This window comes from Microbacterium sp. XT11 (genome assembly GCF_001513675.1).
GTDB lineage: Bacteria > Actinomycetota > Actinomycetes > Actinomycetales > Microbacteriaceae > Microbacterium.
The window spans coordinates 1,194,275-2,110,947 of the sequence record NZ_CP013859.1 but is presented as its reverse complement, the minus strand read 5'-3'; the positions used below and the strand labels follow the sequence as shown (position 1 = coordinate 2,110,947).

The following is a 916,673-nucleotide window of genomic DNA, read 5'->3' as shown; positions in this document are numbered from 1 at the left end:
ACGACCTCTGGATCGTCACCGCCGCGAACACGGCGGGATCCCTGCGGCACATCGACCGCGCGACGGTTCTCCGCCGGATCCACGAGGACAACGCCTCCGCCGAGCGACCGCGCAGCATCCTCGCCGCACTGACATCGCGGGTGCTGCTCATCCGCCTCTGGTGTGAGGCCACACGACGGGTCATGCTCCGACGCCGCAGTTGACGCAGGTCGCTGCCTCAGCGCGTCACGGAGGGGGCGTTCTCCGAGCCCGTCGGTCCGGGCAGGTCTGGCAACGATGAACGTGGGCCGCTGTCCGGGGACGAGTCGCGCGAGGCACCGCGGGCGATTCTCATGAATCGACGCTCGACGAGGGTCCAGCTGAGCCACGCGAGCACGAACGTGACGACGACCGTGATCAGAACGTAGACCGCTATACCGAGCGCCGCCCCGCCCGCCAGAACGACGAGCTGCTGTACCGGCCACGCATAGATGTAGAAGCCGTAGGAGACGTCGTTCCTGGCGACCCATCGTGGTTGCGGAACGACCGTGGCGAGGTACAGCAGCGCATATCCGATGAGTGGCGCGGCGACGGGACCGCCCGCCACCGGGACGAACACCATCAGCACAGCGGCGAGCGGGATGGCGAGAAGGCCGATGAGCGGCACCAGTCCCCATCTCTGGATCACGAGATAGATGAGGGAGCCGCCGAGGAAATACGGCAACAGCCGTGCGAACAGAGCGAAGTCGCCGTCCAGGCCACCATCGATTCCTGCCGCAGACAGAATCCGGACGACGACGGACACGACCCACAGGAAAGCGACGAACACGATCGACCGGCGATAGATCGCCAAGCCGCCGAGGAGCCACACGGTCAGATAACACAGGAACTCGAAGTAGAGCGTCCAGAGGGAGCCGTTCCACGCGTCCGGATACGGCACCGTCGACAATGACGAGCCGATCTGATACTGGTCGACGTGCAGGAAGAGGTTGCCCCAGATGTACTCGAGCGGGGTGGGCGCGTTCGTGAGGTAGCCGGCAAGAGACCCGTGAGCCATCATCTGCGCTGCGGGTCCGAACACGAATGCCGTCACGATGAGACAGACGATGAACGCGGGCACGATGCGCGCGATGCGATGGACGAGGAACGTCCCCGGGTCTGTTCGAAAACGTGAGCGGGTGATCAAGAACCCGCTGATCACGAAGAAGCCGATCACCGCCCATCCGCCGAGGTTCTCACCGTTGAACCCGGGGCTGTCATCGCGACCGACGATGTAGAACGCGTGTGCCAACAGCACAAGGAAGGCGAGGACGAGCCGGAAGAGGTTCAGGCTGTTCTCCCGATAAGGGAACTCCGAAGCTCGGAGCAGGCGTCGGCTCACTTGAGCAGTTTCCGCTTGCTCATCTCGTCGAGCGATCGCTGGTACCCGCCCTCTTCGACCGGCTCCGACAGCACCCACTCGACGAATGCACGCACGCCTTCACGGAACGGAACGCGCGGCGTGAAGCCCAAGGTCTCCGTGAGGAGTCGCGTGTCCGCGACGTTGTGACGAATGTCGCCCAGTCGGTAGTTACCGGAGATCCTGGTCGGGACCTCGCGCCCGAACGCGTCGAAGAGGGCTGCCACGACTTCGTTGACGGATGTCGCGACTCCCGAACCGACGTTGAAGGTGTGCCCTGCCGCGCGCGAATCGATCGCCGCCAGGTACGTCGCCTCGACCACGTCATCGATATAGACGAAGTCGCGGCTCTCCTCTCCGTCCTCGAAGATGTTGATCTCCTTCCCCTGGCGGATGAGGGTGGAGAAGATCGACAGGATTCCCGTATACGGGTTCTTGAGGGATTGCCCAGGCCCGTAGACGTTCTGATATCGGACCGCTACACCCTCGATCCCGATGGCCGGTGCCACCGTCATGACGAGCGACTCCTGCATCTGCTTGGTGATGCCGTACACCGATGAAGGATGGATGAGCGCGTCCTCCGGAGTCGGCACCAAGCGGAGCGCCCCCTCGCCCGCGATGTGAACATCGAAGTCGCCTGCAGCCATGTCGGCGTCACGCCGGTGGCCCGGGTAGACACGGCGGCCGTCTTCCGTCTCGTAGGCACCCTCACCGTAGATCGACCGAGACGACGCGATCACGATGCGTCGGACGCTCGTCTCCTGATTGGCGAGGATGTCGAGCAGCTTGGCGGTGCCGCCTGCATTGGTCTCGACGTAGCGGTCGATCTCGTACATCGACTGTCCGGTCCCGGTCTCGGCCGCCAGGTGCACGACGACGGTGACTCCGTCAAGGGCGGCTCGCAGGTCATCAGTCGACGTCACGCTGCCGACCCTCACCTCGGCTACTCCGTCGAGCGAGCGGAGGAGCGGCGACGTGCTCGCCGGGTCATCACCGTGAACCTGAGGAATCAACGCGTCCAAGACGGTGACGCGATGCCCGTCTTGCGTGAACCTCGCGGCAAGCCGAGTGCCGATGAATCCCGCGCCGCCGGTGATGAGCACGTGTTCGGACAAGCGGAATCCTCCTGCGTGTAGAACGGCACGTCCGTGCCGCGCGCCAAATGTGGTTTCAGACGGCGAAGATGTGCGCCAGGGTCGATTGTATCCCAGCGCCGTTTCCGTGCCTGAGGACTCCGGGAAGCTCCGTGATGGCGTGCAGACGCGACATCGTCCGCCACCGAGCTGCGCGCCGGGTGGTCCGCCACCCCTTCGCGTCCGCGAGCGCGGCGGCCATCGCGTAGTAGCTGCGCTCGTCTCGGAACCGTCTCCCGTCGAGCAGCGTCTTCTGGGAGGCGCTCGCTCCGTGCCGACGATACGAGAAGGCGACCTCCGGCGTGTAGGCGAGAGCGCCGCCATCGAAGGCCACATCCATGAGCAATGCAAGGTCCTGGATGATCGGGAGGCCATCCCGGAAATCGATCCGCTTGAGCGTCTCCGTTCGGAAGGTGAGCGACGGCCAGTACAGCCAATCGCCGCGGATCAGGCTCGTCGCCATGCGCTCGGCTCGGAGCACCGCGATCCCCTTCCCTCCCCGAGGAGCCAGGAGCCCCTGCTTCACGCGATCGACCAAAGGCCTCACGACGGCGCCGGACTCATCGATGACGTCGACTCCCGGCTGGATGACGTCGGCGTCAGGTACGCGCTCTGCCACGTTCGACACCACATCCACGTAGTTGGGGTGAAGCAGGTCATCACATCCGAGGATGGTGATGTACGGCGTCGTCGCCCGCCGGATCGCTTCCCGATAGTTCTCCGTGATCCCCAGGTTCCGCGGGTTCCGAACGTAGGTCACGCGCTCGTCCGCCAGCGTGCGGAAGAACTCGGGGACCGACTCGTCCGGATAGCAGTCATCGATCACGATGAGACGCCAGTCCGGATTGCGCTGTGTCTGCACGGAGGCTACGGTCTCGCGCAGCAGTCCCGGGTCTCCCCAAAACGGCACGAAGATCTCCAGAGTCATGGCATTCCTTCCTTCAGCACGCGACGTGCGCCCGTCCCGGACAGGGATCCGGCCTCATCCGCACAGCACGATCTGATAGAGCACCGCATCGCCGACCGCGTCGATCTCTTCCACGGCGGACGAGCTGCTCAGATGGTCGAGTCCCTTGTACTCGTGCTCGCCGCCGTTGACCTCTTGCTCCCCGAAATCGAGGACGTAGTCCACTCCGAGCCGGTCGACGGCATCACAGACCTTGCCGCCTGGCTCCGCGCTGTCGAGACCGTCGAGCAACACCGACATATCCTCGGTGATGTCCATGAGCGTGTGCGGCATCACGACGCGTCGATCGGCGAGAGCGTACGCCAACGCCGTACCGGTCCAGGGACTGCCAAGGATCACGGCGTCCTCAGGGACCACGCGGTCGAGCCGATGGATGAGCGCCAGTTCATCAGTCGTCAACAGAGGCGATTCGTCGGTCACAGCGAACGCGCCGTGTGCGCTGGCCACCGCCTGACGCATGCTTCCGGTTTGCGGAAGCACCAGCAGAACCACGATCGCGACGACGGCGACGACGCCGCGGCGAAGTCCAGAGCCGGTGATCCGGGCCAGCCATGGCGAGATCATCGTCCAGAGTCTCTGGCCGCCCGTGGCCGCGAGAGGGACCCACGCGAACGCGAGGAGTGCTGCGAGCCTCGGAGCGTTGTTGTACCACGCCCCGGTGAGGATGTCGCGAAGGGTCAGATACGGCACCCCCGAGACGACGATGTACAGTCCGCCGGCTGCGGCCAGGAAACCGAGGGCGATCCAGTCTTCGCGCGCGCGTCTGCGCGCAGCCACCACGGCCCCCGTCGCCGCCAGAACAGCCACCACGACGTTGATGGGCGCGAACCACACCGAGGCGGTGAGCACCTCCCCGACCGCTTGGCCGACCGTCTCGGTCGGCAGCCACGAACGTGCGTCGGCGACGGGTCGGAGGACGTACCATGCGGCGACCGCGATCGCGATGAAGACGGCAGCCGACACAGACGCCAGAACTTTGCGCCGTCGACCTGCGGCGGAGAACATCAGACCGAGCCACGCCACCGCGAGCACCACGCTGACGAACACGAGAAGGGCGACGAAGCCGCCGGGGTGGGCCACGGCGATCCCCGGCAGGCAGCCGATCGCCGCCACGACCAAAGGCCAGCGGTCCGCCCATGACGCACGTCGGCACGCCTCGATGACGCAGGCCAGGGGAACGGCGATCAGGCTCAGCGACATCATGTACGGGAAGAGAACCCCGTACTCGACCAGGAGCAGAGGGAACGCGGGGATGGCGACTGCGATGGCGGCTGCCACGACCAGAACCACTCGATCCGACCCGAACAGCACGAACGTCAGCAGCAGCACGGAGACGGGCCACGCAAGCGCGCCGAAGAAGATCATCACCGCGTTGGAGACGACCGGGATCCCTGCACCGGTCAGTTGCACGACCAGCGAAGCGACCGCGTGCCACCCGGACGGATAGAAGGGCAGGCCCCCGCTGGCCGCGCTGGTCATCGAGCCGATCGTCAGGGGCGAGGCCGAGCCGGTGTCGAGGGCATAGCGGATCGCGTTGAGATGGAAGATGTTGTCGAAGGTCTGAGAGATGTTCTCCGGCGAACCGATCACGAACAGCAACTGTGCAGCGCCCACGACACAGCTGCCGATGAGGGCGAACACGCCGACGCGGGAGAGCCCGGGCACGGTGAAGCGAAGCGCCCGTGCGCGCCAGAGCGCGAATCGCAGTCCCGCCGCGACCAGGACGACGGCCGCCGCGACGAGCAGCACGGGGAGGATCCCCCATCTCAGTCCCGCAATGGGAGCGATGAGCGCGGCGGACACGATGACGGTCGTACCGGCAGGTACGGCGAGAGCAAAGGCCGCGAAGCCCCTGAATCCGAGCACGAGACCGACGACGAGCCCGGGGATGAGAATGATCGCGGCGGTCGCCAGAACACCCAGACCCAGTTCCACCCACTCCATGCGTGCGCCTTTCTCCGTGGCGCCCGGATGCCGTTCGCCGGCGTCGATCCTATCGATCTTCGGCTGGACGACCGCCGACACACGGATGTCCTGTTGCTGAGCGATCGCAGCACAGCAACGCCCTAGGATGGATGCGGCTCTCGCCCGAGAGACCCGGGATGGAAGTGAGAACGTTGGTGCCACAACCAGCTGCGCCGTCCGAGTTGCGACTGGTCGCACCCGGCGCGAACAAGGGGCTGCTCGACGTCTTCCGGCGCCGCTACCTGCTCAGCCTGATCGTTCGCAAAGAGGTCGGCATCCGCTATCGGGGTTCGGTCCTCGGGTGGCTGTGGTCGTACGTCAAGCCGCTCATCCAGTTCCTCGTCTTCTATTTCGCGCTGGGCGTGTTCCTCCGGCTCAACGACAGCATCCAGTTCTATCCGATCTACCTGCTGTCGGGCATCACCGCGGTGACGTTCTTCAACGAGTCCTTCGCGAACGCCACCAAGTCGCTCGTCGAGAACGCAGCCCTCATCAAGAAGATCTACTTCCCGCGGCAGATGTTCCCCGTGGCGAGCACGCTCGTCGCCGCCATCAACACGGTGCCGCAGATCATCGTCGTGCTCGTGATCGCGGTGTTCTTCGGTTGGCGACCCTCGTTGCTCGGCGTCGCGGCGCTGCTGGTCGGGCTCGTGATCATCTCGGTGCTGGCGACCGGACTCGGACTCCTCTTCGGCGCCATCAACGTGACGTTCCGCGACGCGCAGAGCTTCGTCGAGATCATCGTGATGATCTCCGTGTGGGCCTCGCCGGTGATGTACCAGTGGCAGATGGTGGCGTCGAAGGTCCCGGAATGGCTGTTCCAGCTGTATGCCCTGAACCCGATCACAGCAGCCGTCGAACTCTTCCACTTCGGCATCTGGCACATGCTCCGCCCCGCCGACGCTCAGACGCTCCCCTCTCTGTGGCTCCACGCAGCCATCGCGATGCTCGTCTCCGTCGTCGTCCTGATCATCGGCGAGACGGTGTTCCGCCGCCTGGAGGGTCGTTTTGCCCAGGATCTCTGACGCGCCGCTTCCGCGCATCCTCGTCGAGGACGTCCACAAGCACTTCAAGCTCCGTCACACGCACTCCATCAAGGAGACGTTCGTCGCCGCGATGCGACGAAAGCCGCTCAGCTCCGAGTTCCAGGCCCTGGACGGCGTGTCCTTCGAGATCGGCGAGGGCGAGGCTGTCGCACTCATGGGGTTCAACGGCTCGGGCAAGTCGACCATGCTGAAGCTGATCTCCGGGGTGCTCCGCCCCGACGAGGGCCGCGTCTCGACCCGGGGACGTGTCGCGGGCCTGATCGAGGTCGGCGCCGGTTTCCATCCCGACCTGTCAGGTCGGGAGAACGTCTACCTCAACGCCGCCATCCTCGGCATGAGCAAGCAGGAGACGGAAGAACAGTTCGACTCGATCGTGGAGTTCAGCGAGATCGAGCAGTTCATCGACACGGAGGTCAAGCACTACTCCTCCGGCATGTTCCTGCGGCTGGCGTTCTCGGTCGCGATCCACACGCACCTCGACGTCCTCCTCATCGACGAGATCCTGTCGGTGGGCGACGAGCCGTTCCAGCAGAAGTGCCTCGCACGGGTTCGCGAACTGCACAGCCAGGGCAAGACGCTCGTGGTGGTCAGCCATGACCTGAACATGGTCTCGAACCTCTGCGAGCGCGGGATCCTCCTGCAGAACGGCAAAGTGCGCTTCGACGGCCCGAGCACGAAGGCCGTCGACCTCATGCGGTCCTGAGGACCCGTCGCACCTGCACGCCGCAGGGCCGATCGCTCACAGATCGGCGTGCAGCGCCCACACTCGTTCCGCAGAGCTCAACCACGAGAACGCGCGCGACCGGTCGTGCGCGAGCACGCTGAGGCGACGCGCCTCGGCGCCGACCGCCTCCACCACAACATCCGGGATCTCCTCCGCACGCACGAGCGCTCCGCCGTCGGCGATGATGTCGCTGTGCGTTCCGCTCGCGACCGCGACAACGGGAACTCCCAGCGACATGGCTTCGACGGCGCGCCATGGCCAGGACGTCGCGTGCTCGGTGGCGACCAGGGCGGATGCCGCGGCCATGAGAGCCGCTCGATCGTCCGTGCCCAAGCTGCCGCGGATATGCGCACGAGACTCCGGCAGTCCGCATGCCGAGGCGAGTTCGGCGAGCCGGGGCTCCGCCCCTTCGGGCGCGTCCACCACGACGGCGTCGGCATCCGCCGCGACGGCGGCGCGGAACCCGTGCGCCAGAGTCGCGGCAGTCCCGGTGAGCACGACGTAGCGCGGAGGCAGCGACAGAGCGTCCCGTCGCTCCTGCGCGTCCAGCGGCACGACGAACCCCTGCGGCGCCGCCCCCGGGATCACGCGGATGCGTTCACCGAGCTTGGCGAGCTCCCCCAGTCGGGCGGCGAAGGAGTGCGAAGGCACCACCACCGCGTCGGCGTGCTTGGCGGCTCGCCGAAGCATGCCGCGCTGCCAAGCGACAGCGGTCTTCGGCAGCGCGTCCGGGGCCTCCCAGGCGCGCAGATCCCAGAGCGTGACCGTCGTCTGATCGTTGTCGTGGATGCGATCGTGGCGCACGAGCGGGGCCATGAGCGTCGCGGAGTGGATGAGCCCGCCGCCGACACCCGGCGCCATGCCGAGCTGCCAGGACGCAGCCAGCTCCCGCCGCGCCAGCGGCAGCGTGCGCACGTCGGCGAGGCCCGCGATGTCGACGGTGCTCCCCGCGGGGACGATCGCCTCGACGTCGCATCCATCGGGCGCCGTGGCGATGAGTCCGGCGGTGAGATCACGCGCGGCCCACGCCTGATCGGCGTCGACGATCTGCGCCATCTGATCCAGCACCACACGCAGCCGAGCACCCATGCGTCCAGGGTAACCGCGCGGTCGCGGCGAAGCTGGGAAGACGACCCGTCAGCACACCGACGATCCTGGACGCGGCCTTTGATCAGCCCATCCCGGCATTTCATGCTTGAATGCAGGGATGAGCGACGGACGACTTCCGGTGCGCCGCCGGTGGCTGCGCTGGGTGATCGCACTCGTCGTCACGGTCGTGGTCCTCGCCGTCGGCTGGGTCGTCATCCGCGGCATCGGCGCCGTCACCGACCTGCAACGCGTAGCCGACTCCTCTTCCGAGCTGAAGTCCGCGGTCTCGTCCGGCGACCTCGAGCGGGCGGAGCAGCTCGCTCAGCGCATCGCACACCACGCAAGGTCGGCGCACGACCTGACCTCCGATCCCGTATGGGGCGCGTTCACCGTCGTTCCCTGGCTCGGCCCGAACTTCTCCGCCGTGAGCGAGGTGGCCGCGATCGCCGACGACGTGGCTGCAGGTGCGCTGGATCCCGTGCTCGCGGCCGCGGCGGACCTCGACTTCGCGAGCCTCGGTCTCTCGGGCGGTGCGGTCGATCTCACGCCGTTCGAGGCGATCGAGCGGCCGCTCGCCGCAGCCGACGAGACACTGGCCGGCGCCGACGCCAGGGCGCGCAGCATCGACGCCGACGCCGCTCTGCCCCCGCTCACCGACGCGGTGCGCAAGATGCGCGGCGCCGTCTCCGAAGCTGCGACGGTCGTCGGCACTCTGCACGGGGCGGCACAGCTCCTCCCCGGCATGCTCGGTGGCGGCGGGCCCCGGTCGTACGTGGTGGCGATGCAGAACAACGCGGAACTGCGCTCGTCCGGCGGCATCGTCGGCGCCATCGCGCTGCTCCAGGCCGACGGCGGCCGCATCACCCTCACCCGGCAGGCATCGACGCGCGACTTCCCACCGCTCGACGTCCCACTGCCGACGAGCGATTCCGCCACCGCTCTCTTCGAGGACCGCCCCGGGCGGTTCATCCAGAACACCACGAGCATCCCGGACTTCCCCGAGGCGGCTGCGCTGATCGCGAGCCGCTGGCAGGATCGTTTCGGCACCCCTGTGGACGGCGTGATCGCGGTCGACGCCGTTATGACCCGCCACCTGCTCGCCGCCACCGGCCCCCTGACGTTCGGCCCCTTCACGGTCGACGAGCACACCGTTGTCGACTTCCTCCTCTCGGGCATCTACGCCGCCGTCCCCGATCCCGCGCAGCAGGACGAGGTCTTCGCGCAGGCCGCGACCGCCCTCTTCGGAGCAGCTCTCAGCAACGCGCAGCCGCGGCAGCTCCTCGACGCGCTCGTGACGTCGGCGCAGGAGAATCGCATCCGCATCTGGAGCGCGCACGCCGAGGAGGAGGACGTGCTCGGCGCGTCGACGCTGGGCGGAGGCCTGCCCGTCGACGGTGAGGGGCAGGAGACCGTCGGCGTGCTCCTGAACGACACCACCGGCGGGAAGATGGACTTCTACACCGACGCCGCCATCACCACGGCGGTCGGCGTCTGCGACGGTGAGACCACGACGCAGGTGCGCGTGACGTGGACGAACAACGCTCCAGCGGATGCCGCAACGGCACTGCCGCCGTATGTCACGGCGTCGGGGTGGTACGGAGTGCCCCCTGGGTCGGTCCGCACGCTCATCGCGATCTACGGGCCGGAGGGTGCGACGCCGTCGCACATCGATCGGGACGGGGCGGATCAACCGGTCCAGACCGCCCTTCTCGGCGACCGTTCCGCCGTTCAGCATGAGGTCCTGCTCGCACCGGGCGAATCGACGACCATCACGATCGCGTTCACAGGGGCGACCGCCGGCTCCTCGCCCACGATGGTCGCGCACACGCCCATGGTGCGGACACCCGATATTCAGCATGAGCAACTGCGCTGTGTGTCGTGACTTTCGCCTCCCCATGATGTAGTGTCATCAGCACTGGGGAATAACTGGGTTCTACCATCCTGTCGTGGGGACAGGAAGAGCCCACGCAGTCGGATGCAGGGGTGTGTCCGGGTGCGATTCCGCGTGAATTTCTGGGGAGAATCATGCTGAAGAAACTGGCTGCCATCAGCCTGACCGTTGGTGCACTGGTGCTCATCGCACCGGCGGCGGCCAACGCCGCAACGGCCGTACCGGCCGCGTCCGACTCGTACGCAGATACGCCCGGCGTCACGGTCGATGACCCGATCATCGACATCTGCGAGGCATCGACCATCGTCTTCGGCGCCGGCTGGTTCCAGCCGTCGGAGAACGTCGGCGTGTCCGTGTCCGGACTCAACGCCGCCGAATCGGCGGTATCGGGGAACACTGCGGCGGCCGACGGCAGCCTCGTGCTCACCTTCCGCCCGCCGTCCAACGGTGAGGGCTCCTATGCGATCGCCTTCTCCGGCTCGCGTTCGTACACCGCGACCGTAACGGTCTCGCACGGACACGACGCCGTCTCGACGTGCGATCACGACCCGGCGGTCGCCTCCGCCGGCACGGAGCTGCCGCTGACGGGCAGCGGAATGGAGCTGGCACTCACGGGCGGAGACGTGTCGCCGTGGATCCTCGGCGGCGGAGCAGCTGCTCTCGTCGCAGGCGGCGCCCTCGTCGCGGTCGGGCCCGCCCGCCGCAAGAGCGCCTAGGTCAGATCGTCGCTGGTGCGGCGATCGACTGGACGACGGTGATCCCTCCCCCTCCGATCACCGTCGTCTGGTTATCCGGTGAAATCCGGGGAGCCCACGGCCACCACCTTTGCTTTCAGGTGGCGGCCGTGGGCTTTACTCGTTCGGAGTGCAACAGGCTCCCCCGCCGAGCTCGCGCCCCCGCCGAACTCAGTGACAGATCTCCGGCACTGTTGCTCGGCACAGCACCGCTCACCAAGCCGGGCCACTTCCATCGGCGGTGACCTCTTGCGTCGGCCGCGCGGTCAGGGCGTCGGGGTCGGAGTCGCCGTCGGTGGGTGCAGCGTGTTCTGAACCAGCTCGTGCACGGCGGCGAAGTCGATGTCCTTCTCCGGTACGCCGTTGTCCGGCGTCAGCTCGATCGTCGTCACAGGCTGCTCTTTCGCCTTCGTCATCAGATCGAAGAACTCCGGCAGCTTGTCCTGCGGGAGATCGGTGTGCACGATCGCCGTCCCCGCGGCCGCGACCTCGTTGAAGCGCGTGAGCACGGTCTGCGGGGTGAATTGCGCGAGGATCGCCTCCTGGAGCTGCCTCTGGCGAAGCATGCGGTCCCAGTCGCTCGTCGTGTACCGTGAGCGCGCATACCACTGTGCGGTATCGCCATCCATGATCTGCTCGCCCGGTTCGATCCACCCGATCGCCCAGGAGTCGACGTCGTGGGCGCCGGAACCGGGAGGCGGGCCGCCCTTCGGCAACCGCTCGGCGACGGTGATCTTCACGCCGCCGAGCGCATCGACGAGGTTCGCGAAGCCCTTCATGTCGAGGAAGACGTAGTACGGGATCTCGATGCCGAGAATGCCCTCGGCCGCGTCCTTGGTCGCCTCGATCTCGGGATTGGACCCGTGCGCGGCGGCATCCGGGTAGAGGCCCTTGCCCTCGTCGGCGCGACACACCTGCACGGCGTTGGTGAGCTGGTTGATGCCCGATCCCCACCCGCAGGTCGGGTCGCTGTGGCCCTCGAAGTAGTTGCGGTAGTCGAATCCGACGCGCTCGGGGTCCCGCATGGGGCTGTCTTCGGCGAACGGGAAGTTGGGCATGTCGCGTGGGATGCCGGTGATGGTCACAGCACCGGTCGAGGCGTTCACGGAGACGACGGAGATGCTGTCGAAGCGCATGGAATCGCGCCCCTCACCGCTGTCGGCGCCGAGCAGGAGGATGTTGTAGTACCCATCGCTCGCCGGGAGGCTCGGACCGCTGCTGCCGAAGATCGCGCCGATCGTGTCGCGCGCGGTGCCCACGATCGATGCCGCATACGCCGCGCTTCCGCCGACGAGTCCCAGCAGCACGAGTGCGACCACGGGTACGGCGAACCGCGAGACGGGCGGCACCTTCACCAACCGGGTGAGGCGGAGCGTATCGAAGGTCAGCACCACCCACAGCACGACATAGGCGGCGAGCAGGATCTGCACGATCGTCAGGACGACCGCCGAGAACCACCCGGCACCTACGGTCAGCCAGAGAAGAAACGGCCGGGCGAACAGGCCGAGACCGATGGTCGCGAGCACGAGGAACCAGGCGAACAGCGTCGCACCGAGCCCGAATCGACCCAGCCTGCGGCTTCCGGCGAGCACCTGCGCGGATCCGGGGAGCAGCACGTTGAGCACGACGAGCCACCACGCCCGCTTGCTCATGACCCCGCCGTCCGACGCGTCCGGATGCCGCAGGGGACGAGTCTCGATCAGGGGCCGTGCGCGCGGCCGCGGCGGCGCAAGAGTCACAGGGAGTCCTTCAGCCGATCGTTCTTCTCTGCGACCTGCGCCTCTAGCTCTCGCGCATACGCCTCCATGCGATCGGCGAGCGCGTCGTCGGACGTTCCGAGGATGCGCGCAGCGAGAAGGCCGGCGTTGCGAGCACCGCCGATGGACACCGTCGCGACAGGAATGCCCGCGGGCATCTGCACGATCGACAGGAGCGAATCCATGCCGTCGAGATACGCCAGCGGCACCGGCACTCCGATGACCGGGAGCGGTGTCATCGACGCGAGCATGCCCGGAAGATGCGCTGCGCCGCCCGCGCCGGCGATGATGACCCTGATGCCGCGCGCCCGCGCGTCACGCGCGTAGGACATGAGCTTGTCGGGTGTGCGGTGCGCCGAGACGACCTCCACCTCGTGCGCGATCCCGAAGTCCGTGAGCGCCTCCGAGGCGTCGCGCATCACGCGCCAGTCGGAGTCGGATCCCATGACGACGCCGACCAGCGGGGCGGCGGAAGAGTGCAGTGGCTCAGTCACCAGAACAGGCTACGGTCTCGCACTGGGAGATTCCCCCAACGGCACGCAACGGGAAGCGAGCCGTCGCACTCGCGCGCACCCTGGTCCGCTCAGGCGAAGTGAGCTGCGGCAGCTCTGGCCACGTACACGGCGTCATCGAGATCGTCGCCGGAGACGTTCACGTGTCCGACCTTCCGCCCGGGACGAGGATCCTTTCCGTAGGTGTGGATCTTGGCTGACGGATGCTCCGCCATCGCCGCTGCGAATCGGTCGACGAGGCCGCCCTCGGCCGGGCCGCCGAGGATGTTCACCATGACCGACCAGGGCGCGCGCGGAGAGGCGTCTCCCAGCGGAAGGTCGGCGACGGCACGCAGATGCTGTTCGAACTGCCCGGTCACGGCCCCGTCCTGGCTCCAGTGTCCGCTGTTGTGCGGGCGCATGGCCAGTTCGTTCACGAGGATCCGCTCGTCGTCGGTCTCGAAGAGTTCGACCGCGAGCATGCCGGTGACGCCGAGCCCCTCGGCGATCGCACGGCCGATGCCTTCGGCCACCTGGGCGAGCCGCTCGGGCGCGTCGGGCGCGGGCGCGATGACCTCCGCGCACACCCCGTCGCGCTGCACCGTCTCGACGACAGGGTAGGCGACCATCTGCCCTCCCGGCCGTCGCGCGATCTGCTGAGCCAGCTCACGCACGAAGCCCACCAGCTCCTCGACCAGGAGGGCTTCACCGTCGCCGAGCGCGTCGAACCAGTCCTGCGCGTCGGAGGCTGCACGCACCACGCGCACGCCCTTGCCGTCGTACCCGCCGCGGGGCGTCTTCACGACCCCGGTGCCGTCGTGGCTCTCGAGGAACGCTTCCAGCTCGGCCGCATCGCGCACCGCCGCCCAATCCGGCTGCGGAACACCGAGCTCGGCCAGCCGCGCGCGCATCGCCAGCTTGTCCTGGGCGAACTGCAGCGCATCGGGTCCGGGATGCACCGAGACACCGTCGTCGACGAGGGCGCGCAGCACGTGCTGCGGCACGTGCTCGTGATCGAAGGTGACGACGTCGACGCCCGTGGCGAACGCCCGCACGACCTCGAGATCGCGATAGTCGCCGACCTCGGTCGCCGCGAGCTGCGCCGACATCCCTTCGCCCTCGGCCAGGACGCGGAGATCGATCCCCAGTTCGACCGCCGGAGCGATCATCATCCTGGCCAGCTGGCCTCCACCGATCACGCCAACGCGCAGCGCCATGTGCCGCCTCCATTCCGTCTCCCCCATTCTCGCGCATACGCGAGCCGCACACTCACGCGGCGGGTGGAGGTCAGTCGGGGAAGCCGAGCTCCGTGCCGGACTGCGCGTCGCGGTGCGCGAGGATCTGACTGACCTCGATCTGATCGGCCAGCGTCTCGTGCACGAGGGTGACGTTGGGGATGTTCACGAGGCGCAGCGGCGCATCGACTCCGTTCGAGAGAGTGATCGTGCCCACACCCCACAGCCGCTGCAGCACGCCGCGACGCACGCCGATCGTGTATCCGCGCGCGTGCGACATCTCCCGACGGCTGCGGGCGCCGACGCCCTGATGCACGATCACACGCCGGGTCGTGATGGTCACGGTGCGCGAGTACCAGACGACGAACGGGATGACGACCAGAAGCAGGACGACGAGTGCCGCCGCGGACAGCAGCATCCAGTTCTCGAAGGGCGCCGGCAGGTTGTCGTAGAGATAGGCCGTCGCGCCGAAGACCGCGATGAGCACGAGCGCCGACCAGAAGAGCCGGCGCGCATGTCCGCGGAACCGGGCGATCAGCAGCTCTTCCGCGGGCACGCCCGGCGGCGGCATGGTCGGCCGCCCTCCGAGCGTCACAGGATGCGTCACACCTCCATTGTGCCTGCGGTCACCGACAGAACCCCGTGCAGACCGGGTGTGTCACGCGCCGGCCGGGCGCACGTGCACCACGTCTCCGGCCGCAACGACGATGTTCACTCCCTCGGACTCCACCACGAGGCGACCGCCGTCGTCGATCCCGGTCGCCGTGCCGGCGAGCGTCCGGCCGTCCGGTAGAGAGACGTTCACCTCGCTGCCGATCGTGACGCAACGCGCCGACACCTCGGCGTGCAGGCCGGAAGACACAGCGTCGCCCGAGGCACGGAGCAGCTGCAAAGACAGTTCGAGCCGACGGAGATACTCGGCAAGCAGCACATCGACGTCGGCGGTCTCGCCCAGCACGGCGAAGGAGGTCGCCGACGGCACAGGCAGCTGCTCCCCGGTCATGGCCGTGTTCACGCCCGCCCCCACGATCACGGCGTCCGGTGCTGCTTCGGCAAGCACCCCGCAGATCTTCCTGCCCTCGACGAGCACATCGTTGGGCCACTTGACGCCGACGTCACGCCCTGGGAGCTGCGCCGACACCGCCTCCGCCATGGCCAGACCCGCCGCCAGCGGGACCCACCCCAGCCCTTCGCCCGCCGGAAGCCGGCGCAGGAGCACAGAGATCGCGACCGACGCGCCCGCAGGCGCCACCCAGGTGCGGTCGAGCCTCCCGCGGCCCGCCGTCTGCGTGTCCGTGAGCAGCACCGACAGATGCGGCCAGCCTGTCGGGTCGCCGGCGAGCCGACGGAGGTCGGCGTTGGTCGACCCGGTCTCGGCGAGCACCGAGATCCGCGAGGCGATCCCCCGCGCTCGAGGCAGGTCCACGATCATTCGTCCTCGTCGGCCTCTTCGTCATCGTCGTCCTCATCCGGGCGGACGGTGCCCATCTCGTGCGCCTGCCAGGACTCCCACTTGCGCATGAGCTCCTCGATCGCGGCATGGAACTTGGCGGTCGCCGCGCCGGGGGTCGTGTCTCCGAAGTAGTGCTGCACCCACATCCGCAACCGGGCGGTGGCCGCCTCATCCGCACGCACGCGCTCCACCTCGTCGACGATGTCGGCGGCGGCGTCGGCGGTGAGCCATTCGCAGTCCGAGAGGTACCCGTTCGTGTCGACGCTCGCACGCTCGTCGACGGGTCGCGTGATCATGAGCGGCTTGCCGACGGCGAGCCGGTCGTACACCATCGCGGAGATGTCGACGATGGCGACGTCGGCCGCGGCGAGCTGCCATCCCAGCTCCGGCCCGTCGTCGTAGACGTGCCGGGCCGACGGATCAGCGGCGTTCGCCGCCTGTATCGCGGCGAGGATCCTGCGGTGCGCGGCGCCGTACTCGTCGTCGAGCACACCGCTGCGCGGATGCGGACGGTAGATGACACGGTGACGGCCCGTCGCCAGCAGCGCGTCGACGAGCTTCTCTCCGTGCGTGGCGATCGATCCGTAGTGCGCGCTGGGACGGTCGCCCTCCCACGTCGGGGCGTACAGCACGACGGTGCGCTCATCGGGCTCGTACGGGAGAGCCCCGGAGTAGTGGTCCGCCTGCGGTCGACCGATCTCGATCGTCCTGGTATCGACGTCGTAGTCCCACAGCGTGCGCGTGAGGCGGTCTCGAGCGGCCTGGCCGGCGATGAGCGCGTAATCGTAGGCCTTGTACTGGTTCGTGGTCATGTACATCTTGTCGGACTCGCCGTGGTTGATGAAGACATGCCAGCGGCGTCCGTAGCGGAACATCTGGAAGTTGCGCGTGTTCTGGTTGACATAGAGCACGATGCGGATGTCCTGCGTGGCGATGAACCGCTCGAGGTCGCGGACGGTGGGGACGAAGGCGACCGGCGGCGCGTCCTCATCGAGCAGCTTGTCCGCGCCGGTCGCGGAGCGCGACAGCACCACGACGGGCCAGATACGGGAAAGCTCGGCGAGCGGCTTGTACCACTGCCGCATCTGGTACATGTTCACCGCGCCGTCGGCGAAGTAGACGGCGATCTTGTAGTGCCCCGCCGGATGCGGCTCTCGCTCGGCCAGCCTGCGCCGCACCCTCTGAACCGCGGTTCGAGATGAGAGCGCTCGCCTCAGGAGACGGTAGGCCTTCTTCGCATCCGAGACAGCACCCATCCCTCCAGGATAGTGACCGGGCCGGCTGTCCCACGGGCCTTCGCAGCCTCCGCCGACGGATAGAAACGGTACCGTTACGCGCGCTGCTGCGGCGATCAGTGAACCTGTGCGGAGCCCGTGACATGATCGTGGGATGAGCGCCGACAGTCCGCATGCACCCCGTGCCGGTGTGTCGTTCATCATGCCGGTGCTGAACGAGCGCGCCTATCTCGAGCACGCCGTGGCCTCGGTTCTCGAGCAGCAGCTCGACATGCCCTCCGAGCTCGTGCTCGCCCTCGGCCCGTCCTCCGACGGGACGACCGAGCTCGCGCACAGACTGGCCGCCGACGACGACCGCATCCGCCTCGTCGACAATCCGGCCGCGCACATCCCGGTCGGTCTCAACGCCGCCATCCGTGCCAGCCGCTACGCGACGATCGTGCGCGTCGACGCGCACTCCGAGCTCTCCCCGGGCTACGCGGCCCGCGCCATCGCCACACTCGAGCGCACGGGTTCGGCGAACGTGGGCGGCGTCATGCACGCAGAGGGCCGCACCCCGTTCCAGCGCGCCGTGGCGCGGCTCTACAACTCCCCCGTCGGCCTCGGCGGCGGCGCGTACCACGGCGGCTCGGTCGAGGGAGAGGCGGAGTCCGCCTACCTGGGCGTCATGCGCCGAGACGTGCTCGACGAAGTGGGCCTGTTCGATGAGACGATCCGACGAGGCGAGGACTGGGAGCTCAACCTCCGCATCCGCCAGGCCGGTCATCGGGTGTGGTTCGACCCCGCGCTCTCGGTCACCTACTGGCCGCGCGAGAGCTGGGTGCGACTTGCACGCCAGTTCCGTGCGACCGGGGCATGGCGCGGTGAGCTCGTGCGCCGGTTCGGGCGCCGCAACGGCATCCGCTTCTTCGCCCCGCCCGCACTCCTCGTGCTGATCGCCGTCGCGATCGTCGTGGCGGCGATGCAGCTCACAGGCGTCGTGCGCGGGCCGGCGTCGATCGTCGCGTCAGCGGTCTACGTCCCGCTCGGGCTGTACGTGCTCCTCGTCGTCGCGGTCGCGCTGGCGCCCGGGGGCGGCGGCATCCGGCAACGGCTGTGGACGCTCGCGGTGATGCCCACCATGCACCTTTCCTGGGGACTCGGCTTCCTCGCCGGCGTGTTCCGGGGCGCGAGGGACACGGTCGACGCCTCGCGCCTCGGCACCCGCAACACCCCGCTCCCCTAGACGCCCCACGGTCCGCCGACGTGCGTGTCCGGTCCGCCGAGTGCGCGACCGCCCGGTGAGTGGGCGTCCGCGTGCACGCGATGGATCGCGCGTTCCCCTCCGTCATGGCCGGAGCTCCGGTCGCGGCCGTGAGCAGCACGCGCACCCCCGGCGACCGCTTCCCGCTCAGGCCGTGACGTATCCCTGGTCCAGGATGCGCTCGACCACGCGCTGCGCGGCCTCGCCGTCGTCACGACCGTTGAACTGCGCACGCCAGGCGGCGTACCGCGTGGCATAGGCGGCTTCGTGATGCGGATCGGCGAGCGCCGCGACCAGCTCCTCCTGCGTCCGGACGAGCGGCCCCGGTGCGCGCGCGGCGAGGTCGAAGTAGAAGCCGCGCAGAGTCCCGCGATAGTGATCGAGGTCGGGCACGAGGAAGTACATGGGCTTGCCCGTCACGCTGAAGTCGAACATCACGGAAGAGTAGTCCGTGATGAGGGCATCGGCCGCGAGCAGCAGCTGAGCGGTCTCCGGGAACCCGGTGACGTCGATGACGCGGGCTCCTGATCGGTCGCGGTCGGTGCCGATCGTCCGCGAGTGCCCCCTCACGAGCACCACGGCGTCGGCCGCCTGCGCGAGGTCCTCGGCATCGACGAAATCCACCATCTCCGCGCGGTCGTCGCGCCAGGTCGGAGCGTACAGGAGCACGCGTTCGTGGTCGCGGATGCCGAGAGCGGAGCGGATCGCGCGGGCGTCACCCGCGATCAGCGCGTCGTTCCGCGGGTATCCCTCGACCCAGATCGGCCGGCCGAAGAAGGCGTACGCCTTGCGCAGGATGCGCTCGGAGTACGTGTTCTGCGCGAGGAGCACATCCCATCGCCGGGATTCCTTGATCACCGCCGCCATCCGGCGCGGGTCGAACCCGGGCCGGTGCAGCGCCAGGCGCTTCAAGGGCGTGCCATGCCAGGTCTGCAGCACCTTCTGACCGGGCTTGCGCGCGAAGCGCCGGCGCAGCCAGTCGTTCACAACGAGCAGGCGGGCCGCACCTCGCGCATGCCACCACTCCGGGCTGCCCTCGACCACGGCCACAGCACCCTCCGGCACCGCGATCGACAGATCGACCACGCTCCAATACCGCGTGACCCCCGGCGCGCGCTCGGCGAGGGCTCGGTCGATGGCTCGCGGGTTGCACCCCACGCTCCGGCCGTAGAAGCTCTCGAAGAACACCGCGTTCTCGGTTCCGCCTGCCTGCGCGACGTAGCGCTCCTCGAGGGTCGACTGCCCCTCGGGCGTCTCGTACACGGGATCGACCGGGGCTGCGATCGTCACGGCGGAACCCTCGACCGCGACACGGAGCCCGGGGAGCATCGTCGTCGCGACATGCACACCGTCCAGAGCGATGCCGTCGACCGAGAGGGCGTACTCCCCCGACGGCAACGGCAGCGAGGCGCCGCCCCACCGCGAGGCCTGCAAGGGGAAGGTCGCGGTCCACGTCGCCCCTCTGCCCGTGACCCGCGCCGACACACGCGCTCTGGGTCCGATGAGCTCGGCGGATGCCGGCTTCGCGCCGGTCCCCGCGACGATCAGCGTCTGCGCCGACTCGTCGATCCGGGCCGTTGTCATGCTGCTCCCTTCGGCGCGGGCACACCCCGCGCACGGATGGCCTGGTACACCCGCTGTGTGTTGCCCCCGTCGCGGAAGGCGTGCATGCGAGCGCTGAGCGCGGCGGACCGCTCGGACCGCGCCGAGAACTCGCGATCGTCGCCGAGGAGCCGCGAGAGCTGATCCAGCAGTTCGCGCCAGCTCCGCGCCGGGTCTGGACCGGACACCTCGTCATAGCGGCCGTAGAAGCCGCGCGTGCGCGCGTAGTCCTCGGCATCCGGAGCGAGGTACAGCACCGGCATGGCGAGGAGACCGACGTCGTATGCGAGCGACGAGTAGTCGGTGACGAGCACGTCCACGGCAGGCAGCGCGGGGGTCACATCCGGGAGCACATCGGCACCGAGCATGCGCACGCGACCGCTGGGCAGCGGCGGAGCGTACGCACCCTGACCGAGAGGATGCGAACGCACCAGCAGCACGGCATCGCCGTCGTCGAGGACGCGGATGATGCGCACCCATTCCTCCGCTGTCGGCACGGCCGGGTCGGCGGCCCCGTCACGCCAGGTCGGTGCGTAGAGGATGGTCCGCGCACCGTCGGGCAGCGCGCCCACAGCGCCGGAAAGGAGGGCGGATGCCATCCTGCGACGCTCTTCGGGATCGCCTGCGGACAGCACGTCGACGCGGGGCTCACCGGTGACCAGCACGCGGTCGCTCCCGAGACCGAAGGCGGATTCGAGCCGTCCGCGTGAGCGGTGTGACGCCGCAGGCATCACGCGGATGCGCTGCGCCGCTGCGCGGTAGAGCACGGCGACGAGCGTGCGCAGCAGGCGCGCGCCGGGAACCCGCGGCACCTGGGTGGTCGCGGGAGAGTCGAGTCCGATGCGCTTCAACGGGATGCCGTGCCACAGCTGCACGACGAAGCCGCCGGAGCTGCCGTACCGGTTCACGTCGCCCAGGCCGTGGGTCACGACGAGCACCCCGGCGCGGGCCGTTGCCCACCAACCGCGGAGCCCGCGCTTCGGGATCGCACGGATGCCGAGGGCCTCGGCGTCCGCGCGCTCCCGGTCGGACGAGGTCAGCCACACCGTGTCGTGCCCGGCGTGCGCGGCCAGCCGCTGCAGCGCCAGCGCGCCGTCGCCCACACCCGCGCCGCATCCGAAGACCCAGCGGCGCCCGCGCGGGACCACCACGGTCCCGATCCGGCCCGCCGCGTACAGCGGGATCCGCAGCAGCTTCGCCGCGTTGCCGGTGCCGAAAGAGAAGGACGCCACCCCGCGAGCCTATCGCGAGGGTGACGTCCTTCTCTGAACGGCCGGAGGGCCGGATCGCTCTACTGGGAGAGCGTGCCGAGGGTGACCTCGATCTCGTACTCCTTGCCTCCGCGGACGTACGTGACCTTGGCGTCGCTTCCCGCGGCGGCGGCGCGCACCTGAGCTGTGAGGTCGCTCGCGCTCGTGATCGAGACACCGTTGAACGCCGTGACGATGTCATCGGCCTTGAGGCCGGCCGCAGCCGCCGCACCGCCGTCTGTCACCTCGGCGATGTAGGCGCCGGCCTGATCGGAGCCCTCCACCGAGGCCGCGTCACGCACCGACGCGCCGAGCAGCCCGTGCGTCGCACTGCCGTTGTCGATGATCTCCTGCGAGACCCGCTTGGCGATGTTCGACGGGATGGCGAACCCGATGCCGATCGAGCCCGAGTCCTCCGAGTTCCCGGAGCTCGCGATCGCGACGTTGATGCCGATCAGCTCGCCCTTGCTGTTCACGAGCGCACCGCCCGAGTTGCCGTGGTTGATGGCGGCATCCGTCTGGATCACGGCGATGGAGATGGTCTCCGAGCTCTGCTGGTTCGTGTTCCCCGGCAGGTCGAACTGGAAGGGCCCCTGTCCCTGGCCGTCCTCCGGCGACTGCGGGTCCTGCGGCGCGTCCTGCGTGGAGGAGTCCGGCAGCGCCGACGACGCGATCTGGATGCTGCGGTTCAGGGCGCTCACGATGCCCGTCGTCACCGAGTTCGACAGCCCGAGCGGTGCGCCGAGAGCGACGGTGGTGTCACCGACGTTGAGCTTCGACGAGTCCGCGAACGTGATGGGCGTGAGGTCTTCGGCGTCCTTGAGCTTGACGACCGCGAGGTCGTAGATCGGGTCGGTGCCGACGACGGTCGCGTCGTAGATCCGGCCGTCGGACGTCGTCACCTTGATCGTCGGGTCGGCCACCGCGCCTCCGAGGGTGACCACGTGCGTGTTGGTCAGAACGTACCCGTCGTCACTGATGATCACGCCGGAGCCGCTGCCGGCCTCCTTCGAGCCGGCGACCTCGATGGTCACGACCGAGGGCAGCGCGGTGGTCGCCACCGCGGTCGTCTCGTTGACAGAGCCTGGGTTGTTCACGGTGACCGTCTGCGGTCCCTCCGCGACGCCCGTGGAGGGAGGGTTGCCCAGCTCGTTCACGATCGCGCCGCCGCCGAAGCCGGCGACGCCGCCGACCAGCGCGGCCGCGACGATGAGCGCAGCGAGCTTGACGCCCCCGCGGGGCTGCTTGGGATCCTTGACCGCCGGCGCACCGGGCGCACCAGGGGCCACAGGGGCACCGTCGAGCGGGCGGGTGTTCGCCGCGCTGGGGATGCCGAACGCGGCGCCCTGAGCGGTCGCGTGCGGCTGCCCCTGACTGCCCGCGTGCGCCTGATGGTGACCGCCCGCGTATGCCTGGCCCGGGGCGCCGTACGCCTGGGGCGTCTGCTGCGCGTACGCCCCGTATGGCGCGGACCCGGCGGGCGCCTGTGCGCCCGGCCCGGAGTGCGTGGCAGCCGGCGCGGTCTGCGACGAGGCGAACGTCGGCGGCACCTCGTGCCCCGCAGAGCTCGCAGCCGGGCGCAGCGGCTCGGCGGAGGGTGCGGCATGCGACGTCGACGCGTCGACGGCGTGAGATGCGGCGGTGGCGTCGGAAACGGCGTCGTTCGACGCGGGTACCGGCTGGTCCTGGGTGCTGTCTTCGTTCATGGTGTGCTCCTTCAACAACGCCCTTTCAGAGTGCCGCCCGTGTCTGTGCGTTTCTTATGCCGAGGATGAGTTTCGCCTATGGCCTTAGCCTGTTCTTCATGAGTGTCATTCCCGGCGCATGGTGGCGCACGGCCGAGGGCGCCGGGCTGCTCTCGGCGGACGGTACTGTCGCGCCCACCATCTTCGCAGAGATGTCAGCGGCCGCGGCCCGGACCGGAGCGATCAACCTCGGCCAGGGTTTCCCCGACGAGGACGGCCCGCAGGAGGTGCTCGACGCGGCTCGCCAGGCGATCGCCGCGGGGGTCAACCAGTATCCACCAGGCCGCGGTGTTCCCGACCTCCTCTCCGCCATCGCCGAGCACCAGCAGCGCTTCTACGGACTCGAGGTCGACCCGGCGCGCGAGGTCATCGTCACCGCCGGGGCCACCGAGGCGCTCACCGCCTCGCTGCTCGCGCTCATCGACGGACCCGACGACGAGGTCGTGGTGTTCGAGCCGTACTACGACTCCTATGCCGCCGCCGTCGCCCTCGCCGGAGCGACACTCGTGACCGTGCCTCTGCGGCGGCCGGAGTTCCAGCCCGATCTGGACCGCCTCGCGGATGCCGTCACCGACCGCACCCGCATCATCATCGTGAACGACCCTCACAACCCGACCGGCGCCGTGTTCGCCCGCGAGGCGCTGACGGAGATCGTGCGTCTCGCCGAACGCCACGACGCCGTCATCGTGACCGACGAGGTGTATGAGCACCTCGCCTTCCACGCGACGCACATCCCGATCGCGACCCTCCCCGGCGCGGCCGGACGCACTCTGACCATCTCGTCGGCGGGCAAGACGTTCTCGACGACAGGGTGGAAGATCGGGTGGGTCCACGGGCCTGCCGACCTCATCACCGCCGTGCTCACGGTCAAGCAGTACCTCACCTACGTCAACGGGTCGCCCTTCCAGCCCGCGATCGCGGTTGGTCTCCGCCTTCCGGACTCGTACTTCGCCGGCTCTGCTGCGGTGCTCGCGCACAAGCACGAGATCCTCGGTGCGGGATTGCGCAGCGCGGGGTTCGAGGTCGTGCCTCCCCAGGGTGGGTACTTCACGGTGGCCGACGCCACGGAGCTCGGAGGAGCGGATGTCGCCGCATTCTGCCGCGCCCTTCCCGAGCGCGCGGGCGTGGTCGCCATCCCACTCACCGCCTTCGTCTCGCCGGAGCATCGCGCAGAATACGCCGGGCTCGTGCGCTTCGCCGCCTGCAAACGCGTGGAGGTGCTCGAGGAGGCCGCGGCGCGTCTGTCAGCCGGCTTCTGACCGCAGCGGTTCGACCCGGTATCGACGCGCGCGCAGCGAGGGATTGGCCGCGCGCACGCGCTCGATCGCCGCACGCTCGATGACCCCCGTGGCTATCCCCTCGACGATGCCGGCTCCCGCGAGCACGACGCCCTGCGGATCGACGATCTGCGAGTGACCGACGCCGACGGGCGCGGGGTGGTCCGCCGCGACGACGTACGCCGTGTTCTCGATGGCGCGCGCCGCCAGCAGGGTCGTCCAGTGGTGCTCCTTGAGCGGTCCCCGCACCCACTCGGCCGGCACGACCAGGACGTCGGCGCCGGCATCCGCGAGCACGCGCGACACCTCCGGGAACCGCAGGTCGTAGCAGGTCATCAGCCCGAATCGGATGCCGGCGACGTCGAACACCGCCGCCTCGCCGAGGTCGGCGCCGGGTTCGACCCAGTCGGACTCTGTCTGCCCGAAGGCGTCGTACAGGTGCTGCTTGCGATAGACGGCGAGGATGCCGTCTCCCCGCACGGCGACGACGGTGTTCCGCACCCGCCGCCCGTCGGAGGCCTTCTCGGCGAGCCCCGCGACGATGACGACGGCGTGTTCGGCGGCGAGCGCGATGAGAGCGGAGACGAACGGACCGTCGAGGTCCTCTGCGTTCTCCGCGAGAGTCTCGTCCAACGGGTCGACGAAGTAGCTGGCGTACTCCGGGAAGACGATCACCCTGGCACCCCGGGCGGCCGCCTCCGCGGTGAGCACGCCCAGACGCTCGCGGTTGGACTCCCGTGCGACCGTCGGAGCGAACTGGCACACGGCGACGGGCACAGCGGCGGTGTCGGACATGGCACCATCCTCGCCGTCTCCGGCGGGGCGGCGCAATCCGCCGGCTGTCACGAGCTCAGCCTCCGGTCAGCGCTGCCACCGGCTTGCGACGCGCGAGGAAGCGACGTTCCAGGACCTCATGGCTGCTGGTCGGGGCCAGGACCGTCCGCATGGCCGATACCAGGCCGGCGAGATCGTCGGGATCGAGCATGTCGATCGCGCCGCAGTTGATCGTCGATCGCATCCATCTGTGGAACCCGGCGCTCGGCGAGGCGGCGAACGCGGATCGCTCCGCCGTGGTGGGAGGGACGTACCGCACACGCATCCGGGGCGTCGTGCCCGCGGAGCTCGTGTACGAGCAGATCGACGCCACGACGGTCCGCTACGTGCTGCGGTCCTGCGGCATGAGCGAGAGCGGGATCTGGCGCGCGGTGGACGTCGACGGCGGCCGCACTGAAGTGACGCACAGCTTCACCCATCACGGGGCGCTCCTGCGCGCGATGCGCCGCTCGTTCGAACCCGTCGCGCTGTGGCGCGTGACCCGTCTCCGCGCCCTCGTCTCGTGACGCGGGCCGGCGCTCCGCGGAGACCTCGCGGGCGCTGCGACGCTTGATCGAGGCGGGAGAGGCGAAGGCCCCCTGATCGGATTTCTCCTGATCAGGGGGCCTTCTCTTGTTGCGGGGACAGGATTTGAACCTGCGACCTCCGGGTTATGAGCCCGGCGAGCTACCGAACTGCTCCACCCCGCGGCACAAGGAATAACCTATCACGGATTCGGGAGGTGCGCGAATCGAGCGGAACGACGAAGGGCGCCCCGCGGGACGCCCTCCGTGCTCGCACGCTGCCGTGTCACTCCGCGGACGTGCCCTCGAGTTCGAGCAGCCGGTTGACGGCATCCGTCAGCCGCTTGTCGGCCTCGGCGAACTTCGTCAGATCGCCGTCCTTGAGCGCCGCCTCCCGATCTGCCATGGCCTGCGCTGCCGCGGACAGCGCCTCGGCCTCGGCATCCGTCGGAGTCGACGACTCATCGGGCTGTTCCGGCGTCCCGCCTTCATCCGGCGCAGTGGGCTCGACCTGGTCGTCGCCGCCGGCCGCGCCGGCGGAGCCGCCGAACAGCGCGTCCAAAGCCGCGGTCAGAGTGTCCTCGAAGGCCACGTTCCCGCCGAACGCCACCAGCACCTTGCGGAGCTTGGGGAGCTGCGTACCGTCGGACGACTGCACGTACACGGGCTGCACGTACAGCAGGCCGCCGCCGACCGGAACGGTGAGGAGGTTGCCGTAGCGGACCTCCGATTTGCCGATCGTGAGCACGTTGAGCTTGTCGGCGATCGTGGTGTCCGAGTCGAAGGTGTTCTGCACCTGCCCGGGACCGGGGACCGTCGTGTCGTCGTTGATCTCCAGAAGGCGGAGCTGGCCGTATCCCTCGGCCTTGACGCCGTCCTTCGTCCCTGCATCGGAGTCGACGGCCAGGTACCCCATGAGCACGTCGCGGCTGCTGTCCGAGCCGACCGAGTACGGGATGAACGTCGAGAACATGGAGAACCGCGGGGTGTCCTGCCCCGGCATCTTCATGCTCAGGTAGTACGGCGGCTGCAGCAGCTCCTTGCTGCGCGGGTCGTCGGGCGTGCGCCAGCGGTTGTCGAGACGCGCGAACGATGCCGCATCGTCGATGTGGTAGACCCCGAGGATGTCGCGCTGCACCTTGAACAGATCGGTCGGGTACCTGACGTGGCTCATCAGGTCGCCCGACATCTCGCTCACGGGCTTGAGCGTCGAGGGGTACACCTTCTGCCACGTCTGCAGCACCGGGTCGGTCTCGTCCCAGGCGTACAGGGTCACCGAGCCGTCGTAGGCGTCGACCGTGGCCTTGACGGAGTTGCGGATGTAGTTGATCTCGTCGATCGCCAGCGAAGGCGACGGCGTGTTGGAGTCGGTGATCGCCTTCGACAGGCTCACGCTCGTCGAGTACGGGTACGACGAGCTGGTCGTGTAGCCGTCGACGATCCACACGATCCGGCCGTCCACCACGCTCGGGTACGGATCGCTGTCGAGCTCGAGATACGGCGCGACCTTCTGCACGCGCGTGATCGGGTCGCGGTCGTAGAGGATCTGCGACTCGGAGTTGACGAGGTTCGAGAACAGGATCTGCTCGGACTGGAACTTCAGCGCGTAGAGCAGCTTGGTGAAGGTGTCGCCGATCCGTGGGCCGCCGTCGCCGTCGAAGGTCGTCTTCGTCTCGCTCGCGCCCTTCTCGCCGCTCGGGTAGTCGATCTCCACGGGGTCGGAGCCCTTCGGCGCCCCCACGATCGAGTACTCCGGCGAGTGCTCGCCGAAATAGATGCGCGGCTCGTAGTCCTCCGCCGCGGTCAGCTCGCCCGAGGTGGGCATGCCGCGCTCGAGGAAGACCGGCTCGCCGGAGGCCGTACGCTGGTTGCCCGCCATCGCCAGCAGTCCGTAACCGTGGGTGTACACGGCGACGCGGTTGTTCCACGTGTTGCTGTCGCCGAGCTTCGACATGTCGAGATCGCGCACGGCGACCACGGTGTCCTGGCTCGCGCCGTCGATCTGGTACCTGTCGACATCGAGGGTGTCGGGGAACTGGTAGTAGTCGCGGGCCTGATCCTGCTGACGGATCACGCTGTCGACGATCTTCGGGTCGATGATGCGCAGCGACGCGGTCGTGTCGGCGTCTTCGCGCAGCTGACCGGCCTCGGCGTCGGTCTCCGCCGTGAAGGGGGTGACCTCCATGTCGGCGACGCCGTACGCCTCCTTGGTGCCGTCGATGTTCCGCTGATAGAACTCGGCCTGATAGGCGTTCTCGTTGGGCTTGACCTGGAACGTCGTGACGATCCACGGGTAGCCGACGCCCACCACGAGCGACGCCACGATGAACAGGGCGGTGGCTGCCAGCGGGAAGCGCCAGCGTCCGATCACCGCCGTCACGAAGAAGAGCACGGCCACGAGGGCTGCGACGATCGCGAGGATGGCCAGGCCGGGGATCGTGGCGTTCACTCCCGTGTACGCGGCCCCTGTGATGCGGCCGTCGGGCGCCACGAGCGTCTTGTAGCGGTCGAGCCACAGGCTCGCGGCCTGCACGAGCAGGTAGAGGCCGGCGGTCACGGCGAGCTGGATGCGGGCGGGCTTCGAGATGCGGAGCTCGCCCTGACCGATGCGCACGGAGCCGTACAGGTAGGAGACCATCGCCGTGATGAGCAGCGCGAGCAGGAGCACGGCGGAGACGAACGCGAGCAGGCTCGAGTAGAACGGCATCGCGAACATGTAGAAGCCCGTGTCGAGGCCGAACTGCGGGTCGACCGTGTCGGTGGCGACCCCGTTCGCCCACATCCACGCCGTCTTCCACTGGCTCGCCGCCGAGAAGCCGGCGAAGAGACCGAAGAACACCGGCATGCCCCACATTCCCAGGCGTCGCAGCGGCTCGATGACCTCCTGGTAGCGGTCGAGCTGCGAGCTCAGGCGCACGTACACCGGACGCAGACGGTAAGCCAGCTGGATCGCGACGAACAGGGGCACCGCCATGCCGAGGAAGCCGACGACGAACATCACCGCGGTGGCGATCCACTGCGTGGTCAGCACGGAGGCGTAGTCCACCTGGTCGAACCAGAGGTACTCGGTGTAGAGCGACGCGAAGACGAAGAACGCCGCGATGAGCGCAGCGATGATCACCAGCGAGATGCCGAAGATCCGTCGCGAGGTGCGAGGCGTGGCCGGGTTCGGGGAAGAGTTCGAGGTCACGATCCCATCCTAGGCACGCCTTACTATGCGCAGGCTCCCGGTCGTGTCACGGGCGGGTCACGGGGTCGCGGCCGCCTCGCACGTCGGAAGGGCGGCGACGTCTCCCCCGTCGGCGATCACCTTGAGCGCATCCAGCGAATCCTCGAGGGTCTCCGTGCTGATCACCGTCAGCCCGTCGGGGACATGGCCGACCACCTCGTCGCAGTTGGACTGCGGGGCGAGGAAGTAGTCGGCGCCGGCGTCGCGTGCGCCGTAGAGCTTCTGACGGATGCCGCCGATCGGGCCGACCGTGCCGTCCGCCTCGATCGTCCCCGTGCCCGCGACCTCCTCGCCTCCGTTGAGCTCCCCTGGTGTCAACGTGTCGATGATGCCGAGTGCGAACATCATGCCCGCACTGGGGCCGCCGACGTTGTCGAGCTGGATCGTGACGTCGATCGGGAAGTCGTAGTCCGTTCGGAGCGTCACGCCGATCAGCCACGTGGTGGTGCCGTCTTCGGTGTGCTCCTGCGGCGTGAGCTCGACGGTCTGCTCCGCTCCGGCACGTCGCACCGTCAGCCGCACGGTCGCGCCCTCGGCCTCCTGGATCGCGGACTTCAGCTGCTTCGCCGACGTCACCGGGCTCCCGTCGATCGCCGTGATGACGTCATCCGCCTCCAGCACGCCGTCCGCCGGCAGATCGTCCACGGTGTCCTGCACCACGACCTGCGCACCGGTGTCGTATCCGAGCTCGTTGAGCGCGGCCGCCGTCGCCTCGTGCTGCGAGTCGACCATGAGCGTCGCGTTGCGCTCATCGCGCTGTTCGGTGGTCACTCCCTCCGGGAAGACGGATTCGAGCGGGACGACCGCTCGAGAGCGGTCCATCCACGCCAGCGCGAGCTCGAACCAGCTCGGCGTGCGCTCGCGGTTGCCCACGACCTGGACCGTCGTGAGGTCGAGCGCTCCGTCGGTCGGGTAGGTCTCGGCTCCGTCGACCTTGATGAGCGGCACCTGCGTCCCGTCCTCATCCGCCGCTGTTCCGAGGGTGTTGTATACGGGGCCCGGCCGCTGGATCACATAGGGCGTCGGCAGGAAGGTCAGCACCACGAGGGCGACCAGCGCGACGATCAGGGCCCACACGCCCAGTCCGACCTTCACAGACCGGGTCCGATCCACAGCATTCCTCCGTCGTTCGCGAGCGGCGTACAGCGATGTCCCCGCTCCGGGGTCACGCACCGGTCTCGATGACTAGCGTAGATGGCACGGGCTTTAGGCGTGCTGAGAGGCGATCGACATGGCAGACAACGACCCCACCCCCGAGGACTTCCAGGAGTTCCTGCGCCGGATGATGTCCGGCCAGGGCGGAGGGAACATCGATCCCGAGGCGCTCCAGAACGCCTTCCAGGGCATGGACGGGTTCCAGCTCGATCCCGCGATGATGCAGACGATCATGGCGCAGCTGCAGAGCGCGTTCGGCGGAGACCCGTGGGACAACGCCCTGCGTCAGGCCCTCCACATCGCCAACCGCGACGGCCTCGGCATCGCCGACGGCGCCCGCACGTCGCTCGCGGATTCGTTCGCCCTCGCCGACCTGTGGCTGGGCGAGGCGACCACCATCTCCGAACTCGCGGAGGCGCCCCGAGCCATGACCAGGGGCGAGTGGGTCGAAGCGACCCTGCCGGTGTGGAAGGAGATCGCCGATCCCGTGTCGACGAGCATCGCCGACGCGCTCACCGACGCCCTCGACACCCAGGTCCCCGAAGAGATGCGCGGCATCGTGCAAGGCGCGGGCAAGCTCATGCGCGGGCTGGGCGGATCGGTGTTCGCTGCCCAGTTCGGGCAGGTGCTCGGCAACCTCTCGCTCGAGGTCGTCTCCGGCGGCGACGTCGGCATACCCGTGCTCCCGGCGGGCACCGCAGCGGTGATCCCGCAGAACCTCGCCGCGTTCGGCGAAGGCCTGGAGATCCCGGAGGATCAGATCGCCCTCTACCTCGCGACCCGCGAGCTCGCCTACGCCCGCCTCTACCGTCACGCCAAGTGGCTGCACCTGCACGTCATGGCGCAGATCACCGATTTCGCACGCGGCGTGACGGTCGACGTCGACGCGCTCGAAGACGTCGCGAGCCGACTCGACCCATCCGATCCCGAAGAGCTGCGCGCCGCGATCGAGGGCGGCGCTCTGCTCCCTGCGCAGAGCGAGACCCAGCGAGAGGCTCTGGCGAGGCTCGAGAACCTCGTCGCGACGATCGACGGCTGGGTCGATGTGGTCACGGCGCAGGCGACGTCCCGCCTCCCCGACGGTCCCCGCATCGCCGAGGCCCCCCGCCGGCGCCGCGCCGTCGGCGGGCCGGCCGAAGACGCACTGGGAGCCCTCGTCGGTCTGAAGCTGCGTCCGCGGCGGCTGCGCGAGGCGTCTGCCATGTGGCAGGCCATCACGGATGCGGTGGGCATCGACGGTCGCGACTCCCTGTGGGACTACCCCGACCTCATGCCGCAGGCATCCGACATCGACGACCCGTCGGCACTGATCGAACGTCTGCAGGCCCAGGCGCGCGGAGAGCAGCCCGCGGCGGACGAGTTCGACGAGGCGTTGGCGCGCCTGCTCGAGGGAGACGACTTCGCGGCGGGATCGGAGGCCGCGGAAGGCTCTGGCGGAGCGGACGGGACACCCGCCGACGCCGCGGATCGGCGGACCGATGACGACGAGGGACGCGACGACGAGGAGCGTGACGACGACGAGGGACGAGGCGGCGAGCGGCCCGTCTGACCTCTCCCCAGGAATCGAGCGTCCGGCTCCCCGGGAATCAAGCGTCGCAACCGCCCTGCACAGGACGGCGTCCGTGACGAGTTGTCCACGGATGCGCGGAACCGCGCCCATCGCGGTCGGCGATTCCCGAGAATCGGGGCATGCCACCGCTCAGCCCGACGACCGTGACCCGACTGGACCCAGCCGTGCCGCCCCTGTGGCGCGATGGGGACACCCTGCAGTTCGGTCTCACGGGCAGCATCAGGCTCACGGTCGACGCACCGTGGATCGAGCCGCTGCTCTCGCGCATGGCCGCCGGCTTCCGGTTGCACGCGTTCGACGTGATCGCACACGGCGTCGGCGCGCCGCGTCGTGAAGCGCGGCAGCTGCTCGATCGGCTGCGTCCCCTTCTCATCGACGACGTCGAGCGGGCGACACCCGCGTGGGTCGAGGGCCTGAACCTCGTCGACGGGCGCAGCGAGTACCGCATGCGCGAGGCCCTCGGCGACGAGGGCGTGCCGGCAGCGCAGCGCGACGACCCCGATGCCTGCGGGGTCGTGCTCGTCGAAGGCGCGGCCGCGGCGCTGCAGTTCGCCGCGGATCTTCGCGACGACCGCCCTCACCTCCCCGTGGCGATCGAAAGCGGGCGCATCACCGTCGGTCCTCTGGTCGTTCCGGGCGCCACACCGTGTCTGTCGTGCCGTGACGCGCATGAACGCGACCGCGACCCCGCCTGGCCGCGAATGCACGCGCAGCTCATCGGGCGCCATCCCGGGCCGGTGAGCGCCGCTCGCATCGCCGGCGCGGCGACCGTCGTCGCCGCACTCCTGCGCGCGGACCCGCCCGGTGGGTCGTACGCCGAGCTCAGCGGGAGCGGGAGGCACGCATGGGGCTCGGTGAGCTTTCACGAAGAATGCCGGTGCCGCGACCACTCGTTCCGATCTCTGCGAGGAAGCGCGACGGCGCCCGTTCCCCTCGTCCAGCGGAGCGCGACCACGACACGGCGAGGGTACGCGCGGCCCGCGTGAGACCGACGTACGCGAGCCGGCGTTCTTCGTCGATCGCTTCGAACCCCGAGGCGTACGAGATGGGCAGGGAGCCCTCCGCCCATCCCGCCAGGTACACGTGAGGCCACTCCAGCCCCTTCGCGGCGTGCAGGGTCGACAGCGTCACCGTGCGCATCTCCGGCTCGTGCTGGTCCTTGGCGCGGGCCATGAGCGTGTCGCTGAACGATCGCAGCGTCTCCCCCGGTCCTGCGTCCTCGGCGAGCCGCAGGCCCCCCCGCCGAGCCTCCCATCCGTCGCGCTGCGCTCCCCCTGCCGCCGGGGGCTCTTCAGTCAGCCCGAGCTCGCGAAGGACGCGTTCGACCGCGGGGAGGAAGCCGTGCTCGGTGGGCGCGACAGCTGCGGCACGCAGCGCGAGGATCGCCTGCCGCACCTCCGGCATGCTGAAGAACCGCGTCCCTCCGAGAACGGTGGTCGCGATGCCCTCCGCGGCGAGCGCCTGCTGCAGCACCGCCGATTGCGCGTGGGCGCGATACAGCACGGCGATGTCGGACGGCGAGGTGCCCGCTTCGATGCGCGCGGAGACGGCCGCGGCGATCCCCGCCGCCTCGTCGCTCTCGGTGTCGTAGGCGGTGAGCGTGGGCGGATCCGCCGAGAAGGTGTCGCGCGCCGGCACCAGCTCGAGGGCACCTGGGCGCCCCCGCATCAGGGCGTTCGCGGCCGCGAGGATCGGCGCCTGGGAGCGGTAGTTCGTCTCCAGGCGCACGACGGTCGCATCGGGGTATCGTCGTTCGAACTCGAGCAGGAAGCGCTGGTCGGCTCCGGCGAACGAGTAGATCGTCTGGCTGGCGTCGCCGACGACGCAGATGTCCCGACGATCGCCGAGCCACAGCTCCAGCAATCGGTTCTGCAGCGGCGACACGTCCTGGAACTCGTCGACCGTGAAGTGCCGGTACTGCTCGTGGACGGCTGCGGCGACGCGGGGCTCGGTCTCGAGCATTCCCGCGCACGCGAGCAGGACGTCCTCGAAGTCGAGCTGGTGGCGCTCGTCCTTGAGCGCTTCATAGCCGCGCTGCAGGTCTGCCAGCTGTTGCGCGTCGATGCCGGTGACCGTGCGGCCGGTCGCCGCGTGCTGGTCGATCGACAGCATCGACACCTTGCGCCACTCGATCTCCGACGCGATGTCGCGCAGCGTCGCAGTGCTCGGGCGCAGGCGCAGAGCATCCGCCGCCTGTCCGAGCAGCTTGACCTTGTTGTCGACGATCGACGGAGCCGGCGCGCCGGCCAGCGTCGGCCAGAAGAAGTTGAGCTGCGCGAGCGCCGCGGCGTGGAAGGTCCGGGCGGCCACTCCCTCGACACCGAGGGCGCGGAGGCGTCCGCGCAGTTCGCCTGCGGCCTTCGCGGTGAAGGTCACGGCCATGACGCGGGAGGGAGAGTAAGCGCCCGTGTCGACCCCGTGCGCGATGCGGTGCGTGATGACACGCGTCTTTCCCGTTCCGGCTCCGGCGAGCACGGCCACGGGTCCGCGCAGCACGGATGCCGCCTCCCGCTGTCGTTCGTCGAGAGCGTCCAGCGCGCTCACTCCGACGCGCTCCGTTCGCCCGAGCCCTGTGCGGTCGACGCGCGGCGCGAGTCGCTTTCGTACCAGTCCACGATCAGCGCGCGGGCGATCGAGGCCGGACCGGGGAGCCCGACCGGCCCCTCCCCGGCGAGGGCGCTCGCGATCTCAGCCCGGGTGAACCATCGCACGTCGATGATCTCCTCGCCGTCAGGGCGGGCCGCACCCTCGTCGACGGCGACCGCACGGAATCCGATCATCAGCGACCGCGGGAAGGGCCACGGCTGCGACGACACGTAGCGCAGGTCGGCGAGGGCCACACCCGCTTCCTCGGCGAGCTCCCGGTGCACCGTCGACTCGAGCGACTCACCGGCCTCGACGAACCCGGCGAAGCACGAGTACATCCGCCCTCCCCAGTTCGCGTTCGCGCCGAGGAGGATGCGCTCTCCGTCCGCGCTCTCCACGGCGACGATCACCGCAGGATCGGTGCGCGGGAAGAGGTCGCGACCGCACGTGCCGCACCGGCGTGACCACCCGGCCTGCTGCAGTTCGGTGTCGCTTCCGCACATCGGGCAGAACGAGGCGTCGCGCAGCCACCCGCCGAGCGCGAGCGCCGAGACGAGCACGTCGCTCTCCTGGGCGGGCAGACGCCCGCCCAGGTCGCGCAATCCGAGCCACGTCTCGTCGGGTGCGCTGTCCACGGGTCCCGTCTCGGGGGCGAGCGAGGCCACGAGAAGGGCGGTGCCGTCGTCAGCCCGGCCGAGCAGACCCCAGGCCGCGTCGTCGGCGATGTCGGCAGCGGGAACCCGGAGCAGCGTGTCTCCATCGGCTGCGGGCACGATGCGCACGCGTCCTTCGCGCACCGCGACGACCGAGGTCGCATGGTCCGCCCTCAGCCTGGCCAGGATGCCGGGGACATCGCGCAGGTCGGCGGCGCGGTCGAGAGACGTGCGTGGAATGGTCATCGACTCCCTCTCTCACGGGCGTGGCGGAGGCGGGACCGCCCCCGAGCCCACCTACCCTGGGGGTATGGGACGCTCTCCTTTCACTCTAGCCGCGGCAGTGACCGCCGCACTGCCCGGAGCGGAGGTGACGGGAGCCCGGGCGCTGACGGCGGGAGGCGACGGTCGCTTCGATTCCGCCGTGGCGACGCTGGCGGACGGCAGGGAGGTGGCCATCCGTGTCGCCGATGATGACGAGGCCGCCACGGAGCTCGCGGCGGAGGCCCTTTCCCTGCGCGCCTTGACCGCCGGGACACGGGCGATGCTGCCGTTCCGCGCCCCCGAGTACATCGGCGAGACGCGTCTGGGCGAGTCCAGGGCCCTGGTGACCGAGTTGCTCCCGGGGTTCCAGATCGAGGCCGCTCATGTCCCGGCGGGGCGCGGTGCGGCGGAATCGATGGGGGCCGCCATCGCGGCCGTCCACATGCTCCCGCCGTCGGTGGTCCGCGGAGCCGGCCTCGCGACGCGCACCGCAGAGGAGAGCCGGCACGAGGTTTCGCGGCTCGTCGACGCGGCGGCCGCGACCGGACACGTCCCCGCCCGCCTCACGGTGCGATGGCGCGGAGCCGTGGCCGATGACGAGCTGTGGCGGTTCGAGTCCTGCGTCGTGCTGGGCGGCGTGCAGGCCACCTCGTTCGTCTTCGACGACGACCCCGAGCACGGCCCGCGGGTGACGGGGCTGCTGGGCTGGCACGGCCTGTCGGTCGGCGATCCCGCCGTGGATCTCGCCTGGCTCTCAGCGGCGCCTGACGCGGCCGACGACGTCCACAGCGCTTATGCGCGGACGATCGACCGCACGCCGGATGCCGCGCTCGAGGTGCGTGCGCGGCTGCGGGCTGAGCTGGAGTTCGCGCAGTGGCTCGTGCACGGCGACTCGCTGCGCCGCCACGACATCGTGGAGGACGCCGCCGCGCTCCTGCAGGCCCTCGCAGACGGCCTGCAATCGGATGAGCTGACGGTCGCAGGCTCCCCTCGGCCCGGAGTCGACTCGGCGCTGGACGCCCTGGACCGCGTCCCTGCCGGCCCCGTGTCCGGCATCGACACGTCGATGCAGACGGACGCGTACAACCCGGACGACCTCTGGCGCGAGGAGAGCGCCGAACCGGACCGGCGCGACGACGCAGGGCCGTGGCGGGACGGCACGGGCACTCCCGCAACTGACGCGAGGGGCCGCGCCGACGACGACGGTTCCGCCGGCGACGCCGCACGCAGGATCGAGATCGGGAGCCGGGAGACCGAGGACCTCTCCGACCTCAGGACTGCGTCATCGGCCACGCACGATCGCGCCGACGCCGCGCTCGCCGGCCCGATCGGCGACGCGCTCGCCGGTACGACCGGGGACGACGCCGCGCCGGAGGACGAGGCTCAGCGGGCCGCGCGCGCGGCGCTCCAGCGCTGGAAGAGCTCGGCCTCGGAGTAGACCCGGTCGCCGCGGATCACGAGATCGTCGGCCACGTAGTACAGCGCGACGTCGATCTCCTCGAGCGGCACCCCGAACCGACGGTGGTAGGCGAGGCGATACAGCGCGAGCTGGAGCATCCGCTCCTCGCGCTCTTGTGGCGTGCGCGGGGCCTTCCCCGTCTTCCAGTCGACGATCTCGATGCGTCCGCCGCGATCTTCTCGCCGGTACACGGCGTCGAGCTTGCAGATGACGATGTGGCCGTCGGCCTCACGTCCGCCAGCGCCCGCGGCAGCATCACCAGCCTCGCCCGTGCCGAGCGCGAAGTCGATCTCGATCTCGACCGCGATCGGTTTCAAGCCTCCCCACTCGCTGCGCTCGAAGATCTCCTGCAACCGGCCGAGGTCGTCGGCGTCCGCCTCGGAGACGTCTCCCCCGGCCGACGGGTCGTCTTCGTCCAGCTCCCACAGCGCCTCGTCGACGCGCGCGCCCACACCGACGAGCTCGCTGCGACGCTCGACCCAGGCATGGAACAGCGTGCCGAGACGCGTCTGCCGGTAGGGACGCTCAGGCATGGGCCGGACGATGGACGACAGGGTGCCCTCGAAGTCCGTCACGTAGTCCTTGAACCGCGATGCCGGCACGCGCGTGGGCGGTCCGGCGTCCGTGCCGCGGAGACGCATCGCCCGTTCCTCGAGCAGCCGCGCGAGCTCCGGAGTGGCCTGAGGGTGATGACGCGATGCCTCCCGCACCGCAGAGGCGGCCTCTTCGACCGCACGGCGGCGCGCACCGAGCGGGTCGAGCGGCCACGTCAACGTCGCCCCGGGGGCGTCGTACGGGTTGTCGTCGGGATCGACAGGGGCGACCGCGTCGATCCCGAGGACCTCCATCGCCTCCACGAGATAGGGACTGGGAACCCTCGGTGACTTCTGGCCTGCCCAATGCGACCCCGTGAGCAGCAGGTCGGTGCGCGCGCGGGTGACGGCGACATAGGCCAGACGACGCTCCTCCTGCTGCTGGTAGTCGCGGTACGCGTCTTTGAAGCGTCTGAGGGCTCCGCCTCGCGGTTGAGCCTTCGAGATGCCGCCGGACAGCGAGGCCTGCGCGAGCGCCTGGCGCTTCTTCGGGTCGGTCTCGTCGCCCATCGCCTCGTCGGGATCCCACTCGAATCGAGGCAGGGCGTCGCGGTCGCCGCGCAGCTCGAAGGGGACGACGCCGAAGCCGAACCACCCGGAGGTGTCCGTCACGCGGCTGGGCAGTTCATCGGCGACGAGCCGAACGACGGCGACGGCGTCCCACTCGAGTCCCTTGGATCCGTGGATGGTCAGCAGCTGCACCACCCCCGGCTCCGGAGGCTCGGGACGCGGCATCAGCTCGTCGGTGCTCTCCGCCTTGTCGAGCCAGGCGAGGAGGCTGCCGATGGTCCCCCGCTCGTCAGCGCTGAGGAACGCGCGCACCTCGTCGGAGAACGCCCGCAGCTGGGTCGCGGCGACGCGCGCGGGGCCCCTCGTCTCGTTCGCCGCCAATTCGATGTCGAGACGCAGTTCGAGTTCGATGAGCCGCAGGAGCTCGGGAATCGGCTGGGACGAGGCTCGCCGCAGCCGCTCGAGCATCTCTCCCGCAGCCCTGATGCGCGCGCGACCCTCGGCGCTGATGCCCTCGAGCAGGCGGTAGTCGTCGCGCACCGCACGGACCACATCGACGGCATCGACGATAGACACCGCCTCGTCCGCGCCGCGTGACGAGCGCAGACGCGCACGCAGCTCGTCGGGCAGGGGAACCAGCGACGTGTCGCGCTCGGCGAGTGTGCGGCCCAGATCGTAGAGGGCGGCCATGTCGGCGACGCCCACGCGGAAACGCGGTCCGGTGAGCAGCCGGATGAGCGCCGATCCGGCGGTCGGGTCGTGCACCACCCGAAGCGTCGAGACCACGTCCACCACCTCCGGCGTGGCGAGCAGGCCGCCGAGACCGAGGATGCGGTGCGGGATGCCGCGCGCCGCGAGCGCCGCAGCGAAGGTCTGCATGTGCTTCTTCGACCGGAAGAGGATCGCACCGGTGTGCGGACGACCGCTCGCCCCGGCATCGTGGGCGGCCCTGCGACGCGCGAACCACTCCGCGACCGCGTCGGCTTCATCGTCGACGGTGAACGGGAAGCGCACATCGACCGATCCGCTTCCGGCCCCCGGTCTGGGCTCGAGCGGCGGCACGTCGAGCCCAGGCCGCTGCAGCGGCTGCAGCACGCGGTTGGCGACGTCGAGGATGGTGCGGTCGTTGCGCCAGCTCGTCATGAGGCTGTAGGTGCGAGCCGTAGCCGTGGTGGCGAAGGAGCTCGAGAACGCGTAGAGGTTGTCGGCGCTGGCGCCGCGCCATCCGTAGATCGACTGGTGGGGATCGCCCACGGCCATGACGGCACTATCGCGGAAGAGCGCGGCGAGGAAGCGCGTCTGGATGACCGAGGTGTCCTGGTACTCGTCGAGCAGCACCACGCGATGCTGCTCCCGCAGCTCATCACGCACGTCGGGAGCGGACTCCACGATGTCGAACGCCCCCGCGACCTGATCGGCGAAGTCGAGCACGCCCCGACGGTTCTTCTCGTCGATGTAGTCCTCGACGAGCCGCACCAGGGTGGGCAGGCTCATCAGGTTCGTCACGGCCTTGTCCACGTCGGCGTTGCCGCGGTACGGCTCGAACGCCCGCGCATGATCCCGGGCGATGCGGATCGCCCTGTCGAGGTCGACGCGATGATCGAGGGCCTCCCCCGCCAGACGCTGCACCGCGTCGATGACGGTGCCCAGCGCGTAGTCGATGTCCTCGAGCGCGGGAAGGTCGCTGCGCAGGACCACCTCGCGCGCGAGCATCCACGACGCGGCCTGGCTCAGCATCGCGACATCGGAATCGCGGCCGATCCTCGCCGCATGCTCCCGCACGATGCCGTCGGCGAACGCGTTGTAGGTCGACACCCGCGGACGGATCATGAGGTCCTCGGCCGCGCGCGGCGTCGCCGGATCCCAGCCGGTTCCCCATCGATGCGCGAGTTCGTCGAGCACATGCGCCCGCACGAGCTCGCGCTGTCGTCCGGGCGCCGCCTCGTCGATGCGCCGCAGCGCCCCGTCGGCGATGATCTGCGGCAGATGCGGGAGGAGACCCCGTCTGCCGAACTCGTCGATCACCGCCAGCCGCGCGCCGATCCGCTCGGCGAGCTCTCCTGCCGCCTTGCGCGTGAAGGTCAGTCCGAGGATCTCGTCGCGCCGCACGTGTCCGTTGGCCACGAGCCAGACCACGCGCCCCGACATCGTCTCGGTCTTCCCGCTTCCGGCGCCGGCGACGACGAGGGCGGGTTCCGGCGGCGCTTCGATCACGCGCTGCTGCGCCGGGGTGGGAGCGGGCTGCCCGAGGGCCGCGGCCACGTCGAGGGCGGTCAGCTCGAGCGGCCCCTGCCGTTCTCCGTGCCGCTCTCGCCGAGGGGCGCTCGACTCGATCGACGAACCCACGGCGTCGAGTCCTGCCGATGCCGGTCGGCTCATGCGCTCACCGCCGGCACGGTGTGGATGCGGCACGGATGAACCCTCCGCTGGGTATCGGAGCAGTGTGATTCGACCTGTGCGGTGAAGCTCGCGGCGGACATGCCGCGAGCCGCCTCCGCCACTCTGCGCAAGAACGCCTGGCGTGCCTCGTCGCCGAGCGTGTGCTGATGCGCGATGCGGTAATCGCTCTTCGCGAGCGTCTTCGAGACGATCACGAGCCTGGCTCCGGCGAGCGCATCGGGGGCGGCGCCCTCGATCAGACCCTGCTGCACGGCGATCTGGTACGCCGCGAGCTGCGCGTGATCGAGCACGCCGGGGTCGGACTCCGGATCGGTCTTGCCGGTCTTCAGGTCGATCACCACGACCCGCTCCCCTCCTGCAGCACAGCGGATGCCCTCCCAGCCTCTTCCCCGCGCATGGCCGTGGTCGCCCGCCCCGTCGGGGTAGGCCTCGACCCTGTCGATGAATCCGTGGATGACCGCCTGATGCGCGGAGTCGTCTCCCCCAGGCACCACCGCGGGCTCGTGCCCGTCGCGGATGTCGACGGCGAAGCGGAACTCCACCTCGCTCGCCAGGACACGACCCCCGTCGCGCCGCACGTCCCCCAGGTACGAGTGCAGGCGGTCCACGAACTGCTCGGCCCTGCGCCTCTCTTTGCGAGCGATCCATTCGGTCTCGAAGTCCAGCTCAGGCCAGTGCTCGGCGACGACCGCGCGCATCGTCTCGAGATCGCCGTCGGGCGAACGCTCCATCGCCTCGTGGATGATCGTGCCGATGCCCGCCGTGGGAGGCATCACCGTGTCGCCGCCGAGAGCCGCGACGACCCAGTTCACCCCGCACTCCTCGTACGACTCGAGCTTCGAGGGCGAGACCCGCGCGCCGACCGCGGCGAGGTCGCGCAGCGGAGCATCCGTCGACGGCGCGGCCACGCCGTACCAGTCGGCCGGATCGGCGCCGGGCACGCCCTCGCGGGCGAGGACGGCGAGCTGCGCCGCGGCTTCGGAACGCGCGGGCGGCGGAGCGTTCGTCGTGAGCGCGCGGCGATGGCGCGCCACCAGGCCGCGGAGGGTCAGCGGATGCTCCGCCGACGCATGCCGGTCCACCGGATCGGGCGGCGGGAGGAAGGAGAAGAAGGGGCTCGGCGACAGGTCGTCGTCATCGACCGCGGTGATGAGGAGCCGCCTGCGCGCGCGGGAGACAGCACGCACGAAGAGTCGCAGTTCGTCATGCAGAACAGCGCGGCGTCGGTCGAGGACCCCCGGCGACTCGAGCGGCATGCCGGTTCGCGCGGCGAGCAGGGCGTCGGCCAGCCGCCACGTCTGCAGGAGCCCCCCACGCAAGCGCACGTTCGGCCACACTCCGTCTTGCACGCCGGCGACGACGACGGCATCGAACTCCGTGCCGAGCGCGGTCGCAGGCGTGAGGAGCGTCACCCGGCCTGGGCGTTCCGGGCTGGACAGCGTATCTTCCGGCACCTCGCTGTCGAGGATGTCCCGCACGAAGATCTCGGCCCTCTCGTCGGGAGCGCGCTCGACGAAACGCTTGGCTGCGTCGAAGAGGGCGACCAGCGCATCGAGCGCCCGCGCTGTCTCCGACCCGGCGGCCTGCATCGCCATATCGCGCCACGCGACCTGCAACGAGCGCCCGTCGACCGCCCTCGCCTGTTCCCAGACGCGCCAGAGGAGGTCGTGGATCGTCTCTCCCCGCTCGGCGGCGGCCGACATCTCGGCGATCGTCTCGGCGAGCCGCGCTGCGGTCCGCGACTCCGGCGAATCGATCAGGTCGAAGTGGGCCGGTGCGGCGAAGGCCTGTCGCAGCAGCTCACGCGCCGGCGTGGAACCGCCGTGCTGCAACTCGATATGGCGCAGACGCGCGCGCAATCGTCGCAGCCCGATGGCGTCCATGCCACCGAACGGCGTACGCAGCGCTTCTTCGATCTGCACGGCCTCTCGCTCCTCGACAGGCGTCAGCGCGAGCCGGACGATCCCGACGATGTCGCGGACGACGCCCTCGCTGCCCAGAGGACGCTGCACACCTGCGGCTCGAGTGGGGACCTCCCTCGCTGCGAGTTCCGCCTCGAGCTGCGTGACCTGACGCGTGTCGTGCGCGATCACGGCCATGCGGTCCCAGGGCACTCCGTGGCTCAGATGCCACTCGCGCATCACCCCGGCGATGCGGTCGAGCTCTTCATACGGCGACGCGGCGAGGAAGGTCGACACCACGGCGGCGCCCCTGCCGTCGGCCGCCTGCTCGGGTGCTCGCCGATGCTCGACACGTCCCGAGACGCCGATCGCCTGGATCACCGTGCGCGTCAGCGCGGTGAGCCCCGGCTCCTGCCGATGCGGAGTGTCGAGCACGTGCACGTCGCCGAGCACGCCTGCCAGGCGCGCGAACAGCTCTGGGCTGGCGCCGCGGAAGGCGCCCGAGGAGATGTCGGGATCGCCGAACGCGAGCACCGCGACGCCGCGCTGCTGCAGCGCCTCGACGACGGCGATGCCTCCCCGCGTCAGCTCCTGCGCGTCGTCGATCATCACGACGCGCAGCCGGGCGAGCGGGCCGAGGACGGCTGCGTCGGCCGTGAGAAGGATCTCGCGCGCTTCCGCCAGCAGGTCGGCGGTGTCACGGTGCGCTGCGCGGGCGGCGTCGAGCACCGAGCGGTACTCGACGATGAAGTCGGCAGCGGCGCTCCAGGCGGGATCTCCTGCAGCGCGGAGTTCTTCGATGCCGGCACCCAGCTCCGTGCATTCGGCGATGAATGCCCGCAACTCCGACCGGAACCCCCTGGACGCGCGAACGGAAGGGCTGAGCGCGGCGGGCCACGCGATCGCGCCGTCTTCGGCGTCTCCCTCGATGAGGTCGGCGATGATCCTGTCCTGGTCTGCACCTGTGAGAAGCGCCGGAGGCTCCTGTCCGGCCCGCACCATCGCACCGCGCACGAGCTGGAAGGCGAAGGAGCCCAGAGACCGCGCCAACGGGCCCGGCGTGGCCTGCGCGATGCGCACGCCGATGCGGTCGCGCAGCGCGGTCGCCGCCTGCCTGCTCGGTGTGAGGACGAGGATCTCCTCGGGCGCGACGTCGCCCGATCCGAGGAGTTTCACCACGCGTTCCGTCAAGGCATGGGTCTTGCCTGTGCCCGGCCCTCCGATGATGACGCCGGACGACGTCGGCGGCAGGCCGACGACGTGCTGCTGAGCGGCATCCGGTGTCATGCAGACCACGCTACTGCGGGCCGCGGACATCGTCGCGGGCCCGGCGCCGTCGTCCCGCCGCCCGCTGTGCGCTCACGGCGAAACCGCGCCCGGGCGCCGATCCCGCCTCCGACGCGGGAGGTAGAGTTGGGCGCAGTCCCCTCGAGTCAATCGCAAGTCGAGTCAATCGCAAGGAGCACGCGTGGAAATCCGCATCGGCATCGTCAACACCGGCCGCGAGCTGAGCTTCGAGACCGCCGCGACCGCGGACGAGATCCGCGGCAAGATCGCAGCAGCGCTCGAGCAGAGCAGCACGCACCTCGACCTCGCCGATGTGAAGGGCAACTCCTACATCGTGCCGACCGCCCATCTCGCGTACGTCGAGCTCGGCACCGAGGAGTCCCGCCGCGTCGGATTCGTGGCCTGACCCGATGTACATCCTGCTCGCCCTCATCGGCGCGTGCGTGCTCGGCATCGCGGCGCACTACCTCATCCCTGAGCGTCCGCTGCGGGGCGTCGCCATGACGCCCGGCATCGCGACGGCGCTCGCGGCCGCCGCGTACACCACCATGCAGTGGGCCGGCGTCGGCCAGGACAGCATCTGGCTGTGGCTGGCGAGCGTGCTGGGCTCCGTCGTCGTCGCCTCGCTCATCACGCTCGCGGTCGTCGCTCTGCGACGGCGCTCGGATGCCGAGGCCAGGGCTGCTCTCGGCATCTGACCGCGGCACCATCGCGCGAGCGTCTGAGACCGCGGCACCTTCGCGTGAGCGTCGGAGGCTGAACCCTACGAGGCGAGGCCCATCGCGTCCATGCGGCGTGCGTGCGCGCCCATGAGCTCGGTGTAGACGGGCTCGATGCGCTCGTCGTCTGCAGCCGCGAGCCGTTCGGGGCGCAGCGCGGAGCGGCACACGAGGATCGTGTCGCCCACCAGCCGCCGCGCCCACATCGACAGCAGCGATCGCCACTCCTCGTCGCTCTCGATCGTCTCCTGGATGATCGCGACGATCTCGTGTCGCGCGTCATCCTCGCTGAGGATCTCGCGCACGCGCTCACCCGTGTCTCCGTAGCTCGACGCCAGCGCGAGGTAGAAGTCGTCGAGCATGCCGGCCGTGATGTAGACCGCGAGGAGGGTCTCACGGGGCCGTGCGCCGATGGTCTTCCGCCGGAACGCGTCGAGGTTCTCGCGGAACGGCAGCATGAGCTGCGTCGGGTCTTCGCCTCGGTCAACGATGAGGTCGACGATCGCACGGTGCTTCGTCAGCGTCGCACCCGCGGCGCGCGACAGCGCCTCCTTCTCCGAGAGGTCTGGCGTCGCCCTGATGAGACGGGTGAGCGTCTCGAAGTACCCCAGCTGCAGGTACGCCGCCTGACCGAGGAAGCGGTTGAGCTCGGGGGCGAGCTCGGCGAAGTCCACGCGCGTCGCGCCGCCCTGGTCGCCCCTGCTGCGGAGCATGAGCGTGCGCCTCGGAGCCTTGCTCCGGTTCCAGAACCACTTAGCCATGACGGCACTCCACCCAGTTCACCACGGCTTCACACTACCGTCGCCCGGCACCGCCGATGGGGTGCGTCGGGCCGCTCCGGTAGGCTTGTCGCGTCCCCGCCGTCGGAGCGGGGCCCGCGCCTGTGGCACATGAGACGGCGTGGATCCGTGAACGTGGCGATCTCGCAGGTCGCCGGACAGGCAGTCACCAGTGACAACTTTCGCTGATCTCGGAATCGATCAGGACATCGTCGACGCGCTCGCGTCGAAGGGCATCGTCGATGCCTTCCCCATCCAGGAGCAGACCATCCCGCTCGGGCTCCCCGGTCAGGACATCATCGGCCAGGCCAAGACCGGCACGGGCAAGACGTTCGGCTTCGGCATCCCCGTCGTCCAGCGGCTCGGCGCCGACCCCGAGCCCGGGGTCAAGGCGCTCATCGTCGTGCCGACCCGCGAGCTCGCGGTGCAGGTGTACGAAGACATCGACCTGCTCACCTCGAACCGCTCGACCACGGTGGTCGCGATCTACGGCGGCAAGGCCTACGAGGGTCAGATCGACCAGCTGAAGGCCGGAGCGCAGATCGTGGTCGGCACGCCCGGCCGCCTCATCGACCTCGCGGGCCAGCGTCTGCTCGACCTCTCCCAGGCGACCGAGGTCGTGCTCGACGAGGCCGACAAGATGCTCGACCTCGGCTTCCTCGCCGACATCGAGAAGATCTTCCAGAAGGTCCCGGAGAAGCGGCACACCCAGCTCTTCTCCGCCACCATGCCCGGCCCGATCGTCGCGCTCGCGCGCCGGTTCATGAGCAACCCGATCCACATCAGGGCCAACGACCCCGACGAGGGGCTCACCCAGGCGAACATCAAGCACCTCGTGTACCGCGCGCACTCTCTCGACAAGGACGAGATCATCGCGCGCATCCTGCAGGCCGAGGGCCGCGGCAAGACCGTGATCTTCACCCGCACCAAGCGCGCGGCGCAGCGCCTCGTCGACGAGCTGAACGACCGCGGCTTCAACGTCGGCGGCGTGCACGGCGACATGGGCCAGGACCAGCGCGAGCGCTCGATGGCGGCGTTCAAGGCCGGCAAGAAGGACGTGCTGGTCGCCACCGACGTCGCAGCGCGCGGCATCGACGTCGACGACGTCACGCACGTCATCAACCACACGATCCCCGACGAGGAGAAGACCTACCTGCACCGTGCCGGGCGAACCGGCCGTGCGGGCAAGACGGGCATCGCGGTGACCTTCGTCGACTGGGAGGACCTGCACAAGTGGGCCCTCATCAACCGCGCGCTGGAGTTCGGCCAGCCCGAGCCCGTCGAGACATACTCGTCGAGCCCCCACCTGTACACCGACCTGGACATCCCTGAGGGCACCAAGGGCCGGCTGGTCACGGCGCCGAAGGCCGAGAAGCCCGCACGCGCTCCCCGCGCCGAGCGTGCGGCGGATGCTGCCGCGGCGGGGACCTCGGGGGGCGGCCCCCGCCGTCGCCGCCGCCGTCGCCGCAGCGCCGAGCCGGTCGGCTCGACGTTCGCCGAGGGCAAGGGTCCGCAGTCCGCGGCCTCCGATGCCCCGGCAGGCACCGGTTCCGCCGCTCCGGCGGGCGACCGGGATGCCGAAGGCGCGGGCACGCACGACGGCGCCGGCAAGGAGCATCACGACGGCAAGCCGGCCCCGGCCCGTCGCCGCCGCCGACGTCGCGGGGGTTCCGGCGGGGCGGGAGCCGCTCCGGCCGCCGGCGCCTGAGGGCTCTCTGAAAGGGCGGACGCCGAGGCATCCGCCCTTCGTGCGTCCGCGGGCGACGGCCGCCGCGGCGGGAACACCCATGTCACCATCACGACCGAGATGATCATGAGCAGGAACCACGAGCTCAGCTTGCTCGGCGACACCGGCTGCCATGCCGCCACCTGGTCGGGATAGACCCAGGCGCCCGCCCACGTGCCGATGTTCTCGGCCAGGTAGATGAACACCGCCACGCCCGCGAACACGGCGAGCAGGGGCAGGCGGATCGTCCGACGCCACACCCTCGCATTCATGACCGTGGGGAGCCAGAGCGCCACGATGCCCGCCAGCAGCACCCAGCGGAGATCCCACCACCAGTGGTGCGTGAAGAAGTTCACGTAGATCGCGACGGCGAGCACCGTCGTGAGCCAGCGTCGCGGATACCTGGTGAAGCCGAGGTCGAACAACCGGTGCACGCGCACCATGTACGAGCCCACCGCTGCATACATGAATCCGCTGAACAGCGGTACGCCGCCGATCCGGAGCACGCCGTCGGCCGCGTACGCCCATGAGCCGACATCGGTCTTGAAGACCTCCATCCCCGTGCCCGCGAGGTGGAACAGCACGATCACCCAGAGCTCACGGCCGCTCTCGAGCCGGAAGACGAGCATGGCCGCCTGGATGAGCACGGCCGTGATCGTGAGGAGGTCGTTGCGCGCGAGCGGTGCGTCGTCGGGGTACCAGAGCCGCGCTGCCACGATCGCGACGAGGAGCGCTGCGCCGAAGACGCAGGCCCAGGCCTGCTTGAGCACGAACACCGCGGCCTCGGTGAGCCACGCGCGCACGCCGCCCGTGGGGGCATCGGTCAGAAGGCGGTGCGCGGCGCCGTCGATGCGCTGCTCGAGTCTGGTCCCCCATCGCATTCCTCGAACGGTAGGGCCCGTGCTCGACAGTGAGCAGGGAGAACGCCGACAGTCCGCCGAGCGTCAGGGGTAGCGGGGTGTGGTACCGGTGGCTCGGGCGATGAGTCGGGCCACCATCTCGTCCGACGTGGTGTTCTCGCCCGGCACGTTGGGCTTGCCTGCGCCGTGGTAGTCGCTGGACCCGGTGACGATCAGGTCGTTCGCCGCCGCGATCTCGCGCAGCAGCCGCTTGCCGGACGCGGTGTTCTCCCTGTGATCGATCTCGAAGCCGCCGAGGCCCGCGGCGATCAGCCGTTCGAGGAACGGCACGGGCATCATGCGATCGCGTCCAGACGTCGCGGGATGCGCGATCACGGCCACTCCTCCCGCATCGGTGATGAGCCGCACAGCCGTGAGCGGATCGGGGGCGTAATGCGGTTCGTAGTACCCCTCACGCGGATGCAGGATGCCGTCGAAGGCCTCGGTGCGGTCTCGCACGATGCCACGGGCGACCAACGCGTCGGCGATGTGGGGACGCCCGACCGTCGCGTCCTCGAGGGTCTGCGCCACCACGTCCTCCCAGCGCAGGTCGTAGTCACGCGCGATGTTGCGGACGATGCGCTCCGCCCTGCCGATCCTGTCGTCGCGGATGCGGTCGGTCTCGGCGCGCAGCGCCGCGTTCTCCGGGTCGAAGAGGTAACCGAGCACGTGCACGCTGCGCCACTCGTGCTTGGCCGACAGCTCCATGCCCGGGATGAAGGTCATGCCCAGCCGACTCGCCTCGGCCCCCGCCTCGTCCCAGCCGGTCGTGCGGTCGTGATCCGTCAGCGCGAGCGTGCGGACGCCGTGCGCGTGCGCCTGCCGTACGACTTCGGCGGGAGACTGCGTCCCGTCGGAGTGGTTCGAATGCAGATGCAGGTCGGCGGGGCCGGCGAAGAGTGGGGCCATCCTTCGAGCGTAGCGAGCGCCGGCGATGCCGGTTCCACCGTCTCGCGCGGCAGGCACTTCACAGGCTGCGCTCCTAGGCTGGAAGGGATGCTTCGACTTCTGGGGATCCTCGTCACGGTGCTGTTCGCGATCGGCGCCGCCGTCGTGGTGTGGCCGCAGTTCTTCCACCTCGAGCACACCTTCCCCTTCGCGCAGGTCGTCGCCGCGCGGGGTGTCGTGCTCTGCGCGTTCCTCGCTCTCGCGGTGCTCGCGCTCGTGCTGCTCCTCATCCGGCCGCTTCGCGGCTTCGCCGCATCCGTCCTGATCGTCGCGCTGCTCGGGGCCGGGGCCACCGGCGTCATCGGCGCGGTACGCGGATTCGGAGGCGACACGCTCCCCGCGCCCACAGACGCGAGCGTGCGGGTGCTCAGCTGGAACACCGCAGGTGAGGCGGTTCCCGCCGACGTGATCGCACGCCAGATCCTCGATCAGGGTGCCGATATCGTCGCCCTGCCCGAGACCACCGAGGCGGTGGGCGAGCAGATCGCGATCATGCTGCGCGAGCAGGGTCACCCGATGTGGGTCCACAACGTGCAGTACAAGCCCGATGTGGTCGACGGACCGAAATCCTGGCAGACCACCGTCCTGGTCTCCCCGGACCTCGGCGAGTACTCCGTCATCGAGTCGTCGGAGGACGGGTCGAGCAACACCGGGTCCGTGCCGAGCGTGGTGCTCATGCCCATCGACGGCTCCGGTCCGACGATCGTCGCGGTGCACGCCGTCGCGCCGCGCGTGGAGGAGATGGGACAGTGGCGCAGCGACCTCGCTTGGATCGCCGACCAGTGCCCCCAGGGCGACGTCATCCTCGCCGGAGATTTCAACGCCACCATCGACCACATGGCGCCGTACGGCGTCGACGGCGGCGACATGGGTTACTGCCGCGACGCCGCCTCTCGCACCGGCAACGGCTACAGCGGCACCTGGCCGAGCTCGCTCCCCGCGCTCCTCAGCGCTCCCATCGACCACGTCATGGCCTCATCGAACTGGGTGGCGACGGGGTCGCTCGTCCTCGACGACGCCGCCGGCAGCGACCACCGCGGAGTCGTGGTGCAGCTGGAGCCGGCGACCGCTGCCGGGTGAGCGCGCAGACGAATCGTCTGGCGCGAACCCGTGCGGCGGTGCCGCGCGAGACGAATCGCCGCCGGGAACGCCCGCGCGGGCTCGGGGTCGCGAACGGCGAGGCGGATCAGCCCGGGCAGTGACAGACTTGAAGCATGAACACCGGAGAACGCGACACGATCGCCGAGACCGCCGCTGAGCCCGCCGTCGAGAACAGCAGCACCAACCGCAAGCAGCCCTTCCCCCGCGGATTCCTCGAGACCATCTCGACGGGCTGGGCCGAGCGCCCCGAATCCCTCCCCGCCCCGCGCGCGCAGGCGCCCTATGCCGCAGCACGCCGCGCCGCGGTCTCCGCCGCGTTCCCCGGGAAGCGGCTGGTGTTCCCCGCGGGTTCGCTGAAGCAGCGCAGCAACGACACCGACTACGTGTTCCGCGCGCACTCGGCGTTCGCGCACCTGACCGGTTGGGCGTCCGACTCCGAGCCGGACTCCGTGCTCGTGTTCGACCCCACCGACGACGGTCACGACGTGACGCTGTACTTCCGCGAGCGCGCCGACCGCACCACGACCGAGTTCTACGCCGACGCGACGATCGGCGAGTTCTGGATCGGCCCCCGGCCCGCCCTCGCCGGCGTCGCAGCCGACCTCGGCATCCGCACCGATCACCTGGCAGCGTTCGAGGCCGGCTCCGACGACCTGACCCTCGGCGAGTCCGCCGAGCTCGACCGCTTCGTGTCGGAGCTGCGACTCGTCAAGGACGAGTACGAGATCGCCGAGCTGCGCCGAGCCGTCGAGATCACGGCACGCGGCTTCGACGACATCATCCGCGCACTCCCCGAAGCCATCGAGCACTCCCGGGGCGAGCGCGTCGTGGAGGGCGTGTTCCACCGGCGCGCGCGTGAGGACGGCAACGGTGAAGGGTACGACACGATCGCGGCGTCCGGACCGCACGCGTGCTACCTGCACTGGACCCGCAACGACGGGACCGTCGTGCCCGGCGACCTCATCCTCGTCGACGCAGGCGTGGAGGCCGACAGCCTGTACACCGCCGACATCACGCGCACCCTGCCGGTATCAGGCACCTTCACCGAGGTGCAGCGGCGCGTGTACGAGACGGTGCGCGAGGCGGCGGACGCCGCGTTCGCCGCGGCGCAGGTCGGCGTCCCGTTCCGTGACGTGCACGGCGCCGCCATGGAGGTCATCGCCCGCCGCGTCGCCGAGTGGGGCCTGCTGCCGGTGAGCGCCGAAGAGGCTCTCGATGCGGATGCCGGCGGCCAGCACCGCCGCTACATGGTCCACGGCACCTCGCACCACCTGGGCATCGACGTGCACGACTGCGCCCAGGCGCGTCGCGAGATGTACTACGACGGCATCCTGCAGCCGGGCATGGTCTTCACCATCGAGCCGGGGCTGTACTTCCAGATCGACGACCTCACCGTGCCGGCCGAGCTGCGCGGCATCGGCGTGCGCATCGAGGACGACATCCTCATGACCGAGGACGGTCCGGTCAACCTCTCGGCGGGCATCCCCCGAACCGCCGACGAGGTCGAGGCCTGGATCGCACGGGTGCAGCGGGGCTGAGACCACAGGGCTGCTCCGGCGAGCGCACGGTCCCTCCGCGCGGCCGTGCGCTCGCGGAGGTCAGGCCGCCCGGCCCCGCTCGTCGAGCCGTGCCAGCGCCTCCGCCATCTGCCGCACCGCCTGCTCGATCACAGGACGGGGCGTCGCGAGGATGAACCGGAGGAACCCCTCGCCCGCTTCGCCGCACGCCGCGCCGTCGGTGAGCGCGACGTCGGCGTGCTCGCGGAAGAAGTCCGCAGGTGACCCCTCGATGCCCAGCTCCCGAGCATCGAGCCAGGCGATGTACGTCCCCTCGGGCGGTGTGTACCGCATCGCGGGGATGTGCTCGCGCAGCAGGTCGGCGAGAAGCCGCCGGTTGCCGTCGAGGTAGCCGAGCGTGTCGTCGAGCCACGCGCCGCCCCGCTCGTACGCTGCGGTGTTGGCGATGACCCCGAGCGTGCTCGCACTCTGCTCGGCGCGCGTCACGGCGGGCGTCGCCCAGGTCTCGACGTCGGCGTCGTTGCTGAGGATCACCTGGGCCGTCTTGAGGCCCGGAAGGTTCCAGGACTTCGACGCGCTGGTCGCCGTGATCGTGTGACCGGCCGCCACCTCGCCGATGCTGGCATACGGCACGTGACGATGCGGCGCGTACACGAGCGGAGCGTGGATCTCGTCGGAGAAGACCCGTCCGCCGTGGCGGGCGACCACCGCGGCGACCGCCTCGAGCTCGTCGCGTTCGAACACCCGCCCCACAGGGTTGAACGGGTTGCAGAGGATCAGCAGCCCTCCCCCCGCGGCGAAGGCCCGGTCGATCCCGTCGAGGTCGAGCGTGTAGCGCCCGTCGTCGAGCAGCATGGGGACCTCGATGATCTCGCGCCCGTGAAGCGGCGGGATCTTCAGGAACGGCATGTACGACGGGGTCGGCAGCACGATCGCCGACCCCGGAGCCGTGTAGTGATCGATCGTCACCCGCAGACCGGTGAGCACATCGCCGACGTGCTTGATGCGCTCGGGCGCCACATCCCAGCCGTAGCGTTCGCGGTGCCAGTGCGCGCAGGCCTCCGCCATCCGCTGCGCGATGTGCGGGGGCAGATACCCGGTCAGCCCGTCGTGCACGGCGGAGACCAGGGCCTCGCCGATCACCGGTGCGACGCCGAAGTCCATCTCCGCGACGAACGCGCCGATCGCCTCTGGCACGGTGGACCACTTGTAGCTGCCGATCTCGCGCAGCCGGTCGATCGTGATGCCGTCGAAGTCGTGTGGGGTGCTCATACACCCCCATGGTCTCAGCGCTCGACGAATGACGACACGAATGTGACCAAGGATGACCCGATCTCGGATGCCGGACGCTTGTGCCCCTTCACCTCGAAGCTGTGCCCGCCGCCGTCGATCCATACCACCGTGGCGTCGCGACAGGTCTCCACCACCGCCTCGAACTGCGCGAGCGGTTGGATGAACGGGTCATTCGTCCCCTCGATGAACAGCTGCGGAACGGCGATGGCGGGCAGATGGTCGGCACGAGGCTTCTCCGGCGCACCCGGGGCGTGCAGCGGGTAGCCCAGGTAGACGAGGCCGTCGACGTCGAGACCGTCGGCGACCGCCATCGACGCCATCCTGCCGCCGTACGATTTGCCCGCTGCCCACACCGTGGCCCCGGGGTCACGCTCGCGCGCCGTGTCGACCGCGGAACGCCACGTCGCGATCGCGTGCGCGGCAGGGCCGGGCATGCGGCGCCCCTGCTCGACGTAGGGGAAGTTGAAGCGCAACGTGGAGAAGCCGTCGGCGGCGAGGGCTTCTGCGAAGCCGGTGAGGAACGGATGGTCCTTGCCCGCCCCCGCTCCGTGGGCGATCAGCACCGTCGCCCCGCGTTCGCCCTGATGCCAGTCGGCCGACACCTCGACGATCCCGGCGGGCAGGGAGACCGGGATCGTCATGCTCACCGAAGCCGTCTCGTCATGCACCCGTCGTCCCGCGGCCGGCGCCGGGCGCCTGACCGTCGTCCGTGCGGCCTGAGCCGTCGGCACCGGGACCGGCCGGCGGCTCAGGGTCGGACGGGCGCTCCGGAACGGGAGACTGCTCGGGACCGGCCGGCGGCTCTGGCGCTGCGGGCCGGGGTGGAACGCCGGGTGGCGTCTGCTCGACCGGAGGGGCGGGCTCGACGGGCGGCGTCGGCTCGGCCGGGGGCGTCGGCGCCGCAGCGGGCGGCGGGGGCGTCGCGGGGGCGGGAGGTGCGATCCGCTCCCCGTAGCGCGGCGGCTCATCGAGGTCGACGGGCGGGCGCACGACGGTGGTGGGCCGTACCGTCCCGAGCACCTGGCGGGCCTTCGCGAGGGAGGCCGGCTGCACCGTCACCTCGTAGTGGTCGGCGGCGAACTGCGTGACGCTCGCGAAGTCGCGTCGGCGCCGCACGATCGCGTAGGTGACGAGGCTGAGCAGCATGCCGAGCGCGACACCGATGAGCACGAAGCCGACGAAGAGCTGCATCGGCACGTCGGGGTTGCCGAGCACGAGGATCGCCGAGAGGAACAGGCCGATCAGCACGCCGTTGATCGCTCCTGAGCGCGCGGCCGCGGCGTAGCCAAGCCGTCCGGTGATGCGCTCGACGGTGCGCACGCTCTGCCCGATGATGGCGATGTCGCGCGCGGGCACCTCTGCCGCGATGAGTTTCGACACCGTCTTCTGCGCGCTCTCGTAGTCGCGCATCGACGCGACGATCTCGCCGGTGCCGTCGGACCCGGTCGGACGATTCAGCATGCTCATGCGGCCCATTGTTTCATGCCCGCGTCGGCACGGGCCCAGGGCTGCGGTGCAAGGGCGCAGACTACGCTGGAAGGGTGAGCACACAACGGGTATTCGCCGCGCGCCTCGCAGGGTGCGCCGTCTTCGACCCCGTAGGCGACCGGCTCGGCAAAGTCCGCGACGTCGTCATCGTGTACCGAAGTACCGCAGCCCCGCGCGTGATCGGCCTGGTGGTCGAGATTCCGGGGCGCCGCCAGGTGTTCCTCTCGATCGGGCGCGTCACGTCGATCCGCGCCGGCCAGGTCATCAGCACCGGACTCATCAACGTGCGCCGCTTCTCACCCCGCGCCGGCGAGGTCAGGATCCTCGCCGAGCTGCTCGGCCGCCGTGTGAGCCTCGTCGACGGCAGCGGCACCGCCGTCATCGAGGATGTCGCCATCGAGCCGAACCGCCTGGGTGAATGGGCGATCAGCCAACTCTTCCTGCGCCGTCCCAAGACGAGCGCTTCGCCGTTCGCGAAGGGGCCCACCACCTTCGCCGCGTGGAACGAGGTCACCGAGCAGCGGTCGCCCGGGGAGTCGCAGTCGGCCGAGCAGCTCGTGGCCTCGTACTCCGAGCTGCACGCGGCGGACCTCGCCAACACGCTGCTCGACCTGCCGCAGCAGCGACTCCTCGAGGTCGCGGAAGAGCTCCCCGACGACCGCCTCGCCGATGCTCTCGAGGAGATGCCCGAAGACGAGCAGGTGCACATCCTCGACAGGCTCGGCGATGAGCGGGCCGCCGACGTGCTCGACCAGATGGAGCCGGACGACGCGGCCGACCTCCTCGCCCAGCTGCCGCCGAAGCGGCTCGAGCATCTTCTGGAGCTCATGGAGCCGGAGGAGGCCGAAGACGTCAGGATGCTCCTCCGCTACGGTCCCGACACCGCCGGCGGCCTCATGACCCCGGAGCCGATCATCCTCTCCGCGGATGCCACGGTGGCGGAAGCCCTCGCCCTGATCCGTCGGCACGAGCTCCATCCCGCCCTGGCGGCCGCCGTGTTCGTCACCCTTCCCCCGTTCGAGACGCCCACCGGCCGGCTCCTGGGCGTCGTGCACTTCCAGCGGATGCTGCGCTACCCGCCGCACGAGCGGCTGGGAGCCATCGTCGACGACAGCCTCGAGCCCGTTCCGGTGACCGCATCCGCCGCCGAGGTGGCGCGCATGCTGGCCAGTTACGACCTCGTGTCCTTGCCCGTCGTCGACGCGGCGCACCGCCTCGTCGGCGCGATCAGCGTCGACGACGTCCTCGACTACCTGCTCCCCGACGACTGGCGTTCGCATGACGTCGACGAGTCCTCCGCGAAGGAGGTGCGCTGATGCCCCGCTCCTCGCGCGCCGCCCGGCTCGACGCCCCGCTCGGCCGTGGCACCACGCGGCAGAAGTCCACGTCGCGCGACCGGTTCGGGCGCTTCACCGAGTGGGTCGCCCGTGCCATGGGGACTCCGGCGTTCCTCGTCATCCTCAGCCTCTTCTGCATCCTCTGGATCGGGTGGAACACGCTGATGCCGCGACACCTGCGCTTCGACGACGCGGCGCTCGGGTTCACGGCGCTCACTCTCATGCTGTCGCTCCAAGCCTCGTACGCCGCTCCGCTGATCCTCCTCGCGCAGAACCGCCAGGACGACCGCGACCGCGTGCAGATCGAGCAGGACAGGCAGCGCGCCGAACGAAACCTGGCAGACACCGAGTACCTCGCCCGCGAGATCGTCGCCCTGCGGATGTCGCTCGAGGAGCGCAACGCCCAGGTCGTCACGCGGGACGTGCTCCGCCAGGAGCTCAAGGCCCTGCTGGCCGAGCTCGACGGGCACGAGGACAAGCCGACGGCGGGAACGTCGTGAACGCCGACGCCGCGGCGGTGCGGGCTGCGGTCTCCGCCGTCGCCGACCCCGAGCTGCGGCGCCCGATCGGCGAGCTCGACATGGTGCGCGACATCTCCGTCGACGGCGGGCGCGCGCAGGTCTCGATCGTCCTGACCATCGTCGGGTGCCCGGCCGCCGACCGCATCGAGAACGATATCCGCCGGGCCGCGGCATCCGTGCCAGGCGTCACCGAGGTGGATCTCTCCATCGGGGTCATGACGCCTGCCGAGCGCAAGGCCCTCACCGAGAAGCTCCGCGACGGCAGGCCGGCACGGCAGATGCCCTTCGGGCCCGAGTCGCTCACCAGGGTGATCCTGGTGTCGAGCGGCAAGGGCGGTGTCGGCAAATCGACCGTGACGGCGAATCTCGCCGTGGCACTCGCGCAGCAGGGCCTGGCGGTGGGGCTGGTCGATGCGGATGTGCACGGCTTCTCGATCCCCGGACTGCTCGGCATCCCCGCCGGTACGCAGCCGACGCGCATCGACGACCTCATGCTCCCGCCCGTCGCCTACGGAGTGAAGACCATCTCGATCGGGATGTTCCTCCGCGAGGGCGAAGCCGTCGTGGCGTGGCGAGGGCCCATGCTGCACAGGACCGTGCAGCAGTTCCTCACCGACGTCTTCTTCGGCGACCTCGACGTCCTGCTCATCGACATGCCCCCGGGAACCGGGGACATCGCCATCTCGATCGGCCAGCTCCTCCCTCACGCGGAGGTCCTCGTGGTGACCACACCGCAGGCCGCCGCGTCGGACGTCGCGATCCGCAGCGGTCTCGTGGCGCGGCAGACCGGTCAGAAGGTGATCGGAGTCGTCGAGAACATGGCTCCCTTCACGCTCCCCGACGGCACGGTCGTCGACCTCTTCGGCACGGGCGGGGGTGCGGCGGTCGCCGAGGCCCTCTCGGCGGACTCCACCTCCCCCGTCCCGCTGCTCGCCTCCATCCCGCTCAGCCCGGCGCTGCGCAGCGGCGGAGACGCCGGACGACCCGTCGTCGTCGAGGCGGAGACGGATGCCGCCGCGCTGGTGATCCGCGATCTCGCACGAACGCTCGCCGGTCAAGGCCGCGGGCTCGCGGGGCGTGCTCTTCCGGTACGGGTGGGCTGAGCCGTGGCCGGATCTCCGCGATCTCTCGTCGTCGACGAGTCCCTGCTCCGCCGCATCGCCGCGAGCGCCTCCTGGTACACCCTCACACGCCCGTGGGCGATCGTGATGTGGGCGGTGCTCGTCGCAGCGCTCGTCGTGAGCATACGCAACACGGTGGTGGCGGGCGCGGACGCCGACGTCCTCACCGCCTGGCTGCCGGTGGCCGTGGCGGCGCTCGGAGCGTACGCGGTGTGGCTGACCACGGCGAGCGCGCGACGCGCCGTGCGGGCGGCGATGCCGGCCGAGTCGACCGTCTGGGGCGAGCTGCTCGACGACCGGCTGCGCGTCGGCGTCGGGCGTCGCACCTCGGAGATCCCGTTCTCGACGTTCCGGAGCGTCCACGCCCGGCGGGATGCCGTGCTGCTCCGGCTGCACGGCGCCTCCGCCGTGACCGCCCTGCCGCGAGAACTGTTCAGCGACGAGGACATCGCGCTGCTGCGCTCCCGCATCGGCTGAGCCGGGAGCAGTCCTCGGCGACCGCCAGGCCTGCGGGCGACCTCGGCCGTCTTCACGTGCGCCGGTCAGGGCACGAGCACGATCAGCAGATCAGGTCGCTTCGTCGTCGAAGGGCGGGGGCGTCTCGCGCGTGAACTCGTGCCGCGTCATGGACGTGCGCACCGGCACCACCGCGGGCTCGGCGAGAGCCGTGGACTGCGCGGGCTGTGCGGGCGCGGGATCGTCTTCGAACAACGCATCGCGGATGATCCGGCGCGGGTCGTACTGCCGCGGATCGAGCTTGCGCCAGTCGACCTCGTCGATCTCGGGTCCCATCTCCTCGCGGACCCGCGACTTCGTGTCGCGCATGAACTCTCCCGCACGCCGGACGAGCTTGGCGAACGTCTCGGCATATCGGGGCAGCCGCTCGGGGCCGACGAGCAGAACCGCGACCAGACCGATCAGCAGAATCTTCTCGAACGAGATCCCGAGTTCCATCTCTCCAGGCTACCGCCGCGCCTGCCCTCTCTCCGCACGCCGAGCGCCTACCCTGGAAACATGAGCGAACACGACGCGAACGCGCGCTTCATCCGCGAGGCCATCGTGGAGCCGGCACCGATCGCCCGTGCCCGCGCCCACGCGATCGAGCTCGGCGCCGCGCCCCTCAGCGCCGCCGTGGGCTCTCAGATCGCGGTGCTCGCGGCCGCGACCGGCGCACGCTCCCTCGTCGAGATCGGCACGGGCGCTGGTGTGTCCGGACTCTGGCTGCTGCGCGGGGCGCCCCAGGCCGTGCTCACCACGATCGACAACGAGCCCGAGCATCTGGCCGCCGCCCGCCAAGCGTTCGCCGACGCCCGCATCCCCGCCACGCGGGCCCGTTTCATCACGGGTCGCGCCGCGGATGTCCTCCCCCGCATGAACGAGGCCTCCTACGACATCGTCCTCGTCGACGCCGATCCGGAGAACGTCATCGAGTATGTCGAACACGGACTGCGGCTCGTCCGCACGGGCGGCATGGTGCTGGTGCCCCGCGTGCTCGCCGGTGGCCGCGTCGCCGACCCCGTGCAGCGCGACGCCGTCACGTCGGCGTACCGGTCCCTCATCCAGGAGACGCAGGAGTCCTCCGCCGTCCTCGCCACCGTGTCGCCCGCGGGCGAGGGGCTGCTGCAGCTCATCAGCGTCGGCGCCGACTGACCCCCCTCCGGGACGCGAAGCCGGCGTACCCCGAGACGCGAGAAGGGCGGCGGATCGAGATCCGTCGCCCTTCTCGGTGAGTACGAGGGGTCAGGCCGGTGCCACGACGGCGCCCAGCACGTCGTGAAGCTCCTTCGCCTCGGCGTCGTTCACGGAGACGACCAGACGGCCGCCACCCTCGAGCGGCACGCGAACGATGATGAGTCGCCCCTCCTTCACGGCCTCCATGGGCCCGTCGCCGGTCCTCGGCTTCATCGCTGCCATCGTGGCTCCCTTTCCTCGGTGGTATCCACCCAGTTTATCGGTAGTCACTGAGACCTTGACGTCTGCTGTGAAGAAATGCATCGATCATTCACATTCACGGCACCTGCCAGAACGTGTTGCCCAGCCCGTACATCTCGTGGATCCAGAACCACTGGCCGAGAAGACAGGCCGCGAGCACCCCGAGCCGCCACCACCGCAAGCGCGGCACGGCGACGGCGCCCCACAGCGGGCTCAGCGGCAGCAGCAGCCGGAAGGTGCTCGATTGCGGGAAGAACACGGCGAGGAGGTACACGAGGTAGCTCGCGCTCCACAGCCGGAGATCCGCCCCCAGGGCGCGCACCGCCGGCACCAGGAGGAGCGTGACGCCGACGACGGCGACGAGCAGCACGAGCGCGACGGGCCCCCAGTCCGGCGGCATCCCCCACACCCCGAACCAGAACTGGGACGCCTGCAGCCACCCTTCGAACGGCACGAACCCGTCGACGCCCCCGATGATCCACAGCCTCCTCCAGGCGAGCTCCGTGGAGAGGTAGGCGTCGGGCACGCCGGTCGCGATCGCCGCGATCACCTGCCATGCGAAGCCGCACGCCGCGGAGAGGAGGCCGGCGACGACGATGTGCACGACCTGGACGGTCCGCAACGGCTCTGAGCGCCGGCCGACCCAGCGCACGATCCCGTGCAGCGCGAGGTAGAGCGCGAAGGCGAGAGCCCCGGGGCGGGTGAAGGCCATCACCGGGACGAGCAGGTACAGCCACGCGTAACGTCGACGTGCCACGGCGTCGAGTGCGAGGAACAGGAGCAGGAGGAACAGGCTCTCCGCATAGCCGACCTGGAACATCGCGGCGAGCGGCCCCGTGGCGAAGAACGTCACGGCCCACATCGCCGCGGAACGACCGACGCGCGGCCGGAGCAGGCGGTGCAGCACGAGGCAGGCCGCGTACCCCGAGGCGAACGAGACGACCAGGGCGCCTGCCCCCCAGGAGCCCACGAGCAGGCCGACGGCCTTCGCGAGGTAGGCGAACACGGGCATGAAGGCCCACGCGTTCTCGGCGACGGTTCCCGCATCGGTCGACGGCAGCGTCGAGGGATATCCGTAGTCGGCGACGATCCAGTACCACTGCGCATCCCAGCCGACCACGAAGGATCCGAGACCCGGGTCGGCCCCGAACCGGGACAGCGAGGTCGAGACGGATGCCGCGTCGAGGAAGAACACCGTCGTGACCGCGCGTGCGGCGAGGTAGACGACGGCGATGCGGAGGGGCAGCGGGACGCGCGCCCACCGACGCGCCGCGGTCAGCGCGAGCTGAGCCATGCGCGCAGGCCGCGCTCGACCGTCTCGATCTGTGCGACGGGCACCCGCTCCTCGTCGTGGTGCGCGAGGTGCGGGTCGCCAGGGCCGTAGTTCACGGCCGGGATGCCCATCGCCGAGAAGCGCGCGACATCCGTCCAGCCGTACTTCGGGCGGGGCTCTGCATCCACGGCCTCGACGAACTGCCGGGCCACCGGCGCGTCGAGCCCGGGGCGCGCCCCCTCGGCCACGTCGGTGATCTCCACGTCGAACCCTGCCAGCACCGAACGGATGTGCGCCTCTGCGTCGGCTGCCGACTTGCTCGGCGCGAACCGGTAATTGACCTCGACCTCGCACGCGTCGGGTATCACGTTGCCCGCCACGCCACCGGCGATCCGCACGGCGCTGAGGCTCTCGCGGTACAGCAGTCCGTCGACAGCCACCTCGCGTGCGCGGTACTCCGCGAGCCTGGTCAGGATGGGAGCCGCGCGATGGATCGCGTTCTCGCCCACCCACGCCCTGGCTGCATGCGCGCGCACGCCGGTCGTTCGCACGATCGCCCGCAGCGTGCCGTTGCAGCCGCCCTCCACCTCGCCGTTCGACGGCTCTCCGAGGATCGCGAAGTCGGCCTCGAACAGGTCGGGGCGCACGGCGGCGAGCAGCCCGAGGCCGTTCTTCGACGCCTCGACCTCTTCGTTGTCGTACCACATCCACGTCACGTCGACGGCCGGATCGGAGAGTTCGGCGGCGAGCTTGAGCTGCACGGCCACGCCGGCCTTCATGTCGACCGTGCCGCGGCCCCACAGGTACGGGACGCCGTCGATCTCGACGTCGCGCGTGGGGACGTTGCCGTTGATCGGGACCGTGTCGATGTGGCCCGCGATCGCGACACGCTGCGCTCGACCGAGGTTCGTCCGCGCGACCACGGTGTTGCCGTGCCGCACGAGCTCGAGGTGGGCGGCGAGTCGAAGGGCCTCCTCGATCGCGTCGGCGAGCGCGCGCTCGTCACCCGACGCGCTGGGGATGTCGCAGAGGGCACGGGTGAGGTCGACGGAGGACGCGGTCAGATCGAGCACCATGCCCCCCAGCCTACTTTCACGACATGTGGCCCATGACGGGATCCCGGTCGCGATAGCGTGGAGACATGACGGACGCGCGCACGGTGTGGGGTACGGGACTGACGACGATCGCGGGAGACGGCACCGTGCTGGATGCCTGGTTCCCCGAGGTCGCGACCGCGCGCCCGAACTCCGGCGACGCGGCGGCGGCAGTCATGGCCCTCGATGCGCTGGCCGGTCCGGACGAGCGCCGCAACGTCACGGTGGAGACCGTCGAGCTGGCGATCGACCTCGACGCCGCCCCCACCTCCACCGCCGACGCGTACCTCCGTCTGCACGCGCTGTCACACCTGATCGTGCGGCCGAACGAGGTCAACCTCGACGGCATCTTCGCGCACCTCCCGACGGTTGCGTGGACCAATGCCGGGCCCATGCACCCCGACGATGCACAGCGCCTTCGTCCGCTGCTGCAGCGCGCCGGCATCCAGGTGCAGGGTCTGGACAAGTTCCCGCGCCTGACCGACTATGTGCAGCCGCGCGGCGTGCGCATCGCCGACGCGTCGCGCGTGCGACTCGGCGCGCACCTCTCGCCGGGCACCACGGTGATGCACGAGGGTTTCGTGAACTTCAACGCCGGCACCCTCGGCGCCTCCATGGTCGAGGGTCGCATCTCCCAGGGCGTGGTCGTCGGCGACGGCAGCGACATCGGCGGCGGCGCGTCGATCATGGGCACGCTGTCGGGCGGCGGCACGCACCGCGTCTCGATCGGGGCGCGCACCCTGCTGGGGGCCAACGCCGGGATCGGCATCTCCCTCGGCGACGACTGCGTCGTGGAGGCCGGACTGTACGTGACGGCCGGCACCAAGATCGTGCTCGTCGACGGCCCGACCACAGCGGACGGCGGCAAGAAGACCGTCAAGGGCGCCGAGCTCTCCGGCCAGGACGGCCTCCTGTTCCGCCGCAACTCGCTGACCGGAGCCGTCGAAGCCGTTCGTCGCGCCGGTGTGGGCGTCACGCTCAACGAAGCGCTGCACGCCTGAACCGCGGGCCCGGAGGAAGCGTCGCACGCATCGGCGCGGTCTTGAGCGGGCCACCCCCAGCACACTGATACACTGGAGGTGCTGTTCGCGCCTGCGGCCGAACGGCATCGTCGTCGACACGGGGTCTCTGAGGACCGAACGCGAGCACGAATGCTCCCACCACCAGCATCCGACTGGCCTTTCGCACGGCGAACCGATGCGCTCTCTGCGCCGTCGCCCACCTCATCCCCACGATCGCGCGCCCCGCTGCGCGCAGACGGAGTCTCTCCATGCCTTCTTTCCTCGACCTCGGCGTGCCCGCCGAGCTCGCCGCCGTCCTCGCCGCCTCGGGCAAGACCGAGGCCTTCGCCATCCAACGCGACACGCTCCCCGACTCACTCGCCGGACGCGACCTCCTCGGCCGCGGACGCACCGGCAGCGGCAAGACCATCGCATTCGCGCTGCCGCTCGTGGCACGCCTCGCCGCGTCGGGCAGGAAGCGCCGCGCCGGCCTTCCGCGTGGGCTCGTGCTCGCACCGACCCGCGAACTCGCCACGCAGATCGCTGCCACCGTCGCCCCGCTCGCCGAGGCCGTCGGTCTCTCCGTGACCACCGTGTTCGGCGGCGTCAGCCAGCGACCGCAGGAGCGCGCGCTGCAGGGCGGCGTCGACATCGTCGTCGCGTGTCCTGGCCGCCTCGAAGACCTCATGAAGCAGCAGGTCGTGCGTCTCAGCGCGATCGAGGTCACCGTGCTCGACGAGGCCGATCACATGGCTGATCTCGGCTTCCTCCCCGGGGTCACGCGCATCCTGCAGGCCACGCCGGCCGGGGGCCAGCGCCTGCTCTTCAGCGCGACGCTCGACCGCGGCATCGACACGCTGGCACGCCGCTTCCTGGTGAACCCGGTGAGCCACGAGGTCGATGAGGCCAGCGTGCCCGTCGGGGAGATGACCCACCGCGTGCTCGTCGTCGACTCCCCCGAGGACAAGACGGCGCTGGTGCGCGACCTCGCTTCCGGCACCGGCCGCCGCATCCTCTTCACGCGCACGAAGCACCAGGCGAAGAAGCTCGCCAAGCAGCTCACGGCCGCCGGCATCCCCGCGGTCGACCTGCACGGGAACCTCTCGCAGAACGCGCGTGAGCGCAACCTCGGCGCGTTCTCGGCCGATCCCGCGGCCGGCGGCGTGCGCGTGCTCGTGGCGACCGACGTGGCGGCGCGCGGCGTGCACGTCGACAACGTCGACCTCGTGGTGCACGTCGATCCGCCCGTCGAGCACAAGGCTTACCTGCACCGCTCCGGGCGCACGGCGCGCGCCGGCGCCGCCGGTACCGTCGTCACGGTCGTGCTGCCCGATCAGCGTCGCGACGTGAAGGACCTGCTCCGCAAGGCTGCCATCTCGGCGCCCCTCGAAGACCTCACGGCGGATGCCGTCACCGAGCTCGTCCCCGAGCGCGCGCCGCACGTGCGCCCCGCGCCGGCGCAGACTCAGCCTCAGCGCCAGGCAGCGCAGCGCCCCGCCGGAGGCGAGAGGTCGTCGGCTGCCACTCCGCCGTCACGTCGCCGGCGCCGCCGGTCCAGGGGCCAGGGCGCAGCGCCGCAGGGCGGCTCTCGCCAGGGCGGTCAGGGGCAGGCGAAGGGCGGCGGACGACCGACCCGCGGAAACGGGAGCACGCGTTCGCAGGGCGGACGAGGCGGACAGGCGCGCTGACCCGCGCCGCGACGTCTGAAAGGGCCTACCCGCGCCGCGACGTCTGAAAGGGCCTACCCGCGCCGCGACGTCTGAAAGGGCCTACCCGCGCCGCGACGTCTGAAAGGTCGGAATCCTCGCGCGACACGCCGGTGACGGCATCCGCCGCCCGGCGAGTCGCACCGAGGCTCCGACCTTTCGCGCGCCTCGACGCGACCGCCTCAGCGCGACCACCTCGGTGCAACCGCACCTCAACGGAACCGTACCTCAACGGAACCGCGCCTGAGCGCGACCGGCAGAGGATCCTCTCTCCGGTACGCAGAAGAGCGGATGCCGCCCGGCATCCGCTCTTCTCGGCGTTCGCGGTCAGCGCGCGGAGTAGCTGCGCTCCGGGGAGCCGACGTAGAGCTGCTGCGGACGGCCGATCTTCGTCTGCGGGTCGAGCTGCAGCTCGCGCCACTGCGCGAGCCAGCCGGGAAGCCGTCCGATCGCGAACAGCACCGTGAACATACGCGTGGGGAAGCCCATGGCCTTGTAGATGACGCCGGTGTAGAAGTCGACGTTCGGGTAGAGGCGGCGCTCACGGAAGTAGTCGTCGGCGAGGGCGATCTCCTCGAGCTCCTTCGCGAGGTCGAGGAGCGGGTCGGAGACTCCGAGAGACGCCAGCACCTCGTCTGCCGCAGCCTTGACGAGCTTGGCACGCGGGTCGTAGTTCTTGTAGACCCGGTGCCCGAAGCCCATGAGCTTCACGCCCTCTTCCTTGTTCTTCACGCGCTCGACGAAGCGGGACACGCTCTGGCCCGACTCGCGGATCTGACCGAGCATCGTCAGCACGGCCTCGTTGGCTCCGCCGTGCAGCGGGCCGGACAGCGCCTGGATGCCGGCGGAGATCGAGGCGAACTGGTTCGCGCCGGTCGATCCGACGAGGCGGACGGTCGAGGTCGACGCGTTCTGCTCGTGATCCTCGTGCAGGATCAGGAGGAGCTCGAGGGCCTTCGCCATGACGGGGTTGACCTCGTACTCCTCGGAGTGCACGCCGAAGTTGAGCTTGAGGAAGTTCTCGACGAAGCCGAGGGAGTTGTCGGGGTAGAGGAACGCCTGGCCGATGCTCTTCTTGTGGGCGTAGGCGGCGATGACCGGGAGCTTGGCCAGCATGCGCACCATGTTGAGCTCGACGTGCTCGGGGTTGTGCGGGTCGGTCTGCCCCTCGTAGTAGGTCGAGAGCGCGGCCACGGCCGACGACAGCACCGACATCGGGTGCGCGGTGTGCGGCAGAGCGGAGAAGAAGCGCTTGAGGTCTTCGTGCAGGAGCGTGTGGCGGCGGATCTTCTCATCGAACTCGGCGAGCTCGGACGCCGAGGGGAGCTCGCCGTAGATCAGCAGCCACGCCACTTCGAGATAGCTCGTCGATCCGGCCAGCTGCTCGATGGGGTATCCCCGGTAGCGCAGGATCCCCTTGTCACCGTCGATGAACGTGATCGCCGACTTCGTCGACGCCGTGTTCACGAACCCGTAATCGAGCGCGGTGTAGCCGGTCTGGCGGGTCAGCGTGGAGAAGTCGATGCTGTCGTGCCCCGCCGTGCCCCGCACGACCGGGAACTCAGACGTTCTGTCGCCGATCGTCAGCTTCGCCGTCGCCTGCTGGTCTGCCGCTGCGCTCACGCGGGCCTCCTCAAGAGTTGTCATCAAGCCGGATGTGGCGATGTCGCCGGCGCAGTCAGCGCCCTGTCGTTCGAGACGTCGGTTCTCGACGGAATCGCCTCTACAGCCTAGTCGTCATGCAGGCCTACTGTGGCAACCGCCAAAAGGAACGCCGTTCCGATGAGGAAATCTACAGGGTTCCCCCAGAGAGCCGCCGAGCGGCCTCGGCGACGCGTTCGCTGGGCGCCGTCAGGGCGAGGCGCACGTGCTCGTGCGAGTGCGTCCCGTAGAACGGCCCTGGCCCCGCGAGGATGCCGAGCTCGGCGAGCCGCGCCATGCTCTCCCAGGCATCCCTCCCCTCCGTCGCCCAGAGGTACAGGCCGGCCTCTGAACCGTCGATGCGGAAGCCTGCCGCCTCGAGCGCGGGACGCAGCACGTCACGACGAGAGCGGTAGAGCTCCTTCTGCGCGCGCACGTGTTCGTCGTCCCCCAGCGCGACCGCCATGGCGTGCTGGACCGGTGCCGGCGGCATGAGACCGAGGTGCTTCCGCGCGGCGAGCAGGTCGCCGACGATGCGAGAGCAGCCGGCGATGAACGCGGCGCGATAGCCCGCGAGATTGGACTGCTTGCTCAGCGAGTACACGCTGAGCAGGTTCGCCCGGCTGCCGCCGGTCACGCGCGGGTCGAGGACCGACGGTACCGGCTGATGCGTCCAGGGTCCGTCCCAGCCGAGCTCGGCATAGCATTCGTCGCTCGCCAGCACGGCGCCGAGCTCCCGGGCACGGGCGACCGCCCGCGCGAGCTCGTCGATCGACCAGGTACGGCCGTCCGGGTTGCCCGGCGTGTTGATCCAGACGAGCTTCGTGCCGTCCGGCCACTCGTCCGGCTCGTCGATCGCGAGAGGCGTGGATCCCGCGACGCGGGCGCCCACCTCGTAGGTCGGGTAGGCGACACGCGGGTGCACCACGATGTCGCCCTCACCGAGCCCCAGCAGCGTGGGCAAGAGCGCCACGAGCTCCTTGGACCCGATGGTGGGCAGCACGTTGTCGACGGTCAGGTTGGGCACGCCCCTGCGCCGTGCATACCAGGCGACGATGGCCTCGCGAAGCGCCGGTGTCCCAACCGTCTGCGGATAGGCGTGCGCATCCGTCGCCTCGGCGAGCGCACGTCGGATGAGTTCGGGGGTCGGATCGACCGGAGAGCCGATCGAGAGGTCGACGAGTCCGCCCGGATGCCGGGAGGCTCGCTCGCGGTACGGGACCACGGCGTCCCACGGGTAGTCGGCGAGGTCGCGGACGCTCACCGGGTCACTCGCCCTGCGGCGGGAGGGCGGCGATGATCGGGTGATCGAACGGATACACGCCGACCTTCGCGGCGCCTCCGGGCGAGCCGATCTCGTCGAAGAACTCGACGTTGGCCTTGTAGTAGTCCTGCCACTCCTCGGGCAGATCGTCTTCGTAGTAGATCGCCTCGACCGGGCACACCGGCTCGCACGCGCCGCAGTCCACGCACTCGTCGGGGTGGATGTACAGCGAGCGCTCCCCCTCGTAGATGCAGTCGACGGGGCACTCGTCGATGCAGGCACGGTCCTTCACATCGACACAGGGAAGGGCGATCACATACGTCACGGTCCCAGTCTACGACTCGCGCGCCGTGGACTCGGCCGCGGGCGCGTCAGGCCGCACCGCCGCGCGGTTCAGCGAGGGCCACGCCACCGCGAGCAACACCAGGCCCGACACGAGGTAGATCCAGATGTGCCCGGCGACCGTGTCCTGCACCACGACGGAGCCGCCGGGGCCGACGCCCGAGATCAGCATCAGCATCCCCACCATCCCGATGCCGGCCGCGAGCGTGGCGCCGCGGTCATGGGTGAGCGCTCTGATCGCCACGAGGATCGCTCCGCACGCGATCGCTCCGACGACCAGGCCGACCGGGATCACTCCCCAGGTGAGGCTGTGCGCGATGGTCCCCGCGACGCCGAACACTCCCCCGACGACGAAGGCCGCGAGCCAGGACAGCACTTTGGTAAGCCAGGTCATCCGCACTCCATCGATCCTACGCTCGAGCGTCGACGCCGATTGCCGACCGGCGACGCGGGCCGGCCCACGGAGGCCGGCGACGCGGGCCGGCCCACGGAGGCCGTCGACCCGGCCCGGCTCACGCGGCCCGGCTCACACGGCCCAGCCGACCAGCCGAAGGAGGGCAGCCACCGCCGCGGCCGCGACGACCACCACGAGGAACGACTGCCGCATCCACAGCAGGCCCGCCGCGACCATGAGTGCCGGCACGCGCGCATCCACCGTGATCGCCTGCCCGCTGCCGAGCGTCTGCACCGCGACGAGCGCCGAGAGCAGGGCGACGGTCAGCAGGTCGGAGATCCGTGCGGGCCGCGGCGCCTCGAGGACCCGGGACGGGACGAGGTAGCCCGCGGCCTTGAGCGAGAGGCAGATGATCGCCGCGAGAAGGATCGCGGACCACAGCGTCACGCGACACCACCTGCTCTGCGCGGCGCGCCTGACCGGCCGAGCCAGTCGGTCCATCCCACGACGATCGCGACGACCGCGGCGACGAGCACCGGGAGCCCGGGCATGAGGAAGGGCGTGAGGACAGCCGCCACGACGGCGGCCGCCGCACCGACGGCGCCCGCCTGCCTGCGTCGCAGCCGGGGCCACAGCAGCGCGAGGAAGGCTGCGGCAGCCGCCGCGTCGAGACCCCACGTCCTGGGATCGCCGAGCACGTCGCCCACGAGAGCACCCACGAGCGTCGTGAGGTTCCACCCCACGAAGATGCCGACGCCGGTGACCCAGAAGCCGACGCGGCGCAGTCGGGGATCGTCTTGAGAGATGGCGACGGCGGTCGACTCGTCGATCGTGAAGTGTGCCGCGGCCGCTCTGTCGCGCGCACGCGTGCCGATGATCTGCGACATCCTCATGCCGTAGGCGACATTGCGCACGCCGAGCAATCCGGCCGAGGCGATCGCCGAGGGCAGAGCGGCGAGGCCTCCCGCGCTGAAGACGCCGACGAATGCGAACTGCGATCCTCCCGTGAACATGAGCAGGCTGAGGACGCAGGTCTGCCAGACGTCCAGACCAGCGGCCACGGCGAGCGCCCCGAACGAGACTCCGTACGCGCTGGTGGCGATCACGACGCCGAGGGCTTCGCGCCACACCTCCCGGTCGCCGCTCACGATTCGACTGTTCGGTTCATTGAACACATGGACATCATTCTGAACGCTGCCCTGCATGTCGTCAAGCGAACGATCGTTTGACATGATGAACGCATGGATGACCTGCGCACTCGCATCGCCCGCACGCTGCGCCGGGAGCGGGAGACCTCGGGCCTGTCGGTGTCGGAGCTCGCGCGTCGCGCCGGCGTCTCGAAGGCGACGGTGTCGCAGCTCGAGAACGGGTCCGGCAACCCCAGCGTCGAGACCCTGTGGGCGCTCGGCGTCGCCCTCGGCGTGCCGTTCGCGGTGCTCGTCGACCAGCAGGCCAACGCGCCGACGCTGATCAGGGCCGACGATCACGCCGGCGTGCCGTCATCGGCCGCGGCCTACAGCGCGACGCTCCTCTCGGCGAGCCCGCCCGCCCCCCGCCGCGACATCTACCTCATCCGCGCCGACCCCGGCGATGCGCGCCGCTCCGACCCGCACCACCCCGGCACGATCGAGCATGTCGTGCTCATGACCGGACGGGCCGAGGTCGGTCCCGCCGACGCGCCGATCGTCCTGGGTCCCGGCGACTACCTCACCTACCCCGGAGATGCGCCGCACGTCTTCCGCGCCACCGAAGCGTCGACCTCCGCGGTTCTGATCTCCGAGCTGCGCTGAGGAGGTCTGACGCGCCGACGCGCCCGCCCGCCGTCCGTCTGTGGGCGCGCCCTGCACGGGTCTGTGAACCGGCGGGGTCAGTACCAGTTCGTGGCCTGCGAGTGCGACCAGGCGCTGCACGGCGTTCCGTACACCGAGGAGATGTAGCCCAGACCCCAGGCGATCTGCGTCGCGGCGTTCGTCTGCCAGTCTGCGCCCGCCGAAGCCATCTTGCTCCCCGGCAGAGCCTGCGGGATGCCGGTGGCACCGGAGGGGTTGTACGCCTGGTAGTTCCAGCTCGATTCCTTGGTCCACAACGAGTTCAGGCAGGAGAACTGGTCGTCTCCCCAGCCGTATCGGCTCGCCGCGAGCTGCCGCGCCGTGGCCTTCGCTCCATCGACGGTGTTCGCCGCGGCGAGCGCTGCCGCCGCCTCGGCGGCCTGCGCTGCGGCCGCAGCCGCCGCGTCGTCCGCGGCCTTCTTCTCCTGCGCGGCCGTGAGAGCGGCACGGAGCGTCGCCGTCTCCTGCTGCACGGCCTCGGTCTCGCGCTCCGCCCTGGCCGAAAGCGCCGTCAAGAGCATGGTCGGCATGAGCGCGCGGTCCTCGAGCTCGCTCACGTCGCGTGCCAGATCGTCGGTGTCGACGGACGTACGCTCCGCCACCACGGGCAGACCGGAGGCGAGCACCTCTTCGTTCATCGCTTCGGCCGCGCCCAGAGCATCCTGCGCCTGGGCGAGGGTCAGGGCCGCGCCATCGGCCAGCCGTGCGATCGGCTCCGCACCGGTGAACAAGCGAGCGACGGATGCCGCGGCATCCGGCTTCTCGGCCCCCACGGCGGGCGCAGAGACGATGCCGGTGGTGAGGGCGATGCCCAGGACTGCGGCGGCAGCGGTGCCGAAGATGAGCTTCGGCCGGCGGGCGGTCACGGCGGCGCGAGCGGATGCCGCCGCGGAGGCGCGCTGAAGCGCACGGGTCTTCTGAATCATGAGGGTTCGACTTTCGGGTCGTCGGACGCGCCCGCACAGGGGGCTCATCGGGAGTCGACCCCGGGCGCAAGTCATCCACCCTGACGGACGTTCCTGAGCGAAAAATCCACCTCACCTGGGTGTTCCATGAGAAGAGGGCCCCACACGCGCCCTGTGGCGGTGTGAGGCCCTCTTCTTCGGAACGGATTCTCAGGCGTTCGCGTCCTGTCGCTTGAGGCGGGAGGCCTCACGCCCGCGGATCGTCTGGTCGAGGATCACCTTGCGGATGCGCACGGCCTCGGGCGTGACCTCGACGCATTCGTCCTCACGTGCGAACTCCAGGGACTCCTCCAGCGACAGCAGCCGGGGAGGCGTCATCGACTCGAACGTGTCGGCCGTCGACGACCGCATGTTCGTGAGCTTCTTCTCCTTGGTGATGTTCACGTCCATGTCGTCGCTGCGGGAGTTCTCCCCCACGACCATGCCCTCGTAGACCTCGTCGCCCGGCTTGACGAAGAACGACATGCGCTCCTGCAGGGCGATCATCGCGAACGGGGTGGCGACACCGGCGCGGTCGGCGACGATCGACCCGTTCTGACGCGCGACGATCGAGCCGGCCCACACGTCGTAGCCGTGCGAGATGGCGTTGGCGATGCCGGTGCCGCGGGTGATCGACAGGAACTCGGTGCGGAAGCCGATGAGACCGCGCGACGGCACGATGAACTCCATGCGGATCCACCCGGTGCCGTGGTTGATCATGTTGTCCATGCGACCCCGGCGGTTCGCCATGAGCTGCGTCACGGCGCCGAGGTGCTCTTCGGGCACGTCGATCGTGAGGTGCTCGTACGGCTCGTGGACCTTGCCGTCAGGACCCTTGCGGGTGACGACCTGCGGCTTGCCGACGGTGAGCTCGAAACCCTCGCGGCGCATGTTCTCGACGAGGATGGCGAGCTGCAGCTCGCCGCGGCCCTGCACCTCCCACGCATCCGGGCGTCCGATGTCGTTCACGCGGATCGAGACGTTGCCGATGAGCTCGCGGTCGAGGCGGTCCTTCACCATACGTGCCGTGAGCTTGTGCCCCTTGACCTTGCCGACGAGCGGAGAGGTGTTGGTGCCGATGGTCATCGAGATCGACGGCTCGTCGACAGTGATCTGCGGCAGCGGACGCACGTCGTCCGGGTCGGCGATCGTCTCGCCGATCATGATGTCCGGGAAGCCTGCGATCACCGCGATGTCGCCGGGGCCGGCGGACTCGGCCGGGTACCGATCGAGGGCCTTGGTCATCAGCAGCTCGGTGATCCGGGCGTTCTGGGTGGTGCCGTCCTGGCGCACCCATGCCACGGTCTGACCCTTCTTCAGCGTGCCGTTGAACACGCGAAGCAGGGCGAGCCGGCCGAGGAAGGAGGACGAGTCGAGGTTCGTGACCCAGGCCTGAAGCGGCGCCTCATCATCGTACGAGGGAGCGGGCACGTGCTCCAGGATCGCCTCGAACAGCGGCTCGAGGTCGTCGTTGTCGGGCAGGGAGCCGTTCTCGGGACGGTTGCGTGATGCGGCTCCTGCGCGGCCGGAGGCGTACACGACCGGCACGTCGAGCAGGGCATCGACATCGAGGTCGGGCACGTCATCCTGCAGGTCTCCGGCAAGACCGAGCAGCAGGTCGTGCGCCTCATCCTCGACCTCCGCGATACGAGCGTCGGGGCGATCGGTCTTGTTCACGAGGAGGATGACCGGGAGCTTCGCCTCGAGCGCCTTGCGGAGCACGAAACGGGTCTGCGGCAGCGGTCCCTCGGACGCGTCGACGAGCAGCACGACGCCGTCGACCATCGACAGGCCGCGCTCGACCTCGCCGCCGAAGTCGGCGTGGCCGGGGGTGTCGATCACGTTGATGGTGATCGGGGTGTCGGTGTGGATGCCGTTATAGGTGATCGCCGTGTTCTTGGCGAGGATCGTGATGCCCTTCTCACGCTCCAGGTCGTTCGAGTCCATGGCGCGCTCTTCGACGTGGGCGTGCTCGCCGAACGAGCCGGTCTGGCGGAGCATCGCGTCGACGAGCGTGGTCTTGCCGTGGTCGACGTGGGCGACGATTGCGACGTTTCGGAGGTCTGAACGGAGGGCGTGCGCCATGCAGGAGTCCTAAGAAGAGGAATGGGATGCGCCGGGAACCCGACGTTCCAGGATAACGTACTGTCCGATCCGCTGGCTGAGCGGACCGTCGAGCCGCCGCGAGGAATCGCGGTCACGACGTACGATCGGGTCTGTGACCGCTGCCGATGCCCTCCCCTCCCCCTCGCGCACCCGGCTCTGGTGGGAGATCGCGATCGTCCTGGCACTCGGGCTGGGGCAGTCGGCGGTGTACGCGATCGTGCAGCTCGCATACCGGCTCACCGACAGCACGCCGCTCGCCGAGCAGACCACGACCCTCAACCCTTCCCGCAGCGATCGCGAGGTCTTCGACCTGATCTACCAGCTGCTCTCGATCGGCTTCTCCCTCGTGCCGGTGCTGCTGGTCTGCTTCCTCCTGTGGCAGTCGGGCCGCCCCCACCTCGGTCGGCTGGGTCTCGACGGTCGACGGATCGGAGCGGATGCGGTCCGCGGGCTCCTCCTCGTCCTCGCCATCGGCATCCCCGGCCTGGGGCTGTACCTCGCCGGCCGTGCCATGGGCCTGTTCGTCGCTGTGAACCCGGCGGGTCTGGACGCGCACTGGTGGACCGTGCCGGTGCTGCTGCTCGCGGCCGCCCGCGCATCGCTGCAGGAGGAGTTCGTGGTGCTCGGGTATCTGTTCGCCCGGCTGCGGGAGCTCGGCTGGAGGCCGTGGGCGATCATCGCGGCGACCTCGGTGCTGCGCGCGAGCTATCACCTGTACCAGGGGCCGGGCGCCTTCGTCGGCAACCTCGCCATGGGCCTGCTGTTCGGGTGGCTCTTCCACCGCACCGGGCGGCTGGTGCCGTTCCTCGTCGCGCACTTCGCCATCGACGCCACGGCCTTCGTCGGGTACCCGTGGGCCGCGGCGATGTGGCCGGATCTCTTCGGTCTCCCGTCCTGAGAGCGGCCGCTGGTCAGGCGTAGGCGATGACGACGGCCGCCACGGCCCACACCACGATCACGCCGAGAGCGACCAGCGCAGGGACATCCCAGGTACGCCGGATGGGGTCGCCGGAGGCACTCCCGCGATCGGCCTGCCAGAGATCGCGGACCTCCGTCAGCGCCCGGACGGATGCCGGCACGCGCACGCTCTCGCCGTCGGCCGTGGCGCGCGGCGGCCGCGCCGTGGCCGGACCGCCCCAGCACGACAGATCCCGCCCGTCGTCGAGCGAGAAGACGAGCTGCCAGCGGAGGTCGATGTCGCGCACGCGGTCCCAGGGGAACGTCGTGCGGCGCAGCATGTTCCGCACGACGGCGCCGTCGGCATCCACGCGCACCGAGGAGACGTAGGCGATCTCGTAGACGATCCACACGCCGAGCAGGACCCACGGCGCGAGCAGCACGGTGCGTGACCACCCCGCCTTGAGGAATGCGTCGCCCAGCAGGAAGACGGCTAGGAGGACGCTCAGCCAGAAGGAGACGCCGCCCGAGCCCGCGCGGTACGTCCGCGCGGGCTCGGGCCCGGATGCAGCGCTCACGCGCCGCGGCCGCCCAGGGCGATCGATGCGCCGGGGATGGCCTGGAGCAGCCGTTCCGTGTAGGCCTGCTGCGGATTGGCGAAGATCTCGTCCACGGTGCCCTGCTCGACCACTCGCCCCTTCTCCATCACGCAGACCAGGTCGCTGGAGACCCGGACGACCGCCAGGTCGTGCGTGATGAAAAGGTACGTGAGTCCGAGCTCCGACTGCAGGTCGGCGAGGAGCTTGAGGATCTGGTCCTGCACGAGGACGTCGAGGGCGGACACGGCCTCGTCGAGCACCACGATGTCCGGCTTGAGCGCCAGGGCGCGGGCGATGGCCACGCGCTGGCGCTGTCCGCCCGACAGCTCGTTCGGGTACCGCGTCGCGAGCGCCTGCGGCAGGGCGACCTGATCGAGCAGCTCCTGCACGCGCTGACGCTGCGATGCGCGATCGCCCACCCCGTGGATCTGCAGCGGCTCGGCGATCGTGTTGCCGATGTTGCGCAGCGGGTCCAGCGACCCGTACGGGTCCTGGAAGACCGGCTGCATCCGGCGACGGAGGCCGAACGCCTGGGCAGCGGACAGACGCGAGACGTCTTGGCCGTCGATCTCGATGGTTCCGCTGGTGGGTTCCTCGAGCTTGAGCACCATCTTCGCCACGGTCGACTTGCCGGATCCGGACTCGCCGACCAGCGCCAGCGTCTTGCCGCGCGGGATCTCGAACGACACGTCGTCCACCGCACGGAACGCCTCGCTCCGGAAGTTGCCCTGCCGGATCTTGTAGTCCTTCGTGAGCCCGGCGACGCGAACGGTGGGCGGGATGTCGGCCAGGTCGTCGAGGGTCTCGATGCCCCGGTCTTCCACGACCGCCTGGATCCGCTGGGACGCGATGCTCGGCGCGGCGCCGACCAGTCGCTTCGTGTATGGGTGCTGCGGGTCCTCGAGGATCTGCCTGCTCGGGCCGGCCTCGACGATGTTCCCGTTGTTCATCACGATGATCTTCTCGGCGCGCTCGGCGGCCAGGCCGAGATCGTGGGTGATGAGCAGCACCGACGTTCCCTTGTCCCGCGTCAGCGAAGCCATGTGATCGAGGATCACGCGCTGCACCGTCACGTCGAGCGCGGACGTCGGCTCGTCGGCGATCAGCAGCTTCGGATCCGCCGCGAGACCGATGCCGATGAGCGCGCGCTGCCGCATGCCGCCGGAGAACTGGTGCGGGAACTGGTGCAGGCGCTTGGCCGCGTCGGCGAGTCCGGCCTGCTGCAGCACCTCGACGGCACGTGCCTTGACGGCTTCGCGACTGTGCGCGATGCCGTTGGCGCGGATCGCCTCCTTCACCTGGAATCCGATGCTCCACACGGGGTTCAGATTCGACATGGGGTCCTGCGGCACGAAGCCGATGTCCTTGCCGCGGACGTCCTCCATCGCACTCCGGCCGAGCGTGGTGAGCTCGCGGCCGTCGAGGGTGATGGAGCCGCCCGTGATCGTGCCTGTACCGGGCAGGAGGTTGACGATGGCCGTGGCCGACGTCGACTTCCCCGAACCCGACTCGCCGACGATGGCGACGGTCTCGCCCGGCATGACGTCGAAGCTGACGCCGTGCAGGACCTCGCGCAAGCCCTCCTGCGTGCGGAACGCGACGCGCAGGTCGCGGACGCTGAGCAGGGGGATCTGTGGGGTGAGGTCGTTCATCGACGCGCCCTCGCCTTCGGGTCGAGGGCGTCTCGGATGAGCTCGCCCAGGGTCACGAACGCGAGCACGGCGAGCGTGAGCGCGATCGACGGGTAGATGAGGGCCATCGGGGCGACTCGCAGCGCGGCCTGGGCCTGGCTGATGTCGTTGCCCCAGGACATCACGTTGCTGCCGAGGCCGACGCCGAGGAACGACAGCGTCGCCTCGGCGACGATCGCCGCGGCGAGGCCGAGGGTCGACACGACGAGCAGCGGGGCGATCGCGTTGGGGACGACGTGCTTCACCAAGGTGGCGAACCGCGACTGACCGAGCGAACGCGACGCCATGACGAAGTCCGCCTGCCGCACGCGCAGGATCTCCGCACGCACCACACGAGCCGTGGACGCCCGGGCGACCCCGCCGATGGCGAGAGCGAGCGTCCACACCGAGCGCGAGTCCGAGAACACCGTCATGACGACGACGGCCGCGAGGATGTACGGGATGGCGAAGAAGATGTCACCGACGCGCGACAGCAGTGCGTCGAGCCATCCGCCGTAGAAGCCGGCGAGCGCCCCCATGATGAGCCCGAGGACCGCGGAGATCGCGGTCGCGATGAGGCCGACGGCGAGCGAGGTCTGGGCGCCCCAGATCAGACGCGCGTAGATATCGCAGCCCTGGAAGGTGAATCCCAGCGGATGGCCTTCGGCCGGCCCCTCGTTGCTGAACATGAGGTCGCACTTGCGCGGGTCGACGTTCGTGAAGAGCGACGGCCACACCGCGATGACGATGAACAGCGCCGCCAGGACGACGGAGAACCAGAAGAGCGGACGACGACGGAGGTCGCGCCACGCATCCCGCCACAGGTTGCTGGGCTTCTCGGAGATGCGCACGGCATCGACCGAGATGGACTCCGTCTCGACGGGGGCGACGTAGTGTTTCTGCGTCGTGGGATCAGACATAGCGAATCCTCGGGTCGAGCAGACCGTAGAGAAGGTCGATGACAAGGTTGACGAGCACGTACAGGATCACGAACACGGTCACGAAGGACACGACCGTGGGTCCTTCACCGCGGATCGCGGCCTGATAGAGCGTGTTGCCGACTCCCGGCACGTTGAAGATCCCCTCGGTGACGGTCGCGCCGACGAGGAGGACACCGAAGTTGGTGGCGGAGTTCGTGATCACCGGGATCAGCGAGTTGCGCAGCACGTGCACCGGGATGACGCGGCTGCGCGAGAGGCCCTTGCTGTAGGCCGTGCGCACCCAGTCCTGGTTGAGCGTGTCGATGACGGAGCTGCGCATGAGCCGCATGCTCACCGCGAAGAGGCTGAAGCCCAGCACGAGTGCCGGGAGCCAGAGACCGCCCCAGTCGTTGTCCGCGCCGACGGTCGGGTTGAACCAGCCCCACTGGATCGCGAGGAAGTACTGCGCGAGGAAGCAGAGCACGAAGATCGGGATCGCGATCGCGACGAGGGCGACCGTGAGCGCGACGTTGTCGAAGGCCTTGCCCTTGCGCAGGGCCGAGACGGTGCCGATGATGATCGCGAGTGTGAACTCGATGCCGATGGCCATGACCGCGAGCCGGCCGGTGACCGGAAGCGTCTCGGCGAGCACCGCCGAAACGGGGCGGCCCGAGAAGGTGTCACCGAGGTCGCCCTGGAACACGCCGCTGATGTAGTACCAGTACTGGACGATGAACGGATCGTTCAGGTGGTACTGCTCGCGAAGCGCCTCCACGAGCGCGGGGTTCGGTGTCCGGTCGCCGAAGAGGGCCAGGATCGGGTCTCCCGGCATGGCGAACACGAGGAAGTAGATGAGCAGCGTGGCCCCGAAGAAGACCGGGATCACCTGCAACAGACGTCTGAGGATGTAGCTGAGCATCCGCTGTCCTTTCCGCAGGAAAGCGAGCAGGGTAGACGAGAACAGCCCGCGAGGCGGTGACGTGGTTCGTCACCGCCCCGCAGGTTCTGTGTTCCGTCTGACTTACTCGGCAGCCTTCGTGATCTGGTAGTACAGCGGCACGGAGTTCCAGCCGAACGTGACGTTGTCGACGTTCTCGCTGTACCCACCGGTCACGTTGGAGTACCACAGCGGGATGGCCGGGAGATCGTTGAAGAGGATCTCCTGCGCCTTCGTGAAGTCCTCGATCTGCGCGTCGGCGTCAGGGTTGCTGATGCCGGCCGCGAGCAGCTCGTCGAACTTCGGGTTGGAGTAGTCGCCGTCGTTGGAGCCGGCGTTGGTGGCGTAGAGCGGCCCGAGGAAGTTGTACAGACCCGGGTAGTCCGCCTGCCAGCCGGAGCGCGCAGCGGTCTTGATCGTGCGGTTGTTGACCTGCTCGCGGATCACGGCGAACGTCGGGTACGGGGCGCCGGACGCCTCGATGCCGAGCGTGTTCTTGATCTGGTTCGTGACGGCGTCGACCCACTCCTGGTGTCCGCCATCCGAGTTGTACGCGATCTGGAACTCGCCGTCCCACGGCGAGATCTTGTCGGCCTCGGCCCACAGCTCCTTCGCCTTCTCCGGGTTGTACTCGAGGACCTCGTTGCCGGGGACCGAGTCGGACCATCCGGCGATGACCGGTGACGTGAAGTCCTTGGCCGGGGTGCGGGTGCCCGAGAAGATCTTCTCGGTGATCTGGTCACGGTCGATGGACATCGAGATGGCCTGGCGGCGCAGGATGCCCTCCTCGCCCGAGAAGTGCGGCAGGAACTGGCCGATGGTGAACGACTGGAACACCGCAGACGGCTGGTTCACGGCACGGTCGCCCAGGTCGTCCTGGAACGTCGGCAGCGAGATCGCCGGGATGGCGTCGATGACGTCGACCTTGTTGCTCTGCAAGTCGGCGTAGGCGGCCTCCTGCGTCGCGTAGAAGTTGATCGTCAGACCGCCGTTGGCGGCCTTGCGGCCACCCTGGTAGTCGTCGTTGCGCACGAGGTCGATCTTGACGTCGTGCTGCCACGCGCCGTCGCCGTCGAGCTTGTAGGGGCCGTTGCCGATCGGGTTCTCACCGAATGCCGCCATGTCCTCGAACGCGACGTCGGGGAGCGGGTAGAACGCCGAGTAGCCGAGGCGCAGCGCGAAGTCCGACGCGGGCTTGTTGAGGGCGATCGTGAAGGTGTAGTCGTCGACCTGCTGCAGACCGGTCAGCTCGCTGTCCTCGTCCCAGCTGAAGCCCTCGATGTCCTCGAAGAAGTAGCTCGAGAGGTGCTTGTTCGAGGCCTTGGCTCCCTCGTTCCACGCCTTGATGAAGTTGTCGGCGGTGACCTCTTCACCGTTGGTGAACTTCTGGCCCTCCTTGAGCTCCACCGTGAGGTGCTGCGGGTCTTCCGTGGTGATCTTCTCGGCCATGTCGTTGACCGGCTTGCCATCGGCGTCGTAGTAGATGAGACCGGCGAAGATCTCGTCCAGGATCTTGCCGCCGCCGACCTCGTTGGTGTTGGTCGGGATCAGCGGGTTCTCCGGCTCGGAGCCGTTGGTCGTGATGATGGCATCCGGGTCGGTCTTGCCGCCCTCGCCTGCGCCGCCGGAGTTGTTGCCGCCGCCACCGCCGGCGCAGCCCGCGAGGGCCAGCGCACCGACAGCCAGCAGCGCCGCGCCCGCCAGGGCGATCTTGTTGCGCTTCACTGTTGTCCTCCTGTGGACGATTCATCGGACTGCGCGCGCGTCGTCGGGCGCGCAGGGATAGTTGAGCGTAACCCGCCGCCGGCGGATAAGCCGCACTCCGTGAATGAACCGTTACTGAGTTGCGACCATCTGGACACATGCGCGACACATGACGACTCGGGGCGACAGAAAGACGTCGGCGCCGCGCCCTCGAGGGGCACGGCGCCGACGATTCGTCGCGAAGCCGCTCAGGCGAACGCCTCGACCGGCGGGCACGCGCACACGAGGTTTCGATCGCCGTACGCCTGGTCGATGCGACGCACCGGCGGCCAGTACTTGCCGGCCACGAGAGAGTGCACGGGGTACGCGGCCTCCTCGCGCGTGTACGGGTGCGACCACTCCCCCGCGATGAGCGAGACCGCGGTGTGCGGCGCGTTCACGAGGGGGTTGTCGTCGGCGCTCCAGCGGCCTGCTGCGACGGCATCCGCTTCGGCCTTGATCATGATCATCGCCTCGATGAACCGCTCGATCTCGCCGATGTCCTCCGATTCCGTCGGCTCGACCATCAGCGTGCCCGCGACCGGGAACGACATGGTCGGCGCGTGGAAGCCGTAGTCGATGAGTCGCTTGGCGACGTCGTCGACCGTGACGCCGGTGGCCTCCTTGAGCGGACGCAGGTCGAGGATGCACTCATGCGCGACACGGCCGTTCTCACCGGTGTAGAGCACCGGGTAGTGCTCGCCCAGGCGGGCGGCGATGTAGTTCGCCGACAGGACGGCGGATGCCGTCGCCCGACGCAGCCCATCGGCCCCCATCATCCGCACGTACGCCCACGAGATCGGCAGCACGCCGGCGGAGCCGTACGGTGCACCCGAGATCGGGCCGCCGTCGAACACGTACCCGCCGGCGTGCTCGGCACGCTGGGCGAGGGGGTGCGAAGGGAGGAACGGCGCGAGGTGCGCCTTGGCCGCGACCGGTCCGACACCGGGGCCGCCGCCGCCGTGCGGGATCGCGAACGTCTTGTGCAGGTTGAGGTGCGAGACGTCGCCGCCGAGGTCTCCGAAGCGTGCGTAGCCGAGCAGCGCGTTGAGGTTGGCGCCGTCGACGTACACCTGCCCCCCGGCCTCGTGCACGGCGGCGGTGATCTCCACGACGTCGTGCTCGTACACGCCGTGCGTGGAGGGGTACGTGATCATGAGCGCGGCGAGCTCGTCCGCGTGCTGCGCGATCTTGGCGCGCAGGTCGGCGAGGTCGACGTTGCCCAGCTCGTCGGTCGCGACCACGACGACCTTCATGCCCGCCAGCGCGGCCGAGGCCGCGTTCGTGCCGTGCGCCGACGACGGGATGAGGCACACCGTGCGGTTCGTGTCGCCGTTGGCGTGGTGGTAGCCGCGGATGGCGAGGAGGCCTGCCAGCTCGCCCTGCGAACCGGCGTTGGGCTGCAGCGACACCGCGTCGTAGCCGGTCACCTCGGCCAGCCAGCCCTCGAGCTGCGTGATGAGCTCGAGATAGCCCTGCACGTCGGAGGCGGGCGCGAAGGGGTGGATGCCGGCGAACTCCGGCCACGTGATCGCCGCCATCTCGGTCGCGGCGTTCAGCTTCATGGTGCACGAGCCGAGCGGGATCATGCCGCGGTCGAGCGCGTAGTCACGGTCGGCAAGCGTCTTCAGATACCGCATCATGGCGGTCTCGCTGCGGTGTGCATGGAAGACCGGGTGCGTGAGGTAGTCCTGCGCGCGGAGCAGGCCGTCGGGCAGCGCGCCCTGCGACCCGCTGCCGAAGAAGCCGAACACGCGCTCCTGCTTGCCGCCGAAGACCATCGCGACCTGATGCAGTTCGCTCACAGTGGTGGTCTCGTCGACCGAGATGCCGATGGTGTCGGCATCCGCCACGTGCAGCAGGATGCCGTATCCGTCATGCGCCTGCGCGGCGAACTCGGCCGCACGACCCGGCACCCGCACGCGCAGCGTGTCGAAGAAGGAGTCGTGGACGACCTCGACACCGGCGTCGACGAGCCAGTCGCGGAGCATCGCGGCCTTGGCCGCGGTCTCGGCGGCGATGGCGCGCAGTCCGTCTGGGCCGTGGTACACCGCGTACATCGAGGCCATCACTGCCAGCAGCACCTGAGCGGTGCAGATGTTCGAGGTCGCCTTCTCGCGGCGGATGTGCTGCTCACGGGTCTGCAGCGACAGGCGGTAGGCGGGCTTGCCGTCGGCATCCACCGACACGCCGACGAGGCGACCGGGAAGCTGACGCTCGAGCCCAGAGCGCACGGCCATGTACCCGGCGTGCGGACCGCCGAAGCCCATCGGCACGCCGAAGCGCTGCGTCGTGCCCACGGCGACGTCGGCGCCGAGCGCGCCCGGCGAGGAGATGAGCGTGAGCGCGAGGAGGTCGGCCGCGACCACAGCGAGGCCTCCCGCGGCGTGCGCGGCGTCGATGACGGCCGTCGGATCCCAGACACGCCCCGAGGCGCCCGGATACTGCACGAACACGCCGAAGAGCTCGGCAGGGAGCTCCTCTCCGCCGGCGAGGTCGACCTCGACGAGCCGGATGCCGACGGCTGCTGCGCGGTGCTCCAGCAGCGCCTTCGTCTGCGGGAGCGTGTCCGCGTCGACCGCGAAGACCGGAGAGGTCGACTTCGACGCGCGCCGTGCGAGCAGCATCCCCTCGACGACCGCGGTGGACTCGTCGAGCATCGACGCGTTCGCGGTGCTGAGCCCGGTGAGGTCGGCGACCATGGTCTGGAAGTTGATGAGGGCCTCGAGGCGTCCCTGCGAGATCTCCGGCTGGTACGGCGTGTATGCGGTGTACCACGACGGGTTCTCCAGCACGTTGCGCTGGATCACCTGCGGAGTGATCGTGCCGTAGTAGCCGAGGCCGATCATCGGCCGGTTCACCGTGTTGCGGGAGGCCAGGGCGCGCAGCTCCGCCAGCGCCTCGGTCTCGGTCGCGGCGCGCGGGATCACCGAGTCCTCGGATGCCGCGGTGTAGATGGAGGCCGGAACGGCCTGGCGCATCAGCGCTTCGGCAGGCTCCCAGTCCTCGAGCCCGGACGACACGCCCAGCGCATCGAGCATGATGCGCTGCGCCTCGGCCGTGGTTCCGATATGGCGATCGGCGAAAGAGGCCACGAGTCGATCAGCCCTCCGTCAGAGCGACGTAGGCGTCGCGGTCGAGCAGTCCGTCGAGCGCGCCGGCGGCGACGGAGACCTTGATGAGCCAGCCGCCGTCGAACGGCTCGGCGTTCACGAGCGAGGGGTCGTCGACGACCGCGTCGTTGATCTCGACGACCGTGCCGGAGACGGGTGCGTAGAGCTCGCCGACCGACTTCGTCGACTCGATCTCGCCGACGACGGTGCCCGCCGAGATCTCGGTGCCGACGGCCGGCAGCTCGACGAACACGACATCGCCGAGCTTCTCGGCGGCGTAGTCGGTGATGCCGACCGTCACGGTGTCGCCGTCGCCGGCGATCCACTCGTGCTCGTCGGTGTACTTGAGGGCGTTGAGGTCGGTCATCTGGTCCTCCGGTAGAAAGGCAGGGCGGTCACGGTCGCGGGGATCCTCGTCCCCCGCACATCAAGGAATACTGCGGTTCCCTCGTCCGCGGAAGACGGGGTCACGTAGGCCATCGCGATCGGGTGGCCGAGGGTCGGGCTGAGGGCGCCGCTGGTGATCTCGCCGAGCGGCGTCCCGTCTTCGGCGACGACGGCGTAGCCCGCTCGACCCGCGCGCCGCCCTCCGGCGACGAGGCCGACGAGCACCGGGGCGTCGGATGCCGGCTCCACGGCGTCCTTGCCGACGAATCGCTCCTTGGCGGTCACGACCACGCGCCCGAGACCGGCCTGCGCCGGCTTCGTGTCGAGGGTGAGCTCGTGGCCGTACAGCGGCATCCCCGCCTCCAGACGGAGCGTGTCGCGGGCCGCGAGTCCCGCAGGCACCAGACCGTGCGGCTCACCGGCGGCGAGGAGGGCGTCCCACAGGGCGGCGGCGTCGGCCGCTGAGACCAGGAGCTCGAACCCGTCTTCGCCCGTGTAGCCGGTGCGGGCGAGCAGGAGCGGCTTCCCTGCGAACGACGCGGACGCCCACGCGTAGTACTTCTGCTCGGCCCACGGGATGCTGACCTCGTCGATGCCCGGGGTCGTCGAGACGACGCTCTCGGCCTTCGGGCCCTGCACGGCGATCAGCGCGTAGTCGTCGGAGACGTCGGCGACGTCGACCTCGAACCCGTCCGCCCTCTGCACGAGGGCCGCGCGCACGGCACCCCGGTTGCCCGCGTTGGAGATGATGAGGAAGTCGTCGTCCTGCAACCGGTAGACGATGACGTCATCCACGATCCCGCCGGACTCGGCGAGCAGCAGCGAGTACTTCGCCTTGCCCACCGCGAGCGCCGAGAGCCGCCCGGCGAGTGCGTAGTCGAGGTAGTCGGCCGCTCCCGCGCCGCGGACGGTGAACTCGGCCATGTGCGAGATGTCGAAGATGCCGGCCGCCTGGCGCACGGCGTGGTGCTCGGCGAGGTCGGACGTGTAGCGCACCGGCATCTGCCAGCCGCCGAAGTCGGTGAACGAGGCGCCGAGCGCTTCATGGCGCTCACGCAGCGGGGTATGGCGGGGGTCGGACATGGAGTTCTCCCGGGCTGGAACGGGTGGAACAGCGGCGTCGCCGTTCCTCGGAACTCCCCCTCTGTCATGGGCCTGAGAGCTTCGCCCCTCGCGGGGCTTTCACCGTCGGCGGATGCTGATGCATCTCTTTCCAGAGCGGCCGGACGCGAGCGGTGGGGGTACCTGAGAGATTGGCGGGGAGGCTTGCTCCTTCGGTGCCCGGCTACGTGCACCGGGCTCTCCCGCACGCGTCGTGCGGCCTGTCTTCTGTTGTGGCTTCAGTCTAGCCCCCGCTCCCCTCCGGTATCAGTTGTGGTCGGTTTCAGGCCCGATTTCCGACCACAACTGATACCGGAGCGAGGTGAGTCGGGGGGGGTGAGTGGGTCAGCGGGCGAGCTCGGCGCGGACCTCGTCGCGGAGGCGGCCGTGCTCGTCGGGGTCGGGGGCCGCGGCGAGGAGCGTCTTCGTGTAGTCGTGCCGTGGGTGGAGGATGACCTGGTCGGCGGGGCCTCGCTCCACGACGTCGCCCTTGTACAGCACCATGATCTCGTCGGAGAAGTGCCGGGCGGTGGCGAGGTCGTGCGTGATGTAGAGCACGCCGAGGTTCTCCTCCCGCTGCAGGTCGGCGAGCAGGTTCAGCACCCCGAGCCGGATCGACACGTCGAGCATCGAGACCGGTTCGTCGGCGACGATGAACCGCGCGCCAGGAGCCAGCGCCCGCGCGATCGCGACGCGCTGCCGCTGCCCGCCCGAAAGCTCATGCGGACGCCGCTCCGCGAACGACGCGGCCGGCGACAGCCGCACCCGCTCGAGGAGCTCGAGCGCCCGTGACCGGACCTGGTCGCGCGACAGCTCAGGATGGTGGATCCGGATCGGGCGCTCCAGATGATGCGCGATGGTGTGGAACGGGTTCAATGACGCGAAGGGATCCTGGAACACCATCTGCACGTCCCGCCGGTAGCGTGCCAGCGGCCGCCCCCTCGTCCCGGCGGGTTCCCCGTCGAGCAGGATCTGCCCCGAGGTCGGGGTCTCCAGCTTCATGAGCATCCGCGCGATCGTCGACTTGCCCGACCCCGATTCTCCGACGAGGGCGACGGTCTTCCCCGCCTCCACGGTGAACGACACGTCCTTCACGGCATGCAGGACGCTCGTGCGGAGTCCCGAGCGGAGCGGGAAGTCCTTCACCAGGTTGCGCGCCTCGAGCGATTCGCGTCTCGATGCGACGACATCCGTGCTCATCGCGCTCCCTCCTGGATCCCGGTGCGGACGAAGTCGCCGCGTTCGCCCTTCAGCGACGGGAAGCTCGACAGCAACCGCTTCGTGTACTCGTGCCGAGGAGCCCGGTAGATCTGCTCCGCCGTGCCTTCCTCGACGATCTGCCCCTGCAGCATCACCGCGATCCGATCGCTGATCTCGATCAGCATCGGCAGGTCGTGGGTGATGAAGATCACCGCGAACCCCAGCCGCTCCCGCAGCCGCATGATCTCCCGGATGATCCCCCGCTGCACCACCACATCCAATGCCGTCGTCGGCTCATCCATGATCATCACCTGCGGGTCCAGCGCCAGAGCCATCGCGATCATCATCCGCTGCCGCATGCCGCCGGACAGCTCGTGCGGGAACGACGTCAGCCGTGCCGGGTCGACGCCCACCAGCGTCAGCAGCTCCTCGGCTCGCGCCTGCTTCTCGCGCCTCGACATGCCCGGGCGATGCGTGTCGAAGATGTCGAAGATCTGCGCCCGCACCGAGATCACCGGGTTCAGCGAGTTCATGGCGCCTTGGAACACCATCGAGATCTTGTCCCAGCGGAACGCGCGGAGCCCCTCCCCGTCGAGGCCGACCACGTCGATATCCGTGCCGGACCGGTCGTGGAACGTGATGTGTCCCGACGTCATCAACGCGGGCGCCTTCAGCAGCCGGTTCAGCCCGTACGCGAGAGTGGTCTTGCCGCATCCCGACTCCCCCGCGAGCCCGAGGATCTCACCGCGGTGGAGCGCGAGCGAGACGTCACGCACGGCTTTGACGGGTGGATCCACCTCGTACTCGATCGACACGTCCCGTGCCGTCAGAACCGCCTCGGTCATGCCGCGACCCCCTTGATCTTGGCTGCCTTCCGCACCCGCCGGGCCGCGGCCGGCGCAGTGCGCAGCTTCGGGTTGATGATCTCGTCGATGGCGAAGTTGATCAGCGCAAGACCTGCGCCGAGCAGGGCGATCATGAGCCCCGGCGGCACGAACCACCACCACGCGCCACGCCCGAGCGCCTGCCCCGACTGCGCGTCGTTGAGGATGGAGCCCCAGGTGATCGACGAGTTCGGTCCGAGCCCGAGATAGGACAGGCCCGCTTCGCCGAGGATCGCGAAGATGATCGCGAAGAGGAACTGGGCGGTCAACAGCGGCAGGAGATTGGGCATGATCTCCACGAGGATCACCCGGAGCGACCGCTCCCCGGCGACCTTCGACGCCGACACGTAGTCCCGCGTCCGCAACGAGCGGGTCTGGAGCCGGAGGACGTACGCGGCACCCGCCCAGGACGTGATGCCGAGCACGAACGCCACGAGCTGCCAGCTGCGGTCGGGGACGAACGACGCGATCACCATGACCAGCGGGAGACCGGGGATGACGATCATCACGTTGGTCAGCAGGGCGAGGCCGTCCTCCCGCCAGCCGCCGAGGTACCCCGCCAGCACTCCGAACACGAGCGACAGCACGATGGCGATGCCGCCGGCCGTGACACCGACGAGGAGCGAACCCTGCGCCCCGATCGCGAGCTGCGCGAACATGTCGTTGCCCAGCTTGGTGGTGCCGAGCCAGTGCTCGGCGGACGGCGGCTGCAGGGCCGCGTTGTCGGTGCTGCGCGGGTTCTGCGAGAAGAGCGGTGCGATGATCGCAAAGAGCACGATCGCCAGCACGATGACCGCGCCGACGATGAACTTCGGCGAGGTGCTCGGGAGGATCCGGCGACGCGTCGACCGCGGCGCCGTGGCCAATGCGATCGTGGTCGCGCGCGAGGTGGTCGGCCGTTCGTCGGCGACCAGCGTGGTGTTGTCGAAGTCAGACATTCTGGCGAGCCCTCGGGTCGATGAGGCCGTAGACGAGGTCCATGAAGAAGTTGGCGGCGAGCACCGTGATGGTGATCACGAGGAACAGCCCCTGCATCAGCGCGTAATCGTTGTTCGTGACGGCCTGGAACATGAGCTTCCCGATCCCCGGGTAGGTGAAGACCTGCTCCATCACGATCGAGCCGGCGACGACGAATCCGAGCGTGATCGAGAACCCGGCGATCGACGGGATCGCGGCGTTGCGCGCGGCATAGGTGGTGAGGATGCGCCGCGGGCGGAGCCCCTTCGCCTCCGCCGTGAGGACGTAGTCCTCCGCGAGCGTCGACACCATCATGTTGCGCATGCCGAACATCCAGCCGCCCACCGAGGAGATCACGATGGTCGACGCCGGCAGGATCGCGTGCGAGAGCGCATTCGAGAAGAAGGCCCACGTCGGCTCGGGGCCGTCGGGGAAGTCGAAGACGTCGTACCCGCCGAAGATGGGGAACCAGCCGAGCCCGACCGCGAACACCGCGACGAGGAGCAGCGCCATCCAGAAGTACGGGATGGACTGCAGCACCGTCGTCGCCGGGATCAGGTGGTCGACCCACGTCCCCCGCTTCCAGCCGGCCCACGCCCCGAGCACGACGCCGAGAAGGAAGGAGATGACGGTGGCGGTGCCGACGAGGATCAGCGTCCATGGCAGCGCCTGCCCGATGAGTTCGGATACGGGGGTCGGGAACTTCGTGACCGAGACGCCGAGGTCGCCCTGGAACATGCGCCCCCAGTAGGCGAGGTACTGCTCCCACAGCGAGGAATCGTCGCCGCCGAGGAGCAGCTTGATGTTGCGGATGGTGGTCTCGGAGACCTCGCCGCCCGCCCGCTGCATCTTGGCGATCATGATGTCCGCCGGGTTCCCCGGCATCAGCCGGGGAAGCAGGAAGTTGAGGGAGATCGCGGCCCACAGCGTGAACGCGTAGAACCCGATCCGTCGTGCATAGAACTTCATGTCACCGGTCCTTGGCTCTCCTGCTTCCCCTTTCCGATGCGGCCTACTTCGCCGGCTCCAGCTGCGTGAGGATGTACCCCGCGGCGATCGCGCCCCACGACGGCGGGAAGGCGTAGAGGTCGTCCTCGGTCGGCCACCCCGTGTAGTCCTTCGCGTTGTAGAAGGTCTGGGTCGCGTTGATCACGATCGGGATGTAGGGCAGATCGCGGACGATCTCCGTCTGGATCGTGCTGTACAGCTCCTTCTTGGTCGCCTCGTCGTTCGTCGCGGATGCCGCGAGCACGGCCTGGTCGACGACGGGGTTGTCGTAGCGGCTGAAGTTCCACCGGCCCGCGGGGATCTCGGTGCCGACCGGGCTGGTCGACTGCACCTGGGTGCCGCCGAACCAGTCCTTGTAGATCTGGAACGGATCGGCGACCGAGGTGCCGACGACGCCCCCGACGATGAGCTGGAACTGCCCGCCCTGCCGGGCGTCGGAGAACTCCTGCCACTGCACCGTGGTCGGAGTGACCTTGATGCCTGCGGCCGCCGCCTCCTCGGCGATGAGCTTGGCTGCGTCGTTGTAGTCGGTCCAGCCGTCCACCGAGATGAGGCTCAGCTCGATCGGGGTTCCGCCCTTGCCGTAGAAGCCGTCGCTGCCCTTCGTGTACCCGGCGGCCTCGAGGATCGCGCCGGCCTCGGCGGCATCCGCCGTCTGCGGGCTCACCTCGTTGGCGGGGTCGGCGACCCACTTCTCGTCGCGCGGCAGCAGGGCGAACGTCGGAGAGATGTCTCCCGTGAGGCCGACGAACGCCTTCTCCTTGATGGTCGAGCGGTCGATCGCGGCGTTCAGCGCCTGACGGACCGCGACGTCGGTCTGCGGACCCGTGCAGCCCAGCGCGGCGTTCGAGCACGTGTAGAGGACCGTCGGGTCCTGCGGCGTGTTGATCCAGTCGATCTTGCCGTTCGAGGTCACGTCATCGGGGTTGGGGATGAACATGCCCGCCCAGTCGAGCTCACCCGCCGCCAGCAGATCCTGCGCGGTCTGGTTGTTGTCCACCGCGATGTACTGGACCTTCTTGACCCCGAGGTCGTCGGCGTCGCGGTAGTTCTCGTTCGCGACGAGGGTGTACGACTCGCTGGTGGTCTTCGACACGACGTACGGGCCCGATCCGACGGGCTCCTCGTTGGCGAAGTTCGCGTAGTCGGTGATCTCTGCCCAGATGTGCTCCGGCAGGATGTAGGTCGACCCGAGGCGCTGGAACTCCGTCGTGTACTGCGGCGTCGAGTAGGTGAGCACGACGGTCGTGTCGTCGGTGGCCTCGGCGGAGACGAGCCCCTGCCCCTCGGGGTTGTTCGCCTCGTAGGAGAAGGTGAAGGCCACGTCGTCGGCGGTCAGCGGTTCGCCGTCGCTCCACTTCAGGTCGGGCTTGAGCGTCACGGTGATGACCGTGCCGTCGTCGTTGTACTCGTACGAGTCGCCGAGGAGGCCGACGGGCTCGGAGTCCGACGTCTTGTTGAAGAAGAACAGCGGCTCGTAGATGGGTCCGAGCGCGCCATGCAGGACGGTGGGCGCGAACGGGTTGTAGTTGGGCGTGATGGGCGTCTGGCTTCCCGCCCAGACGCGGAGCGCGCGGTCGCCGTCGCCGTCTGCGTCTCCGGCTCCGCCGCCCGCACAGGCGGTGAGGCCCAGGGCGAGGACGGATGCCCCCGCCGCGGCGGTGAGCGCGATCTTGCGCCTTCCATTGCGGATCATTGGTCGTTCCTCTCGGTGCTGCACTGCAGGAGGGATCTCCGGATGGAGCCGGGTCTCTGCGAGACCCGGGCAAACCCCACATCGGGTTTGTTAGGACACCAACCTAACAAACCCGATATGCCAGGACAACCCCCCGGGCGCCGCGGAGATAACGTTTCGGACTCGGCGCTGTATGACGTCATGGACTCGCCTAAGAGTCCCGATGACATTAAGATCGACCTCGGAGGTTAAGGTACAGATGACTCAAAGCATCCGCGTGGCGGTGTCGACCGTGATCCTCACGCTGCGACGCACCGAGAGCGGCAGTGCCGTGCTCACCCTCCCCCTCGTCCTGCGCACGAGGGAGCCCTTCGCCGGGCAGTGGGCGCTCCCCGGTGGATGGCTCACCGACACCGAGTCGCCTGTCGACGCGGCAGCGCGCACACTCGCCGAAACCACCGGCCTCGCCCCCAGCTACCTCGAGCAGCTCTACGCCTTCGGTGCGGTCGACCGCTCCCCCACCCGCGTCGTGTCGATCGTGTACTGGGCACTGCTGCGGCAGGACGACGTCGACGCGCAGAGCGCCGCACACCGCGCATCCGGGCGCGCGCCCGAGAACGTGCGCTGGTTCGACGTCGGCGAGCTGCCGCAGCTCGCCTTCGACCACTCCCACATCATCGACTACGCCCTGTGGAGACTGCGCAACAAGGTCGGGTACAGCCGCGTCGCCCACGGCTTCCTGCCTGCGGAGTTCACCCTTGCGGACCTGCGGGAGGCGTACGAGGCCATCCTCGGCAGAAGCCTGGACCCCGCCAACTTCCGCCGTCAGGTCGACGCCTCCGGAAGCCTCATCCCCACCGACCGATTCCGCACGGGGAACCCCCGCCCCGCCCGCCTCTACCGCTACAACACCGACGTGGCGCTGGCCGACACCGGCCCGCTCCGACCCGAAGAAACGAGCATCCGATGAGCACCGCCTCCCTCCCCCTCGGCCGCCTCGACCCCTCGGTCGATCACCACCTCCAGGCCATCGTGCGCGGAGCCTCCGCCGACGCGACCTGCAGCACCGACCTCGCCGTCGGGCCGTGGGACTTCGACTCGCGCCCCGGCTACGGCCCCGGCTCGTCGATGGGGGATGTGATCCCGGTGGGAGCGCCGCGCCAGGGCGAGCTCCCCGCGGAGTACCGCGAGGCGGGCGAGCAGGAGCTCGACGAGCGCATCCGCGCCGCGAAGGCGACGCTGGGCGATCGGGTCGTCGTGCTCGGACACTTCTACCAGCGCGAAGAGGTCGTGCGGCACGCAGACTACGTCGGCGATTCCTTCCAGCTCGCCACGGCCGCTACGACGCGAACGGATGCCGAGGCCATCGTGTTCTGCGGAGTGCACTTCATGGCCGAGACGGCCGACCTGCTCTCCACGTCCGAACAGGCCGTGATCCTGCCGAACCTCGCGGCCGGATGCTCCATGGCCGACATGGCCGACATCGACCAGGTCGAGGAGTGCTGGGAGCAGCTCACCGACGTGCTCGGCGACCTCGACGAGGAGGACGCCGACGGGCGGGTCCCCGTGATCCCGGTCACCTACATGAACTCCTCGGCGGCGATCAAGGGCTTCGTGGGCCGCCACGGCGGCATCGTCTGCACCTCGTCCAACGCGCGGACCGTGCTGGAGTGGGCGTTCGAACGCGGTCGCCGCGTGCTGTTCTTCCCCGACCAGCACCTCGGCCGCAACACCGCCAAAGCCATGGGAGTGCCCCTCGACCGGATGCCGATGTGGAACCCGCGCCGTCCGCTCGGCGGGTCCACGGCCGACGAGCTCACGGCCGCGCAGGTCATCCTGTGGCACGGCTTCTGCTCGGTCCACCGCCGGTTCACGGTCGCGCAGATCGAGCAGGCCCGTGCGCAGCACCCGGGGGTACGGGTCATCGTGCACCCGGAATGCCCGATGGACGTGGTCGACGCGGCCGACGAGGCGGGATCGACGGACTACATCCGCAAGGCCATCGAGGCCGCCACCGAGCCGACGACGTTCGCGGTCGGCACCGAGATCAATCTCGTCCGCCGCCTCGCCGCCCAGTATCCGCAGCACGAGATCTTCTGCCTCGACCCTGTGGTCTGTCCGTGCTCGACGATGTACCGCATCCATCCCGGCTACCTCGCCTGGGTGCTCGAGGAGCTCGTGGCCGGCCGAACGCCGAACCGCATCACCGTGCCCGCCGACGTCGCGGAACCGGCACGCGTCGCGTTGCAGCGGATGCTCGCCGCGAAGCCGCCGGCCCAGGCCGCCGCGCGATGAACGTCGTCGTCGTCGGCTCGGGGATCGCGGGCCTGACCGCGGCGCTGCACGCCCACGAGGCCGGCCACCGCGTGACCGTCGTCACGAAGGGCGAGCTCGGCGACGGCAGCACCGCGCTTGCGCAGGGCGGCGTGGCCGGCGAGTACGGACCGGGTGATTCCGCGGCACGGCACGCCGCCGATACCCTGAGCGCGGGCGCCGGGCTCTGCGATCCGGCCGCCGTAGAGATGCTGGTGCGCGAGGCTCCCGCACGGATCGCGGAACTCGCCGCTCGCGGCGTCGGCTTCGACCGCGATCCGCACGGCCGTCTGCTGCGCGGTCGCGAGGCCGCTCACAGCCACGCCCGGATCGTGCACGCGGGCGGAGACGCCACGGGCGCGGCGATCCGTCACGCCCTCGTCGCAGGCGTGCGCCGCGCCGGCATCGACGTCGTCGAACACGCCTTCCTTCTCGACATCGTCGCCGATCACGCAGTGAGGGGCATCCGATCGCTCGAGGCGGGCGTGACGAGAGATCGCGACGCCGATGCCGTGATCCTGGCGACGGGTGGCGCCGGTCATCTGTACGCGCACACCACCGATCCCGCCGGCATCACCGGCGACGGCATCGCCGCGGCGCTGCGTGCCGGCGCAGCCGCGGCGGACCTGGAGTTCATGCAGTTCCACCCGACGGTGCTGGCGACGGGGGCGCCGTTCCTCATCTCCGAAGCCGTTCGCGGCGAAGGCGCGACGCTCATCGACGACACCGGACGCCGGTTCGCGTTCGACTTCCACCCCGACGGCGAACTCGCACCCCGTGACGTGGTGTCGCGCGCCATCGCCCGCACCGCCGGTGCACAGGGCGCCCCCGTACGTCTGGACGCCACGATGCTCGGGGCCGAGCGCCTCGCCCGGAGGTTCCCGACCATCGACCGCGTGACGCGCGAACGCGGCCACGACTGGGCCGAGGAGGCCCTGCCGATCACGCCAGCCGCTCACTACCTCATGGGAGGGGTCTGTACCGACCTCGACGGGAGGACCACGATCCCCTGGCTCTTCGCCGTCGGCGAGACCGCGCGCACCGGAGTGCATGGCGCGAACCGCCTGGCATCGAACTCGCTGCTCGAGGGAGCGGTCTTCGGAGCACGAGCAGCCGCGGCCCTTCGCGCACCGTGGACGGCCCTGGACGCGGCATCCGTCCACGGCGGACCTGGGCCGATCATGCACGACGACGGCGACTCCGACGCCGCCGCGACGGCGCCGCCGTTCTCACGTTCAGCCCTGCAGCGCCTGATGTGGGAGGAGGTCGGGCTGCTGCGCACGCGACACGGACTGCGCAGGGCTCTGGCCGTGTTCCGTGCCTGGCGTTCCGTGTCGCCGCCGGCCGGCGCGTCCGCAGCCGACCACGAAGACGCCAACTTGCTGCTGCTCGCCGAGGCGACGGCATCCGCCGCCCTCGCACGTCCGGCATCGGTCGGCGCGCACTTCCTCGAGATCCCCCACCTGGAGACCGTCTGATGCTCACTCCTCGCCTCATCACCCGCACCGTCGCCGCCGCGCTCGATGAGGACGCCCCGTGGGGCGACCTCACGAGCACCGCTCTGCTGCCGGAGGACGCCACGGCGACCGCCGACCTCGTCGCCCGGGAGGACGGGGTCTTCAGCGGCGGTGAGGTGTTCGCCGCCGCCTTCACGCTCACGGATGCCGCCGTGCAGGTCGACGTGCACGTCGGCGACGGCGACCGCTTCAGCGAGGGAGACGTGCTCGCCACCGTCACGGGTCCGGCGCGCGGCGTCCTCACGGCCGAACGGGTCGGGCTGAACTTCACCCAGCGCATGAGCGGGATCGCCACCCTCACGGCGCAGTACGTGCAGGCGGTCGACGGCACCGGCGCTCGCATCGCCGACACGCGCAAGACCACCCCCGGGCTTCGCGCGTTCGAACGCCACGCCGTGGCATGCGGCGGCGGGCGCAACCATCGCCAGTCGCTGTCGGACGCCGTCATGGCGAAGGACAACCACCTCGCGGTGCTGCAGCGCGACGGCCGAGATCTCGCGCGCGCTCTCCGCGAGGCGCTCTCCCACCTGCCCCACACCACACACGTGGTCGTCGAAGTGGACCGGCTCGATCAGATCCCGGCGGTGCTCGACGGCGGAGCGCACACGGTGCTCCTCGACAACTTCTCGATCGATGACCTGCGCGCGGGAGTGGCGCTCATCGACGGGAGAGCGCAGACCGAGGCATCGGGCGGCGTCGACCTCACCACCGTGCGCGCGATCGCATCCACGGGAGTCGACGTCATCTCCGTGGGCGCTCTCACGCACTCGGCGCGGGCGCTCGACCTCGGTCTCGACGTGCGGATCGACTGAGCGGTCATGCTCTACCTCGACCACGCCGCCACGTCTCCCGTGCGCCCCGAGGTGCTCGACGCCATGGCGCCGTTCCTCACCGGGGTCTTCGGAAACCCGTCGAGCCACCACACGGTCGGCGAGGCGGCCGCGAGGGCACTGGACGACGCGAGGGCGAGGGTCGCGCGCGCGCTCGGCATGCGCACGGGAGACGTGATCTTCACCGGTGGCGGCACCGAGGCCAACAACCTCGCCGTCAAGGGCATCCTCCTCGCGGCGCACAGCAGGCGCCTGGCGGTCTCGCCCATCGAGCACGAATCGATCATCGAGTCCGCCGCGTACCTGCGACGTCTTCACGGTGTCGACGTCTCGGTCATCGGCGTGGACGGGCGCGGGCGCATCACCCCCGAGGCACTCGACGAGTCGCTGCGCGAGCCGACGGCCCTGGTGTCGGTCGGCCACGCCAACAATGAGATCGGCACGGTGCAGAACGCCGCTGCGCTGTCCGAAACGGCCCACCGGCACGGTGCTCTCCTGCATCTCGATGCCGTGCAATCCGCGGCCTGGCTGCCGCTCGACGCCACGGGTGCCGACGCGATCGCGATCGCGGGGCACAAACTCGGCGCTCCCAAGGGCATCGGCGCTCTCGCGGTGCGTGGACGCATCCCCCTCGAGCCGTTGCTCCACGGCGGAGGCCAGGAGCGCGGACGGCGCTCGGGGACCGAGAACGTCGCCGGGGCGGTGGGCCTCGCCACCGCGCTCGACCTCGCCGCACGGGAACGCGAGCAGGTGGCCGCGCGGGTCGCCGCCGCCACCGGCAGGTTCATCCACGGCGTTCTCGCCGCTCTGCCGCAGGCGGCGCTCACGGGAGATCCGGTCGATCGCCTTCCCGGCACGGCGAGCTTCACCTTCGAGGGCACGAGCGGAGAAGCGGTCCTCCTGGAGCTCGAGCGTCGCGGCGTGATCTCCTCCAGCGGTTCGGCGTGCGCGGCGGGCAGCGACGAACCCTCGCATGTGCTGCTGGCGTGCGGCATCGAGCCCGCGGTGGCGCAGACGTCGGTGCGGTTCACGTTCGGGCGGGAGCATCTGCCCGATGACGCCCCCGCGCAGCTGGCCATGCTCGTCGCCGCCGCCGTCCGTGCCGTGTCGCGCTGACCCCGCGCACGTCTGCGGTGTCACGGAACGCCGGCCGCATCTCGCCCCGCACTAGACTCTGCGGGTGACACCCGCCCCGCTCGTGACGATGATCGTGCCCGGCCGCGACATCGCCGCTTTCGTCCCCGCCGCGCTGGACTCGCTCGTGGCGCAGACCGCGAGGCGCTGGCGGGCGCTCCTCATCGACGACGGCTCCACCGACCGCACCGGCGACATCTTCGCGTCGGCAGCCGCCGACGATGCCCGGTTCCACGTCGTGCGGCTGCCCGACTCTTGCGGCCTCGGCGCCGCACGCAACGCCGGACTCGCTCTCGTGGACACGCCGTACCTCGGCTTCCTCGATGGGGACGACGAGCTCTCGCCGCACGCGCTCGAGCGGATGATGGGCACGCTCGACGCCACGGGCAGCGATTTCGTCGCTGCGGCCTACGTGCGCTCGCGCTTCGATGGATCGGGATACGCGTCCGGCCGGATCCAGCCCTGGGTGGCGGCGGCGACCTCCCCGGAGCGGCACGCCACCACGATCTTCGAGCATCCGCGCGCCTCGGCGAACATCGTGGCATGGTCGAAGCTCAGCCGCACGGCGTTCTGGGACGCGCACGGGCTGACGTTCCCCGAGGGCGTGGCCTACGAGGACCAGATCGTGGCGCAGCAGATGTACACGAGGGCCACGGCGTTCGACGTCATCCCCGACGCTGTGGTGCGCTGGCGTGTGCGCGCCGACGGCAGTTCCATCACTCAGGGCAAGGCGCATCTGCCCGTGCTGCGCGACTACCTCGCCGCGCTGCGCGGCGGCATCCGGGTTCTCGACGACGCGGGCGCGCGCAGTGCTGTCACAGCGCGCATCGAGCTCATCCTCGCCATGGACGTCCCTCCTCTCCTCGCGATCGCCGAGGAGCATCCCGACCCGGCATACGCCCGCGAAGTCGAGGTGTTCCTCGACGAGCTGCGCGCCCTGCCCGCCTTCGCCGACGCCCGCCCCGACCCCGACTTCGCCGCCGCGCTCAGCTGGTGAGTCAGCGCCCTCAACCGGTGCGCCACCCGAGACGGTGAGCCCGCCGCCCGATCCGGAGCCTCATGAACGCCTACCTCGACAGCCTCTTCTCCCTCACCGGACGCACCGCCGTGGTCACCGGGGGCAGCTCCGGGATCGGCCGGGGCATCGCGACAGCTCTGGCGCGCGCAGGCGCTGCCGTCGTCATCGTCGCGCGCGGCGCCGAGCGCATCGAACGCACGGTTGCCGAGCTCACGGACGCCGGATGCCGCGCGGCGGGCGTCGTGGGTGATCTGAGCACGCGCGCTGGTATCCTCGCTGCCGCGGAAGCCGCCGTCGTGCCCTACGGCGAGCCCGACGTCCTCGTGAACTCGGCCGGCATCAACATGCGCCCGCCGATCACCGAGATCACCGCGGAGGACTGGGACGCGACGATGACGGTGAACGCGCTCGCTCCGTTCCTGCTCGGGCAGCGGTTCGCGCCCGGCATGGCTGCACGCGGTTACGGACGACTGATCCATATCAGCTCGCAGCAGGCGCACCGTGCATTCGTCTCCAGCGGGATCTACGGCGTATCGAAGGGCGCCGTCGAGTCGCTCATGCGCTCGGAGGCTGAGGCGTGGGGCGGAACCGGCGTCACCAGCAACACCCTCGTTCCCGGCTTCGTGCTCACCCCGCTGAATGCTCGTCTTCAGGATGACCCAGCGCAGATCTCCGCGCTCGCGGCACGCACCATGATCGGACGGAACGGACTCCCCGAGGACTTCGCCGGGGCCGCCGTGTTCCTCGCCGGCCCCGGCTCCTCGTACGTGACGGGCCACTCCCTGTTCGTCGACGGGGGCCTCTCCGTGCACTGACGCCGGAACGCCGTCACTCCGGTGCGCGGTCCGCCCGCCGTTCCGGGTGCGCGGGGACGCCGGGCGTGACCGCGTCGACGACGGTCTCCGTGCGCAGCACGCGCGATGCCGCGACCTGCTGGGCTGCCAGCTCGGCGTACAGCCCGCCTCTCTCGAGCAGCTGCTCGTGCGTGCCGGACTCGATGATGCGCCCCGCGTCGATCACGTGGATCATGTCGGCGCTCATCACCGTCGAGAGGCGATGCGCGATGGTCAGCGTGGTGCGACCCCGAGACGCCTCGTCAAGCGCGTCCTGCACGACCCGCTCCGACACCGTGTCGAGCGCGGACGTCGCTTCGTCGAGCAGCAGCACCGGCGGATCCTTGAGCAGAACCCTGGCGATCGCGATGCGCTGCTTCTCCCCGCCGGAGAGCCGATAGCCGCGCTCGCCGACGATCGTGTCGTAGCCCTTCTCGAAGCCGGCGATGATGTGGTGGATGTTGGCAGCGGTGCATGCGGCCACGAGCTCGTCGTCGGTCGCTCCCGGCTTGGCGTAGAGCAGGTTCTCTCGGATGGATGCGTGGAACAGGTACGTCTCCTGCGACACGATCCCCACCTGGTCGATGATCGACTCCTGCGTCAGGGTGCGCACGTCGGCTCCCGCGAAAAGCACCGTGCCGCCGTGCGCCTCGTAGAGCCGCGGCGCGAGGTACAGCACCGTCGTCTTCCCCGCGCCGGACGGACCGACGAACGCGACGTTCTGGCCCGGCTCGGCGACGAACGACACGCCCTGCAGCGTCGCGCGTGCGTCGGGAGCGGCATCCGGATACCGGAACACGACGTCGCGGAACTCGATGCGTCCTCGTGGACCCGGCGCCTCGTCGACGGTGATCGCATCGGGCGCGTCGGTGATCTCCGGGACCAGGTCGAGGTACTCGAAGATGCGCGCGAACAGCGCGGACGACGTCTGCAGATCGAGCGACACCCGCATGAGCCCCATGAGCGGCATGAGCAGACGGGCCTGCACGGTGGTGAAGGCGACGATCGTCCCCGCGGTGATGGCCCCGGTGCCGCCGACGATGAGGTAGCCCGAGACGAGGTAGATCACGGCCGGCACGCTCGACATGATGACCTGCACCACGGCGAAGAAGCCCTGACCGCTCATGGCGCGACGCACCTGGAGCTTCACCTGGTTGCGGTTCTCCGCCTGGTACCGCGCCGACTCCGTCCGCTGCCTGTTGAACGACTTCGACAGCAGCATGCCGGACACGCTCAGCGTCTCCTGCGTGATCGAGGTGAGTTCGGAGAGCGACTCCTGGGTCTCTCCCGCGATGCGCGCCCGCACCTGACCGACCCGACGCTGCACGAGCACGAGGAACGGCATGAGCACGACCGCGATCAGCGTGAGCCGCACATCGATGAGGATCATGGCCACGAGCGAGGCCACGACCGTGACCGCGTTGCCGAGGATGCTCGTGACGGTGTTCGTGAGCACGCCCGAGACGCCGCCGACGTCGTTCTGCAGCCGCGACTGGATCACGCCCGTCTTGGTGCGGGTGAAGAAGCCCAGCTCCATCGCCTGCAGGTGCTCGAACAGCCGCACCCGCAGATCTCCCGTGACGCTGTTGCCGACGGTCGAGGTGAGCCAGGTCTGCGCCACGCCGAGCACGGCGGACAGAAGGAACAGCCCCACCATCGCGAGCACGAGCGTCACGAGGAGGTCGAGGTGCGGACCGCCGCCCGAAAGCGGGAACAGCGCGTGGTCGAAGATGCGCTGCACGATCAGCGGAGGGACCACCGCGATGCCGGCGCCGGCGACCACGAGCACGGCGGTGAGGAGGATGCGGCCTCGATAGGGGCGGAACAGCTCGACCACCCGTGCCCCGAGACCGACGATGCGCGGGGCCGCGGCGTTCAGACGGCGCTGCGCCGCTTCGTCCACTCCCCGGAATCCGCCGCCGGGTCGACCGCCCATGCTCATCAGGCCAGCGTACCCAGAGGCTCAGACACGGGGGCACGAGCGGGTGTGGAAATCGATCCTGAGAATTCGGAATGAAATGTCTGTGCGTGCGGTTACGCTGTAACGCTCTCGTGCACTCGCACACTTCTCTCTCGCACCGACGCCTCAGGAGGCCGCATGTCTGCCGTCGATACCGGCTCGATCACGACGACCCCCGCCACAGGTCTCATCCCCCGCAAGGACATGCGGGTGATCTGGGTTCTGCTCACCGCGGCGTTCGTCGCGATCCTCAACGAGACGACGATGGGGATGGCGATCCCGCACCTCATCGACGACCTCGGAATCACGCCCGTCGCCGCACAGTGGGTGACGAGCGCGTTCATGCTCACGATGGCCGTCGTCATCCCCACGACGGGCTTCCTGCTGCGACGCTTCACGACCAGGCAGGTCTTCCTCGCCGCGCTCACGCTCTTCTCCGTCGGAACGCTGCTCGCTGCGTTCGCCCCGGGATTCGAGGTCCTCCTCGTCGCGCGCGTCGTGCAGGCCGGCGGCACCGCCATGATGATGCCGCTGCTCATGACCACCATGATGAGCCTCGTGCCGAACGAGTCGCGCGGTCGCATGATGGGCCGTGTGAGCATCGTCATGTCGCTCGCGCCCTCGATCGGCCCGACGATGTCGGGCTTCCTTCTCGACCACTTCGGCTGGCGTTCGATCTTCGTGGTCGTGCTGCCGATCGCGCTCGCGGCGATGTTCGTCGGATGGCGCTGGCTCACGAACGTCGGCGAGACCACGGAGGCTCCGCTCGACGTGCTGTCGATCGTGCTGTCCGCGCTCGGCTTCGGCGGCATCGTCTACGGCCTCAGCCAGATCGGCTCCCTGGCCGAGGGCGGTGCGAACCCAGGACCGCTCGTGATCGCCCTGGTCGTCGGAGTGATCGGCCTCGCCGTGTTCCTGTGGCGCCAGGTCGTGCTCCAGCGCAAGGACGACGCACTGCTCGACCTGCGGGTGTTCACGTCGCTCGGCTTCTCGCTCTCGATGGCGCAGATGTTCCTGCTCTCCCTCGCCTTCTTCGGCAGCATCACGATCGTCCCTCTGTATCTGCAGAAGGCGCTGATGCTGCCGACGGACAGGGCGGGACTCGTCGTCCTGCCCGGTGCGCTCGCCATGGGTCTGCTCGGTCCGGTGATCGGGCGCATCTACGACAAGCACGGCACGCGCGTACTCCTCATCCCCGGCGCGATCCTCGCGGCCGGCACCCTGTGGTTCTACACGACCCTCGACGTGAACACGCCGTTCTGGGTGGTCTTGGTCGCGCAGGTCCTGCTGTCCGTGGGGCTCGCCCTGTCGTTCACCCCGCTCTTCACCGCCTCGCTGGCCTCGCTCACCCCGAAGTTCTACTCGTACGGCAGCGCGGTCATCGGCACCGTGCAGCAGGTCGCGGGCGCAGCCGGCATCGCCGTCATGGTCGCGGTGTTCACGGTGATCGTCAACGCGCACGGCGGAGCGGAGGTGCCCGCAGCCGTGGCCGCTGGGTCGCAGGTCGCGTTCCTCATCGGCGCGGTCATCGCGACCGTCACGGTGGCCGGCGCGTTCTTCATCCGCAAGCCGACCGACGACCCAACAGCGGCTCCGCATAGCGGCGCGCACTGACCGCCGGCGGAGGCGTCCGCCCTACTCGGCCTTCTTCTCGGAGGACGCCGGGAACTGGCAGACGCCTCCGCTGCAGAGACCCCCGGCGTCCGCACCCAGCACGGTGAGGAGACCCGGAACCGGCTGCAGCGGCTCCACGCCCTCGGCGGCGCTGGTCTTCGACTCGGTTTCAGTCATCCTTCGATGGTACGCCTGCGCCAGGCCGGTGGCGCCGTGCGGGCGCCGAGTGCGGAATCCGCACGGACGAGCATCGGAGAGGCGCCGAGGGCAAGCCCCTGGACGCGGCGGTTCCGCCCCGTGACACTGGGAGACATGATGGCCGACGACATCGCTGACGACCGGGACGACGGGCGTGACGAGACCCCGAACGAGCGCGCCGATCGGAACTGGGACGAACTCATGCAGGAACTGCGCGTGATGCAGACGGGCACTCAGATCCTCACCGGTTTTCTGCTCGCGCTCGCCTTCCAACCCCGTTTCACCGACCTCGACGATCTGCAGCGCACCCTGTACATCGTGCTCGTCGGTCTCGCCGCGGTCGCGACCGTGCTGTCGCTCACGCCTGTTGGGATGCACCGCGCGCTCTTCGGTCGACGACGCAAGCCCGAACTCGTGCGCATCGCCGGGCGCATCGTCAAGGCCGACCTGTTCGTGATCGGGGCCCTGACGATCGGAGTCACCGCGCTGATCGTGGACTTCACCGTCGACCGTGTCGCCGGCGTGATCGCCCTCGTCGCGGCGCTGCTCGCCGTGGTCGCCTTCTGGATGCTCCTCCCCCGGCGGCTGCGTTCGACGACCGCAGCGGATGACGTGCGCCACGATCCGCGCGGACTCCGCTCCGGCTCGCACCCCGGCCAGACGTGACGAGGCCGACGGAGCGTCAGGGAGCCTGACGGCCCGACGGCCTCGCGGAAGCGCTCGGGGTCAGCGCCCCGCAGGCGAGCGGTTCTCGGCGCTCACCATCCAGGCGAACTGCTCGAGGCGCTCGATGATGGCGTGCAGGACGTCCGCCGATGTCGGGTCCTCCTCGTCGACGCCGTCGTGCACGTCTCGCATGGTCTTGACTGCTGCCTCGAGGCGCTCGGTGATGAGATCGATGGTCTCATCGGTCGACACCTCACCGGTCGGGAACTGCGGCAGCGAGGTCGTCGAGGAGACGGTGCTGCTGCGTCCATCGGGCACGACGTGCAGCGCGCGCATGCGCTCGGCGACCGTGTCGCTGAACGCCCTGGCGTCTTCGATGATCTCGTCGAGCTGCCGGTGCGTGTCGCGGAAGTTGCGCCCGACGACGTTCCAGTGCGCCTGCTTGCCCTGGATGGCCAGCTCGAGCAGATCGACGAGCACTGCCTGCAGCGCCTCGCCCAGCTTCGCCGAGGCCGTGAATCCGGACTCGGAGTTCTGCTGACGGGTGGTCTTCGCCGCGCGGGTGCTCGTGCTCTTCCTGGTGGACTTCGTGTTCTCAGCCATGGAAACCTCCTGCCTGCACGCTAGAGCGCGTGCGCCACGGCGCGCAGGGGCTTGACAGGCTCCGCTCGGGTGCGGACCGGCGCTCCGCTCGGGTGACGCATCCGGCAGCCCGGGCGCGAACCGTGACACGCTCGGCCCCGCGGGCGCAAGGGGGTTGAGGACATCTCCTCGTGTGGAATCGTGGCCCGACGTGCCGCAACCGCGACATGACCCCACCCGGAAGGAGAGACTCTCGTGCTCACCCTCACCGACAACGCCACCGCCATCGTGACGACCCTCGTGAGCCGCCAGAGCGACACGGCGGACGCCGGGCTGCGCATCCACTCTGCGGAGACCGACCCCGCACGGGGCGAACAGCGCCTCGCCGTGCTGGTCGCGGAGCATCCCGAACCGCTCGATCAGGTGGTCGAAGTGTCGGGGACACGCCTCTTCATGGACGAGGCCGCGTCGGCCGTCCTCGACGACAAGATCCTCGACGCGGGAGTGGACGAGGCGGGCGCCGTCTCGTTCTCCGTCCTGCCGCAGCCGGTCTGAGCCGGGTCGCCGGCCCGACGGCTGTGAGCCGGATCACCGGATGCCGTGGCCTGCGGGCCGCGGCATCCGCGCGTTGCGGCGTCGTTCGACCGATCAGTCGGCGTGTCGTTCACCGGCGGGCGTGAGCACCCACCACACGCCGTTGACGCCCTGCCCCTTCACGTCGCCGGCCTTCTCGTCACCCGCGAAGTAGTACAGGGGCCATCCGTTGAGGGTGATCTGCTTGTCGCCGTCGGAATCGGCGACGCCGAGGCTGGCGGAGCCGTCCATCGATCCGCCGTCGGGCGATGGCGAGCCTGACGCGGGGGCAGGGGACTGCCCGTACGCACCATCCCCTCCTCGGCCGCCCGCGTCGCCTGTCGACGAGCACCCCGAGAGGGCGAGCAGGGCGAGCAGCACTGCCACCGGTGCGGTCTTGCTCACATCTCCGAACATCATGTGACCTCCTCTGTCGCCCGCGCGGTGCGGACGTGGGGAACACGACACGGGGGCGCTGAGAGTTCAACCACCGGTGACGCGCGGGGCGCTCCGCATGAGCACCTGTCCCGACCCGACCGCGCGGATCTCGACGGCCGTGATGTCGGATCGGTCGACGCGGGTCCCCCACGCGACGTCCGCCAGCTCGACCTCCGCCGTGAGCGGCAGATCGGCGAGCGGCTCGAGCGCGACGACGGAACGACGGCCGTCATCCACCCTGTCGATCACCGCCGGCACGATGAACACGGCGACCGCGATGGCCGCCGCGGCCGCCACTGCAGCCACGACACGACGACGACGCCGCCTCCCTCTCGCCCGCGCCATGGAGACGACCCGATTCCGGTGGCCGGGCTCCGGGCCGTCGTCGCCAGGGCCCTCCGCAGACGGCGCGATGAGCCGGCGCGCCCGTTCCGGCTCCACGCGCGACATCAGCCCGAGCAGGGGCGCGATCTCGGCGATCGCCGAGCGGCACCGCTCGCAGTCCGCGAGATGCGCCTCGAACCGTGCACGATCGCCCGCGCCGAGCGAATCCAGCACGTAGGCCCCATTCCGCGACCCGTTCGTGCTCGTTCATCGCGTCATGCCCCTTTCCTGCAATCCCAATCGGAGCGCCCTGAGTCCGTAGTGCAGCCTCGATTTCACCGTTCCCTCCGGCACTCCGAGCTCATGCGCGATCTCCGACACCGTGCCCCCTTGGTAGTACGCCCGGACGACCACCTCCCTGTGCGCGTCGGACAGCGCCGCCAGCGCATCCTCGATGAGCAGGGCGTCGAGGATGGCGTCCGTCGCATCCCGCACAGCCGACTCCGGCGGCTCGCCGACCGGGATCTCCCCTCGTCGCCGCGCGCTGCGGGCCTCATCGACCACGAGGTGCCGCGCGACCGTGTACATCCACGCCCTGGTCTTCTCCGGGTCCTCTGCGAGGATCCGCGGCGTCCGCCATGCGCGCAGCAGCGTCTCCTGCACGACGTCGTCGGCACCCGCGCGATCCCGGTCAAGTGCACGACGTAGCGCCACACCGGACCGGCATGCGCGTCGTACAGCGCCCCGAGGCGCGCGGCATCATCGCGTGGCATCCGACACCTCCCTCGATGACACGAGACAGGACAGTGGCGGGTTCAGCTGAACCCTGGGCGCTCCGCATCCGTGTCTCGAGTATGGACCTCTTCGAGATCGCGGGTCTCCCGCTGCATCCGCTGCTCGTGCACGCCGTGGTCGTGCTCATCCCGCTGACGGCCCTCGCGCTCGTGCTCGGCGCGCTCGTTCCTGCCGCCCGACGCCGGCTGGGGCTGGTGACGCCCCTCGCCGCGCTGATCGTGCTCGCCCTCCTTCCCGTGACGATGCTCGCGGGAGATGCGCTCGCGAGCGGACTCGGGCCGATCCCCGCCGTCGAGCGCCATGCCGCGCTCGGGCGTCTGCTGTGGCCCTGGGTCCTCGGGATGTTCGTCGTCGCCGCAGTGCAGTGGGTGACGCACCGCTCCGATCGGACGCCGAGTCGCGCCGCCCGTGCGGTCATCGCCGTCGCCGCCGTCATCACCGCCGCGGGAAGCACCGTCATGGTGGTGCTCGTCGGCGAGGCGGGCGCGAGGGCGGTCTGGGGCGCGTGAACGGTTCAGCCGAGGCCGACGACGAGGTTGATGATCGACGCCAGGATGACCGTGCCGAACAGGTAGCCCAGCACCGTCTGGGCGATCACGACGCGGCGGAACTCGTTGCGGGTGACGGCGGTGTCGGACACCTGATATGTCATGCCGAGGCCCACGGAGAAGTACACGAAGTCGGTGTACTCCGGGTCCTCCCGCTGGTTGAAGTCGATGCCCCCGATGGGTTCCGTGTAGTACATGCGGGCGTAGCGCAGCACGTACTCCGTGTGGATGAGCGCCCACGACGACGCCACGCTCAGCACAGCCACCCCTGCCAGCAGATACTCCTCGACGCCGGGCGCCTGCTGAGCCTGGATGATGACGACGAGCACCGCGCCGAGGCTGACGATGCTGCCGATGATGGAGATCAGGCGCGCGACCTGGCGGGCTGGCGCCTCGAGGGTGGCGTGAGCGCGCGTGGACGCGGCGTCCATGCGCCAGATGAGCGGGAGCACCCACACCACGTTCACGAGCGCGAACACGCCCCACCCAGACAGGATGGCCGCGGTGATGCCGAGATACGGAGCGACGAGAACGCCCGCCACCGCGCCCGCGACGATCGAGAGCGCGGCACGAAGCCGCACGAACAGCCGTGCCGACGGTGAGGTCATGAAGGGGATGCTACTGGTCGCCCGACGGCGCGATGCGGCGCCTCAGTCCCAGTCGAGGTACTCCTCGATGACGACGGCCGTCTCGATGGGGTGGGTCATCGGGAACAGATGGTCGCCCGCGATCGTCTTGATGCTCGCCCGGTCGGGCACGCTCGCGCGCAGACGCTCAGCGTTCTCCGCCGGGGTGACCGTGTCGTCGGTGCCCTGGATGATCAGCACCGGAATCGCCGGAGCGACGGGGACGTCGACGTCTTCGACGCCGAGGGTCAGCAGCCCGTCGGCACGATCCGGGTGCGCCGCGGCGAAAGCCCGTGCGACGGTGCCGCCGAAACCGTGGCCGCCGATCCACGTGTCGCCGATGCCGACCTGGTCGATCACGGCCAGCACGTCCTCCACGGCCTCGTCGACGGTGGCTTCGCCGTCGGCGCGGTGGCCGATGCGGAGTACGTGGAAGCCCGCTTCCTCCGCGAGGTAGTGAGCGACGACACCGAGCACGTCGGCCGCAAGACCCCTCTCTTGCACGAGGACCAGCTTGACGGGGCCGTCGCCCTCATCGACGAAGGGGATGGCACGGCCCTCGGGCTCGAAGATCTGAGTGTCGGTCATGGCTGGGCGCGGCTCCTCACGAGTGTTCAGGGGTCCCCTCCAGCGTAACGCGACGCATCGTGCGGCTCTGCGCGGCCGACGCGGCAACGGCACCGCTCGTCGCAACCCGTAGCCGGCCCCGGCGTCGGACCGGCTGGGTAGAATCCGGACGTGGCCGCTGCACCCGGTTCGAAGAAGCTGACGATCGAACTCGATGCCGCCAGGGCGCGGCAGCTCGACGCCCTGGCGGAGCTCTACCACGCCACCCCGGAGCGAATGGTGGCGACCTGGGCCGCGTCTCACATCGACCGCCTCGCCTCGACTCCGGCACCGCGCAGCGAGTCCTCGGATGCGACACCCGACGAGGAGGCGACGTGATGAGGAAGCGCTCTGGCGGCGAATCGGTCGCGCGAGCCCGCCGGATCCGCGCCGCCAAGCGGTGGATGGGGATCGACATCACCTTCGACGACGAGGGCCGCACTCTCATCGCGGACACGGATGCCGAACGGCTCGGCGCTTTCGCGGACTACGACGCCACCATCGCCATGGAAGCGCGCGGCCACGTGCTCTCCGACGGCTGGACGTGGGATCGACGCTGGGCGAACACCTTCCGCAACATCCGATCCAGTACGGAGAATCCCGGGCCCCTCATCGATTACATCGTGGCGCGGCGCCGGGCCGCCGGCCTGCCCGAGCTGGCCGACGGCGACACGCAGGATGGGACGTCCGATCAGCGATCGTGATCGCGGTCGCCCCTATCATGTGAGCGTGTTCGGCTGGTTTGACTACGCATGGCCGTGGATCGGAGCGGGCTTCGCTGCCATCCTGCTCCTGCTGCTCTTCGGCACCGATCTGCTGCGCGCCGAGACCGGGCACTCGCGGTGGCGAGACACCCGGTGGCTCTCGTTCCTCGCGGTGGCGACCTACATGGTGCACAACGTCGAGGAATACGGGATCTCCGCCACCGGAGCCCTGCACGCCTTCCCGGATTCTCTGTGCACGACCCTCGGGCAGCCGCCGTATCCGAGCTGCACCTTGCCCACCGCCTTCTACCTGCTCGTGAACCTCCCGCTCGTGTGGATCGCGGCGCCGCTCGCGGCGCTCTTCGCCGGTCGGCGGCTCGTCGGGTTCACCCTGTGGGGCGTGATCGCGATCAATGCGATCGTGCACATCGTCCCGGCGATCGTCACGCGCGAGTACGACCCAGGTCTCCTCACCGCGACGGTGCTCTTCGTTCCGCTGAGCGTCTGGGTGCTCTGGACGATGACCGGTCATACCGGCCCGTTCCGTCGAATCGCGATCCTCCCGCTGCTGCTCTCCGGCGCACTCATGCATGGCGTCCTCGCCGGGAGCGCCCTGCTCTTTCTGAACGGCGCGATCTCGGCGCCGCTTCTGCTCGCGCTGCAGCCGATCGGCATCGCCCTCGGGTACCTGCTGGTGTTCCTCTGGCAAGGTCGCGCAGCCGCTCCCGCACGCCCCCGCCCGCCCCTCGGCTCATGAGACGCCGGGGGCCCCGCCGCCGGGGGCGCCGCCGCCCGCGGCACGCAGCATCCTCTCCGCCGCCGCTCTCACGCGGTCGCGGAGTTCGAGCGGAGCGTCGACCCTCACCTCGCACTCGAGCGCAGCGATCACCGACGGCAGCCAGTCCAGGCTCTCGGCACGGATCTCGGCCCGATACCAGGACGCCCCGTCTTCACCGGCACCGCTCTCGCCCTCACCCTCGCCATCGACCAGCCGGTCGAGCCTGGCCACCGTCCGCGGCAGGTGGGCTCGGATGCGATCCTCGGTCGATCGGATGCGCAGCACCACGTGCCATCGGTAGTGCGCTTCGGCGAACCGGTCGAGCAGGCGCCCTTCAGCATCCGGCCGCCGCGGCGCCGTGAAGGTGTCGCGCAGGAGGCGAGCCGATCGGATCCTGTCGACCCTGAAGGTGCGCTCCTCCCTCTGGGCTGTGTCGAGGGCCACGACGTACCACCGCTCCGAGTGCGTCACGAGGTCATACGCGTGCACGGTGCGCCGAGACGAGGCACCCCGGCGGTCGACGTAACGCAGATCGAGCACGCGCCGGCGCGTGACGGCCTCCGCCAGCGTCAGCAACACGGCGGGGTCGGGATCGGCATCGCCACGAGCGGATCCGCCGCTCGTCACCCGGAGGAGGTCATCGACCCGCCCCGCATCCACCGTCGGCAGAGCCCGCCTGATCTTGGACAGAGCCGTCTGCGCGGCGATCTCGCGCTGCTGCGCAGTCGCCTGCGCCCGCACGAGCCCGAGATAGACGGCAACGGCCTCCTCGGCCGTGAACATGAGCGGGAGGACCCGATGCCCCGGCGCGAGCCGGTAGCCGCCATGGCGCCCGCGAACCGACTCGACGGGCAGACCCAGATCGACCAGGCGGGCCGCGTCCCTGCGGATGGTCCGCTCATCCACCCCGAGCCGTTCCGATAACTCCGCGACCGTGCGCTGCTGCGCGGACTGCAGCAGCTCGAGCACACGAAGCGCCCGAGCGGTGGTATCAGCCATGACACCCATCTTCGTCCATATACCGGACAGTTCACGCCCGGTATCCGACGTACGGTGATGTCGTGGTCACGCTGATGGCCACCTCGACGACACGAAGGAGGAGCCATGCAGCTCGCAGCCACCCGGATCATCACCGACGACGTCGACGCGCTCGTCGCGTTCTACGAATCGGCCACCGGAATCGCCGTTCAGCGGCTTCATCCGATGTTCGCCGAGCTCCGCACGACGACGGGCACGCTCGCGATCGCCAGTTCGTCGACCGTGCCGCTCCTGGGAGACGGCGTCGCCGAGGCTCGAGCGAATCGCAGCGTCATGCTCGACTTCCTCGTCACCGATGTCGATGCGACCTACGCCGCCCTGCAGGAGGTCACGGAGGAATTCGTCAACGAGCCGACCGACATGCCGTGGGGGAACCGCTCACTGCTCGTGAGAGACCCGGACGGCAACCTCGTCAACTTCTTCACGCCGGTGGGCGACAGCGCGCGGCGCCGGTTCACGGACGGGTCGTGATTCCGCCCGATGGACGTCGCCTGACCGTTCGCGGTGCGGGTCGACCTTCAGGAGAACATCTGGCTCAAGACCCCCAGGTCACCCGAGTCGAGAGCCTTCTGGATGCGATCGATCACTGCCGGGTCGGTGAACATCGCCTTCAGCGTGTCGGTCCAGATGGCGCGCATGGTCTCCACCTTGCCTGCGTCGGCGGCACGGCCCATCGCCTCGATGGCCTCCTGATAGGGGATCTGCTGGAAGCCCTCCCCCGCGTCGTCCGGGTTGTAGTACGGGACCCACGCGACCGCAGGGTCGGGATCGAGACGCAGCACCTGATCGGGATGGACGTCCCGCGTGTGGTTGAGCAGCGCCAGCGAGATCCCGTTGTAGATGCAGAGCCGCTCTCCGATCACGGTCGCGACGTCACCGGGCGCGACGGTGTACGAGACGATGTTGCCCGCGTCGTCGAAGCCCACGGTGCCGGCCGCGAAGTCGCGCGCGCCCAGATCCACGATCTTCCCGGTCACCTCTGCGCTCATGCTGCCGATATGGATGTACGCGGGCGTCTCGCATCCGGGGCCGCCCGCAGGAACGTAGGTCCCGTGGCCGACGTCCACGTAGCCCTCGGGGATCCCCGTCTCGTCGTCAAGTTCGGACGCACGAGGACTCTGCCCCTGGTTCGCAGAGGGCCTCGGAGACGGGTCCGCCGTCGGCGGGGTCGTCGTCGCCGCGCATCCGGCGAGCGCGGCTGATGCCAGAGACAGAGCGACCAACGTCGGTGCGAGCGTGGCTGTGCGGACCATGATGCCGATCATACGGGTGGCGCTGGACCGAACCGATCCCGTTCAACAGGATTCACGCCTCGGAGGTTCCCGATGCTCCCCAGAATGTGAGGCGGCGCCGCCCCGCGCCGACACGTCGAAGGAGACGACATGACCTCCAGCATCCGCACCCGCGTCGCGATCGTGGGGGCCGGCCCTGCCGGCCTGATCCTCTCGCATCTCCTCGCCGAGGCCGGCATCGAGTCCATCGTGATCGACCGACGCAGCCGCGCGGAGATCGAGACCACCATCCGCGCCGGCATCCTCGAGCACGGGACCGCGGACCTGCTCACGCGGATCGACCCGGGGTCGCGCGTGCGCTCCGTCGGCCAACGCCACGACGGCATCGAGCTGCGATTCCAGGGTGAAGGCCACCGCATCGACTTCCAGGGACTCGTCGGCCGCAGCGTATGGCTGTACCCCCAGCACGAGGTGCTGAAGGACCTCCTCACGCTCCGCGTGTCACAGGGACAGGACCTGCGGTTCGAGACGACGGCCGAGCGCGTCGACGATGCGGCCACGGCCACGCCGACGGTGGTCGCGACCGACGCCGACGGTGCCACTGTGCGGATCACCGCCGACTTCGTGGTCGGCGCTGACGGCTCGCGCTCGGCCGTGCGCCCAGCGGTCACCGGCTCCTCGACGGGCGGCTACTTCCGGGAGTACCCCTTCGCATGGTTCGGCATCCTCTGCGAGGCGCCGCCGAGCTCCCACGAGCTGATCTACAGCAACTCCGACGACGGCTTCGCGCTGATCAGCCAACGATCGCCCAGCGTGCAGCGCATGTACTTCCAGTGCGACCCGGACGCCGATCCCCAGGCGCCCAGCGAGGCCGAGATCTGGAGCACACTGCAGCGCCGCGTGCACGGAACGACGCTGGTCGAGGGCACGGTGTTCCAGCGTGACGTGCTGCGCTTCCGCAGCTTCGTCGCCCACGAGCTGCGCCGAGGTCGCACCGCCCTGGTCGGGGACGCCGCCCACACCGTGCCGCCGACCGGCGCGAAGGGCATGAACCTCGCCGTCGCCGACGTGGTGCTCCTCGCCGAAGCGCTGTCGGCCCTGCTCGGCGAAGAAGACGAGCGTCTCATCGACGCCTACGCCGAGACGGCGCTGCGACGGATCTGGAAGGCCCAGCACTTCTCGTGGTGGATGACGAGCATGCTGCACGTCGCGCCCGGAGCCGGCGACTTCGATCGTCGGCGTCAGCTCGGCGAACTGCGCTCCGTCGTCGAGTCCGAGGCCGGGCGCACCTTCCTCGCCGAGGCGTACACGGGATGGGCGCTCGACGGCTGAGGCCGGCCGGACCGAGTCCCGCTATCGACGCACGTCGCCCAGCCGTCGCGCGAGTCCGCGTGCGCCGCGCACCGCGATGGCGACGCTCGTCAGCGTCGGGTTCATCGTGTTGGCGGTGGGGATCAGCGCGTTCCCTCCCACGACGAGGTTCTCGAAGCCCCACACGCGCGAGAACGGGTCGGCCACCGAGGTCGACGGATCCGTGCCAGCGCGCATGGTGCCCATGTAGTGCAGGCTCGAGCCGTTGGGAAGCAGCCGCGGTTCCGCGACGAAGGTGCCCAGGGCCCGTCCCGCGCGACGCAGCCGCTCCGTTGCCTCGGCGATCTCCTTCTCCTCGCGTTCGGTGAGGTCGTACTCGATGGTGAAGTTCGGCATCCCGCGGTAGTCGACCTCGACGTCGGAGAAGGTGACGCCGTCCTCGATCCGCGGGAACTTGCGCACACCGTAGCCCATGTTGACGAAGCCCCACCGGCTCGAGGCGGCCGGGTGGTCGGCAGGCAGCGGGAAGGGCGGGCTCTCGGCGTACATCACCTGCGCCGAGTAGGGGTGTTCCGGCTCCGAGAAGGGGATGCGGTTGACCGCAGCCACGGGGTCCGCGGGATTCTTGGCCCGGCGCGCGAGTTCGGCCTCGAGCTCCTCGTCGGAGACGAGCTCGCTCATGCGATCGGCATCGAGGGCGACGGTGCTGATCACGACGTGGTGCTCGGTCAGGTAACGCCCGAGCGGCGCTGGGCGGATGCCGGACGCCCACAGCAGCTGCGGAGACCGGAACGCGTCAGCGGCGACGACGACGGCATCCGCCTCGACGAAGGACTCCTCGTGCGTGCGCAGGTCCTCGACCACCACGCCTCGCGCCCTCGCGCCGTCGTGCTCGATGCGGCGGACCAGCGTGAGCTCCCGCAGCTCGAATCGGCCGGCCGCGTCGGTTCCCGGTTCGATGAGCGGCCCGAGCACGGTGTCGGTACCGGCCCAGCGCATGGACCCGTCGTTCTGCGGATCTCCGGCGACGGGCAGCGTGCTCACGCCGTAGCCTTCGGGAAGCTCGGCCCCGAACTCTCGGTCCAGGAGCGTACGGATCGCCGCGCCCACCGGCGAGTCCGAGAACGCGGCGCTCTGCTTGTGCAACAGTGCTTCCGCGGTCGAGATCAGGTCTTCCCATTCGTCGTCGGCGATGAAGTCGAGCTTCTCGCTGAACGCGGGGCGAGGGATCGCACACGTCCAGTGGGATCCCTGCCCGCCGACGTTGCTCGCGGCAGCGGCGGCGGGGAAGTTCCCCGCATGGGCCGAGCCTTCGCCGCCGAAGTCGAGAAGGTGGGTCCCCTGCCGCGCCGTGAACATGCCCTCGACCACCGCGCCGGCGGGGATGCCGAGCGAGGCGCGGAACTCGCCGGCCTGCGGCCCCTGGGAGCGCTCGCGGGCACGGGCCTTCTCGACGGGATCGGCGATGTTGCGCACGCTCTCGCCGGGGCGGTCGGTCACCTGCGGGCCGGCCTCGAGCATGATGACGCGGGCCGCGGGCAGCGCCTCGAGCAGCAGCCGTGCGTAGGTGGCTCCGATGGGTCCGCTGCCGACGACGGCGATCGTGGGGGTCTCTGACATGTTCTCTCCTTCACGGTTCACAGGTCGGATTCACGGCTCACAGGTGGGACGGCGTCCGGTCGCTCGGTCCGTCGCGACGGTCGCGGGTCGCTCATCAGGCTCGGCTCTCCGCGGTCTCCAGCTCTGAGCCCACCGTCGGCACCTCGTCCGTCAGCCGCCCCGCCGGAAGGAGCACCGCGATCACCACGCCGCACACGTACACGCACGCGAGGCCGAGGAACACGGGCGCGAACACGTCGTGGTACACCAGCCCGATCCGATCCTGCACCGCCTCCGGTGTCGAACGCGCCATCGCGGGCGTGAGCGTGGCGGCGTCCAGGCCGTCCGGAAGGCCGGCCGCCACCGCGAACCCGACCACGCCGCCGACGACGGCGGTGCCGACGGCCGCGCCCACCTGCCGAACGAGGTTGGTGGTCGCCGTGACCACCCCGAGATCGTCGCGGGAGGCCGCGCTCTGCACGATCGCGAAGATCAAATTGGTGAACGCTCCCGTGCCGATCCCGACCGCGGCCATGACCACCATCGGCACCCACAGCGGCATCCCTGGAGGGAGGAGCGCCATCGTCGCGAGCCCCGACGCCGCGAGCGCGGTGCCCGCCACCGGGTAGAGACGGTAGCGCCCAGAGCGGCTCACCAGCCATCCGGTCAGCAGACTGCTCACGAGCATGCCGAGCACCGTCGCGATGGGCACGAGACCAGAGAGCGTCGCACTCGTGCGGTACGCCATCTGCACGTAGGTCGGCACGTACGCCACCACCGAGAAGAGCCCTGCGCCGACGACGAGCGAGAGTCCGAGACAGGCGAGGATCGTGCGGCTGCGTACGATCCTCGACGGGAGGATCGGCGCGACGGCCCGCCGCTCGATCGCCACGAGGAGGATGAGGCCGATCGCCGCCGCGGCGGCGCACGCGATCGCCGCGGGTCGGAGCGCCTCGTCACCGATCCAGGTCACCGCGAGGACGAGCGCCGCGAGCGACACGGTGAACACAAGGGAACCCGGCACGTCGAAGCGGGGATGCGCACCGCCGGGGAGTCGCGGAACAGCCGCCAGGGCGAGCGCCAGCGCGACCAGACCGACCGGGATGTTGAGCCAGAACACCCAGGGCCAGCTCCAGTAGTCGGTGATGAGACCGCCGACGACCGGACCGACGACGATCGCGATCGGGAAGGCAGCGCCGATGACGGCCATGTACCGCGGGCGCTGTCGGGGACTGGTGACCCGCGCGACGATCGTCTGCGACATCAGCTGCAATCCCGCCGAGCCCAGCCCCTGGAACACGCGCGCGACGATGAGCCAGCCGAGGTCAGGGGCGAACCCGCACGCGAGCGAGGCGGCGAGGAACAGGACGAGCGAGAGGACGAAGATCAGGCGCGGCCCCACGGCGTCGCCGAGCTTGCCCACGACCGGGAGCATGGCGGTCGCGGCCAGCGTGTACCCGACCATGATCCAGCTCATGTGCTCGAGTGCGCCGAGTCGACCGGCGATCGTCGCGAGGGATGTGCTGACGACCGTGTGATCGAGGGCACCGAGGAACGATACGGACAGGAGGGCGGCGACGAGGACCCGCAGCCGCGCGGGAGAAAGACTCATGCGTGGGGCGCCCATGAGACAGGGCGGTCGACGCGACCGGGTGTGCCGCTCCGGCGTCCTCACCGGGCGAACGGGCTGTGCGAGCCCCGACGTCACCTCCATCATAGCCCACTTATGTCGGTTTTCAACATTACGAGGATGAAGTCGCGCGCTCCCGCGCCCGGGGCCGTTGCCGCGCGCGGGGCACGGCGGGCGCGGCGACGCGCTCGCCGACGATGTTGACGACCTCGCCGACGCCCTCGATCACGAGGCGCACCTCGTCGCCGGGTTCGAGAGGACGCGGGTCGACGACGCCGCCGCGCCCCCACAGCTCGGCGAGACAGCCGCCGTTGCCTACCGTGCCCGACCCGAGCACATCGCCCGGGACCACGACGGAATTGCGCGAGGCGTAGGCGACGAGCTCGGGGAACGGCCAGCCCATGTTCGACACGAGGTCGTGTCCGATGAGCTCGCCGTTCACGAACAGATCGGCACCGACCGCGAGGAACCCCTCGTCGTCGAGGTACGGCTCGAGCTCGTCGGCCGTGACGATCCAGGGTCCGAGGGTCGTCGCGAAGTCCTTGCCCTTCGCCGGCCCGAGCCGCACCTTCATCTCGCGCGACTGCAGGTCCCGGGCCGACCAGTCGTTCATCACCGTGTAGCCGAAGACATGGGCGGCGGCGGCCGCGGCATCCAGGTTCTGCCCATCGGATCCGGGCGCCGCGCCGATCACCGCGGCGAGTTCGAGTTCGACGTCGAGGCGGTGGGTCACCGGAATCGCGATGACCTCGCCGGTCCCGCGCACCGTGTGAGGGTTGGTGAAGTAGAACGTCGGCGCGTCATACCACTCGGGCACGACCTCGCTCTTGCCGTCAACGGAGGCGCTGACACCCTCGACGTGCTCCTCGAAGGCCACGAAGTCACGGATCGACGCGGGCACGAGCGGGACGAGCAGCCGCACCTCGCTCAGCGGACGGGCGAGCGCCGTGTCACGGCGAGCCCACAGTTGGCCCGCCGCCGGCAGTCCCTGCGCGAGCACATCGGCCACCTGCAGGCCGTCGGGGAAGGGCACCACGGCATCGCCGTCGACGAACCCCTCCCCCACGTCGGCGCCATAGGCCCACCGTGCGATCCTCATGCCTGCACCCGCGTTCGCAGCAGCTCGTCGGCGTTGCGCCCCAGGATGCCGGCGACCTCGGCCTCGGAGAGCCCCGCATCGCGGACGAACCCGACAGGGTCGTCCAGCCCCATGTCGAACGGGAAGTCGCTGCCCAGCAGCACCCGGTCGGCGCCGGCGACCTCGACGAGCCAGCGCAGGGCCCGTCGGTCGTGCACGACCGTGTCGAACCAGATCGCCGACAGGTACGTCGACGGGACGTGCTCACAACCGTGCGCCTCAGGGCGTACGCGCCATGCGCGGTCGGATCGGCCGATCGCTGTGGGCAGATAGCCGCCCCCGTGGGCGGCGACGAGGCGCAGCCCGGGGTGCCGGTCGAGCACGCCCGCGAAGATGAGGTGCGACAGCGCGACGGCGTTCTCCGTCGGCTGGCCCACCGTGTTCGACAGATAGAAGCGGTCGAGCCGCTCGTCGAGCGAGCAGCCGAAGGGATGCAGGAACACGACGGCACGCAGCTCGGCGGCACGCGCCCAGAAGGGTTCGAGCCGAGGGTCGCTCAGCTCGACGTCTCCTGCGAACGACGAGATCTCGACGCCGGCGAGCCCGCGGCCGAGCACGGCATCATCAAGCGCGTCCACGGCCAGGTGGGGGTGCTGCAGGGGGACGACGCCCAGGCCCACGAGACGGTCGGGAGCCTCGGCGACGTGGTCCGCGATGAGACGATTGGCCTCTCCGGTGATCCACGTGGCCAGTTCTTCGTTCGCCCACGGGTAGAAGTGGTTGGGCGACGGGCTCACCCACTGCCGGTCCACACCCTGGGCGTCCATCGCCTCCAGACGCACGCGCACGTCGGTCAGGCGCGGGAAGCGCTCACCGATCATCCGACCCGATGCCTGAAGGCTCGCCAGGCCGTTGCGCGTGAGCTCGAGGTCGGCGGCGGCCTGCACCTCGTCGGGGACGCGCCGCTCGACCTCGGCATGAAGCCCCGGCATGAGCAGGTGGGCGTGGACGTCGGTGACGTGGTCGCGCCCGCCGCTCATGCGCGCACCGCCGTCAACCGCGCGATGCCGGACAGCAATCCGCCCATGTCCGCGTCGCGGACGCCGTCGATCTGCCACTGGCCCAGCTGCACCGAGGCGTCGACGACGGCTGTCGCCCGCTCCACCCGACGCGCGTGGAACGCATCCCAGAGCGCCTGATCGAGCGCATCCCCTTCGACGAGGAGCTCGCTCAGCACCGCCGCGTCCTCGAGACCCTGGGCCGCGCCCTGGGCGATCGTGGGCGGGCAGCTGTGCGCGGCGTCGCCGATGAGGACGACGCGTCCGCGGTTCCATGGCGCGTCGACGATGTGACGTGTGAACCACGTGTAGTTCGCGTCCGCGCCGCCCTCGATGTCGGCGCGGATGTGGTTCCACGGGCCGTCGTACCCGCGCGACTGCTCGATCATGATGCGACGCGCCTCCTCCGGGGTGACGCCCGAGCGGTCCTGCGCTGGTTCGACGAGGAAGGCGTACATCGTGTCGTCGCCGGTCGGTGTGTAGCCGGCGATGTACACCGGTCCGCCGTAGTACAGCTCGCTCCGGTCGACACCGGGCGGCAGCGAGACGAACGTGCGCCAGATGCCCATGCCGGTCTGCTGGGGGACCACCCGGATGCCGATGAGCTCGCGCACCGAGGAGTGCAGTCCGTCGGCGCCGACGAGCAGATCGAATGCCCCCACCGCCTCGCCGTCGACCTCGACCGTGACGCTGTCGTCGCTCTGCGAGAGGCCCGTCACGGTGCGCCCGAAGTGCACGCGGGCCCCGTGGCGCTCCGCGGCCTCGAGGAGGATGCGGGCCAGGTCGGGGCGCGACATCCCCATCGTGGACGGGTAGTCGGGACCGCCCGTCTTCATGTCGGGAAGCGCCGCGACGACGGGCGCCCCCGGTCCGGGTGCGCGCAGGTTCAATCCCTCGAAGGCTCTGCCCGACGCGGCGACCTCGTCCCACACGCCGAGCTCGTCGAAGACCCGCAGGGCGTTGCCCTGCAGCGTGATGCCTGACCCGCGAGTGGGCAACGAGGGCTGCGCGTCGTAGAGATCGACCTCGACTCCCGCCTTCGCGAGGAAGATCGCGGTGGCCAGGCCCGCGACCCCGGCACCGGCGATCGCGACTTTCTGCACGGCTGTCATGTCAGAACCTCTCTGTTCTGGGGACTGTGTTCTGGGTGTGTGAGGAGTGTGTTCTGGGGACGAGCGGTCACAGGAGGGCGACCGGGTTGACGGGGGAACCGACCGCGCCGGTGATCGGCAACGGCGGCGCCGAGAGCAGGAACTCCCAGCGTCTCGCATCGGCGCACGCGATGGCGAGTTCGTCGAGGTTCCACATCTCGCCGATCGTCAGGCCCATGTTGGGGATGACGACCTGGTGCAGCGGTTGGAACGCCGGCACGTCGAACTCGTTCGGGCGCACCTCGAAGCCCCACGTGTCGGTCGCGATCGCTGCGATCTCGCTGCGGTGCAGCCACCCGGCGGTCGTCAACGACAGCCCAGGCGCCGGACCGCCGGCGTAGTCTCCCCAGCCCTCTCGGCGCGTGCGGGTGTAGTGGCCGGTGCGCACGAGCACGATGTCGCCTCGGCGGACCGCGACCCCCTGGGCTGCCGCGCACGCGTCGAGCTCGGCGGCCGTGATGGCGTACCCGTCGGGGAGCTCGCCCTCGTCAGGGGCGAGGTGGCGCCCGAGGTCGAGCAGGACCCCGCGTGAGACGATCACGTCTGCCGCATGCTCGATCCCGGTGATCAGGTCGCCGTCGCTGGTGACCACGTCGCCTGCGCGCCGACCGTTCCACGCGTATCCGTGGTCGAAGATGTGCCCCAGACCGTCCCATTGCGTCGAGCACTGCAGCGGCATGGCGATGACGTCGTCGGCGCCGCCGATGCCGTGCGGGAAGCCCTGGCTGCCGCGCTCGGCGTCTGTGCCGGTGTCTGTCATCGTGTGCACGGGGTTGGTGCGTCGTCGCCAGCCCTTCTGCGGGCCGTCGGTGTCGAAGCGCTGCGCCAGCGAGATCGAGACGCCGTCGCGCACGAGCGCCGCAGCGACCCGGCGCACCTCGGCGTCGATGAAGTTCAACGTGCCGAGCACGTCGTCTGCTCCCCACCGTCCCCAGTTGCGATAGGCCTCCGCGCGCGCGGCGATCTCCGCTTCGGGGTTCCCGCGGTCGAGGTCGGCCGGATCCTCCGACGGTGTCACGGACGCGGACGTCTCCTCAGCCGGTCGCCCCGGCTCCGCACTCCGGCGAGCAGTCACTTCATCTCCTCCGCGACGCAGCGCACGACCTGGGTGCCGAGCGCGCCGATGGTCCCCGTCATGACATCGCCGTCGCGCAGGAACCTCTTCCAGTGCTGGCCGTTGCCCGCGGGGCTGCCGGTGAGCAGCAGATCGCCTGGCAGCAGCGGGTGGGTCTGCGACGCCGCTGAGACGAGCGCCGGCACGTCGAACAGCAGGTCCGACGTGTTCGCGTCCTGCATCACCTGGCCGTTCAGCTCGAGCCGGACAGGCGTGTCTGCGGGGTCGACGAAGCGCGCAGGCACGAGCAGCGGCCCCGTCGGCAGGAATCCCGGTGCGTTCTTCGCGCGATACCAGTCGGTGCCGATCTCCTTCATGTCCTTGCGGAACACGAGATCTCGGGTGGTGATGTCGTTGACCATCGTGTAGCCGGCGACGTGGTCGAGGGCATCCTCACGTGACACCCGGAACGCCTGACGACCGATGACGACGGCGAGTTCGAGCTCCCAGTCGTGCACCTGGCTGTAGCCGGGGAGCACGAGGGGTTCGTCATCGCCGACGACACACGCGGCGAGCCCGATGAAGAAGTACGGCGACCCGCTGCGGGCGCGCTCGTCCATCATGTCGGCGGCGAACGCCCGGGCCTCCTCGGGTGATCGGTCGGTGTTCTGCGTCAGACCGGCTGCCACCAGCTCGATGACGTGCTGGCGGTAGTTGGCGCCGGTCTGCAGCACCTGCCGCGGCTCGACGGGCGCCGTGAGCGTGACCTCCGAGAGCGGACGCCACGCCCCCGGCGCCTCGACGAGTGCGGCGATGCGATCCCAGTCGGGGTCGGCCAGGAAGGCGTTCAGACCGCCGCCGAGCTCATCGGGCGACAGCGGGCGGATGCGGTCGCCTGCGACGAGGCCGACACGCACGTCTCCGCCGTCGCGGTAACGGGCCAAAGCATACGGTGCGGTGCTCATGATCTTCCTCGCCTCCCCGCCGGGATCGGCCTCAGCCCCGCCCCTGAGCGGCGTACGGGTTCAGCAGGGCGTCCTTGATCTCCTCCGGTACGCCTTCTTCTGTGGCGCTGGGACCGTCGGCGGGCGGGAAGGACTCGGTCATCGACATCGGCATGGTGCCGTTGCGGTACATGTTGTTCGAGCCGAGCGAGGGCTTCCAGGTGTTGGCCTCCCAATCCGGTACATAGTTGCGGTAGCCGCCCGTGTTGAGCTCGATGCGCAACGACGAGGGCTCGCGGTAGTAGAGGAAGGTCTGCTCGCCGATGCCGTGGATGTTGGGGCCGTACTCGATCGGGACGCCGTTCTCCATGAGGGTGTCGGCCGCGATGAGCAGCTCCTCGCGGGTGTCGACCCAGAAGGCATAGTGGTTGATGCGGCCTGCACGGCTGGAGCCGTCGAGCACGACCCCGAGGTCGTGCGACTTCTCGTTGGTGGTGAGCACCGAGAACACCGAGATGGGCGCCTCGTCGAGCACGGTGCGCGCCATGAACCGGAAGCCGAGCACATCGACGTACCACTTCACGAACGCGTCGACGTCGCTCGCGGCGATCGTGACGTGATCGAGCTGACGCGGTGCGCCGGCCACGCTGCTGCGCTTCTCGGGACGATCGGGGAAGATCGATGCGGTGCGCGGCTCGGGACGGTGCCGCTCCACATCCCAGTGCAGGGTCATGTTGTGCCCCTGCGGTCCCGTGAAGCGGAACGCGCGGCCGATGCCTCGGCCCTCGAACCACTCGCCCTCGATGCCTGCAGCCTGCACGCGCTTGGCGGCCTCCTCGAGCGCCTCGGCCGACGAGGTCCGCCACGCCATGGTCTCCAACGCCGGTTCATCGCCCCGGGCGACCACGACGGAGTACGCGTAGTAGTCGCCCCAGCAGCGGAGATACACGCGGTCGTCCTCACGGGCCACCTCGGTCAGCCCCACCTGGTTGACATAGAAGTCCACCGAGGCGTCCACATCGGGAGTCGTGATCGTCACGAACGACAGATGAGAGAGAAGCTTGATCATCTTCGATCCTTTCGGTGAATCGGGTCGTTCCGACTCTTTTTCCACTATCCGACCGAAGTTGATATCAGGGAAGCCGATTATGTGGATGCCGCGCATCGGCGCGGTTTATTCCCCGGGCACCGCGATCGCGTCATCGGCGGCGAGCTCCACGCGATCCCCCGGGTCGGTGCCGGCGTCGATGGCGGCCAGAATCCGGCGCAGCGCCAGGCGCTCGGCCGACTCGCGGCGCGGGGCGCGGATGACGCGGCCGTCGACGTCATCGAAGGCGACCTCGACGATGCGCCTCGCGGAGTCGACGCGCACCTCGGTCCGGCGCGCGTCCAGCGCAGTCGCGACGAGCATTCCGCCCACACCGCCGCCGACCGCACGCAGGACGCTCGCGCCGACGCCCGCCGGCCCGGCGAGTGCCAGGGTCGTCGCGGCCGGAGCCTCGGCGCGAGCGACGAGCCGGAGCCGACCGCCGGCGAGCACACGCGCCCACCCGACGGCATCGCGGAGCAGGGCTGCGGCGCCGCTCCGTCCGCCCCATGCGTCGACCGTGACGTGTCGCGGAGCGTCGAGCTCGGCATCGGCCACGACGTCGGGCCGCAGCCGCCGCCGCAGCACCACGACCGGGAACGGGAGGGATGCCACGTCCGCATGCGCCGCCGCCGGTGCTGGATCCGGCTCGTCGATGACGATCCCTGCCGCGCGATCGATCTTGGCCGCCCGCTCCCACCACGCGCCGCGCCCGTCCACGACCTCGACGGCCCCTGGCTCGTCGAGGAGGCGGACCGACGGCGCGAGCTCGGCCACTGCGGCCCGGAACGCCGGCGACGTGGTGCGGATCGCGCGGGGCCCGGTCATGATGCGCCCCCGCGAACGGCCGCGGCGGCGTCGTCGGCCACCGTCGCGACGAAGACCGCATCGGCTCGCACCTCGTCGTACTCCATCGCCGCCTCCCCTCTCAACAGCGCGGCGAGCGCCTTCCACTCCGCTTCGTAGCCGTCCAGACGGTCGCACGGGTAGACCGTCTGCACGCCCTGCGCATCCCGAACGGTGGTGCGGGCGCCGCCGACATGGACGAACGGCGGCGGGAAGTCGACCTCGATGCGCGCGGCAGCCGTCGTCGCGCTGACACGCCACAGCGAATCCGCACCCTCGGGCAGCATTGCCGTGGTGAAGCGCACGAGCCCGTCTCCGGCGCGCAGCCCCAGGTCGAAGCCGACGGGCGCGACCGTGCGTGCCCAGACGACCTCGGGCGCCCCGGGCACGAGGTCGCGCACGAGCGCCAGATCGTGCACGGCGAGACCCGTGACGAGCTGGTGCACGAGGTGCGCGCGCTGCGCCGGATCTTCGAGATCGAGCGGCGGGCGGCCCGACCCGCTCGGCACCGGCATCGGCTCTCCGGTGACCAGCCGCTGGTAACGATCGTTCGGCGAGAGACACAGGGTTACCGAGACCGACGAGACGGGTCCGTCGACATCGAGGTGACGCACCGCCCGCCGCCACGCGGGATCGAAGAGGTGGTTGGTTCCCACCACCAGCAGCGCCCCTGCCGCGGCGCATTCGGCCACGAGCCGCGCGGCCTCGTCCGCCGAGCCCGCGAGCGGCTTCTCGCAGAAGATGGCCCGGTGCCCGGCCGCGAGGCCGGCGCGCACGTGGGCGGCGTGGAGCTCCGGAGGGCTGCAGACGGCGACGACGTCGACCTCGGGATCGGCGAGCAGGTCGTCGACGCCCGAGGACCACCGAGCCTGGAAGCGCTCCGCGATCATCGCCGCGCGGCCGCTGCCACCGTCGCTGACGTGCACGAGACGGAAATCGCCGTCGGTCCGCGCCAGGATCGGCGCGTGCAGCGCGGACACTCCCGGCCCTGAGCCGATGATCCCCACACCCCACGTCATGTTCGCCCCTTCGCCGACTTCAGTACGAATTATGCTGAAGTACGAGAGTACTGAACAATAGGTGGCTCCAGATCACGCGTATCGGACCCGCTCTATGTGAAGATCGACGTATGGCGAACGAGTCCACCCTCCGCTTCGGCGCTCAGACCGACGAGGTCACAAGCCTCCTCCGCATCGTCAACATGGTGCGCCTCGGCGAAGCCGTGACACGTCCTGAGATCGGCAGGGTCACGGGCCTCGGCCGCGGCGTCGTGGCGCAGCGAGTCGATCGAGCGGTCGAGATGGGGTTTCTCGAGGACGCGGAGTACGCCCCGTCGTCCGGTGGACGCGCACCGCGCACGCTGCGATTCCGTGCCGAGCGAGGCCGTCTGGTCGTCTGCGCTCTCGGCGGACTCCACGTGCACGCCGGCGTGACCGACCTCGACGGCAGGATCCTCAACGACGCCCATCACGAATGGGACATCAGCCGAGGTCCGCACGAGACGCTCGCGACGGTGACAGCACTGGTCGACGACCTGCTCGCCGGAGACGAAGGCATCCCCGTATGGGGAATGGTCGTCGGGCTGCCGGGCCCGGTCGACTTCGAGAGCGGCCGCCCCGTCGCACCCCCCATCATGCCCGGGTGGAACGGCTTCGACGTCCGCACGTACTTCGAGCAGCGCTACGACGCACCCGTCTGGGTCGACAACGACGCCAACCTGCTCGCCGCTGGCGAGCGCGCACGGCGCCGCGCGCAGAACGTCGACCTCATCTACTGCAAGGTGGGCACGGGCATCGGCGCCGGGCTGATCTCGCATGGCCGCCTGCACCGGGGAGCCAACGGCGCGGCCGGCGACATGGGCCACGTGCCGGTGCCCGGCGTCAACCTGGTCTGCCGCTGCGGGAAGACGGGGTGTCTCGAGACCGTGGCCAGCGGTTGGGCGCTCGTGCGCGATGCGCGCGCCGCGATCGCCGACGGTGCCGACGGCGCCCTCGCCGAGGCCGTGGCCACGGGCGACGACCTCACTCCCGAGGTCGTCGCACGTGCGGCCGAACACGGCGATGCCCTCGCCATCTCGCTCGTGCAGGCGGCGGCCCGGCAGATCGGAGAGGCGATCGCCGCCTTGGTGAACATGTTCAACCCGCGCGTCATCGTCATCGGCGGCGCGGTCGCCTCCGCGGGCGAGCTGCTGCTGGCAGAGGTGCGCCAACGCGTCTACGACGTCTCGCTGCCGCTGGCCACCCGCGATCTCGTGATCAAGACGAGCGAGAACGACACGCGCGAGCCGTTGCGAGGCGGCGTGGATCTCGCCCAGGAACAGCTCTTCGAGGCCTCGTTCCCCCGGTGGTTCGCCGAAGGCCGCCCCACGATCACCGCCGTTCACGGCCTGACCGCCTAGCTTCTTCCATTTTTCGACATTAGTAGGTAGCTTGTTGTCGTAAGCGTGCAGACGCACGCCTGATGACACGAGGACGTGCCTACGATGACCCTTTCCGCGCTCCGCGACGACGCCCTGCGCACCGCCGACGGCCGCACCCAGGTGCGGTTGTCGCTGCCCTGGATCCGTTCCCTCCCCGTCTCGTGCCTGGTCGATCCGGTGGTCGAGATCGACGGCATCCGCCACGATCCCGTCGTCGCCCTCGGCGAGCGCCGTGTCCCCGCCCGCGCGCTCGCCGAGCAAGACGGCTGGTGGTACATCCAGGATCGTGTCGTCCTGGAGATCCCGGATGCCGCTGCGCCGGGCAGCCATGACGTGTCGGTGTCTTTCCACCTCGAGATCCCGTACCTTCCCGGCGGACCCGACTCTCCCCTGCGTCTGCCGTTCGCCTTCAGCCGTCCGCTGGAGACCGGCGCGTCGGTGGCGAGCGTCTCGCGCGACGTGGGGGCGGACGCATGAGCCTTCCCGACGGCTGGGAGCTCTCGGCGAGCGCCTTCAATCTCACGCCCGAGATCGTGCGCGCGGAGCGCACCGCATCCGATCTCACCGCATCCCTCGTCGAGCGGGGCATCGCGTCCGCCATCGAGCTCGAACTCGGCCAGATGTCTCGCGACTACCCGGAGCCGTCGCTCGCCGGGCTCTCGGCGTTCCGCGAGCGGCTCGCGCAGCACGGCGGCCGGGTGAGCATCGTCGGCGTCAGCCTCGACGAGTTCGTGGGCGGACGACGACGGTCGGATGCCGAGCGCAGGGCGTTCCTCGAACCGCAGCTTCGGGCTGCCGCCGCCGCCGGAGCCACGGGCGTACGTTTGCCGATCGGCCAGGCGGGTGCGCTCCTCGACGGGCTCATCCCGCTGCTGGAGGATCTCGATCTGGTGCTCTACGAGGAGATCCAGGGCCATCAGACACCGACCGACCCGGTGGCGGCCCCCGCGTACGCACGCGTCGCCGAGCTGGACACGCCTCACGTGCGTCTGCTGCTGGACATCAGCCTGCTCATGCCGGCACTGCCGGTGACCTACCTCGATCACGTCGAACGGGCCGGCCTCTCGCCGGTCCTCGTGCGGCGCCTGCGCGACGACTGGCGCGATCCCGGAACCCATGCGGCGGTGGTCGACGAGCTTCGCGCGGGGAGGGTCCCCGGCACGATGCACGCGCTCTTCATGGACCTGCTCGTGCGATTCGGACGCTCACACGTGGACGACCTGCGCGAGGTGCTGCCGCTGATCGGCGGGATCCATCTGAAGTTCTGGGACCTCGACGATGCCGACGCACGCATCTCCCAGCCGATCCGAGACGTCGGCCGGGCTCTGCGCGACGTCGGGTATCGCGGCACGCTCTGCAGCGAATGGGGTGGCCAGGAGTGGCTCGACGACGACCCCTGGGACATGACCGTGCGTCATCTCTCCCTCGCCGCCGGCATCCTGTCGGACCCCGTGACCGACGCCGCCTCTCCCCTCGAGAAAGCGAGAACCCGATGACCACCGACGTCCGAGAACGCCCCTCCATCAAATGGAGCTACATGGATCATTGGCGGGCCCAGGGTCCCGCCGGTCCGTACGACCAGTGGCAGTCGAAACGGGCGATGAAGCGCTTCCTGCAGCAGGTCGCCGCCGTCGGGTTCGACGCGATCGACACGTTCGACTTCCGCATCTGGCAGATCCTCGAGCAGTACGGCTCGGTCGCGAACTACCAGGAGTTCGTCCAGGAGCAGGGGCTCGAGCGCATCGTCAACACCTTCCACGGCGTGTACTACTCGCCGGACCGCTACGCACCAGAGGTCCCCGCGACGCACAGGGCGATCCTCGACGACTTCGCGGTGACGATGGACCGCTGGTCCGACATCCGGCTCGACAACATCATCGTCATGCCCGGGTCGCGGTTCTTCGACGAGGCGGGCATCTCCGACGACGGGCTCAAGCACGCCGCCGACGTGTGGGGCAGGGTGGGAGAGCTGACGCAGCAGTACGGCGTCAACCTCACGTGCCACCACGAGTTCTACGCCGGCATCCGCACGCGCGACCAGATCGACCGCTTCTACTCCTACGCCGACCCGCGATACGTGAAGTTCTTCGTCGACACCGCGCAGCACTGCATCGCCGACGTGGATCCCGTGGACGTGTACGAGAAGCACCACGAGCGCGTCACCGGCTTTCACTTCAAGGACACGCGCCACAAGGACACCAACGACGACTACCGGCTCTTCCCGGACGCCGAGGTGTCGGCGAAGACGACCGAGAAGTGGTTCTACGAGATGGGCACCGACGAGGGGCTCGTCGACTTCGAGTCGATGATGCGCTCCGTGCGCGATCACGGCTACAGCGGGTGGATCAGCGTCGAACACGACAAGGCGGACAAGCTCGGCGGCGACTACGCCGAGAGCACCGCGATCGCCCGGTGGTATGCGAAGAACGTGCTGGACGGCATCTACGAGGAGGGGACCCGATGAGCGACGTGCGCTGGGCCTACGCCATCAATCAGTGGGACACCAACATCGACTCCTTCGTGCGCAGGCGCGAGCACGAGCGGGCGTTCAAGACCGTGTCCATCAGCGGCTTCTCGGGCGTCGAGCTGACCGCGGAGAGCTTCGGCGCGTGGGAGCCGCTGGGGACGCCGCAGCAGCTCGCGGATCTGTACGGCTCGGTCGAGGGGTTCAAGGAGACGCTCACGGCGTGTGCCATCGACGCGGTCAGCAGCTACGTGTACGACCCCGCCGTCGGATTCGAGATCGAGATGGGGCGAGGCCCCGACCCGCTCGACCCCGCCTCGGTCGAGCAGATCACGCGGACGGCACGCTGGTTCTCCGACGCCGTCCGCCGTCTCGGGGGCAGTGTTCTCGTCGTGCGCGCCGCCCCGTCGGCCTGGCAGACGGGCGCGCTCTCGGCCGCGCAGATCGAGGTTCTCGCGAACCTGTGGAACACCGTCGGCGGAGCCATCGCCGACGACGGGATCGCACTCGGCCTGCACGTCGACTTCCTCTCGGCGCTGCGTCTGGACGACGGCATCTCGCGCCTGCTGGCGGCGACCGACCCTGGCCGCGTCGGCCTCGCGATCGACACCGCCGAGTACGCCATCGCGGGGATCGATCCGGCGGCGTTCTATCGACGGCACGCCGATCGCGTCGTGCACGTGCAGCTGAAGGACGCCCGCGAGACGGTGGACGACGCCGAGGCGTGCACACCCCACGCCGAGCAGTTCATCCGCACCGAGGGCGGCTCTCGCGGCATCCTCCGCTGGTTCTACGAGCCGAGCGACGAGCGCGCGCTGGTCGACTTCGAGGACTTCGTGGGAGCGCTGGCCGAGCACGGCTACGCCGGCTGGATCGTGGTCGAGTCCGATCAGAGCCCGCACCCGGCCGAGAGCACGATGGTCGCCGGCTGGTACGTCCAGAAGGTCCTGCGACCGATCCTGGAGGGCACCCGAGCCCCGGCCTGACGCTCGGCCCTTCGCCGGGGGCGCATCACCCTTCGCCGTTGTAGTACGGCCACGGGTTGATGCGCCGGTCACCGCGGCGGTCGGGTCCGGTGAGGGTGACCTCGCCGGTCGCGGCCCACTCGACGCCGCGCGGGAACATCCTGATGAACTCGATGCGACGGAACGTGTCGATGTCGTGCCCGATGGTGATGGTGAACGACCGGCCCGCGCCGTACTCGTTGATCCAGGCGAGCGGCTGGTCGGTGTTGATGCCGGGCAGGTCCGCGATCCCGCCCTCGGGGATGTCGACCGGGTAATGCGGCATGGGCCACGCCGGGGCCTTCTCGTACGCCTCGAGATCGTCGAAGGTCGTCAGCAGCACCCGCGCACCGTCGTACATCTGCACGCCCACGAGGATGTCGTCACCGGTGACGGTCCATGTCTCGCTGATCCCCTCGGTGATGGGGTGCCGCGGCTCGGTCGTGCGCAGCAGCGCCTCACCCCACGGGCGGGGGCGCAGGCCGGTCTCCCACGCGCTGAGCTTGGCCCCGCGCATCACGTTGTACTCCTCGGGATAGCCCCAGCGGTCCTCCTGGGCCGCCGAACCGTGGAACCAGACGATCCCCTTGCCCTCGTCGTGCACGAAGCGCAGGATCGCGGCGTCCGTCTCGGGCCCGAAGCCGGTGGCCATGTCGTGGTAGCCGTCGCGACCCTCGAAGACGACGATGAGCACGTCGTACCTGTCGATGACCGCCGCCGACAGGCCTCGCGGATCCTCGACGACCCGCACGCGGAAGCGGCCGGTGTCCTCCAGCAGGGTCGTGATCCACTGGTTGTGCTGCCGGAAGCTGCGGTGGGCGTTGTCGTGCTCTGTGGTCATGTGCCCCGAGAGGATGAGCACTGTGAGGCGGTCGGTCATGAGCTGGGTCCCATCTCGTCGTCGAGCAGGTGCAGGCGCTCACATGCGCCTGCACGGATTCATGATCTGGTCGAGAATGCCGCGTCGAACAGCTGGTGCGGCGGGGTGATCTCGCCGAGCTTGCGAACGAACGCGAGCGCCTCGGGGCCGCCCACGAGGCGGTCCATGCCTGCGTCCTCCCACTCCACGCTCGTCGGGCCGTCGTATCCGATCGCGTTCAAGGCGCGGAACAGCGGTTCCCACGGCACGTCGCCGTGGCCGGTCGAGACGAACGTCCAGCCGCGTCGCGGGTTGTCCCACGACAGGTGCGAGCCGAGCACGCCGTTGCGTCCGTCGAGATTGGTCGTGGACTCCTTGCAGTGCACGTGGAAGATGTGGTCGGCGAAGTCGAGCACGAACGCCACCGAGTCCAGCTGCTGCCACACGAAGTGCGAGGGGTCGAAGTTGAAGCCGAAGCTCTTGCGATGTCCGATCGCCTCGAGCGTCTTCGCGGCGGTCCAGTAGTCGTAGGCGATCTCGGAGGGGTGCACCTCGAGCGCGAAGCGCACGCCGACCTGCTCGAACACGTCGAGGATCGGGTTCCAGCGCTCGGCGAAGTCGCGATAGCCGGCCTCGATCATCGCGTCGGATGCCGGCGGGAACATCGCGACGTACTTCCAGATGCTCGACCCGGTGAAGCCGGTCACGGTCCGCACGCCGAGCTTCGCCGCGAAGCGAGCCGTGTTCTTCAGCTCTTCTGCGGCGCGTTGCCGCACGCCCTCGGCATCCCCGTCGCCCCATACCCGCGCGGGGACGATGTCGTGATGCCGCTCGTCGATGGGGTCGTCGCAGACCGCCTGGCCGACGAGGTGGTTCGAGATCGTCCACACCTTCAGTCCGTTGCGCTCGAGGATGTCGCGGCGGGACTGCACGTAGGCGTCGTCATCCCAGCGGGAGACGTCGATGTGGTCGCCCCAGCAGGCGATCTCGAGCCCGTCGTAGCCCCACTCCCCCGCGAGGCGTGCGACTTCTTCGAAGGGCAGATCGGCCCACTGGCCGGTGAACAGGGTGATGGGGCGTGCCATGAGAGATCCTTCGGAACGGGTATGACTGCGGTTTTCTGATCAGTGGGCGGCGACGGGGAGCGCCACGGACGTCCACGCCGCGTCGGCGGCGCTGCTTCGCTCGACGGCGTCGAGCACACGCTGCACCGCGAGTCCCTCCTCGAAGGAGGGGGGCGAATCGGTGCCGGCGTCGATCGCGCGGACGAGGTCGACGACCTGATGGCTGAACCCGTGCTCGTAGCCGAGCATGTGGCCCGCAGGCCACCACGCCGACACGTAGGGGTGCTGCGGTTCGGTCACGAGGATCCGCGTGAAGCCTTGACGGCCCTCAGGCGCCGTGCGGTCGTAGAACCGCAGGCTGTTGAGGTCTTCGAGATCGAACGCGAGCGCGCCCCGATCGCCCGACACCTCGATGGTGAGGGCGTTTTTGCGCCCCGTGGCGAAGCGCGTGGCCTCGAACGACGCCAGCGCTCCGCCCGCGAGACGACCGGTGAAGATCGCGACGTCGTCGACGGTGACCGCGCCCTTCTCGGCGGTGCCGGTCCCCCTCGACAGCCCCAGGGAGCCGTCGCCGGGCAGCGGGCGCTCCTTCACGATCGTGTCGATCACACCCGACACCCTCTCGACGCCGAGGCCCGTCACGAACTGCGTCATGTCGATGATGTGCGCGCCGATGTCGCCGAGGGCCCCGGAGCCGGCGTGCTCCTTCTGCAAGCGCCAGGCCAACGGCATCTCCGGGTCGAGGAGCCAGTCCTGCCGGTACGCCGCGCGCACCTGGCGGATGGCGCCGACGGCGCCTTCGGCGATCATGTCGCGAAGGAGCGTGACCGCCGGCACCCGGCGGTAGGTGAATCCCACCATCGCCCGCAGTCCCGCGGCTCTGGCACGCTCGGCCGCCTGGACCATGGCCTCCGCCTCGGCGACGGTGTTGGCCAGGGGCTTCTCGCACAGCACGTGCTTGCCCGCCTCGAGAGCAGCGATGGCGATCTCGGCGTGCGAGTCCCCCGGGGTGACGATGTCGACGATGTCGATGTCGTCACGGGCGATCACCTCACGCCAGTCGGTGGCGGATTCCGCCCACCCCCACTTCGCCGCCGCGGAGGCCACGGCGTCGGCGTTCCGGCCGACGACCACGGTCATCTCCACGCCGCGAGGCAGGTCGAACATGCGCGGCGCCTGCCGCCAGCCCACAGAGTGCGCCGCGCCCATGAAGCCGTAGCCGATCATGGCCACGCGCAGCGGCGTCGTCACGCCAGCACCAGCTCTCTGCGAACCGGCACGCGGTTGGTGACGTAACGGCCGGGACCGCCGTCGACGCCTGGCATGATCTGCATGTACAGCAGCCGCATCGTCAGCACGACCTCGACGGTCACCTTCTCGCCCGCGGCAGGCGGAGCGTCGAGGTGGATGAGGATGTCGGGGCGGTCGGCGACGAACCACAGGGTCTCGGACTGCTCGGGCAGCTCCTCGACGCGATACTCGCGCCCCTCGAGGACGAACCTCAGATCGTCCTTCGCCACGGGCGTGCCGTTCACCGTCGCCGACACATCGTCGACGGCGGAGAGCCAGAGGCTGCGGTACCACGGCAGCTGGACGGACACGGCGAGGCCGTCGTCCGTCCGCCTGACGTCCTCATCCCGGAACAGTGAATCGTGGGTGGCCATGGTCTTCTCTCAGGCGAAGGTGTCGGTGAAGCGGTCGTGCGGGACCGGCGGAACGGGCTCGAGCTTCTGAACGGTCTCGGGGCTGTAGGGGTGGTTCTCCGAGGGCACCGGCTCGTCGGCCGGAGGCATGAAGACGGGCTTGCCGTCGTCGCCGAAGTACATGAGGTCGAGGTCGAACGCGCCCTGGTTCTTCAGACCGAAGCTGACCCAGTTCTCCTCGAACGGCGCGCGCGCGAGCTCGTAGCAGCGGAACTTCCAGAACTTCCACTCGCCGTCCTGCTTGAGGAAGTCGACGGCGTACTTGCACCACACCCAGTGCGCCCAGACCTTCTTGCCGAGCACCTCGTCGGGCGAGTACATGTCAGGGAACTCCTCGGCGACCTTCGGGTCGGTCAGACCCGACTCCGTTCCCGCCATCATCCAGACGCCCTTCGCGGTCTTGCCGTCTCCGGCGACCTCGATGACGGGTGTGTTGGTGGAGTGCAGGATGAGCTTCCCCACCGGGTGCGGGCGACCGCGGTGGTAGTCGGTGACGCTCTGCCAGGTCGTGTACTGACCGGCGTTGGTGTAGCGGGCCCTGATGCCTTCCGTGCCCTCCTTGACCCACAGCGGGATGATCTGCTCGTCCTCGAAGGCGTTGTGCAGGTACATGTAGCGGTTGAAGAGGTTCTCGATCTGTCCGCGGTCCTCCGCCCGCTGGGCGAGGGCCTGCGCGGCCTCGACCTGCTCGCGCAGACGGCCGATCTCGGCGATGAGGTCGGTGACGGATGCCTCGGTGGCTGTGTTCGACATGGCTTCTCCTTGTGTCTTGCTGTCTCGGTATGTCGTGCGGTCTCAGGCCGGCCGGCGCGCGGCGACGGCGTCTTCGATGGCGTTGCGCATGAGCACGTGCTGCTTCTTCACGAGCTCGATGGGGTCGTCCTCGCCCAGGTCCGCGAACGCGTGACCCTCCCATTCGCTGGAGAGGTAGCCGGTGTAGCCGCCGTCCACGAACTGGCGGACGATGCGCGGGATGTCCATCGCCGGCTCGTCGCCGGCGTCATCGATGGCATAGAACTTCGCGTGCACGTGGATGATCTGCGGCATGATGTCGAGCCACTCCTCGGGCGCGACGAGACCGTGCATGTTGAAGGCCAACCGCGTGAACGGGCCGAAGCGCAGGAAGTCGACGCCGTCGGCGCTGAGGATGTCTTCGAACTCCTGGTTGCGCACGTGCATCGGCAGCGGCTTGTGCCAGATCTCGTCCATGATCGGGAAGTACTTCTCGTCCATCCCCATCTTCCGCAGCGTCCGCAGCAGAGTGGGCGACAGGCTGTGCATCGTCGACGAGAAGTCCGCGGTGAAGCCGAGGCGATCGCTGTCCAGCTCCGCGTACAGTTCGCGGATCTGCTGAACCTTCGGGCTGTTCGGCCCCTCCGGCGCGTGGATCTCGTATCCGAGCTTCTGGTCGTACTTCTCGGCGAGCGGCAGCAGGCTGCGCAGCAGCTCCTTGCCCGCCGAACGGATGACGACGCGCCGGAATCCGAGCTTGTGGGCCGAGGTGAGCTGCCTCGCGAGGAACTCGTGCTCTTCGTCGGGGGTCATGTCGCGGTCCTTGCGACGCCCCATGTCGAGGTTCGTGCCAACCGCGCTCGCCTCGAGGCCGTACTTCTCGAGGGTCGAGAACCACAGCTTCACGAAGTCGTCGTCCACGTCAGGGTACGAGCGCAGCAGCTGTGCGAAGTTGAACTCCACACCCGGGCCGATGCCGTGCTCGTGCACCGCGCGGATGAGACTCTCGGGGGTGTACTGCCCGGCAGCGAACTCGCTCGTCATGGAGTAGAGCGTCGTGCCAAGCTTGATGCCGGTGCCGGCGATGCCGTTGTCGTTGGTCATTTCGCTCCCTGAGCGTGTCGATGGTCAGATGCGCACGGCGTGCGCGAGATGGGTGTCGAGGGTGCGGCGAGCCTCAGCGGCGTCGGTGATCATGCGCGACCCGGCGGCTTCCGCCGCAGCGCGCTGGATGGCCTGTTCGCCGCGGACGATCTCGAACGGGCCCTGCCAGTGGTTCCAGTGCCACCCCTCGTATTCGCTCGAGACCGCGCCGCTGTAACCGTTGTCGACCAGCAGCGTGATGAGGTCGGCGACCGGAACCGACGGCTCGTCCCCGTTCTCGTCGATGCCGAAGAACTTGCCGTGCACGTGACGGATCCAGGGCATGATCTCGAGCCAGTCGTCCACGCGGGCCGGCCCGAACAGACCGGTGCCGTTGATGCCGAAGTCGATCCCGAGGTCGGGACGGCCGTGCTCGTGCGCGAGACCGATGAATCGTCCGAAACGCTGACCGTGCTCGGCCTGATCCGCCGGCGGCCCCTGCTCGTAGTACTCGTCCCACAGCCGCACCACGGCCGACAGCAGCTCCTCCGAGGCGCCGCGGCGGCGGTAGGCCTCGATGAGCGACGGGGCGAAGCCCGTCACCGTCGCGCCCCAGTCCATCGTGAAGCCGAGGAACGGCGAACCGACCTTCTCGTACCGGTCGCGCAGGGCGAGGATGCGCGGGTGCGAGGCGTACTGGTCTGCGTGGACCTCGAGGGCGAGGGTGACGCCGTACTCCTCGGCGATGGGCGCGAGCGCCTCCATCGAATCCGGGGTGAGCGAGATCTGCACGCGGGCGATCGGGAAGCCGAGCTTCGCAGCGGCCGCGATCTGCCTGCGCATGTAGGCGATGAGCTCTTCCTGATCCATGAGCCTGTCGGGGCGTAGACCGACGTCGGCGTTGATCGCGAGCGACGTGCGGACCAGCCCCACCTCGTCCACCAGATCCGAGAAGCGACCGGCGAAGTGATCGTCGATCTCGGGGAACCCGCGGAAGCTGGAGAAGCCGATGACCTCCAGCCCCGGGCCGAAGCCCTCGTCCGCGGTCTTGCGGATGAGCTGGTCGAGGTCGTACTCACGAGCGTGGAAGGCGCGGGTGAAGCTGTAGAGCGTCACGCCCTGGATGGGTGTGCCCTTGCCGTCCGCCTCGGGCGCCTGAGCCTGTCGAAGGGTCACGCCGCGACCTCCATCTCTTTCTCGTCGTGCTCTTCGATGTGGAGCACCTGGTCGTCGTCGATGATGATGTACGGGATGTAGAGCGTGAGGTCGACGCGCACGCGGTGGACACCGGCGCCGACCGCCACATCGCCCGAGAGCACGACCGAGTCGGTGGGGAACCACCACTCATCGGTGTTCTCCCTCATCTCGTCGAAGGTGAACTCGCGATCGTTCATGCGCCACCGCAGCGATTCGGATGGCGCCTCCGCACCGTCGACGGTGAGCTTCGCAGCGGAGATGCACGATGCCGGAAGGGCGCGGTACCAGGGCAGACGCACCTCCACCGCCGCGCGCCCGTCGCGGACACTGAGCGTGCCCTGCTCGATGATGCGATCCGGGATCACCAGAACCTCCTCGTCGGTGCGACCGGGGCCGCAGACTCCTTTGTCATGATTTCTACATTCTAATGTCGCTTTAGAACATAAGCAAGCGGATCACCGCTCCGAGAGCGCCGCATCCGCATGCTCCCGGGCGAAGACCGCGGCGATGGATCGCGCCCCGCGCACCGCGAGCGCCACGGACGTCAGCGTCGGGTTGCAGGCCGTCGCCGTCGGGATCACGCCGTTCCCTGCGACGTAGAGCCCCGCGACGCCCCAGACCTGACTGTCGGTGTCGCACACGCTCGTGCCGTCGTCGGCGACACCCATGCGCGTGGTGCCCTGGTAGTGCAGCGAGGATCCGAGCGGAAGGGTGAAGGGCTGATCCCCCACCGGATCCCCGATCGCCTCCGCGAGGCGCCTGATCTCGCGACGCGCCCGCTCCACCATCTCGCGATCATGCGCGGTGAGGGTGTAGTGGATGCGCGGGGCCGGCATCCCGTAGGCGTCACGATGCGCGTCGTCGAACTCGACCCGATCATCCGCGCGCAGGTCCTTGGCGCAGAACAGACCGAGCCCCACGATGGAGCCGGGTACGACCGGGTCATCCTCGGCGAGCGGGACGGGCGAGGCATCCAGCTGCATGATCTGGCCGTGGAAGGGCATGCTGTCGGTGAACGGCACCCAGCTCACGCCGCTCTGCTCGGCCAAGCCCGTCACCGGGGCGTCGGATGCGGCGGGCTCGACGCCGCGCAGCCGCGCAGCGAAGACCACTTGCGCCTGGTCGTTGAGGTAGCGCCCGAGAGCCTCGGGCCGGATCCCCGACGCCCAGAGCAGCTGCGGCGTGCGCAGCGCATCGGCCGCGACGACCACGAACCGCGCGCGCACCTCGTGCTCCGCGCCGGAGCGCAGGTCGCGGACGACGACGCCTGTCGCGCGGCCGTCCGTGGAGATGACGGAGGTCACGAGCGACTCATCGATGAGCGTGAAACGCGGGTTCTCCCGGGTGACGTCGCCCAGCACCACGTCCGACCCCGACCATACGAGGCGGCCGTCGTCGCGGCGGTGCACGGCCAACGGCATCCGCTGCACCCTCGTCGCCGCCGTCCGGCCCTCGTCGACGGCGGCCGACAGCCGGTCGCGCACGAGGTCACCGAAGGGCGCGGCGTCGAAGGCGTCTGTGGTGACCCCCAGCAGACGCTCCCCCTCGGCGAGCAGCTCGTCGAGGTCGGGGAGGAAGCCGATGCGCTCACTGTCGTTCGGGCGCGGGCAGGCGCCGGTCCAGTGCGCGGCCATGCCGCCGACGTTGCTCGACATCGCCGCGACCGGAAGACCGTCCTCGCCCTCGAACGCGAAGCCCTCCTCGAGCAGGAACGTGCCGGGCCTGGCGCCGCGCACTCCCGCCTTGGCCGCGCCGGGGCTCGCGACCTTCTCGCCGCGCGCCCCCGGGCCCTCCGATGCGGCCTGAGCCCGGGAGCGCTCAGCCGGATCCGCGATGTTCTTCACGTGTGCGCCGGGCGGCTGCGAGACGGTCGGCCCCACCTCGAACATCGCGATGCTCGCGTCCGGCGCCCGCTCCGACAGGATGCGCGCGTATGCCGCGCCGGTCGGGCCGCTGCCGACGATGACGACGTCGACCGCCGTGGGGTACTGTCGGCCGCTCATGCCGCGCGCGCGATCTCGACGATGTGGGAGACCGAGGCCTCCGACGCGACGGTCGGGTAGTACTCCAGGCCCACGGGGCCGTCGTATCCGCTGTCCCGCAGCAGGCGGAAGCGCTCTGACCAGTCGAGGTCTCCCGTGCCGGGCTCGCCGCGCCCTGGGGCGTCTGCCAGCTGGACGTAGTGGATCAGGCCGCCGGCGTTCGCCAGCTCGGCCTCCATGTCCTCGCCCTCGACCGCCGAGTGGTAGATGTCGTACAGCACGCCGAAGTGGGGCGAATCGACGCCACGCGCCACATACACGGCCTCGGCCGTGCGGTCCAGGAGCGATCCGGGGTGGTCGACGCGCACGTTGACCGGCTCGAGCACCAGCCCGACACCCGATCCGTCGATCTGCGCCACGGCCTTGCGGTAGATCTCGATGAGCTTGTCGAGCTGCACCTGGCGCTTCCACCCCCCGAAGCCCGTACCGCTGCCGACGACGATGCGCGGGCAGCCGAGCTCGCGGGCGATCTCGGTACCCTCGTCGAGCTTGCGGAAGAACTCGGAGTGGTCCCACGGCGGGATCATGAACTGCGTGCGGGGCTCGGCGAGCTGGGCGGTGAGCTGCACTCCGGTCTCCTGCAATGCGGCCTTGAGCGCGGGCAGGTCCTTCGGTGCCGCGGGTGCGTCGGTCCCCGTCGGTCCCCACATCTCCACGGCGTCGAATCCCGCGGCCGCCGCCGCGCGCACCCGGTCGTGATAGTCGCCGGCCTCGGTGAAGAGCAGTTCGATGTTCGGAGCGAGTTGGTACACGGGAGGTGTCCTTTCGAGGTGTGCGAGCAGGGCCGACGGGGTGCCGGCCGCTCCGGCATCCCCGGCCAGGGGTCTCAGCCCTTGAGGCCGCCGGCGAAGCCCTGGATGAAGCGCTTCTGCGCGAAGAGGTAGAAGGCGAGGATCGGGATCATCGACACGATGACGATCGCGAAGATCTGGTTCCACGCCGAGACGAGGGAGCCGATGTAGTAGTACATGGCGACCGGCAGCGTCTGCTGGGCGGATCCCCCGAGGAAGATCAGAGAGGTGAAGAAGTCGTTCCAGACGATGAGCCCCGCCAGGATGGCGACGGTGCCCGTCGCCGGAGACATCAGGGGGAGCACGACGCGGAAGAAGATCTGCGTGCGCGAGGCCCCGTCGATCGTGGCGGCTTCTTCGTACTCGGTGCCGAGACCGCGGAAGAACCCGGCGTACAGGAAGATCGCGAGCGGCAGGAGCATCCCCGTGTAGAGGATGATCATGCCCCAGACCGACCCGGTCAGGCCGAGCGAGCGAGCGCCGACGTAGAGCGGAACCGTACCCAGCTGCGTGGGCAGGACGATGGCGATCAGGAAGAGGTAGTACACGACGCGGCTCCAGCGGCGGGTGCTGCGAGCGATCACGTAGCCGGTGAGCGAGCCCAGCAGCACCATCAGCGCGATGCTCCCTGCCGTGATGATCACGCTGTTGAGCAGCCCCATCACCACGTTGGAGTTGCCTGTCGCGGTGAGCACCTTGACGAAATTGCTGAAGTCGGGGGCGGCGGGCGGTGCCAGCGTCGATGACGTGATCACCTCCCGGTCGCTCTTCAGGGCCGTGGTGATGAGGAAGTAGAACGGCAGCAGGAAGACGAGCCCGATGAGCCAGAATCCGAACTCTCGCAGAGCCGTGAGCTTCGTGTAGCGGAACATGTCAGTTCTCCTCGGATCGGCCGTTCGTCACGCGCTGCTGCACGATGGCGAAGACCAGGATGATGAGGGTCAGCAGAAGCGCGAGCGCGGCGCCGTAGCCGAAGTTGCCCAGGGCGAAGGACTGCTTGTAGACCTGCGTCGCGAGGGTCTCGGTCGCGGCGGCCGGGCCGCCGCCGGTGAGGGCCATGATCTGGTCGAACACGCGCAGCCCGTTGACGAGTCCGAGAGTCGTCGCGATCGCGACGGCGGGACGGATGGACGGGAGGATCACGTGCCGGAAGCGCTGCCAGAGGTTGGCTCCGTCGAGCGCGGCGGCCTCCTCGATCTCCACCGGCACGGCCGCGAGTCCCGCCATGTAGATGACCATCGCGAAGCCGATGTTCTGCCAGACCAGGACGACGAGGATCGTCCAGATCGCCCACGTCGGATCGGCGATCCACGCTCGGGCGACGGAGTCGAGGCCGACAGACCGCAGGAAGAGGTTGAGCGGACCGCCGTAGTCGAAGATGAACTTCCAGATGTACGACGTGGCCAGAGGGCTCAGCACCACAGGCATGAAGAAGAGCGTGCGCAGCACGTAGCGCGTCTTCAGACCCCGGTTGAGCCCGAGCGCGAACGCCAACCCGAGGACGTTGCTGAAGAGGACGGAGCCGAATGCGAGGAAGAGGGTGTTCCAGAGCGCTCCCAGCTTCGTGGGGTCCTGGAAGATGCGCACGAAGTTGTCGAGCCCCACGAGCTCGAACGCCCCGATGCCGGTCCAGTTGGTGAAGGCGAAGAATCCGCCGACGCTGGTGGCGACGTAGTGGATGCCGATGACGAAGAGGATCCCGGGCAGCGCCCACCACCAGTAGCCGAACTTCAGCAGTCCGCTGCGGCGCGGGCGGGGTGCCGCGCGCAGACGTCCTCCACGCCGAGGCAGGACCACGCGCTCGGTCTCGGTGGCGGCGGCTTCGCCGGCTCGGAAGATGGTGCTCATCAGATCCTCGTCATCCTCGAAAGGCTCCGTCGCCCGAGCCGAGGCCCGGGCGACGGAGACACTCACTTGTCCCAGGCTGCGTCCATGCTCTGCAGCACCTGATCGATGCTGGTCTGGCCGGTCAGCAGCCCCTGGCCTCCGACCTGCAGCGCCTCGTAGACCGAGGGGTTGGGCCAGATGTTGTTCGGGAGTGGCGTGTACTTCTTCTCCTTGAGCAGGTCGGCGATCGGCTCGTAGATGGTGCCCGACAGGTCGAGCGAATCGAACTCGGAGACCGGCAGCTCGCCGGAGAGCTCGTAGTAGCGCTGCTGCTGCTCGGGCTCCGCCATCCACTCGAGGAAGTCCTGCGCGCCCTCCTTGTTCTTCGCCTTCGCGTTGATCGACAGGGTGTAGTTGGACGATCCCAGGATCATCTCTTCGCCACCCTCGGCCGCCGGGAACGGCTCGACGGCGAAGTTCGCCTCGGCCGGGGCGGCGTGGGCGATCTCGACGGCGGCGCCCGACGGGATGAAGCTGCCGACCGAGGTGCCCTGCGCCAGACCGTTGGTGATCGCGTCGAAGCCGCCACCTTCGGCACCGGGCTGGAAGCATCCGGCGTCCTTCAGCTCGACGAAGGTCTGCATGGTGTCCTTCCAGCCCTGGCTGTCGGCGAAGGTCACCTTGCCCTCGGCGCGCTGCTCGTTCCAGTCGGGCGTCTCCGCGTACACCCGGGTGGCGGAGATGGCCTGCAGGGTCATGCCGATGTTCGGGCCGGCGGCGCCGGCGAGCGCGAACAGCGAAGCGCCCTGATCCTGCAGGGCGGTGCACGCGCTGTCGAGCTCGCTCATGCTGCGGGGGAACTCATCGAGCCCCTTGGACGTGAGCGTGCCGAGGCTGGCCACCACGGCGCCGATGGTGAAGTCGAGCGGCTGGCCGTACACCTTGCCGTCGACCGTGTAGATGCTCTCGCTGCCCGGGATGATGAGCTTCGAGGCGGTGTCGCCGAGGGGCTCGAGGAAGCCCGCCTCGGCCAGCGGGATGAGGCTGCGGGCATCGCCGGAGCCGGGGGTCGTCTGGATGACGTCGGATGCGTTGCCCGCCTGCAGCTGCGTGCGGATCGTCTCACCGTACTTGTCGTTGGGGGTCGGGTTCGTCGTGATGGTGACGCCCTCGTGCTGCTCCATGTACTCCTTCGCGAGCGTCTCGTAGGGGCTCTCGAGATTGTTCGACGTGGCGTACGTGAAGGTGAAGGTGTCGGTGTCACCGTCAGCACCGCCGGAACCGGAGGCCGAGCAGCCGGCGAGGACGAGTACGGCGGTGGTGGGAAGAGCGAGAAGACCTGCGATCCGCGGGATGCGGCGGTGCTGAGTCATGGCAGCCTTTCTGACGACGTTGTCGGCGACCCGTCGGCGGGTGCGCCTGTGCTGTGTGTCTCAGTATCCGGGGGATGCGCCGAAAAAGCACATAAGTCTTTGCGATGATGCACATAAGACCCGCGACATCGCTCTCAGAGATGCGCTCTAGGCACGGCATAGACAGCGTTGATACACTCTCACCACAGCTTTCCCGAGCGGAGGATCACGAAGTGGTGACCGATCATGCGGCACTGTCGCGCCTCGATCTCAATCTCCTCGTCGCGCTCGACGCCCTCCTGACCGAGCGGAGCGTCACCCGCGCTGCCGAGCGTCTGCACCTGAGCCAGCCCGCACTCAGCGCATCGCTCGCGCGCCTGCGGACGCACTTCGACGACCAGATCCTGGCGCGCCGCGGGAACACCTATGAGCTCACGCCGTTCGCCGTGCGCCTGATCGAGCACACCAGCACGGCGCTCGAGGGCGCCCGGCGAGTCTTCGAGAGCCAGGCATCATGGTCACCCGCCGAATCGACCCGGGAGTTCTCGATCTACGGGTCCGACTACGGGTTCGTCACCGTCGGCACGCTGGTCTCGCAGCTCGCGGCCGAACGCGCCCCCGGCGTGCGATTCCGCTTCATGTTCCACAATCCGGTGATCGTGGAGGACGCGGCCACTCGCCTGCGCTCCTCCGACGGCATGGTCATCCCGCACGGCCCCGTGTCCGAACTGCCCCACATCGATCTCTGGCAGGACGACTGGCTCGCCGTGGTCGCGGACGACAACGACGAGGTCGGCGAGAGCCTCTCGATGCAGAACCTCGCGGATCTGCCCTGGGTGCTCACCTTCCAGTCACGCTCCGCCTTCACCTCGGCCGCTCGGCAGATCCAGCAACTCGGCGTGGAGCCCCATATCGAGGTGGTGCTCGAGAGCTTCCTCTCCGTCGGTCACTTCGTCAGCGGCACGCGCAGGGTCGGACTCGTCCAGTCCGCGCTCGCACCCCACATGCTGCGCATCGGGGGGCTGCGGGTCGTGCCCCTCCCCTTCGCCGCGTCGCCGCTGGTCAGCGCGCTGTGGTGGCATCCGTCGCACACCCGCGACCCGGAGCACGAGTGGATGCGCGGGCTCTTCGCCGAGGCCGGCCGGCGGATCGCGACCGGCCAGACCTCGGCGTAGGTCAGATCCGGTCCGCGATCTGGCGGATCAGCGAGTGCTGCCGTCGCACCTGCTCGATCGAGCGCCAGGGCACCCGCTCGCCCTCATACTCGCTCGAGAGGTATCCGGTGTACCCGGCCTCCTTCAGCGCCCTCAGCACGGGCTCCCAGGGGATCTGCTTGTCCTCGAGATCCTCGTCGATGTCATGGAACTTCGCCTGGATGAAGACCACGTGCTCGATCACGTCGAACACGTCGGCGGGGTCGACGTGGATGCCGTCGAGGAACGCCGGACGCTGACCGGGCAGTTCGCCGGGCTTGAGCGGGATCGGACGATCCTGGAATATGCCCGTGTCGAGCAGCAGGCCGAAGTGCTTCGTGCCCGTGCGACGGATGAGGGCGATGTAGTCGTCGACGACCTCGTGCTTGATGGGGGTCGGCGAGTGGATCTCGGGACAGATGACGACGTCGAGCTCCTCGGCGAGCGGGAGCGAGGCCTCGACGACCTCGGTCCAGATCGGGTGCGGGATGAGGTCGCTGGAGACGACGCCGATCTTCGGACGGACGAAGCGGAAGCCGAGACGCTTGGCCAGCCGCAGATCACGCTGCAGCGCTGCGACGCCTTCCTCGACCGTCATGTCACGCCCGGCCGGCCCGCTGGAGTGCAGGCGCGTGTCGATCCACGACCCGTAGTTCGTCGGCTCGAGCCCGTACTTCTCCAGCAACGCGAACCACTGCCTCACCCACTCCTCGGGCGGGTCGGGATAGTTCGGCACGTGACCCTCGCCGAGGATCTCGACACCGGTCGCCCCGAGGTCGGCGATCGAGGCGAGCGCGGTCTCGAGGTCCATGACGGTTCCGTAGTCGCCCATGTAGCTGTAGAGCGAGACACCGTAGCGGAAGGGAGCGCCGGATGCCTCGGGCGCGAGCGTCACGTGCTTCGTGGCGCGGTAGGTGCTGGGCTGGTGCTCCTGGGGGATGTACGACATGCGCAGGCGCAGTTCGATCGACAGCTCGTGCACCCCGTCGGGGAGGCCGCCGGGCAGCGGCACGGTGATGACCGCGGCATCCTCGAGCGGCCAGCGCACCCCGTCGCTCTCCCAGAGCTGTGCGAGGGTGTACTGCTTGCCCTGCAGCGTCCACAGCGGGACATCGGGTGCGACGTCGACCACTCCGGGGATGCTCACTCCGATCCCGTCGATCAGCGATGCGGCCATGCCGCGGTACGAGGGCATTCGCACGCGGAACTGGAAGCCGGTGATCTCTCCCCCTTCACGGACGTTGCGGAATCCGACGGACTGGATGAGGTCTCTCTCGAGGAACATCGTCGCTCACTCTCTGCTCGTTGCCCCGACCCTACCCGACTTCTGCCTTATTCAGACATATGTGTTGGTGATGCAGCGCATAACCGGACCGAAGGCCGGCACGGGCCCTCCCAGGCGCGCTCGGGAGCTCGCGGCGGTGGAGCCGAATGAGGCTCTTGCATGCGAGCGCGCTGATGAGTAGTGTGCAAATCCGAATCAAAGTTCTGATTCCTAACCTCAGACATCTCCGGTGCCCATCCGGATGTCCGTCTCAGAGAAGAGGCCACCATGACGCAGCCGTCACGCATCCTGATCGTCGGCGCCGGGATCGGAGGCTTGAGCACCGCCACGGCGCTCGCCCGGATCGGCGCCCACGTCGACGTCATCGACATCAAGCCCGACAACAGCGTCGCTGGTGTCGGCTTCGGCCTGCGCATCAACGGCCTGCGCGCGCTGCGCGACATCGGCATGCTCGACGACGCTCTGGCGATGGGGCATCCGGCGCCGGGGATCGACAACTACGACGCCAACGGCGACTTCCTCAGCAACATGAGTTACGGCTCGCAGGACGAGGGCCTTCCCGGCTGCGTGACGATGGCGCGGGTGGCCTTCCTCGAACTGGCCGCGAAGCACGCCCGCGACCGTGGGTGCACCATTCGCATGGGCACGACCGTCACCCGGATGACGCAGGACGACGACACCGTGTCGGTGACGTTCAGCAGCGGCGAGAGCGCGGAGTACGACCTGGTCATCGGTTTCGACGGCATCAACTCGCAGATCCGCCACGAGTTCTTCGGCGAGAAGTACGCTCCGCGGCCGGTCGGCGGCGTGGCGTGGCGCGCAGCGCTGCCGAACCGGCGCAAGATCATGCAGCCGATCATCTGCCAGGGCTATGGCGGCAAGATCATGCTCACGCCGCTGTCGGAGGACACGATGTACATGGTGCTCACCGTGGCCGAGGAGGATCGCCCGCGATACGACCCGACCAAGATGGCTGAGATCATGCACGATCGAGCGGTCGCGCTCACTCGCGGATCCGAGTTCCTGGCCGACGCGCTGGAAGACGTCCGCTCGTCCGAGAACGTCGCGTACACGCCGTACTCCACCGTGTGGGTGCCGTACCCCTGGTTCCGCGGGCGCGTGATGATCATGGGCGACGCCGCGCACGCCATGACGCCGTACCTCGGATCGGGCGCGGCGATGAGCATCGAGGACGGTGTCGTGTTCGCCCAGGAGCTGGCCGAGGATCAGCCGCTCATCGACGCGCAGCTGAACTTCATGAAGCGCCGCCTGCCACGCGTGCGCGCGGTCCACGACCGCTCGATCGAGTCGATGCTCGAGGAGTTCGACTCCGTGACGGAGGAGACCTACCGCGCGCGCATCGAATACCTCCGCCGCGACGAGCCGATCGCGAACGAGTACGCCAACCGCCTCCTGCGGATGCCGTACTGAGCCGCCGGAACCACCCTTCATCACCGAGGAGATGCTCGTGCCGAACACGGATGACTCGCCCCGCACCGTCGCTCCCCCGAGCGACTCCCCCACCCGGACGCTCATCATCGACGCCGGCGATCAGGCCGCGTTCCGGCCCTTGAACGGTGTGGGCGGCGTACCGGGCCCCGTGGACGCCTACCCGGAGTTCCCGGACATGACCCCGCTGTGGCGCGAAGCCGGGGTGACGATCGTGCGGTCGTTCGACTGGGTCTCGCGCCTGGACACGCGCGACAACCCGACGAGCTTGTTCCCCGACTGGGGCGCCGACGTCGACGATCCCGCGAGCTACAACTTCGCGGCGACCGATCAATGGGTGGAGGCGGTGCACTCCATCGGTGCCGAGGTCATGTTCACCGTCGCCAGCTCCATTCCCCGGAACAAGCTCCCCGCGGAGGATGTCGAGCTCTACGGCCGGGTCGTCGAGCGCATCGTGCGCCACTACTCGCAGGGGTGGGCGGGTGGGCCCGCGAAGCCCATCCGCGTCTACGAGTTCGGCGACCAGCCGGATCTCGGGCCGCTGCACTTCGCGGGGCGGCCCGAGGAGTTCTATGCCATGTACCAGGCGTTCTGCGAGGCGGTTCACCGCGTCGACCCCTCGCTGACCGTCGGCGGGCCGGCCACCGCCTTCCCCCTCGAGACCGGCGCACCGTACCGGGAGGGCTTCCTCGAGTTCGTGCGCGAGCGAGGCCTGCCGCTCGACTTCTTCTCGTTCCTCTGGTTCACCGACGGCAGCCGCGATCCTCTCGACTACCGGTACGTGTCGGAGCAGCTTCGCGAGCTGCTCGACCGCCACGGGTTCACCGACACGGAGCTCACACTCTGCTACTGGAACTACCTCGCAGTGCCCAGCGCGTCGGCGCCGGCCGAGGAGAAGGCCGCGTTCCAGGCCGCCACCGCGATCTACCTGCAGGACACCGTCATCGATCATGCGTTCTTCTTCCGTGCCGATTCCGGTCGCGACCCTCATTACGGGTTCGTCGACCCCGGAGGTGTCGGTGATGTGAACGGGGTGCCCGATGAGCGCTCGCGAGCGCTCGCGCTGGCCGGACGCGCGCTCCGCGGTCGGCGTCTCGGCGTCACCGGCGGCGACCTGTCGGGACTCGCCTGCGCGGCGAGCAGCGACGAGGGTCACGTGCGCGTGCTGATCGCCAACTACGTCGCCCCCGACAGCGCGCTCGCGACACGCGAGGACGACCGTTTCACATTCCGCATCCCGATCGGCGACGAGCAGATCGAGCTGGGGCTCACCCTGCCGCCTCAGCGCAGCGAACTGGCGTCGGCGGGTGTGGAGTCGGTCCACGTGGAGGTGCGAAATCTGCCGTGGACCGACCGCGCTGTGCAGGTCACCGTCGCCTCTGCGGCGGGGCTCGCCGAGGGGCCCCGCGACGCGCGGACATCCGATGCCGGCGGCCTTGAACTCGACCTCGCGCTGCCGCCGCAGTCCGTTCTGCTCGTCGACGTCGCGGCGGCACCCCAGGCGGGCTCGACCGCCGCGGGGTGATCGCAGGAGGCCGAGCACTGTCGTCCTGACGGGATATCTTTCACTGGTAAGCGACATTCAGGAGTCCTGGCCTGCTTCGTCCGTCGAGGCGCTCGCCGGATCGAACCGCCGGACTCGGAACGGGAGAGGCGATGGCCGCAGCACCCTCCGTCCGCGGCTTCTCGGAGCCCAAACAGCAGCGCAGCCGGGACTCTTTCGCGAAGGTTTGCGCGGCCGTGCTTCAGCTCCTCCACGAGCGCGGGAGCGGCCAGTTCTCCCTGGCCGAAGTGAGCGCGAGGGCGGAGGTCTCCATCGGCTCGATCTACGGCAGGGTCGCCGGCAAGGCGGAACTGCTGAGGGCGGTCCAGAGCGAGGAGTTCGATCGTCTCGACCGTCTGACAGAAGACCGCGTCAGCGGCGCCGCGGCGGGAGCCGGGAGCTTCGCGGAGGCGACGACGCGGATCGTCGTCGCCTACGCCGAGATCCTGCGGGAGAACCGCGACCTGTTGTCGCCGTTCTTTCTCCTGGGCGTCGACGACGACACGATCCTCGAGCGCGGGCGACGATCCGGTGATGCGGGGCAGGCCGTGTTCATCCGCGCTCTGCTCGAGGCCGCGGCCGTCCACCACATCGAACTGCCGAGAGAGAACGCACGGTGGGCGTTCGAGATCTTCTACAGCCTGAGCGTCCGATATCTCGGCCTCGGCGTGACCTCGACGGCGAGCCCCGACGACGACTACGACTGGCGTGAACTCCTCGATCGCCTCGCCGACACGGTGTCTCTGGTGCTCGCGGCGGAGGGTCGTCAGCAGACGGTGCACGACGCGGGCCGCGCATCGTCCTGAGCGTTCATGATGCACCGGCGGTCCGACCGTTCACGACGGCGCAGGCGTCGCCTCACGGCACGAGCACCGCTCAGCGTTCGAGCACCACGGCCAGACCCTGGCCCACCCCGATGCAGATCGCGGCGAGCGCGACCCCGTGACCGCGGCGCTTCAGCTCGTGCGCAGCGCGCGCGATGATACGGCCGCCCGAGGCGCCGAGGGGGTGCCCGATCGCGATCGCTCCACCGTGCTGATTGAGGAGAGCGGGGTCGAGCTCGGTCCACAGCTTGGCGCACGCCAGGGTCTGCGAGGCGAACGCCTCGTTCAGCTCGACGAAGGAGACGTCATCCCAGGTCCGGCCGGCCCGCGCAAGGGCGCGGTTCGCCGCCTCCACTGGCGCGATGCCGAACACGTCGGGCGGATTGCCGAACACTGCGCGACCCGCGACCCTCGCCAGCGGCTCGCTCTCGAGGGCGCCTTCCGCCCCCAAAAGCACCGCTGAGGCACCGTCGCTGATCGGCGACGAGTTGCCCGCGGTGACCACGCCGTCTGCTCGAAACGCGGGGCGCAAGCCCGACAGCACCTCGACTGTCGACTCGTCGCGGATCCCCTCATCCCGCGCGAGAGGGTGGTCGTCGACCTGCACGATCTCGTCGTCGAAGCGTCCCTCGGCCCAGGCCGCCGCGGCGAGGCGGTGACTGCGGGCGGCGAAGGCGTCCTGCTGCTCCCGCGAGATGCCGAAGAGCTCGGCGAGCTTCTCGGCGCTCTCCCCGTTCGAGATCGTCCAGTCCTTCCGCAGCCGCGGGTTCGTCATGCGCCACCCGATCGCGGTGTTCCACATCGTCTGGTTCGCGGCGGGAAAGGGACGCGGGCTCTTCTCCACCACGAACGGCGCTCGTGTCATCGATTCCACGCCGCCAGCCAGGATCACATCGGCGTCGCCCGCCTCGATCGCCCGCGACCCCTGTATGACCGCATCCATCGACGATCCGCACAGGCGGTTGATGGTCGTCCCGGGCACCGACGCCGGAAAGCCCGCGAGGAGTGCGCCGAATCGTGCGACGTTGCGGTTGTCCTCCCCCGCCTGGTTCGCGTCGCCGAACATCACGTCGTCGATGCGAGCGGGGTCGATGCCGACGCGCCCGACGATGGATGCCATCACCGTGGCCGCGAGGTCGTCCGGCCGCACGTCGGCGAAGGCTTTGCCGTGCCGCGCGAAGGGCGTTCGGACGGCGTCGTACACGAACGAAGCGGGCATCGCTCAGGCCTCCTGTTCACGCAGGGCGAGACCGAGCAGCGCCTCGATCTCGCCGTGGGTGTTGTCCCCGAAAAGCTCCCGCACGCGGAAGCCGTCGGGCGTGACGTCGAAGACCCCATGGTCGGTGTAGACGCGCGAGACGCAGCCGACACCGGTGAGCGGATAGCTGCAGGCCTCCACGAGCTTGGGCTCGCCGTCCTTCGTCAGCAGGTCGGTCATGACGTAGACCTGTTTCGCGCCGATGGCGAGGTCCATCGCACCGCCGACCGCGGGGATCGCGGAGGACGCACCGGTCGACCAGTTCGCGAGGTCCCCCCTCGCCGACACCTGGAACGCACCCAGCACGCACACGTCGAGGTGCCCGCCGCGCATCATCCCGAACGAGTCCGCGTGGTGGAAGTACGCGGCACCGGCGAGCGCGGTGACCGGCTGCTTCCCCGCATTGATGAGGTCGGGATCCACCATGCCGCGCTCGGGCGCCGGTCCCATGCCGAGCATCCCGTTCTCGGTGTGCAGCACGATCTCGCGACCCTCCGGCAGGAAGTCGGCGATCAACGTCGGCGCTCCGATTCCGAGGTTCACCACAGCGCCGTCGGGGATGTCGGATGCGACACGCGCGGCGAGTGCCGCCCGTGTGATGCGAGTGGTCATCTCGAACCTCCTTCCGGTGCGTGCGCGGCGAGCGGCCGGCCTTCGATGTCCACGCCGCCGACGAACGCGCCGTCTCGCAGCCATGGTCGTTCACCGACCGCGACGACGCGATCGACGTAGATGCCCGGGGTGACGATGCTCTCGGGATCGAGCGACCCGAGCGGCACCACCTCGTCGACCTGCACGACGGTCGTGGCGGCAGCCGCAGCCATGATGGGGCCGAGGTTGCGCGCCGTCTCGCGATACACCAGATTGCCCCAGCGGTCGGCGGCGCGCGCGCTCACCAGCGCGACGTCGGCATGGATGGGGTGTTCGAGCACGTAGTCCCGGCCGCCGATGCGCCGCGTCTCCTTGCCTTCGGCGAGGCGCGTGCCGAAGCCGGTAGGGGTGAAGAAGGCCCCGATGCCGGCCCCTGCCGCTCGAATGCGCTCGGCGAGGTTGCCCTGGGGCACGAGCTCGAGTTCGATCCTTCCCTCACGGTAGAGCCGGTCGAACACCCATGAGTCGCTCTGCCGGGGGAACGAGCAGATGATCTTGCGCACCCGCCCCGTGGCCAGGAGCGCGGCGAGCCCGGTGTCGCCGTTGCCGGCGTTGTTGTTGACGACCGTGAGGTCGCGCGCGCCCTGCGCGATGAGGGCGTCGATGAGCTCGACGGGTTGCCCTGCGCGACCGAAGCCGCCGATCATGACGGTTGAGCCGTCACCGATCCCGGCGACGGCGGCCTCGACGTCGGGCACGGTCTTGTCGATCACGACGCGCCCTCCTCGGGGAGGTCGGCCGCCGCGAACACCTCGGAGGCGATGCGGAAGGCGGAGTTGGCCGCAGGGACGCCGGAGTAGATCGCCGCCTGCATGATGACCTCTCGGATCTCCTCCGTGCTCAAGCCGTTGCGAAGCGCCGCGCGCAGGTGCATCGCCAGCTCCTCGTGGTGACCGTGCGCGATGAGCGAGCTCAACACCGCCACCGAGCGCGAACGCCGGTCGAGACCCGGCCGCGACCAGATGTCACCCCAGGCCACTCGGGTGATGAAGTCCTGCCAGTCGGCGGTGAAGCCGGTCGTCGCCGCGAGCGACGCGTCGACGTGAGCATCCGACAACACGGCACGGCGCACCGCCATGCCCTGTTCGTGGCGTTCCTGGTCGGTGGCCATCAGGCGTCTCCTCGGGTGATCGATGCGAAGAACCCGCGCAACAGCGCCGCGACGACCTCGGGCTGCTCGGCGGGCGGCAGATGCCCGGCGTCGTCGATGTGCGCGACGCGCCCGTTCGCGACGCCCTGCGCGATCTCCAGGGCGTGGCCCTCGGGGGCGACGGCGTCGAAGGCGCCCCACGCGGCGAGCACCGGCACGGTGATGTCCGCCAGGGAGGCGCGCACGTCGTACCCGGCGAGGGCCTCGCAGCAGAGGGCGTAACCCTCGTCGTCCGCCTCCTGCAGCGCATGCAGCAGTCGTCCGCTCACGTCAGCACGACGGGCGATCGACTCGGGCGCGAACCAGCGCTGGGCCGAAGCGGTGATGAGGCTCGACGTGCTCTGCTTGCGCGCCTGCGCAGCGCGGTCGGACCAGGAGTCGGGGTCGCCGAGGTGCGCTCCGGACGCGAGGACGGCGAGGCCGCGCAGTCGCTCGCGGTGTCGCAGCGCGAGTTCCAGACCCGTCGCCCCGCCGAGCGACACCCCGGCGTACAGGAACTCGCCATCGGGAACCGCCGCCGCCACCGCATCCGCCAGATCCGCGACCGTGAATGCGTCACGGACGATCGGGCCCGTGCCATGACCGGGCAGGTCCCACGCGGCCACGCGGTAGTCGTCGGCGAGCAGCGGCACGACGTCCTCCCACAGGATCGTCGAGGTTCCCAATGACGGGCCGAGCACCACGAGCGGCGCGTCAGCCGGGCCGACCGGAGCGGTCAGGGAGATCAGAGGCGCCCGTGTCATCGGCCGTCCTCCACTCCCGGCCCGGCGGTTCCGCGACGGTCCGCGGCCGCTTCGGCATCCCGATCGGCGGCGGTTCGGGCTCCGGTCGCCCCCGCGCCTCGCGCGAAGCGCGGCGCCAGTCCGAGGTACCCGCGCGGGTCTACGAGCGCGTCGACGTCGAGTCCGGCCGTCTCGGGCATCGCCCGGAGGCGTTCGGCCACGTCGGCGTCGCTCGCGATCAGCTCGGCGAAGCGGTCGGTCCCGATCAGCGGCACGAGCACGTCGCGCAGGCGCTCGCTCACGATCCGGCCTCCTGTCGCCTGGGCATGACGAGAAGCGGCGTCGACGTCGACCCGAAGGTGCGAGAGGACGGACGCGCTGTGCTGTGCCGCCCCCAACGCGATCCGCAGCAGGTCGCGCAGCGTGGGCCACTCCGCGTGCCACGCGCCGTCGGGGCGCTCGTCCACGGCGAGGGCCGACGCCAGGTGCAGCGTGGCCGCCAGCTGCGGCGCGCGCAGGGCGGCCGAGCGGATGAGCACCGCCTCCGTCGGATTCTGCTTCTGCGGCATGGCCGATGACCCTCCGCCCGCGCCTTCCGACAGCTCACCGATCTCGGTGCGGCTGAGCACAGCCACATCGGCAGCCACCTTGCCGACCGCGTCGACAGCCTGTGCCAGGGAGTCGCCGAGCTCGGTGATCGGCCAACGCGTCACGTGCCAGGGGGCCTCGGGCACGTCGAGACCGACCGCTCGCGCGAAGGCCGCCGGCAGAGCCGTCGCCGCTTCCAGTGATCCGGTGACCTCGACGAACGAGGCGAGGGTGCCACCGGCGCCGCCGAGCTGCGCCGGGTACACGAGGGCATCGATGCGTCCCACCGCCCGCTCGATGCCCCGTGCCCAGGTTGCCGCTCGGGCGCCGATCGTCGTCGGCACAGCGTGCTGGGTGAGAGTGCGGGCTGCGGCGACGTCATCGGCGTAGGTGACGGCGAGGTGACGGGCCCTCCTCGCGGCGAGCGTCAGCGAGGACCGGATCCGTTCCATGGCCTGGCGCGCGAGCATCATGAGAGCGGTGTCGAGGATGTCCTGGCTCGTCGCACCGCGATGGATCCACACCCGGTGCTCGGCCGGCACTCGCTCCTTGAGAACTCCGACGAGCGGGATCACGGGGTTGCCGCCGTGTGCGGCATCCACGCTCAGGCGCTCGATGTCGATTCCGAGTGCGGGGTTCGGGCTCTCCTCCCCCGTCCCGAACGCCTGGTGGATCGCTCGGCGCGCGTGCGGCGTAGCGACGCCGACCTGCTCGTACGCGGTGACGAGAGCACACTCCGCGCGCACGAGAGCGCTCAGCACAGCGGCGTCCGAGACGATGTGGTCGTGCCCGGCGCTCACCGGCGTGAGCAGGCCGAGGTCGCCGAAGGGAAGGGCGTCAGAAGACAAGGAACACCGTCTCCTTCTCGCCTTGCAGCCGGATGTCGTGCGACAGGTTTCCGTCGGACGTGCGCGTCGCGATGAGCGTCGACCGATCCGCGTCGGGGAGTGAGGAGAGCAGCGGGTCGGCGGCGAGCGCCTGCTCGTCGGACGGCGAATAGATCCGGGTGTGCAGCTTGTCGGGGAGCCCGCGCGCGAACACGATCGCGGCGAAGAACCCCGCGCGACCCTCGACCGCACCGGGCTCCCTCGTCCAGAACATGTAGCGACCCTCGTCGTCGGTGAAGGCGCGCCCGAACCCCGTGAACGCGTGGCGGTCGCGGCGCAGCGCCCCCCGCGCGTGCGGGACGGAGCCGTCGGCATCCGCGCCGAAGATCTCCACGAGCGCATCGGGGATCGGCGCCCCGGCTCCGTCGTACACCGTGCCCGAGAGCATGATCGCGCCGGGCGAGTACGGAAAGGCGACCTCGTGCTGCTTCGGGTACTCCAAGCCGTAGGCGAAGAACGGTCCGACCGTCTGCCCTGGAGTCGCACGGTGCGTCTTGGCGGGAATCATGCGTCTCCCTCGCGTTCGAAGTAGGTGGCGTCGGGGCCATCGACCACGATGTCGAAGCGGTATCCCGTCGACCACTCCGGCGATGTGAGGTCATGGTCGTAGACGGCGATCAGCGCGTCACGGTCCTTCTGCCGGGGGATGGTGTTGTAGATCGGATCGAGCGCGAACAGCGGGTCGCCGGGAAAGTACATCTGCGTCACGAGACGCTGCGTGAACGACGAACCGAAGACCGAGAAGTGGATGTGGGCTGGACGCCAGGCGTTGCGGTGGTTCTTCCACGGGTAGGGGCCTGGCTTGATCGTGGTGAAGCGGTACTCGCCCTTGTCGTTCGTGATGGCGCGCCCCGCACCCGTGAAGTTCGGGTCCAGCGGTGCGGGATGCTGATCGCGCTGGTGGATGTACCGCCCGGCGGAGTTCGCCTGCCAGATCTCGATGAGCTGGTTCGGCACCGGTCGCCCCCACGAGTCCAGCAGCCGCCCCTGCACCGTCATGCGCTCGCCGAGGGGAGCACCGGCGTGCTGGAGGGTGAGGTCGGACTCGATGAGGGCGACGTCACGCTGTCCGAACGCGGGCGAGAACAGCTCTATCGTCTCCGGGTCGACAAGCTTGGGGTTCTTGGTCGGATGCCGCAGCAGGCTCGACCGATACGCGGGAAAGTCATGTGCGGTGGCCGGCACGCGCTCCCCCGCCCGTTCAGCTCTTTCGAGCTCATCGTGGCGGGCGCGGATCTCCTGGACGATCTCGTCCTGCGTGGACTGGTCGGGAGCGGCCAGCATCGACTCCGGCGCTGCCGCGGTGGCGTCTGTCATGAGGTCTCCTTCGACCAGACCATGCTCCGACAACGATCCGCGACCCAAGCCGACATTCCCACTGAATGGGACTCCTGTATGGTGAAGCCGTGGCGAACTCCCCCTCCGGCGATTCGGTGACCGACCGTCTCGTGCGCATCCTCGAGACCTTCACTCCGACGCGCACCGTCCAGACGGCGGCCGATATCGGCCGCCGCGCGAGACTGCCGCGATCGTCTGTCCATCGCATCGTCAATGAGCTGGTGGAGGTCGGCCTGCTCGAACGCGACGAGGAACGCCGCGTCCGGGTGGGCATGCGGCTGTGGGAGCTGGCGACGCGCTCATCCCAGGCGCTGCGGCTGCGCCAGGCGGCCCTCCCCTACATGGAGCGTGTGCAGCAGCGCGTGCGCGAGCACACGCAGCTGGCGATCCTCGAACAGGGCGAGGCATTGTTCCTCGAGCGGCTGAGCGCCCCCGACTCCGGCCCGAACGTGACCCGTGTCGCCGGACGCCTCCCCCTGCACGCATCATCGTCTGGACTCGTGCTGCTCGCCTTCGCCCCGCGCGATCTGCAGGAGCGGGTCCTCGCCGGGCCCTTGTCGCGGATCACTCCGGAGACGATCGTCGACCCGTCGGCTCTGCGCCGCACGCTCGCGGAGATCCGCGCGCGAGGCCGGGTCGTGGCCCCCGGGTATGTCGACGCGGTCTCCACGGGCGTGGCGGTGCCGGTACGCGACGAGACCGGCACGGTCATCGCGGCACTCTCCGTCGTGCTTCCCCGCGATGCCGAGACGCACTTCGCCCTCGTCGAAGTGCACCGCGCAGCCAGGGACATCGAGCGCGCCTTGGGCTACCGCCCGTGAGCTTTCCGCTCCGCGCGCCGCGTCGCACGACTCCTGTTCAATGGGAGTCCACGCCGATCTCGCCGAGACGCGCCCCGAACCCCGCACACAGCGAGTCGGTGTTCAGTCCCGCTCACGCGACCTTCAGTGGCGTGATCTCGGCCACGGTGTCGCGCAGAGCCCGCCGCGCAAGACGCAGCTCGTAGTCGGACTGCAGGTCCATCCAGAACTCCGCGGACGTGCCGAAGGCGTCAACAACGCTAGACGTTGAACCGGAACTCCACCGGGTTACGTCACCGAACAACCTCTGCCTGGAGGTTCAGTGCGCCCTGATGGAACACCATCAACGGCTCCCCTGCCCACGCATTCCCTCACCCTGCCGCTCGATCGTTCGGGAATCCTCGAACCATCGGGCGCGTATCGTCGATTTCCATGAACGGTGCCAGCAGCCCACGCCTCGCCGAGATCGCGTCGGTTCTCGCGAACGAGGCGCGCGCCACGATGATGCTGGAACTGCTGGACGGGCGGGCGTGGACCGCGACCGAGCTCGCGAAGGCGGCTGGCGTCTCCCGCCCGTCGACGACGGAGCACCTGCACCGCCTCGTGCAGATGGGCCTGCTCGGCGAAACGCATCAGGGCAGACACCGCTACGTTCGCATCGAGGATCCCGCCATCGCAGAAGCGATCGAATCCCTCGCCGCACTGTCCGGGCGCGTCCGCCCCGCCAAGCCGTCACTCCGCGCGCAGAACGTGGACCGCGCGCTTCGAGAGGCCCGCACCTGCTACCGCCATCTCGCCGGCCGTCTGGGCGTCGCCCTGAGCGGCGGCATGCGACGGCTCAGGTACGTGGATGCACAGTGGAACCTGACCGGAAGCGGCCGCGAGTGGCTGACTTCGCTCGGCATAGAACTGCCGTCATCCACGCGACGGCCTTTGCTGCGCCCCTGCCTCGACTGGACCGAGCGACGCGACCATCTCGCCGGCGTGGCGGCCGAACAGATGCTGGTCGCCTTCCAGGACAGACACTGGATCGACCGGTCCACGACATCGCGCGCCGTGCATCTCACGGCGGCCGGTCATGACGCGCTCTCCGCAGTTCTCGCCGACGCCGACGCGGCGTGAGGCTCGCTCAGAGACGTGAGCGACCAGTCAGTCATTCACGCGTCGGAGCGGTGCTCGCCCCAAGCATCCGCCAACTCGGCGTTCACCGCGGACCCATCGTGCCTGCGGAACACCCACCCATGACGAGCACTTTCCGGTTCCGATGGTCGGAGTACTGCGCGACAAGTGCGTCACCGCGCCCTGCGAACTCGGCCATCAGGTGCCCCAATGCCCCGGGCACATCCGCGTCCAGCTCCGCGACCACGACCGGGCGCACCTCCACGTTCACGTATCCAGCGTCGGCCAGCACCGCCTGTGCTCGATCCCCGTCCTCGACGAGGTAGCGCGCGACGCCTTCCCACATTCCCCCACCCTCGAGACCGATCCCCGCCTGCCCCAGCACCCGAGCCACCTCGGCCAGCTCCCCGGCAGTCGTCACGCCGCGAACGGCAACGTCGTTCACGGGATCACCTCGATCGTCGGATCCACGCGGACCTCGCTTCGGAGAGAGTTCGCGATGTAGCAATGCTCGTGCGCCTGATGGACGAGAGGGACGACGTCCTCAACGCGCGCTCCGCGAACGCGGATCACCGGACGAAGCTCGATCTCCGTGATCGCAACCGGATCCGGCCCCAGCGGCATCGCCCCACGCGCCGCGTCCACGTACGACACCACGTCGACACTCGCGCGGGCTGCCGCACCGAGGAACGAGAGCATCTGGCAGGAGCTCGCGGCCAGGACGAGCAACTGCTCGGGGTTCGTGAGCTCGGCATCGCCCCGGAACGCGGCGTCCGCGCTCACAGCCAAGTCCTGGGTCGCGGTGAGCGTGGCGGCGTGCTCGCGAGAGAAGGATCGGTAGCCGCCAGCGGTGGTGCCCGTCCATTCGATGGTCGTCATGTACTCGTGTTCGGTCATGGAACCACGCTAGAAGCGGGACGCTTCGGCCCGAACCGAACCATCGCACAGGGGAGAAGCACAGGGCCCCGCCGATCATGAAGATCGACGGGGCCCAGCGGGGTCAGCGCAACTCACACGTTGAAGCGGAACTCCACCGAGTTCCGGTACGGAACAACCTCTGGGTTCTACAGGTCTTCCAGTCTCGGTGGGCGGTCATGCGGTATGTGGGGGCCGTCAAGTACGCCATCACCCCTTCCGGAACCCAGACCCGAGATGGCGTCAACGATGCCGGACCGAATCCGTTGTCCCCGGCAACGAATTACCGGTCAGTCCACTGCCCCCCCCGACGCCGTCTCTTCGACGACGAGGACAACCTTGCCGTGCACCCCGCCGGCCTCAAGCCTGGCGTGAGCGTCACCTATGCGGTCGAGAGGATAGACCTCATCGACGATCGGCTGCAGGTGCCCGTCTTCCGCCAACCGAGCCACCTCACCGATGAGTGCAGCGGTCGGGTGCCCGAGGAAGAAGCGTATGCGGCGGCCACCGAAGATGCTCGACGCGGCGATACCGGCCAGGCTCCGCGCCTTGCGATCGACGTCGAATGACACTGCGACCATCCGTCCGCGGGGCGCGAGGTGTTTCCGCAGTTCCCACAGATCAGTTCCACGCGTATCGAACACCACGTCGAAGGTCCCGATGGCGTCGAGGGAGGTGCGATAGTCGATCACCTCATCTGCGCCGAGTCCTCGGACGAACTGTTCACTCGACTGGCTGGACAGCGCGGTGACGTGTGCACCGTACATACGGCCAAGCTGCACGGCGACACTGCCCACACCGCCGGAGGCGCCGCGCACCAGCAGTCGTTCCCCGGCCCGCAGCCGGGCCTTGTCCCGGAGCCCGACGACTGCGGTCGCAGCCCCGGCCAGCACGCTGACCGCGTCCGCTGCGCTCCACCCCTCGGGCATCCGGGAAACCCGGCCCGTATCGATCGCCACCGCCTCTGCGGCCGCGCCCACCGAGCCGCGCTCGTCGACGGTTCCCCACACCCGGTCCCCGATCGAGAACTCGGTGACGCCGGGCCCCAGCGCGAGGATCTCACCTGCAAAGTCGATGCCAACGTACCTCGGCAGGCTTACCCGGGCGAGTGCACGCAATTTGCCCCGCCGCTGGGCAATCTCGCCGCCGTTGACGGAACTGGCTTCAACCTTGACGAGAACCTGCCCTGCGCCCGCCGCCGGCATCGCGACCCGCATGACCTCCAGGACCTCGGGTCCGCCGTAGCGGCGGAAGCCCGCTGCTGCCATCGTCATCGTGATCTCACACTCCCTGAGTCGTTCGTACCTTCCGGAGCAAAGGTACTGCGGAAGTGGGCAGGCCTATCCGTTTTCCGGTAAAGTGGGAGTGTACTCCTGTTCGGTCTCTCGCATCGGAGGTGAGGTCGTGGCCGAGTCGATGAATCGAGCGGATGCGCGTCGAAACCGCGTTCGCATCGTCGACGCAGCTCGCGCGGCGTTCTCCGACCATGGGCTGGAGGTGTCGGCCGCCGCGGTCGCACGCCACGCCGGTGTGGGCACGGCCACGTTGTACCGGCATTTTCCCACCCGCTCCGACCTGATCGACGCCGTGTTCGGCCACGAGATCGAGCACTGCCTGGCCATCCTCGCGGACGCCGCCAGAACCTCGGACCCGTGGCGAGGGCTCGGTAAGGCGCTCGATGCAGTCGTCGAACTTGAGTTGGCTGCGCCAGGCCTTGCGAGCCTCATCACGACGAGCAACCGGTCCGCGCCGCTCCTCGAGGGATTCGACCGTCACGTGCGGCAGGATCTCGAGCGCCTTGCCGCCCGGGTGCGCGACACCCGCGAGCCCCGCCCCGATCTGACCAGCGGGGACATCGGCTTGCTTCTCACCGGTGTTCGCGCCATCGCGGTTGGCGGTGGTCCTCACATCCGGGCCCGCTGCCGCAGGTACATCACGCTCATCACCGAAGGCCTGCGCCGTCACCCATAGCCCATGCGCGAAGGCGCGACAGCCCGCTGTCGGCCGCTCCCGGATCACCTGGGTGGCTGACCGGAGACAGATCTGGTGATTCTCCCTGATCGTCTAGAGCACACCATGAAGGCGGTCGTTCGAAAGCCCTCGTCAGCGGGATCACGCCCAGAGGTTCAGTTCGAGAAACGAAATTCAACGACGTCACCGTCCTGCATGACGTAGTCCTTGCCCTCGAGACGCGCCTTGCCCTTCGCCCGTGCCTCGACCACGGAGCCGGCTTCCACCAGGTCGTCGAAGGAGATGATCTCGGCCTTGATGAATCCCTTCTCGAAGTCGGTGTGGATCACGCCGGCGGCCTGCGGAGCCTTCCATCCCTTGCCGATCGTCCAGGCGCGAGCCTCCTTGGGACCGGCGGTGAGGTAGGTCTGCAGCCCCAGAGTGTCGAAGCCGATGCGGGCGAGCTGGTCGAGGCCGGACTCCTCCTGGCCCGTCGACGCCAGCAGCTCGGCGGCATCCTCCGGGTCGAGGTCCTTGAGCTCCGACTCGATCTTCGCGTCGAGGAAGATGGCCTGCGCCGGCGCGACGAGTGCGGCGAGCTCGGCCTTGCGCGCGGCATCCGTGAGCACACCCTCGTCGACGTTGAACACATAGATGACCGGCTTCGCCGTGAGCAGCCCCAGCTCGCGGATCGGTGCGAGGTCGATGCCCGACACCGAGAGCAGCACGCCCCTCTCCAGCGCATCCTTGGCTGCGAGGGCAGTCTCGAGGACGACGGGGTCCGTCTTCTTGCCGCGCACCTCCTTCTCGTAGCGCGTGATCGCCTTCTCGACGGTCTGGAGGTCGGCCAGCATGAGCTCGGCGTTGATCGTCTCCATGTCGGATGCCGGGTTCACGGCTCCGTCGACGTGCACGACGTCGTCGTCGGCGAAGCCGCGCACGACCTGAGCGATCGCGTCGGCCTCGCGGATATTCGCCAGGAACTGGTTGCCGAGCCCCTCTCCCTCACTCGCACCGCGCACGATGCCGGCGATGTCGACGAACGAGACCGCGGCAGGCAGGATCCGCTCGCTGCCGAAGATCTCCGCGAGCTTGTCCAGACGCGGGTCGGGCAGGTTCACCACTCCGACGTTCGGCTCGATCGTCGCGAAGGGGTAGTTCGCCGCGAGCACGTCGTTCTTGGTGAGTGCGTTGAAGAGGGTGGACTTGCCGACGTTGGGCAGGCCGACGATGCCGATAGTGAGAGCCACGGGGTACGAGTCTACCGGGCGAGTCCGACAGCGCCGCGCGTCCGCCGGCCCTGCTGCGCACCCGCCAGCCGCATCAGCGACGGATGGCGCGGAACGCCTTCGTCACATAGGGCAGGTCGACGGTGTTGTCGCCGCGCACGCCGATCTCGTCGAAAAGCTCGTCCATCTCGCGGCGGATGCGGGCCTTCTCGTCCTCGGATGCCGTGATGACGTAGCTGCGCGACGACGCCATGCTGTGCAGCTGCTCGCGGGTGATCCTCCGCGACCACTCCCAGGACTCCTCTTCCAGAGCCCCGAAGGGCTCGGCGACCGTCGGACCGCCCTCGGCGAGCATCACCTCGGCGTTGCTGCCGTGCATGATCCCGGTGAGGCGGCGCACCCAGTCGGTGCGGTCATCGCGGATGTTCCAGATCAGCCCGAGGACGCCGTCCGACCGCAGTGCTCGCCCGACCTCGACGGATGCCGCCACAGGGTCCACCCAGTGCCAGGCCTGGCCGAGCACGACCGCGTCGACGCTCGCGTCGGGCAGCGGCAGCGCCTCGGCGGTGCCGACGAAGGTCGGTACTCCCGGCACGGCGCCGCGAAGGGCCGAGAGCATGTCGGGGTCGGGATCGATCGCGACGACCTCGGCATCGGGAGCCTTCACGAGCACGCGGGTGAGCTTGCCCGTGCCCGCGCCGACGTCGGCGATCCGGCGGGAACCCGCTGGCATGGATTCCAGCATCCAGGCCACCGCCTCGAAGGGATAGTCCGGCCGTCCGGCCTCGTACGCGCCGGCCTGCGCGCCGAACGACGTCGCCATCTCGTCAGTCATATCGCCAGCCTACGGCGAGCCTCGGCGGCGCGCGGCGTCGGTCGGGAGAGGGTGGACACGTGGCACTGGACTTCACCGCAATCGACTTCGAGACGGCGAACTCCAGCCCGGCATCGGCGTGCGCTGTCGGCCTCGTCCGCGTCCGTGACGGAAAGGTCGTCGCGACCGCAGGCTGGCTGATCCAGCCCCCGCCAGGCCACGACGAGTTCCAGGAGTGGAACATCCGCATCCACGGCATCCGCCCCGCCGACGTGCGCACGGCAATGACGTGGGCCGAGCAGTTCCCGCGGCTGTGCGCCTTCGCCGGAGCCGACGTGCTCGTCGCACACAACGCCGGATTCGATCTCAACGTGCTGCGCCGCGCCGCGGAGGCGACCGGAGTCGTGTGCCCGCCTTACCGCTCGCTGTGCAGCCTCCAGGTGGCGCGCAAGACCTACGAGCTCGAGTCGTACAAGCTGCCGAGGGCCGCCGCTGCCGCCGGTTTCGCCGAGTTCCCCCACCATGACGCTCTCGCCGACGCGCGTGCCTGTGCGCACATCGTGGTCGACGCCGCACGGCGGGCCGGCGCGGCGGACGTGCACGCGCTGGCCGCTGCGCTCGGCCTGAGGATCACCGACCCGGTGCCCGCCGCCACCCCCGCACCGGAGCGCGCGGTCGCCTGACCACACGAGGCGGAGCGCCCTGCAAGGCGGAGCGCTCTGCGAGGCGGAGCGCCCTGCGCAGTGGAACGCCGTGCGCCGCGCCGCTCTTCGTCCCGCCGCTCTTCGCCTCGCCGCTCACCCGCGCTGCGACGCCGATGTCGGTGGCCCCAGGCACGATGGCACCATGGAAGCTCTGACGATCATCCTCGTTCTCCTCGCCCTCGGCGCGGGAGCCGCCGCAGGCTGGTTCTTCCACGCGATGCGCAGCGCCGCCGCGCTCGCGCGCGCCCAGGCCGAGCTCGCAGCCGCACGCGAAGACAGAGATCGTCAGTACGACCTCTACCGCGACGCCGTCGAACATGCTCGCGAAGAGCAACGAGCCGAGGCGCAGCGCGTGCAGCAGCAGAACGCCGTGCTGCAGGCGCTCGCCCCCGTGCGCGAGAGCCTGCAGCGCATGCAGAACACCGTGTCGGCGCTGGAGCAGGAACGCCAGGTGCAGTTCGGGACGCTGGCCGAGCAGCTGCGCCGCGCCCAGGAGTCCGACGAGGCTCTGCGGGCGACGACGGAGTCACTCGCCGGCGCCCTCCGCTCGACCGCGACCAGAGGCGTGTGGGGCGAGACTCAGCTGCGGCGGGTCGTCGAGGCTGCCGGGCTCACCCGGCACGTCGACTTCGACCTGCAGTCGAGCATCACGTCCGATCGCGGCCAGGGACGGCCCGACATGGTGATCCGCCTGGCCGGCGGGACCTCGATCGCCGTCGACGCCAAGGTGCCCCTCGACGCCTACCTCGAGGCGTCGGCGCTCCCGCTCGGAGACGCGCATGAGGCGCAACGCCGAGCGTATATGCAGCGGCACGTCAAGGCCGTGCGGGCCCATGTCGACGCACTCGCGAAGAAGGCGTACTGGTCAGGGCTCGATGCCAGCCCCGAGTTCGTGATCTGCTTCCTCCCCAGCGAGTCGCTCCTCGCGGCGGCGATCGACGAGGATCCCACCCTGCTCGACTATGCGTTCGGCCGGCGGGTCGCGCTCGCGTCGCCTGTGAATCTCTGGGCCGTGCTCAAGACGGTCGCCTACACCTGGACGCAGCACGAGGTCTCCGCCGAGGCACGAACGCTTCTCGCGCTGGGCACGCAGCTGCACGACCGCCTCGGCGTGCTCGCCGGCCATGCCGACGATCTGCGCCGGGCACTCGAGCGCACCGTGGACAGTTACAACCGCTTCGCCGGTTCGCTCGAGAGCAGGGTCCTGGTCACTGCGCGGCAGTTCCCCGGCATCGATTCCTCTGGGCTCGACACTCCCCCGGCCGTCATCACGCGCGCCACCCGCCGCTTCACCGCACCTGAGCTGATCGACGATGCGCCACTCGACGCCGCTGTGCGCGCAGAAGTCGGCGAGGTGCGCGACAGAATCAGTGACGGCTGAATCCCGCCGTGCTCCGGCGTCGGCGTCTTCCCGCGTCAGGCGATGCCGGGCACGCCGCTGAGCAGCAGGATCACCAGACCGCTCGTGACGACGAACGCACCGATCATCCACCAGGCACTGAGTTCATGCCCCTCGTCGCGACGCACCCGGAAGAGCACGTCGGCGCGCCGAGCCGGGTCGATGACCGGCTGAGGCGCAGCGGTCGCGGTCTTCGCAGCGATCGACGAGGTGACCTCGTCGGCACTGACGCGGAGGATCCGTCCCGTGTTGGTCGTGACGATCTTCGTGGCGGCGGCCTTCGAGCCGCCCCTCTGCTGCGTTGTCATCTGTTCGCCCTCCTGCGCCTGCGGTGCCTGCGGCTCCGTCGACGGCGACAAACCCAGTGACAATTGTGACACGCTCACGCGCGGATCCCCGGCACAGCCGGCGCCCATCGATACCGGGTCGATAACGATGACGGACGTGGCCTGCGCCGTCGAGCGGCCGGGATCAGCGGCGCAGGAGCCCGCTCAGAGCCACTTCGAGACGAGGTGCTCCGAGGCGATGCGCCGAAGGGTCCCCGATGCGCCGCGCAGCACGACGCTCTCCGTGTAGATGTATCCGGCCTCGCGTCGCACACCGGCGACGAGCTGGCCGTCGGTCACGCCGGTCGCGACGAAGATCGTGTTGTCGCCCTTCACGAGGTCGTCGGCCTCGTACACCTTGTCCATGTCGAGACCTGCGTCGATGCCACGCTGACGCTCCTCGTCGTCACGCGGCCACAGCCGCCCCTGGATGTGGCCGCCGAGCGCCTTGATGGCGCAGGCCGTGACGATGCCCTCCGGGCTGCCGCCGATGCCGACGCACATGTCCGTACGGGCGCCGTGCCGAGCCGCGTTGATGCCGCCCGCGACATCGCCGTCGCTCATGAGGCGGGTACCGGCGCCGGCATCCCGGATCTCCTGGATCAGCTTCTCGTGGCGTGGCCGGTTGAGCACCGACACCACGATCTCGTCGACGGGCTTGCCGAGCGCACCCGCGAGCCTCCGGATGTTCTCGCCGATCGGCAGGCGGATGTCGACGACGCCGACGCCTGCGGGTCCCGTGACGAGCTTGTCCATGTAGAAGACGCTCGAGGCGTCGAGCATCGTGCCGCGGTCCGACACGGCGATGACCGACAGCGCGTTCTGACGCCCCGCCGCGGTGAGCGAGGTGCCGTCGATGGGGTCGACGGCGATGTCGCACAGGGGCCCCGTCCCGGTTCCGACGACCTCTCCGTTGAACAGCATGGGCGCGTTGTCCTTCTCGCCCTCGCCGATCACGACGCGGCCCTGGAAAGCCACGGTGCCGAGGAAGGCGCGCATGGCGTCGACCGCCGCGCCGTCCGCGGCCTCCTTGGCGCCTCGGCCGATGAACGGAACCGCGCGGATCGCCGCAGCCTCGGTCGCGCGCACCAGCTCCATAGCGAGGTTGCGGTCGGGACGGAGGGGGCTCAGATCGGCTGTCAGACTCACCATGCCGTCAGAGTATCCAGAATGCGCCCCTTCGACGCGGGCTTTCGACCAGAATTCGATGAAGGATTCGCGATTCTTAACACCACGGTACAGACCGTCCGTCCGGATCGTCACGCCGACGGCATCCGGAGGTCAGCCCCGATAGAGTGACTGCTGTCCCGGCTTCACCTATCGCAGGAGTTCTCATGCCCGTCGCAACCCCGGACCAGTACGCCGACATGCTCGACCGCGCGAAGGCCGGCGGCTTCGCGTATCCCGCATTCAACGTCTCGAGCTCGCAGACGATCAACGCCGTGCTGCAGGGCCTCACCGAGGCAGGCTCCGACGGCATCATCCAGGTCACCACCGGCGGTGCCGACTACTTCGCAGGCCACACGGTCAAGGCCCGCGCCACCGGAGCGCTCGCCTTCGCCCGGTACGCCACCGAGGTCGCCAAGAGCTACCCGGTCACCGTTGCGCTCCACACCGACCACTGCCCCAAGGATGCCCTCGCCGGTTTCGTCGAGCCGCTCATCGCCGCTTCCGAAGAAGAGGTCAAGGCCGGCCGCAACCCGATCTTCCAGTCGCACATGTGGGACGGCTCTGCGGTGCCGCTCGCGGAGAACATCGAGATCGCCAAGGATCTCCTCCCGCGCATGAAGAACATCAACGCCATCCTCGAGGTCGAGATCGGTGTCGTCGGCGGCGAGGAGGACGGCGTGCGCCACGAAGGATCCAACGAGGCGCTCTACACGACCTTCGCCGACGTCGACCAGGCCGTCCAGGCGCTGGGACTCGGCGAGCAGGGCCGCTACATCGCCGCCCTCACCTTCGGCAACGTGCACGGCGTGTACAAGCCGGGTGGCGTCAAGCTGCGTCCTGAGCTGCTCGGCGAGATCCAGGCCGAGGTCGCGGCCAAGTACGGCACCGGCCCGAAGCCGCTCGACCTCGTCTTCCACGGCGGCTCCGGCTCGACCGACGAGGAGATCGCCCTCGCCGTGGCCAACGGCGTGGTGAAGATGAACATCGACACCGACACGCAGTACGCCTACACGCGCGCGATCGCCGACTACATGTTCAAGAACTACGACGGTGTGCTGAAGGTCGACGGCGAGGTGGGCAACAAGAAGCAGTACGACCCGCGCGCCTGGGGCAAGATCGCCGAGTCGGCGATGGCCGCTCGCGTGGTCGAGTCCACCCGCCAGCTGGGCTCGTACGGCCAGTCGAAGAGCTGAGCCCGGTATCGGCTCGCTGAGCCCGGTACTGGCTGAGCCCCACTACTGGCTCGCTGAGCCCGTCGAAGCGATGCCCCGGTCGGATCTCCTGACCGGGGCATCGTCGCGTCTCAGCCCGTCGCCATCCGGTCGACGAAGGCCACGAACGCGGGGTCGCCCATCATCGGCACCGCGACGCAGAACGAGACCAGGAGCATCGTGACCGCGGCGCCGACCAGCGGCACCCACCAGGCGATCCTGCGCCGCCGCAGACGCCGGACCGACACCGCCGCGGTGACGCACCAGCCGAGCGCGAGCACGATCGCCGCCACGGTCCCCCAGATGCGTCCCTGCGTGTAGTTCGTGAACTCCCCCTCGATTCCGAGCAGCTTCATGTTCTGGTCCATCACGGACGGAAGGTCGAGGTACGCGATCCCCGTGAGGACGACGCTCACGAGTCCGTAGGCGAGCAGGCCGATCGTCACGAGGCGGTCAGCACGATTCGGCCCCGCCTTCCCTCCCGGTGCGTGCGGCACCCCAGCAGCAGCAGCGGGTGCGGGCGGCGCGGCAGCAGCCGCCGGATCGGGCAGCGGCGGCAGGCCGGCCGCCAGACGCTGCTCCTCGGGTGTCGCGAGTTCGCCGTACTGCGGTCGTTGATCGGTCACCCGGTCATGCTAACGCGGGCACCTTCGCGCGGGCTTCGCGGGGCGCTTCCGCCGGAGCACCCCGAACATGATGGCGGCCCCGGAGAATTGGGGACTCCTCGGGGCCGCGGACGCCGCGTGCTGGGGACACTCGTCGTCCAGAAGGCTTGCAGAGCGCTGGGGACGCTCTGCGAACCGGCAGCGCCGCTTGCACTGACGCTGTAGTCCTGAGCATACGGAAAGCGCATGCCGTTCGCCAGGGTCCGAAGACGAATCGTGAGGCAGCGCCCGGCCGTTCGGCTGCCGGGCGCTGCCTGAGCGGACGGCATCCGCTCATTCGATCCGGGCGATCACACTCCCCTGCGCGACCTCCGTCTCCTCGGGGACCAGGATCGTGAGCGTGCCCGCGTGCTCCGCATGCAACTCCATGTCGACCTTGTCCATCGCGACCTCGGCGATGAGGTCGTCCGCTTCGACCGACTCCCCCGACGACGCGAACCACGTCACGATGACGCCTTTCGCATCGGCATCCGACGACATCTCCGGGAACAGCACGTCGCTCATCGGGCCATCGCCTCCCGCACGGCCGCCTCGATCCGGGCCGGAGTGGGCAGCACGGCATACTCGAGCTCGCGCGCGTACGGGATGGGGACGTCCGGCACGGCGACACGCGAGACATGGGTGAGGGATGCCGGGTCGCGCTCCACGACAGAGGCGATGACCTCACCGCTCACACCGAACGACTGATAGTCCTCATCGACGACGATGAGCCGCCCGGTCTTCTGCACGGACGCCGCAACGGTCTCGCGGTCCAGCGGGACGACCGAGCGCAGGTCGACGACCTCCACGTCGATCCCCTCGCCCGCGAGCCTCTCGGCGACGTCGAGGCTGTGATGCACAGAGAGCGACAGGGTCACGATCGTGACATCGCTGCCCTCCCGGACCACCTTCGCCTTGCCGATCGGCACCTCGTACGGCTCGGCGGGCACCGCCCCGATCGACCGCGGATTCTTCTTCATCCAGCCGAGCCCCATCACGCCCTTGTGGAAGAGGTAGACGACGGGGTCGTCCGACCGGATCGCGGCGGTCATGAGTCCCTTCGCATCGTAGGGGTTCGAGGGCACCACGACCTTCATGCCCGGCAGATGGGCGAACGTCCCCCACAGGCTCTGCGAGTGCTGAGCGCCGTCGGAGTAGCCGCCGCCGGTCGCACTCATGAGCACCATCGGGACGCGCACGTTCCCGCCGGACTCATAGTGGATCTTGGCCATGTGGTTGTAGATCTGGTCCATGCAGACGCCGAAGAAGTCGACGAACATGAGCTCGACGACCGGGCGCATGCCCTCGACCGCGGCGCCGATGCCGAGCCCGATGAAGGCGGTCTCGGAGATCGGCGTGTCCAGCACGCGCTGCGGACCGAACTCGTCGAGCAGTCCCGTGGTGGCGGAGAAGATGCCTCCGTACGCGCCCACGTCCTCCCCCATCACGAACACGCTCTCGTCCGCCTGCATCTGCTGTGCGATGGCCTCGGAGATCGCCTTCGCGGTGGACAGCTTGCGGCGGCCCGGCTCGGGCTCGACCGGGAGGGCCGCGGTGGATTCCAGGATGGTGGTCATGCGAGTGCTCCTTCGGTGAAGACGTAGGCGAGCGCGTCTGCGGGGTCGGGGGTAGGCGAGGCCTTGGCGTACGCGATGGCCTCCTCCACGCGGCGCGAGGCCTCGGTCTCGATCGCCACGATGTCGAAGTCGGTGAGCACACCGTCGGCGAACAGCGTCTGCTTGTAGGTCGGGAGCGGGTCGCGACCGGGGACGCCCTCGAGGTCCGCGCGGTAGCCCTGCGCGTCCCCTTCGAAGTGCCCCCACAGCCGCAGCGTGTGCACCTCGATCAGGCTCGGTCCCTCGCCGGCACGCGCACGGGCGACGGCGTCCCGCGCCGCCTCCCACACTCCCTCCACCGAGTTGTCCTCGACGCGGACGCCGGGCATGCCGTAGGCGCCCGCCCGATCCGCGTTCGAGGCGATCGCGGTGGAGGCGGAGCGGGGAACCGAGATCCCCCAGTCGTTGTCCTCCACGACGAAGACGACCGGCAGCTTCCAGAGCGCGGCGAGGTTCAGGGACTCGTGGAACGCGCCCTGGTTCGCGGCGCCCTCGCCGGTCACCGCGACCGCGACGCGCCCGTCGCCCCGGCGCAGGAATGCGAACGCCTGACCGAGCGCCGGCGGAAGCCCCTCCGCGATGATCCCCGAGCACGAGAAGTGCGTCACCGGGTCGAACAGGTGCATGTGACCGCCGCGGCCTCGTCCGAGGCCGGTCTCGCGTCCGAAGATCTCCGCGGTCATCGCCTTCAGGTCGATGCCGTGCGCGATCGCGATGTGGTGCGGCCGGTGCGTCGCGGTCACCGCGTCGTCGCTCGTGAGGTGTGCCGCGCCCCCGGCCGCGACGGGTTCCTGCCCCGCGGACAAGTGCATCTCGCCGGGCACGAGCCCTGCGCCGATGTCGAATCCTGGTGACTTGTCCGCATGGTACTCGCGGAGGATCGCCTCCTCGTACGTGCGGATCAGGGTCATCGTCGCGAACAGGTCGCTGCGTTCCCGATCAGTGAGCGTGGGTCGATCGACCATGATCTCCTCCTCGTGGCAGGCCTCGCCGCTGAGGCCATCTGCTCACCACGGTAGGCACCGGCGAGGTGCCGCGCAGGCGCAGGATTTCACATGGTGGAGGGAGTTCAGATGGTGAACTCGCGGTCGCCGGACAGAGCGGATGCCGCGGGCCTCAGATCGGGAACTGGCCGAACCTCTCGGCCCCCAGCTGCAGGGAGAGCCGCCCTGCGACGTCGCGCAGCTGCCGCACGACGCCGGGCACGTCGACGTCGCCGCGCTCGGTCGGCACCGACACCGCGAGCGAGGCGGTGACGCCGGGGGCGCTCACCGGGACCGCGATGCACGTGTGCCCGATCGCGTACTCCTCGCGGTCCAGCATCCAGTCGCCGCCACGTTCCAGCTGGGTCAGCAGCGCGCGGCGGTCGCTGATCGTGTGCGGGGTCAGCTCGCCGAGCGGATGCCGGGACAGGTAGTCGAGCCGGTCCTCGAGCGGCAGCTCGGCGAGGATCTGCTTGCCGAGCGCGGTCGCGTGCGCGCTGTCGTGCACGCCCACCCACAGCTCGACCCGCGGACTGCGCCGCGCGTCGACGATGTCGACGAGGTGGACCTCGCCGTCGGAGTAGCGGGACAGGTACGCGGTGACGCCCGTGCGATCGGATGCCGTGTTGAGCGCCTCCCGCACGCGGGCGAGGAACACGCCCCTGCTGTCGCTCCCTGCCGCGAACCCGGGAAAGCGGGAGCCCAGCACGACACCGTCGGGTTCGTTCTGCAGATATCCCTCGTGAACGAGCGTGCGGACCAGGTTGTACGTGGTCCCCGGCGTCAGGCCGGCGGCGGTCGCAAGCGCCTTCACGGGCACGGGTCGGGCCGAGTTCGCGACGATGTCGACGAGCGAAAGCGCGCGCTGAACGGACCCGATCAGGGTCTGTTCCCGCTTCGGAGCCGTCATCGCCACCTCTTGGCTCAGGATCATAGTCGAGAGCGGTCGCCGAGGGCCCGGATCGTCCGCGGCGAGCGCCTCAGCGGGAGGTGCGACCGCCGAGCGCTCTCCCGTCGCGCTGCCCAGACGCGTCCTGGCGGAGCTCCTTCGGCAGCGAGAACATGAGGTCCTCCTCCGCCGTGCGGACCTCCTCGACGTCGTGGTATCCGGCGCCGTCGAGCGCCTCGAGCACCTCGCGCACGAGCACCTCGGGCACTGACGCGCCGCTCGTCACGCCGACCGTCGCCACGCCGTCGAGCCACTCCTGCTTGAGCTCTTCGGCGTAGTCCACGCGATAGGCGGCCTTCGCTCCGTGCTCGAGCGCGACCTCGACCAGGCGCACGCTGTTGGAGGAGTTCGCGGAGCCCACCACGATCACGAGGTCTGCCTCCGCGGCGACCTTCTTGATCGCGACCTGACGGTTCTGCGTCGCGTAGCAGATGTCGTCCGACGGCGGGTTGTGCAGCTCGGGGAACCGGGCGCGCAGCCGGTTCACGGTCTCCATGGTCTCGTCGACCGAGAGCGTGGTCTGCGAGAGCCACACGACCTTCGACGGGTCCTTGACCTGCACGGTGTCGGCCTCGTCGGGCGAGTTCACGATCGTGACGTGCGCGGGCGCCTCGCCGGCAGTCCCCTCGACCTCTTCGTGCCCGTCGTGGCCGATGAGGAGGATCTCGTAGTCGTCACGCGCGAATCGAACGGCCTCACGGTGCACCTTCGTCACGAGCGGGCAGGTCGCGTCGATCGCGTGCAGACCCCGATCGGATGCCGCGTTCACCACAGCAGGCGAGACGCCGTGCGCGCTGAACACGACGTGCGCGCCCTCGGGGACCTCGTCGACCTCGTCGACGAAGATCGCTCCCTTCGCCTCGAGCTCGGTGACCACGTGGATGTTGTGCACGATCTGCTTGCGCACGTACACGGGCGCGCCGTAGCGCTCCAGCGCCTTCTCCACGGCGACCACGGCGCGGTCGACGCCGGCGCAGTACCCGCGCGGAGCCGCGAGCAGCACGCGCTTGTGTCCCTCGACGGGGTTATCCTGAAGCCGCCCGGCCGCCGCACGCTGACGTGGGAGGCGCGGAGTCGGCAGATGAACAGAAGTCGAAGTCACCCTGGAATTCTACCGCCGCGAACCTGGGCAGGACCGGGAAGGGTGCAGCGAGAGATGACAGTGTTCGAGGCAGTGACGGAACCGGGCGAGACGCCGCCCGCCGACTCGGTCGCCCCCCGTGATTCCACGGCGAACGCGCCGACCTCGGTCGCCCGACTCAACGCGACGATCCGCGACTTCGTGGCACGCTGGAACACCGTGTGGGTCGAGGGCGAGATCACCTCGTGGAACGTCCGCGCCGGCAACGTCTTCGCACGCCTCAAGGACACGCGCTCCGACGCGCACATCTCGATCCGCATCTGGTCGAGCGTCCGCGCGCGCATCCCCGCCGACCTCGGCGTCGGGGATCACGTCGTGGCCGCCGTCAAGGCCGACTACTTCGTCAAGAGCGGCGACTTCAGCTTCGCAGTGTCGGCGATGAAGCACGTCGGTCTGGGCGACCAGCTGGAGCGCCTCGAGCGGCTGCGCGTGCAGCTGCGTCAAGAGGGCCTGTTCGACCCCGCGCGCAAGAAGCGCCTGCCGTTCCTGCCGCACCTGATCGGGCTGATCACGGGTGAGAGGTCGGATGCCGAGAAAGACGTGCACCGCAACGCCGAGCTGCGCTGGCCGCACGTGCGTTTCCGCACCGAGTATGCGGCGGTGCAGGGCGACCGGTGCGTACCGGACACTCTTGCGGCTCTCGCGCGGCTCGACGCCGACCCCGAGGTCGACGTCATCATCATCGCGCGCGGCGGCGGCGACCCGCAGGCGCTTCTCGGCTTCAGCGACGAGCGCCTCGTTCGTGCGGTCGCGGCGGCGAGGACGCCGATCGTGAGCGCGATCGGTCACGAGAACGACCACCCCCTGCTCGACGACGTGGCGGACCTGCGCGCCTCCACGCCGACGGATGCCGCCAAGCGCGTGGTGCCCGACGTGAGCGAGCAGCGCGCCGTCATCGCGCAGCTGCGCTCACGCTCCACGATGCGCCTCACCCAGCGCATCACCCACGACATCGCCCAGCTGGAGCAGCTGCGGTCGCGTCCCGCCCTGCGCTCCCCCGACCCGATCATCGACTCGCGCGCTCAGGAGCTGTGGCTGCTCCAGTCCCGGGGGCGCGACACGATCACCAGGCGCCTCGACGCGGCGGGCCGGGAGACGGGCGAACTGCGGGCCTCCCTGCGCGCCCTGTCGCCCGCTGCAACGCTCGCGCGCGGTTACGCCATCGCCCATCTGCAGGGCGGCGTCATCCTCCGCGACGCGGCGGACGCCCCGGCGGGCACCGCTCTGACCATCACGGTCGACCGCGGGTCGGTCGCCGCACGCTCCGACGGCGAGATCGCCGAGGGCCGCTGAGCACGCGAGCCACGGGTCTGCCCCGTCCCCGGTCGTGGGGTGGGCGTCGGCGGCACGCCGTAGGATGGAGGGGTGAGCGCGCAGAACGACATCCCCGTTGAGACGCTGTCGTTCGAGGCCGCCCGCGACGAGCTCGTGCGGGTCGTGGCTGAACTCGAACAGGGCGCTCCGACCCTCGAGCAGTCTCTGGCCCTCTGGGAGCGCGGCGAAGCCCTGGCCGCACGCTGCGAGGAGTGGCTTCTCGGCGCGAAGCGCCGGCTCGACGCCGCCAGGGCCGCGGCATCCGACCCTTCCGACGGAGGAGCCGAGTGAGCAAGCCCGCCCCGATCGTCGCCGAGCTGGGCAGACCGGAGACTCCCGAGGAGACCGCAGCCCGCAAGGCCGAGGCCAGCCGCATCTACCGGTCGAGCCAGACCGTGCGCAGCCTCATCGCCGCGCTGATCGCGACGCTCGCCGTGGTGGCGGTGATCGTCTTCGCCGTGCCGCGCGGCGAACCGGCGTCGAACCGTGACATCGACGTCGCGCGCATCGCGGCCGATGTCGAGACCACCATGGGCAGCCCGGCGCTGGTGCCGGAGCTCGGCGACTTCTGGCGGGTGAACGCGGCGGGGCTCACCGACGGCTCCCCGGTCGTGTGGGACGTGACCATCGCCCCCGCCGCCGAGAAGGAGCGCGGCTTCGTCAAGCTCGCGCAGGCGTTCGGAGCCGACGCGAGCTGGGCTCCGCAGCGGCTGAACGGCGTCGCCGCCACCGACACCGTCACCATCGGCGGCCGCTCGTGGGACGTCTACGATCTCGGCGAGCGGGGCGCCGAGCAGAACCTCACCTATGCGATCGGCACGCAGGCCGGAGACGACTACGTGCTGCTCTACGGCTCGCGCTCGGCGGCGTCAACCGCTGAGCTGGCCGAATCCCTGATCCCACAGATCGACGCACTCTCGGAGGCTTCATGAGCCAGGTCCTCACCCCCGCCGCAGCCTGGAAGCAGATGCAGGAGGGCAACAGGCGCTTCGTCGCCGACGAGCCCTTGCACCCGAACCAGGACGTCGCGCGACGCAAGGGCCTGGCCGCAGCACAGAACCCGGTGGCGACGCTGTTCGGATGCTCCGACTCGCGTCTGGCCGCCGAGATCATCTTCGACCTCGGCCTCGGCGACCTGTTCGTCGTGCGCAACGCAGGTCAGGTGATCGGCGAGTCGATCGTCGCGAGCCTCGAGTACGCGGTCGCCGTGCTGAACGTGCCGCTCATCGTGGTGCTCGCCCACGACTCGTGCGGTGCCGTGCGGGCGGCCATCGACGGCACCGCCATCGACGCCGCTCCCCTGCCGCCGCACATCTGGAAGCTCGTCGCCCCCATCGTCCCCGCCGCGCGCAAGGTGCTGGCCGAGAGCGGAGGCACGACCGTCGACGACATCGACGCCGAGCTCGTCGGTCGCGAGCATCTCCGCAACACGGTCAACGACCTGCTGCAGTCGTCGGAGCTGATCGCCAACGCCGTCGCCGAGGGCCGGCTGGGCATCGTCGGCGCCAACTACCGCCTCGCCGAGGGGACCGCCGTGCCGGTGATCACGGTCGGCCTCGACGAGACGCACTGACCCCCGATAGCACCACACGTCACAGAATCACGGGGAGCGACCCCGGAACCGAGGAGGGTTCGGAATGACCGACAACGACTACCGCATCGAGCACGACACCATGGGTGAGGTGCGGGTGCCCGTGAACGCGCTCTACGGTGCGCAGACGCAGCGCGCCGTCGAGAACTTCCCGATCTCGGGCAAGGGGCTGGAGTCCGCGCAGATCGCCGCGCTCGCCCGCATCAAGAAGGCCGCCGCGCTCGCGAACAAGGAGCTCGGCACGCTCGACGGCGCGATCGCCGACGCCATCGCCCAGGCAGCGGATGCCGTGGCATCGGGCGCGCACGACGGCGAGTTCCCCGTCGACACGTATCAGACCGGCTCCGGCACCTCGTCGAACATGAACATGAACGAGGTGCTCGCCACTCTCGCCAGCCGCATCCTCGGCTCGGCCGTGCACCCCAACGACCACGTCAACGCCTCGCAGTCGTCGAACGACGTGTTCCCGACGTCCGTGCACATCGCCGTGACCCAGGCTCTCATCGACACGCTCATCCCGGCGCTCGACCACCTCGCAGTGGCGCTCGAGGCCAAGGCCGAGCTGTGGAAGGACGCCGTGAAGTCGGGCCGCACGCACCTCATGGACGCGACTCCGGTCACGCTCGGCCAGGAGTTCGGCGGATACGCCCGCCAGATCCGCCTCGGCATCGAGCGCATCCAGGCCGCGCTCCCCCGCGTCGCCGAGGTCCCGCTGGGCGGCACGGCGGTCGGCACCGGCATCAACACGCCGCTCGGGTTCCCGCAGAAGGTGATCGAGCTGCTCGCGGCCGAGACCGAGCTGCCCATCACCGAGGCCAAGGACCACTTCGAGGCGCAGGCCAACCGTGACGGCCTGGTCGAGGCATCCGGTGCGCTGCGCACCATCGCGGTCTCGCTGACGAAGATCAACAACGACCTGCGCTGGATGGGCTCCGGCCCCAACACGGGTCTCGGTGAGCTGCACATCCCCGACCTGCAGCCGGGTTCGTCGATCATGCCGGGCAAGGTCAACCCGGTCGTGCCGGAGGCCGTGCTCATGGTCTGCGCGCGCGTGATCGGCAACGACGCGACGGTCGCGTGGGCGGGAGCATCCGGCTCGTTCGAGCTCAACGTCGCCATCCCGGTCATGGGCACCGCGCTGCTCGAGTCGATCCGCCTGCTCGCCAACGCCGTGCGGGTGCTCGCCGACAAGACCATCGATGGGCTCGAGGCGAACCTCGAGCGTGCGGCCGCGTTCGCCGGCATGAGCCCCTCGATCGTCACGCCTCTGAACAAGCTCATCGGCTACGAGGCAGCGGCGAAGATCGCCAAGCACTCCGTGGCCAAGGGCATCACGGTCCGTGACGCGGTGATCGACCTCGGCTACGTCGAGCGCGGCGAGCTCACGCTGGAGCAGCTCGACGAGAAGCTCGATCTGCTGTCGATGACGCACGCCGGCTGAGCACGCCCGCCGACACGACGGATGCCGCGGAGACCTGGTCTCCGCGGCATCCGTCGTCTTGCCGCCCGTCAGCAGCAGCGCGCGCCGGGGTCGGCGTCCTGCCGGGCGTAGTGCCGCCTCCAGAACTCGCGTTCGCTCATCGGTTCCCGATCGGGATGGCTCGCGCGCTCGTGCGCCACGTAGGCGGCGTACCGCGACTGACCGGTGAGGCCGTTGACGTACCACGCGAGCGCACGCCACGCGCGCCGAAGCGGCGTCGTGACGGCGTGGGCCGACATCAGTGCCCCCTCGTGGGCTGCATCGATCCGGGGAGCGACGCCCAGCGCTTCTCCACCCTGCGCTCCTCGGCCGACGCGAAGAGGCCGGCGGGGGCGAAGCGACGCGAGGGCGTCTCCGGATCCTCGAGGTCCCGCACCGGGCCAGGGCGGAACGCGCGGATCACGACCGCGACCGAGACTGCGATGACGATGAGCGAGAGCACGAGGAAGATCACCGAGAGCACGCCCTGGATCATGGTGTTGCGTGCAACAGCCTGCATGGCCTCGACGGTCTTCGCCGTGCCGAACGACGTCTCCCCCGCGGCCAGGGCGTCGCGGAAGGCCACATGGTTGGCGAAGTAGCCGACCTGCGGCACGGGCGAGAAGATCTTCTGCAGCGACGCGGTGACCGTGACGACCGTGACGAAGGCCAGGGGAAGCGCGACCACCCAGAGCGCGCGGAACGTGCGCCTGCGGGCGACGATCGTCAGCACCACGGCGAGCGCGATCGCCGCCAGCAGCTGATTCGCGATGCCGAACAACGGGAAGAGGGTGTTGATGCCGCCGAGCGGATCGGTCACGCCCATGATCAGCACGGCACCCCATCCGGCGACCATGACGGCCGTGCACAGCCAGGCGCCCATGCGCCACGAGGTGTCCTTGAACCGCGGGATCACGTTGCCCAGCGAGTCCTGGAGCATGAAGCGCGCCACCCGGGTGCCGGCGTCTACGGCGGTGAGGATGAAGAGCGCCTCGAACATGATGGCGAAGTGGTACCAGAACGCCATCATGCCGCCGCCGCCGATCCACTGCTGCATGATGTGGGGGGGGCGGGGGGGGAGCGTCGGTGCGCCACCGGTGCGGGAGACGATCGTCTCCTCTCCGACGGATGCCGCCGTGCCGGTGAGCATGTCGGGCGTGAGGTTCACGCCGGTGAGGCCGAGGCTGTTCACGAACTGGACGGCGCCCTCCACCGTGCCGAGAGTGGCCGCGGGCGACGAGTTCATCGCGAAGTAGAGCCCTCGGTCGATGGAGATGGCCGCGACGAGAGCCATGATCGCCACGAACGACTCCATGAGCATGCCGCCGTACCCGATGAAGCGGGTCTGCTTCTCCTTCTCGATCATCTTGGGAGTGGTGCCCGACGAGATGAGCGCGTGGAAGCCGCTGAGCGCCCCGCAGGCGATCGTCACGAACAGGAAGGGGAACAGAGCGCCCGACCACACAGGTCCCGTCTCCCCGCCCGCGAACTCGCTGAAGGCGGGAACGGAGATCTCCGGTCGTACGAACACGATCGCGACGGCGAGCGCGACGATGACCCCGATCTTCATGAAGGTCGAGAGGTAGTCACGCGGAGCCAGCAGGATCCATACGGGGAGGACGGCGGCGATGAAGCCGTAGATGATGATGCCCCAGGCGATGGTCGTCCGGTCGAGCGTGAAGATGGCCTGACCCCAGTCGGTCTCTGCGACCATGCCGCCGCCGATGATGGCGAGCATGAGCAGCACGAAGCCGATGATCGAGACCTCGGTGATGCGGCCGGGGCGGATCCATCGGAGGTACGCGCCCATGAAGAGCGCGATCGGGATCGTCATCGCGACCGAGAACACGCCCCATGGGCTCTCACCCAGTGCGTTGACCACCACGAGGGCGAGGATCGCCGTGATGATGACCATGATCAGCAGCGTGGCGAGGATCGCGGCGGCGCCGCCGAAGCGACCGAGCTCGTCGCGAGCCATCTGTCCGAGGGAGCGCCCGCCGCGGCGCATCGAGAAGAACATCACCAGGTAGTCCTGCACGGCACCGGCCAGCACCACGCCGACGATGATCCACAGCGTGCCGGGCAGATAGCCCATCTGTGCCGCGAGCACCGGGCCGACGAGCGGGCCCGCGCCGGCGATCGCCGCGAAATGGTGCCCGAACAGCACGCGCCGGTCGGTCGCCACGTAGTCTTTGCCGTCTGCCTTGTACTCGGCGGGCGTCGCTCGTCGATCGTCGGGCTTGACCAGGGCCCGCTCGATGTACGTCGAGTAGAACCGATAGAAGATCAGGTACGTGCACACCGCGGCGAACACGAACCAGATCGCGTTCACCGTCTCGCCCCGCACGATCGCCAGCATCGTCCACGCCACGCCACCCAGCAGCGCGATCGCGGCCCAGACCACCACTTTCAGCGGCGTCCAGCGTGGCTTCTCATCCACTGCCACGGGTGGCAGATCGCGGTCGTCGAGGGTCTTCGTCGCATCGCTCATCGCGCATCACTCCATCGTCTGCGTTTGATGCCACCGAGCCTAGCCGCGAGGCGGCGCGGTGCCGTGCGGCGACGTGCCGGGGCGGCGCAGACGATGCGGCGGCAGCGGATGCCTTCGCGATAGCATCCGCTGCGGCCTCTCGATCAGCTCAGCTCGCCGCCTTCGAGCAGTTCGGTCACGAGTGCTGCGATGGCCGAGCGCTCCGACCGCGTGAGGGTCACGTGCGCGAAGAGGTCGTGCCCCTTGAGCGTCTCGATCACGCTCGCAATGCCGTCGTGGCGGCCGACGCGGAGGTTGTCGCGCTGCCCGACGTCGTGCGTGAGGATCACTCGGGAGTTCTGCCCCATGCGGCTGAGCACCGTCAGCAGCACGTTGCGCTCGAGGGACTGCGCCTCGTCGACGATCACGAAGGCGTCGTGCAGCGACCTGCCTCGGATGTGCGTGAGCGGCAGGACCTCGAGCATGCCCCGCTCGATCACCTCGTCCATGACGTTCCCCGAGACGACGGAGCCGAGCGTGTCGAACACGGCCTGGCCCCAGGGGTTCATCTTCTCGCCCTGGTCTCCGGGGAGGTACCCGAGCTCTTGCCCGCCGACGGCGAAGAGCGGGCGGAAGACGATGATCTTCTTCTGCTGCTGCCTCTCCAGCACCGCCTCGAGGCCCGCGCACAACGCGAGGGCCGACTTGCCCGTGCCTGCGCGTCCGCCGAGCGACACGATGCCGACCTCGGGGTCGAGCAGCAGGTCGATCGCGATGCGCTGCTCGGCCGAGCGCCCGTGCAGGCCGAAGATGTCGCGGTCGCCGCGCACGAGCCGGAACTCGCCGTCGCCCGTCACGCGCCCGAGCGCCGAGCCACGTTCGGAGTGGATGATGAGCCCCGTGTTGACCGGGAGGCCACGCACCTGGTCGCTCAGCCCGACCTCGCTCTCGTACAGGTCGCTCATCTCGTCGCCGGACAGATCCAGCGGTGAGATCCCAGTCCATCCGGAATCCACCGCCTGCTCGGCGAGGTACTCCTCGGCGCGCAGGCCGAGCGACGCCGCCTTCACGCGCATGGGGAGGTCCTTCGAGACGATGGTGACGTCCTGTCCGTCCTGAGCGAGATGCATCGCGACCGACAGGATGCGGCTGTCGTTGTCGCTGAGGCGGATGCCGGCGGGGAGCACCGAGGTGTCGGCATTGGCGAGCTCGACGCGCAGGGTGCCGCCCTCCCCCACTTCCACGGGGAAGTCGAGCCGCCCGTGCTCGACGCGCAGATCGTCGAGGTGCCGGAGCGCCTGGCGCGCGAAGTAGCCGATCTCGGGGTCGTGGCGCTTGGCCTCCAGTTCGGTGATGACGACGACAGGGAGCACGACGGAGTGCTCCGCGAAGCGGAAGAGTGCCTGCGGATCGCTCAGCAGCACCGAGGTGTCGAGCACATAGGTTCGGAGGTCCTGTTCGGGGCCTCCGGCGGATGCTCGTCTCGTCGTCTTGCGGGTGGACTGCTGCGCTGTGCTGGTCGACTGCTGCGCGGTGCTCGACTGCTGCGCTGTGCTGCTCGGCTGCTGCGCTGTACGTGAGGTCACGACCACTCCCGACCCGGGGAATCCCGGCTATGCGAACGAGTCGACCAGGGGGTCACGAGTCGTCATCCTGAGGCCGACCCGACCGGGCGCCTTGCCCGATGCCTTGAAGGTACGACCACGCGCCGACATTCGCGGGACTCGACACGCCAGCGGATTGTTACGCCACGGTGAACTTCTCGGATCCGAACGCTCCGATCGCGTCGTCCAGGAGGCGCAGGGTCTCGGCGTCGGTACCCGCATGCGGCGCGACGCGCACGGACGAACCGCGCGCCGTGACGACGACCCCGGCATTCGCGAGAGCCGCGGCCAGCCGTGCCGGTTCTTCCGGCGCGAGGGTGACGATACCGGCCCTGCGGTCGCGCTCTCGGGGCGAGGTCACGGCGATTCCGTGCCGGTCGGCGATGGCGATGACCTCGTCGACGCGGTCGGCGAGCCGGTGTTCGATGGCCGCCACTCCGACGTCCCGCACGTCTCTTGCGCCGATCGCCAGACGCCCTGCCGCCAGCGTGTCAGGTCCGCTCACCGTGAAGGCCCTCGCCGAGGCGGCAGGCTCCGGCAGCTCATCGACGGCTAGGCCCTCCGCCGTCGTGCCGGTGATGCCGCTGAGCAGCGGGGCGATACGCTCGCGCGCCCTCGCCGAGAACCAGGCGAACCCGGTTCCCCTTCCCGCGCGCAGCCACTTGTAGCCGTGGCCCGCCACGACGTCGGCTGCCGCGAAGTCCGCCTCCACGAGCCCGAAGGACTGCACGGCGTCGACGATCAGGAGCCGGTCCGGGCCGAGGACCTCACGCAGGGCGGCGATGTCCACGCGATACCCGGTGCGGAAGTCGACGTGACTCACCGCGAGCGCCGTCACCTCGTCGTCGAGCGCTTCGGCGACGGCATCCGCGGTCACCCGACCATCGGGCGGAGTGATCCATCGCGCCGTGAGCGCACCGTGGGAGGCCTGGCGAGCACGCTCGAGCGTCAGGCTGATGCTCGGGAACTCCCCGGTCGCCGCGATCGCCGTTCCGCTGAGCCCGTACAGGGCATGCGCAAGCCCGTGCGTGGATGAGGGCTGCAGCGTGACCTCGTCGGGTTCGCCGCCCACCAGCTCGGCGATGAGCTCTTTCGCCTGGGGGATGCGCTCCCCGACGAGCGCGAGCGATGACGGGCGACCGCTGCCGAGGAGATCGGCGTCGGCGAAGACCTCCTCGCGCACCGAGGGCGACAGCGGTCCGAACGCGGCCCAGTTCAGATATCCGGGCTCGACGTCGAACGTGGCGAGGTAGTCGTCGAAAGTGCTCACCGCGTCATTCTGGCACGCGCGGGGCACACGGACCGCGGATGCTCAGCGGCCGAAGCGGCGGTCTCGCCCCGCGTAGTCGCGGATAGCGCGGAGGAAGTCGACCTGCCTCAGGTCGGGGCCGAGGGCCTCGACGAAGTAGAACTCGCTGTGCGCGCTCTGCCAGAGCAGGAAGTCGCTGAGGCGCTGCTCGCCGCTCGTGCGGATGACCAGGTCGGGGTCGGGCTGCCCGCCGGTGTAGAGGTGCTCGCCGATCATCTCGGGCGTGAGCTGCGCGGCGAGGTCCTCCATGGTGCCGCCGGACGCCTCGTGCGCGATGATGATGCTTCGCACGGCGTCGACGATCTCGTTGCGCCCTCCGTAACCGACGGCGAGATTCACGTGCAAGCCGGTGTGATCCCGCGTGCGCTCCTCTGCGTCGGCGAGCACCCGCGCGAGCTCGGCAGGGAGGATGTCGCTTCGGCCCACGTGCTTGACGCGCCAGTTCCCCTCCCGCGACAGGGCCTCTGCCAGTTCCGCGATGATCTCGATCAGGTCAGCGAGCTCGGCCGAATCACGCTTGCGCAGATTGTCGCTCGAGAGCAGATAGAGCGACACCACACGGATGCCGAGCTCGTCGCACCAGCCGAGGAACTCACGCATCTTCGCCGCGCCGGCACGGTGACCGTCGGCCGGGGTGGCATAACCCAGCTGGCGCGCCCAGCGCCTGTTGCCGTCGATCATCATGGCGACGTGGTGCGGCACGGACGCCGGATCCAGATGACGGCGCAGCCTGCTGCTGTAGAGCCGATACAGCGGCCCGCGCCCCTGGCCGTCGCGTGACATCACCTCCCTACGCTACCGCGTCGGATGCGGTTCGCCCCTCGCCGGAGGCACGGGACTCCACCGGATGCACAGGATATGTACGACTGCGGGAATGCGGCCGCGCCTAGAGTGAGCACTGTGAGCACCCCCGACCCCTCGGTACCCGATCTCCCCCAGCTCCCGCTCCTCGACGCGGCGGCCAAGGACGCCGCGGTCGAGATCAGGCCGACCTGGCGGGGATGGATCCATGCGGCCACGTTCCCCGTGGCGGTCGCCGCGGGCGTGCTGCTCATCGTGTTCGCGCAGAGCGGCGCGGCCAAAGCAGCCGCCGCCGTGTTCATGGCGACGTCCCTGCTCCTGTTCGGCAACTCGGCCGTCTACCACCGGTTCAACTGGGGGCCGACGGTCAAGGTGATCCTCAAGCGCATCGACCATGCGAACATCCTGCTCCTCATCGCGGGGACCTACACGCCGATCGCCACGCTCGCCCTCCCGCCGGAGAAGGGCACGCTGCTCCTGGTCCTGGTGTGGAGCGGCGCCCTGCTGGGCATCCTGTTCCGCGTCTTCTGGATCCACGCGCCGCGATGGCTGTATGTCGCGCTCTACCTGCTCCTGGGCTGGGCCGCCGTGATGTACATCGCCGACCTGCTGCACGCGAACCTCGCCATGATGATCCTCGTGATCGTGGGCGGCCTGCTCTACACGGCAGGGGCGATCATCTACGCGCTCAAGAAGCCGAATCCGTGGCCGGGGCACTTCGGATTCCACGAGATCTTCCATGTCTGCACAGTGCTGGCCTTCCTCTGCCACTGGACCGCGTGCCTGCTCATCGCCCTCTCCCCGCTGAGCCCGTCGCTGGGCGCCTGAACCGCGCCGGGTCGCGTGGAGGCCGCGGATCCCGAAACGATTCGTAACAGGATGTGAGCGCAGCCGGAACCGGCCACTAGGTTCGAGGCACCCGCCCGTTCACGCTCTCCGGAGGCCTCCCGCCATGCGCCGCTCCACCCGCCTCGCCGCTCTCACCGCATCCGTCGCCCTGACGGCCCTCGTCGCGTCGGGCTGCGCATCCACGGCGGAGAGCCCGAAAGGCGACGCCGCCTCGGACAAGACGACCATCACGATCGGTTTCAACCCCGGGCCGTACCTGGAGATGTTCACGGAGGGCATCGAGCCGATCCTCGAGAAGGACGGCTACACGGTCGAGACCAAGGACTTCACCGACGGCGTGATCGTCAACGTCGCGCTCAGCCAGGGCGAGATCGACGCGAACATCATGCAGCACCCCGTCTACCTCGAGGCGATCAACGCCCAGGAAGGGCTCTCGAACGCGGCGCTCGTGCAGGTGCCGGGTCCGCCGATGGCCTTGTTCGGGGGCAAGAAGTCCGCCCTCGACGATGTCGCGAACGGCTCCACCGTCGCTGTGCCCAATCAGCCGTCCAACCAGTACCGCGCGCTCAAGGTGGTCGAGGCCGTCGGCTGGATCACCCTCTCCGACGACATCGACCCTGCCACGGCGTCGCTGGCCGACGTCGTCGACAACCCTCATGACCTGCAGTTCGTCGAGATGGAGAACGCGCAGCAGGTCGCCGCGCTCTCGGACGTCGACTACAGCGTCATCCAGGGGAACTTCGTCGTCTCTGGCGGACTGAAGCTCACCGATGCCCTCGAACTGGAAGACCTCACCGACGACTTCTCCGTCGTGGTGGCCGTCGACGAGAAGAACCTCGACGCCGACTGGGCCAAGGCCCTCAAGGCGGCGTACGAGTCCGACGAGTTCGCGGAGTACATCAGCTCGAACTCCCAGTACGACGGCTATAACCTCCCGGCCGCTCTGGAGCGGTGATGGCCTCGGGGCGCGCTGAGGCCGAGACCGGCGCCGCCGATCCGGCCTCGACGGTCGCCGTCCGGCTGGGGGGCGCCCCCCGCCGGTACGGCCGGGGCGACAGCGCCCTCATCGCGCTCGACGACGTCTCGCTCACGGTACGTCGCGGAGACATCTTCGGCGTCATCGGGCACAGCGGCGCCGGCAAGAGCACGCTGATCAGGATGGTCAACGCGCTGGAGACCCCCACCACAGGCTCGGTGCACGTCGACGGCGTCGATCTCGCCTCACTGTCGACCGCCGAGCTGCGCGCGGCCCGCAAGCACACGGCGATGGTCTTCCAGCAGTTCCAGCTGCTGGAGACCGTGACGGTGCTCGACAACGTCGCCATGCCTCTGCGCCTCGACGGCATCGGCACGCGCGAAGCCAGGGCTCGGGCCACCGAAGCGCTGGAGTTCGTCGGCCTCGGATCGCGGCTCGGCGCCTACCCCGGGCAGCTCTCGGGCGGACAGAAGCAGCGCGTCGGCATCGCCCGCGCCATCGTGCGCAACCCCGCCGTACTGCTCTGCGACGAGGCGACGAGCGCCCTCGACCCGTCGACGACGCTTCAGATCATCGACCTGCTCAAGCGGGTCAATCGGGAGTACGGCACGACGATCCTCGTGGTCACGCACGAGATGGACGTGATCAAGGACCTCTGCCATTCCGTCGCCGTGATGGAGGCCGGACGCATCGTCGAGCAGGGAGCCGTGATGGACGTCTTCGTGCATCCGCAGACATCGGTCGCGCAGGCCTTCGTCGGCACCGTCATCCCCCACGAGCTCCCGGCGAGGGTGCGCGCAGCGGTCGACGGTCATCCGCTCTGGCGGCTGCGCTTCCTCGACGAGGAGGTCACGACCCCGATCGTGGGTGCGCTGATCTCCGACTTCCGGCTGGGAGTGAACATCCTGCACGCGGACATGACAGACATCCAGGACCGCACGGTCGGCCACATGATCGTGCAGGTCGACGGCGACGACGCTCAGCGCGCCGCGGCGTTCGCGTACCTCGCCGAGAGGATCGTCAGCGTAGAGGAGGTCGCGCTGTGATCGACACGCTGCTGACCGCCGACCTGTTCCTCGAGGCCCTGGGCGAGACCCTGTACATGCTGGGCATCGCGCTCTTCTTCGGCTCGATCCTCGGTGTGCTCCTCGGCATCGCCGTGGTCGTCACCCGCCCCGGCGGAGTGATGCCGAACGCCGTCGTGTCGTTCGTGCTCAACGGGTTCATCAACATCGTCCGTTCGCTGCCGTTCATCATCCTACTCGTGGCGATCCTGCCCTTCACTCGGCTGGTCGTCGGCACGTCGATCGGTGTCAACGGCGCCCTCGTGCCGCTGACGCTCATGGTGGCGCCCTACATCGGGCGCCTCGTGGAGAACTCCCTCCTGGAGGTGCCGGAGGGCATCGTGGAGGCGGCGAAGTCGATGGGCGCCACCCCTGTGCAGATCTTCACCCGGTTCCTGCTCCCGGAGGCCAGGGGCTCGCTCGTGCTGGCCCTGACCACCGCGACCATCGGACTGCTCGACGCCACTGCCATGGCCGGAACCGTGGGCGCCGGCGGCATCGGCGATCTGGCGATCTCGTACGGATACCAGCGGTTCGACGGCATCACCATGCTCGTCACCGTGGTGACCCTCGTCGTGATCGTGCAGCTGATCCAGCTGTTCGGCACCCGCCTCGCGCGGAAGCTGCGCCGCCGGTGACGGCGCTGCGCGCGGCCGCACGAGTGCAGGCGCTGCCGACGAACTTCTTCGCCGCGCTCGATCGCGCGGTGGCCGAGGCACGCGTGCGGGGCATCGACGTGATCGACGTCTCCAAGGGGAACCCCGATCTGCCCACTCCCCCGCACATCGTCGAGGCGATGCAGAAGGCGGTGGCCGATCCGCGCAACCACGGCTACCCCTCATCGCTGGTGCGCCCGGCTCTGGGGCGGGCGATCGCCACCCGGTACCGCGAGGACCACGGGATCGACCTCGACCCCGACACCCAGGTCGCCGCCTTCCACGGCTCGCACGAAGCGCTCATGGCCGCGATCCTCGGACTCGTCGACCCCGGCGCGGCTCTCGTCGTGCCGGATCCGGGCTACCCCGCCTACGAGACCGCAGCGCGACTCGCCGGCGCGGAGGTGCGCACGCTGCCGCTCGTCCGGGCGGACGGCTACCGCCCGGACTTCACCGCGCTCGCGGATCTCGACGCGGCCGCGGCCGTTCTGCTGAACTTCCCCCACAACCCCACGGGCGCGGTGGCCGCTCCCGCCACATTCGAGGCGGCTGTGGCCGAGAGCGAGCGGCTCGGCGGCGTCTTCGTGAACGACTTCGCGTACTCGTCGCTGGGCTATGAGGGCCGTCCGCTCTCCGCGCTGACGGTCGACGACACCCGAACGGTCGAGGTCTCGACGCTCTCGAAGACGTACAGCATGGCGGGCTGGAGGATCGGGTACGCTGCGGGAGCCCCCGACCTCATCGCCGCGATGCGCAGGTACCAGGCGCATGCGTTCAGCACGATCTTCGGCGCCACTCAGGATGCCGCGGCGGCCGCTCTCGCCGGCGACCAGAGCGCCGCTCACGAGCTCGTCGAGACGTACCGCGCACGACGCGATCTCGTGGTCGCCACGCTGCGCACGCAGGGGTGGGACGTCGTGGATCCGGCGGGCACCTTCTTCGTCTGGGTCGGCATCGACGACGCGGACGACGTCGCCTTCGCCGATCGGCTGCTCTCCAGCCACGGCGTCGCGGTCGCCCCGGGAAGCGGCTTCGGCGCCGGTGGTGCAGGCTTCATCCGGATCAGCCTCGTGCATCCGCTGGACAGGCTCCGCGAGATGACCGAGCGCCTCGCGGCCGCGAAGCGAGCGACCGGCTGAGGCCCCATCGCATCCCGTCCCATCGCATCCAGTCCCATCCCATCCCGACCCATCCGACCCCCATCGAAGGAGACACCATGGCCGACGTGGAGAGCTTCACTCTCGACCACACCGCCGTCATCGCCCCCTACATCCGCCTCATCGCGACCGAGCACGGTCCGCGCGGCGACGCGATCTCGAACTTCGACGTGCGGTTCGTGCAGCCGAACGAGGGCGAGATCCCGACAGGCGGTCTGCACACCATCGAGCACCTGCTCGCCAGCCTGCTGCGCGACCGGCTCGACGGCGTGATCGACATCTCGCCCTTCGGGTGCCGCACCGGGTTCCACCTCATCACCTGGGGAGAGCCGGCCGTCGCCGACGTCGTGACGGCGGTGCGTGAGAGCCTCGCGGTCATCGCCGAGGAGACCACGTGGGAGCAGGTTCCAGGGGTCGACGCGTTCAGCTGCGGCAACTACCGCGACCACAGCCTGCACAGCGCACGCGAATGGTCGAAGAGGATCCTCGAGCAGGGCATCAGCCACGACGCGTTCCGCCGCGTGGGCGTCTGAGATGTTCGAAGAGCTGCGCGAACGCGTCGTCCTGGTGACCGGCGGGGCCAGCGGCATCGGCGCGGGCATCGTCGAGGCATTCCTGTCCGAGGGATCGACCGTGATCGGCGCCGACCTCTCCGTCGCCGGCGGCGGATTGCACGCGGGTCGCGACCGCGAGTGGTCGCTTCGCCTCGACGTGACCGATGAACGGGCCGTCGAGGCTGCTCTGGACCGCATCGAGCAGAAGATCGGCCGCGTGGACGTGCTGGTGACCGCTGCGGGGACGTCGACCCTCGCCTTCGCCGTCGACACCTCGGAGGAGGAGTGGGATCTGAACCTCCGCGTCAACGCCAAGGGCTCGTTCCTCGTCGCCAAGCACGTCGCCAAGCGCCTCGTCGCAGCGGGGCGCACGGGCAGGATCGTGTTCATCTCCTCGCAGGCCGGGAAGAACGGCTATCGCGGGATGACCGCCTACGTGGCCTCGAAGCATGCCGTCCTGGGCGTGACCAAGACCATGGCCGTCGAGCTCGCGCCGCACGGCATCCTGGTGAACGCGATCTGTCCGGGGATCATCGAGACGCCCATGAAGCACCGTGAGCGCATCGAAGGGGGCGCGATCCGCGGCATGACCGCTGAGGAGGTGGCCGCGGAGGACCGCTCGCAGGTGCCGCTCGGACGCACGGGCACTCCGGGCGACGTCGCGGGTGTCGCCCTGTTCCTCGCGAGCGACCTGTCCGCCTACATGACGGGACAGGGCATCAACGTCACCGGCGGGATGACGATGCACTGACGTCGCCGCGCCGACGTCTCGACCGGTCGGTCAGGGTGCGCGCGGGTCGTCGCGGCCGTCTTCCGCGGTCGGCGCGCCGCCGTCGCCCCTGGCCGCACGCTCGGCGTCGATGGCGGCCTGCTCGGCGTCGAGCTCCTCGCGCACCTCTTCGCGGTAGCGCACGCGACGGATGCGCCGGTTCATGTCGAGGATGAGCAGGATCACGACCACCAGCAGCACGACGACGGCAGCGAAGCCGACGAAGCCGGGAGTGACGCTCTCCGGAGGAACGGTCATCGACGGCGTCGGCATCGGGGTGTCGGCGAGAACGAGCATGTGTGCGCCTTTCGTCCACAGGTCGCATAACCTGGGAATACTAGCCTAACGACCGGAAGACCCCGCCTGTGACGACCGCCCAAGAGCTCGACGATCGGTACGGCCGCACCCGACGGCGGCGCGCGCCGTGGATCGCGGCCGCGGTCGTCGCGGTGCTGGCCGTGGGGGCGTTCGGCTGGATGACCGTGACGACGCAGATGAACGCCGTGGATGCCGACGACCTCGGGTTCGACCTCGTCGACGAGCACACTGTCGACGTGCGATTCCAGGTCACCGGCGTGCAGGGCAAGGACGTCGTGTGCATCGTGGAGGCGCTCGACGAGGAGTTCGGTGTGGTCGGCTGGAAGGTGGTCGAGGTGCCCGCCGGGGATCGGCACTCGCAGGCCGTCTCGGCGACGATACCGACGGTGTCGGCCGCGACGACAGGTTTGGTGAACACCTGCTGGGTCGCGTAGACTCGACCCAGACAGACGACGCCCTGGCACCGTGCCGGGGCGTCTTGGCATATCCCCCGCAGCACATCGGCGGATACCGAACGAAGGAGCTTCGTCATGTCTACTGATGCTCAGGTTCCCTTCCTCACGCAGGAAGCGTATGACCGGCTCGTCGCCGAGCTGGAGCACCTCTCCACGACCGGGCGGGAGGAGATCGCCAAGCGCATCGAGGCCGCCCGCGAGGAGGGCGATCTCAAGGAGAACGGCGGATATCACGCCGCCAAGGACGAGCAGGGCAAGCAGGAGGCCCGCATCCGCACGCTCGAGGAGCTCCTGAAGACCGCGAAGGTCGGCGAGGCCCCGCCCAGCCGCGGCATCGTCGAGCCCGGCACGGTCGTGACGGCCGTCGTCGCGGGCGGCGAGGAGGTGTTCCTGCTGGGCAGCCGCGAGATCGCGGTCGGCAGCGACCTCGACGTCTACAGCGAGGCGAGTCCGCTCGGGCAGGCCATCCTTGGCCTGAAGGTCGGTGACAAGGCCTCGTACGAGGCACCCAACGGCCGTCAGATCTCCGTCGAGATCGTGAAGGTCGAGACCTTCACGGGTTGACCGCAGCACCTCGCCGGGCGCGACACCCCGGCTGACGCACGAGACCCCCTCCTGTCCACGTGGACCGGAGGGGGTCTCGGCGATAAGAGGGCCTCGGCGACGGGGCGCTGCCGCCGAGAGCGCGGGGATCAGTCCGGGACGACGACCGGCTGGAACCCGGCACGGCGAAGCGTGTCGAGCGTGAGCTCGGAGTGCTCGGCGCCCCGGGTCTCGACGCTCAGCTCCAGGATCACGTCGCTGATCTGGAGCCCGTGTCCGTGCCGCGTGTGCATGGCCTCGATGACGTTCGCACCGGCCTCGGCGATGAGCTCCGACACCCGCGCGAGCTGGCCGGGGCGGTCGGGCAGAGGGATGCGGATGGTGAGGTACCGCCCGGATGCCGCGAGGCCGTGCGAGACGACGCGCTGCAGCAGCAGCGGATCGATGTTCCCTCCCGAGATCACCGCCATCGTCGTCCCGGTGGGGGCGACCTTGCCGGCGAGGATCGCGGCGACTCCGGCGGCGCCCGCGGGCTCCGCCACGACCTTGGCCTGCTCCAGGAGGATGAGGATGGCCCTCGCGAGGTCGTCGTCGGTGACCGTCACCACGTCGTCGACCAGATCCTTGATGATCTCGAAGGGGACCGCGCCCGGGCGCGCGACGAGGATGCCGTCGGCGATCGTCGGCTTGGTCTCGATGTCGACCGGATGGCCCGCGGCGAGCGACGGCGGCACGGCCGCGGCGTTCTCCGCCTGCACGCCGATGACGCGCACGGTGCGTCCCTGCTCGGCGGCACGCGCCTTGACGGCTGCCGCGACGCCGGCGATGAGCCCTCCACCGCCGATGCCCAGGAGCACGGTGTCGACCTCGGGAGCGTCGTCGAGCAGCTCGAGACCGAGGGTCCCCTGCCCGATCACGACGTCGCGGTGATCGAAGGGGTGGATCATCACCGCACCGGTGCGCTCGGCGAACTCCTCGGCGAGCCGGAGGGAGGTCGCCACCGTCTCGCCCTCGAGCACCACCTCGGCGCCGTAGCCGCGCGTGGCCAGCAGCTTCGGCACGGGAACGCCCAGCGGCATGAAGATCGTCGCGGGGATGCCGAGGGCCTGAGCCGCCAGTGCCACGCCTTGCGCGTGGTTGCCGGCGGATGCCGCGACCACTCCCCTGGCGCGCTCCTCGGCGCTCAACCGGGACAGGCGGTACGCCGCACCGCGGATCTTGAACGATCCGGTGCGCTGCAGGTTCTCCATCTTCAGCAGGACAGGAACGCCGAGGATGTCGGAGAGCGCACGGGACGGCAGCGTCGGCGTGTGCGAAATCACCTCAGTCAGACTCTGAGCGGCGTGCTCGAACTCGGTCAGGCTGGGGACTGCGCTCATCGAATGCTCCTTCTCCGCTGTCGCGGGACTGTACTCCAGATCAGGTCTGCGTCGGGCTGGACCCCGGTGCGCCACGAGCCGGTGCTCACGGTGACCGCCGCGACATTCACGAAGGCGGCCAGCGGAACCGCGAAGAGGGCTCCGGGGATCCCGCCGACCATCGAGCCGCCCGCCACCACCAGCACGACGGCGAGGGGGTGCACCTTCACGGCCGACCCCATGAGGATCGGCTGCAGGATGTGGCCCTCGACCTGCTGCACCGCGAGCACGACGGCCAGCATCGCCAGCGCGATCCAGGGACCGTTGTAGACGAGTGCGAGCAGCACCGCGATGGCACCGGTGACGACGGCGCCGACGATGGGCACGAACGAACCGAGGAAGACGAGGACGGCCACCGGGATCGCCAGGGGCACGCCGAGCAGAAGGGCGCCGAGGCCGATGCCGACGGCGTCGATGGCTGCGACGAAGAGCTGCGTGCGGGCGTAGTTCACGATCGTGGTCCAGCCGTTGCGCGCCGCGGCGTCCGCTGCGGGTCGCGCCGCGCGCGGGAACAGGCGCACGGTCCAACGCCAGATGCCCCTGCCGTCTGCGAGCAGGCAGATGAGGATGAACAGCGAGAGGACGGCTCCGGTGGCCACGTGCGCGGCCGTTGTGCCGACGGACAGCGCGCCGTTCCACAGCAGCTGGGCCTGCTCGTCGATGATCGACATGCCCTGGTCGATGTACCCCTGGATCTGCTTGTCGGTCAGGTGCAGGGGCCCTTCGATGAGGAACTGCCGGAACTCCTCCACGGCCTGCGTGCTGCGGTCGCGCACGTCGTCGAGCTGCGAGCGCACCTGCCAGATCACCAGCCAGAGGAGCACGGCGACGATCGCGATCGTGCCGATGATCGCGATCGCGACGGCGGCCCAGCGCGGGAACCGGTGCCGCAGCATCCATTCGAAGGCCGGCCAGAGCAGGGCTGTGATGAGGATACCGACGAGCAGGGGGATCACCAGCAGCTTCAGCTGGATGACGATCCAGATGATCCCGGCGACGGCAGCCGCGATGAGGAGGAGGCGCCACGCGTAGGCGGCGGTCACCCGAAGCCCGAAGGGCACGGCCTCGTCTGCTTCTGTCGTGATGGTGCGGTCGGTGGAGATGGGCCGCGGGCGGAAGAGATCCCTCAGCCGCGGACGCTGCTCTTCGCTCATCGCCCAAGTCTACGGCGACCGGACGGGCTCCTCCGACGCCGCACGACGCCGGTGTCGGCGCTCGGAGATACGCTGACGGCGTGACAGACTCGCTCAGCGCCGCGCAGGCCCGTCGCGTCGCTCTCGCGGCACAGGGCTTCACCCGCGCACGCCCGGCCTCCGTCGGCGCGCGCCATGTCCACCGCGCCATGGAGCGGCTGGGTGTCCTGCAGATCGACTCCGTGAACGTGTTCGCGCGCTCGCACTACATGCCGCTGTTCTCTCGTCTCGGGTCCTACCAGCCCGCCCTCCTGGACCGCCTCTTCCTCTCCCGCACCACGCACTACGTCGAGTACCTCGCGCACGAGGCGACGTTCGTGCCGGTCGGCGACTGGCCGCTGTGGAGGTTCCGCATGGAACACTTCCGTGCACGCTGGGCCGACCCCGACTCGTGGGCGAGCCGCAACAGCCGCACGATGGCCTGGGTGCGCGATGAACTGCGCGATCGAGGACCGCTGCGCCCGGCCGACATCAGAGCGGATGCCCCACGCGAACGCGGAACCTGGTGGGACTGGGACGACGTGAAGCTCGCCCTCGAGCACCTGTGGCGCACCGGCGACGTCGCCATCAGCGGACGGAAGGGCTTCGAGCGCACCTATGCCCTCGCCGAGCACGTCATCCCGCCGCACGTGCTCTCGCGCGTCGTCCCTCGCGAAGAGGCGATCCGCGAACTCGTGCGTCGCGCAGCCCGCTCGTCCGGCGTCGCCACGCAGGCCGACCTCGCCGACTACTACCGCATCCGCGATCGCTCCGCCGTGTCGCGCTCGATCGCGGACCTGGTCGACGCGGGTGAGCTCGTGCCCGTCGAGGTGGCCGGGTGGACTCGTCAGGGCCGCCCCCTCCCCGCGTGGCGTCACAGCGACGCTGTGCTGCCGCGACGGGTCGATGCGGCCGCGCTCCTGACGCCGTTCGACCCGGTGGTGTGGTTCCGCAACCGGGCGCTGCGCGCCTTCGACCTCGACTACCGCATCGAGATCTACGTGCCTGCCGAGAAGCGCCGCTACGGCTACTACTCCCTCCCCGTGCTCGTCGGAGACCGCATCGTCGCACGCGTCGACCTCAAAGCCGATCGCGGCGCATCAACGCTGCAGGTGCAGTCGGCGTGGTGGGAACCGCAGGCCCGACCGGCCGACGACGCCGACCGGATCGCCGCCGAACTGGCGCTCGCAGCACGGTGGCAGGGTCTCGACGCCGTCTCGGTCTCAGGGTGGGGAACGGCCGCTCAACCGCTCCATGCCGCGCTGTCGGCTCGTGACGACGTGACGGTGCGGCGACACGTGCATGCGAGGGAACAGGCAGCGTGAGACGGGCGCGACCGTGGCTGATCGCGGCGGGCGTCGCTCTCGCCGCGATCGCCGTCGCGGTGCTCCTCGCCCCGCGGCCATGGGCGGGGCACGACCGTGCGGGCACGCCGGCGCCCTCCGCCACGATGTCGCCCCGTCCGACGCCGCAGACCGAGGCGCAGGTCGCTGAGCACGCGCAGGCGGCGCTCGACGAGGACCTCGCCGAGTGCGCGAGGAGCACGGCCGCGACGCCGCCCGAAAGATGCGGCATCCGCATTCCGTGGGGCACCGAGTTCTCTGCGGTCGACAGCATCCGGTTCCGCATCGAGAAGCTCCCTGTGCTCAGCCTCGAGGCGGAGGGATCGCGGTTCATCGCCTCGGGAGGCATCCTCGTCGCCACCGTGACCGGAACGGGTCTCGACGGGTCACCGCGCACCGAGAACTACCGCACCGACGACTGGACGGTACGCGGCGATGTCCGCCGTGTCGACTCCGGCTCCGCAGTGGACGTGGCGATCTGGTGAGTCGCGTCAGCGCGACATCAGGTCAGCGCAACATCAGGTCAGCGCGACATCAGGTCAGCGCGACATCAGGTCAGCGCGACGTCAGCTGGGACGCGAGGCCGCGCCGCTCCGACGCGGTGATGCGCCGTCGAGGCATGTTCAGAACTGCACGCGCGGCGGCTCGGAGATGGCCCCGCTGTCGGCGACCTCGAAGAACTCCCTCTCGGTGAACCCGAGCCCCTTGGCGAACATGTTGTTCGGGAACACCTTGATCTTGGTGTTCATCTCGCGCACGCCGCCGTTGTAGAACCGACGCGCGGCCTGGATCTTGTCTTCCGTGTCGACCAGCGAGTGCTGCACCTGCAGGAAGTTCTGGCTCGCCTGGAGCTGGGGGTACGCCTCGGCGACCGCGAACAGGCTCCGCAGCGCCTGCTGCAGGTGCCCCTCGGCGATCCCGGCCGCTCCGGGCGTCGTGGCCGTGAGCGTCTCGGCCCTGGCGCGCGTCACGTTCTCGAACACGGCCTTTTCGTGCGACGCATAGCCCTTGACGGTCTCGATGAGGTTCGGGATGAGATCGGCTCGCCGCTTGAGCTGCACTGTGATGCCGCTCCAGGCCTCGTCGACCCGTACGTTCAGCTGCACCAGCGAGTTGTACGTCGCCCAGAGATAGATCCCGATGAGCAGAACCAGGCCGACGATGATCAGCACCGGTACGAGCCATTCCATCAGAGGCCCACCCTTCCTCGTGTTTCTCCCATCCTATCGACGCACCCTGCGCGTGAACTGGGTGCAGCGCCCCGTCGGATCACGCTCCGAGCACGCGTTCGAGGTAGCGGTTGCCGAACCGTCGCTGAGGGTCGAGACGGTCCCGAACCGCCAGGAAATCGTCGAAACGCGGGTAGCGCTCGCGCAGGTCTTCCGCCGTCAGCGTGTGCAGCTTGCCCCAGTGCGGACGACCGCCGTGCTCGAGCATGATCTGCTCGACCGCCTCGAAGTACGCGGTCGGGTCGGCACGCCAGTACCGGTGCACGGCGATGTAGCCGGTAGCTCGGCCGAACGCCGTCGAGAGCCAGCGGTCGTCCTCACGAGCGAAGCGCACCTCGATGGGGAACTCGATGCGCCAGCCCCGCCGCGCGATGAGCGCCTGCACGGCGCGGAAGGCGGGCACCACGTTCTCCGCCGGCACCGCGTACTCCATCTCGCGGAAGCGCACGGTGCGGCTCTGGGTCAACACACGATGCGACAGGTCGGTGTACTCCCGGTCGCCGGTGAGCTTCACCGCGAGCCTGCTGAACGGCGGCGTGATCGCCGGCACCGCACGGCCCGCCGCGCAGACGACTCGGTAGACCCCGTTGGAGAGGAACGTCTCGTCGATCCACTTGCCCACGACCGGCAGCGGTTCGCGCCGCGTGGACTCCGGGAGGCGGGTCTGGCGCTTCGTCAGCGCGACATCGGTATGGGGGAACCAGTAGAACTCGAAGTGATCAGATGCCGCGACCCGCTCGGCGAGCGTCGCGAGCACGTCTTCCAGCGGAGCGGGCTCGTCGATGGCGTGCATGACGAAGGCGGGCACGCACTGCAGCGTCACCTCGACGATGATCCCGAGCGCGCCGAGGCCCACGACGACCGCGGGCAGGAGCTCGGGTTCGTGCTCCTCGTCGATCCGGAGGAACTCGCCCTCCGCCGTGATCAGCGTGACGCCGACGACCTGGGTCGCGAGCCCTCCGAAGCCCGCACCGGTGCCGTGCGTCCCCGTGGAGATCGCTCCCGAGATGGATTGCCGATCGATGTCGCCGAGGTTCTGCATCGCCAGGCCGTACGGCGCCAGAAGCGCGGGGATGCGGTGCAGGCGCGTGCCCGCGAGGAGCGTCACGCGGCCGCTCGACTCGTCCGCCGAGACGAGTCCCTGCAGATCGTCCAGTTCGAGAAGCACACCCGGCGCGACGGCGATGCCTGTGAAGCTGTGCCCTGCACCCACGGCCTTCACGGTCAGCCCCTGCGCCACCGCGGCCCGCACCGCGCGCTGCACACCCTCGGGCGAGCGCGGCCGCTCGACGCGCATCGGGGTGACTGATGCCGAACGACCCCAGTTCTGCCAGCTGCCGCCGATTCTCGTCACAGGAACGCCTTCCCCTCGCCGCGATACGTCGGCAGCTCGTCGATCACCTCGTCGCCGGAGACCAGGTGGTAGGCGTCGATGCGCTCCGCAGGCTCACCGCTCTTGGCGTGTCTGAACCAGACGCGATCGCCCACGCCGAGCCGGGCCGCCGCCGGGCCCTGAAGCGGCGTCTGCACCTCTCCTGCTGCTTCGCGCGGAAGGGTTCGCAGGCCCTCCGGCCACACCGGGCGCGGCTGTCTCGATGCCACGGCTGGGCCCGAGGCGATCCATCCGCCGCCGAGCACCGTGGCGATGTCGACCGCTGGGCGCCGCACGACGTCGAAGGCGAAGGCCGCCGCCGGCGCGGGCCGGAACGAGCGGTAGCCGTCGAAGAGGTGACCGCCGAGGAGCCCGCTCCCGGCGCTGGCCTCGGTGAGCGATTCGTCACTGGCCGTGAACTCGAGCGAGCCGGTTCCTCCGCCGTTGAGGAACTCGAGCGGTGCGACCTCGCGCACCGCCGCGACGATGGCTGCGCGCCGCTCGCGCAGTTCCGCCCTGGAGCGGGACTGCACCATGCGGATGAGCGGAGCGTCGGGACCTGCGTCGTCTCCCTGGCCTGCGATCTGCGCGTCGTACATCTGCAGACCGACGAGCCGGAAACCGGGCCGAGCTGCGACGCGGCGCGCGAAGGCGGCCACCTCGTCCGGAGTGAACAGCGAAGACCGGCGCACGCCGATGTGACCGAGCAGCGCGGAGCGCCAGGAGGCGTCGACGTCGATCGCGACGCGGATCTCGGGCCGCGACCCCGGCGCCGCGACGCTGTCGATGAGGTCGAGGTGCACGGGGTCGTCGACCATGAGCGTGATGCGCCTGGTCGCGCGCTCGTCGGCGAAGAGGCGCTCGAGCGCCTCGCGGTCGACCGTCGGATATCCGAGCACGATGTCGTCGTGCGTGTCTGCGAGCCAGAGCGCCTCTGCCAGCGTGAAGGCGAGGATGCCGCGGAAACCGGGAAGGCGCAGCACCGCGTCGAGCACCGAGCGCACACGGACCGACTTCGAAGCGACGCGGATGGGCAGGCCGCCCGCGCGCACGATCAGGTCGAGCGCGTTGTACCGAAGCGCCTCGCGGTCGATGACCGCGACGGGCGCGGGGAGGTGGCCGGTGGCCGCCGACAGCCTCGACCAGTAGCGCGCGGGGTCATGCCACTCGGGGGTGACCGCGGCGGGGCTCAGTTCGTCGGTGAGGTCGAGCACTCCCCCACCCTACGGCCTCCCGCACCGGGATTCACGGATCTCGGAACCCGGTCGCATTCAGGCCTGGCCGCTAGGCTGGCCACGACGCCCCCGTAGCCCAATGGCAGAGGCAGGCGACTTAAAATCGCCTCAGTGTCGGTTCGAGTCCGACCGGGGGTACATTCGCTTCGCCCCGCGGCACCCTCCCCGGAGACGAGGAACGCTCCGATCCCCGCGGGGGGACCGGAGCGTTCGCGGAGAAGCCAGAGCTATCGGGAAGAGACCGTCTCGTTCTCCGCCGACTTCTTCTCGTCCTTCGCCGACTTCTTCTCGTCCTTCGCTGCGGCGCCCTTCGCGGCAGGAGCCGGCGCGGCATCCGCCGCCGGACGCGGACGCGCGGCGAACTCCTCGAAGACGTAGCGCGGGTTCTGCACGGTCTGCAGGTTCACGAGGTCGCGACCCAGCCAGAGGTTGTTCCACCAGCCCCACAGCACGCGCCACTTGCGCTCCCACGTCGGCATCGCGAGGCCGTGGTAGCCACGGTGCGCCACCCACGCGAAGAAGCCCTTGATGGCGATCTTGCCCGACTGGAACACACCGTCGTAGAGGCCGAGACCCGCGACAGCGCCGAGGTTCTTGTGGAAGTAGTCCTTGGGCTCCTCACCGCGCAGGACCGCGACCAGGTTCTTGGCGAGCAGCTTCGCCTGGCGAACAGCGTGCTGGGCGTTCGGGACGCAGACCCCGCCGACGCCGCCGCCGGACAGGTCGGGCACGGCCGACACGTCGCCGGCGGCCCATGCGCCCTCGACGATGTCGTCTGAGGTGCCGACGCGCAGGTCGGCTCGCGTCTGGATGCGGCCGCGCTCCTCGACGGGCAGGTCGCCGCCGCGCACCACGGTCGGGTTGGCCATGACGCCCGCCGTCCACACGATGAGGTCGGTCGGGATGACCTCACCCGTGGAGAGCTCGACGTTGCCGTCGACGGCTCCGGTGACCTGCGTGTCGAGGTGGACGTTCGCACCGCGCTTGGCGAGGTCCTTCAGCACCCACTCGCTGGTCTTCAGCGAGACCTCAGGCATGATGCGGCCCATGGCCTCGACGAGGTGGAAGTGCGTGTCCTCGAAGCTGATCTGGGGGTACTTGCCGACGAGGGCCGACGCGAGCGAGCGCAGCTCGGCGAAGACCTCGATGCCGGCGAAGCCGCCGCCCACGACGACGACGGTGAGCAGACGGTCGCGCTCCGGCCCTGCGGGGACCGACGCGGCCTTGTCGAAGTTCGACATCAGGCGGTCACGGATCGCGACGGCCTCTTCGATCGTCTTGAGGCCGATCGCGTTGTCCGCGATGCCGGGGATCGGGAACGTGCGCGACACGGCGCCCGCCGTCACGACGATCTGGTCGTACGCGAACTCGTACGGCTCGCCGATCGGGGGCGTGATCGTCGCGACCTTCTCGGCGTGGTTGATGTTGGTGACCTTCGCCGTGATCACGTTCGTGCGCTTCAGGTGGCGACGGTGCGCGACCACCGAGTGACGTGCCTCGATCGAGCCGGCGGCGACCTCCGGGAGGAACGGCTGGTACGTCATGTACGGCAGCGGGTCCACCATGGTCACGTCGGCTTCGCCCTTGCGAAGGTGCTTCTCGAGCTTCCACGCCGTGTAGAAGCCTGCGTAACCTCCGCCGACGATCAGGATCTTGGGCACAGTGCTGTTCTGAGGCACAGGGGGACAACTCCTCGGAGTCAGGAATGTGGCGTGCGTGAGCCCGCCGAACGGATGCGCCGGGCAGCTGCGGTGACGCCAAGCCCTATAAGGATAACAGGGACCGTGAGCGCGATGAGCGGCAGGGTACCGTACCGCAGTGATTCGGCGCTGGGAAGGAGCGGTGAACCGGGCTCGGTCGGCGCATCGGCCGCAGGCAGCGGCGGGACCGTCACCGGTTCCACGGTGGGTTCGGGGAGCGGCTCGGTCTCGGCCCTGCGGTACACGCGAACCCACTCGGCGAGGTCGCCCATCGGGTTCTTGTCGACGAGCGGCACGTCGGCTGTGACCGCCGCGGCCGCATCCACGAGCCCGTAGCCGTACAGTGGGTCCGGCGCCTTCCCCATGCTGTCGACCCGCACTGCGGTGCGGATGATGCGGTTGATGACGTTGGCGGCGTTCAGGTCGGGATGCGCCGACCGCACCAGCGCCGCGATCCCCGCGACGATGGGAGCCGCGCCGCTCGTGCCGCTCCACGACGCCAGAGTTCCGTCGGCCGACACGCCGATGAGTCCCTCGCTGGGCGCGGCGATGCCGATCGTGATGCCCTGCGTCGACGCCTCGAGGCTCGCCTGACCGGACTGATCGACGCCGCCGACGGTCAGGACCCCGGGGATGGTGGCGGGCGCGCCGATGATGTTCGTGCCGCTCCCCCGGTTGCCCGCGGCGACCACGACGACGACATCGTGGTCGAAGGCGTAGAGGAAGGCGTCGTCCCAGCTGCGATCCCAGTCGAGGGTGTTCGTCGTGAACGAGAGGTTGATGATGTCGGCACCGTTGTCGACGGCCCAGCGCATCGCCTTGGCGACCTGCTCGGTGAACGGCACGGCCGCTGCGGCGCCGAACCCGACCGAGATCGAGAGCAGGTTCGCTTCGGGGGCGACGCCGATCATCCCCGTGCCGTCCGGGGCGCCTCGTGCGGCCGCGAGCGACGCGACCCAGGAGCCGTGGTTGCCGTCGATCGCGCCGAGCGGGGTCCTCCCGTCGGAGGTTCCGGTCCCCGACACGTCCGTGCCTCCGACGACCGCCCCGTCGAACGAACCGGGCACCTTGCCGATGCCGGTGTCGATCACCGCGATCGTGACGCCCTCACCGCGCGTCGTCTGCCACGCCTCTCGGATGCGCGCACCGTCAAGCCAGTACTCCGAGGCCCTGACCGGATCGGCCGGGTCGTCGGGAACCGGAGCGGGGGTCGCCGCCGCGCCGGCGAGCAGCACGGATGCCGCGACCACCGTCGCGGCGACCGCGGTCCGCAGCAGCCGCCGGACGATCATGCCGTCGACGCCTCCCCGTCGCGCAGAGCTGCGCCCGGATCGTCGCATCGGCACGTCGCCGGAGACCACGTCGAACGTGCGAGCGCCTCGTCGCCGATCGGGTTGACACCGGGGCCGGCGGCGAGCGCGTGCCCCGCAAGGGCGTGGAGGCACTTGACCCGCGTGGGCATGCCGCCCGCCGAGATGCCGTCGATCTCGGGCACCTCCCCGAACCGCGCCCTGTCGGCGAGATACGCCTCATGGGCGGCGCGGTACGCCGCGGCGACCTCGTCATCATCGAGGAGCTGCGCGAGTTCGGGCATCACCTGCGTCGCTTCGAGCGTCGACATCGCCGCCGTCGCAGCAGGATGCGTGAGGTAGTAGAACGTCGGGAACGGCGTGCCGTCGGGCAGGCGCGGTGTCGTGGCGACCACCGTGGGGTTTCCGCAGACGCATCTCGCCGCGATGCCGACGACTCCGCGTGCCGGGCGTCCGAGCTGTGCGCTCACCACGGCGAGTTCAGCGGTCGTCGGGGCGGGGAAGGGCGGCGTGGTCACCCCTCCAGCGTAGGCGAGCCCGCCGGGAGGATGCTCGGAGCCGCGGCCGCGCGGCGCGTCACTGCGCGGGGACGGCGTTCTGGCTGAGGCCGGCCGAGGTGAGGGTGCGCAGGAGCTGCGGCATCCAATCGGACGGAGTCTCCTCGAGAGTGTCGCTGACCGGTTCCTGCTCACGGGGCAGAGCCGCGGGATCGAGGTCGTTGTCGATGAGGTACACCACCTCACCGGGCTTCACGTAGTACAGCCGCTCCCGCGCCTGGGTCGTGATATAGGCCGGGTCCTGCCAGCGCTCGCGCTGCCTCTCGAGAGCGGCGATCTCGTCGTGCGACACCTGGATCGACGCCTCGAGGGCGGCGATCTTCTGCCGCTGGTCGATGTACGTGCCGAGCGTCGGCACGAGCACCCACGCGCCGAGCACGACGAGCGAGAGCATGATCACCGAGAAGGCCGAGAGACGGATGCCGGACGCCCACTCGCGCACGTCGACGCCTCCCGCGCCGCCGACGCGTCGACCCTGGCGTTCCGCTCGGCTCTGGCGCTCCGCTCGCCCGGGGCGCTGCGCGTCCCGACGCGCCGCACCTCCGCGCGGCTCCGCAGCGGCCTTGCGCCCGCTGCCGGTCTGCGAGCGGGCGCCCACAGACGAGGAGGGGGGAGCCGGACGTCTCGCCATGGCTCCCCCTCTCGTTCTCGGTCTGTTTCTGCGCGCGTCAGCCGATCAGGCGGTGTACCGCGGGAAGGCCGAGCGACCGGCGAAGACAGCGGCATCGCCGAGCTCCTCCTCGATGCGCAGAAGCTGATTGTACTTCGCGACGCGCTCGCTGCGAGCAGGCGCACCCGCCTTGATCTGGCCGGCGTTCGTGGCGACGACCAGGTCGGCGATCGTGGTGTCCTCGGTCTCGCCCGAGCGGTGCGAGAGCATGGCCGTGTAGCCGGAGCGCTGCGCGAGGCTGACGGCGTCGAACGTCTCGGTGAGCGTGCCGATCTGGTTCACCTTGACCAGGAGCGAGTTCGCGACCCCTCGCTTGATGCCGTCCGCGAGGCGCTGCGGGTTGGTGACGAAGAGGTCGTCGCCGACGAGCTGCACCTTCGAGCCGAGCGCGTCGGTCAGCGTCTTCCAGTTGTCCCAGTCGTCCTCGGCGAGCGCGTCCTCGATCGTGACGATCGGAAAGTCCTTCACCAGGCCCTCGTAGTAGCCGATGAGCTCGTCCGCCGACCAGTCCTTGTTGTCGAGGCGGTACACGCCGTCGGAGAAGAACTCGGTCGCAGCGACGTCGAGTCCGAGGGCGATCTGAGTGCCGGGCGTGAAGCCCGCCTTCTCGATCGCCTTGACGAGGAAGTCGAGACCCTCGCGGTTGCTGGGCAGATCGGGGGCGAAGCCGCCCTCGTCGCCGAGGCCGGTGGCGTAGCCGGCGGCCTTCAGCTCGCTGCGGAGCACGTGGTAGGTCTCGACGCCCCAGCGCAGGGCCTCGGAGTAGGTGTCGGCGCCGATGGGCGCGAGGAAGAACTCCTGCATGTCGATGCCGTTGTCGGCGTGCTCGCCGCCGTTGATGACGTTGAACAGCGGCACGGGGAGCACGTGCGCGTTGGGGCCGCCCAGGTAGCGGAACAGCGGAAGGTCGGCCGAGTCCGCCGCAGCCTTCGCCACGGCGAGGCTGACGCCGAGGATGGCGTTGGCGCCCGTGCGCTGCTTGTTGTCGGTGCCGTCGGTGGAGATGAGGATCTCGTCGACGATGCGCTGCTCGCTCGCCTCGACGCCCTCGATCGCCGGGCCGAGCTCGTCGATCACGGCCTCGACGGCCTTGAGCACGCCCTTGCCGCCGTAGCGGCCCTTGTCGCCGTCGCGGAGCTCGTACGCCTCGAACGCACCGGTGGATGCACCGGAGGGGACGGCCGCCCGCTGGACGACACCGTCATCGAGCAGCACCTCCACCTCGACGGTCGGGTTCCCGCGCGAGTCGAGAATCTCGCGTGCGCCTACAGCCTCGATCAGTGCCACTGATGTGCTCCTTGCTCAGAAAAGGGTTGTGGTGGAGCGACGTCGATCCGCGCCCAGTCTAGCCCGCCGCCGCGTCGGCTCCGAGGTCACACCACGAGCGCCAGCGCCACGCCGTCCCACCCCTTCGCGCCGACGGTCTGCAGCGCCGTGGCGTCGAAGCGGGGGTCGTCCGCCAGCATCCGGAGCCCCGCCCTGGTGCCGATCACCTTCGGGTCGTCGGAGTCCTCCCGGACGATCTCGCCCTCGCGGCCGACGTTGTCGAGCACGACGACCGTCCCGGGGTGCCCGAGCCGGGCCGCCCAGTCGAGGTAGACGGTGTTGGACTCCTTGTCGGCGTCGATGAACACGAGGTCGAACCCGCCGACGAGAGTCGGGAGCACGTCGGCCCCTCGCCCCACGCGGATCTCCACCCGGGCCCCCACCCCCGCGGCATCGATGCTCGCGCGGGCGATGGCGGCGTTGGCAGGCTCCGCCTCGATGGTCACGACGCGCCCCTGGTCGCCCACCGCTCGCGCGAGCCAGATCGTCGAGTAGCCGCCGAGCGTGCCGATCTCGAGCACACGCCGCGCACCACTCATCCGCACGAGCAGGTTCAGCAGCTTCCCGGCGACGGGCGCCACCTCGATCTCGGGGAGCCCCGCGGCCCGCTGCGCTGCGAGTGCGCTGTCGAGAGCGGGGTCATCCCCGACGAAGAGGTCGGCGAGGTGGGCGTCGGCAGCGGCCCATGCCGCAGGTGTCGGTTCCATGTGCTCAGCCAACCCCGGCCCCGCACAGCAGGTCAAGCGTGCTCGGGGCCGTCGACCGTCGCCGCGGGTGTGCGGGGCGCCGCGAGCTCGGGTTGCGGGCGGAACTGCCCTGTCACGGCCAGCATCGCGATCACCACGGCGAGGACGATCCACGCCGCGACGCCGAGGGGTCCGGCCAGCGCGAGATCGGGCGCGGAGGCGGCGGCGAGCAGCACGAGGCCGCCCGACGCGTTCAGTGCGCCGTGGGCGATCACCGCCGGCCACACTGATGCCGATCGCAGGCGCAGCCACCCGAGGAGGACGCCCCAGGCGACACAGCCGCCCACCATGAACAGGACACCGGTGATGTCGGTGCGCCCGAAGTTGTAGCCGAGAAGGATCACCGGGCTGTGCCAGACGCCCCAGATGACGCCGCTGGCGATGAGGGCCAGCCACGTGCCCAGCGGACGCAGAGCGGGTACGAGCCATCCACGCCAGCCGAGCTCCTCGCCGAAGGCGAAGAGGCTGTTGACGAGAGCGGCGATCGGGAGCGCCGCGAGCTGCGCCGCCACCACGACCCCCACGGGAGGCAGCGGCGTGCCTTCCGGAACAGCCCGGGCGAGCTGGTCGGCGAGTGCGGAGAAGGTGAGGTCGAGCCGCACGAATCCCAGGGCGGCGGCGACGAGCACGCCGGCCGCAACGAGGACCGGAGGGGCGAGCCAGCCGAGCACGATCGAGCCGACGACGCGCTTCGCCGGCCGCAACGGCCACAGCCCGAGGCCGCGCGCGCGTGCTCCGCGCGGCGGCACGCGGAACGCGACGGTGACGACGAGTGCCGCGAGGGCGGGCGTGAACATCATGAGCGGCAGCAGGATGGCTGCGATCGGCTCGCGGAGGCCCGACCCCAGCCACAGAGGGAGGCACACGAGCCACGCGAGGCCGCACGCGATGATCGTGAACGCGGCCACGGCGGTCCATGGCACCCGGGCGGCGGGGAGGTGATCGGCTGCGGTCATGAGGCGGTCCCTTCCTGTCGGGGATCGCGCGGACGATCCGCGCGGTAGTCGATGTACGTCTGCAGCAGCGCGGCCGCATCCTCGGCGCCGTCGATCGTGACGACGAACGGGCGACGCGAACGGCGCGTGATCTCGATCGCGGCGCCTCGGCGCAGGACGATGCCGCTGCGCCCGTCGACCGCGACGCGCCAGCCCCATCCGCCGAACTCGCCGAACGGCGACACCTCCACCGCGCGCACCGCGGTGATGTCCGCCAGCGGGATCGTGATGCGGGGCCAGCCGATCGACGAACGTGCCGCGAATCCCTCCGGCGTGACGCGCACGCGGAAGACGGTCATCGTGGCTGCCGCGACTCCGACGAAGGCAGCGCACAGGGCTGCGTACCAGCCGGTACGGGCACCCATGACGAGCAAAGACACCGCCAGAGCCGAGACGCCCGTGAACGCGGTGAGCACGACGACGAGCGCGGCGGCCGGCATCGCCGTCGTCGCGATCCAGACCGTCCGCTCCCCCGGCGAGACCGGGACGGCGCGACGCGGCGGCAGCGTGCGCCCCGGCTCGGCATCGACGCGCGGCTGCACAACCCACGACAGGATGCCGACGGCAAGCGACGCGATGACCGCGGCGGCGAGCACCCCTCCGGCACCCGGAGCCTCGGCGGGATCACGGATGCCGCGCTGCACGAGGAGCGACCCGATGCCGATGGCGGCGGCGAAGGCCGACAGGCCCGAGGCGAAGGCCCCCAGGACCCGCGCGGCGCCGCCCCACTGCGTCCCCACCGCCGCGAGCGTCGTCAGGGCCAGGAACAGGGGCAGGGCGAGCCCGATGACGAGGGTCACCCAGAGGTAGGTCGACGCGGGGCCGAACCCATCCGGCCCCTCGAGACCCCAGTGGACGGCCACGGGTGACGGGAAGGCGGGGAGCATCGCGAGGATCGCGCCGACGGCGACCGCGGTGAGGGCCAGCGGGACACCGATCGCGACGACGAGGAACGCGCGGCGCGCGCGGCGCACGTCGACCGGCGGGCGTGCGGAGTCGTGACGGGTCATGGCGATCCCTCCTCATGCCTGCGATGTGCGCGCACGATGCCCGCGAGGGTCTCGGCCGAGACCCCCAGTGCGGCCGCCCTGCGCACGAGCTCGTCGATGTCCTTCGCCAGTTCGGCGAGGGGCGCAGCGGATGCCGAGACCACCGCTCCCCGCCCGCGGCGGAGATCGAGCAGCCCCTCATCGCGCAGCTGCTGATAGGCGTGCAGCACCGTGTGCTGGTTGATGCGGAGCGCAGCCGCCACGTCGCGCGCCGGGGGGAGGCGGTCGCCGGGCGCGAGCGCACCGGTGAGCACGTCGGACCGCACGGATGCGGCGACCTGGTCGTAGAGCGGCCGCGGACTGTCGGCGTCGATCCGGATGAGCATGCCCACCTCCTCGCTACTTATTCTAAGCCAAGTAGAACAATTGTCGAAGGCATCCAGCAGATCGCATCACTCACTGGAGCGCGCGGCAGACTGTCGCCATGCGCATCACTCCCCGCCGTCTCGCGATCGGCATGAGCCTGTGGATTCCGAACCTCTTCAGCGGCATCCGCGTCCGCCGCTTCAGCGACGACTGGACGCACGCCACCGTCGAACTGCACGTCAACCTCTTCACGCGGAACTACGTCAAGACGGCGTTCGGCGGCTCCATGTCGGCGATGACCGATCCGTACTTCTTCATGCTCGTGATGCACCAGCTGGGGAGGGACTACGTGGTGTGGGACACGCGCGGGGAGATCGAGTTCGTCAAGCCGGGTCGGGGCGTGCTCACGGCGGAGTTCGAGGTGACGCGCGAGCGCGCAGAGCAGATCCGCGCCAGGGCGGAGGGCGGAGCCAAGGTGCTCGAGTGGTTCGAGACCGTCATCACCGACCGCGAGGGCGACGTCGTCGCCAGGGTGCGCCGCGAGGTCTACGTCCGAGAGAAGCGCCGCGTCACCGCGGCCCGCGCCTGAGGCCCGCCGCAGCGCCGGCGGTGCACGTCATCCCACGTTCACCGGCACGTGGCACGATGGCGGCATGCCCCTCGTCCGCCGCCTCGGTCTGCGCGACGCCGTGGCCATCGGGCTCGGCTCGATGATCGGCGCCGGCGTCTTCTCCGTCTGGGGCCCCGCGCTCGGGGCGGCCGGCAGCGGTCTGCTCGCAGCCCTCGCCATCGCCGCTGCCGTGGCGTACTGCAACGCGACGGCGTCGGCTCAGCTGGCCGCCGTGCACCCGGTCGCCGGCGGCACCTACGCCTACGCGCGGGCCGAGATCGGTCCGTGGTGGGGATTCGTGGCGGGCTGGTGCTTCGTCGTCGGCAAGATCGCCAGCTGCGCCGCGATGGCGATGACGTTCGCCGCCTACGCCGCCCCGCCCGGCTGGGAGAGGCCGGTGGCCGTCCTGGCCGTCGCCGCCCTCGGCGCCGTGAACTGCATCGGCATCACGCGCACCGCCGGCCTCACGCGCCTCCTCGTCGCGGTGTCGCTGACCGGTCTTGCCGTGGTCGTCGCGGTGGGATTCTCGTCGGCGCCGTCGGCGGCGCCCTCGGCCCTCCCCGACTCCACGGCGTACGGGGTGCTGCAGGCGGCAGGGCTGCTGTTCTTCGCGTTCGCAGGCTACGCGCGCATCGCCACCATGGGCGAGGAGGTGTCCGACCCCGCCCGCACCATCCCGCGAGCGATCGTCCTGGCCCTCGCTGTGGTCGTCGCGGTCTACGCCCTCGTCGCGGTCGTCGTGCTGCTCACGCTGGGCATCGACGCAGCAGCGACCCGTGCCCCGCTGGCAGAGGTGCTGACGCGCGCCGGATGGCCTGCGCTCGCACCGGTCGTCAGGGTCGCAGCCGCAGCGGCCTCGCTGGGCGCCCTGCTGGCGCTCCTCACCGGTATCGGCCGCACGACCCTCGCGATGGCGCGTGAGGCCGACCTTCCGACCTTCTTCGCGAGGATCGACGACCGCTTCCATGTGCCGCGGCGAGCGGAGATCGCGATCACCCTCGTCGTTATCGGCATCGTGGCGGCCGCCGACCTGCGCGGTGCCATCGGATTCTCCTCGTTCGGCGTGCTGCTGTACTACCTCATCGCCAACGCGGCGGCGTTCCGGCAGAGCGGCCCCGCACGCCGCTACCCTCGCGCCCTGCAGGTGGTCGGGGCGCTGGGGTGCCTGCTGCTGGTCACCACGCTGCCCGTCGTCGCTTCCGCGGTGGGCCTCGGCGTCGTGCTCCTCGGCGTCGGCTATCGGATGCTGCGTCTTCGCGTGCGTCGCGGGCGGGCCTGATCAGCCCGACGCGCGCGCACGGTACGCGCGCGGCGTGATGCCGAGAACCGCACGGAAGTCGCGGGTGAGGTGGGCGTGATCCGCGTAGCCGGACTCGGCGGCGAGCGCGGCGAGGTCGACGGCCGGATCTCCGCGCAGGCGCTCCGCGGCGTCGTGCAGGCGCCTGCGCCGGATCATGGCCCCGGGCGACATGCCGACGTGCCGATGGGCGAGGCGCTGCAGCGTGCGCACCGAGACCGCGAGGCGCGTCGCCGCCTCCTCGGGCGAGCCGGCCGCCCCGGGGCCGAGCAGCACGTCGGTCATCGCGTTGGCCTGCCTGCCGTGCGCGTCGAGCGGTCCGACGCGTGCCACCAGCCATTCGGCCAGAGCGAGCGCGGCGCGTCGCCTGTAGCCTTCGCCGCCCGATTCCATCGCGTCGGCGACCGCGCGCCGCAGCACCGGTTCGTGCAGGCGCACCTCCTCGTCGATGATTGCCGCCGGAGCGGGCGTCAGCGCGGGCACGGCGGCCGGCCGCAGGAGGGCGCCCACCGCCCAGCCGCGGCCGCGCAAGTCGCGGTGTGAGACGCGCGTCGTCGCTCCGGCGAGCGTGACGGCATCCCGTTCGACGACGAGGTTGAGCGCGGGGTAGCCGACGATGTCCTGTCGCGAGGTCTCTCCCGGCGCGAGATCCCACTCCGGGATCCAGACCCAGGCGACGAGGTCGGCGGCCTCGCCCTCCGCGGGGAGGCGGTGGAACTGCGGCAGCCGCCCGGGATAGAGCACGCCGCGCGTCGGATCGACCATCACCCCAGCGTAGGCACGGCAGGCTGTCGCGGATGTTCAAGCGCCGCGCCTCCGCGCGTTCCTAGCGTGGAGGCATGACGAACCACACTTCGGCCGGGGCGTCCGGCCAGCACACCACCGACGGGCGTCCGCACAACGCCACGTCGCTCACGCCCTTCCTCGCCATCCCGCGCGCGAAGGAGGCCATCGAGTTCTACCGCGACGTCTTCGATGCACGGGTCGTCGACGTCACGGAGTTCGGCGGCGTCGTGGCGCACGCCGACCTGGACTTCGGCCTCGGTCTGCTGCAGCGGGGCGAGCCGCACCCCGACTACCACCTCGTCGCGCCGCCGGACGGCGACGACGACTGCTACTCGATGGGCCTCTACGTCCCCGATGTCGACGCCGTGGTCGAGCGCGCCGTCGACGCGGGCGCCACGGTGCGCGAAGCGCCGAGCGACTTCGTGTCGGGTGACCGCTTCGCCAGCATCCGCGACCCGTTCGGCGTGCGCTGGTCGATCATGACCCGCATCGAGGACATCTCCGAGGAGGAGAGTGCTCGGCGGGTGTCGGAGTGGGCCGCGTCGTTCAGCGCGCCGGCGGAGTGACGGGGTCGCCTGAGCGCACACCACGCTCCACCGCGCGGTGCACGGCCGGCAGCAGCGCCTCGGCCGTGCGCCGGTACCCCAGCGCGCTGGGGTGGAAGCGGTCGAGGCTGAACATCTGATCCGGGTCGTCGGAGAACATGGCCCCCACGGCCCTGCGGAGGTCGACGGCATCCGCTCCGGCGCCGGCTGCGGTCTCGGCCTGCACGGCGGCGAGGCGGCGTGAGATGCTCGCAGCCAGCCGCCGCAGCGGCTGCGGGACGGCGCGCAGGGCGCCCAGGTCGGGGCACGTCCCGACGACCACCTGCGTTCCCTTCACCCGAAGCCGCGTGATCGCGTCGCCCAGATGGGCGGCAGACACGGAGGCCGGGATGCGGTGCGTCACGTCGTTGCCACCCACGACGATCACGGCCACATCGGGACGGTAATCGTCCGGGAGGCTGTCGAGCTGGCCGCCGAGATCGGGCGACTCGGCGCCGACGACGGCCGCCGTGCGCAGGCGCACCGGCCTCCGCACGCGTGCCGCGAGGTCCTTCGCGAGCCGCGCCCCGAGCGTCTGCTTGCGCCGTTCGGCGCCAAGGCCGGCCGCCAGTGAGTCGCCGAGCAGGAGCAGCTCGACGGGTTCGCCGCCGAGCGACCGGCGCCACACGCGGTCGGCGTCGATCGACTCCTCCCCCAGCGGCTTGCCGATGCGGCGGCGAGCGATCGCGGCCTGGCGCGCGAGCAGTACGCGTACGCCCACGGCGCACGCGGCGAGGCCGAGGCCCGCGACGGCGATGACACGAGAGCGGCTCACGCGAGGATCTCACCGCACGAGCGTGAACGCCGCGTGAACGCGGCGGCGAATCAGGACAGGGGCTTGAGCTCCAGCTCCTGCGCGCCCGACGGCACGGTCGCGAACGCCGTGTAGCCGCCGGCCGCCGATCGCTCGAGCAGCGCCTTGAGGTTCTTGGTGCGCTTCTCGAGACGCACGCGCGCGCCGCCGGCGATGAGACGCGACTTGTGCGCGACGAGTTCGGCGACCGGCACGTCGGCGTCGTGGATGAGCACGACGGCCCGCGCGACGGCATCCGTCTCCGTGCGGACGAGGTCGACGAGCCGCTCGAAGCCGAGAGAGAAGCCGACGGCCGGCACCTGCTGGCCGAGGAATCGGCCGATCATGCCGTCGTAGCGGCCGCCGCCGCCGAGCGAATAGTCCACCGAGGGATGCGCGAGCTCGAAGATCGTCCCTGTGTAGTACCCCATGCCGCGAACGAGGAAGGGGTCGAACACCAGCGGGACGTCGCTGCGCCCCGTGCCTGCGGCCACCGCGTCGCCGATGCCGACGAGGTGCGCCACGATCTCGTCCGGTGCGCCGTCGGGGAGCGCCTTGCGGATCTGCCGCTCGCCGAAGGGGTTGTACTCCATGGTCTGCGGCCGCCGCAGGAACGCCTCGAACGCGCCGACGGCTCCGGAATCCGCACCGCGCTCGCGCAGCTCTGCGGCGACCCCGTCCGGGCCGATCTTGTCGAGCTTGTCGATCGTGATGAGCACGCCGGGGCGCTCGTCGAGCGCGAAGCCGAACGACTCGAGCATCCAGTCGAGCACGCGGCGATCGTTCACCCGCACGGTCGCGCCCTCCAGACCCAGCGCGTCCAGCGCGTCCAGCGACGCGACCATGAGCTCGGCCTCGGCCCGAGCGGAGTCGTCGCCCATGATGTCGATGTCGCACTGCACGAACTGGCGGTAGCGGCCCTTCTGCGGACGCTCGGCGCGCCACACCGGGCCGATCTGGATGGAGCGGAACACTCCGGGAAGCTGCCCGCGGTTGCTCGCGTAGAAACGCGCGAGCGGCACGGTGAGGTCGTATCGGAGGCCCAGGTCGGCCAGCGCGGCGGGGTCGTCTGCGGCCTCGCGGATCGCCTCGGCGTCGAGGCCGCGGCGCAGCACGTTGTACGCGAGCTTCTCGTTGTCGCCGCCGATTCCGGCATGCAGGCGCGAGTACTCCTCGAGGGCCGGCGTCTCGATCTCGTCGAAACCGTGCGACCGGTAGCGGTCGCGGATGATCGAGAGGACGTGCTCTCGGCGTGCCTTGTCGGCGGGGAGGATGTCGCGCATGCCACGGGGCGGGTTCACAGTAGCCACGCCCTCTATCTTCCCAGGTCGGCGCTCAGCCCTCGCCCGCGCGCTCCTCGGCGCTCCGCCTTCCGCCGCGCCCCTCGGCGCTCAGCCCTTCGCCCGCGCGCTCCTCGGCGGCGCGCACCTCGGCCTCGAGCGCCCGCAGCCGCTCCCGCAAGGCCCGCTCGGCATCCCATCCGTTCTCGCGCGCCGCCCTGACGAGCGAGAGGAGCGCCTCGCCGAGCTCCGCCTCGGAGGAGGGGCGCCCGCCGTCCGTGCCGGTCGTCGCCGCGTCGGTCGTCGCCGCGTCCGCCGTCGCGGGGAGCGGGGCCGGTGGCACGCGGCCGAGCATCTTCTGCGCGAGCGCGAGCGCCGGCATCCCCCGCGGGATCCCGTCGAGCGCGCTGCGCCGTGTGCGCTTCTCGGCCGCCTTCGCGGCGTTCCAGTGCACGAGCACCTCTTCGGGCGTTCGCGCGACGGCGCCGCCGAAGACATGCGGGTGCCTCCGCACCATCTTCTCGTTCAGACCCCGCGCCACGTCGTCGATGTCGAACGGGTCGTCCTCGTCCTGCGCGGCGATCGCGGAATGGAACAGCACCTGCCACAGCAGATCGCCCAGTTCCTCGCGCAGATCGTCGCGCGAACCGGCCTCGACGGCGTCGATGACCTCGTGCGCCTCCTCGATGAGGTACGGCACGAGGTCGCGGTGCGTGATGCGCTGCGACCAGACGCAGCGCTCGCGCACGGCGCGCATGGTCTCGGCGACCGCCCGCAGCGGGTCGTCCTCCGGAGTGTCGGTCATGCAGTCCTCCCCGTCATTCGGCCGCCGCGGCGACCCGTCGGTACCAGCCGGCGCGCAGCGACACGATCACGCCGGAGAGCACGAGGGCCACCAGCGACCCCAGCAGCACGCCGAGGATCGCCTGGTCTCGGATGCCCGCGTCGCCCGCGAAGGCGAGGTTCGCCAGCAGCAGGGAGACGGTGAACCCGATGCCGCCGAGCGCACCCGCGGCCACGAGGTCGGCGAACGGGAGCGCGGGCGGTGCGCCCTTCGGCCTGATGCGCATGGCCACCCAGCCGAACAGCGAGATGCCGATGATCTTCCCCACCGGCAGCGCGACGAGGATGCCCCAGAACGCCGGGGAGAGCTCCGTCGGCGACACCGCGGGGATGACGACGAACGCCGCGACGAAGGCGAACAGCGGCAGGATCACGCCGTTCACCGCGGGCTCGAGCGCATGACGGACGCGTCCGGCCGGCACCGGGGCCATGACGAGCCCCAACAGCACGCCGGCGATCGTGGCGTGGATGCCCGAGGCGGCGACGAGACCCCACGTGACCACGCCCACCACGGCCATGGCGACGGCGACGAGCGTGTGACCCGTCGCGTGCAGCAGCCGGCTCAACGCCCAGAACGCGATGACGCACACGACGGCGAGCGCGAGCAGCAGCCACTGCACGTCGTGGGCGAACAGCACGGCGATGAAGACGATGCCGATGATGTCGTCGAGGATCGCCAGCGCCAGGAGGAACACCCGCACGGTCGGCGGCAGGCCCCGCCCGAACATCGCCAGCACCCCGAGCGCGAACGCGATGTCGGTCGCCGTGGGCACCGGCCAGCCGGCGACCGTCGTGAAGTCGCCTGCGAGCAGCAGGTACACCGCGATCGGCACGAGCACGCCGCCCGCGGCGGCGATCGCGGGCTGCACAGCCTTGCGCGGGGAATCCAGTTCGCCGTGGGTGAGCTCATGACGCAGCTCGATCGCGACGACGAGGAAGAAGACCGCGAGGAGACCGTCGGAGATCCAGTGACCGACGGAGAGGTCGAGGGCCGTGCCGGGAACGGCGAGATGCAGCTCGAGGACCCCCTCGATCGCGTCGTGCGTCATCAGGTTGGCGAGCAGAAGACCGAGTCCAGCCGCCAGGAGCAGGAGGACCGCCGGGAACTGCTGGCCGCGGAGGGGGTTCGCCGAGATTCGCATCCCCTCCATGCTAGGCGGGGCCGTTCCGGCCGGCCGCACGACGTCCGTCGTCATGAGTGCGGGAGCGGTGTTCCGCTCGCGTTACCCTCGGAGGGTGACCCCCGCACATTCCTTTCCCGAGCCCACGAACACCGAGGCGATCCGCGTCATCGGACGCTTCGAAGCAGGTCGCGGCATCCCGGAGGCGATGCGGTCCGACGTCAGGATGCTCGGCGCCCTGCTGGGCCAGGTGCTCCGCGAAGCCGGAAGCGATGGCCTCTTCGACGACGTCGAACGTCTGCGACTCGCGACCATTCAGGCCTACGACGAGGAGACGCCGGACGCCTTCGAGCGCGCGGCGGCGATCGCCGAGTCGTTCAGCGTGTCGCGCGCCGACGAGGTCGCCCGTGCCTTCACGTGCTACTTCCACCTCGTCAACCTCGCCGAAGAGCACCAGCGCGTCCGGGTGCTGCGCGAACGCGCGGGGCAGCCAGGGCGCGAGGACGCCGCCGACACCGTCGCCTCTGCCTACGCGAAGCTGAAGAGCGAGGTCGGCGACGACGAGGCCCGCCGCCGTCTGGAGGCGCTCCGGTTCCACCCCGTGTTCACGGCGCACCCCACCGAGGCGCGCCGGCGCGCGGTGTCGAGCAGCATCCGACGCCTGTCCGAGCTCCTCACCCAGCACGACGCGGCCAGCGAAGGCGGCGCAGAGCAACGAAGGGCTCGGCGGCGGATGCTGGAGGAGATCGACACGCTGTGGCGCACGGCGCCGCTGCGGGCGCAGAAGCCCACACCCACCGACGAGGTGCGCACGGTGATGGGCGTGTTCGACGAGACGCTCTTCACGACGGTCCCCCACGTGTACCGCCGCATCGACGACGCGCTGCGCGGCGAGGAGTCCGGGTCGAGCGCTCCGGTCGTCCCCGCATTCGTGCGCATCGGGTCGTGGGTCGGCGGCGACCGCGACGGCAACCCGTTCGTCACCGCGGCCGTGACCCGCGAGGCGTCGCAGATCGCCTCCGACCACGTGCTGCGAGGGCTGGAGCGCGCGATCGAGCGCATCGGCCGCACCCTCACGCTCGACGCCGAGGGGACTCCGCCGAGCGAAGCGGTTTCCGCGCTGTGGGAGGCGTTCGTCGCCGCCGAGCCCGACACCGCCGCCGAGCTCGCCACGCGCTCCCCCGACGAGCCGCACCGCCGCGTCATGCTCGCGCTCTCGCGTCGCGTCGCCGCCACCCGGCGCGGCGGCGACCTCGCGTACGCCTCTCCGGAAGAACTCCTCGCCGACCTCAGGGCCGTGCAGTCCTCGCTGCTGGCGGCCGGCGCCAGGCGCCACGCCTTCGGCGGCGTGCAGCACCTCATCTGGCAGGTCGAGACCTACGGTTTCCACCTCACGGAGCTGGAGGTGCGTCAGCACTCGCAGGTGCATGCGAAGGCCCTCGCCGAGCTGGACGCCGGCGGACCCGTCAGCGCCCAGACCGAGGAGGTGCTGGAGGTCTTCCGCGTCATCGCCGAGATCCAGCGCGATCGCGGGCTCAGGGCAGCCGGGCGGTACGTCGTGTCCTTCACGCAATCGGCGCAAGACCTCGCCGCCGTGCACCGGCTCGCCCGCCACGCCATGGGCGACGACGCACCCGTGCTCGACGTGGTGCCGCTGTTCGAGACGTTCGCCGACCTGCAGGCGGCGCCCGGCATCCTCGCCGAGGCCGTGACGTTCCCGGAGTTCCAGGAGCGGCTCGCCGCCACCGGCAACCGCCTCGAAGTCATGCTCGGCTATTCGGACTCGTCGAAGGATGTGGGGCCGGTCGCCGCGAACCTCGCGCTCTACGAGGCGCAGGAGAAGATCGCGCAGTGGGCGAAGGACTCCGGCATCGAGCTGACGCTGTTCCACGGCCGCGGCGGCGCGCTCGGCCGCGGGGGCGGTCCGGCGAACTCGGCGATCCTGGCGCAGCCGCCGCATTCCGTCGACGGACGCTTCAAGCTCACCGAACAGGGCGAGGTCATCTTCGCGCGCTACGGCGAGCCTGCCATCGCGATGCGGCACATCGACCAGGTGGCCGCGGCGACCCTTCTCGCCTCGTCGCCGTCGGTCGAAGAGCGCACGAGCAGCGCCGCGACGCGGTATGCGGAGGTCGCGCGGACCATGGACGTCGCCTCGCGCGAGCGGTTCTTCTCGCTCGTCAAGGCGGAGGGGTTCGCGCCGTGGTTCGCCACCGTGACCCCGATGGAGGAGATCGGACTGCTGGCGCTCGGCTCTCGGCCCGCGCGACGCGGCCTCTCCGTCGAGTCGCTCGAGGACCTCAGGGCGATCCCGTGGGTGTTCGCGTGGACGCAGGCACGCATCAACCTCGCCGGCTGGTTCGGGCTCGGGACGGCTCTCGAGGCCGTCGGCGACGAGGATCTCCTCGTCGAGGCGTATCGCGAGTGGCCGCTGCTGCACACCATGATCGACAACGTGGCGATGAGCCTCGCGAAGACCGACGAGCGCATCGCTCGGCAGTACCTCGCGCTCGGCGACCGTGACGACCTGGCCGCGCTGGTGCTCGACGAGCTCGCGCTCACCCGGCGCTGGGTCATCCGGCTCACCGGCGGCGACCGTCTGCTCGAGAACAAGCCCGTGCTGCAGCGCGCCGTGCAGCTGCGCAGCCCCTATGTCGACGCGCTGTCGCTGCTGCAGCTTCGCGCGCTGCGAGCCCTGCGGGCGTCGGCCGGACAGGCCGAGGGGTCGGGTGCGGATGCCGAGCAGCAGCGCCTCCTGCTGCTGTCGGTGAGCGGGGTCGCCGCAGGCCTGCAGAACACCGGATGACCGGCATCCGACCGTCGCGTGAAAGTCCTCACAATCGCGAGGACGATAAAGTGAGAACTCTGCCTGATCCGGCGCCCCCTCACGCGACACGATCGCCCGCGCACGACATCCCCCATTGAGAAAGCACACGCGTGACCGAACCCACCGCCGACTTCCATCCGCTCAGCACCATCGCACAGCCCATCTTCGAGTCCGTGCGGGCGCTCAACCCGAACGAGCCCGAGTTCCACCAGGCCGTGCACGAGGTGCTGCACTCGATCGGACCGGTGCTCGACCGCCGTCCCGACTACGTGGACAACGGGATCCTCGAGCGCCTCGTGGAGCCCGAGCGCCAGGTGATCTTCCGCGTGCCGTGGATCGACGACGCAGGCCGGCTGCAGGTGAACCGCGGCTACCGCGTGCAGTACAACTCCGCTCTCGGCCCGTACAAGGGCGGGCTGCGCTTCCACCCCTCGGTGAACATCTCGATCATCAAGTTCCTCGGCTTCGAGCAGATCTTCAAGAACGCCCTCACCGGCCAGGGCATCGGCGGCGGAAAGGGCGGGTCGAACTTCGATCCGCACGGCAAGAGCGACGCCGAGATCATGCGGTTCTGCCAGTCGTTCATGAGCGAGCTGTACCGGCACATCGGCGAGCACACCGATGTCCCGGCGGGTGACATCGGCGTCGGGGGCCGCGAGATCGGCTACATGTTCGGCATGTACCGCAAGATCACGAACCGGCATGAATCGGGCATCCTCACCGGCAAGGGCATCGGCTGGGGCGGCGCCCAGGTGCGCACCGAGGCCACCGGCTACGGAGCCGTGTTCTTCGTGCAGGAGATGCTCGCCGTGCACGGAGAGAGCCTCGAGGGCAAGCGCGTGGCGGTCTCCGGCTCCGGCAACGTCGCGCTCTATGCGATCGAGAAGGCGCAGCAGCTCGGCGCCAAGGCCGTGACGGCATCCGACTCCTCGGGCTACGTCGTCGACGACGCGGGGATCGACCTCGCCCTTCTGCGCCAGATCAAGGAGGTCGAGCGCGGCCGCATCGTCGAGTACGCGAACCGCCGCCCCGGCGCGCGCTTCGTCGAGGGCGGGAACGTCTGGGAGACGCCGGTCGACATCGCGGTCCCCTCCGCCACGCAGAACGAGCTGAACGAGGATTCTGCCCTCGCCCTCATCGCGAACGGCGTGCGCGCGGTCGCCGAGGGCGCGAACATGCCGAGCACCCCCGAGGCCGTCGAGGCCTTCCAGCGGGCCGGCGTGCTCTTCGCTCCAGGCAAGGCCGCGAACGCCGGCGGCGTCGCGACGTCGGCGCTGGAGATGAGCCAGAACGCCGCGCGCCAGCGCTGGGACTTCGCGAACAGCGAGCAGAAGCTGCGCGACATCATGGCCGACATCCACAGCGCGGCGTTCGAGGCAGCCGAGCGCTATGGCACTCCGGGCGACTACGTGGCCGGCGCCAACATCGTCGGTTTCGAGCGCGTCGCCGACGCCATGCTCGCCCAGGGCGTCATCTGACGGCTTCCACGACAGCACGAGCGCGCTCGGATCGCAGGAGTCCTCGGACTCTCCCGTCGGTCCGGGCGCGCTTCGGCGTTCCGCCGCGTGCGCTCTCCGGCGCGGACGGGCCCGACGGCATGGAGGCGCTTCGGCATTCCGCCGCGGGCGCTCTCCGGCGCCGACGGGCGCGGCGTCATGGGGAGCTTCGGCGTTCCGCCGCGGGAGCGCTTCGGCGTTCCGCCGCGGGGTTTCAGAGCAGCCGGTCCGCCGCATGGCGGGCGAGGGAGCTGCCGTAGCGCTCGGTGAGCTGCACCATGAGGTCGGGAGTGTCGCGGTCGACGCCGAACACGTGACCCGGGAAGTCGAGCTCCGGCTGCGCCGCCGCGATCTCCGCCTCGCGGTCGGGTGAGAGCAGTTGCACGGGGTCGCCGACCGCCACCCACCCGATCGGCACGACCGTGCCCTCCGGCAGCACGGCGCGTCGGTGCACGATGGCGTTGACTCGCACCTCGCACCGGTCGCCGACGAGCGCGCCGTTGAAGATGCGCGCTCCCGACGCGAAGAACACCTCTTCACCGACGGTCGCTCCCGCGATGCTGGCGAGCGTGCCGACGAGCGTGTGGGCGCCGATGTGCACGGCGTTGGCCGCAGTCGCGCGGATGAGGGCGTTCTCCATCACGATCACGTGCTCGCCCAGCGTGATCGGACCGCCCTCCGCGGTGATCACCGCACCGTGCAGCACCTGGCAGTGGGGCCCGATCTCGACGTCGCCCGAGACGACGGCGGTGGGAGCGACGACGGCGGTGTCATGGATCCGGGGCCGAGCCCCGAGGTGCTCGTACAACATGCGGCCAGACTAGTCCCGGCCGCGGCATCCGTGTACGGCTCGTGCGGTGTCCGCGCGCGCGGAGGGGCGGCATCCGCGCGCGAAGCCCGGCGTCCGCGCGCGCGAACTCCCCGCGTCCGTGCGCGAAACGTCGGAACCGCGACGCGACACGCCGCCCGAGACCACCCGCACCCCGGCGTGTCGCCCGGAGACTCCGACTTTTCGCGCACGGGCACGGCAACCCGCACGCGAAAGGCGCAGCATCCGTGGGCACGATGGCCCGGCGTCCGCGCGCGCGAACTCCCCGCGTCCGTGCGCGAAACGTCGGAACCGCGACGCGACACGCCGCCCGAGACCACCCGCACCCCGGCGTGTCGCCCGGAGACTCCGACTTTTCGCGCACGGGCACGGCGACACACGGGCACGACGCGCACGGGCTCGGCGACACACGGGCGCGCACACGCACCTCACGCACCGCGCCGCGCGACGGGCCGTGCCGGGTCACTCCCTCGTGGAGGTCCCGCGGCGGAGCATCCCGAACACGAGCGTCCCGATGAACAAGACGATCCCGACGATCGCGAGCCAGAACAGGCCCTTCACCACGAAGCCCAGCACGGACACGCCGGCCCACAGCACGAGGAGGATGATCAATAGCGTCCACATGCCGCCAGCATCCCGCCCATGACGTGCGCGTCACAGGGCGTTGACGGCGGCGCTGTCGGTGATCTAGTCGGTCTTCACCGGCTCGGGGAACAAGGCTGTGAAGAGCTGCCCCACCCATTCCAGCAGCTGTGCGCCCGGAAGAGGCTCGAGCCCCACGCCCACCGCCGACGGCACGGTCGGCAGCGGCACGACGAGGGCTTCTCCCCCTGCGACGAGCTTCGCCTTGGGGTACAGCCGCTGCATCCGCACCTTGATCGAGTCCTCGAGGCGCGCCGGCGAGATCCGCAGGTTCGACCCCATGGCGACGACATCCGTCAGCCCGGCGCGCGCTGCACGACGGCGGAGCCGAGCGATCGCCACGAGCCCGACGACCTCCTCCGGCGGCGTGCCGTACCGGTCGGTGAGCTCCTCGACGACCAGGTCGATCGCATCGTCCTTCGCGGTGGCGGCCGACGCAGCCGACAGCTTCTGGTACGCCTCGAGCCGCAGCCGCTCGCTGTCGATGTAGTCCTCGGGGATGCGGGCCTCGAGGGGCAGCTCGAGGCGGAGCTCCTGCCCGGTCTCGACCTCTTCGCCGCGGAAGGTCGCGACGGCCTCGCCGATCATGCGCAGGTACAGATCGAAGCCGACGCCGGCGATGTGGCCGGCCTGCTCGGCTCCGAGCAGGTTTCCCGCGCCGCGCAGCTCGAGGTCTTTCAAGGCGACCTGCATGCCCGAGCCGAGGTCGTTGTTCACGGCGATCGTCTGCAGTCGGTCGGCCGCGGTCTCGCTGAGCGGCTTGGAGTCGTCGTAGAGGAAGTACGCGTAGGCGCGTTCACGTCCTCGACCGACGCGTCCGCGCAGCTGGTGCAGCTGGCTGAGGCCGTACTTGTCGGCCCTGTCGATGATGATCGTGTTGGCATTGGAGATGTCGAGACCTGTCTCGATGATGGTCGTCGAGACGAGCACGTCGTACTTGCGCTCCCAGAAGTCGTCGACGACCTGCTCGAGCTGGTGCTCGCCCATCTTGCCGTGCGCCACCGCGATCCGCGCCTCCGGCACGAGCTCGGCCAGCTCCGCGGCGACCCGCTGGATCGACTGCACGCGGTTGTGCACGAAGAACACCTGCCCCTCGCGCAGGATCTCGCGCCGGATGGCCGCTGCGATCTGCTTGTCGCTGCGCGGACCGACGAAAGAGAGGATCGGATGCCGGTCTTCCGGGGGCGTCTGCAGCGTGGACATCTCGCGGATGCCGGTGACGGCCATCTCGAGCGTGCGCGGGATGGGGGTGGCGCTCATGGCGAGGATGTCGACGTTCGTCTTGAGCTTCTTCAGCGCGTCTTTGTGCTCGACGCCGAAGCGCTGCTCCTCGTCGATGATGAGCAGTCCCAGGTCTTTGAAGATGACCTGGTCGGTGAGGATGCGGTGCGTGCCGATGACCATGTCGACCGATCCGTCGAGCAGCCCCTGCAGGGTGAGCCGCGCCTCCTTGTCGGTCTGGAACCGCGACAGCGGCCGCACCTTCACGGGGAAGCCCGCGAATCGCTCGGTGAAGGTCTCGAGGTGCTGCTTGACGAGCAGCGTCGTCGGCACGAGCATCGCGACCTGCTTGCCGTCTTGGATCGCCTTGAACGCGGCACGCACGGCGACCTCGGTCTTGCCGAAGCCGACGTCTCCCGACAGCAGCCGGTCCATCGGGATCGGCCGCTCCATGTCGGCCTTGATCTCCTCGATCGTCTGCAGCTGGTCGTGCGTCTCCGCGAACGGGAACGCCTCCTCGAGCTCGCGCTGCCACGGCGTGTCGGGGCCGAACGCGTGGCCCTTGGCGCTCATGCGCGCGGAGTAGAGCTTGACGAGCTCGACGGCGATGTCACGCACGGCCTTGCGGGCCCTGCCCTTCGCCTGTGCCCAGTCGCTGCCGCCCATCTTCGACAGGGTGGGAGCCTCGCCGCCGACGTACTTCGACAGCAGGTCGAGCTGGTCGGTCGGCACGAAGAGCTTGTCGCCGGGGTAGCCCCGCTTGGACGGCGCGTACTCGAGCACCAGGTAGTCACGGGTCGACTTCGCGGCGTTGCGGCCGCCGGTCGACACCTCGCGCTGGGTCATCTCCACGAAGCGGCCGATGCCGTGCGTCGCGTGCACGACGTAATCGCCCTGCTTCAGCTGCAACGGGTCGACGACGTTCTTGCGGCGCGATGCGAGCTTCTTGACCACGCGCTGGTCGCCGCCGATGGTGCGGCCGTAGAACTCGTTGTCCGTGAGGACGGCGAGCTTGGCCTCCGGCACCTGGACCCCCGCCTCGACGGAGCCGGTCACGAGCGTGGCGACGCCCGCCTCCGGCGCCTCGGTGAGGCGATCGACCACCCGTGCCGCGACGCCGCGGTCGGACAGCACGTCGCGCGCGCGGTCGACCAGACCGGGACCAGCGGCGATCACGACCACCCGCCACCCCTCGGACACGCAGCCGTCGACGAACGAGATCGCGCCGTCGACGTTGCCGTGGAACGACGGGATGACGGCGGCGTCGATCGTCTCAGCATCCGCGCCGCCGATCGCGAACGGGCTGAGCCGCCACCAGACGCCGCCCCGCGCGTGCACGATCTCACGCAGGCGCGCGATCGTGAGGAAGTCGCCGGCCCCGAGGTCGATGGGTGCGGATGCTCCCGATGTCGCAGCGCTCCACGCCGCGTCCAGGAACTCCCGGTTGGTCTCCCCGAGCGTGATCGCGCGGGCCGACGACCGCTCCGGGTCGACGACCGCCGTGGCCGCGCCGTCCGGCAGGTACTCGACGAGCGACTTCAGCGGCCCCGCGACGGCGGGCAGGAGCGACTCCATGCCCTCGACGGGGATGCCCTCGGCCATCCTCTCGAGCATCGCCGAGATCGCGGGGAACCCGCCGACGAGGGCACGCGCGTTGTCTCGTACCTCCTGCGTGAGCAGCAGTTCGCGGCTCGGCGGCAGGTCGACCGTCGACACGTCGCCGGGGAGGGAGCGCTGATCCGCCACCGAGAACGCGCGGATCTGGTCGATCTCGTCACCGAAGAACTCCACGCGGAACGGGTGCTCGGAGGTCGGCGGGAAGACGTCGAGGATGCCTCCGCGCACCGCGAACTCCCCGCGCCGCGACACCATGTCGACTCGCGAGTAGGCCCGTTCGACGAGGCGCTCCGCCACGTCGTCGAGCTCGTGTCCTCGGCTGCCGATGGCGAGCTCGAGCGGCTCGATGTCGGCGAGGTTGCCCGCGATGGGCTGCAGCGCGGCGCGCACGGACGCGACCACGACGAGCGGGTGGTCGCCGGTCCATCCGGTGATGCGGCGCAGCGTCTGAAGTCGTCGTCCGACCGTGTCGGGGCTGGGGCTGAGCCGCTCGTGCGGCAGCGTCTCCCAGGCAGGAAAGGTGAGCACCTCAGCGTCGGGGAGGTACGACGCGAGAGCCTGTGCGATGCTCTCGGCTCGGCGGCCCGTCGGGGCCACGGCCAGCAGCGCGGCCGGATGGCCGTTCTCGGCCCTCTTGCGCAGCAGTCCCGCGAGCGCGGGGGCGTCGAGCCCGTCGACGAGGCCGAGATCGGCGTCGGTGTGCGCCCAGGTCAGGGCATCACGGTAGAGAGACGCCTCTTCCAAGGCGCGCAGAATCCCTGGAACAGTCACCGGACAAGTGTAGTCGGGGGCGTCGGACATCCGGGCCGGAGGCGTCGAGCCCGGTATGCGGCGCATAGGATTCCGGGATGGAACCCGTCACCCTGATCACCGAGAGACTGACCCTGCGCGCCCCCACGCCATCGGATGCCGAGGCGATCGAGCGCGCGTGCCAGGATCCGGAGATCCCTCGCTGGACGACCGTCCCCAGCCCGTACTCCCGCGCGGATGCCGAGGACTTCATCCGCCTGATCGCGGAGTGGTGGGCCGACGGCAGCGAGACCGTGTGGAGCATCTTCCACGAGGGCGTGCTCGTGGGGTCGATCGGCCTCCACCGCATCGTCGACCACCACACCGGGGGCCACGCGGAGCTCGGGTACTGGGTCGCCGCCGAGGCGCGGGGGCACGGCTTTCTCGCTGAGGCAGGGAAGGCGGTGATCGACTGGGGCTTCGCCGAGCTCGGGCTCGTCCGCATCCGCTGGCAAGCCGTCGTCGGGAACATCCCGTCGGCGCGTGCCGCCCGAGCCCTGGGGTTCCGGTACGAGGGCCTTCAGCGCCAGGCGCTCACCGGCCCCCGAGGGCGCGACGACGGCTGGCTCGGCGGCCTGCTCGTCACCGACGACCGCTCCCCCGTCGAGTGGCCGATCCTCTGAGCGCGCGACCGCTGGATGGTGAGATCGCGCTGTGTCGCATGCCGATGATCTAGCCCCATGTCGGATGCCGGTGACAGGATGAACCCATGCCGGAGATGCCCGAGGTGCAAGGCCTGACCGCGTTCCTGGACGATCGCGCCGTCGGACGCACGATCACCCGTGCCGCCGTGTCCGCCATCTCGGCGCTGAAGACCTATGATCCGCCGATCCATGCCCTTCAGGCCGCCGAGGTCACCGGCGCCTCTCGGCACGGCAAGTTCATCGTGCTCTCGTGCGGCGACGACCTGCATCTCGTGTTCCATCTCGCGAAGGCGGGCTGGCTGCGCTGGTACGACGAGCTGCCGACCACGCTCATCAAGCCAGGCAAGTCGCCGATCGCCCTGCGGGTCGCGCTCGACGACGGCGCCGGCTTCGACCTCACCGAGGCGGGCACGAAGAGGTCGCTCGCGGTGTACGTCGTGCGCGACCCGCATGACGTCCCTGGCATCGCCCGGCTCGGCCCCGATCCGCTCGACCCGTCGTTCACCCGCGATGTGTTCGCCGGGCTGCTCGAGGGCAAGCGGATGCAGATCAAGGGGCTGCTGCGCGACCAGGGCGTGATCGCCGGGATCGGCAACGCGTACTCCGACGAGATCCTGCATGCCGCGCGCATGTCGCCGTACGCCAACGCGGGCAAGCTCGATGATGCCGAGATCGACCGCCTGTACGCGGCCATGCAGACGACTCTGGCGGAGGCCGTCGCCGAGGCATCAGGCAAGCCGCCCGCCGATCTGAAAGACGCGAAGCGGCGCGGCATGCAGGTGCACGCCCGGCGCGGCGAGGCCTGCCCGGTGTGCGGGGACACCGTGCGGAGCGTGTTCTTCGCCGACCGATCGATGGAGTACTGCCCGACCTGCCAGACCGGAGGAAAGCCGCTCGCCGATCGCCGCCTGTCGCGACTGCTCAAATGACTCGCGCACGCGGCGGCCACGATCCATGCCACGGAATGAAATGCGCTCAGCCGTGTTGAGTACACTCAGAGCATCAACGTGCTCCGGGGTCGGTGAGAATCCGAACCGGCGGTGACAGTCCGCGAGCGTCCTGGTTTCGACCGCGATGCCGATCCGGTGGAATTCCGGGACCGACGGTGATGCGAGAGCGATCTCGCTAGTCCGGAAGGGAGGCAGCACGAGGCGCACGCGTGCGCGCGTCCTGCATCCCCCGGAGCCTCGAAGGAGGACGACGGATGGCAGTGACCGAGGCCGAGCGCCGCGCGATGACCCGCGCTCTCGAACTCGCGGCGAACGGGCCAAGGGGCGTGAACCCGCAGGTCGGCGCCGTCATCCTGTCGTCCGACGGCGAGACCATGGCCGAGGGCTGGCATCGCGGCGCGGGCACGCCGCACGCCGAGGTCGACGCGCTGTCGAAGCTCGCCCCCGGCGCGGCGAGGGGCGCGACCGCCGTCGTCACCCTGGAGCCCTGCAACCACACCGGCCGCACCGGACCGTGCGCGCTCGCGCTGATCGACGCCGGCATCACCCGCGTCGTGTATGCGCTCGACGACCCCGGCGCGGTCTCCGGCGGCGGCGCCGACCGCCTTCGCGCGGCCGGCGTCGACGTGGAGAGCGGCGAGCAGGCGGATGCCGCGCACACGCTCATCGACGGCTGGCTCACCGCCCAGCGCCTCGGCCGTCCGCACGTGACGGTCAAGTGGGCCCAGAGCCTCGACGGCCGCGCCGCGGCATCCGACGGGTCCAGCCAATGGATCACGGGACCTGCCGCACGCGCCGACGTGCATCGCCGCCGGGCCGAGTCCGACGCCATCGTCGTCGGCACGGGCACCGTGCTCGCCGACGACCCCGCGCTCACCGCCCGCGACGGAGATGCGCTTCTCCCCCACCAGCCCACCCCCGTCGTCATCGGTTCGCGCGTCACACCCGCGGATGCGGCGCTGCGGCGGCATCCGAACTCCCCCCTCTTCTACGACACCCGCGATCTGCACGCGGTGCTCGCAGATCTGCACTCCCGCGGCGTGCAGCGCGTGTTCGTCGAGGGCGGCCCCACCCTGGCGAGCGCATTCGTCGCCTCCGGGCTCGTCGACCGTGTGCTCGCCTACGTCGCGCCTGTGCTGCTGGGCGGCGACCGTCTCGCTCTCACCGACCTCGGCATCCCCTCGATCGACCGCGCCCTTCGGCTCGAGATCGACGAATGGGTGCCGCTCGGACCAGACCTCCTCGCGATCGCCCACCCCGCGACCGCGACCGACTCTCCCACCGAAGGAGCTGACTGATGTTCACCGGGATCATCGAGGAGATCGGCGAGATCACCGCCATCGTCCCCTCAGGAGACGGGTGGCGCCTGACCGTGCGCGCCCCGAAGGCGGCAGCGGATGCCGTGCACGGCGAGTCGATCGCGGTGTCCGGGGTGTGTCTCACGGTCGTCGGCTCGACCGCCGACACGTTCGACACCGACGTCATGAAGCAGACGCTCGACGTCGCAGCGATCGGCTCCGCGACCGTCGGCACCCGCGTCAACATCGAGAAGGCCATGCCGGTGGGCGCACGCCTCGGAGGCCACATCGTGCAGGGCCACGTCGACGGCGCCGGCACCGTGCTGGAGGTGCGCCCAGGAGACCAGTGGAGCGTGCTGCGCATCTCGCTGCCGGCCGACCTCGCCCCGCTCGTCGTCGACAAGGGCTCGATCGCGGTCGACGGCACGTCGCTCACCGTGAGCGCCGTGAGTCCCGCCGACGCGGCCGACGCCTGGTTCGAGGTCTCGCTCATCCCCGAGACCCTGGCGGCGACGATCCTCGGCTCGCGCGCCGTGGGCGACCGCGTCAACCTCGAGACCGACATCCTGGCCCGGCACGTCGAGCGCCTGCTCGCGTTCCGTTCCGCACCGGAAGGAGGCTCGCGATGAGCCTGTCCACCATCCCCGCAGCGCTCGAGTCGCTGCGCGCCGGCCGCCCCGTGATCGTCGCCGACGACGAGAACCGCGAGAACGAGGGCGACGTCATCCTGTCCGCCGAACTCGCCACGCCCGAGTGGGTCGCCTGGACGGTGCGCTGGTCGTCCGGTTTCCTCTGCGCGCCGATGCCCGCCGACCTCGCGGATGCGCTGAACCTGCAGCCCATGGTCGCCGCCAACGAGGACGCGCGCTCGACGGCGTACACCGTGAGCGTAGACGCGGCCGTGGGCGTGACCACCGGCATCAGCGCGCACGACCGCGCGCGCACCCTCAACGTGCTGGCGGACCCGTCGTCCACCGCGCACGATCTCATCCGCCCCGGTCACGTGCTGCCGCTGCGAGCCGTCGACGGCGGTGTGCGGGAGCGCAGCGGGCACACCGAGGCGGCTGTCGAACTCATGAAGCTCGCCGGCCTGCGTCCGGTCGGCGCGATCGCCGAGGTGGTCGCCGAGGACGGAAGCATGATGCGGATGCCGGGACTCCTCGAGCTGGGCGAGAGCGCGGGCGTGCCCGTCATCACGATCGAGCAGCTGATCGCGCACCTCAACGAGATCGACCCGCAGGGCGCCGTGACCACCCCGGGGCGCCGCGTGAGCCTGCGTGCTGACGCGACGGTGCCGACCTCACACGGCACCTTCCGCTTCCTCGCCTACAAGGACCGTGTGAGCGGCACCGACCACATCGCCGTCGTGTCAGGCGAACCCGGTGACACCGCGCTCGTACGCGTGCACTCGGAGTGCCTCACCGGCGAGGCCTTCGGCTCGCTGAAGTGCGAATGCGGCCCGCAGCTCGACGCGGCCCTCGACGCGATCGAGAAGGAGGGCGGCGTCGTGATCTACATGCGCGGGCACGAGGGGCGCGGCATCGGCCTCATCAACAAGCTGCGGGCCTACAGCCTTCAGGAGGAGGGGCTCGACACGGTCGACGCCAACCTCGCGCTCGGGCTCCCCGCCGACGCCCGCGAGTATGCCGCCGCGGCCGGCATCCTCACCGACCTCGGCATCTCGAAGGTGCGCCTGCTCACGAACAACACCGACAAGGTCGCGCAGCTGCGTGAGCTCGGCCTCGACGTGATCGAGCAGGTGCCGCTGATCGTCGGCGTGGGACCGAACAACCACCAGTACCTCGAGACCAAGCGTGACCGCATGGGTCACATCATCGGAGCGGAGGAGCTCGCAGAGGCCCTCGCCGACGGAAAGGAACACGAATGAGCGGCGCAGGAGCACCGAAGACCGGGAACATCGACGCACGCGGGCTGAACGTCGTGATCGTCGCCGGCACCTGGCACGAGACGATCACCGACGGCCTCATCGCCGGAGCGCAGCGCGTGCTCGACGAGGCCTCGGCGAGCCACCGTCTCGTGCGCGTGCCCGGCTCCTTCGAGCTCGCCGTCGCCGCGCAGGCGGCGTTCGCCGGCGGGGCTGACGCCGTCGTCGCGCTGGGCGTGATCATCCGCGGCGGCACCCCGCACTTCGACTACGTCGCGGCGGCGACCACCGACGGGCTCACCCGCGTCTCGCTGGACGCGGGCAAGCCGGTGGGCTTCGGGGTGCTCACCCTCGACGACGAGCAGCAGGGCCTCGATCGCGCCGGCCTCCCCGGTTCGACGGAGGACAAGGGCGCCGAGGCCGCGGACGCCGCGTTGCGCACCGCCCTGGTGACCAGGGAGCTGCGCGGCTGAGACCCACCGGCGGGCCGCTCATCCACGGACGATGCTGAGGCTCGCCTTGCTGGCGGTGGAATATCGGCGGCGCTACGGTGAGGGCATGGAGACTCTGCGTCTGGTCGTCGTGTTCGTGCACCTCATCGGCTTCGCCGTGCTGTTCGGCGCCTGGGCGGCCCAGGCGTTCGGCGGCACGCGGAAGTTCACACGCGTGATGGACTACGGGTTGGCCATCGCCGGACTCGCCGGCCTCGCCCTCGCCGCCCCGTGGGGCATCTCGTACGACCTGAACTACGTGAAGATCGGCGTGAAGCTCGTCGTGCTCCTCGTCATCGGCGCGATGCTCGGCATCGGGTCGGCCCGCCAGAAGCGCGGCGAGGCGGTGCCCGCCGGCGTGTTCTGGCTCGTGGGCGTGCTGACGCTCGCCAACGCGGGCATGGGGCTGCTCTGGCGCTGAGTGGTCAGTCCGCGAAGAGCAGACGTATGCGGGGGATCACCCGCGCATACGTCTGCCGCACCTCGGCGTAGGCGCTGACGAGGTGCGGTTCCGGCGCGACCTCCGTGCCCACCGCCACCATCGCGTCGACCGCCGCATCCCACGTCGGGTGCAGCCCCGTGCCGACGGCCGCGCAGATCGCCGCTCCCATACCCGCCGCGTCGTGCACCCGCGGCGTGCGCACCGGCACGCCGTACACGGCGGCGAGGATCTGCCGCATGAGCGCGGACCCGCTTCCGCCGCCCGTGACGACGAGGCGCCGACGCGCGCGACCCAGGGCGCGCCGCGCCCGCTCGTCGCCCGCTTCGGACTCGATCGCGAGCGCCTCGAGGATCGCGCGGTAGACGTGGAAGCGCCCCTGCGTGCCGTCGAATCCGACCAGGGCGCCGCGACGCCAGGGCTCGTCGGCGGGAGCGAGCCAGTCGAGCGCGGCCACGAGTCCGCCCGCACCGGCCGGCACGGACTCGGCACCGCGGTTGAGCCCCTCCTCGCTGACGCCCTCCGCCCCGCCCGAGACGAGGTCACGGAACCAGCTGACCGTCCACATGCCCCGCCTCACCCCGGCGCTCTCGTAGAGGTAGCCTCCGGGCCGCGACGAGAAGTTCGTCCAGACGTCGGGATGCGGCGGCACCGGGCGATCGCCCGGCGTCATCGTCGCGACGTAGGTGCCGAGCGACAGCAGCGCGTCCTCCGGGTCGCGGAGTCCCGCGCCGAGCGCTTCGACGGCCTTGTCGTTCGACGTCGCGATGACGGGGATGCCCGCGGGGAGCCCCAGCACCGCCGCGGCCTCGGCGGTCAGCATCCCCAGCGCCTCGCCCGGCGCGACGAGGTCGAACAGCATCGACGGGTCCATGCCCGTACGGGCATAGTCCTCGGCATCCCGGCTCCACGCCCACCGCTCCGTGTCGATCGGCCACGTGCCCTGCACGTTGCCCGCGGCATCCGTGCGCTGCCCCGTCAGGCGATGGCCGATGTAGCCCGACGACGTCGTCACGTACACGGCGTCGTCGCTCTCGCGTTCGTATGCGCGAGGCAGGCGCTCGTCCATCCAGCTCATCACGGGCTGGGCGAGCGTCCCGTCGGCCCGCAACACCGCCCGGCAGAACCGGATCGTGCAGAGACCGATCCCCCGGATCTCGCGCGGATCGCCGCCGAAGCCCGCCACGGCGGCGCGGGTGGCGGCGACGATCGAGTCCCAGAGGTCGTCGCCGGGATGCTCCCAGCGCCCCGGTGCCGGCGACGAGTACGGGCGCAGCGCGACCCTCGCGCTCGCATGCACGGTGCCCGCAGCGTCGACGATGAGCACCTTGGTGCTCTGCGAGCCGTTGTCGATCGCGACGACGAAGCCCGCCGCCGGCGCGCTCACCGCGCCGTCGCCGTCTCGGACTCGTCGAGCGGGTAGATCGTTCCGCGGTTCATGATGCCGCGCGGGTCGAGCCCGTCCTTGAGCACGCGCAGCAACCGGTACGCGCTGCCGTGCTCCTCGTGGGTCCAGGGGGTGCGGTACTTGCCGATGCCGTGGTGATGGACCATCGACCCGCCGAGCCTGAGCGCCTCCTCGACGATGATCGCGTTGAGCGGCACGTGGTACTCGGTGATCTCCTCGCGCGGCTCGCAGGAGATGTCGTAGTCGTAGACGAAGTACAGGTTCGTGCCGGTCTGATAGCTGTGCGACGAGTGCGCGCCCAGCATCGTCAGGTCGGCGGCGCGCGGGAACTCCGTCCGCGCCCGGCGCATGACCGATGCGAAGAGCTCCTCGACCCCCGACCAGTCGATGGAGACCTCGGTGGTGTAGCCGAGGTGCGCCTTCTCGAGCATCTCGCGCTTCTCGGCGTCGATCTTGTCCTGCCCCCAGTTAAGGTTGTCGAACCACTGCGCGATGAGGGCGGGATCGACCTTCTCATGCGGGATCCGGGCGAAGATCTCCTCGACGCCGGCGGCGGTGGCATCCGCGACACCCTTCGGTCCCTCGGCCACGACGACGACCACGGCCTTGCCCTCGGCGAAGTGCGAGAAGTGCTGCGCGGCATCCTCCTCGGAGTACGCGCGCGCGACCGACGGACGGTAGCCGGCCACGACGATCTCGCGGAGACCCGCGACGCCGGCCGGCAGCGAGTCGACGAGGTACCCGAGGAAGCGGTTGTTCTCGGGCTGGTAGGTGAACACCTTCACAGTGACCTCGGTGATGACGGCCAGCGCGCCTTCGTTGCCGATCACCATGTGGCGGATGTCGGGACCGGCCGCACGGCGGGGCACGCTCTTGATGCGCACGACCTCGCCGTCGGGCAGGACCGCCTCCAGCCCCACGACCATGTCTTCGATGCCGCCGTACAGCGTGGAGAACTGCCCGATCGAGCGCGTGGCGACGAGGCCGCCCATCTGAGCGAGCGGCTTCGACTGCGGCGAGTGCCCCGTGGTAAGGCCCTGAGCCCGCAGCGTGTCCTCGAGCACCTGCAGGGGCACTCCGCACTGCGCGGTGACCATCATGTCGACGGGGTCGATCTCGATGATCGCGTCCATCCTCGAGGCGTCGAGCACGATGGAGTCTTCGACGACCGTCTCGAGCCCGCCCTCCGTCGCGGTGCGGCCCGTGCGGGGGACGACGTTCACGAGGTTCTCGTCGGCGAAGGCGAGGATCGCCGAGACGTCGGCCGTCGAGTGCGCGTAGACGATCGCCGCCGGGATCGGTCCGTCGAAGATGCCGTGCACGGCGGTGTACTTCTTGAAGCGGTCGACGCTCGCCTCTCGGAGCGCCTGCGCCTCGGTCTCGACCCGGTCGGCGCCGAGGAGCTGCTGAAGCCGGGCGACGATCTGCTCGCGCGAAAGGGAGGATCGTGAAGCAACCATGGGAATGTCCTGTTCGTTCGTTCGTCGGGCGCCGCGGTCAGCGCACCAGGTAGCCGCCGTCGACGGACAGCACGTGCCCGTTGACGAAGTCGGAGGCGGGGCTGGCGAGGAAGACGGTCGCCCCCATGAGGTCCGCGACATCCCCCCACCTCCCCGCCGGGGTGTGGTCGACGATGCGCCGGTTGGCGTCGGCATCGGCGCGCGTCTCCGCCGTGATCGGCGTGGCGAAGTAGCCGGGGGCGATGGCGTTCACCTGGATGCCGTGCCCGCCGAGCTCGTCGGCGTACGCCCTGGTCAGCCCGACGATCCCGTGCTTGGTCGCGGCGTACGCGGGCGAGCCGATGCCGCCGAGGAAGGAGAACAGCGAGGCGATGTTGATGATCTTTCCCGACCCCTGCGGGATCATGCGCTTCGCCGCCTCGTGCGACATCTCGAACGCCGCGGTGAGGTTGACGGCGATCATCGGGTCCCACCGCTCGCGGCCGAACTCGGTGACGTCGGCGATGCGGCTGATCCCGGCGGAGTTGACGAGCACGTCCACTCCCCCGAAGGCCTCGGCGCACCCCTCGATGACGCGAGCGGGCGCTCCCTCTTCGGTGATGTCGATGCGCAGCTCGCGATAGCCCGCACCCTCCTCGGCCAGCAGAGCGGCCGTCTCGCCGCCGTCGTCGAACAGCGTCGGGACGAACACGTCGGCGCCCGCCTTGGCGAGGGCCAGGGTGAACGCCTGGCCGAGGCCGGTGTTCCCCCCTGTGACGATCGCTCTCCTGCCGCGCAGGGAGAAGTGATCGAGGGAGAAGTCGGTGATGTGCACGAAGGCTCCTTCAGAGTGCGGGGCGGGCGAAGGGATCGGAGATGCCGATGTACGTGGTCTCGAGGTACTCGTCGATCCCCTCGAGTCCGCCCTCGCGGCCGATGCCCGACTGCTTGACGCCGCCGAAGGGCGCCGCGGGGTTGGAGACGAGGCCGGTGTTGAGCCCGAACATCCCCGTCTCGAGGCGTTCGGCGAGACGGAGGGCACGATCGAGGTCGCGCGTGTACGCGAAGCACACGAGCCCGTACTCGCTGGCGTTGGCGAGGCGCACGGCCTCGTCCTCGTCGCGGAACACGGTGATCGGGGCCACGGGTCCGAAGATCTCCTCCTGCAGGATGCGGGCGTCATGGGGCACGTCCGCGAGAACCGTGGCGGGATAGAAGTACCCCGGACCCTCGGGGACGCGCCCGCCGAGCGCGAGGCGAGCGCCGTCTTCGAGCGCGCCGGACACGAGGTCGGACACCTTCTGCCTCGTCGCGTCGTCGACGAGCGGCCCGAGCGTCGAGTCGGGCTCCGTGCCGCGGGCGCTGACGTACGCGCCCATGCGCGCGACCAGGCGCGCGGTGAACTCCTCCGCGATGCTCTCGTGCACGAGGAAGCGGTTCGCGGCGACGCAGGCCTCACCGCCGTTGCGCAGCTTGGCGAGCAGCGCGCCCTCGACGGCGGCATCGAGGTCGGCGTCGTCGAACACGAGGAACGGTGCGTTGCCGCCGAGCTCCATCGACACGCGCAGCACCTGGTGGGCGGCGTCGGCGATGAGGCGGCGGCCGACCTCGGTCGATCCCGTGAAAGACAGCTTGCGCAGTCGAGGATCGGTGAGGAGCGGCCCGGTGACCGCTCCGGCCCGGCTGGTGGGGATGACGTTCACGACGCCGTCCGGCACGCCGGCCTCGCGGAGAACCTCGGCGAACAGCAGCGCGGTCAGCGGAGTGAGAGCGGCGGGCTTGAGCACGGAGGTGCATCCGGCCGCGAGGGCGGGGGCGACCTTGCGCGTCGCCATCGCGAGCGGGAAGTTCCACGGCGTGATGAGCAGGCTCGGGCCGACGGGCCGCTTCGCCACGAGCAGGCGGTTGCGTCCGTCGGGCGCGGTGGCATAGCGACCGGAGATGCGCGGAGCCTCCTCGGAGAACCACCGGAGGAACTCCGCCCCGTAGGCGACCTCGGCACGCGACTCGGCGAGCGGCTTGCCCATCTCGAGCGTCATGACGAGGGCGAAGTCCTCTGCCCGCTCCGTCACGAGCTCGAAGGCCCGGCGCAGGATCTCTCCCCGCGTGCGCGGCGCGGTCGCCGCCCACGCCGCCTGGGCGTCGGCGGCAGCGGCCAGCGCGGCCATGCCGTCGTCGGGCGTCGCGTCGGCGACCTCGGCGAGCACCTCTCCGGTGGCGGGGTCGTGCACGGGGAACGTCGCCCCGGATGCCGCGGCGCGCCACTCACCGCCGATCAGCAGTCCGGTGGGAACGGAGGCGATGACCTCGGCCTCGCGCGCGGCGGTCATGCCGACACCTCCCGGCGCAGGTCGCGGCCGAGCAGCTCCTCGTACAGGCGCACCGGCGTCATCTCCCCCGCGCTGTCGCCGTAGCGGGCGCGTGCGCGGCGGAAGATCTGCTCGACGAGCGAGGACAGCTCCACCGGCATTCCGACGGAGCGGGCGAGGTCGACCGACAGGCCGAGGTCCTTGCAGGCGAGCGCGATGGCGAAGCCCTCGTCGTAGTCGCCGTGGTCGAGGATCGACAGCACGTCGCGCGAGACGAAGGTGCTGTTCGCGGGGCTCGCGATGAGCGCGTCGCGCAGCACGTCGAGGTCGACGCCGGCCGCCACGCCGACCGACAGCACTTCGGCCGTCGCGACGAGGTGCGAGAACCACAGCTGGTTGATCATGAGCTTCACGGCGTATCCGGCGCCGGGCCCGCCGACGTGGAGGATCCGCTCGGGGTCGCCCATGGCCTCGAACACCGGACGCAGACGCTCCACGTCGTCGGCCTCTCCGCCGACGAAGATCTGCAGCGTGCCCGTGGCCGCACCCACCGACATCCCGCTCACGGGCGCGTCGAGCAGATGCAGATCCCGCCCCGCCGTCGCGGCGCGCACCGCGGCCTGCACCTCGGGCACCGAGGTGGACATGTCGATCCAGGTGCCGCCGTCGGCGAGGCCGGCGACGAGCCCGTCCGGGCCCGATGCCACGGCCTCGACGTGCTTCGGCGTCGGCAGCATCGTGATGACGAGGTCGCTGGCTGCGGCGACCTCGCGCGGGGTCTCGGCCCACTGCGCGCCGCCGTCGATGAGGCCAGACGCCGACTCGCGGCGGAGGTCGGTGACGACGAGCGGGAATCCGGCCGCCTGCAGGTTGCGGGTCATGCCGGAGCCCATGTTGCCGAGGCCGATGAACCCGACGGTGGGTCTGGTCCCGGTGCGCGCGGGATCGGGGGCGAGGGTGGGAGAGCTCATCTGTCGTGCGTGTCCTTCGAAGCGGGGTCGGTGTCGGGGGCGGTGTAGAAGGGGTTGCGGGGCGCGTGCCGCGCGTCGAGAACATCGTCGAGGCGCGGCAGGGAGGCGGCGCCGTTCGCGAGCGCAGTGCGAGTGGCCTCGCGGTTGTTGCGGTAGACGGCATCGGCGTCGTCGGCCGAGGGATTGACCCAGACGGCGGCGATGAGGGCGTGCGTGTCGGCGGCCTCGCGCGGGATCACTCCGTCGGCGACGGCATCCGCGACGCCCGCGGCGACGCCCGCCTGCGCGGGTCCCCAGATGAGGAGTCCGTGCTCGTCACTCGCCGGTGCGGCCTTCGTGACGAACAGCGTCAGGGGCTTCACCGGGAGCGACGGCCGCAGGACGGCGACGAACGGCACGTGTCCCTGGCTGGGTCCGGCGAGGGCCGTCGCCCACGCCGTTCCCGCCGGGCCGTCCCTGTGACCGAGCACCGTGTTGATGTGCGCCGCGTTCACGCCGTCGCCGACGAAGCTCTCGCCCAGCTGAAGAGTCGCGGTCATCAGATGAGCCCCTGCTCTTCGAGCCAGTCGATCGCGACGTCCTCGGGGTCTTCACCGTCGACATCGACCTTGGCGTTGAGCTCCTGCATGACCTCGGTGGTCAGCAGCGGGCTCAGCTCGGCCAGCACGTCGGCGATGGCGGGGTAGTCGTCCAGCGTGCTCTGCTTGAGGGTGAAGCCGCCCTGGTAGCTGGGGAAGAACTCCTTGTCGTCCTCCATCACGACGAGGTCCAGGGCCGGGATGCGCCCGTCGGTCTGGAAGACCTCGCCGAAGTTGCAGTCGTCGCCCTTCTGCGCCGCGGTGTAGATGACGCCGGTGTCGAGCATCGTCACGTTCGCGTCGGGGGCGTCGAATCCGTATGCGGCCTTGAGTCCGGGCCAGCCGTCGTCACGTGTGGAGAACTCGCTCTCGATGCAGAACGTCTGATCGGCGCTGGGCAGGCCCGCCACGTCGCTCAGGGTCTTCACACCCAGCTCGTCGGCCTCGCTCTGACGGATGGCGAAGGCGTAGGTGTTGTTGAACGGCGCCGGGTCGAGCCACGCGATGCCCTTCTCGGCATCCGCCTCCTTGACCGCGTCGAACTGCGCCTCGGCGCCCTGCACCGGCGTCGTGTTGCCGTTGTAGGTGATCCACGACGTGCCCGTGTACTCCCAGTAGCCGAGGAACTGGTCGTTCTCCAGGGCCTGGCGCACGTTCGCCGAACCGACGAGCTTGGTGTTGGCCTCGACGTCGGCACCGTGGGCGTTGAGGAGCTCGGTGGTCATGTGCGCGAGGATGTACTGCTCCGAGAAGTCCTTCGAGCCGATCTCACCGGTGAGACCGTCGAGCTCGTCGCCTTTCGCGCCGGAGCCGCCGCCGGCGCCGGGGGTGCAGCCGGTGAGCAGGAGCGCGCCGGCGGCGAGGAGAGCCACCGAGGCGGATGCGAGGGTGCGTGTGTTCATTGCGGGTTTCCTTTCGGGAAGGGTGCGGTGTGTCAGAGGCCCTTGGGGCGGACGATGTCTTCCACGACGCCCGCGGCCCAATCGATGAGCACGGCGATCGCGGCGACGAGGACGGCTCCGACGACGAGCACGGGATATCGCTGGAGCTTGAGACCGTTGATGATCATGTCGCCGAGGCCGCCGGCGTTGATGAACGTCGCGACGGTGGCCACGCCGACCGCGAAGACGAGAGCGGTGCGCAGACCCGCGAGGATCACCGGCGAGGCGAGCGGGAGCTCGACCCGGCGCAGCACCTGCCCCGGCGTCATCCCCATGCCCCTCGCGGATTCGCGGATGCTCGGATCGACCTGGGTGAGGCCGGCGATCGTGTTCTGCAGCACCGGGAGGAACGAGTAGATCACGAGCGCGAGGAGCGCGGTGGTGAACCCGGTCTGCCAGACGATCGCTAGGAGGATCACGACGCCGATCGCGGGGGTCGCCTGTCCGATGTTGGCGATGCCGATCACGATGCCGCGGAAGGCCTTCGACCGCGAACGGCTCACGGCGATGCCCGCCGGGATGGCGAGCACGGCGACGAGCACCGACGCGATGATCGACAGCACGAGGTGCTCGCCGATGCGCGCGACGATGTAGTCGGCGTTGAGCGTGCGCTTCTCGATCGAGTCGAGGTCGAGGCTCGACACCCAGAGCCAGGTCACCAGCAGCACCGCCGCGACGACGATGAGCGGCAGCGTGCGCCGCAGCAGCACGGGCATGCCGCGCCGGGAAGCGCTCTGCGTCTGCATCGCCGTCGTCGCTGACGGCACCACCTGCGGGCCGGTCACCTCAGGCCTCCTCGACGGGGCGGGCGGCGCGCTCGGCGCCCAGCGCCGCGGAGATCGAGGCCTGGTCGATCGACCCGACGACAGCGCCGCCACGCGTGACGTTCACGCGTGCCGCTCCCGTCACGACGAGGGTGTCGAGAGCCTCGCGCAGCGAGGCCTGCTCGTCGACGGTCGCGGCGGGCGCCCCGGCATCCGCCGCGCCGATCCGGGCGTCGGTCACGGGGATCAGCGCGAGGCGCTTGAGCGCAGCGCCCTCCCCGATGAAGGAGCGCACGTAGTCGTTCGCCGGCTCGGCGAGGATGCGCGCCGGGGTGTCGAACTGCTCGATGCGGCTGCGGTCGCTGAGCACCGCGATGCGGTCGCCCAGGCGGATGGCCTCTTCGAAGTCGTGTGTGACGAAGATGATGGTCTTGCCGATGTCGGCCTGGAGTCGCAGGAACTCGGCCTGCAGCTTCTCGCGCGTGATCGGGTCGGTCGCGCCGAACGGCTCGTCCATGAGCATGACCGGCGGATCGGCGGCGAGCGCGCGGGCGACGCCGACGCGCTGCTGCTGGCCGCCCGAGAGCTGTCGCGGGTAGCGCTGGGCGAACGTGCCGGGGTCGAGCTGCACGGTGCGGAGCAGCTCGTCGACGCGCTCGGCGATGCGTGCCTTCGACCAGCCGAGCAGCTTGGGCACGATCGCGATGTTCTCGGCGATGGTGAAGTGCGGGAACAGTCCGATCTGCTGGATCACGTAGCCGATGTGCCGGCGCAGCTCGTTGCCGTCGAGTGAGAGCACGTCGTCGCCGTTGATGCGGATCGACCCGGAGGTCGGCTCGATGATGCGGTTGATCATCTTCATGGTCGTCGTCTTGCCGCAGCCGCTGGGTCCGACGAACATGACGAGTTCGCCAGGTTCGACCCGCAGGGAGAAGTTCTCGACGGCGGGGGCCGGCTGACCCGGGTACTGCTTGGTGATGCTGTCGAGGACGATGTCGACCCCGCCCTGCTGCGCCGCGAGGGAGGTGAGAACGCCGGTGTTCGTGGTGGTGTCAGGCACGGAGACCCCTTGAGGTGGTGAGACGGGAGACGAGCACGAGGATGCCGTCGAGGACGAGCGCGAGAATGATCACGGCGACGGTGCCGGTGAGGGCGTAGTTGAGCGCGTTCTTCGAGCCGAGCGAGCTCAGCCCCTTGAAGATGTACTCGCCGAGGCCGGGGCCGGCGACGTAGGCGGCGATCGCCGCGATGCCGACCGTGAGCTGGGCCGCGACGCGGATGCCGGTCATGATCACCGGCCAGGCGATCGGGAGCTGCACCGTGAAGAGGATGCGCGCGGGACCCAGGCCCATTCCCCGTGCCGCCTCGAGCACCGACACCGGCACCTCGCGGAGCCCGACGACGGTGTTGCGCACGACAGGGAGCAGCGAGTAGAAGACGAGGGCGACGACGGTGGGGAGCCACCCGAGACCCAGCACGGGACTGAGCAGGGCCAGAAGCGCGAGGGACGGGATCGTGATCGCGACGGCCGCTGCCGTAAGCACGGTCGTCCGGGCGAGGCGGCGGTTTCGGACCAGGATGCCGAGGCCGATGCCGATGACCGCGGCGAGGACCACCGAGATGACGACGACCACGAGGTGATCGCGGGTGAGCTCGACGATGTCGTCGGCACGGCGCGCGAGGAAGGCGATGAGGTCTTCCCAGGTGAATCCGGTCAAGAGGGCTCCTGTCTCGTCGTTGAGGCCTGTACCGGGGACGTGAGATTCACGGTAGCCGCTGTCACCATTTCGGCAAAGCGCGTTGTGTATATGGCAACTCGTGCTACGATCGCCCCGTGCCATCCACCGCAGCCCCTGCCCCGCGCCGCAATTCGTCAGGACTCGGACGAGACATCGAGATCCTCGAGCTCCTCGGCAGCGACGAGGCGCTGCGCGCCGGAGGCCTCGGCGTCTCGCAGGTCGCCCAGCTCACCGGCCGCGACAAGGCCGTGGTCTCGCGCACCCTCGCCACGCTCGCCGAGTCCGGCCTCGTCGAGCGCGACGCCGAGTCGCTGCGCTACCTGCTCGGCCCGCGCCTCTACGCCCTGGCCGCGCACACGGCCACCTCCACGCTCGTGCACGCGTCGCGGAGCATCCTGCGCCGGCTGGTGCAGTCCACGCGCGAGACCAGCCACCTGTGCGTGCTGCGCGGCGGCAACGTACTGACGCTCCTCAGCGAACTGAGCCCGCACGACGTGCGCACCACGGGGTGGGCTGGCACGACCACCGCGGCCTGGCGCACCCCGTCCGGCCGCGCCTTGCTCAGCGACTGGGACGACGAGTCCCTCGCGCGGTGGTACGACGACCACGGGCAGGATCAGCCGCTCGTCGGACGCTTCGACCAGGCCGACCCCTCCGGCTTCCCCGTGCTCGACTCTCCCCCGCCGGGCAACTCTCCGGTGACCGACCTCGCCAGCCTGCACGCCGAGCTCGCCCGCATCAGGGAGCAGGGTTATGCGCTGTCGGACGAGGAGCTCGAGTTCGGAGTCGTGGCGGCATCCGCGCCCATCGTCGACTTCACCGGCCGCATCGTCGCCGCCGTCAACGTCAGCGCACCCAAGGCACGCATCGGACCGCGTCTCGACGCGCTGGGCGCCCTCGTCTCGCGCGCGGCTAGGGAGCTGTCGCTCCGGCTCGGGGCGAGCTGAGCACCATCAGCCCCGCCGCGGAGGAGCGGTGCTGGAACGGATGACGAGCTCCGTGCCGACGAGCGGCGTCTCGAGACGTTCGCCTCCGTCCAGTTCGGCGAGGAGGGCGTCGACCGCGAGCGCTCCGACGCGCTCCGGATGCTGCTGCACCGTCGTCAGCGGAGGCCACAGCTGGGCGGCATCCGGCAGGCCGTCGAAGCCGACGAGACTGACGTCGCGCGGGACTTCGCGCCCGGCCTCGCGGAACGCCCGGAGGACGCCGATGGCCATCTGGTCGTTCGCCGCGAACACGGCCGTGACGTCGTCGCGATCACGCAGGCGCACGCCGGCGCGGTAGCCGGACTCCGCGCTCCAGTCGCCCTGCAGGGGATCGGGAACGACGCGGCCGTGCGCCTCGAGCGTCTCACGCCACGCGTCGCGCCGGCGCTCAGCGGAGTAGGACTTCGCGGGGCCGGCGACGTGCCACACCGTGTCGTGCCCGAGGTCGAGCAGGTGCTCCGTGGCGAGCCGCGCGCCCTGCGCCTGGTCGGTGTCGACGAAGGGATGCTCGGCCGCCCTGTTGGAGTCGACGAAGACCACGGGGAGCCCGTCGGGGATCTCGACGTCGGCCTCGTCGAGCTGGTGGGCCTCGATGACGATGATGATGCCGTCGACGGCGTGCTCCTCGAGTCGCCGGAACGCCCCGACGACCGTCTCCCTCGCGCTGGACTCGACGGGGATGAGGGTGAGCGCGTAGCCGAGCTGCGCCGCTCGCACGGCGATCGCGTCGAGCGTGCGCTGGTTGCCGTATGAGCTGAACGAGAACATCACGACGCCCAGCGTGCGGAAGCGACCGGAACGCAGCGCTCGGGCCGCGCTGTTGGGCCGGTAGCCGAGGCGCTGCATGGCCGCCTCGACGCGCTCCCGCGTGGCCGCACCGACGTATCCGCGGGCATTGACGACACGCGAGACGGTCTGTCCCGACACACCGGCCTCGCGGGCGACGTCCTCCATCGAGGGCTCACGTCGTCGAGGCGGATGCTCTCCGGGATCTGCTGCGGACACGCTCATCATCCCTTCGTATGTTGACGTTGACACATTACCAGTCGATCGCATATGTTGACGTTGACACATGGCGCACCCGCCACCCGGACCTGGAGAACCCGTCGATGACGACCGAAACCACAGCGACCGCCCTGCCGCTCCTCCGCGGCCGCCGTCGCGAGAAGCTCGACTGGAAGGGCTGGGCGTTCGTCGGCCCCTTCATGGTCGTGTTCGCCCTGGTGTTCCTCACACCGCTCGCCTATGCCCTGTACCTGAGCTTCTTCCAGGAGAAGCTCATCGGAGGAACGGCGTTCGTCGGCCTCGACAACTACGTCAGGGCGCTCACCGACCCGCAGTTCTGGGAGGCGTTCGGCCGGGTGCTCCTCTTCCTGGTCGTACAGGTGCCGATCATGCTCGCCCTCGCCCTCGCCGCAGCGCTCGCGCTCGACAGCGCGCGGCTGCGCGGAGCATCCTTCTTCCGCATCCTGATCTTCCTCCCCTACGCCGTGCCCGCGGTCGTCGCCGTGCTCATGTGGGGGTACATCTACGGCGACCAGTTCGGCCTCACGAGCAACATCAACGACCTCATCGGCGTCGACGCGATCACGCCGTTCGCGAAGGAGTGGATGCTCGTCTCGATCGGCAACATCGTGACGTGGGAGTTCGTCGGCTACAACATGCTGATCTTCTACTCCTCGCTCAAGACGATCCCCTCGGAGATGTACGAGGCGGCCGCACTCGACGGGGCCGGCGCCTGGCGCACGATCTTCTCCATCAAGATCCCCTCGGTTCGCGGCGCCCTGGTGATCGCCACGATCTTCTCGATCATCGGCAGCTTCCAGCTCTTCAACGAGCCCAACATCCTCCGCCCGCTGGCCCCGAACGTGCTCACGACGTACTACACGCCGAACATGTACGCGTACAACCTCTCGTTCGCCGGACAGCAGTTCAACTACGCGGCGACCATCGCCATCATCATGGGCGTCATCACCGCCGTCATCGCCTACGTCGTGCAGCTGCGCGGCTCGAAGTCGGAGGTGCGCTGACATGGCACTCCCCCTCGCCCGTTCCGGTCGGCGCGACCCGCTCAACCCGCGGAAGTCGACGACCCTCCTCGTCGTCATGATCGCGTACGCGCTGTATACCCTGGTGCCTCTCGTGTGGCTGCTGTTCAGCGCGACCAAGACGCAAGCAGGCCTGTTCAGCTCGTTCGGCCTGTGGTTCGCCGACGACTTCGCCTTCTTCGACAACCTCGTCGCCACGTTCTCGTACCGCGACGGCATCTTCGTGCGCTGGCTCGGCAACACCCTGCTCTACGTCGTGGTCGGCGCCGGCGGTGCGACGCTGCTGGCGACCATGGCCGGATACGGACTGGCGAAGTTCCGGTTCCCCGGCCGCCGAGCGGTGTTCGCGATCGTGCTCGGCGCCGTCGCGGTGCCAGGCACCGCCCTCGCCGTGCCGACCTTCCTGCTGTTCAGCGAGCTCGGACTGACGAACACCCCGTGGGCGGTCATCATCCCCTCGCTCATCAGCCCGTTCGGCCTCTACCTCATCTGGGTCTTCGCCTCCGAGTCGGTGCCGACCGAGCTGCTCGAAGCCGCGCGCATCGACGGAGCGGGCGAGTTCCGCACGTTCTTCACGATCTCGCTGCGGCTGCTCGCGCCCGGCATCGTCACGGTGGCGCTGTTCACGGTCGTCGCGACGTGGAACAACTACTTCCTGCCGCTCATCATGCTGTCCGATCCCGCGTGGTATCCGCTCACGGTGGGCCTCAACCAGTGGAGCGCGCAGGCCATCGGCGCCGGATCGCAGCCCATCTACAACCTCGTGATCATGGGCTCGCTCCTCACCATCATCCCCATCGTCATCGCCTTCCTGCTGCTGCAGCGGTTCTGGCAGTCAGGTCTCACCGCGGGGAGCGTCAAGCAGTGACGCCGCCTCCCGCACCCTCGCATCACCCGGTCCACCGTCGGACCATACCCGAAAGGACACAGCAATGAAGCACCTTCCCTCCCCCGCCGCACGACGTGCGCTGGCAGCGCTCGCGGCCGGCACCGTCGCGGCTCTCGCCCTGGCCGGCTGCAGCGCCGGCGGTTCGGAAGACGGCGCCGCCGCAGGCGACGGCACGTTCGACTCCGTCAAGGCCGCGCTCGAGAAGGGCGGCGAGATCACCTACTGGTCGTGGACGCCCTCGGCGGAGGCCCAGGTGAAGGCGTTCGAGAAGGAGTACCCGAACGTCAAGGTCAACCTCGTCAACGCGGGGACCAACAACGAGGAGTACACCAAGCTGCAGAACGCCATCAAGGCGGGCTCAGGAGCGCCGGACGTCGTGCAGATCGAGTACTACGCCTTCCCCCAGTTCGCGCTCACCGACGCCTTCGTCGACCTCTCGCAGTACGGTTTCGCCGACTTCGAGGACGACTACACCGCGTCGACCTGGAACTCCGTGACCGACGGCGACGCCATCTACGGACTCCCCCAGGACTCCGGCCCCATGGCCCTCTTCTACAACAAGGCGGTCTTCGACGCGGCGGGCGTCGCCGTGCCCACGACGTGGGACGAGTACTACGAGGCCGCCAAGGCGATCCACGCGGCGAACCCGAACGCGTACATCACCAACGACACCGGTGACGCGGGCTTCGCGACCTCGATGATCTGGCAGGCCGGCGGCCGGCCGTTCCAGACCGACGGCACCGACGTGACCATCGACCTGCAGGACGCAGGCACGAAGAAGTGGACCGAGAACTGGAACCGCCTGGTCTCCGAGGGACTCGTGTCGCCGACGTCCAGCTGGAGCGACGAGTGGTTCCGCGGTCTGGGCGACGGCAGCATCGCCACGCTCGTGATCGGCGCGTGGATGCCCGGCAACCTCATGTCCGGCGCTCCCGACGGGGCGGGCGACTGGCGCGTGGCACCCATGCCGACCTACGACGGCACGGCGGCGAGCGCGGAGAACGGCGGAGGCGGCCAGGCGGTCACGAAGCAGAGCAAGAACCCGGCCCTCGCCGCGGGCTTCCTGTGGTGGCTGAACAACTCCGAGGAGAGCATCTCGATCTTCCTCGAGTCCGGCGGCTTCCCGTCGACCACCGCCGAGCTCTCCAGTGACGAGTTCCTCAGCGAGGCACCCGAGTACTTCGGCGGCCAGAAGATCAACGAGGTCCTCGCGGATGCCGCGAAGAACGTCGTCACCGGCTGGAGCTACCTGCCTTACCAGGTGTACGCGAACAGCATCTTCGGCGACACCGTCGGCCAGGCCTACCAGAACCGCACCGACCTGAACGCCGGGCTCACCGACTGGCAGGACGCGCTCGTCGAGTACGGCAACTCTCAGGGCTTCACCGTCAACAAGTAACACCCGCGGGGTGGGCGACGCCGAGCTGCGCCGCCCACCCCGTCTCAACGAAAGCAGCATCGTGACGAGCTTCTCCATCGGCGACGCCGACTTCCTCCGCGACGGACGCCCTCATCGCGTGCTCTCCGGCGCGATCCACTACTTCCGGGTGCACCCCGACCTGTGGCAGGACCGCATCCGCAAGGCGCGTCTGATGGGGCTCAACACGATCGAGACCTACGTCGCCTGGAACGCGCACGAACCACGGCGCGGCGAGTGGGACGCCACCGGGTGGAACGACCTCGGCCGGTTCCTCGACCTCATCGCGGCCGAGGGCATGGACGCGATCGTCCGCCCCGGGCCCTACATCTGCGCCGAGTGGCACAACGGCGGCCTGCCGGTGTGGCTCACCGGCGGCGGACGTGCGCTCCGCTCGTCCGACCCCGGCTACCTCGCCGACGTGAGCGCGTACCTCCAGCGCGTCTACGAGATCGTCGCCCCCCGGCAGATCGACCGCGGCGGACCGGTCGTGCTCGTGCAGATCGAGAACGAGTACGGCGCCTACGGCGATGACAAGGACTATCTGCGCGCCCTCGTTCGCGTGACCAGGGACGCAGGCATCACCGTGCCCCTGACGACCGTCGACCAGCCGACGGACCGGATGCTCGCCGACGGCAGTCTCCCCGAGCTGCACAAGACGGGATCGTTCGGCTCACGCAGCGCCGAGCGGCTCGCGACCCTGCGACGGCACCAGCCCACAGGGCCACTCATGTGCTCGGAGTTCTGGGACGGCTGGTTCGACTGGTGGGGCGGCGTGCACCACACCACCGACGTCCACGCCGCAGCGGCGGATCTCGACGAGCTGCTGGCCGCCGGAGCATCCGTGAACGTCTACATGTTCCACGGCGGCACGAACTTCGGGCTCACCAACGGCGCGAACGACAAGGGTCGCTACCTGCCCCTCGTCACCTCGTACGACTACGACGCCCCCCTCGACGAGGCGGGGAACCCCACCGCGAAGTTCTACGCCTTCCGTGACGTCATCGCCAAGCACGCCCCGGTGCCGGAGGAGCTTCCCGCTCCGCCCTCACCCTCGGCGGCGTTCACCGCGCCTCTGGAGCGGACCGGGACCTGGACGGATGCCGCACCGGCGGCGGACGCGTCGTGGGAGCATCCGCCCTCGTTCGATGCGCTCGGGCACCTGAGCGCTCTCGTGCGCTACGAGACCGAGCTGCCCGGCTCGCGCGGAGGTCTGCTGCTCGTCGAGGACGTGCGCGACCTGGCGTGGGTGAGCGTCGACGGCTCGCCCGTCGGCACGCTGTCGCGCACGCGCCACGACCGGGCGCTCGCGATCCCCGCGGGGAGCACGCTCAGCATTCTCGTGGAGGATCAGGGTCGCGTGAACTACGACCATCGCCTGGGCGAGGAGAAAGGGCTGATCGGCGCGGTGTCGCTCGACGGCGTCCGGCTCACCGGATGGCGTGCGACGCCGCTCGACGTGGCGGAGCTGGCCGCGGCGACGCTGCCCGACACCGGCAGCGGGCCGGCGGCGTGGCGGGCGGAGTTCGCGCTCGACGAGCCGGGCGACCTCTTCCTCGACACGGACGCGTGGAGCAAGGGGTACGCGTTCGTCAACGGCTTCTTCCTCGGACGGTACTGGCGCAACGGCCCGACGCGCACCCTGTACGTGCCGGCGCCGGTCACCCGAGCCGGCGCGAACGAGCTGGTCGTGCTGGAGCTGGAGCACCTGGTCTCGCCCGTCGCCGCGTTCGTCGCCACACCGTCGCTCGGCGCAACCGAGGAGTAGCAGTCCATCCCGTTCGAGTCGCATGATTTGCCCGCTCCCGCCGCGAAACGGGGCAAATCATGCGACTCGAAAGCCCGGGGAGGGCGTAAACTCCCCCTGCTCCGCCCGGAGCGATGATCAGAGGAGCACCGTGAGCACCACACCGCCCCCCGCCAATCCGCGGTCGCGCGTCATCACCGCGAGCCTCGTCGGAACGACCATCGAGTTCTACGACTTCTACGCGTATGCGACCGCGGCCGTTCTGGTGTTCCCGGTGCTGTTCTTCCCCACGGGGAACGACACGACCTCGCTCCTCGCGTCGTTCGGCGTGTTCGGCGCCGCGATGGTGGCCCGCCCGATCGGCGCCGTCGTCTTCGGCCATTTCGGCGACCGCTACGGACGCAAGGCCACGCTGGTCGCATCGCTGCTCACGATGGGCATCGCCACGTTCGCGATCGGTCTGCTGCCGACGTTCCAGCAGATCAACTGGTGGGCCGCGCTGCTGCTGCTGATCCTGCGGCTGGCGCAGGGCTTCGCGCTCGGCGGCGAGTGGTCGGGCGCCGCACTCGTCGCGACCGAGAACGCCCCGAGCGGCAAGCGCGCGTGGTACGGCACCTTCCCTCAGCTGGGCGCGCCGCTCGGCTTCATCATCGCGAACTTCCTGTTCCTCGGCATCAACTGGGCCCTGCCGCACGCCGAGGACCCGGCGCTGAAGTCGGAGGCCTTCCTCTCCTGGGGCTGGCGGGTGCCCTTCCTCTTCTCGGCCGTCATGGTGATCATCGGTCTGTGGGTGCGACTCAGGCTTGTCGAGTCCGACACCTTCACGAAGGCCGCGCAGAAGGGCGCGATCCGCAAGCTCCCGCTCGCGACGGTGTTCCGTCACCACTGGAAGCAGCTGATCCTCGGCACCTTCATCATGCTGGCGACGTATGTGCTGTTCTACCTCATGACGAACTTCACGCTCGCCTACGGCACCAAGCCGGCATCGCTCGAGACGGCATCCGCCGCCGCACAGGCCGCCGCAGAGGCCGCGGGCAAGGACTTCGACGCCGCCGCCTTCGCGGCCCAGTTCTATCCTGGGCTCGGTTTCGGCTACACCGACTTCGTGCTCATGCAGATCATCGGCGTGGTGTTCTTCGGCATCTTCACGCTGCTCTCCGGCCCCATCGCCGACCAGGTCGGGCGCCGCAAGCTCCTCCTCTGGGTGACGGGCCTCATCATCGTCTTCGGCTTCACCTTCAACCTGTTCCTGCTGCCTGCCGTCGACCCGAAGTTCACCGGCGCGCTCGTGCAGGCGTTCCTCGTGTTCGGCTTCCTGCTCATGGGCGCGACGTTCGGGCCGATGGGCGCTCTGCTGCCCGAGCTGTTCCCGACCAACGTGCGCTACTCCGGCTCGGCGATCTCGTACAACGTGTCGTCGATCCTCGGCGCGGCGGTCGCACCGATCATCGCCGTGCAGCTGTGGGAGTGGGGCGACGGGTCGCCGTGGCTCGTCGGCGTGTACCTCTCGGTCATGGGCGTGCTGACGTTCATCGCGCTGCTGCTCTCGCCGGAGACGAAGGACCATGCCTACGAGGACGACCTCGGGCTCGCCGCCGCCGTGGAGCTGTAGCGCGCGGGGTCAGTAATCGGCGGTGACGGTGCGCGCGGCGCCGTCGAGCGTCATGGTGCCGCCGTACGGCAGGATCCACTGCGGACGGGTGTGCCCGAACGGCACGCCGATGCAGACGACCGCGTCGGGGTTGTAGCGGCCGACCACGTCGAGCACGGCGTCGCGCTGGGCCGCTCGCAGCATCGCGGCCTGCTCGGGTGAGGGATGGAACTCGAAATCGCTCACCGGCGGCCGCGCCACGAGCACACCGGCCGCGGCGGAGAGGATGCCCCGCTCCCCGAGGTACCGCAGCCAACGGGCCACCCAGCCCGCCGGCGGCCGCTCCTCACTCGTCTCCAGCAGCAGGATCGCGCCGTCGAGCTCTTCGGCGTCGGGAAGCCTGCCGAGGAAGGCGAGGCCGTCGATGGACTCCAGGCATCCGCCCCACGTGCGTCCCCGCACGCGGGTGGCCGGCCCCGCCCAGGTCCACGGCTCGGTCGGGGTCCGGTCACCGTACTCGGTGAGGGCGCGCGGGTCGGCCCAGCGCCGCCCGACGTCTTCAGACTCCCCCGGCTCGGTGATCTCGAGCGCACCCCCGTCGATCAGTGCGGCGCGCAGGGAGCGCAGGTGGACGTCGTCGACGGCGGGCCCCGGGCCGAGGTGCACAGCGGTCGAGCCGCCGTAGTAGCCGCGGATGCCGTGCCCCCACAGCCAGTTGAGGATGTTGGTGTTGTCGCTGTAGCCGAGGAAGGGCTTGGGGTCGGCCGTCGCGAGCGCCGCGTCGAGGTGCGGCACGACCGTCAGCTGGTCGTCGCCTCCGATCGTGGCGACGATGGCGCGGATGCTCGGATCGGCGAAGGCCGCGTTGACGTCGGCCGCCCGGGCCTGCGGGCTCGCACCGAGCTGCCTAGTGGTGGGGTACTCGACCGGCTCGAGGCCGGTGAGGTCGCGGATCCTGCGGAGGGCCTGCTCATGCAGCGCCGGTGCGACAGCGGGCGCGGCGAACGCCGGCGATAGTACGGCGACGCGGTCGCCGGGAACGAGCTTGGGTGCCGACAGCATCCGCTCAGTCTTCCACGCCGGCGTGTGCCGGAAGTGTCACACCCGCGGCGCACACAGCCCACCCACAGACTCCCCGACGACACGAAGTACGGTCGAAGTACCCCTTTCCAGAACGAGGTCCCGCATGTCCAGCACGGCGAACGCACGCCGGCGTGGTCGTGGCGCGCACCAGGAAGGCCCGCGCGCCACCTTCCGCCAGCTCCTCCCTTTCCTGTTCGAACACAAGCGCACGCTCATCGTCGTCGCGGTGCTCAGCGTGTTCGGAGCTGCCACCTCGCTCGTGCAGCCGCTGCTCGTCGGGCAGGTGATCGACGCCGTGCAGTCCGACCGCGGACTCGGCATCCTCGTGTGGCTGCTCGTGGGATTCGTGATCGTTTCGTCGATCATCTCCGGCTATCAGCACTACCTGCTGCAGCGCACGGGCACCGCGGTGGTGTACTCCAGTCGCCGCCAGCTGATCGCCCGCATCCTGCACCTGCCCATCAGCGAGTTCGACGCACGCCGCACGGGCGACCTCGTGTCGAGGGTCGGCACCGACACCACGCTCCTCTACGCCGTGCTCACCCAGGGCCTCGCCGACGCCGTCGGCAACGCCATCCTCTTCGTCGGCGCCCTCGTCGCGATGCTGCTGATCGACCCGGTGCTGCTCCTGCTGATCGTCGTCGTCATCGGCGCGTCCGTCGTCCTCGTGGTCGCACTCAGCGGACGCATCCGCAGCGCCTCGACGGCTCAGCAGGAGAAGGTGGGCGAGCTCGCCTCGGGGGTCGAGCGGGCGGTCGGCTCCATCCGCACGGTGCGGGCGTCCGGCGCGACAGAGCGCGAGACGGCCGCCGTCACGGAACTCGCGTCGGACGCCTACAGCATCGGGGTCCGCATCGCCAAGATCTCGTCGCTCGTCGTGCCCGTCGCCGGCGTCGCCCTGCAGCTCTCCCTGCTCGTCGTGCTCGGCGTCGGAGGCTTCCGCGTCGCCGCCGGAGCCATCACCATCGCCTCGCTGGTGACGTTCATCATGTTCCTCTTCATGATGGTCATGCCGCTCGCCTCCACCTTCGGCGCCATCACATCGGTGAACCAGGCGCTCGGCGCACTCGGACGCATCCAGGAGCTGCTGGACCTCCCCACCGAGGCCGAGGGCGACGCCGCGGTCGTCGCCGAGCTCCCCCGCGACGGCGGCGATCCGGACGCGCCGGCCATCGAGTTCCGCGACGTGCGCTTCCGTTACCCGGAGAACGTGGTGGCTGCCAGGGAGAAGGCGGCGCGGGAAGCACGCACCCTGCTGGCCGACGCCCACCTCGACGCCGCCGATCGCGAGTCCGAGCATCCCATGACCGAGGTCCTGCGCGGCGTCTCCTTCGCCGTGCCGCGTGGAGCCAGAGTGGCGCTCGTCGGACCGAGCGGCGCGGGCAAGAGCACCATCCTGTCGCTCATCGAGCGCTTCTACGATCCGACCGGCGGCTCGATCCGGCTCCACGGACACGACGTCCGCACGTACCCGCGCGACGAGCTGCGCGCGCAGTTCGGCTACGTCGAGCAGGACGCGCCGACGCTGGCCGGCACGCTCGCGGACAACCTGCGTCTCGCCGCCCCGGCGGCCTCCGACGCCGAATGCGAGCGGGTGCTGCGCGCCGTCAATCTCGGCGACGTGCTGGAGCGCAATCCTCTCGGCCTCGCGGCCCCCGTGGGCGAGGACGGCGTGATGCTGTCCGGCGGCGAGCGCCAGCGCCTCGCCATCGCGCGCGCCCTGCTCACCGAGGCGCCGATCCTCCTGCTCGACGAATCGACGTCATCGCTCGACGGCGTCAACGAGCAGCGGATGCGGGAGGCCATCGACGCGGTCTCCGCCGACAGGACGCTCGTCGTGATCGCCCACCGCCTCTCGACCGTCGTCGACAGCGACCTCATCGTGGTGCTGCAGGACGGCGTCGTGGTCGGCCAGGGCACGCACGCCGAGCTCGTGGAGCAGGTGCCGCTCTACCGCGATCTCGCGCGACACCAGCTGCTCGCCTGAAGATCCGGCGGAGGTTCAGCCCGCCGGAGACGGCGCGAGGTGCCAGGCCGTCACGTGCACGGTCGCGCCGGGCACGATGTCGAGAGACACCTCCCAGCTGAGCCGCTGCTCACCTGGACGGACGGCGAGCCACAGACTGCGCGCGGCGAGCTGCCCGTGCACGGAGTTCGCATCCCAGCCGATCGCGGCGGTCGCCGAGTCACCGGGCTGCAGCGTGAACGCCGCGGCGCCCGGGTCCTCGGCCATGAACGAGCGGCCGTGCTCCACGGTCACGTCGAGCAGATGGCCGTTCTGGTCGCCGTACGCCACGTCGGGGTAGCCGTCGAACGTGCACGGCTCCTCCGACACGTTCACGACCTGCAGGTACTGCCCGCGGTGCCCCGTCGCAGCGTCGGGCGCCGGAGCCATGATCGTCGTGTCCTCCGCGGTGCAGAAGCCGTCCGGCGAGGGTGTACCGTCTGGCGCGGCCGTCGGCACCGGTTCCCCCGGAGCGTCAGGATCCGGCGCCGCCGCGCCGTCGGGATCGGCCTGCGCCTCGGACACGGCCTGGTCTTCGCGGAGTTGCTGCTGCGTCGCGGCGTCCCCGGCTGCGGTCGCCACCGGGACGAGGATCAGCGCCATGGCGGCGATCGCCGAGGTCACGGCCCACCGCACACCGGAAGCGTGAGAAGCGAGAGGCTTCGACACGGATGCGCGCCCTGGGCCGGGTGCGGACACCGAGTCGGGGACGGATGCCGCGGCCGGTGCCGGAGCCACGGCGGCCGGCACGGCGACGCGACGGCGTGAGCGCGCCCAGACGAGGGCGGGGATCCATCCCACGAGCACGGCCCACCAGGCCGTCATGGAAGCCGCTCCCATCGTGCGGAGGGCGCCGTGCACGCCGAACGGTCCGAGCCAGACGAGGAAGCTGCCGACGTCCTGCGCGGCACCGATGGCGAAGGCGACGAGGATCGCTGCGAGCCAGCCTCCCGCGAAGGCTGCACCCGCGGTCGGTGCCATCGCGGGGGTCGGAGGAACCGTTCCACGGGCGGGAGCCCCGGGCGGCACGTCCGATGGGTCCCCCGGTGAGAGCCGCGGTGCCAGCACGGTGAAGCCGACGATCAGCACGACGACCATGAGCGCCTGCACGAGGAGGGCCCAGGCGAGCGGACTGCCGAAGACACCGCGTGCGCCGGGAGACGGGACGAGCAGCGCGAGGGTGCTGAGGCTTCCGCCTGCGCCGGCGAGCAGGTACGACAGCCACGAGCCGCCGACCCAGAGGATCGCGAGCACCACCCCGCCGAGCACACCGCGCACCATCGCATCCCCCCGTTCGTCCGCACGCCGCGGCGGACACCCCGACCCTACCCCGTCCCGGCCGTCGACACCCCCACCTACACCGTCGCCGCCGCGTCTACACCGTCGCCGCCGCGTCCACACCGCCGCCGCCGCGTCTACACCGCCGCCGCCGCGTCCACACCGCCGCCGCGTCCACACCGCCGCCGCCCAGGGCCGCAGCCGACGCCACGGGGCCACGAGGAGGCGGAAGCGCCACGAGGAGGGGACAGCACGAAGGCGGGATGCCGGAGACCACTCAGCCATGGGTTCGTCTCCGACATCCCGCCATCGCGGGTCGGTGGCCCGAAGGACCGAGGGGCGCCGGATCCCCCGATACCGGCGCCCGGTCGTTCAGGCGTTCTGCAGTCGGTACCGCAGCGACGCCAGCTCGGTTCGCAGAGCTGCGGGCAGCCTGTCTCCGAAGGTGTCGTAGAACTTCTCGGTGAGGTCGGCCTCGGTCTTCCACGCCTCGGGGTCGACCGAGAACAGCTCCTCCAGATCGGCCTCGGCGATGTCGAGCCCCTCGAGGTTCAGGTCTTCGATGCGCGGCAGGCGTCCGATCGGGCTGTCGACCGCCGGGACGTCGCCGGAGATCCGGCGGATGATCCAGTCGATCACGCGCGAGTTGTCGCCGAAGCCGGGCCACAGGAACCGACCGTCCGCGCCGCGGCGGAACCAGTTGACCTGGAAGATGCGCGGCGCGCGGTCGAAGCGGAGGCCGCGGCCGACCTTCAGCCAGTGCCCGAAGTAGTCGGCCATGTTGTATCCGCAGAACGGCAGCATCGCGAACGGGTCGCGCCGCAGCTCGCCGACCGTGCCCTCGGCCGCAGCCGTGCGCTCGGACGAGATGTTGGAGCCGAGGAAGACGCCGTGCGTCCAGTCGGTCGCTTCCACCACGAGGGGCACGTTGGTGGCGCGGCGTCCGCCGAAGAGGATCACGTCGAGCGGCACGGCAGACTCCCAGTCCTCGGAGATCTGCGGGCACTGCGCCGCCGACACCGTGAACCGCGAGTTGGGGTGCGCGGCAGGACGACCGGAGTCGGGCGTCCACGGGTTGCCCTCCCAGTCGATGAGGTTCGCGGGCGCCTCGTCGGTCAGCCCCTCCCACCACACGTCGCCGTCGGGGCGCAGCGCCACGTTCGTGAAGATCGTGTTGCCCCACAGCGTCTCCACCGCGGTGACGTTCGTCGACTCGCCGGTGCCCGGCGCGACGCCGAAGAAGCCGGCCTCGGGGTTGATGGCCCACAGGCGGCCGTCCTCGCCTGGACGGATCCAGGCGATGTCGTCGCCGAGCGTCTCGACCTTCCAGCCGGGGATCGTCGGGCGCAGCATGGCGAGGTTGGTCTTGCCGCACGCTGACGGGAAGGCTGCGGCCACATGGTAGGCGTTGCCCTCGGGGTCGATCACGCGGATGAGCAGCATGTGCTCGGCGAGCCACCCCTCGTCGCGGGCGATGACCGAGGCGATGCGCAGCGCGAAGCACTTCTTCGCGAGGATGGCGTTGCCGCCGTAGCCGGAGCCGAACGAGTACACCTCGAGCGTGTCGGGGAAGTGCACGATGTACTTCTCGTCGTTGCAGGGCCACTCGACGTCGGGCTGCCCCGGTTCGAGCGGCGCGCCGACGGAGTGGACGGTCTTGACCCACGGCGCCCCGTCGGCGATCTGGCGCGTCACGGCGTCGCCGACGCGGGTCATGATGCCGATCGACGCGACCGCGTAGGCGCTGTCGGTGACCTGGACTCCGATGTGCGACAGCGGACCCCCGACGGGTCCCATGGAGAACGGGACGACGTACATCGTCCGGCCGCGCATCGAGCCGTCGAAGATCTCGGTCATCGTGCGGCGCATCTCGGACGGGTCGGCCCAGTTGTTCGTGGGGCCGGCGTCGTCTTCGCGCTCCGACGCGATGAAGGTGCGCGCCTCGGTGCGTGCGACGTCGCTCGGGTGGGACCGCGCGAGGTACGAGCCGGGGCGCCATTCCGGGTTGAGCTTGATGAGCTTGCCCTCGGCGACGAGCCCGCGCAGGAGCCAGTCGTTCTCCGCACGCGAGCCGTCGACCCAGTGGACGGAGTCGGGCTTGGTGAGAGCGGCGATCTCGTCGACCCACGCCGTGAGCTCCGCCATGGCGGGCGTGTCGTAGGTCGGCGCCGCACCGAACGAGCGCGCGGGTGTGACGGATGCGGCACGAGGGGTGAAGGCTTCGGCGATGGCCATGACTGCTGCTCCTTTGAAGTGTGGGGCGTTGATTCCATCTTGATCGGGGTTCATCGCGTCTTTCCGAGATTTCGGGTAGTAAGAATTCGAGTTCTTTCGCTATGCTCAAGGAATGGCGACCTCCGGCATCCACCTGACGACCCTCGGCCACCGCATCCGTCATCGCCGGCTCGAGAACGGCTTCACGCTCGACGAGCTGGGTGCTCTCGTCGGCGTCGCCGGATCGCAGCTGAGCCTCATCGAGAACGGCAAGCGCGAGCCCAAGCTCTCCTTGCTCCAGGCCATCGCGCAGGCGACCGGCACCGAGGTCGCCGACCTGATCTCCGACGAGCCGCCCAACCGGCGCGCTGCGCTGGAGATCGAGCTGGAGCGCGCGCAGGCGAGCCCGGTGTTCCGGCAGCTCGGCATCGCGCCAGTGCGGGTCACGAAGGGCATGAGCGACGAGACCATCGAGTCGATCCTCGGCCTGCACCGCGAGCTGCAGCGACGCGAGCGCGAGGCCATCGCGACGCCGGAGGAGGCCAGGCGCGCGAACACCGAGCTCCGGCTCCGGATGCGCGCGCAGAACAACTACCTCCCCGACATCGAGAAGCTGGCCGAGAAGCAGCTCAGGGCTGCCGGGCACGTGCAGGGGGCGCTCACGCACCGCACGGTGAGCATCATGGCGGAGAAGCTCGGCTTCGAGCTCATCTACGTCAACGACCTTCCGCACTCCACGCGCTCAGTGACCGACCTCGAGAACGGCCGAATCTACCTTCCCCCCGCCTCCATCCCGGGCGGCCACGGCCTGCGTTCGATGGCGCTGCAGGCGATGGCGCATCGCCTGCTCGGCCACAAGCCGCCGACCGATTACGCCGACTTCCTCCAGCAGCGACTGGAGATCAACTACTTCGCGGCGTGCGCGCTCATGCCGGAGACAGCGGCCGTCGCATTCCTGCAGCAGGCGAAGAAGGACCGCAACCTCGCCGTGGAGGACTTCCGCGACGCTTTCGGGGTAACGCACGAGGCGGCGGGCATGCGCATGACGAACCTCCTCACGCAGCACCTGGGGATGCCGTTGCACTTCCTCCGCGTCGACGAGACGGGCGCGATCACGCGGGTGTACGAGAACGACGACCTACCGCTGCCGATGGACGTCACCGGGGCCGTGGAGGGCCAGCGCGTGTGCCGCAAGTTCCAGGCGCGCAGCGCTTTCACGCAGCAGAACCGCACGACGGAGCATCATCAGTACACGGACACGCCGTCCGGCACGTTCTGGTGCTCTACGCAGACCGGATCGTCGACCGAGGGCGAGTTCTCGGTCACCGTCGGCGTGCCCTTCGACGACGCGCGCTGGTGGCGTGGACGCGAGACCGCGGACCGGGCCGTGTCGACCTGTCCCGACGAGGCGTGCTGCCGTCGCCCACCCGCGGACCTCACCGAGCGCTGGCACGGAAAGGCATGGCCGAGCGCGCGCGTGCACACGCACATGTTTTCCCCGCTCCCCCGCGGCGCGTTCCCCGGCGTCGACGACAACGAGGTGTACAACTTCCTGGGACGGCACGCCGACGAGTGAGTATGTGCCGAGAGACGGGTGCCGACCTTCAGCCGCTCACGAACGCGCTGTAGCGCCCGAGCGCGTGCGAGACGGCACGGGCATCGGCGTCGTCGAACAGCTCCGCCACGGGAGCCTCGCGGTGGCGCCCCACGGCGGCCGAGTGTGTCCAGGCTCCGGCTATGCGCCCCTCTACGAGGAGGCTGGCGCGCACCATGCCGTTCTTGCCCGGGCCGATGCGCGTCATCGCCTCGGCATCGGCCACGGGAGAGCGGTCGGCGTAGGAGATGTAATACTCGTCGAACATGGGCAGGGCGAACACGGCGTCGTCGTTCGAGCCCCTCGCGGGCCGCGGACGAACCGACGACACGTACACACCCTCACAGACCTCGGTGACACGGTGCCTTCCCCGCTCGACGGCCTCTCGGGCGCTCCCCAGCGTGAGGCCCGACCACCAGGCGAAGTCCTCGACGCGCGCCGGTCCGTGCCCCTCGATATACCGCACGAACAGCTCGGCGAGTGGATCGTCGGGCATCGGCGTCACCGGGAGGTACTCGTCGCAAAGCACGAACAACTGCTCGCGCCCGACCGCCCCATCACGAGCGACGACAGGGCCCTGCACGAGCACGCCGCTGATGCACAGCGCGCCGATGATGTGCACCCCCCGCTGTGCCGCGGGATCGATGCCGAGCTCAGCCAGGTCGTCGAACAACTGCGCCCTCGTGCGCCCGCCGCCGGCGAGCTTCACCCGCAGCGCGCGTTCGACTGCGGCCAGCAGCTCAGCGTCGATGCCGAGCTCGCGTTGGCGACCGGCCTCCCGCTGAAGCTGCCGCTGGGCGGTGACCGAGAGCACCCAACGCACATCGGCCGCACGGACGATGTGCAGCGTGCCGCGCATGCTCCAGGTGCGCACGAGATCGCCGCGTGCGAACGCACGGTCGACCGTCGCGAGCGTCGGCGAGCCAGCAGTGCGGATACCAAGGGCCCATCGCCCGGCGAGGAAGTCCTGGCTCTGCACCGCGAGCATGTGGGCGGCGGCATCGGTCACGGTCTTGGACGGGGCCGTGAGGCGATGCGATCTCAGCCTCTCGGAGAGCAGTGCGCGTGGTGTCATCCCCCTATCCTGCCGGGGGCCGCCGACATCCGCGTCATGCCTCCAGGGTCACCTCTCGGCGCGTGGGCAGCACGATCGGATGCGATCCGGCCATGGTCTCCAGAACGCGGATCACCTGGCACGAATAGCCGAACTCGTTGTCGTACCAGACGTACAGGATCACGGTGTCGTCGTCGGCGATGGTCGCAAGGCCGTCGACGATGCCCGCGCGGTGAGAGCCGACGAAGTCCGTCGACACGACCTCGGGCGACTCCACGTAGTCGATCTGCTGACGCAGCCGCGAGTGCAGCGAGACGCGCCGCAGGTAGTCGTTCAGCTGGTCCTTCGTCGCCGGGCGTTCGATCGTGAGGTGCAACACCGCCAGCGACACATCGGGCGTCGGCACGCGGATCGCGCTGCCGGTGAGCCTGCCCTCCAGCTGCGGCAGGGCCTTCGCGACGGCCTTGGCGGCCCCGGTCTCGGTGATCACCATGTTGAGCACGGCCGAACGCCCCCGACGGTCGCCCCTGTGGAAGTTGTCGATGAGGTTCTGATCGTTCGTGAACGAGTGCACCGTCTCGACATGGCCCTTGACGACGCCGTATGCCTCGTCGATCGCGGCCAGCACCGGGGTGATCGCGTTGGTCGTGCACGACGCGGCCGAGAGGATGCGATCGCCGAGCTCGATCGTGTCGTGGTTGATGCCGTGCACGATGTTCTTCAGCGCGCCCTTGCCGGGGGCCGTGAGCAGCACGCGGGCGACGCCGGTCGACGCGAGGTGCTGCGAGAGACCCGCCTCGTCGCGCCAGCGGCCGGTGTTGTCGACGACGATCGCGTCGCGGATGCCGTAGGCGGTGTAGTCGATCGACGCGGGGTCGTCGGAGTAGATCACCTGGATGCGCGTGCCGTTGGCGACGATCTGCTCTGCGTCCTCATCGACCGTGACCGATCCGGCGAACCGGCCGTGCACCGAGTCGTGCAGCAGCAGCGAAGCCCTCTTGACGAGGTCGTTCTCGGAGCCGCGGCGCACGACGATCGCCCGCAGCCGCAGTCCGCTGCCGCCGCCCGTGTGCGCGATCAGGATGCGCGCGAGCAGGCGGCCGATGCGGCCGAATCCGTACAGCACGACGTCGGTCGGCTCGGCGGCGACCGCACCCATGGCCGGGGCGATGGCCTCGCGCAGGTACTCGGCGATCGGCCGTCCGTCCGAGGCGGCCTCCTCGGCGAGCCGGGCGACGTCGAGCGACGAGGAGCCCGGCGCCAGGGCGTGCAGCGCCTCGAGCACGGCCAGGGTGTCGTCGAGGGGCAGCGCGGCGTGCCCGAGCTGTGCGACGCGATCGTGGACCTCGACGATGCCGGTCGCCGAGAGCCCGAGCAGGCGATGTCCGTGCAGCGACGTCACGACGTCCCTCTCGCGCTTGAGCGATCCGATGAGCGGGATCATCCGCTCGGCCAGTTCCTCTCGCGCCGTCCAGTCGTCACGGTGTGCGTGTGCGTCAGTCATCTGCGTCCTTGCATGTGTGAGCGCGCGCCGAAGGATCGCCGGCGCACGAGTCTGCCGGGTGAAGCATCGGGGGATGCTCCCAGGGTACGGGTACCGCGTCGCCGTCGACGAATCCGATCCGGCGCCCTGCCCGTCCTCCGTGCCGATCCGCGCTTGTGACCGGTCCGCATGCCAGGCTTCTATGGGGAGCGCACGAGCCCGCCGCGAGCCGCGGACTCGCCGCGTCTGCACGCGCGTTCCCTCCCGCTGCCCCACTTCCCCACTTCCCCGCTTCCCCCCTTCCCTGCGGCCCCCGCCGCCCGACCAGCCCTCGCCCCCTGGCCCTCCCAGACACGAAAGGCGCATGGATGACATCACCCAGACGGCCCTCCGCGTGGCCGCCGCTGCTCGCCGCGATCGCCCTCGAGGTGAGCGCGACACTCTCTCTCCGAGCGGCAGAGGGATTCACGCATCCGCTGTGGCTCATCATCGTGGTGCTGGGTTACACCGGATCACTGTGGCTGCTGTCGATCGTTCTCGACCGCGGCATGCCCGTCGGCGTCGCCTACGGAATCTGGTCGGCGATCGGTGTCGTGCTCACCGCCGTTCTCGGCACCGTGCTGTTCGGCGAGGTGCTGGGTCCGGTGCAGCTCATCGGCATCGGTGTGATCGTGCTCGGCGTGCTGCTCGTCGAGCTCGGATCGCACAGGGTCGAGCTGGCATCGCACACGAAGGCGCACGCATCATGACGTGGATGCTGCTGGCCCTCGCGATCGCGAGCGAAGTCACTGCGACGCTGAGCCTGCGCGCGTCGGAGGGACTGAGGCGGCGGCGCTGGATCCCGGTCATCGCCGTCGGCTACGTCGCGGCCTTCAGCCTGCTCGGAGCGATTCTCGCGATGGGCATGCCGGTGGGCGTCGCCTACGGAGTCTGGGCGGCCGCCGGGGTGGCGATCACCGCGGTCCTCGGCCGCGTGCTCTTCAAGGATCACTTCTCACTGAAGATGGCCGTCGGAGTCGCCCTGATCGCTCTGGGCGTCGGCCTCATGGAGTTCGGCGGCTGACGGTCCGACGGCCCGACAGCCCGCATCTCGCCACCTCCCCTCCTCGCTCGGGTATGAGTTGTGGTCGGTATTCGGGCGATTTTCCGACCACAACTCATACCTGAGCGCGGGGGGTGAGGGCAGGGAGGCGGGCGGGGTCAGGAGAGGGCGGAGATGGCGTCGCGCAGGATGCCGCCGGCACGCTCCAGAGCCGCAGACGCCTCATCCGCCGAAGCCCCGGTCGCCAGCAGGAGCAGGGCGAGCTTGACCGAGCCGGATGCCGCGGCGAGCGCCCGTGCGGCCTCGTCCACGCCGACGCCGGCGAGCTGCGACACCGTGCGCAGGGAGCGCGCGTGCAGCTTCTCGTTCGTCGCGAGCAGGTCGACCATGACGCCGCGATAGGTCTTGCCGAGCTTGATCATCGACAACGTCGTGAGCATGTTGACCACGAGCTTCTGCGCCGTGCCGGACTTCAGCCGCGTGGATCCCGAGATGAACTCGGGTCCCGTGACGACCTCGATGGCGATGTCGGCGGCGGCGCCGATCGCCGAGCGGGCGTTCGATGCGATCGCCACCGTGAGCGCGCCGACGTCTCCGGCGTACCGGAGTCCGCCGACCACATAGGGCGTGCGCCCGGATGCCGAGATCCCGACGACCGTGTCGTCCGCGGTGAGGCGCAGCTCCCGCAGCTCCGCGGCGGCCGCGGTGTCGTCGTCCTCGGCGTTCTCCACAGCCGAGCGGATCGCCGTCTCACCTCCGGCGATCAGTCCCACGACCATCGACGGGTCGGTACCGAACGTCGGAGGGCATTCGCTCGCGTCGAGCACGCCGATGCGACCCGCGGTGCCTGCCCCGATGTAGATCAGCCGCCCGCCCCGCCGGAACCTCTCGACGATGCCGTCGACCGCGCGTGCGATCTCGGCCGACCGCTCGGCGACGGCGACGGGGACGCGGCGGTCCTCCTCGTTCATGAGCCGCACGAGCTCGATCGTGGCGTACTCATCCAGGTCGCCCCGCTCGGTCGTCGAAGCCTCGGTGCCCAGCCGCGAGAGCTCGTCGAGAAGGGCGGTGAGGCGGATGTCGTCATTCGGCACGGTGCACGAACCTTTCATGGGGCAGATCAGCATGGGCGGCGAGGAGCGCCGCGCCGTCGAGAGCGTCGCCCTGTGCGGCGACCACGCTGCGTCCGGCTTCGGCGAGAGAGGCGACGAGCTGGGAGCGGAACCAGTCGTGGCCGGTGAGGCCTCCGTGCACGACGACCTCCGCCGTGTGCGAGGACGCTGCGACGGCGGATGCCGTCAACAGGCGAACAGCCTCCTGCGCGATCTCGCGGGCGACGTAATCGCCCGTGAGGGCGGCGTCGAGCACCAGCGGCGCGAGCGTGCCCAGCCGGCGGGCGACCGGTCCGTCCTGCGACACCCAGGCGACGGGGTCCGCAGCGGGTGCGATGGCGTCGCGCACGGCATCCGTCAGCTCCGTCGCCGGCCCGAGGCCGACCTGTGCGCGCTGCACCGCCCGCACGGCTTCGCGTCCCAGCCAGGAACCGCTGCCGAAGTCACCGATGTCCGGCCCCCAGCCGTCGACGAGGCGGATGCCGTCGACGTCGACACCCATCGCGGCAGCACCGGTGCCGGAGATGAGGATCACGCCGTCTCCCCCACGCAGCGCACCGGCATGTGCGGTGACGACGTCGGAGGCGACGGCGACCGCGGCACCGGTCGCCCGCGCGAGCCTGACCGCGAGGTCGGCCGCGGCATCCGGTGCCGCCCAGGCGCCCGCCGCGCCGACCCCGAGTGCGCGGAGGGTCGTTGCCGGCACGCGGTCGAGGAGCGCGAGGATGGCGTCGGTGGCGCGGTCGACGCCGCCCGGCGCGGCGAGCCCCGGGGCTCCGGGTCCGTCGATGATCCGGCGCCCGCCGTCGTCCAGGGCGAGGCGGCAGCTGGTCTTGCCGAGGTCGACCGCGGCGGTCGTGCGCACGCTGGTCATACCGCTCCCCTTGTCCGATTCACCGACGCTCTGGCGTAAAGCCGCTACACATCCTATACATGTTCTGGAAAGAATTTTCACGACGTGACGCCTGATGGCCTCCCGCCCGTGGCGACGTGCCGCGACATCCATGGCGACGCGCCGCGACATACTGAGAGTCCCACATATCGGAGGAGCGGATGAGCATCCAGTCGACGATCGAGGCCTCGGCCTCGACCCTTCCGCCGTCTCTCGCCCGGATCGCCGCCGCCATCCGCGAGAACCCGTCCGTCGTCATCGACAAGACCATCAACGAGCTCGCCGCCGACTGTCACACGTCGGTGGCCTCGGTGGTGCGCTTCTGCCGTGCCATCGGGTTCAGCGGGTACGCGCCGCTGCGCATGGCCCTCGCGACCGAGCTGGGCAAGGAGGCCGCGCAGTTCTCGGCGCGGGGTGCCTACGGTTCCGAGATCTCCCAGGACGACTCCCTCCGCGAGGCCGTATCGAAGCTCGCGGCGCTCGAGATCCTCGCGGTCGAGGAGACCGTCGCGCAGCTGGACTTCGACACGCTCGACGCCGCCGTCGACGTCATCGACAGGGCAGAGCGAATCCTGCTCTACGGCATCGGGGCCAGCCAGTTCGTCGCCGTCGATCTCGCGCACAAGCTGCTGCGGGTCGGCCGCAACGCGCATGCCCTGGCCGACCCGCACGAGGCGATCGCAGCTGCAGTGCTGCAGACCGCGCCGACCGTCGCGATCGGCTTCTCGCACACAGGCTCCACGCCCGAGACAGTGCGCTTCCTCGAAGCTGCCCGCGACAACAGCGCGGCCACGATCGCCGTGACGTCGGCGAAGGAGTCGCCGCTGACGCGCGCAGCCGACCACACCCTCTACACCGAGGTGCGCGAGTCGACGTTCCGGGCGGGCGCGATGGTGAGCCGCATCGCTCAGCTGACCCTGGTCGACTGCCTCTTCATCGGGGTCGCGAAAAAGCGCTTCGCGGAGACAGCGGATGCGCTGCAGCGCACCAGAGAGGCGACCCGCACGCTGCACGGATGAGGTGCGCCGACGCGGCATGGACCGCGTGACGCTGCATCACGACACGGGCCCGCGTCAGGAGACGGCCGCCGCATCACGACACGGGCCGGTGTCAGGTGACGGCCTTCGCATCAGAAGACAGCGCCGGCGTCACGAGACAGCGCTTCCTTCACTGCCTTTACCGCCTTCGCGTGCTTCTTCGCCTTCAGGTCCTTCTCGTCTGTCTCGTCGGTCGCGTCCGCCGCGTCCGCCGCGTCCGTCTCACCCGTCGCGTCCGCCACGGCCGTCGCGTCGTCGTGGACCACGACCGAACCTGCCGTGCGGAGGAACACGATGATCCAGCTGAAGATGAGCACCGCCGCGATCAGCTCCACGGCCGTGAGGTTGTAATAGCCGACGGCGAAGAACGCGCCGAGCAACGCGATCACGGTGACGTAAACCCAGCCGAACACGACGAACACGCGGGGCATGGAGGGCAGGAACCACGGCAGGCCGACGACGACGACGGCGAACACGACGGCCATGCCGGTCGCGACCGTGTTGTGCAGCAGGAAGAACTCGTCCACGGGGAACAGTCCGACGCATGCCAGCAGGACTCCCATGAGGATCAGTCCGCCACGCACCGCGAACCGCCCCCGGCGGGAGCGATCGTCAGCCACGGGTAGCCCTGCCGTCGCGTACCGAGAGATCGTGGTGATCATGATGCCTGCGATGACGAGCGTGAGGTTGAACGCGAGAGACGCGTGATTGGTGCTCATGCCCAGCGCCGAGAGGTTCAGCTTCCACCAGTCCGGATCGCTGGAGGCGAGCATGGCGGCGAAGGCCCCCACGACGAGGAACACTGCGAGCACGAGTGACAGCACCATCGGGGTGAGGGCGGCGGCGCTGAGGAACGCGACGTACGCCGTGAGGGCGAACGCCACGCTCACGAGCACGGCGCCAGGGAAGGCGAACACCGGGGCGCCGATGAAGCTGCGTTCCAGGAGCTCGGCGATGCCGAGCCACCCCAGGTAGGCGATCGCCGCGTGGGCGAAGCCGATCGCGATCAGGTCGTACCAGCGCAGCCGGTCACCCGGGACGCTGAAGCCGTCGCGTGCCATCTCGGGCGTGATCCGCCGCGGTCTCACCGCGAGCCGCCCGATGAGGAACGCGAGTGCCGCGGTCAGCGCCCCGCCGTACGCCGCGAACGTGCCGATCGATCCGTCCCCGCTGATCGCCAGCCGGTGCCCGAAGAACACCGGGAACGCGACGACGAAGCCCACCGCGAGGAAGGCGGCGCCGACGATGAGCGCCGTCGCCTCCAGCACGGCATCCGGCGTCTCCGGACCCCTGAGCTGGCGCAACACACCCACCACCTTGGCGCCGAACGCTCTCATGGCTTTCCCTCCGCACACATCCTAGAAGCCGTGACGCACCGAAGCCGTGACGAGCAGAAGCCGTGACGCGCAGAAGGCGTGACGCGCAAGGGCGTCGGTGACCGCGGCTTCACCGGGTCGTGGGTGACGACCTCGTTCCCACCAGTCCCCCGGTCTCCCGGGAGCCCGCGCCGGCCGGCGTTCCTGCGCGGGAGCGCGACTACCCTGGGACCATGACCGAGATCGTCCCCGCCCGCGCCGTCCTCCTCGACATGGACGGGACGCTCGTCGACTCGACGGCCGTCGTGGAGAGACTGTGGCTCGAGTGGGCGAAGCCGCACGGTCTCGACCGCGACTACGTGCTCAGCGTGATCCACGGCAGGCAGGGGCATCAGAGCATGGCCATCATGCTCCCCGAGCGCGACCACGCGATCAACATCGCCGAGAACCAGGTCATGCTCGCCACGGAGGCCGAGGACGTCGACGGAGTCGTCGCGATCCTCGGCGCCGAGCGGCTGCTCGCCGACCTCCGCCCCTACCCGCATGCGATCGTGACCTCAGCGGACGTGCGACTCATGAACGCGCGCATGGGCGAGGCCGGCCTGACTGTTCCGGACCTCGCCGTGACGGCCGAGCGGGTGAGCCGCTCCAAGCCCGACCCCGAGGGGTTCCTGCTCGGAGCCGAGCTGCTGGGCGTCGCCCCCGCCGACTGCGTGGTCTTCGAGGACTCCGGTGCCGGCATCCAGGCCGCGCACGCGGCCGGCATGCGCGTGGTCGGCGTCGGGAAGCACGCGACGGCGCACTCCCCCGAATTCCATGTGTCCGACTTGACGCAGGTGTCGGTGGTGCCCATCGAGAGCGGCTTCGAACTGCACGTCGCCTGATTCAAGCCACACAGCCTGAGCCACCGGCGCAACGCCTGAGGCACCGGCCCGCCGCCTGAGTCACCGGCCCACCGCCTGAGCCACCGGCGCAACGCCCGGTTCACTGCCACACCGCCCGAGTCACCGGCGATCAAGCGACGACTGGCTCCCGCGCTCCCCGCATCCGCGATCTCCGCGGCACCCTCCACACCTGATCCGGGTCCCACCAGGCGGGCCCGCGGATCTGCGGAACCCCCTCAATCATGCGGATCTCCCACCCGGAGCGATCCAGAGTGCGATGGTGATGCCAGCACAACGGCACCCCGTTGTCGGTGTGTGTGGGACCGCCCTGCGAGTGTTCCACCACGTGATGGATCTCGCACCACGATGCGGGCACGTGACACCCGGGGATCAGGCACTCCGCATCACGCAGCACGATCGCCCTGCGCTGGGGCGCGGTGAACACGCGATCGATCGTGTTGATCCCCACGATGCGCCCTTCGTCGAACAGCACGCGTTGCACGGCCCCGACGCACGCGGTGTGCACGGCCACGGAAGCAGCCACCGGCATCTCGATCCCGGGGAGCGAAGCCCAGCCCGGCATGCTCGGCTGAGAGGACGCCCCCTGCGCCCCGCGCAGCGACGACAGCTCGGCGGCATCGACGTGCACGACGAGGGTGGGGGCCGCACCGCCCAGGGATGGCATCTCCTCGTGTCGAGCGGCGATGCCGAGAGCCGCGGCGAATGCATCGTGCTGCTTCTGGGCGCGAGTGCGCGTGTCGAGCAGGTTCAGCGGGTCGTCGTCGAACACGTCGTCCGAGCCCTCGTTCGGCAGCTGCTCAGAGGGGACGAAACGCACCCCGAGATCCGCGGGCCCTTCCGTCTTCGGGTTCAACTGCGCGTCGAAGATCGCCTGCAGCTGCGCCGTGACCTCGGGGAGCAGACTTCCCCGGATCGGATACGTGCCGTCATCTTGCAGGCGTCCCAGGGTGAGGCCCCGCCGCCGTGACGCCCGGATCTCGGTCGGCTCGGATCCGTCGGGGTCGAGGTACATCGCGATGAGCTGCGCGCAGTGACGCAGGTCATCCGGTGTCGCCGGCGGAGCCGGCTCAGCAGCGCCGTCTTCTCGGCGCAGGATGCCGCGCGCATGATCGGCGAGCTCGGCGTCGGCCCGCAGCCGGTCGTCGATGCCGATCCTGTCGCCTGCCCGATCGAGGGATGCCGTGGCCGCGAGCAGGCCCGACAGGCCGACCTCGCCGTCGAGCATCGCCTCGCGCAGGCTCGGCCAGCGTGCGGGCAGGCGCTCGCCCGAGAGAAGATTCATCTCTCGCCGCGCGCCCGCGGACGCCTTGACGAACCGCCCGGCCGTCGCACCGTCGACGCGAAGGGCCCGCTGCAGGAGCTCGTTCATCGAACGGCATCCGAGCGCCTCGGGCAGCTCCACCGCCTCTAGGTCGGCGATCGTCTCGACGACCACGGCCTCGACCCGCCGCAGAGCGTCACCGGCCCGACGAAGCACCCTCGAGCGTTCGCTCGGCGACAGCCCCGCCAAGGCCTCGGCACCCAGCACGAGATCGAGGTCGGAGATGACCCGATCGAGGATGCTCGTGGCGCTGTTCATGCTCCGATTCAACGCGTGGCCACCGACATTGGGAGGGTGTTTTTGCCAGATCAGCGCGGTATTCCAGAGTGAAGAGCGACCACTCCGGCGAGACACCGACCACTCAGGCGAGACACCAACCACTCCGGCGAGACACCAACCGCTCAGGCGAGACACCGACCGCTCAGGCGAGACACCGACCGCTCAGGCGAGACACCGACCACTCCGGCGAGACCGACCAGACCGGGCGCGTCGATGCGATGAACACCACCGGCACCTCGACCGGCGCCTGACGTTCAGCTCAGCGTGAAGTCCTCGAAGATGAGCGTCGTGCGCGTCGAACGGATCGAGGGGATGGCCTGGATGTCCTCCAGCACGATGCGGCGCAGGTCGCGGGCGTCGGTTGCGCGCACGAGGAGGATGACGTCGAAGTCTCCGCCGACGAGTGCCATGTGCTCGATCTCGGGGATGGCCCGGAGCCGTGCGCTGACCTCCTGCCACGTCGCCTGCTCGATAGCGAGCATGACGTACGCGCTCGCGTGGTGGCCGAGCAGCACCGGATCCGTGCGCACGGTGTAGCCCGTGACGACGCCGGCGTCGGTGAGCCTCTTGATGCGTGCGTGCGCGCCGGCGCGTGAGATGTGCACGGCATCCGCGATCGCCGTCATCGACGCGCGCGCATCCCGCCGGAGTTCGGCGAGGATCGCCTGATCAGTGTCATCGAGCGTGATCATGGCACCCCTTCATCCTGTCATCGAATTCTGACACTTCGGCATACAGGGAAGCAATTTCCGATCATTCGTTCAGTATTCGGCGCGAGTCCTTGGACAACTGCCGCGGAGCTCGGATGCTGGTGACACCGGATTCGGCGAGGAGGGCGGACGGATGCAGCACACGGACATGCTGCCGCGCGATGTCGCGGTGCAGCTCATCGATCACGAGGGCGCTCGTCACGAGGACGAGGTGTACGCGCTGCCCGATGCCGAGACCCTCCTCCGGGCATACCGGGCCCTCGTCGAAGGCCGTCGGATCAACGACCAGGCGAGCGCGCTGGTGCGGCAGGGCCGCCTCGCCGTGTACCCGTCGTCGCACGGGCAGGAGGCCTGCCAGGTGGGCGCCGCTCTCGTGCTCGGCGAGACCGACTGGCTCTTCCCCACCTACCGCGATTCGGTCGCGGTGATCGGCCGCGGAGTCTCGCCCGCCGACGCGCTCGTGCTGCTGAAGGGCGACTGGCACTCGGGATATGACGTCAAGGCGCACCGCGTCGCTCCGCAGGCCACCCCGCTGGCGACCCAGCTGCTGCACGCGGTGGGCTTCGCCTACGCCGCCAAGACGCGCGGCGAGGACACGGTCGTGCTGGCACTGTGCGGTGACGGCGCGACGAGCGAAGGCGACTTCCACGAGGCCATGAACTTCGCGGCCGTGTTCCACGTGCCCGTCGTGTTCTTCGTGCAGAACAACGAGTTCGCCATCTCGGTGCCGCTCGCGCGGCAGACCGCGGCGCCTTCTCTCGCCCACAAGGCGATCGGCTACGGCATGCCAGGGCAGCGCGTGGACGGGAACGACGCCGCCGCCGTGCTCGCCGTGATCGGCGAGGCCGTCGCCCGTGCACGCAGCGGCGGCGGCCCCTCTCTCGTCGAGGCGCACACGTACCGGATGCAGGCGCACACCAACGCCGATGACGACACGCGCTACCGCGAACGCGAGGAGGTGCAGGCCTGGGCGGCACGTGACCCCCTCACGCGCCTGCGCTCGTACCTCCGCGAGACCGGCGCGCTCGACGACGACCTCGAGGCCGCATACGCGGCCGGCGCCGAACGGATCGCGGAGGAGATGCGCTCGGCCCTCAATGCCGACGCCGCCCTCGACCCCGAGGACCTGTTCCGCTTCGTCACCGCACGCCGCACGCCGCAGCTCGACGAGCAGTGGCGACTGCTGCGCGACGAGATCGACCGCACCCCGGCCGACAGCATGGGAGGACCGAGATGACCATCGCCCACGACGACGTGCGCGTCGACACCCCCGCCGAGGCTCCGGCGACCATGACCATGGCGGCCGCTCTCAATCGGGCCCTCGCCGACGCGATCGCCGAGAACCCGGAGGTCGTCGTCTTCGGCGAGGACGTGGGTGCGCTCGGCGGGGTGTTCCGCGTCACCGACGGGCTCACCGCGCGCTTCGGTGAGGACCGCTGCTTCGACACGCCGCTCGCCGAGTCCGGCATCGTGGGCACGGCCGTCGGCATGGCCATGAACGGCCTGCGCCCCGTCGTGGAGATGCAGTTCGACGCGTTCGCCCTTCCCGCGTTCGAGCAGATCGTCAGTCATGTCGCGAAGCTGGGCAACCGCACGCGTGGCGGCATCCGGATGCCGATCGTCATCCGCATTCCGTTCGGGGGCGGCATCGGTGGCGTCGAGCACCACTGCGACTCGTCGGAGGCCTACTACGCCCACACTCCCGGATTGACGGTCGTGAGTCCGTCGACGCCGCAGGATGCGTACTCGCTGCTGCGGGCCGCGATCGAGTGCCCCGACCCGGTGATCTTCCTGGAGCCGAAGAAGCTGTACTGGTCGAAGGGAGAGGTCGACACCTCGCACACGGCGGAGCTGGGGACCGCGCGAATCGCCCGCGAAGGAACCGACGTCACGCTCCTCGCCTACGGCGCGTCGGTCGGCATCGCGCTCGAGGCCGCCGAGGTCGCGGCGTCCGAGGGGCGCAGCGTGCAGGTCGTCGACGTGCGCTCCCTCTCGCCGTTCGACGATGAGACCGTCACCGCGGCGGTGCGCGCGACGGGCCGCGCGGTCGTCGTGGCCGAGGCGCCGGGGTATGTCAGCGTTGCCTCGGAGATCCAGGCACGGGTGTTCGAGCGGTGCTTCGAGTTCCTCGAGGCGCCCGTGCGCAAGGTCACCGGCTTCGACACCCCGTACGCTCCGCCGAAGTTCGAGCACTGGTATCTGCCAGACGTCGACCGAGTGCTGGACGCGATCGACTCGCTGCACTGGGAGGACGAGTCATGACCACTGATGTGGTGCAGGTCTTCCGTCTGCCCGACCTCGGAGAGGGCCTGACCGAGGCGGGGCTCGTGCAGTGGCTCGTGAAGGTCGGCGACACCATCGCGACCGATCAGGCCATCGCAGAGGTCGAGACGGCCAAGAGCGTCGTCGAGCTCCCCTCGCCGTTCGCGGGTGTGGTCACGGCGCTGCACGGCGAGCCCGGCGACACCATCGACGTCGGCGCTCCCGTGCTGGAGGTCGCCCAGGGAGCGGATGCCGCAGCGCCGGCCGACGAGCACGAGGCGTACCGCACCGAGGAGCGCGCCGGCTCAGGGAACGTGCTGATCGGCTACGGCACCTCGGACCGCAAGGCGGCCGGACGTCGTCGCCGCCCCGTCGTCGCGTCGCGCCCGTCATCCCCCGCCGCGGTAGCGGGCCGGGACACGGATGCCGGGTCACGCCCGGCAGCGTCATCCCGCCAGGCACCCCCGGCGACGCCTGCATCGGCGCGAACGGATGCCGACGGTGCCACGCCGACCCGGGACACGGATGCCGGGTCACGACGCACCGTCGCGGTGCGGTCGCCTCTGGTCCGACGACTCGCGCGCGATCTCGGACTCGATGTGCGGACCATCGTCCCCACCGGAGCCGACGGCGCGGTCACGCGCGCAGACGTGCTGCGCGCCGCCGTCGACCACGCCGTCGACGGCGTCGGAGCCGCAGCCGCACGCGGATCGCGCGGAGACGTACCCGAAGGCACCGTGGCCGAAGGCGGAGAGCTCGACGGCCTCGCCGTGCGCAGCCGCACGCGCATGTCTCCGCTGCGCAAGGCCGCCAACGCCACCCTCACCCGCAGCCGCGCCGAGATCCCGGAAGCGACCGTCTGGGTCGACGTCGACGCCACGGCGCTCTGGGACGCCCGGCGCGAGATGGCACCGGAGGATGGCCGCGCGCCGTCGCTCACCGCTCTCGTCGCACGCTTCGTTCTCATCGCTCTCGCCGAGCATCCGCTTCTCTCGTCCAGACTGAGCGATGACGCCGGCGAGATCGTCGAGCTCGACGGCGTGAACCTGGGCATCGCCGCCGACACCCCGCGCGGCCTCATGGTGCCCGTCATCCCGCGCGCGCATGCCCTGTCGGTTGCCGAGCTCGACGCAGCCTTGCGCGACCTCACCGCCGACGCCCGCTCCGGCTCGATCGCCCCCGCGCGCCTGCGCGGATCTACGTTCACGCTCAACAACTACGGCGGCCTCGGCGTGGACGGGTCGGCCGCGATCATCAACCATCCGGATGTCGCGATCCTCGGCATCGGCCGCATCACGGAGCGCCCGTGGGTGGTCGACGGCGCCATCGTCGTGCGCCGCATCGCGCAGCTGTCGCTCGTGTTCGACCACCGGGTGTGCGACGGTGGGTACGCAGCCTCGTTCCTGCGTCGGGTGACCGAGCTCATCGAGCATCCGCTGCGCGCCTTCGGCAGCGTCTGACCCGGCCGGGAGCGGCGACGCACGCGAGACAGCGGCTGACCCGCTCCCCACGGCGACACACCTGGCGGCGGACGGGATCGGCGGAGGTGTCAGCGCGACAGCACAGCGGATGCCGCCGCTCGCGCCTGCTCGGCGGTGGCTGCGTGCAGCGCAGCCTCTGCCGCTTCTCGGCACTGCGCTGCGGTGACCGAGGCGAGCGCGGCCGCCACGCGCCCCAGCGCTCGTGGCGTCATCGACAGGCTCGTCGCGCCCAGCCCGACGAGCACCGGAGCGAGCGCGGGGTCTCCCCCAGCCTCTCCGCAGACGCCGACCGACCGGCCCGCGTCGCGTCCCGCCGCACCGACCGCGCCGATGAGCCGGAGCACGGCGGGCTGCCAAGAGTCGTTGAGGTCGCCGAGGTCGCCGAGCAGCCGGTCGGCGGCGAGCGTGTACTGCGCGAGATCGTTGGTGCCGAGGCTCACGAAGTCGACGATCTCGAGCAGCTCACGCGCGAGCAGGGCCGCCGACGGCGTCTCGATCATGACGCCCACCCTGGCGATCCCGGCCGCCCTGGCGCGCTCCGCGAAGTCGCCGGCCTCCTCGACCGTCGCCACCATGGGCGCCATGACCTCGACAAGGGCGGACTCCTCGGCCGCCGCCTCGGCGAGAGCACGCAGCTGGTCGTCGAGCAGCGCTGGCACCCGGCGTGCGATGCGGAGCCCGCGTACCCCGAGGGCGGGGTTCTCCTCGTGCTCCGGGGTCGCGAACGGCAGGGGCTTGTCGCTGCCGGCGTCGAGCGTGCGCACCACGACCGTGCTGGCGGGGAAGGCCGCGAGCACGCCGCGGTACGCCGCGACCTGCTCGTCGACCGACGGGGCGTCGGTGCGATCGAGGAAGCAGAACTCCGTGCGGAAGAGACCGATCCCCTGGGCCCCGGCGGACGCCGCCGCCTCCGCATCGGAGGCCGAGCCCACGTTCGCGCGGAGCGGCACGGGAGCGCCGTCGGCGAGCCGCCCAGCGCCGTCGAACGGCACGACCACCGCGGATCGCCGGGCGTCGTCGATGCGCTGGGCCGGCGGCTCGATCTCGACCAACCCTCGATCGCCGTCGACCAGCACCGTGGCCCCTGCCGGGATCGCGGCGGCCGCATCCACCCCGACCACGGCGGGCAGCCCCAGCGCGCGGGCGATGATTGCCGTGTGCGAGGTCGGGCCGCCGTGTTCGGTGACGAGAGCCACGCGGCGCCCGCCCGCCAGCGCGGCCGTGTCGGCCGGAGCGAGGTCGCCCGCGACGAGCACGAACGGCTCGTCACGGTCGGGAACCCCCGGAAGCTCGATGTCGAGGAGTTCGGCGACGATGCGGTCACGCACGTCGCGGATGTCGGCCGCGCGCTCGGCCATGCGTCCACCGAGTGCCGAGAGCGCCTGCTCGTGCTGCGCCGCGACCTCCCACACCGCGCGGGCGGCGGACACACCCGTCGAGCGCACGAGCGCCGTGGCGTCGGACGCCAGCTCCGGATCGGAGGCCAGCAGACGCGAGGCGTCGAGGATCGCTCTGGCCTCGCCGGACGCGGACTCCGTGCGCCTGCGCAGCTCATCGGCGACGGCGACGGCGGCCCAGTGGATGGCCGACGCCTCGGACTCGCGGTCGGCCTCGGCGATCACCGGTCCGGCCTGCGGCTCCTGCAGGGCAGGCGCGAGATGCACCGCGACGGCTGCCGCGAGCCCGGCGCTCACGCCGCGGCCACGCAGGATGCTCCCCGCAGGCATCAGGACGGATGCCGCGGCGTGCGTCGCCACGGCCGGTGACGTCTGCGCAGCCGAGGCGGGCGGGATGCCCGTGCCCTGGGTCGCCTCGCCGCCCGTGCCCTCGCCCGCCTCGCCGCCCGTGCCCTCGCCGAAACCGTCGTGGAACAGCGCTGCAAGCCGGTCGAGCACCTCATCCGCACCGTCACCCGACGCGGACAGCTCGAGTTCGGTCCCCTGACGCGCGCCGAGCGTGAGCAGGCGGGTGAGGCTGGCTGCGGGCACCTCCGCGCCGTCCGGGAGGCGCCGCACCCGCACGTCCGCTCCCGCCGACGCCTCGGCGATGAGGGCGGCCGGACGGGCGTGCACGCCCAGCGGATTCCGCACGACGACGACGCGCGAAACCCGGCGCGGCGGCCTGTCCCCCTCGATGTGGGGATTCCCGTTCACACCCGCTCCGGCGTCACCCGCGGCATCGCCCCCAGCTGCGCCGGCATCGCTCCTCGCAGCGCCGACATCGCCCCCGGCCGCTCCGGCATCGCCCTCGGCCGCGCCTGCATCGCTCCCGGCCGCGCCGGCATCCCCGAGCTGACCGGCCTTGCCCGCCAGCGCCGCGCTGGCCTCGACCGCGACCTCGTCGAGCGAGCCGCCCCCGGCCGCGGCCACCACGGCCGCCAGCAACCCCTCGACAAACGGCGCGGGGACCAGCCGCACCGTGACATCGCTCGTCCGGAACTCCAGCGCGAGCTCGGCGCTCATGATCGCGGAACCCAGGTCCATGAGCACGAGCACGCCGTCACAGTCCTCCGCGAGCTCGTCGATGGCCGTCGCGACGGCGGCAGCGTCGGTGCCGAGGATGGGATCGCCATCGGCATCCGTCCCCGCGCCCGCGGCGACTCTCACCTGCACGTTCCCGCCGTGCACCATCTGCAGGGCGAGTTCGAGCGCCGCCTCCCCGAGCCTGGCACTGTGGGAGACGGCGACGATGCCGATCATCAGGAGGCGCCCGCGATCGCGGACGACAGCGACGCGAACAGCATCGCGGTCGACGCAGCACCGGGGTCGAGGTGACCGGCGCTGCGCTCGCCCAGGTAGCTGGCCCTGCCCTTCTTCGCGACGAGCGGCAGCGTGGCATCGCGTCCGGCCGCGGCAGCCTCGGCGGCTGCGGCGAGCGCGACGCTCAGGTCCGCGCCGCCCGCGAGGCTCTCGTCGAGCGCGTCCACCGCCGGCGCCATCGCGTCGAACATGGTCTTGTCGCCGGCTTCGGGCTTGCCGCGTGCCACGATGCCCTCGAGCCCGGCGCGCAGCGCCGCAGCCAGCGCCGCTCCGTCGAGCGAGTCGACGGCACCTGCTGCCATCCCCATGCGGAGGAAGAACGTGCCGTACAGCGGACCGCTCGCGCCGCCGACCGAGCTGACGAGGGTCATCCCCACGCCCTTGAGCAGCTCGTCGACGGTCGCGGGCGCCCCCGCGCCGAGCTTCTCGACCACGGCATCCATGCCGCGCGCCAGGTTCGCACCGTGGTCTGCGTCGCCGATCGCGGAGTCGAGCTCGGTGAGCCACTCGCGCTTCTCGGTGACGGCGTCCCGGAACCCGGTGATCCAGGCGAGCAGCGTTGTGGTGTCGATGGTGGAGGTCATGCGTCTTCCTTCGTCGTCGATGCGGAGGCCGGTGCGGCAGTCAGGCGCCCCAGCGCAAGCCGGGCGTGACGACCGGGGCGTCCCAGAGCCGGAGGATCTCGTCGTCGGCCTTCAGCACCGTGACCGAGCATCCGGCCATGTCGAGCGAGGTGATGTAGTTGCCCACGAGGTTGCGCACGATCTGCACCCCGGCCTTCTCGAGCAGCGCGGCGACCTCGCCGTACATGAGATACAGCTCGATCAGCGGCGTCGCGCCCATGCCGTTGAGCATCACGATCGCGGGACCGGACAGATCGAGGTCGGCGAGGATGGGCTCGACGAGCTGACGGGCGATGTCGGATGCCGGGGCGAGCGGCTCGCGGTGTCTGCCCGGCTCGCCGTGGATGCCGATGCCGATCTCCATCTGGTCGTCGGGGAGGTCGAAGGTCGGCTTGCCCGCCGCGGGGACCGTGCAGCTGGTGAGCGCCATGCCCATCGAACGGCCCTGCGCGTTGACCCTCTTGGCGAGCTCGACCACGGCGGCGAGGTCCTGGCCCTCTTCGGCCGCAGCGCCGACGATCTTCTCGAGGAGCACGGTGAGGCCGACCCCGCGGCGCCCCGCCGTGTAGAGCGAGTCCTGCACGGCGACGTCGTCGTCGACCACAACGGTGCCGACCTCGATGCCCTCCATCGAGGCGAGCTCCGCCGCCATCTCGAAGTTGAGCACGTCACCGGTGTAGTTCTTCACGATGTGCAGCACGCCGGCGCCGCGGTCGACGGCCTTGGTCGCTGCCTGCACACGGTCGGGGGTCGGGGAGGTGAACACCTCTCCGGCGACGGCGGCGTCGAGCATCCCGACGCCGACGAAGCCGCCGTGCAGCGGCTCGTGGCCGGAGCCTCCGCCCGACACGACCGCGACCTTGCCCTCGGCCTTGGGCGTGGCGCGCGTGATGACGTGGGTCTCGAGGTCGACCGACAGCTCGGGGTGAGCCGCGGCCACGCCCTTCAGCGACTCGACGAGCACGTCGGACGGGTTGTTGATGAGCTTCTTCATCGTGCGATCTCCCTTGATCTGTCGGGTACGGCTCTCGCGACGCGACTTTCGCAAAAATTGGAAAGTTATTCGTCAATGTCGAATATGCTCGGACTCGGTCGGGTTGTCAAGATCGTTCCGGAGATCCGACGCGAACGCCGGCTCGACGACGAACCGGAGAGGAGGACGGCCCGTGATCCAGGCCATCGACCGCGCCGCCAAGGTGCTCGAACTGCTGCAGGGGGCCCGCCACCTCGGCATCACCGACCTGGCACTCGCGCTGAACCTGCCGCCGTCGACCGTGCACGGCATCGTCAAGTCGCTGCGCGAGCACGGCCTCGTCGCGAAAGAGCGCGGCGGCCAGCGGTACATGCTCGGCCCCACGCTGCTGCGGCTGAGCAACGTCTACCTCGACACTCTCGATGTCCGCGCCCGCGCCATGCGGTGGACGCAGGAGCTCGCCCGGCGCACCGGGCTCTCCGTGCGACTGGGAGCGCCGCACTTCACCGACGTCCTCGTCATCCACCACAACCTCCGCCCCGACGACAGCCAGCAGATGCTCGAGACCGGCGTCGCGATCCCCGCGCACGCGTCGGCGATGGGCAAGGTGCTGCTGGCCTATGACCTCGGGTTCCAGCGCAGCGTGTTCGACCAGCCGCTGCGCAGCCTCACCGGCGACACCGTGACCGACGTCGCCCGGCTCACGCTCGATCTGCCCGCGATCGCCGAGCGCGCCACGGCGACCGAGGTCGACGAGGCCGTGCTGGGCGAATCGTCCGTGGCCGCCCCCGTGGCCGATGCCCGCGGCGACATCGTCGCGGCGATCGCCCTGGTGATGCCCACATCAGCCGGCCCTGCGACGGATGCCGACATCGACGCTCTGCGCGAGACGGCACGCAACATCTCACGAGAGCTCGGAGCGCCCACGTGGCCGCCCCGCGTCGCCCCCGACGAGGACTGAGCGCGACGGTCAGCGCGACTGCAGCCCGTCGAGGCTGACCCGCAGGATGTCCTCGCCGAGCTCGTCGGGGTCGACGGCACCGCCGGGCCGGTACCACTCGACGACGGAGTTGATCATGCCGAAGATGAGTCTGGTCGCGACCGCCGCATCGACGTCTCCGCGGATGAGCCCCTCGCGCTGCGCCTCGGCCACGATCGCGGTGACCCTCTGATCGAAGGCCCGCCTGCGCTCGAGCGCGCGCGTCTCGACGTCGCTGTTGCCGCGCACCCGGAGCAGCAGCGTCACGGCGGGGAGCTTCTCGGTCAGCACGTGCACGGCCCCGCGCACGATCGCACGCAGGCGGTCGGAGGCGAGCGGATGCCGCGACACCGCGTCGTCGACCACGCGCTCCAGCCCGTCGAGAGCTTCCCCGAGCGCCACGTCGAGGATGGCCGACTTGGAGTCGAAGTGGTGATAGAGGGCGGATTTCGTCAGTCCCAGGGCGGCGGTCAGGTCGGCGACGCTGGTGGCGTCGTAGCCGTGCTCGTTGAAGACCTTCACCGCCACCGCGAGCACGTGATCGCGGTCGTATCCGGGCCTGCCCCGCTTGGGCGCACGGCGCGGGGACTCGGTCTGCGACATAGCGTCCAGTCTGACACCCGCGGCCTGTTGCCAAGCGCACCACGATCTGACATCGTATTACTGAACGATCGGTCTGCAATTCGCACCGGTGCTCACGATCGAGAGGATGACGATGTCCGAGGCCTACCTCGTCGATGGCGTGCGCACCCCGGTCGGCCGCTACGGCGGCGCGCTCGCCGGCATCCGCCCCGACGACCTCGCCGCCCTCGTCGTGCGAGCGACCGTCGACCGCGCCGGCATCCCACCCGAGGAGATCGACGAGGTCATGCTCGGCGCCGCCAACCAGGCCGGAGAGGACAACCGCAACGTGGCCCGCATGGCGGTGCTGCTGGCCGGACTCCCCGACTCGGTGCCGGGGCTGACGGTCAACCGGCTCTGCGCGTCGGGCATGTCAGCAGTCGCGCTCGCGGCGAACGCGGTGCGCGCCGACGACGCGCACCTGATCGTCGCCGGCGGCGTGGAGTCGATGACGCGCGCCCCCTGGGTGCAGGCGAAGCCGGAGCGGGCATGGGCCAAACCCGGGGCCGCGTTCGACACGTCGATCGGCTGGCGCTTCACGAATCCGCGCCTCGCGGCACGGGAGAAGGCCACCTTCTCGATGCCGGAGACGGCGGAGGAGGTCGCGAGGGTCGACGGCGTCACGAGGGAGGATGCCGACGCCTTCGCGCTGCACAGCCACCGGCGCGCGATCGCCGCGATCGACGGGGGCCGCTTCGTCCCCGAGATCGTCCCCGTCGAGACCGCCGCCGGCATCGTCGACACCGATGAGGGCCCGCGACGCGAGACGTCGGCCGAAGCCCTCGCCGCCCTCCGGCCCGTCGTCGCCGGGGGTACCGTGGTCACGGCCGGCAACTCCAGCTCCCTCAACGACGGCGCCTCCGCGATCGTGGTCGCGAGCGCCGAGGCGGTCGAGAGGCACGGCCTGCGCCCCCGCGCACGCATCGTCGCCTCGGCATCCGCCGCGCTCGCGCCCGAGATCATGGGCCTGGGTCCCGTGCCCGCGAGCGAGAAGGCGCTCGCGAAGGCGGGACTCACCGCCGACGACCTCGGTGCGGTCGAGCTCAACGAGGCGTTCGCCTCACAGTCGCTCGCCTGCATGCGCCGCCTGGGGCTCAACCCCGAGATAGTGAACGCCGACGGCGGCGCCATCGCGCTCGGGCATCCGCTGGGATCGAGCGGCTCCCGGCTGCTCGTCACGCTGCTCGGCCGCATGGAGCGTGAGGGAGCGCGCTACGGCCTCGCCACCATGTGCGTCGGCGTCGGCCAGGGCACGGCGATGATCGTGGAGAGCGTGCGATGACCCTGCGCGTCGAGGAGTCGGCCGATCGCGTCGTCGCCACGCTCGACCGCCCCGAGAAGCGCAACGCGATCGATCAGGCGACCATCGACGCGATCCATGCGCTCTGCGCCGGGCTGGAGGACGACCCGCGCACGCTCATCCTCACCGGCTCCGGCGGCACCTTCGCCGCGGGCGCCGACATCGCGCAACTGCGCGAACGCACGCCCGATGACGCTCGCCGCGGCATCAACGCCATGGCCTTCCTCCGCGTGCGCGAACTGCCGATGCCCGTGATCGCGGCGATCGACGGACACGCCCTCGGGGGCGGGGCAGAGCTCGCCTACGCCGCCGATCTCCGCATCGGCACACCCTCGCTCACGATCGGCAATCCCGAGACGAGGCTGGGCATCATGGCCGCCGCCGGAGCGACGTGGCGCCTCCCGGAGATCGTCGGCGAGGCACGGGCGAGCGAACTGCTGCTCACGGGCAGAGCGCTCGACGCCGACGAGGCTCTGGCCTGGGGACTGGTCTCGCGCATCGTGCCCGCCGAAGACCTGCTCGACACCGCCCATGCGATCGCCGATCGCATCGCGGCGAACGATCCGCTCGCCACGCAGCACACGAAGCGCGCGCTGCGGGCCCCGCGAAGCGCGCATCCGGCCGTCGAGCTGGAGTTGCAGGCCGAGCTGTTCGCGTCGCCGGAGAAGCACCGGCGGATGACCGCGTTCCTGGAAAGGAGAGCGAGATGACAGGCAACGCACCGGCGCGCGTCGGCGTGCTGGGCGGCGGACGCATGGGGGCGGGGATCGCCCACGCGTTCCTCCTCTCCGGGTCATGGGTCACAGTGGTCGAGCGCGATGACGACAGCGCGGATGCCGCCGCGCAGCGCATCGGCGGGAGCATCCGACGCTCGGTCGAACGCGACGACCCGCTCGACCGCGGCGATCTGCAGGCGCGACTCTCAGCCGGCACCGACATCGCGGCCTTCGCGGACTGCGACCTCGTGGTCGAGGCCGTACCGGAGGACCGCGCGCTCAAGGAGCGATCGCTCGCGCGCGCGGAGGAGGCCATGCCCGCGACGTCCGTGCTCGCCAGCAACACGTCGTCGATCTCCATCGACGACCTCGCCGCGCAGCGACGGCGCCCCGGACGGTTCCTCGGCCTGCACTTCTTCAACCCGGTACCGGCCTCGGCGCTCGTCGAGATCGTGCGCGGCGCGGCCACCGACGGCGCGGTCGTCGACGAGGCACGGGTCTGGGTCGAGGCGCTGGGCAAGACGCCGATCGTCGTGCGCGACTCCCCCGGCTTCGCCTCGTCGCGCCTGGGCGTGATGCTCGGATTGGAGGCGATCCGCATGCTCGAAGACGGAGTGGCGTCGGCCGCCGACATCGACGCGGCGATGACTCTCGGATACCGGCATCCGATGGGACCGCTGCGCACCACCGACATCGTCGGGCTCGACGTGCGCCTCGGGATCGCCGAGGAGCTCGAGCGCGCCTACGGCGAACGTTTCGCCCCACCCGCGCTGCTGCGCCGCCTGGTCGCAGAGGGTCACCTGGGCCGCAAGAGCGGACGCGGCTTCTACGAATGGAACGAGGAGAGATGACCGAGTACCTGCCCAGCTACGTCCGGGGCGCCTGGTGGACGCCCTCGTCGCCCGCGCACGCCACCGAGGTGCGCGATGCATCGACCGGTGAGCTCGTGACGCGGGTGAGCACAGAGGGACTCGACCTGGCCGGGGTGCTGGAGTACGCCCGCACGACGGGACATGCGAGCCTCGCCGCACTCACCTTCCACCAGCGCGCCGTGCTGCTCAAGAGGTTCGCCCTCGCCCTCACCGAGCGCAAGGACGAGCTCTACGCTCTGTCTTCGCGCACGGGAGCGACGAAGACGGACTCGTGGGTCGACATCGACGGCGGCATCGGCGTGCTGTTCTCGTATTCCGGAAAGGGGCGACGAGAGCTGCCCAACAGCACCGTGCACGTCGACGGGCCGGTGGAGCCGCTGTCGAAGGACGGGTCCTTCCTCGGGCGCCACGTGTACACGACGCTGCCGGGTGTCGCCGTGCAGATCAACGCCTTCAACTTCCCCGTGTGGGGGTCGCTGGAGAAGTTCGCCCCCGCCTTCCTCGCCGGCATGCCGACGGTCGTCAAGCCCGCGACGCCGACCGGCTACCTCGCCCAGGCGATGGTGCGCATCCTCGTCGAGTCGGGGTTGCTGCCAGACGGATCGCTGCAGCTGGTGAGCGGCAGCGTCCCCGATCTCTTCGACCACCTGACGCTCGGCGACCTCGTCGGGTTCACCGGCAGCGCGTCGACGGCGGAGCGTCTGCGTCGGCATCCGTCGGTGCAGACCGAGGGCGTGCGGTTCACGGCCGAGACCGACTCGATCAACGCCTCCGTGCTCGGCACCGACGCGGTCGAGGGGACGCCCGAGTTCGACGCCTACGTGCGCCAGCTCGTCACCGAGATGACGACGAAGGCCGGCCAGAAGTGCACGGCGATCCGGCGGGCCATCGTGCCCGCGGCGAGCGCGGATGCCGTGGTGGACGCCGTGCGCGCACGCATCGCCGGCAAGACGGTGCTCGGCGACCCGCGCGCCGAGGGCGTGACGATGGGGCCGCTCGCCTCGACCGCGCAGCGCGACGAGGTGCTGCGCCAGGTGCGCGCGCTGGAGGACGCCGGCGGACGGGTGGTCGTCGGCTCGACGGAGGCACCGCGGGTGCGTCTCGCCGACGGCTCGGACGCCGTCGTCCCCGAGGGGGCGTTCGTCGCACCCCTGCTGTTGCGCTTCGACGACCCGCAGGCGGATGCCGTGCACGAGGTCGAGGCGTTCGGGCCGGTGTCGTCGCTGCTCACGTACGAGTCCCCCGCCGAGGCGGCGCGCCTCGTCGCGCGCGGCGGCGGTTCGCTCGTCACGAGCATCGCCACGCACGACCCGGCCCAGGCGGTCGAACTCGCCACGCGCATCGCCCCCTTCAACGGGCGCATGCTGCTGCTCGACCGCGACGACGCCCGCTCCTCGACGGGCCACGGTTCCCCCCTCCCGACCCTCGTGCACGGCGGCCCGGGCCGCGCGGGCGGCGGAGAAGAGCTCGGCGGCATCCGCGCCGTGCTGCACCACATGCAGCGCACGGCCGTGCAGGGATCCCCCGAGATGCTCACGGCGCTCACGGGCGTGTGGCACGCCGGGGCCGCGGCCCGCAGCGACGGACGGCATCCGTTCCGCAAGTCGCTCGCCGAGTTGCAGATCGGCGACCAGGTCGTCTCCGCGTCGCGCGAGGTGACCCTCGACGACATCGAGACCTTCGCGCACTTCACGGGCGACACGTTCTACGCGCACATGGACGAGGAGTCCGCGGCGGCGAACCCGTTCTTCCCCGGCCGTGTCGCACACGGCTACCTGCTCGTGTCGTGGGCGGCGGGCCTGTTCGTCGATCCGGAACCGGGCCCCGTGCTCGCGAACTACGGGCTGGAGAACCTGCGCTTCGTGACCCCGGTGTCTCCGGGCGACGCGATCCGCGTCGAGCTCACGGCCAAGCAGATCACGCCGCGCGAGACCGATGACTACGGCGAGGTGCGCTGGGACGCGGTGATCCGCAACCAGGACGACGAGATCGTGGCGACGTACGACGTGCTCACCCTGGTCGCGAAGCAGCAGGCTGCCGAGGCCGTGCCGGCATGAGGGAGATGATGCGCCGAGACGCGGCCTCGGCCATGCTCGGCATCGCCGTGGAACTCGACGAGCCGGGTCGCGCCGTCGTGTCGATGACGGTGCGCGACGACATGCTGAACGGCTTCGCCATCACCCACGGCGGGCTCGTGTTCGCGCTCGCCGACACGGCCTTCGCGATCGCCTGCAACGAGGACGACCGGATCACCGTCGCGGCCGGTGCCGACATCACCTTCCTGAAGTCGACCGGCGCGGGCCAGGTGCTCACGGCGACCGCCGTGCGGCGCGTCGTCAGCGGTCGCAGCGGGCTCTATGACGTCACGGTGACCGATGAGACCGGCGACGTCGTGGCCGAGTTCCGCGGTCGCTCGCTCACCACGAACCGCACGGCCGATTAGCCCCTCCGCGGTGCGGAGCGGTCGCGGAGCACCCTCAGCCGCGGAGGGCGAGCACGAACGGCAGCACCTCGGTCGCACCCGCGCGACGCAGCGCTCGGGCCGCGATCGCGAGAGTCCAACGGCTGTCGGCCTGGTCGTCGACGAGCAGCACCGGCCCGTCTGGCACGTCGAGCCCGTCGGCGGTCAGCCGATCCCACAGCCCCGCGAGGCGGAACGCGCTGTTGCCGCCCGGCTGACCGGTCGGACCTCCGTCGACGAGACCCAGCTCGCCCAGGTACGGCAGTCGGCCGATCTCGGCGATGCCACGGACGAGCGACCCGACGAGCTGCGGGCGCGACCGCGAGGGCATCGACACGACGGCGACCGGCCGCCGCTCCCACCCCCAGTCGGCGAGCACCCGCACGCACGCGGTGAGGAGCTGCGGCGGCACCGCGGTGTCGGCGGCACCGGCACCGAACAGCTCGCGCAGCGCGCCGCCCCAGCCGAGATCGGTCAACCGTGCGAGCGCTCGTCCTTCCGAGGCCTGTTCGCCCGGCGGGATGCGGCCCTTCACCGGCACTCCGAGCCGGTCGGCTCCGGTCGGCCACGCACGTCGGGGCTCGATCGGCACGCCGACGCGGTCGATCGACGTGGCCGCCGTCTGCTGCGCTGCGGCGGCGATCTCGCGGGGGAACCACGCCCCGGCGCAGTTGTCGCACCGACCGCAGGGTGCGGCGGTGTCATCGTCGAGCGCGCGCTGCAGGAACTCCATGCGGCATCCGCCGGTCTGCTCGTAGTCGAGCATGCTCTGCTGCTCGGCCACGCGCTCGGCCGCGATGCGCTCGTATCGTTCGGCGTCGTAGACCCAGGGCACCCCCGTGGCGATCCAACCGCCCTGCACCCGACGCACCGCGCCGTCGACGTCGAGCACCTTCAGCAGCAGCTCGAGCGGTGTGCGGCGGATGTCGACCACAGCCTCGAGCGCCGGCGTCGACACGGGAGCGTCGCCCAGCGCCGCCAGCACCCGCTCGGCGCGACCCTGGTCTGGCATCGACGCGGTGGCGAAGTAGTGCCAGATGTCGCGGTCCTCCGCTCCCGGCAGCAGAAGCACATCGGCGCTCTCGCTCGCGCGCCCGGCGCGGCCCACCTGCTGGTAGTAGGCCACGGGCGACGACGGCGCGCCGAGATGTACGACGAAGCCGAGGTCGGGCTTGTCGAACCCCATTCCCAGGGCGCTCGTTGCGATGAGCGCCTTGACCTCGTTGCGCTTCAGCATCGCCTCGGACTCGGCCCGCTCGTCGGCGTCCGTCTGTCCCGTGTAGGCGCGCACCTCGTGGCGGTGCTCGCGCAGCAGGCGCGCCGTGTCGACGGCGGCGGCGACCGTGAGGGTGTAGATGATGCCGGAGCCGGGCAGGTCTTCGAGGTGGCTCAGCAACCAGGCCAGCCGGCTCGCGGAGTCGGGCAGTCGCAGCCCCCCGAGCCGCAGCGATGCCCGCGCGAGCGGGCCGCGGATCGTGAGCACACCCGACGCCTCTCCCCCGAGCTGTTCGGCGACGTCGGCGACGACGCGGCTGTTCGCGGTGGCGGTCGTGGCCAGCACCGGCACGTCGGCCGGCATCTGCGCGATGAGGTCGCGCAGCCGTCGATAGTCGGGGCGGAAGTCATGGCCCCAGTCGCTGATGCAGTGGGCCTCGTCGACGACGAGCATCCCGAGCCGCCGGACGAGCGCGGGCAGCTGCTCCTCGCGGAACGACGGATTGTTCAGACGCTCGGGCGACACGAGCAGCACGTCGACCTCGTCGCGATCGAGCTGCGCGAGCACGTCGGACCATTCGTGCGCGTTCGTGGAGTTGATGGCGACGGCTCGCACCCCCGCGCGCTCAGCGGCCGCGATCTGGTCGCGCATGAGGGCCAGCAGCGGCGACACGAGCACCGTGGGCCCCGTCCCCTGGCGCCGCAGCAGAAGGGTGGCCACGAAGTACACCGCCGATTTGCCCCAGCCCGTGCGCTGCACGACGAGCGCGCGGCGGCGGCGCTCGACCAGCGCCTCGATCGCCTCGTACTGCCCGTCGTGGAAGACGGCGTCGGCGCGCCCGACGAGCTCTCGGAGCGCGGCGAGCGCCTCGTCGCGGATGCCGGCGGTGGTGGAACTCATGCCCTCCACTCTGCCTCACACGACCGACATCGACCGGCGAGCCGCCCGGCCGCGACCGGCGCCGCCTACGCTGGAGGGATGATCACCCGAGAGCTCGCCATCGCACTGCGCGACGCGGGACTGGTCTGGCACCCCGCCGAGGGCGACCGCTTCCAGCTCGACCTCCCCGACGACGTCGAGCTCGAGGCCGAGGCCGACGTCTTCACGGTCAGCGAGATGACGATCGAGGCGCGGCAGACGCCGAGCGGCACGGACCTCGCCTTCAACGGCACCACGGAGTGGGCCCTCGACGCCGTCACCCTCGCCGACGCGGTGTGGCTCCCCCGTGAGGATCAGTTGCGCGACCTGCTGCGTGGGACGTTCCGTTCCCTCGTGCGTCTGCCCGACGCCTTCGCCGTGCAGATCGAGATCGCCGGCGAGACCTGTCGGTTCGAGCATCCCGACCCCGCAGAGGCCTACGGCCTCGCCCTCCTCGAGCTCATCTCCCGCTCACGCTGAACGCCGGTTCCTTGCGCGCGGCATCCCGCTGTGCCAGAATTACCAAACGAGCGGTCAGTAAAGATGACCGATGCCGAGGAGTCGAAGATGACCAGTCCCGCAGACCTCTCCCTCGTCGAGTCCGAGCCGTCGCCCGAGGAGCGCCTGTTCGACGAGCTCATCGCGAACGAGCAGCGCATCGAGCCCCGGGACTGGATGCCCGAGGGGTATCGCAAGACGCTCATCCGCCAGATCTCGCAGCACGCGCACTCGGAGATCATCGGCATGCAGCCGGAAGGCAACTGGATCACCCGGGCGCCGAGCCTCAAGCGCAAGGCGATCCTCATGGCAAAGGTGCAAGACGAGGCCGGCCACGGGCTCTACCTCTACTCCGCCGCGCAGACGCTCGGCATCACGCGCGAAGAGATGATGGACCAGCTCATCAGCGGCACGGCCAAGTACTCCTCGATCTTCAACTACCCCACCCCGACCTGGGCCGACATGGGAGCGATCGGCTGGCTCGTCGACGGCGCGGCCATCTGCAACCAGGTGCCGCTGTGCCGTGCGTCGTACGGCCCGTACGGACGCGCCATGGTGCGCATCTGCAAAGAGGAATCGTTCCACCAGCGTCAGGGCTTCGAGATCCTGCTGACGCTCATGCGCGGCACCGAGGAGCAGCGGCAGATGGCGCAGGATGCCGTGAACCGCTGGTACTGGCCGAGCCTGGCGATGTTCGGGCCGCCCGACGACCAGTCGCCGAACTCGGCCCAGTCGATGAAGTGGAAGATCAAGCGCTTCTCCAACGACGAGCTGCGCCAGCGCTTCGTGGGGATGCTCGTGCCGCAGGCCGAGATCCTCGGAGTCACCCTCCCGGACCCGGAACTGAGGTGGAACGAGCAGGCAGGGCGGTACGACATGGGCGAGATCGACTGGGACGAGTTCTTCGAGGTGCTCAAGGGGAATGGCCCGTGCAACGCCGAGCGGCTCGAACGCCGCCGCACCGCGCACGAGGAGGGCGCCTGGGTGCGCGAGGCGGCGGCGGAGTACGCCCGCAAGCAGGCGGCGAAGGCGGTGGCATGATGACGACGCCCGGCGCCGACGCCCGCGAGCCCTGGCCCCTGTGGGAGGTCTTCGTGCGCGCCAACCGCGGACTCAGCCATGTGCACGTCGGATCCCTGCACGCTCCGGATGCCGAGATGGCGATCCGCAACGCGCGCGATCTGTACACCCGCCGCGGCGAGGGCGTGTCGATCTGGGCGGTGCCCGCCGACGCCATCATCACGAGCGACCCCGACGCGAAGGGCGCCTACTTCGAGAGCCCTGCGGGCAAGAACTACCGGCACGCCGTGTACTACACGGCATCCGAGGGGGTGCCGCACCTGTGAGCGCCCACGACGAGGTCCGGGGCGACGTCCACGGAGACGTCTCGGTCGACCAGCTCGTGCTCAGCGAGGAGCTCGCGGGCACCGGGGCGGTCGCGGCATCCGCCGACGTCGCGGAGTACGCGCTGTGGCTGGGCGACGACGCCCTCATCCTCTCCCAGCAGCTCGGCGCCTGGATCTCCCGCGCACCCGAGCTGGAGGAGGACGTCGCGCTCGCCAACATCGCCCTCGATCTGCTGGGGCACGCCCGCTCGCTGCTGCACTACGCCGGCTCCTACGACGGCCGCAGCGAAGACGACCTCGCGTACTTCCGCGACGAGCCTGACTTCCGCAGCTGCTGGCTCGTGGAGCAGCCCAACGGCGACTTCGCGCAGACGATCGCCCGGCAGTTCGTGGCGTCGACGTACATGTTCGAGCTGCACTCGGCCCTGCGGTCGAGCACAGACGAGACGCTCGCCGCGATCGCCGAGAAGGCTGTCAAGGAGGTCGACTATCACCGCGACCATGCAGTCCAGTGGATGCTGCGCCTGGCCGGCGGCACAGACGAGTCACGGCGGCGCATCATCCGCGCGGTGGCCGACGTGTGGCCCTACGTCGACGAGCTCTTCCGCGACGAGCCTCTCATCGACCGGCTCGGCGACGCGGCAGTCCGGCCGTCGTCGCTGCGTGCGGCGTTCGACAGGGTCGTGGACACCGTGTTCGCCGAGGCGGAGCTCGAGGTCCCCACCGTGGCCTCGTCGTCGGCGGGAGGGCGCCGCGGCTCGCACTCCACGCCGTTCGGCCACATCCTCGCCGAGATGCAGGTGCTCGCACGACGGCACCCGGGGGCGACGTGGTGACCGCTCGACGGGCTCAGGGACCGGTGGCCGAGGACGCCGCCTGGCGGATCGCCGCATCCGTCGCCGACCCCGAGGTGCCCGTGCTCACGATCGAAGACCTGGGCGTGCTCCGCGCGGTCGAGGTCGACGGTGACATGGTGCGCGTCGACATCACGCCCACCTACAGCGGCTGCCCGGCGATGGATGCCATCCGCGACGACGTCATCCTCGCGCTCACCGCCGCCGGATTCGCCCGGGTCGACGTGCGCCTCGTGCTCTCGCCCGCCTGGACGACCGACTGGATGACGGATGCAGGCAAGCGCAAGCTCGCGGAGTACGGCATCGCCCCGCCCACCGGCCGGGCGGCGGTGGGAGCGGGGCCGATCCGCCTGACGCTCAGCGTGCGCTGCCCCCGCTGCGGATCGCTCGACACCCGAGAGGTCTCGCGCTTCGGGTCCACCTCGTGCAAGGCGCTCTACGAATGCCGCGCCTGCCTCGAGCCCTTCGACCACTTCAAGGTGCACTGATGTCCCTCTTCACATCGGCGGAGCGCCCCTCCGCGGCATCCGCTCCCCGGCAGACCTCGGCGACCCCTCGCACGCGTGCACGCTTCCACACCCTGACGGTCGAGGAGGTGCGCCCCCTCACCGAGGATTCGGTCGAGGTCACCTTCACCGTCCCGCCGGAGCTGGCCGACGAGTACGACCACCTGCCGGGCCAGTACGTCGCCCTGCGCACGACGCTGGACGGCGTGGAGGTGCGCCGCTCGTACTCGCTGTGCCGGCCGCCGGAGCACCGTGGCGACGGGCAGCCCACGCGCCTGAGCGTCGCGGTGAAGCGCGACGAGGGCGGACTCTTCTCCACCTGGGCGCAGACGGGACTGCACCCCGGCTTCCGCATCGACGTGATGAGCCCTCAGGGCACCTTCACCTCGGCGCTGCCCGATCTCGACCACCGGCACGTCGTCGGCATCGCGGCCGGCTCCGGCATCACCCCGCTCATGGCGCTCGCCCACACGGTGCTCTCGCGCTCCGAGACGTCGAGGTTCACGCTGCTCTACACCAACCGCTCGACGCTCGACGTGATGTTCCTGGAGGATCTGGCCGACCTCAAGGACCGCTATCCGACCCGCCTCACGCTGCACCACGTGCTCTCGCGCGAGCAACGGACGGCCCCGCTCCTGTCCGGCCGCATCGACGAGCCGAAGTTGCGGACCATCCTGCGGGTGCTGATCGACCCGTCCGACGTCGACGAGTGGTTCCTCTGCGGCCCGCTGTCTCTCGTCGACCTGTGCCGCGAGGTCCTCGCCGACGTCGGCGTCTCCCGCGAGCACATCCGCTTCGAGCTCTTCACGACCGGCGACGAGCCGCTGCGCACCGCGAGACCCGTGACGGTGCGCGAGGGCGAGAAGACTGTGCGGATCGAGATCAGCCTCGACGGCGTCTCCTCGACCGTCGAGAGTCCGGTCGACGCGCATGAGTCGGTGCTCAACGCCGCGCTGCGCGTGCGACCCGACGCCCCGTTCGCCTGCGCAGGCGGCGTGTGCGGCACGTGCCGGGCCCGCGTCATCGAGGGCAGCGTCACGATGACCGAGAACTACGCGCTGGAGCCGGACGAGCTCGAGCGCGGCTACGTGCTCACCTGCCAGTCCCACCCCACGAGCGACCGCCTCGTGGTCGACTACGACGTCTGAGCGGAGCGTCCGATGATCGAGCTGACCCTGTCCGACGGCGTCGCCACCGTCGTCCTGAACGCTCCGGCGAAGCTGAACGCGCTCGACGAGCAGGCCATCGCCGAGCTCGGGGCGGCGTACGCCGAGGCCGAGGCCGCCGGCGTCCGCGCCCTCGTGCTGCGCGGCGAGGGGAGGGCGTTCTGCGCCGGCCGCGACATCTCCGGGGTCGACCCGCGCGAGGACGACGTGATCGGATACCTCGACGGACTGGTCACGCCGCTGCTGCAGCGGATGTCGCGGTTCCCCGCCCCGACCTTCGCCGCCGCGCACGGGGCGTGCCTTGGCGTGGGCCTCGGTCTGCTCATCGCGACGGACGTCGTGTACGTCGCCGAGTCCGCGAAGATCGGATCACCGTTCGCCGCGCTCGGCGCGACGCTGGACTCCGGCGGCCATGCGTTGTTCCTCGACCGCCTCGGCGCGCACAAGGCGCTCGATCTCATCTACACCGGGCGGCTGATGACCGGGACGGAGGCGGTGCAGTCCGGGCTGTTCTCGCGCGTGTTCCCCGACGACGACGTGGAGCGCGAGACGACGGATGCCGCGGCACGAGCCGCGCACGGCGCGACGGCCGCCTTCCTGGCGAGCAAGCGGCTGATCGCGCGGATGCGTGACGAGCGGATGACCCTATGGGACTCGGTGGCCCTCGAGAACCGCACGCAGGCGGCGCTGTGCGACACCGACGACTACCGGGAGGGCTTCGCGGCGTTCCAGGAGAAGCGGAGACCCGAGTTCCGGGGGCGCTGACCGCAGCGCAGCACCGCCGCCGTCAAGAGGGGCACCGGATGTCGGCGGCCGATGCGACAATGCCGGGATGAAGCTGTCAGAGCTGGTCGAGGCCGCCGAGGAGGTCGCAGCGACATCGTCGCGTCTCGCGAAGATCGAGACCCTCGCCGCCCTGCTGCGCCGCGCGGATGCGTCGGAGATCCTTCCCCTCGCTGGCCTGCTGCTCGCCAAACCCCGGCAGGGACGCCTGGGAGTCGGCTGGCGCGGCCTCACCTCGCTCGACATCACGCACGCGACCGAGCCGACGCTGAGCATCGCCGACGTCGACCATGAGCTCGACGCTCTCGCCGCGGCATCCGGCTCCGGTTCCGCCGCTGCGCGCACGGCGACCCTCGGTGGGCTCGCCTCGCGCGCCACCGCAGAGGAGTGGGATCTCCTCGCCCGCGCGATGCTCGGCGAACTGCGCACCGGAGCCCTCGGCGGAGTGCTGCTCGACGCGATCGCGAAGGCTGCGGGTCGCCCGGTCGGTGTGGTGCGGCGGGCGGCGATGCTGTCGGGAGACCTCGGGGAGACCGCGCTCCTCGCGCTCACGGGCAACCCCGAAGCCCTCGAGCAGGTGGGTCTGATGGTCGGCCGCCCCGTGCTCCCGATGCTCGCCTCCACCGCGGCGACGCCCACGGCCGCGCTGGAGCTGACCGGTCGCGCCTCGGTCGAGTACAAGCTCGACGGCGCGCGCATCCAGGTGCACCGCCGCGGCGACGACGTGAGCGTCTACACGCGCAGCCTCGCCGACGTCACGCATCGGGTCCCCGAGATCGTCGAGGTCGTGCGAGGCCTGCCCGCCGACGAGCTGATCCTCGACGGCGAGACGCTGTCGCTCGACGACGACGGCGCTCCGCGACCGTTCCAGGAGACGATGTCGCGCTTCGGCGCCGACGTGGCGCGCACCGTCGCACTGCGTCCGTGGTTCTTCGACCTCCTGCACGTCGACGGTCGAGACCTCATCGACGAGCCGCTCTCCGTGCGGTTGGCCGAGCTCGAAAGAGTGGCCGGCGACTGGCGCATGCCGGGGACCGTGACCGACGACGCCGAGGTCGCCGAGCAGGTGTCGCGCGATGCTCTGGCGGCCGGCCACGAAGGTGTCGTGGTCAAGGCGGTCGACTCGACCTACACGGCGGGGCGGCGCGGCAAGTCCTGGGTGAAGGTGAAGCCCGTGCTCACGTACGACCTCGTCGTGCTGGGCGCGGAGTGGGGCTCGGGACGCCGCCGCGGATGGCTGTCGAACCTGCACCTCGGGGCGCGCGATGCCGACGGCGGGTTCGGCGAACCGGGCGGCTTCGTGATGGTCGGCAAGACGTTCAAGGGCCTCACCGATGAGCTGCTCCGCTGGCAGACCGACACCTTTCCCCAGTACGAGGAGTCGCGAACGCCCTACGCCATGAGCATGCGGCCCGAGCTGGTCGTCGAGATCGCCATCGACGGAGTGCAGCGGTCACCGCGGTATCCGGGCGGCATCGCCCTGCGGTTCGCGCGCGTCAAGCAGTACCGCCCCGACAAGACCGCAGCCGAAGCCGATACGATCCAGGCCCTCCGCGCGCTGCTCCGCGGCTGAGGGCGAGGCGTCCGGCCGGCGGCCGCTCCCGGCCCGCGGCCCTCGCGGCGGTCCCGCGGCTCGCGCCCGCGCGGCGGTCCCACGCCCCGCGCCCGCGCGGCGGAACGCGTGCGCGGCGTGCGGCCCTCGCGGCTGCCCCGCGCCTCGCGCCCGCGCGAAAAGTCGGAGTTTCCGCGCAACACGCCGCCGCACGGCATCCGCACGCGGCGTGTCGCCCCGAAACTCCGACGTTTCGTACACCGCACACGGCGCACGGCACACCGCGCGGCGGGCGCGTCGGGCACACCGCGCGGCGTGCGCGGCGGACGCGGCTACGCGGTCGGTGGCAGGCCGAGGTCCTCTTCGCGCACGGTTCCCTGGAACGACCACGGGAAGTTGATCCAGAGATCGGTGTCCTTCCACGCGTAGTCGGGCTGGACGATCGTCGAAGGCTTCGTGTAGATCGTGACCGATCGCACGTCGGCACCCTTGTCCTTGAGCAGCTGCACGGCGAGCGCGAGGGTCCGACCGGAATCCGCGACGTCGTCGACGAGCAGCACGCGCCGTCCGTCGAGGTAGTTCATGTCGAGCTCGGGAGGCAGCACCTCCGGGGCATCGAGCACCGTACCGATGCCGGTGTAGAACTCGACGTTGATCGCACCGCAGTTCTTCACGCCGAGGCCGTAGGCGATGGCGCCCGCAGGAAGAAGTCCTCCGCGCGCGATGGCGACGACCACCTCCGGTTCGAAGCCGCTGGCGAGGATGCGACGCGCGAGGTCTCTCGTCGCGATTCCGAAGCCGTCCCAGGTGAGCGTCTCCCGCTCGTTCGATGCATCAGTCACCGATACATTGTCGCGCATGCGCTGCTCGACCCGCCCCGCAAGCGAGCCGCACCGAGTCCCGGCATGCAGTACAAACGAAGGACACCCGCTCTCTCCACGAGGTCTTCATGTGCCGGCTGTTCGCCTTCGTCTCCCCCGACCGATCGTCCGTACGCGCACTGCTCGGCGACCCCGGTCTGGAGCGGATGCTGTCCCTCGCCCGCCTGCACGGAGACGGATGGGGCTGGGCCGGCACGCCCGACGCGGGACAGCAGCCGATGGCGCGCAAGTCCGCGCTCTCCGCAGCATCCGACCCCACCTTCGACGAGGCGATCACGACGCCGGCGCACGCCGCCATGGTGCACCTGCGCTGGGCGACGTCGGGACTCCCCGTCGCAGAACGCAACGCCCACCCGTTCTTCGCCGACGGCGTCGCGTTCGAGCACAACGGCTCGCTCACGCCGGTGGCGCGCGTCCGTGAGCTGCTTGCGCCGGATACCCTCGCGACGCTGGGCGGCGACACCGACAGCGAGATGTACTTCGGGCTCGTCCGGGAGCGGCTCGCGAAGGGAATCGGCCTCCGCGATGCCGTCGCCCACGCCGCGCGCCGGCTGCGAGATGCGTTCCCCCTCGCGAGCCTCAACGCCATCGCCCTCGACGCGACCCACATGGTCGTCGTCCGTGCCAGCGCTCGGAGCGTGCTCTCGGATTCCGACCTCGATGAGCTCGCGCTGCACCCGCATCTGCCCGAGGAGCACAACGAGGACTACTTCGCGTTGCGGTGGAAGCGGCTCCACGACGGGACGCTCCTCGTCGGCTCGACGGGCGTCGCGGAATACAACTGGGACGCACTGCCTCCTGAGTCGGTGACGAGCATCGACCTCGCCGACCTCACGACCTCCACCGTCGCGCTGCATCCGGAGCGTCGCTAGAATCGAGTGGTCCGGCGCACGCGGCCGGTGCCTGAAAAAGAGGCACGAAGCCCCTCGCATCGAGGCGGGGGCGAGACACATACGGAATCTGCACCTCTCCGTCCCTGTCTCGAAAGGCTCTCGCATGCCCACTGTCTCCGCGCACGTCGCCCTCACCCTCGCCCAGCACATCGATGCGGTCTTCGGCGTGATGGGAAACGGCAACGCCTACTTCCTCGACGCGCTGGAGACGCAGACCGACGTCGTCTTCACAGCCGTGCGTCACGAACAGGGCGCCGTGGTCGCGGCGGATGCTCACTACCGCGCCTCCGGCCGGATCGCCGCGGGCACATCCACGTACGGAGCCGGCTTCACCAACACGATCACGGCATTGGCCGAGGCCGTGCAGGCTCACGTGCCGCTCGTGCTCGTCGTCGGTGACGAGCCCACCTCGGGCCCGCGTCCGTGGGATGTGGACCAGATCGCGCTCGCCTCGGCGGTCGGCGCGCGGACGTACACCGTGGGGCGGGCGGATGCTGCCGCGACGACGGTCATCGCGATCGAGCATGCGCTGACCTACCGCGTGCCCGTGGTGCTCGCGATCCCCTACGACGTGGCCGCGCTCGATGCCGGAGAGGTGCCGCCCGCGCCGCAACCGCGGGTACCCGCCCCTCTCGCGCCGCGCGGCGAGTTCGCCGACGGGATGCTCGACGAGATCGCCCTCGCGCTGCGCGGCGCACGGCGCCCGTTCCTGCTCGCGGGGCGGGGTGCGTGGCTGGCGGATGCCGGCGCGGCTCTCGGCGAGCTGGCCGCCGCGACCGGCGCGCTGACCGCGTCGTCGGCGCTCGGCCGCGGAATCTTCCCCGATTCGCGGTACGACCTCGGCGTCACCGGCGGCTTCGGGGCCGACGGGGCCATGGAGCTGATCCGCACCGCCGACGTGGCGGTGGTGTTCGGCGCGTCGCTCAACCAGTTCACGATGCGCTTCGGCGAGCTCTTCGCACCGGGAACGCGCGTGTTCCAGATCGACACGGCTCCAGCCGCGTCCCACCCCCACGTGGGCGGTTTCGTGCGGGCCGATGCCCGGCTCGCCGCTGAGGAGCTGGTCGCGCGGGTTCGCCGCGCGGCATCCGGCGATGCGCCCGCGTTCGGGCCCGGGCCCGAACGAAACGTCGGAGATTCCGGGCGACACGCCGCGGAGGGCGGCCCGGCAGACGGCGCGCCGGCCGCGGCATCCGACGTTTCGCACACCCCATGGCGCGAGACGGTCGACGTGGCGGCGGCGCGGGCGTACCCCGAGGGCGATGAGCTCGCACCGGACGGGCGTCTGGATCCGCGGTCGGCTGCCCGCCGCATCGCCGAGTTCCTCCCTCATGACCGCATCGTCGTGTCCGACGGCGGCCACTTCATCGGCTGGGCGAACATGTACTGGCCGGTGGCGGCGCCCGACCGCATGATGATGGTCGGCACCGCGTTCCAGTCCATCGGGCAGGGCTGGCCGAGCGTGGTCGGCGCGGCGCTCGCCCGCCGCGACTCCACCATCGTGCTGACGTCGGGAGACGGCGGAGGCCTCATGGCGATCGCGGACCTCGAGTCGGCGGTGCGCGCCGCCGGCGGCCGTGGGATCGCGGTGATCTGGAACGACGCGGCCTACGGCGCCGAAGTGAACCTCTACGGGCTCAAGGGCCTCGCGCAGGGTCCGATGCGCATCCCGGAGGTCGATTTCGCGGCCTTCGGTGAGGCGGTCGGCGCCGAAGGCATCGTCGTCCGCACTCTGAGCGACCTCGACCGACTTCGCGCCTGGACGGCCGAAGACCCGGCGACCAGGAGGTTCCTCGTGCTCGACCTGCGCATCTCAGGCGACGTCATCGCGCCGTACCAACAGGAGATCATCCGCGTGAACTCCTGAGGCCCGGTCGGCCCGGCGGCGCCCGCGCGTCGATAGGCTCCTGAACATGACGGATGCTCCCGAGATCCTCCGCTTCAGCGCCTTCGCCGCGACGCCCGAAGGCGGGAATCCGGCAGGAGTCGTGCTCGACGCACAATCGCTCGACGCGGCCACCATGCAACGGATCGCGGCGGAGGTCGGCTACTCCGAGACGGCGTTCGTGGTCGGCGAGGACCGCACCGGCGCCGTCCCGCGATACCGGCTGCGCTATTGGTCCCCTGCCGCGGAGGTGCCTTTCTGCGGCCATGCGACGGTTGCGACGGCCGTAGCGCTGGCCGAACGCGACGGCCCCGGGTCCGTGCTGTTCGACACGGAGGCCGGACAGATCGAGCTGCAGTCGACGACTGATGCCGCCGGTGCCGTCGCCGTGTCGTTCACGAGCGTCGAACCCGCGGTCCGCGAGCTGCGACCGGATGTGCGTGATCGGCTGCTCGACCTGCTCGGTCTGACCTGGGAAGATCTCGATCCGCGCTTCCCCGCGGCGGAGTCGTTCGCCGGGAACTGGCATCCGATCATCGTGCTGGCCGATCGCGACCTGTTCCACCAGTTCCGCTTCGCACCCGACCGGGTGGCCGCGCTCATGCGCGAACAGGCGTGGCTGGGCACCGTGACCGTGCTCAACGCGCTGAGCCCCTTCGAGTTCGAGGCGCGGAACCTGTTCCCCGTGGGGCGCATCACCGAGGACCCGGCGACCGGCTCAGCCGCCGCATCCACGGGCGCGTACCTTCGCCAGCACGGCTTCGTCGGACGCACGATCCAGATCCGTCAGGGAGTTCACGTCGGACGTCCGAGCCTGCTCGCCGTGACGATCCCGCCGTCCGGCGGCATCACGGTGTCGGGCGGCGCGACACGCATCGGCTGACGACCCCGCAGGCGGGCGCCCTTCCTGCGGGCGCCCCCGAGGAACGGCTGGCCCTCGCCGCCCGCTGACGCGCCAGACGACTCCGCTCAGCCCTCCTGCTGCTTCGCTCAGCCCTCCTGCTGCTTCGCTGCGGCGTAGTCGGGGAGCTCCTGCAGCGTCCACGTGTTGCCGTCGGGGTCGTCGAACCACACGAACCTGCCCCAGCCGAGGTCTTCGACACCGCGCGTCGCGACGCCGACCGCCTCGAGCTGTGCCTTCGCCTCGTCGGCATCGGGCACCACCACCTGGATGGTCTTCTGCTGGCCCGGTTCGAGCGGGATGTCGAGCCCGGTGCCGAACGCGATCGAGCACGCCGAACCCGGCGGGGTCATCTGCACGAACCGCAGCCCCTCGTACGGAGTCTGGTCGTGATCGGGGTTGAACCCGATCTTGGTGTAGAACTCCTTCGCGCGGTCGACATCGGTCACCGGCACGAAGATGAGCTCGATCTTCCAGGTCATGTCACACCTTCTTCCGCGGGAGCCTCCCGCACGAGACGAACCTACGCCGGGCCACCGACATCCGCGCCCCCGGCGTCCGAGATCAGGAGAACCGCGCGAGAACAGCAAGAATCCGCGCGGATCTCCTGATCTCGGGCGGACTTCCTGCGCTCGCTCCCCCGGCACGCACGAGCCTCAGATCCATCCCTTGTCCTGGGCGATGCGCACCGCCTGGGCGCGGTTGGCGGCGCCGGTCTTGCCGATGGCCGCGGACAGATGGTTGCGCACCGTGCCTGCGGAGAGGAAGACCTCGGCCGCGATCGCCGCGGCCGAGCGCCCGTCCGCGGCCAGCCGCAGCACCTGCCGCTCGCGATCACTGAGCGGGTTCGCTCCGTTGAACAGGCTCTCCTCCGCCAGCGCCGGATCGAGCACCCGCATCCCGGAATGCACCCGCCGAACGGCATCCGCCAGCTTCTCCGCCGGGGTGTCCTTGACGATGAACCCGCTCGCGCCCGCGTCGAGCGCGGTCCGCAGATAGCCGGGGCGGGCGAAGGTCGTCACGACCAGCACCCGGGTTCCAGGATTCGCCGCGCGCAGCATCCGCGTGGTCTCGATGCCGTCCATGCCGGGCATCTGCACGTCCATGAGGCACACGTCAGGCGCGAGCTCCGCGACCAACCGCAGCGCCTCGGCGCCGTCGGCGGCCATCCCCACAACAGCCAGGTCGTCTTCGAGGTCGAGCAGCGCGCCCATCGCACCCCGCACGAGCGCCTGATCGTCGACGATCACGAGACGGATGCTCACCACGTCACCTCCACGCGGGTGCCGCCACCCTCTCCGCGGCCGATCGAGAACGTCGCCCCCGCGGCCGATGCCCGCTCGCGCATGCCACGGATGCCGTTGCCCTCCGGCCTGTCCCCGCCGACCCCGTCGTCCGACACCACGAACCGCCCCGGAGCGATGATGACCTCGACGCGCGAGGCGCCGGCGTGCCGCAGCGTGTTCGTCGTCGCCTCGCGCAGCACCCACGCCGCGGTGAGCGCCTGCGCCGCCGACAGCGCGCCCGGCGCGCCTTCGACGACCAGCTCCACGTCTCCCGCCTGCAGCGCCTCGCGGCACGACGCCAGCTGCTCGACGAGGCTCGTCGCCCTGGCCCCGGCCACGGTCGAACGAACGCCGGCGATCGCCTCGGCCGTGAGCTGCTCGATGTCGGCGAGCTCCGCCTTTGCCCGCTCGGGGTCGGTGTCGATGAGGCGCCGCACGAGCTGCGCCTTCAGCCCGACGACCGTCAAGGAGTGGCCGATCAGATCGTGCACGTCGCGGGCCACCGCCTCGCGGCCCTCGCTCGTCGCGAGCTCCAGGCCCAGACGATCGGCCTCGCTCGAGCGCACGATCAGCCAGGTCGACACCGTGTTCACCACGCCGAGCAGCGCCACGATCGCCAGCACGGAGATGTAGTCGAGTCCGCCGGGGATGAAGAACACGCACGCCGCGGTCACCGCGACGGAGGCCCCGAGCGTGATCCAGTGCCACAGCCGCGTCAGCCCGTACGAGGCGAACGACATGATGAACGGCAGGAAGCTCAGCGCCGATCCGCCCTCGGCGGGCACGGACACCAGCGCACACACGATGAGCAGCGCGAACGTCACCCACTGCCGCGGGGCGACCGGACGCCCCAGTCCCCCGCCTCCCCGCATGCCGAACATGAAGCCGTTGACGTACAGCACGACGAACGCGACCAGGGCGACCCAGCCCACGACCACCCACGCCGTCGGCGCCTCCGAGCCGATCAGCGCGAACAGCGGGTAGAGCAGGAACACCAGCCAGATCACCGCCATGAGCCAGCCGAACCGCGCCCAGGGATCCTTCGCCACCTCCGGGCGTGCCCCGGCCGCACCGGTCGTCGCCTCCGGGCGCGCACCGGCCGCCGCCCACGCCGCCGGGGGTGCTCCCGCGGCGGCGAAGTCGGCGGCATCGCCGCGATGATCCCTCATGCGTCCAACTTACTGACGAGCCCGGGAGCGCTTGGCACCGGCCATGACCAGCAGCGCGAACAGCACCACCCAGACGGCGACGTTGAGCACCAGCATCCAGAGCTGATCCGTCTGCCCCGTGGTGAGGCGACCCTCGGTGAGCGGCCACCGGCACAGCGCCACGAAGCCGTACAGGGGCGTGAACCGGGCAATGTCGAGCATCACGCCGTCGAGCGGCATGAAGACGTTGCCGAAGAACGCGAAGAAGGTCATCGAGATCGAGGCGAGCGCGGTGGCGGAGTCGCCGTTGAAGAACAGTCCGACGCCGAGGCCCCACAGGCCGTAGATCAGTCCGAGTCCGAGCACGATCCCCGCGGTCGCGAACCAGCGCCAGGCCTCGGCGGCCTCCGCGCCTGTGACGAGGCCGGCGAAGAACACGGCCAGCACCGACAGCGCGGCATAGGAGACGGCGGTGAGCAGCTTGGTGAGCGCGTACCCGGTGGTCGACAGCGGCGACATGGCGAGCTGGCGGCCCCAGCCCTGCTTCGCCTCTGTGGCGGCGAGGGAGGTGAGCGAGCTCATCGCCACGGCCGTGCCGTAGGCGGCCATCGAGGTCATCACGTAGAACGCGACGTTGCCGTGGCCCGCGGAGAGCTTGCCGTAGCTCATGCTCGCGCCGAACAGGAGGTACATCGCCACCGGCATCGCCAGGGTGAACGCGAGCGTGTAGGGGTTGCGCAGCTGGCGGACGGCTTCGATGCGCAGCATGGTGGATGAGAGAAGCATCGGTCAGGCCTCCGTGAGAGCGGTGAATGCGGTTTCAAGGGTGGGCGCGGCGATCTCCAGATCGCGGGCACCCGCCTGGAGCAGAGCGAGGGCAGCGGCGTCGGAGTCGGCGGCGCGCAGGCTCAGCCGATCGGCGTCGATGCGGATGCCGTCGACGCCGGGAAGCGCCGACAGGGTATCGACGAGGGCGGACGAGTCGGCCGCGGCGACCGTCGCCGAGACCGTGCGCGACCCGAGACCGGCGCGCAGCTGCGCGGTCGGGGCGTCGGCAACGACGGTGCCCCGGTGCATCACGACGGTGCGGCGGGCGAACTGCTCCGCCTCCTCGAGATAGTGGGTGGCGAACACGATGGTGCGGCCGGCGTCGGCGTCGGCACGCATCACGTCCCAGAAGTGGCGGCGGGCGGTGACGTCCATGCCCGCCGTCGGCTCGTCGAGCACGAGGATGTCGGGGTCGGGCACCATGGCGAGCGCGAACTTGACGCGCTGCTGCTCACCGCCGGAGCACTTCGACACCTTGCGCCGGGCGAGGCCGTCGAGGTCCGCGCGGAGCATCACCACGGGCACACGGTCGAGCGCGGCCCTGCCATGCAGTGAGGCGATGAGCTCGACGGTCTCGCCCACGGTGAGGTCGCCGAGCAGCCCGCCGGTCTGCAGCACGGCGGCGATGGCGCCCGACTTCGAGGCGACGGCAGGGCGTCCGCCCAGCACCTCGACCTCTCCGGAGCTCGGCTCCGCGAGCCCGAGCAGCATGTCGAGCGTGGTGGTCTTGCCTGCGCCGTTGGGGCCGAGCAGGGCGACGACCTCTCCCCGCTCGATGCGGAGGCTCACGCCGTCGACGGCCTGCACGCGACGCTCTCCCGACCCGAAATGACGCCGCACGTCGGTCAGTTCGATGACGGCGGATGCTGATGTGTCCATGCATCCAGCATCCTGAACCGCGGCCAGCGGCTCCGGATGCCGCTGTCACGTCTTCGGCATGACACGTGTCATGGGGGCATACCTACCCAGCACTGCATCCCTACCCCGCCGCATCCTCTGCGGCTCGGGAGGAGAACCGCCTCTCGGGCTGAGCTTCGGTGCGGAATCCTCAGCCGGAAGATGGATCTTCCTCCGAGACTGCACGTCCGCGTGCCGCGCATGCCGCCTCCCGGCCTCAGGATGCCGGGAGGAAGGCCCCCTCCAGGAACCCCGCCAGCTCGTCCACGCCGTCGAGCGGGAATACCGCCGCGACGTACTGGTCCGGGCGCACGACGACCACGACGCCGTCGCGCGACAGTTCGCGCGCCTCGAAGATGTCGGTCTCGGTCCACTTCGACGGGCCGGCCGCATAGACCTTCTCCCAGTCCGTGAGGCCGAGAGGCCCCGTCTTCGGCTGGAACAGCGCGGGGGTCGTCGTCACCTCGACCTGCTCGAACGGCTGCTGATACACCGCCTTCACGTCGAACACCGCGTCGACGTCGGCATCCGCCGGCGTGAACCGCGCGAACACCGGCGCCGCGGCATCCGCCCAGGCCTCGAGGGCCGAGCCGTCGCGGTCGCCGAACGCGTACACGCGCCAACGGCCGTCGGCCTTCGCGTGATGGCCGAGATGGATCACGTTCCCGTCGCCGACGCGCACCACTTCGGCCGACTTGAACCGCTTGCCCAGCGGGAACCCGACCGCGAGGTCCTGGTGCGCATCCGTGCCGATGATCATCGACGACGTGTACTGCGTCATGAACCCAGAGGGGAACTCGGCAGTACCGAGGTAGAACGTCGCCAGCTCGTCGGGATCGGAGATCTCCTCAGGCTTGCGGGCCATGAGCGAAGACCACTCGCGATCGAAGTCGATGAGCTGCTGCGCGACCGGGCGGCGCTCGGCCCCGTACGTCGCCAGCAGCGATTCCGGCGCCCGACCGGTCAGCACCGAGCCGAGCTTCCATCCCAGGTTGAAGCCGTCCTGCATCGAGACGTTCATGCCCTGACCCGCCTTGGCGCTGTGCGTGTGGCAGGCGTCGCCGGTGAGGAACACGCGCGGAGTGCGACCGGACTCGTCGATCACGTCGTCGAACCCGTCTGTGACGCGGTGGCCGACCTCGTACACGCTGTGCCAGGCGACCTGCTTCACGTCGATCGAGTACGGATGCAGGATCGCGTTGGCGCGGCGGATGATCTCCTCGATGGGCGTCTGCCGCACCCGGTGGTCGTCGTCGGCCGCGACCTCGCCGAGGTCGATGTACATGCGGCTGAGGTATCCGCCCTCCCGCGGGATGTGCAGGATGTTGCCCGCCGCCGAGTTGATGGCGCACTTGATGCGCCAGTCCGGGAAGTCGGTGTTGACGAGAACGTCCATCACGCCCCACGCGTGCGCGGCCATGGCGCCGACGTGCGTGCGCCCGATCGCGTCGCGGACCCGGCTGCGCGCGCCGTCGCATCCGGCGACGTACTTCGCGCGCACGGTGCGTTCGATCCCGCGCTCGCGCACCGAGATCTCGACCGGGTACTCCCCCTCGTCGTGCACCGTGAGGCCGAGGAACTCCACGCCATAGTCGGGCACGATGCGCCCCGGCCCGTGCGCTGCGGCCTCGGCGAAGTAGTCCAGCACGCGCGCCTGGTTGACGATGAGGTGCGGGAACTCGCAGATGTCGTACGCGTAGTCGGCCGTCCTAGTGGTGCGGATGATCTCGTCGGGCTTGTCGGGATTCGGGCCCCAGAAGTTCATCCAGCCGATGTTGTACGCCTCGGCGATGATGCGCTCGGCGAAGCCGAAGGCCTGGAAGGTCTCGACGCTGCGCGGCTGGATGCCGTCGGCCTGGCCGAGCACGAGGCGGCCGTCGCGCTTCTCGATGATGCGTGTCGTGATGGACGGGTATTGCGACATCTGGGCCGCGAGGAGCATGCCGGCTGGGCCCGAGCCGACGATGAGCACGTCGACCTCTTCCGGGAGCTCGGCTGGACGATCAGACACGCCTGCGGGCAGGACGCGGGGGTCTCCCGACACGTAGCCGTGGTGGTGGAATTGCATCGTCGTCGATTTCCTTCCGCTGCGTTGCGAGGTTTGCGGCTCCGAACTGCGTGTTCTATATTCGAACGTACTGTTCTACTATTGAACATCAGCGTAGACATCACCTCCGCCGCGCGCAAGGGAGCACCCCGCATGCCCGACACCGCACCCGCCTCGCAGACACTCAGCCGCGGCATCCGGATTCTCGAGGTGCTCGCGGACGCCCGAGAACCTCTCACGATCGACGAGATCGCGGCTCGACTCGGCGTGCACCGATCGATCGCGTACCGGCTCCTGCGCACGCTCGAGGACCATCGCCTCGTCGCCCGCGACGGATCAGGGGCCGTGAGCCTCGGCGCCCGCATGGCCGCGCTGGCGGCAGGAGTCGCCCACGATCTGCAGTCCGAAGCCCTCCCCGAGCTGACGGCGATCGCCAACGAACTCGGCATGACGGCGTTCCTCGCCGTGCTCGACGGCGACGACTGCATCACCCTGGCGAGCATCGAACCGCGGCACGCCGTCGCCAGCGTCGCTCAGCGCCCCGGCGCACGGCATCCGATCACCGTGGGCGCACCGGGAAAGGCGATCCTCGCCCAGCTCGACTCCGCAGAGTGGCCGGCGGATGCCGCACCGGCGCTCCGGGCCGAGGTCGCCGCTTCTCGCGAGCGGGGGTACACGACGAGCCACGACGAGGTCATCCCGACGGTGCAATCGGTCGCCGTGCCCCTGCCGCTCCGCGGGCAGCGCGCAGCCGCGATCGCGGTCGTGCACGTCGCCACCGCGATCGACGACCGCGAGATCGCTGCGCGTCTGCAGCGCTCGGCATCCGCTATCCGCGCGTCGCTCGAGGGCTGACGTCCGCTCTGTCGGGAGCACCCGGCCGAGACTCGGCGTGTCGCACCGGTTTCTCCCGACGAACGGGACAGCTCCCGACAAAGCGAACACTTCGCCGCAGGTCCACGCACCGGCGCCCAGACACACGCGCCGCCCGGATGCACGACGCACACAGCGCCACCCGGGTGCACGACGCACCCGGGCGACGCGAGCACCTCAGGCCTTTGCGACCCCGTAGATCGGGCTCACGGTCTGCTCATCCTCGCGGTCGGGGCCGAGCGGGATGCCGGAACGATCGCGCAGCAGCAGGGTCGCCACCAGGCCGATCACCGTCATGCCGGCGAGGTACCACGTCACGGCCTCCGTCGAGCCGGTCGCCTGCACGATCGCGGTCGCGATGGTGGGGGCGAACGCACCCCCGGCGATGGCGCCGATCGCGTACGAGATCGACACCCCGGAGAAGCGGATGCTCGCGGGGAACAGCTCCGTGTACAGCGCAGCCTGCGGCCCGTACGTGAACCCGAGCCCGATCGTGAGGATCGCGAGACCCGCGAAGACCAGCCAGATCTGCCCGGTGTTCACCAGCGGGAACAGCGTGAACACACCGATCAGCTGCAGGATCCAGCCGACGATGTAGGTCGTGCGGCGTCCGATGCGGTCGGAGACCCAGCCGGCGATCAGCGTCGTCAGCAGCCACGTCACGGCGGATCCGGTCACGGCCCAGAGCACGGGGCCGCGCTCCAGCCCGATGGGGCCGTCGGGGTTCGTGGCGTAGCCCTGGATGTACCCGCCCGTGGTCATGTAGCCGACCGCGTTGTTGCCGGCGAAGACCAGCGCGGCGATGATCACGAGCAGCAGGTGCTTGCGGAACAGCTGCACGATGGGCATCCGGGCCATCTCCTTGCGTTCGGCCAGCTCGGCGAACACCGGGCTCTCCTCCACGCGGCGTCGCACGTAGTAGCCGACGAGGATCAGCACGATGCTGAAGAGGAACGGGATGCGCCACCCCCACGCGACGAACTGGTCGCCGGGGGCGAGCGCGGTCATCAGGGCCATCACGCCCGAAGCCAGCAGCAGTCCGAGCGGGACCCCGATCTGCGGCGAGGCGCCGAAGATGCCGCGCTTGGTGCGCGGCGCGTGCTCGACGGCCATGAGCACCGCTCCTCCCCACTCGCCGCCGGCGGAGATCCCCTGGAGGATGCGCAGGAGCACGAGGAGGATCGGTGCTGCGAGGCCGATCGTCTGATACGTGGGCAGCACGCCGATGAGCGCGGTCGCCGCACCCATGAGGATCAGCGTCCACATCAGCACGGTCTTGCGGCCGAGCTTGTCACCGAAGTGACCCGCGAGGAAAGCGCCCAGCGGGCGGAACAGGAAGCTCACCCCGACGGTGGCGAACGCGATGAGTGCACTGTTCGCCCCGAGCGGCTCGAAGAAGAGCTGGCCGAACACGAGGCCGACGGCGGTGGCGTAGATGAAGAAGTCGTACCACTCCACGGTGGTGCCGACGATGGTGGCGAAGACCACGCGGCGGCGGTCTGCCGCGGATGCGATGGTTCCGGTGGGCGTGAATCCGCCCTGTGACTGCCCGCTCATGGGGTGTCTCCTTTGCTGGTGACGGCGTTGTCACGGCGCACATCCGAGGGGGAACGGCGTGCTTGCCGGGGTGGAGCCGATGATATATGATTTCGGATACGACGCACAAGCATCGACGACGAGCGCGAGGAGGCGCATCCGTGACGGCATCAATCCCCCGCCCCGGCAAGATCATCGCGATCCACCTGAGCTACGCCTCCCGCGCCGACCAGCGCGGCCGACGCCCGGCCCACCCGTCGTACTTCTTCAAGCCCGCCAGCTCCGTCGGCGTCTCCGGTGGCACGGTCGAGCGCCCCGCAGGCACCGAGCTGCTCGCATTCGAGGGCGAGATCGCGCTCATCATCGGCGCAGCCGCCCGCAGAGTCTCGCTCGACGACGCCTGGAAGCACGTCGCCTGGGTGACGGCGGCCAACGACCTCGGCCTGTACGACCTCCGCGCCAACGACAAGGGTTCCAACGTCCGGTCCAAGGGCGGCGACGGCTACACCCCGCTCGGCCCCGAGCTCATCGACGCGAGCGCCGTCGACCCCGCGGCCCTGCGCGTGCGGGCGTGGGTGAACGGCGAACTGCGGCAGGACGACACCACGGCCGGCCTCATCTTCCCGCTCGCACAGCTGATCGCCGACCTGTCGCAGCACTTCACGCTCGAACCGGGAGACGTCATCCTCACCGGCACCCCCGCCGGATCGTCTGTGATCGTGCCGGGCGACGTCGTCGAGATCGAGGTCGACGCCCCCGACGCTCCTGGCGCCCCGACCTCCGGCCGGCTGGTGACCACCGTCACGCAGGGCGAGATGCCCTTCGACGGCGAGCTCGGATCGCTCCCTGCGGTCGACGACCTGCAGCGCACCGAGGCGTGGGGTTCCCGTGAGGCGGCCGGGCTCCCGCCGGCCGAGGAGACCACGCACGGCCTCTCCCCCGAACTGCGCGCCAAGCTGCTCGAGGCCCCGACGGCCGGGCTCTCGGCCCAGCTGCGCAAGCGCGGCCACCACTCGTGCTTCATCGACGGCGTCTCGGCGAACATCGCCGGCTCCAAGATCGTCGGCACGGCGAAGACGCTGCGCTTCGTGCCCTTCCGCGAAGACCTCTTCGCCGGCCACGGCGGGGGCTACAACGCCCAGAAGCGCGCCTTCGACGCCGTCGGCGAGGGTGAGGTCATCGTCATCGAGGCGCGCGGAGACGCGACCACCGGCACACTCGGCGACATCCTCGCCCTGCGCGCGAAGGCCCGCGGCGCCGCTGGGGTCGTGACCGACGGCGGCGTGCGCGACTTCGATGCGGTCGCGGAGATCGGCCTTCCGGTGTTCTCGCAGGGCCCGCATCCGTCCGTGCTCGGACGCAAACACGTGCCGTGGGACGTCGACGTCACGATCTCCTGCGGCGGAGCGACCGTGCAGCCGGGCGACATCATCATCGGCGACGGAGACGGCGTGATCGTCATCCCGCCCGCGCTCGTCGAGGAGGTCGTCGACGACGCGCTCGCGCAGGAGGCCGAAGACGCCTGGATCGCCGAGCAGGTCGCGGCTGGACACCCCGTCGACGGACTGTTCCCGATGAACGCCGAGTGGCGCGCGAAGTACTCGGCGGAGACGGGGCGGGCATGACCTCCGTCGCCAGCGCCAGCAAGTCGGAGCAGGCGTACACCTGGATCCGCTCCCGCATCTCGGCGCACGCCTTCGGCCCCGGTTACCGGCTCGTGCTCGGCTCGATCGCCGAGGAGCTGAACATGAGCGTCGTGCCCGTGCGCGAGGCGATCCGACGGCTCGAGGCCGAAGGTCTGGTGACCTTCGAGCGCAACGTCGGCGCGCGCGTGACGCTCGTCGACGAGAGCGAGTACGCGCACGCGATGCAGACGCTCGGGCTCGTCGAGGGCGCGGCCACCGCCCTGTCCGCTCCCCTGCTCGACGAGGCGGCGCTGGACGAGGCTGCCGAGGTCAACGCCAAGATGGCGCGGATGCTGGAGCACTTCGACGCGCACGCGTTCACCGAGCTCAACCGGGAGTTCCACTCCGTGCTCTTCGAGCCGTGCCCCAATCCGCACCTGCTCGATCTCGTGCACCGCGGGTGGGCGCGACTGTCCGGCATCCGCGACTCCACGTTCGCGTACGTGCCGGGCCGCGCCCAGCACTCGGTCGACGAGCACACCCAGATCCTCGAGCTCATCCGCGGTGGCGCAGACGCCCTGGAGATCGAGCTCGCCGCCCGAAACCACCGCTGGCGCACGAGGGATGCGTTCCTCGACGCGCTGCATGCACGTTCCACCCACACTCCTGGAGAAGGCTCATGACCGATTCCCGCATCCCCGCCGACCTGCCCGACCACATCCAGCACTACATCGACGGCGCGTTCGTCGACTCCGTCGACGGCGACACCTTCGACGTGCTCGACCCGGTGACCAACGAGACCTACACCACGGCCGCCGCCGGCAAGAAGGCCGACATCGAGCTCGCCGTGGCCGCCGCCAAGCGTGCCTTCGACGAGGGCCCCTGGCCGCGCATGCTCCCCCGCGAGCGCAGCCGCGTGCTGCACCGCATCGCCGACATCGTGGAGTCCCGCGACGCGCGTCTCGCCGAGCTGGAGTCGTACGACTCGGGCCTGCCGATCACGCAGGCGCTCGGTCAGGCCCGCCGCGCGGCCGAGAACTTCCGTTTCTTCGCCGACCTCATCGTCGCGCAGGCCGACGACGCCTTCAAGGTGCCCGGCCGCCAGATGAACTACGTCAATCGCAAGCCCATCGGCGTGGCCGGGCTCATCACGCCATGGAACACGCCGTTCATGCTCGAGTCGTGGAAGCTCGGCCCCGCGCTCGCCACCGGCAACACGGTGGTGCTCAAGCCCGCCGAGTTCACGCCGCTGTCGGCATCGCTGTGGGCGGGCATCTTCGAAGAGGCCGGCCTCCCGACGGGCGTCTTCAACCTCGTCAACGGCCTCGGCGAAGACGCCGGCGACGCCCTGGTGAAGCACCCGGACGTGCCGCTCATCTCGTTCACCGGCGAGAGCCGCACGGGGCAGATCATCTTCGGCAACGCCGCCCCGTTCCTCAAGGGGCTCTCGATGGAGCTCGGCGGCAAGTCGCCCGCGGTCGTCTTCGCCGACGCCGACATCGAGGCCGCCGTCGACGCCACCATCTTCGGCGTCTTCTCCCTCAACGGCGAGCGCTGCACCGCGGGGTCCCGCATCCTCGTCGAGCGGTCGATCTACGACGACTTCGTCGAGCGCTATGCCGCGCAGGCGAAGCGCGTGCGCGTCGGCTACCCGCACGACCCCGCCACCGAGGTCGGCGCCCTCGTGCACCCGGAGCACTACGAGAAGGTCATGTCGTACGTCGAGATCGGCAAGACGGAGGGTCGTCTCGTCGCCGGCGGCGGCCGCCCCGAGGGCTTCCCCGAGGGCAACTTCGTCGCACCGACCGTGTTCGCCGACGTCGCCCCCGATGCCCGCATCTTCCAGGAGGAGATCTTCGGGCCGGTCGTCGCGATCACGCCCTTCGATTCAGAGGAGGAGGCGCTGTCGCTCGCGAACGACACGAAGTACGGGCTCGCAGCGTACATCTGGACCAACGACCTCAAGCGCGCGCACAACTTCGCGCAGTCGGTCGAGGCCGGCATGGTGTGGCTGAACAGCAACAACGTGCGCGATCTGCGCACTCCGTTCGGCGGGGTGAAGGCGTCGGGCCTCGGGCACGAGGGCGGCTATCGCTCGATCGACTTCTACACCGACCAGCAGAGCGTGCACATCACGCTCGCCTCCACGCCGCACAACCCCACCTTCGGCAAGAACTGACCCCCTCCCCTCTCACACCCCCCGCTCCGGTATGAGTTGTGGTCGGAAAATCGCCGATTTCCCGACCACAACTCATACCGGAGGCGGGGCGACGATCACCAGGCAAGGACGCTGAGATGACACACCGCGACGAGATGACGCTGACCTCCTCGGGATACTACGTATCGCAGGAAGCACCGATCCAGACCGACAACCCGACGCCCACCCCCAAGAGCACTCCGCCCGACGTGCTGCGCTGCGCCTACATGGAGCTCGTCGTCACCGACCTCGCCGCCTCGCGCCAGTTCTACGTCGACATCCTCGGCCTGTACGTCACGGAGGAGGACGACGAGGCCATCTACCTGCGCTCGACCGAGGAGTTCATCCACCACAACCTCGTGCTGCGCAAGGGGCCGATCGCCGCCGTCGCCGCGTTCTCGTACCGCGTGCGCACGCCGGAGGACCTCGACCGCGCCGTCGCGTTCTACACCGAGCTCGGCTGCGACGTACGCCGCAACCCCGACGGCTTCGTCAAGGGCATCGGCGACTCGGTGCGCGTCGTCGACCCACTCGGCTTCCCCTACGAGTTCTTCTACGCGACCACCCACGTGGAGCGGATGTCGTGGCGCTACGACCTGCACATCCCCGGCGAGCTCGTGCGCCTCGACCACTTCAACCAGGTCACCCCCGACGTGCCGCGCGCCGTGAAGTTCATGCAGGACCTGGGTTTCCGCGTCACCGAGGACATCCAGGACGAAGAGGGCACGGTCTACGCCGCGTGGATGCGCCGCAAGCCCACCGTGCACGACACCGCCATGACCGGCGGCGACGGCCCCCGCATGCACCACGTGTGCTTCGCGACGCACGAGAAGCACAACATCCTCGCGATCTGCGACAAGCTCGGCGCTCTCCGTCGCTCCGACGCCATCGAGCGGGGCCCCGGCCGCCACGGCGTGAGCAACGCGTTCTACCTCTACCTGCGCGACCCCGACGGCCACCGCGTCGAGGTGTACACGCAGGACTACTACACCGGCGACCCCGACAACCCCGTCATCACGTGGGACGTCCACGACAACCAGCGCCGCGACTGGTGGGGCAACCCGGTCGTCCCGTCGTGGTACACGGATGCCTCGCTCGTGCTCGACCTCGACGGCAACCCGCAGCCGGTCGTCGCGCGCACCGACAGCTCCGAGATGGCCGTCACCATCGGCGCCGACGGGTTCAGCTACACCCGCGCCGACGAGGGCGAGAAGTCCATGCCGGAATGGAAGCAGGGCGAGTACAAGCTGGGTCACCAGCTCTAGGCCTCGTGTGGAGGCTCCGCGATGTTCCTGGTGAGGACAAGAGCGGGGACCCCCTACCCCCGATTGTCCTCACCAGGAACATCGCTTCGCCCGGACGCGCGCGTCGGCGTCAGCCGCAGCTCGTATCGGCGGGTGCAGGGAAGGAAGAAGGAACGGATGCTGTCAGCAGACACCATCGCGCAGATCGCGGCCGAGCTCGCCGAGGCCGACCGCACGCACGGCGTGATCCCGCGCATCACCGCGCGCTACCCCGAGGCGACCGTCGAGGACTCGTACGCGATCCAGGGCGTGTGGCGCGACTCGCAGATCGCCGCGGGGCGCAGGCTCATCGGCCGCAAGATCGGGCTGACCTCCAAGGCGATGCAGCAGGCGACCGGCATCACCGAGCCCGACTACGGCGTCATGTTCGACGACACCGTGTACCGGTCCGGCGCCGAGATCCCGGTCGACCACTTCTCGAACGTGCGCATCGAGGTGGAGCTGGCCTTCGTGCTGAAGCATCCGCTCGAGGGCCCCGAGTGCACGCTCGACGATGCGCTGGCGGCGATCGACTACGCCGTGCCCGCCCTCGAGGTGCTGAACTCGCACATCGAGCTGGAGGGCCGCACGATCGTCGACACCATCAGCGACAACGCCGCCTACGGCGCGATGGTGCTCGGCGACGTGCGCAAGCGCCCCGATGAGATCGACCTGCGCTGGGTGCCGGGGCTGCTCTTCAGGAACGGCGAGATCGAGGAGACCGGCGTCGCCGCGGGCGTCTTGAACCACCCCGCCACCGGTGTCGCCTGGCTGGCGAGCAAGTTCCACCAGCACGGCGCGCGCCTGGAAGCAGGGGAGATCATCCTGGCAGGATCGTTCACGCGCCCGATGTGGGTGTCGCGCGGCGATGAGGTGCTGTGCGACTACGGACCGATGGGAACCATCACATGCCGCTTCGTCTGAATCCGTCGTTCCGCGAGCGGCTGGCCGACGCCGACCGCTCTCTCATCGGCATGTGGGCGTGCTCCGGCAGTCCGCTCGTCACCGAGGTCGCCGCGGGGTCCGGCCTCGACTGGCTGCTCATCGACATGGAGCACTCGGCGAACACGTTGGAGAGCGTGCTCGTGCAGTTGCAGGTCGTCGCGGCCTACCCCATCGCTCCGGTTGTCCGGGTGCCCTGGAACGACTCCGTGGCCATCAAGCAGGTCCTCGACCTGGGCGCGCAGGACATCATCGTGCCCATGGTGTCGTCGGCCGACGAGGCGCGGGCCGCGGTCGCCGCGACCCGGTACCCGCCCGAGGGCGTGCGAGGGGTCGGCAGCGCGCTCGCCCGCAGCGCACGCTGGAACCGCGTCGACCGCTACCTGCAGGAGTCGGCGCAGCACACCTCGCTGACGGTCCAGATCGAGACGGCATCCGGTGTCGACGCCGCCGCCGCGATCGCCGCCGTCGACGGTGTGGACGCGGTCTTCGTCGGGCCGTCCGACCTCTCCGCCTCCATGGGCTTGCTGGGACAGCAGACGCACCCCGACGTCGTGGCAGCCGTCGAGCGCGTGTTCGCCGCGGCGAAGGCAGCCGGCAAGCCCGTCGGGGTGAACGCCTTCGATCCGGTGGCGGCCGACGCATACATCGACGGCGGGGCGGACTTCGTCGCCGTCGGGGCCGACGTGGCCCTCCTCGCGCGCGCCTCGGAGGGCCTCGCCGCACGCTTCATCCCGGCATCCGACACCTCCGCTCGCGCCAGCTACTGACCCCTCTCCCCGTTCGGGTCGCATGTTTTGCCCTCTCCGAGACCGGAAACGGGCGATTCATGCGACCTGAATCCCGGCGGCGCGGCGGCTGCCTGCCAAGATAGGCGGATGCCGTCTCTCGCCGCCCTGCATGACCGAGGATTCCGGTGGTTCTTCCTGGCGCGCGCCATCACGATGACGGCCGGCTCGATGTCGTCGATAGCTCTCGCGTTCGCGGTGCTGGGGATCGACAACTCTCCTCAGTCCCTCGCTTTCGTCCTCACGGTCTTCACCCTGGCGAACGTCGTGTTCCTGGTGTTCGGCGGCGTCGTGGCCGACCGGCTCCCCCGTGCCCTGGTCATCCGGACCTGCTACGTGGTCGACATCCTCTCGATCGGCACGACCGCCGTGCTGCTGTTCAGCGGGACGGCATCCGTGCCCCTGCTCGCCGTGCTGTCTGCCGTGAACGGCGCCTCCTCGGCGTTCGTGATGCCCGCCATGCAGGGGATCATCCCCCAGCTGACCACCCCAGCGCACCTGCAGCAGGCGAACGCGATGCTGTCGTTCGTGCGCTCCGCGACGACGATCGGGGGCCCGATCATCGCCGGCATCCTGGTGGCGACGGCGGGTCCCGCGTGGGTGATGCTGATCCAGGCCGCAGGCTGGGCGATCGCGATCGTGCTCCTGGCGATGGTCCGCCTGCCCGCGCCCGCCCCGTCCGGATCGAGCTTCCTCCGCGATCTCCGTACCGGTTGGAACGAGTTCTGGTCGCGCACCTGGATGTGGAGCATCTGTCTGGCCTTCATGCTGCTCAACGCGATCCACATCGGCGCCTGGGCCGTCGCGGGCCCGTACATCGCAAAGAACGATCCGCGGCTCGGGATCGCCGGATGGGGCTGGGTCCTCAGCGCAGAGGGCGCAGGCATCCTCGTGATGACCCTGCTGATGATGTGGCTGCCGCTCAAGCGTCCGCTGCGCTGGGGCATGCTCGCCATCAGCGCGCTGGCCATCCCGCTCGCGATGCTCGGTCTCCACCCGCACGCGGTCGTCGTGGCGGTCGCCGCATTCATCGCGGGAGCGGGCGTCGAAGTGTTCAACACGGGGTGGAACGTGACCGAGATGGAGCAGATCCCCGGCGACAAGCTCTCGCGCGTGGCCAGCTATGACATGCTCGCCAGCTTCGTGGCCATGCCGCTGGGCACGCTCGCCTTCGGCTGGTTGATCGGGCACGTCGACGTCGCGACGCTGCTCGTCACCTCCGCCGTCATCTACGTCGTCATCGCCCTCGGCACCATGCTCGTGCCGAGCGTCTGGCGGATGGGGCGCGCAGAGGGGGCCATCGCGCCGCAAGCGGTGGCGGATTCATAGCAATCACGGCGAGACTGGGGACATGACGTTCGCCGCACTCCAGCCGCTCGCCGACCGCGCCGCCCTCTACACCGCCCTCCGCCAGGACCAGCTCGCCGCGGCGACGGAGGCCCTGGGCGACCACCGGTGGGACGCCGACATGACGGCGGGGACGATCACCTTCAGCGCGAACGACGATCCGTCACGACAGCTCGTCACCCACGCGCACCTCGTCGCCACGATCGCGCCCGGTCCCCGCTCACTGCTCTGGGCGTGGGCTCACCCGCACGGCGACCGGCAGGGCGTCGCGGCGCCGCTGCGCGCCTTCGGCGAGGCCAACGGCGTCTCCGAGCTCACGAGCGGTGAGCTTCCCTTCCCCGAGGGCGCGTCGGGCGACAGCGACTGGATCGCCGCGGCGGCGCACACGGTGGGAGGCGCGGCTGTCGAGATCACCGGGCGTTCCCCGTACTATTCCGCGCCGATCGGCGGTGGCACGCGAGCCGTGTTCCTGCTCGACGCTCCCCTGCCCTCTCTCACGGTCGCCGCAGCGGCGATCGTCCTGCCGCGCGTGCTGTCGGGACTCGCGCTTCCCGACGCGCGCACCTCGGTGTGGGACCTGGCGCGGCTGGCCGAATGGCCGCTGACCTGGACCGACGACGCGTTCACGGGTGCCGTCGTGTCTGACTCCAGCGGATCAATGACGTTCCGGTTCGACGAGCACGCGCGCATCACCGGCGTCGAGAGCACGATGGGCGCAGCGCAGGCGCCCTCAGGCCTCAGGCCTGAGGCCTGAGGGCGACCGATCGCGTCGGCCTTCAGCGCTCCTGTCTGCACGAGCGGCGGGCAGGCGTCAGCGACCCAGCCGTTGACGTGCCGTCTTCATCCCCGGGCCGATCGGCACGTGCGTCGTCGCTGCGGCGAGACCGAAGGCCGGCATGTCGACGTACACGGCCTCGAGATCGGCCACGGGCACCTGGTAGGTCTCGTGCCAGACCCCCACGCTCCCTGATCCCTGCAGACGGCGCATGTAGTCGCGCCATGGCTGCAGGTGCGGCGCGTCGCGGTCGGCGGCGAACCGCTGCAGATGCTCGGGGCTCTGCCAGTACGACAGCAGGAGCGTGGTGCGACCGAACCAGTTGTGCGCCCCGAGCATGCCCGCGTCGGGATGCCTCGCGAGGTGGCGCAGCATGGGCGGCATCCTGCTCGCCGTCCACCACACCTTGCCCAGCTCCCACCACCGGTTGGCGCGCATGCCGATGAGGAAGACCGTGACGTCCGAGCCCTCCGGCGTGGCCGTGAAGCGGCCGGGATAGACCTGTTGAACCATCTCACTCCCATCACACTGTTACGTAACATCGTTATACAACAACGTTACGATACGATCGATGCCATGGCAAGACCCGTTTCCCATGACGCCGCCCTGCGCGACCGGCTTCTCGGCATCACCGCAGAGATGGTCGACGCCAAAGGCCCGGAGAGGATCAGCCTGCGCGACGTCGCCCAGGCCGCGGGGACCTCGACGACCGCGATCTACTCGCTCTTCGGCGGCAAGGCCCGCCTGCTCGCGGCGGTCATCGAGCACGCGTTCGCGTCGTTCGGGGCAGCCCAGGCGGCCACCGAGCCGCACGGTCTCCGCGCGCTCGGGCGCGCCTACCGCGACTGGGCGACGTCGAACCCGGCGCTGTACCGCCTGATGTTCGGCGGCGCACTCGCCACTGCCGACGACTGCGCGCCGGACCCGGCGGTGACCTCCTCCGCGATGGCCCCTCTCGTGCGCGCCCTCTCCGCCAGGGTGCCCGAAGCCCAGGTCACGACGGCGGCGCTGACGGTCTGGGCGCAGGTGCACGGCGCCGTCAGCCTGGAGCTGGCCGGCGTGGCTTCCGGCGTCGCCGACTGGGATGCCGCATACACGGCCGTGCTCGACGCCGTGGAGCGCGCATTCCCCCGCGACGCCTGACGTCGACGATGCGCGCCGCCCATGATGCCGCTCCGCGGCCGGTGTGGGATTCTGGTCGCATGAAGAACGCCATCGTCCGGTTCGCCGCGCTCTACGTGTTCGACGTCGTCGTGCTCCTGCTCATCGGCCTTCTCTTCCGCACGGTGTCGGTGGGGCTGAGCGCCCTCTGGGCATCCGTCGTGCTCACAGCGGCAGCCCTCTTCGTCAAACCGGCGCTCACAGCCGCGTTCCGGCGGTCGGCCGCCCGGTCAGCAGCCGGCCGCGGCCGCGTGGGCGAGAAGATCCTTCAGTACGCGCTCGTCTACGCCGTCGAGCTCGTCATCTGGGTCGGCACCGTGGTCCTCAGCGGTGTCACGGCGCGCGGATTCACGGGCTTCGCACTGCCTCCGCTGATCTTGCTCGTCGGATGGGTGATCTACGACCAGGTCGACGATCGTCTGCGCGCGAAGGCCTCGGACGTGTATGACGCCGTGCAGACGAGGTTGTCGCCGAGAAGGGGCGCCGCAGCATCCGACGCCTCGCCGCGCTCGGCGACCTCCTCGCCTGCAGCCGATTCCGCAGCGACCGCCGAGGGTCGCCGCGAACTGCACGACGGGCTCACAGCCGAGCAGCGCCGCATGTTCGACGAGCTCGGCTGAGGTCAGACCAGCCGCTCGGCCGCCTCGACGACGTTCGTCATGAGCAGTGCCACGGTCATCGGGCCGACGCCGCCGGGGTTGGGCGAGATCCATCCCGCGACCTCGGCCACATCGGGATGCACGTCGCCGTAGACGCGGCTCTTGCCGGTCTCGGCATCCGTCTCCCTGGTGACGCCCACGTCGAGCACGGCCGCACCCGGCTTGACGTCTTCGGCACGGATGAGGTGCTTGACCCCTGCGCCGGCGACGATCACGTCGGCCTCACGCAGGTACGGCGACATGTCGGGGGTGCCCGTGTGCACCTGGGTCACGGTCGCGTTGATCTCGCGCCGCGTGAGGAGCAGGCCCATGGGCCGACCGATGGTCACGCCGCGTCCGACGACGACCACGTGCTTGCCTTTGAGGTCGTAGTCGTTGCGCAGCAGCAGCTCGATCACACCTCGGGGGGTGCACGGGAGAGGCGTGTGGATCGGGCCGTTCACGTTGAGCACGAGCCGGCCGAGGTTGGTCGGATGCAGTCCGTCCGCGTCCTTCGCCGGGTCGATCCGCTCGAGGATCGCGTCGGTGTCGAGGTGCTTCGGCAGGGGCAGCTGCACGATGTAGCCGTGGCAGGAGGGATCGGCGTTGAGCTCGTCGATCAGAGCCTCGACCTCGGCCTGGGTGGCGTCGGCCGGCAGCTCACGCTGGATCGAGTTCATGCCGATCGCCTCGGACTGACGGTGCTTCATGCCCACGTACAGCTGCGACGCAGGATCGGCGCCGACGAGAACCGTCGCGATGCCGGGAACGACGCCCTTCTCACGCAACGCGGCGACGCGCTCGGTGAGCTCGGCCTTGATGGCTGCCGCCGCGGCCTTGCCGTCGAGGATCGCCGCGGTCACTGCTGCAGGTCCGGGTAGAGCGGGAAGGCGGCGGCGAGGGCGTCGACGCGCGCGCGGAGGGCCTCGACGTCGGCGCCGGGCAGCAGCGCGAGGGCGATGATGTCGGCCACCTCGGTGAACTCGGCGTCGCCGAAACCGCGCGTGGCGAGCGCCGGCGTGCCGATGCGCAGGCCCGAGGTCACCATCGGCGGACGCGGGTCGTTCGGCACGGCGTTGCGGTTCACGGTGATGTGGATCTCGTGCAGCAGGTCTTCGGCCTGCTTGCCGTCGATCGCGGCGTCGCGCAGGTCGACGAGCACGAGGTGCACGTCGGTGCCGCCGGAGCGCACGCCGATGCCGGCATCCTTCACGTCCTGCTGCGAGAGACGATCGGCGAGGATGGCGGCGCCGCGCAGCACGCGCTCCTGGCGCTCCTTGAACTCCGGAGTCGCTGCGAGCTTGAACGCGGTCGCCTTGGCGGCGATCACGTGCATGAGCGGGCCGCCCTGCTGACCGGGGAAGACGGCGGAGTTGATCTTCTTGGCGATCTCGGCGTCGTTGGTGAGGATGAAGCCCGAGCGCGGGCCGCCGATGGTCTTGTGCACGGTCGAGGAGACGACGTGCGCGTGGGGAACCGGGTTGGGGTGCAGCCCTGCGGCGACGAGACCGGCGAAATGCGCCATGTCGACCCAGAGCAGAGCACCCACCTCGTCGGCGATCGCGCGGAACGCGGCGAAGTCGAGCGTGCGCGGGTAGGCCGACCAGCCCGCGATGATGACCTTCGGCTTGTGCTCGATCGCGAGGCGACGCACCTCGTCCATGTCGATCGTCGAAGTCTCGGGGTTCACGCCGTAGGCGACGATGTCGTACAGGCGGCCCGAGAAGTTGATCTTCATGCCGTGCGTGAGGTGCCCGCCCTGGTCGAGCGAGAGGCCGAGCAGCGTGTCGCCCGGGCGGGCGATCGCGTGCAGCACGGCGGCGTTGGCCGAGGCGCCGGAGTGCGGCTGGACGTTCGCGAACTCGGCGCCGAACAGGTCCTTCGCGCGCTGGATCGCCAGCTCCTCGGCGACGTCGACCTCTTCGCAGCCGCCGTAGTAGCGGCGGCCGGGGTAGCCCTCCGCGTACTTGTTCGTCAGCACCGAGCCCTGCGACTGCAGCACCGAGACGGGCACGAAGTTCTCGGAGGCGATCATCTCGAGGAACGTCTGCTGACGCTTCAGCTCACGATCGAGGACCTGGGCGATCTCGGGGTCGACCTCGGCGAGAGGGGCGTTGAAGTAACGGTCGGTCATGGGACGTGCTCCTTCTGACAACGGATTCGAAACAGTGCTTCATCGGCCCAGGCGCGCGGTCGAATCCCGTGGTCAGTCGCTCCCCGGTGGTAGTCCACCCAGACGCCAGTCGCGACGGTACGAGCATAGCGGATGCCGTCGAACCGGAACACGATGCGGCAGCCCCTGTTCCTGCCCTGCTCGCCCAGGATAGGTTTTGTTCATGGTCCTTCCCCATCCCCTTCCGCTCGTCCCCGCGCCCGCGTCCGCCACGGCCGGGGAGGGACGGATGCCGATCACCGCGGCGACCGCCGTCTCGGGTCCCGGCGCCGTCGTCGCACAGCTGATCGACGCGGTGGAGCGCCGCACCGGCATCCGGCTCGCGACGGCGGATGCCGCGGAGACCGATGCCGCGGAGACGGATGCCACGGCGACCGATGCCACGGCGTCCGATGCCACGGCGTCGAGCGCCGGCATCGTGCTGCGCGTCGACGGCGCGGTGTCACGGCCCGAGGGCTATGCGCTCTCCGTCGGCGAGGCCGGTGCGCACGTCACCGGCGCTGACGAGGCAGGCGTCTTCTACGGCGTGCAGACCCTGCTGCAGCTTCTGCGTGAAGACCACGACGGCACCTGGGGGCTGCTGCGGGCCGAGGTCGCCGATGCCCCGCGCTTCCCACGTCGGGGGCTCATGCTCGATGTGGCGCGCCACTTCTTCGGCGTCGACGAGGTCAAGAGGTTCATCGACGCGGCCAGTGCGCTGAAGTTCAACCACCTGCACCTGCACCTCAGCGACGACCAGGGCTGGCGCGTGCACATCGACTCCTGGCCGAAGCTCACCGAGCTGGCGGCGGCGACCGCTGCCGACGGCGATCCCGGCGGCTTCTACACCAAGGACGACTATCGCGAGATCGTTGAGCACGCCGCCTCCCGGCACATGATCGTGATCCCCGAGATCGACCTTCCGGGACACACGCACGCGATCGGCGTCGCGTACCCCGAGCTGGTCGAGGCGCCCGTGATCAGCGATGCGCTGATCGCCGAAGCCGAGAAGCGCGGCCAGCCGCTCCCCGTAGCGGGACAGAGCTACACGGGATGGGGCGTCGGCCACTCCAGCGTGCGGATCCACGACGAACGCACGTACGAGTTCGTGCGCGACGTGATCCGCGAACTCGCCGAGATGACACCTGGGCCGTACATCCACGTCGGCGGCGACGAGTCGCTGAGCACGCCGCAGGCCGACTTCGACATCTTCGCCGAGCGGGTCACGAGCATCGTCGTCGAGGCGGGCAAGACGCCGATCGCGTGGCACGAGATGGGGTCGGCTGCCGGCATCGCCGAGGGCACGATCGGACAGTACTGGGGCAGCACCAGCCCGCGCGGCACGCACGCCGCCGAGGCCGCGCGCTTCGTCGAGCGGGGCGGCGCGCTGATCATGTCGGCTTCCGACGTGGCCTACCTCGACATGAAGTACACATCCGACTTCCCGCTGGGCCTGGACTGGGCCGCCCTCATCGACGTACGCACCGCATACGAGTGGGATCCGACGCGCATCCTCGAGGCCCCCGCCGCCGCGATCCTCGGAATCGAGGCACCTCTGTGGAGCGAGACGACACGCACCTTCGGTGACGTCGAGCAGCTCGTCTTCCCGCGTGCCGCCGCCCATGCCGAGGTTGCGTGGTCTCCCGCGGCCGGCGAACAGCGCACCTGGGAGTCGTTCCGAACTCGCCTCGGTGCGCTCGCCCCGCTCTGGAGGGCAGAGGGCGTCACATTCCACCCCACCACCGACATCCCATGGAGCGACCGATGAGCGTGCGCGTGCGTCCTGCGACGACGGGCTCGCTCGTCATCCACTCCGCCCGACTCGTGGACGGCGGAGAGGTGATCGACGACGCGTGGGTGCGGATGGAAGACGGCCGCGTCGCATCCCGGGGCACGGGTGACGGATGGGCCCAGGCCGACGAGGTGGTCGACGCGGCCGCCACCGCCGGCGCAGGCGCTGTGCTGACACCGGGATTCATCGACATCCACGGTCACGGCGGGGCGGGCGCGGCCTACGACGACGGTGTGGACGCGATCCGCACCGGCCGGGCGCTGCACCGCGAACACGGGACGACGCGCGCGGTCGTGTCTCTGGTCACCGACACCATCGACGGTCTCGCACGCAGCGTCGCCGCGATCGCCGACCTCATGAGCACGGATGCCGACATCCTCGGGTCGCACCTGGAGGGTCCCTTCCTCGATCCCGGCCACCACGGTGCGCACGAGCCTTCCCTGCTGCGCCATCCCGTCCGCGCCGATGTCGAGCGTCTGCTCGAAGCCGGGCGCGGCACCGTGCGTCAGGTCACCCTCGCTCCGGAGCTGCCCGGAGGACTCGAGGCGATCCGCACTGTGGTCGACGCGGGCTCGGCTGCCGCGGTCGGGCACACCGACGCCGACGCCGCCATGGCGGTCGCCGCGTTCGAGGCCGGCGCGTCGATCTTGACGCATGCCTTCAACGCCATGCCTGGCATCCATCACCGTGCGCCAGGGCCGGTGCTCGCTGCGGCCGCCGACCACCGCGTCGTGCTCGAGGCGATCGCCGACGACGTGCACCTGCACCCGCACATCGTCAAGCTCCTCTTCGACTCGGCCCCGGGTCGCGTCGCTCTCATCACCGACGCGATGGCCGCGGCAGGCAGCGACGACGGCCACTACGACCTCGGTGCCGTCAGCGTCACCGTAGAGAACGGCATCGCGAGGGCCGACGACACCGGATCGATCGCCGGCTCGACACTCACGCAGGACGTGGCGCTGCAGAAGGCGGTGCAGGCGGGCGTACCGCTCGCCGCCGCCGCGCGCGCACTCACCGAGACGCCGGCGCACGCCGTCGGATACGGTGGACGGCTCGGCCGGCTCCTACCAGGCTACGCCGGCGACGCCGTTCTGCTGGACGCGAGGCTGCGCGTCGTGCGCGTGTGGGTGGGAGACCAGCCTGCGGTGTAGGCATGCCGCCGCGCAACGACGCGCAGCGCTGCGCTCTCCGGTCGACGATGCGGGCGGGAGGTCGCCGCTCCCCAGATCGGCGACCTCGTGCCCCTCAGAGCAGGGGGGCCCGGGAGCTCCTCCCCCGAGGTTCCCGAGCCCACCCGACCGGTGCCCCCGCACCAGTGCCTCGGCTCCGCCCCCCGGTGGAGCCATGTCGGCTGTCTCTACGTGATGAGACGACGGCATCCGCGATTCATTACGCGACTTCTGAGAAATTCTCCGGAGAGATTTCTCGACCACCGCTCCCCAGCCGGCGGCCTCGTCCGTCGTCATGGAGCGGAGGCCGGACCCCTCCCCAGAGGCCCGCCCCCGCCCCGCCGATGCCGTACCCCTGCAACCGGACGCTTGGGCGCCCCACCCCCTCGGGGCGCCTCGGCTGTCTCTGCGGGATGAGACGGGAAGAGTCGTCGTTCATTACGCAACTCCTGCAAAAAAGTTGCGAACAGGATGCGAACCCGACGGCCAGCCGCGCCAGAAGATCATTTTGATCAGGTCTTTTTCCCTTCTGGGGCGGACGAGGTGGAATGTCGATCAGGGGTGGCCCCGTCACCGGATCCGAGAGAGAATGGAAGACGCGCGTGATGAAACCGACCTTCGCGTGTCTCTTCCAGTGAAGACGCATCCGCTCTTCACGACAGATGGATGATTGTGAACGACGAGAAAGACCTGCACGACGACACGATCGCCGACGCCGAACTGGTGCTGCGCACGCGGGCCGGCGATACGGCGGCCTTCGGTGAACTCTGGCGGCGGCACTACCCTTCGGGGATGTCGGTGGCGCGGTCCATCACCTCGTCGATCGATCCCGACGATCTCGTGCAGGAGTCGTACACGCGGATCTATCAGGCGATCCTCAAGGGCGGCGGTCCCAACGGGTCCTTCCGCGCATACTTGTTCACGAGCATCCGCAACACGGCTGCAGCGTGGGGACGGTCGCGTCGCGAGTCCGCCATCGACGAGCTCGACACCGTGGCCGATCCAGACAGCACCGAGCAGGCCGCGAACGAGGCCCTCGACCGCAGCCTGACCGCTCAGGCCTTCCGCAGCCTGCCGTCGCGCTGGCAGGAGGTGCTCTGGTACACCGAGATCGAGCAGATGAAGCCGCAGGAAGCGGCGGTCCTGCTCGGCATGAAGGCGGGCGCGGTCTCGCAGCTGGCCTTCCGTGCACGCGAAGGCCTGCGCGAAGCGTGGATCCAGGCGCACCTCCGCAGCGCCGCACCCGGCTCGGAGTGCCAGTGGTCGATCGAGCATCTCGGTGCGTACTCGCGCGGCAACCTCAGCACGCGCGACCACAAGCGCGTCGAACTGCACCTCGATGAATGCGCGCGCTGCATGATCGTCGCCGCCGAGGCGAAGGACGTCTCGATGCGCCTCGCCCTCGTGCTCCTCCCGCTCGTCCTGGGAGTCACCGGAGCGGCCGGATACCTCGCCACCCTCCAGGGCGGCGGCACGCCGATCGTGGCCCTCGCCGCGATGCCATCGGGTGTCGTCCAGGGCGGAGTCGTCGCCACCGGTGCCGACGCCGCCGCGGACGGGGCGACCAAGGTCGGCGCCACCTCGGCCGGGGGCACGGGTGCCTCCGGTGCCGGAGCGGGCGCGGGCGCCGGCGCGTCCGGGGGCGTCCTCAGCGGTGTCGGACCCCTCGTCGGCGCCGGCTCAGCCGCCCTCGTCGTCGCCGGTGTGGTGGCAGCAGCAACGATCATTCCCAGCCTGGCCGGGGCGAGCCCTGTCGCGTCGCTTCCGAGCGCGGGCGAGAGCGGCGCCGGCGCGATCGCGTCGGACATCGCGCCGGACGAGTCGTTGAACACCGAGGAGCCCGTGGTCATCGAGGTGCCGGACGCGCCCGAGCCCGCCCCATCCCCGGTCGAGCCCGTGGCGCCGATCGAGGAAGCCCTGGCGCCCGAGTCCGCCCCGGGCGTGGCGGCTCCTGTCACCCCGGTCGAGACGACGCCCGTGGTGCCGGTCGACGAGGAGTCCGAACCCGGCGACGAGGTCGAAGAGCCGCAGCCGGGCACCGAACCCGAAGAGCCTCAGCCGGGCACCGAGCCGGAAGAGCCTGAGCCCGGCACCGACCCCGGCACGGAACCCGAAGAACCTGAGCCCGGCACCGATCCCGGCACCGATCCCGGCACCGATCCGGGCACGGAACCCGAAGAGCCTGAGCCCGGCACCGACCCGGGCACCGACCCCGGAACCGACCCCGGAACCGACCCCGGAACCGCGCTCCCCGAGGGGATGCCGCAGATCGTGACGACCACCTGCGAGCTCACGCTCGACGGATGGTTGTTGCCGGTCACCCACTACCGTGTTCAGGTGCAGGGCGTGCCGGGTGCCACGGTGCAGGCGTTGCTCGACGGCACGACCTCCGGAACCACGGGCGCTGTGCTCGACGCCGCCGGTGCCGGCACGGTCGACCTGCGGCCGACCCTCGCCCAATTGCTCAAAGACGTCGACGTGCAGTTCCAGTACGCCGCAGTCGACGCAGACGGATCCGTGATCGTCGGAACGCCGACCGCACCGGTCTCGCTCTCGGACCTTGCGGCCCCCTCCGGCTGCTCGTTCGCGAGTTTCGCGGATGCTGCTCTGTCGGAGACCGCAGAGCCCGGCGACACGGCGAGCGGCGAGCAGGCTCAGCCCGCCACCGACGAAGCGGTCACCCCGGCACCGGTGACTGACGCAGCGCCCGCCGCCGATGCGACGGATGCGGACCCCGCCGACACGGCCACTGCGGACTCCGCGCCCGCCGACGGCGCGACCGTGGACGCAGCGCCGTCAGAGCCGTCGGAGCCTGCGATCGACAGCACCGTGCCCGTCGAGCCTTCACCCGAAGCCGTCGTACCGGTCGCCGACAAGACCTCCGTGTCGCCCGAGACCGCGTCGGCCGAGTAGGCGCCGGCACCTCGGCGCGCGCCCGCACACGCTCGAAGGCCCGCCCGCGACGGCGTCCCTGACCGGCGGAAGTCCACGGCAGCCGCCGCGCTGAGCCGGCAGAGGGGCCGAATAGACTGGACGCATGCCCCAGGATTCCGCTCCCGTGCCCGGTGTCGACCGCCCGAACATCACCGTCCTCGACATCGTGCGGGCCTTCGTCCTGGTCGCCGCGGTCGCCACGCTCGCCCTTTGGGGTTTCGCCACCTGGCCGCTCCCCTGGAACGTCATCCTGGGCATCGGGGCGCCCGTGCTCGTCCTCCTGGTGTGGGCGCTGTTCCTCTCCCCACGGCCGGTGCTGCGGCTGCATCCCTTCCTCCGCGCCGCCGTCGAACTGCTCATCTACGTCGGCGTGACCATCGCGTGGTGGCTCATGGATCAGCCGGTCGTCGGCATCGCGTTCGCCGTGGTCGCCGTCGGGGCCGGAGTCATCAGCGGCCGACGCGCCCTGGGATGAACGCCCTCGGCCGCCTCATGGCCGCACTCCCCGACCGCATCGACATCTCGGAGAGCGCGCTGGAGGCCGCGCGCGCCGACCAGTCCGGTCATGCCGCGAGCGGCCGTCCGCTCGCCGTCGTGCACGCGCAGGGCGTGGAAGACGTGCAGACCGTCATGCGGATCGCGACCGAGACACGCACACCGGTGGTCGTGCGCGGCGCCGGGACGGGTCTCGCGGGGGCGGCGAACGCGGGGGAAGGCGAGATCGTGCTCTCGACGGCCCGGATGACGGCGGTGCATGAGATCAACGCCGCCGACCTGCTCGCGGTCGTCGAGCCCGGCATCCTGAACGCCGATCTCAACGCCCTGCTCGCGGAGCACGGCCTGTGGTGGCCGCCGGATCCCGCGAGCCGGGCGATCTCCACGGTGGGCGGCAACATCGCCACGGGCGCCGGCGGGCTGCTCTGCGCCAAGTACGGCGTGGTCCGCGACGCCGTGCTGGGCGTCGACCTCGTCCTCGCCGACGGACGGCTCCTCCGGCTCGGACACCGCAGCGTCAAGGGCGTGACCGGACTCGACCTCACGTCTCTGGTGATCGGATCGGAGGGCACTCTGGGCGTCATCGTCGGGGCGACGCTGAAGCTCCGCCGTCTGACGGACGGTGAGACCTGCACCATCGTCGCGACCTTCGCGGGAGTCCGCGCTGCCGCGGCGGCGAGCGCGGCGATCACGGCCCAGGGGCTGCAGCCGTCGATCATGGAGCTGATGGATGCCGCGAGCCTGGCGGCCGTCGCGTCCCTGCTCGCGCTGCCCGCCCCGCAGGCGGGGTCGGCGCAGCTCACCATCCAGACCGATGGGCCGACCGCCACCGCCGACGCCGCCGCCATCGCGGCAGTGCTCCGCGCGCACGGTGGCGTCGTCGAGACGTCCAGCGACCGGGAGGAGGGCGAACGCCTGCTCTCGATACGGCGATCGATGCACCCCGCCATGGCCGCGCTCGGCACGACGCTCATCGAAGACGTCTCCGTGCCGCGCAGCGCCATGCCGGCGATGTTCGACGAGATCGCTCGCATCGAGCGGGAGTTCGGTCTGAGCATCCCGACGGTCGCGCACGCAGGCGACGGCAACCTCCACCCCAACTTCGTCTTCGAGGGGCCGGACGTGCCTGAGGTCGTCTGGACCGCCGCCGACGCCCTGTTCCGGGCGGCCATCGCGCTCGGCGGCACCCTGACCGGCGAGCACGGCATCGGCACTCTCAAGAGCCGCTGGCTCGCAGCCGAGCTCGGCGACGATCAATGGGAGCTGCAGCGCCGGATCACACGGGTCTTCGATCCGCTCGGCATCCTCAACCCGGGAAAGGTGTTCGCCTCTCATGCCTGATATCCGCGTCAGCGCAGCCGTGATCGTCGACGACGCGGGCCGTGTGCTCGTCGTTCGCAAGAAGGGCACGACTCGGTTCATGCAGCCGGGCGGCAAGCCCGAACCCGGCGAGGAACCGGCACAGACCCTCGTCAGGGAGCTGCACGAGGAGCTCGGCGTGCTGCTCGACGAGCGCGACCTGCGACCGCTCGGCACCTTCGTCTCGGCAGCGGCCAACGAGCCGGGTCACCGCGTCGTCGCCGACGCGTTCGCGACCTCGATCGATCCGGATGCCGTGAGCGTGCGGGCCGAGCTCGCCGAACTCCGATGGATCACGCGGGACGACGCCGCCACGCTTCCTCTCGCTCCGCTCAGCACAGAGCACCTGCTGCCCCTCGCCTGGGCGCGCTGACCTGCACCTTTCGGCAGGTCAGGTGCAGCATCTGACTCAGATGCCCTGCCAGGCGGGCTTGTTGGCGTAGGTGTAGCGGTAGTAGTCCGCAAGCTTCAGCTTCGATGCGGCAGCTTCGTCGACGACCACCGTGGCGTGCGGATGCAGCTGGATCGCCGACCCCGGAAGAAGTGCCGTGAGCGGGCCTTCCACGGCATCCGCCACCGCCTGGGCCTTGCCCTCGCCGAACGCGAGCAGCACGAGGTGGCGCGCCTGGAGGATGGTGCCGAGCCCCTGCGTGATGCAGTGTCGCGGCACGTCGTCGATGGAGTCGAAGAAGCGCGCGTTGTCCTCGCGGGTCTGCTCGGTGAGCGTCTTGACGCGGGTGCGCGACGCGAACGACGACCCCGGCTCGTTGAATCCGATGTGCCCATCGGTGCCGATGCCGAGGATCTGCAGGTCCACTCCGCCCGCAGCCGCGATGGCCGCCTCGTAGTCCGCGCCGGCGTGCTGGATCGTGGCCTCCGCGCCGTTCGGCACGTGGATGCGCTGCGGATCGAACCCGAGCGGCTCCACGACCTCGCGGGTGATGACCGACCGATAGCTCTCGGGGTGAGCTGGATCGATGCCCACGTATTCGTCGAGGGCGAAGCCGCGCACCTGCGAGACGTCACGACCCGCCAGCCGCAACCGCAGGGCCTCGTACACCGGCAGCGGCGTCGAGCCCGTCGCGAGCCCCAGTACGGCATCGGGCCGTTCGTCGATGAGGGCCGCGATCTCATCGGCGACCAGCTCTCCGGCGGCCTGCTTGCTCTCGACGATGACGACTTCAGCCATGGGACACGATCTCCTTCGAAGGGACGGATGCGCCGATCAGCGCAGCGCCGAAAGCGGCAGCGGGCGAACCCGCGGGAAGCAGGTCGATTCTCTCATCCAGATGCAGCGACCTCATGAACGCCGACGACCCTGCCCCGGCCAGCAGAGCCGAGCGGATGCCGCGCTCGAGACGCTCTCCGAGGGCGGTGAGTCCGCCTCCGATCACGACGCGCTCGACGTCGGCCGACAGCACGAGCACGCGGACGGCTGCGGCGGCGCCGTGGAACAGGTCGGCTCGCAGCGCGACGGCCTCGGGATCGCCGGCATCCGCCGCGTCGAGGATGTCGCGCACGGGAAGGGCACCGGGACGACCCCAGGCGCGGGCGAGCGCCCCTCCCCCGCAGAACGTCTCGATGCAGCCGCGCTGACCGCATCCGCACGCCCGACCGTTCGGGTCGACCGAGAGATGCCCCACCTCGCCGGCGGTTCCCCGCGCGCCGCGCCAGATGCGGCCGTCGACGACGATCCCCGCAGCGACTCCGGTGCCCAGGTTGAGGTACGCCATGGATCCGCCGGCACCGCGGAGCATCGCGGCACCGAGGGCAGCCGCCTTCACGTCGTTCTCGACATGAACGGGCGCGCCGAGCCGGTCTCCGGCGCGGTCGGCGAGGTCGAGGGTCTCCACTCCGAGATTGACGGCGTGCAGCACGCGCCCCGTGCCGGAGTCCACGAGCCCGGGGATGCCGATCCCCGCTGACACGACGTCCGAAGGGGCGAACCCTGCCTCGCGCGCGAGCGCTGCCACTGCTTCCACGACGCTGTCGACCACGGCGTCTTCGCCCCAACCCGTCGGTCGACGGAGACGTCCGACGATCTGCCCGTCGGGCGACACCGCGACGGCGTCGATCTTCGTCCCTCCGACGTCGAGGCCCACTCGAATCGACCGGCCGTCGAGGCCGGCCGCGTCTGCATCCGTCATCGGACGGTGCTCCTGCCCGTGATCGTGCCGGTGGCGCGGCTCACGACACGCCCAGCTGACCGGAGAGCACCATGACGGCGGCGCCGCGGAGCACGATGTCGTCCTGACGGGTGAGGCGGACGGCCGCGTCCTCGAAGACGCCCTCGAGGGTGCGGGCGTGCAGCGTCTCGATCGCGGCGTCGATGAGGATGCCGTCGAGCAGGTCGGCCGGCCCCGACAGCACCACCTCGGAGAGATCGAGGGCGGCGACGATCGGAGCCGTGGCGATGGCCATGCGGGTGCCTGCGTCACGGAGGATGTCATCGCGGGCCTCGGGCTGGGCGTCGATCGCGGCGCGCAGCCGGCTGACGCTGAGCCAGGCCTCCAGGCAGCCGTCCTTGCCGCACGCGCACCGGGGCCCGCCGTCGGTTCCCACGACGACGTGACCGATCTCTCCGGCGGCGAACCGGCTGCCGAGCAGCGGCTGACTGCCGGTGATGAGCCCGGCACCCACACCGCGACCGATCTTGATGAGCATGAAGTCCGCCTTGGCCTCGCCGAACGTGTACTCCGCGAGCACCGCGGCGTTGGCGTCGTTGCGCACGAGAACCGGCAGATCGAGGTCGACGCTCAGCTTCGCCTCGAGCGGAAGGCCGGCCCAGCCGAGGTTGGGCGAGCTGAGCACCACCCCATCGGGGCGGACGACACCGGGAGTGCCGATGCCGACCCCCAGCACCGGCTGGGTCGCGGCCCCGACGAGCAGGCGCGCGAGCTCGAGCGTCGCGGCGTACGCTGCGTCGCCGTCGGGCGTCTCCGGCCTGGCGACCTCTCGGCGCTCGAGCACGTCGCCGTCGAGGCTCAGCACGGCGCCGACGAACGCGTTCGGGCCCGACAGATCGATGCCGACGATCTGGTGCCCCACCCGGTCGATGTCGATGAGGATGGGCGGTTTACCCGGTCCGACCGCCTCGCGCACGCCCATCTCGATGACGATGCCGTCGGCGATGAACTCGGCGACGAGATCGGAGATCGTGACGCGGGTCAGGCCCGTCTCGCGCGAGAGGTCTGCGCGGCTCATCGCCCCCGAGTGGTACAGGGTTTGCAGCACCAGGGCCCTGTTGTGCCCGCGAGCGTGCTCGGGGAGCACCTTGGTGCGCGATCTCAGATGACGCCCCGGCCCGAAGGCGTGGACGTTCACGCCGGCGTAATCGCCGGGCGACGAGGGGCGTTCATCCGATACGGACATGTTTGTTAGTAGACCTTACGAACAAAAAATGCGCAACCCCCGCGCCGCGCGCGCGATGCAGGGTTACCGAAACGTTACTTTATTCTGCCGTGCCCGCCGGTGTCGACGCGGCCCGCTCCATGAGGCGCGCCACGAGCCCCTCCACGATCGACTCGCGCTGGCTCACCGTGAGCGGCTTGCCCGGCACACCCGGCCGGCGTTGCGCGGGCGTCGGACCGTCGAGAGGACGATACCGCACGCCTGCGGCTTCGAGTCGTCGAAGGTGCACGAGCACGCGCCGGAGGAAGCCCTCCACCTCGCCGGGTTCTCCCCCGATCCACAGCCGCTCGGCGACGGCGGCGAGACGGGGGAACATCGCGAAATCCACCCGATCACGCGTCGGCAGATGCTCGGTCCAGACGTTCGCCTGGCCTCCGAGAGAACCCGGCTCGACGCGGAGCGAGTACGTGCGCTCGAGCGTCAGCGGCGGGCCGACGCGGATGGGCTCCTCCTCGGACTCCGACTGGGGGTAGTCAAGGTAGACAGCGAGGTCGGGACACGCGATCACCGGCACACCGCGACGGAGAGCCTCGCGCATCGCGACGGGGCCGCGCCATGCCAGGATCGCCACGCCGTCGGGCACGTCGCCCTCGAGCACCTCGTCCCACGCGAGTGCGGTGCGCCCGCGGCTGCGCACGTGCTCGACGAACTGCGCGGTGAACCACGGTTGCACCTCATGGGCCGTGCGCAGGCCCAGCTCGCGCATGCGCTCGGCCGCCGCAGCGCTCCGCTCCCACTCGGTGACGGGCACCTCGTCGCCGCCGATGCCGATCCACGGCGAGTCGAACAGGTCGCACAGAGCGTCGATCGCGGCACGCCCGAACTCCAGTGCGGCCTGCGTCGGCGCGAGGGTGCGGGCGTTCACGCCGAAGCGCTCCCACGGTCCGGATGCCGGTTCGCTCACATCCGCGTTCCCCAGCTCCGGGTACGCCGCCAGCGCCGCCTGGATGTGACCGGGCAGCTCGACCTCCGGCACGATCGTCACGAAACGCGCCGCCGCATAGTCCACGAGCTCGCGCAGCTCGGCATCCGTGTAGTGGCCCTCGTGCACGCCGGACTCGACCGTCGCCTGCGGGCCATGCCCCCGCTGCGTCGCCTCCCGCCGCGCGCCGATGGTGGTCAGCCGCGGGTATCCGGGCACCTCGAACCGCCACCCCTGATCATCGGTGAGGTGCAGGTGCAGCACCGTGAGGTGGTGGTCCGCCAGCAGATCGATCAGCCGGCGCACGTCGTCCGCCGGACGGAGGTGACGGGCGACGTCGAGCATGACTCCGCGCCAGCGGTACGCGGGGCTGCCTTCCCACCTGCCCGCCGGGATGCGCGCGCTCTCCGCCCCTGGCTCGCGCAGCTGTCGCAGCACGGTCGCCCCGCGGAACACGCCCTCCGGAGTCGCTCCCGCCACCTCGATCCGCTCCGCCGTGACCGTGAGCCGGAACGCCTCCGCAGCCACACGCCCGGCCGCCTCGGCCTGCTCGCCCACCGACGGGTCGACGACGAGCTCGATCGCCGGGGCGTCCGGGGCCGGCTCGGCGCCACGCAGACGGGCCGCGCTCACAGCAAGGGCATCGTCGCCCACGACGGACGTGCGCGCGTCCCACACGAACGGGGCCGCGGACGGGTCGATCTCCACGTGCACGAGCGGGACGGTGGCGCGATGCGGAGGCGGCGGCATCCGCAGTGCATGCCCCGGCGTCTCGCCGGTCACGGCGCCGTCACGCACGACCGGCACGCCGCCGACGAGCACTTCGATCACCCCGACCGGAGGTTCGAACGGCGCCTCGAACGTGGCTCCTGCCGCGACGGCATCCGGATCGAACAGCACGAGGTCGGCGACGGCGCCGGGCCGGATGACACCGCGCGGCGCGTCACCGCGATCGAGCCCCAGCCGAGCCGCGGGCGTGCCGGCGAGGTGACGCACGGCCTCCTCGAGCGACAGCACACCCAGATCCCGCGCGTAGTGGCCGAGGTAGCGCACGAAGGTGCCCCGGCCACGGGGATGCGGGCGCGCGCCGACGAGGATGCCGTCGCTCCCACCGCAATGGCGCGGATGCCGCATGATGGCGCGCACGTTGTCCTCATCGCCGATGTGCATGAGGATGCTCGTCGTGCCGCCGTCCGCCACGATCGTGTCGAGCACCACATCGATGGCGGCCCGGCCCGACGACTCTGCGATCTCCGTGATCGTGCGCCCGACGAGCGGTGCGAGCTCCGGGGCCGAGGTCCCGGCGATCTGAATCGCGCTCCAGTCCGCCCGCTCGCCGTGGAAGCCGTCGCAGCCGAGGTCTTCGAGTTCGACCCGCACCGCCTCGCGCTCGGCGGGGCCGAGGCCGCGGATCGTCGCCAGCAGGTCGCCCGACTCCGCGAGCCGGCTGGGCAGCAGGGCGGAGAGCGTCGTCGCCCCGGGCAGATAGGGGTAGGTGTCGAGCGTCACGTCGACGCCGTCGGCGATCGCCTCGTCGATGAGTGCGAGCAACTCGCCCGCGCGCCCGCGATTGGTGGCGAAGTTCATGGTCGCGTGCGTGAGATGGATAGGACACCCCGTCCGGCGGCCGATGTCCAGCGCCTCGCGGTAGGCGTCGAGCGCAGCGCCGCCGTAGCTGCGGGTGTGCGGAGCCCAGTATCCTCCCCGCTCCGCGACGATCCGGCACAGCGCCTCGAGCTCGGCCGTGTCGGCGTACATGCCGGGGGTGTAGGTGAGACCGCTGGACATGCCGAACGCGCCGGCGTCGAGGCCGGCCGCGAGCAGCGCGCACATCGCGTCGACCTCGTCCTGCGTCGCGCGCCGGTTCTCGTGTCCGACCACCATCATCCGCAGGTTGCCCTGCGGCACCAGCAGCGCGACGTTTCCGGCTGCCGCGGCGTCGACTGCGGCGAGCAGGTCGCCGATGGTGCGCCACGGCACGGAATCCGCCGGCCCGTTCCAGCCCGCGATCTGCACGGGGATGACGGATGCCACGGCGTCGTCGAGCGGCGCATAGCCGAGGCCGTCCTGCCCGATCACCTCGGTGGTCACGCCCTGCAGGATCTTCGCGTCGTGCGCGGCGCCGTTCAGCACCGCGAGATCGCTGTGCGCGTGCATGTCGATGAACCCCGGCGCCAGCACCAGCCCGCTCGCGTCGATCTCCACGGCTCCGGGCGGCAGACCGAACGAGCCGCCGGAACCCTCGCGACGCACCGCCACGATCCGCGCGCCCTCCACGGCCACGTCCGCACGGTAGCGCCGGGAGCCCGTTCCATCGATCACGGTGGCGTGCCGATAGACCCGCACCGGCTTCTCAGAGCTCAGCTGCACGTCACCCGGCGGCGTCCGGGGAATTTGTTGAGGCATCTAACAACGCTACTAGGCTGGTTTCATGACTGCGAAGATCCGGGTTTCGACCGACGCCGCCCCCGCCCCCGCTCACACCTTCTCGCAGGGCGTCCGCAAGGGCCCGATCGTCCAGGTGTCGGGCCAGGGTCCCGTCGATCCGGAGACGAACGAGTACGTGTTCCTCGGGGACGTCGCAGCGCAGACCACCCGCACGCTCGAGAACGTGAAGGCCATCGTCGAGGCCTCGGGCGCCACCTTCGACGACGTGGTCATGTTGCGCGTCTACCTCACCTCGCGCGACCACTTCGCGACCATGAACGAGGCGTACGGCGCCTTCGTCACCGCGCACACGCCGAGCGGTGTCCTGCCCTCGCGCACCACGGTCTTCACCGGACTCCCGCGGGAGGAGATGCTCGTCGAGATCGATGCGCTGGCCGTGGTCGACTGAACCTCGGAAACCCCCTGGCCACCCGGCGGTTTCCGTTGCCTCTTCGTTACCTGCGATCCCGTACCATTAGCGGTAGAGGACACGTTTGAAGACCGGGGGGTGAAGTTCGTGACCGATCTGATATCAGCGCCGGGCGCAGCGACAGAGAAACTGCGTGACACGGCCGCATCCGGTGACGGGCTCATCGCCACCATCTCGTCCGGCGATGCTCCCACCGAAGCGCTTCCGCCGACCGGCGGCGACCAGCCTCTCGCCTGGGCGCCGATCGAACCGACCCCGCGCAAGAAGCACCTCGGCCTCTGGATCGGCATCGGTGCGGGCGTGCTCCTGCTCGGCGCCGGAGCCGCGTCGATGATCCTCATCGCGCCGGGGACCACGGTCGCCGGCATCCCCGTCGGCTGGATGACGCCGGGCGCCGCGGCGGATGCGATCAGCTCGCACCTCGCCGAGACCGAGGTGACCCTCACGGGCGCCGGCGACGACGCGGTGCTGACCGGCGCCGACCTCGGTGCCGCCATCGACGCGCGTGCTCTCGCCGACGACGCGTTCGCGAACCATCCGATGTGGAACGTCACCGCGTGGGGTGCGACCGTGCCCGGCACCATCACCCTCGATCCCGACAAGGCCGATGACGCGTTGCGCGCCGCCGTGCCGTCGAGCTTCGACGATCCGGTGGATGCATCGGTCTCCTTCGACAGCGCCTCCGGGACTTACGTGGTCACTCCGGGTGAGGCCGGCACCGCGATCGACGTCGCCGACCTCACCGCCGCGATCACAGACACTCTCGCCGACGGCGGGCGGTCGCTGGAGTTCTCGGGCGACCCGCCCCCGGCCGCCCCCGCCGTGACGGACGACGACGCCGCCGCCGTGGCGACGTCGCTGAACTCCATGCTGGGAACGATCGGCTTCTACGTCGGAGACGAGCGCACGGTCCCCGTCGACCCGGCGACCGCCGCGAGCTGGATCAGCATCGTCGACGACGAGGGCGAACTGCGCATCGTGGCCGACGAAAAGGCCATCCAGGCCACCGTCGACGGGCTGCCCGCGCTCGTCGACCGGGCGCCGGTCAATGCCGCGAACATCGTCGACTCGGACGGAAAGGTGCTCCGCGAGGAGACGGCCGGCGTGAACGGACGCACTCTCGGCGACACGTCGGGCATCGCTTCGGAATTCGCCGCCCAGCTCGAGTCCGGAGACGGCGTCTACGCGCTCACGGTCACCGAGACGCCGTTCCAGTCGGTCAACCTGTTCCGCACCATCGACGTCAACCTCAGCGCGCAGACCGCCACCCTCTACGAGAACGGCGCGGTCGTGAAGTCGTGGAAGATCTCCTCCGGACGGGCAGGGACACCGACGGACGTCGGCAACTTCAAGGTCTACGCCCACGTGCGGATGCAGGACATGAGGGGCAGCAACCCCGACGGGACGAAGTACGTCACCGAAGACGTGCCCTGGGTCACGTACTTCAACGGCGACGAGGCGTTCCACGGCACCTACTGGCACAGCAACTTCGGCACACCGATGAGCCACGGCTGCGTCAACATGCCCATCGACGTCGCCAAGTACGTCTACGACTGGGCGCCGGTCGGCCTCGAGGTCTCCGTCCACCGCTGATCGACGTCATGCCTGATCGACGCTCGCCGCTCATCGACGTCCACCGCTGATCGACCCGCGCCGCTCATCGACGTCCGCCTCCGATCGACGCTCGTTTCACGGCGAGAGCGGCACTCACGACGACGACGGGCCGGATGCCCACGGCATCCGGCCCGTCGTCGTGAGAGCTCTCAGCGCAGCGCGTCGATGATCTCGTTGAGTGTGGCCGACGGACGCATGACCGCCGCGACGAGGGCGTCGTCGGGGCGGTAGTAGCCGCCGATCTCGGCCTTCTGCCCCTGCACCGCGTTCAGCTCCGACACGATCTTCTGCTCGTTCGCGGTGAGCGCCTCAGCCACCGGCGCGAAGGCCGCTGCCAGCTCGGCGTCCTTGCTCTGCTTCGCCAGCTCCTGCGCCCAGTACAGGCTCAGGTAGAAGTGGCTGCCGCGGTTGTCGATCGTGCCGAGGGCACGCCCGGGCGAACGGTCCTCCTCCAGGAAGGTGCCGGTGGCGGCATCGAGCGTCTCCGCCAGCACGCGGGCCTTCTCATTGCCCGTGCGGTCGGCGAAGTGCTCGAGCGACGCGGCGAGAGCGAAGAACTCGCCCAGCGAGTCCCACCGCAGGTAGTTCTCCTCGACGAGCTGCTGCACGTGCTTGGGCGCCGAGCCGCCGGCACCCGTCTCGAAGAGGCCACCACCGGCGAGCAGCGGGACGATCGAGAGCATCTTCGCGGACGTGCCGACCTCGAGGATCGGGAACAGGTCGGTGAGGTAGTCGCGCAGCACGTTGCCCGTCACCGAGATGGTGTCGAGACCGTGACGCATGCGCGCCAGCGTATACCGCGTGGCCTCCTCGGGGGCGAGGATCGTGATGGTGAGCCCCTTGGTGTCGAGCGTCGCGAGCGCCTGATGCACCTTGGCGATGATCTGCGCGTCGTGAGAGCGGTTGGCGTCGAGCCAGAAGACCGCGGGCGCGCCGGTCGCACGGGCACGCGTGACGGCGAGCTTCACCCAGTCCATGACCGGGATGTGCTTGGTCTGCGTGGCGCGCCAGATGTCGCCGGCCTCCACTTCGTGCTCGATGAGCACTGTGCCCTCACTGTCGAGCACCTGCACGACGCCGGGGGCGGCGATCTCGAACGTCTTGTCGTGGCTGCCGTACTCCTCGGCCGCCTGGGCCATGAGGCCGACGTTGGGCACGGTGCCGATCGTCGCGGGGTCGAGCGGGCCGTTCGCGATCACGTCGTCGATCACAGCCTGGTAGACGCCGGCGTACGACGAGTCGGGGATCACCGCGATGGTGTCGGCCTCCTCGCCGTCCTTGCCCCACAGCTTGCCGCCGTTGCGCACGAGCGCGGGCATGGAGGCGTCGACGATCACGTCGCTGGGCACGTGCAGGTTCGTGATCCCCTTGTCGGAGTTCACGTACGACAGCCGCGGCCCCTCGGCGATCGCGCGGTCGAACGCCGCGGCGATCTCGTCGCCGTTCGCCACGTTCGACAGACCCGCGAGGATCGACCCGAGACCGTCGTTCGCGCTCAGCCCGGCCTCGGCGAGCTCTGCGCCGTACTGGTCGAAGACGTCCTTGAAGAACGCCTTGACGACGTGGCCGAAGATGATCGGGTCGCTGACCTTCATCATCGTCGCCTTGAGGTGCACCGAGTAGAGCACGTCGTCGTTCTTCGCCTGCTCGAGCGTCTCGGCGAGGAACGCGTCGAGCGCGGATGCCGACAGGAAGGTCGCGTCGATGATCTCGCGCGGGAGGACCTTCAGCCCCTCCTTGAGCACCGTCACGGTGCCGTCCTTCGCCGTGTGGCGGAAGGTCAGCACGTCGTCGTGGGCGGCCACCCAGGAGCGCTCGTTGTTCTTGAAGTCGTCGTGACCGAGCGTCGCGACGCGCGTCTTCGACCCGTCGGCGAAGGGCTTGTTGCGATGCGGATGCTTCTTCGCGTAGTTCTTGACCGCCAGCGGCGCGCGGCGGTCGCTGTTGCCCTCGCGCAGCACGGGGTTCACGGCGGAGCCCTTGATGCGGTCGTAGCGCGCACGCACGTCCTTCTCCTCGAGCGTGGAGGGCTCATCGGGGAAGTCGGGGATGTCGTAGCCCTTCGCCTGCAGCTCGGCGATGGCCGCCTTCAGCTGCGGGATCGATGCCGAGATGTTCGGCAGCTTGATGATGTTCGCCTGCGGAAGGGTGGCCAGACCGCCCAGCTCGGCGAGTGCGTCACCGACCTGCTGCTCGGGCGTGAGCTTCTGCGGGAAGGCCGCGAGGATGCGACCGGCCAGCGAGATGTCGCGGGTCTCGACCTCGATGCCCGCCTGGCCGGTGTATGCCTGGATGATCGGGAGGAAGGAGGCGGTGGCGAGAGCCGGAGCCTCGTCGGTGTAGGTGTAGATGATGGCGTCGTCGGTCACCGGGAGGTTCTCCGTTCACGTGGCGATTTGTCTCGATACCAAGATACCTGAGCGGCCCTGACGCCGTGGGCGGCGGTGTTCGCTCGCGGCGTGCGTGGATTGTGTCGCGGTTTTCGTGTGCTGCCGCCGCTGAGGCGTTAGCCTTAGTTCATGTCCGAACTGCGCATGGTCGAACTCTCCGCTGCGACGATCGTCGCCGTGAACAACCTGTCGCTCAAGCCCGGACAGGAACAGTTCCTCGCCCCGGTGTCGTACGGCATCGCCGCCACCGTGGTGAATCCTGCCACCTCCTGGCAGCGCGTCATCCTCGATCGCAACGAGGTCGTCGGGTTCGTGAGTGCGAACTTCGACCCTGAGGCCCCGGAGGAGCACTTCCGCTCCGTCCTGTGGCGCATCAACGTCGACGCTGACGACCAGGGCCGCGGCGTCGGACGGTTCGCGGTCGAGGCCCTCGTCGACGAGGCGCGCTCCCGGGGCTTCGACCACGTCAACGTCATCTACGAGGCCGGAGAAGGCGGCCCCGAGAACTTCTTCCTCCGCGTCGGGTTCACCCCGGTGGGCGAGACCGCCTACGGCGAAGTCATCGCCGAGATCCGGGTACCCTCCTAAGCCGGCGGCGGGGTCTCGAATCCCCTCCCCCATCGAGACCTCGTCGCCCTCCGCCCGCGCGTCACGGCGTGGCATCGCACGCGTTTTGTTGGAACAAACGACAAAACCCTTGCGCGCGACCTGCTGTCGCGTCTACCATCGCTGAAGGCGCAAGCGAAGCGCTTCGATGAACCGGACGACGAGGGAGTCACGATGGCGACGATCCACGAGGTGGCACAGGCCGCCGGCGTGTCGATCAGCACCGTGTCCTACGCGTTGAGCGGCAAGCGCCCCATCTCGGAGAAGACCCGCCGCCGCATCGAGGCCGCCGCCGCCGAACTCGGATACCAGCCAGACGCCGGCGCCCGCATGCTCGCGGGTCGGCGGACGAACATCTTCGCGCTCACCGAGCCGCTGCGCGCCGACACCCACGCCCCCACGCACATGGCGTTCGTGCTCGCCACCGCCGTCGCCGCTCGGCGCCGCGGCTACGACATCCTGCTGCTCACCGACGAGCAGACGGCGGAAGGCATGAACCGCGTGACAGCGAGCAACCTCGTCGACGCGATCCTGGTGCTCGACGTGGCACCCGACGACGAGCGGGCGAGCATCGCCCGCAGCATCCGCACCCCGACGGTCTTCATCGGAATCCCCGACGACGCCGAGGGCCTCACCTGCGTCGACCTCGACTTCGAATCGGCCGGCGGGCTCGCCGTCGATCGACTGGCCGATGCAGGCCATCGGAGCGTCACGCTCTTCGGGCAGACCGAGACGGCCTACCGCCGTTCGAACTTCCCTCGGCGGCTGCTGCACGGCGTGCAGGAGCGCGGCGTCGAGCGCGGGGTGTCGGTCGACTGGATCACCACCGGAGCGGTGTCGACCGACTTCGGCGCTGTGCGCGACTCGGCGGCTGCGGCACTCGAACGCGGCGAGCGCGCTTTCATCGTGCACGCGGTCGACGACGCGCACGAGGCGGTGCTCGCGGCCGTGGCCGACAGCGGGCTCGCCGTGGGCACCGACGTCTCCCTCGTCTCGGCTGCAGCATCGTTCGACACCTCGACCCTCAGCGTGCCGGTCGACACCATCCCCCTGGTCCCCCAGCAGTCGTGCGAACGCGCCGTCGAGCTCGCGATGCAGCTGCTCGAGGAACCGCGCACGCCCGCGGCGATCCACCTTCTTCCACCCGAGTACCGCGCGGCCGGATCCGTCGTCCCGCCCCGGGAGTGACGCACCGTCGGGAGCGGACGCGCACGCGTTGAATCGAAACGCTTCGACCACGCGACAACTGAACACCCACACACCGCAGTGTCCGGCCCGACAGGGCCATCGAGAAAGGAGTGCCGACGATGGCACGCACCACCCGCAGGACCAAGACCCTGACCGCGCTGGCGGCGCTGACAGCGACCGGCATCGCGTTGAGCGGATGCACGGCAGGCGGCGCAGAGGAGGGCGGCGACGGCCAGACCCTCAAGCTGTGGCATTACGAGAGCGAAGACAGCGCGATGGGCAAGGCCTGGGCCGAGGCCATCAAGGTCTTCGAAGAGGAGACCGGAGCGACCGTCGAGTTCGAGGAGAAGTCGTTCGAGCAGATCCAGAAGACGGCCAGCCAGGTGCTCGACACGGATGCCGCGCCCGACCTCATGGAGTTCAACAAGGGCAACGCGACGGCGGGCTTCCTGGCATCCACCGGTCTGATCAGCGACATCTCCGATGCCGTCGACGAGTACGGCTGGGCCGACAAGCTCGCGCCGTCGCTGCAGACCACCGCGAAGTACTCCGACGACGGCGTCATGGGCGGCGACACCTGGTACGGCATCCCGAACTACGGCGAGTTCGTCGGCGTGTACTACAACAAGGACGCGTTCGCCGCCGCAGGTCTCGAGATCCCCACCACGTACGACGAGTTCGTCGACGTGCTCGACGCGTTCGTCGCGAAGGGGATCACACCGCTCGCCGAGGCCGGTGCCGAGTACCCGCTCGGACAGCTCTGGTATCAGCTCGCGCTGCTGAAGGGCGACCGCGGCTTCGTCGACGACTACCAGCTGTACAAGAACCCCGTCGACTGGCAGGGTCCGGAGATCACGTACGCCACCGAGACGCTGAAGGAGTACGTCGACAAGGGCTACATCGCCTCCGACGTCTCGTCCATCAAGGCCGAGGACGCCGGCGTGTCCTTCATCAACGGAACAGCGCCGATCTTCGTGTCGGGGTCGTGGTGGTACGGCAGGTTCGTCACCGAAGCCACCGGCTTCGACTGGACGATGACGGCCTTCCCCGGGGCCGACCTGTCGCTCGGCTCGTCGGGCAACCTCTGGGTGGTCCCGGAGAACGCCGCGAACAAGGACCTCGCCTACACCTTCATCGACATCACGATGCGGCCCGAGATCCAGGCCATCATCGGCAACAACGGCGGCCTGCCGGTCGCCGCGGATGCCGCGGACATCACCGATCCGAAGAGCTCGGAGCTGATCTCGACCTTCAACGGCATCCTCGACCAGGACGGCCTGTCGTTCTACCCCGACTGGCCCGCACCGGGCTTCTACGACGTCATCGTGCAGGAGCTCCAGGGTCTCATCACGGGCGCGCAGGATGCCGAGACCACGGCCGCCAACCTCGGCGACGCCTACGACGAAGGAACCGCGGACTTCCGCTGATCCGCTGAGGGGCCGGCGTCCACGCGGCGCCGGCCCTCCCGGAAGGTGACCATGACACGTGACACCCGTGCGGGCCGCACCGTGCTGCCGCCCGAACAGCCCTCGATCCCTCAGCGATCCGGCGGCACCGGGGCCTACTGGCTCTATCTGCTGCCCGGTTTCGTCCTGCTGCTGGTGGTCGTGCTCATCCCCCTCGTCTGGAACGCGTACCTGACGTTCACGCGCTGGAAAGGGGTGCGCGCACCGGAGTTCATCGGGCTCGGGAACTGGCAGAAGCTGTTCTCCGACGAGGACTTCTGGACCTCGTTCACCAACTCGGTGTGGATGATCCTCGCGATGGTCGTGGTGCCGACCGTCGTCGGACTGATCGTCGCCGCCCTGCTGTTCGACGTCATCGGCCGCAAGTTCGGCGGTCGGGTCGGCAGCTTCCTGCGCGCGACCTACTACCTCCCGCAGATCCTGCCCATCGCGGTGGCGGGCATCGTCATCGGCTGGATCGTGCGCCCGGGCGACGACGGAGCGCTGAACCAGATCCTCGGGTGGTTCGGCATCCCCGCCGTCGACTGGCTCGGCCAGATGCCGTCCGCGGTCATCGTGCTCATGGTGGTCATGGTCTGGGTGCAGATCGGCTACCCGGTCGTCGTCTTCATGGCTGCGCTCCAGCGCGTCGACCCCGAGCTCTACGAGGCGGCGGAGCTCGACGGAGCCAACTGGTTCCAGCGGTTCTCCGCCATCACGATGAGCATCATCCGCCCGGAGATCTTCGTCGTCACGCTCACCTGCACCATCGCGGCGCTCAAGGTCTTCGGACCCGTCTACATCATCACGCGCGGAGGGCCTGCCGGCGCCACCCTGGTGCCCGCCTACTACGCGTACCAGGAGTTCTTCACCAAGCGGAACATCGGCTACGGAGCCACCATCGCCACGGTGCTGACGATCGTCGTCGTGATCGTGTCGATCGTGTTCATCCGCGTGCAGAACTCGATCGAACGGAAAGAGAGGGCGGGGCTGTGAGCGCCACCACTGCGATCGTCACCGGAAAGCCTGGCAGGGCCCGAGGCGGCATGACCCGCAAGCGCGGCGTCGACTGGCTCCTGCTCGCGCTCGTCGTGGTCGGCGCGCTGCTCGTCATCGCGCCGTTCTATCTCGTGCTCGTGAACTCGTTCAAATCGCCCGTCGACTATGCGAACTCCGGTCCGCTCGCGCTGCCGCAGGAGCTCGACCTCACCGGCATCGTGAAGTTCTGGGAACGGGTGAACTTCCCGCAGAAGGTGTGGAACTCGGTCTTCATCTCCGGCATCGTCGCTGTGCTGGCCGTGCTCATCTCGATGCTCAACGCCTTCGCCATCGGCATCGGCCGGGTGCGCGGGCGCACGTGGATCGTGCTGCTGTTCCTGCTCGCGAACCTCCTCCCGCAGGAGGCGCTGCTCTACCCGCTGTACTACATGTTCAAGTCGGTCGGCCTGTACGACAACGTGTGGTCGGTGATCATCGTGTTCACGGTTATCCAGGCGGCGTTCGGCACCTACCTGCTCTCGTCGGTCTACGGCACATTCCCCAAGGAGGTGCTCGAGGCCGCGTCGCTCGACGGCGCGAACCGCTGGCAGATCCTGTGGCGCGTCGTGTTCCCGATCAGCCGTCCGACGCTGTCGGTGCTCCTCATCTTCTTCTTCATCTGGACGTGGAACGAATTCCTCATCCCCCTCACGTTCCTCGCGTCGAACGACAACCAGACGGTGCCCGTCGCCATCAGCGTGCTGCAGGGCGACCGCCTCATGGACGTCACCACGACCAGTGCCTCGGCGCTGCTCGGCATCATCCCGACGCTCATCTTCTTCCTCATCTTCCAGCGCACCCTCACGCGCGGCATCACAGCAGGAGCAGTCAAGTAATGAAGTTCACCGATGGTTTCTGGCAGGTGCGCCCCGGCGTGACGGCGCTGTACGCCCAGGAGGCGTACGACATCGAGACGACCGTCACGCCCGACGGCGACGGCCTCGTCATCACGGCGCCGACCAAGGTCATCGCCTCGCGGGGAGACACGCTCAACCGCCCCGTGCTGACGACGACGCTCTCCTCCCCCGCCGAGGGCGTGATCCGGGTGCGCATCGAGCACCACGCCGGATCGCGCCGGCACGACGGCTTCGAACTGCCTGGAGCCGGCAACGGCGCCGGGTCGGCGTCGGTGTCGGAAGCGGGAGGCGTGCTCGACGCCGGCTCGCTGGTCGCGCGGATCGCCCCCGGCGCCCCGTGGAACCTGTCGTTCGACGTGAACGGACGCCGGGTGACCGGCAGCGGACACCGCGCCCAGGGCTACATGCGCGTCGCCCCTGACGCGGCAGTCGACTCCGGCGTCGTCGGCAACCGCCACTACGACGCCGGGGTGCCCGCGGCATCCGCCTTCATGCACGAACAGCTCGACCTCGGCGTCGGCGAGCTGATCTACGGCCTCGGCGAGCGCTTCGGACCGCTCGTCAAGAACGGGCAGACCGTGGAGGTCTGGAACGCCGACGGCGGCACGTCGAGCGAGCAGGCCTACAAGAGCGTGCCCTTCCATCTCTCCAACCGCGGCTACGGCGTGCTCGTGAACGACCCGGGTCACGTGTCGTACGAGATCGGCTCGGAGGCCGTCGAGCGCGTGCAGTTCTCGGTCTCCGGAGAGGCCCTGGAGTACTTCGTCATCGCCGGCCCCACCCCGAAGGAGGTGCTGAGTCGCTACACCGCGCTCACGGGCCGGGCACCCGTGGTGCCGGCCTGGTCGTACGGGCTGTGGCTGTCGACGAGCTTCACCACCGACTACGACGAGAAGACCGTGAACTCCTTCATCGACGAGATGGCCGCGCGCGAGCTGCCGGTGTCGGTGTTCCACTTCGACTGCTTCTGGATGCGCGAGTTCACCTGGTGCGACTTCGAGTGGGATGCGCGCGTGTTCCCCGATCCCGACGGCATGCTCGCGCGTCTGCACGACAAGGACCTTCGGGTGTGCGTGTGGATCAACCCGTACATCGGTCAGCGCTCAGCCCTGTTCCGGGAGGCTGCGGATCGCGGCTATCTGGTGCGCAGGCCCGACGGGTCGATCTGGCAGTGGGACCTCTGGCAGGCCGGCATGGCCCTCGTCGACTTCACGAACCCCGAGGCAACGGCGTGGTACCAGTCGAAGCTGCGCGCTCTCGTGGATCAGGGCGTCGACTGCTTCAAGACCGACTTCGGCGAGCGCATCCCCACCGACGTGGTGTGGGCCGACGGCAGCGATCCCGAGCGCATGCACAACCTCTACACCCACCTGTACAACCGCGCCGTGCACGAGGTTCTCGTCGACGCGCGCGGCGAAGGAGAAGCCGTGCTCTTCGCCCGCTCCGCGACGACAGGCGGACAGAGCATGCCGGTGCACTGGGGCGGCGACTCGACGTCGACCTACGCGTCGATGGCCGAGACGCTGCGCGGCGGCCTGTCGCTGGCGCTCAGCGGGTTCGCGTTCTGGAGCCACGACATCGGCGGCTTCGAGGGCACTCCGGATGCCGGAGTGTTCAAGCGCTGGACGGCGTTCGGCCTGCTCGGCTCGCACTCCCGCTTCCACGGCTCCGGCTCGTATCGTGTGCCCTGGGCGTTCGACGAGGAGGCTGTCGAGGTGACCCGCCGGTTCACGCACCTGAAGATGCAGCTCATGCCGTACCTGTACCAGCAGGGCCTCGACGCCACGACGACGGGCGTGCCCGTGCTGCGACCGATGATGATGGAGTTCCCCGACGACCCCGCTGTCGGGTATCTCGACCGTCAGTACATGCTGGGCTCGTCGCTCCTCGTGGCGCCGGTGTTCGACCCCGACGGCGAGGTCGAGTTCTATCTGCCTGCGGGGGCCTGGACATCGCTGCTCACGGGTGAGAGCGTGGAGGGCGGCCGCTGGCGGCGCGAGACGCACGGATTCGACTCGCTGCCGCTGTATGCCAGGCCGGGAGCGGTCATCCCCTGGGGCGCCCGCTCGGACCGCCCGGATTACGACTACCACGACGGGCTCCGGTTGCGGGTCTTCCCCGGGGGGGCCGGCATGGCGTCGGTCACCGTCACGTCGCCCGACGGCGTCGCCCGCACCTATACCGCCGACCGAGAGGAGATCACCCGATGACCGACGACTACCGAGGATCGGGACTCGCGTTCCCCGACGGCTTCACGTTCGGCTCGGCCACGGCGTCGTACCAGATCGAGGGAGCCGCCTCCGAGGACGGCCGCACGCCGTCGATCTGGGACACGTTCAGCCACACCCCGGGGCGCGTGTGGAACGGCGACACCGGAGACGTCGCGTGCGATCACTACCATCGGGTCGAGCAGGACCTCGACCTCATGGCCGACCTGGGGCTCGAGGCGTACCGCTTCTCGATCGCCTGGCCGCGTATCGTCCCCGCCGCCGACGGTGCGGTGAACCAGCGCGGCGTCGACTTCTATTCGCGTCTCGTCGACGGACTCCTCGAGCGCGGCATCCGCCCCGTGGCGACGCTCTACCACTGGGATCTCCCCCAATACCTCGAGGACGCCGGCGGCTGGACAACCCGCGCCAGCACCGACGCCTTCGAACGATACGCCGCAGTCATGGGCGAGGCGCTCGGTGACCGCGTGCACACGTGGACGACCCTCAACGAGCCGTGGTGCTCGGCCTACCTCGGGTACGGACAGGGCGGCCACGCCCCGGGGCGGCACGAACCGGCATCCGCACTCGCGGCGGTGCATCATCTCAATCTCGCTCACGGACGAGCGCTGCAAGCGCTGCGGGCCACCTCGAGCGGCGACCCCGACTACTCGGTGACCCTGAACTTCCATGTGCTGCGCGGTCAGGGCGACGGCGCAGCCGAGGCGATGCGCCGCATCGATGCGCTGGCGAACCGCGCGTTCACCCACCCGATGCTGCGGGGCGAGTATCCGGCCGATCTCCTCGCCGACACCGCGGCCGTGACCGACTGGTCGTTCGTGCGCGACGGCGACCTCGCCACCATCAACCAGCCGATCGACGTGCTGGGCGTCAACTACTACTCGACAGCCACCGTGCGCCTGTGGGACGGGGTCTCTCCGAAGCAGAACAACGACGGTCACAAGGGCGCCGAGGGCGGCACGGCCTGGCCGGGCAGCGACAGCGTCGTCGAGTTCGTGGAGCAGCCTGGCCCGTACACCGCGATGGGGTGGAACATCGCCCCGGAGGGGCTCGAAGAGCTGCTCGTGTCGCTGTCGGAGCAGTTCCCCGCGCAGCCCCTCATGATCACCGAGAACGGCGCGGCGTTCGACGACGAGGTCGCTCCCGGCGGCGCAGTGCACGACGGCGACCGGATCGACTACCTCCGGCGCCACCTCACCGCCGCGCATCGCGCGATCGGCCGCGGCGTCGACCTGCGCGGCTACTTCGTGTGGTCGCTGCTCGACAACTTCGAGTGGGGATACGGCTACGCCAAGCGCTTCGGCATCGTGCGCGTCGACTTCGACACCCTCGAACGCACCGTGAAGGACTCGGGGCACTGGTACAGAGAGCTCATCGCGACCCGCACGGTGAACGCGCCCGCCCGGTGAATGCCTGAGCGCACCACGGTCCGCGCGCGTCAGCGGTCGTCGCGCGGACGGTGGCGTGCCGACCACGCCGCGAACGCCGAGGCCACGGCGCCGGCCGCCTGGTCGAGAGCTTCCGCCGACTTGGCCAGCACGTCCTGCGCGGCGTCCTGCCATGCGCTCGACGGCGCCTCGCCGGCGAGCACTCTCGCGCGGTGCTCAGCCTCGTCGAGCGCGCGCTCGAGATCGGCGACCGCGTCACGATACGCGGAGTACGCCGCAGGGGTCGCATCATGCTCGACCGCGCGCCGCAGCTCGTTCGCCCGTGCCGCGGCGCGCAGGTATGCCGCCGTGGCCGGCTGCCGCACGTCTGTCATCGCCGGATAGGCCAGCTGCAGGGCGGCATCCGTCTCGTACCGCATCCACCGCGACGTGATCGCGTCATGCGTGGCGCGAAGACGGTCGAGCGGGCGCGGTGCGGATGCGGCCGGAAGGGCTGCGCGCTCTGCGCTCAGCCGCAGATGCTTCGCCTTCACATCGGCATGCGCTGCGCGCAGCTCCCGCTCGCGGTCACGGAGCATCCGCTTCGCCGCTGCCACGTGCTCGGCTCCGGCGCGCCGCGCTCCGCGCTCCGCCACGGCGCGGGCGTGCTCGGCGCGAGCCACCTTGAGCGCCAGGCGCCGCTGCGTCACCTCCTGCTGCGAGGCGCGCAGATCGTGCAGCGCCGCGTCGACTGCGAGACGACGCCCCGACCGCCTGGCGCGGCGGCGCACTCCCGCGGCGCCCAGCGCACCCGCTGCGCCCGCGGCCGCGACGGCGGGGGCCGCCCACCACCACTCCACGAGGATCAGCACCGGGTCCATGACTCGATGCTACCCAGCACCGGCGCAGGCCGCCTCTGCCGACCGATCGGACGGCACAGGTCAGACCAGCGTCTCCTGCCACGCGGCGTGGAGCTGCGCGAACTTGCCCGTGCCGCCGATCAGCGCGTCCGGGGTGTCGTCCTCGATGATGCGGCCGTGCTCCATCACCAGCACACGGTCGGCGATCGCCACCGTCGAGAGACGGTGCGCGATGATGATCGCGGTCCGGTCCTTGAGCAGCGTCTGCAGCGCATCCTGGATCAGCCGTTCGGAGGGGATGTCGAGCGACGCCGTCGCTTCGTCGAGGATCAGCACCGACGGGTCGGCGAGGAACGCCCTGGCGAAGGAGATCAGCTGTCGCTGCCCCGCCGACACCCGGCCGCCGCGCTTGTTCACGTCGGTGTTGTAGCCGTCGGGGAGAGACTCGATGAACGCATCCGCACCGACCGCGCGCGCAGCGGCACGGATCTCGTCGAGCGTCGCATCGGGCTTGCCCAGCGCGATGTTGTCGGCGACGGTCCCGCTGAAGAGGTACGCCTCCTGCGTGACCATGACGATCGCGCGCCGGAGGTCCTTCGGATGCAGGTCGCGCAGATCGACGCCGTCGAGCGTCACGCGCCCCTCGGTGGGGTCGTAGAACCGCGAGATGAGCTTCGCCAGCGTGGACTTGCCCGCCCCGGTCGTGCCCACCAGCGCGATGGTCTGACCAGCGGGGATGTCGAGTGAGAAGTTCGGCAGGATCGTCTTCTCGCCGTTGTAGCCGAACGTGACCTCGTCGAACCGCACGTGGCCGCGCGACTCCCACAGGTCGACCGGCTTCTCGGGGTCGGGCACGGTCGGCTGCTCCTCGAGAACGCCGGACACCTTCTCCAGAGCCGCAGTGGCGGACTGGTAGGAGTTGAGGAACATGGCGATCTCCTGCATGGGCGCGAAGAAGTTGCGCACGTACAGCACGGCCGACAGCAGCACGCCGACGCTGAGTGCACCGGTCGACACCCGGATGCCGCCCCACAGCACGACGAGGCCGAGCGTCAGCGCGGCGACGCCCATGAGGCCGGGCTCGAAGGTTCCGAACAGCAGCATCGAGCGGCGGTTGATGTCGCGGTACTCCCCCGCGACCTTCTGGAAGGCGACGTCGTTGCGCGGCTCCTTGCGGAACGCCTTGACGGCGCGGATGCCGGTCATGGTCTCGACGAACTGGACGATCACCTTGGCGCTGATGACGCGGGACTCCCGGTAGACCAGCTGCGAGCGTGTGTAGAACCACCGCATGAGCAGGAACAGCGGGATGCCGGCGAGCGCGAGGATCACACCCGACTGCCAGTCCCACACGCAGAGCGCGATGAAGGTGAAGACGCCGAACAGCACACCGGAGACGAGCTCGTTGAGCCCTCCGTCGAGCAGCTCCTTGATGGAGTCGAGGTCGCTCGTCTGACGCGAGATGATGCGGCCGGACGTGTACGACTCGTGGAACTCGAGGCTCAGGCGCTGCGTGTGCAGGAAGATCCTCTTGCGCAGATCGAGCAGCACCGCCTGGGTGATGCGGGCCGCGATCATGACGTACCACGCGATGAGCGCGGCCGCAGCGGCTCCGGCGAAGAGGTAGATGAAGCCGACGAGCACCGTCGGCATCCAGTCCGCCTCGTTCAGCACCGCGGGCAGCGCGCGGTCGAGGCCGATGCTGATGAGGATCGGCCCTGCGACCTGCAGTCCGGTCGAGAGGACCAGCACGACGGCGGCCAGGACGATCTGCGGACGCAGCGGCCGGATGAGCGAGCCGAGCAGCCGCAGGGAGCGCTGGCGGATCGCCCGGCTCTCCTCCTTGGTGTAGCGGGAGCGGTCCTCGTCCTGCGTCCCCGTGATGGCGGAGCTCATGCCTGCACCTCCTTCTCGGTCAGGTAGTCGTCGTCGCGGGCGGCCTCCTCGCGGATGCCGTCTCTGACGGTGTCTTCGATCTCCTCCGCGCTGTCGCGGATGATCGGGATCGCGCCGGTGCGCGCGGCCTCCTCCGCTTCGAGGCTGGAGATCACATGCCGGTAGTGGCGGCTGGTCTTCAGCAGCTCGGCGTGGGTCCCGACCGCCGTGATGCGCCCGCCCTCCAGCAGCGCCACACGGTCTGCCAGCGCGACGGTCGACGGACGGTGCGCCACGATCAGCGCGGTGGTGTCGGCGAGCACATGTCGCAGCGCCTCTTCGACGAGCGCCTCGGTGTCGACGTCGAGTGCCGACAGCGGGTCGTCGAGCACGAGCACCTTGGGCTTCGCGGCGACGGCCCGTGCCAGGGCGAGCCGCTGACGCTGGCCGCCCGAGAGGCTCAGCCCCTCTTCGCCGATGATCGTCTCGGTCCCCTCGGGGAGCTGGTCGACGAACGACGCCTGCGCGACCTCGAGGGCCTCGCGAAGCACCCGCTCGGCCTCGTCGCTGTGCAGGTCGAGATCGGCACGGCCCAGCAGCACGTTCTCGCGCACCGAGGCCGAGAACAGAGTCGCGTCTTCGAAGGCCATCGCGATGTGCTGCCGCAGCTCGGCCAGCGGCAGGTCGCGCACGTCGACGCCGTCGAGCGTGACCCGCCCGCCGGTCACGTCGTAGAGGCGCGTGGGCAGAGTCGTCAGCGTGGTCTTGCCCGAACCGGTCAGCCCCACCAGCGCCATGGTCTCGCCTGGCCGCAGCACGAGGTCGATGCCGTCCAGCAGGTCGCGTTCGTGCGCTCCCGCATCCTGGTAGCGGAAGTGCGCGCCCTCGAAGGCGAGCTCGCCCTTCGGGTCGGCGATGTGCACGGGGTTCTCCGGGTCGGTGATGGTGTTCGTCTCCGAGAAGATGTCGAACACGCGGTCGGTCGCCGTGCGTGCGTCGAGCATGAACGAGAAGAGGAACCCGATCGACTCGATCGGCCACCGCAGCACCACGGCCATCGCGAAGAACGCGAACAGCTCCGGCACCTCGATCGCGCCCTGCGAGATGAGCCAGATGCCCGACATCAAGCTGAGGCCGAAGGCGATCTGCGGCATGAGGTCGAGCCAGAACCAGATCGACGCGACGGCCGCGGCCTTGCTCATCTCGGTCTCGCGCAGCGTCTCGGCCTGCCTGCTGAACCGTCTGAGAGCGTGCTTGCCGCGGCCGAAGGCCTTGAGCACGCGGATGCCGTGCACGCTCTCCTCCACGCTGGTGGCGAGGTCACCTGCCTGGTCCTGGCTGCGCCGGGTGAGCGCGCCGTAGCGCTTCTCGAAGAGGTAGCCGCGGATCCACAGCGGCACCGCCGTGACGAGGAAGATCGTGCCAAGGAGCCAGTGCCAGCGGAACAGCAGCACGGAGCCGATGATGATCGTGAGGATGTTGACCACGAGCAGCACGAGGCCGAACGCGAGCCACCGGCGGATGAGGCCGATGTCCTGCATCATGCGGCTGAGCAGCTGGCCGGACTGCCACCGGTCGTGGAAGGCGACCGGAAGGGTCTGCAGCCGCGAATAGAGGTCGGTGCGCATGCGGTACTCGACCTCGGTGGCCGGGTTCAGCACGAACTGACGGCGCAGCCACACCATCAGGGCCTCACCGATCGCGAGTCCGAACACGGCGACGGCGCCCCACGCGATGGCGCCGGGCTCGCCCGACTGCACCGGTCCGCGGATGATCTGCTCGAGCACGATCGGGATCATCAGGGCGATGAGGGCTGCCGCGAGCGCGCTGGCCGCGCCGCCCGCGAGACGCCAGACGACCGGCCTGACGAAGGGCTTGAGACGCCACAGCGCCGCGGGAGTGGAGAGGGAGGACGACGCGGAGGCGTTGTGCGATGAGGGCGAGGAAGACATGTCTCTCAGACGAGTTTCGTATGGAAAGCGGTTGCTGAAGGGCGGATGCCGAAAGGCTCGGAGAGCGCGGCATCCGATGCGGAGCGGCGGCGGTGCTAGCGGAGCGGGCGCGCCGTGGTCGAGCCGGGAGCTGCGATCTGCGCGACGGAGATCGTGGTCATGGTGTCCTCCTCAGGGCTCGGCGGTGTCGACCGGTCGGCGCGACAGCCCTCCAGCCTATTCCTGTGAACCAGCTGAGCGCAAGAACAATTCCCGGTCAGCCGAGCGGATCGGCCAGCAGCGGCGCGAACGCGGCCTCGGCGGCACCGATGAGCAGACGGTCGGCACCCAGAGCCGCCGATCGGATGCGCAACCGCTCGGCGGGCGCGGCCAGCGCGCGTGCGCGCACCGCTCGGTCGAAGCCCTCCGGATCATGATCCAGGAGGATCGCGAGGAACCCTCCGAGCACGATCATCGACGGGTTGAGCACATCGACCGCGTTCGAGAGGGTGGCGCTGAGCACACGACGCTGACGCTCGATCTCCGCGACGGCCTCCTCGCCCTCGGCTGCCGCGAGCGCGGCGGCGAGCGCAGCGTCGTCACCCGACTCGAGCCCGGCCGCGGCCAGCAGGCGCGACCTGTTCACCTCGTCCTCCAGCACGCCGCCCGCCACGAGGCGGTCCTCCGGGCGCAGCACGCTGGGCGAGGTCTGCCCCCACTCGCCCGCGTAGCCGTCGGCTCCGGCCAGCGGTATGCCGTGCACGATCGCACCGCCGCCGATGCCCGACGCGCCGCCGTTGAGGTACACGACGTCGGCATGGTCGCGGGCGACGCCGAAGAGACGTTCGGCCCTGGCGCCGAGGGTCGCATCGTTGTCCACGACGACAGGGAGACCCGTCGCCCTGGCGAGCGGCGCGGCCACGTCCTCCTCCTCCCACCCCAGGTGCGGGGCGAGGCGCACCACGCCGTCGGCGGCGCGCACGAGACCGGGCACCGCCACGCCGATGCCGACGATGCGGCATCCGTCCAGCTGTGCGCTCCGCCACGTGGTGAGGATCTCGGTGACGATGCGCACGACGTCGTCGACGCTCACGGAACCGGGCGCGTCGACGCGCGCCCGCTCGCGCACGACCCCGCCCAGCGTCACCGCGCCCACTTCGATGGCGTCGACCTCGGGGTTCACCGCGATCGCGACGACGTCGTCACCGGCCACGACGATCGGAGACGGCCGCCCGACCTTGCGCGTGACGTCGGGCTCGCGCTCCTCGACGAGACCCGCCTCCACGAGGTCGGCCACGAGCGCCGAGACCGTCGAGCGGTTCAGCCCGGTCTCGGCGGTGATCACGGCACGGGAACGCGGCCCCTCGTGGTGCACGAGGCGCAGCACCTCTCCGAGATTGGTGCGGCGCACCTCCTCGACACGGGTGGCGCGTTCGTTCATGCGGGTCTCACTTCTCTCGAGCGTGCTCTCAGGCTATCGACCGGAGGACGGAGAACCCGAAGGCTCGTACGCGAACCGGACGATGCGCACGAGCCCCCGCGGCTGCGCACCGCTGCTCGTCGCATGGATGCCGAGCCACAGCCCGAGGAACCCTCCGGTCGCCGCGGAGTCCAGCGACCGGACGTCGACGCAGGCCCGCACCTCGTCGGCGACCGACATCGTGCACTCGCTCCCGCGCATGCGGAGCGTCAGACCGACCTCTCCCGCTGAGGCGATCCGTGCGCTCGCGAGCCGGCCGGCCGCGCCCGCCCGTCGATGCGTGATCGCGGCAAGCAGCTCGCCCCCGCTGCGCGTCACGGATGCGAACACGTGATCGCGCTCCGACTGCCGCACGACGAGCCCTGCCGTCTCCCCGTCGGCCAGTTCGGTCACGTCGAGCACGCACCGCAGGTCGACGTCACGGTGCTGCAGGCGGATGCCGAGGAAGGCGATGGCCACCGGGTCGGCGAGGGTTCCCGACCTCGTCGGCATCCGCCAGCCGTCGGCTTCCGGAGCCGCGATCTCGTAGGGCTGCGCACGCAGCGCGGTCCACCGCGCGTCGCCGGGCGGGACGTCGCCGGCTCGGGCGCCGTCGGGCTGCCAGCTCCCGGGCCGGGGCGGGTCTCCCGCGATCGGGGTGTGCACCGCACGAGGCAGGCGGCCCTCACCCGGCGCGAAGACGGGCCACCCGTTCTCCCAGGCCACAGGGCACAGGAACGTCTCGCGGCCGAGGGGATGATGCACGCCGTCCGCGGTGCGCATCGCGAGCATCACTGACCACCACGAACCGTCCGGCGCACGCACGAGGTCGGCATGCCCCGCTCCGATCACGGTGCTCGACCGCCCGAGCTGGCGGTGCGTGAACACCGGATTCGCCGGGCTGCCCTCGTACGGCCCGGTCACGTGCGCGGCCCGCGCGACGCTGACGGCGTGGTGGAAGCCCGTCCCGCCCTCGGCGGCCACGAGGTACCAGCGCCCGTCGATGCGGTACAGGTGCGGCCCCTCGGCCCAGATCGCCCCCTGCACGGCCCCGCGCCAGATCACGGTCTCGGCACCGATCAGGGCCTTCGCCTCCGGCGAGTACTCCCGCACCCACACCTCCGTCTGCTGCGGCCACTCCGGAGCACGAGCGGGTCGAGTGCCGTGCAGCCACATACGACCGTCGTCGTCGAACGCGAGCGACGGGTCGATGCCGTCTGCGTCCAGCGGGATCGGCTCGCTCCACGGACCTGCCGGGTCGGTCGCCGTGACGAGGAAGTTCCCGCCTCGATCAGGGCGCTCCTGGTCGACCAGAGTGCAGACCACCCAGAACAGTCCGTGACCGTGTCGGATGGTCGGAGCGTAGAGACCGCCCGATGACGCGATGCCGTCGAGATCGAGCATCCCCGGGCGATCGATGACGTGCCCGACGGTCTCCCAGCAGGCCAGGTCGCGCGAGCGCATCACCGGAATGCCGGGGAAGTACTCGAACGTCGAGCAGACCAGGTAGAACCACTCGCCGACCCGGCAGATCGACGGATCCGGGTAGCAGCCTGGCAGCACCGGATTGGCGAGCTCGCTCACGCGATTGTCGTCGTGACGATGCGGCCATCGTCCGGCCCCACCTCGTGCCTCGCGCCGGTCAGCAGCAGCGTCCGCCGCGCCGTCGCGGCGCCAGGGAGAGCGAGCGGGCGCCTCGTCCGCTCGTTGCTGATGGCGCCCCCCGTGGCGTCGGCGAGGTCGGCCGCCGGCTGGGCGGCGTGCGCGTGCGACGCCGCCCATACCTGCACCTCGCCCGGTTCGACGACGCGCCGGAGCTCGCGATCGCTGAACGCGAATCGCGCGGCCGGGACGTCGAAGCGCACGGTGCGGCTCTCCCCCGCGTCGAGCTCGACGCGCGCGTACCCCAGCAGCTGCGCCACCGGACGTGTCACCGACGCCACCGGGTCGCGGCCGTACAGCTGCACGACCTCGGCGCCGGCGCGACGGCCGGTGTTGGTCACGGTCACGGACGCCGTGAAACGGCCGCTGGTCGTCGCCTGCGGGTCGAGCTCGAAGGCGCCGTAGTCGAACGAGGTGTACGACAGCCCGAAGCCGAACGGCCGCAGCGGAGTCGGGTCCGTCGATGTCACGTCCGACGGTCCGCCCAGCAGCGGATGGAGATAGGAGTACGGCTGAGCACCGGCGGAGCGGGGCAGGCTCACCGGAAGACGGCCCGACGGCGATACCACACCGGTGAGCACGTCGACGATCGCAGGGCCGCCCTCCTCTCCGGGGAAGAACGACTGCAGCACCGCCGCGGGTGCGGCATCCCCCTCGAGCGCCCAGGCGATGGCGTAGGGCCGCCCGGTGAGCAGCACCATGACGACGGGGGTGCCGGTGGCTACCAGGCGCTCCACGAGCTCGCGCTGCATGCCGGGAAGGTCGAGGGTCTCCACGTCGTTGCCCTCGCCGACCGTGCCGCGACCGAACAGGCCGGCCTGATCACCCACGACGACGATCGCCACGTCGGCCGCCGCCGCGATCCGCTCCGCCTCGTCGAACCCGGATCGGTCAGCGCCCTCCACTGCGCATCCGGGCGCATAGGCGATCTCGACCTCCGGCAAGGCCGACTCCAGCGCCTCGCGCACGGTGGGGATCGCGAACCCGGTCTCGACGTCGGGGTGGTGGGCCAGCACGTGATTGGCGAACGAGTAGCACCCCTGCAGCGCGTCGGAGCGATCGGCGTTCGGCCCGATCAGGGCGACGCGGCGAGCGGATGCCGCGAGGGGCAGCACCCCCGCGTTCGACAGCAGCACGATCGATTCGCCCGCCAGCCTCCGCGCGACGTCGCGGTGCCGCGGCGTGTCGAGGTCGATGTGCGATGGCGGCTCCCCGTCGAAGGCGTCGTCGTCGAGCAATCCGAGCTCCTCCTTCTGCGACAGCACCCGGATGACGGCCCGGTCGAGGTAGGCCTCGTCGAGATCACCGGCGCGCACGCGCTCCACGAGCGGCGCGAGGTACGCGTCTCCGGAAGGGAGCTCGACGTCGATGCCCGCCGTCAGCGCGAGGGCTGCCGCCTCGCCCCGGTCTGCGGCGACGGCGTGCATGACCTCGAGGAAGGCCACGGCGAAGTAGTCGGCGACGACGACGCCGTCGAACCCGAGCCGCTCGCGGAGCAGCGTCGTCAGCAGCCCCGGATCGGATGCCACCGGGACGCCGTCGATCTCGGCGTAGCTGTTCATCACGCTTCGGACGCCGCCGTCGCGGATGGCCATCTCGAACGGCGGCAGGAACACGTCGGCGACCTCGCGCGGCCCGGCGGACACCGGAGCGTGGTTGCGGCCGGCGCGCGATCCGGAGTACCCGAGGAAGTGCTTGAGCGTGGCGTGCACGCCCGACGACTGCAAGCCCCGCACATAGGCCGTCCCCACCGTGCCGACGAGGTACGGGTCTTCGCCGATGCACTCGTCCACGCGACCCCAGCGGGGGTCGCGCACCACGTCGAGCACGGGCGCCAGACCCTGGTGGATCCCCAGCTCTCGCATCGACTCGCCGATCAGCGCGCCCATCTCGGCGACGAGGTCGGGGTCGAAGCTCGCCCCCCACGCGAGCGGTGTCGGGAAGGTCGCCGCCTTCCACGCGGCCAGACCGGTGAGGCACTCCTCGTGCACGATCGCCGGTATGCCGAGCCGCGTCTCGCGCTGCAGACGACGTTGCTCTCCGTGGAGCCACGCCGCGCGCTCGACAGGGTCGACGGGACGCGTGCCGTACACGCGCGTGTAGTGGCCGATGCCGTGCCGGGTGATCTCGGCGAGCGTCCGGCCGCCGTCCGCCGACGCCATCTCGTTCTGCATGGGGGCGACGACCTCGCCGCCCTGATCGAGCCAGTAGCCGACGAGCTGGGCGGCCTTCTCCTCCAGGGTCATGCCGTCGAGCAGGGCGCGGACGCGCGCGCCGGCACGGGGGAACGCAGGGATGTGCGAGGTCATGGTGTCTCCAGGACGAGCCGGGCGTCAGCCCTTGACGGCGCCCGTCAGCCCGCCGACGATGCGGCGTTCGAACAGGCTGAAGAAGATGAGGGCGGGGAGCATCGACAGCGAGGTGTAGGCGAGCACCCTGGCGGTGTCGACCGAGTACTGCGAGGCGAAGTTCTGCACGCCCAGCGGCAGGGTGAACAGCGACGGATCGTTGAGGATGAACAGCGGCAGCATGTAGCCGTTCCACGCGCCGACGAACGCGAGGATGCCGGTCGTGATCACCCCCGGCATGCTCAGCGGGATGACCATGCGCCAGAAGAAGCCGAGCCTCGACGCGCCGTCGATCGACGCCGCCTCCTCGAGCTCCTTGGGGATAGCCCGAAGGAAGGGGACCAGGATGATGATGGTGGTGGGCAGCGCGAACGCGATCTGCGGCAGGATGATGCCGGCCAGGCTGTTGACGAGCCCCAGACTGCGGATGAGCAGGTAGAGAGGCGTGATGGCCACCGTCACCGGGAACATGAGGCCTGCGGCGAACAGCGAGTACATGACTCCCCTGCCCGTGAAGTCGTACCGCGCGAGGACGTAGCTCACCATGACGCCCAGCACGACGGCGCCGACCGTCGTGCCGACCGCGGAGATGGTCGAGTTGAGCATCGCCGTCCAGAACTCCGACCCGGCGAGCACGTCGCCGTAGTTCGCCACGACCCACGGCGCGGGCAGCCCCGAGGGGTCTGCGGTGATCTGCGAGCTCGTGCGGAAGCCGCCGACGATGATGTAGAGCACCGGGGTGATGCAGACGGTGATGAGCACGAGGGCCAGGAGGTACACCCCGGGGCTCCCCCAGCGCACGGCCGGCGCGCGGCGCTTGCCGCGGCGGCCGATCGCCTGGATCGCGACGGAGGTCTGAAAACTGTCGGTGGTCACTTGCGGCCCCTTCCGCTGTCGCCCGTGAGCGCGCCCTCGGTGTCGCGGCGCAGCACGAAGCGCTGGTAGACGAGGGCGACGACGAGCGAGATCAGGAACAGCATCACGGCGACGGCGTTGCCGTAGCCGTAGCTGCCGGCGAGATGCCCGTTCTGGTACATGTACGTGGCCATCGTGGAGGTGCCCGCTGTCGCGGAGATGTACTGGCCCCACACGATGTTGACGAGATCGAAGAGCTGCAGCGATCCGATGATCGACAAGAAGGCCCAGATGCGGATCGTCGGGCCGAGCAGCGGCAGCGTGATGCTCCACTGCGTCTTCCAGAAACCCGCGCCGTCGATCGCCGCCGCTTCGTAGAGCTCGTCGGGGATGGACTGCATGCCCGCGAGCATCAGGATGACGGCGAAGCCGATGTACTTCCACGTGATGATGACCATGAGCGAGGTCATCGCGATGGACGGGTCGGCGAGCCACGAGTGCTGCAGCCCCTCGAGTCCCCATTTCGCCAGCAGCGAGTTCAGCGCGCCGGTGTCTTGGAGCATGAGGCTCCAGCCGGTTCCCACGACGACCTCGGAGATCACATAGGGGGTGAAGATGAGGACGCGGATGAGCGAGCGCCCGCGGATCTTCTGGTTCAGCAGCAGGGCGAACAGGATCGCGATCGGCCCCTGCACCACCAGCGACAGCACGACGATGGTGGCGTTGTGCAGCACGGCGTCCCGGAACGCGGCATCCTGCCACATGAGGGTGTAGTTGCCGAGACCGACGAACTCGGTCGGCCAGCCGAAGCCGTTCCATTTGAAGAATCCGTAGAACGCGGCCATCGCCACCGGCAGGATGACGAAGCCGAGGAAGACCAGCAGCGCGGGGCCGGAGAGGAGCGCGATCTCACCGCGCTTGCGCCAGTCCGCTCGTCGCGCGCGGCGCCCCGCCGGGGACGGCGCTCGGCCGCCCCCGGCGGGGATGCTCCTCTCAGGCACCGGCGTGCTCATCAGCGCCCTGGTGTCTGTCATGGCCGGACTCAGCCGCGGGCCGCGGCAGCCGTGACGGCCTCGACGAGCTTCTCCGGCGTGCCCTGGCCCGCGAGCATCTCCACGACGCTCGTGTTGAGCGCGTTGCCGACGTTCTGGCCGAGCGCCGTGTCGAGCCACAGCGACACGTACGGCGCCTTCTGGTACGCCTCCATCAGCGGGATGAGCGACGGGTCGGTGACGGCGCCGGTCGCGTCCTGCGACGCGGGGATGGTCTGGAACGCCTCGGCGTACTTCTCCTGCCACTCCTTCGACGAGACGAAGTTCAAGAAATCCTCGCAGGCGGCGGGTGCGTCGGCTGCGCACGAGTAGCCGTCGACGCCGCCCATCATGGCCCCGGGCTCGCCGTCACCGCCGGACACCTCCGGGAAGGGGAACCAGCCGAGGTCGGGCAGCGGCTTCTCGTCGGGGGTGAGGCTCGCGATCACGCCGACATCCCACGCCCCCATGAGCTCCATGGCCGCCTGGTGGTTCGCCACGAGACCGGCCGAGGAGTTGGCGCCCTCCTGCGCGGACGTCGTGAGGAAGCCCGCGTTGAACGGCTCGGTCGACGCGAAGTCCGCGAGCGACTGCGCGGCGTCGAGCCAGCATCCGTCGCTGAAGTCCGGCTGCGTCGCGAGGTTCTCGATGACGTCCTGCCCGCACGCCCGGACGGCGAAGAAGTAGTACCAGTGCGCGGCGGGCCATGCGTCCTTCGCGCCGAGCGCGATGGGCTGGATGCCGGCAGCCTTGAGCTTCTCGACCGCAGCCTCGAGCTCGTCCAGCGTCGTCGGCTCCTCCGTGATGCCGGCCTGGGCGAAGAGGTCCTTGCTGTAGAAGATGCCGCCGGGCAGCACGGCGGACGGCATGCCGTAGATCTTCCCGTCGACGGTGAACGCGCTGAAGGGGGCGTCACCCAGGGCCTTCTTCACGTCGTCGTCGATGAGGTCGGTGAGGTCCTTCACCTTGCCTGCGGCGACGATGTCGGCGAGTTTGCCGCCGCCGCGCGCCATGAAGATGTCGGGCATGTCGCCGGAGTTGACGGCGGTCTGCAGCTTGCCGTCCATGTCCTCGTTCTGCACGGACGTGACGGTGATGCTGACGTCGGGATTCTCCTTCTCGAAGGCTGCCGCAGCATCCTCCCAGTACGCCTTGCCGGGGCCCGTCGTCGAATTGTGCCACATCGTCAGCGATGCGGAACCTCCCTCGTCGGCCCCTCCACCCGCGGAACAGCCGCTGAGGCCGAGTGCTCCCAGCGTCGCGACAGCAGCCGCGGCGGTCAGTGCCTTGCGCATTCTCATGCGTTTCTCCTCTTCATCGAGTACGTGTGCGCATTTGTTGCCAACCACACCTAATGCGCCGGTGCCCACTCTTGCACCCGTCGAGCGCCATGTCAAACGATATCGATAACGTTTTCTCAGCGACTAGGCTGTCTGCATGGCCGGTCGCATCACCATCACCGACGTCGCACGCACCGCAGGGGTGTCCGTCGCCACCGTCTCGAAGGCGATCAACGGGCGCGACGGGCTCGCGCCGGCGACCGTCCAGCGCGTGCTCGACGTGGTGCACGAGCTCGGATACGAGAGCTCCCTCGTCGCGACCTCGATGCGCCGTCGCCGGAGCCACGTGATCGGCGTCCTCGTCGCCGAGTTCGAGCCCTTCGCGCTGCAGCTCCTGCGCGGGGTGTCCACCGCGCTCGAGGGGACCGAGTACGACATCCTCGCGTACGCTGGCACGGTCTCGCGCGGCGAGCACGTCGACTGGGAACGACGCTCTCTTTCGAGGCTCGGCGGAACCCTCATCGACGGCGCCATCCTCGTGACGCCGACCTCGGCGGCGCCGCAGTCGCCCGTGCCGATCGTCGCCGTCGACCCGCACACCGGTCCGAGCGAATCGACGACGGTCAGCGCCGACAGCCTCGCCGGGGGCCGCGCCGCCACGGAACACCTGATCGCGCTCGGACACCGCCGCATCGCGCACCTTCGCGGCCGGGTCGACCTCGAATCCGCACAGCTGCGCGAACAGGGCTACCGCGAAGCACTCGCCGCGGCAGGCATCCCCGTCGATGAATCGCTCATCGCCGACGGCGGCTACCGAGAGCCCGACTCCACAGCCGGCGCCCGCGCACTCCTCGCGCTGCCGCAGCGCCCCACCGCCGTCTTCGCCGCCAACGACCTGTCCGCGATCGAGATGATGCGGGTGGCACGAGCGCACGGGCTCCGCGTACCGCACGACCTGTCGGTCGTCGGGTTCGACGACATCCCGGATGCCGCATCCCACTCCCCCGCCCTGACGACCATCCGCCAGCCCTTGCCGGAGATGGGCGCGGCCGCCGTGCGGATGCTCCTCGCCATGCTCGAGGGCCATCCGGCCGAGAGCGTGCGGATGCCGGCCGAGCTCGTCGTGCGCGAGTCCACGTCCGTTCCCGTACGGTGAGCACCGCCGCAGCGACGGCGCCGCGCCGTTGCGCGCAGGCCTCCGGCTTGATATGTTCTCAAGCACAACATTTCTCGACGGCGCGAAAGCGAGCTCTTCCATGACCCTCACCCCCACCAAGGACGACAAGTTCTCCTTCGGCCTGTGGACGATCGGCTACAACGGCACCGACCCGTTCGGCGGCCCCACCCGTCCTGCTCTCGACGTGGTGCACGCGGTGGAGAAGCTCGCCGAGCTCGGGGCATACGGCCTCACTTTCCACGACGACGACCTCTTCGCCTTCGGCTCCTCCAACGCCGAGCGCCAGAGCCAGATCGAACGACTCAAGGGCGCTCTCGCCGACACCGGCCTGGTCGTGCCCATGGTCACCACGAACCTCTTCAGCGCCCCCGTCTTCAAGGACGGCGGATTCACCTCCAACGACAGGGCGGTCCGCCGCTATGCGCTGCGCAAGGTCTTCCGGCAGCTCGACCTCGGTGCGGAGCTCGGAGCCAAGACCTTCGTCATGTGGGGCGGACGCGAGGGCGCCGAGTACGACTCGGCGAAGGACATCCGCGCGGCCCTCGAACGCTACCGCGAAGCCGTGAACCTGCTCGGCGATTACGTCACGGACAAGGGATACGACATCCGCTTCGCGATCGAGCCCAAGCCCAACGAGCCGCGCGGCGACATCCTGCTGCCGACCCTCGGCCACGCGATCGCCTTCATCGAGTCGCTCGAGCGTCCGGAGCTGGTGGGTCTGAACCCCGAAGTCGGCCACGAGCAGATGGCCGGACTGAACTTCGCGGCCGGCATCGCGCAGGCGCTGTACCACGGCAAGCTCTTCCACATCGACCTCAACGGCCAGCGCGGGATCAAGTACGACCAGGATCTCGTGTTCGGTCACGGCGACCTGCACAACGCGTTCGCGCTCGTCGACCTGCTGGAGAACGGCGGACCCGGTGGCGTGCCGGCCTACGACGGACCGCGCCACTTCGACTACAAGCCGAGCCGCACGGAGGACGAGGACGGCGTGTGGGCTTCTGCCGCCGCCAACATGCGCACCTACCTGCTCCTGAAGGAGCGCGCCGCGGCCTTCCGCGCCGACCCCGAGGTGCAGGAGGCCCTCGCCGCAGCGCGGGTCGACGAGCTGTCCGTGCCCACCCTGGGCGAGGGCGAGACGTACGAGGACTTCCTCGCCGACCGCTCGTCGTACGAGGACTTCGACCCCAACGCCTACTTCGGCGGCAAGGGCTTCGGCTTCGTGCGGCTGCAGCAGCTCGCGACCGAGCACCTGCTCGGCGCGCGCTGACGGGAACGCGGATGACACTCGTCGCCGGCGTCGACTCCTCGACGCAGAGCTGCAAGGTCGTGATCGTCGACGCGGAGTCGGGCGCCGTCGTGCGCACCGGCCGGGCCGCGCACCCCGACGGGACCGAGGTCGACCCCGCGCACTGGCTGGTCGCGCTGCAGAGCGCCATCGCCGATGCCGACGGGTTCGACGACGTGGCCGCTGTGTCGATCGCCGGGCAGCAGCACGGCATGGTCGCCCTCGACGCCGACGGCGAGGTCATCCGCCCCGCACTGCTGTGGAACGACACCCGCTCGGCGGACGCCGCCGCCGAGCTCGTCCGCGAGGTGGGCGCCGCGGCGCTCGCCGAGCGCACGGGTCTCGTGCCGGTGGCGTCGTTCACCGCGACCAAGCTGCGCTGGCTCGCCGATGCGGAACCGGAGAACGCCGCGAGGGTCGCAGCCGTCGCCCTTCCGCACGACTGGCTCACCTGGCGCCTGCGCGGATACGGGCCAGCGGCGTCTTCCCCGAGGGGCCCCGTGCTCGACGAGCTGATCACCGATCGCTCCGACGCGAGCGGCACCGCCTACTTCGACTCGAAGCACGACCGGTACGACCGCGAGCTGCTGTCTCTCGCCCTCCGCCGGGACGCCGCCGAGGTCGTGCTCCCCCGTGTGCTCGGACCGGCCGAGCACGTCGAGGGCGCCGGTCACCTCGTCGCCGCGGGAGCCGGCGACAACGCCGCCGCGGCGCTCGGCCTGGGCGCCACGGCGGGTGACATCGCGGTCTCTCTCGGCACCTCAGGCACGGTGTTCGCCGTGACCGACGTGCCGGTGCACGACGCGAGCGGCACGGTGGCGGGGTTCGCCGACGCCGCCGGCGGCTACCTGCCGATCATCACGACCCTCAACGCGGCCAGGGTGTTCGACGGCATCGCCGCACTGCTCGGAGTCGACCACGAGGAGTTCGCCCGGCTCGCGCTCGACGCCGAGCCCGGAGCCGGCGGCCTCGTGCTGCAGCCGTGGTTCGAGGGCGAGCGCACGCCCAACCGCCCCGACGCCACCGCCACCCTGTTTGGGATGACCCTCGCCGCCACCACACGCGAGAACCTCGCCAGAGCAGCCGTGGAGGGCGTGCTGGCGGGGCTCGCCGGCGGCCTCGACGCCATCCGTGCGCACGGGGTGCGCGCCGACCGCATCCTGCTCATCGGCGGAGCCGCCCAGAGCCCGGCCGTCCAGGCGGTCGCCGCACAGGTGTTCGACGCGCCCGTCGTGGTCCCGGAGCCAGGCGAGTACGTCGCACGCGGCGCCGCAGTGCAAGCCGCCTGGGCGCTGAACGGCGAGCGGCCGACGTGGCCGCTGTCGATCGCGGCGCAGCCCGCGCCCGATCACCGCGCCGAGATCACCTCGCAGTACGCCGCCCGGCTGCCCTGACACCGGGGGCGGATCACGCGGCGGCAGCCGTCGCTTCGCGCGCGAGGAGGCTTTCCTTGACCGCGAGACCCCAGGCGAAGCCGCCGAGCGAGCCGTCCGAGCGCAGCACCCGATGGCACGGCACGAACAGCGCCGGCGCGTTGCGCGCGCAGATCGCCGCGGCGGCGCGCACGGCACGAGGATTGTCGAGCGCTGCGGCGAAACCGGTGTAGGTCAGCGGCGCGCCCGGAGCTATCGTGCGGAGGGCGGCCCACCCGGCGACCTGCAGCGCCGTGCCCGCCTGCGCGACGGCGACCGTGTCGATGGCGGCGAGGTCGCCGTCGTAGTAGGCGGCCGCGGCCTCGGCCGCCTCGGTACGCCCCTCGGTCACCGTGCGCGGACGACGCACGGGCGCGAGCCGCGCGAGGATGGCATCTCGGTCGGACGTCCAGCCCGAGGCCAGCACCCGCTGCTCATCGTCGGCGAGGATCGTGAACGGTCCGTCCGGAGTGTCGATGGTCTGGATGATCGCGGTCATGATTTCTCCTTCGTCGAACCGGCTACCACCGAGACCGGTGACGTCGGGGCAGTGCGGGTTGAGCGGGTTGAGCGGGTTGAGCCGGCGGTGCGGCTCGAGCGCGCGGCGCCGGGCGCACGCGGCGCGCGCACCGGTGCGGCCCGCCAGAGGTGTGCGCTGAGATAGCTGCGCCACGGTGCCGCGCGGACGGCCCACGCGGTGAGCGGGGCGGGCTCGCCCGGAAGCCCGGATGCTGCGGCGCCCGCTCGCAGCGCGACGTCACCGGGCAGGAGGATGTCGGGATCGCCGAGGATCCGCATGCGCACGTAATCGGCCGTCCACGGGCCGATGCCTGGCATGGCGAGCAGAGCGGCGCGCTGCTCGCCGGCGTCGTCGCCGACGGTCAGGGTGAGCGACCCGTCGGCGAGCGCGGCCGCCGCCCCGGTGATCGCGCGGATGCGCGCCGCCGGACCGCGGAGGACCTCGGCGCCGTGCTCGGCGATCGCCGTCATCGTCGGGAAGAGCATCCCGTCCGGGGTTCGCTCCCCCAGCGCCTCGGTGAGCGCCGTCAGAGCGGTGCGTGCCGCCGCGACCGTGATCTGCTGGCCGATCATCGCGCGGATCAGCATCTCGTGCGGATCGGCGGAGCCGGGTACCCGGATGCCGGGCGTCCGCGCGACGAGCGGAGCCAGCTCTGCGTGGGAGGACAGCGCCTCGTCTATCGCGACGGGGTCGGCGTCGAGGTCGAAGATGCGCCGCACGGTGGACACGAGGGGGGCGAGGTCGCCGAGCCGCGTGACTCTGGCCCGCAGATGCAGCCGTGCAGCGGGGTCTTGACGCACCTCGAACCACACCGGTCCTCCCGGCATCCGCAGATGCCGCGAGAACGACGAGGCCGTGGCATCCTCCACGCCCGGGACCGCGCGCGCCGCCATCCAGGCGAAGACGCCTGCGGTGTCGAGGGGACCGCGATGCGGCAGCACGAGGTCGATCTCTCCCGGGGCGGCACCTCCGCCCGCGGGGCGGCGCGCCCGGAGCTCGACCGGCGTCATGCCGAAGACCTCGCGGATGGTGTCGTTGCACTGACGGATGCTCGCGAAACCTGCGGAGAACGCCACCTCCGACACGGGCATGTCTGTGCCGACCAGCAGCATCCGCGCGGTGTGCGCCCGGTGCGCCCGAGCGAGCGCGAGGGGACCCGCCCCGAGCTCCGCCGTGAGCAGTCGGGTGAGGTGTCGGGTCGAATACCCAAGCCGCGCGGCGAGCCCCGGCACGCCCTCGCGCTCCACGACGCCGTCGGCGATGAGCCGCATGGCGCGCGCAGCCGCGTCGCCGCGGAGGTTCCACGCCGGCGAGCCCGGTGCGGCTTCGGGAAGGCAGCGCTTGCACGCCCGGTAACCGGCTTCGTGGGCCGCCGCACTCGTCGGGAAGAACGTGACGTTCTCCGGCTTGGGCGTGCGGGCGGGGCAGCTCGGCCGGCAGTAGATCCCGGTCGAGCGGACAGCCGTCACGAACTGCCCGTCGAACCGGGTATCCCGAGCGCTGATCGCGCGGTAGCGCTCGTCGAAGTCGGTCAGCGGGAAGCTCATGACTCCACTCTGCCACCGGCATCCGTCCCCGACTGGCGGAAATCGGACATCACGGTGCCGCCGGAGGGACTCAGTGGAAGAAGTGGCGCTCCCCCGTGAAGAACATCGTCACGCCGGCCTTGCGCGCCGCATCCACCACCTCGTCGTCGCGCACCGAGCCGCCCGGCTGCACGATCGCCGAGATCCCGGCGTCGATGAGCACCTGCGGTCCGTCGGCGAACGGGAAGAACGCGTCGGACGCCGCGACCGATCCGGCCGCGCGATCGCCGGCCCGCTCCACCGCGAGGCGGCACGAGTCGACGCGGTTGACCTGGCCCATGCCGACCCCGACCGTGGCGTTGCCCTTGGCGAGCACGATGGCGTTCGACTTCACGGCGCGGCAGGCCTTCCACGCGAAGATGAGGTTCTCCATCTCCTGGTCGCTGGGGCGCTCACCGGAGACGAGCTCCCAGTTCTTCGCGACCGAGACGATGTCGTCGGGGAACCGGTCGGCGTCCTGCAGCAGCAGACCGCCCGACACCAGGCGCACGTCCATGCGCTCCTGCTGCCAGTCCTCCGGCAGCTGCAGCAGACGAAGGTTCTTCTTGGCTTTGAAGACCTCGAGCGCGGCCGGCTCGAACGAGGGGGCGACGATCACCTCGGTGAAGATGTCCTTGAGGTTCTCTGCCATCTTCAGCGTGACGGTGCCGTTGGCCGCGATGACGCCGCCGTACGCCGACACCGGGTCGCACTCGTGCGCCCGCAGGTGGGCGCTGGCGATGGGGTCGAGCGCGTTGGGTGCAGTGGTCGCGATGCCGCACGGGTTGGCGTGCTTGATGATCGCGACGGCGGGAAGCACCATGTCGTACGCGGCGCGCAGCGCGGCATCCGCGTCGACGTAGTTGTTGTACGACATCTCCTTGCCCTGCAGCTGCTTCGCCTGGGCGATGCCGTGGCCGCCGGCGCGCGTGTAGATCGCGCCGCGCTGGTGCGAGTTCTCGCCATAGCGCAGGGTGGCCAGCCGCTCGGCCTGGATCGTGAGGTGGGCCGGCAGGTCGCCCTCCTCGTGCAGGGTGTCCTCGGCGAACCACTGAGCGACCGCAGTGTCGTAAGCGGCGGTGTGCGCGAAGGCGCGTGCCGCCAGCTCGCGACGCTGCGACAGGGTGGTGCCCCCTGCGGCGATCGCCTCGATGATCGACGGGTACGATTCCGGCGACACGACGATCGCGACGTTCGCGTGGTTCTTCGCGGCCGCGCGCACCATGGCAGGACCGCCGATGTCGATCTGCTCGACGACGTCGTCGCCCTCAGCACCCGACGCCACCGTCTCGACGAAGGGATACAGGTTCACGACAACCAGCTCGAACGGCTCGATGCCCAGTTCGGCGAGCTGACGCTCGTGGTCGTCGAGCCGGAGGTCGGCCAGAAGACCGCCGTGGACCTTCGGGTGCAGCGTCTTGACCCGCCCGTCGAGCATCTCGGCGACTCCGGTCACCGCGGCCACGTCGGTCACGGCGAAGCCCGCGTCGCGGATCGTGGCGGCCGTCGACCCGGTCGACACGATCTCGGCTCCCGCCTCGGCGAGAGCGGCCGCCAGGTCGAGCAGTCCGCTCTTGTCGCTCACCGAGACGAGCGCACGGCGGATCGGGACGGTGTCGCGGTCTCGGTACAGCGAGGGGTCGTGGCGGGGGCCGGCCATGGTGGGCTCCTTCGTGCGGTTCGGGCGTGTGTTCAGGATGCGGAGGTCAGGGACAGCTCACCGGTCGCGATGCGTCGCACCACGTCGATGAGCAGCCGTCGCTCCACGGGCTTGATGCGCTCGTGCAGGGTGTGCTCGGTGTCTCCTTCGACGACCGGCACGCGCTCCTGCGCGAGGACGGGTCCTGTGTCCACGCCGTCATCGACGACGATCACGCTGGCACCGGTCTCGGTCACGCCGGCCGCGAGCGCATCGCGGACGCCGTGCGCGCCGGGGAACTCCGGGAGGTACGCGGGATGCGTGTTGATGATCCGCGGGGCGTACCGGGCGACGAGCGCCGGCGGAAGCAGCCGCATCAGACCGCTCAGCACGATGAGGTCGGGGCTCCATACGTCGAGTTGACGTCCGAGCTCTTCGCCCCAGGCCTCGCGGCTCTCGTGCTCGTGCCACGGCACGGTGAAGCTGGGGATGCCGAACTCCTCGGCGTGCGCGAGGCCGTCTGCCTCCCGGTCGGCCCCGACGACGACGACGCGCGCCGGAAAATCGGGATGACGAGCGGCCTCGAGGAGGGCGCGAAGATTCGAGCCGGTGCCCGAGATGAGAACGGCGACCGTGAGCACGCGCCCAGTCTACCCGTGGCGGCAAGACCCCCTTGCCCCGGAGTCGGAGCCGTTTCCGAGGTGCGTGACCGACGGGCGGTGCGGCGTCGGGATCAGCGCGCCGGGGCGCCCGGATCACCCGTCGCACCGGGCATCCCGTCGAGTTCGTCCAGCTCCACCGTGTCGTGGTTCGTGCCATCGGCAGCGCCGCCTGGAAGCAGATCGGATGCCGCCATCTCGGCGATCCAGCGGTCGGTGCGCTCCTCGGCGAGTTCGTCGCGGTTGCGCGGGGAGAGCAGCAGGATCGCCGCGCCCAGCAGCACCTCGCCGCCCAGGACGAGGGCGAACGGCAGCACCTCGGGGCCGGCCTCGGCGAGACGGCCCGGTCCGATCGATCCGCCGGCGAGGGCTGCCACGACAGCCGCGACAGCCGCGACGAGCACGGCGATGCCGGCCACGATGGTCGCGCGCTGCGCAGTGGTGAGCGGGGTCCCCTCCCAGACGAGGCGCGACCGCACAGCCCACCCGGCGAGGGCACCGGCGCCGATCGGCACGAGCACCACCACCAGCATCCAGATCGAGCTGTTCTCCGGCAGGAGCCCGAACGCCGGGATGCCGGGGACGACCCCCAACTGCGTTCCGGCCGGGGACACCGCCGTGCCGGTTCCGACAGAGAAGCCCGGACCGGCGATCCAGGAGGCGGCCCACACGAGCATCGTCGGCAGGAAGGCGAACTGGGCGAGCGTGATCATGACGGCGCCGAGCACGTCGACCCTGGCGGCTTGGAACAGCGCGACGACCTCACCGCCGCGCAGGAAGGTCATGAGGGCGACCGCGACGGCCGAGGCGCCCGTGAGCGCGACGATCGTGAAGGCCGCGCCACGCACCGCGGCAGCGGGGACCGGGCCCCAGTCGCCCCAGGAGTCGATGACGTCGTGCAGGCGATCGAGCAGGCCTCCGTCGCCGTCCTCCCACACGGTCCGGATCGCTCCGCCGAGCGCGCCGGCGAGATACGCGGCAGCGGGCGCGACGATCGCCGGCACGAGCGGGGTGACCGCCGCCTCCAGCCGCGCGGTGAGCGCGACGACGACGGCGATCACGGTGAACGCCGCCGTGCCGGACAGGCATCCGAGCAGCCATGTCCCCGCCCGGGCGGCGCGTGCGCCCGACCGCGCCGCGAACAGCAGCGTGAACAGCAGGAAGGCGAGGGGCGTCACCGACAGCGTGAACGTCGCGGCATCCGGTGCGATGCCCAGCGCCGTGAGCGTCTCGACGGGGATCGCGATGTCGACGGGCACCCCGTGGCCGAACTGCCACAGAGTCCCGGTGAGCGGCCACAGCGCGCCCCAGTCCGCCGTGATGCCGAACGCGAGCGTCCACAGCACCGTGAGGGGAGCCAGCAGCGCAGCCAGTCCGACGGCGGCCGCGATGGCGGCGTCGAAGGCGGCGAGGAGGGCGACGAGGACGCGGTGCATGACCCTTCGAGACTACGACGAGTTGGACGGGCGCCTTCGGGGGCGCGCGCGGCATCCGCGACACGATAGCGTCTTCTCCGGAGGTTTCCCGATGACAACTGCCCCGTCCCCCGCCCCAGCCGCCACCGAACCCGCCAGCGCCCTCGATCGGTTCTTCGAGATCACCAAGCGCGGATCGACGATCGGTACCGAGATCCGAGGGGGCCTGGTGACGTTCGTCACGATGGCCTACATCGTGATCCTGAACCCGGTCATCCTCGCCACCCCCGACGTCAACGGCGACACGCTCGCCGGCCCCGCTGTCGCCGCGGCGACGGCTCTGACCGCCGGCGTCATGACGATCCTGTTCGGCCTGGTCACGCGCCTGCCCTTCGCGTTCGCCGCGGGCCTCGGCATCAACGCGTTCCTGGCCTTCTCGGTCGTCGGCAGCGTCACGTGGCCCGAGGCCATGGCGCTCGTGATGATCAACGGCGTCATCATCGTGCTCCTCGCCGCGACCGGACTCCGCAAGCTCATCTTCGACGCGGTCCCGGTGCAGCTCAAGCTCGCGATCACGGTCGGCATCGGCCTCTTCATCGCCTTCATCGGCTTCGTGAACTCCGGCTTCGTGAGCTCGACGCTCAACCCTTCGCCGCCGGTCGGGCTCGGCGTCGACGGTTCCGTCGCGTCGGTGGAGACGCTGCTCTTCGTGCTGACCCTGCTGATCGGCGGCGTGCTCATCGCCCTGCGCGTGAAGGGCGCGATCCTCATCGCCCTGGTCGGCGGCACCGTACTGGCGGCCGTGGTGAACCTCATCTGGCCGTTCGGGCTCGACTTCGGCTTCACCGGCAGCATCGTGAGCCTCCCCGACCTCAGTCTCGTCGGCAACGTGAGCTTCGGCTTCGACCTGACGAAGGTCAGCGTCGTCGCGCTCGTGATGTTCGTCTTCACCTTGCTGTTCTCGAACTTCTTCGACGCCATGGGCACCATGACGGGTCTCGCCAAGGAGGCCGACCTCGCCGACGAGAAGGGCGACTTCCCGCGCATCAAGTCGGCCCTGATCGTGGAGGGCGTCGGTGCGATCGCCGGCGGTGGCACGTCCTCCTCCTCGGCGACCGTGTTCGTCGAGTCCGGCGCCGGCATCGGTGAGGGCGCACGGACGGGCTTCGCGACCACCATCACGGGCGTGCTGTTCCTGCTCGCGATGTTCTTCACGCCGCTGACCTCGCTCGTTCCCGGTCAGGTCGCGGCTGCGGCCCTGGTGCTCGTCGGCGCGATGATGCTCTCGCAGATCAAGAACATCGACCTCAGCGACTTCCGCGTGCTGCTGCCCGTGTTCCTCACCGTCACGGTCATGCCCATGACCTACTCGATCGCGAACGGCATCGGTGCGGGCTTCGTGAGCTGGATCGTCGTCAATGCCCTCTCCGGACGGGCGAAGACCATCCACCCGCTGCTGTGGGTCGTCGGCGTCGGGTTCGTGCTCTTCTTCGCGCGCGGTCCGATCGAGGCGCTCTTCGGCGTCTGAGTCGCGCCCGCGTGACAGGGGCGGATGCTGCGGGCTGCAGCATCCGCCCCTGTCGTCCTGTCGCCGGCCGATGCGCCTCAGGCGTAGGCGGCTGCGAACTCCGCCGACGGCTCGATCGGCTCGATCACGTCGAGGAGCACGCCGCCCGGCGCCTCCACGATGAAGTGGCGCTGGCCGAAGTCCTCGACGCGCAGCGTGAGGCGCTCGGGGAGACCGCGCTCTGCCACCAGGCGCCGGTGCTCGGCCGCGGCATCCGGAACCTCGACGTTCAAGAGCAGGCCCCGCACCGGCTCGCGGAAGCCCTGCGGGATCGTCTCGTGCGTGCGATCGAGGATCGCGAGCTCTCCGCCCTCGAACCGCAGGCTCACATACCAGTCCGCCTCGAACGTCGTCTCGAATCCGAGCACGTCGCGGTAGAAGTCCGCCGAGGCGGCGACGTCCTCCACCATCAGCACCGGATAGAAGCTGGCGATGCGCATGACACTCCTTTACGTACATCGTGTTTGTATCGGTCGCCCTAGAATACATACACAACGCACGTAAGGGAACCTCCATGCCCAGAGCATCGGCCGCCGAGGCCGCAGCGACCGCCCGCCGGATCCTGTCGGTCGCCGCAGAGCATTTCTCCGCCCACGGGTACGCCGCAGCGTCCGTCGACGACATCGCGCGCGCCGCCGACGTCACGCGCGGCGCGGTGTACCACCATTACTCCTCGAAACCCGGCCTCTTCGCCGCCGTCGCCCGCGCACAGCAGCAAGAGGTCGCGGACGCGATCGTGGCGGCGACGGAGGGAAGCGGCCCTGAACCCGCGCTCCGCGTGGGCAGCCACGCGTTCCTCGATGCGATCACGGCCGGCGCGGCCGCGCGTGTGCTCCTGGTCGACGGCCCCGCTGTGCTGAGCTGGGAGGACTGGCGGCGCCTCGACGCCGACGGTCCGGCCGCGGAGCTGCGCACCGGCCTCGCCGAGGCTGGCGTCGCCGCTCCCGGGCTCGACGCCCTCACCGCGGCCCTCTCCGGCGCGATGAACGAGCTCGCGCTCTGGCTCTCCGAGCGCCCGACGGATGCCGCGGCGCGCGGCTACGCGCACGACGCGCTCGACCGGCTGCTCGACGCGGTGCTCGGCTCCTGATCCCGCGAGGCCGTTCGCCGCGGCATCGCGGTTCCCGTCGCGATCTGCGCCGGCTCAGGAGAGCGCCGCCGGCACCAAGGCGCAGAGCCCGACTTCCGGCCGGGAAACGGCTGTGAAGCACGACTGGAACCGGCCGCCTCCGCCCGCGAACGCACGAGGACCCCAGGCAGAGCCCGGGGTCCTCTCGAGACGACTGTCGCGTCAGAGTGCTTCGACGATCTCGCGCATGAGCGCAGCGGTCTCGGACGGCGTCTTGCCGACCCTGACGCCGGCGGCCTCGAGGGCCTCCTTCTTCGCCTGGGCGGTACCGGCCGAGCCCGAGACGATCGCTCCGGCGTGGCCCATCGTCTTGCCCTCGGGAGCCGTGAAGCCGGCGACGTAGCCGACGACCGGCTTGGTGACGTGCGCCTTGATGTACTCGGCAGCGCGCTCCTCGGCGTCGCCGCCGATCTCGCCGATCATGACGATCGCCTTGGTCTCGGGGTCGGCCTCGAACGCCTCGAGCGCGTCGATGTGCGTGGTGCCGATGACCGGGTCGCCGCCGATGCCGATGGCGGTGGAGAAGCCGAGGTCGCGCAGCTCGTACATCATCTGGTACGTCAGGGTGCCCGACTTCGACACGAGGCCGATCGGGCCCTTGCCGGTGATGTTGGCCGGCGTGATGCCGACGAGCGCCTCGCCGGGCGTGATGATGCCGGGGCAGTTCGGGCCGATGATGCGGGTCTTGTTGCCCTTGCTCTTCGCGTAGGCCCATGCCTCGGCCGAATCGCCGACCGGAACGCCCTCGGTGATGACCACGAGCAGCGGGATCTCGGCGTCGATGGCCTCGATCATCGCGTCCTTCGTGAAGGCGCCGGGGACGAAGGCGATAGACACGTCTGCGCCGGTCTCCTTCATGGCCTCGGCGACGGAGCCGAAGACGGGCAGCTCGACGGGGTTGCCGTCCTTGTCGGTGTGCGAGACCGTGGTGCCGGCCTTGCGGGCGTTCACGCCGCCGACGACCTGCGTGCCGGCCTTCAGCATGAGCGCGGTGTGCTTGGTGCCCTCGCCGCCGGTGATGCCCTGGACGATGACCTTGGAGTCCTTGTTGAGGTAGATCGACATTTCTCTAGTCCTTGTGTCTCTCGGGCGGATCAGGCGTTCGCGAGCTCGGCGGCCTTGTCGGCGCCCTCGTCCATCGTGGCGGCGAGCGTGACCAGCGGGTGCGCGTACTCGGCGAGGATCGCGCGACCCTCTTCGACGCGGTTGCCGTCGAGGCGCACGACGAGCGGCTTCGATGCAGTGGAGCCGAGGGTCTCGAGCGCACCCTTGATGCCGTTCGCGACGGCGTCGCAGGCGGTGATGCCGCCGAAGACGTTGACGAACACGCTCTTCACCTGCGGGTCGCCGAGGATGACGTCCAGGCCGTTCGCCATGACCTCGGCCGACGCGCCGCCGCCGATGTCGAGGAAGTTCGCCGGCTTCACGCCGCCGTGGTTCTCGCCGGCGTACGCGACGACGTCGAGCGTCGACATGACGAGACCCGCGCCGTTGCCGATGATGCCGACCTCGCCGTCGAGCTTGACGTAGTTGAGGCCGTTGGCCTTGGCCTTCGCCTCCAGCGGGTCGGCGGCCTGCTTGTCCTCGAGCTCCTCGTGCTCGGGGTGGCGGATCTCCGACGCGTTGTCGTCGAGAGTGACCTTGCCATCGAGCGCGATGATGTCGCCGTCCTCGGTGCGCACGAGCGGGTTGACCTCGACGAGCGTGGCGTCCTCGCCCTTGTAGACCTCGTAGAGCTTCACGAACACATCGGAGACCTTCTCGACGAGGTCCTCCGGGAAGTTCGCCGCACGGGCGATCTCGACGGCCTTGTCCTTGTCGATGCCGGTGAGCGGGTTCACCTCGACGCGCGCGAGCGCCTCGGGCTTCTCGACCGCGAGCTGCTCGATCTCCATGCCGCCCTCGACCGAGCACAGCGAGAGGTACGACCGGTTGGCGCGGTCGAGCAGCACGGAGAAGTAGAACTCCTGCGCGATGCGAGCGCCCTGCGCCACCATCACGCGCTTGACGACATGGCCCTTGATGTCCAGACCCAGGATCGCCTTGGCCGCCTCGTACGCCTCGTCGGGGGTCTTCGCGACCTTCACGCCGCCCGCCTTGCCGCGACCACCGGTCTTGACCTGGGCCTTCACGACGACGACTCCGCCGATCTTCTCAGCGGCTGCCTTCACCTCCTCAGGGGTGTCGGCGACGATGCCGGCGAGGACCGGCACTCCGTACTTCTCGAAAACGTCTCGTGCCTGGTACTCGTACAGATCCACTGTGGTTCCTTCACTGGGATTGCGGCCTGGTAGTTCTCTCGATGTCGAGACATCGACCAGTCCCCCAGCTTACTACCCCAACCTGACCGCCCCGTGGCCGCGCCCGGGCCGCAGGAGCGCCGCGCGGACGCGCCTTCTCCGCGGCATCCGGAGCGTCCGAGGGCGAAACGATCCGTGGTGCGACGCATCCGAGGTTCTAGGCTTTCGCTATGCGAGACACCACAGAACCGCGCTCCGCCGTCGTCGCCGCAGCGCTCGAGCTGTTCCAGACGCAGGGCTTCGATCAGACCTCCGTGGAACAGATCGCGAAGGCCGCCGGCGTCTCGCGGTCGACCTTCTTCCGCCAGTTCGGCGGCAAGGAGGACGTGGTCTTCGCCGACCACGAGGTGCTGCTGGAACAGCTCCGCGAGTTCCTCGCCGAAGGGCACGACGATCCTTGGGGCGCCGTGTGTGCAGCATCCGAGTCGGTGTTCTCCCACTTCGCGCGGGATCCCGAGCTCGCCCGCCGCCGCTATCAGGTCGTGCGCCGGGTGCCGGTGCTCCGCGAACGCGAGATCATCACGGTGTTCCGCTACGAGCGGCTGTTCGACGACTACCTGCGCAGCGCACTCCCCGGAGTCGACCCGCTCGACGCCGTCGGCTTCGCTGCGCTGGTCACGGCGGTGCACAACCACGTGCTGCGCCAGCTGCTTCGCGGCAAGAAGAAGGTGCCGCTCTCCACGCTGCAGGCCGCGCTCGCCGACGTCCGGCGCCGGTACGGCGTTCCCGCGGATGCCGCGGCCGCGGCGCCCGACGACGTCGTGGTGGCGGTGTTCCCCCGGTCGATGCCGATCGCCGAGGTCACGCGGCGCCTCCGCACGCAGCTCGACTGACCCGCGCCGGCACGGCCCCGCGTCGGCACCACCCCCGCGCGCCCCCGCGCGCCCTGCGCGCCCGCCGCCCCGCGCGCCCGCCGCCCCCGCACCGGCACGGCCCCCGCACCGGCACGGCCCCCGCGGGCCCCGCCGCCCCCCGCGCACCCCGCCGCCCGCCGCCCCGCGCGCCCGCCACCCCCGCGCGCACGAAAGGTCGGAGTTCCGCGCCGACACGCCGTCGGCGACCGGCACGCCACGGCGTGTCGCGCAGAGAGTCCGACTTTTCGCACACGCGGCCGCCCGTCGCACGCACAGGGTCGCGACGGCGTCGCCCCGCTTCTGGAACCCAGTATCGGGGAGTACGATACTCAGGTCCACGAAGGAGTCCCCATGAGCACCGAAGCCACCCCCTTCCCGGGCGAGCGCGTCTCGTCGTACGACGTCACCGGACGGCAGGACAGCGACTACTACGCCGTCTTCGCCGACATCCCCGCCGCCGATCGCGAGGCCTGGGACCGCGCGAAGGCGTACATCGACGAGGTCGGGCCGCGCATGGCCGAGGCGTGGGACCGCGGCGAGTACCCCCTCGACGTCGCGCGCCGCATGGGCGAGATGGACCTGGTCGTCGACGGCATCGAGCATCCGTCCCTCACGCGTCTGTCGCCTCTGGCAGCCGGACTCGTGAACATGGAGATCTCACGCGGCGACGGCTCGCTCGGCACGGTGCTCGCCGTGCAGGGCGGCCTGGCGCTGCGCACGCTCGCCCTCTTCGGGTCGCCCGAGCAGCAGGACCGATGGCTCACCGCTCTCGCCGATGGCTCGGTGCTCGGCTCGTTCGCGCTCACCGAGCCCGACCACGGCTCCGATTCGGTGTCGCTCGAGACGGTCGCCCGGCGCGACGGCGACCATTGGGTGATCCGGGGCGCGAAGAAGTGGATCGGCAACGGCGCCTCCGGCGGCATCACCTTCGTGTGGGCACGGGTGAACGACGCGGATGCCGAGGAGCACGGCGCCGTCCGGTGCTTCCTCGTCGAGCAGGACACCCCCGGCTACACGGGCACCCCGATCCGCGGCAAGGCGTCCCTCCGCGCGATCCACCAGGCGCACATCGTGCTCGACGACGTGCGCGTGCCCCTGGATGCCGTGCTCCCCGGCACGCACAGCTTCAAGGACGCCTCGACCGTGCTCTACGCGACCAGGTCGGGGGTCGCGTGGTCGGCTCTGGGCCACGCGACCGCGTGCTACGAGGCGGCGCTCGCGTACGCGAAGGAGCGCGTGCAGTTCGGCAAGCCGCTGGCGAAGTTCCAGATGGTGCAGGAGCGCCTCACCCACATGCTCGAAGACCTCACGGCGATGCAGCTCTACTGCCGTCGCCTGGCAGACCTGGAGAGCGCCGGCGAGCTTCGGCCGACGCAGGCCTCGCTGGCGAAGTTCCACAACACCCGGGCCGCCCGCCGCATCGCGGCGATCGCGCGCGACCTGCTCGGCGGCAACGGCATCCTGCTCGAGAACGGCGTCATGCAGCACATGGCTGACATCGAGGCGATCCACACCTACGAGGGCACCGAGAGCGTGCAGGCGCTGCTCCTGGGCCGCGACATCACGGGCTTGAGCGCCTTCGCCTGACCCCCGGTGCGCGTCGGCCCTCCGCGTCGGGCGAGGACGCCAGAGGGGGACCGACGGTCCCTGGAAGAGCCTCCCGATCGCGGCGAGCATGGAATCCGAGCAACGGAGGAGCCACCATGCCGAGCACGACAGCCGTTCACCCGATTCCCCGCCTCGACGATCAGCGCGTCGTCGTGACCGGTGCCAGCGACGGTGTCGGGCTCGGCATCGCCCGCCGGCTCGCCGCCGCGGGGGCCGAGGTCGTGATGCCGGTCCGCAACCCGGCGAAGGGCGAGGCCGCGATGGAGCGCATCCGGCACGACGTTCCGGACGCGCGGCTGAGCCTGCGGGAGCTGGACCTGTCGCGGCTCGACTCCGTCGCCGCGCTGGGACGGACCTTGAGCGACGAGGGCGTGCCGATCCGGATCCTCATCGCCAACGCCGGCGTGATGACTCCACCGACGAGGCAGGAGACCGCCGACGGATTCGAACTGCAACTGGGCGCCAACCACCTGGGGCACTTCTCCCTCGTGGCACATCTCATGCCCCTGCTGCGCGCCGGGCGGGCGCGCGTGACCTCGCAGGTCAGCGTCGCCGCGAGCAGGGGCCGCATCAACTGGGACGACCCGAACTGGACGCGCAGCTATGACGGCATGGCCGCCTACCGTCAATCGAAGATCGCTGTCGGGCTGTTCGGGCTGGAGCTCGACCGGCGCAGTCGCGCGGAGGGCTGGAGCATCACGAGCACGCTCTCGCACCCCGGCGTCGCGCCCACCAACCTGCTCGCCGCACGCGGCGACCTGGGCCGCACCTCCGACACGTCCGGTCGGCGCGTCATCGGCGCGCTCTCACGTCGCGGCATCCTCTTCGGCACCCCGGAGAGCGCCGGAGAACCGGCGCTGTTCGCCGCCGCGTCACCGGATGCCGAGCCGGGAACCCTCTACGGGCCGAGCGGCCTCGGGCACCTCGGCGGCGCTCCCGGAGCGCAGCCGCTCTACCGTCCGCTGCGCGACGCCGCGGCCGCCGCACGTCTCTGGGACCTCTCGGAGGAGCTGACCGGGGTGCGCGTCGGCCGCTGACATGCCCCGGCGCGTAACGCCGCGCGTCAGTCGCAGCCGCACCCTCCTGAGGGCGTCTTCACCATGAAGCACACGTCGCACACGCCGTAGTCGCGCTCGACCGGCTTCGGGGTGCGCGGCGCGGCGGGGGTGCGCGGAGCGCTCGTGCGCGACGACGACGCCCGCGACGACCGCGCGGGCGCGGATGCCGGAAGGAACTCACTCGGGTGGTCGACGTAGAAGTACGGCGCGCGGCCCTCGCTCGGCTGCAGACGCAGCGGCGTCGAACCCACGACGATCACCTCGTCCTCCGCGAAGCCGTTCGTGTACGTGCGACCGATGTGCAGGGACGCCCCCTCGCCGCGACGCAGCGCCTCGATGTACCGTCCGCGGTCGATGTACGACGTGATGCCCACCGCATCCGTGATCGCGGCGATGAACTCGTGGTTCTCGACGGGGACGCGGTGCGCACGCAACGCCTCGGCCAGCGAACGGTAGGGGCGGGAGGTTCCTGTGGGGGTCGGGCCCTGGACTTCTTTCATCCCCTCCATGATCGCACTCCCTGCGCCGCGTGGAAGACTGGGCGCATGGCACGAGCGACCATCATCGGATCCGGTCCGAACGGACTCTCGGCGGCCGTCGCGCTCGCCCGCGCAGGGTACGACGTGCGCGTGCTGGAGGCCGCGCCGACCGTCGGCGGCGGCGTCCGGACCGCGGCGAGCACGCTCGACGGCTTCCGGCACGACGTGTGCTCGGCCGTGCCCCCCGCCGCTCTGGCCTCCCCGTTCTTCCGCGCGTTCGGGCTCGCCGACCGGGTCGACTGGATCGTCCCCGAGATCTCCTACGCGCATCCGCTCGACGGCGGCCGCGCCGGCATCGCATGGCGCGACATCGAGCGCACGGCCGAGGGCCTCGGCCGGGATGGGGCCGCGTGGCTCTCGCTGCTGCGCCCGCTCAGCACCCGCATCGAGGGCGTCGTCGACTTCACCGGCAACCAGATGATCCGGATGCCGGCCGCCCCGGTCACCGCCATCCGGTACGCCCTGCGGATGCTGCAGGAGGGCACTCCGCTCGCCGCGAAGTCCTTCCGCTCCGAGGAGGCGGCCGGGCTCATCGCCGGTGTGCTCGCTCACGCGAACACGCCCCTGCCGTCCCTCGCCGGTGCGGCCGCGGGACTGCTGCTGGCCGCACAGGCGCATGCCGGGGGGTGGATGTACCCGCGCGGCGGCGCGCAGCGCATCGCCGACGCTCTCGTCGACGACCTCCGCGCCCACGGCGGCGTGATCGAGACGGGCTCGCCGGTCGCCGACCTCGCCGAGCTCGACTGGGGCGATCCCCGCCGCGGCGACATCCTGCTGCTCAACACGTCCCCGCGCCTCGCGCTGTCTCTCCCCGACCTCCCCGCACGGTACCGCCGCGCGATCGAGGCGTACCGCTACGGTCCGGCCGCCGCGAAAGTCGACTTCGCCCTCGACGGGCCGGTTCCGTGGACGAACCCCGACGTCGCCCGCTCCCCCACCGTGCACATCGGCGGCACGCAGGCGGAGGTGTGGGCGAGCGAGAACGCCGTCGCCCGCGGGATCGTGAGCGAGCGGCCCTACGTGCTCGCCGTGCAGCCCTCCGTGCTCGACCCCAGCCGGGCTCCCGAGGGGAAGGCGGTGCTCTGGTCGTACATCCACGTCCCGCACGACTCCGGCATCGACGCCGCCGAGCTCATCACGCAGCAGGTGGAACGGTTCGCCCCCGGTTTCCGCGACAGGATCCTCGCGACGCACTCGGTACCGGCATCGGCACGCGAGGCCGTCAATCCCGCTGAGATCGGCGGCGACATCCTGGGCGGTTCGTTCACGATCGCGCAGGCCCTCCGCCGCCCGACGTGGGGCATCGCGCCGTGGCGCACGCCGGCGCGCGGCGTCTACCTCGCATCGGCGTCCACCCCGCCGGGTCCGGGCGTCAACGGCATGGCGGGATGGCATGCCGCCCGCACGGCGCTCGCTGACGCGGGGACACCTGCCACGCTCGACGAGCTCTTCCGCTGATCCGACACTCTGATCCGGCACGGTGATCCGACACTCTGATCCGACACTCTGATCCGGCACGCTGATCCGACACGCTGATCCGACACGGTGATCCGACGGGTGTGGCGGCGCCGTCTCGGACTGGCAAGGATGGACGCATGCGCTACGAGATCCCGGCTCCCATGCTCGCGAAGGCGGCGGCATCCGTTCCCGACCCCGCCAAGACACCGGGCGGGCTGCTGTTCGAACCCAAATGGGACGGCTTCCGCGGGCTCATCGCGTGGGACGGCGAGGCCGTCGAGATCGGCTCGCGTGGCGCGAAGCCCCTCACCCGCTACTTCCCGGAGCTGGTCGAGGCCATCCCCTCGCTGCTCGCCGGCCCCTGCCTGCTCGACGGCGAGATCGTCGTGGCGACGGGCCCCGACGGCGCCCAGCGGCTGGACTGGGAGGCGCTGAGCCAGCGGATCCACCCGGCGGCGTCGCGCGTGGCCAAGCTCTCGGCCGAGACGCCAGCGATGTTCATCGCCTTCGATCTTCTGGCCGAAGGCGATGACGATCTGCGGCATCTGCCGTTCGAACAGCGCCGGGCCCGGCTCGAAGGGCTCATGAGCGGCGTCGGACATCCGCTGCACCTCACCCGGACGACGCGCGACCGCGACGCGGCCGTACGGTGGCTCGCCGAGTTCGAGGGCGCGGGGCTCGACGGCGTCGTCGCGAAACCGCTGGACCAGCCCTACGCACCCGGCAAGCGCACGCTCATCAAGATCAAGCACGCCCGGACAGCCGACGTCGTCGCGCTCGGCTACCGGGTGCACAAGTCAGGGTCCGGCGTCGGCTCTCTGCTCGTCGGGCTGTACGACTCCGACGGCGTGCTGCGTCAGGTCGGCGGGGTGGCGGCGTGGAGCGACGCCCGCCGGAAGGAGCTCGTGGAGGAGCTCGCGCCGCTGGTCGAACGCGACGAGTCCGGCGCGGCGGTCACCGGCGAGGGCGAGCGCTCGCGGTTCAGCGGGGCGAAGGACGTCTCGTTCGTGCGGCTCCGCCCCGAACGCGTGCTCGAGGTGCGGTATGACCAGCTCGAAGGAGCACGGTTCCGGCACACCGTGCAGTTCGAGCGCTGGCGTCCGGACCGCGACGCGCGCACATGCACGTACGAGCAGCTCGACACGGTCGCCGGCTACGATCTGGCCGACGTCCTCGCCTGAGGCTTCTGCGCCGTGCGCCCCGGTCGGGCTCAGTCCTCGATCGGGTTCCCGTTCTCATCCCAATTCGCGGCGACCTTCTTGCTCGGCTGCACACGAGGCGGCTCGCCGGGCATCTTCGGGAACTCCGGCGGGAACGGAAGCTCGCCCAGCCCGTTCGCCTTGTCGCGCTCCCACCACTCCAGCAGCGTGTCGATGCGACCCGGCGAATCCTGCCTGCCTGCCCAGGGGTCTCCGACCTCCTCCAGGCGGCGAGGGATGCTCCGCACGGTGAACTGCACCGGGTCGAGGTCGGCATCGAGTTCGTCCCAGTGCACCGGCGTCGCCACGGTCGCCGCCGGCAGGGCCCGAGGGCTGTACGCGCCGGCCATCGTGCGGTCGCGGTTGGCCTGGTTGAAGTCGACGAATACGCGTTCGCCGCGCTCCTCCTTCCACCAGTTCGTCGTGACCTGATCCGGCATCCGGCGCTCCAGCTCACGGCCGGCGGCGATCACCGCGTGCCGCACGTCGAGGAACTCGTGCGTCGGCACGATGGGCGCGAACACGTGCAGGCCCCGGTTGCCGCTCGTCTTCACGAACGCCTCGAGCCCCGCCTCGCGCAGCACCTCGCGCAGCGCATGTGCGGCGGGCACGGCATCCGCGAAATCCGTCCCCGGCTGAGGGTCGAGGTCGATGCGCAGCTCCACGGGGTTGTCCGGGTCGCCGGCGAGCGAGGCCCAGGGGTGGAAGACGATCGTGTTCATCTGCGCGGCCCAGACGATCGCGCTCGGGCGGTTGAGCACGATCTGCGGATGCTTGCGCCCGCTGTTGTAGGTGACCATCACCGCGTCGACGTAGTCGGGCGTGCCCTTCGGCGGGTTCTTGGAGAAGAACCCCTCGCTGTCGATTCCGTCGCGGAACCTCTGCAGTGACACCGGGCGGTTCCCGTTGGCCTCGAGGAACGGCCCGCTGACGAGCTGGAAGTACTCCGCGAGCTCCGCCTTCGTGATGCCCGGCTCCGGCCAGACCTCCTTGTTCGGGCTGGAAAGCACGACCTCGCGCTCCCCGTCAGGGTCGACGACGGTCAGGGTCACGCGATCGGAGGCCATGTTCCGACCCTAGGGTGCCCGCAGGGGTCGGCGGAACCCCGTCAGTCGCCGAGGTCGACGGCGAGCACGAGCACCGGTGCGAGCGCGTCGCGCTCGACGATCATGGTGGGTCCGGCAGGATCCACGATCACGCCCGCAATCTCGGGGTGGCCCGTCAGCACCTTCGCGAGCTGCTCCGGTTCGAACGGGAGGGGCCGGTCGCCCCTGCCCATCGCGATCACTTCGAGCGGGTGCGAGAAGAGCTGCAGGAACCGCTTGCCGTCTGGCGTCTGCGCCTCGGCGATGCCGACCGGAGCTCCGCCGGTGCCGTCGTTCACCGCGACCCACATGCGCTTGGTCGACAGCGCTTCGCCGAGCTTCACCGCCGAATCGGGCTGCCGAGGCGACGCGAGGATCGTCTTGACGGCCATCTCGAGGTCGCTCTGCTCGAGCGCCTTCTGCAGCAGCTCCGACGGCAGCACCACACGGTGCGGCGCGGAGGCGTTGTCGATGATGAGGCCGGCGAAGTCACCGGCCACGACCTGCTGCATCACCGAGGTCACCGGCTGGGCGACCGCGGAGGTCGCGGCGGGATCTGCTTCGAGCTGTACGGAGTCGCGCACGGCGGCGGCCGAGCTGAACGCCAGCATGAACTGGCGCTCGGCGTCACGCACGACCGCGACCGACAGCGGCTTGCCCTCGCTGATCTGTGCACGCGCGTCGCCGTTGACCCGGATGTAGAGGTGCCCCTGGAGCGCCTGACGCATCACGCCAAGCAGCTCCTCGTTGCTGGCCCCCTCCTCGAGCTGTGCGAGGGCTTCACGCAGCAGCACGTTGTCTTTCATGCCCGGCACGCTCTCGGTCTGCTCGGGCGGAAGCGCGGGTGCGAGCGGCAGGCGGCGCTCCTGGGGAGCCGCCGGAGCCGACGGCGCGGCCGAGGGAGCGGATGCTGCGGACGACGCTGCGGGAGACGAGGGGCCGGCCTTCGCCGGCTCGTCCTGCAGCGACACCTCGGGACCCGCCTCGGCGCCCACGCCGCGGAACGCCTGCACGGAGATCGCGACGGTCGGAGCTGCCTCGGGGGATCCCGTGCCGGGAGCGTCCGGTCCGACGGGAGACCCCGCCCCGGCCGGAGACCCCGCCTCGGCAGGAGACTCCGCCTCGGCGGCAGTCTCCGTCCCTGCAGGAGCGGATGCCGTCGTGACGACGTCGTCAGCGGACTTCTTGCGGCGTGAGAAGAGGGCCATATGAGCCAGCCTAACCGTCACGGCGCATCGGCCAGACGGCATCCGGGGTCTTCGCCGCCGCCTGCCAGCAACCGTTCAGGCAGCCGGACTCAGATCTTCTCGATCGGAGCCACCTTGATGAGGAGCTTCTTCAGACCTGCCGTGTCGAAACGCACGTGCGCGATGCGCTTCGCGCCCTCGCCGGTGACCGCGTCGACGCGCCCTTCGCCGAAATCGGAATGACGGATGCGATCGCCCGCGGCGAGCTCGAGGTCGCCGTTGTCGCGCATCTTGGCCGTCACACGGTTGGGGATCTTGTCCATCGCGGTCGAGAGCGGCGTGAGCTTCTCGCGCGTCGGCAGCGGCTTCACGCCGAAGCGGTCGCCCGAGCCGCCGAAGCCCCCAGCGCGGCGCGCGTTGAGGGCACGGGACTGCATGCCGCCGCGGGAATTGACGTCGCCCGGTGACTGCCGCCAGTCGATCAGCGAGGCGGGGATCTCCTGCAGGAAGCGGCTGGGCATGGCCACGGACACCTCGCCGAACTGCGCGCGCGTCATGGCCAGGGACAGATGGAGCCGCTTCCGCGCGCGCGTGATCGCCACGTAGAACAGCCGGCGCTCCTCTTGCGGACCCCCTGGCTCCCCCGCCGAGATGCGGTGCGGGATGAGGTCTTCTTCGACGCCCGTCACGAACACGGCGTCGTACTCGAGACCCTTCGCCGTGTGCATGGTCATGAGCGACACGACGCCCGATTCGTCGTCGAGGTCGTCGGCGTCGGAGACCAGAGCAACCTCGGTGAGGAAGTCGACGATCGTGCCCTCGGGGTTGTTGCGGGCGAAGTCGCGGGCGACAGCGATGAACTCGTCGAGGTTCTCGAGGCGGGCTTCGTCCTGCGGGTCACGGCTCGCGCGGAGCGCGTCGAGGTAGCCGCTCTTCGACAGGAGCAGGCTGAGACCCTCCGCCACGCTCGTCGGCGGCGGGACCTCACCCGACGAGGGCAGCAGGATCTCGGTCGCCTCGGCGAGCACGGCGTCGAGCTGCGCGATCGCCGACTGCAGCTTGGGGCCGACCCCGAGCTCTCCCGGCACCGACAGCGCCTGGCGGAAGGTGATGCCATGTTCGTCGGCGAAGCGCGCAATCGCCGTCTCGGTCACGTCGCCGATGCCTCGGCGCGGCTTGTTGAGGATGCGGCGGACGGCCATCTCGTCGGCCGGGTTCGCGACCGCGACGAGGTAGGCCAGGGCGTCTTTGATCTCGGCGCGCTCGTAGAACTTCGTGCCGCCCATGATCTTGTACGGCACCGCCGACCGGATGAAGATCTCCTCCAGAGCGCGCGACTGCGAGTTCGTGCGGTAGAACACGGCCATCTCGGAGTACGGCACCCCCGCACGGCGCAGGGCCTCGATCTCGTCGGCGACGAACTGGGCCTCGTCGTGCTGCGAATACCCGGTGAAGCCGATGATCTTGTCACCGTCGCCCTTGTCGCTCCACAGCTTCTTCTCCTTGCGGTCGAAGTTGTTGCCGATGACGGCGTTCGCTGCGGACAGGATGTTCTGCGTGGAGCGGTAGTTCTGCTCCAGGAGCACGACCTTCGCGCCGGGGAAGTCGCGCTCGAACTCGCTGATGTTGCGGATGTCCGCGCCGCGGAAGGCGTAGATCGACTGGTCGGAGTCGCCGACCACGGTCAACGAGGCGCCCGCCGTGTCACCGGACTCTGAGCCGGACGACGGGTCGGGCTCGAAGATCATCATGCCGTTCGACGCCTCGTATCCGTTTCCCGAGCCCGCCGAAGGACCGGAGACCGGGCGCGTGAGCTCGTGGATGAGCGCGTACTGCGCATGGTTGGTGTCTTGGTACTCGTCGACGAGGATGTGGCGGAAGCGGCGGCGATAGGTGTCGGCGACCTGAGGGAACGCCCGGAACAGGTACACCGTCTGGCCGATGAGGTCGTCGAAGTCGAAGGCGTTGGCCCTCTGCAGCTGACGCTGGTAATCGGCGAACAGCTCGACGAACACCCGCTCCGCCGGATCGGCCATGTTCGCCTGCCGCGCGTAGGACTCGGCGTCGGCGAGCTCGTTCTTGAGCTTGGAGATGCGGGCCTGCACCGACGCAGGCGTGTGCCCGTAGGCGTCGGCCTCGTGCTCCTTGACGAGCCTCTTCAGCAGGGCGCGGGAGTCGCCCGAGTCGTAGATCGTGAACGACGACGTGAAGCCGAACTGCGCGGCCTCACGGCGGAGGATGCGCACGCAGGCCGAGTGGAAGGTCGAGATCCACATGCCGCGGGCCGCCTGCCCGACGATATTCTCGACGCGCTCGCGCATCTCGCCCGCCGCCTTGTTCGTGAAGGTGATGGCGAGGATCTGGCTCGGCCACGCCTCACGCGAGCGGAGCAGCGAGGCGATGCGGCGCGTGAGCACGCTCGTCTTCCCCGATCCGGCGCCGGCGACGATGAGCAGCGCTGGTCCGCGATAGGTGACGGCCTCGAGCTGCTGCGGGTTCAGGCCGGCGAGGAACTCGTCGTCTCCGCGCTCTGCCGAGGAGGAGCGCGGGCCGATGGATCCGGGGACGATGAGAGGGGCTTCGGTCATGACCTAACGAGTCTAGGCGGCGCCGCCGACACTGCGGCCGCTGCGCAAGCGGTGGGAGAATCGACGCGTGCGCACCCTTCTCAACATCATCTGGCTGATCTTCGCCGGCCTCGCCCTGTGGATCGGCTACGTGCTCGCCGGCATCCTCTTGTGCATCCCGATCATCACGATCCCGTGGGCGATCGCGTCGTTCCGCATCGCCAACTATGCGATCTGGCCGTTCGGCCGCGAGGTCGTCGCCAAGCCGACGTCGGGAGTCGGCTCCTTCCTGGGCAACGTGCTCTGGGTGGTGCTCGCCGGGTGGTGGCTCGCGATCGGACACATCCTGTCTGGCATCGCCCTGTGCATCACCATCATCGGCATCCCCCTCGGGATCGCCGACTTCAAGATGGTCCCCGTCTCCCTCATGCCGCTCGGCAAGGAGATCGTCTCCACACGCCGCGGAGCGTTCGACCGCACGCTCTGACGCCGTCAGGAGCGGAAGAACGACACCCCCAGGTCCGGGTGGTCGACGAAGACCCCGTCGACGCCCGTGGCCGCGATCGCACCCCATTCCGCCTCGTAGTCGCCGAACGCCGCCTTCCCGCCGCCCGCCCTGTGCTCCGGCGAGAGGAAGGCGTTCTCGGGACGGCAGGTCCACGTGAAGACCTTCAACCCCCTGGCATGGGCGTCCGCGACGATCGTCGACCCCCGCGCCAGCAGCATCCGCTTGTTCACGCTGATGCCGTCGACCCGGCCGACCAGCGCGTCGAGGCCGCGCGGCGTGACGGTCGCCTTGTACGACACGGCGTGCGGGCCGTGCGCGACGACCTGATCGTACGGGCGCCCCGCTGCCTCGATGAGGTACACGTACGACGCCGCGACGCCCCGGTCGCGCAGCTCGCCCAGCACGGTCGACTCGAAGCTCTCGATGACGAGCGGCAGTGCGCCGTCCGCCCATCCCGCCGCACGCAGGTCGCGCTCGATGAGCGGGGCGAGCTCGATGCCGACGGACGAGAAGTACGTGGCGTGCTTGATCTCCAGCACCACCCCGATCTCACGTCCGTGCTCCGCCGAGCCCTCGCGCACGAGGTCGAGCACATCCACCAGGCGGAGCATCGGCTGCGCATCGTCGAAGCTCGCGCTCGACCGCCGCAGTTCGGGAAGCCGCTCACGCGTGCGAAGCGTCGCGAGCTCCTCCCACGTGAAGTCCTCGGTGAACCACCCCGTGAGGGCCTGCCCGTCGATGCGCTTGGTGGTCTTGCGATCCGCGAACTCCGGATGCTCTGCGACGTCGGTCGTGCCGGAGATCTCGTTCTCGTGCCGGACGACCAGCACGCCGTCGCGTGTGGCCACCACGTCTGGTTCGACCGCATCGACCCCCATCGCGAGGGCGAGCTCGTAGGAGGAGCGGCTGTGCTCCGGACGGTAACCGGGGGCACCGCGGTGCCCGATGACGAGGGGGGATTTCCTGGGCACGCTCACAGCGTAGAGCACCCCTCGGCTGTGCTCGCGCGGGTATCGTAGAGGAAAGCGACCTACAACCACTTCGGAGTGAGGCCCAGCATGAGCAATTTCGCGTTCAACAATCCGGCGTTCCAGCAGCAGGATCCGCGCAACGTCGCGACCTACCCCGGCAACCCGCAGGCGGCTCAGGGCGCACAGGCCGCCTCGTTCCAGCACGCCGGCGTCGACGCCGCCGTCAACGCGCAGCTGGAGGGCATGTACGCTGCTCCCCCGGCCGGCGCCATCGAGACCGACCGCATGACGGTCGAGGACACGGTGTGGAAGACCGCAGCGCTGTTCGGCATCCTCCTCGTCACGGCCGCGATCGGCTGGGTGTTCACGCTCGGCGGCCTCGCGGTTCCGCGCTTCGACCCGTACAGCGACTTCGCCCCGAACCTGCTCCCGTGGATGATCGGCGCGCTCGGCGGCTTCGTGCTCGCCATGGTCGTCACCTTCACGTCGCGCAAGAAGGTGCGCCCCGCGCTGATCTTCGCCTACGCGGCGTTCGAGGGCCTGTTCGTCGGCGGCATCTCCGCCTACTTCGAGGTGCTGTGGCCCGGCATCGTGTTCCAGGCCACGCTGGCCACCGTCTCGGTCGTCGCGGTCACCCTCGCCCTGTTCGCGAGCGGCAAGATCCGCGCCTCGGCCCGCATGACGAAGATCGTCATGGTCGCGATGCTCGGCTACCTCGTGTTCTCGCTGCTGAACGTCGTGCTCATGTGGACCGGGGTGAACCAGAACGCGTTCGGCCTGCTCAGCGAGCGCCCGTTCCTCGGCATCCCGCTCGGCCTCATCATCGGCGTGCTCGTCGTGCTGATGGCCGCGTACTCGCTCGTGCTCGACTTCGACCAGATCCAGCAGGGGGTGCGCAACGGCGCTCCGCGCACGTACGGCTGGCTCGGCGGCTTCGGCATCATGGTCACGATCGTGTGGCTCTACATCGAGATCCTGCGGATGATCGCGATCGCCCGCAGCAACTGACCTCTCGAGCTCTTGAGAAGGCCCGTCTCCGGTGGAGGCGGGCCTCTTGCCACAACCGGACCACCCACCGCAAGGGGGTGTCGCACACGGCCAGGAAGGCGCAGAGTGGTGGTCATCGAAGCCCTGTACCTCAGGGCTCCAGACACAAAGGAGCTGAAATGAGTTTCCTCGCCTTCCTGCTTCTCGGCCTCATCGCCGGTGCAATCGCCAAGCTCATCCTTCCCGGCCGCCAGGGCGGCGGGTGGTTCGTCACTCTGCTCCTGGGCGTCGTCGGAGCGATCCTCGGTGGATGGCTCGGAAGCATGATCTTCGGCGTCGGCCTTGAGAACTTCTGGGATCTGTCCACCTGGCTTCTCGCCATCGGCGGCGCGATCATCGTGCTGCTGATCTACGGTCTCATCGTCGGACGCGGAGACCGCGTGCGCGAGTGACCGCGCTCGTCCGTCCTCTTCGGCGGTGCACACCTCCGAAGGGGGCGGGCCCCCTCTACCGGCCGGCGGCCTTCTCCTGCAACAGTGCGCGTTCGCGTTCGTTGCCGGCGAGGGCCGCCGCCGTCGCGAATTCGCTTCGCGCCTCCTCCTCACGGCCGAGGCGCCGCAGCAGTTCGGCCCTCGTCGCCGGGAGCAGATGGTATCCACGCAGGCTCCCCGATTCGACGAGCGCGTCCACGATCCGCAGGGCCGACGCCGGCCCCGTCGCCATCGCGACGGCCGCCGCACGGTTGAGCTCGACGACCGGCGACGGCGCGATGCGGCCGAGCGCCTCGTAGAGCAGCACGATGCGGTCCCAGTCCGTCTCCTCCACGGATGCCGCGACGGCGTGGCACTCCGCGATCGCCGCCTGCAACCCGTAGGCGCCGCGCCCGCGGCCGAGAGCATCGGCTGTCGCCAGAGCAGCACGACCGCGGGCGATCCTGCCGCGGTCCCAGCGTGAGCGATCCTGGTCCGCGAGCAGCACGGGGTCGCCGTTCGCGTCCACGCGCGCCGGGAACCGCGCCGCCGTCAGCTCCATCAGCGCGAGCAGACCGTGCACGTCGCGCTCGCGCGGCATGAGAGCAGCCAGCACCCGAGTGAGCCGGATCGCCTCCACACCGAGTTCGGGCCGCATCCAGTCCGAACCGCTCGATGCCGCATGGCCCTCGTTGAAGATGAGGTAGAGCACACCGAGCACGGCGCCCAGCCGCTGTGCATGCTCCTCGCGCGGAGGAAGCTCGAACGGCACCCCAGCGGCCGACAGCGTCTTCTTGGCGCGCACGATGCGCTGCTGCACCGTGGCGGTCGGCACCAGGAACGCACGCGCGATCTCCTCGCTCGACAGGCCCCCGACGACACGCAGCGTCAAAGCGACCTGCGCCTCTTTGGACAGCACGGGATGACAGGAGATGAAGATCAGCCGGAGCACGTCGTCGTCGATCGCGTCGGGATCCCACGGCAGAGACGCGACCGCCTCGTCCTGTTCGCGCTCGAGGTCATGCGCGATCACGGCGATGCGGTCGGCCAGGCGCTCGCGCCTGCGCCAGCCGTCGATCGCCTTTCGCTTGGCCACGGCCGTGAGCCACGCGGCGGTGTTACGCGGCACGCCCTCGGCGGGCCACTGGGCGAGCGCGTCGACGAGGGCCTCCTGCGCGAGGTCCTCGGCGAGACCGAAGTCGCCGACGAGGCGCGTCAGCGTCGCGACGATCTTCGCCGACTCGATGCGCCACACGGCCGCGACGGCGCGCTGCGCCGCCGCGGCATCCGGATGTGCGGTCATGTCACTGCCGGGCGCGGCGCGCCTCTTCCTCTTCGCGCCACCCGGCCTCCTTCTGGATCCACTCGTTGTCGGCGGGGAAGTCCTCGACGCCGGTCACTCGACGCACCTCCAGGAACGAACCCGGTCCCAGCGGAGCGCGGCTCGCCCATTCCGCCGCCTCTTCGCGCGTCGCGACCTCGATGATCCAGAAGCCGTTGAACAGCTCCTTGGTCTCGCCGTAGGGACCGTCGGTGATCAGCGGCTTCTCCGCGCTGAAGTCGACGACGAAACCCTCGGCGGCGTCCGTCAGACCCTCGCCGGCGACGAGCACGCCGGCCTTGATCATCGACTCGTTGTACTTGCCCATGGCCTCGATCACCTGCTCGAACGGCATGTCCTTGTATGCCTCGACCGCCTCGTCGGTCGCGCGCATGATGAGCATGTACTTCATGATGTGTCTCCTCCGTGTAGGGGCCGTCCTTCGACCCTCTCACTGAAGACGTCGAACGGGAATGCGCCGGATCGACAACGTCGCGGAACTTTTTCCTAGACTCCTCGCATGACCGCGCTCTCCGACAGCATCCGCCTCGCCCTGCGAGAGGCCGCCGACCCGGCGATCGCCCCCGGGCAGCAGGCGTACATGAAGTCGCAGATGCCGTTCCTCGGCGTGAAGGTGCCGGTGGCGCGGCGCACGGCCAGGCAGCTGGCGCGAGGGACGTCGGACGCCGGCGACCTGCGTGCGAGCGCGCTGGACCTCTGGCGCGGCGCCACGCATCGGGAGGAGCGCTACGCCGCGAGCGAGCTGATGTCTCTGCGGCCGGTTCGCGGCCGGCTGGACATGATGGACGTGCACGAGGAGATGATCCGCACGGGCGCATGGTGGGACCATGTGGACGAGGTGTCGCACCGCCTCGCCGAGACTCTCGACGCCCACGCCGAGGCGCTCTCGCCCGTGCTGCTGAGCTGGGCGCGCGACGACGACCGGTGGATCCGACGCGCGAGCATCATCGCTCAGCTCGGGCGCCGCGAGCGGACGGACGTCGAGCTGCTCGTCGGAGTGATCGCTCCGAACCTCGCCGACGGAGAGTTCTTCATCCGCAAAGCGATCGGATGGGCGCTGCGCGAGTACGCCAAGACCGACCCCGACTGGGTGATCGCCTTCGTCGCCGCCCATCAGGGCGAGCTCAGCGCACTGACGCGCCGCGAGGCCCTGAAGCATCTGGCAGCGACGCCCGGCTAGCGCCGAGACCCCCGCACAGCGCCCGAGCCCCCCGCCTGTTCGCGCGAACGGGCGGGGGTCTCGGCGGCACGTGGGAGAGTCGGCGCGATCAGCGGATGCCGCGCCTCACTCCCACTCGATGGTCCCCGGCGGCTTCGAGGTGACGTCGAGCACGACGCGGTTGACGTCGCGGACGCTGTTGGTGATGCGGTTCGAGATCTTCGCCAGCACGTCGTAGGGAAGGCGGGTCCAGTCGGCGGTCATCGCGTCTTCACTGGAGACCGGACGCAGCACGATCGGGTGCCCGTAGGTGCGGCCGTCGCCCTGCACGCCCACGGAGCGCACATCCGCGAGCAGCACGACGGGGCACTGCCAGATCTCCTGGTCGAGTCCGGCCTTCGTGAGCTCCTCGCGGGCGATCGCGTCGGCTTCACGCAGGATCTCCAGGCGCTCCCTCGTCACCTCGCCGATGATGCGGATGCCGAGGCCGGGGCCCGGGAACGGCTGGCGGCCCACGATCGCCTCGGGGATGCCGAGCTCGCGGCCGATCGCGCGGACCTCGTCCTTGAACAGTGCCCGCAGCGGCTCGACGAGCTCGAAGTCGAGGTCGTCAGGAAGGCCGCCGACGTTGTGGTGCGACTTGATGTTCGCGGTGCCCGCACCGCCGCCGGACTCCACGACGTCGGGGTAGAGCGTTCCCTGCACGAGGAACTTGACCGGGGCGCCGCCCGTGGCCTTCGCCTCGTCGACGAGGTCGCGCTGCACCTTCTCGAACGCGCGGATGAACTCGCGGCCGATGATCTTGCGCTTCTCTTCGGGGTCGGTGACGCCCTTGAGGTGGCCGAGGAAGGTGTCGGCGGCATCGACCGTGATGAGGCGGACACCGGTGGACTCGACGTAGTCCTTCTCGACCTGCTCGCGCTCGCCCTTGCGCAGCAGCCCGTGGTCGACGAACACGGCGGTGAGCTGATCGCCGATGGCCCTGTGCACGAGTGCCGTCGAGACGGCGGAGTCGACGCCGCCGGAGAGCGCCGAGATGACGCGGGCGTCGCCCACCTGCTCGCGGATGCGCTCGATCTGCTCGGCGATGACGTTGCCGCTGTTCCAGTCGGAGGCGAGCCCTGCGCCCTTGTGCAGGAAGTTCTCCAGCACCCGCTGCCCGTGGTCGGAGTGCTTCACCTCGGGATGCCACTGCACGCCGTAGAAGCGTCGTTCCTCGTCGGCGAAGGCGGCGACCTTGGTCGCTTCGGTCTCGGCCAGTACCTCGAACCCCTCGGGCGCCTTCGAGACCTGGTCGCCGTGGCTCATCCACACGTTCTGCTTCTCGGGCTGGCCGCCCAGCAGCGTGCCGCCGTCACCCGAGATGACGGCATCCGTCGCCCCGTACTCACGGAGCCCGGTGTGCGCGACCTCGCCGCCCAGGGTCTGGGCCATGTACTGGAAGCCGTAGCAGATGCCGAGCGTGGGCACCCCGAGATCGAAGACCGCGGGGTCGAGGCGCGGAGCGCCCTCCTCGTAGACCGACGAGGGACCGCCGGAGAGGATGATCGCGACCGGGTTCTTGGCCGCGATCTCTTCGGCCGTCGCGGTGTGCGGCACGATCTCGCTGTAGACACCGGCCTCACGCACCCGGCGTGCGATCAGCTGCGCGTACTGCGCGCCGAAGTCGACGACGAGCGCTGGGCGCTGCTGGGTCTCGGTCTTCTCTGTCACCGGACACCTTTCGTGGTTGAGGTCGGAGTCTCGCCGGTCGCCCCGGCGGAGGCGGATGCCGCGTCGCCGCGCTCACGGGCTGCGAGGTAGGTCTTCACCTCACGGGCCACGATCGCCTCCATGAAGAAGGACAGGAGCGGGATCACGCCGCCGAGGGCGAGCATGATGAACCGCACGAACGGCCAGCGCATGAGGCTCCACACGCGGAAGCAGGCGAAAAGGTAGACGACGTAGAACCAGCCGTGCGCGATGAGGATGCCCAGCGAGAGGTTCAGCCCATCGCCGGTGGACTCCAGGCCGTCGGCCCCTTCGACGACAGGGGCGAACCAGAGCGGTCCTCCGGAACCGCCGGCGAAGAGTTCGAGGTGGATCGGCGTGTACTTCAGCACCATCTCGGCCACCAGCAGGAGCAGCATGACACCGGTGATGATCGACGCGATCTGGTAGAACTTCAGCGCACCGCGGATCGCCGGAAAGCTGGCGACTTTCGGTTCGGGCATGCCCCCAGTCTAGTCGTCGCGGCTCACACGCCGTTCCGGGCGTCCGGCGACGGCGGGCGCGCGATCAGCAGCTCCCCGCTCCCCTCCGCGACGAGAGCTCCGGCGGCATCCGGGACGAGCACTGTGGAACCGGAACCGAAGCGCTCCCCCGCCACGGCGACCTCGCCGCTGCGCACCAGGATCACCGCGAACCCTCGACCGATCGTCGCACGTCGGTGCACGGGCAGGCGCTCCAGCCGGAAGTAGGCCTCGGCGTCGGCGGGGAGCACGGAACCGGCCTCGGGCGACCGCCGCACCAGCCCGCCCAGCTCCTCTCGCGACCGCGCTCGAAGGTTGACAGCGGCGAGCGCGAGCTCGAAGCCCAGCCCGAGGTGCCCCTGTGCGGCGCCGTCGATCGCGAAGTCGCGCCATTCGAGGAGGATGGAGAGATCCTCCGGCTGCTGCAGCTCCAGCAGCAGCACGCCGGCTCCGATCGCATGCAGCTCGCCCGGCGGCACCCAGACGACGTCGCCCGGGGCGACGTCGATACGATGCAGCAGCCCGAGCAGCCCTTCGACGTCCTGCGACGTCACGAGCGCTGCGATCCGCTCGTGCGTGACGTCCTCACGCAATCCGAGGTGCACGACGCCTCCGCGCAGGATGTACCAGGCCTCGGCCTTGCCGTGCGCGGCACCCAGGTGTGCGGACGCGAACTCGTCGTGGGGGTGGGCGTGCACGGGCAGCCGCTGGCCGGCGTCGAGCAGCTTCACCAGCAGGCGCGTATCGGCGCCCCACCGTTCGGCGTGCGCTGCCCCGAGCCATGCCGCCGGGTGGCCGGCGACCGCGTCGCGCAGCAGCGTGCCGTCGGGGAGGGCCGTGAGGCCGAGCCTCTCCTCTCCCCTGACCGTCGTCGTCGACGCGACCCAGTCCTCCGGCTCGTACTCGGCGCCTACCGGCTCTCCGCGGAGCGCTCCGAGCTGCGCGCCGCCGCGGTAGAAGCGCCGCGGCGGACGGTTGGACGCCAGGTGCACGGGCTTCACGCGCTCGTCTCTTTCACCCGAACGGCGCCCGCGAGGAAGCCGCCGACGAACGTGTCGCCCAGCCCCACTGTGGTCGGTGTCTCGACGTCGAGCGCGTATGCGGCGACGCCGACGGCGTCCGCGTCACGACGCTCGACCTCGGCGACGAGCGCGACCCCGCCTCCGTGCCGCGGCATCGACGCCGTGAGGTCGACGTCCGCTGCCGAGAAACCGTCGCCCAGCCGGTAGCGGGTGGCGGCGACGCGTACTGCGCTGTCGAGCGCCTCCCGGTGCCGCTCGGCATCCGTCCCCACCGCGATGGCCCAGTACCGCGTGTGCACGACGAGCACGGATGCGGGGACGACCGTGCGCACGTCCCGCAGCGCGGATACCACCTCGGCGGGGTCGAGCAGGTCGACGGACCGTCCGAGGTACTCCTGCAGCTCGTCCTCGTTCATGCCGTACACGTCGATCCGGCCGAGCAGGCGTCTGCGCACCGTCTCGGCGAACGAGCGGGTGTAGAACCCGGCGTCCTCGTAGTAGACGAGCGCCTCGGCGGGGAGCTCGCGCATGGCATCGTGCAGGGCGTCCAGGCGGCTCTCGAGCAGATCTCTGTCCTGCATCGTGTTGAAGCCGGAGATGAGGAAGACCTCGGCCGTGCGAAGCGTCTGCGCAAGCTCGTCGGCGAGCAGCATGCGGCGGTTGGGCGGATCGTTCGCGAAGATCAGCCGGTTGGCGCCGTGCGACTCGATGTGGGCGTCGACGAGTCGCACACGTGCGCCGGCGGGATACTGCACGATGAGGTGCGGATCGAGCGTGTCCTCCTCGGCGGAGCAGATCCACGAGATGGTCTTCGGCAGCAGTCGGCGCACCGTGTCGTCGATGCTCACGAGGTGCTGCACGCTGGGGATGCCGAGCGCGTCGAGCGCAAGCCCCGCTCGCACGCCCGTGCCGCCGAGGGTCACCGCATGGTCGAAGTGCGCCGTGAACTGCTCGACGACCTCGGATGACGAGACGAACCTCTCGCCTCCGGTACCCGCTGCCACGAAGGCGAGCACGGTCACGAGCAGACTCCGCTCGTCGGTGATCGGCGACGTGGTCGTCAGCTCCGCGGTCCGGATGCCGTGCTCGCGTGCGAGCCGGCCGATGACCTCGGCATCCCAGACGAGCTCGTAGTCGACGGTGCCGCCGAGTCCGAGCACGATCGTTCCGTCCACGTCGCCGATCCTCCTTCCGCGCCTGCGGCTCAGTACAGTCCGGCCTTGCCGTCAGCGCCGAACAGCTCGATCTTCTCAGCCGCGGTGACCTTCATCGCCGCGATCGGCTCGGGCTGGATGGCGTTGGGCTCGCGCAGGCGCTCGTCGGTGCCGAGCACCTCGCGCATGCGGTTGTGGTACGAGACCTTGATGTCGCTGGAGATGTTGATCTTGTTGATGCCCAGTTCGACCGCGCGGCGGAGCTCGGAGTCGGGGTTGGCCGAGCCGCCGTGCAGCACGAGCGGGATGCCGACCGCGGCCTTGATCTCCTGCAGCAGGTCGTGACGGAGCTCAGGGTTCTTGTCGCTCGGGTAGAGACCGTGCGAGGTGCCGATGGCGATCGCGAGGCTGTCGACCCCGGTCTCCTCCACGAACCGCACGGCGTCGGCGGGATTGGTGTAGATGATCTCCGCGGCGCCTGCCTCGCCGTAGCTGTCGTTGGCGCCGATCGTGCCGAGCTCGCCCTCGACCTGGATGCCGACGGCGTGCGCCGCCTCGACGACCTTGCGCGTGAGTGCGACATTCTCCTCGAACGGCTGGAGCGAGGCATCGATCATCACCGAGGTGAAGCCCGCGCGGATCGCCTGGATGATCTGCTCGTAGCTGCCGCCGTGGTCCCAGTGGATCGCGACGGGAACGCTCGAACGGTGCGCGCGGGCGTGCATCGCGGGGATCAGGTCGGTCGTGATGTGCGAGACCTCGTCGGGGTGGATCGCGATGATGACCGGAGCGGCCTTCTCCTCGCTGATGTCCATGATGCCGTTGAACATCGCCCAGTCGCTGATGTTGAAGGCGGGGATTGCGAAGCCGTTCGCGTTGGCGACGTCGAGGATGGACTTGCCGGTGTAGAGCACTGTTGATTCTCCTGTGTGGGTGGTGGTCGTGGGGCCGGTCAGCTCTTCACCGAGCCGGCGGTGAGGCCGCTGATGAAGTAGCGCTGGAAGAAGAGGAAGAGCACGAGGACGGGCACGGAGCCGAGCACGCTCATCGCCATGATCTGGTTCCACTCGTAGGAGTGCTGACCCATGAGCAGCTGGATGCCGATCGGCACGGTGCGCATGTCGACGGTCTTCGTGAGAGTGAGGGCGAAGAGGTACTCGTTCCACGCGATCATGAACGTGTAGATGCCGATGGAGACGATCCCGGGCACCGAGATCGGCACGAGCACGCGCCACAGTGCGGTCATCGAGCCGGCGCCGTCGACGCGCACGGCCTCGTCGAGCTCGCGCGGCAGCGTGTTGAAGTAGCCGGTCATCATGATGATCGCGTACGGCAGCGTGAACACCATGTAGGTGAGGATGAGCCCCGGGTAGGAGTTGTAGAGCCCGAGCGCGACCATGAGGCCGAAGTACGGGATGAGGAGCGTGATGGGCGGCACGGCCTGCACGCTCACGATGATCACGTTCAGCACCCGCTTGCCGCGGAACTCGAAGCGGCTGAAGGCGTACGCCGCCTGGATCGCCACGAGCAGCGTGAGCAGCGTCACGGCTCCTGCCACGATGTAGCTGTTCGCGAAGAACCGCATGGTCTCGGCATCCGAGAAGATGGCGATGTAGGCGTCGAACGAGAACGTGTCGGTGATCAGCCGCGGCGGCAGCTCGAAGATCTGCGTGTTCGACTTGAACGAGCTCGACAGCATCCAGAGCACCGGTCCGCCGGCGAAGACGGCCCCGATGAGGAGACCTGCGATCACGCCGGTTTTGGCGATGCGCCGCCGGCCCTGCACGGTGAGCGCCATGTCAGTCCCTCGCCTTCTGATGACGGACGTAGAAGACCGCCAGGATCATCGACATCAGCAGCACGAGTACCGCCGAGGTCGCCGCGAGCGAGAAGTCGTACTTCGCGAACGCGAGCTTGTACGTGAAGGTGCTGAGCACCTCGGTCACATCGATGGGCCCTCCGCCCGTGGTCATCCAGATCAGCGCGAACTGCTGCGATGTCCAGATGAGGTCGAGCAGCACGAGGCTGACGATGATGGGCCGCAGCTGCGGGATGGTGACGTTCCAGAACCGCTGCCGGGCGTTGGCGCCGTCGACGGTCGCCGCCTCGTACAGGTCGGACGGGATGCCCTGGAGGCCCGCCAGCAGACTCACCATGAAGAACGGGTATCCGGCCCAGATGTTGATGAACGTCACGGTCCCCAGGGCCAGCTGCGGGGATGCGAGCCACTCGATGTCGGTGTTGAGCAGGAAGTTGATGACGCCGTTCGGGGCGAGGAGCATGCGCCACAGCACCGCGATGACCGCCACCGTGAACAACCAGGGCAGCACGTAGATCGCCCGGAAGACGCTCCGCGACACCCGGCTGAGAAGCGGGCTGTTCAGCAGCATCGCGAAAGCCAGGCCGAGCACGAGGTGGGCGAGCACGCTCACCAGGGTGAAGACGAGCGTGTTGCCCGTGGCCTTCCAGAAGCCGCCGTCGGACAGGATCTCGATGAAGTTCGAGAGGCCGACGAACTGCGAGTTCTTCTTGAGGATGACATTGTCCTGGAACGAGTACCCGATGACCATGACGATCGGGACGATCATCAGGACGAGCAGCAGGAGGACGGTCGGCGAGAGGAACGCATAGGACTCGGCCGTGCGGCGCAGCTGGCGGCGCCGGCGGGCCGGAGCGACACCGGTGACGATGATCTCGGTGTCGAGGGGTGTTCGCACGCTCATGGAACGGGGGCTTCCTTGGTCGGGTGGGGTGCCGCGCCGCGACGCGACGCGGCACCCCCGGGGTCAGGACGGGACGGGACTCAGAACTCCCCTTCCCACTCCTCCTGCGCCTTCTTGAGCGCGTCGGGGATCGACTGCTGCCCGTCGAGCGCCGACTGGAGCTGCTCGCCGAACTGGCGCATGAGCTCCTCGGCCACCGGCAGTCCGGTGAACTCGTTCGCGGGGTATCCGGCCTTGTAGATGTCGAACGCGGTCTTGAAGAGCTCGTCGTCGTTCACGAAGTCCGGCACGGATTCCGTGTTGCCGGGGAACGCCTTCGCCATGGTCGACAGCTGGGAGTTCACGTCCTGGCTCATCAGGAAGGAGACGAGCTTGAACGCCGCGTCCTTGTGCTCGGAGTTCTCGGCCACGCCGATCCCCCACGACGCGTACGGGATGCCGCGCTCACCGTCGTAGCCGTCCTCCGCGGGGATGGCGGAGATCGAGAACGCCAGGTCGGGGTTCGTCTCGCGGATGAGGTTGATGTGCGCGAGGGAGTCGATCATCATTCCGACGCGACCGTTCGTGAACTCCTCGACCTTGTCCTGCTCCTTCATGGTGAACGAGCCCGAAGCGATGACGCCGGAGTCCCAGAGGTCGCCGATGTACTCGACCGCCGAGGTCACGTCGTCGTTCGTGAGGTCGGGCTTGCCGTCGTCGAGCATGGAGCCGCCCGACGCCCAGACCCACGACATCACGTCGTTCTGGATGCCGTTCGGCGCCTCGAGCGAGAGCGGAAGCACCCACCCCGACACGTCGCCGCCGAGCGCGGACACCTTGGCCGCGGCGTCCGCGAACTCGCTGCGCGTGGCCGGCGGGGCGGACACGCCCGCCTGCTGCAGCAGGGCGTCGTTGGTGAACATCGGGTAGACGAAGTTGACGACGGGGATCATGTACGTGCTGCCGTCGACCTTGATCTGGCTGGCCAGCTCGCTGTCGTCGTAGTCGTTCTCCTTCATCAGCGCGGTCAGGTCGGCGATCACGCCCTGCGAGGCGAAGTCGTTGACCCAGGCGCCGTCGAGTCCGACGACGTCGGGCATGGTTCCGGATGCCGCTCCGGCGAAGAGCTGCTCCTTGGTCGACGCGTACGGACCGCTCACCAGGTCGACCTTGATGCCGGGGTTCTGCTCTTCGAACGTGTCGATGAGCGCCCGGAACTCACCGTCGGGGAGCTCGGGCTCCCACCACTGCGCGAACTCGATCGTGACGTCGCCATCCTCGTCCGAGCCGGAGTCACCGGCCGCGCAGCCCGCCACTGCCAGAACGGTCACGGCCGCAGTCGCCGCGCCGGCGAGCTTCAGGGTGCGCCGCCGCCCTCGTCCCACTGTGATCATCGCTTCTCCTCTTCGAGATGTGCCACACCGCGCGTTTCAGTTGCTTATTCGTGCGGTTTTACGCCATGTTATGCAAGGAATTGCAGGATCGTCAAGTCGTCACTTCGTCTCGATTCGGTAAACCCCGCTGTTCCCACGGCGATCTCGTACGATCTTCACGGGCAGTCATTTGCCGCTTTTTGCTGAATCATGCATGCCTGATGCGGCCTGTTGTGCTAGATATGGCTGCATGGACACTTCGAGCTCCACCCACCGCCGCCGACTGCCCGCCGGGCGCAAAGCCGATCTCGCTGCGTTCGTGGAACAGGCGGGGCAGGTCACCGTCGGAGACCTCGCCGAGCACTTCGGAGTGTCGATCGACACCATCCGTCGCGACCTCGATCAGCTCGACAGGGAAGGCGTGGTCATCCGCACGCACGGCGGCGCCGTGAGCGCGGCCAACGGCCAGCTGAAGGACCGCGCGCTCGACGTGCGCCTGCGCATGCAGACGGAGGAGAAGGAGCGCATCGCGAAGGCGGCCGCCGGCCTCATCGATGACGGCGCGGTCATCATGGTCAACGCCGGTACGACGACGCTCGCCCTCGCACGGGCTCTGCGCAACCATCGCGACCTCACCATCGCGACGAACAATCTGCGCATCCCCGCGGAGATCGCACCGTCGGCGTTCCGCGACCTGTACGTGTTCGGCGGAGCCGTGCGGTCGATCACGCAGGCGACCACCGGCCCTGTCACGTTCACGATGACGCCGGGCGGCCCCGAGGTCGACATCCGCTGCGACCTCGCCCTCATCGCCGTTGGGGCCGTCGACGAGAGCGGATACTCCACGTCGAACCTCGGCGACGCGGCGATGATGTCCGAGATGATCCAACGCGCCGAGCGGACCGCGATCCTCGCGGATTCGACGAAGTTCGGTCGTCGCCTGTTCGCGCAGGTCGCCCCTCTCGACGGCGCCGACTACCTCATCACGGATGCCGAGCCCTCAGCGGACGTGAAGGCGGCGCTCGCACAAGCCGACGTCGAGCTCGTCATCGCCTGACCGATGCCGTGAAGCGCTGCGACTCAGCCGACATCGGGTCTCGCCTCTGGGCGGGTCGGTGAGATCCTCAGCCGAGCACGAGCCACGGGTGAAAAGCGGAGGCCGCCGGGGTGGGCCCCCCGACGGCCTCCGCCGTGTTCACTCAGATCAGAACCAGCCGGTCAGCAGGTCCCAGATCCAATCGATGAGATCGCGGATCACGCCTCCGCCGCCGCCGCGGGTGACCGTGACCGAGGCCGTCGCCTCGTCTCCGTCCGACTGCGCCACCGCGACCGTGTACTTCCCCGGCTGCGTGCTCTTCGGCACCGTCACCGATGCCGTGAAGCCACCGTCGGCGCCGACCTCGATCGTGCCGACCGTCACCGGCTCACCCTTCTTCGGACGCAGCTGCACCGTCACGGTCTCACCCGGCAGGTAGTCCGTTCCGGTGATCGTGAGCTTCTTGCCCGCGGCGACCTTCGACGAGTCGAGCGAGATGACCCCGTGGAACTCGGGCTCCGGCTCCCCCGCGATCGTGAAGGGCACCTGCGCCGTCGTGCCGGTGCCCGCGACAGCCACGGTGAGCGACTGCTCTCCGTACACGCCCGAGGGCACCGTGAACGTCAGCGCGGCCCTGCCGACCTCGTCGTACGCGTCGACCACCGACGGATCGATCGCGCCCGAGGCGAGCACGGTGTCGCCGAGCGACAGGGTGACCTCGCCCGGTGCCGGCTCTCCTGCGCTGAACGCCAGCGACGAGAGCGACACCGTGACCTGGTCTCCGGCCGTGTAGCCGTCGGCGTCGGGAGCGCTCAGCGTGACGCCAACGGCGCGCTGGGCGTAGTCCGGGGAGGCCGTGGTGTTGGCTGCGAACCAGTCGACCATCGACTGCAGGTCGACCTTGCCGGTGTCGCGCTTGTCGGTCCCCAGCGCGAAGGAGGAGAAGTTGTCTCCGCCTGCCGCGAGGAAGGAGTTCGCCGCCACCGTGTACGTCTCCTCGGGATCGATGGGCACGCCGCCCAGCGTCATCGAGGTGATGCGCGACCCCTGTGCCGCCGTCGGGTCGTAGGTGTACGACAGCTCCTTCGACACTCCGAGCTTGAGGAACGGACGAGCCGCTCCTGCCGGCTGCCACTGCTCCTCCAGCACGCTCTTCAGCTGCGCTCCGGTGAGCTTCAGCGTGACCAGCGTGTTGGCGAACGGCTGAACGGTAGCCGCCTCACGGTACGTGACGTTTCCGTCCGGATCGGATGCCCCCGACGACGCATAGGTCAGGTTCGCCCGGATGCCGCCGGGGTTCATCAGCGCGAGGTCGGCGCCCGTCGACCACTTCTGCACATCGGCCACGAAGTTGCCGATCGTGGACTCGCCGCCGCGGTTCTCGGTCTTGCCATCGCTCTGACGCGCCCGGTTGAAGTCGCCGGTGATGTCTCCGACCTTGACGGCGCCCAGCACGTCGGCCTCGGCCTTCGCCTTGGCGACGATGTCGGCCACCTCCGGGACGGCGGGGTACAGCGGCTTGCCGCCCGAGGTGAGGGGCTTGATCTCGTTCGTGATCGAGATCAGATCCTTCGTCTTCGGGTCGACCTTGATGTTCATCAGACCGAGGTTCTCGCCGTACTGACCGGCCGAGACGACGGGACGGCCGTCGATGACGTGGTTGTACGCGAGGTGCGTGTGCGCCGAGACGATCGCGTCCACGTCGCCGTCGACGCCGTAGACGATCTCACCCAGCGGCGACTCGGGCGTGATGCTCGAGACGTCGACCGTGGCAGCGCCCTCATGCACGAGGAGGATGACCACGTCGGCCTCGCCGTTGGACTCGTCGCCGTCGCGCAGGTCATCTGCCACGGCGTTGACCGAGTCGACGATGCTGCGCACCTCGAGGTCCTTGATGCCCTCGGGCGAGACCAGCGAGTCGAGGTCCTCGGTGACGGCGCCGACGAAGCCCACGCGCACGCCGTCGAGCTCCTTCACCCAGGCGGGCGCCAGTGCCGGCTCGCCCGTCTCGGTGAGGAACACGTTGGACGAGATGTACTCCCAGTTCGCGCGTTCCTGCACGCGATCGCGCAGGTCGGCCCATCCCTGGTCGAACTCGTGGTTGCCCGCCGCGCTCACGTCGAGCCCGGCCGCGTTCAGCGCGTCGATCGTCGGGTTGTCGTCGTTGATGAACGACGTGAACGTCGACGCGCCGATCAGGTCACCGGCTCCGGCGAAGATCGTGTTCGGGTTCGCCTCACGGAACTGCTTGACCGCACCGGCGAGCACGGCTGCTCCGGCAGCTGCTCCATCGGCCTCGATGCGACCGTGGAAGTCGTTCACCGTGACGACGTCGATGCTGACCGGCGGGACGGTGGCGGAGACTCCGACGAGGATCGGGTCGTGGTCGCTGGAGCGGAAGGGCGTGCCCGCCTCGGTGGCGCCGAACGCGTAGCCGCGGTCGCTCCACTCGGGCGAGTTGATGCCCCACACGCCCGCGCCGATGATCGACGAGGCGAGCGACGGCGACGCGAGCACGTGGTCGAGCGATCCGAGCTCCCCGTCGAAGGAGTAGGTGTGCTCGTCTGGCGCCTTCTCGCGCGCGACGTCGCTCCACCCGGCCGACGTGAACACGTCGATCGGGTCTTCCTTCGCGTACGCGTTGAAGTCGCCGATGAGCAGGATGTCGCTGCTGCCCGTCTTGGACTCGATCGTCTTGGTGAACTCGAGGATCGAGTTCGCCTGCCGCACGCGGTCGGCGTTGAAGAAGCCCTGCTCGTCAGCCGGCACCGGAGTGCCGTCCTTGGGGTCCGACTTCGACTTCAGGTGGTTCGCGACCACCGTGACGATGCGGCCGTCGACGTCGAAGGCCTGGGCGATGGGCTCACGCGCGTTGCCCCACACGGTCTCGTCGACGACGGTCATGGCGTCACCGACGGGCGAGACAGCATCCTTCTTGTAGATGATGGCGCTCGTGATGTAGTCGGTGATGGTGGCATCGTTCAGCGCGGCCGGCGTGTGCACGTATGCCCACACGTCGTCACCGGCGTCGGCGTTGAGGCCTGCGACCAGGTCGGCGAGCGCGGAGTCGAGCGTGCCGCCGAGCTTGACCGAGTTCTCGATCTCCATCAGCGAGACGATGTCGGCGCCGAGGCCGTTGATCGCCGCGACGATCTTGGACTTCTGGATGGCGAACTCCTCGGCGGTCGCGGCACCGCGCGCGTTCGCGTTCTGGCTCTTCAGCGTCGTGAAGTAGTTGTAGACGTTGAACGACGCGACCTGCACGTCTCCGCCCACCTCGGGCGCTGACGCCGGGCGCGGGTTCGTGGCGGTGAACGTCGGCTTGAGCTCGGCAGGCGAGGTGTTGTCGATCGGCACCACCGGCTGCAGACGCCAGTCGTCGAAGCTCCACTGCAGCACGTAGCCGTTGTCGCCGAAGTCGACCGTGTCGCCGTTGCGCACGACGACGTCCTTGGTGAAGTACGGCTGCTCGTTCGGGTGGCTCTTGTTCGTCACCTGGATGGACCAGCCGTCGTCGAGCAGGATGCGGTTCGCCCGGTTGGCGGCAGTGATGGCTGCGGCCTCGGTGCCGGGACGCGTCGTCTCGGTGCTCTTGACGTTCATGCCGCCGCCCACGTTCAGCCACAGCGCGCCGTAGTTGTAGAGCTGGTGGCTCGATGCGACGCGGTACGTCCCCGTCGGGGCCACGTACATGCTCTCGAACTGCTCGCGGTCTGCGCCCAGCACGGTGTCGGGCAGAGGCGTCGCTGCGGGCACGCCGACGCCTGCCTGCACGACGGAGACCGCCGAGAGCGACGAGGGGCTGATCTGGGTCTGCCCGTAGTACTCGCTCACCGCTCCGGTGACCGAGACCAGATCGCCGATGGCGAGCGTCGGGGTGAGCGCGTCGAGGAACACGAAGATGCCGTCGGAGGCTCCGGGAGTCGCGTCCTCGGCACCGCCCGACCCCCGCGTCTGGATCGTGATGCCCTTGTACCCGCCCGTGCGGTAGTCGGCCGTGACGACGCCCTCGACCGTGACGGTCTTGCCGTTCAACGGCGACACGTCGGTGGTGCCCTGCACCTCGGCGATGGTCGCGGTCACCGGGTCGGTGCCGGACCCGGGGTCGGTGCCTCCACCCGCACCGGAGTTCTGCGGCGTGATCGACGCGGAGAGCGAGAAGTCCGCGCTGTTGTCGTCGGTGTCTGCGCCGTTCGTGCGAGTGAGCGACTTGACGTCGGTGTTGCCGGACGGGGCGGTGGCCGCCTTGGTCTCGAAGGTGTTCGAGGTGCCGTAGCCGAGCAGGTCGATCACCCCGGGTGCGCCGACGACCGAGCCGGGCGTGAGGCTCACTGCCGCCGTGCCCCGCACCAGGGCGATGGTGCCGGTGGTGCCGCTGGGCGACAGGGTGCTCACCACGTCGGCCGCGGGGAGCTCGGCGCCGTTCGTGCCGTTGCTGTTGCCCTGCACGAGGAAGTACCCGTGCGCCGGGATCGTCCCGCTGAGGGGCGCGACGCCGTTGAAGGCTCCCGTGCCCGTCGCCGAGCGGTACTGCAGCGACATGCCGTCGAGCGCGATCGGCTCTGCCGTCGGGTTGTACAGCTCGACGAACTTGTTCTTGAACGCCGCCCCGGCGCTGCCTCCGGAGAGGTAGGCCTCGTTGATCACCACGCCGGTTCCGGTGGTGTCGGCGAAGGCGGGCGCGGCGACGAGCGAGCCGAGGCTCAGCGCTGCCGCGCAGGTCACGGCGAGTGCGCCGTAGCGCCCCCGCTTCCGGTGTACGGACGATGCGGCGCTCACTCGGGCCTCATCGTCGGGGGCGGACTTCATACGGACGGTCTCCTCGACATCGCGGATCGGATCGACGGGCTCTCGTGGACTCCCGCCGCCGCGCGTGCGCCGGACTCCCAGCGCACGCACATGTTGGGAGCATACGGAGAGGGGCGGACATCATCAATGCAGTTTGCCTTTTCGTCACCCACCGCTCACCGGACCGCACAAAGCGTTCAGAGGACGCCTACAAACACCTGCGCAGACGCGCACATCCACGCGCTCAGGTGCGCAGAAACCTCAGTCCGTCGGCGCGCCCGCAGCGTCGTCGAACTCTTCGACCTCCCGCTCCCACGCATCCTTGGCAAGGCGGTACCAGAGGTAGAACGCGAAGCCGGCGAAGATGGCCCATTCCGCGGCGTAGAAGACGTTGAGCCAGTTGATCGGCGACTGCTCCTCCGGCGCGGGAGACGCGATGTCGGTGAGCCCGGCGAGCGCACTCGCCGACGCGAGGTAGGGACGGTACACGTCGAGGTCGGCGGTGTCGTGCCAGCGGCTCAGCAGCATGGCGGGCGACATCCGGTCCATGCGCTCGGGGTCGTCGTGCGGAGGCGGCACCGGGCCCTCGTCGGAGATCACCCGACCGGTGATCGTCACCTCTGATCCGTCGGCATCCGCGTCCAGCGCCTCGATCGCACGCCGCGCCTCGTCGAGATCCGCCGTCCAGCCGATCGCGACGGCGATGGAGGTGCGCTCGCCGACCCGCAGCTGTCCGGTGACCCAGTAGCCGGCGGCCCCCTCGTTGAACCTCCCCGACACGACGAGGAAATCGCCTGGCACCCACACACCCGTGGTCTCGACGCGCTGGCCGACCAGGGGCTCCGGCAGGTACTCACCCGGCTCGACGACGTCGGCCAAGGGGCGCACCTGCTCGGTGGCACCGGGGGGCGGCGGTGCCGTATCGATCGCGCGGCCCAGCTGCCATTGCCCCAGCCACGCGAACACGCCGGCGACGACGAGGCACAGCAGAAGCATGGCGATCCAGCGGCCCCGCAGCATGACCTCGCGCAGGGTCGGCGGGAACAGCGCGGGCGACGTCACGGCGATGCGGTTGATGCTCAGGCCTCGTACGGCGCCAGGACGACCTCGACCCGCTGGAACTCCTTGAGGTCGGAGTACCCGGTGGTCGCCATGGACTTGCGCAGCGCGCCGATGAGGTTGGCCGTGCCGTCGGCCACCGGGGCCGGCCCGTACAGGATCTCCTCGAGCGTGCCGATCCCGCCCACCTCGACGCGACGGCCGCGGGGCAGCTTCGGGTGGTGAGCCTCAGGTCCCCAGTGGAACCCGCGACCGGGAGCGTCGGTGGCTCTGGCCAACGCGACGCCAAGCATGACGGCATCCGCACCCATGGCGAGCGCCTTGACGATGTCGCCCGACGTGCCGACGCCGCCGTCCGCGATCACGTGCACGTACCGGCCGCCCGACTCGTCGAGGTAGTCGCGACGGGCGGCCGCCACATCCGAGACGGCGGTGGCCATCGGCGCGTGGATGCCGAGCGTCGCCCGCGTCGTGGAGGCCGCTCCCCCGCCGAAGCCGACGAGCACGCCGGCCGCCCCCGTGCGCATGAGGTGCAGCGCGGCGGTGTACGTGGCGGCACCGCCGACGATCACGGGCACGTCGAGGTCGTAGATGAACTTCTTCAGGTTCAGTGGCTGGTCGACGCTCGACACGTGCTCGGCCGACACCGTCGTGCCGCGGATCACGAAGAGGTCGACGCCCGCAGCCGCCACCGTGTCGTAGAACTCCTGGGTCCGCTGCGGCGTGAGCGAACCGGCGACGGTGACACCGGCCTCGCGGATCTCGGCCAGCCGACGCGTGATGAGCTCCGGCTTGATGGGCTCGGAGTAGATCTCCTGCATGCGCACGGTCGCCGACGCGGCCTCGAGACCGGCGATCTCGGCCAGCAGCGGCTCCGGGTCGTCGTAGCGCGTCCACAGTCCTTCGAGATCGAGGACGCCCAGGCCGCCGAGCTGACCGAGCATGATGGCCGTCTGCGGGCTCACGACCGAGTCCATGGGCGCGCCGATCACGGGGATCTCGAAGCCGAAGGCATCGATCGTCCACGCGGTCGACACGTCCTCCGGGTTGCGGGTTCGGCGCGACGGCACGACCGCGATGTCGTCGAACGTATATGCGCGGCGCGCGCGCTTTCCTCGGCCCAGCTCGATCTCAGTGGTCACTCCCCCAGACTACCCGGCACCCGTACGGGCCGACGGCTGCGAGACGAGAGACCGGGGATGGTGGGCGGCCGTCTCCGGAGCATCGCGTCTCGCCCTCCTGGCCTCAGCGCGCCCTGACCACGCGTTTCTCATCCCAGACCGGCTCGTCCGCCTCGTACACCTCGCCGTCCGAGCCGAAGACGAGGAACCGGTCGAACGACCGCGCGAACCAGCGGTCGTGGGTGACCGCGAGGACCGTGCCGTCGAAGCGCACGAGCGCCTGCTCGAGAGCCTCTGCGGATTCGAGGTCGAGGTTGTCCGTGGGCTCGTCGAGCAGGAGCAGCGTGGCGCCGGAGAGCTCCAGCAGCAGCACCTGGAACCGGGCCTGCTGTCCGCCCGACAGCGACTCGAACGTCTGCTGTGCCTGCCGTACGAGGCCGTAGCGGTCGAGCACCGAGCTCGCGGCGTCACGCGGCAACCCCGAACGCCGCTCATCGCCACGGTGCAGGATCTCGAGCAGCGTGCGGCCGACGAACTCCGGATGCGCGTGGGTCTGCGCGAACAGTCCAGGGACGACGCGCGCGCCGAGCACGGCACGTCCGGAGTGGGCGACCTCGGCGAGCTGCTCCCCCGTGGAGGTGACGTGCCCCAGGGCGGGGTCGGGATCGGTGCCTCCGCGGGCGAGCAGCCGGAGGAAGTGCGACTTCCCCGAACCGTTCGAGCCGAGCACCGCCACCCTGTCGCCGTACCAGATCTCGGCGTCGAAGGGCCGCATGAGCCCCGTGAGCTCGAGCGCGGTGGCGACGACGGCGCGCTTGCCGGTGCGCGATCCGCGCAGCCGCATGTCGAAGTCCTGCGCGGGCGGACGCTCTTCGGGCGGCCCCGCCTCTTCGAACTTGCGCAGGCGCGTCTGGGCGGCCTGGTACCGCGAGGCGAAGCCGTCGTTCGCCGCCGCCTTGACCTTGAGGTTCGCGACCAGCGTCCGCAGCTTCTCGTGCTGCTCGTCCCAGCGCCGCCGCAGCTCGTCGAGCCGGTCCATGCGGTCGCTGCGGGCCTGATGGTAGGTCGCGAACCCGCCGCCGTGCACCCACGCGGTCGCACCGGCACCTCCGGGTTCGAGCGTGATGATCCGATCGGCGGCCCGCGCGAGCAGTTCGCGGTCGTGCGAGACGAGCAGCACCGTCTTGGGCGTCTGACGCAGCTGCTCCTCGAGCCAGCGCTTCGCCGGGACGTCGAGGTAGTTGTCCGGCTCGTCCAGGAGCAGCACCTCGTCGGGGCCTCGGAGCAGCGCCTCCAGCGCGAGCCGCTTCTGCTCGCCGCCCGACAGCGTGGTGAGGTCGCGATAGCGGGCGCGCTCGTACGGCACGCCGAGGGCGGCGACCGTGCACTGGTCCCACACCGTCTCGTGCTCGTAGCCGCCGGCATCCGCGTACTCGGCGATGGCGGCCGCGTACGCCATCTGCGTGTCGTGCTCGTCCCGCTCGATGAGGGCGTTCTCCGCTGCCTCCAGCTCCTCGGCCGCTGCCCGGATGCGCCGAGGTGCCACCCGCACGAGCAGCTCGTGCACGGTCTGACCGCTCTCGCCATGTCCGACGAACTGGTCCATGACGCCGAGGCCGCCGTCGATCGTGACGACGCCGTCGTCCGGCGCCTGCTCACCGCGGATGATGCGCAGCAACGTCGTCTTCCCTGCGCCGTTCGGGCCGATCAGCGCGCTCGTCGAACCCGCGCCGACCCGGAACGTCACCTCGTCGAGAAGAGGTCTGCCGTCGGGGAGCGTCAGTGAGACGCCGGAGACGTCGATGTATCCCACAGGGTGTGGCCGTCCTTCCGCCCGCGTGGCGAGCCGATCAGGCTATCAGCAGAGCACCCGCCGCCGCGAACCCGGAGGCCGGGGGCGAACGCGGCGAGCACCGGATTCCCCAGCGAGTCGGGATGGTGCGGGCCTGTGGTCCTCGCTACGCTCTCGGGTGCGCCCTTTGTCCCGTCCCCACAGGAGAGAACATGACGAACCCCGACCAGCAGCCGCCCCAGCCGCCTCAGCAGCCTGCGTGGAACACCACGCCTGATGCGACTCCCGCTCCGCAGTACGCTCCCCCGGCGCAGCCGGGTGCGGCGGCGGCATACGGAGCCCCCGCCGAGCCTGTTCCGGGGCGCGGGCTGGCGATCGCGGGATTCATCCTGGCCATCGTCGCTCCGCTCGTCGGCCTCATCCTCAGCATCGTCGCGCGCGTGAAGCTCAAGAAGGCCGGCGCACCGACGGGCCTCGCGACGGCCGGCATCGTGATCGGCGCCATCCTGACCGTGTTCTGGATCATCGTCGGCGTGGTCGCGATCCTCGGCATCGTCGCCCTGGCGTCGATGTGCGCCGAGCTCGGCTCGGGGGTCTGGGAGGTCAACGGAGTCACCTACACCTGCGGCTGACCCCGCCTCCATGAACGACGAGAGGGCGGATGCTGTGGACTGCAGCATCCGCCCTCTTCGTGTCAGCGCGTCGCGCTCACTTCTTGTAGTTCGGCGCCTCGACGACGATCTGCACGTCGTGCGGGTGCGACTCCTTGAGACCGGCGGCGGTGATGCGCACGAACTTGCCTCGCTGCTTGAGCTCCTCGATGGTGCGGGCGCCGACGTAGAACATCGACTGACGCAGACCCCCGACGAGCTGGTACGCCACCGCCGAGAGGGGCCCGCGGTAGGGGACCTGCCCCTCGATGCCCTCCGGGATGAGCTTGTCATCGCTGGGCACATCCGCCTGGAAGTAGCGGTCCTTGGAATAGGAGGTCTGCTTGCCGCGGGTCTGCATCGCGCCGAGCGATCCCATGCCGCGGTACTGCTTGAACTGCTTGCCCGACTGGAAGACGATCTCGCCCGGCGACTCGTCGGTGCCCGCGAGAAGCGAGCCGAGCATGACCGCGTCGGCCCCCGCCACGAGAGCCTTCGCGATGTCGCCCGAGTACTGCAGGCCTCCGTCGGCGATCACCGGGATCCCGGCCGGACCCGCCGCGAGCGAGGCCTCGTACACCGCCGTCACCTGGGGGACGCCTACACCGGCGACCACACGCGTGGTGCAGATCGAGCCCGGGCCGACCCCGACCTTCACGGCGTCGACACCCGCGTCGACGAGCGCCTGAGCACCCTCGCGGGTCGCGACGTTGCCGCCGATGATGTCGATGTGCGCGAACGACTCATCGGCCTTGAGACGCTTCACGATGTCGATGACGCCCTGCGACTGGCCGTTCGCGGTGTCGACGACGAGCACGTCGACACCCGCGTCGCGCAGGGCCTCCGCGCGTTCCCACGCGTCGCCGAAGAAGCCGATCGCCGCGCCGACGCGCAGGCGGCCCTGGTCGTCCTTCGTGGCGAGCGGGTACTTCTCGCTCTTGTCGAAGTCCTTGATGGTGATGAGGCCCGCGAGCTTGCCGTTCTCGTCGATGAGCGGCAGCTTCTCGACGCGGTGCTTGGCGAACAGCGCGATCACCTCGCCGGCCGCGACGCCGACGGGCGCCGTGACGAGGTTCTCACTGGTCATGACATCTTTGACGAGCGTGGTCTGGCGCTCGAAGCCCGACACGAAGCGCATGTCGCGGTTCGTGACGATGCCGACGAGCCGGCCCTCGCCGTCGACGACAGGAAGCCCAGAGATGCGGTACTGCGCGCAGAGCTTGTCGACCTCGTCGACCGTCGCGTCGGGTGTCGTCGTGATGGGGTCGGTGATCATCCCCGACTCGCTGCGCTTGACCCGGTCGACCTGCGCGGCCTGATCGGCGATGGACAGGTTGCGGTGCAGGATGCCGAGGCCGCCCTCGCGCGCCATCGCGATGGCCATGCGCGCCTCGGTGACGGTGTCCATGGCGCTGGAGAGCAGGGGTGTCGCGACCGAGATCCGGCGCGTCACCCGCGACGAGGTGTCGGCCTCGCTGGGGATGACATCGGTGTGCCCCGGGAGGAGCAGCACGTCGTCGTACGTGAGTCCGACGAAGCCGAAGGGGTCGTGCTGATCCATGAATGCTCCTCCTGCGCGAATGGCGCGAATCCGAGTGCGATGCGGGGCTGGGGACACCGGCCCGTCGGGCCGGAGCGCGTATGTAGATTCTAAGCGAGACACGCCCGGGAACATTCCCGGCGCCGGTATGCGATGAGCGACACGTGTAGGAGATTCCCGGATCGCCCAGTACGCTCAAGTGCGTCGTCCATCTCCTCGGCGACGACCCGATGCCGCGGAGACAGCACTCAAAGTGGAGGTTGCGTGGGACCCACAACAGTCGCCGTGCATCGAAAGCGTCCGTGGATGGTCGCGTTCATCGGCATACTCATGGCCCTCTGCGCCATGCTGCTCTCACCGTCCGTCGCCTCAGCCGACGAGACCGACGACGGGCAGGAGATCACCGACTTCTACTTCGCGGGCGTCATCACCTTCGAGGACAAGCCCGTCGAGGGCGTCGTCATGACGATCGAGGGCAAGGGCTTCGAGGGCGAGACGAAGACGGATGCCGAGGGCAAGTGGCGGCTGTACGTGCCGGAGAAGGCGAAGTACACGCTCACCGTCGATGAGGACACGCTGCCGGACGGCGTGATCGTCGACGCCGCGCAGCTGCCCGAGGGCACGCAGCCGATCGCCGGGACCACCGCCTCGTTCGAGGTCGAGTTCGGCCTCACGGGCACGAAGATCATGAACCTCTTCCTCGGCGAGGGCGAGCGCGTCACGGTGTCGTTCGCGGACCAGCTGTTCTCCCGCCTCGTCGGCGGGTTGAACTTCGGGCTGCTGCTGGCGCTGGCGTCGATGGGCGCCGCCCTGATCTACGGCACCACGCGCCTGTCGAACTTCACGCACGGCGAGATGGTCACCTGGGGCGGCCTGCTCGCCATGGTCACGACCTCGTTCTGGCACCTTCCGCTGTGGGCGGGGATCGCGGCGGCCGTGGTCGGCGGCGCCCTGCTCGGGTGGGGCATGGACGCCGGCGTGTGGCGTCCGCTGCGCCGCCGCGGCCTCGGCACGGTGCAGCTGATGATCGTGAGCATCGGCCTCTCGCTCGCACTGCGCTACGTCTTCCAGTACTTCATCGGCGGCGGCACGCGTCAGCTCCCCGGTGCGAGCCCGACGCCGATCCAGTTCGGGCCGGTCTCCCTGTCGTACATCGACATGATCGCCATGGGCGTGAGCATCGTGGTGATCCTCGCCGTTGCCTGGTTCCTCACCCGCACCCGCATCGGCAAGGCCACGCGCGCCATCTCCGACAACCCGCAGCTCGCCGCGGCGTCCGGCATCGACGTCGACCGGGTGATCCGCTACGTGTGGATCCTGGCGGGGGTGCTCGCGGCGATCTCCGGCATCCTGTGGGCGTACTTCCGTCCCGGCGTGAAGTGGGACATGGGCATGCAGATGCTCCTGCTCATGTTCGCCGCGATCACGCTCGGCGGGCTCGGCACCGCGTTCGGTGCGCTCGTCGGATCGCTCATCGTGGGCATCGCGGTCGAGATCTCGACGCTGTGGATCCCGTCCGACCTGAAGTACGCGAGCGCCCTCGTGGTGCTCATCGTCATCCTGCTGGTCAGGCCGCAAGGTCTGCTCGGACGCAAGGAAAGGCTGGGCTGATCATGGACTTCGGAAGCATCTTCTCCAACACCGCCGTCTATCTCTTCAGCCCGATCACGATCGCCTACGCGCTCGCGGCGACGGGCCTCGCTGTGCACTTCGGCTACGCGGGTCTGCTGAACTTCGGCATGGCGGCGTTCATGGCGATCGGCGGCTACGGCTACGCGATCTCCGTGCTGTCGTTCGGCCTCCCGTGGTGGCTCGGCATGCTCATCGGACTCGTGGGCGGAGCCCTGTTCGCCGTGCTCCTCGGCATCCCGACCCTTCGGCTCCGAGCCGACTACCTCGCCATCGCGACCATCGCGGCCGGCGAGATCGTGCGGCTGCTCTTCACGACCCAGCTGTTCGACGAATGGACGAACTCGGCCGACGGGCTCGCCCAGTACAACGGCGGGTTCCGCGACGCGAACCCGTTCCCCACCGGCACCTACGGTTTCGGCCCGTGGACGTACACCGCGAACGATCTGTGGAACCGCGTCTTCGGCCTCATCCTGCTCGCTGTCGCGATCCTGCTGGTGTGGGCGCTCATGCGGAGCCCGTGGGGCCGCGTGCTCAAGGGCATCCGCGAGGACGAGGACGCCGTGCGATCGCTCGGCAAGAACGTCTTCGCCTACAAGATGCAGGCGCTCGTCGTCGGCGGAATCATCGGGGCGGCGGGCGGCATCGTCTTCGTGCTCCCCTCGGCCGTGGTGCCCGGCAGCTACACGACCTCGCTCACCTTCTTCCTGTGGACGATCCTCCTGCTCGGCGGTGCGGCCACCGTGTTCGGGCCGACCCTGGGCGCCGTGCTCTTCTGGGTGGTGTTCGCGTTCCTCGCCAACCTGCTGCCGAGCATGGCCAAGGCGGGCATCCTGCCGATGTCCGACAGTCAGGCGTCCACTCTGGTGTTCGTCTTCGTCGGCATCGCGCTCATGCTGCTCGTGATCTTCCGCCCCCAGGGCATCCTCGGAGACAAGAGGGAGATGACCTTTGTCAAATGAACTGAACCCCGAGGTCCCCGCCGACCAGCCGGGGCCCGCCACCGGCAGCGTCCGCCGGCCGAAGACGACCGGCCTCGCGAAGGGACCAGCCGCGCCGGGCGTCGCCAAGGTCGACCCGATCCTCGTCGTCGACGCCGTGCAGCGTCGCTTCGGCGGCCTGACCGCCGTCGACGTCGACCATCTGGAGATCCCGCGCGGCGCCATCACGGCGCTCATCGGCCCCAACGGCGCCGGCAAGACGACCCTGTTCAACCTGCTCTGCGGGTTCGACAAGCCCAACAGCGGCTCGTGGTCGTTCGACGGGACGAACCTGTCGGGAATCCCCTCGTTCAAGGTCGCCCGCATGGGACAGGTTCGCACTTTCCAGCTGACGAAGTCGCTGTCGCTGCTCACGGTGCTCGAGAACATGAAGCTCGGCGCGCCCCACCAGCGCGGCGAGGGCTTCTGGTCGAGCCTGTTCCCGTTCCTCTGGCGCGCGCAGGACGCGCAGATCGAGGAGAAGGCGCGCGAGCTGCTCGCACGCTTCAAGCTCGACGCCAAGGAGAAGGACTTCGCCGCCGCGCTCTCGGGAGGACAGCGCAAGCTGCTCGAGATGGCGCGTGCGCTCATGAGCGACCCGACGCTGGTCATGCTCGACGAGCCGATGGCCGGCGTCAACCCGGCTCTCACACAGTCGCTCCTCGACCACATCCTCGACCTCAAAGAGCAGGGCATGACGGTGCTCTTCGTCGAGCACGACATGCATATGGTGCGTCACATCGCCGACTGGGTCGTCGTCATGGCGGAGGGTCGCGTCGTCGCCGAAGGGCCCCCTGAGGAGGTCATGGAGGATCCAGCCGTGGTCGACGCCTATCTGGGCGCGCACCAGGACGTCGACCTCGGCGCCGTGACCGGCCGCATCCCCGTGCTCGCCGACACCGCGGCCGTGAAGCTGCGGGAGACGATCGAAGCGGAGGCCGACGCCGAACTCGCCGCCGATGACGCAGAGGAGGGACGCGCATGAGCGAAACCGCGGAGACGCGCACCGCGCAGGAGCAGCGGGGCGAGGTCGTCGTCGAGCTCACGGATGTGCATGCGGGGTACCTGCCCGGTGTCAACATCCTCAACGGCGCGAACCTCGTAGCGCGCCAGGGAGAACTGATCGGCATCATCGGGCCGAACGGCGCAGGCAAGTCCACGCTGCTCAAGTCGATCTTCGGGCTCGTGAACGTGCGCGCCGGTGACATCACGGTGAACGGCGAGAGCATCGTCGGTCTCAAGGCCGACAAGCTCGTGCAGCGCGGCGTGGCGTTCGTGCCGCAGACGAACAACGTCTTCCCTTCGCTCTCCATCGAGGAGAACCTGCAGATGGGGCTGTATCAGAACCCCAAGATCTACGCCGAACGGCTGGAGTTCGTGACAGGCATCTTCGCCGAGCTCGGCAAGCGCCTCAAGCAGCGAGCCGGCTCGCTCTCGGGCGGCGAACGGCAGATGGTCGCCATGTCCCGCGCCCTGATGATGGACCCGTCGGTGCTGCTGCTCGACGAGCCGTCCGCAGGCCTCTCGCCCGTGCGCCAGGACGACGCGTTCATCCGTGTGTCCGACATCAACAAGGCCGGCGTGACGACGATCATGGTCGAGCAGAACGCGCGGCGCTGCCTGCAGATCTGCGACCGCGGGTACGTGCTCGACCAGGGCAGGGACGCCTACGAGGGCACCGGCCGCGACCTGCTGAACGACCCGAAGGTCATCGGCCTCTACCTCGGCACGCTCGGCACCGACGCCGCCTGACGCACGTTTCGGCTCGACGCTGCGCTCCTCGCTCCACGCCGGGAACGCACCCGGTCGTCGAGCGAGCGCAGCGACACGGAACTCACCCGGTCGTCGAGCGAGCACAGCGACACGGAACTCACCCGGTCGTCGAGCGAGCACAGCGAGACACACGCCGCCGTGACCGTCGGGCGATACGGAAAAGGGCCTCGGATGCCGGAGCATCCGAGGCCCTTCCGCCGTGCGTCAGTTCGTGCGGGTCGTCATGTTGTCGGCGCCGTACTTGTAGATGCCGATCGTGGCGCCCTGCGGGTCGCCGTTCTCGTCGAACGTGACCTCGCCGGAGTAGCCGTCGTAATCGGCCACGCCACCGTCGTTGATGATCTTCGCGCAGTCGGCGAACGAGGTGCACTTCTCGCCGTCGCCCGAGCCGCCGGAGACCTCCTGCATCTTCGCCGCGATGTCCTTGCCCTCGGTGGATCCCGCGGCAAGCGACGCCAGGGCGACGAGGATCACGGCGTCATAGGCCTCGGCCGCGTAGGTGAAGTCCTTCACCTCGGCGTTGCCCTCGCCCGTCCAGTAGTCCTGGAGACGCTGCGTGAAGTCGTCGGCGAGCTTCGGACCGGCCTTCGTGCCCTGCGCACCCTCGAGCGACACCTGCATGTCGGCTCCGTAGTCGGAGAGGTTTCCGTCGACCATGTAGAACTTGTCGGCCGTGATGCCGGCGTTCACCAGCAGCGGCGCGATGGTCTTGAACTGGTCGAACGACACGATCGCGACGGCATCCGGGTTCTGCGCCTTGATGGTCTCGACCTGGGCGTCGAACTGCGCGTCGCCGACGTTGAACGACGCCTCGGCGACGACCTTGCCGCCGGTGCCCTCGAACGTGTTCTTGATCGCGGCGTCGAGGCCGGTGCCGTAGGCGTCGTTCTGGTAGATGATGCCCAGGGTCTTGTGGCCGTCTTCCGCGATGAGGTTGCCGAGCACCTCGCCCTGCAACAGGTCGCTGGGGGCCGTGCGGAAGTAGAGGCCGTCGTCGTCCCAGTCGGTGAAGTCGGGCGACGTGTTCGACGCCGAGATCTGCAGGATGCCGGCCGCGACGTTGCCGTCGAGGATCAGCTTCGAGACACCCGACGCCGCGGCGCCGACCATCGCGTTCACGCCCGCGCTCTGCAGCTTCGTGATGGAGGTCTCGTACGCCTTGGTGTCGGTGTCGCCCTCGTCTTCGGCCGTGAGGTCGATCGTGATGCCGGCCTTCGCGTCGTTGACCTCCTGCACGGCGAGCCCGACGCCCGACTCCATGGGCGGGCCGAGGAAGGCCAGGGAACCGGTCTGGGGCAGCAGCGAGCCGAGCTTGAGAGTGAGGTCTCCGGCGGGCTTGTCACCGCCACCCGAGGGCTTGTCGCCGCCGGTCGACGAACTGCAGCCGGCGATGACGAGTGCGGATGCGCTGAGCAGCGCGATCCCCGCGAAGACCTTCGCTGTGCGCGAGCCCTTCAGTGCGTTCATGTTGCTCCCTTGCGTTACTGAACGTGGATTGTGACCACAGTCGGGTGCTCTAACCCTAGAGCGTGAAGGGAGTGCGTAGTGGTCGCTTAGGTTTCGGTGCGTTAACGATCTGGTACCGGGTGCCGTGCTCGCTGCGCCGGAGGATCAGACGAGCTCGGCCTTCTCCGCCGACCTGCCGCGACGGCCGGCGACGACGAGATCGACGAGGAACACCGTGATCGCGATCCACACGAGCACGAACCCCGCCCAGCGCGCCGGAGGCATGGCCTCGCCGAGCACGAAGACGCCGAGGAGGAACTGCATGATCGGCGTGATGAACTGGATCATGCCGATCACCGTGAGGTCGATGCGCCGCGTGCCGGCCGCGAACAGCAGCAGGGGCACTGCCGTCGCGACGCCGGCGAAGGACAGGAGCACGGCATGCCAGACCCCGTGCTGGCCCATCGTGATGCCCTCGGGAGTCGTCCCGACCACGATGAGCTGGACGACGGCGATGGGGATGAGCCAGAACGACTCGAGCGTGAGGCCGCTGACCGCGTCGACGGCCGGGCCGATCTGCTTCTTGATGAGCCCGTAGATCCCGAACGACGCCGTCAGAGACAGGGCGATCCACGGGAACGAGCCGTACACCACCACGATCACGAGCACGGCGACGGCCGCGATGCCGATCGCCGCCCACTGCGCGGCGCGGATGCGCTCCTTCAGCACGAAGACGCCGAGCAGCACGGTCGTGATGGGGTTGATGAAGTACCCGAGGCTGGTCTCGACGACGTGCTCCGTGAGCGTGCCGATGAGGAAGACCTGCCAGTTCGCGTAGATGAGCACTCCCGCGAGCGCGGTGAGACCGAGGAGCTTGGGCTGCCGCACGATCACGCCGAGCGCTCGCCACCCGCGGGTGACCGTCAGCAGGACGAGGCAGAACACGAAGGACAGCAGCACGCGCCACGCGACGACCTCCCACGGCCCGGTCGGCGCGAGCAGCAGGAAGTACAGAGGCAGAACGCCCCAAAGCAGATACGCGGCCCCTGCGTATGCCACGCCTGCGGTGCGGGATGCGCGCGCGGTCGTGTCGGGGCTCACCGCACAACCCTATTCCCGCGCGGGGCGGCGGCCGTGACCTCGGCCATCAGATTGGCAGGAATCCGCCGCGCGCTGTCCGCGGCAGAACGCGACAGAGGGCCCGGATGCCGAAGCATCCGGACCCTCTGATCTGCGGTGCGCTGGATCAGCGGACGACGACCGCGAGGACGTCGCGTGCCGACAGGACGAGGTACTCGTCAGCGCCGAACTTCACCTCGGTGCCGCCGTACTTGCTGTAGAGCACACGGTCGCCGACCGCGACGTCGAGCGGAACGCGGTTGCCGTTGTCGTCGATGCGACCGGGGCCCACCGCCACGACCTCGCCCTCCTGGGGCTTCTCCTTGGCGGTGTCGGGGATGACCAGGCCACTCGCGGTGGTCTGCTCGGCCTCGACCTGCTTGATGACGATGCGGTCCTCGAGCGGCTTGATGGAAACCGACACGGTCTACCTCTTCTTTCTTTACGCTGACACGAAAGACTTGTTCGCACTCTCAACCCGAGAGTGCTAACGCCAGTCTAGGCGCTCGGCTGGCACTCACGCAATGCGAGTGCCAATCCCGCGGGACCGGATGTGCGACCCGCCGCCTAAGCTGAGGGGGTGGAGATGACCGAGCTGCGCGCCCTGCTCACGCCCGAGGGGCTCGACCTCCTCGACGCGCTCGGCCCGGTGGACTCGACGGCCGACGTCGCTCGCGCCGTCACCCGCCTCCGTGCTGCCGGCCACTCCCCCGATCTCGTGTCGGCCGTCGTCGGCCAGGCCCGCCTGCGCTCGAGGGCGGTGGCGAAGTTCGGCGAGTTCGCCGGGCGGATGCTGTTCACGCGCGCGGGGCTCGAGCAGGCGACGAGGCTCGGCGTCGCCGCACGGCATGCCCAGCGGATGCGGGCCGCAGGACGCACTCGCGTGGCCGATCTCGGCTGCGGCATCGGCGGCGACGCCCTCGCCTTCGCCGGCGCCGGGCTCGACGTGCGCGCGGTGGACGCCGATGAGGTGACCGCGGCGATCGCGGCCTTCAACCTCGCCCCGTTCTCGGCGTCCGTGCAGCATGCGACGGCGGAGGAAACTTCGCTCGACGGCGTGGACGCCGTGTGGCTCGACCCCGCACGGCGCACCGCGGGGCACACCGAGACGCGACGCGTCTCCGCGGACGACTACTCGCCCTCGCTCGACTGGGCGTTCGATGTGGCGGCGCGCATGCCGACGGGCATCAAGCTCGGACCGGCGCACGACCGCGACGCGCTCCCCGAGAACGCGGAGGCGCAGTGGGTCAGCGCCGACGGCAGCGTCGTGGAGCTCGTGCTGTGGACGGGCGAGCTGGCGCGCGACGGCGTGCGCCGCGCGGCTCTCGTCATCCGTGGCGACAGCTCGCACGAGCTCACAGCGACGGCCGATGCCGAGGATGCCGACGTGCGGCGCCTCGGCGAGTACGTGCACGAGCCGGATGGCGCCGTCATCCGCGCACGGCTCATCGGCGACGTGGCGCGAGCTCTGGACGCGGGGATGCTCGACCATCGCATCGCGTATCTGACCTCGGATGCCGCCTTGACGAGCCCGTTCGTGCAGTCGTTCCGCGTGCGTGAGACGATGCCGGCGACGCCCAAGGCGATCAACGCCGTGCTGGCCGCGAACGACATCGGCACGCTCGAGATCAAGAAGCGGGGCGTAGATGTCGACCCCGCGTCCTTCCGTCGCAGCCTCAAGCTCCGCGGCACCCGGGCGGCGACGCTGCTTCTGACGAGAGTCGGAGACCGACGTATCGCGGTGCTCGCCGATCGGGTCGGCGCGGCGGACGACTAGCCGTCGGGATCGGTCGGTGGAGTGATCACGATCGGATCGCCGGTCTCGGTGTCGACGACGACGGTGCCTGCGTCCGTCACCTGCTCGATCGTGAGGTACGGGGACTGCCAGAACGTGTAGCGCACCGTGAGGGTCCACGCCTCACCCTCGGTCATCACCGTGGCGGCGATGTCCTCCGCCTCGTCCTCGCCTCGCACCGCGCACGCAGTCCCGTCGACGGCGTCGACGAGCAGGCACCGCTCGACGGCGCCGGTCTCGCCCGCGCGCTCGGCGATCCAGACAGGGGCTCGACGGAACTCGCCGACGATCGACAATCCGGGGAAGAACCCCTCGTCGATGAGTGCTTCGGCGCGGTCGCGGTCGGCGCCCTCGAACTGATCCAGCATCGAATCGTCGAAGTCCCATCGCTGGATCGCCACGAGCGGGTCGCCTGTCGTCGCCTTGAGCGCGTATGCGATGACGTTCTGCCCTGACCCGTCGTCGCCGCCATCTGCCGGAACGGTGACCGAGACGCTCAGCATCAGCTGCTCGACCGTCGTCAGGGGTGCGCACTCGGCGGACGTGGTCTCGCCGACATCCAGGATCAGGCACCAGGAGCCGGCATGATCCTTGGTGGCGAACCACACGAGGGCGTCGTCGTCACGAGCGACGGCTCGCACGCTGTCGACGTCATAGTCGTGCTGCGACAGCTCTGTGCGTCGAAGCATCTCCTTGTCGGACAGCGCGATGCCCGACGTGCGCTGCGCGAACATCAGCCACCCGGCTCCGATCCCGAGGAGCACGAGCATCGCTGCCACCGCGATCACGGTGCTGAGACGGCGGATGCCGCGCCGCCCCGGCGTGCCGGACGCACTCCGCTGAGCGGCCTCCTCCTGATCGCCCTCGCGCGAGGATCCTCCCGGCCTGGAGGGCATGAGCGCGTCAGCTGATTCACCGTACTCAGCGGGCTCAGCCCGCTCGGCGGGCGCACGTGAGGGAACCGCGTGCTCGGCGTCCTCGTCCACGGTGACGGCAGGCCCGGCGGCCACGCCACGCTCGGCGTGCGCCCGATGCGCGCCGGTCGGCGCCGCAGCCGCGGCCGGCGTGGTCTCGCCGCCCGGCACACGCGGGCGACGGGCGTTCTCGAGCGTATGCAAGCGCTCGGCCTCCGCCTGCGTCAGGCCGCCGTGACGCCCATAGGCGCGAGCCCTCAGCTCCCGCAGCTCGACATCGTCGTCGGCATCCGGCATCCGTCTAGCCCAGTCTCTCGAACTGCATGCCCGCCCAGACCAGCCACCCCAGGCTGTACACCGTCGCGGTGAGGCTGAGCACGAGCGCCCACCGCGCCATCGCCCTGCTCTCGGCGGGGCGACGAAGCGACATGATCGAGGCGATGACAGCGACGATCGCGACGGGAATGCCCCAGCCGACGAAGAACGAGGCGCACAGCGCCACGATGGCCGCGAACAGAGCCCAGGGCGCGAGACGGGCGTCGTCGGCAGGAGCGGGTGTGAGGTCGGACGGCTCCCAGTCGCGGCCTGCCGGGCTGCCGACAGCGTCGGCGTCCGGTCCGCTCGTCACGACCGGCTCGATGCCGACCGGTCCGGTGGGGAGCTTCGTGTAGCCGTCGCGACGCGCTCCCGGCAGACGGGCGGAACCCGCTGGTCGCTCGACCTCGTCGCCGGCGCGCTCCACACGGGTTCGGGGCAGCGGCGTGCTCTCACGACCTCCGCCGAAGCCGGCCCCGTCCGCCGCGCGTTGTGCGTCGCTCATGACGACTCCGCGACCTGGATCTCCGTGACCGGCAGCGTCGAGTCGGCTCCGAACGCCAGGGTCGATGGTCGGCGCCCCGACGAGATGAGCTCGGCGGCCAGAGCAGCGATCATCGCCCCGTTGTCCGTGCAGAGAGACAGCGGCGGGATCCGCACCGTGACGCCTGCGGCCTCGGCCCTGGCGAGCGCGACCTCGCGAAGACGCCGGTTGGCGATCACCCCGCCACCCAGGAGCAGCCGCGGAACTCCGCGATCCGCGCATGCGGCGAGCGCCTTCGTCACGAGCACGTCCACCACGGCCTCGCGGAAGCTCGCTGCGACGTCGGCGACGGGCACGCGGCGCCCTTCTGCCTCGCACCGTTCGATCCACCGGGCGACCGCCGTCTTGAGTCCGGAGAAGGAGAAGTCGTAGCGATGCCGCGCCATGTCGGAGGCGCGCGACAGTCCTCGGGGGAACCGGATGGCGTCGGGGTCACCGCCGACGGCGGCGCGATCGATCTCGGGGCCGCCGGGGTACGGCAGCGAAAGCAGGCGCGCGACCTTGTCGAATGCCTCTCCTGCAGCGTCGTCGACCGTCTCGCCGAGCAGCTCAACGTCGGTCGTGAGGTCGCGCACGTGCAGCAGGGAGGTGTGCCCGCCGGAGACCAGCAGGGCGATCGTCGGGTACTCCAGCGGTTCGGACTCGGGCGTGAGGATGTCGGCGGCGATGTGCCCGACGAGGTGGTTCACGGCGTACAGCGGCTTGTCCAACGACACCGCGAGTCCTTTGGCGGCACCGACGCCCACCATCAGGGCGCCCGCGAGGCCCGGCCCGCTGGTGACCGCCACCGCGTCGAGGTCGCGCAGCCCGACACCTGCTTCCGCCAGCGCGGCGTCGATCGAGGGCTGAAGGGCCTCGAGGTGCGCGCGTGCGGCGACCTCCGGCACCACTCCCCCGTAGCGGGCGTGCTCGTCCATGCTCGACGCGATCGTGTTCGTGAGCAGCGTGCGGCCCCGCACGATCCCGATCCCGGTCTCGTCGCAGCTCGTCTCGATGCCCAGCACCAAGGGTCCGGTCATCACTCCCCCTCCCGCACCGCATGCGCGATCGAACCGTCATCATCGTCCCGCCCGCGCGTCCTCGCACGAAGATCGAGGCGCATCACGATCGCGTCCACGTCGTCGGGCTGATAGTACCGGGGGCGCCTGCCGATCTCCTCGAAGCCCTCCGAGAGGTAGAGGCCGTGCGCGGCGGGATTGTCTGCGCGCACCTCGAGGAAGACCTCCGCGGCCCCTCGTTCCTCCGCCGCCTCGAGCAGGGCGCGGAGCAGCGCGCGCCCGCGGCCCCCACCGCGATACGGACGGTCGAACGCGATGGTCTGGATGTCGGCATCGCGTCCGCCCTGCAGGGCACGCACGCCGCCGTAGCCGATGACGACGCCGTCGACCTCGTCGACGAGGTAGCGGCCATGGGGGCTGGCGACCTCTGCGGCCATCGTCTCGGCGCTCCAGGCGTCAGCGGGGAAGGACCGGGTCTCGATGGCCATGATCGCGTCGAGGTCGGCGCTGGTCGCGGCTCGGATCGTCACGACCCCACCCGTTTCGGCGCCACGGGTGCGGCCGCGTCGGGCTGTCGCAGGTACAACGGCTCCTCGTCGGCGAGCACCCGCCCCGATGCGAGCGCCCTGGCACCGACGCGGCCGAGGTCCGCCGCGGACAGCCGGGCGACATCGACGCGGCGGATGCCGTCGAGATGGGACTCGACCTCCGCGGCGGGGACGAGCACGGTCTCCGCGGCGACGCGCGGGATGCCGTCGTCATCGATGCCGTCGAACACCGTGACAGCCATCTCGCGGCGGCGTGCATCCGTGACGATGGCGAACGGCGCTTCGTAGTCGCCGACGGTGAGGGCGGCGGCGAGATGACTCGGCACGGGGATGACGGGGATGCCGCGGCCGAGGGCGAAAGCGCGTGCGGCGGCGATGCCGATCCGCAGCCCGGTGAAGGGACCGGGTCCCATTCCGGTCACCACGTGCGCGATGGCCCCCTCCCCGGCCTGTTCGAGGGCCGACCGCAGGAGGTCGCCGATCACCTCGGCGTGTCCGAGTGCGTCGGCTGTGCCCGTCTCGGCGCGCAGCGCGCCATCGGGGTCGATGAGCGCGACCGCGGTTCCCAGGGAGGTGTCGACGGCGAGGATCACCTCTCCAGGGTAGTCGCCGAGCCTGCGTGCGCCGCTCAGCGCACCCGGCGCTCAGCGCTCACGGCACTCAACGCTCCCGGCGCTCGATGGTCACGATGCGGGGAGCATCGGCGTCGAGCTCCGAGGCGTCGAGATCGTCGCCCACTCCGACCGGTCGCTCGAACTCGACGTCCCACCACGCGTCGGCGAGCTCCTCCGCCATGCCTCGGCCCCATTCGACCACGACGACCGAGCGCGTGAGGTCGAGGTCGAGGTCGTCGAGCTCGGCAGCCGAGCCGAGACGGTAGGCGTCGACGTGCACGAGGGGTGCTCCGCCGACCAGCGACGGGTGCGTGCGCGCGATCACGAAGGTCGGGCTCTGCACCGGTCCGCGCACGCCCAGGCCTTCGGCGAGCCCCCGCGTGAACGTGGTCTTCCCCGCCCCGAGCGGACCGGTGAGGATCAGCAGGTCGCCGGGGACGAGGCCGCTTCCGATCCGCCGGCCGAGTTCCTCCATCTCCTCGGCGGTGCCGACCTCCCGGCGTCCGAGGAGCGACGCGTCCACCGTCATGACGTCCTCCTGGCCACGCGCGGACCGATGCGCGTGACGATCTCGTAGTTGATCGTGCCCGCGGCATCCGCCCAGTCCGCCGCAGACGGGACCCCCAGCGTCGGGTCGCCGAAGAGCACGACCTCATCGCCGACCGAGACCGGGGTGTCGCCGACGTCGACGACGAACTGGTCCATCGCGATGCGGCCGACGTTCGTGAAGGTGCGACCCCCGATCGACACGGGCAGGCGTCCGGACGCATGCCGTGGAATGCCGTCGGCGTAACCGAAGGGGACCAGCACGAGCGTGGTGTCCCGGTCGGTGCGATGGTCGTAGCCGTACGACACCCCGGTGCCGGCGGGAACACGCCGGACCGCCGCGATGGCCCCGCGCAGCGTCATCGCCGGCCGCAGCCCCAGCGACGCGGACGTGCGGTCGTCGAACGGCGAAAGGCCGTAGAGCCCGATGCCGATGCGCACCGCGTCCAGCCTCGTCTCGGGCAGGTCGATCGCAGCAGCCGTCGCGGCGAGGTGCCGGATCTCCGGGCGGATGCCGAACGACTCGGCGGCAGCCACCCCCTGCTCGAACTTCGCGAGTGCGGCGCGGTCGTCTTTGGGAGACGTGTTCGACAGATGGCTGAACAGTCCGACGATGCGCAGCCGGCCGATGCGCTCGAGCCGCGCGGCCTCGGCGAGCACGCGGTTCCAGTCCCCCGGTGCGATGCCGTTGCGCGACAGGCCGGTCTCGAGCTTGAGGTGCACACCGACTGGCCGATCGACGGATGCCGCGGCGGCTGCCGCCTCGAGCTGGTCGAACGACGAGATGCCGACCTCGATGCCGTGCTCCGCTGCCTGCTCGAACCGCTCGCCCGGGGCATGCAGCCACGCCAGGATCGGAGCCGTCACGCCCTGACGGCGCAAGTCGAGCGCTTCGGGGATCTCGGCGACGCCGAGCCGCGTGGCCCCGCCGCTCAGCGCGGCGACGGCGGCGGCCGCCGCCCCGTGGCCGTAGGCGTTCGCCTTGACGACAGCGATCACCTGCACGCCGGTGAGCCGGCGCAGGTGCCGCACGTTGTCGGCGATGGCGTCGAGGTCGATGCTCGCCTCACGGAACGGCGTGGTCACAGCGGCTCTCCTTCGGCGACGACGAACGCGGCGGCGAGGCCCGCGTCATGCGTGAGGGTCAGGTGCAGTGCGGTGATGCCGCGCTGCTCGACCACCGCCGCGGTCGTTCCCGAGAGCACGAAATGCGGCTTGCCCGAGGCCTCTGAGGCGATCTCGATCTCGGTCCAGTGCACGCCGTCGGACCCGCCCAGCGTCTTGATCAACGCCTCCTTCGCCGCATACCGCGCGGCGAGCGACGACAGCCGCATGCCCTGCTCTCGCTCGGTGAAGAGCCGCTGCAGCAGGCGCGGCGTGCGCGCAACGGTCCGCTCGAATCGCGGAACGTCCACGAGGTCGATGCCGGTCCCGATGATCACCAGAACAGCCTAGCCGCGCGCACGACGTCAGCCCCGTGCCTCTCGTCGCACGAGAACGCCCCGGGCCGCCGCGGCGCGGCGATCCCGGGGCGTGTGGCGCGGGCGCAGGGGTGCCCGCGCCGGTCTCACTCGGCGGCGTCCTCCGTCGAGATCGAGGAGCGTCGCCGTGCGACGAGCACGACGCCGAGTCCGAGCAGCAGGACCGCGGTCAGCAGCACGAGCACCGAGACCGTGCCACCGGTGATCGCGAGCGGCGGCGCCGGCTTGGGAGGCGCGGGCACGTCGTGCTCGGTGCACAGCGGCGAGTCGGGCACGCACACCGGCTGCTCACCGGTGATCGCGACGATGTTGCCGAGGTGATGGTTCCCCTGCGCACCGTACGCCGAGACCGTGACCGTGTAGGTCACCGTGTAGGTCTCGCCGGTCGGCACCGCACCCGTGATCCTGATCGTGTCACCCACGACGGATGCCGTCAGGTTCTCGCCAGACACGGCGGGACCCGTGGTCAGCGTCGCGTCGTCGAGCACATCCGCCATGTGGTCGGTGTAGTCGACAGCCACATCCGCCGCATCCGCGTTGGTGCCCCGGTTCACGAAGGTCAGCGTGTAGGTGACCCGATCACCCGGGTTGACCCGTGTTCCGGACTCCGGGTCGCTCGACTTGGCCACCGTCACGTCGGAGACGTGGTTGTAGGTGCAGTCGGGGCGCTCCCCGTCGACAGGGACACACTCGGCAGGCGGCTCCTCACCGGTGGGGACGAGGAAGTTGTCCAGCCGGTCGTCACCGCGTTCGCCGTCGGCCTTCACCGTCACGGTGTACGTCACCGTGACGAGGTCGCCGGGCTGCAGGGTGCCGGTGATCGAGAACCGTCCGTCCACGACATCCGAGACCGACAGGGCGTCGCCGGACGAGACCGGCTGCGCCGTGATCTCGGCGTCGTCGAGCACGCGAGTGAGCACGTCCTCACGCGTCACATCGACCGGAGCGTTCCCGGTGTTCTCGAAATGCAGCGTGTACGTCACGGTGTCACCCGGCCGCACCGTCGATCCCGTCGCCGGGTCGACGCTCTTCCAGTCGTCGAGCTCACCGATCGGATGCTCCGTGCAGGAGACCCCGGTGTCACCGCACTGCGGATCCTCGGTGCCGGTCTTCGCGACCACGTTACGCAGCTCGTTGTCACCCCGCTCACCATCGGGCTTGACCGTCACGGTGTACGACACCGTGACCGTCTGGCCCGCAGCGAGCGTGCCCGTGACACGAACCAGGCCGTCGGCCCCATCTGTCACGGCCAGAGCAGGATCGGCCGAGACCGGCGCGCCGGTGAGGTCGGCGTCGTCGAGGACGGCCGCCAGGTCATCGGTGTAGTCGACCGTGCCCGCAGCCTCGCCCGTGTTCGCGAACGTGAGCGTGTACGTCACGACCTGGCCCGACTGCACGCCAGCGCCCGTCTCCGGGTCAGCCGACTTCGACACCTCGACCAGCGGCAGCGGGGTGACGGTGCAGTTCGGGTCGCCCGGAACACACTCGGTCGGCGGCTCCTCGCCGGTGGGCACGAGGAAGTTGTCGGCCGAGTTGTCACCTCGATCGGCCTCTTCCTTCACAGTCACCTGGTACGTCACCGTGACCGTCTGGCCCGCAGCGAGCTCACCCGTGACCGTGAACGCCTCGTCCACCACATCGGATACCTCGAGCGCCTCGTCGGAGGCGACGGGTTCCGCGGTGAGATCCGCGTCGTCCAGGACATCGGTGAGGATGTCGGTGTGGTCGACCACGGCCGGCCCCTCACCCTGGTTGTCGAACGTGAGCGTGTAGGTCAGCACCGTGCCCACGTCGATCGGGTCGGTGTCGGCCGAGACCGACTTGCCCGTCAGCAGCATCCCGATCGGTGTAACCGTGCAGTCCGGACGCTCCGTGTCAGAAGGCTGGCACACCGGCTCCGTCGGCGGGACCTCATCGGGGTCGAGCAGGAAGTTCGCCGCGATGTCATCGCCGCGCTCCCCGTCTGCACTCACCGTGACCTGATAGGTGACCGTGTAGGTCTCGCCGGCAGGAACCTCGCCTGCGATCGCGATGCGGTTGCCGTCACGACTGACGACCAGACCGTCGGCGCTGGCCGGTTCGGCCGTCACATCGGCGTCGTCGGTCACGTGCGTCAGGTCATCGACCTGATCCACGACCGCCGTGCCTTCACCGGTGTTCTCGAACGTCAACGTGTACGTGAGCACCGTGCCGGCGGCCACCGGAGCGGTGTCGGCCTCGACGCTCTTCCACGACTGCAGCAGCGGCACCACGTGCTCCGTGCACGACACACCTTCGTCACCGCACTCCGGGTCGACCGTGCCGGTCGGCGCCAGCACGTTCCCGAGACGGTTGTTCTCCCGGTCGTCATCTGCATTCACCGTCACCGTGTAGGTGACCGTCACGGTCTGATCGGGCGCGAGCGAACCGGTGACGTGCAGGGTGTCTCCATCGCGGACCACCTGCAGTGCGGCGTCGGATGCTGCCGGGCCCGCAGTGAGCGTGGCGTCGTCGAGCACGTCAGCCAGATCATCGGTGTGGTCTACCGGTCCCGCAGCTTCACCGCGGTTGGTGAACGTCAGCGTGTACGTGACGTCCTGACCGGCGACGACGGTCGAGCCCGGTGCCGGGTCCGACGACTTGGACGCCTCGACCAGCGGAAGCGGGGTGCTCGTGCACTGGTCGGAACCGTCCTCGCACACCTCCGGCGGCGTGCCACCCTCGGGAACCAGGAAGTTGTTCGCCAGGTTGTTCCCTCGCTCGGCGTCGGCCTTCACGGTCACCTCATAGGTGATCGTCGCGGTCTCGCCGGTAGCGAGCTCGCCCCCGATCTGGAAGCGGCCGGCCGTCACGTCCGAGACCGTCACCGACGCAGTGTCCGACTGCGGGCCCGACGTCAGGTCGGCTTCGTCGAGCACATCCGTAAGGACATCCTCCCGGGAAACAGGAGCGGTCGTCGTTCCGGTGTTCTCCACCGTGACGGTGTACGTCAGCACGGTGCCGGCGACGACCGGGTCGGAGTCGGCGGAGACCGACTTTGAGTACACGACCGCTGCGATCGGCGTGGTGGTGCAGTCCGGGAATTGCTCGTCCTGGGGCTCACAGACCGGGTCGGTCGGCGGCACCGGCGGATTCTCCGGATCGTTCTGCATCAGGAAGTTCGCCGCCGTGTCGTCACCGCGCTCGCCGTCGGCCCTGATCGTCACCTGGTAGGTCACCGTGTGGGTCTCGCCAGCCGGCACCGAACCCGTGATCGCGATCCGGTTGCCGTCGCGGGAGACCGAGAGTCCCTCTGCAGAGGTCGGCTCCGTCGTGACATCGGCATCGTCGCTCACGTGGGTCAGGTCGTCGACCGCATCCACATCTGCGGCTGCTTCGCCGTCGTTGTCAAAGAACAACGTGTACGTCAGCACCGTGCCGGCGGCCGCCGGCGTGTCAGATGCCTGGACCTGCTTCCACTGCGTCAGGCCGGAACCGGGGATCTGCACGACGTCACAGCTCGGCTCGCCCTGCGCGGTCTCCCCCGTGGGCACGCACGCGAGGTTGCGCAGGTTTTGGTCGCCTTCACCGGTGTATGTCACCGTGTACGTGATCGTGGCCGCCTCGTTCACCCCGAGAGCACCTTCCCAGGAGAGCGTCGGCTCCTCGAACGACACCGTGCCGGTGGACGCGACGGCGTCGCCGTTGTACGACGCCGCGTCCAGCACGTTCGTCAGGTCATCGGTCGCCGTCGCCGGCGCATCCGCTGTGTAGACGCCCGGTCCCACATTCGTGACCGTGATCGTGTACTCGACCGTGTCACCGACCGCCGGAAGCTCCGTGCGGTCCGCGGACTTCTGGATCGTCAGCTTCGGCATCGCGAACTCGACCTCGGCACAGGGCTCGCCCGTCGCAGGGTCGACTCCATCCGCGGGAGGGTCGCACACCGGGGGCACCGGGTTCTCGGGGTTCTCCGGCTGCCAGGCGACGTTACGAACGATGCCGTCGCCGCCGTCACCGAGGGTCGTGGTGTAGGTCAACTCGACGCTGGCACCCGCGGGCAGTGCCCCGACCCACGAAAGCAGGGGCTCGGCATAGGAGACCGTTCCGGCCTGCGACGACGTCGCGTCGTTATTGAACGCTGCGTCGTCGAGCACGCCTGACAGGTCGTCGAAGACGACCGCGGGATCTTGCGCGGTGAAGTCCGCGGTGCCCGTGTTGGTCGCCGTGACGGTGTATGTCACGACGTCCCCCGGGCGAGCGTCCGGCGTCGCATTCGACGTCTTGGTGATCTCGAGCGCGTTCTCGCTGTAGAACTCCACGGTCGCGCACGCGGGGAGGTCGACGCCGACCACGTCGCTGAAGTTCTCGGCGCAGTTCTCGAAGACGCGCGGCGAAGGCTCGGCGCCTCGGGGATGCTCAGAGGTCACGTCTACCGTGATCGTGCACGAGACTTCGCCGACGTCGAGCTTCCCGTCGGTGATGACCACGCTGGTGCCGCCGGCAGCAGCAGTGGTCGTCGCATCACACGTACCGCCGATGTTGGGCGACGGGGCCACGACCAGACCGGCCGGAAGGTTGTCAGTGAATGACCATCCCGACTTCGACGCGAGCTCGGACGTGTTCGTGACGGTCAGCGTCAACGTCGACACACCGCCGACAGGAACCGAGGTGGGAGAGAACGCCTTGTCGAGCTGAGGAGTCGCGTCCACCAGGCGGATGTTGTCGAAGGCGGCATCGTTGCCCGACAGATCCCCGACGTCGTTGCGCATGACGATCTGCAGGTTCTGCATCTGCGCCGGTGTCATCAGGAGTGCGCCGTCCGTGTAGAAGCGGCCGGCCGCAACATAGGATCCGCCGTTGATCCAACCGCCCGGGAGATCGGGCGACGTGTAATACGACACACGTGGATCCGTGCAGGCGCGGATCGGCTCCGCCGTGGGGAATGGATACTCGTCAGAGCCCACGCGGAACGCGAAGCGAAGCCGGGAGTTGTTCTCACCGCCGGCGAACGTGCACGAAAGCTCGGCAACGTCGACGGAAGCGGCGTAGAATCGCGTTCCTTGCGCGGCGATGTTCAGCGGCGACGTCTGGAACTGAACGGCGCCGTCTGGCCCGTTCACGTCGGACGTGAATGCGGTTACCGCGTGGTTGGCGCGCGTCGCCGACGTGGACCCATTGGCGGGACTTCCGGTCGACCCACCCGGCACCCCGGCGTCGAGCTGTCCGAGCACGTCGGCGAGACGGCGCACATTGTTACGAACGTTCGTCTGGTTCCCGTCCACACAAAAGCCCCCCTCGGGGGATGCCCCCGGGAAGACCGTGTTGGCGTATTGCAGGATCACGCCGTTGCACTGGTCTTCGCGCAACCAGAATGGATCTGCCGTATGCGTCTGCCCCGACTCGCCGACGTAGTCGGCAAGTCGCACGGCTGTCGGGCCCAGGCCCACCTCGAAGCCCTCGCTGAAGACCTCCGTCGGGTCTCCCGGCGTGCCGGGGTTGCCCGGTACGGCCGCAGCGGGTTCAGCGCCGAGAACGGCCACTCCCGCCACGAGTAGCCCCGTGACGAGTGAGGTCACGCCACCGGCAGCGACCGCACTCCGCAATCTGCCCGTGAGCGACGATCGAGTCGCTCCTGGCCTTCCTGACCTGTACATGCTTCCCCCTTCAGAAGCGCCGAACGCGCGCAGGCTGATCGACCCGTGTCTCGAAACACCGCGAAGCTTGGGTGGGGCGGCGGTGTCTTCACTCTCCGATTCCTCCGGCGCATCATGCCAAGTGAATCGCTCCCATGCTGGCGAAGTTCGTCACCCCACACAGACCGACTACGCGAAATGAGACCCAACCTGCGTGAACTGATTCGCACGCGTAGAGAGTGCGGCACGAACGCCGAAGGCCACCCAGCGCGATGCGCGGGTGGCCTTCGGAATGCCGTGGTGCTACTCGACCGTGACGGACTTCGCGAGGTTGCGCGGCTGGTCGACGTCGAGACCCTTCGCGGTGGCGAGCGCCATCGCGAAGATCTGCAGCGGCACGACGGCCAGCAGAGGCTCGAACATCGCGCCCGCAAGCGGGATGCGGATGACCTCGTCGGCGAAGGGCAGCACGGCGGCGTCACCCTCTTCGGCGACCACGATCACGCGAGCGCCGCGCGCCCTGATCTCCTGGATGTTGGAGACGACCTTCGAGTGGATGAGGGCCGAGTGCCGCGGCGACGGCAGCAGCACGAACACCGGCTGCCCCGGCTCGATCAGCGCGATCGGACCGTGCTTGAGCTCGCCGGCGGCGAAGCCCTCGGCGTGGATGTACGAGATCTCCTTGAGCTTGAGCGCACCCTCGAGCGCGATCGGGTAGCCCACGTGGCGCCCCAGGAACAGCACCGAACGGGTGTCGGCCATCCAGCCGGCGAGCTGCTGCACGTGCTCCTGCTCCTCGGCGAGCACGCGGGCGACCCTGTCAGGCAGAGCCTGCAGCTCGGCGACGTCGGCCGTGGCATCCGCCACCGTGCCGCGCACGCGCCCCATGTGCAGACCGAGCAGCAGCAGCGCCGTGATCTGCGCAGAGAACGCCTTGGTCGACGCGACGGCTACCTCAGGGCCCGCGTGGGTGTAGACGACGGCATCCGACTCGCGCGGAATGGTCGCGCCCTGCGTGTTGCAGATCGACAGCGTGCGCGCCCCGCGTTCGCGGGCGTACTTCACGGCCATCAGCGTGTCCATGGTCTCGCCCGACTGGCTGATCGAGACGACAAGCGTCTCGGGCCCGATCACCGGGTCGCGATAGCGGAACTCGTGGGCGAGCTCGACGTCGACCGCGACGCGCGCCCACTGCTCGATCGCGTACTTGCCGACGAGAGCAGCGTACGACGCCGTGCCGCACGCCGTGATGATGATGCGGTTGATGCCCGTGAACAGCTCGTCGAGACCGTCGAGCTCGGGGATGACCACCTGCCCGCCCTGGATGCGACCGCGGATCGTGTTCGCCACGGCCTCGGGCTGCTCGGCGACCTCCTTGGCCATGAAGCTCGACCAACCGCCCTTCTCGGCTGCCGCGGCGTCCCACGACACCTCGAACGGCTCGGCCTCGACGGGCGTGCCGGCGAAATCGGTGACGGTCACGGCATCCGGGGTGATCGCGACGATCTGGTCCTGCCCGATCGCCAGCGCCTTGCGGGTGTGCTCGACGAACGCCGCGACGTCGGAGCCGAGGAAGTTCTCGCCCTCGCCGAGGCCGATGACCAGCGGCGAGTTGCGGCGGGCGCCCACGACGAGACCCGGGTGGTCCTGGTGCATCGCCAGCAGCGTGAACGCGCCCTCGAGGCGGTTCACCACGCTGCGGAACGCGCCCTGCAGATCGCCTCCGTTGTTCGCGTACTCCCGGCCGAGGAGCGCAGCCGCCACCTCGGTGTCGGTCTCGCTGCGGAACGTGACGCCCTCGGCGGCCAGCTCGTCGCGAAGCGCGGCGAAGTTCTCGATGATGCCGTTGTGGATGAGCGCGAGCTTGTCGTCGTCGGCCAGGTGCGGGTGCGCGTTGACGTCGGTCGGGCCGCCGTGCGTGGCCCAGCGCGTGTGCCCGATTCCGGTGCTGCCGTCGGCGAGCGCATTCTCGGCCAGCGAGTCGCGCAGCACGTTGAGCTTTCCCGCCTTCTTGCGCATGCCCAGCGAGCCGGAGTCGTCGATCACGGCGACGCCCGCGGAGTCATAGCCGCGGTACTCGAGGCGGGCGAGTCCGGCGAGCAGGATGTCCTGGCTGGGGCGAGGCCCCACGTATCCGACGATTCCACACATGGGATCAAGGGTAAGCGGGCCTTTTTGAGAGGGTTCCGAACGAACCCGCGCGACCGCGTCAGAGCTTGCGGAGCAGAACGCTCTCGACGGCGTGGTCGGCGCCCTTGTTCAGCACGAGCCGCGCGCGGTGCTTCGTCGGCATGACGTTCTCGACGAGGTTCGGCATGTTGATCTCGTTCCAGTAGCCGAGCGCCGTCGTGATCGCCTCCTCGTCGGTGAGGTGCGCGAACACGTTGAAGTACGAGGAGGGGTTCGAGAACGCGCCCTGGCGGAGGGCGAGGAAGCGATCGACGTACCACTTCTCGATGTGCGCGGTGTCGGCGTCGACGAAGATCGAGAAGTCGAACAGGTCGCTCACCGCGACGTCGTTCGGGGCCGGCGGCGGCTGGAGCACGTTGAGCCCTTCGACGATCACGACGTCGGGCCGCCGCACGACGACGTGCGCGTCTGGCACGATGTCGTAGCGCATGTGCGAGTAGAAGGGAGCGCGCACCTCGGCGACCCCGCTCTTGACCTCGGTGAGGAACTGGATGAGCGCCCGCCGGTCATACGACTCGGGAAAGCCCTTGCGATCCATGAGACCGCGACGCTCGAGCTCGGCGTTCGGGTAGAGGAAGCCGTCGGTCGTGACCAGCTCGACGCGTGGCGTGCCGGGCCACCGGCTCATCAGCTCGCGGAGAAGGCGGGCGATGGTCGACTTCCCGACCGCGACCGATCCTGCGACGCCGACCACGAACGGCGTCGTCGAATCGGCCTCCTGCAGGAATGAGCTCGTCGCGGCGCCGAGGCGTTTGGTCGCCGTCGCATACAGGCTCAGCAGGCGGCTGAGCGGCAGATACACCTCTCGCACCTCGGTCAGGTCGAGCCGGTCGCCGATGCCGCGCAGCTCCACCACCTCGGTCTCGGTGAGCGGCTGGTCGAGCCCCGCCGCCAAGCGGGCCCAGTCCGCCCGGTCGATCTGCCGATACGGCGAGAGGGGCAGCGTGGAGTCGGCGGTGGTCACGGATTCCATCGTAACGGGGCGGATGCCGGCGCCGACGCGGCGTGACGCCCCGCGCGAGTACTCTCGACCCGTGAGACTCGGAATCCTCGACATCGGCTCGAACACCGTGCACCTGCTGGCCGCTGATGCGAGACCCGGCGGCAGACCGCTGGCGACGACGAGCGATCGCACCGTCGTGAGGCTCATGCGCTTCCTCACGCCAGACGGGGCGATCCGCGAGGACGGCGTGCGCGCTCTCGAAGAAGCGGTTCGCCGGGCGCGACGGATCGCAGACGATGAACGCGTGGAGAAGCTGCTCGCGACCGCGACGAGCGCCGTTCGCGAGGCGGCCAACGGTGATGATGTGATCGCACGCATCGAGGCCGCACTCGGCCAGCCCCTGCAGGTGCTCACGGGCGAGCAGGAGGCCGAGCTCACCTTCCTCGCCGTGCGGCGGTGGTTCGGGTGGGATGCCGGGCGCATCCTGCTCCTGGACATCGGCGGCGGCTCATTCGAGTTCGCGGCCGGTGCAGAGGAATCCCCGGAGGTGGCGGCGTCCGTCCCTCTCGGAGCCGGGCGGACGACCGTGCAGTTCCTGCCCGAGGACCCGCCGGGGGAGGATGCCGTGGCGCATCTGCGCACGCACGCCGAGGCCGTGCTCGCCCCGGTCATCGAACGCCTCGCCCCGCTCGCCCGCCCCGATCATGTGATCGGCTCATCGAAGGCGATCCGCTCGCTGGCGAACCTGGCCGGACGGGAGGTCACGGGGCTGGGATTCGACCGCACTGTGCTGCCGCGCGAGGCGCTTGGGTCCTGGATCCCGCGGCTCGCCCGCCTGCCGGCATCCGCCAGGCAGGAGCTACCCGGGATCACCGCCGACCGGACGTTCCAGATCGTCGCGGCGGCGGTGTCGCTGCACACCGCGATGACGCTGCTCGACCTCGACGAGCTCGAGGTGTCACCGTGGGCGCTGCGCGAAGGCGTGCTGCTGCGCTACATCGAGCAGCTGAGCTGGAGTCCCGCGCAGAGCGCCGGCTGACGCCGAGTGAGGACGCTCGCCCTCGCGCCTACGCGCCGATCCAGAGCGCCGATCCGTCACGCCAGCCCAGAGCGGCGGCCCCGGAGGGAAGGACCTGCTCGTGGCGAGGAGCGACGACCCGCAGTCGGCGTTCCCCGAACTCGACGACGTAGACCACGTCGGCGCCACGGTAGACGTGAGTGAGAATCTGCACGGGAACAGGAGTCGCGGCGCTGGTCGCCGACGAAAGACGCAGATCCTCCTGACGCAGCATCACGCGTCCCCGGCCATCTGCCCCCTCGTCGGTCAGCACGATGCGCAGGTCCGTGCCGTCGATCGAGGCCGTCGACCCCGCACGTGTCGCATCGAGCAGATTGGCGGCTCCGATGAAATCGGCCGCGAAAGACGTGCGCGGCGCGCCGTAGAGCTCTTCGGGAGCGCCCTCCTGCTCGACCACCCCACCGTTCATCAGCACGATGCGGTCCGACAGGCTCATGGCCTCCTCCTGGTCGTGGGTCACGAAGACCGTCGTGAGGCCGAGTGTGCGATGCAGCTCCTTGAGCTCGATCTGCATGTCCTCACGCAGGCGCGCGTCGAGGTTGGACAGCGGTTCGTCGAGCAGGAGAACCCGCGGTTCGAACGCGATCGCACGGGCCAGGGCCACACGCTGCTGCTGCCCGCCGGAGAGCTGCGCGGGCGATCGGCCAGCGAGGTGTGCCATCTGCACGCGCTCCAGTGCGCGCATCGCGAGCTCCTTCTGCTCCGCCTTGGGCCTGTCGGCGGCCATGCGCAACCCGAATCGCACGTTCTCGAGCACGCTCATGTGAGGGAAGAGCGCGTAGCTCTGGAACATCATGCCGAGATGGCGCTTCTCCGGCGGAAGGTGCGTGACGTCCTGTCCCGCGATCTCGATCGTCCCCCCACTGGGAGACTCAAGGCCGGCGATGCAGCGCAGAAGAGTGGTCTTGCCGCATCCGGACGGCCCGAGCAGCGAGACGAACTCGCCGGACGGCATCCGGAGGTCGATGCCCTTGAGCACCGACGTCCCCTTGAAGTCCTTGGTGAGAGCGGTGATGGTGAGCGTGGTCATCAGACGAACAACCTTCCCAGGCCGATGATGCGTTCGAGGACGATCATGAGAACGACGGTGAGCAGGACCATGAGCGTGGAGACGGCCGCCACTGTGGGCGACGTGCTGAACTCCAGCTGGCCGTAGATGGCGATGGGCAGGGTCTCGAGCTGCGGGGTGCGCAGGAACAGAGCGATGACCGCATCGTCGAAGGAGATGTTGAAGGCGAAGAACGCGCCGGCGGCGATGCCCGGCCTGGCGATCGGGAGCACGACGAGACGGTAGCGGTTCCAAGTGCTCGCACCCAGGGTGCGCGCGGCCTCCTCAGTGAAGCGATCGGCCCGCGCCATCACTCCGGTGACGGTCCGCATCACATAGGGGATGGCGATCACGACGTGCACGGCGATGAGCACGCCGACGTTCGGGGCGCCGATCGTGAGCGAGGCGATCGACAGAGCGCCGATCGCGAGGATGATCGTGGGGATCGTCAGAGGCGACATGAGCAACCCCTGGATCGCCGCCGCACCGGGGATGCGGAAGCGGGTGAGGGCGAGCGCCGCTGCCGTGCCGACGATCGCCGCGATGACCGCGGCGGTGACACCCACGAGGAGGCTGAGCCGGAACGGCTCGAGGTACGTGTCGGAGGTGAGCGCGTCGACGTACCACTCGAGCGTGAATCCTTGGCCGGGGAAGGTGAGGAAGCGGTTCTCGCCCACCGACGCGCCAGCGACGACGGCGAGCGGCACGAGCATGTAGAGCGTCACGATGACGCCGAGGACGATCGCGAGGATGCGTCCGAGGAGCGGGACGGATCGGACCATGGTCACACCTTCTGCTTCCCGAGCCGGGACGTCGCCGCGAGCACGAGCATCACGCCGGCGAACAGCAGCACGGCCTGCGCTGCCGCGAACGACCAGTCGAGGTTCGTGGTCGCGTCGACGTAGATGGTCTGCGCGAAGACGGGTATCTGTGCTCCGCCGATGAAGCGCGGAGTGATGAACGAGCTCACCGAGAGCACGAAGACGAGGGAGGCTCCGGCCACGATGCCGGGCACCGAGAGCGGGAGCACGACGTGCCACAGTGTGCGCCAGAAACCGGCGCCCAGGGTGCGGCCGGCCTCTTCGAGCTGCGGCTTGATGCCCGAGATGACGCCGAGGATGCTCAGCACGGCGAACGGCAGCAGCACCTGCACCATCGCAATGACGACGCCGACCTCGGTTCCGAGGAACCCCTGCGTACCGCCGACGAGCTGCTCGGCTCCCGGGATCTTCATGAGCAGCCCGGAGGGACCCATGAGCACGACCCAGCCGAAGGTGCGCACCACCACGCTCGTCATGAGCGGGAGGATGACGACGATGAGGAGGAACGACCGGACCTTCGATCCCGCCCTCGCCATGATGTAGGACAGCGGGATCGCGATCACCAGGGTGATCGCGGTCTGGACCACCCCCAGGCGGAGCGAACGCAGCGCCGCCTGGAGGTGGTACTCGCTCGTGAACAGACGAGCGAAGTTGTCGAGCGTGAACCCGCCTGCCGACGATTGCACGCTCATGAGGAGCATGCCGGCGACCGGTGTGATGAAGGCGAGCGCGAGCAGCGCGATCGCCGGCAGAAGAAGGAGCCAGGGCTCCTTGCGGGTTCCCACGCTCATTGGGTGATCAGCGCATTCCACTCGTCGGTCCAGGCCGGACGCTGGGCCGCGATGTCGCCGGGTGCGTAGACGACGATGTTGTCGAGCTCATCGCCGGTCAGCACCGCCTCTGCCGCGTCGCCGGACAGCTCCGCCGTGGTGTTCACCGGAGAATAGCGCATGTTCTCGGCGAACAGGGCCTGGGCCTCGGCACGCAGCTCGTAGTCGATGAACAGCTTCGCGAGGTCCTGGTTGTCACGGCCCTCCACCACGTTGGCCGTGATGAGAGACGCCGTCGCGCCCTCCTCGGGAACGATGAACTCCACCGGGAGCCCCGCGTCCTGCAGCGTGCCGGCGTAGTCCATGGCGTAGGGCGCGAGCCAGGTGCCGCGCTGCGCGAACGCGGTCTGCAGGTCGGGCGATGTCGGCACCACGATCGCGTCGCCGGACGACGCGAGTCCCCCGAGGTCCGCGATGGCCTCGGATGCGTCGTCGATGCCGCCGCCGAGGGCGTCGGAGACCCGGAGCATCGAGAGCACCCCGTAGGTGTTCGAGAAGTCCGTGAGGGCGACGTGCCCGGCGTAGGCGTCGTCGAACAGGTCGAGCCACGAGGTGGGGGCCGGAGCATCCGCCTCCGTGTTGTAGACGAGGCCGATGGGCGCGAGCTGGATCACCGGTCCCTCGCCGCGCTCGAGGCCCGCCGTCGCCACGTCGATGAGGTCGCCCGACTCGGACAGCTCGTCGGGGGCGATCGGCGCGATGAGGCCCTCCTGCGCCGCCGTGAACTCCTGACCGCCCGAGAAGTGCACGACGTCGATCTGCGGGCTCGCCTTCTGCGCCGTCACCTGCGCGAGGGCGTCCGCGCTGTAGAGCGTGATCAGCTCGACCTCGGCGCCGGTCTCCTTCTCGAACGGGTCGACGACGGCCTCGATGAACGTCTTCTCCCAGTCGCCTCCGAACGAGGTGACGACGAGGGTCTTGCCGGCATACTGCTTGTCGCCCGGCGACGACGCGCTGTCTTCGCCGGTGCCGCAGCCGGCGAGGACGACGGCTCCTGTGGCGACGAACGCCGCTGCGGTGAGGATTCTCGGGGTTTTCATGCACTGCTCCTTCGGGATGGGTCCAGCACGGGAGGGCGCCTAGAGCAGGCGTCCGATGGTGAGCTGCTTCGCTCCGTCGATGCGGATGGCCGCGCTTTCGGCGGCGAACTCCGCGAGGCCCTCGGTGATGCCGGCCCAGATGTTGACGGGAGTCCATCCGAGCGGTCCGAGAATACGCGCACCTCGATCGTAGAAGACGCCGATCTCGTACCATTCGAACGGCAGGCCGCCCATCTGCATGGGGCGCTGCCAATACCACTGCAGGTCACCGGGCGCCGGCACCACCTGCTGGTTCTCGGCCGGCACGGCCTCGGGGTCGAAGTTCTGGGCATCCTCGGGGAGGCCGACCATCACCTCGGGACCGGCATACATCGCGTGCATCGCCTGCATGGTGACCGGCTTCTCGAGCGCACCCCACATGGCGTCGCAGGTGCGCGGAGCCAGGTCTTCGAAGAGCGTGGCGACGGCGCGCACGCCGTTCTCGTACTCGAGGAAGATCTGCTTGGTCATCGTGTCGTTCCTTTCTGTGCGGCGGAGGCTCCCGCCGCGTAGTGCTGGGCTGCGGTGACGAAGGCCGTGAAGAGCGGAAGCTCCTCGAGCGCCTCGTCGTGGTCGATCAGCTTCTCGGGGTGCCACTGCACCGCCCAGAACGGCCAGCCCTCGTCATCGGCCTCGACGGCCTCGACGATCTCGTCGTGCGCCCAGGCGACGGGCCGTAGCCCGGGAGCGGGCACGTCGACGCTCTGGTGGTGGATGGTGTTCACGACCCTGTCAGTCGATTCGTAGAGGGCCGCCAGCCGGCTACGCGGATCGATCGTGATCGGATGCCGCGCAGCGAGCTGCTCGTCGGCGCCGCGGAGTGGGCGGTGGTGCGCCGACGGGGGGATGTCGACGACGAGCGTGCCGCCGAACGCGATGTTCGACACCTGCAGCCCTCGGCAGATCGCCAGCACCGGCATCCGGCGCTCCCGCGCTCCCCGCACCAGGGCGATCTCGTACTCGTCGCGCTCGGCATCGTAGGCCTTCAACGGTTGGGGCTTTGCCCCGTAGCGGGCGGGATGCACGTCCTCGCCTCCCGAGAGCACGAGGCCGTCGAGCCGGTCCAGCACCGCGTCCACTCCTGCGGTCGGCGGCAGGAGCACCACGGCGCCGCCGGCCGCCTCGATCGGGGCCGCGTACTCAGTGCCGAGCGTGTGTGCGGGGCGCGCCGTACCGAGATCGGTGTCGATGCGTCGGCGCCACGTGGAGATTCCGATGAGCGGGACCGTCATGCCAGCTCGATCCAGGTGGTCTTGAGGTCCGTGAACTTGTCAATCGCGTGCAGGCTCTTGTCACGTCCGAAGCCCGATCCCTTGACGCCGCCGAACGGGATGGTCATGTCTCCCTCCTCGAAGCAGTTCACCCAGACCACGCCGGCGCGGAGCCGACGGGAGAGGGTGTGCACGGCGTTCAAGTCGTTGCTCCACAGGGCCGCCGCCAGACCGAACTCGGTGCCGTTGGCGATCGCGATCGCGTCGTCGACGTCGTCATAGGCGATAACCGAGAGCACTGGGCCGAACACCTCGCGGCGGGCGACCTCGAACGTCGGAGTTACGCCGATCACGGCCGGAGCGAAGTAGCTTCCTCCCTTTACGGCCTCGTACCGGTCGGCGCTGCCCGCCGCCACCTCGCCGCCCTCGGCGGCCGCCCGCTCCACGAAGCCCGCGATCGCGGCGAGCTGCTTCTCGCTCACAATGGCCCCCATCGACGTGGACACCGCAAAGGGATCGGCGGGGCGGGTCGCCATGGCCGCCTCGGCGGCGAGCTCCAGCGCCCGGTCACGTTGCGCCTTGGGCACGAGCAGACGCGACGACGCCGTGCACATCTGCCCCTGGTTGTAGAAGCACCCGTCGGCGGTTGCCCTCACCGCACGCTCGAGATCGGCGTCGGGCAGCACGACGCTGGCGGTCTTGCCGCCGAGCTCCGGCCACACGCGCTTGCCGTTCGAGGCCGCCGAGTAGCCGAGGAAACGGCGCCCCACCTCGGGCGAGCCGGTGAACGTGACGACGTCGACGTCGGTGTGCTCGCCGAGCGCGCGGCCGGCGACGTGGCCAGCGCCGGGGACGACGTTGAGGACGCCCGCTGGGATGCCGGACTCGTAGGCGAGCTCGGCCAGCCGCAGAGCCGAGTAGGTCGAGTGCTCGGCGGGCTTGAGGATCACGCTGTTGCCCACGGCGAGTGCCGGCGCCAGCTTCCACGCGGTCATGGTGAGCGGGAAGTTCCACGGCACGACGGCGGCGACGACACCGGCCGGCTCGCGGGTGACCAGGGCGAGGCTGTTCGGGGCGGTGACGGGCAGTTCGTCGAGGATCTTGTCCGCCGCCTCGCCGTACCAGCGCAAGCAGTTCACGACGGCGCGCATCTCCGTCTGCAGCGCTTCGCGGATCGGCTTGCCCATCTCGAGGGAGATCGTGAGTGCGAGCTCCTCTGCGGCGTCGTGGATCCGCTGCGCGAAGGCGAGAAGGCGCTGGCCGCGCTCCCGGGGCGCCAGCGCCGACCACGAGCCCGACTCGAACGCGCGTCGTGCGGAACGGACCGCACGGTCGACGTCGTCCGCGGACGCCGCCGAGATCTCGGGTAGCCGGCGTCCGTCACGCGGGCTGATCGGAGTGAGCGGCTCGGCGGATCCCTCGACCCACTCGCCATCGATGAACATGCGCGTGTGCAGTCGCAGCGCCGCCGCGCGGTCCGCCCAGTCGTCTCCGGTTGCCGTGAACACGTCCGCTCTCTTTCCGGCGCCGGTGCGCCTTCCAGAGATCATTACCTGTATTCGCCATCAAAGCAAGCGCAGATGAACTATCTGGCCAGCTTTTTACATCTTCGTAACAGAATCAGCCTACAAGCGGATGGCTCCGGTCGGCGCATCGTGCGCGAGCGAAGCGGGCGCCTCGTCGACGATCAACGACCCGCGCAGCACCGGCGTGATCACCACGAGAGACTCCACGACCTCGAGTCCTTCGTGTCGGGCGACGGTCGGCCCGGTGAGGAAGCGATAGAACGCATCCGCATCCTGCACGAGCACGTTCAGGAGCAGCTGCGAGGTGCCGGTCGTCGCCGCGATGAACTTCACCTCCGGCGCCGATGCCAGGGCCGAACCGACCTGCTCGAGACGGTCCATGGGCACCCGCAGCCACACCAGCGCCTCGAGTCCCAGCCCGAAGAGGCTCGGCACCACCTCAGTTCGCGGATGCATGAGCCCTCGGCGGGTCAACGAGTCCATCCGTCGACGCGTCGTGGTGACGTTGATCCCCAACTCCCGCGCGAGCTGCGCGACGGGCATCCGGCCGTCCTTGAGGAGCAGCGCGATGAGTGCCTCCTCCTCTTCGGTGAGCGAGTCACCGGGGTCGCCCTCCAACCCGAGCGATTCATCGAGCATCGCAACCTGCTCGTCGGTCAGCACTCCCGCACGCCAGTCATGACCGGAGCGGAAGAACTTGAGCACCGTCGTGACGTTGATGGAGGCGATGCCGTCCAGTTCGGGGAACTCCGTGAACAGGAGCGCCCTGATCGACGCGTCATCCCGCGGCAGCAGCATGCCCGCGATGTCGCTGCTCCCCTCGAGGATCGAGACCGAGGAGGCGTCAGCACGGCGCGCAAGGGCACGGGCGACGTGCCACAGCTCCTGCGGCTCGGTTGTGATGCGCACGAGCACTGCCCTCGCGTGCAGCACCCTGGCCGGATCCACATATGTCGACACGCGCACCATGCCACGGTCGAGCAGTCGCTGCCCACGCCGAGCGACGGTGCGCTCCGGCATGTCGAGGGCACGCGCGATCTCGCCCCATGACGCCCGGCCGTTCACCTGCAACGCTGCGGCGATGAGGCGGTCCGTATCGTCGGCCATCGACTCGATCGCTGGCACACACGCTCCTTCCAGGCGGGACGGTTTCCGAATGAAGGCTATCCCAGCCCGGAGCTGCCGACCGGCGACCCGGTGATACGGCGAGAGCCGGCGCACCAGCCTGGGGCGCGCCGGCTCTCGACGGTGTTCTCAGAGCGCGAGTCGCTCGCGCACCACGTCGGCGAGGCGGTCGGCGTATGACTGCGCCGACTCAGCGTCGGCCGCCTCGACCATGACGCGAACAAGGGGCTCGGTGCCCGACTTGCGCAGCAGCACGCGTCCGGTGTCGCCGAGCTCCGCCTCGACCTCGCGCACGGCCTCCTGCACGACCTCGTCACCGTCGACGGCGTCCTTGTCGACGTCACGCACGTTGACGAGCACCTGCGGGTAGACGGTCATGATGCTCGCGAGCTCCGCGATGGACTTCTTCTGCCGCGCCATCTCGGCCACGAGGTGCAGCCCCGTGAGCAGGCCGTCGCCGGTCGTGGCGTACTCGCTCATGATCACGTGTCCCGACTGCTCGCCCCCGAGGGCGTACCCGCCCTCGTTCATGCACTCGAGCACGTAGCGGTCGCCCACGGCGGTCTGCCGCACCGTGATGCCGTGCTCACGCATGGCGATGTGCAGGCCGAGGTTGCTCATGACCGTGGCGACGAGCGTGTCATCGGTGAGGTGCCCGCGCTCCTTCATCGAGACCGCGAGGATCGCCATGATCTGGTCTCCGTCGATGACGTTGCCGTCGGCGTCCACCGCCAGGCAGCGGTCGGCGTCACCGTCATGTGCGATGCCGATGTCGGCGCCGAGGCGCACGACCGCCTCGGAGAGCTTCTCGAGATGCGTCGAGCCGACACCGTCGTTGATGTTCCACCCGTCGGGGTCGGCGCCGATCACGGTGACCTCGGCCCCGGCGTCGCGGAAGGTCTCGGGAGAGACCCCGGATGCCGCGCCGTGGGCGCAGTCGAGTACCACCTTGATCCCGTCGAGCCGGTTCGGAAGCGAGCCGAGCAGGTGCACGACGTAGCGGTCCTCGGCGTCGGCGAACGTGATGATGCGGCCGACGCCCGCGCCGGTGGGGCGGAGCTTCTCGCCGTTCATCGCGGCCTCGATGCGCTGCTCGACGATGTCGGGCAGCTTGACGCCGCCGCGCGCGAAGATCTTGATCCCGTTGTCGGCGGCAGGGTTGTGCGAGGCCGAGATCATGACCCCGAAATCGGCGTCACGATCCGCAACGAGGAACGCGAGTGCCGGAGTCGGGATGACGCCCGCCTCGAGCACGTCGACGCCAGAAGACGCCAGGCCCGCCGCGACAGCGGCGGTGAGGAAGTGGCCGGAGACCCGTGGGTCGCGTGCCACGACTGCGGTGAGTCGCTTGCCCTGGGCTTTGCGAGCCTCCGCAGTACGGCCCTGGCCCAGGACGACAGCAGTCGCCTGGGCCAGGGTGAGCGCCAGATCGGCGGTGAGGATGCCATTGGCAAGCCCTCGCACGCCGTCCGTGCCAAACAGCGGCATCGGTCGCGGAGACCTTAGCGCTTCGAGTACTGAGGCGCCTTGCGGGCCTTCTTGAGTCCGGCCTTCTTGCGCTCCTTCACGCGAGCGTCGCGCGAGAGGAAGCCGGCCTTCTTCAGGGTCGGCCGGTTGTTCTCGGCGTCGATGCTGTTCAGCGCACGGGCGATGCCGAGGCGCAGGGCACCGGCCTGGCCCGAGTCGCCGCCGCCCGAGATACGGGCGATGACGTCGTAGGCGCCGACGAGGTTCAGAGCCGTGAACGGGTCGGTGATCAGCTGCTGGTGCAGCTTGTTCGGGAAGTAGTCCTCGAGCGTGCGGCCGTTGACCGTGATCGTGCCGGAGCCGGGAACGAGGCGCACGCGGGCGATGGCCTGCTTGCGGCGACCGACGGCGGCGCCGGGAACGCTGAGCACGGGGCGGGGAGCCGCCTCGACAGCCTCGGTCTCGGGGGTGGACGTCGAGTAGTTCTGGAGGTTTTCGGTGGTGTCCTGGATGTCAGCCACGAGTATGTCCTTAAGTCGTTACGGCGCTTACTGCGCGACCTGGTCGAGGGTGTACGGCGTGGGCTGCTGAGCGGCGTGCGGGTGCTCGGCACCCGTGTACACCTTCAGCTTGGCCAGCTGCTGACGGCCCAGGCTGTTCTTGGGGAGCATGCCGCGCACGGCCTTCTCCACGGCACGGACCGGGTTCTTCTCGAGCAGCTCGGCGTAGTTGACGGCCTTGAGCCCGCCCGGGTAGCCCGAGTGGCGGTAGGCGATCTTCTTCTGGAGCTTCTGCCCGGTGAGGGCGACCTTGTCGGCGTTCACGATGATGACGAAGTCACCGGAGTCGATATGGTTCGCGAAGGTCGGCTTGTGCTTGCCGCGCAGGAGTGCTGCGGCGTGCGAAGCCAGACGACCGAGAACGACGTCGGTGGCGTCGATGACGACCCAGTCACGCTGGACCTGCCCGGCCTTCGGGGTGTAAGTGCGCGTCACGATAGTGCTGCTTTCTTGTCGAACGGAGGAGTTCGTGAATCCCGCTCCGGGGTGGTTCTTCCTCGAGAGGGAGAGAACACGCCAGTGGAGGGCTCACGTTCGCGGCACCCGGCAGTCGAGTACCAAAGAGACAGCTTACGTCATCGCGCGCCTTCTCCCAAACCGACGAGTTCGAGCCTCTCCCCAGCGACCCGGCCGGGCGGCGTCAGTCGAGCCGGGCGGTCACGAGGATCGGGCGATGATCGCTCGCACCCTGCGGAAGCGTCGTGACCCGCTCGATGTCGAAGCCGACCGACGTCGCGAAGTCGTAGTGACCGCGGAAGACCCGGTACCGGGTGTAGGTGTGATCGTCGCTGAGCGTCAGGGCGTAGCCGTGCTCGCGTACCGCCTTCCCGAGGTTCTCCTTGAACACGGGGTAGTTGTAGTCGCCCACCATGAGCTGCGGCAGCCCTTCGCCGAGCGCCGCGAGCTGCGTCAACGCGGCGCGGATCTGATGCCGCCGCAGCGAGTTGAGCGCCGTGAGCGGGGCCGCGTGGAACGAGGCGACGATGAGGTCGCGACCCTCGTCGATCTCGTGCAGGCGGGCGCCGAGCACGCGTTCGTGCGCTGGTCGGGCGATGCGATCGTGCAGCGACTTCTTCAGGCCGATGGTCTTCACTCCGTCGAGCCGGAATGTGCTCTGGCGGTAGTACAGGGCGAGGCCGAGGCGATTGCCCTGCGTCGCCTCGGCGAGCATCAGGTCACCGACCCGTTCGGGCAGCTCCGCCACGTCGCACTCCTGCAGGCACAGCACGTCAGGATCGTGCGCGCCCACCAGGGTCACCAGCTCGACGGCGGCCCTGTGCTTGCGCAGGTTGTACGAGATGACCTTCATCGGACCACCACGCTACTCGCCCTTGCTCAGCGCCCGCCGAGAGCGGCCCAGAACCCGCAGCCGGCGTTCCGCGGCGCGGCGCAGGCGGTCAGCGCCGGCGCGGCGACCGAGCGGCGCGGGCCTTCGTCTGGTCCCCCGCACGTGCCGCATCGCCGGGGAACAGTGCGTCACGGATGGCCTGACGCTCCCGTGCGCTCCTGCACCCGTCGGCCCAGCCGACGAGCAGGCCGCACCCGACCAGCGCCAGACCGGCGATCAGGAGGGGCCGAGGAACGGCGCCTTCGGCATCCGCCCAGCCGATGCCCCACGCGACGATGAGGGCGATCGCTCCGACCGCGCACAGACCGCGATTCAGACGCGCCGCGGCGCGGTTCTCGGCGACAAGCGGCTCGACGAACGCGACGTCGACACGACGCGGTCCGGAGTCTCCCACCCAGCGGGCCAGCGCCACCTCGCGCACGAACTGCAGCGCCACTCCCCCGATCCAGGCGACGATCCCGAGCGTCGCGCACGCGAGGATCGCGATGCCGCTGGCAAGGCTGAGGACGTCGATGCCGTTCTCGATCGGCTCGTTCCAGTACACGGGCTCGCAGAGCCGGCATTGCTGGCGCAGGAACACCGACAGCATGAACGCCCCCAGCGCGACCAGGGTCGCGACCGAGAGCACCATCGCAATGCGATCGACGAGACGGGCGCTCGGAGTGGCCAGCCACCGGGGCACCTCGACCTCGACGGCGGCCGCACGCCCGCGCCGGTCCGTGGCCTCCGCCTCGGCGACGCCCGACTTCCACGACGACCGCAGCGCGTTGAGGCGGTCGGTCGTGCGATCGATGCCCGATCTTCCGGCGGCGCGCAGCGCCCACGCGAGCCCTGCGATCGCCATGCACACGCCCATCGCGATCCACGTGACGGGATCCTCCCGGAGATCGTCGTCGAAGAGACCGCCCAGGGCGAAGAACGCCGCGACCCCGGTCGCGCACCAGAAGAGCACCGTTCCCGTCGTGCTCATCAGCGCGAAGGGAGACGAGCTGAGGCTGAGGCGCAGCGGTCGCGGCGGCACGCCGCCCTGCGGCATCCGCTCCACTGCGCGCAGCGCTGCCAGCCTCTCGACCACGAACACCAACGGAACGCCGAATCCGAGGATGGCCGACACCACGAGGAACACGCCCATGCAGGCACGGAAGACCGGGTCGAGATCGAGCTTCCAGTAGACGCTCGACAGCGCCTCCTCACCCACGACGCCCGCCACGAGGATCCCGAGGAAGGCGTAGAGCGTGCCCACGATGAGGCCGATGCAGGCGTCGGCGACGGCCCGCCAGAAGAACCACGACGGGGAGGACGCCTCGACGAACCGCGCTCTCACGCGTCGTCCGTGCGGCGTCTGGCCCTCGTCTGCTCCGCGCGGCTCGCGAGGAGCTCGTCGGCGGGGTATCCCACCTCGGTGAGGGTGAGCCCTCGGGCGGCGAGCACCTTGAACTCACTCGTGCGCTCGAGCGCATCGCGCAGCACGACAAGGTCGTCGACGTCGAGACGGCCCTCGCCGACGGCCGCGCAGGCCCCGACGAGCGCCCGCACCATGCTGTGACAGAACGCGTCGGCCTTGACCTCGGCGACGAGCACACCGTCTGCGTCGCGCGACCACCGGTAGTCGAGGAGCGTGCGGATCGTCGTCGCCTCCTCGCGCGGCTTGCAATACGCCGCGAAGTCGTGCAGGCCGATGAGAGTGCGGGCAGCAGCGTCCATCGCCTTCTCGTCGAGCGTGCCTCGATGCGTCGCCGTGTCGTGCCGCCGCAGCGGATCATATCCGGAGGCGTCGTCGGCCAGCCGATAGCGGTACCGCCGCCATACTGCGGAGAACCGGGCGTCGAAGCCCTCCGGGGCGATCGACGACCGCGTCACCGTCACGTCGGGGTACGCGCCGAGCACTCCCCGCATGCGCCACGCGAGCGACCCGGCGGGATCGTGCGCGGTCTTGCCGTGCCGCGATTCGACGCGCGCCCACTGATCCTCGTCGAGATCGACGTGGGCCACCTGGCCGGATGCGTGCACACCGGCATCCGTGCGCCCGGCGACGACGAACTGCACGTCCGACCCGACGATACGCGCCAACGCCGCCTCGAGCGTGCCCTGCACCGTCCGCAGGTTCGGCTGCCTCGCCCACCCTCTGAAGTGGGTACCGTCGTAGGCGATGTCGAGGCGGATGCGCACGCACCCAGCCTAGAGCCCGTCAGCGCTCGACCAGGATGCCGTCGTCGTCGCTGTACAGGTGCGCGCCGACGCGGAACACCACCCCGCCGAACTCCACGGTCACGTCGACCTCGCCCGTCGCGAGCTTGGTGCTCTTGCGCGGGTTCGTGCCGAGGGCCTTGACGCCGAGTTCGAGACCGTCGATCACGGCGCTGTCGCGGATCGCACCGTTGATGACGACGCCCGCCCAGCCGTTCTCGACGGCGAGCGCCGCGATCATGTCGCCCATCAGCGCCCGATGCAGCGAACCGCCGCCGTCGACCACGAGCACGGCACCCTCCCCCGGGGTCTCGAGGACCGACTTGAGCAGCGCGTTGTCCTCGTGGCAGCGCACCGTCCGGATCGGGCCGTCGAACGCACGCACGCGGCCGAACGAACGCAGCTGCAGCGGCAGCGACTGGAGGTCGTCGCCACGCTCGTCGTACAGGTCGGCGGTGGCGAGCGGCATGTCAGATCCCTCCGTCGATCGATCGAGTGAACCCGGCGGGGTCCTCCGGCACCATGACCTCAGTCTGCATGTTGAGGCTCTCTCCTCGGAAGAACTTCTTCGCCCTGGGGAAGAGGAACCAGATCACCATGAGCACGACGCCGATCGCGAGGGACCCGACGCCCACGACGAACGTGCCGCCGATGCCGAAGAGCACGGTGTAGCCGTAATCGACGTCCCACATGTCGATCGCGGACTGCACGAACGCCGCCGTGAGCATGAGCGCGCCCAGCAGCGGGAACAGGCCCTTGAAGACGAAGTCGCGTGCGGAGCGGGTGAGCTCACGGCGGAAATACCAGACGCACGCGAAGCCGGTGATGGCGTAGTAGAACGCGATCGCCAGCCCCAGCGACAGGATCGAGTCCTGCAGGATGTTGTCGCTCACCAGAGTCATCCCGACGTAGTACGCCACCGCGACGACGCCCATGGTGATGGTCGAGAACGAGGGCGTCTTGTAGACCGGGTGCACCTCCTTGAACTTCGCGGGGAGCGCACGGTAGACGCCCATCGCGAGCGTGCCGCGCGCCGTGGGAAGGATGGTGGTCTGCGTCGAGGAGACGGCGGAGATGATGACCGCGACGACGAGGAGCCACCCGAACGGACCGAGCAGCCCGTCCTTGATGCCGAGGAAGAAGTCGTCGGCGTTGGCCTCGTTGCCGAGTCCTGTGCCCTCTTCGCCCAGTCCGGCGTACATCATGGCGGCCACCGTCACGGCCACATAGGTGACGAGCAGGATCACGCAGGTGAGCACGGCGGCCCGACCGGGGATGCGCTTGGGGTCTTTGGTCTCCTCGTTCAGGGCGAGGCACGTGTCCCATCCCCAGTAGATGAACAGGGCGAGGAGGATCGCCTCGGTGAAGCCCGACCAGTCGGTGAACCCGAAGGGGTTGAGCCAGCTCCAGTCGAACGGCGTGGGGTTCGGCGCGGTGCCCGCTGCGAACTGCCACAGCGCCGTGACGACGAATACGGCGAGCGCCAGGTACTGGATGGCGAGGAGGATGTTCTGGATGCGCTCGCCGATCTCGACGCCGCGCCAGCTGACCCACGTCATGGCGGTGATGAAGAGCACCGCGACGATGATCACGCGCCAGTCGTTGTTCTCGAGGTCGAAGCCGATGAGCGACCAGAAATACACCGAGGCGATCTGCGCGAGGTTGGCGAGCACCACCATTCCCGCGACGGCCACGCCCCAGCCGCCCATCCAGCCGATCCAGGGACCGAAGGCTTTGGTGCCCCATGTGAAGGTGGTGCCGCAGTCGGGCACGGCGTTGTTGAGCTCGCGGTACGCGAAGGCGATGAGGAGCATCGGCAGGAACGCGATGACGAAGGCGATCGGCGCCTGCGCGCCGACCGCGATCACCACCCAGCCGAGCGAGGCCACCAGCGAGTACACGGGCGCTGTGGAGGCGAGCCCGATGACTGTGGACCCCCAGAGGCCGAGGGTTCCGGCCGCGAGCCCCTTGCCGTCGGGATGTTGAAGATGAATGGGCGTCGTTGCCATGCTGAGAACAGTAGGGGGCCGTTGTTCTCGTGTCAATAGATCGGTATCGCCATGGATTCCGCGTCAGAAGATGGATGTCACGATGGATTCCATCGGTCAGCCCCGCCGGACCATGGCATCGGAATGCGCAGCCACCCACTCCACCAGCGGCAGCATCCGCTCCATGAGATCTCGGCCCAACGGCGTCAGGCTGTACTCGACATGCGGCGGCACCGTGGGGAACGACTCGCGGTGCACGAGGCCGTCGTCCGCGAGCGTGCGGAGCGTCGACGCGAGCATCTTCTCGCTGATGCCGCCGACCTCACGGCGCAGCTCGCCCCATCGCCTGGTCCCGTCGGACAGCGACGACAGCACCAGCACGCCCCACTTGCTCATCACGTGGTCAAGGATGACGCGGGTGCTGCACCCGGGCTCGAAGATCTGTGGGGAGGAGCCCTTGATCTGCGCAAAACTCACCGCCATGTAGGTACCTTACCTGAAAGTGGGTACCTCTGATTCGGAATGTGATCGGGCCGAGTGCGAGTTGCAGCAGGTGTTCATCAACGAAAGGACACGCCATGACCATCCTCGTCACCGGAGCCAGTGGACACCTCGGACGCCTCATCGTCGAGAGCCTGCTCGAGCGCGGCACCCCCGCCTCCGAGATCGTCGCCGGAGCCCGCGACACCTCCAAGGTCGCGGACCTCGGCGTGCGTGCGGTCCGGCTCGACTACACCGACCCCGCATCCGTCGGCGCTGCTCTGAAGGGCATCGACACGGTCATGCTCGTGTCAGGGTCGGAGGTGGGCCAGCGGGTCGCGCAGCACCGCACGGTCATCGACGCGGCTGCGGCAGCCGGCGTGACGAAGCTCGTCTACACGAGCGCACCGAAGGCGACGACGAGCGACCTCGTGCTCGCACCCGAGCACAAGGCCACCGAGGAGCTGATCGCGGCATCCGGCGTGCCCGCCGTGATCCTGCGCAACAACTGGTACACCGAGAACTACGTTCCCGATGCGGCTCGGGCGCGGGAGACGGGCGTGGTCGCCGCCGGAGCCGGCGATGGACGGGTCGCGTCGGCCAGCCGCAAGGACTTCGCGGATGCCGCGGCCGTGGTGCTGCGCGAAGACGGGCACATCGGCGCGGTGTACGAGCTCGGCGGCGACGTCGCATGGACGTACGACGACCTCGCAGCCGCGCTGACGGAGCTGACCGGGCGCGCGGTCCAGTATGTGCGGCTGTCGCGCGAGGAGCAGGTCGCGGCACTGCGCGAGGCGGGCCTCGACGAGGGGACCGCGAACTTCGTGGCCGACCTGGATGCCGGCATCCGCAACGGCGCTCTGGCCGACACCGACGGCACCCTCTCCCGGCTCATCGGCCGTCCGACGACGCCGCTGATCGACGGCCTCCGCGCCGCGACCTGACGGCCCGCATCGCCCGTCCAGGCAGGGCGGGCGATGCCGCCGCAACGGGAGGATCCGGCATGTCACGGCTGCGCGGGAGTCTCGCGGGGAGGCCACGGTTCCCAGCCGGGGCCTCCTCGCTGGCGGCGGGTGACCGCCATGCAGACGCGCGGCGGGATCCGAGTCCGGGGAGGGGTACCAGAACCAGCGCCGGGATCTGCTCGTCCATCCAACGACCTCAACCGGACGACATCGAGCGTGCTGCGCGGAATGTCAGCATCGTTGCGCCGATCGCCAGGGGTGAGGCTGCGGTAGCACCTCTGCCGAGAGAAGGAGTGCGTCGCGCGTGATCGACTCGCTACGATCAGACGCACACCGGGGATCTGGGGGAACAGCGGATGTCTCGTCTCAGCGAATGGTGGCCAGGACTCGGCCGCGATATCTGGCTCAACAAGGTGATCGCCTCGACGCTCGTGCCGACACCTCTGCGGTGGCGGATGCTGCGTGCATACGGCGCGCAAGTCGAGGCCTGCACCATCTCCCCCGGCGCATGGATCGGCAGTGACCGGTTGCGCATCGGGGAGGGGACGTACATCAACACGGGTGTGATGATCTCCACGCACGCGCCCGTGACGATCGGACGGCGCGTGTTCGTGGCGATGCGTGTGACGATCACGACGTCGTCGCACGAGGTCGGCCCGGCGACGAAACGCGCCGGGAAGATCACGGCCGCCCCCGTCACGATCGGCGACGGCTGCTGGATCGGGGCGGGCACGCCGATCCTCCCCGGTGTGACGATCGGCGAGGGCACGATCGTCGCGGCGGGATCCGTGGTGACGACCGACTGCGAGCCGAACTCCCTGTACGCGGGCGTTCCCGCCGTGCGCAAGCGCGCGCTCGACGCGGAGCAGACGCCCGCCGCATAGTGGCTCCTCTCCCCGATCAGACGCTCAGGGGTCCCGCGTACGTGCGGTGCTCGGCATCACGAAGAGTCCCCGTGGTCGAGCCCTGCCACTCCGGCGGGGCGAAGCCGCAATACAGCGCTGGAAGGGCCTCCTGCAGAGCCTTCTCGTACTCCGCAGGGTCTTCCCGGCGGAAGACCCTGACCCGATCACCCGCTGCCTCGGTGATCTCGAAGGTGTAGAGACCGGTCTCGTGCGAGCGCACTCGGGCCGGGACCAGCTCATTGGGGATGATCACGTCGTCGGGGGCCACGTCGGCGGCGCCGACGATCCGATGTGTGCCGTCCGCGCGCCGCACCAGCTGCGATCCGGAGACCACCATCCACGCGGCCGTCTCCCATACCGCGTGCCTTCGCCCGTAGACCCGGCGCGCCACCTCCGGCGACGGATCTTCGTCAAGCGCACGGAGGAAGTCGATGCGCGATTCGCCGCCGAGCCCGTAGAGGAGGTAGCGACGCAGTCCAGGGTGCATGTCCTCGATCCACGCGAGGTTCTCGAGCCACCACACCGTGTTGTGCACGTCGAGCGTGTAGCAGTCGACCGCCGAGGCGCAGGGGTAAAGGGCGAGCGGGAGACCGGAGTCGACGACTCGGCGCATCGCGATCGGATCGAGGTAGACGTTCCATTCGAGGTAGTCGAGCGTCGTCGATCCCGCCGACAGATGAATGGCGGCCACCTTCTCACGCATCAGCCCGGGGTCGCGGTTCAATGCGACGGCGATCGGCCGAGCCGACCCGAACGACATGATGTGCACGGGCTCCGCGGACGTTCGCAGCACCTCAAGGAGCAGCTCCGGGCCCTGCTGCTGGAACCGTGGCACGTCGCGCATCTCGTCGTCGAGATCGCGCATGCGGGCGAACGGGGAGATGCCGCAGGGCACCCGCGTGCCGAAGAGCGCGTTCAGCTGCGCGACCGGGATGATGCCCGGATCGCGTGGTCCCGGATAGCCGATCACCCCTTCCTTCACGGACTCGCGCTTCTCGATGGACACGTCGAGGATCACGGCACGCAGATCGACCCGCTCCGAGGCGAAGGGGAACACGAGATCGAAGTTGTCGCCCGGATCCTCGGGAGGGAGGTAGAGGTCTGTGACGACGATGACGGGAGTCGGCATGACATCACCCCTTCCGCGAGTCTTGGAAGACCCGTAGCTCAGACGCGGTCGGATACGAGGACTGCGTGCCCTCCCGGGTGGCGGCGAATGCGCCGACCAGCATGGCTCTCTCCACGGCCTCGACGACCGGGCATCCGGCCGCGATCCTCTCGACCATGGCACCAAGGAAGGCGTCGCCGCATCCGCTCGTGTCCACCGGCTCCACTCGTATCGCGGGCACCTCTGCGGCGCCCCCACGCTCGAACACCAACGCCCCCTGCGCTCCGCGCGTGACGACCAATGCCGCATCCTCGAGGGCGGGAGGCAGGACCACGACCGGTTCGAGCCTCCCGCCGCACAGCGCGAACTCGTGCTCGTTCACGACCAGCACCTGCGGACGCGGCATGCGTCCAGGTAGCGGTCTGAACGGCGACGGGTTGTGCACGACCATGGCTCCGACGGATGCCGCGCGTTCCGCGGCAGCGATCACCACCGCGTCCGGCACCTCGTTGCCTGTGACGACGACGTCAGCCGCGGTGAGGTCCTCGGGCACCTGCGTCGGGTCGACGCTCGCATTGGCACCCGCATCCACGACGATCACGTTCTCCGCATCACGATCGACGATGATGGTCGCCTGCCCGGTGCGCACCGGCACCCGGCGCACCCCGGCGACATCCACGCCGGCCGCGACAGCCGCGATCGTCAGCATCCGGCCGGCGTCGTCATCGCCGACTGCGCCGATCAAACGCACCCGGCCGCCCAGCAGAGCCGCCGCGACGGCCTGGTTCGCCCCTTTGCCGCCCGGTGCGTGCACGACCGATTCGGAGTGCACGGTCTCGCCCGGACCGGGAAGGCGGTCCACTCGCAGGGTGGTGTCGAGGTTGAGCGAACCGACCACGATGATTCGTCCCGTCATCCCTTCAGTCCCGTCGTCGAGAGCGACTCCGTGTACTGCTTCTGGAAGAAGAGCAACAGGATCATCGGGATGATGCTCAGCACGAACGATCCGGCGAGGATCTGCCCCAGGTCGACCGTGAACGCGGTGCTGAGGTTCGCGAGCACGATCGGTGCCAGCTGCCGTTCGGGCGACGTGCCGATCAGCAGGGGCCACAGGTAGGCCTGCCATTGTGAGAGGAACAGCATCATGCCCGCGCCGATGAGCGCCGGCTTCGACAGCGGCAGCACGATGCGCCACAGGGTGCCGAAGCGTCCGAGGCCGTCGACCTCGGCGGCATCGATCAACTCGCCCGGAACGCCCATGAAGAACTGCCGCAGCACGAAGATCGCGAATCCGTTGGCCAGCGCAGGCAGCACCAGCCCGGCGTAGGAATCACTGAGCCCCCACCCCTGGAACAGCGACGACAGCGGGATCGCGATCGCGTCGAACGGGATCATCGCGACCACGATGATGAAGCTGAAGATCACGCCGCGACCTCGGAACTCGATCGTGGCGAGCGCGTACGCGGCCGGGATCGCGATCGCGAGTCCGGCGAGGATGGTCAGCCCGGCGACCAGGAAGCTGTTGAAGAGACCGAGGAGGAACGCGCCGGATCCGAGTGCGGAGTAGTTCGAGAAGTCGCCGCCGATCGGGATGAACGCCAGCCATGACAGTGGTGTCATGTTCTCCACATAGCTGTTCCCCGGGCGCATCGACGATGCGAACACCCACCAGAGCGGGAGGAAGACCGAGACAGCGACCAATGCCGCGGCCGTCGTGAGCAGGACGGTCGCTCCGCGTGTGCGCCTCATGAGCGGTCCTCCTTCAGCAGCCGGAACTGGATCAGCACGATCACCGAGAGCATGAGCATCAGCACGACCACCTCGGCCTGTCCGACGCCGATGTCGCCGAGCAGGTAGGCCCTGTTGTAGATGTCGTACATGATGAGGTTCGAGGAGCCGTTCGGGCCTCCCCTGGTCAGGATCTGCACCGGAGCGAAGAGCAGGAAGGATCCGACGGTGCAGGCGATCAGCACGAACGCCATCGGCCGTTTGAGCAGCGGAAGAGTGATGGAGAAGAGCCGCCGCCACCAGCCCGCGCCATCCAGCGCCGCGGCTTCGTAGAGCGATCCGGGGATGTCTTTGAGCCCGGCGATGATGAAGATCATCCAATACCCCAGCGCACCCCACGTCACCATGATGCCTATGGAGAACGCCGCCTGATTGGCGGAAGTGAGGAAGGGCTGAGCGGGGAGACCTGCCGCCTCGAGGAGTCCGTTGACGAGACCGTCGGGCTGGAGCGCCGTGCTCCAGATGAGGGCGACGACCGCTCCCGGCACCGCGGCAGGGACGAAGATCATCGACCGCCACAACCCGACGAGCGGGATGTTCTGCACGAGCAGGAGCGCGAGTGCCGTGGACAGGACGACGATGACCGGGTTCAGAACGAGGTTGAACACCAGCGTCACGACGAGCACCGAATGGAAGTTGGCGTCGCCGAACAGATAGATGTAGTTCGCGAGACCATCGAAGGCGGTCTCCCCCGTCGCCAGCGAGACATGCTGGAAGCTGAGGCCGACGGCGCTCACGAGCGGTACGACGCGCATCGTGATGAGCGCGATGAGAGCAGGGGACAGCATCGCGATCGCGATGAGCGTGAGACGCCTGGCTTTGCGGCGCCTGAGCGGCCGGAGGTCGCCGCCCGTGGCGACCGGGGACGGTCCCCCGATCGCCACGGAGCGTTCTGTGCGGATCTTGGTCATGTCACTTGAGGCGTGCGATCTGCGCTTCGATGTCCTCGTCCGCCTGCGCCGCACGTTCGGCCGGGTCCGACCCGTTGCGGATGTCGGAGAACATCTGATTGGCGCCTGGCTCGAAGACGCTGTATCCCACCACGCCGGGACGATGGACGGCGTTGTTCTCGAGCTGGTACTGCATGATGGCGCCGAAGTTCGCCGTCGCCTCTCCGCCGAGAGCGCTCATCTTCTCGGCGTACTTCGCGTATGCCTCTTTGTTCGTCGGCGCGATGCCGGCGACCTCCGCAGACTCGGCGTTCCCCGTCGGATCGATCGTCAGGTACTCGAGGAACTCGCGCGCAGCATCCTTCTTCGCGGTCTTCGCAGAGATCGCCACCGACCAGGAATCGGTGGACGTGGCAGCCTCACCGCCCTCGAAGTACGGGGCAGGAGCGACGCCGTACGTGATGTCTCCGGCCTCTGCGACATTCACGCCCCACGGCCCCGAGATCATGAAGCCGGCCTTGCCGGTCTGGAAGAGCGCGCCGTTCTTGTCGTTCGTGATGCCTCGCGGCGAGAGACCGTCTTCGAAGAGGTCGTGATACCAGGTCAGCGCCTTCTGCCACCCCTCGTTCGAGAAGTCGACGTTCCCCTCGGCATCGATGCCGTCCCCGCCTCCCGCGGAGACCCCGACCATCTGCAGCTGGTAATAGGAGTCCCACTGATCGAACAGGAACGGGTACTCCGCGGCTCCGGCATCCTTGATCTTCTGCGCGGCAGCGGTGAGCTCCTCGTACGTCCACGGCTGCGCCGGGTCATCGACGGGCGGCTCGATCCCGGCCGCGGCCAGGATGTCGACGTTGTAGTACAGGAACTGCGATGTCGTCCAGGTCTCCAGCGCGTAGAGCTTGCCGTCGGCCTCTCGTGCGGTGACCATGTCCTCGCTCAGGGCCGCCGCGACCGCATCCTCTTTGAGATCGGAGATGTCGGCGAGGAACCCGCGCTTCGCCCAGTCGAGCACGGCCCCGCCTGCGTCGACGACCATGACGTCGATGTCACCGCCGCCGCCGGTCATTCGCTGGTTAATCGTGCTGGTGTACTGCGCGTACGGGATGTTGAGCTGCTTCACGGCGATGTTCGGGTGCGACTTCTCGAACGCCTTGATCACCAGGTCCCAGGTCTCTGCAGGATCGGCGTTGGCGAAGGTGAGCGTGACCTTCTCACCGGCGTCGGAACCTCCGCCGGATCCGGACGGGGCGCAGGCGGCGAGGCCGACGCCGCCGATGGTGAGCGCCGTGGCGAATGCGCCGACGCGGAGTGCTCGGGTGTTCATGTGTTCTCCTCGTTGAGTGGTGTTCGGGTTCGTTCTCGACGGTTGGTTCAGGGATGCAGCTGAGCAGCGCGAAGGATTCGCTCGAGGATCTCGGTGGCCACGGCCTCCTCGTCCATGTCGGTCACGATCTCGTGCGGGCCGTCGGCGGTGGGTGCGAAGCGGGTCAGGCCGGCGTCTTTACCCTCGGTCTGCACCGTGATCACGCCGCGCGTGACCTCGAACAGGTCAGGTCGCGCCAGGGTGAGGACCGCGATGGGGTCGTGCGGGACGTTGTAGTCCTGCTCGGCGAAGGACCAGAAGCGGCGCATCTCCGCGCCGATCATCGCACCGAGCGGCCCGGCCTCGGCGATGCGGTCGAGTTCGGCGTGCGCCAGGCGGATCCGCTCGGTCTGCTCGAGGCCCACGGCCAGGAGAGGAACCCGGGATTCGAAGACCTCATCGGCGGCAGCGACGTCGCAGCGGATGTTGTGCTCGACGATCCCACGGCTGAACTCGCCGCCCATCATGACGATGCGGCGGATGCCGTGGTCCGGGTTCTCGACTGCAGCCGCCACGTCAGTCAGCGGGCCGATGGCGGCGACGGTGTGTGCCGCCGCGAGCTCGGAGACGCCGTCACGGTCGGCGGCGTAGGTGTGCTCCGTGAGACCCTGGATGGTCTCGCCCTCGTGCCCTGCCCACCAGACCTCACGGCCGGATCGCGTCTCGCGCTCCCCCAGGGCGATCGGCGGAGCCGGGCGGCCGACCGTCGCGAACACGGCTGCGACGATCTGGGCGCGAAGATGCACGTCGCCGTAGACCGTGCAGACGGCGTCCAGTTCCAGCTCCGGGCTCCCGAGGATCATGGCGATCGCGAGCAGATCGTCGACATCCGTGCCGATGTCGGTGTCGAGAGTGAAGGAGGTGCTCTGGTGCATGTTCGCTCTTTCGAGTGTGGGGCGGTCTTCGTCGCCTCGGTTATGGGGTGCTACGCGGGTAGACTCTACCCGCGTAGATGGCCAATCGCAACCCTCAGGAGATCGCTCTTGTCAGCCGTTCGCCGCGTGCAGCCCGCAGGACCTCCGAACCACGAGCTCGTGCGCCACGATCACATGGAGATCGGAGTCGGCCGTCCCGTGCGCGAGAAGCTTGTCCAGGGCGAGCTCCGCCATCTCCCCCATCGGCAGCTGTATCGACGTCAGCGGCGGCGAACTGAACGCAGACTCCCTCGTTCCGTCGAACGAGACGATGGCGAGTTCCTCGGGCACGCGGACGCCGCTCTCGTGACACGCATGCAGCACTCCGATGGCCTGCGCATCCGTGCCGACGAAGACGGCGCTCGGCGGCTCGGGGGACGAGAACATCGCTCGCGCCGCCTCGTAACCCCCTTCGCGGGTATGCGGCGCCTCGTAGGCCAGGCCGTCGAACGGCGCCTCGCCGAAGCGCGCACGCATCTCGTCCATCCATCCCCGCCGACGATCCTGCGACACCAGCAGGTTGCCCGGACCTCCCACGAAGGCGATCGAGCGGTGCCCGTGCTCGGCGAGGTGCGCCACGGCGTCGCGAGACGCCTGATAGTCATCGACCATGACCGTGGCCACCGACTTCGCACTCAGCTGCCAGTCCATCGACACGAGCGCCATGTCCGTGTTGCTGAGCATGTCCACGAGCTCGACATCCTGGATGCCGAAGGTCATCAGACCGTCGACTTCGCGCTCGAGCATGGAGGAGACCTGCGAGCGCTCGCGCGCCGGATCGGAGTTCGTCTCACCGAGAAGGAGCGCGTAGCCGCGAACGAAAGCAGCGTTCTGCACGATGCTGCCGAACTCCGCGAAGAACGGGTTGCTGAGGTCGGGCACGATGAGACCGAGCACGCGCGTTCGCTGGGTCGCCAGCGCCCGGGCCGCAGCGTTCGGGCGGTAGTTGAGTTCTTTCATCGCCGCGAGCACGCGCTTACGCGTGTCCGGAGCGACGGGGCGAGGGCCGTCGTTGAGCACGTAGCTGACAACGGCGGTGCTCACCCCCGCCAGTCGAGCCACGTCATTGCGTGTCGCGCGCGCGCCAGAACTCATCAGTCCTCCCATGGGTGCCACTCGGACTCTACCCCAGTAGATGTTCCGCGGCTCGGAGCATCGCCGCGCGAAGGGTTCCTCCGCGGAAGCTGCGCAACCCTCGCGGAGGCACGGGACAATGGAGACATGACGGTCTTGATCGTGACGGCCCACCCTCATACTCCGTCTCTCAGCTCGAGCATCGCCGATGAGTTGGCCGGCGCATTGGGCCCGGGGAACGTCGAGCGCGCTGATCTCGCGCACGAGGGGTTCGACCCTCGTTTCACCCTGGCTGATCGACGAAACTACAAGTCGGGTGCCGATACTCCCGCGGACGTCGTTCGTGAGCAGCGACGCATCGACAGGGCGACGGATCTGGTGCTGGTGTTTCCGGTGTTCTGGTGGGCCATGCCCGCTCTGCTGAAGGGCTGGATCGACCGCGTCTTCGCCAATGGGTGGGCCTTCACCATCGGAGCGGAGGGAGGCATCCGCCGTCAGCTGGGACGTCTGGCCGTCCACGTGATCGCCGTCGCTGGGGATGACGCCGGGGTATACGAGCGGCATGAGTACGAGCGTGCGATGCGGACGCAGATTCAGCACGGCATCATCGACTTCTGCGGGGCCGAGCGTGGAGCGATGACGTTCGTGCACGACTCGGAGACCGACGACGACGCTCACCGCCGCGCGGCGGTGGGTGCGTCGATCGATGCCGTACTCACGGCGATTCACGCTCGCTGACGAGTGCCTCGCCGCTTCCTCGACATCGAACTGGGCGGCCACACGGGCGGTCACGCCCCCCGTGCTTCGGGTCAGTGATGAGGGGGCGAGATCGCCGGACGGAAGCCCTCTTCCGAAGCCGCCTCGCGCTGCGATGCTCGAACGCACCCGGATACGACAAAACCCCCGGAATTCCGGGGGTTTTGATCTGTAGCAGGAGCGGGGCTTGAACCCGCGACCTCACGATTATGAGTCGTGCGCTCTCACCAACTGAGCTACCCTGCCGCATCGCATCCGCACCGCAGATGCGAATACTGCGAGCCCCGAGTCAGGATTGAACTGACGACCCCTTCCTTACCATGGAAGTGCTCTGCCACTGAGCTATCGGGGCGTGCTGCCCTCGCGGGGCAACCACACGAGAATACCATCTCTCCGGCGTTCTCATGAAATCGAGGGATCAGTCGAGCGAGGACCGTCCGGCGTTCGCTCGAAGCCACGGGAGCGGGTCGATCGGGCTGCCGTTGATGATGATCTCGAAGTGCAGGTGCGCTCCGAACGAGTGCCCGGTGTTGCCGGTGAGACCGACGATGTCGCCCACCTTCACGGTCTGGCCGGCCTTCACACGCAGTGAGCCGTACAGCATGTGCGCGTAGTGGCTCGTCACGACGTGGCCGTCGATCACGTGGTCGATGTAGACGGTCACACCGTAGCCTCCGCCCTGCTCGGTGGCGATGCGCACCGTGCCGTCGGCGATGGCCTGGATCGGCGCACCCTCACCGGGGACGAAGTCGATCCCTTCGTGCATGCGGCCCCACCGCGGACCGAATCCAGAGCTCATGCCGACGCCGACGAGGAAGGGCCACTGGATCGCCGCATCGGGATCGTTCGTGAAGACCTCGTTGGAGTATTTGATCCCCTGTTCCGAGGCGAGCTCGACGAGGGAGACGGTGGAGAAGTCCTCCGCACGAGCCAGGGAACCGCCCTGCGCCTCGGCGGATGTGACGAAGGCCTGGATCTCGTCGCCACCGCGAGTCGCATCGGCGCTCGCGTTCCCGGATGCCGCGATGAGCGAGGTCGACGCGGCGCCCTGTGCACCGTTCACCGCTGCGAGGGCTTCAGCGGGCACCGTCATCGACACGGCGAGCAGCCCCGCGAGGCTCATGACACCCATCGTCGCGCCGATCGCGACGAACTTGCGCGCGGGGGTACGGCGACGAGCGACGTGGTCGGCAGCCGCGGCGTCGGCCGCCCCCTGGGGAGCATCGTCCTGCTCCGCTTGGACTCGCTCGGTCTGGCTCGATGTCGCGGTGCTCGCGGCGACGCGGAAGGCGCGCGCGGCTTCCTCGAACGCATCGCGGGAGTGGGCCGCGCGGTCGGTGGAGTCTGCTCCGCCCGTCACTGTCGGCCCCTCCGCCGCAGCTGGCTGCTCCGCGGGCGGCACTGCAGTACCGGAATCGTCCGTCATGCGAGCACCCGAAGCGGAAGCGTCCGGGAACTCGACGGCCGTGAGCACGACATCCCCCGCGTGACCGATCACCACGTCCGCGGCGAGGCTCTCGTCGACTGCGGGCCGAGGTGCTCGCGATCGAGAGGTCGAGCGCCGGGAGGAGGAGACCGCTGCGCCGGCTGCAGCGAGCGGGTTCGGGGCGACGACGTCTCCGCTGAGCTCCACCTGTGCGGCAGGCTTGGCATCGAGCGCAACCGCGGCCGCAGCGACGAGAACCTCAGCCGAGGCCAGTCGCCGGCGAGCCTCACGCCGCGACGAAGGGACGGAGTGTGCCGCCGATTCCTCGGAGATGCGTGCAGACGCTCCTGCCACGGATGCCGCTGGGGCGGCAGCAGCCGCCGTGCGGAGGCGGCTGGATCGGCGCGTCGGCGCAGGGGCAGCCGTGTTGTTCTCGAAGGGCAAAACGGTTCTCTCGGGTCAGACGTGAAGCTCGGGGGCGCTTACAACCTTCGTCGGTTCGGGGGCGACGAAAGTAACGATCGGGTAAACACTACCCTTGGTCGGCTGAGAATGCCATGAATTCGTCACGATTGCTCGCGGAGCAGCATGGTCAGGCGATCGTGCACGGGAGCACTCCCCGCGACGAGCATGGGTCGTTCGGTGTCGACGTCGAAGCGCGACACCGAACCGCCGGCCTCGCTGACGAGCAGCGAACCGGCAGCGAGATCCCACGGCTTCAGGCCCCTCTCGAAGAAACCGTCGAGGCGTCCTGCGGCGACGTAGGCGAGGTCGAGGGCGGCAGCGCCCGCCCGCCGGAGGTCGCGCGCCATCGTCATTGCACGGCGCACGGTCGCCAGATCGCCCTCATGTGTGGCCGGGTCATACCCGAACCCGGTCGCGAGCAGCGCACCGGCGCCCGTCGGCTCGGAGACTTGAAGGCGACGCCCGTCGAGCCAGCTGCCCTCACCGCGTGCCGCCGTGAACAGCTCGCCGAGCGCCGGGGCGAAGATGGCTCCGGCGAGCGCGCGCCACTCGTCTGGGTTCGTGCCGCCCTCGACTGCGGCGATGCTCACGCAGTACGAAGGGATGCCGTAGGCGTAGTTGACCGTGCCGTCGATGGGATCGACGATCCAGGTGACGCCTGACTCGCCTGTCTCGGCATCCGATTCCTCGCCGAAGAACCCGTCAGCCGGTCTCGCGTCGCGAAGGCGCCCGCGGATGAGCTCCTCGACCTCGCGGTCGGCGTCGGTCACGATGTCGGCGAGAGACGACTTGGTCGCTGCGAGGTGCACGCCCTCAGCCCGGCGCCGCCGCGCGAGCTCTCCTGCCTCACGAGCGAGCTCGGCGGCGAGCTCGACCAGCTCCTGCGGCGCGCTCACTGCGGAGGAGCCGGCGGTGCGGGCGGGAACCCTGCCTGGCCTGCGGCCGGTGGCACCGGAGGCGCGGGCGGCACCGGAGGTGTCGGCGGCGCGGGCGGGCTGGGAGGCGCCGGAGGCTCCTGCGGAGCAGGCGGATCCTGCGGCGCAGGCTCACCGGGAAGGCTCAGGGCCGAGGCCTCGGGGGCGGCGGCTGGTGCCGACGCTGAGGCGTGAGGCGCCGCGTCATACGGTGCGGATGCGCCGGGTGCAGGAACCCCGTGGACAGGTGCCGTCGGAACCGGTACGGCAGGCACGCCGGCTTCGGGGGCTCCGAGCTGCGCGAACTGCTGCTGCGGGACCGACGGGTAGCCCGTGTAGTACGCGTTCCAGTCAGGGGACGCGTCAGGCAGCGCGGGAAGAGGCGTCACGCCGTCTGCGTACGTCGGCCACGAGGGGACGTGCGGTGCCGCAGGCGCCGGCTTCTTCGGAGCGAAGAGCGCGTTGAGCAACGGGATCAGCGTGGTGCCGACGGCGACGAGGATGGTCAGCGCCACGACGATCCGCCAGTAGAGCTCGCCGAAGTCGAAGTTGTGGGGGAAGGTCAGATAGAAGACGAGCATTCCGACGAGCGCGGCCAGGAAGACCATCGTGACGATGAAGATGACGCGGGTGAACGCGGTCACATGGCGCGCGGCCGCCCTTGTGAAGAGTCGCACGTGCAGCAGCGCGAGCTGGAGGATGCCGACCACGATGAGCAGCTGGAAGAACCTCTCGCCCGCGCCGAAGTACGGATCGTCTTCGGGAAGCCAGATCTTGAACGCACCGACGAGCAGGGCGATGATCCACGAGACCATGCTGAGCAGCGCCAGCCAGTCCGGACGGTTCGGTGCGAGCCCTGCCTCGAGGATCGCTATCCCGGCGAAAGCCGCGAGCAGCAGGATCGTGAGGAAGGCGCGCCCGATGAGGCCGTCCTGGTCGCCGAGGAGCACCCAGATCACGCACACGATGGCGGCTGCGATGAGCGCCCCGATGGCGATCCAGATCGATCCTCGGATGAGGAGTGACATGTTCTTCTTCTCGGCTGGCGCGATCTCAGGCTGAGCCATGGCGATCCTCTCGTAGAGCGCGGATGCCATCATCCTTGCATGCGCAGGCCTCCGGAGCACCCGAGCTCACGCCGGGATGTGCAAACTCGGGGTGAGATGTCGTGCTGTGCAGGAGCGGTCATCCGGACTTCCGCGCCGAACCCGCGGCGAACGCCGCGATGCGCGCCTGAGCGTCAGGAGTCATCATGGCGGTCCCGATGGTGCGCGCCTCCTCGCTCAGCTGCTCGGCGAACGTGCGCTCCGGCTGCGAACGCACCAGGCGCTTGGCCTGTCCGTACGCCTCGGCCGCTCCGGCGAGCCAGAACCGGGCGATCTCCTCACCGCGCCGTCGCACGAGTTCGCCCTCGGATTCGGCATCCGCTCCCTCCACCGCTTCGGCGACGAGGCCCCACTCGACGGCCTCGGCCGCCGAGAGCAGGCGGTCCTGGAGCACGAGCTGCAAGGCGCGCCGCTGTCCTACCGCCCTGGCGAGCTGCGCCGACACGGAGAGATCCGGCGTGAGCCCGATGTTGGCGTACAGGCTTCCGAGCTTCGACCGCGACCCGACCACCGCGTAGTCGCTGCTGAGGAGGATCCCGAGCCCTCCGCCCGCGGTCGTGCCATGCGCGGCCGCGACGACGGGTACCGCGGACTCCGTGAGCGAACGGATGCCGGCATTGATCACCTCGGCGAGCGCCGTGATGTCCTCCGCGGCTCCCATCGACGTCGCCATGTCGATGACGTCACCGCCTGCACAGAAGGAGGGGCCTGCGGCATCGATGAGCACCGCACGCACGTCGGGTCGCCCGACGGCTTCGGCGGTCGCATCGCGCCATGCGTAGGCCAGGTCAGCGTTGAACGCGTTCAGACGAGCGGGCCGGTTCAGCGTGAGCCGTGCCATCCCCTCATCGACGGACAACAGGATGGGGTCGCTCATGGCATCTCCTTCGAGCACGGACGTCTGCGTCCAGCGTAATCGGGTCAGTCGTCTCCCCAGACCCTCGCGGCGAACCGCTCCATGCGCCGGCGCGTGCCGTCGAGACGCAGGTCGACCTGCCCCGCGGCCCTGATCTCGTTCGGTGCGAGCGGATGCGCGAGACGCACGTTGTCGTGACACGAGAGGTCGGCGCACATGTAGGTTCCCACCGAGTCTCCCCGCCGGCCCGCCTCCCCCGTGCGACGCGCCGAGAACAGGGCCACCTGGGTGCCGGGCTGCATCGTGTGGCAGATGTTGCACATGCCCGAGCGGGCTCGCCCCGGCTCGGAGACCCGCAGGACGACCCCGCGGATCTCGCCCTCATGCTGGACGAGCACGTAGCCCCTCCGCCCCGCACCGGGGTCGCGCCACGCGAAGAAGTCGAGGTAGTCCCAGTCGACGAGCAGGAAGTCGTGAGGCATCTCCATGACCCGCAGGTCGTCGGCATCCGCATTGACGAAAGAGGCGCGGACGTCTGCTTCGGTGAGCGGTCGCATCGGTCCAGTCTAGGCACGGCCCGGCTCGAGGAGCTCAGCGCCGGATGCTGTCGATCTCTCCCCGCCGCAGACGTCGAAGCAGCTCTCGCGCCGGCCGTTCGTCAGCAGGAGCGGTGGACACGGGTCGCACTGCGGCGATGCCCGCGACAGTGGGACGCACGCGATCGGCGTCGCGGCGAGCAAGGTTCATCTCGACGAGCGCCTCGAGTCGTCTGCGTCGACGCGCGGCGGACAGCGTGCCGATGAGAGGACCCGCGGCGAGGAACGCCTTCTCCGTCAGCGGCTCCTCCCCCGCCAGCTCGTGCTCCACGAGCAGCGAGAGCGTCCCTCGCACGGCATCGGGCAGGCTCGGGCCTCGGAGCTCACCGCGCAGCAGTTCGTCGTCGATGCTGACGTCCAGCGCAGCCCGCCGTTCGAGCCGGGTCGACGCGGCGGTGTACGCGGCTTCCCCGTTGGCACCCGACGGGCGCGGATCGATGGCGGTCATACTTGCAAGACGCTCGGGGAGGCAATTCATTACGCGAAACGGTAGAAGCGCCTCAGCGTCAGCCTCCTCTCTTCTCTCTCTCGAGACGATCTCCGGGTGTCACAGATCCCATTCCCCGAACGTGGGAAGGCCGATCGGCTCCAGCTCCGGCGTGGGCCCATGGTGCGTGATGATGATCACGCGAGATCCACGACCGACGAGCGCCCGCACCTCGCTGCCTCCCGCTGCGGTGAACTCCACGAAACGCCCCGTCGTCTCGGCCGCTCGCTCGATCCTCTGCTTCAGCTTGTCGATGTCTTCGTCCTGAGCGACGAACACTGCGGTGCCGTCGATGGACACCGAGGTCCGCACTCCCCATCTGTGCTCGCTCATGCCAGGAGTCTCGTCCTCGCACGGTGCATCGCACAGAGGGTTGCGCTCGCCCGCCCCGTCTGCAAAGAGAACGGTTTCACACGCCTGCTTTCCGCCGACGTGATGTGGCACACCGAAGGCGACTCGTCCCGATTGATGGAGCGGGGATGCTCGAGGCTCCCTGCGTCACTCCTGCCCCGTGGCCCCGGTCGGTCCGTTGCATGCAGAAAGGGTCCCGCTTCGCGAGACCCTTTCTGAGATTGGTGGCGAGTGAGGGATTCGAACCCCCGAAGGCTATGCCGGCTGATTTACAGTCAGATCCCTTTGGCCGCTTGGGTAACTCGCCATAGTGCACCCGTCCGACTTGATCAGCCAACCGGGGGCACGAGTGTCAATCATACTCGTCAGCGGCTGGGGGGAGAAATCGGGTTCAGCTGCCGTGCACGCCGCGCTCGGCATCCGCCAGCGACTCCGGCGTTCGGAGGAGTCCGCCCTCCGAACGGCACGTCGCGGCGGCGACGTCCATCGCCCGCACCAGCAGCGTCCGCCAATCCTCCGCGGTCGTCGGCTGCGACGCGACGAGCGAGGCCGCGACGGCCGACAGCGTGGCGTCTCCGGCGCCGACCGTATCGACGATGCGTCCTGGGAGGTCCGATATGGGAGCCGAGACGATGCCGGCATCCGACTCGATGATCGCGCCGTCCGCGCCGGCCGTGGCGAGCACGGCAGTGACGCCCAGGTTGCGCAGCCGCGTCCGCAGGCCGTCGAGGTCTCCGCCGTACAGGATGGCAGCGTCGTCGGCTCCGACCTTCACGATCGCGCTGCCAGCCGCGAGGCGCTCGAATCCGCGCACGAACTCGTCTCGATCGGTGAGCATGCCGGTACGGGGATTGGGGTCGATCGCGAGACGCGCATCGCCGACGGCATCGGCGAGAGCGTCGACCTCCGCCTCCCTGTCGAAGGGGAAGCAGCTGGTCACCACGAGCGCGGCACGGGAGATCGCGTCGCGTGCCTCAGCGGAATAGCGGATGCTGCGCTGCTGCGCCGCGTCGTTGAAGACGTACTCCGGCTCGCCTGCCGCCGAGCGGGTGACAATGGCGCGGGACGACCCCATCGGCGCGGCACTCGAGATGAGCGCCACGTCGTGGTCCCGCAGATACTCCCGGATGTGGGCACCCGCTTCGTCCTCGCCCACCATCGCGATGAGCGTGGTCGGCACGCCGAGGCGGCGCAACCCGACCGCCACGTTCAGAGCCGCACCGCCGACGAGCTCCCGCACCCCGCGTTCGTCGCGGATCTCATCGATCAGCGCATCGCCGATGACGACGGCTCCACCTGTTGCTGCAGTCTCGTTGCTCACCCTGTGACGATACCGCCCGAGGCTCGCCCCGGCCGCGGTTCCGATGCGGCGGAAGGATTCCGCGGTGTCGCTCGTCGCAGCGCCGCCCCAGGGCTGTACGGTGTGGCCATGAACGCTCGAACCACGACCGCGGCCGCTGCGATGGTCCTGCTCGCCGTCCTCACCGGGTGCAGCCCCATCGGATCGGGCGCCGGCCCAGGGGGCGACGGCACACCGGCCGCGTCGTCGTCGCCGAGCACGTCAGGGACCGCATCCCCGACCGCATCGCCGTCACCGACGAGCACGACGAAACCCATCGCCCTGCCCACAGACTGCCGTGCGATCCTGTCAGCGGACGTGCTCGCACAGCTCGACGGCGTGCCCCTCAACGACGCGGCGTTCGGGCCCTCCGGCGTCGGCGACGACGGCACCCTCACGTGCATCTGGGCAGACCCCGCCGCAGACACCACGAGCCTCGTGACCACGATCTCCCGCATGAACCGCGGCCCCGCCCTCGACATGCTCAACCAGCTCGTCGCCACCGAGGGATTCACGTGCTTCACCCCCGACGGCGGAACCCGCTGCGAGAAGACCTGGCAAGACGAGACGTACCCGGTCACGGATGGCCGCACGCTGTTCTGGCGCGACGGCATCCTCATCGACACGAAGTACTCGAATCTCGCACCCACCGGCTACACGGCCAGCATCGTGGCACGCCTCTTCGACTGAGGCGCCGGCATCCGCTTGGCACGGCGCGAGACGGATGCCGCAGACGGAGAAGGCCCCGGGCTGATGCCCGGGGCCTTCTCACGTCACTCCGTACCTCAGTTGTAGGTGCCGGGGGTGATGTCGTCGGTCGAGAACGCGTCGAAGTCGACGTAGCCGAAGTCGCCGTCGGCGTACGCCCCGTCGGATGCGAAGATCCGGTTCGGGTAGCGCTCGCTCTTGGCCTCCTCGGTCGCCTCCACCGTGATGTTGCGGTACTTGGAGAGACCGGTTCCGGCCGGGATGAGCTTACCGATGATGACGTTCTCCTTGAGACCGACCAGCGGGTCGCGCTTGCCCTCCATGGCGGCCTGCGTGAGCACGCGGGTCGTCTCCTGGAACGACGCGGCGGAGAGCCACGACTCGGTCGCGAGCGACGCCTTCGTGATACCCATCAGCTCCGGACGACCCGACGCAGGGCGCTTGCCCTCGGCCACGGCCTCGCGGTTGATCTGCTGGTAGCGCTTCAGGTCGACCATCTCACCCGGCAGCAGGCTCGTGTCGCCGTGGTCGACGACCGTGACCTTGCGAAGCATCTGGCGCACGATGACCTCGATGTGCTTGTCGTGGATCGGCACACCCTGCGAGCGGTACACGCCCTGCACGCCGCCGACGAGGTACTTCTGCACCTCGCGGGCACCCATGACGCGCATGACCTCCTTGGGGTCGAGCGTGCCGACCTGCAGGGGCTGGCCGACGGTGACGTGCTGGCCGTCCTCGACGAGGAGGGTCGCACGCTTCAGCACCGGGTACACGACCGGCTCGTCGCCGTTGTCGGGCGTCAGGATGACCTTCTTGGCCTTCTCGGTCTCGTCGATCGTGATGCGGCCGTCGGCCTCGGCGATCGGCGACGCACCCTTGGGGGTACGGGCCTCGAAGAGCTCCTGCACACGGGGAAGACCCTGCGTGATGTCATCCGCCGATGCCGAACCACCGGTGTGGAACGTACGCATCGTCAGCTGGGTACCGGGCTCACCGATCGACTGCGCCGCGATGATGCCGACGGCCTCACCGATGTCGACGGTCTTGCCGGTCGCGAGCGAGCGGCCGTAGCACTGCGCGCAGACACCCACGGCCGAGTCGCAGGTCAGCACCGAACGGACCTTGATGGTCTCGATGCCGGCGGCGACCAGCTTGTCGATGAGCACGTCGCCCACGTCGTCACCGGCAGCGGCGACGACCTCGCCCTTGCTGTCGACCACGTCGGCCGCCAGGGTGCGCGCGAACACCGAGTTCTCGACGTTCGCGTCGCGGACCAGCTCGCCCTTCGAGTTCGGCGCGGCGATCGGGAGCTCGAGGCCCTTCGACGTGCCGCAGTCCTCCTCGCGGATGATGACGTCCTGCGACACGTCGACCAGACGACGGGTCAGGTAACCCGAGTCTGCGGTGCGCAGAGCGGTGTCGGCGAGACCCTTACGGGTACCGTGCGTCGCGATGAAGTACTCCGCCACCGACAGGCCCTCGCGGTACGAGGAGATGATCGGACGCGGGATGATCTCACCCTTCGGGTTGTTCACCAGGCCTCGCATACCCGCGATGTTGCGGATCTGCAGCCAGTTACCACGAGCACCCGACGACACCATGCGGTTGATGGTGTTGTCCTCCGGGAAGTGCGCCTTCATCGCGGCCTGCACCTCGTCGGTCGCCTCGGTCCAGATCTTGATGAGCTCCTGACGACGCTCGGCGTCGGTCGTGAGACCCTTCTCGTACTGCGACTGGACCTTCGCGGCCTGCTTCTCGTAGCCGGCGACGATCTCGGCCTTGTTCGGCGGCGTGAGGATGTCGCTCAGCGCGACGGTGACGCCGGAACGGGTCGCCCAGTAGAAACCGGCATCCTTGATGCGGTCCAGCGTGGCGGCCGTCTCGACCTTCGGGTACTCCTCGGCCAGCTTGTTGACGATCTGCGACAGCTTGCCCTTGTCGGCCTGCTCGCGCACGAAGGGGTAGCCCTTCGGCAGCGCGTCGTTGAAGATCGCCTGACCCAGCGAGGCGTCGACGAGACCGTGACGCTCGTAGCCCTCGGGGGCGTCGCCCTCGAGGAAGCTGAGGCCGGGGATGCGGATGCGAACCTTCGCCTGCAGGTCGAGCGAGCCCTCGTCGTAGGCGAGGAGAGCCTCAGCGACCGAGCCGAAGGCACGGCCCTCACCCTTCGCACCCTTCTTGACCGTGGTCAGGTGGTGCAGACCGATGATCATGTCCTGCGAAGGCAGGGTCACCGGGCGGCCGTCCGACGGCTTCAGGATGTTGTTCGACGCGAGCATCAGCACGCGGGCCTCGGCCTGGGCCTCGACCGACAGCGGCAGGTGCACGGCCATCTGGTCACCGTCGAAGTCGGCGTTGAACGCCGCGCAGACGAGCGGGTGCAGCTGGATCGCCTTGCCCTCGACGAGCTGAGGCTCGAACGCCTGGATGCCGAGACGGTGCAGCGTAGGTGCACGGTTCAGCAGCACCGGACGCTCGCGGATGATCTCCTCGAGCACGTCCCACACCTCGGGGCGGGTGCGCTCGACCGCGCGCTTGGCGGCCTTGATGTTCTGCGAGTGGCCGAGGTCGATCAGGCGCTTGATGACGAACGGCTTGAAGAGCTCCAGAGCCATCTGCTTGGGCAGACCGCACTGGTGCAGCTTCAGCTGCGGGCCGACGACGATGACCGAACGGCCGGAGTAGTCGACGCGCTTGCCGAGCAGGTTCTGGCGGAAGCGACCCTGCTTACCCTTCAGCATGTCGCTGAGCGACTTCAGGGCGCGGTTGCCGGTACCGGTGACGGGGCGACCACGGCGGCCGTTGTCGAACAGCGCGTCGACGGCCTCCTGCAGCATCCGCTTCTCGTTGTTGACGATGATCTCGGGAGCGCCGAGGTCGATCAGGCGACGGAGACGGTTGTTGCGGTTGATCACGCGACGGTACAGGTCGTTCAGGTCGGAGGTCGCGAAGCGGCCACCGTCGAGCTGCACCATCGGACGCAGCTCCGGCGGGATCACCGGAACGACGTCGAGCACCATGGCGGCCGGGCTCATGCCGGTCTCGAGGAACGAGTTGACGACCTTGAGGCGCTTGATCGCGCGGATCTTGCGCTGGCCCTTGCCCTCCGAGATCTGCAGGTGCAGGCTCTCGGCCTCGGCGTTCAGGTCGAACGCGGCCAGGCGACGCTGGATCGCCTCGGCACCCATGTAGGCCTCGAAGTACTGGCCGAAGCGGTCCTGCAGCTCGTGGAAGACGTCGTCCTCCGGGCGCAGCGCGCCGACCTCGAGCGTGCGGAAGTCCTCCCACACGCGCTCGAGCTTGGCGATCGCGTCGTCGGCGCCCTTGCGGATCTGCGCCATCTCCTTCTCGGCGGCGTCCTTGACCTTCTTCTTCTGGTCGGCCTTGGCGCCCTCGGCCTCGAGAGCGGCGAGCTCCTCCTCCAGCTTGGCGAGGCGCTCGGCGATCTTCGCGTCGCGGCGGTCCCCGAGGGTCTTCATCTCGAGGCGGATGTTGTTCTCCTGGGTGCCCAGGTCGCGGTGACGAGCATCCTCGTCGACCGAGATGACCATGTAGGCGGCGAAGTAGATGACCTTCTCGAGGTCCTTCGGCGCCATGTCGAGCAGGTAGCCCAGGCGCGACGGCACACCCTTGAAGTACCAGATGTGGGTCACGGGGGCGGCGAGCTCGATGTGGCCCATGCGCTCACGGCGGACGGAGCTCTTGGTGACCTCCACGCCGCAGCGCTCGCAGACGATGCCCTTGAAGCGCACGCGCTTGTACTTGCCGCAGGCGCACTCCCAGTCGCGGGAGGGGCCGAAGATCTGCTCACCGAAGAGCCCGTCCTTCTCGGGCTTCAGTGTGCGGTAGTTGATGGTCTCGGGCTTCTTGACCTCGCCGTACGACCACGCGCGGATGTCGTCTGCCGTTGCGAGGCCGATGCGAAGCTCATCGAAGGTTGTTGCGTCGAGCACTAGTTCTCCTGTGTCGGAATTCTTGTGAGAAGTCTGGCTTCGCCGGGCTCAGGCTGGACGCGCCCGAGCCCGGCGAAGGATTAGATCTCGTCGATCGAGGCGGCCTCGAAACGGCTGGAGATGTTGATTCCGAGCTCCTCCGCTGCGCGGAAGGCCTCGTCGTCGGTGTCGCGGAGGTTGACCGCCGTGCCGTCGGCCGAGAGGACCTCGACGTTCAGGCAGAGCGACTGCATCTCCTTCATGAGCACCTTGAACGACTCGGGGATGCCGGGCTCCTGGATGTTCTCGCCCTTGACGATCGCCTCGTAGACCTTGACGCGGCCGAGGATGTCGTCGGACTTGATCGTGAGGAGCTCCTGGAGCGCGTACGCGGCACCGTAGGCCTCGAGCGCCCACACCTCCATCTCACCGAATCGCTGGCCACCGAACTGCGCCTTACCACCGAGCGGCTGCTGGGTGATCATCGAGTACGGACCAGTCGAACGTGCGTGGATCTTGTCGTCGACCAGGTGGTGCAGCTTCAGGATGTACATGTAGCCCACCGAGATCGGCGCCGGGAACGGCTCGCCGGAGCGACCGTCGAACAGCTGGGTCTTGCCGCTCGAGTCGATCAGGCGCACGCCGTCACGGGTGGGGAGCGTCGAGTCGAGGAGACCGGCGATCTCCTCCTCGCTCGCTCCGTCGAACACAGGAGTCGCGACCTTCGTGCCGGGGGCGGCCTCATAGGCCTCCTTGGGCAGGCGCGCTGCCCACTCGGGCTCGCCCTCGATCTTCCAGCCCTGCTTGGCGATCCACCCCAGGTGGGTCTCGAGGACCTGGCCGAAGTTCATTCGACCGGGGATGCCGAGCGGGTTCAGGACGATGTCGACGGGCGTGCCGTCGGCGAGGAACGGCATGTCCTCGACCGGCAGGATCTTCGCGATGACGCCCTTGTTGCCGTGGCGGCCCGCGAGCTTGTCACCCTCGGTGATCTTGCGCTTCTGCGCGATGTAGACCACGACGCGGCGGTTCACGCCCGAGCCGAGCTCGTCGTCGCCGTCCTCGGCGTTGAACTCCTTGACGGCGATGATCGTGCCCTGCTCACCGTGCGGCACCTTGAGCGACGTGTCTCGCACCTCGCGGCTCTTCTCGTTGAAGATCGCGCGGAGCAGGCGCTCCTCGGCGGAGAGCTCGGTCTCACCCTTCGGCGTGACCTTGCCGACGAGGATGTCGCCGGGCCGGACCTCGGCGCCGATGCGGATGATGCCGCGCTCGTCGAGGTCCTTCAGCAGCTCCGGGCTGACGTTGGGGAGATCACGCGTGATCTCCTCCTTGCCGAGCTTGGTGTCGCGGGCGTCGACCTCGTACTCCTCGATGTGGATCGAGGAGAGGGTGTCGTCCTTCACCAGGTCCTGGCTGAGGATGATGGCGTCCTCGAAGTTGTAGCCCTCCCACGTCATGAACGCGACGAGGAGGTTCTTGCCGAGCGCCAGCTCGCCGTTCTCGGTGGCGGGACCGTCGGCGATGACCTCGCCGACCTCGACGCGCTCACCGGCGTTGACGATGACCTTCTGGTTGTACGACGTGCCCTGGTTGGAGCGGTCGAACTTGCGCAGGTGGTACTCCTGCGTGCCGCCCTCGTCGAGCATCACGACGACGCGGTCGGCAGAGACCTCGGTCACGACACCGGCCTTCTCGGCGGTGATGACGTCACCCGCGTCGATGGCCGTGTAGCCCTCCATACCGGTTCCGACGAGCGGCGAGTCGCTGCGCAGCAGCGGCACGGCCTGACGCTGCATGTTGGCGCCCATGAGCGCGCGCTGCGCGTCGTCGTGCTCGAGGAACGGCACGAGCGAGGTCGCGACCGACACCATCTGGCGCGGCGAGACGTCGATGTAGCCGATTTCCTCCGGGAGGAACAGGTCGACCTCACCGCTGCCGCCCTTCGGACGCGCGAGCACGTGGCTCTCGCGGAAGCGGCCGTTCTTGTCGAGCGGGGCGTTGGCCTGCGCGATGTTGAACTCGACCTCTTCGGACGCCGTGAGGTAGTCGATCTGGTCGGTCACGACGCCGTCGACGACCTTGCGGTACGGGGTCTCGATGAAACCGAACGAGTTGATGCGCGCGAAGGTCGCGAGCGCACCGATCAGACCGATGTTCGGGCCTTCCGGCGTTTCGATCGGGCACATGCGGCCGTAGTGCGAGGGGTGCACGTCACGGACCTCGACGCCCGCGCGGTCACGGCTCAGACCACCGGGGCCGAGAGCCGACAGACGGCGCTTGTTGGTCAGACCCGCGAGCGGGTTGTTCTGGTCCATGAACTGCGACAGCTGCGAGGTTCCGAAGAACTCCTTGATCGCCGCGACGACAGGGCGCACGTTGATCAGGGTCTGCGGCGTGATGGCCTCGATGTCCTGCGTGGTCATGCGCTCGCGGACGACGCGCTCCATGCGGGACAGACCCGTGCGGACCTGGTTCTGGATGAGCTCGCCGACGGCGCGGATGCGACGGTTGCCGAAGTTGTCGATGTCGTCGGTGGCGACCCGGATCTGCGCCGGCTTGCCGCCGCGGACGCCTTCGAACGTCTCGACCCCTGCGTGCAGACGCACGAGGTACTTGATGGTCGCCACGATGTCCTCGACCGTCAGCACCGAGGCGGTGAGAGGCGCGTCGAGACCCAGCTTGTGGTTGATCTTGTAGCGACCGACCTTGGCGAGGTCGTAGCGCTTCGGGTTGAAGTAGAAGTTGTCGAGCAGCGCGCGAGCGGCCTCGGCGGCCACCTGCTCGCCCGGACGCAGCTTGCGGTAGATGTCGCGCAGCGCGTCTTCCTTGGTGACGATCGTGTCCTTCGCGAGCGTCTCCTCGATCGAGGGGAAGCCGGCGAACTCGGCGAGGATCTCCTCGCTCGTCATGCCGAGGGCCTTGAGGAAGACGGTCACCGACTGCTTGCGCTTGCGGTCGATGCGCACGCCCACCTGGTCGCGCTTGTCAATCTCGAACTCGAGCCACGCACCACGGCTCGGGATGACGCGAGCCGACACGATGTCCTTGTCGGACGTCTTGTCGGGCGTCTTGTCGAAGTACACACCGGGCGAACGCACGAGCTGCGAGACGACGACGCGCTCGGAGCCGTTGATGATGAACGTGCCCTTGTCGGTCTGCAGCGGGAAGTCGCCCATGAAGACCGTCTGGGTCTTGATCTCACCCGTGAGGTGGTTCATGAACTCGGCCTCGACGTACAGCGGGGCGGCGTAGGTCTTGCCGCGCTCCTTGCACTCCTCGATGGAGTACTTCTCGGGCTCGAGGTAGGGGTTCGTGAACGAGAGCTGCATCGTCTCGCCGAGGTCTTCGATCGGGGAGATCTCCTCGAAGATCTCACCGAGGCCGGACACCTCGTTGACGTCGGTGCGGCCTTCGGCCTTCGCCTGGGCGACGCGCGCCTTCCAGGCATCGTTGCCGACGAGCCAGCCGAACGACTCGGTCTGGAGCGCCAGCAGGTCGGGCACCGTCAGCGTGTCGGAGATCTTGGCGAACGAGAGGCGGGATGCTCCGCGTCCGTTCTTCGTGGTGGTGGTGGTGGATGAGGATGCGTTGGGAGCAGCAGCCAAGGGAATCTCGATTCCTTTGTCGTCGGTGGAGTGCGCGCTCAGAAGCTCAACGATGCCGACCACCATATGAGGGCACGGAGAAGCGAGCGCAACTACCAACTGTAGACGCGATTCGGCGACATGGCAAGTCAAATCCTTGACCAATTCCGGATGCTGCGGTAAAAGCATCCGCATCCACCTGTGGAGGGGACGTCACTGCCCGCGGCAGGCCATCCCCGGACTCGGCACCGCGTCCTTCAGACCGGCGCGGACGAACATGCCGTAGCTCTGCACATGCCCGCCGGTCACCGCGTCGTCGTCGAACCCGGGAGGGTTGTCCTCGACGTCATCGGGCATATCACGCCCGGAGAACGCGCACTCCGAGTTGGCGTGCCCCGCTCCGGGCACGGGCGTGCCGCCGCCCGTGGTCTCGCCGGCGAATGCCGCGGCGCCGCCACCGAGGACGAGCCCCAGCGCGAGCGCGCAGCCGATCACTGATCTCTTCATGTTCCGTTCCTCACCCAGATGGAACGAGTCGCCTTCCCCATCGGCTCGATGCGACCTCGTCGTCGCACGACACAGAAGCTAGTCCCGCCTGGCGCCCCGCACAAGGCCATGTGCGGGGCGCCGTTCAGGACGCGATTCCGAGTTCGTTGCCGGGGATCGAGGCGAGCAGCCGCCGCGTGTACGGATCGCGGGGATTCGTGAAGATCTCCTCGGAGGACGCCGCCTCGACCAGCGAGCCGTCCTTCATCACGCACACGTAGTCGCTGATCAGCCGCACCACCGCGAGATCGTGCGAGATGAAGAGGTAGCTCAGGCCGTATTCGCTCTGCAGGTCGCGCAGAAGCGTGAGCACCTGGTCCTGCACGAGCACGTCGAGCGCGGAGACCGGTTCGTCGCACACGATGAGATCGGGCGACAGCGCGAGCGCCCGCGCGATGGCCACCCGCTGCCGCTGACCGCCCGACAGCTCCGAGGGGTACCGCCGCAGCATCGACTGCGGCAGGGCGACGTCGTCGAGCAGCTGCCGCACCCGCTTGCGCCGCTCGGCTCCGCTCCCCCGCCGGTAGAAGTCGAGAGGCTCGGAGATGAGCCGCTCGATCGTGAACATCGGGTTCAGGCTCGAGTACGGGTCCTGGAAGATCGGCTGCACCCGCTGGCGGAAGTCCTTCGTCTCGGCGCGGGTGAGCGACGACACGTCCTTCCCCTCGAAGCGGATCGTGCCGCTCGTCGGCTCGATCACCTTCAGGAGCATCCGCGCCGTCGTCGTCTTGCCCGACCCCGACTCCCCCACGATCGCGACCGTCTCGCCCCGCGGGATCGCGAGCGACACGTCGTTCACCGCCACGAAGTCCTCGGCGCGGCCGCGCACGGGGTAGATCTTGGTGAGGTTCTCGATCTCGACGATGTTGTCGGCGCGCGCCGGCGCAGACGCGTCCGGCGCAGCGGCATCCGGCTCACCCGCCCGCGCTTCGCGCTCCTCGACGCGGAAGGCCTCCGGCCGCAGTCGCGCCGCAGCCACCGACGGGGCGGCCTTCACCAGCGACTGCGTGTACGGATGCTGCGGATCCTCCAGGATCTGCCGTGCCGGGCCCTGCTCGACGACACGTCCGCGATGCATCACGACGACCCGCTCCGCCCGCTCGGCGGCGAGGCCGAGGTCGTGCGTGATGAGCAGCACGGCCGTGCCGAGCTCGCGCGTCATCTCGCCGATCTGGTCGAGGATGGTCTGCTGCACCGTCACGTCGAGCGCGCTCGTCGGCTCGTCGGCGATGAGCAGGCGCGGCTTGCACGCCAGACCGATCGCGATGAGCGCGCGCTGGCGCATGCCGCCGGAGAACTCGTGCGGATACTGCTTCGCGCGCCGTTCCGGGTCGGGCAGACCCGCTGCTGTGAGCGCCTCGACGACCTTGGCGTGCACGTTCTGCCGCGTCGCGAGCCCGTGCGCGAGGAGCGTCTCGGCCACCTGCGTGCCGATCTTCGCGACCGGGTTCAGGTTCGACATCGGATCCTGCGGTACGAGGCCGATGTGCCGTCCGCGGATCGCACGCAGTTCGTGCTCGGGCGCGTGCGCGATCTCGCGACCCTCCAGCCGGATGCTGCCTGCGGCCACGCGTCCGCCCCCGGCCAGGAGACCGATGATCGCCATCGCCGTCGTCGACTTGCCCGATCCGGACTCGCCGACGATCGCGACGGTCTCCCCCTCCGCGATCTCGAGGTCGACTCCCTCGACGGCGTGCACGACGCCGTCGATCGTGGTGAAGTCGACCGCGAGGCCCTCGACCGTCAGCAGCGGCTGCTTCGCGTTCGCATGGTTCATGGTTCCCTCGTCCCGCGCGATCATCGCGCCCTCGTTCGCGGATCCATCGCCTCGCGCAGCGCTTCGCCGAAGAGAGTGAAGCCCAGCGCGGTCACGGCGATGCAGATGCCGGGGAAGAACGCCAGCCACGGCGCGATCGCCAGCTCGTCCTGCGCGTAGGTGAGCATGCGCCCCCACTCCGCGGTCTCAGGGCGACCGCCGCCCAGGCCGAGGAACGACAGTGCCGCCGCGTCGATGACAGCGGTGGCGAGGGTCAGCGTGCCCTGCACGATCACGGGACCGATCGCGTTCGGCAGCACGTGCGACATCGTGATGCGGCCGCGGCCGAGCCCGAGGGTCTGCGCCGACAGCACGTAGTCGCTCGACCGCTGCTGCAGCATCGACGCACGCAGCAGGCGCGCGAAGATCGGGACGTTCGCCGCGCCGATGGCGATCATGACCGCGAACGGGGTCTGGCCGAGGATCGCCGCGATCGACACGGCGAGCAGCAGGTTCGGCACCGAGAGGATGATGTCGACGACCCGCATGATCAGCGTGTCGACCCATCCGCCGAACGTCCCGGCCAGCAGGCCGAGCAGCATGCCGCCGACGAATCCCAGCAGGGTCGACACGACCCCGACGAGCAGCGACGCCTGCGCACCCCAGATGAGCTTCGAGAGCACATCCCCGCCGAAGCGGTCGAGGCCCAGAGGGAACTGCGCCAGCTCGCCAGGACCCGGGATGTGCGTCGGCGTGATCGACTTCGCGCCAGGCAGGGCCGTCTCGGGATACGGCGCGAGCACGGGTGCGAGCAGCGCGATGAGGAGGAAGACGAGGACGATCCCCGCTCCGATCCATGCCGTGGGGTTGCGGCGGATGCGGCGGAACACGTCGCGCCAGAATCCGCCCGGTCCTTCCTTGAGATCGGCCTGTGCGATCGCGACCGTGTCGACGATGTCTCCGCCCTGGGCGGGTGGGAGTGCGACGCTCATCGCGCCACCTCCTTCCGGATGCTGAGGCGGGCCATCACTGCACCCGCACTCTCGGATCGATCAGGCTGTACGAGACATCGACCGCGAGGTTGATGAGCGCGTACGCGATCGCGATGAAGATGATGAACCCCTGCAGCACCGGGAAGTCCCTCGTGAAGATCGCCCTGGCGAGGAACGAGCCGATGCCGGGGAACGCGAACACGGTCTCCGTGAGCACGGCGCCAGAGATGAGGAGCCCCGTCTGCAGGCCGATCGTCGTGACGACCGGGAGCATCGCGTTGCGCAGGATGAACCGGTTGCGCAGCGTGGCCGATCCGACGCCCTTCGCGCGCCCGGTCCGTACGTAGTCGGCGTTCTGCACCTCGAGCACGCTCGCGCGGGTGATGCGCACGATGATGGCCAGCGGGATGGTGCCGAGTGCGAGCGCCGGGAGCACGAGGTGCAGGATGGCGTCCCAGGCCGCGTCGAACTCGCCGGTTATCACCCCGTCCCATACGTAGAACCCCGTGGGGTGCGTCGCGTCGATGCGCGGATTCTGACGCCCGTCGGACGGCAGCCAGCCGAGCTGCACCGCGAAGACGTACTTCAGGATGAACGCCAGGAAGAACACCGGGATGGTGATGCCGATGAGGCTCAGCACGACGGAGGCGTGATCGCTGAACCGGCCGTGACGGCGGGCGGCCCAGTAGCCGAGCGGGATGCCGACGCCAACGGCGAAGATGAGCGCCATCACGCTGAGCTCGATCGTGGCGGGGAACCGCCGGAAGAACTCCTCGAGCACCGGCCGGTTCGTCTGGATCGAGGTGCCGAAGTCGCCCTGGAGGAGACGGCTGATCCAGACGAAGTACTGCTCGATGAGCGGCTTGTTGAATCCGTAGAGCTCGTTGACCCTGGCGATGGCCTCGGGCGTCGCCTTCTCGCCGAGGAGGGCGACGGCGGGTCCGCCGGGAAGGGCCCTGACCCAGGCGAAGAGCAGGATGCTCAGCCCGACGAGAGTGGGGACGAGGAACAGCAGTCGCCTGCCGATGGTGCGCAGCACGAAGAACTCCGTTGTTCGAGTGCCCTTCGTCTCGCTCCGCCCGCTCAGGGACCTGAGCGACGGGAGGGGCCGCTCGGCCCGCTCAGGGACCGGAGGGGCCGGTCCCTGAGCGGAGGAGCGACGAGACGACGGACGTCGGTCAGGTCGTCACTTGGTGAGGACGATGTCCGTGAAGACCTCGTCGTTCACCGGGCTGGCCGGGTAGCTCTTCACGCGCGGGTCGAACGCGAGCGTCGGCGCCGGGTGCGCGAGCGGGACACCGGGGATGAACTGCGCGACATCCTCGTTGATCTGCTCGTAGAGCTCGGTCTGCTCGTCGAGGTTGGAGACGCCGCGGGCGTCGGCCAGCTTCTGGAACAGCTCCGGGTTGTCGAAGCCCCACTCGGAGCTCTTCTGACCGAAGAACACGCCGACGAAGTTGTCGGTGTCGTTGTAGTCGCCGGTCCAGCCGAGCAGGTGGATGCCGTGGTCCGACGTGCCCGTCGTGCGGTCGAGGTACTCGACCCACTCCTCCGAGACCGGAGTGGTCTCCACGCCGACGTCCTTGAGCTGCGTGGAGAGCACCGTGAAGATCTGCTCGGGGTCGGGCATGTACGGACGCGAGACGTTCACCGGGTAGTTGAAGGTGAGCTTCAGCGGGTTGGCCTCGGTGTATCCGGCCTCCGCCAGCAGCGCCTTGGCCTTCTCCGGGTCGTAGTCGTAGGTGGTGACGTCGGGGTTGTAACCGTTCACGACCTCCGGCACGAACTGCGTCGCCTTCTGCGTCCCCTCCGGCAGCACCTGGCTGATCAGCGCGTCCTTGTCGATCGCGTACGACAGGGCCTCGCGGACCTTCGGGTCCTGCAGCTCGGGCACGGCCTGGTTGAAGGCGAGGTAGAGGATCGTGAACGGCGGGCGCGACACCATCGTGAAGCCGTCGTCCTCGAGCGCCTTGGTGTCCGCGGGGCCGACGAGGTCGTATCCGTCGATCGAGCCGGACTCGAGCGCCTGGCGGCGGGCCGTGGGGTCGTCGATCGTCCGGAAGATGATCTTCTCGATCTGCCCCTTCTCGCCCCAGTAGTCGTCGTAGGCCTTCAGCGTGACCTGCTCACCGGGAGCCCACTCGTCGAACTGGAACGGCCCGGTGCCCACCGGGTGTCCCATCGCGTACTCCGACAGCACGGGCGCCTCGGCCGATCCGGAGACCTCGTCGGCACCGAACTCCTGCAGCGCCGAAGGGCTCTGCATCCCGAACGCCGGCAGCGACAGTGACGCGATGAAGCCGGCGAACGGCTTGTTCAGCTCGATCGTGACCTTGTCGTCGCCGTCGGGCGTGCACGACTTGTAGACGGCGTTGGCCGGGTCGGACGCATATCCGTGGAAGAGCTTGTTGTAGTAGTAGCCGAGCGCCTCGGATGCGGCGAGGCCGGTCCAGTTGTACCAGCGGTCGAAGTTGAAGCACACCGCGTCGGCGTTGAACGGCGTGCCGTCGTGGAACGTCACGCCCTTCTTCAGCGTGAAGGTGTGGGACATGCCGTCCTCGGACGACTCCCAGGACTCGGCCAGCAGCGGTGCGGGGTCTGCGGTGCCGGGCTTCGTGCCGACGAGGCCCTCGAAGATCTGCCGCGAGACGCGGAAGGTCTCACCGTCCTGGGCGAACGCGGGGTCGAGGCTCGCCGGGTCGGAGGACGCGGCGAACACGAACGTGCTGTCGACCTCGCCGGAGGCTCCGTCTCCCTTGTCTCCGCGCTCGCTGGCGACGCATCCCGCGAGCACGAGCGCTGCGACAGCCGCTCCGGTGACGGCGATGAGACCTCGCCGTCGCATGACACTGTGGTGCATAGTACGACCTTCCCTGTGGGGCGCTTCCTTGCGCGTACCGGAGGCCTCTTCGCCTCCGGACGGTGATTCCTCGACGGTACCCAGCGAACGCGGAGATGCCAAATGTCACGAGGTTGCGATCCGGTATCGAGGCTCGTCGCGAACAGGACCTGCTCGGTCGGATATCTCCGCTGACCGCGTAGTCTCGGACCATGGGCAGGACGCGCGCGCGGGATGCCGAGCATCCCCAGGCCCGACTCGATCACGGCGGCATCGCCCGCATCGTGCCGTCGGAGTTCACCAGCGGATTCGAGCTGGTCGTCGACGGCACCCCGCAGTCGCACGTCGATCTCGACGACCCGACCCATCTGCACTTCGAGTACGTGGTGCGCATGGGCGCGGTCATCGACCAGCTGCGCGAAGGGCCTCTCACCGCGGTGCACCTCGGCGCCGGGGCCATGACGGTTCCGCGGTACATCGAGGCGACGCGTCCGGGGTCCCGGCAGCAGGTCATCGAGCTCGAGGCACCCCTGGCCGCACTCGTGCGCGAGCACCTGCCGCTCCCCCGCGGCGCCGCCATCCGCGTGCGCATCGGCGACGCGCGCGACGGCGTGCGGCGGCTTCCCCCGGCCATCGTGGGAGCATGCGACCTCGTGGTGTCCGACGTGTACTCCGGAGCGCAGACCCCCGCGCACCTCACCAGCGTGGAGTTCTACCGCGAGCTGCGGGCTCTGCTGAACGCTGAGGGCGTGCTCCTCGTCAACGTCGCCGACGGGCCGGGTCTCGCGTTCGCCCGTCGCCAGGTGGCGACGATCGCCGAGGTGCTTCCCGAGATCGGCATCCTCGCCGACACGCAGGTGCTCAAGGGACGCCGCTTCGGCAACCTCGTCATCGCGGCCTCGGCGTCGCCGCTGCCGACCGAGTGGCTGCCGCGGATGCTCGCCGCAGGACCGCATCCCGCGAAGATCGCACAGGGCGCCGAGGTCGCCGCCTTCGCGCAGGGCGCGAGGATCGTCACGGACGCTGATGCCGTGGCATCGCCCCGCCCCGACGCCTCGCTGTTCCTCCGCTGAGCCGGCGCCGCCGCGGCAGTCCACGCAGGCTGGCGCGGTGCCCCGGAGGATCGGATGCCGGAACTCGGGGCGTGCCGCCCCGGCGCTCGCCGTCGCGGCATGCAGACTGGAGGGCGGGACGCTGCGGAAGGAGAGCAATGGGTTTCATCCGGGGATACGACCAGGACACCCTCCGCGAGATCGTCGACCTCGACGAGTGCGCGGACAGGCTGGCCGAGATCGAGAACCAGCGCAGCCTCCCCGCGCTCCTGGAGCGCGTGTGGCTGCTGAAGGTGCTCGGACGACTCGACGACGCCCTGGCTCTGGCGGATGAGACCGTGCGGCAGGCCCGCATGGCCGGCACGCGCAAGGACGTGCTGCGCGCGCGGGTGCTGCACGCCACGGTGCTCCAGTACCGCGGTGCGCACGCCGCAGCCGAGCAGGAGCTCGCGACCTGTGCCGATGAGGCGGAGGGACAGCGGTGGCTGTCGATCGCCGCGTTCGCGCACCAGCACCACGGCAAGAACGCGTACGACGCCGGCGACTACGAGACTGCGCGCGAGAGCTTCAAGCGCTCCCTCTTCCTCCGCCGCGAGGCCGGCGCACAGGACAGCGAGCTCGAGACCGCGCTGCTCGCCATCGAGGCCGTCGAGCGACGCCGCACCTCACAACTCGTGGCGGGCTGAGCCGCGCCGCGATGTCGGCGGCATGGCTTAGCCTTGGCGCATGGCGGAACTCGACCGTGTGCGCGTCTGGGGCGAAGCACTGATCGCGATGCATCTCGACGACAGCTGGTCGTTCGGCTTCGACCACGCCAAGCGTCGAGCCGGCCAGTGCGACTACACGAACAAGCGCATCACGGTGTCGCGATACCTCGCCGCGCGTTTCGACGACGACGAGATCCACCAGGTGCTGCTGCACGAGGTGGCCCACGCCCTCGCCGGGCACCGCGCAGCGCACGGTCCGGAGTGGAAGCGCATCGCGCGCGACCTCGGCTACGTCGGCGGGACGACCCATCACGGTGAGACCGCCGTCGAGCTCGCCCCCTGGGTCGGCACCTGCCCCGCAGGGCATGTGACCTATCGTCACCGTCGTCCGACGCGGGCGACGTCGTGCGCCAAGTGCTCCCGAACGTTCGACGCCCGCTACGTCTTCACCTGGACGCGCCGCGAGATCAGCGCCGACGTCCGGCTCGCCGCTCAGGCCCCGCGCTGAGTCCTGCCGCTACCGCGGCTCCGCACCGTCGTCGTCGAGTCGGGGTGCCGCCGCATCCGTCTCTCCCTCCGATCGGTCGGCCGGCGCCTGCGCATCGACGAGATCGCGCCCGCGGGCCGAGCGCCGACGTCGGAACACAGCGGCGAGCGCACGCCATCCGACGAGGAACACGCCGAGGACGATGGTCGCCACGATGATGAACGGCACCTGGGCGGTCGCGCCTGTCGCCAGGCGGAGCAGCATGCCCCCGGCCACCGTGACCACCCATGCGACGGCTCCCCAGCCGAGTGACCACGGTCTGCGAGGACGTCCTGGCAGCAGGGCCGCGAGCGCGTGCCCCACGAGGAGAGCCACGAGGAACGGCCACGCCGTGAGCAGGAATCCGGCCGGGTTCTCGTCGTGCGATGCGCGGCCGATCGCGGCGAAGACGAGCACGAGAACGGCGTCGAGGGCGAACGCGGGAAGGTACCTCATGCCACGACCTTACGTCGGTCGGCGGCCGGCGGCTGCCGCTGCGTCGGCTCGTCGGCCACGCGGTGCGCGACCGGCCGGCAGGGCGGTCTGGCGGCGGAGCTCCCGGCCGATCGACCGCTCAGCGGAAGGCGACGAACGCGCCGTGCTGCAGCACCGGCACGACGTCGACCGCGTCGAGCATGGCGGCGTCCTCGACCGAGGTCGGAGTCACCCCCGCCGCCCGCATGCGCGCGGTCGACGGCACCCCGTTCGCCAGCTCGCGCCCCGAGCCGCTCGCGGTGAGGAGGTGCCGCAGGGCGCCTCGCAGCGCGCGGAAGCCCTCCGCCGCCACCGCCGCCTCAGGGGCCGTATGGTCGATGCCCCGATCGGTCAGCGCAGCGATGACGGCACCGGCACCCAGGTGGTCTTCGACAGCCACGCGCACACGCCCTTCGGCATCCGCTTCTCCCGCGGCGATGACGGCGACCGAGGTGCGCTCCCCACGTCGCTCCTGAAGCGCCTGCACGGCGCCGGCGACCGCCGAGGCGTTGCGGATGCCTCCGAGCAGCACCACGGCGTCATGCGCGGCAGCCGCGACCGCCGCACCGTTGCGCGACCACTCCAGAGCGGGTGCGAGGTCGACCGATGCGCCCGAGCCCACCGCGTCGGCGACCGTCGATGAGAAGCGCAGCACGTCCACCACGACGATGACGTCAGCCGGGGCGAGCCGGGCCAGCCCCTCCACTCCCCACTCGAGACGGACCTGGTAGCTGGACTGATCGAAGGGCGACGGCATCCCTCCAGCCTAGACAAGCCACAGGTGCCGGGCCCGCCGCCCGCACGGCGGACCCGGCACCTGCTCGTTCCGCTCAATCGGCGGCGAGCGCCTCCACAGGTGCCACGCGCGTCGCGAGCCTCGTCGGGGTCGCAGCCGCCACCAGCGTGAGGATCGCGGTGGCGACCACGATCACCGCGACGGGGATCCAGGGAACCGCCGGCGCGATGAGCCCCGCGGGCGTGAACTCCGGCAGCGTGGGGACCGAGCCCAGCAGTGACTGCGCGGCGATCCAGCCGTACGCCACTCCCAGCACGAGGCCGGTCACCGTCGCGGCGACCGTGATGTGCGTCGCCTCGAGCAGCACCATGCGACGCACCTGCGCGCTGGACAGGCCGATCGAACGCAGAAGCCCCAGCTCGCGACGGCGCTGCACGACCCCGATCGTGAGGAGGTTCACGAGCCCGACGGCCGCGATCACGGCGGAGATGGCCACGAGCACCATCATGATGCTCGCGAACGCGTCGTAGGGCGCGAAGAAGTCGTCGGGGATGTCACCCGTCATCTGGCTGGTCATGAGTCGCTTGCTGGACTCCAGCGCGACGGCGAACATCGTCACCAGGGTCACCCCCATCACCACGCCGATCGCCATGCGCGAGGAGCGCTCCGGGTAGCGCAGGGCGTTCTGCGCGGCGAGGCGCGCTGTCGCGCTCGTTCCGAACAGCCGGCCGACCAGCCGGAGCACCGGCGGCATGAACAGCACCGATCCGAGTGCGAGGCCGGTGAACGAGAGGATGCCGCCGAAGAACGCCACCACGACCCCCAGCGGCGTAACGAGGCCGATCACGACGCCTGCCGCGAGGAGCGCCACGCCCGTGATCAGCAGGATCCACGCGCCGACGTGACGGCCGGCCCGTACTGATACCTCCTCGTGCGTGCGCTCGACAGACCCCGCGATCGCCTGCAGCGGTGTCACCGAGAGCACCCGGCGCGAGCCCGCCCAGGCGGCGATCCACGTGGTCAGCGCGACGCCGGCGACCGGCAGGGCGATGAACGGCTGCGCGACCGTGAAGTCGTCGGGGGTGTTCGCGATGATCCGCTCACCGATCTGCACGCCGGCCACCGCGACCGCGACCCCCACGAGTGCGCCGATGAGCGCGCCGATCACGCCCACGATGAGACCCTGCCGCCCCACCTCGGAGCGCTGCGACCGAGCCGTCGCGCCGATGAGGCGGAGCAGGGCGATCTGCCGGGTGCGGCCGGCGATGATCGTCGAGAACGTGTTAGCCGTGACGATCGCCGCCACGTACATCGCCACGGCGGTGAGCAGCACCGACAGCAGGGCGACGACGAACGCCAAGGTCTCGCTGTCGCCGATGAAGGGGTCGGCCTGCAGCACGGCCGCGATGTACGCCGTGGTCTCGACGAGCACGACGCCGAACGCCGACGACAGCGCGGCGACGAGGATGCTGGCCCCCATGCCGCGCTCGCGGAGCCAGGAGAGCCGGGATCCGGTCGCCGCCGTCTGGGGCACGACCGTCGCGACCGCGCTCATGCCGGCACCTCGGCGGCGAGCATGTACGCGGAGATCTCTTCCGCGGTCTGCCGCGGGTGGTCGGCCACGATGCGGCCGTCGCCGAGGAACAGAACCCGGTCGGCGTGGCTCGCCGCGATCGCGTCATGCGTGACCATCGCGATCGACTGGCCGTGCTCGCGGCTCGCGGCCGCCAGCAGGCGCAGCACCTCGCGGCCGGTCTTGGAGTCGAGGTTGCCTGTCGGCTCGTCGGCGAACACGAGGTCGGGGGCGGTCGCCAGGGCCCTCGCGATCGCGACGCGCTGCTGCTGGCCGCCGGAGAGCTGGTGGGGGCGGTGGTCGAGGCGCGCACCCAGCCCCAGCGTCTCGATGAGGCCGTCGATGCGCGCCTTCTCGATGGCACTCGGGCGACGCCCGTCGAGCTCGAACGGCAGCATGATGTTGCCCAACGCCGTGAGCGTCGGCACGAGGTTGAACGCCTGGAAGATGAAGCCGACGCGACGGCGGCGCAGGATCGTGAGGTCGATGTCGCCGAGGCCGGTGATCTCGGTGTCGCCGATCCACGCGCGGCCCTCCGTGGGGCTGTCGAGGCCGGCCATGATGTGCATGAGCGTGGACTTGCCCGAACCCGACGGGCCCATGATGGCCGTGAACTGCCCGCGGCGGATGCCGACGCTCACGTCGTCGAGCGCGTGGACGGTGCCCTCGCCGGCGCCGTAGGTCTTCTTCAGGTGCTGGACGCGGGCGGCGAGCCCGAGGTCGGTGGTCGTGATCTCCATGCTTCGACGCTATTTCCGCGGCATCCGCCGCCGCGTCGCCCGGGAGGAGCATCCTCGTACATCTGCAGGATGATCCCCCTGGCCGGTCGCAGGCCTGCGGCTGCCTTTCGGGTTTCGAGTCGCATGATTTGCCCCGAAATCGCCGATTCGGGGGCAAATCATGCGACTCGAAACTCGGCCGAGGACGGCACCCGCAGGGGGCCGGACCGGCCAGGGCCTAGGCCAGGCCGTGCTCGAAGGCGAACACCACCAGCTGCACCCGATCGCGAAGGGCGAGCTTGGTGAGGATGCGGCTGATGTGCGTCTTCACGGTGGCCTCGCTGAGGTACTCGCGTGCGGCGATCTCGGAGTTCGACAGCCCCCGAGCGGCGAGGGCGAAGATCTCGCGTTCACGGTCGGTCAGCCCGGCGTACTGCGGGGGAACCGGCTTCGGCGCCTCGGCGAAGTGCTCGAACAGCTCACGGGTCGCCGACGCGGCGATCACGCTCGACCCCGAATGCACCGTGCGCACCGCGGCGAGGAGGAACTCCGGGTCGGCGTCCTTGAGCAGGAAGCCGCTCGCACCCTGCCGGATCGCGCGCGCCGCCGCCTCGTCGAGGTCGAACGTGGTCAGCATCACCACGCGCGGCGCGTCGGGCTGTGCGAGGATCTCCGCCGTCGCGGTGAGCCCGTCCATGACCGGCATCCGGATGTCCATCAGCACGACATCGGGGCGGGTCGCTCGCACGACGTCGATGGCCTCGCGACCGTCACCGGCTTCGCCGACGACGTCGAGGTCGGGCTGCGACGCCACCAGCATCCGGATGCCGGCGCGGAAAAGCGCCTGGTCATCGACGAGTACGACCCTGATCATGCCTGTGCTCCTGCGATCGGGAGCGTCGCACGCACGACGAACCGTTCGCCCTCCTGCCCCGCTTGTAGCGTACCGCCCATCAGTTGCGCGCGTTCGCGCATGCCGATCACCCCGTGTCCGCCGGGATTCGGGACCGACGCCGCAGACATGCCGTTGGCGACGTGGACCTCGACGCGGTCGGGGAGCCAGGCGAGGTGCACGTCCACCGCGCCGTCGCCGTGCCGGATGGCGTTCGTCAGGGCCTCCTGCAGGATGCGGTAGACGGCCAGCTGGATGGCTCCGGGCGGTTCCCCCGGCGGCATCGGGTCCACGGTGATCCGAGGCTCGACGCCGGCCTGCCGCACCTGCGCGAACAGCGTCTCGAGATCGGCGAGCGTGGGCTGCGGACCGTCGCCCTGGCGGTGACGCAGCTGTGTCAGGAGCAGCCGCACATCCGACAGCGCGCCCCGCGCGATCTGCGCGATCGTCCCCAGGGCCTCGGTCGCCGCCTCCGGCTTCACCGTCGCGGCGTACCGGGCTCCGTCGGCCTGCGCGATCACGACGGCGAGCGAGTGCGCCACGATGTCGTGCATGTCCCGCGCGATGCGCACACGCTCCTGCTCCTCGGCGGCCAGCAGCTCCGCCTGCGCGCGGGCCATCTGTGTGGCCCGCCCGTTGAGCACGACCCGCCAGAGCAGCCCTGTGCCCCACGACATCACCATCGCGAGCACGAACACGGTCGCCATCAGCCCGGCGAGCATGGCCGCCCGCATCGCCGCGGCCGGGTCGGTGCCGAGTTCACCCGACCACACCACGGCGAAGTAGATCCCGCCGAGCACGCCTCCGCCCAGGGCCGAGATGCCGCCGATCCACAGCACCCGCGTCGTCCCCCATGCGGCCGTCGCGAACAGCACGACGAGGATGGCGAGGTCGTACGCGGCCGGCGGCAGCCCCGCCGCCATCTGCAGCGCAGCCCCCACCCAGGCGATGCCGATCGCGAGCGCGGGCGACAGTCTGCAGATGGCCGCGGCACCCCACAGGATGATCGCGACGAGCACGTACACGGTGACGGCGGCCGGCGCCGAGAGGATCCACTTGCTCAGCCCGGTGTCACCCGTGACGAAGGTCAGCGGCGTGGTGACGGCGAGACCGAAGACGGCACCGATGATGTCGAGGATCAGCCAGGTGCGGGAGACGGGGCGGAACACCCTCCCACGCTACGTGGCGCGAGCGTCTGCACGCATCCGCCTGCCGATGTATCCTCGGCAGCCGCGCGTGCCGAGTCGCGTCCGCATCCTGGGCGTCAGGCTCTGGCGATGATCTCGCCGTGCGGCACGAGGAACCAGCCGTCGCCGTCGTCGGCCCAGCGCCGCCAGGCCTCACTGATCGCCCGGAGGTCGTCGCGCGTCGCCATGCCCGCGTCGACCAGTTGCCGCGCCAGCGCGGATTCCAGGATGCGGTCGGCCCACATGCCGCCCCACCACGCCCGCTCCTCCGGCGTGGCGTAGCACCAGGTCGATGCCGTCGCCGTGATCTCATCGAATCCGGCGGCACGCGCCCAGGCCAGCAGTCGGCGTCCGGCATCCGGCTCGCCCCCGTTCGCGCGAGCGGCGCGGCGGTACAGGTCGAGCCAGGACTGCAGCTCAGGGAGCAGCGGGAACCATAAGAACCCGGCGTAATCCGCGTCGCGCGCCGCCACCACCCCACCGGGCACTGCCACCCGGCGCATCTCCCTCAGCGCCTGCACCGGGTCTCCGACGTGCTGGAGCACCTGGTGCGCGTGCACGACGTCGAAGCTGTCGTCGGCGAAGCTCAGGGCATGCACGTCCTCGACCGCGAAGGCGATGTTCGTGACACCGCGCGAGGCGGCCAGATCGCGCGACAGTGACAGCGCGCGGTCGTCGATCTCCGTCGCTGTGACGTGCGCCACCACGCCGGCGAAGTCGACGGTGATCGAGCCCGGACCGGCGCCGACGTCGAGCAGCCTGGTCTGGGCGGTCAGGTGCGGGCGGAGATACGCCGCCGAGTTCGAGATGTCGCGCACGCTGTGCGAGCGGAGGACGGATTCGTGGTGTCCGTGCGTGTAGGAGGTCATGCTCCATCGTGGCACCGATCGCACGGGCCTCCTGTCCGCGTGACGCTCCGGAGTGGGGCGTCGCGCGGAAGGGTCGAGGTCGCGGTGGCGATGCGACTCAGCGCAGCTGCGCCACGGCGCGGCGGATCGCCTCGCGGTCGGGCTTTCCGGACGGCAAGGCGGCGAGCTCGTCGACGAGGATGAGTCGCGAGGGCCGTGCATGCCGCCCGATCTGCGCCGCGACGGCCTCCCGCGCGTGCGCGAGCTGCTCGGCCTCGCTGCGACGCAGCGCCTCGCCCCGGGCCGCGACGACGACGGATGCCTCGCCCCAGCGCTCGTCCTCGACGCCCACGACGACGGCTCCGGTCAGGCCCGGGATCGTCCGCACGATGCGCTCGACGCGGTCGAGGGAGATGTTGATGCCCCCGGAGACGATCACGTTGTCGGCCCGGCCGTGCACGCGCACGATGCCGTCGTCGTCGACCAGGCCCAGATCCCCCGTGCGATACCACCGGATGCCGTGCTCGTCGCGGGCGAACACCCTCGCCGTCAGCCGCTCGTCGCCGAGGTAGCCGTCGGCCAGCATGGGACCGGCGATGCACAGCTCTCCGTCGTCGACGCGCACGGAGGCCGTGTCGAGCGGCACGCCGTCGTATACGCATCCGCCGCTCGTCTCCGTCGAACCGTAGGTGCGCACGAGCCGCACGCCGAGGTCGTCGGCTCGCTCTCGGAGCGGCTCCGGCAGCGCCTGTCCCCCGACGAGGATCGCCCGGAACGATCGGAGCGCCGTGAGCACCCGCACGTCGTCGGCGGCGTCGAGCAGGGTGGCGAGCTGAGCGGGCACGAGCGATGTCAGGAGCGTCTCTCCCCCGGCGGCGAGTGGGAGAGCTGCGCGAGCGAAGGCGTCGGCGGAGAACCGGCCGCCGATGGCCACGGGCTCGGTGCCGGCGAGGATCGACCGCACCAGCACCTGAAGCCCTGCGACATATCCGGTGGGCAGAGCGAGCAGCCACCGGCCGCTGCCGATCCGGGCGGCCGTCGCCTCGGCGCTCGCGCGCAGCGCCTCGCCGCTCACGACGACCCGCTTGGGGATGCCGCTCGAGCCCGATGTCGCGATGACCACGGCGGTCCCGTCCGGCGCCTCGGCCGGCGCGTCTCCGAGCATCCCGAATGCCAGTGCCGGTCCGCCGTCGAGCGCCCGGGCGAGGGCGTCACGCAGGTCGCCGGGGGACGCGTCATCCGCGGAGATCAGCTCCGTCATCTCGGTCTCCGCGGTGGGCAGCATCCGCTGCGGTCGCGGTGCGGCGCCGACCCGGTGCGCGACCGTCGACCCGGTGCGAAAGCAGCGCCGGGAAGATACAGGGGCGACGGGATCATGCCGGGAGACATCGCAGCGGTCAGAAGTGGTACGGGAACGGCGACCAGTCGGGGTCGCGCTTCTGCAGGAAGGCGTCGCGGCCCTCGACCGCCTCGTCGGTGCCGTAGGCGAGACGCGTGGCCTCTCCCGCGAAGACCTGCTGGCCGACGAGACCGTCGTCGACGGCGTTGAAGGCGAACTTCAGCATCCGGATCGCCGTGGGTGACTTCGTCAGCACGGTGCGCGCCATCTTCAGCGCCTCGCGCTCGAGGTCTTCATGCGGCACCACGCGGTTGACCGCGCCCATCTCGTACGCCCGCTGCGCCGAGTACTCCTCCGCGAGGAAGAACACCTCTCGCGCGAACTTCTGGCCCGTCTGCCTCGCCATGTACGCGGACCCGTATCCGGCGTCGAAGCTGCCGACGTCGGCATCCGTCTGCTTGAACCGGCCGTGCTCGGCGCTCGCGATCGACAGGTCGCACACCACGTGCAGCGAGTGCCCGCCGCCGGCCGCCCACCCGGGGATGACGGCGATGACCACCTTGGGCATGAACCGGATCAGCCGCTGCACCTCGAGGATGTGCAGCCGGCCCGCCCGCGCGGGGTCGGCGACCGCGGTCTCGTCGTCGGAGTACTTGTACCCGTCGCGCCCGCGGATGCGCTGGTCGCCGCCCGAGCAGAACGCCCACCCGCCGTCCTTGGGGCTCGGACCGTTGCCGGTGAGCAGCACGGCGCCGATGCGCGGGTCCTGCCGGGCGACGTCGAGGGCGCGGTACAGCTCGTCGACCGTGTGCGGCCGGAACGCGTTGCGCACCTCCGGACGGTTGAACGCGATGCGGGCGACGCCGCCGTCGTGGGTGACGTGGGCGGTGATGTCGGTGTAGTCCTCGGCGCCGGGGGCGAGCACCCACTCTGCCGGGTCGAACAGCTCGGAGATGGTCACCGGTCCAGCCTATTCCGGCGCGACGCGTCGCCGCCCCTGCGGCCCGTGGCCTTGAGCCAGCCGTCGACGATGTCCCATGCGACGCCTGCCGCGATGCCGAAGCCGAGGAGCACGGCGAGGATGCGGAAGACTCCGCCCTGACCTGCGGCCTCCGCATCGCCCGCGGCGAAGCCGTCCCCGCCTGCAGAGACGAAGCCGTCCCCGCCTGCAGAGACGATGTGCGACAGGAAGGCCGGGTTGATCAGTTCACCCGTGACGAGGAGCACCAGGGCCCAGGCCAGGAAGGCCACCGCGAGCACGGTGTTCACCACGGCGGCCGCGATCGTCCACCCGCGCCGGCGGTAAATCATGACCGCGAACACCGCCTCCGCGACGATGAGCAGCAGCAGAGCGCCGATCCACCACGGCCACAGGTCCGGCGCGAGGATCGGCATGCCCTCGCCGTCGACGACGACGAAGCCGCGCAGGCGGTCCCAGAACAGGGCGCCCACTGCCGCTGCGAGGAACACGAGCGAGCCGATCAGCTCGCTGCGCCCCGCGCCGTCGGTGGCGGCTTCGGGCAGCTGGTCGACGCTCCACTCGTCGATCGCCGTCGTGCTTCCGGTGCGCTCCAGCACGACGAACACGAGGGTCGTCCAGAAGCAGATGTGCAGAGCGGCGCCGCCGGCGGCGAGGAGCGAGTCGGCGATGACCTTTCCGACCGGCGCCTGCGCGATCACCTGGCCGAGTGCGACGGCGAGGAACACGCACGCGGGGACGATGCTCAGCAGCAGCTTGAGCAGGCGCCACCACACCAGGTAGAACCGCGGGCCGATCAGGTGCAGCGGCCGGTCGGCGTACCCGGCTGCGAGCCGGGCGGGGTCGCCCAGCTCGGTGAGCACGGCACGCTCTGCGGCATCGCGCGGTTCGCCCTGCTCGACGCGCGCCTCGACCGCGTCGCCGATGGATGCTTCGAGCTCTGCCCGCACGTCGGCCTGCGCCTCGGGCCTCAGGCTGCGGACGGTGGCGGCGATGTACCGCTCGGTGAGCGTGGCGGTGGCGGTGGCGGTCATGTCAGTTCTCCTCCGTGGTGAGGGCGGTGATCGCGGAGGTCAGCGATCGCCATTCGTCTGTGAGGGCGTCGGCGAGACGGATGCCGGCATCCGAGGTGCGGTAGAACTTGCGGGGCCTCGCCTCGTCGGTGTTCCACTCGCTCGTGAGGTACTCCTGCTTCTCGAGGCGCCGCAGCAGGGGGTACAGCGTGTTCGCGTCGGTGGCGAAGCCGCGGCTCTCGAGCTGCTCGAGCAGCCCGTATCCGTAGCCGGGGGTGCGCAGCAGCTGGAGGCAGGCGAGCACCACGGTGCCTCGCCGCAGCTCCTGCAGATGCGTGTCGAGCGTCTCGTTCATGCTCCTCACATTACTGTGTCTCACACAGTATCGTCAACCACCCACCATCCTCCTGCGCCCTCCCACCTCGCTCAGGTATGAGTTGTGGTCGGAAAATCGGCGACTTTTGAGCCACAACTCATACCTGAGCGGAGGGGGGCGAGGCCTGAGGCGGAATGTGACGGAGGAAGCACGGACGGGAAACCGCGATTCCGTAGGGTGTAACGGTGACCCCGAAGCCTCGATCCCTCGCCCTCTCCCTGGCTGCAGCATCCGCCCTGCTGCTGTCGCTGACCGCGTGCGCGACATCCGCCGCCCACCCCGTGCCGTCCTCGTCGCCGGTGACCTCATCGACCGCGGATGTCGCTTCCTGCGACGGTGTGACCGTCATCGTCGACACGGGCGACCTCGAGGTCGCCGACGACCCGTCGAAGACCGTGTGCGTCACCACGACCGACACGATCCTCGGCACGGATGCCATCGCCAAGGCCGGCATCACCACCGTGGGCACGACCACCTATCCCGACGACGTCGTCTGCCGCGTCGACGGCGTGCCCGCAGAGACCACCGACCTCCCCGGCGCAGATGGCGCGACCTACCACGAGACCTGCGCGGACATGCCTCCGGCCACCGCGTACTGGGGCCTGTGGGTGAAGCCGGCCGGCGGCACCTGGGACTACGCCCAGACCGGCCTGCCGGCCCTGGAACTCAACCCCGGTGACAGCGTGGAACTCCTCTTCACGCTCGACGGCGCTCCCGCCTCGCCCGCCCCGTGACCCGTGCGGGCCGGCTCCGACTGAGGCCCGGCCCGCTGCGCGCGGCGGCGGGACTCGCGGCGGTGTTCATCGTCGCCCGCGTCGTCTACCGCGTGCTCTTCGACGGGGCATCCGGCTCCGGCCCCCTGCTGCTGCCTCTCCCCGCCTTCCGGCTGCCGCCGCCGTTCGGCTGGGTGACGCTGCTCGGCCCGGTGACGCTGGACGGTCTGGCGGATGCCGTGCTCTCGGCGCTCCCCATCGCCGCCGTGATCCTCGCGTTCGGGGTCCTGAACGCGGCCGTCGACGTCTCACGAGGGTTCGCCGCGCTCGCAAGGCGTAGGCCGTTGCGAGGAGTCGCACGCGCGCTCGCCGTCGCCTGGTCGACGCTCCCGTCTCTCGGCGATGCCGTGCGCACCGTGTCCACCGCGCAGCGCCTGCGCGGTGAACGGCGGGGGCCGCGAATGCTCGTCCCCGTGCTCGAGCGCACTCTGGAACGCGCGGCTGCCGTCGCCAACGGGCTCGAGCTGCGCGGCTTCGGCGGCGTTCACGTCGCCGCGGATCCGCCGGCTCCGCCGGTGACGGTGCGCGATGCTGCGATCGGCTTCGGCGCGGCTCCGGTGGCGGAGGTGCCGCAGTTCGCTCCCCCGGCGGGAACGCTCGCCGTCGTGACAGGTGCCACCGGCGCGGGAAAGTCGACGCTGCTCCGCGCCCTCGCCGGTCTCACGGATCACGCGGACGGCGGCTGGACCGCGGGCGTCGTCGAGATCGCCGGCCACGACCGCCGCCGGATGCCGCCCCGAGACTCCTCGCGACTGGTCGGCGTCGTGCTGCAGGACCCCCGCGAAGGCTTCTGCGGCGAGCGCGTGCGAGACGAGATCGGCCTCGCGATGCAGATGCGTGGAGTGCCGCATCCGCTCGTCGCGGCACGCGTGGACGAGATCGCGACGCAGCTCGGGATCGGGCATCTGCTCGACCGGCCCGTGCACGCGCTCTCCGCCGGCGAAGCCACGCTGGTGGCGATCGCGGCAGCCGTCGTGGAGGATCCGCTGCTGCTGCTCGCCGACGAGCCGCTGGCCGACCTCGACGCCGATGCACGAGCGCGCATCGTGGGAGCGCTCGACGCCCTCGCCCACCACGGGGGCGTATGCGTCGTGGTGGCCGAGCACCGCGCCGCTGCGTTCGCGGAGGCGGCGGACGAGTGGTGGACGATCGACGGCGGCGTGCTCATGCCCAGGGGTGCGGAAGAGCGGCGAGCGACGGGTCCCCTTCCCGCGGGCGCGCTCACCGCGGACCCCCTCCCCGCAGACGCGCTCCCCGCGGATGCCCTTCCCGTGCGTGCCCGTCCCGCGGGCGCGGCCCCGCAGGGCGACACGCGCCGGGCCGCGGAGGGACGCCCGGCGGGGGCTCCGTCACCGACGCCCGCGGCACCGGCACTCGCGGTCGACGAGCTGCGCGTGACGCATGGCGACACGGTCGCGGTGCAGAGCGCGAGCCTGTCGCTGGCGGCGGGCGAGGTCGCGGCATTGATCGGCCCGAACGGGGCCGGTAAGTCGTCGCTGCTCCTCGCACTCGCACTGCCGCGGCGCGACGCCGCCGTCATCGGCCGGGCGGTGCTCGTCCCCGACGCCTCTGACGATCTCTTCACCCGCGACACGGTGGCCGCGGAATGCGCCCGCGCCGACCGGCTCGCTGAGCGTGCGGGCGCCGGCGACGGCATCCGTTCCGCCGAGCGTTTCGCGGCGTTCCTCGGGCTCGACCCGGCCGCGCTGCACGAGCGTCTACGGCGGCATCCTCGGGATCTGTCCCTCGGCGAGCGGCGGTGCCTCGCCATGGCACTGCAGCTCGCGCGGATGCCGCACGCGCTGCTGATCGACGAGCCGACCCGCGGGCTCGACCCCGCCGCGCGAGAACAGGTACGCGTCGCACTGCAGCGAACGGCGGATGCCGGCACGGCTGTGCTCGTCGCGACGCACGACGCGCCCTTCGCCGCGGCGCTCGGTGCGCGCGTCATCCCGATGGACGCCGGCATCGCGCCGGCACCGCTGCCAGCCGCATCCGCCACCCCGCCGGCCCCGTCCGCCACTCCGCCGGGCCCGTCCGCCCCGTCCGCCACCCCGCCAGCCTCGTCCGCCACCCGGCCAGCCGCATCCACAACCTCGCCGGGGTCGTTTTGTCGGGAGAATGTCCATCTGTCGGGAGATTCGACGCGCGGCACCGGCGTGTCGGCTCCGAACTTCCGACAAAGTGACCGGCCGCACCCTCGGCACCCCGCCCGCTGGGCGACCGTCGCCCTCGTCATGGCCAACCTCGTCGCCCTGGCATCCTTCACCTGGCCCTTCATCGCAGTCGCCCTGCCGTCGCAGGCGAATACCGCCGTGCCGTGGGTTGCCCTCGCGGCCGCCCCGATCGCCGTGATCGTCGCGGTCACGGCCCTCGATGGCGCCGTCCGCTCGGCGCACACGCTGGCATACCTCGGCGTGCTCACGGCCATCGGCACCGCTGTGCGCATCGCCAGCACCGGAGTCGGCGGCGTGGAGGCGGTGTTCGTGCTGCTCGTGCTGGCCGGCCGCGCCTTCGGACCGCGGTTCGGGATGCTGCTGGGCGCCCTGACCGTCGCCCTCTCCTCGACCGTGTTCGGCGGGTTCGGACCGTGGACGCCGTTCCAGATGTTCGCGTGCGCGTGGGTCGGAGCGGGGGCCGGACTGCTCCCCCGCCGCGTGCGGGGCTGGGCGGAGATCGTCCTGCTGTGCGGCTATGGCGCGGCGGCATCCTATGTCTTCGGCCTCTTGCTCAACCTGTGGTTCTGGCCTTTCGCCGTCGGCGCCGACACCGCGATCTCGTACGCGCCCGGCGCTCCCCTCGGGCAGAACCTCGGCAGCTTCCTGCTGTACTCGCTCGTGACATCGACCGCCGGGTGGGACACGCTGCGCGCGATCACCACCGTCGTCGGCGTCGCACTGATCGGCCGTCCCGTGCTCGCAGCGCTCCGCCGCGCGAAGCCCGTGCGTGTGCCTTCCGACCGTCCCGCGCCGACTCCCCTGCGGGTCGCCGACGCCCCGCCTGATTGACACCGGTCAGGAGGGATTTCGCCGCTCAGCGGGGGTCTCCGCAGAAGGCGCGGAGGTGCAGACGCGCGGACGCGCGGCCCCGGGCAGGGGTCGTGCCGGCGGGCGGTTGCTCAGACCGAGAAGTACTTCGCCTCGGGGTGATGGAACACGAAGGCGTCGGTCGACTGCTCCGGATGCAGCTGCAGCTCGTCGCTGAGCTCCACGCCCATGCGCTCGGGGCGCAGCAGCTCGACGACCTTGCGGCGGTCCTCCATGTCGGGGCACGCGGGATAGCCGAGCGAGAACCGTGCGCCGCGGTACTCCAGCTTGAACAGGCCAGCCGTGTCGGCCGGGTCCTCGGCGGCGAAGCCGAGCTCCGCGCGGATGCGGGCGTGCCAGAACTCCGCGAGCGCTTCGGTGAGCTGCATCACGAGGCCGTTGAGCTCGTAGTAGTCGCGGTACCGGTTCTCGGCGAAGAGCTTCGCGGTCACCCTGTCGATCGCAGCCCCGGCGGTGACGAGCTGCACGGGCAGCACGTCGACCTGGCCCGACTCGCGTGAGCGCACGAAGTCGGCGAGGTTCAGGTGCCGATCGCGGCGCTGCCGCGGGAACGTGAAGCGCAGCCGGTCGGCGCCGAGCACGCCGCCGGAGCCTCCGTCAGGCGCGAGCAGTCCGGGCACCCCCAGCACGCCGGTCGGGTCGTCGCCGTGGTGCAGCACCACGACGTCGTCGCCCTCGGACACCACGGGGAAGTACCCGTAGGCGACCGAGGCGTCGAGCATGCCTTCGGCGAGGATGCGGTCGAGCCAGTACCGCAGGCGCGGCCGGCCCTCACGCTCCACGAGCTCCTCGTACGAGGCGCCGTCCTCCCCGCGCCCGGGCTTGAGGCCCCACTGCCCCATGAACGTCGCGCGCTCGTCGAGGTACGCGGCGTAGTCGCCCAGCGCGATGCCGCGCACGATGCGCGTGCCCCAGAACGGCGGCGCCGGCACGGGGTTGTCGGCGGCGACGTCGGACCGGGCGGGCATCGCCTCCGGCTCGGTGAGCGTGAGCTTCGGCCCGCGCGCGTGGATGCGCTTCTTCAGCGGAGGCAGGCCGACGGATGCCGGGTCCTCGCCGCGGGCGACGCGCACGAGCGGCTCCATGAGCGCGAGTCCCTCGAATGCGTCCTTGGCGTAGCGCACCTCGCCGTCGAACATGCCGGCGAGGTCGTCCTCCACGTAGGCGCGGGTGAGCGCGGCGCCGCCGAGGATCACCGGCCACTTCTTCGCCAGCCCGCGCGCCTGCAGTTCCAGCAGGTTCTCCTTCATGACGACCGTCGACTTCACGAGCAGGCCCGACATGCCGATCACGTCGGCGTCGTGCTCCTCTGCCGCGGCGATGATGTCGGCGATCGGCTGCTTGATGCCGAGGTTGATCACCTTGTAGCCGTTGTTCGTGAGGATGATGTCGACGAGGTTCTTGCCGATGTCGTGCACGTCGCCGCGCACCGTCGCGATCACCATCGTGCCCTTGCCCGACGCTTCGGACTTCTCCATGTGCGGTTCGAGCAGCGCGACCGCGTTCTTCATGACCTCGGCGGACTGCAGCACGAACGGCAGCTGCATCTCGCCGGCGCCGAAGCGCTCTCCGACGACCTTCATGCCCTCGAGCAGATGATCGTTGATGATGCCGAGCGCTGTCATGCCCTCGCCGAGCGCCAGGTCGAGGTCGGCGTCGAGCCCCTTGCCCTCCCCGTCGATGATGCGACGCTCCAGCCGCTGACCCACCGGGAGCGCGGCGAGCTCGGCGGCGCGCTGGTCGCGCAGGGCCGCCGTGTCGACGCCCGCGAACAGGTCGAGCATCGCGGCCAGCGGGTCGTAGGTGACGTTTCCGTCGGCGTCGTACTCGCGCCGGTCCCACACGAGGTCGAGCGCGACGGTGCGCTGCTCCTCGGGCAGCGAGGCGAGCGGAACGATCTTCGCGGCGTCGATGATGCCGCTCGACAGCCCCGCTGCGGTGGCCTCGTGCAGGAAGACCGAGTTCAGCACGATGCGCGCGGCCGGGCTGAGGCCGAACGACACATTGGAGACGCCGAGGGTGGTGTGGATGCCGGGGTACTTCTGCGTGATCTGCCGGATCGCCTCGATGGTCTCGATGCCGTCGCGGCGCGTCTCCTCCTGACCCGTGGCGATGGGGAACGTGAGGCAGTCGACGATGATGTCCTCGACGCGCATCCCCCACTCCCCGACCAGCGAGTCGATGAGGCGCGAGGCGATCGCGACCTTGCCCTCCGTGGTGCGCGCCTGGCCCTGCTCGTCGATCGTGAGCGCCACGACCGCGGCGCCGTGCTCCTTGACGAGCGGCATGATGCGTCCGAACCGGCTCTCCGGCCCCTCGCCGTCCTCATAGTTCACGGAGTTCACGACCGGCCGGCCGCCGATCAGCTCGAGACCGGCGCGGATGACGGCAGGCTCCGTGGAGTCGATCACGAGCGGGAGCGTGGACTGCGAGGCGAAGCGCGACACGACCTCGCGGATGTCGGCGACCCCGTCTCGGCCCACGTAGTCCACGCACACGTCGAGCAGATGCGCGCCGACGCGGATCTGGTTGCGGGCGATCTCGACGCAGTCGTCCCAGCGCTCCTCGAGCATGGCCTCGCGGAACGTCTTCGAGCCGTTGGCATTGGTGCGCTCGCCGATCGCGAGGTACGAAGCGTCCTGGTCGAACGAGACGTGCTGATACAGCGACGCGACGCCGGGCTCGACCTGCGGCGAGCGCGCGGGGAGCGCCCGCGAACGGTACGGCTCCAGCCGCTCGACCACGGCCGCGAGGTGCTCGGGCGTCGTACCGCAGCATCCGCCGACCAGGCCGAGTCCGAACTCGCGCACGAACTGCTCGTGCGCCGTGGCGAGCTCGGCAGGGGTGAGCGGGTAGTGCGCGCCGTCGGCGCCGAGAACCGGCAGCCCCGCGTTGGGCATGCAGGCGATCGGCACCGTGGCATGCTTCGACAGATGACGCAGGTGCTCGCTCATCTCGGCGGGTCCGGTGGCGCAGTTCAGCCCGATCGCGTCGACCCCCAACGGCTCGATCGCGGTGAGCGCGGCACCGATCTCCGACCCCATCAGCATCGTGCCGGTGGTCTCGACGGTGACCTCGACGAAGATGGGCAGGCGGATGCCGCGAGCGACGATCGCCTGCCTGCATCCGTTCACCGCCGCCTTCGTCTGCAGCAGATCCTGGCTGGTCTCGATGAGGAACGCGTCGGCGCCGCCGTCGATGAGCCCCTCGGCCTGCAGCGCGAACGTCTGCTTCAGGTGCTCGTACGTCGTGTGGCCGAGGCTCGGCAGCTTGGTGCCAGGCCCCATGGACCCGAGCACCCAGCGCACGCGCCCGCCCGCCGCCTCGGCGGCGTCTGCGCGCTCGCGCGCGATGCGGGCGCCGGCCTCGGCGAGCTCGTGGATGCGGTCGTCGATTCCGTAGTCCGACAGGTTCGACCAGTTCGCCCCGAAGGTGTTGGTCTCGACGGCGTCGATGCCGGTGGCGAAGTAGGCGTCGTGGATGCCGGCGATGACGTCGGGGCGGGTGATGTTGAGGATCTCGTTGCACCCCTCCAGGCCCTGGAAGTCGGAGTCGAGCGACAGGTCGTGCTGCTGGAGCATCGTGCCCATCGCGCCGTCGGCGATGACCACGCGCGACTGCACGGCGTCGAGCAGCGCCTGCGAGCGGGCGGGGCGATCGAACGCCTCGATGTCGAGGGGGTGACGGGGGTGCATCCTCCCAGCCTAGGGGCGGGTTCGCCGCATGTTTCGGTGTGCGACGGAGCAAGATGGAGCCATGAGCCTCCCGCCTCTCGCAGACCTGCTCGCCACGGCGCGGGTCGTCGCCCTTCCGATGCACACCCGGTTCCGCGGCGTGGACACCCGCGAGGCGCTGCTGTTCGAGGGTCCGCAGGGATGGGCGGAGTTCTCCCCCTTCGTCGAGTACGGCGACGACGAGGCGGCGACGTGGCTCGCGGCGGCGATCGACTTCGCCTGGAACCCGCAGCCCGCGCCCGTGCGCGACCGCGTTCCGGTGAACGCGACGGTGCCAGCCGTGGCTGCGGAGAGCGTCGCCGATGTGCTCGCCCGGTTCCCCGGATGCCGCACAGCCAAAGTGAAGGTCGCAGAGCCGGGGCAGACCCTCGCGGACGACATCGCGCGCGTGCGGGCGGCGCGCGAGGTGATGGGACCGGAGGGGCGCATCCGCGTCGACGCGAACGGGCAGTGGAACGTCGACGAGGCCGAGCACGCCGTGCACGCCCTGGCCGAGTTCGACCTCGAGTACGTGGAGCAGCCGTGCGCCACCGTGGAGGAGCTCGCCGAGCTGCGCCGTCGTGTGACCTACATGGGCATCCCCGTCGCCGCCGACGAGAGCGTGCGCAAGTCGTCCGACCCGCTCGCGGTCGCGAGGGCCGGGGCTGCCGACCTGCTGGTCGTGAAGGCGCAACCGCTGGGCGGGGTGACACACGCCCTGCAGATCGTGACGGCCGCCGGTCTGCCCGCGGTGGTCTCCAGCGCGCTGGACACCGCCGTCGGACTCGCCCAGGGCGCCGCGCTCGCCGCCGCCCTCCCCGACCTCGACTACGACTGCGGACTCGGCACCGCATCGCTGTTCCTCGACGACGTGGCCGATCGCCGTCCGGTCGACGGGACCCTCCCCGCACGGAGGACGACACCGGATGCCGCGGCCCTCGACCGCCTCGCCGCCTCGCCCGACCGTCGCGAGTGGTGGCTCGACCGCCTCCGCCGCTGCCATGAGGCCCTTGGCGGCGCGGCCGATGCGGCCTAGCCTGGCGGCATGTGCCGCAACATCGTCCCTCTGAACAATCTGGAACCCGCCGCCACAGACGACGAGTGCCACGACGCCGCCCTGCAGTTCGTGCGCAAGATCGCCGGCACGACGAAGCCCTCGCGCGCGAACCAGGAGGTGTTCGACCGTGCGGTCGACGAGATCGCGGCGGCCACGCGTCGCCTGCTCGACGGTCTCGTCACCTCCGCGCCGCCGAAGAACCGCGCGGAGGAGGCTGCGAAGCGGCAGGCCCGCTCGGCCGAGCGCTACGAGGCGATCCGCGTCTACCAGCAGGAGAAGCGCGCCGCGCGCGCCGCGTCCTGATCGTCGGCCTCCGCGTCGGACGGCCGACCAGGTCACTCCGCGATGAGCAGCTGCACCAGCCGGCCCAGCTCCTCGCCCCCTGAATGGCGCAGCTGCCCGGCATCCTGTCCCGCCATGGCGCCGCGAACGGTCATCCCCTCCCACACGATCATGAGCATGCGTGCGGCGGCTTCGGCGGGCACGCGAAGCCGGAACAGACCGACCTCCGCGATGTCGGTGATGATCTGAGCGATGCTGCGCACCATCTCGCGCTCCTGGGCGAGGTACGCCGAGCCGAAGGCCTCGTCGCGCAGCGCCCTGATGCGGATCTCGCTGTGCAGCATCACGCCGAGACGGTCGTCTCCTCCGGCGTCCATGACTTCGCGCACGAGGGCGACGGGGTCGCAGCCTTCGGCGAGCGCGCCGTCGGCCGCCATCTCCTCCACGCGTGCGCGGACCGCCGTCACCCGCTCTTCTCCGACGCTGGCCGCCAGGGTGAGGAACAGCTCGTCCTTCGACTCGAAGTTCGAGTAGAACGCGCCGCGGGTGAACCCCGCGCGCTCGCAGACCGCTTCGACGGAGGCGCCGTCGAGGCCGACCTTGGCGAACACCTGTGCGGCGGCGTCGAGCAGCCGCGCTCGCGTGTTCTCGCGTCGTCGCGTGGCCGGTGTCGTCATCGAATCCTCCCGCTCCACATTCTCACACCCCGCACACAGACAGGCGGTGGCTGACGCCCTTACGATACATCTATGTATCGGATACAGAAGTGTATCCGAATGGGATCCTCGGAGGCCTCGTGTCCACTCTCCTGTCGTCGCTCGGGCGCTGGTCGTACCGCCACCCGTGGCGCGTGCTCTTCTCGTGGCTGATCGTGCTTGGCATCGCCGGCTCCGGCGCACTCGTGCTCGGACAGGGCACGGACAACACCTTCTCGATCCCCGGCACGGAGTCGCAGGCCGGCCTCGAGCAGCTCTCGCGCTCGTTCCCTCAGGTGAGCGGCACCAATGCCCAGTTCATCGTGGTCGCGGCTGACGGCGACCACGTCACCGACGACGACTACCGCGCCGACATCGAGGACGCCGTCGACGATCTGACGCGCCTCGACGGCGTGCTGGCCGTCACCTCCCCGTACGACGAGATGGTGACGGGCATGGTGAACGACGCCGAGACCGCCGCGATCGTGCGGCTGCAGTTCGACGGGCAGGCCACAGACGTGTCCGCCGAGACCAAGGACGCCCTCTCGGATGCCGTCGACGACCTCGCCGCCGCGCTGCCCGACGGCTCGCGCACCGCACTCGGCGGCGACCTGTTCGCGACGTCCATCCCCGGCGTGACGCTCACCGAGGCGGTCGGCCTGCTCATCGCCCTGCTCGTGCTCATCGTCACGTTCCGCTCGTTCGTGATCGCCGGCCTTCCCCTGCTCACCGCGGTGCTGGGCGTCGGCGTGTCGATCGCCGGCATCTTCGCCGCCACGGCCTTCGCCACGGTGTCGTCGACGACGCCGCTCCTCGCGCTCATGCTGGGCCTGGCTGTGGGCATCGACTACGCGCTCTTCATCATGGCGAGGCATCAGGATCAGGTACGCGCAGGCGTCGACCCGGAAGAGTCCGCATCGCGTGCCGTCGGCACAGCCGGCTCGGCCGTCGTGTTCGCGGGCATCACGGTGCTCATCGCCCTCATCGGCCTGAGCTTCGCCGGCATCCCGTTCCTGACGACCATGGGGGTCGCGGCGTCCGTCGCCGTGGCGGTGGCCGTGGCCATCGCCGTCACGCTCACCCCCGCCTTCCTCGGCCTCGTGAAGGGCCGGGTGGTGGGGTGGCCGCGCCGTGACCGCGCGCCGCGCACGCGACGCGTCCGCACGAAGGCAGCCAGGGCCGCCGACCCAGCCGGGTCTGCGGAGGCGGCGACGGCCCAGGCCGCGCCGCGCCGCTCGTTCAGCCGGCGCTGGGTGTCCGGCGTCACACGGCGACCGGTGCTCGTCTCGCTCGCGATCGTGCTGGGACTCGGCATCGTGGCGGCGCCTGCCCTGAGCCTCGACCTCGCGCTCCCCAACGCGGGCGTGCTGCCGAAGGACTCGCAGGCACGCCAGAGCTACGATCTCGTCGGCGAGGAGTTCGGCCCCGGCTTCAACGGGCCGCTGATCCTCACCGGCACCATCGTGACCTCGACCGACCCGCTGGGGCTCATGGACGACCTCGGCTCGGCCGTCGAGAAGATCGACGGCGTCGAGGAGGTCGCCCTCGCGACCCCGAACGAGACGGCCGACACCGGCATCGTGCAGATCATCCCCGAGACTGCGCCGGACGACCCCGCCACCGCCGACCTCGTGCGCGAACTGCGTGCGCACCACGACCAGTGGCTCGACGAGTTCGGCATCGACCTGAAGGTCACCGGGTTCACGGCCGTCGCGATCGACATCTCCGACCAGCTCGGCAATGCGCTGCTGCCGTTCGGAGTGTTCGTCATCGGGCTCTCGCTGATCCTGCTCACGATCGTGTTCCGCTCGATCTGGGTGCCGGTCACCGCGGCCCTCGGCTATCTGCTCTCCATCGTGGCCGCATTCGGCGTCGTCGGCGCGGTGTTCGAGTGGGGCTGGTTCGCCGACCTCCTGCACGTGGCGAAGGTCGGGCCGATCATCAGCTTCATGCCGATCATCCTCATGGGCGTGCTGTTCGGCCTTGCCATGGACTACCAGGTGTTCCTCGTCTCGCGCATGCGGGAGGACTACGTGCACGACCCCGGCTCGAAGAGCCCCGACCGCTCGGTGCGCCGCGCCGCCGCGCTCCGAGCCGTACAGAGCGGGTTCGCCGGGTCGGCCAAGGTGGTCACGGCGGCAGGGCTGATCATGTTCGCGGTCTTCGTCGCGTTCGTCCCCGAGGGCGACTCCTCGCTCAAGCCCATCGCCCTCGGCCTCGCCGCCGGCATCGCGATCGACGCGTTCCTCGTGCGCATGACGTTGATCCCGGCCCTCATGGCGATCCTCGGCGAACGCGCGTGGAGCCTCTCCGCGTGGCTGGAGCGCATCCTCCCGAGCGTCGACATCGAGGGCGAGGCTGTGGAGCGCGAGCGGCACCTCGCCGACTGGCCCGGCGACGACTCGGTCGTCGCCGCCGACGAGCTCGAGCTGGACGAGGCCGGCATCCGCGGATTCCGGCTGCGCGTCACTCCCGGCGCATCGGTCGTGCTGACCGGCGCATCCCCGGGGCGGCTGCGGGCTCTCGCCCTCGCGATCGCGGGGCGGGTCACGCCGGACGGCGGCCGGCTGCGCGTCGCAGGGCACCTGCTGCCCGGTCGCGCGGCGTGGGTCCGTGCGCACGTCGGTGCCGTGATCGCGACGGATGCCGGAGTCTCGGCATCCGAGCTCGACGACGCCCTCCGCGGGCGCCCGGCCGTGGTCGTGATCGACGGCGCCGACCGCTTGTCCACCGCCGACCGCGATCAGCTCGCCGCCCGCCTGCGCGACGCCGGTGCGGGCATGGCCGTGGTGCTCACGGCATCCGCCCCGGAGAGCGCACGAGAACTCCTGTCGTCCGCCGGCCGGCCCGCGCCCGACACGATCGACGTCACCACCCCCGCTGCGCTCCCGGCACCCGACTCCGCATCCGCTCCGACGACCGAGGTGAACGCATGACCCTCCGCATCGAACGCGCCCGCTCGCGCAAGCCGATCACGTGGCTGACCCTGCTCGGCGTGCTGCTGCTGCCCGCCGCGGTCGGCGGCATCCTCGTGGCGGCGCTCCAGGACCCCACCGAGCGCCTCGATTCGATGACCGCCGCCATCGTCAACCTCGACGACCCGGTGACCATCGACGGCCAGGTGACGCCGCTCGGCCGCCAGCTCGCCGCAGGACTCGTCGAAGGGCCCGACTCGTCGGACGCGGATGACGACACCGACGGGTCGAACCTCACCTGGGTCATCTCGAACGAGGACGACGCGAAGGAGGGACTGGCCGACGGCACGTATCAGGCCGTCGTCACCATCCCCGAGGACTTCTCCCGCGCGGCGACCTCCTCCGGCCAGGCGATCGCCGGCACCGGAGAGGCCCCCGAGAAGGCGACGATCACGGTCACCACTCCGGACGACGGCCGCGTCGCCGACGACCTCATCACGGGGCAGCTCGCCTCGGTCGCCGCATCGACGATGGGAACCACCATCTCGGAGGCCACGATGGACAACGTCCTCGTCGGGTTCACCACGATCGGCGACCAGATCGGCGACGCCGCCGACGGCGCAGCACAGCTGGCGTCGGGAGCACGGGATGCCGCGACCGGCGCAGCCCAGATCCCCGCGGGCGCGACGCAGCTCGCGTCGGGAGCCGACGCCCTCGCGTCCGGCGCCTCCGACCTCGCCGGCGGGCTCGGCACCATCGCCGGGAAGACGCGGGAGGTGGCGGCCGGCGCGTCCCAGCTCGGCTCCGGCCTGCTCGGCGGAGCGTCCAGCCTGGAGCAGAACATCCCCGGGACGACGCAGCTCGTCGGCGCCGTGCAGACCGGATCGGGCGCCGCACGAGACGCCGCGGCCCAGACGGCCGGGCTCGCACAGAAGCTCGGCACGATGGCCGCGACATGCGTGTCACTCACGCCGGGCGACCTCTGCGCGCAGGTGCAGGAGGCGGCGGGCGACGCCGCGACAGCGGCTACCTCGGCCGGAACCGCTTCCGGTTACCTCAACGATCCGCAGGTCGCCGGCGGGATCGCGGCGCTCCCCGGCACCTTCAGCACCCTCGCGACGAGCATGCGCGACGCCGGGACGGGCGCATCGTCGATCGCCGCGGGGCTCACGCAGCTCGCGACCGACGGCATCGATCCGTCGACGGCGGGCGCGCGCCAGCTCGCCGACGGTGCGACCCAGCTCTCGGGCGGAGCGACGGAGCTCGCGGGCGGCGCCACCGACCTCGCATCCGGTCTCGACACGCTGGCGACGGGGACCGGCGACCTCGCGGGCGGCCTGCGCACGGCATCCGACTCGCTGCCGTCGTTCACCGACGCCGAGTCGACGTCGCTCGCGTCCGTGATCGCGGACCCGGTCACGGCGGACACCCCGGCGAACACGATCTTCGGCCCCACGGCGATCCCGCTCCTCGCCGCGGTCGTGCTGTGGTTCGGCGGCCTCGCGTCGTTCGTCGTGATGCGCGCGCACACGACGCGCACGCTCACGTCGCGCCGCTCGTCGGCCGGGCTCGCTCTGCGCGGCTTCCTCCCCGCAGCGCTCCTCGGCGCAGGCCAGGGCGTGCTCGTCTCGGTCATTGTCCAGTTCGTCGCCGCCTACGACGCGGGTACGTGGTGGGCCTTCGCCGGCACGGCGGTGCTCGCGGGCGTCGTCTTCGCGGCCGTGAACCAGGCCATGGTCGCGGTGCTCGGAGGGATCGGACGCTGGCTCTCGGCCCTCGTCGGCGTGCTCGCGGTGGCGACCGGGTTGATCTCGACCGTGCCGGCGTGGCTCGCGGCGATCGGCGCGGCGCTGCCGACGGCACCCGCCATCGCCGGGCTCATCTCCGCGAGCGGCGGAGCGGCTGCGGGGCTCGTCGCCTGGGGCGTCCTGTCGCTGCTGGCGACCACGATCGCCGTGGCGCTGCGACGCACCACCTCGACTCGCGCCGTCATCGCCACCGCCTGAGCGGCGTCGCCGGCGTAGTGTCGTGCCATGCGCCGACGCTTCATGGACACCCAGGAACACCTCGCATCGCTCGACGGGCAGCAGTACCTGGTGCTGCGGCCGGCCGGAGCCGTCGCGCGCGCGTACGAGGAGGTCCAGGGTGCCCTGCTCGCGGGCGATGCCGGCGGGCTCCCGCACCCGCACACCGGGCACGTCACGCTGCGCGGCTTCTTCGAACCGCATCGGCGCGAGGAGCTCGCCGCGCTCATCCGGACGTGGGCGGCCGACCGGCGACCGATCGCGCTGGCGGCGGATGCCGTCGACAGCTTCGCGGCGCCGTGGCAGATCGTGATCCTCCGGCTCGCTCGCACGGCGGCGCTCGTCGACGCCTACGCGTCGCTCACGGACGCCCTCGCCGGCTCCGACTTCCGCCGGCTCGGCGAGCTGCCCCTCGACGAGTGGACGTTCCACCTCTCGGTCGTCTACGCCAAGACCCTGCGCCCGGAGGCGTGGGATCGCCTGGAGGCGGCAGCCGTGCGCCCGCTCGACCCGTCACCCGCCGAGACCGTCGATGCGGTCGAGTTCGTCTGGTACGAGAACGGCGAGGAGTACGCCGAGACGATCCCGCTGGGCGGGATCAGCTGAGGCCCGAATAGGCGTGCAGCCCCTTGAAGAACACGTTCACGATGGTGAAGTTGAACATCACGGCGGCGAACCCGACGATCGAGAGCCACGCCGACGGGTTGCCTCGCCACCCGCGCGTCGCGCGTGCGTGGATGTACCCGGCGTAGACGACCCAGATCACGAAGGTCCAGGTCTCCTTGACGTCGAAGCCCCAGTAGCGCCCCCAGGCGTCCTGCGCCCAGATCGAGCCCGCGATGAGCGTGAACGTCCAGAGGATGAAGCCGATGATCGTGAACCGGTACGCCATGCTCTCGAGCCGGTCGGAGGCGGGGAGCGTGCGGAGGAAGCCCGGCGCCTTCTTACTCGATCCCTCGCTGAGCAGCCGCTCCCGGCGCGACTGCATGAGCTGCAGCACGGAGAGCGCGAACGCGAGGGCGAAGAACGCCGTGCCCAGCGAGGCGACGAAGACGTGGATGATCAGCCAGACGCTCTTCAGCGGGTCCATGAGCGGCGTCACGTCGACGTAGAAGTTCGTCGCGGCGAGACCGAGCAGCACCACCACGAGCCCCGTGATGAACGTGCCGAGGAAGCGCAGGTCGACGCGGGTGAGCACGACGAGGAACACCGCGACGATGAGCAGCGTGCCGATCATCGCGAACTCGTACAGGTTCGCCCACGGCACGCGGCCGGCCGCGATGCTGCGCGTCACCGTCGCGGCGAGGTGGAACAGCCACGCCAGCACCATGAGCGACGTGCCGATGCGCGCCATCACGAAACGCTGCGGCGGCGTGGCAGTGGTGGCCGGAGGCGTGCTCGCACCCCCGCGTCCGCCGACGCCGGCGCCGACGAGCTCCGCCTCACGCACCGTGCGGACGTCGGCCGCGACCTGCGATCGCCGGGCGAGGTCGAAGGCGAAGGCGACGAACGAGGCTGCATAGATCGCGATCGCGGTCCACAGCAGCACCGGCGAGATCACGGTGAGCTCGAACATGGTGTCAGTCTACTTTCGGGTGTCGGATGCCGCGGGCTCGGCATCCGCGGGTTCGGAGGGTGTCTCGCCCCGCTCGTCGGCGGGCATCGCCGCGGTGACCCCGGCGGCGTCGAGCAGCCGCGCGTGGCCGGCCACGAGGTCGTCGACCGCGGCGGCGAGCGTCGGGTCCTCGCCGCGCGCCAGGCCCGCGTACTCGATCGTGACCGTGTCGCCCGCCGGGTACGCCTTGACCCACACGCGGCGCCGCGGCACGAACAGCGCGAGCATCAGCCCGCCGAGGGCGAGCAGCGCGAACACCAGCACCCACACGGCGGAGGCGTCATGATGGATCTGCAGCGAGGCGAAGCGCTTGACCGACTGCGAGAGATCCGTGGCCCCCGCCGGCGACTCGTCCTCGAACGTCACGGTTCCGCGTCCGCCCGGAAGGTCGGCCGTCTCCCCCGGGCTCAACTCGAGCGACTCGACGTCCGTGCCGCGCCCGGTGAGCTTCGTGAGATCGGTCGTGTCGAGCACGTACACCGACTTGGGATCGCCCTCGTTGATGCCGAGGTCGCCCTCGTACACGTCGAGGGTGAGGGTGGGGTTGGTGAGATCCGGGTAGGCGGAGAAGAACGCGCCCGTGTCGAGAACGCCCGTCGTCGGGTAGAAGAAGCCGAGCAGGCCGAGCTGCTCCGGCATCCCGTCGGTCACCTTGATCACGCCGAGAGAGGTGAGGTTGTTGTCCTGAGGCAGGAACGGGACGCTGTTCTTGTAGACGACCTCGCCGTCGGCGTTGCGCACGGTGATCGTCGGGGCGTACCCGTTGCCGAGCAGGTAGATCTTGTCGCCGGCGATGTCGAGCGGATGGTTCACCCGCACCGCCCCGGTGCGCTCCTCGCCGTTCTCCTTCACGGTCATGTTGGCCGCGAAGTCGCCCGCCTGCCCCGAGCCGGGCTCGCCGAACGGCTGGTAGGTCACGTCGAACGAGTCGAGCTGCATCGAGTACGGCGTCAGGGCGCCGTCGCCGACGAATCGCCCCCTGTTCATGGAGTCGTAGTCGAGCAGCGTGTTGGCGAAGGTCTCGCCCTCCACGAGCACGCGCTGCCCCGTGTAGGCGAATCCGCCGCCCACGCCGACCGTGATGAGCACGCCGACGAGCGCGATGTGGAACAGCAGGTTGCCGGTCTCGCGCCAGTATCCGCGCTCAGCCGAGACGGACGACGACTTCTTGTCGTCGTACCGCTCGACACGGTAGCCCAGCGCCTTCAGCTGCTTCTCCGCGATGTCGACCGCCGTCACCGCGTCGGCTCCGGCATCCGCCGCCGCGCGGTCGACCGCGCGGAAGTCCGCGAGACGCTGCAGCCGCGCGGGCGTACGCGGAGGCCGCGCGCGCAGTGCCTTCGCGTGGTGCTTGATGCGGGGGATGACGCAGCCGACGAGAGACGTGAACAGCAGCAGGTAGATCGCCGAGAACCACGGCGACAGGTACACGTCGAACATCTTCAGCGCGTCGAGCACCGGGAAGAGGTCGGGGTTGTCGCGCTGCCACTGCGTGACGCCGTTCGGATCGGCCATGCGCTGCGGGAAGATCGACCCGGGGATCGCCGCGATCGCCAGCACGAGCAGCAGGATCAGCGCGGTGCGCATGGAGGTTAGCTGACGCCAGCCCCACCGCAGCCAGCCGACGACGCCGAGCTTGGGCTGCGTGATCGAGTCGTCGCCGTCGACGTGGTCGGACGGCCGCAGAGGGTCGGTCGAGTCGCGGGTCACGGCGTCCTTCCGGTGCGTCGTCTTCTGGTCGGGGCGGGGATCAGAGTGGGAGGAGGACACTGTTCATCACCGCCGTCAGTCGAGACATGATGTCTGTCCACAGACCCGTCACCATGAGCAGCCCCAGCACGATCAGCAGCCCCCCGCCGATGATGTTGACGACCCGGATGTGACGGCGCAGGAAGCCGATCGCCCGCGCGGCCCAGCCGAACCCGAGCGCGACGAGCAGGAACGGGATGCCGAGGCCGAGCGAGTACGCCAGGCCGAGGAACCCGGCGCGCACCGGATCGCCCGCGTTGAACGACAGCGCGAAGATCGCCGTGAGGGTCGGGCCGAGGCATGGCGCCCATCCGATGCCGAGGGCGACGCCGAGCAGCGGTGCCCCGATGACCCCGTACTTCGCGTCGACGTGGAACCGCAGCTCGCGCTGCGCGAAGCCGAAGAAGCCGAGGAACACGAGGCCCATGAGCACGATCACGGCGCCCAGGACGCGCGTGATGAGGTCGCCCCAGCGGATGAGGAACACGTTCGCCGCACCGCCGAGAGCCGTGATGGCGACGAACACCACGCTGAATCCCAGGATGAACAGCAGCACCCCGAGCACGAGACGTCCGCGCCCCGGGGCGGTCGGCACGGTCCCTGCTGACGGCGCGGCCGCGACTGACGGCCGCGGCGACACGGCGCCGCCGAGGAACCCGAGGTAGCCGGGGACGAGCGGGAGCACGCACGGCGAGAGGAAGGAGATCAGCCCGGCGAGCATCGCGACCGGGATCGCCAGCCACAGCGCTCCCGAGTTGATGATGGCTTCGGGGCTCATGAGGCACCCGCGGGGCTCACGAGTCCTCCGCCAGCGCGTCCTTGACGAGCGTCGAGAGGATCGACGGACCGTCGATCGGACCGATGATGCGGGCGGCGACCCTGCCCTGCTTGTCGAGCACGAGCGTGGTCGGCGTCGCCTGGATCGGAACGGCCGCGGCGAACGCGAGCTTGGCCTCCGCCGTGTCGACGTCGATGAGGCTCGGGTACGTGACGCCGTACTCCTGCGAGAAGGCCTTCGCGGTGTCGGGCTGGTCGCGGGTGTTGACGCCGATGAACGACACCCCCTGGCCCTCGAACTTCTGCCAGACCTCTTCGAGCGCCCCCGCCTCCACGCGGCACGGGGCGCAGCCGGCGTACCAGAAGTTGACGACCGCGACCTGTCCGGCGATGTCGTCGCTGTCGAACGCGTCTCCGGATTCGGTGACGCCGCCGAATTCGACGGGCTCGCCGCGCTCGGCGACCGGGATCTCGGTGATCGCGCCGTCGGCGGCGACGTAGCCGGTGTTCTCCCCGCTGAGGAACGACTCGCTCACCGGGTCGGGGGCGCAGGCGCTCAGACCGACGGCGAACACCGCAGCGAGCGCGACTCCGACCGCACCGCGACGGAGGCGGATGCAGGAGCGGCGGCCGCTGCGGATCGGACGAACCGTCGAGGCGAGTGGCACGCCTTCCAGCTTACGCAGGGGTTCCTATGCGTGGGCCGGGCGTCTCCCACGCTTTCGAGTCGCATGATTCGCCCTGTTTTCGGCCTTTTCGGGGCAATTCGTGCGACTCGAACGACGTCGGGGAGGCTCCTCAGAACCGGGCGAGCACGTCGGCCACCCCGGCGCGGAACCTCGGACACGTGGCGATGTCGTGCGACCGGCACCTCATGGCGTGCTCCGTCATCGCTCGTGAGCGCCTCATCTCGTCCATGCGCCGGTCGAGCTCGTCGAGATGCGCCTGCAAGACCTGGTGGCGCCCCGCGCTTCCGTCGTCGAGCAGCACGCCGATCTGCTCGAGGCTCATGCCCGCGGCCTTGCTGCGCTGGATCACCGCGATGCGCACGATGTCGTCTTCGCCGTATCGGCGCCTCCCCGCGGCATCCCGTGCGGGCCGCAGCAGGCCGACGGATTCCCAGTGCCGCAGCACGTTGGTCGGCAGGTCGAATCGGGCGGCGACGTCGCCGACGGACCACGGATGCTGGTCGCTTGACTTCATGTCGACATGAAGTCACAGACTGAGCACGAACGCAACCCATCGACGGAAGGACGCACATGCACGACGTCATCATCATCGGCGGAGGACCCGCAGGATTACAGGCCGCCCTGACCCTCGGCCGTATGCACCGCTCGGCGCTGCTGCTCGACTCCGGCGAGTACCGCAACGGCACCGTGCTGCACATGCACAACGTGATCGCCAACGACGGCACACCGCCCTCGGTGTTCCGCGAGACCGCCAGGGCTCAGCTCTCGGAGTACGCCGGCATCGAGGTCCGGTCGCTCGCCGCCGAGCACGTCTCTGCGGAGGCGGAGGGGCAGTTCGCAGTGCGCCTCGCCGACGGCACGACCGCCATCGCCAGACGCCTCATCCTCGCCACCGGGATGGCCGACGACCTCCCCGACGTGCCGGGACTGGGCGCCCTGTGGGGTGTGAAGGCCTTCAGCTGCCCGTTCTGCGACGGTCACGAGCACGCAGACAAGCCCATCGCCGTGCTGGGCGCGGCCGAGCGGGCCGGTCATCTTCTCGGCCTGCTCGGGCGCATCGCCTCGTCGATCACCGCTTTCCCGATCGGCACGACGTACACCGACGACGAGCGGCGAGCACTCGAGGTCGCGGGCGCGCGCGTCAGCGACAGTCCCGTCCGCGAGGTGGCTGACGCGGCATCCGGAGGCGTGTCGGTCGTGACGGACGACGGCACGTCCGAGGTCGCCGGCGTCTTCGTGGCCTCGGGGACCCTGCGCCAGCGAGCCCCGTTCGCCGAGCAGCTCGGACTGCGGATGCTGCCGTCGGGGGCCGTGGAGATCGACGACTTCGGCCGCACCTCGGTGCTGGGGGTCTCGGCGGCGGGCGACCTCGCGCATCGCGCTGCCCTGCCGGGACCGATGGCGTCGGTGATCGCGGCGGCCGCAGCCGGTCAACTCGCGGCCGTCGGCATGGTGCAGTCGCTCATGGGCAGCTGACGCCCGCAACTTCGAGTCGCATGATTTGCCCCGATTCCGGCCCGGAGAGGGCAATTCATGCGACTCGAAACCCCGACAGGCCCGTCAGACCGCGCCGAGGTCGATGCCGCCCGCAGCCGGCTCGGCGTAGTCGACCTCGCGCCACACGTCACCCACGCGCTCGAACGATGTCACGCTCGACAGCGCGCAGCGCCGGGAGCGCGGATCGTGACGCAGCGGGAGTCCGGCGACCCGCAGGTGCGTGATCCAGATGGGCGCCTGGTGCGACACGATCACGGCGTCGCCGTCGGGGGCGTCGTCCCACGCCTCGTCCATCGCGCTCAGCATCCGCTCGGCGATCGACGCGTACGCCTCACCCCAGCTCGGCACGGAGGGCTGGCGCAGGTGCCACCAGTTCAGCGGGTTCATGAGCGAGCGCCGCATGCGCGTCCCCTCGAACACGTTGGTGGGCTCGATCACGCGCTCGTCGATCTCCGGGGTCAGCCCGAACCTCTCCGCGAACGGCGCCGCGGACTCCTGTGTGCGCTCGAGCGGCGAGCAGCGCAGCGACGTGACCGGACGGCCGAGCGCGGCGACGTGCTCGGCAGCGGCCGACGCCATCCGACGCCCCGCCTCGCTGAGGTGATAGTGCGGAAGGCGTCCGTAGAGCACGCGGTCGGGGTTGTGCACCTCGCCGTGACGCACGAGATGCAATCGGGATGCCGGCATCCTCTGGCCCCTTTCGTCCCCCGCGATCCTACTGACCTCGCGCCGACGGAGACGATCTCGCGCCGACGGAGACGCTCCTGCCGCCACCGTAGAATGGGCGGAACCGTCATTTCTCAGATCAGGAGGAATCCTCCGTGCTGCGCACACACTCCGCCGGCTCCCTGCGAGCCGAGCACATCGGTCAGACCGTCACCCTCACGGGCTGGGTCGATCGTCGTCGCGATCACGGAGGCGTGGCGTTCATCGATCTGCGCGACGAGTCGGGCATCGCCCAGGTCGTCATCCGCGACGAAGAGGTGGCCCACCCGCTGCGCAACGAGTTCGTCCTCAAGGTCACCGGTGAGGTGTCGCGCCGCCCCGATGGCAACGAGAACCCGAACCTGCCGACCGGGGAGATCGAGCTCATCGCGACCGACGTCGTGGTGCTCAACGAGTCAGCGCCGCTGCCGTTCCAGGTCTCGACAGCGCTGGCCGACACCGAGAACGTCGGCGAGGAGGTGCGGCTCAAGTACCGTTACCTCGACCTGCGCCGTCCGGCCGCGGCATCCGCTCTCCGTCTGCGCTCCGACGTGTACAAGGCCATCCGCGACGTGCTGCACGACGACGGCTTCACCGAGGTCGAGACGCCGACGCTCACGCGTTCGACGCCCGAGGGCGCCCGCGACTTCGTCGTGCCCGCTCGCCTGCACCCCGGCAGCTGGTACGCCCTCCCGCAGTCGCCGCAGCTGTTCAAGCAGCTGCTCATGGTCGGCGGCATCGAGAAGTACTTCCAGATCGCGCGGTGCTACCGCGACGAGGACTTCCGCGCCGACCGCCAGCCCGAGTTCACGCAGCTCGACATCGAGATGAGCTTCGTCGACCAGGAGGACGTCATCGCCCTCATGGAGCGCCTCATCGTCGCGATGTGGAAGACCATCGGCGTCGAGGTGCAGACCCCGCTGCCGCGCATCACCTACGCCGACGCCATGGCGAAATACGGCTCCGACAAGCCCGACCTGCGTTTCGGGCTCGAGCTCGTCGACGCGACGGAGTACTTCGCGAACACGCCGTTCCGAGTGTTCCAGTCCGAGTACGTCGGTGCGGTGCGGATGCCGGGCGGCGCTTCGCAGCCGCGCAAGCAGCTCGACGCGTGGCAGGACTGGGCCAAGCAGCGCGGGGCCCGCGGACTGGCGTACGTGCTGTTCAACGAGGACGGGTCGCTCGGCGGACCCGCCGCGAAGAACCTGTCCGAGACCGAGCAGGCCGGCCTCGCGGAGTTCGTCGGCGCTGAGCCGGGCGACTGCGTGTTCTTCGCCGCCGGATCCGCGAAGGAGAGCCGAGCGCTCCTCGGCGCCGCGCGCGTGGAGATCGGCCGCCGCCTCGGCTACCTGAACCCGGACGAGTTCGCGTTCACGTGGGTCGTCGACGCTCCGATGTTCGAGCCCGCAGCGGATGCCGTGGCGTCGGGCGACGTGGCCGTGGGAGCAGGCGCATGGACGGCCGTGCACCACGCGTTCACCGGCCCCAAGCCGGAGTTCGAGGACACGTTCGACACCGACCCCGGCTCGGCTCTCGCCTACGCGTACGACATCGTGTGCAACGGCTCGGAGCTCGGCGGCGGCTCGATCCGCATCCACCGCGAGGACATCCAGAAGCGCGTGTTCGAGGTCATGGGCATCAGCGACGAGGTCGCGCAGGAGCAGTTCGGCTTCCTGCTCGACGCGTTCAAGTTCGGCGCACCGCCGCACGGCGGCATCGCCCTCGGCATGGACCGGGTGCTGCAGCACCTGTCGAAGACCGAGTCGATCCGCGATGTCATCGCCTTCCCGAAGTCGGGCAACGGCTTCGATCCGCTGACCTCCGCGCCCGCGCCGATCACGGCCGAGCAGCGCAAGGAGGCCGGAGTGGATGCCGTGCCGGACTCCGCCGAGGTCTGACCCGTCTCTCTCCTCTCGCCGAGACCTGCGGGTATACCCGCAGGTCTCGGCGACAGGTGGGGGTCTCGACGTCGCAGGGCGGGAGCCGGCATCCGGAGCCGGCAAGCGGAGGGGCAGACCTCAGGCGGCGAGTGCAGGCGCGATGTTCTCGTTCCACACGTCGACGCCGAGCTTCGCGATCAGCGCGATGACGACGACGAGGAAGACGATCCGGATGAATCGGGCGCCGCGCGAGACAGCCATGCGCGATCCCAGGTAGCTCCCTGCGACATTGGCGACGGCGAGGATGCCGCCCAGCAGCCACAGCACCGACCCGTGCGGGATGAAGAGCAGGAGGGCTCCGGCGTTGGTGGCGAAGTTGACGATCTTGGCCTTCGCGCTCGCCTGCAGGAAGTCGTAGCCGAGCAGGGCGACGAGGGCGATCACGAGGAAGGTGCCCGTGCCCGGTCCGATCATGCCGTCGTAGAAGCCGATGCCGAGCCCCGCCGCACCGGCCATGATGTGGTGCTTGTGACCGCTGAAGCGCAGTCGGGTTGCGGCGCCGAGCTGCGGACGGAACGCCGTGAACAGCGCCACGGCGAGCAGCGCGACGACGATGATCGGCTTGAACGCGGCCGACGGGAGCACGGTCGCGACCGCCGCTCCGCCGAATGATCCGGCGAGCGCGATCGCCGCCATCGGGATGGCCGTGCGGATGTCGGGCTTCGCTCGACGGTAATAGGTGACGCTGCTCGTCGCGGTGCCGAACACCGACGCGAGCTTGTTGGTGGCCAGCGCCTGCACCGGAGCTATCCCGGGGATGAGCAGCAGCGCCGGCAGCTGCAGCAGTCCGCCGCCGCCGACGACCGCGTCGATCCAGCCGGCGCCGAAGGCGGCCACCACCACGAGGATCAGCACTCCCCATGTCAGATGCTCGAGACCGAGGAGTGCGCCGATATCCATCCCTCCAGGATGTCAGACGGATGCCGCGGCACCCGTCTGCCGACGCGCAACCGCTCCGTCACCGCTCGTTCACCGCCACCGGGTCGCCGCGTAACCCACGCCGCGTAGCGTCCGATCGCAACCCGACCCGGCTGACCCGGCCGGACACCGAGAGGACCCCCATGGCACACTTCCCCCGCCGCGCCCGCTTCGGCGCCGGCATCGCCCTCGCCGCCACCGCCGCGTTCGCCCTCACTGGCTGCGCATCCGACGGAGACGCCTCCGCCGCCGCAGGCGGCGACGTCGATGCGGCATCCGCAACCTCCGTCGCCGACTTCGGCACGTTCGCCGACCTCGAGGCTGCGGCCAAGGCGGAGGGCGCGCTGAACGTCATCGCCCTGCCGCGTGACTGGGCCAACTACGGCGAGATCCTCGACCTCTTCGCCGAGAAGTACCCGGAGATCACGATCAACGAGGCATCGCCCGACGTCTCCAGCGCCGAGGAGATCCAGGCAGCGAAGACGAACGAGGGGCTGGACACCGCGCCCGACGTCTTCGACCTGGGGCTGACCGTCGCTCTGCAGAACACCGACGTCTTCGCTCCGTACAAGGTGCAGACGTGGGACGAGATCCCTGACGCCCTCAAGGAGCCCAGCGGGCTCTTCGTCGGCGACTACGGCGGGTACATGTCGATCGGCTACGACTCGTCGAAGTTCCCCGAGCCGACCTCCCTCGACGACCTTCTGGGCGCCGACTACAAGGGCGCCGTGGCGATCAACGGCGACCCCACGCAGGCCGGCGCGGCTTTCGCGGCCGTCGGCCTCGCCACCGTGCAGTCCGGTGGCACGCTCGACGACTTCCAGCCGGGCATCGACTTCTTCGCCGAGCTGCAGAAGGCGGGAAACCTGCTCAAGGTCGATGTGACGACGGCCACCGTCGCGAGCGGCGAGACCCCGGTCGTCTTCGACTGGGACTACCTGAACGCGGCCCACCAGAAGGACAACAAGGACTGGAAGGTCGTCGTCCTCGACGGCACCGGGTACGCCGGGTACTACAACCAGGCCATCAACAAGGACGCTCCGCACCCGGCAGCGGCTCGCCTGTGGCAGGAATTCCTCTACAGCGACGAGGTGCAGAACCTGTGGCTCAAGGGCGGCGCCCGCCCCGCGCGCATGGAGGCCATGACGGATGCCGGCACCATCGACGCCGAGCTCGCCGCAGCGCTCCCGGAGGTCCCGTCCGAGACGGTCGTCCCGACGGAGCAGCAGAGCGCCGACGCCGGCAAGCTCCTCGGCGAGAAGTGGGCAGCGGCAGTCCAGTGACCGCTGTCGTGACGACGGGGGTGGATGCCGCGGCATCCGCCCCCACCCCCTCCGGGCTCGCGCCGGCCGTGCAGCCCCGGCGTGCGACCCCGTCGACCGCGTGGCTGGGGCTCGTGCCGTTCGCCGCGTATGTGGTGCTCTTCCTGGCGGTGCCGACCGTGCTCGCCATCGGCTCCGGCTTCGTCACGAAGGACGGCGCCTTCACCTGGACCAACCTCGGAGCTCTCGGCGCCCCGGTGGTCCTTGCGACGTTCGCGAACTCCGCTGGGCTGTCGCTGCTCACCGCGCTCGTCGGCGCCGCGGTCGGCGCTCTCGTCTGCTACGCGCTGCTCGGCCTGAACCCCGACGGGGTCGTGCGCAGCATGGTCGACGCCGCGGCCGGCGTACTGGCACAGTTCGGCGGCGTCACGCTCGCCTTCGCGTTCATCGCGACGATCGGCATCCAGGGCGTGCTCACGGTCTTCCTGCGCGACTCGTGGGGCGTGAACATCTACGAGGACGGCACGTGGCTCTACGAGCTCCCCGGCCTCGTGCTGCCGTACATCTACTTCCAGGTGCCGCTCATGGTGATCACCTTCATGCCGGCCCTGGCAGCGCTCAAGCCGCAGTGGGCCGAGGCGAACCTCACGCTCGGCGGCACGCGCGCGAGCTTCTGGCTCCGAGTGGGGATCCCCGTGCTGGCTCCGTCGTTCCTCGCGAGCGTGCTGCTGCTGTTCGCGAACGCGTTCTCGTCGTACGCCACGGCGGCCGCGCTCGCCAGCCAGGGTTCGCAGATCGTGCCGCTGCAGATCCGCGCTGCGCTCACCAGCGAGACCGTGCTCGGTCGTGAGAACCTCGCCGGCGCCCTGGCGCTCGGGATGGTCGTCGTCGTCGGGATCGTCATGGCGCTGTACTCCCTGGTGCAGCGACGCGCAGCGAGGTGGCAGGCATGAACCGTCTCGGCCCGTCGCGCGTGACCCGCTGGGTGATCGCCCTCGTCGTCGGCGCGTTCTTCGCCGTCCCGCTCGTCTCGACCTTGCTCTTCACGCTCCGCGACCCCGAGGGCGGCGTGTCGTTATCGCGCTGGGCCGCGTTGTTCGACCCGGCCCACTCCGCCGCGATCCGGCCCATCTGGGTGGGGCTCGGCAACTCGCTGATCCTCGCCGTCGTCACCGTCGCGATCGTCCTGCTGCTCCTGGCGCCCACGATGATCCTGGTGAACCTGCGGTTCCCCGCGCTGAAGCCCGCCTTCGAGTTCACGGTGCTGCTGCCGATCTCGATCCCGGCGATCGTGCTCGTCGTCGGCCTCGCCCCCATCTATCTGCAGATCGGCCGCACTCTCGGCACGGGCACGTGGACGCTGGCGTTCGCGTACGGCATCACGGTGCTCCCGTTCGCGTACCGGTCGATCCAGGCTGCGATCGACGCCGCCGACCTCCGCACGCTCTCCGAGGCCGCCCGATCGCTGGGAGCCGGCTGGCCCACCGTTGTGCTGCGCGTGCTCGCACCGAACCTGCGGCAGGGCCTGCTCGCGGCATCCCTCCTGTCGATCGCCGTCGTCCTCGGGGAGTTCACGATCGCGTCGCTGCTGAACCGCCAGGTCTTCCAGACGGCGATGGTGGTCGTGCAGAAGCAGGACCCGTACGCACCGGCGATCTTCACGCTCCTGGCACTCCTGTTCGTGTTCGTCCTGCTCCTGCTCATCGGCCGCGTGGCACGCGGAACCGGAAAGCCCCGTCCATGAGTCGCACAGAGCGACCGAAGGGAATCGACGTGACCCTCCCCCGCACCGCTGACAACATGCTTCTCGCCGACGCCGGCGAGGGCACCCGTGTGCAGCTCCAGTCGATCGTGAAGGCCTACGGCTCGCACACCGTGCTCCACTGCGTCGATCTCGACATCGCACCGGGAGAGTTCGTCTCGCTGCTCGGTCCCTCCGGATGCGGCAAGACGACGCTGCTGCGCGTGCTCGCCGGGCTGGAAGGGGCCGACGCGGGGACCGTGCTCCTGGGCGGTGCGGACGTGTCGCGCGTGCCGACGAACAAGCGCGACATCGGCATGGTGTTCCAGTCGTACTCGCTCTTCCCGCATCTGCGCGTCGTCGACAACACCGCCTTCGGCCTGCGGCGCCGCCGGGTCGGCAAGGCGGATGCCGCGGCCCGAGCGCTCGACGCCCTCGCGCTCGTCGGCCTCGCGGACTTCGCCGACCGGTTCCCGCACCAGCTGTCCGGCGGACAGCAGCAGCGCGTGGCGCTGGCGCGAGCGCTCGTCACCGAGCCGAAGGTGCTGCTGCTCGACGAACCGCTTTCTGCTCTCGACGCCAAGGTGCGGGTGCAGCTGCGCGATGAGATCCGCCGCATCCAGCTGCGGCTGGGCATCACCACCGTGTTCGTCACGCACGACCAGGAGGAGGCCCTTGCCGTCTCGGACCGAATCGCCGTGATGAACGCCGGCGCCATCGAGCAGATCGGCACGCCCGAGCAGCTCTATCGCACGCCGTCGACGGCGGACGTGGCGGCATTCATGGGGCTGTCGAGCGTGGTCTCGGGGGTCGCGGACGGCGATCACGTCATGGTCTGGGGTCAGCGCCTGCCGCTGCAGTCCCCAGCCGACGGCCCCGTCGACGTCTACCTGCGCCCGGAGAACGTGTTCTTCGCAACGGAATCCGAGGCCGCCACCGACGCGCTGGTCGAGGAGAGCACCTTCCTCGGCAGCATGCGGCGCACGCTCGTCCGAACGGAGTCGGGTGAGCTCGTGCGCGTGCAGCACGGTCCCGGCATCCGTCCGTCGTTCGGGGACCGTGTGCGGATCGCTGTCGCCCCTGAGCCCGTGGCCGTGCATCCGCGCGGCTGAAATTCCGGTCTTCCGTCATGACGGAGCCGGCGCTACCGTGATGCCGAGGGGCGTCGCGCCCTCGGTCCAGAAGAGAAAGGACGCCTCATGGCAGGCAAGTGGGAGCTCTACACCGACTCGTCCGGCGGATACCGTTTCCGCCTCAAGGCAGGAAACGGGGAGATCATCGCGCTGTCGAGCGAGAGCTACACGTCGAAGTCGGGTGCGCTGAACGGCATCGACTCGGTGCGCCGCAACGCCGACGCTGAGATCGTCGAGGGCTGAGGCACGGGGAGGCCGCACCGTCCGAGGATGCGTGCGCGGCGCGAACCCCGGCGCCATGGACGAAGGGGGCCGTCAGCGTCTGACGGCCCCCTTCGCGCTGTTCAGATCGAGATCTGAGCAGCCACCGCGGCGAGCTTGTGCCTTGCCAGTGCGAGATTCGACTTCGCACGGTCGAGCACCAGATAGATGAAGAGATTGTCGAGGCCGTTTCCCCTCAGCACGTTGATGAGGTGGTACTGCTCATCGAGGGTGATGAGGATGTCATCGATCCGACCGCCGAGTCCGAGTTCCTTCATGGTCTGGAGCTTGGCGCGCACGACGTTCGCGTTCCCCGCCGCAGCGACGCCGAGATCGAACCCGGGCTGCCCGCCCTGGCCGAGCGCCATGCCCGACGCCGAGTCGACGATCGCCGCGCCTGTCGCGCCATCGATCGACAGAAGTTCCTGTACGGACTGTTCCAGATTTGCCATTCTTGCTCTCTCTTGTTCGGTTGCCGTGAGGCTGAGCGACGACGTTCGCTCGGGTTCCGGAGTATCCGGAAGACTACGAGGGCGCGACGCGCCGGTCGCCGTCGCGCGGAAGGGCACGGCGTGCCGCGGCTCTCCGACGTCGGGGAGCAGCGAGGGCAGGCCGGTGCTCACGTCTTCCAGGGCGACGTGAGCGGTCGCGCGGACGGACGCGTCGGTGCGGGCGGGCGCCGGGCCGGTCGGCATCGCAACGGTCGGCACCGGGTCAGTCGGCACCGGGCCGGTCGACACCGGACCGGTCGGCACCGCAACGGTCGGCACCGCAACGCTCGGCACCGCAACGCTCGGCACCGCAACGCTCGGCACCGCAGCGGTCGGCGCGGCAACGGCCGGCACCGGGCCGCCGTCGGCACGGGATGCATGCGCGTGCCGGTCGGAGCGCGGCATCGGCTGCGCAGCAGACGGAACCCCGGCACTCGGTGAGAAGAGCGCTTCGAACGGGCCCCATGCGTCATCCGTGCCCTTGGCTGCGTCGGGCATCGACGCGTTCGCGTCGGACTGCTCGTCCGTTCCCCGGCGACGACGGCTGAAAAGTGCCACCCCGCATCCCCCTTGCCCAGCGTTCGACCGCATCTCGCCCGACAACGGGGTCGACGAGTGCAGCCCCCCAGATGTCGATCACTCGCTGGATCGACCACCGGCCACCCCAGCGACCGGTGCCGCCAGCTTACGTGAGGGGAAAGGGCGCGGAGCAGGAAAAGCCCTGTTCCCTACCGGTATAAGGGAATACGATCTGAGCGCTAGAGCACGCGGGAGAGGAAGTCCTTCGTGCGCTGGTGCTTCGGGTTGGCGAGCACCTCACGCGGGTCGCCCTCCTCGAGGATGTGCCCGCCGTCCATGAAGATGAGGCGTGACCCGACCTCGCGCGCGAAGCCCATCTCATGCGTCACGACGAGCATCGTCATGCCCTCGTCGGCGAGGGAGCGCATGACCTGGAGCACCTCGCCCACGAGCTCGGGGTCGAGAGCCGAGGTCGGCTCGTCGAACAGCATCATGTCGGGATTCATGCACAGCGCCCTGGCGATCGCCACGCGCTGCTGCTGGCCTCCGGACAGCTGCGCGGGGAAAGCATCCGCCTTATGCCCCATCCCGACGCGGCCCAGCATCTCGTGCGCGACCCGCTCCGATTCCTCCTTCGAGCGCTTCTTCACACGCCGCTGCGCGATCGTGAGGTTGTCGAGCACGCTCATGTGCGGGAAGAGGTTGAAGCTCTGGAAAACCATGCCGATGCGGGTGCGCACACGGTCGATGTCGATGTCGGGGTCGGTGATGTCGATGCCCTCGATGAGCACCTTGCCGGCGGTCGGCTCCTCCAGGAGGTTCACCGACCGCAGCAGCGTCGACTTGCCCGACCCGGACGGCCCGATCACGCACACCACCTCGCCGGCCGTCACGGTGAGGTCGATGCCCTTGAGCACCTCGTTGTCGCCGTAGGTCTTGACGAGCCCCTGCACGTCGATCGCGGGGGCCTGGACGTCGATCAGATCCGTGCTCATCGCTGCTTCGCCATCCGTCGCTCGAGGTACGCGGTGAACCGCGTCAAGGGGATCGTGACGATCAGGTACAGGATCGCCGCCATCACGAGGGGTGTCGCGTTCTGGTTCTGCGTCGTCGCGTCCTTGGCGAAGTTGGTGAGCTCCTTCGACCAGATGAACGTGCCTGCGACGAACAGCAGCGAGGTGTCCTTGAGCAGCAGCACGAATTCGTTCGTCAGCGGCGGGATGATGATGCGGAAACCCTGCGGGACCACGATCCAGAAGGTCGTCTTCATCGGAGACATGCCGAGGGAACGGGCCGCCTCGGTCTGCCCCTTCGGCACGGCCTGGAGGCCGGCGCGAATCGTCTCGGCCATGTAGGCGGACGCCACGAGGATCAAGCCGATGAGACCGAGCACGACCGGCCCGCCGAGCTTCTGGCCGGGGATCTTCGTCGCGATCGGCAGCACCTGCGAGATCGCGAAGATCGTCATGATCGCCGGGAGTCCGCGGAAGAGCTCGATCCACGCCGTCGCGATCCACCGGAACGGGCCGATGCTCGACATCTTCAGCAGCGCGAGGATGACCCCGAGGAGCAATCCGCCGATGAACGCGACCGCGGTGAACCACAGGGTGTTGACGAGTGCGGTCGTGATGATCCCCGGGAACATCTTCGCCGCGACCACCGGGTCGAAGAACATCTTGCCGATCTCGGCCCAGTCGGTCCTCAGCACACCCCAGATGACCAGGATGATGAGCACCGCGTAGACGGAGTACCGATACAGCTTCTGCTTCTGAGTGCGCCTCAACGCCATCGTGGGGGCCCTCCCGATTCGCCTGCTCGCCGCCTTACTTCGCGGCGAAGTAGGTGTCGTAGATCGTCTGGTAGTCGCCGCTGTCGCGCAGCTCGCCGAGCGCGTCGTTGACCGCCTTCAGCAGGGCGTCCTTCTCGCCCTTCGCGAAGGCGAAGCCGTAGGACTCGTCGGTCTTGTAGGTCTCGACGATCTTGTACGCCTTGTCGGCCTTCTCGTGCTCGAGGTTGACGGGCTGGTCCTGCAGGATCGCGTCGATCTGCCCGGCTTGGATGGCGGGCCACAGCTCGCCGTCGGACGGGTACTGCACGAGGACCGCTCCGGGAGCGTTCTCGGTCGCGTAAGCCTCGCCCGTGGTGCCCTGCTGCACGCCGACGTTCTTGCCGTCGAGGTCCTTGATGCTCTCGATGCCGGAGTCGGTGCGCACGAGCAGCGACTGCAGCGAGTCGTAGTAGGGGTCGGAGAAGTCGATGTTGGCCTTGCGCTCTTCGGTGATCGTCATGGCCGATGCGCCGACATCGCACGTGCCGTTGGCGAGCGTGGTGCCCGACTGCAGCGCTTCGAAGCCCACGTCCTGCACCGAGAGCTTGAGGTCGAGCTTCTTCGCGATCGCTCCGAGCAGATCGATGTCGAAACCGGTGTAACCCGTGCCGTTGTCTCCGCCCTCCATCTCGAACGGCGGGTACGGGACGTCGGAGCAGACCGTGAGCGTTCCCGGCTGCACGAGGCCGTACTCGTCGCCGGCACCGGAACCCGACCCGCCCCCGTCGCCCGAACCACCGGTCGCGCACCCTGCGAGAGCGAGGGTGGCGGTCGCGGCGAGTGCGATCCCGGCGATGATGGTGCGGCGCTGCATATCTGCTCCTGTGTGACGAGGGCTGTGTGCCCGGGACGGGTAGGACATCATCTAAACACGCTCGCAGGCGACGCCCCCACCGGCAACCGCGTTCTGACGGTTACATTTGTGTTTCAAGTGCTCCGATGCGCGCCCTGCGAGTGCGGCCGGGCTCAGAGCTCGAAGTCGACGGCCACGCGCGAGGCCACCACCGACCGCACGTACGCGACGACCTCCTCGTGCGCCGGATGCACCTGGTAGCGCTCCAGGTCGGCGATCGAGTCGAAGTCCGCGACGAGCGTGACGTCCCAGTTGGCGTCGGGGTACGCCGTGTTCGCCCCCGCGGAGATCGCGCGCAGCTCAGGGACGACGCCGTCGAGGGCGAGCAGACGACGAGCGACCTCCGCCGCCTGCTCGGCACGCACAGCCGGGTCTTCGGCGGCGAGCTTCCAGCTCACCACATGGCGGATGGTCATCGGGACACCTCCTGGTCGGCGGACGCGTCGCTCCGCAGCGCATCCTCGAGGGCGTGGCGCAGCCGCTCGGGCGACACACGCCAGTGCGCGTGGAACTCGCCGTCGATGAGCACGACGGGGATCTTCTCCCACCACATCTCGTACAGCGCGGGGTCGTCCTGGATGGATGCCTCGACGATCTCGATCTGCTCGGCCGCGGCATCGGGCAGCTCGGCGACGACGGCGTCGATCACATCGGACGCGACGTCGCACAGATGGCAGTCGGGCTTGCCGATGAGCGTGAGCGTGGTCACGCCGACGGCACCTCGACCTCGTGGCCGGCCGAGATCCAGGCGGCCGTCCCGCCCTCGACGTTCGTGGCGTCGTAGCCGCGGGCCTCGAGGGCCTCGACCACGCGCGCCGACCGCCCGCCCATCTGGCAGATCACGTCGAAGGCCTCACCGGGAAGCTCCTCGAGCCGGTCGCCGAGCTGCGACATGGGGATGTTCACGGCGCCGGGCACGTGACCCGCCGCGAACTCGTCCGGTTCGCGCACGTCGATGAGCGGGGTGTTCTCCCGCGCGGCGAGCTCGCTGACGGTGATCGTCTTCACGGCATCCTCCTGAGGCGTGATTCTGGACGGGGGCAGAGACACAAAGCGCCCGTCCGAAGACAGGCGCTCGGTGTCTGGCCGCTTACTTCTTGTTGCGGCGCTGGTGGCGAGTCTTGCGAAGCAGCTTGCGGTGCTTCTTCTTCGCCATGCGCTTGCGGCGCTTCTTGATGACAGAACCCACGGAAACCTCACTACGTCAGGGGCTGGGCGTCGCACAAAAGGACACCCGGGTACGGGCACGGAAAAATGCCTCGGATCATCTTAGCAAACGACGCGAGCGCTAACCGACGTCGGCGATCGGCCGCTGTAACGCCTCGGCCACGGCCGACTCGGGCACGCGGAAGCTGCGCCCGAACCGGATCGCGGGCAGCTCGCCCGCGTGCACGAGGCGATACACGGTCATCTTCGACACACGCATGAGCTCGGCGACCTCTGCCACGGTCAGGAACCGGACGTCAGGAACTTCGGGCATCCCACGTACCCCTTTCTCGATGTGCACACTCTATGTGCTTGCTGGGACGCATGTAAACCCGGGTGACAGATGTGAACTGCGCCCGCGGGAGCCGACAGACCTCAGGCCTGCCGCTTCGCCCGCGCCATACGCTCCGCGGCATCCTTGAGCGCTTGGCGTTCCACCTTCCTGGCGGCGTGCAGCGCCTTCTCGGCCTCGCGCACCGCCTTCTGCGCCTCGCGCACGCGCCGGTCGCCGGCGAGCTCGACCGGATCGACCGCGAGCCAGGTGTGCGGCAGGGCGCGGGGCTCGCCGCGGTCGAGCGCGTCGATGTATGCCGACACCCCGTCGAGCGTGCGTTCGACGGCGAAGCGGAACGGATCGGCGGCCGAGGTGAAGACGCCGTCGTCGATCGCCCGGCGCAGGGCCGGGAACTCGGTCGCATCGATGACCCGATCGAAGAGCTCGGCCTCGTTCTGGGAGACCTCCGCCGCCGACCGTCCCGTGCGGCGCGACTCCTCGGCGTACCCCGCCTGCACGATGCCGCACCAGCGCGCGTGGCCCGTCATCGCCAGCGCCACGGCCAGCCGCTCGTCGGCGTCGAGCGGGGTCTCCTCGAGCGCAGTGAGGCCGGCCTCCATCCACGCCGAGCTGTTCGGCGTGATCGGCGAGCCGGCGATGGGCAGCGACAGCATCCAGGGATGACGCAGGTAGCACAGCACCTGCGCTTCGAAGAGGGCGCGGAGCTTGTCGCGCCAGCCGTCGAGCTCACGGTGGCTCTCCGGGGGAAGCCCCGTGGCCTGTTCCTGCATCAGCAGAAGCAGGTCGTCCTTGGCGCTGACGTAGCGGTAGAGCGACATGGGGGTGAACCCCAGCTTCGCGGCGACCGCGGCCATGGACACGGCGCCGATGCCGTCGGCATCCGCCAGCTCCACCGCGGCGTCGACGATCCGCTCCACGCTCATCTCGCGCTTGGGTCCGCGCTGGGGATTGGCGGCGACGCCCCAGGCGAGGGCGATGCCGCGAGGAAGCTCGGTCGCCTCGGTCTCGCTCATGGAACCATCCTACTTCTGTTTATCTTCTAAACAGTGTGTTACTGTCATACACAGTTGCGTTGTTCATACACAGTTTCAGTCGTACACAGAAAGGAACACCATGATCCCCGCCATCGAGGTACGGGGCCTGCGCAAGGCCTTCGGAGGACGCCCCGTCGTGGACGGCCTCTCCTTCACCGTCGCGCGCGGCGAGGTCTTCGCACTGCTCGGACCGAACGGAGCCGGCAAGACCACGACCATCAACATCCTCACGACGCTCGTCGCCGCGGACGCAGGCACCGCCACCGTCGCAGGCTTCGACACCAGGACGCAGAGCACCGCCGTGCAGCAGCGGATCAGCCTGACCGGTCAGTCCGCCGCCGTCGACGACGCGCTCACCGCCTCGGAGAACGTCGTGATGTTCGCCCGGCTCAGCGGCTACGGGCGCGCGTCCGCCCGTCGCAGGGCATCCGAGCTGATCGCGCAGTTCGATCTGACGGATGCCGCCAAGCGCCCCGTCCGCACGTTCTCCGGGGGCATGCGCCGCAGACTCGACCTCGCGCTGAGCTTCGTCATCGCGCCCGAGATCCTCTTCCTCGACGAGCCGACGACGGGACTGGACACCCGCAGCCGGCGCGACCTCTGGGACATCATCCGCTCGCTGGCCGCGGCGGGCACGACCGTGTTCATGACGACGCAGTACCTCGAGGAGGCGGATCAGCTCGCCGACCGCATCGCCGTGCTGCACGACGGAGGGATCGCCGCGCTGGGATCCGCCGCCGAGTTGAAAGCGCGTGTCGGCGGCGACACCGTCGAACTCCACGACGCACGAGGGACGCTTCTCAGCGAGATCCCGACCGACGGATCGGTGTCGGGGCTGCGCCGCGCGCTCGATCGACTCGACGAGTCGGGCCGGGACGGCATCGTCACGCTGCGGCGCCCGACCCTCGACGACGTCTTCCTCGCCGTCACCGAACACTCCGCTGACACCATCACCCTGAAGGAGCCCGCATGAGCACCCTCGCCCACGCACACACCACGTCCGCATCGACTCCGGCTCTGCGCCCGCGCCTGCGCGGCGTCACCGCGGAGAGCATCTTCGTCGGACGAAGCCTTCGCCACTCGCTCCGCGACGGGGAATCCCTCGTCATGGCCATCATGCTCCCCGTGATGCTCATGCTGATGTTCACCTGGGTGTTCGGCGGCGCGATCGATCCGTCCGGGGCGTACGTCGACTATGTCGTGCCGGGCATCATCCTGACGTGTGCCGGCTTCGGAGCCTCGTCCACCGCGGTGTACGTCGCCGGCGACATGCGCTCGGGCATCATCGACCGATTCCGCACCATGCCGTTGCGCGCCGGCGCCGTGCTCACCGGTCACGTCATCGCGAGCGTGCTGCGCAACCTCGTCGCGACCGCCATCGTGATCGGCGTCGGCGTGCTCGTCGGGTTCCGCCCGACCGCGTCGTTCATCGAGTGGGTGGCCCTGGCCGCCCTGATCACCCTGTACATCCTCGCCCTCACCTACCTCTTCGCCGCGATCGGCCTGGCGGCGGCGAGCCCGGAGGGTGCCAACGGATACGGGTTCATCCTGCTCTTCCTCCCCTACCTCTCGAGCGCGTTCGTGCCCGTCGCGAGCATGCCGGAGTGGTTGCAGCCGGTGGCGGCGAACCAGCCCATCACGCCGATCGTCGAGACCATCCGCGGCCTCCTCATGGACACGCCGCTGCACGCCGAGCCGTGGTGGGCGATCGGCTGGTGCCTCGCCATCCTCGCGGTCGCGGTGGTCTGGGGATCCTGGCTGTTCCGCCGCAAGGCAGGGCGGCGCTGACCCCGCGAGCCCTTCCGGCGTCGGCAGAGCCCGCGCACGAAGAGAGAGCCCGCGCACGAAGAGACGGCCCGACCCGTCGGGAGAACCGTCGTTCAGCCGCCGAACCGCTTCAGCGCGGTCGTGACCGCGTGCGCGGCCGAGGCCGCAGCCCTTCCGACGACCTCGGCGGCATGAGCGGCGCCGTCGGGGAGAGGCTGCCCCGGATAATCGACGTCGGGCGCCTCATCGCCGTATGCGTCGACGAGGAAGGGGACGAGCCAGTCGTCGACGGCTTCGAGCGGCGCGACCGACAAGCTGTAGAAGCGCCGCTGCCCGTCTTCGCGCACGGTGACGAGCTCTGCGTCGCGCAGCACCTTGAGGTGCTTCGACACGGTGGGCTGACTGATGCCCAGATCGGCGACGATCTGGCTCACGCTCGTCCCCGCGTCACCCTCGGCGGTCCTGCGCAGGAGGAGCTGGAGGATGTCGCGCCTCGTGCCGTCCGCGATCACGTCGAAGATGTCGGTCATGTGATCAGGCTAGTCTCCCCCGGCACGGAGTACCATGACGAAGGCTCGGCCAGCGGCGCCGGGCATGGGCGCACAGCCGGAGGCGAGAGGGGACGCGATGTCGGGCATCGTTTCGGCGTCGTCTCCCCGTCAGCGTCTGGAAGGCGTGGCCGGTTGGGGCAAGCACATCGTGACCTCATCGCCGTCGCGATTCGCGATCGTGGTCTTCGCCCTCCTCATCCTCGTGTTCACCGTGCTGCTGTCGTTGCCGATCTCGTCGGCCAGCGGCGAGGTCACACCGCTCTCCGACGCCCTGTTCACCGCCGTCTCGACGATCTGCGTCACCGGTTTGGCGACCGTCGACATGGCGAACCACTGGTCGCCGTTCGGTCACGTGCTCGTGTTCATCGGCGTCAACATCGGCGCGCTCGGCGTGCTGACCCTCGCGTCGCTCATGGGCATGCTGATCTCGAAACGGCTCGGGCTGCGCGCCAAGCTCATGGCGGCCGGCGACACCAACCCGCTCCGCGCGCACGGCGGCGTCGTCAACGAGAGCCAGACCGTGCGCCTCGGCGAGGTCGGCCAGCTGCTCATGACGGTGGCCCTGTCGGCCCTCATCATCGAAGGCGCACTCGCGGTGCTGCTCTACCCCGCCCTCGTGATGGCGGGCGTCGACGCCTTCGCCGCCCTGTGGGAGGCGCCGTACTTCGCCGCCATGGCGTTCACCAACACCGGATTCGTCCCCAACGACGGCGGCGTCGCGGTGTTCGCCGACGACTACCTCGTGCTCACGCTGCTGATGGCGGGCGTCTTCCTCGGGAGCATCGGCTTCCCCGTGATCTACACCCTGGCGAAGCACACCTGGCACGTGAAGAAGTGGTCGCTGCACTCGAAGCTGACGATCGTCACCACGGTGCTGCTGTTCTTCGCAGGCGCGGCGGTCTTCCTGATCCTCGAATACGACAACCCTGCGACCTTCGGCTCGATGGACGCGACGGACACCACCTTCCAGGCGTTCTTCCTCTCGGCCATGACGCGGTCGGGCGGCTTCAACGTCATCGACATGGCCGACTTGAACGGCTCCTCGCTGCTCGCCGCGTGCATGCTCATGTTCGTCGGCGGCGGCTCGGCGTCGACGGCCGGCGGCATCAAGGTGACCACGCTCGCGGTGCTGGCGATCGCGGTGTGGTCGGAGGCCCGAGGGCGCCAGTCGGTGCAGGTCTTCGGACGCCGCATCCCCAGCGACGTGCAGCGCGTCGCGCTCAGCGTCGTCGCGTGGGGAGCCACGATCGTGGCCCTCTCGACCATCGTGATCGCGCAGATCACGAAGGACGACATCAGCCACGTGCTCTTCGACGTGATCTCGGCGTTCGCCACCGTCGGCCTGTCGTCCGGGCTCACCGAGACCCTGCCGGACTCCGGTTCCTACGTGCTGGCCGCCACCATCTTCATGGGGCGCGTTGGTACAGTGACACTCGCCGCGGCGGTCGCCGCGACCTCCCGATCGCAGTACTACTCACTGCCCGTGGAAAGGCCCATCGTTGGTTGAAGTCCTCCGGGGCGACGCTCCCGTTCTCGTCATCGGTCTCGGCCGGTTCGGCGCCGCGTGCGCCGGTGAGCTCGACCGTCTCGACCGCGAGGTGCTCGCCATCGACGAGAACCTCGAGCTCGTGCAGAAGTGGTCGGACCGGGTCACCCACACCGTGCAGGCCGACGCCAAGAACATCGAGGCGCTGCAGCAGATCGGCGCGCAGGACTTCCAGGTCGCCGTCGTCGCCGTCGGCTCGTCGATCGAGGCGTCGGTGCTGATCACGGCCAACCTGGTCGACCTCAAGGTTCCGCAGATCTGGGCCAAGGCCGTGTCGCAGTCGCACGGCAAGATCCTCGCCAGGGTCGGCGCGAACCACGTCATCTACCCCGAGCGCGAGGCCGGCGAGCGCGTCGCCCACCTCGTCTCGGGACGGATGCTCGACTTCATCCGCTTCGACGACGACTTCGTGCTGGCGAAGATGTACCCGCCGAAGTTCATCCGCGGCATCGGCCTGAACGAGTCCGGCGTGCGCTCGAAGTACAAGGTGACCGTGGTCGGCGTGAAGAGCCCCGGCAAGCCGTTCCGCTACGCCGAGGCGACCACCGTGGTCACGAACCACGACCTGATCATCGTGTCGGGCACCAACAGCGACATCGAGCGGTTCGCCGCGCTCGACCGCTGAGCCGCGTCACGATATCCCCCGCGCGACGGATGCCGCGGCATCCGTCGTCGTGATGGGATGGGGGCATGACCGACCCCACAGCGGCCCCTCCCGTGCTCGCCCTCCGCGGCCTGCGCAAGCAGTTCGGACGGAAGATCGCCGTCGACGATCTCTCGCTCGACGTCCCGTCCGGCACCATGCTCGGGCTCCTCGGCCCGAACGGAGCGGGCAAGACGACGACGCTCTCGATGACGACCGGGCTGCTGCGCCCCGACGCGGGAACCGCGTGGGTGCTCGGTGTCGACGTCTGGCAGAACCCCGCGGAGGCCAAGGCCAGGATGGGCGTGCTGCCAGACGGCATCCGCATGCTCGACCGCCTCACGGGCGCCGAGCTGCTGCGCTACAGCGGACTCCTGCGCGGCATGCCCGAGGCCGACGTCGTCTCTCGCGCGGGCGAGCTGCTCGACGCCCTCGGCCTCGCGGATGCGGGGAGCACGCTCGTCGTGGATTACTCCGCCGGAATGCGCAAGAAGATCGGTTTGGCGTGCGCGCTCATCCACGCGCCGCGGCTGCTCATCCTCGACGAGCCGCTCGAGGCCGTCGATCCCGTGTCGGGCGAGACGATCCGCCAGATCCTGCGCGCCTTCGTCAACGGCGGCGGGACGGTCGTGCTGTCCAGCCACGTGATGGAGCTCGTGGAGTCGATGTGCGACCGGGTGGCGATCGTCGCCGAAGGCCGGTTGCTGGCGAACGGCAGCCTCGACGAGGTGCGCGCGGGGATGTCGCTGCAGCAGCGCTTCCTGTCGCTGGTCGGCGCCCACGAGCTCGGAGCGGAGACGCTGGCATGGTTGCGCTCCTCGTAGGGCTGCGCTGGCGCCAGCTCGGCCACCAGCTCGCCCGCAACCCGTGGATGATCGTCACGCTCGTCATCACGGGGCTCATGGCTCTCGGCTTCCTGGCGCTGCTCGCGGCCGGCCTCCTGGCGCTGCGCCTCGCGGCTCCGGGCAGCGCCGTGACGGTCATGGTGCTCGCGGGCGCCGTCATCGTCGCCGGCTGGTGGGTGGGCTCGCTGCTCGTGAGCGGCGACGATTCGCTGGCGCCGGAGCGGTTCGCCCTGCTGCCCGTCACGGCGAAGACGCTGCTTCCAGGCCTCGTGGTCGCGGGCACGACGACGATCGGCGGCATCGGGACGGCACTCGGGCTGCTGCTCATGCTGGTCGGCTGGTCGGTGAACGGCTTCGCCGTCATCGCCGCGCTGCTGACCCTCCCGCTCGCTCTCGCGCTGTGCGTGCTCGGTGCCCGAGTGATCAGCGGGGTCCTCGCGGGATGGCTGGCCAGACGCCGGGCGCGCGACCTCGTGATGACGATCGGCGTGCTGCTTGCGGCGTGCTCCGGCCTCATCATCAATCTGGTGCTCAGCGCACTCCGTCGGGTCGGAGACATCGGCGCGGTCTTCGGCGGTGTGGCGGAGGTGCTCGCCTGGACGCCGCTGGCGGCCGTCTTCGGGGTGCCCGCCGCGCTCGTCGAGGGCGAGCTGGGGTGGGCCGGCGCGCGGCTGCTGATCGCCCTCGCGACCGTCGTCGCGCTGTGGTTCGCCGCGCGGGCGCTGCTGGCCGCTCGCCTCGTCGCGCCGATCCAGAGCAGCGGCGGTGGACGGGTCCGTTCGGGCGGCATCGTCGACCGGATGCTCCCGGCGAACCCGGTCGGCGCGATCGGAGCCCGCTCGCTGCGCTACTTCCGCCGCGACCCGCGTCAGGTGATCAACATCGTCATGATGCTCTTCCTGCCCGCGATCCTCGTCGGCGTCATCGTCATGAACCGCGTGAGCGATGACGCAGTGGGATTCGTGTCGGGTGTGGTGCTCGTGCCGGCGATCAACGCGCTCCTCGCCGGCACGATCGTGCAGATGTCGATCGCCTACGACAACGATGCCGTCGCCCTGCACATCCTCTCCGGCGTGCGCGGCACGGCCGATCGCTTCGGGCGCCTGCTCGCCTTCGGCGTCGTCGCGGTGCCGCTGACGGTCGTGCTGTGCATCGCGAGCTGCGTGCTCGCGGGTCGGATCGATCTGCTCCCGGCGAGCCTGGGCGCGGCTCTCGGCCTCGGCGCGGTGTCGGCGGGCGCAGGCGCGTTCGCCGGCAGCTTCCTCCCCGGCAGGGCGCCGGCGCCCGAGGCGAGCCCGTTCGGACGCGGATCGTCCGGCGGCGTGCAGTCGCTCATCGCCATGGCCGTCATGTCGCCGATCACCCTGATCCTCGGCGCCCCGGCCCTCGGCTTCGCGATCGCCGCGCTCAGCGCCCCGGCCCTCGGCTGGGTGAGCCTCGCTTGCGGTGTCGTGCTGGGTGCCGCGGCGGTGTGGGGCGGAGGGGCGCTGGGGGGCCGCATCCTCGACCGCCGCTGGCCCGAAGTGCTCGCGGAGGTGTCCAGCGAGTCGTGAGCCGGGCCGGGCGTGGCGGCCAGACCTCGAGCTCCGACGCGCCCGTCCGTGTGCCGCGGCTCAGGCTCCGGCAGCCAGCTCCTTGGCACGCGCCAGGGCGGCCGCCGCGGCATCCGCGAAGATCCGGTCGAGGTGGGCGTCCTGCAGCACTGCGATGGCGCGCTCGGTCGTGCCCTTCGGACTCGTCACCCTGCGACGCAGCTCCGCCGGGTGCTCCCCCGATGCGTCGAGCAGGGCGGTCGCTCCGATGAAGGTCTGCTCGGCCATGAGCCGCGCGGCGCCCTCGTCGAAGCCCATGCCCATGGCCGCCCGGGTGAACTCCTCGATGAGGAGGAAGACGTACGCGGGGCCCGAGCCGGAGATCGTGGACAGCGCGTCGATCTGAGACTCCGGAACCTCGATGACCGCGCCGACGGTCTCGAACAGACGACGCACCACCGCCAGGTCCTCCGCCGTCGCCGCGCTGCCCGTCGCGAGGCCGGTGACGGCACGGCCGACCGTGGCCGGGGTGTTGGGCATGGAACGGATGACCCGCGCGCTCTCCCCGAGCGCGTCGGCGAACGTCCGCAGGGTCACGCCGGCCGCCAGGCTCACCACGACGGCGTCCTCACGCAGGCGCGGCGCGATCTCGCGCAGCAGATCCGGCACCATGGCCGGCTTCACCCCGACGAGCACGATGTCGGCGGATGCCGCGGCCTCGAGATTGCCCTCGGGAGCGTCAGCGAGAGCGATGCTCGTGACCCCCGGCAGGTCGGCGAGGACCGCCGCGCTCTCGGGAGAGCGATTGGTCGCCGTGATGCCGCCGTCGACGCGGATGCCGCTGGCGATCACGCCGCGCAGGATCGCTCCCCCCATGGATCCGGCACCGAGGAACGCGAGAGCGGGGAGCGAGTCTGCCATGCCGTCATCCTACGGCGGGGCGACCCCGCGACGTGCCGCACGGCCCCCGCGAGCGCGGGAGCGACGGTCCTACACTCGAACCATGAGTGCATCGGGTGGCAGCAGGGCAATCATCGCGGCGTTCCTCGCGAACATGGGGATCGCGCTGGCGAAGTTCATCGCCTGGGCGCTCTCGGGCTCCGCATCGATGCTCGCCGAGGCGATCCACTCGGTCGCGGATTCCGGCAACCAGCTCCTGCTGATGTTCGGAGGCAGGAAGGCGCAGCGCGCCGCCGACCGCGAGCACCCGTTCGGGTACGGGCGCGAACGCTACGTCTCGGCCTTCGTGGTGTCGATCATCCTCTTCTCGGTCGGCGGCGTCTTCGCGATCTACGAGGGGGTCGACAAGCTCCGAAACCCCCACGAGCTCGATCACACGTGGTGGTGGCTCCCGCTGGCGGTGCTGCTCGTGGCGATCGTGCTGGAGTCGTTGTCCCTGCGCACCGCCGTGAAGGAGAGCAATGAGGTGCGCGAGAAGGGACAGTCGTGGGCGACATTCGTCCGCCGAGCGAAGGCGCCCGAACTGCCCGTGGTGCTGCTCGAGGACACCGGCGCGCTCACCGGTCTCGCATTCGCCCTGCTCGGCGTCGGGCTCACGCTGATCACGGGGAACCCGCTGTTCGACGCTCTCGGCACGATCATGATCGGCGTGCTCCTCGTCGCCATCGCCATCGTGCTCGGGATCGAGACGAAGAGCCTCCTGATCGGTGAGGGCGCGAGCCCCGCGGACCACGACCGCATCGTCGACGCGATCAACGACGGAGACGAGGTGGAGAAGATCATCCACATGAAGACGCTCTACCTCGGTCCCGATGAGCTGCTCGTCGCCGCGAAGGTCGCCATGAGCTCCGACCGGCCGCTGCGCGAGGTGGCCGACGACATCAACGCCATCGAAGCGCGCATCCGCGAGTCCGTTCCCGTCGCCCGGGTGATCTACATCGAGCCCGACGTGTACCGGCCCGCGATCGACCCGGAGCCCTCGACCGACGTGTTCGTGCTGAAGTCCTCCGACTGACCCGCTGGTGACCGACGCGTTCACGCACGCGCTGTCGCGCGTCGACCTGCCCACCGGGACACGGCACCAGCTGCACAACGTGCAGGCCGTTCTCGACCGCGACCCGCAGGCGCACCTGGAGTCGTTCTCGCTGGTCGGCGAGCGCGCCTATGCCGTGATCTCGTTCGGCGATGTCTCCACCGCCGATCTCGTCGTCTTCGTCCTGCACGGCATCGACACCGATCTGAGCGCGCTGCCATCGTGGGCGGATGCCGCCCAGCGCATCTGCGCCGACGTTCTGCGCGCGTGCGTCGCGCGAGGAACGCCGCGGTCGGTCGCGACGATCGCGTGGTTCGGGTGGGACTCGGGCACCCACGTGACCGCGCGGTCGACGACGCATGCGACGATCGGGGCGGCGAGGCTCGCCGTCGACATCGACCGCGTCAGGGAGCGGAACCCGGCGGCGCACATCGCCGTCGTGACCTACTCGTACTCGACGACCCTGCTCGGAGAGATGCTGGCGCTCGGCATGTCCGGCCAGGTGCACACGGCCTTCTCGATCGCCTCGGCCGGTGTCACGCACGCGGCTCGCGTCGCGATCGCCGACGCGATCTCCCGTGGCGACCTCGTGCTCTATGCCACAGAGGGGGCCGACGACGGCATCGCTCCGCTGGGGCGGCTCGGACAGCATCCGGTCGACCCGCGGGACATCCCCGGGGTCATCGTGTACGAGTGCGACGGCGGCCCGGCGCCCGCCGTCGACGGAGGGACTGTGCCCGGCCTTCCCGTCGAGGGCCACGCGTCGCAGAGCACCGTCGACGAACACGGCGTGCGCCACATCGGGTACTTCGACGAGCGCGCACAGGGCTACCTCACGCTCGTGGGAGCGCTTGCCGATGCCGCCGCCTCGGCGCGGTAGCGTCGCGCGCGGGCGCGCTCGGGTGCTCGGCCGTGCGTGCGGTGCTCGACCGTGCGTGCGGTGTTCGACCGTGCTCGACCGTGCGTGCGGTGCTCAGCCGTGCGTGCGGTGTTCGACCGTGCTCGGCTGTGCTCAGCGGCGGCGCTCGAAGAACGACCGAAGCAGCACGGTGGCGGCCTGCTCGTCGACTCCTCCGACGACTTCCGCGCGATACGGGAGGCGGCGGTCGCGCAGGACGTCGTACATCGACCCGGCCGCCCCAGCCTTGTCATCCCATGCGCCGAACACGACGCGCGAGATGCGGGCCTGCAGGATCGCGCCGGCGCACATCACGCACGGTTCGAGAGTGACGACCAGGGTGTGACCATCGAGATTCCATGAGCCGACGGATGCCGCCGCCTCGCGCAACGCGTTGATCTCGGCGTGCCCGGTGGGATCGTGGCTCTCCTCGCGCGTGTTCCGACCATCGGCGACGATATCTCCGTCAGGCCCGACCACCACGGCGCCGACGGGGATCTCCTCGGCTGCGCCGGCCTGCGCCGCGAGCTCGAGAGCCCGCCGCATGGCGCGCGCGTCGGCTGCTGTCATGAGTTCGAGCCTACGGCGTCCGCACACGTCGATGTCGTGCCGGACCGGGCTGCCCGTTAGCCTGTATCCATGCGTGTTCACGTCGCCGACCACCCCCTCATCACCCACAAGCTCTCGGTGCTGCGTGACGCACGCACGCCGTCGCCGGTGTTCCGTCAGCTCACCGAGGAGCTCGTCACGCTTCTCGCATATGAGGCGACGCGCAATGTGAAGGTGAGCCCGGTCGAGATCACCACCCCCGTCACCACGACCATCGGCGTGAAGATCTCCGAGCCGCGGCCCATCGTCGTGCCGATCCTCCGCGCCGGCCTCGGCATGCTCGAGGGGCTCGTCAAGCTGCTGCCGACGGCTGAGGTCGGCTTCCTCGGCATGGTGCGCGACGAGACCACCTTCGAGCCGACGACCTACGCCGAGCGACTTCCGGACGACCTGAGCGACCGTCAGTGCTTCGCGATCGATCCGATGCTCGCGACGGGCGGGTCGCTGGCCGCCGCGATCCAGTTCCTGTTCGACCGCGGCGCCAAGGACGTCACGGCGATCTGCCTGCTCGGCACCCCGGAGGGCGTTGCGGCGATCGAGGCGATGGCGGGCGACCGCGACGTGACCCTCGTGCTCGGCGCGCTCGACGAAGGACTCAACGAGAAGGGGTACATCGTGCCCGGTCTCGGCGACGCGGGCGACCGGCTCTACGGCACCGTCTGAGCCGGTTACCCGGCGGACTCCGACGTACGACTCGCGGGAGGCGGATCACACGGCGAGCCGGAAGGCGCGTTCGTCGCCGAAATGCGTGAATCCGCACCGCGCGAGGATCGGCGCGGATGTCGCGTGCCGGCCTTTGACGAGCGCGGTCGCGGCTCCCCGCTGACCGCTCGCCCTGAGACGTTCGGCGAGCACAGCGCGATAGGCGCCGCGACCTCGCGCGTGCGGCAGGGTGGCTGCGCCCCAGAGGCGCGTGAAACCGCCGACGATCGTACACCCGGCGGTGCTCACCGCTTCGCCGTCGATCCGCGCGAGCACACGCAGACCGCTCCCGTCAGCCAGCGCGGCCCGGACGTCATCGAGCTCCGCCTGCAGGCCCTCGGCGTCGAGCGGCTGCTGCTGCCACACGTCGACGTTGATCGCATCGACGTCGCGCACCTGCTCCATCGTGCGCACGATCTCCGACTCGATGCCCGAAGGTACGGAGATGGCTGCGGCATCGAGCGGCAGCGCGAAGACGGCCACGGTATCGATGTGCTCGGCGCCTCGGCGACGCAGCTCGTCGTCGAGCCCGGGGGCATCGGACCCACTCGTCCAGATCGTGAGCGTGCTCTCACCCCACTCGCGCGTGCGTTCCACCGCCCGCTCGACGACCGTTCGCGCGTCGTGGCACGACCTGACCCGCGAGCCTCGCACGCCCCCGCCGAAGCGCGCCGGGTACCGCGCCAGGTGGATGTCGCCTTCGTCATGCTCGCTCCCGCCGGGCATCCACACCCATTCGGCCGCGGCACGGAGGATCTCATCCGCGCTGTGGTGGCCGGCCCATCCCGCATGACCCGAGGCGGCGGCATCCGCCCACGCCGGGGACGAGGCCTCCACGCCGACCGGAGCGCCGCCGACGGCATCCGCGTAGTTCTGCCGCGTCGGCGGCGTCTGCGCGCTCACTCGGCTGCTCCCACGAGACGTGCGAAGGCGCTGAGGCGGGCGACACCCTCCGGTGTACGGGGAAGGTCGTCGAGCAACGCCGGCGAGTGGATGAGGTACGCCGCGACCTGAGCACGTGAGATCGCCACGTTCAAACGGTTCTGCAGCAGGAGGAACTCCGGTCCACGAGGCGCATCGCGCCCGCTCGACGCCGCCAGAGAGGTGATCGAGACGACGGCCTCCTTGCCCTGGAAGTTGTCGACGGTTCCCACTGGGACGTCGCCGAAGCCCGCCGCGGCGAGAGCCTCGTGCACCACCTGGCGCTGAGCGTTGTACGGCGTCACGACGATGATGTCGCGTGGGGCGAGAGGTCTCCGCGACGCGCGTTCATCGTTGTCGGTGAACGTACGGCCGACGAGATCGCGCACGATCCGGACGACGTGCTCCGCCTCCTCCGCGGATTGCGTGGCATTGCCCCTGTGGCGCACGGGGACGACGTGAAGGCCGGGATCGACGCCATCGAGCGAGCGGCGCTCCGCCCCCGGTGCGGAGGCCAGCTGCCCCGCGTATGCGAGAGTCGACACCGGCGCCGCGACCGCCGGGTGCATGCGCCAGGACTGTGCGAGGAAATAGCCGTACTCGGGACGTACGACCTCGTCATCGCCCATCACCCAGCCCAGCGCCGACGTGTCGACGGGCTCGGGGTGCGCCCCCTGGCTCACCTGCGGAAGCTGCTGGGGATCGCCGAGCAGGAGAAGCCGTGTGGCACCGGCCGCGACGGCGATCGTGGAGGCGAGCGAGAACTGGCCCGCCTCGTCGATGACCAGCAGGTCGAGGCCATGGCGGTCGACGCGCTGCGTGTTGCTGAAGTCCCACGCGGTGCCTCCGACGACCACGCCGTGTCCGTCGTGCTCCGCGAGGAACGACGCCATGCCGTTCTTCGGGATGACCGTGTAGGCCGGGTCGGCTCCTGGTTCCTTCGGCGCCTTCGCCACGCGCGAGGCGTCGCCCCCCGCCTCGACGACGCGGTCGAGCAGCGTCTCGATGATGGCGTGCGACTGCGCCACCACCCCGACCTTGAACCCGTGCTCGTTCACCAGACGCGCGATGACCCGTGAACCGGTGTACGTCTTGCCGGTTCCCGGCGGCCCCTGCACGGCGAGATAGCTGCGGTCCAGATCGAGGATCCCCCGCACGATGGCGTCGACCGTGTCGTCTCCGGCACGGGGCAGCGGCGCCCCGGAGACGGTTCTCGGGGGGATGCGGCGGATGATGTCGGTCGCCGCGTCGCACGGGAAGTCGGGGGCGGCCGCATGCACGGCGTCGGCCCACTCGTCGATCGCACCCTGCAGCGACACCACGCGAGGTGGCGCGGCCGGCGTGAGCGCCGTCGGCAGGTCGTCCCAGATCTGGCCCTGCACCGCCGACTCGGTCACGAGGTACCCGCCGTCGTCGAGCACCTCCGTGATGCGCACGGTGTGCGGAACGTGGACCGCTCGCGACGGCACGTCGACGTCGAAGGGCGCAGGCACCTCGTAGAGGGCGAAGGGCTCGGCGCCGGCGCCGAGCGTCGTACCGGGAGACACTTCGCCGCGGATCTCGATGTCGCGCGACATCACCCTCCGCCCCTCGACGACGCTCCAGTCACGGCGCACGGCAGAGACGAAGGGGTCGACCCGGATGACGTCGCGGGTCCCCTCCCACATCGTCACAGGCTCACGCAGCCGCTGGAAATGCGAGACCCAGAAGCTCTTCGCCTCGCGCGGGAAGTAGTCGATCGCCGCGGCCGCGATCCGGTGCATCTGGCCGTCGCCCTCTGACCTCGCCTCGCGCTCGGCGTCGGCGAGCAGCGCCACGGAGCGGGGCGACGGCTCGTAGATCACCTCGTCGGCCTCATCGGGCGGCGCCGGGGTCACCCCCTCGCGTCGCGCGATGTCGATGAGCCAGTTGCGGAGGCGCCGTGTCGACACGCAGTCGTAGCGGTTGTAGTCCGCGAGATCGGCGAGGACGGCGTCGGCTTCGTCTTGCGCGCCGGCGGCGGCCAGCTGACGTGCGGCGACGTACTGCACGATCGAGTCGTCGCCCTTCTGCACGTCGCTCGTCCGCACGTCGTCGCCCATGTAGAGAGGCTCGAGCTTCTTGATGGAGTACGACCTCGACCCCACCCGCACGGTGCGCAGCACCAGGGGGTACAGGTCGACGAACACGCCTTCGCGGAGCAGACGGTCGACCTCGGCCTCGCGCACGCCGTGACGCGCAGCCATGGCGACGAGATGCGACGTCTCGTAGGGCGCGTAGTGGTAGATGTGCATGCCGGGGTGCGCGGCCCTGCGAACCTTCACGAAGTCGAGGAAGGTCTCGAGCGCGCGCTTCTCGGCGTCGAAGTCGTGCGCCCAGAGCGCCGTGTACTGGTCGGCGTTGTCGACCCACCCGAACAGGTAGTCGATGCCCCACTGCGCGGTGCCTCCCGCCGCCGCCGGCTCCGTGTAGAGCGGGTCACCCTCGAAGTCGAAGAAGATGTCGCCGTGGCTCGGCACGGGCAGCGTGTGGATCGCGGCGGCGTAGTGCACCTCGTAGGTCGGAGCGCCGTCGGCGTCGGCGCGCAGCTGCAGCGCGGCCTGGCGCCGGAGCGTGTCGAACGTGTCAGGATTCATGCCCTCGGGGGCATCAGACGCCGCGGCGAGCTCGTCGATGGTGCGGATGCCTGCCGCCCGAAGCCGCGCGCGCTGGACGGGGCGCATGCGGGCGACCATGAGCAGATCGCGGTGGGCGACCACCTGCTCCTCGCAGGTGGCGCAGCGCCCGCAGGCCATGATCTCGAGGTCTCCCCTGTCGTCTCCCCAGGCGAGAGCGCTCCCCTCGACGCCGTCGGCGATGCGGCGATCGGCGATGAGCGCCCGCAGACGCTGCCGCCGTACCCGGAACAGGGGCATCAGGTCGTCGACCCGGTGCGTGCTGCGGGAGCCGTCGCCGAGGATGAGGTCGACCTCGTCGGATCGATCGACGCCGAGCTGATCGAGCTGATCGACGTATGCCGCGAGCTGCATGAGCGCGGTGACGCGCGCGGTGCGGGCGAGCTTGGAGTCTTCGACCCGCCACCGTCCGTCGTCGTCGCGACGCAGGAAGTCGGCGAAGCCCACGAACTCGTCGGTCGCGAACGCCGCCTGGAAGATGACGCGCACCGGAGATCGGAGCGCCTCGACGGTCTCTTCGACGGCCGCGGCGAGGGCTTCGGCGTCGCTCGAGGACACCTTGTCGATGACGTGGACGGCGTCGGATCCCAGCTCGCTCTGATAGCGGGCGAGCACGGCGCGCTCGTGGACGTCGCCGAGTTCAGCCGCACGGGCGAGGGCGGCGTCTTCGGGTTCTTCGACAGCGGGGACACGGCCGAGCTTCGCGTCGATGGCACGGCACCACGCGAACTCGCACTCGGCCGCCGCCTTGAGGTCGCTCGCGCTCCAGATGACGCGCTGCGCCTGAGTGTCGATCCGCACGATGCTCCGTTCTCTCGCCTTGCTTCGACACTAGCCGTGGCATCCGACACCGCCCGTCGTTCGAGGGCGCACACATCAATCCGCCCCGTCCTGTCAGGGGCGGGGCGGAGGGAGAGGCGGTGTCGACGGCGTCAGCGCCACCAGGTGTCGTCGGGCCCGACCGGAAGGTGGCGCTTGTGCTGCGTCGCCAAGTACTTCGACTCGATGCGCCCTGCGACCTCAGGCGGGACGGGCCTGCCCTCGAGGAAGTCGTCGATCTGCTCGTATGTGAGGCCCAGCTCGTCTTCGTCCGCCCGCCCCGGCTGCCCGTCGAGGAGGTCGGCCGTCGGCACCTTGAGCGCGAGCCGGTCGGGGGCGTCGAGCACGCGCAGCAGCGCTCGTCCCTGACGTTTGGTGAGGCCGGACAGGGGGAGGATGTCGGCCGCGCCGTCACCGAACTTCGTGTAGAACCCGGTGACGGCCTCCGCGGCATGGTCGGTGCCGATGACGAGCAGTCCGTCGTGCCCGGCGAGGGCGTACTGGGTGACCATGCGCACGCGCGCCTTGATGTTGCCGCGGTTGAAGTCGCTGATGTCGCTGGTGACGGCGAACTCGATGTCGGCCTCGACACCGTCGACGCCGTTCTGGATGTTGACCTCGACGGAGGAGTCCGGAGCGATGAACGCGAGCGCCGCCTCCGCGTCTGCGGCGTCGTGCTGCACGCGGTACGGCAGCCGCACCGCGAGGAACTTCGCGTCGCCGCCCTCGGCTCGCACGCGCTCCACCGCCAGCTGGGCGAGCTTCCCCGCCAGTGTGGAGTCCTGCCCGCCGGAGATGCCGAGCACGTAGCCGCGCGCTCCCGTGGTGCGGAGATAGTCGACGAGGAACTGCACGCGGCGCTCCACCTCGGCTTCGGGATCGATCTCGGACTTCACGCCGAGCGCTTCGGCGATCTGCTGCTGCAGGCTCACGATGGCTCCTCACTGTTCGTCGTCCCAGTATCTCCCCTGCGTGTTACGCATGCGTGACACATCGTCCTACCAGGTGCGACCTGAAAGGATGAGTCGGTGAAACTCCTCGTCGCCGCTCTGGCCTCCGAACTCTCCGCCTTCCCCGACTCCCTTCCCGGCTTCGACCGGCTGGTGACAGGTCCAGGGAAGCTGCAGGCGACGTACGCGCTCACTCGCGCGCTGGATGCCGCGGAGTACGACGAGATCGTCGTGGTCGGCACGGCCGGAGCGATCGACCGTGCGCTGGACGACGGCGTGCACGAGGTCGGCACCGCCTTCCAGCACGATGTCACCGACCTCGACGGCGTCGCCGGGCAGCACGTGTCGCTCCCCGCCCGCGTGTCGACGGGCATGCCCGGCGTCCTCATCGCGACCGGTGACCACTTCGTCGACGACGCCGAGGTCACCGCCGTCATCCGTCCGACGGGTGCAGCCCTGGTCGACATGGAGACCTACGCGTACATCTGGGTGGCCGGCCAGTTCGGCGTTCCGATCCGCGTGTTCCGGGCGGTGTCGGACAGCGCCGAGGACGGTGCGCTCACCGACTGGCGCGAGGCGGTGGCGCGATGCAGCGAACAGCTGCGCGCGTTCATCCGTGACGAGTACGGCGTCTGAGGTTCGGGCTGCACCGGATGCGGGCTGATTCCGGAGTCGTACCGGACGCGGGCTGAATCCGGAGTCCTGCCGGATTGGCGCCGAGTCCGGAGTCCTGCCGGGACGGGCGCCGAGTCCGGGGCCGCTTCCGCCTATCGCATCTCGATGACGCTCGGACCGTCCGCGGTCGCACGCACGGTGAGCTGGGCGGGGATCTGCTCCTGCATGGCCTCCACGTGACTGATCACGCCGACGGTGCGTCCGCCCTGTCGCAGCTCATCGAGAGTGCGCATCGCCACCTCGAGGGTGTCGCCGTCGAGCGACCCGAAGCCCTCGTCGATGAACAGGGTGTCGAGCCGGATGCCGCCCGCGCGCGCCGTGACGACTTCGGCGAGTCCGAGCGCGAGGGCGAGTGAGCTCAGGAAGGTCTCGCCCCCGGAGAGCGACTGGGCGGGGCGGGTCTGTCCGGTGAACGCGTCGTACACGACGATCCCGAGCCCGGAGGTCGCACCGCGCGCTGCCAGGGCGTCGGAGTGACGCAGCTGATACCGCCCTGCGGACATGTCGTCGAGCCGCCGGTTCGCCGCCTCCACGATCTCCTCCAGCTCGGCCGCGAGCACGAACGTCTCGAGCGTCATCTTGCGGGTGTTCGCCCCTCGCCCCGCGATGGTGTCTGCGAGGTCGCGCAGCACCTCGAACTCGGCTGCCTCTTCGGCGACTCTCGCCTGCTCCGCGGCGGCGGAGTCGATGAGCCCGGTGAGGCGCTCGACGGTCCCGACGACGCGAGCGGCTGCCGCCACGGCCTCGGTCCAGGTGGCGCGGGCTGCTGCGGCCTCACGTTCGAGCGGCTCGACGTCGATCGGCTCCTCGGGCAGCGTGCGCAGTTCGAGATCGAGCAGGATCGCGCGCTCTTTGCCCTTCTGTGCGGCATGCTCGTCGATGCGTGCCGCGAGCGCGGACTGCGCGGCGTCTGAACGCAGCGCCTCCTGCACCTCTGCCACGTCATCGAAGACCGATGCCGCGAGCGCGTCGCTCAGCGCCGACCGCGCTTCGGCCTCGGCGACGGATCGCCGCTCGCGCTCGCGGATCGCCTCCGCGAGGCGTCGCGCCGCATCCAGCTGCCGGGTGGCCTCGGCCAGCCTCTCGGCGACCGTCGAATGCGCAGCGCGCGCAACCTCGATCTCGGCGGCAGCCTCGGCCCGACGCTGCGCGAGCCGAGTGTACTCCGCACGGGCCGCTGCGAGCGCCGCGGTCTCCTCGGCGCGCTCCTCATCGGCATGCTGCGCGCGTCGTTCGAGTTCGGCGAGCTGCGCGTCGAGCGCGTTCGCCGCGTCTGCAGCCGCGAGACTCGCCTTGTGCGCCTCGGTCGCCGACGCGAGTTCTTCGCGTGCGACGGCGACGGAGCGCTGATCTGCGCGCGCTGCCGCGGCGGCAAGGGCCGCCCGCGTGGCCGCGAGCTTCTCGGCGGCGCGGCGCTCACGCTCTGCCGCGGCGTCTCGCGCTGCTTCGGCCTCGGCGACGTCGTCTGCGGAGACAGGATCCGCGAGTCTCGCCGGCGCAGGATGCTCCGTCGACCCGCACACCGAGCACGGTTCGCCGTCGACGAGTGCGGAGGCGAGCTCCCCCGCCATCCCCTCGGAGCGACGCGCCCGAAGTCGGGCGAACAGGACCTGGGCCTCGGCGAGCTCTGCGGCTGCCGCCGTGACGTCCGCATCGTCCGCGGCCTCCCGAGGGGTCAGCGCCTCGACTTCTTCGGCCGCGGCGAGACGCGCCGCAGCGGCATCCCGCGCGACCAGGAGATCAGGCGCGCGATCCGCGGCGCGGCGGGCCTCGTCTCTCTCCGCGGTCGCCGCGGCGACGAGTTCGGGCAGTTCCGCGCGTGCGGCGTCGGATGCCGCGATCCTCGCCGTGATCCCGGACACCTGGTCGTCGGCGGCGCGAAGCTCTTCGTCGAGGGCGGGCAGCTGCATCTCGAGCTCGTGCGCCCTCTCCCACGCCCCCGTCTCCTTCGTCCGTCGCGTGACCCACGCGTCGAGCACGTCGGCCGAGTCTCCGGGTTCGAGGGCCACTCCGTGACGCCCCCACTCACGGGCGGCGTCGCGTTGGTGCGCCACCGCCTCGTCGAGCGCCGCGGCCGCGCGGTCGGCGGCGGCGACGGTGGAGCGGAGCGCTTCAGCAGCCCGAGCGGCCGCGAGCTCGGCTTTGGCCGCCGAGATCGCGGGCTCTTCGGCCTCGAGACGGTCGAGCGCAATCCGCGCCCTGTCGCGCTCCTCCTGTGCGCGACGGTCATCGCGGGCGGCCGCGAGCGCCGCATCCGCTGCGTGCAATCGCGACTCGGCCTCGTCTCGCTCCGCCGTCCGCCGTTCGGCTCGGTAGTCGGCCCGCGCCTTCGCCGTGCGCAGGGCGTCGAGGCGCTCGTCGGTCGTCAGGGTCCGATCAGGGGACGCATCCGCGTCACCATCCTGCGTTCGCCCATCGCCCCACAGGTCTTCCGAGCTCACCACGTCTTCGGCGTCGTCGAGACGCGCCGTCACCGCAGCGAGACGGCTCCCGAGCGATTGCTCCGCTCTGCGGCGCCGTTCGTCGAACCGGGACTGGATGTCATCGAAGCGCTCCGTGCCGAACAGCCGACGCAGCAGCGCCTGACGATCCTTGCTGTTCGCCAGCAGGAACTCCGAGAAGCGGTTCTGCGCGAGGAGGATCACCTGCAGGAACTGCTCTCGGCTGAGCTGCAGGATCTCGTCGAGTTCGTTGGCAACATCGACGGCGCGTGCAGCCCGTCCGATCCAACCGGATTCGGTCCACTCGTCGAGCGCCACAGACGCCGCCTGCTTGGTCATCCCTCCGCCGCGCTTGGCCGGGCGGAGGTACTCGGGCGAGCGGGTGACGCGGAATCGCCCCGCCACCGTGCTGAACTCCACCACGACCTCCGACGAATCGTCTGGTTCGCAGTGGTCGCTGCGCAGCCTCTTCTCTCCCCCGTCGTAGCGGGGCACGCCGCCGTACAGCCCGAAGCAGACGGCGTCGAGGATGCTCGACTTGCCTGCGCCGGTACGCCCCGCGATGAGGAAGATGCCGTCGTCGGCGAAGCCGTCGAAGTCGACGACCTGCCGCGCACGGAACGGGCCGAAGCCTTCGACCTCGAGGCGGTGGAGCTGCATCAGACGAGAGCCTCTGCCCGCACGCGATCGTCGAGGACCTCTCGGATGAGCTCCTTCTCACGCTCCGTGGCGACGCGCCCGGCGCGGACATGTTCGAGGAACGCCTCGATCCGCTCGGTGTCGGTGACGGCAGCACCCAGGCGCTCGCCATAGGTGCGCTCGTGCTGCTCCGGCGACACCTCCGGCTGATGCTGCACCATGGCGCAGTAGGGGTAACGCTCGCGGAGCCGCCGCATGGGCTCGGCCTGCGGAACCGCATCGGTGTAGACCGCGCAGACCCAGTGGGCGGCGTGCGCCGCGACGAGTTCGTCGGCGAGGATCTCGTCGAGAGAACCCGTCAGCGTGACCAGGGGACGGGGTACGGGCAGCTCGAGCCATTCGACGGATGCGAGTCCGTCGGCGTCGAGGTCGACGAGCCACGAGCCGCGGGGCTTGTTCTGCTCTCCGAAGCTGTAGTGCAGCGGTGCGCCGGCGTAGCGCACACGCTCGCTGAGTCTGCTGCGCCCATGGATGTGCCCGAGCGCCACGTAGTCCGGGCCGTCGAACACCTCGAGCGGCACCAGGTCGAGTCCGCCCTGGCGCACCTCGCGCTCGAGGCCCGCGGTCGCCTCGACTCCGGAGGCGAAGCAGTGCGCGATCGCGACCGTGCGCCCTTCGTGCGCTCTCATGCCCTCGCGCACGAGGCTCATCGCGTGCGCCATGGTCTGCGCCTGCGTACGCAGCGGAACTCCGCCAGGACCGGCGTCGGGCCAGTGCTGACGGACGATCGCGGGCTCGAGGTACGGGATGCCGTAGAAGTGCACCGGGCCGTGCGCATCGCTCACCGTCACCGGGGTGCCGACGGCGAGCGGGTCGGTGATCACATCGATGCCGTCGCGCAGCAGGCGGGCTTGGAACCCGAGTCGCGCCGCCGAGTCGTGGTTGCCGCTCGTGACGATGACCCGCGCCCCGGTCTCGTGGAGCGCGAGCAGCACGTCGCTCAGCAACGTGTAGGCCGGGCCTGACGGCGTCGCGGAGTCGAACACGTCGCCTGCGACCACCACGACGTCGACGGCGTTCGCGCGCACCTGCTCGACGAGCGCGCCGAGTACCTCGGCCAGCGCGTCCATGGTCGAGTTGCCATGGAAGGTGCGGCCGATGTGCCAGTCGGAGGTGTGCAGGATTCGCATACCCTCACGGTACGGAGGGCCTCCGACATCGCCGGAGAGGCGTGCCGTCGATGCGCCGACACCGGGGCCGAACGGCCGTGCCGATGTAACACGGCGTCACACGATGAGAGGCGAGGCGGACGCGCGCGGCTCAGCGGCGACGCAGGAGGGACGCGTGCTCCGGGTGGGCCGCGAACCACTCTGCCACGTACCAGCACACGGGGTCGACCTTGCGATCGCCGCGGCGCTCGATGTCGGCGACCGCGCCGGCCACGACGGTCCCGGCGTAGCCGTGACCGCGGAAAGTCGGGATCGTGAAGGCCCTCGTCAGGGCGATCGTGCGTCCGTCGTCGCGATAGTCCAGAACGCTCACGAGCTGGCCGTCACGGGTCAGCGTGTATCGGGACGCATCCTTCTCGTCGGTCACGAGGAAGCCGTCGATCGTGCCCGAAGTGCTCATCGCGTCCACGTTACGCCGCGGGCACGGCGCGAGGGTCGTTTTGACACGCCCGGACTTGTTCCGACATAATCCCCCCATGACCACCAACGCACGCCCTTTGTCCGCCCAGGAGGCGAACGGGACTGCCGGGATGATGATGCCCGGTCGCGTTGGCATGTGTTGCCGAATGTGTCGCTGAACGAACAGCCACCCCGCCAGACCAGGCCGCTCGCTATCTGCGAGGCCTGAGTCTCCGAGCACCCACCCTGTGCTCGATATCCCGGCTCCGCCGGTCATTCATGCAACGCATCAGAGCCGCATCGGCTCTCGTCCCAAGGACTCATCATCATGTCGAACACCGCACTCCTCGAGCGTCCCGTCGCCTCCGCCGCCCGCACCGCGCAGCCCCGTTCCGCCGCTCCCGCGGCAGCAGACCTCCCCGCCGCCCGCTCGCCCCGCGGCTTCGCCCTCTACGTCGGCCTCGATGAGATCAAGGCAGCGGAAGCCGGCGTTAGCCTGCCGCTCCTCGTCGACGCCCTCCGCCGCACGCTGGCCGAGCTCGCCCCCGCCGCCGAGACCCACGCGACCGTCGCCCTGGCACCGCACGGCTCCGGCGGCCGCGACCTCGACGTGGTGCGGCTCGCGCTTCACGAGCCCGGTGCCATCGCCCGCACCAAGGCGGCAGCCGAGGAGGAGACGACCTCAGACGAGGGCGGCGTCGTCGTCGACATCTCGCGCAAGCGGGTGCTCATCGACGGCGAGTCGGCATCGTTCACCTACAAGGAGTTCGAGCTGCTGCAGTACCTCGTGCTGCGCGAAGGCCGCACGATCGAGCGCTCGGAGCTCGTGTCGGCGCTGTGGCAGGCCCAGGACGACGAGGCCCCCGGTGAGCGCACGATCGACGTGCACGTGCGCCGCCTGCGCGCGAAGCTCGGACGCTACGAGGACATCGTGCGAACCGTGCGCGGCATCGGCTACCGCTTCGACCGTCACGCCGACGTCGTCATCCGCTACGGCCACGGCACCCCGTCGCCCGACCGCTTCTGACGGAGCTGCCGAGCGCTCCCCAGGGCGGGGAGGGCGCATGGGCACGGCCGCGACCCGACGCGCCGCGGCGAGGAGCACATCACGCCGCGGACCGGCGTTCGAGCCCGAACGTCAGAAGGCCCGCGTAGGGTGGGCGCATGACCCTCACCGCAGACACGCACGCGCCGCCCAGCCCGTCCGTGCAGACGGTGTACCGCCCCCGGCAGCCCGTCGACCTCGCACGAACAGTGGGGATGCTGCGCCGCGGCGCAGGAGACCCCACGACGGTGCACGACGGGCCGGTCATCTGGCGCGCGATGCGCACCCCGATGGGGATCGCCACCCTCGCGCTCCGAGCCGCGGCTGACGGAATCCATGCGACGGCGTGGGGACCCGGCGCCGAACGCGCGCTTGCGAGCGTGCCAGCGCTGTGCGGGGCGGAGGACGACCAGTCCGGCTTCGATCCGTCCCGGCATCCGCTGATCGCCGATGCCGCGCGCCGCCACCCCGGCATCCGGCTCGCCCGCACCGGCGAGGTGTTCGACGCTCTCGCCTGCGCCATCATCGAGCAGAAGGTCACCGGCATGCAGGCCTTCGGCGCGTGGCGCGCGCTCGTCACGCGGTTCGGCGAGCGCGCACCCGGCCCGACCCCGCGTCCCCTCTTCGCGCCGCCTCCTCCCGAGGTGTGGCGGCGCATCCCGTCGTGGGCCTGGCATCGCGCGGGAGTCGAGCCACCGCAGTCCAAGACGATCGTGAGCGCGGCGGCCCGCGGCGACAGCATCCACCGCGCGCTGCTGGCGGCGGCCGACGGCGACGCCCGCGACCGGGTGCTCACGAGCCTGCCCGGCGTCGGCCCGTGGACCTCGGCCGAGACGCGCATCCGCGCTCTGGGCGATCCGGATGCTGTGAGCGTCGGCGACTATCACCTCGCGCACGAGGTCGGCTACGCGCTCACCGGAAGCCGGACCGACGACGCCGGCATGCTCGAGCTGCTCGCGCCGTGGGCCGGCCACCGCCAGCGCGTCATCCGCCTCATCTTCGCGAGCGGCGTGCGCGAACCACGGCGCGGCCCTCGGCTCGCCCCGGAAGACCATCGGCGCCGCTGAGCTCTAGGCTGTTGCCCATGGCTCCACCCCGTCGCACCGGCATCCGACTCGCCATCTCCGCGGCACTGCTGGTGCTGGGCGTCGTGATCGGCCTCATCTTCGAGAACGTCTGGCTCGGGGTGCTGCTGGCGGTCATCGTCTGGTTCGGATGGTTCCTCGCCGTCGAGTCCCGCCGAGGGCACAACGCCGGCGTGAACGACGAGGATCACGGCATCGAGCTCTGAGCGACGGTCCCCGCTGCCTCCGCAGTGCCCCGGGGGCGAGCTCAGTAGTACACCGCGAGAGGACCGGAGGGCCCTGGCACGACCTGCACGGGGGTGTCGAACACGCGTGTCAGCACGGCATCCGTCATGATCTCCTCGGGGGCGCCGAACTCGACGACGGCGCCGTCCTTCATGGCGCAGATCCGATCGGCGTAGTGGCCGGCGAAGTTGATGTCGTGCAGCACGATGACGATCGTGCGGCCCAGCTCGTCGGCGGCGCGCCGCAGATGCTTCATCATCTGCACGGCGTGACGCATGTCGAGGTTGTTGAGCGGCTCGTCCAGCAGCACGAACTCGGTGTCCTGCGCGAGCACCATGGCGACGTACGCGCGCTGTCTCTGGCCGCCCGACAGCTCGTCGAGGTAGCGGCCCTCGAGCGCGCGGAGGTCGAGGAAGTCGATCGACCGGCTGATGATCTCCTCGTCGTCGCGCGTGAGGCGTCCGTGGGTGTAGGGGAAGCGGCCGAATCCGACGAGCTGGCGCACGGTGAGGCGGGTGACGAAGTGGTTCTCCTGCCGGAGGATCGACACGACACGGGCGAGGTCCTTCGGCTTGGTCGACGCGACGTCGAGCCCCGCGATCTCGATGCTGCCCGCGTCCATGCCGCACAGGCGCCCGATCATGGTGAGGAGGGTGGACTTCCCCGCCCCGTTGGGCCCGATGAGCGCCGTGATGCCACCGGCGGGGATGTCGAGATCCACGGGGCCGATGGCCACGTCGGTGCTGTAGTCGCGGCGGACGCCGGAGAGTGCGATCACAGTCGCCCCTTTCTGAGGATGACGAGGAGGAACAGTCCCCCGCCGACGAGCTCGATGAGGATCGACACCATGCCCTGCGCGTAGAACACGTGCTTCATGACGAAGTACGCGCCTGCAAGCACCGTGAACGCGGTGAGCACGGCGACGGGGAGGATGAGGCGGTGATCGTGCGAATCGGCGAACTGGTAGGCCAGGGTGGCCACGAGGAAGCCGAGGAAGGTCATGGGGCCGACCAGAGCCGTCGACGTCGCCATGAGGACGGCGACGAGGGTCAGCACGATCAGCAGCTCGCGCCGGTGGTCGAGGCCGAGCGACCGCGCGACGTCGGCGCCGAGCGCCATCGTGTTCAGCCTGCGGGCGCGCAACCACAGCACCGCCGAGGCGCCGAGGCAGAGCGGGATCGCCAGCGGCAGCACCTCGGGGTCGGCGTTCGACACGTTCCCGAACAGCCTGGCGGCCAGCACGTCGAACTCGCTCGGAGTGAGCAGCCGCTGCATGAACGTCGACACGGCCCCGAGGCCGCCGCCGATGACGATGCCGACGAGCAGCATGATCTGCAGGTTGCCGTACCGCCCAGACAGCAGCCAGCCGTAGAGGGCCACGGCGAGCGCGACCATCACGGCGACCTGCAGCGCGAACGAGCCCACCCCCTGCAGCGCGACGACGCCTGCGACCCCGAACAGGTACACGGAGGTCGTCTGCACGACCCGGTAGAGCGACTCGAACCCCATGATCGACGGCGTGATGATGCGGTTGCCGGTCACTGTCTGGAAGCACACCGTCGCAACGGCCTGAGACAGGGCGACGACCGCCATGACGGTCACGTTCGTCGCGCGGTGCGCGGCGATGCGCCAGAACGCGTCGGTCCCGAACGGCATCGGGTTGCCCCACGCGAGAAGCCCGAACCCCGAGCCGGCCGCGAGCACGACCAGCACCGCGAGGATCACGGCGAACCGTCGCCGGGATCGGACGGTCGGGAAGGGGCCGGCCGTGCGGAGTTCCGTCGCCTCAGCCACGGCGGCGCTGCCTGAGCAGGAGGACGAGGAACACGGCGGCTCCGACGACGCCGAGGATGAGCGACACCGGTACCTCGAACGGCATGATGATCGTCCGCCCGATGATGTCGCACACCGTCACGACGGCGATGCCGAGGAGGCACACCCACGGGAGGTTGCTGCGCAGGTCGTCTCCGCGCACGAGGGAGACGACGTTCGGCACAATGAGCCCGAGGAAGGGGAGGTTGCCCACGACCACCGTGACGACGCCGGTGACGACGGCGATGAGCGCCGTTCCGAGCAGGATCATGCGGTCGTAGTTCACGCCGACGCTCGTCGCGATCTCCTCGCCCAGTCCGGCGACGGTCAGCCGGTCTGCCACGAGGAAGACGAGAACCCCGACCACGGCGACGAGCCAGAGGAGCTCGTACTGCCCGCGCAGCACCGAGGTGAAGCTGCCGGCGAACCACACGCCGATCGTCTGCAGCGAATCGGTCACGAGCGCCAGGTAGGTGGAGACGGCTCCGACCACGGCGCCGAGCATGATGCCGACGATCGGCACGATGAGAGAGGAGCGCAGCGACACCCGGCGCAGGAACGCGAAGAAGACCATGGTCCCCACGAAAGCTGCGAGCACCGCTCCCGCCATGCGCAGCGGGATCGACGGATGCGGCACGAGCACCATGACGGCGAGCAGGCCGAGCCCGGCCCACTCGGTCGTCCCGGTCGTGGTGGGCTCGACGAAGCGGTTCTGGGTGAGCAGCTGCATCACGAGACCGGCCATCGCCATGGAGGCGCCGGCGAGCACGAGGGCGATCGTGCGCGGAACGCGGGTGATGAGGAACATCTCCCCGCCATCGGCGGCTCCGGCGATGTCGTAGACACCCGTGACGAGGGACACGACGAGCAGCACGGCGACGACGAGCACGCCGAGCAGGAGTCGGGGGTCGAGGAGCCGCCCGCGGGTGCGGGGCTCCTCGGTCGGTGCGGTGCGGATCATGACGGCTCGCGCGAGCGGCGGCATCCGATCGTCGCCGGATGCCGCCGCGACGCCCTTACTTCTTCGCGCTCTTCTCGAGGGCGTCCGCGAGGTCGTTGAGGAACTCGGTGTACGTCTGGATGCTCTCGTTGAGGTACGTGTCGGTGGGCATGTAGACGATCTGCTTCTGCGTCACCGCCGTGACCCCGGCCAGAGCTTCGGTGTTCTCGATGATCTCCGCCGCCTGCACGTAGTCGGGCGTCTCGTCGGCGAAGACCGCGTCGCGGTCGAGCACGAGGATCCAGTCGGGGTCGGCCGCGGCGATCGCCTCGACCGAGATCTCATCGCCCTGGTGGTCGTCGGTGGCGTCGGCGACCTCGAGGGCCGGCGTGAGGCCGAGGATGTCGTAGATCGGCCCGAGCGACCGTCCGACCGTGGGTGCCAGGTAACCGATGGTGCCGCCCGACGTGTTCACCGCCATGACGGTGTCGGCGCTGTCGTAGGCCTCCTTCGCACGGTCGACCGCCGCCTCGAAGTCGGCGACGAGCGCCGCGGCCTCGTCCTGCTTGCCGAAGATCTCGCCGAGCGCCGTGACCTGTCGGATGAGCTCGGCGTCGAACGGCTCGCCCTCGCGCGGCTCGAGATCGATGATCGTCGCGTCCGGAACGAGGTCGGCGATCGCCTTGTCGTGCTGGGTGAAGCGCTGACCACTGATGATGAGGTCGGGCTCGACCGCCACGAGCGATTCCAGATCCGGCTCCGTGTGCAGGCCGAGGTCGACGATCGAGTCGTCAGAGGCGTACGAGACGGTGTCGGGCATCAGCGCCACGGCCGCGGCGCTGAGCTCGACACCCCAGTCGGCGAGGGTCTGAAAGGTGCGGTTGTCGAGCGCCACGACCGACGAGGGGGGAGTCGCGATCTCGTGCGTGCCGGAGTTGTCCTCCACCGTCACCGTGGCGGCCGACGCCTTCGCCCCCTCGGGCTCCGCGGGGCCGCCGGACGCGCATCCGGCGAGGACGAGCAGGCCGACGACACCGAGGCCGCTGATCGCGAGGGTTCTTCTGGGCACGGACATGGAGAGACTCCTGTTCTGCTGTGAGAGTGCGCGCGCTCGGCGCCGGATCATCGAGGTTAGGACGACCTTACCTCGATGAGGATAGGTTAGCCTTACTTTATGAGCGAATCGAAATCCGGATTCTCGATCGAGCGCCACGGCCTCGATCTCCGCTTCCGCCTGGCCACGCTGGCGGAGCGCGAGTGGCTCGCGCCCGACTTCGTGCGCGTGCGCCTTCGCGGCGAGGAGCTCGCCGGGTTCCAGTCGCTCGGGGCCGACGATCACATGCGGCTGTTCTTCCCCGACGGTCCGGTCGGCTCCGTCGAGGAGCTGCGGGCCTCTCCCAGCCGCGAGTACACGCCGCTCGCCTGGGGCGAGGACTGGCTCGACGTGGAGTTCGCGGTGCACGGCGACGAGGGTCTGGCCGCGCCATGGGCGGCGGGCGCTCCCCTCGGATCGCAGATCGGCGTAGGAGGACCGCGCGGCTCCGCCGTGATCACGGGCTCGCCCGGCTCCTGGCTGCTCGCGGGCGATGAGACCGCGATCCCCGCCATCCGGCGGTTCTCCCACCTCATCCCCGACGGCACCCCCGCGCGCATCGTGATCGAGACCCTGTCGGCAGGACGCGAGGTCGACATCGACACCCCCGTCGACGTGGAGTGGCTGCACCGCGGCGACGCGCCGGCAGGCTCGGCGCTCATCGCCTTCCTGGCGGGGATGCCGGATGCCGCGGGGCCCGACCCGTTCGTGTTCATCGCGGCCGAGCAGTCCGTCGTGAAGCCCGGCCGCGCCCTGCTGTCCCACTGGGGCGTCGACCCGGCCGTCGCCGTGGTGAAGGGCTACTGGAAGCGCGGCGAGGCCGAGTACCACGCCCCGCACTGACCCTCCCGCACGTCGGCCGCAGCATCCGTCAGACTGGGGACATGGCACTCGTCGATCACCTGGGAATCACCGTCGCCGACGTGGAGCGCGCACGCGCGCAGTTCCACCCGGTCCTGACCGCGCTGGGTTACGAGCTCGGCACCGAGGAGGAGGGCGGCATCTCCTGGCACCACGGCGACGACACCGAGATCATCCTCTACGCGCCGCGCGCCGACGATCCGGAGCCGCACCAGCACGGCCGCGTCGGATGGCAGCACCTCGCCTTCGCGGTCGACTCGCGCGATGAGGTCGACCGTCTGCACCGCGTCGCGACGGATGCCGGCTGGACCGTCGTGCGCGACCCGAAGGTCTATCCGCGCTTCAGCGACCGCTACTACGCGTCATTCGTCGAGGACGACAACGGGATCCGCATCGAGTTCATGCACAACCCGCCGCGCGAGACCGCGGAGTAGCCGCCGTCAGCTGCGGGTGTAGCGCAGCAACAGCTCATCTCCGGCACGCAGCACCGACTCCAGGCGCATGCCGGTCGGCGCCTCCGTCCCACCGCGGACGATCCGTCCCGCCGAACCGTTCTGCAGTCGCGGCGCCAGGGTCAGGTGCAGAGCGTCGACGGCCCCCGCCTCCAGGAACGAGGCGAAGAGCGTCGGGCCGCCCTCGGCATGCACGCGCCGCAGACCGCGCGCCGCAAGCTCACGGCGCAGCGCCTGCGGGTCGACACCGGATCCCCCGGTCACCACCACATCCGCCACCTCGGCGATCCGGTCTCTCCGCGCGGACGGCACCCCCGGGACCGTGCACACGACGGGCCTGACCGGCGCCTCGGCGAACATCCGGTCGTCCGGGTCGAGGTCGAGGCTCGCCGACACCAGCACGAGCGTCGGCTGCGGCGGAAGCCCGCGCGCGATGCGCCACGCGACCGCGTCGTGGGCGACACGCAACTCCGCGTACCCCTCTGCGCGAGCGGTGCCCGCACCGACGAGCACGGCATCTGCGTCCCAGCGGAGCAGCCCGAACAGCCGCCGATCGGCGTCATCGCCCAGTCCACCAGAGCGGCCGTCCTGCGTGGCGGCGCCGTCGATGCTCGAGATGAAGTTCATGCGCAGCCACGGCCCGTCAGGCATGCGGGTCAGTTCGAGCAGCCGCTCGTCGTCGAGGTCGCCCTCCGGGTCGGGCCAGAGCCGGTCGATGCTGGTCATGGCTCCTCCTCACACGTTGTGCGTCGGGTGCGCGTTGTGCTCCAGGCGGGCAGGCGGTCGCATGCCCAGTATCGCCTCGATCATGCGGGCCGCGTCGACGGCGGCTGCGACGTCGTGCATCCGGACGATGCGCGCGCCCTTCACGACGCAGGCCGTCATCGCCGCGATGGATCCCGCCAGCCGTTCGCCCTGCGGCCTGTCGATCGACTCGCCGATGAAGTCCTTGTTCGACACGGCCACGAGCAGCGGCGGCCCGATCGCGGCGATCTCCTCGAGCCGGCGGGTCAGCTCGAGCGTGTGCAGCGTGTTCTTGTCGAGATCGTGGCCGGGATCGATCACGATCCGTTCCCTCGGAATGCCGGCTGCCTCTGCTCGCGAGATGCGCTCGACGAGGAAGTCGCGCACCTCCGCGACGACATCCTCGTACCGCGCAGCCGGCTTCTCGGCGCGCGGCGGCCCCACGCTGTGCGTGATCACGATGTGCGCGCCCCCTCGGCCACCACGCGGGCCATCCGCGGGTCGCCGAGGCCGCTCGTGTCGTTGATCACCGATGCACCCGCGGCGATGGCGTGCCGGGCGACCTCGGCGTCGTTCGTGTCGACGGAGATCACCACGTCGGCGCCGGATCGCACGATCGCCTCGACGACGGGCACGAACCGGTCGATCTCCTCCGCCGTGGTGACGGCCGGCCCGCGCCCGAACGGCACACCTCCCACGTCAACCCAGTCGGCGCCGAGCTCTGCGGCACGCAGCGCGGTGTCCACCGCCCGCTCGAGCGCGAACGTCGCGCCACGGTCGAAGAACGAATCAGGGGTCCGATTGACGACCGCCATCACGGCGACACGCCCCGGCACGAGGACGGGGCGACCTGACGCGCTCATCTGCTCGTCCCGATGCTGTCGCGCACGCTCTCGGACGCATCCCAGTCGTTGGCGTGCATCGCGGCCACCACGCGGCCATCGGCGACCCAGTACGCGCGGAACGCGCCGCCGTGCGCGGCATCCGTGTTTCCTTCGATGTCGACGCGGTCGTACCCTCCCGGTCCCACGCTGCCGAAGTACTCCATGCCCAGGTCGTACTGATCGGTGAAGAAATACGGCAGGCGCGTGTACGGCTCCTCGGCTCCGAGCAGGTTCCGTGCCACGACCTCACCCTGGCCGATCGCGGTGTCCCAGTGCTCGACCCTGATGCGCCGCCGGAGCACGGGATGATCGTGTGCGGCCACATCTCCGACGGCGAAGATGTCGGGATCGGACGTGCGGAGAGCGGCGTCGACCAGCACGCCGTTGTCGACCTCGAGTCCGGCGGCCTCTGCGAGTCCCGTCGATGGCACGGCCCCCACTCCGACCACGACGACGTCGGTCTCGGCGAGGTCGGACGCCTCGACACGGGCGTTCAAGCGCAGGTCGACGCCGTGGTGCCTGTGCAGATCGGCGAACACCGCGGCAACCTCGGGCCCCAGCACGCGGACCAGAGGCAGTTCGGCGGCTTCGAAGACCGTGACCTCCGCGCCCGCCTGCCGTGCGGCGGATGCCACTTCGAGCCCGATCCACCCCGCACCCACGATCGTCACCCTGGCACCGCCGCGCAGCTGAGCCTTCAGCCGGAGGCTGTCGTCGACGGTCCGGAGGTAGACGGGCGAGGTCACGTCGTCGGCGAGCGCGAACCTGCGCGGCTCGGCGCCCGTGGCGAGCAGCAGGCGGTCGTAGCGGACCTCCGTCGCGCCCGCCGCGCCATGCGCCGTGACGAGGTGCCCGACCGGATCGATGCGCGTCACCCGGGTTCCCTGTTCCACCCGCACCGCGTTGTCGCGGTACCACGCGGCATCATGCACGGCGGCCTCGTCGACGCTCTTGGTGCCGAGCAGGACGTCCTTGGAGAGCGGCGGACGTTCGTAGGGCAGATGCGGCTCGGCCGCGAACAGCACGATCTCCCCGTCGTATCCACGTGCGCGCAGTTCGGTGGCCGCGGTGGCGCCCGCGAGGCCGCCGCCGACGATCGCGATGGTCATGATGCGTCCTTCCTCATGGATGCCGGCTGCTCCCGGCGGTCAGTGCGCGCGCCCGCCAGCGAGCGCGAAGAACTCGGCGCGCGAGCGGGCTTCGTCACGCAGCGCTCCGCGCACGGCGGATGTCGTGGTCGTCGCCGTTCCGGCTCTGGCCCCGCGCAGGGTCATGCAGCTGTGCGCCGCCTCGATCACCACTCCCACCCCGCGGGGGCGCAGATGTCTGTCGAGCGCGTCTGCGACCTGCACCGTGAGCCGCTCCTGCGTCTGCGGACGACGGGCGTGGTGATCGACCAGGCGCGGAAGCTTCGAGAGGCCGACGACCCTGTCTGCGGGGAGGTAGGCCAGGTGGGCCACGCCCGTGAACGGCAGAAGGTGGTGCTCGCATACCGAGCGGACCGGGATGTCTCGGACGAGGACGAGCTCGTCATAGCCCTCGGCGTTCGCGAAGGTCGTGAAGTCGAACGGCTCAGGGGTCAGCAGCTCGGCGTACGCCGCGGCGAGCCGGTGCGGCGTACGCGCAAGATCGGAGGCGTCGAGGACGTCGACCTCGACGCCGAGAGCCCGCAGGAAGGCGCGCGCCGCATGCTCGGCTGCGGCGACGTCTATGGTGCGGTGCCCCGCGCTGATGCGCAGCCGATCCACGACGGCGCGCTCATCGAGGGGAGCTGCGGGTTCTTCTGCGTATGCGAGTGACATCGGCGCCTCCTTCGTCTTCCTCCATGAGACACCCGGCGCCACTCTAAAATCATGAGTCTTGTTTTTTAGAAACTACCGATCGGTGAACGCCGCCTCGGCCACCGCCGGACGATCGGTGAACGCCTCCTTCGGCACGAAGACGAGCAGCACGGCAGCGACGAGAGCCGCCCCCCCCCCCCCCAGCCATACCGTGATGTACCCGGCCAGAGAGCCCGCGGTCTCGCCCGCCGCCGTGCTCGCGCCGTTCAGCAGGGCGATGCCGAACACGCACGATGCGATCGCGCCGCCCACGGTCTTCACCGAGTTGGTCAGCCCCGTCGCCACACCGGTCTGCGTGGCCGGTGAGGCGGATGCCGCGGCAGCGGGGAGCGACGCGACGAGCGCGCCGGATCCGACGCCCGCGACCACCATGTTCGTCACGACCTGACCGTAGCTGTCGTGGAACGGAAGGAAGAGGAGGTACCCGGCGCCGACGAGGAGCGACGCCGTCATCAGCGTCAGCCGTGGCGTGGCGCGCCGCGCGACGATCGGGAAGAGCAGAGCCCCCGCGATCATCGCCACGAGGTAGATCCCGATGATAAGCGAGGTGCGGAATCCGCTGGTGCCCAGCCCGTAGCCGTACACACCGGGGTCGGTCCGGGCGAACGTCGAAAGCGGCGCCTGCGCTCCGAGCACGCTGACGCCGAACAGCCCCGCGGTCAGGAACACCGGCCACAGAGCCGGCGAGCGGAACATGCGCACATCGATGACCGGATCGCGGTGACGCAGCTCCCACACCGCGAACGGCACCACCAGCAGAACCCCGAACGCCGTCATGATCCATGCCGACGGGTTCGCGACACCGCCCTCCAGCCGCAGCAGTCCGAGACCCCCGGTGAAGCAGAGCAGGGCGAGAGAGATCAGCACCACCCCGGCGGTGTCGAACACGCCGCCCATCGGCTCCGGCGATTCCGAGACCCCGAACAGCACCACGAAGAAGCACACGACCACGAGCACCGCCGGGACGAGCAGCACGACGGGGAGGGGCAGCGTGTCGACGAGCGCTCCGCCGGCGAGCGCCCCGGCGATCGCACCTGCTTCGAGCGTGGCGACGAGGATGCCCGCGGCCTTGGCGGTGAGTCGCGAGCGTCCTTCCATGCGCCGCGACCGAGACCAGATGAGTGCGATCTCCAGGGGCAGCCACACGACGTAGAACCCCATCAGAGCCCACGCGACGAGGAACAGCGCGAAGGAGTCGGTGAACGGCAGGACCAGGCCGGCCGCGGCCGTCAGCGCCGTGGAGAGGAGCAGCATCCGCTTGTGCCCTACCATGTCGCCGAGTTTCGCGAAGGCGGGCACGACGAGGGCGGACAGCATGAGCTGGGCGCCCTCGAGCCAGTTGACGTCGGCGTCATGGATGCCGAGGTGCCGGGCGATCGTGCTGAGCATGGGCGTGTAGTAACCCTGCAGCACGCCGCTCGTGAACTCGACGAAGGCGAGGAAACCGACGACCGACGCCAAGGCGCCGAACGTTCGGGTGCGCATCATCGCGGCTCCTGTTCTCAGCATCGGAATGCGGCCCCGGCAACCGAGAACGGACCGGATGCGGAGCCGCGGCGGATGACATCACCCTAGTCGCTGGAGAAGCGTGCGATGGAACAGCTCGCCCCGCTCGAGCGCCGCGATCTCGACGCGCTCGTCGACCCCGTGGATCGACGCGCGCTGCGCGTTGGACATCTCGAGCGGTGCGAAACGGTACACGGCAGGCGAGAAACGGTGGAAGTGCCGGGAATCGGTGGCCGCCATCATCACGTACGGCACCGCGGGGACGCCGGGATGCGAGACGGCGAGGGCGTCGGCGAGCAGGGCGAACTGCGGGCCGTCGACCGGCGACTCGGGAGAGGGCTCACCCGCCTCGATCACCCGCACCGACACGAGAGGGTCGGCGATGCGGCGACGCACGCGCAGCACGGTCTGCTGCGCGGTCTCGCCCAGAGCGATGCGGAGGTTGATCGTCGCGGTCGCCTGCGACGGGAGGACGTTCGCCGCCGTCCCTCCGTTCTGCATCGTCGGGGCCACCGTGGTGCGCACGAGCGCCGCGGGTTCTCCGCCGAGGGCTGCGAAGACGCGGGCGGTGAGCCATGGCGTCGCGGCGAGCAGCCGCAGCAGGTAGCGCGGCAGGCCCGGCGTGCGGTCGGCGAGCCGGGAGAGCATCCGCCGGATCGCCGTCGAGGCGTGCGGCCGGAAGGTGCCGGGCCCGAGGCGGTCGACGGCCCGTGCGACCCGTCGGACCGCCGTGAGCGACGGCGGCGCCGAGGCGTGTCCGCCCTCACCGCGCGCCGACAGCGTGAGCGTCATCACGCCCTTCTCGCCGACGCCGATCATGGCGGCTCGTCCCGGCACGAAGGGCAGCGGTGCATCCACGACCGCGCCGCCCTCGTCGATGACGAGCCACGGGATGATGCCGCGCTCACGCAGCACCCTGGCGATCTCTTGCGCCGCGTGACCGTAGGTCTCCTCGTTTCCGCCGAAGCTGAGGTACACGTCTCTGGCCGGCCGGAAGCCGTCGGACAGCAGGTTCTCCACGGCTTCCAGCACGACGAGGAGAGGACCTTTGTCGTCGAGGGCGCCGCGGCCGAACACCATTCCATCGGCGATCACGCCGGCGAACGGGGGGTGGGACCAGTCGTCGCTCTCGTCGACCGGCACGACGTCGAAGTGCGCCATCAGCACGACGGGCCCGTCGGCGATCGCCCCCGTGCCGGCCCAGTGGAAGAGAAGACCCAGCTCGGTGTGCCTCTCGAGAGCCAGGTGCTCGTGCACGAGCGGATACAGCTCGGCGAGGAGCGTGACGAAGTCCTCGAACGGCTGCGGTCCGCGCTGCGCATACTCGGCCGACACCGTGGGCACCTGGATCATCCGCGACAGGCGTTCGGCGAGTCCAGGACGGGGTGAGATCACGCGGCCATCGTATCCCCGCATGCCCTGCCGCCCGCGCCTCGTTCCCGCTCCGCCGGTGCGTTCCGCCTCGGTGCTCCGCGGGAGCGGCCGAAGAGCGCGAGAATGGAGTCGTGAGCCTGTTCGCCTTCGCACCCGCGCGCGGGCCGCGATGGCAGCTGGCTCTGCAGGCGGCGCTCGGCATCGCCGTGCCGATCGCCGCGATGACCCTCGCGGGCGCGCCGGCTCTCGGCTACATCGCGGCATCCGGAGCCTTCACGGTGCTGCACCTGGGCGCGCTCCCCGTCGTCGAGCGGGCACGGGCCCTCCCCCTCGTCGGGGCCGCTCTCATCGCCTCGGCCGCGCTCGGCGTGTGCGCGTCCGTCAACGCCCTCGCGTCGAGCGTCGGCCTCGTCATCGTCGCCATCGTCAGCGCCGCGCTCGCGTTCGGGTTCCGGCTCGGCCCGCCGGGGCCGCTGTTCTTCGTGCTCGTGTTCGGTCTGTCCGCGCACCTCGTGGGCGCTGGCGGTGTCGACGGCGCCGTGTATCTGGCCGCGTTCGCGACCGGCTGCCTCTTCTCGTACCTCCTCTCGCTCACGCCGCTCGTGCTGCCGCGCGTGCGCGCCAAGAACGCGCGTCCGGTGCGCGAGATCCTTCCCGGCCCTCGCCTCTCCGCGGACGGGCGGATGCTCCTGGTGCGCGTCGTCCTCGTGACAGCGGTGGGTGTGCTGCTGGGCGCCGTGATCGATCAGCCCCGCACCTATTGGGTGGTCGGCTCCGGCATCGCCGTGATCGGCGTGGCGGCCGCGAGGCGCACGGCGTTCCAGCGAGGGGTTCACCGGATGCTGGGCACGGTGATCGGCGCGGGCGCGTACGCGCTGCTCGCCGCGCTGCATCCGGCCGGGCTGTGGCTGGCCGCGCTCCTGGGCGTTCTGCAGTTCACGATCGAGATCGTCGTGGTGCGGCACTACGCCCTGGCGCTCGTCTTCATCACGCCGCTGGTGCTGCTGCTCGCCGGCGCTGCGACCGGCACGATCGGGTCGATGGACGTCGCTCTCGAGCGCATCGTCGACACGCTCGCGGGCGCGGTGCTCGGCGCCCTGTCCGGCGTCCTGCATCCGCGGTCTGCCGCGCCGCGCGAGTGAGCCTGAGCACTCTTGTGCCGCCCTTCACTCGGGCGCAGACTGAGACCCGCGGCAGGCAGCCGATCAACCGCCCCGAGGAGCTCCCATGGCGAATCTCAACCCGTACCTCTCCTTCCGCGACAACGCTCGTGAGGCCATGGAGTTCTACCAGAGCGTGCTCGGCGGCGATCTCGATGTGAGCACCTTCTCGCAGTTCCCCGACATGGTGCAGGACGAGAGCGAGCAGGACCTCGTGATGCACGCGCAGCTCACGACACCGGACGGCCTCGTGCTGATGGCGTCCGACACCCCGAGCTCGATGCCGTACGAGGCGCCGCGCGGGTTCTCCGTGTCTCTCAGCGGCACGAGCTCTGACACGACGCGCGCGGTGTGGGACAAGCTGTCGAACGGAGCCACCGTGACGATGCCACTCGATCTGGCGCCCTGGGGCGGACTGTTCGGGATGCTCGTCGACCGCTTCGGCGTCAGCTGGATACTCAACGGCGACCCGGAGTAGGCAGGCGCCCGCGTCTGCTCAGCGCGGCAGCACGGCACGGCAGGCGAGGTGGAGCGCGAGGCGCGCCTCGGGGTCGCCCATGTCGATGCCGAGGAGCTCTTGCACTCGTCGGATGCGCACGGCGACCGTGTTGCGGTGCAACCCCAGGGCGGTAGCCGTCGCCGCGATGCCTGACTCGTTGTCGAGGTAGGCGGCAAGGGTCATGAGCAGCTCCCCACCGCCGTCTCGGAGCGGTGCGAGCAGAGACTGCGCCGCGGGAACGAACGTGTCGTTCCCCGTCCAGGCGAGCAGCAGCTGGTCGAGTCCGAGGCTGTCGACCCGAACGAACCACCCGGCCGCCGAACGCGCCGCGGCGATGCGCGCGGCGTCGCCTGCTTCATCGAGCGTCGCAGCGAGCCCCTCTGCTCCGCGCTGCAGGGAGCCGACGCCCGTCGCGACCGTGAAGTCGCGCAGGGCGGACGCGTGCAGGTCGCGCAGCGCCGCGACCGCGCGCTCGACCACCTCGGGGCCGGGGGCCTCGGTGAACGTGAGCCAGCCGCTCACTCCCCGCCCTGCCGTCGTGGCATGCGCGTCGGCACCCATCGCCGTCAGGCCGGGACTGAGCGAGCGCAGCAGCGAGAACGGATCGAGTCGTCCTCGCGCCACCATGCGGAAGCCGATGTGGTGTCCGGATGTGCGCCACCCCCGCTCGGCCATGCGGCGTTCCACGTCGGGGTCTGCCGCACCGTGCAGATCGACGAAGTCGCGGAGCAGGCCGGATGACACGGCGACATCGTTCACGGCGGCGACCTCGTCGATGAGGATGCGTGCGGCGACGGCAGGCATCGCGACCTCGGCGGCGACCGACAGTGCATGCAGCTGCGTGTCGCTGAGTCCACGGCCGAAGAGCACGAGGCGGAGCCCGCCGCGTCCTGGGCTGTCGACCCGAACCGATGCGGCGGCGAGGTCGCGGGCCCTCGCCAGCTCGATCCAGGACTCGGTGCCGAGAGCCGTCCGAAGCTCCTCGCCCAGCGTGCCACCGGCTTCGTGGAGCACGTGACCTGCATCGACGAGAGCGACGCCGAGGCCGAGGTTCGCCGAGATGTGCCGCAAGAGGTCCGAGAGATCCTGCGCAGAGTATTCGAACGACTGCGCGACCTTGCGCACCTGGCTGAGCGTGAGGGCGTCGCGAGCCTCGATGAGCATCCAGCAGGCCTTGGCGAGCTGCACGGGGCGTGCGACGTCGAGCAGCGTGAGCCCGAGCCGGCCGGCGAGCCGTCGCGCACCCTCGTCCATGCGCGCCGCCCCGGGCATCGCGAGCCCTGTGAATCCGCGGTCGCGGATACGGCGGAGCATCGCGTCCTGCTGCCATACGGCTGCCGGTGCGGATGCCGTGAGCACGGCGAGGCACCCTCCGCCCTCCCCTGGCAGGTCGTCTTCGCCGGCCTCGACCGACACGGCGCTCCACGATGCGTCCTCCGGACCTGCCACGACCGACACGCCTCCGTTCGGCTCGTGGGCGAGCAGCGCGCTGAGCAGCAGTCTCTCGTTCATGCGGCATCGAGTCCCGCGAGTCCGTATGCCGAGGGGACGACCCGCGCACGACGCTCCGGCGACGCGCTCCACCACGCCGGTGCGGGGAGGCCGATCACGGCGACGTGCCGCGCGAGTCCCAACTCGGTCACCTCGAGGATCTCTCGCGACACCGCATCGAGCACCACGATCACGGTGGGAGCAGCCGCCACGAGTCGACCGTCGTCGAACACGGCGAGCGTCTCCGAGCGCGTGACGATACGCTGCACGGCTCCCCCTCGTCCCGCGACCTCGACGGCGCTGGCGTGCGGATCGCCCGGCGCCGCGGCGGTCGAGAGGATGCGCCCTTCGGCGAGGAGCTCTCCGCCCAGCGCAGCCGCGAGAGCCGGGAGTGGTGCGTGCCGCGAGCCGACGTAGGCCCGACCGAGCGCGAGGGCATGCCGCAGATGCCCCGTGATCGCATGCTCGTGCAGATCGCCGACGGTGAAGCCCGCGAGCACGGCGCAGCCGACGCCGCCCGCCTGCACGATCGCCGAACGGACGACGCGCTCGGCGTCTATGGGTCGCGCGGCCTCCACGAGAGCGACGCCGCCTGCGCCGGTGTCGCAGGCGAAGACGAGCCCGGGGACGCGGTCGACGAACAGCGACATCTGGTCGAGGCCCGGCACGGCGCGCCCGGTGCAGTCGGCATCGACCACGGTGTGCGTCGAGGCGAGCAACAGCGGGGCGAGCCCGTTCATCCCTCCGCCCTCCAGCGAGCACACCGCAGGCACCGGATGCCCGAGCCACCGCTCGACGGCCGCGAGCAGCGGAGCGAACGGCTCGAGTCCCGGCATCCGCTCACCCAGCAGCATCGTCGATCCGACGAATGCGACCCCCAGGCACGGCGTCGACGCATCGAGTTCGGATGCCGCGGCGATCGGCATCGGCCAGCCGCCGGAACCTCGCAGCATGAGTTCGAGCATGGTGGTAGAGCCGCCACCGCCGGATCCGAGCAGCGCGTAGCCGCGTGCGAGCGCCGTGAGGTCGTCGCGCGCCAGCTCCATGCGCTCAGCCTACGGCGCGGTCAGCGACTCGACGGGTGTGAACTCCTCCGTCAGCCCGAAGGCGGACGGCCCGAACGCGGCGAGCGCGGCAGGTGTGCGCATCATGTCCGGCGTGGAGATGCCGAGCACCCGCACGCGCTGACCGTAACGGAGCCCTTCGGTCGTGATCGGCTCGGCGCTCTCGTGATCGACGACGCAGATGAGGTCGGGCACGATGGCGACGAGGCGCCCTCCGCGACGCGCCGTGAGGTTCTCGTTCTGGAACGCGATCTCGAAGACGTCGCCGTCGTCCGCGCCGAGTGGCGCGATGGTCGCCTTCCCTTTCGCGAACCCCTCCGTCGTGCGTCGCTCGACATCGACGACCTTGCCGACGCACAGCTCGCGCATGTGCGGGTACAGGGTCGTGGACAGCACTTCGGCGATGGCGTCGAACGGCGACCGGTGCTCTTCCCGGGCGACGCGGATCGCTCGGCCGAGAGCGAGCGCCATCGAGAGCGTTCGCGGCACGGCGGTGCGGCGCACGTCGGCTCCGGTCATGGCGTACTCGGCGATGTGGCCGACCCCGCCGAGGCGGATCGTGATGCCGCGGGCGAGCCACTCCATCTGCCTGTCGTCGGCGCCCGTGTCGATGACGACCTTCTCGCCCCGCTCCCCCGCCAGGGCGAGCGGGGAGCCGTGCACGCCGTAGACGGCGAAGGTCTCCATCGACAGCTCGGGGAACGCGCGCCCCATGCCGTCGGCATCCACCACGGGGAGCCCCGTCTCGGCGGCGACGACGAGCGGGATCATCGAGTTGATGCCCCCGCATTCGATCGGCATCGTGGCTTCGGCCGTGCGTCCGAGGTGCTCCTCCAGCGTGCGCAGGGCGAGCGTCGGCTCGGTGCCGGCGGGGATCTTCTCGACCATGACCGTCGGCGCGCCCATCTGCGCCGTGGGGATGACGAAGAGGTCGTCAGCGATCTCGTCCGGGTCGAGGATCGTGATGCTCCCCTCGCCCAGCACCCGCTCGACGAGCATGGTGCCGATGTACGGGTCGCCGCCTCCGCCGGTTCCCAGCAGCGTCGCGCCGCGGGCGAGATCGGGCAGGTCGGCGGCGGTAAGGTGCCAGCTCATTTCGTCTCGCTCCGCTCGCTCAGCGCACCGCACTCCGTCTCCCCCGTCGAGACGGTGCCGTCGAACCGGTGCGCCGGCAGGTCGTAGCCGAAGTACCCGGGGCCCACCATCGCCAGGGCCTCCGCGGAGTGCCACCGCTCGTCGGCCGGGGCGGCGATGACGCGCACACGCTGTCCGTAACGCAGCCCCTCCGTGGTGATGGGCTCTCCGGACTCCCCGTCGAGCACCATGATGAGGTCGGGCGTCGTCGCAAGCACCTCTCCGTCGCGCTCGGCGACGAGGTGCTCGTTCTGGAACTGCAGGGTCAACGACGAGCCGGCCTCGGCGTCGATGCGCGCCCGTCCACGCGCGAAGCCCGTTGTGGTGGCGCGCTGCACGTCGACGACCTTGCCGCCGAACAGCTCGCGTCCGCCGAGCAGCTCCACGGCCGCGGCGACCGGATCGGACTTGTCGGCCCTCGCCTTGGCGATGCGCTCACCGGTGCCGATGCAGCGCGACAGGGAGCCCGCGACGAGCGATTCCCTGGCGGCGGTGCCCGACATCGAGAACCCGGAGATCATCACGGAGCAGCCCATCTCGACGCAGGCCACGCGGGCGATGCGCTCGGTCCAGGAGTTGTCGACGGTCTGCAGCACACCGGTGTTGCCCTTCTCGTCGCTGAACGCGAGCGGAGAAGCGGTGACCCCGTACAGCGTCGGGAGCACCATCTGCAGCTCGGGGAATGCCCGGCCCATGCCGTCGGCGTCCACGAGCGGCAGCCCGAGCGCGGCTGCGGCGGCGATGGGGATGGTGGAGTTCACGCCGCCGACCTCGGCGCAGGCGATGTGGGTCACGGGGCGGCCGAGATGGATGCCGAGAGCCTTCACGGGCTCGACGACCTCATCGAGGCTGGGCAGCTTCTCGACCATGACCGTCGGCGCGCCCATCATGGCGACGAAGAGCACGACCGCGTCGTCGGGGACCTCGTCGAGGCCGACGACCGTCACGTCGCCTGCGGCGAGGGCCTGTCGAGCGAGGAGCGCGCCGATGTACGGGTCGCCTCCTCCCCCGGTACCGAGCACGGCGGCCCCGCGGGCGAGCCCGTCGATGTGAGCGGGGGTGATCGTCCAGCTCACGTCACACCCCCATGTCGAGGTCGCCGACGGCCTTCACGCGGATGCGCGTGGCGTTGCCTGGGAGGTACGGGATCGGCACCTCGTCGAAGTCGATGATCGACACCGTTGACGGCTTGGCTCCAGCGGCGATCGCCTTGTCGACCGCCTCGGCGCGCACCTCGGCGATCGTCTCCTCGCGGCGGCCGGGCTCGATCGCGTACACCTTGTCGATCTCGCCGCCGACCTGGGCGATGGAGGCGCCGATGGCGTTGGCGACCGCGTAGTTCTGCGGACGGTGCACGGTGCCGAACAGCGGCAGCTCATCCGGCAGCAGGATCGACCCGCCGCCGACCGCGACGACGGCGATGGGCTCGGGCGAGGTGCGCATGCGGTCGACGGCCTCGGAGACGCGTTCGGCGATCCGGTCGAGCACCCGGGCGACGAAGTCGGGATCCAGGTGCGCGACCTTCGACGGGTCACCGACCTGCGCCCGGCCGGCTGCGACGGCGATGTCGGTGGCGGTGAGGGTGGAGCCGCCGAACACGAGCGCTTCGGTCGTGAGGCGGTAGCCGACCGAGGCCGGGCCGACCTCTGCGGTCTCCTCGTCGACGATGCTGCCGCCGCCGATGCCGAGGGAGAGCACGTCCGGCATCCGGAAGTTGGTGCGGATGCCGGCCACCTTGACCTCGTTGGCCGTCTCACGCGGGAAGCCGCCGATGAGCAGGCCGATGTCGGCCGTGGTGCCGCCGACATCGATCACCGCGCAGTTGTCCAGTCCGCTCGTGGCCGCCGCACCGCGCATCGAGTTCGTCGGGCCGGATGCGAAGGTGGCCACGGGGTACCGGCGCACATACTCCTCGTCCATGAGGGTGCCGTCGTTCTGGCTGAGGAAGATCGGAGCGTCGATGCCCTGTGCGCGGACCGCGGAGGTGAGGCCGTCGACGATCTCAGAGGCGAGCTCGCGCAGCGCCGCGTTGATGATGGTCGCGTTCTCGCGCTCGAGGAGCCCGATGCGGCCGATCTCGTGCGACAGCGAGATGGCGGCATCCGGGCCGAGCACCGAGGCGACGATCTCGGCGGCCTGCACCTCGAGATCGTGGTTGACGGGGCTGAACACCGACGAGATGGCGACCGAGCGGATGCCGTGGGCCTTCATGTCCTCGGCGTGCGCCCGCAACTCGTCGGGGTCGAGCGGCGAGATCGGACGTCCGTCGAACTCGTAGCCGCCGTGGGCGAGGTAGCTGCGCGCCTGCGTGGCCTCGACGAGCACCTCGGGCCAGTCGACCAGCGGCGGCAGGGCGCGCGTGGCGGGCAGGCCGAGCCGCAGCGCCGCGACCGGGGCGAGGCGGCTGGCCTGCACGAGAGCATTGATGAAGTGCGTCGTGCCGATCATGACGGCCTCGATCTCGGCCCCCTCGAAGGGGCGCCCCGCGCGCAGGTCCTCGATCGCCTGGACGATGCCGCTCGTGACGTCGGATGTGGTGGAGTGCTTCACCCCCGCCAGAGTGCGCATGCCGTCCATGAGGACGGCGTCGGTGTTGGTGCCGCCGACGTCGATGCCGATGTGCATGGTTCTCGCTTTCTCGATGGTGAGGATGTGTCTCAGGCCGCCGCGGCCTCTTCGGGCGTGCGCTGACGCGTCGTGGCGACGCCGACGCCCCTGACCCAGCCGAGCTTGCCGACGACGATGTACAGCACCATCGACAGGAAGAGGCTCAGCAGCGAGGGGATGCCCCAGGTGACGAAGTACCCGACGAGCGACGAGACGAGCCAGACGACGATCGTCGCGGGCACGATGCGAGGTGCGGTGGCCGGAAGCGTGCCCTCATCGCGCGTGGCGTCGAGCTCTCCGCGCCAGCGGCGCACGACGTAGTACTCGGCGACCATGATGCCTGCGATGGGCGGGAAGGCGACGCTGAGCACGGTGAGGAACTCGGTGAACTGCCCGAGGATGCCGACGGCGGCGAGCACCGACCCGACGACGCCCAGCACGATGGTCGTCGTCACGCGGTGCAGGTTCTTGCCGAACGCGGTGGAGATGAAGTTCACGAGGCCCAGGGTCGAGGAGTACAGGTTCCAGTCGTTGATCTTCAGCGTTCCGGTGAGCACGATGAACAGGCCGATGAAGCCGACCGACGACGTGACGATCGCGACGATGTCGCCGGTGCCCGCCGCGTGCGCGAGCAGCACGCCGGCCAGACCGATCACGAACTCGCCCAGCGACACGCCCACCACGGTCTGCTTCACCACGTCCGCGCGCGAGCGGTTGAAGCGGGTCATGTCGCCCGTGATGATGGCGCCGACGATGAGGCCGCCCGCGACGATGCCGGTGCCCGCCCAGACGCTCATGCTCGGTCCTGGCGCCGGGCCGGTGAGGAGCTCGGTGAAGTCGTGGCGGGTCAGCTCGGAGATCACCGACCACCCGACGAGGATCAGGAAGAGCGGAACCGTGACGTTGGCGAGCCACTGCATGCCGACGAACCCGAACGCGACGATCGCCGTGACGGCGAGACCGAAGATGAGGCTCCACGCCCACACCGGCAGAGCTCCGGGCATGAGGGCGTCGAGGGATTGCGCGGAGATGGCGGACTGGATGCCGAACCATCCGATGAGGCTGATGCCGATGGCGAGGCCCACGAGCGAGGCGCCGATCTCGCCGAAGCCGGTCCACCGGGCGAGGAGAGCGGTGTTGAGACCTTCACGCTGGCCGATGAAGCCGACCACGCACATGATGACCTCGAGGATGAGGGAGCCGAACAGGAAGGCGAGGACGGCCTCGCCGAAAGTCATGCTGTAACCGAGGGTCGCGCCGAGGAGGAACTGCGAGAGGGCCGAGACCTGGCCGAATCGCTGCACGGCGATTCCGAACCAGGGCTTTCGGGCGTCAGGAGTCACTCGGGAGAGCGCGAAGTCGTCTGCGTGCGCCGTGCGTGCCATGAGGATCCTTCGGGAGGAGGGACGGGTTTGTCGCCACAGTAGTGACGACCCCTTCCTCACGACATGTGCATTCCGCACGAGAATGCTCGCTGGATGTGCGGACTGCACATCCAGCGAGTCCCGAGTGCGTCGAGCTCAGCGCAGGGCGTGCTCCTCGATGAAGGCCCTCAATGCCGCCGCGTCGTCGGGCAGCTCGGTAACGTGCTGCGGCGCCCCGAGCATCGCCTGAAGCTCCGGGGAGTACTCGAGTTCGACGCCGATCGCCTCGCGGATCGTGTCGGCGAACTTCTCGGGCTTCGCTGTCTCGAGCACGAGCATGGGCACCCCCGACTCGACATGCTCGCGCGCGACCTTCACGCCGTCGGCGGTGTGCGGGTCGATGATGTCGCCCGTCGCGTCGTGCACGGCGCGGATCGTCGCCAGGCGGTCGTCGTGCGTCGAGGTGCCGCTGACGAAGCCGAACTCCTCCTCGAAGCGCGCGAGCTCCGCCGAGAGGTCGACGTACCCCTGGGCGTCGAGGTCACGCCATGCTCCGACGACGCGCTCGGGGTCGCGATCGAGGAGCTCGAACACGAACCGCTCGAGGTTCGACGCCTTCGAGATGTCCATCGACGGGCTGGACGTCGCGAGCGTCTGCGCGGCGCTGCGCGGGCGGTAGACACCGGTGCGGAAGAACTCGTCGAGCACGTTGTTCTCGTTCGCCGCGAGCACGAGGCGACGGATCGGCAGGCCCATCTGCTTGGCGTAGAAGCCGGAGAGGATGTTGCCGAAGTTCCCAGAGGGGACCGTGAACGACAGCTCCGTCCAGCCGCCGGCATCCGTCGCCCGCAGCCAGGCCCAGAAGTAGTAGACGACCTGGGCGGTGATACGCGCGAGATTGATCGAGTTGACCGCCCCGAGGTGCTGGGCGCGCTTGAAGTCGAGGTCTCCGGCGAGCTCCTTGACGAGGTTCTGGCAGTCGTCGAACACGCCGTCCACGGCGATGTTGTGCACGTTGGCGTCGTCGAGCGAGAACATCTGCGCCCGCTGGAAGGTGCTCATCCGCCCCTGCGGAGACAGCATGAAGACCGCGATGCGCTCCTTGCCGCGCAGCGCGTGCTCCGCCGCGGAGCCGGTGTCGCCCGAGGTCGCGCCGAGCACGTTGAGCACCGAGCCCGTGCGCTCCAGCGCATACTCCACGACCTGTCCGAGGAACTGCATGGCCATGTCTTTGAACGCCAGCGTCGGTCCCTCAGAAAGGCCGACGAGCGTGAGGCCGCCGTCGATCGCGCGCAGCGGCACGACCTCCTCCGGGAACGGCTCATAGGCGGCGGCCGTCATGCGCGCGAGGTCTTCGCGCGGGATGTCGGTGGCGAACAGGCCGAGAACCTCTGTGGCCAGCTGCGGGTAGGTGAGCGCCCGCCAACGCTCGAGCGTCTCACCGTCGACGCTCGGGAACTCCACGGGCACCGCAAGGCCGCCGTCGGTGGCGAGTCCCTCGAGCAGAGTCTCGCAGTACGGCAGCGGCTGCATTCCGCCTCGGGTCGAGATGTACTGCACGGAAGCTCCTCAGGTCGGAATCGGCGCGGGCTTCCCATTCTCGCAGGTGACGCGAGGCGGATGACGCGGCGCCGCTACCAGCGGGCTCCGATCTGCGCCCACAGCTCCGCGATCGTCGCCGCGCCGTGCACCAGCATCCGGATGTCGACGCTCTCGTCACTGGCGTGCCGGTGGTCGTCGGGAAGACCCGTGCCCACGAAGCACACGGGAGCCTCGAGGCGCCGAGAGAGGGGACGTCCTGCGGCATCGTCGCCGCGACGAATGCGCGCAGCTGCTCGGCGACCACCGGGATGCGCTGGTGCGGCACTGTCCTGACGCACAGCGTCGCGGTCGCCTCGCGCGGGATGACCGAGCGATCGATGCCCTCCGGGTCTCCCGCAAGCAGCAACAGCACTTCGATCGATGGCCGCGCCCACAGTCGCTCTTTCACCGTGTACCCTTGCTCGCCGCTGATGGCCCGCGTCTCGGTGCGCTCGATCCAGGTGTCGTCATCGAAGGGGAGCGCGGCGAACTCGCGACGGCGCTCCGGCGTGACGGCGGCGACATCGTCGTAGAAGCCCGGCACGTCGACGCGACCCGCCGAGTCGTGCAAGCGGCTCAGCACCTGTGCGAGGGAAAGGGCGGGGTTGACGGTGACGCCCGCCGCGACACCGCTGTGCACGTCGCGCTCCGGGCCCATGACCGTGAGCGACGCCGTGACGACTCCGCGCATCGACGTCACGGGCGCTGGCGCGTCGTCGCGCCACTGCACCGTGTCGGAGAAGACGATCACGTCACAGGCGAACCGCTCGGAGTGCTCCTCCAGCAGCGCAGCAAGGTGCGGCGACCCGATCTCCTCCTCGCCCTCGATCAGCAGCTTCACGTTCACCGGATGCCGCTGGTGCGAGGGGGCGGCCGAATGCGCGCAGTGCCCAGAGGTGGGCGAGCCACCTGTCCCTTGGCATCCGACGCACCGCGTCCATAGAGCCGGCCGCCGCGCACCACAGGGGTGAACGGGGCGGTCTCGCTCCATTCCTCGGGCTTCGCATGACGGACGTCGTGATGGCTGTACACGAGCACCGTCGGCGCCGCGGGGTCGACGTGGAGCTCTCCGACGACCGCGGCCGACTCTCCCGTGGGAACGACTCCGCACGCAGACCGGCGTCCCGCATCTCCCCGGCGAGCCAGCGCGCTGACCGGATCATCTCGATCCGGCGCGCGGGGTCGGCCGCGACCGACGGTATCGAGACCCACTCGCCCAGCCGGCCGACGATGTCGGGGGCGTGCTCGTCGAGATAGGCGTATATGCCGGGGTGCTCAGAACCTGCGCGTGCGTCGTCCATCGCTCAACCCTGCGCCGATGCCGGAGCGAAGACAGGGGCTTGACAGCGGCAGACCCAGGATTGTCCCAGCCGGATCCCCGAATGAGAACCCCCTGGTGGCATCGATCCCGCGGGCGTTGGGTTGCGCGTTCAACGAAGTACCGCGACCTCGTCTTCGGCATCGGCGCGGAGGAGATGGGGCACGTCGAGATGCTCGCCGTCATGATCGCGCAGCTCCTCGAGAGGGCTCCGTTGGGGATCACGGAGGACGCCGTGCAGGACGATCCGACGGTGGCCGCCATCGTCGGCGGCACCGACGTCCAACACGGAATCGTGGCCGGCGCCGGCGCGCGAGCCGTCGACAGCAACGGCAACCCGTGGTCGGGGTCGTATATCACTTCCAGCGGCAATCTGCTCGCCGACTTCACGGCAAATGCGAACGCCGAGATGCAAGGCCGCTTCCAGGTCGCGCGGCTGTATCACATGACCGACGATCACGGTGTGCGCGACCTTCTCGGATTCCTGCTCGCGCGCGACACGATGCACCAGAACCAGTGGTTGGCCGCAGCCGAGGAGCTCACCGCCGAAGGCGTCGAAGCGCTGCCGGTGCCGAGCAACTTCCCGCAGTCGAAGGAGCACCAGGAGGTCTCGTATCAGTACCTGAACTTCAGCGACGGCCCGTCCGCCGCTGAGGGCACGTGGGCCTCGGGGTGCACACCGGACGGGAAGGGCGAGTTCAGCTATCACGACGGTCCCACCACCACGTCGGTGATGCCTCCTCCGACGCACCCCGATGCTCGCTTCTACGGAACCACCGATCTGCCCAACGTCGTGGAGAAGGCGGCCGGTGCCGCGCAGGATGCCCTCGGGGCGGAGTGAGTCATACCCCGGGTCGCGACACCTTCCGTCGACGAGAACAGCGCCGTCGGCAGCCGGCTAGAAGAGGGCCGTCGGCAGCGCCCCTTCGTGCTCGAGCAGCCAGCGCTTGGTCTGCAGACCCTGACCGGGGATGCCCCCGGAGTAGCCACCGAGACCGTCTCCGGCGACGACGCGATGGCAGGGCACGATGAGCGGCACCGGGTTGGCCCCCATGATCGCCCCGATGCCGCGCGCGGGAATCGTGGTGCCGCTGCGGGCGGCGAGCTCGCCGTAGGTGACGGTCTCGCCCGCGCCCACCGTCTCGTGGAGCGCCGTGAGCACCGCCCGTGTCGCCTCGGTCTGCACGCCGAGGCCGATGGGAAGGTCGAAGCCGCCGCGCGTGCCGTCGAAGTAGCTGCGCAGCTGCGCCAGCGCCTCGTCGAGCAGCGCGTCGGACCCGTGCACGGCATCCGCAGGCGGCACGGAGCGCCAGGTCACCCGCGTGATCGCGCTGCCGTCGCTCACCACGCCGATCACGCCGACGGGCGTCTCGAGTGTTCCGAACCACGGCATGAGCCGAGGCTACTCCCGGGCGCCGACATCGAGGTCACGCGCGAAGCACAGCGACACCTCGCTGCCGACATAGTGCCCGTAGAGCGGAATGGACACGTATCCCTCACGCTCGTAGAAGCGCACGGCATCGGGCTGCGCCGTACCCGTCTCGAGCACGAGACGGCGGATGCCGAGGCCGCGCGCTTCGTCCTCCAGAGCACGCAGCACCTCCACCGCGACCCCGCTCCCCCGCGCCGCGGGATCCGCGTACATGCGCTTGATCTCGGCGACATCGGGGCCGAGCACGGCCTCCGGGAGAGGGCGGAGCCCGCCACAGGCGACCGCGGCGCCCGTGGCGTCCGTCGCGATCACGAAGACCGGCACGTCGTCGGCGGAAGGCGCGATGCCGGGCTCGTGATCGTCACTGCCGTAGCGAGCGTCGAGCTCTGCCCGTTGCGCCGCGCGCAGGCGCACGGCATCCGGATGCTCCCAGTCCACTCTCTGTACCGCCATGACATCCTTCCGTGCGCGCGGTCTCCACGATAGGCGCGGCAGGTTTCGAGGACGTTTCCGAGAGCATGCGGCGACGACCGGCAACGAGGGATTCGCAGAAAGCGCGTCATCATCCGGTGCCCGCCGCGTCATGTCTATGTGACGGAGATCGACCCCTGGGGCCTGTGATCCTTCGATTCCTCCGTCTCGACCGCCCGTCTCCCCCTCAGCGGCGCGGTTCGCGGGTGGGGCCCTCTCCCTATGGCCCCCCCCGCTTCTCCTCCCTCCCCCGTTCACCTCGGTGAGGTACCCTCGCTTCACCGGCACCCGAAGCCGGCCCCGACGACGAGGTGTCATGGACGAGCCCTGCGACAGCACTGCGGCGGAGACCGACGACGATCTCCTGCAGCGCACGCGCGACGGCGACCGTCGCGCGTTCTCGAAAACTGTGGCGACGGCACGCGCCGGTCGCCGTGGCCTATGCGCGCAGTCTGGGCTCCGCCCCGCCCGACCCCGAGGACGTCGTCTCCGATTCGTTCGTGAAGATCCTGCATCTGCTTCGCGCGGGAAAGGGTCCGCAGCGCAGTTTCCGCCCCTACCTGCTCACGACCGTGCGCAACACCTGGATGACGGGCGCCCGCCGGATGCCGCAGACCGCGCCGATCGAGGGCGTGGAGCCGCCCGCGTCGACCGTCGGCGTCGACGCGATGGCGGACTCCGCCACGATCTCCGAGGCCTTCAGTTCGCTGCCCGAGCGCTGGCAGCACGCCCTCTGGCTCAGCGAGGTCGAGCAGCTTCCGCCTCGGCGCATCGCCGACGTGCTCGGCATGCGTCCGAACTCCGCCGCCGCTCTCACCTATCGCGCCCGCGACGCGCTCCGCAAGGCGTGGATACGGGCGCACCTCCGCTCGGCGCCCGGCGACACCGATCATGCCAGGGTGATCGGGCTGCTCGGCGGGTATGCGCACGGCGACCTCCCTGCGCGCTCGGCGCGGTTCGTCGCAGCGCACCGAAGAGGATGCCGCGAGCGTGCGACCGGGCCCGAACGCCGTGCCGGACCTCGACCGGCTGACGGTGCCGGCCGCGCCTGCGGCGGAGACTGCCTCGCACCGGGGGCATCCCGACAGGCCGGGGCGACCGCAGGACGAGCGTGCGCGGACGACGCCCCATCAGAGTCGCGGAGATCGCGGAAACACGTCGGTCGTGCCGGCGGGGTTGGCCGGCCCGAACCGTGGCGGCGATTCCGGACGCCCGGACGACGGCGAGCGCGGCGCCGGCGACAGGGGCGCGACGGCACGGGCCGAGCACGGCCAGGCATCGACGGCACGCACGGGATCGTCGACCGCGAGCCCGACGACGCCGGCCGCCGTCAAGGCGACGACCTCCGGCGACACGACGGGTCCCGCCGGCGAGAAGAAGACGACGGCGGCAGCGACGGCAGCCGCGGGTCAGCCGCCGCACGACGGCAAGGGCGGCGCGAAGTAGCGCCGCTGGACGCTCAGGCGCTCAGCTCGGCCACGAGCGCCGTGACCTTCACCCTGATCTCGTCTCGGATCGCCCGCACGGCCTCGATACCCTGGCCGGCCGGGTCGTCGAGCACCCAGTCCTCGTAGCGTGTGCCGGGGAAGAACGGGCACGCGTCGCCGCAGCCCATCGTGATCACGACGTCGGACGCCTGCACGGCATCCGATGTCAGCACCTTGGGCGACTCCGCCGTGATGTCGATCCCCACCTCGCGCATCGCCTCGACCGCCACCGGATTGATGCGGTCGGCGGGCATCGACCCGGCCGATCGCACCTCGACGCGGTCGCCCGCGATGTCTCGCAGGAAGCCCGCCGCCATCTGCGAGCGCCCCGCGTTGTGCACGCACACGAACAGGACCGATGCCGTCGGGCTCGTCGAGGAGGTCATGCCCTCAGGGTACCGCCACCGGGTGAACGGGAGGTGCGGTCGCTGACAGACTGGCGGTATGACCGACATACGCGTGAGGGTGGCGGGCGCGGAGCAGCGGATCGCCCAGGCGGAGCGGGATATCGCCGAGGCGGCGTCGGCCCTCGCGAACGCCGGGTTTCCGCAGGTGACGCTGAGCGCGGCCGAATGGGCGAAGGTCGTCACCGGAGCGCTGACCGGGACTCACGACTACCCGCAGGCGCAGGCCGTGCAGAGCCGCAGGCTGCTCGGCTGGGTGTGCGACAGGCTGCCGGAGGCGAGCCGTGAGTCGCTCGTCGTGGCTCTCGGCGCCGTCGCGAAGACCGCACAGCTGCGGTGGGTGCTCGCACCGCCCGACGACGGACGCGACGAAGACCCCCTGCGGCTCGTGCGCGGAGCGCTTCAAGCCTGCACGCGGATGCGGAGCGCGCGGGAGCCCGCCGCGACGCATCAGGTGGAGCTACCCCCGCTCGCGATGTGGGCGCTCGGGCTGATCGACGCGCGCACCTCCGAGCTCGACCTGCTCGGGGCGACGTCGTTCGGCCGCGACCAGATGAAGCGCCTGGCGCGGCACTCGGGCTGGCCGGCCATGCTGGACGCGCCACGGATCGCCGATCTGCGCCGGCTCTCCAGGCCCTCGCCGCGGCTGCGGGGAGTCGTCGAGACGCTCCTGAATTCGACGGGAGACGACCCGATGGCCGTGATCCGCATCGCGGCGTTGCGGATGCCGCCCACGTCTCGATCGCTCGACCCCGCGGTGCGCCTGCTCGCCGAGTTCGCCGTCGACGACCCCGATGAGGCATGGCGTGACCTCGACGATCTGGGCCCCGACGGGGCGGAGGCCATGCGGCGCCTCGCCGAGATCAGCGCCGACCGCGGGGATGTCCTGGTCGCGCGTGACAGGTTCGTCGTGATCGAGCCGCAGGGATTCATGGACGCCCTGCTCACCTACGTCGTGGCCGAGACAGACGACAAACGCAACAGCGACTGGCATGAGACCGAAGTGCATCGAGCCGTGAAGAGGGCCTGGCCGGGTGCCCGGCAGGTGCTCGCCACCGTGTCGTGGCGCGACGCACCCTCCGCGGGCGAGGAACCGCCGGTCGCCGGCGAGATCGACAGCCTCGTGCGAGACGGCGGGCTCTTCGTCGACGTGCAGGCGAAGAGCGCCCGCTCCGCCTAATGGACGTCGCGCGAGCGCCTTGCCGTGACCGATGCGCTGGCGCAGCATGAGCGGCTTCGCGAGAGGGCGGACGCCGTGATCGAGCTGCTCCGCGACGGGCGCGAGACCCGGGCCACACGCCGGTTGCGCGTCGACCTGCGCGAGCACACGCTCGTTCCGATCACCGTCGGCACCGATGTCGTCCAGAGGTTCCAGGTGGGCGGCTCCGGGGCATCCGGCGGCTCGGCGCGCGTGCTGACGACGCTCGACCATCTGCGCATCGTCAACGACTTCGTGCCGGCGCCGCTGCGAGCCGTGTACTGGCTCGATCGGTACGCCCAGGAGCACGCGCCGCTCCGGTTCATCGACGAGATCGACTTTCTCGCCGCCTGGTGGCGTGCGGTGATGGCCGAGCCCGATGCCGCGACGCTGCGGTTCCTGCGCCGCGACGCCGGCGACGGTGAGCCGACGCGCGACGGCCTGGTGCTGGCCAGCGACTCCGACATCGAGCGCGTCATCGCGGTGTCGAACGCGGCCGCGCTCGCGGGCAGCACGATCCCCGCGATCAGCAGGCTGCTGGTCGAGGCCCGCGCGCCCATCGCTCGCGCCACCGCGCGAGTCGCACCGATCGTCGACCTGCTCACGGAGCCAGGCATCCGCAGCTCGGAGCCGTACTGGCCGTTCGCGCGGATGCTGGCGGGCAACCACCCCGACCACGTCGCCGACGCTCTGACGGCCGCCGCGCCGCGCGTGCTGCGCGGCGACACGGCGCCGATCGGCGTCAGTCCGCGTCCGGTTCCGCCCGACGAGGTCGCGCTGTTCTGACGGCAGGGAGTGCGGATCGTCGTGGTGCGCGACGGAGGCGCTCGCCGACTCGTCGATGTGGGCGCCGAGCCGGCGCCGCCCATCGGGCCACCGCGGTTCGATCCGGAGGCTGCGGCGGCGCTCGCACAGTGAACGGCGCCCTACCGCTGCGGACTCACTTCACCGCCCCGAAGAGCAGGCCGCGCACCAGGGACTTCTGAGCGAACCAGCCCGCGATCACGACCGGGATGCTGACGATCGTCGCGACGGCTGCCACCTGCGCCGTGTACAGCTCGCCGAAGCTCAGGAACTTCTGCAGGTACAGCGGCAGCGTGCTCGTCGAGCTCGTGAGGTTGGCGGCATAGAAGTACTCGTTCCACGAGAAGACGGCACACAGCAATGCCGTCGAGGCGATGCCGGGGCGCATGAGCGGCAGCACCACCGACCAGCCGATCCGCCATGTCTTGGCTCCGTCGACCTGCGCCGCCTCGATGACCTCGAGCGGGATCTCCTGCATGAACGAACGCAGCATCCAGATGCCGAGCGGCAGGTTCATGCCGAGGTGCATGATCACCAGCACGTGCACGGTGTTCAGCCAGCCGAGGTTCGTCGCGACGATATAGACGGGGATGATCCCTGCTGCGATCGGCATCATCTTGGTGGAGATGAAGAAGAACAGCGAGTCCTGCGGGTTCGCGATCGCTCGCACCGAGAGAGCCCAGGCCGCCGGAAGGGCCAGCGCGATGACGAGCAATGTCGACACCGCCGTGACCAGGAAGGAGTTGATCGCGTACGGCCAGATGCCCTGGTCGAACGCGGCCGCGTAGTGCTCGAGCGTCGGCTCGAAGAGGAACTGCGGGGTGGCGGATGCGGCCACCTTCTCGGTCTGGAGGCTCTTGAGCACCATGTAGGCCACGGGGAAGAACAGCGTGAGGCTGCCTGCCCACCCCAGGGTCCCCCACAGCACGCGGAGACCGCGGCCTCTGGTTCGCCGCGTCGCCGGGGCGGCCGTGGGGCGGGTGACCACCGCACGGGTGTCGAGAGTGCTCGTCGTCATCATCGTCCCTCCGTCTTGAAGATCCCCGACAGCAGCCGCAGCATGGGCAGGATCAGGGCGATCGTCAGGATCAGCGCGACCACGCCGAGCGCGGACGCCATCCCGAAGTCGAAGGCGTTGAAGGCCTTCAGATAGATGTAGAAGGTGATGTTCGTGGTGCCATAGGCCGGGCCTCCCGCGGTGAGCATGGCGATCTCGCCGAACGTCTGGATGAGGTTCATGGCGAGCAGCAGCGCCGCGAGCTCGATGAACGGCCGCAGGTGTGGGAGTGTGACGTTGACGAAGCGCCGGAGGGGTCCCGCCCCGTCCATCTGCGCCGCCTCGAGCTGGTCCTGCGGGGCCGATTGGAGACCCGCGAGCAGGATCAGCATCGCGAAGGGCACGAAGCGCCAGGTGAGCAACATCACCAGTGCGGCCATGGGGTGCTCGGAGAGCCAGTTGACACCGGGAAGGCCGAGCGATCGCGAGAGGAAGCCGAGCAGCCCGAAGCTCGGGTCGAACATCGCCGACTTCCAGAAGAGCGTGACCGCGACCGGCATCACGAAGAAGGGCGTGATCGCGAGGGTCCGAGCGATGCCACGCCCCGGGAACTGCTGGTTCAGAAGGAAGGCGAGGACGAGACCGAGCACGATGCAGGCGATCGTCGTGCCGCCGGTCATGACCACCGTGTTCCCCGTCGACTTCCAGAACACCTCGTCTTGAATGACGCCGAGGTAGTTCTGGAGCCCCGCGAAGCCGGGTGCCGAGCCGTCGAGCAGCAGCCATCGCTGCACGCTGAGGAACAGGGTCACCGCGAACGGGATCTGCGTGAGCACGAGGGTGAACACGAGGGCCGGCAGCAGCGGCCCGCGCCTCGCCCACTTCTCCTGCCGGGACATCGGTGGTCGCGCCGCTGTGACAGCGGTGGTTGTCATTGTCGCCATGTCTTGCGTTCTCCGAACCGGGGTGGGGCGCCCGCTGCCGCGGGCACCCCACCCGGATGATCACTTGAGGTAGCCGGCGTCCTTCACGGCCTTGAGAGCGAACTCCTGGCTCTTGTCGAGCGCCTCCTCGACGGTCTGCGATCCGCTGATCGCCCCGGCGACCTGTTGCGAGACGAAGTCCCCGATCTCGACGAACTCCGGGATCTGCACGTACTGCACGCCCGTGTAGGGCACGGGATCGACGGTCGGGTTCTTGGGGTCGGCCGCCTCGATCGACTTCATCGTGAGATCGGCATAGCTGCTCGCCGCCTCGAGGTACTCGGGGATCTCATATGTCGATGCGCGTGAGCCCGGCGGGATCGAGTCCCAGCCCGCCTCCTCACCGGCGAGCGCGATGTAATCCTCGCTGGTGACCCAGGAGATGAACTTCCACGCTGCGTCCTTGTTCTTGCTGCTCTTCGTGATGCCGAGACCCCACGACCACAGCCACCCCGAGGGCACCGCTGCGGGCCCTGTCGGCGCCATCGCGAACGCGATGTTCGGCTTGACCTCGTCGACCGCCTGGTCGATGGCGGAACCCGCGAAGACCGTGTCGTCGTACCAGATGGCCGTCTTGCCCTGGCTGAACTGCTGCAGGCAACCTTCCCAGCCGTCCTTCGCGGCGTCGGGCTGGCCGTACTCGCGCAGCGTGTCGACGTAGAACTGCACCGCCTCGGTCGTCTCGGGAGAGGTGAGCTGCGGCTGCCAGTCCTCGTCGAACCAGCGACCGCCGAAGGTGTTGATCACGGTTGTCAGCGATGCGAGGTTCTGGCCCCAGCCGGGGAGCCCGCGAAGGCAGATGCCCGAGATGCCTGCGGCCTCGTCCTCCATGGCGGCCGCGGCGGCCTGCACCTCCTCCCACGTCGGGTTCTCGCCGAACGTGACGCCGGCCTTCTCGGCCAGGTCCTTGCGATAGAAGAGGAACGACGACGACCCGTAGAACGGCGCGGCGTACAGCACGTCGTCTTTCGAGACGATGTCGACGATCGGCTGCAGGAGGTCACCCTGGTTCCACGCCTCGTCCTCCGAGGCGTACTCGTCGAGCGGCACGATCCATCCGCGATCCGCCCAGATCGGCACCTCGTAGCTCCCGATCATGGCGACGTCGAACTGCCCCGCGTTGGTCGCGACGTCCTTGGTCACCGCCGGGCGCAGGTCGTTCTCGGGGAGGGTGGTGAACTTCACCGTGATCCCGGGGTTCTTCTCCTCGAAGTCGGCGATGAGCGACTCTGCGGTCTTCATCTGCGGGTTGGCCGCGAGCGCGACGTTGATCGTCACCTCTCCGCCCTCACCGCCGCCGGCATCCGACGAGCAACCGGCGAGGACTCCCACACTGAGCGCTCCGGCGACCGTCGCCGCGAGCCCCTTCTTCCACGTTCGTTGCGACACGCGCAAACCTCCTTGTTCGGGTGCCGTGGACCGTCTCGTCGGGGCGAGACGTCGCCGTCCGCTGTGGCACACCATCACGATAGCGTAGTCAGTACGTGTTGTACATGCGGTCTAGACAAGATTTCATAACAGCACGCCTCGCCCGCAGCCGATGCTCGGCGAGGAGCGATACCGCCGCCCTCAGGACGAGACCTGCACCTTGATCTGATCGGCGCTCGCGGCCACGGCAAGCGCGGACTCGTACTCCTCGAGGGGAAAGGTGGCGGTGACGAGCCGCGACAGATCGCCCTGGAGGTCGACCATGCGCTCCGCCGACTCCCCGTACTTCTCGGCCAGCGAGTTGGAGCCGATGATGCTGATCTCCTTCGCGAAGACCTCGTAGGGACGCAAAGGCACGGATGCCGAGGGAGACGCGACGCCCATCTGCACGAGACGGCCCCTCTTGCCCAATGCCGAGACCGCAGCGTCGATCGCCGCGGGGTGCCCTGTGGCGTCGATAGCGATGTCGAACTCGGCGACGGAGAGCTCGTCGACCGATGACACGGCCTCGAGCGCACCGAGCTCCACAGCGGCGGCGCGGCGCACAGGATTGAGCTCGACGATGCGCACGCCCGCCGCCTTCTCGGCCCGAGCGAGGACCACGGCCATGAGCCCGATGGATCCCGCACCGAACACCGCGATCTCCTGGTCGCGCCAGTCTGGCACCCTTTCGAGCGCATGCAGCACGCAGGCGAACGGCTCGATCAGTGGCGCCGCCCGATGAGAGATCGCCGAGCTCAGAGGGAACACGATGCGCTGCGGCACCGCGACGAACTCCGCCACGGACCCGTCGATGGCCACACCCACCGGCCGTATGTCGACGCACAGGTTCGTCGCACCGCGGGCGCACCATCTGCACGCCCCGCACGAGACGTTCGGGTTGACGCCGACGTAGTCGCCCTCTCGCACGGAGGAGACACCGGGGCCGACCTGACTGACGTAACCGGCGAACTCGTGGCCGGGCACGACCGGGAACCGCCCGTGCGGGTAGTCTCCCGAGATGAGGTGGAGGTCGGTTCCGCACACGCCGGTGCCGACGGGTGCGATGACCACCCAGCCCTCTGCCGCCTGGGGCACGGGGACATCCGTGATCTGGACTCCTCCGCGCCCGTCGGCGACGGCCGCACGCATGACCCTGCTCATGTCTTCTCCTGTTCCTGGCACCGCGGACGCGGCCGGGTGCGACGCGAACTCATGCTAACCGCACCATGTCTATATTGTCTATAATGTACAGACCACACCGCCTCGTCGCGCTACCCGCCTGAATCGACGGAGGGGACCGCTACCATGGCACGCAAGGAGGGCAGCAGTGACGCAGACCATCGAACGGACCTCTCCCGTTCCGTATTACGAGCAGCTGTTCGACATCCTCAAGGCCCGGATCATGGGTGGCGAGTTCCCCATCGACGAGCGGCTGCCGAGCGAGCTGGAGCTCTGCCGGGAATTCGGTCTCGCCCGCGCCACGGTGCGCCAGACGCTGTCGAAGCTCGAGTCGGAGGGCTACGCACGGCGCATCGCGCGCCGCGGCGTCTTCGCGTCGATGCCGGAGCCCGCGTCGGGCTGGATCGTGCAGGACACCGAGGGATTCCTCGAATCGCAGATCCGTCACGGTCGCACCGGCATCGAGACCACCGTGATCGCAGCCGGGTTGCAGCCCGCACCCGCGCACGTCTCGGAGGCCCTCCGTCTGCCCGCGGACGAGCCGGTGTTCGCCATCGAGCGCGTGCGCCGTCTCGACGGAGACATCGCGATGTTCAGCACCAACTGGTTCCCCCAGGACGCCGGAGCCGCCATCGCCTCGGCCGCCGACGTGCTCGACGGCACCGGCTCCGTCAACGGCACGCTGCGCCAGGCGGGTTTCGTCACCGAAGCGGCTCGACGTGTGATCCATGCGCTGGGCGCCCCCGAAGAGATCGCCGCGCGCCTGGAGGTTCCCTCCGGGCATCCGGTGCTGCGCATCCGCTCGCTCTCGTGGGACCACGACGACCGCCGATTCGACTACTACGAGACCTGGGTGCTCACCGACACGGTGCCGCTCGAGGTGAACGTCACCGCGGCCTGAGGTCAATTCGACCGCCGAGAGCGACCGCGGGATCGGGCGTCCACGCGCAGGCGGCCGCGGCGAGCAGAGCAGCACCGACCGCCGTGACCTCCGGCTCGACGACCGGCTCCGTCCGGTAGCCGTTCACCCGCTCCTTGATCTGCACCCAGCCGGGCGACCGCGCCCATCCTCCGGCCAAGCGCACGCCGCTGGGATCGACCCCGCCTCCGCTCACCGCGCTCACCGCGTCGCGACCGAGATGCGCCAGTGCGACGAGCACGTCGGCCGCACGCCGTCGCGGATCGCGGGGCGCTCCCGGCTCGTACGACGGAGTGCCGCCACCCCTCGAGCCAGGTCGGAAACTCCCACCGTCGAGCTCAGCCGGTATCTCACGCCCCTCGAGGATGTCGCGGATGCCGGACGCCACCTCGGGGTCGCGAGACGCCCACTCCACGTTGCGGCTCAGCTCCTCCACGCGCAGCAACGTGGTGCCGGACGAGCGGATGCCCGGCGCGAGGTCGACGTCACCCTCGCGCACCGACGGCGGCTCCGGACGCTGAGCGACGACGACCTCGGCCGTTCCCATCGAGTCGAGCACCGCGCCCGGTGCCATCCGATCGACGCCCCAGCCGCCGATGGGGTGGTCATGGCCGCCAGCGACGACGAAGGCATCCGCGCTGAGCACACCTCGCTCACGCAGCTGCGGAGCATGAATCGCGCCGATGACCTCACCCGCCGTGACCACAGGCGGCAGCAGGTCGAGCGACCCGAGGGTCGGGTTCACGCGGTCGGGATCCCACACGCGGTCGCGGGCCCGCCACGCGCCCGTGCGAGATGCGAGGGTGTCGCTGAGAAAAGCCCGCCGCGACCACAGCACACCGGGCAGATCGGCGATCGCCACCCAGCTCGCTGCTGCCTCCGCCCCCGGCTGCTGCCTCGCCCACGCCCATCCGACGAGAGTCCTGCTCGCGTCCTCCGCCACATCGAAAGGCTCGTGGGCGCCCGACGCCACCCGAAGCAGCCGCATGACCTCCTGCCGTCTCCCGTCGAACCACGGCAAGGCGGGCGTCACGGGGGCAAGACGATGGTCGACGAGAACGCCGTCCTCCCCCATGCCCGCGACGCACACGGCCTGCACCACGTAGTCGTCGGCGCATGCTTCGGCGATCATGCCCTCGACCGCGGCGAGCACGGCGGGGCCCTCGATGCACAGAGTGTGCGGGTCGCGCGGGGTGCCCCGGCCCAGACGCGAGGCGACCTCGCCTGCGGGTGTCAGCAGCACGACCTTGACGTTCGTGCTGCCGATGTCGACACCGCAGACGACGGGTGTCCGCCGGGTGCTCTGCACGGCGTTCGCCTCCTCCGCGGCGGGTCAGGGAACCGCGGCAGTTACCAACCTACTCACCCGGGCGGGCGAGGCGAGGGACATGCTCGCTCAGCGCGCTGCGGAGAAGCCCATGGCCGTCATCGCCGCGGCATGTTGCTCGGCCGGCCGCAGATCGACGGGAACGAGCGGCAGCGTTTCGGCGCCGACCGCCCAGCGCGGGAACTCGCCGGTCAGAGCGCACGCCGCCTGGACGGCGGCGCCACGGGCGACGTACTCGTCGAAGGCCGGCAGCACGACGGGTATGTCGACCATCTGAGCGAGGATCGTGCGCACGGCGGGGCTCAGCGCTGCCCCTCCGATGAGCAGCAGCCTCTGCACCGAGAGACCGCAGTCGGCGAGCGCGTCGAGCATGGCGACCTGACTCACGAGGGTTCCCTCGACCACCGCCCTGGCGAGGTTCTCGCGCGTGAAGTTCGAGAGCGAGGCTCCATGCAGGGAGGCACGCGCGTTCGGCAGGTCCGGCGTGCGCTCGCCCTCGAAGAACGGCAGCAGCGTCAGCCCTCCCGCACCCGGCTCCGCTGTCAGAGCCAGTTCCGACAGCTCGGCGTGCGAGCATCCGAGGGCGGCGGCACCGGCGTCGAGGTTGCGGGCCGCGTTGAGCGTCGCCACCAGCGGGAGGTGAGCGCCGGTCGCGTCGGCATAACTGCACACATACCCTGCGAGATCGTGAACCGGGCGCGACGAACGCAGATAGACGACCCCCGAGGTGCCCAGCGACATGACTGCGTCGCCCTCGACGATGTCGAGGGCGAGGGCGGCCGCCGCGTTGTCACCGCTGCCAACGCCGATGGGAATACCCGCGGGAATGCCGGGGATGCCCGCGGCGGTGACGCCCGCTCGCTCCCGCGGGCCGAGCACGCGCGGAAGCACCACGCTCTTCCCGAGGGCGAGCTCCACGAGGTCCCGGCAGTACTCTCCCGTGTCGGGGGACCAGTATGCCGTGCCGCTCGCCTCCGAGCGATCAGTCGTCAACTGGTCGATCGCGCCAGACCCCTCGCCGAACCCTCGCAGCCGCCATGTCAGCCAATCGTGCACGACAGCCACCGCCGCCGTTCGCCGGGCGGACCCTGGATCGGTGTCACGCAGCCACCGCAGCTTGGTGACCGTGTCGGACAGGGTGAGGGGGAGCCCCGTCCGCCGGATCCACTCCTGCGCCCCGAGCTCGCGGTTGAGGTCGACCATGTGGGCGTGCGAGCCCGTGTCGTTCCACAGGGGCGACTCGCAGACCACTCCCCCCGTCGCATCCAGGAAGATCGGGGTGTGCTGCTGCCCGCTCACCGAGACCGCGAGGACGTCGTCGAGGCCGCCCGCCCGGCGGACTGCCGTGAGCAGCGCCTCCCACCAGCGGTCGGGGTGCACGATGGTGCCCGCAGGGTGTGACGCCTTGCCTTCGCGCACCTGCTCTCCCGAGGAGAGATCCCGCACTGTCACCTTGCAGCTCTGCGTCGAGGAGTCGATCCCCGCGACGAGCAACCGATCGGTCATGCCGGCACCGCCTTCAGATGCTCCCACTGGGCTCGCGCGCTGTCTGACCACTCCCTCAGAGCGGTGTGCCGTGCGGAGTCCGTCGCGACCTCGATCACCTCGTGTTCGGACCACGGTATGGCCGTGCCTCCAGCCAGTGCCTGTGCCCCGCGGGAGACCACTTCTGAGCGGGCCGACGCCTGCAAAGGCACCCCGAGAAGATCGGCCTTGAGCTGCAGCCACAGCGGGTTGCGGCTCGCAGGTCCGATGACCTTGATGACCGACGGCGCCAGGCCGAAGAGGCCGAGCACCTCACGGAACTGCACGGCCATGCCGAGAAAGGTGCCGAAGACGATCTCCTCGGCGGTCGTGCCGTCTCCGATGCCGGCGATCCCACCTCGGGCCGCGGCCAGCTTGTCGGGAGGAGGGCTCCCGCGGAACCGCGGCAGCACCACAGGGGTGCGCGACAGATCGACGGCGCCCGCGATGTAGTCGGCGTGGAGCCGTTCGAGCACGGCCTCCAGGCGAGAGGCATGCATGCCCAGCATCCGCTGGAGGGTCGCGAAGGCCGATCCGCCCGTGGGGATCGAAGCGAAGAGCGTGTACCCGCGACCCGTGCAGTCGAGCCCGTTCGCAAGCTTGGCGCGCTCGGCGTCGTCGTCGAGCCGCGGGGCCTCGGTGCGAAAGAGCAGGCCCTCGGTGGTTCCGGTGGAGTTCAGCAGTTCGCCGGCTTCGAGCCCCGCTCCCGCTGCGCCGACCATGTGGTCGTGACCCGCGACGTGCACGTCGACGTCACGCCCGAGCCCGGCTTCGTCCGCGAAGGATGCGGTCACGTGCGCACCCTGCGCCGCCGAGCGGATGACGGGGAACACAGACACGTCCACACCGAGCAGCGCCGCCGCCTCTCGCGACCAGGTGCGGGTCGACAGATCGAGCGCCATCGTCCGGCTGGCGAGCGACGGCTCCGCCCACCGCTGCCCCGTCATGGTCGCCGCCAGGTACTCTGCGATGTTCAACCACTGCGCGTCGCCGGCATCGGCAACTCGGTCGACCGCCCAGGCGACCTTGGACAACGCGTAGTTGCCGTTCGCCGGAACGCCGGTGATGCGATAGAGACGAGCGCGCGCGCTCGCATCGAGCTGCGCGAGTCTCGCTGCGCCACGCTGGTCGTGCCACAGGATCATGGGCGAGGCCAGCGTGAGGTCGCCTCGCACGAGCCCGCCGGACTCGCCGACGCCGGTGATCGCGATGCGCCGCACGGACGACCTGGCATCGTCGTCCAGCTCGCGGATGAATTCCACGATCCCCGCGCGCAGGGCGTCGACGTCGTAGATCTCGCCAGCGTCATCTCTCCTGGTCGGAGTCGTCAGGCGCTGCGATGCGAGCAGCACGCCGCGTCCGTCGAACCGGCACAGCTTGACGCTGGTCGTTCCGACGTCGATCGTGATCGTGGGGAGCACCGCCGTTCCTTTCCTCTGCGCCGTCAGGCGGCGCCCGGGTTGAACTGCCGGATGCGGCGTTCAACCACATCGGCGATCGCCGCGACCGAGGCGCGCGACACCTTGATGAGCGAGTGCTCGTGCGGATTGGCGACGTAGGCTTCGCCGAAGGAGCGGATCATGGCGTTGCGCAGATCGCTCGCGATGTTCACCTTGACCACCCCGTACTCGTGCAGTCTGCCGAACTGCTCGGCGGGCAGCCCCGATCCGCCGTGGATGACGAGCGGCACGCTGCTCTGCGCGTGCACGTCCGCGAGCAGATCGAAGTCGATGCGGGCGTCCGGCGCGTAGCCGTGCACGTTGCCCACCGAGACGGCGAGCATGTCGCAACCGGTGCGGTCGACGAAGTCGGCCACCTGCGCGGGGTCCGTCCCCGACGCCTCATCGGGGCCGATCTCGTCTTCCTTGCCGCCGATCGCCCCCAGCTCGGCCTCCACGGCGACGTCGGGACCGGCGATCTCTCGTGCCTTCGCCGAGGTCGCCACGTTCTGCTCGTACGGCTCTTCGGAGGCGTCGATCATGACCGAGGTGAACCTCGCCGCCAGCGCGTCTTCCACCGCCCGCAGGTTCTTGCCGTGGTCGAGATGCAGCGCGACGGGAACGGGACACGTGGCGAGACGCCTGCTGACCATGTCGTGGATGTACTCGAAGCCGGAGAGCGCGGCGTTGGTCGGCGCGCACTGGATGAAGGTCGGGATGCCGGTGCGCTCGACGGCCTCAACGATGCCCATGGTCGTCTCGATGTTCGTGGTGTTGAAAGCTCCGGCGACGAGGCCGCGCGATGTGCAGTCGGCGATGATGTCGTGTCCGCTGACCAGGGGCATGCGGATGTCCTTTCTCGGTCTGGTCGGCGCCGCGGTCTTGCGTCGCCGACGGGTGGGGCGGACGCGGTGCACGCCCGCCCATGGTCGTTCTCAGCCGGCGGCACCGGTCATGAGCGCCACACCGTCGGTCATGGAGTGCGACTCGGGCGTGATCACCGCGGCTCGGCGACCCAGGCGCTGCACGTGGATGCGGTCGGCGACCTCCCACACGTGAGGCATGTTGTGGCTGATGAGCACGACGCCGAGACCTTCGCTTCGCAGTCGCTTGATGAGCTCGAGCACCTGCGCCGATTCGCGGACGCCGAGCGCCGCGGTGGGCTCGTCGAGCACGACGACCTTCGACCCGAACGCCGCGGCTCTCGCGACGGCGACGGCCTGTCGCTGTCCTCCGGAAAGGCTCTCCACCGAAACCTCGGGATCCTGGATGGTGCGGATCCCGAGGGCATCGATCCGTTCCTTCGCGCGGACCCGCATGCCCTTTCGGTCGGTCATCCGCAACACCGAGCCGAGGAAACCCGGGAGCCGCTCCTCCCGACCGAGGTACATGTTGCGCGCGATGTCGAGAGCCGGAACGACGGCCAGGGACTGGTAGACCGTCTCGATGCCATGAGCCTGAGCATCCTGCGGCCGGCGGAACTCCACGGGGGTGCCGTCGACGTAGAGCTGCCCGGCATCAGGCACGAGCGCGCCGGTGAGGCACTTGATGAGCGTCGACTTGCCGGCGCCGTTGTCGCCGATGATCGCCAGCACCTCGCCGGCGTGCACCTCGACGTCGACGTCGTCGAGCCCGAGGACGTGTCCGAACCTCTTGGTGATGCCCTTGGCCGCAAGGACCGGTTCGCGTTCTGACATCATCGTGCCTTCCTGATCCACTGGTCGAGGGCGACGGCGAAGAGCACCAGCACGCCGACGGCGAGCAGTCGGTACTGGGCATCCACGCCGGCGAGCGACAGTCCGACGGTGAGCGACTGCACGATCAGGGCTCCCAGCAGGGTTCCTCCGATGCCGCCGCGGCCGCCGAACAGGCTGGTGCCGCCGATGACCACCGCGGTGATGCTCTGCAGGTTGCCGTCGACGATGCCGTTGGGCGTGGCCGCCCCTGCCCGTCCGATGAGCACCCACGCGGCGACCGCGTAGGTGAGGCCTGCCACGAGATAGACGCTCATGGTGACGCGGGAGACGCGGATGCCGGAGAGCCGCGCGGCCTCGGCGTCGCCGCCCACCGCGTAGACATGCGTCCCCCATGCAGTGCGATTGAGCGCGAACGCCACCACAGCATAGAGCGCCAGCACGATGAGCACGCCCGTGGTGATGCTGAAGCCGCCGACCGAGAAAGTCACTCCCGTCCAGCTGAGGAGCGACGGCATGTCCTTGGCAGATGTGCTCTTCGCACCGGAGATGAGCAGCGCGATCGCCGTGAACACGCTCAGGGTGGCAAGCGTGACGATGAAAGGCGGCAGTGAGAGCCGCGTCACGAGCGCACCGTTCAGGGCACCGGCGACGAGGCCGATCACCCCGCCGACGACGAGCGCGAGCCACCCCGGCATGCCCATTCCCGCACTGACCTCCGCCATCACGAGAGACGCCAGGATCGCGGCGGCTCCGACCGACAGATCGATGCCTGCCGTGAGGATGATCAAGGTCTGCCCCACAGCGAGCGCCGCGATCACGGCAGTCTGCTGCAGCAGCAGCGACAGCGTCTGCGGGTTGCTGAAGCGCGGGTTGGCGATGGTGAAGGCGATTGCGATGATCACCAAGATCACTGCGGGGCTCAGCGCCGGGTGTCGGTGCAGCAGACGCTGCACCGACTGCGCCGGCCCCGGCTTCTGGGTGCTCGAGATCGCTGCGGTGAACTGAGACATCAGTCGGTTTCCTCGTCCGTTCGTCGGGGGTCAGCCCCAGCAGGTGGACGCCGCGGCGTCCGGGTCGGTGAAGGCGAGGCCCAGCCCGTCGGCGGCGACGAGCTCGGTGCCCGTGTTCACGAAGTCGAGACCGTCGGACGGTGCGGGGATCTCGCCGCCGCGCACCACGCTCGCGATCGTCTCGACGCCCCTCTCAGCCATCACCACGGGGAACTGCATCGACGTCGCGCCAAGCGCGCCCGAGGCGACGAGATCGACTCCGGCGCAGGCGCCGTCGATCGAGACGATGGTGATCTGATCGGAGAGGCCCGCGGCTTCGATGGCTGCCGCTGCGCCCTCGGCGGCCGGTTCGTTGATGGTGTAGACGACGTTGATGTCGCCGTTCGCGCTCAGGCAGTTCTCCATCGCGGTCCGACCTCCGTCCTGCGCTCCGGTGGTGGGCTCCTGGCAGGCGATCTCATAGGTGCCGCCGGAGTATTCACCGGTCTTCGCCTCGTCGCCGTTCTTGCCCGTGTCGGCGGTGTCGATGCCCATGCCTGTGAGGAAGCCCTGGTCTCGGTTGAGGTCGGTCTGGATGACCCGGTCGTCGAACTGGTCGAGCAGCGCGATCACGGCGTGCTCGCCGTCGAGCCTCTTCGCCATCCATTCGCCGATCTGCTGGCCCGCTGCGAAGTTGTCTGTCGCGAAGGTCATGTCCACGACGTCGGCAGGATCCGTGGGGGTGTCGAGTCCGATGACGACGAGGCCCGCGTCACGAGCCTTCTCGATCGCGTCATAGACGCCGGGACCGCTGGGAAGGATCAGAATCCCGTCGTCGCCGCGCGTGATCGCGTTCTCGATGGCCTGGATCTGCCCCTGCTCGTCACCGTCCTTGGAGCCGGCCTCGACCGTGATCGAGACGTTGTCCTTCTTGGCCTGATTCTGCGCTCCCTCCTCCAGCGCTACGAAGAACGGGTTCACCAGGTCTTTGAGTACGAGGGTCACATTGACGGTGTCGTCTTCTCCCTTGCTCTGTCCTGCACCGCCCTGTTCCGTCGTGCAGGCCGACAGCGATCCCGCGATCGCCACCGCCCCGACGAGCGCCGTCAGCCTCTGCCACTTCTTCGTCGCCACGAGCAAACCTCTCTTTGTCTGTGCTGCGTCTCCGCCTGCGCAAGCGCCCCCGTCATCTCCGACGAGCGATCACCTCACGCGATGTCACGCCTCATCCTAGGATGGTTCGTACAGCATGTCCAGCCTGTCTAGACCAAATGTGACAGCAAGAAGCGCTTGGACCTCGAACCGAAGCCGCGATGCGAGTACGTGCGCGCCCCCGAAGCGGCCCCGAAGGCCGAGCGCCCGCAACATCACCGCGCAGATCGACTTTTCGTGACCAAACCGTTGCATTCGTTATCTCGCCGTTATAGAGTGAGCGCACGGTGAATGTTTTGCTGTGGCATCCACCTCATGTGATTGCAGGACACTCTTGGTGCAAGGGACAAGGGCCGGTCGGAAGCCTCTCCGACCGGCCCTCTTTCGTGCGCCCCTCGCCGCTGCACTCGCTCAGCGTCCCGACGCCGGTCGCTCGATGATCGCAGCGAGACCATCGAGCGTCCGCTCCAGGCCGAACGACCATGCCCGCGCGGCATCCCACGCAGACTGCTGCGCTTCGCCGACCGCCGCGCCGATTCGCACCGCTCGCGGGTACGCCTCGGGATCGAAGGCGAGAGCGAGGAGCGGCTGATTCGCCTCCCACCACTCCGCGTCGCTCATCATGGTGTCGGTCACAGACCGCTCCGCATCGTGCACCGACCGACAATGCCCCTGCACGAACCCGAGCAGAAAGGTCAAGGCGGCGTCGACGTCGACGTCAGACAGGACGAGCCCGTCGAAGGCCGACAACTCGTACTCGTACTTGGCCATCACGCCGGGCCCGAGGGGCGGGCGGCTGAGCGCCGCAATCTCGGTCAGCCACGGATGCTCCCGCAAGAGCGCCCTGTTCATCTCGGCCACCGCGGTCAGACGTACGCGCCACGGCACCTCACCCCATTTCGGCCGGACCATGCGGAGGTAGAGCGCATCGACCATGAGGTCGAGCAGTTCGGGCTTGCCGGGAACGTAAGTGTATACCGACATCGGCGAGACGCCGACGGCCTGCGCGACCGCCCGCACTGTCACCGCGGCGAGCCCCTGCTCGTCCGCCAGCGTGAGCGCCGCATCCACGATCTTCTCGACCGTCAGGGATCGCGCCGGACCCTTGCGAGCCGGTGCCACCTGCCCCCACAGAAGAGCCAGGGTTCTGCTGGGCTCTCCTGAGCCCGTCCGGTCCGCCATGGGAATGATCTTGCCACAGTTGCGTTATACGCATTACATTGTACGGCGTATAGATAAGGAGCTCCCGTGACCGCTACCACCGCACTCGACACGCACGCCCGCACCCGAGACCCCCTCGACGGAGGATCCGTGACCTTCACCGCCTCCGCCCTTTCCCTGAACGTCGCTGACGTCGACGCGTCGGCGGCCTGGGTCCAGAAGTACCTCGGCTTCACGACGGCGATGGCCGCCGACGGGTTCTGCTCCCTTGAGCAGCCGCACGCCGGCTTCAACCTCATCTACCTGCGCACAGGGCTGCCGACGTTCACGCCCCCCGCGCAAGCCGGTCCGGCCGGCGGACTGCTGGTGGTGTTCACCGTCGACGACATCGACGCGGAGTACGCCCGGCTCATCTCGCAGGACGTCGAGATCGTCACGCCGATCCACACGGAGCCGTGGGGCGAGCGCTTCTTCCAGATGGCCGACCCCAACGGTGTCGTCTACCAGCTCGTGCAGTGGGTCACACCCGAAGACCGCACCGAGTGAGCCGCGGAAGGGGTGGCTCCGCGGCCACCCCTTTCCGCTCCGCCACTACGCTGTTCTCCATGGCCGATCGCAAGCTCGCTCTCGAAGCGTGGGAGAGTCTCTTCCGCGCGCAGCATGAGCTGTTCGACGAGATGGCCAGAGACTTCGACGACGCACACCTCACTCAGGCCGAGTACGACGTGCTGCTCACCGTCACCCGCTCCCCCGACATGACCGCGCGACTGCGTGACGTGACCAGCAACATGCTCATCAGCCAGCCGAGCGTCTCGCGCCTGATCGACCGGATGGTCGCACGCGGGCTCGTCTCCAAGTGCCCCGATCCCGACGACGGCCGGGGCGCCCTGATCCGCGCGACGGATGCCGGGGCTCGTGCATTCCGCGCGCTCGCGACGGTGCACGGTCGCTCCATCGCCGAACGCATGTCCCGCCTCGACGACGACGAGCTGCGCACCCTTCGCGACCTCGCAGACAAGCTGCGCCGCGCCTGATCGCCCTCCCGCACGACGGCATCCGCCGTTATCTGGCATGGTGGAACCGAGTGCCGGCCACGTCCGCGCCGGTGCCGCAGACCACCCCCGAGGGGGGACCAGGGAGGTCGTTCATGGAGATCGCCGGAATCATCGGCATCCTCGTCATCGTCGGAATCGCGCTCGCCGTCGCCGTCGTCGTGCTGCTGATCCTGCTGCTGTTCGCACGGAGCTGGATCAAGGTGGCCCGGGCCGACGAAGCGCTCGTCATCTCCGGGCGCAAACAGCGCGTGCAGCGCACGGTCGTCGCGGCAGACGGCACCACGCGCCCCGAGACCGAGGAATCGCCTGTCACCGTCATCGTCAACGGCAAGTCGCTCGTCAACCCGATCACGCAGCGCCACGAGATCATCTCGCTGCGATCGCGCCAGGTGTCGCTCAACGCCGAAGCGCAGTCGCTCGACAACGTGACCCTCAACGTCGACGGGGTCGCCATCGTCAAGATCGGCTCCGATCCGGTCTACGTGCGCAGGGCCGCCGAGCGCTTCGCGTCGCAGGACAAGGCGATCGAGCAGTTCACCACCGAGCAGCTGGAGGGCGCGCTGCGCGGCATCGTCGCCACGCTCTCGGTCGTCGAGCTCATGCGCGAGCGCAAGAAGTTCTCCGACCAGATCGCTGCCGATGTCTCGCAGGAGCTCGCCGAACAGGGCCTCATCCTCGACTCGTTCCAGATCAAGGGCATCACCGACCGCGTCGGCTACATCCAGTCGCTCGGTGCTCCGGAGATCCAGGCGAAGCGTCAGGCCGCCGAGATCGCGCAGACCAACGCCGACCGCGCGATCAACCAGAAGAACATCGCCAACCAGGAGGCGAACCTCATCGAGCAGACCGCGCTCGACACCAACACCGCGAACGCCAACGCCGGTGTGGGTCGCGCCCGAGCCGAAGCCGAGCAGGCCGAGCAGCTGGCCAGGGCGCAGGCCGAGCAGGCCGTTCTCCAGCAGCAGGCCGAGAACAAGCAGGCGCAGCTCGACGCCGACGTCAAGCGCGTCGCCGACGCTCAGCGCTACGAGGCCGAGACCCGCGCGCAGGCTGAGCTGTACACGCGCGAGAAGGCCGCTGAGGCGGCCGCCATCGAGCAGATCAAGCAGGCCGAAGCACGCACCCGCATCGCCGAGCAGCAGGCGCAGGCCGACAAGGCCAAGGCCGACGGTGAGGCCGCCGCAGCCATCGCCCGCGCGACCGGTGAGGCCAACGCGCTGCGCGCTCAGGCCGAGGCCGAGGCAGAGGCCCGCCGGGTGCGAGCCCAGGCCGAAGCCGACGCCATCCGCGCCGAGGGCGAGGCAAGGGCAGCAGCCGTCGAGGCCGAGGCGAAGGCCATCGCATCGAACCAGGAGGCGTTCCTCTCGCAGCGAGTCCTCGAGACGCTCCCGGCGATCATGTCGGAGTTCGCGAAGGGTTACGCCACGATCGGCAGCGTGTCGATCATCGGCGGCTCCGGCGACGACGGCGCGTCGAACGTCGTCGGCGCCGACAGCGCGAAGGCCCTCAAGTCGGTGTTCGACAGCGTCAGCGCCGCCACCGGGCTGGATCTCGCATCGATCATCCAGGGCCAGGCGGTCGGCCGGGGTATCGGAGAGGGCGTGGCCGCCGCGTCGACGCCCGTGGTCCGCCAGCCGCACCCGACCACTCCGCCGCCTCCTCCTGCCGCACCGGCACCTGCCGCGGAGTAAGCAGAGCACACAGAGCGGATGCCGCGACCAGAGTGTCGCGGCATCCGCTCTGTCGTGTACCGAGGGCGCTGCGGGCTGTCAGGCGGCGAGTGCGCCAATCACCGAGCCGAAGGCAGCGGCGAGTGATGCGGCCAGCGACGAGGCGTCTCCCAGATAACCGTTCACCATCGCACCGTCGCGCAGGATCATCAGCTGACGACCGGTCTGCGCCGGGTCGGCCGATCCGGCCTCGGCCGCGATGGCGGCGAACTCGCCGAGCATCCAGTTCCTGTGCGACTCCACCGCCGCGCGAACGGGATCGTCCGGATCGGAGAACTCCGCGGCCGCGTTGATGAATGCGCACCCGCGGAACCCGTGGCTGCAGCTGGCACCGCCGATACCTGCGGCGATCGAGGCCAGTGTCGACGCCGGGTCTCCGGAGACTCGCATGCTCTGCATCCATGCTCGCTCCGCCGCCGCCTGCCCCTCGAGGTACGCCACGACCAGGTCGCTCTTGGTGCGGAAGTGACGGTAGAAGGTGACCTTCGTGATGCCGACGCGCTCGATGATGCGATCGGCGCTGGTCGCGCGGATGCCGTCGGCATAGAAGAGGTCGTTCGCCGCTTCGAGGATCCTCGCGCGCGTGGCGTGGCCCGACCGCGCCTTAGGCGTCGTCTCCGCACTTGCAGCGTGCATCGTGTCCTCCGGGAATCTCGAGTGCGGCTTGCGCTCGTATACCGACTAGTCTACATTCTCCATGTAGACGAACTAGTAACTCTACTTCGCATCACGATCATTCGCACCACGACCAGGAGACACCATGCCCACGACCCTCTACACCACCACCGCGACGTCCACCGGCGAAGGCCGTGCGGGTGGCCGCGCCACCACCGATGACGGCCTGCTCGACGTGACTCTCGCGATCCCGGCATCCATGGGAGGACCGGGCGGGGCCACGAACCCCGAGCAGCTCTTCACCGCGGGCTGGGCATCGTGCTTCCACTCCGCGCTCAAGATGATCGCCGCCCAGAGGAAGGTCCCGGTGACCGGCTCGACCGTCTCAGCCGAGGTGTCGCTCGTCAAAGACGCCGAGGCCCTCGCACTGACCGCCGGCCTGCACGTGCACATCGGCGGAGGCATCGACCAGCAGACCGCCGAGACCCTCGTCGCTGCGGCGCACGACGTCTGCCCGTACTCGGTCGCGACCCGCGGGAACGTTCCCGTCACCCTCACCACCTCCGTCTCGTGACCGCAGACCGGCCGAGACCGACACGAAAGAATCACCGATGACCACCTCTGACACGGCCCGCACATACCCCCAGGCCCTGCGCACCCTGTACCTCGTGCGCTTCGGCTTCGCCGTCATCTGGGCCGCGATCCTCTTCGCGGCCGCCGCGGCAACCACCGCGCCGAACCCCCTGCTGACGGTGCTGCTGATCCTCTATCCGCTCTTCGACGCCGGCGCTGTGCTGTGGCAGCTGCGCGCCGACCCCGACACCCGACGCTCGAAGGCCGCAGAATGGGTCAACGTCGCCGTGAGCCTCGCCGTCGCGGTCGCGCTCGGCATCGCCTCGTCGGCCTCGATCTCCGCCGCCCTTGCCGTCTGGGGCGTCTGGGCGATCGTCGCCGGGGTGCCGCAGCTCATCGCGGCGATCCGCAACCGCCGCAACGGCGGTCAGGTGCCGCAGATGCTCTCCGGAGGCATCTCCGTCTTCGTCGGCGCGGGATTCCTGTTCCAGGGGCTGCAGGGCAGCGCGATGATCGCCGGAGCGGCGGGCTATGCCACGCTCGGCGCGATCTTCTTCCTCATCTCGGCGGTCCGCCTCTCGGCCACCCTGAGACGCCCGCGAGCCTGAACGCGCGGGAGACGCCCCGGTCCGCTTCACAACTCCGGAGACAGCGCGCTTCGCGCCGCCTGGCCCCCACGGATTCGCCGTGCGCCGGCCCGGATCTCCGGAGTTGTGAACGCGTGCAACCGTCGCTCAGCGGTGCGCCGGCGCAGCGTGAGCGACGCGAGCACGAGCGCTCCGACGGCGAAGGCGGCGACGACCAGCAGCGGACCGAGAACGTCGTCGCCGGCGTCGCCCTCCGCCACCGCGTTGACGGCGTCGATGGCATAGCTCAACGGCAGCCAGTCGGAGATCGCGTGCAGCACGTCGGGCATCTCGTCGCGCGGCATGAACAGTCCGCCCAGGATGATCTGCGGGAACACCAGCAGCGGCATGAACTGCACAGCCTGGAACTCGGTCTGCGCGAAGGCGCTCGCCAGCAGGCCGAGGGCCGTGCCGAGCAGAGCGTCGATGACGGCCACCACTCCGAGCTGCCAGAGCTCACCGTCGACGTCGAGACCGCACACACCGACGGCGAACGAGACGGTGACGACCGCTTGCACGACCGCCATCAATCCGAACGCCAGAGCGTATCCCAGGATGAAGTCCGCCTTGCCGAGCGTGGTGGTCATGAGCCGCTCGAGAGTGCCGGATCGACGCTCCCGCAGCGTCGTGATCGATGTGATGAGGAACATCACGATGAACGGGAAGAGCGCCAGGATCGCCCCGCCGAACCGGTCGAAGACGCCATCCTGGTCGCTGAACAGCCAGGCGAACAGTCCGACGAGGAGGCTCGGGGCGATGAGCATGAGAGCGATGGAACGCGGATCGTGGCGCAGCTGCGCCAGAACGCGACCCGCTGTGGCGAGGGTGCGTCGAGCGTTCATTCCGACTCCTCTCTGCGCGCGCGCCGAGAGGACGCGTGCGACTCGCGATCGCGTTCGATGAGGGCGAGGAACGCCGCCTCGGGCTCTGTCGTCCCCGTGTCGGCAAGGAGGTCGGAGGGCGTGGTGTCGGCGATGATCCGACCGTCGCGCATGAGCAGGAGGCGATCGCAGCGCAGCGCTTCGTCCATGACGTGGCTCGAGACGATCATGGTGACGCCACGGTCGGCCAGGCCGCGGAACAGCTCCCACAGCTCGGCCCTGAGCACCGGATCGAGTCCCACCGTCGGCTCGTCGAGCACGATCAGCTCGGGCGAGCCGATGAGCGCCATCGCCAGCGACACCCGCGTCGACTGACCGCCGCTCAGCGAGCCGACCAGTTGCCCGGCCTGAGACCGCAGCCCGACTTCGTCGATGACGCGGTCGACGTCGCGCCTCGGCGCGGCGAGCACGGCGGCGACATACGACAGGTTCTGACGCACGGTGAGGTCGTCGTACACCGCGGCACCCTGCGTTCCGTACGCCACGCGGTGCCGCAGCCGACGTGACCCGCCCGGCTCGCCGAGCACGGTCACCTCGCCCGACGCGATGCGTTGCACACCGACGATCGAGCGCATGAGCGTGGTCTTTCCGCAACCGGACGGGCCGAGCAGTCCTGTGATCTCGCCCCGCGGAACCGTGAGGTCGATGCCGTCGAAGACATGGGTCTTTCCTCGTCGCACGCGAAGCTGCGAGATCTCGACAGCCGAATTATTCATCATGTGATGAATTATGCGCCTCGGAGACGGCGCGGTCAACGGCTCTTCCGCACGTGTGAGGCGCGGGCCGTGCCGCGACGGGTCGGTGCCGTTGCCGGCCGGATGCCGGTGCCGGGCCGGGTGCCGGTGCCTGCCGGTGCCGGTGCCGCTGCCTGCCGGTGCCGCTGCCTGCCGGTGCCGGTGCCGGTGCCGGTGCCGGTGCCGGTGCCGGTTCCTGCCGGGTGCCGGGCCGGACCGGGTGCGCTTGCCGGTACGAAACGTCGGAGAATCCGCACGACACGCCGACCCACACGCCCCCGGCACCGGCGCGCCGCACCCAAACTCCGACGTTTCCCACCACCGGAGCGCGACGGCAAACACGGATGCCGACCCGCACAAGACCGAACCGGACGCCGCCCCCCGTGCGCCCACGCCCGCGCCGCGCCGGTCCCGGTACGAAACGTCGGAGAATCCGCGCGACACGCCGACCCACACGCCCCCGCACCGGCGTGCCGCCCGCAAACTCCGACGTTTCACACCACCGGAGCGCGACGGCAAACACGGATGCCGACCCCACGCGACCGAAACCGGACGCCGCCCCCCCCGTGCGCCCACGCCCGCGCCGCGCCGGTCCCGTGCACGTCGCGCCGTGCCGGTACCGGTACGAAACGTCGGAGAATCCGCACGACACGCCGCCTGACACACCCCCGCACCGGCGCGCCGCCCCCAAACTCCGACGTTTCCCACCACCGGAGCGCGACGGCAAACACGGATGCCGACCCGCACAAGACCGAAACGGGACGCCGCCCCGCCCCGTGCGCCCACGCCCGAGCCGTGCCGACGACCCGCACCTGCACCCGCGCCCCCGCCCGCGCCGCACCCGCGCCGCGGCCGCGCCGCCCCCGCCCCGCCCGCGCCCCGTCCGCCCGCGCGCGCCCGGGCCGTCAGTCGAAGAGGTACCGCTGCACCGTGGGGCCGACGCGGCCCGCGATGTCGTCGACCGGCGCCGCGGCCAGCGCGGGCAGCCGCAGTACATACCGGGCGATGAGCAGCCCGGCGATCTGCGAGGCGACCAGGCTCGCGCGCAGCTCCGCGTCGTCGACGCCGAGCGTCCGTGCGATCCGGCCGATCAGCTCGCGCGTGAGGAAGCCACGCAGCAGCGGCGTCGTGAGCGTGCTGCCGAGCGCCGTGCGAATGAGCATCACGCCGCGACGACGCACCTCCGGCTGCTCGAACGCGTCAAGCACGTAGCGCACGAGCCGTTCGCCCACCTCGTCGCGCGGACCCGCGATGATGCCGGGGACATCGACGTCTGGGCGGATGGGCACCCCGACGGCCTCGGCGAAGAGGTCGGCCTTGGTGCCGAAGTAGTGGTGCACGAGCGCGGAGTCGACCCCGGCCCGCGCGGCGATCGACCGTACGGTCGCCGCGTCGTATCCGCGGTCTCCGAACTCCTCGACCGCGGCCGCGATGATGCGCTCACGCGAGTCGGAACCCCCGCGCGGCCTGCCGCGCCGCCTCGGTGCCTTCGTCTCGCTCATGCCCGACAGCCTACGACTCCTCGCCGGCCCGCATGCCTCGGCTGGTACGCACGGGCGCCTACGTGCACGCGCCGGTGCGCAGTGGGGCGCGGCGATCAGCCCGCCCGGCCGCCCGCACGACACGGTGAGCGCCGGCATCCGATCTCTCAGCCGAGCAGATGGCGCAGGTACCTCGAGGGCGCGTCGAGGAACGACCGCCAGTGGTGCACGAGCTCGAGGTCGTCCCACGTGGTCGGGCGGATGCCCCACTCCCCCACCTCGAGGATGCGAGCACCGGGAAGCGCGGCGAGCACGGGCGAGTGGGTGGCGCAGAGCACCTGCCCGCCGTCGTCGGCGATGCGCTCAAGCACGGCGATGAGAGCGAGCGTCGACGAGAACGACAGCGCAGCCTCGGGCTCGTCGAGACAGTAGAACCCGGGCTCGTCGAAGCGGCTTTCGAGCACGGCGAGGAACGACTCGCCGTGGCTCATCTCATGGAACGGCACATCCGGGCCCCGCGTCGACGGGTTCTCTTCGAGATAGGTGTAGAACGAGTGCATCGTCTCGGCACGCAGGAAGAAGCCCCATCGACTCGCCCCGACGCCCCGCTGGAGGCGCAACCAGTCCGACAGCGGAGACTCGGTCGGTCGCGTGCTGTGCCGGGCGTTGCGGGAACCGCCCTCGGGCGAGAGGCCGTAGGCGACCGCGATGCCCTCGACGATGGTCGACTTGCCGCTGCCGTTCTCGCCGACGAGGAAGGTCACCCCGGGTGCGAGGTCGATACCGTCGCGCAGCACCTGGGCGACCGCGGGGATGTTCGTCGGCCACCGGGCTCCGGGAGCGGGTGCATCGTCCGCAGGGCGCACCGACACGATCGGCTGCTCCCGCCGCCGCTTCGCCCCTGCCGTCCAGATCGACTCCATCGGCACCGAGGCTATCTCCCGCATCCGACATCCGCCTGGCAGATGCGGCTCAGCACTCGATGACGTTCACGGCGAGTCCGCCCTCGCTGGTCTCCTTGTACTTGGTCGACATGTCCAGCCCCGTTTGCCGCATGGTCTCGACGACCGCGTCGAGCGAGACGTAATGGCTGCCGTCCCCGCGCAGCGCCAGCCGGGCCGCGGTCACGGCGGTCGAGGCGGCGATCGCGTTGCGCTCGATGCACGGGATCTGCACGAGCCCGCCGATCGGGTCGCACGTGAGGCCGAGGTGATGCTCCATCGCGATCTCCGCGGCGTTCTCGATCTGCCGGTTCGTCCCGCCCATCACGGCGGTCAGTCCCCCGGCTGCCATCGCGCAGGCCGACCCGACCTCCGCCTGGCAGCCGCCCTCGGCGCCCGAGATCGAGGCGTTGGCCTTGAACAGCGATCCCAGCGCGGTGGCCGTGAGGAGGAAGCGCCGGATGCCGCGCCGCCGGTTCGCCTCGGCGACCATGTCGTCGCGCCCCGCTCCGGCCGCGGCATCCGTGATCGGCCTCGCCCCGTCGAAGCCGAGCAGGGCGCTGCCGACGAGCTCGCCGTACGGGGTGACCGCGTTGCCCGCACCGAGCCCGGAGTCGGCGAGGAAACGCCACCAGTACATCGCGACGGCGGGCAAGATGCCGGCCGCCCCGTTCGTCGGCGCGGTGACGACTCTGCCGCCTGCGGCGTTCTCCTCGTTCACGGCGAGGGCGAACGCTCCGAGCCACTCCCCCGGCAGTTCTCTGTGCCCTCCGGCCTCGACCGCCTCGAGCTGCGCGCGGATGGTGCCTGCTCGGCGCTTCACCTTGAGGATGCCGGGGAGCACGCCGTCGGCATGCAGGCCCGCGTCGACGCACGCGGCCATCGCGTCCCAGATGGCGTCGAGTCCCGCGGCGACCTCCTCCTCGCTGCGCATCGCCGTCTCGTTCAGCCGTGCGAGCTCGGCGATCGTGAGTCCGTGCTCGTCGCACAGGGAGATCAGCGACGCGGCATCCGCGTAGGAGTACGGCAACGCCGCTGCAGCGACCGCAGCCTCCTCTCCCTCGCGTCTGATGAACCCACCGCCGATGGAGTAGTAGGTCTCCTCGGCGAGGATTCCACCCTCGGCGTCCCTGGCCGTGATCGTCATGGCGTTCGGGTGCCCGGGCAGACGGGTGCGGGGTGCGAACACGATGTCGTCCTTGGCGAAGGCGACGTCGTGGGCACCGGCCAGCCGGAGCGGCGCACCCTCGGGATAGTCGGTCCACGCCGCCCGCACCTCGGCCGGGTCGCAGGTCTCCGGCTCCAGTCCGCGCAGGCCGGCGACCACGGCATCCGGCGTTCCGTGGCCGATCCCGGTGGCGCCCAGCGAACCGTACAGCGTGCACCCGAGACGTGCGACACCGGTGAGTGCGCCGGTCGCCTGCAGCCGGCGCGCGAAATCCAGCGCGGCCCTCATCGGCCCGACCGTATGGGAGCTCGACGGCCCCACTCCGATGGAGAAGAGGTCGAAGGCCGAGACGTACGCTGTCACCGCTCCAGCCTACGTCGGGCATGCCCGATCGGATCCGTCACACTTCTGCCGCGTCGTTCGTCTCCTCTACAGAACCATCCACGAAGGAGAAGAACATGAGCGACACCACCATTGCAGCATCCGACGTCGTCACCCACAAGGCGCGGATGCCGCATCCGGCGTTCCTGCTCGAAGGCGGCATCGACGCCATCAGCGCCGTCAACCGCGCAGCCCAGGCCTCCGGGGTCCCCGAGGAGATCCTGCACCTCATCTCGCTGCGAGCGAGCCAGATCAACGGCTGCAGCTGGTGCGTCGTGGATCACTCGCGCCAGATCGTCGAGGACGGGGCGGCACCCGAGCGCCTGCACGCGGTCGCCGCATGGCGCGACGCCCCGTACTTCACCGCGGCGGAACGCGCCGCCCTCGAGCTCACCGAGGTGCTCACCAGGCTGGCCGACCACCACGATCCGGTGACCGACGAGCTCTGGGCGCAGCTGTCGCAGCACTTCGATCGCCGCCAGCTCTCGGGGCTGCTGTTCGAGATCGGCGCGATCAACGTGTGGAACCGCCTGAACGCGGCGATCCGCCAGCCGGCCGGGTCGTTCTGAGCGATAGGTTGCCGATCGTGCACGCGTCGTCCTCGGCGGAGGAGTTCGAAGTCCATCGTCGTTATCTCACCGCGGTGGCGTACCGCATGCTCGGGTCGTACGCCGACGCCGAGGACGCGGTGCAGGAGGCATGGCTGCGGGTGTCCAGGGCGACACCGCAGGCCGACGACCTCCGCGCCTGGCTGACCACGGTCGTCAGCCGCATCTGTCTCGACCAGCTGCGTGCACGCACGCGTCGCCGGGAGCACCCGCTCGATCTCCTGCCGGATGCCGAGCGCGCCCCCGACGACGACGATCCGGTGCTGCGCGCAGAACGCGCCGACCGGGTCGGCTATGCGCTCATGCTCGTGCTGGAGCAGCTGAACCCGGACGAGCGCCTCGCCTACGTCCTGCACGACGTGTTCGGCCTCGCGTTCGACGAGGTCGCGCCGCTCGTCGAGCGCACGGTCCCCGCGACGCGAAAGCTCGCCAGCCGGGCGCGGGAGCGCGTGCGCGGAGCCGCTCCGGCGGAGGGACCGACGGCGAACGGCCGTGACCGGCGTCGCCGCGTCGTCGAGGCCTTCCTCGAGGCCGCGCGCGACGGCGACTTCGAGGGCCTGCTCGCACTCCTGCATCCCGACGTGGAGTTCCGGCAGGATCTCGGCGACGGAGGGGTCCGGCTGTTGCGCGGCGCCGAGCGCGTCGCGTCGAGCGCGGCGGCGTACCACCGCTACGCGAAGGGCTTCGACTTCGAGATCGTCGAGCTGGGCGACGCCTTCGCCGTGGTCGCCGTCGAAGACGGCACACCGGCATCGATCCTCCTCGTCACGTCCGAGGGCGACAGGATCGTCGCCATGGAGACCCGTCAGATCGGATGATCACCGGGGCCGCCCCCGTCAAGCCCCTCGCGTCGCCCGCTTCGCTTCGGCATCCTGTGGGCGTCCACCACGCGAAAGGGGTCACCATGACGACCGGTACGCCAGAGCAGAACACACCGTCCGAGCCGGAGGCGCAGACTCCGACGCCGAGTCCCTCGTCGGGGAACGCGGGCGAGGTCACCGCCGAGACGCCCGCGCAGGCCGAGTCACCCGAAGACGCCGACGGCGCGGAGATCCCGAGCACCGAGCAGCTCGAGGAGCCCAGCACCGAGAAGGAGCCGAGTGAGGAGCCGAAGGCGCCCCCGCGGGACGAGGCCGAACCCGACCACCACGCCGTCGGAATCGGCGTGATCGACGCCCCCGACCCCGACGCCTGACCGCCCCCCACCCCCGTATCCCACGCTCACCTCGCTCAGGTATGAGTTGTGGTCGGAAAATGGGCGATTTTCCGACCACAACTCATACCTGAGCGAAGGGGGCGAGGGGCGAAGGGGCCGGGGCTATTCGACGAGCTTGCCCGTGGTGTCGACGTCGCGCATGAGCTCGGCGATCTCGGCGGGGATCGGCGGGATCTCCTCGCGCGTCACCCCGGTGCGCGGGCTCCACACGAGGTTCACCTGCAGCGTCGGGTCGGTGTCGGGGAAGTCGCTGCGGTTGTGGCATCCGCGGGTCTCGCGCCGCTCCAGGGCGGCCTCGAGAGTGGCGCGAGCGGCCAGGGCCGATGCCTTGAGGTCGAAGGCGTGCGCCAGGTCCTGAAAACCGGCGATGTCGGGGTGGATGCCGACATCCTCCATGCGCCCTTCGATGAGATCGAGCTCGGCGAGCCCCGTGCGAAGGCCCTGCTCCGAACGCACGACGCCGGCATAGTCGGTCATGGTGTTGCGGATCGCCCGCTGCAGCGCACGCACGTTCTCGGTGCCGTCGGCGGCCAGCAGGTCGTCGATCTCGGCACGCGCCTGTGCCACGGCATCCGCCGACCGTCGCTGCGCGTCGAGCCCCGCCGCGTGCGCCATGGCTGCCTGGCCCACGATGCGCCCGTATACGAGCAGCTCGATGAGGGAGTTGCCGCCGAGACGGTTGGCGCCGTGCAGTCCGCTCGACGCCTCGCCGATCGCGTACAGCCCCTCCACGTCGGTGCGGTGGTCGTCCGGGCGCACCCACACGCCGCCCATGGAGTAGTGCGCGGTCGGCGCGATCTCGATGGGCTGCGCCGTGATGTCGAGCATCTGCAGCTCCATCATGGTCTGGTAGACGCGCGGCAGCCGCTCCATGATGACCGCACGCGGCAGGTGCGACACGTCGAGCCACACGCCGCCATTCGGCGTGCCGCGGCCCTCGGCGATCTCGGTGTACGCGGCGAGCGCGACACGGTCACGGGTCGACAGCTCCATGCGCTCGGGGTCGTACTTCGCCATGAACCGCTCGCCGAGCGCGTTGGTGAGGATGCCGCCCTCCCCGCGCGCCGCCTCGGAGATGAGCGTTCCCGCCGCGTTCTCGGGTTCCAGGATGCCGGACGGATGGAACTGCACGAGCTCGGGGTCGCGCAGGCGCCCGCCGGCTTCGACCGCGAGGCGGAAGGAGTCCCCGGTGTTCTCGTCGCGACGCGAAGAGGTGCGGCGCCAGATGCGGTTGTGTCCGCCCGCGGCGAGGATGACGGCGTCCGCGTGGATGAGGTAGCGCGTTCCGTCGCCCTGGTCGAAGCCGTACGCGCCGAACACGACGTTGTCGCGCACGAGCAGGCGGGTGATGTAGACGTTGTCGAGGATCGGCACGTCGAGCTGTGAGGCGCGGGCGACGAGCGTCCGCTGGATCTCCAGCCCGGTGTAGTCGCCGGCGAAGGCGGTGCGGCGGTAGGTGTGCGCGCCGAAGAAGCGCTGCGAGATGCGACCGTCGGCTTCGCGCGCGAAGTCCATGCCCCAGCGTTCGAGGTCGCGGATGCCGCGCTCTGCGCCCTGCGTGACGATCTCGACCGTGTGGGGGTTGGCGAGCAGGTAGCTCTCTTTGATGGTGTCTGCGGCGTGCTGCTGCCACGAGTCCTCGGCGTCCATGGTGCCGAGCGCCGCGTTGATGCCCCCGGCTGCGAGCGAGGTGTGCGCGTCGTTGCGGGGTCGTTTGCCCACGGCGAGCACGTCGACGCCGTGCTCCGCGACCTCGATGGCCGCGCGCAAGCCCGAACCGCCTGTGCCGATGACGAGGACGGTGGTGGAGATCTGACGTTCCCGGGTGCTCATGGGTTCCACGCTAGGAACCGACATCCGATAACTCCAATGCATTGTTGCACTCGAATCGATACACTGTCGGCATGAACCTGGAGCAGCTGCGCGGTTTCGTCGAGGTCGCCCGCCTCGGCCACTTCACGCGGGCATCGGAGAGCCTGCATCTGGCGCAGCCCTCGCTGAGCCGGCAGATCTCGACGCTGGAGCGCGAACTCGGGCTGGAGTTGTTCCACCGCGCACGCGGTCACATCGCGCTGACCGCAGCCGGAGAGACGCTGCTCCCCCGGGCGCAGAGGATGCTCGCAGAAGCCGAGGCCATCCGCGAGGAGATGGGCGAGCTCCGCGGACTCCGCCGAGGCCGCGTGCGACTCGGCGCCCCGCCCACGCTCTGCATCAGCCTCGTCGCAGAGACCGTCAGCACGTTCCATGCCGCGCACCCCGGGGTCGACCTGCACCTCACCGAGAGCGGCTCGCGCCTGCTCGTCGAGCAGCTCGCGGTGGGCGCCGTTGACATCGCGCTCATCACCGAATCGGCGGGCCACGCCGTGCCGGGCGTGAGCCTCACCCGGATGCCGCTGCTCACGGAGGAGCTCGTCGTGGTCTCCTCCGCCGCCGAACCGCCCATCACCGACGGATCCGCGATCGAGCTGGAACAACTCGCCGCGCTGCCGCTCATCGCGTTCGACGAGAGCTACGAATTGCGGGCGACGACGGATGCCGCGTTCCGCGCCGCCGACCTCACGCCGACGCTGGTGCTCGAGGGGGCGGAGATGGATGCCGTGCTGCGCTTCGTCGAGCGCGGCGTGGGGGTCGCGGTCGTTCCGGCGATGGTGCTGCTCGACCGGCCTGAGCTGCGGTCCGTGCGGCTCGCGCATCCGTCGATGACCCGCACGATCAGCCTCGCCCACCGTTCGGACGTCAGGCCGGCCGCCGCCGTGGCCGCGATGCGCCGCGTCATCGTCGCGACCGCGGCGGGCGTGGCCGAGCGCGACCCCGCGATCACTAGTCTCCTCTGACCCCGGCCCCGATCGCGGCCGGCCGGATCGCGGCCCGCCTGACCGCGGCCCGCCGTGGCTACTCGGCGGCGACGCTGCGGAACCCGCGCAGGCGCAGGCTGTTACCGACCACGAACACGCTCGAGAACGCCATCGCGGCGCCGGCGAGCATCGGGTTGAGCATGCCGAGCGCCGCGATCGGGATGGCCGCGACGTTGTAGGCGAAGGCCCAGAACAGGTTCGTCTTGATGGTCGAGAGCGTGCGCCGGGAGAGACGGATGGCGTCGACAGCGCTGCGGAGGTCGCCGCGCACGAGGGTGATGTCCGAGGCCTCGATCGCCACGTCAGTGCCGGTGCCCATGGCGAGCCCGAGGTCGGCCTTCGCGAGGGCCGGCGCGTCGTTCACTCCGTCGCCCACCATCGCGACGACCTTGCCCTCGGCCTGGAGCCGCGCGACCACGTCGACCTTGTCCTGAGGAAGCACTTCGGCGTGGACGCGGTCGATGCCCACCTCGGCAGCGACGCGGCGCGCGACCGCGTCATTGTCTCCGGTGAGGAGCACGGGCGTCAGTCCGAGCGCGAGGAGTTCCTTCACGGCCTGTGCGCTCGTGGGTTTCACCGTGTCGGCGATGACGAGGATGCCGCGTGCCGCTCCATCCCAGCCGACGGCGACGACCGTCTTGCCTTCGGCTTCGGCACGACCCTTGGCGCCTGCGACCTCGGGCGAGAGGTGCATGGCCCAGTCGGCGAGGAGAGTCTCCCTCCCCACCACGACGGCGTGGCCGTCGACCATGCCCTGCACGCCCTTGCCTTCGACGTTCACGAAGTCGAGGACCGCGGGAAGCGCACCGGCCTGCTTCCGCGCATCCGTGGCGATGGCCTGCGCGATGGGGTGCTCCGACGCGTCTTCCAGCGCTCCCGCCAGTCGCAGCAGCTCCTCGCGGTCGACGCCCGACTCGGTGACCGCGTCGACGAGAGCCATGCGCCCGGTGGTGACCGTACCCGTCTTGTCGAGCACGATGGTGTCGATCCGCCGCGTGGACTCGAGCACCTCCGGCCCCTTGATGAGGATGCCCACCTGTGCTCCGCGTCCCGTCCCGACCAGGAGCGCGGTCGGCGTCGCGAGACCGAGAGCGCACGGGCATGCGATGACGAGCACGGACACGGCGGCGGTGAAGGCGGCCGTGGCGGGGAATCCGGCGCCGAGCCAGGCGCCGAGGGCCGCCACGGCGATGACGATCACGATCGGCACGAAGACGCCCGAGATGCGGTCGGCGAGACGCTGCACCTCGGCCTTGCCGGTCTGCGCGTCCTCGACGAGCTTCGCCATCTGCGCGAGCTGCGTGTCGGCTCCGACACGCGTGGCGCGCACCACGAGCCGCCCGCCCGCGTTCACGGTCGCGCCGGCCACGGGGTCGCCCTCGGCGACCTCGACGGGCACCGATTCCCCGGTGAGCATCGACGCGTCGACGGCGGAGGTGCCGGACACCACGACCCCGTCCGTGGCGATCTTCTCGCCGGGGCGCACGACGAACTCGTCGCCGACGCGCAGCTGATCGATCGCGACCTTCGTCTCGACGCCGTCACGCAGCACCGAGACCTCCTTCGCACCGAGCTCGAGCAAGGCGCGCAGCGCCGCACCGGCCTGCCGCTTCGATCGCTTCTCGAAGTAGCGTCCGGCGAGGATGAACATCGTGACGCCTGCGCCGACCTCGAGGTAGATGTCGGCGGCGCCGTCGGCGGGGCCGATCGTCAGCGCGAACGGATGCGTCATCCCCGGCTCGCCGGCCGTGCCGAAGAACAGGGCGTACAGCGACCACAGGAACGCGGCGGCCGTGCCCATCGAGATCAGCGTGTCCATCGTCGCGGCGCCGTGACGGAGATTCGCCCACGCTGCGCGGTGGAAGGGCCATGCCGCCCACACGATCACGGGAGCAGCGAGCGCGAGCGACGCCCACTGCCAGTATGTGAACTGCAGGGCCGGGATCATCGACATGGCGATGACGGGGACCGTGAGCACCACGGCGCCGATGAGGCGCTGACGCAACGAGGCGAGCTCGGGATCGGCGTCGTCGCCCGTGCCTGCGGGCGCGTCGGACCGCGGCGGTTCGGGGAGCGCTGCTGTGTAGCCGGTCTTCTCGACCTCGGCGATCAGGAGCGCAGGGTCGTACCCCTCGGGAACCGTGATCTTGGCCTTCTCGGTGGCGTAGTTCACCGTGGCCGTCACTCCGTCGAGCTTGTTCAGCTTGCGTTCGATGCGGTTGGCGCACGACGCGCAGGTCATGCCGCCGATCGTCAGCTCGATGCCCGTCCCGCCGGCGGCGGGTGCTGAGGTGCTCATGCTCGTCCTTCTTCCCTCGTCTGTTCGTGCGGCGTCCGTGCTGCGCGCCGCGTTCGTCGGGCCGGTCAGTGCCCGTCGCCGTGCGATCCGTCGCCGGTCTCGTCGCCGTGCGTACCGCCGTTGTGGGCGGCATCACCGTGTGCGGCATCCACGACGAACGACGCGGTGTGCACCTGCCCGTCGACCTGGAAGTCCAGATACAGGAGGTACCGGCCCGCCGTCGGTGCGGTGGCTATGAAACGGATCTGCGGTCCACCCGTGTCGCCCTGCTCCGGCTCGTCGCCCTCGGGGTGCACGTGCAGGAACGCCAGGTCGCCCTGACGGAGCGCGACGAGGTGCCCGAATGCGCCGAGATACGGTTCGAGCGTCTGCACGGGTCGCCCTTCGCTTTCGACGGTGGCGGTGAGCTCGCCCGGCGCACCTGCGGTGAGCGCGCCGTCGAGGGTGACCGTGAAGCCGTCGACCTCCGCGACGCGACGCGGTTCGGCGGCGACCGGTGAGAAGGCGCCGGCGACGTCGATGGTCCTCGTGAGGGTCAGGCCGCGCGCGCCCGCCCCCGCGGGCGTGAAGTCGGCATACACGCGGAACGTCCCTGCGCTCTGCCACGCCCACGGGATCGTCCAGGTCCCGGTGCCGACGTCGAGTTCGGGGTGCACGTGCCGGAAGTCGGCTCCGTCCGACCGGACGACGATGAGGTGCAGCTCTCTGTCGTGCGAGGTCGTGAACTCCGTCACAGCCTCGCCGGCCGCGTCGACGATCCGGAAGCTCAGCGCCCCCTGCTCGCCGACCGTGCTCGGCCCCCCGACCTCGGCGAGCACGAAGCCGTCGGCGTCGAGCGACAGCCCCTGCGGACCGTGCGCCGCGGCCCCGGTCTCGTCCGCCTCTTCGTGTGAATGCCCGTTCATGTCCGCCTCTCCTTTCCACGCCTGCACGAGGCTGTCGGGCACGGCTGCGCCGGCGAGCCCGAAGGCCGCGCCGAAGACGACCGCCGCGCCCGCACCGAACAGCGCGAGCCGTGCCCCGGCTTTCATCAGACCCGCACCGCCGAGTAGCCCGCCTCGGCGACCGCCGCGAGCACCGCCTCGTCGTCGATGGCGTCGGCGCCCGACACCACGAGCCGGCCGGTCTGGTGGCTCACCTGGATGTCGTCGACGCCCGCGACCTCGGCGACCTCCTCCCGGATCGACATCTCGCAGTGTCCGCAGGTCATCCCGGTCACCTGGTACTCCGTCGTGGTCATGTTCCGCTCCTTTCGTAATACCCGGTGGGGGTATGGGCTTCGCTTGCTCCAACCGATCGGTCCTGCCAGGCATTCCCGATTCGGGGAAATACCCCTAGGGGGTATCTGGATCCGAGACTACGCCGGTCGGGCGCCCACGTCAAAGCCCTGCACAGACGGCCAGGGGGTTCACCATCCGAGCGCCGCGATCTCGGGTGCGAGAACCTCGCCCTGCGCCCTGCCCAGACGAGCCGCGTCCGCGCGAAGCGCGGGATCCATCGCGCGCGCCCCACCCATCCGCTCGAACTCGTCACCGGGCGTCACGACGCGCACGCAGCTGCCCTCTCCTCGCAGTTCGTCGACCTGTGCCGACAGCCACGTCCCCCACTCGCGCGGTTGCCGGCTGCGTCCACCGAACGGACTGAGCGCGAGCACCACGCTGCTCCCCGAGGCGAGGTCGGCGTTCTCATTGCGCCGATACCCTCCGTCGATGAAGCGGCGGCGACCGATGCGATAGGCGATGCCGCTCGCGCAGCTGGCGGCGACGGCATCCGCGACGCCGACCCCGCCGTCCCGCTCGAAGACCACAGGCTCACCGGTGTCGGCATCCACCGCCGGAACGAGCAGCCGCCGCGACGGCCACTCGTCGGCGGGCAGCCTGGCCGACACGGTGCGGCGCCACGTCTCCGAGAAGGTGCCGTCATGGTCGCGGGCGATCGCCGCCGCACCGAGTCGACGGCGCATGTCATGCAGGTCGGCCGAGCCCGCGATGATCCCGCTCGTGGCCGACATGCTCTGCGCCGCCGACCGCACGGCGGAACCGCGGTGCGGGTGCGCTGCAGCAGGAGCCGACGAGGCGAGCACGGCGTCGAGAAGCGCGGAGGGGTCAGCCGTGGTGATCTGCACGGCGGCGGTGGCGCCCGCGGACGTGCCGACGACCAGCTCGGCAGCTGCGGCATCGACACCGGCCTCGTGCAGACCGGCGATCACACCGATCAACCACGCGTTGCCGGTCGATCCACCCCCGCCGAGCACGAGTGCGCGGCCCGCGAGCGGTCGAGAGCCGCCGGGGCCGGCAACAGAGAAGGGAACAGAAGACGGAGAGCTCATGAGAGCCGCCTTTCACGAGAACGGAGAGGCGGATGCTCGGCCTGACGCCGTCAGCTCGACGCAGAACGACGGGGAGCACCCGCTGCGAACACTGCAGCGATGGTTCTCTCCTCCCGTCGTCCCGGACGCCTCGGGTGTCCGGGTAGAGCAAGACCCCCGCCGCGTGAGCGACGGGGGTCTTGTACTGTCTCAACACAGTGCGCGCCCCGAGGGACTCGAACCCCCAACCTTCTGATTGGGAGTCGGAACTCCCGCTCAGCGCCGACCTGTTCGACTGTGAGGCGCTCGACGTAGCCTATCAGGCGCTCTGCGTGGTCGAGGCGGTGGCCCTGTGAGCGACGCACTGTTCGACATGGACGCCTGCGACACGGCGCAGGTGATCGCGAGCGTCCCCGGCATCCCGCCGAGGACGGGCGAGCCGAACCGTGCGTTCTCGTCTCAGGCGGGCCTCGCGACGCTGCGGGGGCTGAGGACGCGCGCCACCCTGTCCCCACGCGCTGGTAGCCGTTTCTAGCTATCTTCCCCCTTCGTAAAGGAGAGATGGAGAAATGGCAATGCCGCTGAATCCCACTTGGCAACAGGTCATCGACGACTACGTGCTGCACCTTGTGGCCGCTGACCGCTCACCGAATACGGTTCGAGCGCGCCGCGAGCAGTTGACGCACCTGGCGCGCCGGATCGAGGTTCTACCGGATGCCGTGCGCGCGTCTCATCTGCTGCGCTACGTCGGCGCGCAGTCGTGGAGCACCGAGACGCGCCGGAGCCGGTACGCCGGGTTTCGCGAGTTTTTCAAATGGGCCAAGCGCTCGGGGTACACGATGGTGAACCCGGCTAAGCAGCTCCCCCGCGTGAAGGCCGCAGCGCCGAATCCGGACCCGGTGCCCGCCCCGGTATACGAGGCGGCGCAGCGGCGGGCGCGCGTGCGGGGCGACCATCGCGCCGAGGTCATGATGCGTCTCGCGTACGACCACGGGCTGCGCCGGGGTGAGATCGCCGTGGCGCACTCGAACGACCTTCGGCAGGACTTGCTCGGGTGGTCGCTTCTCGTGCATGGCAAGGGCCGTAAGACGCGCATCGTGCCGCTGACACCGCGAATGGCGTTGGAGCTGCGCGCGCTCGGTGAGGGGTTCTTCTTCCCCGGGAAGATCGACGGTCACCTGTCGCCGCGCCGCGTCGGTGAGATTCTTCGTGACTCCATCGACGGCCATTGGACGGGGCACAAGCTGCGCCATTCGTTCGGCACGAACATTCACGAGTCCACCGATGGCGACGTGATGACGGCGGGGCGGCTTCTCGGGCACGTGAACCTGTCCGCGTCGCAGCACTACATACGGCCCGCCGACGCGCGGCTGCGTGCCGCCGTGTACGCCGCTGCGGGCTATGACATTCCGACTCCCCCCGAACGGAGACTGAGGGCGATATGAGCGTCGAGACGATGAGCTACCTTGCGATGCTGCGGCGGATGATCCGCGCGGCGGGCCGTCGCGTGGCCGAGGCGGATGAGTTCGAGCTTGCCGAGCTGTTGGCGCTGCGGGCCGAGCTGGACGCGGCCATCGCCGCATCCGTGAAGGGCCAGCACGACAACGGCAGGTCGTGGGCCGAGATCGGCGCAGCGGCGGGGATGAGCAAGCAAGCAGCGGCGAAACGGTGGGCGGCATGAGCGACACGTTGCGAGCCGAACTAATGGCAGGCGTTGCGCAGGACTGGTGCGCTCACAGCGTTGCACTCGCCTACGAGCGCGCCGGTGTTGACTGCCCGATCTCGGGCGACGCGCTACGGCTGCATTTGGTGCCGTACCGCGGCGAGTTCTACGAATCGCAGTCGCGCGATCGAGCGCCGAGAACGTGCAGCAGCCGCCGGAATGCTCTGGTAGGCCGTCAACCTACGGTTGACGCTGAAACGGCCCTCACCGTGTGGTGGGGGCCGTTCCATGTCCGGGGCCGTCAGAGGCCCGCTGAGGGCCTAATCGTCTTCCTTCGGGTTCCCGGTCTCATCGACGTAGAACACGGCCATGAGCAGCGGGAGGACGACGGGAGAGGCACCGACGGGAACCCACCCGATAGCGATGGCGAGGGCGAGCGCCGCAGCGGTGACGCCGTACGCCCACTTCCGGAACTTGGGCGTGAGCAGCACGGACGTTCGCCCTCGGAGGGCGGCTCTCCGTTCGCGGCGTGTGGTGGGGGTGACCATGTGGGTTTCCTTCCTAGAGGTTCTGAATGAGGGTGAGGACGAGTGCGGCGGCGGCCACGAGGGACGAGACCACCGAGGGCCACGTCGGCCGGCGCGACGCCTGGTCGTTCTTGAGGTCGCGCACGTCTCGCTCGACGGCCATGACGCGGGTCTCGATCCGTGCGACGACGACGGGAAGCGGCTCGGTCACAGGCCCAGCGCCTTCCACGTGTTCGGCCCGACGATGCCATCAACGGCGAGACCGGCACGCCGCTGGAACTCCTTGACGGCCCGCTCGGTGGCGGGTCCGAAGTCGGAGTCGAGCGCGAGTTTCCCGGCGTAGAGGCTGTAGGCGGTCTTGAGTCGGGTCTGAAGTGCGAGCACGTGCGGCCCCTTGTCGCCTCGGCGGATGGTGGGCCGTGCGCCGGACGGTGCGCCGGACCCGAAGCCCTTCGCGTCGGAGAGCTGGCCCCAGATGCCGTCCGGGGTGAGTCCGTTGGCGGACTGCCACGCCATGACGCGCGCGGTGGTGTCGGGTCCGTACTTGCCGTCAGGGTTCGCGCCGACGAGCCGCTGAATGTCGGCGGTCGGGCGCTTGGTGAGGTTCCTGCCGACGGGTCGCCCCGTGCCGCCCTGACCGATGACGCGGTTGGGGTCGTGGTAGCGCCAGTAGCCGTCCGTGGTAGCGGCCCCATCGACCTCCTGGTGCAGGTGCGGGCCGGTGGTGTGGCCGGTGTTGCCGCTTGCGCCGATGACGCTCCCCTCAGCGACGAGGCGACCGACGGGCGGCGTCGAGCCGAGGTTGCGGAGATGACAGCTCATCACCTGCGCGCCGGTGCCGTACTTCACGCGGACGTAGTACCCGGCGCGGGCGGTGTAGCCGCGTCCGACGATCTTTCCGTTGCCCGCAGCCTTGACGATGGTGCCCTCGCCTACGGGGAAGTCAACGCCGGAGTGATCCGGATAGGTGGTGTGTCGAGCGAACGGGATAGGGAGCTTGGTAACCATGTTGTGCCTTTCAGGGGTTGAGGGTGTTGTCGCGCGTGGTGACATCCACGACGCCGGACTGGAGGTCGAGAGTGACGGCGGTCGCGCGCCCGTAGAGGGTGGGGCTGCCCGGTGTGGTGCTGTAGGTGAGGGCGTTGGGCCGCGCGCCCGTGTTCTTGAGCAGTTGCAGCGTCTGGGTACGCCCTCGACCTCGGATGCGTTGCAACGTGTAGGCGGCGGCACCGGGGCCGGGGTAGGCGCTGTCACGCTCGACGGTGAGCACCTTGCCGCTGGTCCCGGCGATGTCGTACGCCTCGCGCGTCTTGCCCGTGCCGTCCGTCCAGCGGTGGTGAATCACCACACCGTCGGCCCATTCGTCGCCGTCGCGGCTGAGCTCGTCGGTGCCGTCGAGCATGTTGCCGTTGTCGCCGCTCTGAGCCGAGATGGACGGCACGTCGAGAACGTCGCCAGGGCCGCTCAGCCGCCACAGGCGCGATTCGTCGCACCAGAGCCGCAGTCCGGACGACTCCACGAGTGGGGTGAGGAAGTCCCAGAGGGATTGGCCGGGGTTCCAGTTGAAGATTTCCGGGAGCCGTTCAGGCGTCGCGGTGCGGCGGGATGCGGAGGCTGCCGCTGTGCCTTCGAACGTGTACGTGTAGTTCTCGGTGTTCGTGGTGTACCCGTCGAAGTAGTCCTCGACTATCGGCCCCTCGCTCACCATCGCCTTATCGAGCGCCCATGTCTTGCCCGCAGCGGACGAACCGAGAGCGACGTACACGGCCCCCTTGACGGCGCGGGCCGGGGCGACGGCGGTGACCGTCAGACGCTGCCATGCCGAGTTGAGCGTGAGGCTCGTGCCGCCCCGTGTTGAGATGGCCGCGCCGTCCTGGTCGTACCACCGGAAAAGGAGCTGACTCTGTGCCGCCCCGTCGTGGCGCACGTAGCAGCTCGCGGTGAGCATGTCCCCCTCGGAGACGGACAGTCCGATCTCGGGCGGGACCGTCCACACGGCTCCCTGCGCGCCGCTCTGCGTCGCGGCGACGTAGCCGGTAGTCCCGCCGACGCCCGCACCCGTGTTGTGGGCGATGGAAGTGGACGCCGAACCGATCGACCACCCGGTGATGTCGTTGCGCGCGTCGCCGTTTCGCACGAGGTTGACGGCATCCCACTGCGCGGTGATGTCCCGGTCATTGATGCCATCCGGTTGCAGCACGAGTTCATGCCAGGGACGCACCTTATCCGTCACCTCGGTCATCACTCCCGTGATGTCCATGAGGGTGCTGGTCGTCAGCGCCGTGGCACCCGCCATCACGGTCGAGATCGCTACGTACTTCGCGCCCGCAGGAACTACGCCCGTCCACGAGGGCCGCGCCCAGTTGTTGGCAAGTGTCTGCTCAACCACCGCACCGCTCATCGTGCTGCCGACCCATGCGCCAGCGCCATTGTGAAACCGCACGCGGGTGACCCACGTCGTCTTTCCCACGAACAGCCGTATGAAACGCGAGATCGTGATTGTCTGGCCCGGGTTTACTCGCGGTCCTTCGAGCCATCCGCCCGACGTACCCGGCGCGGCGAGGTCAGGGTTTCCGTACGAGTCCACCCCACGCCCGCTCACACTGCCCGATTCGGGCGACGTGAACCGCACCACCGTCGCGGGCGCACCCGGCGCGGGCGAACCCGTGGTCACGAACGACCGCGCCCAGCCGAACCGAGGCCCATAGGGTGCGAGGTTGCCGGTGCTGAGACCGCGCGAGTTGGGTTCGAGGTTGCGGAGGATGCTCGGCACTTGAGACAGCGCCCAGTCACAGACCGCACGGAGCGATGATTCGAACGCCCGCGCTCCCTTGTTGGGGGTGGTGGCAAGTAGCGAGTGGTCCTGTAGGAGTGCTTCGTCCGACGCGAGTTCAAGTTCGAGTTCGCCGGAGAGGTAGTCGATGCGGCGGGAGCGCAGGCCGAGGTCGATGGTTCGTTCGACCGGCTCGACGTACCCGGATTCCGTGGTGGCGATGGTGACGCGCTGCGGCTTGCGGGGGTCGATGGCGTCGAGGTTGTCGACGCTGCCGAGCGGAACGCGCAGCGACCCGCGAATGTGCGGTGCCCACGTCTCATCGAAGGTGGTGTGTCCGCTTGAGACCGATAGGGGATCGCCGCCGTTGATCCGGGTGACCGCCCGGAATTCGTGTTCGATGGCGGGCATTACAGCTCCTGGAATCCGAACCCGACGATCCAGTACTCACGGGTCGTCGGGTCGAGTTCGATGCTCACGCTGTTCTCATCGACGCTGAACGTCATGTTCAGGGCGGGCCGGTCGAACGATTCGAACGTGTACACCTCACCGAGGGAGAGGAGGTTGAAAGCGTCGAGGGCGCTCTGTTCGTGGAGGATCAGCACATCGAGATGTCCGCTGCGGGGGTTGGCTGCGCCGAGCTGCACGGCGACGCCGCCGCCCACGACGTCGTGGATGCGGTTGCGGGACTTGCGCTCAGCGCGGTACCCGAGCACTTGCTCCGCCCAGAACGACGTACCACCGGCCTTGCGTTGCGTGATGCGAGCTGTCATCGCACTGCCCTTCCGATTGCGGGGCCGATGTAGCGGCCATAGACGGGGATCGACCGGTTCGAGTTGCTGCGGATGAAGTTGTCCATCTGCCGCTGCGCGCCGGAGAGGTCGAGGTTGACGCGGATCGTGCATGTCCGGTCGCGGGCCACCTTGTCGAGGGCTTCGTTGGCGGCTGCCTTGCCGGTCGTCTTGACCTTGATTTCCGCCGTCCGGTCTTTCGCCACTTCCTTGACGGCACGTTCGGCCTTGCTGGTGTGTGCGGTGATCTCAACGTCCGCGTCCGGGTCGAACGAATCCTCGAACCCGACGGCGGCTTGACTTCCACCGCTCGACCCGAGGTCGTTGAGCGCTGCCGAGTACCGGGGCCGTGCTTCCTCGGGGAGGGCGACGAACTGCGCGACCCATTGCATCCGGGCGTCCTCGGGCATCTCCATGAGGTTCGACCACTGCTCGGGTGTGAGCTTCATCGTCGCGAGGTTGGCCTGATACTGCTCGGCGGCGGCGCGGTGTTCCTCCATGTACTGCACCCACCGGTTGATGTCGAGCGCGCCTTCCTCGGTGGTGGCGTACTCGGTCGCGGCACCGCGCATGTTGTCGTACGCCGAGAGAACCGAGTCCTGCACGGCCTGCTCGGCGGCGGCGATCCGCTCCGCCTTTTCTTCTGCGGCTGCGGCTGCGGCTGCGGCGTCCTCGATCCCCGCAGCGGTCATGCGCTTCTGGGATTCCTCGGCCTGCGCCCGGATGGCGAGTTCCTCGTCTAGCTGTTCGAGCACGTCCTTGTGCGCGAGGGACTGATCGAGCAGGGCTTGCAACCGCTCGCGGCCTTCCTCGGTGGCGAGAGCACCGAGCCGACCGATGCTGTCGTATTCCTCATCGAGCGCGTCCTTGGATCGCTGCACCGCGTCCCGGTACTCCTGCACATCCTCGGTGGTGCCGCGCAGGACCGAGCCGATTTCCTCGGTGCCTCGCCCCATGCGCTTGAGTGCGTCGGCCCATTCTTCGAGCTGTGTGGGGTCGTCCTCCCAGAACCACCGCCAGTCGGTGGACTTGAGTTCTTCGAGTTCGCGGATGCGCTCGACCATGCGCTGCGCGCTGCTAACCCACGTGTCGGTAGATACGCCCGCGTCGAGGGCGTCACCGGCCAGTTCTACGGCCTTGAGTCGCAGTTCTTCGGCTGCCTCCTGCGCCTGCTGGAAGGCGTTGACCGCGATACCGATGCCCGCCGCGATGGCGAGGCCCGCGAGAGCGCCCGCAGGGCCGAACCCGGCGAACGCGTTCGCGGCGACCTCCTGGAAAGCGTCGATGATCGACTCGGCGGAACCGTCGAACGATGCGGCGGCTTCCTTCGCCGTGGATGCCGCCTCGCTGCGCAGTTCCTCGACACCATCTTCTGCGCCTTCCATCCCGCGCTTGACGGACTTCCCGGCGTCGTCACCAGCGTCACCGAGGTCTTTCGCGCGACGGGCTGCGCTCTTGAGCGCGTCCTCAGTGTTCTCGATGGCCTTCTCGGCTTTGTCTGCCGAGCGGACGAGTTCGCGGAAGGAACCCTCGATCTTGTCGCCCGCCTGGTCTCCGTCGCGGGTGAGGTCATCGAGCGAGTCGGCGGTGTCGTCCAGCGCTTTCGAGAGGTCTTTGACATTGCGCTGCGCAACGCGAGTGTTCGCGGCGATGTCGATGGAGAGGGCCATTACTCCTGCTTTCCTTCCAGAGCGGTGGCGATGGTGCGGACAACGGTTTGCACCCACAGGCGGGCTATGCGCGGCACCATCTCGCGGGCGCTGGGGTAGAACACGTACCCGTTGGGGTTGCGGCCCTTGAGCTGCGCTGAGGTGTGCCGAGTGACCGAGTGGGATCCGCCGTTGGGGCTACGCCGCTGGTAGGTGCTCATGCGGCTGCGGTCTGCACCGAACTCCACGGCGGGGTAGTCGGCTTTGGGGTTGAGGCCGCCCGACAGCGGGCGACCTTTCGAGGCCGATTGAACGCGCACGTTCTGGTTGGATACCGTGACCACGGATGTGTCCACGATGACCCGGTGCTCGAACCGAGAATCGGCGCGCTCTGCTAGTGCTTTCTTCCACTCGGGGGCGGCGATGCGCTTCGTCTCCTGCCGGGTCATCTTCTGCATGGTCCGGTCCAGAGAGCGGACGGCGTAGATGGTCGCGAGAAGTTCCCGCGATGCCGTCACGTCGATGCGCACCGCCGCCGCCCGCGTCAGTCGGTGGCCGGGTCGTCGCCTGCGACGAACCCCGCAGGCGGGACGACGGGCGCCTTCGGCCTCGGGCGACCGATGACGCCGAGCGTCACGGACGACTCAGCCACGGTCGCGACCTTGCCGCCGATGCTGCCGGGAGCGATGAAGACATCCGTCTCCCAGCCAAGACCGCCCTTCTTCGGCTCGAACAGGAGCGTGACCTGTTCTCCCTCGTGCTCGAACAGGAACATGGAGAGGCTGTTCTCCGTCTCCCAGTCCTGCGCGTAGTCGAGGGTGTCGGCCCACGTGGTGACACCGGGAGCCTGGAACGCGGCATCGGGAGACAGCCCGTTCCACGTCACGGAGCTTGTGGTGGGCGTGATCGTGACGCCGGACACGTGCTTCTCGAAGTCGAACGAGTCGGAGCCGGACAGGGTGGCGCGCAGGAGACAGTCGCGGAGGACGATGGGCTTGACGTCAATCTGAGACATGGTGGTTATTCCTTCGATGCGATGACGGTGAACGGGATGTCGTAGGCGAGGCGGTCGTTGTACGCGACCGCATCGGCCTTGTCGTGCTGGTAGCGGGTGTCGAGGTAGTCGAGGACGGCGGGCACGAGGTCATCGAGCGCGTCCCCGGCGCGCTCGAGGTCGGTGAAGTGGGAGATGACCGTGAGCAGCAAGCCAACGTTGCGGTGCGAGTTGGGAGCTTCCGGGGTGATGTCGTACGACTTCGCGCGGATCAGTGCCGTCGGTTCGCGGATGTCGTCCAATGCGCGCTCTGTGGCGATGACGCGCAGGCCCGCGAGGGCGGGCACGTCGCGCCACGCTGTCTCGAACTCGGCTGCGATCTGCTTGCGGACGCTCACAGGATCGCCCCCATCGCGCGACGCGGGCGTAGGAGCTGCTGCACCTGCCAGTCGAGCGGGTGCGCCGTGATGCCGTACCCGCCGCCGTCGAACTCACCACCGGGCGATGCGTGCGCGGCGTTGTAGATGTTGCGGGCCTGCATCGCCTGTGCGAGCCGCCAGCCATCGGGAATCTCCGTGACGCCCTCGGGGAGGGCGGGAGCGTAGTCGAGGCAAGCGTCCTTCGCTGCGGCGAGGTACGTCGCCGCAACCTGTTCGTTCGGCGGGACATCCGGCCAGAGGAAGATCAGGTCGGGATCGTCCGGGGTGAGCCACTGTGCCATTTCTACGCTCCCGCCTCTCTCACGGGGTGACGGGCTGGGTGACGGACCGCAGCGCCTTCGCGTTGTTGATGAGGGTGGCGTAGTAGCCGAACACGGCGATGTCGTTCGCGCCGTTGCCCGGCTGCACGCCCTCGACGCGGATCGGGACATCGCCCAGCTCATAGAACGTTGCGGCCTCGCGTGCGCCGACGATGACCGCCCCGGTGCCGACGGCTGCGGGCTGGATGCTGAACCCGGCCATGTCGCCGCTCTCAAGCCCGAAACCGGCGTTCAGGAAGGCGAGCACGTCATCCTTCGGGGTGAGGATGATCTCGCGCCACAGCTCGGGCGACACGAGCGCGAACCCGGGCCGGTTCTCGCTTGCGATCACGTCGAGCGCGCCGTCCACGATGGCGGCGAGTCCCTTCGCGATGCCTGCCGGGACAGCGCCGGGGGCCGTCGGGGTTGCGCCGTTGACGAGGGCCGTCAGCGCTCGCGCGTCGGTCTTGCGCTTGTAGTCCTCGGTCTGGTGCGTGAGGTAGGACGAGACGACCGCCTGATCGTTGAAGTCGGTGAATCGGCGGTCGAGACGGTGCCCGCCTGCGAGGCGCAGCGCGTCCACGGTGACCGGCTCGGTGTCGAGCGCGTTGGACGGAACCTCGGCAGTGTTGCCGGTGTAGTCGTCCATCGTGGGCGTCTTGCCCTCGACCCACTTCCAGCCCTGCATCTTGTAGTTCGTGAGCTGCTGCTGCGTGAGCAGCGGAACGATGCGGCGCTGGTACGGGGCGCGCTGCCACAGCTCACCGAGGTAGCCGGTCTCCTGCGTGTCGGCCCCGATGGTGGCTCCGGAGGGGCCGGAGTGCTGGACGGTGCTCAGCGCGAACATCTCGCCCGCGTTCGCGTAGGGCGCGAGGTCGTCGGGGTTGCGGGTCGCGAGTGCCGCGAACAGACCGTCGAGGGTCGGGCGCGGCTCGGTCGTGGCGGCGGGTGCGCCGTCGGGGACGATGTTTCCCATGAGTGCGTTTTCCTGTTCTCCCTCGGCGGCGTCCGCGTCGGGTTCGGTGGTTTCGGTTGTGGTGCGGGTTTCGGTGACGCGACGCCAGGTCACGCCGTCGGCGTCGATGAACTCGGAGATGTGCGTCTCGGTCTCTTCGCCAGTGATCGCGTAGTCGGCGGCGATGTCCTCAGCGATGGCGAACAGGCCCGCCGACGCGAACGCGCCCTCGGGGACGAGGGCCGCCCCGGTGAGCTTGGACTTGATTGCCCGCGCGCCGTCACGGACGATCCCGGCGACCTCGGCGGAGAGCTTGCGCAGGTGCCCGCCCTCGCGGAGGTAGGCGTCGCCCTCGTCGGTGTCCGCGATCTTGAACTCGGCGTAGACGCCCTTCTCCCGCTTCTCCAGGAGCGTTGCGCGCCCGATGGGGTCGTACCGGTTGTGCTTGCGGTTGAGGGTGATGACGGACGGATCACGCGGGAGTTCGATGCTGTCGGCGGAGAACATGACCGGCTCAGTGCCGCTGATGTTCGGGCGGGACAGCTCCCCGAACGGGAGCAGGAGACCGCACAGCTTGCGCGTCTCAGGGTCGTAAGCGAAATCGCTGTTCTCGGTCATGCTGCGTTCTCCGTTTCGGGGTCGGTGTCGGTGTCGCGCGTGGTCGCACCGTGGGCGTCGTTGGGTACGGCGGTGAGGTTGGACCGGTTGAAGCGGATGACCTTGCTCTCTTGGCCAGTGACGGCGAGGACGCTGAGGCACGCTTCGATCGGTGCCATCCAGTACTCAAGGTCGTCCACGATCTGGTTTCGGGTGCCCTCCTGCGTGACGTACGTGAGCGAACTCGTCGCCGTGGACCCGTCGAGGTAGGACACGGGAAGGTTGGTCTGGTTGGCGATGTCGATGCGGGCGGCGTTGCGGCCCTTGTCGAACAGGTCGGCCTCGACTTCCCCATGCACTTCGAGGGTGAGGGTGGCGGGGAGGAATCCCACAGCACCGTTCTCGCTCGTGCGGGCGGCGGACCATGCGGCGACGTACTTCTTGGCTTCGTCCTGAGTCACGCCGTCGCGCTCGGTCTCGTGCAGCACCATCGCGGGGATGGGGTTGCGTGTGCGTCCAACCCAGGCGCGTTCCATGTACCGCCATCCCCGGATCGTGTCGCGGGCGCTGGTCAGGAGTCCTTCGTCCGGCCCGACGAGCAGGATGACGGACTGGTCGTCGGTGACGGGCTGCCCATCGATGGAGACGCCCGTGGGGGACGTGGGCGAGAACGTCCAGCGGTGGCGGGGCACGCGGGCCGCTTCGGTGATCTTCCCGGCGTCGTCGCGGGTGACGGTCCAGAGCGCCCAGCCGGTGAACATGAGGTCATCGAGGGTCCACGCCATGCGGTGCCATGCCGTCTGCGCGGCGGACGGCGACCCGGTGGTGAGCCATTCGGGCTGCTCGCCGTCGGGCACGAACTCGCCATCGGTGCCGATCATCTCGCCCTGTTCCATCGGCAGGTCAGCGATGCGCCCTACGATGACGGCGCGGGCGCGCTTGATCGGGGAGACGGTCATCGCGGTGTCGCGGGTGACGACATCGGAGCCGGTCGGGCCGTAGATGTCGTGGTACACGAGCGCGGCGAGTTCCGGCTGCGGCGACCACGGCGGGATGGGGACGGCCTGCACGGCTGCCGCCGATGCGGGAGCGCCGAACAGGAAGCGCGAGAACCAGGACATGACGTGAACCTTAACGACGATTTTTGTAGGTATGCAACAAGACCCTGTGGATAACTTTGTGTTTAGCTCACAATGATGGGGTCGAATGAGCCGCCCGTGGTCGGGTCGGGGAGCTTGTAGAGCGCGGCGGCTGCGGCTTCGAGCGGGGTGATGTCGAACTCGGGATCGGACTGCGGCGCGCCGAGTAGGACCGCTTTGCCGGACACGCGCTTGACCGCCCCGGCTGCGGCTCGGTCCAACGGCTCTTGTTCCCAGTGCCGTACGTCGCCGTGGCGCAGTCCGTTGAGCAGCTTCGAGTGCGCGACGGACTTCTCGCCGAAGCGGATCATGACCGTCTGCGGGCGGGGCTTCGCGGATCGGATCAGGTCTTGGATGATGGACTTCTCCTGCGGGGAGTCGTCGTAGACGATGGGGAGGCGCAGCATCTTCCAGTACTTCCAGAGCGTCGCGGCCATGCGTGCGTTGCCCTGTTGGTGGTGGATGAGCTTGACGCCGACGCGGGGCGGGGCTTGGTCGGCGTCGCCGTCGAGCGCCCACGCGGCGCGGGCGAGGTCGCTGCCGTCGTCGGGGAGGTACCAGGCGACGGCGATGGACGCCCATAGGCCGCCAGGGTGGACGGCGAACGCGAGGGAGAGCGGCGTGACGCCCGTGGGTACGGGGCCGGGTTCGGTGGTGTCGATCCACTCGGAGCCAATGATGGTGTCGTTGCCTGCGGCTTTGCCGAAGTGCCCGCAGTATTCGAGCGCGAATCGCTCGGGGCCGAGGGTCGGGAAGTTCTGCCTGATCTTGGCGAGGGTGGTGAGTCCGTCGAGGCCGGGGTGCAGGCGCTCGATGAGTTCGCCCGCGCCCGCTTCCCACGATTCGAGGAGCTTTTCGTCGATGTCGTCGGGGACGCCGTAGCGGATGCGGCCCGCTTTGGGGTCGTGGAGCGTCGCCCAGAAGTGCGAGCCGTCGCGGTACTTGCCGCCCGTTCCGGCGTAGACGAGCTGCGCGCCGGGGCGGGTGTCGAACGACGGGAGGACGGCCCCCACGATGTCATCCCACATCTCGGGTTCGGCCTCGCCGGATTCGTCCAGCACGAGGATGTCGTACGCGCCGGAGCGCACGTCGTCGCCGTTGGGTGAGAGGATCGCGAGCTTCGAGCCGTTCGCGAACTCGATGCCGAGGTTGCCGTTCCCCTCGGTGAGCTTGAGGCCGACGACTTTCTCGCGGTGCGGCTTGTCGCGCCACTTGCGCAGGATGGGATCGCGCACGTCGAGCTTGAACCGCTCGCCCGCTTTCTTCGCGGTCGTGAGCATGGTGTATCCGGCCATGTACACCGCGCGCATGTAGCAGCGTCCGAGCAGCACGCACCACAGGCTCGTGGTCTTGGAGGATCGGCGCGGTTCGAGGATGGCGTTGAGGAAGTTGCCCTCGTCGGGCTGCACGTCGTCCAGATCGATCGGTGCGCCCGTGCCGAGCACGTCGGCGGTGCGGAGCATCTGCGGTTGGAGGTTCGCGAGCAGGCCACCGGGCACGATGCGGCGCGGCACGAGTTCGTTGATGATCCACGCGCCGACGAGGAATTCGGCGCGCGACTGGAAGGTGCTGTGCAGCTCGGACTGATCCAGCGGCGACCGCCCCTCGTCGCGCTTCGCGTTCCACGCCGCCTCATCGAGCAGCGGATGTTCGAACACATCTTCCGGTAGCTCCATCCCATCCCAGTCCAGGGGGGGGATTTTGCTGCCGGAGGCGGTAGTTGTGACGACGCCACTCAAAGAACCGGCGTCGCGAGTGTCGAACGTTGTTTCGATCAGATCGTCCATGTTGTTTCGTTGGTTGTCGGCACGTCGATGCGGTGACGGCGGTTGGTGATGGATGCGCCTTGTCTGCCTCCGGCTGCTCTGTTGCCGATGCATGAGCGGGAGCGGTGGCGGTGCTCGGGTGCCAGCTCGTGGAGCGCGGATGCGCGGGCGTGAGGTAGGTGGCCGACGTCGAACGGTTCGCCCGGCAGGATGCGGCGGCGACAGCGCCAGCACACCAGACGCCCGGCCTGGTGCTCAGGCGTCCAGCGCTTGCGCAGGATGCGCGCGTTGCGCTGGTACTCGGGCGTCTGGTGCTTGGCGCTCATCGCGTGATGGCCATTCCGACGAGGAACGCGACGAGGAACACGACGACGCAGGCGAACAGCATCTCCATGGTCATCCCCGCCCGTTCGCGCACTTGCCGATGTAGAGCGCTCGGTCGGTGATGCTGCGCTCGGCGGCGTTGATGAATGCTCGGGCGGCGTCGAAGTACTCGGACCCGTCCTCGATGAGTCGGGTTCGTGCGCCGTCGAGCGTGGCGGCTTCGCTCTTGAGCTGTCGTGCCGTGTCTCGCAGGCCGAGTGATCTTGCCTCGGCGCTGAGGGCGCGGGCGGCATCCACGAGTGTGGTGAGGCGGTTCGCGAGGGTGCGGCTCACGTGCGCCTCGGCGGTGGTCATGGTGGCGGTCATCATCGGTCGATCCCGTCGGCGTCGTCGGGCGGGCATGTGCCGCAGTCGCACGGGCCGGTGTGTCCGTACGGGCGTGCGCACAGGTGGACGGACGACGAGCGCCCGTGGTCGGTGGCCCATGCCTTGGCGCACTCTCCCGAGCTGGCCATCGAGACGGCCATCTCAGCGACGTGTGCGGCGACACGGGCGGCGTAGGCGCGTTCCTGCTTGCGGTTGTGGAGGTCGGACAGAATCCACCCGATGAGGATGAGCGAGAACAGGATGCCGACGACGAGCGGGCTGAGGTAGTCGTGCATCACTCGGCCCTCATCTCAGCGAGGGCGAGCGCGATGATGGCTTGCCCGAATGCGGCTCCGATGACGTGCGGCTCGGCGGCGTCGAGCAGTGCGCGGGCGCTCGTCACGAAGTCGGCCGGGACGGTGCCCGCCTCGATGTCGGTCTTGATGCGGTCGATGAGTGCACGAATGAGCTGCGCTGCTTCCTCGCGCGGGTTGGTCTTGGGCTTGTCGCTCACTTGAGTTCCTTCGGTTGGTATGTCGGGCCGAGGATTGCCCGGATGGTTTCGCGGCTGGGGAGGTTGGTGCGGTCGTTCTCGCGTCGGCTGTCGTCTCGGTGGTGGCCGCAGGTGCACCATCCGGATTCGAGGTAGCGGTGTTCCATATCGCCTGCCGGGATCGAGGGTTTGAGGGGTCGGTAAAAGCCCCCGCTCAACGCCACGAGGACGTTGAAAGCGGGAGCTATCTGCCGTACACCGATGGGAATCGGAGCCACGCACATAGCCGCGCTCACATGGAGAGCGCGCAGCCGTCGGGGTTTCCTCTAGAGCGGATGGTGAGGTGCGGTGGTGTGCGACGCCCGGACCTGCCCTGTTACCGTCGCCCCGCCTCTAGATCGGGATGGCATTGTGGTGCGCGGTTGCCCTCCGCGTGTCTCGGCTGCGCCCGCCGTGGGTCGTATCTACCGCCTAACCGCCCCTCACCGGGGCGGCATGGTGGTGGTCGAACCGTCCGTGCGTCTTGTTTTCTAGACATGGCGACAGAAGATCAGACAAACCGGACACAGAAATGCATTTCTATCGGCGTGTCTGGAAATCTGAACATGTGAGCCGATACCATGACGGCATGACGATGATTCAGATTGAGGCGACCACGGTCCCCGAGATCCTGCGTGCTACGCGGGCGCTCTCAGGCCTCACCGTGCGCGAGATCGCCCCGCAGATCGGCGTATCGCACGGAACGATCTCAGCTTGGGAGCGTGGCCAGGGCGAGCCGAACGTCACTCAGTTCCTGCGCTGGGCGCGGGCAACGAAACAGCCCGCCCAGCTTCTGCTGGACGGGCTGTCTCTGGATATGCGCGCCCCGAGGGACTCGAACCCCCAACCTTCTGATCCGTAGTCAGATGCTCTATCCATTGAGCTAGGGGCGCGTGGCCTGCTGAGCGGGCCGTGGAACAGCCTACAACAGTCTTCGGCAGAAAGCGAAACGGGCCTCAGCCCGCCGATCCGCGCGCCCCCCGCGAGGTCTTGGACGAGTCCTTGTCGGCGCCCTTCTCCTGCTTCTTCAGCCGCTTCGCCCTGGCGCGCTGCTGCGACGACAGCGCCTGCAGGTCGACCAGCCGCAGGGCCTGCATGCGCGCTTCGCGCATCCGCTCATAGTCGGGGTCCTGATCCGGGCGCATCCCCTCGACCTTGAGCCGGCGATCGAGGTTGTGCCGCACGTCGGCCCATGCGGCCTTGCGTGCCTCTTCGACGATCACCCCGAGCTGCTCGGGGTCGTCCATCATCTCGCGCAGCCGCATCGCGACGCCGTGCGACTGCTTGGCCCGCCTGCGCAGGTTCCGCACGTCGCGGTCACGGTAGTCGTGCGTCCCCACCGGATCGGAGTGGCGTCCACGGGCGCGCTTGCGCAGCTCGGTGAGCGTCTTCTCCGCCTGCTCCGACTCCTCGGCCATCGCCCGCAGCGCCTCTCGCGCGTCGGCGATGTACTTCTCGCTGTCGAACACCCCGCCTTCGGCGATCGTCCCGACGAGGATGTGATTCTTCACCGCGAGTCGCGCGGCAGACGTCGCGATCGCGACGCCCTCGGCGATGGCATCCGCAGTTCGTCCCACCGCAACCTCCTCTCCACGAGCGTACCGGTATCGCCTCCGCGACTGGTCGGCAAGAATGGATCGTGATCAGGTTCTCCGCCGGCGGCGGAGCAGGGGGCGCGAATCACGGAGCGCGCCGATCGGAGGGTGCATGAAGCGTCTCGACCTCACCGACAGGACCACCGTCATCACGGGCGCCGCCAGCGGCATGGGCGCCGAGGTCGCGCGGCTGCTCGCACGCCGAGGGGTGCGCCTGGCCCTCGTCGACCGCGACGGCGACGCGCTTCGCGCGCTGACGGGCCGGCTCGACGGCGCGGCGACCGCCCACGTGGTCGACCTTCGCGACGACGACGCCGTCTTCGCCACGGCCGCGACGATCCGCGGCGAGCACCCCCGCATCAACGCTCTGATCACGTGCGCCGGATCGTCGATGCTCGGCACACTGCAGCAGCTGACCATGGAGGAGATGCGCTGGCTCGCCGACGTGAACCTGTGGGGCACGGTGTCGATCACCAAAGCCCTGCTGCCCGCCCTCCTCGACGAACCGGCCGCTCACATCACGCACCTCGCGAGCGTGTACGCGCTCGCGGCCCCGGCCGGGCGGATCCCCTACGCGCTCAGCAAGTTCGCCGTGCGGGGGTTCTCGGAAGCGCTGCGGCACGAGCTCGAAGACACGACCGTCACGGTGGGCGCCGTCTACCCCGCCGGCGTACGCACGGGCATCATCCTCCACGGCCGGTACGCCGCGACGATCGACCCCGCGGTGGCCGCGCGGGCGGCTTCGGCCCAGGCCGCCATGTACCACACCGAACCCCGCGATGCCGCGGAGCGCATCATCCGCGCGACCGAGCAGCGGCGCGCACGCACCATGATCGGGCGCGAGGCGCGGCTGATCGATCTGCTCACGCGCGCCGCGCCCTCGGGCTACTGGCGCGTCATGCGCAAGCCCCTCCGCGAGGCGACCGACACGACGACGCCGATCTCCTAACGGACCACTCCGACCCAGACGCCGGACGCCCAGGCCTGCTGGTCGGCGGAGCATCCGACCGATCCGGGGAAGCCGCGCACCACGGCCATGCAGTTCGCCAGGAACTCGGGGTCGCCCCCGAACATCGAGCCGTATGCCGCCGACGCGGTGAGCGCGCCCCACACCCGGAACTGATAGATGTGGGCGAGCTCGTGCGCCATGGCCCACGAGAGCCGGTCGGCACTCCAGCCCGCGATGTCGGCACGGTACTTGATGTACCCGTTGCTGTTGGCACAGGCCGGTGCGTTCCCGCCTGCGCACGACGACGACTCGTAGAGACCGACGCCGGCTCCGCCCACTCGGTCGAGGGCGGCCCGCACGCGCGCGTAGCCGTCTGGACCGCTCGAGCTCCAGCGCGGACCGGCGGGCCCTGCCTGCTGCGCAGCCTGCCAGGCCGCGACGTCTCCGGTGACCTTGGCGGTGAGCGCGTGCACCGTGGCGGTCGCCGCCACGACGACAGCGGGATCGCGGCGTTCGGCCAGCACCGAGTTCTGCGCCGATACCGCGGATGCCCGGGCGGACGCCGTGTCGACCTTGCCGTCGGCCGATGCGAGCGCCGTTCCGAAGGCGGCGATCTCGGCGACGAACGCGGGGCGCACTGCCAGAACGGCGTCTCGGTCGTCTGCGTCGCGCTGGGCGACCTCGATGAGGCCCTGAAGACGGTCGGTGCGCTGCTGCGCGGCGTCGATCGACACCGCGAGTCCGCGCAGCTCCGCCAAGGCATCCGCCCGTTCGTGCTCCACCGCCGCCGCCCGATCGACGGCGCCGCCCACGGCGATGCCGAGGGCGAGGGCGGCGACCGCGACCCTCCGCCGCATCACGGAAGGAGCCCCGTCGGATCGGAGAGCCGGGTGTCCTGCTCGGCGATCCGCGAGCGCAGGCTCGTGAGCGTCTCGGCGAGACGCGCGTTCGTCTCGTGCTTCGCGTCGAGAAGCTGCTGGGCCTCCGCCACGGCGGACCGGGCGTCGTCGCGGGCACGCACGCGCTCCTGGTCGGCGACCGTCACCATGGCGACGCCGCCGATCAGCAGCAGTCCTCCGACGACCAAGGCAGCAGCCCGCATCTCGCTCCCCAGTGCACGCGTGTACGGAATTCCGTAGCCCAAATATAGCCACCGGATGCCGCGGCCCGTCGGAACGCGCCGTGCGGGCAGCGCGGCTCAGCCGGCCGGGATGCCGAGGCTCAAGCGCCGTTGCGCTGCGCGCTGGCCGTTCGCCAGGTGTGCGGGCACGAGCCGTCGCAGGGTCTCGTGGTCACGCGCCTCGACCGCCTCGAGGATGAGGCGGTGCTCCTCCGCCATCCCTTGAAGGTCGTCGTGCTGCCCGAAGAGCCACCGCAGACGAGTGAGGAAGACCCCGATGAGCTCGGTGAGCATCTCGTTGCCCGCGATCTCGACGGCGACGCTGTGGAACTCGGCCGCGGAGGTGCGTGCGGTGTCCGCGTCGCCGCGTGCCGCAGCCTCGCGCTCCTTCTCATACGCCTGCCTGAGCCGCGCGAGACCGGCCTCGTCATGTCGCTCCGCGGCGAACACGAAGACGAGAGTCTCGATCGCCTCGCGCACCTCGCCGAAGTCCTGGATGTCACGCAGGGTGAACTCCCGGACCACGGCCCAGGTGCGCGGGCGTGAGACGACGATGCCCTCCGCCACGAGCGTGCGGATGGCTTCGCGCACGGGGAGGCGCGAGACGTTCAGCTCGGCCGCGATATCGCGCTCGACGAGACGCGATCCTGGTGCACGACGACCGAGCACGATGTCGTCCCGCAGGATCCGCGTCACCCGCACCGATTCGAGCTCCCCGGCAGCCCCCACCCCCGTCATGCTGGAATTCTCTCATCTCGTGCGATGGATTCCCACCTCTGGTATGCCAAACGGCGGCGAAGCCCTGCCCTGGTCAGGGGAGACGGTTCGCGATGGCGAGGTTCGCCCGGAGCTCCTCAGCGTTCTGGCGGCGCACGTAGGCGGGACGATCACGCTCGACGCGCCACGACTCGCTGAGCGGTCCGATGACGACGGTGTCGAAACCCGCCTCGTCGTAGAACCGCGTGACGAACTCGATGGCCTCGGCGTCGTCGCCGGCGGTCGCGAGAGCACGACGGTTCGGCGTGCCGGCCGGAGCGCCGTCGGTGGTGATGTCGGCGGCGGTGATGTGGTTGAAGGCCTTGACGACCTTCGACGTCGGCAGGTGCCGCTGCACGAGCTCGGACGTCGTGGTCTCGCCGTTGTCGAGCGCCTCGATGTGGCCGTCGCGCTCGAAGTAGTAGTTGTTCGTATCGAGCACGATCTTGCCCGCGAGCGGTTCGACGGGGATCTGGTCGAGGGCCCGCAACGGGACGGTCACGACGACCACGTCGCCCGCGGCGCCCGCCTCCTCCGCCGTCGCCGCCCTGGCGCGCGGTCCGAGTTCCGTCACCAGGTCTCCGAGCGTCTCCGGACCGCGGGAGTTCGCGATCACGACGTCGTATCCGTTGGCCACCGCGACGCGCGCGATCTGCGATCCGATGTGTCCTGCACCGATGATTCCGAGCGTTGTCATGCTCGTGCCAACCCGGCGGCGTGCGGCGGCTATTCCCGTGCGCGGCATCCGATGTCTCCGCGTGACGCGGCGGTCAGCTCTTCGCGAGCGCGTCCTCCGCCGCGACCCACGCCAGCATCGCGCACTTCACCCGCGCGACGTACCGCGAGACGCCGCCCAGCGCGGCGGCGTCTCCGAGGAGCTCGGGGTCGGGCTCGATCGTGCCGCGCGAGCGCATGGCCTCACGGAAGGCGGCGATACGCTGCTCGAGCTCGGCGACCGTCAGCCCCTCGGCGAGCTCCGACAGGAGGGAGGCGGATGCCTGCGAGATCGCGCACCCGTGCCCCTCCCACGCGATCGCCTCGATGCGGCCGTCGTCGGTACGGTGCACCTGCAGCGTGACCTCGTCGCCGCAGGTGGGGTTCAGCTGGTGCGACTGGGCAGCGATCTCTCCCCGCAACCCGAAGCCGTGCGGGGTGCGGGAGTGGTCGAGGATCAGCTCCTGGTACATGTTCTGCAGGTCGCTCATGCGCCCCTCCGGAAGAACTCGATGGCTCCGGCCACGCCGTCGATCACGGCGTCGACCTCGGCCTCGGTGGTGTAGAGATAGGTGCTCGCGCGCGTCGATGAGGTGATGCCGAGCCGACGATGCAGGGGCTGCGCGCAGTGGTGCCCCACGCGCACCGCGATGCCGAGGTCGTCGAGATACTGGCCGACGTCGTGCGAGTGGATGCCCTCGACGTCGAAGCTCGCAAGGCCCACGCGGGGCAGGTCGATGCCGGCGCCGAGCACCCGCACGCCGTCGATCGCAGACAGCCCAGTCACGAGCCGTCGGCCGAACTCCGCTTCATGCGCCGCGATGCGCGGCATCCCGACGGCCGACAGGTACCGCACGGCCTCGGCGAGCGCCACCGCCTGCGACACACGCTGCGTGCCGGCCTCGAACCGCTGCGGCGGCGGCAGGTACTCCGCCTCGGTCGTGGTGACGGTCGTGATCATCGAGCCGCCGGTGAGGAAGGGCGGCATGGCCTCCAGCAGCTCACGCCGCCCGTACAGCACGCCGATGCCGGTGGGGCCGAGCATCTTGTGCCCGGAGAACGCGGCGAAGTCGACGTCGAGCGCCTTCACGTCGAGCGGCAGGTGCGGAGCCGACTGGCACGCGTCGAGGAGCACGAGGGCTCCGTGCGCATGCGCGAGGGACACGATCCGCTCCACCGGGTTGACGACGCCGAGGACGTTGGACACGTGCGTGACCGCGACGATCCGCGTGCGGTCGCCGATGAGCGCTTCGGCGTCGTCGAGCCGCAGGGCACCGTCGTCGTCGAGCGGGATCACTCGCAGGGTTGCGCCGGTGCGCGCGGCGAGCTCCTGCCAGGGGATGAGGTTGGCGTGGTGCTCCATCTCCGTCGTGACGATCTCGTCACCCTCCCGCAGCCGCAGGCGCTCGGCCGCGGCGCCGCCGCGGCCCAGAGAGGCGTTCGAGAGCGCGTAGGCCACGAGGTTGATCGCCTCCGTGGCGTTCGACGTCCACACGATCTCGCCCTCGTCGGCGCCGACGAAGCGCGCGACCGTCGCCCGCGCGTCCTCGAAGAGCTCCGTCGCCTCGGCAGCGAGGGTGTGCGCTCCCCGGTGCACGGCGGAGTTCGCGGTGGTCGCGAACTCGCGTTCGGCGTCGAGGACGGCGAGCGGGCGCTGCGACGTCGCACCGGAGTCGAGGTACGCGAGCGGATGCCCGTTCACCTCCGTCCGCAGGATCGGGAAGTCAGCGCGCAGGCGCTGCACCTCGGCCTCGGTCAGCGGGGTGATCGAGTCGGTCATCCTTCTAGCTTCTCATCCGCAGGCAGGGGCGGGGCCCGGATCGCGGACGATCGCCGCGGCATCTCTCGGCACGGTCACGCGGCCGTCAGCGACCCCCACCTCCGCCGTCGCCAGCAGCACCCCGGTCGCGGAGCCGACCTCGAACTCCGCATCGCAGCCCGAGAGGTTGACGAGAACCGCCACATCGCCGCGCTCGATGCGGTACACGCGGGCATCGGGGGCGGCATCCGGCCGGTCCGGGCTCGGCATCGTCTCGACCCGTGTGCGTGACATGTCCGGGTCGGTGAGCGCCGGCACCGCGCGCCGCAGCGCGATGAGGTCGCGGTACAGCGCCAGCAGCCGTGCATGCACGGGATCGTCGCGCTCCGACCACCGAAGGTGCGAGCGTTCGAAGGTGCGCGGGTCCTGCGGGTCGGGGACCACCGCCGGGTCCCAGCCCATGCGCGCGAACTCGGCGATGCGGCCCTCGGCCGTCGCCCTGCCCAGGTCGGGCTCGGGGTGCGAGGTGAAGAACTGCCACGGCGTCGACGCTCCCCACTCCTCCCCCATGAACAGCATGGGGGTGCCGGGCGCCGTAAGCGTGAGCACGGCCGCCACGGCGAGCCGGTCGGCACTCAGCGTGGCCGAGAGCCGGTCGCCCTCCGCCCTGTTTCCGACCTGATCGTGGTCCTGCACGAACGTCACGAGGCGCCAGGCCGGCACTCCGTCGGGGATCGGTCTGCCGTGCGGCCGCCCGCGGAACGAGGAGAACGTGCCGTCGTGGAAGAACCCGCTCTGCGACACCTTCGCGACAGCATCCGCCGCCGCGAAGTCGGCGTAGTAGCCCTCCGTCTCTCCGGTCAGGGCGACGTGGACGGCGTGGTGCCAGTCGTCGGACCACTGCGCGGTGAGACCGTAGCCGCCGGCCTCACGGGGGAGGATCAGCGTCGGGTCGTTCATGTCCGACTCGGCGATCAGGGAGAGAGGCCGGTCGAGCTGCGCGGAGAGCGCGTCGACCCGCTCCGCCAGCTCGCGCAGGATGTGCACGGGCTGATCGTCGTGGAGGGCGTGCACGGCGTCGAGCCGCAAGCCGTCGACGTGGAAGTCGCGCAGCCACATCAGGGCGTTCTCGACGATGTACTCCCGCACCGCCGGCTCGTCGAGGTTCACGGAGTCACCCCAGCTGGTGAGCTCTCCGTCGCGGAGGTACGGCCCGAACTCCGGGAGGTGGTTGCCGCTGGGGCCGAAGTGGTTGTAGACGACGTCCTGCACCACGGCGAGTCCGCGGGCATGCGCCGCGTCGACGAGACGCTGATAGGCACGAGGGCCGCCGTACGTCTCGTGCACCGCGTACCAGAGCACGCCGTCGTACCCCCAGTTCCACGTCCCGTTGAACGCGGCGACGGGAAGCAGCTCGATGTGCGTGACACCGAGGTCGGCGAGGTGGTCGAGCCGCCCGATGAGCGCGTCGAGCGTTCCCTCCGGCGTGAACGTGCCGACGTGCAGCTCGTAGATCACGGCGCCCGCGAGCTGGCGTCCCGTCCACTGCGCGTCGGTCCACGAGAACGCCGAGGGGTCGAACGCGGCCGAGGGCCCGTGCACGCCGTCCGGCTGCCGCCGTGACCGCGGGTCGGGCCGGAGGTCGTCGGCGTCGTTCAGCAGGAATCCGTACCGGTCGCCGTCGGCGAGATCGATGTCGGCGCACCACCAGCCTGGTCGCGTCGAGGGCCGGAGTCCGCGTTCGTCGCGGATGCCACCGGATGCTGTGAGCAGACGCACGCGCACGCGACGGGCGGCCGGCGCCCACACCTCGATCATCGCGCGTCCCGCAGCAGGGCCACCGGATACGTGTCGAGCAGCTCGGCGAGCCGCACGGGACCCGGCGCGATCCGGCGCCCCGTGAGCACGTCTGTGGCGGGCAGGTCGGGCCGCATCAGGATCGTGTCACCCCATCCGCCGCGGCGCTCCAGAGTGGCGGGCAGCCGCGTCGCGACGGCCGTCGCTCCCCCGCGGTCGGCAGCCACGACGTGCGCGGATGCCGTACCCGTGGCCACGCCCGGCCGGTAGATGCCGAACAGCTCGGGGTTGTCCCTCCGCAGCCGCAGCGCCCGAGAAGTGACGAGCAGCTTCACCGATCCCTCGTCGTCCACGGGCGGCAGCACCCCGCGCGCGTGATCCTCGTCGATGCGCCGCAGCAGGGCAGCGCGGGCGGCGAAGTCCACCGGCCTGCGGTTGTCCGGGTCGACGAGCGACAGGTCCCACAGCTCGGTGCCCTGGTACACGTCCGGCACGCCGGGCGCCGTCACCTGGAGCAGCTTGGCCGAGAGCGCGTTCACCCGGCCGTACCCGGCGATCTCGTCGACGAACCGCGTCAGCAGCCCGCGGGCGGCGCCCTGCGCGGCATCCGCCACCTCCGCGATCCCGCGCTCGAACCCCTCGTCCGGGTGCTGCCATCCGGTGGCCTCCGCCGCCTCGCGCGCAGCCTTCACCCCGTATGCGTGCAGGCGCTCGGCCGAGATCGGCCAGGCTCCCACCGCGGCCTGCCACAGCAGCGCATCGAACGGCCCGTGACCCGTGGAGGCGATGGCGCGCAGCTCCTGCAGCACCTCGCCCCAGCGCTCCGGAAGCTCCGACAGCACAGCCAGGCGCGCCCTGACGTCTTCCGAGCGCTTGGTGTCGTGCGTCGACAGCGTCGTCATCGAGAACGGCCACGACGCCATGCGCACCTGCTGTGCGCGGTGGTACTCGTTCACGTCGATCGACTCGACCGACGGATCGGCGCCGACCTCCGTGAGCGTGCCCAGGTGCGTCCACCGGTAGAACGCGGTGTCTTCGACGCCCTTGGCCATCACCGCGCCGCTCGTCTGCTGGAATCGCTCGCCGAGCTCGCGTGACGCATCGGCGAGCAGCGGTGCGAGCTCTGCGATGGCGGCGGCGAGGTCGGGACGACGCCGCCGCGCCTCGGCGAGCGCGTGCTCGAGGTGCTCGCCGCCTGCCGGAAGGTAGGAGCGGTACACCGGGAAGCACGCGAGGATCTCGGACAGCGCATCCTCCGCGCCGACGATGCCGAAGGGCAGCGTGTGCACAAGCCTGCGCACTTCCGACCGCAGCAGCGAGTCGGCGACCATGCGCTTCGTCGTGTGCGTCAGGTCGGCCCACGACCCGCGCGGCGCAACGCCGGTGTCGGCTCGCAGCCCGTCGTCGAGCTCGCGGAGCGCCCGCACGCCGTCGGGGTCGACGAAGAGCCGATCGAACTGCGCGAGCGCGTCGTAGCCGGTCGTGCCGTCGGTGTGCCACCAGTCGGGGAGCTCCTCGCCGGGTTCGAGGATCTTCTCGACCAGGGTGTAGACGCCGCCGGTCACGTCGGCGAGCCGTTCGAGATAGCCGCCGGGGTCGGCCAGGCCGTCAGGATGATCGACGCGGAGGCCGTCGGCGAGCCCGTCGGTGATCCAGCGGGCGATCTCGCGGTGAGACTCCGCGAAGACGTCGGCGAGTTCGACGCGGATGCCGGCGAGTTCCGACACCGCGAAGAAGCGGCGGTACGTCAGCTCGGCGTTCTGGTCTTCCCAGTACCGCAGCTCGTAGTGCTGCGCGGCGAGCAGCGCGGGGAGGTCGCCCGCGAGCGCGGCCGTACCGGGGGCGAGCGGCAGCACGTGGTCGTAGTACGACAGCGTGCCGTCGGGGGCATCGTCCGCCGGCTCCGGATCGACCGAGAGCTCCCCTGCGGCGATGACCTCGTCGAGGGACGCGCCGAGGATGGGCAGCCGCAGCCTCCCGTCGCCACGGCTCGCGTCGATGTCGAACGCGACGGCGTGGCGCGACGAACGCCCCAGGCGCAGCATGTCCCACCACCACGGGTTGGCGCGCGGGACCGCCACCCCCATGTGGTTGGGCACGATGTCGACGAGGATCCCGAGTCCCTCCCTCCTGGCGGCCGCTGCGAAGCGCACGAGCGCCTCGTCGCCGCCGCGAGCCGGATCGACACGCGAGTGATCGACAACGTCATAGCCGTGGTCTGAGCCCGGGGTCGCGGTCAGGAGCGGGGACACGTACACCCAGGAGGCCCCGAGCTCGCGGATGTACGGCACGACGGCGGCCGCGTCGTCCAGCGTGAACCGCGGACTGATCTGCAGCCGGTACGTCGACAGCGGCCGCCGTGTCATGTCGCGGTCTCCGGTGCCGGCGCGGGCGCTGCGGTCTCGGTGCGGCTGCGGAGCGACGCTTCGACCGAGTGGCCCGTCGGCGTGTCCGTGCCGTCGACCTCGCGCAGCACGATCATCGACCGCGGTTCGAGCGCGAACCTCTCCCCTGCGTCGAGAGGACGTTCGTCCGTGCGCTCGCCGGCGGTGTCGACGACGGCATCCCACTGCGCGCCGTGGCGCTCGTCGGGCACCGTGACCTCCACGGGCTCGTCGCCGCTGTTGAAGAACACGAGGAAGTTCACGTCGGTCACCGGCCGCCCGCGGCGGTCCTTCTCACGGATGCCGCGCCCGTTGAGGAACATCCCGATGCACCGCCCGAAGCCGGAGTCCCAGTCCTCCGGCTGCATCCGGCGCGCGTCCGGCCGCAGCCACACGACATCCGGAACGCGTTCGCCGTCTTCCCCGCGCACGGGGCGTCCGTCGAAGAACCGGCTGCGCCGGAAGGTCGGATGCTGTCGGCGCAGGCGCGAGAGCGCCGCCGTGAACTCGACGAGCGGCAGGTCGGCGGACGCCCAGTCGACCCACGTCGTCTCGTTGTCCTGCGCATACCCGTTGTTGTTGCCGCCCTGCGTACGTCCGAGCTCGTCGCCGTGCGAGATCATCGGCACGCCCTGCGAGAGCAGCAGCGTGGCGAGGAAGTTGCGCTGCTGGCGTGCCCTGCGCCGATTGACCTCGGGATCGTCCGTCGGGCCTTCGACGCCGTTGTTGTCGGAGCGGTTGTGCGACTCCCCGTCGGCGTTGTCCTCGCCGTTGGCCTCGTTGTGCTTCTCGGCGTACGACACGAGATCGCGCAGCGTGAAGCCGTCGTGCGCCGTGACGAAGTTGATCGAGGCGACGGGGCGTCGCCCGGAGTGCTCGTACAGGTCGGCGGACCCGGTGAGACGAGACGCGAACTCCCCCAGCGACTGCGGCTCGCCGCGCCAGAAATCCCGCACGGTGTCGCGGTACTTGCCGTTCCACTCCGTCCACTGCGGCGGGAAGTTGCCGACCTGGTACCCGCCGGGGCCGACGTCCCACGGCTCGGCGATGAGCTTCACCTGCGACACGATCGGATCCTGCTGCACGAGTTCGAAGAAGGCCGCCAGCCGGTCGACGTCGTAGAACTCGCGCGCGAGGGTCGACGCGAGATCGAAGCGGAAGCCGTCGACGTGCATCTCCGTGACCCAGTACCGCAGCGAGTCCATGATGAGCTGCAGCGCGTGCGGGTTGCCGGCGTTGAGGCTGTTTCCCGTACCCGTGTAGTCGGTGTAGTAGCGGCGGTCCTCCTCGAGCCGGTAGTAGGCCTCGTTGTCGATGCCGCGCAGCGACAGCGTCGGCCCGAGGTGGTTGCCTTCCGCCGTGTGGTTGTAGACCACGTCGAGGATCACCTCGATGCCCGCGGCGTGGAGCGCGCGCACCATGCCCTTGAACTCCTGCACCTGCTGGCCGTGGTCGCCGCTCGAGGCGTACTGGTTGTGGGGTGCGAAGAACGCGAGGGTGTTGTAGCCCCAGTAGTTCGACAGCCCCCGGTCCTCCAGCACGGAGTCGTGCACGAACTGGTGCACCGGCATGAGCTCGATCGCGGTGACGCCGAGGCGCTGGAGGTGATCGATGATTGCGGGGTGGCCGATGGCCGCGTAGGTGCCGCGGATGTCCTCCGGCACGTCGGGATGCTGCACCGTGAGGCCCTTCACGTGGGCCTCGTAGATGACGGTCTGCGCGTAGGGCGTCTTCAGCGGACGATCGCCTCCCCATTCGAAGAACGGGTTGACCACCACGCCCTTCGCCATCGCGGCCGCCGAGTCGTCGTCGTTGCGGGAGTCCGGGTCGCCGAAGTCGTATCCGAAGAGCGGCTGGCCCCAGTCGATGCGTCCGGCGACGGCCTTCGCATAGGGGTCGAGCAGGAGCTTGTTCGGATTGAACCGCAGCCCGTTCGCCGGGTCGTACGGCCCGTGCACGCGGTAGCCGTACAGCTGCCCGGGCTGCACGGACGGGAGGTAGCCGTGCCAGACGTAGGCGTCGACCTCGGTGAGATCGACCCTGCTCTCGGTGCCGTCGGCGTCGAAGAGGCACAGCTCGACACGTTCGGCGGCTTCGCTGAAGAGTGCGAAGTTCGTCCCCTGCCCGTCGTAGGAAGCCCCCAGGGGGTAGGGCGTTCCCGGCCAGATCTCCAGGCTCATGCGGAGATCATAGGTCGCCGACGTGAATCGGCGTGATCGACGACCACCTGCACGGCGCGGTGGAAGTCGTGCACCTGCGCGATCTCGACCGCGCGCGGATACGGATGTCCGCTGTAACAGACGATGACCGGCGGCACCACCTCGACGTACCCGATGGGGGCGCCGTCGATCACCACGTACCGGTCGAGGTCGACCCGCTCGAATCGAGGTTCGGCGGGGACGGTGCCCTCGTCGGTGCCGCGTGCGGAGCCTTCCGGGGTGCGGGTTCTCACAGTCATGGCGGCTCCTCCGGTGGTTGGTGGTGACACCGACGATAGGAAGCGCGGCGAGTTGTGAGAACGCCATTGCCACGGCGCCGCCCGCGGGTTAGCATCTTCGGTCGCCGTGTTCGCCGAAGCCACCGCCGACCCCGTATGCTCGGCCCATGTTCCGTGCCGACACCCTCGCGGCCTTCGTGCTGGCCGCCTTCGTGATGGTCGTGATCCCCGGCCCCACCGTGCTGTTCACGATCGGACGCGCGATGGCGCTCGGCCGTATCGGCGGGTTCCTCAGCATCCTGGGGACCGCCGTCGGATCCTTGGTGCTCGTGGCCGCCGTGGCATTCGGCGTCGGCACCGTGATCGCGCAGTCCGTCGTGCTGTTCACGGTGGTGAAGGTGCTCGGGGCCGCCTACCTCGTCTACCTCGGCGTGCAGGCCATCCGGCATCGCAGGGATCATGCGACCATCAGCGCCTCCGAGCAGCGGCGCCGGTCCGGCATCCGCCTGCTGGCGGAGGGCTTCGTGGTGGGCGTGAGCAATCCCAAATCCATCGCGTTCTTCCTGGCGATCCTCCCTCAGTTCGTCGAGTTGCAGGCGGGCGCGGTGCCTCTGCAGCTGCTCGTGCTCGGCGCCATCGTGGTCGGGATCGGGGTGACGTGCGACGCGCTCTGGGTGCTGGTGGCGAGCGCGGCACGCGACTGGTTCGCCCGGTCTCCTCACCGCATCGAGGCGATGGGCGGCGTCGGAGGTGCGCTCATGATCGCGCTCGGCGCCTTCCTCCTCGTCTGGAACGAGAAGCCCGCCACGGCGTGAGGATGCGATGGCCCGTCACATGCGGGCGAAGCGCGCGCGAGCGATGCAGAAGACGCCGTAGGCGATGAGACCGGCGGCGACGACCCACAGCAGCGCACGCCCCCACGGCAGTGCCAGCAGACTGTGCAGCGCAGCGTCGAGGCCCGCTGCCTTCTCGGGGTCTTGCGTGAGAGCTGCGACCACGAACAGCACGCCGGTGACGGCGACGGCGATGCCCTTGGCGACGAATCCCACCGCGCCCAGAGAACGGATGCCGGTCCCCGCGACTCCGTCAGGGAGATCGAGCGTCTTCTCGAAGCCACGCGTGAACCCAGCCACGACGAATCCCGCTCCCACCGCGACGACGGCGAGGCCGACCGCGACGAGCAGCGCGATTCCGCCGGGTGCCGCGAGGATGCGCGCGCTGAGCGTCTGCTGCGCGTGCTCCGAGTCGGCGCGGCCGCCGACCGCGTAGACGAGAGCCATCACCGAGATGGTCAGATAGGCGATCGCGATGCCGACCGCCTTCACGCGGAGCGCCCATCGTCGCTTCTCATCGGGGTCGGCGAAGAGGAAGGCGCCGGCGATCTGCCACACCGCCAGAGCGCCGAGACCGACGGCGATCACGATCAGGAGGAGCCCGCCGACCGCGGTTCGGCGGATCTGCTCCATCGCGCCGTCCTGGTCGGCGTCGCCGCCCGTTCCGCCCGCCACCGAGATGGCGATGGAGCCGATCACGATGTGCACGACACCGAGCACCACGAACCCGGCGCGGGCGATGCGCCGGAACGTCGTCGAGCTCTTCGCCGTCCGCGCGGCGTTCTTGGCAGTGCTCATGCCGGGAGGGTATCGGCGCAGGAAGCTGCGCGGCCAGGGGGTTGATCCGGAGTCACCGAACCGTCTCGACGGGCTGACGGAGGATGGTGCGGAGCTTCGCAGGGGCCGTGCGCCGCCGGTCGCTGAGGTAGATCTCGTGGTGCAGTCCCGTCATCGTGAGCCCGTGCTCGGGGATGAATCGGTCGTGGATGTCTGCCAGCACCGGGCCCTCGTCGTCGAAGGGCCCGACGTGCAGCGTCTGCACGCACAGCCCTTCGCGGAGGGTCTCGAGGCGCACGTCGCTGAGCAGGGGCGACGGCGTCTTCTTGCGGGCGGCGGACTCCACCGCCTCGGCGAACAGCTCCGGGGTGACGTGATCGGGCACCATCAGCAGGAGCGTCCACAGCCAGCGCGACTTGTCGCGCCGCGACGTGAACGACTCCATGTCCGGTGCGTGCCAGAGGCCTTCGAGCGGCATCACGACCGCGTCGACGCCGAAGCGCTCCCTCGCGGCGAACTTCAGAGCATACGCCACCGGATAGAGGGCGGTCACCGCGTCTGCGAACCGCGGCGAGGTGTTCGGGTCGCCGGCCCCGTCGACCATGAGGTACTGCATGGCGGGGACCTCGACGATGCGGATGACGCCGCGCTTCGCCTGGTACGCATCGAGGGTCTTCTTGGGATCGATCGGCACGCGCCCAGTGTGGCACGAGCCGCCGACATCACCGGAGGCGCACGGTGGGTGCTCCTCCGGCGACGCGAGGCTCACGCGGATTCGACGGGCAGCCAGAGCTCGAACGCCGCGCTCGAGCCGGTGAACTCGCGATATCTCACGATCGAGGGGCCGGGACGGAGCCGCCAGGGGTTCGACGGGAACCACTCGGTGGCCGTGGCCGCCCACAGGTTCTGGAGCGTCTCCGGGAACGGCCCGTCGGCCGAGAACACCGCCCACGGGCCCGCGTCGACGCGCAGCGCGTCGAGGTCGTCCGGGACAGGGGTCGTCGGGAGGAGCGCGACGCCGTGCAGATAGGTCAGCTCCGTCCCCTCCGGCGCGTCGGGCTCGACATCCGCCGTGACCGCGAGGATGCCGCCGGGCTCGGCGTCGGAGAGCTCCTTCAGCCGCGCGTGCTCCTCGGGCGGGATGGCGGCGATGTGCTCCTGGATGCGGGGGTTCACCCCCGTGTGCAGGAGCGGCACGCGCGCGGCGTGGCCGGCGAGCACGAGCTCGGGCAGCGGGGTGATCGTGACGTGCATGGGTGCGCTCCCTTCGACGCTCAGGCGGAACCGGAGCATGGGTTGTGTGCGGAGAGGACCGCCGTCCCGGCGCGCGTCGGCAGGGCCGATGCCGTGCACCGCCCGGAACGCCCGGCCGAACGCCTCGGTCGAGCCGTAGCCGTGCCGCACGGCGACGTCGAGGATGCTCGGCGCACCCGCCGTCAGCTCCGCCGCCGCGACGGTCATGCGCCGCCGGCGCACGTACTCCGACAGCGGCATCCCGGCGAGCGCCGAGAACATCCGGCGCAGGTGGTACTCGGTGGTCCCGTGCCTGCGCGCGAACGCGGCGACGTCCGGTTCCCCCGCGGTGTCGTGCTCGATCAGGTCGACGAGCGCGTTCAGGGTTCCGATCATGGCGATCCTCCTTCCTCGTGTACGTGTCCATCGTCTCGGCCGTCGCGGCAGCGCCGCCCGATCATCCGTGCCCGATGCGATCATGCCCCGAGACCGGCCCCGCCGGCACCTCGCCCGGTACCGTAGGGGCCGGAGGCGCCATGAAGATCCTGATCCCGAACACCATCGAGCTGCGTCTGCGGTCTGAGGCCGAGGCCGAGGTCGTGGTGTACGACGTCGAGTCCGCGCTGCCGCACGAGCATCGCGACGCCGAGGTCCTCGTGGCCTGGCACAATCCGGCCGACCGCCTGCGCGAGGCCGCGCGGGTGCTTCCCGATCTTCGGCTCGTGCAGGCTCTGGCCTCGGGGGCGGATGTCGTGCTCTCCGCGGGTTTCGCCGACGACGTGCGCATCTGCTCGGGGCGGTCGCTGCACGACGGTCCGGTGGCCGAGCACGCTCTCGCGCTCGTCCTCGCCGCGGTGCGGCGCCTGGATCTTCTGCGCGATGCGCAGCGCGAGCACGTGTGGCACGAGGGGTTCATCCGCGCGCAAGCGGCGCCGGAGACGCAGGGCCGCCACACGCTCGCCGGCGCCCGCGTGACGATCTGGGGCTTCGGGTCGATCGCCGCCCGGCTCGCACCGGCCCTCGAGCTCCTGGGGGCGCAGGTGCGCGGGATCGCACGCTCGGCCGGGGTCAGGGAGGGCATCGAGGTGCGCGCCGACGACGACGCTCCCCGCATCCTCGCCGACACGGACGTCCTGATCTCGCTGCTGCCGGCGACGGCCGAGACGACCGACCGCATCGGCGCCGGCGCCTTCTCCGCGCTGCCGCCGGGGTCGGTCTTCGTGAACGTCGGGCGCGGCGCGACCGTCGATGAGCGCGCGCTGGTCGACGCGCTGGTATCTGGGCAGCTGCGGGCGGCGGCCATCGACGTGACCAAGACCGAGCCGCTCCCGGCTGACTCGCCGCTGTGGGACGCGCCCAACCTCCTCATCACGCCGCACGTGGCGGGGAACCGCCCCGTGGGCGCGAGCGCCCTCATCGACGAGAACGTCGCGCGGCTTCGTGACGGACGAGAGCTCGTGAATCAGGTCAGTCCGGATGCCGGTTCCGCAACCGCGTCCGCAAAGACTCGATGAGCACGGACACCCCCAGCTCGAACGTGCGGTCCGACCGCGCGCGACCCCGCTCGGCGCCGTCGAGCAGACGACCGAGCGTCCGGGTCTCCTGTTCGGGCCGCCACACGTCGTCCGGCGACGCGAGGTCGAGTCCGAAACCGATCGCGAACGCGTCGATCACTGCGATGATCGAGAGGATCTCGTCTTCGGGGAACCCGCCGTCGACGAGCACCGTCGCCAGGTCGTCGTAGGCGGCGATCACACCGGGGTCCGTGATCGTCTTGCCGACCAGCAGCGGGACGAGCTGGGGGTGGTCGGCGTACATGCGCCTCTGGGTTCGGAGCATCTCCACGAGATGCTCCTCCCAGCTCGCGTCGGTGCGATCCACGCGATAGGCCTCGATGAGGCGTCCGCGCATGAGCTCGACGATGCCGTCCATGCCGTCGACGTGGTTGTACAGCGAGGAGGGGCGCACGCCGAGGCGGCGCGCGATCGCGTTCACGCCGAACGGCTCGCCCGCGCGCGCCAGGGCGAGCCCCGCGTCGCCGATGATGTCGGGCGACAGCAGCCGCGTGGTCGGTCTCGGCATCTCGCGCTCCTTCGGGCGGTGGTCGGCGGCTCCCGGGAAACCGCCTCTTCCGTGCGGCTTCCCTCCTGTGCATAATAATGAACACCATTCGTTTACGAATACCGTTCGTTTATGGATGCCGTGCTCCACGAAGGCACCCCGCCTCACCCGAACCTGCGCACACCGCCGTGCGCCACCTGGAGTCCCCATGACAGCCACAGACCTCGGCACACGCGTGCCGCTCCGCCTCCCCACCGCCGCCGCGACCTTCGCCATCGGCATCGCCGGATACCTCGGCGTCAACCTCTCGCCGTACATGATCACGGCAGCGCAGACCGCCCTCGACCTCGACGTGCTCACGGCGAGCTGGCTCATCACGGCCACCCTGCTGCTCACGGCCGTCGCCGGCTTGGCCATCGCCCCGCTGTGCGCGGGCGTGCACCGCCGCACGGTCGCTCGAGCAGGTCTCGCCCTCGGCGCTCTCGGCTTCGGTGCAGCGGCGCTCGCTCCCGCGCTCACCCTCGCGGGGCTGCTGGTCGGCGGAATCGGCGCAGGCGGCGCGGTCGCGGCATCCGGTGCCGCCCTGGCTGCCTTCCGCAACCCCGATCGCGTGGCGGGCTTCAACGGACTCGCGAACCGCGGCGTCATCACGATCGTGCTCGCGGTGATCCCGCTCATCGGACTCGCGCCTCTCGACGTCTTCGGCACGCTGGCGCTCTTCAGCCTCCTCGGGCTGCTCGTCTCCGCCTGGCTGCCCGCTGCGCCCGTCATCGGCCCGCAGGCCGGAGCCGCCGTCGCCGAGGCCATGCCGATCGAGATTCCCGAGACCGGCGTCCTCCGCGTCGGGCCCGCGAGCTCGCGGCTCGTGACGCTGGCCGGGTTCGGCCTTCTCGTGGCGTTCGCGCTGTGGGCGGCGAGCGAGGATTCGCTGTGGGCGATGGCCGGTGTCATGGGCGCCGACAGCGCTGGTCTCACCCCGGAAGGACTCGGCATCGCGCTCAGCGGCGCGACGGCGGGAGGCCTGCTGGGATCGCTGCTCCTCATGATCGTCGGCAATCGACTCGGCCGCGCCGTGCCCCTCGTGGTGCTCCTCGGCCTCGGCGGCGCCCTGAAGATCGTCGAAGGGTTCACGACCGACGCGACGTCGTTCATCGTGGTGTTCATCGCCTGGAACACGATCTACGCCATCGCGTTCATGTACTTCGTCTCGACCTCGGCGGCTCTCGACGCCGACGGCCGCTGGTCGGGTCCGCTCCTGGCGGTCTACCTCGTGGGCTCCGCCCTCACGCCCGTGATCGGCGCCGCCCTCGTGAGCGGCCTCGGCTACCAGGGCTTCGCGATCGCGCTCGGGATCGCGAGCTTCGTGCTCGCCGTCCCGGCCGGAGCCATCGCACTCCTGTCCACGCGCCTCGAGCGCGCAGCCACCCCCGTCCGGACCCAGGAGGTCGCCGCATGAGCACGCTCTACCGCAACGCGCGGTTCTTCACGGCAGCGGAACCCGGCGAACCGCTCTGGGCCGAGGCGGTCGTCGTCGACGATGGCGCGTTCTCGTTCGTCGGCGCCGAGGCGGATGCTCCGGCATCCGACGCCGTCGTCGATCTCGAGGGCCGGGTGGTCCTCCCCGGCTTCACCGACGCGCACACCCACCTGCTCATGATGGGCAGCGCACTGGGGCAGGTGGGCCTCACCGACGCGCGCTCTCTGGAGGAGATCCAGTCCCGGCTGCGCGCTGCCCGCTCGGAGGCCCAGGACGAGCTGTACGGTCGCGGCTGGCTGTTCGACGCGATCGAGGGAGGAGCGCCGACGGCCGCGATGATCGACGCCGCCGTCGCCGACATCCCTGTGTACCTCGACGCGAACGACTACCACTCCTGCTGGGTGAACTCGGCCGCTCTCGCGCGGCTCGGCATCACGCGCGAGACCCCCGACCCCATCGGCGGGCGCATCGAGCGCGACGCCGACGGCGAACCGACCGGGATGCTCTACGAGACCGCCGCGGCGCAGTACGTCTGGGCGCACCGCGACGCCACCACGACCGACGCCCAGCGCGACGCCGACGTCGAGCGCGTCGTCTCGGCGTACCTCGCCGCGGGCGTCACGGGAGCCGTCGACATGGCCTTCGACGAGTTCGGGCTCGCCGCGCTCGCGCGCGCCGCGGAGCGAGGCGCCCAGCCGCTGCGGATCGCGGCGCACTGGTTCATCACCGACACCGGGTCGGATGCCGAGAACCTCGCGCAGGTCGCCAGAGCCGCCGAGCTCGCCGCTGCCGAGAACCCCGGAGTGCGGGTGCTCGGCATCAAGCTCGTGCTCGACGGCACGATCGATGCCTGCACCGCGGCCATGCGGCAGCCCTACGCCGACGGCTCGAACGCCGACCCGATCTGGCCGGCCGACCGGCTCTTCCCCGTCGTCGCGGCCGCCGACGCCGCTGGGCTGCAGATCGCGCTGCACGCCATCGGCGACGCGGCGAGCACGCTGGCCCTCGACGCCATCGAGCACGCCATCGCCGTGAACGGCGACCGCCCGCGTCGTCACCGCATCGAGCACCTCGAGTACGCCGCGCCAGGCACGGCGGAACGGATGGCACGGCTCGGCGTCACGGCGTCGATGCAGCCCGTCCACGCCGATCCGGCGATCTTCGCCAACTGGGCCGCGCAACTCGGCGACGACCGTGTCGAGCGCGCGTTCCCCTGGCCGGAGTACGAAGACGCCGGCGCGCTGCTCGCCTTCTCGACCGATGCTCCGACCGCGCCGCACCAGGCGCTGGCGAACATGTACGTCGCCGCGACCAGGGCCTCGGCGCTCGACCCTGCCGTCGCTGCCGTGCATCCGCAGTACGCGCTTCCGCTCGACCGGGCCGTGGCGCATGCGACACGCGATGCCGCGGCATCCGTGGGCGACGGCGCGTGGCGCGGCAGGATCGCCGTGGGGCACGCCGCCGACTTCGCCGTCATCGACGCCGACCCGTTCCGCGCCGGCCCCGACGCTCTGCTGCGGGCCAGGGTCGTGCGCACGGTGATCGGCGGGCGCGAGGAGTACACGGCGAACTGAGCCCGGCGGCTACAGCTGAGCCCGGCGGCTACAGCTGAGCCCGGCGGCTACAGCTCGGTCGGCGGCTGCGGCTCCGCGTCGGCGACCTCGGGGTGGCGTGCGAGGTTCACGACGGCGGCGATGAGTCCGCCCCAGACCGTGACCATCGCGATGATCATCATGACGACGGCGGTGGCGCTCATGCTCCCTCTCCCTTCGGGGCGCGGACCGGCACGGCCGACGTCCCGGTGTCGCGATCGGCCGGATAGTGCTCTGCGGCGAGGAACTCGTCGTACTCGTCGTCATCCCTCGCGTGTGAACGGTCGCCCCACGGCAGCAGCGACAGCAGCACGCCGAGCACCACGAGGGCGACGACCATGCCCCAGCCGAACACGCCGAGGAACCAGCCGGGGTAGCCGCCATAGGGCTCCGTGGTCTTCGAGATGATCTCGCTCACGAAGAGGTAGCCCAGCACGACCGGCGCGAGGGCGCCGACGAGAAGCATCCAGACGCGGCCGACGCCGAAGCTCGAACGGCGGTTGAGGTGGTCGGCGAGCGCCGGGAGGCGGTGCAGCAGCCAGGCGACGACGATCACCGCGACGAGGGCCACGGCCATGATCCCGAACGCGTTGACGAAGGCATCCGTGGTGTCGAGCACCGACAGCGCGGTGGTGGTCGAGAAGAGCATCATCGAGATCACGGCGAGCGGTATCGACACGACGAGGGTCGTGCGTACACGGCCCCACCCGAGCTTGTCCTGCAGAGCCGCGACGATCACCTCGAGGATTGAGATCAGCGACGTGAGTCCGGCGAACACGAGCGCGCCGAAGAAGAGCACGCCGATGATCGATCCGCCCGTCGCCTGCGACACGATCGTCGGGAAGGCGATGAACGCGAGCCCGATGCCCGACGAGGCGACGCCCGACACCTCGGTGCCCTGCGCCTGCGCCATGAACCCGAGCGCCGCGAACACGCCGATGCCCGCCAGGATCTCGAAGCCGGAGTTCGCGAACGCCACGACGAGCCCGGAGCCCGTGAGGTCGGTCTTGCGCTTGAGGTACGACGAGTAGGTGACCATGATGCCGAACGCCACCGACAGCGAGAAGAAGATGTGCCCGTAGGCCGACGCCCACACACCGGGGTCGGCGAGCGCCTGCCAGTCGGGCGTGAAGAACGCGTTGAGGCCGTCGAGCGCGCCGGGGAGGAAGAGCGACTGCACCACGAGGATGGCGAACATCACCGTGAGCAGCGGCATGAGGATGGTGTTGGCGCGACCGATCCCGCGCTTGACTCCGAGCGCCATGATGACGATCACGACCAGCCACACCACGGCGAGCGGGATGCCGACCTGCGGCACGAACTCGGTCGACACACCGGTTTTGGCGACGTCTGCCGACCGGAGGAAGTCGCCGAAGAAGAAGTCGTTCTCATTGCCCGGCCCCCACGTCAGCTGCGCCGAGAACCACGTGTACATGGCGGCCCACGCGATGATCACCGCGTAATAGGCCGCGATCACGACGCAGATCAGCACCTGCCACCAGCCGAGCGCCTCGGCCGAGCGATGCAGCCGCCGGAACGCCAGCGGCGCCGACCCCCGGTAGCGATGGCCGATCGCGTAGTCGAGGAACAGGAGCGGGATGCCGGCGGTGAGAAGAGCGCACAGGTACGGGATGAGGAACGCGCCCCCTCCGCCCTCGTAGGCCACATAGGGGAAGCGCCAGATGTTGCCGAGGCCGACTGCCGAGCCGATGGCCGAGAGGATGAACACGTTCCGCGAGCCGAACGCCTCGCGCTTGCTGGTCTGCGTGGTGGCGGTGGACATGCGAGCGACGATACCGGAGGGCCCGAGATACGACGAAGCGCCCCACTCGGTGAGGGCGTTTCGTCGTCGGCGGAGACGGAGGGATTTGAACCCTCGGTCCCCGTAAGGGGACTCCACCTTAGCAGGGTGGTGCACTAGGCCTGACTATGCGACGTCTCCAGGCATCCGGCCCGAGAGCACGGATGCGTCCTGCCATCATAACCGGTCGTGAGAGCAGTCACGAATCGGGACGCCCGCCCGGCTTCGTGATCTGATGGCTCTATGAGCACGCCCTTCTCCGCAGCCGATGGACTCGTCCGCGTCTACCCCGCCGCACACCCCGACGGCACCGGACTCGTGTGGGCGCACGGCGGCGCCTTCGCGTTCGGCGACATCGACATGCCCGAATCCGACTGGGTCGCGCGTCAGCTCGCGCAACGCGGCACGACCGTGATCTCGGTCGACTACCGCCTCGCCCCGATCCCCACAGGCTTCCGCCCCGACCTCGCCGAGCGTGACGGCGAGCACTACCCCGCCGGTTCCGACGACATGGTCGCGGCCTGGCGCTGGGCCCACGCGCACGCGGAGGAGCTGCACATCCGCCGCGACGCCCTCGCGATCGGCGGCACGAGCGCCGGCGGCAACCTCGCAGCCGGCGCAGCGCTCCGTGTGCAGGGCACAGCGGAGGCTCCGGCGCTCGTCGTCCTCGCCTATCCGACTCTCCTCGCCGTGCAGCCGGCGCCGGACGCAGAGCTCCGCGCCGCACTCGACGCCGACCCAGAAGCCGACACGTTCGGACCGGACTCGGTGCGCTCGATGTACGAGAACTACCTGGGCGGACCCGTCGACGACGCGCCTCTGGCGGCGGTTCCCGGCCGTGCCACGGCATCCGATCTCCGCGCCTACCCGCCGACGTTCATCGTGAACGGCGACGTCGACGAGCTTCGGGTCTCGGGCGAGCACTTCGCAACGACGCTGGCCGCCGCGGGGCGCGAGGTCGAGGTGCTCACCGAGCCGGGCACACGCCACGGTCACCTCAACCGCCCGGAGGAGGCGGCCGCGACGCGCACGATCGAGCGCATCGCCGCGCGCCTGGCCACCCTGTCCGCCGGCTCAGGGCGCAGCGGGACGCAGCACGGCGGCTGACCGACGAACGGCGCCCCCGCACCCGCGATGTCGCGAGGCACGAGGGCGCCGGATCGAGTGTCGTGGTGTCAGGCCCCGGCGTTCGCTTCGGCGAGCAGCTGCTCGATCTGCTCGTAGGTCGCGTCGATACCGGGGAAGCCGACGAGCCGCCCGATCGGGAACGAGGCCATCATCTTCTGCATGGCCTCGTCGTTCGGCATCATCGACGCGGCCGACGAATCCGCCCCCGTGAGCTCGCCCATCAGGCCGCCGAGCGCGCCCATGACGATCGGCCCGGCCACGGGGTGCGCCACGACGTCGCCGATCGACGAGTTCATGGTGAGCGGGAGCCGCACCTCGTCGCCCTGCACTGTCACGCGCGCCGATGAACGGATGTCGCGGCTCGATGCCGCAACATGCACGGTGTACTCGCCGCCCTCCACCACGAACCGATCGACGCGGATGTCCCAGTAGGCGAGGTCCTGGCGACGGATGACGAGGTCGACCGTGCGGGTCTCTCCCGCGGCGAGCGCGACCGACGCGAAGGCCTTGAGCTCGCGCGGCGCGCGCTGCACGATCGATCCGTCGAGCGACACATAGGCCTGCACGACCTCCCGTCCGTCGCGGTCTCCGGCGTTGGTCAGCTCGAACGACACGACGACATCGCCGTCGGCGTCCACGGTCGCCGTGGCGTCACCATAGGCGAAGGTCGTGTACGACAGCCCATGGCCGAAGGGGAACGTGACGTCGAGACCTTTTGCGTCGTACCAGCGGTAGCCCACGAGCAGGCCCTCGCCGTAGCGCACGTGCCCGAACTCGCCGGGGAAGTTGCCGTACGACGGGTTGTCCTCGAGACGCACCGGCACCGTCTCGGTGAGCTTGCCCGAGGGGTTCACAGCGCCGTAGAGCACATCGGCCACGGCGCTGCCGCCGGCCTGACCGAGCAGCCAGCCCTCGACGATCGCCGGCACCCGGTCGGCGAAGGGAAGCGCCACGACGCCGCCGTTGGAGAGCACGACGACCGTGCGCGGATTGACCGCGAGCACGGCGTCGAGCACCTCGAGCTGCACAGCGGGCAGGTCGATGTGGTCACGGTCGAAGCCCTCCGACTCCTCAGCAGCCGGCAGCCCCAAGAAGACGACGGCCACCTCCGCCGCGCGTGCCGCCTCGACGGCCTCGTCGCGGAGTTCGTCGGCTGAGCGGCCGGATGCCGCGACGGCACCGCCCTCGACGGCGAACCCCGGCGCGTACGACACGGCATCGCCGCCGACCTCGCGGAGCGCGTCGAGCGCCGCGTCCACGCGGGTCGGGTTGATGAGTGACGACCCTGCGCCCTGGAAACGAGGTTCGCTTGCGAAGGCGCCGATGACCGCGACCCGCTGGGCGGGCGCGAGGGGCAGGAGCGCTCCGTCGTTCTTGAGCAGCACGATCGACCGTCCTGCGGCCTCGCGGGCGAGCGCGTGGTGCGCCTCGACGTCGAGCGGTCCGGCCACCGCGGGGCGCTTGCCTGCCTTGGCCACGAGGTCGATCGCGCGCTGCGCGGCGGTGTCGAGCACGCTCTCCTGCAGACGACCGTCGCGCACGGCCGCGACCAGCTGCGCATCCGTCCGCCCGCCCGATGACGGCATCTCCAGATCGAGGCCCGCGGCGACACCGGCGACGCGGTCGTTCACCGCTCCCCAGTCCGACACGACGAGCCCGTCGAAGCCCCACTCGTCACGCAGCACGCGGGTGAGCAGCCACGGATCCTCCGACGTCCACACGCCGTTGAGCCGGTTGTACGAGCACATGACAGTCCACGGAGCGGCATCCTTCACGACCCGCTCGAAACCGCGCAGGTAGATCTCACGCAGAGGTCGCGGATCGACGTCGGAGCTCACGCGCATCCGGTCGAACTCCTGGTTGTTCGCGGCGAAGTGCTTGAGCGAGGTGCCGACGCCCTGCGACTGGATGCCCCGCACGGATGCTGCGCCGAGAACTCCCGACACGATCGGGTCCTCCGAGAAGTACTCGAAGTTGCGCCCGCAGAGCGGAGAGCGCTTGATGTTGATTCCGGGGCCGAGCACGACGGCGACGTCTTCGATCGCGGCTTCGACACCGATGGCGGCGCCGACCCGTTCGACGAGCTCGGGGTCCCACGACGAACCGAGGCCGACGGCCGGCGGGAAGCAGGTGGCGGGCACACTCGTGGCCAGGCCGAGGTGATCGGTGCTGCCTGACTGTTTGCGGAGACCATGCGGGCCGTCGGTCATCATGACCGACGGCAGACCGACGCGATCGACCGCTTTGGTGGTCCAGAAGTCCGCACCGCTCGTGAGCGATGCCTTCTCCTCCAGGGTGAGGTCGGATGCCGAGATCTCGGTCATGAGGGTCCTTTCGCGGTGACGTCGATGTCCTGCGAAAACTATATGCCGCTAAGTATTAGATTCCAAACGTCGTTCAGGTTTACGGTGGAGGCTATGGCACGGCGAGGTTCGTACGCGAAAGGCGTGGCGCGACGAGAGGAGATCCTCGAGAGCGCGCTCGACGTCATCGGCCGCAAGGGCTATCAGAGCGCCTCGCTCAAAGAGATCGCCGACGTCGTCGGGGTGACTCCCGCAGCCCTCCTCCATTACTTCGGCTCGAAGGAGGAGCTCTTCACCGCTGTGCTGCGCAAGCGCGACGAGAACGACGGGCTCGATCCCGCCGTCCGCGGGCTCGACGACGCCCGCGACGGCTTCGTGCAGGTCATCCGGCACAACGCCGAAGTCCCTGGACTCGTCGAGCTCTTCTCCCGGCTCGCCGTCGACGCCGCCGACCCTCGGCACCCGGCTCGGCAGTTCTTCCTGGAGCGCAGCGAGAAGCTGCGCGAGGCGTTCGCCGAGGGCTTCGACAGCGACGCCGACCGCTCAGGAGTGCTCGAGCCCGACACCATGGCCCGCGTGATCCAGGCGGTGGCCGACGGCTTGCAGCTGCAATGGCTGATCGACCCGAGCGTCGACATGGCGGGGATCATCGAGAAGCTCATCGACGTGCTCTACCCGACCACGCCGCGTCCCGGCCACTGACTGCCGCCTAGCCCTTCACGGCCCCTCCGAGCCCGGCCGAGCGCAGGAACACCGACTGGAACACGAGGAACATCGCGATCGGGATGAGCGTGGCGATCGCGAGTGCGGCGAGGAACACGTCGAGCTCGGTCTGCGACTGCACGGCGGGCAACCGCACCGAGAGTGGCTGCACCGCCGGGTCCGGCAGCACGAGCATGGGCCACAGGTAGTCCTTCCACGCGGCGATGATCGCGAACACCGACACCACGCCGAGGATCGGCTTCGACATGGGCAGCACGATCGACCAGAACAGGCGGAAGGGTCCTGCGCCGTCGGTGCGGGCCGCCTCGAACACCTCGCGCGGGAGCGAGTCGAAGAACCGCTTCACGAGCAGGATGTTGAACGCGTTCGCGCCCATGGGCAGCCACACGGCGAGGTAGTTGTTCAGCAGATTGGCACCCGGGAGGAGCGGCGGATGCACGATCGTGAGGTACAGCGGCACGAGCAGCACGATCGCGGGGATGAAGAGCGTCGCCAGGACGAGGGCGTTGAGCACTCCCGCGTACCGAGGCTTGAGCACCGAGAGCGCGTAGCCTCCCGTCGTCGCCACGAGCAGCTGCACGAACCACGCGCCGGCCGCGATGATCACCGTGTTGAGGAAGTACTGGTCGATGTGGATGTCGTTCCACGCGGTCGCGAGGTTCGCCCAGTCGATGCCGTTGGGCCACAGCGCGAAGGGCTGCGACAGGGTGTCCTGCGTGGGCGTCACCGCCGACTCCCCCAGCCACAGGATCGGCCCGAGGCCCGCGATCACGAGGCCCACGAACAGGAACACGTGCGTCAGCGACAGCCCCAGGCGGATGCCGGGCCTGCGGCGTTCGGAGTGGGAGACGAGGGTGCGGTCGGCCGAGATCTCGTCGGCGCTCATGAGGTGCTCCAGCGTTCGGTGAGTCGGAAGTACAGCCACGACAGCATGGCGAGCACGATGGCCAGCAGCACCGACACCGCCGTCGCCTCGCCGTAGTCGCCGCCGAGGCTGTTGCGGAAGGCCTTGTCGTAGATGTACAGCAGGACGGTCTTGGTGGCCCCGGCCGGTCCGCCGCCGGTGAAGAGGAACGGCTCGAGGAAGACCTGCGCGGTCGCGATGATCTGCAGGATCAGCATGATGAAGAGGATGCCGCGCAGCTGCGGCAGCGTGACGTGCCAGACCTTGCGCCAGATGCCCGCCCCGTCGACCTCGGCCGCATCGTACAGCTCGGGCGGCACGCCGAGGAGTGCGGCGAGGTAGATGATGATCGACCCGCCCGCCCCGGCCCATGTCGCCTCCAGCACGAGTGAGGGCATGGCCTGCACGGCATCCTGGATCCACGGCTGCGGAGGGATGCCGAGCCCGCCGAGCACGGTGTTGAATACACCCGACGGGTCGGCGCTGTAGAAGAACTTCCACAGCAGCACGGCGACCACGGGCGGGATGACCACGGGGAGATACGCGAGGGCCGAATAGAGACCCTTCCCGCGGCGCACCTCGCTCATGAGCACGGCCATGAGGAGCGGCAGCGGGAAGCCGAAGAGCAGCGCGAGCACGGCGAACCAGAGGGTGTTGATCACGGCCCTGCCGAGCTCGGGGTCGGACAGCACCGCGACGTAGTTGTCGAGACCGACCCACTCCGCCACGATGAGGTTCGTCTTCTGCAGGCTCATCACGACCGATTGCACGATCGGCGACCACGAGAAGAACACGAACACGAACAGCATCGGCAGCACGAACAGAAGGTTCGCAACGCCGCCGCCCCGGTACCAGGTGAGCGGCGACCGGCGTCGCCGGGGGCGGGCCGCGGGTGGCGGAGAGGACTCCGCCACCCGCGGTTCGTCGAGCGTCATCGTCATGGACGGATCACTCGTCGAGCTTCGCCTGCGCGTCGATCTGCGCCTGCGCCAGCAGTGCGTCGATGTCGGCGTTCTCGTCGGTCAGCACGCTCTGCACGACGGTGTCGAGCAGCGCGTAGACCTCCTGCGTCTTCACCTTCGGCTCGCCGACGGGCGTCTGGTCCCAGATGCGCTCGCTGAACGGGGCCATCTGATCGACCGGAACGTTGATGTAGTCCGCGATCCACTCCAGCGACTGCTCGTACTGCTCGCGGCTGAGCACCGGCAGCAACGGGGTGCCGACCGCCTGGTCCGACTCCGCCAGCGTCTTGGCGTCGAGCACGGCGGCGTCCTCGTCCATGAGCTTCTGCATGTAGTACCAGTCGATCCACTCGACGGCTGCCGCCTTCGTCTTGGCGTCAACGGTCGGGCTGATCACGGCGATGTCGCCGCCGCCCAGCGTGCCGGGGTCGTCGCCCTCCATGGGCACCACGGTCATGCCGTAGATCGACGGATCCATGCCGAAGTCGCGCACGAGGGCGGTGTAGACGTCGGATCCCGACGTGTACATGCCGATGTTGCCCGCCGCGAACTCCTGGTTGATCGTTCCCCAGTCGAGGTCGACCTTCGAGCTGAACGACCCGTCCTCCCACTTCACGTCGTGCAGGAACTGCAGCGCCGCACGGGTCGCGTCGTTGTCGATCGTCGAGGTCGCCGTGCCGTCTCCGTTGTCGGTCTGCGTGCGCCCACCGCGCGCGACCGTCTGCGAGGTGAGCTGCCATCCGCCGGTGTTGTTGATGGCCATCTGCGCGTACCCCGCCTTTCCCGTGGCGTCGGTGATCGCCTTGGCGGCCTCGCGGATCTCGTCCCAGGTCTCCGGCGGATCGTCGGGGTCGAGGCCCGCCTGCTCGAACAGATCGCGGTTGTAGTGCAGAGCCGCGGCGTACGCCTGGCGCGGGAACCCGTAGATCTTGCCGTCGTCGCCGGTGACGCCGTCGAGGATGATCGGGTTGAACTTGTCGGTGTAGCCGAGCTCCTTCATCTCGGCTGTCACGTCCATGAGCTGCCCGTTCTCGAGGAGGGTCTTCGAGTCGGTGAAGGGCACCGTGAACACGTCCGGAAGGCTGCCGCCCGCGAGCTGCACGGCGAACGTCGGCCCCTCCCACTCGTACTCGACGCCGATGATGTCGATGTCGGGGTGGTCCTTCTCGAACTGCTTCTCCTGCGCGGCGAACGCGTCGTATGCCGCGGCATCCGCTCCGGGCGGGAACGTGGCGACGCGGAGCTCGGTCTTGCCTCCGTCGCCGGCTCCCTCACCGCTGCTGCAGCCGGCGAGTGCGCCGGCCATCGCCAGCACGGCCACGCCGGCTGCCAGCGTCTTCGTGGTTGACGTCATCGTCTGTCCTTCCATGTGTGTTGCTGATCGGGTGGTGCAGGTCAGAGGCCCCTGGTGGGGCGTGCGGATGCCGGCCGCAAGGCGAGCCAGACCGTGGAGTCGGGGGCGAGCAGGCCTCCCTCGAGCGGAGCGCTGGAGAGGAGCACCTCGTGATGCGCAGGCAGCGGCACCGGCACGGCACCCAGATTCGTGACGCTCACGGTGTCCTCGCCGCGGCGGAAGGCAAGCACATCGGCGCCGAGCTCCAGCCAGTCGAGAGCGCCGTCGGCGAAGTCGGGCAGCCGGCGCCGCAGCGCGATCGCGTCGCGGTACAGCCACAGGGTGGAGCCACGGTCGAGCTCCTGCGCGTCCACCGCGTACGAGGCCCAGTCCGCGGGCTGGGGCAGCCACGGCTCGCCGCCGAAGCCGTACGGGCTCGAGGTGCCCGACCACGGCAGTGGCACCCGGCATCCGTCGCGCCCTGGGTCGACCCCGCCTGACCGGAAGTGCATGGGGTCTTCGATCACCTCACGGGGCAGTTCGACCTCCGGAAGACCGAGCTCGTCTCCCTGGTAGATGTAGAGGCTGCCGGGAAGGGCCGCGACGAGCAGAGCTGCGGCACGCGCGCGCCGGGCACCGCGCGCGGCATCCGTCGGAGTCCCGAAGCGCTTGCGTTCGAAGGCGAACGACGAGTCGGCCCTGCCGTAGCGGGTCGCCGGACGCGTGACGTCGTGGTTGGAGAGCACCCACGTCGCCGGGGCACCGACCGGCGCGTGCTCGGCGAGCGTGCGGGTGATCGACGCTCGCATGGCCTGGGCGCTCCACGGCTGCGTCATGAAGCCGAAGTTGAAGGCGGTGTGCATCTCGCCTGGGCGCAGGTATCGGGCGAAGCGCTCCGGATCGTCGAGCCACACCTCCCCGACGAGCACGCGCTCGCCCTCGTACTCGTCGGCGATGGCCCGCCACGAGCGGTAGATGTCGTGCAGTTCGTCGCGGTCGGTGTGCGGATGCTGCCCCGGCGCCGCTGCCTCCGCCGGGAGGTCGGGGAGGACGGGATCCTTGACGGGCAGTGCCGCCGAGTCGATGCGCACACCGGCGACACCTCGGTCGAACCAGAAGCGCAGGACGTCCTCGTGCTCGCGCCGCACGTCGGGGTGGTTCCAGTTGAGGTCGGGCTGCTGCGGTGTGAAGAGGTGCAGGTACCATTCCCCCGGCGTGCCGTCGGGGTTCGTGGTGCGCGTCCAGGTCTCACCCTGGAAGCTCGACACCCAATCGGTCGGGATGCCGGAGCCGTCGGCCCCACGTCCCGGGTGGAACCAGAAGCGCTCGCGCTCGGGGCTGCCCGGCCCCGCGGCGAGGGCCTGCTGGAACCACTCGTGCTGCGAGGAGACGTGGTTGGGGACGATGTCGACGATCGTGCGGATGCCGAGCGCGAGAGCCTCTTCGATCAACCGCTCGGCCTCGGCGAGGGTGCCGAACCGCGGGTCGATGTCGCGGTAGTCCTGCACGTCGTAGCCGCCGTCGGCCATCGGGCTCGGGTACCAGGGGGTGAACCACAGAGCATCCACGCCGAGGCTCTTGAGATAGCCGAGCCGGGAGCGCACGCCGGCGAGGTCGCCGATGCCGTCTCCGTTCCCGTCGGCGAAGCTCCGAACGTACACCTGGTAGATCACGGCGGTACGCCACCACCCCTCGGCGGCCGGAACGGCCACGGACGGTGCGGTGCGGTTGCGCAGGACGTCGGTATCCACGGAACTCCTCGTCGACGGTGGCGGGTGTTCCGAATGTAGCGTTCTCAATGAGACAATGCAAGAACAAAACAGGATGTCGCAATTTTGCGACTGCTTGCGGGCATGCGTCAGCGATCGAGGACGGCACTCGCCACAGCGCTCAGGCCGGCAGCGGCCCCGTCGATGCGCGCAGCACCAGCTCGGGCTCGAATAGGAGCTCGTCGCCCGCGTGCACCGTGCCCGCGATCTGGGCCAGGAGCAGCTCGATCACCGCACGCCCCATCGCCTCGATCGGCTGGCGCACCGTGGTCAGCGGAGGCTCCGTGCAGCTCATGAGGGCCGAGTCGTCGAAACCCACGACGCTCACGTCTCCCGGCACCCGAAGGCCCGCGCGGCGCGCGGCACGGACTGCCCCGAGCGCCATCGGGTCGCTCGCGCAGACGATGGCCGTCGCCCCCGCCGCGAACAGACGGGCGGCTCCCGCCTGCCCCGACTCGAGGGAGTAGAGGCCACGCACGACGAGATCGTCGGAGAGCGGCTCGCCGAGGTGCTCCAGAAGACGCCGCGCGGCCTCGAGCTTGCGCTGCGAGGGGACGTGGTCCTCGGGCCCGAGAAGCATCCCGATGCGGCGGTGACCCAGCTGATGCACGTGCCGCACCGCCTGCTCCGCGGCAGCCGCGTCATCCGTCGACACGGTCGCGAACCGCAGCTCCGGCACGCGTGCGTTGACCAGCACGGTCGGGAGGTTCACCTGGCGCAGCCGCTCGTAGTGGTCGTGCGCGGCATCCGCCTGCGTGTAGTTGCCGCCGAGGAAGATCACGCCGGACACCTGCTGCGAGAGCAGCAGGTCGACGTAGTCCGACTCGGTTACCCCGCCCGCGTTCTGCGTGCACAGCAGCGGCGTGTACCCGTTCTGCGTGAGCGCTCCGCCGACGATCTCCGCGAACGCGGGGAAGATGGGGTTCTGCAGCTCCGGGAGCACGAGTCCGACCAGGCGCGCACGCTCGCCGCGCAGCTTCGTCGGCCGCTCGTAGCCGAGCACATCCAGCGCGGTGAGCACGGCCTGGCGCGTCGCGTCTGAGACCCCCGGCTTGTCGTTGAGCACGCGGCTGACGGTCGCCTCGCTCACGCCGACCTTGCGTGCCACCTCCGCCAGACGCTTCGACATGGCCCCAGCTTACGCAAGGACTTGCGCAAGACTTGCGTGATCAGCGCACGTTGCCGTTCGAGCACGTCGTCTGGGCCGCCGAGGTCCCCTTGATGGTGTTCGGCAGCTGCACCACGTCGCTCGGCGTCGCGCTCGGATCGGGCGTCGCCGGATCGGTGGGCGTCGCCGGGTCAAGGGTGGGTCCGGGATCCGTGACGATCACGCCGTCGTTCTCGGTGTTCTCGTGCGTCACCTGCAGCTGCGCGTTCGCGTTGATCGCGTCCCACATGGCGGTCGCGGCCTGCTTGTCCGGCACGACCTTGTTGGGGTTGTCCGGGTCGGTCAGGGTCGGATACTGCAGGAACACGATGTCCTCGAACTTCACGGACTTCACCGCGAGCGCGATCTGGACGATCTTGGTCGGGTCGGCCAGCGACTCGCTCGGCTCCAGGTTCTTCACCGCCGTGGTGGCCAGGTTCAGCATCAGCGGCACGTTGCTGAGCGTGTCGGAGCTGATGAGCTTCTTGGCCAGGTTCGACATGTACTGCTGCTGGTTGCCGATGCGGCCGAGGTCGCTGCCGTCGCCGACGCCATGGCGGGTGCGGAGGAACTGCAGCGCCTCGAGGCCCTGCAGGGTGTGGGTGCCCGCGGTCAGGTCGAGGCTCGTGTAGCGGTCCTTGATGGGGTTCGCCAGGCACACCTCCACGCCGCCGATGGCGTTGGTGATCTCGATCACGCCGCCGAAGGTCACGGATGCCGCGAACTGCACGTCCTGCCCGGTGAGCTTGGAGATCGTGCGCACGACGCAGTTGAGACCGCCGTCGGTGTAGGCGACGTTGAGGGGCTGCTTGCTCATCGCCGAATGCGTGCGGCCCTCTTCGTCCTCGCACTCCGGGATGGGCAGCATGAGGTCGCGCGGGAAGCTCACGACCGTCACACGACGCGGCTCGTCCGACACGTGCACGAGGAGGTTCACGTCGTTGAGCGTGCCCTCGGAGTCCTTGCCCGTGCAGCGGTCGCCGAAGTACTGCTTGTACGAGTCCTCGCAGGTGTCGACGCCCGTGAGCACGAGGTTGAATCCGCCCTTGTACTCGCCGATGTCCGGCGGGATCGACTCCTGACCGTCGATCGCCACGGCGTTCGCGCTCGCCGTGCTGGCGAGATCGTAGAAGATGTAGGCGCCGACGCTCGCCCCGCTCACCAGCAGCACCGCCAGGCCGATGCCGATGAAGCTCAGCAGCTGGCTGACCGCACGGGGAGTGCGCAGCTGACCGTGACGTGCGATGGTTCGACGGCGTCGGGTGTGGGGACTCACTCGGGGCCTTTCGGGATCACTTCAGCCACATGCAGAGGATGCGGGCCTTCTTGCGGAGGGTGTGGGATTCGAACCCACGAGACATCTCTGCCCACTGGTTTTCAAGACCAGCTCCATCGGCCGCTCGGACAACCCTCCCGACGGACGAATCCGCCGACAAGCCGTGAGTCTAGCCGAGTTCTATTCTGTCGCGCTGACCTGGGCGCGCGCTGGAAGAGTGTCGAGGGCGCGTGCGAGCCCGCCGTCCACGACGTCGGCGGTGATCTCCCCCGCCGCGTCCTTCACCTCGTCGGGTGCCTGCCCCATCGCTACGGCGCGGCCGCCGTGAACCCGAGCCCACCCGAACATGCCGATGTCGTTGCGGCCGTCTCCGGCGACGAGCACACGGTCGCCCGGGATGCCGAGACGGGCGCGGACGAGCTCCAGCGCCGTCCCCTTGTCGACCCCCTGCGGTGCGATGTCCAGCCACGCGGTCCAACCGATCGCGTACGACACCTCGTTCAGGCCGGCATCCGCCACCAGCCGGTGGAAGTCCTCCTCGTCGTGCCCGGGAGAGACGACGACGATGCGCGACACCGGAGCGTCCGAGAGCTCATCGAAGCCGACCTGCCGGCCGCCGTCGAGCGTCCAGTCGTCGAGCTGCTGGGTGTACAGACGCTGACCCGACGCCAACTCCACCATGTACCGCGCATCCGGGAGCCGATCGCGCAGCAGCTCGAGCACCGGTGACGGATCGAAGGTCTCGACGTTCCAGCGCTCCCACTCGTCGCCGTCGCGCCGCATCGTGACGGCGCCGTTCGAGCACACGACGTATTCGGCCGAGAGCCCGAGCTCCTCCACATACCGCCGGGTCGCCATCCAGCTGCGACCGGTCGCGATCGTGACGACGTGGCCGGCGTCTCTGACCCTCGCCACAGCCTCGGGCACGCCAGGGCTCATGGTCTCGTCCTGCAGCAGGATCGTTCCGTCGACGTCGAGACCGATGAGCCAGGGAGCGGTCACTTCGCTCCCTGCGCAAGCGGGCGCACCGGCTCCAGCACCTCGAGGCCGCCGAGGTACGGCCGCAGCACCTCGGGCACACGCACCGAGCCGTCAGCCTGCTGATGCGTCTCGAGGAGTGCGACGATCCACCGCGTGGTGGCGAGCGTGCCGTTGAGGGTGGCGACCGGCTGCGTCTTCGACGTCGAACCCGCGGCGTCCGCCGGACGGTACCGCACGTCGAGCCGGCGGGCCTGGAACGTGGTGCAGTTCGACGTCGAGGTGAGCTCTCGGAAGGCGCCCTGCGTCGGCACCCACGCCTCGATGTCGTACTTGCGGGCGGCGCTCGAACCGAGGTCTCCCGCGGCCACGTCGATCACACGGTAGGCGAGGCCGAGAGAGCTCAGCATCTCCTCCTGCAGAGCCACCAGACGCAGGTGCTCGGCTTCGGCGTCGTCGGGGGTCGTGTACACGAACATCTCGAGCTTGTTGAACTGGTGCACGCGGATGATGCCGCGCGTGTCCTTGCCGTGCGAACCCGCCTCTCGGCGGTAGCACGTCGACCAGCCGGCGTAGCGCAGGGCTCCGGTCGACAGATCGAGGATCTCGTCCTTGTGGAAGCCGGCGAGCGCGACCTCGCTCGTGCCGACGAGGTACAGATCGTCGTCCTTGTCGAGGTGGTAGACCTCGTCGGCGTGCTCGCCGAGGAAGCCCGTGCCCTGCATGATCTCGGGGCGCACGAGCGTGGGCGTGATGAGCGGCTCGAACCCGTTCTGCAACGCCTTGTCGAGAGCGAGGTTCATCAGCGCGATCTCCAGGCGCGCACCGACGCCGCGGAGGAAGTAGAAGCGGGCGCCGGAGACCTTGGCCCCGCGCTCCATGTCGATGGCGCCGAGCATCTCCCCCAGTTCGAGGTGGTCGCGCGGCTCGAAGTCGAACGCCGGGATCTCGCCGACGCGGCGGAGCTCAACGAAGTCGGCCTCGCCGCCGGCGGGCACCCCGTCGATCACGATGTTCTCGATACGTGCCATCGCCGCCGTCGCAGCCTCGGCCGCCTCGTTCGCGGCCTGCTGGGCCTGCTTGACGCGCTCGGCCAGGTCTTTCGCCTGCGCCACCAGCGCGGCCTTCTCGTCCTTCGGAGCCTGCGCGACCTTCTTGCCGAAGGCGTTCTGCTCGGCACGCAGCTCCTCGAAAGCGGCGAGCGCAGCCCTGCGCGATCGGTCTGCCTCGAGCGCATCGTCGACGGTGGTCTGATCGTTGCCGCGGGCGGCCTGGGAGCGGCGGACGATCTCGGGGTTGTCGCGGAGCAGGGCGAGGTCGATCATCCACCAAGTCTACGGTGCCCGGATCGGCCCCTCGGCGAGCGCGGATTAGAGTAGCGCCATGACGAAGCGCGCCCCGGCCCGACGCCAGGCGGCGCTCGTCTACAACCCGATCAAGGTCGACGAACGGCGGCTGCGCGCCACGGTCCGCGAGCTGTCGGCGGAGGCGGGGTGGGAGCATCCGGCCTTCTACAAGACCACCGTCGACGACGCCGGTCAGGGCGCGACGGCCGAGGCCATCGCCCGCGGCGTGGATGTCGTGCTCGTCGCAGGCGGGGACGGCACCGTGCGGGCGGTCGCCGAGGCGATGGCGAACACCGGGGTGCCGCTCGCGATCCTGCCCAGCGGCACCGGCAACCTCCTGGCGCGCAACCTCGGCCTCACGCTGGGCGATCCCGCCGAGATGGTGCGCGCCGCGCTCGGCGACTTCCGGCACGCGATCGACCTAGGCTGGGCGCACCTCACCCGGGCAGACGGCTCCCAGTCGGAGCACGCCTTCGTCGTGCTTGCGGGCATCGGCCTGGATGCCGACATGATCGCGAACACCCGGCCCGATCTGAAGAAGTCGGTGGGGTGGATCGCCTATGTCGACGGCGCCGCGCGTTCCCTCGCCACCGCGAAGCCGTTCCGCTCGGTGTTCCAGATCGACGACGGACGCCTGCACACGACGAAGGTGCAGAGCATCCTCTTCGCCAACTGCGGAACGCTCCCGGCCGGCATCTCGCTCATCCCCGATGCGTCGATCGCCGATGGGATGCTCGACGTCGCGGTGATCCAGCCGAGCGGCGCGTTCGGCTGGCTGGGCGTGTGGCGCAAGATCTGGTGGGACAACTCGGTGCTGCGGCGCTTCCGCGCGGGGCGTCGCGTGCTCCAGCGACGAGGCAAGGACGCCTCGGTGCACTATTTCCGCGGCCTCGTCGCCGAAGCGGCCGCAGCGGCACCCATCCCGGTCGAGCTCGACGGTGACGAGTTCGGCGAGGCGGTGCGCATGACGTGCCGTGTCGACCCTGGGGCTCTCCTTCTCGCTCTGCCGGCCGGTCACCCCGTGCACTCGATCTGACGCGATCCGTCAGCCGGGGTGCGGCGGGGCGGGCGGAAGCGTCAGCCCCGGACCGTGACGGTGCCGTCGAGCCCGCCGCCGACGAGGGTCAGGGTGAAGGCATCGTCCGAGACGGCTTCATCGTCGAAGCTCAGCAGCGTCGCCCGCGGTGCCATGTCCATCGTGCACATGCGGTCATCGTCGGTGGCGAAGGTCGCCGTCCCCGCATCGCCCGAACCCTCGACCGACTCGACGATCGGCGGGCATCCGGACGAGCCCCAGGTGAGGAGCACGAGCAAGCCGTCGTCGACCCACCCCGCCGACGGCAGGTACTCGGTCGACGAGCCGGGGGCGCCGGAGTTCGCGGCATCCCCGTCGAGATCGACGTCGTCGGAGATGTCTCCGTAGGCGACCTCGAGAGTGACGTCCTGCGTCGGATCCACGCCCTCCGGCAGCGCGCCGATGCTCGCGCGCGGCGCGAAGTCGGCCGTGCACACCTGGTCGGTCGCGGCATCCATCAGCGTCACGCGAACCTTCTGTCCCTCGGCGGCGACCTCCTCGACGGCAGGGACGCACGAGGACGATCCCCACGTGACGACGGCGAACATGCGCCCGTCGTCGAGGATCGCGCCTTCGAGATCGTCGGAGTCATCGGTCCCGTCGCCGCCGACCTGTTCGTTCGGGGTGGACCGCGGCGAGCTCGTCGGCGCCGTCGATCCCGGTGCTGCCGTGCATCCGGTGGCGAGGAGCAGCGCGGCGAGAGCGGACAGGGCGGCGACGGCACGCGTGGCGGAGGTCATGCGACAACGCTACCGAGGCGCGGGCGAGAACGGGAGCGGGGGCCGCGCACGCTCACTGCAGCGCGGACGTGAGCCGGGCGAGGTTGTCGAGCACCGTGGAGCGGAGCGGCTGCTGCATCCACTCCTCGAGGGTGAGCTCACGGCTGAGGGACCGGTACTGGTCTTCGACCACGCGCATCTCAGCGACGAACTCCTCGCCCCGCACGAGCATCGACACCTCGAGGTTGAGGCCGAACGATCTCATGTCCATGTTGCTCGAGCCGATTACGGCGACCTCGTCGTCGATGGTGAGGCTCTTCGTGTGCAGGATGTAGGGCTTGCGGTACATCCAGATGCGCACCCCGGCCTTGAGCAGCGCTTCGTAGTAGCTGCGCTGCGCGTGATAGACCATGGCCTGGTCGCCCTCCTCCGACACGAAGAGCTCGACGGCCACGCCCCGGTCGACTGCCGCGGTGACGGCGAGCAGGAGGGCCTCGTCCGGCACGAAGTAGGGGCTCACGATCATGATCTTCTCTTTGGCCGCGTAGAGCAGACCGAGGAAGAGCCGGAGGTTGTTCTCGACTTCGAAGCCGGGTCCGGACGGCACGACCTGGCAGTCGAGGTCGCCGCTGCCCGGTTCGGCGCTGGTGATGTCGATGCCTTCGAGCACGACATCGGTCTCGCTGTACCAATCGGCGACGAAGATCGCGTTCACGCTGAGCACGACGGGGCCGTCGATGCGCACCATGAGGTCGACCCAGTGCAGCCCGCGACGGATGTTCTTCGGGAGGTTGTACGTCGAGTCGGTGATGTTCTGCGAGCCGAGGAAGGCCACCCGTCCGTCGACGACGAGCAGCTTGCGGTGGTTGCGGAGATCGGGCCGCTGCATCTTGCCCTTGAGCGGCTGGACGGGGAGCATGAGATGCCAGTCCGCACCCATCGCGTTCAGGCGGCGGATCGTCGCCCGGTAGCGGGGTTTCCACCGGTTGGCCCAGTGGTCGAGGAGCACGCGCACCTTGACGCCACGCGCCGCGACCTCTTCGAGCGCCCGGAAGAAGTTGTCCGTCGAGTCGTCGGATTGAAGGATGTAGAACTCGACGTGCACGTACTCGGTGGCCGTGCGTATCTCATCGGCCATCGCATCGAGCGACTCGTGGTAGTCGGAGATGAGGTGGGCGCCGTTGTCGCCCGAGATCGGCAGCGCGCCGAGCTGGTGGTTCATGTCGACGAGAGGCGGGAGCCAGCTCGGCGGGTCTGGCCGGAGCGTGCCGAAGTGCAGGTTCTCGCTGGTCTCCGCGATGTACGCGTTGATCTGCGCCTGCTTGCGGCGGCGGGCTCGCGGAAGTCGCGGATTGCCGATGAGCAGGAAGAGGAAGACCCCGAGGAACGGGATGAAGAAGATCGCCAGCAGCCAGGCCATGGCCGCCGTTGGTCGGCGATTGCGCGGCACGACGATGATCGCCGTCGCACGGATGGCGAGGTCGAGGACGAGCAGGAAGGCAGCGAGCCACCAGCCCCAGCCGTCTGGGATCATCCCCCGTCCTCTCTGCGCGCACCCGCACCGCGACACCGTTCATCGCGGCGGGCGCTCACGCTTACGGTAGCGGATGCCTCCGACGCTGCTCAGGAGCGGGGCGGGAGCCCGCGAGCCGCGCGCTCCTCCGCCTCGATCCGGGCGTGCACCTTGCGCTCCGTGCGGTCGAAGCGGAGGATGCCGCGCAGCACGAAGAAGAACACGACGCTCACGCCGATGGTCGGAAGGATCGACCATGCCGCGGCGAGCCAGAAGTTCTCCATGACACCATCGTACGCGAGGCACTTCTCCTCCACATCGGACGACCTTCAGGATTCCCCGCCCGAACCCTGTGGAACGCCCCCGCGCGGTGCCCGCCATGGCCGACACTCGCGTCATGACCACAGTTCTCCGAGCCGCGGATTCTGCGGACTTCCTGCGCATCGTCCCCTCACTCGCCGGGTTCACGCCCCGCCGCAGCATCCTGCTGCTGCCGTTCCGCGGTTCGCGGACGCATGGCGCGCTCCGCCTCGATCTTCCTGCGGACCACGTCGATCCCGAGGGATACGCGGATGCCGCGATCGACCTCGTCACGCGGGTCGACGGCACGGATGCCGTCGCCGTCGTCGCCTACGTCGACGACGAGCCGCTGAGCACCCACGACGGGCTGCTGCTGCCGTTCGCACCCCAGGTCGACGATCTGCTCGCCTGCGCCGACGAGCGGGACCTCCGCATCGTCGACGCGCTGTGCGTGACCCCCGCCGGCTGGGCGAGCTATCTGCACGACGATCCCCAGCTCGTTCCGTTCGACGAGGTCCCGCCGCCGGAGGTGCCGGGCGGTGCCGATGTCTCGGGCGATCAGCTCTCCGGCGCCGCGCTGCCGACCGCCGACCTCGCGGAGAAGGAGCGCGTGGGGCGTGCCCTGCGCGACATCTCGGGCCTCCTCGACCGCGGCGACGACGTGCGGCTCACCGCCCGCGAGAATCCGCAGGCTCTCGCCGCGCTCCTGCTGCTCGACGACGTCACCGAGCTGTTCGAGGCGCTTCTCGACGACCCCGACGCGCCGCCGCCTTTCGCGGCGGCCGCGCTCCTCTGGTGCCTCGACCGCCCCCTCTTGCGTGACGTCGCGCTCACCCAGTGGGCCAGCGATCGCGTGGGAGGCGCGCGCACGCTCGCCGCGCAGCTGGCGTTCGCCGACGACGGCACCAGCATCCCCGAAGACCTCGGCGAGCTGTTCCTCGGTCGCGGACCCGCACCCGACGCCGACCGGTTGAGACGCGCTCTGCGACTCGCGAGGGCGGTCGCGGCGCGCGCTCCCCGCCCTTCGCGTCCTGGAGCGCTCACCGTGGCGGCGTGGCTCTCCTGGGCTCTGGGTCGCGCGTCGCATGCCGCGTACTATCTCGATCTCGTGGCGGAGATCGATCCCCGCTACGGTCTCGCCGCCCTGCTCCGGACGATGATCGACGCCGCGATGCTGCCCGAGTGGGCGTTCCACCGAGGCGCCGCCGCGTGACGACGGCAGCAGAGTGGCACCTCGCCGCCGACGGCGGAGCGCGTCTACTTCACCAGGGGGAAGAGGATCGTCTCGCGGATGCCGAGGCCGGTGATGGCCATCAACAGCCGGTCGATGCCCATGCCCATGCCTCCCGACGGCGGCATGCCGTGCTCGAGGGCGCGCAGGAACTCCTCGTCGATCGGCATCGCCTCGACGTCGCCTCTGGCTGCGAGCTTGGCCTGCTCGACGAAACGTTCACGCTGGATCACGGGGTCGACGAGCTCCGAGTATCCGGTCGCCAGCTCGAATCCGCGGATGTACAGATCCCACTTCTCCACGACGCCGTCGATCGAACGGTGCTCGCGGACGAGCGGCGACGTGTCGACAGGGAAGTCCATGACGAAGGTGGGACGCACGAGGTCGCCCTTCACGAAGTGCTCCCAGAGCTCTTCGACGAGCTTTCCGTGCGTGGCCTGCGGTGGAAGGTCGACGCCGTTCTCCTCCGCGAACGCGATGAGATCCTCGACCGGGTCCTGCGGTGTGATCGTTCGCCCGGAGGCCGCGGACAGCGACTCGTACATCGAGATGCGGTCCCACTCACCGCCGAGGTCGTATTCGGTGCCGTCCGCCCAGGTGACAGAGGTCGAACCGGAGACCGCGATGGCCGCCTGCTGCACGAGCTCCTGCGTGAGCGCGGCCATCTGGTTGTAGTCGCCGTATGCCTGATACGCCTCGAGCATCGCGAACTCCGGGCTGTGCGTGGAGTCGGCTCCCTCGTTGCGGAAGTTGCGGTTGATCTCGAACACCCGCTCGATGCCGCCGACGACCGCGCGCTTGAGGTAGAGCTCCGGGGCGATGCGGAGGTACAGCTCGGTGTCGAAGGCGTTGGAGTGCGTGACGAACGGCCGGGCGGATGCTCCACCGTGCTGCACCTGCAGCATGGGCGTCTCGACCTCGAGGTAGCCGTGGCTGGCGAACGTCGCGCGCAGGCTCGCGTTCACCGTCGCGCGAGCGCGCACGGTGGTCCTGGCCTGCTCGCGCACGATGAGGTCGAGGTACCTGCTGCGCACCCGGCTCTCTTCGCTGAGCTCGGCGTAGGCGTTGGGCAGCGGCAGGATCGCCTTCGACGCGATGGTCCACTCGTCGGCCATGATCGACAACTCGCCGCGGCGGCTGGAGATCACCTCGCCGTGCACGAACACGTGGTCGCCGAGGTCGACGTACTCCTTCCAGTCCGCGAGCGACTGCTCGCCGACGTTCGCGAGGGAGATCATCGCCTGGATGCGCGAGCCGTCGCCCGCCTGCAGCGTGGCGAAGCAGAGCTTGCCGGTGTTCCGGCTGAACACCACGCGGCCGGCGACGCCCACGACGACGCCGGTCTCGGCGCCGGCTTCCAGGTCGCCGTACTCGGCCCGGAGCGCGGGGATCGTGTGCGTGATCGGCACGCCCACCGGGAACGCACCCCCTCCGGCATCCGCGCGCTTCGCGATGAGGCGCTCGCGCTTGGCCAGGCGGACGGCCTTCTGCTCGTGCACGTCTTCGTCGGCGATCTGGGGGTTCTGCTCGGGCGCGGCGGACGCGTCAGTCATTCGGGGCTCCTTGGAAGTCTCTCCCAGTTTACCGAGGCGCCGCACCCGCCCCTGCGGGCACCCCCGCAGGGCCTGGCGCCGGCTGTCCGCGCCCCGCGCGGCGCGTGTGAGCCGCGCCTCAGCCGAGCGGCGACGGGTCCGAGGCGTCGCGCAGCGCACGCTCGACCGTCGACTGCACGAGCGCAGACAGGTACCCGCCCGGATTCTCGACGCCGATGCCTCTGAGGCGTCCCGTCGACTGCGCGATGAGCGAGCGGGAGAACTCGGTGACAGTCTCGATCGCATCGGCGTACGCGGTGCGGTCGTCCTCGGCGATCACGACGGGTTCGCAGCCGATCTCGACGGCGATCGCCTGAGCGATCGGCAGCACTGCGGGCGGCGCCGTCACGGCCGCGTATCCCGCCTGAAGCTGGCGGAGATCGATCGAGGTACCCGTGAAAGCGATCGCGGGGTGCACGGCGAGCGGGATGGCTCCGCGCTCGGCAGCCGGACGCAGCACCTCGACGCCGTATGCCGGGTCGGTGTGGAGAACGAGCTGACCGAGCTGCCATCCGCCGAGCTCGGCGATCCCGGCGACCAGGTCGGGGAGTTGGTCGTGGGGCACGGCGAGCACGACGAGCTCGCTGCGCCGCACCACGTCGAGCGGCTCCAGCACGGGCACATCGGGAAGGACCGCCGACGCGCGGTCATCGTCGGAGCCGCTCGTGATCCCGGTGATGGCGTGCCCGGCTCCGGCCAGCGCCGCGCCGATCACCGGTCCGACCCGGCCTGCGCCGATGATGCCCACCCCCAACCGCCCATCGCGCCGCAGCGGATCGCTCATCGAGCCTCTCCCGCGCCCGGCTGCGCCGGAGGCTGCACCGGGGGCACCGGCGGCACCGGAGGCAGCGGAGGCTGCATCGGAGGCATCGGCGCCTGCACCGGAGGCACAGGGGACACAGGCTGCGCCGCCGGCGGCACCGGGGCTTGCACCGGCGGGACCGCGAGCGGCGGCACCGGCGGTGCGACGAACGCGGGCTCGGGGCTCGCAGCATCCGCCGACGGGGCGGGTGTCGCGTGCTCCCCCCAGCGGTGGGACTGGTCGAGTGCGGCTGCGCGCACCGCCGCCCGGCTGACCTCGTCGAGAAGGTGCAGCGCATCGGCACGTTCGAGGCCGGAGAGCACGCCGGTGATCGGACCTTGCACCGAGTGCACCTGGGCGCCCGACACGCGCTGCGCGCGGTCGATCGGTCCCTGCGCGAGCGAGACGCCCTGCATCCGCGCCAGAGGGAAGACGGCGAGCTTGCGCCATACCGTTCCGCGACGCAGCAGCACGCCGAAATCCGTGACGGCGTAACCGTGCCGCTTCCACGACAGCGGCCGACGCCACCACGCGCGTGCGGGCATCGTGCGATAGGGGTCGTCGGCTGCGGGCCCGAGGATCCCGTGCTCCCACACCAGAGGGATGTCCGACGCAGGGGCGTCGGGGAGGATCAGGGCGAGAACGCGCTCGACGTCGGCCCGCTTCCCCACCGGCAGCACCACGTTGAACTGCTGCGCGTTGCCGGACTGCTGCTGCGACGCGCTCTTGCCGCTCATGCGGTTGATCTTGATCGTCCACCAGCCGAACGGGCGCCACAGCAGCGACTGCGACACTTCGACGGCGAAGATGCGGCCAGGCGGAAGGGTCTCGGTGACCGTCGTGAGCAGGCCGTACGTGATGCGCACGCCATCGGGTGTCGGCGCGATCGCGTATCGCAGCGACGTGGAGATCCGCGCCCACGTGATTCCGACGGTCGTGATGATGAGGGGGATGCCGACGCCCAGTCCCACGCCGAGTCCGACGATGCCGTCGACCGGCGCATCGTCGACGATCGCTCCGAAGAGCACGCCGCCCATCGCCAGGAGGAAGATCACGCCGAAGAAGCCCAGCCACAGCACGCTCGAGATCAGCTGCGAGCCGATAAGCCGCCCCGCGGGGATCTTCACCACGCTCTCGGGCGCGACATCGGCCAGGTCGACGCCCGCGATGAGTCCGTTGACCCCGTCGCCCACGACGCCCGAGAGCTGGGCGCGAACCGATCCTGGCGCACCGGCGGGCATCGGAGTCCCGGATGCGGCCGCCTGGCGAGCCGCGCGCGCCCCGGACGCCAGGCGCAGGATGTCGGCGCGCACCGACTCCGCGCGTGCCGTGGCGAGGTACTCGAGCTCGACGTTCGCATCGTTGCCCGCGCCGACCACTTCGAGCTTGGCCAGCCCGATGAGCCGCGCCGGGAAAGGACGCGTGAGGTTGACGCCCTGCACCCGGTCGAGAGGCGCTCGGCGGTGCGAACGGAACACGATGCCCTTGCGCACCTCGACGTGATCGCCGGTGATGCGGAACTGCTGAAAGCGCCAGACCACCCAGAAGATGCCGACGAGGACCACGACGAGCGCGAGCACGCCGAGCAGCACGACCAGCGCGAGGTTGTTCGCGACGACCCAGTCGACCGCATCTCCGCCGTTGTAGTCGTCGTGCGCATCGGGCTCGAAGAGGTCGACCACCCAGGCGATGAGGCGGTCGCGCAGGTTCGCGAAGACCAGACCGCCGACGACGATGAGGGCGAGGCCGCCCTTGAAGAGCGGCGTCAGCGGGTGCATCCGGTGCCACTCGCCGTCGGCGAGCGTCGGCTGACCGGCAGGAGCCTGGGCGGACGCGATGGGCGGCTGCTCGCTCACAGTCCGGTCCGGCGGGTCTCGGCGACCTCGATGAGCGTGTCGCGCAGGGCCTCGGCGGCGTCGGGGGTGAGGCCGGGGATCTGCACTCCCGTGGTCGCGGCAGCCGTGACCAGCTTGAGCTGCGACACCGAGAAGGCACGGTCGAGCGGGCCCTGCGTGATGTCGACGAGCTGCATGCGTCCGTACGGCACCGCGATGATCCGCTGCCACAGGATCCCCTTGCGGAAGACGATGTCGTCGTCGCGCAGCATGTATCCGATCGCGCGCGCCTGTCGCGGCAAGACCACGAGGGTCGCGAGGGTGAGGAGCACGACGACGCCGGCCGGGATGAGCGCCCACTGCTGCTCGAGCACGAACGTCAGCACGAGGGCGGCGATCACGACCAGCGCGATCACGATGAGGTTCTGCACGATCTGCGACACGACGTACCGCGGAGAGATCTGGTGCCACACGCCGTCGAGCTCGAGCCGTGCGGCGCTGCGGGGCGTGCGCAGTGCGGTGTAGGTGCCGCGGTCCAGAACGCCGGGGTCAGTGCCCTGCGTCGTACTCCGAGGGTCCTGGTTCAGCGGAGGGGTCTCGGGGTTCTGAGTCATCGGGATCCTTCGGGATGGTGCAGAGCTGTTCGGCCACGAGCGCGGCGATCACGAGCACGACCGCGCCGCCGATCAGTGCGATCAAGGCCACTGTCGACCCTACCCGCGGATCGATCGGCCGCGACAGCAGGTAGGCCAGCAGACCCGCGCCGAAGCCCGCCATGATGGCTCCGAGGAGGCTCGACGCGCGCGCGAGCGTGACAGCGCGAAGCGCCCGGAAGGGGTCGATGCGGATGCCGGTGCGCACGCTGCGCCGCACCGGCCAGGCGAGCACGAGCGAGGCCACACCGATGATGACCAGGAGCACCGGGAGGAACAGCGACGGGGTGAAGGTCGCCCGCCCCATGGCGGTGCGCACGTGGTCGAGGAGGAAGCCGGCGCCGCCCGCGAGCAGCGCCAGCACGACGAGGAGTCCGGCAGATGTGCGCCGCATCACTCTCCCCCAGCGCGCAGCCGCGCGACGAGGTCGGCCACCCTGCCCCGCCCTGGCAGCACGGCGTCGGGGTCGAGCTCCAGCCAGGGCTCCAAGACGAACAGCCGCTCGGACGCCCGCGGATGCGGCAGCTGCAGGTGGGGCTCGTCGGAGGTTTCGTCGTCGTACGCGATGAGGTCGAGGTCGAGCGTGCGGTCGCCCCACCTCTCCAGTCGCTCGCGGCCGTTCTCCGCCTCGATCGCGTGGAGCATGCCGAGGAGGATCTCCGGCGCGAGGCGCGTGGTGACGAGCGCCACGGCGTTCACATAGACGGGAGCGTCGGGGTCGGGCCCGTCGAGCTTGATCGCGACGCTCTCGATCAAGCGTGACAACCGCACGTCGCTCACGAGGGGCAGCCGCGCGATGCGCTCGGCGGCACGGCGGATCGTGTCTTCGCGATCGCCGAGGTTCGCACCGAGTGCGACGACGGCGACGGCATCCTCTCGTCCTGTCGTCGAGGGCGGGATGTCCGGCGGGATGGTCAGGTTGCGGCTCACAACGGCACCTCCTGTCGCGTGCGGTGAACGGTCACCGAGACGTCGGCGAACGTGAGCGGGATCGGGGCGTGCGGCTTGTGCACCGTGACGCTCGCCTCGCGGACGCGGGAGTCGGCGAGCGCGGCGTCGGCGACGCGCTCGGCGAGGGTCTCGATGAGGTTGACCGGGTCGCCGGAGACGATCTCGGCGATCCGCTCGGCGAGCTCTCCATAGTGCACGGTGTCGGCGACGTCGTCGGACGAGGCTGCCGGATGCAGCGGCATCCGCAGGGTCACGTCGATGGTGAACTCCTGCCCGTTCCCGCGTTCGTGATCGTAGACGCCGTGGCGGCCGAACACGGTGAGCCCGGTGAGGCGGATCTCGTCGAGGTGCATGATCCCAGGGTACGTTCCGGCCATGGTGACAGGGGGACGGCCTCGCCTCAGGCACCGTCCCAGGCGTGCACCACCGCGAGCGCATCGCGCGTCGCCGCCACGTCGTGCACGCGCACCGCCCATGCGCCGGCCCGCGCGGCGAGGGCACTGGTCACAGCGGTCGCGAGATCGCGCCGCTCCGTCGACACCCCGGCGAGGTCGGCGGTCTCGCCGCCGGCCGTGCGCTGCAGCGTCTCGGCGAGGAACCGCTTGCGCGACGTGCCGACGAGCACGCGCGGCCCGAGTGCGACGATCTCGTCGAGACCCCGCAGCACGTCCCAGTTCTGCGCCCCTGCCTTGGCGAAGCCGATCCCGGGGTCGACAATGAGACGCGACGGGGCGATGCCGGATGCCGCGGCCTCACCGATCCGCTCCTGAAGCTCCCCCGCGACCTCTCGCGCGACACGGCGGTACTCGGCGCGCGCGTACATGTCGGAGGAGAATCCGCGCCAGTGCCCGATCACGTAGTCGGCGCCGGACTCGGCGACGGCCGCCCGCATCTCGGGGTCGGCGAGCCCGCCGGACACGTCGTTGACGATGCGCGCTCCCGCCCGCACGGCAGCGGCCGCGGTCGACGCGTTGAGGGTGTCGATGCTCACCGGCACTCCGGCTTCGGCGAGCTGTTCGATCACGGGGATCACGCGAGCCTGCTCGACCTCGGGGCTCACGCGCTCGGCACCGGGTCGTGTCGACTCGCCGCCGATGTCGAGCACAGACGCCCCCTCTGCGCGCAGCCGGAGCCCGTGCGCGACGGCGTCGTCCGCGGCCAGGAAGCGGCCGCCGTCGCTGAACGAGTCGGGCGTGACGTTGACGATGCCCCAGATCGCGGTCACGGAGCGGCCGTCCCCGCGCCGTCACCGGGCCACGCGGCCACCCCCGGATCGGCGCTCGATCCGCCGCCGGTACTGATGAGCGCGATGAGCTCGGTGCGGCTCACGGCATCCGTGTAGGCACCGCGCGCCGCGATCGTCAGCATGGAGGCTTCCGGCTGTCGTCCTCCGCGCATCGTCACGCATCCGTGCGTCGCATCGAGCACGACGAGCACTCCCCTCGTGTCGAGGTGCTCCGCGATGGCGTCGGCGATCTGCTCGCCGAGCCGCTCCTGCACCTGCGGCCGTGCGGCGAGGATCTCGACGACCCGCACGAGCGCTCCGAGACCGACCACCTGCTCACCGGGGAGGTAGGCGATGTGCGCGCGGCCCGCGAAAGGCAGCAGATGATGCTCGCACACGGAACGGAACCGGATGTCGCGCAGGAGCACGGCCCCCGAGGGCAGCGTGTCCGGGGCGGGACCACGGGTCACGCTGATCGTGTGCGCCAGGGGTGCGCCGGGGTCCTCTCCCACGCCCGAGAAGAACTCGGAGTACAGGTCGGCCATGCGGGCGGGGGTCTGGCGCAGCCCAGGGCGCTCGGGTTCCTCGCCGATCGCTTCGAGCAGTTCGCGGGTCAGCCGTGCGACCCGTTCCCGGTCGACGGCCATGGTCAGGCCGTCGCGGGGCGCGCGTGGCCGGCGCCGGCCGCGCCCGACTGCGTACGAGGCGTGGCGGCAGGTGCTTCGACCGACGCGGCGAGCGACACGTCGCGCTTGGGCACCTCGATCGGCGGCAGGTCGGAGACCGGACGGTCCTCGCTGGAGAGCCAGAGCGGACGCTCCGGGAGCTTCTTCACGTCCTGGAAGATCTCCGCGATGCGGTTGTGGTCGAGCGTCTCCTCCTCCAGCAGCGCGAGAGCGAGGCGATCGAGGATCTCACGGTTCTCGCTGATGACCTGATAGGCCTCGTTGTGCGCCTGCTCGATGAGGGCGCGCACTTCGGCGTCGACGCGCTCGGCGACCTTCTCGGAGTACTCGCGTCCGCGGCCCATGTCGCGCGCGACGAACATGTCGCCGCCCTCCGAGCCGAGCTTGACCGGACCGACCTCGGTGGTCATGCCGTACTCGATGACCATCTTGCGGGCGATCGAGGTCGCCTTCTCGATGTCGTTGGATGCGCCCGTGGTCGGGTCGTGGAAGACGATCTCCTCGGCGACGCGACCGCCCATGGCGTACGTCAGCTGATCCTGCAGCTCGTTGCGGGTGACGGAGTACTTGTCGTCGAGCGGCAGCACCATCGTGTAGCCGAGGGCCTTGCCGCGAGGGAGGATGGTGATCTTCGTGACGGGGTCGGTGTGGTTCATCGCGGCGGCGGCGAGGGCATGGCCGCCCTCGTGGTACGCCGTGATGAGCTTCTCCTTGTCCTTCATCACGCGGGTGCGGCGCTGCGGACCGGCGATGACGCGGTCGATCGCCTCGTCGAGCGCACGGTTGTCGATGAGCTGCGCGTTGGAGCGCGCGGTGAGCAGCGCGGCCTCGTTGAGCACGTTCGCGAGATCGGCGCCCGTGAACCCGGGGGTCTTGCGGGCGACGACCTCGAGGTCGACGCTCTTCGAGAGGGGCTTGCCCTTGGCGTGCACCTCGAGGATGCGCTGGCGACCCTTGAGGTCGGGGGCGTCGACGCCGATCTGGCGGTCGAAGCGGCCGGGGCGCAGCAGAGCCGGGTCGAGGATGTCGGGACGGTTGGTCGCCGCGATCACGATGACGTTCGCGTTCGGGTCGAAGCCGTCCATCTCGACGAGCATCTGGTTGAGGGTCTGCTCGCGCTCGTCGTTGCCGCCGCCGAGTCCGGCGCCACGGTGACGGCCGACGGCGTCGATCTCGTCGATGAAGATGATCGCCGGGGCGTTCTCCTTGGCCTGGTTGAACAGGTCGCGCACACGGGAGGCGCCGACGCCGACGAACATCTCGACGAAGTCGGAACCGGAGATCGAGTAGAAGGGGGCGCCCGCCTCGCCTGCGACGGCGCGGGCGAGGAGCGTCTTGCCGGTTCCCGGAGGGCCGTACAGCAGCACACCCTTCGGGATGCGTGCGCCGATCGCCTGGAACTTCGCCGGGTCCTGCAGGAACTCCTTGATCTCGTGGAGCTCCTCGATCGCTTCGTCGGCGCCGGCGACGTCGGCGAACGTGACGGTCGGCGTCTCCTTGTTGACGAGCTTGGCCTTGGACTTGCCGAACTGCATGACCTTGCCGCCGCCGCCCTGCATCGACGAGAGCAGCCACCAGAACAGCAGGCCCAGCAACAGCATCGGAAGCAGCAGCGAGAGGAAGCCGTCGAACCAGGTCGCGCGCGGCACGGCGTCGTTGAAACCCTCCTTGGGGTTCGCCTCGTCAATCGCCTTCACGACGTCGGCGGCGCGGGCTTCGACGTAGTAGAACTGCACGGCCTCGGCACCCTCGTAGGGCTTGGAGAGGGTCATGTCGACGCGCTGATCGCCGTCGGTGTTCACGACCTCGGTCACCGTCTGGCCGGCGAGGAGCTTCAGGCCCTCCTGCGTGGTGATCTGCTTGGGCGCGCCGAGGGTGGAGATCAGCAGGAAGCCGCCGAACAGCAGCAGACCGATCAGGGCCACGTAGATCAGCGGATTCCGGGTGAGCTTCTTCACGTCCATGGTCGGATCAGCGTATCGCGGGAGCGCTTGGTGGCTGCTGTGCGTTCACCCACGGCGTAGCGGGCGACGGCACGCGTGCGTTCGGGCCCAGGAGAGGGTTCGGCGACGGATCAGGAGTACACGTGCGGGGCGAGCACCGCGACATCGCGCAGATTGCGGTAACGCTCCGCGTAGTCGAGGCCGTAGCCGACGACGAACTCCGTGGGGATGTCGAACCCGACGTACTTGCAGTCGATTTCGACCTTCGCCGCCTCAGGCTTGCGCAGGAGCGCCAGCACTTCGATGGACTCGGCGCCTCGGGACTCGAAGTTCTCCAGCAGCCAGCTCAGTGTGAGGCCGGAGTCGATGATGTCCTCGACGATCAGCACGTGCTTGCCGTGCAGGTCGGTGTCGAGGTCTTTGCGGATCTGCACGACACCGCTGGACTTCGTGCTGGCCCCGTAGCTCGACACCGCCATCCAGTCCATGGGTGCGTGGAACGGCAGTGCCCGCGCGAAGTCGGCCATCACCATGATGGCGCCCTTGAGGACACCGACGAGGAGCAGGTCCTTGCCCTCGTAGTCGGCCGCGACCTGCGCGGCGAGCTCATCGAGCTTGGCGCGGATCTCCTCCTCCGTGACGAGGATCTGGGCAAGGTCGTCCTGGATGTCCGCGGCGCGCATGGATCGATTTTAGGCGACACGACCGGATGCCGCGGCACACGGCATCCGGTCAGACGGCGACGCGCGGCGATGTGTCGGCCCCGAGGATGTCGTCGGCCACCTCTTCGGCAGTACTGTGTGCGGAAGGAGGCGCATGCGCCGCGAACGGAAGGAACCCCATGGCCCTCGACGACATCCTCAGCCAGGTCCCCATCGACGACATCGCCGAGAAGCTCGGCGTCTCGCGTGACGTCGCCAAGGCTGCCGTGGAGCAGGGCGGCGCCGTGCTCCTGGGCGGGCTGGCCAAGAACGCGTCGACGGCTGAAGGGTCGTCCGCGATCGAGAACGCGCTGAGGAAGCACGAGGGCACGACCGGCGCGTCGCGCGTCGACGACGTCGATCAGGAGGACGGCGGCAAGATCGTGTCGCACATCCTCGGTGCCGACCAGAAGCACGTCACCGAGAAGCTCACGACGTCGAAGGAGACGGCTGGTATCGACTTCGGCAAGCTCCTGCCCATCCTCGCGCCGATCATCATGGGACTCATCGCGAACGCGAACAAGAACAAGAAGGAGTCGGCCGACTCATCGGGCGGTGGCATCGGCGACATCATCGGCGGCCTGCTCGGCGGCGGGAACGGCGGCGGGTCCAGCTCCGGCGGCGGCCTTGGTGACATCCTCGGTGGCCTTCTGGGCGGTGGGAACGGCGGTTCCGGTGGCGGAATCGGCGACATCCTCGGCGGCCTGCTCGGCGGCAAGAGGTAACGCCCCCACTGCACGACGGCGCCCCCCATCCTGGTCAGAACCGGCCCAGGATGCGGGGGGCCGTCGCGTGCGGCGAGCACCGCGTCAGCCGTGCGCCTGATCCCGCAGCTGCGCCACGTCGAGCACGAGCGGTTCTGACACGGCACAAGGCATCCGGAAGAACCGGCACCGTACCTTGCGCATGATCGCCCGAAGGCGGGGCGGATCAGCGCGCGGACGCCGTGAAGACGATGCGTCCGCCGATGCGCGACGCCGAGCATCCGGGCAGGTCGATGGGGCCCTGCCCCGACCAGTCCGTGACCAGGCGCGCCACTTCGACCGTCTGCGCACGTGTGAGGCTCACGCCGAACTCGCTGTCGACCACGAGCCGGATGATGCGGTTGCGGAGCGCGGCCGGGTTAGCGGCGAGGGCGGCCGCGCTCACCGAGATCCCGGCCTCGGCGTGCTCGACGATGTCCTCGATGGTCTCGTGGATCATCTCGTCGAACGCTTCGGCGTCCTCGCGCAGCTGCTCGGCCGTGCGGGCGAGAGCCTCGGCGATCCCCGGCCCCAGCTCCGCCTCCAGCACCGGGAGCACCCGCTCGCGGACCCTGACGCGCGCGAAGCGGGGCTCGACGTTGTGCGGGTCGTCCCACACCTCGAGGCCCGACGCCTCGCAGAACGCACGGGTGGTCGCCCGCCGCACGCCCAGCAGCGGTCGCACCCAGCGCAGGCCGTCGTCGTCGTCGCGCCGCGCGGGAGCCATGCCCTGCAGACTCGCGGCACCCGATCCCCTGGCCAAACCGAGCAGCACGGTCTCGGCCTGGTCGTCGAGCGTGTGGCCCAGAAGGACGGCCGCGGCGTGCACATCGGATGCCGCATCGCGGAGCACGCTGTAGCGGGCGTCGCGTGCCGCAGCCTCCGGTCCGCCGTCCGTGCCGACGTCGACCCGCACCACGAGCGCGTCGAGCCCGAGCCCGGCAGCGGTCTTCGCGGCACGCTGGGCGACGGCATCCGATCCGTCCTGCAGTCCGTGGTCGACGGTGAGCGAGGCCGCCCGCAGCCTGAGCTTAGGCGCCTCGAACGCCGTGGCGGCGGCGAGAGCGAGGGAGTCAGGACCGCCCGAGAGGGCGACGACGACGGTCGATCCTTCGGGCAGGTCTGCGAGGGCGGTGCGCACGGCGAGACGGACCTCGGCGACGGCAGGTGAGAGCGACGGCACATCTCCACGCTAGGGCACCGCCGCGTGAGCGCGTGCGGCGCAGCCTGGGGGATGCGGGGACTAGTCTGGCGCCGTGGCAGATCGCACCAGCACCCAGTCCTACAAGACGGAGCGGTTCAAGGCGTTCGTCGATGCGGTCGTGGCGATCGCGATGACGCTCCTGATCCTCCCCCTCATGGAGTCCGTCGGGGAGGCGGCATCGGCTCGGATCGACACGCTGGAGTTCTTGCAGGAGCACGCCGGGCAGCTGTTCAGCTTCGCGCTCAGCTTCCTGCTCATCGCGAACTTCTGGATGGGTCACCACAGACAGTACGACGAGGTGACCGCGATGACTCGTGCGCTGCTCTGGTGGAACATCGCCTGGCTCGCCACGATCGTGTGGTTGCCGGTCCCGACCGCGATGGTCGGCCAGATGGACACCGATCCGCTGCAGCAGGTGCTGTACATCGGCACACTCATCCTCACGCAGGTCACGTCGCTCGCGGCCCGCGTGCATCTGCTGCGGCATCCGGAGCTCACCACGGCGGCGCCCGCGCGCATCCGGCACGGAGCCGCGGCGGACATCTCCGCGATCGTCCTGTTCGCCGTCGCGCTCGCGATCGCTGTGGCCGTCGGCCCGCAGGGGTACCTGGCGCTGCTCGTCCTCGTGTTCACGGGAGCGCTGTCGACGCTCATCGACCGTCTTCTCACGCGCCTGGCGCCGCGACAGGGCGAAGACACGACCGGTGGACGCCCCGAGTAGGCTAGTGCGCGGCATCCAACCGTCATTCTGAGGAGCACACGCATGGGCGCACACGACGCCGTCATCGAGATCCCGCGCGGCAGCCGCGTGAAGTACGAAGTCGACCACGAGACCGGACGAGTCCACCTCGACCGTGTGCTCTACACGACGTTCGGCTACCCGGCCGACTACGGCTACTTCGACAACACGCTCGGCGAGGACGGCGACCCGCTCGACGTGCTGGTGCTGCTCGACCACCCGATCTACCCGGGCGTCGTCGTGAACGTCCGTCCTGTCGCGGTGCTGCGCATGAGCGACGAGGCCGGCGGCGACGACAAGCTGGTCGCCGTGCTGTCGAAGGACCCGCGCTGGGCGCACATCCACGACATCGACGACATCCCGGAGCACACGAAGAGCGAGATCGCGCACTTCTTCGAGCACTACAAGGACCTCGAGCCCAACAAGTGGGTCAAGGTCGACGAGTGGGCCGGCGCCGCTGAGGCGCAGCGCATCCTCGACGAGGCCATCGCCCGCTTCGCCGAGCAGGGCCACTGACCCGCATCCGACGCACGAGACCCCCGGTTCCGCTGAGCGGGCCGGGGGTCTTCGCGTGCGGTGGGGCTGCGGTGCCTCGGAATCAGACCGAGACGCCGTGCTGCGCCATGAACTCGATCGGGTTGACCGTGCGGCCGTTGATGTAGACCTCGAAGTGCAGGTGACAGCCGGCGGAGTTGCCGGTGTTGCCCGCATACGCGATGACCTGACCGGCTTCGACCCACTGGCCGCGGCGGACCGCGAAGCCTCCGTCGCGGATGTGCCCGTAGCCGGTGCCGACGCCGCCGCCGTGCTGGATGCGGATGTAGTTGCCGTAGCCGCCGTTGCGGGCCGCGTAGTCGATGGTGCCGGAGTGGGCGGCGTAGATCGCTGCGCCGCAGCCGTTCGCGAGGTCGACGCCGTAGTGGAACGTGGAGCATCCGCGGCACGGAGCGGGACGCGCGCCGTATCCGGAGCTGCGGTGGCCGCCGTGCGGGCGCACCCCCCCGCCGGTTCCCGGGGTTCCTCCGCCGCCGCTGTTGCCGCCCGCGTTCGCTGCCGCCTCTGCCGCCTCCCGGCGACGGCGCTCCTCCTCGGCGACGCGCACACCCTCCTGGTAGCCGGCGACCGTGGTGGCCGTGGCGTCTTTGAGGGCGGCGAGCTGCGCCTGCATGGTGGCGAGGTTCGCAGTCTGCTCGTCGAGGGCGGCCTGTGCGGCGTCCGCGGCGGCCTGCGCCTCGACCATCTTCTGCTCGGCGATCTGCTGCAGGCGGTCACGCTCGTTGCGGGCGACCACGGCCTGGTCGCTGAGCGACTGCGCCGAGTCGCGCGCCTTGACGGCCTTGTCGTAGACCGACTGGTTGTACTCGAAGAGCTTGTCCATCGAGCCGAGGCGCGACAGCAGCTCGTCGGCGTTGTCGGCGGAGCCCGTGAAGAACAGCTCGAGCGCGGTGTCGTCGCCGCCGTTGCGGTAGAGCTGCGCGGCGACCTGCGCGGCTTTGCGAGTGGACTCGTCGGCGAGTGCGGCCTGCGCGTCGGCCTGCGCCTGCAGCTGGTCGGCCTTCATGGCGGCGTCGAAGAACGCCTGCTGGGCCTCGTAGAACTCGTTGGTCGCAACCTCGGCGGCAGCCTGCGTCTCGGCCACGCGCTGCGTGAGTCCGTCGATCAGGCCCTGGATGCGGGTGACCTCTGCCGCCTTGGCCGACTCGCTGGCCATCGCGCGCTGCACGTCGTCCCAGCTCGGGTAGTTCGCGGCGTAGGCGGCGGAGACGCTGGAGGTGACGCCGAACGCGCTGAGCGCGACGACGCTGAGAGCGCCGAGACCGAGCGCGCCGCGTCGGCTGAGACTGCCGTTCTTCCAGAAGGCGCGGCTTTCGGCGGCGCTGGGAGCGCAGCCGCATTCCGCGGATGCCGCAGCTGCAGCATCCGCGAGGGAGAGCTTGTCGTTCACACGGCCCCTTCCGCCGGTTTCACAGATGCCACACTAACAACAACTTTCACATCCGCAACAGGGTCTCGGGAGGGCCTCCGGGCACGGCCGACCCCCTCCATCGTGCTCCCGAACACGCCCGGGAGGAAGAAGACTCGCCCTCGATTCGCGATTTGCCTTCCGCATCCCTTATGCTTGATCGTCGGCAAGGAAGTCCTCCGGGACAGACTTCGGCCCCATCGTTTAGCGGCCTAGGACGCCGCCCTTTCACGGCGGTAGCACGGGTTCGAATCCCGTTGGGGTCACTCCGTCCGATACAATTGAAAACAAGTATGGCCCTGTAGCGCAGTTGGTTAGCGTGCCGCCCTGTCACGGCGGAGGTCGCGGGTTCAAGTCCCGTCAGGGTCGCTCTAAGCGACGGGCCTTCTTTCGAGGAGGCCTTTCGTCTAGATGCGACAGGTTCGCCGGTCGCACGGCTCTGTAGCTCAGTTGGTAGAGCGCACGACTGAAAATCGTGAGGTCACGGGATCGACGCCCGTCGGAGCCACAAGAACCGTCGTTACAACGGTTCCAGAAACCCTCGCGTAGCTTCTACATCGCGGGGGTTTTGCTTTGCCCTGGTGAGAGGCGGTTTCCGTCCCCGTTCGTTGTGCGAGCACAGCGCGATGCAACCCGTCTCCTGTCCCCGATCGTCCAGCGAGCGGAGCGAAGCTAGACGGGCACTCGGAGATGTTGTGCCGGTTTTGTGCCGGTAAGGATGTCGGTTGCCCCAGCGACACTGGCGGGCATGAGCAACTCATCCAACCGGACCGCGCGGCTAACGAGCCGCATTAATCAATCTAGGCGTCGCTTTGGTAGGCGCCGAGGTCGTCGCTTTACCCGCGCTTATCCAGCTCGCGGACCGCGACGGCACAATCGCACACCGCGACGCAACGATCGACGCACTGTCCCAGGAACTCGACACAGCGGACGTGCGCCTCGAGTCCCGGCAAGAGACGATCGAGTCACTCCGCGCTGAGACGTCGAACTGCGTGCTGCACTTCCTTACACCGTCGCCGCCGAGGACGGTCCTCGCTCCGCTGCGCTCCGGGCGCTCCTCGGCTGTCGCGCGTCCTCAGGCGTCGGACGTGCGGTAGCTCTGTGTATCGCTGCACCCGCCCTCGAGCCAAGTCTCCCAGCCCGAATCGGTCGCAGGATTGAGCCACTGAATTCGTCCAGCCGTCGGATACGCCTCCGAGAGGCTCTTCAGGAATCGGCGTTGCCTGTCATCAAGCGATGCGACCGGCACACCGTGCAGCACAGCGGCTTCGCTCAGATGGAGGTCCTTCTCGATCGCGACACGAATACCCTCGTTCGAGATGGTCTTGACTGCCACACGCAAGTCACGCACGACACGGTCCTTCTCTCTGCGGACTCTCCCACGCTGCTCCATCGACACGAGCCATGACGTCATCATGCGCGACGCATGACGTCTCCACTCGTCTTGAAGCGCGGGAGTCATGATTGCCCCCGTCGAGCAACTCTTCTTTTCGAGTAAGCGCGCAAACGAAAGACAGGCGACTGTCACCGGATGCCTGGCGGGATCGGAGGCACTTCGAGCGATTGACGCATCGACCACGATGTGAGCGATGAGCTGTGTCATCTTCCGCCAGTTTCGCGCTCTTCAACAGCATCGAGGTAGGCCCAATCGGCCTCACGAGAGACGTCGTCGAAGTCCAATGGCCAATCCCCAAAACGTCCCGCTTCATCAACGTTCGCTGTGGTGATGGTCTGGAAACCTGTGAGGGCATCGCGACCGAACCAGTTGAAGGAGAGGTCATTTGGCTGGAGCTGACGTTCGGCGACCGCTGTCTGAATACCTCGAATCACAAGTGAGCTGTGCGTCTCTGCGACTACACGCACTCCGCGGCCCGCGGCTTCAACGAGAATCGCCGCCAAGACCAACTGAGCTTTTGGATGAAGATGAATTTCGGGCTGCTCGAGATAGACGATCTGTCCAGGCTTGGCTGTGAGGAGCGCGACGAGCACGGGGAGCGTCTGACTTACTCCGAATCCGACATCTGCAACGCTCACCACATCATTCGCTCCACCTTGCTGAGCATGTTGAGTACGACCGACCAAGAGTTCGATGGACGCATCGTTGAGCCGCCGGGCCGTCAGCTTCCACGTAAGCCCGAGCTCTTCAAGTTGTCGTGACAAGCGGTCAAGACGGGTGCGATCTTTCTCGGTCCACTGATACACGATGCTGGCCACATAGGTATCGAAGGTTCCAGGGAACGTGGACCCCACGGCCGAGCGACTGTACGATCGCTCAGGATTCCCACGTAGACCGGGCACGTGAATTATTCCGCGGAGAAGATCGACCCACCTCCGGTCGTCTGTCAATTCGTCGCTGACGCTAATGCCAAAGCGCCTGTCACCTACACCCAGATCCAGAGTGAGGTCGAGAAAGCAACGATTCCTGACTACATCGAAGCCCCAACTGTCGGCGCCGTGCGCCTCGGTGTCCCTCAAGACGCGCAGGTACCGTTGCGCAAGGTCGGCGAACCGCTGCTTTAGCACCTTCTCATCGGACTTTCGCAAAGGCTCAGCCAGACGAATGATCTGCCCGTCTTCACCAATCTCGTCAGTTTCGATCACCAGATCGAGCCCGTCAATACCGAAAGTGACCTTCCGCGAGTCTCTAGGCGTCTTCATCCCGGCCGAGAACCGTTGCACCACGTCGCTGCGCGACTTTCCTCGGCTAAGAATCTGCGACCTATCAGTCGCTCTAACATTTGGTCCGTGCAGGAGCAGCGGGCCGGGATCGAAAGCAGAATCAAGCGTCTGCTTCATGAGAAGGAACGGCTGCATGAAGCTGGATTTGCCTGCGCTATTCGCACCCGCGATGATCGTTAGCGGCGCGATTCGGAGAGTCATCTCATCACGGATCGCCTTATAACCGCTGACCGAGAGACTCAGCTCGTCGTCTTTCCCCACCAGTCGCGGGCGTTGGCGGGCTGATGCCTTCGACTCGGCCATGCTTCTCCTAGCTACGCTGCGTACGACACGACACTCACGCAGATCCTATCCAGCGCTGGGTGTTCGGGCGTTCTCTGTGCCGGTTCCGTGCCGGTAGCTCCACTGCAACTATCCCCAACCAGCCGCGACCAGCCACGACGACTTCCACGGAATCACGCGGCAAACGGCGACCAACGAGCCCCTGCCGTATCCAACTGAAAATCGTGAGGTCACGGGATCGGCGCCCGTCGCGGCCACAAGAACCGTCGTTACAACGGTTCCAGAAACCCTCGCCTAGCTTCTACGTCGCGGGGGTTTGCTTTGCCGTGGTGGCGCGATATGCGCATCGACGAACGGCCATGGAGCCGGCGAACACGAGCGCCTCGCTCACGCATTCGGCCACTCGCTCGTGAGATACGCCGCCACGGCCCGGTGGCGAAACCGGCAGGGCTTGCCACGATCGATGATGCCGCGCACGGTGTCCAGGCGCTGCGGGGTCGGGCCCGACATCCGCGGTCTCGTTGAGCCCCATGTCCTGCGCGATGCGGGTGAGAGTGCGCTGGGCGGCAGGAAGCCCCGCCATGGCCTGCAGCAACTGCCGCTCACGTGCAGGGAGCCGTTCGACGGTACGCGCCACAGGCGCGGTCGCCTCGCTGTGCGCCACGCCATCCCAGGTTGACAAAATTATCAACCGCCATGCGGGAGCCGATCCCGCTACTCCCCCGCGAGCGCCCGGTCCACCGCGACCTCGACGTGCAACGCCGTGGTGGGGAACACCGGCACCGGGGAATCGTCCGCCGTCACGAGCAGCTCGATCTCGGTGCATCCGAGGATGATGCCCTCGGCACCTCGGTCGACGAGCCGCCCGATGATCTCGCGGTACCTCTGCCGAGACTCCTCGCGGATCTGCCCGTGCACGAGCTCGTCGTAGATGATGCGGTGCACGGCCTCGCGGTCGACGGCATCCGGGATGATCGCCTCGATGCCGTGCGACGCCAGGCGGTCACGGTAGAAGGACTGCTCCATCGTGAACGCCGTGCCGAGCAGGCCGGCGCGAGACAGACCCGCGCGCGTCACGGCGAGCGCGGCCACGTCGCCGATATGCAGGAACGGGATGCCGACGGCATCCTCGATCCGGTCCGCCACGATGTGCATCGTGTTCGTGCACAGGACGAGCAGCTCCGCTCCCGCGCTCTCCAGTGCCTTCGCACGCGCGACGAGGAGGTCGCCCGCGGCATCCCACTCGCCCTTCGCCTGCATCTCCTCGACCTCGGCGAAGTCGACGGAGTCGAGCACGATGCGAGCGGAGTGGTGACCGCCGAGACGCTCGCGCACCCGCTCGTTCGCGAGGCGGTACCACTCCAGCGTCGACTCCCAGCTCATGCCGCCGAGCACGCCGATCGTCTGCATCCTGTCTCCTCGCTCCCAAGGCTCCGCTCCACCCTAGACGCCCCCTGCTCCGGTATGAGTTGTGGTCGGAAAATGGCCGATTTTCCGACCACAACTCATACCGGAGCGGTGTGCGGGTGGGGGTCAGGACTCGGGGCGGTTGGCGCGGAGGACCTCGAGGCGGGCGCGGTACTCCGTCTCGTCGATGTCGCCCTTGGCGAACCGCTCGGCCAGCACCTGCTCGGCGCTGCGTCCCGGAGTCGACGAACCTCCCCAGCCGCCCTGCGACCACGGCGGTCCGTACGCACGACGGCGCCGGGTCGCGAGCGCGAAGATCAACCCCGCGATGAGCAGGAGAGTCAGCGGGAAGAAGACGAAGAACGGCCAGAACGGCGCGCCGCCCCAGTGGCCGAGGTGCTCTGCGGCCGTAGCCGCGACAGTGGTGAGCATGATGTGCATCCTTCTCTCAACTCCGGCCGCGTCTCGGCCGGTGCACATCAGCCTCGTCTTCGCACGCCGCGAGCGAATCCGGCCGGAGGGGACACTGCGGATGCTCCGCTGGGAGTACGCCCCCGCTACGGCCAGCCCGGCGCCACGAGCCCGCGCTACTGCCAGCCCGGCGCCACGAGCCCGGTCTCGTAGGCGAGCACTACGAGGTGCACGCGGTCGCGAGCGTGCAGCTTCGTCATGATGCGCGACACGTGCGTCTTGGCCGTGAGCGGACTCAGGAACAGCCGTTCCGCGATCTCCTCGTTCGTGAGGCCGAGACCGACGAGGGTCAGCACCTCCCGCTCGCGCTCGGTGATCGCCGCGAGCTCGTCGCGCTCCGGCGCCTCCCTCAGCCCCACCGCCATGCGTTCGAGCAGCCGCTTCGTCACGCCCGGCGACAGCAGCGCCTCCCCCGCGGCGACCGCGCGCACCGCCCGCACGAGGTCGGCCGGCTCCGTGTCCTTCACGAGGAACCCGGCCGCGCCCGCCCGCACGGCCCGCACCACATACTCGTCGAGCTCGAACGTCGTCACGATCACGACATGCACGCCCGACAGCGACGGATCAGCGGCGATCTGCTCGGTCGCCCAGAGCCCGTCGCCGTCCGGCATCCGGATGTCCATCAGCACGACATCGACCGGCGCCTCGCGGATGCGCGCCAGCAGCTCCTGACCCGTCGACGCCTCGGCGACGACCTCGATGTCGGGTTCCGCGTCGAGCAGCGCACGGAACCCCGCCCTCACCAGCAGCTGGTCGTCGGCCAGCGCCACGCGGATCATGCCTCGTCCCTGTGCCCGTCGGCGCGCCACGGCAAGGTCGCCGCGACCTCCGTGCCGCCCTCGGTCCGTCTGCGCACGTCCACCCTTCCTCCCAGCAGGGCCGCACGCTCCTGCATCCCGAGCACTCCCCGTCCGCCTGACGCGGCGACCTCGGACTCCGTGGTGCCCCGGCCGTCGTCGACGACGCCGATCCGCAGGGCATCGTGCGAACGCTCCAGCGTCACCCGCGCACGGCTCGCGCCCGAGTGCCGCACCACGTTCGTGAGCGCCTCCTGCACGATGCGGTACGCCGCGAGCTGGGTGGCACGGTCTGGCAGGTCGCCGCCGAGCCGGTCGTCGAGCCCCGTCTGCACCGCGCCGCCCGCCGCGCCGTGCACGAGCCGCGGCAGCTCCGCCAGGCCGAACCCCGGCGTGAGGGGGGTCTCCCCTTCGCGCAGCACGCCGAGCACCGCACGCACCTCGTCGAGCGCCTGCTTCGAGGTCTCCTTGACGTGCGCCAACGCGGCCCTGGCCTGCTCCGGGTCGCGGTCGAACAGATGCAGGCCGACACCCGCCTGCACCGAGATCTGCGACAGCGAGTGACCGAGCACGTCGTGCAGCTCGCGGGCGATGCGCACACGTTCCCGCTGCTCCGCGGTCTGCCGTTCGCGGGCCGCCTCTTCGCGCAGGGCCTCCATGCGCGCGCGGCGGGCACGCGCGAATCCGCCGACGGCGAAGCAGGCCGCGAGCGCGATCGTGGCGAGCACCACGACAGGCGGCGGCCACTCGCGTGCGCCGAACGACGCGACGAGCAGCACCGTCGCCCAGCCGACGACGACGGATGCCGCGGCCCACACCGCCGCCCCGCGCACGACGGCGCCGATGATGGCGAAGCCGAGCGACACGAACGGCGGGCCGTACACAGGAGTGAGGAAGACGTCGGCCACGGCCATCGCGGTCACGGCCACGACGACGGCCCCCGGAGCACGCCGGGCTGCGAGGAGCGTCAGGGGCGCTGCGACGGCGAGGAGCACGTGCACCACGGCGGGCCAGCCGATCTGGGGGTGCAGCCGCGCGAGTCCCCACACGGATGCCGGGACCTGCACGAACAGCGAGACGACGACGGGCATGACCAGCGCCGCACGACGCGTCCACCACGGGGGCGTTGCGCGGTCTGCGACGGGCGGCGGCTCCGGCATCCCCCGATGCTATCCCCCGCCTCCGACAGCCGGATCCGCTCCCGGGAGACGGCCGTCCTGCTCCCCGGGGAGTAGGCGCGTCCCGGAGAGCACGTGCACCCATCGCATGATGGGCTCACCCTGCGCCTCGTCGTAGATTGGGCGCGTGGACTCCCCTCTGCTCTTCGCCGGCATCATCATCGCCGTGATCGTGCTGGCGCTCGTCCTTCCGCGCTGGACCCGCGGTTCGTCGCAGCGGGCCGCCGCGAGCACCGGTCGGGCGATCTCGTCGTCGCGCACCGACGAGGCTCTCGCGGCGCTCGGCTCCTCCCTGCTGCTCCACGCGCCGGACACGGTCGCACGCGAGATCGTCGACAGGGTCGCGCTCCAGCACCCCCGCATGCTCACGGCACGCGGCGACGGCGGGTACGGCATCCGGTTCGTCGAACCCGACGACGCGGTCGCCCGGCTCGTCTCGACCGCACAGGGCACCCGGCTCGAAGTCGCGCGGACGAGAGAGCTGCTGGGCACGCCGCAGAATCCCGAGTTCTGGGAGCAGATCAAGACTCACGTCGCGTCGGGCGCCGCAACACAGGGCGTCGCTTCGTCCCCCGGACCGCAGCTGCACTATGCACGCCGCGACGGCGACCCTCCGGTATGGGTGCTCGCGACCGCCGAAACGGAGACGGATGCCGATCGCGGAGGCGGCTCGTGAACGTGGGGTTCATCGGACTCGGCATCATGGGGATGCCGATGGCCGCCAACCTCGTACGCGCCGGCTTCGCCGTGACGACGTGGAACCGCACGCCGAAGTCGCTCGACGGCGCCGCAGCGGCAGCCACCGTCGACGAGCTGTACGCCCGCAACCGCGTCGTCGTGCTCATGCTCCGTGACGAGGAGGCGGTCGACGAGGTCCTCGGCCGGGGCACCGACCGATTCGCAGACCTCATGCGTGACCGCGTCACCGTGCAGATGGGCACCTTCCGACCGGCCTTCTCGCGGGCGCTCGCCGACGACATCGCGGCGGCGGGCGGCTCATACGTCGAGGCTCCCGTGTCCGGCTCGCGCGGACCGGCCGCCGAAGGCACGCTCGTGGCGATGCTCGCCGGCGCGTCGGATGCCGTCGACGAGATCGCGCCGGTGATCGACGCGATGTGCGCCCAGCGTGTGATGTGCGGCGAGGTCCCCGCGGCGCTGGGGATGAAGCTCGCCGTCAACACGTTCCTCATCACGATGGTCACCGGCCTCGCCGAGGCCTTCCATTTCGCGCAGGCCACCGGTGCAGACGCACGTGTCCTGCAGCAGGTCCTCGACGCCGGCCCCATGGCCTCCGTCGTGTCGCGCGGCAAGTCGGCCAAGCTGCTCGACGGGGACTTCTCCGCACAGGCGGCGATCTCCGACGTGCTGAAGAACGCGGCGCTCGTCGAGGACGCAGCCGTGGAGGCCGGCATCCCGCACCCCCTCATGGCGGTGTGCCGCGCGCTGTTCGCTGATGCCGCGACCGACCGACCACACGACGACATGATCGCCGTCATCGCCGCGATCGCGCGCCATCACTGACAGCGCACGCCGCCGCCGTCCCGGCTAGGCTGTTCGCAGCACCACCGCGCGTCGTCGCGGTGCGTCAGCCCCCTCATCCTTCGGCCTGCGCGGCCCCACCGACCGGTCTGCGCCACGGCCCCACCAGAAAGGCCGACCCATGAGCGAAACGCCCGCCGACAACGACTTCTTCGACAAGCTCATCGACGAGACCCCGCGCGAGCACACCGGCGGATTCACCGCCTCGTTCCGCGGGTACGACAAGGGCGAGGTCGACGCGGCTCTCAGCGCGCTGCGCAACCAGCTGCAGCAGCTGAAGGCCGACCTCGCCGACGCGGAAGCGCGTCACGAAGACCAGGTCGAGGCCATCCGTGCCGAAGAGCGCCAGGCCCGCGAGGTCCTCGAGTCGGAGCTCGCGGCGGCCAAGGCGCAGGCGGCAGACGCCGAGCAGCGGGTGACCACCCTCACGAACGAGCTCGTCGACGCCCCTCGCCCTGAGGGCGAGGACGCCCCGTCGCGTGAGCAGTTCGAGGCGATCCTCCGTGTCGCCGAGGAGCAGGCCAACGTGCTCATCCAGAACGCCGCCGTGCAGGCCGACCGGCTCATGGCCGCGGCCCGCGAGGAGGTCACGGCGCAGCGCGCCGAGGCCGAAGCCGACGCAGCCCGCATCATCGCCCAGGCTCAGCACGACGCCGACCAGGTGCGGCTGAAGATCGAGACGGAGTACACGGCGCATCAGGCCACCATCGAGCGCGAGGCCGCGCACGCCGCCGAGAAGGTGCACCAGGCGACCCAGGAGGCCACGGCCATCCGCACCGAGGCCGAGAAGGGCGCGGCCGCCCTGCGCTCTCTCGTGACGCGGGAGACCGCCCAGCTCCGCGCCGACGCCGAGCGCGAGGTGCGCGAGATGAACGCACGCGTGCTGGAGTTCGAAGAGACCCTGACCCGTCGCCAGGACGACGCGCAGCAGGAGTTCCTCGTGCTGCACAACCAGGCGGTCGCGCACGCGGAGCGCATCACGACCGATGCCAACGAGCAGGTCGCGGCCTCGCTCGAGCACGCGCAGCGGATCTCCGCGAAGGCGGACGACTACGAGCGCCTGATGCGCACCCAGGCGGCGGCGATCGAAGCGGATGCGCAGGTGCGCGCCCGCGAGACTCTCGAGCGCGCGCGTGTGAAGGCGCAGAAGATCGTCGACTCCGTCACGTCGCACACGACGACCGTGCTGCGCGACGCCGAGGACCACGCCCGCAAGCTGCGCTGGCAGCAGCAGCAGCTCGCGAGCTTCATGGCCGAGGTGCGTGAGCTCATCCGCCCCGACGGCATCTTCAGCGACGAGGCGGCTGCAACCGCGCCGACGACGGGCGCGGCGGCAGCGGCGGTGTCGGCCGACGAGGCCTTCGCACCCTCGTCCGACGACGTCGACGGCGATGTGAGCGCCGAGGTCGCAGCGGCAGACGACATGGTCGTCGACGACGAGATCGAGGTCGACGACGAGGTCGAGACCTTCGAGGCCGAGGTCATCGAGGCAGAGCCCTCCGATGTGTTCCTCGGTGAGGAGGTGCTCGAAGACGAGCTCGTCGACGACGACACGGCCACGATCGACGGCAAGATCACGATCGACGTGGTCGAGGCCGACGACAACATCACGCGCTGAGCAGCGGACGAGAAGAGGGACGTGAGCGGTCGACCGCTCACGTCCCTCTTCTGCGTCTGCGTCTTACGCGGCTGCCCCGCTCAGGCGCTGGCACGGCGCGGGCGGCGCCGCAGCACGCGCGGGAGCCTCAGCGGAAAGGTGGTGTGCGGACGGCGCGCGGTCGTCTGCACCTCCTCGAGCGCACGGAAGGCGTCGTCGAGCGTCGGGAACGCACCGATCTCGGTGCCGCGGTTGTCGCGGACGACGTACGCGGAGCCGTCGAACTCGACGAAGCCGGCGAACTCGCCGTCTCGCGTCGCGACGTGCACGTCGAGGTCGGCCTGTTTCCAGGTCAGCGGGTCGAAGGAAGGGATGGTGGTACTGCTCATGGTCATGCTCATTGCTCTGTGGCGGGCGCACGCGCGCTCCGCGATCGGGAGATCGAGGGCGGATGCCGCGCGCGTCGATGTGCGTGGTCCGTGGATGGCCCTGATCAGTGGCGACGCGGCGGCCGAGAGGGGGCGAAACGCACACGTTGCTCCTTCAGACTACCACGCCAACCACTCGGACCGTGCCACCGGTGAGCCGGACCACGCCGTCAGCGGGCAGGGGGCTGCCCTCCCCCGCCGGCGCCACCCTGGCCGCCGCTGGGCGCCGAACCCGCCGTCGGCGTCGTGCGCGTGTCGACCCGGACCACGAGCGACGCCGTGTATCCGGTGCTGACATCACCCGTGATCGTCGCGAGCTGCGAGGCGCCGCCGTCGTCGCCGAACACGTTGTCTCCGTCGAGCGTGACCCCGGCCAGGTTCTGCGCGGAGCCGCTGTACGCCGACGTGGCGTACACCGCCGTGCTGGCCTCCTCCGGCATCGCCATCTGAGAGGTGGCGATCGCGGCCGTGGAGTCGGTGATCGCGGAGACGTCAGGGTAGACCTCGAAGTGGATGTGCGGCCAGCGCCCCGAGTAGCACCCCGGGTACACGGAGGTGAACGAGAGCCGGCCGTCGGCGTCGGTGACCTGCACGCCGCGCAGGAACGTCACGTCCTCGAGCCCTTCGGAGTAGAGGGAGTACTCGCCCTGCGCCGTGCAGTGCCAGGCGTACACGGCGACGCCGGCGAAGGGCGCGTCATCATTGGCCATGTCGAGGATCTGGAACTCGATCGTGAGCGGGACGCCGTCGGCGGTCGCGGATCCGTCGATGGAGGTGGTGATGTCACGGCGCACGATGCCCGATTCCTCCAGCACGTCGGGGCCGTTCGACCCGTCTCCGGGGTACGGTCCCGCCGTCTCATCGGGGATCTCTCCGCTCGCCGTGGTCGACGTGGAATCCGACCCGGACGACGGCGTCGCGGTGGCGCCCGACCCGCCGCTCGTCGACGGGGCGCAGGCCGCCAGGACCACCGCGCCGACACCGAGACCGGCGAGGCTCAGCACCCCTCGGCGGCTGATGAGGGTGCGGATGTCGAACGACGCTCCTTGATCGACGACCTCCTCGTCGGGGTGATCGAGCAGGCGCCCCTGATAGGCAGGACCCTGCGGGGTCTGGATGGGCTCCGGGATGCGGCTCATGCGCGGCTCCTCTCGAACGGGCGGCTTGTCGTCATCATGCTTCCGTGGCCGTCGATCAGGATTCTCTGGACCGGCTATGGGGTCCCTATGAGCAAGTCGCCGGCGCCGCACAGACGAGAAAGGGCGGATGCTCTCCGCATCCGCCCTTCATCGCCCGAGCGACGATTGTCGTCGCCCGGCATCGCTGGGTCCGCGACTGGGGATCACGGACGAAGCATCGCATGTCGGCATGCCCCGGCTGGGGACCAGGGCTCTCGACCGGCTCCTCCAGTTCAGCAATATTCTGGACAGTTGTCAAGATTTTCTCGAACGACTGTCCCATTTCTGCCGTCCCATGGCTAAGATCAGCACAACAGGGTCGCGGAGGCGGACATGACCACGGTGGCAGAACGTGCAGCGCGGGGCAGCGTCGACAAGTTCGCCCGGCGTCGGCGGATGCTCGCCGAATCAGCGCTCGCGACGATCGCCGAGCACGGCTTCGCCCGCACGGGCCTGCGCGACATCGCGCAGCACTCCGGCCTCTCGCACGGAACGCTGCACTACTACTTCGCCGACAAGGACGATCTCGTCGGTGAATCGGTCTGGCTCTACAAGTCGGCGTGCGCCCGCCGGTACGACGACATCGTCGCGACCGCGACGAGCGGCGAGGAGCTGGCCTCTCGCGTCGCCGCGGAGATGTCCTGGACGCTGCGGAACGAGGCACCGATGCACCGCCTCTGGTACGACCTGCGCAACCAGGCGATGTTCGACTCCGGCTTCGAGGAGACGATCGTGCGCATCGACGAACTGCTCGAGAAGATGGTGTGGGCGATCGTCGAGCGGTACTCGCAGCTCACCGGCCGACCGGCGGTCCTCGAGCCGGCGGGCGCCTACGGCCTCGTCGACGGACTCTTCCAGCATGCGCTCATCCGCCAGCTGCGAGGAGACGCCGACGCGGCGGAGCGGCTGCGCGCGCACTGCGAGGGGCTGATCCTCGCCTCCGCGTAGAGCTGTCGAGGCGCTGATCCTCGCCTCCGCGTAGCTCTCAGGCGTGCGCGTCGCCGTCCCGCGCGACGGGAGGCCGGCAGACCAGCACGACGACGATGGCCACCATGACGAGCGCCGTGATCGCGACGGGGATCGGCAGCACGGGGTCGAGCAGCACGAGGGCCGCGCCCACCGGTACGACGGTGTTCACCACGCGGTCGGCGTTGCCTCGGATCGCGATCCACCAGATCCCGATCAGGAAGATCGCGATCGGAATCGACACGGCGAGCGACGCGGCGACCGGAGAAACGTGGCTGTGGCCGGTGAGCACGTCGAGCTCCACCTCGATGCCGGCCGAGAACGCGCCGGCCGCGGCGAAGACGAAGTAGTGCGTGTAGCCGTAGCGCAGCGACCGCCGGAACGTCGTGATGGCCCGGTGGTGAGGCGGCCAGAAGTAGATCCACCAGAGCGACGCCGTGACCACGAGCGTGAGCACCGCGATCGAGATGAGCGGTCCCAGCGAGTCGACCTTGTCGATCGCCTCGATGATGCCGTTCGCCGAGGCGAGCAGACTCTCGCCAAGCACGATGAGGGTGAACAGGCCGTACCTCTCGGTGATGTGGTGCGGGTGCCACGGAGTCTGCTGCCGGTACTCGGCGAAGACGGGGACGGCGATCTCGATGAGGGCGAAGGCGACGAAGGCTGCGAGCTGGAGCGGGCCCGTCGGGATGAGCAGGAACAGCACCCACAGCACCTGCACCGCCGCGATGCCTATGGCGTAGCGGATCGTCGCAGCGCGCAACCGCTCACCGGCCGAGCGCGACGCGCGCAGCCATTGCGCGATCATCGCGATGCGCATGACGATGTAGCCGATCACCGGCAGCAGGAAGTCGCCGTGGAACGCTCGCGGCACGCCTGCCGCGAGCACGAGCACCCCGCCCATCTGCACGATCGTGGTGACGCGGTAGAGCCAGTCGTCGGTGTCGAACGAGGTGGCGAACCAGGTGAAGTTCATCCAGGCCCACCAGATAGCGAAGAACACCATCGCGTACGACGTGATGCCGTGGACGACGTCACCCTCGGCAAGCGCATGATGCAACTGCACTGCCGCCGTGCTCACCGCCACGACGAAGACGAGGTCGAAGAACAGCTCGAGGGAACTCGCGACACGGTGCGGCTGGTTCGGATCGCGCGGGAGCATGCGACTCAGGTGGAACCGGGGCGAAATCGACGCATTCACGCGCGACAGACTAGCGGTGCGCGAGGACGCCGGACGTGAACGTTCCGGAATATTGGTTCATCCACACGTGTGAAATACCTTCCGAAGAGTTCATCCATCCGCTAGAGTGAGGAAAGTCTGCAGTGCTTGCTGCAAGCTCCGCCGTGTGGGATGGCGGAGGCACCCGTGATGTGGGATCACGGTGAGCGGCAAGACCCGAGGGGTCGGGAATGCAGACGACTGTCACGAACGTGGGGTTCGTGATCTGGGGAACAACTGGGGAAATCATGACGCACTGGGGAATTCTGCGTTCATTCACGGCTCTCGAGGCCTCGGCATGACCTCCGTCGAGGATGCTCTGAGCATCGCTCGCACGGGCTCGGTCTTTCTGCCGGTCGCCGCACCGCGGGCCGTCAAGCCGGCGTCGCGCACGGTGGTCGCACCGCGCGTCTCCGCGACGCTGGAACGACGCCGCCAATGGGAGCGGCGTTACCGGATGCGACTGCGGATCACGGATGCTGCCGTCATCCTGTTCGCGGTCGGTGCCACGGCAGCGATCCAGCTGATGCTCGGCAGCGCAGGGGAAGAGGCCCTGCGCGACGGCGTGCTGCTGGGTTCGCTCTGGTATCTGACGCTCAGCGCGCTGCACACCCGGGACGCAGCGCTCTTCCGCGCCAGCGCCACCGAGTACCGCGGCGTCGTGCACGCGAGCGGGCTCGCATTCGGGATCATCGCGATGGTGAGTGTGGTGCTCGGCTGGCAGCACATGCAGCCTGCGCTGCTGGTCGGGCTCCCCGCGGGGCTGCTCGCACTGCTCATCACGCGGTGGGCGTGGCGCAACTGGCTGGGCGCGCAGCGCGCGCACGGCCGGTTCGCGTCACGCACGCTCGTCGTCGGCAACAAGGACGACGTCGAGTACGTCGTCCGCACCCTGCACCCGATCGGAGCCTCGGGCTATCAGGTTGTCGGCGCGACGCTGCTCGACGGCAACGCTCGCGACGTGGAGGTCGACGGAGCCCGGTTCCCGGTGCTCGGCAACGTCAACACCGTCGCGAGCGTCGCCGCCGAGCTCGGGGCCGACACGATCATCGTGGCCAGCCGCCCCGAGGGAGAGCCCGAGTTCATCAAGCAGCTGAGCTGGCAGCTCGAGGGCACGGCATCCGAACTCGTGCTGTCGAGCCGGCTCACCGACGTCGCCGGGCCGCGGATCTCCTTCGCCCCCGTCGAGGGGCTCCCGCTCATCCAGGTGGAGATCCCGACGTACGAGGGCGGAAGGCACCTGCTCAAGCGCGCCCTCGACATCGTCGTGGCCGCCGTCGCTCTCATTCCGATCGCCCTCGTCTCACCGATCATCGCGCTGCTCATCAAGCTCGACTCGCCGGGCCCCGTGTTCTTCTTCCAGGAGCGCGTCGGGCGCGACGGACGTCGGTTCAAGATGGTCAAGTTCCGCTCCATGAAGACGGATGCCGAGCAGCAGCTCGCCGCCCTCAAGGAGCAGAACGAAGGTGCCGGCCTGCTCTTCAAGATGAAGGACGACCCGCGCGTCACGCGCGTCGGAAAGGTGCTGCGCAAGCTCTCCCTCGACGAGCTTCCGCAGTTCTGGAACGTCCTGATCGGCGACATGAGCGTGGTGGGCCCGCGTCCGCCGCTTCCGAGCGAGGTCACGGCCTACGACGGCACGGTCTTCCGCCGCCTGTACATCAAGCCGGGCATCACCGGTCTCTGGCAGGTCTCCGGACGCAGCGACCTCTCGTGGGACGAGAGCGTGCGGCTCGACCTCCGCTACGTGGAGAACTGGTCGGTCATGAGCGATCTGCAGATCATGTGGCGCACCGCCAAGGTCATGGTGCAGCCGAGCGGGGCATACTGAGACGCATGAGCAAGGGGAACGCCCTCACCATCGCGATGGTGGGGACGCGGGGGGTGCCCGCAGCATACGGAGGGTTCGAGACTGCGGTCGAGGAGGTCGGACGACGGCTCGTCGAGCGCGGTCACGACGTCGTCGTGTACACGCGCGGATCAGCGAGCCGCGAGAAGCAGTACCTCGGCATGCGCGTCGTCCACCTGCCCGCCGTACCGGTGAAGCAGGTCGAGACGCTCAGCCACACCGGGCTGTCGACTCTGCACCTGATGACCCGCCGCCGTCCGGACGCTGCGTTCGTCTTCAACGCCGCCAACTCACCGTTCCTGCCCTTCTTCCGGCTGCGGCGCGTGCCGACGGCGCTGCACATGGACGGCCTCGAGTGGCGCCGGTCCAAATGGGGTCCGCGCGGCAAGGCGTACTACCGATGGGCCGAGCAGTTCGGAGTCCGCACCGGTGACGCGCTCATCGCCGACGCCCCGGGGATCGCCGACTACTACGCGCATCAGTTCCAGGTTCCGACGGAGCTGATCCGCTACGGCGCTCCGATCCTCGAATCGGTCGCCGACGCGCGCCTCGATGAACTGTCGCTCGCACCGGGCGGCTATCACCTGATCGTGGCGCGCTTCGAGCCTGAGAACCACGTGCTCGAGATCGTCGAAGGGTACCGGCGCAGCAGCGCCACCCTTCCGCTCGTGGTGGTGGGTTCCGCGCCGTACAGCAGCGAGTACACGCAGCGCATCCAGCGGGCGGCACAGGGCGACGACCGCATCCGGCTCGTGGGCGGGGTCTACGACCAGGAACTCCTCGACGCCCTCTACTTCCACGCTCTCACCTACGATCACGGGCACTCGGTGGGCGGCACCAACCCGTCTCTGCTCCGCGCGATGGGCGCGGGCACGGCCGTGCTCGCGTTCGACGTCCCGTTCAACCGCGAGGTCACGGCCGACGATGGCTGGTTCTTCACCACGCCCGCCGACGCCGCGACCGCGTTCGAGGCGGCCGAGCGCGATCCGGAGGCCACCCGCGAGGCGGGTACCCGGGCCAGGGAGCGGGCGCGGGACGCCTTCCGCTGGGAAGACGTGACCGACGCCTACGAAGACCTCGCCCGGCGGCTCGCGACGGGCCACAGCGTGCACCGCGTCGCGAGGAAGGCGCGTCGACGGGCCGAGGAATGGTGAGGGCGACCGAGAAGACGGTGCTCGTGGCGCACCCCGGCGCCGAGCTGTTCGGCTCCGATCGGATGGTGCTCGAGAGCGTGATCGGCCTGCGATCGACCGGGGCTCGCGTGGTCGTCGCGCTGCCGTCGACCGGCCCGCTCGTCGAGGGTCTGCGGGCCGCGGGCGCCGAGGTCGTGATCGTGCCGATGCTCGTGCTGCGCAAGACGCTGCTCACGCCCCGGGGGCTCCCCCGGCTCTTCCGCGACGCGCTGCGCGGACTCGGTTCCGCCTGGCGACTCCTCGGTCGCGTACGCCCTGACGCCGTCTACGTGTCGACGATCATCTCCCCGCAGTGGCCCGCCGTGGCGAGGGTGCGGCGCGTGCGGTCGGTGACCCATGTGCACGAAGCGGAGGCGTCGGGCAGCCGCCTCGTCAACACGCTGCTGTACCTGCCGCACATCGCCTCGAACCTCGCGGTGACGAACAGCCGCTTCACGCGTGACACCGTCGCTCATGCGCTGCCCGCGCTCGCCCGCAAGACCGTCGTGATCCACAACGGCGTGGGCTCGCCCGATTCTCCCGCGGCCCCGCGCCCGGCGATCGAGGGGGAGCTGCGTGTGGTCTACGTCGGACGACTGTCTCCGCGGAAGGGACCCGATCTCGTGGTCGAGGCCGCGTCGCAGTTGGCGCAGCGCGGCGTGAAGGCGACCGTCACGCTCGTGGGAGCCGTGTTCGAGGGTTACGAGTGGTACGAGCAGCGGTTGCGAGAGCAGGCCGCCGCGGCCGGCATCCCCGTGGAGTTCGCCGGATTCCAGAGCGACGTGTGGCCGTTCATCGCGGCGTCCGACGTGCTCGTCGTCCCCTCGCGAGCGGACGAGTCCTTTGGCAACACCGCCGTCGAAGGGGTGCTCGCGATGCGGCCCGTCATCGCGAGCGACACCAGCGGCCTGCGTGAGGCAGCCGCCGGGCGACCGACCGTGCGGCTCGTGCGCCCCGACGACGCATCGGCGATCGCCGACGCACTGGTGGGCGTCCGCGACGACTGGGACGACATCGTCGCCACGGTCGCCGGCGTCCGGGACGACGCACAGGCGGCGCACGCACCGGCGGTCTACCGCGACGCCGTCGCCGCGGCGGTCCTCGGCGCCTGAGCTCGCGCCCCGCCCATCCCTCCGAGCCGACTCTGCTCGCCGCCCGGCGCGCACAGGGAACGGGAAAGGGGCCGCTGATCCTCGGATCGGCGGCCCCTGCGTGCCCCCGTGGCTCAGCGCGGCTGCGCGCCGAGCACCCTCGTCCCCGAGGGCAGGTGCGACTCCGCCGCGACCGCAGGCGGCACCGCCTGCGCGATCGACGCCGAGGGCGCGGCCAGGGATCGCACGGCGACGCCGGCCGGCACGGCCTCCTCGATCACCTGGTACTCGTCGTCGACCACCGAACGACCCTCGACGAGCGCCGAGTTCGCGTCGTGACCGGTGGCGGCGACGAACTGGTCGAGATCGTTCGTCACCGCGGGGTTGCCCGCGCCGCCTCGCGACCAGACGCCGAACCACGTCGGTGCGGTCGGGCCGGGACGCGAGTACAGGTTCCCATCGCTGCGTGACACCATCTGGGCGCCGGTGAACTCCTTCGAGAAGTCCTCGACGCAGACCAGGCAGTTTCCGCCGGCGTCGCCGACCACGTTGTTGACGAGGACGGTGTTGCGGGTGATCCACGGCATCGTCGGGTCGGGGATCGGCTGCCGGGGGTCGTGTCCGGCGGCGCTCGTGTCCGACGCGCGGCGCTTGTCCTGCGTGATCGCGATGTTGCGCTGATTGCCGACCGCGGTGTTGTTCCAGATCTGCGCGTTCCCCGTGTTGATGATGTAGACGCCGTTCAGGGCGTTGTGGGAGACGACGTTGTCGGCGATCAGCGCCTTCTCCGAGAGCTCGAAGACGACGCCGTGACCGGTGTTGCCCACGACGTCGTTGCCCGTGAACACGATGTCGTACACGGATTCGTCGAACCACGGCCCCTGGCCGAGGTTGTCGAGGAAGGCACTGTCGGTCACCTCGATGTCGCGCGAGCGGCCGATCTTGAGCGCCCCGGACACCGGTGCGCGGTTGAACTGCTCGGAGTTGTTGCCCACGGACAGCATCCGATGCACGCGCAGGCCGTCGGCGGTCGAAGCGCCCGCACCCAGCAGACCGTTGCCGATCACCGAGACACGGTCGAAGGTGGTGCGCGGCGACCACGTGTACAGACCCGTCGTCGAGTTGTCGCGGATGGTGACGTCGGAGACCGTCACGTCGGCCGCGGCCACGACGACCGTGCCCATCTGCGGCACGCTCGTCGCGTACCGCCGCACACCGATCCCCTGCAGCACGGACCCGGCCGAACGGATCGACACGGCCTGGGTGAGGGTGCTCGCCTCGACGGCCTTGCCGGTGGGGTCGGAGCCGATGACGAGCTGCGAGCGGCTCTTGTCGACGAAGAAGGTTCCCGCCTTCACCAGCGACCTCGACGCCACCTCCTTCAGCTGCGCACCGCCGACCCAGACCTGGTCGGGGTGCGCGGCCATCGGATGCTCCGGGTTGACGAACTGCCACCCAGCCGACGTCCCGTCCGCAGCGCCCTTGGTGTAGGTCGGGCTCGCGTCGAGTTTCAGCGTCCATCCGTCCTTGACCCAGACGCCCGATTCGGCGCGCCAGCCCGACACGGGCTGCGCGCGGGGGAGCCACACCTCCTCGCCCGGGGCGGGCTGGATGGTCACGCGCTTCTGCGGAGGCACGATGACCTCTTCGTGGTAGGAGCCCTCGTGCACGACGATGGTGCCGCCGCTCGGCACCTTGCGAAGCGCCGCGGTGATGGTCGCCAGCGGTCGCGCCGCCGACCCGTCGTTGACATCCGAGCCGCCGCGCGCGACGTGCACGGCCGTGGCCGGCACCGCATACGACGAGGATCCGGGCGCGCCGGCGCCCGCGTCCCCCCGCGGGAACGTCCCGTCGGGTGCCGGAGCCGGAGGCTGCGGCTGCTCTCCGGGCTGAGCGGGCTCGGCGCCCGCCTCGGCGGCACGGACCGAGAACGCGTCGATCGCGACCGCCGGGGTGTCACCGCCTCGCGCCGAGTACAACACGATGCCGGCGCGTCCCGCGCTCGAGATGCGCGAGGCCGTGGAGTCGGTGGCCGCCACGGTCCACCCGGCAGGTTCGGTGGATCCCACGGGCCACGCCTTCGCAGAGAGCGAGACCGCGCCCGTGCCGGATGCCTGGAAGACCACGCGCAGCGAGTCGCCGGCCTCGACCTTCTCGGGGAGCCGCTTCGCCGAGTACACCGTCTCGGTGGTGGCGAGGTTCGTCAGGCGGAGCAGATGCAGCTCTGCCGTGCCGTCGGACTGCACCCGCAGGCGCGCGGCATAGGACGAGTCGCCGACGATGCGGTTCGCGAGGCTGAGGTACAGGCCCGACCCCCCGCGGGGCAGCGCCGGCACCGTGACCTCGGCCGTCGTCGTCGTGTCGGCGGGGAGCGTCGCGCCGAGGGTCGCGGTCGCCACGCGGCCCGCCGCGGGACTCGCGATGAGTCCGGACTCTCCGTCGACGCTGAGCACGGCGGATGCCGAGGCGCGCCACGCACCGCCCCTGTCGGCCTCGCCCCAAGCGCTCTTCTGCGAGCGCGTGAACAGGTCGCACACGGCATCCGCACTGTCGCAGGCTGCATCGGACGGGGCCTCGGCGCCGGGCTCGTCCGGAGTCTCGCCCGCCGGCTGCTCTTCGGTGCCGGGCTGTGCGCCCGCGTGGTTCGCGGCCACGCGGCTCGCGGTCACGCCGTCGATGTGCACCGGTGCGACGTCGCCGCCCAAAGACGCGTACTCGCTCCAGGCCAGGCCGCCGGCCGCGGTGATGCGCGAGGGAGAGGAATCGGTCGCGGTGACCTGCCAGCCGGGCGCTTCCTCGCCCGCAGCCCAGGCACGAGCGCGCAGCTCGACGGGAGCGGAGCCGACCGCGAGGATCTCGACCTGGAAACCCGATCGCACCGCGTCGCCGAGCACGACGGTGCGGCCGGCGAGCTCTGTCGCCTTGTAGCCCGAGAACACGACGATCGAGAGCTCGGTGCGGCCGTCGCCCAGCGTGCGCAGGCGGGCCGCGTAGGAACGGTCGCCGGTGTCGCGCACGTGCGTGCTGAGATAGACGCCGCTCTTCTCCGACAGCTCGTCGGGAACGGACGCCTGCGTCACGAGGCTGGTGTCGGTCGCGGTCGCCGCGTTCCAACGGACCATCGCGGTCCGGCCGGCACCCGGGGCTCCGAGAGTGGCAGCCCCGTCGGCGACCGTCGCGATCGCGGTCGACGAGGTGGTGTACGCCCCGCCGCCAGGAGCCGTTCCCCACCCGGATGCCACGGACCGATCCATGGTGTCGGAGAGGAAGGGAGAGTCAGAGGCGGCAGCGTCTGCGCGCGATGCGGCAGTGAGCAGGGCCGCCACGGCGAAGAGCGTGGCGAGGAAGGCGAAGATGCCGCGAACCGGAGAGGGGCGCGAGGCAGGGGAGGGAGTCGTCGAGGTCACAGAGGAGGCCTTTTCGTTGCACAACAAGAGTCACCCGCCGTCGAACGGCGAGCCCCCACTCCGCAGATCAGGGTATCAGGCCGACCCCGACTTCTCCTCGGTGTAATAGGTCGTGCGACCGCGAGCGAGCCGCACCTTGTTCAGCACGATGCCGATGATCGACGCACCGGCGCCCTCGAGGGTGCGGATCGTGGCTGCCAGCTGCGGCCGGCTCGTCTTGGACGCGTCGACGACGATCACGACGCCGTCGGCCAGCGGCGCCAGCAGGTTGGTGTCGGCGACCGTCAGCACGGGCGGCGAGTCGATCACGACCACGTCGTTGCCCTCGCCTGCCTCGTCGAGCACGTCGGCGAAGGCGTGCGAGGTGAGGACGGACGCCGAGTTGGGAGGCACCTCGCCCGACAGCAGCAGGTTCGGCCCCGACGCTCGCCACGGCACCACGGCCTCGGACAAGTCGACAGAGCCGAGCACGACGGAGGTGAGGCCGACCGAGGAGTCGAGGCCGAAGATCTCGCCCGCGCGCGGACGGCGCAGATCGGCGTCGATGAGCAGCGTGCGCTCTCCCAGGTCGGCGAGCGTGACCGCGAGGTTCGCCGAGAACGTGGACTTGCCCTCGGCCGGCGACGCGGAGGTGATCAGCAGCCGCCGGGACTCGCCGTCGACGTTGGCGAACGCCAGTGCCGACTGCACCCGGCGGAAGTCCTCGGCGATGTGGCTGCGGGGTTCGCGCACGGTGATCAGGCCGGCATCCGTGCCCCGTTTCGTGCGCGTGATCGACCCGAGGTACGGCAGGTCGGTGACCCTGGCCAATGCGGCCTCGTTGCGCACCTTGGTGTCGGCGATCGTCGCGATGAACGCGACGAGGATGCCGAGCACGAGCCCAAGCACGCCGCCGAGGGCGCCGTCTCTGCTCTTGTTGGGCAGCGACTGGAACTGCGGCACGACGGCCTCGTCGATGACGGAGGGAACGATCGTGGGCTTCTGGTCGACGCTCTTGGCGACGATCTCCTCGACGGCGCCGGAGAGCTCCTCCGAGATGGCGTTCGCGATCTCGGCCGCCCGCTTCGCGCTGGTCGAGGTGACCTCGACGCTGAGGATCGTGGTGTCCTGCGGGATCGTGATGGCGATGTTGCGCGTGAGCTCCTTGGGCGTGGAGTCGAGGCCCAGGTCGTCGATCACCGGCGCCAGCACGCGCGACGAGGTGGCCAGCTGCGCGAACGAGAGCATCTGCGACTGCGTGTAGGTGGATCCCTGGTTGAGGTCGGTGCCGGTCGTGCCCTGGTTCATCGCGAAGTACAGCGTGGCCGTCGATTGGAACTGCGGCGTCGTGGTGGACGAGATGCCGTACGCCACGGCACCGCCGATCACCGCCATTCCGATGATCACGTACCAGAACTTGCGGATCGCCGCCCACGCACTGCCGAGGCTCCACCCCGTCGCGTCAGCCTTCATCCCTGCCCCCTCGATGCCGACATCACCGCCTCCCCTCGACGGCGTCGCCGTCGAAGCGGCGCTCTCACATGCTAGCCGACGGCCGCATCGATACCTGGGGAAGCGACGAGAGCGGTGCTAAGATGACAGGGCCTCGCCGTATCCTCGTACGACGCGCGCGGCACTCATCTGGGGAGATGTGCGGTCGCCACGACCGCGTCTGAAGGGCAGCGGCTCGACCGTGAACGGGGCACGTCGGAGTCGAGGGGGTTTACGTGCGCGTTCTCATCGCATGGGCGAACGATTCCAGCGTCAATCTCGGGGTGCGCGCTCTGGCGCGGGGCTCCGAGGACCTGGTGCGGACCGTTTGGCCGGACGCCGAGTTCACACATCTCAACTACGGCCGGCGCCAGCCGGAGGTGCCGTGGAGTCCTCGTGCGCTGGTGCGCGAGCGGGTCACCGGACGCCTCGGCATGCAGCGCTGGCTGCGCGGCTTCGACCTGATCTGGGACACGCGCTCCGGTGACAGCTTCGCCGACATCTACGGCCTCACGCGCCACACGACCATGTCGCTGCTGCACGAGTTCGCGCAGCAGGCGGGCGTGCCGGTGGTCATGGCCCCGCAGACGATCGGCCCGTTCCGCACCAGGCGCGGGCGCGTGCTCGCGCGGCGCAACCTGCGCCGCAGCAGGCTCGTGTTCGCGCGCGACGTCGTGAGCGCATCCGCGTCCGCCGAGCTGGGTCGCCCCGTCGCCGCGGTCACGAGCGACCTCGTGTTCGGGATCGACCAGCCGACGCCGGCTGCCGAGAAGCGCGACGTGCTGCTGAACGTCTCCGGTCTGCTGTGGAACGACAACCCGCACGTCGACGCGGAGCGGTACCGCGCCAGCATCCGCCGGATCATCGACGAGCTGCTCGCCGGCGGGCGCACGGTCACGCTGTTCCCCCACGTGCTCGATTCGCAGAGCCACGACAACGACGTGCCGGTGAGCCGGGATCTCGCCGCCGAGTACGACGGCAGGGTCGACCTGGTCGTCCCCGCCGATCTCGAGGACGCCCGGTCGATCATCGCGGCCGGCGAGCTCGTCATCGGGGCCCGGATGCACGCATGCCTGAACGCCCTGTCGACGGGCACGCCCGCGGTGGCCATGGCGTACTCGCGCAAGTTCGCCCCGCTCATGGAGGCGGTGGGCTGGGATCACGTCGTCTCGATCACCGAGCAGGGCGAATGGGCGGATGCCGTTCTCGCCCACGCCGCAGCGCCGGCGCTGCGCGAGCAGGCCGAGAAGGCCCGAGACAGGGGACGCGCACTTCTGGAACCGCTGGTCGCCGGGCTGAGGACCTCGCTGTGACCACCCTGCAGGAGCGGATCGCCGACGTCGTCTCCCGCGACGCCTGCTCCGGCTGCGGGCTGTGCCCCCGGCTCGATCCGGGCGTGCGCATGCAGCTCGACGACCGCGGGTACCTGCGCCCCGTGCTCGACGGCGAATCCGCCCCCGTCGATGATGCGGTCGCCGTCTTCGATCGCAGCTGCCCCGGTATGCGCATCACCGCCCCCGAGGCACCGGCGGATGCCGAGCACGACGCGCTTCTCGGCCCGAACGTGGGTCTGTGGCAGGCGTGGGCGACGGATGAGGACGTCCGCAAGGCCGGAAGCAGCGGCGGTGCCCTGACGGCGCTGCACGCCTGGCTGCTCGAGACCGGTCGCGCGGCCCGGATCACGGGCGCCGCGGCCGAGCGCACCGCTCCGCGGCGCACCGTGCCGGTGACGATCACGACCCGGGATCAGGCACTCGCGGCGGCGGGCAGCCGCTATGCGCCCGTCGGCGCCCTCGAGAACCCCGACGCGTTCCGCAGCGACAGCGCGGTGGCGGGCAAGCCGTGCGAAATCGCCGCGCTGCGCGCCGCCGCGCCCGACGTCGTCGACGGCGAGGCGCCGCTGCTGCTGTCGTTCTTCTGCGCGGGCACGCCGAGCCAGAAGGCCACCGACAGCCTGCTCGACGAGCTCGGCATCGCACCCGACCGCCCCGTCGACGCCCTGCGGTATCGCGGCAACGGCTGGCCGGGTCGCTTCACGGCCCGCAGCGGAGACACCGAGGTGTCGGCCGACTACGACGAGTCGTGGGGGCGTGTGCTCGGGCCCACGACCCAGTGGCGCTGCAAGATCTGCCCAGACGGGGTCGGCCAGGCTGCCGACATCGTCTGCGCGGACTCCTGGGAGACCGACGAGCGCGGCTATCCCACGTTCGCCGAGGGCGACGGCATCAGCGCGCTCATCGCCCGCACCGCACGCGGTCGCGAGACGATCCTCGCCGCCGTCGACGCCGGCGTCATCGCCGTGCGCGCGCTCAACGGACGTCACCTGCGCGACGCGCAGCCGCTGCAGACCGCACGGCGCCGGTTCCTCTTCGCGCGCCTGCTGGGGTCGCGTCTGGCAGGCAGGCGTCCGCCACGCTACCGGGGCTTCGGGCTCATCCGGCTCACCGTGTCTCGTCCCCGCGAGGCCGTGCGCGTCATGCGCGGCACCTTCCGGCGCGTGCGCGCGGCGAGACAGAGCTGATGGTCTCCTCGCTCGCGCACTCGGCGGCACGGGGCGCGTACTTCACCCTCGCCGCGCAGGCCGCGCGGATCGTCCTGCAGCTGCTCTCCGTGGTGATCCTCGCGCGCATCCTCTCCCCCCACGATTACGGACTGCTCGCGATCGTGCTCGTCGTCGTCGGCCTCGGGGAGATCTTCCGCGACTTCGGGCTGACCTCGGCGTCCATCCAGGCGCCGGAGCTGTCGGCGGGCCAGAGAGACAACCTGTTCTGGATCAACGCGGGCATGGGCGTCGTGCTCACGGCCGTGATGTTCTCGCTCTCGTGGGCCATCGGCGCCGTCACGGGCAAGCCGGAGCTCGTCGGCATCTCCCAGTGGCTGTCGCTGTCGTTCCTGCTCAACGGGCTGGCGACCCAGCACCGCGCCAACCTCATGCGCGATCTCAAGCTGCGCCCGCTCGCCGTGATCGACGTGGCGTCGTCGGCGATCGCCCTCGCCGTGGCGATCGCCGTGGCCATCGCCGGCGCCGGTTACTGGGCGCTCGTGGTGCAGCAGCTCGTGACGTCGATCGTCGTGCTGGCGGGGGTCGTCATCGCGGGGCGCTGGGTTCCCCGTCTCTATTCGCGGTCGCACCCCGTGGCGCAGATGGTGAACTTCGGGTGGACGCTCGTCGCGACCAACCTCATCGGCTACGCGTCGCGGCAGATCGACACCGTGCTGATCAGCTTCCGGTTCGGAACCGTGCCGCTCGGCCTCTACAACCGGGCGTTCCAGCTCATCATGACGCCTCTGGCACAGGTGCGCTCTCCGCTGCAGTCGGTCGCCCTTCCCGTGCTGTCGAGGGTGCAGCAGGATCAGCCGCGCTTCGAGAACTACGTCACGGCCGCGCAGCTCGCCCTCGGGTTCCTCTTCGGCATCCCGGTCGCGATCGTCGCCGGGCTCGCCGAGCCCGTGGTCGACATCATGCTGGGAAGCCGCTGGGCGGAGGCCGCCCCGATGCTGCGCATGTTCGCCATCGCCGGCATCCTCACCACCGTCTCGTTCGTCGGGTACTGGGTGTACCTCGCCCGCGGCCTCGGCGCAGAGCTGCTGCGCTACACGATCGTGACGGCGCTCCTGAAGGTCGTGTGCATCGTGATCGGCTCGTTCTTCGGCATCCTCGGCGTGGCCGTCGCCTTCGCGGTGCATCCCGCTCTCGCGTGGCCGATCTCGCTGTCCTGGCTGTCGCGCATCACGCCGATGCCGCGTCGGCAGCTCTACCAGGGCGCCTGCCGCATCATCGCGGTCTCCCTCGCGGCCGGCCTCGCGGCGTGGGGCGCAGGACTGATCGTCGCGGGCACGAGCTCCTGGCTGCAGCTGGCCGCTGGCCTGGTCGCCGGGCTCGCCGTCTCGGCCTGTGCCCTGGTCGTGCCCGCCTACCGCCGCGACGCGAAGACGCTGTCGGCATTCGTGCGGCTCATGCTCACCAGGGAGGGCCGCGCCTCCTGATCGTCGCCGTCGTCGCTCTGCCACCAGGCGACGGCGAGACCGACGAGGAACCAGAGGTAGGAGCCGGCCTGCGTGATGAGCGCCACGGCGAAGATCGCCGGCAACTGCGCGGCGACGGCGATCGCCGGGGGCGAGGCCTTGCCCGGCCGGAGGATCGACAGTCCCACCGCGACGAGCGCCGCCAGGAGCAGCAGCGACGGGATCCATCCGAACCGCAGCGCGAAGACGAGGAACGCGTTGTCGATCGACTTCGCGTAGGCGCCCAGATACTCGCCGCCGACCGTGCGTCCCGTCCAGTCGCCGGCGCCGCCGAACACCTGCACCTGGGACACGAGCGAGAACAGTCCGGTGCGGTAGTCGGCGCTGCCCCCCGCCTCGTCGCCCGCTTCGGAGAAGATCGTCCCGACGAACGGGATCACGACGAGGGCACCGAGCACGGTCAACGCCGCGACCGACCAGCGCATGGCCCGGTCGAGACCGGGCAGGAGGAGCACAGCCAGCACCACGGTGAAGACGAGGGTGAGCATGCCGATGCGGCTGATCGTCGTCACGGTCGCACCGGCCAGCAGTCCGAGGGCGATGAGGCGCACCGCGACGGGCCACCGCGCGGCGACGACGAACGCCGACGACATCGCCAGCCCCGCGCCCAGCGCGATCGAGTGGCCCCACGCCCCCTCGACGCGCAGCCGGTCGGCGCGCACTTGGAGAGTCCCCCACGTGGCGTACAGATCGCCGCTCATCGACGGCAGCATCACGAACACGTTCGTCCCCGTGGCGAACTCGACGAGCCCGAACACGGCGGCCGCGACGGCGACCGCCGCGAGCACCCGCGTCACGAACGAGCGGTTCAGTCGCGCGAGCACCAGCCGGCCCCACACGTAGGGCAGCACCCACTCGAGCAGTGCGATCACCGTGGCCGCGAGCGTGGCCGCCTTCAGCGCGAACAGCACGGCCGCCATCAGGGCGAACACCGCCATGATCAGGTCGATGCCGTTCAGGCGGATGTCCGAGATGCTCGTCACCACGGCGACGAGGGTGAGCAGCGTGATCGCCGACCAGAAGAAGCCGACGGTCACCCCGAGCCACACGGGCACGAAGAACAGCACGAGGGCCCACAGCACGAAGGTCAGGCGCGGGCTCGCGCGCGAGAGCAGCACGCCGATCACGCCGACACCCGCGGCGATGCCCGCGAGCAGGAGGGTGCTCGCGTTCATGGGGCTCGCCGATTCCGCGCGTCAGACATCAGCACGAGCCTATGGCACCCCGACGGGAATCACCCGTTGTCGACGACGCGGACGCTGTCGATCCGCACCGTCGACGCTCCCGTCGCAGAACTCACACGGTTCGCGTGCACACCGACGGAGCCGGTGGCGTCGATCGCGCTCGCGTCGACGGCCGTGCTCTGCCACGCCGCAGGCTCCGCCGTGCCGTGCGCCCACAGCTTCGCCGAGATCGTCGTGGATGCTCCGCCCGAGACATCCGCCTTGAGGGTGAAGACGTCGCCCGCACCCCAGCTCACCCCGGGCAGCTGCGTGGCGGAGAGCACCGTCGATCCGCGCTGGATCACGATCCACACGGTGCCGTTGGCGTTCAACCACGACCGCACCAGGTAGTTCCCCGCCGCGCCGGACCTGGCGATCACGCCGGCGTACACCGAGCCCGTCGCCGGGGCCGTGTCGACGGAGAAGTCCGCGGAGACGGTGACGTTCTGGGCGGACACGTCGCCGAGCACCATGTTGCGGGTGCTGCCGGCGGCCAGGGTGAGCACCCCGGCGCCATCGGCGACCGATGCCGCGGACGCTGCACCGCCCGACAGCGTCCATGCGCCGCCGATGTCCGCCGCGCCCCAGCCCCCGGTGACCGTGCGCCCGAAGTCGTCGCTGGCGATGGTGCCCGGATCGGCCGGGTTGACCGGGTCGGCGGCGATCGTGACCTGCCCCGTCGCCGTCGCCGTGGCGCCGTCATCGTCGGTGACCGTGAGCGTCACCGTGTACGTGCCCGCGGCCGCGTAGGTGTGCGAGGCCGTGGCGCCGGCCCCCGCCGGCGAGCCGTCGCCCCAGTTCCACGAGTACGAAGCGATCGTGCCGTCGGCATCGCTCGAGGCCGACGCGTCCACGCTCACCGTCTTGTCGGACACGGAGCTCGTGAAGGAGGCGACGGGCGCCTGGTTCACGGGCTCGGGCTCGGCGGCCGTCAGATCGGTCACCCGCAGTGCGTCGAACGCGAACTCCGCCGTCGAGGTGGAGCTTCCGCCGCGGTTCGCGTGCACGCCCGCCCAGCCGGCGCCCTGCAGGCCCGGAGTCGAATCGGTGGTCGTGAGCTGCCAGTCCGCGGGCTCCGGTGTGCCGTCCTTCCAGGTCTTCGCCTGGATCGTGGTCGGCGACGATCCCGTCACCTGCACGGAGAGCCGGAACACGTCGCCGGCCGCCCACGTCGTCGCGAGGGCCTTCGAGGTGAGCACCGTGCCGCCCTGCTGGATCACGAGCCACAGCTTTCCGTCGTTGCGCATCCACACGCGCACGAGGTACTCGGCCGTGGCCGACTTGCGCGCGCTCACCCCGATGTAGGAGCTGCCCGTGGAGGGCGCCTGGTCGGACGAGTACGTCAGGGTGGTCAGCGTGTCGGACAGCGATGTCGACGCGAGCGCGATGGTGCGCGTCTGGCCGGCCGCGAGCGTGAGCAGACCGCGCCCTCCGCCCACCGACGCCACCGACGACGACCCCGACGTCACCGTGTACGCACCGCCTGTCTCGGCCGATCCCCAACCCGACGTCGCGGTGCGTTCGAAGTCGTCGCGGATCGCGAACTGCTGATCGGCGACGGCGAGTGTGCGCGTGGTCTGTGCGCTGGCGCCGACGCTGTCGGTCACGGTGAGGGTGATGGTGTACTCGCCATCCGCCGCATAGGCGTGGGTGGCGGTCTTCCCCGTCCCCGGCGCTGTGCCGTCTCCCCAGTTCCACGAGTAGCCCAGGGTCGCGGCATCCGATGCGCTGGACGCGCTGGCGTCGACGCTCGCGACGAGGGCGGATGCCGAGACCGTGAACGCCGCGACCGGCGCGGCGTGCGTCGCCGAGATGTCGCGCGAGGCGGTGCCCTGACCGCCGCGGTCGTCGGTCACGGTGAGGGTCACACGGTACGTGCCGGGAGCGCTGTAGGTGTGCGTCGCCGTGGCACCGCTGCCGGCGGCCGAGCCGTCGCCCCAGTCCCACGAGTACGAGGCGACCGTGCCGTCGGGGTCGGACGATCCCGATCCGTTCACCGAGACGGTCAGGCCGGATGCCGTCGCGGTGAACGCCGCGGTGGGCAGGACGTTGGGTCCCGTGACCGCGACCTCCTTCGTGACGGTGCCGACCAGGCCGCGGCTGTCGGTGACCTTCAGGGTCACGTCGTACGAGCCGGTCGCGGCGTAGGCGTGCGTCGGGGTGGCCCCCGTTCCCGTGGCACCGTCGCCGAAGTCCCACTGGTAGGAGGTGATGCTCTGACCGGCGTCCGCGGTGCTGGCCGTGGCGTCGAACGCGACGGTGAGGTCGCTCGGCGTGGCCGTGAACGCGGCCTGGGGCGCCTCGACGCCCGCACCGACCGCGAAGTGGTTCGCGACCTGGGCCGCGGTCAGCGCCGAGGGGTACACCGCGAACTCGTCGACCGTGCCCTGGAACTCCCACCTCGCGGGGGCGTTCGGCCAACCGTTCATGTTGTCGCCGCCGACGCGCCAGTATCCGCCGTAGCCCTGCGCATCGGTGACCGATGCGTCCTGCGCGACCAGCGCTCCGTCGACGTACAGCTTCATGCCGTCGGAGCCGAGGGAAGCGGCAACATGGTGCCACGCGTTGTCGTTGTACGACGCGCTGGAGGTGATCGTGCGCACCCCGCCCGGATAGACGCCGAAGGTGAGGCGGCCGTTGTTCTGCATGTACAGGTGACGGTCGTAGCTGTCGGAGAAGTCGGTCTGCTTGTTTCCGAAGCCGAAGATCTTGCCGCCGCTGGTCGTGTTCGTCTTGAACCACACCTCGGCCGTGAACTCGTTCGGGCCGTTCGTGGACGATCCGGACGAGATGAGCCCCGAAGTGGTGCCGTCGAGCCGCGAGGCCGAGGTTCCCGTCGTGCCCTCGACCGCGCCCGGCGTGGCGACGCTCACGCCGCTTCCGAGCTGCGGGGAGGCTCCTCCTGCCCAGTTCGACGTCGTGGTGCCGAGCGGGTAGTAGAGCTGGGCTCCGTCGTCGAGCACGGCGTCGGCGTAGTCGGACGAGACGCCGGTGGATGCCGTGGCGGTGACCGGCTGACTGGTCACGGCGTTGCCGTCGCCGTCGACGGCACGCACGGTATAGGTGTAGGTCGAGCCGGGGGTCACCGTGGTGTCGCTCAGCGATACCTGCGGCGTGTTCCACCACCCCGAGGCGACGACCTTCTGGTCGACCGCTCCGCTCGTGCCCGTGCGCAGCAGCTGGTAGGTGAGATCGCGGTCGTCACGATCCCAGTTCGCGGGGATCGAGACGCGGATGCGCCCCGGCGACGCGGTCGCGGCGGTCGGCGCGGCCCAGGCTCCCGACGACAGGCGTGGTCCCTGCTTCGCGCCGGTGCTCGGAGTGGTCGAGAAGCGCACGATGCCCTGGTAGCGCTGCCCGTTCACGCTCGTGAACTCGCCGGCCACCGAGATGTAGTCGCCGGCACCGGTGATCGTCAGCCCCGCCTGGCCGAGGCCCGATGCGGTGCCGACCGTGAAGTCGGGGAACCACGAGTACGCCGAGGGAGAGGGCGTGCCGCTCCAGTCCTGGTAGATGCTGCCGACGGACGGCGAACGGCTCAGCGTGCCCTCGGCCGTCGTGGTGTACGCCTCCACGTAGCGGTACTGTCTCGTGGACTGCTCCGGCCACAGGTTCACGGTGTCGCACTGGTGGGTGTGGCTGGTCGAGTACACCACCGAGCCGTTCGAGTACACGCCGTAATGGTCGCCGTGGCAGTCGGACACCCAGCGGATCGCTCCCGTGCCGGCATCCGCCGCGAACACGCCCTCGAGGTTGCCCGTCGCGACGTCGGCGAACACCCATCCGGTGCCGTAGACGCCGGTGTCGTCTGTCGAGAGCGCGAAGATGCCCGCCTTGCCGTTGGGGGCACCGTTCTTGACCGTGCCGTTCGCCTGCCAGGCCGTGTTCACGACGCCCGAGACCGGGTCGATCGCCGACAGCCCCCGCTGAGAGGTGAGGCCGTTGACCGACGAGAACCGCCCGGCCGCGATGATCTGCGTGCCGTCCGGGTCGGCGACGAGGGCGTCGACCTGCTGGTCGGTGACGGGCGCCCAGGCCCGCAGCGCGCCGTTCGAGGCCGCGAAGGCGGCGAGGTTCTTGCGTGTGACACCGTTCGCCTGCGTGAAGCTGCCGCCGACGTAGACGGAGTCTCCGAGCACGGCGATGCCGTAGACGCCGGAACCGCCGATCGCGGGCGAGAACCCCGGAACCAACTGGCCCGTCTGCGCATCGAGCGCTGCGAAGCCCCAGCGCGCCGACCCGTTTACCTGCGTGAACGAGCCGCCGATGTACACCCGTGTGCCGTCGGGCGAGGCGGCGATGGCCTTGATCACGCCGTTCACCGAGGGGGCGAAGGGCAGCAGTGCGCCGGTCGTGATGTCGTAGGCGAGGATGTTGCTGCGCGGCGTCAGGTTCGTGCCGGGCTCGGCCAGGGCCGACCGTGCGTTCGAGAAGCTCCCGGCGGCATAGACCCTGTTGCCGATCGTGGTCTGCGCCCAGACGTAGCCCGAGTCGATCTGCACGGTCGGCAGCGCATCGGCCGTCACGACGTCGTCGGTGCGCTGCAGATACGGCGCCTTCGTCGCGGGGACGTCGGCGGATGCCGCGCCGGGCGCGACCAGCGCTGCGCCGAGGACGAGGGCTGCGCCGAGTACGGCGGCGACGGCGGTGCGCCAGGGAGCGTGCGTGGATGCTGCGGACTGCGTGCCCATCAGGTGGCCTTTCCGGTGGTGGCTGCCGGCGGCTCCCCGACGGCACGGCTGACGGAGCCTGTGGCCGGATGGCCAGACGCAGAGCGTTCGGACAGCGCCGAACTCCCCGATCGGCGCGTGCACCAGTGACGGTTCACGTTCTCCCCAGTTTCCCCAGTTGTGGCTGCAGCCCCCCGTCTGCAGTATCGATATACTACTGCGCGAATCGAGAGCTGTCGAGGTGGAAACCGCTCGTCGTCAGTGGTTGTCGATGACGCGGAAGTTGTCGACCGTGACCATCGCGGTGCTGGTCGCCGAGCTCGCGCGACTCGCGTGCACACCCACCGCGCCCGCTGTCGTGATCCCCGACGTGTCGGTGAACGTGCTCTGCCAGCCCGACGGCTCCGCCGTGCCGGTCTTCCACACCTTCGCCGAGACAACCGTCGACGCATCCCCCGACACATCGACCTTCACCGTGAACACGTCACCCGCACCCCGAGTGAGCCCCGGCACCTGGTAACTCGACAACACGGTCGACCCCTTCTGGATCACCAACCACACCGACCCGTTCGTGTGGAACCACACCCGGGTCGTGTAATTGCCCGACGCGGTCGACCGGGCGATCAGACCCGCATACGTCGACCCCGTCGACGGCTCCGCATCGATGCGGAAGTCGGCCGACAGCGTCACGTTCTTCGCCGACACCGCGTTCAGCGTCACGTTCCGGGTGCTGCCAGCCGCCAAAGCCAGCCGCCCCGCACCATCCGACACCGACGCCGCCGACACCGCACCACCGGCGACCGTCCACACGCCACCGACATCCGCCGTACCCCACCCCGGCGAACCCGACCGCTCGAACGCATCACGCGCCACCGCCGGATCCACCACCGGCGGATCGGTCACGACGACCTGAGCGGTCTTCGTGCCCGTCGCACCCTTGTCATCCGTCACCGTCAACGTCACCGTGTACGTACCAGCCGCCGCATACGTGTGCGACGCCGTCACACCCGAACCCGCAGCAGAACCATCACCCCAATCCCACGCATACGACGCCACCGTGCCATCAGCATCCGACGACCCCGCACCATCCACCGACACACCCAGATCCACCACCGACGAAGTGAACGACGCCACCGGAGCCACATTGGGCGCCAGCACCGTGACCTGCGCCGTGGAGGTGCCGATCAGTCCACGACCGTCGGTCACCGTCAGGGTCACCGTGTAAGTGCCCGCCGCCACGAACTCGTGCGTGGCCGTCTTCCCGGTCGCGGTCTTGCCGTCACCGAAGTTCCACGCATAGGTGGCCGTCTGTCCGGCTTCCACGGTCGAGCCGCTGCCATCGACAGCGACCGACAGAGCATCGGCGGTCGAGGTGAACGACGCCGATGGTGCCTTCAGCCCCTTTCCCACGGCGAAGTGAGTCGCCACCTGCGCGGCGCTCAGCGCCGACGGGTACACGGCGAACTCGTCGATCGTGCCCGAGAAGGCGGCCGACGTCGGAGCGCTGGGCCATCCGCTCAGGGTGTCGTAGCCGATTCGCCAGTACCCTGCGTAGGACTTCTGCGCCGAGCTGACGGATGCGTCCTGCGCGGCGATCTTGCCGTCGACGTACAGCGCCATTCCCGCGGGGCTCACCATCGCGACGACGTGATGCCACTTTCCGTCGTTGTACGCCGAGGTCGTGCTGATCGTCCTGCGCTCGGTGCCGGGGTAGACGCCGAAGGTCAGCCGCCCGTTGTTCTGCATGTACAGGTTGCGGTCGTTCGAGTTCGAGGCCCCCGTCTGCGAGCCGCCGTAGCCGAAGATCTTGCCGCCCTTGGTCGTGGTCGTCTTGACCCATGCCTCCACGGCGAAGTCGTCGTCTCCCTGCACTGCCGTCGGCGACGACACACGGCCTGCCGTGGTGCCGTTGAAGGCCGACGCCGCGCCACCGGTCGTGCCGGTGACCGCCCCCGGCTTCGACGCCGTCACACCGGTGCCGAAGACCGGAGCGGTTCCACCGGCCCAGTCCGTCTTGGCGTTGCCGAGCGGGTAACAGATCTCCGCACCGTCACGGCGCACGGTCTTGGTGTACAACGACGTGTCACCGCTTGCCGCCGTCACCGTCGCCTCCTGGCTGAGAGCTGCGTTGCCGTCGGCGTCGACCGCACGCACCGTGTACGTGTAGCTCGTGCCGGCGACCGCGGTCGCGTCCTCGAGCGTCACCGTGCCCTTGTCCCACCACACGGATGCGACCGTCGTCTGAGCGACCGGCTGCGATGTGTCGGAACGCAGGAGCTGATACGTGAGGTCCCGGTTGTCACGGTCCCAGTTCAGCGGGATCGACACGCGCACGGGCACGTCTCCCTGCACCGTCGGCGCCGCCCACGAGCTTCCGCTCAGGCGCGGGCCCTGCTTCGCGCCGCCCGCGGGCTTCGTCGAGAAGCGGACGATGCCCTGGTAGCGCTTGTTGTTCACGCTGACAAACTCACCGGCGACCGCGATGTAGTCGCCGGCGCCGGTGATCGACAGACCCGCCTGCCCCATACCGGTCGCGGTTCCCACGGCGAAGTCGGGGGTCACCGGGTACGCCGACGGCGACGGCGTACCGCTCCAGTCGGAGTACGTGGGGCCCGTGTAAAGACTGCGCGAGAGGGTGCCCTCGGCGGTCGTGGTGAAGGCGTTGAAGTAGCGCCACGTGCGCGGGCTCTGTTCGGGCCACAGGTTCGCCGTCTCGCAGGTGTGGATGTGGCTCGTCGTGTAGACCGTCGTACCCGTGGAGTACACGCCGTAGCTGTCACCGTGGCAGTCGGCCACCCACCGGACCGCACCGCTGCCGGCCTCGGCGGCGAACGCGCCCTCGAGGTTGCCGCGGGTCTCCGGGGTGTTGCCCAGCGACCATCCGGTGCCGTACACCGACGCGTCGTCGGTGGTGAGACCGAAGATGCCCGAGTACCCGTTCGCGGTGTTGTCGGGGGTGCCGTTCTGCACCGTCGTCGCCGCGGCCCACGTGGTGTCGAGCGCACCGGTCGACGGATCCAGTGCCGCGAGACCGCGCTGCACGGCACCGTTGACCCGGTAGAAGCGACCGCCCGCGATCACATGGTTTCCGCCCGGTTCCACCACCATGGTGTCGACCTGACGATCCGCCGTGGGTGCCCAGGGCTGCAGGGCGCCGTTCGAGGCGGCGAGGGCGGCGAGGTTCTTGCGGGCCACACCGTTCGCCTGCGTGAAGAACCCGCCCAGATACACGGTGTCGGCCGTCGCCGCGATCGCATACACACCCGTGCCACCGATCGCCGGAGCGAACCCCGGCACCACGGCACCCGTCGCCGCATCCAACGCCGCGAAGTTGTACCGGTTCGCACCGTTCACCTGAGTGAACGTCCCACCGATGTAGACCCGCTTCCCATCCGGCGACGCCGCGATCGACTTGATCACACCGTTGACCACCGGCGCGAACGGCAACAACCCACCGGTCGTGATGTCGTAGGCGAGGATGTTGCTGCGCGGTGTCAGATTCGTGCCCGGCTCAGCCAACGCCGCCCGGGCGTTCGAGAAGCTCCCCGCCGCATACACCGTGTTCCCGATCGTGGCCTGCGCCCACACATACCCCGAATCGATCTGCACCGTCGGCAACGGATCCGACGTCACCACATCATCTGTGCGCTCCAACAACGGCGCCTTCGCCGCCGGCACCGCCGCCTGCGCCGCCCCCGGCACCGCCACGAGCAGCCCCGATGCCACGACGGCGCCGACGGCGAAGGCGACGACAGATCGCCACCGCGAGTCGGATGCTCGCCCTTCCCCAGCGCGCGTCGCGATCGACGCGCCCCCCATGGTTCGATGAATCCCCACGTGTCTTCCCCCAGATTTCCCCAGCGGCGACATTCCCCAGACAGTCGCCGTCTCACACGGCGGCACGCCTGTGCCGCCGACGTTTCCTCCGGTCGCTCTTCGCGTCAGTCGTTGTCGATGACGCGGAAGTTGTCGACCGTGACCATCGCGGTGCTGGTCGCCGAGCTCGCGCGACTCGCGTGCACACCCACCGCGCCCGCTGTCGTGATCCCCGACGTGTCGGTGAACGTGCTCTGCCAGCCCGACGGCTCCGCCGTGCCGGTCTTCCACACCTTCGCCGAGACAACCGTCGACGCATCCCCCGACACATCGACCTTCACCGTGAACACGTCACCCGCACCCCGAGTCAGCCCCGGCACCTGGTAACTCGACAACACGGTCGACCCCTTCTGGATCACCAACCACACCGACCCGTTCGTGTGGAACCACACCCGGGTCGTGTAATTGCCCGACGCGGTCGACCGGGCGATCAGACCCGCATACGTCGACCCCGTCGACGGCTCCGCATCGATGCGGAAGTCGGCCGACAGCGTCACGTTCTTCGCCGACACCGCGTTCAGCGTCACGTTCCGGGTGCTGCCAGCCGCCAAAGCCAGCCGCCCCGCACCATCCGACACCGACGCCGCCGACACCGCACCACCGGCGACCGTCCACACGCCACCGACATCCGCCGTACCCCACCCCGACGAACCCGACCGCTCGAACGCATCACGCGCCACCGCCGGATCTTCCACCGGGTCGACGGGGCCGACCGGATCAACCGGATCGACAGGATCAACGGGGTCGACAGGATCAACCGGGTCGACCGGGTCAACGGGATCCACCGGGTCGACCGGATCCACCGGGTCAACGGGATCCACCGGCGCGGCGAGGTCGGTCACCCGCAGCGTGTCGAACGAGAACATCGCCGTCGAGGTCGCCGTCGAACCGCGCGACGCATGCACGCTCGCCCATCCCGAACCCTGAAGGCCGGCGGTCGAATCGGTCACGCTCAGCTGCCAATCGGCCGGGGCGGTCGTGCCGTCCTTCCAGGTCTTCACCTGGATCGTCGTGGGAGACGACCCCGACACCTGCACGGCGAGGTGGAACACATCGCCCGCGCTCCACGTCGCAGGCAAGGCCTGCGTGCCGATCACGGTCGCGCCCTGCTGCACGACCAGCCAGACACGGCCGTCGTTGCGCAGCCAGACTCGCGCCAGATACTCGCCGGATGCCGACTTGCGGGCGCCGACCCCCACATACGATGTGCCCGTCGACGGCGCCTGGTCCAGCGCGTAGGTCACCGTGGTCAGGGTGTCGGCCAGATCGATCCCCTGCAGCGCGAGGTTCCGTGTCTGTCCCGGCGCCAGCGTCAGCAGGCCGCGGCCGTCGGCGACCGATGCCGCCGAGGCCGACCCCGACATCGGCGTGTACAGGCCGCCCGTCTCGGCGGATCCCCACCCGGAGGCGGAGGTGCGCTCGAAGTCGTCTCGCACCGCGAACTGCTGATCCGCCACCGTCACGGTGCGCGTCGCCTCAGCAGTCGCGCCGAGCGAGTCCGTTGCCGTCACCGTGATCGTGTACGTCCCGGACTGCGCATAGCTGTGCGTCGCCGTGACGCCGGAGCCGGCGTCTGTGCCGTCGCCCCAGTTCCACGAGAAGCTCAGCGTCGCGGCATCCGATGCCGTCGACGCCGAGGCGTCGACGCTCACGTCGAGGGCGTTCGCCGTGACCTCGAAGGCTGCGGCCGGCGCGGCGTGGGTCACCACGACCTCACCGGTCGTCGTCGCGACCCCGCCGCGATCGTCGGTCACGGTGAGCGTGACCGTGTAGGTGCCGGCCTTCGCGTACGTGTGCGATGCGATCGCCTCACTGCCCGGATCGGTGCCGTCACCCCAGTTCCACGAGTAGGAGGAGATTGTGCCGTCGGGATCCGCCGACGCTGTGGCGTCGACCGACGCGGTGAGCCCGGACACGGTCGACGTGAACGTCGGATCCGGCAGCACGTTCGCCGCCAGCACGGTCACGCTCTGCGCGGAGGCGCCGATGACGCCTCGACTGTCGGTCACGGTGAGCACGACTTCATACGTTCCGGGCGTCTTGTAGTCGTGCGTCTGCGTGCGACCTGTCGCCGTGGTGCCGTCGCCGAAGTCCCACGAGTAGCCGGTGATGCTCTGACCGGTCTGCGCGGCGGACGCGGAGGCGTCGACGCTCAGCGACAGGTCGTCGATCTCGGCGGTGAACGATGCCGTGGGTGCTGTGAAACCGTTGCCGATCGCGTAGTGGTTCGCCACCTGCGCTGCCGTGAGCGCGGTGGGATACACCGCGAACTCGTCGATGCGACCGGTGAACAGGCCCGACGAGGGCTGACTCGGCCACCCGCTCAGGCTGTCGTACCCGACGCGCCAGTAGCCGGATGCCGAGCGTGCCGAGGTGACCGAGGAGTCCTGCGCGACGACCCGGCCGTCGACGAACAGCGACATGCCCGAGGCGTCGAGCGTCGCGACCACGTGGTGCCACTGGTTGTCGTTGTAGCGCGCGGTCGAGGTGACCGTCTTGCGCGTGCCGGGATTCACACCGAACGAGAGCCGGCCGTCGTTCCGCATGTACACGACGCGGTCGTTCGACGACGACGATCCGCTCGACGACGAACCGAAGCCGAAGATCTCGCCTCCGCTGGTGGTCGAGGTCTTGAACCATGCCTCTGCCGCGAAGTCGTTGTCACCTGCCGTCGCCTTCGGAGCGGAGACGCCGCCCTGCGACCACCACGACGAGGCGAACGACGAGGCGGTCTGGCCCGTCACACCCTGCACGGCACCGGGGCTCACCGAGCTCACACTGCTCGTGAAGCGCGGGGCGGAGCCACCCGCCCAATCGGCGGTGATCGACCCGAGCGGGTAGTACAGCTCCGCCCGATCGTCGAGCACGGCATCGACGTAGTCGGAGGTCGTACCGGCGGCCGCCGTGACGCTGACCGGTCGGCTCAGCGCCGAGTTGCCGTCGGCGTCCACGGCCCTCACGGTGTACTCATACCGGGTGCCCGGTTCTGCTGAGCCGTCGCGCAGCGTGACGCTCTGCCGGTCCCACCACACCGAGGTCGCCCTCACGCGATCGACGGGTTCGGCGAGGTCCGAACGCAGCAGCTCGTAGGTGAGATCCCGGTTGTCGCGGTCCCAGTTCGTCGTGGTCGACACGCTGACGCGGCCGGGAACGCCGGTCGATCCCGTCGGGGTGCCCCAGTCGCTCCCCGAGAGCCTTGGCCCCTCCTTCGCGCCGCCTGCGGGCTTGGTCGAGAAGCGGACGATGCCCTGGTAGCGCTTGTTGTTCACGCTGACGAACTCGCCCGCGACCGCGATGTAGTCGCCGGCGCCGGTGATCGACAGCCCCGCCTGCCCCAGACCGGTCGCGGTTCCCACAGCGAAGTCGGGGGTCACCGAGTACGCCGACGGCGACGGCGTACCGCCCCAGTCGGTGTACGTCGACCCGGCCGTCTCGCTGCGCGACAGTGTGCCCTCGGCCGTGGCCGTGAAGGCGAGCATGTACCGGTAGGTGCGCGTGCGCTGTTCGGGCCACAGGTTCACGGTCTCGCAGGCGTGCGTGTGCGAGGTGGTGTACACCGTCTTGCCGGTGGAGTAGACGCCGTAGTTGTCGCCGTGGCAGTCGGCCACCCAGCGGATCGCCCCACTGCCGGCCTCGGCGGCGAACGCACCCTCGAGGTTGCCGCGGTTGGTGCCGACATAGGTCCAGCCCGTGCCGTAGACGCCAGTGGCGTCGGTCGTCAGGCCGAAGACGCCGGAGCTCCCGTCGGTGGAGCCGTTCTTCACGGTGTTCGCCGCCGCCCATCCGGTGTCGATGGCACCGGTGCTGGGCGAGAGGGCCGCGAGGCCGCGCTGCACCACGCCGTTGACGCGATAGAAGCGGCCGCCGACGATCACGTGATTTCCGCCCGGTTCGATGGCCATGCTGTCGACCTGCAGATCGGTCGTGGGATTCCAGGGACGCAGCGCGGCGTTCGAGGCGTCCAACGCCGCCAGGTTCTTGCGTGCGACGCCGTTCGCCTGCGTGAAGCTGCCACCCAGGTACACGGTGTCGGCGGTCGCCGCGATCGCATAGACACCCGTGCCACCGATGGCGGCCGAGAAGCCCTGCACGACGGCGCCGGTCTGCGCATCGAGGGCGGCGAAGTTGTACCGGTTCACACCGTTCACGGTCGTGAACGTCCCGCCGATGTAGACCCGCTTGCCGTCGGGCGACGCGGCGATCGACTTGATCACACCGTTCACCGTGGGCGCGAAGGGCAGCAGGGCTCCGGTCGTGATGTCGTAGGCGAGGATGTTGCTGCGCGGCGTCAGGTTCGTGCCCGGATCAGCCAGCGCAGCGCGGGCGTTCGAGAAGCTCCCCGCCGCGTACACCGTGTTCCCGATCGTGGTCTGCGCCCACACATACCCCGAATCGATCTGCACCGTCGGCAACGGATCCGACGTCACCACGTCCTCCGTACGCTCCAACAACGGCGCCTTCGCCGCCGGCACCGCCGCCTGCGCCACACCCGGCACCGCCACGAGAGTCGCGAACGCGAGCACCACACCAAGACCGGCAGCAAGCCCCGCACGCCACCCCGACCCGACACGCGACCTCTGAACGGCCATCACGAGACCTTCCCCGAGAAGATCGCCACAGGCTCCCCCGCGGCATAATTCACCGACACCGTGACGGCACGATCCTTCGCCGACCCCAGCATGAACACATACCGACCCGTCACCGACGCGCCCGGCTTCACCGACCCCGCCAACGGCTCCGGATCACCCGCCGTCGTCCCGACACCGACCTCACCGTCATCCGCCGACAACATCACCACCGCGGACTCGAGATCCTGCGCCTCGTCCGACTCGTTCGACGCCGTCACCTCGACCACGACCGCCGACCCCGACACCTCACCCGGCGTCTGCGCCTCGACCGTGACCGCCGTCACCGACGACACCACCACCGAGACACCCGTCTCGAACGCGACCGTCTCCCCGACCACAGCCTCCTGCGTCGGCAACGGCGCCGCCGTCTGCGGACCATCACCCGCATCCGACCCCGCACCACCCGGCGGCAGGATCTGCGACGCCGACGGCGACGGCGACGCAGAGGCACCACCCGACGACCCACCCGGCGCACACGCCGACAGCAACAGTGCCGCAACCGCGACACCAGCAACAGAACAAGACAGCGTCGTCACCATAGAACGACGCGTGGACCATGAACGGTTCACGAAGAATCCCCAGTTTTCATCCCCATGTGCCCACTCCCCACAAGGGGCACTCGGGGGGAGTCTACCGCATCAGCGTTCCGTCTCTCGTCCCGTCGCAAGGAACGGCAGTGTCGGGTCCTGGATCAGCAGCCGCACGAGCTCGGAGACGGTCTGCTGCACCTGCGTCAGGGTCGCCGTGTGCGCGCGGCGACCGGCCGCATGACCGTCGGCGATGTCGAGCGGGTTGCTCGGCGTCCGCCAGCGGGAGACGCGATGCTGCGGCAGCTGGCGCAGACCCCTGCCCGCATCGAGGTGGGCGGCGAAATCGCGCACGAGGTCGTCGCCGACCGCTCCCGACGCCGGCCGGTAGCCCGCTCCGAGCCACAGCGCCTCACGCAGCGTGAACACTCGCCGTCGAGCGCCGGGCACGAGCGAGACCACGGCGGCCCTCGACCCAACGGATGCGGTGAGGATCAGCTCCGCCGCCTCGACGGCATCCGCGTCGAGCTGCCGTGACTGATGAGCCCGCACGCGGCGCAGCCACGGCTCGTCGTCGTTCAGGTCGGCGACCATGCGGCAGGCCGAGTGCGCGGTGAGCGCGTTGGCGCCCCTGCTCTCGACGGTGATGTCGGCCAAAGACGAGTGCAGAGCGAACTCCGAGGCGAGCATCAGCTCTGCGGCGACCGAGCGGCACACGTTCGCGTCGCACACCGTGAGGATGCTGCTCATCGCGCACCGGCCCCGGTCGCGCCTACTCGGCGTCCGTCGCGGATCCCGCGCAGGAAAGCGCGCCACGGCGCCGGCGAGAGCAACTGACGTCGTCCGCCCTGCAGCAGGATGCCGTAGCCGACCCGCAGGTCCGAGCGGCGCCAGCGGCGCACGCCGTCGCGGTCGAAGTGCTTGCGGGCGTACATCATGCGGTTGCGGATGTTGTAGTAGTAGTACGTCGGCGACTTCGCGCGGTCGCGCGTCTCGTCCTCGTGCGTGCCGCCCTCGTCGTGCACGACCACCGCGTCATGGTCGAGCACGAGCGCGCCGCCCGCGTCGAGCACGCGATGGGACAGGTCGATGTCCTCCCAGTAGAGGAAGTACTCCTCGTCGAAGCCGCCGAGCTGCGACCACATCGCCGCCGAGAGCGCGAAGCACGCCCCCGTCGCCCATTCGCGTCGCGGCCTGCCCTCGTGGCGGGGCCGGGCGGCGCGGCCTGCGGTGGTGCCGTCGTCGAGATAGAGATCCGAGCCGGCGAACCAGTTGGCGCCGCTGCCGGTGACGATGCGTGGCGAGACGAGGTCGCGCGTTCCGCGCGCCGCCTCGACGATCCGCCGCAGGTCGGCGCCGCCGATGCGTGCGTCGGGGTTCAGCGGCACGATGACATCGACGCCCTGCTCGAGCGCGTGGGCCGCGCCGGCGTTCGTTCCGCCCCCGTAGCCGCGGTTGTCGTCGAGAAGCACGCATTCGGCTCCCAGGTCGGCGGCCACACGGCGCACCGCCTCGCGCTCGGCCTGCGAGCTGAAGCTGTCGACGATGACGAGCCGGCCCCGCGGCGACAGGTCGAGCTCGGCGAAGTTCTCCCGGATCAGAGCGCTCGATCCGTAATTGACCGTGACGACGGCGAACGTGGCCTCTCCTGTCATGGTCGCTCAGTCGTTCGCCGCGTCGAGCGCGCGGATCTCGCGGAACCACCTGACGGCCGCGAGCGCGAGGAAGAGCCCGTTGAAGGCCGCGAGCAGGGCGTACACGACGAGGAACCCTGTCGTCCATCCCCACAGCACGAAGACGACGCACAGCAGGCCGAAGTCGGTGGGCAGCAGCATCATCGAGCGCAGGAACGTGCCTCCGCCACGGGAGTGGGTCGATGCCACGCCCTTCTTCTGCTTGAGCAGGTCGTTGAGCAGCATGCCGAAGAAGGTGACGACCGCGACCACCGAGTACACGAGCGGAACGAGCAGCCACGGGCTTCCCGCGAGCGGCGTGTGCAGGTGCAGGGCCAGCAGCACGACCAGGTGCAGCGAGGCGATCTTGAGGGCGTCGATGAAGTGGTCGAGCCACTCGCCGGCGAGGCTCCCGCCGCCGCGCAGGCGTGCGATCTGCCCGTCGGCGGAGTCCCAGGCGTATCCGAGTGCGAGCAGCACGGCGACGAGCAGCCCGCTCCACCATGTGGCCGGCAGCACCAGGAGCAGCACGAGCGCGCCGAAGGTGTGCACGGCGCTGATGCCGGTGGCCTGGTTCGGGCTGATGCCCCAACGGAACGCCGCAGCCGCGAGCATCCGCCCGATCCTCCGGTTCACGTACACCGAATAGCCGGGCGCGCCGCGCGCGTGGCCCTTCTGCGCTGCGGCCAGCTCTCGATATGCGGCAGCGAAGGTTGCTGACATGTCGTTTCCCCCTACGTCCTGACCCTGGGCACCCCACATGCCCGGATCATTTCGACCAGTGTAGAGCGGCACTGCTGGCACACTGGAACCATGGGGAACAATTCAGGGGGTTCTGCGCGCCCGATTCGGGTGATGCAGTCATTCGGCGCACCGCGCCCGACATCCAATCCGTACGTGCACATGCTCGACGCCGCTCTGGCGGCGACTCCGGGGGTCGAGCACCTGCGCTTCGACCGGAAGAAGGCGCTGTTCGGGCGTCTCGACGCCATCCAGTTCCACTGGCCGGAGACGCTGTTCGGTGCGGCGACCGGGGTGAAGGGGCTGGCCCGGCGTGCATACGCCATGGCATTGCGCGCACGCCTGTCGCTGGGGAGGGTCGCTGTCGTCCGCACGGTGCACAACGTCGAGCTGCCCAAGGACGTCTCAGCGTGGCAGCGCCGGTACCTCGAATGGATCGAGCGCCGCACCGACCATCGGATCCTTCTGAACGATCTCACCGAGCTTCCCGCCGGTGCCGGCTCGACGCTGATCCCGCACGGCCACTACCGTGACTGGTTCGCCGATGTCGAGAAGACGGATGCCGTGCCAGGCACGCTCGGATTCGTCGGGCTCGTGCGTCGCTACAAGGGCGTCGAAGACCTCATCCGCGTGTTCCGCGAGACGGCGGACGAGGCGCCGGAGCTTCGGCTGCGCATCGCCGGCAATCCCACCAGCGCCGAGATCGCCGACGAGGTGCGCGCCGGCGCGGCGGCGGACGGACGCATCGAGCTCGACCTGCGCTACCTCTCCGAACCCGACTTCGCCCGCGCCGTGATGCGCAGCGCCGGCATCGTGCTGCCCTATCGCTTCATGCACAACTCGGGAACGGTCCTCGCCACGCTGTCTCTGAACCGTCCGGTGCTCGTCCCCCGCACGGCCGTAAACGAGGCCCTTTCCGCCGAGGTCGGCGAAGGGTGGATCACGATGTTCGACGGCGATCTGTCGGCATCCGACCTGCTCGCGTTCGCCGAGGCGATACGCACACTGCCCGCCGGCGAGCCCGACCTCTCCGCCCGCGACTGGGACCGCGCAGGGGTCGCACACCGCGAGGCGTTCTCCCGGGCGATCGCACACCGGCGCGGGGCGCGACGATGACCGCCGACACGCGCGACCCTCGTCTGCTCATCGCCGTTCCCACCTTCCGTCGTACACACCTGCTGCCTCCGCTCGTCGAGGCCATCACGGCGCAGACCGCGGGGAGGCGAGCGCGAGTGCTGCTCGTCGACAACGACCCCGACGCGTCTGCCCGCGAGGTCGCCGCGGAGTTGGGGGTCGACTATCTCTCGGAGAAGACCCCTGGCATCGCCGCGGTACGCCAAGCGGCGCTCGACGCGGCGGCCGACGACGAGCTCACCGTGATGATCGACGACGACGTCTTCCCCGAGGAGCGGTGGCTGGGCGGCCTCGTCGACGTCTGGCGCGACACCGGTGCCGCCGTCGTGATGGGCTTCGTGCGCTATGTGTGGCCGGAGGGCACCGACCCGTGGATCGCCGCGGGTGGCTTCATGCGGCGCACACGCTTCCCCAACGGGCACAGGCTCGATTCGCTCGCCACCGGGAACGTGCTCGTCGACACCGCGCAGGTGCGCGCCCTCGGCGTGCGCTTCGACCTGTCACTGGGCCTCATCGGCGGCGAGGACACGACGTTCGGTCGCGCGGTCATGGCCGCAGGCGGCGTCATCGTGGCGTCGGCCGACTCCGTCGCCCGCGACGACATCGTGCCGGAGCGCACGACGCGGGAGTTCGTGCATCGGCGCGCGATGTCCCACGGTCAGGCGCGCGTGCGCCTGCTGATCCGCGAGGCCGACGGCTGGAAGCGTCCCTTCCTGCACGTCGCGCACTTCTTCGGCGGCCTGATCCGCTGGGTCGTCTTCTCGGTCGGCCGCCTGCTGGCGACGCTGCGCGGCGACGTCGCTGCGCACGCCGTGTTCCAGCGCCGCACCTGGTTCGCGCAGGGCCGCATGCTCGCGGCCCTGGGGAGGGTCACCGGGGAGTACGCGCGGCCCGCGAAGTCCTAGAGCTCGCCCGGCCGCGTCGCCTCGGCGTCGATCGCCCTGAGCACGCGGAGAGCCGCGGTGTCGGTCGACGGCCCGTCGGCGGCATCCGTCCTCCGCCGTCCGCGCGGCGCGTACACCACGAGCGAGTGGAACAGGAAGCGCGCGAAGAAGGCGACGATCAGCGAGAGCGCGGTCGCGAGCACACTCGAGATGTGCCAGGTCTCGACCATGAGAGCCATGACCGGGATGCGCAGCCCCGCCTCGACGTTGTTGAAGGCGAACGAGGTAAGGAAGCGCATCGCCGGACTCCTGGCGTCGTTGCGCATGTCGGCGAAGACGAAGCGCTCCTGGAGCAGGAAGTTCCCGACGATCGTCACCTCGGCGCCGATGACCGCGGCGAGCACGTACGGCACGCCCGCCGACGTCAACGCCCACATGATGCCGAGGTTCAGCACGGCGCCGATGACGCCGATGAGGGCGAACAGCGACATCTTGCCGAAGCGCAGCCTGGTCAGGTGTGCGAGGAACGTTGCCCCCTGGCGCATGCTCGCCTTCGAGGTGCCGTGCCGGCGCTCGGCGAACGCCATCGGCACCTCCGCGATGCGCAGGTCGGTGCGGGCGAGGATCTCGAGCAGGATCTTGAAGCCCTGAGGCCGCAGCGCGTCGAGGTCGAGCCTCGCCCTGTCGACGAGGAAGAAGCCCGTCATCGGATCGGTGCTGCGCGCCAGGCGGATCGGGAACATCGCCCTCGTCAGCCAGGTGGCGATCCGTGACACGCCGAATCGCACGGCGGTGCCGAGGCCGCTGGTGTCGCCCCCGCCGATGTAGCGCGATGCGGCGACCACGTCGGCATCGCCGGCCGCGTGCCGCGCGAGCAGGGCGGGTAGGAGCTCGGGCGGATGCTGGAGGTCGCCGTCCATGACGATGCAGAGGTCGGATGCCGCGGCCTGAAGCCCGACCACGACCGCGCCGCCGAGGCCGCCGGTGTTGTGCTCACGGTGGATCACCCGCACCGGGAGCGGCGCGTGTTCCGCGATCCGGGCGATCTCACGCGGCGTGTCGTCGGCGGAGTCGTCGACGAAGAGGATCTCCGCGCTGCGTCCGTCGAGGGCCCGCGCTGCCCGTGCCACGAGCTCGGCGATGTTGTCGCGCTCGTTGTACGTCGGCACGATGACCGTGACGGCTGTGCTCACTGCTCCCCCTGTCGTGCGCGTCGGATGCGGCATCCCATGATTCCATGTCCGCCTTTGCGCGCGTCCGACGGCCGATCCTGCTAGTCTGAACGGATGCGGCTGTGGGAGCCGCTGAGCGGATGGGGATCCGCTCTCTGGGGAATCACTGATCTGGGGAGATCATGGGGACGCGTATCGGCTATGCCGTCGGTGCTTTCGACCTGTTTCACGTCGGGCACCTGAACCTTCTTCGCCACGCCAAGCAGCACTGCGACATCTTGATCGCCGGCGTCGTGAGCGATGAGATGCTGCGCCAGGTGAAGGGCATCGAGCCCGTCATCCCGACGGCGGAGCGCGCAGAGATCGTGCGGCACATCTCCTTCGTCGACGACGTCTACATCGAGACCACGCCGTCGAAGATGGACTCGTGGCGCGATGTGCGCTTCACGCACTTCTTCAAGGGCGACGACTGGCGCGGCACCGAGAAGGGCCTTCGCCTCGAGCGGGAGTTCGCCGAGGTCGGCGTGGAGGTCGTGTACTTCCCGTACACCGCCCACACGTCCAGCTCCTCGCTGCGGCGCGCGCTCGACGCGATCACCGCGGGGGCGACCCCGGCTCAGCCGGCGCTCGCCCGCTGAGTCAGCCCGCCACTCCGAGCAGGCTCCGCGCCATGCGCGCGACCCGCACCGGGGTGTTGGGGCGGAGCCACAGCGTCCAGGACGCGGGCGGCTCGCTGCACGTCCACTCGACGCACCAGGCATGCACGGCCATCGCCAGGCGCTCGCCCTTCGCATGCTGCCGCGCGCCATCGCCGCGGAGCAGCCAGCGGACGGACACTCCCGCCGGCGCGTCGATGTGCCGGTACTGGATGCGCGCGGCTGCCTCGAGCACCACGACCCCGTGGGCGTCACCCGGCAACACCGCGCAGATGGCGGCGATGCGGGCGGCATCCGCTGCGTCCCCCGCGATGAGCAACGCGCCCTCGATGTGCGGCCAGTCCGGATCCTCGAGGTGCTCGCATGCGGTTCCCATGCTTGGAGTATAGGTAAGGCTAGCCTTATCTGACAATGGAGCCACCCACCCGTATGCGTCGTACGCTGGAACCATGAGCACTCCCGCAGCCTCCGAGATCACGATGTTCGGCGCCGACTGGTGCCGCGACTGCATCCGCACCAAGAAGCAGCTCGACGAGCTGGGCGTCGCCTACACCTACGTGGACCTCGTCGCCGACCCCGCCGCCGCCGACGTCGCCAAGGAGATCTCCGGCCGCACGAACATCCCGGTCGTCGTCTACCCCGACGCCACCCACCACGTCGAGCCGTCGAACGCCGACGTCGAGGCCAAGTTGCGCGAGCTCTCTCTCATCTGACGCCGGATCCTCCGCTCCGAACCGCACGTCGGCTCGGACCCCGCGCCGATACACTGGCGCGATGAGCACCGAGGCTCGATCAGAGCGCGCATCCGACCGCCTGTCTGCACGCGCTGTCGCACTCTACGCGGTGGGCTCTGTCGGCACCGGCGGGTACGCCACGCTGCCCGGCCTGGTGCTCACGTACTTCCTCACCGACAACCTCGGCGTCGCCGCGCTTGCGGCCGGCGCGATCGTCACGATCGCCAAGGTCTGGGACGTCGTCATCGATCCGGTGATCGGGGCCGCCTCGGACCGGCAGCTCGCGAGAACCGGCTCGCGCCGCGGCTTCATGATCGCCGGAGCCGTGAGCCTGCCCGTGTTCTTCGCCCTCACGTTCGCCGTGCCGCCCACGTGGGGCCCCGCAGCGGGCGCCGTGAGCGTTCTCCTCGCCTTCCTCGCCACAGCCACCGCCTTCAGCCTCTTCCAAGTGCCGTACGTCGCGCTCCCCGCCGAGCTCACCGCGAGCTACGACGAGCGCACGCGCCTGCTCGGGTGGAGGGTCGTGGTGCTCACCGCGGCGATCCTGCTCTTCGGCGCCGGCGGACCCGAGCTGCGCCGCGCCGGACCCGACCAGGTCACCGGCTACCTCGTGATGGGCATCGTCGCCGGACTCGCGATCGGCATCGGCATGCTCATCGCATCGCGCACGGCTTCGGCCGCCGCCCGCACGCGCGACCAGGCTCACCCCCTCCCGCCCGTCGGCCTGCGCGAACAGTACGCCTCCGGGGTGCGCGCGCTGCGGCGCAGCCAGCCGTTCCGCTCGCTGCTCACGACCTTCCTCCTCCAGGCGCTCGCGACGGGCACGATGCTCGCCGGAGCGCAGTACGTGGCGACATGGGTGCTGCGGTCGGAAGCCGCGGTGACGCTTCTCTTCCTGGCGCTGGTGGGACCGGCGCTCCTCGCCACCCCCGCGTGGACGGCGGTGGCGCGGCGCATCGGCAAGGAGCGCGCCTTCGCGAACGCCAGCGTGCTCTTCCTGCTCGCCGCGGCATCCATCACCGTTGCGGTCTGGTGGCCGGGGACATGGATCTACGCGTCGGTCGCCGTGGCCGGAATCGCCTACGCCGGTCTGCAGTCGCTGCCCATGGCCATGCTGCCCGATGTCATCTCCCACGACGAACGACAGCATGGCGGCGGCCAGGCCGGGACCTTCACCGGCGTGTGGACAGCGGGGGAGACGATCGGATTCGCACTCGGCGCGGGCATCGTCTCGCTCACGCTCGCGGCGACCGGCTACGTGTCGACGGTGGCCGGGGTCGCCTCCGCTCAGCCGCACGCCGCGATCACCGGCATCGTGCTGAGCTTCAGCGTGCTGCCCGCCGCCCTCATCCTGTTGAGCCTCGTCGCTCTGCGGCGCTACCGGTTGCGTCGCGCCGACATCGACGCATGAGGCGCGCGCATCCGTCACCCTCCCGACCCGGTACCGTCGCGCCGACCCGGCATGATCGGAGCGCACGTCGGCTACCGGGCCGACGCGACGGCACAGGATCGGGCGGCACAGGGGTTGGGCGGCACGGGCCGACGCGACGGCACAGGATCGGGCGGCACAGGGGCGGCTGTACGGGGTCGAAAGGTCGACTGTCCGGCATAAGCTGGGATCCCGCGCGAAGGAGATGCCGATGACGTCAGCGACGCCCGCCGCACCGGACGACAAGAAGGCCGCGACCGCGAAGATCACGAAGACCGCGACAGCCAAGCCCGCCACCGCGAAGCCCGCGAAGACCGCGAAGAAGGCAGCGACGGATGCCGCGGCAGCACAGCTCGGAGAGGGCGAACGCGAGCGCCTCGACGCGGCCGTCGACGACCTCCAGCGCGGCGCGGCACTGTGGTCCGCGCTGACGCTCGCGCAGCGCGTGACGCTGCTCCGATCCGTGCGGACGAGCGTCGCCGCGGTCGCGGAGGACTGGGCGAACACCGCGGCATCGTCCAAGGGCCTCGACTCCCGGCATCCGTTGCGCGGCGAGGAATGGCTGAGCGGGCCCTACAGCGTGCTCGGAGCGCTCGACGCGTACATCGAGACGTTCTCGCGTCTCGCACACGGGCGCAATCCGCTCGACGGCCTCACGATGAGCCGCGCACCGGGCGGACGCACACGCGTGCACGCCTTCCCGCTCACCCGCATCGACTCCTTCCTCCTTTCGGGGTTCACGGGCGAGGTGTGGCTCGAGCCGGGAACCACACCCGGTGCGGCGCGGGCCGGAGCCGGCCTCGGTCAGCGCACGCCTACGGAGTCCGGCGGCGTGGGACTGGTCCTCGGCGCGGGCAACATCACCTCCATCCCGGTCCTCGACGTGCTGTACGAACTGCTCGCGCATAACCGCACGGCACTGCTCAAGGTGAACCCGACGCAGGACGCGCTGGTCCCCATCTACAAGCGCGCGTTCGCCGCTCTCATCGAGCCGGGTTTCGTGCGCGTCCTGCGGGGCGGTCCCGCAGTCGGCGCCTATCTGACCGGCCACCCCGGCCTCGCCCACGTGCACATCACGGGATCGGCCGCGACCTTCGACACGATCGTCTGGGGCACCGGATCTGCCGCGACGAGAAGGCGCCGCGAGAAGCGCCCGCTGCTGAAGAAGCCGATCACGGCGGAGCTGGGCGGCGTCTCCCCGATCATCGTCGTCCCCGGCGAGTGGACCGCGGCCGACCTCATCCACCAGGCCGAGCACATCGCCACCATGCGGCTGCAGAACAGCGGTCACAACTGCATCGCCGGCCAGGTCGTGATCATCTCATCGGACTGGGACCAGGCCGATCAGTTCCGCGCAGAGCTGCGCCGCGCCTACGCGAACGCACCGGAGCGGCCGACCTGGTACCCGGGATCGCCCGCCCGCCTGCAGCAGGCCGCCGACTCCTACCCCGGTTCGCTCGTGCTGCGCGACCGGCTGCTGGTCGAACTCGGCGAGGACGACGACGCCTCCGCCATGCAGACCACCGAGTACTTCGCACCCGTGCTCGGCGTCGTGACTGTCGCCGGCACCGGTCAGGAGTTCCTCGACGCCGCCGTGGCGTACGCCAACGAGCGCCTGCAGGGGACCCTGGGCGCCAACCTGCTCATCGACCCCGCCACAGAGAAGTCTCTGGGCACGGGCTTCGAACGTGCGATCGCCGCTCTGCGCTACGGATCGATCGCCATCAACGCGTGGACCGCGTTCGGCTTCATCACGCCGACGCTCACGTGGGGAGCCTTCCCCGGAAGCACGATCGACGACGTGGGGAGCGGAATCGGCGTGGTGCACAACGCGCTGCTCCTCGACCGGGTCGAGCGCTCGGTCGTCCGTGGCCCGTTCCGCCCGTTCCCGCGCTCGCTGCCTCTCGTGAACGGCGGAGGGCGCCTGACGGTCCTGCCGAAGCCACCGTGGTTCGTATCGGCACGAACCGGCGCGGAAGTCAGCGAGGGCCTCACGCGCTTCCGTGCCGGCGGCGGTGTTCCCAGCCTCGTGAAGACACTGCTGAAGGCGCTCCGCGCCTAGACGACGGATGCCGGCCCGACGGATGCCGGCGCCACGCCCTGGCCGCCCGAACCTGCTCGCACCGTGCAGAGCGAAGGGTCGCCCCGGGGCCGATCGACGGGTCAGCGAGCGGCGAAGCGATCCGTCGCGGCGCGCAGAGCCCGCTGGATGCCTGGCTCGGTCGCCGAGTGACCTGCGTCGTCGACGACGACGAACTCCGCCTCCAGCCAGGCCCGGTGCAGATCCCACGCCGTCATCATCGGCGTGCACACATCGTGCCGTCCCTGCACGACCACGGCCGGGATGTGGCGGATGCCGTCGACGCGCGCGATGAGCTGCCCCTCGTCCCACCACCCGCGGTGCACGAAGAAGTGGTTCTCGATACGCGCGAACGCCGTCGCCCGCTCCGCATCCGCCATCGCCTCGATCTGCTCGGCGTCGGGCTCGAGCGTGACGGTCGCAGCTTCCCAGCGCGACCACGCCAGGGCTGCGGGAACGTGCACCGCCGGGTCGGGGTCGAACAGGCGCCGGTGGTACGCCTCGATCATGCGCGACCGCTCGAGCACGGGGATCGGCGCGATGAACTCCTCCCACATGTCAGGGAAGAGCGCGGCGGCGCCGCCCTCGTAGAACCACTCCAGCTCCTCGCGCCGCAGCGTGAAGACACCACGGAGCACGAGCTCGCTGACGGCGTCCGGATGCGCTTGCGCATAGGCCAGCGCGAGCGCGCTTCCCCACGATCCGCCGAACACCTGCCATTTCGCGATGCCGAGGTTCTTGCGCAGCAGTTCGATGTCGGCGATGAGGTGGGCCGTCGTGATGTAGCGCAGGTCGGCGTCGGGGGCGCTCGCGTGCGGAGTGCTGCGTCCGCATCCGCGCTGGTCGAGCAGCACGATCCGGTACGCCTCGGGGTCGAAGAAGCGTCGCTGCCATGGCGATGTGCCGCTCCCGGGACCGCCGTGCAGGAAGACGACCGGCTTGCCCTCGGGGTTGCCGCTGACCTCCCAGTACATGCGGTGGCCGTCGCCCACGAGCAGCTCGCCCGTCTCGTACGGCTCGATCTCCGGGTAGAGCGCGTCCAGATTCATCGTCATCGATCCCCCAACTGAGTGCTACACCTCAACGCTACTGGGGTCCGAGCTGATCTCCCGGGAGCGTGAAGGTGTCTGCGCAGACGTCGAGGCCGTTCGCGTACCCGTTGGCGAACCAGTACTGGCGCTGTTCGCTCGTGCCGTGCGTGAAGCTCTCGGGGTTCACGAAGCCCGACTGCTCCTGGATGTGGTCGTCACCGACGGTGAACGCCGCGTTGAGCGCATCGACCCTCTGCTGCTCGGTCGAGGGCTGGAGATACGGCACGCCGTTCTTGTCCTTGTCCTCCGACATTCGCGCGATCCACGCGCCGGCGTAGCAGTCTGCCTGCAGCTCGGTGCGGACGCCGTTGCTGTCGGGACCGGTGCCGTTGTTGGGGTACCTGTCCATCGTCCCGGTGATGTACTGGATGTGGTGGCCCCACTCGTGCCCCACGATGTAGAGCTGGGCGAGATCACCGGCGGATGCTCCGAACTGCTGCCGCATGAGGTCGAAGAACGTCGGGTCGATGTAGACCGTCTCATCGGGCGGGCAGTAGAACGGCCCGACCTGGTTGGATGCCGTTCCGCACGCGCTCTGCGTCGCGCCGTCGACGATGATGAGCTGGGGCGGACGGTAGCCATCGACGTTCTTCGACCAGAAGGCGTCGAGGGCGAGTTGCGAACTGGCGACGCGGCAGTCGACGTTCTCGTTCGCATCCTCACCGGTGAGACAGTCCTCGATGACGCTGCCGCCCGCGGGCTCGGTGCCCCCGCCGGTGCCGCCGTCGCCGCCGAGCAGACCGGTGAGGTCGATGCCGAGCAGCGGGCCGGCGATCAAGGCGATGAGTCCGAGCACGCCGACACCCCCGGCTCCGGCCACGACGGCGCCTCGTCCACGGCGTCGTGCGCTGCTCCCTGAGACATCGGCATCCGGATTGAAGGTCATGGATCGAGGGTACTCCGCCCCTCCCCCGGCATCCCGGTGCGTAACCGTGCCGTGATCGCGCGGGGATCACCCCACCGTGGCACGGCGCCCCTCCCGCGCGTCGGCGGAGGGCCGTAGGCTCGAGACATGACCACCACGATCACCATCACCGGCGCGGGCGGCCAGATCGGTTACGCCCTCCTGTTCCGCATCGCGGCGGGTGACATGCTCGGCCCCGACGAGAAGGTGCGGTTGCGGCTGCTGGAGATCCCCGAGGGGCTCGGCGCCGCCGAGGGCGCCGCGCTCGAGCTGCAAGACGCCGCCTTCGGACTGCTGGAGCACGTGGAGGTCACCGACGACCCGGCGATCGGGTTCGACGGCTGCGAGCTGGCCCTCCTGGTGGGTGCCCGCCCGAGGGGACCCGGCATGGAACGCGGCGACCTGCTGGCGGCCAACGGCGGCATCTTCGGCCCCCAGGGCGCCGCCATCGCCGCGCACGCCGCACCCGGAGTGCGGGTCACGGTCGTCGGCAACCCGGCGAACACGAACGCGCTGATCGCAGCGGCATCCGCCGACGGCGTTCCCCCGGAGCGGTTCACCGCCCTCACCCGCCTCGATGAGAACCGCGCGCGGGCCCAGCTCGCCCAGACCCTCGCGGTGCCGGTCGAGACCGTGCGGAGAGTTCCGATCTGGGGCAACCACTCGGCGACGCAGTTCCCCGATGTGTCGCACGCCACCGTCAACGGACTGCCGGTCGGCGAAGCGCTCGAGAAGATCGTCGGCGACGTTCCGGCGTGGCTCGACCAGACCTTCATCCCCCGGGTGGCCAAGCGCGGGGCGGAGATCATCCAGGTGCGCGGCTCGTCTTCGGTGGCCTCGGCGGCCAGCGCGACGATCGACCATGTGCGCGACTGGGTAAGCGGAACCGACGACTGGACGTCGGCCGGCGTCGTCTCGCACGGCGAATACGGTGTGCCCGAGGGGCTGGTCTGCTCGTTCCCCGTCGAGTCGGTCGGCGGGGAGTGGCGGATCGTCGAGGGGATCGACCTCGACGACAGGGCACGTGCACGTATCGATGCGTCCGTCGCCGAGCTCGTCGAGGAGCGTGACGCGGTCCGCGCTCTCGGCCTCATCTGACGGCGCTCGGTCGCGGGCGCGGCATCCCAGCGGCCGGGACAAGGCACAATGGATGCGGAGGTGCGCACGATGAGCGAGACGATCGAACCGACGAAGGCGACGTCATCCGTCGAGGAGGCCCTGACGAGTCCGCTGCACCTCCCGCACGCGGCCGCCGAATGCCCCAAGTGCTTCACCGAGCTGCAGGAGAACCGCAACTTCTGGTCGGCACGCCCCGACGGCGCTCGCCTCGTCGGCCTCGTGGTCGCCCGTGAAGGGATGCCCTCGGTCGTGCAGCAGCGGGAAGACCTCACGCGGTTCGGCGTCCCCATCGAGGGCTTCCGCCACCCGGCGCCCGAGATCCTGGAGAGCTGGAGCGACCGCCTCGCACGCCTCATCGCGACGCTCCACCCCGGTGACGTTCTCGTGGTCGCCACCATCGACGCTCTCGGGCGGGATGCCGAAGAAGGCACCCGCACCGTCGCCGAGCTGCGCAAACGCGGCATCATGGTCAAGGTGCTGAACCACAACGCCCGTCACCTGACGGACGCCACGCGCTGAGCCGGAGCGGCACCGGCTCACGCACATCCCGCGTATGCAGAAGGGGCCGACGGTTGCCCGTCGACCCCTCCCGAAAAACCTGTCGCTCAGCTGCCGGCGAGCTGCTGGTCGAGATCCTGAATCGCCCGCATCATGCCCAACAGCGACTCGGACATGTCGTTGATGCCATCCACCGCGGTCTTCAGACCCGTGGTCAGCTCCCCGTAACCCTCGTGAACCAGAGCTGAGTCGCGCCCGGGCGCGAGTTCCCGAGCATCATCCGTGCGGTCGCCGCCACCTGTTCGGTCTGCGGCGAGGCGTGCTCGTCCTCGATCCCGTAGTGCGCCAAGCAGTCGCTGACCCATGCTTCGCCACCGTCCACTGCGACCTCGTCAGGGATCGCGGCGAACTGCGCGGCGTCGTACTGAAGATCCCAGCTGACCGGTACGGATGCTGTCATCGGAACAGGCCGCCGACGAAGCTGGTCATGCGATCGACACCGTCATTGATCATTCCGGCTGGAGATGCCGCCCCCGACGGCCGGCCGTTGACCATAAGCGACACGCCCCGGTCCGTCCACTTGTATGTGTGGCCTTGTTGGCGATGAATCGATCGAGATAGGGAACGCCCTCCAGATTGCCGACGAACTCCGGGTGGGTGCGGTGAAGTGCCTCACGCTGCGAATCCGTGAGCCCCGCCCAGACCTCGGCGACCTCTTCGGGCGTGTCGGCGTCGGCGAGCGCGTCGATCGCGGAGAGCGTCGATGCGCTGAGGACAGTTCCGTCCGACTGCACGAGCCCCGCGATGGCATCGCCGTAGGCCTCGTCCCACCTCGAGTACGCGCTCTCCCACTGCTGCCACAGGCCGTCGAGCGTGGCAGCAGCCGACGCCAGGGCGCTCTGCGCGTCGGTGACGCCTTGTTCCGCCACCGCATCCGACGGCTCCGCATCCTCCTGATGGGCTTCGGCGTCCGCCAGGCTCGTCGCCGCCGCCTCCCGCGCCCGGTGCGCAGCCTCGATGTCGTCGATGAGATCGTTGGCCGCGCGGGCGTGCTGCGCGACCGCCTCCCCGTACGCGCGCACCACGGCGGCGATTCTCGACAGGCGAGCGATCGTCGGGTCCATGCGGCCCGCGAGCAGTCCGGATTCGACCTTCACCCGAACGACACTGCTGCCGCGCCCCTCCAGGCCGGCTTCGATGTTGCGCAGCACGATCTGGGCGTTGCCGCCCTCGTCGATCAGCTTCCCGATGTCGGAGTAGATGCCCTCCAGCTGGCCGCTGTCGTACTCGATCCGCTCGAGAGGCCAGCCACGCTCAGGAGAAGTCAGAGACATAATCACCGCCCCAGCCCGCCCCCATCGAGACGTCGAGCTCCGTGAACGAGTCGTTGATCTCCGTCAGCCGGTCATCGATCCCGATGCTGGTCGCGTGGTGGGAGCGCGCCTCGAGGCTCGCCTGGCCGAGCGCGTTCTCCAGCATGACGCGGAGGGCGGTGCGGCCGACCGGGTTGCCCCCCGTGTCGCGCGCCCCGATGTCGTTCGCGTAGACGGCGTAGTCACCCATGGCGGACCTGATGTTGACGATGGCACCTTCCAGTGCCGCCTTGTCGACCTCGACGTCGGACATCCCCCCTTGCACCGGTCGCCGCATCGATAGCCCGGCGCCCGTGACAACACCGTAGCGAACACGACCGTCGATGAGGACGACTACGCGTCAGCCTCGGCGACGGCCGGCTCCTCCGCCAGCTGCTCCCAGGTGAACGTGGAGATCATGGCATCGCTGAGCAGCTCCATGGCGTCCACCAGCTCAGTGGGCAAGACCTCGCCGTCAGGGATGACGATCGTCGTCGTGAAGACCAGCGCTTTGCGGCGTTGCGTGCCCGGAACAGGGATCAGGTAGGTCAGGGTGCGTCCGCCCACTCCCTCGATCCGGCGGGCGCCCGAGGGGCGGGCAGGTTCGGAACTCCAGCGCACGATGTGCCGTGCGTCATCGAGAAACTCGGCGCCCTTCGTCCGGAATGCATCAGCCACCCACCCGTCGAGGTTCTCGCCGTCCGTACCGCTCAACGCCGACGCCGTGATCGACATCGGCAGCAGGTCGTCCATCTCGACCTGCTCCTGCCGATAGATCTCGAAGACCTTGGTTCGCGCCATCGCCTGAGTCGTCTGCGCCATCAGGGTGCGGAACTCCGCGTCCAGATCCGGCCGGTTCGCGTGCTTGAAGATCGCGCTCGCGCGCTTCACGTCGTCGTCCTGCGCCGCGTTGGTCGGCACGTGCCGCACCCAGCCCGGGGGCAGCGCGAGCCGGAAAGCCGGGATGCCGAACCGCAGTTCGACCCCGAGATCGTTCATCGCCCCCATGTCGCTCCCTCGCCTATCTCCCACCGCTGCCGCGGAGCGCGAGCCGGGACAGTTCCGCCATGCCGAGGCGGCGGCGGGCCCGCCGCGCCTCCGACCTCATGGTCGGCATCGACGAACGCCGCACGAGCCCCGCGAGTTCGCGCCACCGGGTGAGATCCAGGCGTGAGACCTCGTCGCGGTGACGCCTGTTCGCACGTGCCAGTCGGCGGCGCGCACCGGACAGCGCGGCTTCCTCCACGGTGTACGAATCCTCCGTACCCAGCGCACGCGCTGCGCTGATCTCGGAGCCGACGGCGTCGAGGATGCCCGCGACCTCGGCCTGAAGCCCCGGAGCCCTCCGCAGAAGCCTGCCCTCCTCGTCCACCCACGCCGCGCTCAGCGCGTGCGAGCACGCCTGGCACAGCCAACGCGGCATCGTCCCGTCCGTCGCATATCCGCACACGCACGTCCGCGCCGCGGCGGCAAGACGCCTGTCCGGCTCGGCCTTCCGTGCCCCTGTGCCGCGCACCCCGTCCAGGCTCATCAGCAGCCGTGCCGCCCCCAGTACGCCATGCGCGGTCAGCAGCCGGGACCAGGCATGACCCTGCAGATCCGCGATCGCGCGGAGCCACGCTTGCTCCTGTTCCTCGGAAATCTCCTGACTCGCGCGGGCCGCGTAGTCGTCGAGCACGTCGGCGTAAAGGGCGTCGAGCCGGTCATCGAGCGCGTCGTGATCCGTTCCGGCCTCGGCCTCCGCCGCCGACACCGCGGCACGGCCGCGCCTCACAGCATCCGCATGGATACCCCGCAGTCGCGCCGAACCGGCGAGCACGGACTCCTCGTACGCGGCGACGTCCTTCAGAGCGCTCATGCTGCCGGAACCCGGGGAACGGTGATGCCGACGATCAGCTGCGGGAGGTACTCCTCGAGCTGCGCGAAGACGGGGAGTGTGGTACCGAGCACGTCAATCAGGATCGTCCATGTGCCGTCGTTCAGCAACACCGTCCAATGCTCCACGAACAAGGAGCCGCGCGCCTCCGACTCCGGACCCTCCGGGTCCTCGATCGTCACACCCCACCGGACGAGATAGCCCGCACCGTGTGTCTCCGTGCGCAAGGGTGTGACATCCACCGCTGTCGACGAGGCGACCCCGTCGAAGAGCTCCTCGGTGCTCGGGCGGCCAGCGGACGACTCGACGGCGATGCTGACCAGGACGTCACTGTAGATCCCGGGCGGCGCGAACCAGAGCCGCGCCCCGCCAGTCCGCGCGGCGTCGAGCATCATCCGAGCCGTCGCCGCGACCTGATCGGCTGCCTCCGGCGCGGACTCGTGCCAGAGTCCGTAGCGCTCCAGGCACTCTTGTACCCAGGCTTCGGCGGCCGCGGGATCATCCGTCTCGGGGATCGCGACGAAGCCGGCGGCGTCGTACTGGAGCTCCCAGGGCAGCGCCACCGACTCCGTCACCGGAACATCCCGTTGATCAGACCCGCCGGAGACAGAGCGCCTGACGGCTTGCCGTTCTGCCCGAGGGAGATTCCTCGATCCGTCCACTTGTACGTGTTCCACATCGCCTCGAAGGTGGAGAACGACGGTGCGTCAGCGATCCCCTGGAATCCCTTCGGCAGCGATCCGACCAGCTGCTTCTGGAAGAAGGCGCTTCCCGAGGTGACGCTCTCGTGGAAGGCCACGGAGAAGGATCGGCTCGGCCCGAAGAGCATGCGCTCCACGACGCCGTCGGCGAATCCGGTCACGGGATTCTGGAACGAGCGTCGCAGACCGCGTACCCCCGCGTAATACTCCTTGAACCCGCGCGACGAGTAGGTGATCTCAGAATTGGCGAAGCTCTTCAGGCCGCGCATCTGCTGGATCGGGTTGCGGACCTGCGCCCAGGTCTCCTTGCCGAACTTGCTGAACACGTTCCCCTTGCCGCCGAGGATCTTGCCGAGCTTGCCCACCGGGAGTATGCCGACGATCGCCCACGCCAGGTCGCCCAGTCCCTTCCTTCCGTCGAACATCAGCGCGATGGTGAGGCCGAGCGCGATGACGCCGACCACCAGGGCGGCGATCGCGAAGAACGGGCCTCCGATGATGACGCCCAGCACGGCGATCGCGAGGCCGACCCACGACACCCACTCCGAGATCACCGCCAGCACGCCGGCGACGTTCTCCCAGGTGCTGTCCTCACCGATCTTGTTCGCATCGCTGAGCCCGTTGACCGCCCGCTCGTAAGCCTCGTCCCACGTGTCGTACGCAGCGTCGAAGCGCCCGAGGTTGTGGTTGTGGGTCTCGCGCGCCGTGGTGAGAGTCGAATGCGCGGCTGAGGCCGCCCCGGAGAGGCGCTCCCCCATCGCAGCCGAGGAATCAGCCTGCTCAGGCGTCGGCGGGTTCTCTGCCACCGACGTGTTGTGCTGCGCGAGTGCACTGTCGGCCTGATCGGCCTCGCTCTGGGCCGTGGCGAGCGCCCGCTCACTGGTCTCGCAGTCCCCGACGATCGTCCGCATCTGCGCCTGGACGGTCGCGAGCACGCCGGCGTAGTCGGTCAGGGTCTTGCCCGCGGGCTTGTAGCGCCGCCCGGCCTCCTCGAGGTCGCTGTGGACGTCGCCGACGACTTCCTTGATCTTGTCCATCGCGTAGCCCTCGCCGACGAGCTTGCCGCTCTTGATGTCGGAGAGCGTCTTCGCGGCCGTGGTCATCTGCTCCGCGAGTTCCGTGATCTTGTCGCCACGGTTGCCGATCGCCGTCGCGTCGCCCTCGATGACGGCGACCTCATGCCCCTTGTGCGTCTTCATCGTTCCCCCGCCTCAGTTCGCGACGCTGCGGCCACGGCCGCCAGATCCGCTGCCGGACTGCTGAACCGAGTTGCCCATGTCCGTGTCCGTCTTGGTGACCTCGTCGACCGTGCCCTTCACGCGCTCAGCGACCTCCTTGAGCTTGGTGAGCAGCTTGTCGCGGCTGTCGTTCCAGCTGCCTTCGAAGTCGTGCACGCGCGCTTTCAGGCGACCGTCGCCATCGGGACGCCCAACGGCGTGCTCGAGGTCATCGCGTCGCGTGGAAGCCGCTTCGAACTCCTCGACGATCGCGGTCAGCTGGTTGCTCGTCTCCCGCAGGTCGTCGATCGGATAAAGAACGCGTTCACCAGCCATGTCACACCCTCCAGATCAACGCTACCCAAACTACTTTCCCCGACACGTGGCGTCGATGGGCACAACTCCCCATCGCTCAGTCGCGCGGAACCAGATGGCGGCGGGGTGGGGGCACGTGAAGGTCGCGTCTCCCGCGCATGCAGAAAGGGCCGACGGTTGCCCGTCGACCCCTCCCGAAAAACCTGTCGCTCAGCTGCCGGCGAGCTGCTGGTCGAGGTCCTGGATCGCCCGCATCATGCCCAACAGCGACTCGGACATGTCGTTGATGCCATCCACCGCGGTCTTCAGACCCGTGGTCAGCTCCCCATACCCCTCACCGAACTTCCCCGACGCGTGCTGCGTCTTGAAGTCCTCACCCAGCAGGGTGTCCACCTGCGACTTCAGGGTGTCCAACTGACCCTGAATGTCATCACGAGCCTGCGACAGCGACGACGCCACCTGCTCCATCTCCGCATAAGACGCACCGAAATCGGCCATCGTCCACACCTCCGGTAAAAATCACTTGGACCGGACCACCCCGGCCCGACACCGCTACACTACGGAACCCCACCCCACACCGTCGATGGGGACAACTCCCCATCACACAGCATCCGACCCGTCAGCCGCCGTACGGAGCCGTCGGCGGATCCGTCACGACAGGCTGCGGGTCGACCGGAGTACCGTCCTCCGAGAAGTACTCCGGGCTCCCCGCGGGGAAGTAGAAGATCGGCACGGAGCCGGGACCCTCGAACGCGGGCAGCGAGCGCCAGGTCAGCGTGTCACCGCCGCGCGCGTCATCGGCGGTGACCATGGACGAGAGCTCCGCCGCGTTGCCCGGCGCACACGGCGTGTCAGCGGCGACCTCCACTCGCGAGGCTCCCGCCGCGATCGTGAGCACGATGCGTCCGTGCTCGTCGTCCTCGGCGACGAGGTTCCACTCCGCCGCCTCGCCCTCGCCGAACTCGGACGGCTCGGCCGACAGGCCCGCCTCACGGAAGGCCTCGGTCGCGGCGGCGCTCACGGCGCCGCGGTCGAGCCCGGGCAGCGTCACCTCACGGCGGTAGGAGAAGCGGTAGCCGAAGTCACCCCCGGCGCCCAGGTTGCATCCGATCGGGATCGCACCGTATCCGCCGGTGGGGACGGTCCACTCCCCCTCGTGCACGCGCATGAGGATGCCGTGCATCGTGGTCGCCATCGCGAGATAGCGCTGCTCCCCCTCGCGATACAGCTCGTCACCCTCGGGGATCTGGGCCTGCGGGCCGCATCCGGTCATGATCAGCACCAATCCGACGGCGGCTGCCGCCCACACGTGTCGCACAGCCGACACCCTAGTATCCGTACCCGTACACACCGGGTGACGACAGCCCGCGCGCGACGATGTCCCAGTAGCCCTCGACGCTGCCCTCGCCACCGGGCTCGGTGCCCGGCTCGCCGGTCGTCACGATGCTCCTGACGTTGTAGAACGACTCGCTGCCCTTCTCGAGGTAGCCTCCGGCTTCGTGCTCCCAGGGGAAGTTCGCCCCTCCGTGCGCGCTGTGCCCCGGTGTCGGCAGCAGCTCCTCGCCACCGGCCCCCACGCCCCCATCGCTGTCGAAGACGGTCACCCCGTCGAGGCTCGCCGGGTCGGTGTGGTGCCCCCAGCCGGTGAGCTTGCCGACGGGCGCCCAGAAGTCGTTCGACGAGGTCGTGGCGTAGAGTCGTGGCGCGTCCGGTCCCTGCAGGTTGCTCAGCACGGCGTCGTCGTCGGGAAGGCCGGCGGAGCCGACCGTGATGAAGCGGTCGACGCCGAGCCCGTCGGGTGCGGAGCCGATCGCGAGGGCGGCCGTCGTGCTGCCGTAGGAGTGGGTGACCACGTTGATGGTTCCCGTGCCCGCCTGTGCGTCGAGACCGAGCAGGAACGAACGCAGCGCCGGTGCGCCGTCTTGTGCACGGCCCATCGCGGGCTCCTCCACGAAGTCGGGCGAGTCGTAGCCGAACCAGGCGATGGCGGCGTCGCCCGTGCCGTTGATGAGGTCGCGAGCCGAGGTGCCGAACTCGCCGATCCCCTGCACCTCGGAGAGCATGCCCGGCACGAGCGTCGAGACGTTGGCCGCGTCGAAGGGCCCGTACCAGAGCGCCGCCGTCGTCTGCTCCGAGCCGTCCGGATCGAAGGAGACCAGCTGACCCTTGTTGAGCATGACCTCGTTCCAGAGGGCCGTGACCTCGCTCTTGAGCGGTTCCGAGAGATGCGCCAGGCGGTCGTGCAGCGCCGTGAGCCTCTGCAGGTTCGCCGCGGCACGGACGTCGAAGGGGATGCCGTTCCCAGGCGGCGTGGGCGTCTTCGATCTCCTCGATCATGCGATTGGCCGGCACGGCCGAGGCGGCGTACGCGTCGGCGTACGCCGCGAGCGCGCTCGAGAGCAGTTCCGCTTCGCCGACACCCGACCGCACCGGCGACAGCAGCAGCTGCGCGTCCGTTCGCGCCCTCGTGATGGCGTCGCCCACGCCGGGGAGCTCGGTCACGCGCTGCGCCCGGTCGCGCAGAGCGCCGAGCTGCTCCGCGACGTCGTCGAAGGTGCGCACCCACGATCCCATCGACCCCTCGCTGCCGTCGATGCGCTCCAGCGGGTAGCCGCGGTTCGGGGACGTGAGGGTCACGGCTGCTCCCTCCCCGTGAGCTCGACGTCGAGATCGGAGTACCGCTCGCTGATCGCCCTGAGACGCTCGGCGATGTCGCTCGCATCCGAGGTGCAGGCCTCGACGGTCGCGCGCAGCGCCGTGAACCGTCGCCGCATCTCGAGCCGCAGCGCCGTGCGGTGCGCGGGGTTCTCGATGCCCACGTCGTCGCCCTGCAGCGTGCCGCTGCGCGCCATCAGAGCCGTGACCGAGTCGTTCATCAACGAGGTCTCGGTGATCAGGTGGTTGTAGAACACCTGTACTTCGTCAGCCATGCACCCCCCCACACACAGTCGAGATGACCGTATCAGCACAGGGACGACACGGCGGCGGTGGCGATGGGCACTACTCCCCATCGCCCGGCACTCACTCGCGCGGCGACCAGCTGAGCGACGAAGCGCACAGGTCGAACAGCGTCTTCATCTGCACGAGCGGGGCATCGTCGGCCGGCGCGTCGACCGGCCTCAGGATGACGAGGGTGAGCAGCAGCGCACGCCGCCTCTCGCTGCCGGGCACCGGGGTCATGTAGACGACGGTGGTGACGAGCATCTGCTCGCCGTCGAGCGACTCGCTCGTCTCGCGTTCGACGCGCATGATGCGCTTGTCGCCGAGCAACGGCGTCGCGCCGTCAGACGTGATGGCGCTGCGCACATAGGCGTCGAGGTTCTGCCCCGGCTCAGCGTGCTGGATCGTCGCCGTCAGCGAGGCGGGCATGTACGCGCTGTCGGGGGCGTTGTCGCCCGCCGTGAACATCGCGACCGTCGACACCTTGCGCATCTGCGTGAAGGCATCCTGCACGAGCCCGCGCATCCTGCCGTACAGGTCGGGCCGGTTCGCCTCGAGCAGCCGCCCGCGGATGCCCGCGAGCATCCCGTCCTGCTCCTGCTCGGTGACGTCGCGGCGGATCCACCCCGGCGGGAGGACGAGCGCGAAGTCAGGATCGGGCGTGCCCCCGAGCTGCTCGCGCAGGCTGACGCGGACGGGCGACGGCTCGGCGGTGGCGTCGGTCATGCGGAGGTCCTTCCGGTCGCGTCGAGTGTGAACAGCGTGCCCAGCGGGGCACGGAGCGCACGATCCAGGGTCTCCTGGTCGATGAGGCCGCGTTCGGCGAGGATCCGCAGGGCCTGGTCGCGATCGTCGACGATCGCGGCACGTTCGGCATCGGGGATCGCACGCGCCGCCTGCTCGGCGGCGTGGCGCTCGCTCACCGTGATCGGGCTCGGCGCGCTCGCGGCCTCGTCGGGCACGCGCACGCGGAACCGCGAGAAGACCAGCAGGGCGAGCAACACCCCCAAGGCGAGGGTCCCCCACACGGGCAGGAGCATCAGGGTCGGCAGCGGGTAGCCGTCTCGCCCAGAGACCGTCGGCATGCTGATCGAGGCGAACACCCCGCACACGGCGGCGACCACCCCGAGCCCGCAGATGAGGCCGGACCAGGTCGCGCCGGTGCGCCACCACGAGAGCCCCGCGACCACGAGGGTCACGGCGCCCACGGCGAAGGCCACCGCGGCGATCGGCACCGAGACGTCGGCCGGCACGCGATCGATCAGGTAGGACTCCGCACCCAGCACGGCGACGCCGGCGATGGGCGCGAGCACTCCGATGACGGCGAGCAGGATGCCGATGCCGGTGAGTCCGCGGCGCACGGCACTCGCCGGCCTGCGTCCGAGAAGCGCGGCCACCGCCGCTCCGTCATCGCCGAACGTCGCCACGACCTCGGGATGCGCCTGACAGGCGACCGCCTCGAGCATCCCCAGGCGGGGAGTGTCGGCGGAGGATCGCGCCTCGGCCCAGGAACGTGCGTCGGGGTGTGCCAGAGTCATGGTGTCGCCAGGCTATCAATCCAGGTGTCGCCCGCCTGCGCCTCCAGCAGCGCAGGCGTGTGCGCCCGGCGCGCACCGTCGTCGGGTCCGACCAGGGTGAGCGACGACGCGAACGCCTGGATCGACGGCGAGACGAGACCGAGCAGGTCGGAGAACGTCGGCTCGACCGACACGATCACGACGACACGGTCGTCGAACGAGAAGACGATGTCGTAGCCGAGTGCCGCCGCCTCGCCGATCTGCTCGGTGCGCGGCACCAGCACACCGGGTCCGAGCCCCTGGGACTCGAACAGGATGCCATCGCCGGGGCCCGGCATGGTGTCATCGTGGCCACGGCGCCCCATCGCCACGTGCACGAAGACGCACACCGGGTGCGGGGCGGGCCAGATCTGGAACGCGAGCGCATCGTCGTCGCGGCGGCGGTCGAGTGCGGCGCCCAGCACGAGCGGCACCAGGGTCGCGGCATCCGCGCTCCACGACGCACCCCACGCCTCGCGCAGCGCCGCGGTGTTCTCACGCACCCACTGCTCGGCATCCGTCTCGCTCTTCGTCGGGATCGGCAGCCAGCCGCCGTCGAGCGAGGTGCCGGTGATGCGCCAGGTGCCCGGAGCCCACCCCTCGGGGAAGCCGTTCACAGGAGCTTCCCGAGCCACGGCACCTGCTTGCTGATCGACTGGTCGCCGTTGCCGGTCCAGTTCGCGATCTTGTCGGTGACCTTGATGGGTGCGCCGATGAGCATGTGGGTGAACTCCCACGCCGCGGGAAGCGTGGTCGAGTTCGCCCAGCCCCGCGAGCCCGCCGTCATGGTCTCGACGAGATCGGTGAGCTTGGTGGTGTCCTTGCCGAACAGGAACCGGCTCATGACGTCGCCGACGCCGACCGGGTTGTTCAGCTGCCACAGCGTGCGCCCGCCCTGCAGGAAGCCCTTGAAGCCGCCGCCTGCGAAGCGGCTGGCCATCGCGATGTTCTGCAGCTGGCCGGATGCCGCGCTCCACGTCGACGGCTTGAAGGCGGCGAACGTGTCGCCCACGAAGTTCAGCACGCCCTGCTTGCCCTGGAACAGCTTGCCCACGCTGCCGAACGGGATGACCCCGACGATCGCGAGGGCGAGATCCCAGCCGCTCGCATCGCCTCGGAAGAACTGGTAGGCCACCAGGGCGAGCGTGGCGACGGCGATGACGGCGCCGATCGCGGCGAAGATGGGGCCGCCGATGATGATCGCGGCGATCGCGACGATCGTGCCGACGACCTGCAACACCTTGACGACGACCGCGACGGCGCCGTCGACGTTGTCCCAGAAACCGTCCTCGATCTTGCCGTCGAACGCATCCTCGATGCGGTCGGCGGTGCTGTCGAACACGTGCTCCCACGAGTCGACGTCAGTGTCGAAGGCGGCGAGGGCGTCTTGGTACTCCTCGTGCAGACGCTGCTTCTCGCGGTCCTCTGCGTCGTTGTCCTCCCCCATGGTCTTCTTCTCGTCGTCGCTGCGCCACGGTGCGGGCTGCGCCCAGATCGGGCGGGAGCCCTCGAGATAGCCGGGAGCGCGGTCGTACGCGGTGCGCGCCTCCTCGCACGCCGTCACCCGCGCGCGGATGCGGGGCTGATACTCGTCGAGCGCGTTCGCGTAGTCGACGAGGATCGGGCCGGTGGGCTTGTAGAGCTTCGCCGCTCGTCCGAGCTCGTCGTAGGTGTCGCCCACGATCTCCTGCAGCTTCTCGACCGCCTCGCCCTTCATGCCGCTCGCGTCGTCGGCGAGCGCCCTGAGGAAGTTCGCGCTGGACTCCATCTTGTTGCCGAGCGAGGTGATCTGCGTGCCCCGGCTGCGGATCGTGCCGGGCTCGCCCTGCAGCTCGACGACCGGTCGTCCCTTCGGAGAGTACATATCCGTGATCCCTTCCCGGTCAGACCGGACGCGCGGTCGTGTCGGCGCCCGTGACGTCGACCTCCATCTGCGACGCCGTCTTCTCGTCCCAGTCCTTGAGGCCGTCGAGCACGCCCTGCACATGCTTCTGCACCTTGTCGATGTCGGTGCTGAGCTCCTTGCGCTTGTCGTTCCACCGGCCCTCGAAGTCGTGCACGCGCTGGCGGAGCCTGCTCTTGCCGTAGGGCGCGCCGATCGCGTCCTCCACGGCTTCCGTGCGGGACGCCGCCCCGTTCAGCTCCTCCACGATCGACTTCAGCTGCTCGTTGACCCTGTTCAGCTCGTCGTACTTGACCCAGATGCCGTCTGCCATCGTGACCCTCCCGTCGAAACGACCCTAGCCAGCCGCCGATCGGGTCGCGATGGGGAGGACTCCCCATCCCCGGACGCAAGAGGAGGGGCCGACGGTTGCCCGTCGACCCCTCCCGAAAAACCTGTCGCTCAGCTGCCGGCGAGCTGCTGGTCGAGATCCTGAATCGCCCGCATCATGCCCAACAGCGACTCGGACATGTCGTTGATGCCATCCACCGCGGTCTTCAGACCCGTGGTCAGCTCCCCATACCCCTCACCGAACTTCCCCGACGCGTGCTGCGTCTTGAAGTCCTCACCCAGCAGGGTGTCCACCTGCGACTTCAGGGTGTCCAACTGACCCTGAATGTCATCACGAGCCTGCGACAGCGACGACGCCACCTGCTCCATCTCCGCATAAGACGCACCGAAATCGGCCATCGTCCACACCTCCGGTAAAAATCACTTGGACCGGACCACCCCGGCCCGACACCGCCACACTACGGAACCCCACCCCACACCGTCGATGGGGACAACTCCCCATCACACAGCATCCGACCCGTCAGGACGAGCGGCTCAGACGCTGTCGAGCGTGCGGGTCATGTCCGGCCTCGGCGCCATGCCGATGCCCAGTAGACCGAGGGATCGCCCGTGCGCATGCGCGGCGTCCTCCGCGGACACCAGCCCGGCGCGCTCGAGCTCCGCGATGGCCGTGCGGATGTCGTCGGCTATCTGTGCACGCTCATCCTCGGGAACAGCCTCCAACGCCGTCTTCAGCCGTGTGAGGTTGCGGAGCCACCGCGCCTCGTTCTCGTTCCCGGGCCGGCGGAACGCCACCAGCGGCACGATGCCGATCGCCGCGTCCGCAGCGATCGCGAGGATCAGCAGCGGGGTGTCGACCTTGTCTGCCGCCCACGCCGACAGGGCGATGACGAGCGTGATGGACGACGGCACGAGGTGCAGATAGCTGAGGGTATGCGCGGACCTCACCTCCACCCGCTCCGGGTTTCGGAGGTCGCTGATGAGCCCCCGGGTGAAGAGAAGCGCTGCGACGAGGCACATCAGGCCGACCATGAGGACGGGCGCCGTGCGGTCCGGCCGAAGCACCCATCCGAAGCTTCCGAGCATCGCGAGCACCGGCAGGCACAGTGCGGCGATGTGGCCGACCACGCCCAGACATCCGCCACCTCGCGCCTCCCCCTCGGGTTGGCGGTTCAGGTCCTTCCACACATCGGCGGGAGAGAAGAAGGCGAGGGCGAACCGCACCGACTGATGCCGCTCCCATGCCCGCGCCTCGACACGCCACCAGTCGTTGCGCTCCCACCGCGACAGGGAACGCGCGTACCGGGTCGCCGGCCCGTCGATCAGCTCAGCCATGTGCGCCCTTCGGTATCGGGGCCGGCGACCAGCTCGGCCGGCACGAAATCCGCCGCGGTCTCCGGAGTGAGCCATAGTCCGTCAACGGCGGACATCAGAGACGAACTCAGCCCGCGACCATCGTGACGGCGAGGCGTCCGAACGGCGCGCGCTCGGCACGGGCGGCCTCCCCGGGACCGATGAGGCCGCGCGCCGTCGCGAGCGCCAGCGCCTCGTGCAGCTCGGCGCGCAGGTCGAGTGCACGCTCCGGACGGATGTCGGCGAGCGCACGGTCCAGACGCATGTCCTCTTTGGTCGCCCGCTCGGCGATCCGGTCTGCAGCCGGACGGTTGCGCACCCAGCGCACGACCGACAGCGCGATGTCGGCCAGAGGGCCCAGGAGCGCCACCGCCGCACTGCCGTCGACCGTCCCCGAACCCAGGAACAACGAACCGAGGACGAGCACGATCAGCGACGGCACGATGTGCACGACGGCGGGGAGCCGCTCCGTCCGTGCGTCCACGCCCTCGGGCCGCGAGCGCCGCGCGATCATCCCGACCACCGACAGCACGGCAGCGAGGCCGGCGAGCACTCCCGAGCGGACGAGATCGGGCTGGTCGTCGGCCCAGTGCCGAGAGACGAGGGTGACGAGCGCGAGGGCCGGGAGGACGAGGCTGGCGATCTCGGCGAGTGAGAGGAGGAGCTTGCCGAACGAGAAGTGCCGCGCGGCGAACGCGCGCCGCACCTCGTCGGGCGCGCGGAACCACAGCGCCATGTGCACCTCGGACTCGTCTCGGAACAGGTGCGACTCCAGATACCACCAGGACGCCGGGCTCCAGCGCTCCTGGGCCTCGACATAACTGCGGGGTGTCATCGCGTCGGTCATGCGGATCGTGAGCCCACTTTACTCTGAGCGCAGTTGAGCGCTTCGCGACGTGTCCAGGTGCCCATCACACCTCAGGAGCGACGGTCGCGCCCAGGAGACCGAGCGGAGCCTGCAGCGCCCGTTGTGCGGCCTCGTCGTTGATGAGACCCCTCGCGGTGAGGACGCCGACGGCGTCGACGAGCTCGGCGCGCAGCTCGGACTCCTGCGCCGGCGTCAGCGTCGCCATGGCATTCCGCCAACGGGCTCGTGCACGCTCGGCACGCGCGGCCACCGGGTCTCTCGGGCGCGGGGCGAACACGATGTAGAGCACTCCCACGAGCACGTCGAGTGCGAACACCGCCGCCATCCACATCGCGGCGTCCGCCGAGCGTCCGCTTGCGAGGGCCTGCAGCACGAAGATCAGCATGATGCCGGACGGGATCAGGTGGCACCATCCGATCAGCGACGCCGTCCTCGGCTCGACCTCGTCTCGATCGCGCACGTTGTGGATCAGCCCGACCACGCCGAGCAGAGCGGCGATCGCCACGACGATCACCGCGGGGAGGAACTGTGCACCGTCCGGCCGTGGAAGATGGCGAGAAGCGAGCAGCACGAGCCCGACCGCCGGGAGCACGGGCCCCGCGAGCTGCATGAGCGCGACAACGGGCTGCCACGGCTGCACCTTGCCACGGGTAAAGTACTTGCGGGCGGACGGCGGTGACATCGTACTGATAATGGCTCGGATGCGAGGATGCTCACGGAACAGCCGCGCCTCCAGCTCCCACCAGCCGAGCCGCTCCCACGCCGTGGCCGATTCCGCGATCTCCCTGGCGACACCGAGGCTCACAGCGCCCACTCCGGCTGTCCATCACGGCTCTGCGCAATCAGCGCGTCGGTGCACGTGAGCATGGAAACAAGTGCCGCACCGAGGAGGACAGACCACAGCGGTGTCGCGGCCACCTGCCTCGCCCGCCAGAGGGAGGCAAGACCCGGAAGGAACTCACGGGCCAGCTGTGGGTCGGCGTCGATGGCCGCTCGCGCGCGCTCGGCGACCAGAATGACGTCCTCGTCGCCGATCAGCCGCACGGGTGAAGCGCTCCGCGTCCCCTCACTCATATCGCAGGCATCCAATCCAAAACTACCCATCCGCATCACGGACGCGGAACGACTCCCGAGATCTCGATCTCTCCGTCATAGCTCATCCATGCGAGCCACGCGGCGGGGGTCATCGTCCGCGCCTGCGCTGTCGCCGCAGGATCCACGTGATCGCCCAGGGCGTCGAGTTTCGCGACCCATGACGCCTTCGACGGCGCATCCGTTTGCGCCGACGCCGCCCATTCGGCATCGCGTCGCATCTGTCGCAGATCGTCACCGCGAGATCCCGCGGCTGGAACGCGCCCTTCGCGAGAGGCCGCGGAGCGACGCACGACGTCGCTGCGGATCGCGATGCCGATGAGAAGCAGCACGACGACTGCGGTCATCGGCGCCCACCACGACAGATCCGCTGACGAGAGACCGCGCCCGTCGTCCACCCCTGCCACCAGACGGAAGACGAGCAGCCCGGCGCACACGAGGCCTACCAGTATCGCGAGCGTCTCGGCCGCACGTGCACTCTGCGCATCCGGAGTGCGGAGCAGCAGAACCACCAGCAGGAACGGGATCGCGACGACTCCCGCGACGAGAGCGACGGCGACCGCGACGCCGGGATCCAGGAACGCGTTCTTGCGGTCCGAGGGCCCGAACATCACAGCGGTCACGAGCGCGGCCGTCAGCCCGACGCCGAGCAGCACCCCCCAGACGGCCCGATATCCGGTGGAGCCGGCCATCCGTGGCACGCCCGGCGCCGACGAGACCGGCTGCGCGGCCGCACGCGCGACGAACGCCCTGCGTCGCTGATGCAGCGACCACAGCCGGGCGAACAGCGCGGAGGCCACCTGAGGCCGGGCACGCAGCACGTCGACCGCCTCACGACCGATCGCGCGTACGGCGTCGTCATCGCCGGAGAGTCGTACGACAGGCTTCACTCCGGAGACTCCGCATCGGATATCCACGTGACGGTGGATGCCATGGCATCGAAGATCATTCGCACGGCCACAGCGTACTCGTCGTCGTCCCCGGATTCCGCTGACCCGCGACTTCCGCCGCCCACGCCTGACGGGCTGTCTCATCCAACAGTGTTCGCGGAAAGGACACCATGCGCGTCTGGTCGAGACGTACGTCGGTGTCGAGCATCACACGCCCTCGGATCGAGAATGCGCTCAATCTCACCATGGAACTTCGCGCCTCACCCGATCCTGAGCGTGCGGACGTCGAGGTCGCCGTCATACACCGTCCACACCAGCCAGGAGATCGGACCCAGCGTTCTGGCTTGTGAAATCGTCGCGTCATCGACTCCTGGCAGCTCCGCGAGCGACCGTTCCCACGTCGCCGTGACGGCCGGTACGCTGGCAGTCTTCTTCGCGAGCTCCCGGGCCACGGCGATGACTCGTCGAGAGTCGCTGCGCTGGTCGGGAGCGCCGCACCACGACGCTCCTATCGATTCTTCGGCGGCCCGAGCCCTGCGGTTCCAGCGAGTGATCAGGACGCCGAGGAGCGCGAGCAGCAGCACGCACCAGGCGAACCAGATCACCATCTGCTCCGGAGGCAAGGCCGTCCCCTGAGACGATCCGACGATGAGGCGATACACAACGACGAAGGTCGAGATCGCCTCGACGATTCCGGCCCAGAGGACGGCCTGGCGCACCTGGGCCGCGCTCGCGTGGACGTCGGCCACGACCGCGATGACGAGCAGGAGCAACGCGAGCGGCCCCGCGACGACGAGCACGGACTGGGCAGCCCCGGTCGCGAAGGCGAATCCGCGCACGGGCGGAGCCAGCACCCAGGCGAAAGCGAGCATGGAGACGAGTGCCGCGCCGAGGAGAACAGACCACAGCACGCCGGCCTTCGCACTGCCGCGTGACCCATCCGCCGCAGGCGGGTGGTGGACGGGTATGGGTGTGCGCGGTGTCACAGCCGCCTGCCTCGCCCGCCAGAGGGAAGCAAGGCCCGGCAGGAGTTCCCTGGCCAACTGCGGGTCGGCATCGATGGCCGATCGGGCGCATTCGGCGACCCGGATGACGTCGTCGTCAGCACCGATCAGACGGACGGGCGAGAGCATCTTTGCCATGTCCCGCCGCACGGTGTCGTCGGACTCCTGCGAAGACACCAGTTCCACACCGGAGAGCAACACAGCCTTACTCCGCTTTGTCCCAGGGACAGGGATGAGGTAGGTGTGCGTGCGCGCCTCGAGCGCCTCGCCCTGCGAGGCGCTGCTCTGCCAGGCGAGGACAGTCCGACGATCATCCAAGAAGGACGCACCGCCCTGCCGGATCGTCATCGTCACCCATTCGTCGAGCGTCCGCCCACTGATTCCAGAGACCACCGAGAGGGTCACAGACATCGGGAGCACGCTTCCCTCGGGGAGGTCCAAGGGGAGGATCGCGAATCGCCCTCCTTCCTCCCTGAGCTCACGAGCCCACTTTTGCAGCATGCCGGTCAGCTCGGCATCGAGATCAGGACGGTGGGCGCGCATGAGCACCGTCCTGTACTGAAGCGCGAACTCGTCGAGTCCTTCTTCGGTGAGCGGGAGAGATCGCCACCCCGCGGGGATGAGAACCCGCATGGTGGGCAGACCCTCGATCCCCAGCAGTTCCTCTCTCAACGAGTTCATTGCACGGCCCCTACCGGACGCACAACCACGCCGGTCGACAGCGTCTCCAGGTCATCGACGCACGCGCCGAGCACACCTAAATCCGTCGATGCGGCGGTGACGTCGACAAAGACTCCCTCGTGCAGGAACTGATGACGGATCTGGCCGAGAGTCGCGCCGTCATCGAGCGCGACGAGGGTCGCAACCGCACGTCCCTGGCCCAGCGAGTCGGAAGAGACGTCGTGAATCCGTTGCGGCAACGCTGCCTCCTGTTCGAGCGGGATGTCGTCGAGATGGGATGCCGAGCTGTCGGCGACGAACACTTCGACCAGGGCATCGCCCGGGAGTCAGACCCTTGCCCACGCTGCCGTCGGCGATGCGACTCAGGGCATTGGCTGCCTTCTGCATCCGCTCGCCCAGATCCTCCATAGCGCGTCCACGCGCGGCGATGTCATCGCCGTCGCCCTCGATGCGGCGCAACTCTCGACCGCGGGCCGAGGGCAGCATGTAGGTCGTCCGATACTGAGGCCCGTTGACCGTCACTATCCGTCCCTCCCATCTGAGACCTCTTGCGCTGTCGTCAGTTCCTCGTCGAGCTCGGACCAGGACTGCCTCGTCCCCGACACGCGCTCCAGAAGGTCTACCAAATGCCCCTTCAGAGTGTCTCGCTTATCGTCCCAGGCGCTCTCGAACCTTTCCGCCTGCGACCGCAGTTCGGAGCGACCGAGCGGCGACCCGATGGCGCTCTCCAACGCCTCGCTGTTCTTCGTCGCAGACTCGAACTCGGCGATCGTGTCCTTGATCGCCCTCTCTAGCTCCTGCATGCTCTCTATCGGGATGTCGATGTCGTGGTATGCCATGATGACCCCCGTCGCCGGTGTCCCCTTCCGACTCCGATCACGTTACAGAGTTCCCCGCGCTGCCGGCGATGGGCACAACTCCCCATCCGGCGAGACTCCCCTCACCCGAGGCGGTCCCCCTCCACGAGCGGCATCTGCACCGTGACCTGGCGGCCGGCCTGCACGAAGATGCCGCGACCGTCGGGGAAGTCCGTGCGCTTGACCTTGGGGAACGGCACCTTGAACACGGCGTCGCCGTCGAAGGCGTCGGGCTTGAGGATGATGCCCTTGCGACCGGCCTTGAAGTCGCCGATGAAGCCGAAGCCGCTGGTCACCTGGGTGACGTCGGCGTCGCCGATCAGCAGGTGGTCGCTGCGGTTGATCGCCTGGAACATGGCCTTCATCTCACGCTCGGCGGGGCCGTCGGCGAACTGCGGCACGTCCTCGACGACCACGAGCATCCGCACCGGCACGCTCTCGTCGGCGGCGATCTCGGCGATCTCCTTCGCGAGCTCCTTGGCGTCTTCCGGGGTGACCGCGCTGCGCGTCCAGTCGGCGTACCCCTTGAGCTGCGCCCGGCGTCCGCCGAAGTGGAACAGCTTCACGGCGGGGTCGAAGCGGCGCATCGAGCCGATGATCGCCTTGAGGGCGTTCGTCTTGCCCGACAGCGGCGGTCCCGCGACCACGAAGGTGCCGACGGGGTCGAAGTCGCGCGCGGCGAGCGTGTCCTCCGCGACGCCGAGCACCGGGAACTCGCCGATGCGGTCGGGCAGGTCGCGCACAGAGAGCCGTGTGGGGAGCGCGCCGATCTCGGCGACCTCGCGGGCACCGGCCGCGCGGAGGTCGGCGGCGAGCTTCTCCTGCAGCTTCGTCTGCTCCGCCACGTTCGGCGTGCCGCCCAGCGTGGCGATCTGGGTCTCGAGCCCGTCGACGATCGCACGGCCGGGTGCCGAGCGCTCGTCGAGCACGTCCTTCGGCGCGTTGAGCATGGCGTACCCGGTCTCGTCGGCCAGGCGCAGCACGACGCGACGCGAGACGTTGGCGCTCACGGCGGTGGGCACCGAGCCCGAGCGGTCGGCGCTCGCGATCACGTGCACGCCGAGCGGACGGCCCTCGCCGAGGATGCGCATGAAGGTCTGGTAGAACGGCATCCGCGCCGTCGTCGACTCCCACTCGCTGCGGAACTGCGGGAACCCGTCGATGAGCAGCAGGATGCGCGGCTCGGCCTGTCCGGTGAGCTCGCGGTACTCGGTGAGGCTGGCGGCGTTGGCGGCGCTGAACCTCTTGCCGCGGTCGTCGAGCACGCGCGAGAGCGAGCGCAGGACGCGCTGCACACGCTCGGCGTCATCGCCCGAGATGATCGAGCCCACGTGCGGCAGCTCTTCTAGGCTCTTCAGCGAGCCCGAGCCGAAGTCGAGGCCGTACACCTCGACGTTCGACTGCGCCGGGTCGTACCCCGCGGCGATCGCGAGGGTGCGCAGCACGGTCGACTTGCCCGAGCCGCTGGTGCCGTAGACGAGCAGGGAGCCGTCTTTGTCGGGGTGGAAGTACGCGGGCTCCTGCAGCTGACGCTCCGGCACGTCCATCTTGCCCAGCAGGATCTGGCCGTCGCCGAGCACCGGGAGATCGCGGATGTCGACCGCACGCTCCAGGTCGTCGAGCCACGGCCTGCGGGGCGCGGGGATGCCGGCCTGCGCCGCTGCCTTCACGAGCGTCGCGACGATGCGCTTCTGGTCGGTGGGGCCGAGGTCCTCGTCGTGCGAGTCGGACTCGGGCGCCTGCTCGGCCTCCCACAGCTGCGTGGATCCGAACCGCAGCTCGGCGACCTTGACCTCGGCGACCTGCTCCTCGTCGCTGCTCCACCCGCCTGCGTACGCCGACTGGAACGGCACGAGACGCCCCGGCCCGGTCTTCGCGATGCCACGACCGGGGATCGACGGGGGGAACGACGCGGCGACCGGGTCGTCCACGACATCCTTCGAGTCCGACTCGTCCGCCATGCGCAACGCGACCCGGAGGTTCGTGTTGGCGCGCAGGTTGTCCTTGATGACACCGGCCGGTCGCTGGGTCGCCATGATCAGATGGATGCCGAGAGACCGTCCGCGCTGGGCGATGTCGACGACGCCGTCGACGAACTCCGGCACTTCACCGGCGAGCGCGGCGAACTCGTCGATCACGAGCACGAGCGCGGGCGGCGTCTCGGGATCGCGGCGCTTCTCCAGCTCGAGGAGGTCCTTCGCCTTCTTGCGGTTGAACAGGTGCTCACGATGGTGCAGCTCGGCGCGCAGGCTGGTGAGAGCGCGCCTGACGAGGTGCGGCGACAGGTCGGTGACCAGGCCCACGGTGTGCGGCAGGTCGACGCAGTCGGCGAAGGCCGAGCCGCCCTTGTAGTCGACGAAGAGGAACGTCACCCGGTCGGGACTGTGCGCCGCGGCCATGCCGAGCACCCAGGCCTGCAGGAACTCCGACTTGCCGGCACCTGTCGTGCCGCCGACGAGAGCGTGAGGGCCCTGACTGCGGAGGTCGAGCGTCATGGCATCCGTCTGCGACTGACCGATGATCGCGCGCAGGTTCCCGGCCTTCTTCAACCGTGGCTGCGGGGCGCCCGACCTGTCGATGATCGTGTTGTTCTGCCGCCATCGATCGATGACCGCGCTGGGGTCGGAGGCGATCTCGGATCCGACGAGCGACAGGAACATCACGGAGTTCGGGATGTCGGACGAGTCCTCGACGACCGTGCTGGAATCGACCACGGGCGCGAGCCGCTTGGCGAACATGGTCATGTACGCGTGCGAGACGCCCTCGACCCGCACGTCGGAGTACGTGACGCCGCTGCGCACGGTGCCGACCACCGCGTCGTCGAGCCCGCGGCTGACGTCGAGGAACGTGCGGCATGCCGCGGGGAGAGCGGCGACGACCGGCGCGACGAAGAGGCCGTAGACGCCGACATCCGCACCGCGCTCGAGGATCTGCGTGAGACGCGCCCGGTCGACCGGGGCGTCGTTCGTCACGACCACGAGGATCGCCGTCTGACCGGGGAAGGTCGCGTCCTCGGCGGCGCGCTTCACATCGGTGCCGTAGCGCATCGGATCCCAGTCGTCGCCGTAGGGAGGACGCTGCGACTTCGCCTCACGTGACCGCCGCAGCACGATCTCCTCCAGGCCGTTCAGCAGGGCGGCCCCCGTGGAGGCGGAATCGGCGAGCGCGACGTCCTTGAACGGGTTGCGCTCGCTGGACGTGTGCGGAAGCCACTTCATCCAGTCGAGCTCGTTGGCCCAGCCCGGCTCGGTGAGCGCGACGGTGACGAGCTCGTTCGGAGAGTGCATGCCGAACAGCTGCACCGCGATGCCGCGGAGGGCGTCGCTGGCGAGCGATGTGGGCCCTGCGACGCCGATGGACCCCACGCTCTGCAGCGACTCCAGGATCGGCACGTCGGAGATCATCCGGTACCGCTCCTCGAGACGGTCGACGCGCTCGACGTACTCCGGAAGGGCCTCGGGGGTCTCGGCGCGCTTGATGCGCGTGCGGGACGCGTCTTCGCACACGCCCAGTCGCACCGCGAGGAAGTTCCAGTGCTCGGGGCGCCGCGTCCACAGCAGCGGGCCGAGACGCATGGCCTCGTCGAACACGACGGCGACCGCCGGCACCTCGTTCTGCCGCACCTCCCGCTCGCGCGGGTGCGCGTGGTACAGCTTCTCCTCGAGACGTTCGAACTGCTCCTCGAACGACTCGACCTCCTTGCGCAGCCGCTGGCCCAGGTTGGTCTTCTGGGAAACGAAGTTGCCCAGCATCATGAGCGGCGACATGAGCACGACGAGCAGCGCGCGCGGGTTGTCGAACATGAAGTAGGTGATGGCGCCGAGGAGGATCGGGGCGACCAGCATCGGCCACGGGAACAGCCGCTGCACCTGGTCGCGCGGGTAGCGGGGCTCGTCGAGCTCCTCCCCGGCGAAGCGCTCTTCCACGCGCGGGCTGCGGTTGAACAGCAGCGCGCCGCCGCGCTCGAGCACGGGATCACCGGATGCCGTGCCGTCGAAGTCGCTCACGAGGTGCACGACGAACTCGCAGTCGCCGAGCGTGAAGCGCTGACCGGGAATCACCCGCAGGCGCTGCACGAGCCCGCCGTCGACGAGGATGCCGTTCGCGGAGTTCAGGTCGACCAGCTCGACGAACGTGCTCGCCACCTCGATGCGGGCGTGACGCTTCGAGACGAGCGGGTCGGAGATGACGACGTCGCTGGCGGGGTCGCGACCGATGAGGAAGTGGCCGACCGGGAGGGGGAACTCCTGTCCGGCAGCCGGACCCGCCACGACCGACAGCACGGCTGCGGGGCGTGCGCCCGCCGTTCCCGTCGCAGCACGGTGCGCACCGACGTTCACGACCTCTGCGAGGAAGCCGGAGCCGAGCGGCGCGTCACCGACGAGCAGGTCGGGGCTGAGCATCGTGAGCTGATCGCTCGTCGGCGGCGCGACCGACAGTGTGAGCACGTCGCCGGGCGCGGCGGGAATGCTGCGCAGCGGGTCGGTCGTCGCGATCTGACGCGCCACGTCGGCCACCGTGGCGGTGGAGTCGGCCATCACGACGATGTCCGTGAGCGGAGCCGCGGGGCGCCGCAGGGTCAGCTTGACTCTCATCGTCCGTCCTCACCGCGCCGTCGGCGCGTCTCGTTCGTGGCGCTCATGCCCATTCGACCCGGAGCGTGCGGTCACCGAAGCGCACGACATCGCCGATGCGCAGCTCGGCCGGGTGCCCCGGTGCAAGGGCGGTCTCGGAGCCGTCTCGCACCACGGCGCTGCCGTTGGTCGATGCCCTGTCGACGACGAAGACGCCGCGCCGTGCCGGCATCACGGCGATGTGCGTCTTCGAGACCGAGCGGGTGTCGTCGAACACGCGCACCAGCTGGGTGTCGCCCTCGCCTGCCGCGGCGCTCGGCGAGCGCCCGAGGAGCGTCGTACTGCGCACCTCGATGCGCTGCCCCGTGTCGAGCACGAGCACCGCACGGATGCTCGGATCGGACGGTGCGGGCGCAGATGGCGGCGCCTGCTCCGGTGCGGCAGGCGCCGGGGCCGGGGCGGGGGCGGCGGCCGGGGCGGGGGCAGACGCCGGTGCGGATACCGGTGCGGATGCCGGCGCCGACGCGGGTACCGGTGCGGACGCAGCCGCCGGTGCCGGCTCAGCCGCCGGTGCGGGCGCAGCCGCCGACGCGGGCACGACCGGCGCGATGTCCGGAGGTGTGAACGGCGCGGGCGCGGAGGGAGCCGGAGCGAACGGCGACCCGGCACCGGGGGCCGCGCCTCCGGGCGTGGGCCCAGCAGCACCGGTCGCGAGCGAGGGCGGCACCGCCGAGACGAGCGACGGCACCGACGAAGCGGGAGCGGGTGCTCCCGCAGGCGGTGCGGCGCGGTGCGCGCCGATCACGCCGCCAGACAGGCGCGCGCTCGGCACGTACTCGGCGGGCGCGTCGCGGTCGACCGGCGTCGCCAGCGACGGCAGCGGCGCCTGATCCTCGATCTCCGGCGTCTTGACCCGTTTGCGCGCGATGCGCATGCGCTTCTGGTCGTAGGGGTTCAATCCACGGCGTGCGTCGACGAACCAGGTCGCGGCGGCCAGGTCGAGCCATCCGCGCCCGCGCTTCTCGACATCGAAGAACGGGGAGAGCGCCACGACGAGGAGGGGGCCGATGAGCGGGATGATCAGCGAGGCGCAGGCGACCACGTATCGCACGACGGCGCCCCGCCAGAAGCCCGGGCGCTCCAGCGTGCGCACGTTGACGGAGCGGATGCCGCAGATCGCCTTGCCGAGCGTGACTCCCCTACGGCCGTGCAGGATGAGCTGCACGATCAGGTACGCCAGCATGAGCCCCTGCGAAACCGCGAAGGCCACGATGAGCCAGACGAGATCCTTGCGGGCGAAGAAGGAACCGGGGTCATCCGTCCCGTTCACGATCCCTGCCAGCACCGGCGTGAGCGCGATGATCGCCGGCAGCGCGATGAGGACCCCGACGACCCACTCGATCAGCGCGGCGAGCACGCGGGCTCCCGTGCGCGCCGGAATCAGCCCGAGGGCCGCGGCGTACGAGGGGTCAGGCCGTCCGTGCGCGTCGATCCCCTCGACCACGGGCGCGTGATCGTCGATCTCCCAGATCACTCCTGCTCACCCTCGCCCTCATCGGCGTGCTCCATGTCGAGCAGCGGCAGGTCGTCCTTGGTGACCAGACGCGACGCGATGACGTGCTCGACGAGCCGCGCGCGACGGTTCGTGGCGAAGCTCCGCTGGCCGCCGCGCATGCCGGGCACGCCGATGCGATCGAACTTGTCGCACACGTTGTCGAGCTTGCGGTTGAAGCGCGTGACCGTCCAGCCGAGTCGTTCCGCGGCCTTCGCCGAGGTCGGGATCTCGCTCATGCCCGTGCCGTCGCGCCGCAGCTGCGACTCGGCGAGCGCGAGGATCAGCAGCTTCTGGCTGAGAGTCAGCGGCACGTCGCCGATCGTCGAGGCGCCGGTCGAGTCGTGCTCTCGCCGGGTGGCGCGGAATGTGGGCTCGGCCGCGTGCAACGTGAGCTCGTACGTCGTCGGCCCCGCGCTGAAGACGACCGTGGTCTTCTCGAACACCAGCGGAAGACGGGCGCCGGGCGCCAGCCAGGCCTGCACGCCTCCCGCCGAGTCGGTGACGGTGGCGGTGAGCCGCGTGCCCACGTTCGAGAGCCACCACAGACCGTCGGCATCCGTGATCTCGAGGAAGTGGCGGTGCAGGAAGAGGTTGTCGTCGAGCTCGAGGTCGCCCTCACGCCCCACGACGAACCGCCCTCCGCGCTCGATCGGGAAGTACTCCCCGGCGAACTCGACCGTCACGCCCTTCGCGCTGCTCATTCCACGCATCCCCTCGCCGGCTCCGACGCACGACCGTCATCGCGCCGGAGCATCACATCGATGCAGACAGTACCCGGACCTGCCGTGAAGTGCGCGGCCGGCTCCGTCGACTGCTGCGGATCCACCTCGCCCGACACATTCACCACGTTCCAGATGTAGGAGTCTCCGTCGAGCGGTGCCTTGTTGACCCAGGTGAACGACACCTGATCGCCCGTGCGACTGCCGGTGAGCTCGCCGACCTTCGGCACGACGTCCGACACCACGTCTTGCGGCTCCGGACTCTCGGGCGTCGCCTCCGGCTCGGGCGCGAGCCCGGCAGCCAGCGCGTTGAGCCCCACCACCGCGGCCACGACGAGCACCGCCGCCGCCGCTCCGAGTCCCACCCAGAGACCCGTTCGACGCGAAGGTCTGGCCTGGGCACCGACCGCACCCTCCGACGACGGGGTCACGGAAGGCGCGGACGGGGCAGGTGCCGCGGCATCCGGCGTGACGACGACCGGGGCGCGCAGGATCGTGCGCTCATCGGCATCCGAGCCTGCGCCCTGCGACATCGCCGACGGCACCCGGATCTGGGTCTGCTCGAACGCCGACGGCGCGACCGGTGCGGGCGACTCGAATCGCGGCGACTCGGGCGGCGCGAACGCGGGCCCCTTCGGCTGCGTCGTGGCCGACGGACGCGTGAGGGCGGAGGCCTCGGGATCGATGCTGACGATCTCGCGCACGCGCGTGAGGCCGTCGCCGTCGTCCTCACGCTCATCCGCCGGCGGATGCTCGTCGACGATGTCGATCGGAGTCACCGAGTGCGAGAGCTCGATCTGGACCTTCTGCAGCGCCCGGGCGAACGCGACGGCGCTGGGGAACCTGTCGTCGGGGTTCTTGGCCATCGCCCGCTCGAGCACGCGCTGCAGGCTCGCGGGCGAGTCGGGGCGACCCAGAGGAGGGAGGGCCGCGCGCTCGATGCGCTCGATGAGGTCGGCGCTGGAGTTGCGCTCACCCGGACGCTCGAACGGGGAACGCCCCGCGAGGAGCGTGTACAGCGTGGCGCCCAGCGCCCACACGTCGGTGCGCGGACCGCTCTGCGGCGGCTCGGCGAACGACTCGGGCGGCGACCACGGGATCGACATGCCGGATGCCTCGCCCGTCGCCCCCGTCGTCGAGGCGATGCCGAAGTCGGTCAGCGCGGGGCGGTTGTACTCGGTGACGAGGATGTTCGCGGGCTTGATGTCGCGGTGCAGCACGCCGGCCCTGTGCGCTGTCTCGACCGCACCCGCCACCTGCACCCCGACGCGCAGCGCTTCGGCGACCGAGAACGGCTCCTTGCGGGCGCGCAGCTGCAGATTCGGTCGGGGGCAGTACTCCATCACGAGGTAGGGCCGGCCGTCGCCGGCGACGCCCGCCTGATAGATCGTGACGATGGCCGGGTGCGTGGACAGCATCGCCATGACGTTGGCCTCGTCGGCGAACTCCTTCGCCGCGCCGCTGGAGAGACGGTCGGCGAGGAGCACCTTCACCGCCACCCGGCGACGCGGCATCTGCTGCTCGTAGAGGAAGACATCGGCGAACCCGCCCGTGCCGAGCGGCTCGACGTAGGTGAATCCGGGAAGCTGGGGCGGGGGTGAGGGGCGGCGGCTCACGGCAGGTCCTCGAAGACGAGCGTCACGCCGTCTCCCAGGTCGACGACGTCACCCGACAGCACGAGCGTCTGCTCGCCGGGGTGCAGGCGCACGGGGTCGGCCCCCGGTCGCAGCAGCGTGGAGCCGTTCGTGGTGTGCAGGTCGATGACCACCACGGTGTCGCCCTCGGGGCGCACCTCGAGGTGGCTGCGCGAGATGTCCTGCTGCGGGCTCTCCACGGCCACGAGGTGCGGCAGGTTCTCGCCGCTCGCACGCGTCGACCTCGGCCTGCGTCCGATGATGACCGTGCGATCGAGCGTGACGACCTGGCCGGTGGAGAACCGGATGCGACCGACCGACCCGCTGACGACAGGGAGCACCGCGGTGGGCGCGTCGTCGCCGACGGGCGGCTGCTGCCGCAGAGCGCGCAGCTGGGCGCTCGAGATCGTGGCGCCGTCGTGGTCGCCCTGCACGGCGCCGGGAAGCGGCGGAGGCGGCGGGACACCCACGCTCGACGCGGAATGGACGGTCTCACCGAACAGCTGCTCGAACTCGTCCTCCTCCGACAGCGGCGCGAGAGTCTCGGTGGGGATGAGCGTGATCCCCTCGTCGAGGAGGGCGTCGTGCTCCGCCGAGTCGGCGGGCTCGTCCGCAGGCGCAGGTTCATCAACGGACGCGGGCTCGTCCACAGGCGCGGGCTCGTCCACAGGCGCCGGCTCGTCCACGGGCGCGGGCTCGTCGACAGGCGCCGGTTCGTCCGGCGGCTCCGGAGCGGCGACGGCGTCATCAGCAGCGGCATCCGCCGCCGGATCGACGCTCTCCGCCGCGGCGGTTCCACCCGGCGCGTCCGGCTCAGCCGGCACCGCGGGCTCGACCGACTCATCCTGCTCGACCGAATCGAGAGAGGCGGCGTCACCCCTCGTACCGAAACGGGCCAGCGGGGGCGCGACGGCTCCGGCGAGCGCCGCGGCCGAGAACCCTGTCGTCGCCGACTGCTCCAGCAGCGGCGCAGGACCGAGCACCGCGACGAGCGGGTCGGCGTCTCCGGCCTCGAGCTCCGCACTGACGGCCGCGGCACGCACGACACCCGACTGCACGGGGAGCGCGGATGCGGCATCCGACTCCTCGACGGTGATCTCGACCCGCGTGGCGCCGCCGACGAATCGTTCGCTCCACGTGGTGACCTCCGAGCCGGAGTAGTCCTGCGCGGCATCCGTCCCTCCGCTCACCCGCGCGGCGACTCCCCCGCGCAGGGCGAGGCGCACGTCTGCACCTTCAGCCACGGCGGCGGCGAACGGCGGCAGCGCCGCGAACGACCCGCCGGCCTGCGTGGTGAGCACGTCGATCACCGTGGCCAGGGTCTTCTCGGCGGGAAGGCGGTCCCACAGTCGCGCCACCACCTCTCCCGGAACGTCGGGCGGGAGCGCCACGAGTGCGCCGGGGATCACGATCAGGTACCACTCCCCCGGCCGGTAGATCGTCTGCATCAGCGAACCCCTCCTGCTGCTTCACGCGGACGTGTGTCCATGTCGATGTGCGTCTCCGTGTCGAGCAGCGTGCCGGGCCGCGATGCGACCGACACGGCATCCGCCACGACGACGGTGATGTTGTCGCGCCCGCCCGCCCCGAGCGCGTCCGACACGAGGGCGTCGGCTGCCTGCTGCGGATCCGGCGTCGTGGCCAGGATCTCACGGATGCGTGCGTCGGTGAGCTCCGCGGTCAGTCCATCGGAGCAGACCAGGATGCGGTCGCCCCGCTCGGCGGGGAACAGCCAGTAGTCGGCGTCGCCCGTGCTGCTCGCCCCGATCGCGCGCGTGATGATGTTGCGGCGGCGGTCGGTCGCGGCCTCTTCCGGGGTCAGTTCGCCGGACTCGATGAGCTCCTGCACCACGGAATGATCGACGGTGATCTGCTCCAGCTCGCCGTCGGCGAGGCGATAGGTGCGCGAGTCGCCGATGTTCAGCGCCAGCCAGTAGCCCATGCCGTCGACCGAGGCGATGACCACGCCGCTCAAGGTCGTCCCCGCCCGGCCGTTGCCCGAGGTCGACAGATGCTCGACGCCTTCCCGCGCCCGTTCGAGCGCCGCCCTGACGTCGTCGAGCTCGAGGGCGGTGCGGCCGATGTAGAACGCGAACTCCTCGATGACCGTCGCGCTGGCGCGCTCCCCCGCCTCGTGTCCGCCCATGCCGTCGGCGACGATGAAGACGGGTGCGCTCGCGAGGAACGCGTCTTCGTTGAGCGCGCGCCGCAGCCCCGGGTGCGTCGCCGACCCGCTGCTGACGATCAGGCCGGGTCTCACGCGTAGCCGCCGATCGTGACGATGCGGTCGCCGATCTCGATCGCGTCGCCCAGCCGCACCGGCACGCGCTGCCCCGGAGGGCACGCGATGCGCTGGCCGTCGCGGACGATGGTGGTGCCGTTGGTGGAGTGCCGATCGAGCACCCAGCCCCCGGACGTATCGGCGGCCGCCTCGAAGTGCGTCTTCGAGAGCGACAGCGTCTCGTCCCGCACGGGCATGAGCACCGCGCCGTCTTCGGGGGCGGGGTTGCGGCCGAAGATCGTGCGGCGAGACACGGGCACCTTGGTGCCGTCATCCCATGTGAAGACCAGACGATGGCCAGGGATGCTGATCCGGGTGTCCTCGATGTCGTCCGCAGCCGTCGGCGCGGACGCAGGGACCGGAGGCGCGGACGCGGGGACCGGAGGCGCGGATGCCGCGACCGGGGCGGCCGGTTCCGGAGCATGACCAGCCGGCCCCGCCGGCTGCGCGGGCGCCGCCGGTTCAGGCCTGCTGACGCCGGGCACATATGCGATGACCGAGCCCTCCGCCGCCACGGGTGCTGCAGGCACCGGGGCGGAGGATGCCGGGTCGACGACCGGAGCCGCAGACGCCGCAGGGATGGTCGTGTCGACCGTCGGCGCCCCTGCAGCGGGCGCGGGCGTCGGCTGGACAGGCGGAACAGGCGGAACCGGCGGAACGGGCGGTGCGAACGACGCCGCGGGGGACGGCACCGGGATGCCGGGGATCGTCGGCTGCGCGGCCGGGGACGAGGCGGGCGCCGCCACCGGCATCGCCGACGTCGCGGGCGCGGCATCCGACGGCGGAGCTGCTCGCCTCGCGTCCACGACGAGGGAGCCGGCGACCTTGTCGTGCCATCCCTGGAAACGTCCGCTTCCGTCGAACAGCGGCGTGAAGTACCCGACGACGATGCCTGCCGCGAGACCGAAGATCACGTTGCGCAGCAGCGCCCTGCCGTACCCCAGCGGTGTGCCGTCGGTCGACACGAGGCGCACCCCCTGAGCGCGCATGCCGATCGAGCCGCCGCCGACCTGCATGCGCGTGTAGACGAGCAGCCACGCGAGCAGCACGAGCAGCAGCACGCCGTACCCGACGGGCAGCACGATGAGGAGATTCTCGATCGGCCGTGTCATCGCCGCGACGACGGCCAGCACGATGGTGCCGACCACGGCGATGCCGCCCGCGATCAGGGCATCGATGAGGTACGCGATGGCGCGCCGCGAGATCGGCGCCATGCTGTCGAAGGCGACCGTGGTCATGATGCCTCGCTCTCGGCTGAGGTGGACGTCGTGTCAGTGCTGCTCTCGATGGTGCCAGGTTCACGGCGCACACGCGCGGCCGCGGCATCGCGGAGACTCTGCAGGCCGCCGGCGATGGCCGTGCCCCCGAGGAGCGAGCGCAGGCTCAGTCGCGCCTTCATGCGCTTCCAGAACCCGGCCTCCTTGCCGAGGCCGCCGACGATGCCGTCGACCTCCGCCCAGAACGCCTCGACGTCCTCGGGCGTCGGCTCGTCGGGTCCGAACACCTCGGAGTCGGCTCGTGCGGCGAGCGCCGTCACCTCGGGCAGGGTGAGGGTCGACGCCACGGTGACGGCCTCCTCGGCGCGCGTGCCGCCGGGGGCGATGCGCGCGCCGTAGTCGACGGCGCGGTCGGTCAGCTCGTTCCAGCCCCCGCTGATGCGATCGGAGGCACGCGCCGCGTTGCGCCGCGACCGACGCCGGGCTGCCTTCCACGCGCCGATCACGATGAACGGCGACGCCAGCAGCGCGATGATCGCCAGCGAGATCCCGCCGACGGCGAGGATCACCCCGAGGATGCCGAGGATGTTCAGCGACTCGTCTTCGCCCTTGCGGTCGTCGGGCAGCGTCGGCGGCAGGTCGACCGGCTCCTGCGGCGGAGGCGGCGGCTGGAGCACCTGCGGCTTGGGATCGACCTTCGGCTTCGTGTTCTGGTCGTTCGGGACCTTGTCCTCGGGCGGCGTCGGGTTGAAGGGGAGCCAGCCGAACTTCTCGAAGTTCACCTCGACCCAGGCGTGCACGTCGTCGCCCGTCGCGGCGAACTCGGCGTCGTCCGCGTCCTCCTCGTCGGGGTAATACCCCATGACGACGCGGGCCGGGATGCCGACCTCGCGCGCCAGCAGAGCCATCGCGACCGCGTACTGCTCGTCGTCGCCGATCATCTGGTCGCCGCCGACGAGCGTCGAGATGCGCTCGGCGGTGTGCCCGGCCCGCGACAGCACCTCACCCTCGAGGCCGTGGCTGAAGAAGCCCCCCTCGGCGAAGAACGTCTCGAGCGCGCGCACCTGCTCGATGGGCGTTTCGGCCCCTGCGACGGTCTCGGCCGCGAGCGAGGCGAGCTCCTCGGGAACGTTGCTCTGCTTCGGCAGCGCCACCTTCCCGAAATCGGCGTCGGCGAGCTGGCTGTCCTCGATCTCCGCAGGCATCACGGTGTCGACCGTGTAGGCGTCGCCGCTGCGGAGCTTCGACGTCGCCACGGCCGTGCCGGTCTCGGTGTTGACATACGTCGAACGCCGCAGCTCCTCGGCGCGGTCGCCCGTGAAGTCGATCTCCGACACGGCGCCGGCGTCGGGGACCCACACGCCGCTGTACTTCTCGATCTCCACCTTCAGGCTCACCGGGATGCCCTCGGCATCCGGCGCCATGTTGGAGCGCAGCGGCGTGAAGGCGCTCGACGACTCCGGGCCCCCGTCGGTGACGTTGTAGACCATGCCGTCGTACTGATCCATGACGGCGATGCGCATGCGAGCGCCCTCCGGAAGGCCGCGCACGGTGAACAGCGTGTCTTCTGCGTTGTCGCGCACGTTCTTGCGGAACGACTGAAGCGGGCTGGGGTAGTCGCGGATGTTGAAGGGCGGGATGATCACGTCGCGGAACACGTGCCTGGGCTGTGCCGGTGCGGCGATCGCGCTCCCCGCGACCCCCGCGCCGCCGGCGACCGCGAGCACCGCCACGCCGGCGAGCAGCCGGCGCATCCGCATGTGCGCCGCGCGGGACGGATCGACCTCACCCACCGACACGGCGGCGTTCTGCGGTGCCCAGAGCTGACGCAGCGCCATCCAGGCGATGCTCAGAACGGCGAAGAGCAGACCCTGCGCGACCGGGAACGCCGGCTCGGGGGTGCCCAGAGCGATCGTGAGCACGAGCATCGCACCGGCCGGGATGAGCGCCCAGCCCACGTGCGACAGGCGCAGGGCGAGGGATGCCGTGATCACCGCGCTCAGGAGCGACAGCAGGAACGGCACGAGCGCGTGGCCGTCGGCGGTCGACACGGGCGCGACCGTGGTGAGCAGCTGCTTCCACGAGGTGACCGTGCCCAGGGCGAGCCGCTGCAGGGTGTCGAGCGTCGGGACGACCCCGGCGATGGCGGTCTGCGGCAGCGCGAGGGCTCCGCCGAAGACGAAGTACGCGGCCACCGTCAGCCCGGCGATCACGAGGATCCCCCAGCGGCGCCAGGCGGCGACCGCGGCGATGGCGAGGCCGAGCACGAGGCCGCCCACCGCCGCGAGGAGGTAGGAGGGGCCGGCGAAGGTCGGCCAGAAGCCGGCGATCGACACGCCGATCAGGAGAGCCGACACGCCGATGTCGAGCACCCAGCGCCGCAGCGGCAGAGTCGTGCGTTCGGGCACCGTGGACGTCATGAGAGCACCTTCAGGAGTGCGAGGGGGGTCTGCTCGAGCGAGCCGATCGTCACGACGTCGGCATCGCCGATGCGACGCAGAGCGGGTGCAGCTGCCGAGCGGTCGGCCACCACGGCGATCACGCGGGCGCCGAACGGGAGGCGAGAGCAGGCGAGGCGCAGGTCGTCGGCGCCGACACGCGAACCGCACACCAGCACCACCACGCTGGCGAGGGGCATCGTGCGCGCCACGACCCCGGCGAGATCGCCGATGCCGCCGTCACGCGGACGAGAGTGCTCGATGGCCGCCAGCGAATCGAGCAGCTGCTTGCCCGTGCCCGCGGCGAGCGCGCGTCCCTGCACGCGCACGTCGACCCGCTGCGAGTCGCGGATGGCGCGCAGGCCGATCGACCCGGCGATCGAGATCCCCAGTTCGAAGTCGTCGTCGGTCGCGTAGTCGCCCGATGAGCGTGACAGCCCGATCACGAAGTGCGATCGCCGGGTCTCCTCGTACTGGCGGACCATCATCGTGCCGGTGCGGGCCGTCGACTTCCAATGCACGTGACGCAGGTCGTCGCCCGGCTGGTACTCCAGCAGAGCGTGGAACGAGACGTCGTCGCGCGAGAGGTCGGCCGCGGGGAGTCCTTCCAGGTCGCGGAGATAGCCGAGCGACTGTCCGTCGAAGAGCACCGTCTTGGGATGCACGAAGAGGTCGACCGGGTCGTCGCGACGGTGCGCGCGCTCGAACAGCCCGAGCGGGTCGCCGCGGACGACGCTCACCGGCCCCACCTTCACGACGCCGCGCTTGTGGGTCGGGATGGCGAAGAGCTCCTCCGCCTCCTCGCCCGGTGCCAGGCGCTGGATGCCGAACTCGCCGCGACCCGATCCGACGGGGAGCACGACGCGCGACGGGAGGATCGCCCTCGTCCCGCGGTTCGCGAGCGTCAGGGCGCCGACGGCGCGTTCGCCGACGACGACGCGCGTGCGGGCGAGATCGAGCGAGACGTCATACGCGGTGCGACCGACGAGGAACAGCGCGCACACCGCGACCGTGATGGCGACGACGACCGCGGCGATCGTGAACTCCGCCCAGCCCGCCGTCTGGCCCAGGATCCAGAAGGCGACGGCGAGGGCCATGAGCACCCACGCCAGCGGACGGATCGCCGACGCGATGAGGCGGAGGCGCGCCAGCACGCGGGCGCCGACGACCGCCGCAACGTCGCGCCACCCGGCGGACGGTTCGGCGGGCGCCGTCTGCGCGGTCTGGAGTGCCTCCGTCGTCATCACGCCGCCGTTCGGGCCTGCGGAGCCGCGACGGCCTCGAGCACGCGCGCGACGACGACGTCGCTCGTGGTGCCGGCGAACTCGGCCTCGGCGTCGAGCAGCAGCCTGTGCTGCCAGACCGGACGCGCGAGGGCCTTGATGTCGTCGGGGAGCACGAAGTGCCTGCCGTGCGCAGCCGCCCAGATCTTCGCGATGCGCACCATAGCGATCGCGCCGCGCACCGAGACGCCGAGACGGACGCCCGCGTCGGCGCGCGTGGCCTCGGCGAGCTCCGCCACGTACCGGAGCACGGCCGGTTCGACGTGCACGGTCGATCCGAGGTCTGCCATGTCGGCGACCGCGCTCGTGGTGATGATGGCGGGAAGACCGGCTGCGGGGTTGCGGTCGGAAGCACCGGCCAGGATGCTCTCCGTGACATCGAGGTCGGGGTACCCGATGGACGTCTTGATGAGGAACCGGTCGAGCTGGGCCTCGGGGAGCTTGTAGGTCCCCGCCTGCTCGATGGGGTTCTGGGTGGCGATCACCAGGAACGGGCGGCCGGTGTCGTGCGTGACGCCGTCGACCGTGACACGCGACTCCTCCATGACCTCGAGCAGGGCCGACTGCGTCTTCGGCGACGCGCGGTTGATCTCGTCCGCCAGGACGATCGAGGCGAAGATCGGGCCTCGGTGGAACTCGAAGCGGTGCGACTGCTGGTCGTAGATCGTCACACCCGTCACGTCCGACGGCAGCAGGTCGGGCGTGAACTGGATGCGGGCGCTGGTGCCCTGCACGGTCGCGGCCAGCGCCTTCGCGAGGCTGGTCTTGCCCGTGCCCGGTGCGTCTTCGAGGAGCACGTGGCCCTCGGCGAGCATCGAGGCGAGCACGAGGCTGACCACCTCGCGCTTGCCCTTGACGGCCTTGTCGACGTTGTCGACCAGCCGTGTGAAGGTGCCCTGGAACCAGGCGGCCTGTTCTGGGGTCATTGTCATGAGCGTGATGCTTCCTGTTCTCCTCGTTCGATGGGTCGGGGGTCTAGTCCCATCGGATGCCTTCCGTCACACCCCAGCCGACGATCTCCATCTGCAGGAGGTACCGGCTGTTGAAGCCGCCGTGGTAGCAGCCACCAGGGCCCTTCTTGTATGCGGCGCCGTTCGCGGGCACGACCCACGTGGCGCCTCCGGCGAACCGCTTGCCGTCTTCCAAGCACCAGACGGTGTACTCGCCCGCCGGGAAGTTCGAGACCGAGAACCCGAGGTAGTAGCAGACGTCGGGCGAGCACTCGCCCGAGTCCGCGCCCTGGGTCGTCCACGCCTTGGGCTGTGGAGCCGGCCCTGACGTGGCGCTGGCGGTCGTGCTCTCGATCACCTGGCCGGCGGCATCCGTCACCCTGATGCGGATGCTGTGCTGCTCGCTGTAGCCGTCGCCCACGGTCTGCGATCCCGTGCTCGACGCGGAACGGTAGCCGCCACCGTCGATGCTCGTCTCGACCTTCGTGATCGAGCGGCCGTTCGCGGAGACCTCGCCGTTCCACGACAGCGTGACGCTGCGCGCGTTGGAGCTCGCGCCCACCGTCGGCGGCTTGAGCGGGCCGTACGGGTTGCCCCGCGCGGAGTTCGACGCCGCTCCGCTGTACTGCACTCCGTCGACCGTGGCGACCGCACGGAGGGAGACGTCGTAGTCCTGCCCGTTGGTCAGTCCGCCGATGATGTTGTCGCCGGGGAGATTCGCCCAACCCCCCGCTCCGAGACGGTACTGGTACGCGATCTCGCTCGTGCGCGCACCGTTGCGGGAACCCGGCGTATAGGTGATCTGCAGCGCGCGGTCCATCTCCTTCACCACCGAGACGCTCGTGGGCGCGCCGGGAGCGATCACCCCGCGACGCGGTGCGGACTGCGGGCTCCACGCGCCCCACCCAGCCTTGTTGTGAGCGCGGATCCGGTAGGTGTACGCGCTCTCCGAGGTCGGCACCACCACCGCCTGCGAGCGAGCGCCCGCGCCGGGCGTCACCGTGCGCACGAGCGTCGACCCCTCGTACACCTCGAGCTGGTAGCTGTCGATCGCGTCGCCGTTGGGGTTCGGCGGCACCCAGTTCACCTGCATCTGCGCCTGGTCGCCGACCGGTGCGAGCTCGGCGGTCGTCGGCGCGGCGGGGTCGAGCGGAGGACCCGCGGGGATCTCGGATGCCGACCAACCGCTCCAGCTCGACGGCTCGGGGGCGCGGTTGTGCGCCTGCACCCGCACCTGATAGTTGGCGCCGTTCTCGAGCCCGTCCCACACGAGCGAGTTTCCTGTGGCCTGCTTCTGGGACACTCCGGACGGCGGCGCGGGTGAGATCTCCAGCGTGTAGCTCTCCACGGGCGACCCCGGAGTGCTCGGCGTCGCCCACTTCACGGTCAGCGACCTGTCGCCGAAGGTCAGGGTCGGCGGCGACGGCGTGTCGGGGCGGGCGTCGGGGCGCGCGACGTCGGAGACTCCGGACGGCTTGCCCTCGCCGACGCGGTTCGTGGCGGTGACCTGGAAGGTGTACTCGACGTTGTTGGCGAGGCCGTCGAGCGTGCACGTGGTCGACTGGCAGGTCTTCGTGTACGCGGAGCCCTGCACCGATCGCACCGTGTACGCCGTGATCTCGGCGCCGTTGTTCGATGGTGCGGAGTACGAGATGACGACCGTGCGGTCCTGCACGCTCGTGACGGTCGGCGTTCCGGGGGCCTCGGGCACGCCCTGCACGGTCACCACGACCTGGCCGTTGGCCTCGCGGTCGACGTCCTCCGTCGCGTCCTGGATGCGGTAGCGCACCACCATGGTCCCGACGAACGTGGCACCGGGCGTGACCTCGACGGTGTCGCCCTTCACCGTGACGTCTCCCGCGCCGGTCTCCAGCACGGCCGAGGTCACGCGCAGGGGCGTCTCGGGGAAGGGGTTGAAGTCGTTGTCGAGCACGGAGACCGTGACCGGCTTGCCCTGGTCCGCCTCGGAGACGGTGTCGGTGTTGGCCACAGGAAGCGCACGGTTCGACGCGCTGACGACCACGGACACCTGCCCCTCGACCGGTTCGGTCTCCCCGTCGGTGACGCGCACGGTGAGGCTCAGCACCGTGCCCTTCTTCGCGTTCGACGAGGCTTCGACGAGCAGGTCGTCTCCGTCGATCCTCGCGGAGACGCCCTTTCCGGCGCCGCCGACCAGCGTGTAGCTGTGATGACCTGCGTCTTCCGGATCGGGATCGGCCGTGAGCGCGGCGAGGTCGAGGCGGGTGGCTTCCTCGCCGGGCGCCACCTGCATCTCGGCTCCGGTGAAGACCGGCTGCTGGTTGGCGGGCGGGAGCACCGTGATGGGCAGGCTCAGCGTCGCCGTGCGGCCGTCGGGGTCGTCCGGGCCGCTCCCGTCGGTCACCTCGAAGGTGATGGCGTCCTCGCCGAAGTACCCCTGTGCGGAGGTGTACACCAGGGTCGTCTCGTCCTTGACGAGGTCGGAGCCGTCGGCGTGCACGGCGGCCACCTTGGCGTGCTCGGTGATACGCGCGGTTCCGCCACCGGCAACGGTGACGTAGTCGGCGAGGGGCAGCTCCTTCGTCTCGCCGCTGACCACCTCGACGGGCTTGGTCGAGGAGAGCACGGGCCGCAGCCCTGACTTGGCGGGGACGAAGAGGAACGCGGATGCCGACAGACCGTCCTGATCGGTGAGCGTGTACGTGATGAGCTGCAGCTCGTCGGTGATGGCGACGCGGACCATGCCGTTCTCGAGGGCTGTGGCTCCGTCGCCGAGGGTCACCGTGAGGGAGTCGGTCGTGCCGTCGGGGTCTTCGTCGTTCTCCAGGATCGCGATGTCGGCGGTGAGCGACCCCTCGTTGAGATCCTCGGGGCGCACACGGTCGTCACGGGCGACGGGAGCGACGAGGGGGACCTCGTCGTCGACGGTGATCTGCAGCACGGCGGTCGCCGTCGCGCCGCGCGAGTCCCTGATCGTGTACTGCAACGATGTCTCCAGCGACCGGTTCGGCGCCTGCACGAGCACGCGATCGCCCGACACGCGGGCGGAGAGCCCGTCGACGTCGGGGATCTCGAGGCCGCCCTCCTTCTCCGAGACGAGCGAGATCTCGTCGCCCTCGGGATCGGAGTCGTTCGCCATCACCGGCACGGCGATCTCGCGGCCGGGCCGGACCACCACGGCATCCTTCACGGCGTAGGGCTCCCGATTCACGTCCTCCGCCGGTGCGATGCCGACGCGGATCGTCGCGGTCCCCTCCTTGCCGAGCCTGTCGCGCACCCGATACTCGAAGGTGTCGACACCCGTCGAGTCCTCGAACGCCTCGTAGGTGAAGTAGTTCTGCCCCGTGTCGGTGATGCGGCCCTTGGTCGGGTTCGAGGCGATGTCGAGCAGCTCGACGGAATCACCGTCGGCGTCGATTCCGTCGAGGGGCACGGCGATGCTGACCTCTGTGCCGGCGAGTGCGCGGGCGACGAGGTCCCGCGGACGCGGTGCGGCGTTCTTCCCCTCCTCCACCGGGAGGATCTGCACGGTGACGAACCCGGCCGACTTCTGCTGCCGTGAGTCGACGGCGTCGTAGGTCAGGTAGACGGTCTTCGGCTCAGGCCCCGCTTTGAACCGCACCGTGTCCTGCGACACGAAGGCCTCGCCGTCTTCGGGGTCGACGAGCGGCTCGACGAGCTCGGGGGCGACGTGCAGCACGTCGTCGCTCGGGTGCGTGTCGTTCTCGAGAACGGGGATCGTCACGACGTCGCCCGCGCGCACCGTGGCCGTGTCGGGATTGGCCACGGGCTGGAGGATCTTCTCCGGTGCGGGGATCGGGATGACGACGACCTCGCCCTCGGCGGACTGCGAGCCGTTCGAGATCCGGTACCGCACGCGCACCTGGCTGTCGAGCGCGCCCTGGTCGGTGATGCGCAGCGTCTCGTGGTTGATCACCGACACCGAGATGCCGGTCCCCTGATCCAGCGACACCGACTGCACCACGAGGATGCCGCCCGACGGATCGGAGTCGTTCGCGAGCACCCCGACGAGCACATCGCCGCCGCTGGGCAGCAGCGCGACATCGCGCACCGCGACGGGGGGCAGCTCGGTCTCGGCCGCTTCGAGCACGTCGACGCGCACGATCCCCTCGGCGTTCTCCGGCCCGGCTGTCGCGAGGTACTGCACGTAGTAGGTGTCCGGCGTATCCGACGAGAACGTGAACGACTTGTTCGGGAAGTCCGGCAGCACGGTCGCGCCCGGCACCTGGTCGTCGACGCGGCCGAGGCGCAGCGGTTCGCGGCCGGAGCTGGTGTCGTTCGCCAGCGGGGCGACGGTGACCTGCTCGCCGACGCGGGTGACGACGTGGTCTGCGTTGGTCTTCGGCGCGGTCGATCCCTGCGGCCGCACGTCGAGCGTGACGCTCGCCGACTGCATCTCGTTGAAGCCGTCGGCGACGGTCACTTGGATCTCCTTGCGCCCCTGCAGGCTCGCGGTCGCCTTGTAGGTGATCTGCCCGTCGGTGCTGAAGTCCACCTCGTCGCCGGGCGCCGGGATGACCTCCTTGAGGTAGATGTCGTCTCCGTCGGGATCGATCCAGTCCGGCAGCACGTTGTACGAGATGGTGCCACCGGTCTCCACCGTGAGAGTCGTCTTGCGCTTCGGCGTCGGCGCCGCGTTGACATCGTCCTCGTGCACCGCGAGCGTCACCACAGCGGTGTCGGTGCCGCCCCGTCCGTCGTCGACCTCGTAGGTGAAGGTGTCGGATCCCGTCGCCTCCTCATCGACCGCGATCTGGAGGGCTCCGCCGTTCTGGATCGGCTGCACCGTGCCGATGGACGGCTGCTGCTCGGCGAGGGCCGCGACGAGCACGTCGCCGTCGGGGTCGTTGTCATTGTCGACGACGGGCAGCAGGATCGAGGCGCCGGGGCGCACACCGAAGCTGTCGTCCTCGGCCACCGGCGGCGTGTTCTCGGGCTTGCGTTCCGGGAGGGTCGTCTCCACCGTCTCCTGAGCGGTGTCCTCCTCGTTCTCGGTCTGCCCCTCCGGCGGCGTGATGTCGTTCCAGTTGTCGACCTGCTGCAGGCTCTCGTCGGCGAGCCACGCCGACCCGCCGACGGCGTCGTTGAGGATGATGACGTCGCGGTTGACGCGGAAGGTCAGCGTCGCCGAGCTCTCGGCGCCCTCGATCCTCGCATCGACGTCGCTCTGCTCGCCGGGGCAGTCGCGCAGGAAGCGGGCAGACCCCGCCCATGCGCCGTAGGTGCACCCGCGAAGCCATACGGGAGCCGCCGCCGTGCCGCGGCCGCTCGTCTCGATCACCTCGGGCTCTCCGCCGTCGAGCGGCACGCGCACGAGCGCCGACGGCGTGGCCACGGCGACGGCATCCGTCGCGGCGGACGCGTGCTGGAGCACGGCATCCGCCGCGTCCGGCACCGCTGTGCGGGCGCCGCCTGGAACGACCACCTCGCCGGCTCCCGCGTCGAGCACGACGGGGGTGCGGCCCACCGCCGTGATGGACGGGCGCTGCGACGAGCTGAGCTCTCCGACGGATGCCGTTGACGGTTCGAGCGCCTCGCCCTCGGCGTCGACGGAGACCGTGACGACCTCGCCGCGCTCGGCGGACAGGCCGAAGACCGTGCCGTCGTCGGCGACCACGGCGTCGGCGTCCTTGCCGAGCTCGGCCACGGGCTCGGCGGACTCCACCGTGAACGACGCGATGCCGCCGACCGGCACCACCCACAGGTCGCCCGATGTGCGGTCGACGATGGCCGCGGTGCGGTTGCCGAGCGACACCTTGGCACCGGGCGGGATCCCTGCGCTGTCGCCCAGCGACACGCGGGCCGGATCGACCGCGGTGAGCGTGGATGCGGCCGAGTCGACGACGAGCACGGCCGTCTCGTCCTGGAGGATGTCGAAGTCCTCGCCGGTCGTGCGCAACCCGCCGTCGAGGAGCGCCGACGGGTGGTTGAAGTGGCCCACGAGCAGGCTCGACGACTTCGTTATCCAGACGCCGCCGTCGTTGAGATCCACCTTCGTCGTCGGATTGCCCTCGTAGAGGAAGGCCATGCCGGTGAGCACCACCGCACCGGCGGCGACACCCGCGGCGGACGCCAGCGTCTTGGGACGCGCGCGCATCCACGCCAACGCCTTCATACCCGGCTCCCCCTGCGGTCGTCACTTTCGAATCGCGCACCGCCTTGCCGATACACGCAGGCTGCGCCCGACAATCCTAACCGCGGCCCTCGACGACCTCGATGGGGAGCACTCCCCATCGAGGTCGGGCTAGAAGTTGCCCGGTCTCGCCTTCGACGGGTTCCCTCCGATGATGTTCACGCCCTTGGACGTGCCGAAGCCGTTGTAGCAGTCGAGCTGGACCGAGCCGTTCGAGGGGATGTCCACCGGGAACCCGGCGTTGTTGCCGAACACCCTGCCGTCGACCGTGCACTCGATGTTGTACGAGCCGCCCGCGAAGTTCGACGTGTTCAGCACGAACTTGCGGCACGTGCCGCCGCCGACGTTCGTGCAGCCGGACACGTAGCTTCCGCCGGTGACCCAGGCGTCGGGCTGGGGCTTGGAGTCGGTCCGAGCGGATGCCGACACGACGTTCGACCACTGTCCCGCGCTGTCGCGTGCCCGCACCTCGATCGTGTGCGTCTGGTCGTAGCCGTTGCCGACGTTGCGGCTGCCGCTGAGTCCGAGGTTCTGCCACGAGCCGCCGTCGAGGCGCACCTGCACCTCCTCGATCGGGCGACCGTTGGGGGCAGGAGCCGACCACGACACCTTCACGGAGAGCCCCTGGTTCGCCGCTCCGACACCGGGGTTCGCCACCGGGCCGTACGGCCGCAGCGCGCCCGACGGTGCCGAGGCGGGTCCTGGTTGCGACTCCTGTCCGCCGACGACGGAGTAGGCGCGCACGCGCACGGTGTACGTTCCGTTGTTGGCCGCGTTGATGCGCTCGCCGTCCCAGTTGCGGCTCCAGGTCGAACCGTCGAGCGTGTACTCGTAGTGGATCTCGCTGCTATTCGCGCCGTTCGTGTCCGACAGCGAGTACTGCACGGTCACATAGCCGTCGTGCTCCTGCGCGCCGGTGATGGTCGGCGCGCCGGGGCTGCCGAACGCGCGCTGGGGCGTCGACGCGGGGCTCTGGGCTCCCCAGCCGGCTTTGTTCCTCGCCCGCACGGCGTACGTGTAGTCGGCCGTCGACGTCGCGACCGTGACGGTCTGGCTGTGCTGCGTGCCGGCGATTCTCGGCACCCGGTTGACGATCGATCCGCCGCGCATGACGAGCAGCTCGTACTCGGCGATCGCGTCGCCGTTCTGCGGGGCTGCGTCCCAGCTGACCGTCATCTGCGCCTGGCTGCCGACCGACGGAGCGCTCTGGGCGCGCGGCGCGGCGACCGTGCCGGGGACACCGGCGGGGATCTCGCTCGCCGACCATCCGCTCCAGCTCGACGGCTCCGGCGCCCTGTTGTGCGCCCGCACCCGCACCTGGTAGTCGGCCCCGTTCTCGAGCCCCTCCCAGACGAGCGAGTTGCCCGTCACGCCGGTCTTCTGCGCGACGCCCGACGGCGGCGCGGGCGAGATCTCGAGCGTGTACGACTCCACCGGCGAGCCCGGCGTCGTCGGGGTCGCCCACGACACCTTCAGGCTCTTGTCGCCGAAGACGAGCTTCGGGGGCTGCGGCGTGTCCGGTCGGGCGTCCGGCCGCGCGACCGCCGACGACGGCGACGGCTCGCTGTCTCCCACGCGGTTGGTCGCCACGACCTGGAACACGTACTCGACGTTGTTCGTGAGGCCGTCGAGCGTGCACGTCGTCGAGGAGCACTTCTTGGTGTAGTTGCCGGCGACGGAGCGCACGGTGTACGAGGTGATCTCCGCGCCGTTGTTGGCGGGCGGGGACCACGCGAGCACCACCGTGCGGTCCTGCACGCTCGAGACGGTGGGCGTGCCAGGGGCCTCCGGCACGCCCTGGACGGTCAGCACGATGCGTCCGTCGACCTCGCGGTCGGGGTCCTTCGTCGCGTCCTGCACGCGGTACCGCACCACGAAGGTGCCGACGAAGTCGGCGCTCGGAGTGACCTTCACCTCGCTGCCGCTGATCTCCGCCGTGCCCGATCCGGTCTCGGGGACGACCGAAACGACCTTGAGCGGGGTCTCGGGGAACGGGTTCACGTCGTTCTGCAGCACCGGGACGGTGATCGTCTTGCCCTGGTCGGCCTCGGCGATCGTGTCGGTGTTGGCCGTCGGGAGCGCTCGCGTCGACGCCGTGACCAGCACCGCGACCGAGCCCTCCACCGGCTCCGTGGTGCCGTCGTCGATGCGCAGCTGCACCGTGGCGCTCGTTCCCTTGGGTGTGCTGGATCCCGCCTCGACGAGCAGCTTGCTGCCGTCGACGCGCGCGCTGATGCCGTTCCCCGGCTCTCCGCTGATGCGGAAGCGGAGCTTGTCGGCGTCCTCCGGGTCGGGATCCGTCGTGAGCGCCGCGAGGTCGAGCGACGTGGCAGGCTCGCCCGGTGCGACCTCGACCTGGCCGTTCACGAACACCGGCGGCTGGTTCTCCGGCGGCAGCACCGTGATCGGGATCGTGAGGGTGGCCTTGCGCCCCTGCGGGTCGTCCGGCCCCGTGCCGTCGGTGACCTCGAACGTCAGGGCGTCCTTGCCGAAGTAGCCCGGCTTCGAGGTGTACACCAGGGTCGTCTGGTCCTTGATCAGCGGCGACCCGTCGGAGTTCACGGCACTCACCTTGGCGGCCTCCGTGATGACGACGTCTCCGCCGCCCGCCACCGTCACGTACTTCGACAGCGGCAGCTCGATCGTCTCGCCGCTCTTGACCTCGACGGGCTTGGTGCTGCTCAGGGTGGGGCGCAGCTCGCTCAGGGCAGGGACGAAGATGAAGGCGGATGCCGACTGCTCGTCCTGATCGGTGACGGTGTAGCGGATCAGCTGGCGCTGCTCGCCCACGGTCACTCGGATCGACCTGTCCTCCTGCACGACGCCGCCCGTCTCGACGGTGAGGTCGAGCGCGTCGACCGTGCCGTCGGGGTCTTCGTCGTTGGTGAGCACGTCGACGTCGACGCGCAGGCTGTCGGTGACATCGGCGGCGACGACGCGATCGTCACGCGCGGTCGGCACCTTGAGCGGCACCTCGTCGTCGACGGTGATCTGCAGCACGGCGGTCGCGGTGGCGCCGCGCGCATCGCGGATCGTGTACTGGATCGACGTGTCCATCGTCCTGTCCGGGGCCTTCACCACGACGCGGTCCCCCGACACGCGCGCCTGCAGACCGGCATCCGACGGAATCTCGAGACCCTTCTTCACGAGCGAGATCGCGTCGCCCTCGGGATCGGAGTCGTTGGCGAGCACGGGCACGGCGATCGTGCGACCGGGGCGCACGACGACCGCGTCCTTCACGGCGTACGGCGCCTGGTTCGCGGAGTCGCCCGGTGCGATGCCGACCCGGATCGTCGCGACGCCCTCCTTGCCGAGACGGTCGCGAACCCGGTAGGTGAACGAGTCCACCCCCGCGGCATCGTCGAACGCCTCGTAGACGAGGTAGTTCGTGCCCACCTCCGCGACCTGCCCCTTCGACGGGGCGCTCTCCTGGCCGACCAGCTCGACCGAGTCGCCGTCGGCGTCGATCCCGTCGAGCGGGATGGCGATGCGGACGCTCGAGCCGCTCAGCGCGCGCACCGTGAGATCCTGCGGCTTGGGCGCCGAGTTCGACTCCTCGTCCACCGGGCGCACCTGCACGGTCACATAGCCCGCGTCCTTCTGCCCCATCGAATCGACGGCCTGATACGTGAGGTATACCGTGCCGGGCCTGTCGGATGCGCGGAACCGCACGGTGTCCTGCGACACGAACGCCTCGCCGTCTTCAGGATCGACGAGCGGCTCCACGAGCTGCGGGTCGACGTGCAGCACGTCGCCGTTCGGATGCGTGTCGTTGTCGAGCACGGGGATCGTGACGACGTCGCCCGCCCGCACCACGACCTGGTCGTCGTTGGCGACGGGCGGGAGCAGCTGCTCCGGTCGCGGGATCGGGATGACGATGACGTCGCCCTCGGCGCTCTGCGTGCCGTTGGAGATGCGGTAGCTGATGCGCACCTGCTCGCTGAGCGCGCCCTGGTCGCCGATCCGCAGCGTCTCGTGGTTGAGCACCGACACCGAGATGCCGCTGTGCGGCGGCACGGTCACCGACTGCACGACGAGGATGCCGCCGGACGGCTCGGTGTCGTTGCCGAGCACACCCACGAGCACCTCCCCGCCGGAGGGCAGCAGGGCGACGTCGCGCACGGCGATGGGCGGCAGCTGCGTCTCGGACGGCGGGAGCACGTCGATGCGCACCAGCCCCGGCACCGCGTTGGGGCCGGCGCTCACGAGGTACTGCGCGTAGTAGACGCCCGCCGTCTCGGAGCGGAACGTGAACGCCTTGTTCTGGTAGTCGGGCACGATCGTCGCGCCCGGCACCTCGTCGACGCGCGCGAGCCGCAAGGGTTCCCGGCTCGAGCTCGTGTCGTTCACCAGCGGTGAGACCGAGATGGCCTCGCCCACGCGGGTGACCACGTGGTCGGCGTTGGTCTTCGGCATGGTCGAGCCCGCAGGGCGCACGTCGAGCCTGAGCGTGCCGGTCGCCGTCTCGCCGAGCCCGTCGGCGACGGTCACCTGGATGTCCTTGCGCCCCTGAAGGCTCGCGACGGCGCGGTACGTGACCTGCCCGTCTGTCGTGAAGTCGACCTCGTCCCCCGGCGCGGCCACGACGTTCCTGAGGTAGATGTCGTCGCCGTCGGGATCGAGCCAGTCCGGCAGCACGTTGTATGAGACCGACCCGCCCTCCTCGACGGCGATGCCGGTGGTCCTCCGCTGCTCGGGAGCGCCGTTGGTCTCCCAGTCGTGCACGGTGAGCTGCACCGTCGCGGTCGCCTTGCCCCCGCGCCCGTCGTCGACCTGGTATTCGAACGATCCGCCCCCCGTGGTGTCCTCGTCGACCGCGATCTGCATCGAGCCGCCGTTGTTCACCGGCTGCACCTCGCCGAGTGCGGGCTGACTCTGGGCGAGAGACGCGACGAGCACGTCACCGTCGGCGTCGGTGTCGTTGTCGAGCACGGGCAGCATCGTGGTGCGACCGGGGCGCACGCCGAACTCGTCGTCCTCAGCGATGGGCGGGGTGTTCTGCTCGCTCCGCTCCGGAAGGGTGGTCTCCACCGTCTCCTCGGTGGTGTCCTCCTGGTTCTCGTTCTCGCCTTCCGGCGGAACGATGTCGTCCCAGTTGTCGACGCGCTGCAGGCTCTCGTTCGGGAGCCACGCCGCGCCGCCGACCGCGTCGTTCAGCACGATGACGTCGCGGTTCACGCGGAACACGAGGCTCGTCGAGTCCTCGGCATCCGGGATCTTCTCCGCCACGTCGTTCGTCTCGCCGGGGCACTCCCGCACGAAGCTCGCCGAGCCGGCCCACGCGCCGTAGGTGCAGCCGCGCAGCCACACGGGAGCCGCGGGTGCTCCGACCCCTCCGGCGTCGATCTTCTGCGGCTCGCCGCCGTCGAGCGGCACCCTGACGAGGGCGGATGCCGTGGCCACGGCGACCGCGTCCGTCTCCGCGGATGGCTGCTGCAGGAGGGCGCCGTCGGCGTCGCCGATCTCGGTGCGCGTGCCTCCCGGCGTGACGACGGCCCCCGCAGCGGGGTCGAGCACGACGGGCGCGTCGCCCACGGCCGTGATGCTCGGGTCACCGGCAGGGTCGACCTCGCCGATGGACGCCGTCGACGCGTCGAGCGCTTCGCCCTGGTTGTCGACCGGGATGGTGACGACCTCGCCGCGCTGAGCGGACAAGCCGAACACGGTGCCGTCCTTGGCGACGGCGACGTCGGCGTGCTCTCCGAGTTCGACGGTGGGGTCGGTGCCCTTGATCTCGAACGCCGCGATCCCGCTGACCGGCACCACCCACAGGTCACCGGAGTCACGGTCGAGGATGGCGGCGGTGCGGTTGCCCAGTGCGACCTTCGCGGAGCCTGGGATGGCCGCCGAATCGGTCAGCGCGACACGCGCCGGGTCCACCGCGGTGACCGTGGAGGCGCTGTCGTCGACGACGAGCACCTGCGCGGCGTCCTGAAGGATGTCGTAGTCGTCGCTGCCGTTGCGCAGCCCGCCGTCGAGCACGGTCGACTCGTGATTGAAGTGACCGACCAGCAGGCTCGAGGTCTTGGTGATCCAGACGCCGCCGTCGTTGAGGTCGACCTTCGTCGTGGGGTTGCCCTCATAGGCGAAGGCCATGGTGGTGATCGCGATGGCCCCCACCGTCACGGCGGCAGACGATGCCAGTGTCTTCGGCTTCATCCGCATCCATGACAGGGCCTTCATCCCGCGGCTCCCCCCCGCTCACACACGTGCTCGTCCGGCGCCCGCGGCGCGGGGCCGCAGGGCACACCCGACGAGTCTAACCGCGGGCCCTGAGAGACCGGATGGGGAGTTCTCCCCATCCGGTGCTGCCCGCATGCGCCCCGTGCGCCGTCACGACGTGACGGCCACGCCGACGAGAAGGGCGAGCCCGGCGATCGATACGATGCCCGCCGCGCCGATCGCCGCGAGCGCGTACACGCTGCGCCGGCGGCTGGTCCGTGCCACGGAGGGGGCGGATGCGTCTGCGGTCCGCGTCGGCGGGATGTCGTTCGCGACGGCCGGCGGAGCGGACGGCACACGCGGAGCGGCCCTCGGCTTGTAGATGGCCGGGGTCTCCGGCGCCGCCGGCGCGGGGGCGCGCACGACGCGCACCGTGTCGTGCAGCGGATCGGGGGCGTTGCCACGCGGTTCGCGACGAGCACGAGAGCGGTCTGCGACCACCGTGCGGTCCACGACCACCGTGCGGTCCACGACCACCGTGCTGTCGTCGACCATCGTGCTGTCGTCGGTCTCGCGGGCGGGCACGGCATCCGACGGCAGCGCGGACCGATCCATCACCACCGTCCGCTCGTCCAGACCATCCGCGTGCCCGTCCGGCGCAGCATCCGCGGGCCGCGCCGACCGATCCATCACCACCGTCCGCTCGTCCAGACCGTCCACGTGCTCGACGGCGTCGGAGTGTTCGTCCTGCGTGCCCTGCGTGGGCGCGGACTCGGCGCGACGGCGAAGGGCGCGACGCGACAGCACGACGGTCTCGTCGTCGATCCCCTCGTGCCCCGTCATGACGACCGTCCCCGCACGGGCACCGTGGTGCTCTCGAGCATGGTCGTGGTGTGCACGGCCGACTGCCGGCTGTCGGTTCCGTCGGCGGAAGGGGGTGCCGCGCCGCCCGCTACGACGTCGATGACGATGACCGAGATGTTGTCGCGCCCGCCCGCCTGCTTCGCACGACGCACGAGCGCAGCGGCGGCCGTCTCCGGACGGCCGCACATCGTGAGCGTCGCGCGGATGCTCTCGTCGCTGACCTCGCCGCTCAGGCCGTCGGAGCAGATGAGCAGCCGGTCGCCGTCGATGACGGGCACGAGCCAGCTGTCGGCGAGATTCTCCTCTGCACCGATCGCGCGCGTGATGACGTTGCGGTGCGCGAAGGTCGCCATGTCCTCCGCGCGAAGCTCTCCCGCGTCGACGAGCTCCTGGCCGAGCGAGTGATCGATCGTCAGCTGGTCGAGTTCGGTGTCGTGATGACGGTACACGCGCGAGTCGCCCACGTTGAACACGAGCCAGTGCGGCACGCCCTCGTGCTCGATGAGCGCGACCGCCGCCACCGTGCTGCCGGCTCCGCGGGCGTGCTGGGCGGAGATCGCCGAAACAGCACCGTTCGCCCGCGCGAGTGCCGCACCGATGTCGGCGGTGGAGACCTCGTGTCCGCCGAGCGGCTGGAACGCCTCGACGACCGCCTGGCTGGCCCGATCGCCGGCGTCGTGTCCGCCCATGCCGTCGGCGACGAGGAAGACCGGTGACGCGGCGAGCACGGAGTCCTCGTTGACAGCGCGCGTGAGACCGACGTCGGTCAGCGACGCGACGTTCAGGATCACGGAGGAGAGCGTCACGAACCGGACTCCACATCGACGTGCATGCCGACCTCGCCGAGGATGAAGCGCCCGGTGCCCGTCACGCTCTCGCCCGGGTCGAGCAGGGTCTCATGCCCGTCGTCTGCGACGACCACGACGCCGTTCGTGGAGTGCAGGTCCGTGAGCCGCCACTCGTCGCCCTGCACCATGAGGCGCGCGTGGGTCTTCGAGAGCGTACGGGTCTTGTCGGGGATCGACAGCAGCTGCTCGCCCGGCTCCCCCTCGGGGTTGCGGCCGATCACGATGCTCGTCGCAGAGAGCACGAAGCGACGCCCGTCATCGAGGACGAGCACCCGACGCACCCCGCGACGCCGCGACACGATGACGGTCGCCTCGAGGTCGTCGTCATCGTCCTGCGGCTTCGCCGCGAGGGGCGCGGGTGCGGGGTCGGGGACGGGCAGCGAGATCGGCACCGGCTGGATCGTCGACCGTCCCTCCGAGCGGGGGGCGGATGCCGCTGACCGAAGCCGCTGCTCGCCCGGAGCAGCGGACCAGGGGGCGGCTGCGGGCTCAACGGGGGGCTCAGCCTCAGCCGAAGTCTGTTCCTGCGGCGCCGACGGGTATGCGTACGGCTGCGGCTCGACCCGCAGGTGCTGGGGTGCGGCCGGCTCCGCGGCCGGGGGCTGCGGTGCGGCAGGCGGCTGCGGGGCGGCAGGCGGCTGCGACGCGGCAGGCGGCTGCGGGGCCGCAGGCGGCTGCGACGCGGCAGGCGGCTGCGGGGCCGCAGGCTGCGGTGCGGCGGCAGGCGGCTGAGGGGCCGCAGGCTGCGGCTCAACAAGCCGCGAGTGATACGCGGGCGGCTGCGGGGCCACCGGGGCAGGCGGGTACGCAGCGGTCAGCGAGGCGGCCGGCGGCTGCGGCGCGGCCGGCGCGGGTGGTTGCGGGGCGGAAGCCGGCGCGGGTGGTTGCGGGGCCGAAGCCGGCGCAGGCGGCTGCGGGACCGAAGCCGGCGCAGCGACGCCGGGCACGGACTCGATGAGACCCTGCGGCACAGGGAGCGCCGGTGCCGGCGGTGCGGGCTCCGCACGATGCGGTGCGGGGATGGTCATGTCGGTGGCGAGATCGCCGGTCCACGCGGCTCCGCGCTGGTGCGCAGGAGCATCCGCCGTGCCGGGGCCACCGTACGGAGCCGGCACGCTCGGGAACCCTGACGCGCCGTGGGGCGCCGGAGCGCCCGGGGCAAACCCCGCTGCGGGCCGCCCCGCGCCGCCACCCTGCGGAGGAAGCGGCGGCGCGAGGTAGCCCTGCGCCGCGCCCCCGCGCACGGCATCCGTGCCCTGTCGACGCGGACCGTGCTGCAGGCTGGCGAGGCGATCGGCCTCGGGGTACGGCGGAGCGCCCCACGCCAACAGGGTTGCCCAGACGGGCGGAAGCAGGATCGCGAGCACGGTGGCCCCGGCGCCGCGACCGAAGCGCCGGTTGATGCTGTGCGTGGCGAGCACCTTGAGGTAGAGCCCGTAGAGCTGGACGATCGGAATGAAGTAGAAGACGACGTTCCACGCCGGCCGGCCACCGGCCGACAGGATGGTCGCCTCGTTGAGGACCGGCACCCAGCCCTTCCACCCCTGCTCACCGAGCCGCGGGAAGAGCTTCGAGAGGGCGATCGCGTACCACAAGTAAAGGCCGAGCCCGATGAGAAGGGTCACCAGCCAGACCACGAGCAGAGCCGCGATCGACCCCGCTGCGCCGCCCTCCGCCATGAGAACCTGGCCTGCGTCCGCGCTCATTCATCCTCCTCATTCCGGTATTCACCGGCCACTGCGAGCGTACCGACTGCGAGGTGGCGTCCTGACGACGCCCCGCGGCTGCGCGGAGCGAGCCGTGAGAGGAACGACCGCAACCCGAGCGCGGCACGCAGCGAACGCCACCACGTGTTCCCCTTGCGCAACCGCGCCCGCTCCGCGTCGACGACCTCCCACGCCTGCGCGGCATCCGCAGCAGCGGGCGGATGCGCCGAGAACACCCCGCGATCGACGAGCGCGGCCAGGCGCACCGCCGCGGCGCTGCCCGAGGCCTCGGCGCTCTGCACGCGCGTACCGGGGCCGAGGGGCACATCGTTGTCGGCGTACAGGTCGGTCAGTTCCTCCCATGCCGCCACGAGGCGCACCTCTGGGTCGGCGGCGCCGCGTCGCGCTCGCCCGCGCACGCACTTCGCGGCGAGGATCACGAGCAGCGGGAGCACGAGCAGCAGCAGACCGGCGAGGCTCAGACCCACGACCCGGGCGATCGCGAAGAACGCCGCGAGACCGTCGGTCGTCGCCTGCTCGGCCGGAACATCGCTCGAACGCGAGTCGCTCTGCGCCTGCGGCGGATCCAGCGCTTCAGAGCGGGGTTGCTCCGGAACGGTCGGATGCTCTGGCAGCTGTTCTCCCTCGGTGATGAGACTCGGCAGCTGCGCGAACTGCGGCGTGGCATCGACCGCGACCCATGCGCCGCCCGGCTCGCGCACCTCGGTCCACGCCGTCATGTTGCGTCCGGTGCAGACCGTGTCGCACGCCGGCACGCCCGGCACCTCCTCCGCCGCGGCGAGCCGCACCCCGAGCACCACGCGCGACTCGAAGCCCCACAGCCGCGCCAGCAGCGCGGCCGCCGTGGCGAACTGCTCATCGTCGCCCACGGCCGCCACGAGCATGTCGGGCGACGCGTCGGCCCCGGCGCGGCGCTGCTGCTCGACGAGCGAGGCGAAGAGCTCCTCGATACGGGCGGTGGAATGACCGGCGTAGCTCGCGGCGAACGAGTACCCCTCCGACTCGCGGAGCTCGGCTGTCCAGCCCGCGGCGGCCTCGTCGTCGAGCAGCGAGTGCGACAGGTAGCCGCGCGCACGCAGCCGATCGATGAGCTCGAGGTATCCGCCGCCCGTGCGCGGCAGCTCCTGCATGCCTGCCCACTCCGCGAGCGCGGGATGCTCCTCAACGTCGAGCAGCGGCTCGCCGGCCTGCGCGTCGCTGAGCGACGGCGCGGATGCCGGAGCGTCGGCCAGCACCTCGTAACTGTCTCCGGGGACGAGCCCGGTGCGGCCACCCGACGCCTTCGCGATCGTGATGGCGGTGTCGCCCGCCTCGTCGCGGTGGAAGCCGTCGGCGAGAGCATCCGCCCGCCGACCTGCGAACGACGGCGCCTGGGCGAGGTGGGCCGGTGCCGGAACCCAGATGCCGCTGTAGGCATCGCCGATCGTCAGCGTCAGCCGCGCCCGGTCGCCTCCCGGACCGGCAGCGCGCGGCAGGCGCGAGAACCGCACGTCTGCTCCGACATGGAAGTCCTGGCCGTCGTACGCGTCGAGGGTCGCGATGCGGAGGCGGTCGATGCCGTGCTGATCCCCCTCGACCGTCACGACGGTCTCGTCGAGCTTGTCGGCCGTGAACCAGGAGCGGTATTCGGCGAGCGGACTCGGCTGCTGCCGCACCACGACGAGCGGTTCGACGGCGTCACGCAGCACCGAGCGGTCGCCCCAGCCCGCCGCGGCGGGCGCGACCGCTACGCCTGCGACGAGGGCGACGACGACGAGAGCGCCCGCCAGAAGATGCCGACGGATGCGCAGCCAGACCGGGGTCGCGCGGCGGCTCACGTTCTGCGCGGCGACAGCGCGCAGCGCACGCGAGCGCTCGAGCCGCGCCCGGCCGATGAGGAACACGAGACCGCAGAGGAAGACCGCGACGCCGACGGCCCACTCGCGAGGCGCCGGCAGCACGATGCCGCCCAGCCGCAGCGGGGCGCTGGTCGCCGAGGCGCCGAACGCGATGCCGAACACGCTCATCGCCGCGACGACGACCACAGACAGCGCCGCGCGACGCCGACGATCGAGCACGAGCAGCGCGGCGACGAAGGCTCCGACGTACACGACCACGAGGAACGGGACCAGCACGGCCTGGTACTCGCCCAGCGGCGGGGCGAGTGTGAGGATCTGCTTCCACCCGAGCGCGACGCCGAGCACGGCATCCCGCACTCCGCCGAGGAAAGCGCTCGGCGACGACAGCGACGACGGCACCGCGAAGGGAGCCGCGACGACGACATACACGAGGCCCGCGAGCACGCTCGCGAGGAGCGGACCCCACCGCAGCAGGCGAGACACCACGGCCACCGCCATGCCGATCGCGCCGCCGCCGAGTCCCACGAGCAGCGCCCGGGGCGCCTCGTACAGCGGCCACGCCGCAGCGGTCGCCAGCGCCACGCCCACCACGACGAAGGCGAGCCCCCACACCGCAGGGGCGGGGAACAGGCCGTCGCCCGCCCCCGGACCCTGCCGCCCGGCGGCGCCGGGCCGCTGCTGCGGCGTGCGCGCGTTCACTTCAGCACCCCTCTCGCGAGCATGTGCGGCAGGTCGCCGAGCGCACCCAGGGTGAGGACCGACAGCTCCTTCGCGTTGCGCAGGCTGGGTTCCTGACCGAGCTCGGCGCGCACCGCGACGGTCTCCACCGCCGCGGGCATCGTGACCGCGGCATGACGCATCCGCTCGAGCGGCATCCGCGACCCCGTCAGCAGGAAGGCGATCGAGAGATCGGGGTACGACTGCACCGTGAGCGCCGTGACGGCCTCGAGCCGCATGACATGCTCACCCGCTTCGATCGCGCACGTCGCGTCGAGCAGCGACCGCGGCGTGGCGGTCGGCAGCGCACGGATCGACAGCACCTCGGTGCGCGAGTGCTCGGGGATCTCGTTGCTGACCGCGAACAGCACATCTCGCCCCTCGAACACGCCCTGCAGGGCGAGGGATGCCGCGGCGCTCACGGTCGCTTCGAACTCGTCGTCGCTCTCGTACGAGTCCGCCGCGAGGTCGAGCACGATCGCGATGCGCGCGTGCCGCGACTCCTCGTATTGGCGCACCATGAGGCGACCGGTCTTCGCCGTCGACTTCCAGTGCACGTGCCGCTGCGAGTCGCCGACGACGTACTCGCGCACGGCGTGGAACGACAGATCGGCGTCGACCAGAGTGGTGCTGGGCGTGCCCTCCAGGTCGCGGATCAGCCCAGCGCTGGTGCTCGGGATGGGGACTGTCACGGGGTGCACGTGGATCCGCTGCACCTCGGGCCAGCTCAGCTCGCGCCGGAGGATGCCGAGCGGATCGCCGCGCGTGATCGTCATCGGCCCGACGTCGATGATGCCCCGTCGGCGGGCGGCGATCGACAGCTCCTCGCGGTGATGGCCATCGGGACGCAGCAGCGGCACGTGCGCCTCGACGAGCCCGTCGCCGACGGGCACATCGACCACGCCGGGGAGCGCCAGCCTCCGTCCGTTGTTGCGCACGTCGAGCACGGCACCGATCTCGGTCCCTGCCACCACGCGGTCACGGTCGAGCGCGAGGGTGATGCGGTAGTCGTGCGCCCCGAGCACGAAAGGCACGCACAGCACCAGCAGCACGACGGCGATCGTGGCCACCGCCCACGCCTCGACCCACCCGAACGCAAGCCCTCCCGCGGCTCCGAGCACCGCGGCGACGCTGACGAGCAGGCCGGCGGTCGTCACGGTCTCGCTCACCCACGTCAGCAGGCGGCGCAGCACGCGACCCGTGCGGCGCAGCATCCGTCGCGTGCCCACCACCGCACCGCGCACGGGTCCTCGGCGCGTACGGTCGTACCGCGTGACCGTCGACGTGCGGGTGGACGTGCTCGTCCTGGTGGACGTGCTCGTTCGTGCGGCGGTGCGCGTGAGGCGCGGATCGTGGCTGGTGCTCACGCAGTGCCGTTCTCGCGGGGCGGTTCCACATCGAGCAGGATCTGCCCGATGACCGCCACCGCCGTCACTCCGTCGAACTCCGCCTCCGGCTCGAGCACGAGGCGGTGGGCGAGCGTGACCACGGCGAGGTCGCGCACGTCGTCGGGCGTCACGTACGTGCGGCCTGACTTCGCCGCCCAGGTCATGACCATGCGCGACAATGCAAGCGCGCCGCGCACGCTCACGCCCAGCCGCACCTCGGAGGCGCGGCGCGTCGCGTCCACGATGCGCATGATGTAGTCGGAGATGAGGGGGTTCACGTACACGCCGCGTGCGAGCTCACCCATGGTGAGGATCGTGTCGGTTCCCGCGATGCCCTGCAGCGGCGGCTTGGGCACGGCGGCGCCCTGCAGGATGCGCATGGTCGCGGCGTCGTCGGGGTAGCCGATCGACGTCTTGATCATGAAGCGGTCGAGCTGCGCCTCCGGCAGGCGATAGGTGCCGCCCTGCTCGATGGGGTTCTGCGTCGCCATCACGAGGAACGGCGAACCGACCGGGCGCGAGACGCCGTCGACCGTGACGGTCGCCTCCTCCATGACCTCGAGCAGCGCGGACTGGGTCTTCGGGCTCGCGCGGTTGATCTCGTCGGCGAGCACGATGTTCGCGAAGACCGGGCCGGCATGGAACTCGAACACGCCCTCCTTCTGGTCGTACACGGTGATGCCCGTGACGTCGCCCGGAAGCAGGTCGGGCGTGAACTGGATGCGCGAGCTCGTGCCGTTGATGGTCTGCGCAATCGACCGCGCCAGGGCGGTCTTGCCGGTGCCGGGGTAGTCCTCGAGAAGCACGTGGCCGCCGGTGATGGCGGCGGCCAGCACGAGCTCCACGACATGGCGCTTGCCGAGGATCGCCTGCTCGACGTTGCCCGCGAGGATCGAGAACGTCTCGGCGAACCACGCGGCCTGTTCGTTCGCGATGGTCATGGGTGCCTTCCTGTCGGCGGGAGGGCGACGAGCGGACCCGTCGGCTTCCCGGTGGTACGGGGGCGGGGAGACGGCATCATCCGCACGCCTTCATCCGGTGGGTGATGGGCGAGAGCGTCTCGAAGGCGCCCTGCCACGAGACCGTGACGTCGAAGAAGCCCGGGTTGTCGACCGAGGGCGTGACGACCGAGACGTACGAGCCGCGCGCGGCGCGGGAGACCGTCACCACGTCGTCGATCTCCGGCACCGGCATGCACGGCACGAAGTCGACGTCGACGACGGTCGGCGCGGTGGTCGCGGTGATGTCCACCGCCCCTGAGCACGACCCCGTCTGCGTCGCGTGGCACGAGCGAGCACGCACCTGGCCGGGCGAGGAGTCCGGAGACAGGGTGAAGTCGCTGCGCCACGATCCGTACATCTGGTACTGGGCGACGAAGCCGTCCTCGATCGTGAGGGAGGGCTCGGATGCCAGTCCGTAACTGTAGTGGTCGCCCTGGTGCTTCGGCGTCGTGTCGACCGTGTAGGTCGTGTTGCCGCCCGGACCGTCGACGAAGGTGAACGTGAAGACCGACACGGTCGAGGACTCGGCGACCCCGTACCCGTTCGACGCGCAGGCCTTGACGGAGTACAGCCGGTACTCGGCGAGGCCCTGGATCGATGGCGACGACGACTGCGCCTCGGCGCCGGAGACCGACAGCCCGCCGTCGCGCGTGGCGGTGCAGCGCACGTCTCCCGAGCGCCACGCGACGTAGACGACCTCGAGGGGTTCCGCGCTGCCGTTGGCCTGCGCGGCGATGCCCGAGACGTTGATCGAGGTGTTCGAGGCCGCGACGGCCTGCGTCGCGGACGGCGAGAAGAACACCGATCCTGCGACGGTGACCGAAGCGGTGAAGGCGCCGCCTTCGTTCCCGATGTCGCCCGCCGGAGGCTGGAATTGGCTGACCGGGACGACGGTGATCGTCTGCGCGCCCGGACTCAGCGCGACATCGGCCTTCGTGGTCGTGCCGTTGCGAGCGATGACCTGCCCGGTCTCCTGCACCCGGAACGATGCGGCATCCGGCGACGAGGTGATCGCGATCTCGGCGACGCCGGTGGCGGCATCCGTCACTCCCTGCCGATACACGGGCGTCGCGGTCACGTTCGACACCTCGGGCGGCGAGTAGGCCCAGCTGCGGTGGGCAGAGGTCGGGGCCGAGCTGCCGACCGCGTTGACCGCGACCGCCTGGAAGGAGTGCGGAGCGCCGGTGACCAGGCCGCCGACCGTGCAGCGGTACACCGCGCCGGCAGCCGCCGTGCAGCTCGCATTCGCCGCCGCCCCGTCTTGCAGGATCGTGACAGATGTGACCGATGGGTGCGCGCTCGCCGCTGCGCCGAGGGGCACTTCGAGCACCACGGTCGACCGCGTGTAGCCCACGGTGGTCACGCTCGCCGGCGCCTGCGGGAAGCCTTGCAGATCGAGGGTGAGCGACCCCGTCCCCGTACGCCCCTGCGCATCCGCGACGACGAACGGGATCACGCACTGGCCGCCGGGCGCCTGCCCTCCGCCGGGCCAGCTCACGGCGATGGCACGCTCGCCGCTGACCGCCGCCGACGCGACGTCGCATCGTGACCCGCCGCCGAGTGAGACGAGCGTGAGCCCGGCCCCCGGCTTGCCCTGGAACGGGTCGTACTCGCCGGCGACACCGACGACGTCGATCGAGCATCCTGGAGATGTCACCACGCACTGGCGGGTGAGCGTCGCGCCGCGCGGGGCATCAGGCGGCGCGATCCCGACGACGAGACGCACGGATGCCGAGGCGCCGCCGAAGGCGCCGACCTCCACCGTGACGTCTTCACGCGTTCCGGATACGGCGTCGGCATGCGCTTCGACCGTGAGGGCCGACCCCTGCTGCGACACCGTGAACGAGCTGCCCGAGTACACGACCCGGTAGTCGAGGGCTGCGGGATCGCCCTCGCGGCCGCCCTCCCACGAGACCATCGACCCGGTGAGGTCGATGCTCTGCGACTGTCCTGGCGACACCGTGTGTGAGATCGAGGTCAGCACGACCTGCGGTGCGGCGGGGCGGATGCCGACGGGAACCTCGATGTACGACCAGCGGTCCTGTCCCTGCAGGCGCACGGGGACGAGGCACGTGTCCGACCAGGGCGCGCCGCGGCCCGCCGCATACTCCGCGGTCTTCCCCGACGCCGGCGTGCAGCTCGCGGCAGCGCGCTGCACGCCGAACGCTCCCGTGCCGACCTCGAACGGATCGGATGCCGCGAGGTCGACGTAGTCGCCCACGTCGAACGTCGCGGACCCATCCTCGTCGACGGTCACGGGCTCAGCCCCGGCGACCGCCTGCACCCGCAGGTCTTCGAAGGGCGGCACATGCAGGAAGCCGTAGGCCACGACCTCTCTGCCGCCGTCGGCCACGCCGCGCAATTGGAAGGGCACGAGGGCGCCGTCGGCGGGCGGGTCTCCGATGATGCGCGAGCCCGACACCGAGAAGCCGGACTGCTCGCCCCACAGGCTCAGGCGCAGCGACGACACGTCGCCCGACGCCCACTGCACGCGGTCGGCGATCACGTCGATGCCGCCCTCCGACAGCTCGCGCCGCGTGCGCGCTGTGACCACCGTGTCGGAGACGACCGGCTGATCGGTCACGGACTCCTCGGTGACCGTGAGAACGATCAGCCCCTCCGCGGTGCTCTGGGTGCGGGTCGAGCGCACGGTGTACACGTAGGAGTTCGTCCCAGGGGTGTCGCCGGGGCGCAGCACGATCCGGCCGTCGTCGAGCGAGGTGGCCGGGTCGATCAGGCCGTCGAGCCGCTCGTACAGCGGGTTGCCGTCGGCTCGGGGCGCGTTGGGGACCAGGTCGATGAGCTCGAGGTCACCCTGCGCGGGGTCGAGGTCGTTCGCCCGCGGGTCGATCACGACGGGCGAGGACGACCCCGCCTGAACGCGGAGGTAGTCGCTGAAGGTCACCGGGGTGGCGTCGTCGATCCGCCCGTCGAGCACACCGATGCGCACGAGCCCCGCGCCTTCTTCGCCGCCCGTGTCGCGCACGGTGTACCCGAAGCTCACCTGGCCCCCGTCGACGCCGCCCGCCGGCGCGCGGTACACGATCGCGTCGCCGGCGGCAGAGACGGTCACGGTTCCCTTGCCCGCACCGGGCTGATCCACGTCGGCGAGCACAACGCGATCCCCGTCGGGGTCGACGCCCGTGCTGGGGACGGGGAGGGTGACGGTCTGCCCGCTGAGCACGCGGCCGGTGAGCGTGGCGGGCGTCGGCGCGCGGTTGGTCCCGGGCGGGACGACGGTCACGACCACCGCGCCGTTGTCGAAAAGGGAGGGGTTGCGCTGCAGCGACACCGAGTAGGTGAGGCGGTAGGTACCCGGCGTGGAGGGCGCGAGATAGCGCAGCGAGTTGCCGTCGGCGAACACCAGCTCGTCCGGCTGGCCCGATCCGATCACCTCTGGGAGCACCACGAGCGGCTCCCCCCGCGGCGCGACGTCGTTCGCGGCGACGTCGATTCGCGTCAGCGCGCCCGCGCGCACCGTGATGGCGTCGGGGAAGACGATGGGCCTCGTGACGCTCGAAGGCGGTGCGAGGAACACGGTGACGCTGCCCTTCACGGCCGCGCCGGCGCCGTCGGCGACGGTCACGGTGGCGGTCCCCACCAGGCCCGGACTGCCATCGTCGGTGGTTCCGCTGACCCTCACGCTCTGATTTCCGACCACCGACACGCTGAGACGCGGAGTGGAGCTCGCCGCCTCGGAGACGAGGAGCACGCGTCCGCTGGTGTTCTGCACGGCGCGGAGCACATCGACGGTCGTGTCCTCCCCTTCGCGCACGAAGGCCGTGAGCGGCATGATCGCGAGGGGCGTCGCGCCGTCGACCGCGGTGATCCGGATCACGGCCGACTTCTCGGCCTGCGTCACCACGTCTTGAGCGGTGTAGGTGACGACGTACTGGCCGGCTTCGGCGACCGTCAGATCGACGGTGCCGGATGCCGCGTTCGGGCTCACCTCCAGACCATCGGCCGCCGCGGCGGTCTGCACGGCGTCGACGAGCCGGTACGAACCGGAGCCTCCGGAGAGGTGGTCGGCGATGCGGACCGACTGCGGCTCGCCGATGCGCATGGTCAACGCGACGGGCGCGGCCACGACCGCGGGACTCGCGCTCACGTGAACGTCGAGCACCTTCTCGGCCACTGCCCCGCGCGAATCGGCGACGACGACCGTGACCTGGATCGTGGCGTCTGGCGCGTTCGGGTCGGTGTGGCGGATGGCGACCCGCCCATCGGCGAGGGGGACGACCATGACCGGCGCGGCCGGATCGGTCTCGTAGGCGTCGCTCAGCACGAAGGGATCGCCCTCGGGGTCGACCCACCCCGACAGCGCAGGGACGATCGTGCTGCCACCGGGGAGCAGCTGCGGCGCGGGCCATTGCTGCTGGCACGCCTCCACGCCGCACCACACCGGCGCGGTGTTCACCTCGTCGTCGACGACCGTGAGCGTCACGGTGGCGGGCGGCGACACGGCGGAGCCGTCGGTGACGGCGTAGGTGAACGAGGTCTGCCCGGACTCGGCGCGGACTGTGACCACGAGCGTCTGCCCGTTCCCCGCCAGCGACAGCTCACCGAACCCGGCATCCGCGAGTCCTCCCGCCACCGAGGCGGGGTCGATCGTCAGCACGTCCTTCTTGTTCGGGTCGTGGTCGTTGAACAGCACGGGGAGGATCACCTGCTGCCCCGCGCGCACTCCGAACGCGTCGTCGACGGCGACGGGCGGCAGCTGCTCGGCCACGTCTTCGACGACGACCGTGCCCTCCTCGTGCTCGGTCTGGTCGTCGATCGCCCACTGCTCCAGGGGGATGAGGCGGCCATCGGGAGCCGTCCAGATCAGGCCGGTCGCGACATCGGTGAGCACCGCGCGGTCACCGTTGCTGCGGAACACGGGTTCCACCTGCACCGATTCGAGCACACCGTCGGGAATGGCGAGCGAAACGCTGTCGCCGTCTGCCCACAGCGTGCCCGCATCGGTGTCGAGCCAGGCCGCGAAGGTGCGGCCGCCCATCACGAGAGGCGCGGCCGGCGTCCCCTCGGCCTCGGCGATCCGGCGCGAATCGCCGCTCGCGAGCGCGACCGACACCAGACCGCCGGCATCGGCGATGACGACCGAATCGCCGGATGCCACGCCGTTCTGCAGCCGGGCGCCCTCGCCGAGATCGAGATCGACGGGGTCTCCCCGTCCCGAGATCCACAGCCTGCCCTCGTCGGTTTGCAACAGCACCCAGCGGTCGCCGACCACCGTCATGGCCAGCGCGTCGTCGCCCTCCGGAGCCGACGCCACGGGGTCGCCGTCGCCGAGGAACCGGTGCTGGGCGATGTCGAACCGCCGGACGGCCTTCTCCTCGGCCGAGTACAGCGCGAGGATGCCGTCGGGCGACAGACCGATCGCGGATGCCGTGTACGTCGGCGGGTCCTCGCCCTCGTCGACCTCGACCTCTGCGAACGGATCGACGAGCGCCGTCGCCGCCCCCGGCTCGACCGTCGTGACCGACACCTGGCCGGTGTCCGTGCGGTACGCGATGTACGACCCGGCCGCCACGATGTCGCGCGTGCCCGCGGGCGTCGGATGCGAGGCCGAGGGCGCGCCGTCGTCCGCGCCCTCGGAGAGGAGGTCCTGCGGGTCGGCGGGGTCGATGTCCCACCTCTGCCGCGAGCCTTGGCTGAACAGCGCCGCGGCGGCGCCGTGCTGCCACACCTGCTCAGGCGCGTCGACGTCGCGGACCGTGTCGATCTCTGCCAGGTCTGTGTTGACGCGCGCGTACTGCCCGGCGTCGCGGAGCACCCACACCGACGACTCCAGCCGGGGGACCTCCTGCGCCTGATACCCCTGGGCCGTGACGGCGAACACCACCACGGTCGCGAGCGCCGCGACGCCGGCCGCCACGGCGAGCAGGCGGCCGCGCGAACGCGGGCGCGCTGCCGGCGCGGAGCGGTCGCCGAGCGGCATCAGATCACTCCCGTGAGCATCAGCACGGTCACGCCGACGGCCGCGAGCGCCGCCATGCCGACTCCTGCGCCGATGAGGCCGGCCATGAGCGGCGACGGCCGGCGACGCCGCGGCGGGGGCGGCTCGTCGTGTTCGAGACGGACGCGCTGCTGCGCCGCCCGCACGGCCCTGCGGCCTCCGGCGTCGACCGTCGTGACGCCGGGTCCGCGTGGTGCGGAGTCGGAGAAGCTGACGGGTGCCGCGGCCGCCCATTCGGCGGATGCCGCCTCGAACGCGGTCGGTGCGATGCCGAGGTCGTACTGCGCCCAGCGGAGGCGTTCGGCGAACTCCGCCATCGATGAGAAGCGCCGTGCGGGATCGCGCTGCATCGCGGTCGCGAGGATCTCATCGATGGCCGCCGGGAAGCCGGGCAGCGGCACGGGCGTGTACCGCGCCTGCACGATCCGCTTGGTCAGCTGCGCCCTGGAGTTCGACGCCCTGTCGTCCTTCTCGAAGGGCGTGCGTCCGGCGAAGAGCGTGTAGAGGGTCGCCGCCAGGCTCCAGACTTCGCTGGCGACCGAGCCGGAGACGCGCTGCTGCAGCACCTCGGGAGAGCTCCACGGCACCGACATGGCGATGATGTCGGGATCGCCCTCATCGACCACGGCAGCGGCGATGCCGAAATCGGCGAGCACGGGAGAGCCGAGCGAGCTCAGCAGGATGTTCGACGGCTTGATGTCACGATGCAGCAGCCCTGCCCTGTGCACGGTCTCGAGCGCCCCGGCGATGCGGACGCCCGCGTCGAGCACCTCGGCCACCGGCACAGGACCCTTCTTGTACCGCGTACCCATGTTGTCGGGGCAGTACTCCATCGCGATGTAGGGCCGCCCGTCGGACGAGATCGACGCCTGATAGATCGTGACGATGGCCGGATGCGCGCTCAACCGCGCCGAGATGTCGGCCTCCGCGTTGAACGTGCGCAGCACCTCGGGGTTCACGGCGTCGGCGAGGAGCACCTTGACCGCGGACACCCGCCGCGGGAGGTCCTGCTCATAGAGGAACACGTCTGCGAAGCCGCCGGAGCCCAGCGGGCGCACATAGCTGTACCCCGCCAGCACGGGCGGTGCCGTCATGGTGCGCTTGGCCACGCACGCTCCCCTCGAGGTCGATAACGGCGAGAGAACGCTTCGCCGCGCAGGCCGAGCACGCGGTTCCCCCACGGGGATTATATCGAGGCGGTCAGACGCCACCGGAGGCGGCGACAGCAGGGCGACCGCCCTCGAGAGCGGCCGGCGGAGTCACGCCCTCCAGCATCCTTCGAGGTGGTCGTCGACCATGCCCGCCGACTGCATCAACGCGTACATGGTCGTCGGTCCGACGAAGCGGAAGCCCCGGCGCCGCAGCTCTTTGCTCATGGCCGTCGACTCCGGCGTCACCGCGGGGACGTCGGCCATGCTCCGAGGGCGCGTCCGCGGACCCGGGGGAGCGAACGACCACATCAGCGCGTCGAGCTCGCCCTCTGTCATCTCGCGCACGAGCCTCGCATTGCCGATGGTCGCCTCGATCTTGGCTCGGTTGCGGATGATGCCGGCATCCGCCATCAACCGCTCGACGTCACCCACGCCGAACTCCGCCACGACGTCAGGATCGAATCCGGCGAACGCCTCGCGGAACCGCGGACGCTTGCGGAGGATCGTGATCCAGCTCAGGCCGGCCTGGAAGCCCTCGAGCGACATCTTCTCGAACAGCGCGCGGTCTCCGTGGAGCGGGGTGCCCCACTCCTCGTCGTGGTACCGCCGGTACTCGGCGTCGTCGCCCACCCACGCGCAGCGATGCCGCTCGTCGGGTCCGGAGATGAGGGCGTTCATGGGAGCGACCGTATCGGCCACCACCGACATCAGGCGAACGTCGCGGCGTCGATGACGAAGCGGTACCGCACGTCCGACGCGAGCACGCGTTCGTATGCCGCGTTGATCTCGGATGCCGGGATCACCTCGATCTCGGCCGCGATGCCGTGCTCGGCGCAGAAGTCGAGCATCTCCTGGGTCTCGGCGATGCCTCCGATGTTGGAGCCGGCGATCGACTTGTTCCCGCCGATGAGGCCGCCGACCGCCAGCGAGAGGGGCTCCGGCGGGAGGCCGACGCAGACGAGCGCTCCGTCGACGTCGAGGAGCCGCAGGTATGAGCGCAGCTCGATCGGCGCGCTCACCGAGTTGAGGATCACGTCGAACGATCCGCTCAGCTCACGGAACGTCGCGGGGTCCGACGTGGCGAAGTAGCGGTCGGCGCCCAGGCGCAGCCCGTCGTCCTTCTTGCTCAGGGTCTGCGACAGCACCGTGACCTCGGCACCCAGCGCGTGCGCGAGCTGCACCGCCATGTGCCCCAGGCCGCCCATGCCGACCACCGCGACGCGCGTGCCCGGTCCCACGTTCCACCGGCGCAGCGGCGAGTACGTCGTGATCCCTGCGCACAGCAGCGGCGCGGCCCGGTCGAGCGGGAGCGCGTCGGGGATGCGCACGGCGAACCGCTCGCTCACCACGAGCTGCTGCGAATAGCCGCCCTGCGTCACGCTGCCGTCGCGGTCGGTGCTGCCGTAGGTGAACACCGCGCCCTCGCGACAGAACTGCTCCTGTCCCCTGAGACACGGCGCGCACTCGCCGCACGAATCCACCAGGCAGCCGACGCCGACACGGTCACCGACGGCGTGGCGCGTGACGGCGTCGCCGACCGCCGAGACGACGCCCGCGATCTCATGCCCCGGCGCGAGCGGATATCGCTGCGGGCCCCAGTCGCCGCGGACGGTGTGGATGTCGGAATGGCAGATGCCCGCGAACGCGACATCGATGAGGATGTCGTGCGGCCCGAGCTCCCTCCGTTCGATGACGGTCTTCTCGAGCGGGGCGGCCTCACTGGGGGCGGCGTAAGCGGTGACGCGGAGCATCCGGTTCCTTCCGTGGCGAACCTCTCCATTCTCCCGCGCCGCGCGCCTCGGAGCGCACTTCTCCCCCGCCGCGCGCCTCGGAGCGCACTTCCCTGGCCGCGACGACGGGCGATAGCGTGGCGGTACGACTCTGGAGGGACGTCTCATGCGCCGATCACCCCTGCTCGCGCGGATCATCAGCATCGTCTTCGCCGCCATCGCCGCCCCCGCGGCCGCCGGTCTTCTCAGCGCGGGAGGGAGGGCCTGGTACTTCGCCTTCACCGCCTACGCCGGCATCGACTCCGGACTCCTCGTCGGCCCGCTGATCAGCCAGGCCGCCGGAATCGTCCTGCTGCTCGCCGTGGTCGCGACGGGGTTCTGGACCTCGGCCGGCCTGCTCACGGTCGGCGTGCTCGCGCTCGTGAACCTCGTCCTCGCGGTGTTCCCCGCACTGCTGATGCCGCTCTACGGCACTCCGCTGCCGATGGAGTGGATGGACGGCATCGCCTACGGCATCCCCCTCGCGCTCTTCACGGCCCTGGGCGCCATGGGCCTCGTGCTGCTCCTGGCGCGCCGCCGCCCCGCACGGCCGAACCTCGCCCTCGCCCTCGTCGGGATCGTCGCCTCTCCGGTGCTCCTCGCAGCGGGCGGCTGCGTGCTCGGCCTCGGCATCGCACGGAGCGTGCTCGTCGCGCTGCAGCAGCTCCGGTTCACCGTCTCGCCGGACGGCGTCGCGCTGCTGCTGCTCGGCGTGATCCTCATCGCGGCCGGCGTGCTGACGACACGATGGTCTCCGTTCGCGCTGCTGCTGCCCGCCGTCGCGTTGCTCGTGCTGACGCCGCTGACGCTCAGCGCGGGCGGCCCTGTCGCATGGGCCCTGTTCGACGTGTCGGCCGAGCTCGCACGCGGAGTGTCACCGCTGCTGGTGATGGGCGCCGGGGTGGCGTCCGCCGTGGCCTACCTGCTGTTCACCGGCGTGCTGCTGTGGGTGCGATCGCGTGCCGCTGCGCCGGCCAACACCGCGGACGGCTACCCGCCGTTGCCGCCCGAGGGCGTCTACCCGCCTGCGACCGGGTACCCGCCCGCAGCGCCCGCACCCGGGTACCCGCCCGCCGGATCCGCACCCGGGTACCCGCCCGCCGGATCCGCGCCAGGCTACCCGCCCGCACCCGGGTACCCGCCCGCCGCCGGATCGTGAGCGGATGCCGACGAGCCGGCGCAGCGCGCCGCGAGGCGATCAGCCGCGTGCGGCGCCTTTCTTGAGCGCCTTCTCCTGGATGGGGGCCTCGCCCGACGCCGCCAGCTCGGCGTAGTACGCACGCGCCTCGTCCTGGCGCGCCTTCTCGGCTCCGGAGGCGATGGGGGCGCGCACGTGCTCCGGCTCGTAGCCGAAGGCGTCGACGAGCTCCTGCGCGTACGGCCGCAGCCGCGCGCACAGACGGTCGATATAGCTCGACACGGCCGCGGCGCGCTGGGTCGACAGGCGGCCGTTGATGAGGTACCAGGCGAGGTGCTTCTCGATGAGCTGCAGGCCGAAGAGGTCGCGCAGCCACGTCAGCACCTTCTTGGTGTCTCCGTGGTCGACCCGGTGCACGGCATCCGTGAACGCCTCCCACTGCAGCAGCTCGCCATGCGCGCGTGCCGCCTCGATGAGCTCCGCCTGGTTCTCGTTGAACAGCCGGGCGCCGAGCGCCTTGTCCTTGCCCGCGGCGCGCAGCCGGCCGGCGATGTCGGCGATCATCTGCTGCACGCGGTCGGCGAGCAGTTCATGCTGCTGCTCTTCGCGCAGCCCCTTCTCGACCGAACGGGCGGTCGAGCCGAGGTCGGCGACGGCCTGGCCGAGCTGTCGCAGGCCCGCACCGTGGAACACCTTGCCCGCGGTCTGCCCCACCGCGTACTTGGCCAGTGCGGCGGCATCCTTGCCCTTGAACTGCGCGGCGTAGTCGGTGAGCAGGCGCTTGCCTACAAGCTGCAGCAGCACGTTGTTGTCGCCCTCGAAGGTGACGTAGATGTCGAGGTCGGCACGAAGGCCGACGAGGCGGTTCTCGAACATGAAGCCCGCGCCGCCGCACGCCTCGCGTGCCTCCTGCAGCGTGTCGAGGGCGTGCCACGTCGACAGCGGCTTGAGCGCGGCGGCGAGCGTCTCGAGGTCTTCCCGGTCGTCGGGGGTGTCGGTGCGCCCCGAGAAGACGCCGTCGAACTTCTGCAGGAACTCGTCGTGCGCGAAGATCTGCGCGTAGGTCGTGGCCAGACGCGGCAGCAGGCGCCGCTGGTGCTTGCCGTAGTCGAGCAGCACGACCTCCTGGCCGTCCGCACCGTCGAACTGGCGACGCTCGTTCGCATAGGTGATGGCGATCTTCAACCCAAGGGCCGACGCCCATGACGAGGCGCCGTCGAGCGAGACGCGCCCCTGCACGAGGGTGCCGAGCATGGTGAAGAAGCGGCGACCTGGGCTGTCGATGGGGCTGGAGTACGTGCCGTCCGGCGCGACGTCGCCGTACTTGTTGAGCAGGTTGGTGCGCGGGATGCGCACGTGGTCGAAGCTGAGCCGTCCGTTGTCGATGCCGTTCAGGCCGCCCTTGAGACCGTCGTCCTCACGGCCGATGCCGGGGAGGTCGGTGCCGTCCTCGCCTCGGAGCGGCACGTAGAAGCAGTGCACGCCGTGGTTGACGCCGTTCGTGATGAGCTGCGCGAACACGGTCGCCGCGACGCCGTGCAGCGCCGCGTTGCCGAGGTACTCCTTGGTGGCGCCGCGGAACGGCGTGTGGATGACGAACTCCTCGGTCTCGGGATCGTACGTCGCGGTGGTGCCGACCGACGCGACATCGGAGCCGTGGCCGATCTCGGTCATCGCGAAGGCGCCCGGGATCGAGAGGTCCATGACGCCGGGGAGCCACTTGTCGTGGTGCTCCGTCGTTCCGAGCTGCAGGATGGCGGAGCCGAACAGCCCCCACTGCACGCCCGACTTGATCTGCAGGCTGGGGTCGGCCGCGACGAGCTCCTCGAAGCCGGCGATGTTGGCGCCGTTGTCCTCTTCCCCGCCGAACCTCTTGGGGAACGCGCGGTGCACGGCACGGTTCTCGACGAGGAGGTGCAGCTGCGAGAGCACGCGCTCGCGGTGCTCGTCTTTGGCGAGGTCGTCGTTGCGCCAGAACGCCGGATCCTTGATCATCTCGCGCGCCTGCCTGCGCGTGTCGGCCCAGGTCCCCAGCAGGAGTGCGGTGATGCGCTCTCCGTCGAGCTTCGGATTCTTCACTTCGGGCGCTGTGGCGACGTCGACCATGGCATTCCTCTCAGAGGGAAGTAGGGATACGTCGATGGTAGGTCTGCGACAACTCGCCCGGAACTCGAGTGTGAGGTTGGCACAAACGGATGCGCCCAGGCCGCCCTGTGTCGTTGTGCCCTGGGCACAGTCACACGGCGGCGCGATCCGGCGTCGGCGGCGCGACCGCCTTCGCCGCCTGCCAGCGTCGTACGACGCCCGCGCTCAGGCGCCGCCAGGTGCGGTCGCGGATGAAGATCGAGTCGATCGCGATCATGGTCAGCGAGAACCACGGCAGGCCCATGAGCACCGCGATGCCGATGTGGAACGACAGGATGCCGATGAGGGCGATGAGTCGCGTGGGACGGGTGAGCAGCGCCAGGGGGAAGGCCACCTGCAGGATGATCGACCCCCAGCTCATCATCGTGACCATGGGTCCCCAGGTCGTGACGAGGTCGCTGAGCACCGGCCAGGTGCCGAAGCGCATGGTGTGCAGAGGGTTGTAGACCGCGTACCCCTCCTTCCAGGGCACCCCGCCGGCCTTGAACAGCGCGCCCGAGGCGTACACGAAGCACACTTGTGCCGTGAGGGCGACCAGGGCGAGGTTGTGGAAGACGGTGCCGAGCAGCGCGGGCTGACTGCCGGGGGCGAACCACTCTCCGCTCTTCGCGCGACGGCGTGCGTCGAGCGACCACCGGGCGGCCGGATCCGCGAAGAACAGCAGCAGCAGCGCGATGCGGAACATGTTGTCGCCCTGGTCGCCGACCATGTCGTTGGCCTCGATGAAGCCCACCCACAGGCAGAAGAACACCGGCAGCACGATGCGGAAGCGCCAGCCCAGCACGAAGAGCACGGCGAGGGCGGCGAGCAGCAGGTAGAGCAGGGTGTAGACCACGTCGTTGCCCATGGCGGCGTGGAACGCGCTGAACACCCAGATCTTCGGGAAGTCGCTGACGGGTTCGGCGAGTTCGCCGTTCCACGCCGACCCGGAGCCGAACGTGTACAGGCGCGTGCCGAAGTTCGCAGCCAGCAGCCCGAGTGCTGTGACGCCGAACAGGATGCGGGTGACGGCGAGGCCGTAGAGCGACTTCTTGCCGTTCCACAGCCAGTCCGACACGAATGCCGAGATGCGCTCGACCGCGGAGAGCACCATGGCCCAGAAACCGGCGATCATCGACGCGGCGAACGCGAGCAGCCTGGTCGGCAGCGAGGCCGTGCGCTCCGAAGTCACTTCTGGATCCTCTCGAACTGGCTGCGGAACGTGTTCGCGAAGTTCTCGCGGCTCTGGCCCTCCTCCTCGATCGGCAGACGCCAGCCGGTCGTCGAGAACGTCGGGTCGGGCCGCTTGGCGTCCGGCTCGTTGCGCTGCGCGTAGGGCACCACGTTCTGCCGGCTCACCCGGTACTGCACCTTGATGACGGCATCCGCGCCCCAGATCGCGTAGGCGACCTGCGTCGCGTACGCGGTGGCCATGTGCTCTTCGGCCATGTACGCGTCGGTGGACGGCTTGTCGTCGCCCTCGAGCTTGTCAAAGGTGCGCACCATCCAGTCCTCCCAGTCGTCCTTGTCGAAGTCGAGGGCGACGACCGCCTGCTGCTCCTCGTTGAGCTTGTTGTACGCGTTCATCTGGCCGCTCGCGACCTCGCTCGACTGGATGCCGGCCCGCGGCGGGAAGAGGTTGTAGCGGATCATGGAGAGCTCGACGTCGGTCGCGCTCACCCATCCGGTCTCGACCTCCTCGCCGTCCTTCTCGATGACGGCGCGGACGTTGAAGTGGTAGTCGCCGTTGATCGGCTCCGGTGCGAAGACGCTCCACGACTGGCCGAACATCGGGAGCATGTAGCCCGCGAGCACCTCCTGGGTCGGGATCTCACGCAGAGCCGAGTACGGCGCGATCCACAGGAACGAGGCGAACACGTGCCACAGCGTCAGGAGGACGGCCGCGAACGCGATGAGCTTCGCCCACCAGGCCGGCCGTGGTCGCACCGCCGGGTCGGTCTGCGCGGCCGGGGCGGTCTGCGCGGCCGGGTCGGTCTGCGCGGCCGGGACGTCTTCGTCCGTCGGCGCCGTATCGGTCATCGTGCTCATCCCAGGTCCTTCTCATCACTGAAGGTCGGGGCCGCCGCTGCGGCGACCCCGACCTGTACCAGCGTCTTCCTTACTCGGCGGAGGCTCCCGCACGCTTGGGGCGTGCGATCAGTGCCGCGCCGATGCCGGCCATCACCAGCAGCATGCCGAGGATGATCCAGCCTCCAGGCAGAGTACCGCCCGTTGTGGCGAGACCCTTCGCGACGACCTGGAACGTGCCGGCGACGGTACCGGACTCGCCGGTCAGCGTCACCGTGTGCGTGCCGAGGTCGGTGCTCGCGGGGATCGCCCACGTGAACGTCACCGTGCCCTGCTGATCGGCGACCTGGGTGCCGAGAGCCAGCGGAGTGGAGTTCATCACACCGGTGACGACCTCGCCCGGCGCGAAACCGGTGCCGATCGCCGTCTGCTGCTGGCCCCGCTCGATGACCGGGACCTTCACCGTGATGCCGAGCTTGCCCGTCGGGTTGGCCGCGGCGTCGGCCGTGGCGTTCGACGAAGCGGTCGCGTTCGACGAAGCCGTCGCGCTCGACGTCGCGGTCGCGTTCGACGTCGCGGTCGCCGTGACGTCGGCCGCGGCATCGGCCGACGCGGCGGTCGACGCGTTGGCGTTCGCCGCAGCGGATGCTGCCGCAGACGCGTTCGCGTTGGCCTGGGCCGTGGCGCTCGCCGAGCTGTCGGCCTCCGCCGACGACTGCGCAGCCGCCGCCGCGCGGGCGTTGGTGTCGGTCGTCGCATCGGTCGAGGCTGCCGTCGATGCCTGTGCCGTGGCGGCTGCCGCGGCTGCGGCGTTCGCGTTGGCGGTGGCGGCAGCGGATGCCGTCGAGGTCGCATCGGCGAGGGCTGCGGCGACAGCCGCGGCCTGGGCTGCGGCGTTGTTGTCGTCGTCAGCCTGTGCCGAGGCGGCTGCCGACGCCGAGGCGTTCGCGGTCGCGGTCGCGCCAGGATCAGCCTGCGCGCTCGCACCCGGATCAGCGGTCGCGCTCGCACCAGGATCAGCCTGCGCGCTCGCACCAGGGTCGGCGGCGGCATCGGCCGATGCCACGGCGTCTGCCGAGGCGGTGGTCGAGGCGTTCGCGATGGCCGCGGCGCTGGCGTTGGCTGCCGCGCTGGTGCTGGCATCCGACGTGGCGGACATGTCCGCTGCCGTGTTCGAGCTCGCGTCGGCGAGGGCCGCGGCCTGGGCGGCGATGGCCGCTCCGGCGTTCGCGTCCGATTCGGCTTCAGCGGTGGCTGCGGTCGATGCCTGCGCGGTCGCCGCAGCCTGCGCGGCGGCGGTCGCGTCGACGTCGGCTGCCGCACTGGCGTCGGCCGTCGCGTCGGCGTAGGCGGCCGCCTGCGCAGCGGCCTGGGCGACGGCGGCGGTCGACGCGTCGGCGTTGGCCGAGGCGGTGGCCGATGCCGCAGCGTTGGCGTTGGCGGATGCCTCGTTCGACGCGTCGGTCGAGGAGTCGGCCGTGGCCGCTGCCTGAGCAGCCGTCGACGAGTTCGCGTTGGCCGCGGCGGTTGCCGCGGCGTTGGTGTCGTCGTCGGCGTCGGCCGTCGCTGCCGCCTGTGCCGCGACAGCCGCGGACGCGTTGACGTCGGCGTCGACCGAAGCCGATGCGTCGACCGAGGCGTCGGCCGTGGCCGCCGCCTGCGCTGCGGCCTGGGCGCTCACGTCTGCCGCCGCCGAGGCGTCGGCATCGTTGTTCGCGAAGGCCGCTGCCTCTGCGGCCGCCTGAGCCGACGGGTCACCGTCCGCCGTCGCGTCGGCGGATGCCGATGCCGATGCCGCCGCATTGGTGTTGACGTCGCCCGGGTCGCCGGCCGCGGTGATCTCGACCGTGTCGGTGTCGGTGTTCGCCGGCTGCTGGTCGTCGGTCGCGGTCAGCACATAGCCGGTGCCAGCCGGAGCATCCGCCGGGATCGGGTACGCCGTCCCCGCTGGGAAGGTGCCGTCGGGCTCGACGGCGACCACCACCTGAGTGCCGACGACCTGGCCTTCGGCATCACGCAGCACGAGCGTCACCTGGGAACCGGGGATCCAGTCGGTGCCCGTCACCGACAGGCTGGTTCCGGCCTGCACGGGATCGACCGCGTCCACGTTGGGGGCTGCCGCGGCGTCGAGAGACTTGACAGTCGCCGACGCGAGGTCGACCTTCACCGCGTCGAGCGTGGGAAGCAGCGTGAAGCTCAGCGCACGCACGGTGGAGCTGCCCGGGCCGAAGTCCCCTTCGGTCGGCTGCTCGTTGATGCGCAGCGAGACCAGCTGCTGCAGCAGCGGCTCGAGCACCGTGAGCAGCGGTGCGACCGTGCCCTCGACCACCGTGTCCTGGATGATCGGCCGCACGTTGCCGAGCACCTGGTTCGTCACCAGGTCGAGCAGCGGGCCCGTCACGTTCGACGTGATGACCCCGAGCAGCGGTGCGACGATCGGGTTCAGCAGGTCGCCGACCGGGAGCGCCCCGAGGAGGTCGAGCGTCGTCGAGATGTTGTCGGCCGTCAGCGTCGCGCCGTTCTTTCCGGTGAACTGCGCGAGCGTGCCCTCGATGTTGACCGCGGCTGGGGCGAGCGGCACCCACCCGCCGAGAACGGTGTTCACCTCACCGCTGGCGTCGATGCCGACCTTGATCGACACCTGATTCCACAGACGCTGGTCGAGCAGCGTGGTGATCTTGGTCGTCAGCGAATCGGGTCCTGTCCCGACGAGCGCCTCGGTGACGCCGGCCGTGATGGCCGAGACGACGTCAGCCGTCAGCGCCTCGGTGTTGGCTGGAAGGCCGTTGAGGTTGTCGAGGTTGCCCGGGTCGAGACCGTTGTCTCCGATGACCAGTTCGGCGAGGTCGACGCTGATCGTGCCGGTCGACAGGTCGAGCACCACGGAGCCGTTCGTGTTCGAGATCGGCCCGCCGAACACGTCGGCCACGACGCCGTTCACGAGGGTGTCGAGGCCGTTGATCTCGACGGTGTTCTTCGTTGGGTCGGAGTTCAGGCGCACCAGCAGCAGGTTGACGCTGTCGACGATGGTGCTGAGCTGCCCGAGTACTCCGGTGAGCAGTCCGCCCTCGCCGGCGATGCCGTTGACGGGCGCGACGATGTCATCGACCGCCGAGGTGAGTGTGCTGCTCAGGTTGGCGACGAGCGGACTGTGGAGCTGGAGGCCGAGATCGGCGAGCGCGTACTCCGACTCGAGCGTCGTGCCGTTCTTCTCGGCACGCGCGGCGAGGGTGCCGATCTCGATGGCCGCCTGGTCGATCTGGTCGGTGAGCCCTGTGAGACCCAGCTGGTCGAGCAGCTCGGTGAGCTCCAGGCGCGCCGGGTTGGTGTTCGAATCGACGGCCCCCAGGTCGATGGCACCCGCTTCCGTCACCGCACCGGCTGACGCCGTTGACGATGTCGTGCTGGGCGAAGTGCTGTAGCTCGACAGTGCACCCGCATCCCCCAGGTCGAGGAGCCCGTTGTTGGTGCCGTCGCTCAGGAGCGGAAGATGCAGCTCGCCGAGACCGATGGACACCAGATCGTTGATCGCGCTGACGTCGAGCGAGCCGGTGTCGCCGACCGGCGCGCCCGGCGCGCTCGGGTTGCTCGTGATCGTGTTGCCGAGCGCCGCGACATCGAGCCCGCCCAGCAGACTCGTGCCGATGTTCAGGATGCGGCCGCTGGCTGCCGACGGATCCGACGGATCCGCTCCCTCGAGCGCACTGGCCGCCGTCGGCACCAGTGCGCTCGCGAGGATGACCGCGCCGGCCGTGGCCGTGGCGATCCCTCCTCCGATTGCTCTGCGTCTCCGCAGAGTCTGCCCCTCGAGTTTCGTCATTCGCCTCTCCCGTGTGATGCGTAACCGTCGTTCGCTTCACGCGGCCCTCCCCAGGCGTCGGCGGTGCCGACAGAGCGCATGTGGATGCCAGTATTCCGGTACGCCTCGCAGAATGTCCAGCAACCATTCAGAAGAGTTCACGAGAAATCTCGCGGCACTGAGCACCTGCGGCGTTCCGGTATATCGATTTCCCGCGGGGTTCCGCGGGACGAGAGATGTGCGGGAAACGCCGGCGCCCGCCCGCCTCGACGCGAGGGTCGCAGATCTGCGAAGCCGGTGAGGGGGGGGGGCGCGGAGGCAGGCGGCCGGGCTCCAGTGAGGCGGGTGGGGGGCGCCGGGTCAGGGCCCGGATGCCGTCAGAGCGTCAAGCCGTGGCCGAACCGGAACAGCGGATCGGCCGTGTCGAACGGCACATCCGGGCGCGAGGCCTCGACGGCCGCCATCGACCGCGGAAGGTCGAAGGGCAGCCTTCCGCGTGCGGGCGCGGCGCCGCTGAGCACGTCGAGAAGGGCAGCACTCGACGCACCCCAGTTGACCGTGACGGCCGCAGCATCCTCCACGATCGGCGTGAGGATCGCGGGGCGATCGGCGAACACGTCGACCACCGTCGGCACCAGGCGTGAGACCTCGCGCACGTGCTCGACGACTTCGGCCGCGAAGTCGAGCGACCCCGCGTGGAAGAAGTTCTCGAACACGGTGGCGCGCTGCTCGAACGGCGCATGCAGCCGGAGGACGGCGAGATCGGCTTCCTCCGGCGACGGCACGACGACGCCGTATGCCGCCGCGACCTCGATGTCGATGCCCTCCACATACAGCTTCAGCCCGGGCGCGAAGGGCAGCGCACCGCCGTTCGTGAGCACGGTGATCGACGCGCGCTGCGCCTCCTCACCCGCGGCGCGGAAGTCCGCACGACCCACGATCTCATCGGCGGCATCCTCGTCGACGTACGGATCGTCGAACAGCCCGAGCTCGAACTTCTCACGCAGCAGCCGCCGGGCGGACACGTCCAGCCGCGCTTCCGTGACCTCGCCGTCGGCGACGAGCTCGAGCAGCAGCTCAGGGCACGCCTCGCCGCCGAACTGGTCTGCCCCGGCTTCCAGCACCTTCTTCATGCGCTCCTTGGGGGTCAGCTGCTCGACACCCCACGCGCGCGCGGGGAACGGTTCGCCGAAGATCTCGGCGTCGTTGATGAGCCCCCAGTCGGTGCAGACGACGCCGTCGAATCCGTACCGCTCTCGCAGCAGCCCGGTGATGACCGACTTGTTGAAGCCGAAACCGACCTCTTCGTACTCCGTGCCCATCGGCATCCCGTAGTACGGCATCATCTGCCTCGTGCCGGCGGCGAGCGCGTCTTCGAACGGCTTCAGATGCAGCTCGAACCGGCCTCCGGGGTACACCTGCTCCCTGCCATAGGCGAAATGCGGATCCTCGCCGTCTTTCTGCGGCCCGCCCCCGGGGAAGTGCTTGGTCATGGTCGAGACCGAGCCGCGGCCGAACGACGCCCCCTGGAACCCGCGGATGTAGGCGGCGCCGAGCCGCCCGGACAGCTCGGCATCCTCGCCGAAGGTCGCCGTCTGCCGGGCCCAGCGGGGCTCGGTCGCCAGATCGATCTGCGGATGCAGGGCGACGCGCAGTCCCACCGCGACGTACTCCTGCCGGGCGATGTCCGCGAAGCGCTGGACGAGGCTCTCGTCGCGTGTGGCCGCGAGCCCGAGGGTCTCGGGCCACTGCGAGAACGGACCCGCCAGGATCGACGCGCCCGGGTTCTCGCTGAACGAGTGGCGCGGATCGGTCGAGAACGTGACCGGGATGCCGAGCCTCGTCGATGCCGCGATGCGCTGCACGGCGTTGTGCCAGGCGGCGAGCTCCCGCCCCGTGGCCGCCGCGCCGAGCAGGTTGAAGTGCGTCATGTGCTTGAGCTCCAGGAACTCGCGCGCCGACGGCGTGCCGAAGACCGCGTTCTTCTCATCCGGATCGCCGAGGCCGATCATGGTGTGAAAGAACATGCCGGCCTTCTCCTCGATGGTCATGGCGTCGAGGAGAAGCTCCACGCGCTCGTCGATCGCGAGATCGGCATCGAGCCAGGGGCGGTCTGTCGTGGTCGCGATGGTCATTTGACTCCCTTGATGCGGTAGACGAGAACGGCTCCGGCGAGTGCGACGACGGCGCCGAAGAGGTACCAGGTGGTGTAGCCGCCGAGCGGTGTGGCGGCGCCGAGCGCGATGATGCCGGGGGCGATGGCGGGGGCGATCGACTGGGGCAGTGCGTTGGCGATGTTCAGCACTCCGAGGTCCTTCGCGGTGTCGTCGGGGTTCGGGAGCACCTCGGTCGCCAGGGCGAGGTCGACCGACAGGAACGATCCGGCGCCGAGCCCGATGATGGCCTGCGCGACGACGACCACTTCGATGGTCGGGGCGACGGCGAGGAGCACCAGCCCCACCACCATGACCACGCCGGCGACCGCGACGAACGGGCGGCGCTTGCCGATGCGATCGGAGAGGTACCCGCCGAGCGGTGACGACACGGCCATCGCCGCCATCGAGGCGAGGTTGGCGATGAGGATCGTCGTGACGGCGCCCTGCTCGTCGAGACCGAACTTCGTGACGAGGTACAGCGGCAGGAAGGTGGCGATGCCCGCGTAGCCGAACATGACGAAGAACTTGGTCAGCCAGGTCCATCCGAAGTCCGGGTGCTTGCGGGGGTTGAACACGAACGATCCGAAGAACATGCCGATCGTGAACTTCTCGGCCGGCTTCTCGGCGAGACGCCGGTCCTTGAGGATCAGCACGAAGACGACGGCGAGCACGAGAGCGATCACGGCGGGCACCACGAAGCGCCCGAGATCGCCGGGCAGGTAGTTGACGAGGAAGGTGCCTGCGAGGATGCCGATGGGCGTGGTGATGCCGACGATGCCCGACACCTTGCCGCGGCTGCCCACCGGCACCTGATCCGGAAGGGTGGCGTTCGCCGCCGCGAGAACCGCGTTCATCGCGGTCTGCACGAGACACCAGGCCAGCAGGACCACCCAGACCGAGGTGGCCACGCCGATCAGCGCGAAGCCGCCCAGGCCGACGATCGCCCCGCCGAGGATCCACGGCCGGCGCATGCCCCACCGCGACGTCGTGCGATCGGACAGGCGGCCGACGAGCGGGTTCGCGACGAGGGCGAACGCCGCGCCGACGCCCATGACGAGGCCGAGGCTCCCCTCGGTGGTCACGGGGTCGATGTGCTGGATCTTGAACGCCATCGACACCATCACGGGGGTGAGGAGGGCGAGGAAGACGCCGAAGTTCACGGCGGCGAGGCCGGGTGCATAGCCGCGCGGGGTCTTCACGGGCGTCGTGCCGGGCGCCTTGAACCCGGTCGTGCCGACGGCAGCCGCATTGGCGGCAGGTGACAGCTCTGTCATGAGGGTCCTTTCGGGTGGACGCGCACATCGTCGTCGACGGTGCGTGGGCACGACGATACACGAAAACAGACCGTTTGGTAACTGAAACCCGACCGATTGGTAATGCGCGAGGATAGAATCCTCGAGGAGGATGCGATGACGACGACCACCCGGCACGCCCATGCCGCCGATACGCGAGCGCGCATCCTCACCGCCGCCCGCGAACTCTTCACCGCGCAGGGGTACCGTGCGACGTCGCTACGCGACATCGCGGCGGCGGCATCCGTGAGCCATCCCGGTCTGCTCGGCCACTTCGCCTCGAAGGACGACCTGCTCGCCGAGGTCGTCGCCCAGTTCGAGGACGAGAACGGCGAGGTGCTCAGCGATCTGCTGGCGGCATCCGAGCCGGGCGCGCTGATCTACTCCGAGCTCGCGGCACGAAACGCCCGCACCCCGGGCTACCTCGAGCTCTTCGCCGCGCTCACGGGCGAAGCATCCGCTCCCGGGCACCCCGCGCACGAACGCATGCGCGACCGCTACGCCCGAACGCACGCCCTCACGGTCGACGCGCTGCAGGATGCCGCGTACCACGGGGTGATCGCGCCCGACCGCGATCTCGACGCCGAAGCGACCCGGCACATGGCGGCGTGGGACGGGCTGCAGCTGCTGACCCAGTACCTGCCGCACCGCGTCGACATCGTCGACCTGCTCGAGGAACGGGAGAGCCTGTGGTCGCTGCCCGTCGGCTGGCGCGACCCCGACGACGCGCAGGAGTCGCGCGAACCCGCCGGGCCCTTGCCGGAGACGTTCATCATCTCACCGCTCGACGTCGACCCGGGTTACGCGGTCGGGCGGCGCCGGCGTGCGCAGATCGTCGCAGACGCCATGCACCTCTTCTCCCGCAGCGGATACGGCGACACCAGCCTGCGTGACATCGCCGAGGCCGTCGGCGTCTCGAAGTCGACCCTCCTGCACCACTACCCCTCGAAGGACGCCCTGCTCAGGGCGGTGTTGGCCGAGCGCGACAGGTCGATCAGTGAGCGGGTCGACGGCGCCGACGCGGCGCGAGCCGCCGACGTGCTTCGCGGGCTCCACGAGGGCGCCAGGGTCAACGCCCTCGACGAGCCCGGTCTCATCGAGGTCTACGCCGTGCTCTCGTGCGAGGCCGTGCCCGAGAGCCACCCCGCTCACGCGTACTTCACCGAGCGTTTCAGCCGGGCCATCGATTATTTCGCCGAGCTGTTCCGCCTCGCGCAGGAGGACGGCGACCTCCCGTCGCACCGCGACCCCGAGCACGAGGCGATCTGGCTCATCGCGCTCTGGGACGGTCTGCAGTATCAATGGCTCTACGACCGCGGCGCCGTGGACGTCGCCGCACACCTGCGCGCGCACCTCGACGACGTGCTGCCTGAGCCTCGATCCACCGATGAGCCTTCGGCGGGTGGCGTCGGCGTGATGGGCGCGGCGTGATCGGCTGCGGGCAGGGGTGAGTTCCGGGCGTCTCATCCCGGTTGTCCACTTCGTTCTCGGTCGTGCCGCTGTGGCGGCGGTGGTCAGCTGGCCGCGGCCGGTGGTGGTGCGTGCGTCGCGGTGAAGAGTCGGTCGAACGCGGTCTGCCAGGGCCAGGCGTCCGGCAGGTGCAGGATGATGCGGCGCGCCGCCCGTGCCAGTCGTGCCGGCACTGAGATGAGGGTGCGGCGAATCGTCGCGGTCGTTGCCCGGGCGAGCCGCCCGCCTCGGTCGGCAATGAGTCCAGCGGCGCGAGTGAGGTTGAATGCGATCACGGCGAGGACGAGCCATGCGCTGTTCGCGGTGAACACTCCCGAGGGCAGGTGAGCGAGCGGGCCCGCCTTCAGGTCGGCGTGAACTTGCTCGATGATCGCCTGCCCGCGGTGGGTCTTGTCCGCCGCGACGGTTCCCATTGTCTGCTTGTCGGTGGTGGTGAAGAACGCGTGGTGCCGGTAGCTGTCGAACAAGGTCGGCTGCTCGACCTGCTTGGGGTTCAGGTCTGGGATCCGTCGGAGCACCAGTCGTCCTTCAACCCGTTCGGCCATCCGCACCCTCGCCACGGATCGCGGTATCGCGCTCGATGCGCGCCTTGCGGCGCTGCTGATCGCGGTCTACGGACTGCCCGCAACCAAGACGCTCGCGCTGCATCGCCGCCAGCTCCGCGACGAGAACGACGGCCTCGACCTCCGCATCGGAGACCGTCCGCTCACGTTGCCCGCGCCGATCACCCTGCTCGCCCGGGAGCAACTCGACCTCCGACCCGACGCAGACGATGACGCATGGCTGTTCCCTGGCCGTCTCCCTGGGCAGCCTCTCGACCCGCAATACCTTTCACTACGCCTGCGCCCTCTCGGCACCAGCATCTCCGCGCTACAGAACGCCGCCCGGTTCCGGCTCGCCGGAGCCGTCCCCGCCAAAGTCCTCGCAGACATACTCGATTTCAGCGTCGCCACCTTCGAGAACTACGCCCGCCTCTCAGGTAGCACCCGCGGCGACTACCCGGCGCTGCGAGAAAACAGCAGTCGATAGGCCACCACCGCTGAACTGACAGTTCCCTCCCCGCGCGACAGCGGCAGTGAACCTGCGGCGGTTCACATGAACGGTCATCTGTACATATGCTCTGGCGTGGCCAGCCACTGCGCTCTCGATGGGGCTGCTCTTCAAGCTCAGGCCGACGTCAGGCTTCCCCGCCCGCTCCCTCGACGGGCTCACTTACTTAGGATACCCTAATCAGAGAGTTCTTCTGCTGTCGCCCGATGGCAGAATCGACTTCAACTCGTGGAAGGTAGCATTGTCAATGCATCTGACGAAGGCCACCAGCAGGACTGTGCTCTCCTTCTTCGCGATCGCTACAGCATTCACCTTAGCGACCGCTACCCCTGCGACCGCATCCGGGTTCGATACGTCGGCTAACCCGACCGCCGAAACTGATGAGGGCGTCATATTCTCGGTTCTCGGTGACGTCGGAGACGGTGTCGGCTCGATTGTTTCAGACGAAGAGCTCGCTCAGCTCGGGATCGAGGTGACCCCCGGTACAGCCTCAAGCGCGCCGACAGTTCAGGCTGAGCCCGCGCCCACCGCGCGAGCAGCCGCGACCAACAACGTACTCTTCCGGTGGAATGACTTCGGTGGTCGGCAAGTTGTGCTGCGGTCCCAGCCGTACGACAAGATCCTCAACAAGCACAACCTGACATACCGCACACCACGCGTAGTCACCCAGAAAGCTACAACACGAACCCCCGACGGCGGCACATCATGGCGCTACCGACTGGCCGCCAACGAGGTCAAGTGCGACTTCTGGGGGAACAACTGCAAGGTCGTTCGTACGGTCTGGGTGCGCACCATCGTGGATTTCCGTTCATATCAGGGTGACAAGTACGGAGTGGTGACCGCCTACTGCGAGGGCATCGACGGCAAATGCCCCGATTTCGTAAAGAACGCGCTGAACCAATGACCAGGACAGACCGAGACCCCACTGACGCCGCGCTCTGGCGCGACGCCATCCGGGAAGCTTCCACCTTGGAGAACCTCCGCCCGCACGATGGTCTCATCCGGCAGATACTGCTCGGCCCGGACACGCTCGAGTTCACCCTCATCGGCGGTGAGGTATTCACCACTCCGGCCTCAGCAGATCGGAACGTGATCGCGTCCGCAGCTTCCAAGGCACTAGGTCGCAAGATCACCGCCAACCAGGCCGCGGAGTGGGAGCCCCCGGAGCAGACAGCGAACTACTGGTGGGCAGAAACTCTATACAACTTCGGGCTCCTCGCCCCCGAAGGAACCGTCATGAATCCCACAGTCGTGTTCACCCGGATCTGGCGTGAAGGAACGATCGCGAAGATCGAGGCCTACGACGCACGTCGGACGGCTGTTGCAGAGTTCGATCTCCGTGCAGATCACCCGCCGGCGGACACAGTCACCGACGTGCTCGAGGCTCTCCGCGTATAGACCTGAGAATACCTCCACCGGAACCGCCTGCGGCCATCTGACGCGAGACCGCCGCAAGTCACAACCCTGCATGTTGGCGAGCCGCCAGAGCGCGTCAGTCGCTCGGAAGCCTCGGGATAGTTCTCACCCGGATAATGCACTTACACCGGTAATCACCGGCGCTGAGGTCGTCGTCGACGCTGTCGCGACGAGGGCGTTGAGGCCGCGGACGCCGGAGTACCCGAACGACGCTCCCTGCTTCTGGCACCCGTGGACCTCGATGATCGTGTCGTCCACGTCGACCATCACCCGCTCACCGTCCCGGATCTGCAGCAGCGGCGCGGCCGATGCGAGGTTCACCAGCGTCCGTGAGGCGACGGCATCGAGCTGGCGGACGTGCCCGAACCGGAACTCCCGCAGGAACGAGCCCAGCGTCGTCGGTGCATACGTCCGATCGAACAACCGGCCCATCCCGCCATGACGAAGCAGATTCATGTCGTCGATCGAGTCCGCGCCAGCGAGCATCCCCGCGACCAGCGCCATCACCTTGCCGCCGGCGTTCGCACCCTTGTCCGTCGGGACGCTCAATCGCGACTGCGCGAGCTCATCAAGCCCCGCAGAACGGGCAAGACGGAGCATCGGGACCAGCCCCGCGACCGACACGAGATTCGGATCATCGAACACAGCCGACACGGCAACGGGAGCATGCTTGAATTGCACCTACGAGATGCCTCTCAGACTCGGGAAATAGGACCTTAGACAAGCTCTATTCTTCCTGGTCAGAGGGGCATTTCTGCGTTACGACGCCAACTCAGCAAGCCTCCCCATCGGTGGATCGAGGCTGAGGGCTGACCGGCCGCCTCAGTGCGCGGCGATCACGGCGAGGACCGCATCGCCGTACGCCGCCCGCTTCTTCTCGCCGATGCCCGTGATGCCCGCCAATCCGCCCATCGTGGTCGGACGACGCTCGGCGAGAGCACGCAGTGTGGCGTCGCCGAAGACGATGTAGGCCGGAACCCCCTGCTCTCGGGCCGTCTCTGCACGCCACGCCCTGAGCGCCTCGAAGAGCGGCCTGTCGCCCGCGTCGAGCGCATCCGCGGCGCTCGCCTTGCGGGAACGAGGGGAGGATGCCGTTCGGCCGATCGTGTCGCGACGCAGCGGCACGGCCGTCTCACCTCGGAGCACGCCCGCCGCGGGCTCGCCGAGCGCCAGCGTGCCGTACTCGCCCTGTGCGACGAGGATGCCGCGCGCGAGGAGCTGCCGGATCACGCTGCGCCAGTCCTGTTCCGAAAGATCGGCACCGATGCCGTACGTCGCCAGGGCGGAGTGGCCCTGCTGACGGATGCGGTCGGTCGACGCTCCTCGCAGGATGTCGATGAGATGTCCTGCCCCGAACGCCTGGTTGCGCTCCCGCTTGAGACGGACGATCGTCGAGAGCAGCTTCTGCGCGGGGATCAGCCCGTCGAACGTGTCGACGGGTTCGAGGCAGGTGTCACAGTTTCCGCAGCGGTCACCCTCGTATCCCGCACCCCCGTCACCGCTGAGGCTCTGTCCGAAGTACGCCAGCAGATTCTGGCGACGGCAGTCGACCGTCTCGCAGAGCGCGAGCATCGCGTCGAGGTGCTGACCCATGCGCATCTTGAACGTGCGGTCGCCCGGACTCTGTTCGATGAGCCGTCGCTGCTGCACCACGTCGCCCAGCCCGTACGCCATCCATGCCACGGACGCCTCGCCGTCGCGACCGGCGCGCCCCGTCTCCTGGTAGTACCCCTCGACCGACTTGGGCAGGTCGATGTGCGCGACGAAACGCACGTCGGGCTTGTCGATCCCCATGCCGAAGGCGATCGTCGCCACCATCACCACCCCGTCGTCACGGAGGAATCGTGCCTGGTTCGCCGCGCGCACCTCGGCCGGAAGGCCCGCGTGGTACGGCAGCGCATCGATCCCCTGGGCGACGAGGTGGTCGGCGGTCTGCTCCACCGACTTGCGACTGAGCGCGTAGACGATGCCGGCGGCGCCCTCCGGCTGGGACCGGATGAACGCCGTCAGCTGACGTCGCGGGTCGACCTTCGGCACGATGCGGTACTGGATGTTGGGCCGGTCGAAGCTCGCGACGAAGTGGGCGGCGTCGTCGAGGCGGAGCCGTTCGGTGATCTCCCGATGCGTCGCCCTCGTCGCGGTCGCCGTGAGGGCCATGCGCGGAACTCCGGGGAACCGCTCGCCGAGGTCGCCGAGAGCGAGGTAGTCGGGACGGAAGTCGTGACCCCATTGCGACACGCAATGCGCCTCGTCGATCGCGATCACGCTGAGCGTTCCCCGTTGCAGGAGCGCCGTGGTCGACGCGGCCGAAAGCCGTTCCGGCGCCACGTACAGCAGATCGAGTTCGCCCGAGAGATACGCGCGTTCCACCTCGCGCCGCTCGTCGATCGACTGGGTGGAGTTCAGATAGGCCGCCCGAACGCCGTTCGCCCGGAGCGCGTCGACCTGATCGTGCATGAGCGCGATGAGCGGGCTGATCACGAGGCCCGTCCCCTCGCGGACGAGGGCCGGCACCTGGTAGGTGATGCTCTTGCCACCGCCGGTCGGCATGAGCACGACCGCGTCGCCCCCTGCGATCACCTGCTCGACGATGGCCGCCTGATCGCCGCGGAACGCGTCGTATCCGAACACCGTCGTGAGCGCCTCGAGCGCCGACGCGAACCTGCTCGGCGCCGCCCTGCCCACGGCGGGAACGGATGCCGGCGCCGATGCGACGACCGGCGTCGACGGGCCGCTCCCCCAGTCGAGTGGCGGCTCGAACCCTGGGCCCTGCGGCTCCCAGTCCATCGGCTCCGGCGGCTCGGACGGCTCCCATCCGTCGTCGCCCCACGGCTCGTCGGCGTAGGGCAGACCCTCGTAGGGGTCGTGCGGAGTCGAGGGCATGGATCCAGCGTAACGACCACCGCCGACGCCGCGGCCGTCGTGCACAGGCGCGGCTCCCGGAGCTCGGGCGGCCGGAGCTCGGGCGGCCGGGGCTCGGGCGGCCGGAACGCGTCGGGAAGAGATCCGGGGCAGCGGCCGCGAATTCAAGCTGCTGCCCCGGTGGCGGAACGGGAGATGTCCGCCGGAGACATGCCGGGGAGCGAATGTCTCCATGGGGTTCACTCCCACGTGTGGGGATCGTGGAGTGCCGGGGATGCGCGGTTCGCATCTCCCACTGCTCATGAAATTGCATACCGGTCGTCAGGAGAATCCGCTGCTGGTCGAAGGACGGGTGGAAAGCCGGGGCCGATCTCAGGCGTCCGTTACGCGGCGAATTCGTCGACGTGGTCGTCCAGACCGAAATGACGGGCGATCGCCTGCACCGTGCGCTCCGCCGCGTGGCCGTCTCCGTATGGGTTGATCGGGCGGGTTTCGGCGCCTCCGCCTTCCGCGGTGAGCAGCCGGGAGACGGCGTCGACGATCGCGTTCTCCTGCGTGCCGATGAGCACCGCCGTACCCGCGGCGACGGCCTCGGGGCGCTCCGTGGTGTCACGCATCACCAGCACGGGCTTGCCCAGAGCCGGCGCCTCCTCCTGCACCCCGCCGCTGTCGGTGAGCACGAGCCGGCAGCGCGACAGCAGGGCGCAGAACTGCGGGTACGGCTGCGGCGCCGTCAGCACGACGTTGTCATGACCGGCGACCGCCGGCTCGATGCTGGCCCGGACGAGCGGGTTCGCGTGCAGGGGGCACACCAGATAGTGGTCGGGGAAGAGCTCGGCGAGACGGGCGATCGCGCGCCCGATCCGCCGCAGCGGCTCACCCCACGATTCGCGCCGGTGCGCGGTGACGAGGACGAACGGCCTGCCCTCGCTCAGACGTGCCTCGAGTGCCGGGTCGAGTCGCGGCGCCGTGTCGAGGGTCTGCAGCAGCGCGTCGATCACCGAGTTGCCGGTGACGACGATGTCGCGGGCCTCTACGCCTTCGCGCAGCAGGTTGTCGCGCGCGGTCGCCGTCGGCGTCAGATGCAGGCTCGACAGCCGGGTCGTGAGGCGGCGGTTCGCCTCCTCGGGGAACGGGTTCAGCAGCTCCCCCGTGCGCAGGCCGGCTTCGGCATGGATCACCGGGATGCCGGCATAGGTGGCGGCCAGAGCGGCGACGAACGTGGTGCTCGTGTCGCCCTGCACGAGCACGGCATCCGGTCGTCGCTCGGCGAGCACCTCGCCCAGTCGCGCCAGCGTGCGCGTGGTGATGTCGGTCAGGGTCTGGCCGGGGGAATGGATGCGCAGGTTGACGTCGGGCTCGATGCCGAAGAGCCGGTTGACCCCGTCGAGCATCTCGCCGTGCTGTCCCGTCACGACCACGTCGGCGGTGAATCGAGGGTCGGCGCGCAGAGCCCGCACCAGGGGTGCCATCTTGATCGCCTCGGGGCGGGTGCCGTAGACCGCGAGCACGCTGATAGGACGGACGAGCGGCATGTCAGTCGCCATGATGACCTCCATCGAGGGTCGGAAGGGGCGCGGTGTGGGCGGGCATCGCGTCGTCATCGACGCGATCTGTCTTGGCCCACGCGTTGCGGCGGGTGATCGCGCGTGCGAAAGCGCGCCAGCCGGCCAGGTACCAGAGGCTGGTGTACAGCGGGAAGAGGTGCATGAGAAGCATGACCCGCCAGAACGAGACGCCGGACTGTCGTTCGATGCGCCAGTAGAGCGTGCCGTAGACGATCATCGGGCCGAACGTGACGACGTAGGCCGAAGCCCACCAGGGCGACGGCATCCGGCCATCGCCGATCATCAGGAGCAGCGCCGAGACCAGCGACAGCCAGAAGCCGACCGAGAGCAGCGAGCTCACGAAGAGCAGGAACGGGCTGGTGAGGTTGTAGACGAGATCGAGCTTCTGCCTGCCGGACGTGCGGCTGAGGACTCCGGGGATCAGCGCCCACGACTGGAGGTGGCCCTGGAACCAGCGCGTGCGCTGGCGCACCCACGGGCGCAGCGACTCGATGCCCTGCTGGTGGACCGCCGCCGCGGCGCAGAACTCGATGCGCCACCCCGCTTGGAGCAGCCGCACTCCGATGTCGAGGTCTTCGGTGAGGTTCGTGCTCCACGGCCGCACGCCGAGGGAGTTCAGCGCGGCCAGTCGCACGAACTGGCCGTTCCCGCCGAGCCCCACGCTGCGGAGGTGCCGACGTCCGCGCTGGAAGATCTCGGTGTGCAGCACGAACTCGATGTCCTGCATGCGGGCGAGGAGGTTGCGGTCGCGGTTGTTGATGCGCACGCCGATCTGCACGGCGCCGACGTGCGGGTCGGTGAGGATGTGGCGCACCTCATCCATCACGTGCGGATCGAGCCTGCCGTCGGCGTCGAGCACGCACAGCACCACATCGCGCGGATCGCGGCCGGCGCACATGCCGCTGCCGACGATGTACTGCACGGCGGCGTTCAACGCCTCACCCTTGCCCTCGCGGGCATGCGGGAGACTGCGGCGCAGCACGGTGACGCGAGGGGCGTCGTGCCGGGCGGCGATCTCGGCCGTGCGATCGTCGGAGCCGTCATCGACGACGAGGATCTGCATGTCGGGGTAACGCAGCGCCGAGAGCCGGACGAGGCTCGCCGCGATGACCTTCTCCTCGTTCAGACACGGCAGGACGAAGATGAGGGCCGGCATCGGCGCGCCGCGGCGCTTCTGCCACGAGGGTGCTCGGATGCCGTCGTGACGGCCCGACGCCGACGGCTCGACGCGCGACAACACGAAGAGCACCAGCCCGTATGCCGCGGAGGCCAGGATCAGGAAGACGTTGAGCGCGACGACCATGTCGGTGCCGCATCCGCCGACGCAGGTCACGCGCGCGCCTCCGCGACGCGCGGAGCGCGCCGCCCGAGCAGGCGCCTCACGGCGCGGACGGCCGCCGCGATCGTCAGCATCCCGGCGATGTAGAAGACGTACGCGAGGAAGAGCGCGGTGCCGGCCGAGACGAGGATCCTCGCGAGGATCGCGAACACGCCGGCAAGGTCGACGAGCATTCCCGTGAGATTCATTTCGCGCTCCCCAGCGGCATCGTTCTGATCTCGCCCGACGGTGTCGGGGCCTCAGCGGTTTCGAGGCGGCTGCCGTCCCCACAACGACAGCCGCCCCGTGAGGCGACCCCTACAAAATTCGCCTCTACGGCGATGCCGGTTGGCACCACCACCAGTAAGGGACCATCGTTCACCGAACAGATAACTCGTCCAGTGGTTGATGATCGGGTGGAAAACCGACTACCGCCCCTCGCGGCGTCGGGTCACCACCTGCAGGCCCACGCCGACGGCGAGCAGAGCGGTCGCGAGCGCCGCGAACGGCGCAAGATCGGCACCTCCGGTGAGGGCGAGCTCGCTCGGCGCCGCCGACGACGCCGCGACCGAGGCAGCGGGAGTGCCGTGCGTCGATTCGACCGGAGTCGGAGGAACCAGTGGAGCCGGCGGCTCCACTGGCGTCGGCGGGTCCACCGGGGTCGGCGGGTACGGCGGCTCCACCGGAGTGGGCGGGTACGGCGGCTCCGCAGGAGCATACGGATCGACCCATCCGGACCCCTCGCTGCTCCCGGCATCCGTGCCGCCCGGCCCCTGGCTGTCCCCGGCATCCGATGCGCTCGAGGTCTCGGATGTCAGCGCGACCGACTCCACGCCGACCGACTCACCTGCCGCGCCGACGGTGTCGTCGGCGTGCGCTTCGGTGGCCACGAAGACCCCGGCGACGACCAGCCCCACTGCAAGCGCCGCAGACGATCCGCGCGACAATGCTCTCTTCTTCACTCTTCCCCCCTTGTCCGGCGCCGCGCCCCGCTGCCCCAGAACAGCGGCCCCAGTCACGGCGCCGAAGGAGGAGACGGATGCCGACCCACCCGGTTACTCCACCGCCCGGTGGAATCGGCGGTGGAATTCTGGTGCCTTCCCGCGCGCCGCGACTGTCAGTATCCGCGTGAGCGGTCCGCGCAGCACTCGCTGACCGCACGCGCTGACATAGTGAAGAAACGGCCCGGCACCCGAGCCCCGGGCATCCACATGACGTTGGGGGAACGCCCATGGGGACTACGCGCACCGTCGCGTCCGCCGAGTTGACGGATGCGGTCGAACTCGTCGAATCGGCGCTGCACGGCCGCAGGCCTCCCTCGCCGAGGGCGATCGACGCGCTGCGTGCGGTCGGACTCGACCCCGACACCGAGCGATGGACCGACGAGGATCGCGTGCTGGCGGCTGCCCGCATCATGGCGCTGTCGCGTCTCGGCCAGACCGGCGCGGCAGCGCAGCTCGCCGATCGCTGGCGTGACGTTCCGCTCCCGCCGCCCGGTGCGGGGGCTCCGCCGGTCGTGGTGCTCGGGCTCAGCTGCGCCGTCGCCGAGGCGAAGATCTGCGCCGGTGACATCGGAGCGGCCGGCGCACTGGCGGAGCGGCTCGTCGCGAACGCGCTCGATCTCGGAGATGCGCTGTGGATCCTTCGCAGCCGCGGCATCCTGGCTGCGGCGAGCGCCCTGAGCCGCGACCACGACGTCGCCGAGGAGCAGCAGCGCGAGATGCGGGCTCTCCGGGAGCGTCACGGGTGGGATCGCGACGCGGCCGAGTTCCTCGCCGACGCGGCCGACGCGTCGCTGGCGTTCACGGCGCTCGACCTGCCGCGTCTGCAGCGGCTGAGCGGCCGGCTGCACCGCCTTCTGGAGCACGATCCGAATTCGCGTCCGCTCTGTCAGCTCGTCGACGCCGCCGTCGCGATGCTCACGGGCGACGACCATCGGATGGTCGCGCTGTCGTCGCGCGTCATCCAAGCGGGACAACGTCACGATGGCGAAGGTCTGCTCGCCCGTCTCGCGCTCCATCTTCAGGCCTTCGCGCTCATCCGACGCAACGAGCCGCTCCGGGCCCTCGGACTCCTGCGCCAGCAGGAACCCGAGGGCGAGCACGTGTGCTGTCCGAATCAGCTGCGCGCAGTCGCGCACCTGCGCATCGGCGACCCGCGTTCCGTGCTCAGCGTGACGACGGAGTGCATGCGCATCCGCCCGAGGCACAACCTGCACACGATGACGTCGATCCTGCTCTACCGGGGGCTCGCGCACCTCCGCATGCAGATGACGGAGCTGGGACATCGCGAGATCGGCGAGGCCTTCGCGATCCTCGGCGGGTCGGTTCCCGCCGACACGTTCTCACTCCTGCATCCGCTCGACCGGCGGGTGCTCATCGGCGCGCTCGAGCTTGCGGGCGACGCGGGATCGCCCGCGCTCACCGCGCTCCGAGAGGGCGCGTCGGCCACGGCGGACCCGCCGGCGTTCCCCGTGTTGACCCGCCGCGAACGGGCCGTCGCCGAGCAGCTCCGGCTGCCGCGTTCTTTTCCGGAGATCGCGGCCGCGCTGCACGTGGCACCGAGTACTGTGAAGACGCAGGCGCTGTCCATCTACAAGAAGCTCAACGTGTCGGCACGCGACGACGCGGTGGGCATCCTCGAACAGGCCGGCTACTTCGAGCAGTGAGCGAAAGAGGAGTCCCGATGACCGACCCCGCCGTCACGCGCAACGACGACTCCTCCCGCTACGAGATCCACGTGGGCGATGTGCTCGCAGGCTTCGCCGAGTTCGACCGGCGCCCCGGCGCGATCCGCTTCACGCACACCGAGGTCGATCCGGCGTTCCAGGGGCAGGGACTCGCCGGCATCCTCGCGAAGGCCGCGCTGACGGATGCCGCCGCAACCGGCGACGCGATCGTGCCGCTCTGCCCGTACATCGCGAAGTACCTCAAGACGCACGAGATCGACGGCGCGGAGATCCGCTGGCCCAGCCGACCTGCGGAGGCGGGCGACGACCGGTGATCGGGGCGCGCCGCATCGTCCTCGAACCGCGGGAGGTCCCGCTCGGAGGCGTGCGCAACATGAACGTCCTGCGCGTGCTGCCGCATCGCAACCTGCCGACGATCGGTGCGTGGTGCTTCCTCGACCGATTCGGCCCCGCCGAGACGAAGATGCGCGTCGAACCGCATCCGCACATCGGACTGCAGACGGTGACGTGGCCGCTCGTCGGCGAGATCCGTCATCGCGACTCGCTGGGCAGCGATGCCGACCTGCGGCGCGGGCAGCTGAACCTGATGACGGCGGGCAACGGCATCTCGCACTCCGAGTACTCGATCGGCGAGGGGCCCGTTCCGCTCGACGCGCTGCAGTTCTGGGTGGTGCTGCCGGAATCGGCGCGACACGGGGCAGGCGGGTTCGAGCGGCATACCGCGCTGCCGCGGGTCGCCCTGGCCACGGAGAGCGGCGCGGATGCGGTCGCCACGGTCGTGCTGGGCGAGTTCGCCGGCGTGACCTCGCCCGCGACCGTGCACACGCCCATCGTCGGCGCCGAGATCTCCGTGCCGGCCGGGTCGACCGTACGCCTCCCGCTGCGCGGCGACTGGGAGCACGGGCTGATGCTCGTCGAGGGCGACGCCGGTGTGGAGCAGCATCCGCTGGTGCGCAACGACATGCTCTACCTCGGCGACTCGCGAGACGAGATCGAGGTCTCGAGCGCGGGCGGCGCGCTGCTCTTCCTACTCGGCGGGGAGCCGTTCGAGTCGGAGATCGTCATGTGGTGGAACTTCGCGGGCCGCTCGCACGAAGAGATCGTCGCCGCGCGTGACGATTGGGAGGCCCGTTCGCCGCGATTCGGAGTGGTCGAGGGGCACGACGTGCGCATCCCGGCCCCGCCTCTGCCCGAGGTGCGCCTCCTGCCCCGGGGTCGCGCGATCTGACGCGACGCCCGCCTGGGCTGGGGTGGGGTGGGTCGGCAGGGCGTGGGTGTGGGCCGGGGTCTGTTCGTGGGAACCGAGCCGGTTGTCGGCCGGTCGGTTCGTCGGAACCGGACCAGCCGTGCCCGGCGTGTCGCACCGAAAGCTCCCGACAAACAGCAAATCTCCCGACAAAACGACACCGCGCGAGTCGGAGGACGGGCTGGGCCCGCCGCCCGCCGGACAGCACGACGCCCCGCACACGCGGAGTATGCGGGGCGTCGTGCGACTGTGGCTACTCGGCGTCGACCGTGACGATCGTCGACACGGCGGAGTCGCCGTACCGGACCAACCCGAGGTAGCGGGTGCCGGCGGTGAGGCCGCTCCAGCTGAGCTCGTAGCTCGTCTTCTCACCGCGCACCGCGGCGATCGGGTTCGGCGAGGCCGTGAACGCGCCCTCCCCCTCGGGCTGCACGTTGGCGTAGGTCACGTCCCACGTCGTCGGACCCGAGGTCGAGTACACGTTCGCGATCACCAGGTAGGTGCCCGCAGTCGGAGCCGTGATGGTGACCCGCTCGTCCGCCGAGCCCGTCGCCGACTGCCACTTCTGGTAGTAGCGGAGGTCGTCGGGGCTGACCACACGGTACACGGTCAGATCCAGGTCGCTGCCCGTGTCGTCCGACGAGTCGAGGTCGAAGCGCGACAGCGTGGTGCCGGCCGGCACGTCCACGATCCACGCGACGTCCTTGTTCTCGTCGCCCGAGGCCTCGTCACCCGAGTGCCCCTCGACGCGCCCGTCGGGGTCGGCGAGCAGCTGGAACGGCGCGAGGCCCGACAGGTTCAGCGCGAGGTCTCCCGTGATGCCAGGCGTCACCTCGACCGTCGTCGTGCCGTCGACGCCCGTGCTGGAGGCCTCGGCCGGAGCATCCGCCGTCACCGGGAACACCGCGATCGGCGACCGCACCGAGTTCTTCTCGCTCTTCCACGTCAGCGTGCCCGTCGCCCACTGCTCGACCGGCGCACTGCGGTTGTCGAACGTGACCGTGTACGTCGCCGTCTCGCCCGGACCGCTGAAGCTCAACGTCGACGGCGACACCGTCACATCCACACCGGGGAGGTCGACGGATGCCGTGAACGTGCCGGCCTCGGTCGAGGTCACGGTGCGTGTCACGGTCTGCGCGCTGGCGAGCGAACCGATAGAGAACGACGCGATGTTGAGGTCGCTGCCGTCGATCGGCTCGACGCCGTCGAACTCGCCCAGCCCCTTGCCCTCGATGAACGCCGCCCAGTCGGCCGCAGCGTTCAGGTAGAGCAGACCGGGCTGCAGGTAGCGCTTCGGCTCGACCTCTCCCGCGCCCTGCTCGAACGGGTTCGTGTTCGGCGAGCCGTCGGCGTTCACCGTGTCGTACGCCGTCGTCATCATCGCCGACTTGATCTCGGCGGGCGTCGCGTTCGGGTGCTCACCGAGGTACAGCGCGGCGAGGCCCGCGACGTGCGGGGCCGCCATCGACGTGCCGGAGAGGATGCCGAACGTCGGCGTCTCGCCTGGTCCGTTGTTCGTCGCCGCGAGGATCGCGACACCGGGCGCCGCCACGTCGGGCTTCATGATGTCGCTGCCGTCGGCGAGCATCGGGCCGCGGCTGGAGAAGCCCGCGATCTGAGGCACCGGGGTCGTCACGCCGGTCGTGTTCTCGCCGACGAGGGTGACCGGCAGATCGACGCCGCCGCGCACGTAGGTGAGCACCGCGTCGCGGTAGGCAGCGGCGAGATGAACGGTCGGCACGGCGTGGAAGTCGTTGTCGAGCGAGTCGGCACCGCCTGGCACGTTCACGAGGATCATGCCGATGCCTCCGGCCTCCTTCACGACCTGCGACTTCTCGGCGCGCGCGTTGTTGCCGCGGTCGCAGACCACGATGTGGCCGGCGACCTTCGCGGGGTCGAGCGTGCCGGGCAGGCACAGCTGCGCGTCGGCAGCCCCAGCCGCCGCGGCGTCTCCCGCGTACACCGAGGGGCCCTCGACCGTGCCGCCGAACGGCACGCTCACCGACGCGCCGGCCTGCTCGAAGCCGGGGAACTGCACGGTTCCCTCCCACGTCGGGATGGTGGACGCTGCCACGGTCGTGTACCAGGGCGACGCGTGGTCGGCGGTGGACGCATCCGGGCCGTCGTTGCCCGCGCTCGCCGAGACGAACACGCCGGCGGCGGCTGCGTTGAAGAACGCGATGTCCTCAGGGCCGAGAACCGTCTTGGCGGCACCGCCACCGATCGAGTAGTTGATCACGTCGACACCGTCGGCCACAGCCTGATCGATCGCCGCGACCAGGTCGCTCAGCGCGCAGATGTCGTCGGTCGTGACCGCGGGGTCGGGACCTTCGTAGCACGCCTTGTACGCGGAGATCTTCGCTCCGGGAGCGACGCCGGAGATCGAGCCGAAGTCGACGTTCTCGATCGAGGCCTTCACGCCGAAGTCGCCCGCCGCCGTGCTTGCGGTGTGCGACCCGTGCCCGGCGCCGTCGCGCGGGGACAGGTAGTCGTACTGGAAGTCGAAGCCGTCGGCCTCGGCGCCGGTGTAGAAGTACTGCGCACCGATGAGCTTGGTGGAGTACGCGCTCTTGTCCCAGCCCTGGCCCTCGACCATCTTCGCCTGGAACTGCCCGCCGTCGGCCTTGTCGAAGTAGACGTACGTGCCGTCGGTGTACGGCTCGGCGCCCTTGTGGCGGTTCGCCTGCTTCTTCTGCTTCTTCAGCTTCTTGCCGGCGAACGACGGATGCTCGGGCGCGATGCCCGTGTCGACCACGCCGACGACGATCCCCTCGCCCGCCTTGTCGACACCGCCCGTCTGCTGCCAGACGCCTCCGCGGCCCTTCTTGTCGTCGCCGAGGCCGAGGAAGTCGGTGGACGTCTGCGCGTCGGGGTGACGGATCTCGTCGGGGTACACGCCGTAGACGTCTTTCGAGGCCCGCAGCTTGTCGACCTGCTCGCCGCTCAGCTGCGCGCTGAAGCCGTTGAGGACGACCTGGTAGGTGGCGTCGGGCGTGACCCCGACCTGCGCGGCGATGTCCTTCTGCTCGGTCTGCAGGTGCTTCAGGTAGCGCTGCGACTCCTGCGACTGCGTCTCGAGCTGCTGTCCCTCGGCGGGCTTGGTGGCCTTCAGGCCCTTGACGTCGCCGGTGTAGCTGGCGAGCGGGTCGGCCTTCATCACGACGATGTAGTGGCCTGACGTGCCCTCGACGGGAGCGGGGTGCGTCACCTCCCCCACGCCTGCGTAACCGGCTGTCGCCGAAGAAGCGATGAACAGCGTGGCCAGGGTGGTGGCTGCCGCCATCCGGAGGGGTGTTCGACCCATGTGGTGCTCCCAGACGCTCATGACACGGCCGCGTTGCCGCGCCGTCGATCAAATTAGTCCTGGGCGCCGACACCTGCCAGGCGCTGCGGCCAATCCTGGCCGAATGGCCAGAGCCGCGTGCTTTTCGTCGACAGTAGGCTGGAGTCGTGGCCCCCTCGTCTCGCGCCCTGCCCACCCGTGTGCTCCTCGTCTGTGCAGCGATCGGCGTGGCGACGGGTCTGCTCGGAGGCATCGCGGGCTGGCTGACGATCCCGGTGATCACCGGGCCCGCGTTCCTGTACGGTCTCGTGCTCGGCTCGCACGTGCTGCCGGGGATCATCGCCCAGGAGGTGCTGCGGCGCCCGCTCGTCGCGCTCCTCACGCACGTCATCGCCGCACTCGTCGCGAGTGCCTTCAACCCCGCGTGGACGATGCGCTTCATCGGAACCGCACTGCTCTTCGGCGCGATCCAGGAGGGCGTCGCGGCGCTCACCCGGTACCGCGCGTGGGGCGCATGGCGCTTCTTCGTGTCGGCGGTCGTGATCGGCCTCATCGTCGCGGTGGTCGTGTTCTTCGCGGTCGACCTCTCGGTGCGGATGCCGTGGGAGCAGGTGGCGTACCTCGTCATCGCCGTGCTGGGTCCGGTGGCATGGACCGCCGTCGGCCTCGCCGTCGGCGCCTCGCTCAGCCGCGCGGGCGTCGCCCGGCGCTGACCTCCCGCCGTGTGGCGGGATAGGTAAGGCTGGGCTAAGTTGGAGGAGTCCGATCCACCGACCCGAGGTTTGCGCCGTGCGCCCATCCGCGCCCCTTCTCCGCGTGCGTGACCTCTCCATCACCCACGCGGATGCCGATCACCCCTCGCCGCAGGGCGTCTCGTTCGACATCGGCCGCGGAGAGGTCGTCCTGCTGCTGGGCCCGTCAGGATCGGGCAAGTCGACGCTCACGCTGGCGCTGAACGGTCTCGTGCCCCATGCCGTCCCGGCGTCGATGAGCGGAAGCGTCGAAGCGGGCGGCCTCGACACGGCATCGACGCCGACGCCGCAGCTGAGCACGCACGTGGCGATGGTGTTCCAGGACCCCGACGCGCAGATCGTCACCGGCACCGTGTACGACGAGGTCGCGTTCGGCCCGGAGAACCTGCTCCTGCCGCTCGCCGAGGTCGAGTCCCGCACGGAAGACGCCCTCCGCCGCGTCGGACTGTGGGAGCGCAGGGCGGACAACCCCGACCTCCTCTCGGGCGGGGGGCGGCAGCGTCTGGCGATCGCGTGCGCCCTCGCGATGGGATCGCCGCTGATCGTGCTGGACGAGCCCACCGCGAACCTCGACCCGCAGGGCATCGACGATGTGTACGCCGCACTGGCGGATGTTGTCGGATCGGGCGACCGGGCGATCCTCCTGGTCGAGCACAACCTCGACGCGGCGATGGAGTTCATCACGCGGGTACTCGTGCTCGACCGCGAGGGGCGGCTGGTGTTCGACGGTCCGGCATCCGCTGTGCTGCGTGGCCACGCCGACGAACTGCTCGCCATGGGCGTCTGGCTCCCCGCGGCGACGCTCGCCGGGCTGCGGCTGCGCGACGCCGGCCTGCCCCTCGATCCGCTTCCGCTCACGGCGCCCGAGCTGTCCACCGCCCTGGATGCGCTCGAGAGCTCCGGCTCCTCGACCGCGCGCACGATCGCCGCGCGAGAGCCTGGCGCGCGAGAGCCTGGCGCGCGGTACGGCACGCCCAAAGATCCCGCGCGAGAGCCGGCCGAGCATCCGGAGCTCTCCGCCCGCGCGTCCGACCCGGTGATCCGCGCTCGCGATCTCACCGTCCGGCGCGGACGCACCGAGGTGCTGCACGGCGTCGATCTCGACGTCGAACGCGGCAGCCTCACAGCGATCGTGGGCGCGAACGGCGCCGGCAAGACCACGCTGATCCAGGCGCTCGCGGGCGTGGTGGCCCCACCGCGGCGCCGCGTGTTCGTCGACGGGGTCGACGCCGGCACAGCGTCTCCGCGCGAGCTCGCGTCGCGCGTCGGCTTCGTGTTCCAGAATCCCGAGCATCAGTTCATCGCCGGAACCGTGTTCGACGAGCTCGCGCACGGGCTGCGCCTTCGTCACGTCCCGACCGACGAGGTGGAGCGGCGGGTGACCGGGATGCTGACGCGCTTCGGCCTCGACCACAAGGCCGACGTGCACCCGTTCCTGCTCTCCGGCGGCGAGAAGCGGCGGCTGTCGGTGGGCACGGCGCTCATCACCGGGCCACCCGTGCTCGCGCTCGACGAGCCCACCTTCGGACAGGACCGCGCTCGCGCCTCTGAACTGCTCGACCTGCTCGACGCGCTGCGCGCCGAGGGCACCACGGTGGTCGTCGTGACCCACGATCTGCAGCTCGTCGCCGAGCACGCGACCCACACCGTGATCCTCCGCGCCGGGCGCGTGCACGCCGCAGGGCGCACGCACGAGCTCTTCCGCGACGAGAGCGTCTTCACCTCGGCGGGACTGCGCCTGCCTGCCCTGCATCGGATGCTGGCGGCACGCGCATGACCGCGCGCATCGACCCCTACGCGCCGCTCGCCCCGGCGACGACGCGCTGGTTCCTGTACGGCCTCAATCCCCTCGCGAAGGTCGCGGCCGTGCTGCCCGCGATCGTGGTGCTCGTGTTCGTACGCGACGTCGCGACCCCTGCGGCATTCCTCGCCCTGTCGTACCTCGTGCTGCTCACCGGCGCGCGGCCGAGCCGGCGCAACGCCGTGATCCTGTTCGCGGCCCTGCCGCTCGGCGTGCTCCTCATCGGAGCGGGCTTCTCCCTCTGGGTCGACGCGGCGCGCGTCGCGGGCACGCCACCCGTCGTCGAGCTCGGCGGCTGGACGCTCCGCCAGGGCGCCCTCGCCGCGGGCTTCGCGACCTCGCTGCGCCTGGGCGCGATCGTCGCGCTCGCCCTCATCGGCGGACTCACCACGACGGGACCCGATCTCGTCCGCGCGAGCGTGCAGCAGCTTCGCGTGCCGTACCGCATCGGGTACACGGCCCTCGCGGCGTTCCGGTTCGTGCCGCGGTTCGGGCACGAACTGGCCGTGATCCGCGCGGCGCACCGCGTCCGCGGCCACCACGGCGGACGCGGGCCGTTCGCCCGTCTTGCCCGCGCCTGGGGCTACATCGTGCCCCTGCTGGCCGGAGCCATCCGTCACGCCGAGCGCGTCGCCCTCGCCATGGACTCCCGCGCCTTCGGCGCACACGACACCCGCACCGAACGCCACAGGGTGCCCTTCCGCCGCCGCGACGTCGTGTTCGTCGCGCTCATGCTCACGGCATCCGCCGCGATCTTCCTCGCCCTCCTCCCCTGGAAGCCCTGAACGCTTCCCCGCAGCCCGAAAGGCACACCGATGGCATACAGCAAGCTGGTCAAGCCGCTCTCGTCCGAGCTCCTCCACCTCACCGTGCTCCGGTCGGAACGCCTGGCTCCGCACTGGGTGCGCGTCACGCTCGGCGGCGGCGACATCGAGCGCTTCCGCCCGATGGGCTTCGACCAGTGGTTCCGGTTGTTCCTGCCGATCGGCGGCGAGGCCGGACTCGATCGGGTGCCCGCGAAGGCGAACAAGATTTTCGGCTATCTCAAGTTCCTTCGCATCCCCGACGGCGAACGGCCGGTCATGCGCAACTACAGCGTCCGCGCCCACCGCCCCGCCAGCGCGGATGCCGGAGCCGAGATCGACGTCGACTTCGTGCTGCACGGCTCGGCCGCCGACGGCACCGCCGGTCCCGCGTCGCGATGGGCCGAGACCTGCCGACCAGGGGAGCACGTGCTCATCATCGACGAGGGCCTGACCTTCAACCCCGAGCGGGGCACCGACCGCGTGCTGCTCGTCGGCGATGAGACGGCCCTGCCGGCGATCTCCTCGATCTGCGCGTCGCTGCCCGCGGAGGCCGAGGGCATCGCTCTGCTCGAGGTGCCTTCCGCCGACGACGCGCTCGACTTCCCGCATCCCGACGGCGTCGAGGTGCGCTGGCTCGTGCGACCGCACAGCACGACTCCCGGCACGCTCGCCCTCGGCGCCCTGCGCGAGAGCGCCCTCCCCCGGCATCCGTTCCACGCCTACGCGGCGGGCGAGCAGTCACTCGCGTCAGGAGCGCGCAAGCACCTGGTAGGCGAGCGCGGCGTCGACAAGGGCGCGGTGAGCTTCTGCGGGTACTGGAAGCTCGGTGCCGCCTCACCGGCGTCGAAGACCGCACGTGAGGCCGCCGGCGAGAAGGCGGCCTGAGCCGGAGCACGGAGTTCGCGCCCCGCGCGCGGTCACTCCCGGGAGCTCGGGATGAGGTGCCGATGGATGGCCGCGGCGAGCGCCTCGTCACGGTTGCGCGCGCCCAGCTTGCGATACACGCTGCGCAGCTGGGACTTCACCGTGTTGGCCGAGACATAGAGCTCGGCGGCGATGTCGTTCACCGAGCCCGAGCGTGCGAGCGCTCGCAGCACGGCCAGTTCCCGCGGTGTGAGCGCTGGCCGGTCGCCTGATTCGATGACGGAAGGGCCTGTGATCGAATCTGCGACGTCGTCGGCTCCCTCACGCCGCAGGGTGGCGAGGAGCGCCCGCAGGTCGGCATCCGGGATGAGCCGCAGAGCGAGGCGCTGGCCGGATGCGCGCAGCACGGAGACCAGCTGTCCGATCACCGCCTGAGTACGGCCGTGGCCGCGGCCGTCGCCGGGAGCAGCGACAGGAGCAGCGCCGACACGACGGTCGTGACACCTGCGCCCATCCTCCACCGCGATGACCCGAGCAGAGCCCGGCCGCCGGCTGCGCGTGTTCTCCACGGCATCCGCAACCGTTTCATGAGTTCCCCTCCCACACGGTCGGACTGATGCAGTCCGGAACCATTCCTAGGCGAACCTGGGAGCCCGGTGGGAGGATTTCACCCTCGCTTCACTCTCGCGCGCAGCCGCCCTCGCGCGGAGTCGCCCTCGTGCACAGTCGCCCTCGTGGCGGAGCGGGCGGGCCGAGCGCGGAGCCCGACGCGGGAGTGCGCGTGCGGACACGACGAAGGCCCCGGATGCCGGCATCCGGGGCCTTCCTCAGGAGACGTCAGCGCTTGCCGGCGATCTGGCGGCTCACGATGTCGCGCATGATCTCGTTCGTGCCGCCGTAGATGCGGTGCACACGCGCGTCGAGGAACGCCCTGGCGATCGGGTACTCGGTGATGTACCCGTAGCCGCCGTGCAGCTGCACGCCGATGTCGAGCACCTCCCACTCGCGTTCGGTCGCCCAGAACTTGACCTTCGCGGCCTCTTCGGCCGAGAGCTTGCCGTCTTTGTAGGCGAGCAGGGCACGGTCGATGTACGCCCACAGCGCGTCGACCGTCGCCGCCATGTCGGCGATCTTGAAACGCGTGTTCTGGAAGTCGATGATCCGCTCGCCGAAGGCCTCGCGGTCCTTCGTATAGGCGACGGTCCAGTCCAGCGCAGCCTGCGCGGCGGCGGCACCGGCGACGCCGATCGAGAGGCGCTCGAGCGGCAGGTTCATCATGAGCTGGATGAACCCCATGCCCTCCTTGCCGCCGATGAGGTTCTCCTCGGGCACGAACACGTCGCTGAACGAGAGCTCGGCGGTGTCGTGGCCGTGGAAGCCCATCTTGTGCAGCTTCTTGCCGTGGTCGAAGCCCTCCATGCCGTTCTCGATGAGCACGAGGCTGAACGCGTCGGGGCGGTTCCCCTCCCCGGTCTTGACGAAGGTGACGACGAGGTCGGCCGTCGCACCCGACGAGATGAACGTCTTCGCCCCGTTGACGAGGTAGCCGCCGTCGACCTTCTTCGCCGTGGTCTTGATCCCCCGCAGGTCGCTTCCGGCCCCCGGCTCCGTCATGGCGAGAGCCCCGATGACCTCGCCCGTCGCCATGCGGGGCAGCCACTTCTCCTTCTGCTCCTGCGTGCCCATGTGCACGAGGTACGGCACGGCGAGGTCGTCTTGGATGCCGAAGGCTCCGGCGAGCGAGCCGGCGCCCGCCGCGATGACCTCTTCGTTCACGATGGCGCGGAAGCGGTAGTCCTGCAGCATCCCCGCCCCGCCGAACTCCTCGGGAACCGAGAGGCCGATGATGCCGGCCTCACCGGCGGCGAGCATGGTGGCGCGGTCGACCTCTCCGTCGGCGTTCCACTTCTCGATCGCGTCGTTGGTCACGTGGCGCTTCACGAAGTCCTTGACGAGGTCGCGGAATGCCTCGTGATCCTCGTCGTAGATGTCGCGTTCCATGGCGTCCTCCTGAACGTGTTGCGGCGTTGCTCCGGCGATTCTAAGCGGGAATCACGCGGATCCGACAGAGCATTGTGAGAATGCATCCCACAATGCGTGACACTCGGTCTCGCGGTTTGTCGGATGCCTCAACGGCGGGCTCAGTGCAGATAGTCGGGCGCCGCGGGAAGACCGAAGAACTCCTCGAGCGTGTGGAATCCGCCGTGATGGTAGGCGGCCGCGAGCTCCGGCCCGATGTAGCGGACGTGCCATGGCTCGGGCTTGTAGCCGGTCACGCCCGTGGCTCCGGCTTCATATCTCACGATGAATCCGTACTCCCAGGCGTGCTCGGCGACCCAGGCGCCCTGAGCTGTCGCACCGAACGCGTCGATCCCACCGCAGGGCGCGCAGGCGACGAGGTCGAGAGCGAGCCCCGTCTGATGCTCGCTGTGCCCCGCACGGGCGGATGCCGCATCCGCGTTCGCCTGCCCCTCCGACCGGACGTGGCCGGCATACGTGCGCACTTGCAGGTCGTACGAGCGGTACCCGTTGTTCGCGCCGATCTGCCCCACACCGTCGGCGGCTGCCGCTGCCGCCATCGCCCCGAGGGCCGCCGCGACATCGGCGCGGGCCTGCCCGGAACCCGTCGTGACCCGGACCGGGGCGGGCGCGAGCGACTGCGGTGCGAAGTCGACGGGGTTCAGCGGTCGCGCCTTGTTCACGACGACCCACACGTGCGAGGGGTCGTCGAGGGCGATGCAGGGCGCGTTGCCGGCGGCCACGGCCGCACGGAAGCTCTCGGCGCCGCCGAACGCCGCGATCGTCGCCGCATCGTCGGCTGCCGCGATCGCATCGCGCACGACCTGCTCTGCACAGGGATCGGCCGCCGTGGTCGCAGCCACGTCGACCGGCGGCACGGCCTGCACGACGCGGGGTTCGGGCGGGACACGGGCATCGGCGGGTGCGCTCGGCAGGCTCACGAGCGACATCAGCACGCCGATCGCCGTCACGGCGAGGCCGATCGGCAGTGCCGGGCCGCGCAACGGCGAGCGCGGCGGGGCATGCTGGGGCTGCCGCGCGAGGTTCATGGGTCCATTGTCGCTTAACGCCCGGTGCCCTCCGGGATACAATTCGAACATATCGCCGAGCATCCGATTGACTGATCGTCGTCTCTATGTTCGAATGGACGCATGCGGTGGCAAGGTCAGAAGCTCGGTGACGTCGACGACGCTGCGCTGCCCGGGCTCGAAGACCGCCGCGGCGTGCTGCGCACCGTGACCACGCCGGAGTTCGCCGGCATGACCTTCCACGAGGTGCTGTCGAAGTCCGCATTGAACAAGGTGCCCGGCGCCTCCCGCATGCCCTTCGGGTGGACCATCAACCCCTACCGCGGTTGCAGCCACGCCTGCGTGTACTGTTTCGCGCGCGGAACGCACGAGTACCTCGACCTCGACGGAGGGGCCGACTTCGACTCGCAGATCGTCGTGAAGGTGAACGTCGTCGAGGTGCTGCAGAGGGAGCTCCGTCGCGGCAGCTGGGAGCACGAGACCGTCGCGCTCGGCACCAACACCGATCCGTATCAGCGCGCTGAAGGCCGCTACAAGCTCATGCCGGGCATCATCGAGGCGCTTGCGGCATCCGGCACGCCCCTGTCCATCCTCACCAAGGGCACGCTCATCCGACGGGACATCCCGCTGCTCGTGAAGGCGGCGCACCGCGTCTCCGTCGACGTGCAGATGTCGATCGCCATGTACGACGACGAGCTGCAGAAGGCCATCGAACCGGGCGCACCCACTACTCAGGCTCGCCTCGACACTGTGCGGGCGCTGGCGGATGCAGGCTTCCCCGTCACCGTTTTCCTCATGCCGATCCTTCCGCACATGACCGACTCCGTCGAGGCGATCACCAGCGCCCTCGCCCGCATCAAAGACGCCGGAGCGTCACGCGTGATCTACGGCGCACTGCACCTCCGCCCTGGCGTGAAGCCGTGGTTCATGAACTGGCTCGCCGGGGCACGTCCCGACCTCGTGTCGTCGTACCGCGGCCTCTATCCTGGCGTGACCGTCGAGGCGCCGAAGGCGTACAGGCAGTGGCTCGCCCGGCGCGTGCGTCCGCTCATCCGGCTGCACGGTCTCGACGGACGCCACGAAGACGACTACCCCGTGCGTGGCATCCGTCCGGCGACGCCCTCCGCGACACCCGGCTCGACGTCACTCGCACAGCCGACCCTGTTCTGACGCGCCCCGCAGGGCCCGCCTCCGTCGCCTGCGTCCGTTCCCCGGGCCCGTCTCCGTTCCCGCGCCCGCGCGCCCGTCCCCCGCCGACGTCCGTGCTCGCACCGGCGTCCGTGCTCGCACCGGCGTCCGCCCCGTGCCGACGTCCGTGCCGTCGCGCACCCTCCGCTCAGGTATGAGTTGTGGTCGGAGAATCGCCTGATTTCCGACCACAACTCATACCTGAGCGAGGTGGCGTCAGCCGGGGCCGGGGCCGGGTCAGGAGGTGAGGTCGGCGGCGGACGGCATCCGGCCCGCGATCTCCTCGATCACGTCATCGCCAGGGCGTGCGACCTCGAACGGCGCATCGATCTCGGCGCGGTCGAGCAGCTCGCCCATGCGCCGCTGACGCTGCCGCGTGATCAACGTCACCACGCGCCCCGCACGCCCGGCACGACCGGTGCGCCCGGCACGGTGCAGGTACGTCTTGTACTCGTCCGGAGCATCCGCCTGCACCACCAGATCGATGTCATCGACATGGATGCCGCGGGCTGCGACATCCGTCGCGACCAGCACGTCGACGCGACCCGAGGTCAGGCGCTGCAGGTTGCGCGTGCGCTTGGCCTGGTTGAGGTCGCCGTGCAGCGACACAGCGGGGATGCCGGCGTCGTCGAACTGCTCGGCGAGCATCTCGGCATACGCACGGGTGCGCGCGAACACGAGCGTCTTGCCCTCGCGATCCACCAGCGACGTGAGGATCTCGGCCTTGTCACGGTGCTCGATCACGAGCACCCGGTGCTCGATCGTGCTCGTCTCCTGCGTCTCGCCGGCGACCTCGTACACCGCGGGGTCCACGAGGAACTCGTCGACGAGCGCAGCCACCTCACGGTCGAGCGTCGCCGAGAACAGCAGCTTCTGGCTCCCGTCGGCCGTGCGGCGGAGGATGCGCTGCACCGGCTCGACGAACCCGAGCTCGCACATGTGGTCGGCCTCGTCGAGCACCGCGATGCGGGTGTCGGAGAGGTCGAGCTTGCCCTGGTTCACGAGATCCTCGATGCGGCCGGGCGTGCCGATGACGATGTCGACGCCCTTCTTCAGCGCACCGACCTGGCGCCCCTGCGGGACGCCGCCGTAGATCTGCGTGGTGAACAGTCCGACGCTGCGGGCGATCGGCTGGATCGTGCGGTCGATCTGCAGCGCGAGCTCACGCGTCGGCGCCAGGATGATCGCCCGCGGCGACCGCCCGAACTCGCGACGCTTGCCCGCCTGGGACTTCAGCACGCTCTCGACGAGCGGAGCGCCGAACGCGATGGTCTTTCCCGAGCCGGTACGTCCACGCGCCAGCACGTCGCGCCCCTCGAGCACCGCAGGGATGCTGGCCGCCTGGATCGGGAACGGCGTCTCGGCGCCCATGTTCTTCAGCGTCTCGGTGATGTTGGAGCCGAGACCGAGGTCGGCGAAGGTCACATTCTCGACCTCGACGGCCTGCACGGCCTGGGCCTCGAGCCGCTCGTGCACGACGTCGCCGGTCGGCGCGAACGCAGGAGTGCCGTTCCAGTTGTCACGGCTCGGGCGGGCCTCGCGACGGTCGCCACGGCCGGATGCCGCACGGTCGGCGTAACGGGGACGGTCGAACTGCTGCCCGCCGCGCTCGTCGCGGCCACCGCGCTGCGGGCGTCCGCCGAAGGTGCGGTCGTCACGACGCGGACGGTCGTCGCGCGCGAAACGCGGACGATCGGATGCCGGGCGCTCGCCGAAGCCACGCTCGCCGCGACCCCCGCGGTCGTCGAAGCGTCGTCCGGCAGCGGGGCGCTCGCCGTACCGGGGCCGCTCGTCGGCGCGCCCCTGGTCGTCGCGGCGGTGCGGGGCTTCACGGCGGCCCGACTCCGCGCGGTTGCGGATGTTGCGCGCCTCGCCGCGACCCGCTCGCTCCTGCTCGGTCCAGCGGCGCTTCGGCGCACCCGACTCCGGCTCGGTCCAGCGGCGCTTCGGCGCACCCGACTCCGGCTCGGGCCGGTACCCGCGGTGGCCGGGGCTCCGGCTGCCCGGCCGACGGTCGTAGCCGGCCGACGCGGTGCGGCGGTCTGCGGCATCCGTCCGTCCGCCGCGCTCGTCACGGCCGCCGTCGCGCGACGGACGCGCGCCGGCGCCGTGGTGCCGGTCGTGGAAGGAGGTCTTCTTCGCGCCGTAGCGCGGCTCGAAGTTCGCTGCGGGGCGTCCGCCGCGGGGCTTCTTGTTCTTGGGCATCGTGTGTCCTTCTGAGTTCTCGCACGAGAACAGCGCCACGCGCACGCGCGAGCACCCAGCGCCTGCGCGCGGGTCCGGACTGTCAGCGGCCGGGGCCATTCATGTGATGGTTGATTCGCGTCGATCGACGCTCACCATCGGCCCCTGGACTCACACTTCACACACTGAAAAACGTCCGCGACCTGCGCGGGTGTCCGAAGCCGACCGAACGAGTCTACCGGCCCATGCTGGGAGAGCACCCGGCGACGGCATCCGCTGACCCGCGCGGGCGTCGCGCCGTACGATTGCGGGGTGAACACCGCATCCCCCACCGGCACTCAGGTTCAGCTCCGCCGCGGGCAGGTCACCGCTCAGATCGCGCAGGTCGGCGCCTCGCTCCGCGCGCTGCGGATCGGCGACGTCGACCTCATCGCGCGCTACCCCCTCGACCAGCCGACGCCGTCGTGCTCGGGCGTGGTGCTCGTGCCCTGGCCGAACCGCGTGCGCGACGGACGATGGACCGACGGCGACACCACGCGCCAGCTGGCCATCACCGAGCCGAAGTTCGGCAACGCCAGCCACGGCCTCCTGCGGTTCACGCCCTACGAGATCCAGCAGACCGACGACGCGGCCGTGCTGCGCGCCGCCGTCTATCCGCAGACGGGCTACCCCTATCTGCTCGACACCAGCGTCTCGTACGACCTCGGCGACGACGGCATCGAGGTCACCCATACGATCACGAACCGGTCGAGAACCGCCGCCCCCGTCGCCGTCGGCACGCATCCCTTCGTGACGATCGGCGACGTCGATCCGCACGACCTCGTCCTGCGGGTCCCCGCAGCGACAGCGATCGACGTCGACGAGCGGATGCTGCCGACGGGCACCCGTCCGGCCGACCCGGCCCTGCGTGACGGCGTCCGCCTGGGGGATGTCACGTTCGACACGGGCTTCACCGATCTCACCCGCGACGACGACGGACGCGTGCGCCACACGCTCACCGCGCCCGATGGACGGACGCTGACGCTGTGGCAGGGACCGGGCTTCGACTTCGTGCAGGTGTTCACGACCACCGCATACCCGGGGCACTCCCTCGCCCTCGCGATCGAGCCCATGACCGCACCGGCCGACGCCCTGAACAGCGGGGCTGGCATCCGCCGGCTCGACCCCGGTGAGACCTGGATCCTGCACTGGGGCATCACCCTCTCCTGACCGGCCGCGCGACGCGCGGAAAGCGCGCCGCTGCCTCAGCCGGCCGAGCGCCGCTGCCTCAGCCGGCCGAGCGCTTGCGCAGCTCCCTACGCGTGAGCTGCGGAGCGTGCGGCAGGCCACCGGCGACGCCGACGTCGGCACCACCGCCGTCAGCATCCGCACCGACCGCGTCGGCACCGCCTCCGGGCAGCTCCGGCCCAGAATCCGCGGCCCGGCCACCGTCGGCCCCGGCGTCGGGTCCGACGCCCTTGCGCGCACGGCGCCGCTCTTTCGCCCCCTCGACGAGGTTGTACAGGGTCGGCAGCACGATGAGGGTGAGCACGGTCGACGACACGAGCCCGCCGATCACGACGATCGCGAGCGGCTGCGAGATGACCCCGCCGTGGCCGGTGATCCCGAGCGCCATCGGGGTGAGCGCGAAGATCGTCGCGAGCGCCGTCATGAGGATCGGCCGCAGACGCTTCTCCCCTCCCGCCATGACGGCCTCGGCGGTCGACAGCCCCTTCTCACGATACTGGTTCACGAGGTCGACGAGCACGATGGCGTTCGTCACCACGATTCCGATGAGCATCAGCACACCGATCAGCGAGGCGACGCCCAGCGGCACCCCGGTGACGATCTGCAGCAGGATCGCGCCGGTCGCGGCGAACGGCACCGACACGAGCAGCAGCAGCGGCTGCCGCAGCGACTTGAAGGTCGCGACCATCACCACGTAGACGATGAGGATGGCGGCGAGCATCGCCAGGCCGAGCTGCGAGAACGAGTCGGCCTGCTGCGAGGCGACCCCGCCCACCGTGGCCGCGGCCCCGGCCGGCAGATCGACGGCGGCGAGCGCAGCGGACACGGATGCCGTCGCCACAGCGAGGTTGTCGGATGCCGGTGGCACGGTGACGGTCGCGGTGCGCTTGCCCTTCTCGGTGGTGATGGAAGTGGGGCCGTTGCGCTCCTCGACCGTCGCGAGGTCCTGCAGCTGCACGATGCCGGTCGGGGTCGGGATGGCGAGCTCGCGCAGCGCCTGCGCGGTGGTCGGAGGCTCCGGCGCGGCGATGTACACCGTGAGCGCGGTGTCGTCGATCTCGACCGATCCCGCCTGCTGCGGACGCATCGTGTTCGACACGATCGAGCCGACGGCGACCTCGGACAGTCCGTGCTGCGCTGCCGCGCTGCGGTCGACGACGACGGCGAGGTACGGGAGGGCTGCTGCGAGGTTGTCGGTGACCTGGCCGACGCCCTCTCGGCCCTTCAGCTCGTCGACGACCGCCGACGTCGCCTTCTCGAGATCGCTCGAGTTCGACGCCGTGACCGACACCTCGATGTCGCTCGACCCGAGCCCCGCGGATGCCGCGACCGAGACCTCGCCGACGTCGTCGAGCCCGTCGATCGCCTTCTGCACGTCGGCGCGCAGCTTCTCCTGGTCGGCGTCTCCGTCGGTGAGCACCGAGTAGGTGACGCCGGCTCCGCCGGAGAACGCGTCGCGCAGCGCTGAGCCGCTCGAACCGATGGACGCCTGCACGTGCCGGATGCCGTCGATGTCGAGGAGCGCCTTCTCCACCGCGCGCGCGGCATCCGATTTGGCCTCGAGGCTCGCGGTGGGGCCGAGGTCCTGCGTCACGGTCATGGTGTTCTGGCCGGAATCACTGAGGAAGTTCACCTTCATCAGCGGTGCCGCGGCCAGGGTCGCGCCGAGGACGACGACGGCGAGCGCTACGGTGACGCCCGAGTGCTTGAGCGTCCAGCCGAGGATCGGCCGGTAGCCACGCTGCAGCGGCGTCGGCGGAGCATCCGGATGCTCGGGGTCGATGGCGCGCCCGTCGGCGTCGAGCAGCGGCTTGCCGGGCTTGAGGAACCAGTAGGCGAGCACCGGGACGATCGTGAGCGCGACGAGCAGCGACGCCACCATCGCGATGGTGACCGTCATCGCGAACGGCCGGAACAGCTCGCCGACCATGTCGCCGACGAAGACGATCGGCAGGAACACGGCGACCGTGGTGATGGTGGATGCCGTGACGGCCGCGGCGACCTCGCGCACGGCCAGTCGGATCGCGTCGCCCTTGTCGGCGTCTCCCACGTAGTGCCGCTTGATGTTCTCGATGACGACGATGGAGTCGTCGACCACGCGGCCGATCGCGATCGTCAGCGCGCCGAGGGTGAGGATGTTCAGCGAGTAGCCGAACGCCTGCAGCCCGATGAACGTGATGAGCACGCTGGTCGGGATCGAGATCGCGGTGACGAGGGTCGAGCGGATCGACAGCAGGAACACGAGGATCACGATCACGGCGAACGCGAGTCCGAGCAGACCTTCGGTTGCGAGCGTCTCGATCGACTGCACGATGAACGGCGCCTGGTCGAACACGATCGTGAAGGTCGCGTCGGGGAAGGCCTCCTCGATCTCGTCGAGCGCCGCGATCACGCCGTGCGACACGTCGACCGTGTTGGCGGCGGGCAGCTTGGTGATCGAGATCGACAGGGCATCCTTGCCGTCGACGCGCGAGATCGACGTCTTCGGGTCGGGCTCCTGCACGACGGAGGCGACATCGCCGATCGTGAGGCCGGTTCCGACGAGCGGGAGCGCGGCGATCTCGTCGACCGAGGTGATCTTGGCGCCCGTCTGCACCGTGAGGGTCTGGTCTCCCTCGGTGATGTCTCCGCCGGGGAACAGCGTGCCGTTCTGCTGCAGCGCCGAGCTGATGGCCTGGCTGCTCTGTCCGGCGAGCGCGAGCTTCGCGGCATCCGGAGTGATGGTGATGCGCTGCCCGACGCCGCCGATGATCTCCGCGGCGTTGACGCCGTCGACGTCCTCCAGCTTCGGGATGGCGACGCTCTCGAGCTCCGCCTGCGCGTTCTCGGCGTCGTCGAACCCGGTGACGGCGACCTGGATGACGGGGAAGTCGTCGATCGACACCGACAGCACCTGGGGCGAGACGTCTTCGGGGAGTGACGAGGAGATGCGGTTGATCGCCTGCTGCATCTTCTGCTCGGCCGTGGCGAGGTTCGTGCCGTAGGTGAATGTCGCCTGCACGATCGACGCGTTCGTCGTGCTGGTGGCCGTGGTCGACTCGAGTCCTGGCACTCCCTGGATCGCCGTCTCGATCGGCGTCGACACGTCGTTCTCGACGACCTCGGGCGAGGCTCCGGGGTAGGTCGACATCACGACGAGTGCCGGCAGCTCGAGCGACGGGATGAGCTCCTGCTTGAGGTTCGTCAGAGCGATGCCGCCGAACACGGCGGCGACGATCGTGATGAGGGCGATGAGAGCGCGGTTCTTGAGGCTGAGGACGGCGAGTTTCGACAAGGCGGTTCTCTCGGTTAGTCGGATGCTGCGGACGGGGCGGAGTCGGCGGATGGGGCGGATGCTGCGAACGGGGCGGAGTCGGCGGATGGGGCGGAGTCGGCGGGTGCGGTGGGCGGGGCGAGGATGCCGGCGAGGGCGTCGTGGATGAGGCGTTCCTCGAGCGGCTCGTCGTGGATCTGGGCGTGCCAGAGTACGCCGTCGATGAAGACGGCAGCCGCCCTGGCACGGTCCGTTCCGTGAACGGGAGCGATGAAGCCGACGACTTCGTCGGACCAGAACCGGGCGAGCTCGCGCACGCGCGGGTCGTGCACGGCCGCGGTGACGACGGCGCGGTCGGCCTGCACGGCTCGCGCGTCGTCGAGGCCCTCATGGATGAGGCGCGCGAGGACCTCGGGCGTCACGCCGCCGTCGACCACGGCGCGGCGCGTGACCGCGATGCGCTCCTCGATCTCGTCGGCGAGGGCCCGGACGCCCGCTTCCCTCAGGTCGTCGAGGGTGTCGAAATACTGCGTCGTCGCACCGAGGGGCACGCCGGCGCGCGACGCGACCTTGCGGTGGGTGAGGGCGTCGACGCCGATCTCGACGATGAGCTCCGCCGCCGCGGCCACGATCTCGCGGCGTCGGGCCTCGGGGTCGCGTCTGCGCCGCTGCACGTCGCTCAACTCCGCCCCCTGACGTCCCCGGTACCCCCGCACATGGCGGTACGCGTGTACATGTACGTTTGTACATTTCACTCTCCGAGCATTCTGTCGCTCGAAGCTGAGTGTCCGCCGAAGTGTGGCCGAAGGTCTCTACCGTGACCGGCGAGCGCTCGCGCATACTGAGCTTCGCGCTGCCCGACTCCCCTACGGCGGCGTCTCCCGGAGGTTCCCCCATGGTCGCGCGACCGCGCCTTTCTCGTGCCCTGCTCGCAGCTGGTCTCGCCGCTGCCGTTGCCGCCGCCCTGACCGGGGCCGCCGCCGCGGCATCCGCCACCGAGGTCTCATCCGGGGCCGGCACCGGCACGGCATCCGTCCCAAGCGCGACGTCCGTCCCCCGCGTCAGCATCCGCGATGCCGACCAGACGACGATCCTCGGTTGGGCGTCCCACGATCTCACCACCATGGCGTCGGAGGAGCAGGCCTTCGGCACGACGAATGCGATGCTGTCGACCTACGTCGACTTCGTGCAGTCGCCGTCGTTCCCCGACGACGACGCCGACGCCGCGAGCGCCCGCGGCTCCGCGCTGCTGATCGCCTGGGAGCCGTGGGACTGGAGCCGTCCGGCCGACCAGCAGCCGGAGTTCGCCCCTCGGCTCGTGGCCGCCGGGACATACGACACCTACCTCACCTCGTGGCTCACGGCGGCACAGGAGCGCACTGCGGATGCCGAGATCATCGTGCGCTTCGCTCCGGAGATGAACGATTCGAGCCGTCCGTGGTCGAGCGGAACGGCGCCGGGCGCCACGACCCCCGCCGAGTACATCGCCATGTGGCGCCACGTGTACGCGCTGAAGCAGGCCGTGGCGCCGGACATCGTGATGATGTGGAACCCGCTCAACTACGGAGCCGGACCGTACCCGTTCGAGGACTACTTCCCCGGGGTGGCCTACGTCGACGCGCTGGCGCTCGACGGCTTCAACTGGGGGTACACGGCCCAGACGCAGGCCGGATGGCAGAGCCCCGACGACGTCTTCGGGTTCACGTCGGCGAACGGACCCGTGCCGCGGCTGAAGGCGCTGGCGGGAGGCAAGCCGTGGGGCGTCGCCGAGACGGCATCCGCCCCCGACACTCCGGCGGACTTCCAGCCCGGCGGCCCCGGCTACGGTGCGTGGGGCACGTGGGTGTTCCAGTGGCCCGAGAACCCGCCGTACGAGGCGACCGCCGACGACTGGATCACGCAGGAGGGCTGGTCGCGCATGCTGATCGCCCGCGCCGAGGATGCCGGCGCCTCGTTCGTGAACTTCTTCCACACGGTCAAGGAGACCGACTGGCGTCTCACCGACACCGCGGTCGGCCGCGAGGTGCTGACCGCCGGCTGACCCCCTGGGCTTTCGAGTCGCATGATTCGCCCTGTTTCGGCCCGGGAAGGGGCAATTCATGCGACTCGAAACAGCCGGCGGGGCCCGGCCGGAACCGGCCGGACGGGGGCGGCCGGCGGGGCGTCGGGTCAGAGGGCGGCGCCGACCGCCAGCCCCAGCGCCGCGCACGCGAGGCCGGCACACAGCATCCCGATGGCATTGGCCACGGATGCCGGACGCTCGCCGTCGCGCCACAGCGCGACCGTGTCGAGCATCGCCGTGCTGAAGGTCGTGTAGCCGCCGAGAAGCCCCGCTCCCAGCACGACCGCCTGGCCGGGCAGGGCGGCGGTGACGAGGCCGAGCGCGAACGAGCCCGTGAGGTTCACGACGAGGATGCCCCACGGGAAGCGCCTGCCTGCCAGACGCGCCACGCCGAGGTCGACGAGATAGCGCAGCACCGCGCCGGCACCGCCCGCCACAGCCGCTCCGGCGAACAGCAACGGGGTCATGCGCGGCCTCCCGCTCGCGGACGTCCCGCACGCAGCCCCAGCGCTGCCCCGCCGACGCCCAGCACAAGGCTCGCCGCTGCGTAGGCGCAGGCCAGAAGCGGAGCATCCGCCCAGAGCGACAGCGTCCCCGTCATGAAGGCGCTGTAGGTGGTGAAGCCGCCCAGCGCCCCCGTTCCGAGCAGCAGCCGGAGGTCGGTCGCCGCGGGAAGCCGCGCGGTGAGCACGCCGAGGAGGAACGCGCCGACCGCGTTCGCCACCAGCACCGGCACGACACCGGCGTCGGCAAGCAGCATCCCGAGCGCGAGTCGCGCCGCCGTGCCGACCGTGCCGCCGACGGCGACGAAGAAGACGCGGCGCAGGTTCACGCCTGCCACTGTAGCCCCGTGACAGCGCCTCGCCGGAAAGTCAAGGCGGTGCGGGCGGCCCCCGTCGTGGCGTTGACTGTGCACATGAAGCCCCTGTGGAAGCTCGGCCCGACCGTCCCTCTCGGCTCGCCCTTCGACCCCGGTGCACGGCACGACGTCGTGATCGTCGGCGCAGGGTTCACCGGCCTGTGCACCGGCGTCATGCTCGCGCACGCCGGCCTCGACGTCGCCCTCATCGACACCGGCGACGTGGCGAACCTCACGACCGGCTCGAACACCGGCAAGCTCTCGCTGTTGCAGGGTTCACGGCTCGCCCAGATCCGCCGCCACCACTCTCCGACGCTCGTGCGCGCCTACGTCGACGCGAACCGTGACGGCATGCAGTGGCTGCTGACCTTCGCCGACAGCGCCGGCGTGCCCTACACGCGACGCACCGACCACTCCTACGCCCAGGGTCCGGCGGGACTCGAGACCGTCGTCGACCAGTACGCCGCCGCGAAGGAGGCCGGGCTCGACGTGCGCCTGCTCTCACCTGCCGAGCTGCCGACGGCGTTCCCGATCTCCGCCGCCGTCGCCCTCGCCGACCAGGCCACCATCGACCCGGTGCGCGTCGCCCAGGCGCTCGCCAGGCAGTTCCTCGCCGAAGGCGGCACGTTGCACGACCGGGTGCGCGCGACCGGTGCGCGCGCGCTCCCCGAGCCCCGCGTCGAGACGACGCTCGGACCGCTCTTCGGCGACCACATCGTGCTCGCTACCGGCACACCCATCCTCGACCGCGGCCTCTCCTTCATGAAGGTGCGCGGACAGCGGTCGTACTGCGTCTCGTTCCGCGTGCCCACGGCATCCGTGGACGATACGTTCATCTCGGTCGACGGGCCGACCCGCTCGGTGCGGCCCGTGGCCGCGACCGACGGCCCCGCCGACACGGCGCAGCTCATCGTCGGCGGCAACGGACACCCGGTCGGGCGCTCCGACGGAGAGACCGCCGCTGTCGACGACCTCGTGGCCTGGACCGCCGAGCACTTCCCCGGAGCAGAGGAGACGCACCGCTGGTCCGCGCAGGACTACGAGTCGCACAACCTCATCCCCTTCGTCGGAGCGCTGCCGCGAGGGCTCGGACGCATCCGGTTCGCCACCGGCTACGCCAAATGGGGCCTCACCAACGCCCCTGCCGCGGCGCTGCGCCTCACGGCCGAGATCCTCGGCACGCGCCGCGGCGAGCGCCCGTCGTGGATGACCACGATCGGCACGCGGCTCACCGTGCCGTCGGACATCGCCCGCGGCGCGGCGGAGGGAGCCCGCGTGGCTGCGGCAGCGGCATCCGGATGGGCGTCGGCGGAGGCGCGCGCCGTGCCCGTGCCGCGCCCGAAGGAAGGCGAGGGCGTCGTCGCGAACCGCGGAGGCCGTCCTGTCGGGATCTCGACGGTCGACGGGGTGACCCGCGGCGTCAGCGCCGTGTGCACGCACATGGGCGGCGTGCTCGACTGGAACGATGCCGAATGCACGTGGGACTGCCCCCTGCACGCGTCGCGCTTCGCGCCCGACGGACGCCGTCTCGAAGGCCCGGCCCTCGACGACCTGCGCCGCCTCGACGGTTAGCCCGCGGCATCCCACGGCCGCCCCGCACTCCACGGTCGGCCGCCTCCACGGTCAGCCCGCGGCATCCCACCCCTGCTGCGGCGTCTCGCACGTCTCGCGGAAGACGTACTGCGACACGAGCCGGCGTTCGTGACTCGTCCAGTCGATCGCCGGTCGGCGCTGCTCCAGCGGCACGTAGCCGAGCCGGTACACCGCCATGAGCTCGAGGTCGTCGGGCACGCGCAGCAGCCGCACGATCTCGTCCCACCGCCCGGGCACCTCCATCGGGAACGAGATGAACTGGATGCCCATGCCGAGCTCCACGGTCGTGAGCCAGACGTTCTCCATCGCGGCGCCCATGCTGAACACGGAGTAGAACGACGACAGCTGCCCCGGCCGGTATTCGCTGCGGTCGAGCATCACTCCGAGCAGCAGCGGCGAGCCCGCCACGAGTCTGCGGTTCTCCTCGCCGAGCGTCTTCGGCACGCCGAACGCGTTCATGAGCTTCTGCCCGCGCTTCGTGAACACCTGGCTCGTGAACGGACGCAGCGCTGCGGGGAGCTTGTCGAACAGCATCCCGCTGCGCTTCTCCTCCATCTCGGCCTGGCTGAAGCGGAAGTACGGCTTGTACCTCTCGAAGAAGGTGCCGTTCGACATCGCCTCGGTCATGCTCTCGCCCGAGATCCGCGCGATCTCCTCGATCGTCTCACGGTTCTCGATCACGACGAACCGCCAGGGCTGACTGTTCAGCTGCGACGGTGCACGCCCCGCGGCCTCGAGGAGCAGCTTCTGGTGCTCCTCAGACACGGGGTCCGGCAGGAAGGGTCCGTTCGTGGTCTTGCGGCGGCGGATGGCGTCGAGCAGCTCCATGCGATCACTTCCGGTCGAGGGCGGAGCGCGAGCGCACGACGCCCGCGATGTAGAAGGGCGCGGCGGCCAGCGCGACGAGCGGATGCCGGAGCCCTCTCGTCCCCGCGAACGGGATCACGGCGAGGGGCGCCGCGGCCGGCGCGAGGGCGAGGGCGGCTGGGCGGGCGCCGGGCCGCGCGAGGGCGAGGCCCAGCGCGGTCGCGGTCGTGACGCACGTGCCGACGTAGAGCAGGTGATGCACCCAGCGGATGCCGGACGTGTCGACCAGTCGCGCGGCGACGGCCGCCCCCAGCGCGCAGTTCAGCGCGTAGGTCGACGCCGCCACGATGAACGGCGCCGCCCCGACGAACGCCGCCCCGCTGCGCTGTCGAGGCCCGGTCATGCCTCGACCCTACGCCGCCGCGCCACCGCGGGCGTTCAAGTCGCACGAATGGCCCCCTCCTGAGCCAGGAAGGGGCCATTCATGCGACTCGAATGCGTCGGCGGAGCGCCTACAGGTTCGCCTCGGCGTAGACGCGGAGCGCGTCCCGGACGAACTCGGCGCCCTGGGTGCCACCGGCCGAGGTGGCGTAGTTGGCGCCGAAGCGCGGGTCGGCGACGTACATCTCACCGAGGCCGAGCACGTAACCCTTCGCGTCGCCGCCTGGAGTGGCGGCCGGCGTGCCGGGGATGCTCGTGAGCCACTCGACGTGACGGCGGGCGAGCGCCTGCGCCTCGTCTGATGCCGCATCGACACCGCTCTCGGCTGTCGCGATCCAGTCGCGGCCGAGGTCGGCGGCGCGTTGCATCCACTCGGCGCGCTCGGCATCCGTCATCCCCCGCCACCAGCGGTCGCTGTCGGCGTAGGCCTTCTTGCCCCAGCGCTCCTCGACCTCCTCCTTGTACTGGGTGTGGTCGAAGCCGTCGAACATGTTCTCTGCCATGAGTTCTTCACCTCCTCTCAGGGCTGCGATGGTGGATTCGACCGACGCGATCTGCCGCGCCAGCCGGTTCTGCTCCTCGCGCAGCAGCGCGAGATGGGTCTCGAGTGCGGATGCCTCGGCACGCTCCCTGTCGAGCACCTCGGCGATCTGCGGCAGGCCGAGCCCGAGCTCACGCAGCAGCAGGATGCGCTGCAGCCGCACGAGGGCGTTCTCGTCGTAGTGCCGGTATCCGTTGGAGGCGATGCGCGTCGGCGGCAGCAGCCCGATGTCGTCGTAGTGACGCAGCGTTCTGCTGGTGGTGCCGGCGAGCCGTGCGATCTCCTGGATCGACCAGTCGCGTCCGCTCATCGTGAGCTCCTTCCGTTCTCGATAACTCCACGGTAGAAGTTGACGTTGCGTCAAGGTCAAGCCGAATCTCAAGAAAGTTTCGCCGTGCCTCTTGACGCGATCGAGATATATCGTGTTATTCTCATCAAACGCGATATAACGCGAATCCGAACCAAGGAGAAGCACATGACCGAGAAGTGGCTCATCGCCCCTGGCGAGGAACGCGTCATCGACATCGAGAACGCCACCCGCCTGAAGATCGGCCTCGTCGGCGGGCAGGTCGACGTCATCGGCCACGACGAGCCCGGCATCCGCATCGAGGTGCACGGCGTCATCGTCAAAGACCTGCGCATCGAATCCGCGGGCGGCGAGGTCGAGATCGACCACCCGCAGCTCGGCTGGGACAACTTCCTCGAGGTGTTCCGCAACTTCGGCTCCGGCGGGCCCAAGGCCGAGGTCAGCGTCGCCGTGCCGCGCGGCATCGCACTCAACCTCGGCGTCGTCAGCGCCGGCGCCCTCGTCTCCGGCATCCGCAACGACGCCCGGCTCAACACCGTGTCGGGCGACATCATCGTCGACACCCTCATCGGCGATCTCACCGTCAACACCGTCTCCGGCGACGTGCAGGTGCGGGGCCTGACCGGCTCGATCCTCGCCAACAGCGTGTCGGGCGACGTGGCGGTCACCGGCACCGTGCGCAAGGCCACGGTCGACATCGTGTCGGGCTCGACCCTCGTCGACGCGGCCGGAGACGTGAACAGCATCACCGTGAACAGCGTGTCCGGCGGCACCACGGTGCGACTCGACGAGTCGCTCGCCGCCAACTACGTGATCCGCTCGATGAGCGGGCGGATCCTCGTCGACGGCGTAGACCGCGGCTCCAACGGCCCCAGCAACTACACCGGCTCCACGGGCGAGCTCGCCGGACGCTTCGTCGACCTGCGCGCCAACTCGGTGTCGGGCGGGGTCACGGTCCTTCGGCGCACGCCGGCCACCATCGAGAACGACCCGGAGTGGGACGCATGAGCCCCGCAGTCTTCTCCCACGGCGATCTGCGCCTGTACCTGCTGTCGCTGCTGGCCGAGTCGCCGCAGCACGGGTACGGCATCATCCAGGCCCTCACCGATCGCACGGGCGGCACGTACACGCCCAGCGCCGGCACCATCTATCCGCGTCTCGCCAAGCTCGAGGAGGACGGCCTCGTCACCAAGACGGTCGACGGCCGCACCACGATCTACGCGATCACGGAGGCAGGCCGCGCCGAGCTCGCCTCCCGCGAGGACGACCTCGCCGGGATCGAAGCGGGGCTGAAGGACTCGGTTCGGCTCATCGCCAACGAGGTGCGCCAGAGCGTGCAGGAGGCGATGAAGAGCCTTCGCGCCGACCTCGCCACCGCCGCGCACGACGAGCGGAAGGCAGCCAAGAGCCGTCCGCGCACGGCATCCGACGACGAGCGCATCGCGAGTCGCGAAGAGGTGCACAGGGCGGATGCCGTCATCAACGCGTTCCGCGCCCGCGTGCGCGCCGACCTGCGCACGCACGTGGCGCAGGGCGGTGTGCTCCCGGCATCCGTCGTCTCGCAGCTGGAGGACGCGCTGGATACCGCGGCGAAGGCCGTGACCTCGGCCATCGCCGCCCTTCGCGACCGCTGAGCTCGCCCCGCTGCCGCGGGGCGGGCTACTCGGTCCAGATCTCCTTCTGGGTGTCCGGCACCGGTTCTTCGAGCGGCACCACGAGCACCGAGCGGTGCTGGCGATGCGCGAGGCGCGCCGCCACCGACCCGGTGAAGAACTCGCGGATCGACTCGCCGATGCCGCGCTTGCGCGTGCCGACGACGATCAGCTGCGCGTCGAGCTTGCCCGCGAGCTGCTTGATGGCGAGGGCGGGGTCGCCGACGAGCTGGCGCGCCGTCCAGGTGAGGCCTGTGCCGTCGAGCGCATCGGCCGCGGCTGCCTGGACGGCCTCGAACTCGGCGGCGCCTGCCTCGAAGTTGATGTCGATCGGTGCGGAGTGCACGTATCCGTCGGGGTCCTCATAGGTCACGAACCGGGTCACGTCGACATGCACGACGACGAGCGGTGCGCCGAGCAGCTTCGCGTACTTCGCGGCCTCGTCGATGACGTGACGGGATTGATCGGGCTGCAGGCCGACGATGACGGCCTTCTGCAGCGCCGCGTTCTGCGCGGCCTCGGCCTGGGGCTCGGAGGTGCTGTCGGTCATGAGGATCACTCCCTTTCACCAGCCTGGCTTTCAGCCAGAGGGTCTTACCCGCGTGCTATTCTGAATGCTACTCTTACCGGCCGCACGCCGGTGTCGTGAATGCGCGGGCGCCGATGCCGCCCGCAGCTCAACTCGTGAGGGGGTCTGGCGCATGGGCCGTGGCCGTCAGAAGGCGAAGCACACCAAAATCGCCCGCGAACTCAAGTCGTACAGTCCGGCTGTGAACTATTCCGCACTGGAACGCGAGCTCGGGCACCCGAAAGACGACTCGGACTCCGAGTACGTCGACAAGTGGGCGGATGAGTACGCCGACGAAGACGAGGACGAACTAGAGCGGGCCTGACCCCCGCTTCAGCACGTCGTCTCCCCCGCGCACCGCGCGGGGGTTTCTTCGTACCCGGGCGCGGATGCCGCAGGACGGATGCCGACACGTCGGCGTCTGCGCGGCATCCGCGCCGCGGACCCCAGCCGTCGGGCGCGGATGTCACCAGCGTCCGTGCCGCCGCTCCCACTCGTCCTCGATCGTCCGTCGGCGACCAGAGATCCAGCCGGCAGGAGCAGCCGCCACGAGCGCCGCCGCCAGCAGCACGATCGGGGCCTGCCATCCGCCCGTGGTCTCGTGCAGCAGTCCGATCGTGAGCGGGAACAGGGCGGCGATGGCGTAGCCGAGGCTCTGCACGAAGCCGCTGAGGGCCACCGCGCTCTCGGGCGTGCGGGCGCGGATGCTCAGCAGCACGAGGCTCAGCGGGAACATGATCGCGGTCAGGCCGAAGATCACCACCCACAGCGCCAGCGCGGCGCGGGGCGCCACGAGGAGCCCAGCAAGCCCCACGACGCCTGCGCCTGCGGCGAAGAAGAACAGCGGCCTCGTCGCCTGGAACCGCACCACGAGAACGGGCACGAGCATCGAGCACGGCAGACCCACGGCGGCGAAGACGGACAGGAGGAACCCGGCGGTCGCCGGGCTGACGCCGCCGATGTCGACGAGCATCGCAGGCATCCATGCGAAAGACGCGTACGCCATCGACGACGACGTCGCGAACACGAACGCGAGCGCCCAGGCCAGCGGCAGGCGCCACAGCCGTCCGAAGATCCGGGGACTCGCCGGGGCGGTGCTGATGGGCCCTGTCGACGCCGCCACGGCGTCGCGCAGATCGTCGACCCCGTCGGTCGGGTCGGGGACCAGCAGCTCGGTCACGACGGGTGCCGCGGGCTCGCGCCGCTCGCGGATGAGCAGCCCCACCCACGGCACGAGCGCGACCGCCGCGAACACGCCCCACATGCCCAGCGAGATCCGCCAGCCGAGGGAGTCGGCGACCGGCACCGCCACGAGCGGAGGGAGGAACGTCGACACGGCCATCGTCGTCGAGTAGACCGTCATCATCACGCCGAGCCGGTCGGGGAAGTACTTCTTCACCAGCGGCGGAAGCAGCACGTTGCCCGACCCGACACCCGCGAACACGAGCGCGGTGGCCCCGAGCAGGGTCACGGAGTCGACGGAGAGACCGCGCAGGAGCAGACCGGCCGCCATGAGCGCGAGAGCCACGACCGCGACCCGCTCGAGCCCGAACCGGCGTTCGACCAGCGGGGTCAGCAGCCCGAACACCGCGAAGCACACCGGTGGCGCGGCGCCGATGAGCCCCACCACCACCGGCGAGACAGGGAACGCCTGAGAGATGTGGTCGAGCACCGGCGACAGCGACGCGACGGCGGAGCGCAGCGAGAAGGCGACCAGCACGATGCCGAGCAGGGCCATCGCCCTGCCCTCCCAGAGCGGTCGAGCAGACGTCATCAGGACGACTGCGACCCCTCGACCCACGCCAGGTATTCGTCGGTCACGGTCCCGGTGACGTAGCGCCCGTCGAAGCAGCTCATGTCGAGGTCGGTCACGGCCGATCCCTCGGTGATGGCGGCCTTGAGGTCGTCGACCTCCTGGTACACGAGATAGTCGCAGCCCAGCTCCTCGGCGATCTCCGGGATCGTCCGGCCGTGTGCGATGAGCTCCTGACGCGACGGCATGTTGATGCCGTAGACGTGCGGATGCCGCACCGGAGGCGCAGCCGAGGCGAAGGTCACCGACGTCGCGCCGGCATCCCGCGCCATCTGGATGATCTGCTTCGACGTGGTGCCGCGCACGATGGAGTCGTCGATGAGCAGCACGTTCTTGCCCTGGAACTCGGTCGACATGGCGTTCAGCTTCTGCCGCACGCTCTTCTTGCGCACCGCCTGCCCCGGCATGATGAAGGTGCGGCCGACGTAGCGGTTCTTGTAGAAGCCCTCGCGGTACTCGATGCCGAGCTTGCGGGCGACCTCCATGGCCGCAGGCCGCGACGAGTCGGGGATCGGCATGACGACGTCGATCTTGTCCCTCGGCACGTGCTTGGCGATCGTGTCGGCCAGGCGCTCGCCCATGCGCAGCCGCGACTCATAGACCGAGATGCCGTTCATGATCGAGTCGGGTCGCGCGAGATACACGTACTCGAAGGCGCAGGGCGCCAGCGTCGGGTTCTGCGCGCACTGGCGGGTGAAAAGCTCTCCATCGTTCGTGATGAACACGGCCTCGCCCGGTTCGACCTCGCGCACGACCTCGTAGTCGCCGTTCTCGAGCACCAGCGACTCGCTCGCGACGACCCACTCGTCGTGTCCCTCGGCACCGGGCGTCGTCGACGGACGGCGGCCCAGGATCAGAGGACGGATGCCGAAGGGGTCGCGGAAGGCCAGCAGACCGTAGCCGGCGATGAGCGCGATCACGGCGTACGCCCCTTCGATGCGCTCGTGCGTGCGGGACACCGCCTCGAAGATGCGCTCGGGGTCGAGGTCGACGGTCGACGTGGTCGCCTGCAGCTCGCCCGCGAGCACGTTCAGCAGCAGCTCGGTGTCGCTCGACGAGTTCAGGTGTCTGCGGTCGCGCTGCGCCATGTCTGCGGTGAGCTCACGCGTGTTCGTGAGGTTGCCGTTGTGCACGAGGATGATGCCGTACGGCGCGTTCACGTAGAACGGCTGCATCTCCTCCTCGCTCGACGCGGTGCCCTTGGTGGCGTAGCGCACATGCCCCAGACCGACGTTGCCGAGCAGCGACCGCATGTCGCGCGTGCGGAACGCCTCGCGCACCATGCCCTGTGCCTTCGCGTTGTGCATCACCCCGTTGGCCTCTGCCGTGGCTATGCCGGTCGCGTCCTGGCCGCGGTGCTGCAGCAGGAGGAGGGCGTCGTAGATGTCCTGGTTGACCGGCGCAGTTCCGACCATTCCGACGATGCCGCACATGGGGTGTCTACTTCATCCGTTTCTTCAGTGGGACGCGTATGCGCCCACCAGGCGCACCGCTCCGCCGTCGACGCCCTTGGCGCCCTCTTCGAACTCTCCTGCCGGACGCGCACCGAACCCGACGGTGCCGACCTGCCAGGCAGGCAGACCTTCCGCGGCCAGCGCGGCGACGGCGGCATCCGCCCTCTCGCCCGCGACGACGGCGAGGAAGCCGATGCCGAGGTTCCACGTGCCCTCCGCCGACTCCAGCGTCGATCCCGCGATGTCGCTCAGCACGCGGAAGACCGGGCTCGGCGACCACGTCGAACGGTCGACCTCGGCCCACGATCCCTTCGGGAGCACGCGGGCGAGGTTGGCGGCGATGCCGCCGCCGGTGACGTGGCTGAGGGCGTGCACCCCGCCGTCCTGACCGCCGTCGAGCGCGTCGATGAGACGCAGCATCGGCAACGTGTACAGCCGCGTGGGCTCGAGCAGGGCCTCACCCCACGTCGTGCCGAACTCGGCGGCGTTGTCGGCGTAGCTGATGCCGGCGTTCGTGATGATGTGCCGCACGAGGGAGTAGCCGTTGGAGTGCAGGCCGCTCGACGCCACGGCGATGACGGCGTCGCCCTCGCGCACGCGGTCGGCGCCGAGGATCGCGTCGGCCTCGACGACACCGGTCGCCGCGCCTGCGACGTCGTAGTCGCGGGGCCCGAGCAGACCAGGATGCTCGGCCGTCTCTCCGCCGACGAGGGCCGTACCGGTGGCGGAGCACGCCTCGGCGATGCCGCGGACGATGTCGGCGATGCGCTCGGGCACCACCTTGCCGCAGGCGATGTAGTCGGTCATGAACAGCGGCTTCGCGCCAACGACGACGATGTCGTCGACGACCATGCCCACGAGGTCCTGCCCGATGGTGTCGTGCTTGTCGATCGCCTGCGCGATCGCGACCTTGGTGCCGACGCCGTCGGTGCTGCTGGCCAGCAGCGGACGCCGGTAGCCGAGCAGGGCGCTGGCGTCGAAGAGGCCGGCGAAACCGCCGACCCCGCCGAGCACCTCCGGTCCGTGCGTCGCGCGCACCGACGACTTCATGAGTTCGACGGCGAGATCGCCCGCAGCAGTGTCGACGCCGGCTTCGGAATAGGGATTGGTGGGGGAGGCAGCCACCCCTCGATCCTACCGTCCGCGGCTGCACCGGATCTGCGAGAAGACGAAGAGCGGATGCCGTCGTGCTCGCCATACGATGGGGCCATGTCCGACAAGCCGCAGTGGCTGATCCGCGAAGACGCGAGCGTGCCCGTGCTCGTCGCGCTCGCGCTGCGTCAGACGCTCGGCATCCGTGCCCCCGCCGACCTGCCCAGCCTGCGCGACCTGCCCGTGCGGGCACCGGACGCGGTCGAGGCCTCGCCTGCGCTCGAGGCGCAGTGGCGCGACTACTGGGACATGACCGTCGAGCCCCGAGCGCACCGCTCGGATGTGCCGCTCGAGCTCGTCGACGGCTTCGACACCCTCGTCGCGCTGCCGGCCACCGGCGCGGAGGAGCTGGCAGCGGCGATCGCCCCGCACGCGGCATCCGTGCTGGACTACGCCCACGCGGCGCATGACCGCTACGTCTCGTCGGTCACGAGCCACACCGGCGGCGACTCCTACCGCGCGTACGCCAGCGCCATCGCGGAGTTCGAGCGGGAGGTAGGACGGCGGGCACACTCGTTCGAGCTGAACGTGCAGGTGCTTCCGCTGTCTCAGCGCGGCATCTGGTGGATCGGCGCGCTCACGGTCGCGGTCACCGACGGGCTTCGCCGCGACGTGGTCGCTTTCGACTCCGCCATCCGCCCTGTGATCTCCGAGCTGGCGTGAGGGCAGCGGCCCGCGTCATTCGTCGTCGGTCGTCGTCATTCGTCGTCGGCGGGGATGATCGTCTCGCGGTCGACCCGCACGACGCGATCGTGACGGCGCGCGGCGCGCTCGATGAGCAGCGCGACGACTCCGCCCAGGGCGAGCCCTGCCGGCACGGTCCACAGGAGCAGGAAGCCGAAGACCTGGCCGGGTGGGTAGACCACGTCGAGCGCCTTCGACTCCTCATAGCTGCCGGTCAGCGTGAGGATGCCCGCCACGATGATCCCGAGCACCACGCCGATGCCCATGAAGACGCCGTAGCGGGGAACGCGCCGCACGGTCGCTTCGACGGTCTGGGAGGAGTCGGTGGGGGCCATGCCTCCATTGTCCCACTGCTGGGTCACCCTGTCCCCCGTTCCGCGCGCACTGCCCGCGCTCGGGCTCGTCAGGGGCGGAGCGGGAGCACGTCGGCGAGGTCGGCGCGCACTCCCGACGCGTGGATGCGGCCGGAAGACGCGGCATCCGCCCACTGCTGCGCTCCCGTCGCGACCGCGATCCAGGTGTGCGCGTCCATCTCGATGACGTTCGGCGGGGTGCCCCGAGTGTGCCGCGGCCCCTGGATCACCTGCACGGCCCCGAACGGCGGCACGCGCACCTCGACGCTGTTCCCCGGCGCCTTCTCGTCGAGGAGCTGCAGCAGATAGCGCACCGCGGTCGCGAGCGTCGCCCGCGCCGGCCTGTCTCCTGCCGCCTCGGCGGCACGCACGGCGTCGAGCGCGGCGCGCCCGTCGATCGTGTCGATCTTCTTCGGAGGCATGCTCTCAGCGTACGCGCGACCGTGCCGCACGCGTCCGCCCCGGACGGATGCCGCAGGCATAGGCTCGAACCGATGACCACTTCCCCGGAGACCCTGCGCGGAGCGCGCGCAGAGCTGATCGCCGCCGCGCAGCGGAGCGCGGCGTGGACTCCGTCGTTCCCTCCCGCAGCCGCGGGCGCGAGCGCGGCATCCGTGCTGGTGCTGTTCGGCCGTCTCGACAGCGTTCCGGCCCGGTCCGACGAGCTCACGGTCGCGGCCGACCTCGACGTGCTGCTGCAACGCCGCGCCGCGACGCTCTCGTCGCACCCCGGACAGGTGTCGTTCCCCGGCGGCCGCCGCGAGCCAGGAGACGCGGATGCCGTCGCCACCGCGTTGCGTGAAGCGCAGGAGGAGACCGGGCTCGACCCCGCGGGCGTCGAGGTGCTCGCGACCCTCGATGAGCTGCCGCTCGCCGCGAGCAACCACGTGGTGACGCCGGTGCTGGGCTGGTGGCGTTCTCCGTCGCGCGTCGCGGCGGTCGATCACGCGGAGACCGTGGAGGTGTTCCGTGTCCCGGTCGCGCACCTGCTCGACCCGAGCATCCGCTTCACCTCCATCATCACCCGCATGGGACGCACCTGGAAAGGCCCGGCGTTCGACGTCGACGGCACGATCGTGTGGGGCTTCACCGCGATGGTGCTCGACGCGCTGTTCGACGCGACCGGCTGGGCTCTGCCGTGGGACCGAGGCGTCGAGCGTCCGGTCGAGGTCTGATGCGCGCCGCGCGGCCGTCACGCGCCGCCGTTGCAGGGACTGCCGACTGGCGAACCGAAACGTGCCGAGCCGACCTCGATAGGCTGGACGGGTGAAGATCCTCGTCCTCGGTTCCGGTGCCCGTGAGCACGCGATCATCCTCGCCCTGCGGGCGGAGCAGACGGAGCACGAGATCTTCGTCGCCCCCGGCAACGCCGGCATCGCGCAGGACGCGACTCCGGTCGCGGTCGACCCGCTCGACGGCGCCGCCGTGACCGCCTTCGCGAACGAGAACCGCATCGACCTCGTCGTCGTCGGTCCCGAGGCCCCGCTCGTGGCGGGCGTCGCCGACGTCCTGCGCTCGCACGGCATCCCGGTGTTCGGTCCGGGCAAGGCGGCTGCGCAGCTCGAGGGATCGAAGTCGTTCGCGAAGCGGATCATGGACGCCGCGGGCGTGCCGACCGGTCGCGCCGTGCGCGCCGCCACCCTCGCGGAGGTCGAGGCGGCGTTCGACGAGCTCGGCGCCCCGCACGTGGTGAAGGCCGACGGCCTCGCGGCCGGCAAGGGCGTGATCGTCACGTCCGACCGCGCCGAGGCGCTCGCGCACGCGGAGCACTACCTCCCGCACGGCCCCGTGCTGGTCGAGGAGTTCCTCTCCGGCCCCGAGGTCTCGCTCTTCTTCCTCAGCGACGGCGACACGGTGCGCGCACTCAGCCCCGCGCAGGACTTCAAGCGCGCGCTCGACGGCGACGCCGGCCCGAACACCGGCGGCATGGGCGCGTACTCTCCGCTGCCGTGGCTCGCGGAGCAGTTCGGCAGCGAGAAGGCGTTCGTGGAGGAGGTCACGCGCGACATCGCGCTTCCCGTCATCCGCCAGCTCGACGCCGAGGGCACCCCGTTCATCGGGCTGCTCTACGCCGGGCTCATCCTCACCCCCGCCGGAGTGCGCGTCATCGAGTTCAACGCCCGCTTCGGCGACCCCGAGACGCAGATCGTGCTCCCCCGCCTGGTCACCCCGTTGTCGCAGCTGCTGTTCGCCGCGGCATCCGGCACCCTCGAAGACCAGCCCGAGCCGGAGTTCCGCGACGACGTCGCCATCACGGTCGTGCTCGCGAGCGAGGGGTATCCGGATGCTCCGCAGACCGGCCGCCCGATCGAGGGGCTCGCGGATGCCGCGGCGGTCGAGGGCGTCCGCCTCGTGCACGCCGCCACGGCCGGCCCGGACGCCCGCGGTGGCGCGCTGATCGCGACCGGCGGGCGCGTGCTCAACGTCGTGGCGGTGGCGCCGGACTTCCGCACCGCCCGCGCCCGCGCCTACGAGGCGATCGCGAAGATCTCGCTCGACGGCTCGCACTACCGCACCGACATCGCCGCCCGCGTCACGGAGTAGCCCGCGCGGAGCCGCCGGGCCCACGGTGCCCGTGCCGCGGTGCCCGTGCGCGCGTCTCGAACCGCGGTGCCGCGACTGCACGGCACCCGCACCCGCACCGCGCCGGAGCGCCGGAGCGCCGGACCCAGAGCCTCGCCGCCTCCCGCGCACGAAACGTCGGAACCGTCACGCGACACGCCGCCCCGCGGCATCCGCCCCACGGCGTGTCGCAACGAAACTCCGACGTTTCGTACGCGCCACAGCACCCCGCCGTCGCGCCGCGCGACGGCACCCCCGCACCCGCACCGCACCCGCACCGCCCCCGCGCCGCAACCGCCCCCCGCCGCGCCCGCACCCGCGCGGCGCCCCCGCCACGCCGTCACGCCGCCCGCGCCGCAGCGGCGCGCCGGACCCGGAACCTCGCCGCCTCCCGCGCACGAAACGTCGGAACCGTCACGCGACACGCCGCCCCGCGGCATCCGCCCCACGGCGCGTCGCAACGAAACTCCGACGTTTCGTACGCGCCACAGCACCCCGCCGTCGCGCCGCACCGCCCGCGCCCGCCCCGCCCCCGGCTCCCGGGCGGCCGGCCCGGGTCAGAGGACCTTGGAGAGGAAGTCCTTGAGGCGGTCGTTCTTCGGGGCGCCAAACAGGTCGGCGGGCGGAGCCGCCTCGACGACGACACCGCCGTCCATGAACACCGTGCGGTCGGAGACCTCGCGTGCGAAGCCCATCTCGTGCGTCACGAGCACCATGGTCATGCCGCCCTCGGCGAGGTCGCGGATCACCTGCAGCACCTCGCCCACCATCTCCGGGTCGAGCGCGCTGGTCGCCTCGTCGAAGAGCATGACTTCGGGGTCCATCGCGAGGGCGCGGGCGATCGCGACCCGCTGCTTCTGACCCCCCGAGAGGGATGCCGGGCGAGCATCCGCTTTCTCCTTCAACCCGACCCTGTCGAGCAGGGCGATCGCGCGCTCGCGAGCCTCGGTCTTCGACATCCGGCCGAGCTCGACGGGCGCCAGGGTGATGTTCTCGAGCACGGTCATGTGCGGGAACAGGTTGAAGTGCTGGAACACCATGCCGATGCGCTGGCGCACCTCGTCGAGCTTCACGCTCTTGTCGGTGAGGTCGACGCCGTCGACGATGACGTGTCCCGACGTGGGCTCCTCGAGCTTGTTGAGGCAGCGCAGCAGCGTGGACTTGCCCGAGCCCGATGGTCCGATCACGGCGATGACCTCGCCGTCGGCGACCTCGAGGTCGATGCCCTTGAGCACCTGGTTGTCTCCGAACGACTTGTGCAGGTCGCGCACGACGATCTTGCTCATGCGTTGAACTTCCTCTCCAGGCGGTTGGCGAGCAGCGTGAGCAGCGTGATCACCACGAAGTAGATGAGGGCGACGATGGTCAGCACCTGCGCCGACAGGTAGGTCGATGCGATGATCTGCCGCGACTGGAACGTGAGCTCCGCGAGGCCGATGACGCTGATGAGCGACGTGTCCTTGAGGGTGATGATGCCCTGGTTCACGAACGACGGGATCATGATGCGGAACGCCTGCGGCAGCACGACCTTCTGCATGGTCTTCCAGTGACCGAGGCCGAGGGAGCGCGACGCCTCGTTCTGGCCGGGGTCGACGGCCTGGATGCCGCCGCGGATGATCTCGGTCATGTAGGCGCCGGTGTTGAGCGACAGCGTGATCGCGCCGGCCACGAAGGGGTTGAACGTGAGCCCGGGGAACAGCTGCGGGATCGCGAAGAACACGAAGAAGGCCTGCACGAGGATCGGCGTTCCGCGGAAGACGAACACGTACGCGGTCGAGAGCCACCGGAACAAGAAGAACCCGGAGAGCCGGCCGAAGCCGAAGACGATGCCGAGCACGAAGGCCGCCACGAGCGCGACGAGCGTCGCGAGGATCGTGAGGCCGAGACCGCTCATGAGCGCCGGCCAGTACTTCACCGCGACAGAGACGATGTCGGTCGGCTGCTCGGATGCTTCGCCGCTGAGGTAGCGGTCGACGATCTTGTCGTATTCGCCCGACTTCTTGAGGTTCGCGAGGCCGGCGTTGAACTTCTCGACGAGCTCGGGGTGCTGTCCTTTGTTCACCGCGAAGCCGTACTCCCCGCCCAGCTCCGGCTCGCCGACGAGACGGAACCCCGACCCTTGTTGGATGCCGTAGGCGAGCACGGGGAAGTCCTCGAAGTAACCGACGGCCTGGCCCGCCTTGACGGCGTCCACCATGTCGGTCGTGTCCTGGTACGGCGTGATCTTGAAGCCGTAGGTCGACTGGTTCTCTTCGGCGAACGTCTGCCCCTGTGTGCCGGTCTTCACGGCCACGGTCTTGCCGTCGAGGTCGTCGAGCGACTGGACGTCGCTGTTCTCCAGCACTCCGAGCTGGATGCCGCTGGTGAAGTAGGGCTCGCTGAAGTCGAAGGTCTTCTGCCGCTCCTCCGTGATCGACATGCCCGCCATGACGGCGTCGACCTGGTTGGCCTGAAGGGCCTGCACCGCCGCGTCGAAGCCGAGTTGCCGGATCTCGACCGTGAACCCCTGGTCCTTCGCGATCGCGCGAAGGAGGTCCATGTCGATGCCGACGAGCTCGCCGTCGGAGTTCGTGAACTCGAACGGCGCGAACGTCGTGTCGGTGCCGATGACGTACGCGTCGGTGTCATCGGCAGCGGATGCCGCGTTCGCCCCGCCGAGCAGCGCCCCCACGGCGAGGAAGGCCGTGAGTGCGACGGCGCCGGCAGTTCGCCCGAGCGCGCGCAGCCGCTGGGTGGCGGATGAGGGGATTCGGATCACGACGGATGCTCCTCGGATCGGCGGGAACGACCGGTTTGGCCGACGCTCCACCCTAATACCCGGCCCGGCGGCGTCCTGGAAGCCACGGCTCCGACGGTCAGGCGCGGATGCCGCCGTCCGCGGCCGTCAGAGCGCGATCCAGTACCGGCGCAGCAGCGGGTGGCCGCGCTCGGACTGGTCGCGCACATCCTGAAGCACGCCGCCGGCGCCCTCGATGGTCCTGTAGGAGCCGACATTGTCGTCGTCGCACGAGAGCATGACGCGGTCGAGGCCGATCTCGCGCGCTCGGTCGAGACCGAGGCGCAGGGCCGCCGACGCGTAGCCCTGGCGGCGCCGCGACGCGCGGACCGCGTAGCCGATGTGTCCACCGACCTCGCTCAGCCACTCGTTGAGGCGGTGCCGGAACGAGAGGAAGCCGACGACCTCGCCGCCGTCGACGATCCAGTACAGGTCGTTGTGGACGAGGCCGTCCGCCGGCTCCGTGCTCGTATCGGCGAGCTCCTCCGCCTTCGCGACGAGAGCATCGAGCGTCGCGCGGTCGGGTGTGACGGGCGCCTGGAGTCCGGAGCCGTCGATGTGCGCCGATCCGAACTCCGCGACGGCCTCCGCCCAGCTGTCGAAGAGGTCGGCGGTGGGGCGGATGAGCGTGATCGTCATCACCCGATGACATCACACCCGACGATGCGTCGCCACTCCAGGCGTCGGCCTCAGCGAGAACCGGCCGCCGCGGCGCCGGCATCCGTCGTCGCGTACCTGCCGAGGAAGAGCGAGGCGACGAGCGCGACCACCATCACCGCCGCGGGGAGCAGGAGCGTCTGCGACATGCCGGCCGAGAAGCCCTCGGCGACCTGGGGAGGCAGGGCACCGCCCGACCCGATCCCGGTGGGCGCCTCGGCGAGTCCGGGGAGGTTCGCCTCCAGCCGCGCCTGCATGAACGCCGCGATGGATGCCGAGCCGATCACCGAGCCGATCGTACGGGTCGTGTTGTAGATGCCCGCTCCCGCCCCGGCCTGTCGCGGCGGCAGCTTGCGCGTGGCCGTGGTGGCGAGCGGTCCCCACATCCCCGCGTTGCCGACGCCCATGAGCGCCGAGGGGAGGAGGAACATCCAGATGGGGGTGTCGACCGAGAGCAGAGCCGAGTACCAGAGCAGCGCGCCGCCGACGCAGAGGAGTCCCGGGACGAGGATGATGCGCGGGTCGACGCGGTCGAGGAGCTTGCCCGCGAGCGGCGCGAGCCCGCCCGACAGCACGGCCATGGGGATCATCAGCAGCGCGGCCTCGGTGGGGGTGAGCCCTCGTGCGAGCTGCAGGAAGAACATGAGCGGCAGCGACATGCTCGTCACGGTGAATCCGACGGCGGCGATCGCGACGTTCGCGCCCGAGAAGTTCCTGTCGCGGAAGAGCGCGAGGGGCACCAGGGGCTCGCTGCGGGTGCGGGCCTGCTGCACGATGAAGAGCGCAAGCACGACGAGTCCCGCGATGATGAGACCCCACACCGACACGGGGGCCCAGATGACGCCCCAGTCGTACTTCTCCCCCTCCTGCAGGCCGAAGACCAGGAGGAAGAGGGCGACGGCGCTGAGAACGACGCCGAGCACGTCGAAGCGATGCGGATGCCTCGCCAGCTTCGGCACGAGGATCCACGCCAGCACGAATCCGATCACGCCGACAGGGAGGTTGACGAAGAAGATCCACTCCCAGCCGAGCCCGTCGACGAGCACGCCGCCCAGCAGCGGACCGAGGAGCGTGGCGACGCCCGCCGTCGCTCCCCACAGCCCCATCGCGGCGCCGCGGCGATCCGCGGGGAAGGTGCGCGTGATCACGGCCATCGTCTGCGGAGTCATGAACGCGGCACCGAGTCCCTGCACGGCGCGCGCGACGACGAGTCCTTCGAGCGACGTCGAGAGGCCGCACCACAGCGACGCCAGGGTGAACAGCGCAAGGCCGATGAGATAGATGTTCTTCGGGCCGAAGCGGTCGCCGAGGCGGCCCGTGATGAGCAGCGGCACGGCGTAGGCCAGCAGGTAGGCGCTGGTGACCCACACGACGTTGTCGAGGTTGTTGCTCTGCGGGTCGAGAGCCGCCTTGATGGCGGGATTGGCCACCGACACGATCGTGGTGTCGACCAGGATCATGAAGAATCCGATGACGAGCGCCCACAGAGCGGGCCACGGGCTCGCGGGCTTGTGACCGACCGAGTAGGTGCCGGTCGACGTGGGGATGGCCCCGCCAGGAGCATCCGCAGCGCGGGAGGGTTCAGTCATTCCGATGTGCCTTTCATTCGGCAAGCGAGCAATCCGGATCGGAGCCCCAGGCGAAGCCGGGGGACGCGATCCGCGGGATCAGGGAGTCGAGCCAGTCGACCTCGGCCTGCTGCAGGACCCGGTGGCGGTCGACTTCGAGGAGGTACTGCTCGGGCACTCCGCGTGATGCGGCGCCCTCCAGTCCGTCGCGGAGCACGTCGAGCTCTCCGCGCAGTCGATCGCGCCGAGCCGTGAGCAGGGCTACGACCTCGTCGCGATCGAGGTTGTGCGCCTCGGCGAGCGCGACGCGGAACTGTGTCGTCCTTCCGGACGCGCCGAGCTCGGTGCGCACCCACTCGGCCACGGCGGACGAGCCCTGCGGCGTGAGGGTGTAGGTCGTGCGCTCCGGCCGGTTGCCTTCGCGGTCGACCCCGACCTCTTCGATCAGCCCCTGGGAGTTCAAGCGGGCGACCGTGTGATAGAGCGTGCCGTTGGTGACCGTGATGATCCGGTCGTCACGGCGCTGGCGCAGCAGGCGCGCCATCTCATAGGGATGCATGTCGCCCTCGCGCAGCAGCGCGAGCACCATCACCCCGAGGGGTGTGAGTGCGGCATCCTTCACGATCACTCCTTCTCGATTAGTCCATGTGGACTAATCGAATTGGACTATACACGTGACGACACCGCCGGCGCCACTCACTCCCCTGCGCGAGGTCGTGGCCTCCGACATCGGGATAATGGCTAGGTGAGCGAAGCGATGAGCATCCCCGGCTGGCGGCACGTCTACTCCGGCAAGGTCCGCGACCTGTACGCCTCCGAAGACCCGGGGGACACGCGCATCCTCGTCGTCGCGTCCGACCGCGTGAGCGCCTTCGACTTCGCGCTCACACCCGGCATCCCCGACAAGGGCGCGCTCCTGACCCGCCTGAGCCGGTGGTGGTTCGCGCAGCTCGACGTGCCCAATCACCTCGCCGACGGGGAGCTGCCGGCATCCGTCGCCGACCGCGCGATGCTCGCGCAGTCGCTCGAGATGATCCCCATCGAGTGCGTGGTGCGCGGATACCTCACCGGATCCGGGTGGGTGGAGTACCAGGAGAGCGGCACGGTGTGCGGCATCCCCCTCCCCGACGGGTTGCAGAACGGCGATCGCCTGCCGGAGCCCCTCTTCACTCCGGCATACAAGGCACCGCTCGGCGAGCACGACGAGAACATCTCGTTCGATCGCACCGCCGAGATCGTCGGCGCCGAACGTGCGGCCCAGCTGCGCGACGTCTCGCTCTCGATCTACTCGCGCGCCGCGGCCATCGCCGAGGCGAAGGGGCTCATCCTGGCCGACACCAAGTTCGAGTTCGGAACGGATGCCGAAGGCACGCTGCGCCTCGCCGACGAGGTGCTCACGAGCGACTCGTCGCGGTACTGGGACGCGGAGTCTTGGCGGACGGGAACCACTCCGGCCGCGCGCATGGCGAGCTTCGACAAGCAGATCGTCCGCGACTGGCTCGCCGCGAACTGGGACAAGCAGGGCGAGCCGCCCGCTCTGCCCGACGACGTCGTGGCCCGCACGGCCGACCGCTACCGCGAGCTCATCGAGCGCCTCGGAGCCTGAACCGAGCTCCTCCGAGCCCGATCCGCCCCACAGCATCCAGGGAACACTCAGGAATCGGTAGTGTTGCTCCAGCACTCCCGACACCCCCGAACCTGAGGAGCTCGCCCATGCCTCTGTGGAAACTGCACGGCGACGGACGCACCGTCGAACCCGGTGCCGTCGTCCGCCCCGACGAACGCCTGAACTGGCCGGGAACCATCGCGATCGGCGTGCAGCACGTCGTAGCGATGTTCGGCGCGACGTTCCTCGTCCCCATCCTCACCGGGTTCCCGGTCTCGACCACGCTGCTCTTCTCCGGCGCCGGTACGCTGCTCTTCCTGCTGCTCACGCGCAACAAGCTCCCCAGCTACCTCGGCTCGTCGTTCGCCTTCATCGCGCCGATCACCGCGCTGAACGGCGGGCAGGCACTCGAGACACCCGAGCAGATCACCCAGGCGCTCGTCGGCGTCGTCGCGGCCGGCGTGCTGCTGGCGGCCATCGGCTTCCTCGTGCAGGCGGTGGGCACGGGCTGGATCGACAAGCTCATGCCGCCCGTCGTCGCCGGCTCCATCGTGGCGCTCATCGGCTTCAACCTGGCTCCGGCCGCGTGGGGCAACTTCCAGCGGCAGCCCGAGCTCGCCACCGTGACGCTGGCGGCCGTTGTGCTGTTCAGCGTGCTCTTCCGCGGATTCCTCGGGCGCATCTCGGTGTTCCTCGGCGTGATCGTCGGCTACATCGTGGCTGTCATCACCGGCCAGGTCGACTTCACCGGCATCGCCGACGCGGCATGGATCGGGCTGCCCGACTTCCACCTCGCCGCGGTGGGCGACCCGTCGGCGTGGGCGCTCGTGCCCATGTTCCTGCCCGTCGTTCTCGTGCTCATCGCCGAGAACGTGGGGCACGTGCGCGGCGTCGCGACCATGACCGACGACCCCGGCATCAACAAGCACACCGGACGTGCCCTCGTCGCCGACGGCCTGGCGACGACGCTCGCCGGCGGCTTCGGCGGCTCCGGCACGACGACCTACGGCGAGAACATCGGCGTCATGGCGGCGACGCGCGTCTACTCGACGGCGGCCTACTGGGTCGCGGGAACCGTGGCCATCCTCCTCGCGTTCTCGCCGAAGATCGGCGTGATCTTCAACACCATCCCCGCCGGAGTGCTTGGCGGCGCGACCACCGCGCTGTACGGCCTCATCGGCGTGATCGGCATCAAGATCTGGGTCGACAACCGCGTCGACTTCTCGCGCCCGGTCAACCAGTACACCGTTGCGGTGTCGTTCGTCATCGCGATCGCGGGATTCATGATGAGCTGGGGCACCTTCCAGCTCGGCGCGATCGTGCTCGGCACCATCGCCGCGCTCGTCATCTACCACCTCGGCAACGCGGTCGCCCGCTGGCGCAAGAGCGGCGCAGACGACGGAGGACCGATCCCCGCGGTCGGCCCCCTGGGCGGCGACCCCGCCTGAGGATCCGCGCTGACGCCTCTCCCGGTCACCTCGACCAGGAGAGGCGTCGGCGTCTGCGGCGACTCACCCGCGCAGGGCACCAGACGCGCGGGGCCGCGGCTCGCCGGTGCGCGGCGGCGCCGGGAGGGGCAGAGGACTCTCGGGCGAGGGAAGCCCGTAGAGCGCACGCGCCCACCGCCGCGCGTCTTCCAGGGGGTAGGTGTCGCCGTACACCGCGTACTTCACGAACACCCCCTCGAGCATGCTGCGCAGCATGACCTCCTCGAGCGCGGGATCGGCCGCGCCTCGGGCCCGGAAGATCTCGCGCACGGCATCCTCGGCTGCGGTGACCCCCGCCTCATGCCGACGCTCCGACTCCGCGAACAGGCGGTGCGTGTGCGGCTGCTGCTGCATGGCGAGCACGGCCCGCTGCAGAGGGATGGCGAAGCCCGTCGCGAGCAGCGCGCCGTCGATCACGGACGCGAGGCGCTCATCCGCGGTGCCCTCGACGCGGGCGAAACCGATCACGGTCTCGAACCAGCGATCGATCACCGCGGAGATGAGCTGGTCTTTGCCGCCGAAGTGGTAGTTCACGAGCCCCTGCGCGACACCGGCTCTGCTCGTGATCTCGGCGATGCTGGCCCCGGCGACCCCGCGTTCGGCGAAGAGCGCGATCGCCGCTTCGAGGATGTTCTCGCGCGCGCGTTCCCGTGCCTGGCGGTTCTGCTCTTCCGAGCGCGCCATGCGGCATCCTCCCTGGGCTGCGAAGACGGCTGCCTTCCGTGACGGCCCCATCTCCCTATAGATTAATCACTGAACACTCATTCAATCTCCACATCCCGCGGCTCCTCGCAGGCCGCCCCGAGACCCACGGATGCGGGCCTGCCTGGAGGGGCGCCAGGCCCGCGTCCGTGTTCATCCCCGGAGTCGGCGACGCGCGCCGACGCCCGGTTCAGGCCGACTCGCGCACCACGAGCTCGGTGGGCAGGATCGTCGTGCGCTCGGGGGTGCCGCCGGCGAGATGGGCGAGCAGAACCTCGGCCATCGTCTCGCCCTGCTTGTACATCGGCTGGCGCACCGTGGTCAGCGGCGGGTCCGTGGTGAGGGCGACCGCGGAGTCGTCATAGCCCACGATCGCCACGTCGTCGGGCACGCGGATGCCGGCCCGGCGCAGCACCCCGATGGCGCCTCGGGCCATGAGGTCGCTGGCGACGAAGATCGCGTCGGGAGTCCCCGCGGCGAGGATGCGGCGCGCCGCCTCGGCGCCTCCGGCTTCGCCGTAGTCTCCCGCCTCCACTGCGAAGGGCTCGAGACCGGCATCCGCCATCGCCGATCGGAAACCCTGCAGGCGATCGCCGGCGGCGAGCATCGTCAGCGGTCCGGTCACGGTGGCGATGCGTGTGCGCCCGATCTCGATGAGCCGCCTGGTCGCCGTCTTGGCACCTTCGACGTTGTCGACGTCGACCACGTAGTCGGAGTCGCGCTCGTGCACGGGCCGTCCGCCGAAGACCGTCGGCACGGCTTCGGCGATGCTGTCGATGTACGCGTCGCTCGTGTGGTGCGAGACGATGAGCGCCCCGTCGACGCCGCCGTTGCGCACGAAGGCGCCCATCTTGTCGCCGGGGTCCTCGCTCGCGATCAGCAGGTTGAGCAGGTAGTCGGACCCGGCGAGCGCACCGGTGATGCCCGCGACGATCGCCGCGAAGAACGGATCGCCGAAGAAGCGCGTGGTGTCTTCGGGCACGATCAGCGCGATGGCGTGCGTCTGCCGCGAGGCGAGCGAGCGCGCCGCCCTGTTGGGCACGTAGTTGAGCCGGGCGATCGCTGCCCGCACGGCGTCGAGCGCCTCGGGGCTCACCGCGGTCGAGCCGTTGACGACGCGCGAGACCGTCGACCGCGAGACGCCGGCGGCAGCGGCCACCTCCTCGATGGTCGTCCTGGTCATGAGAGCTCCTCGACGTCGTCCGCGCAGACCTCGCGCCGGGCACAGCCGCCGACGCGCTCAGCGTCGCGCTCCCCGGGGTGCTCCGACGTCAGAGGGCGCGCGCCGCGATGATCCGAGCGTACTCGCGACCGGAGTCCTTCACGGTGCGCTCCTGGGTGTCGTAGTCGACGCGCACGAGTCCGAACCGCTTGTCGTAGCCCCACGCCCACTCGAAGTTGTCGAGCAGCGACCAGTAGAAGTAGCCGCGCACGTCGACGCCGGACTCCACCGCGTCGAGCACGGCATCCAGGTGCAGACGAAGGAACCTGGTGCGGTCGTCATCGTGCACCAGCCCGTCGTCGCCGACGACGTCGTCGTAGGCGGCTCCGTTCTCGGTGACCGACAGCATCGTGCCGGCCGGTCGGGCATACTCCTCCCACACGCGCCGCAGCAGACGCGTCAGCCCCTCGGGCTGCACTTCCCAGTTCTGGGCGGTGCGCGGCAGACCCCGCTCGACCGAGTGGATGCCGGCATCCGACGGGTACGGGCTGCGGCCGGGGCGCGCTGTCGCCGGCCCGCCAGACACCGGCGCGTCGGCGGGTGCGCTCCCCGCCACGAGGTCGCCGTGGTAATAGTTCACCCCGTGCGTGTCGATGCGCGCCGAGATCGCGGCGAGGTCGCCCTCGTGGATCGCCGACTCGAAGAGCGAGACGGCCTCGGGATCGACAGCCCTGATGTCCTCGACGATGTCGGCCGGGTACGCCCCGCGGTAGATCGGGTCGAGGAACCAGCGGTTGAACTGCCCGTCGACACGGCGCGCGGCGTCGACGTCGGCGGGGTTCTGCGGGTCGGCGGGGTCGGCGACCGTGTGGTTCAAGGTGATGCCGAGGTTCAGGTTCGCATCCCGCGAGCGCAGCTCCTCAACGGTGCGTCCGTGTGCGAGCAGCAGGTGGTGCGAGGCCAGCAGCCCCTCGGCGATGCTCGTGTGCCCCGGCGCGTGCTCCCCGCCCGTATACGAGAGGAACGAGGCGCACCACGGCTCGTTCAGCGTCGTCCACACGCCCACGCGGTCGCCGAGAGCGTCGTGCACGGTGCCCGCGTACTCGACGAAGCGCTCGACGGTATCGCGGTTCGTCCAGCCTCCGGCATCCTGCAGCGCCTGCGGCATGTCCCAGTGGTAGAGGGTGAGCCATGGCAGGATGCCGGCGTCGAGCAGCTCGTCGACCAGCCTGCTGTAGAAGTCGACGCCCGCGCGATTCACCGCACCGCCGTCGGGCCGCACGCGCGACCACGACGTCGAGAAGCGGTAGGTCTGCAGACCGAGGTCCTTCATGAGCGCGACGTCGTCGCGGTAGCGGTGATAGTGGTCGCACGCCACATCGGCGTTGTCGCCGTTCACCACCGCACCCGGCACCCTCGTGAAGGCGTCCCAGATCGACGCCGTCCGCCCGTCCTCGAACGCGGCGCCTTCGATCTGATAGGCCGCGGTCGCCACGCCGAAGAGGAAGTCGTGCGGAAAGGGTCGTGGGGTCATGGAGGTCATCCTTTCACCGCGCCCGCCATGATGCCACTGACCAGCTGCTTGCCTGCCACGGCGAACAGCAGCAGCAGAGGCAGTGTGGCCAGGATCGCTCCGGCGAGCACGATCGAGTAGTCGATGTAATAGCCCGACTGCAGCTGGCTGAGCGCCGTCTGCAGAGTGGGGTTCTGAGGTGAGAGCACGATGAGCGGCCACAGGTAGTCGGTCCACGCCGTCATGAACGTGAACAGGCCGAGGATCGCCATCGCCGGACGGGCGGCCGGCAGCCCGACGGTGAGGAAGGTGCGGAACTGGTTCGCCCCGTCCATGCGGGCGGCTTCGATGAGCTCGTCGGGGATCACGCCGACGAGGTACTGGCGCATGAAGAACACGCCGAACGCGGTGACCAGCGTGGGCACGATGACCGCGCCGATCGATCCGGTCCAGCCGAACTCGCGCATGACCATGAACAGCGGGATGATGCCCAGCTGCGTGGGGATCGCCATGGTCGCGATGACGAACACCATGAGACCGTCTCGACCACGGAACCGCAGCTTGGCGAAGGCGTACCCTGCGAGGGTCGAGAAGGTCACCACCGATACCGTGATGACCGCCGACACGATGAGCGAGTTGCCCAGGGCGAGCCAGAACGGGATCGCGTCGAGCACTCGCGCGGCGTTGGCGACGAAGTTGCCTCCGGGGATGAGCGGCAGCGTCTCGCCCCGTGTGGCGTTCGTGCCGCTGGCGACGACGAACGACCACCACAGCGGATAGACGCTGCCGATGATGAAGGCGGCCAGCAGCCCGTAGGTGAGGAAGCCGGGACGGCTGCCGATGCCTGCCGTCCCCGCGCTGCGCCGGCGGATGCGCTCCGGCACGCTCAGCGCCTGCGTTGCGGTCATCGGTCGGCTCCTGTCGTGGTCGCTGCGGATTCGGTGCGGTCACGCCGACGGCGGGCGACGCGCGAGCGCGGGGCGTCGCCGGTGGCGATCCGGCGCGAGATGAGGAAGTTGATCACGCCGATGCCGACGATCAGCGCGAAGAGCAGGATCGCGACGGCGGATGCCTCGCCGAGGTTCCTGCGGAAGAAGGCCAGTTCCCAGAGGAAGAGCACGGTGGTCTGGAACTGCCGGTCGCTTCCGCCGATGCCCCCGGCGGTGGAGACGTCGAACAGGCGCGGCTCCGCGAAGATCTGCAAGCCGCCGATCGTGGCCGTGATGATGACGAAGATGAGGGTCGGACGGATCGAGGGGATGGTGATGGAGAAGAAGCGACGCACGGAGCCGGCGCCGTCGAGCGCGGCCGACTCGTACAGGTCACGCGGCACGGCCTGCATCGCGGCGAGGAGGATGAGCGCGTTGTAACCGGTCCAGCGGAAGTTGACCATGATCGCGATCGCGATGTGCGAGAGGAAGGTGTTGTGCTTCCACTCCTGATCGGCGATGCCGATGAGGTTGAGGAGGTTGTTGGCCAGGCCGTCCGCCTCGTTGAACACGCTGGAGAAGATGATCGCCACCGCCACCGGAGTGACGACGTAGGGGATGAGCACGCTCATGCGCCAGAAGGTCGGCGCCCGCAGGCCGCGGTCGAGCAGATACGCGATGAGCAGTGCCATCGCCAGCTGCGGCACGGCGGAGAGCACGAAGATGCTCAGCGTGTTGCCGATCGAGTTCCAGAACATGGCGTCGCCGAGGATCTCGACGAAGTTGTCGATGCCGACGAAGCCGCCCTCGCCCTTGAGCAGATCCCAGTCGTGCACGGCGACGTAGACCGTGTACGCCAGCGGGAACAGCCCGACCAGGCCGAACAGCAGGAAGAACGGCGAGACGTAGAAGTACGGCGAGGCGTTCTGGTCGAACCGCGACAGCCGGTGGCGCCACGAGCGCTCCGGCACGGCATCCTTCCGCACGGATGCCGCTGCCGCGCGCTCCTCGCGCTCCTCGCGCTGAGCAGTGAGGGTCATGAGGTCTCCCGTCGGAGGGTCGGGCGCTGTTCCGGTCGCAGTTCCCGCAGCTGCGGAGGTGCCGAGACGGCGGGAACTGCGACCGGAAGGCGCGAGGTGACGGTCAGCCGACCAGGTCGTCCAGCAGCTCGAGAGCCTGCTTCCAGGCGCCCTGCGTGTCGGTCTCACCGCGATCGAGCGCGCTGAGCGCCGGGCCGAACACGTTCTCCTGGATGACCGAGTCGTCGGCTCCCTTGAACTGCGCCACCACGCCCTGCGCCCGCTCGGCGAGGATGGCGCCGGTCGGCGCGCCGTTGAAGAACTCGTTCGGCGTGGCCTCGGCGGCCAGCGTCTCCTGAGCCTTCACCGTCGAGGGGAAGTTGCCGGCCGCGGCCGACTGCTTCACCTGCTGCTCCGGCTGCGTCAGCCAGTCGGCGAGCGCCGCCGCCTCCTTCTTGTGCGCGGAGCTCTCGGGGATCGACAGCCAGGCGCCACCCCAGTTGGCAGCCCCGCCGGGGAACACGTCGGCGAAGTCCCAGCCCGTCGACGCGTCTCCGCCGCCGGCCTCCACCTGTCCCTGCACGACCCCGAGCATCCAACCAGGGCACACGAACGTCGCGAACGTGCCGTCGACGAACGACTTGCCGCCGTTCCAGTCCCACGCGGACTGCGCGGCGGACTGGCCGCCCTCGGTCGCCGCCCCCAGCAGCTCGAAGCGCGCCTTCAGCTCGGCGTTGCCCTCGACGTTCAGCTCGCCGTCGGCCGTGTAGTACCCCTCGTCGAGCTGGTTCACCATCGAGTTCCAGACGAATCCGGAGTGGTCGTACCAGGCCTTGCCCGTCTTGTCGGTGTACTGCTGGCCGACCTCGAAGTAGTGCTCCCAGTCGCCGCTGAGCAGTTCGGCCACCGACTCGCGGTCGCTGGGCAGGCCGGCAGCCTCGAACGCCGGACGGTTGTAGCAGATGCCGGTCGGACCGATGTCGGTGCCGTAGCCGATCACACGGCCCTCGGCATCCGTGCCCTGGGCGTACTTCCAGTCCACCCAGTCGTCCTTGCGGTCTTCGATGCCGTAGTCGCGCAGGTCGACGAAGGTGTCGGAGACGTCCATGATCGCGCCGAGCCAGCCCTCTTCGATCGCAACGATGTCGCTGAGGCCGCTCCCGGCGGCGATCTTCGTGAACGCGTCGGTGCGGGCGTTGCCGCCGGTGTCGATGTTGGTCGCCTCGATGGTGATGTTCGGGTGCTCCTTCTCGTACTCCTCGTAGAGGTCGTCGTAGCCGAACGTGCCGAACGTGGTGATCGTCAGTGTGATCTTCTCGTCGGAGCCGGCGCCGGCGTCGGCCGATCCGGTCGATGCGGAGCATCCGGCCAGCGCCAGGGCGGAGACCGAGGCCAGGGATGCCGTCACCAGCATCCGACGGCGAGCGTGCGTGTTCACAGTTCACTCCTTTGTGGTGGGTGTGGGGTCGTGCTCGGGTTCGTGGTGCGTGCGCGGTCGCGCTCAGGTGCTGAGCCGTTCGAGCGGTTCGAACAGTTCGAGCGGCCGGAACATGGGAGCGCTCCCACGCACTGTTGAGCACCTTATGGGAGCGCTCCCACAACTGTCAAGCCCCGGCGCGCATGCGGGACGGTCGCGACGGCCTCACAGCCGAGGCGAGTACCCTTGCCCGATGCCCGACACCGAACTCTCTCCCGCTCTCGCCCGCGCTCAGTCGCTGATCCGCTCCGTCCCCGACTACCCCGAGAAGGACATCGTCTTCCGCGACATCACGCCGCTGCTGGCGGATGCCGAGGCGCTGCGCGTCACCACCGAGGCGATCATCGAGCCCTTCGCAGGGCAGTTCGACGTGGTCGCAGGCATCGAGGCGCGCGGGTTCATCCTCGCCGGTGCCGCGGCGATCGCCGCAGGGGTGGGCCTCATCCCGATCCGCAAGGCGGGCAAGCTGCCCCGGCCCGCGGCATCCGTCGACTATGCGCTCGAGTACGGCACCGCGACCATCGAGATGCACGACGACCTCCCGGCCGGGTCGCGCGTGCTGCTCATCGACGACGTGCTCGCGACCGGCGGAACTCTCGCGGCCGGTCGGCGACTCGTCGAGCGCCTCGGCAGCCACGTGACCGGCATCTCGGTGCTGTTCGAGATCGACGGCCTCGGAGGTCGCGACGCGATCGGCGACCTCCACACGGTCTTCCACTCCTGAGCGGAAACCCGGGGCGTGGGCGGTCGGCAGCGGATGCCGGGTCGCCACACGGACGCCGCCCACCGAGGGTGCCGCGTCACGCGGACGGATGCCGCGTCGGGGATGTCGCGCGTGCCGGTAGACTGGAAGCGCCCGTCCGCCCGCGACTTCCGGAGCCGTTCATGCCCACCATCGTCGTCGACGTCATGCCCAAGCCCGAACTGCTCGACCCGCAGGGGAAGGCCGTGTCCGGCGCCTTCGCCCGCCTGGGCGTCGAGGGCTTCAGCGACGTCCGCATCGGCAAGCGCTTCGAGCTCACCGTCGACGGCGAGGTCACCGACGAGGTCCTCGCCGAGGCCCGTCGCATCGCCGACGAGGTGCTCTCGAACTCCGTCATCGAGGACGTCGTCGGCATCGAGGTCGCGGAATGACGGTCCGCATCGGGGTCATCACCTTCCCCGGGTCGCTCGACGACCGTGACGCGCAGCGAGCCGTGCGCATCGCCGGCGCAGAGCCCGTCGCGCTCTGGCACGGCTCGCACGACCTCGAGGGCGTCGACGCGCTCGTGCTCCCCGGCGGCTTCAGCTACGGCGACTACCTGCGCAGCGGTGCGATCGCGGCACTGTCGCCGATCATGTCCGAGGTCAAGGACGCCGCAGCAAAGGGCATGCCCATCCTCGGCATCTGCAACGGCTTCCAGATGCTCGTCGAGGCGCACCTGCTGCCGGGAGGTCTGATCCGCAACGACCACCAGCACTTCGTGCGCCGCGACCAGAAGCTCACGGTCGAGAACTCCGACACCGCGTGGACGAACACCTTCCGCACCGGCCAGGAGATCGTCATCCCCCTGAAGAACGCCGAGGGCGGCTACATCGCGGATGCCGAGACGCTCGACCGCCTGGAGGGCGAGGGCCTCGTCGCGTTCCGCTACGCCGGCGTGAACCCCAATGGATCTCTCCGCGACATCGCCGGTCTCACGAACGAGGCAGGTAACGTCGTCGGACTCATGCCGCACCCCGAGCACGCCACCGAGCCCGGCTTCGGCCCCGACACCGCGGTGGCGATGCGCTCCGGCGTCGACGGCCTCGGCTTCTTCCAGAGCGCGATCAACGCGGTCGCCCGCATCGCGGCCTAACTCGCGCCGACCCGAAGCTGCAACACGCCCTCGCAGCACACCGCGACACGCCCATCCGAACCGATTCGATTCGCGCTCTGGCACGACTGTAAGCGTTTGCACTAGCCTGTTCCCATGGCACAGCTTGAGCAGATCGCAGCCCCCGGTTCCGAGTGGTGGCGAAGCGCGGTCATCTATCAGATCTACCCCCGCTCCTTCGCCGATGCATCGGGTGACGGTGTGGGCGACCTGCCCGGCATCACCAGCCGCCTCGACGCCTTGAAGGACCTCGGCATCGACGCGATCTGGCTGAGCCCGTTCATGACGAGCCCGCAGCGCGACGCCGGCTACGACGTGGCCGACTACCGCGACGTCGACCCGCTGTTCGGAACCCTCGCCGACTTCGACGAGATGCTCGCACAGGCCCACGCCCGCGGCATCCGCGTGATCGTCGACCTCGTTCCGAACCACTCGTCCGACCAGCATCCGTGGTTCCAGGCCGCGCTGAAGGCCGGCCCCGGCAGCCCCGAGCGCGCCCGGTACGTGTTCCGCGACGGACGCGGCGAGAACGGCGAGCTTCCTCCGAACAACTGGGAATCGGTGTTCGGCGGCGGCATGTGGGAGCGCGTGACCGAGGCCGATGGCACGCCCGGCCAGTGGTACCTGCACATCTTCGATGCCACGCAGCCCGACTTCGACTGGACGAACGAGGAGGTCAAGGAGGAGTTCCGCAGCATCCTGCGTTTCTGGCTCGACCGCGGGGTCGACGGCTTCCGGGTCGACGTCGCGCACGGCATGGTCAAGCAGGCCGGGCTCCCCGACTACGCGCCGGTGCCGGATGCCGACTCCATGGGCGGCGGCGAGGAGAACGTGCCGTACTGGGGCCAGGACGAGGTGCACGACATCTACCGCGACTGGCACAAGGTGCTCGCCGAGTACGACGGCGACCGCGCCCTGTGCGGCGAGGCATGGCTGCCGACGCTGAAGAAGACGGCGCTGTGGGTGCGTCCCGACGAGATGCACCAGACCTTCAACTTCCCGTACCTGATGACGCCGTGGAACGCGGAGGAGCTGCGCGACGTCATCCGCGAATCGCTCGACGAGTTCGGCGCCGTGGGTGCACCCAGCACCTGGGTGCTCTCGAACCACGACGTCGTGCGGCACGCGTCGCGCCTCGCGCTGACGGCGGAGAACCCGCAGGGCGAGGGCATCGGGCCGAAGACCCCGAACAAGCCGGACACGAGGATCGGCCTCGCGCGCGCCCGCGCCGCGACGACCCTGATGCTCGCGCTCCCCGGCTCGGCGTACCTGTACCAGGGCGAGGAGCTCGGGCTGCCGGAGGCCATGGAGATCCCCGACGAGTTCCGCCAGGACCCGACGTGGTTCCGCACGAACGGCAAGCGGTACGGACGCGACGGATGCCGCGTGCCGCTGCCGTGGGAGGCGGACGCCCCGGCGTTCGGCTTCAACGCGACCGGCAAGTCGTGGCTGCCGCAGCCGGACGAGTGGGCGCAGTATGCGCGCGACGTCGAGGCGGCTGACGACGCTTCGACCCTGGCCCTGTACAAGGAGCTGCTCGCGACGCGCCGACGCTACGGCTTCGGCAGCGGCTCGCTGGTCTGGGAGGACGCGGGGGCGGATGCCGTGGCCTTCCGCCGCGGCGACGTGCACGTGCTCGCAAACCTCGGCACGGAGCCCCTGCCGCTGCCCGAGGGCGCCACGGTCATCGTCCGCAGCCAGCCGTTCGAGGGCGACGCCCTCCCCGTCGACACCGCGGTCTGGTTCACGCAGGCCTGACCCACCCCCACCCCACGCACCCCGCTCCGGTATGAGTTGTGGTCGGTTTTCGGTCCGAAAACCGACCACAACTCATACCGGAGCGGGGAGGGGAGCCCCCAGGAAGGATTCACATGGCGAGCATCGATGAGGTCGCCCGGCTCGCCGGCGTCTCCACCGCGACCGTCTCGCGCGCGCTGAGCGGCCGCGGGCACGTCTCCGAGTCCGCACGGATGCGCGTGCAGGAGGCGGCGTCCGCCCTCGGCTACGTGGTGTCCTCGCGCGCGTCGAGCCTGGCATCCGGCCGCACGCGCAACGTCGGCGTCGTCGTGCCCTTCCTCGACCGCTGGTTCTTCAGCACCGTGCTGTCCGGCGTCTCCGCGGCCCTCATGCGCGAGGGATACGACATCACGCTGTACAACATCACCGCGGACAAGGACGTGCGGCGTCACGTGTTCGACACGTTCCTGCGGCGGCAGCGCGTGGATGCCGTGATCGCGGTGTCGATCGAGCTCGACGAGGACGAGACGCAGCAGCTGCTCGACCTCGGGCTGCCCGTGATCGCGATCGGCGGCCCCAACCCGAAGCTCGACACGCTCACCGTCGACGACGTCGCGGTCGCCCAGCTCGCCACCGAGCACCTCATCGGGCTCGGCCACCACGACATCGCCCACATCGGGGCGAACCCCGAGTTCGACATCGACTTCCACATCCCCACGAACCGGCGCCTCGGCTTCGAGAAGGCGCTGCAGCGCGCCGGCATCCCGCTCAATCCGGCGTTCCTCGAACCGGCGGACTTCACCGTCGAGGGCGGGTACCGCGCGGCCAAGCAGCTGCTCGGACGGCCGGGGCCGCGCCCCACAGCCGTGTTCGCAGCATCCGACGAGATGGCCATCGGCGCGATCCTCGCCGCGCGCGACCTCGGGTTCGGCGTGCCGGACGACCTGTCGATCGTCGGGATCGACGGCCACGAGCTCGGCGAGTTCTTCCGGCTGACGACCGTCGACCAGTTCCCGCTGGGGCAGGGCGAGCGCGCCGCCGAGGCCGTGCTCGCCAAGCTCGCCGAGGGCGACGCGACGCGCGTACCGTCGGCGCTGCCGTTCGAACTCAACGTCCGCGGCACGACGGCGCGGCTGTCCTAGCCCTCCGCGCGGCCCCTGGTCACGGCCGGCCGGAGGCGCGCCCCCCCGCCGATCCGGGCACGCCGGGATCCCCGGGAAGCGCATGGAACCGCCGATCGACGTACACGAGCGGGCGGCCGGGAGTGCCGGTGACGACCTCGACGACCTCGGCGATGACCACGGTCGACGAGCCGACGGGCACCGTCTGCAACGGCCTGCACCGCAGCGCTGCTCGCGCGTCGGCGAGGTACGGCTCGCCCGTCGGCAGGGTGCTCCATCCCTGGGCGGCCGTGAATCTCTCGGCGCCGCTCACCGCGAAGCTCTGCGCGAGGTCGGCGTGCTCGTGGTCGATGAGGTGCACGACGAAGGTGTCGGCGGCGAGGATGGCCCCCGCACTGCCTGTCGCCCGCGTCACGGAGAACATCACGGCGGCGGGATCGACGGCGACGGATGCCACACTCGACGCGGTCAGCCCGACGGGTCCGTCGGGAGAGGATGCCGTGATGATGGCGACGCCGGCCGGGTGGTGGCGGAACGCCGCCTTGAGCCCCTCGCCGACCGCGGTGGGCACCGGCGCGGTCGGCCGCGTGTGCGACGAGGTCATGCCTGCGCCTCCTGCGGAGGGAGCGCGGCGATGATCGGATGGTCGTGCGCGATGACGCCGAGTTTCGCGGCGCCTCCGGGCGACCCGATCTCGTCGAAGAACTCGACGTTGGCCTTGTAATAGTCCTGCCACTCCTCGGGCAGATCGTCTTCGTAGTAGATCGCCTCGACCGGGCACACCGGCTCGCACGCGCCGCAGTCCACGCACTCGTCGGGGTGGATGTACAGCGAGCGCTCACCCTCGTAGATGCAGTCGACGGGGCATTCGTCGATGCAGGCACGGTCCTTCACATCGACGCACGGCAGCGCGATCACGTAGGTCATCGGATGCTCGTCGTTCGGGTCAGCATGCCGCGGATGCTCGTCGTTCGGGTCACCATGCCACCGTAAGACCTCAAGTACACTTGAGGTCAAATCGAGGAGGCTGCGTGACCGAGGACCACGGCGGCTCCGGCGACCGGCATCCGGCGCACGGCCCCGACGAACCGCTGACGATCGGCGAGATGAGCCGCCGCACCGGTGTGGCGCCGTCTGCCCTGCACTTCTACGAGAGCCTCGGCCTCATCGCGTCGACGCGCACCCCTGGCAATCAGCGCCGCTACGCCCGGCACATGCTGCGCCGCGTGTCGCTCATCACGGTGGCGAAGCGGCTCGGCATCCCGCTCGCCGACGTGCAGCAGGCGTTCGCCGACGTGCCGCTCACCGAGACGCCCAGCCACGCCGACTGGCAGCGCGCATCGCGCCGGTGGAAGCGCGAGCTCGAGAAGCGACGCGAGGGCATCGAGAAGCTCGAGCGGGAGCTCACCGGATGCATCGGCTGCGGCTGCCTGTCGATGAAGGCGTGCGGACTGCTGAACCCCGACGACGCCCTGGGCTCGCAGGGAGCAGGTCCGCAGCGCCTCCGCGACGACGCCTGACCCGATCCGGACGCCCGACCCGAGCCGGACCCCCGCCCCGGACGATCCGATCAGGCGATCCGGTCAGGCGACGGTGAAGCCGGCGCGCAGCAGCGCCTCGTCGCGCGAGCTCGGTCCGACGAGCAGCTCGAACCGGCCGGCCTCGACGCGGCGCACGCCGCGAGCGTCGACGATCGTGCAGTCGGCGACGGGCAGGGCCAGCGGCACGCGCACGCTCTCGCCCGGCGCGAGGTCGACCTGCCGGAAGGCCTTGAGCTCCTTGTCGGCCCAGCTCACGCTCGTCACGACGTCGCGCACGTACACCTGCACGGTCTCGCGCACCGGCCGCCCGCCGGTGTTCGTGACGGTGACGGCGCCGGTGATCGTGTCGCCAACGCCGAACTCGGCGGCATCCAGCGACAGCGACGAGTACTCCACGGTGGTGTACGAGCGCCCCTCGCCGAAGGCCCACGCGGGCGACTGGGTGAGGTCGGCGTAGCGGTCGCCGTGCTGCCCGCGGATCTGGTTGTAGTACGTCGGCTGCTGACCGACGTGGCGGGCGAACGAGATGGGCAGCCTGCCCGAGGGCTCCACGGCGCCGGTGAGGATCTCGGCGAGCGCGCGTCCGCCCTGCATGCCGGGATTCGCCAGCCACAGCACGGCGGCGGCACGGGAGACGGATGCCGGCAGCACGAGCGGCTTCGAGGCGAGCAGCACCACGACCACGGGGGTCCCCGTCGCGATGAGCGCGTCGAGCAGGGCGATCTGTCCGCCGAGCAGCTCGAGCGTCGCGGTCGACCGTCCCTCGCCGTGCAGCTCGATGCGATCCCCCACGACCGCGACGGCGACGTCCGAGGCCTCGGCGAGCGCGACGGCCTCCGCGATCTGCCCGGCATCCGGTTCGGCGGGCACGAAGACCCGGTCCCACGGCACGGGGTCGAGGTGGTCGGGGTCGTCGAACGCGAGGATGTCGGCGCCCTGCGCGTATGACACCGACCACCCGTCGACGGCGCGCAGGCCGTCGAGCACCGTCGTGATCATGTCGCGCGGCTGCGCGGCGAGCCATCCGGCCTGACCGGAGCCGCCAGCCCAGTCGCCGAGCTGCATCTGCGCATCGTCGGCGAGCGGACCCACCACGCCCACCCGCAGCGGGGCCCCGGCCGCCAGCGGAAGCGTGCCGTCGTTCTCCAGCAGCACGACCGAGCGGCGCGCGATCTCCAGGTTCAGCTCGGCGTGCGCGGCGCTGCCGACGACGGCATCCAGGTCTCGCGCGGGCAGCCGCGGGTCTTCGAACAGCCCGAGCTCGAACTTCAGGGTGAGGATGCGGGCGACGGCCTCGTCGAAGTCGTCGGGCGACAGCATCCCGCGCTCCACGGCGTCGAGTGCCCCCTCGAAGAAGAGCGGGGTGTTCATCACCATGTCGTTGCCGGCCTTCACGGCGGCGGCCGCCGCGTGCGTGTAGTCGGGCTGCACGTGCTGCTCCCACACCATGCGGCCGATGTTGTCCCAGTCGGTGATCAGCGTTCCGGTGTACCCCCACTCGCCGCGCAGCACGTCGCTGAGCAGCCACTCGTTCACCGTGATCGGCACGCCGTCGGTGCTCTGGTAGCCGAGCATGAACGTCCGGCATCCCTCGCGGGCGATCCGCTCGAACGGCGGCAGGAACCACGAGCGCAGCTTGCGCGGCGAGATGTCGGCCTCCGACGCGTCACGTCCTCCCTGCGTCTCGGAGTACCCCGCGAAGTGCTTGGCCGTCGCGAGGACCGCAGTGGGGTCGTCGAGACCTTCGCCCTGGTAGCCGCGGACCATCGCGCTCGCCAGCTCTCCGATGAGGAACGGATCCTCGCCGAAGGTCTCGCTCACGCGGCCCCAGCGCAGGTCTCTGGCGATGCACAGCACCGGAGAGAACGTCCAGTGGATGCCGGTGGCCGCCACCTCTTCGGCGGTGGCTCGTGCGACGCGCTCCACGAGCTCGGCATCCCAGGACGCGGCCATGCCGAGCTGGGTCGGGAAGATCGTGGCGCCCGGCCAGAACGAGTGACCGTGGATGCAGTCCTCCCCCACGATGAGCGGGATGCGCAGACGGGTCTGCGCGGTGAGCTCGTTCGCCCTGATCAGACGCTCCGGCGAGGTGTGCAGGATCGAGCCGACGTGACGCCGCAGCACATGGTCGTCGAGATCGTCGCGCGCGTCGAGCTGCAGCATCTGGCCGATCTTCTCCTCCACGGTCATGCGGGAGAGGAGGTCGGCGACGCGCTCGGGTATCGAACGGGCCGGGTCGAGATAGGGGAGGACGTCGGGAAGTGCGGGAGAGGTCATCTGCTCGGATTCTGTGCGGGTTCGTCGGCGGTGGACGTGGGGCTGGCGGGGATGCTGCGCACGGCGGTGACGGCGTCGTTGACGTCGAGGCCCTTCTTGCGCAGGGCACGGGCGCGCTCCCCTGCCGAACGCAGCCGGGGGTTCACGTACTCGTCGATGCCGAAGTTGACGAGCGAGAGCGCCACGCCGATGAGAGCGATGCACAGCCCAGGGGGCAGGTACCACCACCACTGGTTCTGCCGGAACGCGCCCTGCGCGGAGGCCCAGTTGAGGATCGTCCCCCAGTTGTAGGTGGTGACGGGGATGACGCCGATGTACGACAGGGTGGTGAGTCCGAGGATCGCCGCCGTCACGGTGCCGACGAAGCTCGCGGCGATCAGCGCCATGAGGTTCGGCAGCATCTCGATCGTGATGATGCGCCGCAGCGGCTCGCCGTTCGCCCGTGCGGCCTGGATGAAGTCGCGGTTGCGCAGCGACATCGTCTGTGCGCGCAGCACGCGCGCACCCCAGGCCCAGCCGGTGATGCCGAGCACCGCGGCGATCACCCACAGCGGCGGCTCCTCGAACATCGACGCGACGATGATGATGAGCGGCAGGCCGGGGATCACGAGGAACACGTTCGTCAGCGCCGACAACGACTCGCTCTTCCACCCCCGCAGGTACCCGGCGATCACGCCGACCGCGATGGCGATGACGGTGGCGATCGCGGCCGCGAGGAAGCCGACGACGATGACGCCGCGGGTGCCGTGGATGACCTGGCTCAGCACGTCCTCGCCGATGTGCGTGGTGCCCAGCCAGTGGTCGGCCGACGGCGGTTCGAAGCGGCGGGTGTTGTCGACCTTGGTCGGCGGGTACGGCGCGAGCACGTCGGCGAACACCGCGATCAGCACGAAGAACGCGATGATCGCGAGCCCGGTGAGCGACTTGCCGTTGCGGAACATGGCGAAGGCGGCGCCCAGCCTGCTCCAGAAGGTCGGCGCGGATGCCGGCGCCGCGGCGCGCGTGCGGACGGCGAGGGTCTCGGGCGTGCCGGCTGCGGGTGCGTTCATGGTCAGGCCTCCGTCTGGCGCGTGCGCGGGTCGAGGAATGCGTACGCGATGTCGGCGATGATGTTGGCGACCAGCACCGAGATCGTGAGGATGAGGAACACGCCCTGCATGAGCGCGTAGTCCTTGGCGTTCGTCGCGTCGAGCAGCAGCTTGCCGACGCCCGGGTAGCTGAAGACCATCTCCATCACGATGGTGCCGCCGACGATGAAGCCGATCGAGAGCGCGAAGCTCTGGATCTGCGGCAGCACGGCGTTGCGCGCCGCATAGCCCCAGAGCACGCGCCGGTTCGGCATCCCCTTGGCCTGCGCCACGGTGATGTAGTCCTCGTCGAGCACCGTCAGCATCATGTTGCGCATACCGAGCATCCAGCCGCCGAGCGAGGCGATGATGATCGTCAGGGCGGGCAGCGTGCCGTGGTGGATGACCTCGCCGATGAACTCGAGCGTGAACTCCGGCTTCGAGCCGACGCCGTAGGCCTTGCCGATGGGGAACCATTCGAGGTTGACGGAGAAGACGGCGATCGCGAGGAGGCCGAGCCAGAAGTACGGGATCGTGCCGAGGAACGTCGTGATGGGCACGAGCACGTCGAGGCGGCTTCCGCGCCGCCACCCGATGACGGCCCCGCCGACCGTCCCGATCGCGAACGACACGATGGTCGCGAACCCGACGAGGCCGATCGTCCACGGCAGCGCCTGCGCGATGACCTCGGTGACGGGCCGGAGGCCGTGCAGCAGCGAGACGCCGAGGTCGCCGCGCAGCAGGAGCCCCCAGTAGTCGAGGTACTGCTGCCACAGCGTCTTGTCGGTGTCGAGACCGAGCAGGGCGCGCAGCGCGTCGGCTGCCTCCGGGCTGACGTTGCGGTTGCGCGCGAGGTACTGGTCGACCGCGTCGCCCTTCATCATGCGCGGGAGGAAGAAGTTGATCGTCAGTGCCGCCCACAGCGTGAACACGTAGAACAGGGCGCGGCTGCCGAGGAAGCGCCACGGGATGCGCGCGCGGCTCTTCACCGCGCGGGTCGCCGTGGTGCCGACGGCGATCGCGTCGTCGTGCTTCTCGCCCGTGGGGATGGGAGCGATGGCGGTCACTGTGCACCTCCGAGGATTCCGGATGCCGAGGCGAAGTGCTTCTCGGGGTCGGGCGACGCGGCTCGCAGCTCCTTCGTGTACGGGTCCTGCGGATGCAGGATGACGTCGTCGGCGGAGCCCTGTTCGACGATGCGCCCCTGGTTCAAGACGATGATCTCGTCGCTGAAGTGCCGGGCCGTGGCGAGATCGTGCGTGATGTAGAGCACGCCGAGGCCCTCCTCGCGCTGCAGGTCGGCGAGGAGGTTCAGCACGCCGAGCCGGATCGACACGTCGAGCATCGACACCGGCTCGTCGGCGACGAGCAGGCTCGGCCGAGAGGCGAGAGCGCGCGCGATCGCGACGCGCTGGCGCTGGCCGCCGGAGAGCTCGTGCGGGCGGCGGTCGATGACCGCATCCGGTGTCAGCCGCACCCGCTCGAGCAGCCGGCGCACCTCGGCGCCGATCTCGCTCTTCGGCACCACTCCGTCGAGTCGCAGCGGACGCTCGATGTGATAGCCGATGGAGTGGTAGGGGTTCAGCGAGGCGAACGGGTCCTGGAACACCATGCGCAGCCGCTGCCGGTACTCGCGCAGACCCCGGCCGCGTCGCGGAACCGGCTTGCCGTCGAGCAGCACCTCGCCCGTCGTCGGAGTCTCCAGCTGCGTGAGGATCTTCGCGATGGTCGACTTGCCGCTGCCCGACTGTCCGACGAGGCCGATCGTCTGCCCCGAACGCAGCGTGAAGCTCACGTCGTCGAGTGCCGTGAGGCGCCCGGCACCGCGGACGTTGTACACCTTGGTGACGTGCGAGACGTCGAGAACGGTCATCGCGCCACCACCCCCTTCTCGCCCGTGAGCCGCGGGAACGACGACAGCAGCGTGCGCGTGTACTCGTCCCGCGGCCTCATCCAGATGTTCTCCGCCGTGTCGAGCTCGACGATCTCGCCGTCGCGCATGATGGCGATGCGGTCGCTGATCTCGAGCAGCAGCGGCAGGTCGTGCGTGATGAAGATGACTGAGAAGCCGAACTCGTGCCGCAGCTGCGAGATCTGCTTCAGGATCTCGCGCTGCACCAGCACGTCGAGCGCGGTCGTCGGCTCGTCCATGACCATGAGCTGCGGCCGCAGCGCGAGGGCCATCGCGATCATGACCCGCTGGCGCATGCCGCCGGAGAGCTCGTGCGGGAAGGAGCGGCTCCGCTGCGCCCCGACCTTCACGATCTCGAGCAGCTCGGCGACCTCGCTCCGGCGCTGCCGCCGGCTGAGGCCGGGACGATGGATCTCGAAGACGTCCTCCAGCTGCGAGCCGATGGTCGCGACCGGGTTGAGGGCGTTCATGGCCCCCTGGAACACCATGGAGACCTTGTCCCAGCGGAACCGTCGCATCTCTTCGGGCTCCAGCGTGTTCACGTCGACGTCCTCACCCGACACGTCGTGGAAGGTCACGCTGCCGCCGGTGATGACGGCCGGGGGCTTGAGCAGCCGCTGCACGCCGTACGCGAGCGTGGTCTTGCCGCATCCGCTCTCCCCGGCGAGACCGAGGATCTCGCCGCGCCGCAGTTCGAGGGTGACATCCTTCACCGCGGCGACGGGAGGGTCGACGTCGTACACGACGGAGAAGTCGCGCACCGTGAGCAGGGGGTCAGTCATGGGTTTCCTTCGTTGCTTCCGGACCGTGGCGTCTTCGGTCTCGCCGCGGCGGCCTCGCTCAGGAACCGGGCCGCACGGGCATCCGGTTCCTGAGCGAGCGCGTCGAGACGAAGAGCGTTACTTCGCGGTCAGCTTCGTCAGGATCTGTACGACGGCCGGCTGGGTCGGATCGGCCGAGGCGTACTGGTCGTCCTCCGACGGCCAGCCCTCGTAGTTGCGCGTGTTGAACTCGCCGAGCAGCGGGTGCGAGCCGAGAGGGATCGCCGGAACGTCGGTCACGAAGGCCTTCTGCATCACCGCGAGCGCGGCCGCGCGCTCCTCCTCGGACGACGTGTTGGCGTAGGTGTTCAGCGCCGCGGTCACCTCGGGGTTGTCGTAGCGGCCGAAGTTGAACTGCGCCTTGCCGTCGACGACCCACTTCGGGTCCATAGTGGAGGTGTAGAGGCCGTAGGCGTTGCCGGTGTCCTCGAGCCAGTGGATGATCATCTGGAAGCTGCCCTCCTGGCGCGCCGCATCCCAGCCGCCCCAGTCGGGCTGGTCGACCTTGACGTCGATGCCGAGCCCCTCGCCGAGCTCTTCGGCGAGCAGCGCCTGCTCGGTGTTCCAGTCGCTCCATCCCGCCGGCACCGAGATCGAGAACGAGACGGCCTCGCCCGCGGGGTCGATGAGCTTGTCGTCCTTCCACGTGTAGCCGGCGTCCGTGAGGATCTGCCTGGCCTTGTCGACGTCGACGCTGTAGACCTGGCCCTCGTACTCGGGCGCGATCTCGTCGGCCAGCAGATCGCCGAGGCCCGTCACGCTCCACACGGGCGTGCTCGCGCCCTCGCGGGCGACGTCGACGTACGCGTCGCGGTCGACGGTCCAGGCGATCGCCTGCCGCAGCGCCGGGTCGTTGAAGGGCTTGGTCTGCAGGTTCATGAACAGCGTGCCCGAGCCGGCCGTGGGGGAGGCGAGGAAGTGGTTGTCCTCGTCGGCGGAGAGGAAGCTGTCCTCGATCTGCGGGATGAACGCCTGTGCCCAGTCGGCCTCGCCCGAGACGAGCGCCGTGGTCAGCGCCGCGTTGTCGCCATAGGAGACGTAGTGCAGCTCCGGCACCGCGAGGTCGCCGCCCCAGTAGTCGGGGTTGGCCGTCAGCGTCACGGATTCCGTCGTCCAGTTGTCGAGCACGTAGGGGCCGGTGCCGACCGCGAGGCCGTCACCGGTGAGCGGGTCGGAGTTGGGGTCGTCGATGTTCTCCCAGATGTGCTTGGGCACGATCGGGGTGTGCAGCACGCGCGCCTGCGCCGTGAACTTCGACTCGGCGAAGGTCAGCACGACGGCGTCGCCCTGGGGCTCCACGCTCGTCAGGTGCAGCGCGGAGGTGTCGTTGAGGGAGCCGTCGAGGTACATGCCGAACGTGAACACGATGTCATCCGCCGTGAAGTCCTCGCCGTCGCTCCAGGTGACGCCGGAGCGGGGGACCACGGTGAGCTGCGTGTAGTCGTCGTTCCACTCGACCGACTCGGCGAGCCACGGGGTGGTGCCGAGGTCGCCGGTGGGGTTGACGAGGGCCAGGGGCTCGAAGATCACCTTGGCGTAGCCGTACTTCGACGCGGAGGAGTCGCCGAGGTACGGGTTGTGCGATTCGGTCGTGATGGCGCCGTCGGGTTTGGCGATGGTGAGAGCCGCGCCGGAGGCGGGCTTGTCGTCGCCGGAGCCGCCGGCGGAGCATCCGGCCAGGGCCGAGATTCCGAGGGCGGTCGCCGCGGCGAGCGCGATCAGGGGCTTGCTGAGCTTCATTGCTTCTCCTAGGACACGGTCGTTGTGCAGGCAGCGGGTCGTTCACTTACTGTCCAGAAAGTAAACTACGGTGAGGTTACTGGCTGGTAAGTAAACGTGCAAGTACCATGAACTCAGATCGAGTGACCACGGGGGTTCCCATGCCGAAGGACGCCGGAACTGCGGTGGAATCAGGGCGCACGCGCCCTGCCACTCGCGCCAAGCGTGAGCAGATCCTGAAGTCCGCGATCGAGATCTTCGGCAGCAAGGGGTCGACGAACGGCACGCTGGCCGACATCGCCGAGCAGGTCGGGATCACGCACGCCGGAGTCCTCCACCATTTCGGGTCCAAGCAGAACCTGCTGCTGGAGGTGCTGACCTACCGCGACGAGACCGACGTCGCCGACTTCGCCGAGAAGCACATCCCCGACGGGCCGGCCCTGTTCCTGCACCTCGTGCGGACGGCGTTCGCGAACGCCCGCCGCGCCGGCATCGTGCAGGTCTACACCGTGCTGTCGGCGGAATCCGTGACCGAGAACCACCCCGCGCGCGCCTACTTCGAGCTGCGCTACACCAACCTCCGGTCGGAGGTCGCCGCAGCCTTCCGCGCGCTGTGCGCACAGGAGGGCGTGACCGAGCCCGACACGATCGACAAGGCGTCGGCGAGCATCCTCGCGGTGATGGACGGCCTGCAGATGCAGTGGCTTCTGCACCCCGAGATCGTGGAGCTCGGCGAGGCGAGCGAGTTCGCGATCCAGGCGATCGTCAACGCCGTGCTCCACCCCGGGCCCGACCTCGCCTCCTACGTCCGCGACTGATCCCGCAGTCGGCGGGCGGCGGCTTCGTGCGGCGCGAGCGGACGCGCAGGCGCCGGAGGGCGGGCGGATGCCGCGAGTAGGCTCGGGTGTCATGACGATCGACCTCGAAGCGCTGTACATCGACCTGCACCAGCATCCGGAGCTGTCGTTCCAGGAGACGCGCACCGCGGGCATCGCCGCGCAGCACCTGCGCGAGCTCGGCCTCGAGGTCGAAGAGGGCGTCGGGGTCACCGGCGTCGTCGGCGTGCTGCGCAACGGCGACGGGCCGGTCGTCTGGCTGCGCGCCGACATGGACGCGCTGCCCGTCGAAGAGCAGACCGGCCTCGCCTACGCCAGCACCGCGAAGGGCATCGACCCCGCAGGCACCACCGTCCCGGTCATGCACGCGTGCGGCCACGACATGCATGTGACGGCGCTGATCGGGGCGCTCGAGAAGCTCGTCGCCGAGCGCGCCGAGTGGAGCGGCACCGTCGTCGCGGTCGTCCAGCCCGCCGAGGAGTACGGCGCCGGTGCGCGAGCCATGCTCGATGACGGCCTGCTGTCGCGCTACCCCGCGCCCGACGTGGTGCTCGGCCAGCACGTCACGCCGCTCCCCGCGGGGATCATCGGCGTGCGCAGCGGCACGCAGATGGCGGCATCCGACGGTCTCACGGTCACCCTCCACGGCCGCGGCGGGCACGGTTCACGTCCGCACGCCACGATCGACCCCGTCGTCATGGCCGCCGCCACCGTCATGCGACTGCAGACCATCGCCTCACGGGAGATCGACCCGCAGGGCGTCGCCGTCGTCACGGTGGGCTCCATCCACGCGGGCCTGAAGAACAACATCATCCCGGCCGAGGCGAAGCTCGAGCTCAGCCTGCGCTACCCCGACGACGCCGCACGAGAGAAGGTCCTCGCGAGCGTCGAACGCATCGTGAGGGCCGAGGCCGCGGCATCCGGCGCCGAGCGCGAACCCGACATCGAGACCCTGCACACCCTGCCGGCCACCATCAACGACGTCGACGCCACCGCACGCGTGACCTCGGCCCTACGGCGTGCGCTCGGCGAGACGGCGGTCATCGACCCGGGGATGTTCACCGGCAGCGAGGACGTCTCCTGGTTCGCGCGCGACGCCGGCGCGCCGCTCGTGTTCTGGTTCTGGGGCGGCGTCGATCCCGTTCGCTTCGCCGAGGCCGAGGCGGCCGGGCGGCTCGCCGAGGAAATCCCCACCAACCACTCTCCGTTCTTCGCGCCCGAGATCCACCCCACGATCGAGGTGGGCGTCACGGCGATGACGGCCGCGGCGCGCGAGTTCCTCGGCTGACGAGGTTCCGGCCCGTCCGATCCCCGGATGCAGGTCCGCCCGGACGCCGGCGCGGTCAGACCCGCACGGCCGGAGGCGGCGGCGCGAGCTGCTTGCGCGGCACGCCGTGGGCCTCCCGGTGCAGGCGCTCCATGCGGAGATCGAGTTCGGCGGCGGCATCCGCGGCATCCGACAGGCTGTCGACGAGATGCGCCGGCACCTGGTTGGCGAACTTGTAGTAGATCTTGTGCTCGAGGCTCGCCCAGAAGTCCATCGCTATGGTGCGGAACTGCACCTCGACGGGCACGGCGAGCGCTCCGGTGGAGAGGAAGACGGGCACCTCGATGATCGCGTGCAGGCTCTTGTAGCCGTTGGGCTTGGGGTTCTTGATGTAGTCCTTGACGATGCGCACGGTGACGTCGTCCTGCGCGGTGAGCAGATCGAACAGGCGGTACACGTCGGCGATGAAGCTGCAGGTCACGCGCACGCCGGCGATGTCGGTGATCTCCTCGCGGATGCGGGCGAAGTCCGGCTCCTCGATGCCCTTGCGCGCGATCTTCTCCACGATGCTGTCGGGCGACTTCAGGCGGCTCTTCACGTGCTCGATCGGGTTGTAAGCGTGATCGTGCGTGAACTCGTCGCGCAGGATCGAGATTTTCGTCTCCACCTCGCGCATCCCGAACTCGTACTCGCGGAGGAAGCGCTGGAACTGATCGCGAAGCTCCTTCGCCTCGGTGATCGCGCTCTCGTCGACGGAAACCGTTGTCATGTCCACGACGTTACGCACGCGTGATCGGAAACCCCTGTGTATCGCCGATGACCCGCGTCAGGCCGCATCGCGCGCACGCGCGTCGGTGAGGTGCTGCCCCGACAGCAGACCGGGCAGCCCGCGGCCGCTCGCCGTGGTGAGCACCAGGATGCACGCGACCAGCGTGAGGAGCGACGACAGCCCGTCGAAGAACGGCCCGAGAAGCGAGAGCGCGACGATGCCCCCGATGCCGCCGGCCCAGCGCAGCAGTCGGGCGAACGGCCACGGCAGCGGCGATCCCGCGTAGCGCAGCTGTACGGCGAGGTCGCCGATCGAGCGACCTCCGATGAGGATGACGAGCAGCCACAGCCCCGATGCGACCGCGGTGCTGACGAGGTCGGCGAGCGATCCGTCGAGCACGGCATCCCGGTCGCCGACGCCGTACTGCAGCCACAGCTGCACCGCCGCCGAGACGCCGAACGCGACGAAGCCGCACGCCAGCGCATCGCACAGCATCGCGATGATGCGGCGCCCGCGAGTGACCGGACGAGGCTGGTCGGCGTCGGCCCGAGGACGGATGCCGCGCATCGACCGCGGCACCACGAGGGCGAACACCGAGCCGAGCACCGCACCCGTCGTGTTCGTCATGAGGTCACCGACGTCGAAGAAGCGGTATGCGCAGGGATAGAGGCCCCAGACGCCGGTGAGCTGCGTGGTCTCGACGAGGAGCGACAGCGCGAACCCCGTCACCAGCGCGGTCGGGATGCCGCGCGCACCGAGGACCCGAAGGAACACACCCAGCGGCACGAACAGGAGGATGTTGAAGGCGATCTGAAGGAACGCCGGGTGCCGCAGCGGGTTGCCCGGCTCGGAGAACGCCTTCTGCAGGTCGCGGACGACCTCGAGCGGATCGGTGATCATGCCGACGCAGCGGATGCTGTCCGAGTCGGGGAGCGGCAGCAGCGTGTAGGTCCAGATCGCCCAGAAGTAGACGAGGGCACCGAGCCACAGCATGGTGCGCCCGAAGCTCAACCGCCCGCGCCGCCGGTAGCTGATGGCGACGAACGGCACGAAGAGGAGGATGCCGAAGGCCACGCCGATCGCAATCGCGATGACACCCAGAAGCACCTGATCCCCCACGGGATTCCAGTCTAGGCGACGGCGGATGGCCGTCAGGATTCCGTTAGTGTGGCCCGGCGCGCCGTAGGGATTCCGTGAGGATGTCGTGAGGAAGGCAGGCGGAGGCGTAGAGTCGCCCGACGTGTCAGACGAATACGGGGAAAGTCCCGACGCGCCGCAGATCGCCAAGCGCATCCTGATCGGCGATCCGCTCACCAGCGAACAGGCCGACCACCAGCTTCTGCCGAAGCGCATGGCTCTGCCGATCTTCGCGTCCGACGCACTGAGCTCCGTGGCCTACGGCCCGCAGGAGATGCTGATGACGCTCGCGCTGGGCGGACTCGCGTTCCTGACCTTCGCCCCGTGGGTGGCCGCCGCGGTCGTCGTGCTCCTCATCGTCGTGGTGCTCAGCTACCGACAGCTCATCCGGGCCTATCCCTCGGGTGGCGGCGACTACGAGGTCGCGTCGAAGAACCTCGGCGAGATCCCCGGGGTGGTCGTGGCGGCCGCGCTGCTCGTCGACTACATCCTCACCGTCTCGGTGTCGATCGCTTCCGGCGTCGACAACATCATCTCGGCCGTGCCCGAGCTCGATTCGTTCCGCGTCGAGCTCGCCGTCGGGTTCGTGGTGCTCATCGTCATCGTGAACCTGCGCGGTGTGCGGGAGGCGTCGACCGTGTTCGCCATCCCCACCTACGTCTTCATCGGCTCGGTCGGGCTGATGATCGCCACCGGCCTCGTGCGCACGATGCTGGGCGACCCGCCCGTGGCGGAGAGCTCGGCGTATCAGCTCCAGGGCGAGCATCTGGCGGATGCCGCGATCATCCTGCTCGTGCTTCGGGCCTTCTCGAGCGGATGCTCGGCCCTCACCGGTGTCGAGGCGGTGTCGAACGGGGTGCAGGCGTTCCGCAAGCCGAAGATCCGCAACGCGCAGCGCACCCTCGTGATGATGGGGTCGATCGCAGCGCTCCTGTTCTCGGGCCTCACGGCCATGGGACTCATCACCGGCGTGCACTACGCCGAGAACGCGTGCGACCTGATCGGCTTCGACTGCAGCAAGCCGCAGCCCAGCGTCATGGCGCAGATCGCCGCGGCCACGTTCGGCGGCGGCAGCATCCCGTTCTTCATCGTGCAGGCCGCGACGGCGTGCGTGCTGCTGCTGGCGGCCAACACGGCCTTCAACGGCTTCCCGCTGCTCGGCGCCGTGCTCGCCCGCGACGGCTACGCACCCAAGTCACTGAACACCCGGGGCGACCGCCTCGTCTTCTCCAACGGCATGATCGTGCTCGGCATCGCGGCGATCGTCGTGCTCGTCGTGTTCCAGGCACGGCTGACGACGCTGATCCAGCTCTACATCATCGGGGTGTTCGTGTCGTTCTCTCTCGGCCAGATCGGGATGGTGCGGCACTGGCGGCGCACGCTGCGCACACCCGCACGACCGGGCGACGCATCCGCGGCATCCGATCGCCAGGCGGCGCGCGTGGGGCTCGTGATCAACTCGATCGGGGCGACGCTCACCGTGTTCGTGCTCGTCATCGTGACGATCACGAAGTTCACCCACGGCGCCTACCTCGTGTTCATCGCGATCCCGCTGCTGGCCTTCCTCATGATGGGCGTGAAGAGGTACTACCGCGACGTCGAGCACGAGATCGCGATCGACGACACGACTCGGTTCGGCTCCACGGGTGACGTCGCCCTCGTGCTGGTCAACAGGTTGCAGAAACCGGTCGTGAAGGCCGTGGACTACGCCATCGCCGCCAAGCACGGCAAGACGCTCGCCCTGCACGTGTCGGTCTCTCCGGAAGAGACCGCGCAGTTGCAGAAGGACTGGGCCGACCACCTCATGCCGATCCCGCTGGTGATCGTCGATTCGCCGTACCGGTCGTTCGCACAGCCCATCGCCGGCTTCATCAAGAAGTACCGCGAGAAGCACGGATCGTCGGTCGTGACCGTGTACCTGCCTCAGTACATCGTGGGTCACTGGTGGGAGACGTTCCTGCACAACCGGCGCGCGCGCCGTATCGCGAATCAGCTGATGCTGGTGCACGGCGTATCGATCACCCTGGTGCCGTGGCTGCTCGACTCGTCGGAGCTGATCTACGGACGCCGCTCGCGACCGATGCCCGGGCAGGAGCGGGCCGGACGGCCCGTGGTGGTCGCCGGGCGACGCGCGCACCGCCCCGAGGGCCCACCGGCCGAGGAGCGGACCGCCAAGAAGGGCGCGAACGAGGCCTGAGCCGGCACTGCTCTCGCCTTCGCTTGTGGTTGTCCGCGAGGACGGAGAAAGACTCCGGCGGAAGATACAGCGACGAACTCCCGCCGATCGAACCGGCCTCGGCTCCATCGAGGACATCGTCGTCGGGACCGCGGTAGTGGTCGCCGTCAGAACTTGCCACCGGGGTAGACCCCCTCGGGGAGCGTGAAGCAGGGAGACCATGAGTCGATCGCGATCGTTCCTGGGGTGTCCTCACCGAAGATGTAGCCCTCCTCTGAGGTGGCCGTCGAATCCAGGGACACCAGATATTGGTCGTCGAGACTTCGCGCCAAGTGCTGACAACGAAGCGATCATCACCCTGAAAGTCCTGCTCCATCTTCTTGACGGTTCGTTCGACATCAGCTCCGGGCTGCAACGTCACGGATGTCCTCCCCAACCATTGGTGCTGAGTGTCATCACAGCTGAACAACGTCCCCGTCTCATGCTGATCCACGTTAAGTACGTCATCGGGTGGAATCAGCCCCACAATCTCGCGCTCCATCGCCTGCGCATCCCGTTTCGCCTGTTGCCAAGTCACTGACTTCTCCTCCGTCTTCGAATCAACTGCGGAACAGCCAGCGAGGAGGATCACTCCGGCGAGAACCGCGGGGGCCGCGCTCAGCCTCGTCTTCATCGCGCCAACCTTCTGGCCATCGCGTCCAGAGCCTTCCTGTTCTCAGGGTCCGTCGAGGTGATGAGGTTGTGGTTGTCCGCGAGGACGGAGAAGTACTCGGGCGGGAAGTACACGTACGAACTCCCGCCGATCGAACCGGCCTCAGCTCGATCGAGGACGTCGTCGTCGGGACCGCGGTAGTAGTCGCTGTCAGAACTTGCCACCGGGGTAGACGCCCTCGGGGAGGGTGAAGCAGACGGACCATGACTCGATGGAGATGACCTTGTCATCGTCAGCGCCGAAAAGATATGCCTCAGCAGACGCTCGCGCCTGAGCTTCGACGGTGTAGTCGTCGAACATGTCGCGATAGCTGGTCACTTTGAAGTCAGTGCTAGTGCGGAGCACCTCGTCGAGGCGGCCCTGCATCTCTTTCACGATCCCCTCAACGTCAGAGCCAGGCGCCAGTGTCACATAGGTGATTCCTGTCCATTGGTGGCGCGTCTCGTCACAGCTAAAAAGCGAGCCCGACTCATGTTGATCGATGTTCGCGACCTGATCTTGAGGGATGAGTCGTGCAATCGCCATCTCCGTCTCCTGCGCATCGGCCTTTGCTTGCTCCCAGGTCACACCGCGCCCCTCTTCCTGAACTGTTGGCGATCCCGCGCATCCTGCTAGTGCGCACATGACCGCAAGGACCGACGCTGGCAGCATCGCCCATGTTCGACTCATTGCTTCAACAGCTTCCGCATCGCACGGAGCACCGCCTCGTTCTCAGGGTCCTTCGAGGCGATGAGGTTGTGATTGTCCGCGAGGACGGAGAAGTACTCCGGCGGAAGATACACGTAGGGCCCCCCGCCGATCGAGCCGGTTTCGGCTCGATCGAGGACGTCGTCGTCGGGACCGCGGTAGTAGTCGCTGTCAGAACTTGCCACCGGGGTAGACCCCCTCGGGAAGAATGAAGCACGGCGACCAGGAGTCGATTGAGATCGTGCCTGCCTCCCCCTCTCCGAACAGATACGCGGCATCCGTCGTTGACGACTTTGCCTTCACGACATACTTGTCAGTGATTCCTCGCCGGTTCGAGATCACATAGCCGTCGTCGGCCCGGAACACCTCTCCCAATCGACTCTCCATGTCTTTCACGAGCGCCTCGACATCGACACCGGGAGACAAGCTCACGTTGGTGACCCCGGTCCATCGGTGCCGTGTGTCATCACAGCTGAAGAGAGTCCCTTCAGCATGCTGATCTACGCTGACGACGTCACCCTCCGATATGAGAGCGACGATCTCCATGGATGTCGCCTGCGCGACGGCCTTCGCTTCTTGCCACGTCATGCTCGTATCCACTTCTTTCGCTGCATCCGCTTCCTTCGCTACTGAGCTTGACGAACACGCAGACAAGAAGAGCATTGCCCCGATAGCACTCGTGACGGCGGCCTTCCGCATCCTCATTGCTCCATCACCAGGTCTTTCATGTCTCGCAATGCGTCCTCGTTCTCAGGGTCCTTCGAGGCGATGAGGTTGTGATTGTCCGCGAGGACGGAGAAGTACTCCGGCGGAAGATACACGTAGGGGCTCCCGCCGATCGTTCCCGCCTCGGCCCGATCGAGGACCTCGTCGTCGGGACCGCGGTAGTAGTCGCCGTGCTCGAACGCGGGGTTCGAGCGAGGGTTGTTGCCGTTCCACACGACGCCTGTCCGTTGCGCGACCTGCAGTGCGTCCTCGTATGAGAGATCGGCGTAGGTCGTGTCGGGATCAGGGTCCCATTCGGGCAGCATCCCCGCGCCCGAAAGCGAGATGACCTTGTCGTACTCGGCTCCGGCCACTTCGGAACTCGTCACGTTCGAGAGTCCCCAACTGTGGCCGAACGCGTCCTGCTCCGCCCCGGCGAAGAGCGGATCGGTGCGCATGCCGACCTCGAAGCGGGCCAGTTGCGCACCGGCCTCCCGCGCCCGATCGTGCTCGTTCGCCTCCTGGATGCGCGGCAGGTACATACCGCCCACGTCGTGATTCTCTCCAGGGAACAGACCGTCCTTGTAGACGAATGCGACGGTGCCCGGCACCTTTTCCGTCATGGACGCCGCCACTTGCTGCACCTTCCCGCCGTAGAAGTCGCCGAGGTTCGTGAACGTGCCGGGCACATAGGTGAGCACCCGCTGCGGAGGGGTGTCGAGGTTGCCGACGATCTCCACGATGCGCGAGAAGTCCCGGTCGTAGAGGTACAGCTTCACCGTGCCGTCCTGCACGTGCCGCAGGTACGCGATCTCGTTCTCGACGAACGCTCGTCGCTCGTCGGAGATGTTCTCGCCGTCGAGCTCGGCCTGCGCCTGAGCGATCCACTCGACTGCGTTGTTCTGATTCGCGCGAATCCGCACGGCCGCAGGCAGGCCATCCAGCGCACCCAGGATCGCAGGATGCGTCGCGAGCAGCTCCTCGTGCAGCTCGGGAGGCGCGAGCCACAGCTCGAGGACCTCGGCGGGCCCGTTCGCGCTGAGCAGGCCACCCAGCAGATCATCGGACTCCGCCGTGAGCACCGGCGCTGAGGACTCGAAGGTCAACGCGCTCACTGCTGTGTCGTATGCCTCGTCCCACGCCGCGTAATGGAACTCGTACCGCCGCCACAGCTCGTCGAGATCTTCTTCGGCGCGGTTCCGAGCGGCGATGGCCTCGGCTGCCGCATCCTCCGCGTCGTGCAACGCGGCCACATCATCGCCGCGCGATGCCGCCAGCGCTCCGCGCCCCGCCCGATCGGCCTCTTCACCCAGCGCCACCCACAGGGCATGAGCGGTCTCGATCTCGTCGACCAGCTGGTTCGCCTTCGCCGCATGCTCGTCGTGCGCTCGCGCGTAGGCCGCCAACACCTCCGACACCTGCTGAGCCACCGCGATGTCCGGGCCGATCGTCGACAGGATGCCGAGAGCATCAGCGCGGACGCCCGTGATCGCGTCTCCCATCCCGGGCAGGCCCGTCGCACCCGCTGACGCGTTCCGCAGCTCGCCGAGGTGCTCAGCCACGGCGTCGAGCAGGTCCACCCACACCGACATCGTCCCCACGTCGCCCGCGATCCGCTCCAACGGGAACCCACGCCCTGGCGATGACAGGCTCACGGGGTCCCCGTCCCACTCAGCTCAGCGTCGAGCTCCGAGTACCGCGCCACGATGCGCTGCACGTTACCCGCGACCGCTGTACCCGCGTCCCTGTGCGCGACCGTCGCGTCGTGCAAAGCATCGAGCCGCGCGTTCATCTCCGTCCGCAACAGGTGACGACCCGCCGGCACGTCGACCCCCGGGTCGTCGCCGACGAGGTTCAGCAGATCGGGCTCGATGTTGATCAACGCGTTCGTGAAACGCGCGCCCGTCTCGAGCAGGTCCTCATAGAACAGCTGCACCTCGGTCACAAGGCTCCCCCAGAATTCTCGCCTTCCGCTTTCATATGAAGGTCAACAGTCCTCATATGTGGACAGAAGCCTATGCAGTACGGCGCCTCCAGATGCCGCCTGTGGACAGAGTTCCGGAATACGACACTCAGGACACGGATGCTGCTGCGCGACTCCCCTTCGACGGCATCCGGCTGGCCGCCGTTCTCGCCTCTCTTCGTGAGCATCGCGCATGAGTCGTAGGGCGGAGCCGTAGGGGAACCGTGAGGATCGCGGATGCCGGCGGAATGCCGGAGTTTGATCGACTCCGTGCTCGACATCATCTACGTCGCGCTGGCCCTCTCGGTCTTCGCCCTCATCGCCCTCGCGGCGTCAGGCGTCGAGCGGATGGGGCCGCGCACCAGGACCACCGCCCACCCCGACGACGGCGAGGAGGACCGACCGTGATCGTCTTCGAGATCGCCGCCGTCGCGCTCGGCATCGCCGCGGTCGTCTACCTGATCATCGCGCTCGTCGCCCCGGAGCGGTTCTGATGGCCCCCGACATCCTCTTCGGCGCGCTGCAGGCCGTCGCCGTCATCGTCGTGCTCATCCTGCTCTACCGCCCGCTGGGCGACTACATGGCGCGCGTCTTCAGCTCGCCGCGCGACCTCCGCACCGAACGTCTCGTGTACCGGTTCGCCGGAGTCGATCCGGCATCCGAGCAGACGTGGCGTGCCTACGTCCGCAGTGTGCTCGTGTTCTCCGCCGTCGGCCTTCTGCTCGTCTACGCCCTGCAGCGGCTCCAGGCGTTCCTGCCGGAGTCCCTCGGGCTCCCCGCCGTGCCGGAGGACCTCGCATTCAACACCGCGGCGTCGTTCGTGGCCAACACCAACTGGCAGTCGTACTCGCCCGAGAAGACCGTGGGCTACGTCGTGCAGTTCGCGGGCCTCACCGTGCAGAACTTCGTGTCGGCAGCGGTCGGTCTCGCCGTGTCGGTCGCGCTCATCCGCGGGCTGGCGCGTCGCGGCTCGACCACGATCGGCAACTTCTGGGTCGACCTCATGCGCGGCCTTTCGCGGGTGCTGCTGCCGATGGCCGTGATCGCAGCCGTCGCGCTCATCGCCGGAGGCGTGATCCAGAACTTCGCCGGCTTCACCGAGGTGCGCACCGTCACCGGTGGCACGCAGATCCTCCCCGGCGGCCCCGTCGCCTCGCAGGAGGCGATCAAGCTGCTCGGGACGAACGGCGGCGGGTTCTTCAACGCCAACTCCGCGCACCCGTTCGAGAACCCGACGGCGTGGACGAACCTGCTCGAGGTGCTGCTGATCCTCGCCATCCCGTTCTCCCTGCCCCGCACCTTCGGCCGCCTCGTCGGCGACGACCGTCAGGGCTTCGCGATCGTCGCGGTCATGGGCACGATCCTCACCGTGTCGCTCGTGGCGCTGTCGGCTCTCGAGCTGGCCGGCCGCGGCACCGCGCCCGAGCTCGCGGGCGCCGCCATGGAGGGCAAGGAGCAGCGCTTCGGCATCCTCGGCTCCGCCCTGTTCGGGTCGGCGAGCACCCTGACCTCGACGGGCGCCGTCAACTCGATGCACGACTCGTACACCGCACTCGGCGGCATGATGCCGCTGCTGAACATGATGCTCGGCGAGGTGGCACCGGGCGGCGTCGGATCCGGCCTCTACGGCATGCTCGTGCTCGCGATCATCGCCGTGTTCGTCGGCGGACTGCTCGTCGGCCGCACGCCGGAGTATCTGGGCAAGCGCATCGGCCCGCGCGAGATGACGCTGGCGAGCCTGTACATCCTCGTCGTACCGGTGCTCGTGCTCGGCGGCACCGCCCTGAGCTTCGCCGTCCCCGGCATCCGCGACGACGTCGAGGGCTCGAGCATCCTCAACCCCGGTGTGCACGGCCTCAGCGAGGTGCTGTACGCCTTCACATCGGCCGCCAACAACAACGGCTCCGCGTTCGCAGGGCTCACGGCCGACACGCCGTGGTTCAACACCGCCCTCGGCATCGCCATGCTCGTCGGGCGATTCCTGCCCATCGTGTTCGTGCTGGCTCTCGCGGGCGCGTTCGCCGCGCAGGACACGCTCCCCGCCACCTCGGGCACGCTGCCGACCCACCGGCCGCAGTTCGTCGGCCTGCTCCTCACCGTGACCGTCGTCGTCACGGCGCTCACCTACTTACCCGTGCTCTCCCTGGGCCCGCTCGCCGAAGGACTCGTCTGACATGACCACGCGCATCGATCCCTCCGCAGACGCCTCTCGTCTCGCTTCGCTCTCCCAGGAACCACGGCACCTGCCCCCGAGCCGAGAGCACGCCGGCGAGACGACGGTGCGCTCGTTCGGCTGGCGTCCGCTCGTGCAGGCACTGCCCGGCGCGCTGCGCAAGCTGAACCCCGCGACGCTCGTGCGCAACCCGGTCATGCTGCTCGTCTGGGTCGGCGCCGCCTTCACGACGGCACTCGCGGTCGCGGAGCCGTTCCTCGACGCACCGCGCGAATCGGGAGGAGCCCCCGTTCCCGCGCTCTTCACGGCGTCGATCGCCGCGTGGCTGTGGCTCACCGTGCTCTTCGCGAACGTCGCCGAATCGGTGGCCGAGGGGCGAGGCAAGGCACAGGCAGCGACGCTGCGCCGCACGCGCTCGCATACCGTGGCACGTCGCGTGCCCCACTACGACGCCCAGTCGGATGCCGCCGCCACGCGCGCCGAGACCGTCGAGGTGTCATCGGCCGAGCTGCAGCGCGGCGACGTCGTGATCGTCGAGGCGGGAGACCTCATCCCCGGCGACGGCGACATCGTCGAGGGCATCGCGACCGTCGACGAATCCGCCATCACCGGGGAGAGCGCGCCCGTGATTCGCGAGTCCGGCGGCGACCGCAGCGCCGTGACGGGCGGAACCCGCGTGCTGTCCGACCGCATCGTCGTGCGCATCACGTCGAAGCAGGGCGAGACCTTCGTCGACCGCATGATCGCCCTCGTCGAGGGAGCGAACCGCCAGCGCACGCCCAACGAGATCGCGCTGAACATCCTGCTCGCCAGCCTGTCGATCGTGTTCGTCGTCGTCGTGCTCTCGCTGAACCCACTGGCGTCGTACGCGGCATCGCCCGTCAGCATCCCGGTGCTCCTCGCGCTTCTCGTCTGCCTCATCCCGACGACGATCGGCGCGCTTCTCAGCGCGATCGGCATCGCCGGCATGGACCGGCTCGTACAGCGCAACGTGCTGGCGATGTCGGGCAGGGCCGTCGAGGCCGCGGGCGACGTCACCACGCTGCTGCTCGACAAGACCGGGACCATCACCTACGGCAACCGCCGAGCGCACGAGGTGCTGCCCCTCGACGGCGTCGGGTCCGACGACCTGATGCGCACGGCCGCACTCGCCTCGCTCGCCGACCCCACCCCCGAAGGCGCCTCGATCGTCGAGCTCGCTCGCGCTCACGGCATCCGCGTATCCGGACCGGAGGGCGCCGTGGTGGTGCCGTTCACCGCGCTGACCCGGATGTCGGGCCTCGACCTCCCCGACGGCACGCGCATCCGCAAGGGCGCCGCCTCGGCCGTGGCCGCGTGGCTGGGGCTCGATGCCCCGGATGCCGCGCTCAACGCGCTCGTCAACGGCGTGGCGCAGAGCGGAGGGACGCCGCTCGTCGTGGCCGTGCAGCCGGCGGGCACGGCATCCGCCCGCATTCTGTCGGAAGAGATCCGCGACACGCCGCGGAATCCCGTGGATTCCTCCGACAAACGTGAATCCTCCCGACAAAGCGCACCGTCGACCCCGTCGCCCACGGCCGACGGCGGCCGCGTCCTCGGCGTCGTTCACCTCAAGGACGTCGTCAAGGAGGGTCTGCGCGAGCGCTTCGACGAACTGCGCAGCATGGGCATCCGCACCGTCATGATCACGGGCGACAATCCGCTGACCGCCGCCGCGATCGCGAAGGAGGCCGGCGTCGACGACGTGCTCGCCGAGGCCACGCCGGAGGACAAGCTCGCCCTCATCCGCCGGGAGCAGGCGGGCGGGCGGCTCGTCGCGATGACCGGCGACGGCACCAACGACGCCCCCGCTCTCGCGCGGGCCGACGTCGGCGTCGCGATGAACACCGGCACCTCCGCCGCGAAGGAGGCGGGCAACATGGTCGACCTCGACTCCGATCCGACCAAGCTCATCGACATCGTGCGCATCGGCAAGCAGCTGCTCATCACGCGCGGCGCGCTCACCACGTTCTCCCTCGCCAACGACGTCGCCAAGTACTTCGCCATCATCCCGGCGATGTTCATGGGGGTGTTCCCCGGACTCGGCGCCCTCAACATCATGGGACTGCACTCACCGGCATCCGCGGTGCTCAGCGCCATCGTGTTCAACGCGATCGTGATCGTGTTCCTCATCCCTCTCGCCCTCCGGGGCGTCTCATACCGCCCGGCGACCGCCTCGCAGATCCTGCAGCGCAACCTGCTCATCTACGGACTGGGCGGCATCGTCACCCCGTTCATCGGCATCAAGCTCATCGACCTGGTCGTGAGCCTCATCCCCGGCTTCTGATCCGCCCGACACCGAAAGCACGCCATGTCCTCCACCCGCTCCACCCTCCGCGTCACCGGAGTCGCGATCCGCACCATGCTCGCCCTCACCCTCGTGCTCGGCCTCGGCTACACGCTCCTCATCACCGGCATCGGCCAGCTCCTGCTGCCGTGGCAGGCGAACGGCTCGCCCCTGTCCGACGACCGCGGGAGCGCCCTCATCGGGCAGCCGGCGACGGATGCTGACGGCGACGCACTGCCGCAGTACTTCCAGCCCCGTCCGTCGGCCGCGGGCGACGGGTATGACGGCTCCGCCTCCGGCGGCAGCAACCTGGGTCCGGAGAACCCCGACCTCGTCGCGGCGATCGAGCAGCGCAGGGCCGAGGTCGCCGCGCGGGAGGGAGTCGACCCCGCGCAGGTCCCCGCCGACGCCGTCACGGCATCCGCCTCGGGCCTCGACCCGCACATCAGCGTCGCATACGCGCTGCTGCAGGTGCCCCGCGTCGCCGCGGCGCGCCACCTGCCGGAGCACGAGGTGCGCGGCCTCGTGGAGTCTAGGATTCAAGGGCGGGATCTGGGATTCCTCGGCGATGAGCGCATCAACGTCGCCGAACTCAACCTCGCACTCGATGAACGGGAGCGCGAATGACCCCTGAGCGCACGGACGCGGCACGCACGCCGCGACGCGGCAGCCTGCGGGTCCTGCTCGGAGCCGCGCCGGGAGTGGGCAAGACCTTCGAGATGCTCGCCGAGGGGCGACGCCTGCTGCAGGAGGATCGCGACGTCGTGATCGCGGTCGTCGAGACGCACGGACGCGCCGCCACGCTCGCCCAGACGATCGGCATCCCCGAGGTTCCCCGCCGCACCGCCGTGCACCGCGGCGTCGAGCTGACCGAGCTCGATCTCGACGCGGTGCTCGCCCGCGCGCCCGAGATCGCCCTCGTCGACGAGCTCGCGCACACCAACATCCCCGGATCGCGGCATGCCAAGCGCTGGCAGGACGTCGAGGCCCTGCTCGACGCGGGCATCGACGTCATCACCACGCTCAACGTGCAGCACATCGAGTCGCTGAACGCCGTGGTCGAGAAGATCACCGGCGTGACCCAGCACGAGACGATCCCGGATGCCGTCGTCCGCGGCGCCGACGAGATCGAGGTCGTCGACCTCGCGCCGCAGTCGCTGCGCGACCGGCTCTCGGCCGGGCTGGTGTACCCGGCCGAACGCATCGACGCGGCGCTGTCGAACTACTTCCGCCTCGGCAACCTCACGGCGCTGCGGGAGCTGGCGCTGCTGTGGCTGGCCGACGAGGTCGACAGCGCCCTGCGCACCTACCGCGCCGAACAGGGCATCGAAGGCACGTGGCAGGCGCGCGAACGCGTCGTGGTCGCCCTCACCGGAGGCCCGGAGGGCGAGACGCTGCTGCGCCGGGGTGCGCGCATCGCGGCGCGCTCGGCCGGCGGAGAGCTGCTGGCCGTGCATGTCACGGCGCAGGACGGGCTGCGCGACGAGACGCCTGGTGCCCTGGCAGCGCAGCGCTCGCTCGTCGAATCGCTCGGCGGCACGTTCCACCAGATCATCGGCGACGACATCCCCTCGGCCCTCGTCGAGTTCGCGCAGGGCGTCGACGCCACGCAGCTCGTGATCGGCGTCAGCCGCCGCAGCAGGCTCACGGCGGCGCTGACGGGCCCGGGGATCGGTGCCGAGGTGATCCGCCGCTCGGGTGACATCGACGTGCACATCGTCACGCACGCCGCCGCGGGCGGGCGCGTCGCCCTGCCGCGCATCACCGGCGGCGCGCTCGGCTGGCGGCGCCAGGTGCTCGGCTTCGCCGTCGCGCTCGTGTGCGGGCCGCTGCTGTCGTGGCTCATGTTCACCTTCCGCAGCCCGGAGTCCATCACCGCCGAGGTGCTGTCGTATCAGCTGCTCGTCGTCGTGGTCGCGCTCGTCGGCGGCATCCGCCCCGCCGTGTTCGCCGCCGTGCTGTCGGGCATCACCCTGGACTTCCTGTTCGTGGCGCCGCTGTTCACGATCACGATCGCGCACCCCCTGCACGCCCTCGCCCTGTCGCTCTACGTCGTCATCGCGATCCTCGTCAGCCTCATCGTCGACCAGGCCGCACGGCGGGCCCGCCTCGCGCAGCGCGCCGCGGCCGAGGCCGAGCTGCTCGCCGCCGTCGCCGGCAACGTGCTGCGCGGCGACAACGCCGTGCTCGCGCTGGTCAGCCGCACCCGAGAGGCGTTCGGCCTCGCGGGAGTGCGGTTGCTGTCGCCCGACGGCGAGGTGCTCGCCAGCGACGGCGAACCGCTGGCCGACGGCCGGGCCGCCACGGTGCCGGTCGGTCAGACGACGACCGGTGCGCCCCGCGCCCTGCTCGAGCTGAACGGCGCCCCGCTGGACGGGCAGGAGCGACGGCTGCTCGACGCGATCGTCGCGCAGATCTCGGCGGCCATGGAGCACACCGATCTGCGCGCCACCGCGCGCGAGGCCGAGGCGCTGGCCGAGACCGACCAGGTGCGCAGCGCCCTGCTCTCGGCGGTCAGTCACGACCTGCGCCGTCCGCTCGCCTCAGCCGTCGCCGCGATCGGCGGTCTGCGGGGAGCGCGCGACCTGTCGGCGTCCGATCGCGACGAGTTGCTCGCGACGGCCGACGAGAGCCTGGCCACGCTGTCGGCCCTCGTCACCGACCTGCTCGACGTGAGCAGGGTGCAGGCGGGCGTGCTCGCCGTGTCGCCGACGGCGATGGACGCCGCCGGCACCATCCTCGCCGCCGTCGACGAGCTCGGCCTCGGGCCGGCGGACGTCGACCTCGCCCTCGACCCCGACCTGCCGGCGGTGCACGCGGACCCGGTGCTGCTGCAGCGCGTCATCGTCAACGTGCTCGCCAACGCGCGCAAGCACTCCCCCGAGGGCGAGCGCGTCATCATCTCGACGAGCTCGCTGGGCGACCGGGCCGAGATCAGGATCATCGACCGCGGTGCCGGCGTGCCCGCCGAACGGCGCGACGCCATGTTCCAGCCGTTCCAGCGGTACGGAGACACCGACAACACCACGGGCCTCGGCCTGGGGCTGGCCCTGTCGCGCGGGTTCACCGTCGGCATGGGCGGTACCCTGACACCCGAGGACACCCCCGGCGGCGGCCTCACCATGGTCATCTCGCTGCCTGTGGCCGCCGACTCGGCCCCGCGCACCGCGCCGACCGTTCGACCGGCCGAAGAACCACCGCGGGAGGCGGAATGAAGCTGCTGATCGCCGACGACGACCCGCAGATGGTGCGAGCGCTGCGCATCACCCTCGCCGCGCACGGCTACGAGGTCGTCGTCGCCCAGGACGGCGCCGCCGCCATCGCCGTGGCCGCCCAGACCCACCCCGACATCATCATGCTCGACCTCGGGATGCCGCGGCTCGACGGCATCGAGGTGATCCAGGCCCTGCGCGGCTGGACCACGGTGCCGATCATCGTCGTCTCCGGCCGCACGGGCTCGGCCGACAAGGTGGACGCGCTCGACGCCGGTGCCGACGACTTCGTCACCAAGCCCTTCCAGGTGGACGAGCTGCTCGCACGCCTGCGCGCGCTGTCGCGGCGCAGCATGCCGGCCGGCGGCGCGTCGACCGTCGGCTTCGGCGACGTGGTGGTCGACCTGGCGACGAAGTCGGTGACGCGTGCCGGATCGCGCGTGCACCTCACCCCGACCGAGTGGCGCATGCTGGAGCACCTGGCGCGGCATCCGGGCGCCCTGGTGACGCGTCAGGATCTGCTGAAGGAGATCTGGGGCAGCGAGCAGGTGGCCGACTCCGGCTATCTGCGGCTGTACATGTCGCAGTTGCGAAAGAAGCTCGAGCGCGAGCCCGGGTCGCCCGAGCACCTGCTCACGGAGTCGGGCATGGGGTACCGGCTGGTGCTCTGAGCCCCCGCACCCG

Annotated in this window: 827 protein-coding genes, 11 tRNA genes, 6 pseudogenes and 4 riboswitches (1 of these 848 cut by a window edge); of the genes and pseudogenes, 294 read left to right on the top strand and 550 right to left on the bottom strand. The window is 69.8% G+C overall.

Annotated features, from left to right (window positions below):
- Window positions 1–203 carry the final stretch of a glycosyltransferase gene (locus AB663_RS09765; protein ID WP_232304519.1) on the top strand. The gene continues 586 nt to the left of window position 1, outside the view, so 203 of the gene's 789 nt are visible here — the last part of the coding sequence; the start codon falls outside the window, past its left edge; the stop codon is at window positions 201–203.
- A 14-nt stretch (window positions 204–217) separates the two neighbouring features.
- Here the strand turns inward: AB663_RS09765 and AB663_RS09760 are convergent, their stop codons facing one another.
- From AB663_RS09760 to AB663_RS09745, 4 genes are read right to left on the bottom strand one after another with little or no spacing between them, the layout of a single operon-like run.
- On the bottom strand, window positions 218–1,360 hold the full coding sequence (locus tag AB663_RS09760; RefSeq protein WP_067198419.1) for an acyltransferase family protein: 1,143 nt from the start codon (window positions 1,358–1,360) through the stop codon (window positions 218–220).
- Complete coding sequence (locus AB663_RS09755) at window positions 1,357–2,493, bottom strand: NAD-dependent epimerase/dehydratase family protein (RefSeq protein ID WP_067198417.1); 1,137 nt, start codon at window positions 2,491–2,493, stop codon at window positions 1,357–1,359. Before AB663_RS09755 ends, AB663_RS09760 begins: the two co-directional genes overlap by 4 nt.
- A 55-nt stretch (window positions 2,494–2,548) precedes the next feature.
- Window positions 2,549–3,439: a glycosyltransferase gene (locus AB663_RS09750; RefSeq protein ID WP_067198415.1), complete on the bottom strand. Its 891-nt coding sequence runs from the start codon at window positions 3,437–3,439 to the stop codon at window positions 2,549–2,551.
- Between the two features lie 54 nt (window positions 3,440–3,493).
- Entirely contained in the window at window positions 3,494–5,605 is a 2,112-nt protein-coding gene (locus tag AB663_RS09745) for a DUF6541 family protein (protein ID WP_157541000.1), read from the bottom strand.
- Here AB663_RS09745 and AB663_RS09740 point away from each other — a divergent pair.
- Entirely contained in the window at window positions 5,599–6,468 is an 870-nt protein-coding gene (locus AB663_RS09740) for an ABC transporter permease (RefSeq protein ID WP_232304518.1), read from the top strand. The genes AB663_RS09745 and AB663_RS09740 overlap by 7 nt on opposite strands.
- Entirely contained in the window at window positions 6,452–7,192 is a 741-nt protein-coding gene (locus tag AB663_RS09735) for an ABC transporter ATP-binding protein (protein ID WP_067198408.1), read from the top strand. Before AB663_RS09740 ends, AB663_RS09735 begins: the two co-directional genes overlap by 17 nt.
- 36 nt (window positions 7,193–7,228) lie before the next feature.
- On the opposite strand, the gene AB663_RS09730 is transcribed toward AB663_RS09735, so the two are convergent.
- On the bottom strand, window positions 7,229–8,302 hold the full coding sequence (locus tag AB663_RS09730; protein WP_067198406.1) for a glycosyltransferase: 1,074 nt from the start codon (window positions 8,300–8,302) through the stop codon (window positions 7,229–7,231).
- 118 nt (window positions 8,303–8,420) lie between these two features.
- Here AB663_RS09730 and AB663_RS09725 point away from each other — a divergent pair, with 118 nt between their 5' ends.
- Together AB663_RS09725 and AB663_RS09720 are read left to right on the top strand one after the other, a co-directional pair.
- The gene (locus AB663_RS09725) at window positions 8,421–10,184 is read left to right on the top strand and encodes a DUF4012 domain-containing protein (protein WP_067198403.1); all 1,764 of its coding nucleotides are present in this window, start codon (window positions 8,421–8,423) and stop codon (window positions 10,182–10,184) included.
- Window positions 10,185–10,327: 143 nt separating this feature from the next.
- A complete protein-coding gene (locus tag AB663_RS09720) occupies window positions 10,328–10,909 on the top strand; it encodes a hypothetical protein (RefSeq protein ID WP_067198400.1) in 582 nt (193 codons plus the stop codon).
- Between the two features lie 284 nt (window positions 10,910–11,193).
- On the opposite strand, the gene AB663_RS09715 is transcribed toward AB663_RS09720, so the two are convergent.
- The 6 genes from AB663_RS09715 to AB663_RS09690 all read right to left on the bottom strand — a co-directional run bounded on the left by AB663_RS09715 (window position 11,194) and on the right by AB663_RS09690 (window position 17,119).
- A complete protein-coding gene (locus tag AB663_RS09715; RefSeq protein WP_083511347.1) occupies window positions 11,194–12,579 on the bottom strand; it encodes an LCP family protein in 1,386 nt (461 codons plus the stop codon).
- A gap of 83 nt (window positions 12,580–12,662) precedes the next feature.
- Entirely contained in the window at window positions 12,663–13,130 is a 468-nt protein-coding gene (purE, locus tag AB663_RS09710) for a 5-(carboxyamino)imidazole ribonucleotide mutase (protein WP_067202544.1), read from the bottom strand.
- Window positions 13,131–13,267: 137 nt separating this feature from the next.
- Complete coding sequence (locus AB663_RS09705) at window positions 13,268–14,392, bottom strand: 5-(carboxyamino)imidazole ribonucleotide synthase (protein WP_067198395.1); 1,125 nt, start codon at window positions 14,390–14,392, stop codon at window positions 13,268–13,270.
- 70 nt (window positions 14,393–14,462) lie between these two features.
- Window positions 14,463–14,981: a PH domain-containing protein gene (locus AB663_RS09700; protein ID WP_067202541.1), complete on the bottom strand. Its 519-nt coding sequence runs from the start codon at window positions 14,979–14,981 to the stop codon at window positions 14,463–14,465.
- 87 nt (window positions 14,982–15,068) lie between these two features.
- On the bottom strand, window positions 15,069–15,842 hold the full coding sequence (locus AB663_RS09695) for a biotin--[acetyl-CoA-carboxylase] ligase (RefSeq protein ID WP_067198393.1): 774 nt from the start codon (window positions 15,840–15,842) through the stop codon (window positions 15,069–15,071).
- Window positions 15,839–17,119 carry a CDP-glycerol glycerophosphotransferase family protein gene (locus AB663_RS09690; protein ID WP_067198390.1) on the bottom strand — a complete coding sequence of 427 codons (1,281 nt, stop codon included), beginning with the start codon at window positions 17,117–17,119 and terminating at the stop codon, window positions 15,839–15,841. The genes AB663_RS09695 and AB663_RS09690 overlap by 4 nt, the downstream gene beginning before the upstream one ends.
- A 133-nt stretch (window positions 17,120–17,252) precedes the next feature.
- Here AB663_RS09690 and AB663_RS09685 point away from each other — a divergent pair, with 133 nt between their 5' ends.
- Window positions 17,253–18,323 carry a glycosyltransferase family 2 protein gene (locus AB663_RS09685; RefSeq protein ID WP_067198388.1) on the top strand — a complete coding sequence of 357 codons (1,071 nt, stop codon included), beginning with the start codon at window positions 17,253–17,255 and terminating at the stop codon, window positions 18,321–18,323.
- 165 nt (window positions 18,324–18,488) lie between these two features.
- Here AB663_RS09685 and AB663_RS09680 read toward each other — a convergent pair whose 3' ends face one another.
- The 3 genes from AB663_RS09680 to AB663_RS09670 are packed head-to-tail and all read right to left on the bottom strand — an operon-like array spanning window position 18,489 to window position 22,899.
- Entirely contained in the window at window positions 18,489–19,925 is a 1,437-nt protein-coding gene (locus AB663_RS09680; protein WP_067198386.1) for a CDP-glycerol glycerophosphotransferase family protein, read from the bottom strand.
- Complete coding sequence (locus AB663_RS09675) at window positions 19,922–21,175, bottom strand: CDP-glycerol glycerophosphotransferase family protein (protein WP_067198384.1); 1,254 nt, start codon at window positions 21,173–21,175, stop codon at window positions 19,922–19,924. Before AB663_RS09675 ends, AB663_RS09680 begins: the two co-directional genes overlap by 4 nt.
- Window positions 21,176–21,234: 59 nt before the next feature.
- Window positions 21,235–22,899: a S1C family serine protease gene (locus tag AB663_RS09670; protein ID WP_067198381.1), complete on the bottom strand. Its 1,665-nt coding sequence runs from the start codon at window positions 22,897–22,899 to the stop codon at window positions 21,235–21,237.
- Window positions 22,900–22,997: 98 nt separating this feature from the next.
- On the opposite strand from AB663_RS09670, the gene AB663_RS09665 reads away from it, so the two are divergent.
- Window positions 22,998–24,197, top strand: coding sequence for an aminotransferase class I/II-fold pyridoxal phosphate-dependent enzyme (locus tag AB663_RS09665; protein WP_067198379.1), 1,200 nt, complete (start codon window positions 22,998–23,000; stop codon window positions 24,195–24,197).
- On the opposite strand, the gene AB663_RS09660 is transcribed toward AB663_RS09665, so the two are convergent.
- Window positions 24,183–25,010 carry a carbon-nitrogen hydrolase family protein gene (locus tag AB663_RS09660; RefSeq protein ID WP_067198376.1) on the bottom strand — a complete coding sequence of 276 codons (828 nt, stop codon included), beginning with the start codon at window positions 25,008–25,010 and terminating at the stop codon, window positions 24,183–24,185. The genes AB663_RS09665 and AB663_RS09660 overlap by 15 nt on opposite strands.
- Before the next feature lie 55 nt (window positions 25,011–25,065).
- Window positions 25,066–25,200 carry a hypothetical protein gene (locus AB663_RS17635; protein WP_257720780.1) on the bottom strand — a complete coding sequence of 45 codons (135 nt, stop codon included), beginning with the start codon at window positions 25,198–25,200 and terminating at the stop codon, window positions 25,066–25,068.
- Between AB663_RS17635 and AB663_RS09655 the strand changes: the two genes are divergently transcribed.
- Complete coding sequence (locus AB663_RS09655; protein ID WP_067198373.1) at window positions 25,199–25,555, top strand: hypothetical protein; 357 nt, start codon at window positions 25,199–25,201, stop codon at window positions 25,553–25,555. The genes AB663_RS17635 and AB663_RS09655 overlap by 2 nt on opposite strands.
- Window positions 25,556–25,664: 109 nt before the next feature.
- Here the strand turns inward: AB663_RS09655 and AB663_RS09650 are convergent.
- The 3 genes from AB663_RS09650 to AB663_RS09640 all read right to left on the bottom strand — a co-directional run bounded on the left by AB663_RS09650 (window position 25,665) and on the right by AB663_RS09640 (window position 29,894).
- Window positions 25,665–25,738 (bottom strand) — tRNA-Met (locus AB663_RS09650).
- A gap of 100 nt (window positions 25,739–25,838) precedes the next feature.
- Window positions 25,839–28,742 carry a UPF0182 family membrane protein gene (locus AB663_RS09645; RefSeq protein ID WP_067198371.1) on the bottom strand — a complete coding sequence of 968 codons (2,904 nt, stop codon included), beginning with the start codon at window positions 28,740–28,742 and terminating at the stop codon, window positions 25,839–25,841.
- Window positions 28,743–28,799: 57 nt separating this feature from the next.
- Window positions 28,800–29,894: a YlbL family protein gene (locus AB663_RS09640; RefSeq protein WP_083511195.1), complete on the bottom strand. Its 1,095-nt coding sequence runs from the start codon at window positions 29,892–29,894 to the stop codon at window positions 28,800–28,802.
- Window positions 29,895–30,012: 118 nt separating this feature from the next.
- Here AB663_RS09640 and AB663_RS09635 point away from each other — a divergent pair, with 118 nt between their 5' ends.
- Complete coding sequence (locus AB663_RS09635) at window positions 30,013–31,485, top strand: zinc-dependent metalloprotease (RefSeq protein ID WP_067198369.1); 1,473 nt, start codon at window positions 30,013–30,015, stop codon at window positions 31,483–31,485.
- A gap of 843 nt (window positions 31,486–32,328) precedes the next feature.
- Here AB663_RS09635 and AB663_RS09630 read toward each other — a convergent pair.
- Window positions 32,329–34,050: an ATP-dependent helicase gene (locus AB663_RS09630; RefSeq protein WP_067198366.1), complete on the bottom strand. Its 1,722-nt coding sequence runs from the start codon at window positions 34,048–34,050 to the stop codon at window positions 32,329–32,331.
- The gene (nudC, locus tag AB663_RS09625; RefSeq protein ID WP_067198363.1) at window positions 34,047–34,991 is read right to left on the bottom strand and encodes an NAD(+) diphosphatase; all 945 of its coding nucleotides are present in this window, start codon (window positions 34,989–34,991) and stop codon (window positions 34,047–34,049) included. The genes AB663_RS09630 and nudC overlap by 4 nt, the downstream gene beginning before the upstream one ends.
- A 64-nt stretch (window positions 34,992–35,055) precedes the next feature.
- On the opposite strand from nudC, the gene AB663_RS09620 reads away from it, so the two are divergent.
- Window positions 35,056–36,447, top strand: a complete 1,392-nt coding sequence (locus AB663_RS09620; protein WP_232304516.1) for a phosphotransferase — start codon at window positions 35,056–35,058, stop codon at window positions 36,445–36,447.
- On the opposite strand, the gene AB663_RS09615 is transcribed toward AB663_RS09620, so the two are convergent.
- On the bottom strand, window positions 36,393–39,950 hold the full coding sequence (locus tag AB663_RS09615) for an ATP-dependent DNA helicase (protein WP_083511346.1): 3,558 nt from the start codon (window positions 39,948–39,950) through the stop codon (window positions 36,393–36,395). The two genes, AB663_RS09620 and AB663_RS09615, sit on opposite strands and share 55 nt — an antisense overlap.
- The gene (locus tag AB663_RS09610; RefSeq protein ID WP_067198358.1) at window positions 39,947–43,159 is read right to left on the bottom strand and encodes an ATP-dependent helicase; all 3,213 of its coding nucleotides are present in this window, start codon (window positions 43,157–43,159) and stop codon (window positions 39,947–39,949) included. The genes AB663_RS09615 and AB663_RS09610 overlap by 4 nt, the downstream gene beginning before the upstream one ends.
- 181 nt (window positions 43,160–43,340) lie before the next feature.
- On the opposite strand from AB663_RS09610, the gene AB663_RS09605 reads away from it, so the two are divergent.
- Together AB663_RS09605 and AB663_RS09600 are read left to right on the top strand one after the other, a co-directional pair.
- A complete protein-coding gene (locus AB663_RS09605) occupies window positions 43,341–43,565 on the top strand; it encodes a DUF3107 domain-containing protein (protein WP_067198355.1) in 225 nt (74 codons plus the stop codon).
- Window positions 43,566–43,569: 4 nt separating this feature from the next.
- Window positions 43,570–43,857, top strand: a complete 288-nt coding sequence (locus AB663_RS09600; protein ID WP_067198353.1) for a hypothetical protein — start codon at window positions 43,570–43,572, stop codon at window positions 43,855–43,857.
- Window positions 43,858–43,922: 65 nt separating this feature from the next.
- On the opposite strand, the gene AB663_RS09595 is transcribed toward AB663_RS09600, so the two are convergent.
- Window positions 43,923–44,639, bottom strand: a complete 717-nt coding sequence (locus AB663_RS09595; protein ID WP_067198351.1) for a ferritin-like fold-containing protein — start codon at window positions 44,637–44,639, stop codon at window positions 43,923–43,925.
- A gap of 190 nt (window positions 44,640–44,829) precedes the next feature.
- Between AB663_RS09595 and AB663_RS09590 the strand changes: the two genes are divergently transcribed.
- A complete protein-coding gene (locus AB663_RS09590) occupies window positions 44,830–46,365 on the top strand; it encodes a DEAD/DEAH box helicase (RefSeq protein WP_067198348.1) in 1,536 nt (511 codons plus the stop codon).
- Here AB663_RS09590 and AB663_RS09585 read toward each other — a convergent pair.
- Window positions 46,275–47,264, bottom strand: coding sequence for a DUF817 domain-containing protein (locus tag AB663_RS09585; RefSeq protein ID WP_083511194.1), 990 nt, complete (start codon window positions 47,262–47,264; stop codon window positions 46,275–46,277). The two genes, AB663_RS09590 and AB663_RS09585, sit on opposite strands and share 91 nt — an antisense overlap.
- A gap of 63 nt (window positions 47,265–47,327) precedes the next feature.
- Complete coding sequence (locus tag AB663_RS09580; protein ID WP_067198346.1) at window positions 47,328–48,191, bottom strand: PHP domain-containing protein; 864 nt, start codon at window positions 48,189–48,191, stop codon at window positions 47,328–47,330.
- 87 nt (window positions 48,192–48,278) lie between these two features.
- Between AB663_RS09580 and AB663_RS09575 the strand changes: the two genes are divergently transcribed.
- Both AB663_RS09575 and AB663_RS09570 read left to right on the top strand, forming a co-directional pair.
- Window positions 48,279–49,310: an endonuclease/exonuclease/phosphatase family protein gene (locus tag AB663_RS09575; protein ID WP_067198344.1), complete on the top strand. Its 1,032-nt coding sequence runs from the start codon at window positions 48,279–48,281 to the stop codon at window positions 49,308–49,310.
- Between the two features lie 134 nt (window positions 49,311–49,444).
- On the top strand, window positions 49,445–50,869 hold the full coding sequence (locus AB663_RS09570; protein ID WP_067198342.1) for an aminopeptidase P family protein: 1,425 nt from the start codon (window positions 49,445–49,447) through the stop codon (window positions 50,867–50,869).
- A gap of 60 nt (window positions 50,870–50,929) precedes the next feature.
- Here the strand turns inward: AB663_RS09570 and AB663_RS09565 are convergent, their stop codons facing one another.
- From AB663_RS09565 to AB663_RS09555, 3 genes are read right to left on the bottom strand one after another with little or no spacing between them, the layout of a single operon-like run.
- Window positions 50,930–52,120: a MalY/PatB family protein gene (locus AB663_RS09565; RefSeq protein WP_067198339.1), complete on the bottom strand. Its 1,191-nt coding sequence runs from the start codon at window positions 52,118–52,120 to the stop codon at window positions 50,930–50,932.
- Window positions 52,121–52,134: 14 nt separating this feature from the next.
- Window positions 52,135–52,782, bottom strand: coding sequence for an alpha/beta hydrolase family protein (locus AB663_RS09560; protein WP_067202531.1), 648 nt, complete (start codon window positions 52,780–52,782; stop codon window positions 52,135–52,137).
- Window positions 52,783–52,801: 19 nt separating this feature from the next.
- A complete protein-coding gene (locus tag AB663_RS09555) occupies window positions 52,802–53,608 on the bottom strand; it encodes a general stress protein (protein WP_067202528.1) in 807 nt (268 codons plus the stop codon).
- Between the two features lie 74 nt (window positions 53,609–53,682).
- Here AB663_RS09555 and AB663_RS09550 point away from each other — a divergent pair, with 74 nt between their 5' ends.
- Genes AB663_RS09550 through AB663_RS09535 form a run of 4 tightly spaced genes read left to right on the top strand, consistent with a single transcriptional unit; the run spans window position 53,683 to window position 57,085 of the window.
- Complete coding sequence (locus AB663_RS09550; protein ID WP_067198336.1) at window positions 53,683–54,945, top strand: magnesium transporter MgtE N-terminal domain-containing protein; 1,263 nt, start codon at window positions 53,683–53,685, stop codon at window positions 54,943–54,945.
- Window positions 54,945–55,466, top strand: coding sequence for a DUF1003 domain-containing protein (locus AB663_RS09545; RefSeq protein ID WP_067198334.1), 522 nt, complete (start codon window positions 54,945–54,947; stop codon window positions 55,464–55,466). The genes AB663_RS09550 and AB663_RS09545 overlap by 1 nt, the downstream gene beginning before the upstream one ends.
- Window positions 55,463–56,590 (top strand): Mrp/NBP35 family ATP-binding protein, encoded by a 1,128-nt coding sequence (locus AB663_RS09540; protein WP_067198332.1) that lies wholly within the window; start codon window positions 55,463–55,465, stop codon window positions 56,588–56,590. The genes AB663_RS09545 and AB663_RS09540 overlap by 4 nt, the downstream gene beginning before the upstream one ends.
- 3 nt (window positions 56,591–56,593) lie before the next feature.
- The gene (locus tag AB663_RS09535; protein WP_067198330.1) at window positions 56,594–57,085 is read left to right on the top strand and encodes a YcxB family protein; all 492 of its coding nucleotides are present in this window, start codon (window positions 56,594–56,596) and stop codon (window positions 57,083–57,085) included.
- A 90-nt stretch (window positions 57,086–57,175) separates the two neighbouring features.
- Here the strand turns inward: AB663_RS09535 and AB663_RS09530 are convergent, their stop codons facing one another.
- Window positions 57,176–57,562, bottom strand: a complete 387-nt coding sequence (locus tag AB663_RS09530) for a twin-arginine translocase TatA/TatE family subunit (protein ID WP_067198328.1) — start codon at window positions 57,560–57,562, stop codon at window positions 57,176–57,178.
- 60 nt (window positions 57,563–57,622) lie between these two features.
- On the opposite strand from AB663_RS09530, the gene AB663_RS09525 reads away from it, so the two are divergent.
- Entirely contained in the window at window positions 57,623–58,258 is a 636-nt protein-coding gene (locus AB663_RS09525; RefSeq protein ID WP_067198325.1) for an O-methyltransferase, read from the top strand.
- Window positions 58,259–58,348: 90 nt separating this feature from the next.
- Here the strand turns inward: AB663_RS09525 and AB663_RS16910 are convergent, their stop codons facing one another.
- From AB663_RS16910 to dapE, 3 genes are all read right to left on the bottom strand, one after another.
- The gene (locus tag AB663_RS16910; RefSeq protein ID WP_071328210.1) at window positions 58,349–58,522 is read right to left on the bottom strand and encodes a DUF3117 domain-containing protein; all 174 of its coding nucleotides are present in this window, start codon (window positions 58,520–58,522) and stop codon (window positions 58,349–58,351) included.
- 94 nt (window positions 58,523–58,616) lie between these two features.
- Window positions 58,617–59,834 (bottom strand): hypothetical protein, encoded by a 1,218-nt coding sequence (locus tag AB663_RS09520; protein ID WP_067198323.1) that lies wholly within the window; start codon window positions 59,832–59,834, stop codon window positions 58,617–58,619.
- Window positions 59,816–60,889 carry a succinyl-diaminopimelate desuccinylase gene (gene dapE / locus AB663_RS09515; protein ID WP_067198320.1) on the bottom strand — a complete coding sequence of 358 codons (1,074 nt, stop codon included), beginning with the start codon at window positions 60,887–60,889 and terminating at the stop codon, window positions 59,816–59,818. Before dapE ends, AB663_RS09520 begins: the two co-directional genes overlap by 19 nt.
- 65 nt (window positions 60,890–60,954) lie before the next feature.
- On the opposite strand from dapE, the gene dapD reads away from it, so the two are divergent.
- Together dapD and AB663_RS09505 are read left to right on the top strand one after the other, a co-directional pair.
- Window positions 60,955–61,908, top strand: a complete 954-nt coding sequence (dapD, locus tag AB663_RS09510; protein WP_067198317.1) for a 2,3,4,5-tetrahydropyridine-2,6-dicarboxylate N-succinyltransferase — start codon at window positions 60,955–60,957, stop codon at window positions 61,906–61,908.
- A gap of 269 nt (window positions 61,909–62,177) precedes the next feature.
- Window positions 62,178–63,596: a DEAD/DEAH box helicase gene (locus AB663_RS09505; RefSeq protein ID WP_067198314.1), complete on the top strand. Its 1,419-nt coding sequence runs from the start codon at window positions 62,178–62,180 to the stop codon at window positions 63,594–63,596.
- A 345-nt stretch (window positions 63,597–63,941) separates the two neighbouring features.
- On the opposite strand, the gene AB663_RS09500 is transcribed toward AB663_RS09505, so the two are convergent.
- From AB663_RS09500 to AB663_RS09475, 6 genes are all read right to left on the bottom strand, one after another.
- A complete protein-coding gene (locus tag AB663_RS09500) occupies window positions 63,942–65,261 on the bottom strand; it encodes a citrate synthase (RefSeq protein ID WP_198147851.1) in 1,320 nt (439 codons plus the stop codon).
- Window positions 65,262–65,406: 145 nt separating this feature from the next.
- Complete coding sequence (dapC, locus tag AB663_RS09495) at window positions 65,407–66,519, bottom strand: succinyldiaminopimelate transaminase (protein WP_067198312.1); 1,113 nt, start codon at window positions 66,517–66,519, stop codon at window positions 65,407–65,409.
- 4 nt (window positions 66,520–66,523) lie between these two features.
- The gene (gene fdxA, locus AB663_RS09490; RefSeq protein ID WP_067198310.1) at window positions 66,524–66,844 is read right to left on the bottom strand and encodes a ferredoxin; all 321 of its coding nucleotides are present in this window, start codon (window positions 66,842–66,844) and stop codon (window positions 66,524–66,526) included.
- 9 nt (window positions 66,845–66,853) lie between these two features.
- On the bottom strand, window positions 66,854–67,255 hold the full coding sequence (locus tag AB663_RS09485; protein ID WP_232304515.1) for a histidinol dehydrogenase: 402 nt from the start codon (window positions 67,253–67,255) through the stop codon (window positions 66,854–66,856).
- A gap of 132 nt (window positions 67,256–67,387) precedes the next feature.
- Complete coding sequence (locus AB663_RS09480) at window positions 67,388–67,702, bottom strand: AzlD domain-containing protein (protein ID WP_067198307.1); 315 nt, start codon at window positions 67,700–67,702, stop codon at window positions 67,388–67,390.
- A complete protein-coding gene (locus AB663_RS09475; protein ID WP_067202520.1) occupies window positions 67,699–68,403 on the bottom strand; it encodes an AzlC family ABC transporter permease in 705 nt (234 codons plus the stop codon). The genes AB663_RS09480 and AB663_RS09475 overlap by 4 nt, the downstream gene beginning before the upstream one ends.
- 93 nt (window positions 68,404–68,496) lie before the next feature.
- Here AB663_RS09475 and AB663_RS09470 point away from each other — a divergent pair, with 93 nt between their 5' ends.
- Entirely contained in the window at window positions 68,497–69,045 is a 549-nt protein-coding gene (locus tag AB663_RS09470; RefSeq protein ID WP_067198305.1) for a helix-turn-helix domain-containing protein, read from the top strand.
- A 77-nt stretch (window positions 69,046–69,122) separates the two neighbouring features.
- Here AB663_RS09470 and AB663_RS09465 read toward each other — a convergent pair whose 3' ends face one another.
- Both AB663_RS09465 and typA read right to left on the bottom strand, forming a co-directional pair.
- A complete protein-coding gene (locus AB663_RS09465) occupies window positions 69,123–70,010 on the bottom strand; it encodes a phospholipase (RefSeq protein ID WP_067198302.1) in 888 nt (295 codons plus the stop codon).
- Between the two features lie 189 nt (window positions 70,011–70,199).
- A complete protein-coding gene (gene typA / locus AB663_RS09460) occupies window positions 70,200–72,113 on the bottom strand; it encodes a translational GTPase TypA (protein WP_067198300.1) in 1,914 nt (637 codons plus the stop codon).
- A 133-nt stretch (window positions 72,114–72,246) separates the two neighbouring features.
- Between typA and AB663_RS09455 the strand changes: the two genes are divergently transcribed.
- Window positions 72,247–73,032, top strand: coding sequence for a CPBP family intramembrane glutamic endopeptidase (locus tag AB663_RS09455; protein ID WP_198147850.1), 786 nt, complete (start codon window positions 72,247–72,249; stop codon window positions 73,030–73,032).
- Between the two features lie 13 nt (window positions 73,033–73,045).
- Here the strand turns inward: AB663_RS09455 and AB663_RS09450 are convergent, their stop codons facing one another.
- The 13 genes from AB663_RS09450 to AB663_RS09390 form a co-directional block, all read right to left on the bottom strand.
- Window positions 73,046–73,609 carry a PH domain-containing protein gene (locus AB663_RS09450; protein WP_067198296.1) on the bottom strand — a complete coding sequence of 188 codons (564 nt, stop codon included), beginning with the start codon at window positions 73,607–73,609 and terminating at the stop codon, window positions 73,046–73,048.
- The gene (locus AB663_RS09445) at window positions 73,606–75,282 is read right to left on the bottom strand and encodes a dipeptide ABC transporter ATP-binding protein (RefSeq protein WP_067198293.1); all 1,677 of its coding nucleotides are present in this window, start codon (window positions 75,280–75,282) and stop codon (window positions 73,606–73,608) included. Before AB663_RS09445 ends, AB663_RS09450 begins: the two co-directional genes overlap by 4 nt.
- Window positions 75,279–76,220, bottom strand: a complete 942-nt coding sequence (locus AB663_RS09440) for an ABC transporter permease (protein ID WP_067198291.1) — start codon at window positions 76,218–76,220, stop codon at window positions 75,279–75,281. Before AB663_RS09440 ends, AB663_RS09445 begins: the two co-directional genes overlap by 4 nt.
- Window positions 76,213–77,139, bottom strand: coding sequence for an ABC transporter permease (locus AB663_RS09435; RefSeq protein ID WP_067198289.1), 927 nt, complete (start codon window positions 77,137–77,139; stop codon window positions 76,213–76,215). Before AB663_RS09435 ends, AB663_RS09440 begins: the two co-directional genes overlap by 8 nt.
- Window positions 77,140–77,241: 102 nt before the next feature.
- Window positions 77,242–78,882 carry a peptide ABC transporter substrate-binding protein gene (locus AB663_RS09430; protein ID WP_083511192.1) on the bottom strand — a complete coding sequence of 547 codons (1,641 nt, stop codon included), beginning with the start codon at window positions 78,880–78,882 and terminating at the stop codon, window positions 77,242–77,244.
- A 227-nt stretch (window positions 78,883–79,109) separates the two neighbouring features.
- Complete coding sequence (gene gcvP, locus AB663_RS09425; protein ID WP_067202516.1) at window positions 79,110–81,941, bottom strand: aminomethyl-transferring glycine dehydrogenase; 2,832 nt, start codon at window positions 81,939–81,941, stop codon at window positions 79,110–79,112.
- Between the two features lie 61 nt (window positions 81,942–82,002).
- Window positions 82,003–82,380, bottom strand: a complete 378-nt coding sequence (gene gcvH, locus AB663_RS09420) for a glycine cleavage system protein GcvH (RefSeq protein WP_067198284.1) — start codon at window positions 82,378–82,380, stop codon at window positions 82,003–82,005.
- Window positions 82,377–83,483, bottom strand: coding sequence for a glycine cleavage system aminomethyltransferase GcvT (gcvT, locus tag AB663_RS09415; RefSeq protein WP_067198281.1), 1,107 nt, complete (start codon window positions 83,481–83,483; stop codon window positions 82,377–82,379). The genes gcvH and gcvT overlap by 4 nt, the downstream gene beginning before the upstream one ends.
- Before the next feature lie 54 nt (window positions 83,484–83,537).
- Window positions 83,538–83,622: riboswitch (glycine riboswitch) on the bottom strand.
- 1 nt (window position 83,623) lies between these two features.
- Window positions 83,624–83,717, bottom strand: a riboswitch (glycine riboswitch).
- Window positions 83,718–83,846: 129 nt separating this feature from the next.
- Window positions 83,847–84,701: an ATP-binding cassette domain-containing protein gene (locus AB663_RS09410; protein ID WP_067198279.1), complete on the bottom strand. Its 855-nt coding sequence runs from the start codon at window positions 84,699–84,701 to the stop codon at window positions 83,847–83,849.
- Window positions 84,698–85,546 carry an ABC transporter ATP-binding protein gene (locus AB663_RS09405; RefSeq protein ID WP_067198276.1) on the bottom strand — a complete coding sequence of 283 codons (849 nt, stop codon included), beginning with the start codon at window positions 85,544–85,546 and terminating at the stop codon, window positions 84,698–84,700. The genes AB663_RS09410 and AB663_RS09405 overlap by 4 nt, the downstream gene beginning before the upstream one ends.
- Complete coding sequence (locus AB663_RS09400; protein ID WP_067198274.1) at window positions 85,543–86,523, bottom strand: ABC transporter permease; 981 nt, start codon at window positions 86,521–86,523, stop codon at window positions 85,543–85,545. Before AB663_RS09400 ends, AB663_RS09405 begins: the two co-directional genes overlap by 4 nt.
- On the bottom strand, window positions 86,516–87,511 hold the full coding sequence (locus tag AB663_RS09395) for an ABC transporter permease (RefSeq protein WP_067198272.1): 996 nt from the start codon (window positions 87,509–87,511) through the stop codon (window positions 86,516–86,518). Before AB663_RS09395 ends, AB663_RS09400 begins: the two co-directional genes overlap by 8 nt.
- A gap of 43 nt (window positions 87,512–87,554) precedes the next feature.
- Window positions 87,555–89,246, bottom strand: coding sequence for an ABC transporter substrate-binding protein (locus AB663_RS09390; RefSeq protein ID WP_067198270.1), 1,692 nt, complete (start codon window positions 89,244–89,246; stop codon window positions 87,555–87,557).
- Window positions 89,247–89,484: 238 nt separating this feature from the next.
- Here AB663_RS09390 and AB663_RS09385 point away from each other — a divergent pair, with 238 nt between their 5' ends.
- From AB663_RS09385 to AB663_RS09355, 7 genes are all read left to right on the top strand, one after another.
- Window positions 89,485–90,195 (top strand): NUDIX hydrolase, encoded by a 711-nt coding sequence (locus tag AB663_RS09385; protein ID WP_067198268.1) that lies wholly within the window; start codon window positions 89,485–89,487, stop codon window positions 90,193–90,195.
- Window positions 90,192–91,520, top strand: coding sequence for a quinolinate synthase NadA (gene nadA / locus AB663_RS09380; protein ID WP_067198265.1), 1,329 nt, complete (start codon window positions 90,192–90,194; stop codon window positions 91,518–91,520). Before AB663_RS09385 ends, nadA begins: the two co-directional genes overlap by 4 nt.
- A complete protein-coding gene (gene nadB, locus AB663_RS09375) occupies window positions 91,517–93,016 on the top strand; it encodes an L-aspartate oxidase (protein WP_067198263.1) in 1,500 nt (499 codons plus the stop codon). Before nadA ends, nadB begins: the two co-directional genes overlap by 4 nt.
- Entirely contained in the window at window positions 93,016–93,867 is an 852-nt protein-coding gene (gene nadC, locus AB663_RS09370; protein WP_067198261.1) for a carboxylating nicotinate-nucleotide diphosphorylase, read from the top strand. The genes nadB and nadC overlap by 1 nt, the downstream gene beginning before the upstream one ends.
- A 6-nt stretch (window positions 93,868–93,873) precedes the next feature.
- Window positions 93,874–95,001, top strand: coding sequence for a cysteine desulfurase family protein (locus AB663_RS09365; RefSeq protein WP_067198259.1), 1,128 nt, complete (start codon window positions 93,874–93,876; stop codon window positions 94,999–95,001).
- A gap of 64 nt (window positions 95,002–95,065) precedes the next feature.
- Complete coding sequence (locus tag AB663_RS09360) at window positions 95,066–96,016, top strand: glycosyltransferase family 2 protein (protein ID WP_232304514.1); 951 nt, start codon at window positions 95,066–95,068, stop codon at window positions 96,014–96,016.
- A gap of 62 nt (window positions 96,017–96,078) precedes the next feature.
- Window positions 96,079–96,852, top strand: coding sequence for an SDR family NAD(P)-dependent oxidoreductase (locus AB663_RS09355; protein ID WP_067198257.1), 774 nt, complete (start codon window positions 96,079–96,081; stop codon window positions 96,850–96,852).
- A gap of 13 nt (window positions 96,853–96,865) precedes the next feature.
- On the opposite strand, the gene AB663_RS09350 is transcribed toward AB663_RS09355, so the two are convergent.
- Window positions 96,866–98,806, bottom strand: coding sequence for an ABC transporter ATP-binding protein (locus tag AB663_RS09350; protein WP_067198255.1), 1,941 nt, complete (start codon window positions 98,804–98,806; stop codon window positions 96,866–96,868).
- 162 nt (window positions 98,807–98,968) lie between these two features.
- Between AB663_RS09350 and AB663_RS09345 the strand changes: the two genes are divergently transcribed.
- Window positions 98,969–100,444: an MDR family MFS transporter gene (locus AB663_RS09345; RefSeq protein ID WP_067198254.1), complete on the top strand. Its 1,476-nt coding sequence runs from the start codon at window positions 98,969–98,971 to the stop codon at window positions 100,442–100,444.
- Window positions 100,445–100,465: 21 nt separating this feature from the next.
- Here the strand turns inward: AB663_RS09345 and AB663_RS17170 are convergent, their stop codons facing one another.
- Window positions 100,466–100,621: a hypothetical protein gene (locus tag AB663_RS17170; RefSeq protein ID WP_157540997.1), complete on the bottom strand. Its 156-nt coding sequence runs from the start codon at window positions 100,619–100,621 to the stop codon at window positions 100,466–100,468.
- Window positions 100,622–100,756: 135 nt separating this feature from the next.
- Between AB663_RS17170 and AB663_RS09340 the strand changes: the two genes are divergently transcribed.
- Window positions 100,757–101,308 (top strand): DUF6328 family protein, encoded by a 552-nt coding sequence (locus AB663_RS09340; protein WP_067198251.1) that lies wholly within the window; start codon window positions 100,757–100,759, stop codon window positions 101,306–101,308.
- Between the two features lie 60 nt (window positions 101,309–101,368).
- Here AB663_RS09340 and AB663_RS09335 read toward each other — a convergent pair whose 3' ends face one another.
- The gene (locus AB663_RS09335; protein ID WP_067198249.1) at window positions 101,369–101,911 is read right to left on the bottom strand and encodes a Dps family protein; all 543 of its coding nucleotides are present in this window, start codon (window positions 101,909–101,911) and stop codon (window positions 101,369–101,371) included.
- A gap of 234 nt (window positions 101,912–102,145) precedes the next feature.
- Here AB663_RS09335 and AB663_RS09330 point away from each other — a divergent pair, with 234 nt between their 5' ends.
- Entirely contained in the window at window positions 102,146–102,445 is a 300-nt protein-coding gene (locus AB663_RS09330; RefSeq protein ID WP_067198247.1) for a Fe-S cluster assembly protein HesB, read from the top strand.
- Between the two features lie 93 nt (window positions 102,446–102,538).
- Here the strand turns inward: AB663_RS09330 and AB663_RS09325 are convergent, their stop codons facing one another.
- The 3 genes from AB663_RS09325 to AB663_RS09315 form a co-directional block, all read right to left on the bottom strand.
- The gene (locus tag AB663_RS09325) at window positions 102,539–102,883 is read right to left on the bottom strand and encodes a COG4315 family predicted lipoprotein (protein ID WP_067198245.1); all 345 of its coding nucleotides are present in this window, start codon (window positions 102,881–102,883) and stop codon (window positions 102,539–102,541) included.
- 63 nt (window positions 102,884–102,946) lie between these two features.
- Complete coding sequence (locus tag AB663_RS09320) at window positions 102,947–103,459, bottom strand: zf-HC2 domain-containing protein (RefSeq protein ID WP_067198242.1); 513 nt, start codon at window positions 103,457–103,459, stop codon at window positions 102,947–102,949.
- Window positions 103,460–103,492: 33 nt separating this feature from the next.
- Window positions 103,493–103,939: a sigma-70 family RNA polymerase sigma factor gene (locus tag AB663_RS09315; RefSeq protein ID WP_067198240.1), complete on the bottom strand. Its 447-nt coding sequence runs from the start codon at window positions 103,937–103,939 to the stop codon at window positions 103,493–103,495.
- A 140-nt stretch (window positions 103,940–104,079) separates the two neighbouring features.
- Between AB663_RS09315 and AB663_RS09310 the strand changes: the two genes are divergently transcribed.
- Window positions 104,080–104,529: a DUF2231 domain-containing protein gene (locus tag AB663_RS09310; RefSeq protein WP_067198238.1), complete on the top strand. Its 450-nt coding sequence runs from the start codon at window positions 104,080–104,082 to the stop codon at window positions 104,527–104,529.
- A 5-nt stretch (window positions 104,530–104,534) separates the two neighbouring features.
- Here AB663_RS09310 and AB663_RS09305 read toward each other — a convergent pair whose 3' ends face one another.
- Window positions 104,535–105,176: a DUF1345 domain-containing protein gene (locus AB663_RS09305; protein WP_067198235.1), complete on the bottom strand. Its 642-nt coding sequence runs from the start codon at window positions 105,174–105,176 to the stop codon at window positions 104,535–104,537.
- A 42-nt stretch (window positions 105,177–105,218) separates the two neighbouring features.
- Window positions 105,219–105,875 (bottom strand): alpha/beta fold hydrolase, encoded by a 657-nt coding sequence (locus tag AB663_RS09300; RefSeq protein WP_335338554.1) that lies wholly within the window; start codon window positions 105,873–105,875, stop codon window positions 105,219–105,221.
- Window positions 105,876–105,932: 57 nt separating this feature from the next.
- Between AB663_RS09300 and AB663_RS09295 the strand changes: the two genes are divergently transcribed.
- The 3 genes from AB663_RS09295 to AB663_RS09285 are packed head-to-tail and all read left to right on the top strand — an operon-like array spanning window position 105,933 to window position 107,261.
- Window positions 105,933–106,139, top strand: coding sequence for a hypothetical protein (locus tag AB663_RS09295; protein WP_067198230.1), 207 nt, complete (start codon window positions 105,933–105,935; stop codon window positions 106,137–106,139).
- On the top strand, window positions 106,139–106,504 hold the full coding sequence (locus tag AB663_RS17165) for a hypothetical protein (protein WP_067198228.1): 366 nt from the start codon (window positions 106,139–106,141) through the stop codon (window positions 106,502–106,504). Before AB663_RS09295 ends, AB663_RS17165 begins: the two co-directional genes overlap by 1 nt.
- A gap of 25 nt (window positions 106,505–106,529) precedes the next feature.
- On the top strand, window positions 106,530–107,261 hold the full coding sequence (locus tag AB663_RS09285; protein WP_198147849.1) for an HXXEE domain-containing protein: 732 nt from the start codon (window positions 106,530–106,532) through the stop codon (window positions 107,259–107,261).
- Here AB663_RS09285 and AB663_RS09280 read toward each other — a convergent pair.
- Window positions 107,256–108,281 carry a helix-turn-helix transcriptional regulator gene (locus AB663_RS09280; RefSeq protein ID WP_067198223.1) on the bottom strand — a complete coding sequence of 342 codons (1,026 nt, stop codon included), beginning with the start codon at window positions 108,279–108,281 and terminating at the stop codon, window positions 107,256–107,258. The two genes, AB663_RS09285 and AB663_RS09280, sit on opposite strands and share 6 nt — an antisense overlap.
- A gap of 105 nt (window positions 108,282–108,386) precedes the next feature.
- Between AB663_RS09280 and AB663_RS09275 the strand changes: the two genes are divergently transcribed.
- On the top strand, window positions 108,387–108,791 hold the full coding sequence (locus AB663_RS09275; protein ID WP_067198221.1) for a VOC family protein: 405 nt from the start codon (window positions 108,387–108,389) through the stop codon (window positions 108,789–108,791).
- A 47-nt stretch (window positions 108,792–108,838) separates the two neighbouring features.
- Here the strand turns inward: AB663_RS09275 and AB663_RS09270 are convergent, their stop codons facing one another.
- Window positions 108,839–109,573, bottom strand: coding sequence for a hypothetical protein (locus tag AB663_RS09270; protein WP_157540993.1), 735 nt, complete (start codon window positions 109,571–109,573; stop codon window positions 108,839–108,841).
- Window positions 109,574–109,702: 129 nt separating this feature from the next.
- On the opposite strand from AB663_RS09270, the gene AB663_RS09265 reads away from it, so the two are divergent.
- Complete coding sequence (locus AB663_RS09265; RefSeq protein WP_067198217.1) at window positions 109,703–110,884, top strand: 4-hydroxybenzoate 3-monooxygenase; 1,182 nt, start codon at window positions 109,703–109,705, stop codon at window positions 110,882–110,884.
- Window positions 110,885–110,905: 21 nt separating this feature from the next.
- Here AB663_RS09265 and AB663_RS09260 read toward each other — a convergent pair whose 3' ends face one another.
- From AB663_RS09260 to AB663_RS09215, 10 genes are all read right to left on the bottom strand, one after another.
- Window positions 110,906–112,483 carry a GMC oxidoreductase gene (locus tag AB663_RS09260; RefSeq protein WP_067198214.1) on the bottom strand — a complete coding sequence of 526 codons (1,578 nt, stop codon included), beginning with the start codon at window positions 112,481–112,483 and terminating at the stop codon, window positions 110,906–110,908.
- Between the two features lie 94 nt (window positions 112,484–112,577).
- Window positions 112,578–114,074 carry an MFS transporter gene (locus AB663_RS09255; RefSeq protein ID WP_067202510.1) on the bottom strand — a complete coding sequence of 499 codons (1,497 nt, stop codon included), beginning with the start codon at window positions 114,072–114,074 and terminating at the stop codon, window positions 112,578–112,580.
- 130 nt (window positions 114,075–114,204) lie between these two features.
- On the bottom strand, window positions 114,205–115,191 hold the full coding sequence (locus AB663_RS09250) for a fumarylacetoacetate hydrolase family protein (protein ID WP_067198212.1): 987 nt from the start codon (window positions 115,189–115,191) through the stop codon (window positions 114,205–114,207).
- Window positions 115,188–116,210 carry an amidohydrolase family protein gene (locus AB663_RS09245; RefSeq protein ID WP_067198209.1) on the bottom strand — a complete coding sequence of 341 codons (1,023 nt, stop codon included), beginning with the start codon at window positions 116,208–116,210 and terminating at the stop codon, window positions 115,188–115,190. Before AB663_RS09245 ends, AB663_RS09250 begins: the two co-directional genes overlap by 4 nt.
- Window positions 116,207–117,340, bottom strand: coding sequence for an FAD-dependent monooxygenase (locus AB663_RS09240; protein ID WP_067198206.1), 1,134 nt, complete (start codon window positions 117,338–117,340; stop codon window positions 116,207–116,209). The genes AB663_RS09245 and AB663_RS09240 overlap by 4 nt, the downstream gene beginning before the upstream one ends.
- Before the next feature lie 67 nt (window positions 117,341–117,407).
- A complete protein-coding gene (locus AB663_RS09235; RefSeq protein WP_067198203.1) occupies window positions 117,408–118,397 on the bottom strand; it encodes a cyclase family protein in 990 nt (329 codons plus the stop codon).
- A 53-nt stretch (window positions 118,398–118,450) separates the two neighbouring features.
- Window positions 118,451–119,398 carry a fumarylacetoacetate hydrolase family protein gene (locus AB663_RS09230; protein ID WP_067198200.1) on the bottom strand — a complete coding sequence of 316 codons (948 nt, stop codon included), beginning with the start codon at window positions 119,396–119,398 and terminating at the stop codon, window positions 118,451–118,453.
- Window positions 119,399–119,429: 31 nt separating this feature from the next.
- On the bottom strand, window positions 119,430–120,446 hold the full coding sequence (locus AB663_RS09225; protein WP_067198199.1) for a VOC family protein: 1,017 nt from the start codon (window positions 120,444–120,446) through the stop codon (window positions 119,430–119,432).
- 105 nt (window positions 120,447–120,551) lie between these two features.
- The gene (locus tag AB663_RS09220; protein ID WP_067198198.1) at window positions 120,552–121,292 is read right to left on the bottom strand and encodes a hypothetical protein; all 741 of its coding nucleotides are present in this window, start codon (window positions 121,290–121,292) and stop codon (window positions 120,552–120,554) included.
- On the bottom strand, window positions 121,289–122,329 hold the full coding sequence (locus tag AB663_RS09215; protein WP_067198197.1) for a Gfo/Idh/MocA family protein: 1,041 nt from the start codon (window positions 122,327–122,329) through the stop codon (window positions 121,289–121,291). Before AB663_RS09215 ends, AB663_RS09220 begins: the two co-directional genes overlap by 4 nt.
- 110 nt (window positions 122,330–122,439) lie before the next feature.
- On the opposite strand from AB663_RS09215, the gene AB663_RS09210 reads away from it, so the two are divergent.
- The 5 genes from AB663_RS09210 (at window position 122,440) to AB663_RS09190 (ending at window position 127,179) form a co-directional block, all read left to right on the top strand.
- Entirely contained in the window at window positions 122,440–123,708 is a 1,269-nt protein-coding gene (locus AB663_RS09210; RefSeq protein ID WP_067198194.1) for an ROK family protein, read from the top strand.
- A gap of 84 nt (window positions 123,709–123,792) precedes the next feature.
- The gene (locus AB663_RS09205; protein WP_067198192.1) at window positions 123,793–124,206 is read left to right on the top strand and encodes a hypothetical protein; all 414 of its coding nucleotides are present in this window, start codon (window positions 123,793–123,795) and stop codon (window positions 124,204–124,206) included.
- Window positions 124,203–125,225, top strand: a complete 1,023-nt coding sequence (locus tag AB663_RS09200; RefSeq protein WP_067198189.1) for a restriction endonuclease subunit R — start codon at window positions 124,203–124,205, stop codon at window positions 125,223–125,225. The genes AB663_RS09205 and AB663_RS09200 overlap by 4 nt, the downstream gene beginning before the upstream one ends.
- A gap of 41 nt (window positions 125,226–125,266) precedes the next feature.
- Window positions 125,267–126,193: a sugar phosphate isomerase/epimerase family protein gene (locus tag AB663_RS09195; protein WP_232304513.1), complete on the top strand. Its 927-nt coding sequence runs from the start codon at window positions 125,267–125,269 to the stop codon at window positions 126,191–126,193.
- Entirely contained in the window at window positions 126,190–127,179 is a 990-nt protein-coding gene (locus AB663_RS09190; RefSeq protein ID WP_067198185.1) for a sugar phosphate isomerase/epimerase family protein, read from the top strand. Before AB663_RS09195 ends, AB663_RS09190 begins: the two co-directional genes overlap by 4 nt.
- Window positions 127,180–127,204: 25 nt before the next feature.
- Here the strand turns inward: AB663_RS09190 and AB663_RS09185 are convergent, their stop codons facing one another.
- The 13 genes from AB663_RS09185 to AB663_RS09125 all read right to left on the bottom strand — a co-directional run bounded on the left by AB663_RS09185 (window position 127,205) and on the right by AB663_RS09125 (window position 139,868).
- A complete protein-coding gene (locus AB663_RS09185; RefSeq protein WP_067198183.1) occupies window positions 127,205–128,077 on the bottom strand; it encodes a ThuA domain-containing protein in 873 nt (290 codons plus the stop codon).
- A 59-nt stretch (window positions 128,078–128,136) separates the two neighbouring features.
- A complete protein-coding gene (locus tag AB663_RS09180; RefSeq protein ID WP_067198180.1) occupies window positions 128,137–129,141 on the bottom strand; it encodes a sugar phosphate isomerase/epimerase family protein in 1,005 nt (334 codons plus the stop codon).
- A gap of 39 nt (window positions 129,142–129,180) precedes the next feature.
- A complete protein-coding gene (locus AB663_RS09175; RefSeq protein WP_067202507.1) occupies window positions 129,181–130,347 on the bottom strand; it encodes a Gfo/Idh/MocA family protein in 1,167 nt (388 codons plus the stop codon).
- A 20-nt stretch (window positions 130,348–130,367) separates the two neighbouring features.
- Window positions 130,368–130,784, bottom strand: a complete 417-nt coding sequence (locus AB663_RS09170) for a C-glycoside deglycosidase beta subunit domain-containing protein (RefSeq protein ID WP_067198178.1) — start codon at window positions 130,782–130,784, stop codon at window positions 130,368–130,370.
- 9 nt (window positions 130,785–130,793) lie between these two features.
- A complete protein-coding gene (locus AB663_RS09165; RefSeq protein WP_067198176.1) occupies window positions 130,794–131,576 on the bottom strand; it encodes a nuclear transport factor 2 family protein in 783 nt (260 codons plus the stop codon).
- 42 nt (window positions 131,577–131,618) lie between these two features.
- A complete protein-coding gene (locus AB663_RS09160) occupies window positions 131,619–132,659 on the bottom strand; it encodes a sugar phosphate isomerase/epimerase family protein (RefSeq protein WP_067198175.1) in 1,041 nt (346 codons plus the stop codon).
- A 24-nt stretch (window positions 132,660–132,683) separates the two neighbouring features.
- A complete protein-coding gene (locus tag AB663_RS09155; RefSeq protein WP_067198174.1) occupies window positions 132,684–133,814 on the bottom strand; it encodes a sugar phosphate isomerase/epimerase family protein in 1,131 nt (376 codons plus the stop codon).
- Window positions 133,811–134,200 carry a C-glycoside deglycosidase beta subunit domain-containing protein gene (locus AB663_RS09150; RefSeq protein ID WP_067198173.1) on the bottom strand — a complete coding sequence of 130 codons (390 nt, stop codon included), beginning with the start codon at window positions 134,198–134,200 and terminating at the stop codon, window positions 133,811–133,813. The genes AB663_RS09155 and AB663_RS09150 overlap by 4 nt, the downstream gene beginning before the upstream one ends.
- Window positions 134,201–134,290: 90 nt before the next feature.
- Window positions 134,291–135,838 (bottom strand): GMC oxidoreductase, encoded by a 1,548-nt coding sequence (locus AB663_RS09145; protein WP_067198171.1) that lies wholly within the window; start codon window positions 135,836–135,838, stop codon window positions 134,291–134,293.
- Window positions 135,835–136,629 carry a TIM barrel protein gene (locus tag AB663_RS09140; protein ID WP_067198170.1) on the bottom strand — a complete coding sequence of 265 codons (795 nt, stop codon included), beginning with the start codon at window positions 136,627–136,629 and terminating at the stop codon, window positions 135,835–135,837. The genes AB663_RS09145 and AB663_RS09140 overlap by 4 nt, the downstream gene beginning before the upstream one ends.
- Window positions 136,630–136,703: 74 nt before the next feature.
- Window positions 136,704–137,540, bottom strand: coding sequence for a carbohydrate ABC transporter permease (locus AB663_RS09135; RefSeq protein WP_067198168.1), 837 nt, complete (start codon window positions 137,538–137,540; stop codon window positions 136,704–136,706).
- Window position 137,541: 1 nt separating this feature from the next.
- Window positions 137,542–138,516: a carbohydrate ABC transporter permease gene (locus AB663_RS09130; protein WP_067198162.1), complete on the bottom strand. Its 975-nt coding sequence runs from the start codon at window positions 138,514–138,516 to the stop codon at window positions 137,542–137,544.
- Between the two features lie 62 nt (window positions 138,517–138,578).
- Window positions 138,579–139,868 carry an ABC transporter substrate-binding protein gene (locus AB663_RS09125; RefSeq protein WP_067198159.1) on the bottom strand — a complete coding sequence of 430 codons (1,290 nt, stop codon included), beginning with the start codon at window positions 139,866–139,868 and terminating at the stop codon, window positions 138,579–138,581.
- Between the two features lie 215 nt (window positions 139,869–140,083).
- Between AB663_RS09125 and AB663_RS09120 the strand changes: the two genes are divergently transcribed.
- Complete coding sequence (locus tag AB663_RS09120; RefSeq protein ID WP_067202503.1) at window positions 140,084–141,022, top strand: LysR family transcriptional regulator; 939 nt, start codon at window positions 140,084–140,086, stop codon at window positions 141,020–141,022.
- A gap of 1 nt (window position 141,023) precedes the next feature.
- Here the strand turns inward: AB663_RS09120 and AB663_RS09115 are convergent, their stop codons facing one another.
- Window positions 141,024–142,325 carry a C-glycoside deglycosidase beta subunit domain-containing protein gene (locus tag AB663_RS09115; RefSeq protein WP_067198156.1) on the bottom strand — a complete coding sequence of 434 codons (1,302 nt, stop codon included), beginning with the start codon at window positions 142,323–142,325 and terminating at the stop codon, window positions 141,024–141,026.
- Between the two features lie 267 nt (window positions 142,326–142,592).
- Here AB663_RS09115 and AB663_RS09110 point away from each other — a divergent pair, with 267 nt between their 5' ends.
- From AB663_RS09110 to AB663_RS09100, 3 genes are all read left to right on the top strand, one after another.
- A complete protein-coding gene (locus tag AB663_RS09110) occupies window positions 142,593–143,756 on the top strand; it encodes an FAD-dependent monooxygenase (protein WP_067198154.1) in 1,164 nt (387 codons plus the stop codon).
- 37 nt (window positions 143,757–143,793) lie between these two features.
- Entirely contained in the window at window positions 143,794–145,299 is a 1,506-nt protein-coding gene (locus AB663_RS09105; protein WP_198147848.1) for a GH39 family glycosyl hydrolase, read from the top strand.
- A 215-nt stretch (window positions 145,300–145,514) separates the two neighbouring features.
- Window positions 145,515–146,123 (top strand): TetR/AcrR family transcriptional regulator, encoded by a 609-nt coding sequence (locus tag AB663_RS09100; RefSeq protein ID WP_198147847.1) that lies wholly within the window; start codon window positions 145,515–145,517, stop codon window positions 146,121–146,123.
- Window positions 146,124–146,193: 70 nt separating this feature from the next.
- Here AB663_RS09100 and AB663_RS09095 read toward each other — a convergent pair whose 3' ends face one another.
- From AB663_RS09095 to pcaH, 8 genes are read right to left on the bottom strand one after another with little or no spacing between them, the layout of a single operon-like run.
- Window positions 146,194–147,360 carry a thiolase family protein gene (locus AB663_RS09095; RefSeq protein ID WP_067198147.1) on the bottom strand — a complete coding sequence of 389 codons (1,167 nt, stop codon included), beginning with the start codon at window positions 147,358–147,360 and terminating at the stop codon, window positions 146,194–146,196.
- Window positions 147,361–147,363: 3 nt separating this feature from the next.
- On the bottom strand, window positions 147,364–148,011 hold the full coding sequence (locus AB663_RS09090) for a 3-oxoacid CoA-transferase subunit B (protein WP_067198144.1): 648 nt from the start codon (window positions 148,009–148,011) through the stop codon (window positions 147,364–147,366).
- A complete protein-coding gene (locus tag AB663_RS09085) occupies window positions 148,008–148,763 on the bottom strand; it encodes a 3-oxoacid CoA-transferase subunit A (RefSeq protein ID WP_067198142.1) in 756 nt (251 codons plus the stop codon). The genes AB663_RS09090 and AB663_RS09085 overlap by 4 nt, the downstream gene beginning before the upstream one ends.
- Entirely contained in the window at window positions 148,760–149,161 is a 402-nt protein-coding gene (gene pcaC / locus AB663_RS09080; RefSeq protein WP_067198140.1) for a 4-carboxymuconolactone decarboxylase, read from the bottom strand. The genes AB663_RS09085 and pcaC overlap by 4 nt, the downstream gene beginning before the upstream one ends.
- Complete coding sequence (locus AB663_RS09075) at window positions 149,161–149,943, bottom strand: alpha/beta fold hydrolase (RefSeq protein WP_067198138.1); 783 nt, start codon at window positions 149,941–149,943, stop codon at window positions 149,161–149,163. The genes pcaC and AB663_RS09075 overlap by 1 nt, the downstream gene beginning before the upstream one ends.
- Window positions 149,940–151,358, bottom strand: a complete 1,419-nt coding sequence (locus AB663_RS09070) for a lyase family protein (protein ID WP_083511189.1) — start codon at window positions 151,356–151,358, stop codon at window positions 149,940–149,942. Before AB663_RS09070 ends, AB663_RS09075 begins: the two co-directional genes overlap by 4 nt.
- The gene (pcaG, locus tag AB663_RS09065) at window positions 151,348–151,905 is read right to left on the bottom strand and encodes a protocatechuate 3,4-dioxygenase subunit alpha (RefSeq protein WP_067198136.1); all 558 of its coding nucleotides are present in this window, start codon (window positions 151,903–151,905) and stop codon (window positions 151,348–151,350) included. Before pcaG ends, AB663_RS09070 begins: the two co-directional genes overlap by 11 nt.
- Window positions 151,902–152,714, bottom strand: coding sequence for a protocatechuate 3,4-dioxygenase subunit beta (pcaH, locus tag AB663_RS09060; RefSeq protein ID WP_067198134.1), 813 nt, complete (start codon window positions 152,712–152,714; stop codon window positions 151,902–151,904). Before pcaH ends, pcaG begins: the two co-directional genes overlap by 4 nt.
- Before the next feature lie 89 nt (window positions 152,715–152,803).
- Here pcaH and AB663_RS09055 point away from each other — a divergent pair, with 89 nt between their 5' ends.
- Window positions 152,804–153,556, top strand: a complete 753-nt coding sequence (locus AB663_RS09055) for an IclR family transcriptional regulator (protein WP_083511344.1) — start codon at window positions 152,804–152,806, stop codon at window positions 153,554–153,556.
- Window positions 153,557–153,668: 112 nt separating this feature from the next.
- On the opposite strand, the pseudogene AB663_RS09050 reads toward AB663_RS09055, so the two are convergent.
- Window positions 153,669–153,782, bottom strand: a pseudogene (locus AB663_RS09050) (helix-turn-helix transcriptional regulator); the annotation flags it as partial.
- A gap of 185 nt (window positions 153,783–153,967) precedes the next feature.
- Here AB663_RS09050 and AB663_RS09045 point away from each other — a divergent pair.
- On the top strand, window positions 153,968–154,657 hold the full coding sequence (locus AB663_RS09045) for an ArsR/SmtB family transcription factor (RefSeq protein ID WP_067198130.1): 690 nt from the start codon (window positions 153,968–153,970) through the stop codon (window positions 154,655–154,657).
- 82 nt (window positions 154,658–154,739) lie between these two features.
- Here the strand turns inward: AB663_RS09045 and AB663_RS09040 are convergent, their stop codons facing one another.
- From AB663_RS09040 to AB663_RS09030, 3 genes are all read right to left on the bottom strand, one after another.
- The gene (locus tag AB663_RS09040) at window positions 154,740–155,099 is read right to left on the bottom strand and encodes a hypothetical protein (protein WP_067198128.1); all 360 of its coding nucleotides are present in this window, start codon (window positions 155,097–155,099) and stop codon (window positions 154,740–154,742) included.
- A complete protein-coding gene (locus AB663_RS09035) occupies window positions 155,096–155,551 on the bottom strand; it encodes an OsmC family protein (RefSeq protein ID WP_028850011.1) in 456 nt (151 codons plus the stop codon). The genes AB663_RS09040 and AB663_RS09035 overlap by 4 nt, the downstream gene beginning before the upstream one ends.
- Before the next feature lie 308 nt (window positions 155,552–155,859).
- Window positions 155,860–156,843 (bottom strand): NAD(P)-dependent alcohol dehydrogenase, encoded by a 984-nt coding sequence (locus tag AB663_RS09030; protein ID WP_067198126.1) that lies wholly within the window; start codon window positions 156,841–156,843, stop codon window positions 155,860–155,862.
- 130 nt (window positions 156,844–156,973) lie between these two features.
- Between AB663_RS09030 and AB663_RS09025 the strand changes: the two genes are divergently transcribed.
- Complete coding sequence (locus AB663_RS09025; protein ID WP_067198123.1) at window positions 156,974–157,540, top strand: TetR/AcrR family transcriptional regulator; 567 nt, start codon at window positions 156,974–156,976, stop codon at window positions 157,538–157,540.
- 155 nt (window positions 157,541–157,695) lie between these two features.
- Here the strand turns inward: AB663_RS09025 and ychF are convergent, their stop codons facing one another.
- A complete protein-coding gene (gene ychF / locus AB663_RS09020; protein ID WP_067198120.1) occupies window positions 157,696–158,769 on the bottom strand; it encodes a redox-regulated ATPase YchF in 1,074 nt (357 codons plus the stop codon).
- Window positions 158,770–158,842: 73 nt separating this feature from the next.
- A complete protein-coding gene (locus tag AB663_RS09015) occupies window positions 158,843–159,583 on the bottom strand; it encodes a class I SAM-dependent methyltransferase (protein ID WP_067198117.1) in 741 nt (246 codons plus the stop codon).
- A 59-nt stretch (window positions 159,584–159,642) separates the two neighbouring features.
- Here AB663_RS09015 and AB663_RS09010 point away from each other — a divergent pair, with 59 nt between their 5' ends.
- Entirely contained in the window at window positions 159,643–160,245 is a 603-nt protein-coding gene (locus AB663_RS09010; protein ID WP_067198115.1) for a 3'-5' exonuclease, read from the top strand.
- Window positions 160,246–160,408: 163 nt separating this feature from the next.
- Complete coding sequence (locus tag AB663_RS09005; protein WP_067198112.1) at window positions 160,409–161,647, top strand: DNA recombination protein RmuC; 1,239 nt, start codon at window positions 160,409–160,411, stop codon at window positions 161,645–161,647.
- A 35-nt stretch (window positions 161,648–161,682) separates the two neighbouring features.
- On the opposite strand, the gene AB663_RS09000 is transcribed toward AB663_RS09005, so the two are convergent.
- On the bottom strand, window positions 161,683–161,973 hold the full coding sequence (locus AB663_RS09000; protein WP_067198110.1) for a hypothetical protein: 291 nt from the start codon (window positions 161,971–161,973) through the stop codon (window positions 161,683–161,685).
- Between the two features lie 183 nt (window positions 161,974–162,156).
- A complete protein-coding gene (glpX, locus tag AB663_RS08995; protein ID WP_067198108.1) occupies window positions 162,157–163,143 on the bottom strand; it encodes a class II fructose-bisphosphatase in 987 nt (328 codons plus the stop codon).
- A gap of 182 nt (window positions 163,144–163,325) precedes the next feature.
- Between glpX and fbaA the strand changes: the two genes are divergently transcribed.
- Entirely contained in the window at window positions 163,326–164,354 is a 1,029-nt protein-coding gene (fbaA, locus tag AB663_RS08990; RefSeq protein ID WP_067198105.1) for a class II fructose-bisphosphate aldolase, read from the top strand.
- A 110-nt stretch (window positions 164,355–164,464) separates the two neighbouring features.
- On the opposite strand, the gene AB663_RS08985 is transcribed toward fbaA, so the two are convergent.
- From AB663_RS08985 to AB663_RS08960, 6 genes are all read right to left on the bottom strand, one after another.
- Entirely contained in the window at window positions 164,465–164,998 is a 534-nt protein-coding gene (locus tag AB663_RS08985; protein ID WP_067198103.1) for a DUF6264 family protein, read from the bottom strand.
- Between the two features lie 312 nt (window positions 164,999–165,310).
- Window positions 165,311–165,541, bottom strand: a complete 231-nt coding sequence (locus AB663_RS08980) for a lipoyl domain-containing protein (RefSeq protein WP_067198101.1) — start codon at window positions 165,539–165,541, stop codon at window positions 165,311–165,313.
- On the bottom strand, window positions 165,538–166,593 hold the full coding sequence (locus tag AB663_RS08975; protein WP_067198099.1) for an alpha-ketoacid dehydrogenase subunit beta: 1,056 nt from the start codon (window positions 166,591–166,593) through the stop codon (window positions 165,538–165,540). Before AB663_RS08975 ends, AB663_RS08980 begins: the two co-directional genes overlap by 4 nt.
- Window positions 166,590–167,597, bottom strand: coding sequence for a thiamine pyrophosphate-dependent dehydrogenase E1 component subunit alpha (locus tag AB663_RS08970; protein ID WP_067198096.1), 1,008 nt, complete (start codon window positions 167,595–167,597; stop codon window positions 166,590–166,592). Before AB663_RS08970 ends, AB663_RS08975 begins: the two co-directional genes overlap by 4 nt.
- Before the next feature lie 151 nt (window positions 167,598–167,748).
- Window positions 167,749–168,525: an IclR family transcriptional regulator gene (locus tag AB663_RS08965; protein WP_067202500.1), complete on the bottom strand. Its 777-nt coding sequence runs from the start codon at window positions 168,523–168,525 to the stop codon at window positions 167,749–167,751.
- Between the two features lie 70 nt (window positions 168,526–168,595).
- Window positions 168,596–169,666 (bottom strand): 4-hydroxy-3-methylbut-2-enyl diphosphate reductase, encoded by a 1,071-nt coding sequence (locus AB663_RS08960; protein ID WP_442922602.1) that lies wholly within the window; start codon window positions 169,664–169,666, stop codon window positions 168,596–168,598.
- A 54-nt stretch (window positions 169,667–169,720) separates the two neighbouring features.
- Here AB663_RS08960 and xseA point away from each other — a divergent pair, with 54 nt between their 5' ends.
- From xseA to AB663_RS08935, 5 genes are all read left to right on the top strand, one after another.
- Window positions 169,721–170,998, top strand: a complete 1,278-nt coding sequence (xseA, locus tag AB663_RS08955) for an exodeoxyribonuclease VII large subunit (RefSeq protein ID WP_067198091.1) — start codon at window positions 169,721–169,723, stop codon at window positions 170,996–170,998.
- Between the two features lie 72 nt (window positions 170,999–171,070).
- Complete coding sequence (locus tag AB663_RS08950) at window positions 171,071–171,310, top strand: exodeoxyribonuclease VII small subunit (RefSeq protein ID WP_067198086.1); 240 nt, start codon at window positions 171,071–171,073, stop codon at window positions 171,308–171,310.
- A complete protein-coding gene (locus AB663_RS08945; protein ID WP_067198083.1) occupies window positions 171,307–171,951 on the top strand; it encodes a DUF4245 family protein in 645 nt (214 codons plus the stop codon). Before AB663_RS08950 ends, AB663_RS08945 begins: the two co-directional genes overlap by 4 nt.
- Window positions 171,948–172,592, top strand: a complete 645-nt coding sequence (locus AB663_RS08940; protein WP_067198081.1) for a carbonic anhydrase — start codon at window positions 171,948–171,950, stop codon at window positions 172,590–172,592. Before AB663_RS08945 ends, AB663_RS08940 begins: the two co-directional genes overlap by 4 nt.
- A 64-nt stretch (window positions 172,593–172,656) precedes the next feature.
- Window positions 172,657–174,051 carry a class II fumarate hydratase gene (locus AB663_RS08935; protein ID WP_067198078.1) on the top strand — a complete coding sequence of 465 codons (1,395 nt, stop codon included), beginning with the start codon at window positions 172,657–172,659 and terminating at the stop codon, window positions 174,049–174,051.
- Window positions 174,052–174,119: 68 nt separating this feature from the next.
- On the opposite strand, the gene AB663_RS08930 is transcribed toward AB663_RS08935, so the two are convergent.
- The 5 genes from AB663_RS08930 to AB663_RS08910 form a co-directional block, all read right to left on the bottom strand.
- Complete coding sequence (locus AB663_RS08930) at window positions 174,120–174,329, bottom strand: YbdD/YjiX family protein (protein WP_067198076.1); 210 nt, start codon at window positions 174,327–174,329, stop codon at window positions 174,120–174,122.
- Window positions 174,329–176,560, bottom strand: coding sequence for a carbon starvation CstA family protein (locus AB663_RS08925; RefSeq protein ID WP_067198075.1), 2,232 nt, complete (start codon window positions 176,558–176,560; stop codon window positions 174,329–174,331). The genes AB663_RS08930 and AB663_RS08925 overlap by 1 nt, the downstream gene beginning before the upstream one ends.
- A 143-nt stretch (window positions 176,561–176,703) precedes the next feature.
- On the bottom strand, window positions 176,704–177,978 hold the full coding sequence (locus AB663_RS08920) for a PhoH family protein (RefSeq protein WP_067202497.1): 1,275 nt from the start codon (window positions 177,976–177,978) through the stop codon (window positions 176,704–176,706).
- A gap of 304 nt (window positions 177,979–178,282) precedes the next feature.
- Window positions 178,283–179,413, bottom strand: a complete 1,131-nt coding sequence (locus tag AB663_RS08915) for an aminotransferase class V-fold PLP-dependent enzyme (protein ID WP_067198074.1) — start codon at window positions 179,411–179,413, stop codon at window positions 178,283–178,285.
- Between the two features lie 42 nt (window positions 179,414–179,455).
- The gene (locus AB663_RS08910; protein ID WP_067198072.1) at window positions 179,456–180,235 is read right to left on the bottom strand and encodes an isoprenyl transferase; all 780 of its coding nucleotides are present in this window, start codon (window positions 180,233–180,235) and stop codon (window positions 179,456–179,458) included.
- Window positions 180,236–180,352: 117 nt separating this feature from the next.
- Here AB663_RS08910 and trhA point away from each other — a divergent pair, with 117 nt between their 5' ends.
- The 7 genes from trhA to AB663_RS08875 all read left to right on the top strand — a co-directional run bounded on the left by trhA (window position 180,353) and on the right by AB663_RS08875 (window position 186,260).
- The gene (gene trhA, locus AB663_RS08905) at window positions 180,353–181,081 is read left to right on the top strand and encodes a PAQR family membrane homeostasis protein TrhA (protein ID WP_067202495.1); all 729 of its coding nucleotides are present in this window, start codon (window positions 180,353–180,355) and stop codon (window positions 181,079–181,081) included.
- Between the two features lie 124 nt (window positions 181,082–181,205).
- Window positions 181,206–182,057: a MetQ/NlpA family ABC transporter substrate-binding protein gene (locus AB663_RS08900; protein WP_083511187.1), complete on the top strand. Its 852-nt coding sequence runs from the start codon at window positions 181,206–181,208 to the stop codon at window positions 182,055–182,057.
- Window positions 182,057–183,124: a methionine ABC transporter ATP-binding protein gene (locus tag AB663_RS08895; protein ID WP_083511186.1), complete on the top strand. Its 1,068-nt coding sequence runs from the start codon at window positions 182,057–182,059 to the stop codon at window positions 183,122–183,124. Before AB663_RS08900 ends, AB663_RS08895 begins: the two co-directional genes overlap by 1 nt.
- On the top strand, window positions 183,121–183,780 hold the full coding sequence (locus tag AB663_RS08890; protein WP_232304512.1) for a methionine ABC transporter permease: 660 nt from the start codon (window positions 183,121–183,123) through the stop codon (window positions 183,778–183,780). Before AB663_RS08895 ends, AB663_RS08890 begins: the two co-directional genes overlap by 4 nt.
- Complete coding sequence (locus tag AB663_RS08885; protein WP_067198070.1) at window positions 183,777–184,937, top strand: aminotransferase class I/II-fold pyridoxal phosphate-dependent enzyme; 1,161 nt, start codon at window positions 183,777–183,779, stop codon at window positions 184,935–184,937. Before AB663_RS08890 ends, AB663_RS08885 begins: the two co-directional genes overlap by 4 nt.
- 77 nt (window positions 184,938–185,014) lie before the next feature.
- A complete protein-coding gene (locus AB663_RS08880) occupies window positions 185,015–185,488 on the top strand; it encodes an S-ribosylhomocysteine lyase (RefSeq protein ID WP_067198067.1) in 474 nt (157 codons plus the stop codon).
- Window position 185,489: 1 nt separating this feature from the next.
- Entirely contained in the window at window positions 185,490–186,260 is a 771-nt protein-coding gene (locus AB663_RS08875; protein ID WP_067198065.1) for an SDR family NAD(P)-dependent oxidoreductase, read from the top strand.
- A gap of 30 nt (window positions 186,261–186,290) precedes the next feature.
- Here the strand turns inward: AB663_RS08875 and AB663_RS08870 are convergent, their stop codons facing one another.
- A complete protein-coding gene (locus tag AB663_RS08870; RefSeq protein WP_067198063.1) occupies window positions 186,291–186,575 on the bottom strand; it encodes a hypothetical protein in 285 nt (94 codons plus the stop codon).
- Between the two features lie 68 nt (window positions 186,576–186,643).
- Between AB663_RS08870 and AB663_RS08865 the strand changes: the two genes are divergently transcribed.
- Complete coding sequence (locus AB663_RS08865) at window positions 186,644–187,030, top strand: DUF4307 domain-containing protein (RefSeq protein WP_067198060.1); 387 nt, start codon at window positions 186,644–186,646, stop codon at window positions 187,028–187,030.
- Between the two features lie 96 nt (window positions 187,031–187,126).
- Window positions 187,127–187,615, top strand: coding sequence for a transcription elongation factor GreA (greA, locus tag AB663_RS08860; RefSeq protein WP_067198058.1), 489 nt, complete (start codon window positions 187,127–187,129; stop codon window positions 187,613–187,615).
- Between the two features lie 128 nt (window positions 187,616–187,743).
- On the opposite strand, the gene ilvA is transcribed toward greA, so the two are convergent.
- Both ilvA and AB663_RS08850 read right to left on the bottom strand, forming a co-directional pair.
- Window positions 187,744–188,973, bottom strand: a complete 1,230-nt coding sequence (ilvA, locus tag AB663_RS08855) for a threonine ammonia-lyase (protein ID WP_067198056.1) — start codon at window positions 188,971–188,973, stop codon at window positions 187,744–187,746.
- Entirely contained in the window at window positions 188,970–190,166 is a 1,197-nt protein-coding gene (locus AB663_RS08850) for an AI-2E family transporter (RefSeq protein WP_067198054.1), read from the bottom strand. The genes ilvA and AB663_RS08850 overlap by 4 nt, the downstream gene beginning before the upstream one ends.
- An 80-nt stretch (window positions 190,167–190,246) precedes the next feature.
- Here AB663_RS08850 and AB663_RS08845 point away from each other — a divergent pair, with 80 nt between their 5' ends.
- Both AB663_RS08845 and AB663_RS08840 read left to right on the top strand, forming a co-directional pair.
- Complete coding sequence (locus tag AB663_RS08845) at window positions 190,247–191,509, top strand: winged helix-turn-helix domain-containing protein (RefSeq protein ID WP_067198052.1); 1,263 nt, start codon at window positions 190,247–190,249, stop codon at window positions 191,507–191,509.
- Window positions 191,506–192,012 (top strand): hypothetical protein, encoded by a 507-nt coding sequence (locus AB663_RS08840; RefSeq protein ID WP_067198049.1) that lies wholly within the window; start codon window positions 191,506–191,508, stop codon window positions 192,010–192,012. Before AB663_RS08845 ends, AB663_RS08840 begins: the two co-directional genes overlap by 4 nt.
- Window positions 192,013–192,150: 138 nt before the next feature.
- Here AB663_RS08840 and AB663_RS08835 read toward each other — a convergent pair whose 3' ends face one another.
- The 3 genes from AB663_RS08835 to AB663_RS08825 all read right to left on the bottom strand — a co-directional run bounded on the left by AB663_RS08835 (window position 192,151) and on the right by AB663_RS08825 (window position 195,342).
- On the bottom strand, window positions 192,151–192,717 hold the full coding sequence (locus AB663_RS08835; protein WP_067198047.1) for a LemA family protein: 567 nt from the start codon (window positions 192,715–192,717) through the stop codon (window positions 192,151–192,153).
- A gap of 79 nt (window positions 192,718–192,796) precedes the next feature.
- Entirely contained in the window at window positions 192,797–194,110 is a 1,314-nt protein-coding gene (locus AB663_RS08830; protein ID WP_067198045.1) for a D-arabinono-1,4-lactone oxidase, read from the bottom strand.
- Window positions 194,107–195,342, bottom strand: coding sequence for an alanine racemase (locus tag AB663_RS08825; protein WP_067198042.1), 1,236 nt, complete (start codon window positions 195,340–195,342; stop codon window positions 194,107–194,109). The genes AB663_RS08830 and AB663_RS08825 overlap by 4 nt, the downstream gene beginning before the upstream one ends.
- An 86-nt stretch (window positions 195,343–195,428) precedes the next feature.
- On the opposite strand from AB663_RS08825, the gene AB663_RS08820 reads away from it, so the two are divergent.
- Window positions 195,429–195,501: transfer RNA gene (locus tag AB663_RS08820), tRNA-Leu, on the top strand.
- 89 nt (window positions 195,502–195,590) lie between these two features.
- On the opposite strand, the gene AB663_RS08815 is transcribed toward AB663_RS08820, so the two are convergent.
- The 9 genes from AB663_RS08815 to AB663_RS08775 all read right to left on the bottom strand — a co-directional run bounded on the left by AB663_RS08815 (window position 195,591) and on the right by AB663_RS08775 (window position 204,042).
- Window positions 195,591–197,024 (bottom strand): NAD(P)/FAD-dependent oxidoreductase, encoded by a 1,434-nt coding sequence (locus AB663_RS08815; protein ID WP_067202479.1) that lies wholly within the window; start codon window positions 197,022–197,024, stop codon window positions 195,591–195,593.
- 38 nt (window positions 197,025–197,062) lie between these two features.
- Window positions 197,063–198,355, bottom strand: a complete 1,293-nt coding sequence (locus tag AB663_RS08810; protein ID WP_067198040.1) for a S8 family serine peptidase — start codon at window positions 198,353–198,355, stop codon at window positions 197,063–197,065.
- Window positions 198,352–198,891, bottom strand: coding sequence for a DUF501 domain-containing protein (locus tag AB663_RS08805; protein ID WP_067198038.1), 540 nt, complete (start codon window positions 198,889–198,891; stop codon window positions 198,352–198,354). Before AB663_RS08805 ends, AB663_RS08810 begins: the two co-directional genes overlap by 4 nt.
- A 58-nt stretch (window positions 198,892–198,949) precedes the next feature.
- The gene (locus AB663_RS16905; protein ID WP_083511184.1) at window positions 198,950–199,561 is read right to left on the bottom strand and encodes an FtsB family cell division protein; all 612 of its coding nucleotides are present in this window, start codon (window positions 199,559–199,561) and stop codon (window positions 198,950–198,952) included.
- Between the two features lie 45 nt (window positions 199,562–199,606).
- Complete coding sequence (gene eno, locus AB663_RS08795; protein WP_067198035.1) at window positions 199,607–200,887, bottom strand: phosphopyruvate hydratase; 1,281 nt, start codon at window positions 200,885–200,887, stop codon at window positions 199,607–199,609.
- An 86-nt stretch (window positions 200,888–200,973) separates the two neighbouring features.
- Window positions 200,974–201,633, bottom strand: coding sequence for an O-methyltransferase (locus AB663_RS08790; protein WP_067198033.1), 660 nt, complete (start codon window positions 201,631–201,633; stop codon window positions 200,974–200,976).
- A 32-nt stretch (window positions 201,634–201,665) separates the two neighbouring features.
- Window positions 201,666–202,628, bottom strand: coding sequence for a CPBP family intramembrane glutamic endopeptidase (locus AB663_RS08785; protein ID WP_067198031.1), 963 nt, complete (start codon window positions 202,626–202,628; stop codon window positions 201,666–201,668).
- Window positions 202,625–203,677, bottom strand: a complete 1,053-nt coding sequence (locus AB663_RS08780; protein ID WP_067198028.1) for a hypothetical protein — start codon at window positions 203,675–203,677, stop codon at window positions 202,625–202,627. Before AB663_RS08780 ends, AB663_RS08785 begins: the two co-directional genes overlap by 4 nt.
- Complete coding sequence (locus tag AB663_RS08775) at window positions 203,674–204,042, bottom strand: GntR family transcriptional regulator (RefSeq protein ID WP_067198026.1); 369 nt, start codon at window positions 204,040–204,042, stop codon at window positions 203,674–203,676. The genes AB663_RS08780 and AB663_RS08775 overlap by 4 nt, the downstream gene beginning before the upstream one ends.
- A gap of 98 nt (window positions 204,043–204,140) precedes the next feature.
- Here AB663_RS08775 and AB663_RS08770 point away from each other — a divergent pair, with 98 nt between their 5' ends.
- Together AB663_RS08770 and AB663_RS08765 are read left to right on the top strand one after the other, a co-directional pair.
- Window positions 204,141–204,611: a PaaI family thioesterase gene (locus AB663_RS08770; protein WP_067198024.1), complete on the top strand. Its 471-nt coding sequence runs from the start codon at window positions 204,141–204,143 to the stop codon at window positions 204,609–204,611.
- 64 nt (window positions 204,612–204,675) lie between these two features.
- Entirely contained in the window at window positions 204,676–205,911 is a 1,236-nt protein-coding gene (locus AB663_RS08765; protein ID WP_067198022.1) for an APC family permease, read from the top strand.
- On the opposite strand, the gene AB663_RS08760 is transcribed toward AB663_RS08765, so the two are convergent.
- Window positions 205,912–206,694, bottom strand: a complete 783-nt coding sequence (locus AB663_RS08760; RefSeq protein ID WP_067198019.1) for an AraC family transcriptional regulator — start codon at window positions 206,692–206,694, stop codon at window positions 205,912–205,914.
- Window positions 206,695–206,768: 74 nt separating this feature from the next.
- Between AB663_RS08760 and AB663_RS08755 the strand changes: the two genes are divergently transcribed.
- A complete protein-coding gene (locus AB663_RS08755; RefSeq protein WP_067198017.1) occupies window positions 206,769–207,281 on the top strand; it encodes a VOC family protein in 513 nt (170 codons plus the stop codon).
- Here AB663_RS08755 and AB663_RS08750 read toward each other — a convergent pair.
- Genes AB663_RS08750 through AB663_RS08735 form a run of 4 tightly spaced genes read right to left on the bottom strand, consistent with a single transcriptional unit; the run spans window position 207,262 to window position 211,357 of the window.
- Window positions 207,262–208,074, bottom strand: coding sequence for an SGNH/GDSL hydrolase family protein (locus AB663_RS08750; RefSeq protein ID WP_198147846.1), 813 nt, complete (start codon window positions 208,072–208,074; stop codon window positions 207,262–207,264). The two genes, AB663_RS08755 and AB663_RS08750, sit on opposite strands and share 20 nt — an antisense overlap.
- Window positions 208,075–208,124: 50 nt before the next feature.
- Window positions 208,125–209,375: a histidine--tRNA ligase gene (hisS, locus tag AB663_RS08745; RefSeq protein ID WP_067198015.1), complete on the bottom strand. Its 1,251-nt coding sequence runs from the start codon at window positions 209,373–209,375 to the stop codon at window positions 208,125–208,127.
- A 52-nt stretch (window positions 209,376–209,427) separates the two neighbouring features.
- Window positions 209,428–210,177, bottom strand: coding sequence for a MazG family protein (locus AB663_RS08740; RefSeq protein ID WP_067198012.1), 750 nt, complete (start codon window positions 210,175–210,177; stop codon window positions 209,428–209,430).
- A 13-nt stretch (window positions 210,178–210,190) separates the two neighbouring features.
- Window positions 210,191–211,357 (bottom strand): Na+/H+ antiporter NhaA, encoded by a 1,167-nt coding sequence (locus AB663_RS08735; RefSeq protein WP_067198009.1) that lies wholly within the window; start codon window positions 211,355–211,357, stop codon window positions 210,191–210,193.
- Between the two features lie 94 nt (window positions 211,358–211,451).
- On the opposite strand from AB663_RS08735, the gene AB663_RS08730 reads away from it, so the two are divergent.
- Window positions 211,452–214,142, top strand: a complete 2,691-nt coding sequence (locus tag AB663_RS08730) for a phosphoenolpyruvate carboxylase (RefSeq protein WP_067198007.1) — start codon at window positions 211,452–211,454, stop codon at window positions 214,140–214,142.
- A 170-nt stretch (window positions 214,143–214,312) separates the two neighbouring features.
- Window positions 214,313–215,641, top strand: coding sequence for an NADP-specific glutamate dehydrogenase (gene gdhA, locus AB663_RS08725; protein WP_442922673.1), 1,329 nt, complete (start codon window positions 214,313–214,315; stop codon window positions 215,639–215,641).
- Between the two features lie 232 nt (window positions 215,642–215,873).
- On the opposite strand, the gene AB663_RS08720 is transcribed toward gdhA, so the two are convergent.
- The 3 genes from AB663_RS08720 to mfd form a co-directional block, all read right to left on the bottom strand.
- Window positions 215,874–216,470 (bottom strand): gamma carbonic anhydrase family protein, encoded by a 597-nt coding sequence (locus AB663_RS08720; protein ID WP_067198003.1) that lies wholly within the window; start codon window positions 216,468–216,470, stop codon window positions 215,874–215,876.
- 480 nt (window positions 216,471–216,950) lie between these two features.
- Window positions 216,951–217,112, bottom strand: a complete 162-nt coding sequence (locus tag AB663_RS17380; protein ID WP_198147844.1) for a hypothetical protein — start codon at window positions 217,110–217,112, stop codon at window positions 216,951–216,953.
- 63 nt (window positions 217,113–217,175) lie between these two features.
- Window positions 217,176–220,739, bottom strand: coding sequence for a transcription-repair coupling factor (mfd, locus tag AB663_RS08715; protein WP_198147843.1), 3,564 nt, complete (start codon window positions 220,737–220,739; stop codon window positions 217,176–217,178).
- 77 nt (window positions 220,740–220,816) lie between these two features.
- Between mfd and AB663_RS08710 the strand changes: the two genes are divergently transcribed.
- From AB663_RS08710 to AB663_RS08680, 7 genes are all read left to right on the top strand, one after another.
- The gene (locus AB663_RS08710) at window positions 220,817–221,380 is read left to right on the top strand and encodes a GNAT family N-acetyltransferase (protein WP_067198001.1); all 564 of its coding nucleotides are present in this window, start codon (window positions 220,817–220,819) and stop codon (window positions 221,378–221,380) included.
- 86 nt (window positions 221,381–221,466) lie between these two features.
- A complete protein-coding gene (locus tag AB663_RS08705) occupies window positions 221,467–222,330 on the top strand; it encodes an Fpg/Nei family DNA glycosylase (RefSeq protein WP_067197999.1) in 864 nt (287 codons plus the stop codon).
- A gap of 75 nt (window positions 222,331–222,405) precedes the next feature.
- Window positions 222,406–222,552, top strand: a riboswitch (FMN riboswitch).
- A 53-nt stretch (window positions 222,553–222,605) separates the two neighbouring features.
- Window positions 222,606–223,649, top strand: coding sequence for a bifunctional diaminohydroxyphosphoribosylaminopyrimidine deaminase/5-amino-6-(5-phosphoribosylamino)uracil reductase RibD (gene ribD / locus AB663_RS08700; protein WP_067197997.1), 1,044 nt, complete (start codon window positions 222,606–222,608; stop codon window positions 223,647–223,649).
- Window positions 223,649–224,278, top strand: coding sequence for a riboflavin synthase (locus tag AB663_RS08695; protein WP_067197995.1), 630 nt, complete (start codon window positions 223,649–223,651; stop codon window positions 224,276–224,278). The genes ribD and AB663_RS08695 overlap by 1 nt, the downstream gene beginning before the upstream one ends.
- A complete protein-coding gene (locus AB663_RS08690; RefSeq protein ID WP_067197992.1) occupies window positions 224,275–225,537 on the top strand; it encodes a bifunctional 3,4-dihydroxy-2-butanone-4-phosphate synthase/GTP cyclohydrolase II in 1,263 nt (420 codons plus the stop codon). Before AB663_RS08695 ends, AB663_RS08690 begins: the two co-directional genes overlap by 4 nt.
- A complete protein-coding gene (gene ribH, locus AB663_RS08685) occupies window positions 225,534–226,007 on the top strand; it encodes a 6,7-dimethyl-8-ribityllumazine synthase (protein WP_067197989.1) in 474 nt (157 codons plus the stop codon). The genes AB663_RS08690 and ribH overlap by 4 nt, the downstream gene beginning before the upstream one ends.
- A gap of 85 nt (window positions 226,008–226,092) precedes the next feature.
- Window positions 226,093–226,446 (top strand): Fe-S protein, encoded by a 354-nt coding sequence (locus tag AB663_RS08680; protein WP_067197986.1) that lies wholly within the window; start codon window positions 226,093–226,095, stop codon window positions 226,444–226,446.
- Window positions 226,447–226,450: 4 nt separating this feature from the next.
- On the opposite strand, the gene AB663_RS08675 is transcribed toward AB663_RS08680, so the two are convergent.
- Genes AB663_RS08675 through AB663_RS08630 form a run of 10 tightly spaced genes read right to left on the bottom strand, consistent with a single transcriptional unit; the run spans window position 226,451 to window position 236,592 of the window.
- The gene (locus tag AB663_RS08675) at window positions 226,451–227,851 is read right to left on the bottom strand and encodes an FGGY-family carbohydrate kinase (RefSeq protein WP_067197983.1); all 1,401 of its coding nucleotides are present in this window, start codon (window positions 227,849–227,851) and stop codon (window positions 226,451–226,453) included.
- Window positions 227,848–229,332, bottom strand: a complete 1,485-nt coding sequence (locus AB663_RS08670; RefSeq protein WP_067197981.1) for an FAD-binding oxidoreductase — start codon at window positions 229,330–229,332, stop codon at window positions 227,848–227,850. Before AB663_RS08670 ends, AB663_RS08675 begins: the two co-directional genes overlap by 4 nt.
- A gap of 37 nt (window positions 229,333–229,369) precedes the next feature.
- Window positions 229,370–230,146 carry an SDR family oxidoreductase gene (locus AB663_RS08665; RefSeq protein WP_067197978.1) on the bottom strand — a complete coding sequence of 259 codons (777 nt, stop codon included), beginning with the start codon at window positions 230,144–230,146 and terminating at the stop codon, window positions 229,370–229,372.
- 10 nt (window positions 230,147–230,156) lie between these two features.
- Window positions 230,157–231,641, bottom strand: a complete 1,485-nt coding sequence (locus tag AB663_RS08660; protein ID WP_067197976.1) for an NAD-dependent succinate-semialdehyde dehydrogenase — start codon at window positions 231,639–231,641, stop codon at window positions 230,157–230,159.
- Window positions 231,638–232,591: an NAD(P)-dependent oxidoreductase gene (locus tag AB663_RS08655; RefSeq protein ID WP_067197973.1), complete on the bottom strand. Its 954-nt coding sequence runs from the start codon at window positions 232,589–232,591 to the stop codon at window positions 231,638–231,640. Before AB663_RS08655 ends, AB663_RS08660 begins: the two co-directional genes overlap by 4 nt.
- Window positions 232,588–233,130, bottom strand: a complete 543-nt coding sequence (gene fae, locus AB663_RS08650; RefSeq protein ID WP_067197971.1) for a formaldehyde-activating enzyme — start codon at window positions 233,128–233,130, stop codon at window positions 232,588–232,590. The genes AB663_RS08655 and fae overlap by 4 nt, the downstream gene beginning before the upstream one ends.
- Window positions 233,130–234,071, bottom strand: a complete 942-nt coding sequence (locus AB663_RS08645) for a glycine betaine ABC transporter substrate-binding protein (protein WP_067197969.1) — start codon at window positions 234,069–234,071, stop codon at window positions 233,130–233,132. Before AB663_RS08645 ends, fae begins: the two co-directional genes overlap by 1 nt.
- A gap of 32 nt (window positions 234,072–234,103) precedes the next feature.
- Window positions 234,104–234,856: an ABC transporter permease gene (locus AB663_RS08640; protein ID WP_067202465.1), complete on the bottom strand. Its 753-nt coding sequence runs from the start codon at window positions 234,854–234,856 to the stop codon at window positions 234,104–234,106.
- 40 nt (window positions 234,857–234,896) lie between these two features.
- The gene (locus AB663_RS08635) at window positions 234,897–235,934 is read right to left on the bottom strand and encodes an ABC transporter ATP-binding protein (protein WP_269465166.1); all 1,038 of its coding nucleotides are present in this window, start codon (window positions 235,932–235,934) and stop codon (window positions 234,897–234,899) included.
- Window positions 235,927–236,592 carry an ABC transporter permease gene (locus AB663_RS08630; RefSeq protein WP_083511182.1) on the bottom strand — a complete coding sequence of 222 codons (666 nt, stop codon included), beginning with the start codon at window positions 236,590–236,592 and terminating at the stop codon, window positions 235,927–235,929. The genes AB663_RS08635 and AB663_RS08630 overlap by 8 nt, the downstream gene beginning before the upstream one ends.
- A 116-nt stretch (window positions 236,593–236,708) precedes the next feature.
- Between AB663_RS08630 and AB663_RS08625 the strand changes: the two genes are divergently transcribed.
- A complete protein-coding gene (locus tag AB663_RS08625; protein ID WP_067197966.1) occupies window positions 236,709–237,560 on the top strand; it encodes an IclR family transcriptional regulator in 852 nt (283 codons plus the stop codon).
- Window positions 237,561–237,566: 6 nt separating this feature from the next.
- Here the strand turns inward: AB663_RS08625 and AB663_RS08620 are convergent, their stop codons facing one another.
- Complete coding sequence (locus tag AB663_RS08620; RefSeq protein WP_083511181.1) at window positions 237,567–238,553, bottom strand: LacI family DNA-binding transcriptional regulator; 987 nt, start codon at window positions 238,551–238,553, stop codon at window positions 237,567–237,569.
- A gap of 155 nt (window positions 238,554–238,708) precedes the next feature.
- Between AB663_RS08620 and AB663_RS08615 the strand changes: the two genes are divergently transcribed.
- From AB663_RS08615 to AB663_RS08595, 5 genes are all read left to right on the top strand, one after another.
- Entirely contained in the window at window positions 238,709–239,629 is a 921-nt protein-coding gene (locus tag AB663_RS08615) for a carbohydrate ABC transporter permease (RefSeq protein ID WP_067197963.1), read from the top strand.
- 76 nt (window positions 239,630–239,705) lie between these two features.
- Window positions 239,706–240,515, top strand: coding sequence for a carbohydrate ABC transporter permease (locus AB663_RS08610; protein ID WP_442922672.1), 810 nt, complete (start codon window positions 239,706–239,708; stop codon window positions 240,513–240,515).
- 64 nt (window positions 240,516–240,579) lie between these two features.
- On the top strand, window positions 240,580–241,935 hold the full coding sequence (locus tag AB663_RS08605; RefSeq protein ID WP_067197958.1) for an ABC transporter substrate-binding protein: 1,356 nt from the start codon (window positions 240,580–240,582) through the stop codon (window positions 241,933–241,935).
- 61 nt (window positions 241,936–241,996) lie between these two features.
- The gene (locus AB663_RS08600) at window positions 241,997–243,721 is read left to right on the top strand and encodes a glycoside hydrolase family 35 protein (RefSeq protein ID WP_067202451.1); all 1,725 of its coding nucleotides are present in this window, start codon (window positions 241,997–241,999) and stop codon (window positions 243,719–243,721) included.
- 130 nt (window positions 243,722–243,851) lie between these two features.
- On the top strand, window positions 243,852–245,312 hold the full coding sequence (locus AB663_RS08595) for an MFS transporter (RefSeq protein WP_067197956.1): 1,461 nt from the start codon (window positions 243,852–243,854) through the stop codon (window positions 245,310–245,312).
- Between the two features lie 9 nt (window positions 245,313–245,321).
- Here the strand turns inward: AB663_RS08595 and AB663_RS08590 are convergent, their stop codons facing one another.
- Window positions 245,322–246,353, bottom strand: coding sequence for a S66 family peptidase (locus AB663_RS08590; RefSeq protein ID WP_067197954.1), 1,032 nt, complete (start codon window positions 246,351–246,353; stop codon window positions 245,322–245,324).
- Between the two features lie 124 nt (window positions 246,354–246,477).
- Here AB663_RS08590 and AB663_RS08585 point away from each other — a divergent pair, with 124 nt between their 5' ends.
- Complete coding sequence (locus AB663_RS08585; RefSeq protein ID WP_067197952.1) at window positions 246,478–248,361, top strand: ABC transporter ATP-binding protein; 1,884 nt, start codon at window positions 246,478–246,480, stop codon at window positions 248,359–248,361.
- Between the two features lie 15 nt (window positions 248,362–248,376).
- Here AB663_RS08585 and AB663_RS08580 read toward each other — a convergent pair whose 3' ends face one another.
- Both AB663_RS08580 and AB663_RS08575 read right to left on the bottom strand, forming a co-directional pair.
- Window positions 248,377–249,660, bottom strand: coding sequence for a DUF4232 domain-containing protein (locus AB663_RS08580; protein ID WP_067197950.1), 1,284 nt, complete (start codon window positions 249,658–249,660; stop codon window positions 248,377–248,379).
- Window positions 249,661–250,029: 369 nt separating this feature from the next.
- Window positions 250,030–251,892 carry a phosphoenolpyruvate carboxykinase (GTP) gene (locus AB663_RS08575; protein ID WP_067197948.1) on the bottom strand — a complete coding sequence of 621 codons (1,863 nt, stop codon included), beginning with the start codon at window positions 251,890–251,892 and terminating at the stop codon, window positions 250,030–250,032.
- 112 nt (window positions 251,893–252,004) lie between these two features.
- Between AB663_RS08575 and AB663_RS08570 the strand changes: the two genes are divergently transcribed.
- Window positions 252,005–253,447, top strand: coding sequence for an XRE family transcriptional regulator (locus tag AB663_RS08570; protein ID WP_067197945.1), 1,443 nt, complete (start codon window positions 252,005–252,007; stop codon window positions 253,445–253,447).
- Window positions 253,448–253,475: 28 nt separating this feature from the next.
- Here the strand turns inward: AB663_RS08570 and AB663_RS08565 are convergent, their stop codons facing one another.
- Together AB663_RS08565 and AB663_RS08560 are read right to left on the bottom strand one after the other, a co-directional pair.
- A complete protein-coding gene (locus AB663_RS08565) occupies window positions 253,476–254,540 on the bottom strand; it encodes a winged helix DNA-binding domain-containing protein (protein ID WP_067197943.1) in 1,065 nt (354 codons plus the stop codon).
- A 34-nt stretch (window positions 254,541–254,574) separates the two neighbouring features.
- Complete coding sequence (locus AB663_RS08560; RefSeq protein ID WP_067197941.1) at window positions 254,575–256,023, bottom strand: glyceraldehyde-3-phosphate dehydrogenase; 1,449 nt, start codon at window positions 256,021–256,023, stop codon at window positions 254,575–254,577.
- Between the two features lie 347 nt (window positions 256,024–256,370).
- On the opposite strand from AB663_RS08560, the gene AB663_RS08555 reads away from it, so the two are divergent.
- Both AB663_RS08555 and AB663_RS08550 read left to right on the top strand, forming a co-directional pair.
- On the top strand, window positions 256,371–256,751 hold the full coding sequence (locus AB663_RS08555; RefSeq protein WP_067197939.1) for a DMT family transporter: 381 nt from the start codon (window positions 256,371–256,373) through the stop codon (window positions 256,749–256,751).
- Window positions 256,748–257,065: a DMT family transporter gene (locus AB663_RS08550; RefSeq protein ID WP_067197936.1), complete on the top strand. Its 318-nt coding sequence runs from the start codon at window positions 256,748–256,750 to the stop codon at window positions 257,063–257,065. Before AB663_RS08555 ends, AB663_RS08550 begins: the two co-directional genes overlap by 4 nt.
- Window positions 257,066–257,202: 137 nt before the next feature.
- Here AB663_RS08550 and murQ read toward each other — a convergent pair whose 3' ends face one another.
- Together murQ and AB663_RS08540 are read right to left on the bottom strand one after the other, a co-directional pair.
- Window positions 257,203–258,138: an N-acetylmuramic acid 6-phosphate etherase gene (gene murQ / locus AB663_RS08545; RefSeq protein ID WP_083511178.1), complete on the bottom strand. Its 936-nt coding sequence runs from the start codon at window positions 258,136–258,138 to the stop codon at window positions 257,203–257,205.
- Window positions 258,128–259,030 carry an N-acetylglucosamine kinase gene (locus AB663_RS08540; protein WP_067197931.1) on the bottom strand — a complete coding sequence of 301 codons (903 nt, stop codon included), beginning with the start codon at window positions 259,028–259,030 and terminating at the stop codon, window positions 258,128–258,130. The genes murQ and AB663_RS08540 overlap by 11 nt, the downstream gene beginning before the upstream one ends.
- Window positions 259,031–259,209: 179 nt before the next feature.
- Here AB663_RS08540 and AB663_RS08535 point away from each other — a divergent pair, with 179 nt between their 5' ends.
- On the top strand, window positions 259,210–260,067 hold the full coding sequence (locus tag AB663_RS08535) for a MurR/RpiR family transcriptional regulator (protein ID WP_067197928.1): 858 nt from the start codon (window positions 259,210–259,212) through the stop codon (window positions 260,065–260,067).
- A gap of 110 nt (window positions 260,068–260,177) precedes the next feature.
- On the opposite strand, the gene AB663_RS08530 is transcribed toward AB663_RS08535, so the two are convergent.
- The gene (locus tag AB663_RS08530; protein WP_232304511.1) at window positions 260,178–261,422 is read right to left on the bottom strand and encodes a DUF998 domain-containing protein; all 1,245 of its coding nucleotides are present in this window, start codon (window positions 261,420–261,422) and stop codon (window positions 260,178–260,180) included.
- A 212-nt stretch (window positions 261,423–261,634) separates the two neighbouring features.
- On the opposite strand from AB663_RS08530, the gene AB663_RS08525 reads away from it, so the two are divergent.
- The gene (locus AB663_RS08525; RefSeq protein WP_067197925.1) at window positions 261,635–262,285 is read left to right on the top strand and encodes an HAD-IA family hydrolase; all 651 of its coding nucleotides are present in this window, start codon (window positions 261,635–261,637) and stop codon (window positions 262,283–262,285) included.
- A gap of 130 nt (window positions 262,286–262,415) precedes the next feature.
- On the opposite strand, the gene AB663_RS08520 is transcribed toward AB663_RS08525, so the two are convergent.
- Together AB663_RS08520 and AB663_RS08515 are read right to left on the bottom strand one after the other, a co-directional pair.
- A complete protein-coding gene (locus tag AB663_RS08520) occupies window positions 262,416–263,885 on the bottom strand; it encodes an HNH endonuclease signature motif containing protein (protein WP_067197922.1) in 1,470 nt (489 codons plus the stop codon).
- A gap of 275 nt (window positions 263,886–264,160) precedes the next feature.
- Window positions 264,161–264,598, bottom strand: coding sequence for an Lrp/AsnC family transcriptional regulator (locus tag AB663_RS08515; protein WP_067197920.1), 438 nt, complete (start codon window positions 264,596–264,598; stop codon window positions 264,161–264,163).
- Window positions 264,599–264,749: 151 nt separating this feature from the next.
- Here AB663_RS08515 and pdhA point away from each other — a divergent pair, with 151 nt between their 5' ends.
- The 3 genes from pdhA to AB663_RS08500 are packed head-to-tail and all read left to right on the top strand — an operon-like array spanning window position 264,750 to window position 268,338.
- A complete protein-coding gene (gene pdhA, locus AB663_RS08510) occupies window positions 264,750–265,853 on the top strand; it encodes a pyruvate dehydrogenase (acetyl-transferring) E1 component subunit alpha (RefSeq protein WP_067197918.1) in 1,104 nt (367 codons plus the stop codon).
- Window positions 265,850–266,878, top strand: a complete 1,029-nt coding sequence (locus AB663_RS08505; RefSeq protein WP_067197915.1) for an alpha-ketoacid dehydrogenase subunit beta — start codon at window positions 265,850–265,852, stop codon at window positions 266,876–266,878. Before pdhA ends, AB663_RS08505 begins: the two co-directional genes overlap by 4 nt.
- Window positions 266,875–268,338 (top strand): dihydrolipoamide acetyltransferase family protein, encoded by a 1,464-nt coding sequence (locus AB663_RS08500; protein WP_067197913.1) that lies wholly within the window; start codon window positions 266,875–266,877, stop codon window positions 268,336–268,338. Before AB663_RS08505 ends, AB663_RS08500 begins: the two co-directional genes overlap by 4 nt.
- Window positions 268,339–268,427: 89 nt before the next feature.
- Here AB663_RS08500 and ptsP read toward each other — a convergent pair whose 3' ends face one another.
- From ptsP to dhaK, 3 genes are read right to left on the bottom strand one after another with little or no spacing between them, the layout of a single operon-like run.
- Window positions 268,428–271,058: a phosphoenolpyruvate--protein phosphotransferase gene (gene ptsP, locus AB663_RS16900; RefSeq protein WP_083511176.1), complete on the bottom strand. Its 2,631-nt coding sequence runs from the start codon at window positions 271,056–271,058 to the stop codon at window positions 268,428–268,430.
- Entirely contained in the window at window positions 271,058–271,702 is a 645-nt protein-coding gene (gene dhaL, locus AB663_RS08490) for a dihydroxyacetone kinase subunit DhaL (RefSeq protein ID WP_157540990.1), read from the bottom strand. Before dhaL ends, ptsP begins: the two co-directional genes overlap by 1 nt.
- A gap of 40 nt (window positions 271,703–271,742) precedes the next feature.
- Complete coding sequence (gene dhaK, locus AB663_RS08485; protein ID WP_067197911.1) at window positions 271,743–272,735, bottom strand: dihydroxyacetone kinase subunit DhaK; 993 nt, start codon at window positions 272,733–272,735, stop codon at window positions 271,743–271,745.
- Between the two features lie 172 nt (window positions 272,736–272,907).
- Between dhaK and AB663_RS08480 the strand changes: the two genes are divergently transcribed.
- Complete coding sequence (locus AB663_RS08480; protein ID WP_067197909.1) at window positions 272,908–273,675, top strand: IclR family transcriptional regulator; 768 nt, start codon at window positions 272,908–272,910, stop codon at window positions 273,673–273,675.
- A 9-nt stretch (window positions 273,676–273,684) separates the two neighbouring features.
- On the opposite strand, the gene AB663_RS08475 is transcribed toward AB663_RS08480, so the two are convergent.
- A complete protein-coding gene (locus tag AB663_RS08475; protein ID WP_067197906.1) occupies window positions 273,685–274,296 on the bottom strand; it encodes a TetR/AcrR family transcriptional regulator in 612 nt (203 codons plus the stop codon).
- 112 nt (window positions 274,297–274,408) lie between these two features.
- On the opposite strand from AB663_RS08475, the gene AB663_RS08470 reads away from it, so the two are divergent.
- Genes AB663_RS08470 through paaI form a run of 5 tightly spaced genes read left to right on the top strand, consistent with a single transcriptional unit; the run spans window position 274,409 to window position 279,645 of the window.
- A complete protein-coding gene (locus AB663_RS08470) occupies window positions 274,409–275,596 on the top strand; it encodes a thiolase family protein (protein WP_157541260.1) in 1,188 nt (395 codons plus the stop codon).
- Window positions 275,593–276,324: an enoyl-CoA hydratase/isomerase family protein gene (locus tag AB663_RS08465; protein WP_067197904.1), complete on the top strand. Its 732-nt coding sequence runs from the start codon at window positions 275,593–275,595 to the stop codon at window positions 276,322–276,324. The genes AB663_RS08470 and AB663_RS08465 overlap by 4 nt, the downstream gene beginning before the upstream one ends.
- Window positions 276,321–277,181 (top strand): 3-hydroxyacyl-CoA dehydrogenase family protein, encoded by an 861-nt coding sequence (locus AB663_RS08460; RefSeq protein ID WP_067197902.1) that lies wholly within the window; start codon window positions 276,321–276,323, stop codon window positions 277,179–277,181. Before AB663_RS08465 ends, AB663_RS08460 begins: the two co-directional genes overlap by 4 nt.
- Window positions 277,178–279,259, top strand: coding sequence for a phenylacetic acid degradation bifunctional protein PaaZ (gene paaZ, locus AB663_RS08455; protein ID WP_083511175.1), 2,082 nt, complete (start codon window positions 277,178–277,180; stop codon window positions 279,257–279,259). The genes AB663_RS08460 and paaZ overlap by 4 nt, the downstream gene beginning before the upstream one ends.
- A gap of 5 nt (window positions 279,260–279,264) precedes the next feature.
- On the top strand, window positions 279,265–279,645 hold the full coding sequence (paaI, locus tag AB663_RS08450; RefSeq protein ID WP_083511174.1) for a hydroxyphenylacetyl-CoA thioesterase PaaI: 381 nt from the start codon (window positions 279,265–279,267) through the stop codon (window positions 279,643–279,645).
- Window positions 279,646–279,679: 34 nt separating this feature from the next.
- On the opposite strand, the gene AB663_RS08445 is transcribed toward paaI, so the two are convergent.
- Window positions 279,680–281,779, bottom strand: coding sequence for a RecQ family ATP-dependent DNA helicase (locus AB663_RS08445; RefSeq protein ID WP_067197896.1), 2,100 nt, complete (start codon window positions 281,777–281,779; stop codon window positions 279,680–279,682).
- 78 nt (window positions 281,780–281,857) lie between these two features.
- Here AB663_RS08445 and AB663_RS08440 point away from each other — a divergent pair, with 78 nt between their 5' ends.
- From AB663_RS08440 to AB663_RS08405, 8 genes are all read left to right on the top strand, one after another.
- On the top strand, window positions 281,858–282,277 hold the full coding sequence (locus AB663_RS08440; protein WP_067197894.1) for a pilus assembly protein CpaE: 420 nt from the start codon (window positions 281,858–281,860) through the stop codon (window positions 282,275–282,277).
- 87 nt (window positions 282,278–282,364) lie between these two features.
- Window positions 282,365–283,336 carry a 1,2-phenylacetyl-CoA epoxidase subunit PaaA gene (paaA, locus tag AB663_RS08435; RefSeq protein ID WP_067202439.1) on the top strand — a complete coding sequence of 324 codons (972 nt, stop codon included), beginning with the start codon at window positions 282,365–282,367 and terminating at the stop codon, window positions 283,334–283,336.
- A complete protein-coding gene (gene paaB / locus AB663_RS08430; RefSeq protein ID WP_067202427.1) occupies window positions 283,336–283,641 on the top strand; it encodes a 1,2-phenylacetyl-CoA epoxidase subunit PaaB in 306 nt (101 codons plus the stop codon). Before paaA ends, paaB begins: the two co-directional genes overlap by 1 nt.
- A complete protein-coding gene (gene paaC / locus AB663_RS08425) occupies window positions 283,638–284,477 on the top strand; it encodes a 1,2-phenylacetyl-CoA epoxidase subunit PaaC (protein WP_198147842.1) in 840 nt (279 codons plus the stop codon). Before paaB ends, paaC begins: the two co-directional genes overlap by 4 nt.
- Window positions 284,474–284,983: a 1,2-phenylacetyl-CoA epoxidase subunit PaaD gene (gene paaD / locus AB663_RS08420; protein ID WP_067202431.1), complete on the top strand. Its 510-nt coding sequence runs from the start codon at window positions 284,474–284,476 to the stop codon at window positions 284,981–284,983. The genes paaC and paaD overlap by 4 nt, the downstream gene beginning before the upstream one ends.
- Complete coding sequence (gene paaE / locus AB663_RS08415) at window positions 284,983–286,149, top strand: 1,2-phenylacetyl-CoA epoxidase subunit PaaE (RefSeq protein WP_067197891.1); 1,167 nt, start codon at window positions 284,983–284,985, stop codon at window positions 286,147–286,149. The genes paaD and paaE overlap by 1 nt, the downstream gene beginning before the upstream one ends.
- Window positions 286,150–286,161: 12 nt before the next feature.
- A complete protein-coding gene (locus AB663_RS08410; protein ID WP_067197889.1) occupies window positions 286,162–286,932 on the top strand; it encodes an enoyl-CoA hydratase/isomerase family protein in 771 nt (256 codons plus the stop codon).
- A gap of 67 nt (window positions 286,933–286,999) precedes the next feature.
- The gene (locus AB663_RS08405) at window positions 287,000–288,523 is read left to right on the top strand and encodes an ATP-dependent DNA ligase (protein ID WP_067197887.1); all 1,524 of its coding nucleotides are present in this window, start codon (window positions 287,000–287,002) and stop codon (window positions 288,521–288,523) included.
- Between the two features lie 311 nt (window positions 288,524–288,834).
- On the opposite strand, the gene AB663_RS08400 is transcribed toward AB663_RS08405, so the two are convergent.
- Window positions 288,835–289,362, bottom strand: a complete 528-nt coding sequence (locus AB663_RS08400) for a phosphoribosyltransferase (RefSeq protein ID WP_067197885.1) — start codon at window positions 289,360–289,362, stop codon at window positions 288,835–288,837.
- An 89-nt stretch (window positions 289,363–289,451) separates the two neighbouring features.
- Here AB663_RS08400 and AB663_RS08395 point away from each other — a divergent pair, with 89 nt between their 5' ends.
- From AB663_RS08395 to AB663_RS08385, 3 genes are all read left to right on the top strand, one after another.
- Window positions 289,452–290,255, top strand: coding sequence for a class II glutamine amidotransferase (locus AB663_RS08395; protein ID WP_067197882.1), 804 nt, complete (start codon window positions 289,452–289,454; stop codon window positions 290,253–290,255).
- 124 nt (window positions 290,256–290,379) lie between these two features.
- The gene (locus tag AB663_RS08390; protein ID WP_067197880.1) at window positions 290,380–292,143 is read left to right on the top strand and encodes a thiamine pyrophosphate-binding protein; all 1,764 of its coding nucleotides are present in this window, start codon (window positions 290,380–290,382) and stop codon (window positions 292,141–292,143) included.
- A 46-nt stretch (window positions 292,144–292,189) separates the two neighbouring features.
- Complete coding sequence (locus tag AB663_RS08385) at window positions 292,190–293,044, top strand: PhzF family phenazine biosynthesis protein (RefSeq protein WP_067197878.1); 855 nt, start codon at window positions 292,190–292,192, stop codon at window positions 293,042–293,044.
- A gap of 107 nt (window positions 293,045–293,151) precedes the next feature.
- Here AB663_RS08385 and AB663_RS08380 read toward each other — a convergent pair whose 3' ends face one another.
- The 6 genes from AB663_RS08380 to AB663_RS08355 form a co-directional block, all read right to left on the bottom strand.
- On the bottom strand, window positions 293,152–293,544 hold the full coding sequence (locus tag AB663_RS08380) for a VOC family protein (protein WP_067197876.1): 393 nt from the start codon (window positions 293,542–293,544) through the stop codon (window positions 293,152–293,154).
- Window positions 293,545–293,718: 174 nt separating this feature from the next.
- A complete protein-coding gene (locus AB663_RS08375; RefSeq protein WP_067202420.1) occupies window positions 293,719–294,327 on the bottom strand; it encodes a response regulator transcription factor in 609 nt (202 codons plus the stop codon).
- Window positions 294,324–295,517: a sensor histidine kinase gene (locus AB663_RS08370; protein WP_083511173.1), complete on the bottom strand. Its 1,194-nt coding sequence runs from the start codon at window positions 295,515–295,517 to the stop codon at window positions 294,324–294,326. Before AB663_RS08370 ends, AB663_RS08375 begins: the two co-directional genes overlap by 4 nt.
- A gap of 9 nt (window positions 295,518–295,526) precedes the next feature.
- Complete coding sequence (locus AB663_RS08365) at window positions 295,527–296,282, bottom strand: ABC transporter permease (RefSeq protein ID WP_067197873.1); 756 nt, start codon at window positions 296,280–296,282, stop codon at window positions 295,527–295,529.
- A 3-nt stretch (window positions 296,283–296,285) separates the two neighbouring features.
- Window positions 296,286–297,203 carry an ABC transporter ATP-binding protein gene (locus tag AB663_RS08360; RefSeq protein WP_067197871.1) on the bottom strand — a complete coding sequence of 306 codons (918 nt, stop codon included), beginning with the start codon at window positions 297,201–297,203 and terminating at the stop codon, window positions 296,286–296,288.
- 235 nt (window positions 297,204–297,438) lie between these two features.
- Window positions 297,439–299,289 carry an FAD-dependent monooxygenase gene (locus AB663_RS08355; RefSeq protein ID WP_067197869.1) on the bottom strand — a complete coding sequence of 617 codons (1,851 nt, stop codon included), beginning with the start codon at window positions 299,287–299,289 and terminating at the stop codon, window positions 297,439–297,441.
- A 132-nt stretch (window positions 299,290–299,421) separates the two neighbouring features.
- Between AB663_RS08355 and AB663_RS08350 the strand changes: the two genes are divergently transcribed.
- Entirely contained in the window at window positions 299,422–300,123 is a 702-nt protein-coding gene (locus AB663_RS08350) for an IclR family transcriptional regulator (protein WP_067197867.1), read from the top strand.
- Between the two features lie 195 nt (window positions 300,124–300,318).
- Here the strand turns inward: AB663_RS08350 and AB663_RS08345 are convergent, their stop codons facing one another.
- Window positions 300,319–301,698, bottom strand: coding sequence for an MFS transporter (locus AB663_RS08345; protein ID WP_067197864.1), 1,380 nt, complete (start codon window positions 301,696–301,698; stop codon window positions 300,319–300,321).
- Window positions 301,699–301,784: 86 nt separating this feature from the next.
- Between AB663_RS08345 and AB663_RS08340 the strand changes: the two genes are divergently transcribed.
- The 8 genes from AB663_RS08340 to AB663_RS08305 all read left to right on the top strand — a co-directional run bounded on the left by AB663_RS08340 (window position 301,785) and on the right by AB663_RS08305 (window position 310,613).
- Entirely contained in the window at window positions 301,785–303,302 is a 1,518-nt protein-coding gene (locus tag AB663_RS08340) for a fumarylacetoacetate hydrolase family protein (protein ID WP_067197863.1), read from the top strand.
- On the top strand, window positions 303,299–303,985 hold the full coding sequence (locus tag AB663_RS08335; protein ID WP_067202417.1) for a GntR family transcriptional regulator: 687 nt from the start codon (window positions 303,299–303,301) through the stop codon (window positions 303,983–303,985). Before AB663_RS08340 ends, AB663_RS08335 begins: the two co-directional genes overlap by 4 nt.
- The gene (gene hpaE / locus AB663_RS08330; RefSeq protein WP_067197860.1) at window positions 303,982–305,481 is read left to right on the top strand and encodes a 5-carboxymethyl-2-hydroxymuconate semialdehyde dehydrogenase; all 1,500 of its coding nucleotides are present in this window, start codon (window positions 303,982–303,984) and stop codon (window positions 305,479–305,481) included. Before AB663_RS08335 ends, hpaE begins: the two co-directional genes overlap by 4 nt.
- A 116-nt stretch (window positions 305,482–305,597) precedes the next feature.
- Complete coding sequence (gene hpaD, locus AB663_RS08325) at window positions 305,598–306,764, top strand: 3,4-dihydroxyphenylacetate 2,3-dioxygenase (RefSeq protein ID WP_067197857.1); 1,167 nt, start codon at window positions 305,598–305,600, stop codon at window positions 306,762–306,764.
- 156 nt (window positions 306,765–306,920) lie between these two features.
- Window positions 306,921–307,706, top strand: a complete 786-nt coding sequence (locus AB663_RS08320) for a fumarylacetoacetate hydrolase family protein (RefSeq protein WP_067197855.1) — start codon at window positions 306,921–306,923, stop codon at window positions 307,704–307,706.
- Window positions 307,691–308,494, top strand: coding sequence for an HpcH/HpaI aldolase family protein (locus AB663_RS08315; RefSeq protein WP_067197853.1), 804 nt, complete (start codon window positions 307,691–307,693; stop codon window positions 308,492–308,494). Before AB663_RS08320 ends, AB663_RS08315 begins: the two co-directional genes overlap by 16 nt.
- A gap of 108 nt (window positions 308,495–308,602) precedes the next feature.
- Window positions 308,603–309,841 (top strand): MFS transporter, encoded by a 1,239-nt coding sequence (locus AB663_RS08310; RefSeq protein ID WP_067197851.1) that lies wholly within the window; start codon window positions 308,603–308,605, stop codon window positions 309,839–309,841.
- 22 nt (window positions 309,842–309,863) lie between these two features.
- Window positions 309,864–310,613, top strand: coding sequence for a DUF6882 domain-containing protein (locus AB663_RS08305; protein WP_067197849.1), 750 nt, complete (start codon window positions 309,864–309,866; stop codon window positions 310,611–310,613).
- Between the two features lie 57 nt (window positions 310,614–310,670).
- On the opposite strand, the gene AB663_RS08300 is transcribed toward AB663_RS08305, so the two are convergent.
- Window positions 310,671–311,147, bottom strand: coding sequence for a DUF4188 domain-containing protein (locus AB663_RS08300; RefSeq protein WP_067197847.1), 477 nt, complete (start codon window positions 311,145–311,147; stop codon window positions 310,671–310,673).
- Between the two features lie 63 nt (window positions 311,148–311,210).
- Between AB663_RS08300 and AB663_RS08295 the strand changes: the two genes are divergently transcribed.
- Both AB663_RS08295 and AB663_RS08290 read left to right on the top strand, forming a co-directional pair.
- The gene (locus AB663_RS08295) at window positions 311,211–311,777 is read left to right on the top strand and encodes a TetR/AcrR family transcriptional regulator (protein WP_067197846.1); all 567 of its coding nucleotides are present in this window, start codon (window positions 311,211–311,213) and stop codon (window positions 311,775–311,777) included.
- Window positions 311,778–311,836: 59 nt separating this feature from the next.
- Window positions 311,837–312,415, top strand: coding sequence for a hypothetical protein (locus tag AB663_RS08290; RefSeq protein WP_067197845.1), 579 nt, complete (start codon window positions 311,837–311,839; stop codon window positions 312,413–312,415).
- Window positions 312,416–312,417: 2 nt separating this feature from the next.
- On the opposite strand, the gene AB663_RS08285 is transcribed toward AB663_RS08290, so the two are convergent.
- The gene (locus AB663_RS08285; protein WP_067197844.1) at window positions 312,418–313,296 is read right to left on the bottom strand and encodes a bifunctional methylenetetrahydrofolate dehydrogenase/methenyltetrahydrofolate cyclohydrolase; all 879 of its coding nucleotides are present in this window, start codon (window positions 313,294–313,296) and stop codon (window positions 312,418–312,420) included.
- A complete protein-coding gene (gene glyA / locus AB663_RS08280; RefSeq protein ID WP_067197843.1) occupies window positions 313,293–314,567 on the bottom strand; it encodes a serine hydroxymethyltransferase in 1,275 nt (424 codons plus the stop codon). Before glyA ends, AB663_RS08285 begins: the two co-directional genes overlap by 4 nt.
- A 38-nt stretch (window positions 314,568–314,605) precedes the next feature.
- Window positions 314,606–314,690, bottom strand: a riboswitch (ZMP/ZTP riboswitch).
- A 79-nt stretch (window positions 314,691–314,769) separates the two neighbouring features.
- Here glyA and AB663_RS08275 point away from each other — a divergent pair.
- The 6 genes from AB663_RS08275 to AB663_RS08250 all read left to right on the top strand — a co-directional run bounded on the left by AB663_RS08275 (window position 314,770) and on the right by AB663_RS08250 (window position 322,707).
- The gene (locus AB663_RS08275; protein ID WP_083511171.1) at window positions 314,770–316,353 is read left to right on the top strand and encodes a family 20 glycosylhydrolase; all 1,584 of its coding nucleotides are present in this window, start codon (window positions 314,770–314,772) and stop codon (window positions 316,351–316,353) included.
- Complete coding sequence (gene nagA, locus AB663_RS08270) at window positions 316,350–317,528, top strand: N-acetylglucosamine-6-phosphate deacetylase (RefSeq protein WP_067197841.1); 1,179 nt, start codon at window positions 316,350–316,352, stop codon at window positions 317,526–317,528. The genes AB663_RS08275 and nagA overlap by 4 nt, the downstream gene beginning before the upstream one ends.
- Before the next feature lie 690 nt (window positions 317,529–318,218).
- A complete protein-coding gene (locus AB663_RS08265) occupies window positions 318,219–320,459 on the top strand; it encodes a sigma-70 family RNA polymerase sigma factor (RefSeq protein ID WP_067197838.1) in 2,241 nt (746 codons plus the stop codon).
- Between the two features lie 124 nt (window positions 320,460–320,583).
- Window positions 320,584–320,955 (top strand): YrdB family protein, encoded by a 372-nt coding sequence (locus AB663_RS08260; protein WP_067197835.1) that lies wholly within the window; start codon window positions 320,584–320,586, stop codon window positions 320,953–320,955.
- A complete protein-coding gene (locus tag AB663_RS08255) occupies window positions 320,952–322,316 on the top strand; it encodes an FAD-binding oxidoreductase (protein WP_067197833.1) in 1,365 nt (454 codons plus the stop codon). The genes AB663_RS08260 and AB663_RS08255 overlap by 4 nt, the downstream gene beginning before the upstream one ends.
- The gene (locus AB663_RS08250) at window positions 322,309–322,707 is read left to right on the top strand and encodes an NUDIX hydrolase (protein WP_067197831.1); all 399 of its coding nucleotides are present in this window, start codon (window positions 322,309–322,311) and stop codon (window positions 322,705–322,707) included. The genes AB663_RS08255 and AB663_RS08250 overlap by 8 nt, the downstream gene beginning before the upstream one ends.
- A 36-nt stretch (window positions 322,708–322,743) precedes the next feature.
- On the opposite strand, the gene nagB is transcribed toward AB663_RS08250, so the two are convergent.
- The 4 genes from nagB to AB663_RS08230 form a co-directional block, all read right to left on the bottom strand.
- Complete coding sequence (nagB, locus tag AB663_RS08245; RefSeq protein ID WP_067197829.1) at window positions 322,744–323,523, bottom strand: glucosamine-6-phosphate deaminase; 780 nt, start codon at window positions 323,521–323,523, stop codon at window positions 322,744–322,746.
- On the bottom strand, window positions 323,516–324,481 hold the full coding sequence (locus tag AB663_RS08240; RefSeq protein WP_198147841.1) for an ROK family protein: 966 nt from the start codon (window positions 324,479–324,481) through the stop codon (window positions 323,516–323,518). Before AB663_RS08240 ends, nagB begins: the two co-directional genes overlap by 8 nt.
- A gap of 40 nt (window positions 324,482–324,521) precedes the next feature.
- Window positions 324,522–325,706, bottom strand: a complete 1,185-nt coding sequence (locus tag AB663_RS08235) for an ROK family transcriptional regulator (protein WP_067197827.1) — start codon at window positions 325,704–325,706, stop codon at window positions 324,522–324,524.
- 79 nt (window positions 325,707–325,785) lie between these two features.
- Complete coding sequence (locus tag AB663_RS08230) at window positions 325,786–329,073, bottom strand: family 20 glycosylhydrolase (RefSeq protein ID WP_157540987.1); 3,288 nt, start codon at window positions 329,071–329,073, stop codon at window positions 325,786–325,788.
- 25 nt (window positions 329,074–329,098) lie between these two features.
- Between AB663_RS08230 and AB663_RS08225 the strand changes: the two genes are divergently transcribed.
- Window positions 329,099–329,503 carry a RidA family protein gene (locus AB663_RS08225; RefSeq protein WP_067197825.1) on the top strand — a complete coding sequence of 135 codons (405 nt, stop codon included), beginning with the start codon at window positions 329,099–329,101 and terminating at the stop codon, window positions 329,501–329,503.
- Between the two features lie 108 nt (window positions 329,504–329,611).
- Window positions 329,612–331,117, top strand: a complete 1,506-nt coding sequence (locus AB663_RS08220) for a L,D-transpeptidase family protein (protein WP_232304510.1) — start codon at window positions 329,612–329,614, stop codon at window positions 331,115–331,117.
- Window positions 331,118–331,287: 170 nt separating this feature from the next.
- On the opposite strand, the gene AB663_RS08215 is transcribed toward AB663_RS08220, so the two are convergent.
- Window positions 331,288–333,507, bottom strand: coding sequence for an NADP-dependent isocitrate dehydrogenase (locus AB663_RS08215; protein ID WP_067197824.1), 2,220 nt, complete (start codon window positions 333,505–333,507; stop codon window positions 331,288–331,290).
- Window positions 333,508–333,657: 150 nt separating this feature from the next.
- Between AB663_RS08215 and AB663_RS08210 the strand changes: the two genes are divergently transcribed.
- The 7 genes from AB663_RS08210 (at window position 333,658) to AB663_RS08180 (ending at window position 342,299) form a co-directional block, all read left to right on the top strand.
- A complete protein-coding gene (locus AB663_RS08210; RefSeq protein WP_067197822.1) occupies window positions 333,658–334,116 on the top strand; it encodes a GNAT family N-acetyltransferase in 459 nt (152 codons plus the stop codon).
- Between the two features lie 192 nt (window positions 334,117–334,308).
- A complete protein-coding gene (locus AB663_RS08205; RefSeq protein ID WP_067197820.1) occupies window positions 334,309–335,322 on the top strand; it encodes a LacI family DNA-binding transcriptional regulator in 1,014 nt (337 codons plus the stop codon).
- A gap of 119 nt (window positions 335,323–335,441) precedes the next feature.
- Window positions 335,442–336,749 carry an ABC transporter substrate-binding protein gene (locus tag AB663_RS08200; RefSeq protein WP_067197817.1) on the top strand — a complete coding sequence of 436 codons (1,308 nt, stop codon included), beginning with the start codon at window positions 335,442–335,444 and terminating at the stop codon, window positions 336,747–336,749.
- A gap of 51 nt (window positions 336,750–336,800) precedes the next feature.
- The gene (locus AB663_RS08195) at window positions 336,801–337,763 is read left to right on the top strand and encodes a carbohydrate ABC transporter permease (RefSeq protein WP_067197816.1); all 963 of its coding nucleotides are present in this window, start codon (window positions 336,801–336,803) and stop codon (window positions 337,761–337,763) included.
- Entirely contained in the window at window positions 337,760–338,641 is an 882-nt protein-coding gene (locus AB663_RS08190; RefSeq protein WP_083511168.1) for a carbohydrate ABC transporter permease, read from the top strand. Before AB663_RS08195 ends, AB663_RS08190 begins: the two co-directional genes overlap by 4 nt.
- The gene (gene yicI, locus AB663_RS08185; RefSeq protein ID WP_067197812.1) at window positions 338,641–340,872 is read left to right on the top strand and encodes an alpha-xylosidase; all 2,232 of its coding nucleotides are present in this window, start codon (window positions 338,641–338,643) and stop codon (window positions 340,870–340,872) included. The genes AB663_RS08190 and yicI overlap by 1 nt, the downstream gene beginning before the upstream one ends.
- Window positions 340,869–342,299, top strand: coding sequence for a GH1 family beta-glucosidase (locus tag AB663_RS08180; protein ID WP_067197811.1), 1,431 nt, complete (start codon window positions 340,869–340,871; stop codon window positions 342,297–342,299). The genes yicI and AB663_RS08180 overlap by 4 nt, the downstream gene beginning before the upstream one ends.
- 29 nt (window positions 342,300–342,328) lie before the next feature.
- Here AB663_RS08180 and AB663_RS08175 read toward each other — a convergent pair whose 3' ends face one another.
- The 9 genes from AB663_RS08175 to AB663_RS08135 form a co-directional block, all read right to left on the bottom strand.
- Window positions 342,329–343,138: a hypothetical protein gene (locus AB663_RS08175; RefSeq protein ID WP_067197808.1), complete on the bottom strand. Its 810-nt coding sequence runs from the start codon at window positions 343,136–343,138 to the stop codon at window positions 342,329–342,331.
- 60 nt (window positions 343,139–343,198) lie between these two features.
- A complete protein-coding gene (locus AB663_RS08170; RefSeq protein WP_067197806.1) occupies window positions 343,199–345,013 on the bottom strand; it encodes an ABC transporter ATP-binding protein in 1,815 nt (604 codons plus the stop codon).
- Complete coding sequence (locus AB663_RS08165) at window positions 345,010–346,944, bottom strand: ABC transporter ATP-binding protein (protein ID WP_067197804.1); 1,935 nt, start codon at window positions 346,942–346,944, stop codon at window positions 345,010–345,012. The genes AB663_RS08170 and AB663_RS08165 overlap by 4 nt, the downstream gene beginning before the upstream one ends.
- A 256-nt stretch (window positions 346,945–347,200) precedes the next feature.
- On the bottom strand, window positions 347,201–348,364 hold the full coding sequence (locus AB663_RS08160) for an ROK family transcriptional regulator (protein WP_067197802.1): 1,164 nt from the start codon (window positions 348,362–348,364) through the stop codon (window positions 347,201–347,203).
- A 33-nt stretch (window positions 348,365–348,397) separates the two neighbouring features.
- Window positions 348,398–349,966: a glycoside hydrolase family 43 protein gene (locus tag AB663_RS08155; protein WP_067197800.1), complete on the bottom strand. Its 1,569-nt coding sequence runs from the start codon at window positions 349,964–349,966 to the stop codon at window positions 348,398–348,400.
- Entirely contained in the window at window positions 349,963–352,353 is a 2,391-nt protein-coding gene (locus AB663_RS08150; protein ID WP_067197798.1) for a glycoside hydrolase family 3 N-terminal domain-containing protein, read from the bottom strand. Before AB663_RS08150 ends, AB663_RS08155 begins: the two co-directional genes overlap by 4 nt.
- Before the next feature lie 24 nt (window positions 352,354–352,377).
- The gene (locus AB663_RS08145; RefSeq protein WP_232304684.1) at window positions 352,378–353,235 is read right to left on the bottom strand and encodes a carbohydrate ABC transporter permease; all 858 of its coding nucleotides are present in this window, start codon (window positions 353,233–353,235) and stop codon (window positions 352,378–352,380) included.
- Between the two features lie 29 nt (window positions 353,236–353,264).
- A complete protein-coding gene (locus AB663_RS08140; protein ID WP_157540984.1) occupies window positions 353,265–354,281 on the bottom strand; it encodes a carbohydrate ABC transporter permease in 1,017 nt (338 codons plus the stop codon).
- A gap of 8 nt (window positions 354,282–354,289) precedes the next feature.
- Window positions 354,290–355,579, bottom strand: coding sequence for an extracellular solute-binding protein (locus AB663_RS08135; RefSeq protein WP_067197791.1), 1,290 nt, complete (start codon window positions 355,577–355,579; stop codon window positions 354,290–354,292).
- 136 nt (window positions 355,580–355,715) lie between these two features.
- Between AB663_RS08135 and AB663_RS08130 the strand changes: the two genes are divergently transcribed.
- The 3 genes from AB663_RS08130 to xylB all read left to right on the top strand — a co-directional run bounded on the left by AB663_RS08130 (window position 355,716) and on the right by xylB (window position 359,417).
- Complete coding sequence (locus AB663_RS08130) at window positions 355,716–356,714, top strand: LacI family DNA-binding transcriptional regulator (RefSeq protein WP_067197790.1); 999 nt, start codon at window positions 355,716–355,718, stop codon at window positions 356,712–356,714.
- Between the two features lie 100 nt (window positions 356,715–356,814).
- Entirely contained in the window at window positions 356,815–358,005 is a 1,191-nt protein-coding gene (gene xylA, locus AB663_RS08125; RefSeq protein ID WP_067197788.1) for a xylose isomerase, read from the top strand.
- An 11-nt stretch (window positions 358,006–358,016) separates the two neighbouring features.
- The gene (xylB, locus tag AB663_RS08120; RefSeq protein WP_067197786.1) at window positions 358,017–359,417 is read left to right on the top strand and encodes a xylulokinase; all 1,401 of its coding nucleotides are present in this window, start codon (window positions 358,017–358,019) and stop codon (window positions 359,415–359,417) included.
- Window positions 359,418–359,430: 13 nt separating this feature from the next.
- Here the strand turns inward: xylB and AB663_RS08115 are convergent, their stop codons facing one another.
- From AB663_RS08115 to AB663_RS08095, 5 genes are all read right to left on the bottom strand, one after another.
- Entirely contained in the window at window positions 359,431–359,934 is a 504-nt protein-coding gene (locus AB663_RS08115) for a methylated-DNA--[protein]-cysteine S-methyltransferase (protein ID WP_067197785.1), read from the bottom strand.
- Window positions 359,931–361,502, bottom strand: coding sequence for a DNA-3-methyladenine glycosylase 2 family protein (locus AB663_RS08110; protein ID WP_067197783.1), 1,572 nt, complete (start codon window positions 361,500–361,502; stop codon window positions 359,931–359,933). The genes AB663_RS08115 and AB663_RS08110 overlap by 4 nt, the downstream gene beginning before the upstream one ends.
- 70 nt (window positions 361,503–361,572) lie before the next feature.
- Complete coding sequence (purH, locus tag AB663_RS08105) at window positions 361,573–363,180, bottom strand: bifunctional phosphoribosylaminoimidazolecarboxamide formyltransferase/IMP cyclohydrolase (protein WP_067197782.1); 1,608 nt, start codon at window positions 363,178–363,180, stop codon at window positions 361,573–361,575.
- A 32-nt stretch (window positions 363,181–363,212) separates the two neighbouring features.
- Window positions 363,213–363,800 carry a phosphoribosylglycinamide formyltransferase gene (gene purN / locus AB663_RS08100; RefSeq protein WP_067197780.1) on the bottom strand — a complete coding sequence of 196 codons (588 nt, stop codon included), beginning with the start codon at window positions 363,798–363,800 and terminating at the stop codon, window positions 363,213–363,215.
- 92 nt (window positions 363,801–363,892) lie between these two features.
- Complete coding sequence (locus AB663_RS08095; RefSeq protein WP_232304509.1) at window positions 363,893–365,254, bottom strand: cell division protein PerM; 1,362 nt, start codon at window positions 365,252–365,254, stop codon at window positions 363,893–363,895.
- 91 nt (window positions 365,255–365,345) lie between these two features.
- On the opposite strand from AB663_RS08095, the gene AB663_RS08090 reads away from it, so the two are divergent.
- Window positions 365,346–366,761 (top strand): NCS2 family permease, encoded by a 1,416-nt coding sequence (locus AB663_RS08090; protein ID WP_067197778.1) that lies wholly within the window; start codon window positions 365,346–365,348, stop codon window positions 366,759–366,761.
- 77 nt (window positions 366,762–366,838) lie between these two features.
- Here the strand turns inward: AB663_RS08090 and AB663_RS08085 are convergent, their stop codons facing one another.
- Window positions 366,839–367,240 (bottom strand): VOC family protein, encoded by a 402-nt coding sequence (locus AB663_RS08085; RefSeq protein WP_067197775.1) that lies wholly within the window; start codon window positions 367,238–367,240, stop codon window positions 366,839–366,841.
- A 74-nt stretch (window positions 367,241–367,314) separates the two neighbouring features.
- Between AB663_RS08085 and AB663_RS08080 the strand changes: the two genes are divergently transcribed.
- Window positions 367,315–367,890 (top strand): TetR/AcrR family transcriptional regulator, encoded by a 576-nt coding sequence (locus AB663_RS08080; protein ID WP_067197773.1) that lies wholly within the window; start codon window positions 367,315–367,317, stop codon window positions 367,888–367,890.
- Between the two features lie 201 nt (window positions 367,891–368,091).
- Here the strand turns inward: AB663_RS08080 and sucD are convergent, their stop codons facing one another.
- On the bottom strand, window positions 368,092–368,994 hold the full coding sequence (gene sucD, locus AB663_RS08075) for a succinate--CoA ligase subunit alpha (RefSeq protein ID WP_067197771.1): 903 nt from the start codon (window positions 368,992–368,994) through the stop codon (window positions 368,092–368,094).
- 29 nt (window positions 368,995–369,023) lie between these two features.
- Window positions 369,024–370,190 (bottom strand): ADP-forming succinate--CoA ligase subunit beta, encoded by a 1,167-nt coding sequence (sucC, locus tag AB663_RS08070; protein WP_067197768.1) that lies wholly within the window; start codon window positions 370,188–370,190, stop codon window positions 369,024–369,026.
- 209 nt (window positions 370,191–370,399) lie between these two features.
- On the opposite strand from sucC, the gene AB663_RS08065 reads away from it, so the two are divergent.
- The 3 genes from AB663_RS08065 to AB663_RS08055 all read left to right on the top strand — a co-directional run bounded on the left by AB663_RS08065 (window position 370,400) and on the right by AB663_RS08055 (window position 373,728).
- Complete coding sequence (locus AB663_RS08065) at window positions 370,400–371,062, top strand: TetR/AcrR family transcriptional regulator (RefSeq protein ID WP_067197766.1); 663 nt, start codon at window positions 370,400–370,402, stop codon at window positions 371,060–371,062.
- A 372-nt stretch (window positions 371,063–371,434) separates the two neighbouring features.
- Window positions 371,435–372,670, top strand: a complete 1,236-nt coding sequence (locus AB663_RS08060; RefSeq protein WP_067197764.1) for an acyl-CoA dehydrogenase family protein — start codon at window positions 371,435–371,437, stop codon at window positions 372,668–372,670.
- Between the two features lie 116 nt (window positions 372,671–372,786).
- The gene (locus tag AB663_RS08055) at window positions 372,787–373,728 is read left to right on the top strand and encodes an SDR family oxidoreductase (RefSeq protein WP_067197759.1); all 942 of its coding nucleotides are present in this window, start codon (window positions 372,787–372,789) and stop codon (window positions 373,726–373,728) included.
- Window positions 373,729–373,754: 26 nt separating this feature from the next.
- On the opposite strand, the gene AB663_RS08050 is transcribed toward AB663_RS08055, so the two are convergent.
- Complete coding sequence (locus AB663_RS08050) at window positions 373,755–374,249, bottom strand: hypothetical protein (RefSeq protein ID WP_067197757.1); 495 nt, start codon at window positions 374,247–374,249, stop codon at window positions 373,755–373,757.
- A 45-nt stretch (window positions 374,250–374,294) separates the two neighbouring features.
- Here AB663_RS08050 and AB663_RS08045 point away from each other — a divergent pair, with 45 nt between their 5' ends.
- Together AB663_RS08045 and AB663_RS08040 are read left to right on the top strand one after the other, a co-directional pair.
- Window positions 374,295–375,746, top strand: coding sequence for a phytoene desaturase family protein (locus AB663_RS08045; protein WP_067197755.1), 1,452 nt, complete (start codon window positions 374,295–374,297; stop codon window positions 375,744–375,746).
- Window positions 375,747–375,883: 137 nt separating this feature from the next.
- Window positions 375,884–376,927: an ATP-dependent DNA ligase gene (locus AB663_RS08040; RefSeq protein WP_067197752.1), complete on the top strand. Its 1,044-nt coding sequence runs from the start codon at window positions 375,884–375,886 to the stop codon at window positions 376,925–376,927.
- Between the two features lie 29 nt (window positions 376,928–376,956).
- Here AB663_RS08040 and ligD read toward each other — a convergent pair whose 3' ends face one another.
- The 3 genes from ligD to AB663_RS08025 all read right to left on the bottom strand — a co-directional run bounded on the left by ligD (window position 376,957) and on the right by AB663_RS08025 (window position 381,805).
- Window positions 376,957–378,012, bottom strand: coding sequence for a non-homologous end-joining DNA ligase (gene ligD, locus AB663_RS08035; RefSeq protein ID WP_067197750.1), 1,056 nt, complete (start codon window positions 378,010–378,012; stop codon window positions 376,957–376,959).
- Window positions 378,013–378,053: 41 nt separating this feature from the next.
- Window positions 378,054–379,238: an SseB family protein gene (locus AB663_RS08030; RefSeq protein ID WP_067197748.1), complete on the bottom strand. Its 1,185-nt coding sequence runs from the start codon at window positions 379,236–379,238 to the stop codon at window positions 378,054–378,056.
- An 89-nt stretch (window positions 379,239–379,327) separates the two neighbouring features.
- Entirely contained in the window at window positions 379,328–381,805 is a 2,478-nt protein-coding gene (locus AB663_RS08025; RefSeq protein WP_067197746.1) for an ATP-dependent helicase, read from the bottom strand.
- Between the two features lie 67 nt (window positions 381,806–381,872).
- On the opposite strand from AB663_RS08025, the gene AB663_RS08020 reads away from it, so the two are divergent.
- Complete coding sequence (locus tag AB663_RS08020; RefSeq protein ID WP_067197745.1) at window positions 381,873–382,271, top strand: YccF domain-containing protein; 399 nt, start codon at window positions 381,873–381,875, stop codon at window positions 382,269–382,271.
- A 5-nt stretch (window positions 382,272–382,276) separates the two neighbouring features.
- Here the strand turns inward: AB663_RS08020 and AB663_RS08015 are convergent, their stop codons facing one another.
- Window positions 382,277–383,263 carry a glycerophosphodiester phosphodiesterase family protein gene (locus AB663_RS08015; protein WP_067202402.1) on the bottom strand — a complete coding sequence of 329 codons (987 nt, stop codon included), beginning with the start codon at window positions 383,261–383,263 and terminating at the stop codon, window positions 382,277–382,279.
- Between the two features lie 87 nt (window positions 383,264–383,350).
- On the opposite strand from AB663_RS08015, the gene AB663_RS08010 reads away from it, so the two are divergent.
- Both AB663_RS08010 and AB663_RS08005 read left to right on the top strand, forming a co-directional pair.
- Window positions 383,351–384,271, top strand: a complete 921-nt coding sequence (locus tag AB663_RS08010) for a Bax inhibitor-1/YccA family protein (RefSeq protein WP_067197744.1) — start codon at window positions 383,351–383,353, stop codon at window positions 384,269–384,271.
- A 158-nt stretch (window positions 384,272–384,429) separates the two neighbouring features.
- A complete protein-coding gene (locus AB663_RS08005) occupies window positions 384,430–384,702 on the top strand; it encodes a GlsB/YeaQ/YmgE family stress response membrane protein (RefSeq protein ID WP_067197742.1) in 273 nt (90 codons plus the stop codon).
- 55 nt (window positions 384,703–384,757) lie between these two features.
- On the opposite strand, the gene AB663_RS08000 is transcribed toward AB663_RS08005, so the two are convergent.
- The gene (locus AB663_RS08000) at window positions 384,758–386,023 is read right to left on the bottom strand and encodes an RNA polymerase sigma factor (protein ID WP_067197740.1); all 1,266 of its coding nucleotides are present in this window, start codon (window positions 386,021–386,023) and stop codon (window positions 384,758–384,760) included.
- 1 nt (window position 386,024) lies between these two features.
- Window positions 386,025–386,453: a YciI family protein gene (locus AB663_RS07995; RefSeq protein WP_067197739.1), complete on the bottom strand. Its 429-nt coding sequence runs from the start codon at window positions 386,451–386,453 to the stop codon at window positions 386,025–386,027.
- Between the two features lie 108 nt (window positions 386,454–386,561).
- On the opposite strand from AB663_RS07995, the gene AB663_RS07990 reads away from it, so the two are divergent.
- Window positions 386,562–387,242, top strand: coding sequence for a DNA alkylation repair protein (locus AB663_RS07990; protein ID WP_067197738.1), 681 nt, complete (start codon window positions 386,562–386,564; stop codon window positions 387,240–387,242).
- A 105-nt stretch (window positions 387,243–387,347) separates the two neighbouring features.
- On the opposite strand, the gene guaA is transcribed toward AB663_RS07990, so the two are convergent.
- The 8 genes from guaA to AB663_RS07950 all read right to left on the bottom strand — a co-directional run bounded on the left by guaA (window position 387,348) and on the right by AB663_RS07950 (window position 395,724).
- Window positions 387,348–388,934: a glutamine-hydrolyzing GMP synthase gene (gene guaA / locus AB663_RS07985; protein ID WP_067197735.1), complete on the bottom strand. Its 1,587-nt coding sequence runs from the start codon at window positions 388,932–388,934 to the stop codon at window positions 387,348–387,350.
- The gene (locus tag AB663_RS07980; RefSeq protein WP_067197733.1) at window positions 388,931–389,434 is read right to left on the bottom strand and encodes a DUF3817 domain-containing protein; all 504 of its coding nucleotides are present in this window, start codon (window positions 389,432–389,434) and stop codon (window positions 388,931–388,933) included. Before AB663_RS07980 ends, guaA begins: the two co-directional genes overlap by 4 nt.
- 23 nt (window positions 389,435–389,457) lie before the next feature.
- The gene (locus AB663_RS07975) at window positions 389,458–390,453 is read right to left on the bottom strand and encodes a class I mannose-6-phosphate isomerase (protein ID WP_067197732.1); all 996 of its coding nucleotides are present in this window, start codon (window positions 390,451–390,453) and stop codon (window positions 389,458–389,460) included.
- The gene (locus AB663_RS07970) at window positions 390,450–391,649 is read right to left on the bottom strand and encodes an ADP-dependent glucokinase/phosphofructokinase (RefSeq protein ID WP_067197730.1); all 1,200 of its coding nucleotides are present in this window, start codon (window positions 391,647–391,649) and stop codon (window positions 390,450–390,452) included. The genes AB663_RS07975 and AB663_RS07970 overlap by 4 nt, the downstream gene beginning before the upstream one ends.
- A gap of 29 nt (window positions 391,650–391,678) precedes the next feature.
- A complete protein-coding gene (locus AB663_RS07965; RefSeq protein WP_067197727.1) occupies window positions 391,679–392,542 on the bottom strand; it encodes a ketose-bisphosphate aldolase in 864 nt (287 codons plus the stop codon).
- Window positions 392,543–392,580: 38 nt separating this feature from the next.
- Window positions 392,581–393,426: a carbohydrate ABC transporter permease gene (locus AB663_RS07960; protein ID WP_067197725.1), complete on the bottom strand. Its 846-nt coding sequence runs from the start codon at window positions 393,424–393,426 to the stop codon at window positions 392,581–392,583.
- 1 nt (window position 393,427) lies between these two features.
- On the bottom strand, window positions 393,428–394,351 hold the full coding sequence (locus AB663_RS07955) for a carbohydrate ABC transporter permease (protein WP_067197723.1): 924 nt from the start codon (window positions 394,349–394,351) through the stop codon (window positions 393,428–393,430).
- A gap of 80 nt (window positions 394,352–394,431) precedes the next feature.
- Window positions 394,432–395,724: an ABC transporter substrate-binding protein gene (locus AB663_RS07950; protein ID WP_067197721.1), complete on the bottom strand. Its 1,293-nt coding sequence runs from the start codon at window positions 395,722–395,724 to the stop codon at window positions 394,432–394,434.
- A 229-nt stretch (window positions 395,725–395,953) separates the two neighbouring features.
- Between AB663_RS07950 and AB663_RS07945 the strand changes: the two genes are divergently transcribed.
- The gene (locus AB663_RS07945) at window positions 395,954–396,760 is read left to right on the top strand and encodes a DeoR/GlpR family DNA-binding transcription regulator (protein ID WP_067197719.1); all 807 of its coding nucleotides are present in this window, start codon (window positions 395,954–395,956) and stop codon (window positions 396,758–396,760) included.
- A gap of 147 nt (window positions 396,761–396,907) precedes the next feature.
- Here AB663_RS07945 and AB663_RS07940 read toward each other — a convergent pair whose 3' ends face one another.
- The 4 genes from AB663_RS07940 to AB663_RS07925 form a co-directional block, all read right to left on the bottom strand.
- The gene (locus AB663_RS07940) at window positions 396,908–401,548 is read right to left on the bottom strand and encodes an ExeM/NucH family extracellular endonuclease (protein ID WP_067197717.1); all 4,641 of its coding nucleotides are present in this window, start codon (window positions 401,546–401,548) and stop codon (window positions 396,908–396,910) included.
- Window positions 401,549–401,788: 240 nt separating this feature from the next.
- Complete coding sequence (locus AB663_RS07935) at window positions 401,789–402,547, bottom strand: SURF1 family protein (RefSeq protein WP_067202398.1); 759 nt, start codon at window positions 402,545–402,547, stop codon at window positions 401,789–401,791.
- A 59-nt stretch (window positions 402,548–402,606) separates the two neighbouring features.
- Window positions 402,607–403,728: a GuaB3 family IMP dehydrogenase-related protein gene (locus AB663_RS07930; RefSeq protein ID WP_067197715.1), complete on the bottom strand. Its 1,122-nt coding sequence runs from the start codon at window positions 403,726–403,728 to the stop codon at window positions 402,607–402,609.
- 103 nt (window positions 403,729–403,831) lie between these two features.
- The gene (locus AB663_RS07925) at window positions 403,832–405,520 is read right to left on the bottom strand and encodes an ABC-F family ATP-binding cassette domain-containing protein (protein ID WP_067197712.1); all 1,689 of its coding nucleotides are present in this window, start codon (window positions 405,518–405,520) and stop codon (window positions 403,832–403,834) included.
- Between the two features lie 191 nt (window positions 405,521–405,711).
- On the opposite strand from AB663_RS07925, the gene AB663_RS07920 reads away from it, so the two are divergent.
- On the top strand, window positions 405,712–406,131 hold the full coding sequence (locus AB663_RS07920; protein ID WP_067197710.1) for a DUF4190 domain-containing protein: 420 nt from the start codon (window positions 405,712–405,714) through the stop codon (window positions 406,129–406,131).
- Between the two features lie 76 nt (window positions 406,132–406,207).
- Here AB663_RS07920 and guaB read toward each other — a convergent pair whose 3' ends face one another.
- On the bottom strand, window positions 406,208–407,710 hold the full coding sequence (gene guaB / locus AB663_RS07915; protein ID WP_067197707.1) for an IMP dehydrogenase: 1,503 nt from the start codon (window positions 407,708–407,710) through the stop codon (window positions 406,208–406,210).
- A 285-nt stretch (window positions 407,711–407,995) separates the two neighbouring features.
- Here guaB and AB663_RS07910 point away from each other — a divergent pair, with 285 nt between their 5' ends.
- Genes AB663_RS07910 through AB663_RS07895 form a run of 4 tightly spaced genes read left to right on the top strand, consistent with a single transcriptional unit; the run spans window position 407,996 to window position 412,050 of the window.
- The gene (locus tag AB663_RS07910; protein ID WP_067197705.1) at window positions 407,996–409,300 is read left to right on the top strand and encodes a branched-chain amino acid ABC transporter permease; all 1,305 of its coding nucleotides are present in this window, start codon (window positions 407,996–407,998) and stop codon (window positions 409,298–409,300) included.
- A gap of 2 nt (window positions 409,301–409,302) precedes the next feature.
- On the top strand, window positions 409,303–410,280 hold the full coding sequence (locus AB663_RS07905; RefSeq protein WP_067197703.1) for a branched-chain amino acid ABC transporter permease: 978 nt from the start codon (window positions 409,303–409,305) through the stop codon (window positions 410,278–410,280).
- Window positions 410,270–411,283: an ABC transporter ATP-binding protein gene (locus AB663_RS07900; protein WP_442922669.1), complete on the top strand. Its 1,014-nt coding sequence runs from the start codon at window positions 410,270–410,272 to the stop codon at window positions 411,281–411,283. The genes AB663_RS07905 and AB663_RS07900 overlap by 11 nt, the downstream gene beginning before the upstream one ends.
- Window positions 411,280–412,050 (top strand): ABC transporter ATP-binding protein, encoded by a 771-nt coding sequence (locus tag AB663_RS07895; protein WP_067197701.1) that lies wholly within the window; start codon window positions 411,280–411,282, stop codon window positions 412,048–412,050. Before AB663_RS07900 ends, AB663_RS07895 begins: the two co-directional genes overlap by 4 nt.
- Before the next feature lie 225 nt (window positions 412,051–412,275).
- Here the strand turns inward: AB663_RS07895 and AB663_RS07890 are convergent, their stop codons facing one another.
- The 3 genes from AB663_RS07890 to groES form a co-directional block, all read right to left on the bottom strand.
- Complete coding sequence (locus tag AB663_RS07890) at window positions 412,276–413,538, bottom strand: ABC transporter substrate-binding protein (RefSeq protein WP_067197699.1); 1,263 nt, start codon at window positions 413,536–413,538, stop codon at window positions 412,276–412,278.
- Window positions 413,539–413,682: 144 nt separating this feature from the next.
- A complete protein-coding gene (rarD, locus tag AB663_RS07885) occupies window positions 413,683–414,618 on the bottom strand; it encodes an EamA family transporter RarD (protein WP_067197697.1) in 936 nt (311 codons plus the stop codon).
- A gap of 145 nt (window positions 414,619–414,763) precedes the next feature.
- Window positions 414,764–415,060, bottom strand: coding sequence for a co-chaperone GroES (groES, locus tag AB663_RS07880; RefSeq protein ID WP_039394204.1), 297 nt, complete (start codon window positions 415,058–415,060; stop codon window positions 414,764–414,766).
- Between the two features lie 156 nt (window positions 415,061–415,216).
- Between groES and AB663_RS07875 the strand changes: the two genes are divergently transcribed.
- Window positions 415,217–416,413, top strand: coding sequence for a class I SAM-dependent methyltransferase (locus AB663_RS07875; RefSeq protein ID WP_067197695.1), 1,197 nt, complete (start codon window positions 415,217–415,219; stop codon window positions 416,411–416,413).
- Here the strand turns inward: AB663_RS07875 and AB663_RS07870 are convergent.
- The 11 genes from AB663_RS07870 to coaA all read right to left on the bottom strand — a co-directional run bounded on the left by AB663_RS07870 (window position 416,410) and on the right by coaA (window position 431,148).
- Window positions 416,410–417,642, bottom strand: a complete 1,233-nt coding sequence (locus AB663_RS07870) for a hypothetical protein (protein ID WP_067197692.1) — start codon at window positions 417,640–417,642, stop codon at window positions 416,410–416,412. The two genes, AB663_RS07875 and AB663_RS07870, sit on opposite strands and share 4 nt — an antisense overlap.
- 4 nt (window positions 417,643–417,646) lie before the next feature.
- The gene (locus AB663_RS07865; protein WP_232304665.1) at window positions 417,647–418,165 is read right to left on the bottom strand and encodes a hypothetical protein; all 519 of its coding nucleotides are present in this window, start codon (window positions 418,163–418,165) and stop codon (window positions 417,647–417,649) included.
- Complete coding sequence (tsaD, locus tag AB663_RS07860) at window positions 418,162–419,223, bottom strand: tRNA (adenosine(37)-N6)-threonylcarbamoyltransferase complex transferase subunit TsaD (protein WP_067197690.1); 1,062 nt, start codon at window positions 419,221–419,223, stop codon at window positions 418,162–418,164. Before tsaD ends, AB663_RS07865 begins: the two co-directional genes overlap by 4 nt.
- A complete protein-coding gene (rimI, locus tag AB663_RS07855) occupies window positions 419,223–419,732 on the bottom strand; it encodes a ribosomal protein S18-alanine N-acetyltransferase (protein WP_067197687.1) in 510 nt (169 codons plus the stop codon). The genes tsaD and rimI overlap by 1 nt, the downstream gene beginning before the upstream one ends.
- Window positions 419,729–420,343, bottom strand: coding sequence for a tRNA (adenosine(37)-N6)-threonylcarbamoyltransferase complex dimerization subunit type 1 TsaB (gene tsaB / locus AB663_RS07850; RefSeq protein WP_067197684.1), 615 nt, complete (start codon window positions 420,341–420,343; stop codon window positions 419,729–419,731). The genes rimI and tsaB overlap by 4 nt, the downstream gene beginning before the upstream one ends.
- Before the next feature lie 67 nt (window positions 420,344–420,410).
- Window positions 420,411–420,893: a tRNA (adenosine(37)-N6)-threonylcarbamoyltransferase complex ATPase subunit type 1 TsaE gene (gene tsaE, locus AB663_RS07845; protein WP_067197682.1), complete on the bottom strand. Its 483-nt coding sequence runs from the start codon at window positions 420,891–420,893 to the stop codon at window positions 420,411–420,413.
- Window positions 420,890–421,996, bottom strand: coding sequence for an alanine racemase (gene alr, locus AB663_RS07840; protein WP_067197679.1), 1,107 nt, complete (start codon window positions 421,994–421,996; stop codon window positions 420,890–420,892). Before alr ends, tsaE begins: the two co-directional genes overlap by 4 nt.
- Window positions 421,993–422,352 (bottom strand): holo-ACP synthase, encoded by a 360-nt coding sequence (locus AB663_RS07835; protein ID WP_067197677.1) that lies wholly within the window; start codon window positions 422,350–422,352, stop codon window positions 421,993–421,995. The genes alr and AB663_RS07835 overlap by 4 nt, the downstream gene beginning before the upstream one ends.
- 125 nt (window positions 422,353–422,477) lie before the next feature.
- Window positions 422,478–427,928: a DUF7927 domain-containing protein gene (locus AB663_RS07830; protein ID WP_067197675.1), complete on the bottom strand. Its 5,451-nt coding sequence runs from the start codon at window positions 427,926–427,928 to the stop codon at window positions 422,478–422,480.
- A 360-nt stretch (window positions 427,929–428,288) separates the two neighbouring features.
- Window positions 428,289–430,136 carry a glutamine--fructose-6-phosphate transaminase (isomerizing) gene (gene glmS / locus AB663_RS07825; protein WP_067197672.1) on the bottom strand — a complete coding sequence of 616 codons (1,848 nt, stop codon included), beginning with the start codon at window positions 430,134–430,136 and terminating at the stop codon, window positions 428,289–428,291.
- A 58-nt stretch (window positions 430,137–430,194) separates the two neighbouring features.
- Window positions 430,195–431,148 carry a type I pantothenate kinase gene (coaA, locus tag AB663_RS07820; protein WP_067197669.1) on the bottom strand — a complete coding sequence of 318 codons (954 nt, stop codon included), beginning with the start codon at window positions 431,146–431,148 and terminating at the stop codon, window positions 430,195–430,197.
- Between the two features lie 61 nt (window positions 431,149–431,209).
- Between coaA and AB663_RS07815 the strand changes: the two genes are divergently transcribed.
- Window positions 431,210–432,157, top strand: coding sequence for a Ppx/GppA phosphatase family protein (locus AB663_RS07815; protein ID WP_067202388.1), 948 nt, complete (start codon window positions 431,210–431,212; stop codon window positions 432,155–432,157).
- A gap of 28 nt (window positions 432,158–432,185) precedes the next feature.
- Here AB663_RS07815 and AB663_RS07810 read toward each other — a convergent pair whose 3' ends face one another.
- From AB663_RS07810 to AB663_RS07730, 17 genes are all read right to left on the bottom strand, one after another.
- The gene (locus AB663_RS07810; RefSeq protein WP_067197666.1) at window positions 432,186–433,226 is read right to left on the bottom strand and encodes an ABC transporter ATP-binding protein; all 1,041 of its coding nucleotides are present in this window, start codon (window positions 433,224–433,226) and stop codon (window positions 432,186–432,188) included.
- Window positions 433,226–434,026 (bottom strand): ABC transporter permease, encoded by an 801-nt coding sequence (locus AB663_RS07805; protein WP_067197662.1) that lies wholly within the window; start codon window positions 434,024–434,026, stop codon window positions 433,226–433,228. Before AB663_RS07805 ends, AB663_RS07810 begins: the two co-directional genes overlap by 1 nt.
- Before the next feature lie 2 nt (window positions 434,027–434,028).
- Entirely contained in the window at window positions 434,029–434,856 is an 828-nt protein-coding gene (locus AB663_RS07800; RefSeq protein WP_067197659.1) for an ABC transporter permease, read from the bottom strand.
- Entirely contained in the window at window positions 434,853–435,935 is a 1,083-nt protein-coding gene (locus AB663_RS07795) for an extracellular solute-binding protein (RefSeq protein ID WP_067197656.1), read from the bottom strand. Before AB663_RS07795 ends, AB663_RS07800 begins: the two co-directional genes overlap by 4 nt.
- A gap of 39 nt (window positions 435,936–435,974) precedes the next feature.
- Entirely contained in the window at window positions 435,975–436,445 is a 471-nt protein-coding gene (locus AB663_RS07790) for a DUF3830 family protein (protein WP_067197653.1), read from the bottom strand.
- Window positions 436,442–437,206 carry a gamma-glutamyl-gamma-aminobutyrate hydrolase family protein gene (locus AB663_RS07785; protein WP_067197651.1) on the bottom strand — a complete coding sequence of 255 codons (765 nt, stop codon included), beginning with the start codon at window positions 437,204–437,206 and terminating at the stop codon, window positions 436,442–436,444. The genes AB663_RS07790 and AB663_RS07785 overlap by 4 nt, the downstream gene beginning before the upstream one ends.
- Window positions 437,203–438,693 carry an aldehyde dehydrogenase family protein gene (locus tag AB663_RS07780; RefSeq protein WP_157540977.1) on the bottom strand — a complete coding sequence of 497 codons (1,491 nt, stop codon included), beginning with the start codon at window positions 438,691–438,693 and terminating at the stop codon, window positions 437,203–437,205. Before AB663_RS07780 ends, AB663_RS07785 begins: the two co-directional genes overlap by 4 nt.
- A gap of 117 nt (window positions 438,694–438,810) precedes the next feature.
- Entirely contained in the window at window positions 438,811–439,836 is a 1,026-nt protein-coding gene (locus AB663_RS07775) for an Lrp/AsnC family transcriptional regulator (RefSeq protein WP_067197645.1), read from the bottom strand.
- A 129-nt stretch (window positions 439,837–439,965) separates the two neighbouring features.
- The gene (glmM, locus tag AB663_RS07770; protein ID WP_067197641.1) at window positions 439,966–441,324 is read right to left on the bottom strand and encodes a phosphoglucosamine mutase; all 1,359 of its coding nucleotides are present in this window, start codon (window positions 441,322–441,324) and stop codon (window positions 439,966–439,968) included.
- Between the two features lie 14 nt (window positions 441,325–441,338).
- Window positions 441,339–441,824, bottom strand: coding sequence for a 30S ribosomal protein S9 (gene rpsI, locus AB663_RS07765; RefSeq protein ID WP_067197638.1), 486 nt, complete (start codon window positions 441,822–441,824; stop codon window positions 441,339–441,341).
- A gap of 27 nt (window positions 441,825–441,851) precedes the next feature.
- Entirely contained in the window at window positions 441,852–442,298 is a 447-nt protein-coding gene (gene rplM, locus AB663_RS07760; RefSeq protein ID WP_067197635.1) for a 50S ribosomal protein L13, read from the bottom strand.
- A gap of 205 nt (window positions 442,299–442,503) precedes the next feature.
- Window positions 442,504–443,172 carry an endonuclease/exonuclease/phosphatase family protein gene (locus tag AB663_RS07755; protein ID WP_067197632.1) on the bottom strand — a complete coding sequence of 223 codons (669 nt, stop codon included), beginning with the start codon at window positions 443,170–443,172 and terminating at the stop codon, window positions 442,504–442,506.
- An 88-nt stretch (window positions 443,173–443,260) separates the two neighbouring features.
- A complete protein-coding gene (locus AB663_RS07750; RefSeq protein ID WP_067197628.1) occupies window positions 443,261–444,535 on the bottom strand; it encodes a hypothetical protein in 1,275 nt (424 codons plus the stop codon).
- Window positions 444,532–445,380, bottom strand: a complete 849-nt coding sequence (gene truA / locus AB663_RS07745) for a tRNA pseudouridine(38-40) synthase TruA (RefSeq protein WP_067197625.1) — start codon at window positions 445,378–445,380, stop codon at window positions 444,532–444,534. Before truA ends, AB663_RS07750 begins: the two co-directional genes overlap by 4 nt.
- 19 nt (window positions 445,381–445,399) lie before the next feature.
- Window positions 445,400–445,867: a ribonuclease E activity regulator RraA gene (gene rraA, locus AB663_RS07740; RefSeq protein ID WP_067197622.1), complete on the bottom strand. Its 468-nt coding sequence runs from the start codon at window positions 445,865–445,867 to the stop codon at window positions 445,400–445,402.
- Between the two features lies 1 nt (window position 445,868).
- Window positions 445,869–447,407 (bottom strand): APC family permease, encoded by a 1,539-nt coding sequence (locus tag AB663_RS07735; protein WP_067197620.1) that lies wholly within the window; start codon window positions 447,405–447,407, stop codon window positions 445,869–445,871.
- A 96-nt stretch (window positions 447,408–447,503) separates the two neighbouring features.
- Entirely contained in the window at window positions 447,504–447,869 is a 366-nt protein-coding gene (locus AB663_RS07730) for a winged helix-turn-helix transcriptional regulator (protein ID WP_067197617.1), read from the bottom strand.
- Between the two features lie 95 nt (window positions 447,870–447,964).
- On the opposite strand from AB663_RS07730, the gene AB663_RS07725 reads away from it, so the two are divergent.
- Complete coding sequence (locus tag AB663_RS07725) at window positions 447,965–448,810, top strand: SDR family oxidoreductase (RefSeq protein WP_067197614.1); 846 nt, start codon at window positions 447,965–447,967, stop codon at window positions 448,808–448,810.
- Between the two features lie 377 nt (window positions 448,811–449,187).
- A complete protein-coding gene (locus AB663_RS17670) occupies window positions 449,188–449,715 on the top strand; it encodes an acyltransferase (RefSeq protein ID WP_067197611.1) in 528 nt (175 codons plus the stop codon).
- 16 nt (window positions 449,716–449,731) lie between these two features.
- Here AB663_RS17670 and AB663_RS07715 read toward each other — a convergent pair whose 3' ends face one another.
- The 7 genes from AB663_RS07715 to AB663_RS07685 form a co-directional block, all read right to left on the bottom strand.
- Complete coding sequence (locus tag AB663_RS07715) at window positions 449,732–450,865, bottom strand: hypothetical protein (RefSeq protein WP_067197608.1); 1,134 nt, start codon at window positions 450,863–450,865, stop codon at window positions 449,732–449,734.
- A 4-nt stretch (window positions 450,866–450,869) separates the two neighbouring features.
- Entirely contained in the window at window positions 450,870–451,760 is an 891-nt protein-coding gene (locus AB663_RS07710) for a ribokinase (protein ID WP_067197605.1), read from the bottom strand.
- The gene (locus tag AB663_RS07705; protein WP_067197602.1) at window positions 451,757–452,593 is read right to left on the bottom strand and encodes a carbohydrate ABC transporter permease; all 837 of its coding nucleotides are present in this window, start codon (window positions 452,591–452,593) and stop codon (window positions 451,757–451,759) included. Before AB663_RS07705 ends, AB663_RS07710 begins: the two co-directional genes overlap by 4 nt.
- The gene (locus AB663_RS07700; protein ID WP_083511165.1) at window positions 452,590–453,543 is read right to left on the bottom strand and encodes a carbohydrate ABC transporter permease; all 954 of its coding nucleotides are present in this window, start codon (window positions 453,541–453,543) and stop codon (window positions 452,590–452,592) included. The genes AB663_RS07705 and AB663_RS07700 overlap by 4 nt, the downstream gene beginning before the upstream one ends.
- A 1-nt stretch (window position 453,544) precedes the next feature.
- Entirely contained in the window at window positions 453,545–454,849 is a 1,305-nt protein-coding gene (locus AB663_RS07695; RefSeq protein WP_067197599.1) for an ABC transporter substrate-binding protein, read from the bottom strand.
- Window positions 454,850–454,896: 47 nt separating this feature from the next.
- Window positions 454,897–455,763 carry a nucleoside hydrolase gene (locus AB663_RS07690; RefSeq protein ID WP_067197596.1) on the bottom strand — a complete coding sequence of 289 codons (867 nt, stop codon included), beginning with the start codon at window positions 455,761–455,763 and terminating at the stop codon, window positions 454,897–454,899.
- Window positions 455,764–455,874: 111 nt separating this feature from the next.
- The gene (locus AB663_RS07685; protein WP_257720799.1) at window positions 455,875–456,897 is read right to left on the bottom strand and encodes a LacI family DNA-binding transcriptional regulator; all 1,023 of its coding nucleotides are present in this window, start codon (window positions 456,895–456,897) and stop codon (window positions 455,875–455,877) included.
- 126 nt (window positions 456,898–457,023) lie between these two features.
- Between AB663_RS07685 and AB663_RS07680 the strand changes: the two genes are divergently transcribed.
- Entirely contained in the window at window positions 457,024–457,614 is a 591-nt protein-coding gene (locus AB663_RS07680) for an NAD(P)H-dependent oxidoreductase (protein ID WP_067197589.1), read from the top strand.
- A 190-nt stretch (window positions 457,615–457,804) separates the two neighbouring features.
- Here the strand turns inward: AB663_RS07680 and AB663_RS07675 are convergent.
- From AB663_RS07675 to AB663_RS07625, 11 genes are all read right to left on the bottom strand, one after another.
- Window positions 457,805–457,878: transfer RNA gene (locus tag AB663_RS07675), tRNA-Met, on the bottom strand.
- 34 nt (window positions 457,879–457,912) lie between these two features.
- A tRNA-Thr gene (locus AB663_RS07670) sits at window positions 457,913–457,984 on the bottom strand.
- Window positions 457,985–458,050: 66 nt separating this feature from the next.
- Window positions 458,051–459,502 carry a M23 family metallopeptidase gene (locus AB663_RS07665; protein ID WP_067197586.1) on the bottom strand — a complete coding sequence of 484 codons (1,452 nt, stop codon included), beginning with the start codon at window positions 459,500–459,502 and terminating at the stop codon, window positions 458,051–458,053.
- A gap of 122 nt (window positions 459,503–459,624) precedes the next feature.
- Window positions 459,625–460,419, bottom strand: coding sequence for an inositol monophosphatase family protein (locus AB663_RS07660; RefSeq protein ID WP_067197583.1), 795 nt, complete (start codon window positions 460,417–460,419; stop codon window positions 459,625–459,627).
- Entirely contained in the window at window positions 460,416–461,504 is a 1,089-nt protein-coding gene (locus tag AB663_RS17160) for a hypothetical protein (protein ID WP_157540974.1), read from the bottom strand. The genes AB663_RS07660 and AB663_RS17160 overlap by 4 nt, the downstream gene beginning before the upstream one ends.
- Window positions 461,505–461,622: 118 nt before the next feature.
- On the bottom strand, window positions 461,623–462,420 hold the full coding sequence (locus AB663_RS07650; RefSeq protein ID WP_067197576.1) for an enoyl-CoA hydratase/isomerase family protein: 798 nt from the start codon (window positions 462,418–462,420) through the stop codon (window positions 461,623–461,625).
- A 44-nt stretch (window positions 462,421–462,464) separates the two neighbouring features.
- Window positions 462,465–462,956, bottom strand: a complete 492-nt coding sequence (locus AB663_RS07645) for an FBP domain-containing protein (protein WP_067197573.1) — start codon at window positions 462,954–462,956, stop codon at window positions 462,465–462,467.
- A gap of 34 nt (window positions 462,957–462,990) precedes the next feature.
- Complete coding sequence (locus AB663_RS07640; protein WP_067197570.1) at window positions 462,991–463,443, bottom strand: hypothetical protein; 453 nt, start codon at window positions 463,441–463,443, stop codon at window positions 462,991–462,993.
- A 99-nt stretch (window positions 463,444–463,542) separates the two neighbouring features.
- A complete protein-coding gene (locus AB663_RS07635; RefSeq protein ID WP_067197567.1) occupies window positions 463,543–463,815 on the bottom strand; it encodes a hypothetical protein in 273 nt (90 codons plus the stop codon).
- A 240-nt stretch (window positions 463,816–464,055) separates the two neighbouring features.
- Window positions 464,056–464,140, bottom strand: a tRNA-Tyr gene (locus tag AB663_RS07630).
- Window positions 464,141–464,224: 84 nt separating this feature from the next.
- Window positions 464,225–465,154 (bottom strand): PfkB family carbohydrate kinase, encoded by a 930-nt coding sequence (locus AB663_RS07625; protein WP_067197563.1) that lies wholly within the window; start codon window positions 465,152–465,154, stop codon window positions 464,225–464,227.
- Between the two features lie 108 nt (window positions 465,155–465,262).
- On the opposite strand from AB663_RS07625, the gene AB663_RS07620 reads away from it, so the two are divergent.
- Window positions 465,263–465,862 (top strand): hypothetical protein, encoded by a 600-nt coding sequence (locus tag AB663_RS07620; protein WP_067197560.1) that lies wholly within the window; start codon window positions 465,263–465,265, stop codon window positions 465,860–465,862.
- Window positions 465,863–465,957: 95 nt separating this feature from the next.
- Here the strand turns inward: AB663_RS07620 and rpoC are convergent, their stop codons facing one another.
- The 7 genes from rpoC to AB663_RS07585 all read right to left on the bottom strand — a co-directional run bounded on the left by rpoC (window position 465,958) and on the right by AB663_RS07585 (window position 479,553).
- On the bottom strand, window positions 465,958–469,833 hold the full coding sequence (rpoC, locus tag AB663_RS07615; protein WP_067197557.1) for a DNA-directed RNA polymerase subunit beta': 3,876 nt from the start codon (window positions 469,831–469,833) through the stop codon (window positions 465,958–465,960).
- An 80-nt stretch (window positions 469,834–469,913) separates the two neighbouring features.
- Window positions 469,914–473,420 (bottom strand): DNA-directed RNA polymerase subunit beta, encoded by a 3,507-nt coding sequence (rpoB, locus tag AB663_RS07610; RefSeq protein WP_067202382.1) that lies wholly within the window; start codon window positions 473,418–473,420, stop codon window positions 469,914–469,916.
- Between the two features lie 192 nt (window positions 473,421–473,612).
- Entirely contained in the window at window positions 473,613–473,906 is a 294-nt protein-coding gene (locus tag AB663_RS07605; RefSeq protein WP_067197554.1) for a hypothetical protein, read from the bottom strand.
- 124 nt (window positions 473,907–474,030) lie between these two features.
- Window positions 474,031–475,722: an ABC transporter ATP-binding protein gene (locus AB663_RS07600; RefSeq protein WP_232304664.1), complete on the bottom strand. Its 1,692-nt coding sequence runs from the start codon at window positions 475,720–475,722 to the stop codon at window positions 474,031–474,033.
- Between the two features lie 20 nt (window positions 475,723–475,742).
- Window positions 475,743–476,693 (bottom strand): ABC transporter permease, encoded by a 951-nt coding sequence (locus tag AB663_RS07595; RefSeq protein WP_067197547.1) that lies wholly within the window; start codon window positions 476,691–476,693, stop codon window positions 475,743–475,745.
- 34 nt (window positions 476,694–476,727) lie between these two features.
- Window positions 476,728–477,732: an ABC transporter permease gene (locus AB663_RS07590; RefSeq protein WP_067197543.1), complete on the bottom strand. Its 1,005-nt coding sequence runs from the start codon at window positions 477,730–477,732 to the stop codon at window positions 476,728–476,730.
- 147 nt (window positions 477,733–477,879) lie between these two features.
- Window positions 477,880–479,553 (bottom strand): ABC transporter substrate-binding protein, encoded by a 1,674-nt coding sequence (locus AB663_RS07585; RefSeq protein ID WP_067197540.1) that lies wholly within the window; start codon window positions 479,551–479,553, stop codon window positions 477,880–477,882.
- Window positions 479,554–479,744: 191 nt separating this feature from the next.
- Between AB663_RS07585 and AB663_RS07580 the strand changes: the two genes are divergently transcribed.
- The 3 genes from AB663_RS07580 (at window position 479,745) to AB663_RS07570 (ending at window position 481,799) form a co-directional block, all read left to right on the top strand.
- Window positions 479,745–480,605 carry a spermidine synthase gene (locus tag AB663_RS07580; RefSeq protein WP_067197537.1) on the top strand — a complete coding sequence of 287 codons (861 nt, stop codon included), beginning with the start codon at window positions 479,745–479,747 and terminating at the stop codon, window positions 480,603–480,605.
- 137 nt (window positions 480,606–480,742) lie between these two features.
- Window positions 480,743–481,270 (top strand): hypothetical protein, encoded by a 528-nt coding sequence (locus AB663_RS07575; protein ID WP_067197533.1) that lies wholly within the window; start codon window positions 480,743–480,745, stop codon window positions 481,268–481,270.
- 40 nt (window positions 481,271–481,310) lie between these two features.
- A complete protein-coding gene (locus AB663_RS07570; RefSeq protein WP_067197530.1) occupies window positions 481,311–481,799 on the top strand; it encodes a SprT-like domain-containing protein in 489 nt (162 codons plus the stop codon).
- A gap of 9 nt (window positions 481,800–481,808) precedes the next feature.
- Here AB663_RS07570 and AB663_RS07565 read toward each other — a convergent pair whose 3' ends face one another.
- The 11 genes from AB663_RS07565 to AB663_RS07515 all read right to left on the bottom strand — a co-directional run bounded on the left by AB663_RS07565 (window position 481,809) and on the right by AB663_RS07515 (window position 491,932).
- Window positions 481,809–482,273: a DUF3054 domain-containing protein gene (locus tag AB663_RS07565; protein ID WP_083511163.1), complete on the bottom strand. Its 465-nt coding sequence runs from the start codon at window positions 482,271–482,273 to the stop codon at window positions 481,809–481,811.
- A gap of 118 nt (window positions 482,274–482,391) precedes the next feature.
- Window positions 482,392–483,048 carry a 2-phosphosulfolactate phosphatase gene (locus AB663_RS07560; protein ID WP_067197526.1) on the bottom strand — a complete coding sequence of 219 codons (657 nt, stop codon included), beginning with the start codon at window positions 483,046–483,048 and terminating at the stop codon, window positions 482,392–482,394.
- Window positions 483,049–483,121: 73 nt separating this feature from the next.
- A complete protein-coding gene (locus AB663_RS07555) occupies window positions 483,122–484,582 on the bottom strand; it encodes an ABC transporter permease (protein ID WP_067197523.1) in 1,461 nt (486 codons plus the stop codon).
- Window positions 484,579–485,340 (bottom strand): ABC transporter ATP-binding protein, encoded by a 762-nt coding sequence (locus AB663_RS07550; RefSeq protein WP_067197520.1) that lies wholly within the window; start codon window positions 485,338–485,340, stop codon window positions 484,579–484,581. The genes AB663_RS07555 and AB663_RS07550 overlap by 4 nt, the downstream gene beginning before the upstream one ends.
- Window positions 485,341–485,557: 217 nt before the next feature.
- The gene (locus AB663_RS07545) at window positions 485,558–486,193 is read right to left on the bottom strand and encodes a response regulator (protein WP_067197517.1); all 636 of its coding nucleotides are present in this window, start codon (window positions 486,191–486,193) and stop codon (window positions 485,558–485,560) included.
- Window positions 486,190–487,380: a sensor histidine kinase gene (locus tag AB663_RS07540; protein ID WP_067197514.1), complete on the bottom strand. Its 1,191-nt coding sequence runs from the start codon at window positions 487,378–487,380 to the stop codon at window positions 486,190–486,192. Before AB663_RS07540 ends, AB663_RS07545 begins: the two co-directional genes overlap by 4 nt.
- A 95-nt stretch (window positions 487,381–487,475) precedes the next feature.
- Window positions 487,476–488,267, bottom strand: a complete 792-nt coding sequence (locus AB663_RS07535) for a class I SAM-dependent methyltransferase (RefSeq protein ID WP_067197511.1) — start codon at window positions 488,265–488,267, stop codon at window positions 487,476–487,478.
- 97 nt (window positions 488,268–488,364) lie between these two features.
- A complete protein-coding gene (locus AB663_RS07530) occupies window positions 488,365–489,507 on the bottom strand; it encodes an AMP-binding protein (protein WP_067202380.1) in 1,143 nt (380 codons plus the stop codon).
- A 136-nt stretch (window positions 489,508–489,643) separates the two neighbouring features.
- Window positions 489,644–490,546 (bottom strand): 1,4-dihydroxy-2-naphthoyl-CoA synthase, encoded by a 903-nt coding sequence (locus tag AB663_RS07525; RefSeq protein ID WP_067197508.1) that lies wholly within the window; start codon window positions 490,544–490,546, stop codon window positions 489,644–489,646.
- Window positions 490,543–491,598: a permease prefix domain 1-containing protein gene (locus AB663_RS07520; RefSeq protein WP_067197506.1), complete on the bottom strand. Its 1,056-nt coding sequence runs from the start codon at window positions 491,596–491,598 to the stop codon at window positions 490,543–490,545. The genes AB663_RS07525 and AB663_RS07520 overlap by 4 nt, the downstream gene beginning before the upstream one ends.
- Window position 491,599: 1 nt before the next feature.
- Window positions 491,600–491,932 (bottom strand): PadR family transcriptional regulator, encoded by a 333-nt coding sequence (locus AB663_RS07515; RefSeq protein WP_067197503.1) that lies wholly within the window; start codon window positions 491,930–491,932, stop codon window positions 491,600–491,602.
- Window positions 491,933–492,138: 206 nt separating this feature from the next.
- On the opposite strand from AB663_RS07515, the gene AB663_RS07510 reads away from it, so the two are divergent.
- Complete coding sequence (locus AB663_RS07510) at window positions 492,139–492,687, top strand: hypothetical protein (protein ID WP_067197500.1); 549 nt, start codon at window positions 492,139–492,141, stop codon at window positions 492,685–492,687.
- Window positions 492,684–495,734 (top strand): ATP-binding cassette domain-containing protein, encoded by a 3,051-nt coding sequence (locus tag AB663_RS07505; protein WP_157540972.1) that lies wholly within the window; start codon window positions 492,684–492,686, stop codon window positions 495,732–495,734. The genes AB663_RS07510 and AB663_RS07505 overlap by 4 nt, the downstream gene beginning before the upstream one ends.
- 110 nt (window positions 495,735–495,844) lie before the next feature.
- On the opposite strand, the gene metH is transcribed toward AB663_RS07505, so the two are convergent.
- A complete protein-coding gene (metH, locus tag AB663_RS07500; protein ID WP_067197497.1) occupies window positions 495,845–499,468 on the bottom strand; it encodes a methionine synthase in 3,624 nt (1,207 codons plus the stop codon).
- 61 nt (window positions 499,469–499,529) lie between these two features.
- Here metH and AB663_RS07495 point away from each other — a divergent pair, with 61 nt between their 5' ends.
- Together AB663_RS07495 and AB663_RS07490 are read left to right on the top strand one after the other, a co-directional pair.
- Window positions 499,530–500,522: an o-succinylbenzoate synthase gene (locus AB663_RS07495; RefSeq protein ID WP_067197494.1), complete on the top strand. Its 993-nt coding sequence runs from the start codon at window positions 499,530–499,532 to the stop codon at window positions 500,520–500,522.
- Window positions 500,523–500,531: 9 nt separating this feature from the next.
- Window positions 500,532–500,846 carry a DUF2277 domain-containing protein gene (locus AB663_RS07490; protein WP_067197491.1) on the top strand — a complete coding sequence of 105 codons (315 nt, stop codon included), beginning with the start codon at window positions 500,532–500,534 and terminating at the stop codon, window positions 500,844–500,846.
- A 32-nt stretch (window positions 500,847–500,878) separates the two neighbouring features.
- Here AB663_RS07490 and AB663_RS07485 read toward each other — a convergent pair whose 3' ends face one another.
- Entirely contained in the window at window positions 500,879–501,502 is a 624-nt protein-coding gene (locus AB663_RS07485) for a TetR/AcrR family transcriptional regulator (RefSeq protein WP_067197487.1), read from the bottom strand.
- Between the two features lie 119 nt (window positions 501,503–501,621).
- Here AB663_RS07485 and AB663_RS07480 point away from each other — a divergent pair, with 119 nt between their 5' ends.
- Genes AB663_RS07480 through AB663_RS07470 form a run of 3 tightly spaced genes read left to right on the top strand, consistent with a single transcriptional unit; the run spans window position 501,622 to window position 507,065 of the window.
- Window positions 501,622–504,456: an MMPL family transporter gene (locus AB663_RS07480; RefSeq protein ID WP_067202373.1), complete on the top strand. Its 2,835-nt coding sequence runs from the start codon at window positions 501,622–501,624 to the stop codon at window positions 504,454–504,456.
- Window positions 504,453–506,441 carry a YhgE/Pip domain-containing protein gene (locus tag AB663_RS07475; RefSeq protein ID WP_067197484.1) on the top strand — a complete coding sequence of 663 codons (1,989 nt, stop codon included), beginning with the start codon at window positions 504,453–504,455 and terminating at the stop codon, window positions 506,439–506,441. Before AB663_RS07480 ends, AB663_RS07475 begins: the two co-directional genes overlap by 4 nt.
- A gap of 27 nt (window positions 506,442–506,468) precedes the next feature.
- On the top strand, window positions 506,469–507,065 hold the full coding sequence (locus AB663_RS07470) for a 2'-5' RNA ligase family protein (RefSeq protein WP_067197480.1): 597 nt from the start codon (window positions 506,469–506,471) through the stop codon (window positions 507,063–507,065).
- On the opposite strand, the gene ccsB is transcribed toward AB663_RS07470, so the two are convergent.
- From ccsB to AB663_RS07445, 5 genes are all read right to left on the bottom strand, one after another.
- Entirely contained in the window at window positions 507,058–508,035 is a 978-nt protein-coding gene (gene ccsB / locus AB663_RS07465; RefSeq protein WP_067197477.1) for a c-type cytochrome biogenesis protein CcsB, read from the bottom strand. The two genes, AB663_RS07470 and ccsB, sit on opposite strands and share 8 nt — an antisense overlap.
- 9 nt (window positions 508,036–508,044) lie before the next feature.
- Complete coding sequence (gene resB, locus AB663_RS07460) at window positions 508,045–509,784, bottom strand: cytochrome c biogenesis protein ResB (protein WP_067202369.1); 1,740 nt, start codon at window positions 509,782–509,784, stop codon at window positions 508,045–508,047.
- Between the two features lie 40 nt (window positions 509,785–509,824).
- Window positions 509,825–510,601 carry a cytochrome c biogenesis CcdA family protein gene (locus tag AB663_RS07455; RefSeq protein ID WP_067197474.1) on the bottom strand — a complete coding sequence of 259 codons (777 nt, stop codon included), beginning with the start codon at window positions 510,599–510,601 and terminating at the stop codon, window positions 509,825–509,827.
- A 16-nt stretch (window positions 510,602–510,617) separates the two neighbouring features.
- Window positions 510,618–511,268, bottom strand: coding sequence for a TlpA family protein disulfide reductase (locus tag AB663_RS07450; RefSeq protein ID WP_083511161.1), 651 nt, complete (start codon window positions 511,266–511,268; stop codon window positions 510,618–510,620).
- Window positions 511,269–511,398: 130 nt separating this feature from the next.
- Window positions 511,399–511,803 carry a MerR family transcriptional regulator gene (locus AB663_RS07445; protein ID WP_067197471.1) on the bottom strand — a complete coding sequence of 135 codons (405 nt, stop codon included), beginning with the start codon at window positions 511,801–511,803 and terminating at the stop codon, window positions 511,399–511,401.
- Between the two features lie 56 nt (window positions 511,804–511,859).
- Here AB663_RS07445 and AB663_RS07440 point away from each other — a divergent pair, with 56 nt between their 5' ends.
- The gene (locus AB663_RS07440; protein ID WP_067197468.1) at window positions 511,860–512,765 is read left to right on the top strand and encodes an NAD(P)/FAD-dependent oxidoreductase; all 906 of its coding nucleotides are present in this window, start codon (window positions 511,860–511,862) and stop codon (window positions 512,763–512,765) included.
- Window positions 512,766–512,849: 84 nt separating this feature from the next.
- Here the strand turns inward: AB663_RS07440 and AB663_RS07435 are convergent, their stop codons facing one another.
- Window positions 512,850–513,473, bottom strand: coding sequence for a histidine phosphatase family protein (locus AB663_RS07435; RefSeq protein ID WP_067197465.1), 624 nt, complete (start codon window positions 513,471–513,473; stop codon window positions 512,850–512,852).
- Window positions 513,474–513,607: 134 nt separating this feature from the next.
- Here AB663_RS07435 and aspS point away from each other — a divergent pair, with 134 nt between their 5' ends.
- A complete protein-coding gene (aspS, locus tag AB663_RS07430) occupies window positions 513,608–515,389 on the top strand; it encodes an aspartate--tRNA ligase (RefSeq protein WP_067197462.1) in 1,782 nt (593 codons plus the stop codon).
- Window positions 515,390–515,509: 120 nt separating this feature from the next.
- Here the strand turns inward: aspS and AB663_RS07425 are convergent, their stop codons facing one another.
- Complete coding sequence (locus tag AB663_RS07425) at window positions 515,510–516,331, bottom strand: sulfite exporter TauE/SafE family protein (protein ID WP_067197460.1); 822 nt, start codon at window positions 516,329–516,331, stop codon at window positions 515,510–515,512.
- Between the two features lie 161 nt (window positions 516,332–516,492).
- Here AB663_RS07425 and AB663_RS07420 point away from each other — a divergent pair, with 161 nt between their 5' ends.
- From AB663_RS07420 to AB663_RS16890, 5 genes are all read left to right on the top strand, one after another.
- Window positions 516,493–517,632 carry an ABC transporter substrate-binding protein gene (locus AB663_RS07420; protein ID WP_067197456.1) on the top strand — a complete coding sequence of 380 codons (1,140 nt, stop codon included), beginning with the start codon at window positions 516,493–516,495 and terminating at the stop codon, window positions 517,630–517,632.
- Window positions 517,629–518,564 (top strand): ABC transporter permease, encoded by a 936-nt coding sequence (locus AB663_RS07415; RefSeq protein ID WP_067197453.1) that lies wholly within the window; start codon window positions 517,629–517,631, stop codon window positions 518,562–518,564. Before AB663_RS07420 ends, AB663_RS07415 begins: the two co-directional genes overlap by 4 nt.
- Window positions 518,561–519,355: an ABC transporter permease gene (locus tag AB663_RS07410; RefSeq protein WP_067197450.1), complete on the top strand. Its 795-nt coding sequence runs from the start codon at window positions 518,561–518,563 to the stop codon at window positions 519,353–519,355. The genes AB663_RS07415 and AB663_RS07410 overlap by 4 nt, the downstream gene beginning before the upstream one ends.
- Window positions 519,352–520,464 carry an ABC transporter ATP-binding protein gene (locus AB663_RS07405; protein ID WP_083511160.1) on the top strand — a complete coding sequence of 371 codons (1,113 nt, stop codon included), beginning with the start codon at window positions 519,352–519,354 and terminating at the stop codon, window positions 520,462–520,464. The genes AB663_RS07410 and AB663_RS07405 overlap by 4 nt, the downstream gene beginning before the upstream one ends.
- 87 nt (window positions 520,465–520,551) lie before the next feature.
- Window positions 520,552–520,728 (top strand): YegP family protein, encoded by a 177-nt coding sequence (locus tag AB663_RS16890; RefSeq protein WP_083511159.1) that lies wholly within the window; start codon window positions 520,552–520,554, stop codon window positions 520,726–520,728.
- Window positions 520,729–520,829: 101 nt separating this feature from the next.
- Here the strand turns inward: AB663_RS16890 and AB663_RS17550 are convergent, their stop codons facing one another.
- The 10 genes from AB663_RS17550 to AB663_RS07360 form a co-directional block, all read right to left on the bottom strand.
- Window positions 520,830–521,795 (bottom strand): hypothetical protein, encoded by a 966-nt coding sequence (locus tag AB663_RS17550; RefSeq protein WP_232304663.1) that lies wholly within the window; start codon window positions 521,793–521,795, stop codon window positions 520,830–520,832.
- Window positions 521,796–521,995: 200 nt separating this feature from the next.
- A complete protein-coding gene (locus AB663_RS07395) occupies window positions 521,996–522,751 on the bottom strand; it encodes an amino acid ABC transporter ATP-binding protein (protein WP_067197448.1) in 756 nt (251 codons plus the stop codon).
- On the bottom strand, window positions 522,748–523,545 hold the full coding sequence (locus AB663_RS07390) for an amino acid ABC transporter permease (protein WP_067197445.1): 798 nt from the start codon (window positions 523,543–523,545) through the stop codon (window positions 522,748–522,750). Before AB663_RS07390 ends, AB663_RS07395 begins: the two co-directional genes overlap by 4 nt.
- Window positions 523,546–523,579: 34 nt before the next feature.
- Window positions 523,580–524,398 (bottom strand): transporter substrate-binding domain-containing protein, encoded by an 819-nt coding sequence (locus tag AB663_RS07385; protein ID WP_067197442.1) that lies wholly within the window; start codon window positions 524,396–524,398, stop codon window positions 523,580–523,582.
- A 152-nt stretch (window positions 524,399–524,550) separates the two neighbouring features.
- On the bottom strand, window positions 524,551–524,853 hold the full coding sequence (locus AB663_RS07380; protein WP_067197438.1) for a Dabb family protein: 303 nt from the start codon (window positions 524,851–524,853) through the stop codon (window positions 524,551–524,553).
- Complete coding sequence (locus AB663_RS07375) at window positions 524,850–525,146, bottom strand: glutaredoxin family protein (protein WP_067197435.1); 297 nt, start codon at window positions 525,144–525,146, stop codon at window positions 524,850–524,852. Before AB663_RS07375 ends, AB663_RS07380 begins: the two co-directional genes overlap by 4 nt.
- Window positions 525,143–525,445 carry a rhodanese-like domain-containing protein gene (locus tag AB663_RS07370; protein WP_067197432.1) on the bottom strand — a complete coding sequence of 101 codons (303 nt, stop codon included), beginning with the start codon at window positions 525,443–525,445 and terminating at the stop codon, window positions 525,143–525,145. The genes AB663_RS07375 and AB663_RS07370 overlap by 4 nt, the downstream gene beginning before the upstream one ends.
- Window positions 525,446–525,527: 82 nt before the next feature.
- Window positions 525,528–525,626 (bottom strand): 30S ribosomal protein bS22, encoded by a 99-nt coding sequence (locus AB663_RS16885; RefSeq protein ID WP_003792170.1) that lies wholly within the window; start codon window positions 525,624–525,626, stop codon window positions 525,528–525,530.
- A gap of 99 nt (window positions 525,627–525,725) precedes the next feature.
- Window positions 525,726–525,917: a helix-turn-helix domain-containing protein gene (locus AB663_RS07365; RefSeq protein ID WP_067197429.1), complete on the bottom strand. Its 192-nt coding sequence runs from the start codon at window positions 525,915–525,917 to the stop codon at window positions 525,726–525,728.
- 101 nt (window positions 525,918–526,018) lie between these two features.
- Window positions 526,019–526,951 carry a TetR/AcrR family transcriptional regulator gene (locus tag AB663_RS07360; RefSeq protein WP_067197426.1) on the bottom strand — a complete coding sequence of 311 codons (933 nt, stop codon included), beginning with the start codon at window positions 526,949–526,951 and terminating at the stop codon, window positions 526,019–526,021.
- Window positions 526,952–527,051: 100 nt separating this feature from the next.
- Between AB663_RS07360 and AB663_RS07355 the strand changes: the two genes are divergently transcribed.
- Complete coding sequence (locus tag AB663_RS07355) at window positions 527,052–527,945, top strand: ATP-binding cassette domain-containing protein (RefSeq protein ID WP_067197423.1); 894 nt, start codon at window positions 527,052–527,054, stop codon at window positions 527,943–527,945.
- A complete protein-coding gene (locus AB663_RS07350; RefSeq protein WP_067197419.1) occupies window positions 527,942–528,760 on the top strand; it encodes an ABC transporter permease in 819 nt (272 codons plus the stop codon). The genes AB663_RS07355 and AB663_RS07350 overlap by 4 nt, the downstream gene beginning before the upstream one ends.
- A gap of 92 nt (window positions 528,761–528,852) precedes the next feature.
- Here the strand turns inward: AB663_RS07350 and AB663_RS07345 are convergent, their stop codons facing one another.
- Window positions 528,853–529,269: an ArsR/SmtB family transcription factor gene (locus tag AB663_RS07345; RefSeq protein WP_067197416.1), complete on the bottom strand. Its 417-nt coding sequence runs from the start codon at window positions 529,267–529,269 to the stop codon at window positions 528,853–528,855.
- Window positions 529,270–529,366: 97 nt separating this feature from the next.
- On the opposite strand from AB663_RS07345, the gene AB663_RS07340 reads away from it, so the two are divergent.
- The 4 genes from AB663_RS07340 (at window position 529,367) to AB663_RS07325 (ending at window position 533,877) form a co-directional block, all read left to right on the top strand.
- Window positions 529,367–530,797, top strand: coding sequence for a TrkH family potassium uptake protein (locus AB663_RS07340; RefSeq protein ID WP_067202357.1), 1,431 nt, complete (start codon window positions 529,367–529,369; stop codon window positions 530,795–530,797).
- Complete coding sequence (locus tag AB663_RS07335) at window positions 530,790–531,461, top strand: potassium channel family protein (RefSeq protein WP_067197412.1); 672 nt, start codon at window positions 530,790–530,792, stop codon at window positions 531,459–531,461. The genes AB663_RS07340 and AB663_RS07335 overlap by 8 nt, the downstream gene beginning before the upstream one ends.
- Before the next feature lie 65 nt (window positions 531,462–531,526).
- Window positions 531,527–532,303, top strand: coding sequence for an ABC transporter ATP-binding protein (locus AB663_RS07330; RefSeq protein WP_067197409.1), 777 nt, complete (start codon window positions 531,527–531,529; stop codon window positions 532,301–532,303).
- Window positions 532,285–533,877 carry a hypothetical protein gene (locus tag AB663_RS07325; protein WP_067197406.1) on the top strand — a complete coding sequence of 531 codons (1,593 nt, stop codon included), beginning with the start codon at window positions 532,285–532,287 and terminating at the stop codon, window positions 533,875–533,877. The genes AB663_RS07330 and AB663_RS07325 overlap by 19 nt, the downstream gene beginning before the upstream one ends.
- 60 nt (window positions 533,878–533,937) lie before the next feature.
- Here the strand turns inward: AB663_RS07325 and proC are convergent, their stop codons facing one another.
- Entirely contained in the window at window positions 533,938–534,777 is an 840-nt protein-coding gene (gene proC / locus AB663_RS07320; RefSeq protein WP_067197404.1) for a pyrroline-5-carboxylate reductase, read from the bottom strand.
- An 82-nt stretch (window positions 534,778–534,859) separates the two neighbouring features.
- On the opposite strand from proC, the gene AB663_RS07315 reads away from it, so the two are divergent.
- Both AB663_RS07315 and AB663_RS07310 read left to right on the top strand, forming a co-directional pair.
- Window positions 534,860–535,831, top strand: coding sequence for a cation diffusion facilitator family transporter (locus AB663_RS07315; RefSeq protein WP_067197401.1), 972 nt, complete (start codon window positions 534,860–534,862; stop codon window positions 535,829–535,831).
- Window positions 535,832–535,838: 7 nt separating this feature from the next.
- Window positions 535,839–536,729 (top strand): alpha/beta hydrolase, encoded by an 891-nt coding sequence (locus AB663_RS07310; RefSeq protein WP_067197398.1) that lies wholly within the window; start codon window positions 535,839–535,841, stop codon window positions 536,727–536,729.
- 132 nt (window positions 536,730–536,861) lie between these two features.
- Here AB663_RS07310 and AB663_RS07305 read toward each other — a convergent pair whose 3' ends face one another.
- The gene (locus AB663_RS07305) at window positions 536,862–537,317 is read right to left on the bottom strand and encodes a nucleoside deaminase (protein WP_067197395.1); all 456 of its coding nucleotides are present in this window, start codon (window positions 537,315–537,317) and stop codon (window positions 536,862–536,864) included.
- A gap of 69 nt (window positions 537,318–537,386) precedes the next feature.
- Between AB663_RS07305 and upp the strand changes: the two genes are divergently transcribed.
- The gene (gene upp / locus AB663_RS07300; protein ID WP_067197392.1) at window positions 537,387–538,019 is read left to right on the top strand and encodes a uracil phosphoribosyltransferase; all 633 of its coding nucleotides are present in this window, start codon (window positions 537,387–537,389) and stop codon (window positions 538,017–538,019) included.
- A 45-nt stretch (window positions 538,020–538,064) separates the two neighbouring features.
- Here upp and AB663_RS07295 read toward each other — a convergent pair whose 3' ends face one another.
- The 3 genes from AB663_RS07295 to nadE form a co-directional block, all read right to left on the bottom strand.
- Window positions 538,065–538,961 (bottom strand): GNAT family N-acetyltransferase, encoded by an 897-nt coding sequence (locus AB663_RS07295; protein ID WP_232304662.1) that lies wholly within the window; start codon window positions 538,959–538,961, stop codon window positions 538,065–538,067.
- A complete protein-coding gene (locus AB663_RS07290) occupies window positions 538,958–542,434 on the bottom strand; it encodes a TM0106 family RecB-like putative nuclease (protein WP_083511157.1) in 3,477 nt (1,158 codons plus the stop codon). Before AB663_RS07290 ends, AB663_RS07295 begins: the two co-directional genes overlap by 4 nt.
- A 131-nt stretch (window positions 542,435–542,565) precedes the next feature.
- Window positions 542,566–543,384: an ammonia-dependent NAD(+) synthetase gene (nadE, locus tag AB663_RS07285; protein WP_067197390.1), complete on the bottom strand. Its 819-nt coding sequence runs from the start codon at window positions 543,382–543,384 to the stop codon at window positions 542,566–542,568.
- A gap of 96 nt (window positions 543,385–543,480) precedes the next feature.
- Here nadE and AB663_RS07280 point away from each other — a divergent pair, with 96 nt between their 5' ends.
- Entirely contained in the window at window positions 543,481–544,038 is a 558-nt protein-coding gene (locus AB663_RS07280; protein WP_067197388.1) for a phosphorylase family protein, read from the top strand.
- A gap of 131 nt (window positions 544,039–544,169) precedes the next feature.
- Here the strand turns inward: AB663_RS07280 and AB663_RS07275 are convergent, their stop codons facing one another.
- From AB663_RS07275 to AB663_RS07265, 3 genes are all read right to left on the bottom strand, one after another.
- Window positions 544,170–547,178, bottom strand: a complete 3,009-nt coding sequence (locus AB663_RS07275) for an AAA family ATPase (RefSeq protein ID WP_067197384.1) — start codon at window positions 547,176–547,178, stop codon at window positions 544,170–544,172.
- On the bottom strand, window positions 547,178–548,347 hold the full coding sequence (locus tag AB663_RS07270; RefSeq protein ID WP_067197380.1) for an exonuclease SbcCD subunit D: 1,170 nt from the start codon (window positions 548,345–548,347) through the stop codon (window positions 547,178–547,180). Before AB663_RS07270 ends, AB663_RS07275 begins: the two co-directional genes overlap by 1 nt.
- Before the next feature lie 130 nt (window positions 548,348–548,477).
- Entirely contained in the window at window positions 548,478–548,786 is a 309-nt protein-coding gene (locus tag AB663_RS07265) for a GNAT family N-acetyltransferase (protein ID WP_067197377.1), read from the bottom strand.
- 327 nt (window positions 548,787–549,113) lie between these two features.
- Here AB663_RS07265 and AB663_RS07260 point away from each other — a divergent pair, with 327 nt between their 5' ends.
- From AB663_RS07260 to AB663_RS07250, 3 genes are all read left to right on the top strand, one after another.
- The gene (locus tag AB663_RS07260) at window positions 549,114–549,812 is read left to right on the top strand and encodes a winged helix-turn-helix domain-containing protein (RefSeq protein WP_067197375.1); all 699 of its coding nucleotides are present in this window, start codon (window positions 549,114–549,116) and stop codon (window positions 549,810–549,812) included.
- Between the two features lie 137 nt (window positions 549,813–549,949).
- Window positions 549,950–550,897, top strand: a complete 948-nt coding sequence (locus tag AB663_RS07255) for a DNA-3-methyladenine glycosylase family protein (protein WP_067197373.1) — start codon at window positions 549,950–549,952, stop codon at window positions 550,895–550,897.
- Between the two features lie 17 nt (window positions 550,898–550,914).
- A complete protein-coding gene (locus AB663_RS07250) occupies window positions 550,915–551,121 on the top strand; it encodes a hypothetical protein (RefSeq protein ID WP_067197370.1) in 207 nt (68 codons plus the stop codon).
- Window positions 551,122–551,162: 41 nt separating this feature from the next.
- On the opposite strand, the gene AB663_RS07245 is transcribed toward AB663_RS07250, so the two are convergent.
- Genes AB663_RS07245 through AB663_RS07230 form a run of 4 tightly spaced genes read right to left on the bottom strand, consistent with a single transcriptional unit; the run spans window position 551,163 to window position 554,967 of the window.
- Entirely contained in the window at window positions 551,163–551,918 is a 756-nt protein-coding gene (locus AB663_RS07245) for an iron ABC transporter ATP-binding protein (RefSeq protein ID WP_067197364.1), read from the bottom strand.
- Window positions 551,915–552,934: an iron chelate uptake ABC transporter family permease subunit gene (locus tag AB663_RS07240; RefSeq protein ID WP_067197362.1), complete on the bottom strand. Its 1,020-nt coding sequence runs from the start codon at window positions 552,932–552,934 to the stop codon at window positions 551,915–551,917. The genes AB663_RS07245 and AB663_RS07240 overlap by 4 nt, the downstream gene beginning before the upstream one ends.
- A complete protein-coding gene (locus AB663_RS07235) occupies window positions 552,927–553,913 on the bottom strand; it encodes an ABC transporter permease (protein ID WP_157540969.1) in 987 nt (328 codons plus the stop codon). Before AB663_RS07235 ends, AB663_RS07240 begins: the two co-directional genes overlap by 8 nt.
- 55 nt (window positions 553,914–553,968) lie before the next feature.
- The gene (locus AB663_RS07230) at window positions 553,969–554,967 is read right to left on the bottom strand and encodes a siderophore ABC transporter substrate-binding protein (RefSeq protein WP_067197359.1); all 999 of its coding nucleotides are present in this window, start codon (window positions 554,965–554,967) and stop codon (window positions 553,969–553,971) included.
- A 99-nt stretch (window positions 554,968–555,066) separates the two neighbouring features.
- On the opposite strand from AB663_RS07230, the gene AB663_RS07225 reads away from it, so the two are divergent.
- Both AB663_RS07225 and AB663_RS07220 read left to right on the top strand, forming a co-directional pair.
- Complete coding sequence (locus AB663_RS07225) at window positions 555,067–555,828, top strand: siderophore-interacting protein (RefSeq protein WP_067197356.1); 762 nt, start codon at window positions 555,067–555,069, stop codon at window positions 555,826–555,828.
- 41 nt (window positions 555,829–555,869) lie between these two features.
- On the top strand, window positions 555,870–556,280 hold the full coding sequence (locus tag AB663_RS07220) for a VOC family protein (protein WP_067197353.1): 411 nt from the start codon (window positions 555,870–555,872) through the stop codon (window positions 556,278–556,280).
- Between the two features lie 6 nt (window positions 556,281–556,286).
- Here AB663_RS07220 and AB663_RS07215 read toward each other — a convergent pair whose 3' ends face one another.
- From AB663_RS07215 to AB663_RS07185, 7 genes are all read right to left on the bottom strand, one after another.
- Window positions 556,287–557,024, bottom strand: a complete 738-nt coding sequence (locus AB663_RS07215; RefSeq protein ID WP_067197350.1) for a pyrimidine reductase family protein — start codon at window positions 557,022–557,024, stop codon at window positions 556,287–556,289.
- Between the two features lie 9 nt (window positions 557,025–557,033).
- Window positions 557,034–557,501, bottom strand: coding sequence for a dihydropteroate synthase (locus AB663_RS17700; RefSeq protein ID WP_067197347.1), 468 nt, complete (start codon window positions 557,499–557,501; stop codon window positions 557,034–557,036).
- Window positions 557,498–557,905 carry a dihydropteroate synthase gene (locus tag AB663_RS17695; RefSeq protein WP_067197343.1) on the bottom strand — a complete coding sequence of 136 codons (408 nt, stop codon included), beginning with the start codon at window positions 557,903–557,905 and terminating at the stop codon, window positions 557,498–557,500. The genes AB663_RS17700 and AB663_RS17695 overlap by 4 nt, the downstream gene beginning before the upstream one ends.
- Window positions 557,902–559,035 (bottom strand): NAD(P)/FAD-dependent oxidoreductase, encoded by a 1,134-nt coding sequence (locus tag AB663_RS07200; RefSeq protein ID WP_067197340.1) that lies wholly within the window; start codon window positions 559,033–559,035, stop codon window positions 557,902–557,904. The genes AB663_RS17695 and AB663_RS07200 overlap by 4 nt, the downstream gene beginning before the upstream one ends.
- Window positions 559,036–559,074: 39 nt before the next feature.
- Window positions 559,075–559,728, bottom strand: coding sequence for a GTP cyclohydrolase I (gene folE / locus AB663_RS07195; protein ID WP_083511156.1), 654 nt, complete (start codon window positions 559,726–559,728; stop codon window positions 559,075–559,077).
- A gap of 72 nt (window positions 559,729–559,800) precedes the next feature.
- A complete protein-coding gene (locus tag AB663_RS07190; protein WP_083511155.1) occupies window positions 559,801–561,255 on the bottom strand; it encodes an MFS transporter in 1,455 nt (484 codons plus the stop codon).
- A gap of 78 nt (window positions 561,256–561,333) precedes the next feature.
- Window positions 561,334–562,668: a M20/M25/M40 family metallo-hydrolase gene (locus AB663_RS07185; RefSeq protein ID WP_232304661.1), complete on the bottom strand. Its 1,335-nt coding sequence runs from the start codon at window positions 562,666–562,668 to the stop codon at window positions 561,334–561,336.
- A gap of 110 nt (window positions 562,669–562,778) precedes the next feature.
- Between AB663_RS07185 and AB663_RS07180 the strand changes: the two genes are divergently transcribed.
- Together AB663_RS07180 and AB663_RS07175 are read left to right on the top strand one after the other, a co-directional pair.
- Window positions 562,779–563,789, top strand: coding sequence for an FUSC family protein (locus AB663_RS07180; RefSeq protein WP_067197331.1), 1,011 nt, complete (start codon window positions 562,779–562,781; stop codon window positions 563,787–563,789).
- An 85-nt stretch (window positions 563,790–563,874) separates the two neighbouring features.
- Window positions 563,875–564,285, top strand: coding sequence for a VOC family protein (locus AB663_RS07175; protein ID WP_067197328.1), 411 nt, complete (start codon window positions 563,875–563,877; stop codon window positions 564,283–564,285).
- Between the two features lie 18 nt (window positions 564,286–564,303).
- Here AB663_RS07175 and AB663_RS07170 read toward each other — a convergent pair whose 3' ends face one another.
- The 9 genes from AB663_RS07170 to AB663_RS17755 form a co-directional block, all read right to left on the bottom strand.
- Window positions 564,304–565,818 (bottom strand): PucR family transcriptional regulator, encoded by a 1,515-nt coding sequence (locus AB663_RS07170; RefSeq protein WP_067197325.1) that lies wholly within the window; start codon window positions 565,816–565,818, stop codon window positions 564,304–564,306.
- Window positions 565,815–566,843: an S-methyl thiohydantoin desulfurase domain-containing protein gene (locus AB663_RS07165; RefSeq protein ID WP_067197322.1), complete on the bottom strand. Its 1,029-nt coding sequence runs from the start codon at window positions 566,841–566,843 to the stop codon at window positions 565,815–565,817. The genes AB663_RS07170 and AB663_RS07165 overlap by 4 nt, the downstream gene beginning before the upstream one ends.
- A 9-nt stretch (window positions 566,844–566,852) precedes the next feature.
- Window positions 566,853–567,956 (bottom strand): DUF917 domain-containing protein, encoded by a 1,104-nt coding sequence (locus tag AB663_RS07160; protein WP_067197319.1) that lies wholly within the window; start codon window positions 567,954–567,956, stop codon window positions 566,853–566,855.
- Entirely contained in the window at window positions 567,953–569,071 is a 1,119-nt protein-coding gene (locus AB663_RS07155) for a DUF917 domain-containing protein (RefSeq protein ID WP_067197316.1), read from the bottom strand. The genes AB663_RS07160 and AB663_RS07155 overlap by 4 nt, the downstream gene beginning before the upstream one ends.
- A 1-nt stretch (window position 569,072) precedes the next feature.
- A complete protein-coding gene (locus tag AB663_RS07150) occupies window positions 569,073–570,620 on the bottom strand; it encodes a hydantoinase/oxoprolinase N-terminal domain-containing protein (RefSeq protein WP_067197312.1) in 1,548 nt (515 codons plus the stop codon).
- Between the two features lie 32 nt (window positions 570,621–570,652).
- Window positions 570,653–571,987, bottom strand: coding sequence for a purine-cytosine permease family protein (locus AB663_RS07145; RefSeq protein WP_067197309.1), 1,335 nt, complete (start codon window positions 571,985–571,987; stop codon window positions 570,653–570,655).
- A 135-nt stretch (window positions 571,988–572,122) separates the two neighbouring features.
- Window positions 572,123–573,499 carry a threonine synthase gene (gene thrC / locus AB663_RS07140; protein WP_232304683.1) on the bottom strand — a complete coding sequence of 459 codons (1,377 nt, stop codon included), beginning with the start codon at window positions 573,497–573,499 and terminating at the stop codon, window positions 572,123–572,125.
- Window positions 573,405–574,388: a peptidase dimerization domain-containing protein gene (locus AB663_RS17545; RefSeq protein WP_232304660.1), complete on the bottom strand. Its 984-nt coding sequence runs from the start codon at window positions 574,386–574,388 to the stop codon at window positions 573,405–573,407. Before AB663_RS17545 ends, thrC begins: the two co-directional genes overlap by 95 nt.
- A gap of 2 nt (window positions 574,389–574,390) precedes the next feature.
- On the bottom strand, window positions 574,391–574,579 hold the full coding sequence (locus tag AB663_RS17755) for a M20/M25/M40 family metallo-hydrolase (protein WP_442922671.1): 189 nt from the start codon (window positions 574,577–574,579) through the stop codon (window positions 574,391–574,393).
- 404 nt (window positions 574,580–574,983) lie between these two features.
- On the opposite strand from AB663_RS17755, the pseudogene AB663_RS07130 reads away from it, so the two are divergent.
- Window positions 574,984–575,706 (top strand): annotated as a pseudogene (locus tag AB663_RS07130) (manganese catalase family protein); the annotation flags it as partial.
- A 57-nt stretch (window positions 575,707–575,763) separates the two neighbouring features.
- On the opposite strand, the gene AB663_RS07125 reads toward AB663_RS07130, so the two are convergent.
- Window positions 575,764–576,258 carry a methylated-DNA--[protein]-cysteine S-methyltransferase gene (locus tag AB663_RS07125; RefSeq protein WP_067197300.1) on the bottom strand — a complete coding sequence of 165 codons (495 nt, stop codon included), beginning with the start codon at window positions 576,256–576,258 and terminating at the stop codon, window positions 575,764–575,766.
- A 9-nt stretch (window positions 576,259–576,267) separates the two neighbouring features.
- The gene (locus AB663_RS07120) at window positions 576,268–576,750 is read right to left on the bottom strand and encodes a GNAT family N-acetyltransferase (RefSeq protein WP_067197297.1); all 483 of its coding nucleotides are present in this window, start codon (window positions 576,748–576,750) and stop codon (window positions 576,268–576,270) included.
- A 329-nt stretch (window positions 576,751–577,079) separates the two neighbouring features.
- On the opposite strand from AB663_RS07120, the pseudogene AB663_RS17750 reads away from it, so the two are divergent.
- Both AB663_RS17750 and AB663_RS17535 read left to right on the top strand, forming a co-directional pair.
- Window positions 577,080–577,556 (top strand): annotated as a pseudogene (locus AB663_RS17750) (sigma-70 family RNA polymerase sigma factor); the annotation flags it as partial.
- Between the two features lie 376 nt (window positions 577,557–577,932).
- Window positions 577,933–578,214: a hypothetical protein gene (locus AB663_RS17535; RefSeq protein WP_232304659.1), complete on the top strand. Its 282-nt coding sequence runs from the start codon at window positions 577,933–577,935 to the stop codon at window positions 578,212–578,214.
- A 13-nt stretch (window positions 578,215–578,227) separates the two neighbouring features.
- Here the strand turns inward: AB663_RS17535 and AB663_RS07105 are convergent, their stop codons facing one another.
- On the bottom strand, window positions 578,228–578,641 hold the full coding sequence (locus tag AB663_RS07105) for an arsenate reductase ArsC (RefSeq protein ID WP_067197288.1): 414 nt from the start codon (window positions 578,639–578,641) through the stop codon (window positions 578,228–578,230).
- Between the two features lie 58 nt (window positions 578,642–578,699).
- Here AB663_RS07105 and AB663_RS07100 point away from each other — a divergent pair, with 58 nt between their 5' ends.
- Both AB663_RS07100 and AB663_RS07095 read left to right on the top strand, forming a co-directional pair.
- A complete protein-coding gene (locus AB663_RS07100) occupies window positions 578,700–579,839 on the top strand; it encodes a hypothetical protein (RefSeq protein ID WP_067197285.1) in 1,140 nt (379 codons plus the stop codon).
- A 24-nt stretch (window positions 579,840–579,863) separates the two neighbouring features.
- Complete coding sequence (locus AB663_RS07095) at window positions 579,864–580,643, top strand: hypothetical protein (protein ID WP_067197282.1); 780 nt, start codon at window positions 579,864–579,866, stop codon at window positions 580,641–580,643.
- Window positions 580,644–580,797: 154 nt separating this feature from the next.
- Here the strand turns inward: AB663_RS07095 and AB663_RS07090 are convergent, their stop codons facing one another.
- The 4 genes from AB663_RS07090 to AB663_RS07075 all read right to left on the bottom strand — a co-directional run bounded on the left by AB663_RS07090 (window position 580,798) and on the right by AB663_RS07075 (window position 585,212).
- Window positions 580,798–581,682, bottom strand: a complete 885-nt coding sequence (locus AB663_RS07090; RefSeq protein WP_198147951.1) for a carbohydrate ABC transporter permease — start codon at window positions 581,680–581,682, stop codon at window positions 580,798–580,800.
- A complete protein-coding gene (locus tag AB663_RS07085) occupies window positions 581,679–582,593 on the bottom strand; it encodes a carbohydrate ABC transporter permease (protein WP_198147950.1) in 915 nt (304 codons plus the stop codon). The genes AB663_RS07090 and AB663_RS07085 overlap by 4 nt, the downstream gene beginning before the upstream one ends.
- A 69-nt stretch (window positions 582,594–582,662) precedes the next feature.
- Window positions 582,663–584,030 (bottom strand): ABC transporter substrate-binding protein, encoded by a 1,368-nt coding sequence (locus AB663_RS07080; protein ID WP_067197275.1) that lies wholly within the window; start codon window positions 584,028–584,030, stop codon window positions 582,663–582,665.
- Between the two features lie 180 nt (window positions 584,031–584,210).
- A complete protein-coding gene (locus AB663_RS07075; protein ID WP_067197272.1) occupies window positions 584,211–585,212 on the bottom strand; it encodes a zinc-dependent alcohol dehydrogenase in 1,002 nt (333 codons plus the stop codon).
- Between the two features lie 166 nt (window positions 585,213–585,378).
- Between AB663_RS07075 and AB663_RS07070 the strand changes: the two genes are divergently transcribed.
- Window positions 585,379–586,131 (top strand): GntR family transcriptional regulator, encoded by a 753-nt coding sequence (locus AB663_RS07070; protein ID WP_067197269.1) that lies wholly within the window; start codon window positions 585,379–585,381, stop codon window positions 586,129–586,131.
- Here the strand turns inward: AB663_RS07070 and AB663_RS07065 are convergent.
- From AB663_RS07065 to AB663_RS07030, 8 genes are all read right to left on the bottom strand, one after another.
- Window positions 586,118–587,458, bottom strand: coding sequence for an FGGY-family carbohydrate kinase (locus tag AB663_RS07065; RefSeq protein ID WP_067197266.1), 1,341 nt, complete (start codon window positions 587,456–587,458; stop codon window positions 586,118–586,120). The two genes, AB663_RS07070 and AB663_RS07065, sit on opposite strands and share 14 nt — an antisense overlap.
- An 87-nt stretch (window positions 587,459–587,545) precedes the next feature.
- Entirely contained in the window at window positions 587,546–588,982 is a 1,437-nt protein-coding gene (locus AB663_RS07060) for an FGGY family carbohydrate kinase (RefSeq protein WP_067197263.1), read from the bottom strand.
- Window positions 588,979–590,421, bottom strand: a complete 1,443-nt coding sequence (locus AB663_RS07055) for an FGGY-family carbohydrate kinase (protein ID WP_067197260.1) — start codon at window positions 590,419–590,421, stop codon at window positions 588,979–588,981. Before AB663_RS07055 ends, AB663_RS07060 begins: the two co-directional genes overlap by 4 nt.
- A gap of 23 nt (window positions 590,422–590,444) precedes the next feature.
- The gene (locus AB663_RS07050) at window positions 590,445–591,284 is read right to left on the bottom strand and encodes a class II fructose-bisphosphate aldolase (protein ID WP_067197257.1); all 840 of its coding nucleotides are present in this window, start codon (window positions 591,282–591,284) and stop codon (window positions 590,445–590,447) included.
- Between the two features lie 90 nt (window positions 591,285–591,374).
- Window positions 591,375–592,139 (bottom strand): ATP-binding cassette domain-containing protein, encoded by a 765-nt coding sequence (locus AB663_RS07045; protein ID WP_067197254.1) that lies wholly within the window; start codon window positions 592,137–592,139, stop codon window positions 591,375–591,377.
- Window positions 592,136–593,146, bottom strand: a complete 1,011-nt coding sequence (locus tag AB663_RS07040) for an ABC transporter permease (RefSeq protein ID WP_067197250.1) — start codon at window positions 593,144–593,146, stop codon at window positions 592,136–592,138. Before AB663_RS07040 ends, AB663_RS07045 begins: the two co-directional genes overlap by 4 nt.
- Window positions 593,147–593,176: 30 nt before the next feature.
- The gene (locus AB663_RS07035) at window positions 593,177–594,259 is read right to left on the bottom strand and encodes a substrate-binding domain-containing protein (protein WP_198147949.1); all 1,083 of its coding nucleotides are present in this window, start codon (window positions 594,257–594,259) and stop codon (window positions 593,177–593,179) included.
- A 429-nt stretch (window positions 594,260–594,688) separates the two neighbouring features.
- Window positions 594,689–595,459, bottom strand: a complete 771-nt coding sequence (locus AB663_RS07030; protein ID WP_067197243.1) for a TetR/AcrR family transcriptional regulator — start codon at window positions 595,457–595,459, stop codon at window positions 594,689–594,691.
- Between the two features lie 66 nt (window positions 595,460–595,525).
- Here AB663_RS07030 and AB663_RS07025 point away from each other — a divergent pair, with 66 nt between their 5' ends.
- The 3 genes from AB663_RS07025 to AB663_RS07015 all read left to right on the top strand — a co-directional run bounded on the left by AB663_RS07025 (window position 595,526) and on the right by AB663_RS07015 (window position 598,184).
- Window positions 595,526–595,984: a VOC family protein gene (locus AB663_RS07025; protein WP_232304658.1), complete on the top strand. Its 459-nt coding sequence runs from the start codon at window positions 595,526–595,528 to the stop codon at window positions 595,982–595,984.
- 59 nt (window positions 595,985–596,043) lie between these two features.
- A complete protein-coding gene (locus AB663_RS07020; RefSeq protein WP_067197240.1) occupies window positions 596,044–596,472 on the top strand; it encodes a MarR family winged helix-turn-helix transcriptional regulator in 429 nt (142 codons plus the stop codon).
- Window positions 596,473–596,585: 113 nt separating this feature from the next.
- Window positions 596,586–598,184 carry a flotillin domain-containing protein gene (locus AB663_RS07015; RefSeq protein WP_067197237.1) on the top strand — a complete coding sequence of 533 codons (1,599 nt, stop codon included), beginning with the start codon at window positions 596,586–596,588 and terminating at the stop codon, window positions 598,182–598,184.
- 78 nt (window positions 598,185–598,262) lie between these two features.
- Here the strand turns inward: AB663_RS07015 and AB663_RS07010 are convergent, their stop codons facing one another.
- Complete coding sequence (locus AB663_RS07010) at window positions 598,263–598,859, bottom strand: TetR/AcrR family transcriptional regulator (RefSeq protein WP_067197233.1); 597 nt, start codon at window positions 598,857–598,859, stop codon at window positions 598,263–598,265.
- A gap of 124 nt (window positions 598,860–598,983) precedes the next feature.
- Here AB663_RS07010 and AB663_RS07005 point away from each other — a divergent pair, with 124 nt between their 5' ends.
- The gene (locus AB663_RS07005) at window positions 598,984–599,412 is read left to right on the top strand and encodes an Ohr family peroxiredoxin (protein WP_067197230.1); all 429 of its coding nucleotides are present in this window, start codon (window positions 598,984–598,986) and stop codon (window positions 599,410–599,412) included.
- Between the two features lie 37 nt (window positions 599,413–599,449).
- Window positions 599,450–600,019 carry a DUF308 domain-containing protein gene (locus AB663_RS07000; RefSeq protein WP_067197227.1) on the top strand — a complete coding sequence of 190 codons (570 nt, stop codon included), beginning with the start codon at window positions 599,450–599,452 and terminating at the stop codon, window positions 600,017–600,019.
- Window positions 600,020–600,045: 26 nt separating this feature from the next.
- Here the strand turns inward: AB663_RS07000 and AB663_RS06995 are convergent, their stop codons facing one another.
- From AB663_RS06995 to AB663_RS06975, 5 genes are all read right to left on the bottom strand, one after another.
- Entirely contained in the window at window positions 600,046–600,879 is an 834-nt protein-coding gene (locus tag AB663_RS06995; RefSeq protein WP_083511151.1) for an ABC transporter permease, read from the bottom strand.
- Entirely contained in the window at window positions 600,876–601,634 is a 759-nt protein-coding gene (locus tag AB663_RS06990; protein WP_083511339.1) for an ABC transporter ATP-binding protein, read from the bottom strand. The genes AB663_RS06995 and AB663_RS06990 overlap by 4 nt, the downstream gene beginning before the upstream one ends.
- A 923-nt stretch (window positions 601,635–602,557) precedes the next feature.
- Complete coding sequence (locus AB663_RS06985; protein WP_067197220.1) at window positions 602,558–603,154, bottom strand: TetR/AcrR family transcriptional regulator; 597 nt, start codon at window positions 603,152–603,154, stop codon at window positions 602,558–602,560.
- Between the two features lie 146 nt (window positions 603,155–603,300).
- Complete coding sequence (locus tag AB663_RS06980; protein WP_067197216.1) at window positions 603,301–604,056, bottom strand: AAA family ATPase; 756 nt, start codon at window positions 604,054–604,056, stop codon at window positions 603,301–603,303.
- 49 nt (window positions 604,057–604,105) lie between these two features.
- On the bottom strand, window positions 604,106–605,605 hold the full coding sequence (locus AB663_RS06975) for an L-serine ammonia-lyase, iron-sulfur-dependent, subunit alpha (protein ID WP_067197213.1): 1,500 nt from the start codon (window positions 605,603–605,605) through the stop codon (window positions 604,106–604,108).
- Between the two features lie 95 nt (window positions 605,606–605,700).
- Here AB663_RS06975 and AB663_RS06970 point away from each other — a divergent pair, with 95 nt between their 5' ends.
- From AB663_RS06970 to AB663_RS06960, 3 genes are all read left to right on the top strand, one after another.
- Window positions 605,701–606,192, top strand: coding sequence for a carboxymuconolactone decarboxylase family protein (locus tag AB663_RS06970; protein WP_198147948.1), 492 nt, complete (start codon window positions 605,701–605,703; stop codon window positions 606,190–606,192).
- A gap of 17 nt (window positions 606,193–606,209) precedes the next feature.
- Window positions 606,210–607,049, top strand: coding sequence for a sigma-70 family RNA polymerase sigma factor (locus AB663_RS06965; RefSeq protein WP_232304657.1), 840 nt, complete (start codon window positions 606,210–606,212; stop codon window positions 607,047–607,049).
- Between the two features lie 86 nt (window positions 607,050–607,135).
- On the top strand, window positions 607,136–607,426 hold the full coding sequence (locus tag AB663_RS06960; RefSeq protein WP_157540964.1) for a hypothetical protein: 291 nt from the start codon (window positions 607,136–607,138) through the stop codon (window positions 607,424–607,426).
- Window positions 607,427–607,549: 123 nt separating this feature from the next.
- Here AB663_RS06960 and AB663_RS06955 read toward each other — a convergent pair whose 3' ends face one another.
- Entirely contained in the window at window positions 607,550–609,280 is a 1,731-nt protein-coding gene (locus tag AB663_RS06955) for an L-aspartate oxidase (protein WP_067197209.1), read from the bottom strand.
- A 71-nt stretch (window positions 609,281–609,351) separates the two neighbouring features.
- On the opposite strand from AB663_RS06955, the gene AB663_RS06950 reads away from it, so the two are divergent.
- Window positions 609,352–610,281 carry a LysR family transcriptional regulator gene (locus tag AB663_RS06950; RefSeq protein WP_067197206.1) on the top strand — a complete coding sequence of 310 codons (930 nt, stop codon included), beginning with the start codon at window positions 609,352–609,354 and terminating at the stop codon, window positions 610,279–610,281.
- Between the two features lie 58 nt (window positions 610,282–610,339).
- On the opposite strand, the gene AB663_RS06945 is transcribed toward AB663_RS06950, so the two are convergent.
- From AB663_RS06945 to AB663_RS06930, 4 genes are all read right to left on the bottom strand, one after another.
- Window positions 610,340–612,601: a heavy metal translocating P-type ATPase gene (locus AB663_RS06945; protein ID WP_067197203.1), complete on the bottom strand. Its 2,262-nt coding sequence runs from the start codon at window positions 612,599–612,601 to the stop codon at window positions 610,340–610,342.
- 65 nt (window positions 612,602–612,666) lie between these two features.
- A complete protein-coding gene (locus AB663_RS06940; protein ID WP_067197199.1) occupies window positions 612,667–613,632 on the bottom strand; it encodes a heavy metal-binding domain-containing protein in 966 nt (321 codons plus the stop codon).
- Window positions 613,632–613,841 carry a heavy-metal-associated domain-containing protein gene (locus AB663_RS06935; protein ID WP_067197196.1) on the bottom strand — a complete coding sequence of 70 codons (210 nt, stop codon included), beginning with the start codon at window positions 613,839–613,841 and terminating at the stop codon, window positions 613,632–613,634. Before AB663_RS06935 ends, AB663_RS06940 begins: the two co-directional genes overlap by 1 nt.
- 168 nt (window positions 613,842–614,009) lie before the next feature.
- The gene (locus AB663_RS06930) at window positions 614,010–614,930 is read right to left on the bottom strand and encodes a patatin-like phospholipase family protein (protein WP_083511149.1); all 921 of its coding nucleotides are present in this window, start codon (window positions 614,928–614,930) and stop codon (window positions 614,010–614,012) included.
- Window positions 614,931–615,261: 331 nt separating this feature from the next.
- Between AB663_RS06930 and AB663_RS06925 the strand changes: the two genes are divergently transcribed.
- Genes AB663_RS06925 through AB663_RS06915 form a run of 3 tightly spaced genes read left to right on the top strand, consistent with a single transcriptional unit; the run spans window position 615,262 to window position 616,590 of the window.
- On the top strand, window positions 615,262–615,444 hold the full coding sequence (locus AB663_RS06925; protein ID WP_067197189.1) for a hypothetical protein: 183 nt from the start codon (window positions 615,262–615,264) through the stop codon (window positions 615,442–615,444).
- Window positions 615,445–615,478: 34 nt separating this feature from the next.
- Window positions 615,479–616,354 (top strand): tyrosine-type recombinase/integrase, encoded by an 876-nt coding sequence (locus AB663_RS06920; RefSeq protein WP_067197186.1) that lies wholly within the window; start codon window positions 615,479–615,481, stop codon window positions 616,352–616,354.
- Entirely contained in the window at window positions 616,351–616,590 is a 240-nt protein-coding gene (locus AB663_RS06915; RefSeq protein ID WP_067197183.1) for a hypothetical protein, read from the top strand. The genes AB663_RS06920 and AB663_RS06915 overlap by 4 nt, the downstream gene beginning before the upstream one ends.
- A 302-nt stretch (window positions 616,591–616,892) precedes the next feature.
- Here AB663_RS06915 and AB663_RS06910 read toward each other — a convergent pair whose 3' ends face one another.
- From AB663_RS06910 to AB663_RS06835, 17 genes are all read right to left on the bottom strand, one after another.
- On the bottom strand, window positions 616,893–617,120 hold the full coding sequence (locus AB663_RS06910; protein ID WP_067197180.1) for a hypothetical protein: 228 nt from the start codon (window positions 617,118–617,120) through the stop codon (window positions 616,893–616,895).
- A 13-nt stretch (window positions 617,121–617,133) separates the two neighbouring features.
- The gene (locus tag AB663_RS17155) at window positions 617,134–617,310 is read right to left on the bottom strand and encodes a hypothetical protein (protein WP_157540961.1); all 177 of its coding nucleotides are present in this window, start codon (window positions 617,308–617,310) and stop codon (window positions 617,134–617,136) included.
- On the bottom strand, window positions 617,307–618,107 hold the full coding sequence (locus tag AB663_RS06905; protein WP_067197177.1) for a peptidoglycan-binding protein: 801 nt from the start codon (window positions 618,105–618,107) through the stop codon (window positions 617,307–617,309). Before AB663_RS06905 ends, AB663_RS17155 begins: the two co-directional genes overlap by 4 nt.
- A 10-nt stretch (window positions 618,108–618,117) precedes the next feature.
- Window positions 618,118–620,283 (bottom strand): hypothetical protein, encoded by a 2,166-nt coding sequence (locus tag AB663_RS06900; RefSeq protein ID WP_067197174.1) that lies wholly within the window; start codon window positions 620,281–620,283, stop codon window positions 618,118–618,120.
- Window positions 620,283–620,645 (bottom strand): hypothetical protein, encoded by a 363-nt coding sequence (locus tag AB663_RS06895; protein WP_067197172.1) that lies wholly within the window; start codon window positions 620,643–620,645, stop codon window positions 620,283–620,285. The genes AB663_RS06900 and AB663_RS06895 overlap by 1 nt, the downstream gene beginning before the upstream one ends.
- The gene (locus tag AB663_RS06890; RefSeq protein ID WP_067197169.1) at window positions 620,642–622,333 is read right to left on the bottom strand and encodes a hypothetical protein; all 1,692 of its coding nucleotides are present in this window, start codon (window positions 622,331–622,333) and stop codon (window positions 620,642–620,644) included. The genes AB663_RS06895 and AB663_RS06890 overlap by 4 nt, the downstream gene beginning before the upstream one ends.
- A complete protein-coding gene (locus tag AB663_RS06885) occupies window positions 622,333–622,842 on the bottom strand; it encodes a hypothetical protein (RefSeq protein WP_067197166.1) in 510 nt (169 codons plus the stop codon). The genes AB663_RS06890 and AB663_RS06885 overlap by 1 nt, the downstream gene beginning before the upstream one ends.
- A 14-nt stretch (window positions 622,843–622,856) precedes the next feature.
- A complete protein-coding gene (locus AB663_RS06880; RefSeq protein ID WP_067197163.1) occupies window positions 622,857–623,327 on the bottom strand; it encodes a hypothetical protein in 471 nt (156 codons plus the stop codon).
- Between the two features lie 5 nt (window positions 623,328–623,332).
- Window positions 623,333–623,704: a hypothetical protein gene (locus AB663_RS06875; RefSeq protein WP_067197160.1), complete on the bottom strand. Its 372-nt coding sequence runs from the start codon at window positions 623,702–623,704 to the stop codon at window positions 623,333–623,335.
- The gene (locus AB663_RS06870) at window positions 623,701–624,027 is read right to left on the bottom strand and encodes a hypothetical protein (protein ID WP_067197157.1); all 327 of its coding nucleotides are present in this window, start codon (window positions 624,025–624,027) and stop codon (window positions 623,701–623,703) included. The genes AB663_RS06875 and AB663_RS06870 overlap by 4 nt, the downstream gene beginning before the upstream one ends.
- 19 nt (window positions 624,028–624,046) lie before the next feature.
- Window positions 624,047–625,618, bottom strand: coding sequence for a phage major capsid protein (locus AB663_RS06865; RefSeq protein WP_067197154.1), 1,572 nt, complete (start codon window positions 625,616–625,618; stop codon window positions 624,047–624,049).
- Complete coding sequence (locus AB663_RS17150; RefSeq protein WP_067197151.1) at window positions 625,615–626,718, bottom strand: phage portal protein; 1,104 nt, start codon at window positions 626,716–626,718, stop codon at window positions 625,615–625,617. Before AB663_RS17150 ends, AB663_RS06865 begins: the two co-directional genes overlap by 4 nt.
- Before the next feature lie 62 nt (window positions 626,719–626,780).
- Window positions 626,781–628,523 (bottom strand): hypothetical protein, encoded by a 1,743-nt coding sequence (locus tag AB663_RS17145; RefSeq protein ID WP_157540958.1) that lies wholly within the window; start codon window positions 628,521–628,523, stop codon window positions 626,781–626,783.
- Window positions 628,511–628,828, bottom strand: a complete 318-nt coding sequence (locus AB663_RS06850) for a hypothetical protein (RefSeq protein WP_067197145.1) — start codon at window positions 628,826–628,828, stop codon at window positions 628,511–628,513. Before AB663_RS06850 ends, AB663_RS17145 begins: the two co-directional genes overlap by 13 nt.
- A 70-nt stretch (window positions 628,829–628,898) precedes the next feature.
- On the bottom strand, window positions 628,899–629,195 hold the full coding sequence (locus tag AB663_RS06845; RefSeq protein WP_067197142.1) for a hypothetical protein: 297 nt from the start codon (window positions 629,193–629,195) through the stop codon (window positions 628,899–628,901).
- Window positions 629,192–629,488, bottom strand: a complete 297-nt coding sequence (locus tag AB663_RS06840; RefSeq protein WP_157540955.1) for a hypothetical protein — start codon at window positions 629,486–629,488, stop codon at window positions 629,192–629,194. Before AB663_RS06840 ends, AB663_RS06845 begins: the two co-directional genes overlap by 4 nt.
- The gene (locus tag AB663_RS06835; protein WP_067197137.1) at window positions 629,488–629,706 is read right to left on the bottom strand and encodes a hypothetical protein; all 219 of its coding nucleotides are present in this window, start codon (window positions 629,704–629,706) and stop codon (window positions 629,488–629,490) included. Before AB663_RS06835 ends, AB663_RS06840 begins: the two co-directional genes overlap by 1 nt.
- A 550-nt stretch (window positions 629,707–630,256) precedes the next feature.
- Here AB663_RS06835 and AB663_RS17745 point away from each other — a divergent pair.
- The gene (locus AB663_RS17745; RefSeq protein WP_083511336.1) at window positions 630,257–630,586 is read left to right on the top strand and encodes a helix-turn-helix domain-containing protein; all 330 of its coding nucleotides are present in this window, start codon (window positions 630,257–630,259) and stop codon (window positions 630,584–630,586) included.
- Here AB663_RS17745 and AB663_RS06830 read toward each other — a convergent pair.
- Window positions 630,545–630,617, bottom strand: a tRNA-Arg gene (locus tag AB663_RS06830). The two genes, AB663_RS17745 and AB663_RS06830, sit on opposite strands and share 42 nt — an antisense overlap.
- A 63-nt stretch (window positions 630,618–630,680) precedes the next feature.
- The gene (locus tag AB663_RS06825; protein ID WP_067197135.1) at window positions 630,681–631,301 is read right to left on the bottom strand and encodes an asparagine synthase; all 621 of its coding nucleotides are present in this window, start codon (window positions 631,299–631,301) and stop codon (window positions 630,681–630,683) included.
- A gap of 130 nt (window positions 631,302–631,431) precedes the next feature.
- Between AB663_RS06825 and AB663_RS06820 the strand changes: the two genes are divergently transcribed.
- Window positions 631,432–632,268, top strand: coding sequence for an SDR family NAD(P)-dependent oxidoreductase (locus AB663_RS06820; RefSeq protein ID WP_067197132.1), 837 nt, complete (start codon window positions 631,432–631,434; stop codon window positions 632,266–632,268).
- Here AB663_RS06820 and AB663_RS06815 read toward each other — a convergent pair.
- The 10 genes and pseudogenes from AB663_RS06815 to AB663_RS06770 all read right to left on the bottom strand — a co-directional run bounded on the left by AB663_RS06815 (window position 632,265) and on the right by AB663_RS06770 (window position 643,256).
- Window positions 632,265–633,125, bottom strand: a complete 861-nt coding sequence (locus AB663_RS06815; RefSeq protein ID WP_067202327.1) for a hypothetical protein — start codon at window positions 633,123–633,125, stop codon at window positions 632,265–632,267. The genes AB663_RS06820 and AB663_RS06815 overlap by 4 nt on opposite strands.
- Window positions 633,125–633,370, bottom strand: coding sequence for a hypothetical protein (locus AB663_RS06810; protein ID WP_067197130.1), 246 nt, complete (start codon window positions 633,368–633,370; stop codon window positions 633,125–633,127). The genes AB663_RS06815 and AB663_RS06810 overlap by 1 nt, the downstream gene beginning before the upstream one ends.
- A 96-nt stretch (window positions 633,371–633,466) precedes the next feature.
- Entirely contained in the window at window positions 633,467–634,126 is a 660-nt protein-coding gene (locus tag AB663_RS06805; protein ID WP_067197127.1) for a GntR family transcriptional regulator, read from the bottom strand.
- A 73-nt stretch (window positions 634,127–634,199) separates the two neighbouring features.
- Window positions 634,200–634,937: pseudogene (locus tag AB663_RS06800) on the bottom strand (NADPH-dependent F420 reductase); the annotation flags it as partial.
- Window positions 634,915–635,349, bottom strand: coding sequence for a Fe-S cluster assembly sulfur transfer protein SufU (sufU, locus tag AB663_RS06795; RefSeq protein WP_067197120.1), 435 nt, complete (start codon window positions 635,347–635,349; stop codon window positions 634,915–634,917). The pseudogene AB663_RS06800 and the gene sufU, both read right to left, overlap by 23 nt.
- The gene (locus AB663_RS06790) at window positions 635,346–636,638 is read right to left on the bottom strand and encodes an aminotransferase class V-fold PLP-dependent enzyme (RefSeq protein WP_067197117.1); all 1,293 of its coding nucleotides are present in this window, start codon (window positions 636,636–636,638) and stop codon (window positions 635,346–635,348) included. Before AB663_RS06790 ends, sufU begins: the two co-directional genes overlap by 4 nt.
- 12 nt (window positions 636,639–636,650) lie before the next feature.
- Complete coding sequence (gene treZ / locus AB663_RS06785; protein ID WP_067197113.1) at window positions 636,651–638,435, bottom strand: malto-oligosyltrehalose trehalohydrolase; 1,785 nt, start codon at window positions 638,433–638,435, stop codon at window positions 636,651–636,653.
- A complete protein-coding gene (gene treY, locus AB663_RS06780) occupies window positions 638,432–640,780 on the bottom strand; it encodes a malto-oligosyltrehalose synthase (protein WP_067197110.1) in 2,349 nt (782 codons plus the stop codon). The genes treZ and treY overlap by 4 nt, the downstream gene beginning before the upstream one ends.
- Window positions 640,777–642,972 carry a glycogen debranching protein GlgX gene (gene glgX / locus AB663_RS06775; RefSeq protein WP_067202325.1) on the bottom strand — a complete coding sequence of 732 codons (2,196 nt, stop codon included), beginning with the start codon at window positions 642,970–642,972 and terminating at the stop codon, window positions 640,777–640,779. The genes treY and glgX overlap by 4 nt, the downstream gene beginning before the upstream one ends.
- A gap of 2 nt (window positions 642,973–642,974) precedes the next feature.
- Window positions 642,975–643,256 (bottom strand): hypothetical protein, encoded by a 282-nt coding sequence (locus AB663_RS06770; RefSeq protein WP_067197107.1) that lies wholly within the window; start codon window positions 643,254–643,256, stop codon window positions 642,975–642,977.
- Between the two features lie 146 nt (window positions 643,257–643,402).
- On the opposite strand from AB663_RS06770, the gene AB663_RS06765 reads away from it, so the two are divergent.
- On the top strand, window positions 643,403–644,050 hold the full coding sequence (locus AB663_RS06765; RefSeq protein ID WP_067197104.1) for a LysE family translocator: 648 nt from the start codon (window positions 643,403–643,405) through the stop codon (window positions 644,048–644,050).
- Between the two features lie 15 nt (window positions 644,051–644,065).
- Here the strand turns inward: AB663_RS06765 and AB663_RS06760 are convergent, their stop codons facing one another.
- The 3 genes from AB663_RS06760 to AB663_RS06750 all read right to left on the bottom strand — a co-directional run bounded on the left by AB663_RS06760 (window position 644,066) and on the right by AB663_RS06750 (window position 646,474).
- Complete coding sequence (locus AB663_RS06760; protein WP_067197101.1) at window positions 644,066–644,866, bottom strand: DUF1206 domain-containing protein; 801 nt, start codon at window positions 644,864–644,866, stop codon at window positions 644,066–644,068.
- 52 nt (window positions 644,867–644,918) lie between these two features.
- Window positions 644,919–645,539, bottom strand: coding sequence for a GyrI-like domain-containing protein (locus tag AB663_RS06755; protein WP_067202321.1), 621 nt, complete (start codon window positions 645,537–645,539; stop codon window positions 644,919–644,921).
- A gap of 71 nt (window positions 645,540–645,610) precedes the next feature.
- The gene (locus tag AB663_RS06750) at window positions 645,611–646,474 is read right to left on the bottom strand and encodes an AraC family transcriptional regulator (protein WP_067197098.1); all 864 of its coding nucleotides are present in this window, start codon (window positions 646,472–646,474) and stop codon (window positions 645,611–645,613) included.
- A gap of 140 nt (window positions 646,475–646,614) precedes the next feature.
- On the opposite strand from AB663_RS06750, the gene AB663_RS06745 reads away from it, so the two are divergent.
- On the top strand, window positions 646,615–647,592 hold the full coding sequence (locus AB663_RS06745; RefSeq protein ID WP_067197095.1) for an NAD(P)-dependent oxidoreductase: 978 nt from the start codon (window positions 646,615–646,617) through the stop codon (window positions 647,590–647,592).
- On the opposite strand, the gene AB663_RS17370 is transcribed toward AB663_RS06745, so the two are convergent.
- On the bottom strand, window positions 647,546–648,160 hold the full coding sequence (locus AB663_RS17370; protein WP_067197093.1) for a TetR/AcrR family transcriptional regulator C-terminal domain-containing protein: 615 nt from the start codon (window positions 648,158–648,160) through the stop codon (window positions 647,546–647,548). The genes AB663_RS06745 and AB663_RS17370 overlap by 47 nt on opposite strands.
- Window positions 648,161–648,347: 187 nt before the next feature.
- On the opposite strand from AB663_RS17370, the gene AB663_RS17365 reads away from it, so the two are divergent.
- Window positions 648,348–649,595 carry a hypothetical protein gene (locus AB663_RS17365; RefSeq protein WP_067197090.1) on the top strand — a complete coding sequence of 416 codons (1,248 nt, stop codon included), beginning with the start codon at window positions 648,348–648,350 and terminating at the stop codon, window positions 649,593–649,595.
- Window positions 649,592–651,190, top strand: a complete 1,599-nt coding sequence (locus AB663_RS06730) for an amidohydrolase (protein ID WP_067197087.1) — start codon at window positions 649,592–649,594, stop codon at window positions 651,188–651,190. The genes AB663_RS17365 and AB663_RS06730 overlap by 4 nt, the downstream gene beginning before the upstream one ends.
- 47 nt (window positions 651,191–651,237) lie before the next feature.
- On the opposite strand, the gene AB663_RS16845 is transcribed toward AB663_RS06730, so the two are convergent.
- From AB663_RS16845 to AB663_RS06720, 3 genes are all read right to left on the bottom strand, one after another.
- Window positions 651,238–651,372: a methionine/alanine import family NSS transporter small subunit gene (locus AB663_RS16845; protein WP_083511146.1), complete on the bottom strand. Its 135-nt coding sequence runs from the start codon at window positions 651,370–651,372 to the stop codon at window positions 651,238–651,240.
- Complete coding sequence (locus AB663_RS06725) at window positions 651,369–652,991, bottom strand: sodium-dependent transporter (protein ID WP_067197085.1); 1,623 nt, start codon at window positions 652,989–652,991, stop codon at window positions 651,369–651,371. Before AB663_RS06725 ends, AB663_RS16845 begins: the two co-directional genes overlap by 4 nt.
- A gap of 70 nt (window positions 652,992–653,061) precedes the next feature.
- Window positions 653,062–653,150 (bottom strand) — tRNA-Ser (locus AB663_RS06720).
- A 102-nt stretch (window positions 653,151–653,252) separates the two neighbouring features.
- Between AB663_RS06720 and AB663_RS06715 the strand changes: the two genes are divergently transcribed.
- Window positions 653,253–654,116: an alpha/beta hydrolase fold domain-containing protein gene (locus tag AB663_RS06715; protein WP_067197081.1), complete on the top strand. Its 864-nt coding sequence runs from the start codon at window positions 653,253–653,255 to the stop codon at window positions 654,114–654,116.
- Between the two features lie 68 nt (window positions 654,117–654,184).
- On the opposite strand, the gene AB663_RS06710 is transcribed toward AB663_RS06715, so the two are convergent.
- A complete protein-coding gene (locus AB663_RS06710) occupies window positions 654,185–656,461 on the bottom strand; it encodes a glycoside hydrolase family 3 C-terminal domain-containing protein (protein WP_067197078.1) in 2,277 nt (758 codons plus the stop codon).
- A 123-nt stretch (window positions 656,462–656,584) separates the two neighbouring features.
- On the opposite strand from AB663_RS06710, the gene AB663_RS06705 reads away from it, so the two are divergent.
- Window positions 656,585–657,142, top strand: a complete 558-nt coding sequence (locus AB663_RS06705; protein WP_335338563.1) for a TetR/AcrR family transcriptional regulator — start codon at window positions 656,585–656,587, stop codon at window positions 657,140–657,142.
- Between the two features lie 7 nt (window positions 657,143–657,149).
- Here AB663_RS06705 and AB663_RS06700 read toward each other — a convergent pair whose 3' ends face one another.
- From AB663_RS06700 to serS, 9 genes are all read right to left on the bottom strand, one after another.
- Window positions 657,150–658,049: a carbohydrate ABC transporter permease gene (locus tag AB663_RS06700; RefSeq protein ID WP_083511145.1), complete on the bottom strand. Its 900-nt coding sequence runs from the start codon at window positions 658,047–658,049 to the stop codon at window positions 657,150–657,152.
- Complete coding sequence (locus AB663_RS06695) at window positions 658,046–659,008, bottom strand: carbohydrate ABC transporter permease (protein WP_198147947.1); 963 nt, start codon at window positions 659,006–659,008, stop codon at window positions 658,046–658,048. The genes AB663_RS06700 and AB663_RS06695 overlap by 4 nt, the downstream gene beginning before the upstream one ends.
- 7 nt (window positions 659,009–659,015) lie before the next feature.
- Complete coding sequence (locus tag AB663_RS06690) at window positions 659,016–660,383, bottom strand: ABC transporter substrate-binding protein (protein ID WP_067197069.1); 1,368 nt, start codon at window positions 660,381–660,383, stop codon at window positions 659,016–659,018.
- Between the two features lie 41 nt (window positions 660,384–660,424).
- Window positions 660,425–662,113, bottom strand: coding sequence for a glycoside hydrolase family 13 protein (locus tag AB663_RS06685; protein WP_083511144.1), 1,689 nt, complete (start codon window positions 662,111–662,113; stop codon window positions 660,425–660,427).
- Between the two features lie 139 nt (window positions 662,114–662,252).
- Window positions 662,253–663,260, bottom strand: coding sequence for a LacI family DNA-binding transcriptional regulator (locus tag AB663_RS06680; RefSeq protein WP_067197066.1), 1,008 nt, complete (start codon window positions 663,258–663,260; stop codon window positions 662,253–662,255).
- Between the two features lie 40 nt (window positions 663,261–663,300).
- Window positions 663,301–664,554 carry an LCP family glycopolymer transferase gene (locus AB663_RS06675; protein WP_067197063.1) on the bottom strand — a complete coding sequence of 418 codons (1,254 nt, stop codon included), beginning with the start codon at window positions 664,552–664,554 and terminating at the stop codon, window positions 663,301–663,303.
- Window positions 664,555–664,607: 53 nt separating this feature from the next.
- Window positions 664,608–664,692 (bottom strand) — tRNA-Ser (locus tag AB663_RS06670).
- A gap of 42 nt (window positions 664,693–664,734) precedes the next feature.
- Window positions 664,735–665,556 carry an HAD family hydrolase gene (locus AB663_RS06665; protein ID WP_067197061.1) on the bottom strand — a complete coding sequence of 274 codons (822 nt, stop codon included), beginning with the start codon at window positions 665,554–665,556 and terminating at the stop codon, window positions 664,735–664,737.
- Complete coding sequence (gene serS, locus AB663_RS06660) at window positions 665,553–666,857, bottom strand: serine--tRNA ligase (protein WP_067197058.1); 1,305 nt, start codon at window positions 666,855–666,857, stop codon at window positions 665,553–665,555. Before serS ends, AB663_RS06665 begins: the two co-directional genes overlap by 4 nt.
- Before the next feature lie 58 nt (window positions 666,858–666,915).
- Between serS and AB663_RS06655 the strand changes: the two genes are divergently transcribed.
- Entirely contained in the window at window positions 666,916–667,914 is a 999-nt protein-coding gene (locus tag AB663_RS06655; RefSeq protein WP_067197054.1) for a diacylglycerol/lipid kinase family protein, read from the top strand.
- A 41-nt stretch (window positions 667,915–667,955) separates the two neighbouring features.
- On the opposite strand, the gene AB663_RS06650 is transcribed toward AB663_RS06655, so the two are convergent.
- The 3 genes from AB663_RS06650 to AB663_RS17360 form a co-directional block, all read right to left on the bottom strand.
- On the bottom strand, window positions 667,956–668,693 hold the full coding sequence (locus tag AB663_RS06650; protein WP_067197051.1) for a hypothetical protein: 738 nt from the start codon (window positions 668,691–668,693) through the stop codon (window positions 667,956–667,958).
- Between the two features lie 52 nt (window positions 668,694–668,745).
- A complete protein-coding gene (gene cls, locus AB663_RS06645) occupies window positions 668,746–670,206 on the bottom strand; it encodes a cardiolipin synthase (RefSeq protein WP_067197048.1) in 1,461 nt (486 codons plus the stop codon).
- A gap of 89 nt (window positions 670,207–670,295) precedes the next feature.
- Window positions 670,296–670,469, bottom strand: coding sequence for a hypothetical protein (locus AB663_RS17360; protein WP_176697141.1), 174 nt, complete (start codon window positions 670,467–670,469; stop codon window positions 670,296–670,298).
- 113 nt (window positions 670,470–670,582) lie between these two features.
- Between AB663_RS17360 and AB663_RS06640 the strand changes: the two genes are divergently transcribed.
- Window positions 670,583–671,698, top strand: a complete 1,116-nt coding sequence (locus AB663_RS06640) for a DUF4192 family protein (protein WP_067202310.1) — start codon at window positions 670,583–670,585, stop codon at window positions 671,696–671,698.
- A 44-nt stretch (window positions 671,699–671,742) separates the two neighbouring features.
- On the opposite strand, the gene lysS is transcribed toward AB663_RS06640, so the two are convergent.
- The 11 genes from lysS to hpt all read right to left on the bottom strand — a co-directional run bounded on the left by lysS (window position 671,743) and on the right by hpt (window position 682,086).
- Window positions 671,743–673,269: a lysine--tRNA ligase gene (gene lysS, locus AB663_RS06635; protein WP_067197045.1), complete on the bottom strand. Its 1,527-nt coding sequence runs from the start codon at window positions 673,267–673,269 to the stop codon at window positions 671,743–671,745.
- A 118-nt stretch (window positions 673,270–673,387) separates the two neighbouring features.
- Window positions 673,388–674,092: a DUF2520 domain-containing protein gene (locus AB663_RS06630; RefSeq protein WP_067197043.1), complete on the bottom strand. Its 705-nt coding sequence runs from the start codon at window positions 674,090–674,092 to the stop codon at window positions 673,388–673,390.
- The gene (locus AB663_RS06625) at window positions 674,089–675,966 is read right to left on the bottom strand and encodes a PH domain-containing protein (protein ID WP_083511143.1); all 1,878 of its coding nucleotides are present in this window, start codon (window positions 675,964–675,966) and stop codon (window positions 674,089–674,091) included. The genes AB663_RS06630 and AB663_RS06625 overlap by 4 nt, the downstream gene beginning before the upstream one ends.
- Window positions 675,963–676,559 carry a PH domain-containing protein gene (locus tag AB663_RS06620; protein ID WP_067197040.1) on the bottom strand — a complete coding sequence of 199 codons (597 nt, stop codon included), beginning with the start codon at window positions 676,557–676,559 and terminating at the stop codon, window positions 675,963–675,965. Before AB663_RS06620 ends, AB663_RS06625 begins: the two co-directional genes overlap by 4 nt.
- Window positions 676,495–676,992, bottom strand: coding sequence for a DUF3180 domain-containing protein (locus tag AB663_RS06615; protein ID WP_067197036.1), 498 nt, complete (start codon window positions 676,990–676,992; stop codon window positions 676,495–676,497). The genes AB663_RS06620 and AB663_RS06615 overlap by 65 nt, the downstream gene beginning before the upstream one ends.
- Window positions 676,992–677,528, bottom strand: a complete 537-nt coding sequence (gene folK, locus AB663_RS06610; RefSeq protein WP_067197033.1) for a 2-amino-4-hydroxy-6-hydroxymethyldihydropteridine diphosphokinase — start codon at window positions 677,526–677,528, stop codon at window positions 676,992–676,994. The genes AB663_RS06615 and folK overlap by 1 nt, the downstream gene beginning before the upstream one ends.
- The gene (folB, locus tag AB663_RS06605; protein WP_067197030.1) at window positions 677,525–677,902 is read right to left on the bottom strand and encodes a dihydroneopterin aldolase; all 378 of its coding nucleotides are present in this window, start codon (window positions 677,900–677,902) and stop codon (window positions 677,525–677,527) included. The genes folK and folB overlap by 4 nt, the downstream gene beginning before the upstream one ends.
- A 47-nt stretch (window positions 677,903–677,949) precedes the next feature.
- Complete coding sequence (gene folP, locus AB663_RS06600) at window positions 677,950–678,774, bottom strand: dihydropteroate synthase (RefSeq protein ID WP_067197027.1); 825 nt, start codon at window positions 678,772–678,774, stop codon at window positions 677,950–677,952.
- Entirely contained in the window at window positions 678,771–679,421 is a 651-nt protein-coding gene (folE, locus tag AB663_RS06595; RefSeq protein WP_067197024.1) for a GTP cyclohydrolase I, read from the bottom strand. Before folE (AB663_RS06595) ends, folP begins: the two co-directional genes overlap by 4 nt.
- 2 nt (window positions 679,422–679,423) lie before the next feature.
- Entirely contained in the window at window positions 679,424–681,424 is a 2,001-nt protein-coding gene (gene ftsH / locus AB663_RS06590; RefSeq protein ID WP_067197020.1) for an ATP-dependent zinc metalloprotease FtsH, read from the bottom strand.
- A 110-nt stretch (window positions 681,425–681,534) separates the two neighbouring features.
- Window positions 681,535–682,086, bottom strand: coding sequence for a hypoxanthine phosphoribosyltransferase (hpt, locus tag AB663_RS06585; protein ID WP_067197017.1), 552 nt, complete (start codon window positions 682,084–682,086; stop codon window positions 681,535–681,537).
- Between the two features lie 158 nt (window positions 682,087–682,244).
- Here hpt and AB663_RS06580 point away from each other — a divergent pair, with 158 nt between their 5' ends.
- A complete protein-coding gene (locus AB663_RS06580) occupies window positions 682,245–682,829 on the top strand; it encodes a DUF937 domain-containing protein (RefSeq protein ID WP_067197013.1) in 585 nt (194 codons plus the stop codon).
- A 205-nt stretch (window positions 682,830–683,034) separates the two neighbouring features.
- Here AB663_RS06580 and tilS read toward each other — a convergent pair whose 3' ends face one another.
- On the bottom strand, window positions 683,035–684,030 hold the full coding sequence (tilS, locus tag AB663_RS06575; protein ID WP_067197011.1) for a tRNA lysidine(34) synthetase TilS: 996 nt from the start codon (window positions 684,028–684,030) through the stop codon (window positions 683,035–683,037).
- Between the two features lie 73 nt (window positions 684,031–684,103).
- Here tilS and AB663_RS06570 point away from each other — a divergent pair, with 73 nt between their 5' ends.
- Both AB663_RS06570 and ppa read left to right on the top strand, forming a co-directional pair.
- Window positions 684,104–684,772 (top strand): TMEM175 family protein, encoded by a 669-nt coding sequence (locus tag AB663_RS06570; RefSeq protein ID WP_067197008.1) that lies wholly within the window; start codon window positions 684,104–684,106, stop codon window positions 684,770–684,772.
- Window positions 684,773–684,814: 42 nt separating this feature from the next.
- Window positions 684,815–685,306 (top strand): inorganic diphosphatase, encoded by a 492-nt coding sequence (gene ppa, locus AB663_RS06565; RefSeq protein ID WP_067197005.1) that lies wholly within the window; start codon window positions 684,815–684,817, stop codon window positions 685,304–685,306.
- Window positions 685,307–685,388: 82 nt separating this feature from the next.
- On the opposite strand, the gene AB663_RS06560 is transcribed toward ppa, so the two are convergent.
- The gene (locus tag AB663_RS06560; protein ID WP_067197002.1) at window positions 685,389–686,735 is read right to left on the bottom strand and encodes a M23 family metallopeptidase; all 1,347 of its coding nucleotides are present in this window, start codon (window positions 686,733–686,735) and stop codon (window positions 685,389–685,391) included.
- 211 nt (window positions 686,736–686,946) lie between these two features.
- On the opposite strand from AB663_RS06560, the gene AB663_RS06555 reads away from it, so the two are divergent.
- The 3 genes from AB663_RS06555 (at window position 686,947) to AB663_RS06545 (ending at window position 687,261) form a co-directional block, all read left to right on the top strand.
- Window positions 686,947–687,019 (top strand) — tRNA-Glu (locus tag AB663_RS06555).
- 29 nt (window positions 687,020–687,048) lie between these two features.
- Window positions 687,049–687,122: transfer RNA gene (locus tag AB663_RS06550), tRNA-Asp, on the top strand.
- 66 nt (window positions 687,123–687,188) lie between these two features.
- Window positions 687,189–687,261, top strand: a tRNA-Phe gene (locus AB663_RS06545).
- Window positions 687,262–687,828: 567 nt separating this feature from the next.
- Here AB663_RS06545 and AB663_RS17135 read toward each other — a convergent pair.
- The 6 genes from AB663_RS17135 to AB663_RS06510 form a co-directional block, all read right to left on the bottom strand.
- On the bottom strand, window positions 687,829–688,356 hold the full coding sequence (locus AB663_RS17135) for a hypothetical protein (protein WP_157540949.1): 528 nt from the start codon (window positions 688,354–688,356) through the stop codon (window positions 687,829–687,831).
- Window positions 688,353–689,735, bottom strand: coding sequence for an AAA family ATPase (locus tag AB663_RS16840; RefSeq protein ID WP_083511142.1), 1,383 nt, complete (start codon window positions 689,733–689,735; stop codon window positions 688,353–688,355). The genes AB663_RS17135 and AB663_RS16840 overlap by 4 nt, the downstream gene beginning before the upstream one ends.
- 693 nt (window positions 689,736–690,428) lie before the next feature.
- A complete protein-coding gene (locus tag AB663_RS06525; protein WP_067196988.1) occupies window positions 690,429–691,124 on the bottom strand; it encodes an aspartate/glutamate racemase family protein in 696 nt (231 codons plus the stop codon).
- 123 nt (window positions 691,125–691,247) lie between these two features.
- On the bottom strand, window positions 691,248–691,553 hold the full coding sequence (locus AB663_RS06520) for an SHOCT domain-containing protein (protein WP_157540947.1): 306 nt from the start codon (window positions 691,551–691,553) through the stop codon (window positions 691,248–691,250).
- A gap of 155 nt (window positions 691,554–691,708) precedes the next feature.
- Entirely contained in the window at window positions 691,709–692,371 is a 663-nt protein-coding gene (locus tag AB663_RS06515) for a response regulator transcription factor (RefSeq protein ID WP_067196982.1), read from the bottom strand.
- The gene (locus tag AB663_RS06510; RefSeq protein WP_067196978.1) at window positions 692,368–693,549 is read right to left on the bottom strand and encodes a sensor histidine kinase; all 1,182 of its coding nucleotides are present in this window, start codon (window positions 693,547–693,549) and stop codon (window positions 692,368–692,370) included. The genes AB663_RS06515 and AB663_RS06510 overlap by 4 nt, the downstream gene beginning before the upstream one ends.
- 145 nt (window positions 693,550–693,694) lie before the next feature.
- Between AB663_RS06510 and AB663_RS06505 the strand changes: the two genes are divergently transcribed.
- The 3 genes from AB663_RS06505 (at window position 693,695) to AB663_RS06495 (ending at window position 696,724) form a co-directional block, all read left to right on the top strand.
- Window positions 693,695–694,243 (top strand): hypothetical protein, encoded by a 549-nt coding sequence (locus AB663_RS06505; protein ID WP_067196975.1) that lies wholly within the window; start codon window positions 693,695–693,697, stop codon window positions 694,241–694,243.
- The gene (locus AB663_RS06500; protein WP_067196972.1) at window positions 694,240–695,088 is read left to right on the top strand and encodes an NAD(P)-dependent oxidoreductase; all 849 of its coding nucleotides are present in this window, start codon (window positions 694,240–694,242) and stop codon (window positions 695,086–695,088) included. The genes AB663_RS06505 and AB663_RS06500 overlap by 4 nt, the downstream gene beginning before the upstream one ends.
- A gap of 139 nt (window positions 695,089–695,227) precedes the next feature.
- Window positions 695,228–696,724: a cell division initiation protein gene (locus AB663_RS06495; protein ID WP_067196969.1), complete on the top strand. Its 1,497-nt coding sequence runs from the start codon at window positions 695,228–695,230 to the stop codon at window positions 696,722–696,724.
- An 80-nt stretch (window positions 696,725–696,804) separates the two neighbouring features.
- Here the strand turns inward: AB663_RS06495 and AB663_RS06490 are convergent, their stop codons facing one another.
- The gene (locus tag AB663_RS06490) at window positions 696,805–697,092 is read right to left on the bottom strand and encodes a hypothetical protein (protein WP_157540944.1); all 288 of its coding nucleotides are present in this window, start codon (window positions 697,090–697,092) and stop codon (window positions 696,805–696,807) included.
- Window positions 697,093–697,301: 209 nt separating this feature from the next.
- Window positions 697,302–698,270, bottom strand: a complete 969-nt coding sequence (locus AB663_RS06485; protein WP_067196963.1) for an intradiol ring-cleavage dioxygenase — start codon at window positions 698,268–698,270, stop codon at window positions 697,302–697,304.
- 372 nt (window positions 698,271–698,642) lie between these two features.
- On the opposite strand from AB663_RS06485, the gene AB663_RS06480 reads away from it, so the two are divergent.
- Entirely contained in the window at window positions 698,643–699,257 is a 615-nt protein-coding gene (locus tag AB663_RS06480; protein WP_067196960.1) for a TetR/AcrR family transcriptional regulator, read from the top strand.
- 37 nt (window positions 699,258–699,294) lie between these two features.
- On the opposite strand, the gene AB663_RS06475 is transcribed toward AB663_RS06480, so the two are convergent.
- On the bottom strand, window positions 699,295–700,437 hold the full coding sequence (locus tag AB663_RS06475; RefSeq protein WP_067196956.1) for a low temperature requirement protein A: 1,143 nt from the start codon (window positions 700,435–700,437) through the stop codon (window positions 699,295–699,297).
- Window positions 700,438–700,792: 355 nt separating this feature from the next.
- Here AB663_RS06475 and AB663_RS06470 point away from each other — a divergent pair, with 355 nt between their 5' ends.
- Genes AB663_RS06470 through AB663_RS06460 form a run of 3 tightly spaced genes read left to right on the top strand, consistent with a single transcriptional unit; the run spans window position 700,793 to window position 704,627 of the window.
- Complete coding sequence (locus AB663_RS06470; protein WP_067196953.1) at window positions 700,793–702,325, top strand: sugar transferase; 1,533 nt, start codon at window positions 700,793–700,795, stop codon at window positions 702,323–702,325.
- A 5-nt stretch (window positions 702,326–702,330) separates the two neighbouring features.
- Window positions 702,331–703,497 (top strand): DUF1972 domain-containing protein, encoded by a 1,167-nt coding sequence (locus AB663_RS06465; protein ID WP_067196950.1) that lies wholly within the window; start codon window positions 702,331–702,333, stop codon window positions 703,495–703,497.
- A complete protein-coding gene (locus tag AB663_RS06460) occupies window positions 703,491–704,627 on the top strand; it encodes a glycosyltransferase (RefSeq protein ID WP_067196948.1) in 1,137 nt (378 codons plus the stop codon). The genes AB663_RS06465 and AB663_RS06460 overlap by 7 nt, the downstream gene beginning before the upstream one ends.
- A 113-nt stretch (window positions 704,628–704,740) precedes the next feature.
- On the opposite strand, the gene AB663_RS06455 is transcribed toward AB663_RS06460, so the two are convergent.
- Window positions 704,741–708,013 carry a right-handed parallel beta-helix repeat-containing protein gene (locus AB663_RS06455; protein WP_232304656.1) on the bottom strand — a complete coding sequence of 1,091 codons (3,273 nt, stop codon included), beginning with the start codon at window positions 708,011–708,013 and terminating at the stop codon, window positions 704,741–704,743.
- A gap of 75 nt (window positions 708,014–708,088) precedes the next feature.
- Entirely contained in the window at window positions 708,089–709,465 is a 1,377-nt protein-coding gene (locus AB663_RS06450) for a polysaccharide biosynthesis tyrosine autokinase (protein WP_067196945.1), read from the bottom strand.
- Between the two features lie 254 nt (window positions 709,466–709,719).
- Between AB663_RS06450 and AB663_RS06445 the strand changes: the two genes are divergently transcribed.
- From AB663_RS06445 to AB663_RS06435, 3 genes are read left to right on the top strand one after another with little or no spacing between them, the layout of a single operon-like run.
- On the top strand, window positions 709,720–710,796 hold the full coding sequence (locus tag AB663_RS06445; protein WP_067196942.1) for a polysaccharide pyruvyl transferase family protein: 1,077 nt from the start codon (window positions 709,720–709,722) through the stop codon (window positions 710,794–710,796).
- Window positions 710,793–712,004, top strand: coding sequence for a Coenzyme F420 hydrogenase/dehydrogenase, beta subunit C-terminal domain (locus tag AB663_RS06440; RefSeq protein ID WP_067196939.1), 1,212 nt, complete (start codon window positions 710,793–710,795; stop codon window positions 712,002–712,004). Before AB663_RS06445 ends, AB663_RS06440 begins: the two co-directional genes overlap by 4 nt.
- The gene (locus tag AB663_RS06435) at window positions 712,004–713,470 is read left to right on the top strand and encodes a lipopolysaccharide biosynthesis protein (protein ID WP_067196935.1); all 1,467 of its coding nucleotides are present in this window, start codon (window positions 712,004–712,006) and stop codon (window positions 713,468–713,470) included. Before AB663_RS06440 ends, AB663_RS06435 begins: the two co-directional genes overlap by 1 nt.
- On the opposite strand, the gene AB663_RS06430 is transcribed toward AB663_RS06435, so the two are convergent.
- The 8 genes from AB663_RS06430 to AB663_RS06395 all read right to left on the bottom strand — a co-directional run bounded on the left by AB663_RS06430 (window position 713,398) and on the right by AB663_RS06395 (window position 730,829).
- On the bottom strand, window positions 713,398–714,684 hold the full coding sequence (locus AB663_RS06430; protein ID WP_067196932.1) for a hypothetical protein: 1,287 nt from the start codon (window positions 714,682–714,684) through the stop codon (window positions 713,398–713,400). The two genes, AB663_RS06435 and AB663_RS06430, sit on opposite strands and share 73 nt — an antisense overlap.
- Before the next feature lie 59 nt (window positions 714,685–714,743).
- Window positions 714,744–719,423 carry a PKD domain-containing protein gene (locus tag AB663_RS06425; protein WP_067196930.1) on the bottom strand — a complete coding sequence of 1,560 codons (4,680 nt, stop codon included), beginning with the start codon at window positions 719,421–719,423 and terminating at the stop codon, window positions 714,744–714,746.
- A 237-nt stretch (window positions 719,424–719,660) separates the two neighbouring features.
- Window positions 719,661–723,221 (bottom strand): PKD domain-containing protein, encoded by a 3,561-nt coding sequence (locus AB663_RS06420; RefSeq protein WP_067196927.1) that lies wholly within the window; start codon window positions 723,219–723,221, stop codon window positions 719,661–719,663.
- A gap of 122 nt (window positions 723,222–723,343) precedes the next feature.
- The gene (locus tag AB663_RS06415) at window positions 723,344–727,867 is read right to left on the bottom strand and encodes a PKD domain-containing protein (RefSeq protein WP_067196924.1); all 4,524 of its coding nucleotides are present in this window, start codon (window positions 727,865–727,867) and stop codon (window positions 723,344–723,346) included.
- A complete protein-coding gene (locus AB663_RS06410; protein ID WP_157540941.1) occupies window positions 727,867–728,445 on the bottom strand; it encodes a hypothetical protein in 579 nt (192 codons plus the stop codon). Before AB663_RS06410 ends, AB663_RS06415 begins: the two co-directional genes overlap by 1 nt.
- Before the next feature lie 99 nt (window positions 728,446–728,544).
- Window positions 728,545–729,183, bottom strand: coding sequence for an arsenate reductase/protein-tyrosine-phosphatase family protein (locus AB663_RS06405; protein WP_067196917.1), 639 nt, complete (start codon window positions 729,181–729,183; stop codon window positions 728,545–728,547).
- Window positions 729,180–730,088, bottom strand: coding sequence for a glycosyltransferase family 2 protein (locus AB663_RS06400; RefSeq protein ID WP_067196914.1), 909 nt, complete (start codon window positions 730,086–730,088; stop codon window positions 729,180–729,182). The genes AB663_RS06405 and AB663_RS06400 overlap by 4 nt, the downstream gene beginning before the upstream one ends.
- 6 nt (window positions 730,089–730,094) lie before the next feature.
- Complete coding sequence (locus tag AB663_RS06395; RefSeq protein ID WP_067196911.1) at window positions 730,095–730,829, bottom strand: CDP-alcohol phosphatidyltransferase family protein; 735 nt, start codon at window positions 730,827–730,829, stop codon at window positions 730,095–730,097.
- 180 nt (window positions 730,830–731,009) lie between these two features.
- On the opposite strand from AB663_RS06395, the gene AB663_RS06390 reads away from it, so the two are divergent.
- Together AB663_RS06390 and AB663_RS06385 are read left to right on the top strand one after the other, a co-directional pair.
- Entirely contained in the window at window positions 731,010–731,963 is a 954-nt protein-coding gene (locus AB663_RS06390; protein WP_232304680.1) for a glycosyltransferase, read from the top strand.
- Window positions 731,960–732,886, top strand: a complete 927-nt coding sequence (locus AB663_RS06385) for a glycosyltransferase family 2 protein (RefSeq protein ID WP_067196908.1) — start codon at window positions 731,960–731,962, stop codon at window positions 732,884–732,886. The genes AB663_RS06390 and AB663_RS06385 overlap by 4 nt, the downstream gene beginning before the upstream one ends.
- On the opposite strand, the gene AB663_RS06380 is transcribed toward AB663_RS06385, so the two are convergent.
- Window positions 732,883–734,091: a glycosyltransferase gene (locus AB663_RS06380; protein WP_067196905.1), complete on the bottom strand. Its 1,209-nt coding sequence runs from the start codon at window positions 734,089–734,091 to the stop codon at window positions 732,883–732,885. The genes AB663_RS06385 and AB663_RS06380 overlap by 4 nt on opposite strands.
- 128 nt (window positions 734,092–734,219) lie before the next feature.
- Here AB663_RS06380 and AB663_RS06375 point away from each other — a divergent pair, with 128 nt between their 5' ends.
- Window positions 734,220–734,675, top strand: a complete 456-nt coding sequence (locus tag AB663_RS06375) for an adenylyltransferase/cytidyltransferase family protein (RefSeq protein WP_067196903.1) — start codon at window positions 734,220–734,222, stop codon at window positions 734,673–734,675.
- 1 nt (window position 734,676) lies between these two features.
- Here the strand turns inward: AB663_RS06375 and AB663_RS06370 are convergent, their stop codons facing one another.
- The gene (locus AB663_RS06370) at window positions 734,677–735,069 is read right to left on the bottom strand and encodes an SIP domain-containing protein (RefSeq protein WP_067196900.1); all 393 of its coding nucleotides are present in this window, start codon (window positions 735,067–735,069) and stop codon (window positions 734,677–734,679) included.
- Between the two features lie 73 nt (window positions 735,070–735,142).
- On the opposite strand from AB663_RS06370, the gene AB663_RS06365 reads away from it, so the two are divergent.
- The 3 genes from AB663_RS06365 to AB663_RS06355 all read left to right on the top strand — a co-directional run bounded on the left by AB663_RS06365 (window position 735,143) and on the right by AB663_RS06355 (window position 738,918).
- Window positions 735,143–735,406: a glutaredoxin family protein gene (locus tag AB663_RS06365; RefSeq protein WP_067196896.1), complete on the top strand. Its 264-nt coding sequence runs from the start codon at window positions 735,143–735,145 to the stop codon at window positions 735,404–735,406.
- 61 nt (window positions 735,407–735,467) lie between these two features.
- A complete protein-coding gene (locus AB663_RS06360; protein WP_067196893.1) occupies window positions 735,468–736,838 on the top strand; it encodes an MFS transporter in 1,371 nt (456 codons plus the stop codon).
- A gap of 229 nt (window positions 736,839–737,067) precedes the next feature.
- Window positions 737,068–738,918, top strand: coding sequence for an aldehyde dehydrogenase family protein (locus tag AB663_RS06355; RefSeq protein WP_083511140.1), 1,851 nt, complete (start codon window positions 737,068–737,070; stop codon window positions 738,916–738,918).
- A 101-nt stretch (window positions 738,919–739,019) separates the two neighbouring features.
- Here AB663_RS06355 and pip read toward each other — a convergent pair whose 3' ends face one another.
- On the bottom strand, window positions 739,020–739,991 hold the full coding sequence (gene pip, locus AB663_RS06350; RefSeq protein WP_198147946.1) for a prolyl aminopeptidase: 972 nt from the start codon (window positions 739,989–739,991) through the stop codon (window positions 739,020–739,022).
- A gap of 31 nt (window positions 739,992–740,022) precedes the next feature.
- On the bottom strand, window positions 740,023–740,913 hold the full coding sequence (ypfJ, locus tag AB663_RS06345) for a KPN_02809 family neutral zinc metallopeptidase (protein WP_067196890.1): 891 nt from the start codon (window positions 740,911–740,913) through the stop codon (window positions 740,023–740,025).
- A 126-nt stretch (window positions 740,914–741,039) separates the two neighbouring features.
- Between ypfJ and AB663_RS06340 the strand changes: the two genes are divergently transcribed.
- Both AB663_RS06340 and AB663_RS06335 read left to right on the top strand, forming a co-directional pair.
- Window positions 741,040–742,029 carry a malate dehydrogenase gene (locus tag AB663_RS06340; protein ID WP_067196886.1) on the top strand — a complete coding sequence of 330 codons (990 nt, stop codon included), beginning with the start codon at window positions 741,040–741,042 and terminating at the stop codon, window positions 742,027–742,029.
- 69 nt (window positions 742,030–742,098) lie between these two features.
- Window positions 742,099–742,569, top strand: coding sequence for a recombinase family protein (locus AB663_RS06335; RefSeq protein ID WP_067202297.1), 471 nt, complete (start codon window positions 742,099–742,101; stop codon window positions 742,567–742,569).
- Window positions 742,570–742,762: 193 nt separating this feature from the next.
- On the opposite strand, the gene AB663_RS06330 is transcribed toward AB663_RS06335, so the two are convergent.
- The 48 genes from AB663_RS06330 to AB663_RS06090 form a co-directional block, all read right to left on the bottom strand.
- Window positions 742,763–743,008, bottom strand: a complete 246-nt coding sequence (locus AB663_RS06330) for a hypothetical protein (protein ID WP_067196883.1) — start codon at window positions 743,006–743,008, stop codon at window positions 742,763–742,765.
- Window positions 743,009–743,057: 49 nt separating this feature from the next.
- Window positions 743,058–743,882, bottom strand: coding sequence for a hypothetical protein (locus AB663_RS06325; RefSeq protein ID WP_067196880.1), 825 nt, complete (start codon window positions 743,880–743,882; stop codon window positions 743,058–743,060).
- Entirely contained in the window at window positions 743,863–744,174 is a 312-nt protein-coding gene (locus AB663_RS06320) for a hypothetical protein (protein WP_067196877.1), read from the bottom strand. Before AB663_RS06320 ends, AB663_RS06325 begins: the two co-directional genes overlap by 20 nt.
- An 80-nt stretch (window positions 744,175–744,254) precedes the next feature.
- Complete coding sequence (locus tag AB663_RS06315) at window positions 744,255–744,908, bottom strand: hypothetical protein (protein WP_067196874.1); 654 nt, start codon at window positions 744,906–744,908, stop codon at window positions 744,255–744,257.
- Window positions 744,909–744,921: 13 nt separating this feature from the next.
- Window positions 744,922–745,758, bottom strand: a complete 837-nt coding sequence (locus tag AB663_RS06310; protein ID WP_067196871.1) for a hypothetical protein — start codon at window positions 745,756–745,758, stop codon at window positions 744,922–744,924.
- A complete protein-coding gene (locus tag AB663_RS06305; protein ID WP_067196869.1) occupies window positions 745,755–746,351 on the bottom strand; it encodes a hypothetical protein in 597 nt (198 codons plus the stop codon). Before AB663_RS06305 ends, AB663_RS06310 begins: the two co-directional genes overlap by 4 nt.
- Window positions 746,348–747,676 (bottom strand): hypothetical protein, encoded by a 1,329-nt coding sequence (locus tag AB663_RS06300; RefSeq protein ID WP_067196867.1) that lies wholly within the window; start codon window positions 747,674–747,676, stop codon window positions 746,348–746,350. Before AB663_RS06300 ends, AB663_RS06305 begins: the two co-directional genes overlap by 4 nt.
- A gap of 12 nt (window positions 747,677–747,688) precedes the next feature.
- Window positions 747,689–748,030, bottom strand: coding sequence for a hypothetical protein (locus AB663_RS06295; RefSeq protein WP_067196864.1), 342 nt, complete (start codon window positions 748,028–748,030; stop codon window positions 747,689–747,691).
- A 189-nt stretch (window positions 748,031–748,219) separates the two neighbouring features.
- Window positions 748,220–748,507, bottom strand: a complete 288-nt coding sequence (locus tag AB663_RS06290) for a WXG100 family type VII secretion target (protein ID WP_067196835.1) — start codon at window positions 748,505–748,507, stop codon at window positions 748,220–748,222.
- A 121-nt stretch (window positions 748,508–748,628) separates the two neighbouring features.
- Window positions 748,629–749,336, bottom strand: a complete 708-nt coding sequence (locus AB663_RS06285; protein WP_067196861.1) for a hypothetical protein — start codon at window positions 749,334–749,336, stop codon at window positions 748,629–748,631.
- A gap of 1 nt (window position 749,337) precedes the next feature.
- On the bottom strand, window positions 749,338–750,186 hold the full coding sequence (locus AB663_RS06280) for an alpha/beta hydrolase (protein ID WP_067196858.1): 849 nt from the start codon (window positions 750,184–750,186) through the stop codon (window positions 749,338–749,340).
- A 456-nt stretch (window positions 750,187–750,642) separates the two neighbouring features.
- Entirely contained in the window at window positions 750,643–750,939 is a 297-nt protein-coding gene (locus AB663_RS06270; protein WP_157540938.1) for a hypothetical protein, read from the bottom strand.
- Between the two features lie 91 nt (window positions 750,940–751,030).
- The gene (locus AB663_RS06265) at window positions 751,031–751,675 is read right to left on the bottom strand and encodes a hypothetical protein (RefSeq protein ID WP_067196848.1); all 645 of its coding nucleotides are present in this window, start codon (window positions 751,673–751,675) and stop codon (window positions 751,031–751,033) included.
- The gene (locus tag AB663_RS06260) at window positions 751,672–752,487 is read right to left on the bottom strand and encodes a hypothetical protein (protein WP_067196846.1); all 816 of its coding nucleotides are present in this window, start codon (window positions 752,485–752,487) and stop codon (window positions 751,672–751,674) included. The genes AB663_RS06265 and AB663_RS06260 overlap by 4 nt, the downstream gene beginning before the upstream one ends.
- Window positions 752,484–753,140 (bottom strand): hypothetical protein, encoded by a 657-nt coding sequence (locus AB663_RS06255; protein ID WP_157540936.1) that lies wholly within the window; start codon window positions 753,138–753,140, stop codon window positions 752,484–752,486. The genes AB663_RS06260 and AB663_RS06255 overlap by 4 nt, the downstream gene beginning before the upstream one ends.
- The gene (locus tag AB663_RS06250) at window positions 753,119–754,369 is read right to left on the bottom strand and encodes a hypothetical protein (RefSeq protein ID WP_067196841.1); all 1,251 of its coding nucleotides are present in this window, start codon (window positions 754,367–754,369) and stop codon (window positions 753,119–753,121) included. Before AB663_RS06250 ends, AB663_RS06255 begins: the two co-directional genes overlap by 22 nt.
- A 19-nt stretch (window positions 754,370–754,388) precedes the next feature.
- Window positions 754,389–754,721: a hypothetical protein gene (locus AB663_RS06245; protein ID WP_067196838.1), complete on the bottom strand. Its 333-nt coding sequence runs from the start codon at window positions 754,719–754,721 to the stop codon at window positions 754,389–754,391.
- Window positions 754,722–754,849: 128 nt separating this feature from the next.
- A complete protein-coding gene (locus AB663_RS06240) occupies window positions 754,850–755,137 on the bottom strand; it encodes a WXG100 family type VII secretion target (protein ID WP_067196835.1) in 288 nt (95 codons plus the stop codon).
- Between the two features lie 135 nt (window positions 755,138–755,272).
- Entirely contained in the window at window positions 755,273–756,073 is an 801-nt protein-coding gene (locus AB663_RS06235; protein WP_067196832.1) for a hypothetical protein, read from the bottom strand.
- A 106-nt stretch (window positions 756,074–756,179) separates the two neighbouring features.
- Window positions 756,180–756,938: a hypothetical protein gene (locus AB663_RS06230; RefSeq protein WP_067196829.1), complete on the bottom strand. Its 759-nt coding sequence runs from the start codon at window positions 756,936–756,938 to the stop codon at window positions 756,180–756,182.
- A 64-nt stretch (window positions 756,939–757,002) separates the two neighbouring features.
- Window positions 757,003–757,773, bottom strand: a complete 771-nt coding sequence (locus tag AB663_RS06225; protein ID WP_067196825.1) for a hypothetical protein — start codon at window positions 757,771–757,773, stop codon at window positions 757,003–757,005.
- Window positions 757,761–758,003, bottom strand: coding sequence for a hypothetical protein (locus tag AB663_RS06220; RefSeq protein WP_157540933.1), 243 nt, complete (start codon window positions 758,001–758,003; stop codon window positions 757,761–757,763). Before AB663_RS06220 ends, AB663_RS06225 begins: the two co-directional genes overlap by 13 nt.
- Window positions 758,004–758,068: 65 nt before the next feature.
- Window positions 758,069–758,941 (bottom strand): hypothetical protein, encoded by an 873-nt coding sequence (locus AB663_RS06215; RefSeq protein WP_067196818.1) that lies wholly within the window; start codon window positions 758,939–758,941, stop codon window positions 758,069–758,071.
- 260 nt (window positions 758,942–759,201) lie between these two features.
- A complete protein-coding gene (locus tag AB663_RS06210) occupies window positions 759,202–760,626 on the bottom strand; it encodes a hypothetical protein (protein ID WP_067196815.1) in 1,425 nt (474 codons plus the stop codon).
- Entirely contained in the window at window positions 760,623–760,928 is a 306-nt protein-coding gene (locus AB663_RS06205) for a hypothetical protein (protein WP_067196811.1), read from the bottom strand. The genes AB663_RS06210 and AB663_RS06205 overlap by 4 nt, the downstream gene beginning before the upstream one ends.
- 219 nt (window positions 760,929–761,147) lie before the next feature.
- Window positions 761,148–761,465 (bottom strand): hypothetical protein, encoded by a 318-nt coding sequence (locus AB663_RS06200; RefSeq protein ID WP_067196808.1) that lies wholly within the window; start codon window positions 761,463–761,465, stop codon window positions 761,148–761,150.
- Window positions 761,466–761,566: 101 nt separating this feature from the next.
- The gene (locus AB663_RS06195) at window positions 761,567–766,078 is read right to left on the bottom strand and encodes an FtsK/SpoIIIE domain-containing protein (protein ID WP_067196805.1); all 4,512 of its coding nucleotides are present in this window, start codon (window positions 766,076–766,078) and stop codon (window positions 761,567–761,569) included.
- A 43-nt stretch (window positions 766,079–766,121) separates the two neighbouring features.
- On the bottom strand, window positions 766,122–767,591 hold the full coding sequence (locus AB663_RS06190; RefSeq protein ID WP_067196802.1) for an RDD family protein: 1,470 nt from the start codon (window positions 767,589–767,591) through the stop codon (window positions 766,122–766,124).
- Window positions 767,588–768,313, bottom strand: a complete 726-nt coding sequence (locus tag AB663_RS06185) for a hypothetical protein (RefSeq protein ID WP_442922668.1) — start codon at window positions 768,311–768,313, stop codon at window positions 767,588–767,590. Before AB663_RS06185 ends, AB663_RS06190 begins: the two co-directional genes overlap by 4 nt.
- Complete coding sequence (locus tag AB663_RS06180; RefSeq protein ID WP_067196796.1) at window positions 768,310–769,947, bottom strand: serine/threonine-protein kinase; 1,638 nt, start codon at window positions 769,945–769,947, stop codon at window positions 768,310–768,312. Before AB663_RS06180 ends, AB663_RS06185 begins: the two co-directional genes overlap by 4 nt.
- A complete protein-coding gene (locus tag AB663_RS06175; protein ID WP_067196793.1) occupies window positions 769,944–771,413 on the bottom strand; it encodes an FHA domain-containing protein in 1,470 nt (489 codons plus the stop codon). The genes AB663_RS06180 and AB663_RS06175 overlap by 4 nt, the downstream gene beginning before the upstream one ends.
- Window positions 771,413–772,225 (bottom strand): PP2C family protein-serine/threonine phosphatase, encoded by an 813-nt coding sequence (locus AB663_RS06170; RefSeq protein ID WP_083511139.1) that lies wholly within the window; start codon window positions 772,223–772,225, stop codon window positions 771,413–771,415. Before AB663_RS06170 ends, AB663_RS06175 begins: the two co-directional genes overlap by 1 nt.
- A complete protein-coding gene (locus tag AB663_RS06165; RefSeq protein WP_067196790.1) occupies window positions 772,222–773,484 on the bottom strand; it encodes an RDD family protein in 1,263 nt (420 codons plus the stop codon). The genes AB663_RS06170 and AB663_RS06165 overlap by 4 nt, the downstream gene beginning before the upstream one ends.
- The gene (locus tag AB663_RS06160; RefSeq protein ID WP_067196787.1) at window positions 773,481–775,883 is read right to left on the bottom strand and encodes a transglutaminase domain-containing protein; all 2,403 of its coding nucleotides are present in this window, start codon (window positions 775,881–775,883) and stop codon (window positions 773,481–773,483) included. Before AB663_RS06160 ends, AB663_RS06165 begins: the two co-directional genes overlap by 4 nt.
- On the bottom strand, window positions 775,880–777,145 hold the full coding sequence (locus tag AB663_RS06155; protein ID WP_067196784.1) for a DUF58 domain-containing protein: 1,266 nt from the start codon (window positions 777,143–777,145) through the stop codon (window positions 775,880–775,882). The genes AB663_RS06160 and AB663_RS06155 overlap by 4 nt, the downstream gene beginning before the upstream one ends.
- Window positions 777,145–778,116 carry an AAA family ATPase gene (locus AB663_RS06150; protein WP_067196781.1) on the bottom strand — a complete coding sequence of 324 codons (972 nt, stop codon included), beginning with the start codon at window positions 778,114–778,116 and terminating at the stop codon, window positions 777,145–777,147. The genes AB663_RS06155 and AB663_RS06150 overlap by 1 nt, the downstream gene beginning before the upstream one ends.
- Window positions 778,117–778,159: 43 nt before the next feature.
- Window positions 778,160–784,231 (bottom strand): Ig-like domain-containing protein, encoded by a 6,072-nt coding sequence (locus AB663_RS06145; RefSeq protein WP_198147945.1) that lies wholly within the window; start codon window positions 784,229–784,231, stop codon window positions 778,160–778,162.
- A gap of 147 nt (window positions 784,232–784,378) precedes the next feature.
- On the bottom strand, window positions 784,379–790,426 hold the full coding sequence (locus AB663_RS06140) for an Ig-like domain-containing protein (protein WP_232304655.1): 6,048 nt from the start codon (window positions 790,424–790,426) through the stop codon (window positions 784,379–784,381).
- Between the two features lie 174 nt (window positions 790,427–790,600).
- Complete coding sequence (locus AB663_RS06135) at window positions 790,601–791,272, bottom strand: hypothetical protein (protein ID WP_067196770.1); 672 nt, start codon at window positions 791,270–791,272, stop codon at window positions 790,601–790,603.
- On the bottom strand, window positions 791,269–792,099 hold the full coding sequence (locus tag AB663_RS06130) for a PP2C family protein-serine/threonine phosphatase (protein WP_067196766.1): 831 nt from the start codon (window positions 792,097–792,099) through the stop codon (window positions 791,269–791,271). Before AB663_RS06130 ends, AB663_RS06135 begins: the two co-directional genes overlap by 4 nt.
- The gene (locus tag AB663_RS06125) at window positions 792,096–793,847 is read right to left on the bottom strand and encodes a DUF5684 domain-containing protein (protein ID WP_067196762.1); all 1,752 of its coding nucleotides are present in this window, start codon (window positions 793,845–793,847) and stop codon (window positions 792,096–792,098) included. Before AB663_RS06125 ends, AB663_RS06130 begins: the two co-directional genes overlap by 4 nt.
- Window positions 793,844–796,405, bottom strand: coding sequence for a transglutaminase domain-containing protein (locus tag AB663_RS06120; protein ID WP_067196759.1), 2,562 nt, complete (start codon window positions 796,403–796,405; stop codon window positions 793,844–793,846). Before AB663_RS06120 ends, AB663_RS06125 begins: the two co-directional genes overlap by 4 nt.
- On the bottom strand, window positions 796,402–797,790 hold the full coding sequence (locus AB663_RS06115; RefSeq protein WP_067196755.1) for a DUF58 domain-containing protein: 1,389 nt from the start codon (window positions 797,788–797,790) through the stop codon (window positions 796,402–796,404). The genes AB663_RS06120 and AB663_RS06115 overlap by 4 nt, the downstream gene beginning before the upstream one ends.
- Complete coding sequence (locus AB663_RS06110; protein WP_067196752.1) at window positions 797,787–798,752, bottom strand: AAA family ATPase; 966 nt, start codon at window positions 798,750–798,752, stop codon at window positions 797,787–797,789. The genes AB663_RS06115 and AB663_RS06110 overlap by 4 nt, the downstream gene beginning before the upstream one ends.
- 76 nt (window positions 798,753–798,828) lie before the next feature.
- On the bottom strand, window positions 798,829–804,753 hold the full coding sequence (locus tag AB663_RS06105) for an Ig-like domain-containing protein (protein ID WP_067196749.1): 5,925 nt from the start codon (window positions 804,751–804,753) through the stop codon (window positions 798,829–798,831).
- Window positions 804,753–805,880: a serine/threonine-protein kinase gene (locus AB663_RS06100; RefSeq protein WP_232304654.1), complete on the bottom strand. Its 1,128-nt coding sequence runs from the start codon at window positions 805,878–805,880 to the stop codon at window positions 804,753–804,755. Before AB663_RS06100 ends, AB663_RS06105 begins: the two co-directional genes overlap by 1 nt.
- Before the next feature lie 150 nt (window positions 805,881–806,030).
- On the bottom strand, window positions 806,031–806,600 hold the full coding sequence (locus tag AB663_RS06095; protein ID WP_067202287.1) for a DNA-3-methyladenine glycosylase I: 570 nt from the start codon (window positions 806,598–806,600) through the stop codon (window positions 806,031–806,033).
- A 29-nt stretch (window positions 806,601–806,629) separates the two neighbouring features.
- Window positions 806,630–807,673 carry an NAD(P)-dependent alcohol dehydrogenase gene (locus AB663_RS06090; protein ID WP_067196746.1) on the bottom strand — a complete coding sequence of 348 codons (1,044 nt, stop codon included), beginning with the start codon at window positions 807,671–807,673 and terminating at the stop codon, window positions 806,630–806,632.
- Window positions 807,674–807,818: 145 nt separating this feature from the next.
- Between AB663_RS06090 and AB663_RS17355 the strand changes: the two genes are divergently transcribed.
- Window positions 807,819–808,850, top strand: a complete 1,032-nt coding sequence (locus tag AB663_RS17355; protein WP_067196743.1) for a hypothetical protein — start codon at window positions 807,819–807,821, stop codon at window positions 808,848–808,850.
- Between the two features lie 39 nt (window positions 808,851–808,889).
- On the opposite strand, the gene AB663_RS06080 is transcribed toward AB663_RS17355, so the two are convergent.
- From AB663_RS06080 to AB663_RS06055, 6 genes are all read right to left on the bottom strand, one after another.
- The gene (locus AB663_RS06080; protein ID WP_083511138.1) at window positions 808,890–810,935 is read right to left on the bottom strand and encodes an acyl-CoA dehydrogenase family protein; all 2,046 of its coding nucleotides are present in this window, start codon (window positions 810,933–810,935) and stop codon (window positions 808,890–808,892) included.
- A 130-nt stretch (window positions 810,936–811,065) separates the two neighbouring features.
- Window positions 811,066–812,145 (bottom strand): HTTM domain-containing protein, encoded by a 1,080-nt coding sequence (locus AB663_RS06075; RefSeq protein WP_232304653.1) that lies wholly within the window; start codon window positions 812,143–812,145, stop codon window positions 811,066–811,068.
- The gene (locus tag AB663_RS06070; RefSeq protein WP_067196737.1) at window positions 812,142–813,002 is read right to left on the bottom strand and encodes a DUF5819 family protein; all 861 of its coding nucleotides are present in this window, start codon (window positions 813,000–813,002) and stop codon (window positions 812,142–812,144) included. The genes AB663_RS06075 and AB663_RS06070 overlap by 4 nt, the downstream gene beginning before the upstream one ends.
- Window positions 813,003–813,072: 70 nt before the next feature.
- Window positions 813,073–816,801, bottom strand: coding sequence for a choice-of-anchor G family protein (locus tag AB663_RS06065; RefSeq protein WP_067196734.1), 3,729 nt, complete (start codon window positions 816,799–816,801; stop codon window positions 813,073–813,075).
- A 356-nt stretch (window positions 816,802–817,157) separates the two neighbouring features.
- Window positions 817,158–818,915, bottom strand: coding sequence for a glycoside hydrolase family 3 protein (locus AB663_RS06060; RefSeq protein ID WP_067196730.1), 1,758 nt, complete (start codon window positions 818,913–818,915; stop codon window positions 817,158–817,160).
- Window positions 818,912–820,210, bottom strand: coding sequence for an MFS transporter (locus AB663_RS06055; protein ID WP_067196727.1), 1,299 nt, complete (start codon window positions 820,208–820,210; stop codon window positions 818,912–818,914). The genes AB663_RS06060 and AB663_RS06055 overlap by 4 nt, the downstream gene beginning before the upstream one ends.
- 135 nt (window positions 820,211–820,345) lie before the next feature.
- Between AB663_RS06055 and AB663_RS06050 the strand changes: the two genes are divergently transcribed.
- Entirely contained in the window at window positions 820,346–821,659 is a 1,314-nt protein-coding gene (locus AB663_RS06050) for a TetR/AcrR family transcriptional regulator (protein ID WP_067196724.1), read from the top strand.
- A gap of 83 nt (window positions 821,660–821,742) precedes the next feature.
- Here the strand turns inward: AB663_RS06050 and AB663_RS06045 are convergent.
- Window positions 821,743–822,240: pseudogene (locus tag AB663_RS06045) on the bottom strand (transposase); the annotation flags it as partial.
- On the opposite strand from AB663_RS06045, the gene AB663_RS17350 reads away from it, so the two are divergent.
- The 3 genes from AB663_RS17350 (at window position 822,185) to AB663_RS06030 (ending at window position 824,146) form a co-directional block, all read left to right on the top strand.
- Window positions 822,185–822,727 (top strand): hypothetical protein, encoded by a 543-nt coding sequence (locus tag AB663_RS17350; RefSeq protein ID WP_198147991.1) that lies wholly within the window; start codon window positions 822,185–822,187, stop codon window positions 822,725–822,727. The pseudogene AB663_RS06045 and the gene AB663_RS17350 sit on opposite strands and share 56 nt — an antisense overlap.
- Window positions 822,728–822,995: 268 nt before the next feature.
- Window positions 822,996–823,652: a hypothetical protein gene (locus tag AB663_RS06035; protein WP_067196717.1), complete on the top strand. Its 657-nt coding sequence runs from the start codon at window positions 822,996–822,998 to the stop codon at window positions 823,650–823,652.
- Window positions 823,649–824,146, top strand: coding sequence for a hypothetical protein (locus AB663_RS06030; RefSeq protein ID WP_067196714.1), 498 nt, complete (start codon window positions 823,649–823,651; stop codon window positions 824,144–824,146). The genes AB663_RS06035 and AB663_RS06030 overlap by 4 nt, the downstream gene beginning before the upstream one ends.
- A 150-nt stretch (window positions 824,147–824,296) precedes the next feature.
- Here AB663_RS06030 and AB663_RS06025 read toward each other — a convergent pair.
- From AB663_RS06025 to AB663_RS06000, 6 genes and pseudogenes are all read right to left on the bottom strand, one after another.
- Window positions 824,297–824,845, bottom strand: a pseudogene (locus tag AB663_RS06025) (IS1380 family transposase); the annotation flags it as partial.
- A gap of 141 nt (window positions 824,846–824,986) precedes the next feature.
- Window positions 824,987–827,047, bottom strand: a complete 2,061-nt coding sequence (gene recQ / locus AB663_RS06020; RefSeq protein WP_198147944.1) for a DNA helicase RecQ — start codon at window positions 827,045–827,047, stop codon at window positions 824,987–824,989.
- A gap of 362 nt (window positions 827,048–827,409) precedes the next feature.
- Entirely contained in the window at window positions 827,410–828,573 is a 1,164-nt protein-coding gene (gene wecB / locus AB663_RS06015; RefSeq protein ID WP_067196710.1) for a non-hydrolyzing UDP-N-acetylglucosamine 2-epimerase, read from the bottom strand.
- A complete protein-coding gene (locus AB663_RS06010) occupies window positions 828,563–829,927 on the bottom strand; it encodes a glycosyltransferase family 2 protein (protein ID WP_067196707.1) in 1,365 nt (454 codons plus the stop codon). The genes wecB and AB663_RS06010 overlap by 11 nt, the downstream gene beginning before the upstream one ends.
- Window positions 829,924–830,121 (bottom strand): hypothetical protein, encoded by a 198-nt coding sequence (locus AB663_RS06005; RefSeq protein ID WP_157540927.1) that lies wholly within the window; start codon window positions 830,119–830,121, stop codon window positions 829,924–829,926. Before AB663_RS06005 ends, AB663_RS06010 begins: the two co-directional genes overlap by 4 nt.
- A gap of 219 nt (window positions 830,122–830,340) precedes the next feature.
- Entirely contained in the window at window positions 830,341–830,874 is a 534-nt protein-coding gene (locus AB663_RS06000; RefSeq protein ID WP_157540924.1) for a hypothetical protein, read from the bottom strand.
- Window positions 830,875–831,143: 269 nt separating this feature from the next.
- Here AB663_RS06000 and AB663_RS17530 point away from each other — a divergent pair, with 269 nt between their 5' ends.
- The 3 genes from AB663_RS17530 to AB663_RS05985 are packed head-to-tail and all read left to right on the top strand — an operon-like array spanning window position 831,144 to window position 833,829.
- Entirely contained in the window at window positions 831,144–832,580 is a 1,437-nt protein-coding gene (locus AB663_RS17530; protein WP_067196700.1) for a helix-turn-helix transcriptional regulator, read from the top strand.
- Between the two features lie 17 nt (window positions 832,581–832,597).
- Window positions 832,598–832,915, top strand: a complete 318-nt coding sequence (locus AB663_RS05990) for a GNAT family N-acetyltransferase (protein WP_067196698.1) — start codon at window positions 832,598–832,600, stop codon at window positions 832,913–832,915.
- A 59-nt stretch (window positions 832,916–832,974) separates the two neighbouring features.
- Complete coding sequence (locus AB663_RS05985; RefSeq protein ID WP_083511330.1) at window positions 832,975–833,829, top strand: pirin family protein; 855 nt, start codon at window positions 832,975–832,977, stop codon at window positions 833,827–833,829.
- 271 nt (window positions 833,830–834,100) lie between these two features.
- Here the strand turns inward: AB663_RS05985 and AB663_RS05980 are convergent, their stop codons facing one another.
- Complete coding sequence (locus AB663_RS05980; protein WP_198147942.1) at window positions 834,101–837,151, bottom strand: S8 family serine peptidase; 3,051 nt, start codon at window positions 837,149–837,151, stop codon at window positions 834,101–834,103.
- 146 nt (window positions 837,152–837,297) lie between these two features.
- Between AB663_RS05980 and AB663_RS05975 the strand changes: the two genes are divergently transcribed.
- The 4 genes from AB663_RS05975 (at window position 837,298) to AB663_RS05960 (ending at window position 841,374) form a co-directional block, all read left to right on the top strand.
- Window positions 837,298–837,843, top strand: a complete 546-nt coding sequence (locus tag AB663_RS05975) for an ECF transporter S component (RefSeq protein ID WP_067196692.1) — start codon at window positions 837,298–837,300, stop codon at window positions 837,841–837,843.
- Window positions 837,844–837,919: 76 nt separating this feature from the next.
- Window positions 837,920–839,659 (top strand): ABC transporter ATP-binding protein, encoded by a 1,740-nt coding sequence (locus tag AB663_RS05970; RefSeq protein ID WP_067196690.1) that lies wholly within the window; start codon window positions 837,920–837,922, stop codon window positions 839,657–839,659.
- Window positions 839,656–840,468 carry an energy-coupling factor transporter transmembrane component T gene (locus tag AB663_RS05965; protein WP_067196688.1) on the top strand — a complete coding sequence of 271 codons (813 nt, stop codon included), beginning with the start codon at window positions 839,656–839,658 and terminating at the stop codon, window positions 840,466–840,468. The genes AB663_RS05970 and AB663_RS05965 overlap by 4 nt, the downstream gene beginning before the upstream one ends.
- Window positions 840,469–840,498: 30 nt before the next feature.
- Complete coding sequence (locus AB663_RS05960; RefSeq protein ID WP_067196686.1) at window positions 840,499–841,374, top strand: siderophore-interacting protein; 876 nt, start codon at window positions 840,499–840,501, stop codon at window positions 841,372–841,374.
- A 32-nt stretch (window positions 841,375–841,406) separates the two neighbouring features.
- Here AB663_RS05960 and AB663_RS05955 read toward each other — a convergent pair whose 3' ends face one another.
- The 3 genes from AB663_RS05955 to AB663_RS05945 all read right to left on the bottom strand — a co-directional run bounded on the left by AB663_RS05955 (window position 841,407) and on the right by AB663_RS05945 (window position 844,421).
- Entirely contained in the window at window positions 841,407–841,781 is a 375-nt protein-coding gene (locus tag AB663_RS05955) for a helix-turn-helix transcriptional regulator (protein ID WP_067196684.1), read from the bottom strand.
- A 409-nt stretch (window positions 841,782–842,190) separates the two neighbouring features.
- A complete protein-coding gene (locus AB663_RS05950) occupies window positions 842,191–843,354 on the bottom strand; it encodes an acyl-CoA dehydrogenase family protein (RefSeq protein ID WP_067196681.1) in 1,164 nt (387 codons plus the stop codon).
- A gap of 140 nt (window positions 843,355–843,494) precedes the next feature.
- Window positions 843,495–844,421, bottom strand: a complete 927-nt coding sequence (locus AB663_RS05945; protein WP_067196679.1) for a M15 family metallopeptidase — start codon at window positions 844,419–844,421, stop codon at window positions 843,495–843,497.
- A 102-nt stretch (window positions 844,422–844,523) separates the two neighbouring features.
- Here AB663_RS05945 and AB663_RS05940 point away from each other — a divergent pair, with 102 nt between their 5' ends.
- Window positions 844,524–845,570 (top strand): Rv2578c family radical SAM protein, encoded by a 1,047-nt coding sequence (locus AB663_RS05940; RefSeq protein ID WP_067196677.1) that lies wholly within the window; start codon window positions 844,524–844,526, stop codon window positions 845,568–845,570.
- Between the two features lie 255 nt (window positions 845,571–845,825).
- Here the strand turns inward: AB663_RS05940 and AB663_RS05935 are convergent, their stop codons facing one another.
- Window positions 845,826–847,793 carry a DEAD/DEAH box helicase gene (locus AB663_RS05935; protein WP_067196675.1) on the bottom strand — a complete coding sequence of 656 codons (1,968 nt, stop codon included), beginning with the start codon at window positions 847,791–847,793 and terminating at the stop codon, window positions 845,826–845,828.
- A 291-nt stretch (window positions 847,794–848,084) separates the two neighbouring features.
- Between AB663_RS05935 and AB663_RS05930 the strand changes: the two genes are divergently transcribed.
- Window positions 848,085–848,981 carry an aldose 1-epimerase family protein gene (locus tag AB663_RS05930; protein ID WP_067196673.1) on the top strand — a complete coding sequence of 299 codons (897 nt, stop codon included), beginning with the start codon at window positions 848,085–848,087 and terminating at the stop codon, window positions 848,979–848,981.
- Window positions 848,982–849,039: 58 nt separating this feature from the next.
- Here AB663_RS05930 and AB663_RS05925 read toward each other — a convergent pair whose 3' ends face one another.
- The gene (locus AB663_RS05925) at window positions 849,040–852,273 is read right to left on the bottom strand and encodes an efflux RND transporter permease subunit (RefSeq protein ID WP_067196670.1); all 3,234 of its coding nucleotides are present in this window, start codon (window positions 852,271–852,273) and stop codon (window positions 849,040–849,042) included.
- A 14-nt stretch (window positions 852,274–852,287) separates the two neighbouring features.
- A complete protein-coding gene (locus tag AB663_RS05920; RefSeq protein WP_232304679.1) occupies window positions 852,288–852,926 on the bottom strand; it encodes a TetR/AcrR family transcriptional regulator in 639 nt (212 codons plus the stop codon).
- 221 nt (window positions 852,927–853,147) lie between these two features.
- On the opposite strand from AB663_RS05920, the gene AB663_RS05915 reads away from it, so the two are divergent.
- Window positions 853,148–854,293, top strand: a complete 1,146-nt coding sequence (locus tag AB663_RS05915) for a hypothetical protein (RefSeq protein WP_067196667.1) — start codon at window positions 853,148–853,150, stop codon at window positions 854,291–854,293.
- A 128-nt stretch (window positions 854,294–854,421) separates the two neighbouring features.
- Here AB663_RS05915 and AB663_RS05910 read toward each other — a convergent pair whose 3' ends face one another.
- Both AB663_RS05910 and AB663_RS05905 read right to left on the bottom strand, forming a co-directional pair.
- Window positions 854,422–854,781: a fluoride efflux transporter FluC gene (locus tag AB663_RS05910; protein ID WP_067196665.1), complete on the bottom strand. Its 360-nt coding sequence runs from the start codon at window positions 854,779–854,781 to the stop codon at window positions 854,422–854,424.
- Window positions 854,778–855,146, bottom strand: coding sequence for a fluoride efflux transporter FluC (locus AB663_RS05905; protein ID WP_232304652.1), 369 nt, complete (start codon window positions 855,144–855,146; stop codon window positions 854,778–854,780). The genes AB663_RS05910 and AB663_RS05905 overlap by 4 nt, the downstream gene beginning before the upstream one ends.
- Window positions 855,147–855,230: 84 nt before the next feature.
- Between AB663_RS05905 and AB663_RS05900 the strand changes: the two genes are divergently transcribed.
- Window positions 855,231–856,745, top strand: coding sequence for an FAD-dependent oxidoreductase (locus tag AB663_RS05900; protein ID WP_067202277.1), 1,515 nt, complete (start codon window positions 855,231–855,233; stop codon window positions 856,743–856,745).
- 51 nt (window positions 856,746–856,796) lie between these two features.
- Here the strand turns inward: AB663_RS05900 and AB663_RS05895 are convergent, their stop codons facing one another.
- The 3 genes from AB663_RS05895 to AB663_RS05885 all read right to left on the bottom strand — a co-directional run bounded on the left by AB663_RS05895 (window position 856,797) and on the right by AB663_RS05885 (window position 858,865).
- Window positions 856,797–857,594 (bottom strand): nitroreductase family protein, encoded by a 798-nt coding sequence (locus AB663_RS05895; protein WP_067196661.1) that lies wholly within the window; start codon window positions 857,592–857,594, stop codon window positions 856,797–856,799.
- Window positions 857,595–857,598: 4 nt separating this feature from the next.
- Window positions 857,599–857,976 carry a hypothetical protein gene (locus AB663_RS05890; RefSeq protein ID WP_067196659.1) on the bottom strand — a complete coding sequence of 126 codons (378 nt, stop codon included), beginning with the start codon at window positions 857,974–857,976 and terminating at the stop codon, window positions 857,599–857,601.
- Between the two features lie 109 nt (window positions 857,977–858,085).
- Window positions 858,086–858,865, bottom strand: coding sequence for a MerR family transcriptional regulator (locus AB663_RS05885; protein WP_067196657.1), 780 nt, complete (start codon window positions 858,863–858,865; stop codon window positions 858,086–858,088).
- A 165-nt stretch (window positions 858,866–859,030) separates the two neighbouring features.
- On the opposite strand from AB663_RS05885, the gene AB663_RS05880 reads away from it, so the two are divergent.
- Together AB663_RS05880 and AB663_RS05875 are read left to right on the top strand one after the other, a co-directional pair.
- Window positions 859,031–859,870 carry a DUF4097 family beta strand repeat-containing protein gene (locus tag AB663_RS05880; protein WP_067196655.1) on the top strand — a complete coding sequence of 280 codons (840 nt, stop codon included), beginning with the start codon at window positions 859,031–859,033 and terminating at the stop codon, window positions 859,868–859,870.
- Entirely contained in the window at window positions 859,867–860,496 is a 630-nt protein-coding gene (locus tag AB663_RS05875; protein ID WP_067202273.1) for a PadR family transcriptional regulator, read from the top strand. Before AB663_RS05880 ends, AB663_RS05875 begins: the two co-directional genes overlap by 4 nt.
- Window positions 860,497–860,521: 25 nt before the next feature.
- Here AB663_RS05875 and AB663_RS05870 read toward each other — a convergent pair whose 3' ends face one another.
- Window positions 860,522–861,064 (bottom strand): universal stress protein, encoded by a 543-nt coding sequence (locus AB663_RS05870; RefSeq protein ID WP_067202269.1) that lies wholly within the window; start codon window positions 861,062–861,064, stop codon window positions 860,522–860,524.
- A gap of 151 nt (window positions 861,065–861,215) precedes the next feature.
- Between AB663_RS05870 and AB663_RS05865 the strand changes: the two genes are divergently transcribed.
- Window positions 861,216–861,407 carry a DUF3073 domain-containing protein gene (locus AB663_RS05865; RefSeq protein ID WP_067196653.1) on the top strand — a complete coding sequence of 64 codons (192 nt, stop codon included), beginning with the start codon at window positions 861,216–861,218 and terminating at the stop codon, window positions 861,405–861,407.
- 141 nt (window positions 861,408–861,548) lie between these two features.
- On the opposite strand, the gene AB663_RS05860 is transcribed toward AB663_RS05865, so the two are convergent.
- From AB663_RS05860 to purM, 3 genes are read right to left on the bottom strand one after another with little or no spacing between them, the layout of a single operon-like run.
- The gene (locus tag AB663_RS05860; protein WP_067202266.1) at window positions 861,549–862,856 is read right to left on the bottom strand and encodes an MFS transporter; all 1,308 of its coding nucleotides are present in this window, start codon (window positions 862,854–862,856) and stop codon (window positions 861,549–861,551) included.
- Entirely contained in the window at window positions 862,856–864,328 is a 1,473-nt protein-coding gene (gene purF / locus AB663_RS05855) for an amidophosphoribosyltransferase (RefSeq protein WP_067196651.1), read from the bottom strand. Before purF ends, AB663_RS05860 begins: the two co-directional genes overlap by 1 nt.
- 24 nt (window positions 864,329–864,352) lie before the next feature.
- Window positions 864,353–865,474 (bottom strand): phosphoribosylformylglycinamidine cyclo-ligase, encoded by a 1,122-nt coding sequence (gene purM / locus AB663_RS05850; protein ID WP_067196646.1) that lies wholly within the window; start codon window positions 865,472–865,474, stop codon window positions 864,353–864,355.
- Window positions 865,475–865,558: 84 nt separating this feature from the next.
- On the opposite strand from purM, the gene AB663_RS05845 reads away from it, so the two are divergent.
- Window positions 865,559–866,164: a zinc-binding alcohol dehydrogenase gene (locus tag AB663_RS05845; protein WP_067196644.1), complete on the top strand. Its 606-nt coding sequence runs from the start codon at window positions 865,559–865,561 to the stop codon at window positions 866,162–866,164.
- 35 nt (window positions 866,165–866,199) lie between these two features.
- Here AB663_RS05845 and AB663_RS05840 read toward each other — a convergent pair whose 3' ends face one another.
- Both AB663_RS05840 and AB663_RS05835 read right to left on the bottom strand, forming a co-directional pair.
- Window positions 866,200–866,520: a hypothetical protein gene (locus AB663_RS05840; RefSeq protein WP_067196641.1), complete on the bottom strand. Its 321-nt coding sequence runs from the start codon at window positions 866,518–866,520 to the stop codon at window positions 866,200–866,202.
- A gap of 68 nt (window positions 866,521–866,588) precedes the next feature.
- Window positions 866,589–866,960, bottom strand: coding sequence for a sterol carrier family protein (locus tag AB663_RS05835; RefSeq protein WP_067202263.1), 372 nt, complete (start codon window positions 866,958–866,960; stop codon window positions 866,589–866,591).
- A gap of 72 nt (window positions 866,961–867,032) precedes the next feature.
- Between AB663_RS05835 and AB663_RS05830 the strand changes: the two genes are divergently transcribed.
- Window positions 867,033–867,713: an NUDIX hydrolase gene (locus tag AB663_RS05830; protein WP_067196639.1), complete on the top strand. Its 681-nt coding sequence runs from the start codon at window positions 867,033–867,035 to the stop codon at window positions 867,711–867,713.
- Window positions 867,714–867,804: 91 nt separating this feature from the next.
- Window positions 867,805–869,082: a phosphoribosylamine--glycine ligase gene (gene purD / locus AB663_RS05825; protein WP_067196637.1), complete on the top strand. Its 1,278-nt coding sequence runs from the start codon at window positions 867,805–867,807 to the stop codon at window positions 869,080–869,082.
- A 575-nt stretch (window positions 869,083–869,657) separates the two neighbouring features.
- On the opposite strand, the gene AB663_RS05820 is transcribed toward purD, so the two are convergent.
- The 5 genes from AB663_RS05820 to AB663_RS05800 all read right to left on the bottom strand — a co-directional run bounded on the left by AB663_RS05820 (window position 869,658) and on the right by AB663_RS05800 (window position 874,723).
- Window positions 869,658–870,386, bottom strand: a complete 729-nt coding sequence (locus AB663_RS05820; protein ID WP_067196635.1) for an amino acid ABC transporter ATP-binding protein — start codon at window positions 870,384–870,386, stop codon at window positions 869,658–869,660.
- The gene (locus AB663_RS05815; protein WP_083511134.1) at window positions 870,383–871,858 is read right to left on the bottom strand and encodes an amino acid ABC transporter substrate-binding protein/permease; all 1,476 of its coding nucleotides are present in this window, start codon (window positions 871,856–871,858) and stop codon (window positions 870,383–870,385) included. Before AB663_RS05815 ends, AB663_RS05820 begins: the two co-directional genes overlap by 4 nt.
- Before the next feature lie 126 nt (window positions 871,859–871,984).
- The gene (locus AB663_RS05810) at window positions 871,985–872,515 is read right to left on the bottom strand and encodes a GNAT family N-acetyltransferase (protein ID WP_067202255.1); all 531 of its coding nucleotides are present in this window, start codon (window positions 872,513–872,515) and stop codon (window positions 871,985–871,987) included.
- Between the two features lie 50 nt (window positions 872,516–872,565).
- Window positions 872,566–874,122 (bottom strand): DHA2 family efflux MFS transporter permease subunit, encoded by a 1,557-nt coding sequence (locus AB663_RS05805; RefSeq protein WP_083511133.1) that lies wholly within the window; start codon window positions 874,120–874,122, stop codon window positions 872,566–872,568.
- 13 nt (window positions 874,123–874,135) lie between these two features.
- Window positions 874,136–874,723 (bottom strand): PadR family transcriptional regulator, encoded by a 588-nt coding sequence (locus AB663_RS05800; protein WP_067202251.1) that lies wholly within the window; start codon window positions 874,721–874,723, stop codon window positions 874,136–874,138.
- 135 nt (window positions 874,724–874,858) lie between these two features.
- Between AB663_RS05800 and AB663_RS05795 the strand changes: the two genes are divergently transcribed.
- Both AB663_RS05795 and AB663_RS05790 read left to right on the top strand, forming a co-directional pair.
- The gene (locus AB663_RS05795; protein WP_067196633.1) at window positions 874,859–875,707 is read left to right on the top strand and encodes a phosphoribosylaminoimidazolesuccinocarboxamide synthase; all 849 of its coding nucleotides are present in this window, start codon (window positions 874,859–874,861) and stop codon (window positions 875,705–875,707) included.
- A gap of 107 nt (window positions 875,708–875,814) precedes the next feature.
- Complete coding sequence (locus tag AB663_RS05790; RefSeq protein ID WP_067196631.1) at window positions 875,815–877,155, top strand: uracil-xanthine permease family protein; 1,341 nt, start codon at window positions 875,815–875,817, stop codon at window positions 877,153–877,155.
- 63 nt (window positions 877,156–877,218) lie between these two features.
- Here AB663_RS05790 and AB663_RS05785 read toward each other — a convergent pair whose 3' ends face one another.
- From AB663_RS05785 to AB663_RS05760, 6 genes are all read right to left on the bottom strand, one after another.
- On the bottom strand, window positions 877,219–877,878 hold the full coding sequence (locus tag AB663_RS05785; RefSeq protein WP_067196629.1) for a TetR/AcrR family transcriptional regulator: 660 nt from the start codon (window positions 877,876–877,878) through the stop codon (window positions 877,219–877,221).
- 208 nt (window positions 877,879–878,086) lie between these two features.
- On the bottom strand, window positions 878,087–879,079 hold the full coding sequence (locus AB663_RS05780; protein WP_067196627.1) for a LacI family DNA-binding transcriptional regulator: 993 nt from the start codon (window positions 879,077–879,079) through the stop codon (window positions 878,087–878,089).
- Between the two features lie 88 nt (window positions 879,080–879,167).
- On the bottom strand, window positions 879,168–880,601 hold the full coding sequence (locus AB663_RS05775) for a glycoside hydrolase family 1 protein (RefSeq protein WP_067196625.1): 1,434 nt from the start codon (window positions 880,599–880,601) through the stop codon (window positions 879,168–879,170).
- Window positions 880,598–881,479 carry a carbohydrate ABC transporter permease gene (locus AB663_RS05770; protein WP_067196622.1) on the bottom strand — a complete coding sequence of 294 codons (882 nt, stop codon included), beginning with the start codon at window positions 881,477–881,479 and terminating at the stop codon, window positions 880,598–880,600. Before AB663_RS05770 ends, AB663_RS05775 begins: the two co-directional genes overlap by 4 nt.
- On the bottom strand, window positions 881,476–882,540 hold the full coding sequence (locus AB663_RS05765; RefSeq protein ID WP_067196620.1) for a carbohydrate ABC transporter permease: 1,065 nt from the start codon (window positions 882,538–882,540) through the stop codon (window positions 881,476–881,478). The genes AB663_RS05770 and AB663_RS05765 overlap by 4 nt, the downstream gene beginning before the upstream one ends.
- Before the next feature lie 103 nt (window positions 882,541–882,643).
- Entirely contained in the window at window positions 882,644–883,957 is a 1,314-nt protein-coding gene (locus AB663_RS05760; RefSeq protein WP_067196617.1) for an ABC transporter substrate-binding protein, read from the bottom strand.
- Between the two features lie 232 nt (window positions 883,958–884,189).
- On the opposite strand from AB663_RS05760, the gene AB663_RS05755 reads away from it, so the two are divergent.
- The 5 genes from AB663_RS05755 (at window position 884,190) to AB663_RS05735 (ending at window position 888,731) form a co-directional block, all read left to right on the top strand.
- Window positions 884,190–884,720: an adenine phosphoribosyltransferase gene (locus AB663_RS05755; RefSeq protein ID WP_067196615.1), complete on the top strand. Its 531-nt coding sequence runs from the start codon at window positions 884,190–884,192 to the stop codon at window positions 884,718–884,720.
- Window positions 884,721–884,881: 161 nt separating this feature from the next.
- Complete coding sequence (purS, locus tag AB663_RS05750; protein WP_067196613.1) at window positions 884,882–885,130, top strand: phosphoribosylformylglycinamidine synthase subunit PurS; 249 nt, start codon at window positions 884,882–884,884, stop codon at window positions 885,128–885,130.
- A complete protein-coding gene (gene purQ, locus AB663_RS05745; RefSeq protein ID WP_067196611.1) occupies window positions 885,127–885,834 on the top strand; it encodes a phosphoribosylformylglycinamidine synthase subunit PurQ in 708 nt (235 codons plus the stop codon). Before purS ends, purQ begins: the two co-directional genes overlap by 4 nt.
- A gap of 114 nt (window positions 885,835–885,948) precedes the next feature.
- Complete coding sequence (locus AB663_RS05740; protein ID WP_067196609.1) at window positions 885,949–887,610, top strand: glycoside hydrolase family 13 protein; 1,662 nt, start codon at window positions 885,949–885,951, stop codon at window positions 887,608–887,610.
- A gap of 113 nt (window positions 887,611–887,723) precedes the next feature.
- Complete coding sequence (locus AB663_RS05735; RefSeq protein ID WP_067196607.1) at window positions 887,724–888,731, top strand: LacI family DNA-binding transcriptional regulator; 1,008 nt, start codon at window positions 887,724–887,726, stop codon at window positions 888,729–888,731.
- 19 nt (window positions 888,732–888,750) lie between these two features.
- On the opposite strand, the gene AB663_RS05730 is transcribed toward AB663_RS05735, so the two are convergent.
- Together AB663_RS05730 and fdxA (AB663_RS05725) are read right to left on the bottom strand one after the other, a co-directional pair.
- Window positions 888,751–889,314: a flavin reductase family protein gene (locus AB663_RS05730; protein ID WP_067196605.1), complete on the bottom strand. Its 564-nt coding sequence runs from the start codon at window positions 889,312–889,314 to the stop codon at window positions 888,751–888,753.
- Window positions 889,311–889,637: a ferredoxin gene (gene fdxA, locus AB663_RS05725; RefSeq protein ID WP_067196603.1), complete on the bottom strand. Its 327-nt coding sequence runs from the start codon at window positions 889,635–889,637 to the stop codon at window positions 889,311–889,313. The genes AB663_RS05730 and fdxA (AB663_RS05725) overlap by 4 nt, the downstream gene beginning before the upstream one ends.
- Before the next feature lie 104 nt (window positions 889,638–889,741).
- Here fdxA (AB663_RS05725) and soxR point away from each other — a divergent pair, with 104 nt between their 5' ends.
- On the top strand, window positions 889,742–890,230 hold the full coding sequence (gene soxR / locus AB663_RS05720) for a redox-sensitive transcriptional activator SoxR (protein WP_257720798.1): 489 nt from the start codon (window positions 889,742–889,744) through the stop codon (window positions 890,228–890,230).
- A gap of 63 nt (window positions 890,231–890,293) precedes the next feature.
- On the opposite strand, the gene AB663_RS05715 is transcribed toward soxR, so the two are convergent.
- The 6 genes from AB663_RS05715 to AB663_RS05690 form a co-directional block, all read right to left on the bottom strand.
- Window positions 890,294–892,528: a glycoside hydrolase family 3 N-terminal domain-containing protein gene (locus AB663_RS05715; RefSeq protein WP_067196601.1), complete on the bottom strand. Its 2,235-nt coding sequence runs from the start codon at window positions 892,526–892,528 to the stop codon at window positions 890,294–890,296.
- The gene (locus AB663_RS05710) at window positions 892,525–893,577 is read right to left on the bottom strand and encodes an ABC transporter permease (RefSeq protein WP_067196599.1); all 1,053 of its coding nucleotides are present in this window, start codon (window positions 893,575–893,577) and stop codon (window positions 892,525–892,527) included. Before AB663_RS05710 ends, AB663_RS05715 begins: the two co-directional genes overlap by 4 nt.
- A gap of 2 nt (window positions 893,578–893,579) precedes the next feature.
- The gene (locus tag AB663_RS05705; RefSeq protein WP_067196597.1) at window positions 893,580–894,662 is read right to left on the bottom strand and encodes an ABC transporter permease; all 1,083 of its coding nucleotides are present in this window, start codon (window positions 894,660–894,662) and stop codon (window positions 893,580–893,582) included.
- Window positions 894,659–895,468, bottom strand: a complete 810-nt coding sequence (locus AB663_RS05700; RefSeq protein WP_067196595.1) for an ABC transporter ATP-binding protein — start codon at window positions 895,466–895,468, stop codon at window positions 894,659–894,661. Before AB663_RS05700 ends, AB663_RS05705 begins: the two co-directional genes overlap by 4 nt.
- Complete coding sequence (locus tag AB663_RS05695) at window positions 895,465–896,289, bottom strand: ABC transporter ATP-binding protein (protein ID WP_067196593.1); 825 nt, start codon at window positions 896,287–896,289, stop codon at window positions 895,465–895,467. The genes AB663_RS05700 and AB663_RS05695 overlap by 4 nt, the downstream gene beginning before the upstream one ends.
- Window positions 896,290–896,406: 117 nt before the next feature.
- Entirely contained in the window at window positions 896,407–898,068 is a 1,662-nt protein-coding gene (locus AB663_RS05690) for an ABC transporter substrate-binding protein (protein ID WP_067196591.1), read from the bottom strand.
- Window positions 898,069–898,208: 140 nt separating this feature from the next.
- On the opposite strand from AB663_RS05690, the gene AB663_RS05685 reads away from it, so the two are divergent.
- Window positions 898,209–898,865 (top strand): TetR/AcrR family transcriptional regulator, encoded by a 657-nt coding sequence (locus AB663_RS05685; protein WP_067196590.1) that lies wholly within the window; start codon window positions 898,209–898,211, stop codon window positions 898,863–898,865.
- 91 nt (window positions 898,866–898,956) lie between these two features.
- Entirely contained in the window at window positions 898,957–900,171 is a 1,215-nt protein-coding gene (locus AB663_RS05680) for an amidohydrolase (RefSeq protein WP_067196589.1), read from the top strand.
- A gap of 55 nt (window positions 900,172–900,226) precedes the next feature.
- Here the strand turns inward: AB663_RS05680 and AB663_RS05675 are convergent, their stop codons facing one another.
- Both AB663_RS05675 and AB663_RS05670 read right to left on the bottom strand, forming a co-directional pair.
- Window positions 900,227–900,919 (bottom strand): GTP pyrophosphokinase, encoded by a 693-nt coding sequence (locus AB663_RS05675; protein ID WP_067202242.1) that lies wholly within the window; start codon window positions 900,917–900,919, stop codon window positions 900,227–900,229.
- Between the two features lie 57 nt (window positions 900,920–900,976).
- Window positions 900,977–902,038, bottom strand: coding sequence for a VanZ family protein (locus AB663_RS05670; protein ID WP_067196587.1), 1,062 nt, complete (start codon window positions 902,036–902,038; stop codon window positions 900,977–900,979).
- A gap of 232 nt (window positions 902,039–902,270) precedes the next feature.
- Here AB663_RS05670 and AB663_RS05665 point away from each other — a divergent pair, with 232 nt between their 5' ends.
- Window positions 902,271–904,253 (top strand): APC family permease, encoded by a 1,983-nt coding sequence (locus tag AB663_RS05665; protein WP_232304677.1) that lies wholly within the window; start codon window positions 902,271–902,273, stop codon window positions 904,251–904,253.
- Between the two features lie 146 nt (window positions 904,254–904,399).
- On the opposite strand, the gene AB663_RS17630 is transcribed toward AB663_RS05665, so the two are convergent.
- From AB663_RS17630 to AB663_RS05635, 7 genes are all read right to left on the bottom strand, one after another.
- Complete coding sequence (locus AB663_RS17630; RefSeq protein ID WP_257720797.1) at window positions 904,400–904,534, bottom strand: hypothetical protein; 135 nt, start codon at window positions 904,532–904,534, stop codon at window positions 904,400–904,402.
- A 367-nt stretch (window positions 904,535–904,901) separates the two neighbouring features.
- Entirely contained in the window at window positions 904,902–905,108 is a 207-nt protein-coding gene (locus AB663_RS05660) for a hypothetical protein (protein WP_067196583.1), read from the bottom strand.
- Complete coding sequence (locus AB663_RS05655; protein WP_067196581.1) at window positions 905,095–905,511, bottom strand: hypothetical protein; 417 nt, start codon at window positions 905,509–905,511, stop codon at window positions 905,095–905,097. Before AB663_RS05655 ends, AB663_RS05660 begins: the two co-directional genes overlap by 14 nt.
- A gap of 98 nt (window positions 905,512–905,609) precedes the next feature.
- Window positions 905,610–905,816 (bottom strand): hypothetical protein, encoded by a 207-nt coding sequence (locus AB663_RS05650; RefSeq protein ID WP_067196579.1) that lies wholly within the window; start codon window positions 905,814–905,816, stop codon window positions 905,610–905,612.
- Window positions 905,803–906,219, bottom strand: a complete 417-nt coding sequence (locus AB663_RS05645; protein ID WP_157540914.1) for a hypothetical protein — start codon at window positions 906,217–906,219, stop codon at window positions 905,803–905,805. The genes AB663_RS05650 and AB663_RS05645 overlap by 14 nt, the downstream gene beginning before the upstream one ends.
- 113 nt (window positions 906,220–906,332) lie before the next feature.
- Window positions 906,333–907,991 (bottom strand): hypothetical protein, encoded by a 1,659-nt coding sequence (locus tag AB663_RS05640; RefSeq protein ID WP_157540912.1) that lies wholly within the window; start codon window positions 907,989–907,991, stop codon window positions 906,333–906,335.
- Complete coding sequence (locus tag AB663_RS05635) at window positions 907,988–908,281, bottom strand: hypothetical protein (RefSeq protein WP_067196572.1); 294 nt, start codon at window positions 908,279–908,281, stop codon at window positions 907,988–907,990. The genes AB663_RS05640 and AB663_RS05635 overlap by 4 nt, the downstream gene beginning before the upstream one ends.
- Window positions 908,282–908,569: 288 nt before the next feature.
- On the opposite strand from AB663_RS05635, the gene AB663_RS17125 reads away from it, so the two are divergent.
- The 7 genes from AB663_RS17125 to AB663_RS05605 are packed head-to-tail and all read left to right on the top strand — an operon-like array spanning window position 908,570 to window position 916,660.
- Window positions 908,570–908,707 carry a hypothetical protein gene (locus tag AB663_RS17125; protein WP_157540909.1) on the top strand — a complete coding sequence of 46 codons (138 nt, stop codon included), beginning with the start codon at window positions 908,570–908,572 and terminating at the stop codon, window positions 908,705–908,707.
- Window positions 908,704–908,793, top strand: coding sequence for a potassium-transporting ATPase subunit F (locus AB663_RS05630; protein ID WP_067196570.1), 90 nt, complete (start codon window positions 908,704–908,706; stop codon window positions 908,791–908,793). The genes AB663_RS17125 and AB663_RS05630 overlap by 4 nt, the downstream gene beginning before the upstream one ends.
- Window positions 908,793–910,472: a potassium-transporting ATPase subunit KdpA gene (gene kdpA, locus AB663_RS05625; RefSeq protein WP_067196568.1), complete on the top strand. Its 1,680-nt coding sequence runs from the start codon at window positions 908,793–908,795 to the stop codon at window positions 910,470–910,472. Before AB663_RS05630 ends, kdpA begins: the two co-directional genes overlap by 1 nt.
- A 1-nt stretch (window position 910,473) precedes the next feature.
- Window positions 910,474–912,777, top strand: a complete 2,304-nt coding sequence (gene kdpB / locus AB663_RS05620) for a potassium-transporting ATPase subunit KdpB (protein WP_083511132.1) — start codon at window positions 910,474–910,476, stop codon at window positions 912,775–912,777.
- A 24-nt stretch (window positions 912,778–912,801) separates the two neighbouring features.
- The gene (kdpC, locus tag AB663_RS05615; RefSeq protein ID WP_067196566.1) at window positions 912,802–913,404 is read left to right on the top strand and encodes a potassium-transporting ATPase subunit KdpC; all 603 of its coding nucleotides are present in this window, start codon (window positions 912,802–912,804) and stop codon (window positions 913,402–913,404) included.
- Complete coding sequence (locus AB663_RS05610) at window positions 913,401–915,992, top strand: ATP-binding protein (protein WP_067196563.1); 2,592 nt, start codon at window positions 913,401–913,403, stop codon at window positions 915,990–915,992. Before kdpC ends, AB663_RS05610 begins: the two co-directional genes overlap by 4 nt.
- A complete protein-coding gene (locus tag AB663_RS05605) occupies window positions 915,989–916,660 on the top strand; it encodes a response regulator (RefSeq protein ID WP_067196561.1) in 672 nt (223 codons plus the stop codon). The genes AB663_RS05610 and AB663_RS05605 overlap by 4 nt, the downstream gene beginning before the upstream one ends.
- Window positions 916,661–916,673: the final 13 nt, after the last annotated feature.

Coding starts and splice junctions, on each gene's coding strand:
- AB663_RS09750 (WP_067198415.1), bottom strand. CDS start 3,439: ATGACTCTGGAGATCTTCGTGCCGTTTTGGGGAGACCCGGGACTGCTG.
- AB663_RS09730 (WP_067198406.1), bottom strand. CDS start 8,302: ATGGGTGCTCGGCTGCGTGTGGTGCTGGATCAGATGGCGCAGATCGTC.
- AB663_RS09725 (WP_067198403.1), top strand. CDS start 8,421: ATGAGCGACGGACGACTTCCGGTGCGCCGCCGGTGGCTGCGCTGGGTG.
- AB663_RS09720 (WP_067198400.1), top strand. CDS start 10,328: ATGCTGAAGAAACTGGCTGCCATCAGCCTGACCGTTGGTGCACTGGTG.
- AB663_RS09715 (WP_083511347.1), bottom strand. CDS start 12,579: ATGAGCAAGCGGGCGTGGTGGCTCGTCGTGCTCAACGTGCTGCTCCCC.
- purE (WP_067202544.1), bottom strand. CDS start 13,130: ATGGGATCCGACTCCGACTGGCGCGTGATGCGCGACGCCTCGGAGGCG.
- AB663_RS09705 (WP_067198395.1), bottom strand. CDS start 14,392: ATGGCGCTGCGCGTTGGCGTGATCGGTGGAGGCCAGCTGGCCAGGATG.
- AB663_RS09700 (WP_067202541.1), bottom strand. CDS start 14,981: ATGCCGCCGCCGGGCGTGCCCGCGGAAGAGCTGCTGATCGCCCGGTTC.
- AB663_RS09695 (WP_067198393.1), bottom strand. CDS start 15,842: ATGATCGTGGACCTGCCTCGAGCGCGGGGGATCGCCTCGCGGATCTCG.
- AB663_RS09690 (WP_067198390.1), bottom strand. CDS start 17,119: ATGGGTGCTGTCTCGGATGCGAAGAAGGCCTACCGTCTCCTGAGGCGA.
- AB663_RS09685 (WP_067198388.1), top strand. CDS start 17,253: ATGAGCGCCGACAGTCCGCATGCACCCCGTGCCGGTGTGTCGTTCATC.
- AB663_RS09680 (WP_067198386.1), bottom strand. CDS start 19,925: ATGACAACGGCCCGGATCGACGAGTCGGCGCAGACGCTGATCGTCGCG.
- AB663_RS09670 (WP_067198381.1), bottom strand. CDS start 22,899: ATGAACGAAGACAGCACCCAGGACCAGCCGGTACCCGCGTCGAACGAC.
- AB663_RS09665 (WP_067198379.1), top strand. CDS start 22,998: ATGAGTGTCATTCCCGGCGCATGGTGGCGCACGGCCGAGGGCGCCGGG.
- AB663_RS09660 (WP_067198376.1), bottom strand. CDS start 25,010: ATGTCCGACACCGCCGCTGTGCCCGTCGCCGTGTGCCAGTTCGCTCCG.
- AB663_RS09655 (WP_067198373.1), top strand. CDS start 25,199: ATGTCGATCGCGCCGCAGTTGATCGTCGATCGCATCCATCTGTGGAAC.
- AB663_RS17635 (WP_257720780.1), bottom strand. CDS start 25,200: ATGCTCGATCCCGACGATCTCGCCGGCCTGGTATCGGCCATGCGGACG.
- AB663_RS09635 (WP_067198369.1), top strand. CDS start 30,013: ATGGCAGACAACGACCCCACCCCCGAGGACTTCCAGGAGTTCCTGCGC.
- nudC (WP_067198363.1), bottom strand. CDS start 34,991: ATGACCATTCCACGCACGTCTCTCGACCGCGCCGCCGACCTGCGCGAT.
- AB663_RS09620 (WP_232304516.1), top strand. CDS start 35,056: ATGGGACGCTCTCCTTTCACTCTAGCCGCGGCAGTGACCGCCGCACTG.
- AB663_RS09615 (WP_083511346.1), bottom strand. CDS start 39,950: ATGAGCCGACCGGCATCGGCAGGACTCGACGCCGTGGGTTCGTCGATC.
- AB663_RS09610 (WP_067198358.1), bottom strand. CDS start 43,159: ATGACACCGGATGCCGCTCAGCAGCACGTCGTCGGCCTGCCGCCGACG.
- AB663_RS09600 (WP_067198353.1), top strand. CDS start 43,570: ATGTACATCCTGCTCGCCCTCATCGGCGCGTGCGTGCTCGGCATCGCG.
- AB663_RS09595 (WP_067198351.1), bottom strand. CDS start 44,639: ATGGCTAAGTGGTTCTGGAACCGGAGCAAGGCTCCGAGGCGCACGCTC.
- AB663_RS09585 (WP_083511194.1), bottom strand. CDS start 47,264: ATGCGATGGGGGACCAGACTCGAGCAGCGCATCGACGGCGCCGCGCAC.
- AB663_RS09580 (WP_067198346.1), bottom strand. CDS start 48,191: ATGGCCCCACTCTTCGCCGGCCCCGCCGACCTGCATCTGCATTCGAAC.
- AB663_RS09575 (WP_067198344.1), top strand. CDS start 48,279: ATGCTTCGACTTCTGGGGATCCTCGTCACGGTGCTGTTCGCGATCGGC.
- AB663_RS09570 (WP_067198342.1), top strand. CDS start 49,445: ATGAACACCGGAGAACGCGACACGATCGCCGAGACCGCCGCTGAGCCC.
- AB663_RS09565 (WP_067198339.1), bottom strand. CDS start 52,120: ATGAGCACCCCACACGACTTCGACGGCATCACGATCGACCGGCTGCGC.
- AB663_RS09560 (WP_067202531.1), bottom strand. CDS start 52,782: ATGACGATCCCGGTCTCCCTGCCCGCCGGGATCGTCGAGGTGTCGGCC.
- AB663_RS09555 (WP_067202528.1), bottom strand. CDS start 53,608: ATGAGCATGCTGAATCGTCCGACCGGGTCCGACGGCACCGGCGAGATC.
- AB663_RS09545 (WP_067198334.1), top strand. CDS start 54,945: ATGCCCCGCTCCTCGCGCGCCGCCCGGCTCGACGCCCCGCTCGGCCGT.
- AB663_RS09530 (WP_067198328.1), bottom strand. CDS start 57,562: ATGGAACTCGGGATCTCGTTCGAGAAGATTCTGCTGATCGGTCTGGTC.
- AB663_RS09525 (WP_067198325.1), top strand. CDS start 57,623: ATGAGCGAACACGACGCGAACGCGCGCTTCATCCGCGAGGCCATCGTG.
- AB663_RS16910 (WP_071328210.1), bottom strand. CDS start 58,522: ATGGCAGCGATGAAGCCGAGGACCGGCGACGGGCCCATGGAGGCCGTG.
- AB663_RS09520 (WP_067198323.1), bottom strand. CDS start 59,834: ATGGCTCAGCTCGCGCTGACCGCGGCGCGTCGGTGGGCGCGCGTCCCG.
- dapE (WP_067198320.1), bottom strand. CDS start 60,889: ATGGTGCTCGATCTGACCGCGTCCTCCGTCGACCTCACCCGTGCCCTC.
- dapD (WP_067198317.1), top strand. CDS start 60,955: ATGACGGACGCGCGCACGGTGTGGGGTACGGGACTGACGACGATCGCG.
- AB663_RS09505 (WP_067198314.1), top strand. CDS start 62,178: ATGCCTTCTTTCCTCGACCTCGGCGTGCCCGCCGAGCTCGCCGCCGTC.
- AB663_RS09500 (WP_198147851.1), bottom strand. CDS start 65,261: ATGACAACTCTTGAGGAGGCCCGCGTGAGCGCAGCGGCAGACCAGCAG.
- AB663_RS09485 (WP_232304515.1), bottom strand. CDS start 67,255: ATGACCTGGCTTACCAAAGTGCTGTCCTGGCTCGCGGCCTTCGTCGTC.
- AB663_RS09470 (WP_067198305.1), top strand. CDS start 68,497: ATGGATGACCTGCGCACTCGCATCGCCCGCACGCTGCGCCGGGAGCGG.
- AB663_RS09465 (WP_067198302.1), bottom strand. CDS start 70,010: ATGATTCAGAAGACCCGTGCGCTTCAGCGCGCCTCCGCGGCGGCATCC.
- typA (WP_067198300.1), bottom strand. CDS start 72,113: ATGGCGCACGCCCTCCGTTCAGACCTCCGAAACGTCGCAATCGTCGCC.
- AB663_RS09445 (WP_067198293.1), bottom strand. CDS start 75,282: ATGAACGACCTCACCCCACAGATCCCCCTGCTCAGCGTCCGCGACCTG.
- AB663_RS09440 (WP_067198291.1), bottom strand. CDS start 76,220: ATGTCTGATCCCACGACGCAGAAACACTACGTCGCCCCCGTCGAGACG.
- AB663_RS09435 (WP_067198289.1), bottom strand. CDS start 77,139: ATGCTCAGCTACATCCTCAGACGTCTGTTGCAGGTGATCCCGGTCTTC.
- gcvP (WP_067202516.1), bottom strand. CDS start 81,941: ATGCTCGATGCGCTGGGCGTGTCGTCCGGGCTCGAGGACTGGGAGCCT.
- gcvH (WP_067198284.1), bottom strand. CDS start 82,380: ATGACCGACCTCAACGCCCTCAAGTACACCGACGAGCACGAGTGGATC.
- gcvT (WP_067198281.1), bottom strand. CDS start 83,483: ATGTCCGACCCCCGCCATACCCCGCTGCGTGAGCGCCATGAAGCGCTC.
- AB663_RS09410 (WP_067198279.1), bottom strand. CDS start 84,701: ATGAGCACGGATGTCGTCGCATCGAGACGCGAATCGCTCGAGGCGCGC.
- AB663_RS09405 (WP_067198276.1), bottom strand. CDS start 85,546: ATGACCGAGGCGGTTCTGACGGCACGGGACGTGTCGATCGAGTACGAG.
- AB663_RS09400 (WP_067198274.1), bottom strand. CDS start 86,523: ATGTCTGACTTCGACAACACCACGCTGGTCGCCGACGAACGGCCGACC.
- AB663_RS09395 (WP_067198272.1), bottom strand. CDS start 87,511: ATGAAGTTCTATGCACGACGGATCGGGTTCTACGCGTTCACGCTGTGG.
- AB663_RS09390 (WP_067198270.1), bottom strand. CDS start 89,246: ATGATCCGCAATGGAAGGCGCAAGATCGCGCTCACCGCCGCGGCGGGG.
- AB663_RS09385 (WP_067198268.1), top strand. CDS start 89,485: ATGACTCAAAGCATCCGCGTGGCGGTGTCGACCGTGATCCTCACGCTG.
- nadA (WP_067198265.1), top strand. CDS start 90,192: ATGAGCACCGCCTCCCTCCCCCTCGGCCGCCTCGACCCCTCGGTCGAT.
- nadB (WP_067198263.1), top strand. CDS start 91,517: ATGAACGTCGTCGTCGTCGGCTCGGGGATCGCGGGCCTGACCGCGGCG.
- nadC (WP_067198261.1), top strand. CDS start 93,016: ATGCTCACTCCTCGCCTCATCACCCGCACCGTCGCCGCCGCGCTCGAT.
- AB663_RS09365 (WP_067198259.1), top strand. CDS start 93,874: ATGCTCTACCTCGACCACGCCGCCACGTCTCCCGTGCGCCCCGAGGTG.
- AB663_RS09355 (WP_067198257.1), top strand. CDS start 96,079: ATGAACGCCTACCTCGACAGCCTCTTCTCCCTCACCGGACGCACCGCC.
- AB663_RS09350 (WP_067198255.1), bottom strand. CDS start 98,806: ATGGGCGGTCGACCCGGCGGCGGATTCCGGGGAGTGGACGAAGCGGCG.
- AB663_RS09345 (WP_067198254.1), top strand. CDS start 98,969: ATGTCTGCCGTCGATACCGGCTCGATCACGACGACCCCCGCCACAGGT.
- AB663_RS17170 (WP_157540997.1), bottom strand. CDS start 100,621: ATGACTGAAACCGAGTCGAAGACCAGCGCCGCCGAGGGCGTGGAGCCG.
- AB663_RS09340 (WP_067198251.1), top strand. CDS start 100,757: ATGATGGCCGACGACATCGCTGACGACCGGGACGACGGGCGTGACGAG.
- AB663_RS09335 (WP_067198249.1), bottom strand. CDS start 101,911: ATGGCTGAGAACACGAAGTCCACCAGGAAGAGCACGAGCACCCGCGCG.
- AB663_RS09325 (WP_067198245.1), bottom strand. CDS start 102,883: ATGATGTTCGGAGATGTGAGCAAGACCGCACCGGTGGCAGTGCTGCTC.
- AB663_RS09310 (WP_067198238.1), top strand. CDS start 104,080: ATGGACCTCTTCGAGATCGCGGGTCTCCCGCTGCATCCGCTGCTCGTG.
- AB663_RS09305 (WP_067198235.1), bottom strand. CDS start 105,176: ATGACCTCACCGTCGGCACGGCTGTTCGTGCGGCTTCGTGCCGCGCTC.
- AB663_RS17165 (WP_067198228.1), top strand. CDS start 106,139: ATGAGGAAGCGCTCTGGCGGCGAATCGGTCGCGCGAGCCCGCCGGATC.
- AB663_RS09280 (WP_067198223.1), bottom strand. CDS start 108,281: ATGGCTGATACCACCGCTCGGGCGCTTCGTGTGCTCGAGCTGCTGCAG.
- AB663_RS09275 (WP_067198221.1), top strand. CDS start 108,387: ATGCAGCTCGCAGCCACCCGGATCATCACCGACGACGTCGACGCGCTC.
- AB663_RS09270 (WP_157540993.1), bottom strand. CDS start 109,573: ATGGTCCGCACAGCCACGCTCGCACCGACGTTGGTCGCTCTGTCTCTG.
- AB663_RS09265 (WP_067198217.1), top strand. CDS start 109,703: ATGACCTCCAGCATCCGCACCCGCGTCGCGATCGTGGGGGCCGGCCCT.
- AB663_RS09260 (WP_067198214.1), bottom strand. CDS start 112,483: ATGTCAGAGACCCCCACGATCGCCGTCGTCGGCAGCGGACCCATCGGA.
- AB663_RS09255 (WP_067202510.1), bottom strand. CDS start 114,074: ATGAGTCTTTCTCCCGCGCGGCTGCGGGTCCTCGTCGCCGCCCTCCTG.
- AB663_RS09250 (WP_067198212.1), bottom strand. CDS start 115,191: ATGAGGATCGCACGGTGGGCCTATGGCGCCGACGTGGGGGAGGGGTTC.
- AB663_RS09245 (WP_067198209.1), bottom strand. CDS start 116,210: ATGAGCGGCGGGCGCGACCACGTCACCGACGTCCACGCCCACCTGCTC.
- AB663_RS09240 (WP_067198206.1), bottom strand. CDS start 117,340: ATGACAGCCGTGCAGAAAGTCGCGATCGCCGGTGCCGGGGTCGCGGGC.
- AB663_RS09230 (WP_067198200.1), bottom strand. CDS start 119,398: ATGAGCACCGCACCGTATGCTTTGGCCCGTTACCGCGACGGCGGAGAC.
- AB663_RS09225 (WP_067198199.1), bottom strand. CDS start 120,446: ATGATCAAGCTTCTCTCTCATCTGTCGTTCGTGACGATCACGACTCCC.
- AB663_RS09220 (WP_067198198.1), bottom strand. CDS start 121,292: ATGACCGGGCCCCGCGCGATCCGCACCACGTCGCCGGCGTTCCGGGCC.
- AB663_RS09215 (WP_067198197.1), bottom strand. CDS start 122,329: ATGACGTGGGGTGTGGGGATCATCGGCTCAGGGCCGGGAGTGTCCGCG.
- AB663_RS09210 (WP_067198194.1), top strand. CDS start 122,440: ATGGCGAACGAGTCCACCCTCCGCTTCGGCGCTCAGACCGACGAGGTC.
- AB663_RS09205 (WP_067198192.1), top strand. CDS start 123,793: ATGACCCTTTCCGCGCTCCGCGACGACGCCCTGCGCACCGCCGACGGC.
- AB663_RS09200 (WP_067198189.1), top strand. CDS start 124,203: ATGAGCCTTCCCGACGGCTGGGAGCTCTCGGCGAGCGCCTTCAATCTC.
- AB663_RS09195 (WP_232304513.1), top strand. CDS start 125,267: ATGGATCATTGGCGGGCCCAGGGTCCCGCCGGTCCGTACGACCAGTGG.
- AB663_RS09190 (WP_067198185.1), top strand. CDS start 126,190: ATGAGCGACGTGCGCTGGGCCTACGCCATCAATCAGTGGGACACCAAC.
- AB663_RS09185 (WP_067198183.1), bottom strand. CDS start 128,077: ATGACCGACCGCCTCACAGTGCTCATCCTCTCGGGGCACATGACCACA.
- AB663_RS09180 (WP_067198180.1), bottom strand. CDS start 129,141: ATGGCACGCCCCATCACCCTGTTCACCGGCCAGTGGGCCGATCTGCCC.
- AB663_RS09175 (WP_067202507.1), bottom strand. CDS start 130,347: ATGATCGGCTACGGCTTCATGGGCGCGGCGCACTCTGTGGGCTGGCGG.
- AB663_RS09170 (WP_067198178.1), bottom strand. CDS start 130,784: ATGGCCACCCACGATTCACTGTTCCGGGATGAGGACGTCAGGCGGACG.
- AB663_RS09165 (WP_067198176.1), bottom strand. CDS start 131,576: ATGTCGAACACAGCCACCGAGGCATCCGTCACCGACCTCATCGCCGAG.
- AB663_RS09160 (WP_067198175.1), bottom strand. CDS start 132,659: ATGACCAACGACAACGGCATCGCCGGCACCGGCATCAAGCTTGGCACG.
- AB663_RS09145 (WP_067198171.1), bottom strand. CDS start 135,838: ATGAGCGGCCGACAGTACCCCACGGCGGTCGACGTCGTCATCGTCGGC.
- AB663_RS09135 (WP_067198168.1), bottom strand. CDS start 137,540: ATGTTCCGCTACACGAAGCTCACGGCTCTGCGAGAGTTCGGATTCTGG.
- AB663_RS09130 (WP_067198162.1), bottom strand. CDS start 138,516: ATGAGCACCATCTTCCGAGCCGGCGAAGCCGCCGCCACCGAGACCGAG.
- AB663_RS09125 (WP_067198159.1), bottom strand. CDS start 139,868: ATGACTCAGCACCGCCGCATCCCGCGGATCGCAGGTCTTCTCGCTCTT.
- AB663_RS09115 (WP_067198156.1), bottom strand. CDS start 142,325: ATGTTCCTCGAGAGAGACCTCATCCAGTCCGTCGGATTCCGCAACGTC.
- AB663_RS09110 (WP_067198154.1), top strand. CDS start 142,593: ATGACGCAGCCGTCACGCATCCTGATCGTCGGCGCCGGGATCGGAGGC.
- AB663_RS09095 (WP_067198147.1), bottom strand. CDS start 147,360: ATGCCCGCTTCGTTCGTGTACGACGCCGTCCGAACGCCCTTCGCGCGG.
- AB663_RS09090 (WP_067198144.1), bottom strand. CDS start 148,011: ATGACCACTCGCATCACACGGGCGGCACTCGCCGCGCGTGTCGCATCC.
- pcaC (WP_067198140.1), bottom strand. CDS start 149,161: ATGGCCACCGACCAGGAACGCCACGAACAGGGCATGGCGGTGCGCCGT.
- AB663_RS09075 (WP_067198138.1), bottom strand. CDS start 149,943: ATGACACGGGCGCCTCTGATCTCCCTGACCGCTCCGGTCGGCCCGGCT.
- pcaG (WP_067198136.1), bottom strand. CDS start 151,905: ATGATTCCCGCCAAGACGCACCGTGCGACTCCAGGGCAGACGGTCGGA.
- pcaH (WP_067198134.1), bottom strand. CDS start 152,714: ATGACAGACGCCACCGCGGCAGCGCCGGAGTCGATGCTGGCCGCTCCC.
- AB663_RS09045 (WP_067198130.1), top strand. CDS start 153,968: ATGAACGGTGCCAGCAGCCCACGCCTCGCCGAGATCGCGTCGGTTCTC.
- AB663_RS09035 (WP_028850011.1), bottom strand. CDS start 155,551: ATGACCGAACACGAGTACATGACGACCATCGAATGGACGGGCACCACC.
- AB663_RS09030 (WP_067198126.1), bottom strand. CDS start 156,843: ATGACGATGGCAGCAGCGGGCTTCCGCCGCTACGGCGGACCCGAGGTC.
- AB663_RS09015 (WP_067198117.1), bottom strand. CDS start 159,583: ATGACTGACGAGATGGCGACGTCGTTCGGCGCGCAGGCCGGCGCGTAC.
- AB663_RS09005 (WP_067198112.1), top strand. CDS start 160,409: ATGGAAGCTCTGACGATCATCCTCGTTCTCCTCGCCCTCGGCGCGGGA.
- AB663_RS09000 (WP_067198110.1), bottom strand. CDS start 161,973: ATGACAACGCAGCAGAGGGGCGGCTCGAAGGCCGCCGCCACGAAGATC.
- glpX (WP_067198108.1), bottom strand. CDS start 163,143: ATGGTGAGTCTGACAGCCGATCTGAGCCCCCTCCGTCCCGACCGCAAC.
- fbaA (WP_067198105.1), top strand. CDS start 163,326: ATGCCCGTCGCAACCCCGGACCAGTACGCCGACATGCTCGACCGCGCG.
- AB663_RS08980 (WP_067198101.1), bottom strand. CDS start 165,541: ATGAGCGACGTGCTGTTCCCGGAGATGTCGTCGGATGCCGATGCGAAA.
- AB663_RS08975 (WP_067198099.1), bottom strand. CDS start 166,593: ATGACCACCATCCTGGAATCCACCGCGGCCCTCCCGGTCGAGCCCGAG.
- AB663_RS08970 (WP_067198096.1), bottom strand. CDS start 167,597: ATGGTCGATCGACCCACGCTCACTGATCGGGAACGCAGCGACCTGTTC.
- AB663_RS08965 (WP_067202500.1), bottom strand. CDS start 168,525: ATGACGGCTCCGAAGCGGGAACAGACCCTGATCGGGTCCGTTCAGCGC.
- xseA (WP_067198091.1), top strand. CDS start 169,721: ATGACAGTGTTCGAGGCAGTGACGGAACCGGGCGAGACGCCGCCCGCC.
- AB663_RS08940 (WP_067198081.1), top strand. CDS start 171,948: ATGAGCCAGGTCCTCACCCCCGCCGCAGCCTGGAAGCAGATGCAGGAG.
- AB663_RS08935 (WP_067198078.1), top strand. CDS start 172,657: ATGACCGACAACGACTACCGCATCGAGCACGACACCATGGGTGAGGTG.
- AB663_RS08930 (WP_067198076.1), bottom strand. CDS start 174,329: ATGTCGGCCCACGCCGTCACGACGCCGCTTCGGCGCGCGTGGCGTGCG.
- AB663_RS08925 (WP_067198075.1), bottom strand. CDS start 176,560: ATGAGCGATGCGACGAAGACCCTCGACGACCGCGATCTGCCACCCGTG.
- AB663_RS08910 (WP_067198072.1), bottom strand. CDS start 180,235: ATGTCACGCGACGGCCAGGGGCGCGGGCCGCTGTATCGGCTCTACAGC.
- AB663_RS08900 (WP_083511187.1), top strand. CDS start 181,206: ATGCGCCGCTCCACCCGCCTCGCCGCTCTCACCGCATCCGTCGCCCTG.
- AB663_RS08895 (WP_083511186.1), top strand. CDS start 182,057: ATGGCCTCGGGGCGCGCTGAGGCCGAGACCGGCGCCGCCGATCCGGCC.
- AB663_RS08880 (WP_067198067.1), top strand. CDS start 185,015: ATGGCCGACGTGGAGAGCTTCACTCTCGACCACACCGCCGTCATCGCC.
- AB663_RS08875 (WP_067198065.1), top strand. CDS start 185,490: ATGTTCGAAGAGCTGCGCGAACGCGTCGTCCTGGTGACCGGCGGGGCC.
- AB663_RS08870 (WP_067198063.1), bottom strand. CDS start 186,575: ATGCTCGTTCTCGCCGACACCCCGATGCCGACGCCGTCGATGACCGTT.
- greA (WP_067198058.1), top strand. CDS start 187,127: ATGTCTACTGATGCTCAGGTTCCCTTCCTCACGCAGGAAGCGTATGAC.
- ilvA (WP_067198056.1), bottom strand. CDS start 188,973: ATGAGCGCAGTCCCCAGCCTGACCGAGTTCGAGCACGCCGCTCAGAGT.
- AB663_RS08850 (WP_067198054.1), bottom strand. CDS start 190,166: ATGAGCGAAGAGCAGCGTCCGCGGCTGAGGGATCTCTTCCGCCCGCGG.
- AB663_RS08835 (WP_067198047.1), bottom strand. CDS start 192,717: ATGGAATGGCTCGTACCGGTGCTGATCATCGTCGGCCTGGTTCTGCTC.
- AB663_RS08810 (WP_067198040.1), bottom strand. CDS start 198,355: ATGATCGTCCGGCGGCTGCTGCGGACCGCGGTCGCCGCGACGGTGGTC.
- AB663_RS16905 (WP_083511184.1), bottom strand. CDS start 199,561: ATGGCGAGACGTCCGGCTCCCCCCTCCTCGTCTGTGGGCGCCCGCTCG.
- AB663_RS08790 (WP_067198033.1), bottom strand. CDS start 201,633: ATGGAACCGACACCTGCGGCATGGGCCGCTGCCGACGCCCACCTCGCC.
- AB663_RS08785 (WP_067198031.1), bottom strand. CDS start 202,628: ATGACCGCAGCCGATCACCTCCCCGCCGCCCGGGTGCCATGGACCGCC.
- AB663_RS08780 (WP_067198028.1), bottom strand. CDS start 203,677: ATGACCCGTCACGACTCCGCACGCCCGCCGGTCGACGTGCGCCGCGCG.
- AB663_RS08775 (WP_067198026.1), bottom strand. CDS start 204,042: ATGCTCATCCGGATCGACGCCGACAGTCCGCGGCCGCTCTACGACCAG.
- AB663_RS08770 (WP_067198024.1), top strand. CDS start 204,141: ATGCGCATCACTCCCCGCCGTCTCGCGATCGGCATGAGCCTGTGGATT.
- AB663_RS08765 (WP_067198022.1), top strand. CDS start 204,676: ATGCCCCTCGTCCGCCGCCTCGGTCTGCGCGACGCCGTGGCCATCGGG.
- AB663_RS08760 (WP_067198019.1), bottom strand. CDS start 206,694: ATGGTCGATCCGACGCGCGGCGTGCTCTATCCCGGGCGGCTGCCGCAG.
- AB663_RS08755 (WP_067198017.1), top strand. CDS start 206,769: ATGACGAACCACACTTCGGCCGGGGCGTCCGGCCAGCACACCACCGAC.
- hisS (WP_067198015.1), bottom strand. CDS start 209,375: ATGCGCGACATCCTCCCCGCCGACAAGGCACGCCGAGAGCACGTCCTC.
- AB663_RS08740 (WP_067198012.1), bottom strand. CDS start 210,177: ATGACCGACACTCCGGAGGACGACCCGCTGCGGGCGGTCGCCGAGACC.
- AB663_RS08735 (WP_067198009.1), bottom strand. CDS start 211,357: ATGCGAATCTCGGCGAACCCCCTCCGCGGCCAGCAGTTCCCGGCGGTC.
- AB663_RS08720 (WP_067198003.1), bottom strand. CDS start 216,470: ATGTTGTACGAGCACCTCGGGGCTCGGCCCCGGATCCATGACACCGCC.
- AB663_RS17380 (WP_198147844.1), bottom strand. CDS start 217,112: ATGTGGACGCTATTGATCATCCTCCTCGTGCTGTGGGCCGGCGTGTCC.
- AB663_RS08710 (WP_067198001.1), top strand. CDS start 220,817: ATGGAACCCGTCACCCTGATCACCGAGAGACTGACCCTGCGCGCCCCC.
- AB663_RS08705 (WP_067197999.1), top strand. CDS start 221,467: ATGCCGGAGATGCCCGAGGTGCAAGGCCTGACCGCGTTCCTGGACGAT.
- ribD (WP_067197997.1), top strand. CDS start 222,606: ATGGCAGTGACCGAGGCCGAGCGCCGCGCGATGACCCGCGCTCTCGAA.
- AB663_RS08695 (WP_067197995.1), top strand. CDS start 223,649: ATGTTCACCGGGATCATCGAGGAGATCGGCGAGATCACCGCCATCGTC.
- AB663_RS08690 (WP_067197992.1), top strand. CDS start 224,275: ATGAGCCTGTCCACCATCCCCGCAGCGCTCGAGTCGCTGCGCGCCGGC.
- ribH (WP_067197989.1), top strand. CDS start 225,534: ATGAGCGGCGCAGGAGCACCGAAGACCGGGAACATCGACGCACGCGGG.
- AB663_RS08680 (WP_067197986.1), top strand. CDS start 226,093: ATGGAGACTCTGCGTCTGGTCGTCGTGTTCGTGCACCTCATCGGCTTC.
- AB663_RS08670 (WP_067197981.1), bottom strand. CDS start 229,332: ATGGTTGCTTCACGATCCTCCCTTTCGCGCGAGCAGATCGTCGCCCGG.
- AB663_RS08660 (WP_067197976.1), bottom strand. CDS start 231,641: ATGACCGCCGCGCGCGAGGCCGAGGTCATCGCCTCCGTTCCCACCGGA.
- AB663_RS08655 (WP_067197973.1), bottom strand. CDS start 232,591: ATGAGCTCTCCCACCCTCGCCCCCGATCCCGCGCGCACCGGGACCAGA.
- fae (WP_067197971.1), bottom strand. CDS start 233,130: ATGACCGCGACTCTTCAGCTGGGCGAGAGCTTCGTCGGCGACGGCGTG.
- AB663_RS08645 (WP_067197969.1), bottom strand. CDS start 234,071: ATGAACACACGCACCCTCGCATCCGCCTCGGTGGCTCTCCTCGCCGCC.
- AB663_RS08640 (WP_067202465.1), bottom strand. CDS start 234,856: ATGCAGACGCAGAGCGCTTCCCGGCGCGGCATGCCCGTGCTGCTGCGG.
- AB663_RS08620 (WP_083511181.1), bottom strand. CDS start 238,553: ATGGAGGACGTCGCCCGCGAGGCCGGTGTGTCGGGACAGACCGTCTCG.
- AB663_RS08615 (WP_067197963.1), top strand. CDS start 238,709: ATGACGACCGAAACCACAGCGACCGCCCTGCCGCTCCTCCGCGGCCGC.
- AB663_RS08610 (WP_442922672.1), top strand. CDS start 239,706: ATGATCGCGTACGCGCTGTATACCCTGGTGCCTCTCGTGTGGCTGCTG.
- AB663_RS08605 (WP_067197958.1), top strand. CDS start 240,580: ATGAAGCACCTTCCCTCCCCCGCCGCACGACGTGCGCTGGCAGCGCTC.
- AB663_RS08590 (WP_067197954.1), bottom strand. CDS start 246,353: ATGCTGTCGGCACCCAAGCTCGTTCCCGGCGACCGCGTCGCCGTACTA.
- AB663_RS08585 (WP_067197952.1), top strand. CDS start 246,478: ATGTCCAGCACGGCGAACGCACGCCGGCGTGGTCGTGGCGCGCACCAG.
- AB663_RS08580 (WP_067197950.1), bottom strand. CDS start 249,660: ATGGTGCGCGGTGTGCTCGGCGGGGTGGTGCTCGCGATCCTCTGGGTC.
- AB663_RS08575 (WP_067197948.1), bottom strand. CDS start 251,892: ATGGCCATCGCCGAAGCCTTCACCCCTCGTGCCGCATCCGTCACACCC.
- AB663_RS08570 (WP_067197945.1), top strand. CDS start 252,005: ATGGCGACCTCCGGCATCCACCTGACGACCCTCGGCCACCGCATCCGT.
- AB663_RS08565 (WP_067197943.1), bottom strand. CDS start 254,540: ATGACACCACGCGCACTGCTCTCCGAGAGGCTGAGATCGCATCGCCTC.
- AB663_RS08560 (WP_067197941.1), bottom strand. CDS start 256,023: ATGACTGACGCACACGCACACCGTGACGACTGGACGGCGCGAGAGGAA.
- AB663_RS08555 (WP_067197939.1), top strand. CDS start 256,371: ATGACATCACCCAGACGGCCCTCCGCGTGGCCGCCGCTGCTCGCCGCG.
- AB663_RS08550 (WP_067197936.1), top strand. CDS start 256,748: ATGACGTGGATGCTGCTGGCCCTCGCGATCGCGAGCGAAGTCACTGCG.
- AB663_RS08540 (WP_067197931.1), bottom strand. CDS start 259,030: ATGACCAGCGTGCGCACGACCGCCGCGGTCGACCTCGGCAAGACCAGC.
- AB663_RS08535 (WP_067197928.1), top strand. CDS start 259,210: ATGAGCATCCAGTCGACGATCGAGGCCTCGGCCTCGACCCTTCCGCCG.
- AB663_RS08530 (WP_232304511.1), bottom strand. CDS start 261,422: ATGAGAGCGTTCGGCGCCAAGGTGGTGGGTGTGTTGCGCCAGCTCAGG.
- AB663_RS08525 (WP_067197925.1), top strand. CDS start 261,635: ATGACCGAGATCGTCCCCGCCCGCGCCGTCCTCCTCGACATGGACGGG.
- AB663_RS08520 (WP_067197922.1), bottom strand. CDS start 263,885: ATGAACAGCGCCACGAGCATCCTCGATCGGGTCATCTCCGACCTCGAT.
- AB663_RS08515 (WP_067197920.1), bottom strand. CDS start 264,598: ATGATCACGCTCGATGACACTGATCAGGCGATCCTCGCCGAACTCCGG.
- pdhA (WP_067197918.1), top strand. CDS start 264,750: ATGCAGCACACGGACATGCTGCCGCGCGATGTCGCGGTGCAGCTCATC.
- AB663_RS08505 (WP_067197915.1), top strand. CDS start 265,850: ATGACCATCGCCCACGACGACGTGCGCGTCGACACCCCCGCCGAGGCT.
- AB663_RS08500 (WP_067197913.1), top strand. CDS start 266,875: ATGACCACTGATGTGGTGCAGGTCTTCCGTCTGCCCGACCTCGGAGAG.
- ptsP (WP_083511176.1), bottom strand. CDS start 271,058: ATGATCGGCATCGTCGCCGTCTCCCACAGTGCCAGGCTCGGGGAGGCG.
- dhaL (WP_157540990.1), bottom strand. CDS start 271,702: ATGACCTCCACCATCGACACCACAACGCTGCTCGCCTGGATCACCGGG.
- dhaK (WP_067197911.1), bottom strand. CDS start 272,735: ATGAAGAAGCTCATCAACAACCCGTCCGACGTGCTCGTCGAGTCGCTG.
- AB663_RS08475 (WP_067197906.1), bottom strand. CDS start 274,296: ATGTCGCAGACCGAGTCCCCGCGCCGTGCGCCCAAGCGGGGCAGGCCC.
- AB663_RS08470 (WP_157541260.1), top strand. CDS start 274,409: ATGTCCGAGGCCTACCTCGTCGATGGCGTGCGCACCCCGGTCGGCCGC.
- AB663_RS08465 (WP_067197904.1), top strand. CDS start 275,593: ATGACCCTGCGCGTCGAGGAGTCGGCCGATCGCGTCGTCGCCACGCTC.
- AB663_RS08460 (WP_067197902.1), top strand. CDS start 276,321: ATGACAGGCAACGCACCGGCGCGCGTCGGCGTGCTGGGCGGCGGACGC.
- paaZ (WP_083511175.1), top strand. CDS start 277,178: ATGACCGAGTACCTGCCCAGCTACGTCCGGGGCGCCTGGTGGACGCCC.
- paaI (WP_083511174.1), top strand. CDS start 279,265: ATGATGCGCCGAGACGCGGCCTCGGCCATGCTCGGCATCGCCGTGGAA.
- AB663_RS08445 (WP_067197896.1), bottom strand. CDS start 281,779: ATGAGTTCCACCACCGCCGGCATCCGCGACGAGGCGCTCGCCGCGCTC.
- AB663_RS08440 (WP_067197894.1), top strand. CDS start 281,858: ATGATCACCCGAGAGCTCGCCATCGCACTGCGCGACGCGGGACTGGTC.
- paaA (WP_067202439.1), top strand. CDS start 282,365: ATGACCAGTCCCGCAGACCTCTCCCTCGTCGAGTCCGAGCCGTCGCCC.
- paaB (WP_067202427.1), top strand. CDS start 283,336: ATGACGACGCCCGGCGCCGACGCCCGCGAGCCCTGGCCCCTGTGGGAG.
- paaE (WP_067197891.1), top strand. CDS start 284,983: ATGTCCCTCTTCACATCGGCGGAGCGCCCCTCCGCGGCATCCGCTCCC.
- AB663_RS08410 (WP_067197889.1), top strand. CDS start 286,162: ATGATCGAGCTGACCCTGTCCGACGGCGTCGCCACCGTCGTCCTGAAC.
- AB663_RS08405 (WP_067197887.1), top strand. CDS start 287,000: ATGAAGCTGTCAGAGCTGGTCGAGGCCGCCGAGGAGGTCGCAGCGACA.
- AB663_RS08400 (WP_067197885.1), bottom strand. CDS start 289,362: ATGCGCGACAATGTATCGGTGACTGATGCATCGAACGAGCGGGAGACG.
- AB663_RS08395 (WP_067197882.1), top strand. CDS start 289,452: ATGTGCCGGCTGTTCGCCTTCGTCTCCCCCGACCGATCGTCCGTACGC.
- AB663_RS08390 (WP_067197880.1), top strand. CDS start 290,380: ATGCCCACTGTCTCCGCGCACGTCGCCCTCACCCTCGCCCAGCACATC.
- AB663_RS08385 (WP_067197878.1), top strand. CDS start 292,190: ATGACGGATGCTCCCGAGATCCTCCGCTTCAGCGCCTTCGCCGCGACG.
- AB663_RS08380 (WP_067197876.1), bottom strand. CDS start 293,544: ATGACCTGGAAGATCGAGCTCATCTTCGTGCCGGTGACCGATGTCGAC.
- AB663_RS08370 (WP_083511173.1), bottom strand. CDS start 295,517: ATGAGGGATCATCGCGGCGATGCCGCCGACTTCGCCGCCGCGGGAGCA.
- AB663_RS08365 (WP_067197873.1), bottom strand. CDS start 296,282: ATGCTTCTCTCATCCACCATGCTGCGCATCGAAGCCGTCCGCCAGCTG.
- AB663_RS08360 (WP_067197871.1), bottom strand. CDS start 297,203: ATGGACACATCAGCATCCGCCGTCATCGAACTGACCGACGTGCGGCGT.
- AB663_RS08355 (WP_067197869.1), bottom strand. CDS start 299,289: ATGCAATTCCACCACCACGGCTACGTGTCGGGAGACCCCCGCGTCCTG.
- AB663_RS08350 (WP_067197867.1), top strand. CDS start 299,422: ATGCCCGACACCGCACCCGCCTCGCAGACACTCAGCCGCGGCATCCGG.
- AB663_RS08345 (WP_067197864.1), bottom strand. CDS start 301,698: ATGAGCGGGCAGTCACAGGGCGGATTCACGCCCACCGGAACCATCGCA.
- AB663_RS08340 (WP_067197863.1), top strand. CDS start 301,785: ATGATTTCGGATACGACGCACAAGCATCGACGACGAGCGCGAGGAGGC.
- AB663_RS08335 (WP_067202417.1), top strand. CDS start 303,299: ATGACCTCCGTCGCCAGCGCCAGCAAGTCGGAGCAGGCGTACACCTGG.
- hpaE (WP_067197860.1), top strand. CDS start 303,982: ATGACCGATTCCCGCATCCCCGCCGACCTGCCCGACCACATCCAGCAC.
- hpaD (WP_067197857.1), top strand. CDS start 305,598: ATGACACACCGCGACGAGATGACGCTGACCTCCTCGGGATACTACGTA.
- AB663_RS08320 (WP_067197855.1), top strand. CDS start 306,921: ATGCTGTCAGCAGACACCATCGCGCAGATCGCGGCCGAGCTCGCCGAG.
- AB663_RS08315 (WP_067197853.1), top strand. CDS start 307,691: ATGCCGCTTCGTCTGAATCCGTCGTTCCGCGAGCGGCTGGCCGACGCC.
- AB663_RS08310 (WP_067197851.1), top strand. CDS start 308,603: ATGCCGTCTCTCGCCGCCCTGCATGACCGAGGATTCCGGTGGTTCTTC.
- AB663_RS08305 (WP_067197849.1), top strand. CDS start 309,864: ATGACGTTCGCCGCACTCCAGCCGCTCGCCGACCGCGCCGCCCTCTAC.
- AB663_RS08300 (WP_067197847.1), bottom strand. CDS start 311,147: ATGGTTCAACAGGTCTATCCCGGCCGCTTCACGGCCACGCCGGAGGGC.
- AB663_RS08295 (WP_067197846.1), top strand. CDS start 311,211: ATGGCAAGACCCGTTTCCCATGACGCCGCCCTGCGCGACCGGCTTCTC.
- AB663_RS08290 (WP_067197845.1), top strand. CDS start 311,837: ATGAAGAACGCCATCGTCCGGTTCGCCGCGCTCTACGTGTTCGACGTC.
- glyA (WP_067197843.1), bottom strand. CDS start 314,567: ATGACCGACCGTTACTTCAACGCCCCTCTCGCCGAGGTCGACCCCGAG.
- AB663_RS08275 (WP_083511171.1), top strand. CDS start 314,770: ATGGTCCTTCCCCATCCCCTTCCGCTCGTCCCCGCGCCCGCGTCCGCC.
- nagA (WP_067197841.1), top strand. CDS start 316,350: ATGAGCGTGCGCGTGCGTCCTGCGACGACGGGCTCGCTCGTCATCCAC.
- AB663_RS08260 (WP_067197835.1), top strand. CDS start 320,584: ATGCCCCAGGATTCCGCTCCCGTGCCCGGTGTCGACCGCCCGAACATC.
- AB663_RS08255 (WP_067197833.1), top strand. CDS start 320,952: ATGAACGCCCTCGGCCGCCTCATGGCCGCACTCCCCGACCGCATCGAC.
- AB663_RS08250 (WP_067197831.1), top strand. CDS start 322,309: ATGCCTGATATCCGCGTCAGCGCAGCCGTGATCGTCGACGACGCGGGC.
- nagB (WP_067197829.1), bottom strand. CDS start 323,523: ATGGCTGAAGTCGTCATCGTCGAGAGCAAGCAGGCCGCCGGAGAGCTG.
- AB663_RS08240 (WP_198147841.1), bottom strand. CDS start 324,481: ATGACGGATGCAGACGCGGCCGGCCTCGACGGCCGGTCGATTCGAGTG.
- AB663_RS08235 (WP_067197827.1), bottom strand. CDS start 325,706: ATGTCCGTATCGGATGAACGCCCCTCGTCGCCCGGCGATTACGCCGGC.
- AB663_RS08230 (WP_157540987.1), bottom strand. CDS start 329,073: ATGCCTCAACAAATTCCCCGGACGCCGCCGGGTGACGTGCAGCTGAGC.
- AB663_RS08225 (WP_067197825.1), top strand. CDS start 329,099: ATGACTGCGAAGATCCGGGTTTCGACCGACGCCGCCCCCGCCCCCGCT.
- AB663_RS08210 (WP_067197822.1), top strand. CDS start 333,658: ATGTCCGAACTGCGCATGGTCGAACTCTCCGCTGCGACGATCGTCGCC.
- AB663_RS08205 (WP_067197820.1), top strand. CDS start 334,309: ATGGCGACGATCCACGAGGTGGCACAGGCCGCCGGCGTGTCGATCAGC.
- AB663_RS08200 (WP_067197817.1), top strand. CDS start 335,442: ATGGCACGCACCACCCGCAGGACCAAGACCCTGACCGCGCTGGCGGCG.
- AB663_RS08195 (WP_067197816.1), top strand. CDS start 336,801: ATGACACGTGACACCCGTGCGGGCCGCACCGTGCTGCCGCCCGAACAG.
- yicI (WP_067197812.1), top strand. CDS start 338,641: ATGAAGTTCACCGATGGTTTCTGGCAGGTGCGCCCCGGCGTGACGGCG.
- AB663_RS08180 (WP_067197811.1), top strand. CDS start 340,869: ATGACCGACGACTACCGAGGATCGGGACTCGCGTTCCCCGACGGCTTC.
- AB663_RS08175 (WP_067197808.1), bottom strand. CDS start 343,138: ATGGACCCGGTGCTGATCCTCGTGGAGTGGTGGTGGGCGGCCCCCGCC.
- AB663_RS08170 (WP_067197806.1), bottom strand. CDS start 345,013: ATGAGCTCCGCCATCACGGGGACGCAGGACGAGGACCGCTCCCGCTAC.
- AB663_RS08165 (WP_067197804.1), bottom strand. CDS start 346,944: ATGTCTTCCTCGCCCTCATCGCACAACGCCTCCGCGTCGTCCTCCCTC.
- AB663_RS08160 (WP_067197802.1), bottom strand. CDS start 348,364: ATGAACGAACGCGCCACCCGTGTCGAGGAGGTGCGCCGCACCAATCTC.
- AB663_RS08150 (WP_067197798.1), bottom strand. CDS start 352,353: ATGACCTCGCACATCCCTGCGTTCCCCCGTGCCGGCGCGCGCGTCCGC.
- AB663_RS08140 (WP_157540984.1), bottom strand. CDS start 354,281: ATGACAGACACCAGGGCGCTGATGAGCACGCCGGTGCCTGAGAGGAGC.
- AB663_RS08135 (WP_067197791.1), bottom strand. CDS start 355,579: ATGAGAATGCGCAAGGCACTGACCGCCGCGGCTGCTGTCGCGACGCTG.
- AB663_RS08130 (WP_067197790.1), top strand. CDS start 355,716: ATGGCCGGTCGCATCACCATCACCGACGTCGCACGCACCGCAGGGGTG.
- xylA (WP_067197788.1), top strand. CDS start 356,815: ATGACCCTCACCCCCACCAAGGACGACAAGTTCTCCTTCGGCCTGTGG.
- xylB (WP_067197786.1), top strand. CDS start 358,017: ATGACACTCGTCGCCGGCGTCGACTCCTCGACGCAGAGCTGCAAGGTC.
- AB663_RS08115 (WP_067197785.1), bottom strand. CDS start 359,934: ATGACCGCGATCATCCAGACCATCGACACTCCGGACGGACCGTTCACG.
- AB663_RS08110 (WP_067197783.1), bottom strand. CDS start 361,502: ATGAGCTTCCCGCTGACCGACTTCGACGAGCGCTACCGCGCGATCAGC.
- purH (WP_067197782.1), bottom strand. CDS start 363,180: ATGGCCGGCCCCCGCCACGACCCCTCGCTGTACCGAGACCGCGACACC.
- AB663_RS08095 (WP_232304509.1), bottom strand. CDS start 365,254: ATGCACCGCGTCCTCGTCGCCCTCCTCGCCGCCTTCGACGCCGCCATC.
- AB663_RS08090 (WP_067197778.1), top strand. CDS start 365,346: ATGACAACTGCCCCGTCCCCCGCCCCAGCCGCCACCGAACCCGCCAGC.
- AB663_RS08085 (WP_067197775.1), bottom strand. CDS start 367,240: ATGCGCATCGCCAGCTTCTATCCGGTGCTGATGGTGGAGGACGTCGCC.
- AB663_RS08080 (WP_067197773.1), top strand. CDS start 367,315: ATGCCCAGAGCATCGGCCGCCGAGGCCGCAGCGACCGCCCGCCGGATC.
- sucD (WP_067197771.1), bottom strand. CDS start 368,994: ATGTCGATCTACCTCAACAAGGACTCCAAGGTCATCGTCCAGGGCATC.
- AB663_RS08065 (WP_067197766.1), top strand. CDS start 370,400: ATGCGAGACACCACAGAACCGCGCTCCGCCGTCGTCGCCGCAGCGCTC.
- AB663_RS08060 (WP_067197764.1), top strand. CDS start 371,435: ATGAGCACCGAAGCCACCCCCTTCCCGGGCGAGCGCGTCTCGTCGTAC.
- AB663_RS08055 (WP_067197759.1), top strand. CDS start 372,787: ATGCCGAGCACGACAGCCGTTCACCCGATTCCCCGCCTCGACGATCAG.
- AB663_RS08050 (WP_067197757.1), bottom strand. CDS start 374,249: ATGAAAGAAGTCCAGGGCCCGACCCCCACAGGAACCTCCCGCCCCTAC.
- AB663_RS08045 (WP_067197755.1), top strand. CDS start 374,295: ATGGCACGAGCGACCATCATCGGATCCGGTCCGAACGGACTCTCGGCG.
- AB663_RS08040 (WP_067197752.1), top strand. CDS start 375,884: ATGCGCTACGAGATCCCGGCTCCCATGCTCGCGAAGGCGGCGGCATCC.
- ligD (WP_067197750.1), bottom strand. CDS start 378,012: ATGGCCTCCGATCGCGTGACCCTGACCGTCGTCGACCCTGACGGGGAG.
- AB663_RS08030 (WP_067197748.1), bottom strand. CDS start 379,238: ATGGCCCTCTTCTCACGCCGCAAGAAGTCCGCTGACGACGTCGTCACG.
- AB663_RS08025 (WP_067197746.1), bottom strand. CDS start 381,805: ATGACCGAAGCCCCTCTCATCGTCCCCGGATCCATCGGCCCGCGCTCC.
- AB663_RS08010 (WP_067197744.1), top strand. CDS start 383,351: ATGAGCAATTTCGCGTTCAACAATCCGGCGTTCCAGCAGCAGGATCCG.
- AB663_RS08005 (WP_067197742.1), top strand. CDS start 384,430: ATGAGTTTCCTCGCCTTCCTGCTTCTCGGCCTCATCGCCGGTGCAATC.
- AB663_RS08000 (WP_067197740.1), bottom strand. CDS start 386,023: ATGACCGCACATCCGGATGCCGCGGCGGCGCAGCGCGCCGTCGCGGCC.
- AB663_RS07995 (WP_067197739.1), bottom strand. CDS start 386,453: ATGAAGTACATGCTCATCATGCGCGCGACCGACGAGGCGGTCGAGGCA.
- AB663_RS07990 (WP_067197738.1), top strand. CDS start 386,562: ATGACCGCGCTCTCCGACAGCATCCGCCTCGCCCTGCGAGAGGCCGCC.
- AB663_RS07980 (WP_067197733.1), bottom strand. CDS start 389,434: ATGCCCGAACCGAAAGTCGCCAGCTTTCCGGCGATCCGCGGTGCGCTG.
- AB663_RS07960 (WP_067197725.1), bottom strand. CDS start 393,426: ATGGCGCTCACCGTGCAGGGCCGGCGGCGCATCGCCAAAACCGGCGTG.
- AB663_RS07955 (WP_067197723.1), bottom strand. CDS start 394,351: ATGAGCGTGCGAACACCCCTCGACACCGAGATCATCGTCACCGGTGTC.
- AB663_RS07950 (WP_067197721.1), bottom strand. CDS start 395,724: ATGATCACAGTGGGACGAGGGCGGCGGCGCACCCTGAAGCTCGCCGGC.
- AB663_RS07945 (WP_067197719.1), top strand. CDS start 395,954: ATGGACACTTCGAGCTCCACCCACCGCCGCCGACTGCCCGCCGGGCGC.
- AB663_RS07940 (WP_067197717.1), bottom strand. CDS start 401,548: ATGAAGTCCGCCCCCGACGATGAGGCCCGAGTGAGCGCCGCATCGTCC.
- AB663_RS07935 (WP_067202398.1), bottom strand. CDS start 402,547: ATGCTGCGGGGCCGCTGGATCGCCATGCTTCTGCTGTGCCTCGTCGTC.
- AB663_RS07920 (WP_067197710.1), top strand. CDS start 405,712: ATGACGAACCCCGACCAGCAGCCGCCCCAGCCGCCTCAGCAGCCTGCG.
- guaB (WP_067197707.1), bottom strand. CDS start 407,710: ATGGATCAGCACGACCCCTTCGGCTTCGTCGGACTCACGTACGACGAC.
- AB663_RS07910 (WP_067197705.1), top strand. CDS start 407,996: ATGGTCGCGTTCATCGGCATACTCATGGCCCTCTGCGCCATGCTGCTC.
- AB663_RS07905 (WP_067197703.1), top strand. CDS start 409,303: ATGGACTTCGGAAGCATCTTCTCCAACACCGCCGTCTATCTCTTCAGC.
- AB663_RS07895 (WP_067197701.1), top strand. CDS start 411,280: ATGAGCGAAACCGCGGAGACGCGCACCGCGCAGGAGCAGCGGGGCGAG.
- AB663_RS07890 (WP_067197699.1), bottom strand. CDS start 413,538: ATGAACGCACTGAAGGGCTCGCGCACAGCGAAGGTCTTCGCGGGGATC.
- AB663_RS07870 (WP_067197692.1), bottom strand. CDS start 417,642: ATGCCGGATGCCGACGACGATGTCGAGCTGCGGGAGCTGAGGGCTCGC.
- AB663_RS07865 (WP_232304665.1), bottom strand. CDS start 418,165: ATGAGCGACGCACAACGCGCGGCGGACGGGGCCGGCTTCGGCGGAGGT.
- tsaD (WP_067197690.1), bottom strand. CDS start 419,223: ATGACCGGACCCTTGGTGCTGGGCATCGAGACGAGCTGCGACGAGACC.
- tsaE (WP_067197682.1), bottom strand. CDS start 420,893: ATGACGGTGGACGCGTCGCTCCTCGGACGCCGGGAGGTCGGCACCGCC.
- glmS (WP_067197672.1), bottom strand. CDS start 430,136: ATGTGTGGAATCGTCGGATACGTGGGGCCTCGCCCCAGCCAGGACATC.
- coaA (WP_067197669.1), bottom strand. CDS start 431,148: ATGGAATCCGTGACCACCGCCGACTCCACGCTGCCCCTCTCGCCGTAT.
- AB663_RS07810 (WP_067197666.1), bottom strand. CDS start 433,226: ATGACCACGCTCACCATCACCGCTCTCACCAAGGACTTCAAGGGGACG.
- AB663_RS07805 (WP_067197662.1), bottom strand. CDS start 434,026: ATGGTCCGATCCGTCCCGCTCCTCGGACGCATCCTCGCGATCGTCCTC.
- AB663_RS07800 (WP_067197659.1), bottom strand. CDS start 434,856: ATGAGCGTGGGAACCCGCAAGGAGCCCTGGCTCCTTCTTCTGCCGGCG.
- AB663_RS07795 (WP_067197656.1), bottom strand. CDS start 435,935: ATGAAAACCCCGAGAATCCTCACCGCAGCGGCGTTCGTCGCCACAGGA.
- AB663_RS07790 (WP_067197653.1), bottom strand. CDS start 436,445: ATGACCAAGCAGATCTTCCTCGAGTACGAGAACGGCGTGCGCGCCGTC.
- AB663_RS07785 (WP_067197651.1), bottom strand. CDS start 437,206: ATGACGGTCCCGCTCATCGGAATCTCCACGTGGCGCCGACGCATCGAC.
- glmM (WP_067197641.1), bottom strand. CDS start 441,324: ATGCCGCTGTTTGGCACGGACGGCGTGCGAGGGCTTGCCAATGGCATC.
- AB663_RS07755 (WP_067197632.1), bottom strand. CDS start 443,172: ATGAAGGTCATCTCGTACAACCTGCGCAAGCACAGGGCCGCCGTCGAG.
- rraA (WP_067197622.1), bottom strand. CDS start 445,867: ATGCCGCTCGCCACCGCCGACCTGTACGACGAGCGTGGCGACGACCTC.
- AB663_RS07735 (WP_067197620.1), bottom strand. CDS start 447,407: ATGGCAACGACGCCCATTCATCTTCAACATCCCGACGGCAAGGGGCTC.
- AB663_RS07730 (WP_067197617.1), bottom strand. CDS start 447,869: ATGGCGGTGAGTTTTGCGCAGATCAAGGGCTCCTCCCCACAGATCTTC.
- AB663_RS07725 (WP_067197614.1), top strand. CDS start 447,965: ATGACCATCCTCGTCACCGGAGCCAGTGGACACCTCGGACGCCTCATC.
- AB663_RS17670 (WP_067197611.1), top strand. CDS start 449,188: ATGTCTCGTCTCAGCGAATGGTGGCCAGGACTCGGCCGCGATATCTGG.
- AB663_RS07715 (WP_067197608.1), bottom strand. CDS start 450,865: ATGCCGACTCCCGTCATCGTCGTCACAGACCTCTACCTCCCTCCCGAG.
- AB663_RS07710 (WP_067197605.1), bottom strand. CDS start 451,760: ATGACGGGACGAATCATCGTGGTCGGTTCGCTCAACCTCGACACCACC.
- AB663_RS07705 (WP_067197602.1), bottom strand. CDS start 452,593: ATGAGGCGCACACGCGGAGCGACCGTCCTGCTCACGACGGCCGCGGCA.
- AB663_RS07700 (WP_083511165.1), bottom strand. CDS start 453,543: ATGACCAAGATCCGCACAGAACGCTCCGTGGCGATCGGGGGACCGTCC.
- AB663_RS07695 (WP_067197599.1), bottom strand. CDS start 454,849: ATGAACACCCGAGCACTCCGCGTCGGCGCATTCGCCACGGCGCTCACC.
- AB663_RS07690 (WP_067197596.1), bottom strand. CDS start 455,763: ATGCACCAGAGCACCTCCTTCACTCTCGACACCGACATCGGCACGGAT.
- AB663_RS07685 (WP_257720799.1), bottom strand. CDS start 456,897: ATGAGTTCTGGCGCGCGCGCGACACGCAATGACGTGGCTCGACTGGCG.
- AB663_RS07680 (WP_067197589.1), top strand. CDS start 457,024: ATGACGGTCTTGATCGTGACGGCCCACCCTCATACTCCGTCTCTCAGC.
- AB663_RS17160 (WP_157540974.1), bottom strand. CDS start 461,504: ATGGCTCAGCCTGAGATCGCGCCAGCCGAGAAGAAGAACATGTCACTC.
- AB663_RS07650 (WP_067197576.1), bottom strand. CDS start 462,420: ATGAGCGACCCCATCCTGTTGTCCGTCGATGAGGGGATGGCACGGCTC.
- AB663_RS07645 (WP_067197573.1), bottom strand. CDS start 462,956: ATGCGACCGCTCACCGAAGCAGACGTCCGCGCCTCTTTCGTCAATGCG.
- AB663_RS07640 (WP_067197570.1), bottom strand. CDS start 463,443: ATGACCGCCATCGATCCGCGCCCGTCGGGTGCCAACGGGGAAGCCGCG.
- AB663_RS07635 (WP_067197567.1), bottom strand. CDS start 463,815: ATGAGCGAGCACAGATGGGGAGTGCGGACCTCGGTGTCCATCGACGGC.
- AB663_RS07620 (WP_067197560.1), top strand. CDS start 465,263: ATGAACGCTCGAACCACGACCGCGGCCGCTGCGATGGTCCTGCTCGCC.
- AB663_RS07605 (WP_067197554.1), bottom strand. CDS start 473,906: ATGAAGAGATCAGTGATCGGCTGCGCGCTCGCGCTGGGGCTCGTCCTC.
- AB663_RS07600 (WP_232304664.1), bottom strand. CDS start 475,722: ATGAACCATGCGAACGCGAAGCAGCCGCTGCTGACGGTCGAGGGCCTC.
- AB663_RS07595 (WP_067197547.1), bottom strand. CDS start 476,693: ATGAGCGTCGCACTCCCACCCGCCCAGGGCGGAGACATCGTCGACACG.
- AB663_RS07585 (WP_067197540.1), bottom strand. CDS start 479,553: ATGCACCACAGTGTCATGCGACGGCGAGGTCTCATCGCCGTCACCGGA.
- AB663_RS07580 (WP_067197537.1), top strand. CDS start 479,745: ATGGGCAGGACGCGCGCGCGGGATGCCGAGCATCCCCAGGCCCGACTC.
- AB663_RS07575 (WP_067197533.1), top strand. CDS start 480,743: ATGGGTTTCATCCGGGGATACGACCAGGACACCCTCCGCGAGATCGTC.
- AB663_RS07570 (WP_067197530.1), top strand. CDS start 481,311: ATGGCGGAACTCGACCGTGTGCGCGTCTGGGGCGAAGCACTGATCGCG.
- AB663_RS07565 (WP_083511163.1), bottom strand. CDS start 482,273: ATGAGGTACCTTCCCGCGTTCGCCCTCGACGCCGTTCTCGTGCTCGTC.
- AB663_RS07560 (WP_067197526.1), bottom strand. CDS start 483,048: ATGCCGTCGCCCTTCGATCAGTCCAGCTACCAGGTCCGTCTCGAGTGG.
- AB663_RS07555 (WP_067197523.1), bottom strand. CDS start 484,582: ATGAGCGCGGTCGCGACGGTCGTGCCCCAGACGGCGGCGACCGGATCC.
- AB663_RS07550 (WP_067197520.1), bottom strand. CDS start 485,340: ATGGAGATCACGACCACCGACCTCGGGCTCGCCGCCCGCGTCCAGCAC.
- AB663_RS07545 (WP_067197517.1), bottom strand. CDS start 486,193: ATGATCAGGGTCGTACTCGTCGATGACCAGGCGCTTTTCCGCGCCGGC.
- AB663_RS07535 (WP_067197511.1), bottom strand. CDS start 488,267: ATGACCTCCTACACGCACGGACACCACGAATCCGTCCTCCGCTCGCAC.
- AB663_RS07530 (WP_067202380.1), bottom strand. CDS start 489,507: ATGACGGAGCTGATCTCCGCGGATGACGCGTCCCCCGGCGACCTGCGT.
- AB663_RS07520 (WP_067197506.1), bottom strand. CDS start 491,598: ATGACCGCCACCGCCACCGCCACGCTCACCGAGCGGTACATCGCCGCC.
- AB663_RS07515 (WP_067197503.1), bottom strand. CDS start 491,932: ATGAACGAGACGCTCGACACGCATCTGCAGGAGCTGCGGCGAGGCACC.
- metH (WP_067197497.1), bottom strand. CDS start 499,468: ATGCACCCCCGTCACCCCCTCGACATCGAGGCGTTCGATCGCCCCGCC.
- AB663_RS07495 (WP_067197494.1), top strand. CDS start 499,530: ATGAGCCTCCCGCCTCTCGCAGACCTGCTCGCCACGGCGCGGGTCGTC.
- AB663_RS07490 (WP_067197491.1), top strand. CDS start 500,532: ATGTGCCGCAACATCGTCCCTCTGAACAATCTGGAACCCGCCGCCACA.
- AB663_RS07485 (WP_067197487.1), bottom strand. CDS start 501,502: ATGACGACACCGGCCACGCGACGACGCGAGAACACGCGAGCGCGGCTG.
- AB663_RS07475 (WP_067197484.1), top strand. CDS start 504,453: ATGACCCTCCGCATCGAACGCGCCCGCTCGCGCAAGCCGATCACGTGG.
- AB663_RS07470 (WP_067197480.1), top strand. CDS start 506,469: ATGCGCCGACGCTTCATGGACACCCAGGAACACCTCGCATCGCTCGAC.
- ccsB (WP_067197477.1), bottom strand. CDS start 508,035: ATGTTCGAGCTCACCGTGATCTCGCCGGTGCTGCTGTGGACCGCGATC.
- AB663_RS07455 (WP_067197474.1), bottom strand. CDS start 510,601: ATGAGCCCCGAAGCCATCATCAACTCGGGAGCGCTGTGGCTGGCGATC.
- AB663_RS07445 (WP_067197471.1), bottom strand. CDS start 511,803: ATGAAGTCAAGCGACCAGCATCCGTGGTCCGTCGGCGACGTCGCCGCC.
- AB663_RS07440 (WP_067197468.1), top strand. CDS start 511,860: ATGCACGACGTCATCATCATCGGCGGAGGACCCGCAGGATTACAGGCC.
- AB663_RS07435 (WP_067197465.1), bottom strand. CDS start 513,473: ATGCCGGCATCCCGATTGCATCTCGTGCGTCACGGCGAGGTGCACAAC.
- AB663_RS07425 (WP_067197460.1), bottom strand. CDS start 516,331: ATGGATATCGGCGCACTCCTCGGTCTCGAGCATCTGACATGGGGAGTG.
- AB663_RS07420 (WP_067197456.1), top strand. CDS start 516,493: ATGGCACACTTCCCCCGCCGCGCCCGCTTCGGCGCCGGCATCGCCCTC.
- AB663_RS07410 (WP_067197450.1), top strand. CDS start 518,561: ATGAACCGTCTCGGCCCGTCGCGCGTGACCCGCTGGGTGATCGCCCTC.
- AB663_RS07405 (WP_083511160.1), top strand. CDS start 519,352: ATGAGTCGCACAGAGCGACCGAAGGGAATCGACGTGACCCTCCCCCGC.
- AB663_RS16890 (WP_083511159.1), top strand. CDS start 520,552: ATGGCAGGCAAGTGGGAGCTCTACACCGACTCGTCCGGCGGATACCGT.
- AB663_RS07395 (WP_067197448.1), bottom strand. CDS start 522,751: ATGAGCACGGATCTGATCGACGTCCAGGCCCCCGCGATCGACGTGCAG.
- AB663_RS07390 (WP_067197445.1), bottom strand. CDS start 523,545: ATGGCGTTGAGGCGCACTCAGAAGCAGAAGCTGTATCGGTACTCCGTC.
- AB663_RS07385 (WP_067197442.1), bottom strand. CDS start 524,398: ATGCAGCGCCGCACCATCATCGCCGGGATCGCACTCGCCGCGACCGCC.
- AB663_RS07380 (WP_067197438.1), bottom strand. CDS start 524,853: ATGACCATCCGCCATGTGGTGAGCTGGAAGCTCGCCGCCGAAGACCCG.
- AB663_RS07365 (WP_067197429.1), bottom strand. CDS start 525,917: ATGCCCGAAGTTCCTGACGTCCGGTTCCTGACCGTGGCAGAGGTCGCC.
- AB663_RS07360 (WP_067197426.1), bottom strand. CDS start 526,951: ATGAGCGAGACCGAGGCGACCGAGCTTCCTCGCGGCATCGCCCTCGCC.
- AB663_RS07355 (WP_067197423.1), top strand. CDS start 527,052: ATGATCCCCGCCATCGAGGTACGGGGCCTGCGCAAGGCCTTCGGAGGA.
- AB663_RS07350 (WP_067197419.1), top strand. CDS start 527,942: ATGAGCACCCTCGCCCACGCACACACCACGTCCGCATCGACTCCGGCT.
- AB663_RS07345 (WP_067197416.1), bottom strand. CDS start 529,269: ATGACCGACATCTTCGACGTGATCGCGGACGGCACGAGGCGCGACATC.
- AB663_RS07340 (WP_067202357.1), top strand. CDS start 529,367: ATGTCGGGCATCGTTTCGGCGTCGTCTCCCCGTCAGCGTCTGGAAGGC.
- AB663_RS07330 (WP_067197409.1), top strand. CDS start 531,527: ATGACCGACCCCACAGCGGCCCCTCCCGTGCTCGCCCTCCGCGGCCTG.
- AB663_RS07325 (WP_067197406.1), top strand. CDS start 532,285: ATGGTTGCGCTCCTCGTAGGGCTGCGCTGGCGCCAGCTCGGCCACCAG.
- proC (WP_067197404.1), bottom strand. CDS start 534,777: ATGGCAGACTCGCTCCCCGCTCTCGCGTTCCTCGGTGCCGGATCCATG.
- AB663_RS07315 (WP_067197401.1), top strand. CDS start 534,860: ATGAGTGCATCGGGTGGCAGCAGGGCAATCATCGCGGCGTTCCTCGCG.
- AB663_RS07305 (WP_067197395.1), bottom strand. CDS start 537,317: ATGACAGCAGCCGACGCGCGCGCCATGCGGCGGGCTCTCGAGCTCGCG.
- upp (WP_067197392.1), top strand. CDS start 537,387: ATGCGTGTTCACGTCGCCGACCACCCCCTCATCACCCACAAGCTCTCG.
- AB663_RS07275 (WP_067197384.1), bottom strand. CDS start 547,178: ATGCAGCTCCACCGCCTCGAGGTCGAAGGCTTCGGCCCGTTCCGTGCG.
- AB663_RS07270 (WP_067197380.1), bottom strand. CDS start 548,347: ATGCGAATCCTGCACACCTCCGACTGGCACATCGGCCGCACCTTCCAT.
- AB663_RS07265 (WP_067197377.1), bottom strand. CDS start 548,786: ATGAGCACTTCGGGCACGATCGACGGCTTCCTCGTGACCGACGAGAAG.
- AB663_RS07260 (WP_067197375.1), top strand. CDS start 549,114: ATGTCGAACACCGCACTCCTCGAGCGTCCCGTCGCCTCCGCCGCCCGC.
- AB663_RS07255 (WP_067197373.1), top strand. CDS start 549,950: ATGACCCTCACCGCAGACACGCACGCGCCGCCCAGCCCGTCCGTGCAG.
- AB663_RS07250 (WP_067197370.1), top strand. CDS start 550,915: ATGGCTCCACCCCGTCGCACCGGCATCCGACTCGCCATCTCCGCGGCA.
- AB663_RS07235 (WP_157540969.1), bottom strand. CDS start 553,913: ATGATCCGCACCGCACCGACCGAGGAGCCCCGCACCCGCGGGCGGCTC.
- AB663_RS07230 (WP_067197359.1), bottom strand. CDS start 554,967: ATGTCCGTGCCCAGAAGAACCCTCGCGATCAGCGGCCTCGGTGTCGTC.
- AB663_RS07225 (WP_067197356.1), top strand. CDS start 555,067: ATGAGCGAATCGAAATCCGGATTCTCGATCGAGCGCCACGGCCTCGAT.
- AB663_RS07220 (WP_067197353.1), top strand. CDS start 555,870: ATGGCACTCGTCGATCACCTGGGAATCACCGTCGCCGACGTGGAGCGC.
- AB663_RS07215 (WP_067197350.1), bottom strand. CDS start 557,024: ATGACCAGCATCGACCGGCTCTGGCCCGACCCGGAGGGCGACCTCGAC.
- AB663_RS17695 (WP_067197343.1), bottom strand. CDS start 557,905: ATGAGCGCGTCAGGTCGCCCCGTCCTCGTGCCGGGGCGTGTCGCCGTG.
- AB663_RS07200 (WP_067197340.1), bottom strand. CDS start 559,035: ATGACCATCGCGATCGTCGGCGGCGGCCTCGCGGGCGCCACCGCGGCC.
- folE (WP_083511156.1), bottom strand. CDS start 559,728: ATGTCACTCGCATACGCAGAAGAACCCGCAGCTCCCCTCGATGAGCGC.
- AB663_RS07190 (WP_083511155.1), bottom strand. CDS start 561,255: ATGATGCGCACCCGAACGTTCGGCGCCTTGGCGTCGGTCGTCGGTTTC.
- AB663_RS07175 (WP_067197328.1), top strand. CDS start 563,875: ATGGCGAATCTCAACCCGTACCTCTCCTTCCGCGACAACGCTCGTGAG.
- AB663_RS07170 (WP_067197325.1), bottom strand. CDS start 565,818: ATGAACGAGAGACTGCTGCTCAGCGCGCTGCTCGCCCACGAGCCGAAC.
- AB663_RS07165 (WP_067197322.1), bottom strand. CDS start 566,843: ATGGAGCTGGCGCGCGACGACCTCACGGCGCTCGCACGCGGCTACGCG.
- AB663_RS07160 (WP_067197319.1), bottom strand. CDS start 567,956: ATGAGCTGGCACCTTACCGCCGCCGACCTGCCCGATCTCGCCCGCGGC.
- AB663_RS07150 (WP_067197312.1), bottom strand. CDS start 570,620: ATGCACATCGGCATCGACGTCGGCGGCACCAACACCGACGCCGTCCTC.
- AB663_RS07145 (WP_067197309.1), bottom strand. CDS start 571,987: ATGGCACGCACGGCGCACGCAGACGACTTCGCGCTCTCCCGAGTGACT.
- thrC (WP_232304683.1), bottom strand. CDS start 573,499: ATGCAGCCGCTGCCGTACTGCGAGACTCTGCTCGAGGGACTCGCCACC.
- AB663_RS07125 (WP_067197300.1), bottom strand. CDS start 576,258: ATGCCGTGGTTCGGAACACTCGAGACGCCCGTCGGCGTGATCGGCGTG.
- AB663_RS07120 (WP_067197297.1), bottom strand. CDS start 576,750: ATGGCGGTACAGAGAGTGGACTGGGAGCATCCGGATGCCGTGCGCCTG.
- AB663_RS07105 (WP_067197288.1), bottom strand. CDS start 578,641: ATGACCTCCTCGACGAGCCCGACGGCATCGGTCCTGTTCGTGTGCGTG.
- AB663_RS07100 (WP_067197285.1), top strand. CDS start 578,700: ATGACCGACATACGCGTGAGGGTGGCGGGCGCGGAGCAGCGGATCGCC.
- AB663_RS07090 (WP_198147951.1), bottom strand. CDS start 581,682: ATGATGACGACGAGCACTCTCGACACCCGTGCGGTGGTCACCCGCCCC.
- AB663_RS07085 (WP_198147950.1), bottom strand. CDS start 582,593: ATGACAACCACCGCTGTCACAGCGGCGCGACCACCGATGTCCCGGCAG.
- AB663_RS07075 (WP_067197272.1), bottom strand. CDS start 585,212: ATGAGCAGGGTCATGCGTGCGGCCGTCGCCGACGGGCGCGGAGGAGTC.
- AB663_RS07060 (WP_067197263.1), bottom strand. CDS start 588,982: ATGACCGATCGGTTGCTCGTCGCGGGGATCGACTCCTCGACGCAGAGC.
- AB663_RS07050 (WP_067197257.1), bottom strand. CDS start 591,284: ATGCCCCTGGTCAGCGGACACGACATCATCGCCGACTGCACATCGCGC.
- AB663_RS07045 (WP_067197254.1), bottom strand. CDS start 592,139: ATGATGTCAGAACGCGAACCGGTCCTTGCGGCCAAGGGCATCACCAAG.
- AB663_RS07040 (WP_067197250.1), bottom strand. CDS start 593,146: ATGTCTCAGTTCACCGCAGCGATCTCGAGCACCCAGAAGCCGGGGCCG.
- AB663_RS07030 (WP_067197243.1), bottom strand. CDS start 595,459: ATGGCGGACCGGACGGGCTCAGGAGAGCCCAGCAGAACCCTGGCTCTT.
- AB663_RS07020 (WP_067197240.1), top strand. CDS start 596,044: ATGGCCGATCGCAAGCTCGCTCTCGAAGCGTGGGAGAGTCTCTTCCGC.
- AB663_RS07015 (WP_067197237.1), top strand. CDS start 596,586: ATGGAGATCGCCGGAATCATCGGCATCCTCGTCATCGTCGGAATCGCG.
- AB663_RS07010 (WP_067197233.1), bottom strand. CDS start 598,859: ATGCACGCTGCAAGTGCGGAGACGACGCCTAAGGCGCGGTCGGGCCAC.
- AB663_RS07005 (WP_067197230.1), top strand. CDS start 598,984: ATGCCCACGACCCTCTACACCACCACCGCGACGTCCACCGGCGAAGGC.
- AB663_RS07000 (WP_067197227.1), top strand. CDS start 599,450: ATGACCACCTCTGACACGGCCCGCACATACCCCCAGGCCCTGCGCACC.
- AB663_RS06995 (WP_083511151.1), bottom strand. CDS start 600,879: ATGAACGCTCGACGCACCCTCGCCACAGCGGGTCGCGTTCTGGCGCAG.
- AB663_RS06990 (WP_083511339.1), bottom strand. CDS start 601,634: ATGAATAATTCGGCTGTCGAGATCTCGCAGCTTCGCGTGCGACGAGGA.
- AB663_RS06985 (WP_067197220.1), bottom strand. CDS start 603,154: ATGAGCGAGACGAAGGCACCGAGGCGGCGCGGCAGGCCGCGCGGGGGT.
- AB663_RS06980 (WP_067197216.1), bottom strand. CDS start 604,056: ATGGAGTCGATCTGGACGGCAGGGGCGAAGCGGCGGCGGGAGCAGCCG.
- AB663_RS06970 (WP_198147948.1), top strand. CDS start 605,701: ATGAGCGACACCACCATTGCAGCATCCGACGTCGTCACCCACAAGGCG.
- AB663_RS06960 (WP_157540964.1), top strand. CDS start 607,136: ATGACGACCGGTACGCCAGAGCAGAACACACCGTCCGAGCCGGAGGCG.
- AB663_RS06955 (WP_067197209.1), bottom strand. CDS start 609,280: ATGAGCACCCGGGAACGTCAGATCTCCACCACCGTCCTCGTCATCGGC.
- AB663_RS06950 (WP_067197206.1), top strand. CDS start 609,352: ATGAACCTGGAGCAGCTGCGCGGTTTCGTCGAGGTCGCCCGCCTCGGC.
- AB663_RS06945 (WP_067197203.1), bottom strand. CDS start 612,601: ATGAGCACCTCAGCACCCGCCGCCGGCGGGACGGGCATCGAGCTGACG.
- AB663_RS06940 (WP_067197199.1), bottom strand. CDS start 613,632: ATGAAAGCCGGGGCACGGCTCGCGCTGTTCGGTGCGGGCGCGGCGGTC.
- AB663_RS06935 (WP_067197196.1), bottom strand. CDS start 613,841: ATGACCACGACGGAGTACCAGGTGACCGGGATGACCTGCGGACACTGC.
- AB663_RS06930 (WP_083511149.1), bottom strand. CDS start 614,930: ATGAGCTCTCCGTCTTCTGTTCCCTTCTCTGTTGCCGGCCCCGGCGGC.
- AB663_RS06920 (WP_067197186.1), top strand. CDS start 615,479: ATGGCAATGCCGCTGAATCCCACTTGGCAACAGGTCATCGACGACTAC.
- AB663_RS06915 (WP_067197183.1), top strand. CDS start 616,351: ATGAGCGTCGAGACGATGAGCTACCTTGCGATGCTGCGGCGGATGATC.
- AB663_RS06910 (WP_067197180.1), bottom strand. CDS start 617,120: ATGGTCACCCCCACCACACGCCGCGAACGGAGAGCCGCCCTCCGAGGG.
- AB663_RS06905 (WP_067197177.1), bottom strand. CDS start 618,107: ATGGTTACCAAGCTCCCTATCCCGTTCGCTCGACACACCACCTATCCG.
- AB663_RS06900 (WP_067197174.1), bottom strand. CDS start 620,283: ATGCCCGCCATCGAACACGAATTCCGGGCGGTCACCCGGATCAACGGC.
- AB663_RS06895 (WP_067197172.1), bottom strand. CDS start 620,645: ATGACAGCTCGCATCACGCAACGCAAGGCCGGTGGTACGTCGTTCTGG.
- AB663_RS06890 (WP_067197169.1), bottom strand. CDS start 622,333: ATGGCCCTCTCCATCGACATCGCCGCGAACACTCGCGTTGCGCAGCGC.
- AB663_RS06880 (WP_067197163.1), bottom strand. CDS start 623,327: ATGTCTCAGATTGACGTCAAGCCCATCGTCCTCCGCGACTGTCTCCTG.
- AB663_RS06870 (WP_067197157.1), bottom strand. CDS start 624,027: ATGGCACAGTGGCTCACCCCGGACGATCCCGACCTGATCTTCCTCTGG.
- AB663_RS06865 (WP_067197154.1), bottom strand. CDS start 625,618: ATGACCGAGAACAGCGATTTCGCTTACGACCCTGAGACGCGCAAGCTG.
- AB663_RS17150 (WP_067197151.1), bottom strand. CDS start 626,718: ATGTCCTGGTTCTCGCGCTTCCTGTTCGGCGCTCCCGCATCGGCGGCA.
- AB663_RS17145 (WP_157540958.1), bottom strand. CDS start 628,523: ATGGACGATCTGATCGAAACAACGTTCGACACTCGCGACGCCGGTTCT.
- AB663_RS06850 (WP_067197145.1), bottom strand. CDS start 628,828: ATGAGCGCCAAGCACCAGACGCCCGAGTACCAGCGCAACGCGCGCATC.
- AB663_RS06845 (WP_067197142.1), bottom strand. CDS start 629,195: ATGATGACCGCCACCATGACCACCGCCGAGGCGCACGTGAGCCGCACC.
- AB663_RS06840 (WP_157540955.1), bottom strand. CDS start 629,488: ATGCACGACTACCTCAGCCCGCTCGTCGTCGGCATCCTGTTCTCGCTC.
- AB663_RS17745 (WP_083511336.1), top strand. CDS start 630,257: ATGCATTTCTATCGGCGTGTCTGGAAATCTGAACATGTGAGCCGATAC.
- AB663_RS06820 (WP_067197132.1), top strand. CDS start 631,432: ATGAAGCGTCTCGACCTCACCGACAGGACCACCGTCATCACGGGCGCC.
- AB663_RS06815 (WP_067202327.1), bottom strand. CDS start 633,125: ATGCGGCGGAGGGTCGCGGTCGCCGCCCTCGCCCTCGGCATCGCCGTG.
- AB663_RS06810 (WP_067197130.1), bottom strand. CDS start 633,370: ATGCGGGCTGCTGCCTTGGTCGTCGGAGGACTGCTGCTGATCGGCGGC.
- AB663_RS06805 (WP_067197127.1), bottom strand. CDS start 634,126: ATGACGGGGGTGGGGGCTGCCGGGGAGCTCGAATCGGTGCGGGTGACG.
- sufU (WP_067197120.1), bottom strand. CDS start 635,349: ATGAGCGACCTGCAGAACATGTACCAGGAGCTGATCCTCGACCACTCC.
- AB663_RS06790 (WP_067197117.1), bottom strand. CDS start 636,638: ATGACCGACTCGATCACCCCGCTGACCGAGGCCGAGGTGCAGCGCCTG.
- treZ (WP_067197113.1), bottom strand. CDS start 638,435: ATGATCGAGGTGTGGGCGCCGGCCGCCCGTCGCGTGCGCGTGCGTCTG.
- treY (WP_067197110.1), bottom strand. CDS start 640,780: ATGACACGGCGGCCGCTGTCGACGTACCGGCTGCAGATCAGTCCGCGG.
- AB663_RS06770 (WP_067197107.1), bottom strand. CDS start 643,256: ATGACTGTGAGAACCCGCACCCCGGAAGGCTCCGCACGCGGCACCGAC.
- AB663_RS06765 (WP_067197104.1), top strand. CDS start 643,403: ATGTTCCGTGCCGACACCCTCGCGGCCTTCGTGCTGGCCGCCTTCGTG.
- AB663_RS06760 (WP_067197101.1), bottom strand. CDS start 644,866: ATGAGCACTGCCAAGAACGCCGCGCGGACGGCGAAGAGCTCGACGACG.
- AB663_RS06750 (WP_067197098.1), bottom strand. CDS start 646,474: ATGATCGGAACCCTGAACGCGCTCGTCGACCTGATCGAGCACGACACC.
- AB663_RS06745 (WP_067197095.1), top strand. CDS start 646,615: ATGAAGATCCTGATCCCGAACACCATCGAGCTGCGTCTGCGGTCTGAG.
- AB663_RS17370 (WP_067197093.1), bottom strand. CDS start 648,160: ATGCCGAGACCGACCACGCGGCTGCTGTCGCCCGACATCATCGGCGAC.
- AB663_RS17365 (WP_067197090.1), top strand. CDS start 648,348: ATGACAGCCACAGACCTCGGCACACGCGTGCCGCTCCGCCTCCCCACC.
- AB663_RS06730 (WP_067197087.1), top strand. CDS start 649,592: ATGAGCACGCTCTACCGCAACGCGCGGTTCTTCACGGCAGCGGAACCC.
- AB663_RS16845 (WP_083511146.1), bottom strand. CDS start 651,372: ATGAGCGCCACCGCCGTCGTCATGATGATCATCGCGATGGTCACGGTC.
- AB663_RS06725 (WP_067197085.1), bottom strand. CDS start 652,991: ATGTCCACCGCCACCACGCAGACCAGCAAGCGCGAGGCGTTCGGCTCG.
- AB663_RS06715 (WP_067197081.1), top strand. CDS start 653,253: ATGAGCACGCCCTTCTCCGCAGCCGATGGACTCGTCCGCGTCTACCCC.
- AB663_RS06710 (WP_067197078.1), bottom strand. CDS start 656,461: ATGACCGAGATCTCGGCATCCGACCTCACCCTGGAGGAGAAGGCATCG.
- AB663_RS06700 (WP_083511145.1), bottom strand. CDS start 658,049: ATGAGCGCCGACGAGATCTCGGCCGACCGCACCCTCGTCTCCCACTCC.
- AB663_RS06695 (WP_198147947.1), bottom strand. CDS start 659,008: ATGACGATGACGCTCGACGAACCGCGGGTGGCGGAGTCCTCTCCGCCA.
- AB663_RS06690 (WP_067197069.1), bottom strand. CDS start 660,383: ATGACGTCAACCACGAAGACGCTGGCAGCCGGCGTGGCCGTGCTGGCG.
- AB663_RS06680 (WP_067197066.1), bottom strand. CDS start 663,260: ATGTCGAAGCGTCTGGCGGAGGTGGCACGCAAGGTCGGCGTGAGCGAG.
- serS (WP_067197058.1), bottom strand. CDS start 666,857: ATGATCGACCTCGCCCTGCTCCGCGACAACCCCGAGATCGTCCGCCGC.
- AB663_RS06655 (WP_067197054.1), top strand. CDS start 666,916: ATGACGAAGCGCGCCCCGGCCCGACGCCAGGCGGCGCTCGTCTACAAC.
- AB663_RS06650 (WP_067197051.1), bottom strand. CDS start 668,693: ATGACCTCCGCCACGCGTGCCGTCGCCGCCCTGTCCGCTCTCGCCGCG.
- cls (WP_067197048.1), bottom strand. CDS start 670,206: ATGATCCCAGACGGCTGGGGCTGGTGGCTCGCTGCCTTCCTGCTCGTC.
- AB663_RS17360 (WP_176697141.1), bottom strand. CDS start 670,469: ATGGAGAACTTCTGGCTCGCCGCGGCATGGTCGATCCTTCCGACCATC.
- AB663_RS06640 (WP_067202310.1), top strand. CDS start 670,583: ATGACCACAGTTCTCCGAGCCGCGGATTCTGCGGACTTCCTGCGCATC.
- lysS (WP_067197045.1), bottom strand. CDS start 673,269: ATGACTGACGCGTCCGCCGCGCCCGAGCAGAACCCCCAGATCGCCGAC.
- AB663_RS06630 (WP_067197043.1), bottom strand. CDS start 674,092: ATGAGCGATCCGCTGCGGCGCGATGGGCGGTTGGGGGTGGGCATCATC.
- AB663_RS06620 (WP_067197040.1), bottom strand. CDS start 676,559: ATGACTCAGAACCCCGAGACCCCTCCGCTGAACCAGGACCCTCGGAGT.
- AB663_RS06615 (WP_067197036.1), bottom strand. CDS start 676,992: ATGCGGCGCACATCTGCCGGACTCCTCGTCGTGCTGGCGCTGCTCGCG.
- folB (WP_067197030.1), bottom strand. CDS start 677,902: ATGCACCTCGACGAGATCCGCCTCACCGGGCTCACCGTGTTCGGCCGC.
- folE (WP_067197024.1), bottom strand. CDS start 679,421: ATGGCCGTCGACCGGGAACGGGTCGCACGGCTGACCCGCGAACTGCTC.
- ftsH (WP_067197020.1), bottom strand. CDS start 681,424: ATGGACGTGAAGAAGCTCACCCGGAATCCGCTGATCTACGTGGCCCTG.
- hpt (WP_067197017.1), bottom strand. CDS start 682,086: ATGCGCGCCGCGGACATCCAGGACGACCTTGCCCAGATCCTCGTCACG.
- AB663_RS06580 (WP_067197013.1), top strand. CDS start 682,245: ATGGCCCTCGACGACATCCTCAGCCAGGTCCCCATCGACGACATCGCC.
- ppa (WP_067197005.1), top strand. CDS start 684,815: ATGGGCGCACACGACGCCGTCATCGAGATCCCGCGCGGCAGCCGCGTG.
- AB663_RS17135 (WP_157540949.1), bottom strand. CDS start 688,356: ATGACACAGCTCATCGCTCACATCGTGGTCGATGCGTCAATCGCTCGA.
- AB663_RS16840 (WP_083511142.1), bottom strand. CDS start 689,735: ATGGCCGAGTCGAAGGCATCAGCCCGCCAACGCCCGCGACTGGTGGGG.
- AB663_RS06525 (WP_067196988.1), bottom strand. CDS start 691,124: ATGCAGACGATCGGCGTGCTCGGCGGCATGAGCTGGGAGTCGACGCTG.
- AB663_RS06520 (WP_157540947.1), bottom strand. CDS start 691,553: ATGCTCACCACTGTCGCGGCTACGGCCGCAGAGCACCTCGGCCACTGG.
- AB663_RS06515 (WP_067196982.1), bottom strand. CDS start 692,371: ATGATCCGCGTGGCGCTGGCCGACGACCAGCTGCTGGTGAGGGCGGGG.
- AB663_RS06510 (WP_067196978.1), bottom strand. CDS start 693,549: ATGCCGGAGCCGCCGCCCGTCGCAGACCGCGCAACGCCCCCGTGGTGG.
- AB663_RS06495 (WP_067196969.1), top strand. CDS start 695,228: ATGAGCGAAACGCCCGCCGACAACGACTTCTTCGACAAGCTCATCGAC.
- AB663_RS06490 (WP_157540944.1), bottom strand. CDS start 697,092: ATGAGCAGTACCACCATCCCTTCCTTCGACCCGCTGACCTGGAAACAG.
- AB663_RS06485 (WP_067196963.1), bottom strand. CDS start 698,270: ATGAGCCGCATCCCGGAGCCCATCCAGACCCCGCAGGGTCCTGCCTAT.
- AB663_RS06480 (WP_067196960.1), top strand. CDS start 698,643: ATGACCACGGTGGCAGAACGTGCAGCGCGGGGCAGCGTCGACAAGTTC.
- AB663_RS06475 (WP_067196956.1), bottom strand. CDS start 700,437: ATGCTCCCGCGCGATCCGAACCAGCCGCACCGTGTCGCGAGTTCCCTC.
- AB663_RS06470 (WP_067196953.1), top strand. CDS start 700,793: ATGACCTCCGTCGAGGATGCTCTGAGCATCGCTCGCACGGGCTCGGTC.
- AB663_RS06465 (WP_067196950.1), top strand. CDS start 702,331: ATGAGCAAGGGGAACGCCCTCACCATCGCGATGGTGGGGACGCGGGGG.
- AB663_RS06460 (WP_067196948.1), top strand. CDS start 703,491: ATGGTGAGGGCGACCGAGAAGACGGTGCTCGTGGCGCACCCCGGCGCC.
- AB663_RS06450 (WP_067196945.1), bottom strand. CDS start 709,465: ATGAAGGCTGACGCGACGGGGTGGAGCCTCGGCAGTGCGTGGGCGGCG.
- AB663_RS06435 (WP_067196935.1), top strand. CDS start 712,004: ATGGTCTCCTCGCTCGCGCACTCGGCGGCACGGGGCGCGTACTTCACC.
- AB663_RS06430 (WP_067196932.1), bottom strand. CDS start 714,684: ATGAACGCGAGCACCCTCCTGCTCGCGGGCATCGCCGCGGGTGTCGGC.
- AB663_RS06425 (WP_067196930.1), bottom strand. CDS start 719,423: ATGGGCACGCAGTCCGCAGCATCCACGCACGCTCCCTGGCGCACCGCC.
- AB663_RS06420 (WP_067196927.1), bottom strand. CDS start 723,221: ATGGGGGGCGCGTCGATCGCGACGCGCGCTGGGGAAGGGCGAGCATCC.
- AB663_RS06415 (WP_067196924.1), bottom strand. CDS start 727,867: ATGGCCGTTCAGAGGTCGCGTGTCGGGTCGGGGTGGCGTGCGGGGCTT.
- AB663_RS06410 (WP_157540941.1), bottom strand. CDS start 728,445: ATGGTGACGACGCTGTCTTGTTCTGTTGCTGGTGTCGCGGTTGCGGCA.
- AB663_RS06405 (WP_067196917.1), bottom strand. CDS start 729,183: ATGAGCAGCATCCTCACGGTGTGCGACGCGAACGTGTGCCGCTCGGTC.
- AB663_RS06400 (WP_067196914.1), bottom strand. CDS start 730,088: ATGACAGGAGAGGCCACGTTCGCCGTCGTCACGGTCAATTACGGATCG.
- AB663_RS06395 (WP_067196911.1), bottom strand. CDS start 730,829: ATGTCAGCAACCTTCGCTGCCGCATATCGAGAGCTGGCCGCAGCGCAG.
- AB663_RS06390 (WP_232304680.1), top strand. CDS start 731,010: ATGCTCGACGCCGCTCTGGCGGCGACTCCGGGGGTCGAGCACCTGCGC.
- AB663_RS06385 (WP_067196908.1), top strand. CDS start 731,960: ATGACCGCCGACACGCGCGACCCTCGTCTGCTCATCGCCGTTCCCACC.
- AB663_RS06380 (WP_067196905.1), bottom strand. CDS start 734,091: ATGCCGCATCCGACGCGCACGACAGGGGGAGCAGTGAGCACAGCCGTC.
- AB663_RS06375 (WP_067196903.1), top strand. CDS start 734,220: ATGGGGACGCGTATCGGCTATGCCGTCGGTGCTTTCGACCTGTTTCAC.
- AB663_RS06370 (WP_067196900.1), bottom strand. CDS start 735,069: ATGGGAACCGCATGCGAGCACCTCGAGGATCCGGACTGGCCGCACATC.
- AB663_RS06365 (WP_067196896.1), top strand. CDS start 735,143: ATGAGCACTCCCGCAGCCTCCGAGATCACGATGTTCGGCGCCGACTGG.
- AB663_RS06360 (WP_067196893.1), top strand. CDS start 735,468: ATGAGCACCGAGGCTCGATCAGAGCGCGCATCCGACCGCCTGTCTGCA.
- AB663_RS06355 (WP_083511140.1), top strand. CDS start 737,068: ATGACGTCAGCGACGCCCGCCGCACCGGACGACAAGAAGGCCGCGACC.
- pip (WP_198147946.1), bottom strand. CDS start 739,991: ATGACGATGAATCTGGACGCGCTCTACCCGGAGATCGAGCCGTACGAG.
- ypfJ (WP_067196890.1), bottom strand. CDS start 740,913: ATGACCTTCAATCCGGATGCCGATGTCTCAGGGAGCAGCGCACGACGC.
- AB663_RS06340 (WP_067196886.1), top strand. CDS start 741,040: ATGACCACCACGATCACCATCACCGGCGCGGGCGGCCAGATCGGTTAC.
- AB663_RS06335 (WP_067202297.1), top strand. CDS start 742,099: ATGAGCGAGACGATCGAACCGACGAAGGCGACGTCATCCGTCGAGGAG.
- AB663_RS06330 (WP_067196883.1), bottom strand. CDS start 743,008: ATGACAGCATCCGTACCGGTCAGCTGGGATCTTCAGTACGACGCCGCG.
- AB663_RS06325 (WP_067196880.1), bottom strand. CDS start 743,882: ATGTCTCTGACTTCTCCTGAGCGTGGCTGGCCTCTCGAGCGGATCGAG.
- AB663_RS06320 (WP_067196877.1), bottom strand. CDS start 744,174: ATGTCCGACGTCGAGGTCGACAAGGCGGCACTGGAAGGTGCCATCGTC.
- AB663_RS06315 (WP_067196874.1), bottom strand. CDS start 744,908: ATGGGGGCGATGAACGATCTCGGGGTCGAACTGCGGTTCGGCATCCCG.
- AB663_RS06310 (WP_067196871.1), bottom strand. CDS start 745,758: ATGAGCGCTCTGAAGGACGTCGCCGCGTACGAGGAGTCCGTGCTCGCC.
- AB663_RS06300 (WP_067196867.1), bottom strand. CDS start 747,676: ATGAAGACGCACAAGGGGCATGAGGTCGCCGTCATCGAGGGCGACGCG.
- AB663_RS06295 (WP_067196864.1), bottom strand. CDS start 748,030: ATGGCTGGTGAACGCGTTCTTTATCCGATCGACGACCTGCGGGAGACG.
- AB663_RS06290 (WP_067196835.1), bottom strand. CDS start 748,507: ATGGCCGATTTCGGTGCGTCTTATGCGGAGATGGAGCAGGTGGCGTCG.
- AB663_RS06280 (WP_067196858.1), bottom strand. CDS start 750,186: ATGCTCAACAAGGGTCAGCTGGTCTCCTTCGATCCGGACGGCTCGGAG.
- AB663_RS06270 (WP_157540938.1), bottom strand. CDS start 750,939: ATGGCTGACGAAGTACAGGTGTTCTACAACCACCTGATCACCGAGACC.
- AB663_RS06265 (WP_067196848.1), bottom strand. CDS start 751,675: ATGACCGACGCCACCGCCGAGCCGTCGCCCGTCCGCGTCAGCCTGCGC.
- AB663_RS06260 (WP_067196846.1), bottom strand. CDS start 752,487: ATGACTCTGGCACACCCCGACGCACGTTCCTGGGCCGAGGCGCGATCC.
- AB663_RS06250 (WP_067196841.1), bottom strand. CDS start 754,369: ATGTACTCTCCGAAGGGACGACCGGTCGTCGAGCTGCAGGGCGAGCCC.
- AB663_RS06245 (WP_067196838.1), bottom strand. CDS start 754,721: ATGGCAGACGGCATCTGGGTCAAGTACGACGAGCTGAACAGGGTCAAC.
- AB663_RS06240 (WP_067196835.1), bottom strand. CDS start 755,137: ATGGCCGATTTCGGTGCGTCTTATGCGGAGATGGAGCAGGTGGCGTCG.
- AB663_RS06235 (WP_067196832.1), bottom strand. CDS start 756,073: ATGGCTGAGCTGATCGACGGGCCGGCGACCCGGTACGCGCGTTCCCTG.
- AB663_RS06230 (WP_067196829.1), bottom strand. CDS start 756,938: ATGACCGACGCGATGACACCCCGCAGTTATGTCGAGGCCCAGGAGCGC.
- AB663_RS06210 (WP_067196815.1), bottom strand. CDS start 760,626: ATGAACTCGTTGAGAGAGGAACTGCTGGGGATCGAGGGTCTGCCCACC.
- AB663_RS06200 (WP_067196808.1), bottom strand. CDS start 761,465: ATGGCATACCACGACATCGACATCCCGATAGAGAGCATGCAGGAGCTA.
- AB663_RS06195 (WP_067196805.1), bottom strand. CDS start 766,078: ATGAGAGTCAAGCTGACCCTGCGGCGCCCCGCGGCTCCGCTCACGGAC.
- AB663_RS06185 (WP_442922668.1), bottom strand. CDS start 768,313: ATGAGCAGCGCGAAGGGCGTGACGGTCGAGTTCGCCGGGGAGTACTTC.
- AB663_RS06175 (WP_067196793.1), bottom strand. CDS start 771,413: ATGCAGACGATCTACCGGCCGGGGGAGTGGTACCTGATCGTGATCCCC.
- AB663_RS06165 (WP_067196790.1), bottom strand. CDS start 773,484: ATGACCACGGTCGCCTTCGACAGCATGGCGCCGATCTCGCGGCGCGCC.
- AB663_RS06160 (WP_067196787.1), bottom strand. CDS start 775,883: ATGACGTCCACGGTGCCCGAACGCACGACTCTGCCGCTGCGGCGCTGG.
- AB663_RS06155 (WP_067196784.1), bottom strand. CDS start 777,145: ATGACGACGGAGGCACTCCAGACCGCGCAGACGGCGCCCGCCGAACCG.
- AB663_RS06150 (WP_067196781.1), bottom strand. CDS start 778,116: ATGACAATGACCCCAGAACAGGCCGCCTGGTTCCAGGGCACCTTCACA.
- AB663_RS06145 (WP_198147945.1), bottom strand. CDS start 784,231: ATGCGCGCGCGTCCCAAGACGCTGGCGTCCGCCGCGGGTGTCGCCGCC.
- AB663_RS06140 (WP_232304655.1), bottom strand. CDS start 790,426: ATGAAGCCGAAGACACTGGCATCGTCTGCCGCCGTGACGGTGGGGGCC.
- AB663_RS06135 (WP_067196770.1), bottom strand. CDS start 791,272: ATGACGGGGCACGAGGGGATCGACGACGAGACCGTCGTGCTGTCGCGT.
- AB663_RS06125 (WP_067196762.1), bottom strand. CDS start 793,847: ATGAGCGCGGACGCAGGCCAGGTTCTCATGGCGGAGGGCGGCGCAGCG.
- AB663_RS06110 (WP_067196752.1), bottom strand. CDS start 798,752: ATGACCATCGCGAACGAACAGGCCGCGTGGTTCGCCGAGACGTTCTCG.
- AB663_RS06105 (WP_067196749.1), bottom strand. CDS start 804,753: ATGCCGCTCGGCGACCGCTCCGCGCCGGCAGCGCGCCCGCGTTCGCGC.
- AB663_RS06095 (WP_067202287.1), bottom strand. CDS start 806,600: ATGAACGCCCTCATCTCCGGACCCGACGAGCGGCATCGCTGCGCGTGG.
- AB663_RS06090 (WP_067196746.1), bottom strand. CDS start 807,673: ATGCTCCGCGTCACCGCTTACGCCGCCCCCAGTGAGGCCGCCCCGCTC.
- AB663_RS17355 (WP_067196743.1), top strand. CDS start 807,819: ATGCGCCGATCACCCCTGCTCGCGCGGATCATCAGCATCGTCTTCGCC.
- AB663_RS06080 (WP_083511138.1), bottom strand. CDS start 810,935: ATGGTCGACGTCGCCACAGCGCCCGAAGTGAAGAATCCGAAGCTCGAC.
- AB663_RS06070 (WP_067196737.1), bottom strand. CDS start 813,002: ATGAGCACGATGACCGATACGGCGCCGACGGACGAAGACGTCCCGGCC.
- AB663_RS06065 (WP_067196734.1), bottom strand. CDS start 816,801: ATGACGAAACTCGAGGGGCAGACTCTGCGGAGACGCAGAGCAATCGGA.
- AB663_RS06060 (WP_067196730.1), bottom strand. CDS start 818,915: ATGACCATCGCGACCACGACAGACCGCCCCTGGCTCGATGCCGATCTC.
- AB663_RS06055 (WP_067196727.1), bottom strand. CDS start 820,210: ATGACAGAGCTGTCACCTGCCGCCAATGCGGCTGCCGTCGGCACGACC.
- AB663_RS06050 (WP_067196724.1), top strand. CDS start 820,346: ATGACGACGACCACCCGGCACGCCCATGCCGCCGATACGCGAGCGCGC.
- AB663_RS06035 (WP_067196717.1), top strand. CDS start 822,996: ATGCATCTGACGAAGGCCACCAGCAGGACTGTGCTCTCCTTCTTCGCG.
- AB663_RS06030 (WP_067196714.1), top strand. CDS start 823,649: ATGACCAGGACAGACCGAGACCCCACTGACGCCGCGCTCTGGCGCGAC.
- recQ (WP_198147944.1), bottom strand. CDS start 827,047: ATGCCCTCGACTCCGCACGACCCCTACGAGGGTCTGCCCTACGCCGAC.
- wecB (WP_067196710.1), bottom strand. CDS start 828,573: ATGGCGACTGACATGCCGCTCGTCCGTCCTATCAGCGTGCTCGCGGTC.
- AB663_RS06005 (WP_157540927.1), bottom strand. CDS start 830,121: ATGAATCTCACGGGAATGCTCGTCGACCTTGCCGGCGTGTTCGCGATC.
- AB663_RS17530 (WP_067196700.1), top strand. CDS start 831,144: ATGGGGACTACGCGCACCGTCGCGTCCGCCGAGTTGACGGATGCGGTC.
- AB663_RS05990 (WP_067196698.1), top strand. CDS start 832,598: ATGACCGACCCCGCCGTCACGCGCAACGACGACTCCTCCCGCTACGAG.
- AB663_RS05985 (WP_083511330.1), top strand. CDS start 832,975: ATGAACGTCCTGCGCGTGCTGCCGCATCGCAACCTGCCGACGATCGGT.
- AB663_RS05980 (WP_198147942.1), bottom strand. CDS start 837,151: ATGGGTCGAACACCCCTCCGGATGGCGGCAGCCACCACCCTGGCCACG.
- AB663_RS05965 (WP_067196688.1), top strand. CDS start 839,656: ATGACCGCGCGCATCGACCCCTACGCGCCGCTCGCCCCGGCGACGACG.
- AB663_RS05960 (WP_067196686.1), top strand. CDS start 840,499: ATGGCATACAGCAAGCTGGTCAAGCCGCTCTCGTCCGAGCTCCTCCAC.
- AB663_RS05950 (WP_067196681.1), bottom strand. CDS start 843,354: ATGGAACGCGACATCTACGACGAGGATCACGAGGCATTCCGCGACCTC.
- AB663_RS05945 (WP_067196679.1), bottom strand. CDS start 844,421: ATGAACCTCGCGCGGCAGCCCCAGCATGCCCCGCCGCGCTCGCCGTTG.
- AB663_RS05940 (WP_067196677.1), top strand. CDS start 844,524: ATGCGGTGGCAAGGTCAGAAGCTCGGTGACGTCGACGACGCTGCGCTG.
- AB663_RS05935 (WP_067196675.1), bottom strand. CDS start 847,793: ATGCCCAAGAACAAGAAGCCCCGCGGCGGACGCCCCGCAGCGAACTTC.
- AB663_RS05915 (WP_067196667.1), top strand. CDS start 853,148: ATGGTCGCGCGACCGCGCCTTTCTCGTGCCCTGCTCGCAGCTGGTCTC.
- AB663_RS05910 (WP_067196665.1), bottom strand. CDS start 854,781: ATGACCCCGTTGCTGTTCGCCGGAGCGGCTGTGGCGGGCGGTGCCGGC.
- AB663_RS05900 (WP_067202277.1), top strand. CDS start 855,231: ATGAAGCCCCTGTGGAAGCTCGGCCCGACCGTCCCTCTCGGCTCGCCC.
- AB663_RS05895 (WP_067196661.1), bottom strand. CDS start 857,594: ATGGAGCTGCTCGACGCCATCCGCCGCCGCAAGACCACGAACGGACCC.
- AB663_RS05890 (WP_067196659.1), bottom strand. CDS start 857,976: ATGACCGGGCCTCGACAGCGCAGCGGGGCGGCGTTCGTCGGGGCGGCG.
- AB663_RS05885 (WP_067196657.1), bottom strand. CDS start 858,865: ATGAGCGGACGCGACTGGTCGATCCAGGAGATCGCACGGCTCGCCGGC.
- AB663_RS05880 (WP_067196655.1), top strand. CDS start 859,031: ATGACCGAGAAGTGGCTCATCGCCCCTGGCGAGGAACGCGTCATCGAC.
- AB663_RS05875 (WP_067202273.1), top strand. CDS start 859,867: ATGAGCCCCGCAGTCTTCTCCCACGGCGATCTGCGCCTGTACCTGCTG.
- AB663_RS05870 (WP_067202269.1), bottom strand. CDS start 861,064: ATGACCGACAGCACCTCCGAGCCCCAGGCCGAGGCCGCGCAGAACGCG.
- AB663_RS05865 (WP_067196653.1), top strand. CDS start 861,216: ATGGGCCGTGGCCGTCAGAAGGCGAAGCACACCAAAATCGCCCGCGAA.
- AB663_RS05860 (WP_067202266.1), bottom strand. CDS start 862,856: ATGACGTCTGCTCGACCGCTCTGGGAGGGCAGGGCGATGGCCCTGCTC.
- purF (WP_067196651.1), bottom strand. CDS start 864,328: ATGTGCGGCATCGTCGGAATGGTCGGAACTGCGCCGGTCAACCAGGAC.
- AB663_RS05845 (WP_067196644.1), top strand. CDS start 865,559: ATGTCCGACAAGCCGCAGTGGCTGATCCGCGAAGACGCGAGCGTGCCC.
- AB663_RS05840 (WP_067196641.1), bottom strand. CDS start 866,520: ATGGCCCCCACCGACTCCTCCCAGACCGTCGAAGCGACCGTGCGGCGC.
- AB663_RS05835 (WP_067202263.1), bottom strand. CDS start 866,960: ATGCCTCCGAAGAAGATCGACACGATCGACGGGCGCGCCGCGCTCGAC.
- AB663_RS05830 (WP_067196639.1), top strand. CDS start 867,033: ATGACCACTTCCCCGGAGACCCTGCGCGGAGCGCGCGCAGAGCTGATC.
- AB663_RS05820 (WP_067196635.1), bottom strand. CDS start 870,386: ATGAGCAAGATCGTCGTGCGCGACCTGCACAAGTCGTTCGGAGACAAC.
- AB663_RS05810 (WP_067202255.1), bottom strand. CDS start 872,515: ATGACGATCACGCTCATCCGCCCCACCGCCGACCTCTTCGACAGCTGG.
- AB663_RS05805 (WP_083511133.1), bottom strand. CDS start 874,122: ATGACTGAACCCTCCCGCGCTGCGGATGCTCCTGGCGGGGCCATCCCC.
- AB663_RS05795 (WP_067196633.1), top strand. CDS start 874,859: ATGAGCATCCCCGGCTGGCGGCACGTCTACTCCGGCAAGGTCCGCGAC.
- AB663_RS05790 (WP_067196631.1), top strand. CDS start 875,815: ATGCCTCTGTGGAAACTGCACGGCGACGGACGCACCGTCGAACCCGGT.
- AB663_RS05785 (WP_067196629.1), bottom strand. CDS start 877,878: ATGGCGCGCTCGGAAGAGCAGAACCGCCAGGCACGGGAACGCGCGCGC.
- AB663_RS05780 (WP_067196627.1), bottom strand. CDS start 879,079: ATGACCAGGACGACCATCGAGGAGGTGGCCGCTGCCGCCGGCGTCTCG.
- AB663_RS05775 (WP_067196625.1), bottom strand. CDS start 880,601: ATGACCTCCATGACCCCACGACCCTTTCCGCACGACTTCCTCTTCGGC.
- AB663_RS05770 (WP_067196622.1), bottom strand. CDS start 881,479: ATGACCGCAACGCAGGCGCTGAGCGTGCCGGAGCGCATCCGCCGGCGC.
- AB663_RS05765 (WP_067196620.1), bottom strand. CDS start 882,540: ATGACCCTCACTGCTCAGCGCGAGGAGCGCGAGGAGCGCGCGGCAGCG.
- AB663_RS05755 (WP_067196615.1), top strand. CDS start 884,190: ATGCCCGACACCGAACTCTCTCCCGCTCTCGCCCGCGCTCAGTCGCTG.
- purS (WP_067196613.1), top strand. CDS start 884,882: ATGCCCACCATCGTCGTCGACGTCATGCCCAAGCCCGAACTGCTCGAC.
- purQ (WP_067196611.1), top strand. CDS start 885,127: ATGACGGTCCGCATCGGGGTCATCACCTTCCCCGGGTCGCTCGACGAC.
- AB663_RS05740 (WP_067196609.1), top strand. CDS start 885,949: ATGGCACAGCTTGAGCAGATCGCAGCCCCCGGTTCCGAGTGGTGGCGA.
- AB663_RS05735 (WP_067196607.1), top strand. CDS start 887,724: ATGGCGAGCATCGATGAGGTCGCCCGGCTCGCCGGCGTCTCCACCGCG.
- AB663_RS05730 (WP_067196605.1), bottom strand. CDS start 889,314: ATGACCTCGTCGCACACGCGGCCGACCGCGCCGGTGCCCACCGCGGTC.
- fdxA (WP_067196603.1), bottom strand. CDS start 889,637: ATGACCTACGTGATCGCGCTGCCGTGCGTCGATGTGAAGGACCGTGCC.
- AB663_RS05715 (WP_067196601.1), bottom strand. CDS start 892,528: ATGACCTCTCCCGCACTTCCCGACGTCCTCCCCTATCTCGACCCGGCC.
- AB663_RS05710 (WP_067196599.1), bottom strand. CDS start 893,577: ATGAACGCACCCGCAGCCGGCACGCCCGAGACCCTCGCCGTCCGCACG.
- AB663_RS05700 (WP_067196595.1), bottom strand. CDS start 895,468: ATGACCGTTCTCGACGTCTCGCACGTCACCAAGGTGTACAACGTCCGC.
- AB663_RS05695 (WP_067196593.1), bottom strand. CDS start 896,289: ATGACTGACCCCCTGCTCACGGTGCGCGACTTCTCCGTCGTGTACGAC.
- AB663_RS05690 (WP_067196591.1), bottom strand. CDS start 898,068: ATGAAGCTCAGCAAGCCCCTGATCGCGCTCGCCGCGGCGACCGCCCTC.
- AB663_RS05685 (WP_067196590.1), top strand. CDS start 898,209: ATGCCGAAGGACGCCGGAACTGCGGTGGAATCAGGGCGCACGCGCCCT.
- AB663_RS05680 (WP_067196589.1), top strand. CDS start 898,957: ATGACGATCGACCTCGAAGCGCTGTACATCGACCTGCACCAGCATCCG.
- AB663_RS05675 (WP_067202242.1), bottom strand. CDS start 900,919: ATGACAACGGTTTCCGTCGACGAGAGCGCGATCACCGAGGCGAAGGAG.
- AB663_RS05665 (WP_232304677.1), top strand. CDS start 902,271: ATGGCTCTGCCGATCTTCGCGTCCGACGCACTGAGCTCCGTGGCCTAC.
- AB663_RS05645 (WP_157540914.1), bottom strand. CDS start 906,219: ATGACGTGGCAAGAAGCGAAGGCCGTCGCGCAGGCGACATCCATGGAG.
- kdpA (WP_067196568.1), top strand. CDS start 908,793: ATGGCCCCCGACATCCTCTTCGGCGCGCTGCAGGCCGTCGCCGTCATC.
- kdpB (WP_083511132.1), top strand. CDS start 910,474: ATGACCACGCGCATCGATCCCTCCGCAGACGCCTCTCGTCTCGCTTCG.
- kdpC (WP_067196566.1), top strand. CDS start 912,802: ATGTCCTCCACCCGCTCCACCCTCCGCGTCACCGGAGTCGCGATCCGC.
- AB663_RS05610 (WP_067196563.1), top strand. CDS start 913,401: ATGACCCCTGAGCGCACGGACGCGGCACGCACGCCGCGACGCGGCAGC.
- AB663_RS05605 (WP_067196561.1), top strand. CDS start 915,989: ATGAAGCTGCTGATCGCCGACGACGACCCGCAGATGGTGCGAGCGCTG.